This is a genomic window from Methylobacterium sp. OAE515, assembly GCF_041806315.1.
Taxonomy (GTDB): domain Bacteria; phylum Pseudomonadota; class Alphaproteobacteria; order Rhizobiales; family Beijerinckiaceae; genus Methylobacterium; species Methylobacterium tardum.
The window spans coordinates 5,191,508-6,094,866 of sequence record NZ_JBGMUV010000001.1 but is presented as its reverse complement, the minus strand read 5'-3'; the positions used below and the strand labels follow the sequence as shown (position 1 = coordinate 6,094,866).

The window sequence follows — 903,359 nt, the reverse complement described above, 5'->3', positions numbered from 1 at the left end:
GGTTACCTCACCGCCCTGGTCATGGCCCTCTACCTCAACAGCGACGCCGTCTCGGCGCTGTACCGCCACCCCGAGCGCATGTGGCTGATCTGCCTCGCGCTCCTGTTCTGGGTGAGCCGGATGATCCTGAAGACGCGCCGGGGCGAGATGGACGACGACCCGATCGTGTTCGCCCTGAAGGACAGGGTCAGCTTGGTGACGGGCGTCGCCTGCGCGGTGATCATCGCGGCGAGCATCTGAGCCCCATGCGGATCCGTGCGACGACCGAGCCCGAAGCAGGTCAGGGACCCTTGTGATGATGCTGTCCGGCTGGGGCAACTACCCGCGCGTGGACTGCGCCGTCCTGCGTCCTCGGGATACCGAACAGGTCATGGACACGATCGGCGCGCGCTCGACCCTGATCGCCCGCGGCGCGGGCCGGTCCTACGGCGACGCCGCGCTCAACCGCGCCGCCACCGTGGTGGTCACGCGGCTGAACCGCATCGCCTCCTTCGATCCGAGTTCCGGCGTGGTCACCTGCGAGGCCGGCACGACGCTGGACGAGCTGATCGAGGTGTTCCTGCCCCGAGGCTGGTTCCCCTGGGTCACGCCCGGCACGCGCTTCGTCACCGTGGGAGGCGCCATCGCCAGCGACGTTCACGGCAAGAATCATCACTGCGACGGGACTTTTGGCCGTCACGTGATCTCCATCGACCTCGCCCTGGCCGACGGCTCGGTGGTGCGCTGCAGCGACAACGAGAACCCCGACCTCTTCGCCGCGACGCAAGGGGGCATGGGCCTCACCGGCGTGATCCTGCGCGCCACCTTCCGGCTCCGGCCGGTGGAGACCGACCTCGTCGTCCAGGACACGACACGGACGCAAAACCTGTCGGAGACACTGCACGCGCTGGAAGACGCCTCCGAGTCAACCTACTCGGTCGCCTGGATCGACTGCCTCGCTCGCGGGCCTGCCCTCGGCCGCGGCGTTGTCTACCGGGGCGAGCACGCCACCCTGGGCGACCTGCCACCGGATCGCGGCGGCCGCGCCTACGGCACGGCGCCCGTCCGGAGCCGGACAGTCCCGGCCTCACCGCCGAGCTTCGCCCTGAACCGCTACAGCATGGGCGCGCTCAATGCGGTCTACTACCGGCGCACGAAGACGGGCCAAGCCCTGGTCTCGTACCAGACGTTCTTCTACCCGCTCGACGCGCTCCTGCACTGGAACCGGATCTACGGGCGGCAGGGGTTCGTGCAGCACCAATGCGTGCTGCCTCTGGCCTCCTGCACCGAGGCCCTGCGCGAACTGCTCACGATGATCGCCGCCCGCGGCACCGGCTCGTTCCTGGCGGTGCTGAAGTTGTGCGGGGAGGAGGCGCGCGGGCCGCTCTCGTTCCCGCTCCGGGGCTACACCCTGGCGCTGGATTTCCAGGCGACGGCCGGCAATTTCAGCCTGCTTACCGAGCTCGACGAGGTCGTGGCGGCCCATGGCGGGCGCCTCTACCTGGCCAAGGACGCCCGCGGCGGGGCCGGGCTCCTGCGCGACGGCTACCCGCGCCTCGATGAATTCTCCCGCACGCGCGACCGCTACGACCCACGGCGGCGGTTTCGATCCGTTCAGTCAGAGAGGCTCGGGCTATGACACCGATGATCGCCGACCTTGCTCCGCCCGATACCGGGTCTCAACGCCAGCATCCGGGAGCACCGGCATGAGCGCGGACCTGTCCCCGGTCCTGATCGTCGGCGCGACCTCCGATATCGGTCTCGCCCTGGCGCACGAATACGCCAAGCGCGGCGCGGCCCTGATCCTGGCGGCGCGCCAGCCCGACCGGCTCGACGCCGACCTCCTCGATCTTCAGAACCGCTACGGCGTGAGCGCGCGATCCATCGCCCTCGATCTCCTGGACGCAGACAGCCGCGCGCGGTTCCTCGACGCGCTGCCGGTCGTGCCCGCGACCGTGATCTCGGTGGCGGGGCTGCTCGGCGAGCAGGAGCGCTCGGAGAGCGACGCGGCGCTCGCCGAGGCCGTGATGACGACGAATTACGTGGCCCCGGCGCTCATCCTCTCGGCCCTGGCCAACCGGATGCTGGGGCGGGGATCCGGCACGATCATCGGCGTCAGCTCCGTCGCCGGGGATCGCGGGCGCGCCTCCAACTACCTGTACGGCTCGGCCAAGGCCGGGTTCAGCGCGTTCCTGTCGGGCCTGCGCGCCCGGCTGCGGGCGCGCGGCATCCACGTGCTGACGGTGAAGCCGGGCTTCGTCGATACCCGGATGACGAGCGGCATGAAGCTGCCAGCGGTGCTCACGGCCTCGCCCGCGCAGGTCGCCCAGGAGATCGTCCGCGCCCATCTCGGTCGCCGCTCGGTGATCTACACCCTCGGCCGCTGGCGCTGGATCATGCTGCCGATCCGCCTGCTGCCCGAACCCCTCTTCATGCGGCTGAAGTTCTGATGGGCACCTCGTCGACGCTTCCGGTCCCCGAAATGGCCCGCGCCGGGCGTGGATGGCGCGAGGCGGACTTGGTCCTGCTCGGGCTGATCTTCTCGGCCGCCCTCGCGCTCCTCGCACGGGACGGGATCCTGTCGAGCGTGGTGACCTACTCGGACGAGACCGAGCATCTGCGCCGGACGATGATCTTCGCCCGGATCTGGCGGGGCGAATTGGGCTCCGACCTGATTGCCTCCGCCTATGGCGGCGGCATCTGGCCGCCGCTCTACCCGGCCCTGATGGGCGCCCTCGAGGCTGTGACCGGCCTCGGCGTGCCCGGGCTGCGGCTGGTCAACGTCGCCTTGGTGTTCTCGGGCTTCGCATTCTTCACGCGGAGCATCGACGATCTGCGCTTGCGGCTGCTCTCGCTCGTCGTGCCGGCCTGCTTCCTGGTGGGGACCACGACCTATTTCCAGATCCGGCCGGAGAACCTGGCGATCCTTCTGGTCGGCCTCGCGTGCCACACACTCGTGCGCGGGCGCCTGTTCGATTCCGCCAGGCCCGATCCGGCGCCGCCGCTGCGCTACGCGGCACTCGGTGCGATCACCGGTCTGACCTGCCTCACACACGCCGTCTTCGCGCTCTGTGCCGCGTACCTGTCGGTGCTCGCATTCCTCGATCTCCGCCGGCGCTGGGTGTTCGTCGCCGCCTTCCTGACCGTCGCGGGGCCCTATTTCGTCGTCCAGAACAGCCTGCACACCGGCGTGGTGTTGTTCGCCACGACCGCCGAGGAGAATCTCGCCCGCAACAACAATCCGTACCTGAACAGCCATCCCCGCGGGGTCGCCGACGACCTGCTCTTCGCCGAGATGGAGCGCCGGTACGCCGCCGGGGACCGGGTCGCCTATCCGAAGCCGCGCGTGGTGCCCGACAACCGCTACGAGCAGTGGCTGCACGACGAGAACAAGCGTCGGATCTTCAAGGCGATTGCCCTCGACGAGATCCGGGCGGACCCGGCGGGCGCGCTCAAGCGCCTGGGCGAGCGCGTCGTCGGTCTGCTGTCCGGCGACGCCTGCCTGGATGATGGCCGCTACGGGTGCTTGGTCTCCGCCGGCGTCGATCGTGCGGCCTACGCGGTGTTGGTCGCCCTGGGGCTCGTCGGCATGTTCGCCGCCGGCCGGACCGAGCTGCGCCGCCCCGGCGCGCTCTCGTTCCTCGCTTTGTGCGGCGTGCTCCTCATTCCGATGGTGCTGACACAGGGACTCGTTCGACACTTCGTGATCGTGCTGCTCATCGGCGCCTATGGCGGCCTCATGCGGCTGGGCGAGAGCGGACGCGCACGCCCAGCCGCGCTCGGCGACGGGAGGCCCGGCGCGTGACGCAAACATGGTCTGACGACCCGGGCGCCGGCCAGCGAGAGGCCGCCACACGACAGCCCGGCGCGCAGGACGGTCTCACCGCGCCTCGTCCGGATCAACGTGTCGACGCGGGTGCCGATCTGCGTTTCGCGGCCCTGGACGGCTGGAGAGGCACGGCCGCCCTCGTGGTCTGCCTGTATCACCTGAGCGTCCTCGGCACGTTCTACGACGTCTCGCTTGTTCGAAACGGGGGATATTTCGTTGAGTTCTTCTTCGTGCTCAGCGGCTTCGTGCTCGCGCACGCCTATGCAGGCTCGCTCCGTGACCGGATCTCGCTGGCGGCATTCATCGTCCGGCGCGTCGGTCGCCTCTGGCCCCTCCACGCGTTCACGCTGGGCCTCCTCGTCGCCTACGAGGTCATCAAATGGTCGGCGCTGCGCTTCGCCGATCTGCGCGCCGGTGCAGGCGCCTTCGTCGGCGAAACCGGATTGCACGCGCTGATCCTGAACACGTTCCTGCTCCACGGTCTTGGCACCTTCCCGATGCCAACCTGGAATGTGCCGAGCTGGAGCATCAGCGCCGAGTTCTTCACGTATCTGCTGTTCGGCTGGATCTGCTTCCGGGTCTACGGCCGCCTGAGCCTTGTGGCTCTCGCCATCGCGCTGACCGCCGGTGGGGTCGCGGCCTTCCTCCTGCAGGTGCAGGGCGCCGCGTGGCTGCGGGCCGCCTTTCCGATCTGCGTCTGCAACTTCTTCCTCGGCGTCGCCGCGTACGGCGCGTTCCGTTACATTCGGAGCCGTGTCCGCCTGCCCTGGGCCTATCTCGAGATCGTCGCGCTCCTCCTGATCGGTCTCGCCTTCGAGTTTGCGTGGCTGCACGAACTGGTCATCGTTCTTCCCATGCTGTTTGCCGGCACCATCATCGTCTTCGCCTTCGAAGAGGGCCAGGTCTCGCGCGTGCTCTGCACGGGGGGCTTCCAATACCTCGGGAAGATTTCCTACTCGATCTACCTGGTTCATTTCGTGATCATCACCGGCATCAACGGTGGATCGCGGGTCCTTGAACAAATTCTGCATCGAAAGTTGCGCATCGGCATGGACGTCGCGGGTCGTCCCGTCGACGTGCTGGCCGTCGGGCCACTCTGGATGGGTGATCTCGTCGCGCTCTGTTACATCGCCGCCGTCATCGGCGTCGCCACCGGGACGTATCACTTCGTGGAGCGACCCTGGCAGAAGCGGTTCGACGCCTGGGCTTTTCGGATGCCGCGGTCGCGGCGCCTGACCGCCTTTGTCGGCCATGGCCGCCCTCGGCGCGCTGAAGATGCCCGCTCCTACCTGTGATCGGGCATCCGGCTCGTCTCGCCCTGATGCCGGACGCCGCCAGCGCCCGCGGAGTTCGGACGCGCCGCGCACCTTGAGAGCCGGAGAGGAAATGCAGATGCCCCTCGATCGCATATCCCTGATGCTGCGCTACGCGGGGTTCGCGCTGCTCTCGATCGCGATCAACTGGCTGATGCAATTCTGCATGCTCCGGACGGTGCCGGGAGCCGGGGCCATCTATGTGGCGCTGATCGCCGGAACGGGGGCGGGATTCGGCGCAAAGTACCTGCTCGACCGGAACTACATCTTCTATCACACCTCGGCCGGTGCGGCGCAGGAGATCTGGGTCATGGCCCTTTATCTGGGGACCAGCGTGCTCATGACGGGCCTGTATCTGACGTCGCAGGGTCTTGTATATTATAAGTACGGCGAATGCGCGCTTTACTACGTTACAGGTACTCTGGTGTTGATTTGTGGGTATACAACCAAATTCATTCTCGACGGATATTTCGTTTTCAAACCGACATTGAGGAGCACCGCGTCGGGCGCGCCGATCTGAAGCAACCAAAGTGAGGTTTGGCCCGACGCTCAGCGAAGCGGGCGCCGCCTTCCACTCAATGAACCGAGAGGGACGCGGAACGCCGTCCTGACGCAGCAGTGCATCCGGCCGCGGGCTCAGCGCGCCGCGTCCACCTAATCGACGTGTGGGACCTCGATGGCTTCGACGGATTCCACGTCGGCGCGGATCCGCTTTCCATCTGCAAGGTGGAGCGTGACGCGATGTCCGCTGAGCCCGAGACGGGCGCAGGCGAAGGTCTTGCCGCTGGCCATGTGCACGATCGGCTGGAGGCGGCGCTCGTCATTCGCTTCGAGGGCGCTGATCCAGTCTGCCATCTCGCGAAACGTCGCTTCTCTCATCATCCGACCTCATCAGGGTGACCGGACGGTGCATGAAACCGTCGGCCGAGCCGCCACTCTGGACGGTCTATCAGTCACCGGGCGGATGGAAGATACAGTCAAGCCTGCGCCGGAAGATTTACACGATGCGGTGACAATGACGCAGGCGGATGCGCAGCGTCCGTTGTGGGTTCCCGTGGGCTCGACCAGCGGTTGCGCGTGCCGGCGCGGGTGGCTGGTGGAGGCGGGATGTCCAGCCGATGCGCAAGAGGTCGAGACGCGCACCGGCGCGGTCGCGTGCGTCAGGATCCGGAGATCGACCGTCAGCCGGAGAACCGGACCTGCTTGGGCAGGCAGTCGCGAAGCGTGCGCGTGGTAGGATCTCGGTGGGACCGGATCATCCCCTCCGCATCCTCGTCCTGAGATACGGCGAAGCCGCCTCGAGGGCGCCCTCCAGCCAGTCGCGCGATTTCTGGAGCCCGCCTTCGAGGCCTCTGCTGTGCTCCGGCGCCTCAGGATGAGGCCAGGGATGGGACAGACGCTCGCCGTCGCCGTTCGCCAGCACGCACCTCGCTCGCACAGCGTGTCGCAATCCGAACGGCCGCGGACCTAGCGCGCATTCCGGTAGGCGCGCGACGAGAAGACGGTCGTCAGGATGATGCGGACATCGAGAAGTAACGACCAATGATCGATGTAGTATAGATCGTGCTCGACGCGCGCCCGCATCTTGTCGTCGGTGTCCGTCTCGCCGCGAAGTCCGTGGATCTGGGCCCATCCTGTGAGGCCCGGCTTGATGTTGTGGCGGCGCGCATAGGCCGGGATCTTGCTCTCGTATTCCCAGTCGTGGGCCAGGGCGTGTGGACGAGGCCCCACCAGGGACATGTCTCCGCGCAGCACATCGAACAATTGCGGTAACTCGTCGAGGTTCGTCCGACGCAGGATCGCGCCCACCCTGGTGATGCGACTGTCGTTGACCGTGGCCTGACGGATGACCGGCCCATCGTCCAAGGTGTTCATGGTGCGGAACTTGGTGATCCGGAACGGCCGCTGATTGTACCCGTGGCGCTTCTGCCGGAAGAACACCGGACCTTTGGTGTCCATCTTGATGGCCACGGCGACGAGGATCATCAGCGGCGCGAGGGTCACGAGGCCGGCGAGAGCGGTGACGATGTCGAACATGCGCTTCGCCACCTGATCCAAGGCGGAAAGCGGCGGTCGACAGAGCTTGACCGCGCTGTTCCAGCCGAACCGCCGGACTTCGATCGTCTGCGGATCGTAGAGTTCCTGATCAAGGAGGAGATTGAGCCCCACCGGCAGATGGGTACAGCCGCGCACGATGTGGTGGATCAGGTCGCGTGCCTGTTCCGGCAAGAGGATGACCACTTCTTCGACGGCGGCCCCGCGCAGGGCGGCGATCCTGTCCACGACGATGCCGCGCAGTTCATCCTCGTCTGCGACGCCGGATGGGCAGACCGCCCAGTCGGGCAACTCGAAGGCCGTGAACCGGACGGCCATCCGATCGGGCTGCTTGATCCTGAAAGCGGCGATCGCCTGAGCGGTGCCGATCAGGCCGATGCGCTGGGCCTCCAGGTAGCCGGTCCGGACGGCGGCCTCGATCAGCCGTGCGGCCGCGGCTCGTCCGAGGAGCAACCCGCCGCAGCCGGCAGCATATTGCGTGAACAAGCTGCCACGCGAGTAGAAATCGGTGACGTGCGTCAGGAAGAGGAGGCAGACGACGACCGAGAAGGCGCTGTTGAAGCTGAAGAAGGCCTTGCGGGTGAGCTTGCCCTCGTCGCCCTGCTGCTCGACGCTGTAGCCCCCGTCGAAGACCATTGCCACGACGGTCGCGGCCGCGAGGCCGAGCGACACGGCGATATAGATCTCGATGTCGCGCAACTGACCCGCCAGCGCGAACTGATAGCCGATCGCGCCCAGAAAGGCGCTGCCGCTGACCAGCAGGAGGTCGATGGCTGCCAGGATGACGAGGAGGTCCTTCGACAGAAGGCGAAGGCGCGGGATCCGCGCTTTGGCGGCGGCCGTCGTGAGGCCCTCGGCCGTACGGCTGCCAAGCCCCGCTCCTGGAAGAGCCGCGCCGGCGAGTCCGGTCCTCGGGAATGTCGTTTCGGCCTGCAGGCTCGCCATAAGCGTCTCCAACGGCGATCGAGATCGATCCTTGATAGGGACGTCGCACGACGCCCCCGGGAGAGATTGCGCTGCAGTCGCGCGGAGCAGGCGCCATGGCCGCGCTCGCGCCGTCGGCGAATTCCTCTCGCCGAAGGCAGGAACGCGGGTCTGCGCGCGACAGGCCGAAGGCGCCGAGGCACGGCCGGTCCGATGACCGACGCGATCCCCTCAGCGGCAAAAATCTTGATCGAGCAGTGACATAAGGTGTTTTAGACCTATCTCATCAACTCTCGACAGAAGTTTAGGGCGAATTTAGATCGATGGATTGACAAATCTCAAGCTATTGCGAGCCTCCAGCGGCGTTGGCATTGATCCATGCTGAAGCTTGGCTTCGGGCTTCGAAGGTCAGAGCCGCGGCTCAACCGTCGGCGCTGAATCGCTCACGAATTTGAGCATGATGCGGTCGCGCTCCACCTTGGCGCCTCTATGTACCAGATCCAGGTAGTACTGCGCATAAGGAAAGAATCGCAGCTGCGGATCCGGATATTTCCCCCAGACTAGATCGGTCTTGCTGTCCGATGTCGGTGGGCCGTACTTGCCGATCAGGGCCTTCCGGAAAATCTGCAGGGAGGCGTCGTTGACCGCCCCATCCTGCTCGGTAGACACTTGGTAGATGAGCATCCGCCCCGGATGATCGGGAAGATCTTCGACGAAGTTGACATTGACGCGGCGTTCCTGCTCGCGCCAGTTGAGCGAGCCGATGCAATTCCGCTCCACCGCCCGTGTGTTGACCACCCCCCGTTTGCGCGCTTCCCGCCATTGTTGCTCGTAGGCGATCACGTCGGCGGCGCATTCCTTCAAGGAGACGTTGCGCTCCGTGGCGTGGGCGCACTCCATGATGTGCTGCGTGTCCTCCAAGCTCATGCCGAGCTTGAGGCCCCCGATATCGAACTCGCCGACGTCGGATGGCTGGATGGACGGTCCACGGGCCGCCTCACAGGTCGACGGGTTGGGTTCCGGCTGCTCGGGCGAGGCAGGTTCGGGCGCGATCTCGACCTGGGCGGGATCGGCCAGGAGGACGGCGCCCACGATCCCGCCGCCGAGGAGCACGATCAGGAGGTAAACGACCAGACGCATCGCCCTCGGCGGCCCCCTGAGCCCCAGTCGTCGGGAAGACTGTCGATCGGAGCGGACGGGCGCGGACGAACGACAGGACGGAGCCGCAAGCCAATCTCAGATCATCCGAGGTCGGCTCGAGGGCTGGATTGATCGCGCTTCGCGCTGACCGTTTCGATGGGTCGAAGAATCGCGCCAAGGTTCGGTGCTGCGGCCCTCGCCAGACCGGCGGCGCGGAGAAGGGAATGCGGATCCGACCTGGCAGAACACGCCGCCAGGATCGCCCGACTCAGCACGGCTGTGACTTTTCGGTCTGCCGGTAGAGGATATGGTCTCTTTCCATGGCCGGCACGGCACAGGTGCGCGCGCTCGCGTAGGAGAGACGGGAGGCGAAGACATAGCCCGCGCCTCGGACTGATTTGATCAGCTGCGGGTTCTTCGGATCGATCTCAATCTTCTTGCGCAGTCGGACGATCTGAGCATCCACAACCCGGTCGAGACCGTTCCACTCGCGCCCGCGCGTGAGATCCATAAGCTGATTGCGGGTCAGGACTTGCCCTGGATGCTCGACGAAGACTTTCAGCAGCTCATACTCGCCGGAGGTCAGGACGATGTCATGGCCCAGGGGCGAGGTGAGCTTGCGCCGACTCGGATTAAACTGCCACCCATCGAAGGAGAAGACCTGCTCGCCCGTGCTGCTGGCGGGCATCGTGGGCTGAATGCGTCGCAGGATGCTCTTCATCCGGGCGACGAGCTCACGGATATGGAATGGCTTCAGGATGTAGTCGTCCGCACCGATCTCCAGTCCGACGATGCGGTCGATGACGTCCGTGCGGCTTGCCATCATGATCAGCCCGACCTTCCAGGACAGGCTTCTGACCTCGCGTGCGAGCTGCAATCCGTCGATGTCGGGCAGTACGAGGTCGAGGAGGATGAGGTCGATCCCGTCATGGGCCAGGCACTGGTGCATGCCGGCCGCCCCGCTCGTGTCTCGGACGCTGAACCCCTCCAGCGCGAGTTGCCGCGCCAGAGCCGAGCGACTCTCCTCGTCGGGATCGACGATCAGCACGCGGTGTGCTCCAGGCAACACGCTTCGCAGCAACCAACGTCTCCCGACGCAGGCGAGGCACATCTCGCTATGGGAGTCTAAATAGCACGTGTATTCGTCGGTTAATAGCATCATATGTGAGATTCCGTCTGCAAGATGTCAATCAATGCGCTGACGGGCTCTGTCGCCACGGCGTTTGTTTCAATTCTGGAAACCGCTGGATTGATTTGACGTCCCCCAACGTGCCGGTTCCAGACCCGTAGTCCTCCTCAGCCCGCCGACGGCATCGGCCGCTGGCGGACGGAACGGAGCTTCGACGCGAGGTGGTCGCACACCCGCGTCCGCAGGGCTGCCATGTCGGTCCCGAGGGCCCGACGCGGCGTTGCGAAGAACAGGATGATGCAGGCGAGAGCCAATCCCGCACCTCCTGTGACCTGCGACGGCCAGAAGCCAAGTGGACGCGTGGCCCAGCTCAGCAGCATGTCGAGGCCCGCGGCCGAGCTTGCCCAGGCTGCAGCCGTCGCATGCATCCGCAAGATCTGAGGTCCGGACAGGTGCAGACGGCTTGAAACAGCCCTTAGCGACAGACAGTAGTAAAGCGTTGTCGCCGCAGTCACCGCCCCGGCCACACCGTTGAGGCCGAGCGTTGTGACGCACAGGGATAGTCCGACGATGCTCATCAGGTAGAAGAGCTGCCGTCCGGCGACGGGCCAGAATTCGCCTTTCGCCATCAGCAGGGAATCCGAAATCTTGTAGCTGATCCGCGGGAGCAGCCCCAGGGCGAGAAGCTGAAGCACCGGGATCGATTGCCCCCAGTCCGGTCCCAGGAGGATCCGGACGGCCGCCTCGGCGTGGAGGACGAGGGCGACGCTGGCGATTGCGAAGACCGGCAGGCTCGCGGCCATCGCGCGCGAGAAGGCCTCGACCTGGCGGTTGGGCTCGTCGGCCATCGCCGCGAACGTCGGGAGGAGCACGCGGGACAGACTCGATCCGAGCACGTCCTTGGCGAGATTGACCAGGGTGGCGCCGCGCGAGAACAGACCGAGCGCATGCGCGCCGAACAGTGTCCCGACGAGAAAGTTGGGACTGCTCAGGGCCGCCCAGTTGATGACCTGCATGACCGTGCCGGCGTAGCTCGCCTTCGCCAGGTCCCGGGCGGCCGCGAGCGGAGGCCGACGAAACCTGGGGATACGGGCGGCGCGCGCCGTCAGGGCCGCTTCCAGGATGCTCGCCGCGAGGAGTCCGACCAGCAGGGCCTGGATCTGGAAGCCGGCCCAGGCCAGGGCGAGGGCGGGCAGCACGTTGCCGAACAGGTTGCTCTGAAGGGCGATGATCGTGTTGACGCGGAATCGTCCCTCGCGCTGGAGGATCGCTGACAGGACCGAGATCCAGGCGCGGAACGGCATCGTGAGCGAGGCGAAGACCACCACCATGGCGGGGATGATCTCTCGGCCCGCCAGCGCCTGCCCGACCTGCGCGATCGCCACGAGGCCCGCGGAGAGGATGAGGGCGACGCCGGTCGCCAGGAGGAGGGCCATATGGACGTGGGCCGTCGAGATCTGGGACCGCTGCACGAGTGGCACCGCGACGCCGCCCTCGACCACCTGCGCGGCGAGGTTGGCGATGACCGCGACGAGAATCATCACACCGAAATCCGCTGGCGACAGGATCCGCGCGAGGACCGCCGTCGATACGAGGGACAGCATCATGCCGAGCAGGCGCGCGGCGGCGAGCCAGCCCACTCCGCGCAGGACGCCGCGTGACGACACGCCGGCATGGACGAAGGACCGTGCGGCGGGCCCCGTCGCGGATCGGGGCTCAGGCTCGGCCATGGTGTCCCCCGAACAGCCCGGACGCGGTGGGCCCGGCCGCGCTCTGCGCGAGCGTGCGCGTGAGCGAGTCGTAGACGGCGACGGCCGCCACCGTGCCGTAGGTATCGGCGATCCGCTCGGCCGCCGCGTCGCCCAGCGCGCGGCGCCGCCTGGCATCCGCGAGCAGGCCCGAGATCTGCCGGGCGACATCGTCCGGCTTCGGCGGCGCCGGCGCGTGGATCGCGTCGAGGCCGTCGCGGGCATATTCGAGCACGCCGCCGACGGGACTCGCGATGACCGGCAGCCCGACCATCATCGCTTCGGCCACGACGATGCAGAACCCTTCCTCATCGCTCAGATGCACACACAGATCGTGCTCCCGCGCCGTATCGTACCAGCGGGGTCGGAAGCCCGTGAAGGTGACGCTCGCGCCGAGGCCGAGCGACTCCGCCAGCTGCATCAGCCGCGGACGGTCCGGACCGTCGCCGAAGATCGTCAGGGTGCAGTCGTGGCCGTCCCGGCGGAGCCGGGTCAGGGCTTGCAGCAGCACGTCCACCCGCTTGCGCGGAATGAGCCGCCCGGCGGTCACGATCCGCGCGGGCGTGCCGAGCCGGTAATCCGTCTTGCGCGGTGCCTGCGGATCCGCGACGAACAAGGGCACCACCCGCTCCCGGGGGCGACCGCGATGATAGCGCCGCGCCCCCTCCAGGGTGACGCGGCAATCGGCCCAGACCTCATCGACGCGCGGGGAGAGCAGCCACAGCAGGGCCGCGTAGAGGGTCGTCAGCCGTCCGGCCTCCAGCTTCGCGATGTGCTCGAAGGCGATACAGCGGATCGCGCGGTGGTCGAGGAGCGCGAGGCGCCCGACGATGTTGGTCTGCCGGAGCGACAGCACCACGGTGTGCGGCCGGAAGGTACGAAGCGTCGCCCGCAGGGTCCGGAAGCCGCGCCAGAGGCCGGCGAGCGTCAGTTTGGGTCCGTACGAGGCGACGACGAGGTTTTCCGGCCCGACGAGTCGCCCGATCGCCGCCCGCAGCTCGGGCGCGCCCTCATGCAGACCGATGACGCGGACGTCGCAGCCTCTGAGAAAGCCATGCTCCAGCATGGTCTGAAGGCCGATCTCGGCGCCGCCCTTGTTGAACCCGTTGATGACGTACAGAACACGGCACGGCGACATCGTCCTACACCTTGGTTGAGCCCATGGACGTGCGCAGGTGATAGACAAGGCCGGTCACGCGCAGCTTCAGCATGGCCAGGCTGATCCAGGCCAGGGCCGAGACGGGCCGCAAGGCGAGGGCGAGCCCGTAGAAGCGGCTCGCGCTGTCTGGGCGCCCGTCCCGCGCCTCCAGGTTCCCGAGCTTGCGCGCGCGCTCGGAGAGGCGACGCGGGATGTGGGCCAGCAGCCGCGGTTCGGCCCGGGCCAAATAGAACGCCACGAAGGCGTGATGCATCATCAGGTCCTGGCGCTTATTGGTGATGCTCGAGCCGTGATTCCGCTTGTGGACGTGGTGTGGATCGACGAGGGCGCGATACCGCGTGATGCGGGCGAGGCGGCCGAAGAACTCGGTATCCTCGAACACGCGCAGGCTCTCATCGAAGCCGCCGGCGAGTTCGAAGACGGAGCGCCTGAGGAGGACCGATGAGGGAATCACCGGCGGATCGCTCAAGAAGTAGCTGAGCGCGAGATCACGCGAATTCGTGTGATCGAGAACGCGCACGGGCGTGAGCGCGTCCGGGGCATGGTTCTGGAACAGGCAGAAGCCCGTGTAGACGAGCCCGGTTTCGGGGTGCTCCGCGAGCGCTTGAAGCTGCGCGGCGAGCTTGCCCGGCATCCAGAGGTCGTCGGCGTCGAGGAAGGCGATCAGAGGGGCGCTGCAGTGGCGGACCGCGGCGTTGCGGTTGCGAGAGGTTCCGTACCCCCCGTGACGCAGCACCGTGATGCGGGCATCGAGCCCGCGGAGGCGCTCCAGCACCGCGACGGTGGCGGCGTCCGATCCGTCATCCGCGACGACGATTTCGCGGATTGCGTCGGCGGCGGTCTGCGCGAGCACGCTCGAGACCGCCTGCTCGATCCAGGCGCCCTCGTTGTAGCAAGTCAGGATGACGGCGACGCTGCCGGGACCGGCGGCGTTCACGAAGCGCTCCGGACGTCGAGGCCGGTCGGCAGGACCGTGACGCTGGCCGCGTTGCGCTTGGCACGGAGCGCGCTGCGGTAGATCTCGTTCAGCCGGTGGTACATCCGCTCGGCGCCCCATTCGCTGAGGTCGATAGCGGCTGCGTTTTCCGCCATGCGCGCCCGCGCCGTCGCGTCGTCGAGCAGGCCGCGGATCCGGGCGAAGAGGTCGATGAAATCGCCCTGCGGACAGAGATAGCCGTTATGGCCGTGCCGGATCACGGCCTCGATCCCGGGCAAGTGAAAGGCCACGACTGGACGGCCCGTGGCGCAGTACTGCACGACGGCCCGCGGAAGTCCCTCGCGCTCGGAGCAGTAGAGGCACAGGTCGGCCGAGGCGATCAGCTCGCTGGTCGCCTCCACGTAGCCCAGGATCTTGACCTTCTGCGAGAGGCCGCGGCGCTGGACCATGTCCTGCAGCGCACTCTGCTCGCGGCCCTGCCCGGCGAGGAGGAAGGTCGTATCGGGAAAGCGTGCCGCCTGCGCGGCGATCTCGTCGATGAGGCGGGCATGCTGCTTCCGCGCCTCGTAATTCGCGAGGTAGAGCACCTTGAACGCTCGGTTGTCGTTGCCGGGGGCGGGGGCTTGACCACGGGCCGCCAATCTCTGGAACGCGGCGATGTCCATGCCGCTGGCCACCACGTGGTGCCGGTCGGCGCCGCCGAGCCCGTGGGCGACGGCGATGTCGCGCATGCCCGCGCTGACGCTGACGAACTGGTCGGTGGCCCGGGCGAGGGCGCGCTCCAGCCCGAGATAGATGGTGCGCTGGGCGGCGCCGACATTCACGAAGGGCAGGATATGGATGCCGTGGATCACCGCGCTGGATCGCATCCGGACCGCCGCTGCGCGCCCGAGGATGCCGGCCTTGCTGGTGTGGGTGTGGATGATGTCCGGGCGCAGTGCCTGGAGGTGACGGCGCAGGGCGATCAGGGCCGCAGCGTCGGCGATCGGATGGATGGGCCGGATCAGGCTCGGAATGCGGATCGTGGTCACGCGCGGATGGGCCCGGGCCAGCATCTCCTCCTCAATCTCGCCGCCGCACAGGAGGGTCACGTCGTGGCCCCGCTCGGCGAAAGCGTTGCAGGAGAGCATCGTATTCTCGTCTGCACCGCCGCGAATCATGCGCGTGATGACATGGGCGATCTTCAGACCAGTCTCGACCATCGGCCGCTCCCACCAGATCGGAACAAGATGGCGGCAGGCTAGGCTGGATGACTCACGGACAGTTGATTTTAGTCATACAATCTATGCTTTTTAGCTCTGAATACGATGGCAAATTCTCGTCGATCTATGCCTTGAGATCCGGCCGAACACATCCTGCAAACGGATGGTGACGTCAGGCCGGACGGATCTCGCCGGCGATCCGGTCGGCGCAGCGGTGGGCGAGCTGCAGGATGGTCAGGGTCGGGTTCGCGCTACCCGCACCGGGGAACACCGAGGCGCTGACGAGGAACAGATTCGGGACCCCGTGACAGCGCAGCGCGGGGTCGACCACCGAGCGTGTCGGGTCGAGCCCCATCCGGGTCGAGCCGGCGGGATGCGAGGCATCCTGCGCCCTGTTCAGGAATCGGTCGCCCGATGCCTCGTCGTCCGGCTCCCACGCAATCGGGCTCACCGCCGTCAGCCCGGATTGCGACCAGAACGCCTTGAAATGCCGCAAGGCCGCGAGGAACGTCCGGCGATCGGCTTCCGTCGGAGACCAGTCCAGCCGCACCTGGGGTGTGCCGAACGCATCGCGGCGGTCCGACAGGGTCACCCGGTGCGCCGCGCTCGGGGCCTGCTCGATCCGCATCTCGGCCGTGATGCTGATCGTGTCCGACAGATAGAGCTGGCGGTGCCGCAGGCGCCAGAACAGGAGCCGGTACAGAGTCTCGACGTCCAGTGCCTCCCGCAGGAGCTGCCGGTCGCGATGAGGCGGCGCCTTGCCCTGGATGCGCCGACCCAGGTCGCGCAGAGCGCTGTAGATCGACCGCTCGGGCATCGCGAGCCGGAAGTCGATATAGGCGCTCGGGATCGCGTGCTGGCGCTGCGCCTGCGCGCTCAGCTCGAAATGAAGGTTCCGCCGGGTCGCTCCGACGACGTGGTAGCCGAGAAGCCGATTGGTCGCGCAGGCGTCGATCGGAAAGACTCGGCCGACCGCCACCTTGAGATGATCGTTGAAGTAATGGCCGAGCGCCCCGCATCCTGCGAAGGCGCGCTGGTGCGAGACCCGGTCCAGCAGGAGAGCGAGCCGGGTCGTCTCGATGGTGCCTGCCGCGAAGATGAAATACCGGGCCGCGACCCGCAGGCTCGCCCCGTTGGGAGCCCGGGCAACGACCTCGCGGAGCCGTCCGGCCTCAGCATCCAGGCCGAAATCGTGGACGGTGGCGTTGAGGTAGACGGTGACCCGTGCTCCGGCCAGGACCGAGCGCCGTAGAGCCGTGGCGATGTTCCGGTTGCGGAAGGTCGGAAACTTCGCGAATCGACAGCTCACGCCCGCATGCCGCGGATAGAGGCCGAACTTCGGCCAGACCCGCGCCAGGTCCGTCGATTCGAACGGGTGGTGATCGAGATCGAACAGCGTTTCGACCGAGGACGTATGGGCATCCAGTTCCTCGGGATTGATCGGCCACGGCTCGATCGAGGCGTAATCGCGGGCGCCGAGGTCGTGTGCGGTCAGGGGCAGGAGCCGGCCGCCCCAGAGCGTCGAGGCGCCTCCGATCAGGCGGACACGGCTCGCCCGCGCCCCGGCATAGCGGCCTTTCGGATCCTCGACGTCGTTGAGGGCTTCCAGGTGCTCGTCCCGGGCGTGGCCGCCACTCTCCAGCACACAGGCCCGGAGCCCGGGGACCGCACCCAGGCGATGGGCGGCGGCAAGCCCGGCCATCCCGCCGCCGACGATGCAGACATCAACCTCCCGCCGCAGGCACGCGCCATCGGCATCTGACAGGTTGAACACCGTCACTGCCTGACCTCCCCCGAGGCGCTACGTAAGTAGATGCCTTGCAACAGTCATGCCAGCCAGGAATTTGGCACAAATTCAGTTCTGCACGACATTGCCTGCGCGCGAGCTGTCCAAGGATCGGTCATCGCAGTGAATGAGAAAGAAGTGTTCCGTCTTTCCGGTGCGATGTTTGGAGAAAAAGCCGGTCACATAGCAAATTAAGTCCAAGGTGGCGACGCGTCTGCGCTCGTGCGCCAAAATGGGCGGCCTCAATATCGGTCACGATTGTACGCTGCTTTTCAGGTGTTGCAGCCCCGCGCCTTGACCTTTGTCAAGCATAGGGCCTCGCGGCCGATCTAATTTCGTCCCACGGAGCCAGCGAACCGTCTGTGCGCCCTCCATCGCGAAAGGGACGAACCGCTCCATGCGCATCGTATTCCTGATGCCGACCTACTACCCGGACAGCTTCGGCGGTGCCGAGCGTCAGACGCGCATCCTCGCCCGCTCCCTACGCGACCGCGGCGCGGCGATCACGATCCTCACACCAACCCTCCAGGCGCAGGCGGCCGGAACCGACGACCAACCCGAGGGTCGGGTGGTCCGCCTTCCGATGCGCAGCGATCCTTCCCTGGGCGGTCGTTACGTCTTCTCGATGCTGCATTTCTGGTTTCGCGCCTTCCTCTGGCTCGCCCGCCATCGCCGCTCCTACGACGTCATCGCGATCCAGCACCTGCGCCTGCATGCGTGGCCGGGCTTGGTTGCCGGACGACTGTTCGGGAAGCTGCTCTCGGCCAAGCTCGGGCGCGGGGGCGAACATATGGAGTTGCGCCGGCTGCCGGCGCAGAAGCTGCCCTTCGGCAAGCTCGTGGTCGCCCTCGCGCGCCGCTCGCGGCTCATCTTCGTGGCCAACAGCAGTGACATCGCGGGGGACCTCGCCGCTCTCGGGATACCCGCTGACCGGGTGGCGCGGGTGCCGAACGGGGTCGAGTGCCCGATGGAGCCGGGGGCGGCCTACCGCGCTCCGGATGGCGCATGCGTGTTCGTCTATGCCGGCCGGCTCGCGCAGGAGAAGCGCGTCGATCGGCTGATCGAGGCCTTCCGGATCTTCTCCGCCGACCGCCCCGCGACCCTGCGCATCTTCGGGAGCGGCCCGGAGAAGAACCGTCTGATCGAGCAGGCCGCCGGTCTTCCCTCGGTGCGCTTCATGGGCGTCACCGACGATCGCGACGCCATCTACGGGGGCGCGGCCTTCATGATCCTGCCTTCCGATTCCGAGGGCATGTCGAACACCCTGCTCGAAGCCATGGCGTACGGTGCCGTGCCGGTCATCACCGATGTCAGCGGCGTCGGAGACCTCGTCGTCCCCAGGCAGTCGGGTGTGATGCTGGCGGACAACACCCGCGACGCGATCCTGGAGGGACTCGTGACCGCCGGCGCCCTCGATGCGGCGCAGTGGGCTGCCATGAGCGCCGAGGCGCGACAGCGCGTGTGCGAGAAGCACGCGATCAATGTCGTGGCCGAGGCATATCTGCGCCTCTATCGCGAGATGGCCGATGACCAGTTGAACAGGGCGCCTCCTGCACGCGGCCGCGACATCGGCAGCGCCGAGGCCGGCGTCCCGGCGCCTGTTGGCCGATGACCGCCCGCGCGCAGGCCGCCTGCATCGCGCTGCATCGGTTCGGGCTCGGCGCCCGTCCGGGCGACCTCGACGCGATCGCCGACGACCCGCGGGCCCGGGTGGCGGCCGAGCTCGCCGGTGGCGCCGCGATGCCTGAGGGCATGCCCAGCCTCGCCGAACTCGTCACCCACAAGATGCGCTGGGAGCAATACCTCGCCTCCACAACCGCGCGCCGGCCCGCCATGGCCATGGCCGAAATGCCGGCGTCCGGCATGGCCCTCAACGGACGTGCGAACGCCGCGCCTCCATCACCGCCCGAATTGCCGCCCGGCGTCTTCCGCCTTCCGGAGGGGCGCTTCTACGACAAGGAGGTCGAGGCACGCCTCGCGATCCTGCCGAAACCGACCATCGGCCTGACCGAACGGCTCGTCTGGTTCTGGTCGAACCACTTCGCGGTGGGCGTCGCCAAGAGCGGCTGGCAGCGCATCACCGCGGGGGCCTTCGAGCGGGAGGTGGTGCGACCGCACGTACTGGGTCGCTTCGCCGACATGCTGAAGGCCTCGACCCGGCACTTCGCGATGTTGACCTATCTCGACAACAGCAATTCGATCGGCCCCAATTCCCCAGCCGGGCGCTCGCCGTCCGGCGCAGGCCGGGCAGGTCTCAACGAGAACCTCGCCCGTGAGATCCTGGAGCTGCACACGCTGGGCGTGGACGGCGGCTACGGGCAGCGCGATGTCGAGAACCTCGCGCGCATGCTCACCGGCTGGACGACCGGCGATACCCGCAAGGGAGCCGTTGCCGGCAGCTTCGTGTTCAACGCCGCCGCGCACGAGCCCGGCGCCAAGGTGCTGCTGGGTCGCACCTACCCCGAAGCCGGCGCGCAGGAGGCGCTGGACGCCCTCGACGAACTGGCCCGCAAGCCCGCGACTGCCCGCTTCGTCGCGTTCAAGCTCTGCCGTCATTTCGTCGCCGACCAGCCGCCGGAGGCCCTCGTCCAGGCGCTCGCCGAAACCTACCGGCGGACCGACGGGGATCTCGGCGCCGTCACGCGCGCGCTGGTGGAGTCCGATCTCGCCTGGGGCGAGCGGGTGAAGCTGCGCACGCCCCAGGAATTCCTGGCGGCGGCCCTGCGCGCCACCGGCGTGCCGCTCTCGGCGGAGGGCTTCACCCTGATCCTGCGCAGCCTCGCCCAGAGGGTCTGGGACGTGCCGGGCCCGAACGGTTTCCCCGATACGGAGGCCGCCTGGCTCTCGCCCGCCAACTTCCGGGCCCGGTTCGAGGCCGCCTCCGTGGTGGCCGAGCACGAGCGGACGGATCGGGATGTCGGGGAGCTCGCGGCCGCGATCCTCGGCCCCGCTTTGACCCGCGAGACGAGCGAGGGCCTGCGTGCCGCCCCGAACCGACGGGAAGCCATCGCCGTCCTGCTCCTGTCACCCGAATTCCAGCGGAGATGACCATGGCGTGCGGACATGGGGCCGGGCCGACCCGCCGGAGCCTGGCCTTCGGAGCCGGGGCGCTCTACGCCTGGGCCCACGCGCCCCGCTTCGCGCAGGCGACCACCGGCCGCGACCCCCGCCTGCTGGTGGTGATCCTGCGCGGTGCCCTCGACGGATTGTCGGCCGTCGCTCCGATCGGCGACCCGGCCTATCGCAGCCTGCGCGAATCGATCGCGCTGGAGGCCGGCGGCGCGAACCCGGCCCTGCCGCTCGACGGCTTCTTCTACCTGCACCCGGCCATGCGGGAGACGGCGCGCCTGTTCCGCGAGCGCAAGCTGTCGGTGGTCCATGCGGTCGCCACACCCTATCGCGACCGCTCGCATTTCGACGGACAGGACGTGCTCGAGAGCGGGACGCCGCGGCCGGGCGCGTCCCGGACCGGCTGGCTGAACCGGCTCGCCGCACACTTGCCGGCCGGGCGCGCACTCGGGCGCGGCGAGGGTCAGCCGGGCAATCCGGGCGCGGGCGGTCTCGCCATCGGGGCCTCGACGCCTCTGATCCTCCGCGGGCCGGCTCCGGTGCTCGCGTGGTACCCGTCGGATCTGCCGGCGGCCACCGCGACGCTGTTCGACCGGATGGAGCAGATCTACGCCCATACCGATCCGAAGCTCGCACAGGCCCTCGACCGCGCCATCGAGACCGACCGGATGGCGTCCGAGGCCGGGATCGGCGCAAACCTCAACACCCGCACCCAGCCCCACGTGCAGGCCGCGCGCTCCATCGCGACCGGAGCCGCGCGGTTCCTCGTCCGACCGGACGGCCCCCGGGTCGCGGCCCTGTCGTTCGACGGCTTCGACACGCATGCCCATACCGGCGGCGCGTCCGGCCGGCTGGCGGATCTGCTGCAGGCCCTGGACGCGGCCTTGCAGGCCTTCGAGGTCGAGCTCGCGCCGGTCTGGCGGGACACGGCCATCGTCGTCACCACAGAGTTCGGGCGGGCCGCCCGGCTCAACGGCACCCTCGGCACCGATCACGGCAACGGGACCATCGCGCTGCTGGCGGGCGGCGCGATCGCCGGCGGTCGGATGATCACCGACTGGCCAGGCCTGCGCGAGAACCAGCTCTACGAGCGGCGCGATCTGATGCCGACCCTGGACCTGCGGGCCGTCCTGAAGGGCGTCGCGATGGATCTGCTGGGCGCCTCCGACGCCGTCCTCTCGCGGGACGTGTTCCCGGGGACCGAGCACCTGCCGCCGGTGCGGGGGCTGATCGTCTGAGCGCGTCCTGATCGAGCATCGGCCGGATCGGCCCCGAACGTGGAGTTCCTGGTATGCTGGCAAGCTTCGAAGATTACGCAGGTCTGTTGCGCCATCCGGGCCGGCCCGACGAGCACGTGGTGGTCACACCGGGCAAGGTCGGCGCGGTCCGCGCCGCCTCCGCGCTCTCCGCCTTTCCTGTGGTGCACGGTCAGCCGGTGCTCATCGATTTCGAGCGCAGCGTCGTCCGGCGCGCCGATCTCGGGGAGGAGGGGCTCGCGCCGCTCATCGACCGCAAGCCGCATTCCGGCCTGCGCCAGATCGCCAAGGCGCTGTTTCCCTCGACCAAGCGCAGCCGCGCCAATTTCAGCGCCCTGATCGCGGCCGCCAAGGCCTCGGCCGACGATCCGATCGTGGTCGTTGTGGGCGGCGGGACGCGGGGGGAAGGCTCACGCGACCTCTACGCAGATCCGGGCCTGAAGGTCATCGCCTTCGACGTCTACCCGAGCACGGACCTTTCCTTCATCGCCGATGGACACGCCATTCCCCTCGCGGACGCCTCGGTGGACGCGGTGGTGGTGCAGGCGGTGCTGGAGCACGTCGTCGATCCGGCCCGGATCGTCGGGGAGATCGAGCGGGTGCTCAAGCCCGGCGGGCACGTCTACGCCGAGACGCCGTTCCTGCAGCACGTGCATGAGGGGCCGTACGATTTCTGGCGGTTCACGGAGAGCGGGCACCGCCTGCTGTTCCGCGCCTTCGAGCCCATGGCGCGGGGGTCCCTCGGCGGCACGGGCCTGTCCGCCTACTGGGCGATCCGCGCGCTGATGCGGGATCTGACCCGCTCCCGGAAGCTCGGGGGGCTGCTCTCCCTGCCGTTCCTGCCGCTGGCCTTCCTCGACCACGGTCTTCCCGAGGCGCGACAGGTCGACAGCGCGAACGGCGTCTATTTTCTGGGACGCAAGCCGGCCCAGGTCCCTGCCTCGACCACCAATCTGCACCCGCAGGACATCTATCTCGGTCACCAGCGGTGAGGCTTGCTGCGCCGGGCCTTGCGCCCGACGCGTGACGATCCGAGCGGGCGCGCGATCGAGGAGCCGGCGATACGCGACCGCCGGCAGCGACATCAGACGCGATAATAGTCCCGGTACCAGCGCACGAAACGCTCCACGCCGACCTCGATGGGCGTGCTCGGCGCGTAGCCGGTGGCTGCCGAGAGGTCTTCGACATCCGCGTACGTGGCCGGCACATCGCCGGGTTGGAGCGGCAGGAACTCCTTCTGCGCCTTGCGGCCCAGACAGGTCTCCAGCACCTCGATCAGGTGCAGCAGCTGCACCGGCTGGTGGTTGCCGATATTGTAGACCCGGTAGGGCGCGTTGCTGGTGCCCGGATCGGGCAGATCCGAATCCCAGCCCGGGTTGCTCCGGGCCGGCTGCTCGGCAAGCCGCACGATGCCCTCGACCACGTCGTCGATATAGGTGAAATCGCGCATCATCTGACCGTTGGCGAAGACCTTGATCGGCTCGCCCGCCAGGATCGCCCGCGTGAACAGGAACAGCGCCATGTCGGGCCGTCCCCACGGCCCGTAGACCGTGAAGAAGCGCAGGCCGCTGCACGGGATCCGATAGAGATGGCTGTAGCAGTGAGCGAGCAGCTCGTTCGACTTCTTGGTGGCCGCGTACAGGCTGACCGGATGATCGACATTCTGATGGACGGAGAAGGGCATCTGCGTCACCGCGCCGTAGACGGAACTGGATGACGCGTAGAGGAGATGCGCCACCGGATTGTGCCGGCAGCCCTCGAGGACATGGAGGAATCCTTCGACGTTGCTTTTCACGTAGACGTGCGGGTTTTCCAGCGAGTAGCGCACGCCCGCCTGGGCGCCGAGATGAATCACGGTCTCGAAGGCCTGGGCTCTGAAGATCTCGTCCATGGCCGAACGATCGGCCAGATCGATCTTCCTAAACGCGAAGTTGCTGTGTGCGGAGAGATTGCTGAGGCGGCTCTCTTTGAGCGCAACCTCGTAGTAGTCATTGAGGTCGTCGATACCGAGAACGCTGCGACCGGCGTCCAGATAGCGCTTGGCAACGTGGTATCCGATGAAGCCCGCCGCTCCGGTCAACAACACAGGTTTCATGCCGCGCTCCGATGCTGATGTGAAGATTGCTTAACACATGTTGCGCGGTATAATTTTTGGAAATATCAATTTTTTGCCGGAGTGGCTGTTCCCGTTGTCCACAGAATGCGTGCCATGACAGAGGTGTGATGTGAGGACGACGTGTCACACGCTAGCACGCCGAAAACACGCTGAAAATACGGTGTTCGATGAAGATGGATGCATATTTCGCCTCTGGAATATGCAAGGATTGGATCGGAAAAGCGGCGTTGTTACAATCTATCGATATTCTGTAACCGAATGCAGATTTTCGTGACAATTGGGGACACAGCAGTTATACGTGTGTGGCATCGCCTGCCTAAGCTGTTAAGGATTTTTTAACAGTCTAGAGGTGCCTGCCGTGGAATGCCTCGCTTCGCTCACCTCACGTTCTCCGATCCGGACGGCGTTGGCCGATAAAAACTTTCGTACAGCGAGCTTGAGATCAGAATTTTCTCATCGGCCTACCATCCTGTATCCTGCGGGACAGCGCATTTTCTGGGAGGACGATCAGGCTAACTCCATCTTTCTCGTGGCTGACGGTGTCTTGAGGATCTCTCGGTTCCTCATGGATGGCCGGCGTGGTGTCATAGGATTTGTCTTTCCTGGAGACATCATGGGGCTATCGGCGCGTACGAGACACATCTACTCAGCTGAAGCCGTCACGAACTGCTATATATACGCTCTGCCGCGGGAGAAGCTGAATACGCTGCTCGCCGACAGCTTGGTGCTGCGGGAGGAGTTCATCTCCGAACTCTGCGCCGAAGTGTCGAGGACGCAGTCGCTCGTCCTGAACCTGAGCCAGAAGAGCGCCGAGGAGCGCGTCGCGAGCTTTATCCTGGAGTTGGTCCCCAGGGGCGAACGCAAGTCGGCCGGCAAGGTCGAGGTCCGGATGCCGATGTCGCGCCTCGACATCGCGGACTACCTGGGTCTGACCGTCGAGACCGTCTGCCGCTCCCTCGCCAAGCTCAAGAAGGCGGGACACATCAGGACGGTCGGACGCGACATCGTGCTGATCGAGCGGCTGGCCGACCTCAAGGACTTCGCCTGCGCCGACGGGGTCTGCTGACGATTCGCTAGGACGTGGGCGAACCGGTGGCAATCGGACCGGAATCGCCCGGCGCGACGGGTGGACGCCGCCGCTTCGGCGGCTGTTGTGCTGCATCCCGGGATAACACCGCCCGGACATCGACAAGCCTGGGGCAATGCGGAGTCAATCCTCATGAAGACCCACGAGGCCGCTGACTTTCTCCCGAGCTTTGGCAAGCGGGACCGTTTTGCCGACATGTCCGTGTGGGAGGCGCTCAATATCGCCGTGTTGTGCCTCGTCGCCGGGCTCGTGCTCGGCGCGGCTGTGCTGTCGCTCGTCCTGTATGAGGCCTGGATCGCGCTGGAGCGCCGGCGCAGGCCGTCGCCCCGGGTGCCACACGCCGCACGTTGACCGACCCCTCGGCTGAAGGTCCGAGCCTGGAAAGGCTCCGCTCGCGCTCTCGCGTCTTGCTCCGCGACCCGGAAACCGTAACGGTGGTCCGGACGCGAGAAGATCGAAACCGTGTGGACACCGAGCACGCGCTACCCCGACCCGGCGATCGAGATCATCGATGCCGCCTTCGCCCGTTATCGGGTGTTCAGCGCTGCGGTCGAGCGCCTCGCCACCGGCTTCCGCTGGTGCGAGGGGCCGGTCTGGTTCGGAGACGGGCGGTACCTCCTGTGGAGCGACATCCCCAACGATCGCATCCTGCGCTGGGACGAGGAGAGCGGGGCGATCGGCACCTTCCGCAAACCGTCGCGTTTCGCCAACGGCAACACGCGCGACCGGCAGGGGCGCCTCGTCACCTGCGAGCATGGCGGACGTCGGGTCACCCGGACGGAATATGACGGGACGATCACGGTGCTGGCCGACGCGTTCGACGGCAAGCGGCTGAATTCCCCGAACGATGTCGTCGTGGCCTCTGACGGGGCGGTCTGGTTCACCGATCCACCCTTCGGGATCGCGGGTTTCTACGAGGGCGAGCGGGCCGAGCCCGAATTGTCCCAGAACGTCTACAGGATCGATTCGGAGACGGGCGTGCTGGAGGTGGTGGCGAGCGGCATCGCCGGTCCCAACGGCCTGTGCTTCTCCCCTGACGAAAGCCTGCTCTACCTGGTGGAGTCCCGCGGACAGCCGACCCGGCGGATCGTCGCCTTCGACGTAGTCGGCGGCCGCGCTCTGCGCGACAGGCGGGTGCTGATCGATGCCGGGCCGGGGACGCCCGACGGCATCCGCTGCGACGTTGACGGCAATCTCTGGTGCGGGTGGGGCATGGGCGACGATGCCCTGGACGGCGTGATGGTGTTCAACCCCGACGGCCGGCTGATCGGCCGGATCCGTCTGCCGGAGCGCTGCGCCAACCTCTGCTTCGGTGGGCGGCACCGCAATCGGCTGTTCATGGCCGCGAGCCAGTCCCTCTACGCCCTCTATGTCGACGTGCAGGGTTGCGCCGGGGGATGAGCCTTCCACCGCGGTGCGGCACGGATCTGGAGCCGTGCTTGACCGGAGCGCGGTGCCGACCCACTTCCCGTCCGCCGGGGGCATAGCGGGACACCAGCCGATGATCGATCTCTACTACTGGCCGACGCCGAACGGCCATAAGATCACGATGTTCCTCGAAGAAGCAGGCATTCCATACCGCATTCACGCGGTCAATATTGGTAAGGGTGAGCAATTCAATCCGGACTTTCTGCAGATTGCTCCCAACAACCGCATGCCGGCGATCGTCGACGACGAGCCGGCGGGTGGCGGCGCGCCGGTCTCGCTGTTCGAGTCGGGCGCGATTCTCCTCTACCTCGCCGAGAAGACCGGCCGCTTCATCGCGGGCGACCTGCGCGGCCGCGCCGAGGTGCTGCAATGGCTGTTCTGGCAGATGGGCGGCCTCGGCCCGATGCTCGGCCAGAACCACCATTTCTCGCAATACGCGCCCGAGAAGATCGACTACGCGATCAAGCGCTACGTCAACGAGACCAACCGGCTCTACGGCGTGCTTGATCGGCGCTTGGCCGACCGCGCCTTCGTCGCCGGAGCGGACTACTCCATCGCCGACATGGCCTGCTATCCCTGGATCGTGCCATGGGAGAAGCAGGGCCAGAACCTCGACGAGCACCCGAATCTGAAGCGCTGGTTCACGGCGATTGCGGAGCGGCCCGCCACGAAGGCGGCCTACGCCCGGGCCCCGGAGGTCAACCCGGATTTCGGGAAGACCATGAGCGAGGACGCCAAGAAGGTGATGTTCGGCCAGACGGCCGCCAGCACCAAGCGCTGATCCGTCGCGATGAGCGGGATGCCGGCCGCGCTGCCGCTGAAGGTGCTCCATCGCGGGTGGAACACCTTCGGAATCGCCACGCTGACGCTGCCGGACGGCAGCACCGTGCCGCGGGCCCTGGAGGACCACGGCCAAGCCGCCTGCGTCCTGCCCTACGATCCCGAGCGGCGCGTGGCGCTGCTCGTCCGGCAGGCCCGGGTCGGGCCGGCTTTCTGGGGCGAGCCGGCCGACCTCGACGAGGCGCCGGCGGGGGGCCTCGACGGCGGCGAGCCGGAGGCGACCGCGATCCGCGAGGCCATGGAGGAGGCGGGCGTCCGTCTCCGGCAGCTCGACTGCGTGGCGCACGCCTACAGCATGCCGAGCGTGTCGTCGGAGCGCCTCTGGCTTTACCTTGCGCCATACAGTGAGGCCGACAAGGTCGCCGCCGGCGGCGGGCTGCACGCGGAGGGCGAGCACGTGGTTCCCTTTGAGGTGCCCCTCGCGACGCTGGCGGAAGCGGCCCGCTCGGGCCGGCTTCCCGACCTCAAGACCCTGGTGCTCGTCCAGGCGCTGATGCTCCGCAGACCCGAGTTGTTCGCCGCATGACTTTTCCGCCCGACGCGCCCGCGCAGGATGTCCTCGCCCGGATGCTCGCCTTCGCCGAGGAGGCGGCCCCGCTCGCCCTGCGGATGCGCGCGGCCGGGCTGGACATGACCAACAAGGGCCCGGATCTGGGGCAGGCCCTCACCGAGGCCGATCTCGCGGTGAGCCGGCTCCTGCACGCCCGGTTCGGCCCCGACCTGATCGAGGAGGAGACGGCGGACGACCTGAGCCACGCGGCCGCGGCGGCACTGCTCGCCCGGGACGCCTGGACCTTCGTGGGCGATCCGATCGACGGGACGCGTCCCTTCGCGGGCGGCCTGACGGGCTGGGGCGTGATGGTGGCCGCCTGCCGCGCGGGCTGGCCCCGCGCCTGCGTGATGAACCTGCCCGTCTGGGCGGAAGACCGCGCCGGCCCGGCCCGCATCGATCCGGCGGAGGCGGCGCGCGGCATCCTGCTCGTGGCCTGCGACGGCCAGGCGTTCTGGGCGCCCACACAGGGCGGAATGCGGGCCGAGCCCCTGCGGCCGCTGGAGCGGCCCGGGCGCCGCACCGGCCACATCGGCTGGCTCTCGGTGACCGCCCAGAAATTCACCCTGGATTACGGGCGCGGCTGGTTTCCCTGGAGCGAGGGCGGCACGATCTCCGACGCCGCGCTCCTGGCGACCGGGCGCCTCGACGCGACGCTCAGCAACAACCGGCTGTGGGATCTGGCGCCGATCCTGCCGCTGTTCGAGGCGCTGGGCTTCGGCCTGTTCCACTGGCCCGATCTCAAGCCGCCGCCGGCCGCCTTCGTCGATCTGTTCGATGCGGGCCTGTCGGCCCACGACGACCTCTGGATGGTCTGCCGCAACCGGGATCAGGCGGCCGACCTGGCGCAGGCGATCCACCGGGCCGGTGACCGGCTCGGCTGAAGGCGGCTAGGCCGAGGTCTCACCGTCCCATTCATCGCGGCGCTGGTGCGCCATGATGGCCGCCACCGTCTTTAAGAGCGGAGCGAAGCAATCCGGGTGCGCCACGCTCCCGAGATCGCGCTGCCCTGGGTCACGTCGCTTCGCGCGTGATGATTTCGGGCCTCCGCAGCCGGGGGGCTCCACCGGCAGCCGCGCACGCCGAACTTGCAAAAAGGGCGGCGCACCCCGTTGTGGTGCACCGCCCCTTTTCCGTGCCGGTCGATCAGTTCAGCGTCGCGTGAACCGGCCGGCGCTCGGTGCCGACCGTGACGTCGCCGATCATCAGCCCCATCGGGCCGAGCCGCACCGGCACCGTCTCGCCGTCGTGGACCTTGCCGGAGAGCACCAGCTCGGCCAGCGGATCCTGGACGTTCTTCTGGATCACCCGCTTCAGCGGCCGCGCCCCGTAGGCCGGGTCGTAGCCCTTGTCGGCCAGCCAGTTCTTGGCATCCTCGTCGACCTCCAGGGTGATCTTGCGATCGTCCAGCAGCTTCTGCAGGCGTCCGAGCTGGATCTCCACGATCGCCCCCATCTCCGACCGCGCGAGACGGTGGAACAGGATGATCTCGTCGACCCGGTTCAGGAATTCCGGCCGGAAGTGGCCCCGCACCACGCCCATCACCTCCTCGCGGACCGCGTCGGTGTCCTGGCCCGCGGGCTGGTTCACCAGATACTCGGCCCCGAGATTCGAGGTCATGATCAAGAGCGTGTTGCGGAAGTCGACCGTCCGTCCCTGACCGTCGGTGAGCCGCCCGTCGTCGAGAACCTGCAGCAGGACGTTGAACACGTCCGGATGCGCCTTCTCGACCTCGTCGAACAGCACGACCTGGTAGGGCCGGCGCCGCACCGCCTCGGTGAGGGCGCCGCCCTCCTCGTAGCCGACATAGCCCGGAGGCGCGCCGATCAGCCGGGCGACCGCATGCTTCTCCATGTACTCGGACATGTCGATGCGCACGAGCGCCGTGTCGTCGTCGAACAGGAAGCCGGCCAGAGCCTTGGTCAGCTCGGTCTTGCCGACACCCGTCGGGCCCAGGAACATGAACGAGCCGATCGGCCGATTCGGATCCTGCAGCCCGGCGCGGGCGCGCCGGACCGCGGTCGAGACCGCCTCCACCGCCTCGCGCTGACCGACGATGCGCTTCGCCAGCGCCTCCTCCATGGCCAGCAGCTTCTCGCGCTCGCCCTCCAGCATCTTGTCCACCGGCACGCCGGTCCAACGGGAGACGACCCCGGCGACGTGGGCGGGCGTGACCGCCTCCTCCATCATCGCGTCGCGGCCGTTCTCCGCCTTCGCCTCGATCTCGGCGAGCTGCTTCTCCAGCCCGGGGATCACCCCGTAAGCCAGCTCGCCCGCGCGCTGGTACTGGCCCTGGCGCTGCGCCGCGGCCAGCTCGTTGCGGGCCTCGTCGAGCTTCTTCTTGAGGCCGGCGGCCGTGCCGAGCTTGTCCTTCTCGGCCTTCCAGCGGGCCGTGATCGCCGCCGAGCGCTCTTCGAGATCGCCGAGCTCCTTCTCCAGCCGGACCAGCCGGTCGCGGGAGGCGGAATCGGTCTCCTTCTTGAGTGCCTCGCCCTCGATCTTCAGCCGGACGATCTCGCGGTCGATGTTGTCGAGCTCCTCGGGCTTCGAATCGACCTGCATGCGCAGGCGCGAGCCGGCCTCGTCGACGAGGTCGATCGCCTTGTCGGGCAGGAAGCGGTCGGTGATGTAGCGGTTCGACAGCGTCGCGGCCGCGACCAGGGCGGAATCCTGGATGCGCACGCCGTGGTGCTGCTCGTACTTCTCCTTCAGGCCACGCAGGATCGAGACCGTGTCCTCCACGGTCGGCTCCGACACGAAGACCGGCTGGAAGCGCCGGGCGAGCGCCGCGTCCTTCTCGACGTGCTTGCGGTACTCGTCGAGGGTGGTCGCGCCGACGCAGTGCAACTCGCCGCGGGCGAGCGCGGGCTTGAGCAGGTTCGAGGCGTCCATCGCCCCGTCCGCCTTCCCGGCGCCGACCAGCGTGTGCATCTCGTCGATGAACAGGATGATGCCGCCCTCGGCCGCCGTGACCTCGGAGAGCACGCCCTTCAGCCGCTCCTCGAATTCGCCGCGATACTTCGCGCCGGCGATCAGCGCACCCATGTCGAGGGCGAGGAGGCTCTTGTCCCGCAGGGACTCGGGCACGTCGCCGTTGACGATGCGCAGGGCCAGACCCTCGACGATCGCGGTCTTGCCGACGCCGGGCTCGCCGATGAGGACCGGGTTGTTCTTGGTGCGCCGGGACAGGACCTGGATGGTCCGCCGGATCTCCTCGTCGCGGCCGATCACCGGGTCGAGCTTGCCGTCCCGGGCGGCCTCGGTGAGGTCGCGGGCATACTTCTTCAGCGCGTCGTAGGCGTTCTCGGCCGAGGCGTTGTCGGCGGTGCGGCCCTTGCGCAGCGCGTTGATCGCGGCGTTCAGCGAGGCGGGGGTGACGCCCGCCGCCTGGAGCGCGCGGCCGGCCTCGGAATCCTTCTCCACCGCCAGGGCGAGGAGAAGCCGCTCGACCGTGACGTAGGAATCGCCCGCCTTCTCGGCGGCCTTCTCGGCGGTGTCGAACAGGCGCATCAGCTCGCGCGTCGCCTGCGGGGCGGACGCGTTGCCGGAGACCTTCGGCTGCTTGGCGAGCCACTGCTCGGTCTGGGCCAGCGCCACGCGCGACTGGCCGCCCGCGCGGTCGATCAGGCCGGCGCACAGGCCTTCCGGATCGTCGAGCAGGACCTTGAGCAGGTGACCCGGCTGAAGCTGGGGATGTCCCTCGCGCATCGCGAGGTTCTGAGCCGCCTGCACGAAGCCGCGGGCGCGCTCGGTGTATTTTTCAAAGTTCATGCACAACCCTCCCGTACCGGCATCCGCCGCCCGATGAGAGGCGCGGCGCCACCGAAACGTCGCCCTCCGGCGATCCGCCGCGCGAGGGCCCCGGCGCCTTGGTGGCCGCCGGTAGTCCGGATGTGGTGTTGCAATTGAGCACCACAAGGGGCGGCGAAGCTCTTGCGTGCCGGATCATTTCAGGGCCACGCTGCGCGCATGACCGACGCGATCCATGTCACCGCCCTCTACCGCTACCCCGTGAAGGGCCTGAGCCCCGAACCCGTCGAGCGGGCCGACCTCGAGACCAGCGGATTTTTCCCCGGCGACCGGCTCTACGCTATCGAGAACGGCCCCTCGGGCTTCAACGCAGTCGCGCCCCGGCATCAGCCCAAGACCAAGTACCTGATGCTGATGCGCGACGAGGCGCTCGCCCGCCTGCGCACCCGCTACGACGACGCGACGGCCACGCTCACCGTGGAGGGCTGCGGCGAGCCGCAGGCTTTCCGCCTCGACACCGAAGCCGGCCGGGACGGGCTCGCCGACCTGATGCGCCGCTTCATCCCCGAGAGCCTGCGGGGCGAGCCGAAGGTGCTCGCCGCCCCGCCGCAGTACCGCTTCACGGATTCGCCGACCGGCTACGTATCGCTGATCAACCGCACGAGCGTGGCGGCGGTGGAGGATTACATCGGTGCGCCGGTCGATCCCCTCCGCTTCCGCGGCAACCTGCTGGTCGACGGGCTCGCGCCCTTCGCCGAGCTGGAGATGGTCGGCCGGGTGATCGAGGCGCCGAGCGGGCTGCGCCTCAAGATCACCAAGCGGACGGTGCGCTGCGCGGCCACCAATGTCGATCCGGCGAGCGGCATCCGCGATTGCGACATCCCGTGGACTCTCGACGCGCGGCTCGGCCACCGCGACCTCGGCGTCTACGCCGAGGTGATCGCCGGCGGGGCGCTCGCGAAGGGCGACGCGCTGCGGCCGGTGGGCTGACGGAGAAGCCCGTCCAGCTCAATCCCTCATCCTGAGATGCGGCCGCGCAGCGGCCGCCTCGAAGGAGGGTTCCAGCCAGCCGTGCGATCCCTGGAGCCCTCCTTCGAGGCCCTCTGACGCGGGCGCCTCAGGATGAGGGTTTGAATTGGAGCGGCCGCCGAGGCCGCCCTCAGAGGCGCGACACGTAGGCGGCCAGATCCTTGATCTCGGCCTCGCTCAGGCCCTGGGCGACCTCGTTCATCGCGGGATCGTAGCCGGGCCGGCTGTTCGACTTGTAGCCGGTCAGTGCCTTGGCCAAGTAATCTTCCCGCTGAGCCCGGATCCGCGGGATCGCGTCGCGGCCAGCGAGGTCGGCGCCGTGGCAGGAATTGCACTGGTGCTTGGCGACGAGGGCCTGCCCCCGCTCCGTCAGGGCCGGGTCGGCGGGCAGGCCGGACCGGCTTGGCAGCGGCAGGGTCGCCACCGCGTCGGCATATGCGCGCAGGTCGTCGTCGGAGAACCCGGCGGCGACGTCGTTCATGGGCGGCGCCTCGCGCTGCTTCTCCCGGAACTGGAACAGCTGCGTGACCACGTAGTCCGGGAGCTGCCCGCCGAGCGAGGGCACCCCCTCGGTCTCCGAGGTGCCCGCCCCGTGGCAGCCGATGCAGGGCGCGAGGCGCTCCTGCATCGGGGCATCCGGCGCCGCGAGTGCCGCGCCGGCCAGCATCGCGCCGAGGGCCGATCCCAGCCCTCGGAGGATGCGCATCCGCGTCACAGGCGCCATCACTTGCCGTAGCTGACGCGGTAGATCGCGCCGTTGTAATCGTCCGCGACGAGAAGCGAACCGTCCTTCGCGACGAGGACATCGGCCGGACGTCCGACATACTTGTTGTCTTGCAGGAAGCCGGTCAGGAACGGCTCCACCGCGGTGATCTTGCCGTCGGCGCCGGCCTTGGCCATCACCACGTCGCCGCCGAGCTTCTTGGTGCGGTTCCAGGAGCCGTGGCGGGCGATGAAGATCGCATCGCGATACGCTTCGGGGAACTGCGTCCCGGTGTAGAACCGCATGCCGAGCGAGGCCGTGTGCGGCCCGAGCAGGGCGGCCGGCGCGGTGAATTCCGAGCAGGAATGACCCCAGCCGTATTCGGGATCGGTGAACGTGCCCTGATGGCAGAACGGGTAGCCGAAATGCTGCTTGCCCGGCTCGGAAATGACATTCAGCTCGTCGTTCGGGATGTCCTCCGACACCCAGTCGCGGCCGTTATCGGTGAACCAGAGCTGCTTGGTCTTCGGGTTCCAGTCAAAGCCAACCGTGTTGCGCACGCCGCGGGCGATGACCTCGGCGTTCTTGCCGTCGAGATCGATCCGGCGGATCTGCGCGTGCGTGTCCGGCGGCATCAGGATGTTGCCCGGCGCGCCGATCGGCACGTAGAGCTTGTTGTCCGGGCCGATGGCGATGAACTTCCAGCCATGCGCCTCGTCCTTCGGCAGGTCGTCGTAGACGAGGGTGGGCTTGGCCGCGCCGTCGAGATGCTGCGCGATGTCGTCGTAGCGCCAGATCTTCGAGAGTTCGGCGACGTAGAGCGCGCCGTCGTGATACGCGACGCCGTTCGGCCGGTGCAGGCCCGACGCGATGGTCTTGACCTCGCGCTTCCCGTCCTGGCCCGCCTGCGGCAGCACGGCGTAGACCTTTCCGACCGTGCGGGTGCCGACGAACAGGGTGCCGTCCGGAGCCTGGGTCATCTCGCGGGCATTGGCGAGGCCGCTCGCGTAGACCTCGACCTTGAAGCCGTCCGGCACCTTCAACTGGTCCAGAGGCAGCTTGGCGACCGGGGTGGCGAGCGGCGGCCCCGCGACGGGGGCGAGCTTCGCGGCCGCGCCGCCCTCAGGCCGACCGTACAGCGCATCACCGCGTTCGACGGCCTTCACGCTCGCCGGTGGGGCTGCGGAGGCGGGCGTCTCCTGCGCGCGCGCGGCTTGGGAGCCGATGGCGCCCAGGCAGGTGAGGGCGGCAGCGAGGGAGCGGGTGAGGAGCGGCTTGCGGTTCGGCGTCATGGTGTCTCCCGATGCGGCCGGCGCTCTGGCCGGCCCGCTTGTTCTGCACTCATTATTCAACGAACTGTCCGACGACGCGACCCGCCGGGCAAGCCTGGGCGCGACAGCGCGATGCCGACGTAACTCCCGCCCGGATTAGGGGCGCTGCGCGCCCGTGCGGGCACGTTCCACGTACCGATCGCCATCCTCTCGCAGGAGCAGCCGTTCCGCAACGAGCCCGTCGACGGCGCGCGCGACGGCGTCAGCATAGGCGGCCTGATCCGGGTAGCGCTCGGCGAGCGAGAGCCGCGGGTCACCCTTGGCGTCGCGCTCGGCCTTCGTCGCCGCGAAGGGCAGCAGGCTGCCCTCACGATCGCACAGCGCGCCGGCCGGAAACGGCTCGGCGTAGAGGTTCCAACCGGTATAGGTGCCGCGCGGCACGGCGACCTCAGGCAGGCGGATACCCGCGATGGCCTGCCCGTCTGCATCGACCCGCGGAACCAGGGGCCGGTATTGCGGTCCCGCTTCGAGATGCGGATCGACGTAGGTCGGAAACCGCGCGATGGCGTTGGTGAATGTCGCGACGGCGAGACCCGGCACGTACGGGAAGCCTGTGGCGGTCGGCTCGACCAGGGTCCCGTCCGATCGGCGCGGCACCCGGCTCGCCGGCGGCGCCCGGCCGTCGCGCACCCATTCCTCGAGATCGACCAGCAGCGCGCGCAGCGCCGGGCCGGGATTGAGCGTGTTGCGCGGATTGGCGCACGGCCCCTTGTCCGAGACGAGGCCCGAGCGGCCATAGTGGAAGCCGCCCGCGATCAGGTAGGCCCGCGCCGTGTCCGGCAGATCCACGTCGGCGCGGCCGAGGGGATCCGTGGTCAGGAGGGAGGCCCCTTTCTGCCAGTACTCGGTCTCGGTGTTCACCTCCATCCAGAGCGGGTCGAAGCCGTCGCCGCGCAGGAGCGCCCCGCGCTGCCCCGTCACCGGGTCGTGCTGGACGGCCGGCGAGAACGGGAAGGCGTTCTCGGGGTAGAGGTGATCCTCGTGCTGGGTGTTGGTCCGCGAGGGCTGGGCGAAGCGCGCGTTGAGGAAGACGCCGCCGACCCCGGAGATATGGGCCAGCACCCCGTCGAACACGCGGGCGCCGGCCTCGTCCCGGTTGAAGCCGAGATGGACGAAGTCCCGCAGGAAACGGCCGCTCTGCGAGATGCCGAGCGCCAAGGCGCGCTGCATCTTGCCGCCGGCCGGGTTGTCCGCGGTGCCCCCGCGCAGATAGGCGACCACATCCCGCGTCGCCGCCAAGCCGAGACCCAGCACCTTCGGGCCGACGGCCTCGTAGGTGAACTCGTAGAGCGAGCCGGGCTGGGGCTTCGTGCCCGCGGGCAGCAGCATGAGCTGGCGCGGCCCCGCGAAGGTCCAGGCCTCGCGCGGCACCGGCAGAGGCGGGTCGGCTTCCCGGCGCCGGACCGTCAGGGTTGCGCCGGGCTGGTCGGTGCCGGCAGCCGCGAAGGTCAGGTAGAACGGCGCCTCCGTCGGGCCGCGCGTTCCGCTCACCAGCTCGTCGCGCACGGTGCCGACGATCGGCTTGCCGTCGCGGGTGGCCACCGGCACGTCGATCGCCATGCCGCCATTCTGGCGCAGGGCGTCCGCCTCCCAGCCCGACCAGACGATCGTGTCGCCGCGGTTCAGGACCAGGGCCGTGCCCGCATCCCGGGCTTCGCGCGGGTCATTGACCGCCTGTGCGGCCTGGGCGGGCGCGTCGAGAACCCAGTTGAACAGGAACTTCCGGCCGCGATTGAGCACCTCGTAGAGCAGCGTGCCGCTGCCGCGTGCCGGGTCCTTGGGGCGGAGGATGAACAGGTCCGTGCGGTACTCGACGAGACCGCGGGCGTTGCGCGGCGCCAGCGCGATGTCGGCAATGCCGGCATTGGCGGGATCCGCCGGGTCGATCTCGCCGCGGGCGAAGCCTGTCACCCGCTCGTAGGCGCCGGTCTCTCCGAAGCTCGCACCGCCTGCAAACGGCTCGACGGCGGTGATGTCGAGGCCCACGATCCGGGCCGTGGCCGGCGTGGCGGCCGGCACCGCGAGGCAGAGGGCAGCGACGCAGGCACGCAAGCGCACGGCGCGGATACACATGCCTCGACCCCCCGAATGCCTTATCGTTCTGAGGCCACCAGGGCCCTGAGGCGGATTTAGCGGTGTCCGAGCGCTCCATGTCGACAGCATTCTAAACGCCAGCGTTACAAATTTGCGTCTGCGACCAGACGAAGGAGTTCGAGCGACGCGCGGACGGCTGCGCGCGCGCTCACCTTGCGTTTTGGGCAACGATCTCCGAAAACGCCCCCGTCCGGAAAGCTTAGGCTTGGCCGGGGGACCGGCCGGCTGCCGGAGCCCGGCCGAAGTGGCGTTCCGATCCGGTTCGAGGACAGGGTTCGATGATCGATTACGCGCAGGCGCGGCGGATGATGGTCGACTGCCAGTTGCGGACCTTCGACGTGAACGAAAACACGGTGCTCGACGCGTTCGACACCGTGGCGCGCGAGACCTTCGTTCCCAAGGACCGCGAACCCTTCGCGTATATCGACCAGACTCTGCATATCGGTCCGGCTGGCGGTGAGAGCCGCTGCATGCCGGCGCCGATGGTGCTGGCGCGGATGATCCAGGCTCTGCGGATCCGGCCGGGCGTCACCGCTCTCGATGTCGCCAGCGGCTACGGCTACGCCGCGGCGGTCATGGCGCATCTCGGCGCCCAGGTCACCGCGCTGGAATCGGTTCCCGAACTCGCCGCCGAGGCGCGCAGCCGGCTCGGCACCGCCGTCCAGGTGGTGGAGGGCTCGATCGGCGCCGGCGCGCCCAAGCAGGCGCCGTTCGACGTGATCCTGATCAACGGCCGCGTCGAGGTGCGGCCGCAGGCGCTGCTGGAGCAGCTGAAGGACGACGGCCGCCTGGTCTGCGTGATGGGCCCGCACCGCAACGCGAAGGTGACGCTGTTCGTCCGTGCCGGCGACGCCTTCGGGGCGCGCCCGCTGTTCGACGCCTCGCTCCCCGGCCTCGACGCCTTCGCGGAAGAAGCCGGCTTCGCGTTCTGAGCGCCTGACCGGGCCTCAGCCTAGCCGGTAATCGACCATCCGGGCCCGGCGGGCGCTGCGGCGGTAGGCCATCACCGAATCCGGCCACAGGGTCGTGTTCCGACCCTGCGCGTCGAGATACCAGCTCTTGCAGCCGCCGGCCTGCCAGATGCTGTCGGCCATCCGGGTGCGGATCCGGTCGAGGAAGCGCGCCTGCGCCTCCGGGCGGACCTCGATGGCCCTGGCGCCCCGGCCCAGGGCCTTCAGGCAGTCGAGCACGTGCTGCACCTGGACCTCGATCATCGACACGACCGAGTTGTGCCCGAGCCCGGTATTCGGCCCGAGCAGCATGAAGTAGTTGGGAAAGCCCGCGACGGTGATTCCCTGATAGGCGCCCATGCCGCCCGCCCAGGCCTCGGTCAGCCGCAGGCCGCCGCGCCCCACGAGGTTCATCCGCGCGAAGGTCGCGGTGACGTCGAAGCCCGTGGCATAGACGATCACGTCGAGGTCGTGCGTGTGGCCGTCTTCCGTGACGAGGCCGGTCGGCGTCATCCGCGCGATCAATCCCGTTTCCAGGGTGACGTTCGGGCGCTGGAGGGCCGGGTAGTAATCGTCGGAGATCAGCACCCGCTTGCAGCCGAGCCGATAGTTGGGCGTCAGCTTCGCGCGCAGGTCCGGGTCCCGGATCGCCTTGGCGAGGTGCCGGCGCGCCAGGCCTTCGGCCTGGCCGGTCAGCTTCGAGACCTTGGTGAAGCCCAAAAGGGCGCGGACCTCGTGGAGCCAGAACAGCCGCGCCCGCTCCAGCTGCCGGGCGAACGGGATCTTCCGGTACCGGTCCTTGGCGCGCTCCGCGATGGCATGGTCGTTCTTGGGCATGATCCAGGGCGGCGTGCGCTGGAACAGGGTCAAGTGGCTGGCGATTGCGGCGAGTTCCGGCACAACTTGGACCGCGCTCGCCCCCGTGCCGATCACCCCAACGCGCTTTCCGGCGAGGTCGACGGCATGATCCCACGCCGCCGTGTGGAAGGCGGAGCCAGCGAAGGACTCGCGGCCGGGAATGTCCGGATAGGCCGGGTGGTGCAGGCCGCCCATGCCGGAGACGATCGCCCGCGCGGTGACCGGCCCCCGGTCTGTCTCGACGTGCCAGAGGGCGCGTGCCTCGTCCCAGGTCGCGCCCTGGAAGGTGGTCCGGAGCTGGATCAGCGGCATCAGCCCGTGGCGCTCGGCTGTCTCGCGCAGATAGGCGAGGATCTCCGGCTGCGGGGCGTACATCCGGCTCCAGTCGGCCTTCGGGGCGAAGGAGAGGGAGTAGAGATGCGAGGGCACGTCGCAGGCCGCGCCCGGATAGGTGTTGTCGTGCCACGTGCCGCCGAGGCCGTCGCTTTTCTCGATCACCCGCAGCGGCCCGATCCTCGCCTGCCGGCAGCGGATCGCCATGGCAAGCCCGGAGAAGCCGGCGCCGACGATGAGAACCGCCAGCGGTTCAGGGGCGGTTTCGCGCGCGGGATCGGTCATGGCACGAGGCTCCCGGAGCTGGCGTGGGCTTTCGGCGCGTGGGCCTTCAGGAAGGCGGCGGCCGCATCGAGGGAGATCCGCGCCTCCGGCAGGATATGGGCGGCGAACTGCCAGGCATGGGAGACGACGGGGAAGACCGTCAGCTCCGTCTCGACCCCGGCAGCCCGGGTCCGCTCCGCCATGCGCACGGAATCGTCGCGCAGGATCTCGCGGTCGCCCACGTGGAACAGCAGCGGCGGGAAGCCGGCCGGGTCGCCGTAGATCGGCGAGATCCGCGGGTCGGCGGGGTCGGCCTTGCCGAGATACATCGGCCGGATCGCCGCGAGCGCCTGCGGGTCGAACATCGCGTCGCGCCAGGCATTCGTCACGCGCGAGCCGTCCTCGGAGACGAAGTCGGTGGCGGGGGAGAACAGGGCGGCGGCCCAGGGCATCGACAGGCCATGGTCGCGGGCCTCGCCCATCAGGACCAGGGCGAGGTTGCCGCCGGCCGATTCGCCGGCCACGCAGGCCGCGCCCTCGGCGCTGAAGGCCCGCCACACCGCCACGACGTCCTCGACGGCGGCGGGAAACGGATGCTCGGGGGCGAGGCGGTAATCCGGAGCGAAGATCGTGAAGCCGCGCAGCGCCAGCGCGCCGGTCACGGGGCGGTGCGTGCGCGGCGAGCAGGCGATGAAGCCGCCGCCATGGATGTAGAGCATCCGCTGACCGGACCCGGATCTCGGCCGTACCCACTCGCCCCGGACGCCGCCGACGGCCCCGGGCTCGTAGGTCACGCCCTTGGGATCGGGGAAGGCGGGCGCCTCGAAGATGCGGCGGAAGGCGGCGGCGTCCCGCGCCCGGCCCAGCGGCCCGCGCATCCGGCTGCGGATCATGTAAGCACCGATATAGGCGCGCAGGCTCGCCATCTCAGAGGTTCCCGCCCGACAGTCGCACGATCGTCTTCCAGTAGCCGACTGGCATCAGCCGCTGGATCAGCGCCGCGTTCCGCGCATCCTTGCCGATGACGATGCGCGGCGCCCGGGCCTCGATGCCGCGGATGATCGCGTTCGCGGCGTCGGCGGGGGGAAGCGTCAGGAGCTTGCCGAAGGCCTCACGCCCCTTCTCGTCCTCGACCGCCGCGCGCTTGGCCGCCTCGGGATCGGAGGGCGGCCGCCGGCCGCGGGCGTTGCGGGAGATGGCGGTGGCGACGCCGCCCGGATGGACGACCGTGATCCCGAGCCCGGTGCCCTCGTATTCGTGGCGCAGGGCCTCGGAGAAACCCCGGACCCCGAACTTGCTGGTGCAGTAGGCGACTTGGCCCGGCGGCGCGATCAGCCCGAACAGGCTCGACAGGTTGACGATCTGCGCCGCCGGCCGGGCGCGCAGCATCGGCAGGAAGGCGTGGCACATCCGCACGACCGCGCGCAGATTGATGTCCATCAGCCACTCGAAATCTTCGAGATGCGTCTCGTCGAACCGGCCGCCGAGCGCCACGCCGGCATTGTTGATCAGGATGTCGAGGCGCCCGAACCGGTCCTGTGCCCAGTCTGGCAGCGCGCGGATCGCGTCCGCATCCACGAGATCGACGATCCGGGTCTCGACCGTGGCGCCGCGCGCCCGGATCTGCCCGGCGACGTCCTCGAGGCCGACCGGATCCCGGTCCACCAGCAGCAGGCTGCAGCCCTTGGCGGCCAGACCCGCCGCCAGGGCGGCTCCGATGCCGCTCGCCGCGCCGGTGATCAGCGCGACCGCGCCTGCGAGCTGAAACCGCTGAGCCAAGCTGTGCCTCCCGTCGTGCCGGTTGGTCCGGGCCTTGAGCGAGGGATAGCCTCCGCTCCGGAGATTGTCTAGGGTGAACACCCTAGACGAGACGATGGACGATGGCGCGGGGCCGAGCATCACTGACGGACGAGCGGGCGGCGGCCCAAGCCGTGCCGAGCACGCGCGACCGGATCCTGGCGGTAAGTCTGGCGCTGTTCAACGCCCGCGGCCTGGGCCGGGTGACGACGGCGGAGATCGCCGCGGCAACGGGGATCCGTGAGGGTAACCTGCAGTATTATTTCCCCCGCAAGAGTGGGCTCGTGGAGGCGATGTTCGCGGGCTTTGAGGCGGAGGCCGTGGCGGTCGCCGGCCGGATGCCGGCGGATCCCGCGGAACCGGAAGCGCTGCTTGCCTACCAGCGGGCGTGGTTCGACCTGATCTGGCGCTACCGCTGCGTCTACCGGGACGGGATCGCCATGGTGGAGATCGCGCCGGCCCTGCGCCCGCGCGTCCATGCGCTGCGGGCGCGGACCCAGGAACTGGCCCGCGGCGTCTTCGAGTCGGCGGCGCGGGCCGGGCGCCTCCGGATCGGCCCCGACGCCCTCGGGCGCCTCATCGACAATGCCTGGATCGTGTCCAGCCACTGGATGAGCCATCGTCCCCAGGGTGGTACCGCTCTGACCGAGGCCGATCTCGACTGGGGCTTCGCGCAGGTCCGCGACCTGTTCACCCCCTATCTCGCGCCGGATTGCCCGGATTAACGGTCGCTGGCCCGAACCTTCCATAAGCGCCGGCCAAGCTCGGACCCGAAGGACGCGATGCTCGACCGCCTGACCCATGCCGGCCTCAGCCTCCTGCTGCTGCTCGCCGTCGCGGCCCTGTTGTCCACGAACCGCAGGGCGATCCGCCCGCGGGTCGTGCTGACGGCCCTCGCGCTGCAGGTGGGGCTCGGGGCGCTGGTCCTGTTCCTGCCCGCCGGACAGGCCGCTCTGGTGGCGGCCGCCGACGTGGTGGTGACGGTGCTGTCCTACGGGGACCGCGGCACGGCCTTCCTGTTCGGCGGCCTCGTCGAGCCGAAGATGTTCGAGCTGTTCGGGGGCTCGGGCTTCATCCTGGCACTGCGGGTGCTGCCGCAGATCCTGTACGTCTCGGCCCTGATCGCGGTGCTTTATCATATCGGCCTGATGCAGGCCCTGGCCCGCGGCCTCGGTGCGATGCTCCAGCGGATCCTCGGCACCGCGCCGATCGAGTCCTTCGCCGCCGTCATCACGATCGCCATCGGCCAGAGCGAGATCGCGGTGGCTCTGCGCCCGTTCCTCGCGCTCCTGACCGGGGCCGAGCTGTTCGCGGTCATGTCGAGCGGCGCCTCGTCCACGGCAGGCTCGATCCTGGCCGGCTATGCCGCCCTCGGCGTCCCGATGACCTACCTGCTCGCCGCCTCGGTGATGGCGATCCCCGGCGGCCTGCTCTACGCCAAGATCCTCATGCCCTCCACCGAGCCGACCCGGATCGCGACCACCCGGGTGGAGTTCGGCGAGACCCGTGCCGCCAACATCATCGAGGCGGCGGCGGACGGCACACAGAGGGGGCTGGCGGTGGCCGTCTCGGTCGGCGCCATGCTGATCGCCTTCGTAGGGCTGATCGCGCTGGCAGACGGGCTTCTCGGCACAGCGGGGAACTGGTTCGGCTATCCCGGCGCCTCGTTCGAGGGCGTGCTCGGTTGGGTGCTGAGCCCCCTGGCGTGGCTTCTCGGTGTTCCGTGGGAGCACGCGACGCTGGTCGGCGGCGCGATCGGCCAGAAGCTCGCCTTCAACGAGTTCTTCGCTTACGCCAACCTGTCACCGACCCTGAAGGCCGGCACGCTCGATCCGCGCTCGCAGGCGATCGTCTGCTTCGCCCTGTGCGGCTTCGCGAATTTCGCGTCGATCGCGATCCAGCTCGCGAGCTTCTCCAGCCTCGTCCCCGAGCGTCGCTCCGAGGTCGCCCGCTACGGGCTCCGGGCGATCCTGGCGGGGTCCCTCTCGAATCTGACGAGCGCCGCCATCGCGGGGCTCTTCGTGAGCTGATTCGGCCACGGCGTCCTTGGGCCGGCATCCGACAATCGTTCCAGTTCGGCTGGGCGTCTCTTAGGCCGGCCGGAAGGCGCAGCCGGCACGACAATCCTCAGTTCGCGGCACCTTCGATCTGTTGCCGGGAGGTCTGACGCGCCGGGTGCACCGGTCATGACACTGCACAAACGAAAAGCGCCGCTTCGAATGAAGCGGCGCCCAAACCGTCCTGTCGTCGACTTAGTTGAAGGTGTCGATCTCAGCCGACTCGTAGCTGGTGACTTCCATGCCGACGCAGATCTCGGAAACGATCGGGGCAGACCAGGCCATGTTTTCCTCCTGACAAGATTCGGGAATTTTAGTTGGCGACTGCGATGTCCGAGGCACGATCCGCCTCGGACCGCAGAGACTTAGTTGAAGGTGTCGATCTCAGCCGACTCGTAGCTGGTGACTTCCATGCCGACGCAGATCTCGGACACGATCGGGGCGGACCAGGCCATGGCGTTTCTCCTCGCTGTTGCTGAGAGGCATATAGGCAATATCTTGGACGCAATACAAGCGAGCGCAACACTTATATTTCTCATAGGGACGCCACTCTGATCGGGGCGCACGCTGGTGCCGCTGTGTGACACCCGCGCGCGGAGTGTGCTGGACGGTCGGAAGGCGCGGAATCGGGAACGGTTTCGGCTTGACGGGCTTTCCGCGCGGGCGCACGACGCAGCCGCGCGACATCGTCTCCGGCGACGTCGCGCTCCCATTCAGCAGCGACCCGCGAAGCGACGTGCCCGACCGATCGTGCCTGCCGTGCCCGGCCCCGTGCCGTCGTCCCGCCTGAGCCGCTGAGAGGCCTGGCCGCGGGGCGACCGGCGCGGCTGCCGGCCACGGCCCTGACCCAGGATGACCGGCGACGCGTCGTCTCGTAACCCACGAGGCGAGGCCATGAACGAGATCGCCCTCTTCGATACGCGCGTCGACCCGTCCGTGCTGGCCGCGCGGCTCTCGGACGAGCGCGCCCCCGACATCGTCGAGAAGCTCAACGACGAGGCTCCCGAGGTCGCCGCCGCCATCCTGCTAGGCCTGCCGATGGAGCGGGCGATCGAGGTGCTCGACCAGCCGGAGCTCGACTGCGTCGCCGACATCATCGAGATGCTGCCGCGCGACCGGGTCGCGGGCTACCTGTCGGGCATGTCGGCCGACCGGGTGACCGACGTGTTCCGCGAGATCGAGGAGCCGGGCCGCTCCGACCTGCGCGCCCGCCTCGATGCCGAGACCCGGGGCGCCGTGGACCGGCTCTCGGCCTATGGCGAGGAGACGGTCGGCTCGCTGATGACCACCGAGTTCGTCACCGTGCCGGGCACCTGGACGGTCGGCCAGACCCTGGAGCACATCCGCCACGTCGAGAAGACCCGCGAGACCATCTACGCGATCTTCGTGCTCGACCCTCGGACCCGCGCCCTCACCAAGGCGGTGCCGCTGCGCCGGCTGATCTCGGGGGATCCCAACGACAACGTGCTCAGCGTCGCGCCGGGGCGGCGGCCGCTCGCCGTGTCGCCGACGGCGAGCCGCGAGGAGGCGGCCCGGCTGATCTCCAAATACGACCTGCTGGCGCTGCCGGTGGTCGATGCCGTCGGCCACGTGATCGGCATCGTCACGGTCGACGACATGATCGACGCGATGATCGAGAAGCAGACGCAGGACGTGCAGCGCTTCGGCGGCATGGAGGCGCTGCCCGAGCCCTACATGGATATCGGCTTCTTCACGATGATCCGAAAGCGCGCCGGCTGGCTGTGCGCGCTGTTCCTCTCGGAGATGCTCACCGCCTCGGCCATGCAGGGCTTCGAGGGCGAACTGGAGAAGGCGATCGTCCTGACGCTGTTCATCCCGCTGATCATGAGCTCGGGCGGCAATTCCGGCTCGCAGGCAACCTCGCTGCTGATCCGGGCGCTGGCGCTGCACCAGATCCGCCTGCGCGACTGGTGGCGGGTGGCCTTGCGCGAATTGCCGACCGGGATCTTCCTCGGAACGATCCTCGGCATCATCGCGGTGATCCGGATCGTGGCCTGGCAGAAGCTCGGCCTCTACGATTACGGCGAGCACTGGCCGCTGGTTGCCGCCACGGTCGGCGCGGCGCTGGTCGGGATTGTGACGTTCGGGTCGCTGTCCGGCTCGATGCTGCCGTTCCTGCTCCAGCGGATCGGCTTCGATCCGGCCACCGCCTCGGCACCGTTCGTAGCGACCCTGGTCGATGTGACCGGGCTCGTCATCTACTTCTCGGTGGCGCTGCTGATCCTGCGCGGGACATTGCTGTAGGGTGCTTCTGCGCCGAGCGCGGCCCCTCTGCGGCCGGTGATCCCCGCCGTCGTTCCGGGGCGCCGCAGGCGAGCCCGGAACCCAGAACCGCTGTCTCTGCAGGATCCTGGCGCGTCGGTGCGTCTGGATTCCGGGCTCCGCTGCGCGGCCCCGGAATGGCGGGATGGAACGGCGGCTTTGCGACGCTGCGGGGACGCAGATCGGACCCGCGCCGGACCCCTCACCCCGCTACCGCCTCGGCCAGCCGCTTCCGCTGCACCTTGCCGTTCGCCGTGCGCGGCAGGGCGTCGAGGAAGCGGATCTCGCGCGGGCGCTTGTACGCGGCGAGCCGCTCGGCGCACCACGCGAGCAGGGCGTCCGCGTCGGGCTCGGCATCGGGCTGGAGCACCACGAAGCCGCAGATCACCGAGACGTCGGCCCGCACCGGCAACTCGGCCACGCCGACCTCGGCCACCGCGGGATGGGCGGAGAGCACCACCTCGACCTCGTTGGGCGAGACCCGGTAGCCCATCGCCTTCATCAGGTCGTTGTTGCGGCCCTCGAACCAGAGGTAGCCGTCCGCATCGAGCCGCGCGAGGTCGCCGCCGACGAACCAGTCGCCGCGCATCACCTCGGCCTCCTCCTCGGGTCGGTTCCAGTAGCCCAGCATCAGCGCCGGCTCGGACCGGTGGACGGCGAGCAGGCCGGTCTCGCCTGCTGGCAGGGGAACGGCGTCGCCCTCCGTTGGGAGGATCGCCACCCGCCGGCCGGGTTGCGGCTTGCCGGGCGAGCCGGGCCGCACCGGGATCGTCGGGCCGCTGGAGATGTAGGTCGAGATCTCGCTCATCCCGAGCGCCTCGTAGAGGGGCTTGCCCGTCGCGCGCGTCCAGGCGTCGAGCAACTCGACCGGGAGCGGCTCGCCCGCCGTGCAGCCATGGCGCAGGCTCGACAGGTCATGCGCGCCGAGATCGCCGTACTTGAGGATCTGCCGGTAGAGCGTCGGGACGGCGGCGAACAGGGTGGCGCCGTACTGGGCGATCAGGCGCGGCCAGACCGCGGGATCGCGCGGTCCGTTGTAGAGCACCGCGGTGGCGCCCACCGACCACGGATCGCTCAGGCCCACGCCCAGCGTGTAGGTCCAGTTCATGGTGCCGGCATGCAGCATCACGTCGGTTTCGGTCAGCCCGAGCCAGTGGTCGAGCATCGGCCGGCGGCCGTAGGCGGCGCGGTGGGCATGGAGCACGCCCTTGGGCCGGCTGGTGGTGCCGGAGGTGTAGATCAGCATCGCCGGATCGTCGGCGGCGGTGTCGGCGTAGTCGGGCAGGGGCGGCCCCGCCTTCATGCGTGCGACGGCGGCGGCGTCGAGCAGGATGCGGTCACCCAGCGCTTCGGGCGCGACCGTGCAGCCGCTGCCGACCACCACCGCGGCGGCGCCGGAATTCTCCATCAGGAACGCCGCCTCGGCCTCGGCGAGCTGCGGCGAGGAGGGCAGGGCGACGAGGCCGGCCGCCAGCGCGCCGAAATAGACGAGGACGTAATCGGCCTCGTTGCCCATCCGGATCATCACCCGGTCGCCGGGCTTGAGCCCCAGACCAAGGAGGCCCGCCGCGATCGCGCGTGCCGAATGCTCGACCGCGCCGAAGCTGAGGCGGTCGGCCGTCCCATCCCCGACCAGAACGAGGGCGGTCTTGTCGGCGCGCAGGCGCGCGTTCTCAGCGAGGCAGTACCGCGCGGCGTTGAACCGCGCGGGTGGCTGGCGGTCGTTGGACAGGCTCTCGGGCACCGGGCGCTCCCCCGCATTCGGGCTTTTGGCCGGGTGTCCTGCCTGGGCGCCTGTCCGTCAACCTTCGGCGGGGTGCCGCGCGCAGCAGCTCCGGATCATGTCCGCCGCTGCGCCTGCCCCTCCTGCTCCTCGAAGCCCTTGAGCATCTTGTCGAGCGTCAGCGGGTACTCGCGAACCCGGATCCCGGTGGCGTTGTAGATGGCGTTGGCGAGCGAGGCGCCGGCGCCGCAGATGCCGAGTTCGCCGAGGCCCTTGCTCTTCAGCGGGTTCGCCTTGTCGTCGAGCTCGGGCAGGAACACCGCGTCGATCTCCGGCAGATCGGCGTGCACGGGCACGTGGTACTCGGCCATGTCGTGGTTGACGAAGTAGCTGTAGCGCGGATCGACCACCGCATCCTCCATCAGCGCCGCGCCGACCCCGAAGGTCATGCCGCCGATCGCCTGGCTGCGCGCGGTCTTGGCGTTGAGGATGCGGCCGCCGGTGAAGACGCCGAGCATCCGCCGCAGCCGGATCTCGCCGGTGTCGACATCGACACCGGCCTCGGCGAAGTGGGCGCCGTAGGAATACTGCGAGAACTTCTGCTTCATCTCGCCGGGCTTGATCTCGCCCGCCGCTTCCAGCCCCGAGCCGGCGAGGTCGGTGAGCGACTCCGTGCGGTTGCCCGACGTGACCGCGCCGTCGCGGAACGTCGCCCCGTCCGGGTTGAGGTCCCCGGCCTTGAGCAGAGCCTGCCGGAGGTTGTCGCAGGCCACGTACAGGGCCGAGCCGGCCGAGGCGGCGCCGAACGAGCCGCCGGACCCGGAGGCGAAGGGAAAGTCGGTATCTCCCATCTCGACCCGCACACGCTCGGGCGGCAGCCCCAGCATCTCGCCGGCGATCTGGGTGAGGATCGTGTAGGTGCCGGTGCCGGGATCGGTCATGGCCATCCGCATCACCAGCACGCCGTCCGGCCCGAGCCGCACCTTGGCGGCGGACGGCATCAGCGGGTTGAGGCGGGCGGCAGCCGACATGCCCATGCCGACGAGCCAGTTGCCCTCGCGCCGGCTGCCCGCCGCCTGCCGCTTGTCCCAGCCGAACAGGCGGGCGCCCTCGCGCATGCAGGGCACGAGCTGGCGCGTGGAGAACGGCACCTTCTTCTCGGGATCCTCGGCCGGCTCGTTGCGCACCCGCAGCTCGATTGGATCGACCTTCAGCTGCTCGGCCAGCTCGTCCATGGCGCACTCGAAGGCGAGCTGGCCCACGGCCTCGCCGGGGGCACGCATCGACGAGGCGATGGGCATGTTGAGGTTCACGAGCCGGTGACGCGTCACGCGGTTCTGCGCCGCGTAGAGCGAGCGGGTGACGTTGGCGGAGGTCTCGAAGAAGCCGTCACCCTCGGCGGTGTCGGACCAAGATTCGTGGCTGATCGCCGAGAGGCGCCCCTCCGCGTCGGCACCGAGCCGGATCCGCTGGATCGTGTCGGTGCGGTGGGTGGCGACGTGGAATTCCTGCTGGCGGGTCAGCGCGACCTTCACGGGCCGCTGGATGACCTTCGAGGCCAGGATTGCGAGCGTCGCCTCCGGCTGGACCTGGAGCTTCGCGCCGAAGCCGCCGCCGATATAGGGGCTGACGATCCGCACCTTCTCGGGCGGCAGCTTCAGCACCGAGCCGAGCGCCTTCTGGCCCCGGTTCGGCATCTGGTTCGACGTGTGCAGCACGACGCCGTCGCCGTCCCAGGCGGCGATGGTGGCGTGCGGCTCCATCTGCGCGTGGATCTGGTTCGGCGTGACGTATTCCACGTCGAGCTTCACCGGTGCGGCTGCGAAAGCCGCGTCGAAATCACCGAGCTTGGAATCGGGCGGCGAGTTGACCGGCTTCGGCTCGTAGGCCGCCGCAAGGCTGTCCTTGAGCAGCCCCTTGGGCTTGGCCGCGTCGTACCGGACCTTGACCAGCATCGCTGCGGCGCGGGCCTGCTCGAAGGTCTCGGCCACCACGAAGGCGACGGGTTGCCCGTAGAACCTGACCTCGGTTCCCTGGAGCTGCGGCCAGACCTGCTCCTTCTTCTCGCCCTGCTCGGGCACGTTCTCATGGGTCAGGACCAGGATCGTGCCCGGCGCCTTGCGGGCGGCCTCCGCGTCGATCGAGCGGATCGTGCCGGAGGCGATCGTCGCTGGCACAATGAAGCCGTAGGCGGGGTTCTCGAGCGCCCGCGTCTCGTAGGCGTAGGGCGCGCGGCCCGTGACCTTGAGCTTGCCTTCGACCCGGTTCAGCGGCTTGCCGACAAGCCCGTCGGGCCGGTCGTCGAGGGGCGTCCGGCCGATCGGCTGGTTCATCTCCATGGGAACGGTCCTTGCCGGGATTCTACGCGCGGGTCGCCTGCGCCACGACGGCGCGCAGGGTCCGCCGGGTCAGCGGAATCTTGAAGTCGTTGCTGCCGTAGCCGCGGGCGCCCTTGAGCACCGCGTCGGCGGCGGCGTCGGCCGAGCCGGTCTGGACCAGGGCGGTCTCGGCCTCGGCGACCCGCCAGGGCTTGTGCGCCAGCCCGCCGAAGGCGAGGCGCGCGGCTGTCGGCTTGCCGCCTTCGCCGGCGATCACCGCGGCCACCGACACGGTGGCGAACGCGTAGGACGCCCGGTCGCGGACCTTGCGGTAGATGTGCGTGCCCGCCACAGGCTTCGGCAGCGTTACGGCGGTGATGATCTCGCCCTTGCGCAGCTCGGTCTCGATCTGCGGGGTGTCGCCGGGCAGCTTGTGGAAGTCGGCGATCGGGATCTTTCGCGATTGCCCGTCCGGATTCATCATCTCGACGGTGGCGTCCAGCGCCCGCATGGCCACCGCCATGTCGGATGGGTTGGTGGCGATGCAGGCCTCGCTCGCCCCGACCACCGCCATGATCCGGTTGAAGCCGCCGATCGCCGAGCAACCGGAGCCGGGCTCCCGCTTATTGCAGGGCATGGCTGTGTCGTAGAAATAGTAGCAGCGCGTCCGCTGGAGCAGGTTGCCGGCGGTGGTCGCCTTGTTGCGCAGCTGCCCCGACGCGCCGGCCAGCAGCGCCTTCGCCAGCACGGCGTAGTCCTTCCGCACCCGTGGGTCGGCGGCGAGGTCGGAGTTGCGCACCAGCGCGCCGACGCGCAGGCCGCCCTCCTGCGTGGCCTCGACCTTGTCGAGCGGCAGCCGGTTGACGTCGATCAGGGTCGCCGGGGTCTCGATCTGGAGTTTCATCAGGTCGAGGAGGTTGGTGCCGCCTGCGATGAACTTGGCGTTCGGCCGCTCGGCCGCGAGCTTCGCGGCGTCCTGAACCGTGGCCGGACGCTCGTACGTGAAAGCCTTCATGTCCGCCCCCTCAGAGGTTGCTGGCGGCGGTGTCGCGGATCGCCGCGACGATGTTCGGGTAGGCGCTGCAGCGGCAGATGTTGCCGCTCATGCGCTCGCGGATCTCGGCATCGCTGAGCGTCGGCGTTGACGCGACGTCCTCGGTGACGTGGCTCGGCCAGCCGGCCTTGGCCTCGCTCAGCATGCCGACCGACGAGCAGATCTGGCCCGGCGTGCAGTAGCCGCACTGGAAGCCATCATGCTCCAGGAAGGCCGCCTGCATCGGGTGGAGCTGGTCGCCGGTGGCGAGCCCCTCGATCGTGGTGATCTGATCGCCCTCGTGCATCGCCGCGAGGGTCAAGCAGGAATTGATCCGCCTTCCGTCCACCAGCACCGTGCAGGCGCCGCACTGGCCGTGGTCGCAGCCCTTCTTGGTGCCGGTGAGCGCCAGATGCTCGCGCAGAGCATCGAGCAGCGTCGTGCGGGTGTCGAGGACGAGGTCCTGCGGCTGACCGTTGATCGTGAGCCGCACCGGCATCGTCTGCGGGGCTGGATCGCCCGGTGCCGCCGCTGCGGGGGCAGGCCGGAGACCGAGGGCGCCGAGCGCCCCGGCCGCGGCGCAGCCCTCCACCACGGCCCGCCGCGTCAAGGCGAACGGCTTCTTCGAAGTCGCGTCTGTCATGCTGTTATCCCGCCCGTGCGCAACGCATCACGGCGCGACGCAGTCTGGAATCCGGTGTGCCAACGCCCAGCTCGCCGGATTAGATCCGGTCCAGACTGCGCCCGTTCATCGCGGCTGCGCGGGGTCGCCTGCTGGACTCCGGCAGTTCGTCCTCGCGAGCACAGCGAAGCGTCCCAGGGCAGGGCGACATCGGTGACCGTGGCGCCGCCGGATTGCTTCGCGTTGCTCGCAAAGACGGTGGCGCCTTGGAACGCGTCCCGCTGCGAGCGTTTGGGTTGATCGGACAACGACACCGGAATCTCGCCCCATGGCCGTCCCGACCCTGCCGCTCAACGACGGGCGCCGCATCCCGCAGATCGGCTACGGCTGCTGGCAGCTCTCGGACGCACAGGCGCCGGACCTCGTCGGCCGGGCGCTCCAGGCCGGCTATCGCCTGATCGACACCGCCGCCATCTACGGCAACGAGGCCGGCGTCGGCCGCGCCGTCCGCGACGCGCAAGTGCCCCGGGACGAGATCGTCCTGACCACCAAGCTCTGGAACGACCGCCAGGGTCGCGACGAGACGCGGCGTGCCTTCGACGAGAGCCTGCAGCGCCTCGGCCTGTCCTATGTCGATCTCTATCTGATCCACTGGCCGTGCCCGCAGCGGCGCCTGTTCGTCGAGACGTGGAAGACCCTGATCCAGCTCCGTGAGGAGGGGCGCGCGAAGTCGATTGGCGTCTCGAACTTCACGCCCGAGCACATCGCCACCCTGATCGGCGAGACGGGCGTCGCGCCCGCGGTGAATCAGATCGAGCTGCACCCGCGCTTCCAGCGCAAGGCGCCGCGGGCCGACGATGCCAGTCGCGGGATCGTGACCGAATCCTGGAGCCCGCTGGGACAGGGCAAGGAGCTGAACGACCCGGTCATCGTGGCGATCGCGAAAGCCCACGGGAAGAGCCCCGCCCAGGTGGTGCTGCGCTGGCAAATTCAGATCGGCTGCGTGGCCATCCCGAAGACCGCCCGGCCCGAGCGCATCCTCGAGAACATCGCGCTGTTCGATTTCGAACTTGCGGCCGACGAGATGGAGAAGATCGCGGCCGTGGATCGGCCCGACGGCCGGATCGGACCCGACCCCGCCACCTTCTGCTGACCGGTCGGCCTTCGGCGGCGCAGCATAACATCGCGCCGCAAAAGATTTATGCTCACAGCTAGCATATCTGGACAGGCGCCTCCGGCCCCCATAAGTTAGACGGCACAATGCTCAAACTGAGCATAATGGAGGACGCCATGGCGGCGACCGTTGCACCCGTCTCCCGCACGCCCATCCCGGGCCTGCCGCTCCCGGATCTCTACGCCCGTGTCAGCCGGCACGTTCCGGCGATCGAGTGGCCGGCGCTGGCTCCGGACATCGAGGCGATTCTGCGCCTGAAGCGCGAGCGCAACGCCGTGATCCTGGCGCACAACTATCAAGCGCCTGAGATCTTCCACACGGTGGCCGACATCGTCGGCGACAGCCTCGCGCTGGCCCGCGAGGCGGTGAACGTCGACGCCGACGTGATCGTGCTGGCGGGCGTCCACTTCATGGCCGAGACGGCCAAGCTCCTGAACCCGAGCAAGACCGTGCTGATCCCCGACATGGGTGCGGGCTGCTCGCTGGCCGATTCGATCACCGCCGCGGATGTGCGCGGCCTGCGCGCCAAGTACCCGGGCGTTCCGATCGTCACCTACGTGAACACCTCGGCGGCCGTGAAGGCCGAGTCGGACCTGTGCTGCACCTCCGGCAACGCCGTGGCGGTGGTGAAGTCGCTGAACGCCCCGCGGGTTCTGATGATCCCGGACGAGTTCCTGGCGCAGAACGTCCAGGCCGAGATCCCCGAGGTCGAGATCCTGACCTGGGCCGGCCATTGCGAGGTGCACGAGCGCTTCACGCCGGCCGACATCCGCGACGTCCGCGACAGCTATCCCGGCGTCACCGTCATCGCGCACCCGGAATGCCCGCCGGAGGTGGTGGCCGAGTCGGACTTTTCCGGCTCGACCGCGATGATGATGGACTTCGTCGTCGAGAAGCGGCCGAAGCAGGTGGTGCTCGTCACCGAGTGCTCGATGGCCGACAACATCGCGGCCGCGAACCCGGACATCGAGTTCATCAAGCCCTGCAACATGTGCCCGCACATGAAGCGGATGAGCTTGGCGAACATCCGCCGGTCGCTTGAGACCATGACCCACGAGGTCACGGTCGATCCGGCGCTGGCCGACCGCGCCCGGGCGGCGGTGGAGCGCATGCTCCAGGTGCGCACGCGATGAACGCGATCTCGCCCAACGCCGCCGACCGCGTCGTCGTGGTCGGCGGCGGCGTCGCGGGGCTGAGCGTCGCGCTGCGCCTCGCGCCCCGCCCGGTGACGCTTCTCAGCGCCTCGCCCCTCGGTCTCGGCACCGCCACAGGCTGGGCGCAGGGCGGCATCGCCGCCGCGGTCGGCGCCGACGATGCGGCCGCGCTGCACGCCGCCGACACGGAAGCGGCCGGCGCCGGGCTGACCGAGCCCGACGTCGCGCTCCGCGTCGCGCAGGAAGGGCCGGCACTGATCGACTGGCTGGTGCGGATCGGCGTTCCGTTCGACCGGACCGGCGATGGGGCGCTCGCCCTCGGGCTGGAGGCCGCGCACGGCCGCCGGCGCATCGTCCGCTCCGGCGGCGATGCCACCGGCGCGCGCGTCCTCGAAGGACTTGTCCGGGCCGTGCTGGCGGCACCCTCCATCGAGGTCGTCACGGCGCGCGCCTGCGACCTGCTCCGGGACACGAACGGGGCCGTGGCCGGGATCGTCGCCGAGCGCGACGGCGCCCTGTTCCGCATCCCGGCCCGCGCCGTGGTGCTGGCCACCGGCGGCGTCGGAGCCCTGTACGCGGCCACCACCAACCCGCCGGGCGCGGTTGGACGCGGGCTGGCGCTCGCCGCCCGCGCCGGAGCGGTGATGCGCGATATGGAATTCGTGCAGTTCCACCCGACCGCCATCGCGACCGGTTCCGATCCGATGCCGCTCGCCACCGAGGCTCTGCGCGGTGAGGGCGCTCGCCTGATCGATGAGACCGGCGCTCCCGTGATGGCCGGCATCGCGGGCGGCGATCTCGCCCCCCGCGACGTGGTCGCCCGCGGCATCTTTCAGGCGCTGCAGCGGGGCCGCACGGTCTATCTCGACGCCCGCGGAACGCTCGGCGCCGCAATGCCGACGCGCTTTCCGACGGTGGCGGGCCTCTGCGCCGGCGCCGGCATCGATCCGGCCGTGCAGCCGATCCCGGTCCGCCCGGCGGCGCACTACCACATGGGCGGCGTGAAGGTGGACGCGCACGGCGCCACCTCGGTGCCGGGCCTCTATGCCTGTGGCGAGGTCTCCTCCACGGGCCTGCACGGCGCCAACCGGCTCGCCAGCAACTCGCTGCTGGAGGGGCTCGCCTATGCGCGCTTCATCGCCGACGGGCTCGACGCGCCGCCGCCGGCGGCCATCGTGCCGCAAGCCGTGACCGTCCGGGCCTCCGGCGACCTGCCGGCGATCCGCACCCTGATGGACCGCCAGGTCGGGGTCGTGCGCGACGCCGCCGGTCTCGCGGGGGCGGTGGCCGCCCTGACGCCCGAGGCGGAATCCTGCGACGCGGCACTGGTGGCGCTTCTGATCGCCCGCGGCGCGCTGGAACGCCAGGAGAGCCGTGGCGCCCACTGGCGGAGCGACTATCCGCATCTCGCAGCCCCGGTTCACACCGAGACCTCGCTGGCCGAACTCCGGGCGGCGCAGAGCGGTCGTGAGGCCGCCAAAGAGGCCCTGACGCCATGACCCGATCGGTGCTCTCCGAGGAGATCCTGCCCCTGCCGCGGCTCCTGGTCGAGCCGGTGGTGCGCGCCGCCTTGCTGGAGGATCTCGGCCGGGCCGGCGACATCACCACCGACGCCATCGTGCCCCCGGGCGAGCGGATGCGCGGCGTGATCGCCTCCCGCCAGGATGGCGTGATCTCCGGCACCGACGCCGCCGCCATCGCGTTCGCGCTGGTCGACCCGGCCGTGACCGTCACGGTCGAGCGCGGCGACGGCACCCGCGTCGCGCCGGGCGACGTGGTCCTGCGCCTGGACGGGCCGGCGCGGGCGATCCTCACCGCCGAGCGCGTCGCCCTCAACCTGCTCTGCCGCATGTCGGGCGTCGCGACCGCCACACATGGCCTTGTCGAGGCAGCGCGCCCGCACGGCAAGGCGTCGATCGTCTGCACCCGCAAGACCACGCCGGGCCTGCGCGCCCTGGAGAAGCACGCGGTCCGGGCCGGCGGCGGCTCGAACCACCGCTTCGGCCTCGACGATGCGGTGCTGATCAAGGACAACCACGTGGCGGTGGCCGGCGGCATTGTTCCGGCGATCGAGCGCGCCCGGTCCCGGGCCGGTCACCTCGTGAAGATCGAGTGCGAGGTCGACAGCCTGGAGCAGCTGGAGGAGGCGCTCTCGATCGGGGTCGACGCCGTGCTCCTCGACAACATGAGCCCCGACCAGCTCACCCGCGCGGTGGCGATGATCGACGGCCGGGCGCTCTCCGAGGCGTCGGGCCGGATCACCCGCGAGACGGTGGGCGCGGTCGCGGCGTCGGGGGTCGACCTGATCTCCTGCGGCTGGATCACCCACTCGGCCGCGATCATCGACCTTGGCCTCGACGCCGCTTGAGGCGGCGCTGTCCCGACCTGCGGAGCTGGAGCCGGGGCAGCACACCGGCTCCCCGGGCGTCTCATCCCGCGCCTCGGTGCTGCTGCTATCGCGACCGCGGGAAAGCTGACACAACGACGTCCGCGTCGCTGCAGGCTTTCCCCGACCGAACGCGGGGCCAGAAAGCCGGAGCCTCGTCACTAACCCATCGATCGAGGTGGCCCGGATGGCGAAGTTCCACTTCGTCGAAGACTACGAGAAGTTCGTCCGCCAGCTGATGCGCGACTTGCCCCTCGACGAGGCCATGAGCCGGGCCGTCGGCGGCGACTATGATCGCATCGGCGCGGTCGAGTGCGAGATCCTGAAGCATTTCGGACTGAAGGACGGGGATACGGTCGTCGATTTCGGGTGCGGGTCCGGCCGCCTGGCGGTCAATCTCGCGAAAGAAGCCCGGATCACTTATCTCGGTCTCGACGTCGTCCAGGATCTGCTGAATTACGCGAAAACCAAATGTCCGAACAGCTATCGTTTCGTGAAGAACGATCAGCTGTCCTTGCCTGTGGCCGACGACAGCGTCGATCTGTTTGCGGCCTTCAGCATTTTCACGCATCTGCTGCACACCGAGTGCTACATCTATCTCGAGGAGATGTATCGTGCGCTGCGTCCGGGCGGGCGCGTCGTTGCGTCCTTTCTCGAATTCAGCACCCCTTCGCATTGGGGCATCTTCACGACGACCGTGGGCGAGCAACGCACCAGTTCGGTGCCTCACCTCAACACGTTCATCGAGCGGAGCGTCTGGGAGATCTGGGCCGGTCATCTCGGGTTCGAAATCGCGCAGTTCGTCGACGGGCCCGCCGCCCCTTGGCCGTCGGGCACCATGCTCGGTCAGTCCGTCGTGGTCCTCAGCAAACCGCAGGCGCGCTGACGCGGTGCGGGCGGGTCCCCATCGGACAAGTCTACGCGTCGGTGGCCTTCGTCGCGGAACTGCGGCGGGGCCGTGAGGCCGTGCTCTGACGCGCCGGTTTCACGCGATCGTCATCACGGACGGTGACAAGTCATCGTCGTAGTCCCTTCGGGCTATCCGACAGTCTTCCGCAGCGCCCTCGACTTGATAAGGTCGCGCCGATAGCGACGCCATCGACCGGATCTGCCCGTGAGCCAAGCCCTCAACCCCGCGGCAGCACCGGCAGTCGGTCTCCCCAACGCACCGGTCGTGCGCAAGCCCGGCGCCGTCCGGCACGGTCCCGGGCCGGCGCTGATGCTCGGCGCTCTGGGTGTGGTCTACGGCGACATCGGCACGAGCCCGCTCTACGCGTTCAAGGAGGCGGTGAAGGCGGCGACGGCCGGCGGCGCCTCGGTGCCGGCGGCGGCCACGGGTGCGGTGTCGCTGATCCTGTGGTCGCTGATCCTGATCGTGTCGCTGAAATACGCGGTGCTGATCCTGCGCGCCGACAACCGCGGCGAGGGCGGCATCGTCGCCATGCTGGCGCTGCTGGGCGCGCGGCAGGCGCGGCCGGGGACTTGGAAGGCGCTGCTTCTGGTGGTCGGGCTCGTGGGCGCGGCTTTGCTCTACGGCGACGGGGCGATCACGCCGGCGATCTCGGTGCTGTCGGCGATCGAGGGCCTGAAGGTCGACGCGCCCGCGCTCGGGCCGTTCGTGGTGCCGATCACGCTGGTGATCCTGGTCGGGCTGTTCCTGGTCCAGCACAAGGGCGTGGCCGCCATCGGCCGGGTGTTCGGGCCCGTCATGCTGGTCTGGTTCGTCGTGCTGGTCCTGCTCGCGGTCCCGAGCATCCTCCGGGCCCCGGAGATCCTGGCCGCGGCCAATCCCTGGCGGGCCCTAGACTTCCTGATCCATGCGGGCTGGCACGTCAGCTTCCTGATGCTCGGCGCGGCCTTCCTGGCGGTGACCGGCGGCGAGGCGATGTACGCCGACCTCGGCCATTTCGGCGCCCCGGCCATCCGCGCAGCGTGGTTCGTCCTCGTCCTGCCCGCCCTGCTGATTCATTATTGCGGCCAGGGAGCCCTCATCCTCGCGAATCACGAGGCGATCGAGAACCCGTTCTACCTGCTGGCTCCCGACTGGGCGCATTATCCGCTGGTCGCCCTGGCCACGATGGCGACGGTCATCGCCTCGCAGGCGGTGATCTCGGGCGTCTATTCGCTGACCCAGCAATCCATCCAGCTCGGCTTCCTCCCGGCGATGCGCGTCGTGCACACCGACCGGGACGAGCGCGGGCAGATCTACGTGCCCGGGGTGAACTGGATGCTCGCCGTCGCGACGCTCACCGCCGTCGTGGTGTTCGGCTCGTCCGACGCGCTCGCTGGCGCCTACGGGATCGCGGTTTCCGCGCTGATGGGCATCACCACGCTGCTGGCGGCCCTGATCGCGCTCCGGTGGGGCTACAACCCGATCCTGGTCGTTGCGGTGAACGGCTTCTTCCTCGCCATCGACAGCGTCTTCTTCGCCGCCAACAGCGTGAAGCTCCTGGAAGGCGGCTGGTTTCCGCTGCTGCTGGCGGCCGCGGTCGCATTCCTGATGCTGACCTGGATGAAGGGCAACCACGTCCTCGAATCCGTCCGCCAGACCATGCGCATGTCCGAGGCGACCTTCCTCGCCCGCCTCGCCTCGCACCCGCCGGTGACGCTGCCGGGCACCGCAGCCTTCCTGACGGCCGCCACGGAGGGCATCCCGATGGCGCTCGGCCGTCTGCTGGAGCGCAGCCGCTGCCTGCACGAGCGGCTCCTCCTGATCACCGTGATCTACGAGGAGGAGCCGGTCGTTCCCGCCACCGAGCGGGCGGAGGTGACGCTCGTGGCCCAGGGCATCCGCAAGGCCATTTCCAAGTACACGCCCGGCATGGAGCGCGTGGTCCTGCACTACGGCTTCATGCAGACCGCCTCGATTCCCGAGGGGCTGCAATGCGCCGTGGCGAGCGGACTGCTGCCGCCGGAATATCTGGAGGACATGACCTACTTCGTCGGCCACGAGGTGGTGATCCCGTCGCCGACCCATCCCGGCATGGCGCCCTGGCGGGAGGGCCTGTTCGCCTTCATGAAGCGCAACGCCGAGCGGACCGGCGCCCATTTCGGCCTGCCGACCCGGCAGATCGTGGAGGTGGGGACCGAGATCGAGATCTGACCGGCCGTGGCGCCCGCGAGCCGCGCATCGGAGGCCGAAGCCGGCCGGCATGCGCATTGAAAACGGCCGCGTTCGCAAGCATATCGCCACCGCGAATTTTTCCCCCACAGCGGAGGCATCACCCGTGAGCGAGACGATCGAGCGGCACGAATTCGGGGCGGAGGTGGGACGCCTCCTCGACCTCGTCGTGCACGCGCTCTACTCCGACCGCGAGATCTTCCTGCGCGAACTCGTCGCCAACGCCGCCGACGCCATGGACCGGCGGCGGTTCGAGGCGCTGACCTCGGCGGCGAGCGCCCTGCCGCCGGACGCCAAGGTCCGCATCGCGCCCGACAAGGAGGCGCGCACCCTGACCGTCTCGGATGCCGGTATCGGCATGACCAAGGAGGATCTCGCCACCAACCTCGGCACCATCGCGCGCTCCGGCACGCGGGCCTTCTCGCAGACGCTGGAATCCGCCAAGGCCGAGGACCGGCCGAGCCTGATCGGCCAGTTCGGCGTCGGCTTCTACTCGGCCTTCATGGTCGCTGACCGGGTCACCGTCACGTCGCGCCGCGCCGGCAGCGACGAGGCCTGGACCTGGGCCTCGGAGGGGCAGGGCAGCTACACGCTGGAGCCGGCCACGCGTGGCGAGCCCGGCACCGACATCGTCTTGCACCTCAAGGAGGACGCCGACGAGTACCTCGAGCCCTACCGCCTCGACCATCTCGTGCGGAAATGGGCCGACTTCATCACCGTGCCGATCGCCGTCGTGCGCGACGGCAAGGATGAATCGGCCAACCAGGGCACCGCGCTCTGGCGCAAACCGAAGTCGGAGGTCACCGAGGAGCAGTACGAGGAATTCTACCGCTCCATCGGCATGAACTTCGACAAGCCCTGGGCGACGCTGCACTGGCGCGCCGAGGGGCAGCTCGAATTCTCGGCGCTGCTGTTCGTGCCGGGCTCGAAGCCGTTCCAGGCCCTCGACAACGAGCGGCAGAGCAAGGTCCGTCTGCACGTGCGGCGGATGTTCATCACCGACGAGGCCGAGTTGCTGCCGCCGTGGCTGCGTTTCGTCCAGGGCGTCGTCGACACCGAGGACCTGCCGCTCAACGTCTCCCGCGAGATGCTCCAATCGACGCCGGCCCTGGCGCGGATCCGCCGCGCCGTGACCGGCCGGGTCGTGTCCGAGCTGACGACGCGCGCCAAGGACGCGGAGAGCTACACGGCGTTCTGGGAGAATTTCGGCCCCGTCCTCAAGGAGGGCATCTACGAGGATTTCGAGCGCCGGGGCGAGATCGCGCCGCTGCTGCGGTTCCGGTCCTCGGCGGTCGACGGATGGACCTCGCTGCCCGACTACGTATCCCGGATGAAGGACGGGCAGGATGCGATCTACTATCTCGTCGCCGACGATGCCGAGGCGCTGAAATCGTCGCCCCAGCTCGAGGGCTTCAAGGCCCGCGGCCTCGAGGTTCTGCTCCTCTCCGACCACGTCGATGCCTTCTGGCCGGACCAGCTCGGCACGTTCGAGGAGAAGCCGCTGCGCTCGATCACCAAGGGCGGCCTCGACCTGTCGAAGTTCGCCCTCGACGGTGAGCAGGCCGAAGCGCCTGAGGACATCGACGCCTTCGTGACCGCCGTGAAGTCGGCGCTCGGCACCGAGGTCTCCGACGTCCGCACCACCGACCGGCTGGTCGATTCGGCTGTGGTGCTCTCGGCCGGCAGCGGTGGCCCCGACCTCCAGATGCAGCGTCTCATGCGCCGCGCCGGACGGGCGGGCGGAGGCCAGCCGGTGCTGGAGATCAATCCGCGTCACCCGCTGATCCGGGCGCTCGCCGCGTCGCCCGAATCCGAGGTGCCGCAGGCTGCCGGCACGCTCCTCGACCTCGCCCGGATCCAGGACGGCGACAGCCCCCGTGACCCGGCCGCGTTCGCGCGGACGGTGGCGGCGGCCCTGGCCGCGGCGCGCGGCGCGTAAAACTACGGAGACACACGCCCCGCGCCGCCGTGAGGCTGCGCGCGGCGTGTGTCTCCACACACATTCGTTCCCGACATTTGCGGGTTCGGTTGATCATTCGGAAATGGTCAAGCCATAACTTCGCCACCGGTCGGGATCATTGCCCGGCCGATGGCGCGGGCGCGGTGGGGGCCGCAGGCGTCTGAGCCGATCCCTCTCGCGCGCGCTTCACACGCGCCTCACGGACGCTGCATGAACCCGGTCGAGGCTGAAGCCGGCAACGGACAGGCGGTCGCGGCAGCGCGGACTCGGGCCCACGCCCGGGCTTACCGCCATAGCGACCGCGTGCGCACGATGCGCCGCCTGATCCCCGTGGCGGCCGGCGGCTCGGTGGCGCTGCTGCTCGCCTACCTGTTCAATCCGTTCGCCGCCAAGCTCCCGGGCGTGTCGGTCGGTCCGGTGACGCTGGCGGGCTCAAAGGTTCGCATGGAGAACCCCCGGCTCTCGGGGTTCCGCCAGGGCACGCGCGGCTACGAGGTGACGGCGGACGCCGCCCTGCAGGACGTGCGCAAGCCCAGCCAGATCGAGCTGCAGCAGATGCGCGGCCACATCGCCACCGACGACCAAGGCGGCGTCGCCCGGCTCTCGGCGGCCTCTGGCCTGTTCGACACCGCCCGCGAAGCCCTCGATCTGAAGGACGACATCCGGATCTGGACCGACAAGGGCGAGGAGGCGCGCCTGCGCTCGGCCGCGGTGACGTTCAAGACCGGGGCGATCAGCTCGCAGGAGCCTGTCACCGTAATGAGCCCGCGGGCCACGGTGAACGCCGACACCCTCGACGTCGTGGAGAGCGGCAAGCGGATCTCCTTCGTGGGCAACGTCCACGTGGTCATCGTCAACGAGGATCAGGCCGAGAAGCCGCCTGCCCGCATCCTGACCTCGGATGCCGAGGCCGGGGGCGTCGGCCGATGAGGTCCGCTCGCCTCCTCTGCGCCGCCTTGGCGGCCGGGCTGCTCCTGGCCGGTCCGGCGCTGGCCGAGAAGCCCGGGGCGCGCAAGGATTCGCCCTTCGGCAATATCGGCGGCAGCGGCAAGGACCCGATCAAGATCGACGCCGACCGGCTCGACGTGTTCGACCGGGAGAACAAGGCGGTCTTCGCCGGCAACGTCGTGGCCGTGCAGGGCGACAGCACCATCCGGTGCTCGACCATGACGGTCACCTACAAGCGCGGCAAGGACGCGCCCGCCAAGGGTGCCAAGGCCGAGCCGAAGGACGAAGGCGCCGAGGCGGCGCCCCGCAACCCCGCCGAGAACGGCATCCAGAAGGTCGATTGCGCCGGCCCGGTCACGGTGGTGCAGAAGGATCAGGTCGCCACCGGCGACCACGCGGTGTTCGATCAAGATGCCAAGCGGATCGTGCTCACCGGCAACGTGGTGCTAAGCCAGTGCCAGAACGTCACCCGCGGGCAGCGGCTGGTCTACGACATGAATACCGGCCGGGCCAACATGGACCCGGTGGCGGGCGGCCGGGTCTCGGCCCTGTTCGTCCCCGGTGACAAGTCGGACGCCAAGGACGGCAAGGCGAAGGGCTGCACGCAGCCGCCGCCCAAGCCGAAGGCGCAGGTCGATTGAGCGGCGCCGTGGCATTTCAGGCTGGCCCGCAGGACGCGCCGGGCCATACGGGCTGGCTCGGCCGGCTGTTCGGCCGGCGCGCGCGGCCGCCGGAGGCTGCCGGGTCCGACGGCTGGTCCGCGGCTGAGGAGGGCGGTCTCGGCATCCTCAGCGTGCGCGGCCTGCGCAAGAGCTACGGAGCCCGCACGGTCGTGCACGAGGCTGGGCTGACGGTCCGCACCGGTGAGGCCGTGGGGCTGCTCGGGCCGAACGGCGCCGGCAAGACCACGATCTTCTACATGATCACCGGGCTGGTGGCGGCCGACCGCGGCCATATCACCCTCGACGGCCTGCCGATCACACATCTGCCCATGTACCAGCGGGCGCGGCTGGGGATCGGCTACCTGCCGCAGGAGGCCTCGATCTTCCGGGGGCTGAGCGTCGAGGACAACATCCGCGCGGTGCTGGAGGTGGTCGAGCCCGACCGCAAGGCCCGCGCCCACAAGCTCGATTCGCTGCTGGAGGAGTTCGACATCGCGCGCCTGCGCAAGTCGCCCTCGATCGCCCTCTCGGGCGGTGAGCGGCGGCGCTGCGAGATCGCCCGGGCGCTCGCATCCTCGCCGACCTTCATGCTCCTCGACGAGCCCTTCGCGGGCATCGACCCGATCGCGGTGGGCGACATCCAGGATCTGGTGAAGCACCTGAAGCAGCGCGGCATCGGCGTGCTGATCACCGACCACAACGTCCGCGAGACGCTGGGCCTGATCGACCGCGCCTACATCGCCCATTCCGGCCGCATTCTCACCGAGGGCACGCCGGAGGAGATCGTGGCGAACCCCGAGGCGCGGCGGCTGTATCTGGGTGAGGATTTCAAACTCTGAGGAACGCCACGGCTCCGGGCCGACGCTGCTCCAGCCGATGATATGGGTCATCGCCGAGCCGATGAGAGGCTGATGCTTGTGCGGTCGGTGACGGCTGTTGATCCGTCTGTTCCGGTCCGCGACAGGAGAATGTCGGAGGGGCACGGAACCGTGTCCGTGGTTTGAGGAAAGGCCGTGGAATCGTTCCGCATCCGGTGGAGTGATCACGCTCTCGGACGCATGCGGCTGCGCGCGATCGAACCGCTCTGGGTCGAACGAGTCCTGGCATGTCCGGAACTCGTCGAGGCGGATCCTGATCACCCCGGGCGTTTCCGCGCCTTCGCACGCGTGCCTGAATGCGACGGTCGTGTGCTGCGCGTGGTATACGAGCCGCTACAGGACGGCGCGGAGGCCTTGGTCGTCACGGCGCTGCTCGATCGAGGTCGTACGCGCAACTGGAGGAGGTCACGTTGAAATCCGAGTACGATCCCGTCGTGGACGCGCTCTACATCCGCCTCGCCGAGTCGCGCATCGTTGAGAGCGAGGAGCTCCGCCCCGGTTTCATTGTGGATCTCGATGCAGACGGCCGTATCGTCGGGGTCGAGATCCTCGACGCCAGCAAGCAGGTGGCGCCCGGGGCCGCGCTGGACCACCCTCACGCGGCGTAGCTCGCAGTGCGCCCCAACCCTGCTGGCGCGATGCGCTGAGCCTCACCCCTTCCAGTTCTTCAGCGCCGCGAACGGGCTGTCCGAGCCCGCGGGCTTCTCGGGGTTCAGCACCGGCTCCACCTGGGCGATCGCGTCCACCATCGAGAAGGCGGAGCCGCTCTGAAGCCGGCCGCCGGCCGCGTCCCGATGGCCGCCGCCGCGGAACAAGCGGGCGCCGTCGAGGGCCGTGCCGTCGTTGGAGCGGAACGACAGGTTCCCCATCCGCTGGACGTTGACGACGCGCCTCGCCCGGCCCGCATCCATGATCAGGTCCGAGACCCGCTGGAATGTGCCTGAGTCGAGGGCGAAGGACAGGAGCGTGCCGTCCTTCAGCGGTCGGAACAGGGCGTCCGAGCGGGCGAGCGCCCGGGCAAGCCGCATCCGCGTGGTGAGCGCCGGATCGTCGTCCGGCGCGTCGCGCAGCAGGGCGTCGACCACGTCGCCTCGGATGGCGACCGCGCGCTGTTCCAGCTCCGCCGGGCTCGCGCCGTCCCGCAGCGCCGCGGCGGCGCCGAGCAGGATGTCGGACACGAACCGGTCGTGCCAGGGATGCCCGACCGGCACGAAGCTCGACACCACTTCCCAGAACAGCTCGTCCAGTGCCAGGCCGCCCCGGAAGGCGGGGCTCTCCTTGCGCCAGAGGTCGAGGGCGTCGACCGCGGCGAGCAGGCTCGACAGGTCGGTCTCGGGCTCGTGGCTGGCGAACAGGGCGCGATGATCGAAGGTCATCCGCGTGGCGCAGAGATCCTCCTCGATCAGCACGGCGATCCCGGGATCGCCGAGATCGATCCGGTTCAGGCCGGGCCGCTCCGGATCCGCGGTCGGCTCCAGCCCGAGGCGGCGCAACTGGTCGAGGGACGAGGCGTGGTGGTCGAGAACCACGAGGCGGTGCGTCCGGCCGTCGTCGCGGCGGCGGTTCATCGCGGCGAACTTCTTCAGCCCGGCGATGGTCTGCTCCTCCAGGCCGAGGTCGGTCATCAGGAGGATCTCGCTCTCGGCAGCGCGGCCGAGGCGCTTGATCTCGTCCTCGAAGACCGGACCGACATCGCTGTAGCGCGGCACGTGGACGACGCGCTCGACCGTCGCGCAGGCGGCGGCCACCGTGGAGGCACCGTAGCCGTCGAGGTCGTGGTGGGTGATCTGGGTCAGGCGCACGCGGAGCGGTCTCGGAGGGTGAGGGAGGAGGGCGGTCTACGACGTCGGGCGCCGGGAGGCGAGGGGCGGCGGGCTCTTCCCGTCGCCCGCAATCGGTGCAGAATGCGGGCGGGACGTCACGAGTCGAGCAACGGCCGGTCGGACCCGGAGCACCCCAACGGTGCCCGTCATCCCGGGAGGAGAAGCCGATGGCCCTGGCCGCAACGCCGCGCGTGAGGCGCATCCAGACGATCTCACTCGCCCTCCTCGTGACCGCGGGCGTCGTCAACTACGTCGACCGCGCCACCCTGGCGGTGGCCAATCCGCTGATCCGAGAGGATCTCGGCCTCTCCATCCCCGACATGGGCCTGCTGCTCTCGGCGTTCCTCTGGGCCTACGCCTTCGCCCAGCTTCCGGCCGGTGCGCTGGCTGACCGGCTCGGGCCGCGGCTGACGCTCACCCTCGGCCTGTCCTGCTGGTCCCTCGGCCAGATGCTGGGCGGCGCCGTGACGTCGTTCTGGCAGTTCGTGAGTGCGCGCATCGTCCTCGGTATCGGCGAGGCACCGCATTTTCCCACCTGCGCCCGCGTCTCCCGCGACTGGTTCAACATCCGCCAGCGCGGCACCGCCACAGGCATCTGGAACTGCGCCTCCTCCCTCGGCACCTTCCTGGCCCTGCCGCTGCTCACCTTTCTGATGGTGAGCTTCGGCTGGCGCGCGATGTTCGTGATCATGGGGGCGGCCGGGCTGGTGCTCGCCGCCATCGTCTACCTCGTGTTCCGCAACCCGCGCGAGACCGATTTGACCCCGGCGGAGCGCGCCTTCCTGGAAGAGGGCGACGCGCCGAATGCCAGCCGCCCGGTGACTTGGAGCGCATGGCGGCGGCTGTTCGGCTTCCGCACCAGCTGGGGCATGATCGTCGGCTATTTCGGCTGCATTTACATGACGTGGCTCTACACCGCGTGGCTGCCGAGCTACCTGGAGATCGAGCGGCACTTCACCCTGCAGAAGACCGGCCTCATCGGCTCGATCCCCTTCGCCTTCGGGGTGATGGGCGGTATTTTGGGCGGCCGGGTCGTGGACATGCTGGTCCGGCGCGGCGTCGATCCGATCCGCAGCCGCAAGATCCCGATGGTCGTCTCCCTGGTGGCGACCGCGGGTTTCACCGTGGTGGCGGCCCTGACGCCGAGCGACACGCTGGCCATCGCGTGCATCTCGGCCTCGCTGTTCCTGGTCTATCTGAGCTCGTCCTCCGCCTGGGCGATGGCTTCCGTGGCGGCGCCTGCCAATTGCACGGCCTCGCTCGGCGCCATGCAGAATTTCGGCGGCTATATCGGCGGCGCCCTGGCCCCGACCGTGACCGGCTTCATCGTCGGCGGGACGGGGCATTTCTCGATGGCGTTCATCACGGGTGCGGTGATCGCGCTGATCGCGGCCCTCGGCTACTGGACGCTGATCCAGGATCCGATCGTCGACGAGGCTCCGTCAGGCCCGCTCGTGGGTGGCCTGCACGCGGCCGGATGAACTGCGGCAGGGGGAGTGAGGTGTCCCTCTCCGTCATCACGAGCACAGCGAAGTGACCCAGGGCGGCGCGACTTCTCAGATCGTGGCGCCGGCTGGATTGCCCAGCTCGGCTCGCAGAGACGGTGGGCCGAGATCATCATCCGAAGCCGCGACGACGGAGGCGTTTCCAATTGCGCCGTCGCGCGGACCGCTCGATCCTTTCATCTAGCGACGCATCGCAAACCCTCGACCCCGTCATTCCGGGTCGCCGCAGGGGAGCCCGGAATCCAGAGCCGCCGACGCGCCAGGATCCTGTAGTGACAGCGGATCTGGATCGCCCGCCTCCGGCGTGCCCCTCCGGGTCCGGGCTTCGCTGCGCGGCCCGGGTCTGACGGCGCGGCTCATAGTTCGCCGAACATCCCCGCACGGGAGAGGGGCTGGTTGCGTCCGTTCGAATCGGGCGCAATTGTTCGGGCGTGCCGCGTGAGTCGAAATCAGCGGATACGGCCATGCCGGCGCGGTTGGCTGGTTCGATAACCGCGAAGGTCAATTGTTCGGTCAGCGCTCCGCATTCAAAACTGTAAACATTCGAGCGATGGCCTTGCGGCGCCGGGCCGAATTATGGTCACTTGGCTGATGTGTGCCATCGGGATGACGTTCGAACAGCTCAGGACTGAATCGATACGCCCTGGTCTCTGCGGACGGGTCCGATGGCTGGCGTGAGCCATGATCCCTGGATCCGCCTGCAGGACGACCTTGAGGCCCGTTTCCGGGAGGATCTCGAGGAGGCGGTGATCGACGCCGCACGCTGGCCCGACCTGATCGACCGGGCCTCGCGGGCGTCCGGCAGCGAAGGCGCCCTGCTCCTGCGTTCGGATCGCACCGCGCTCGATGCGCTCTGCACGCCGTCCCTGGCGGATGCCTCGCGCCGCTACTTCGATGAGGGCTGGCACCGCGAAGACCACCGGCTGCGCGGCATTCCGCTGATGCGCCAGCGCGGCATCGCGGTCGATCAGGACTTCACCTCGCCCGAGGAATTCGCGCGGCTTCCGTTCTACCAGGACCTGCTCGCCTCCCGTGGCCTGCGCTGGTTTGCGGGGATCGGGTTCGAGGTGAAGGGCCGGCTCTGGTGCCTGTCGCTGCAGCGGACGATCGCGCAGGGGCCCTACGAGCCGCACGAGCAGACGCGCCTGGCTGCCCTGTCGCCCCTTCTCCGACGGGCCGGCCTGCTCACCGCGATGGTTGAGAAGGCTCGGCTGGCCGGGATGAATCAGGCCTTCGACGTCATCGAGCGCGCGGCGCTGATCCTCGATTCCGCGGGACGCGCGGTGTGCTGGAACGCCGCCTTCGGCGCGCTGCTCGGCCGCGACCTGAAGCTCGTGGGCGGACGCCTCACCGCCGCGGAGCCCGAGGCCGCCCGGCAATTGGAGGCTCTAGGACGCCCGGCCGGCCGGGCGCCGATCTCCGCCGTGGTTGTGGCCCGCGAGGACGCGTCGCCGGTCGTGATCCACGTCGTCCCGCTCGTCGGGCCCAGCCGCGGCCTGTTCGCGGGCGGATGCACCTTGCTCCTGGGAAGCGTCCCCGAGGCCGCGCCGGTGCCGGCCTCCGCCATCCTTCAGGCCGCCTACCGGCTCACGCCTGCGGAGGCGCGTCTGGCGCAGGCCGTCTCCGGAGGCGCTTCGCTGGCGGAAGCGGCGGCCCGCTTCGCAATCACGGCCGCGACTGCCCGCTCGCAGCTGAAGGCGATCTTCGCCAAGACCGGCGCGACGCGACAGTCGGACCTCGTCCGGCTGGTCGCCGGTCTCGCGCGCTGACCAGCCGCCGCGCCGGGCATCCGGCCCGGATCGCGGAACGGGTCAGCCCGCGGCACCGTTTGACAGGGGACGACAAGACGAACCTCGACGACTGGAGACCCTCTGATGACGAATCGTATCGCGCTCGCCTCCGCCCTGGCTATTGGCGCTCTCCTCGCCGGCGCGCCGGCCGAGGCGAAGGGCTGCCTCAAAGGTGCGGTGGTCGGCGGCGTCGCCGGTCACGTGGCCGGCCACGGCAAGATGGGGGCGGCCGCGGGCTGCGCCATCGGGCACCACAACGCCAACAAGAAGGCCAAGCAGGGCTGAGCCGATTCGCACCTGAAACAGACCGGGTTCTGCGCGTGCGGGATCCGGATCGACCGCGCGACCGCTCCGAAGCCGGGCCCTGATCCAGGGTCCGGCTTCTCTGCGTTTGCGGACCAAGTCGGTCGCGCCGCAAGCGCCCGATCCCGTGCAGATGACCGCGCGCCGGCCCCGTTCGGAATGGCCTCCGGAAAGCCCCCGATCGCAAGCCTCAGCCAAGCCGCAACGTTGACCGCTCTTTATACCTGTTCTAATTAAGAACTGTGCAGGGCGCGCCGCGAACTTGGTCGCGCCACCGCGACTCACGATGGAGAGACCCGATGGCCGGTACCGCGAACGCCGCTTGCGAGAGCTGCCGCTTCTTCGACGATCACAAGCTCAACGGCGCCAGTGCGCAGGGCGACGAGGGGCTCTGCCGGTTCAATCCGCCGGTCAGCCAGCCCGCCCCGGAGTCCAAGGGCCTCTGGCCTGTAGTCGCGTCCAAGGATTGGTGCGGCCACTTCACCGCAGAGATGTCGGCGGCCGAGTAAGCGGCCTTTCCGGAGCGCCCTATGGGTGTGGTGCCCGGCGCCGCCCCGCGCATCATCGCGCGGCGCCCCGCGTGCGCCGCGCCTCTGACGACATAGCTGCATGCGCAAGGCCGTTGCCGGCCTCGCCATCGCGCGCTTATTCTGCCGTCGTGACAGACGGAATACGCCCGGCCACCGAGGCCGATCTGACGGCCATCACGGCGATCTACGGGAACGCCGTCAGCACCAGCACGGCCAGCTTCGAGACGGAGCCGCCGAGCCTCGATGAGATGACGCGGCGCTTCACAATCCTGCGCGCGGGCGGCCTCCCCTATCTGGTGGCCGTGCGGGACGGTTCGGTCGCCGGCTATGCCTATGCTGGCCCCTACCATCACCGCGCCGCCTACCGCTCGACGGTCGAGGACTCGATCTACGTCGCGCAGGCCTGCCGCGGCGGCGGGATCGGCCGCCGCCTGCTCGGGGCCCTGATCACGGAATGCGAGCGGATCGACTGCCGGACGATGGTCGCCGTCATCGCCGAGAGCGGCTCTCCCGCTTCCGTCGCGCTGCATGCCGGGCTCGGCTTCACGCCGGTCGGGACCCTGGCCGGGGTTGGCTACAAGCACGGGCGCTGGCTCGACGTCACCCTGATGCAGCGCCCGCTCGCCGCCGCCCGGACGACGCCGCCGACCCGCGTATGAACCCGGATTCGCGCCGCACGGGAGCAGGCCTGCATCTTCAGCCCTAAGCTGCGTTGTCATGATGCGGACAACTTCGCGCGGGACAGGGCGGGCAGGAAGCGCGTGCCGCCCGGGGCTCGGCCCGGCGAGAGCGCGATGTCGCGAGGGAAGGGGGCTTTCCGCGCGCGCAAGCGGTTTACGCGTGGGCGGTCGGGTCTTCGACACGGCTCGCGAGGTATGGGAGTTCGGGTATGAGGTTTACTTCGATCAGCCGCCGGATCGCGCCGCTCGCGATCCTGGCGCTCTCGGCGCTGGCGGGCCAAGCGCATGCGGCGACCCCGACCGATCCGAGCGGCACCTATCTCACCGAGGATGGTCGCGCCCGCGTGCGCCTCGAGAAGTGCGGGGCCGCCAACGATCGGCTGTGCGGCTACGTGGTCTGGCTGAAGGTTCCGCTCAACGACAAGGGCGAGCCGCGGGTCGACTTCAAGAACCCCGATCCCAAGAAGCAGGCGCGTCCGTCCCTGGGCCACCAGTTGATCATGGGCCTGAAGCCGAATGCCGATGCCCATTACGAGGGCAAGATCTACAATTCGGAGGACGGCAAGTCGTACGACGTCACGATCTGGACGGACGCACCCGGCGAGCTGACGGTGCGCGGCTGCCTGATCGCGTTCCTGTGCAAGTCGCAGACCTGGAACAAGGTCACCGACCTCGCCCCCGGCCAGCTCCCCGGCCCGACCAACGGCCCGAACGGCCCGCGCAGCGACCCCGAATACGCCGGCGCCGCCAAGCCGACGGCCAAGGCAGCTCCGAAGCCGGCGGCGAAAACCGCCCCTGCCGGCGCGCCCGCGCAGGAGTGAGGCGCGCTGCGCCTCAGCTGTCCAGCGCCGCGTAGGTCAGGACGCGCAGCTCCCGCCGGATCGGCAGCGCCGAGGACGGCACGAGCTGCGTCATGAGCACGACCGAGAGATCCTCGACCGGGTCGATCCAGAACGCCGTCGAGGCGAGGCCGCCCCAGGCGACTTCGCCGGGCGTGCCGAGGATCTGGGCGCGGGCCGGGTCGAGCATCACCGAGAAGCCGAGGCCGAAGCCGATCCCCGTGTAGGAGGTCTCGGCGAAGCGCGGCGTGCCCATCGCGGCGAGGTCGCCGGACAGGTGGTTCGCCAGCATCAGATCGACGGTCTTGCGACCGAGCAGCCGCCGGCCGTCCAGCGTGCCGCAATTGAGGATCATTCGGCAGAAGCGCTGGTAATCGGCGGCCGTCGAGACGAGGCCGCCGCCGCCCGACGCGATCGCGGGCGGGTTCGCGAAGACCGTGTCCACCGAATCGTCGAACGGCCTGAGCCGGCGCTCGCGGTCATACGCGTAGGTCGCGCAGAAGCGCGGCATCAGGTCGGGCCGGACATGGAAGTCGGTATCGATCATGCCGAGCGGACCGATGACTTCGTCCCGCAGGTAATCGGCGAAGGGACGGCCGCTGAGTGTCGCCACGTACTGGCCGAGCACGTCGGTGGCGACGCTGTAGTTCCAGGCAGTGCCGGGCTGCGCCAGCAGCGGCAGGGCCGCCACGCGGGCGGTCATCTCCGCGAGGGACCCTTCCCGGGCCAGGAAATCGACGCCGCGCTCGCGGTACTGCGCATCGACCAGCGTCGCCTCCATGAAGCCGTAGGTCAGCCCCGCCGTGTGGGTGAGGAGGTCGCGCACCGTGATCGGCCGGCGCGCCGGCTCGGTCTCGAGCTTCGCCCGGTTGCCGCCGACCGCGACGCGCATCGCGGCGAATTCGGGCAGGACCCGGGACACCGGATCGTCGAGCTGGAATAGGCCCTGCTCGTAGAGCTGCATCACTGCGACCGAGGTGAGCGGCTTGGTCATCGAGTAGATCCGCGTCACCGTGTCGAGGGTGAACGGCGTCGCGCGGGCGAGGTCGGCCTGCCCGCAGGCGCGCGCGAAGGCGGTGCGGCCGCGCCGGTTGACCGTCACCGACAGGCCGGCGAGCCGCCCCTCGGCGACGAGACGGTCCATCCACGGCGCGATCCGGGCGAGCCCCTCCGGGCTGAAGCCGGCCCCCTGCGGATCGGTCTCGGTCAGCGCGCTCATGCGGTCGTCCTCGCCTGGTCTGTCCGACGTCGTAAGGGCCGGGACCCGGAAAATCACCAGCCCATCGTGCCGGGGCCGCCCTTGAACGGGCCGACGATCCCGGGTGTGATCCAGCCGCCGTAGAAGCTGCCGGGCTGCGGCGTCGCCCGCTCCGTGCCGACGAAACAGGCATCCATCGGCCCGGCGTAGAAGGCGACGTAGCCGGCGATCCGGGTGAAGTCCGGGGTCGGGGCGGGATAGGTCCAGGCGGCGCCCGGCGCGACGCGGTCGCCGCCGCGCACGTCGAACAGCCGCGCCTGCCCCTTCCATTCGCAGATCCCGGCGCGCCGCGGGTTCGCGAGCGCCCCGGCCACGATGGCGTCCGGCGGCAGGTAGTAGGTCGGCGGGTGCGAGGTCTCGAGGACGCGAAAGCCCGCCTCGGTCTCGGCGATCACGGCGCCGCCGAGCACCACGCGCAGCCGTTCCCGCACCGGCTCGAGCCGCGGCGGGCGCGGGTAGTCCCAGACGCTTTCCGCGCCCGGCCCAACCGGGTCCGGAACGGGTCGCCTCGCCGGGCCAGTCATGGGGAGCCTCTCATGGGGACCTCGTGCCAATCGCTCGTGGACACACATAGGGCATTGCTGCCGTCATTTGTCGGTGGGCCGGGCCGTGCTAGCCCCGGGGCCGACGCTCAAGACCCGGGATCGCCCGCGATGGACATCGCCCTCTTCCTCGACTTCGACGGCACCCTCGCCGAGATCGCGCCGCGGCCCGACGCCGTGCAGGTCGCGCCCGGCTTGGTGGACACTCTGGAACGGCTGCGGGAGCGCCTCGGCGGCGCCCTCGCGATCGTGACCGGGCGCCCGGTCTCGGTGATCGACGATTTCCTGACGCCGGCCCGCCTCGATGCGGCCGGACTCCATGGGGTCGAGCGCCGCGTCGACGGGCGCCTCGCGGGCGGACGGGCGGAGGACCACCCGGATCTGCGCCGGCAGGTCGAGCGCCTCCAAGCGGAGAGCGCGGCGCTGGCCAACGTGCTGATCGAGGACAAGGGCGCCTCGGTGGCGGTGCACTGGCGCCTCGCCGACCCCGAGGATGCCGCCCGGGCCGAAGCCCTGGTCAAGGCGGCCGCGGACGCCCTGGGCGGCGCTTACAGGCTTCAGCTCGGCAAGGCGGTGGGCGAGATCGTCCCGGCGCAGGCCACCAAGGCGCACGCGATCCGCGCCTTCCTGGAGCAGGCGCCCTACGCGGGGCGCAGGCCGGTCTTCTTCGGCGACGACCGCACCGACGAGATCGCCTTCGCGTCGGTGAACGAGGATGGCGGCATCGCGGTCCGGGTCGGCGACGGCGACACCGTGGCGGGCCGGCGCCTGCCGGATCCGGCCGCCGTCCGCGCGCTGCTGCGGGACTGGGCCGAGGGCGGCACCATCGATCCGGCGGCGCTGCCGCCGGCCTGAGGCAGGAGCGGCCCCGTATTTGCCAAGTCCGTGATGTGCCGAGTCCAGGCGAGGCCTCTCGGCATGCGCGTGAGGACGGCTGGCCCGCGCTTCGCCCCGGGCATTCGACGAGGATCACGATGCCGGACGGTTTTGTGCGCGGCGTCCCGCGCGTGCTGCTGCGGATCGAGGGCGCCGGCATCCTCGGCAGTGCCGTCGGGGCGTATGCCTGGCTCGGGCAGCCCTGGTGGATGTTCGCCGTGCTGATCCTCGCGCCCGATCTCAGCATGCTCGGTTACGTCGCCGGCGCCCGCTCCGGCGCCGTGCTGTACAATGCGGTCCATACGCTCGCCGGGCCGCTGATCGCCCTGGGCTCGGCGGCAAGCCTGCATCAACCGGGCCTCGCGGGCGTGGCGCTAATCTGGCTCGCACATATCGGTCTGGACCGCATGCTCGGCTACGGCCTTAAATACGGAAGCGGTTTCGGCGATACGCATCTTGGCGCGTTCGGCCGGAGCCGTGAGAACGTGACGACATCCTGATGGGTGCGGCCGTCCTCGCACCGGGCCTGAGCGCCTGGACCCGAGCGTCGGATGGAGTCATCCACGCTATCGGCAGGCTCGTATCCTGCCTGGGGCGGGCCAGAAACGAGAGGTAGCCTTTCGATGTTCGAGTTTCCGGTTCTGGTCGGCGACATCGGCGGCACGAATGCCCGCTTCGGCCTCATCGAGACGAAGGGTGATCAGCCCCGGCCTCTCTCGCATGAGGCCACCGCCGACCACGCCGATCCGTCGAGCGCCATCAAGGCATCCTTGGCCAAGGATGGGGACCGCGCACCCCGACCGCGTTCGGCGATCCTCGCCATCGCCGGCCGGGTCGACGGGCCGGAGATCCAGCTGACCAACGCCCATTGGAAGATCGCCGGTCAGCGCATCGCCGAGGCTTTTGGGCTCTCCTCCGCGGTCGTGGTGAACGATTACGTGCCGGTCGCGGCCGGCGCCGCCGACATCGAGCCGCACGATCTCTCCCCGGTCGGACCCTGTCCCCCGGTGCCGGGGGGCGCCCGTGTGGTGCTGGGGCCCGGGACCGGCTTCGGCGCTGCCGCCCTGGTGCCTTACGCCGCCCATCTCGCGATCGTCTCGACCGAGATCGGCCACACCGATTTCGGCCCCGCCGACGAATTCGAGGAGAAGGTCTGGCACGTCCTCGAGCGGGTCGAAGATCGCATCACCGTGGAGACGGTCCTGTCGGGGCCGGGTCTGGCGCGGCTCCACGCGGCCGTGGCCCATGTTCGCACCGGCAAGCCGCACGAGAAGATCGATCCTGCGGCCGTGACCGAGGCAGGTCTCAACGCATCCGACCCGCACGCCGCCGAGACCCTGGAACTTTTCGGCCGGCTGCTCGGCCGCGTCTGCGGCGACCTCGCGCTGACCTTCCTGGCGACGAGCGGCGTCTATATCGGCGGCGGCATTGCGCCCCGGATCCTCAAGGTGCTGCAGGAAAGCGGGTTCCGCACGGCGTTCGAGCGGAAGGCTCCGTTTGCCGAGATGATGCGCAAGATCCCGACGAGCGTGATCACCGTCCAGGATCCGGCCTTCCGGGGCCTTGCCGCCCTGGCGAATGAGGGCGGCAAGTTCGTCTATCATGGGCAGGTGTGGCGGAAGGGAGCGTGACCGCCTCTTGCCCGTCGCGGCGCGCGGTGAAGCAACCCGGGGCAGCGCAACGCCGACCGGCGTAACGCGCTCTGGATTGTTTCGCTCCGCTCGCAAAGACGAAGGCTGATGCGGACAGGCGCTCAGGCCGCCGCCAGGGGCTTCGATACTTCTTCCAGCGACTTGCCCTCCGCAGCCGTGCCCCAGATGCCGCCGACCACCGCGGCGACCAGCATCAGCACGGCCCCGATCCCGTAGCCGAACAGCACCCAGTCCCGGGAGCCGGTCTCCACCAGGGTGCCGAACAGGAGCGGGCCCGAGACGCCGCCGATGCCGGTGCCGACCGCGTAGAAGGCCGCGATCGCGAGCGCCCGGATCTCCAGCGGGAAGGTTTCGGAGACGGTCAGGTAGGCCGAGCTCGCCGCCGCCGAGGCGAAGAAGAACACCACCATCCAGGCCCCCGTCTGGCCGACCGGCCCGAGCACGTCGAGGCGGAACAGCAGGCCGACGCCGGCGAGCAGCAGCGCCGAGATCCCGTAGGTGAAGGCGATCATCTTGCGCCGGCCGATCGTGTCGAACAGGCGCCCGAGCAGCAGCGGCCCGAGGAATGAGCCGAGCGCGAAGGGCAGCAGGTACCAGCCGACATGGTTGCCCGGCACCTCGTAGAAGCGCTCCAGCACCAGCGCATAGGTGAAGAACAGCGCGTTGTAGAAGAACGCCTGCGCGATCATCAGCGCGAGGCCGACCATGGTCTCCTTGCGGCTCGTGACAAACAGCGCCTTGAACACCTCCGAAAGGGGGGTGTGATCGCGGGTGCGCACCTTCATGCGCTTGCTCTCGTCCACGGGCGGCAGCGTGACACCCTCGTCCTTGAAGCGCTTCTCGATGCCGGTGACCACCCGGTCGGCTTCCGCGGCGTAGCCGTGGGTGGCGAGCCAGCGCGGGCTCTCGGGGATCCAAGTGCGCAGGAGCAGGATCACGAGGCCGATGGCACCGCCCGTGAAGAAGGCCACGCGCCAGCCCCAGGCCGGATCGATCACCTCGGGTTTCAGCAGCACGATCGACATGAACGAGCCGAGCGCGGCGCCGATCCAGAACGAGCCGTTGATGACCAAGTTGGTCCAGCCCCGGACCCGGGCCGGGACGAGTTCCTGGATGGTGGAGTTGATCGCCGTGTACTCGCCGCCGATTCCCGCGCCGGTGAAGAAGCGGAAGAGGCAGAAGCTCCAGACGTTCCAGGACAGGCCGGTGGCCGCCGTGGCGACCAGGTAGAGGGCCAGCGTGATGAAGAACAGCTTCTTGCGGCCGATCCGGTCGGTGAGCCAGCCGAAGCCGAGCGCCCCGGTGACGGCGCCCACGAGGTAGCAGGAGGCGGCCAGCCCCACATCGAACTCGGAGAACGACATCGGCGGCTTGCGTAGGGCGCCGACGAGCGAGCCCGCCAGCGTCACTTCCAGGCCGTCGAGCACCCAGGTGATGCCGAGCGCCACGATGACGAGGACATGGAAGCGGCCCCAGGGTAGCCGATCGAGCCGAGCGGAGATGTCGGTGTCGATCACCCGGCCGATCTCCGCCCGCTCCGGGGTCCCGGAGCCTCCCTCGACCTTGCTCGCCATCCGCGCAAACCCTCCCGAACTGTCGTTTACCGTACCTGAACAGCCGCCATTTACCGCGACTGCAGGCAGGTGTTGGCAACGACTTGGGAATCGATTCGGTTCGATCCGGTCTTCACTTGCGACGCGCAGAACGGGGGGCGTTCACGCGGTGCCATCTCATGCCCTCCCGACCTGCCCGTTTCCGCCCGCCATCCCTGATCCGCCTCGCCATGCTCGCGACGATGACGTTCGCGGGGCTGGCGATCGTCCCGACGGAGGGGGCGGATGTCCACCTCGAACGGCCGAAGCCCCGCGTGCAGATGCCGGGCGCCGATCGGTGGCGCCTCCGGCCGACCGAGCCGGCACTCGCGAGCACGACGGGCAGCATCCGCAAGCGTGCCGAGACCGCCATCCCGGCGGAGCGCCGCAACGTTCGCCTCGTCTACCCGGCGTTGCTCGAGGCGCGCTGACCGAGCGGCGTTTCAGGCTTGGCGATTCCGAGCCCTTGAGGCACAGCGCCTGCTTCGTCCCGCGCCAATGATAGGCTCGAGGTCGGTACGGAGTTCGCGGATGTCGGAAACGATCGCCCTTGTCGGGTGCAAGAGCCCGGCGCAGGAGGCGGAATATCTGCACATCCTGTCGGCGGCGATGCCCGAGGAACGCCTCGCGCCCTTCCGGACGATGGGACCCGCGGAGCGGACGGCCGCGCGGATCGCCGTGGTGGCGAATCCCGACCCCGCCGAGGTTGCGGCGCTGCCGGGCCTGGTCTGGGTGCAGAGCCTGTGGGCCGGTGTCGAGAAGCTTGTCGGCGCCTTCGACCGGCCGCTGCCGATCGTCCGCCTCGTCGACCGGGAAATGGCGCGGACCATGGCGGAGGCGGTCCTCGCCTGGACCTACTATCTCCAGCGCGACATGCCGGCCTATGCGCGTCAGCAGCGCGACCGCGTCTGGCGCCCGCACGCCTATCGCAAGCCGTCCGAAACGACGGTGGGCCTGCTCGGGCTCGGAGCGCTCGGCACCGCGGCGGCCGACAGGCTCGTCGGCGCGGGTTTCCGGGTCGTCGGCTGGAGCCGGACGCCGAAGGCGGTCGCGGGCCTCGACACGGTCCACGGGGCGGACGGGCTCACGGCGATGCTGGGCCAGTCCGATATCCTCGTCTGCCTCGTGCCCCTGACGACCGAGACGCGCGGCCTCATGAACGCCGCGCGGCTCGCGGCGCTGAAGCCCGGTGCGGCGCTGATCAATTTCGCCCGCGGGCCGATCGTCGTGACCGAGGACCTGATCGCGGCGCTCGACAGCGGCCAGCTCGCGCACGCGGTGCTCGACGTGTTCGACGTCGAGCCGCTGCCGGCGGAGTCCGCTCTGTGGAGGCATTCTGGGGTGACCGTGCTCCCGCACGTGTCCGGCCCGACCGACATGGACTCGGCCGCCGCCACCGTCGCGGCCAATATCCGGGCGTATCGCCGGACTGGACGGCCGCCCAGCGGAGTCGACGCGGCGCGGGGCTACTAGGCCGGACGCCCGGCATCGGGGTCATAGCTTCGGAAAGGCCGCCGCGAGGTGGTCGATCAGGACGCGCACCGCCGGCGGCAGGCCGCGCCGCGTCGTGAACACGAGATGGACGATGCCGGCCTGACCGCGCCAATCGGGATAGACGGGGACCAGCCGCCCGGATGCGATGTGATCGGCGCAGGCGTGGTCGGGCAGGAAGCCGACACCGAGACCGACGGCCGCCGCATCGCAGAGCACCGCGAAATCGCTGCAGGTCAGGCGCGGCTCGTGACGGAGCGAGTAGGTCGCCCCGTCGTCCCGTTCGAGCCGCCATTCCACCGGGCCCGGATCGTCGCGCGTGCTGAGCGTCGGGACGCCGGCGAGCCCGTCGATGTCCGGCCCGATCCGGCTCGCGACTGCCGGACTCGCCACCAGGATCCAGCGCGACAGGCCGAGCGAGCGCATGGTCAGGGAGGCGTCGCTCGTCAATTCCCGCCGGACCCGCAGCGCCACGTCGACCCGCTCCTCGATCAGGTCCACAGGCCGATCGGTGGCCAGCAGCTGCAGCCGCACCTTCGGATAGCGGGCGAGGAAGCTCCGGACGGTCGCGGCGACGACCTCGGTCAGACCAGTCGGGCAGCTCATGCGGATCAGCCCGTGCGGGTCGGTCTTGACCTCCGCGACGAGTACCTCGGCCGGCTCCGCCTCCAGCATGATCGCACGGCAGCGCTCATAGAAGCTCTGGCCGACCTCTGTGACCCGGAAGCGCCGGCTCGACCGCTCGATCAAGCGGACGCCGAGACGTGATTCCAGTCCGGCGACCCGCCGGCTGAGCTTGGATTTGGGCTCACGGAGTGCGCGGCCCGCAGGAGCGAAGCCGCCATGGGCGACGACCTCGGCGAAATAGACGTAGTCGTTGAGGTCGGCGCGGATTATCGTTCCTCCAACGGAACGCTGAGTACCAAAATTGCCGTCTACCGGCACCATCGTTCCATCGGCATCTCTCTCGTCAGCGGCGCACGAAGCCGTGCGATGGGGAAAGACGATGACCGGCAGATTTCAGGACAAGGTCGTGGTGGTGACCGGCGGCACCAGCGGTATCGGGCTCGCTGCCGCCAAGGCCTTCGCCACCGAGGGCGCCTCGGTGTTCATCACCGGGCGCCGACAGGAGGCGCTCGACGCAGCGGTGAGGCAGATCGGCGGCCGGATCACCGGCGTGCGGGGTGACATGGCGAACCTCGCCGACATCGACCGCCTCTACGATGCGGTCCAGCAGAAGCACGCACAGATCGACGTGGTCTACGCCAATGCCGGCGTCGGTGAATTCGCACCGCTCGGCGCGATCTCGGAAGCCCACTACCAGAGCACCTTCGATACCAACGTGAAGGGCGTGCTGTTCACCGTCCAGAAGGCCCTGCCTCTCCTGCGCGACGGGGCCGCGATCGTGCTCACCGGATCGACTGCCGGCAGCTCGGGCACGCCCGCCTTCAGCGTCTACGGAGCCACCAAGGCGGCGATACGGAGCTTCGCGCGGAACTGGATCCTCGACCTCAAGGATCGCCGCATCCGGGTCAACACGATCAGCCCGGGCGTGACCGAGACCGCCGGTCTCAACGAACTGTTCGGCGGCGGTGATCAGGCGGCGGCCACCAAGGACTACCTCGCCGGCCAGATCCCGGCCGGGCGCGTCGGCCAGCCGGAGGAGATCGCCGAGGCGGTGCTGTTCCTGGCCTCGGACGCGGCGAGCTTCGTCAACGGCGTCGAATTGTTCGCCGATGGCGGCCAGATCCAGATCTGACGGTTGAAGTCCGGCCGGGCGGGACGCGACACCCCGTCCCGGCCGCCAGCATGAACCCTGGCCGTATCCGGCGGTTAAAGGCCCGGCCCTCGACCCCCGCATATCCGCGGGCCGGCGCCGGGAAGGACGATCAGGGTTCATGGGTTGGCCGCGCCGCATCCTGATCGCCGCCGGGTTCGTGACCGTCGCGGCGGGCGTGACCCTGAGCCTCGGCCACTTCAGCTACGCGCCGATGCCCGACCGGGCGGACCTGCTCAACCCGGACCGCTACCCGATCCAGACCGCCTTCGACGTCCTCGGCCGCCGGGTCTCGCGCGCGGAGGTCGAACGACTGAACAGCACCGAGGCCGGGCGAAAGGCGCTCGCACCGACCAGCGGCAGCGTGGCGATCGATCCCGCCATGGTCGAGCGCGGCCGGCAGGCCTTCTACCAGGAGACGTTCGGCAACGAGATCTTCCTGACCGACGTGATGGGCATGCTCGATGGGGGGCTCACGCCCACAGCGGTGGCCCTGGCGGTGGCGAAACTCGGCGGGCAGGGCACCGGCAACCTGCAGGTCGCCATGGCCAAGGATGTGCGCGTCGGCGATCGCGTCTACCGGACGGGCGAGCTGGTCTCGACCGGGCTCGATGTGCCGAAGGGCGGATCCTTCATCATCGGGATCAAGACCTTCTCCGACCGCGGCCATCTGCGTATGGGGATCACCTGCGCCCTGTGCCACGCCGCGGTCGATCCCGGCACCGGCAAGGTCGTGGAAGGCGCGCCGAACACCGACCTCAATGCCGGGCTGCTGCTGGCCCTCGCCAAAAATTCGTCGGCCTACTTCATGCACGCCAGTGTGCCCGAGGCCGATGCCCGGCCCTCCGCCGACCCGCAGCACACCGGTTCGACCACCACGGGACCGGCCCTGCCGGACGCCGCTTCCGTCGAGGCGGCCACCAAGGTGCAGGTGGCGAGCTGGCCGCCGGGCAGCTTCGACTCGTCGGCCGACCGCGTCACCAACCCGACCTCGATCCCGTCGAGCTTTTCCGCCCACGGCGAGCCCTACAGCTGGAGCGGGCGCGAGGCGATCGGGCCCTTCGCTGGCCTGTCCTCCCTCAACAACAACGTCCACGCCGCCAATTCCGACACGACCCAGCTCGCCGCCGCTGCGCCGTGGCTGTTCGGCATGGATCCGGAAACGTATCTCGGCATCGTCCTGCGCGGTGCGGCCACGGAGGCGTTCCGCTACAAGCCGGATGGCGGCCGGAGCCCGTCCGCAGTGCTGGACAGCGTCGATCCGACGCCGGCCTCGCCGGGCCTCAACAGCTACGCGGTCCTGCCGACCTACCCGGCGACCAACTACGTCACCGACAACGGCCTGTTCACCTCGGTCCCCGGCGAGCCGGTCAACCACGCCAACAACGCCATGTCGGCTTTTCAGAACCTGCTGCACCCGCCTGCGGCCGGGCAGGATGCCTACAGGGCGACAGCCGGGCGTGCGGTGTTCGAGAAGGCCGGTTGCGGCACCTGCCATTCCGGGCCGGCGCTCACCAACCATCGGGTCGTCCCGGAGGCCGAGATCGGCACCGAGCCAACCCGGGCGCGGGCGGGCGCCAAGATGGAGGCGCGCCTGTCGCCACCGACGATATTCGCCACCGACACCCCGTTCCCGATGCCGACCGATCCGGTGATCGTCCCGGTGCCGCTCGCGGGCGACGCCCTCGCGCAGGTGCAACTCGCCTGGGGACAGGGCGGCACGGAGGGCGGCTACAAGGTGCCGAACCTCGTGGGCCTCGCCTGGACGGCACCGTATCTGCACGATTCCGGCGTGGCGGTCGGTCGCGACGCGGATACGCAGCTCGGCGTGCCCGGCACCCTGTACAAGGGCATCGCACCGGATCCTGCCAACAGCCTGCGCGCCCTTGTCGACCGGGACCTGCGGGCGAAGGTCATCGCCGCCAACGCGGCCTCGGATACAGCGCGCACCGCCCGCGTTACCGGCAGAGGGCACGCCTTTTGGGCGGATGCGGGCTCGGGCGTCTCCCCGGAGGAGCAGACGGCGCTGATCGCCTACCTGCTCTCGGTCGATCGCCTGACCGAGCCGGCCGCGACGCCCTGACCCCGCCGCGCGAGTTCAGGATCTCTCATGACGCAGAACAGCAATCCGGTCTGGTTCATCACCGGCTGCTCCACCGGCTTCGGCCGGGAGCTCGCCCGGCTTGTCATCGGGCGCGGTTGGCGGGCGGTCGTGACGGCCCGCGACCGCGCCAAGGTTGCCGACCTGGCTGAGGGCGCCGAGGACCGGGTTCTGGCCCTCTCCCTCGACGTGACCGAAGCCGATCAGATCGCCGCGTCCCTCCGCGCTGCGCAGGACAGGTTCGGCCGGGTCGACGTGCTGGTGAACAACGCCGGCTATGGATATCAATCCTCCATCGAGGAGGGCGAGGAGGACAAGATCCGCGCCCAGTTCGACGCCAACGTCTTCGGCCTGTTCGCGCTGACCCGCGCCGTGCTGCCGGTCCTGCGGGCGCAGCGCTCCGGTCGCATCCTCAATATCACCTCGGTGGCGGGCTTCGTCGGCTTCCCGGCCTCGGGTTACTACGCGGCGACCAAGCACGCCGTCGAAGGGTTCTCGGATTCCCTCGCCGCCGAGGTGGCACCGCTCGGGATCCGCGTGACCTGCATCGAGCCGGGCCCGTTCCGCACCGACTGGGCCGGGCGCTCCCTGATCCAGACGCCGAACGCGATTGCCGACTACGCCGAGACCGCCGGCGCGCGGCTCAAGGCCACGTCGGAGAAGAGCGGCACCCAGGCCGGCGATCCGGTGCGGGCCGGCGAGGCGATGATCCGGGTGACCGAGATGGAGAACCCGCCGCGCCACCTCGTCCTCGGCGCCTGGGGGTACGACGCAGTCACGACCCGGCTGAAGCAGCGTCTCGCCGAGATCGAGGCATGGCGCGAGACCAGCCTTGGGGCCGATTACCCGGAGGCGTGAGGGCTCGCCGTCTTTGCGAGCAAGGCGAAACAATCCAGCAGCGCCACGCTCGGCGGTGTCGCGCTGCCCGGGGTTGCATAACTGCGTTCGCAAGGACGCGGCTCAGATGACCGCCTCGATCAGGCCCCGCCGCTTGGCCTCCTCCGCCTCCAGGTACCAGTTGGCCGGCGCCTTCTCGAGCACCTCGTCGAGCGTGACGTCCGAGCCCGCAACGAGGTTGGCAAATCCCTCGTTCTGGATCTCGATCGAGCACAGGATCTCGTTCAGCGTCGCCTTCACGGAGGCGATGCAGGTGGTGAGCGGCCCCTGAACCTGGAGCTGCTTGTTCATCTTGCGCTCGTGGATCATCAGGCGCGTGCCGCAGGTCAGGTAGCGGTTCTGCCGGGCGAAGAAGCTCATGAAGGTCGTGCCGGCCGAGTAGATCGCCGCCTTTCCGAGGAACACGAACCGCCGGTCCGGATCCATCGCGCTGTTGAAGCGGATGTCCTCGCCCATCATCCGGGCGACCTCCGGATCGCCGCCGAGCGTCGTCAGCTCGACCACGACGATCTCGCGGTCTCCCGCCGCGCCGAGCTGGCGGCGGAAGTCCTTGTACATGTCGTAATCGACGGGGCCGGAAAGCAGCACCGCGGGGGCCCGGAAAGCGGTGGGGCCGAGGGGAGTCGTGTCCATGGTTCTCCTGGTCGAATGTCCTGCCCAGGGCCGCCCCCCGCGGCGCCTGCCAGGCGATCAGCGCGCCGGGTCGGGCGCACCCTGACCCTTGCCCACGAACGGGATGCCCTCGATCGGGCATTCCTCCGTGCCGACGCTCTGACGAGTAATGGCCCGGACGGCGTCGCGGGTTCCGTCGGGATCCTCGATCCAGCGCCGGTAGAATTCGTAGGGGCATTCCGACATCCCGTGCCGGTTCTCCTTCGAGTTGATCATGCCCGTGTAGCCGCGGTGCAGGAGCTTGAAGAGGTGGTTCTCCGACTGGCCGTGGGCGCGGAAGTCCCGGATCAGGAACTTCGACAGGGCAGCGTACTGGATGCCCATCTCCTCCTCGCCGCACTCGCCGAGGGTGCGGCCGTCGAAGCCGATGATCGCCGAGTGGCCGAAATACGTGTAGACGCCGTCGAAGCCCGCCGCGTTGGATACCGCGACGTAGACGTTGTTGGCGAAGGCCATCGCCTTCGAGATGACGACCTGCTGTTCCTTGGCCGGATACATGTAGCCCTGGCAGCGGATGATCAGCTCGGCGCCCCGCATGGCGCAGTCGCGCCAGATCTCGGGATAGTTGCCGTCGTCGCAGATGATCAGGCTGATCTTCAGCCCCTTCGGCCCGTCCGACACGTAGGTGCGGTCGCCCGGATACCAGCCCTCGATCGGCGTCCAGGGCATGATCTTGCGGTACTTCTGGACGATCTCGCCCTGGTCGTTCATCAGGATCAGGGTGTTGTAGGGCGCCTTGTTGGGGTGCTCCTCGTGGCGCTCGCCCGTGAGCGAGAACACGCCCCAGACCTTGGCCTCCCGGCAGGCGGCGGCGAACACCTCTGTCTCCGCGCCCGGGACCGTCGAGGCGGTCTCGTACATCTCGGCGGCGTCGTACATGATGCCGTGGGTCGAGTATTCGGGGAAGATCACGAGGTCGAGGCCGGGCAGTCCGGTCTTCATCCCGACGATCATCTTGCCGATCGCCTTGGCGTTCTCCAGCACCTCCGCGCGGGTGTGCAGGCGCGGCATCTTATAGTTCACGACGGCGACGCCGACGCTGTCCTGGCTGGACGAGATGTCTCCGTGCATCATGGCGTGATGTCCTCCTGACCGTGTTTGTCCCCCGGATGTGCGCGGCTCAGTGGCTGATCATCCAGGGCCGCGCCTTCGGGAAGCTTTTGGCGGCGGCCGGGGCGGCGGTCGCCTTCTTGGGTGAGCAGCAGCCGCAGCCGGCCCCGTGACTGCCCGAACGCCGCGGCGCGTGGCGGCTGCGCTCGTTGGTGGCGTGGGCGGCCCGCAGCCCCGCATCCATGCCGGCGATGCGCGGCGCGGTGAGAAAGGCCCGCTGGCTCGTGGTCCCGCAATCCGGGCAATCATGCGGCTCGCGGAACTCCGCCATCGGCCGCATCACCGTGAAGGGCCCGCAGGCCTCGCAGGCGTAGTCGTAGACGGGCATGGGGTGCTCCCAGAAGAGGGGCCGAATTGCGGTGTCGTCAGGTGAAGCGCGGGGTCCCTCTCCCGCACGGGAGAGGGAGGCAGGTCGCGTCCGTGTCCTGCGGCGGCTCACAGATCCGGCGAGAGCGGCATCTGGATCGAGCCGTCGAGGAACTTGGTCGGTCCGTCGGCGCCCGGGTTGATGTCGAACTCGAAGATCTTGGTCGGTATCCAGAGCGTCGCGCAGGCGTTCGGGATGTCGACGACGCCCGAGATGTGGCCCTGGACCGGCGCCGTGCCGAGGATCGAGTAGGCCTGCGCGCCCGAGTAGCCGAACTTCTTGAGGTACTCGATCGCGTTCAGGCAGGCCTGCCGGTAGGCGATGTGGACGTCGAGGTAATGCTGGCCGCCGCTCTCGTCGACCGAGATGCCCTCGAAGATCAGGTGATCGTCGTATTTCGGCGTGATCGGCGACGGCTTGAAGATCGGGTTCTTGATCCCGTACTTGGCCATGCCGTCCTTGATCAGCTCGACCTTCAGATGCACCCAGCCGGCCATCTCGATGGCGCCGCAGAAGGTGATCTCGCCGTCGCCCTGGCTGAAATGCAGGTCGCCCATCGAGAGCCCGGCGCCGGGGACGTAGACCGGGAAGTAGATCTTCGAGCCGCGCGACAGGTCCTTGATGTCGCAATTGCCGCCGTGCTCGCGGGGCGGGACCGTGCGGGCGCCGGTGGCGGCCGCCGCGTCCTTCGCGTCGCCCTTCAGGCGGCCCATATGGGCCGTCGGCCCGAACGGCAGGGTGGCGAGCGCCGGCACGCGCTCCGGGTCGGTGTCGTAGAGCGCCTTCTCGCGGGTGTTCCAGGTCTCCAGCATCTTGGGATCGGGCAAGCAGCCGATCAGGCCGGGATGGATCAGGCCGGGGAAGCGCACGCCCGGGACGTGGCGCGACTTGGTGAACATCCCCTCGAAGTCCCAGATCGACTTCTGGGCCTGCGGGAAGTGCTCGGTGAGGAAGCCGCCGCCGTTCTTCTTGGAGAAGAAGCCGTTGAAGCCCCACTGGCTCTCGGGCTTGGCGCCGATGTCGAGGAGGTCGACCACCAGCAGGTCGCCGGGCTCGGCGCCCTCGACGCCGATCGGACCCGAGAGGAAGTGCACGATCGACAGGTCGATGTCGCGCACGTCGTCGGCGGAATCGTTGTTCTTGATGAAGCCGCCGGTCCAGTCGTAGGTCTCGACGATGAAGTCCGCGCCGGGTTTCACATACGCGACCATCGGGATGTCGGGGTGCCAGCGGTTGTGCACCATGTCGTTGTCGTAGGCCGACTGCGTGAGATCGACCTTGATCAGCGTCTCGGGCATCTCGTGTCTCCAGCTCCCTGAAACTCCGGGGCAGGCCCCGTCCGCGCGCCGCTGCGCGTCTCTCACCCGCTCGCGAGCAGCTCTTTCAGCGCGTCGTCGAGGACCTTGATGTCGTCCGGGCTTGTGCCCGGCCCGCCCGCGAAGTGGCCCCACCACGTGTCGATCACGCGAAGCTCCGCGTTCGGCATGGCGGCCGCCTCGATGGCGTTGTCCTCGGGCGGGAAATACAGGTCGGTCGAGGCGGGCATCAGGATCGCCCTGGCGCGGATGGCGCCGAGCGCGGCCTTGAAGTCGCCCTTGAAGGTGTCGTTGGCGCTGATGTCGCCGTGTTGCCACGTCCACAGCATGGCGAGCAGGTTGTTGGCGTCGCGCTCGTAGAACAGGCCTTCCCAGAACCCGATCAGGAAGTCCTCCAGGGACGCGTAGCCCATGTGGGTGATGTCGGCCTCAAGGCGGTAGAAGGTCTGCGACAGGCCCCAGCCCGCGTAGACCCGGCCGAAGGCGCGCAGGCCCCGGGTCGGCGGGCTCGTGTACCAGCCCTCCGCCCAGGCGGCGTCGGCCTGGAGCGCGGCCTTGGCGCCCTCCAGGAAGACGTAGTTGTGCCGCGAGCACTTGGCCGAGCCCTGAAACGGCAGGATCTTCGGCACCATGTCGGGGTACATCGACGCCCAGTGGTAGGTCTGGAGCGCGCCCATCGACCAGCCGGTGACGAGGACCAGCGTCTCGATGCCGAAATACTCGGTGACGAGGCGGTGCTGGGCGCGGACGTTGTCGTAGGCGGTGACGTTGGGGAAGCGCGGCCCGTTCCAGGGCGCGGGCGTGTTGCTCGGCGAGGACGAGAGCCCGTTGCCGAACATGTTGGGGATGATGATGAAGTACTTGTCCGGGTCGAGCGCCTTGCCGGGTCCGATCAGCCACTCGTTCTCGGTGTGCTGGCCCGAGTACCAGGTCGGGTAGACGATGGCGTTGTCCTTGGCCGGGCTCAGCGTGCCGAAGGTCTTGAAGGCGAGTTTGGCCGCGCGCAGCGTCTTGCCGCACTGGAGCACGAAGTCGCCGAGTTCGAAGATCTCGTAATCGGCCATGCTGTGCCCCTAGACCGACAGGAACCGGGCGACGGCGGCCTCGTCTATCCCTTCGCGCGGGGCCTCGTGGACGATGGCGCCGTTCTCCAGCACGATCACCCGGTCGGCGACGTCGAGGGCGAAGCTCAGGACCTGCTCGGACACGACGATGGAGAGTCCGCGCGCGTCACGGATCGCTTTCAGCGTCCGGCCCATCTCGCGGATGATCGAGGGCTGGATGCCCTCGGTGGGTTCGTCGAGAAGCAGGACCTTCGGCCGGCTCGCCAGCGCCCGGGCGATGGCGAGCTGCTGCTGCTGGCCGCCCGAGAGGTTGCCGCCGCGCCGCCCCTTCATCTCCAGCAGGACCGGAAACATGTCGTAGAGGTCCTGCGGCACCTTGCGGGTGCCGGTGACCGTGAGGCCGGTCTCGATGTTCTCCTGGACCGTCATGGTCGAGAAGATCATGCGGCCCTGCGGCACGTAGGCGAGGCCCTTGGCGACCCGGGCGTGGCTCTTGAGCCCGGCGACGTCCGTGCCCTCGACCTGGATCGCGCCGGCCTTGACCGGCACGAGGCCCATCAGGGTCTTCATGAGCGTGGTCTTGCCCATGCCGTTGCGGCCCATCACGGCGACGATCTCGCCGGGCGCCACCGAGAAGGTCAGCCCGTGCAGGACCTCGCTCTGGCCATAGGCGGCGTGCAGGTCCTCGACGGCGAGCGCCGGCGTGGCGGACGGGATTGCGGCGAGCGGGGGCGCCTGGACGCCCGGCGTGTGCGCAGTCTGGAGCGACGCCATCGTCAATGTCCTAAATACACTTCGATGACCTTCGGGTCGTTCTTTACCCGCTCCATCGAACCCTCAGACAGCACCTTGCCCTGGTGCAGGACCGTCACCCGGTGGGCGATGTCCTCGACGAACTTCATGTCGTGCTCGATCACCAGCACCGAGCGGCCCTTGATGATCTGATTGAGAAGTTCGGCGGTCTTGATCCGCTCGCCGACGCTCATGCCGGCCACCGGCTCGTCGAGCATCAGCAGCTCCGGGTCCTGGATCAGCAGCATGCCGATCTCCAGCCACTGCTTCTGGCCGTGGCTCAGGAACTCGGCCCGCTCCTTGAGCTGGTCCTTAAGGAAGATCGTCTCGGCGATGGCGTGGATGCGGTCGCGGACCTCCGCGTCCCGCTTGAACGTGAGGGCGCCGAAGACCGAGCGCCCGCGGGGGAACGAGATCTCCAGGTTCTCGAACACCGTGAGGTCGTCGTAGATCGATGGCGTCTGGAACTTGCGGCCGACGCCGGCCTGCACGATGGCGCTCTCGGAGAGCTTGGTCAGTTCCTGGCCCTTGTACTTGATCGAGCCGGTGCTGGCCTTGGTGCGCCCGCAGATCAGGTCGAGGACCGTGGTCTTGCCGGCGCCGTTCGGCCCGATGATCACCCGGATCTCGTCCGGATCGACGTAGAACGACACGTCGTTCACCGCCTTGAACCCGTCGAACGAGACCGTGAGCGCCTCGACGGCGAGGAGGTAATCGGGCGGGGCGGCCTCGGCGCCGACCACGGGGGAGGAAAGGATCGCGGCGTTCATGGCGGGACTCACTCGGCCGGAGTGCCGTGGGGCGGGACGATCGCGGGCGGCGGGGCGCGCAGCCCCTTCACCCGGCGGGTGAGACGGGGCTCGATATGCTCGCGCCAGATCCCAGCGAGACCGTTCGGGAAGGCCAGCACCACCGCGATGAACAGGGCGCCGAGGCCGAACAGCCAGAGGTCGGGGAAGCTCTCGGAGAAGCTGGTCTTGGCCCAGTTGACCAGGAGCGTGCCCCAGACGGCGCCGAACAGGGACAGGCGCCCGCCGACCGCGGCGTAGATCACCATCTCGATCGAGGGGACGATGCCCACGAAGGATGGCGACATGAACCCGACCTGCAGGGTGAACATCGCGCCGCCGATGGCCGCCAACCCGGCGGCGAAGCAGAAGGCGAAGACCTTGAACCCCGCCACCGAGTAGCCGGAGAAGCGGACCCGGTCCTCCTTGTCGCGCATGGCGACGAGGATGCGGCCGAGCTTCGACTTCTTCACGTACTGCGCCGCCAGGATGCAGGCGATCAGCAGGCCGCCGTTGACGAAGTACAGGATGACCTTCGCGTGGTCGGTGCGGATGTCCCAGCCGTGGAGGGTGCGCAGGTCGGTGATGCCGTTGATGCCGCCGGTATAGCCCTGCTGGCCGACGATCAGGATCGTCAGGATCGCGGCGATCGCCTGAGTGATGATCGCGAAGTAGGTGCCGCCGACCCGGCGCTTGAACATCGCGAAGGAGATCAGCATCGCGAACAGGACCGGGACGGCGACCGCCAGGATCAGCGTCAGCGGCAGGCTCTTGAACGGCTGCCAGAACCAGGGGAGGGCGGTGATCTGGTTCCAGTCCATGAAGTCCGGGATGCCGGGCGTGGACTGGATCTTGGTGTTCTCGACGCTCGAAGCCTCGAGCTTCAAGTACATCGCCATGCAGTAGCCGCCGAGGCCGAAGAACACACCCTGTCCCAGCGACAGGATCCCCGCGTAGCCCCAGCAGATCACCAGTCCGAGGGCGACGAACGCGTAGGTGAGGTACTTGCCGACGAGGTTGAGGCGGAAGCCGTCGAGCATCAGCGGCAGGACGACCAGGATCACCCCGGCCAGGAGGAGCAGGCTCAGCCACTCCACCGGCTTCATGAACGGGTTGTCGTTGACGGTGACGGATTTGGTGAGGGTCTGGACCGGGTTCGTCATCGGGAAAACATCCTCAGCGCCGGACCTTGAGGGTGAAGAGGCCCTGGGGCCTCAGCATCAGGATGCCGACCACCGCGAGCAGGGTGATGACCTTGGCCGTCGAGCCGGAGAGGAAGAACTCCAGGGTCGACTGCGTCTGGGAGATCGAGAAGGCCGACGCGATCGTGCCCAAGAGGCTCGCGGCCCCGCCGAACACGACGATCAGGAAGGTGTCGACGATGTAGAGCTGGCCGGAGGTCGGCCCGGTCGAGCCGATCATGGTGAAGGCCGAGCCGGCGATGCCCGCGATGCCGCAGCCGAGGCCGAACGTGTAGCGGTCGACCTTCTCGGTATCGATGCCGACCGCCCCCGCCATGGCGCGGTTCGACATCACGGCGCGGACTTGCTGGCCGAAGCGCGAGCGGAAGATCAGAAGCGCGACGCTGACGGTGATCAGGATGGTGACGGCCATGACGAACAGGCCGTTGATCGGGATCTCGATCGTGTCGGTGACCTGCACCGAGCCGATCAGCCAGGACGGCAGCTCGACACCGACCTCGCGGGCGCCGAAGATCGATCGGTAGGCCTGTTGGAGGATCAGCGACAGGCCCCAGGTGGCGAGGAGCGTATCGAGCGGGCGCTTGTAGAGGAACCGGATCAGGCCCCATTCTACCAGCATGCCGAGGGCCCCGGAGGCGAGGAACGCCAGGCCCATCGCGATGAAGAAGTAGATCGGGAAGAGCGCCGGCAGGTAGGTCTGGAAGAAGGTCGAGCAGAGGTAGGTGACGTAGGCGCCGAGGATCATGAACTCCCCGTGCGCCATGTTGATCACGCCCATCTGGCCGAAGATGATCGCGAGCCCCAGCGCCATCAGCAGATAGACGGAGAACAGGATCAGGCCGGCGAAGCCCTGCATGGCGAAGATCGCGCCGAGGTCGCCGAGGGAATAGTCGCCGAGCATGTCTTTCGGCCTTCTGCGATGGAGGATGCCCGTTGAAGCCCGCGCCACTCTCCCTCCCCCGCAAAGGGGGAGGGGAGGACTAGCGCGATTACTGATATCCCTTCGGGAACGGATCCGGCTTGATCAGTTCCGGACTCGTGTAGACGATCTCGAACTGGCCATCGGGCTTGGCCTTGCCGACTCGCGTCTTCGACCAGAGGTGATGGTTCTCGTCGATCCGGACGTAGCCCTCCGGCGCACCCTTGAACTCAAGCCCCGGCGAGGCGGCCACCACCTTGTCGACGTCGAACGAGCCGGCCTTCTCGCAGGCCATCTTCCACAGGAACGGGCCGAGATAGGCCGCCTGCGTCACGTCGCCGATGACGGTCTTCTCGCCCCACATCTTCTTGAAGGCGGCGACGAAGGCCTTGTTGTTCTCGTTATCGATCGACTGGAAGTACTTCATGCAGGCATAGGCCCCGGCGATGTTCTCGCCGCCGATGCCGTCGATCTCGTCCTCGGTGACCGAGATCGTCATCAGCACCTGCTTCGACAGGTCGATGCCCGCCGCCTTGAGCTGCTTGTAGAACGCCACGTTCGAGCCGCCGACCACGTCGGCGAAGATCACCTTCGGCTTGGTCAGCTTGATCTTGTTGATCACCGAGTTGAACTGGGTGTGGCCGAGCGGGAAGTACTCCTCGCCGACGACCTTGCCCTTGAGCACGTTCTCCACGTGCTTGCGGGCAATCTTGTTGGAGGTGCGCGGCCAGATGTAGTCGGAGCCGATGAAGTAGAAGCTGTCGCCGCCCTTCTCCTTGTGGACCCAGTCGAGGCCGGCGAGGATCTGCTGGGTCGCCTCCTGGCCGGTGTAGAAGACGTTCTTCGATTGCTCCAGGCCCTCGTAGAAGGTCGGGTAGTAGAGCAGGCCGTTGTACTGCTCGAAGACCGGCAATACCGCCTTGCGCGAGGCCGAGGTCCAGCAGCCCATCACGGCGGCGCAATGGTCGTTGACGAGGAGCTTCTTGGCCTTCTCGGCGAAGGTCGGCCAGTCGGAGGCGCCGTCCTCCTGGATGATCTTGATCTTACGGCCGAGCACGCCGCCGGCATCGTTGATCTGCTGGATCGCGAGTTTTTCCGCTTCCTGCGCGCCCGTCTCGGAGATCGCCATCGTGCCGGTGATCGAGTGCAGGATGCCGACCGTCACCTCCGTGTCCGTCACCGCGAGGCCGGTGGTGTTCACCGAAGCGGTCGGCGGCGCGGCCCAGGCGGTGCGCGGCATCAGCGCCAGCGCCGGGGCGCCCGCCAGCCCCATGAGCAGCCGGCGCCGCAGCGGGGAGCGCAAGCCGTGATCGGCGCCGGTCTCGGTGTCGTCTGCCATATGCCTGCCCCTGTTCGCGTCCGGGCCTTGAGAGGCGGCCCGGATCGATGAGCGCAGGCTAGGTCCTGGGTTGCGGTGCGGCCTATACGCGATTTTGCGTATGGCCGTGCTCTTGCATGCGCTGCACCATCGCGACGGAATACTTCGAGGTCGGGGTGGCTGAGAGCGCGAAGAGTGGGAGCACCGCTCCGGTGCCCGTTTTTTCGCGCGCGCGCGCGTCGCGCTGCCGCCTGTGCGTGTCGCTGCCCGGGCGCGGCGGCCGGATCGCCCCGGCCGTGGCTCGATGAGCGGTCCGCAGCGCATCATCCCCATCCGCCGGGACTACAACCGCTTCGTCGCCGACGAGACGCTGGAGGATTACGCCCTCCGCTTCACCGCCAAGAAGGCGCGGCGCTGGTCGAGCCTCGAAGTGGCGCAGACCGCCCTCGGCTCGATCTCGTTCCTGGCGCTGGAGGCGATCGGCGGGACGCTGGCGCTGACGGCGGGCTTTCCCAACACGATCGCGGCGGTGCTGGTCGTCGGTCTGATCATCTTCGCCACGGCGGCGCCGATCACGGTCTACGCCGCCCGGTACGGCGTCGACATGGACCTCCTCACCCGCGGCGCGGGGTTCGGCTATCTCGGCTCGACCGTGACGTCGCTCATCTACGCGAGCTTCACCTTCCTGTTCTTCGCCATCGAGGCGGCGATCATGGCGCTGGCGCTGCAGCTCTGTTTCGGGCTGCCGCTGGGCATCGGCTATCTGCTCTGTGCCGGGGCGGTGATTCCCCTCGTCGTCTACGGGATCCGGCTGATCAGCCGGTTCCAGATCTGGACGCAGCCGATCTGGATCGCCTTGAGCCTGCTGCCGCTGATCTTCGTGGCGGCACAGGGTGCGGGGCCATTGCGGGCGCTCGCCGGCTTCCCCGGCCTCGACGGCGGCGGGGCCGGCTTCGATCTCGCCCGGTTCGGCCTCGCCACCGGCGTCCTGCTGGCGCTGCTCGCCCAGGTCGGCGAGCAGGTTGACTTCCTGCGCTTCGTGCCGGAGCCGCAGGGCCCGCGCGACCGCCGCTGGTGGCTGGCGGTCCTGTCGGGAGGCGCCGGCTGGATCCTGCCCGGGATGCTGAAGATCCTGCTCGGGGCCGCGCTGGCGGTCCTGGCGCTGGGCCACGGCGTCCCGGTCGAGCACGCCGCCGAGCCGACCCGCATGTACGCGGTGGCGTTCGGCTACCTGACGGGGGAGGGGAGCCGGGCGGCCCTGCTGCTCACCGGGCTGTTCGTCCTCGTGTCGCAGCTCAAGATCAACCTGACCAACGCCTATGCCGGCTCGATCGCGTGGTCGAACTTCTTCTCGCGCCTGACCCACAGCCATCCGGGGCGGGTGGTCTGGCTCGTGTTCAACGTCGCCATCGCGGTGCTCCTGATGGAGCTCGGCATCGACAAGACCATCGAGAGCACGCTGCCGCTCTACGCCTCCGTGGTCTCGGCCTGGGTCGGGGCGCTGGCCGCCGACCTCGCGGTCAACAAGCCGCTCGGCCTCTCGCCCCCGGGCATCGAGTTCAAGCGCGCCCATCTCTACGCGGTGAACCCGGTGGGGACCGGCGCCATGGTGTTGGCCCTCGCGGCCGGGGGCGCGGCCTATGTCGGCTGGCTCGGCGCGACCTTGCAGCCCTTCGCGCCGCTGCTGACCCTGGCGATCGCGTTCTGCGCCGCCCCGGCGATCGCCTGGGCGACGGCGGGGCGCTGGTATCTGGCGCGGGTCCCGAAGCAGGATTGGGGCGCGGCCGAGGTGGTCTGCCGGGTCTGCGAACTGCCCTTCGAGGGCGAGGACATGGCCCATTGCCCGGCCTACGACGCGCCGATCTGCTCGCTCTGCTGCTCGCTGGACGCCCGCTGCGGCGACCTGTGCAAGCCCCACGGGCGCCTGGACGTGCAGGCGCAGGCCGCCGTCGCGCGGATTCTGCCGGGCCGCACCGCCGCCTGGATCGGCGCGCCGCTGGGCCGCTACCTCGCGGTAATGCTGACGCTCTGCGCGGTGATCGGCTTGATCCTGGGCATCGTGCACGCCGGCGCGACGATCGCCCACCCGGAGAATCGCGCGTTCCTGCGCACCGCGCTGACCAGCGTGTTCTACACCCTGGTGGTGATCCTGGGCGTGGTGGCGTGGCTGTTCGTGCTCGCCCAGGAGAGCCGGCGCGTCGCCCAGGCCGAGACGATGCGCCAGACCGCGCTCTACCAGGCCGAGATCGCCGCCCATAAGATCACCGACGCCAAGCTGCAGGAGGCCAAGGAGCGGGCCGAGGCCGCCAACCAGGCCAAGAGCCGATACGTGGTCGGGATCAGCCACGAGCTGCGCACGCCGCTCTCGACCGTGCTCGGCTACGCCCAGCTTCTCGAATCCGACCCCGCGATCCCGGCGCATCGCCTCAACGGCCTGCGGGTGATCCGGCGCAGCGCCCAGCACCTGTCGGGACTGATCGACGGCCTCCTCGACATCTCGCGCATGGAGGCCGGGCGCCTCCAGATCCACCGCGACGAGGTCCGGCTGACCGATTTCCTCGACCAGCTGGTGGACATGGTCCGCCTCCAGGCGCGGGAGGCCGGACTGGAGTTCCGGTTCTCAAGGCCCGAGATCCTGCCGGCGGTGGTCGCCACCGACGAGAAGCGCCTGCGGCAGGTGCTGCTCAACCTGCTGTCGAACGCCATCAAGTTCACGGAAGCCGGCACCGTGTCGCTGGACCTCAGCTACCGGAGCCAGATCGCGGTGTTTACGATCCGCGACACCGGCCCCGGCATCCCGGAGGCGGACCTCGCGCGGGTCTTCGAGCCCTTCGAACGCGGCTCGACCCCGGCCGCCCGGAGCACGCCGGGGACGGGGCTCGGGCTCACCATCGCCAACCTGCTGGCGCAGCTGCTGGGCGGCGAGATCACCGTCACCGCCGCCCCTGGCGGCGGCACGCAGGCGCGGCTGCGCCTGATGCTGGCCTCCGTGGCCCAGCCCGCGCCGATCGTCGCGCCCGCGCCGGCGGCGGCCCCGGAGCGGGCCTATGCGGGGGCGCGCCGCACCGTCCTGGTGGCCGACGACGACAGCGCCCACCGCGCCCTGATGCGGGCGATCCTGGAGCCGCAGGGCATCTCCGTGCGGGAGGCCGGCTCCGGACCCGAGTGCCTCGCGCTGGTCGCGCAGGGCGGGGTCGACCTCGTCCTCCTCGACATTGCGATGCCAGGGATGAGCGGCTGGGCGGCGGCGGCGGCCCTGCGGCAGGCCGGGCATACCGGCCCGATCGCCATGATGTCCGCCAACGTCCACGAGATCAGCCCGACCCGCGGCGACGACGCCCCCCACGACGCGATCTTCGCCAAGCCCTTCGACCTGCGCGACGTGATGGAGCGGATCGGCAAGCTCCTGCACCTCGAATGGACCGAGGGCGCCGCGCCGGCGCGGTCGGAGCCCGTCCCGGCCGCGGCGGACCTCCCGGGGCCCGGGCCCGAGCATGTCGGCGAGCTCCTGCGCCTCGGCCGGATCGGCCATATCCGCGCCATCGAGGCCAAGCTGACCCAGATGGAGGCGGACGCGACCGTGCCGCCCGCCTTCGTCGCCCGGATGCGCGGGCTGGTCGAAGGGTACGACCTTCGCCGCTATCTCTCGGTCCTGCAGGAACTCGCCCGCCATGGCTGAGGCGCCGAAGGTCCAGCCGCACCGGGACATCGTCCTGGTGATCGACGATTCGCCCGACACGCTAAGCTTCCTCACCGAGGCGATCGAGCAGTCCGGCGCGACCGTGCTGGTCGCGGTCGGCGGCGACCTCGCCCTGACCCTGGTGGACGAGATCACCCCCGACGTGATCCTGCTCGACGCGGTGATGCCCGGCCTCGACGGATTCGAGACCTGCCGGCGGCTCAAGGCCAAGCCGCACCTCGCCGGCGTGCCGGTGATCTTCATGACCGGGCTCAGCGAGACCGAGCACATCGTGAAGGGGCTCTCCGCCGGCGGGATCGACTACGTCACGAAGCCGATCGCCCCCGACGAGATCCTGGCCCGGATCCGCGTGCACCTCGCGAGCGCCCGCGCCGCACAGAGTGCCCGGGCTGCCCTCGATACCGCCGGCCGGACCCTGTTTGCCGTCTCGGCGGAGGGGCGGGTGCTGTGGTCGACGCCGCAGGCCGGCCGGCTACTGAGCAGCCTCGGCGCCCAGCGCTCGGGCACGCTCGAATTGCCGGCGCGCGCCCGCGACTGGCTGGGCGCGCATCTGGCCGGGGCGGTCGGCACCACCCTGACCCTGACCGATCCCGACGGCGCGGCCTACGCCCTGAGCTTCATCGGAGGCACCCCGGACGAGATCCTGCTCCGCCTGTCCCGGGAGGAGCCGGCCTCCGGGATCGAGCGGCTGCGCGCGAAGCTCCCCGTCACCGGCCGTGAGGCCGAGGTTCTGCTCTGGCTGTCACGGGGCAAGTCGAGCCGCGACATCGGCGAGATCCTGGGGCTGAGCCACCGGACGGTGACGAAGCACCTCGAGGGCATCTACGCCAAGCTCGGTGTCGAGAATCGCACCGCCGCCTCGATCATCGCCGCGCGGCACCTGCAGGATTGAGCTGGCCGGAATCCCCACCTTGTCCACAGGTGTTCCGGTCCGGCGAAACCCCTTGGTAAGCGCCGGCGCTCCACGGTCCTCGCTCCCACTGATCCCGGGTCCGGATGCGATGATGACCAGCCAGCAACTCGCCGACGAACTGAAGCGGATCGCCACCACGCAGGTCAGCGACATCACGCGGGCTGTGAAGGAGGGACAGAAGTCGATCGCCCTCAACGAGGTGCGGGACATGGCGCGGCGCCTCTCCCTGCTGGCCGACGCGTTCGATCCGACATCGGCCACGGAGAAGGCGGAAGCCGTCGACGACGCGCAGGCCGCCTGACGCACGCCGCCGGCTCACGAGGAGCGCTCCATGATCCGCGCCCACTTCACCATTCGCCTCGGCGGCAACTCGCTGCCCGCGTCGGCGGCCCAGTCGGTCGACGACATCGAGGCCGCCCGATCGGTCGCGCGCACGATCGTCCAGCGGCTCATGCGTCAGCACGGCGGCGATCCGCGGCTGCTGGACGCCACCATGGTGATCGGTGACGATGACGGCGCGACGCTCCTGGAACTCTCCTTCCGCGACGCACTCTACATGCCGGTCGAGCCCGTGGCCGATCCGGACCGCCGGCGGCCACGCCCGCCGGGCAGGGCTCCCTCGCAGCGCCTGAGCGCCGCGCTCTACCCAGTCCGGCGGCTCGCCGGGGTTCTGGGTGCGCGCGTGCAGCCGCTGCTCGGCTCGTGAGCCGACGCGTTCAGCCGTAGAGATCGCTGACGGCGAAGCCCCTGGTCGCAAGGCGTTCCGCCAGCACGCGCCGGTGGCACAGCGCCGGATCCCGCTCGAAACAGAGCAGGCAGATCGGCGCGGCTTCGGCCATCTGGGCGAGCTCGTCGAGCGCCGCCTGTCCGCCGGCCGTGTCGAGAACATCCTCGCAGTAGATCCGCCGCATCAGCGCCGCATCGCCGGCCCGCGCCGCCTGCCGCCCGGATTTCGGCGTTCCCAGGCTGCGCAGGTGCGTGTAGCCGACCCCCGCCTCCTGAAGGGAGGCGCTGAGTGCCCCTTTCGAGAACCCGCGCTTGCGGGAGTTCGCGACTGCTCGGACGTCGACGAGCGCGGCGATCCCGGCCGAGCGCAGGACGCTGCCGAGCCGCTCCGAATCGAGGCCTTCGTAGCCTATGGTAAACAGTTGCTTGCTCACGGCGGCGTGACCAGACTTGTGTTTCGGGGCCGGCACTTAGCCGGATGACATCCTGTGCAACAGCCGGGGATGCCCCGCGTATGTCGCGGCGTTGCAACGCATCTCGGAATTCCGCCGCAATGATCGCAAAGCTCCGTTAACCGCGCCGGGGCCATCGAATACGCCTGTCTGTGGCGCTCTTTCGGTGGCGGGCTGAGCACTGATGACGCGGATCTACACGCTTTCGCGGTCGCTTTCCGAGGATCTGAGCCGGGGCCTGAGCGGCCGCTTCGGCGCCGTCCGGCGACTCGCCGCGCGGTTCGCCGCCGCGGCGACCCTGGCTGGCCTCGCGGCCTGCGCATCGAATTCCGACTTCTACCCGACCAAGGGTGACGCGAAGCCGCATCCCGGCGTGGCCAAGGCGAAGCTCCACCCGATCCAGGGGATCGACATCTCCAAGTGGCAGGGCAACGTCGACTGGGCCTCGGTCCGGGCGGCCGGCACCCAGTTCGCCTTCATCAAGGCGACGGAGGGGGGCGACCACGTCGATGAGCGCTTCCGGACCAACTGGGACGGTGCGGCGCGGGCGGGCGTGCCTCGGGGGGCCTACCACTTCGTCTTCTGGTGCCGCTCGGCCAAGGAGCAGATGGACTGGTTCAAGAGGAACGTCCCCAACGATCCGAGCGCGCTCCCGCCCGTGCTCGACGTCGAGTGGAACGGGCACTCGCAGACCTGCCCGAAGAAGCTGCCGAAGGCGCAAGCCTTGGCGATGGTCTCGGAGATGTTGGAGGAGATGGAGCGCTACACCGGCAAGCGCCCGATCATCTACACCGACATCACCTTCCATAAGGACGTGCTGGAAGGCGAATTGCCGGATTACCCGCACTGGTTGCGCTCGACAGCGGCGGAGCCGGAGCAGCGCTTCGTCAACCGCAAGTGGATGCTTTGGCAGTTCACATCCACGGGCCGGGTCCCCGGAGTCCGGGGGGACGTCGACCGAAACGCGTTCTACGGCACACCTTCTGATTGGGCATCCTTCCTGTCGACGGATTGCGATCCGCGCGAGCACAAGCGGCTCTCGGAGCAGGGGCTTTGCACGGACAAGTAGATGCCCACGTTGGAAAGAAACCTACATTAGTTCAGGGGCGCGGGCCGCGGAGTATGCGTGTGGGGTCCGGCCGCCGACGGGCGGGTCCGAGAGGAGCTTGTCGGGAGCCTTCTGTCCCGCACTGCTCCGTTCGTGATGCCAATCGACAATGCCGCCCCGACGGGCAACCTGCTTCTCGATGCGCTTCCCGCCTCAGACCGCGCACTGATCGCGCCTGATCTGGAAGCGATCTCCCACGCCAAGGGCCAGACGATCTTCGAGGCGGGCGACGACGTCACGCACATCACGTTCCCCTGCAATCACGCCGTGGTCGCGCTGGTCGTCTCCACCCGGGACGGGCGAACTGCCGAGACCGCCACCATCGGCCACGAGGGCGCCGTCGGCGGGATCGTGAGTCAGGGGCGCTTGCCGGCCTCCGCCAACGCGCTGGTGCAGATGGGTGGGCCGATGCTGCGCCTGGAGGTGGAGCGGCTCCAGGAGGCTGTCCGCCGGTCCGCCTCGCTGCGAGACCATTTCGCGCGCTACGCCGATTGCCTATTGGCTCAGCTGCTTCAGACCGCTGCCTGCAACGCCCTGCATCCCATCGAGCAACGCTGTCTCCGCTGGCTCATGGCGCTCCAGGATCGCATTCAGGACGACACGCTGCCGATCACCCATGAACTGCTGGCGTCGATGCTCGGCGTCCAGCGCACCTATCTGACGCGGATCCTGCGCGTGCTTCAGGAGCAGGGGCTCATTCAGGTCGGCCGCGGACGGATCACCATCCTCGACCGGCGCGCGGTCTCGGCGGCAGCCTGCGAGTGCCACGCTCGTGTGCGGCTGCATTGCGAGGCGGTGCTCGGTGACGTGTACGGAACGGAGAACCTCGACCGGACCGCACGGCTCGCGGCTGCCGCCGGCTAGGCCGACGCGCACTGACCCAGGGCCGTTCCTGTTCAGTCGATGACCGGCATGCAGACCGGTACGGCAAGGCCCGGCACGGACGCCATCACCACGTCGATCCCGTAGAGCAGGCGCAGCAGGGCCGGGGTGATTGTCGTCGACGGCGGCCCGTCTGCGACGAGCTGGCCGCCATGCAGCGCCACGATGCGATCCGCGCACAGCAGGGCGTGGTCGGGATCGTGGGTCGAGAACATCACGCCGATGCCGTCGCGCGCCAGGCGCCGGACCTGTCCGAGCACACGCGCCTGATTGCCGAAGTCGAGGCTGGCGGTCGGCTCGTCCATGATCAGGAGATCGGGCTCCCCGCTCAGGGCGCGCGCGATCAGGACGAGCTGCCGTTCGCCACCGCTGATCTCGGTATAGATCTTCTCCGCCAGATGGCTGATGCCGAGCGTGGCGAGCGCCTGCTCGGCCGCAGCGTCATCGGACGGTCCGGGCGCGGCGAACGGGCCGAGGCGGCTGGCGCGCCCCATCACCACGACATCGCGCACCGTGAACGGGAAGAAGGCGGAATGCGCCTGCGGCACGGACGCGATTACGCGGGCGATCGCCGCGCGTGACAGCCGGAATAGGTCGGCATCCTTGAGGGCAATGCGGCCGGCCTGTGACGGAAGCAGGCCGAGCAGCGTCTTGAGCAGGGTCGTCTTGCCGCCGCCGTTCGGCCCGAGGAGGCACAGCACCTCGCCCGCGCCGAGGTTGAACGACACGTCCCGCCCGATGGCCCGGTCGCCGTAGCCGAAGGCGAGATTTTGGACTCGGAGCAGCATCACGCGATCCTGCGGCGCCCGGCTGCCAGCAGCCACAGGAAGAAGGGGGCTCCGACCAGGGCCGTCAGAATCCCGAGCGGCACCTCGATGGTCGCCGCCGTCCGGGCGATCAGGTCGACGGCCAGCAGGTAGCCGGCGCCGAGCGCTAGGGAGGCGGGCAGCAGGCGGCGGTAATCCGGCCCGACCAGCAGCCGGGCGACGTGCGGCACGATCAACCCGATCCAGCCGATGACGCCGGTCATGGAGACGGCCGCCGCGGTGATCAGCGTCGCACCTGCGATCAGGAGCGGGCGCAGCACCCGGGTCTCCACGCCGAGCGCCCGGGCCTCCTCGTCCCCGAGGCTCATCAGGTTCATGCGCCAGCGCAGCAGCACCAACGGTGCGAGCCCCAGAAGCATCATCGGCAGGATCGCGCCGACATCGCCCAGGCTCACCGACGACAGGCTGCCGAGCAGCCAGAACGTGATCGCCGGCAACTGATTGTAGGGATCGGCCAGGACCTTCAGGAGCGAGATGCCGGCCCCGAGCACGGCGCCGACCGCCACACCCGCCAGAACCAGGGTGAGGACCGGATCCTGCCGCCGGACCGCAAGCCCGATCCCGTAGACGACGGCCACCGCCCCGAGGCCGCCCAGGAAGGCCAGGCCCTGAATGGGGGCCACCGGCAGGCCGAGATAGATCCCCAGCACGGCCCCGAGTCCGGCACCGGCGGAGACGCCGAGGATGTCGGGCGAGACCAGCGGGTTACGGAACAAGCCCTGGTAGGTCGCTCCGGCCGCCGACAGGGCCGCGCCCACCACGAGGGCGGCCACGACCCGGGGCAGGCGTACCTGCATGATCACGGTATCGATCGTCGCCGGCGCCCGGGCGGGCAGTCCGAGCAGGCGATGGCCGAGGACGTCCGCGACATCGGCAAGGGAGACCGGGTACTTGCCGGTGGCCAGCGCAAGCAGGGCCAGGGCCAGGAGGACGAAGCCCGAGAGCAGCGTCGCCGAGACCCGGAAGCCCCGGTGCCCCCGCGCCGCGCCGACCGCCTCGAGCACGGTTCGGCTCATCGCGCCGTGTCCGGCACCGTGGATCTCAGCAGTGCGGCTGCCTGCTCCGGATCGAGGCCGACATGGTAGAAGCGCTGATAGAAGCGGCGCACGACGTCCGGCATCGGCGCCGGAAACAGGTCCGGATGAAGCAGTCCGGCCAGCCAGCGCAGGCCGATCAGCCGGTTGATCCCGGGCGGCGCGTCGAACCACGGGAATGGCTGCTGCGGGACCACATACACCCGACCCGACTGGATCGCCCTGATGTCACGCCAGAGCGGATCGGTGCGGATCGCGGTCGCGAAGGCCGGGTCGAGCGTGACGATCACGTCCGGGTTCCAGGCCAGGACCTGCTCCGGAGAGACGCTGCCAAGGCGCCCGTCGCCGCCTTCCGCGACGTTGCGGCCGCCGGCCAGCTCCAGCAACTCGGTGTTGATCGACCCGGCGAAGCCCGTCTCCAGTCCGCGCGGTCCGCGGGCGTAGTACACCCGGGGCCGCTGATCCTGCGGCGTCGATCCGATCGCCTTCGCCACGCCATCGATCAGATCCTGCGCCTGGCCGGCCAGCGCATCCGCCTCCGCCTGCAGGCCGAGCGCCGCGCCGAGCTGCCGGTAGGTATTGGGCGTGCTCGCGAAGCTGCCGTCGAGCAGGATGTAGGGAATGCCGGTCTGTGCCTGGACCTTGTCGGCGAGGGACGCGTAGGTCGGTCCGAGACTGCCGGAATCGACGATCACGTCGGGCTTGGCGGCCAGCACGCCCTCGACATTGGCGGTGCCGCCGCGACCGGTGAGGCGCCCGTAGGCGGGAAGCGTCCGGGTCCGGGGCTCGAGGAAAGGCAGCGCCTCGGGACGCGGGGCGCTCACCCAGCCGGTCATCCTGTCCGGGGCCAAGCTGTAGAGCAGCACCGCCGCCGGTGGGCCGGCCGGGAGCACCCGCTCGATCCGGTCGGGAAGCTCGACGGTTCGGCCGGCCGCATCCGTGAACGGACGCGCCAGCGTTCCGCCCGATGACGCCAGGAGCAGACCCAGCGCGCAGGCGAGCGCTTCGCCGCGGCCGAGGGCGAACCCGCGCATCACGCGGCCTTGCGCTCCAGGATCTCGATCAGCGCCCCGTCCGGACCCTCCACGAAGGCGATCCGGAGATCGGGCGCGCGCTGGGTGATGCCGGTTCGGACCGGCACGCCGCGGGCGGTGAGATCGGCCATCGCCGCCTCGATATCGGCGACGCGCAACCCGATATGCTCGAGGCCGAGGCAGGGTGTCGGTGCCGCGGGGGTCGTCTCGGCCGGCGCCTGCTCGATGAACACGGTGAGTCCGCCGAGATCCAGGACGACGCGCTGCACCGGGTCGTCGCCGACGCGCTTCACCTCGCGAGCCCCGAAGGTCTCGACGTAGAACGCCCCGGCCTTGACCGCGTCGCGGCTGCGCAGATGGACGTGATCGCAGGCGTATTGCATCGGGTCTCCGGTCTGTCGCGGTTTCAGCGTCGGCAAAGGGCGGCTGAGGCAGCGCGCACCCGGCTGACGGCACAAGTATGCCTCGCCGCCCGTCGGGGCGAGAGCCGCCGCTTGACGCCACGCCCGAACCCGCAGACTTTCGGCGGCAGGACCGTTGCAGGGATGCAACATCCTTCCCACATCGGGGTCGAAACCCCACACCGCACAGCCAAGAGTTCCATGCGCAATCCCTACGACGTGCTGGGCGTGGCCAAGGGGGCGAGCGAGGCCGAGATCAAGAAGGCCTATCGCAAGCTCGCCAAGGACTTCCACCCCGACCGCAACAAGAACGACGTGAAGGCGAAGGACCGGTTCGCCGAGGCGAATGCCGCCTACGAGATTCTGGGCGACGCCGAGAAGCGCAAGCAGTTCGACCGCGGCGAAATTGACGCCGAGGGCAAGCCGCGCGCGACCGGCTTCGAGGGCTTCGGCGGCGGACGAGGCGGCGGGTTCGACTTCGAGAACATGGCCCGCAGCCGGCAGGGTGGCATGGGCGGCGGGATGGGCGAGGATATCTTCTCGCACATCTTCGGCGAGGCTTTCCGCGCGGGCGGAGCCGGCCCAGGCGCGCGTCAGACTGCCAAGGGCGACGACGTGGCCGCCGAGCTGTCGGTGACGCTGGAGCAGGTCGCCAGCGAGGAGAAGCTGCGCCTGTACCTGCCCACCGGGCGCGAGGTCGACGTGGTCATCCCGCGCGGCGTGGTGGATGGCCAGACCATCCGGCTCCGCGGCCTCGGCCAGAGCGGCGGCCCGCGCGGCGAGGCGGGCGATGCGCTGCTGACCATCAAGCTCCGGCCCCATCCCGGCTTCACGGTCGAGGGCGCCGATCTGCGAACCACCGTCGAGGTGCCGCTGGAGGATGCCGTCCTCGGGGGAACGATCCGCGTCCCGACGCTCACCGGTGCCGTCGAGATGAAGATCCCGGCGATGACCAGTTCCGGCCGCACCTTCCGCCTGCGCGGCAAGGGCCTGCCGAAGAAGGACGGGACGCAGGGTGACCTGTTCGCCACGACCGCGATCGTCCTGCCGCGGGATGAGGACGCGGCCCTGATGGAGTTCGCCCGCGGCCGCCGCGCCGCCAAGGCTGCCTGAGCGAGGCGGCCTGAGAAAGTGGCGCCAGCCTGAAAGTGCGTGGAGGCAGCCCGGACTTCCGTCTCCGGGCCACCTCCGCTAAGGAGGCGCCCCGGCGCCGCGAGGTGCCGCAAGGCTTCGGGATCGATCATGGCGGAACACGGGCAGGGCCTTCTGGCGGGCAAGCGGGGCATCGTCCTCGGGGTCGCCAACAACCGCTCGATCGCCTGGGGTATCGCCCGCAGCGCCCGTGCCCACGGAGCCGAGCTCGCCTTCACCTATCAGGGCGACGCGCTGCGCAAGCGGGTCGAGCCGCTCGCCAAGGAACTCGACGCCCACGTCATCGGCCATTGCGATGTGACCGATTCGGCCACGATCGACGCGGTGTTCGCGGAGGCGGCCAGGGTCTTTCCCGACGGCATCGACTTCGTGGTCCACTGCGTCGCCTTCTCCGACAAGGACGAGCTGACCGGCCGCTACATCGAGACCTCGGAGGACAACTTCACCAAGTCGCTCCTGGTCTCGTGCTACTCCTTCACCGCGGTGGCGCAGCGGGCCGAGAAGATCATGCGCCCGGGCGGTTCGCTCGTGACGCTGACCTATTACGGCGCCGAGAAGTGGATGCCGCATTACAACGTCATGGGCGTCGCCAAGGCGGCGCTCGAAGCCTCGGTCCGGTATCTCGCGGCCGATCTCGGCCCGAAGAACATCCGCGTCAACGCGATATCGGCGGGCCCGATCAAGACGCTCGCGGCCTCGGGAATCGGCGATTTCCGCTACATCCTGAAGTGGAACGAGTACAACGCGCCGCTCAGGCGGACCGTGACGATCGGCGAGGTCGGCGAGACCGCCGCCTATCTCGTCTCCGACATGGCGGCCGGCATGACCGGCGAGATCCTGCACGTGGATGCAGGCTACCACGTCGTCGGCATGAAGAACCCCGACGCGCCGGACCTGACCCTCGACAAGGATTAGGATCCAGCTCGACCTGCTTCGCCGCACGGCCGGCAACGGGATCAATCCGCGTCGGCTTCGGCGAACGTGCCCGAGAGGCGCAAACCCTCGATCCAGGTCTCGCCGTCGCGCTTGAGGACGGTCCGCGGACGCGGACCGCCGGAGGCCGCGATGGCATCGGCCAGGCGATCGGAATGGGTGACCAGCCAGACCTGCGTGCGCTCCGCCGCCCGGGCGATCAGCCGGGCCAGCGGCTCCATCAGGTCGGGATGCAGGCTGGTCTCCGGCTCGTTCAGGGCGATGAACGGCGGCAGCCGGTATCCGAGCAGGGCACCGGCCAGGGCGAGGAAGCGCAAGGTCCCGTCCGACAGCTCCGACGCGTCGAAGATCCGCTTAGCGAAGTCGGGGAAGGTCACGCCGAAGCTCGCCTCCCGCGCCGGTTCCGGCACGATCAGGCGCGCCCCCGGAAAGGCGCCGTCGATGGCCTCATCGAGGTCCGTTGTGTCCTGGCAGATATGGGCGAGCGTCGCGAAGACCGCGGCGAGATCGGAGCCGTCCGAGGCCAGGGTCGGTGTGGTCACCGCGAGGCACGGCCGCCGCAGGGGTGAATCGGCGTCGGTCCGGAAGCCGTGGTGGAATCGCCACGCCGCCATGGCCAGCCGCACCAGGGCGATCTCCGGCTGGCCGGTTGCGATCAGGGCACTGCCAAGCGCGGTCTCGGTGGCGAGCAGATCGATCCCGAGGCTTTGCTTGCGCCCGTCGGCGTCGCGCACGAAGCCGCTGCGGCCGTCCCGGTCGAGGATCACGGCCGTCCGGCCACCATTGCACACGGTCAGACGCTCGGCCTTCACCTGCGGCTCGTGCCGGAAGGCCGCGCCGTAGATCTCGGCGCCGGCCTGCGGCACCAGCCCGATCTCCGCCGTGTAGGCGAAAACCTGCCCGGTCTCGTCATCGCTCAGGCTGACGGACAGGCAGAGCCGGGCGGGCTCGCCCTGGCGGCGTCGGCCGGCCCAGAGCACCGAATCCATGCCGCCTTCCGCAGCGAGGTCGCGGGTCAGCGTGCCCAGGGCCGCCGCCTGCAGCAGCTCCAGGGCCCGGTAGAGGTTGGTCTTGCCCGTCCCGTTGCCGCCGACAAAGACCGACAGGTCTTCGACCGGGAAGCTGATCCGCCGGAGCGAGCGGTAACCCGAGACCGCGACCTCGCGTACCGCCAGCATGCCGAGCCTCCCGCTTCAATCCGGAACGGTCAGATCGGCGATGCCCTTGGCAGCCTCGGGGAATCGCGGATCCATCGCCTCCAGCGTATCCGCCACGGTCTTGGCGATCACGTAGTTGCGGAACCATTTGTGATTGGCCGGCACCACCAGCCACGGGGCACGGGGGGTCGAGCAGCGCGAGAGCGCGTCCGCGAAGGCCTGCTGATAGGCATCCCAGGATTTCCGCTCGACGAGGTCGGCAGGGTCGAACTTCCAGTGCTTTTCCGGATCGGCGATCCGCGCCTCCAGGCGCTTCTTCTGCTCCGCCTTTGAGATGTGCAGGAAGAATTTCAGGATGGTCGTGCCCGATTCCGTGAGCAGCTGCTCGAAGTCGTTGATCCGGCCGTAGCGGCTCTGCCAGACCGCGTCCGGGACCAGGCCTTTCACCCGCACAACGAGCACGTCCTCGTAGTGGCTGCGGTTGAAGACGCCGATCATGCCGCGCCCCGGCGTTCGGGCGTGGTAGCGCCACAGGAAATCGTGATCGCGTTCGTCGCTGGAGGGCACCTTGAACGAGGCGACGGTGCAACCCTGCGGGTTCACGCCCTTCAGCACCGCCCGGATCGTCCCATCCTTGCCGCCGGTGTCGATGGCCTGGAACACCAGCAGGAGGCTGCGAGCCCGCTCGGCATAGAGGCGCTCCTGCAGCGCGATGATCCGCTCGCGCTCGCGGCCCAGAGCCTCCTTCGCCCAGTCCTTGTCGAGGCCGCCGTCGGCGTCGGCATCCACCGCGCCGAGGTCGATCCGCGTGCCGGGCTCGACCACCGTGATGCCCGCTGCGGCAGGGATCGGGACCTCCCGATGCGCTCCCAGGGCGGCCGGGATGCTCTCGGCGTTTGCGTCGATCGTGCTGGCCCATCGGGCCGTCGAGGGGCGCTTCGCATGGGCTGTCCCGTGCAGGTCGTCCCCGTCTGTCATGCGCTGGTCGCGCTTCTGGCCGCGATGATGCTTGCCGTTCTTCTTCGACATAGGGCAGGACCTGTTTCCGGACGTTGCCGACCGACGGCGAGAACGGCCGGCACTCCTGGCCGTTCCGAACGCCTGCGCAGGACGGGATGTGAGACGGTTGGTTACGATCTACTTCATCCGCCACGGCCAGACCGATTGGAACGCCGAGGGACGCCTTCAAGGCGGTCGCGACACCGACCTGAACGCGCAAGGGGAGGCGCAGGCGGTCGCGGTTGCGGAGCGCCTCGCCAAGCTGGCCGGCTCGACGCTCGCTGAGGCGCAGTTCGTCGCGAGTCCGCTCAAGCGCACCCGACGGACCATGGAGATCCTGCGCACGACGCTCGGGCTCAGCGCCGACGGGTACGGGACTGACCCGAGGCTGCGGGAGATCGGTTTCGGCAACTGGGAGGGCTCGACCTGGGCGGAGATCCGCCGCCGCGACCCGGCCGGCGCCGCCGGGCGCGACCGCGACCGCTGGCATCACCGCCCACCGGGCCATGGCGGCGAGAGCTATGCCGCACTCGTGCAGCGGGTCGGCCCGATGCTCGCCGGGCTGCAACGGGACACGGTCGTCGTCGCCCATGGCGGGGTGGCGCGCGCGGCCCTGGTCGCGCTCGGTCACCTCGATATCTACGCCGCGCCGCGGCTCGGCATTCGCCAGGGGGAGGTTCTGGTCCTCGAGCCTGACGGCTGGCGCTGGGGTTGATCCCGTGCGCGGGCGCAGTGCAAAGCCGCCTCGATAACGGCATGATCGGCAGGCTATAGGGCGGCCGCCACGGAAGTGCCGGCCCGGGCGGGCGGCCAGCGGAGCAGCGGATGAGCGACGTCGCCGAGAAGACCCGGCCCGGATTGGCGGCCGGGGAGCGCGAGCGTCCCGGCGAGGGGGCCGCCGTCCTGCGCGGCGCGCACCGTCCGGACCTGATCCGCGACGAGGTGCTGGCCGAGATTTTTTTGGATTCGGCCCGCAGCCGTCCTGACCATCCGTGCCTGATCGACGGCGCGCGCGTCGAGGCGGGCGGCGTCCACCCACGCCTGACCTACGCCGCAGTTGCCGCCCGCGCAGGCCGGATCGCGGCCGGGCTCGCCCACCGCGGCATCGGTCCCGGCGATGTGGTCGGCCTGTGGATGGCCCGGGGCCCGGACCTGCTCGTGGCGCAGATCGGCATCACGCTCTCGGGCGCCGCGTGGCTGCCCTTCGACGCTGAGGCGCCGGCCGACCGGGTCGGGGTCTGCCTGACGGACGCGGCCGCCAAGGCGCTGCTGGTCTCTCCGGCGCTCAAGCCTTCCGCACCGGACGCGGCACCCGCCCTGACGCCGGCCGATCTCGATGCCGCGACCCCCGCCGACGCACCGGTCCCCGCCGCCCGCGCCGCCGGCCTGACGCCCGAGCACCCCGCCTATCTGATCTACACCTCGGGCTCGACCGGCGTGCCCAAGGGCATCGTCATCAGTCACGCCAACATCTGCCACTTCCTGCGCTCGGGAAACGCGCTCTACGGGATGCGCGCCGACGACGTGGTGTTCCAGGGAGCTTCGGTCGCCTTCGATCTCTCCATGGAAGAGATCTGGGTCCCGTACCTCGTGGGCGCGACCTTGTTCGTGGCGAGCCCTGCCATGATGGGCGACGTGGAATCGCTGCCGGGCATCCTCGAGGCGGAGCGGATCACGGTGCTGGACACCGTGCCGACCCTGCTGGCGATGATCTCGGGCGATCTGCCGACCGTGCGCCTCGTCCTGCTCGGCGGCGAGGCGCTCCCCGAGCCGCTGGTCGCCCGCTGGGCGACGGGCTCACGCCAGTTGTTCAACACCTACGGGCCGACCGAGGCCACGGTCGTGGCCACCGCCGCCGAGATGCGGCCCGGCGAGCCGGTCACCATCGGCGGTCCGATCCCGAACTACTCCGTCTATGTGGCGGGCGAGGATCTGAGCCTGCTCGGCCGCGACCAGCAGGGCGAGCTGCTGATCGGCGGCCCCGGCGTGGCGCGGGGCTACCTTGCCCGGCCGGAGCTGACGGCGGAAAAATTCATCGCCAACCCCTTCGCGTCGGACGGGACCGACCCGGTCCTGTACCGCTCGGGCGACGCGGTCTCGCTCGATGCCGCCGGCCGGATCGTGTTCCACGGCCGCATCGACGATCAGGTCAAGATCCGCGGCTTCCGGGTGGAGCTCGGCGAGATCGAGGCGCGGATCCGCAGCGTACCCGAGATCAATCAGGCTGCCGTGGTGCTGCGGCAGGATGACGGGGTCGATCGCCTCGTGGCGTTCCTGATCCCGGAGCGTGGCCGCGCCATCGATACCGCGGCGCTCCGGCGGACGCTGGCCGGGCAGATGCCGCCCTACATGGTGCCCGGCCACTTCGAGGTAGCCGAGACGCTGCCGCGCCTGACCTCCGGCAAGGTCGACCGCAAGGCCCTCAAGATCGCCCCGCTCACCGTGGTCTCGGCCGACGGCGAGCAGGAGCCCCCGGTGAACGAGACGGAGGCGGCCCTCGTCGCAGCCGCCAAGCAGATCTTCGGCAACCAGCCGATCCCGCTGGAAGGCGACTTCTTCGCCGACCTCGGCGGCCACTCGCTGCTCGCAGCCCGCTTCGTCTCGGCTGTGCGCGAGACGCCGGCCCTCGCCGGCATCACCCTGCCGGACGTCTACGCCCTGCGCACGGTGCGGGCGATGGCCGACGCGCTGATCGCGCGCACCGGCGGGATGGGCGCCTCGGCGGCAATCCGCGACCTCAGCTTCGACCCGCCCCCGCTGCTGCGCCGGGCCCTGTGCGGCCTCGCGCAACTGGTGGCGCTGCCCTTCGTGATCGCGCTCGCGACCGCGCAGTGGCTCGGCATGTTCGTCACTTACCTGCTGCTCACCGGCGGCGGCCTCAGCTTCTTCGCCGAACTCGGGGTGCTGCTCCTCGTCTACGTGGCGATCAACGGCGTCACGGCCGTGGCGGCGGTCGCCGGCAAGTGGCTGATCCTCGGGAAGACCAAGCCCGGCCGGTATCCGCTCTGGGGCGCCTATTATTACCGCTGGTGGCTGGCGCAGCGGCTCGCGCCGCTCGTCCACGTCAAGTGGCTGCAGGGTTCTCCGGCCATCGCGATCTATCTCCGTCTGATGGGCGCCAAGATCGGCCGCGACACCCTGATCTCCGATATCGAGGTCGGCGCGCCCGACCTCCTGACGATCGGCGACGGAGCCTCGCTCGGCGGCCGGCTGGTCATCGCCAATGCCGAGATCGTCGGAAACGAGCTGGTGATCGGCCGGGTCGAGATCGGCGCCGACACGGCGGTCGGGACCTCCTGCGTGCTCAGCCACGACACGGTGGTCGGCCCGCAGGCCGAGATCGGCGACCTCACCACGATCCCGGCCGGAACGCGGGTCGGCGCCGCCGAGCGCTGGGACGGCTCACCCGGCCGCAAGGTCGGCATGGCCGAGCCGACAGAGCTGCCCGCACCGGCCGAGGCCTCATGGCGGCGTCGGGCCGGCTTCATGGCGGCCTATGTGGTGCTGCTCGGCGCGATCCCGGCCGTCGGCCTGCTGCCGATCTTCCCGGCCTTCTTCATCTTCGACCAGATCTCGGACTCGCTGTCCGACATCACCGACGTCGACTACCACTGGTACCTGCCGATCCTCACCTGGCCCACCGCCATGCTGATGACCGCCGGCACCGTGCTGCTGATCGCCGGCATCCGCTGGATCGTGCTGCCGCGGACGCGCTCCGGTACCTACTCGGTCCACTCGCTGTTCTACCTGCGGAAATGGTCGCTGGCCCTCGCCGTCGAGGTGACGCTGGAGACGCTCTCGTCGCTGTTCGCCACGGTCTACATGCGGGCCTGGTACCGGCTGATGGGCGCCAATATGGGCCACGGCGCGGAGATCTCGACCAACCTCTCCGGACGCTACGACCTCGCCGAGGTCGGCGCGAAGAACTTCATCGCCGACGAGGTGGTGTACGGCGAGGAGGAGATCCGACGCGGCTGGATGCACCTGGAGCCGACCCGCACCGGAGCGCGCGTGTTCGTCGGCAACGACGCCGTCGTGCCGCCGGGCGCCGTGATCCCGGACGACGTGCTGATCGGCATCAAGTCGAAGCCGCCGGCGAACGAGGCCATGAGCCCCGGGGAGACGTGGTTCGGCTCGCCGCCGATCCGGCTGCCGGCCCGGCAGAAGGTCGATCTCGGCTCGACCGCGCAAACCTACGAGCCCGGGATCTGGCCGAAGGTGCGACGCGGCATCTTCGAGGCGTTCGCGACCTCGTTCTCGCCGATGCTCTACATCACGCTCGCGATCACCGTGATCGACTGGTACTTCTATCCCGCCATCCTGGAGCAGGATTGGACGGGGCTGGCCGTCAGCTTCGTGGCGGCGAGCGTCGCCATCGCGCTGATCCAGTCGTCGGCCGTCATCGCCATGAAGTGGCTGCTGATGGGCGTCTACAAGCCCGGCATGCAGCCGATGTGGTCCTGGTGGGCGATGCGCACCGAGGCCATCGCGGTGGCTTACTGGGGGCTGGCCGGCAAGGTGCTGCTGGAGCACCTCCAGGGCACGCCGTTCCTGCCCTGGGTGCTGCGCCTGTTCGGCGTGAAAGTCGGCCAGGGCGTGTGCATGCTCACCACCGACATCACGGAATTCGACTGCGTTACGATCGGCGACTACGCCACGATCAACCGTGTCTCCGCGCTCCAGACCCACCTCTACGAGGACCGGATCATGAAGATCGGCCGCGTCGTGGTCGGGCGCGGCGTCTCCGTGGGCGCCTTCTCGACGGTGCTTTACGACACGAAGGTCGGTGACTTCGCGCGGCTGCGCCCTCTCACCATCGTGATGAAGGGCGAGTCGATTCCGGCCAACACCGAGTGGGAAGGCGCACCGGCGGTCCCGGTGATCCATGCCACCTGATACGATGGCGCGTTGAGCGGTTCGGTCAACGCGTCCCGCATCGTCATCACGCGCGCAGCGAGGTAACCCAGAGCCACGCGACATCAGCCGTCGTGGCGCCGCCTGGATTGCTTCGCTCCGCTCGCAAGGACGGCGCTGCTGAGATCAGCGATCCAGAATGGAATGAACGGACGGACCCTGAACAGTCGTTGGCACCGAACTCCCGCATCTACCCGGCCTGACTTCGCCTGACAGCGCTATGTTGTCGGCTGACCATTCCGTGTGTTGCCGCCGATCATTATCCGTTCTGAGGGTAGGTATATTGTCATATAGATAAACGTACTGTACTGATGTTTGTATCAAGCGATTCGTCTTCGAACGGCCTCAGCGGCGCGTGCTCGGGGGCGGCCTCGGCAGCGCATCTGGTTGGAGATCGATGGACGGTCGTGCAGCTTGATCCCGCCACCCTGCTGATCGTCAGTGCGGCGACGACGCTGCTGGTCGGCGCGTTGTTCCTGGCTTCGTGGCGACAGGCACCCGAATCGCGCTCGCTCGCGTTCTGGGGCGCCGCGCACCTCGTCGGCGCGGTCGGCTCAGCCGGGTTGGCTTTGCGTGGGCAGATCCCCGATCTCATCTCCATCGGCGTGGCGAACGCGATCGTCCTCGCCGCCTATGGCCTGATCTGGAGCGGCGTGCGATCGTTCGAAGGCCTGAATCCTCGTGTGGGCTGGGCCACGGCCGGTGCGCTCGTCTGGTGCGCGCTCTGCTTTGTCCCCGCCTTCTACGACTCGATCGTGCTGCGGATCCTGTACGCCTCCGCGGCGGCGACGCTCTACTGCGGCGCGGCGACCGTCGAGATCTGGCGCGGCCGTGACGAGCGCCTGGCCTCCCGGATCACGGCTGCCGCCGTTCTCGGACTGCACGGGCTGTTCTATCTCGTGCGGATCCCCTCGACCTTTCTGGCGCCGCCGCGGCCCGGTCTGAACCCGCTCGCATCGCCGTGGGTGGCCATCCTGTGCTTCGTAACCCTGCTCTTCTCGATCGCCTCCGCCTTCACCTTCATGGCTTTGGTGAAGGAGCGGGCCGAGCGGAAGCAGCGCATTGCCGCGTCCACGGACGCGCTCACGGGCGTGCGCAACCGCCGGGCCTTCGCGGAGGCCGCCCAGGCGGCAATGATCAAGCAAGGCGGGGCGCTCCTGCTGTTCGACCTCGACCGGTTCAAGGCCGTCAACGATGTCCACGGGCATGCGGTCGGCGACGCGGTGCTGGTGGGGTTCTGCGCCATGACTGCCTCCCTGCTGCCGCGGGGGGCGCTGCTGGGGCGCCTGGGCGGCGAGGAATTCGCCTGCTTCCTGCCGGAGGTCTCCCCCGCCGAGGCACTGGCCCGGGCCGAGGGGCTGCGCCACACCTTCGCGCAGCTCTTGGTGCCCGAACTGCCCGACCTGCGCGTGAGCGTCAGCATCGGGATTGCGCAGGCCCGCGATGGCGTCGGGTTCGAGACGTTGATGCTGCGGGCTGACGCCGCGCTCTACACTGCCAAGCACGGCGGCCGCGACCGGGTCGCCGTGGCCGATATGGCGGCCGCACGGGCGGCCTGAGGTCAGGCTCGCGGCACCCGGGCGCTCAGGCGAGGGCGCGCGCGGCCTCCGAGACCTTGCGCACCGAGGCATCCACAGAGGCCGCGGAAGCGGCGATGTCCGCCATCGCGGCGCGCGCGGTCTCGACGCTCTGAGCGGCCGATTGCATGTTCTCGGTCAGATCGCGGGTTACCGCCGCCTGCTCGGTGACGGCGGAGGATACGCTGAGCGTGATCTCGCTGAGCTGCTCGATGGTGGTGCCGATCCCGTCGATCGCGGCCACCGCGCGGGCGGTTTCCGTCTGCACGGCCGTGATCTGGGTGCCGATCTCCCCGGTCGCCCGGGCCGTCTGCTCGGCCAGCGCCTTCACCTCGGCCGCCACGACCGCGAAGCCCTTGCCCGCGGCGCCTGCCCGGGCGGCCTCGATCGTCGCGTTGAGCGCGAGCAGGTTCGTCTGGTCGGCGATCGAGCGGATCAGGCTGACGGCAGCGCCGATCCGGTCGGCGGCGCCGGTCAGACCGACGACGATCGCACCCGCTTCCTCGGCGCGCGTGACCACCTTGTCGACCGAGGATTTCGCCAGCAGGGCATGGCGGCTCAGCTCCTCGATCGAGGAGGCGAACTCCTCCGAGCCCGCGGCGACGGCCTGGACGTTGTGCGCGGTCTGGTTCGAGGCCTCCGAGGTCTCGTCGGCCTGCTGGACCACACGGCTCATCGAGTCGCGGATTGCCGCGATGTCCGCATCGATGGTGCGCTGACCCGCGGCCCGGCGCTCCCGGTCCTCGACCTGCCGGGTGACGTCGGTGGCGAACTTGACGACGGCGCAGGGCGCGCCCGCCGCATCCAGGATCGGATTGTAGGCGCCGAAGATCCAGACGGTGCGGCCATCCTTGCCCACACGGCGGAACTCGCCGGATTGATGGCGACCGGCGGCAAGGTTCGCCCAGAATGTCGTGTACGCCGTGCCGGCCGCCTCGGCCGACGGCATGAACATCCTGTGATGGCGCCCGCGGACCTCCTCAAGGGTGTAGCCCATCGTCGACAGGAAGTTCGCATTCGCATCCGTGATGGTGCCGTCCAGCGTGAAGCAGATCACGGCCTGCGAGCGGTCGAGCGCCGCGATCTGTCCGGCGAACAGCGCGTTGCGCGCGCGCTCCTCGGTGACGTCGGTGGCGAACTTCACGACTTTAACGACTTTGCCCCGGCGGTCCAGGATCGGGTTGTACGAGCCCCTGATCCAGATGACCTGTCCGGACTTGGTCACCCGGGCGAATTCCCGCGCCTCGTGGTGCCCGGCGCCCAGTCGCGCCCAGAACGTCGCATAGTCCGGTTTGGCGCGCTCGGCTTCCGAGACGAAGAGGCTGTGGTGACGCCCGCGCACCTCCTCCAGCGTGTAGCCGACGAGGTGGAGGAAGGCGGGGTTGGCGTCCGTGATCGTGCCGTCCAGATCGAATTCGACCCGGCTCATGGTCCGGTCGATGGCCGAGACCAGCGCGTCAGCGCGCATACCGAACATCGCCATTCGTCGTCCCGGCCCACTCTGTCAATTCGATTGACGTCCTGTAAAATCGGAACGTTTAAAAAGTCACAATTTACATAACCGGCGAGGCCAAAGCCGATGTCCTGTTTACACGCGAACGAAGCATGCGCGGCTCAGAAACTGATTTCACGGCGCTCGCTCTTTTTAACAGCAACCTGAGGTGGCATGTGCGCCGGCTCGCCGCGGACCGAGCTTCCTGGCTCGCTCGCCCACCGATGGTGTCTTGCCGTTCGTTTCCGCGAGGATCGGTGTCGCTGCCCGGGTGCCGCTTCGGTTAGGAGGGGCGGGCGGACAGAGCCGCACGGTCGGGTGGCGGCCGTGATCGACTCATCACCTGTCCCGATTGGAGATCGGACATGAACGCCCCGAGCCGGATCGACCGCCTGGAAATGCGTCTCACCGAGCAGGAAGCGACGATTGACGATCTGAACCGGACGGTGACCAAGCAATGGCAGGTCATCGACCGGCTCACGCGGAAGATCGAAGCCCTGCGGGAGCAGGTGGAGGAGGCGACGGCACGAACCGGCCAGCGCGGACCCGAGCCGCCGCCGCCTCATTACTGATACTTTCGGCCGGCGGCCCCGTGAGACCCGCCGGCCGCGCGATCAGAAATTGGCCTGCGTGACGAACTTGGTCACCAGATACGCGTCCAGTGCCTCAGCGCCGCCCTCGCTGCCATAGCCTGAGTCCTTGACGCCGCCGAACGGCGTCTCCGGCAGGGCAAGACCGTGATGGTTGATCGAGATCATGCCGCTCTCGACCGTGTTCGACACCCGGGCGGCCCGCTCCGCCGAGCGAGTGTAGGCGTAGGCTGCGAGCCCGTAGGGCAGGCGGTTGGCCTCGGTGAGCGCCTCGTCGTCGTCGGAGAACCGATTGATCATCGCCAGGGGGCCGAAGGGCTCCTCGTTCATGATCCGGGCGGTCAGCGGCACCTCGGTGAAGACGGTCGGCTCGAAGAAGTTGCCCTGGTTGCCGATCCGCTTGCCACCGGTGCGCAGGCTCGCGCCGCTCGCCTCGGCATCCGCCGTCAGGGCCGCAATGGCGTCGAGACGCCTCCCGTGGACCAGCGGGCCCATCTTGGTTTCGGGATCGAGGCCGTCACCGACCTTCAGGGTCTTGGCGAAGTCGGTAAACCCTTCGACGAAGCGGTCGAACACCGAATCATGCACGAGGAAGCGGGTCGGCGACACGCAGACCTGGCCGGCATTGCGGAACTTGGAGGGCGCGAGGACGGCGATGGCCTTCTCTACGTCCGCGTCACCGAATACGATCGCCGGGGCGTGGCCGCCGAGCTCCATCGTGGCGCGCTTCATGTGTTCGCCCGCGAGCGCCGCGAGCTTCTTGCCGATCACGGTGGATCCGGTGAAGGAGATCTTCCGAATTACCGGGTGCGGGATCAGGTAGGCGGAGATCGTCTCCGGGTCGCCGTAGACCAGTGACAGCGCGTCGCCCGGGATGCCGGCATCCAGGAAGGCGCGGACCAGCGCGGCGCAGCTCGCCGGGGTGTCCTCGGGGCCTTTCAGGATCACCGTGCAGCCGGTGCAGAGCGCCGCAGAGATCTTCCGGACGGCCTGGTTGATCGGGAAGTTCCAGGGCGTGAAGCAGGCCACCGGACCGACCGCCTCGCGCACGACCGCCTGCAGCACGCCGTCGGCCCGGCCCGGAATCACGCGGCCGTAGGCGCGCTTACCCTCCTCGGCGAACCAGTCGATGATGTCGGCCGCCGCCAGGGTCTCGACCCGCGACTCGGCCAGCGGTTTGCCCTGCTCGAGGGTCATGACGCGGGCGATCTCGTCGACCCGGGCGCGCAGGAGGTCGGCGGCCTTTCGCATCACCTTGGCGCGCTCGAACGGCGCCACCTTGCGCCAATGCGGAAAGGCCCGTGAGGCCGCCGCCAGAGCCTCGTCGAGGTCGCCCTGGGTGGCAACGGCGCATCGGCCGATCGTCTCGCCGGTCGCCGGATTCAGGACCCCCAGGGTCTGCCGGTCAGCGCCCGCCCGCCAGCGTCCCGCGATGTGAAGCTCGGTATCCGGATACATCGGTCAGTTCCCGCCAGGCCGCATGCTCGGCCGTCGGCGGATTTTGGTCATAGGGCGCCCACGGGCAATGCCCTTTCCGGCATGGCTGGGCCGGATTGTATTCAGGCGGCGGCCCTGGCGCGCTCGGGGACTTCGACGACGGTCGGCCCTCCTCGGCGGGCGCGGAGGGTGCCGCCCTTGGGCACGACCTGCCAGCCGTCGCGGCACCCGTCGATCGGCTCCGAAACCACGACGATGCCGCCGGGGCCATCGCGGAAATACAGGCTCGGCGGACGACCGTCGCAGGCCCAGCGATAAGCGGTGAGCGTTTCGCCGTCGGTCAGCAGCGCGGTGAAGCGCAGCGGTTCGCAGACATTGGCGGCCGCCATCAACTCACGGACCGTCCGCAGCGTGCGCGCCATCGCGCCGACGGGATCCTCCTCGAGACCATTGGCCAGGGCCAGCAGGAACAGCGCCTCGGAATCGGTGCTGCCGCGCCGATGATCGTAGAATGCGTCCGGGATCAGGGCCTCGAGCCGGCGCTTGATCCGATGGTAGCCGCCGATCTGCCCGTTGTGCATGAACAGGTGCCGGCCGAAGACGAACGGGTGGCAGTTGGCCCGGGCGGTGGCGGTGCCGGTCGAGGCGCGGACATGCGCGAAGAACGTCCGCGCCCGCACCTGTCCGCACAGGTTCACAAGGTTCTCGTCCGACCAAGCGGGAGAGATGTCCCGATAGACCCCCGGTTCCGGCCGCTCCGCGTACCAACCGATACCGAACCCATCTCCGTTGGTCTCGGTTTTACCCTCGTCGGCGTGCAGCGACTGATGCACCAGCGAGTGGGTCGGCGCGCAGACGAGGTCGGAGAGGAAGACCGGCTCACCGCTGTAGGCGAGGAAACGGCACATGACGGACGTTGATCCTTCAGCTCTGGTTCGCGTTGGATCCGATGGGAACGCCCCGCCGGGTTGGGTCCGCGTTGTCGCAGCAGGTTAACAGTCAGTCCGCTTCGGTGAACAGTTTCTTAACCGACTCCCCACTGCGCCAATTTCGGGCGTTTCGCACGAAACTGGCGCGGCTTGACTGCAACGCAGGCATACGTCCGCCGATTCGCTCGGACTCTTGTGAGCCGGCTCCTGACAGGCCAGCATGGCCGAATCGGGGAATCAGAAGTCCGCTTAGTGGACCGTGACCCGTCGAGGGGCAACGCACCGTCATCAGGAGATTTTCATGGATCGCGCAACGCCCGATAGTTCCAGCCCCGTGGCGCTCGTCGTCGAGGACGATGCGGCGGTGCGCGATCTCGCCACCGCGGTTCTGGAAGAGACGGATCTGGGCGTGATCGCCTGCGAGAGCGCGGAGGCGGCCCTTTCGGTGCTCGAACGCTCCGATGTCACGGTGGCGCTGCTCTTCGCCGACGTGCGCCTGCCAGGAGCCATGGACGGCATCTCCCTCGCCCAGGCGGTCGGCCGCCGCTGGCCGGACGTGCGCGTGGTCGTCACCTCCGGAGCGAGCCGGGATGCGCGCCTGCCCGATCAGGCGGTCTACATGCAGAAGCCGTGGCGGGCGCTCGACGTGCTGGTCCAGGCTGAACGGGCCACGATCGCCGCGAAGGCGGCGTGAGCTAGAGCCGCCGTTCCGAACCGTCATCGCGAGCACAGCGACGCAACTTAGGGCGGCGCGACATTCCTGAATGTCGTGCCGCTGGATTGCTTCGCTCCGTACGCAAAGACGGCAGGGTACCTGCGCGGCTTGATCGGCTTCGGAGTCCGTCTGAAACCGCGCAAAGAAAAAAGCCCGGCTGCTCGCGCAGGCCGGGCTTTCTCGAAACCGTTGTACGGTCGCTCAGGCGACGGAAGCCGGGCTGACCGGGGTCTGACCCGAGGCGTTGCCGCCCTGGCCCTGCGCGGCCGAGGGGGACGGGAAGCCGGGACGGCGGCCGCCGGCGGGGAAGCGCGGCTTCGGCTTCGGCGCGGCGATCAGGCCCTCGCGGATCGCGGTCTTGCGGGCCTGCTTGCGGGCGCGGCGGACAGCCTCGGCCTTCTCGCGCGCCTTGCGCACGGACGGCTTCTCATAAGCCTTGCGCTGCTTCATCTCGCGGAAGATGCCCTCACGCTGCATCTTCTTCTTGAGGACGCGGAGCGCTTGATCGACGTTGTTGTCGCGAACGAGTACCTGCAACGGACTTGATCCTCTGGACCTGGATTTTCGGGCTCACGCGGCCCGCCGCCGATCTGGAAACCGACAACGTCCCTCGCCCGGGAAGAACCCGGGAGGGACGGGAACGTCGGTTTCCGAATCGGCGTGGAGCCCACGCCTTGACGGGGCTATTACACCAAGCGCGCACCAGTTCCAACCTGTCCGGGCGATCGATCTGTGCCGGAGCCGTGCTAGGTTGCGCGGATGAGACAGGACGACTCGCAGCAATTCGCCAGCGACAACTATTCCGGCATCTGTCCGGAAGCCTGGGCGGCCATGGAGGTGGCCAATCGCGGTCACGCGCCGGCCTACGGCGAGGATGCCTGGACGAAGCGCGCCGCGGATGCCTTCCGCGCACTGTTTGAGACGCCGTGCGAAGTGTTCTTCGCCTTCAATGGCACCGCCGCCAACGCCCTGGCGCTGGCCGCGCTGTGCCAGTCCTACCACAGCGTGATCTGCGCCGACTCGGCCCATGTCGAGACCGACGAGTGCGGTGCGCCGGAATTCTTCTCCAACGGTTCGAAGCTCCTGACCGTCCGGACGGAGGGCGGCAAGCTCACGCCGGATCTGATCCGGGGCCTCGCCCAGAACCGCAGCGACATCCACTTCCCGCGGCCGCGGGTGGTGACGATCACCCAGCCGACCGAGACGGGGCAGGTCTACAGCCTCGCCGAGCTGCGGGCGCTGTCGGCGACCTGCCGCGAGCTGGGCCTCGCCCTGCACATGGACGGGTCGCGCTTCGCCAATGCCTGCGCGAGCCTGAACTGCAGCCCGGCCGACATGACGTGGCGGTCGGGCATCGATGTCCTGTGCTTCGGCGGGACCAAGAACGGCATGCATGCCGGCGAGGCGGTGGTGTTCTTCGACGCCAAGCTCGCCGAGGATTTCGGCTACCGTTGCAAGCAGGCCGGACAGCTGGCGTCGAAGATGCGCTTCCTCGCCGCACCCTGGGTCGGCATGCTGGAAAGCGGCGCGTGGCTGAAGAACGCTACCCACGGCAATGCCTGCGCCCGTCGCTTCGCCGAAGCCGTCGCTGGGCTGCCGGGGGTGCGCGCGCTGTTTCCCGTCGAGGCGAACGCGGTGTTTCTGACGATGCCCGTGGCCACCATGGATGGCCTGCGCGCTCGGGGCTGGCGGTTCTACACCTTCATCGGCGGCGGGGCGCGCTTCATGTTCGCCTGGGATGCCCAGACGGAGCGGGTCGACGAGCTGGTCGGTGACCTGCGCACGCTGGCGGCCGCCGCGGCCTGACCGGGCGGACGATCTGGACGCGTGCGGTCCGAACCTTCGGCACGCGCCCTATCGCTCCGCCTCGCCGGTTCCATTCTCCACCTCATCCCGAGGTGCCGAAGCGTAGCGGAGGCCTCGAAGGAGACCTCCAGAAGGCGCTGTGATGCTGGAAGCCTCCTTCGAGATCCGCTGAGGCGGGCAACTCAGGATGAGAGGGATTGCTGGGAACGGCAGGTATCGCGCCGCCTACACCGCGTCGCGTCCTGACCGCGCGCCGCCGCTACAGCAGCGCGAGATCCGCCGGATCCGCGCTGGGGAAGATCCGCCGCAGGCTCGCCTGTTCGAGTCCGTAGAGCCGCCGGAACAGGCCGCCGAGCAGGCCGCGATAATCGGTGAGCACCGGATAGTCCCGGTTCTGGAACAGGTGCGCCTCGTCGGCCCGCACCTGCGGCCCCGCGATCCGGCCGCCGCGCACCCCGCCGCCGAGGATCCAGTAGACGCTCCCGTGGCCGTGGTCGGTGCCGCGGCTGCCGTTCTCCCGGAAGGTGCGCCCGAACTCCGACAGCACGACCACCACCGTGTCGGACCAGCCCGGCCCGATCTCCTCGACGAAGCCCGCAAGGCCGCGCCCCAACTCGCCGAGCCGGTCGGCGAGGTAGCCGCTGCCCGCGCCCTGGTTCACGTGCGTGTCCCAGCCGCCGACATCCACGAAGCCGAGGTTGAAGGTCTCGCGCATCAGGCGGCCGATCCGCCGGGCGGACAGCTCGAAGCCCTTGGGCGAGACCGCCCCGCGGTCGGCCTGCCCGGCATGGTCGGAGATCGTGTGGTAGACCGCGTCGCGCACGCGGAACCCCTCGGTCACGGCGGCGGCCAGCTTGGTGTCGCTGTACATCGCCGCGATGAGGCGCGCCTGCCGGTCGTCGATGCCGGGCTTGCCGACGCCGGTGATGGCGATGTTGGGCACCGTCTCGCCGCCCCGGAAGATCAGCGGCATCTGGTCCGTGAAGGCGATCGGCCGGACCCGGGTCAGCTCGGCGGCGAGCCGGGCCATGAAACCGGAATTGTAGTCGCGGGCGGCTCCGACCGTCTGGCCCATCTCGATCGTGTCCTGCGTCTCGAAATGGCTCCGGGTCAGATCGTCGGTCCCGGCGAACGGCACGAAGGCGGCCTGGCCCTTGGCGTAGAGCGGCAGGAGCGTCTCGCGCAGAGCCGGGTGCAGGCTCCAGTCGCCGTCGAGCACCAAAGCGGCCTTCGGGTCGGCGGCGTCCGGCCTGGGGATCGCGAGGGTCGGCCGCGACCGGTAGTAGAAGTCACTGCCGGTCGGAATCACCACGTTGGCGGCGTCGTAGGCGCCGCGCAGGAACACCACGAGGAGGCGCGCGTCGGCCTTCGGGGCGGCCCAGACGCGGCCGGCCACCGTGGACAGGCCGAGCGCCGCCGAGGCGCGGATCAGGTCGCGACGGTTCATCGCATGAACTCCGGCGAGGCGAGGTAGAGGGTGTTCCAGTCCTGCGGCGAGACCGCCTGGGCGAGGGCCGCCCGCGTCGCCGTCGACAGGGTGCCGGACAAAGCCGCGAAGTAGAGCCCGTTCGCGAGCACCGGGAAGGCCGGCTCCTCGGCCTGATCGGGCAGCGACGGCTTGAACAGGCCGGCCGAGCCGGACCCGATCTGCCGGGCGATCTCGAACCGCGTCGCGAGCTGCCCGGGCCCGCTCCAGGACGCGGCGTCGAGGGGGTAGCCGTCCGGCGTCGAGCGGTTGAACAGGCCTTCGCCGAGCCGGTTCAGCCAGCCGAGCACCGGGCCGGCGTTGCGGATCACGCGCGCGTCGTAGGCCATGCGCAGGGCCGAGAAGACGTAGCGCACCGGGTCCTTGAAGGCGCCGCGCTCGGCCGTGAAAACCGGCTCGCGCACCAGCGCCGCCATCACCGCGGCGATGTCGCCGTCGGTGCGGCCGAAGACAGCGGCGAGCCGCGCCACCAGGGCGTCGTCGGGCGGCCGGCCGAGAAAGTAGGTGGCGAGCGCCCGGGAGACGCTGGTGGTGGTGGCGGGGTGGCGGGCGATCAGGTCGACCGCCTCCTCGACCTCGGGCCAGCCGCGGCCCCGGATGCGCGCGCCGAGGAAGACCTTGTCGCCGTAATCGTGCCGATTCGGGTTGAATTCGAACAGGCCGTCCCGGCGGTAATCCGCGGCGTGCTCGGGGCGGAGCTTCGGGGTCTCGGGCTTCATGGCGATGCCGACCCCGCTCAAGATCCGCGCCAGTGCCTCGACGTCGCCCTGCGTGTAGCCGGAGCCGACGCCCATCGTGTGCAGCTCCATGATCTCCCGCGCGTAGTTCTCGTTCGGGCGACCGGCCGCATTGGCGTCGTTGTCGAGGTAGCGCAGCATCGCCGGGTGGCGCAGGCTCGCCATAAGCAGGTCGCGGAAGCGACCGAGCACGTGCGGGCGGATCGCCGTGTCGAGGTAGTCGCCCACGGCGGCGCGCAGGGTCGACTTCCCCTGATGGACGTTGAGCCGGTTGAACCAGAACCACGTCAGCCGCTCGCGCAGCTGGTCGGGGCTGTAGAGCGCCCGCAGCACCCACGCGGAGGCGGCGTTCCGCGCGGCCGTGTTGAGCGCGCCTCGGAAGGCCTGCTGCGCAGCCTTTCGGGCCTCCGGATCTGCAATCTCCTTGGCGGCCTTGGCCTGTGCGTCCAGCGCCTGGGCCCGCTCGAACAGGCTACCCGGTGGTGTCAGCGCGTCGACCTGCGCCTGAGCGGCGGGCGGCAGGCGCGATTCGGCCGGCGGATGGAGCTGGGCATGCAGCCAGCGCGCCCGCCCTTCCGCGGTGAGCTGCGCGAAGGTCGAGGGCGTGGCGCCCCAGGTCAGGGCATCGAGGAAAGCGGCATCGGCCGCCGCGGCCCGCTGCGGCGCCGCGTCCGCGCGGGGACCGGGGCCCGCCGCGGCGAGCAGCAGGACGGTGACCAGACAGCAGCGTGTTGCGGCGCGCGACATCGGGGCCTCGCGAAGCGTGGATCGGCCGGGGAAGCGTGATGCCGCTCCCATGTACTGTGCCTGAAAGGCAGCTCCATTCTGCCCGCGTCTTTGCCAATATCGGGGCTTGCCGCTACACGATCCCGAGACCGCGCGAGTGCCGCGCCGCGCACCACCATATTCCGCCGATCAGAGCGTTCGCTCCATGCTGATGCAGACCAAGACCGAGGCGAGGCCGGCCGATCCGGTGTCGCGGCGGCGCACCTTCGCGATCATCTCCCACCCGGATGCGGGCAAGACCACGCTCACCGAAAAGCTGCTACTGTTCGGGGGCGCGATCCAGCTCGCCGGCGAGGTCAAGGCCAAGCGCAACCGCGTCTCGACCCGCTCCGACTGGATGGGGATCGAGAAGGAGCGCGGCATCTCGGTCGTCACCTCGGTGATGACCTTCGAGTACGGCGACTGCGTCTTCAACCTGCTCGACACGCCCGGCCACGAGGACTTCTCGGAGGACACCTACCGGACGCTGACGGCGGTCGATTCGGCCGTGATGGTGATCGACGCCGCCAAGGGCATCGAGGCGCGCACGCGCAAGCTGTTTGAGGTCTGCCGCCTGCGCGACATCCCGATCGTCACCTTCATTAACAAGCTCGACCGCGAGGCCCGCGACCCGTTCGAGCTCTTGGACGAGATCGAGAAGACGCTGGCCCTCGACGTCGCCCCGGTCACCTGGCCGATCGGCACCGGCCGCAACTTCTCCGGGACCTACGAGCTCGGTGGCAATCGCGTCCGCCGCCTCGACGCGGCCGAGGATGCCGGGATGGTCGCAGTGTCCGGCCCGGACGATCCGCTGTTCGACGAACTGCTCACCGAGAATGGCGCCGCCAAAGCCTGGCGCGAGGAGGTGGAGCTCGCCGAGGGCGGGCTGAAGCCGTTCGACCTCGACGCGTTCCGCGAGGGCCACCTGACGCCGGTCTTCTTCGGCTCGGCCTTGCGGAATTTCGGCGTGCGCGACCTCATCGACGGCTTGGCCAAGGTGGCGCCGCCGCCGCGGGGCCAGGATGCCGACAAGCGCCTCGTCGAACCGACCGAGCCGCGGATGACCGGCTTCGTGTTCAAGATCCAGGCGAACATGGACCCGAACCACCGGGACCGGATCGCGTTCATGCGGGTCTGCTCGGGCAAGCTCAACCGGGGCATGAAGGCCCGGCTGGTGCGCACGGGCAAGCCGATCTCGCTCTCGGCGCCGCAATTCTTCTTCGCCCAGGACCGGGCCATCGCCGACGAGGCCTATGCCGGCGACGTGGTCGGCATCCCGAACCACGGGACGCTGCGGATTGGCGACACGCTCACCGAGGGTGAGGACATCGTGTTCCGCGGCGTGCCGAGCTTCGCGCCGGAGATCCTGCGCCGGATCAAGCTCACTGACGCCATGAAGGCCAAGAAGCTGCGCGAGGCGCTCCAGCAGATGGGCGAGGAGGGCGTCGTCCAGGTCTTCGTGCCGCAGGACGGCAGCCAGGCGATCGTCGGCGTGGTCGGTGCGCTTCAGCTCGACGTGCTGAAGGAGCGGCTCCAGGCCGAGTACGGCCTGCCGGTGGATTACGAGACCTCGCGCTTCTCGGTCTGCCGCTGGGTGTCGTCCGATTCGGAAGCCGAACTCGACAAGTTCATCGACACGCACGGCTCGGCCATGGCCAAGGACCTCGACGGAGCCCCGGTCTTCATGGCGACGACCGCGTTCTCGCTCCGGTACGAGGAGGAGCGCTACCCGGCCGTGCGCTTCACCGACATCAAGGACTACCAGAAGCGGGCAGCCTGAGCTGTCCGAGATGCCGCTTGGGTGACGCCCACGCGTCTATGCGAGCGCAGCGAAGCAATCCGAGGGATCGCTTCCGTGCGGAATAGTCCCGGAGCCCTGGGTCGCTTCGCTGTGCTCGCGATGACGGCGTTGCCTCAGAACTTCCCGAGCATGGGAAACTCCACGCTCAGGCTCGACTCCGCGGCGATCGGCGCCTCGCGCTTGCGCGGCTTGCGATTGAGCACCTGCTTCAGCTTCGTCTTCAGCACCGCCATGTCGAACGGCTTGAGGATGAAGGCATCCGCGCCCGCCTGGTGCGCCAGGTTGATGTCCTCGAAGTCGAAGGATGATTCGGTCAGCATGAACGGCGTGTTCATCAGCGCGTCGTCGGCGCGGATCTCGCGGAGCAGGCTGAGCCCGTCCATCGGCTCCATGTCGAGGTCGGAGATCACGAGCGCGTAGCGGCGCTGCCTGAGCCGCTCCAGGGCCTCCGGCGCGCTGGTGACGCCCTCGACATCGGGGAATCCGATGCGGGTCATCAGCATCACGATGAGGCGGAGAAGCTTCTCCTGGTCGTCGACGATGAGGATCGGGTGCGTCTCGCTGTCGGACATCGCTCGCCTCAGACGAAGAGATGATCGATGCCCTGGCGGGACATCGTGTCGGATTGGAGCGCCAGGCACAGGCCGTGGATCGCCGAGGCCTTCGGCGTCCCGCGCTGAAGCATGGGCAGCAGGTTGGCCTTGGCGAACAGGGTTTCGTTGTTGGCGGTCCGCTGGGCGCTCTTGAACGAATGGACGAATTCACGCTTGGCGATCTCGCGCCATTCGCTGATCTGAACATCCCGATGGCGGCTGTCGGCACTGACCCGGTCGAAGGTTTCGTGCACCGAGGAGCGTTCGCCCTCGATCACTTGGCAGGCGAAACTGCCCTCGATGACCAGGAAGCTCGTGATCACGGCGAACTCATTCTTCTTCTGAGCCGTGCGGCCGATCTCGCCGATCTGCTCGGACCGCTTCGCGGGGTCCGACGACAGGTTCAGGCGCGAGAAGTATATGATGTGGACGAGGCTCGTCCGTTTCGCCCGCATGACCCTGAGATCCGAAATCCGTAACCATTCAGCACTTCCGGGCAGGTCGCTTTGCGCCCGATCCTGAGCCCGGGCGCATCCTCGCGCGCGCCGGATAACACCCCGTAAACGACCGGGCGGCGCTTGCCGGAACCGGGACGGGCCCTGCCGGGCAAGATCTGCCGAGTCCAGGTCTCCAACCGGTCAAGCCTGCCGGGCGCTGGTGGCGGGCGTCCTGATTCGTCAGTGGCTTAGCCCTGGCATGGCGGTTGCGGCTGCCCTGGCCTGCGGGCCGTCAGGGCGCGCAACGGGATTGCCTGCCATGGATCTATTCAGCGCCCTTCAGACCTCAGTCTCCGGATTGCAGGCGCAGTCCTATGCCATCAGCAACATCTCCGGGAACATCGCGAACTCTCAGACGACCGGCTACAAGCGCGTCGACACCAGCTTCATCGACATGATGGCGGAGACGACGCAGAAGCGGGAGGTCGCCGGCTCGGTTCTGGCGCAATCGCAGCTGACCAACACCATCGCCGGCAACGTCGTCGCGTCGAGCGTGCCGACCAACATGTCGATCAGCGGGAGCGGCTTCTTCACGGTGGTGCAGAAGACCGGAGACGCCAACGGGGCCGCGACCTTCAGCGGGACCAATGCCTATACGCGTCGCGGCGACTTCGCTCCGACCGCCGACGGTCACTTGATGAACGGTGCGGGCGGGTACCTCACCGGCAACAATCTGGACCCCGTGACCGGTCAGGTCACCAGCGCGGGTCCGATCGTCATCGGGAACCCCGTGCTGCCGGCCAAAGAGACGACACTCATCACCTACTCGGCCAACCTGCCGGCGACGCCGACGGTGAGCCCCTCGGCCGATCCGGCGGGCAGCATCGCCGGCCCATCGCTAACGGCTTATACATCGTCGGGTGCGCCCGTGACGATCAACACGCGCTGGGTTCAGACGACCGCCGGCAGCAACGGGTCTTCCTCGACCTGGAGCTTGATGTACAACAGCAACGCCGCAGGTACACCCAATTGGACCGACTCGGGCACGCCGTTCACATTCGACGCGACGGGAAAATTGACCTCGCCGAGCCCGAGCGCGACCACGCCCAGCACGACCACCGTTGATCTGAGCGGTAAATCGATCGCCGGTTATACCTTCAGTAACCTCAAACTGGATGTGACCGGCGGGCTGACGCAATATGCCGACGCCACCGGCGCGGCAACGACCAGCACGCTGAGCCAGAACGGCAATACCTCCGCCACATTGACGAGTGTTGCGGTTGGCACCGACGGCAAAATCAACGGCACGTTCTCGAACGGGTCGGTGGTCGCGCTCGCCACCGCCGGGGTCGTGCAATTCGCCGATCCGGACGGTTTGAAGGCCGATTCGAACGGCAACTATCTTCAGACGGCCGATTCCGGTCCGCCGATCGCGGGCCTCAATGGCAGCACCATCACGGGAGCGAGCCTCGAGCAGTCCAACACGGATATTGCGACCGAATTCTCTAAGATGATCGTAACCCAGCAGGCCTACTCTGCGAACACGCGCGTCATGTCGACCGCCCAGACCATGATGTCGGACCTGCTCAACGTGATTCGATAATCTGTCTTCCGGAGGTCGCTGAGGAGGCTGTGAAGTGTCGCTGAACGCACTGTCCAACGCGACCGCCGGGCTCGCCGCAACTCAGGCGGCGATCAACGTCGTCTCGCAGAATGTCGCCAATGCGGGGACGGCCGGCTACGTCAAGCGGACGCTCACGTCCGTCGCCACCGGCACCAACAACCTGGGCGTCGCCTCCGGGGCGGTCACACGCAGCTTCGATGCGGCGGCCCTGAAGCAGCTTCGGCTGGAAACCTCGGGCGCCGCCTACACGAGCACCAAATCCGGGATCATCTCCCAGCTCGATGCTCTGTACGGGACGCCCGGCAGCTCCACGGCGCTCGACGGCACGCTGAACACGTTCACCGAGTCGCTCCAGGAACTCGCCGCCAATCCGACCTCGGCGGCTGCCCGAACGACGGTGCTGAGCAACGCCTCGGCGCTCGCCAGCCAGATCAACGGAGCCGCGAATTCGGTGCAGAATCTGCGCACCGGGATCGAGGCGCAGCTCGGTGCCGATACGCAATCGGCCAGCTCGCTCCTGTCCAGCATCGCGGACCTGAACAAGAAGATCCAGAATACCACGGACAGCACGTCCCTGGCCGACCTCCAGGACCAGCGCGATCAGGCGATCAACAACCTGTCGAGCTACATGGATGTCAAAACGACCGCGCAAAGCGATGGGACCGTGACGGTCCTGACCCAGTCGGGGGCGACGCTGGTGGATCGCGGCAACGCCGCATCGCTGAGCTTCGATGGCCGCGGGACGCTGAGCGCGAACTCGTCCTATTCGGCCACGCCGCGCACGGTCGGCACGATCACCGCCACGCTGCCCGGCGGTGGCAAGATCGACCTCGGCGAGCCCGGCGTGCTGCGCTCGGGCAGTTTGGCGGCCCAGATCGAGCTGCGCGATCAGACGCTGCCGCAGGCGCAGCGCCAGCTCGACGATCTCGCCGCGGGGCTGGCGAGCTCGCTGACCAACACCGGCACGACCGGCACACTCGGCAGCAGCGGTGACACGCAAATCACCGTCTCGGCGATGCAGCCCGGCAACACGATCACATTTCCTGTCACTGACAGTACCGGTGCCGTTCGCAACGTGACCTTGGTGGCCTCGGCGAAGCCGGGCGGCACGATCGTTCCCGCTGGGCAGACGACAGACGCGAACGGCCTGACTCTGACGTTCGATGCCAGCGGCGACCCGACCACCTACGCGGCGAAGATACAGGCAGCCTTCACGGCGTTTAACGCCACAGGGGCCGCCTACAAGCTTCCGACTCTCGGTGTGACACCTGGGTCCTCGACCGCGACGAGCGCGACCCTGACGCTGACGGCGGGTGGGAAGGTCGCCGCCGCGGCGACAGCCAACATCACGGTTGCTTCCGCCACAGACCTGTACGCCGGAAATCCGTCACTCGCCCTGTTCGTCGACGGGACGAACAACTCGCTCTACACGGGATCCTTCGATAACGGCTCGCAGCTCACGGGCTTCGCGCAGCGCATCGCCGTCAACACGAAGCTGAGCGGCGACACGGCGGCGCTGACTGCGCCTTCCACGGCGACGGGCAGTGGGAATGCGGGCGCGTCCGGCACGCGCGCGCAGAAGCTGTTCGACCTGCTGACCTCAACGCCACAGACCTTCTCGTCGTCGAGCGGGATCGGCGGCGTCTCCGCACCCTACAGTGCCACCGTCGTCGGGTTCGCCCAGGACATCATCGCGTCGCAGGGCGCCGCGTCGGCGAATGCGACAGCGCTCGACGACACGCAGCAGACCGCGCTCTCCACAGCGCAAGGCCGGTTTGCGGCCGGAGCCGGGGTCAACATCGACCAGGAGATGTCGAACCTGATCGCGCTCCAAACCGCCTACGGTGCCAATGCCCGGGTGCTGACCGCGGCCCGCGACATGCTCAACCAACTGCTGCAGATCTGATCATGACGACGATCAAGCCCTTTGCGGCCGGTTCCTACCTCACGAACCGAACGGCTTCGCAGCTGACGACGCTGAAGAGCCAGCTCAGTGATCTGTCGACCCAGCTTTCGAGCGGGCTGACCGCGCAGACCTATGGCGGCCTGGGCTCCGGGCGGTCCACGGCCCTGAGCGCCCAGGCGACCCTCAGCGCACTCACCGGCTACGCCGCCGGCATCACCGCCGCGCAGACCCGGACGAACGTCGCGGTGACGAGCCTAACGCAAGTGGCGACGTTGGGCATCGATGCGCGTAACACGTTGAACAACGGTCTGCAGAGCACGCCGGTGAACGCGACTGCCGCGAAGGCCAACGCGTTGAATAACCTTCAGGCGGCCCTGGATACATTGAACCAGTCGGTGGCCGGCAACTACCTGTTCGGCGGCGAAAACAGCACGACGCAGCCGGTCCTTGACGCGGATACGATCCTGAACGGAAACGGTACCCAGATTGGCCTCACGAAATTTGTTTCGAACCAAGTCGCGGCCGACCTCGGTCCGAAAGGCAACGGGCGGCTGAGCCAAACCTATCCGGGGTTGGATTCCAGCAACGTACCGATCTCGACCAAGATCACACTCTCTGATGACCCGAGTTCCCGTGCGGATCCGGCCTCCGGTTACAAGATCACCGGCGCTTCCCCGGTGCCGACCCCAGGAGGCATCGCTGCATCCTCCGCGCTCAATCCGACCGGGACGTCGGCCACTGTTACGATCGATGTCAATCAGCAGCCCGCCGCAGGCGATAGCCTGACGCTGAGCCTGCAACTGCCCGACGGCACGCAGACCAAGTTGACGCTGACTGCCGCGGCCAGCGGCACCACGCCCGCGTTCTCGAACACGGGCTTCGCGATCGGCGCGAACCAAGCGGAGACGGCGAAGAACCTCAACGACGCCTTGACCAGCGCCCTGTCGGCATCCGCCGGCAGCACGCTGATGGCGAACTCGACCGCCCGCGCGGCGAGCACCTTCTTCTCCGCGCCGAACCCGACAACCACCGCCGCGAACACCGTCGTCTGGTACCAGGGCGAGAATGGGTCGTCGGACCCGCTGAGCACCCAATCGGTGCAGGTCAGCGCGGGGAGCAGCGTTCAGATCGGTGTCCGGGCCAACCAGCCGGCGATCAGCAACGTGCTCGCGGGCCTCGCGACCGTGGCTCTCGGCATGCCGAGTTCGTCGGATCCGAACGCGGCCGCGATCTACAGCGCGATCAGCGGCAAGGCGCAGCCCCTTCTCTCGTCGGCCGATACCAGCCCCGGCACGTCCTCGACCGGTGCGCTCCCGAGCGTGCAGGACACGGTGACACAGCTCAGCCTGGCATCGACGCGCTTGTCGAACGCGGCGACGACGAACAAGGCTTCCCAGAACACGCTTCAGAACACGCTCGACGGCATCGAGCAGGCGCCCACCGAGGAAGTCGTCGCCAAGCTGCTGGACGTGCAGAACCGACTTCAGGCGAGCTACCAGGTCACGGCTTCGCTCTCCAAGCTGTCGCTGGTCAATTACATCAGCTGAGGTCGGCCGCTCCCGGCTCGAGTCAGCGCCGGCTGTCCGAGACCGCTTGGGCGTCGCGAGACGACGCATATCCGCCTGTCGTGGACCAGGTCCGGATCGACCGCCCCGATCATAGTCTTGCCGTTTTCGCGTATTGAACCGAGGCGTGCGGACGCGCATCCGTGCCGTCGGTCCAACGAGGAGAGGTCCGCGTGTCGCTGTCCGAGCCCGTCGAACTCGTCCGCCGTCTCGGCTTTGCGCCGCGGATCGGCGCGATCGTCATGGCCGAGCAGGCCGTCGACACGTACCTCGCCGGCTACAGCCATCCCGATGACCGCACCATCGCGCTGGACATTCTCCTGCGCGATCTCGCGCGGCTGCGCGTCCAGGAGGCCGTCCTGGACCGGTTCATCGGCGAGGTCGAGACCTACATCGATCTGCTCCATCGGGATCTTGCCCGGCGGGCGGCCTGAGATGGCCAGGCTGGTTCTGCCGATAGCGGCCGCCGTGGCGCTGGTACTCGTGGGTCCTGCCCTGGCCGTCGATCTGCAGAAGGCGCCGGTCACGCTGGGACTGGTGCCGTGTCCGTCGAAAGGGCAGGGCTTCGTCCGCATGCCGGGCAGCGACAGCTGCGTCCGCATCTCCGGGCGCGTCACCGCCGGGATGGACATGCGCGCCGGGCACGGGGTCGCGGCAGCTCCGGTCGTCGCGGGCCGCCTCGCCATCGACAACCGGGCCGACACGGATCTCGGCGAGGTGCGGACCTACGTGCGGATCGGCAACGGTCACCGCTGAGGCGGTGCCTAGAGGCTCCGCGACAGGACCAGCGGGCCGCTGCGCACGCCGCGGCCGTACGGCGAGGGCGCCGGAGCCTGGCGGCCGTAGCCCACCGGCATCTGCGCGCGCCCGATCTCCTCGGCGAGCGACTTGATCAGGCCCTCCGAGACGGTTTTGGCGCTGGCCAGGACCGCCTGGTTCGCCTCCACAGCCGCGGTGAAGCGGCGATGCGCCGACCGCAGCATCTCGACCCCCTCGGGGTGGAAGCGCTTCAGTGCGACGGCGTTCGCCTTGGCGGCTTCCAGCCCCTGCATGTAGGCGGCGGCGAGCGCCGCCTTCGGTTCGGCCGCCACGGTGCTCTCCCGCAGACGCCCGGCCCGGACATGGGCCGCCTCGTCGGCCAGAACGGTCTCTAGCGCGGCCATGTTGCCGAGCACGCCCGCGACGAGCGCCTCGGCGGTCACGCGATCCGCGACGCGCAGCGGTTCAGCCCTTTGCATTGCTCGCTCCCTCGCTCGCCGCACCCTGCAGCTTCAGGATCTCACGGAAGATCGAATCGGCGATGCCGACGCCGCCGCTCTTCACGATCTGTCCCGCGTATTCCTTGGTCAACATCGAGCGGTAGACGCCACCGCCGGTGCCGTTCTCGCCGAGAGGACCGTCGGTCCCTTCCGACTGGGTAAGCCGGTCGAGGCTGCTCTCGAGGAACATCGATTCGAATTCGGTCGCGGTCTTCCAGGCCTTGGCCTTGTTGGCGGTCTTGATGATGCCGTCGACCGCGCTGCCGGCCGCCGCGGTCCCGACGCCGGCGGCGGCCTTGGCCGCGAGAGTGGCTAGCTGCAGCATGGTTCGACCCTCCCGTTCCGTCTGATCACATCAGTTCGATATCGGCCTGCAGGGCGCCCGCCGTCTTGATCGCCTGGAGGATCGAGATCAGGTCCCGCGGGCCGACGCCCAGCGCGTTGAGGCCGTCCACCAGCTCGCGCAGGCTGACGCCTTCCTTGACGAGGGCGAGCTTGTTGCCGTCGCCGGTATCGACCTTCAGGCCGGTGCGCGGCACCACGACGGTGCGGCCGTTGGACAGGGGCGCCGGCTGGCTGACCTGCGGCTGCTCGGTAATGGTGACCGTGAGATTGCCCTGCGCGATGGCGACCGTGGAGACGCGCACGTCGCGGCCCATCACGATGATGCCGGAGCGCTCGTCGACGATGACCCGGGCCGTCTGATCGGGCTCGACCTTGAGCTGCTCCACCTCGGTGATCAGCCGGATCATGTTGCCGGTGTAGCGGGGCGGGATCTGGATCGTGACGGTCGCCGGATCCGTGGGCTCGGCGGTATCGGCGCCCATGAAGTCGTTGATCGCGGCGGCGATCCGCTTCGAGGTGGTGAAGTCGGGATTGCGCAGGGACAGGCGCAGCGAGCGGGCATCGTTCAGCTTGAACGCGATTTCGCGCTCGATATTGGCGCCGTTGGAGATCCGGCCGTTGGTCGGCACGCCTCGGGTGATCTTGGCGGCGTCGCCCTCCGCCGAGAAACCGGCGATCGCCACCGAGCCCTGGGCCAGGGCGTAGACCTCGCCGTCGGCGCCGAGCAGCGGGGTCACCAGGAGCGTGCCGCCCTGGAGGGACTTCGCGTCGCCCAGCGACGAGACCGTCACGTCGATGCGCGAGCCCTGCGCGGCGAAAGGCGGGAGATTGGCCGTCACCATCACGGCGGCGAGGTTCTGCGTGCGCATCGTCGCCCCGCGCGTGTTGACGCCGAGGCGCTCCAGCATCGCCTGGAGCGACTGCTTGGTGAACGGGATGTTGTTCAGCGTGTCGCCGGTGCCGTTGAGGCCGACCACGATCCCGTAGCCGACGAGCTGGTTCTGGCGCACGCCCTCGATGGAGGCGAGATCCTTGACCCGCGACAGGGCGAGCGCCGGGCCGGCCAGCGCGACGAGGAGCAGCGCACCGGTCAGGGCGCCGAGCAGGGACCGAAGGAGACTGAACGCGGGACTCGGGCGCATGCCGGCTAATCGAGGGTGAACGGACCTGCCGCCATCCTGCCAGGGCCGTGCCAAGCGGGCCGTATCGGCAAGCCCTTGAGGGACCTTGCTTTAACCAGACGCGGCGCGCGTGGGTCGTCCTGCGGCACAGGCACGGAAGCTGCCGACCCGGCAGCTTCTGCCGGCCCGTTTACCAGCGCTTAACCCTGCGGGCCGACTTACTGGTCCTGCGCAGGGGCGCTTGGAGCAACGCGAACAGGATCATGCGCGTCGAGACTCGCCAGCCGATCCAGAGCGCGGGCGGCGTCGCGGCCCCCCGGCGGCCCGAGGGCGGAGGAGGCTTCAGCCTCGGCGCCGCGCCCGGTTCCGCCGCGAGCGCCAACGCCCCCGCGGCAGCGGCCACGCTGGCGGGGCTCGACGCGGTCCTGCTCCTCCAGGCCGAGAGCGAGACTCCGCAGGAGCGGCGCCGTCGCTCGGCCAAGCGCGGCCAGGACCTCCTCGACGGCCTCGACCGGCTGAAGGCCGCCATCCTCGGCGGCCGGGTTGCCACTCATGAACTCCGATCCATCGCGGGCCGGCTCAACGAGCGCGCGGGCCTCTCAGGCGATCCGCGCCTCGACGGGCTGATGGCCGAAATCGAACTCCGGGCAGCGGTGGAGCTTGCCAAGCTGGAAGTCGCCCGGGGCGCCTGACCGCTCGCCGCTCGCGCCTTTGCGAGCGCAGCGAAGCAATCCAGGGAAGCGCCACGCCGACCGGCCGCGCGCCGCCCTGGGTCGCTTCGCTCCGCTCGCGATGACGGACCGATTAGCCGCGCGCTACACCGCCCGGCGTTTCGGGCCGGTCGGCAGCATCTGCGGCTCACCCGGCCCCGTCTCCACGCCGAGATCCGGCACGGCGATGATCGGCGCGCCGCGCAGGTCCTTCCGCGTGATGATCGCGCCGCGCTCCTCCAGATAGGCGAGCATCCGCCGGGCGCGGCCGCCGGAGCTGGTGCCATAGGCCTCGGCCAGCATCGCGTCGGTCGGGCAAGGGGCACCCTCGATTGCCGCCCGGGCCACCACCAGGAACAGCCCGGCGAGATCGTCCGGCAGGCCCGCGGCGATCTCCTGCGCCCGCTCCCAGCCGGAATTGTCCGTCACCGCCCCTCCGGCCTCGGCCCGCGCTACCGCGAGCCGCCGCTTGAACTCGGGCAGCCCCATCGTGTCGCCGCGCAGGCGCCGGATGCGGCAGCGGACCGTAAAGTCCTGGTAGAGGGTGGCGGGCGTGCAGGCGGCCGCGTCGGCATCCGCCAGGACCGAGGCAAGCACCTCGGCCAGCGCCGCCTCGCGCGCCTCCGGATCCATCGGCTCCTCCTCCGGCTCCTCCACGGGCGCCGGCGGCCGGTAATTCGCGAGCTGCACCAGCACGTCCGGAGCCGGCGTCGGCCGCGGCTTCGGCCGGGGCACCAGCGGGACCGCGATCTCCGCCGGGCTTGCCGTGAGGATGAGCGCGCGGGCGTCCTCGGTCGGATCGGGGAGGGGAACCAGAACCGGCGAGGAGCTTCGGCTTACGGTCTGTGTCGGGCCGACCGCGATGGTGAGGGGTCGTCGCGACAGCGCCGGCCCGAGCGCCACGAAATGTCCGCGCGGCAGATCGCGGAACGTCTCGGCCTGACGGCGCTCGAGGCCCAGGAGGTCGGCGGCGCGGGCCATGTCGATGTCGAGAAAGGTCCGGCCCATCAGGAAGTTCGACGCCTCGGCCGCGACGTTCTTGGCGAGCTTGGCGAGCCGCTGGGTCGCGATGATCCCGGCCAGCCCGCGCTTGCGGCCGCGGCACATCAGGTTGGTCATGGCGCCGAGCGACAGGCGCCGCGCCTCGTCCGAGACCTCGCCGGCGGCCGCGGGCGCGAAGAGCTGCGCCTCGTCGACGGCCACCAACATCGGATACCAATGGTCGCGGTCGGCATCGAACAGGCCGCCCAGGAAAGCGGCGGCCGCCCGCATCTGCCCGTCGGCGTCCAGATTCTCCAGCGACAGCACCACCGAGACCCGATGGGTCCGCACCCGCGCGGCGATCCGCTGCAGGGCCACGTCGTCGCCGTCGGCCTCCACGACCACGTGCCCGTAGCGATCGGCGAGGCTCGCGAAATCGCCCTCCGGATCGATGATCGCCTGCTGCACGAGCCCGGCGCTCTGCTCCAGAAGGCGCCGCAGCAGGTGCGACTTGCCGGAGCCCGAATTGCCCTGGACCAGGAGCCGCGTGGCGAGCAGTTCGGTGAGGTCGAGGAGCGCGGGGCGCTCGCCGGTCAGGCCGAGATCGATGTCGGAACGCATGGCGCCTCATAGCATGCCGGCGACGGTTCCGGGTGGCCCGCCGGACAGCTGTCCACGCTTCCCGCCATACCTGCCACGCTCTGCCGGCCTGGACCCGGGCGCCCCCGCCCTGTAGGGCCACGCCCCTCCCTGCGAAAATCCGGACCCACGACACGATGGCGGCCTGCGGCCTCGATTTCGGCACGTCGAACACCACGCTCGGTCACACCGGTCCGGATGGACCGACCCTGCTGCCCCTTGAGGAGGCGCACCGGACGATACCGAGCGCGATCTTCTTCGAACTCGGCCGCGACCCGGTGATCGGCCGGGCCGCCACGGCGGCCTATGTCGAGGGCCGGTCGGGACGGCTGATGCGCGGGCTGAAATCGGTGCTCGGCACGCCGCTGATGGAAGAGGCGACGCCGGTCGGCCGGCAGCGCCTGCGCCTGCGCGACGTGATCGCCCGCTATCTCACGGCGGTGAAGGCCCGGGCCGAGGCGGCCTGCGGCGAGGTCCTCGACAGCGTGGTCCACGGACGGCCGGTCCATTTCGTCGACGGCGACCCGGAGGCCGACCGGCGCGCCGAGGACACGCTCCGCGAGATTGCCCGCGACGTCGGCTTCCGCGAGGTCTCGTTCCAGTACGAGCCGATCGCCGCGGCCCTCGATTACGAGCGGCAGGTTCGGTCCGAGGAGATCGCGCTGGTGGCCGATATCGGCGGCGGCACCTCGGACTTCTCGATCGTTCGCCTGTCGCCCGAGCGGCGGGGGCGCCCGGACAGGGCCGGCGACATCTTGGCCAATGACGGCGTGCGCATCGGCGGCACCGACTTCGACCGGCAGCTCAGCCTCGGAACGGTCATGCCGCTGCTCGGCCTCGGCAGCCCGATGCGCCGGGGCGATCTCGCCGTGCCGAACGCCTACTACCACGACCTCGCCACGTGGTCGGCGATCAACCGCCTCTACAATGCCAAGACGGCGCGCGAGATCGACGAGGTGATCCGCGACTGCGCGAGGCCCGACCTCGTCGGGCGGCTGCGCGAGGTGGTCGAGGGCGAGCGCGGGCATGCCCTCGCGGGCCTGGTCGAGGGCGCGAAGATCGCGGCCTCTGAGCGCGACGCGACGATGCTCGATCTCGATTTCGTGGAGCGCGGTCTGGCCGCGCCGGTCGATCGTGCGACCTTGTCGGCGCAGACCGGAGACCTCGCCGGCGCCGTGGCGGCGCGCATCGACCGATGCCTGTCCCAGGCCGAGCTGTCGCGGGAGCGGATCGACGCCCTGTTCCTCACCGGAGGCTCCACCGGTCTGCCGCACCTGCGCGCCGCGCTGACCGGCGCCCTGCCGGCCGCGCGCGTCGTCGAGGGCGACACGTTCGGTTCGGTGGGGCTCGGACTGACCATCGAGGCGGACCGACGCGGCGCGTGAGCCGCAGCGCCGGCTGATCCGGCGCCCGCAACGGGGCTCGATTTGCGATGATCACCTGCATTGTCAGGACGAACGATTGCTCTTACAACTGTACATTCAGTCGATAGACTGTCGAACGAGATGAAATCGGATTGGAGTGAATGCAGTCGAAGAGCATGCGAGGTTTATGATTGATGATCTGGCGACCTGACCGGGTCCAAGAGGTCCGTGTCGGGCACGAGGGGAGAAAGCGCATGTTGAGCAGGCGGATGTTCACCGGTTGTGCGCTCTGCGCAGCGATCGGCCTCGTGGCGGAAGACGTATCGGCACAGGCGCCGAGCGGAATAAAACGGACGATTACATCTCGTATCGATGGCCCGATGCAGGGTTACGAGACGCTTCAAGTCATCGTCGATGTCGAGCCGAACTTCCTCATCGATTGGCACACCCATCCCGGTACCGAGGCGGGCTACGTGCTGGAAGGCGTCGGCGAGTTGCGCGTCAAGGACGCGGGAACGCAGCAGATCAAGCCCGGCGCCTCCTGGGTGACCCCGGCGGAAACCCCGCACACGCTGAAGAACGGATCGCAGCCGAGCAAGCTGTTCGTCACCTTCACGGTGCAAAAGGGCAAGCCGCTGGCGACACCGGTCCCGGCGCCGACGTGAGCGCTCCGCCTCAGCAGCGATGCGCAGGATCCGCCGCGGCCGGCCTGATCTCCGGTCGCGGCGAGGCATAGGGCACGACCGCGTGACGCGCGTCGGCCGGCGATTGACGGGCCGGCCCTGATCCCCGACAAGGCGGTCCCTTCCGCTCGGAGACAACGGCGGCCCATCCGGGCTCCTCCGCGCCGCCTCGCCCGATGCTGTTCAACTCCTTCGTTTTCCTCCTCGCCTTCCTGCCAGCCGCCCTGATCCTGCACGGGCTGGTGGCGCGCGCCGCGCCCGCGTGGCGCCTGCCGCTCCTCGTCGGCCTGTCCTTCGTATTCTATGGCTGGTGGGATGTGCGCTTCGTGCCGCTGCTCGCCGGCTCGATCCTGGCGAATTGGTGCGTGGCCCGCGTCTATCGCCGGTATCCCGGCCGATGGCTGATCCCAGCCGCCATCGCCGCCAACCTCGCGCTCCTCGGCGTCTTCAAGTACCTCGACTTCTTCGCCGATCTCGCCAACCTGATCCCCGGGCTCGGGGCGCCGCGGCTCGGCCTGGCCTTGCCGTTGGGCATCTCGTTCTTCACCTTCCACCACATCATGTACCTCGCCGACCTGCGGGCCGGTCGGGCGCCGGCCTTCGGGCTGGTGAAATACGCCCTCTACATCGCCTTCTTCCCGCAGGTTCTCGCCGGCCCGCTCGTGCGCTGGAGCGAGATCATGCACCAGTTCGACGAGCGTCCCTACGCGCGGCCCGACGCCGCCGAGCGCTTCGCCCGCGGCCTGATGCTGCTCACGGTGGGCTTGGCCAAGAAGGTGTTCCTCGGCGATCCGCTCGCCGAATACGTGAATCCGGTGTTCCAGGCGGCCGCCGCGGGAAAGGCGGTCACGGTCGTCGAGGCCTGGCAGGCGACGCTGGGCTTCACCTTCCAGATCTATTTCGACTTCTCCGGCTACACCGACATGGCGCTCGGCATCGCCCTGCTGTTCGGCCTCGTCCTGCCGCAGAATTTCGACGTGCCGTACCGCGCCACCTCGCTGAGTGATTTCTGGCGGCGCTGGCACATGACGCTGTCACGCTTCCTGCGCGACTACCTCTACATCCCGATGGGTGGAAACCGCCGCGGCCTGCCGCGCCAGGTCGGCGCGCTCGCCGCCACCATGACGCTGGGCGGGCTCTGGCACGGGGCCGGCCTGACCTTCCTGACCTGGGGCGCCCTGCACGGGCTCGGCCTCGGCGCCGGGGTGCTGACGCGCCGCGCGCGGATCGCGATCCCAGCGCCGCTCGGCTGGGCACTCACCAGCCTGTTCGTGGTGCTGACCTGGGTGCTGTTCCGGGCGACCAGCTTCGAGGCGGCGCTGGCGATCTTCAAGGGCCTGTTCGGGCTCGCGCCCAAGGGTTCGGGCTTCAAGTGGCGCACCATCGCGGTGGCGGCCCTCGTGGCGACGATCGGGCCGACGGCCTGGGCGGCCGTCCACCGCCTGCCGCCGCGGCGCCTTCTCGCCTTCGGCTTCGCACTCCTGTTCGTGCTCGTCCTGCTCAAGATCGGCGACGATGCGAACTACGAGTTCATCTACTTCCAGTTCTGAGCATGGCGGCCCCCCAGCTCACCACCGACCGGGCGTGGCAGCGTTTCGCCGGTACCCTGTTCCTGTCGATGGTCGCGCTGTTCGCGGCCTATCTCGGCCTCGCTACCCTGGTCGATCCCTACGACACCGGGCGCTCGACCCTGCTGTCGCAGGGTGCCGTTCGCCCGCAGGGACCGCGCACCGCGTCGGCCGTCCGCGGCCGCGATTCGGCCTATTCCGGCGCCGTGATCGGCAACTCGCACATCCAGCTCATCGAGCCGGCGGCGCTGAGCCGGCTCACCGGCATCCCCTTCGTCCAGCTCTCGGTTCCGGCCACCGGGCCGTCGGAGCAGTTCGCGCTGCTCGGCTGGTACCTGCAGCACCATGCCCGGCCCGGGGCGATCGTGCTCTCGGCCGACGCCTTCTGGTGCGCGGACGATCCTTCCTTTCCGAGCGAGCACGGGTTTCCGTACTGGCTGCTGGGCGATTGGCCGGCCTACCTGCGCGGCCTCCTGCGCTTCACGGCCGCTCAGGAGACGGTCAACCGGGTCGGCTGGCTCCTGAACCGCCGCCACAGGACGGCCGCCGCCGACGGCTGGTGGGACTACGAGCACAATTATCTCAGCCAGGGGTTCGGCATCGATCCCGCGAAGAAGGCGGCGCTGGAGAGGCCGGTCGGGCCCGAACCCGAGCCGCATCACGGCGGCCCGTTCCCCATTGCCGAACGGCTGCGCGCCGAACTCGCGCGCATCCCCGCGCAGACCCCGGTCGTGCTGGTCTTCCCGCCCGTCTACGCCCGCGCCGAGCCTGCGCCCGGCAGTCCGCGGGGCGCCGCGGAAGCGGCCTGCCGCGCGCAGGTGCGCACCGTCCTGGCAACCCACGGGCTGAGTGCGGTCGTGAATTGGCGTGACGGCCGGCCCGAGGCGGCGAATCCGGACCTGTTCTTCGACCAGACGCATTACAGGCTGCCCCTGGCACGCAGCCTGACGACAGAGATCGCCGCCGCGATCGTACGGTTGCGGACGCATATGACAGAGTAAAAGATCTGTACCGTGGCCGGTTTGCCGCACGCGGCGCTGCAGTGACAGTCGGATACAAGCCCTGCCTCACGGCGCGTTGTCGCGCTAGATCGCCTCGACTATACGGCACCTCACGTTATCGCCGCGCACCGGCCATCCCCTGGTGGGCGGTTAGAATCCAGCGAGGGTGACGCATGGCGAAGGTGACGCTGGAGGACGGCTACGTCCCGTCCGACGACGAGCCCTTCATGAACGACCGGCAGCGCGAATATTTTCGGCGCAAGCTGCTGAGCTGGAAGAGCGACATCCTGCGCGAGGCGCAGGATACCCTCGTGGCGCTGCAGAGCGAGAACGAGAACCATCCCGATCTCGCGGATCGCGCCTCGTCCGAGACGGACCGGGCGATCGAGCTGCGGGCGCGGGACCGCCAGCGCAAGCTCACCGGCAAGATCGATGCGGCGCTCGCCCGTATTGAGGATGGCTCCTACGGCTTCTGCGAGGAGACCGGCGAGCCGATCTCGCTGCGCCGGCTCGACGCGCGGCCGATCGCGACGCTCTCGCTCGAGGCTCAGGAGCGGCACGAGCGGCGCGAGCGGGTCTATCGCGACGACTGATCTCGGGTCGTCGCGCGCGGATTCCGGAGGCCCGTCACGTCGGCGCGGCCTCCTGAGAGGTCGCTCCAGGGCGGTCGATAGTGATCTCCGCCCTGTTTTCGACGGCTGAGTCTTCGTCGCCAGCGCTTTCATCGACCGTGGGCCTGGCCCTGAGACCACGTGCGTCGGCCGGGTCTGACGCAGTTGACGCGGAAACCCCTCGCGCCACTTCGTCGCCAGCCAGCGTGGCCGGAGAAGCGCATGAGATCCCCCCTGATCGCGATCGTCGCCAGTGCGGTCGCGGCGCTCGCGCTCGCCGGCTGCGAGGCGCCGAAGCCGGGACCGGCCGGGCCGCCTGGTCCGAAAGGCGATCAGGGGCCGCCGGGGCCTCAGGGGCCCGCGGGCCTGAACGGGGCGACGGGCGAGCGCGGCCCCGTGGGCGAGCGGGGCGCCGCCGGACCAGCGGGTCCGCCGGGCCCGGCCATGAACAGCCTGATCCGGCTCGACGTGGCCTGCCACCGGGATGAGGAATTAATCGGCGCCTATTGCCGGGGCATGGCGGTTGTCCCCTCCGTGACCGTGACGGACGGCGTGTCCACGGTCGGCTGCCTCGACATGACCGCGAAGGCTGCCAAGGATGCACAACCGGTCGCAGTCTGCATGAAGAAGCCATGAGAGCCCTCGCTCCCGCCCTCCTCGGCGCGCTCGTCTCCACCGCGGCCTGCGCGCAGCCGTTCGTTCCCTCCGAGCGCGCGGCCATCGATCTCGTGCGCGAACGGCGCACCGCCGCCTTCACGACGGTGGCCCGGACCCTGGCCTATGCCGAACGCGTGACCGGGGGCGCCTTCCGGTTCGGAGGCTACCGGGTCGATTACCGCCCGGATGCGCCCTTCGCCCGCGTGCGGATCTGCTATCGCCTGGGCATCGATCCGCCCACCTGCGGCCTCGAATACCGCGTCGCCGTCAATCCACCCCATGCCGAGCCGTCGGACCGCTACAACGGCCTGACCCGCGACCTGGAGCACGGACCGCGCGCTTTCCTGCGGGCGCTCGCCCGGGAGGCCGACCTCCAGCGCCAGCCGGACGTCCTGCGCAAAGTTCAGGCGGCGCTGGACCCCTACAACCCCTACGATTGGCGCTGACGCTCAGAACAGGCGCGGCCAGCGCAGCAGCCGCTCGGGCGCGAAGGGGGCGACCGGAACGGCCGGAGTCCGGCCGGTGGCGAGATCGGCGACGACCTCGCCGGTGATCGGCCCGGTCGAGAGCCCGATATGGCCGTGGCCGAAGGCGAACAGCAGCCCCTCGTGCCGGGGCGCCCGGCCGATCACCGGCAGGCCGTCGGGCGTCGACGGGCGCGAGCCGAGCCACGGCTCGTTGTCGAGCGGGCCTCCGAGCCGCAGCGTCCCGGCGGCCTCCTGGGAGGCGGCCTCGATCTGCGTGTAGTCCGGCGCCGCGTCGCGGGCGTTGAGTTCCACCCCGGACAAGACCCGCACGCGATGGTCGCCCATCGGCGACAGGATGGAGCCGGCGCCCGTGTCGAGCACCGGCCGCGTCAGGGGCGGGCTCTCGGGGTGCAGGGCGTAGTGGCGGTGATAGCCGCGCTCGGCCGCCACCGCGAAACGGTATCCGAGCGTCCCGGCGATCTTGCCCGACGCGGCGCCGGCCGCCAGCACGACCTGCCGGGCCCGCACCGTGCCGGATTCGTGGGCGATTGCCCAACCGCCCGCTTCCGGCGCCAGCCGCCCGACGCTGCCGCGCAGCCGCCGACCGCCAAGGCCGGCGAACAGCGTCTCGCAGGCCTCGATGAGGCGGCCCGGTTCGCGGACGGAGCCGGTCTCGGTGAGCAGCATAGCCCGCGCATAGGACCGCACCAGGGCCGGCTCGAGATCGCGCAGGCCTGCCGTATCCAGGATCTCGAAGGCGACGCCGTGCTCGGCCAGGATCTCGCGCTCCAGCGCGGCGGACGCGAACGCGGCCTCGGTGCGGTAGGCTTTCAGCCAGCCGGTGCGCTGGAGCCGGTCGGTGGTGCCGGCCCGGGCCGCCAGGCGCTCATGCGCCGGGTAGGCGGCGCTCGTCAGCGGCAGCAGCGCCGCCGCGGCCCGGCGCCAGCGCGCGGCCCGTGCGGCGGCCATGAAATGCGCGCCGTAGGCGACGACCTGCGGGAGATGCGCGTGGTTGAGACGCAGGCCGCGGTCGGCGTTGCGGAGATAGGCCGGGATCTTGCCCCAGAAGGCGGGGCTCGCCATCGGCAGGATGGAGCCGCGGCTGACCACGCCGGCATTGCCGTAGGAAGTCCGGGCCCGGGCCTCGCCCGGATCGCACAGGACGACGTCGAGGCCGCGGTCCTTCAGCGCGATGGCGCTGGCAAGTCCGACCATCCCGCCGCCGACCACCACGATGTCGGCCGTCTCGTCCGTCGCCATGCCGCCACATCCTGCACCGCACCAAGCGCGGTGTTCTGACCGGTTTTCGCGGCTCTGGGTAGCGCGTCCGGGCAGGGAGGCGCTGTCACGTACGCAGGCACCAATTTGCTGCGAGATCGGCTACAGAGCGGATCATGACTCTCGTCCGCTTCGCGCCGTCGCCGACCGGCTACCTCCATATCGGCAACGCCCGGCCGGCCCTGCTCAACGCCCTGTTCGCCCGCAGGACCGGCGGCCGGTTCCTGCTGCGCCTCGACGACACCGACGCGGAGCGCTCCACCGAGGTGTTCGCCGCGGCGATCGAGGAGGATCTGGCCTGGCTCGGTATCGTGCCCGACCTGTTCGCCCGCCAGAGCGCGCGCACGGCTCAGCACGATGCCGCCGCCGATCGTCTGCGTGCGGCGGGCCGGCTCTATCCCTGTTACGAGACGCAGGAGGAGCTGGAGCGCCGCCGCAAGCGCCAGCTCGGGCGCGGCCAGCCGCCGATCTACGACCGGGCGGCGCTTCGGCTCACCGCCGAGGAGCGCGCTGCCCTGGAGGCCGAGGGCCGCCGGCCGCATTGGCGCTTCCTGCTGGAGGCCCGGACGGTGGCGTGGGACGACCTCGTCCGCGGCCCGGCCCATGTCGATTGCGCGTCGCTCTCCGACCCTGTGCTGATCCGGGCCGACGGCACCTACCTCTACACGCTCCCCTCGGTGGTGGACGACGCCGATCTCGGCATAACCCACGTGATCCGCGGCGAGGACCACGTCACCAATACTGGCGTTCAGGTGCAGATCTTCGAGGCGCTCGGCGCCGCCGTGCCGGTCTTCGGCCACCACAACCTGCTGACGACCGCGGACGGGGAGGGGCTGTCGAAGCGGCTCGGCCACCTGTCGCTGCGCGGCCTGCGCGAGGCCGGCTACGAGCCCGCCGCGGTACGCTCGCTCGCCGTGCTCACCGGCTCGGCCGAATCGGTGCGGGCCGTGCCCGACCTCGACACGCTCGCCGGGCTGATCGATCTCGGCGAGATCTCGCGGGCGCCGGCTCGGTTCGATCCGTCGGAACTCGACGGCCTCAACGCCCGCCTCGTCCACGCCATGCCGTATGCCGAGGTCGCCGACAGGCTGGCCGCTCTCGGGATCCCCGCCGACGGCGCCGAGGCGTTCTGGCTCGCGGTCCGGGCCAATCTCGACCGGGTTCCGGAGGCGGCCGCGTGGTGGCGGGTGACGACCGGGCCGCTGGAGCCGGTGATCACCGAGCCGGCGGTGATCGCGGCGGCCCGGGACAGCCTGCCGCCGGAGCCCTTCGGGCCTGAGACCTGGAAGGCCTGGACGGCCGAGATCAAGGCGCGCACCGGCGCCAAGGGTCGGGGCCTGTTCATGCCACTGCGCCTCGCGCTGACCGGGCTCGAGCACGGGCCGGACTTGTCGGGCCTGCTGCCGCTGATCGGGCGCGACCGCGCCGCGCGGCGGCTTGCCGGCGAGACCGCCTGAGCTACTCCGCCTCGACCTCTTCCAGCCGGGTCGCCAGCAGCTTGTCGACGCGGCGCCCGTCGAGATCCACCACCTCGAAGCGCCAGCCGGCGATCTCGCAGATCTCCCCGGTCTCCGGCAGGTGCTGGAGCGCCGCGATCACGAGGCCCGCCGCCGTCGCGTAGTCGCGGGACGGCGGCAGCCGCAGGCCGAGCTGGTCGGCCAGTTCGTCGGCCGGCATCGAGCCGGCGATCAGCCAGGAGCCGTCGGATCGGCGCACCGCATCCGGCTCGACATTCTCCGACCGGAATGCCCCCGCGATCGCGTCGAGGATGTCGGCGGGCGTCACGAGCCCATCGAAATGCCCGTACTCGTCGTGAACCAGCGCGATCGGCACGGGCGCCTTGCGCAGGGTCTCGAGGGCGTCGAGGGCATCGAGGGTGTCGGGCAGGACCGGGGCCGGGCGGACATGGGCGCGCGGATCGAGGGGCTCGCCGCGCGACACGGGGCCGAGCAGGTCGCGCACCTGCAGGATCCCGATCATCGCGTCGGGACCGCCATCGGCCACGGGCAGGCGAGCGTGGGGGCTCGCCAGGATCTGCGCCCGGACGCTGTCGGGATTGTCGGTGAGGTCAATCCAGACCACGTCGGTGCGCGGGGTCATGACGCCGCGCACCAGCCGGTCGCCGAGGCGGAGCACGCCGGAGATCATCGCGCGCTCGTCGCCCTCGATGACGCCGGCCGTCTCCGCCTCCGCCACGAGGCTGCGGATCTCCTCCTCGGTCACCGCGCTGGCGCTCTCGGTCTCCTGGCCAATCAGGCGGAACACCGCCCGAGTCGAGGCATCGAGGAGCCAGACGGCCGGCAGGGCCGCTCGGGAGACCACGCGCATGCCGGGCGCCACCGCGCAGGCGATCCGCTCCGGGTTGCGCAGGGCGAGGTGCTTGGGCACCAGCTCGCCGATGATCACCGACAGGTAGGTGATCACGCCGATCACCAGCGTGTAGCCGAGCGTGTCGGCCCAGGCCTTCGGCAGGCCGAGATCGATCAGCGTCACCGCGAGCCGGTCGCCGAGCGCTGCGCCCGACACCACGCCCGACAGGATGCCGATCAGCGTGATGCCGATCTGCACGGTGGACAGGAAGCGGCCCGGCTCCTCGGCGAGCGCGAGCGCCGCCTTGGCGCCGGGGCGGCGGTCGGCCGCGAGGGCGCGTAGCCGGCTCTTGCGCGCCGAGACGACGGCCAGCTCCGAGAGGGAGAAGACGCCGTTCAGCGCGATCAGCAGGACGACGACGAAAAGCTCGATCAGGCCGGATCATTGAGCCGCGTGCCCGGCGAGCGGGACCGGCTTCCTCTGGTGGCGCGGGCATCCAAGATGGGTGCAGGGTGTAGACGCTTCAACGGCCAAGCCTCATCCGGCCTACGCATCGATTGTGCCGTCGAGACCGATCCGGCGTGGCAAGTCCGTCATCGACTCCCCGTCATTCCGAGGCGCCGCAGGCGAGCCCGGAATCCAGATGCACGTCAGTGCAGAACCGTGCGCGACGGTGGGTCTGGATCCCGGGCTCCGCTGCGCGGCCCCGGGATGACGGCGGATATCGGTGGGCCGGTTTCGGAACGCTTGAACGGCGATGAGGCCAAGGGTCGATCCCCGATTACGGAGCCTCGCCGTACGGGCGGGCCTCGATCAGCACGGAGTCGAGCAGGAAGCTGCCATCGGGCTCGATCGCGAAATGGGCCGCCACCTCCTCGGGGGCCGAGGCCTGCAGCGCCCGGATCGCCGCAACGTTGGCCGGCGGCGTGCGCATCCGGGCGATCCAGCTCGCGAACTCCATGCGCGGCCGGCTCGCCAAGGGCTGGCCGGGAGCGAAGCCTGCCGCCTCCAGCATCGCGCGCCATTCCGAGACCCGGTAGTCGCGCACATGCGAGGGATCGCGCAGGAGTTCCACCGCCTGCAGATGCGTGTCGAGGAGCGGCTCCTCGGGCGAGACGATATCGCAGACGACCAGCAGCCCGCCCGGCTTCAGCACCCGCCGCGCCTGCGCCAGGGCGGCTGGGACGTCGCGCCAGTGATGGGCGCTGTAGCGGGTCAGCACCGCGTCGAAGTTCGCCTCCGGAAAGGGCAGGGTCTCGGCGGCACCCTGCCGGGTCTCGATGCGCTCCAGGCCGCGCCGGGCCGCCTCGGCGGCCACCGCCGCCAGCATGGCGTCCGAGAGGTCGTAGGCGGTGACCGCGGCGCCGGCCGCGGCGGCCGCGAAGGCGACGTGACCGCCGCCGCAACCGAGATCGAGCACCCGCGCGCCCGGCATCCCGCGGACCAGCGCACCGATCCGGTCGAGATCGGCACCCGCGGCATGCACGGCACTGGTCACGTAGGCCGCGGCCTGGCTGCCGAACTGGTCGACGACGTGGCTGACATGGCTGCGCGCGTTCATGAGGTTACCTCCCGCTCAGGCCGCCAGCGGCGCGAGGCGCGACAGCCGCAGAGCGATGATAAGCGCCAGACCGTACAGGCCGCCGACGAACAGCACCACGCCGTTCCATCCGGAATGGGCGAAGAACCAGCCGCCCGCCGTGCCGAGCACCGACGAGCCCAGATAGTACAGGCCGAGATAGACCGAGGAGGCCTGCGCCCGGTCGCGCAGCGCGCGCCGGCCGACCCAGCTGCTGGCCACCGAGTGCGCGCCGAAGAAACCCACCGTCGCCACCACGACGCCCGCGATGATCAGCAGGATGTGGTCCGACAGGGTCATCAGGATGCCGGCCAGGCCGATCGCCGTGGCGACCCACAGGACGCGCCGCCGGCCGAAGCGGCTCGCGAGCTCCCCCGTCACCGGGCTGCTCACCATCCCGGCGACATAGACCGAGAAGATCAGCCCGATCACCGTCTGGCTCAGCGAGAACGGCGGATCGAGCAGGCGGAAGCCGATGTAGTTGTAGATGCAGACGAAGCCGCCCATCAGCAGGAACGCCTCGGCGAACAGCCACGGCAGGCCGGCATCGCGGAAATGGTGGCCGAACGTGCCCGGGACCTCGCGCCACGCCAGGCGGCGCGGCACGAAGCGGCGCGAGGGCGGCAGCCAGCGCCAGAACGCCAGGGCCGCCCCGAGCGCGAGCGCTCCGATCGTGGCGAGACCGATGCGCCAGTTCATGTGGTCGGCCATGACGCCGCTGATCAGGCGCCCCGACATGCCGCCGAGCGCATTCCCGCCGACGAGGAGGCCCATCGACAGGCCGATGGCCTGCACGTCCATCTCCTCGGCGAGATAGGCCATGGCGACGGCCGGGAGCCCGCTCGCCGTGAGGCCGGTGAGCGCGCGGAGCACGAGGAAGCCGTGCCAGCCCGGGACCAGCGCGGCCACGATCGTGAGCAGCGCCGAGGCGAACAGGGAGGCGAGCATCACGCGCTTGCGGCCCCAGATCTCCGACAGCGGGCTGACCACGAGAAGCGCCACCGCGAGCAGCGCGCAGGGCAGCGACAGGGCGAGGCTGCTCTCGGCCGGCGAGACGCCGAAATCGTCGGCGTAGATCGGCAGGAGCGGCTGGACGGCGTAGAGCACTGCGAAGGTCGAGAACCCCGCGGCCGCGAGCGCCAGGGCCGTGCGGCGGAAGACCGGTGTGCCCGACCGGATCAGTCCCCCGTCCGCTTCGCTGTCCATCACCGTCCCGCGCCGCTGTCCTCAACCGGTGGTGAGATGCCAGGGCCGAGCCGTCAACTGCCGCGCAGGGCATGGCTGCGCGGCGACCGGCTTAGCGCGGCGGCGGAGGCGGCGCCGCCTGTCCCTGACCCTGCTGCAGCAACGGAGTGATCCGCTGAACCACGACGCGGCGGTTCTCCCGCGACGGGCCCTGCGTGTTCACCTTGAGGTACTGCTCGCCGTAGCCCTGGGTGGTCAGGTTCTCGGGCGGCACCCGGAATTGCTGCGTGAGCACGGTGGCCACCGATTGGGCGCGCCGGTCCGACAGGGACAGATTGTCGATGGCGGAGCCGACCGCATCGGTGAAGCCCTCAATGAGGAAGACCTCCTGCGGGTTCGCCTGGATGGCGCGGTTCATTGCGGCGGCGATTGCCGACAGCTTGGCGGCTTGATCCGGCGTGACGGTGAACGACCCGGTGTCGAAGGTGATGGTGTTGATGTCGACCGCGCGCAGCCGGGCCCGGAGGTCCGGACTGTAGCGGATCTGGTCGAGGGTGTAGCGGCGGTCGACGGCGACGACCGGGGGCGCCGTCAGCGCCTCGTAGACCTCCGCCTCGTCGGCCTGCGCGTAATCGACGATGTAGCGCTCCCGCGGGATCCGGATGTCCGGCGGCGGCAGAACCACCACGTCCTCGTAGACCGGACGGAGCGGCCCGGCATAGCTGTTGTCGATCAGCACGATCTCGCGGCCGTCGCGATAGCGGCGGTAGCGGCGCAGCAGCCGCCCGTCGTCGTCCGTCACGGTGATGATCTGCTCGCCGCCGGGCCGGTCGACGGTGCTGTAGAAGTCGGCGCCCCGCCGCTCGAACCGGTAGCCGCGCGGGTCGAGATCGCGGAAGCGCTCGTTCTCGTCGTGGCGGATCAGGTAGCTGTCGCGATCCTGCACGATGATCCGGCCGGGCTCGCGGTAGTAGGTGCGGCCGTCCTCCCGGAACTCGCGGCGGTCGGTGCGGACCTGCTCGAAGTCGCGCACATTGTCGTTCTGGCGGAAGCCGCCGGGGACATAGCCCGGCTGGCCCGGGCGGTTGAAGGCGCCGGGGCCGCCCGCCGGCGGCTGTCCCGGCTGCACGCCGCCGGGCGGCGGAGCCTGACCGGGGGTAGGCGCCTGACCCGGCGGCACGAACGGCCGCCCCGGGACGCCGGGTGCCATGTTGGGCGGGAGCGGCCGCCCGGGCTCGGCGCCGGGGGCCCCGTTCTGCGGGACCTGCGGCCGCCCGTCGGGCTGCACATTCTGCGGCTGGACCGGCCGGCCCGGAACCCCCGGCGCCATGTTGGGCGGCACGGGTCGTCCGGGCTCGGCACCGGAGCCGGCGCTCGGCTGCGGGCGGTTCTGAAACTGGCGGTTCTCGGGCTGTGTGTCCGGACGCTGGACCGGCCGGCCTTGACCGCCCGGCGCCGCGTCGGGCGTCTGTGGGCGGTCGCCGGGCGTACCCGGTCCACCGGGGCGCTGGCCGGGCGGCCCGCGGTCCGGCGTGGTCCGGTCCGGAGCGGCATCGCGTTGCGCGGGACGGTTCGGCTGGGTGTCCGGACCCGGGCGATCCCGATCCGGTGCCGGGCGCTGCTGCGGCGGCGCCGGCGGCCGCTCGGGATTGGAGCGCGGCGGGGGGGCGGGGGCCTGATCCCGCTCCGGTGCCTGCTGCCGCTCGGATCCGGGCCGTCCCGGTGCCGGACGGTCCTGGGGATCCCGGTCCTGACGATCCGGCTGCCGGTCCCGCCGGTCCTGTTGCCGCTCCTGCGGGCGGTCCGGCCGCTCCTGGGCCGGGGGACGCGCGGCCGGGGGCTCCGGGCGGCGCTCGGGCGCGCGCTCCCGCTGCGGCGGCTCAGCCTGCGGCTGGCGCTGGGCGGGCGGTTCGGGTCGTTCGCGGGGCGGCGGAGGCGGTGCGGCGCGCTCCGGCCGCGGCTCGGGCCGCTCGCGTGCGGCCGGCGGGCCCGGCTGCGGGCCGGGGCGCTCCTGCGGCGGACGCTCCGGGCGCGGGCCGCCATGCGGGGGCTCGCCGCCGCCGCCGTGGGGGCCGCGCTCCTCCGGTCCGCCCTGCGCCAGGTTAATCCGGTCCGGCGACGCGCCGACGGGCTGCACGAGCGAGAGGCCCGGCAGCACCGTGCCGGTGAGGAGGATCAGGCGGAGCAGGCGCATCGCGGTCCCAAGTCGGTTCAGGACGAGCCGAACCCCGGACACGCCGTTTGGTTCCCCCGCGGACCCGCGGGGGCGGCCTCAGGGCGTGAGGCGCTGCGGCACCGCGACGACGTCCGGCGCGATGATGCGCACGGCAACGTGATCGGTCTTGGCCGCCTCGACTTTCGCCGCCTCGCCCTTCCCGGCATCGTCCGGTGTCAGGCCGGCCTTCGTGTCGACTCCCGCGCGGCCGGCGGCGTCGGCGGCGAGCTCCGCCGCGGTCCGGTCGGCCCGGCCGACCAGGGTCAGGCGGACCTTCGGCCGGGACAGCGCCTCGGCCTGCATCGGCGTCACGAAGATGTCGCCCTTGTGCCGGACCAGCATGCTCTCGGCTTTGACCAGCGACTGCGCCCAGGTCTGATTGGCAGGCTTGCAGGAGCAGTTCGGGACGAATTCCTTGCGGAACTTGAAGGCGTTGGCGAGGCTCGCGTAGGCGCGGCTGCCCTTCACCGAGGCGGCGTGCTTCAGGGCCTCGTCGCCGTACGGCATGGAATAGGCCTGCGCCTCGGTCCCGGGGCAGAGCGCCTGGCACATCTCGTCGGCACCGCCGCGCCCCTCGGGCAGGTTCTTCATGGGGAAGAAGCCGCCGTCGCAGGTCCGCACGCAGACCATCTGCGGACCGCCCTTGGCGTAGGATTCGCCCGTGCCGGCATAGGTCTCCCGCGCCGGGCAGGTGGAGGCCACGAGCCCCTGCAGCTCGCGCCGGCGGATGCCGCTGTCGTCCATCACCGCGCCGCCATAAGTGGCCTTCAGGGCGCGGATGCGCTGCTCCACGGCCCCGCATTGCGGCGGCCGGGTATCGAAGAACAGGAACTTGCCGCCCTCGCAGTTGAGGCCGCGGAAATAGGCCTCGAGCCGGCCGATCTCGTCGTTGAGCGCGCGCGTCGTGCTGGCGCCGCTCTGGAGCGCGGCGAGCTCGGCCCGGTAGCGGCGGCACTGGGGCGACGGCAGCTGCGGCGCAGGCTTCACCTCGGCGGCGGGCGCCGCGGCTGGGCCTTCCTGCGCGCCGGCGGTCTGCAGGAGCGTGCTGGACAGTCCGAGGGCGAGGGCCGCGCTCAGGATGAGGCGGCCGAGCGAACGGACGATCGGACGGTGAGGCATTGGCAGCATCGCGTTGATCGGGTGCGCGGCGCTCCGAAAAATTCTAGGCGTGCGCGCATCCGCGCTTCGGGGCCGAAGCGGAGCCATTCTATGCCCCCTCGCAAGACCACGACACCCCTCCTACATCCCGCCGGCAAGCTTGAGGGGGAATTGGCCGGCGATGTGGTTTCAGAGTCTCACCTATGTTGGCCTCGTGGCGCTCGGTCTGGCTGCGGCCGGACCCGCGGCGGCCCAGGAGCCGGACCGGATCTTCGACAAGTCGACCGTCTGGCGCCCGCTGACGCCCAACGACAAGCTGGTCGTTTACGGAGTCGATGATCCGGCGGTCGCGGGGGTGGCATGCTGGTATACCCAGCCCGAGAAGGGCGGGATCAAGGGCACGCTGGGGCTTGCCGAGGACGTGTCGGACATCTCGCTGGCCTGCCGCCAGACCGGGCCGATCGCCTTCAAGGGCAAGCTCAACCAGGGCGAGGTGGTGTTCAGCGAGCGCCGCTCGCTGATCTTCAAGTCGATGCAGATCGTGCGCGGCTGCGACGTGAAGCGCAACGCGCTGATCTACATGGTCTACTCGGACAAGGTCATTCAGGGCTCGCCGAAGAACTCCACCTCGGCGGTGCCGCTGGCCCCCTGGGGCACGGAGCCGGCGCCGAAATGCGCGGACGCCGTGAAATAGGGCGCGCCCGGCGCTCGGGATCCTGGCGGGCTCAGCCCTGCCAGGCTCAGTCCTGGCAGGTGATGCGGATCGGGCGCTCGGACGGGGTCGGGACAGCCTGGCTGATGGCGCCGGTATACTCGTCGGCGGCGGCGACGCCGTAGGAATTGGCGGCCGCGTAGCCCTGGGCCTCGCACCACGCGTTGGCCACGACCTGGCCGCAGTCGCTGCCGGGCGTCGTCAGGCATTCGCCGACGCCGTAGCCGTCGCTCGACGGGATCAGGAAGGTCTTCTCGACATGGGCCGGCGCCTTCGCGGGCGTCTCGCCGTCCGTGCCGGCCAGCGCGACATGCGTCAGGCCCGCGCAGGCGAGTGCGGTGGCGAGGACGAAATAACCGGCGGCCGAGCGTGGCATGAAATGTCCCTAAGCACAGGATCTGTGGCGTGAGGATCGCTGTCCGAACGGTCCGACGGCGCGGTTAAGGAAGCCTTACCCGGGCGGCGCGAAGACCTTCTCGAATTCCTCACGCTTTTGGGTTAGCCCCATCGGGCGGGCCGCGCCGTCGCGGCAATGCAACAGGATGCTGGGCCGGGACCGGAGGCGGTGCCACGTTTCGGCCGTTCTTCGCCGCGCGGGGCCCGCAGGTTGTTGAAGGCAGGGCCGGTTTTCCGGCCACGGCGCCAAGCCGGACGTCGTCCGCGGCGCCGGGAGGGGGATGGGTTTCATGGCGCCGATGTTGCGGCTCTACAACACGCTGACCGGCGCCAAGGAGAGCTTCGCGCCGATCGATCCCGACCATGTCCGGATCTACGCCTGCGGCCCGACGGTCTACGATGCGGCCCATATCGGCAACGCCCGGCCGATCATCGTCTTCGACCTGCTGTTCCGGCTGCTGCGCCACCTCTACGGGCCGGCGCACGTCACCTACGCCCGCAACGTCACGGACGTCGACGACAAGATCAACGCCCGGGCCGCCGAGCGCGGCATCACCATCCGCGAACTCACCGACGGGACGCTGGCGCAGTTTCACACGGATGTGCGCGACCTCGGCGTGCTCATGCCCGACGACGTCAACGTCGCTGGCGAGCGCCCCCGCTTCGTCGAGCCCCGGGCCACCGACCACATCGCCGAGATGGTGGCGATGATCGACGCGCTGGTCCGGTCCGGCCACGCCTACGTGGCAGCGGACCATGTCCTGTTCGACGTGCCGTCGATGCCCGATTACGGCGGCCTGTCCAAGCGGCCGCTGGACGAGATGGAGGCCGGCGCCCGGGTCGAGGTCGCGCCCTACAAGCGGTCACCCCTCGACTTCGTGCTGTGGAAGCCCGCCAAGCCCGGCGAGCCGTCCTGGCCGTCGCCCGCCGGCATCGCGGCGCCCGGGCGCCCGGGCTGGCACATCGAGTGCTCGGCCATGTCGGCGAAGCACCTGGGCAGGACCTTCGACATCCACGCGGGCGGCATCGACCTGATCTTCCCCCACCACGAGAACGAGGTGGCGCAGTCCCGCTGCTGCTTCGGCACGCCGGTGATGGCCAATGTCTGGCTGCACAACGGCTTCCTCCAGGTGGAGGGCGAGAAGATGTCGAAGTCGCTCGGCAACTTCATCACCATCCGCGACGTGCTCAAGGACTGGCCGGGCGAGGTCGTGCGGCTGACCATGCTCAAGACGCAGTACCGGCAGCCGATCGACTGGACCCTGCGGGGCCTGGAGGAATCGAGCCGCGTGCTCGACCGCTGGTACAACGCCGCCGGCGACGCGGCCGTCGCGCGCGACGTCCCCGACGGGGTGGTCGAGGCGCTCTGCGACGATCTCAACACGCCGGCGGCGATCAACGAGCTGCACCGCCTGAGCGGCGGTCCCGAGGCGCAGCCCGGTGCCCTGCGGGCCGGCGCCAACCTGCTCGGCTTGCTGACGCGCACGCGCAGCGACCGCGAGCAGGCACAGGTCGCGGCCTCCGGGGTCGACGTCGGGGCGGTCGAGGCGCTGATCGCCGAGCGCCGTGCGGCCCGGGCCGCCAAGGACTGGGCCGCCTCCGACCGCGCGCGCGATGCGCTCGCCGCGATGGGCGTCGCCGTGAAGGACAACAAGGATGGCACGACCACCTGGACGGTGGCGCGCTGAGCACCGGATCGGTTTCGATGACGCGGACGTGACGGTCTCCGCGTCCTCGCGCCCGCTTGCGCCACGCTTCGCGGGGCGCATCTGTCACGGCGGGGGCCGTTCGCCGGGAGAGACCAGCACGTGAGCATCTTCGGGACCATCGGAGCACGTCGCGCCGGCGCCTTATTGGCCTTGGCGCTCGGTTTGGGGCTGGCCGGGCCGGCGCTGGCGATCGATGGCGGCGCGCCCGCGGGCCGCGATGCGCTGGCCCAGGCCACCGTCGCCATCGGCACGATCACCCGGCCCGAGGAGGCGCTGCAGCTCACCCGTTGCTCCGGCGTCCTGATCGCCCCCGACCTCGTGCTCACGGCGGCGCATTGCGTGAACGGCGATCCCCTCGGCGCGCTGGTGGTGTTCTTCCGCGGCACCGAGCCGGCGCGGCCGGTCTACGGTGCGCGCGTCGCGGCGCGCTACAGCCCGGATCCGGGCGAGATGCTGCCGAACGACGCGTCCGGCGTCAGCCTCTCGGATCTCTCCCTCGATCTCGCGGTGCTGCGCCTGTCCGAGCCGGTGAAAGGCCGGCGCCCCGTGCCCCTGGCCGCCGATCCGCGGCGGGTCCCGAAGAGCCTGCGGATCGCCGGGGCCGGGCTGTCCGGACGCATGGTCGGGCGGCTGCGCACCGCGACGCTGACGCCGGTGGCGGCCAGCAGCACCGGCCTGACGATCGCCCGGGCGAACGGCGCCCGGATCTGCTTCGGCGATTCCGGCGGTCCGGTCGTCGCGCAGGATCGCGGCGGCGCCTATGTCTGGGGCGTCGCCAGCGCGGTGATCAGCCGGGCGGCGCCCTGCGGCGCCTACGTGGTGATCGCCCCCGCGGCGCAGGTCTTTTCCAGCCAGCGGTGAAGCTTCGGCCGTTCCAAACGATCCCCTCATCCTGAGGTGCCGGAGCGCAGCGGAGACCTCGAAGGAGACCTCCAGGGATCGCGCGGCTGGCTGGAGCCCTCCTTCGAGGCTCGCTGCGCTCGCACTTCAGGATGAGGGGATCTGTCGGGATACGCCGCATCGCGCGCTGACGGGCGCGCCCCCGGAAACGCGAAAACCCCGCGCGGCCGGGCCGCACGGGGTTTTTCAGAACCGGAACTGGAGGGCGGATCAGACCGCCATCCGCTCCTCGCCGTCCATCGGCTCGCGCAGCACGTAGCCGCGGCCCCAGACGGTCTCGATGTAGTTCTTGCCCTGACTGGCATTCGCCAGCTTCTTGCGCAGCTTGCAGATGAACACGTCGATGATCTTCAGCTCGGGCTCGTCCATGCCGCCGTAGAGATGGTTGAGGAACATCTCCTTGGTGAGCGTCGTGCCCTTCCGCAGCGAGAGGAGTTCCAGCATCTGGTACTCCTTGCCCGTGAGGTGCACCCGGGCGCCGCCGACCTCGACGGTCTTCTGGTCGAGGTTCACGATCAGGTCGCCGGTGGTGATCACCGACTGGGCGTGGCCCTTCGAGCGGCGCACGATGGCGTGGATCCGCGCCACCAGCTCGTCCTTGTGGAACGGCTTGGTCAGGTAGTCGTCGGCACCGAAGCCGAGGCCCTTCACCTTGTCCTCGATGCCGGCCATGCCGGACAGGATCAGGATCGGGGTTTTCACCTTGGCCACGCGCAGCGAGCGCAGCACCTCGTAGCCCGACATGTCGGGCAGGTTCAGATCGAGGAGGATGATGTCGTAATCGTAGAGCTTACCGAGATCGACACCCTCTTCCCCGAGGTCGGTGGTGTAGGTGTTGAAGTTCTCGGACTTGAGCATCAGCTCGATGCTCTGCGCGGTCGCGCTGTCGTCCTCGATCAAAAGTACCCGCATCGTCGGTCCCCAGCCCCGCCGGCCGCATCAGCGCGCAGACACGTCCCTATCGCTCGCCCGCCACCGGCCTGTGGACGGGCGCTCCGCCGCTCTTGACGTGGAACGCTATGGATTAATCGTTAACAAAACCTGATTCCCACCCGCAAGCGTCTTGTTCGCACTTCCGCGAGCTTGACAGGAGAAACTGCGTTTCTCCCCTCCTGCTCCGGCTCGTGATTCCAATCCGCTCGCGTCCAGGCCGCCTGCAACCTCCGGCGTAAGTACTTGTTCCGTAACGATTCGATCCCCGCTGTGGTCCTTCGGACACAGCGCACGGTTTCGTTGAGCTCGGCTGTCGTCGAGCCCCGGATCGAGCCGCTACGAGCCCGTGAAGCGCAGTGTTAAGGAGGCCGGTAAACGAAGCGTTGAGAGCGAGGCCGATGACACAGGATTCGGCAAGATCCATTGCGTCCCTCGCCGCCGCGCGGGCGGCCCTGGAGCGCGTCGAGGTGCTCGAGACGTTCGGCCGTGTCGTGGCGATCCGCGGCCTGCTGGTGGAGGTCGCCGGCCCCGTGGCGGCGATGCGGCTGGGCGGACGGATCGACGTCGAGGGTGCGAACGGCCTCGGGCTGGTGCCGTGCGAGATCATCGGCTTCCAGGGGGACCGGGCGCTGGCCATGCCGTTCGGGTCCCTGGACGGCGTGCGGCGCGGCTGCCCGGCCTACGTGCGCGATGAATCAGCCGGCGCGATCCGTCCGTCCGCCGGCTGGCTGGGACGGGTGGTCGACGCCCTGGGCCGTCCGGTCGACGGGCTCGGGCCGCTGCCGCAGGGGCCGGATGTCTATTCGCTCCGGGCCGATCCGCCGCCCGCCCATGCCCGGACCCGGGTCGGCGGCCCGCTCGATCTCGGTGTCCGGTGCATCAACACCTTCCTGACCATGTGCGCCGGCCAGCGGATGGGGATCTTCGCGGGCTCGGGCGTCGGAAAGTCGGTGCTGCTCTCCATGCTGGCCCGGTACACGGCGGCCGACGTGGCGGTGATCGGGCTCGTGGGCGAGCGCGGCCGCGAGGTCCAGGAATTCCTGCAGGACGACCTCGGCGCCGCCGGGCTCGCCCGCTCCGTGGTCGTGGTGGCGACCTCGGACGAGCCGGCGCTCATGCGCCGCAACGCCGCCTACGTGACCCTGTCGGTCGCCGAGCATTTCCGCGACCAGGGCGCGAAGGTGCTGTGCATGATCGATTCGATCACGCGCTTCGCCATGGCCCAGCGCGACATCGGCCTCGCCGCAGGCGAGCCGCCGACCGCCAAGGGCTACACCCCGACCGTGTTCTCCGAGCTGCCGCGCCTGCTGGAGCGCGCGGGGCCGGGCGTGGGGCAGGGGACGATCTCGGCCCTGTTCACCGTGCTGGTCGAGGGCGACGACCACAACGAGCCGGTGGCCGACGCGGTGCGCGGCATTCTCGACGGCCACATCGTCATGGAGCGGGCTATCGCGGAGCGCGGGCGCTATCCGGCGATCAACGTGCTGCGCTCGGTGTCCCGGACCATGCCCCGCTCCTGCGATCCGGCCTACCTGCCGGTGGTCCGCCGGGCCCGGCGGGTTCTCTCGACCTACGCCGACATGGAGGAGCTGATCCGGCTGGGCGCCTACCGGGCGGGCTCGTCCCAGGAGGTCGACGAGGCCGTGGCGCTCATGCCCCAGCTTGAGGCTTTTCTGGGGCAGGGTAAGGAAGAAGCAACGTCCATCGGCGATGGTTACGCACGGCTCGGCCAGATTGTCGGCGGGGCCTAAGGGCACGGCCCGGGCATGATCCGAGGCGCGGGCTCAAGCGTTGCGTGGAGTGAGCGTCCTGATGAAATCGCGTGACACGCTGATACGCCTGCGCCGCTTCCAGGTCGACGAGAAGCGCCGGCGCGTGACCCAGATCGAGATGATGATGGCCGACTTCCAGCGCATGGCGGTGGAGCTCGCCCGCGAGGTCGCCGTCGAGGAGGCGCGCGCCGGCATCACCGACGTCGGTCATTTCGCCTACCCGACCTACGCCCGCGCGGCGGCCACCCGGCGGGAGAACATGCTCCAGTCGGCGCAGGCGCTGGAGGGCCAGCTCGCCGAGGCGAAGGCGGAGCTGGGCGAGGCCTTCGAGGAACTGAAGAAGGTCGAGATCCTGAACGACCGCGAGCGGACGGCCGAGCGGGCCGCCGAATCGGCCCGGGATCAGGCCGCGATGGACGGCATCGGCCTCAATCGCGCCCGGGGCTGACGCCGGGAGACCGGCCGCGCGGCGATCGGGCCGCCCGGCTTGAGCGCCGCGCGGCACGAAACCGTCACGATCACCTGACAAGGGGGATCGGGGTGGTATTCAGGCCGCTTGCAGCGCGTCGCGTGCCGGCGCATCAGGGGGCTCTTCCCCGGGGCGTCGGTGTTCATGAAGAAGATCAGCGAGTTCATCTGGCCTTTGATCGGCCTCGCGGCCGTCGTCGTGTCGGGCTACTTCCTCTACCAGGAACTCAAGACGACCTCGCTGTCCGCGATCTGGGCCGCAATCCTGGCGATCCCGCCGCACCGGATCCTGCTTGCGGCGTTCTCGACCCTGGTCGCCTACGGGGCGCTCGCCTGGTACGACCGGATCGCCCTGCTGCATCTGGGCATCCGCCACATCTCGTGGCTGTTCGTCTCGCTCTGCTCCTTCACCACCTACGCGCTCTCGCACAATATCGGCGCCTCGGTCTTCTCCGGCGCCCTGGTGCGCTATCGGGCCTACACCGCCAAAGGATTGACGGCCGCGCAGGTGGCCGTGCTGGTGGCCCTCTGCTCGTTCACCTTCTTTCTCGGCACGATCCTGCTCGGCGGCTTCACGCTGGTGGTCGATCCGCACCTGCTGACCCGCCTCGAAGGCCGGCTGCCGGGCTTCCTGACCGATCCCAAGACCGCGCTGATCGTCGGCATCGGCATGCTGGGCTTCGTCGGCCTCTACGTGGTCGGCTCGATCCTGCATCTGCGTCCGCTGCACATCCGCTCGTTCAAGCTCGAGTATCCCCGGCCGGCCATCATGGGCCGTCAGCTTCTGGCTGCGCCTCTGGAACTGCTGGGCGCCGCCGGCATCATCTACTTCGCCCTGCCGGAGGCGATGAACCCGGGCTTCATCCCGGTCCTGGCGATCTTCCTCGCCTCGTTCTCGGTCGCGCTGGCCTCGCACGCCCCGGGCGGCCTCGGCGTGTTCGAGATCGTGTTCATCACCGCGATGCACATCACCGACGAGGCCCAGAAGGACGCGATCATCGCGGCGGTGATCATCTTCCGGATCTTCTATTTCTGGATTCCCGCCCTCGTCTCGGTGGCGGTCGTGATCGCCTTCGAGCGGTCTCGGCTGGCCGCCGCGATCGGCTCGGCCGCCCACGAATCGAAGGCGTCCGCCGTGCCGGAGCCGCCGGTGATCGTGCCGGGTCTCAACGCGCACGAGCTGGAGCGGGAGCTCAAGCAGAAGGCGGTGTGAGGCGGCCGGCGCTGTCACTGAGCCTTTTGTAAGCTAAGCCGACTCGTTTTTCCGGGGCACCGTTGGCGAGCCCGGACCCGGAGCGGCACGCCGGGAGGCGGGCAATCCAGAGCCGCCGACGCCCCTGATCCTGATCGACCTGCGTGTCTGGATTCCGGGCTCCGCTGCGCGGCCCCGGAATGACTGGCAGGCATTCAGGGTCGGGGCTAACGTCTCAGGGCGCAGCCGCGAACCATCCGTGCTTCGATCACTCTAGGCCGTGATTCGGCGCGCTCAGATCGAGCTCACCGTCCGGAGCCGCGCCCGCGGATGGATCTCGGCCTGGCTCATCACCGGTGTCTCGCGGCGGAAGCGCTCGATGATCGAGCGCACGAACGGCCGGGTCTGGGCCGAGGTGACGAGCACCGGCATCTCGCCCTGGCGGGCCGCCGACTCGAAGCGGTCGCGCACGGCGTTGACGAACTCGCTGAGTTTCGACGGCTGCATCGCGAGGTAGCGCTCCTCGCGCTCGCCGACGATCGACTCCATGAAGGCCTGCTCCCAGGCCGGTGACAGCGTGATGATCGGCAGGGTGCCGTTCTGATCCTGATACTGCGCGCAGATCTGCCGTCCGAGGCGGGCGCGGACATGCTCGACCACATCGCGCGGGTTCTTCACACCGCCCGCGACCTCCGCGACCGCCTCCACGATCGCCCCGAGGTCGCGGATCGAGACGCGCTCGGCCAGGAGGAACTGCAACACTCGCTGGATGCCGGTCGTGGAGATCTGCGAGGGCACGATCTCCTTGAGCAGCTCGGCGTGCTCCTTGGGCAGCTCGCGCAGCAGCTTCGAGACCTCGACGTGGTTGAGGAGTTCCGAGACGTGCGCCTTGATGACCTCGGTGAGGTGGGTCGAGACCACGGTGGCGGCGTCGACAACCGTGTAGCCCTTGAGCTGCGCCTGATCGCGAAGCGCCGCGTCGATCCAGGTCGCCGGCAGGCCGAAGGTCGGCTCCAGCATGTGCTGACCGGGCAGCTGGACCTGACCGCCCATCGGGTCCATCGCCATGAACTGGCCGGGGAAGATCCGGCCGGTACCGGCCTCGATCTCCTTGACCCGGACCACGTAGCTGTTGGCGTCGAGTTGGACGTTGTCGAGGATGCGCACGGACGGCATCACGAAGCCGAGCTCCGCCGCGAGCTGCCGGCGCAGGGCCTTGATCTGGTCGGTGAGCCGGTCCTGACCCTCGCCGTTGACCAGCGCGAGGAGCGCGTAGCCCATCTCGAGCTTGAGGTCGTCGAGCTTCAGGAGGTCCGAGACCGTCTCTTCCTTGGCGGCGGCGGCGGCCGCCACCGCGGTCGCGTCCATCGGGACGCCCTGCGCGTCGAGGGGAGGGGCCTCCTTGGCATTCTTGTTGATGCGCCATGCGGCGTAGCCCGCGCCGCCGCCCAGCAGCAGGAATGGCAGCATCGGCATGCCCGGCAGCAGCGCGATCAGCAGCATGACGGCCGCCGACATGCCGAGCGCCTTCGGATAATGCGCGAGCTGCTTGCCGAGCGCCTTGTCGGCCGCACCCCGCACGCCGGCCTTCGAGACCAGCAGGCCCGCGGCCGTCGAGACGATCAGCGCCGGCACTTGGCTCGCCAGCCCGTCGCCGATGGTGAGCAGCGTGTAGCTCTTGGCCGCTTCGCCGAAGCTCAGGCCCTGCTGCGCCACGCCGATGATGATTCCGCCGACCACGTTGATGAAGGTGATCAGCAGGGCCGCCACCGCGTCGCCGCGCACGAACTTCGAGGCGCCGTCCATCGCGCCGAAGAAAGACGATTCCTCCTCGAGCGCCGCGCGCCGGGCCTTGGCGGCCTTCTCGTCGATCAGGCCCGCCGAGAGATCGGCATCGATCGCCATCTGCTTGCCCGGCATGGCGTCGAGGGTGAAGCGGGCCGCGACCTCGGCGATGCGGCCCGAACCCTTCGTGATGACCACGAAGTTCACGATGATCAGGATCGCGAACACGATGATCCCGATGACGAAATTGCCACCCATCACGAAATGGCCGAAGGCCTCGATCACGTGGCCGGCCGCCGCCGTGCCCTCGTGACCGTGGCCGAGGATCAGCCGGGTCGAGGCGAGGTTGAGTGCGAGCCGCAGCATCGTGGCGATGAGCAGCAGCGTCGGGAAGACGGTGAATTCGAGCGGGTTGTCGATCGACAGGCCGGTCATCATGATCAGCACGGACAGGATGATCGACACGGCCAGGAGCAGGTCGAGCAGGATCGCCGGCAGCGGGAAGATGAGGACCGCCAGGATGCCCATGACGCCGGTGGCGAACAGCAGGTCCGACCGTTTCGACAGCGCCTGGATGTCGCCGCGCGTCGGCAGCGTGAACTGTCCGAGCGCCGCGGCCGCTCCAATCCGTGCCGGCGCGCTCGCCGTCTCCGCCATCACTGCCATCCGTTGCCGTCCGCCGGGAAGGCACTCCACGCGCGCACTCGGCAAGATCTGCCGGGCAGAAGGTTAGCGGCGCGTTAAGAAAGGCCGAGTCGCCGGAGGGAACCGCGCCCGGCCCCGCCGCTTGACCGGTCGGCAGCCGCACCGTGCCGGGCCGGCACGCGCGTCCCGGTGCGCGTTGTCGCCATGCATGCGGGCACAGGCCCGAGGCTTCGGGAGACCGCTATGACCGTCCGCGTCCTGACCGCCCTGTTCGACGAGTACGAGGCCGCAGCGCGGGTGGTCGACGACCTCGAAGCGGCCGGCATCTCGCATGCCGATATCAGCATCATCGCGAATCGGCCCGGATCCGACGCGGCCGCCCCTGTGGCGGGCGGGGCCGCACGTCATCCCGCCGATGCCGCGGACGGCGCCGGCACCGGCGCGACGGTCGGCACGGTGCTGGGGGGCGGTGCGGGCCTGCTTGCCGGCCTCGGGCTCCTGGCGATCCCGGGTCTCGGCCCCGTGGTCGCCGCGGGCTGGCTGGTCGCGGCGGCGACCGGCGCCGGGGTCGGTGCCGCGGCTGGCGGGCTGATCGGGGGCCTCACCGGCGCGGGGCTCAGCGAAGGGGAGGCCGAGACCTACGCCGAGGGCGTCCGGCGCGGCGGCACGCTGGTGACGGTGCGGGCCGACGAGAGCCGGGCCGAGAGCGTGCTGACCTTGCTCGACCAGGGGGGCTCGATCGATCTCGACGAGCGCGTGGAAGGCTGGCGGGCGCAAGGCTGGACCGGCGGAACGGTCGGACCGACGGCCGAGGGATCGCGCGCACCGGTCGGCACGGACCGCTGAGCGTCACGTTCGCCGCCGGAGCCCGGCCTCAGGCCATCATCTTGCGGGCGAACATCGCCGCACCGAACAGGATCCCCGAACCGAGGGTGATCAGGGAGATCATCAGCATCCGCCGCGGCTCGAGAGCGGATTCCGCTCTCACGGGCTGCACGATCGGGCTGAAGAACTCGATCTGCCGTGCCGCGATGATGCGGGCGCGCTCTGAGGCCATCAGCACCTGCTGGTAATACTTCTCGGCATTCTTGCGATCGTTCTCCAGCGCCTCGAAACGGATCAGTGCGTCTGAGAGGAGCTGCTTCTGCTCCGGATCCGAGCCGGCGGATTGCCGTTCAATCCGCGCGATGTTGTCGTCGAGTTCCTTGATCTGCTGCTTGAAGTCCAAGATCCGCCGGGACTCCGGGCCGAGATCGCGTTGGCCGATCGCAAGCTGGCTGGCCAGAGTGATGCGGGAGGCGCGCAGCTCCGCGATGATCTTGAGATTGACGTCGTTGGCCTTATGCGCGTCGACGACTCCCTGGCGGTTCCGAAGATCCCGCATCGCGATGCGGATCTTGCTCATCTGCTCCCCGGCAAGCGCCAGCTCCCGCGTGCTTTCCGCGACCGCTTCCGCGCGCGCCTTCGCGGTGAGATCATTCACCATCCGCTCGGCTTCCTTCATCACAGCCTGGGCGATGGCGAGAGACTGATCGGGATCAAAGGCCTCGACGGAGACCGACATGATCCCGGACGAAGGTTCGGCGGAGATGCTGACCCTGCGTTTCCAGTAGCGGAGAAATTTCTCGATCGGCTTTTCCGCATCGAACCGCGAGAAATAGTCGATGCTGTCGCTGCTGAACCACGCGCGCAGCGGCAGCTGGGCTTCGAGCGTCTCCAACATCGGACGGCTCAGGATGTATTCGCGCGTGATCAGCCGGTCCTGCGAGACCATCTGTCCTGCACCGTCGGAGCTGCTCGTGTCCGATCCACCTGAGGACTTCTCGGACGCACCGATCGCCTGCCGGATGGCAAAGCGCGCCTCGGTCACGTAGCGGTCCGAAGCAATCAGCCCGAAATAGACCGCCCCGACCAGCGTCGGCAGCACGAAGCAGAGCACGAACAGGATCGGGATCCAGGGATCGCTCTTGGCGCTGGTCTGGAAGGACCGGATCCCCTTCTTGCGGTCGACGAAGCGCGACATGCGGGCGATCTGCCGCAACGATTCGGTGATCGCCTGCTGGCGATCCGCGGTCGTCACCGGCTGCCCCTCGGCCTTCCGGATCTCCATGTTCATGGCTTGATTCCCGGCCTCTCCGGCCATGAAGGTCGACCCATCACCGGGCACCCGGTCCCACGGCGGCGCGCGCGTCCGAAATCCGTCGCACGCCGAGACGGCAAAAGCATGTCTTTACGGCCGCGACCCGGGACGCGTCAGGCGTTGAGGCGCCGGTAGACCTCGATGGCGTCGTCGACATCCTCGTAGACGATCGCACGCCCGTTGAGCAGCACGAGGCCCTGCGAGCACCATTGCCGAATCGTCTCCATGGAGTGCGAGACCATGATGATGTCGGCATGCTTGCGCCGCTGAGAGAAGACTTCGTCGCAGCGCTTGGAGAAGCGGGCATCGCCCACCGAGGTGATCTCGTCGATCAGATAGCAGTCGAACGGGATCGCCATGCTCATGCCGAAGGCGAGCCGCGCGCCCATGCCGGATGAGTAGGTGTAGATCGGGACGTCCAGGTAGCTGCCGAGTTCCGAGAAATCCTCCACGAAGTCGAGGACACGTCGCGGATCCTCACCGTAGATCCGGGCCACGAAGGTGACGTTGTCGCGGCCGGTCATCCTGGGGTGGAAGCCGCCGGCGAAGCCGAGGGGCCAGGAGACCCGCACCCCGCGGTGGATCTTCCCGCGCGTCGGGTCTTCCGTCCCCGCGATCAGCCGCATCGTGGTGGATTTGCCGGCGCCGTTGATGCCGAGGATGCCGTAGGAGATGCCCGGCTTCAGGCTGAAGGAGGCCTGTTCGAGGATGGTCCGCCGATGGCCTTCCGTGCGGTAGACTTTGCTGACTTTCTCGAAACGGATCACCGAAATGGTCTCCAGGACGGCCGAGCCGCTGGCCGGCGCCTCGGGGCTTGCGGGTACCTGCGCGCCGAAAGCGGCAAATCTGAGAAGGCGATAGCACCCGGCCCGCACCGGGCGAGACACGCTGCGACTCTCCCGGCGCGCTACACTTGGTCCGGCATGAAAGTGCAGTCTTCGGCTCCGCCGTTGACGTGTTGCGGCATATGGCATACCAAATACCAACCGACGGAGCGCATCCAGGGGATACGGCGCTGGAAAGTCGGAACTTTAGCTCCAGTGGTGGGGAGAAAGGCCGCGCATGACAGAGGCAGCGACCTGCACGGCCGCCGTATCCGATCGCGAGCCCGTCGGCCTCGCGGAGGCGATCGGCGACGCCGTGGTGGTCGCCGATCCCGAGGGTGCGATCACGGTCTGGAACCCCGCTGCCGAGCGGATCTTCGGCTTCACCGCCGCGGAGGCGCTCGGAGAGACCCTCGACCTGATCACCCCCGAGCGGCACCGGCGCCGCCACTGGGATGGCTACGCGAAGACCATGCACACCGGCGTCACCCGGTACGGGGCACAGACCCTGCGGGTGCCGGCGATCCACAAGGACGGCCGCCAGCTCTCCATCGCCTTCACGGTGGGGATGGTGCGGGACGCCTCCGACCGAGTGACCGGGATCGTCGCGGTGATCCGCGACGAGACCGAGCGCTGGGCCGAGGAGAAGCGCCTGCGCCAGCGCGTGGCCGAACTCGAAGCCTCCTCGGATCCGTCGTACCGGGCACCTTGAGCCCGCCAGACGATCCGAAGGTCCCGATCACCAAACCGCACAGGGAGAACGCCCAATGAGCCAGCCGTTGGAAGGGATCAAGATCATCGACTTCACGCACGTTCAGGCCGGGCCGGCCTGCACGCAGCTGCTCGCGTGGTTCGGTGCCGACGTGATCAAGGTCGAGCGCCCCGGCGCCGGCGACGTGACCCGCACCCAGCTGCGCCACGTCGAGGATGCGGACGCGCTCTACTTCACGATGCTGAACTCGAACAAGCGCTCGCTGACCCTCGACACCAAGACCCAGGCCGGCAAGGAAGTCCTTGAGAAGCTGATCAAGGATTCCGACGTCATGGTCGAGAATTTCGGCCCCGGCGCGCTCGACCGGATGGGCTTCTCCTGGGCGCGCATCCAGGAGCTGAACCCCGGCATGATCCTCGCCTCGGTGAAGGGCTTCTCGGACGGCCACCACTACGAGGACCTGAAGGTCTACGAGAACGTCGCCCAGTGCGCTGGCGGTGCCGCCTCGACCACGGGCTTCTGGGACGGGCCGCCCACTGTCAGCGCCGCGGCGCTCGGTGACTCCAACACCGGCATGCACCTCGCGATCGGCATCCTCACGGCGCTCCACCAGAAGAACAAGACCGGCAAGGGCCAGAAGGTCGCCGTGTCGATGCAGGACTCGGTGATCAACCTCTGCCGGGTGAAGCTGCGCGATCAGCAGCGCCTCGACGCGCTTGGCTACCTCGAGGAGTACCCGCAATACCCCCACGGCGAGTTCTCCGACGTGGTGCCGCGCGGCGGCAATGCGGGCGGCGGCGGCCAGCCGGGCTGGGTGCTGAAGTGCAAGGGCTGGGAGACCGACCCGAACGCCTACATCTACTTCACGATCCAGGGCCACGCCTGGGCGCCGATCTGCAAGGCGCTCGGCAAGGAGGAGTGGATCACGGATCCGGGCTACAACACCCCGCGGGCCCGCCAGGACAAGATCTTCGATATCTTCAAGACGATCGAGGAGTGGCTCGCCGACAAGACCAAGTTCGAGGCGGTCGACATCCTGCGCACCTACGACATTCCCTGCGCGCCGGTGCTGTCGATGAAGGAGATCGCCGAGGACAAGTCGCTGCGCGAGAGCGGCACCGTCGTCGAGGTGGCGCATCCGAAGCTCGGCAAGTACCTGACCGTCGGTAGCCCGATCAAGTTCTCCGACCTGAAGGTCGAGGTGAAGGCCTCGCCGCTGCTCGGCGAGCACACCGACGAGGTCCTCGCGGACCTGGGCTACACGCCGGAGCAGATCCGGGCGATGCACGAGGCCCGCGCGGTCTGATCGACCGCCGTCTTCGCGATACCAAGACAGGACGGCGCCCAGCGGCGCCGTCCTTTTTCATGTCAGGACGCGAAACAGTTTCGCATGCAGGCCATCGATCGGTGGCGGTAGGGCAGGGTGCCGTGATCCGCCTTTGACACGCTGCTGCGAGATCCAGCCCGACGTTGCGAGCGGAGCGAAGCAACCCAGGAGTGCCACGCTCGGCGATGTCGCGCTGCCCTGGATTGCTTCGCTTCGCTCGCAAAGACGAAGGGGCGGTGAATTTCCAAATTCACCCGCTGAGTTCGCGATGGCGCAGAGAAGAACGCTCGTCCAACCCATTCCCCTCATCCTGAGGTGCGGCGTGAGCCGCCTCGAAGGAGGGCTCCAGCCAGACGCGCGATCCCCGGAGCCTCCTTCGAGGGCTCCGCTGCGCTCCGGCACCTCAGGATGAGGGGAGGGATGGGTCACCGCGGCCCAGGACGCGGTCGTCTCCTGAGCCCCAACGCGATCGGGAACAGCTCTAAGCCGCTCTCGTTCTGCCTGAAACGAAGAACGCCACGGCCTGCGCCACGACAGGCGGCTGATGCGCGTGGGGGCCGTCATACTCGACATAGGTCACGTCGTAGCCGGCTTCCCGAAGCTTGGGTAGGTGGACGCGCGCGCTCCGCGCGATCGGGATCTGCGCATCCTGCGTGCCGTGTGACAGGAAGATCCGCGGCGCGCCGACCTGCGCGTGCACCGACAGAAACCCGGCCGACGAGACGATGAGGTGGCTGGCGACGTCGCCGTTCGCGAGTCCGAGGGAGAGGGTGTAGCTGCCGCCATCCGAGTGGCCGGCGAAGCAGATTCGCCCCGGATCGAGCAGGAAGCGGTCGGCCACTGCGTTGAGCGCCGCCGCGACCCGCTCCCGGTCCGGCCCGTGGCCGGCGATGACGATGTCCCAGGTCGGAAACAGAGATTGCGGAACGAGGAGCAGGAAGCGCTCGGCGCGGGCGTGCGCCTCCAGCATCGGCAGGATGCGCTCAGCGCTGCCGCCGCCGCCGTGGAACAGCACGACGAGCGGGCAGGGCCGGCGTGGATCGAGGCCCTCGGGGACCACCAGCACCGCATCGCGCTCGGCGAAGAGGCCGAGCGCGTGCCGCCCTGGGGGGAGAGGCTCGTTCGTGGGCAGCCGGTGCCGGAAATGCAGGCGGCCGGCAAGGTCTGGATCGATCATGGATGCACCGTCACCGAACGGATGACGGATCCGGCGCCGTCTTCGCGGGCGCAGCGCAGCAATCCAGTGGCTTCACGCGGATCGCGGCCGCGCTGCCCTGGGGCACTTCGCTTCGCTCGTGACGACGGTGCGGGTGAAGATCTCCGAGTGGCCAGGAGCTTCAGCGGAACGCCATCCCGCACGGACCCGCAATGCGCGTTCTCATCAAGGCAAGAGGCCGGGCTCGACACGTGAGCCCGGCCTTGATGGTCTCGGATCAGAGATCGCGCGAGAGTTGCGACCTCACTTCTTCTTCTTGATGCCGCTCTGCGGGTTGAGGCTGCCGATATTGCCGCTCTCGCTGCCGGCGGCCGGGTCGATCACGGCGTTGACCAGGGCCGGACGGCCCGAGTTCATCGCCTCGTTGACCGCGCGGGTCAGCTCGTCCGGCGTGGTGACGTGGTAGCCGACACCGCCGAAGGCCTCCATCATCTTGTCGTAGCGGGAATCCGGCACGAACACCGTGGTGGCCGGGTCGCGGCCGGTCGGATCCGTGTCGGTGCCGCGGTAGATGCCGTTGTTGTTGAACACCACGATGCAGACCGGCAGGCCGTACCGGCAGATCGTCTCGACTTCCATGCCGGAGAAGCCGAAGGCGCTGTCGCCCTCGACGCAGAGGACCGGCTTGCCGGTCTCGACGGCTGCCGCGACGGCGAAGCCCATGCCGATGCCCATGATGCCCCAGGTGCCGACATCCAGGCGCTTGCGCGGCTGGTACATGTCAATGATGCCCCGGGCGAGGTCGAGGGTGTTGGCGCCCTCGTTGACCAGGATCGCGTCGGGCCGCTCCTTAACGATGGTGCGCAGCGCCCCGAGCGCGGCGTGGAAGTTCATGGGCGAGGCGTTGCTCATGAGCTTCGGCGCCATCTTGGCGATGTTCGCCTCACGCTTGGTCTTGAGCGTCTCGATCCAATCGGACGGGGGCTGCTGCCAGCCCTGGCCCATGCCGTCGAGGAGCGCCTGCACGCAGGAGGCGATGTCGCCGACGACGGGCGCCACGATCTCGACGTTCGAGTCCATCTCGCGGGGCTCGATGTCGATCTGGATGAACTTGGTCGAGCCCGGCTCGCCCCAGCTCTTGCCCTTGCCGTGCGACAGCAGCCAGTTCAGCCGGGCGCCGACCAGCAGCACCACGTCCGAGTCCTTCAGCGCCGTCGAGCGGGCCGCGCCGGCCGAGAGCGGGTGGGTGTCGGGCAGGAGGCCCTTGGCCATGCTCATCGGCACGTACGGAATGCCGCTGGTCTCGACCAGCGAACGGATGGCGTCGTCGGCCTGTGCGTAGGCGGCGCCCTTGCCGAGCACGATCAGCGGCCGCTTGGCGGATTTCAGAACCTCGAGCGCGCGCGCGATCGCCTCGGGGGCGGGGTGCTGGGCGGGCGCCGGATCGATCACCTTGACCAGCGACTTCTGGCCGGCCTCGGCGTCAATTACCTGTGAGAACAGCTTGGCGGGCAGGTCGAGGTAAACGCCGCCCGGACGGCCCGAGCAGGCGGCGCGGATGGCGCGGGCGACGCCGATGCCGATGTCGGCCGCGTGCAGCACCCGGAAGGCCGCCTTGCACAGGGGCTTGGCGATGGCGAGCTGGTCCATCTCCTCGTAGTCGCCCTGCTGCAGGTCGACGATCTCGCGCTCGGAGGAGCCCGAGATCAGGATCATCGGGAAGCAGTTGGTGGTGGCGTTGGCGAGCGCCGTCAGGCCGTTGAGGAAGCCCGGGGCCGAGACGGTGAGGCAGATGCCCGGCTTCTGGGTCAGGAAGCCCGCGATCGCCGCGGCATTGCCGGCATGCTGCTCGTGGCGGAAGGAGATCACCCGCATCCCCTCGGCCTGAGCCATGCGGCCGAGATCGGTGATCGGGATGCCCGGGACGCCGTAGATCGTCTCGATGCCGTTGAGCTTGAGCGCGTCGATGACGAGGTGGAAGCCGTCGGTCAGCTCCGGCTCGGCGTCGACTTCGGGGTTGGTGTGGACGATCTTGGCGAGTGCGGTCATCACGATGTCTCCCGGAGGATCTGTGTCGATAGGGGCGGCTCTCGGCGCCGGCTGGCTGGAGGATCTCCCACCCTCCGCCCTCATCCTCAGGTGCCCGCAAGTGGCGGGCCTCGAAGGAGCTCTTGAAGGCCTCTGCGATCTCCGGAGGCCTCCATGAAGGCCTCCGTTTCGCGTCGTCACCTCAGGATGAGGGGGAGGGTGGGTGGTCCGTGGCGTCTGTGTGTCGGTTGATTGAAGTCGTGAGATCGAAGGCCGTTCAGGCCGTCCGGACTGGTCGGGCGGCGAGCGCGGGGGCGTGCTCGGTCTCGGCGAGGTAGCGGGCCCGCATCGGGCGCAGCACGAACATGGCGAGCGCCGCCGCGGTCACGTTGAGGATGATGATCAGCGTGAACACCGCCGACCAGCCGTATGCCGCCGAGAGCAGGCTGGCGAACGGGACCAGGAAGGCTGCGGTGCCCTTGGCGGTGTAGAGCAGGCCGGCATTGCTGGCGGCGTATTTGGAGCCGAACGTGTCGCCGCAGGTCGCCGGGAACAGCGAGTAGATCTCACCGAACACCCCGAAATACACCGCAGTGGCCAGCACGAACACCATCGGGATGTGGCCGTAGGTCAGCAGCACGATCACCGCCAGCGCCGCCGTGGAGAAGGCGATGAACATCGTGTTCTCGCGGCCGATATGGTCGGAGACGAAGCCGAAGAACGGTCGCCCAAACCCGTCGAAGATGCGGTCGAGGGAGATCGCCAGCGTCAGCGCGGCCATCTGGAGGCCGAACAGGCTCACCGGGACATTCGCCACCTGGAAGTCGTGAGCGATCGGGGCGATTTGCGCCGCCGCCATCAGGCCGCCCGACGCCACCATCACGAACATCACGTACATGACCCAGAAGACCGGCGTGCGCACCGCCTCGCGGGGGCTGCGGTCGACCTTGGTCTGCGGCAGGCGCGTGCTCTTGCGCTGGACCGGCGTGTTGGTCGACGGCTTGCGCAGTAGGAAGGCGAGGGCCAGCACCACGGCACCCTGGCCGAGACCGAAATACAGGAAGGCGTCCTGGTAGCCGCTCGAAGCGATCATGCGGGCGATCGGCACCACCGTGATCGCCGCACCTGCGCCGAATCCGGCGGCCGTGGCACCGGCGGCGAGGCCGCGGCGATGCGGGAACCACTTAAGGGCGTTGCCCACGCAGGTGCCGTAAACCGAGCCCGCGCCGATGCCGGCGATTACGGCTCCGAGATACAGCATGGCGAGGCTGTCGGCGTAGGCGTTGATCGTCCAGGCCAGGGCGATCATCACGCCGCCGAAGGCGACCACGATCTTCGGACCGTAGCGGTCGACGAACCAGGCCTCGACCGGCACAAGCCAGGTCTCGGTGGCGACAAACAGCGTGAAGGCGAGCTGGATGGCCGCGCGGCCCCAGTGATAGCGCTGGTCGATCGGATCGACGAACAACGTCCAACCGTATTGAAGGTTGGCGATCATGGCCATGCAGATCACGCCGAAGGCGAGCTGCCACCATTTCGCCGACGGCGAATCCTGGCGTTCCATCCCTGAGCCTCTCTCTTGGGCGGCGCGGCCTTGCATTGGCGGCGTCTCTCGTACGCCGATGATCATGCACATCCGTTCCAGGTATGCAATATACCAGCGTGAGACGGACGGGATGAACTGTCAGGACGGCGATATTATTCCGTTTCGCCCCCGGGTGGAATCGGCCGGCACAGTGCACCGACGGGCGATCTTCCCGCTTGCGGTGGTGGCATCCCCCCGTCTGTGCGGGCGGAGCGAAGCAACCCAGGTTGGCGGCCCGGTTTCCGGCGTCGCGACCCCCCGAGAGCGCCACCCGGCGTCGCTATCGCTCCTCTGTGGCAGTACGAGGCCCCCAGGCACCGAGCGTCGGCGCGTCGGTCGGGTTCAGCGACTCATCGAGGGCGGGAATTGGGGTCGGATCGTCGGGAAATCCGATGAGCGCGCAGGCGGCCGCCCATTCCGACCCCTCCTTGACCGCCGCCAGGGCGCTTGGATCCAGCGCGGTGATCCGCCCGCGATCGAGGCGCAGGATGGCCCGCCCGGTCTCGGCCTGAACGAAGCGGACGACTGCCATCCGGCGAAGGCACTCGCGCAGGAAGGCGGTGTTGGCGGATGCCGAGAGGTCGGCGCCTTTGAACACCGCCTCGGGGCCGCGGGCGAAGATATCGACCTTCCGGAAGCGGTCGATGTCGATCAGCCCCTTCACGTCGAGGATGTTGAGGATCCCGTCCGCCCAGAACGCGATCGTGCGCGGGCGCTCGCCGAGCGGCACGCTGTTGTCGAGGAACTCGCAGACCACCTGCTTGTCCCGCGACAGCGCCCAGTTGAAGAACAGGCGCGGCATCCCGGTATAGGCTTCGACGTTGTGGGCCAGCAGGTCCTCCACCGCCTTGTAGCGGCCGAACAGCTCGCCGCGCTTCCAGGCCCGCTCGACGGTGTCGGCCGGAGGCGTGACCATGAACTGCATGTAGACCCGGTCGCCGAACCGCGTGAGCAGCTGGCCACCACCATCCGAGCCCGCCTCGGCCTGGAAGCTGTCGAACCGGAATCGGTCGATCAGGAGGTTCGAGATCCGCCGCTCGGCCGCCTTGCGGGTGACGTAGCGGTCGAGCTTCATGTCGATGATCTCGACCTCGTAGCCCGTCAGCGTCCCAGCGTAGCGAGAGGCCGGCCCCAGGCTGTCGTAGTCGAGGAGGTACTTGCGCCACACGTCCGGGGTGATGACCGCGAAATCCGACCACGCCATGCCGAGGCGCTTGGCAAGCCCGAGCTGGTAGGGGCGGATCGTGCTCTTGCCGGAGGCCGAGGCACCCTTGACGTTCATCACCACCGGGTGGTCCTGCGGCACCAGACGGCGGTAGCCGCGCGCTTCCACCACCGCGCCGATCCAGGGTTCGATCAGTTCGCCGATGCGGCGGCTGCCGTAGCCGTTCGACACCAGCGTTCCCGCGATGGTCCGCAGCAGGGCCGCGTCGCGGATGACGGCGTTTTGGCGGGCGATGAGGCCCGACACCACGGTGCGCAGGGCCTCGCAGGCGGCGATTTCCAGGCCGTCTCCGGCCTCGGCGGCGCGCCGCTGCCAAGTTTCGAGATGGCGGAGGGCCCGGGTCGGGAGATCCTCGCGCGGGGCCTCGATGGTCGGAGGGCGGCGCCCGAGGAGCCGGTCGAGCCAGCGCGGCTCCGGCGGAGGCGGGGCCGGCGGGTCGTTCAGGATGGCGGCGATCTCGCGGTCGAGCACCGCGTCGGCCTCGGAGCGGATCCCGGCAAGGACGGCCTCGACCTCGCCGAGGCGGGGCTCGATGCCCTCGCGCAGGATCGTGGCGACGATGGCCCGGAAGTTCACGCCGAGGTCGGCGTAGACCGCGCCCACCGGCACGGACAAGTCCGACATGACCCGGATGAGGACCTCGTGGACGACGAGGCGGCCGGCCCGGAACCGGGTGAGCTGCCGGGCAGGCAGCCCGCAGAGGTCACTCAGATCCAGGGCGTCGCGAAGCGGCGTCTCGACGTGCTCGGACCGGTAGACGGTGACCAGCGGCAGAAAGGCGGACGGCAGATCGGACCGGACGCCCGGGTTCCAGGGGCCGATGGCCGCTTCCGGGGCGGTGGCCGGCGCGTCGGTCATCCGCGCTTCTCCTTCCCGCCCCCGCAGAGGCGGGTGGGTGGGCGCGTGTCAGATCGGGAGGGCGAGCCGTGAAACCTCAACCTGCCCTCCGAAGACCCTAAAAGACCTTCTGGAACCAGCCATGGGCGTCATTGGTGTTGCCCCGCTGGATGTCCACCAGCAGGCTTCGCAGCCGCTGGGCCACCGGCCCGGCCTTGCCGTTCCCGATGGTGAAGCTCTCCTCCCGTCCCTTCACGGTGCCGATCGGCGTGATCACCGCCGCCGTGCCGCAGGCGAAGGCCTCGGTCAGGCGGCCCTCTCGCACGTCGGTGCGCCACGCGTCGATCGTGTAGGGCTCTTCCTTCACGGTCAGCCCGGCCTCCCGCGCCAGCGTGAGAACCGAATCGCGGGTGATCCCGTGCAGAATGCTGTCCGACAGCGGCGGCGTGACCAGCGTCCCGTCCTCGAACACGAAGAACACGTTCATGCCGCCGAGTTCCTCAATGTAGCGGCGCTCGACCGCGTCGAGGAACACGACCTGCTCGCAGCCCTGCGCGACCGCCTCTGATTGCGCCGCGAGGCTCGCCGCGTAATTGCCGCCGCACTTGGCCGCGCCGGTGCCGCCCGGTGCCGCTCGCGTGTAATGCTCCGAGACCCAGACCGAGACGGCGTTATTCGGGTCCTTGAAGTACGAGCCCACCGCCGACGCGATGGTGATAAACAGGTACTCGGAGGCCGGCCTGACGCCGAGGAACGCCTCCGTGGCGATCATGAACGGGCGCAGATAGAGGCTCCCGTCCGGCGTGTTGGGGATCCAGGCGCGGTCGATCTCGACCAGCTTGTGCATCGCCTCGACGAACGCGTCCTCCGGAAACGGCGCGATCGCTAGGCGCTCGGCCGAGTGGCGGAAGCGGCGGGCGTTGGCGTCCGGCCTGAACAGGGCGGCGCCGCCGTCGGCGGTGCGATAGGCCTTGAGGCCCTCGAAGATTTCCTGCGCGTAGTGCAGCACCGCGGAGGCGGGATCGAGGGGGATCGCCTGGCGCGCCTGGATCCGGGCGTCGTGCCAGCCGCGACCGGCCTCGTAGCGCGCCACCACCATGTGGTCGGTGAACACCTTGCCGAAGCCGGGATTCGCCATCAGCGCGGCCCGCTCCTCGGCGGTCCGCGGGGCGGGATGACTTTGGATCTCGAACGTCAGGTCGCTCACGGTGTGGTCCTCATCGGCTGAGGCCCTTATGGCGCGCTCCGGCGCGCGAATCTACGGAGCCGGCGCATGACGGCGTCGCCGCACATGCGAGTCATTCCGCGGTCGCGGGCTCCGACAGCTGCAGCCGGTGCAGGCGCGCATAGGCGCCGCCGGCCGCGAGCAGGTCGTCGTGGCGTCCAGTTTCGATCACGCGGCCGGCGTCCATCACGGCGATCTGATCGGCGTCGCGCACGGTCGACAGGCGATGGGCGATCACCAGGGTGGTCCGGCCGCGCATCAGTCGGGTCAGCGCATCCTGGACTAGGCGCTCCGATTCGGAATCGAGGGCCGAGGTCGCCTCGTCGAGGAGCAGGATCGGCGCATCCTTGAGGAAGGCGCGGGCAAGGGCCACGCGCTGCCGTTCGCCGCCGGATAGCCGGCCGCCGCCGGGGCCGACGCGGAATTCGTAACCCTCCGGCAGGGCGGTGACGAAGCCGTGAGCCGCCGCGGCGCGGGCTGCCGCCTCGATCTCCGCGCGGGTCGCCTCCGGACGGCCGAAGCCGATATTGGCGGCGATCGTGTCGTCGAATAGGACGACCTCCTGCGAGACCACCGCCACCGCGGCGCGCAGGGACGCCAGGGTCACGGCACGGACGTCCTGGCCGTCGATGGTCACGGCGCCTCCGGTGACGTCGTAGAGGCGCGGGACGAGGTTGAGCAGCGAGGATTTCCCGGATCCGGAGCGCCCGACCAGGGCCGTCACCGAGCCGGCCGCGGCCACGAGGTCGATGCCTTCCAGCGCCGGCGCGTCCGGCCGGTAGCGGAAGCGGACCTCCGCGAAGCGGATTGCGCCGGCGGTCACCGTCAACGGCCGGGCACCCGGCGCCTCGCGGATGGCAGGCGCCTCGTCCATCACGTCGAAGTAGCGCCGCAGCGCGGCCGCCGCCTCCTGCAGGATGGCGTTGAGATTGCCCAGCGCCCGGGCCGGCTGCGCGGCCAGCAACAAGGCTGCGACGTAGCCGGTGAAGTCGCCGACCGTCTTCTCGCCCGCCAGGACGCGCTGCCCGACCAGCACCAGCACGCCCGCTACCGCGATGCCGCCGCCGATCTCGAGGAGCGGGTCGAGGCGACCGCGGGCATTGGCGGCCTTCATCTTGAGGCGGCGCACCTCGTCGAGCGCCGCTGCGGCGCGGCCCTTAAGGTAGGGTTCCATCGCGTAGGTCTTGGCGACGCGGGCGCCCTGCAGGCTCTCGGAGATCAGGCTGGCGGTGGCGCCCATCTGCTCCTGCGTCGAGGTCGAGACCCGCCGGAGCTTCTTGCCAATCCGGCCGATCGGCCCGGCCACGAACGGGACCGTGACGCCGGCCACCAATGTCAGCACCGGATCCATCCAGATCAGCGCCGCCACCAAGCCGATCAACATGGCGATGTCGCGGAGCAGCACGGTCGAGATGCGGGTCAGCGCCTCCTTGATGAAGGCGAAGTCTGTGGTGAAGCGCTGGGTCAGCGCCGCAGGGCTCTCGCGGCCGAGCTGTGCGAGATCCGAGTCGATCAGGTGCCCGTAGAGCGCCGCCTGCATGTCGGCCTCGACCCGGGTCACGACGCGGTTGGTCAGCACCGTCTGCCCGTAGAGCGCAAATCCGCGCGTGGCCGTGACCAGGATCACCACCAGCGGCCCGTAGGCGATCGCCGCGGCGTCCTTGCGGTCGAAGGCGTCGAACGCGGCCTTGATCAACGCCGGGTACAGCCCGGTCGAGGCGCCCACCAGCGCGATCAGCACCAGCACGACCGCGAGGGTGGCCCGGTGCGGGTACAGCCAGATGCGCCAGAGCCGGGCGAGGAGGGGGGCCGTGTCGCCGGGAAGGCGCGCCATGAAACCTACCGGGTCGGGTCAATGCCGCCGCCGGACAGGATGCGCGGCGGCAGCGGTTTGCCGCCGCCGCCGCCGCGGATCAAGGCTTTTGGTCAGCGGTCGTCGTCGCGCGGCCCGCGATTGTCGTCATGGCCGTGATGCCAGCCGCCGTGACGCGGTCCGCCCATGGGACGCGCGAGGATCATGGCGCGCCGCTTTTGATCCTGGTCCAGGCTGGCGTAGAGCGGCTGCGAGGCGTCGGCGAGTTTGCGCAGGGCGTCGCCGCGGGCAGTCGCGGAATCTGCCATCGCCCGAAGGGCCGCGGGGGCGTCGTCGCCGAATTTGGGCCGGTCGCGCATCGCCTCGCGGCGCTGCTGGCGCAATTTCGCCATGTCGCGGATCGCGGCTTCCACCGGTGGCCACAGCTTTTCCTGGTCGGGATTGAGCTTCAAGCCGGCATGCAGGGCCGCAATGCGGGCATCCGTGAAGGCCGCACGGTCCTCGGGGCTGAGCGCGCTCCACCGCCCGTGCCCGCGAAAACCCTCGGGGCCGTGGTCGCGCGCGACGGCCGCGCCGGCAAGCCCCAGCCCGAGGGCACCGGTGATCAGGATGGCCGCTCTCAAACGTCGGGACATGAACACCTCCGTCTTGACGCTCTTGGGGCCGTGCTGACCGGCGGTCGGCGGCAGGGCCCAACGCCGCGCATCGAGCGCCGGGCTTGTATCCCGCTTGTGTATGTAACAATGTTACATTACGTCCGGTGCCATGTGGTTGGCGGAGGCGGTCATGGTGCGGCGGGCGACGGCAACGATCGGGATGGCGTGGCTCGCGGTTCTGGCCCTGTGTTTCGGCCTCGGCGGGCCGGCCGCAGCAGGATCCGGGGAGCGTCCGGTCCGTGCGGTCGCGAGCTTCTCGATCCTGGCCGATCTGGTGCGGGAGGTGGGCGGCGCGCACGTGACGGTGTCGCCGCTCGTCGGCCCCGACTCCGACGCGCACGGGTTCAGCCCCTCGCCGGGCGACGCACGCAAGGTCGCCGAGGCCGACATCGTCTTCGTCAACGGCCTGGGACTGGAGGGATGGCTCGACCGGCTGATCCGCGCCTCCGGCACCCGCGCACCGGTGGTGGTCGCCTCCACGGGGATCACGCCGATCGCCGCGCAGGACGAACATGCCCATGGGGACGGCCTAGGTGACCGCGACCACGGACACGGGGATCACGCCGTGGACCCGCATGCCTGGCAGGATGTCGCCAACGTACGGATCTACGTGGCGAATATCCGGGACTGGCTCGCCAAGGTCGATCCGGCCCATGCGGACGCCTATCGGGAGGCTGCGACCGCCTTCCTCGTCAAGCTCGACGTGCTGGAGCGGGACGTCCGGACGACGATCGCCCGCATCCCGCCGGAGCGGCGGCGCATCATCACGACCCACGACGCCTTCGGCTATTTTGCGGCGGCCTACGGCCTGCGCTTCATCGCACCGCAAGGTGTGTCCACCGACAGCGAAGCGAGCCCGCGGGATATCGCGGCGATCATCCGGCAGATCCGCAAGGAGCGCGTCCCTGCGGTCTTCCTCGAGAACATCAGCGATCCGCGCCAGATGGCGCAGATCGCCCGCGAGGGCGGTGCCCGGATCGGCGGCAAGGTCTATTCCGACGCGCTCTCGGCACCGGACGGCCCGGCCGCGACCTATCTCGACCTGATGCGATCGAACGTGCAGGCCTTCGACGCCGCGTTGATGCCGGGCTAGCGCCGCTGGCGATCAGGTGGGCGTGAGCTTCAATCCCCGTGCGGGCTTAAGTGCCACGCATGGGACGATTGCCGGCCGCATCGAGGTCTCGCGTCAGTCGATCGGACGCGTCATTCTGGGGCGCCGAAGGCGAGCCCGGACCCGAAGGGGCACGCCGGAGGCGGGCAATCCGGAAGTGCTGTCGCGCGATATCCTAGCGCATCGGCGGCTCTGGATCCCGGGCTCCGCTGCGCGGTCCCGGGATGACGGGTGAAGCTTCGGCCGCGCGGGTACATCTCGAGGCCTCGCCGTGGTTCGCCTTCACCGCGTCGGACATGACATAGCGTAAACCGGCGGTTAAGACGCCCCCACTAGCCTTACGAAACGGGTGCCAGCCGATCCTCGTCGACGAGGGCTCAAGGCCTTGGGGCCTTGTGAAAACGCGCAGCTCGGAGATCGCGTGGCTTGGGGGCCTGACCGCTGGCGCTTCTATCGGCTCGTCGCGCGCGAGGCCGCGCGCGCAGTCCGCGCGGCCAGCGCCAGCGTCACCGCTCCGCCCGACATCCTCGCCCGGATGCGGGTAACCGGGCTGGTGATCGCCCCCCAGGATCTGCGTACCTCCGACGCGACCTTCGCGGACGACATCTACGCCGGCCTGTTCGTCTTCGCGGGCCGCTCCCTGGCTGCGAGCGGCGGCTCGCCCTTCGATTATGCCCCGCCCTCGCCGGAGTGGGCCGACGAGCTCTACGGCTTCGGCTGGCTGCGGCACCTGCGCGCCGCCGACACCGCGCTCGCCCGGGCCAATGCCCGTGCCTTCGTGGCCGATTTCATCGCCGGACGGGGCGACGCGGCGCTCGCCCGGCAGACGCCGGTGGCGGCCCGGCGGCTGATCTCGTTCCTGTGCCAATCCCCGCTCGTTCTGGAGGGTGCCGACCACGGCTTCTACCAGAACTTTCTCAAGGCGATCGCCCGCAACGCGCAGCAGCTCGAGCGCGACATCCGGCGCGGCGTGCCGCCGCAATGGCGCCTCAACGCCGCGGTGGCGCTCTGCTATGCCGGCCTGTGCTGCGACGGCATCCAGCCGATCCTGCGCCGGGCGACCCGGATTCTCTCGCGGGAGCTCGACCGGCAGATCCTCACCGACGGAGGCCACCGCTCCCGCGACCCGCGCTTCGCCATGGAGCTGCTGCTCGACCTGCTGCCCCTGCGGCAGAGCTATCTCAGCCGCAGCGTCGAGCCGCCGCTCGCGTTGCTGCGCGCCGTCGACCGAATGCTGCCGCTCCTGCGGTTGCTGCGGCACCCGGACGCCTCGCTCAGCCATTTCAACGGCATGGGCGCGACCGATGCGGACCATCTCGCGACGCTTCTGGTCTACGACGGCGCGCTCGCCCGGCCGCTGATGCATGCGCCGAACTCCGGCTACGAGCGCCTGGAGGGTGGCCGGGTCGTCATCGTGGCCGATGTCGGCGCGAGCCCGCCGCTGCCCTATTCGGTCAATGCCGGGGCCGGCTGCCTCGCCTTCGAAATGTCGAGTGGCCCCCAACGGATCATCGTCAATTGCGGCCTGCCGGCGAGTGGGCCGGATCTGCGCCTCCTCGCCCGCTCGACGCCTGCGCACTCCACCGCCTCGGTCGGCGACGCGTCCTCGTGCCGGTTCCTCACCCGCACCGGCTGGTGGGGTGATCGCTGGCTGGCCGACTGGCTGATCCGGCGGCGCGGTCCCGTGGTGCTGGGCGGCCCGTCCGAGGTGGCGGCCGAGCGGGCCGAGGATGACGACAGCGTCACCCTCGCGGCCCGGCACGACGGTTACGGGCGAGATTTCGGAATCGTGCACGAGCGGCGCTGGCAGCTCTTCGCCGCGAACGCGCGCCTGGAGGGCCGGGACGCCTTCCTGCGCCAGGGCAAGGCCTCCAGCCGAGCGCGCCAGCGCGGCCAGAACGTCGCCATCCGCTTCCACCTGCATCCCGGCATAGCCGTGCGGGGCGTTCCGGAAGGCCTCGAACTCGCCTCGGCGCTCGGCGAGATCTGGACCTTCCGCGCGGAGAACGCCGAGATCGCCCTCGAGGAGAGCGTCTACTTCTCCGGACTGACCGGACCGCGCCGCACCGACCAGATCGTGCTCCACCTGCGGGTCGCCGAGGATGTCGAGGTGCGCTGGAGCTTCGAGCGCCTGGCCTCGGCGCCGCTCAGGGGCATTGCGCCATCTTGACAGGGCGGCTGGCCCGGCTGCCCGTTTCCATGCTACCGCGCGCCGAAATCTCGAACCCCGGCACGAAGCTATGGCGCACGATCAGGTGCGGGTCTCCCGCGCGCTCCTCTCGGTCTCCGACAAGACCGGCCTCGTCGACTTCGCCCGGGCGCTGCACGAGCGCGGCGTCGCATTGGTCTCGACAGGGGGCACCCACCGGGCGCTGCAGGAATCCGGCCTGCCGGTGACCGAGGTCGCCGACCTGACCGGCTTCCCCGAGATGATGGATGGCCGGGTGAAGACGCTTCATCCGGCGGTGCATGGCGGCCTGCTCGCCATCCGCGACAACCCCGAGCACCAAGCCGCGCTCGCCGCGCACGGGATCGGCGCGATCGACCTGCTGGTGGTGAACCTCTACCCGTTCGAGGCGACCATCGCGGCCGACAAGCCGGATGCCGACTGCATCGAGAACATCGATGTCGGCGGGCCGGCCATGATCCGCGCGGCGGCCAAGAACCACGCGGACGTTGCCGTCGTCACCGACGCCTCGGACTATCCGGCCGTGCTGGCCGCGCTCGAAGCCAACGACGGCGCCACCGGGGCGGAGCTGCGGCGGCGCCTGGCGCAGAAGGCGTTTGCCCGCACTGCCGCCTACGACGCGGCGATCGCCAACTGGATGGCGGGCCGCTTCGGTTCCGACGAGCCGGCCCTGTTCCGCGCCTTCGGCGGCACCCTCGCGCAAGGGCTGCGCTACGGCGAGAACCCGCACCAGAGCGCCGCCTTCTACCGGGCTCCCGGCAAGCCGCGCGCCGGCGTCGCCACGGTCCGCCAGCTCCAGGGCAAGGAACTGTCCTACAACAACTTCAACGACACGGATGCGGCCTACGAATGCGTCGCCGAGTTCGACCCGGCGCGTTCGGCCGCGGTGGCGATCATCAAGCACGCCAACCCGTGCGGCGTCGCTGAGGGCGCGAGCCTGGTGGAGGCCTATGAGCGGGCGCTGAGCTGCGACCCGACCTCGGCCTTCGGCGGTATCGTGGCGCTGAACCGGACGCTGGACGAAGAGGCGGCCCGCAGGATCGTCGAGATCTTCACGGAGGTGATCATCGCCCCGGATGCCACGCCCGAGGCGGCGGCAATCGTCGCGGCCAAGAAGAACCTGCGGCTCCTCCTGGCCGGCGGCCTGCCCGATCCCCGGGCCGCCGGCGAGACCGTGCGCTCCCTCTCCGGCGGCCTGCTGGTCCAGGGCCGCGACGCGGCCGTCGTGGACGACATGCCGCTTCAGGTCGTCACCCGGCGTGCGCCGACCGAGGCGGAACTCGCCGACCTCCGGTTCGCCTACCGGGTCGCCAAGCACGTGAAGTCGAACGCCATCGTGTACGCCAAGGCCGGCGCCACCGTGGGGATCGGCGCGGGTCAGATGTCGCGGGTCGATTCCTCGCGCATCGCCGCCTGGAAGGCCGCCGAGGGCGCCAAGCGCCTCAACCTGTCGGAGAGCCTCGCGGTCGGTTCGGTCGTGGCGTCGGATGCCTTCTTCCCATTCGCCGACGGTCTGCTGGCCGCGGCCGAGGCGGGTGCGACGGCGGTGATCCAGCCGGGTGGCTCGATGCGCGACTCGGACGTGATCGCGGCGGCCGACGAGGCCGGCCTCGCGATGGTCCTGACGGGACATCGCCACTTCCGTCACTGAGGCGTGGTCGAGTCCGGCGGACCTAGCCTGGTCCTGGGCTGCCGTTAACGCTCTGTCGCGAATGCGCGCCCGGGACCGATTTTCCGGTCTTGAGCGCGCGTTGGCGCAACGCTCACAATAGTGTTTATGGACTGGCTTTCTGTAAAAATTCGGCGCTGCGACGTTTGACTATGCCAATCTAGCGTTTTTTGTAATCGAAAATTTTAAGAAATAGCCCACCAGAGGTAAAAACCGAACGCGACTTGATATCGTACCCCCGGATCGCCATGATGATTCAGAAGTGTTCGCGCTGATTGCGTCGCGCAATGTCTGAACGCGATCTGGTCTGGGTGGTCCGATGCTCGTCGCCGCGATGTTGTTCTTGGTCGGGTGGCTGATCGGCCGTCTGTTCGGCGTGATTGTGTTGGTGACGACCTCGTGCGTCATCCTGTTCACGGCGATGACCATCTTCACGGCCGTCTACGGGATCGACCTTCTGCACGTACTGATCACGCTCGGCTATCTCACCGCGCACCAATCCGGATATCTGCTCGGCGCCTATTGGGGCGGCTACGAGGAGCACAGCTGACGCCGACGGCCGCCATCACCACCACCAGACCCACCGGCCGGCCTGATTGTTCACGACAACCCAGATCGCTAATGTTACCAGGCACCAGCTAACTACAAGTAGAAGTGGTGGCCTCTTGCCCGATTCACGCACGGGTCTCGTTTTCAGGTCGGTCACGTCCGCTGGTTTCCGGTCTTTGGCTTCGGGCCAATCTATACGGGAATGTACGGATTATGGTTCCATCGGCCCGGCTATGACCGCGGATCCACACCTGAATTAGAAATGTCTTTTTGCATATCGATTTTGTTTTCGATAATATCGAAAACCTGATAATATTTGCCCTGACGTCTCAATAGAGACAGATATTCTGATGAGCAAGGGTATCTATAATTCAAGTTAGTATTGTATTGCTGTGTTTCCACGGCAGATGGCGCTACGGCTATAACGGTCGACCACTCCGAACGGCGTGGTCCAGCGCACGCGGCATGACAGCACAGCCGTCCGGATTGCTGGGCTAGGCGGGCTCCGGCAGGGCCGACATGACAACGCCCAGGCCGCGGGCGGCCTGGGCGTCGATCGGGCAGAGCCGTGGCTCAAGTATCGGCGAAGATGTCCCGGTCCTTGGTCTCGGGCACGAACAGCACGCCGATGACAACCGTCGCGACCGCGATGACGATCGGGTACCAGAGGCCGTAATAGATGTCGCCGGTCTGAGCCACCATGGCGAAGGCCGTCGCCGGCAGGAGGCCGCCGAACCAGCCGTTGCCGATGTGGTAGGGTAGCGACATCGAGGTGTAGCGGATCCGGGTCGGGAACAGCTCCACCAGCATGGCGGCGATCGGGCCGTAGACCATCGTGACGAAGAGCACGAGGATGAACAGCAGGCCGATCACCTGCGCGACCTGCGGCCGGAAGATGTCGAACGGGTTCGACATCTTGACGATCTCGGGGTCGCCGGCCTTCGGGTAACCGGCGGCCTGGAGCGCCGCGGTCGTGGCCTTGTTGGCTTCGACATTGCCGCCCTGCGGATAGGGGATCTCGGTGTCGTTGACCCGGATCGTCGTGGGCTGTCCGGCGGCACCGGGCGCCGTCGCGTAGCGCACCGAGGACTTCGACAGGAAGTCACGGGCAAGGTCGCAGGGCGCGGTGAACACCCGGGTCCCGACCGGGTTGAACAGGGTTCCGCAGGCGGCCGGATCGGCCGTCACCGTGACCTTCACGCTCTCGATCGCCGCCTCGAGCTTCGGGTTGGCGGTCGAAGTGATGCCCTTGAAGATCGGGAAGAACGTCGCCGCCGCGATCGCGCAGCCCGCCAGGATGATGACCTTGCGGCCGATCTTGTCGGACAGCCAGCCGAACACCACGAAGAAGCCGGTGCCGAGGAGCAGCGACCACGCGATCAGCAGGTTCGCCGTGTAACCATCGACCTTGAGGATCGATTGCAGGAAGAACAGCGCGTAGAACTGGCCCGTGTACCAGACCACGCCCTGGCCCGCGACGAGACCGAACAGGGCGATGATGGCGAACTTCGCGTTCCGCCACTGACCGAAGGCCTCCGTGAGCGGCGCCTTCGATGTCTTGCCCTCCTCCTTCATCTTCTGGAAGGCCGGGGACTCGGAGAGCTGGAGGCGAATCCAGACCGAGATGCCGAGCAGAAGCACCGAGACCAGGAACGGAATGCGCCAGCCCCACTCGGCGAACGCGGCCTCGCCCGTGAAGGTCCGGGTCGCGAGGATGACGAGGAGGGACAGGAACAGACCCAGCGTCGCGGTCGTCTGGATCCAGCTCGTGTAGAAGCCGCGCCGGCCATTGGGGGCGTGCTCGGCCACGTAGGTGGCGGCGCCGCCATACTCGCCGCCGAGGGCGAGGCCCTGCGCGAGGCGCAGGACGATCAGGATGATCGGCGCCGCGATGCCGATGGTCGCCGCGTTGGGCAGGATGCCGACGATGAAGGTCGACAGGCCCATGATTAGGATCGTAATGAGGAAGGTGTATTTGCGTCCGACGAGATCACCGACGCGTCCGAAGACTAGGGCGCCGAATGGCCGGACGATGAAGCCGGCCGCGAAGGCCAGCAATGCGAAGATGTCGCGCGTCGCCGGCGGGTAGGCCGAGAAGAACTGCGCGCCGATGATCGCCGCAAGGGACCCGTAGAGATAGAAATCGTACCACTCGAACACGGTGCCGAGCGAGGATGCGAAGATCACCCGCTTCTCGGCCGACGTCATCGGCCTCGCGGCGTCTCCGGTCCGCGGGATCGCGGTTGCCACAGCCATGAAACAGGTCCTCCCAGACGCATACGGGCGCACCGGGACCCGGGCCGCCCCTTCACCGCCCGGTTTCGCGGGCGGCTCTGCGCACAGCGCAGATCACATATGCGTTATCGCAAGGGCGGGACAGGTCAACCGGTAAAGCGATCGTGAAGAACCCTATCAACACGGGCGCTTACGCGGGTGTGCCGGAAACGACGAAGGGCGCGGCTCACGCCGCGCCCTCCACCTGTTTGATGCTTCGACTCTGGGTCAGTGTGCGTGCGCGCCCGAAGCCCCGATACCGGTCTCGGAGCGCACATACTGCGCCTCGAACGCGGCCCGCTCGCGGTGGGCCCGGCGGGACTTGTCCATCAGCGACACGACCCAGATCGTCGCGAAGGCCAGCGGCATCGAGAACAGCGCCGGGTTGTCGTAGGGGAACAGCGGCGCCGGGTTGCCCAGCGTCGTCACCCACACGGCCTTCGACAGCACCACCATGATCACGGCGGCGAGCAGGCCGACGAGACCGCCGGCGAGCGCGCCCCAGGTCGTGGTGCCGCGCCACAGGATCGACATGGCCAGCACCGGGAAGTTGCAGCTCGCCGCCACCGCGAAGGCGAGGCCGACCATGAAGGCGACGTTCTGGTTCTCGAACACGTAGCCGAGGTAGATCGCCACGATGCCGATCACCACCGCCGAGATTTTCGAGAGGTTGACCTCGTGCTTCTCGGTGGTGCGCCCGCGGGCGATCACCTGGGCGTAGAGGTCGTGGCTGATCGCCGAGGCGCCGGCCAGCGTCAGGCCCGCCACCACCGCCAGGATGGTCGCGAAGGCAACGGCCGAGATGAACCCGAGGAAGTAGGGGCCGCCGACCGCGTTGGCGAGGTTCACCGCCACCATGTTGGTGCCGCCGATCATGTCCTTCAGCTTGTCGAAGGTCCCGGCCGCGCCGAGCTTGAAGTAGCTCGGATCCGACATCAGCAGGGCGATGCCGCCGAAGCCGATGATGAAGGTCAGGATGTAGAAGTAGCCGATCAGGCCGGTGGCGTAGAACACCGACTTGCGCGCCGCCTGGGCGTCCGAGACCGTGAAGAATCGCATCAGGATGTGCGGAAGGCCGGCGGTGCCGAACATCAGGCCGACGCCGAGCGAGATCGCCTCGACCGGGTTCGACACGAGACCGCCCGGTGCCATGATGGCGTCGCCCTTCGGATGGACCTGCACGGCGCTGGCGAACAGCACCTCCGGGTTGAAGCCGTACTTCAGCAGCACCGCGCCGGCCATGAAGGTCGCGCCGCCCAGGAGCAGGCAGGCCTTGATCACCTGCACCCAGGTGGTCGCCTTCATGCCGCCGAAGGCGACGTAGACGATCATCAGGACGCCGACGATGATCACCGCGTACAGGTAGGGCAGTCCGAACAGGAGCTGGATCAGCTTCCCCGCGCCGACCATCTGGGCGATCAGGTAGAAGGCCACCACCACCAGCGTACCCACCGCCGAGATGATGCGGATCGAGGTCTGGTCGAGGCGGAAGCTCGCCACGTCGGCGAAGGTGAACTTGCCGAGGTTGCGCAGGCGCTCGGCGATCAGGAACAGCACGATCGGCCAGCCGACCAGGAAGCCCGTGGAGTAGATCAGCCCGTCGAAGCCCGAGGTGTAGACGAGGCCCGAGATGCCGAGGAACGAGGCCGCCGACATGTAGTCGCCGGCGATCGCCAGCGAGTTCGTGCCGGCCGAGATGCCGCCGCCGGCCGCGTAGAAGTCGGCGGCCGATTTGGTGCCCTTGGCCGCCTTGTAGGTGATGCCGAGCGTCAGCAGCACGAAGAACAGGAACATCAGGATGGCCGGCCAGTTCGTGGCCGATTGCGCCACGGCGCCGAGATCCGGGCCGGCGGCGTAGGCGGCGCTCGCCGCGATCACGGCGAGCGTCAGGCCGAGGAAGAGGCGGCTCATCGGGCGACGCTCCGCTTCAGGGCGTCGCTCAGCGCGTCGAACCGGGTGTTGGCCCTGGCCACGTAGACGCCCGTGAGCGCGAAGGCGAACAGGATCACGAACACGCCCGCGAACAGCCCGAGGGATGCGGTACCGCCGACCTTCACGGCGAGCAGCGACTTGTCGAAGGCGATCAAGCCGATGAAGCCGAAATAGACCACCAGCATCAGGCCGGTCAGGATCCAGGCGAACCGGGTGCGCTCGCCGACGAGCTGCTGGAATTCCGGGGTCCGGGCGATCCGCTCGACCTGCGGATCGACGTCGGTCCCGAGTGGTCGTGCTCCTGGGGGCGCCGTGCGCCCTCGCAGGTCGAGTGTCGTGCCGCTCATGGCTGTTCCTCCCGCGAGGGCGCTCTCTGGCCCTCCGGTGCATCGCGTTGATGGTTTGTGGTTCTTGTTGGAGGCGGGCGCCGGACCGGCATCCGCCTCGGTTTGAACCCGCTCCGCCGGTCCGGCGGCGCGGATGCGATCAGGCCCGGTTCTGCCGGTTCTCGATCAGGTCGTCGACCACGGCGGGCTCCGCCAGGGTCGAGGTGTCACCGAGCGAGCTGAAATCGTCCTCGGCGATCTTGCGCAGGATGCGGCGCATGATCTTACCCGACCGGGTCTTGGGCAGGCCCGGGGCGAACTGGATCAGGTCGGGGGAGGCGATCGGCCCGATATCCTTGCGGACCCAGGTCACGAGCTCCTTGCGCAGGGCGTCGTCACCCTCCTCACCGTCGTTGAGGGTGACGTAGGCGTAGATGCCCTGGCCCTTCACGTTGTGCGGGTAGCCGACGACGGCCGCCTCGGCGACCTTCGGGTGGGCGACCAGCGAGGATTCGACCTCGGCGGTGCCCATGCGGTGGCCCGAGACGTTGATGACGTCGTCGACCCGGCCCGTGATCCAGTAATAGCCGTCGGCATCGCGCCGCGCGCCGTCGCCGGTGAAGTACTTGCCCGGATAGGTCGAGAAGTAGGTCTGCTCGAAGCGCTCGTGATCGCCGTAGACCGTGCGCATCTGGCCCGGCCAGGAATCCGCGATGCACAGGTTGCCTTCGCAGGCGCCTTGCAGGACCTTGCCCTCGGCGTCGACCATCTCGGGCGTCACGCCGAAGAACGGCCGGGTTGCCGAGCCGGGCTTGAGCGCGGTCGCTCCCGGCAGCGGGGTGATCAGGATGCCGCCGGTCTCGGTCTGCCACCACGTGTCGACGATCGAGCAGCGCTTGTCGCCGACCACGTTGTAGTACCACTCCCAGGCTTCCGGGTTGATCGGCTCGCCGACCGAGCCCAGCACACGCAGCGACTGCCGCGAGGTCTTCTTCACCGGTCCCTCGCCGCCGCCCATCAGCGAGCGGATGGCGGTCGGAGCCGTGTAGAAGATGTTAACTTTATGCTTGTCGATTACCTCCCAGAACCGGGAGGTCGACGGATAGGTCGGGATCCCCTCGAACATCAGCGTCGTGGCGCCGTTCGCGAGGGGGCCATAGACGATGTAGCTGTGGCCGGTGACCCAGCCGACATCGGCCGTGCACCAGTACACGTCGCCTTCGCGATAATCGAAGACGTATTCGTGCGTCATCGAAGTGTAGACCAGATAACCGCCCGTGGTGTGGACCACGCCCTTCGGCTGGCCGGTCGAGCCCGAGGTGTAGAGGATGAACAGCGGGTGCTCGGCCTCCACGGCCGTGGCCGGGCACTCGTCGGTCACCTGCTCGGCGGCCTCGTCATAGTAGACGTCCCGGCCCGCCTCCATGGCGACGCTGCCGCCGGTGCGCCGGACCACAACCACGTGGTCGACGAGGTCGGTGCCGATGCGCTTGATCGCCTCGTCGACATTGGCCTTGAGCGGCACCTTGCGGCCGCCGCGCAGGCCCTCGTCGGCCGTGATCACCAACTTCGAGCCGCAGCCCTGGATGCGCGAGGCGAGGGAATCCGGCGAGAAGCCGCCGAACACGATCGCGTGGATCGCGCCGAGCCGCGCGCAAGCGAGCATCGCGTAGGCGGCCTCCGGGATCATCGGCAGATAGAGCGTGACCCGGTCACCCTTGCCGACGCCGCGGTTGCGCAGGACGTTGGCCATCCGGCAGACCTGCGCGTGCAGCTCGCGATAGCTGATGTGCTTGGACTCGTCGGGATTGTCGCCTTCCCAGATGATCGCCGTCTGATCGCCGCGGCTCTCCAAGTGGCGGTCGATGCAGTTATAGGCGACGTTGGTCGTGCCGTCCTCGAACCACTTGATCGAGACTTTGCCCGGCTCGAAGCTGGTATTCTTGACGCGCGTGTACGGCGTCATCCAGTCGATGCGCTTGCCGTGCTCGCTCCAGAAGGTGTCCGGATCGGAAACCGACGCCTCATACATCTGCCGATACTTGGCATCGTCGACGTGAGCGCCCTCACGCCACGCAGCCTGCACCTCGATGACCCTGCCTTCCATGGCGTTCCATCCCTGTTTTGGTGCCCGATCGTATCGCGGTGAGTGCCGCGCAGCCAGGACTTCCAAAGTAACGTAGCCTACATTCTACGATGACGGTATCATCGTCTTTCCGCTCGCGCGGACGTCGGTTTTGCTGAATAAATTGGGCGCAATGTAAGGGGCTGATTGAAGCTTCGACGATGCCCTGTCAAGCCGAGTTGAAGGGTCGTGATGCGATCGGCCGCCGCGTGTTTTCCACGCCTGGCAACGGGCTCGGCGCGATGACCTCCCCCGGTGCCCGGCCTCAGCCATTCGCCGCCCGGCGGATCGGCATGATGATCTCCACCAGCGTGCCGTCCTCGGGCCGGGCCGACAGCTGAAGGCGACCGCCATTGGCCTCCACGAGGGCGCGGGGCAGGGCGAGCCCTTCCTCGACATCCCCTTCGGGATCCGCGGTCCTTGCCGACGCGGCGCCGGTGTCGCGGACCCGAAGGGCCACGGCTGTCCGCTCCGCGGCGCCGGTGGAGACGATGATCTGGCCTCCCGCGGTCGAGCGCCGGATGGCGTGCTCGATCACCAGGGAGGCCGCACGGCTGACGGAGCGCTCGTCGGCCTCCAGATCCTCCAGGTCGGAGGAGAAGCTCGTTCGCACGACGATGCGCCCGCGGGCGGCCTGGCCTTGGAGCCGCGCGACGCACCCGGCCGCGACGTCGTTGAGGTCGAGCGGACGCGGCTCGAGCTGCAGGGATCCGGCCTCGACGGCGGCGAGGTCGAGAAGCTTGCCGACCCGCTGCAGCATGGCCTCGCCGGACGCCTTGATCTCCGCGAGGCAGCCGCGATAGCGCGCGTCCCCGAGCGGACCGAACGGCTCCTTCAGCATCGCGTCGGCGAGGTCGAGCATGCCGGTCAGGGGTTCGCGGAACGCTTGATCCAGGCGGGTCAGGGCGGCGCCCCGGTTTCCGCCGAGCGCGGCGGCCCGATCCTCCGCGACCGGCGGCGGAGCAGGCGGAGGGTGAGACGATGGCGCGGGCGCCGGTTCCAGGATTGCGACCCGACAGCCATCGTCCCGCATCGCTTTGATGTCGAGGATCAGGGTCGCGCCGGCGAGGGAGACTGGACGCAACCCCTCGGACCCGCCGCGCAGAAGATCGGCAACGGCCAACACGCTGTCCCGGTCGAACAGGGCCACGAAGCTGCCTCCGACCACCTCGCGGGGATCGCAGCCGAGCATGGCGGCGGCCGCGCGGTTGACCGCGACGACGCGGCCCGCTCCGTCGAGCGTGACGATCCCCGACGTGAGTGCGTCGAGCGCCGCCTCGGCGCTCGCCGTGCGCTCCGCCTGCGCCGCGCGCGCCAGGCGCTCGGCCGCGAGCGCGCCCGCCACATCGGCTTCTTCGAGCGGCCGCACGATCAGGCAGGTCGCCGGCGCGCCGGCCCACGCGCAGGCGCCGCTCAGCGCCTCGACCGGCTGAGTGCCTCCCTCGGCCGTCGTGACCGCTGTCCGGCGTGCGGTTGGCTCCTCCGCCTGCGCGTAGCCCGGCAGCAGCGCGCCGAGACTGGTCGCAACCAGGGCTGCCAGATTGGCGTATCCCGTCAGCGCGAGGAACCTGCCGTTCGCCGCCAGGATCGTGTCGGCGCGATGGATGAGCGCCGGAAGGGGGAGGCCGGTGAGAATCTCGGTGCCGGGCACCGGCGCGGTCGCGGCGTCGCGCGGTTCCGCGAGGCCGGGCTGCGCTCCGGGAAATGGCATGACGGCGCCGCTTTCCGGCTTCCGAGCTTCCGTATCAGGCTCCGCTTCATCGCCCGCGTAACGCGCGCCCAGCGCCCGGGCGATCTCCCGAAACGCGGCATGCTCGTCCGTCGACAGCGGAGCCGGCACGGGGGCCGGATCGGCGATGTCCGCAGTCTCGGGCTCAGAGGCTGGAGGCGCCGGAACCGGTGTGGTCGGCGCGACCTCGACCCGCCTCGCGATCTCCGCAGCCGTGTCCTGCGGAGTTGGGCTTGAGGCTTGCTGAGGAAAGGCTCGGATCAGGCCGAATCCGCCGAAGCCCGAGAACGCCGCATCGCCGCGCCCGAGCGGGGCGCCCGAGAGCTCGACCCGGACAGGGCCGCCGGCGGTCTCGAGGACGGCCGACTCGCCGCGGAAGGTGCGCCGCTCATGCAGAGCCGTGAGCATCCCCTCGGCACCGGAGACGCGGCCGGCCGCGGCGAGCTCGTGCCACTTTCGGCCGACGAGGCCCGCCAGGACCTCAGGACCGTTGAGCGCGGTCAGCGTACCCGATTCATCCATCCGCCACAGGAAGCGGTCGTCCCGCGGGAGCGCTGGCTCGGGCGCCGCAGCGGCAGGCGGCCGTTGCGGCGCCGGTTCCGCCTCCGGCTGAGCCGAACGAATCCGAGGCACCGCAACCGGCGCTGTCGCGGCGACCAGGATCACGGAGTCGCTGGACCCGTGATCGTGGCGGGCCAGCCAGCAGAGCACGGGGGGCGCGATCCGGCGTGGATCGAGGCGCAGGCGGACGAGTCGCGGCGCGGTATCCGTCGGCGCCGTTGCCACGATCTGCCGGATCAATCCTGCCACGCTGGCGTCGCCGAGGGCGTCCGCCAGGAGGAGGGCGTTCGGGGAGGCGTGCACGATCCGCCCGGCTGCGGCATCGATCACCAGATGAACCGGATCCCGCGCGCCAAGGGCCGCGGCCAGGGTCGGCATGCCCTGCCAGGCCGCGAAGGCGGCGGCGAGCTGAGGCTCGGCTGATCCGGCAGTCGGTATCAGTGTCGTCTCCAAAGCCCGCGACCTCGAACTCACACGCCCGTCCCTGTTCCCCGACCCCGTTTGCCCGAGAAACGCCCGCGATCGAAGCCCTATTGTAAACTCCTTCGCGCCGCGACGCTGGATTCTCGGCGCGACCGTCACACGTTTACGTCATGTCAACCTTAACGCCGGTGGCTCGGGTGGCATATGGTGGCGAATCAGATATTTTGCACTGCACAAAGCGCCATCCACAGACGAAAACGAGAGGAGACGAAAGATGAGCAACCCTCCGAACTACGAAGTCCCGACCGAAATGCGCGATTTCGCCGAGAAGAGTGTCGAGCAGGCCCGCAAGGCGTTCGACAGCTTCATCGGTGCTGCCCGCCGCACGGCCGACACGGTGCAGGGTTCGGCCGAGCTGGCGCGGAGCAACGCTCTCGACGCCTCGTCGCGCGGCTTCGAATACGCTGAGCAGAACGTGAACGCCGCGTTCGACCTCGCGCAGAAGCTGGTCCGGGCGAAGGACATGCAGGAGGCCATGCAGCATCAGGCCGAGTTCGTCCGCAGCCAGTTCGCCGCCATTCAGGCACAGGCCAAAGAGTTCAGCGGCCTCGCCCAGAGTGCGATGCAGCAGGGGGCCGAGCGCGCGAAGTCGGCCATGCAGCAGGGTGCCGACGAGGCGCGCAAGGCCATGGAGCAGGGCCAGGACGCCACCAAGCAGACCGCCCAGAACGCTCAGGACGCCGCCGACCGCGCGACGCACTGAGCATCCCGTCACCGAACGGGGCCGCGGCCCGCCCTCGACCCCGGGGGCGGGCCGTCTCGTTTTCGCCCGTATTGCCGCCGAGAGCCGCCGGGCGGACGCGATGGGTCCGCGTCGAGCGAAGGGTTCAGGCATGCGCCTTACTGTCTCCGGCCGATCCGGCCTGCGTGGTCCTGTCCGTTTGACGATCGCCGCGCTGGCGCTCGCGGCTGTCCTGCCCGGGCCGGGTGCCCGCGCCCAGTATGTCGAGGGCCCCGGCTACGGTGGGCCGCCCGCGGGCTACGAGGATCCGGGCTACGAGCGCGGCTACCGCCGGCCGCCCCGCCGGGCGGAGCGTGCGCCGGTCGGCTTCAACTGCGATGCCGTGCAGCAGGGGCTCACCGGGCCGAAGCCGTTCTCGTGTCCTCTGCCCGGCCCGCGTCCCCTCGGCGTGCGCTGCTTCTGCGACCTGCCGATCGCCTCCTTCAGCCCGGCGCAGACCGCCGTCGGCCGGGTCGTGCCGTGATCTGAGCGCGAACGCAGGCGGCCGCGCCATCCGATCCGGACGACGCGGCCGCTGTACTTCCTGCCGGGCTATACGGGCCCGGTCGGATCCGATCAGTTCAGCACGACGACTTTGGCGCCGACCTTCACGCGCTCGTAGAGATCGGTCACGTCGTCGTTGGTCATCCGGATGCAGCCCGACGACACGGCCTGGCCGATCGTGTCCGGCTCGTTGGAGCCGTGGATGCGGTATTCGGTGTGGCCGATATACATGGCGCGGGCGCCGAGCGGGTTCTCGATGCCGCCGGCCATGTAGCGCGGCAGATCGGGACGACGGGCGATCATGGCCTTCGGCGGCGTCCACGACGGCCACTCGCGCTTGGCCGTGATGGTGTTGGTGCCGCTCCAGCTGAAGCCCGGGCGGCCGACGCCGACGCCGTAGCGGAGCGCCTGGCCATTTCCGAGCACGTAGTACAGGCGGCGCTCGGCGGTGGAGACCACGATCGTGCCCGGCGCATAAGGGGCGTTAAACGCCACGACCTCACGGGGGATCGGCTGGACCTGTGCCTGCGGTGCGGCCTGCACGCCCTGGCCGTATCCCGGCGCGTACGTGCCCTGGTAACCGTACTGTCCCTGGTCCGAGTAGTACTCGTCGGCATTGTCGGTGCCGAAGGGATCGTACGACGAAGCGGCGAGTGCCGGAGTCGCGGCAAGAACAGCCACGCCGAGGAGCGCGCCGAGTGCGGTGAGCGAGGTCTTCATGGATGGCCTGCCTGTGCAATAACCTTTGCCATTACAAGCGTGAGCATAGCCAAGCAGTTCCACGCACGCGCCGACATTTTGATGGACGGCGGAATACGTATGGGGGCTGACCCGTGCGACGGGCGGCCGCTCAGGCCACCTCGTCGGTGTGGACGTCGAACCGCGCGAGATGGGCGAAGCCGAAATTCGTCGCGATCGCGCAATCGGTTGCGTCCCGTCCGCGGGCCATGACGATGCGACCGATCCGCGGCCGATTGTGGCGCGCGTCGAACGTGTACCAGCGCGGGCCATCCGGACCGTCGAGATAGACTTCGAACCACGCCGAGAAGTCCATCGGGGCGGGATCCTTCGGCACGCCGATATCGCCGAGATAGCCGGTGGCGTAGCGCGCCGGGATGTTCATGCAGCGGCAGAAGGCGATTGCGAGATGCGCGAAGTCCCGGCACACGCCCTCGCGTTGCATGAAGCCATCATGCGCCGTCCGTGTCGCGTCGGCGCGCTGATAGTCGAAGCGGATGCGCTCGTGCGTGTAATCGACGATCGCCTGAACCCGCCCCCAGCCTTCCGGTGCGGCGCTGAACAGAGACCACGCCGTCTGCGAGAGCTTGTCGGTATCGCAGTAGCGCGAGCCCAGCAGGTAGACCATCACGTCATCGGGCAGGTCCTGCACCGGGATCTGCTGGGCCTCGGGCACGACGAGGTCGGGCTCTCCGGTGTCCTGGACGGTGAAGTCCGCCGAGATGAGCAGCTGCCCCGGCGGCGCGACGATGCGGTGGCAGATGTTGTCGAACGAGTCCCGGTATTCGTGTGCGGTGAGCGGCGGATCGAAGGCGATCGCCTGTGGGCTCAGGAGATCGGCCAGCCTGCTGGGATGGATGCTCAGCATCAGGATCATCGGGGTCGGCTGAGACAGCGTGAAGCCGATGTCGAAACCTGTCCTGATCTTCATCTCGGCCATCTCGTCGTGTCGCCATTCGCGCGGGATCGCCACGCACGCTCGTACTGGGTCCGGGAGCTCAACGCGCCAGAGGCAGCGGCGAACCTTGAAATGTGCGTGTCGTCGCCGCGTCGACGGGCAGCTCGATCACGTCGACCTCGACCTGCATGCCGAGATCGTCGCTCGCCAGTCCGAAGAAGGAGCCGTGCAGGGGGACCGCCTGCGCCGGGTCGCGGGTGACGGCCACGCGGATCAGGTCGCGGTTGCCGACGATGCCGTTGGTCGGATCGAACTCGACCCATCCAGCGCCCGGCAGGTAGACCTGAAGCCACGCATGGGTGGAGCCGCCGCCGACGTGGCGGGCCCGGTCGTTGCGGGGATTGTAGAGGTAGCCGGACACGAACCGCGCGGCCATGCCGAGCGCCCGCACGCCCTCCATCATCAGAACTGCGAAATCACGGCATGAGCCGCGCTTGCTGCGCAGCGTGGTGAGCGGATCCTGCACGCCCTTTTCGGAGCGGGCGAGATAGGTGAAGTTCGCGCGCACGCTGCGCGTCATCGCAGCCAGCAACTCCTGCGTGGGGATCCGCCCGTCCGCCGGTAGGAAGCCGCGCGCCCAGGCATCGATTTCGTGACGCGCGTCCGGCCATTGCCGCTCGATGGAGCGGGACAGGTCCGGCATGTCCTCGGCGCCGTAGCCGAACGGGTAATGGGTCGCGTGCGGGGCGAGGGGGAAGATCGGCGCGTGCTCGGGCGTGTGTTCGAGGGTGATGCCGCAGGCGAAGGTGAGTGCCTCCGCGCGGGTGTCGAAGGCCGCCACCGCCACGCAATTCCCGAAGACATCGAACATCCAGCGGAGCGAGGACGGCTCGGGATCTATATCGAGGGTCGCCTCGATCAGCCGCTGGTCGTAGCTGTCGCGGGGCCGAAACATGATCCGGTGCTCGCCGAACGCGACCGGACGCCGATAACGGTAGACCGTTCGGTGGCGGACGGAGAGGATCGGCACCTTCGCAGACTCCGGGCTCGCACCGATGCGGATTTCGGCCATGCAAGGGCCGGGCCCAGCGCCATGCGCCTTCGATGCATGGCCGCGCCGATCGCGGTGATGGCCCGCCGCTGGCGCACGGTCCGCGCCCATACTCTGGGCCTCCAGATACCGCGCTAGCTTCTCGATCCCGGACCTACAGCGCGACGTCGCCGAGCGAGTTTCGGCTGTGCGCCTCGTCCGTCAGAGGACCGGCGGCGCCGGCTCCGCGGCCGCGCGCTCGGCCTCGACCAGCACGTCGAGCGCACGCCAGGGCTTGGCGATGAAGACCGCCTCGGATGGTAGCTCAGGACGTCCCAGGCCGTGTCCGGACGTGACCACCAGCCGGGCTCTCGGCCACAGGGTCGCCACCGCTCGGGCGAGTTGAAGTCCGTCCATCTCACCGGCCAGCCGGATATCGGCGAAGACCAGGGCGACGTCTCCGCCCCGCGCCTGAAGGACCGACAGGGCCGCCTCGGCGCTGTCGCAGCCCACCACCTCGAGTTCCGTCTCTTCGAGCAGGGTTTCTGCCAAGGCGCGAACCTCGGGATCGTCCTCCACGACCAGGGCGACACGCGGCACTTCGCTTGCCGGGGCCGTCGCCGCGCCCGAGGCCTCTTGCGCGGTGGTGGCATTCTCCGTCTGGCGGACGCGGCGCACCAAGGCGGCGAGGTGCTCCGGGATACCTTCGGAGACCAACTCGTCATAGAACGAGGCGAGTGTCTGCCCGATCTGATCGAGCGGGATACCCGGAGACAGCGTATCGGTGAGCGGTAGGAGCCCGCTCGTCTTTTGCTTTTTCAAGGACTCCCCCCGAAGTCATCCTTTGCGCCCGGCGGACATGCGGCGCACAGGGAGGAAAGTCGGCAATCCGCCGCTGGTTGCGCGCCAGCGCCCGAAACGGGCCGCGGCCTCACAGAGGCGTTACTGCGTCGCGGTCCCGGCCTCGGCATCGGCGTAGGCCATGATGCCCGAGACGGCGCGGACGTTCTGGTAGCGCGATCCGCGGGTGCTCATCATCGCCTCGAACTTCTCGTGGACCTGCGCCACCGACAGGCTCAGCGGCTTGCGGTGACGGCCGCGCCCGACGAAGCGGCCGGCGGCGAAGAAGATCGAGCGGTTGGCGCGGGCCGGCCCCGGGAGCAGGGCAGCGGCGGCGGCGGCCGGCTTGTTCACGACGTTGGCGAGGAACTCCCCCGCGTCGTCCGGTCCCAAGAAGTGGGCAAGGTAGACCTCGCCGAGCGTGAGTTCGCGTCCGATGCGCAGGGCGATGCGGGCCGCGTCGCGCTTGAGCATCTCGCCGGCCATCAGGGCCGACAGATAGGGGTCGCGGCGCATTTCCAGCACCCGAACACGCTCGGCCGGATCGGTGATCACCGGCCGATCGTTGGCGTCCGACGCGATCAGCGCCGCCTCCTTCTCCAGCCCGTACTTGGCGCCGAAATCGCGCACCACGCCGAGCCAGGTGCGCTCGATGAACTGGTAGAGCCCAGTGGCCGAGGAGGTCTTGGCCTGGACCGCGGTGACGAAGCTCGACTCCTTGTCGGCCACCGCCATGAGCAGGACCGGGTCGGTCTGAACGGCCTGGGCGGCGCGCACGATCGTCTGCACAAGGTGGCGCCGGATCTTCATCGGCCCGAATTCAAGGATGTCGTTCGGGTCGCCGCCCGAGCTTTCCGAAAGCAGGAAGTCGTAGGAGACCCGGTCCACCGTGTTGGAGCCGATATCGGTGTCGAGATCGTGCACGGGCGCGAAGCTGGCTGCGGCGCGCAACGGAGTCTGCTCGAGCGTGTCGTTCAGGGCAACGGTGTGGATCCGCGGCCGCGGCATCGGCAACTCGGTCGCCGCCTCCGCGGTCGAGACCGCCGGGGAAAGGCCGACCTTGCCGAGGTCGACACCCGAACCGATCAGAGCCGCGCTGAGGCCGCCGGCGATCAGTGACACGGTCAACAGCGAGCGGAACAGCGCGGGGCGGCTGCCATGGGCGCGGCCCAGCATGGGCTGGGCGGCGATCACGTCGGCGCTGCCGGCGCCGAAATGGCCCTGCTTGCCGGTGATGGTCCTCGGCGATCCGACCGTGCGGCCCTGCATCGTTATCCCGACTCTCCACACGCCGCGACGGCGCTACGGACTCACCATCGCTTGACAGATGTGGCGACAACACGGCCGTGCTTGTGGCCGAGTTGCGGCGTCCCAGGGCGAATTCACGGCAGGCCGCCCGTGACTCGCGCGGGATCCCTCCTTAAGAGGGCGCCATGCGGGCGCCGCGCGGAGGACGCGCGGCCGCCCTTTCCCTGTCTGTCCTGCCAGAGTCAGCCCCGATGAGCGGCGTCAACGAGATCCGGTCGACCTTCCTCGACTACTTCGCCAAGGCTGGGCACGAGGTGGTGTCCTCGTCCAGCCTCGTGCCGAAGAACGATCCGACGCTGATGTTCACGAACGCCGGCATGGTGCAGTTCAAGAACGTCTTCACCGGGATGGAGAGGCGCGCCTACGATCGGGCGACGACCGCGCAGAAATGCGTGCGGGCCGGTGGCAAGCACAACGACCTCGACAATGTCGGGTACACGGCGCGCCACCACACATTCTTCGAGATGCTCGGCAACTTCTCGTTCGGCGACTACTTCAAGGACCGGGCGATCGAGCTGGCCTGGACGCTGATCACAAAGGAGTTCGGCCTCAAGCCGGACAAGCTCCTCGTCACCGTCTACGCCGATGACGACGAGGCCGCCGGCCTGTGGAAGAAGATCGCCGGCTTCTCCGATGACAAGATCATCCGGATCGGGACCTCGGACAATTTCTGGCAGATGGGCGATACCGGCCCGTGCGGCCCCTGCTCGGAGATCTTCATCGACCAGGGCCCGGCGCTTCAAGGCGGCCCGCCCGGCTCTCCGGACGAGGACGGCGACCGCTTCCTCGAGTTCTGGAACCTCGTGTTCATGCAGTACGAGCAGCTGGAGCCGGGCGTCCGCAACCCGCTGCCGCGGCCATCGATCGACACCGGCATGGGCCTGGAGCGCATGGCGGCGATCCTCCAGGGCGTGCACTCGAACTACGACACCGACCTGTTCCGGGCGCTCATCGACGCCGTCGCGCACGCGGTCTCGCGAGCGCCCGAGCCGGCGACGATGGCGTCTTACCGGGTGATCGCCGATCACCTGCGCGCCGCGTCCTTCCTGGTGGCCGACGGCGTTCTGCCGGGTAATGAGGGCCGCGGCTACGTGCTGCGCAGGATCATGCGCCGGGCCATGCGCCACGCCGAGATCCTCGGCGCCCGCGAGCCCACCATGTTCCGCCTCGTACCGACGCTGGTGCGCGAGATGGGCCAGGCCTATCCGGAACTGATGCGGGCCGAGAGTCTGATCGCCGAGACCCTGAAGCTGGAGGAGACCCGCTTTCGCCGGACCCTGGAGCGCGGCCTGTCGATCCTCGATGCCGAGAGCCGTGACCTCAAGGATGGCGACAAGCTCTCCGGCGAGACCGCCTTCACCCTCTACGACACCTACGGCTTCCCCCTCGACCTGACGCAGGACGCCCTCAAGGCCCGCGGCATCGGCGTGGACACCGACGCCTTCGCGGCCGCGATGCAGCGCCAGAAGCAGGCGGCCCGCGAGGCCTGGAAGGGCTCGGGCGAGGCGGCCACAGAGACCGTCTGGTTCGGCCTGCGCGAGCGCGTCGGGGCCACCGAATTCCTGGGCTACGAGACCGAGACCGCCGAAGGTATCATCACCGCACTGTTGCGCGACGGCGCCGAGGTGCGGAGCCTGGAGCCCGGCCAGACCGGCCTCGTCCTCGTGAACCAGACGCCGTTCTACGGCGAGTCGGGCGGGCAGGTCGGCGATACCGGTCTGATCCTGACGCCGGGCGTCCGCGCGCGGGTCACCGACACCCAGAAGAAGCTCGGCGACGTCGTCGTCCACCACGTGACCGTGGAGGAGGGGAGCCTCAGCCTCGACCAGCCGGTGGAGCTGAAGGTCGACCATGCCCGTCGCAAGGCGATCCGGGCCAATCACTCGGCCACCCACCTGCTGCACGAGGCGCTGCGGCAGGTGCTCGGCGACCATGTCGCCCAGAAGGGCTCGCTGGTCAGCCCCGAGCGTCTGCGCTTCGACATCAGCCATCCGAAGCCGATCGAGGCGGAGGAACTCGCCCGGGTCGAGGACATCGCCAACGCGGTGCTGCTCCAGAACGCGCCGGTCGTGACCAAGCTGATGGCGGTGGACGACGCCATCGCGTCGGGCGCCCGCGCGCTGTTCGGCGAGAAGTACGGCGACGAGGTCCGGGTGGTCTCCATGGGCTTGCCGGTCGATGACGCGGCAGCCCAGGGGAAGCCGAAGAACTTCTCCGTCGAGCTCTGCGGCGGCACCCACGCCGCGCGCACCGGCGACATCGGGGCGATCACCGTCGTGGCGGAAAGCGCCGTGGGCGCCGGCGTTCGGCGGATCGAGGCGCTGACGGCCGACGCCGCGCGTCACCACCGCGCCGAGGAGGCCCGGACGCTCGCGGCGCTGGCCGGCATCCTCAAGGCCCCGGTCTCGGAGGTGCCCGATCGTCTCACCGCTCTGATGGAGGATCGGCGGCGCCTGGAGCGTGAGCTGGCCGAGACCCGGCGCAAGCTCGCCATGGGCGGCGAGGGCGGACCGGGCTCAGGCGCGCAGCAGACCGAGATCGGCGGCGTGGCGTTCCGCCGCTCGGTGGTCGCGGGGCTCGACATGCGCGATCTCAAGCCGATCGTCGACGAGGAGAAGAAGCGCCTGGGCTCCGGCATCGTGGCCGTGGTCGGCGTCGCCGCCGACGGCAAGGCGGGGCTGGTGGTCGGCGTCACCGACGACCTGACCGAACGCTACGACGCGGTCGGGCTGGTTCGGGCCGGCGCCGGCGCGCTCGGCGGCAAGGGCGGCGGCGGGCGGCGCGACATGGCGCAGGCCGGCGGCCCGAACGGGGCCGGGGCGGAGGCCGCCCTCGACGCCGTCGCGCAGGCCCTCACCGAAGCCGCCTGAGGTCTCTCAACCTACGCGAGGGCCGCACCGTCGCCGGTGCGGCCCCGGATCAGGCGACGGATCGGCCTGATCCGGGAGATGGGCTTACTTGTTGCCGCCACCCGCGCCACCCTGGGGCGCGACCCGCGACGGCTGGTTCGCATTCCCGGCGGCCGACGAGTTGTTGGAGATCGTGTCGGCCGGCTGGCCGGTCGGCGAGTACGTCACCGCCGCATTGCCGCCGGTGCTGTCGCTCTGCTGGCTGACCACGCCCGGTGAACTCGGCGCGGGCGCGACAGGCCGGTCGACCACCTGAGCGGCGGCGGGTACGAGGGTGGCCAGGGTCAGAAGGTTCGCGAGAAGTGTCCGGGTCATGACAATCCTTGTTGGTTGCAGACCCAGGCAACTTCGATCGCGCACTATCGATCCTGCGATGTTGCGACGCGGCACAAGAATATGCGCCAGGCGAAGCCGCCGATACGCGCCGCGGCTTATTTGACGCGCGTCCAGGTTTGCCGCTTGCAGAACACGCTCATGACGCAGCCCGCTACCTCGAGAGTGTTGGGTCCGGTCAGCTTTAGCGATCCGGAATAGGTCTTCCCGTCGTTCGGGTTGTACAGTGAGCCCGAGAAGCCGGTGCCGTCGGGCTGGCGCGCATCCAGGATCTGCACCCCCACCACGCTACGATTCTGCAGGGCCGGATCGGGGTTCTTCACGTCGAGGCCCTTGCCGGGTGCGCTGACGATCGTCCCGCAGAAGCCGCCGCCGCACGGCGCGATGCGGACGCGGGAACTCCCGGTTTCAGTCAGCCAGATCCCGGACGGGTCGGCCGCCCAGGCCGGACCGCCGAGCGCGCCCATCGCCACCAGAGCCCAAACCCTACGACGTAGCCTCGAATGCATTCTGGTCCTCCCATCCCCTGTTCGGACGGGGTCTTACCGCGAAGCTCGGGGCAGTGCACCGCCCAGATAGGTTTCGACGACCTCGCAGAAGGGCTGACCGGCTCCTGTCGACAGCACGGCGTCGACCTCGAACAGCGGATCGTCGAGACCGGGATTTGCGTGCGGCACAGGCGCGCGAACTTCGACGGTGTGACGCACCGGGGCCAGCGGGCGGACGACCCGGCCGAACGGGGTGCGGGTGCCATCGAGCGTGGCGTTCATCTCCGGCGTGAGACGGGCGGGGACGTACCAGTTGTCCGCCTCCGACAGAACCCGATCCCCGCAGGCGAGGCGGACCCGGCGGTAACGCACCGGCTCGTCCGGACCGATCGCCAGACGCGCACGCTGAGCCGCCGTCAGGGGCTTGTCGGCCCCGGGTACGCGCTCGGCGACCAGATGTGGATCTCCCGCAAGCTTGTAATCGGCGCACCAGCCCTCGAGTGCCAGCGTCGCACTGTGCGCGGCCAGAATCCGGCTTCTCAACGCGGCGATCAGTGCCTGGGAATCGTCGGTCGGCGCCAGGGCGACAGCGGACCCCGTCTGCGCCATGCCGTCGAGCGCCCAGCCCGGGGACCCGGTCAACAGACCTGCACCCCATGCTGCCAGAACCAGGCGGATGGCCCATCGTCCGGACGCCGATCCGGACGGGCCTTGCTCGTAGCGCGACAGCAAAGTGCCAGGCCGATGCAGGAATAACGAGATCGGAGCGGCATGGCGAGAGAACTTTCCGGTAAGCCTCAGCATCTCGGGGCTTGTCCTCCCAGATGAACGCCCGATCGTTCTCGCATGCCGACCGTCGAGACCGGCAGGATCTACGAACCAGACCGGCCGCTGGCCGGCCCCGCGACGGGATATATACGATCGGCAGATCCGTCGAGTTACGCCGCTCCCGATCCCGCTGAATGAGCGAGCGGCAGCGATTTTGGTCGCTTCATGTTCCGCGGGCGAAGGCCCGGTAGTCGCGCGGGCTGAGGCCGTAGGCCTGCCGAAACGCACGACTGAGGAGAGCGCTGCTCCCAAAGCCGTAGGCCTCGCCGATCTCGCCGATCGATCGCCGCTCGAGCGGATCGTCGAGCGCCGCGCGGACGGCGGCCAGCCGTTGCCGCGCGAGGTAGCGCGCCACCCCGCCTTCCGGCTCAAATAGGCGATAGAGGTGCGAGCGCGACAGGCCCAGTTCCCGCGCGACGGTGTCGATTCGGAGCGGCGTGCAGAGATTCCCGCGCATGAGCCGCTTCGCTGCCCTGAGTCGGGCGGCATCGAGGGGCGCCGCGGCGCGTGCGGCTCCCTCCAGGCTCGGACGGGCACAGGCCGCAACCATGTGGAGCGTGGCCTGGGCGATATGGGCGGCATCAATCGTGGCGATCGCGTCGCTGTGCGCGGCCAAGCTCCGCATATGGTCGGCGAGGAGACGCCCCGCACCGCCGTTCAGGATCAGCCCGTGCAACGCGTCCTCGTCCGGAAGGACGGCGGCGACGGACGAACGGGGAAACGCCAGGATCAGCGAATCCGTCTCCGGCACCCGGCTGCGGCGATAGGGCTGCGACAGGTCGTTGAGGCTGATCGCGCCCGCTGGGACTGCAACCTCGCCCCGGTCCGTTTCGACGTGAAACGGGTGCCGGCTCAGATGCAGCACGAAGCCGTCCTGGCCGTCGCGCCGAATCTGGGATCTGGTCCGGGCCGGCGCCTGCGGTGCCGCGTTCATGACGCGCAGCGCCATCGATCCGACCAGGGTGGTCTCGATCCTGCCGGCGAAGCCGTGCGGATCGGCGTCGAGGTCATGGGCGGAGAACAGGGCGCGCCAGGCCTCGAAACGGTCTCGCTCGGGCAGAGCGTCGGTCGTGAAGAGGGACCGGGGTACGAAGCTCACGGCAGTGCATCTGGTTGAGGTTCTGGATAACCTTAGCGTTACTCGCGTGTCCGGTCCGTCCCATTCTCGGCACAGGTGCCGATCTTTTCCGGCCGGTTGGACCGTCCCCTCAATGTGTGCTGGGCGGCCCCACGCGTGGCCGGTAGCCGCCCACCGCATCGGATACCGGCTCCACGGCGCGGGCCGGCATCGAGCACCGAACTGACCCTCAGCGCCGCACCACCGGCGGCAGATCGGTGCAGAGGCCGAGTCCCGCTTCCGCCGCGAGGCCGATCGTCTCGCCGAGGGTCGGATGCGGATGGATCGTACGCCCGATATCTGTGGCGTCCGCCCCCATCTCGATCGCCAGGGCGACCTCGCCGATCATGTCGCCCGCGCTCGGTCCCACGATGGCGCCGCCGACGATGCGCTTCGTCTCCCCATCGAACAGGAGCTTCGTCAGTCCGTAATCAGCGCCGTTGGCGATGGCCCGGCCGGAGGCGGCCCAGGGGAAACGCGCGACCTCCACGGACCGGCCGGCCGTCTTGGCCGCCGTCTCGGTGAGGCCGACCCAGGCAATTTCCGGGTCCGTATAGGCCACGGACGGGATGACCGCGGCGTCGAACCCGGCCTTGTGGCCTGCGGCCGCCTCGGCGGCGACGTGGCCCTGATGGACCGCCTTGTGGGCGAGCATCGGCTGGCCGACGCAGTCACCGATGGCCAGGATGTGCGGCACGTTCGTGCGCATCTGGGCGTCGACCGGCACGAAGCCGCCGTCCAGGGCCACGCCAGCCGCGTCGAGCCCCAAGGTCGCGCCGTTCGGGCGACGTCCGGCCGCCTGGAGCACGAGGTCGTAGGTCTGGGCCTCTGCCTCGCCGGCGAGCGTGACGGCGATGCCGTCCGGTGTGGCGTTCGCGGCGGTGACCTCGGCCCCCGTGCAGATCCGGTCGAACCGATGGGCGTTGCGCTTCGTCCAGACCGCCACGAGGTCGCGGTCGACGCCCTCCAGCAGGTTCGGCAGGCGCTCGACCAGGTCGACGCGGGCGCCGAGGGCGCTGTAGACGGTCGCCATCTCCAAGCCGATGATGCCGCCGCCGATCACCAGCAGCCGGCGGGGCACGACCGGCAGCTCCAGCGCACCTGTCGAATTCACGACGCGCGGGTCGTTCGGCAGCATCGGCAGCGCCACGGGCGAGGAACCTGCCGCCACGATGGCGCTGGCGAAGGTGACGTCGCGCGTGCCGCCGTCGTGCAGGGCTACCGTGGCCGAGTTTGGTCCGGTAAAGCGCCCGATGCCGCGCACCACCTCGACCTTCCGCTGCCGCGCCATCTGGGCGAGCCCGTCGGTGAGGCGGCGGACGGTGCCGGCCTTGAAGGTCCGGAGCTTCTCGAGGTCGACCGTCGGGGCGCCGAAGTGGATCCCGTGCGCGGCGAGCCGGACGGCCTCCTCGGTGACCGCCGCCACGTGCAGCAGCGCCTTGGAGGGGATGCAGCCGACGTTCAGGCAGACACCGCCCAGAGTCGCGTCGCGCTCCACCAGGATCACCCGCTGCCCGAGATCGGCAGCCCGGAAAGCGGCCGAATAGCCGCCGGGACCGCCGCCGATCACCAAGACATCACAGCCCGCGTCGGCGCTGGGGTTCTGCGGCGAGGCGGGACCTGGCGCCTCAGCCGCGCGCGTCGGCGCGACCGCGAGGCGCGCGACCAGGGTGCCGGCCGAAACCGTGTCGCCGAGGCCGACCAGCATCTCGATGAGGTGACCCTCCGCCGGGGAGGGGATGTCCAGCGTCGCCTTGTCGGATTCGACGATCAGGAGAGTCTGATCCTTGGCGACCGGCTGCCCCGGAGCGACCGGGATCTCGATCACGGGGACGTCGGCGTAGTCACCGAGGTCGGGGACGCGGATGTCGAGCATGTCGGGCATGGCGACGGTCACAGGAGGGCGCGGCGCAGGTCGGACAGGACCGACGCCACGTGGCCGAGGAAGCGGGCGGCGGCGACGCCGTCGACGACGCGGTGGTCCCAGGACAGGCTCAAGGGGAGGATCAGGCGCGGCTGGAAGGCCCGCCCGTCCCAGACCGCTTCGGTCCGCGAGCGCGCCGCCCCCAGGATCGCGACCTCGGGGGCGTTGATGATCGGGGTGAAGCCGTCGCCGCCGATGCCGCCGAGGGACGACACGGAAAAGCAGCCGCCCTGCATGTCGGAACCCGCGAGTGTTCCGGCCCGGGCCTTCTCGGCCATCGCGGCCATCTCGGTGGCGATCTCGATCAGGCCCTTGCGATCGCAATCGCGCACCACCGGCACCATCAGGCCCTTTGGCGTGTCCACTGCGAAGCCGATATGGACGTAGTCTTTGAAGACGAGTTCGCTGCCCTCAAGGGACGTGTTGAACCGCGGGTGGGCGCGCAAGGCCAGGGCCGCCGCCTTGATCAGGAAGGCCACCATGGTGACCCGGGCAGGCGGCGTCCGCGTCTCCTTGTTGAGGCCGACCCGGAATGCCTCGATCTCGGTGACGTCCGCATGGTCGAAGTTGGTGACGTGCGGGATCGTCAGCCAGTTGCGGCTGAGATTGGCCCCCGACAGCGTCTGGATCCGCGACAGCGGCTCACGACGGACCGGGCCGTACTTGGCGAAGTCGACCTCCGGCCAGGGCGGAAGTCCGGCGCCGATCCCGGACGCGGCGGCGGGCGCCTGGGCCGGCGCGCTGAGGGCTGCCTTGACGAAGGCGTGCACGTCCTCGCGCAGGATCCGCCCCTTGGGGCCGGTGGCCGGCACGCCGTCGAGGCGCACGCCGAGTTCGCGGGCGAGCTGGCGGACGGACGGGCTGGCATGCACGTCGCCGCGGATCGCTTGGATCGGATCGGCCTGTACCGGCTCCGGTGAGGCGCGACCGGCACCCTCTCCCGAGCGGGAGAGGGTTGGGGTGAGGGCTGCGCCCACTACGGATGGTTCTCCGCCCTCACCCTGTCCCTCTCCCGCTCGGGAGAGGGAACCAGCGCCCTGCTCGGAACCCGTCGGCATCGGGGCCGCGGCAGGCGCTCCCACCGAAGGTGCGGCCCCACCGTCCTCGGCAGGCTCGACCGTCAGGATCGGCGTCCCTTCGGATACCTTCGACCCCACCGAGACCAGCAATTCGCGCACGATTCCGGCGACCGGGGAGGGGACCTCCATGGTCGCCTTATCGGATTCGATGCTGAGGATCAGGTCGTCCACGGCGAGGCGGTCGCCCGGCTTTACCAGAAGCTCGATGACCGGCACGTCCCGGTAGTCGCCGATGTCCGGGAGGGCGATCTGCAGCGCGGCGCTCATGCGGGCGGAGTTCCGTGATTGGGCCAGTGGATGGCGAAGCGGGTTCGCGTGGCGGAGGTCCTCTGCCGGACCCTTAGAATGCCGGCCCTGACGCGTCTTCGCCTCGGCAACCCGGACGTGACGGTCTGATAGCCAATCCCCTCATTCCGGGCTCTCGCCTGCGGCGAACCCCGGAATGACGATGTGTCGTGTTTGAGCGACGCCCGTGTCGGCACATGACCAAGGACTAGACCGTCCAGGGCGCGGGCGCGTCCGCATCGATCCCGTAGAGGCGGATCGCGTCCGCCACCGTGGTGCGCGGTACCGTGCCGGTCTCCGCCAGGGCGTGCAGGGCGGCGATTACTACGTGCTGCCGGTCGACCTCGAAGAAGCGGCGGAGCGCGTTGCGGGTGTCGCTGCGCCCGAACCCGTCGGTGCCGAGGGCGACGAAGCGCGCGCCGACATAGGAGGCGATCAGCTGCGGGTAGGCCCGGACGTAGTCGCTCGCCGCGACGATAGGCGCCGTGCCCGGCAGCAGCGCCGCCACGTGGCTGAGAGGCGCCTCGGCCTCCGGGTTGAGCATCGCCTGCCGCTCGGCCGCGCGGGCGTCGCGGGCCAGCTCGCTGAAGCTCGTCACGCTGAACACCTCGGCCGCGACGCCGAAATCCTGCGCGAGCATCGCCGCCGCCGCGATCACCTCCGGCAGGATCGCCCCGGAACCCAGGAGCCGCACGGCCCCCACACCGGCCTCCGGCCCCGACAGGCGGTACATGCCCTTCAGGATGCCGGCCTCCGCCCCCTGCGGCATGGAGGGCTGGGCGTAGTTCTCGTTCATCGCCGTGAGATAGTAGAAGGCGTCCTCGCCCTCCTCCATCATTGCCCGGGCGCCCCGGTCGACGATCACCGCCATCTCGTACGCGAAGGCCGGGTCGTAGGCCCGGCAGTTCGGGATCGCGGCCGCCTGCATGTGGCTCGACCCGTCCTGGTGCTGCAGGCCCTCGCCGCCGAGCGTCGTCCGGCCGGCCGTGGCGCCGATCAGGAAGCCGCGGGCCCGCTGGTCGGCCGCCGCCCAGATCAGGTCGCCGACCCGCTGGAAGCCGAACATCGAGTAGTAGATGTAGAACGGCAACATCGACAGGCCGTGGACGCTGTAGGACGTGGCCGCCGCCGTCCAGGACGAAATCGCCCCGGCCTCGGTGATGCCTTCCTCCAGAAGCTGCCCGTCGCGGGCCTCGCGGTAGTAGAGCATCGAGCCGGCGTCTTCCGGCTCGTAGAGCTGCCCCTGCGGCGCGTAGATCCCGACCTGCCGGAACAGGTTGGCCATGCCGAAGGTCCGCGCCTCGTCGGCGACGATCGGCACGATGCGCGGCCCGAGATCCTTGTGCTTCAGGAGATTGCCGAACAGGCGCACCACCGCCGTCGTGGTCGACATCTCCTTGCCGCCGGCTTCGAGCGCGAAGCCCGCGTAGGTCGAGAGCGCCGGAACCGCGACGGTCGGCGCGGTGCGGCGGCGGGCCGGCAGGACGCCGCCGAGCATCTCGCGGCGCTCGCGCAGGTAGCGCATCTCAGCGCCGTCCTCGGCCGGCTTGTAGAAAGCCAAGCTCTCCACCTGGGCATCCGTCAGCGGAAGGGCAAACCGGTCGCGGAAGGCGCGCAGCGCATCGACATCGAGCTTCTTGGCTTGGTGGGCGGTCATGCGCGATTCACCCGCGCCGCCCATGCCGTAGCCCTTCTTGGTCTTGGCCAAGATCACCGTGGGCCGGCCCTTGGTCGCCTTGGCGGCCGCGAAGGCCGCGTAGAGCTTGCGGAAGTCGTGGCCGCCGCGCTTCAGCCGGTCGACATCGGCGTCCGACATGTGGGCGACGAGCTCGCGCACCTCCGGATCCTCGCCGAAGAAGTGGGCGAGGTTGTAGGCGCCGTCCTTGGCGCCCAGCGTCTGGTACTTGCCGTCGACCGTCTCGGCGAAGCGCCGCAGCAGGGCGTGGTTGGTGTCGCGGGCGAAGATCCCGTCCCACTCCGAGCCCCACAAAACCTTGATGACGTTCCAGCCGGCGCCGCGGAACAGGCTCTCCAACTCCTGGATGATCTGGCCGTTGCCGCGCACCGGGCCGTCCAGCCGCTGCAGGTTGCAGTTGATGACGAAGGTCAGGTTGTCGAGATTCTCGCGCGCCGCAAGCGCGAGGCCGCCAATCGACTCGGGCTCGTCCATCTCGCCGTCGCCGAACACGCCCCAGACATGCCGCCCGGTGGTGTCGGCGAGGCCGCGGTCGCCGAGGTAGCGCATGAACCGCGCCTGGTAGACCGCGTGGATCGGCCCGATGCCCATGGAGCCGGTGGGGACCTGCCAGAAATCCGGCATCAGCCACGGATGCGGGTATGAGCACAGGCCGTCGCCGGCGATCTCCTGGCGGTAGTGCTTCAGCTGCTCCTCGGAGAGCCGGCCCTCGAGGAAGGCCCGGGCGTAGACGCCGGGCGCCGAATGCGGCTGGAAATAGACGAGGTCACCGTCGGCGCCGCCCTTGAAGAAGTGGTTGAACCCGACCTCGAACAGCTCCGCCGCCGAGGCGTAGCTCGCCACGTGGCCGCCGAGCTCGCCGTAGGCCATGTTGGCGCGCACCACCATGGCGAGCGCGTTCCAGCGCATGATCGACGTCAGGCGCTCCTCGATGTCGAGGTCGCCCGGGTAGCGCGGCTGCTTCTCCAGCGCGATCGTGTTCCGGTAGGGCGAGTAGGGCAGGGCCTCGTCGAGGATGCCGATTTCCTTCGAGCGCCGCTCCAGGCGGTCGAGGATGAAGCGGGCTCGGGCCGCGCCCTCGGTGCGGAAGACCGATTCCAGCGCGGCGAGCCAGTCCTGGGTCTCGGCCGGGTCGTGATCGACCTCAGCGGACCGCGCGATGGTGGCTTTCGGCGGTATGGCGTTCATCGGCGCGGCCTCTGTGGCTGACCCGATCATACGAGCTTCGCCGCGGGCGGACATGCCGAATATTTGCTCTGTCGACGTCATATCCGGATTGTTCGTTCCGAAATTCGACGCTAAGTGGCAAATCATGCCACTGGGAGGGGGCTGACGCCCGCCCGCGGGCTTCAGGCGGCGGACATTGCTGGCCACTGCAACCGGAGACCGATCTCATGCCCACGCGACCGGCTCCCCTCGACGCCGCGAGCCTGCGCATCCTCGAATGCCTGCAGCAGGACAGCGAGATCAGCATCGCGGACCTCGCCGAGCGCGTGGGCCTGTCGACCTCGCCGTGCTGGCGCCGCGTCAACGATCTGAAAGAGGCGGGGGTGATCCGCGGCTGCGTGGCGGTGGTCGACCCGCTGAGCTTGGGACTCGCCGTCAACGTGTTCGTCCACGTGTCGCTGGAGAAGCAGACCCAGGCGGCGCTCCAGGCCTTCGACGAGGCGGTGCGCAACCGCCCGGAGGTCGTGGAGTGCTACCTGATGAGCGGCGAGGCCGACTACATGCTGCGGGTGGTGGTGGAGGATCTGGGCCAGTACCAGAAGCTCGTCCTCGATCACCTCACGCGCATCCCCGGCGTGGCCAACATCCGCTCCAGCTTTGCCCTGGGACAGGTGAAGTACACGACGGCGCTGCCGCTGGGGCATCTGACCCGCTGAGCCGGGGCCATACAGCAATGGGTCCGGCTGGGAGCCTGAACGGCCAAGACGGTGTCCGCCAGAAACTCTCGGGTGGTGTCCTCTCCGTCGTCCCGAGCAACGCGAAGTGCCCAGGGCCGCGCGATATCAGTCAACGCGCCGACTGGATTGCGTCGCTCCGCTCACTAGGACGGTGCTGTGGGAACCTGCTTTACGGCGCAGAAGGCCAGGATGTCCGCGTCGCGCTGGAGAGAGATGGTGGAGCCTAACGGGATCGAACCGATGACCTCTTCCATGCCATGGAAGCGCTCTCCCAGCTGAGCTAAGGCCCCAATTGTTTTAACGGCGGTTCGCATCCCGGACAGGGACACGACACGCGAGAGTGGGATGGTGGAGCCTAACGGGATCGAACCGATGACCTCTTCCATGCCATGGAAGCGCTCTCCCAGCTGAGCTAAGGCCCCACTTTAACATCCACCGCGGTTTGGGTCCCGCGGGGTCTCGCCGTCCGACTTGCGTCCGGCGAGGCCGGTTCTATAGGCGGCTCGCACCGCGGACTCAACCCCTTTTTTCACGCTCGTGAGGGGGGTGCCAAAGGTGAGGCGGAGACCGCCTCAGCTCTCCTCGTCGTTCTCGATATCGCCGTCGATCAGGTCGGAGACATCGTCGTCGCCGGTGTCCTCCTCCTCGAGGAAGGTGTCGTCCTCTGTCGAGTCTCCGTCATCGGCCGTCTCGTCATCGGGCGTCGGATCCGCCTCGTCCTCGGCGGCCTCGACCTCATCGAGCGAGACCAGCTCCGGACCCTTGTCGTCCGTCTCGTCCTCGTCATCGTTGGTGTTCGAGGCGCGCGACAGCGCCGGGGGCGCCGCGCGGCTCGAGGTGGCGACCGCCTGATAGACCGCGCCGCATTTCGGGCAGACGGCGGGATCGCGGGCGAGGTCGTAGAACTTCGCGCCGCAGCTCATGCACTGGCGCTTCAAGCCAAGTTCCGGTCGGGCCACGGGGGGACACCTCGTCGTCTACTACTGTCTCGGGGGAGGGGCCCCGTTAGTCGCGGGCGCGATCCCTGTCAATCGAACCTGATCGCGCGGTTCTCAACAGGTGCGACCTCAAGGGGCACGCAGGATGACGCCGGGCAGTGCGCGTGTTAACCGCGCGGCGATTTCACGGTCCGATTGCAGCACCGCGGCCCTGCCGCGCGACGCGCCGGATCCTGGCCCACCTCGAGAGCCCGAACGGACCTCCCGTGTCGCACGATTCGCCTCCCCAGCCCCTCACCGCCGCGCCGGGTGCACCCCTGACAGGGCGCCTGCGGCCGCCGGGCGACAAATCGATCTCCCACCGGGCGATGATCCTCGGTCTCCTGAGTGAGGGCGAGACCCGGGTCGAGGGGCTTCTGGAGGGCGACGACGTCCTGCGCACGGCCGCCGCCGCGAAGGCGCTCGGCGCCGGAATCGAGCGCCTCGGCGAGGGGCGCTGGCGGGTGCGGGGCGTCGGGATCGGCGGCCTGAGCGACCCGGCCGCGGTGCTGGATTTCGGCAATGCCGGCACCGGCTCGCGCCTGATGATGGGCGTGGTCGGCGGCCAGCCGGTCACCGCGACCTTCGACGGTGACGCCTCGCTGCGCTCGCGGCCGATGCGCCGCATCCTGGACCCGCTCGCCCGCATGGGCACCCAGATCCTCGACGAGGCGCCGGGCGGACGCGTGCCGCTGACGCTGCGCGGACCCAGGGAGGCGATCCCCATCACCTACGAGACCCCGGCGGCGTCCGCGCAGATCAAGTCCGCGGTTCTGCTCGCCGGCCTCAACGCGCCCGGCGTCACCACGGTGATCGAGTCGGCCGCGACCCGCGACCACACCGAGCGGATGCTGCGCCTGTTCGGCGCCGAAATCCGCGTGACGCCGCACGGCCCGGGCGGCCATGGCCGCACGGTCGCGCTCACCGGCCAGCCGACCCTGCGCGGCACCGACGTGAGAGTGCCGGCCGATCCGTCCTCGGCGGCGTTCCCGCTGGTCGCGGCGCTGATCGTCCCCGGCTCCGACGTGGTGATCGAGGGCGTGATGATGAACCCGCTGCGCATCGGCCTCATCACCACGCTGATGGAGATGGGCGCCCAGATCGAGCGCGTGGCCGAGCGCGAGGAGGGTGGCGAGACCGTGGCCGATCTCCGCGTCCGCGCGAGCCGGCTCAAGGGCGTCGACGTCCCGGCCGAGCGCGCGCCCGCGATGATCGACGAGTACCCGGTGCTGGCGGTTGCGGCGGCCTTCGCCGAAGGTCGCACGCGGATGAACGGCCTGCACGAGCTGCGGGTCAAGGAGTCGGACCGCCTCGCCGCCGTGGCGGCCGGGCTGGCGGCCAACGGTGTCCGCCATGCCGTCGAGGGCGACGACCTTGTGGTCGAGGGCGACGGCACCGCGGCCCCGGGGGGCGGTACGGTGGCGACCCATCTCGATCACCGCATTGCCATGGCCTTCCTGGTCATGGGCTTGGCCACGCGGAACCCGGTGACGGTCGATGACGGCGCGATGATCGCCACCAGCTTTCCGAGCTTCCTGCCCACCATGCAGGCCCTCGGCGGCCGGATCGGAGCGTGAACCGGATGGCGCTCATCATCGCGATCGACGGTCCGGCCGCCTCCGGCAAGGGCACGCTGGCGAAGCGGCTGGCCGACCATTACGGCCTGCCGCATCTCGACACCGGTTTGCTCTACCGCGCCGTCGCGCTGGCGCTGATCGATGCCGGCCTGAACCTCGACGACCATGCGGCCGCTGCCCGGGCCGCCCAGGCGCTCGACGCCGGGATGCTCGACGACCCACGCCTGCGCGACCGGGCGATGGGCGAGGCGGCGTCGCGCGTCTCGGCCGTGCCGGAGGTCCGCGCCGGCCTGCTCGCCTGGCAGCGCCGCTTCGCCGCGGATCCTCAGGGCGCGGTCTTGGACGGGCGCGACATCGGCACGGTGGTTTGCCCGGACGCGGCCGTGAAGCTGTTCATCACCGCCTCCTCGGAGGAGCGGGCTCGCCGCCGGCACCGTGAGCTCGCCGGCCGCGGCGAGAGCGCGACCTTCGCGGCAATCCTGGCCGATATCGAGGCCCGCGACGCCCGCGACGCCTCCCGGAGCGCAGCTCCCCTGCGTATGGCCGATGACGCGGTCCGCCTCGACACCACGGAACTCGACGCCGACGCGGCCTTCGACGAGGCTCGCGGGATCGTGGAGCGTGCGCGCGGCGACGCGTCCTGAGCGTTGTTTACGGCCCTCGTGTTGACCCTCCGGTTTCGCTCACCTATTGCGAACGCGCCGTCCCTGACGGGTCGCCACAGGCGGGCCCAGGACGCGAGCGCGTAGCTCAGCTGGTAGAGCAACGGACTTTTAATCTGTAGGTCCTGGGTTCGAGTCCCAGCGCGCTCACCAAATTACCCAATCCCGCCAGCATATTAGCTCGGATGGCATCTGTGGCCATTCAGGGTGTGTGTCCAAGTTTAGCGGGGCTGTGTCCAAACCCATGGCCAAAGAGATCCCCAGCGTCGGCGACTTGCGCCGAAAGTCGGAGGTTACGGACGACGAGATCGCGGCTGCCACGGACGCCTACTTGGAGGACGAGAACGCCAAGCCGTTCGCCTTCAAGTCGGGGCACACCATCGACGTGGCTAAGGCGATCGAGATGCACCCGCAGGCCAAGAAGCTGCTCGCCGAGAAGGCCACCTCGCCCGGCTTGCGCCGCACGATGGTGATGACCGCCGTGGTTATGGGCTTCCCGGTCCAGGAATGAGCGACCTTCCCGGACCGATCCTCGAAGCCGTTGAGGCGCTGAAGGCCAGCCGCCACGAGGTCGAGACCTGGGGCGGCGGCTTGTTCTGGCTGGTCGACGGGAGGAGCATGACGGACGGCGAGCTCCTGGCGCTGGCCATCCGGCTCGGGCTCATGAACCCGACGACGACCAAGCTGCAGTAGGCCGGGAGCGATGCGCGATGCCCGATCCCGCGAACAGCAACCTTGAGCCCGAGCGCTTCGACATGCGCCAGGACGATGAGGGCTGGACGGTCTACAACGTGCGCACGGACGAGCCTGCCCGGGTCAAAGGCGTGTCGCAGACCGGTCTCGACATCGCGGACGCCGACGACCTTGTAGACCTGCTGAATCGGTTGGCGCATCGGACAGGCGGGCGGTTCTCGCTCTGAGGGCCCGAGAATGAACGACGATCCCGAAGCCCCGCACGAGCGCGCCGCGATCCAGCACATGATGCGGCGCTTGCATGGATTCGCGGGCGGGCTCGGTCTGGACGAGAGAGTCACGCGGCGCATCGCCGAGGGGGTAGCCGCTGATATGCCCATTCGGACCGACGAAGAACGAGTCTTGGAGGCTCAGACTCGGCTGGCTGCGGCCTTGATGGCGTCGCGCATGAGCGACGCCGCCGACCCGGTTCTGGAGGCCGTCGAAGCGCTTCGAGCGGCTGGCATCACTGTCGAGCCGGTTGGGGAGGAGATGGACCGGTGGCGTATAGGCGACCTGCTGTTCAGCGATGCGGAACTGGTGAGGATCGCCATGAGCCGGGGGCTGATGGAGGATAAGGATGCCTGACGATGCGTCCAACCCCTTCGGCCGGACCCTCCCGCTGCGGATCGTGCAACTGGAGGAAGCTGTGAAGGTGATGGATTCGGGTGACGTGGTGGCGGCCTACATCTACGTGGCGGCCGGGCGGGAACGGCAGACCTAAACGAGGCGGGTGTCACCGGCCGAGGGCGTCGAGGCAGCGAAGGTGATCGCGCGGGCTCTGACCGAGGCCATTGAGCGCGGCTCCCATCGTGACCGACGAGCAGAAGGCCTACCTGCAGGCGCTGTTCGACCTGCGCTCCTGGCACCGCTGGCAGATCGGGCAGAGCCTCGGCGACGTCCGGACCATGCAGGCCCACGAGGATGCCATCGCCTACCTCGACCTCCTGATCGCTACGAAGAAGCAGCACGCGGCCGAGGATGAGGCGGAACGGCGGGCGTGGCCGACGTCATTGAGCGCCCGCTAGTGATCGAAATCCGACGCTTGGTACCCACCGGCAGGGTCCGCTACGGGTGGATGCCTGCCAGTCCGCTTTTGGCCGATAAAGCATCGAAACGGACATTGCCGTCTGGCCTGCTGGCTGTCCTTGTCGTGCGCGGTCTTTGGATAGAAGCAGGCGTAAGCCTTCCGTCTACGTCGTTATCGGCTATTCTATAACAATCACATGAGACATAGCTTAGATCCAGAGAAATAAAAATGAGGCTTGGCAATCTAATCGCTACAATTTTATTGTTGCCCGTCGCAATGTCTATGTTCCTATTTTTCTCAAGGGAGCATCCTAAACACGACCACTATGAGGGATATTTGATTGTTGCAATGCTCATGAGCATCTTTATTTTCATAGCAAGCCTATTTCATCTGATTTTTAGTAATGTTGATTACATTGAAAATACCAAATCTGTTAAATGGATATACAGCAAAAGAAATATAATACGTAAAATTGCCGTCATAGTGGCTATAATGAAAGTATTGTCGCTTTTATTTTTTCCGAAAAAACCCATTCCTTCTCGAAACGGCGTCCCTACTACAAGATATTCGCTGCGCTATTGACGTGGCCGCCGCGCCGCTCACGGCGCCTAGTGGACGGTCAAGACGCATCTAATATCGTGCTCTTGAGTCCCGATCGACTTAGTATTTTTGGGCGCGGCAACATGGTTTGAAGATGAGCAGTTGGTTCTTCTTGAGTGAGTGGTTCGAAGATGTCCCGACCTATGTCGTTTTATTCCGCCGAATGTTGATCAATATCGTCGTTGCGATTGTCATAGTATGCCTATTTTTAACACTCGGAGTGCCTGATTTATATGGCGAGCTGATTTTGTTGGGCATGCTTGTTGTCAATGGTGTGTTAATGCATAGTTGGCGCTGGCAACGGTCAAAGCGCTAAAAACATCGGTGAAGCATCCTGAGCCAAAGTTGGCGGTCGGCCGACGAATGGCTGCTTTCAGGAAGCATCGATGGCTGTTGGTACGTCCGACAAGGGTCGGTAGCGGAATGCCCGCTTCAAGGTCGGTGGCTGGCTTCCGCTCCCCACCTAAGCGGACCTACTTGACCGACGCCGACCGGCAGCTAACTTCAGCCCTGGCTTCGCGCAGCCAGCCGCTCGCTCCCATTGGAAGGTGAATGCGCGACAACCTGAATTCTCCCCCACGGGCGAACGTCAGCAACGCGAGCACTGACATCTCTTCGCCGCAGAGTGGGATGGATCATGAAGGCGAACGACCCCAAGGCGATGGCGAAGGCGCTCCGCAAGGCTTTGCGCGAGCAGCACATTGAACTGCCGCATAGCGCGTGCCTAGAAAGTGTCGCTCGTCAATGCGGGCATGCGAACTGGAACGTCCTCGCGGGGCGCTCGGAACAGACTGCCCGCCTGACCGCTACGATCTTCGTCGACCACGGGCGAGAAAACGAGGCCGCTTCCTTCTACGAGACCGCCTTTGGAGCATCGCAGCGAACCGAGCACATGCTCGGCGGCAAGCTTTATGGGGTCGATCTGCTCATCGGAGAGCAAGAGTTCACAGTTGCCGGTGCAAACCCGAACAGAGCCGCAAAACCGTTAAGTGGGGGCCCCTTCGCTCCGACCGCCGTAGGAAACGTGAGCGCACTTCTGCGCCTCGAAGTCGGCGACGCAGAACGGACTCTCAAAGCCGCCATCGAAGCGGGTCCCACCCTACGCGACAGCCTACAAACCGCGTTGTCGGGCGAGCGTGCGGCCGCAGTGTTCGACCCATTCGGTCACATCTGGGGCATCATACAGCGCGCATCTCCTAAGCGGCTGAGCGCAGCTTGAGGTTTGCAGCCTCTCAAGTCCGCTTCCCACCCCGAACGGACGATGCCAGATGGTTGACGGATGTCCGTTTCCGGGAAGCGCCGACAGCGCTTCCAACGACCGGGTTGGGTCGGTAGGAGCTCGTCCGCTTTTCTGGCAGCTTTTCTCCGAAGCGGACCAGCTGGTTTCGGCCAGCATTTGTCACGCCGGATCGCGATCGCGAGTAGGACCGGACGTTCGGCTTAGCGCCCATTTCAGCCATTCAAGCCACCTCGGGCGCTTTCCAAGAGCAGACATTGAGCTTGTCGTTTGATCGGCTGTTCCCTTTGAACAAGGCGCTTCTACGCGATGGGGAAGAGCCTACTCAGCTCGGCAGGTCCGGCTGAGCCCGGGCATCCAACCCACGCCGGGCTCCCTCATCGTCATCTCTACAACTACCAGGTTCCAGACGCACGGTGCTGGATCGGTGCGTTGAAGCACCCGACGCCGATGATCTGAAACCCTCATTCTCATTAGAGAAATGCCAAAGTACATTCCGAAATAATGTGTCTCATGTAGCACACACCGATCACGGATCCGTGATAGCTGAGTCGTGCTCGCGATCGCGTAGGACGATCCTGGTTTAGAGTCGGTGTAATGTCGAACTATAGTGCTGCGACAGTGATCCGCCGCGCGGCGTACTTCTTGCGGAATTCATCGTCCGCTGGTCTATTATCAGCAACGTCTGTTCTCGCTATTTGCTCGCCGTCCTTCGCTCAAACCGCCCCCGCTACGGACGTTGAACTTTCCGAACTCAGCGTCATGGGAGAGGCGAGTGGGCGCACCCTGAACAACGATCTCTATGGGCGCGGCGGCCCGAATGGACCGGTGCCTGGATATGTCGCCAGCCGCAGCACGGTCGGCACGAAGACCGACACACCGATCCTAGAGACCGCACAGTCGGTCTCCGTCATCGGGCGCAAGCAGATTGAGGATCAGAACGCGCTGACCATCAACCAGGCGCTGCGCTTCACACCGAGCGTCACCACCGAGCAGCGGGGCGGCGCCGGCTCGACGCGCCTGGAGCAGTTCTCCATCCGCGGCTTCACCGCCCCGATCTTCCTCGACAACATGGCGCTGCCGACCAGCCGCGACGCCTTCCCCACGGTCGATCCCTACCGTCTCGAGCGCGTCGACATCATCAAGGGGCCGGCCTCGGTCTTGTACGGGCAGTCCGGTCCGGGCGGCATCGTCAACCTCGTCTCGAAGGTCCCGCAATTCGTCCGCCACGGCGAGATCTTCGTCCAGGGCGGCGGCTTTAGCGAGGTGCGCGGCGGCTTCGACGTCGGCGGCCCGATCGAGGCCGACATCCCAGGGGTCGCCGACCAGTTCGCCTACCGGGTCATCGGCCTCGGCTGGAACGGCGACGGGCCAGCCGTAACCACGAAGATCGAGCGCGCCTTCATCAACCCGAGCATCACATGGCGGCCGTCCACCGACACCTCGCTCACGATCATCGCCAACTACCAGCGCGATCCGTTCTCGGGCTTCTACGGCGGCTTCCCCGCCGTCGGCACGGTGTTCCCGCGCAACTTCGGCAACGGCATCTTCGGACGGCTGCCGGTGAACTTCTATGACGGCGACCGCAACATCGAGCGCTCCGACCGCACACAGGCCTCCATTGAGTACCTGTTCGACCACCGTATCACCGAGAACCTGCGCTTCCACTCGGCTGGCCGATACCTGCGCTCGAAGGGCGACTACCGTAGCGTGTTCACGACCTTCGGCGACGTCAACGGCCCGTACACGAGCGGGCCGACTATCGGCCGCTCGGTCGGCGGCACCCAGGTCGACATCGAAGCCTACACGATGGACAACAATCTCATCGCCAACTTCGACACCGGCCCGATCGCCCACACGGCGCTGCTCGGCGTGGATCACCGGACCTTCAGCACGCGGTCCGTCACCGGGCCGTTCCCGGCGACGGCGAGCCTGAACGCCCTCGCGCCCGATCATGACCTACCGATCAACTTCCCGGCCTTCACGGCGACCTCGCGGATCGACGCGCAGCAGACCGGCGTCTACTTCCAGGATCAGGCGAAGTTCGACGGCTTCATCCTGACGCTCGGCGGCCGCTACGACACCGCCCGGCAGACCGGCCCGACCCGCACCTTCTCGCCGACGAACAGCCTGGCCATCCAGGACGTGCCGGCCGAGGCCTTCACCGGCCGCGCCAGCCTGCTCTACCTGTTCGACAGCGGCGTCGCCCCATACGTCTCCTACAGCGAGGCCTTCGAGCCGATCGTCAACGGCCGCATCTTCGACCGGGCTCTCGGCTCGGCCGGCCGCATCCCGGACCCGATCGCCAGCAACCAGTACGAGGCCGGTATCAAGTACCAGCCCCCCGGCACCGACATCCTGCTGACCACCGCGTTCTTCGACATCCGCCGCTCGAACGCGACCACCACCGACCCGGTCAATCCGGGCTTCGTCGTGCAGACCGGAGAAGTCGGCGTGCAAGGCGTCGAGTTCGAGGCGCGGGCCAACATCGCCGAGGGCCTCAACCTGATCGGCGGCTTCTCGCTTCTCGATATTCGCAACGTCCGCGATACCGGCTTCACCACGAACGACCTGACCCGCCGGCCAGTGCCGCTTCAGGGCCTTCGCCCGGTGCAGGTACCGGACACGACGGCCTCGCTGTTCGTCGACTACCGCTTCACCGAGGGCCCGCTGCTCGGCCTCGGTCTCGGCGGCGGCGTTCGGTATCTCGGGCCGTCCTGGGGCGATCCGGCCAACACCTTCCAGGTGCCCGAGAGCGTGCTGGTCGACGCCGTTGCCTCCTACGACATGAAGTACCTCGATCCGCGGCTGGCTGGCCTCACCGCGCAGCTCAACGTGCAGAACCTGCTCGATGAGCGCTACGTGACCGGCTGCCTGACCTATTCCGGCTGCTACTACGGCCTGCCGCGCACGGTCTACGCGACCCTGCGCTACCGCTGGTGAGGTGCGCGCCGTGGGCAGGACCTTCCGGCAGTCGATGGCGTGGCTTCATGCCTGGACCGGCCTCGTCGTCGGCTGGGTCTTGTTCGCGGTCTTCGTGACGGGCACGGCGAGCTACTACCGGACCGAGATATCGCAGTGGATGCGGCCCGAACTCCGTTACGACCGGACGTTCAGGTCGGCGGATCTCGCGGCGGCGGCCGAGCGCGGCACCGCTTACCTGCAGGCGCAGGCGGGCGGCGCGCGAACGTGGTTCATCACCCTGCCTCGAACCGAGAGGCCGGTGCTGGAGCTGTTCTGGCGGACGGGGCCGGGCCGCCCGCCCGGGCACGTCCTGCTGGATCCCGATACCGGCGCGCCGGCCATCATGCGCGCGACACGCGGCGGTGACTTCCTCTACCGCTTCCACTTCGAGCTAAACCTGCCGCCGCTCTGGGGCCGGTGGATCGTCGGCGCCTGCGCGATGATCCTGCTGGTGGCGCTGATCTCTGGCGTCGTCACGCACCGGCGCATCTTCGTCGACTTCTTCACCTTCCGCCCGGACAAGTCCGCTCAGCGGGGATGGCTCGACGCGCACAACGTCACGGGTGTCCTCGCCCTGCCGTTCCACCTGATGATCACCTATACCGGGCTTGCCACGCTCATGGTGATGTACGTGCCCTGGGGCGTGAGCACGGCCTATCGCGGCGACAGCCAGCGCTACTTCGCCGAGTCCGGCCAGATCACCGCCCCACGTCCGCCCGCCGGCCGGCCCGGCACGCTGGTCTCCATCGGGCCGTTGGTGGCGCGCGCTCTGGAGATGACCTCGGAGCCCCTGGAGCGGATCACCATCGTCAACCCGAAGGACGCGCAGGCCACGGTGGTGGCGGTGTTCGAGGAGCCGCACGGGCTCTCCCACGAGCACCCGCAGATCGCCTTCGACGGAGTGAAGGGCGACGTCCTGGAGGTCCGCGCGGGCGGCCTGCAACCGGCGACCAAGACGTTTGCCACGATGGTCGGCCTGCACGAGGCGCATTTCGCCGGCCCGGCGCTGCGGGTCCTGTTCTTCCTGTGCGGCCTCGCCGGCAGCGCCATGGTCGCTACGGGGCTGCTGCTGTGGTCGGTGGCGCGCCTGCCGAAGGGAGACGAATCCCGGAACCTCGGCCTGCGGCTGGTTCAGGGCCTGAACGTCGCGACGATTGCCGGGCTGCCGGCGGCGCTCGCAGGGTACTTCCTGGCCAACCGGCTCCTGCCCGCCGCGCTGCCGGACCGGGCCGAGTGGGAGATCCGGGCGTTCTTCGCAGTGTGGCTCCTCGTCGCCCTGTCGGGCTTCCTGCGCCCACACCGCCGCGTTTGGACCGAGACGCTGACGGTGGCGGCCGGGCTGTTCGGAGCTGTCGCATTTGCGGACCTTGGGCGTAGCGCCGCGCTCCAGCTCAATGGCGAGGCACATGTCGATCCGGTCTTTCTCGCCTTCGACGGCGCGATGCTGGTCCTCGCAGCGCTGATCCTGTTCGCCACGCGCAACATCGCCCGCTTCAATGGGACATCCCGCCGCCTGTCGGTGAAGGCGGCCGAGATCTCGATTTAGCCCGGCTTAGACAAGGGCGCTGTGCCGAAACAAGGCTGGCCTCGCGCCAAGAGCGGACCTTCGACTTTGCGCCCATTTCGGTCATACGGCCAACTGCAGCGGCATCCCACGACCGGACCATTTGCGTCGCCCCAGTTCGGTCAGTTCGCACTGGATCCCTAGCCGCCGATGCATCCGGACCAACCGGAATGCGAGGGCGATCTCTCTAGGGCTGGGCCGCGGCCTCGTTCCTGCAAGCCAGCGGATTGCCGGGTTTGGTGACCGGATTACTGCGAGTGCATGTACGGTAGTCGCCCGAGCAGAGCGGGAGTTGACTGATGAAGCGGCGTACACTGTTGCAGGGAGCTGGGGCCTTCGTAGCCAGCGCTGTCGCGGCACCATCCCTGGTCCGCGCGGAGGCTGCCGCGACCTTGCGCTTCATCCCGCAGCAGGATCTCGTCACGCTCGATCCGGTGACGACCTTCGCGTACATCACCCGCAACCACGGCTACATGGTCTTCGACACTCTCTACGGCATGGACGGCGCCTTCCGCGCTACGCCGCAGATGGTCGAGGGCCACAGGATCGAGGAGGACGGGCGCCGCTGGGACCTGACCCTGCGCGAGAACCTGCGCTTCCACGATGGCACGCCTGTCCTCGCCCGGGACTGCGTCGCCTCCCTGCGCCGCTGGGCCAAGCGCGACCCGTTCGGCGGCTCCCTGATGGAGGCCACCGACGAGCTGTCGGCGCCCGACGATCGGACGATCCGGTTCCGCCTTAAGCGCCCGTTCCCGCTCCTGCCGATCGCGCTGGGCAAGGCCTCGGTGCCGGTCTGCGCTATGATGCCCGAGCGCCTCGCCGTCACGGACCCGTTCCAGCAGGTGCCGGAACTCATCGGTTCGGGGCCGTTCCGCTTCAAGGCGGACGAGCGCGTGCCCGGCGACCGCGCGGTCTATACCCGCTTCGAAGGCTACGTGCCCCGCAAGGACGGCGCACCCACCTGGACCTCGGGTCCGAAGGTCGTCCACTACGACCGGGTCGAGTGGCGCGTCATCGGCGATACGTCGACGGCCACCTCGGCGTTGGTCGCCGGCGAGGCAGATTGGCAGGAATACGCCTCGCACGACCAGCTGGATCTGCTGAAGGCCGCCAAGGGCGTGACCACCCGCACTCTCGACCCGACGGGCTTCGTGACGATGCTGCGGGTCAATCACCTGCAGCCGCCCTTCAACAACCCGGCGATCCGGCGGGCGCTCTGGGGGGCGATCGACCAGACGTCCTGCATGCAGGGCGTGGTGGGCGCCGACGATCCCCGCCTGTTCCACGTGCCCCTCGGCTTCTTCTGTCCGGGTACGCCGATGGCCTCGACGGACGGGCTCGGGCCCCTCACCACACCGAGGGATCCGGCCAAGGTGCGGGCCGACCTGAAGGCGGCCGGCTATGCCGGCGAGACCGTGCTGCTGATGGTGCCGTCGAACTCGGCCCCGCTCCTGGCGCTCGGCCAGGTCGCGGCCGACCTGCTCCAGCGCGTCGGCATGAACGTCGAGGTCTACGCGGTCGAGTTCAACGCGATGCTGCAGCGGCGCAATCGCAAGGGGCCGGTCTCCGAGGGCGGCTGGAGCGCCTTCGTCACCAACTGGTCCGGCATGGATTGGCTCAACCCCGCCGGCTACATCGCCCTGCGCGGCACCGGCGAGAGCGGCTATGCCGGCTGGGCCACGACCCCGCGGATCGAGGCCCTGCGCGACGCGTGGTTCACGGCCCCCGACGAGGCGGCCCGCGCCGCCCTCTGCCGGGACATCCAGCTTCAGGCGATGCAGGACGTGCCCTACTATCCCCTCGGGCAGTACCTGCAGCCGACCGCCTACCGCTCCGGCCTCACCGGAATCCTCGATGGGTTTCCGACCTTCTGGAACGTCCGGCCCGCCTGAGAAGCCCGGGGTCTCACAGCCCCGGGAAGGTCGGTGGCGCGATGGCGTCGGGGCCACGCCCAGCCCAGTCGAGCTGCCGGATCTGCGCCAGCGCGCGGCCCTGCGCCTCCTCCAGGGCCGCGGCCGCCGCCGCGTAGTCGACCGTCAGAGCGCGGCCGTCGCGCACGATCTCGCGGCCCCCGACGAAGACCTGCCGGACCGCGCGGTCGCCGGCCGAGTAGATCAGCGACTGCACGGGATCGCGGCACGGCCGCATGGCGGGATGCGCGCAGTCGACCAGGACGAAGTCGGCCTTGCAGCCCGGCGCGAGCCGGCCGATGTCGGTGCGCCCGAGCGCCTTGGCACCGCCCACCGTGGCGGCTTGGAACACGTCCGCCGCGCGGGTGTCGCGGGGATTCTCGGCCACGACCCGGGCGAGGTATGAGACGAGGCGCATCTCGTCGAGCATGTTGTGCGGGTAGACATCGGTGCCGATGCCCATGTTGACCCCCGCCTGGACGTAGCGGCCAAAATGGTTGAGCGCGATGCCGCGGCGGGCGAAGACCGTCGGGCAATGGGCAACCGTCGCGCCGAGCTCGGCCAGGCGGCGCATGTCCGAGCCCGGGCTATGCCAGTGGGTCCAGGGATGGTCGTCGAGAAAGATCCCGTGGCCCACGATCGTGCGCTCGGTGAGCACGCCGAGATCGTCGAGCCACTCGATCGGCGTCATCCCGGTGCGGCGGGTGATCTCGTGGAATTCTGACAGGGACTGCGCCGCATGGGTGTGGAAGCGCAGGTCGCGCGTCACCGCCTCGGCGTGGGCGTCCTGCAGCAGCTCCGCCGTGCAGGTGTCGACCTGCGCCGGGCACAGCATGCCGGACAGACGCCCGCTCGGATGGCGCTGCGCCGCCTCGATCTCGGCGAGCGCCTGCTCCAGGCCGCGCCGGCCCGCCGCCGCGTCCCACTCGTACTCGACGCTGTGGCCGTTCCGGGTCAGCCAGCGCCCGGAACGGAACATCGGGGCGATGCAGACCCGCAGGCCCGAGGCACCGAGGAGGTCGAGCCAGCCTTCGCTCGGTAACGCGAGATCGCAGACGGTGGTGACGCCCGAGAGCGCCAGCTCGGCGAGCGCCACTCCGTAGGCGGCGCGGGTGCCATCCGCGTCGGGCCGCAGGATCGGCAGGTACTCGTAGAGCGACGTGTTGTAGAGGCGCGGGCTGCCGACCTCGTCCCACATGCCCTTGTTCATCGGTTCCGAGAACAGATGGGTGTGGATGTCGACGAGCCCCGGCATGATCAGGCAGCCGGCGGCGTCGATGGTCCGGGCGGGCGGCGGCCCCGCGTAGCCCGGACCGACATGGGTGAGAACGCCGTCAGCGAACACCACGTCCGCGCCGGTCTGGTAGACGTGTCCGCTGTTCTCGGGGTCCCAGGCGACGACCCACCGGGCCCCCGTCACCCGCGTGACGCTCGTCGTCCCGTCCGCAGCTTCACCGTGCATCGATCACCTCTTCCTTGGGTCGAGTGGATGGGCAAGATCGGTGCCTCCTGAGTTACACCGATGGTTGCGCGGCCCGGGTTTCGCTTCGCGGAATCCTCTGTCGTGAGCGGCAGGCTATCGCGTTGGCTCCGCAGGAGGCGGCATGCAAGATCCCGGCGCCGTCAGGTCCGCGCGCATCCTAGTCATCAACCCGAACTCCTCTCCAAGCGTGACCGCCGCCATCGACACGGCGCTGGATCCGCTGCGTCTGGCCGGCGGCCCCGCCATCGTGGTGACGGACCTGCCTGAGGGGCCGGCAAGCATCGCGTCCCAGCAGGACGCCGATTCTGTGGTCATACCGCTCGCCCGCCGCATCGCGTCCGATGCGGCGGACGCCTTCGTCATCGCCTGCTTCAGCGACCCGGGTCTGCACACCGCCCGCGAGGTCGCCGGCTGTCGGCACGTGATGGGCATCGCCGAGTGGGGCATCCTCCGGTCGCTCACCCTGGGCGAGCGTTTCGGCATCGTCGCTCTGTCGGAAGGCAGCGTGAGGCGCCAGCGCCGGATGGTCCGCCAGATGGGCGTCGGCGAACGCTACGCCGGCAGCCGGCCCGTTGAGGCGCGGGCGGACGAGACCGCGGGCGCGGCCATCCGCGATCGTCTGATCGCAGCGGCGCGGATCCTGGTCGAGCGAGACGGCGCCGACGCCATCGTACTCGGCTGCGCCGGCATGGCGCCACACAGGTCCACGATCGAGCAGGCGATCGGGTGCCCGGTCGTCGAGCCCTGTCAGCAGGCGGTGGCGGCCGCCCTCGGTGCGGTCCTGCTCCACAGGGCCACCTAGGAAGGACCCGGCGATGCATTACGACCTGCTGATCCGCGGCGGCACCTGCGTCACCCCCTGGGGAACCGAGCGGATCGATCTCGGCATCCGCGACGGGCGCATCGCCGACCTCGCGACGCCGGCCCACGCCACCGCGGAAACGGTGATCGACGCGGCGGGCCTGCACGTCCTGCCCGGCCTCATCGACAGCCACGTCCACCTGCGCGATCCCGGCGACCCGGCGGTGGAGACGATCGAGACCGGAACGCGGGCCGCGGTGCTGGGCGGGATTGCCACCCTGTTCGACATGCCCAACACCGTCCCGCCGATCGCCGATATCGAGCGCCTCGCCTGGAAGCGCGACTACGTGGCAGGCCGGAGCTGGTGCGACATCGGCCTCTACGTGGCCGGCACGAAGGCCAATATCGACGCCCTCGCCGAGCTGGAGCGTGCGCCGGGTGTCTGCGCCGTCAAGGTCTTCGCCGGCAGCTCCACGGCGGCGCTGATGATCGAGGACGACGCGCATCTCGAGCTCGCCATGCGCGCCGGCCACCGGCGTATGGCCTTCCACAGCGAGGACGAGGACCGGCTCCAGGCCCGCAAGAACCTATTCAGCCGGGGCCAGCCCTATCGGACCCACATGGAGTGGCGCGACGAGGAATGCGCCTTCCTGGGTACGCGGCGCCTCATGGCGCTCGCCCAGAAGACCGGCCGGGCGACCCACATCCTGCACGTCTCGACGGCCGAGGAGCTCGCCTATCTGCGCGATTTCCGCGACGTTGCCACCGTCGAGGTGCTGGTTAATCACCTCACCCAGGTGGCCCCGGACTGCTACGACACCCTCGGCGGCTTCGGCGTGATGAACCCGCCGATCCGCGACGAGCGGCACCGGGCGGCAGCCTGGGCGGCCGTGCGTGACGGCACCGTCGACACGATCGGCAGCGATCACGCGCCCCACGCGCGGGCTGCCAAAGAGCGGCCTTGGCCGGACTGTCCGGCAGGCCTCACCGGGGTCCAGACACTGGTGCCGATCATGCTCGACCACGTGGCGGCCGGGCGGCTGTCGTTGGCGCGCTTGGTCGACCTGATGGCTACCGGGCCGGCCCGCGTCTACGGACTCGCCGGCAAAGGTCGGATCGCCGCCGGGTACGACGCCGACTTCACCCTCGTGGACCTGAAGACCCACCGCAGGATCGAGGAGTCTTGGATTGTCTCGCCCTGCGGCTGGACGCCGTTCGCCGGCACCGACGTCGTCGGCTGGCCGATCGCCACCATCGTGCGCGGCCACCTGGTCATGCACGACGACACAGTCCTTGGTGCGCCCATCGGCAACCTCGCGCGCTTCGCCAGCTGACGGGCATCCGCCATCAGCCGCCACCGGCCAAGCGGAGAAATTCTTTGCTACAGGTCTGCATCGTTGCTTGAAGCAGACCTACTGCTTCGCGCATGTCGATTATTCGGTGGCCTCCGCCGGTGTCTCCGAAGCGGATCTCGGTTCAGCCGGATTGCAGGACCATGGCGCGCTGGGAGCTCGGAGCCCCTCAGCAGACCGATTGCCAGCTGCCTCAACGTACTGGCCACGGTTCGGGACCGCTTTACCTCGTGAGAGCTCATGCTCGTTGTGAGGTGAGTGATGCTGAAATGGGACGCAGTCTTGAGCCAAGGCATCTCAGCGGGCGACGCCTTGTTTGCGCCAGCCGTCCTCAGGAACAGAGAGGCGATCCTCGCTGTCCTGCGCCATCTGCTCCCCGCCTCCGGCTTGGTCTTGGAGGTGGCCAGTGGGTCGGGCGAGCACATCATTCATTTCGCGTCCGCGTTGCCCAGCTTGTCCTGGCAACCCGGTGATGCCGATCCAAAAGCCCTGAGAAGCATCGCGGCGCATATGCAAACCGCTGGCTTGGCCAATATCCTCGCTCCCCTGCCGCTTGATGTGCGTGCACAGCCCTGGTCCGTGCCGCGCGCCGATGCGGTGCTTGCGATCAACATGATCCACATCGCACCGTGGTCGGCGACGGAAGGATTGATGGCAGGCGCTGGCGGCATCCTTCCTGACGGCGGCCTGCTCTACCGGTACGGACCGTTCAAGGTGGCCGGTGCGCACACGGCTGAGAGCAACGCGAGCTTCGATGTGAACTTGCGTGCGCGGGACCCTGCTTGGGGCGTCCGGGATGTCGAGGCGATTTCCGAAGCGGGCTTGGTTCAGGGTTTGAGCCTTGTCGAGCGCATTCCGATGCCGGCCAACAACTTCAGCTTAGTTTTTCGAAAGGGACGTCATTGCAGTCCATGGGCAAGGCATACCTGATCCGGTTTGCTGCACCCGGTGACGCGCGACCAGAGACGCTGTTGTGCGCCAGTTCCGTACCTCGACTCGCCGACCGGTAGGGACGCTCTGCTTCGCGCCCCTCCCGGTCATTCGGGCTGATTCGGACGCCTCTCAGGCACGAATATGGATTTTGGAAGCCCACTCAGCTCGGCAGTTCCGGCTGAACCCGAAAATCCAGCTCGCGGCGCCTCTTTCTGGATACCTCGCGTCGCCGCTCCCATAGACCGCCTGCGCGGAGCCGAAAGCAAACGTTCGTGACCCTTCGTTTCAGGGTACGTCGGCGGCAATCCACGCCTGTACGGCTGGCCGGGATTGCAGGCGCTGCCGGTACGCGATGAGCGTCGGCGTCGATGGTCGCGTGATGGGCGTCAGGAGCCATCGTTGAAGCGAAAGGCCGACCACCACGTCGGCCAGGGTGAAGGTGTCACCGACAACATAACCACCGGTCTCGGACAAGTGCTGCTCTAAGATGAGCATCAAGTCATTCCATCGTTCAACGCTCCGTGCAATCGCAACTTGATCATGCCTGTAAACAGGATTCTTTCTGACCAAGCCCAGGAAAGCCGCCTGCCAAGCACAATTCAGATCGGCGGCCTGCCAGTCCATCCACTTTTCCACGGTCGCACGCGCGAACGGCGTATCGGGCAGGAGATCATGCCGGCCTGATTTCGCAACCAGATATCTGCAGATCGTATTGCTCTCCCAGAGGACACCCTCCGCGCACACGAGAACGGGAACGAGCCCATTCGGGTTGAGGGATCTGAACTCTGGACCTTGCGTGTCTTTGGTCAGAGCCCAGTCGTTTTCGTGCTCGAAGCTCAACCCGGCCTCGGCCGCGGCCCAAAGAACCTTGCGGACGTTGATCGAGGTCGAGCGGCCGAGGATGCGCATCATGAACTTGCCTTGGCATAAGACGTCTGATCCGGCCGTCCGATGCGGCCCGTCAGGGTCCAACGATTACCTCCCCGGCCTCCACCGATGACCGGAGTTTCGCTCAGGTCTTTCTGATGTTCCAGAGGATGGGAAACCCGAGGACCCGGCCCGTCAGATTGCGCCTGTAAGAGGTCATGGATCGATAGGAGCCGACCGGTATGTAGACCACTTGGTCGAGCGCGATCCGCTGCATCTCCGCGCAGAGCGCCTTGCGCGCATGCGTATCCGGAGCAGCGAACCAGGCCGTGCGGAGTTCCTCCAGCTTCGGAATCGACGGCCAGCCGAACCAGGCACCGGCGCCGTTGGCCCTGAGCGGTTGAAGCGCGGCCGGATCAGCATTGTCGAACGACGAGAACGTGGTCAGCAGCACGGACCAGCCGCCCTTGTCGACGGGCTCGCGTGAGACGCGGCGCTGGATGACCGTACCCCAGTCGCTCAGGGCCAGATCCACGTTGAAGCCGATACGGGGCAGCAGATCGGCCGCGACCTGTGTGATCGCCGAGGGCGCCAGAATGTCCGTCGGACCGATCAGCCGGACCTTCGCGCCGCTATAGCCCGCCGCTCTCAGCGCCGCCCGCGCCGTCTCGAGGCTACGCGGCCCCGTGAGCACCTCCATGCCGGCATCCGACGCCATCGGCGTTCCCGGCGTAAAGATCCCGCACCGGTCGTCATAGTTGGCGGGATCATCACCGGCCACAGCTGCCATGAAGTCGCTCTGGACGATGGCCGGCAGCACCGCCCGGCGCACCTCGACATCGTCGAACGGCGGCTGCAGGTGGTTCATGCGCAGGATGGCTGGATTGGTGAAGCGGTCGAGCCCTTCCACGACGATGTTGCGATTGCGAGCGAGGAGCTGCTGGAGTTCCGGCGGCGGCTGCTCGTACCAGTCGATCTCGCCGTTCTGCAGCGCGGCCGCCGCAGTGGCGCCGTCGGCGATGATCTGCCACTCGACCCTGTCGAAATGGGCGACTTTGCCGCCAGCGGTCAGGCTCGGGGCACCGGGAGCGGGCACGTATCCCGCGTGCCGCTCGTAGACCATCAAGCTGCCCGAGTTGAACTCGTCCGCCTTCCAGCGAAACGGCCCGGAGCCGGTGGCGTCCGTGATCTGCTTGAACGGATCAGTCTGCGCGATCCGCTCCGGCATGATGAAGGCGGGTTGGCTGACGCTCGCCAGCGCGTTCGGCAGCAGCGGGAAAGGCGCCTTCAAACGAAAGACGATGTTCGCGTCACCGTCGTGCACGATCTCGTCCGTCGCGGCCATCAACGTCTGGCCGAACCCGTTCCGCGCGGCCCAGCGCCTGATGCTGGCGACGCAATCCCGCGCAAGAACAGGGGTGCCGTCATGAAAGCGCAGCCCCTCGCGGAGGGCGATCGTCACCTTCCGCCCATCCTGCTCGATCCGGTAGCCGGCCGCCATCTGGGGCTGGGGCTGCAGGTCGGCATCGAGGCCGAACAGAGTATCGTAGACGATATAGGCGTGATTGCGCGTCACGATCGCGGTTGTCCAGATCGGGTCGATGGACGTCACGTTCGCCTGGGGCACCATGCGCAGCACCCGGGCGTCCTGCGCTCGGCCGACGAGCGGCGCTGCCAGTGTCGAGGCACCTGCGGCGAGGAATGTGCGTCGCTTCATTGTGGCCCTCAGCGAGATGCGTGAGCATAGCAACGGCCAGACCAACGCGAGAGCACGCGCCATGTCTTTGCGATCGCTGTTGCAATGAGTCCCGATTGTCGCCGGGGAACAGCCCGTGAAGCGCCCGGCGCATCCGTCGACGGTAACCGCGAGCTTTGCTCCGTGCGTCCCGGATCAGTGCGGTATGCGGCAGCTATCGCCCACCATCAGTAGCTCGCGCCACTGATCAGACTACCCTGAAGCCGACGTCGCAGGAGCCTGAGCTGGGTCGGCTGCGGAAGTTGAGCGCCTAGCGTATGCGAACGATCCGCAATGCGCCCATTCCGGTCGTGCAAGTGACCGCAGTACCATCCCAGGAACGGACATTCTGTGTCGATCCAGCCCAGACCGTCACCCCGAGGGCACTGGTCCCTGATGCGGTCAGATCAGCCAAATTCTGAGGCCTCTCCTTCCAGGATTGGATCGCGGCCTCGTTCCTGACGACCTTCGCTTACTTCACCCGCAACACGGCTACATGGTCTTCGACACCCTCTACGGCATGGACGGCGCCTTCCGCGCCACGCCGCAGATGTCGAGGGCCACCCGCCGATCGCCGATACTGTGTCCATCCCACTGCTCCCGGTGTGCGGGTCCGGAGCGGACCTCGACGGCGACACCCTGCCACTTCGTGCCGCCCCACCGGAACGATCCTTGCCACCGGCGAGGGCCGGGCTCGCACAAGGCGCAGGGGAGACAGCCAAAATGGTGGACACGCGGCCGACGGCCAGGCTCGGAATGCTGACGCCGTCCTCGAACAGCATCCTCGAACCGATGACGGCGCGCCTGCTGGCGGGGCAGCCCGGGATCACGGCCCATTTCGCGCGCCTGCGGGTGACGCAGATCGGCCTGTCGACGGCGGCGCTCGATCAGTTCGATCAGGCGCCGATGCTAGCCGCCTCCGAGCTGCTCGCGGATGCCCGGGTCGCCGCGATCCTGTGGAACGGCACGGCGGGCGCCTGGCTCGGCTTCGCGAACGATATGGCCTTGTCCAAGGCGATCACGCGGCGGACCGGCGTGCCGGCTTCGACCTCGGCGCTCGCCTTCCGCGACCTGTTCCAGCGGCGCGGGATCGGGCGCGTCGGGCTGGTCACGCCCTACACGGGGGATGTCCAGGCGCGGATCCAGGCGAACTGGCAGGCCGACGGACTCGATTGCTCGGCCGAGCGGCACCTCGGCCTGTCGGAGAACTTTGCCTTCGCGGAGGCGGAGGAAGCCGAGATCGCCGGGATGGTCCGTGCCGTGGCGGCCGAGGGTGCCGAGGCGGCCGCCATCGTGTGTACCAACCTTGCGGGCGCCGCCCTCGCGCCCGCCCTCGAAGCGGAGCTCGAGATCCCGGTCTACGATTCCGTGACGGTCAGTCTCTGGAAGGCGATGGATCTCGCCGGGCTGGATACAGCTGCGATCACCGGGTGGGGCAGCGTGTTCGCGCCGGCCTGATAGGCCTGTCTCAGGCGTCGTCGCGCTCGATCCAGCGCCGCAGGGCCGGTGCCAGGCCGGTGGCGGGCTTGGCGGGGGGCCGGGCGAAGCGGCCCGTCAGCGGCGGACGCGCGCCGAGCCGGACCAGCCCCTGCGCCTGACCGAGCGCGGCCGCCAGCGGATCGACCAGCGGCACCGGCACCGCCTCGCCGATCCGCGCGGCGAGGCCGGTCAGCGGGGCGCCGGCGAGGATCACCGCGTCGGCCCCGTCCTCGGCGGCGGCCCGGTTGGCGAGGGTTACGATCTCCGCCTCCAGCTCATGCTGCACCTCCGTGACCGAGCGGAAGGCCGCCGAGACCGATCGGACGCAGGCGCAGCGGGCCGACAGCCCCGAGAGGGCAACCGCATCCTCGTACCAGGGCAGCAGCGTGCCCGAGAAGGTCACGATGCCGAAGCGCTGGCCGAGCAGGCAGGCGGTGAGCATCGCCGCCTCGGCCATACCGACGATGGGCAGATCGAACAGCTCCCGCGCCGCGATCAGCCCGGGATCGCCGAAGGCCGCGATGACGGCGGCGTCGAAGCCGGCTTGATGCTCGGCCAGACTCTCCAGAACCGCGGCCCCCGCGAGCTGTGCCTCCGCGCGACTCGCGATGTAGGGCAGGCCCCGGGCGGCCGTCAGCGTGGTGAGCGTGACGTCCGGGGCGAGTGCGGCTGCGGCGGCCCGCTCCATCCGGGCCGTCATGGCGACCGAGGTGTTCGGGTTGACGAGAAGGAGCCGCACGCCGTCAGACGCGCGAGCTGGGGCGGTAGAACGGTTCGTGCCGCGATGGGTCGATGTAGTCGGCGTAGAAGCGTTTCGCGTGCGGCAGCAAGGCTTTGGAGAGTTGGCGCCGCTCGACCTCGTCGTCCGACAGCGCCCGCGACAGGTCGTCGTGAAGCGCCTTCAGGGCGGCGTCCTTGTCGACCCGGGTGAAGCGCCCATCGGCGTAGAGCACCTCGCCCTCGCACAGCACCGTGGTGACGCCGCCGGTCTTGGCCCGCTGGATCACCGCGTCGAGGAGCGGCGTCTCCGGGTCGAGATACGGGTAGGCGATCTGGTCCCAATCGATCAGGACGAGGTCGGCGCCCTTACCAACTTCGATCGTGCCGAGGCTGTCGCCGTAGGGGGTGGTGCGGGCGCCGCCGACGGTCGCCATGCGCAGCACCTGCGCCATGCTCGGCACGTCGGCCTCGTCCATGCCGGGCACCCGGTGGGCGCGCAGCACGAGGCGCATCTCCTGCAGCATATCGCGGTCGTCGTTGATGCCGGCCTCGTCGAGGCCGATCGCGGTGTTGATGCCCTTGGCCTCGAAGCGGTTCAGCGCCGCCACCCCGGAACGCAGCCGGAAGTTCGACGAGCAGTTGTGGCAGATGCAGGTGCCGGTCGCCGCCACCTGCTCGATGTCGGATTCGTTGAGCCAGACGCCGTGGCCGAGCGTCAGGCGGGGCCCGAGCATGCCGAACCGGTCGAGGTACTCGAGGGCGGTCCCGCCGCCGCGCTTCTCCGCGTAGGCCTTCTGGTAGGCGGTCTCGACGAGGTGCATGTGCATCGGCACGTCGTAGGATTCGGAGAGCCCCGCCAAGCCTTCGAGGGCCGCGTCCGAACACCAGTGCAGGTTGGCAGGCGCGAGCTGGACCTTGGCCCGCGAGGCCCCGGCCTGTCCGCTATGCAGGCTGCGGAACAGGGAGAAATTGTCCTCCAGGGACATCTGGAAGCGCTCGAACCAGCGTTTCATCGGGTCCTGCAGCGGGGTCGGCAGGCTCGCCACGAAGTCCATGTCGGCCTGGTAGACGAGGCGGTTCTGGTCGCGGACCGCGAAGCAGTACGAAACCCGCATGCCGATGTCGCGATAGGCACGCAGCACCTCGTTGGAGCGCGCCTCGACCTCCTCCAGGCTGCCGGGCATCCAGCCGTGGATATGCTGGACCGTGGTGATCCCGGAGCCGACCATCTCGAAGGCCGAATACAGGGTGTCGAGGTAGAGGTTCAGGTTGCGCGCCACCATGCGGGTGACGAACCACAGCTCCAGCGGCATGTCGGGCGAGCCGAGCTGTACCGGCGTCAGGCCGACATGGTGGTGGCCGTTGACGAAGCCCGGCAGCAGGATCTCACGGCCGGAGCCGATCACGGGGGCGTCGGGGTAGCGGGCATGCAGGTCTGCGTAGGTGCCGACCGCTGCGATGATCCCGTCCGTCTGCAGCACCGCGCCGTCGGCGATCTCCTCCCAACGGTCGTGGTCGAGGGTGCGGGTGATCATCCGCCGGCTGCGGATCAGCGATGTGGCCATGGTTGGGTCCGTCTTGATCGGGAAAGGGTCAGACGAGCGCTTCCTGCTCGGCGAAGGCCCGGTCGACCTCGTCGCGCAGGAGCTCGGTGAGGTGCCGCCGCAGCGCCTCGGCCTCGGGCGAGAATGGGTCGCGCGGGCGGGCGAGGTCGTTGCGGACGATCGTCTTGATCCGCCCGGGGCGGGCGGTGAACACCACCACCCGGTCGGCGAGCGCCACCGCCTCGTCGATGTGGTGGGTCACGAACAGCACCGAGGCGCCGCTGTCCCGCCAGACGTCGAGCAGGAAGTCCTGCATCTTCTGGCGGGTCTGGACGTCGAGCGCCGCGAAAGGCTCGTCCATCAGGAGCACCTTCGGGCGCATGGCGAGCGCCCGGGCCACCGCCACCCGCTGGCGCATGCCGCCGGACAATTCGTCCGGCCGCTTGTCGAAGGCTTCGGCAAGGCCGACGCGCTGGAGCGCGGCACGGGCGACGCTCCGGCGCTCGGCCTCCGGCACGCCCTTCAGCGACAGGCCGAAGCTGACGTTCTGCCAGACGCTGAGCCAGGGCAGCAGCGAGGTTTCCTGGAAGATCAGGCTGCGCTCCGGCGACGGTCCGGTGAAGGCCTCGCCGAAGGCCAGGAGCTCACCCCCGGAGGCGGCCTCCAGACCGGCGATCAGGTAGAGCAGGGTGCTCTTCCCGCAGCCCGAGGGCCCGAGGAACACCACGAACTCGCCGGGCCGCACGGTGAGGTCGATGTCGCGCAGGGCCTCGTGGGCGCGGGCGGTGCCGGCCGCCCAGATTTTGGCGACGCCGCGGCACGAGACGGCGTCCTGGGAGAGGGGATCAGAGGCCAAGGGAAGACCCCGCGTCGCGTGGCAGCCAGTAGAGCATCCGCCTCTGGACCAGCCGGAACAGCAGGTCGAAGGCGAAGCCGAGCAGGCCGATCAGCGTGATGGTGAAGAACACGAGCGACGGGTTGAACGTGTTGCGCGCCAGCATGATCACCTGGCCGAGCCCGTAGCCCACGCCGGTCGCCTCCGCGACGAGCACCACCATCCAGGCGCCGAACAGGTTGAGGCGCAGCACCGCGAGCAGGCCCGGTAGGATCGCCGGCACGATCACCCGTGCGTAGATCTGGCGCTTCGACGCGCCCATGGTGCGGGCGACGTTGATGTAGTTGCGGTTGACCCCGTCGATCTGGTGGATGGTCGAGAGGACCATCGTGAAGAACAGGGCGATGAACACCATGAAGATCGCCGGGGCGTTGCCGATCCCGAACATGAAGATCGCCACCGGCAGCCACGCGATCGGCGAGACCGGGGCGAGCAGCGTGATGGTCGGAAGCGTCAGCCGCTCGAACAGCACGACGTAGCGGATCGCGACGCCGACGAGGATCGACAGGGTCGCCGCCAGGGCGAGACCCGCCAGCACCCGGCCCGTGGAGGCGAGGACCGTGATCAGCACCGCCATGGCCGGACTCGGGCCGGCATTCATCCCGGTGCCGATCTGCCAGCGCTGCGCGGTGTTGAAGAAGCGCGCCTGCTCGGCGAGGTTGCCGAGGAAGATGTGTGGCGGCGGCAGCAGCTTGGCGTCGGCGATGCCGAACGCCCAGAGCAGCTCCCAGAGGCCGGCGAAGCAGCCGACCGAGACCAGCATCCAGCCGGTCCGTTGCAGGAGGGGGACGAATCCGTCGGGGAGCGCGAGGCGCTGACCGAACGGGAGGCGCGGCCGGATGTGCGGGACGGCGGCGCGGGCGAGATCGACGGCCATCCGCTCAGGCCGACTTCAGCTTGAGCTTGCCGTAGAGATCCGGGTTTTCGGCGATGACCTGTTCCAGCAGGGTCCAGTCGATCGCGTCGCGGCCGGGCTTCTTCTTGATGTAGCCCATCTCGGCGACGGAATCGGTCCGGTCGAGGATGAACTGCGTCTGGTTGCGGGCGTCCACCACCGAGGGCTGCCGGCCCATGGCGAGCTGGGCGTTGCTCATCGAGGTCTTGTAGTAGGAGCCGACGAGCTTGTTCAGGGCGGCCTGGGGGTCACCCTCGGCTAGGGCCTGGGCCTTCATCATGCCCTTGATCAGGGCCTTCACGGCCGCCGGGTTCTTGGCGATCAGCTCGTTGCGGACCGCCAGCACGCAGTCGGTGTAGCCCTTGCCGTAGATGTCGGTGCCGTCGGAGAGTTTGACCGCACCCTTCACGTCGGTGAGCAGCGCCGTGCCGTAGGGTTCGATCGTCGAGATGATGTCGAGGGCGCCCGCGCGGAACGCCTCCACGGCCTCCGGGGTCGAGCCCATGTAACGGACCGTGATGTCCTTGAAGGCGACGCCGTTCTTCTTCAGCCAGTCGTAGGGCAGCACTTCCAGCGTATCGAGCTGGAAGGTGCCGAGCGTCTTGCCCTTAAGCTTCTCGGGGCTGTCGAGGCCTGGCTGAGCCACGAGCACACAGCCCTCGATGCCGCCGCCGGCCACGATCGTCACCGCGGCGCCCGCGTCGTAGAGGGCCATGAAGCTCGTATAGGGCATCACGCCGGCATCGACCTGGCCCATCCCGAGGAAGGTGACCTGATCGGAGAAGGTCGGCGTGTTGACGAAGTCGATGGTCAGCCCGTCGTCCTTGGCGAGTTGCATCGCCTCGGCCAGGAAGAAGTTCAGGTTGCAGAACCCGGTCCCATGGGTCGCCCGGATGCCGGTGGCGGCCGCGGCCGGGCTCGACAGTCCCGGACCCACCGCCAGCGTTAGCGCGGCGGCGGTGCCGCCGAGGAAGCGCCTGCGGCTGGGCTTGAACCGCGTGAGATCCGGGACGCGATAATTGCCGTGACGGTCGCACATATCGACTCTCCTCAGAGGGCGGATCGGACGATCCGCCGGACGGCGCGTGCCGGTCCTGCAATGGAGGGATCAGAACTCGGGACAGGTTCAAAGCAGTCGCGGAGATCCGGTCGCCCGGCACCTCACCACATCGACGGCACGCCAACCTCTAGCTGCCGCCGGGGCGACGCTGCGCTGGTCAATACGAACCAAGAAGCGTGCCAAGTGGGGAATCGGCCGAATTGGCGGCGCGAGACCTGTCCGCCTCAGGGCTTTCCTATCCAGCAGGTTCGCCGCGTACACCCCGTTTCTGCAAGCTGTCCTTCCGAACATCCGGAAGGTTCGCTACCGCGCCGTCAGCATTTCAGGCCGACCTTCTCCAAAGCGGACCGGCGGCTTTCGGCCAGCATCTGCCGCGACGCCCCGCTCGTCCGAATGTCCCAGATGGGTGGATTTCTGCCGGTCCATTTCTGAGTGGAATCGCATGCAAGCGGACGTTGGCGCTTCGCTCGCTTCCGATACGTAGCGGCCATTAAGAGCGCGAATGGTTGCTGCGATTGGATAGCAAGAAGCGGGATGCGACACACCACGCCGAGCTTTATAGGCACGGTCCGGAGGTGCGCACATGACTACGTTTCGATGTGTTGCGATTGCGACAGAGACGGCCGATCGCTTTCGAAGCAGTGGAACAGATGACCGAGGCAATCGAGTTCGTAGGGTCGTCGCATCAGCCAGTGACGGGTTTCCATGCAGGCATTGCCTACAAATCGCTCGTCCCGGAGAGACTATGCTGCTTGGATCCTACAATTTACCTCAACCGCTTGGCATTTATTGGGCACCCAGCCCGATTTTTCTTCATGAGACAGATTGCTCCCGTCACGAGGCGATCAACGAAGTTGCCCCCATCGTGCAAGCGAACCCACTTGTTTCAGTAAGAGCGTATGATGCAGACCATCAATGCCTCTACGATCTGGGACACGTTTGTCCAGGTGACGATGTCGGCGATCCTCTCCAACGTGCTCTTACTGACCTGCGCACTAGTTTCGTAAACATCCATACAGCGCGACCCGGGTGCTTATTGTCGCTTGTGGAACGCGTGTGCGATTGAGGGGTGTGTTTTGAGATTGCCAATGCGAGGCGATGACCGCTTCCGGGAAGAGCCGGTAACTGTGGGTACGGCTGACATGGCTTGTATGCGGAACATCCACGTCCTGATCGAAAGCCAAAGACCGGCTCCCACCCGTTGCAGACCTCATGAGTGGAAACCAACTGTCAGAATTCGACCACTTGGACGGATGTCTTAGACCTGGGCTGCACTCGACATGCGAGATAGCCGTCTCGACGGTTATCCCGGTGTCTTTTCTTCCAGAAACGGCAGGAGCTCGTCAGGTTGGAAATCACCAGGGGACTAACGAACTCAGCCCCTGAACCCTGTCAGGCTGATGCCGCCACGGTATCGGCCACCTCGGCCCTGCGGGTGCCGAGTGGCTCGGGCGCACCGGTGGTGGTGTCTTCGGCCGTCTGGTGCTCCATCTCGGCATTCAGTTCGGCGCCAAGAAGCACGATAGTCGTCGAGATCCAGATCCAGGTCATGAAGCCAATGACGGCTCCGAGCGAACCGTAGGTCTCGTTGTACTTGCCGAAGCTCGACACGTACCAAGAGAACAGCGCCGAGACGGCGATCCAGAGGAAGGCCGCCACGGCGCTCCCGGACGTCACCCAGCGCCACTGTGCGGTGTTCCGGCTCGGACCGTAGCGGTAGAGCAGCGCTAGGCTTCCCAGAACCACCAGCAACAGGATCGGCCAGCGGGCAAGCGCGATGACCCACTCCATCGAGCCCAGGTTCAGGAACGCCAGGGCCGCCGGAACCACCACGATGCCGACGAGGGCCAGAACGACGAAGAGAAGCGCGCCGCCTGTGAAGCTCAGCGAGCGTAGGTTCAGCCAAACGAAGTTCCGCTTCTCCTTCTCGTCGTAGACGATGTTGAGCGCGTCGAAGATCGCCTTCATGCCGCCGTTCGCGCTCCAGATCGAGAGAAGGATGCCGAAGGCGGCCGTGAAGCCGAGGGTGCCGCCGCCCTTGGCCGCGATGCGCTTGACCTGCTCGCCGACGATGTCGAGCGCGCCGCTGGGCATGATACCCTGAAGGCTGGCAAGCTGGTCGTTGATGGTCCCGGGGTCGGCGATGAGGCCGTAGATCGAGACCAGGGCGCCGATGGCAGGGAACAGGGCGAGGATGGCGTAGAAGGTGACGCCGGCCGCGACCAGCAGGACCCGGTCGTTACCGAACTCCTGCAGCACGCGCCGGCCGATGTCCCACCACCCCTTGGCTGGGATCTCGGTCGGGCTCTCGGCCTTGCGGCCCCGGTCCACCTCGTTGTCGGCGACACGCTCAGCCGCCTGACCTTCATGCGCCGCCGGCCCGTCCTCGGCACCCAGACGCCCGGCACCCTTCGTCCTCGGTGGCGCGGCGCCGCGGCGCGGGAGTGCCACCACTCCGAGGAGCGCGGTCCCGAGGAAGATCGTCCACGCCATGGATGTCGCCGCGGAGGACGAGCCACCCGGAGGTGCCTTGGTAACACTCGTCATGGGCCGGCCTTCTGGTGGTGCCTAAGCGGAAGGCTCGGCCGACGAAACAACGTCCGCTTCAACGGTTCGTTGCTGCAATGTCATACCGGTATTCACGATATCGGACCGCTGGCTGGCCGAACTCGTGGAGAGGCATATTGCCGGGGTGATGAGGCCGCCATCGGACTAGCTGGATGCGGCGGGCAGCGAGATCTGCCGGTCAAGGGAGCGACCGCCACGTCAGCCCGAAGCCCGGGATGATGATCGTGAGCAGGAGAAGTGCGCCCGGGCGGTGCTGCAGGACTGCTCGCGCCAAGCTATGACGGTGCCGGCCAACAGACTGCCGAGGTTACGCCCGCGATGTCGTCGGCGGCGTCGAAGACGGGTCCGAAACGGGTCCAGGCGCGTTGAGGGCCTGCGTCGGGAAGCCGGACGCCAAGTCCTGGGGGTTCTTCGCATGCCGACCGACGATGCCGTTGCCGTTCGACCACCCGCCCAAGTTCCCCCGCCACTCGTGCCTGGGCTTCGTGGCCTGCTGACACTCGCCGTCGCGGTGGTGCTCATCACCGCGCTCTACTTCGGGCGCGAGGTGTTCATCCCACTCGTGCTGGCGGTGCTCCTCAGCTTCGTGCTGGCGCCGGTGGTCAACCTGTTGCGGCGGATCAAGCTCGGACGGGTCCCGTCCGTCATCGTCGCCGTCGTGCTCGCCCTGGCCGTCATCGGCGGCATCGGTGCCCTTATCGGCACGCAGGTCGCCGGGCTTGCCGGCAACCTGCCCCAGTACCAGGCCACCGTGCAGAAGAAGTTCACCAGCCTGCAGCAGGGCTGGCTCGGAGACGCCAATCGCGTCCTGCAGAAGTTCAGCCACCAAGTCCACGACGCCACCCAGAAGGCCGATGCCGCCGGCACCACCGCTGCGACTGGTCAGGGCGGCGACACGCCGAAGGCTCAGCTCGTTCGGGTTCAGGAACCCGAGATTTCGCCCCTTGCGCTGGCCGAGAAGGTGCTCGGGCCCATCTTCGAGCCTCTGACCACGGTCGGCATCGTCCTCGTCGTCGTCGTGTTTCTGCTTCTTCAGCGCGAGGACCTGCGCAACCGCATGATCCGCCTGTTCGGATCGAGCGACCTGCACCGAACCACCGTCGCCATGGATGACGCGGCGGGACGCCTCGGCACCTACTTCTTGGCCCAGCTCGGCATGAACGCCGTGTTCGGCGTCATCATCGGCGTAGGTCTCTGGTTCATCGGCGTACCCAATCCCCTGTTATGGGGTGTATTCTCCGCGCTGATGCGCTTCGTGCCCTACATTGGCGCCTTCATCTCCGGCATCCTGCCTCTTGCCCTGGCCGCAGCCGTCGATCCAGGCTGGTCGATGGTCATCGCCACCGCGGCCCTGTTCCTGATTGCCGAGCCGCTGTTCGGGCAGGTCATCGAGCCGCTCCTCTATGGGCACTCGACCGGGCTGTCCCCGTTTGCCGTCATCGTCTCAACGCTGTTCTGGGGCTTTCTTTGGGGGCCAATCGGTCTGATCCTGGCAACCCCTTTCACGGTCTGTCTGGTGGTCCTCGGCCGCCACGTCGACAGCCTGGAGTTCCTCGACATCCTGCTCGGCGACCGACCTCCGCTGACGCCGGTGGAGAACTTCTACCAGCGCATGCTCGCCGGCGACCCCGACGAGGCCCGAGATCTCGGGGAAGCGATGCTCAAGGAGCGCTCGCTGTCCTCGTACTACGACGAGGTCGCGCTGAAGGGCCTGCAGCTTGCCGCCAACGACTTTGCACGCGGCGTGGTGACACCCGTGCAGCTGGAAAACATCCGCGCGTCTGCAAGGTCACTGGTCGAAGACTTCGAAGACCATCCTGACGTTGAGCCTGCGGGTGACAGCAAGGCGGTCAATCCGGGTGAAACCCCGACGCTCGCCGAGCGCGCCCACCCGAAGAACGAGGCCGTGCCCGGCCAAGCGCCGCCGCGCGAGGCCCTCCCGGAGGCGTGGCGCAGCGAGACGCCCGTACTGTGCGTGGCGGGACGCGGACCTCTCGATGAGGCCTCATCCGCGATGCTGGCCCAGTTGCTACGCAAGCACGGCCTCGGCGCACGGGTTGTGTCTCATGGTGAGGTATCGCGTGAGCGCATCCGCGACCTCGACCTGACGGGCGTGGCGATGGTGTGCATCTCCTACCTCGACATCACCGGTAACCCGGCGCACCTGCGCTACCTGCTGGAGCGCTTGAAGCGGCGTGCTCTGGGCATACCGGTTCTCGTCGGGCTTTGGCCGGTGGGCGAGAGGGTGCTCACTGACGCCGTCGTGGGACGCGAGGTCGGCGCCGACGCCTACGTGTCGTCACTGAGGGAGGCCGTGGAAGCATGCCTCAGACTGGCTTCGGCAGAGGCGACCTCGTCGAGGGTCGCTGCCTAAAAGCCCTTCTGGCGATTGCTGTGGCATCTGACTTCGAGCGTACCGCCCCGGGCCGCATCATCACCGCGACACGGCTGCATCCACATCCGCGTGTACTGGATTGCGCGGGTGCGACGCCGGATGCAGGAGCTGCCTCAAAGGACATGCTGGAAGTTGTGCAACGATGCATCGACGCCACAGCGCACCCCGGCTGCCGGATACGCACCTACGTCTGAGCCGGGTGGATTTCTGCCGGTCCATTTCTGAGTGGAATCGCATGCAAGCGGACGTTGGCGCTTCGCTCGCTTCCGATACGTAGCGGCCATTAAGAGCGCGAATGGTTGCTGCGATTGGATAGCAAGAAGCGGGATGCGACACACCACGCCGAGCTTTATAGACGCGGTCCGGAGGTGCGCACATGACTACGTTTCGATGTGTTGCGATTGCGACAGAGACGGCCGATCGCTTTCGAAGCAGTGGAACAGATGACCGAGGCAATCGAGTTCGTAGGGTCGTCGCATCAGCCAGTGACGGGTTTCCATGCAGGCATTGCCTACAAATCGCTCGTCCCGGAGAGACTATGCTGCTTGGATCCTACAATTTACCTCAACCGCTTGGCATTTATTGGGCACCCAGCCCGATTTTTCTTCATGAGACAGATTGCTCCCGTCACGAGGCGATCAACGAAGTTGCCCCCATCGTGCAAGCGAACCCACTTGTTTCAGTAAGAGCGTATGATGCAGACCATCAATGCCTCTACGATCTGGGACACGTTTGTCCAGGTGACGATGTCGGCGATCCTCTCCAACGTGCTCTTACTGACCTGCGCACTAGTTTCGTAAACATCCATACAGCGCGACCCGGGTGCTTATTGTCGCTTGTGGAACGCGTGTGCGATTGAGGGGTGTGTTTTGAGATTGCCAAAGCGAGGCGATGACCGCTTCCGGGAAGAGCCGATAACTGTGGGTACGGCTGACATGGCTCGGAAGCGGAAGCTTGGTCGCGCCGTCAAGCGTCAGTTCTCTGGCCTTGGCCTGCTGAAGCCGGAGCTGGAGCCGCGACGGCGAAGCGCCATCGCGAGGCCTGCGCTCCTGTTAGCAGTGCCGGAACGGATCTGAAGCGATCTGCGAACTTAAGGCGGATCTGAGCGACGCGTCACGCCGCTGTCGCATACGGGATGGTAGCGCCGCCATCTACGGCGAACCTCCCAGACCCTATGCCGTCACTCAACCCGCCCGGCCTAGCCGCGGCGGGCTTTTGGTTGCCCTGAGCACCTGTGGGTCAGCGTCAATTACCAGTTCACTTGTCCGATGCGCAGCCGCTCGATCATGGCCTGCGCCTGAATGCGTGCCTTGGCCTCGGTTGAGAGCGGGCTGTCGGAGCGCTGGACCAGTTTTCCGTGCTTGCGGATCGCCCAGTGGTAGCCGCCAGCCTCGCGCTGCGACGGGACGAGTTCGAACGTGAAAGGCTGAGGCTGCTGGGCTTCGCTCATCCGACAGATCCAACTTGGTGGAGGTCACGCTTGGAGGACGTGCAGCATCCCGCCGATCATCCCAAGCGCTTCGATGCCGAACAGCCCCACGACGATGTACAACCGCATCCAACTCTCGTCGGCCGTCCACGAGGACTGAACGTCTTCAGGATCATCAAACCAATCTGTCACGGGGTCACGTCGGGGCCGGCATGAGGGGGAGACTGCGCCCCCTATGTCTCCGGCACGACACTGGAATGACCTTGGCCGTTTTGCCTACTCAGTGAACATGCCGTTGGCTTCGCTGCGCGTCCTTGCGCCTGTCCTTCTTCCGGCGTTTCGTCGGGATCGGCTCGGCCTCTTCAGCGGTCCGCTCGTTTAGTGCGAAGTCGTGCAGCCGCTGCGCCCGCTCGACATCGCCATCAACGGCGCTCGTGAGCGCGTAGAATGCGGCTCGCACGATGTCCTTCTTGGATGCCTTCGGGTGCTTCTCGCGGACCGCGGCGATCAGCTCCTTGCGCTTGATCCCCGGCCCGGCAAGACCCTGCAACGTGGCGGCCAGTTGCTCAATCAAGACCATAAATCTTCCTTCTGCTGGCGGGTGCTAGGTCCGCCAACAAAGGCCGAGTTTTTCGGTTCCAAGGGCGCGCAGGCCGGCACAAAAAAGCCCGGCCTTTCGGCCGGGCTAGTGAGGTCCCGTTGCACGGGGACATCAAGACCAGGTAGCTTTGGAGAACAACCGGTCTCGATCTGGGAAACTAGAAGTCGCGCTGGACGCGGAAGCGGACCTGCGAGACCGAGTCCTGCGTCGCGGTCCGGACCGCGAAGGTGCCGTTGTTGATGCCGGCGACGTTGGCGTAGGCGGTCGGGCTCTTGTCCAGGTCGATCGCGCGGCCATTCTTCAGGCCGATCTGCGTGTAGAAGCCCTCCACACCGATATCGAGGTCCTTGACCGGCGACCAGATGATGCTGGCACCCGCCACGAACTGGTAGGTGTCGCGCAAGGCCTGGCTGAGCTGGTAGAACCGGGTGCCGGGCGTGCCGACGGCGTTGGAGCCGAACGGGTTGCTGCCGCTGATGCCGCTCACGAGGTTGTAGATCGCGCCCTGAGCCGCACGCGCGCTCTGCGAGAAGCTCTGCTCGCCGTAGGAGCCGAAGAAGGCCGAGCGCCACTCCGGTGTCCAGTAGTGCAGGTATGAGGCGACAGCGGTGAAGCTGGTCGATGTCTCTAGCTGGCCAGTGAACGGGTTGATCGTCGCGTCCGAGAAGTACTGAGCGAACTTCTGGCCCTGGATCGTGGTCGTGCTCTGCGTGTACGAGCCGGTGTACTGAGAGTAGCCGGTGTAGAGCTGAGCGCCGTCGCCATAGGCGCCCTGCAGGTAGAGGGCGTCGCCCGGGGCGATGAACGGGGTGTTGATCTTCAGGCCGCCCTGAACCGCCCAACCTTGGACGTTGCTGGTGTGAGCCGGAACGACGGTCGGGCCTGTGCCGGTGCTGGCGGCGGTGGACAGGTTGCCGACGTTCAGCTCGTGGGTGGCGGCCGAGATCTGGGCCGAACCCCAGGCCTGGTCGAGGCGCACGACGCCGACGAAGTCGGGCATGCGCGACTTCTCGATGCTGTCCACCAGTCCATAGCGGCCCGGCCCAACGAAGATCGGGGTCGGCTGGGCGGTCACGCCGAAGTTGGATACGCTGCCCGAGCTGACCATGGCCGAAACGCCGAACGGCGAGAAGATCGGGGTACGGCGGAAGACCGGATCTTCGATCGAGATCGTGGCGGTCAGGCCGTTGCCGATCGTGGCCGTGTAGGCGAGCAGGTTGGTCGAGAACACGTCCGAGCCCGCGGTGGCACCGGCGATCTCGAAGTCGTGGGCGTAGAAGTCGAAGAACGAGGAGGCGCGACCGGCGGTGAGGCCGGCGAACTGGATGAACGCCTTGTCGACGTTCACGTACTGCGAGTCGCGGCCGAAGCTGTCGGTACCGATACCGGCATAGGCCTGGCCGATGCGCTGCTGGGTGCCGGACTGGCCGACGCCGGAGTAGCCGGTGCGGGCACCAGCGTCCAAGCGGACGAAGGCGCGGAGCGTGCCGTAGGCGGTCTGGGTGCGGGCATCGAGGTTGATGCGCATCCGGCCCTGGTAGCCCGACGTGTCGCCGACGTTCGGACCATACTGGCGCGAGTAGCTGGTCTGGTAGCCGCCCTCGAACCGGGCGCGGCCCGAGACGCGCAGGCAGGTATCGGTGCCAGGAATATAGAAGAAGCCGGCGCCGTAGGCGGTGCAGACGCGGACGTACTCGATCGGAACCGCCTTCTTGACCGGCAGGTCGGCGGCGTGCGCGGCACCCACGGCCGCGAACGCGGACGCGAGTAGAGAACTCTTCAAGAACCTCATCGATAACCCCAAAGCTTCGAGACCATACGATGCGGCAGCGCCCGATTGTCCGGATCTCGCCGCTTTGTCTTTGTTTCTGCCCGCATCTAGCGGCGAGCTTATGCGCCAACGGCTTGCGGCGCCGGCTGAAGGCTATTGCGTCTGAGCCCGCCCAATAAGCAATCGGAATATTTCCGTTCGATACACGTCATTATATGACGTTGCCGGAAGGCAACAAACACAGACAATGTATTTCTATTTGTTTCTATGAGTTGAGCTGGCTAAAAGCCTAAAAAGCTCCCCACGAGAACGTGAGGCATCATGTAACAGGCGTTCGTGCGGACAGCTTGGCGACGCATCTACAGAGCGGCAGGCAAACGGGGTCGCAGATCGCTACTCCCTTGCGCAATGGTCGTGTCGAAGGGGGTAACGGTGGTTATGCCCTTGCGGCTCTGGCGGGGAGCGGAAGGGTCCGTAAATTCAGGGTCTGCTGTTACCTGAGGTGGTCGAGGGCTGCGGCGAGGCAGACGTCTCCGAGCACGAGCGGTGCAGTTCGCAATTCGTCGCCAGGGCGGTATCGCTCAAGCGGCATGGCAAAGCTTGGTGCCCGATGCTCGACAGACCCATCGTTTCCCTCGCCGTGTGGCTCTCGAAGCCGATCGGCTTCCTGGCGACCTGCTTCACCGTTGCCGCGGGCCTGGGATCGGGAGCGCTTCTCAGCTTCAACGATCACTGGGCACTGGTCTTCAACCTGTTCCTATCCATCGCTGCCATGCTCCTGGCGGGTGTCATCCTGGTGGCCGGGGCACGGGACACCGCGGCCATCCAAATCAAGCTCGATGAACTCATCCGTGCTGTGGCCGACACGGACGAGCGCCTGATCGGGATCGAGGACCGGAGCGCCGAGGAACTGGAGCTTCTCAGGCAGGACAAGGCGCCCTTACCGCCTGCCTAATGAAAGGTGAGAGGCGGCCGTGATCGCATCGTCGTACTTCATGGCTTAAGGGGTGGCGGCCAGATTGCCGGAGACTAACGATGACCAAAGATAAAAAGAGCGCGTTTCCCGGCTCCATGCTGGAGCACAAGGACGCCGCGAAAGCTGAGGCTGAGAAGGTCGGCGCCAAAATCGACGAGGCGTTCGGGAAACTCGCCAAGAAGATGCGCGAGCGCGCTGATAAGGCCAAGGCGAAGATGGAAGGGGCGCGGAAGTCAGAAAAGCGTGCTGTCCTGCTGCGACGCTTCGAGTTGTACGCGGATGCGGCGTCCCATCTAGAGGAACGTCTTCCTCAACGCGACAACGAGTAGGCCAAGTCTAACGCTTGGCGCCGTCCGTAATGAGTGGAGTTCTGCCGGTCCGCTTCGCGCTGGCAAAAGCGTCAGCGCCGAGGCTGCGGTCCTGCCCGCCCAGGCTTCTCAGCAGAAGCTGTGCGTCGGCCGTCGTTAGACATCACAGTCCATGCCGAGCTTACGGATCAGAGCGGTCCGCGCTTGCACGTTTGGGTCTTTGTTGAGGAGCGCGCAGGACGTGAAGCCGCCTTTCAGCCGGCCATCATGCATGTACATCCAATCGACGATGTCGCTGCGCGTGAAACGGACGTCCTGACCTTCACGCACCGTCCGGACCGAGCGCGGCACGTTGTTGATCGCGCCCCTGAATTGGTCTCCGTCTCTCACGAAGTTGTTGACCCAGAACCACTCAACCATGTTTCCATCCCGTACTGGGATTTTCACCGCAAAAGCGCGTGAGTTGGGCGGCCGGTTCTCGTTGACGGCGAGGAAGCCACTTAGGGTTTCGCGGCCGCGCTGGTAGGCAGCAAGCATTGCTGGATCGTCCTTAACGACCTGCACAACTTCATCCCGTCTTGCCTTCGCTTCGACTGGATTGGTCACGCCACCGTGCGTGAAGGTCTTTCCGATCGCGCCCGCGGCCATCATGCCGCCGCCGATGAGAACGCACATCAGTAGACGCATCGCATGCCCCGGGCAGAACTTGGGTACAATGCGCGATGTGCACTAACGAGGCCTCAACGGCTTCGAACAGCCTCCAGAATTGGTGAATTAGTCGCGACCAGAATGCCTAATAGTGGCATCTAGAGACCTAGTCTGCGGTGGTGCCAGCGCGGCAATGGCTTGAGCACGATCGTGCAATCATCGACCCAACGCAGATCGCTGACGATGTCCCAGCTTCCGGTGCCGGTCGCGCAGGCGGCCGACGTCGCGCACGAGCTCGTCGTCCACACGCCCGCTTTCGAGGCGGCCGTCGAGAGCGCAAAGCTCCTGGAGGATTGACGAGCGGCCGCTCTCGGGGAAAACCGACGGCACTCTGGGCGGCTGGGTTGGGTCGCCAGCGGAACGTCTGCATATGCCTACCCTCATCTCAGGAGCATCGGTTCGGGCGTCCTCTCGCCTCGTCGGCATGGGCCGGCGAGGAGACAGACCATGGGACACTCCGCATACGATCCGGCCACGAAAGGGCGACCGGCCTGGAACGCTGGCCGTAAGCTCGGGGCCAAACGAGCCCTCAAACCTCAGCAAGTCTGGGCCATCCGGTTCTGGCTCGACGGCGAACGGCGGGTGCGCGACCGCGCGATGTTTGACCTCGCCATCGACAGCAAACTGCGCGGCTGCGACATCGTCAAGCTCAAGATCGGCGACTTGGTCAGTGGTGGTCGCGTTCGTAGCAGGGCCATCGTCATCCAGCGCAAAACCCGCCGACCGGTGCAGTTCGAGTTGCTCGAACCTGCCCGTACCAGCATCCTGGCATGGTTGCAGGCCAGGGGTGGAACGCTCGACGATTATGCCTTCCCGAGCATGCTTGACGGCGTCACGCATATCAGCACCCGGCAGTATGCGCGTCTGGTCGACGAGTGGGTGGCGGGCATCGGGCTGCGAAGCGAGGACTACGGAACCCATTCCCTCCGTCGCACGAAGGCGTCGTTGATCTACAAGCGGACCGGCAACCTGCGGGCGGTTCAGATCCTGCTCGGCCATACCAAGATCGAGAGCACGGTCAGGTACCTCGGTGTAGACGTCGAGGATGCTCTGGCGCTTGCCGAGGAACCGAGATTTGAGCGTTCGGCCCCTCGGCTTCAGTGTCGAGGGGCTTCGAAACCAGCCCGGCTGCAGTGCGCCCAACCCGGCCATTGAGCCGCTTGTTGAACCGTCTCGTAAGCGGACGCTGCCAGTTGCACCTGGCTTGGCCCTAATGAGCGAGATGCGTGTCGAAGAAATGCGCGATCTCCTCGAACACCGCCCTGGTTTCCGGCGCGGTGTCGTCCCTTATGTATTGAGCGTGAGATTGGCCTTCCCCGACTTGGAGGAAGGCTTCCACGCCGGCCTCGCGCAGCTTGCGATGCACACGCACCGTGTTCGAGAGCAGCAGGTCTCGCGTGCCGGTGGTGAGGATGGTGGGCGGGAAACCCGTGAAGTCACCGTAGACGGGCGAGAGCATCGAATCCTTGAGGTCGTGACCGTCCGCGTAGACCTTGGCACCGTCGTCGCAGAAGCCGTCCGGCGAGACCAGCACGTTGTCGAGCATGGCGTTGGTCACAAAGCTGTCGCCGACCTTGGTGGTATCCGACATCGGCGTGCCAGGCGCGATGGCGGCCGGCAAGGGCAGACCCTCCTGTTTCGCCCGCAGCACCATGGCCAGGGTCAGCGCGCCGCCGGCAGAAGTGCCGAAGATCGCGGTCTTGCGCGGATCTGTTGTTCGCGTCACGGCCTTCCAGATTGTCATGGCGTCGTCGTGGGCGGCCGGATAGACGGCCTCCGGCGGCATGCGGTAGTCGACCGAGATCACCTTGAAGTGGCCGAATCCGGCCATGAACAGCGCCTCTGGCAGCCCGGCCTCGCCAGGATTTAGCACGTAGCAGCCGCCGTGAACGTGGACGAGGACCCGGTCGCGGTTCTCCGGCGGGACGACGTCCGGGGTCACGATGAAGGCCCGCACGCCGTCGATGGTCGTGCGCTCGACCTTCACGTGCAGGCGCTCGATCATGCCGGGCACGAGTTTCCTGAGCGCCTCCGCGCCGGCCTCGGCGACGGGCTTCCAGGCCGCGCCGTCCTTCGGGTGGATGTCCCAGTTCGTCCGCAGCGGCAGGCCGATGATCTTGCCCATCTGCGGGCTGACGTCGGTGGGCACCGGCACCGACTTGGCCGGCACGTGCAGCGGGGCGCCCTGCTGCTGCGCTGCGGCGGGGCCGGCGGCGAGCGCCGCCAGAGCCGCGCCGATCGCGATCGCCGTCTGTCCGATCATTGCCTGACCCCTCACTGTCTCAACGGCCGCGCGGCGCAGCCGCGTCCAGGAAATCCCGGACGGCCCGATTCATGAAATCCACGTCCGCGGCCTTGGTCGCCGTGGCCGTCGTATGGCCCTGCACGGACGGCACGGCGACGACGCTCGCCTGCGGGATGTAGGCACCGGCCTCGCGCGCCTCCTCGACCGGATTGTAGAGGTCGAGGTTGCCGCCGGTGAGGATCAGCGTTCGGGCTTTGATCGCGGCGAGCGCCTTCCGGACATCGCCGCCGAAACCGGGGGTCTGGCCGATGTCGTGGCGGTCGTAGGCCCAGGTCTGGGCGATCCAGTCGTTGGCGTCGAAGCCGGCCTTGAGCACCGCCTCCTCTTGCGCGCGCATCCAGGGCAGGATGTCGAGGGGCTGCGGGGCGATCCCGCGCAGGGCCTCCGGCGTCCGGGCAGCCAGCGCCTGCAGGATGTCGGCGCGCAGCCGCCAGCCCTGCTCGGGCTGCCTTTCGTAGGCACCGTCCTTGAACGCAGGATCGAGCATCAGCGCTTTGCGGGTGCCCTCGTTGACGGCGATCGACCACGGCGCGGTGCGCGCCATCGGGGTCAGCGCCACCAGGGCGTCCATAAAGCCGGGATGGCTCACGCCCCATTGCAGCGCCTGCATGCCGCCCATGGAGGCGCCCGCTACGGCCACGAGGTGGGTGATCCCGAGCCGGTCCAGGAGGCGCTTCTGGCTCTCGACCATGTCGCGGATGGTGAAGTGCGGGAAAGCAGTGCCGTGTTGGCCGACGCTGTTGCTCGGGCTCGTGGTCAGCCCGTTGCCGATCGCATCGGTGGCGACGACGAAGTACCGGTCCGTGTCGAGGGCCTTGCCGGGGCCGATGAGGAAGTCGATCCGATGATGGTTGCCGCCGATCGCGGTGGTCATCAGGATCGCGTTCGACTTGTCGGCGTTCAGCGTCCCGTGGGTGACGTAGGAGATCGCGAAGTCCCGGATCGTCTCGCCCGTTTCCAGCGGCAGGTCGCCGAGCGGCTCCAGGCGGTGCGGCGGCGCGTTCGGACCGTGCGCGGCGGATGGCGACAGGCCGGCGGCCAGCAGGGCGGCGGCCAGGGCTCATCTCAGGGGCCTGCGGTGTGGTGCGCGCATCCGCGTCTCGCCTTCGAAGGTGTTGATGCTTCCCGCAGGCCGAAATCCGCCGCCATTCCGGAGCGCCGGGTGCGGCTCCGGGATGGCACGGGGACGTGATGTGCGCTCAGGCGATCGGGCGTGGCACCGCGCTGCGTGCCCCGGAGGCCGCGCCGGCCTCGGTCGGCGTGGGGCCGGGCTCGAGGCTCTCCAGGCTCTGACGGCGCGGCTCGACGCCGGAGACGGCGACCGCCACGATCTGCAGGGCCAGAAGCCCGATCATCAGGCCCGTCACGCCCGCGATGCCATAGGCCTCGAAGAGGCTCACGACCAGGAACGGCGTCACAATCGTCGCCCCGCGCCCGACCGTGTTGCACAGGCCGGAGGCCCGCAGCCGCACCTCGGTGGGGAACAGCTCGGGAATGTAGATCCCGAACAAGAGCGCCACCAGCACGTAGATCGGCACGGTCAACCCGAAGCCGACGAGCGGCAGCAGGACCGGATCCTGGGTCATCGGGTAGAGAATCCCGAACAAGATGGCGGCCGCCGAGGCGCCGATGATCGTCGGCTTGCGGCCCCAGCGGTCGGCGGTCAGCGCGCCGATGGCGCTCCCCACCGGCGCCCCGAGGCCCATCAACAGCGCGTAGCCGAAGGAGGTCGCCACCGAGAGGCCCTGCCGGATGAAGAAGGTCGGCAGCCATGTTACGAAGCCGTAGAGCAGCGTGTTAATCACCACGAGGCACAGGCAGCCCAGCAGCAGCCGCGACAGCAGCGGCGGCCGGAACAGGGCGGCGAGCCCGAGCTGCGGCACGGGCGCCATCGCGGCGGCGGCCGGCAGGGGCGCGCCTCGGCTCGCCTCGGCCTCGATCGTACGCATCAGCGCCTCGGCCTCGGCGTGCCGCCCCACCGCCTCAAGCCAGCGCGGCGATTCCGGCAGGCTCTTGCGGGCGTACCAGACGGCCAAAGCCCCGACGCCGCCCAGCGCGAACATCGCCCGCCAGCCGAAAGCCGGGATCACGAGGTATCCGACCAGGGACGCCGCCGGCAGGCCGGTGACCACGAACACCGCCATCAGGCCGAGGAAGCGCCCGCGCGCCCGCGCCGGCACGAACTCGGTCATGGTCGAGTAACCGACCACGTTCTCGGCCCCCAGGCCGACGCCCATGATGAAGCGCAGGATGATCAGGACCGTCATGTTCGGCGCGAAGGCCGCGCCGATGGCGGCGAGTCCGAAAACCAGCAGGTTGGCCTGATAGGTGAAGCGCCGTCCGTAGCGGTCCCCGAAGAAGCCCGTGAGGAACGAGCCCGCCATCATCCCCACGAAGGTCGCCGAGACGAACCACGCGTTCTGCGGCAGGGTCGAGAAGCCGCTCTTCAGGGTCGAGCCCAGCACGGTCGCGGCGATGTAGATGTCGAAGCCGTCGAAGAACATGCCGACCCCGATCAGCCACATGATGCGGCGATGGAATGGGCCGATCGGCAGGCGGTCGAGGCGGCCTCCGGCGTTGACCGCCGGGTTCACGGACGCGGGCATGGGCGTTTCCTTCCGGGGGAGGGGAGCCGGCGCGGAAGGGGTCCGTCTGGCGCGGACCTCGCATCCTCCCGCGCCGTCATCGTCAGTTCAGGCGGCGCTGGCCAGCCGTGTCGCGGTACCAGTCGAAGGGCCCGTCGCCGGTGGCGACCATCACGCTCTTCACGTCGAAATGGTCGTTGAAGCTCTCGATGCCGCATTCGCGGCCGAGCCCGCTGTCCCCCACCCCGCCCCAGGGCGAGGCCGGGTCGAGGCGGTGGTGGTCGTTGATCCAGACGATGCCGGCCTTGACCGCGTGCGCCACCCGGTGGGCGCGGGCGACGTCGCGGGTGCGCACGGCCGCGGCGAGGCCGAAGGGCGAGTCGTTGGCGAGCCGGAGCGCGTCGGCCTCGTCCTCGAAACGCGTGACGCTGGTGAAGGGCCCGAACACCTCCTCTTGGAAGATGCGCATGTCGGCACGCACGTCGGCGAAGACTGTGGGCTCGACGAAGTAGCCGCCCTCGAAGCCCGGCACCTGCGCGGCCCGCCCGCCCGCCACTGCGCGGGCGCCCTCGTCGCGGCCGTAGCCGGCATAGGCCAGGACCCGCTCGCGCTGGCGCTCGGAGATCACCGGACCGAGCTGGGTCGCGACGTCGAAGGGGTCGCCCAGGCGGATCGAGGCGGTCTTGGCGGCGAGCCGCTCCACGAACTCGTCGTAGATTGAGGCCTGGACGAGGTGGCGGCTGCCGCACACGCAGGTCTGGCCGGCGCCGATGAAGGCGCCGAAGGCCGCGTAGTTCACTGCCCGCTCGATGTCGAAATCCTCGAACACCATCACGGGCGTCTTGCCGCCGAGTTCCATGGTCTGGTGGGCGAAGACCTTGGCGGCGGCCGATCCCGCGATCCGGCCGGCCTCGGTGCCGCCGGTGAGCACGAGCTTGTTGATGTCGCGGTGCTCGGCGAGGGCTTTGCCGGTCGAGGCGCCCAGCCCGAGCACGATGTTGAACACCCCCGGCGGCAAGCCGGCCTCGGTGAAGATCTGCGCGAGCTTGAGCGTCGTGAGCGGCGTGTACTCGGACGGCTTGACCACCGTGGTGCAGCCGGTGGCCAGCACGACGGCCAGGGACTTGCACAGGATCATCAGCGGGTGGTTGAACGGTGTGCAATTGGCCACCACCCCGATCGGGGTGCGGCGGGTGTAGTTGAGGTAGTTGCCCTCCACCGGGATTACGTCGTCGCGGCGCGCCAGCGCCACGCCCGCGAAGTAGCGGAAGAAGTCCGGCAGCCGCGAGAGTTGCGCCCGCGTCTCGTTGACCGGCCGGCCGTTGTTGGTGGTCTCCAGCCGGTAGAGCGTGTCGAGGTTGGCCTCGAACGCATCGGCCAGGCGATTGACCAGCAGGGCGCGCGCCCGGAGATCCATGCCACCCCATTCCTTGCCCTCGAAGGCGGACCGGGCCGCGCGCATGGCCCTGTCGACATCTGCGGGACCTGAATTGGGAATCCGGGCGATCACCGCGCCGGTCGCGGGATTGCGCACGTCGATCAGCGTGCCGTCGCCGGCCTCGACCTCGCGGCCGTCGATGAAGTTGCCCCGTGTCTCGATCGAGGGTGCCGGCGCGTGCAGGGTCATGGCGTCTCTCCCGTATCGTTTCGAACCGCGTCCTGGGCTTCGCGCCTGAGGCGGCGCTGCTCAGAGGACGATCGCGCTGCGCTCCAGTGCGGTCAGGATGCGTCGCTCGGCCTGGCCGACATGCTCGCGCACGAGGCGCCGCGCGCCGCGGCCGTCGCGGCGCTGGAGCGCGTCGATGATACCGGCATGCTCGGCCACCAGCTGCGCCGGATCGCGCCCGCGAATACCGTCGAGGCTCACGCGCACCAGCCGGTCCGCCTGCTCGACGAGGTCGCGCACCGTCGCGGCCATGCGGCGGTTCCCCGACGCCTCGGCCAGCGCGATGTGGAAGGCGCGGTTCTCCGCGATGAAATCGGCGCCCTCGGCCACGGCGCGGAACGCGTCGAGCGCGCTGAGGACGGCATCGGGCGCGTTGGCCGCGGCCTCCGCCGCGCAGGCCGGCTCGAGCGCGAGGCGCATGCGCAGCAGATCCCGCGCGTCGGCAACCGAAATGGCGTTGATCTGATATCCCTGACGCGCGTGAACGGTCACGAGCCGCTCGCGCTCCAGGCGCAGCAGCGCCTCGCGGACAGGCTGGCGGCTGACGGCGTAGCGCTTGGCCAGTTCCTGCTCGCGGACCTCCGCACCGGGACGGAGGATGCAGGCCAGGATGTCGGCGCGGATTGCCGCATAGATGTTGTCACGGAGCAGCACGACGGCCTCATTCGATCGACACATGCTGCCATTCGTGAAATATCACGTCAACTGTATTGCGACTGCGCGCGTCGGATGCGACAGCGGGCTGAAGGCGCCGGCAGGGGCGGTGAGGAGGTCTTGGATGCAGGCGTTGTTCGCGGACGAAAACGTTGCGGTTCGGGAGTTCGGCGCGGGGCCGCCCCTGGTCCTGCTGCACTCGCTGCTCGCCGACGCCACCAGCTTCGACCCGGTGGTCCCGGCGCTCAGCCGTGACTTCCGGGTCCTCGTCGTGGACCTGCCGGGCTTCGGCGGTTCCGCGCCTGTTCCGGGCGGTCTCGAGGCGGTCGCCGACCGGGTCGGCGAAGCCGTGCGCGCGGCGACAGGCGGCAGGCCGGCGGCCGGGCTCGGCAACGGCTACGGCGGCTTCGTGCTGCTGCTCTGCGCCCTGCGCCACCCGGAATTGTTCGACCGCCTCATCTTCGCGGATTGCGGCGCCTGCTTCTCCGAGCCGGGCCGCGAGGCCTTTCGCGGCATGGCGCGCGTGGCGGGCGAGAAGGGGCTTCCGGCCCTGGCCGAGACGGCGATGCGCCGGCTGTTCTCACCTGCGTTCCAGGCCGCCCATCCGGCCTTGATGGCCGAGCGGCGGGCCGCCTTCCTGCAAACCGACATCGGCGTGTTTCAGAATGCCTGCGCGGCCCTCGCGGGCCTTGATCTGCGCCCCCGGCTGGCGGAGCTGCGCGCGTCGGCCCTGGTGCTCGTCGGCGAGCACGATGAAGCGACGCCGCCGGCTATGGCGCGTGAGCTCGCGGCCGGGCTGGCGGATGCCCGGTTCGTGATGCTGCCGGACTGCGCGCACGTCCCGCAGCTTCAAGCCCCGGAGATGTTCGCCCGAGAGACCTTGGATTTCCTCCAGCGGTGACCTGACCAGCGCGCAGTGGACTGAGCCGGCCGAGGGGCAATCCGACGGACGTGAGCGCCGAGCAGCGAATGCTCGAGCGCTGCCGCGGTGCGGTCAGCGGATTCCGGAGCGAACCCTGGCACGGGCGCGCCCATGCCGACCGCCTCGATCAAGCCGCATCGATCCCGACGGCCGACGCACGCCCGATGTCCGCGGTGCCCTGCGGACCGACGATCCCGTCCCGCGCCGCGCCACCGGAGCGACGATCCTGCCAGTTCGCGACTCAGGCCCCCTGCAGGGCTGCCTTCACCTTGGCCGCGGTGAACGGCACGGACCGCACGCGCACGCCGGTCGCGTCGAAGATCGCGTTCGAGACCGCCGCCGGCACGATGGCGGCGGAGGGCTCGCCGGCTCCCCACGGCTTTTCGCTCGGCCGATCTATCAGGTCGATCACGACCTCCGGCACGTCCGGGAAGGTGAGGATCGGGTAGCTCGACCAGTCGAGGCTCGTCACGGCGCCGCGATCGAAGGTGACCTCCTCCAGCAGCACCCGGCTGACGGTCTGGATGACGTTGCCGTCGAGCTGGTTGCGCACGCCGTCCGGGTTGATGATCTGGCCGCAATCCTGGACCACGAAGAAGCGCGGCACCCGCACCTGCCCGGTGTTGCGATTGACTTCGACCTCGGCCACACCGGCCACGTAGGTGCGGTTGAGCTCGTACTTCACGTAGGAGATCCCGCGGCCGCGCAGGACGTCGCCCGCGACGTCCTTCACCGGCGAGGGGCGCGCCTGCCACTTGGCAAGATCGCCAACCCGCTTCAGCACCTCGATACCGCGCGGATCCTTCAGCGCGCGCAAGCGGTAATCCAGAGGGTCGGCGCCGGCTGCCGCCGCGCACTCGTCGAGGAAGGCCTCGTTGGCGTAGGTGTTCTGCATCCGCCCGGGGGTGCGGATCCAGGAGGGCCGGAACGGCGTCGAGGCCAGACGATGACAGACCGTATGTACGTTCGGGAAGGCGTAGGGCAGGGCCGAGTTACCGATGATGTTGCCGGGCGCCATCGTGGTTTCGTGCGGCAGGTCGGCCAGTGAGGCTGCCACCAGCGGCACGTTGCCGGCCGCCCCTTCCGGAATATGGAACTGGGAGGACCAAGCGGTGACGTTGCCCTGAGGATCAAGGCCGGCCTTCAGGTCGATCAGGGTCGGCGGTCCTTTCGGATCCCAGCCATGCTCGTCCGCGCGCGACCACTGGACCCGCACCGGCCGTCCGGTTGCGCGGGCGAGGAGGGCCGCATCGCCGGCCGCGTCCTCGTGACCGTTGCGGCCATAGCAGCCTGAACCCTCCACGTAGATGCACCGGACCACCTCCGGCGCGAGGCCGGTCATGGCCGCGAGTTGCTTGCGCAGGGCGTGCGTCATCTGCGAGGCCGTCCAGCAGGTCAGGAACCCGTCCTTCAGCTCCGCGATGGCGCAGGACGGACCGATCGACCCGTGGGTGTGGATGGCGAAGTCATAGGTGGCTTCGAGCCTCCGGGCCGCCTGGCCGAGTGCCGCCTCGGCATCGCCCGTGCTGCTCGTGACGTCATCCTTCGTCACCTTCGTGGCGCGCACGTGCTGCCAGAGCTTGTCCTGCTCGGGCAGGCCCTCCCATTTCGACCACGTCGCCTTCAGCTGCTTGGCGGCCTTCACGGCCGCCCACTCCTTCTCGGTGACGACGGCCAGGAAGTTACCCTGGCGCACGACCTTGATCAGTCCCGGGATGTCCGCGACCGAGGCCTCGTCCACCCCATGCAGATCCGCCCCGATGGTCGGGGGACGGACCACCCGGGCATGCACCATGCCGGGCACGCGGTAATCCTGCATGTAGGTGAAGCGGCCGGTCATCTTCTCGGGGATGTCGACTCGCGCCACCGACTTGCCGACGAGGGCGAACTGCGCCGGGTCTTTCGTCTTGACCGCCGGATCGACCTTGAGGTCGAGGCGCCCATCCTTCACGAGGTCGGCGTAGGAGAGGCCCTGGCCGCCAGCTTTCGGGCGGACGGTGCCGTTCTCACTCATCAGCGCGTCGGCCGGTACGCCAAGGCGCTCGCTGGCCATCTGCACGAGGCGCGCGCGGGCCGTCGCCGCCGCCTGCCGGATCTCGACGCCGCCCTTCTGGATCGAGAGGCTTCCGTAGGTCGGCCCCTGATCCGGCGTCAGTGCCGTATCGCCCTGGACGATGGTCACGCGGTCGAGCGGCAGGTCGAGCTCCTCGGCCGCGATCTGCGTCAGGGCGGTCTCGACGCCGGTGCCGAGATCGACCTTGCCGGAGAAGATCGTTACGCGACCGTCGGCGCCGAGCGTCAGAAAACTGTCGACGCGGTCCGGGGCGACGGGCTTCGCGAAGCCATTGGTGGCGACCGGCGCGAAGGTCTGGGCGCTGGCGCCGCGGCCGGACAGCGAGAAGCCGACCACGAGAGCGCCGCCCTGGAGGAGCAGGCTGCGGCGGGAGAGGGCGGGTGCGGTCATGGCAACAACCTCTGTCAGAGCGTGCCGGCCGCGCGCTGGACGGCGCGCACGATCCGCTGATGGGTGCCGCACCGGCAGAGATTCTGGGCGAGCGCTTGCCGGATCGCGGTTTCGTCGGGCTTCGGCGTTTCGCTGAGCAGGGCGGCCGACTGCATGATCATGCCGTTGATGCAGTAGCCGCATTGCGCCGCCTGCTCGGCGATGAAGGCCGCCTGCACCGGGTGCGGCTTGTCCAGGCTGCCGAGCCCTTCGAGCGTCACGATCTTGGCCCCCGCCTTCAGGCTCGAGACCGGAGTGATGCAGGAGCGCACCGCCTGCCCATCGACATGCACCGTGCAGGCGCCGCACTGGCCCAGCCCGCAGCCGAAGCGCGGCCCGTGGAGGCCCAGATCGTCGCGCAGGACGTAGAGGAGCGGCGTATCGGGGTCGACCACGCTCACGGGCGCCACGCGCCCGTTCACGTCTAGCGACATCGGCTGCGCCATCGAGCATCTCCCTGGAACCATTCTGGGGTGCTCGGCCTATACCTGGCGTAGATCCGGAGCAACGCGGCGGCGTGACAGCGAAACCCATTCGCTGCACGGGGCCGTGCTGGCCCCCCGGCGCCGTCAGGGAAGTGCATGCCTTCGCAGAACCGCAGCCGATGCATCCTCGCTGTCGTCCTCGCGCTGTCCGCGGGCTCTGCAGGTGCCGCCGAGCGCCTCGCGCAGGACTGGCCCGAGGCATCCCGCAGGGCCGCTGAGGCCGTGGCTGACAAGTACGGCGCACCGCAGGAGCAGACGGCGACGCTGCTGATCTGGCACCGCAACGGTCCGTGGATCCGGACGGTGGTGCACAAGGTCGGAGCCGAGCACGATTTCCCTGCCAAGCACAGCGACGTGCTGGAGCAGAGCCTGCCCTACAAGGTCCCGCTCAACCTCTTCAGCGCCGTCGCGACCTTCAACGGCAGCGTCATCCCGGACCGGACGCGGGGCACGCTGACCGCCTACGGCGCCAGCGAGGCCGAGAACGTCCTGAGCCTGAACCTAGCCCGGGCGGTGGTGCGCGGCGAGCTCACGGCGGAGCAGGCACGGGATAAGGAAGTCGCGGCCGCGCAGCAATTGGCAAACGGGCAGGTGCCGGACCTCGCGGCCAAGCTCACCCTCGATCAGCAGCAGGAGGGCGACGTTTCCGACCCGGACACCGCGATGATCCTGCCGCCCAGCCGAACGCGATAACCCGGAATACGCGGCCGTCTATTCTGGCTACGCGTTGATCCACGGGCGCCCGCCGGCCGGGATTGTGGATCCTCACGCGGCGCGCTGTTCGACGCTCGATCCCGTTCGCACAATACGCCCGTGAAGGCCGCCGCGCCCTGTTCCAATCAGCGCGCGGCGGCCGCCGCATCCTGCCGTCGAGGCATCGGGGCGCTTGGGATCTCCCGGCGAAACGCCGCGATCCAGTCGAGAAGCGGCCGGTCGGCGCCGGGCCGGCTTGTTCGTGGCCGCCGCTCGGGACTGGGCGTCAAACGCCCAGAACGACCTTTCCGAGATGCTCGTTCTTCCTCAAGCGGGCGAGCGCGACCGGCGCCTCACCCAGCCCGTAGCGGCTGACCATCGGCAGACAGAAGCTTCCGGCTAAGATCGCCGGCCACAGGTCGGCCCGGACGCGCGGTGATCGCGCGCTGAACTTCGATTGATCGAGTCCGGTTGGTCGAGCCGATTTAGCTGATGCGCTTCGTGGCGTGCGGGTCAAACTCGCTGCGGTTCCAGGTCGTCTCAGGCCGCAGCCTTGCGAGAGTCACCTGACAGCGCGGCGATGAGCTCGGCCTTGACAGCTTCGGCGCGCGCGTTGGCGATCTGGCACGTCCCGGCAGCTCGGTGCCCGCCGCCACCATAGTCAAGGCATAGCGCACCGACATCGACCAGTGAGCCGCGATCGAGGATCGATTTTCCGATGGCGAAGACGGTGTTCTGCTTCTTCAAGCCCCACATCACGTGGGCCGAGACGTCGCTATTGGGAAAGAGAGCGTACACGGTGAAGCGGTTGCCCGCGTAGATGACCTCCTCGTCGCGCAGGTCGATCACCGCCAGCTTGCCGTGGACAGAGGTGCAGCGGCGGAGCTGGTCTACGAAGGACTCGCGATGCGCGTTGTAGAGGTCGACGCGCTCCCTGACGTCCGGGAGCGCCAGGATCTCTGCGATGCTGTGGTCGCGGCAATGCTCGATGAGCTGCATCATGAGGTCGTAGTTCGAGATCCGGAAATCGCGAAAGCGTCCGAGCCCGGTGCGCGAATCCATGAGGAAGTTCAGCAGCACCCAACCCTGCGGGTCGAGGATCTCCGCGCGGGTGAACTGCGCCGAGTCGGCCTTGTCCACGGCGGCCATCAGTTCGGCGCTGATCCGCGGGAAGGCTGCGGCGCCGAAATGCCGATGTACGACGCGAGCCGCGGACGGCGCCGTCGGATCGATCACATGGTTCGAGAAGGTCCGCCCGGCATGACGCGTCATCTCGCTCGCGTGATGGTCAAAAGCGAGGTGACAGCCCTCGACGTATGGCAGGTTGGTGATGATGTCGCGACCCCCAATCGGTACGATGCCGTCCTGCATGTCCTTGGGGTGGACGAACTTGATCTCGTCGATCAGGTCGAGTTCGCGCAGCAGCATGCCGCAGACGAGCCCATCGAAATCACTACGCGTCACGAGGCGGAATTTCTGCGACATGGTGGGTCACTCATTCAACTGATGCAGGAGCGTCCCACAGCGTACTGAAGGTACCGTTACGCCTTCTCGGCCTGAAATGGTCTTGGTTTAGAAGGGCTTCCTGTTTTCGGTCGATTGCCGCCGGGCCAGTCAGCGGCTGGACGAGAAGAGGATTCCGTGTGTCTGCTTCGGTGGCTCAGGCGCGGAAAGCCGCCATTCTGCTATCCGCCAGACTACGTTATGCCGGATCACAAGTGCGCGGGAGCAGACGTTCGGCTTAACGCCGTTTATGTTGAAAAACCCGGGACCCGGTTAATGCAGTACCGCTCAGGGCGTCAGCTAGAGAAAATTCTACTCGTAAAACGCTCTGAATCCGCTGCGGGAATGGGGTCGCACCGTTTACGAGAGACCAACCATCTCCCGTACGCTACCTTGGACTGCGCTTGAGGCGCTGCCTTCGCGTTTTTCAACAAAATCCGTCGGTACCAATTGTTCGAAGCCGATGGACAACGTCCCCGGAGCGGCGTCGAGTCAGACAGAGCACGGGTCAGGGCGGGCCAGAGCACCACTTCGGTGGCATGCTCGTCGGCGGATATCCAAGGAACCCGAAGGGGCACGCGCTCGCTGCGGCGGAATGTCAACGCCTGGCGACCCGTCGTCATAGGGTCAAAGCGATGGAACCACGCCTCACACCGCGGCCCTGAATCGAAGGGTGGGCGGTGCACCTGCCTCAAGCAGGCCTGCCAATGTCTCCAGTGCCTCTCGAAGCGTTTCTCGATCAGGCGCCGCGTTGACGCAGACGCGCACGGTATCGCTTTGGTGCAAAGACGACACCTCGAACAGGCTGATCGGCGTAACCCCAACGCCAGCCTCCTCCGCGGCCTGCGAATAGGCTTCCGCTGACCAGCCGTTCCCCAACTTCAGGCAGAAATAATACGCGTTTGCTTGGGTGAGGACGGCTTGCCGAGGCAGAAGGCCAGCAACGAGAGTCTGCCGCGCTTGCGTTTCCGCGCGCATCGCGGCGATCACTTGATCGATCCGCTGCGACTCCAAAAGGCGCGTCGCCCATTCCGCGTTGAACGGCGATGCCATCAGCGTGGTCGCACGCAGCGCGATCCCGAAAGCAGAAACCAGATGCCGCGGCACACGCAGGAAGCCGACACGCAATCCCGGGCCTGCAAGCTTCGACAAGCTTGAGATATGCACGACCCGGTCAGGCGCTAATGCAGCCAGTGGTCTCAGCACTGGGTCGGGCAAGAAGCCATAGACATCATCCTCGACGATCAGGACATCGTGGCGAACACAGACTTCGATCACCTCCCGACGCCGCTCGTCCGACATCGTTGCGGTGGTCGGATTGTGCAGCGTCGGCGTGCAAACGAGGACTTTCGCTCCGGTTCGGCGGCAGACCACGTCGAGGTATTCAGGCACGATGCCTTCGCGATCCATGCGGACCCCGACCAGCGAGCGACCCAGCATGCCGGCCGCTGATTTCAGGCCGTAGAAGCTCAGCTCTTCTGCCAAGACGACATCGCCCGGATGCGTCAGCGCCATCAGGGAGAGCAGCAGGCCGTGCTGGCCGCCGCAGGTGACAAGCACCTCGTCGGCCTCGGCCTCGATCCCGAAGCGATCCAGCCATCGCGCGGCGATGGCCCGATGCCTGTGAAGACCGACGTCGACCTGGCTCGCGAGCAGAGCCGCGAACTCGACAGCGCCGTCGAGTTCGCGGCGGATCAGTGCCAGCGCAGGGTGATGCATCGCATGCGCCGGGAAGTTGTGCGACAGGTCGACGAAGGTCTGACGCGGGACCGGCGCCCGAAGGGATGGCGGTCCGTCCGGATCCTGCGCGTGGTTGAGGAAGGTGCCGCGGCCGATCTCGCCTCTGACAAGGCCCAGCCGCTGCATCTCGGCATAGGCCCGGCTGACCGTCCCGATGTTGAGCGACAGCCACGCGGCCAAGTCGCGCTGCGGCGGCAGCCGATCGCCCGGTCGCAGGGCGCCGGTCCGCAGCGCGATCTCGACCGCGCCGACGATGGCCAAATAGCGGGCGCCGGCCGTCCGCTCGACGGCATGGGTCCATTCGGGTCGACTCATCCTTGCACCGATTGTCCCACACATTGTCTCGGTCCGACCGGAGCTGCGACCGAAATTCGGGCGCGATGCCGCCGATATCCGCGAGCCAGCTCCGACAATGTCGCCTAGCTTGATCATGACAATACGGCCCTGAACCTGGGTCTGGGACATTACGCGGGTCAAGCCTGCGGAACGGAGATCGCGGTGCCGAAGACACAATCAGCCCCGTCGGCCATGCTGTTCCACATGGTCTCCGGTGGGCCGCAGCCGGTTGCTCCCTTCAGCCACGCGGTCGAGGCCGACGGCTTCGTCTTCGTCACAGGGCAGATGCCGGACACGCCCGGCAATCCGGGCATCCTGCCGGACGGCATCGAGGCGCAGACCCGCAACGTGATGGCCAACCTCGAAACGGTGCTGGCCGGGCTCGGCCTGGGGCTGGAGCACGTGGTCGTCGCGCGGGCCTTCCTGACGGAGTTCAAGCGCGACTACGCGGCGTTCAACGCCACGTACCAGTCCTTCTTCCCGCACGACCGCCTGCCCGCGCGGACATGCGTGGGCACGACAGGGCTCGCCTACGACGCCTTGGTCGAGATCGACCTGATCGCCCGTCGCGGCGATGCGCCATCCCTTTCGTCGAGCGCGCAGAAGGACTGAGCCATGGCTTTCGTTCGGGACAGGATCCTCGGCATCGCCGTCGCGGCGACGCTGAACTTGAGCTTCGGCGCGTCACCGTCCTTTGCGGCGAGCCTCGACGAGATCAAAACCAACGGGTCCATGGTCGCCGCGACCGAGGACAGCTACAAGCCGTTCGAATACGTCGAGAACGGCAAGCCGATGGGCCTCGACCACGACCTCCTCGCGCTGCTGCGCAAGGAGGCGCCGTTCAAAATCGACCAGCAGATCATACCCTGGACGGGGCTTCTGGCCGGCGTCGCAACCGGGAAGTACGACGTGGCCCTGACGGCGGCCGTCATCACCCCCGATCGCGTCCAGAGCCTCGCCTTCACGATGCCGATCGCCGAGGCGACGCAATACTACGTGGTCCGCGCCGACGAGACCCGGATCAAGGGCGTCCCCGACTTGGCCGGCAAGACGGTCGGCGTGCAGTCCGGCGGCGCGTCCTACGCGGCCCTGGCCGATCTCGAACCGACGCTGGCGAAGACTGGCGGCAAGCTCGGCAAGGTGGTGCAGTACACCTCGCTGCCGGAGGCGTATCAGGACCTTGCCAATGGCCGGCTCGACTACGTGATTAATGGCGTCGTCAACCTCGTCAGCCTGACGAAGGACCAGCCGAAGCGCTTCAGGATGGGCGAGGCTGTCGGCGCGCCAACCTATGCGGCCTGGGCCGTCGCCAAGGGGAACGACAGCCTCCTGGCCTACCTCGACCAGTTCATGGCGAAGGTGCGGGCGAGCGGAGAACTCTATGCCCTGCAGGAGAAGTGGCTCGGCCGCACCTTCAAGGACATGCCGTCGGCGCCGACCAAGTAGCCTGGGAGCGCGGGGCGACGGACCCGGACGCGGAGAGTGACGGCCATGACCTGGCCAGCGATACGCACCATCCTCGACGGCGCGGTGGTCACCGCCGCGCTGGCAGCAGTCAGTATTCTGCTGAGCCTACCTCTGGGCCTCCTCCTCGCGCTCCTGCGCGAAGGTCGTATCCCCGCGGTCCCGGGTCTTCTCGCCGCTGTCGTCAGCCTCGTCCGGGCGACACCGTTCGTGACGCTCGTCCTGTTCGTCTACTTCGTCCTGCCGGCGGCCGGATTGGAGCTTGAACCGGTTCCGGCCGCCATCGTCGCGCTCACGCTGAATACGGCGGCGTTCAGCAGCGAGATCTGGCGCTCGGCACTCCTAACGTTTCCCCGGGATCAACTCGAGGCGGCCGCCGCCTTCGGCATGTCGGGGCGAACCACCTTCATCCGCATCGTCTTCCCGCAGATCTGGCGGGCAAATCTCGGGCCCCTGGTCAGCGAGGTCACGATCCTCCTGAAGTGCACCCCGGCCGTGGCCGTCATCGGGGTGGTCGAGATCACCCGCGCGGCCGGCCGGATCGGCGCAGAGACCTACGAGCCGCTTCCTCCCTTCCTCGTGGCGACGTTCATCTACACCGCGCTGATCGCGACGCTCGTGCGAGGCCAGCGCGTCGTCGAGCGCAGGATCGCCCGGCGCTTCGGTTTGGTGCGCCCGTGAACGGACTTCTGGTCATCTGGGAGAGTCGGGACGTCTTCCTCTGGGGTGCGGCCAACACCCTGTCGCTCGTGCTGGGGTGCCTCCTGCTCAGCCTACCGTTCGGCATCCTCGGCGCCGTCGTACTCACAGAGGCGCCGGCTTCGCTGCGCCGCCCGTTCGCTGAGGCCGTCGATCTCCTGCGGTGCGTGCCGTTCCTGCTGCTCGCCTACGTCGTCTACTACGGCCTGCCCGAGCTCGGCCTCAGACTCGATCCTTGGTGGGCCGGACTGCTGTCGCTGACCGTCTACACGACGGCCTACCTCGCGGAGATCTTCCGAGCGGCGTTCCTCGCGGTCGCCCCGGACAACATCGAGGCGGCGCATGCCTTCGGCCTGTCCCGCAGCCTGATCTACAGGCGCATCATCCTGCCTCAGGTCGCCATCACCGCTGCCCCGGTGATCGGGAATCAGGTGATCACGACCATCCGGGACAGCGCGCTCCTCATGATCATCACGGTACAGGAACTGACCTTCGCGGCGAACTTCGTCAGTGCGAACCACTTCACGCCGTTCGCACCGTTCGCCGCCGCGGTCGGCCTCTACCTGCTCATGTCGCTCGTAGTCGAGGCGAGCGTGCGCCGCATGGAGCGGGTGAGGAAGGTACGCTATGGCTGAGACCGACGCCGCGATCTCGGTGCGGGGTTTGTGCAAGGCTTTCGATGGGTTCGAGGTCCTGCGTGACATCGACCTCGACCTCGCGCCCGGCACGACGACCTGCATCCTGGGGCCGAGCGGCTCGGGCAAGTCGACCTTTCTGCGCTGTCTCAACTGGCTTGAGCAGCCGAGCGCGGGCTCCATCCGCATCGATGGCAAGCCCATCGGCCGGAGCGGGGATGGCAGGGCCGCGAAGCCGATGGCACGGCGCGAACTGGCCGCCACGCGAACCAGCATCGCCATGGTGTTCCAGCACTTCGCACTCTGGCCGCATCTGACCGTGCTCGGCAACGTGACCGAGGCGCCAGTCCAGGTCCTCGGCCGTCCCAAGCGAGAGGCTGAGGAGGAGGGCCGCGCGATCCTGGCGCGCGTCGGCCTCACCGAGAAGGCCGACGTCTACCCGCACACGCTGTCCGGCGGCCAAAAGCAGCGCGTCGCGATCAGTCGCGCACTCGCCATGAGGCCGAAGGTCATCCTCTTCGATGAGCCGACCAGCGCCCTCGATCCCGAGATGGTCGGAGAGGTGCTGGGCGTCATCCGCGAGCTTGCGCGGGAGGGGCTGACCATGGTGATCGTGACCCATGAGATGAGCTTCGCGCGTGACGTCGCCGACACAATCGTCTTCATGGACGGGGGCCGCATCCGAGAAGTTGCGGCGCCGACGGATTTCTTCACTGATCCTCAGTCCGACCGGGCTCGACGGTTCATCTTTCGACATTGATCGACGCCATGGGCTCTCGCGGACCGGCGTCTTCTTGAGCAAGCGCCAGCGCACTGATGTTAGTGTTTGCTGAAATGGGGTGGTCACATCCGCAAAAGGCAAGCCCAGGGTCACGTCTTCCCGTTGACCGTCTTCAAAAGAAAACCGTGCCGGCGCGAATGAGCAGGCAAGTTGCTGAAAGTACTGCGCAGAACAGGTGATTCTTCTCTCGCGCGCAGACCCGACAAAGGTGCGCGCGCGAGGCCTCAAGGGCATCCGAGTGCAATTACGTTCCTGGATGAGATGCCTCAACCAATAGCTGTGAAGATGCGGTCAGCTGCCTCGCTTGAGTGGCATGTGCCTTGCTGTGCGGTGGGAAGCTTTAGGAGTTTCTTGGCTTGTCCCGCAGATCCCATGTGACCGACCTCTCCCGCCGCACGGTTCTGGCGCTTCCCCTCGGTCTCGCTGCAGCCGCAACGGGCGCCCAGGCTGCCGAGGCGAAGCGCGGGGGTACGATGGTCATGATCGTCCATCCGGAGCCCTCGACCCTGGCGCATTACGCGGTGTCGGCGGGCAATATCCCGCCGATCGCCACGCAGGTCTACGAGGGGCTGTGCACCTACGACTGGGACCAGAACCCGCAGCCGAACCTCGCGAAGTCGTGGGAGGTCGCGCCCGACGGCAAGACCATCACGTTCAAGCTTCAGGACGGCGTGACCTTCCACAACGGCAAGCCGTTCACCAGCGCCGACGTGCAGTACTCCTTCATGGAGATCCTTAAGAAGTACAATCCGATCGCGCCGGTCATGCTCGCGGAACTGGCCGCCGTCGACACGCCGGATCCGATGACCGCAATCCTGCGGCTGGCCAATCCGGCGCCCTACATCATGAAGGCGCTCTCCGGGCGCGACCTGCCGATCCTGTGCCGCTCGGTCTTCGAGGGTACGGACGTCCTCCAGAACCCCAGTGCCAACAAGCCGATCGGGACCGGTCCGTTCAAGTTCGTGAGCTGGGAGCGGGGCCAGTCTGTGCGCCTGGACCGCAACGAAAACTACTGGAAGCCGGGCCTGCCGTATCTCAACCGGATCGTTGCCCGGTTCATCCCGGATGCGGCCACGCGCTCGGCGGCGATGGAGGCGGGCGAGGCACATTTCGCCGGCTACAGCGCGGTGAACTACGCCGACCTCGAACGGATGAAGACCAACCCGATCCTCGATCTCACGACCAAGGGCTACGAGATGACGCCTGCCCAGAGCGTCCTCGAGCTGAACGGCCGTCACCCGCATCTCCAGAAGAAGGAGGTGCGCCAGGCAATCGCCTACGCCATCGACCGCAAGGTCATCCTCAAGGACGTGATGTTCGGCTACGGCCTGCCCGCCACCGGTCCGCTCAGCCGCAAGTTCAAGACCGCCGGCCTCTACACCGACGACGTGCGCCAGTACGACGTGCCGGACCGGCTGGACATCGCCAACCGGCTGCTCGACGAGGCCGGCGCCCCGCGCGGCGCGGACGGGACCCGCTTCGCCCTGCACCTGGAGGTGAATTCCTTCGGCGAGCAGTGGCTGCGGCAGGCCGAGTACCTGAAGCAGGCGCTCGCCGTCGTGGGCATCGCCGTGACGCTGCGCTCGGAGGACACCGCGACCTGGCTGCGGCGCGTCTACACCAACTACGATTACGACCTGAACGAGCCGTTCCTGAGCCAGGGCGTCGACCCGGTCTACGGGTTGAACAAGCAGTTCCTCACCAGCCAGATCCGCAAGGGCGTGACCTTCGTCAACGACACCTTCTACAGCAATCCCGAGGTCGACCGCATGCTCGGCGAGGGGGCGCGCGAGCCGGACGCGGAGAAGCGCGCCGCGCTCTACAAGAAGGTCCAGCAGGTCCTGGCGGAGGACAGCCCGATGATCTGGCTCATCGACGTGCAGTACGTCAGCGTCTTCAACCGACGCCTCAAGGACCACACGACCGGCCCCCTCGGAACCCAGCAAGCCTTCGAACGGGCCTGGATGGACAAGTAATCCCGTGCGGCTCGCGCGTTTCCTCGGTTACCGGCTGCTGCTGGCGATCCCGGTGGTGCTTGGCATCGTCGTGCTCAACTTCTTCCTGATCCACCTCGCCCCCGGCGACGCGGCCTCCGTGCTGGCGGGCGAGAGCGGCGCGGCGAGCCCCGAATACATGGAGCAGCTGCGGCACAAGTTCGGCCTCGACCAGCCGCTCGCCACGCAGTTCGGCGTCTACCTGCTGAACATGCTCCACCTCGATCTCGGCTACTCGTTCCGCAACGACAGCCCGGTGGGAAGCCTGATCGTCGACCGGCTCTGGCCGACCGGGCTGCTGATGCTGACCGCCTTCGCGGCCGCGTTGCTGATCGGCACGCTGCTGGGCCTCGTGGCGGCGACCGGGCGCAATTCCTGGCGCGACGCGGTCATCTCCCTGGTCAGCCTCATTGCCTACGCGACCCCGGGCTTCTGGCTCGGGCTGATGATGATCGTGGTCTTCGCGATCCGCCTCGGCTGGCTGCCCACCAGCGGCTACGACACGGTCGGCGCCGACAACGAGGGCTGGGACGAGGTCTGGGACGTCGGCCGCCACCTCGTCATGCCGGCGGTGGCGCTCGCGCTGTTCTACCTTGCGGTCTACGCCCGGGTGATGCGCGCCTCCGTGCTGGAGCAGGTCGGCATGGACTACGTCACCACCGCGCGCGCCAAGGGCCAGACCGAGGCGCGGGTGATGACCGGGCACGTCCTGCGCAACGCGCTGCTGCCGGTGGTCACCATGGCGGGCGTGCAGGCCGGCAACCTGATCGGCGGCTCGATCGTGGTCGAGACGGTGTTCGGCTGGCCGGGGGTCGGCACGCTGGCCTTCAACGCGCTCCAGTCGCGCGACCTCAACCTGCTCCTCGGCATCTTCTTCGTCTCGGCCTGCCTCGTGGTCGTGATCAACCTCGCCGTCGACCTCGTCTACGTCTGCCTCGATCCGCGGTTGGAGCTCTAGCGATGCGCACGGGCTTGGCGCGGTTCGCGCGCAACCGCCTCGCCCTCGCGGGGGCGGCGGTTCTCCTCGGGCTGGTCGTCCTCGTGGCGCTCACGCCGCTCCTCTATCCCGGCGATCCGTTCGCGCTTGTCGGCCCGGCCCTCCAGCCGCCGGGCGGCCCGTTTCTGCTCGGGACCGACACGCTGGGCCGGGACGTGGCCGCCGAGATCGCGTACGGCGCCCGCACCTCCCTGATCATCGGCCTCAGCGCGACCGGGGCTGCGATCCTGCTCGGGACCCTGGTCGGCGGCCTGGCCGGCTACTACCGGGGCGGCGTCGAGGTCGCGCTGATGCGGCTCACGGAGTTCTTCCAGACCATCCCCGCCTTCGTGCTGGCGATCCTGATCGTGGCGATCCTGTCGCCGTCGCTCTTCAGCGAAGTCGTGGCGATCGTGGCCGTCTCCTGGCCGGGCATCGCCCGCCTCGTCCGGGGCGAGTTCGTGGCGCTCGGCGGCCGCGAGTTCGTGCTGGCCTGCGACGGCCTGGGGGCGGGCGACGCCCGCATCGTCTTCCGACACATGCTGCCGAACTGCACCGCGGCGATCATCGCGGTCGGCACGCTGCTGATCGGCACCGCGGTCCTGATCGAGGCGGGGCTCGCCTTCCTGGGCTTGAGCGATCCCAACGTGATGAGCTGGGGCCTGATCATCAGTTCGGGCCGCGCGGTCCTCCGGTCGGCCTGGTGGATCTGCACGTTCCCCGGGCTGGCGATCCTGCTGACCGTCCTCGCCATCAACCTCGTCGGTGATGGCCTGAACGAGGTCCTGAACCCGAGGCTCCGAGAGCGATGAGCGACGCCGTCCTCGAGATCGAGAACCTGACAATCACGCTCCCGCCCGGCGCGGACCGTCCGAACGCCGTCACCGACCTGAATCTCGTCCTGCGCCCCGGCGCGGTCACCTGCCTGATCGGCGAGAGCGGATCGGGCAAGTCGATGGTGGCCCGCGCGATCCTCGGCCTGCTCCCGGGACCGCGCGTGCGCGTGGCCGGAGGGCGCATCCAGTTCGAGGGCGCGGATCTCGCCGCGATCACCCCGCGTCAGATGCGCAAAGTCCGGGGTGCCCGCATCGCGATGATCTTCCAGGAGCCGATGACGGCCCTGAACCCGCTCCACACGATCGGGCGGCAGATCGACGAGGTCCTGCGCATCCACACGACGCTCGGGCGCGCGGACCGCCGGGCGCGCATCCTCGCGCTGCTGGCGAGCGTCCACCTCCCGGACCCGGCCCGGCTGCTGCGCTCCTACCCGCACCAGCTCTCGGGCGGCCAGCGCCAGCGGGCGATGATCGCCATGGCGCTGGCGCTGAACCCGCGGCTGCTCATCGCCGACGAGCCGACCACGGCGCTCGACGTCACCACGCAGGCGCAGATCCTCTCCCTGATCCGCGACCTGCAGCGCGAGCACGGCACGAGCGTCCTGTTCATCACGCACGATTTCGGCGTGGTGGCCGACATCGCCGACACGGTCGCGGTGCTGCAGAAGGGTGTCCTGGTCGAGCAGGGGCCGGCGGCCTCGGTCCTCGGGGCGCCGAAGCATCCCTACACGCGCGCGCTCATCGCCGCCGTGCCGAAGCTCGTCCCGCCGCCGCGGCGCACGCCCAGCACCGCCCCCCTGGTGGTGGAGGCCAAGCGGGTCGAGAAGACCTACGGCGCCCGCGGCCTGTTCGGGGGCCGCGTCACCCGGGCCCTCGACGGCGTGGACATCCTGCTGCGGCGGGGCGAGACCCTGGGTCTCGTCGGCGAGAGCGGCTCGGGCAAGAGCACGCTGGCGCGGGCGATCACCCGCCTGATGCCGGTCGACGGCGGCGAGATCCTGCTGGCCGGGCACAGCGTCGCCGACCTGAGCCGCCGCCAGATGCGCCCGCATCGCCGGCGCGTGCAGATGGTGTTCCAGGACCCCTACGGCTCCCTCGATCCGCGCCAGCGCGTGGTCGACATCGTCGCCGAGGGGCCGATCATCCACGGCACCGAACCCGGCATCGCGCGGGTCCAGGCGTGCGAGATGCTGGCGCTGGTCGGCCTCGACCCTGCGGCGGCGCAGCGCTTCCCACATGAGTTCAGCGGCGGCCAGCGCCAGCGAATCGGCATCGCCCGGGCGCTCGCCATGAAGCCCGAGATCCTGGTGGCCGACGAGCCGGTCTCGGCCCTGGACGTCTCCGTGCAGGCGCAGGTCCTGGCGCTGCTCGCCGACATCAAGGCGCGGCTGCACCTCAGCATGCTGTTCGTGACCCACGATCTCCGGGTCGCGCTGCAGGTCTGCGACCGGATCGCCGTGATGCGGTCCGGTCAGGTGGTCGAGGTCGCGCCGACCTCCGAGATCTTCTTCGCGCCGAAGCATCCCTACACCAAGGCGCTGTTCGCCGCCGTGCCCGGCGCCCAATGGCAGGAACCGATCCCCGCATGACAGCCGCACAGCCCCTCTCGACGGACCCGTTCCTGCCCGGGCCGCGCGTGCGCGTCGCCGGATCCGCGATGGGGCCGCTCGCCGGCCTCGCCTTCGCCGTCAAGGACCTGATCGACGTCGCGGATAGCCCCACGGGGGGCGGCAACCCGGACTGGCCGCGCGTCTACCCGACGCCGACCCGCCATGCCCAGGTAGTGCAGACGCTGCTCGATGTGGGCGCCTCAATCGTCGGCAAGACCGTGACCGATGAGGTCTCGCTGGGGATCCTCGGCGAGAACGCCCATGACGGCACGCCGCTCAATCCCGCGGCGCCCGATCGAGTGCCCGGCGGCTCGTCGAGCGGCTCGGCCTCCGCGGTGGCCGCGGGCGCCTGCGACTTCGCCCTGGGAACGGATACGGGCGGCTCCGTTCGGGTGCCAGCGAGCTTCTGCGGGCTCTACGGCATCCGGCCGACGCACGGCCGCATCGACTTCGCCGGGATCTGCGTCCAGGCGCCGAGCTCGGATACCTGCGGCTGGTTCGCCCGGGACGCGGTAACCTTCGCGCGGGTGGGCGAGGTGCTGTTCGGCCAAGCCGTGCCGGATCACCTGCCGCGCACGCTCCTCGTAGCAGCGGACGCGCTCGGCTTCGCCGACGCGGCGGTCCAGGAGGCGCTGGCCCCGCAGATCGACCGCTTGGCCGCCCTGGTTGGCAACCGGCGCGACGTGACCCTGGCGCCGCAGGGCCTGTCCGTGTGGCAGCGGGCGCAGCGCGTCCTGCAGAGCAGCGAGGCGTGGCAGACCTTCGAGCCCTGGCTCGATGCCTGCAATCCACGCCTGGCCTTCTCGGTCGCACGCTCGCTGATTCAGGGCTCGATGATGACCGATGCCGAGCGCAGCGCCGCGAGCCTGATGCGGATCGAGGCCCGGGCTCGCCTCGCCCGGCTTCTGCCCCCCGGCACGATCCTGTGCCTTCCGACCACGCCGTTCCCGGCGCCGTTGCGCGGGCTGCCGCTCGACGCGCTGCACCCCCTGCGGGAGCGCATCGCCTGCCTGACGAGCCACGGCGGCCTCACCGGCGTCCCGCAGGTCAATCTACCGGGCGCACGGGTCGACGGCGCTCCGGTCGGCCTGTCGATCCTCGGTGCGCGTGGGACCGACCTTGACCTGATCCGTACCGCGGTCGCCCTGGAGGCCTGAATGGACGTGACTGTGAACCGCCCCGAGGTCGTGGCCGAGATTACCGCCCTGTTCGAGCGCTACGAGCGGGCGCTCGTCGAGAAGGATGTCGCCGTGCTCGACGAGACCTTCTGGGATAGTCCGCACACGATCCGCTTCGCCCTCCATGAGAACTGTTACGGCTTTGCCGAGGTCCACGCCGCACGCGTCGCAAACGATCCGCCGCCGGGCGGGACCAAGGAGGCGCGGATCCGGCTGGAGGTCCTGACGCTCGGGAGCGACTTCGCTACGGTCAATCTGGAATTCAAGCCGCGCGGCAAGCCCGGCATCGGGCGTCAGAGCCAGACCTGGATGCGCTTGCCCGACCTTGGCTGGAAGGTGGTGTCCGCCCACGTGTCGATCATGCCGATCGTGGCCTGAATCCCGGAGCGCCGGATTATCGCTGCATCACTCCGGCGCTGAGCGCCCGCATGAGGTCCATTACTGAGCGTCGGCCAAGGTTCTCATCCGCGCTGAATTTTCCGAGCCCTCAACGAAGCGCGGCTATCGGGAAGCATCGATAGCTGTCCTGACGGTTGGCATGGGTCGGTAGGAGGCCATCCGATCTTTCGGCGCGTCTGCTCTGGAGCAACCATTCCGCTTACGGCCAGACTACGTCACGCCGAATCGCCAGCGCGCAGAATCGGCCATTCGGCTTTGCGCCCATTGCCGCCGCCCAGTCGTACTTGGTGGGATCCCAGAAGCGGACGTTGCCGCATCCCTGCCTGTCTAGCGCTTCTGAGATGTCTCTTCGTCAGCGAATACCGCCGTCGCTCAGGCGATACCAAGCGATGATTGCAGAGACGTACAGGCGGTGGAGCGTGTGAAGCGGCAGGGGCGTTATCGGCGTGGGTGACAGAGGTAGGCTGTCGGCATCGCCGGTCGCGATGTAGGCGGCGATCGCTTGGCCCATCGCCGACTGAAGACCTACGCCGCGGCCCTGGCAGCCGATGTCGATGAGCAGCCCAGGCGCCGGCTCGTGAAGATGGGGTAAATAATCCCGGGTGATCGCCACGCGGCCACACCAGCGGTGATCGAAAGCGATGCCGTCGAGCTGCGGAAAGAGCTTGCCGACGATCCGTTCCAGATGGACCCAGTCGTGCGGGCTGCGCGGCTCCCGGAAAGAGCCGCGGCCGCCCATCAGCAGCCGGCCCGTATGGTCGAGCCGGAAATAGAGCAACAGCTTGCGCGTGTCCGAGGAGACCTGCCCCTCGGGCAGGATCGAGCGCCGCAGGTTATCGGAGAGCGGTACCGTGGCGACTTGGAAGGAGTTGGCCGCGATCACCGTCCGGGCTAGGCCGGGCCAGAGCTTGCCGGTGTAGCCGTTAGTGCAGAGAACGACCCGCTCGGTTGCAAGGCGGGCTCCCTGCGCCGTGGTGACGGTCCAGCCCGATCCCGTCCGGGCGAGCTTGGTCACGGGTGACCCGCCGTGGATCGCGGCGCCGGCCTTGAGGGCGGCCCGGGCGAGGCCCCGGGCGTAGCTCAGCGGCTGGATCGCGCCGCCGCGACCATCGAGCCAGCCGCCGAGGTACCGGTCTGTGCCGAGCAGCCGGTCGGTCTCGTCCTTGTCGAGGACGCGGGCCGGGGCGCCGAGGTCCGCCCACTGTCTCGCCCGCCGCGCGACCTCCTCCAGTCCTGCCTCCGTGTGGGCGCCCTGGATCCAGCCCTCGCGCCGGTGCGGCACGTCCATCGCATGCCGATCAATCAGATCGAAAACCACGTCGGCGGTGCCGCCGGCGAAGCGGGCGAGCCGTTCGCCGCGCTCGCGCCCGAACCGCGCGACGAGATCGGCGGGATCGTACTTCAACCCCGGGATGACCTGACCACCGTTGCGCCCGGAGCCGCCGAAGCCGATCTCGCGCGCCTCCAGCACGACCGGCCGGATCCCCCGCTCGGCGAGATGCAGGGCGGTGGACAGGCCGCAGAAGCCGCCGCCGACGATCACCACGTCGGCCCGGCCGGATTCCGCGAGCGGCGGCGACTCCGGTGCGGGCGCCGCCGTGGTGGCCCAGAGCGAAGGGGCGAGCGGGAAGGGTTCGGCCACGACGTCACCTACAGCGGATGCAGCACGCGCTGCAGGAAATCCTGGGTCCGGGGGTTCTGCGGACGGTTCAGAACCTCGGCGGCCGGCCCCTGCTCGACGAGACGCCCTCCGTCGAGGAACAGGACCCGGTCGGCGACCTCCCGGGCGAAGCCGATCTCGTGGGTCACGACGATCATCGTCATGCCCTCGTCGGCGAGCCCCCGCATCACCTGCAGCACGTCGCCGACGAGCTCGGGGTCGAGCGCCGAAGTCGGCTCGTCGAACAGGATCGCGTCCGGCCGCATGGCGAGCGCCCGGGCGATGGCCACGCGCTGCTGCTGACCGCCGGAGAGCTGGTCCGGCCGGGCGTGTTCCTTCCCCGAGAGGCCGACCCGGGCGAGAAGCGCGCCAGCGCGCGCTTCCGCCTCGGCACGGGGCTCGCCCTTCACGTGGATCGGCCCTTCGACGACGTTCTCCAGGGCGGTGCGGTTGGCGAACAGGTTGAAGCGCTGGAACACCATGGCGACCCGGGCGCGGATCGCCTTGATGCTGCGCGCATCCCGATCGACCCGCTGACCACCGACGCGGATCTCGCCGCCGTCATAGGCTTCGAGACCGTTGATGCAGCGGAGCAGGGTCGACTTTCCGGAGCCCGACGGCCCGATGATGCAGACCACCTCGCCCTTGGCGACTTCAGCGGACACGCCTTTGATCACCTCCAGCGCGCCGTAATGCTTCCGGACATCCTCGAGGACGATCATCGGTGCCGACCCTTGGCCTCGAAATGCCGGACCAGGAGGATCAGCGGCAGGCTGAGCGCCAGGTACATGAGCGCCACCATCGTGTAGACGCTGGTGTTCTTGAAGGTGGAGGACGCGATGAGCTTGCCCTGGAGGGCGAGTTCCGCGACCGTGATGGTCGAGGCCTGGGACGAGTCCTTGAGCATCATGATCATGATGTTGCCGTAGGGCGGCAGCGCGATCCGGATCGCCTGCGGCAGGATCACCCGCCGCATGGTCATGCCCCAGCCCATACCGATCGACAGCGCGGCCTCGACCTGCCCGCGGTCGACCGCCTCGATGCCTGCGCGGAAGTTCTCGGCCTGATAAGCTGAATAGGCGATGCCGAGCCCGATGATCGCCGCCTGGACGGCCGTGAGCGACAGCCCGAAATCGGGCATCACGAAGTAGATGTAGAACAGCTGCACGATGATCGGGATGCCGCGCAGGATGTTGATCATCACCGCGCTGAAACCCGCCAGCACGGCAATGCCGGAGACCCGCAGCACCGCCCAGACCAGACCGAGCAGCGTCGAGACCACCAGCGAGGCCAGGGTGATCAGGACGGTGAGCTGCACGCCCTGGAGCAGGATCGGCAGGTAGTCCTGCGCGTCGGCGAGGAACTCGCGCACGGCGCTCAGGACCGGTCGGCCGAGGGCGGCAAGCCCCATTTGGTCAGGATCGCCTGGAGCGTCCCGTCCGCCTTGAGCTTGACCAGCGCCGCATCAATCTTCGCCAGGAGCGCCGCATCGGTCTTGCGGACGCTGAGGCCCACCGAGGCAACGACGGTGGGCTTGAAGGTTTCGACCAGCCGGACGCCGGGGAACGTCCCCTGCTTGACGTAGTAGGCAAGGATCGGCGCGTCGGCGAAGCCGGCCTTCAACCGGCCGGAATTCACGTCGCGGATGATGTCGGGGATCGTGTCGTAGATCTTCACTTCGCTGAAGAGACCGGACTTCTTCAGCGGCTCGACGAAGGCGGTGCCGACTTGGGCGCCCACGGTCTCGCCCTTCAAATCGGCGAAGGAAGTGTAGTCCTTGGTGTCGCCCTTCGGGACGATCAGGCCTTCACCGTAGCTGTAGACCGGCGCCGAGAAGGCCACGACCTCCTTGCGCTGAAGCGTGATGAACATCGCCGCGGAGATGATGTCGATTTTCGAGGCGGTGAGTGCCGGTATCAGCGTCGAGAACTGGAGCGGCTCAACCGCCACCGTGAAACCCGCCTCCTTGCCGACCGCGTTGACGAGGTCGACCATGACGCCCTGAATGGTGTTGGTCTTCGTGTCGAGGAACGTGAAGGGCAGCCCGGTGGGCGTTGCACCGACCTTCAACGGTTGGGCGGTGACCGCACCACAGAGGCATCCGACGAACAGCGCCGACGTCAGGCACAGTTTGGCCAACCGTCTTCTCATCTTGCCGCTCCCATGCAGTGATCGCAGCACGCGACGTTCGTCGGCGCCAGATTTCATCTTCGTGAAGAATACCGCATGTTTTCGGTATCGACGCAAGCGTCTTTCACGTGCATGAAAGTACGCGCGAAAGTCAGGCTGGTGTGACGGTGAGCATCCCCCGAGGCGAGACGATAAGTCCGGAACCGGTCGACCGTGCCGTGGGTCAGCGCCTGCGCAGCCTTCGGCGGGCGCGGGGGCTGTCGCTGGAGGCAGTTGCCTCCAGCACGGGCCTGTCGATCGGTTTCATCAGTCAGGTCGAACGGGGCCTGTCATCGCCCTCGCTCCGCGTGCTGGCCCTCCTCGCGGACACGCTGCAGATCGGGATCGGCGGCCTGTTCGAGCCCGGCCCGGAGGCGCCGGATCCGGATCCGATCGTGGTGTTCCGGAAGGATCGACCGGAACTGCAGCTCTGGCGGACCGGCATCACCAAGCAGTTGCTGACCCCGCCCGGGGGCACACAGGGCATGAGCCTGTTCCACATGGTGTTGAAGCCAGGCGCCAGCACGGGGGACGAGCTGTTCAGTCACGACGGCGAGGAAGCCGGTCTAGTCCTCGAAGGCCGCCTGACCCTGGTCGTCGAGGCGCGCACGCTCCAGCTGGCGGAAGGCGACAGCTTCCGCTTCGAGAGCCGTCGGCCGCATCGCTTCGGCAATCCCGGGACGAAAGACCGGACAATCGTGCTCTGGGTCAATGTGCTCGGGTCTTCTCAGGCCAATACACCGTAGCTCTCCCAGGTCGCGCGGGATCGAAACGTCGGGACCTTGCGGCACGCACCCGCGAAGGTCGATCGTGGCTTCCGGCGGATCAGCTACCGTGCGCCCAGCATGCGCGTACTGACGGCGGCCCAATAGGCTGCTCCGATCGACAGGGCCTCGTCGTTGAAATCGTAGGCCGGATTGTGAAGTGGAGGGCCGCGCTCGGCCCCATCCGTCCCGATCCACGCATAGGCGCCGGGGCAGGCTTCGAGCATGTAGGCGAAATCCTCGGATGCCATGGAGGGCACGACCTCGCCGTGGCGCGCGGAGAGCTCAGGAACGGTCCCGGCCGCCTCCAGGGCGACGCCGACGGCGTCGGCGGTGTTGACGGTGGCGGGGTATCCGAACCGGTAGGCCACCTCTGCGCGGGCGCCGTGCGTGCCGGCCGTCCCGCCGGCGATGGCCTCGACGAGCTCCGCGACCCGCTTGCGCACGGCCTCGTCCAGGCAGCGGACCGTGCCGCGGATGAAAGCGCGCTCGGGGATGACGTTGTAGGCGTCGCCGCCGTGGATCTGCGTGACGCTGAGCACGACCGGGTCCGTGGGCGCGATCCGGCGGCTCACGATGGTCTGCAGGGCGAGGACGATCTCGGAGGCGACCACCAGCGTGTCGGTGCCGCGTTCCGGCATGGCCGCGTGGGTGCCGAACCCGGCGACCGTGATCTCGAACGTGTCAAGGGAGGCCATGATGGCGCCGACCCGGGTCGCGAAGGTCCCCAGCGGCAGGCCCGGCCAGTTGTGCAGGCCGTAGACCGAGTCGCACGGGAACAGCCGGAACAGGCCGTCCTCGATCATGGCGCGCCCGCCGCCCTCGCACTCTTCCGCCGGCTGGAAGATTAAGTGCACCGTCCCGGACAGGTCGGTGCGCGACGCGAGGTGCCGCGCCGCGCCGAGCAGCATCGCCACGTGGCCGTCATGGCCGCAGGCATGCATCAGGCCGGGCGTCCGGGAGGCGTAACTCGCGCCCGTCGCCTCCTGGATTGGCAGGGCGTCCATGTCGGCCCGCAGGCCGACGGTCGGGCCGTCGCCCCGGCTCAGGGTCCCGACCACGCCGGTGCGCCCGAGCCCAGTCTTCACCGACAGGCCGCAGGCGGCCAGTTCCCGGGCGACCAGATCCGCCGTGCGGACCTCCTGGAAGGCCAGCTCGGGATGGGCGTGCAGGTCGCGCCGCCACGCGACCATCCGCTCCACGGTCTCCGCCTCGATGCGCATGCGACCTCACTCTGATGCCGGAGGCTGCCGGAGCGCCTCGATCCCCCGCCCGGACCCTACGCCGTTCGGCACGGCGGTTCACCCCAGTGGCGGGTGCATGAAGAATTGGGCGATGAGGACCGCGCCGAGGAACGTCCCGGCATTGGCCATGAATGAGACCACGACGATCCGCCAGCCGAGGCGGCGGAACGCGGGCACGTCCTCGGCGACCGAGAGCCCCGCGAAGGTCAGGATCGGCGTGGCCAGCGCCAGGAAGTTGAGCTTGCCGGTCAGGGCGGCAATCTCGGCGGCGTAGGGCGTGCCGGGATAGGCCAGCGCCATGCCGATGATCGAGACCCAGAGGACGGCTGGCAGGCGCCGGCCGAGGAGCAGGTAGAGGCCCCAGCCGGCGAGCACGGTGCCGATGATGATCGCCATCCCGGCGACGACCTGCGCGTCGGGCACGACGCCGTAGGTCAGCCAGTTGCCGATCAGCCCGTAGGCGCCGATCAGGATCCAGGCGAGCACGGTCTCGCCGAGGCCGATCCGCACTTCCTGATGGACCGGCGCGGCGCCCTGCGGCTCGGCGGTCGCCGCGCGGGCGGCGTTCGGCCGGTTGCGGCCGAGGATCGGCTCCAGCTTGCCGTAGGCCCAGATCGTGAAGGGAAGCGACAGGAACAGGGTGAAGTACGTGCCGATCGTGGTGGTGACGAGGTTGCTGGCCGCCGCGAAGGTGGCGACGTCCTTGGCGATTTCGGGCGTCTGCTGGGCCGCGATCGCCCCCGAGGCCGCGGCCATCATGCTGCCGGAGCCGACCCCGGCCCCCATCGCCAGCGCCAGCGGGTTGAAGATGCCGAGGCTGGTGATCAACCCGGCCAGCAGGGCGATGAACACCGCGCCGAACACCGTGCCGGTCAGGTACTCGGCCAGCACGCCGCGTCCCTCCGGCGAGTCCATGCCGTAGCGCTCGCCGATGATGGCGAGGCTGGGCTCGCGACCGACCGAGAAGGTCGCGCCGATCGCCTCGCGCTTGATGCCGAGCAGGAGCGCCACCGGCAGGCCGAACACCATCGTGCCGAAGAAGTGGCCGAATTCCTGGAAGGCCAGGGCCCAGCCCGAGGCGAGGATCTTCGGCAGCGACCCGCCGACGAGCAGGCCGAGCTTGGCGATGAAGATCAGGAGCGCCGGCTGCAGGTAGGCGCCGGCCGCGTTCTGCAGGGCGCCCGACAGCCGCAGCGGCGCGGGCAGGCGCGGGCTCATCAGCCCCAGCGCGCCGCCCAGCAGCAGGGCCCAGAGCAGCGGGAGCAGCACGGTCTTGCCGGCGCCCACCGGGATGCTGACGTTGCCGATCGCCTCCGCGATGACGACGATGACGAGGGCGAGCAGGAACAGCGTCAGCTTACCCCCGCCCGAGACGGGCGGCGCGACCGGCCGCGTGTTCGTCGCAAACAGTTCCCCCGCCATCGTCAGCCTCCTTGCCCCCCTCGGGGCCGCCTGTTGCTCCGCCTGCCGGCCCTGACCGCCGGTCTTGTCGTTGATCCACTTGGTCGGCCCGGCTCGCGGGGCGCACTCACCGGTCAGTTTCTGACCAGCCCTCCAACCCACTCCCTCATCCTGAGGCGCCGGAGCGCAGCGCAGGCCTCGAAGGAGCCCTTCATAGGCCGCAGCGATCCCTAGAATCCTCCTTCGAGGCCCGCTGACGCGGTCACCTCAGGATGAGGGTGTCGGGTTGGGATGAGGGTCGTCCACCGTAGTCAGCTGGACGCTTCCTCCGATGCCGTCCCTGGTCGATCGCCCGTTCTCGTCGCGAGCCCGGCCTAGCCCACGTAGCCGAAGGTCACGGCCGGCGCGGCGGCGGTCTCGACCCAGACGCTCTTGGTCTGCGTGTAGGCCATCAGCGCCTCGCGGCCCGAGGAGCGGCCGAAGCCCGAGCGGCCGAAGCCGCCGAACGGCGAGGCCACGTTGATGGTCTTGTAGCCGTTGACCCAGACGGTACCGGCCCGCAAAGCCGCCGCGACGCGGTGGCCGCGCCCGCCGTCGCCGGTCCAGACCGCGCCTGCGAGGCCGTAGGGCGTGCCGTTGGCGAGCGCGACCGCCTCGTCCTCGCCGTCGAACGGCAGGACCGTCAGGACTGGGCCGAACACCTCCTCCCGGGCGATCGCCGCGTCCGGCGCGACGCCGTCCACGATGGTCGGGCCGTAGTAGAAGCCCCCCGTGTCCCGCAGGGCGGCGGGGCAGGCCCCGCCCGCCGCGATCGTGGCGCCTGCCGCCGCGGCGGCCTCGACCATGGCGGCGATCTTGTCCCGCTGGCGCCTGTTGTTGATCGGGCCGATCTGCGTCGCGAGGTCGGTCGGCGCGCCGACCGGGATGCGCGCGGCGGCGCGCGACAGGCGCTCGACGAAGGACGCGTGGATCGAGCGGTGCACGAGGAGCCGGGAGCCCGCCACGCAGCTCTGGCCGGCGCCGCCGAAGATCGCGGCCTGCGCGCCGATCAGCGCCCGGTCGAGGTCGGCGTCGGCGAACACGATGTTGGCCGACTTGCCGCCGAGCTCCAGCACGCTCGGCACGATGGCGCGGGCCGCCGCGGCGGCGATCTGCGCGCCCGCCTCGGCCGAGCCGACGAACACGACGAGCCGGGTCTCGGGATGGGCGACCGCCGCGGCGCCGGTGGTCGGGCCGGCGCCCGCCAGCACCGAGACGAGGCCGCGCGGCATCCCCTCGGCCCGGTCGCAGAGCAGGCCCAGCGCCAGCGAGGTCAGGGGCGTCAGCTCGGAGGGCTTCAGCACCACGGCGTTGCCGGCGCAGATCGCCGGCGCGATCTGCCAGCCCGCCGTGAAGATCGGGGCGTTCCAGGGGGTGATCTGCACCACGGTGCCGAAGGGCTCGTGGCGGGTGTAGTTCAGATGCGAGGTCGGGACCGGGATGACATCGCCGTGCAGCTTGTCGCACCAGCCAGCGTAGTACTCGAACATCTCGGCGACCTTGGCGACCTCGCCGCGCGTGTCGCGGATCGGCTTGCCGGCCGAGAGGGTCTCCAGCTCGGCGAGCGCCGCGGCGTGCTGCCGGACCAGGCCGGCGACCGCCCATAGCGCGCGGCCGCGGGCGGCGGCGCTCATGCCCCACCACGCGCGCTGGGCGTCGCGGGCCGCCGCCATGGCGGCCTCGACGACCGACGGCCCGGCATCGGCGAAGGTCGCGAGCACGCCGCCGTCGGCGGGGTTGGTGAGATCGAGGGAGGCGCCAGTCCCGGCGAGGATCTCGCCGGCCACGACGCTGCCGATGCGGCCGCCCGGCAGCAGGTCGGCCAGGAGGGCGGCGACCCGGTCGGCGGCGGGCGCGTGGGACGTGCCGGACATCAGCGGGCTCCCTTGGGATCGCGGTAATCGGCCATGCGGGTGAAGTCGGCCGTGTCGGGGATGGCGGCCTGCGTCGCCTGCCAGATGCGCTTGACCTCGGCGGAGAGCGGCAGGTCGATGCCGCATTCGGCGGCGAGTTCGAGGGCGAGGCGCACGTCCTTGCGCATCAGGCCGGCCGAGAAGCCGCTGTCGAAGGTGCCGGACTGGACCCAGCGCGGGACCATGACCTCGCTGATCGCGCTGCGGCCGGTCGCGGTGTTCACGACCTTGACGGCCTCCTCGGCCGAGAGGCCCGCGGCCTCGGAGAGGCGCAGGGCCTCGCCGGTGGTCACCAGATGGGCCGCGACCAGCAGGTTGTTGACGAGCTTGACAATGTTGCCGGCGCCCGACGGCCCGACATGCGGCGCGCGGGCCGACATGGCCTCCAGGACCGGCCGGGCCAGCTCGTAATCCGCTGCGGCCCCGCCGATCATCATGGTCAGGGTACCCTCGGCGGCGCCGGAGGGGCCGCCGCTCACCGGAGCGTCGAGGAGCGCGTGACCGGCCGCGGCGAGGCGCTCCGCGAGGCGCCGGGTCGTGCCGGGATCCGAGGTCGAGGTGTCGATCACCACGACCTTCCGGTCGGTCCGGGACAGGAGGCCGCCCTCCGCGGTAACCACCGCTTCCACGTCCCGCGCCAGCGGCAGCGAGAACACCAGGGCGTCGGCCCGGCGGAGCACGTCGTTCAGGGCGTCGAGGACGGTCACGCCGGCCGCCTCGGCGGCGGGGCGCCGGCCCGCGTCGATGTCGTAGCCCAGGACCGCGAAGCCCTTGCGGGCCAGGGTCGCGGCCATGCCCAGACCCATATTGCCGAGCCCGACGACCCCTACCGTTGCGATGGTCATGCCGATCCGTCCTCACGAAGCGGCCCAATCGTTCCGGCAAACGAGCGTTGCGACAACAACCGATTTCTGCACATTTCGTGCGGAAATTCCGCACGCTAGTGTCAGGCCGGCGGCGGCCGGAACGCCACCATGTGGTCGGCCAGCCAGCCGAGCAGCCGCGCCGCGCCCTCGGGCAGCCGCCGCCCGGCCCGGATGACCAGATGGGCGCTCGCCTCCGACAGGATCGCGTCGCGCAGCGGCACCGCCGCCAGGAGGCCGTCGCGCAGCTCGGCCGCGACCACGAAGCGGGGCAGGAACGCGACGCCCATGGCGGCCATCACGAAGCGGCGATGAAGCTCGAAGGACGCCGTCTCCAGCCGCGGCACCAGCCGGAAGCCGCCGTCGGCCTCGACGCGGCCGATCAGCTGGCGCACCCCGTGGTCGGGCGGCAGAAGGGCGGCGGGCTCGGTGGCGAAGCTGCGCAGCGGGACCGGGGCCGCCCCGTCGGCGAGGGGATGCCCCATCGGCAGGACGGCGAGGAGCGGCTGCCGGGCGGAGACGATCCCGCGGACGTCCGGGTGCGCCGGCGGGTTGTAGACGAGGCCGATATCCGCGTCCCCCCGGGCGATCGCCGCGAGGATCCCGTCGGTCGTTCCGATCTCGACCTGATAGGCGATGCCCGGATGGTCCTGGGCGAAGCCGGCCAGGGCGTTGTCGAGGAGGTCGATCAGGAAGCCGGCGCCGCAGCGCAGGCTGACCGTGCCCCGCTGCACCCCGCGCAGGCGCTTCAGCTGGTCCTCCAGCAGCGCCGCCTCGTCGGCCTGCCGCTGCGCGTGCGCGGCGACGAGACGCCCGGCCTCGGTGGGGACCACGCCCCGGGGCAGGCGCTCGAGCAGGGTCTCGCCGACCTGCGCCTCCAGCTCGATGATCTGCCGGCTCACCGCCGAGGCGGCGACGTTCAGGACCTCGGCGGCAGCCCGGACCGAGCCCGCGCGCACGACGGCCAGCAGGTAGCGCAGCGCGCGGTCGTTCACGGCGGCGGGTCCCCGATGGCGCCGCGCCGGTCGACCGCGACGGCGCCCCGCGCCACGACCAGCACAGGCTCCTGGCGCTCCACGATCACCTGCGGCACGTCGCCGGCCGCGAAGGCGATCAGGTCGGCCCGCGCGCCGGGCGCCACCGTGCCCGGGCCGAGGTCCAGCACCCGCGCCGGGACGGCGGTGATCGGCGTCAGCAACGCCGCGAGGTCCGCGTCACTGCGCAGGTCGAACCGGTAGGCAGCGAGTTGGGCGCGGGCAATCATGCCGGTGACGGTGGTGGGGTTCCAGCAGTCGCGGACGTTGTCGGTGCCGAAGCAGACCGCGACGCCGAGCGCCCGCAGCCGCGGGATCGGCGGGCATCGGGCCCCGCCGGGCACGCTGCTGAGGATCGCGACGCCGGCCCGGTTCAGGGCCTCGGCGATCCGGCCGAGCTCCCGGTCGTCGGCCTCCGCCAGCGCGAAAGCGTGGCTGATCGTGACCTGCCCGCCGAGCCCGGCCGCCGCGGTCCGGGCCGCGATCGCCGCGATCGTGTCGAGGCCGGCCGCGCCGCCGTCGTGGAGATGGATGTCGATGCCCCTTCCGTGCCGCTCGGCCAGGGCGAAGACGATGTCCAGGTGACCGTCGCGGTTGCCGTCGATGCCGACGGGATCGAGTCCGCCGACGAGGTCCGCGCCCATCCGCAGGGCCGCGTCTAGGTCGTCGACGACCGGCGGGCAGCCCAGGATCCCGCTCTGCGGGAAGGCGACGATCTGGATCTGCAAGCGGTCGGCCCAGCGCGCCCGCAGGTCGAGGATCTGGGCGAGGTGGTCGAGCCGCGTCACGTCGTCGATGTCGACATGGGTCCGCAGGCTCGTCGTGCCGCCGCGGAGCATGCGTTCGAGCAGCGCCTCGGCGCCCTGCTCGGCGAGCGGGATCCGCGTGCCCCGGCGGAACGCCTTCTCGTCGTCGATGATCGCGCGGACGGACCCTCCCGCGCCGCGTGCGGGCGCCACGGGAGGCCGAGCAGGCACTTGTCGAGGTGGACGTGCCCGTCCGACAGGCCGGGCAGGACCAGGGCGCCGCCGAGATCGATCGTGCGGCCGGCGGGCGGGAGCGGCGCGCCGGGATCCCGCAGCGCCGCCACGCGGTCGCCCCGGATGTCGATCGTCGCCCGACTTCCCTCGGCGAGCCCGGCGTCGTGGAGGCGCAGGTCGCAGGGGGCGTCCCCGCGCGGTTCGGTGCTCGGCGTCATGGCGGGGCTTCCTTCAGAGCGGCCGGCCGGCGGCCACGACGGTCCGGATCGCGAAGCTCGATTGCAGCCGGGCGACCCCCGGCAGCCGCGACAGGACATCCTTGTGCAGCCGCTCGTAGTCGGCCGCGTCGATCACCTTGAGCTTCACGAGGTAATCGGCCGTCCCGGTCATCAGATAGCAATCCTGCACCTCGGGACAGCGCCGGACGGCCGCCTCGAACCGGTTGAGATAGTCCTCGGTCTGGCGATCCAGGGTGAACTGGGTGAGGACCACGAGCCCTGGCCCGTCGACCGCGCCGCCGATCAGCGCCGTGTAGCCCCGGATGACGCCGGATTCCTCCAGCAGCCGCACGCGGCGATGGCAGGCGGACGCCGACAGGCCGACCGCCGCGGCGAGATCCGCGTTGCTGATCCGGCCGTCGCCCCGCAGGGCCTGGATGATGCGGCGGTCGATCGCGTCCAGAACACAACTCGCAGGAATTTCGAATAGGCCGTGGAAACTTGCACGGCCGAGCTTGAAACTCAAATCTCTTCGCCAAAATCGACGCTTGTTCGACGATCCTTCGTGTAGCCTCCCGGCATCGCATCCGAGCGCCGTCCCGAGCGCCGTCCCAAGGGTCGCCATGAGCATGATCGATCGCGATCTCCGGCCCGATGCGGGCCCGGCCGGGACGGCCTCCACACTCCTCACGATCGATCTCGCGGCCATCGCGGAGAATTACCGCCTGCTCGCCGCCCGGGCGGGGAGCGCGACCTGCGCGGCCGTCGTGAAGGCGGACGCCTACGGCCTCGGCGCCGACCGGGTCGCGCCGGTCCTGGCCGCCGCGGGCTGCCGGCACTTTTTCGTCGCCCAGGTCGGCGAGGGCGTCGCCCTCCGGTCCATCCTCGGGCCGGGCGCGGCGATCGCCGTGCTCAACGGCGCCGCCCCGGGCAGCGAGGCGACTTGCGCGGACCATGACCTCGTACCCGTCCTCAACGACCTTTCCCAGCGCGACGGCTGGCAGGTCCTGGCCCGGCGGCGCGCGCGGCGCCTGCCCGCGATCCTCCAAGTCGACAGCGGCATGGCCCGCTTCGGCTTCGCGCCGGAGGAAGTCGGGGCGCTCCTCGACCGGCCGGACGCCCTCGCGGGCCTCGACCTGCGGCTGGTGATGAGCCACCTCGCCTGCGCGGGCGAGCCGGACAGCCCGGTCAACGCGGCGCAACTGTCCGTCTTCCGGGCCGTTCGGCAGCGCCTGCCGACGGTGCCGGCGAGCCTCGCGGCCTCGTCGGGGATCTTCCTCGGTCCGGACTTCCACTTCGACCTGGTGCGCCCCGGCGCCGCCCTCTACGGGATCGCCCCGCAGGAGGGCGCGGCGAACCCGATGCGGCCGGTGATCGGGCTGCGGGCGCGGGTGATGCAGACGCGCAGTGTCCCGGCGGGGACGCCGGTCGGCTATGGGCACACGGCCGCGATCGCCCGGGACAGCCGCCTCGCCACGGTCGCGATCGGCTACGCGGATGGGTTCTTCCGCAGCACGGCGGGCGGGGCGGCGTGGTTTGGCGGCGCCCGGCTGCCCGTGGTCGGGCGCGTCTCGATGGACAGCCTCGTCCTCGACGTCACCGACGTGGCGCCCGGCACCCTCGGGCCGGGGGCGCTCGTCGACATCATCGGGCCAGAGCGCGACGTCGACGCCGTTGCGTCCGCCGCCGGCACGATCGGCTACGAAGTCCTGACCAGCCTCGGCCACCGCTTCCACCGCATCTATCTCGGAGCCTGAGGCCCGCCATGCACGTCCTCATCCTCGGCGGCGGCGTCGTCGGCGTCACCTCGGCCTACTACCTCGCCCGGGCCGGCCATCAGGTCACCGTGCTGGAGCGCCAGCCGGGCTCCGGCCTGGAGACCAGCTTCGCCAATGCCGGGCAGGTCTCGCCCGGCTACTCGGCCCCCTGGGCGGCGCCCGGGATCCCCGTGAAGGCGCTCAAGTGGCTGATGATGCGGCACCGCTCCCTGGTGATGTGGCCGCGGCTCGAGCCCCGCCTCTACGCGTGGCTCACGCGCATGCTCGCGAACTGCACCGAGGAGGCCTACCAGCGGAACAAGGGCCGCATGGTCCGGCTCGCCGAGTACAGCCGCGACGCGCTGCGCGACCTGCGCACCGAGACCGGCATCGCCTACGACCACCGGGAGAAGGGCACGCTTCAGCTCTTCCGGACGCGCAAGCAGCTCGACCACGTCGGCGACGACACCCGCGTCCTCGACGCCTACGGCGTGCCCTACACGGTGCTGGACCCGGCCGGCTGCGTCAGTGCCGAGCCGGCGCTCGCCGACGTGCGTGACGTCTTCGTCGGCGGCCTGCGGCTGCCGGGCGACGAGACCGGCGACGCGCACCTGTTCACGCAGCGCCTCGCCGCGCTCTGCGAGGGCCTCGGCGTCACCTTCAGCTACCGCACAGCGATCGCGCGCCTGCACCACGCCGGGGACCGGGTGACGGCGGTCGAGACCGCCGACGGCGACCTCCTGCGGGCGGATGCCTACGTGGCGGCGCTGGGCAGCTACACGCCGGCCCTCCTGCGCCCCCTCGGGATCGCGCTGCCGGTCTACCCGGTGAAGGGCTACTCCCTGACGCTGCCGATCACCGACGCGGAGGCCGCGCCGGTCTCGACGGTGATGGACGAAACCTACAAGGTCGCGATCACCCGGCTCGGCGATCGGATCCGGGTCGGCGGCACCGCCGAGCTGGCCGGCTTCAGCAGCGCCCTGCGCAGGCCACGCCGCGAGACCCTCGCGCGCTCGGTGCAGGACCTGTTCCCCGCGGGCGGCGATCTCGACCGGGCTTCATTCTGGACCGGCCTGCGGCCGATGACGCCGGACGGCACCCCGATCGTCGGGGGCACGCGGGTCGGGAACCTGTTCACCAATACCGGCCACGGCACGCTGGGCTGGACGATGGCCTGCGGCTCGGGCCGCCTGCTCGCCGATCTCGTGTCCGGCCGGGCCCCCGAGGTCGCGAGCGACGATCTGGCCTTCGACCGCTACGCCGCGTGAGGCGACCTGCGCGATCAGTCAGACACTCAACGGGGCTATTTATCGAGAACGTCAGCAAACGCCCGCCGTCGCGTCGCGCTTCGACTGCCCGACGTTCAGGACAAATCGGGAATGGCTCGTCTGCCGTATCCGCGCCGCTGTCCTGGGGAACCGCCCGAGGCGGTAGATCCGAGATTTCGAAAGGTCCTCGAGAGCTGCGACAGCGACGTGCGGGTCGGTTTTGCGACGCACCATCGCCTTTGATCACACGGCCGCTTCACCATGCTGACAGCTCGAAGCGGACCGACTGCCTTCGGCCAAAATATGCCATGCCGGATCGCCAACCCGCGCAAAACCGGCCGTTCGGCTTTGCGCCCAATCCTGACGAAGAGGTCGTGCCGCCGACATCTCGAAAGCAGACATCAACTCTGGACTGGTTTCTCTGCCGCCAAGTCGAGGGAGGCCTACCGCAGACGGAGGCGCTGGCCTACAGGCAAAGCACTTGATTAACCCTAATCCGGCTTGATGAACTTGCACTTGCCCCGCAGTGACCACGGTCCCCGCGCCCCGGCCTCGGCGCAGAACGTATCGACCGCCCGGGTCACACCCGGGAAGCGGCCGCCCAGGCGGTCGTAATCGTCGGCGATCAGGAGGCCTCCAGGTCGCAGGACCGGCCACCAGGCGCGCAGGTCCGCCGCGACGGACGCCTCCTCGTGCCCGGCATCGAGATGAATGACATCGGCGGTCACGCCGCGCAGACGCAGAAGTTCCGCGGCATTCACCGAGTCGAGCGGTAACGGCACGATGTGGTCCGTCATGCCTTCGCGCAGCACATTGGCCAGGAAGGTTCGGTAGAGGCTCGGATAGCCATGCTCGGTGGCGAGTTCCGCGAAAAGCGTCTCGTCCGCCCAATGATCGACGGCTCCGAGCCACGTATCGACCGCGATCACGGTGCCGGCGACGTTGTGCTCGGCCATGGATCGCGCAAGAAAGAGCGCGCTGGCTCCCTTCCAAGTCCCAATTTCGACGACCACGCGTGGCCGGAACTCGATCACCGCCTCCTCGAGGTAGGGATGGATGCTGCGCCAGCCTTGAAGGTCGCCGGCGCGTAGGTCCGTCGGGGGATCCGCGAAGGGGTCGCGGCCGTGCCACAGGGCGGCGATCAGGTCCTGACGGGTCATGTCACTCTGACTTGAGGGTGTTGGAAGGGCGCAAGAGGGGCAGCCATGCGGGAAGAGCGGTGGGGTCACCCGACGGCGCAGGCCTGCGCGTAGAGCGCCTCGCATCGGTCGAGCCACCGTGCGCGGGTGAACAGGCGCAGGACACGCCCGCGCGGGACCGGCCGCGGGATCGCGATCGCCTCGCCGATAGCGCGGGCAAGACTCTCCTCGTCCCCGGGCGCAGCGAGGGATCCAGCTTCGCCAACGACCTCCGGGACGGCGCCCCGGGCGAAGCCGGCGACCGGCAGGCCACAGGCCATCGCCTCAATCGCCGCCAGCCCGAACGGCTCGTCCCAGCACGGGGTGGCCAGGAACACGGAGGCGCGGCCGACCTCCGCAGCCAGATCCGCGCCGCTGAGTTGACCGCCGTAGCGGATCGATCCTCCGAGCAACGGTGCGACCTGCCCCTCCCAATATCCGGGCTCCTCGATCGGGCCGAACAGGGTCAGCGGTAGCCCGGCCCGACGCGCCGCCGCGATCGCGTGATGCGCGCCTTTGACCGCTGTGAGGCGCGCGCACCAGACGGCGCTGCCGTCGCCGCGCGGTCGGTAGGGCCAGGCGGCAGGATCGATGCCGTTGTGGAGCACCGATGCCTCCGGGGGCACTCCGTCCGGCCACCACGCATCCAGCTGCGCCCGGGACGTCGCGGTGATCCGGTGTCCCGGGGCGGGGCTCGCCTGCACGAACCAGCGGAGGGCATCGTAGGGCGGCACGTGCAGCGACGTGACGGTCGGCGTCGCGGCGGTACGCCGCTTCTCCAGGGGCAATCGGCTCAGGCTGTTGTTGTGGAGCACGTCGAAGCCTCCGGCCGCGATCCGGTCGCAGGCGGCGGCGTAGCCGCCGTCGAGATGACTCTTCAGCCCCACATCGCCCCGGTGCTCCAGGCCGGCATGGCTCCGTTCGTGATGGACCGGGATCACAGGATCCAGGGCGAAGCGCGCGTCGCTGTCGCCGGAAGCGAACAGCGTGACCGCGTGGCCGCGGGCGGCGAGGCCGTCCGCGAGGCTCCAGGTGTAGGCCTCAAGGCCACCCGCGAAGGGCGGGGCGATCGGGTGGCGGAGATGAGCGAGGAGCGCGATCCTCACGCCGTCACCGGCGCGGGCTCGCCCGCCCGGGCCTCGATGGCACGGATCACCGAAGCTGAGTTGGTGTAGGGCTGGTGGCCCTGCTGGCCGGTCAGCGCAAGATCGGCGGCGTCGGGCCGGCGCAGGATGCGGATCGGCCGGTCGGGCGTGTCGTCGATCAGGCCCATCACCTTGAAGGCGTAGAGCCAGTGGCCCATCGTGCGGTAGCCCCACTTGGCCTCGAACAGCTCGGCGTTGCGCACCACGCTCTCGAGGTGATGGACCGGCGGCATGTGGTGCGGGTGGTACTGGTGATAGGCGCGCGCGCCCTTCATCCAGGCGATCGGGATGCCGCTCCGGTCGAGGAGCTTGCCGAAGTCGGTGTCCTCGCCGCCATAGCCGGTGTAGCGCTCGTCGAAGCCGCCGGTCGCCAGGAAGGTGGCCCGCCGGATCGCGAAGTTGAGCGACCAGAAGCAGCGGTAATCGTTACAGATCTCGATGCCGGAAGCCGGAGGGCCCCGGCGGTCGGAATGCTTCTCGGCCACGGACTCGAGCCCGTCGTAGTCCCAGGCGCCCGTCGTGGCGCGCTCGGGCAGGTGCAGCACCTCGCCCATCAGCAGCCCGTCGAGCTCGGAGAGTCCCCCCGCGTAATCGGCGACGAGTTCGGGCGCCGGGATGCAATCGACGTCGAGGAAGACCACAGCATCGCCGGATGCCGCCGCCACGCCGCAGTTGCGCGCGGCCGCCAGCGGCAGCTCACGGCCCGGAACGAGGATCTGGCGCACGGGGAAATCGACCGCGGGCAGGTCGTAGGGCGTGTCCTGCATCACCGCGACGATGAACTCGACGGGGGCCTGCGTCTGGCGCTCCAGGCCAAGGAGCACGTTGCGCAGATGGACCGGCCGGCCCTTCGCGAGGGTCACGACGGAGACGGTGGACATGCGGGGGGCGGGCTCCGGTCGACGCGGGGGGAGGGAGGCGTTCATTCGGCCGCGATGTCCTGAAGCGGGCTGGGTTCGACCCCGGCGGGTCCAAGGTCCCAGAGCGCGTCGGTCAGCTCTTCGAGCCAGCCGGCGGCGCGGGCGGCGGCTTCGGGGGCATAGAGGCCGCGCAGGGCGGTCCCATCCAGGGCGCGGGCTCGGGCGAGGAGGTCGCGCCAACCCTGGAGATCGCCGGGCCAGATGGGGGCTTGCACGGCGGCCCCGAGGCGGACCAGCGCCTCGGCCTTGCGGGTCTGCTCGGCGAAGTAGCGCCATTCCGGCATGACGATCAGGCGACCGCCGACGCGGGCCACTTCATGGACCGTATTGTCGCCCGCCGAGGCGATCACGATGTCGGCGGCGGCGAGGTAGTCCGTCACAGACGGCACCCAGCCGAGTTCGCGCAGATTGGAGAAATCGGTCTCGTGGCCCTCGCGATGGGTCGGCCCGAGCGTGAGCCACAGGGCATCGGGTTCGGCGCGGGCTGCGACCGTGAGCGGCGCATAGGGCGTGCCGCTGCCGCCGCCGCCGGTCACCGCCACGACGATCTCGCGCTGAGGGTCGAGGCCAAGCTTGGCGCGGGCCTCTGCGCGCTCCGGCACCCGGTCGACGCTGGTGCACAGGCCGCCACTGTAGAAGGTCTTGGCGCGCAGGTGCGCCGGGTACTCGTCTTGCTCCAAGCGCTCGTCGAAGGGGGCGAGCATCCCGACGCAGGCCTCGTAGGCACCGACATGGCCGATATCGGAACGGTCGCCGTGCATGCGGATCTGCACCGCCGGCACGCTGGCGATGCGCGCGAGCAGCGCGATCTCCGCCGAAACATCGACCACGAACAGGCCGATTCCGCGCTCGTCGAGATGGTCGAGAATAGCCCGCATGGTCCGGCGCATCGCGTCGAGACCCAGGGGGACGCAGTGCATCACCTGGGGCGTCGGCTCGGCGTAGAGGCGCGCCGTCGGCACGGCGGCGCCGATCATGTTGGGCAGCGCCACGATCTCGATGTCGCGGCCGAAGCCGTCGAACAGGTGCGGATCGGCGGTCAGCACCGAGACGGCCCGGTCACGGGCAAACTCGGCGGCTACAGCCATCGTGCGGTTGGCATGGCCGCGGCCCTGGTGATGAACGAAGAACGCGATCGGCTTCTTCATGGCGGTGGGGTCGGGCTCGATCTCAAGAGAACAGGGCGTCGGGCCGCAGGGCCGCGGCGATCTCGGGTCCGGTCGGCCGGCGGATCAGGCGGATCGCGGGTGCGTCGGCGTCCCAGTCGATCAGCCCGGCCTCGCGGAACTGGCCGAGCCAGTAGGTCATGCACCAGCGCCCGTGTCGTGCCCGGAAGCGCGTCGCGTTGGCGAGGATCGGCGCGAAATGCTGCAGCGGCGGGACGTGGACCGGGTGGTGTTGGTGATAGGCGCGGGCGCCCGCGACCCAGAAGGTTGGCAGCCCGGAGGCGGCGAGCCGGGCGGCAAGGTCCGTCTCCTCACCGCCATAGCCCACGAAGGCCTCGTCCATGCCGCCGGCTGCGCCCCAAGCCGCGGCCGGCAGGGCGAAGGACAGGCCCCAGAGCTGGCCGGCATCCGGCTCCGGCCGCAGGCCGGTTTCGGGCAGGGCGGGCCGGGCGGGATGGGCCCGGCCGAGGCGGTCCAGCACCGTCGGCTCGGAGTCGCCGGCGCCCGCCCCCGGCGGAAGGTAGAAAACCTCGCCGAGGAACAGCCCCCGCACCGTGGCGCCGGCCCGCGCATAGGCGACCGTCAGAGTCGGCGACGGGATGCAATCCACGTCGAGGAAGATGAGGAGTTCAGCGCGCGCTGCCTCGGCGGCCCGGTTGCGCGCGGCGGCCAGCGGCATCGGCTCGCCCGGCACGTGGAGGTGCCGAACCGGGCAGCCCGGATCGGGCAGGTCCGGCGCACGCTCCGACTGCATCCAGGCGATGACGAGTTCGCGCGGGGGCAGCGTCTGGCGGGCGAGACCCTGCATCAGGTTGCGCAGGCGGTCGGTCCGGCCGCGGACCAGGGTCAGGACGCTGGGAGCCGGCCCACCCCCGTGCTCAGCCGACATCGGCGAGCATCCGGCGGAAGTGCGAGACCCCTTCGATGATGCCCCGGGCGTGGGTCCGGCGGGACACGTAGGAGTGCTTCAGGGCGGCATGGCTTGCGAGGTCGTCAGAATAGTTCGCCACGATGATCGCCTGCACCCGGGCGCCCAGCATCTCGATGTCGTTGCCGGAATCGCCGGCCACGAACACGGCGTGCTCCGGCAGGTCGTACAGGGCCCGGACGTGGTCGACGGCAGTACCCTTCGAGGCCGCCTCGGGCAGGACGTCGAGATACCGTCCATGACTGTGGATCACACGCGCGGCGATACCGGCCTCTGCCAAGCGCGCGCGGACGCGCCGTTCGGCCGCGGTATCACCGAAATAGCTCAGCTTCAGGACCCGCTGCTCCAGAGGACCCTGGGGGATCAGCCCGTCGAGCCCGTCGAGCGCCGCCCGCACGGCGGGCCGATCCCAGCCGGGCGCGATAATCTGGCGCCACGCGGCGTCCGCCGTGTAGGTCACGCCGTTGGCGTCGAGGTGGTAGATTTCGGACCCCACCGAGGTGATCATCACCTGCGGCCGGGGGCTGTCCTGTTGCTCCAGCACAGCTATCGCGCTGTGGAAGGACCGGCCGGTTGCGACGCCGAAGGCCAGCCCCGCCTGCCGGCTGCGCCACCGGCGGAAGATCCCCATGGCTGCATCGCAGCCGACCAGTGTGTTGTCGATGTCGCAGACGAGCAGTTGCCGGGGTGTTTGGGTGGACGGCTCCGCGGCCAGCAGCGCGCGCAGCAGGACGTGATAGCGCGCGGCGTGCCGGTCCCAATCGTAGGCCGCAGCCGCCCGGGCGCCGCCAGCAACGCAGCGTGCGTAGAGGGCTGGATCGCCCAGGATCCGCAGGCACGCTTCCGCGATCGCCCCGTGGGCGCGTGGATCGACCAAGAGCCCGTTGCCGCAGGTCTCGACGATGTCGTTGGGGCCGCCGCTGTCGGTGGCGACCAGCGGCAGGCCGGCGGCCGAAGCCTCCAGCAGCGTCAGGCCGAAGGGCTCGTTGAGGGCCGGGTTGACGAACAGGCCGCCCCGGGCCCGAGCATGGGCGTAGATCGCCGGCACGTCCTCCGGACGGTGCGTCTTCGGGTAGGCGACGCGCCCGTAGAGGTCGTAGCGATCGATCAGGACGAGGAGGTCGCGCATGGTCGTGGCCATGTCGCCGTCGAGGGTATCGATGTCGTCGCGAGTCCCGGCGACGATCACGAGATTGGCGCGGGCCTGGAGCGCACGACTCTCGCCGTAGGCGCGCACCAGCGCCGCGAGATTCTTGCGCGCCACCGGCCGGGCGAGTGCCAGGATCGCCGGCTTGTCCGGATCGTTCAGGAAGCGGTCGATCGCGGCGTCGACCCGGGGATGCGGCTTGGCCGCGGCGAAGCGCGCGAGGTCGCTTCCCGGCGGTAGGACGCGGACGCGCCCGGGATCGTAGGCCGCATAGCCGGCGTACTGCACCTCGGCCTCGTCCCGCGAGGAGGCGATCACGAGCTGGGCCCGCGCCAGCGCCTCCTCCTCGGCGGCGATTCGGCGCGCGAGATCGGGCTGGACGGGGATCGCGCCCAGCATCGTCGCCTTCACGCGTCCGAGGGAATGGGCCGTGAACAGGAAAGGGATGCCAAGGCGATCCTCCACCAGGGCGGCCACCGTCGCCGCGTCCACGTAATGCGCGTGAATGAGATCCGGCGGCCGGTCCTGGGCGGCGATCCAGCCGATGAGATTTTCGGCGAAGGACGCGACCTCGGCGTGCATCGCCTCCTTGGCGCGGTAGTCCGGGGACGCGCTCGCGAGCCGCACGAGCGTGACCTTGTCGGCGATCGGCTCTTCGGGCACGGCGTAGGCGGCGCCGAGGGAGCCGCGAAACAGACGGGTCGCCACCACGATCCGAGTGAGATCGCGGTCCTGCACCGAGGCTGAAACCAGATCGAGCAGGTAGCGGATATGGCCGCCGGTGTCGGCGGTGAGCCCGTAGATGACGCCGTCGCCGCGCAGGCAGCCCTGCAGGGCGATATGCAGGACGAACATCAGGCGTACGCTGCGGCTCTCGAGCGGCCCTGGATATTTAACTTATGTAAAGCGATTGCCGCGCCCCGGCTTAACATATGTAAAGAGGTTGCCGTGCTTCGCGTCGCGCAGGTCGCTCCGAACATATTTCCCGTTCCCCCAGGCCATCACGGCGGCACCGAGCGGGTTGTGCACGATCTCAGCACGGCGCTACGAAGCTTGGGCGTGGAACTAACATTGTTTGCTTCTTCGGACAGTGCGACAGACTTGCCGCGCGTCGGCGACTATCCGAGCCTCGCGGCTCTGGAACGGCAATACGGGCGCGTCGCACCCGGGGTACCGGCCGCCCTGGACGCCCTGCAGCTGGAGGCCCTTCGCCGGCGGCTGGACGCGTTCGACATCGTTCATTGCCATGGCGAATTCGCGCATGCGGCTCTCCTGGGCGCGCGTCGCCCGCACAGCCTGACCACCATCCACTGGCGGGTGGACGAACTCGACCGGGCGCTTTTCTTTCAGGGCTTCCCCGACCTTCCCGTGGCGGCGATTTCGGCCGCGCAGGCGGCTGGTGTTCCGGCTGCGAACCGGGCCGGCATCGTGCATCACGGCATCGACCGAACGCGCTACGAGTTGTGCGCCGTGCCCGACGACCATGTGGCCTTCGTAGGTCGCATGACCGACCAGAAGCGGCCCGACGTGGCGATCCGCGTCGCCCGCGCCGCCGGCCTGCCGATCCGGCTCGGCGGCACGATCGATGTCGGCAACCCGGATTATTTCGACCGCTGCGTACGCCCCCTGCTGAGCGCCGACGCGACCTATCTCGGACCCGTGGACGACCATCAGAAGGGCGAGCTTCTGGGCGGCGCCCGGGCGCTCCTCTTCCCGATCGACTGGCCCGAGCCCTTCGGACTCGTGATGATTGAGGCGATGGCCTGCGGGACCCCCGTGGTCGCCTGGGACCGCGGCTCGGTTCCCGAGATCGTCGAGGACGGGGTCACGGGCTTCATCGTCTCCAGCGAGGCCGAGGCGGTCGTAGCCCTCGCCCGGATCGGGCAGCTCGACCGCGCAACAGTCCGCCGCCGATTCGAGGAACGGTTCACCGCCGAGCGCATGGCGCGGGATTACCTGGCCCTCTACCAGCGCCTGCTCGCCGCCTGATGCGCACAGCCCTTTTGACCTGGGACTACCCACCATCCCCGAGCGGCCTGTCGACCGCGGCCCGGGAGATCGCCGAGAGCCTTGCGGAGGCCGGCGCAGAGGTGACGGTCTTCACCCTCGACCGGACCGGACATGAACGGACGGGCGGCGTCGCGGTATCGGGCCTCGCCTTGACGCCCGGAAGTCCCCTGGCGCGCCTGCGCCTCTGGGGCTCGGCCGGTCATCTCGCCGCGCCGCTCGCCTTCCGGCTCGCCGTCCTCGCCGCCCACGACGAGGCGCCGTTCGACGTCGTCGAGGCGACGAACTGGTACGCGCCGGCCGCGTTGCTGGCCGGCCGTCGAGACCTCCCGCTGGTGACCCGCAGCTCGACGCCGGCCGCCTTCACACGCGACCCGGCCGCCAGCTTGCGGAACCGCCTCGATGGCTGGATGGCCGACGGCCTAGAGCGCCGACAGGCCGCGGGAAGCGCCGGGCTCATCGCCAACACCGCGGCGCACGGGGCGGTGATCGCTCCGGCCTATGGGCTGACCGGACGGCAGCCCGAAGCGGTGATCGGTCTCAGCCTTCCCCCCGAAGTCGACGCTGCCGCTCGCGGCGCCGCCTATCCCCAGGCGGCGGAACCGGTCCGCCTGCTCTTCGTCGGGCGGGCGGAGGCGCGGAAAGGGTTCGGCGCCCTTCTCGACGCAGCCGTGATCCTCGGTGCCGAGCATGCGCAGGGCGCGCTGCCCGCCTTTCGGCTCGACCTCGTCGGGGTCCCGCCGGACGATCTCCCGGCCGATCTGCCCGAGGCTGCGCGGCGGCACATACAGGCTAGGGGTCGGATCGACGGCCTATCGCTGTCAGAGGCCTATGCCGAGGCCCATGCGGTGCTCGCGCCCTCGCGCTACGAGAGCTTCGGACTCGTCTACCAGGAGGCGCTCGCCTACGGCCGACCGGTCGTGGCCTGCGCCGAGGATGCGAGCGCCCGCGCCTTCGTCGGCGCGCCCGGCGCCGGTCCCTTGGCCTCGGCAGCGACCGGACCGGCCCTCGCCGATGCCCTGCGCCCGCTCCTCACCGATCCGGACCTGCGCCGCGCCTATCGCGCCCGCGCCCTGGCGGCGGCCGGGCGCTTCAGCCGGGCGAGCCTCGGGCGCGAGACCCTGGCGCTCTACGAACGGGCGATCGCGGCGGCGCGCGGCGGCTAATCGTGCAGCCGCCGCGGATCCGGCCTGCTCCGACCCGTCAGTCTGTGTAGGGACGCAGCAGCGCGGCCTCCTCCTCCAGACGTCCGCGACCGGGATCGAGCGCCTCGTAGCGTCGCGAACGTGCCCGCACATGGGCCGAACTGAGGCGGTGCTCGATCCAACCGTGCAGGGCGATGAGACTCCCCGGCCAGCCGCCGTCGAGAACAGGGCGCTCGTGGACGCGACCGGCGTACAGCAGACTGGTGCGATTCAACCGATACTGGACATCCGGGAAGACGTCCGAGAGGACACCGTCGACCCGGTTCGCCCGGGCGAGGCCAACGGAGACCACGCCTTCCGCCTCGGCGAGGGCCGCCAAGGGGGGCAGCAAGCGGCCGGTCGCCGGCTCGAGGGACTCGTCGGCGTCGAGCTGCAGCATCCAGCCGTGGCGGGCGAAGCCCTGGAGGGCATTGCGCTGCGCGGCGAAATCCCCGTTCAGGGGTCGGCCGGCCACGCGCACCGCCCCCGCGGCGAAGCCCGCGACCATGACCGACTCCGCCGCCCGCGCCGGCCCGTCGATCAGGATCACGACGTCGTCCGTCCAGTCAGCCTGCACCGGCAGCGAGGCCAGGACCGCGTCCCGGTCCGCCGGACGGCAGATGAGGCCAAGGGACACCGGGCGTCCGTCGGCGGCTTCAAGGGCGAACAGCTCAGCTTCGGCCGCCCGGGTACCGTGGGGGTGCCGGAGTTCCGCGCGGCCGGCCTCGTCGCGGGGACAGGCGCCGAGCCGCCGAAGGGTCGCGGCGCTACGCAGGGTGTAGAGGTCGAGGCCGTAGGGCGCTTCCCGGTCCGGCGCGAAGACCGGACCGGCGAGGCTTCGGGCCAGATGCGCGCGGCACGCCTCCGTATCCCCATTCTCCACGAGCAGGACCCCGCAAGCGTTGCAGGCCAGCGGGAAGGCGCGGCGCTCACCATCCGGATAGGACAGGGTCCGGTCACTCGGCCCGATCGTGGCGGCCGCACAGACGAAACACCGCCGCATGATCCCCTCTCCCGCGCCCGTGATCAGGCAGGGGAGGCCTGGATGCGTCCGGCCCGCGCCTTACCTTCGCGGTTCCCATAACCCCTGCCGCACGTGCTCCCAGACGTCGACCCCCTTTCCGCCGGACGCGCCGGCCTGCCCGCCGACGGGTCCCTCGCCATCGTGGGCAACGCGCCCGGGACGGGTGCATGGGGACCCGCGATCGATGCGGCGGACAGCGTGGTCCGCTTCAACAATGCGCCCGGTTTCGGAGCCGCCGCCGGCCACCGCATCACGCATCTCGCACTGGTCAACCGTGGCGGCCAGACGCGGGAATGGCTGGCGGACCGGAACTTCCTCGAGCGTCCGGTGGTCCGCGCCGCGCAGGCCTTCATCCTGCCCTTCCCGAGGCTGCCGGCGGAGCACAACGTCCCTGAGCCGATCTGCTGGACCCGCGAGCTTCTAGCGCTACTGCAACCGCTGGGCCGCCCGGTTCTCCTCCTTTCCGAGACGCTGCAGCAGCAGGCTCACACCCAGCTCACCCCCCGCACGGCGGGATGCCCGAACCCGAGCACCGGCTTCCTCGTGACGCTCGCGCTGCTACTTGGCCGCCCGGCGAGTGCCAGACCGGCGCAGGCCTTTGGCTTCGGGTTCGACGGCTGGCCCGGTCATCCCTGGGCGGCCGAGCGCGCATGGTTCGCCGACGCCGAGGCGGCCGGACGCATCCGTGTGCATCCGCCCCTCTCCGACCGAGCAATAACGTCATGACCACGCTGATCACCGTCCTGAAGGGCGGCGGGCGCTACGACGCCACCTGGGTCGCCCGTCTCGCAGGCGGCATCCGCCGCCATGCCCCGGCTTTCGAACGGATCGTCTGTCTTACGGACCTGCCCGTGGCCGTTCAGGGCGTTGAGACGATCCCGCTCTGGCACGCTTGGCCCGCATGGTGGGCGAAGATGGAGGCGTTCCGGCCCGGTCTCAGCACGGGTCCGACACTCCTGTGCGACCTCGATACGGTGCTGACCGGCCCGGCCGACGCTTTGGCAGAGCCCGGCCTCGCCGCGATGGAGGACTATTTCCACACGGGGCGTCTCTCCAGCGCGCTGCTGCGCTGGTGCGGCGACGGACTCACGTCGCTCTACAAGACGTTCGCGGCCGACCCAGACCACTGGATGAGGCCGGGGTCCTGCGGTCCCGTGCCAAATGCGGTGCACGGCGATCAGGTCGTCATCGACCACCTGCTGCGCCGGAGCGGCCGGCAACCGCATTTCATCCAGCGCCTCCATCCCGGCCTGCTCGATTTCTATGATCCCCGGCGCGACTCTCATGGCCCGGTCGTGATCTTCATCGGAGCGGCGAAGCCGGATACGGCGACTGGGGCCGTGCATGCTGCATGGACGCGGAGCTGATGGAGGACTTCCGACGCAGTCTCAGCCGCAGCCATCTTTAGCGTTGGTGTGATCAGGTCGACCGCAGGAAATACGACCTATCCGGACAGCAGCTTCGAAGCTGCTTTTTGCCTACGGGCTACGTTCTCGTATGACCCTAGGCGTGTCAGTGGGCCGCCGTCGCGTTGGAAGAAGAATGTCCGCATTTCGGGCGGCGGCATTCTGGAGCGGAAGAGCAGGTTTCGGCCAGCATCTGCCGCCGCCCAGTGCCCGGACGAACGTCTCAGATGGGTGGTTTTGTGACGGTCTGCTTCTGAGCGCGAAGCGTAAAAAGCAGACGCCGCCCTTGAGGCCACTTGCCAATCATTTTGAACTTCGAAAGCTTGCGAGTTGGTGGTTGGGCTACCCGCCACGTACTGCAGTCGAGCGAGAGTGCTTGAAGATTGGCAAGACGGAGAAGCCCGATGGCGCGAGCGACGGCCCGAGACCGATCCGCAAAACAGCGAGGAGGCCCCTCTCTCGAACGACGAATGTTGTAGTCGGTAACATCACTGTAAAGCGATGCCCTCAACCATTCTGTTCAGACAACTTGCAGGAATGCAGGTGCAGTCTTTATGCATCGATCAGGGCATTCCTGTCGGTCTGTCTAGGGGATCTGTGATGCTGGGTAGATTCACCCTCTCGCTCCTCGCCATCAACCTGCTCGGCGCCCCAGTCATCGCCCAGACCGGACCGGCTAGGCAGGCCCTCGTTGCGGGCGAACGTGTGGTGGATCTCCCGTTCGGGGACGGCGTGGACCAGCGCGTCCTCTACGACGCGCCGCCTCACCCTCGGGCAACGCTCGTCATGCTGCCAGGCGGCTCCGGCGACATCGGCGTTCGGCGCGACGGCGACCTGCGCCGCGAGGACAATTTCGTCGTCCGCACGCGAGCGAACTGGGTAGCGAGGGGTTACGCCGTACTCATCCCCGACACGGTCGATCAGGCGAACCTGCGGGGCGTGCGAAGCTCCCCGGCCTACGGTCGGCTAGTGAACGATCTGGCGGCCTACGCCCGAGATCAGGCCCCTGCGCCCGTCTTCTTGGTTGGCACTAGCCAGGGGACCATAGCGGCAATGAACGGGGCTGCGCACGCCCGGTCGGGCCTCATCGCGGGCTTGGTGTTGACCGAGTCCGTGTCCGTGCCCGGACGACGGAGCGCCGAGACGATCTTCGACGCTGATCCGGGGGGCGTGCGCGTTCCGGTGTTGGTCGTGGTCAACCGCGACGATGCCTGCGACGTGGCTCCGCCCGAGATGGCCCCACGCATCGCCGCGACCATGACGCGTTCGCCGAGCGTTCGCGTTCTCGCTGTCAGCGGCGGCATGCAGCGTTCGGACAGAGCCTGCGGTTCACTCTCGCCTCACGGCTACTACGGCATTGAACAGGAGGTGGTGGGCGAGATCGCAGGGTGGCTCCAAACGCACGGTGGCTGACCCCGACTGAGCGCCGAAGAGGGCGCTGAGCGGCTGCGCGGGTACTTGCTCCTACCGCGTGGGCTGGCCACGCGCGTGGTGGACACGAAGACAACGGACAGGTGAGCAGCGGGTGACGAGGGCTGCGGGTCGTTTTAATGACGCGTTTCGGGGATGCGCACCGACTGAATAGGCGCCTATCGTGGGTCGGTTGCGGAATGGCCGCTTAGGGTAGATTTCCGCCGGCCCGCTTCGGGGCGCCGAAGCATGGAAGCGGACGTCATTTTCGCTCCCGCTCATGACCTGACGCAGCCATTCTTGAACGCCTCCCGAAGTGACGGCTCCGCTTTTACAGATGCCGAGAGGTAGCGTAGCGAGATCGGCAACCCTGGCGGATCGTCTACCTGCATAGAATTAGAGTACGGATTTAGTCAGAACCGCGACGATATCATCTTCAGCTATGTCTTCGGTTTTTGAGGCGACTTGCCAGGAAATCGATCAGCGCAGCGACACGACGCGAAGGGCGGCGGCCGGCAGGGTGTACCGCATAGAGGTTCACGTCGCCGTGTCTGAAGCCGTCGAGCACGGTTTCTAGCCGGCCGGCTGCCAGATCCCCTTCGATGTCCAGGTCGGATTTCAGGACGACGCCTGCACCTGCAATGGCCCAGTGGCGCAGCGTACTGCCATCGTTCGCCGTGCGGTCGCCCTGGACGCGGACACCGAATACGCGGCCATCCTGCTGGAATTGCCAAGTGCTCTGCGGCGCACCCGGTCGAGCGAGGACCATGCAGTTGTGATCCGCAAGGTCGCGCGGGTGTCCGGGATTGCCATGCCGGCGCCAATAGGAAGGGGCGGCACAAACTCTGCGAGAGCCGTGCATCAGGAGCCGAGCGGTCAGACCCGAGTCGGGGAGCTGCCCCATTCTCAGCGCGAGGTCATAGCTGTCGTCCACGAGGTCGATGACCCCGTCGCTCAGCATCAACGTGACCTGCACGCCCGAGTTTGCCTCCATGAAGTCGTGGAGGAGGGGTGCGAGGGTGTTGCGACCCAGATCGTTGGTCGCGGTCACGCGGATGTCGCCCCGTAGCGGTCCCTGGTCGGCAACGGCGGCCATCGCCTCATCTAGGTCGGCAAGGATGCGGCGGCAGTCCAATAGGAAGCGTTCCCCTTCCGGTGTGAGCGACAGCCGCCGCGTCGTCCGCGTGACGAGGCGGGCGCCTACCCGTTCCTCAAGCCGCTGCAGGGAAAGCGTCACGGTCGATGGCGAGAGCGCCTGCGCGCGCGCAACCGCCGACAGGCTGCCGGACTCGGCGACGGCCACATAGAGGCGGAGCGCATTGAACTGATCCATTATTCGATCCAGACGAAAGATGCCTTATTGCATGCACTAATTATTCAAGCCCTAGCAATGGCTATGTTCCGATCAGAGGGAAGGTTGGAGTAGGACCCATGGCGAACACGACTTCTCAGGCGACCCGCGGCGGCGACGGGCTCGGGGCCCTCATCAACGCGAAGGTCTTCATCGTCGGCGGGGGATCGGGTGTCGGACGGGCGATAGCGACGATGGCAGCCGCGCGCGGCGCCAAGGTCGCGCTCGCCGGACGCAGCCAGGAAAAGCTGAACGCGACCGCCGCGACGTTGGGCGGTGCGGTGCTAGGCTGCTACGTCCTCGACGTCACGGACCGGGCACAGGTCGAGGCGGCGCTCGCGGAGCATGGCCTCTACGACCACATCGTGACGACGGCGGCGGACCTCACCTTCGGTCCCTTCGCCGGCCTGACCGACGCGCAGATCGAAGGGATGCTGGCCTCGAAGTTCTGGGGGCCGATCAACCTGGGCCGGGCCGCGGAGACCCATCTCGCCCTGCAAGGCAGCCTTCTCTTCTTCTCCGGCCTCGCGGCCTACCGCCAGGGTCCGGGCTCGTCGATCGTCGGCGCAGTGAACATGGCGCTGGAAAGCCTTGCAGCCGCGCTCGCAATCGAGATGAAGCCCAAGCGCGTGAACGTCATCTCACCCGGCGTCGTGAACTCGGCAACCTGGTCGGGCATGAGCGAGGACGACCGCGCCGGCTTCTTCGAACAGATCGCCGCCGGCCTTCCGGTCGGCCGCGTCGGCGAAGTGGAAGACGAGGCCCATGCCGCCCTCGCCGTCCTGGAGAACGGCTTCATCAACGGGACGGTGGTGAACGTCGACGGCGGCGGCCGGGTCGCCTGACCGTCCGTTCCCGCGAAAACCTTGGATCATCACAGGAGTGAAACATCATGGCCGATAAGCATGTCTTGGTCGCGGGCGGCGCCGGCGTCGTAGGACGTACCGCCATCGACGCGTTCGAGGGGGCGGGCTGGAACGTCACCACGCTCAACCGCGACGGCACCGCGCTGGCGAAGGGGCGCCACATCCAGGCGGACCTGCTCGATCCGGCGAGCCTCGAATCCGCAGCGGACGCGCTCAGAGGCGTCACGCACCTGTTCTACGCGGCGCTCAAGCCCAACGCCGATCCCGGCGTGGAGGCCGACGAGAACGCCGCGATGCTGGAGAACCTCGTCGCCGCACTGCGCGGCTCGGGGGCATCCCTGGAGCGGATCACCTTCATCCAGGGCGGCAAGGTCTACGGCGCGCAGCTCGGCGTCTACAGGACGCCGGCGCGCGAGGACGACAGCCGCCATTTCCCGCCCAACCTCTATTTCCGGCACGAGGACTTCGCCCGGTCACTGGAGAAGGACGGCATCCGCTGGACGGCTTTGCGCCCGGACATCGTGATCGGCCACTCGCTCGGATCGGCGATGAACCTCGGCAACCTCATCGGCGTCTACGGCACGCTTTGCCGTGCGACGGGAACGGCGTTCCAGTTCCCCGGGACCGAAACCGCCTATCGCGATACGCTGGTGAACGTCACCGGCGCGGACGTGCTGCGCCGCGCGGCACTCTGGTCGGTCGAGACGGAGGCGGACGGCGCCTTCAACATCACCAACGGCGACATCTTCCGCTGGTCGCACGTCTGGCCGAGGCTCGCGGCATGGTTCGACCTGGAGGTGGGCGAGCCACAGCCGATCTCGCTGGAACAGCGGCTGCACGCGATGCGGCCGGTGTGGCGCGATCTCGCCGAGAAGAACAATCTGGCGGAAGCAGACATCGACCGCCTCGCCCCGGGCGCGTTCGGCGACTTCATCTTCAATGTCGAGGCGGACGCGATCTTCGACGTGACCAAGGCCCGACGCGCGGGTCTCGCGATGGACGAGCGGTCGGACGACGTGCTGCTGGCGCATCTGAACGACATGCGCCGGCGCAAACTGATCCCCTGACGCCCGGCACCGCGTGACGGTCAGCGGGAAGATCTGGCGGAGGCGGCGCTCGCGCTGATGACGAACCCGTAAATCACTGGGACCGTACTGCGCGGCGACGGCGGCGACCATCTTTCCTGAGCCATCCAGCCGGCCCCGCGCTGGTCGCATCCCCTTCCCATCGAGCTGAGGACGGCCCCGTGACATACGTCCGCTTTCGGGAGCCGCACGGCCGCGCGTGAACGACTGCTGTGGGTCGAGACCCGTCTGAGCGCCCCACAACGGGGTTGAAGGGTTTTGCGCCGGTCCACTTACGAGCGGGATTTGGCAGAAGCGGACACTGCCGTCCCGCCCGCTCACGACCCTTCTCCGGACCCTCATGTGGTCCGCTTCCCGGATACGCGGCGTGCCTGGCCGCTTCAGCACCCGTAGGGCCGCGCAATCGCCTCGCAGAAGTCGAGGAAGGCTTCGACCTTCGCTGGCGACAGCCGTCGCGACGGCCGCACCGCGTGGAGCGGGAAGGTCTCACCCGGCCAGTCTGGGAATAGCTCCACTAACGCGCCCGTCTTGAGCAGTCCTTCGACTCCGAGCGCGAGGACCTGCGCGACCCCCGCGCCCGAAACACAGGCAGCGATCATCGTATTGATGTCGGCGAAGGTCAGCGACCCCTTGGTCGCGACCGGCAGCGTCTCCCCGTCGCGCAGGAACTCCCAGGCAAATGGACGTCGCCGCTGGGGGTCGAGGAATTGGATGCAGTCGTGTCCGGCGAGCGCGGCCGGGGCCGATGGCCGCCCGTGCCGTTCGAGGTAGGCCGGCGCCGCCACGGTGAGGACGCGCGTGCGCAGGAGCAATCGTGAGGATAGGCTGGACGGCGGTTGCGGTCCGAAGCGGATAGCCACGTCTATACCCTCGGCGACGAGATCGCCCGCGTCGGGCTGCTGGACGACGATGGTCGTCAGGTCGGGGAAGCGCGCGACGAACTCGGGCAGCCGCGGTGCCAGCACATGGCGCGAGAAGATCGGATTGACGCTCGCCCGCAGCAAGCCGCGGACGCTACCGGCCGTTCCCGATGCAAGGTTCGCCGCGGCCTCGATCCCCTCCAAGTGCGGGGCGGCGAGCTCGTAGAGCCGCGCGCCCTCGCTTGTGAGGCTCAGCGAGCGCGTCGTCCGGTCGAGCAACCGCACTCCGATCCGCCGCTCCAGCCGCGCGACGGCCCGGCTCACGCCGGACGCCGAGAGGCCCAGCACCTCCGCAGCGCGGATGAAGCTGCCACCCTCGACCACAGCCGCCAGCACGCTCATGCCGGCAAGGAGCCGTCCGTCCGGGGCCATGACGTGAATTCCGTGATTTTCAGCACGAATGAAGTGCGCGACACGCCACTAACGCACAGATGGCGTTCGGGCCACCTTGGCATCGCGGCGGCCGAGCACCGGTCGCCGAACAGGTGAGGTCAAGCATGTTCGTCGTCACGGGGAGCACCGGGAAGGTCGGTGGGGCCGTCACCGGGACGCTGTTGGATGCCGGGTTGCCGGTGCGGGCGGTCGTGCGCGACGCGGACAAGGGCGCGGCCTGGAAGGCACGCGGATGCGCGGTCGCAGTCGTGCCCGACGCCACGGACGCCCAGGCGCTCGCAATCGCCTTCGCGGGCGCGGCGGGTGTCTTCCTGATGAACCCGCCGAACTACGATCCGGCGCCTGATCTCACGGACAGCCGCCGCGCCGCCGCGGCGGCCGCGCGGGCGGTCGCCGAGGCAGGGCCAGGCCGGGTCGTGCTACTCTCGACGGTCGGCGCCCAGGCCACAGCGTTCAACCTGCTGAACTGGGCGGGGTTCTTCGAGACGGCGCTCGCCGACACGGGCCTCCCCGTCGCGCTGCTGCGGGCGGCGTGGTTCATGGAGAACGCCGCCTGGGACCTACCTGCGGCGCGCGAGGGCCGCATCGCGAGCTACCTTCAGCCCCTCGACCGCGCCATCGAGATGGTGAGCACGCACGACGTCGGACGGACGGCCGCCGATCTCCTACGCGAGGACTGGACCGGGACCCGCATCGTCGAGCTGTCGGGGCCCCGCAAGTACAGCCCGAACGACGAGGCTGCGGGCTTCGCCGCCGCGCTCGGGCGACCTGTCGAGGCGCTCGCGGTCGAGCGCGAGGGCTGGGAGGCACGTTTCCGCGCCGAGGGCATGCGGCATCCGGAAGCGCGCATCGCCATGCTCGACGGCTTCAACGAGGGCTGGATCGACTTCGCGCATGAGGGTGCCGAGCATCGCACCGGCACGGTCGCCTTCGAGGCGGTGCTGCGCCACATCGTCGAGCGCGGTTGAACCTTTCGGTCTGACGCTTATGGCTTCGAGAACGACCTTCCAGACCCGGCGCGCGCTGATCGCGTCAGGCGCCGCCCCGTCCGCACCAGGGCCGATGGAACGGCCCGACGTCATCCGGAGAACACCGATGTCGTGCGTCCTCATCACCGGTTCGTCCGAGGGGCTCGGGCTCATGGCCGGCCGGCTCCTGGCCGAACAGGGGCACGAGGTCGTGCTCCACGCCCGCAACGCGGCACGCGCAGAGGACGCGCGCCGCGGATTGCCCGAGGCGAAAGCGGTCGTCGAAGGCAACGTTGCGACGCTCGCCGGCATGCGCGCGGTCGCGGACGGGGCTAACCGACTCGGCCACTTCGACGCCGTCATCCACAACGTCGGCATCGGCTATCGCGAGCCGAAGCGGATCGAGACGGCAGACGGTCTTCCGCACGTCTTCGCGATCAACGTGCTGGCGCCCTACGTGCTAACCGCGCTGATCGAGCGGCCGCGGCGCCTCGTCTACCTCTCCTCCGGCATGCACCACGGCGTGCGCCCGGCTCTGGACGACCTGACCTGGACCAAGCGGCCCTGGGCCGGCGCACAGGCCTACGCCGAGAGCAAGCTCTACGACACGGTGCTGGCCTTCGCGGTCGCGCGGCGCTGGCCGGGCGTGCTGTCGAACGCGCTCGAACCGGGCTGGGTGCCGACGCGCGTGGGCGGTCCGGGCGCGCCCGACGACATGGACCAAGCTCACCGCACGCAGGCGTGGCTCGCGGCGAGTGACGACGCGGCGGCGCGGGTCACCGGCGGCTACTTCTACCACCTTCGCCAGCGCGAGCCGGACCCGGCCTCGCGCGACCGGACTGTGCAAGAGGCACTGCTCGCCGCCTGCGAGGAGCTCTCAGGCATCACCCTGCCGGCGTGAGTGGCGGCTTGAACCGGCCGACCCAGTCTCGGCTTCGAGGCTCGTAACGCGTAGAGCCGAAGGTCCGGCCCCAGGCGTCAAGGCAACTTCCGTTCACCACCCCGAGCCGAAGTTGCCGGACGGCCTACGAATGACTGCTTATGGGACGTGCCCACGGCGACCCAGGCGACTGGGTTGGGTCGAGAGCGGCATGGCCGCTCGAGGTTGATTTCCGCCGCCTGCAGCCCTCGATCGCGATTACCAAAGTTCGCTGAAAGCAGATACAAACATTAGTGAGGATGGTCTTACTCGATTATCTCGTTCGCCTGCGTTAGTAGGGCGGCAGGGATGGTCAGTCCGAGTGCATCGGCTGTCCTCATGTTCACTACGAGTTCAAGTCGCGCGGGTTCTTCTATAGGTATATCGGCTGGGCGTTGGCCCTTAAGGATCTTGTCGACGAAGGCTGCGGCCCGTCGAAACTGCGCCGGGAAGTTCGGGCCGTAGGACATCAGACATCCGTCCTGGACCATAATTCCGTTCGCCACCATCGTGGCGACGCGGTTGAAGAGACCGAGCTTGGCGACTTGCTGGCGCTCGTTGAAGAACAGGGGATCTTGCATGAGCATCACAGCCGGTATCCCACGCCGCCGAACGCTGGAGAATGCGCCATCAAGTTCATCCGGTGCGTTGATTTGATCGACCTCAACATCGATGTTTAGCTTGGCTGCGGCAGACCGAGTCTGCGCTTCGACCGAGCGGCTGGTCGGCACGTCCTTAGCGTTCACAAACAAGCTGATGCGTGACAGACCCGGTACCGCGACTTTCAATTGGTCAAGACGCTTTGAACTGAGATCAATGGCGACAGTCGATAGCCCTGTGAGATTTCCGCCGGGGCGTGAAAGACTTTGCGCGAATTTGCGGCCGACCGGATCGGGCACGACCAGAAAGACAATCGGCGTGGTAGAGGTAACACTCTGGGCAGCCGCTGCCGCAGGTCCGGTCACCGCTATGATGACATCGACCGTTCGATCCAACAACAATCTCGCGTTGGCAGTGAACCGCTCGTATCTTTCTGCTGCATAAGTTTCGATTAGCTGGAAATCGCGGTTCTCGACGTAACCCAAATCCGAAAAGCCCTTCCTCAGTGGCGCGGCGTAGATCGCTTCGTCTTCAGGGGTCGCCGCGTGCCAGAGAACGCCAATTTTTCGAACGGTCCGCGTCTGAGACGACGCGTTTGTCGCAACTAGCGGCGCCATGCTGAGCAATGTCAGGATGGCCCAGCGCCTGCTCCCGTCGCGACCGTTCTCCCGCTCTTGGGACATGCACGTTCGATGCATCCGATCACCTCATCGGCACGGGGCAAAGGCAAGAAGTTATGCCAAGGTACGATGCAGTTTTGATGTTCGTGGGCATCCTCAATCTCGTCAAGTCGCCCACTGATGTGGGAATGCAGATTAAGCTCGTTGTTGCCTCACTTCCGACGAAGCGATTACCCCATGCCAACGACTCAAATGAGTTGAGGCCATAATGTTCAGTTTTGGCCGCGGCGTGGAAGCGTGCTTTCCGCTCTGAGATGAAGATGCCGGATTAACCTGACCGGCTGGCTTTGGACCGGGCTGATTGAGAGGATCGGCCAGGACCGGAGGACTTGGACATGGGGCGAGGACAGAAGACGAGTGCGGAGCAGGTCGTGCTTAAGTTGCGCCAGATTGAGGTGCAGACGGCCCAGGGCAAGAGCTTGGCCCTGGCGTGCAAGGAGGCGGAGATCTCCGAGCAGAGCTACTACCGCTCGCGCAAGGAGTACGACGGGCTCCAAGTCGATCAGGCGCGGAAGATGAAGGAGCTCGAGCGCGAGAACGCTCGGTTGCGGCGGCTCGTGTTGGACCTGTCTTTGGAAAAGTAGGTGCTGGCGGACGTCGCCTCGGGAAAACTTATAGCCCCCGAACGACGCCGGCAGGCGGTGGCTGGCATCCGAGAGAAGTAGGGCCTCTCGGAACGTCACGCCTGCCGGATCCTCGGCCAGCATCGGGGCACGCAACGCTCTGTGCCGACCGTGCTGGCCGACGAGGATGGGCTGACCCGCGCCATCGTCGCTCTGGCGTCCGAGTACACCGCCGACGACCACCGACGCCTGGCCCGGAAAGCCGACCGGGTCATTCGGAAGGGCGGATTCTTCCTATCGGACCTGGCGGATGCGGTCAGGCCGTTCGTCATGCCCGAGCCCGAAGTGGTCGAGAGCCGAGGGTCGGATCACAGGGGTGTCCAAGTCCGGAAACGCGTGTCAGGCCGAGGCGACGACCTTCCCGACGAAGGCAAGGATGTCGGCCGGCAATGTCCGGGGTACTGCCCGACCCATCGTTTGAGACGTTGGCACCCATGCGTGGTTGCGAGGCGGCCACTGATGCCCTTCGAACGAGCCGAGCCATCAATGACCCAGTTCGAGCAGCGGCAACTGGCACAGGTCGTCGCCGGCCTCGCCGAGGGCGTGATCCTGATCGAGCCGGATCACACCATCGCCTACGCCAACGACGCCGCCCTCGCGATGCATGGAGTCGCCGAGATCGGCGACCTCGGAGTCACTGTCGCCGAGTACCGGGCCAACTTCGTCCTGCGCTACCGCAACCACCGCGAGGTCGGCCCCCTGCAGCATCCGGTCGAGCGCATCCTGGCCGGCGAGGCGTTTCGCGACGCAGTGGTCGAGGTCCACAATTTCCGGGATCCCGCGAGGATATGGACACATCGGATGCGGGGACTGGTCACGACGAACGATGCCGGTGCACCGACCGGCCTCGCGCTTCTGATGCAGGACGCCAGCGACCTTTACGAGGCGGAGGAGCGGTTCGAGTGCATGTTCCGGGCGAACCCGGCCCCGGCCGTGGTCTGCCGGCTCTCCGACCTGCGCTACGTCAAGGTCAACCAGGGTTTCGTCGAGCTCACCGGATACGTACGCGATCAGGTCATCGGCCGGACATTCACCGAAGTCGACCTTCTCGGACAGGGCGAGCATCGCGCCTCCGCGGTCGAGCACCTCCATGCCGGCACGACCATCAGGCAGCGGGAGGCGTGCCTTTCGGTCCCGTCCGATGCCGAGAAATACGTCATCGTCGCCGGCCATCCCATCGAGATGCCGGGCGGCGAACGCTGCATGCTGTTCACGTTCGCCGACCTGGAGGACCGGCGGAAGGCGGAGGCCGAGCTCCGTCTCAGCGAGGAGCGCTTCGTTAAGGCGTTCGAGCTCAGCCCGATCCCGACGGTCCTCCTCAGCTCGGCCACCGACCTGCCGACCAGCGTCAACGACGCCTACGCCTCCACCTTCGGCGATGCCGAAAGCGCTTCCGCGATGCCCTGGGTGGAGGAGGCGGAGCGGACGCGCTTCAAACGGGAACTCCAGCGCTACGGCAGGGTGCGCGCCTTCGAGGGGCGCCTGCGCACGCGCGACGGCGACGTCCTCGACTGCCTCGTCTCCGCCGAGAAGGTCACCGTCGGCGGCGGCGAGGGCCTCCTCTGTGCCGTGCAGGACATCTCGTCCCGAAAGCGGACCGAGACCGAACTCATCTCGGCCATCGAATCCGTCATGGCTGACGCGTCGTGGTTCAGCCACGGCGTGATCGAGAAGCTCGCCTTGCTGCGCAACCCGCCCAGGCCGGGCAAGCCGCAGGCGGTGGCTGAGAAGCTCACGACCCGCGAGGGTGACATGCTGGAGGGCATTTGCCGCGGCGACACGGACGAGGAGATCTCCAAGGCGCTCGGCGTCTCGCTGAGCACCGTGCGCAACCACGTCGCCAGCCTTTACCGCAAGATCGGCGTCAACCGACGAAGCGCCGTGGTCGTCTGGGCCAGGGAACGCGGCATAGGCGAGAAAACACCATTTGAGCATTACGGCAAAAATACAACGCGAAAACCAGGTCGAAAACACTAAGCGGCCTAAGCTGAAATACTTTTATGTAAATCGGCGGAACATTGCTTCGATAGAAGTATTCGGTGAGTGTAGCTCTGCTCGTTCCGGGCATCTCGACGACGGCTAAGCCGGACAGAGAGGTGCCGCGAATGGGCAAGAGCCGCAAGGTTCTGTCGAGCGATCACGCCCGTGCCCTGATCAAGCAGGCCATCGGCATGATCTTCGGGGACACCAAGGTCGAGGCGGAGGCCACGATCGAGATCGCTACGATTGAAGCGCGGCACACCACGGACAAGCCAACCCGACCCCGGCGCCCCGCGCGCACCTAGCCCCGGCCCCGTAGGCCATCGAGACCCATGCTCCAGCCCGCGCAGGCCCTGCGTCGGGACCCTTCCGCACGCCGAAAACCGGAGCCCGTCATGTCCCTCCTCGCCTGGATCGTCCTCGGCCTGATCGCCGGCTTCATCGGCAGCAAGATCGTCAACAACACCGGCCAGGGCCTGCTCGTCGACATCCTGCTCGGCGTCGTCGGCGCGGTCGTCGGCGGGTTCCTGTTCAACCAGTTCGGCGAGCCCGGCGTGTCGGGGGTCAACCTCTACAGCCTGCTCGTCGCCATCGTCGGCGCCGTGATCGTGCTGTGGCTCTACCACATCGTCATGGGCCGCCGCCGGGTCGTCTGACCCACCGCGCCCGTCCAGCTTACCGACCTCACAACTCAGGAATACCACCATGGCCACCGTTACCGAGCCCACCCCCGTATCCCCCAGTCGTCCGATCACGGATCGCACCGTCGTCGACCGCGACCTGCCGCAGACCACCATGGTCACTCCGGCCGAGGACATGCGCACGATGATGTTGCATTCCGTCTCTTGGGGTGCGGTCCTCGCCGGAGCCACGGTCGCGCTGATCTCGCAGGTCATCCTGAATATGCTGGGGCTCGGCATCGGCCTCTCGACGGTCGATCCGATGGGCGACGGCAGCCCGGCGGCGAGTTCGCTCGGCATCGGTGCCGGCCTGTGGTTCGTCGTCTCCGGCGTGCTGGCGGCCGTAGCCGGCGGCTACTTCGCCGGACGCCTGTCCGGCAAGCCGTCGACCTCGACGGCGGGCTATCACGGCCTCCTCGCCTGGGCGGTCTCGACGCTCGTGGTGCTGTACATGCTGTCGTCGGCTGCCAGCGGCATCGTCAGCGGCGCCCTCGGCACCGCCTCCTCGGCCATCGGCGGGGTCGGCAACGCGATGGGCGGCTCCGCCTCGACCCTGGCGCAGGCGGCCGCCCCGTCGCTGACCAAGGTCACCGACCCGTTCTCGAACATCGAGGCCAATGTCCGCAACGGCGCCGGGTCCGATCCGGCCGCGCTGAAGGACACCGCGGTGACTGCCATGCGCGCCGCCGTCTCAGGTGACGGAGCACAGCAGGCCGCTGCCCAGGAGAAGGCCGCCGTGGCCCTTTCCAAGGCGCAGAACATCTCGGTCGAGCAGGCCCGGACCCAGGTCGCGCAGTACATTCAGCAGTTCAAGGAGACCGTCACCTCGGCCAAGGAGCAGTCCAAGCAGATTGCTGACGCCACCGCGCGCCGTGTCTCCCAGGGCGCGCTGTTCGGAGCCCTCGCGCTGATCTTCGGGGCGCTCGCATCCTTCTTCGCCGGCCGTGGTTCGGCCGTCGATCCGACCGTCACCCGCACCGCCCCGAATACCCTGACGCCGCGCCGGGCATGAGCGTCGGCGACCGCGCCGCGACCGAGCCCCACGGGCTCGGGACGCCCTTCGGTACCGCGGCGGAGGTCGCCATCGGCGAGGAGGCGATCCTCTCGCTGATCGAGGAGACCGCGCGCATCGAGAAGCGTGCGGTGGAGACCGAACGGGTCCGTGTCAGCACGCGAACCGACGCCGTCGACCAGGTTCTGCGCGAGACCCTGCGCAGCGACATGGTCGGGGTGACCCGGGTGCCCATCAACCGGACCCTCGCCGAGGGCGAGGCACCCCCGGTGGTCAGGACGGAGGCTGGGGTGACCATCATCCCGGTGCTGGAAGAGATCCTCGTCGTCGAGAAGCGCCTCGTCCTGAAGGAGGAGGTGCACATCCGCCGGACCACGGCGGGCGAGGACGTCGAGATGCCGGTGACGCTGCGCAGGCAGCACGCCGTGATCGAACGCGTGTCCCCCGAGGGGCACGTCACGGAACAGGCCGCCACGCACCCATCACAGGAGCCGACAACATGACCCAGACCATCACCGCCATGTACGACACTCATCCCGAGGCGGTCGCCGCCCAGGGCAAGCTCGTCGGCCTCGGCATTCCCGCCGGTGCCATCAAGCTCATCTCCGGCACCCAGGCCGGCGCGGCCGGAACCGCGACCAAGGCCGACGAAGGCATGTGGGGATCGATCAAGGACTTCTTCATGCCGGAGGAGGACCGTCACGCCTACGGCGAGGGCCTGCACCGCGGCGGCACGATGCTGAGCGCCGAGGTTGACGACGCGCACGTCCACGTCGCCTCCGATATCCTGGAGGAGCACGGTTCGGTCGATCTCGACGAGCGCGAGGCTGCCTGGCGCAAGGAAGGCTGGGACGGTCGTGCGACCGGTTCCACCACCGGGACCGCGCCGGTTGCCGCCGCAGCGCTAGGTGAGGGTGCGATGTCGTCCGACCACGCCGCCACGACCCGCGACACCGGCCTGCACGCCGCCGCACCGTCCGAGGCCGTCGCCGCCCACGGTACCGCCACAGGCACCGATTACATCCCCGTGGTCGAGGAGCGCCTCAACGTCGGCAAGCGCATGGTCGATGCCGGCCGGGTCCGGGTTCGGTCCTACGCCGTCGAGAAGGATGTCAGCGAGAACGTCACCCTCCACGACGAGACGGTGAACGTCGACCGTCGCGTCGTCGACCGCGCCGTCACCCCGGGCGACATGGCGCTGTTCGAGGACAAGGTCATCGAGGCGACGGAGATGCGCGAGCAGGCGGTGGTGTCGAAGAACGCCCGCGTCGTTGGTGAGGTCGGCATCCGCAAGGATGCGGCCCAGCGGGTGGAGACCGTGACCGACAAGGTCCGCCACACCGAGGTCGAGGTCGAGGACGGTCGCGGGACGGTCAGCCGTACCGGCACCTCCACGGAAACCACCCCGCGCAAGCCGCTCTGAAGCGCTCAAGTCCGGGACCGGTTCGAGCCGGTCCCGGCTCCGTACGATTCCATGTCCACCTATCGCGAAAGCCCCGTCGCCGTGACCAAGCTCCGCCACCTCGTCGTATTCGCGGCCCTCGCATCGTCATGCGTCCCGCTCGGCGCGCAGGCTCTTGAGAAGACCGGTTCAAGGGCATCGCTGAAGCCGTTCTGTTCGGCCGACTACGCCCGTTTCTGCAACGGCCTCGACCTGAACGGACCCGAGGTCGTCGCCTGCTTCCGCAAGAACGCCCGGGAGGTCTCGCCTGGCTGCCGGGCGGCCATTGCCGACTACGTCGTGACAGCCTCCGAACAGTCCGCCCCCTCGCGGTAGCGGTCGCTCGCCTGCCCGGTCCGCGTTCCATCCCAACCCGAAGGAAACCCCATGAAGATCCTCAACACCATGTCCGTAGCGGCGGCGATAACGCTCCTTGGCGCCGGCATCGCCTCGGCCAAGCCATGTGCGGTCGGAACGACCACGAACAGCACCGGCCAGGTGGGCTCGGCCGACGCTTCCTCGAAGGTCGACGGTGACACGACCGCGAAGGTCTCGCCCGGTGCCAAGGCAGAATCCCCCGGGACGGTCGGCGCGATGAACAACGTCGGCTCGAACGCGACGCCCGCCACCAACGAGGCCAAGCCGCCCGAGGGCAAGGTCGTGAAGCCCGGCGACGACGATTGCTGATCGGCCCAAAGGCTTCATCGAAACGGAACGGAGACACCCGATGAGTGACGGCTTTCCCTCGATGACCGCGCTGCTCGGTCTGTTGGCCGTGGCGGGCTTCCAGAACCGGGACAAGATCCAAGAGATGCTCGGCGGATCTGGCCACGGTGGTCCCGCAACCGCAGGTACGCCCGCCGGACAGGGCGGGATCGCGGGACAGGATGGTCTCGGCGGCCTGCTCGGTAATCTCGGAGGCGCCCTTGGGGGTGCTGGTGCCGGTGTCCTGCTCAGCGGCGGCCTTGGCCAACTCGTTGACCGCTTTCGCGAGAACGGCCACGGCGAGGCGGCCGACTCCTGGGTTAACCACGGGCCGAACGCCGAGATGAAGCCCGATCTTTTGAGATCGGCCATCGGTCCTGACGTCCTCGATACGCTGTCGAGGCAGACCGGCCTCTCGCACGACGACCTTCTGTCCAGGCTCTCGCGCGAACTGCCGTCCGCGGTGGACCGCTACACCCCCGACGGCAGGCTTCCGTCCGCGGTCGCTGGCATGCCCGCCTGAGAAGCCACCCGGTCGATCCCGCTGGTATCGAAGCCGCAGAACCGACCGGCCACACGTTTGCACCGGGGCACGTAAATCCCCGTCACGGGAGGGACAGATGTCCGGAAGCGCGCACGCCAAGGCCGCCGAACACCACGAGGCGGCGGCCAAGTCACACCAGAAGGCCGCTCGCCACCTCGACGACGGCAACGAGAAGAAGGCCGTCAAGCACCCTTCGAAGGCCGACGACCGGGCGAAGAAGGCCAACCAAAGCTCGATCAAGGCGCGACCCAGGAAGGCCGCGTCGAAGAATTAGTCAGCGCCTCGCATCGGCTCGAAGCGTGTTTTGCTTCGGGCCGGTTCAACTTTGAACCAAACGGAGATTGACCAGTGGACGAGAACCGCATCACCGGCGCCGAGAAGGAACTCGGCGGCAAGGTTCAGGGCGCCGTCGGCGACGTCACGGGCGACCGGGAGACCCAGGCCAAGGGTACGGCTAACGAGGTCAAGGGTGCCGCCGAGAACCTCGTCGGACAGGCCAAGGACGCCGTGCGCGACGTTGCCGGACAGGCGAGCGACCTCGCCGACAAGGCGATCAACCGGAGCCGCGACGCCTTCCCCGAGGCCGAGCGTGCCTACCGGCAGGGTGGCGATGCCATCGCACAGTATGCGAAGGAGTCCCCGCTGGTGCTGGCGGCCATGGCCGGAGCCATCGGGTACCTGCTCGCGATGGTCGTTCACGGCCGTCGCTGAACGGTCGTCGCCCACGGCTACGCTTCCGACGAGAGCGGTCCTCGGACGGGGACAAGACATGGCGGACCCTCCGATGCCACCCATGCGCACGCTGATCCATGACGGGTCGAACGACGACCGCTGGTACCTATGCCGCGGCGGCGACCCTGCCGACGTGTACGTCTTCCATGAACCGAACGGGCCATCCGGCGGGAGGCCGTCACGCATCGAGATCGCGGATTTCCTCGCCTCGGCGAACGGATCCCCCGAGCACCGCGCTCTCCTCGTCATGATCGGCTCCCTGGTCGGGGCGGGACATGGCGGTCTCGCATCGAGTGTTTCCACCCCCGAGCCGGGGGCCGCCGGTGCCGAACCGACGCCTGGCGAGGCTGCCTCGTCGATCTGATCCGTTCCCTCCAACGCCCGCGAGAACGCCATGGCCATCGACTACCGTTCCGAACTTCGCAGGCCCCTTCCGTTCAGCCTCGCCGTCGTGGCGGTGGTGCTCCTGGTCTGGCTCGTCGTTGCCTCCATTGCGGGCGCACGGCAGAGGACCGCCCGGGACCATCGCATCCAGGACCTGGAGACGCGGCAGGTCTCCCTGCAATCGGACCTCGATCAGCAGCGGGCGGCGGCGGGTACCCTCGACGGGCTCCAGGCGAGGATCGCATCGGCCCAGCAGCAGGAGCGGGATATCACTCTGGCCGGAGAACAGGCCAAGACGAAGGCGGCGAGCCTGGCGACGGAACAGAAGGAGGCCGAGCGCAAGGCCGGCGAGGCCAAGGCCACCGCCGAGGCCGAGACGACCAAGCTCACCGGGCTGCAGGCCCAGGTCACCCAGGCTGAGCAGAAGCTCGCCCCTATGAAGGAGGCCACCACGGCAGCCGAGCAGGCGGCGACCGCCAGGACCAAGGAACTGTCCGACGTTGGGCGCCGGCTGGAGGAGACGCGCCAGCAGGAGGCAAAGCTGCGGTCCGATATCGCCGCCATGTCCCAGGAGGCGACCGCCAAGACTGCCGACCTCGCCAAGGCCGAGGAGAGCCAGCAGAAGGCGCGCGAGGGCTCGGCTGCCGCTCAGAAGGAGCTGGCCGATGCCCGCGCCGCGACTGAGCAGGCGACGAGGCAGAAGGCCGAACTGGAGCGGGCCGTCGACGGTCTGACCGCCAATCGTGAAAAGCTGGCGAGCGACGTCTCGCAGGCTGGCCAGCAGGTGCAGCAAGCCAAGAATGGGTTGGCTTCGACGCAGAAGGAACTCGCCAAGGCGCAGTCCGAGCGGGACAGTGTGATCTCGGAACGGAGCCAGGCTGAGCAGGCTGTCCAGAAGCTGGCTTCCGACCGCGACGGCGCGACCTCGGCGGTGGAGGCGCTGCAGAAGCGGCAGGCCGACGCCCAGGCGCAGTTGGCGACCCTGACCGAGACGCTGGCCTCCCGCAACAAGGAGATGGCTGCCCTTGAGGACCGACTGGGAACGACCCGTCAGGAGCTTGCCGCGGCCCAGGCTAAGCTCGCCGAAGCACGTCAGCAGCTATCGGACCAGCCTCCTGCCATGACGGTGCATCCCGGCCCATCCCAGCCGCAAGCGCCTGCCATCGCTCCCAAGTCCGAATGAATCCCGCGGGACGGGGGTCGAAGGGGGCTGAACCAGGATGAGCCCAGCCTCATCTGAGGCTGGGCCCGTTTTTTCGCCGGGCAGGGAACGGACAGGGGGCTGCAGATCGGCGGGATAGGGAAGAAGCGCTCTGACCGGCGGATTTCCGGACGGGGCGTCACAGACGCCCAGGGTGGGTGCTTGCTGCGATCTGAACCGCGGTGGTCAATGCAGCTTCGGATTGCATTGTGAATTCCACCCTCGCGTCCGTATTCACGGTTCGCCGCCGGAACGGTCCCGCGCGCCGGCCCTTTGCCCAAGACGATGGAAGTCGATCCCGAATGTTCTTTCGAGGTCCTTCCGGACCCATCGACAATAAACCGGAGGCGACATGTCCAGGACGATCTCAGCCGATTTCAAATCCCGCCGGGATGCGGAGATGGCCGTCGAGCACATCGTGCAGGATCACGGCCTTGATCGGAATGCGGTCCAGGTCGGCCCTGCCTCGGACGAGAACACGGCTGGGACCGAGGCGGCGCGGGCGGATGTCGAGGACGGGCACCTGAAGGCCGGGAATGAGGGCGAACCCGCGCTGGCCGGCAAGGTCAGGGTTTCCGTCGTGGTCGACGACGCCATCGCCGAGAAGGTGCTGTCGTCCTTCGCGACCTTCCACGGTGACGTCGGCGGCTGAACCGGCACCCGACGGTCACCCACGGGGGTTCGTCGGCACGGCCGACGCCGGCCCACGGGGGACGGCTCCCACCCATCCGCCCTGACGGAAAGAACTGATGACCGATCCCCTCCATGACCTCGCAGCGGCCGGCGTCGCCATTTGGTTGGATGACCTCAGCCGGCCCATGATCGAGTCCGGCGCCCTTGCGGAAGCGGTCGAGCGCGATGGTGTCATCGGCATCACCACCAACCCGACCATTTTCGCCAAGGCCATCGGGGCCGGCGAGGGCTACGACGGCCACGTGCGCGACCTGGCGCTGCGTGGGACCGCCATCGGCGAGACGGTTCGGCTGCTGACCGCCTGGGACGTCCGGACCGCCTGCGACGTCCTCCGTCCGGTCTACGACCGTACCGGCGGCCGCGACGGCCGGGTATCCATCGAGGTCGATCCGCGCATCTCGGGCGATACCGAGCGCACTGTGGCCGAGGCGCGCGGCCTGTAGTGGCTGGTCGACAGACCGAACCTCTACATCAAGATCCCCGCGACAGATGCCGGGCTGCCCGCCATCTCGACCTGCCTGGCGGAGGGCATCTCGGTCAACGTGACCCTGATTTTCTCGGTGGCTCGCTACGAGGCGGTGCTCGACGCGTTCCTCATGGGACTCGAACGTCGGGCGGCCGCCGGCGAAAGCCTCGCTGGGGTGGAGAGCGTCGCCTCGTTCTTCCTCAGCCGCGTCGACATCGAGGTGGACCGCCGGCTGGCGGAGGGGGCAGGCAATGCGGTCGAACGCGACCGCGTCCGTGGCCAGGCGGCCATCGCCAACGCCCGCCTCGCGTACGGGGTGTGGGAGGACAGCGTCGCCTCCGCGCGCTGGCACGCCCTGAAGGGAGCACTGCCCCAACGCCTTTTGTGGGCATCCACCGGGGTGAAGGACAAGGCCCTCGACGACACCCGTTACGTCGTCGAGCTCGCCGGGCCCGAGACGGTCAACACCATGGCGCAGCCGACGCTTCGTGCTGTGGCGGACCATGGCCGTATCCGGCTGGACACGATCCATGCGCCCGCCGGCGCGGCCCAGGCCATCCTCGACGAACTGGAGCGGCTCGGCATCGACATGGCGGACGTCGCCACCACCCTGGAGGCCAAGGCCGTAGCCTCGTTCGAGGCGAGCTGGGACGAGCTCATCGCCTCGGTCACCGGACAACTCGAACGGGCCGGCGCCTGCGTCATGCCGGCGGGGGCGGTCTGCCCCCCATCCGGCCAGGACGCTCCGAAGGGTGCCCCGGCCGCGGCGGCCCCGGTGCGATCAGGGAACGGCGCTCGGACATGAACTTTTCCACGCCGATTGTCCGTTTTTCGACCCGACCGAAACTAGGGGCGAGGCATACGATATGAGCGACACGGTCCCGAACGTCTCCGATGGCCCACACCTGCGCACCATCGCCATGCCACGCGACACCAACGCGGCCGGCGCCATCTTCGGCGGCTGGACGGTGTCCCAGATGGACCTGGCGGGCGGAACCTTCGCTGCCCAGCGCACCAGGGGACGCGTCGCGACCGTCAGCATCGACGCGATGCGCTTCCTACGGCCGATTGTGGTCGGCGACGAGGTGAGTTGCTACTGCGCCCTGCAGCAGGTCGGCGAGACGTCGTTGGGCGTGAAGGTCGAGGTCTGGGTCAGGGATAGGACAGGCGGCGATCCTGAGAAGGTCACCGAAGGGGTCTTCACCTACGTCGCCCTGGACGACGATGGAAAGCCACGGAAGTAGGAGGGGGACCGGTGGAACTGGACATGGCGACATCCACGGTCCGTGGGCATTCCATCGGACTTGTCCGACCGGCTCGGCCGGCACGGACCCGTCGCCATCGTCGCGGATGTTTCGATTCATTGAACCGAGGTTTCCGAAATCGCTTGAGTCCACATGGAAACCTATGTCGTCGTCGTCGCCGGGTTCGGTGTCCTGGTGCTTCTGACGGCTTGGTTGCCGATGGTGCTTCGGGCTCTGCCCCTGTCGCTTCCCATCTGTTGCGTCGGGATCGGCGCAGCCCTGTCGGTCATCCCCGCCATCGGTGAGCTCACGCCCCATCCCGGCTCCCATGCCAAGCTCATCGAGCATGCCACCGAGGCCGTGGTCGTGATCTCGCTGATGGGGGCCGGCCTCAAGATCGACCGCCTCTTTGGTTGGCGGAGCTGGTCGGTGACGTGGCGCCTCCTCGGCATCGGCATGCCCCTGACCATTCTCGCGCTGACCGCGCTGGGGTCGGCCCTTCTCGGGCTCGGTCTTGCCTCGGCCCTTCTCCTAGGGTCGTCCCTGGCCCCGACGGACCCGGTTCTGGCATCCGATGTCCAGGTCGGCCACCCCGACGAGGACCACGAGGACGAGCCGCGGTTCGCCCTGACCTCCGAGGCGGGTCTCAATGACGGTCTCGCCTTCCCGTTCGTGAACTTCGCCATCGCTCTGGCTGGTACCGGCGGCCTGACCGGTCTTTCGTGGTCTCACTGGTTTGCCGTCGACGTGGTCTGGAAGATCGCCGTCGGCGCCATCCTCGGGGCGGCGATAGGGCGGGCGCTGGGATGGCTGATGTTCCACCTGCCCAACCTGTCGAAGCTCTCCCGCACCGGCGACGGCTTCGTGGCGCTCGGCGTGACCTGCATCGCCTACGGATGCGTCCAGGTCGTCGACGGCTACGGCTTCGTTGGCGTGTTCGCGTCGGCCGTCGCGCTGCGCTCTTCCAGCCGCGGGCATGACTACCATCGCAAGATGCATGACTACGCCGAGGAGCTCGAACGTCTCCTGATGATGGTTCTGCTCGTCGGGTTCGGGGCGGTGCTCATCGGCGGGGGACTGCTAAACGACCTAACTTGGCCCGCCGTCGCCTTCGCGCTGGTCGCCCTCCTGATCGTCCGGCCCCTTAGCTGCTGGATCGGCCTAATCGGTAGCGGTCGGTCCACGGAGGACCGTGCCGTCGTCAGCTTCTTCGGCATCCGCGGGCTGGGGACGGTCTACTACTTGGCGTTCGCGACGGGTCACGCGTCCTTCGAGGGAACGGATCTTCTGTGGTCGACGGCCGGCCTCACCGTCCTGATCTCCATCCTCCTACACGGCGTCACGGTTACGCCGGTGCTGCGCGCCCTCGACCGCAGGATGGGACGGGACACGGAAAGCGCCCAGCTGGACCTGACCCTTCCCCGTCCCACGGCCTGACCGCGCGTGGCAAAAGGCCGTTTCCTCGTGCCCCCCTCATTAATGGTCGATCAACGGCATACTGCCGAACGCCGATGGACCGGGTGAACCAGTCGACAGCGAACCGGGCTCGCCGACGGGTCGTCCGGCTCGGCGCCATGCCAAAACGCAATCTAGTCCCGCGTCTGATATTGCAGTGCAACAACACGCGTTCTTCGCCGTTGTACCGACGCTACCCTCGCAGTGCCGCGTGAGGGACGGCATCGAGTTAATCGCTCGTCGAGCGCAACTGCGATGCTGCCACCCACCGAAAGCACCCCGATGCGCTTCGCACCCCTCCTGGCAACCCTCGGCCTCACAATCTCGCCGCTTCCGGCCCTGGCGTCCTCCTGCGCCGAGCAGATCGGCACCATCGAGCGCCGCCTCGACAGTGCAGGTGCGGTGCAGGTCGCTGGCCTGCAGGCCGGGCACTCGTTGCGGACGGGCTCGCCGCGCGGGGTGACCGCCGCCCGCAAAGACACGCCCAGCGACCCCGCTACGGTCTCGACGGCCGACCATGTCGTCGGCGCGCGGACCCTGATCCTGCGGGCGGGCGAGGAGGACCGGCGTGGAGACCAGCGCGCCTGCGAGAACACGATGACCGAGGCCAAGGGCATGATCGGCGCCCTGCCATAGGCACGCGTTCAGACGCATGGACCTGCCGACACCAGCATAGGGAAGCCCGGACATGATCGGACCTGCCGAGATCGATGACATGCGGCTGGATCTTCTAGCCATGAACGAGCGGGCACGGCTTTACGATGCCGCCCTGATCCCCCTGAACCGGCACTGGGCCGAGCGCGGCGCCGCCTCGGTCGGCAGCGTCAGCCAGATCTGCGAGCGCGTCTTCGCCCGGGCGGAAGACCGCCCGCTCTCGGACTGGAAGGCGGTCGCCACCGAGGCCGTCGCGGATGCCGGGTTCGGCATCGTCTGGAACGGCGACGCGGTGGCCTCGCTTGAAGCCCACAGGTGATCCGCCAGGCTTCCGTGGCGGTCTTGATCCCGACGCACCGCCGTCAAGCCGGCGCCGTGCACTCTGAACCGGACGGGCAGATCCAGCCAGGTCCGACATCGGGATCTCGGCGACGGCGGACCTACGACCTGAGGGCCTCCAGGCGTAACGGCCGCCGGGGGTCGGCAGGAAGCCTCGGGAGCATCCGTATGGCCGCAGGCACCGGAAGATCCGAGGCTGACCTCCGACGCTCTCGGACACCATCGCGCGAGGAGCGCGTTGAACACGCTCTTACGTTGGAAATCGGTGCGACAGGGCAGCCCTAAGACCGACGCCTCCGATCCGCGTCTCAGGATGCAGACCCCGTCCACGCAGTACGTGCAGCCGCCGTTCAACGACCAACGCAGGCAGGCGTAGGGCCTCGCCTGCAGTTGGCCTTCCTATAAGCTCAGCGCGATAGGAGTCTCGCACGTGCGATCCAGCGCCCGGAGAGCGGTTTTAGTCGCTCAGGCGGGTCTTCCCTCGACCCTGGCATAGGTCCCGGAGGATACCTGCTCGGCGAGTTGTGCCTTGAAGTCCACGATGCCGAGGACCTGCACCGGGTTTCCGCTGTCGTCGAGGAACTCATAGAGCGCGTCCTCGATGTTGCGGTTGCTAAAAAACACGATGGCGTCCTCATCGCCGCCCTCCATGTGAGGCTCGCCGTTGGCAGCACCGGAGACGTAGCTTCCGGTCGGACGGACCTCCTTCATCTCCCCGTTCTCGCGGTAGAACCGAAGCTCGCCCTGCATCACCAGGGTGACGTAGGGGCACTTGTGCCGATGGAGCATCACCTTCTGGTTGGCCGCGAACTTGAACACGACGTCGACGATGCGGTTCTCCTCGTCGACCTTGTAGACGAAGAACGCGATGTGCGGGAGCCAGTCCAGCGTCCGCCAGGTGATGTTTCCCTCATCGAAAGCATAGTTCGGCATCGGCTGTCTCCCATTTATTATTGTTGTCTGGGGCCGGATGTGCTTGGCGCACGTGCTCCGGCCCCGTCGGGGGTGTTCAGCCGTGCGGCTTGAACACGACCTTGGTGCAGTTGTCCTTCTTGTCCCGGAACATGTCGTACAGCGCCGGGCCATCCTCCAGGTTGGTGGAGCGGTGGCTGATGATGAAGGACGGGTCGATGTCGCCGTTCTGGATGCGCTCCATCAGCGGCTTCATGTATCGGACCATGTGGGTCTGGCCGGTCTTCAGGGTCAGGCCCTTGTTCATCAGGACGCCGAGGGCGACGGGACCGACCGGCCCCGCGAAGACGCCCGGCATCGAGACGTTTCCGCCCGGACGGCAGGCCAGGATTGCCTGGTTCAGGGCGAAGGGACGCTCCAGGCTGACGGTGTGCTCCATGATGGCGGAGGACACCTTCTGGAGGGTGGTGTCGGCCCCGTGCGACTCCATGCCGACCGCCTCGATGACCGAATCCGGACCCAGGCCATGGGTCATCTCCATCAGCGTGTCTTGGACGTTCTCGGTCGACAGGTCGATGGTCTCGGCGCCGGCCTCGCGGGCCAGGGCGAGGCGCTCGGGGACGCTGTCGATGGCGATGACGCGCTTTGCGCCCAGCATCAGGCAGCACTTCACCGCGAGCACGCCGACCGGGCCGCAGCCCCAGATGGCGACGGTGTCCTCCGGGCCGATGTCGCAGTGCTCGGCGGCCTGGTAGGCCGTCGGGAAGATGTCGCTGAGGAACAGAACCTGCTCGTCACTGAGACCCTCGGGGACCACGATGGGGCCGACGTCGGCGTAGGGCACCCGCAGGTACTCGGCCTGGCCGCCGGCGAGCCCCCCGGTGATGTGCGAGAAGCCGAACAGGCCGGCCAGGGGGTAGCCGTAGGTCTCGGCTTGGAGCTTGCCGTTCGGGTTGGTGCGCTCGCAGCAACTCCAGTTGCCCCACTTGCACTGCCGGCACTCGCCGCAGCAGATGGTGAAGGGCACCACGATGCGGTCGCCGACCTTGAGCTTCCGGTTGTCGCGCCCGACCTCGATGACCTCGCCCATCGTCTCGTGCCCAAGGACGTCGCCACACTCCATCGTCGGCATGAACCCGCCCATGAGGTGGAGGTCGGATCCGCAGATCGCGCAGGCAGTCACCTTAATGATGACGTCACGGCCATGTTCGATCTTCGGGTCGGGAACGGTCTCGCAGGAGATCTTGCCCCTGCTTTGCCAAGTCAGCGCCTTCATGCGTGTCATTCTCTCCAGTGGCGCCGAACCACTGGATGGAAGAGCCTTCCACCGGTCGACGCCAGTCCAGGATCAATCGCTTCGGAAGCACGGATGATCCTCCGCCCCCGGAATTAGGTTGCCTCGAACGGGGAGTGATGCTGCAGCAAGTAGGCCGGCGTGGAGGCTTTGCTCGGTCCACGCCCGGTCACCCACCAGCCACCACTACGACGAGTAGCAGTGGGGCGATGATGTTGGTGATCTTGATCGCCGGGTTCACGGCGAGTTCGGCGTTGCCATAAGCAAGGTAGCTTGACCGACCGGAGAGGTGCCGTTTGCGTCTAACCGAACGCTCAAAGCCGCGGGGTCGAGGTCCGGTTACCTACTGCCTAAACTCCGAAGCAGCCATTCCGCTTACGGCCAGCATCTGCCGCGACGCCCCGCTCGTCCGAATGTCCCAGATGGGTGGGAAGTGGACCCTAACCCCTCTTCCTGAAGCGGACGTTCCGCCTCCGACCCAACCCGGTCGTTCGGAGCGCCGTTGGCGCTTCTTCAAAGCAGCCGTTCGTCAGCCCTCCAGCAACTTCGGCTCGGGGTCGAAAGCAGATGCCTCCGATGATGGCCGAGACCGCGGCGCTGGAACCGGGCGTCGTGGTCGCGTTGGGGCACCTCCTGGCAGATGACGGCCTGGCGATCCCTGTGGCGCTGAACTGATGCCAGCAGCCGCAGCATGACGACCAGCGGTAGGCCGGGCCGCCTTGCAGGCGGTCCCGGCCGAGAACCCGCAGATCATGTTGTGCGGGTGCGCCCACGGATGTTAGCGCGCCGGCGCAGTAGTGCTCCCACCGGCACCCACGCCAGGGCGCGCGGTGCCGGTGCCCGGTACCGCGGCGGCGCCAGCTGCCGGTGAGCGGGTGCTTGTGCCAGTTGTCTCTTCGGTCGCCTTCTGGCCTTCACTCTTCACGCTGCCCGGGTTGTTCATGTTCCCGGTCGCGCTGCCGCCGCCGGCCGGTTGCTGAGCGTAGGCCGTGCCGGTCAGAGCAAAAGCGAGAGTGGTCGCGAGACCGTAAATCTTCATGCGCATAGGCGTTTCCTCAGTTAATCCCTGATTGGGCTCGTAAAATAAGTCCGGCGTTCACATATTCGTTCATTGGAGATTTCTTGATGGCGACTGCAAACATTGAAACTGCACCGTGGATTATCACAGCCGTAATCCGGCCGCCGGATCCGAATGCGCCTCCGATGAAGCGGCCACCTTCATCCCGCACGATCGCCAGATTGCACGAGAAAACAGAGGCCGAGGCGCGCAACGCTGCCGCTGCCTCGGCGTTGGCCCGGCAGCTACAGCCCGGGTTGCGAGCGCCGGCGGACCGACTGTTTGCCGTGGATGCGGGTGCGCTGCTGTTGCGCGGGCCCATGGGCGGCATCGGCAGCGCGGAGCGGATGGTGCGCACGTTGGAGCCGTTGGCTGCCGGTGGCAGGCACCTGCCGGCGGTGCTGGTGGGTGCGGGTGGCTGGCACGATGAAGAAGCTTTGCGCGAGGCCCTGGCCGGTCTGGGGCCAAAGCTGGCCGTGCTGGGGCTGCGGATCTGCCGCCGCAAGGCCGGCCTCCGGATGGCGAAGAGCAAGCCCGGCAGGGCGGCTTCATGAGCCGCCCCCCGATCAGAGCTGTCAGGCAGCTTTTTGGTTGATCTTGCTCTCGGCCATGGCGGTGAGCTTCTGGTCCGTGGCCTTCTCCTCGTCCAACGTCTGCTGCAGCACGTTGGCGCAATCGTCCCGGCCGAGCCGCTTCGCCCAGGCGATCAGGGTGCCGTAACGGGTGATCTCGTAGTGCTCGACCGCCTGTGCGGAAGCCAGCAGTGCGGCGTCCAGCACCTCCTTGTCGCCAATCTCGCCGGCTGTCTCGTTCGCCTCCTTAATGATGCCGTCGATGGCCGGACAATCGACCGCCTTCGGTTTGTGGCCGTGCATCTCGAACACCCGCTCCAGACGTTTGATCTGCTCTTCGGTCTCATGCAGATGCGTCTCAAAGCCTTGCTTGAGCTGAGAATCAGTAGCCTTGCTGATCATCTTCGGCAGGGCCTTCGTGATCTGCTGCTCGGCGTAGTAAATGTCTTGCAGCTGGTGTACGAATAAGTCGTCAAGGGTTTTGATATCTGAAGTAAATAATCCCATGGCTTCCTCCTAAAGATTGGTCGGTCAGTATTTCGCGGCGACAGTCGACAATCCTGCTCGCTCACGTTGGAAACGAATTGGGGACAAGCGATGTTCCTGTCCGGCTAAACCGCTGCGTGGCACAGGCTCCCAAATTGCCCATTGGAAAAAAAGCGGCGGCGACGGCGGGATTGGACCTGCTCGTTAAGGCAAGCCCGCTGCTCAACTGAATGAACCAACCGCTGGCAGATCACGGTCTGCTGTCGGGCGGAGCTTGGTAATCTGCATACGCGGCAGCCGCGCCATCGCCCCGGCATAACCGGGTGCAGCAGCTGCAGGCACGAGTGCAACGCGCGCGGCAGCGCGGTCTTTGATGGTGGACATGGGGTACTCCGTACAGCACAGCCCAAAGCCATTGCGCGCTGCGACGCATATAGGGTGCGCCGCAATAAGCAGCTGCTGCACGCGACGATGTGCCGATACTGTTACTGCCAGCTACGAGGCAGCTGAACCTTCCGCACGGCGAGCTGTTCCCCCTTCGAGCCCACGGGCTCCGTTCTCCAGAACGTTTTCAGGGAGCCGGTCAATGTACCCGGTGGTTCATCCACCTGCCGCATTGGCCGGCTTTCTCGCGCTGGGAGAGCTGCGGGCATGAGAAAGCCCGCCTCAGCAGGGCTGGGCGGGCTTTCCAAGTCAGAGGCAGCAATAACAAAGATCAGCAGTCGTCGCCGCTCTTGCCCGTCGTCTGTGAAGCCGACGCGGCGTTGTTCATCGCTCCGACCGTTCCAGGCGAGGCTGGCTGCTGGCCGCCAGCGAGGTTCTTGGCCGCCGGATCGGTATCGTTCGACTTGGCGGGCGTGTTCGATGCCTGCTGGCCCGCGCTCTGGTTTGCGCCCACGTTGTTCATAGCGCCGACGGTGCCGGGCGAAGCAGGCTGCTGCCCACCGGCCAAGTTTTGGCTCGACTTATCGACATCGGAGCTCTTCGGATTCGATGCCTGCTGGTCCGGCGACTTGGCCTTCGTTGCGCCGGTGTTGCACGGAGCTGCAATAGCCGAGCCTGCAGTGAAAGCAAAAAGCGCGATTGCGCCGGCTAAGCGTGAAACCTTCATCAGACGTTCCTCCAGGGTTTTTGCCGTATGTTAATTGCAGATCCACCTTAGGGTTCCAGCGCGGAGCCCTCAGATCTCGAATGTGCTGCTAGCGATTTTGCCAACCGTGAATCTAACCGTCCGCTCTCGCGGTTAGGGCAACCCACTGCCCCCCGACAGCCTTCTCCGGTTCCGCTGGCCGCAGCGGCTGCAGATTTCCGACCCACCCTTAGGAGCCTGGGCCGGCCGCTCGCCGTCCATGCGACCGCAGCGGCCGGGCTAGGCGCGTGCAGCGCGCACCGCAGGCCTGGTGGTGCGATTCTGTGGTGCAGTGGGCCTATACTCAGCCTGTGAGTGGCTTGAGGATGACGTCCGAAACTCCCTGGTAGCCGTGGGACCCGCAGTTCTGCCCCCACCCTCTTCGAAACCAGCGGGGTTCGCGCGGAGCAGCCGCAGACGCAGCCAGGCGGCCCACTCACGGGCGGCCACCCGTCAGCACGCCTGGCGCACCTGCCGGCAGCGGCACGGGCATTGGCGCCACTGGGAGCGGCGCGGCCCCAAGCGGCAAGTAAGCCGACTGCCCCGCGGACAAATTCGCGGGGCACACGGCACGTGCTCGCAATCGAGCCCACGGCCATAGCGCCACAGGGCCGGACCTTTCATACCAACAGCCCGTTGCACCTACGCGCTCGCATGATCGAGCGAGCGAGGTTCATCGGTGGCAGAACAACTCTCCGGGCAAGACGGTCGCCAAGGCAAGCGCGGCAGGCCGGCGCTCTACGTCCTGATCGTCAGCGTGGGTTTGATGCTGGCAGCGCTGGCCGGGCTCATGATGTGGCAGGGTGCGAGCTCGCCGCCGGACTATGCGAGCCAGAGCCAAGGCGCTTCACGCAAGCAGATCACGGAAACTGAGAGCGGTCAGGGCAGCGCGACGTCGTCGTCCAACAGCACCGCTGTTCCGGGTGGCAACCCGTCTTATCCGCAGCCTGCGGCACGCAGCGCTAATCCGTAGGGCGCGCAATGGCTGACCGCACATCCGATCCGACACGCCTGCTGATTGTCTATTACTCGCGCAGTGGCAGCGTCGAAAAGCTTGCGACCGCCGCTGCCGCGGCTGCACGAGAGGCCGGCGCCGATGTGCGCGTGCGCAGAGCGCGAGAGGTCGTCGATGCGGCAGCCATGGCCAAGGTCGATGGCTGGACCGAGAGTGCGGCTCGGCAGAACGCTCTGTACGAAGCGCCCACGCACGACGATGCTGAATGGGCGGACGCCATCCTGTTCGGCACGCCGAGCTACTTCGGGGCGATGGCGACCGAGGTGAAGAACTTCCTCGACCAACTCGGCCCACAGTGGAAGCGGGGTGCTCTGGCCGGCAAAGTCGGGGGAGCCTTCGCGGCGGCATCCTGGCCGCACGGTGGCTCTGAGGTCGTCACGCTGTCGTTGTACGCTCCGATGTCGCATCTGGGCATGGTAATCCTGCCGACCGGCTACACCGACGAGGCGATGCTGGAGGCGGGCTCACCCTACGGTGCATCCACGATCGTCGGTAAGGAGAACCAGCCGCCACGGTCGGAGGACCTCGATGCCGCCCGACATCAAGGGCGGCGGATGGTGGCGATCGCCGGTGCGCTGATCGCGGCCGGAGAGATGCCGTGTCGCCGGCCGGATGCTACCTAGGCCAAGCCATCTTTGGCTGCCCTGTCCGGATCGTCAGGCTTGCGCTTAGCGTCCTCGACGAGATCCTCGCTCTCGGGCTCGCTACCGGTCGTTGGATCCGGAATGTTGACACCCCGGATCGGTACAGTGGGCGGCTGGACGCTTTCGCCCGCAGGCTTGTCATGCTCGGACATGATGCTGATCGCTTTCCTATCGTCCTCGCAGGAAGAAGAACCAGATCAGGATCAACACGGGGATCGGCACGCCTAGAGCTGTTCCCGGTCAGGTAGCGACGGCCAAGTCGTCATCGTAGCCGGCTGCAGCGACGTAGTTGCGGCACCCCTGCGGGGTGAAGCGGGTGAATGCCTGGCGGATCGCCGCCCAGAGATCCGGGATCGTGCGGGCGGCCGCGCTGCGCAACAGCGCCTTCAGCTTTGCGAAGGCCTGTTCAATCGGGTTGAAGTCAGGGCTGTAGGACGGGAGGTAGAGCAGCCGAGCCCCTACGGCCTCGATCGCATCCTGCACACCCGCGACCTTGTGGGCTGGCAGGTTGTCCATGACGACGATATCGCCAGGGTGCAGCACCGGGACCAAGGTCTCGGTGACATAGCTGCAAAAGCGCGTGCCGTTCGTGGGGCCGTCCAACAGCGCGGTCGGGCACAGCCCGCTCGTGCGCAAGGCGGCCGTGATGGTCGTGGTCTTGTAGTGGCCAAACGGAGCCGCAAGCCGGCAGCGCTCGCCGCGTGGGGCCCAACCGGAGCGCCGCGCCATGTTGGTGGCGGCCGCCGTCTCATCCAGGAACACCAAGCGGTCCGGGTCGAGCTCGGGCTGGGCCTCGAACCACGCCTCGCGGGCCGCTCTTACGTCTTCACGCTCCTGCTCAGCTGCGTACGTCGCCCCTTTTTCCAGCTGATCCCGTGCCGCTGGAAGAAGCGCGATAGACCGCTCGTGCTGGTCTGGACGCCTTGCTCAGCCAGTCGGTCGCGCAACTCGCGCAGGAAGAGGCGCGGCTCCTGCTTGGAAGTCGCCAGGATCAGTGCGGCATGCGCCTCAATACGCTTCGAGGTGTGATCGCCGCCCATAGGTTTGGGCGCGACATGGCCCTCTTGGTGCGAGCGCTGCGACCAGCGGCTGGCGCTCGACACGCTGACCCCGAAGCGCCTCGCGGCGCGATGGCAGGAGGCACCGGCCGCCACGGCCGCCACGACACGCTCGCGCAGATCCACAGACAGAGGTGAAGGCATCGGAATGCTCCTTCACCCGTCAACGCGCCACCTGCTAACCTGTCTCAAGCGGCGCGGGACCGGCTCTAGATGCCACGTATCACCGAGCATCTGGCGATGCCCTTCGTCCTTCAGGATCTCGCCAGCGAGCTGGACACCCATAAGTCGCGCAGCGTTCTGATCGGCCAGTTCTGTGCCCTCGGTGTCAATCTCGCTGCGACCATCGTGGACGTTGAAGAAGTAACGCGGCACCCGCGCCTCCATCCTGGCTCCATCATCGGCAAACCCCAGCCCAAGACCGTAGTTCGGTCGATTTTCAGACAGAGTTAAGCGCTGCGGAGCGAGCCATGTGCGATTGGCGCCTCAGCGCGCGCGGGCTGCGAACTCCCAGACCGGCGGCCCGCAGGTCTGACCCGGCTTCGTCCGGTAGCCGCTGAGCGGTCTCAAGCGCTATGCGACGAGCCCATGCCTCTATACGACAGTGAACAAGCATCCGCAGGCGTGGGACTGCCAGAGATGAGCAATCCAGAATCCGACGCCTGCTTCCGAGAGCGGCTACTGCGGGTCGTGGCCGACAAGGATCGCGCCGCCGCTAAGGTAATGGCGGCGCCTACCTCGATGCCCTTGGCCGCAAGTACAATCGTTTCAGGACCGGCGTTCCGCTGAAGGGCTTTGATGCCGGGCGGACCCGTTCGTGATGTTCCGCGCCAGGGCCGGAGGTTTCTAACGGCATCGCTCGCTAGGCGATGGCTCATCTCGCCGCCTCAACGATCGCACGGTGCATCGCTGCGTCCTGCTTGGCCCTCGCCAGGATAATCCGCGCCGCTGTCCGAGCGTTAGCTGCTCGCTTCTTGGCTCCGGGCTTCCCGTCCCGCAGGGCTCGATTGGCCATATTCCGAAACCAGTGCGCGTCGGCGATCGCTATCGAGCAGCGTTCGGCTAGCGTGCTGTACTCGGCCGGGTCCCGGCTCGTAGTGGCTGGCACAGCGGCATCCTCTTCGAGAGGCGATCGAGCCGCAGCGGCAACAACCATACCATCGGCGTCCGGAATGCGAGCGAAGCCGCCGGTTGCGGCCACGGGGACGGATTGGGGTCACCCCCAGATGCCAAGACCCCCAGGGTGTGCAGGAGAGCCGCTGCAGGCGACAGCACCGAGGAGCGGACAGCATCATTATGGCCGCTCGGCCCCGCCCCGATCTGCTCACGGGGCGGGGGAAGGCGTCACCGATCCGAGCCGCTCAGCAGCTTCTCGACCGTGGTCATGCCGGCGGCCCGAGCCTTCTCCGCGGTCGGGTAGCTGCGGTCCGAACGCTGGGCGAGCTTGTCGTGCTTGCGGATCGCCCAGTTGTAGGCCCCGCCTTCTTCCTTCGGAGGGATGACCTCCACCGAGTAGGGATGGATGTTCGTCTCGCTCTGGCTCATGGCCGCGTCATGCCACGGGTGCTCAATGGCGCCAAGGCCGAGCCGCCTCCTTGCTCTGCTCACAGGGCGGGGGAGCGTCCGACGTCGCCGAGTTAATCATCATTTCATGCCGACACCGACGGCGAACTTTGGTCGTGAGACCGCGTTGTCGCCGCCCGCCACGCTTATGAATCAGCTCGTTCGCGCTCGTACCCACCGCGCCCGCAAGAAGCATCATCTGGCCCGTGTCATAGCGTCCGTGATCCTGGCTGTGGGGCTCTGGCTCGTCATCTACGCGGTGTCCGGTCGCGTCATCTGGATCTGGTAAGCCGCACAAGGAAGCCCACCGTGGTTAGGTCAGGCGGGGGAGCGTCCGATCTCACCAGCGAGTGAGCCGAGCCGATACGCAACTTGGCTCGGCGGCTGCTCGCGACCCATTGCGGAGGTCGGAAACCTTCGCTGAGAAACGGTGCTACTCGATCGCCTCGTTGGCTTTCCTCTCCGGCGCCTTCTCAATGACGATGAGCACAGAGCCGCTCAGGATGCTCTTACCGGCTGCGTCGCGAACTTCAGCCCGGTACTGGGCAGCGGGCCGCCCCTTGTGCTCGAACCTGAGCATGTCGGCCAAAGTCTTGCGGACAACCGCCCACACGGCAGCCTCGTCCGGCAATTCGTGGCCGACGTCATCTATGGCGACGATGCTGTCGAACGTGTCGATGAAAAAGCGAGGCATTAGGCCCTCCGCGCCGCAGGCGGGAGCACGCGCCTCTCCCAGCCGCCAGCGCCTACGATCAATCGGCCGACAGTTCCTTCCTGTGCCACATGCAACCGAAGAGCGCTATAACGCACGTTTGAATTGCACGTTACGTGGCTGCGAGAGCTGAGTTAATTGAAGCCGCGCGCCACAACTGCTGATAGAAGCTTAAACGCCTCACATATGTAACAAAGCGGAACTTGTTTTGGATTGGGGTTTTGCCCCGCGCGTACAGAAGAGCGGTATCGGAGCGACGATCGGCTGATGGCGGGAGGAAGCCTCACGGTTCCTCGGCCTCAGCATGGCCGAGCCGCGAGGGGAGCAAATGTCCAATCCGCTGATCATGAAGCTGGAATACGGGGCGCGTCTGACAGACAACGACCGTGCCGTCCTCCAGGACCTCACCAGAAAGACCCGCCGTGTCCCACGGCGTTCGGACATCAGCACCGAAGGCGAGCGGCCCGAGAACGTGCACCTCGTCATGGAAGGCTTCGCCTGCCGCTACAAGACCCTTGCCGATGGACGGCGCCAGATCATGGCTTTCCTGGTGCCGGGCGATTTCTGCGACCTGCATGTCGCCATCCTTGGCGAGATGGACCACAGCATCGGCACCGGCTGGGGCTGCACCATCGTAGACATCCCGCGCTCCGCGATTGAGGATCTCACAGCCCACCATCCCCGCATCACGCGAGCGCTGTGGTGGGCCACCCTGGTCGACGAGGGCACGTTGCGTGCGTGGCTCGTCAACATGGGGCAACGCGATGCCGACCGGCAGATGGCGCATCTCGTCTGCGAGTTGCTCGTGCGCCTGCGAATGGTTGGCCTCGTAAGCAACGGTCGCTTCGTATTCCCGATCACCCAGGATGATCTCGCAGACACACTGGGTATAAGCGGCGTGCACGTGAACCGGGTTCTCCAAGACCTGCGTTCCCAGGGACTGATGGAATGGAAGAGCAGGCGCCTTTACATCCCGAACGTAGAGCGGCTGATGGCCTTTGCGGAGTTCAATCCGAAGTACCTCCACCTCAAGCGACGCAAGACTGACGAACATTCGCTCTCGGGCACGTCGTAGACCGGCTTCTGCGGGAATGTCCGCGTTGAGAATGCCACGGCCTGTTCGCCCATTTTTCCAGGCCGAGCGCGAAAGTACCAAGCGACAGATCTGATGGGCCGACATGAACCGACCCGTGACGCAATGCGGCTCGGGAGCAGGATAGTCGGCGACGGCTATCTGAGGCCACGCGAGCGATGCGTGCGACCTTCTCCGGACATTTCATCGATGCGCCAGAAGGATCTCCGAAGCGCCCAGTCAGGCGGCTAATCGGAAGAAGCTCGAGCGCTCACTCGTTCGTCCTTAGTCTTCAAAAACTCATTTTGTGCTCGCAATAGCATGACGCGGATATGCGCTCGTATCTTGAGCCTATTCGAAAGTTCGTAATTAACTTTTTCTTCATCTTCAGCGACGACGGTCATTACGGAATCCTTCGGAAACTAGGGATGATCTGCAATACTTATGATCGCAATCTATGGACGTTCGTAGCTCTATTTCCATCCCCATCCCTATGCGGCTTCCCACGATTGATCTATGTTTGCCAGAGGGGAGAGCGCTAGTCGGGGGCAGAAATGCTCAGACGGTTCTATTTCGACGTGGGCAACGACCAGGAGGCAATCCGCGACGAGGAAGGCGTCCAGGCCGAGGACCTGAAGCAAGCGCTGGCCGACGCATATGACGTCATCAGCGAGATGGCGGACGATCTGAGCGCCGCCGATCTCAATAACTCGTGGACGCTGATCGTGCGGGATGAGACGGGATTGACGGTCGCGCACGTGCCAATCGGACTGTTCTCCATCTCGCACCGGATGCCCTGTCGAGGCTGAGCAGCTGTTTGCATTAATTCAGACCGCCGCAAATAAATGCCCGGGCCGGCAAACCGGTTGGGCTTTCTAGATCCAGGCATCGACTATCGCAGAGGTCGGATCCCTACGGATCATGCGGTGCAGCGAACGGTTGAATTTGGCTACATCGGCCTGTCCAGCGAGCTAACAGCTGGAGAGAGCGTCACGAAGAAATCGAGCCTGAACAGTATCAGTTCTTTCCCATCTGTGACTTCCATTCGCCATTCCTGGCCAAGGCTCTCCAGTCTCGCACCTTCTTCAAGAAGCACGCCCGCATACCGGATAGCTTCTCGTCGCGCGAATATGGTGTCCGGCAACTCGACGCCCTTTTTGTCCAGAAGGACGACGCCGTCATAGACATTGAAGTGGTAGCGCGGCACGTGGTTCTCCCGCCGTTGAAAGGCGGGGGCGGCGCCCTCACTCGTGCACATGCCTAGGTTAGGGTGCGCGATTGCCAGCAGGTTGGCATGGCAAGGCAGGACGCGATACTAACAATGTTAGAAAGGGTCGAAACCTCGGGCTTGGCGCCCTTCGTAGGTCGGCGACCGTAAGCACTGAACTGACCGCGAGGCGGGCGCACGAAAAAGGCCGCCTGGCGGACCGGGCGGGCTGAGGTTGTGAGATAGCCCGCCTCGCCAAAGCACGAGCAACCCGGAGAAGGTCCTAGCAGAACGTCCGACAAAAATTAGCCCGCCGCGGCGCTATGCCGAGCGGGCTCCCGCAGATCCAGCCCCGAGGGGGGTATAGAGGCTGGATCCGAATAGCTCGTACTGCACGACACCAGAACGGAAAAGCCCCGCGCGGCGGTGCCGGCGGGGCTGGTGGGGCTGGTGGGGCTGGTGGGTTTCAGCAGCTTACTAAGCCGCGGCCTTCTTCGACTTACGAGCCCTAGCGGGCTTCTCAGCCGGCGCAGCTGCGGGTTCAGCAGCCTTCTTCCGGCCGCGGGCCTTCGGAGCCTCAGCGATAGTCTCGTCGGCAGCTGTAGCTTTCGCCGAAGCTTTTCTATTCTGGTTACCGAGGCCGAGCGCCAGCGCAAGCTTGGAGCGCTGCTCGGAGTAGCTAGCCGCTACAGTCGGGTAGTCGCGCGGCAGGCCGTAGCGCTGGCGGTACTCCTCGATTGTCAGCCCGTTGCCGCTGAGGTGCCGCTTCAGCGTCTTGTACGGCTTGCCGTCGATGAAGCTGATCAGCGCGTCCGGCGTGATCGACTTCCGGATCTGCGCAGCCGTCAGCTTCTCCGCTTTCGGCTCGGCGGAAGCAGGGGCGCTATTGAGCCCAGCGACCGCAGCGTGAACTTCGGTCAGAAGAGCCGGGAGGTCGGCAGGCCGCACGGAGTTGTTCGAGACATAGGCGGCGGCGATGTCGGCGGTGAGTTGGACGAAATCGAGCTAATCCGGTCCTGAAACTTGCGTGTTCTCGTCCATTTGCATCTCCTTGGGTGCGCGCAAAACGAACGAAGCCGATTCGAGCGTTAGTCAAGTGATGTCTGCAAATTTTCGGCCGAACGCGCCAGATATCGATCTTTACTAGGCTAACTTCTGGTTTTCAAAACCCGCAATGGCCCTTCAACTCCAGTCGGACAGATCCTCCTCCACTCCAGGCTCAGTCACGCCCTGTTCGGCGATCCCGCCGTGGCCGCGGATCTTCAGCCACGTGGCCCGTAGGCCAGCCCTGCGGAGCCCCATCACCTCGATCTGTCCGTACAAGCCCATGTCGGCGAGCCGGCCCACGTCGAGATCGAACTCCTCCGCGTGCTGGCCGCTCGGTCCCGCCCCGATCTGCGCCGGACTATCCGAGCTGATCTGACTTTGGGAATATCGAGATCCGAACTTGCCGCAGACGGCTCCGCGATTCCGTTCATCCAAACAATGCAACGGGGCGCGGCCGAGCCGGATGCAGGGTACCCTCTGACTTATCTCGGCTTCGAACACCCGCTCACCGTCCCGCCAGCCCGACCTTCGCCAGCACGATTGCTCCGAAGGCCAGCAGCGCCGCCGAGGCCAGTCCCCAGCCGATCTTGCGTAGGTCCAGCACCTGTCCGGCCACTTCGGCGAGCCCCTTCGCGGCTTCCGCCTTCGCGCCGTCCACCGCCTTGTCGATCCGGCGCTCGATCTCGTCGCGGGCCACGAACAGCTCGATGTCGCGCCGGTAGGCCACGCCCTCGAGCTTCTCGTCCATCCGGTCGAGCTTGCCGCCCAGCGCATCCATCTGACGGCCGGTCGCCTCGACCCGCTCGATCAGGCGCCCGATCCATTGGGCAGATGGTTCGCCATGGCTCCGGTCCTTCGCTCGCCGTGGCCCGGACGCGCTGTCGGGGCCCGCGACGGTGTCGAGCGGCGTCCGCGCCAGGGTGGCGTTTCGGCGCTCGATGACCTCCAGCTGCTTCTCCAGCGCCTCGGTGACCCGGTTCGCCTCGTCCACCTGCCCGCGCAGGCGCGAGGCGAACAGGCCTGCTGCGGTTCTTCGGTGTCGAGAGCGTGCCGGATCTACCGGCGGCCCGATTCAACGAGGTGCTCGCCTCGATAAAGACCACAGTGGCCAACCGCGCTCGCCAGCAGGAGGGCCGCTGACATGGCCGATATGGTCCAGGGCAGCCCCGAATGGCTGGACGCGCGCTGCGGCAAGGCCACGGCCTCGCGCATCGCCGACGTGCTGGCGGTGAAGCGCGACGGCAAGCCGACCGCGGAGCGCGAGCGATACCTGATGGAGCTCGTGGGCGAGCGCCTGACAGGCCGCACGACGCAGCACTACCTCACCGCCACGATGCTGGAGGGTTCGGAACGGGAGCCGCAGGCCTGCGACGCCTACGAGTTCCTGTACGGCCTCGACACCGTGAAGGTCGGGTTCGTCGAGCACCCGAGCATCGCCATGGCCGGGGCCAGTCCGGACCGACTCGTCGGCGACGTCGGCCTCGTCGAGATCAAGTGCCCGAGGCTGCGCACGCACCTCGACACGCTGCTCACGGGCGAGATCCCGGAGCAGTACTTGCCGCAGATGCGATGGCAGCTCGCCTGCACCGGCCGGGCGTGGTGCGACTTCGCCACCTGGCACCCGGGCGTCCCGGCCCACCTCCGCTTGTGGGTGAAGCGCCTGCACCGGGATGACGCGCAGATCGCTTGGGACGAGGCCGCGGTAAAAGCCTTCCTCGGCGAGGTCGAGGCGCGCGTGTCGCGCCTTCTGACGGTCGGCACGGCAGAGGCGGCATGAACGCCTCAGCCCCTATCGATAACGCCGATTGGCCGATCCTCGCCGGACATCTTCCCATCCGGAAGCTGCTGCTGAGGGCCACCATCCTCGATGAACTTCTCCCTGCTGGCTTTTTCAGCTGCCGTAACGTCTTCGAGGGACGGAGCAACGCCGTTCTTTTCGCCGTCAGTCATCGCGCTCTCCCATTTTCTCCTGGGGGCGGACGATCGAAACCTTGTCGTGGCGACCGGCCGTCAGCGGACGGCTGCAGCGCCGCCCGATCCATTGAGAATCAAGCGATTGATAGTGCTGCTCGTTCCCTGAACACTTCACTGAGCTGTGCCGCCACCCGTCTTTCGCACGGGCCGCGCAGGATCAGCACGCTCCACAAGCGAACGTGCCTCGATCCGGTGGGGCATCCTGCTGACGCCCATCATGGATCGCAGCTTCGCGGTCACGCCGATCAGCACCAGCAGCCCGATCACCAGAGCGAAGACGGTCAGCGTGTGCCGGATCGCGTCGTCATACAGCCGTCCGGCATGGAAAATCAGCCAACCGACGCCGACGAACGTGGCGGCCGAGATCAGCGGCAGCGTCGGGTCCGACATCACCATCATCGGCTGCACTCGACACGGACGACGAATCTCCGCGCCGATGAGGTCGACGGAACGCCTTTCAGCGGTCTGCGGGCGTCGATCATGCCTCGATGCGCCAGCGCTCGCTCACCGCGCACGATTTCAGGCCGAGACGCTGCCCGCCGTTAACTGGATGATCTCGCTCGAGGCGCTGCTGGGGCAGAGCGTCACCAACCCGACGCCAGCCGACACGACGGCGAGTATCAGCAGCAGGAGCAAGGCTTCGCGCAGTTCCGCAGCGTGCCCCTCAGTATGACGGAGTGTGAATGCCCCCAACGCGAGCACCGCGAGCAGCGCGACCGGGACGACGAGAATGACGGGCATCGGGCGCTCCTGGCGAGCACACAACGCCCACATCCACCACAAGTTGCCGCGGTGGCCCGCAGCAAGCAGGAGCAGCCCGCCTTGGATCAGGCGGTCAGACCTTCCTCGGCCAGCATCTGTTCGAGCGCACGGCGAACCGCAGCGAGCCCGACAGCCGCTGCAATCTCGCTAGGCGGAAGCCTAGGGAGCCGAAGCGCAGGCTCGGCAAAAGTCGCCGGACCCACTCCATTCTGCCGCTTCACGCGGACCGCCACGGCAAATGGAAGCCCGTTGACGCTGCCGCTCATTACCGCTCATCTCCCTCATAGGTGCCAAGTAATGGCTCCCGATAGGTCGCGGGATGTTCTGCTGACCTGCGGAAAGAATACAGCGTGTCGAGCCTTCAGTTTTGATCTTTGTCAGATCGATGATCATGCGCTCTTGAGGTGGCGAGCTGACCTCGAAAGCGGCATGACGGAGGTGCGGTCATGAGCCCCGTCAACCAGAACACCGCGCGCACAAACCGCGAAGGGTGTCCAACACAGGTTACCTCCGCTCCGGATGCGCCGAACGGAGGCAGAACGGCACCGTTCCGCACCGGCGACGGTATCTTGCACAGGCCGTCCGGCGAGACCTGGGCCTGCGCCTTGACCGCCCCGGAGACCGGCTACCTGTCCTGGCTCGGCTGGCCGCCGGTCGGGCGAGCCCTCATCGCCGACTGCGAGTTGGTGGCAGAGGCAAGGGACGAGACACACCGCGAGTGGCTGCGCGAGCTGAAGAACTCCCGGCGACGCGACGCTGCTCGGGCGCTGCGCCTCTACGGCGATCCGAATGAAGCCACCGTGCTGCGGGAGCCGGGATCTGATGAGGTGCGCCGATGATCGGCCGCACCTACCTCGAAGCAGGCTCGCCCGTCCGCATCCTGATCCGCTGAGGCCGGACCGGCGCCGCACCCAACGCGCCGATCGGCAAACTAGCCGGCTTTTACTGAGGCCGTCGCAACGCGCCGCATAACGTCCTGATCGAGCGCGAGAACGGGAGCCGGGTCGTCCGGCCGTTCCGCGAACGGCGCAAGCTGCCGGAGGTGCGCCATGGGTGAGTACATCCAAGCTGACACAACCGCCGTCGAGCCTCGCTCGGCCCGCAATCGCTCACGGGCCATCCGGCCACGTCATCATGGAGCCTATGACTGTGATACACAGCGTTACAGCAGTAATGACCAGGGCTACTGTGACGGTATTTTGATGCTTGCGCGTTGCGAACAGCACATAACAACCCGCAAGAAACAAAATTGTCAGAGCAGCAGGCGAGGCGAAGATCTGCATAGGTTGGTAAACCGTCGGGTAAACACCCGCTCCTGTCTCCGTTTGTTTCAGCGTGTCATTGATGGCGGCGGAATGATCCGAGCGCGACAGAGCTTCCTGTACGTCTCAGAAAGGCTCCTTAGGTGTTACGGCTGCGGGCGGCATCCCCGGCTTGTCTGCGAGGTCGCTGCGCACGCGAACGCCATCCCAAGAGTTGGTATCCGGCGTTCTAACGCGGTCAGGGATCGTAGCAGTCGATTTCGGCATATTCGACGTACCATCCTGCGAGCCGATCGGCGGATCAGCTACAGTTTGGGCGGCTGCAGGCATGCTTATGGCCAGGGCAGCCAAAGTAGTGAATCTATAAAGAGAGTACATTTGGAGTTCCTCCGCAAGGGGGGGGCGCGACGACGATCTCATCGATCAGGCAAAGTCCTGATCACCAAGATTTATAACTCCGTTAGCGATGCCATCTCGGGCATACCTTCGACCGGCCGCATCCTCGATTTCATCCTGGTAATCTTCAAAGAGATCGAGCGGATCGGAGTCTTCTTCTTTAAACCAGTCCCGCAGGGTATTGATCGGAATTCGACACGGGAGAAGCCGACGACCGTCCGACATCGCAAAACGAACATGCTCTCGCGTGTTCGCATCGATGACTGGCGGCCAGCCTGGGTAACCGACGATCGACATGGCAATCCTCAGCGTGTTCTAGCCCCATCCCAAAACAATCTGTTTCCTAGACAACGGGTGTGCGAGGCAGAACGAACCCCAAAATATAAAATTTATTTTGCTGGCGCCGACATTCGCCTAAGAAAAATATGGACCTCTGCGCGCCATATCGAACCTATGCGAGCGGCCGACGCCTTAATCCGCGAATTCTGCAACCTCATTCGTTGGCAACCGCTCGCCCCGGCCGACGCGCTCGACATCGCGGGGGCGGCATGAGCGCGGTCAGCCGCAGGGCCTTTCTCTTGGCTGCCAGTGCAGTCGCTGTCGTTGCTGGGCTGCCGGCGGGAGCAAGCGCTCCCGCCGCGCCCGTGCCGGCAATCCCGCGTCGGTTGCCGACGCTGGCTGATCTGAAGGCCTGGTCGGAGCGTGCGTTGGCCGTCCTGCAGAAGCACTGGCCCGAGAACATCTACGGTGAGGTGTTCCTGTCCGAGGGCGACAGCCCACATGGCCTGCGGATTTGGTGCGACTGCCCGGGTCGGTCAAAGGAATGGTGCTTGCGCTGCTCAAGCGTTCTGCCCGGCACACCGATGATCGGCGCCATGTCTGGCTATTACGAGCCCGAGTGGGACGAGCGGACCACCGCCGGCATCCTTCAGGACGTCGTGTGGTGGAGCGAGAGGCCGGTCGGAATCAGCGACTCTGAGTGGGTCGAAGCGCTGGCCGTCGTCGGCATGACGCCGGAGGCGCACGTCGAGCGAATGGCGGATCTTGCCCGGCAGATAGGCGAGGACGGCGCCGTCTGGGACCGCATGGCTGCGGAGTGGAACCGGGAGCATGAGGAGGCTGCGCATGGCTGAAGGCCCCGATCTCGGCCGCACGGCCTACGAAGCCCGCGTCGCCGACCATGGCCCGCGCGAGTTCGACCCGTGGAACAGCCTGACGCCGGCGGTGAAGGCGATCTGGGCGCGGGTGGAGGCGGCGAGCCGCGTCGGCGGCGCGGTCTACACTGGCGACACCCGGCAGTTGCACGCCGACCTGCTGATGGCCGCCGACAAGCTCGCCCGCATGGCGGCCCACGCCAAGACGCTCGGGCCGAAGGGCGCCGTCTGGGTCGAGAGCGCGGACCTGCTCATTGCCCTCTACCGGAACGCCGCGGTCGCGCTGGCCACGGCCGAAAGGGACAGCAGCGAATACGCCGATGCCATGGACGCGCGCATGGCCGACGCGATCACCATGGAGCGCATCGGCTCAGCCCTGGCCGCCTTCGCCCGCATGCACGCGATGGCTCCGCCGGAAGGCGTGCGGCTGAGCGGATGGCACCCGGCCATCACAGCCGCCCGGACGGCGCTGAAGGATGCCGGGCTTCAGCGGCTGCTTGACCGATCACCCGGGAGTGCCCGCGACGCCGGGCTGAAGGAGCAGGGAGGGGGCAGTGCCGCGTAGCGTACCTCGCGCGCCCACCGTGCGGTTCTCAATCGACCCTGCCGACATCCCGGCAGAGAAGGTGGGCCGCCGTCTGCATCTCACGCTCTCACAATTCGAGGCCTGCAAGACGCGCCTTTTCATGCGCGGCTTTCCGCGGCCGGATCCCGACACCGGCATGTACTGCCTGGAGGCGATCGACCGCTGGCGCCTGCACCGGCATCCAAGCCAGTTTCCAGAATTGGCGGGCGCCGATTCGGCGGTGTCATCTCCGGCTCCGGAGAAGGATCTCGGAGCGATGGCCCGTGAAGCCTACAGGCGGCAGGCCCCGGAGTGGCGCCGGAATGGTCGATCTACCGCGCCACGTGCGCGGCCGGCCGAACCCGTCGGGCCGGATGTACTTCAGCTTCGAGCGTTATCGCGGCACGCCGCGCGCATGGCCGGTCGTGCCGCTTCTCGACGCGCCGCAGGACGATGCTTTCTGGCGCCGTTGCCGGCAGTTCGAAGCCTTGATCGCCGAGCCGACCGGCGCAGACTGGGCCTGGGCTTGGACGGGCTCTTCGGGGCGGGCATATCCGCTGCCGCTGCCGCAGCCGCGAGGGGAGGGTGGTCCGGTGGCCTTCTGGGCGGCCGTGGACGCCGCCGAGATCCGCGACCGAACCGACGACGGCCAGACCCGGAAGACGTTCGACGCACTGATCGACGCCTACAAGTCGCATCCCGCCTACAAGAAGCTCGCCGCGCTCACCAAGCGCGACTACGACCGGCACCTGAAGGCCATCAGCGAGGCCTGGGGCAGCGAGCCTGTGGCCGCGCTCACATCGCCGGCTGCCCAAGCGGCGATCGACCTCCGGTCCGGTACGCCGTCGGGCGCCCGCTACTTCCGGGCCGTCCTATCCAAATTGCTCTCGTTCGGCGGGGCGCGTGGCTACTGCACAGCTAATGTCGCGCGCATAGCCGAGAAGGTCGAGCACGAGGTCGAGCCACATAAGCCGTGGTCAGACCGGGCCTTTGAGGCGTTCTTCGAGCACGCGCGGCCCGGGTTGCATTTGCCCGTCTACTCCGCCCTCTACACCGGCCAGCGCTCGGTCGACGTGGTGCCGATGCTGCGGCCGGCACCTGCCGCCAATGCCATCGAGCTGACCGCGAGGAAGACCGGCGCTCAGGTCTTTGTGCCGATCCACTCGGAGTACCGCGAGATCCTCACCCGCGCCCACATCGACCATCCCGCGCTGCATTTGCGGGAGGATGGCCAGCCCTGGACGCTCGCCGCCTACCGGACCGCGTGGCAGCGCGAGGTCACGTCGAAGGCCAGCAAGGGCACGGCGGCGCCCGTGACGGCGGCGAAGGCCGCGGCGATGAAGACGCTGCGCGACGGCGCCTTCGTGTTCCACGGCCTGCGCAAGAACGCCGTGAACATGCTTCTGGAGGCCGGAAACACGGAGGCCGAGGTGTCGGCCATCGTCGAGATGTCGGAGCAGATGGTGCGCCACTACAGCCGTGACGTGAACAAGCGCCGGCTCGCGATCAACGGAATGCGCAAGCTCGAGGAATGCTGGAAGGAGACGCGGGCCAACTTGTTTGGAGGTGGGGGTGCGCACTGATAAGCGGCCGCTGAGGTGTGTCCAAACTCATCCGAGTCAGTCCATGATTTCGCTCATTGCGAGCTTGAGGGTTGGACACAGCACTCGCTGACATAACTGGGTTTTTCGAGGCGAACAAAGAACTTTTAATCTGTAGGTTTTGGGTTCGAGTCCTGGCGCGCTCACCATAACTTACAGGTACTTATCCGGTGCGGCCGCGACGAGCGTGGCCGCTCAGGGTAACAATAGCTTTCGCCTCCGAACCAGAAGAGAGCCGCTGTGATGGTGCGCCCCTGTTGCCACCGTCGACCCTCGAAGCAAATTATCTCCGTTCCCGACCGCTGATTGACGAGAGCGCTTAGGTCCGAACTGCCAAGCCATATCCGTAGGTGATGGGAGACGAAGGCGGAGCGAGACGCCGCGCCCCAAAAACTGCGGATAAACTTCGGGCGCAGTTCGGGCCGGACCGGCGCGGCTTTGTCGAACTGATGCGCCGATATTACACCTCCAGGTAATCCTTCATCTCACCAGGGGTCGCTGCTGGGGCGCCGAGGTGCTCGTCGGCTCGGGTGATCAGATCCTCGTTCTCGATGGGTTCGCGTGCAGGCGCGCTATGACCTGCGCGCTGAGGTTCTCGGGGCGTCGAAGGCGACATGGATGCTGCCGATGCCGCAGGCGAGAAAGCCGCGGATCAGAATGTGTCCTTATCTGCGGAAACCATAAGGGCCAGCGGCCGATGGCCACGCATACAGACCGAACACAAGACTTCGCCCGATCGAAACGCCCGCCCATCACAACTCCCCTTGCAACGCGGGAGCCATCTACACAGGACGTTTTGTCTCCGAATCTTGTCGGGCATGCCGAAGATCGCCGTTGCCTCCCAAAATCGGTCACATATCGCGCGCCGTTAAAGACGAGACGAGGTATTAAGCTACATTGAGCAGTCGCCGGAAGCCGACATTCTGCTTTGCGTCCTCCTCGGTCATTCAACGCCGCTGGATAAAGTTCCCAAAGGAGACGTCTGGAGCCTGTCGTCACCTGAGGTGATCGAGGGCTGCGGCGAGGCAGAGGCCTCCGGTGAAGCTGGAGGCGGTTTTCTCATAGCGCGTGGCAACCGCTCGCCACTCCTTGAGCCGTGCCCAGAGCCGCTCGACGACGTTGCGGTTGGTGTAGATCCAGTCCGGGCAGCGCTCGGGAGCCTCGTTACTCTTGGACGGGATAGCAGGTGTTGCCCCGACCTCTCGCAACTGCTGCCGGAAGCGTTGGCTGGAGTAGCCCCGATCCGCCACGACCCATTGGGGAATGCCCGGCAAGCGACCGAGCAAGGGCAGCGCGTGGGGTAGTTCATGGGCCTGCCCCGGTGCGATCCGAAAGGCGATCGCGCGGCCTGCGCCGTCAGCGATCACGCAAGCCTTGGTCCCATAGCCGCCACGTGATCGGCCAACAGCTTCACGATCGTCTCGCTCGGCTGCAGATCCCCCCTTTTGGCGGCTCCAGCCGCCTTCTGATGCGCACGCATATTGGTGCCATCGAGGAACACCATGCCCAGCTGAACGCCGCGCTCCTGCACGAGAGCAAGTAGACGCTCCCACACCCCGCCGCGCGACCACCGGATGAAGATCTGTGCGGCCCGCCACCACGGCCCCAGGTCTTGCGGGATCGCGCGCCACTTGGCGCCGTTCTGATGGCGCCACAGGATCGCCGAAAGCGTGCGCCGCAGGTCTTGCGGCGGTGTCTTCGCCTTCGGCCGACAAGCCTCGACCAGTGGCTCCAGAACAGCCCATTGCGCGTCGCTCAGCATCGTCCCTCCTCAGAGCGGAAACACAAAACGCGTGCTGCGCCAGATGGTTCAGGCGACGACAGACCCTAGCATTCTTCGTCGGCCGTAACCCTTTCTCGTGAGACTGCGAACTACCAGAGCTCTGCCGGATTTTATTGTGTCCTTAGCTCCCGATGATTTAATTGTTTGATGAATGCTATTGTTACTAAATGAAAACCATTCAATAATTATTTGTTATATAAAGAGGCTGGATCGTTGACGAGGCTGTAGGAAAACCTAAACAGCCAGATTTAGTCTATATCGATAGACATCACCTCGAAATAGACCTTCAACATATTCAATCATCACCGAATGCTGATTGTAGCTGTGCCGCTTTATCAACAAGCACGGCATCGGCGAGCCGAAGCCAAAAATCTCGCATTCCTCAGTCGTCGGCATTGTTGCCTCAACCGTCTGCTCGCAGCGTAGGAGGCGGCCCCCCTCATGTTGCGCGAGAAACGCGTACACTGAACCGGACAAGTCACCGCTCTCAAGGTCAGGCACCGCCCTGATGTTGTACCAAGCAATCTCACGTGACATCGGTACTCCGTCGCCAGAACGCACCCGGATGAGTCGCAAAAACGGCGATGTCGAAGGCAGCCCAAAAATCGAAGCGATCGACCGATCTTCAGTGACCACTCGCTCAAGGATGCGGGAGGACGGGATTTTTCCTAGCTCGCGCATTTCCTCTGTGAAGCCCTTGAGACGGTCCATCCCGGGACGGACGGGCTCTGGCCGACGCCGGACGAGAAAGCCCGAGCGTCCGCGTGGGACGAGAAGCTCGTCGTCGCGCAGTTCGGCATAGGCGCGCTGAACCGTGACCCGGCTGACGCCGAGACTATCGGCAAACTGACGCTCGGCCGGCAAGATGACGCCGGGCGGCAACGAGCCCGACAGGATCAAATCACGCAGCTGCTCTTCGATCTGCCGATAAAGCGGCATGGCCGTGTCATCGCGCAGTCGCACGAGGGACAGCACCGAGGGGCGATCACCGATTGCGGCTTGAGGCCTCACATCGCCATCTGTCATCTGATTTCCGAATCGCACTTCCTGCCGCGCTCCGGTACTATAACCTACGCTGACCTGGATCCGAGCGCGACATGAAGATCTTTGTCGTTGGTAGCGTCGTCGTCGCCTGCTCCGTCAAAGTAACACGGCTGCCGCTCGCAGGTGAGTCTCTCAGTGGATCAACCTTCTTGGCGGAGCCCGGCGGCAAGGGGTTCAACCTCGCGCTCGCGGTGAGCCGGCTCGGCATCGGAGTCGACGGCATCTTCTCCGTGGGAGAAGATATGTTTTCATCCGTTATATCGTCCACCTTCGCGCAACTCGGTTTTTCATCTGAGATGCTCGTGTGTCGCGAGGGCTCGACAGGCGCAGGCGTCGCCTTCGTTGATCCGGCCGGAGAAAATTGTCTCGCCGTGTGTCTCGGAGCCAACCTCGCGCTTACGGCCGACGATATCCGCAGCTTCGCTCCGCGCCTGCTTCGCTCGAACCTCGTCGCTGCAACGTTCGAAACGCCCGACGCGCCCATCGATGAAGCGTTCGCGCTCGCCCGAGCGCGTGGTATAACAACACTGCTTAATCCATCGCCCTTTCGCCCGATCGCGCCATCCATTCTGGCCAATACATCAATTCTCGTCGTCAACGCGGTGGAAGCGACGGCACTTGGCATCAGCATTCCTGGCCTCAGCGCTGAGGCATTACAGCCAACACCCGCAATCGACAGGCTCCTCGCTGACGGCGTGGATCTTCTCATCGTCACCCTGGGGCATCGCGGTGCGGTCGCGTTCCGATCGCATGGTCCACCCCTTCATCAACCGGCCTTCGAAGTGGCTGCGGTCGACACCGTCGGAGCAGGTGACGCGTTCGCAGCCGGCCTGATCTCAGGACTGCTCGCAGGCAAGCCGCTCATCGAGGCGCTGCGCAGCGCTGCAGCGTGCGGCGCACTCACCACGCTACAATTCGGCGCTTTCAACAGTTTCCCGACAGAGCTCTCGCTCGCAGCCTTCATTGACCAGAATACCTTTGAGCAATGACGCGACATGTTTCGGCCGCCTGTCAACGGCTCGCCGAAGAGCCAGCGAACGTCGAGATCGATGCAACGATGCTCAACAGTTCTGACTGGCGGTTGGTCCCCGTCTTGACGAAAATCGATCTGAGCTGGCTTCGCACGGTGCTGGCCTGAACGCCGGTATTCTCAGCATAGATCTGCAACCGTAATCCACCGGCGAGTGCTCGGAGCAGCCGCGCTTCAGCGGGGGTCAGATCGAACAGGACATGCAGCAGATCGTTATCCGGCGCCGGCGGTGCGCCGATCTTTTTCAAGATCAACTGCATCGCGGATGCATCAAAGACGTCGTCATCCGGCTTGGCGATGCGATGGACGTGAGCGACGAAGGCGCGATGATCGGAGATCGCGCGCACCGGTAACGTACATGCGACGCTGCGGCCATCGGCAACCCCGCTAATCGCTTCGTGCAGCAATTTGCTGTTTGAGAAATTCCTGAATAGCGATTCGGTGTTCTGACCAGACGCAATCCTTCCGTGGCTCGCCTGTAGGCATTCGTTGGTGATCAGGATTCGGCCAGATGCCGTCAAAATGGCGGCTGGAAGTCCGATATGGTCCAGCGTCGTCGTGGCGACCCGCGCGCGCTCGTAGCCATATTGTGCGCTCAGGTGACAGGCGCGAACCAGATGCGGCCTCAGGGCGTCCAGTCGGGCGAGAAGGCCTGTTCCGTAGGGGCCGCGTTCAGCTCGGCGTTCCGCGGTGACGATCGCGAGATCGCCATTGGGAACTTGAATGGCCGTGCCGGCCCGCCACGGGTGTTCGTTGCTGCTGCACATATCGCTGCCGCCGCAGCAGATGAACGCGCTATCGACGTCCTGTATGAATTTCGTATGCGCGAGCATATGCAGGCGCGGGTTTCGCCCTGTATTACGAAGGGTAGGCGGAGCAAGAGCGGAGTTGGACTGGCATTTCGGGGCCGTTGAAGCGACCCAACGAGCGGTGCCGACTTGTGGCAGCACGATCAGCGAGCTTCGATCGGACTCGGCATAATTGCAGAGCCATTGAATGGCATCGACCCAGAGCCTTGGTGAGCCCGCAGCCTCATAGATTCGGTCGATGAGCGATTCGAGCACCGTTCTGCCTCGTCTTTAAAGTGGTGGCTTCTCCCGATTAGGACCAATATCAGTCCAAAATTAGTAACGGCATCATCCGAATGAGGGATATGGATCCTCGGGCGAGCCATGCCGACCCGATCGGTCGGCTTCGAACCGCCCTGAAGTGAAGGATCAGCCAGGGCAAAAGGATCTGGTGATGAGGAGAGAAAAGGGGCCGAGTACAGGGCAGGTGACGCTAACGCCGCGTCAATCTAAGCCCTGAACCAGTCGGAGCCACGCGCGTGCAAATTGGCCGTCATGAGGCTTCGCAATGCCATCAACTTCTATGACCAGAATGCGTCCCAGGCATTCGTCCAGCTGCCTGTAACGACACCCCTAAGCTGCCGCGACTGGCTGAAGCCGACCGGTCGCATGATGTGTTCTTAGATTCGCGCCACCGAAGAGGCCGCATGACCGGCCCGATAAAGGGCACGCTGGCCTTCAACCTGCTCGTGTCCCGATCAGCGGCACATATTGGAGGCAGCGCGCGATAGGTCCGAAGAGGCGGCCGCTGCCGCGCATCAATTGGGTGGCCGATAGGCTTCGGGAGGCAGGTCGCGGAAGAAGGTTTCGCCGGGCGCCTGACCTGGAGCCGGCTTGGGCGCGATCCCGCTACCGCTTCCTTCCGTGATGTAGCGTTGGCTCCCCGGCTCTGGCAGGACGGGCGCAGGGGCCTGCGGGGTCGGCGTTACGATGTAGCGCTTCTGATCGGTCGCCACGCTCGGGGCACTTGGCGGAGGCGCGACAGGCGGCGCGACAGGCGTCTGCGGTCGTTCCACGACGGGCGTCTGTGGCGGCGGATTCTTGGCTTTCTGCGCCTCGGCGGCAGCCGGCCGGCTCGGGCGGCGGGCGGCCGTCTTGGGCGTGGTCCGAGGCGGTCGCCCGCGCACGACAGCCGGCGGGGGGCGAGTGCCTGGCAGGGTGATCCGGAGGCCCTCCACGGCGCGCATGAGGTCACCGAGGCTCGCCTCGGCGGTGCGGCACAGCCTGATCCGCAGGGAGATCGCACGACGCGCCAGCGGCTGCGCCTGGAACAGCGCGGGTGGCTGCGCGCCGGCGACGTCGCTGCGGCCGCCCTCAATCCATTGCCAGGCGTAGAGGCAGTCGGCACCCAGCGCGATTCCCACCGGGCCGTAGGCGTTTCGAAGCGGTGGCCGCACGGTCATCGCCTGTCCCGGAAACCGGACGGCAATCTCCCCCGAGATCCCGAACGCGCTGGGCTTGGCCAGTCGCGGCGGGAAGGCGAGGAGCAGGTCGGCGGTCTCCTGGCGCAAGGCGATCTCGGCATGGTTGCGACCGTCGCCGCCGGCATAGCGCAGCCGCTGGTCGAAACCGTCGCGCTCCCGCGTCTCGATCACCGCGGTGAGGGCCCCGGCGCCCGGCATCGACAAGACCGGGACCGTCTGCGCATGCACTGCGGCGGGCAGGAGGAGCCCCGCCAGGGCGCAGTACCGGGCCACGTAGGTCGCCGCGCGCCTCACGGCGTGGTCCGCTCGGTCGAGGCGGAGGTGTCGTAGGCCGAGCGCGCCGGCAACTGGAACCGCTTGGCCTCCGAATTCTCGGGCCGTTGACGCTCCGCCTGCTGGTCCTGCCATAAGGTTCCGACAGCGGGCGGCGTCAGGAGTTCCGGCTTATCCACGCCGCGATAATCCGGCAGCAGGGCGTAGCCGAACCGCTCGTAGGGCATTGGACCCGCGCCGGGCACGCGTCGCGCCACCAGGGGCGGCGCCTGGGTCGCGGGCTCCTTCATATAGGTCCCCGCGGGAACGGGCTCGGCCAGCGCCCGCGCGAGTCCCGGCGGGGGGTAGCGCAGCGCGTTCTCCATGGAAACCGCCAGAGGGAACTCGTTGCGCTGGACGGCGAGGGGTTTCGCATCCGCGGCGGCCGGCGGCAGGTCCGGCCGGGGCACCCGGTTGGCCGGAGGAGTCTCGGCCCGCGCCGCGGGAGCCCCAGGGCGCCCGGGCCCAGGCGTGGGGGGCGCGGGGTCGCAGGGCAGCGGCGATCCGCCGGTCGTCTCGCGGAACACCAGGTCGACCACCTTGGGGAAAAGTCCGTCGTAACGGTTCACAACCTCCAGGAACGGCCGCTGCCGCTTCAGCCGCTGGAGCGTGAGGGCGTAGCCGAAGACGGTGCCCTCACTCGGCATCCAGGCGACGGCCCGCTGAAACCATTCCAGGGCCGTGTCGAACTGGCAGGAATTGTAGGCGTACCACGCGAGCCCCTGGGCGCCTTCGCCCGAGGTGGAGGCCGTCACGACCTGGGCATAGCGGGCGATGCGCGCGGGCTCGATCGCGGGCGGACGGGGCAGCGTCAACTTCTGCTCGAGGATGTCGATGTAGAGCAACTCGTTGCCAACGAACCGGTCGCGCCACGCGTAGGCGACCTCCTCGGCCTCGCGCGCCATGTCGAGCTGGCGCAGGGTCAGGGCGAGCCCGTGGGCGACCATGGCGTCACCGTTCCGGGCGATTGCCTGCTTGAACCATTCGAGCGCTTCGCGGAATTGACGGCGCTTGTAGGCGTACCAGCCGAGCAGGCTGGTCTGGCTGGGATCGCCGCTCTTGCGGGCAACGGTCTGGAACGCCGCGAAATCGGCGGGGGTCGGGGTCTCGGCGCTCTCCTCATGCAGGAACGCGGCGATCCGCGCGCGCGTGATGTCGAGGCGGATCGCGTCGAACTCCGAGGTCCCGTTCGCGCTGCGGTGACCCATCTCGATCAGGCGCTCCGCCTGTGCCATGCGCAGATGCGCCATTGCCTTCTGGATGGTGGCGAGGCGCACGCCGGCATCGGCGCTGCCGTCGAGAATCGACTTGTAGAGCTCGAACGCCTCGTCGCCCGAACCGGAATCGCCCAGGGCGTCGGCGACCGTCCAGATGCTCTGCACGTCGAGCGGATCGAGGGCGCCGGGGTCGGTCCGGTAGAGATCGATGACTGCGGCGGCATCCTTGCCGGTGAGCGCCGTGATCCGGGACCGGAACTCGGCTCGGCGGAGCTTGCGGGCCAACTCCTCGGAGGGCTGCCACGCAGGATCGATCGAACGCCGCGCGGCGATCGCCGCGCGCAGGTCGTCGAAGCGCCCCGCGGTGAAGAGGTCCCAGAGGGGCGCCTCCTCGGGCGGGCTCGGCTGCAACGCGTCGAGATCCGGCGGCTCGTTCCAGCCCGGATAGAGCCGCTTGAGACGGGCGATCTCGGCCTTCATCCGCGCCGTCTGCTTCTGGGCCGCGTAGTAGCGCAGAGCGCTCTCGTCGACCATGTCGTTCGTGCGGGACGTGGCCGGGTCGGCCAGGATCGCCGGCGCGCGCGGGCCGTCGCCGTAGACGATGCGCGGCTCGGCCCGCGTCGGCGCAGCGGAACTCTGCGGCGGGAGGCCGGATCGCGCGTCGACCTGCGCGGCGGCGGGCGAGGCGGCGAGCGCCAGCACCAGGAGACAGGGGGCGGCCGATCGGAGTCGAGCCGGCGGAGGACCAGTCAGGACTTCAGGCATGACGGGTAGCGCATGCGGGCCGCAGTCAGGGCAAGGAGGCTCAGGGTCGCTGGATAATAGTTCTGGTTGCCGATATCGCCCCGTGCATCTTCCGGAAAGGGCGTGCCGTCGAGGGCACAGGCCACCAGGGCCGAGAGCCCCAAGTAGCCGGCCTCGGTGAGCCATTCGACCTTCCGCCCGTCGCCGGTGTCGACGATCGGCAGCCGTTCCCGGTCGGAGCCCGACCACAGGGCCTGGAACGGTGCGAGGTCGTCGGGACGCACCAGTCCCGCCCAGACGAGGTAGAGCGGGATGCGGATGGCGTTGTAGGAGAACAGAGGCGGGAAGCCGGTCGCAGGATGCGGAGCGTCCTTCGCGGAGATCCACTCGGTGGGCAGGTTGCTCGGACCGAAGCGGGACTGCCGCAGCAGCGCGAGGCCGCTGCGCGTCAGGGCCGCCCAGTCGTATTCCGGCGCCACGAGGGCGAGGCGCGGGAAGGCGGGGAAGATCCAGTAGGAGAGATTGATCAGCGGACCGTCCGGGCGCTCCCGGGCCGAGAAGCCCGAGACCGCGGGGAGCAGCAGTGCCCCGTGCGGGTCGCGGAACAGGATGGTCTTGCGCCCGAACTCGATGGCGATCCGGCGGGCTGCGGTGCGGTAGCTCGGCTCGTTCCAGGCCTCGGCCGCCTCGGTGAGCGCCCAGGCGACAAGGATGTCGCCGTCGGTGGCGTTGTTCATGTCGCCCACCGCCGGCCGCTTGTCGGGAGACCAGCGCCACGCCAGCAATTCGTCGCCGCGGACCATCAGGTTGGCCCGGGTCCAGCCCCAAATCCGCTCGAAGCTGATTCTGTCGCCCGCCGCCACGGCGAGCAGCATACCGTATCCTTGGCCCTCGCTGTGGCTGATCTGACCGTTGGCCGTGTCCACCACACGGCCCTGATCGGTGATGAACCGGGAGCGGTAGGCCCGCCACGCGGTATCGTTGCCGAGCTTGCCGACGAGGCCAGGGCTCGCCGCCTTGCCGGCCTGAGCGGGCTGCGTGCCGGGTTGCGCCGTGCTCGGTGGTACGACGGGCTCGTCCTGGGCGGAGGCCGCCGCGGGCAGCATCATCGCGACAACGAGGGCGGCGGCGAGGGAAGCGCGGTCGCGGCGGCTCATGAGTTCCTCCTGCCGACGTTGCGCACGAGGCTCGTGGTGGCGAGGCCGAGGCAGAGGGCCATCGCGAGGGTCATGCCGACGTAGTACCCCGTGTTGACCGACAGCCACGCCGCGGACACGAGGCGCAGGTTCGCCAGGGATCGCGGCTGCGTCTCGACGATCTCGATCCGCTCGGGCCGGGACGTCATGAGCGTCCCGTTCGACGCGTCGAGGAAGGCGGCGCTGCCGCCGAGCTTCGCCCAGACCACGGGATCGACGAGGCAGGAGACGGACGCCTTCAGCAGCGACGTGTTCGGCGCGGTGACGATCACGGTGTTGCTCGACTGAACCGGCTGCCCCTCGGCGATCAGCAGCGAGGCCGTGGCGGGGACGTCGACCGTCGCGTCCGACTTCACTTGCGCCGACACTGTCTGGCGCAGGGATCGCACCGTGTTGGTCATCTCGTTCCAGACTGAGTCCAGGGCGGCCCAGATCTGGCGCGAGCCGCGCGTCGATGCCTCCCAGCGGTCGATGAGCTCACGGTCCGACGAGGAACCCGGAGCGGTGGCCGGGGCCGATGGCGGGGAGGGCGCGGCGCTCGCCTCGTTCTGGGACGCCTGCGCCTGCTGGGGCTGGACGGGCTGCGCCGGGCGCACCTGCGGGACCAGGGTCGGCAGGGCGCAGCGCATCGGCAGGTTGCGTCTCAGGCGATCGAGGGTGAGCACGCCCTCGGGGCCGAACTGGCCCGGGGTGGCGACCATGTCGGCGCGGCCCTCCCAGACCCGCTGGATCTGCTGCGGATCGAAGCCGACCGATTCCAGGAGCGCCGGATCGAGGGCGCGGGCGGGCGCGACCACGAGTTGGCTCGCATCGGAAGCCACCTGTTGCTGGGTCACCACCTCGAAATCTATGACCCGCTCGGATGCCATCGCCAGACGGGCGGCCAGGGTCGCGGCAGCATCGGCGCTGTCGCGGTCCGGAGTCGGCAGCACGAGACGCGGACGCTGCGCCGGGACGACAAACGGGACGGCGCCGCCTTTGATCGCCGCGAGGTCGGGACTGCGCGCCGCCCGGGCGAAATGCGGGATCTCGATCCGCGAGCGGTCGAGGAACAGGAAGCGCGCCTGCTTCGCCGCCGGGCTCAGCGTGTCGCAGGTCTGGTCGGCGGCGTTCGGCAGCTGCGCCGAGATCTCGACGTGATTCACCCCCGGACGCCACAGGCTGAAGGGCAGGGGAATCGCGCTGTCGTCGAACACCTCACCGCGCCCGTCGGGGAGCGGGACGCTCGCCGCATTGCGTCCGTTGATATCGATGACGATGCGGGCGTCCGGCGAGAGTCCGGCGACGTAAGCCCCGGCCAAGTGCAGCATGACCTTGCCGTAATCGGCCGGGACGAAATCCCCGGGGAAGCGGAGGTCGAAGCCGACATGGAGCAGGCGGCCCGAGAATTCGCGGGACGCCGCGCCGAGGCGGTCGAGCGTCAGGCTCTCGCCGCCATGCACCATGTAGCCGCGGAAGAGCTGAACAGCCTTGAGTCCGTCCGGCGTCCCCGTGTCGGCCGGAACGGCGAGGTTGGTGATCGCCTGACGGACGTCCTCATCGCGAGCCCCGGTGACCACCAGGGTCGGCGGCGTGTTCGGCCGCGTCGGCAGCATGGCGAGGCGGGGCCCAGTGGTCGGGCCGAGCTCGGAGACCCCTTCGACACCTGCGATCTCGGAGGCGGTGCCGACGACGAGGTTGATGCCGTTGCGGCCCTGCAGGAGGGGGCCGAACGTCACGGTCGGCCGGGCGACCCGCCCCACGAGTGAGAGGGCCTGCACGGCCCCGATCATCCGCTCCAGCCGCGCCAGGTTCGGGCGCTCGTTCAGGATGACCTGGATCGGCAGGGCGCCGCTCTCGTCGGGCTCTGCGGCAGCGAGGGACCGGACGTCCATGTCGGTGGCCGTTCCGACCACGAGACCGGATCGCGACGGGTCGATCTGCGTCCACAATTCGTAGGTCGCGCCGACCGAGCAGTCGACGCGGTGGCGTTGGCTGGCGGTGAAGGTCACGGCATTGTAGCCGGGCTTCAGCACACCGTCGGCAATGGCGAACTCCACCACCTTCACGGCGCCGGGCGCCTGGATACGGGTCCAGCCGACCTTCGTGCCGTTCACGAAGGCGTCGAGTTCGGAAGTCTCCGGCGCCACCGAGATGGCCGACAGATACGAGAGGCGCAGCCGTGCCGGTCCCCGCGTCTGCGCCTCGGTGAGGTAGACCGGGTAGCGCAGGGAATCCTCTTCCCCGGTCAGGCGGAAGCCGCGCGGGCCGGACGGAAGCCGGCGCGCCGGCGCGATGGTCGACTGGATCACCGCGCGTGGCACCGTCTGCGGCGCGGCGGCCCGCGGCGGCTCGGGCGGTCGCGGCGTCGATCTCTGCTCCGCCGCCGCCGCGTCCGGCCGGCGCGCGGGTCTTGCCCCATCCTCGGACGGCGCACGCAGGGCGTTGCCGCTGGGCGGGACCGTCAGCCGCTCTGCCGGGCCCGAGCCCAGGAAGCTCTGGGCCAGCGCCGGGACGCTCGCGAGACCGAGCAACAGCCCCAGCACGGGGAGGTGCAGCCGGGCGCCCATCGCCGTCACGCCGCGCTCGTGCGCCGGCCGCGAAGCTCGGCCAGGGTGCGCTCGTTTTCGTAGTCCATCATCAGGCGGACCCAGTCGTCCCCGCTCTCCGCGTCGGAGGGTTTGGCGGCCATGGAAAGGGATGGCGCCGCACCGGTCGTCGCCGGGCCCGGGACAGACGGCGCCGGGGCGAACACCCCGATCGGCGCGTCGTAGACCGGTGCCTCCTCGATCTCGACCGGCCGCGGCTGTCGGCTGGCGAGGAGGTAGCGCAGGGCGCGGAACGGCTCGACCAGGCCCCACCACGCGAATTGCAGCGTGCCGGTTGGGATGTCCTTGTGCCGCCGCCGCCGCAGCTGGAATCGCCGCATCGCCTCGGCGTCGGCGTACATGAGGCCTGCGAGCGCCGTGTAGTCGCGGATGGCCAGCGTGCCGAAGTTCACCCGCATGACGAGTTCCCGGCCGTCGCGCGTCGCCTGGTCCAGATGGACCGGCAGCGGCGCGGTCCGGCGTGCGCCGGCCGTCGGCTCGACGCTGAGCGTTCCCTGCAGGGACGGGCGGGTGAGTCCCTGATCGAGGGCGCCGCTGAGGAGGCGCAGGGTGCAGCCCTCGGCGGAGACGCGCTCGATCGAGACGTCGACGCTGTGCCCGGAGAGAGTGAGGACGCCGCGGCGGTCGATCGCCAGCGATGGCGTGCGTTCGAGCTGGCGCCGCTCGGCGCAGACCCCGAGGGAGGCGCCTGCGGTCAGCAGGTTGAAGAAGTTCCACAGCCCGACGACCAGCATCAGGTTGGTCACGCCGGGCTCATACAGGTAGCGCCACGCCGCGACGGCGCAGCCGAGCATCAGGAGCAGATAAATCAGGAAGAACGGCAGGGCGAGCGACGAGATATGGTCGTGGTCGAGAGTCGCGCCCTTGTTGGTGACGTTGAAGGTCGGCTTGCGCGGCGAAGCGATGACCGAGACGATCGCCTTAACCAAGTAGACGCCCTGGATGTACTCGTAGAGCTCGGACACGAACGGCCAGCGGAACTTGCCGTAGACGTAGTTCTGGATCATCAGATTAATGATGATATAGGTCAGCGTATAGGCGATCGACTCGTCCACGCTGGCCACGAAGATCTTCAGATCGAAGAAGATGTGCAGCAGCGGCGCGAACATGAAGATCAGCCGCGGAACCGGGAAGAACCAGAAGGCCATGCTGGAGAGGTAGGCGATCTTCTGGATCGGCTTGAGGCCCCTCTGGAAGATCGGGTTCTTCAGCAGCAGGATCTGGAACATCCCCTGGCACCAGCGGGAACGCTGGCCGATGAAGTCCGTCAGCGTGTCCGGCTGCAGGCCGGCGATCAGCGGCTTGTCGACGTAGGCGCTGGTCCAGTTGCGCGAGTGCAGCTCGAAGGCGGTCTCGCAATCCTCCGTGATGGTGATGCCCGAGAAGCCGCCGGCCTCGTCGAGGGCGGTGCGGCGCAGCAGGGCCGCCGAGCCGCAGAAAAACGAGCCGTTCCACTTGTCGAGGCCGCGCTGCGTCACCGCATAGAACATCTCGTTCTCGGAGGGCATGCGCTCGAAGGTTCGCAGGTTGCGCTCGACCGGGTCTGGGTTGAGGAACGCGTGCGGCGTCTGCACGAGGAACAGGCGCGGGTCCTGCGCGAAATAGCCGACGGTCTCGGTCAGGAACGAGCGGAACGGGACGTGGTCGGCGTCGAGCACCGCCACGAGGTCGCCCCGGGCATGGGCGAGGCCGTTGTTGAGGTTGCCTGCCTTCGCGTGCTCGTTGCGGGCGCGGGTGAGATAGCGGGCGCCGAGCTCGTCGCACAGCGCCTTCAGCTCGCTCCGGCGGGCGCGCGCCGCCGCGGCCTTGGCGGAGTCGGCATCGCTGCATTTCTGGTCGGTGCCGCCGTCGTCGAGCAACCACACGGTGAGCTTGTCGGGCGGGTAGTTCAGCTGCCGCGCCGCCGCCAGGGTCATGGCGAGGATCGTGGCGTCCTCGTTGTAGCTCGGCACGAACACGTCGACTGCGGGCAGGTCGGCGGCCGGGGCGGCCGGTGGCGGGTCACGCCGCAGCGGGTCCGCGTTGATGATCAGGCTGACGAACAGGATGAAGACGCAGTAGAGCTCCGCCACCAGCAGGATCAGGCCGAACCCGAAGCTGACCGGATCGCCCGGCGAGGGCAGGGTGTTGGTGAGCCGCCACAGGATGTAGCGCAGCACCACGAGGCTGCCGAGCGCCATGAAGACGAACCGCGTCCGGGGCCCGTCGAACACGGCCCACAGCACGATCATCACCGCCATGGCGGCGAGGCTCATGGCGAGCTGGGCCTGCGTCCCGACCGGCTGGCTGAGCAGGGCGAGGCTGGCAACTGTCGCCCCAACCCAGGCCAGCCAACGCAACGCCTGCCTCACGCTACAGCCTCCCGGGCCAAAAATCCCTCGGATCGAGGTGCAACGGCTCTACGACCGGGTTTGTACAGCGATGATGGTCAATGAACAAATCCCTTCGTAATATCCGAGCCGTTTCACTTGATCGGAAATTACGGTTAACTTAGGAATGTGGGCTGCCCAGACGACGGACGGCGCCGTGAAGTCGATCTGTCTGCAAGAGCAGAACTGAGACGCGCAGTCGCGTTGAATACATTAACCATTCGTTCCCGAGCGTCGTGATGATCGGCGACGGCGCGGCGGATGCGACGAAGAGCGCCACGGATAGTCATGATGAAATGCGCGGCGCACCCGGCGGACCGCGTCCGGAACAGGTGCCGCCGCCTGGATGCGCCGCGGGCCTTAATCGACCCTTAACGAAAATCGAGCCTCGCTCGGTACCGACCCCTCGGGCGTACGGATGACCGCGAAGCCGCTGCAGATATCCCTCGGATTGCTGAACGCACTGCAGGTGGCGATCGCCGCCGCGGCGGGGTTCGCGGCCGCCGTGCTGATCGTCGCTCCGGCCGCTCAGCGCGGCACTGCGTCGTCCCCGCAGGAGATGGTCGGCTCGGCCTCGCGCGCCTACGTCGCCGCCATCGCGGCGCGGCTGCGGCAGACCGTTGGTGATGCGCGCAACGCCGCCCTGACGCTCCGCGACGATGAGCGCCTGCTCTCTCCCGACCAGCGCGCCGCACGCCTGCGCGCGTGGCTCGACCTGAACCCGGTCTACCGGGACGCCGCGCTCATCGCGCCGGACGGCACCGTGCTGGCAGCCCAGGACGAGCGCCGCATCGGCAGCAGCGTCGCGCGGCAGTCCTGGTTCCTGCGCAGCCGTGCGGCCGGCGTGATCGTCGTCACCGACGGGGCGGAGGCCGACTCGCCGTTCGGGGCCGCCGTCGCGCTGGGTGAGCGTGGGCAGGACGGCCTGCTGCGCCTCGACGCCAACCCAAGCTACTTCACCAAGGTCGAGGAGGACGTGCGCCGCGCCGCGGCGCTGCCCGAGACACTTGGGTTCCTCGTCGCCACCCCGGACAGCCGGGTCCTCGCCGGGACCCCGGACGCCTTCCGGACGATAAGCGTCTCGGCCACGACGCCGATGCGCGTCGCGGCCGAGATCGGTTCCCCGGGATGGCTGGTGACGGCGCAGGCCGTTCCCTCCGGCGAGTCGCTCGCTGCGGCGCCGGACTGGCGGATGCTCGGCATCGGCCTCGCCCTCGTGGCCTGCGCGGCCGCCCTCGGCTTCGTCGCGGGAGAGCGGCTGACGCGACCGCTGCGCCGCCTCCTGAAGGGGGAGGGCGAGACCGATGCCGAATCCACTGCGCCCCACATGTGGATCGGCGAGTTCGCGGCGCTCTCGGACGTCTTCGCGGGCCATCGCCGCAGCGCCGGGCTGATGATGGCCGGCGCCGGGTCCGATTTCGCGCGGCTCAAGGCGCGACTGACCACTTTCGAATCGATTTCCGGCTGGGCCTGTTGCGAAATCGATCCCGACACCGGCCGCACCTTGCTGGATTCCCGGACCGCGGGCGGACCCGACGGCGCCCCGTTCGCCGCCTGCTTCGTCGCCGACGACCGGCCCGTTCTCGATCGGGCGCGCTCCGCCGCCCTCGCGGCCGACGGTCCGGCCGACGTGGTCCTGCACCTGCACGACTGGCCGGAGCAGCAGGTTCAGGTGAGGCTGCACTGCCTCGCCGATGCCAGTGGCGACCGGCGGCTCTTCGCCCTGATGCGGAAGCTGCCGGGCGGCGAGGCCGCGACCCTGCCGCCGCAGGTCGAGCCGCGCCGCAACCTCGTCCTGCGACGGGTGACCGATGGCATCGTCCACGAGTTCAACGACGTCCTCACCGTCGTGCTGACAAATCTCACGCTGCTCACGCGTCGGCACGCCCTCGGGGACGACCAGGAACGGTTGGTCGGGCGGGCCACGGCCGGCGCGCGCCGGGGGGCGGCGCTCACGCGCCGGATGCTGCACCTCGTGCGCGGCGACGAGACCGGCATCACCCTCGCCGAGACCGACCTTGCCACCACCTTCGAGGGTTACCTGCCGTTCCTGGCCGCAAATGCCCTTGGAGAGATGCCGGTCCTCAATCGCATCCCCGCGGGGTTGCCGCCCATCCTGTGCAGCGAGCGCGTGCTGGAACTGCTGCTCCTCAACCTGGCCTTCCATATCCGCGACGCCGGCCTCGCCGGCTTCGCCATCGCGGCCGTCGAGGGGATTCCCGAGGATGCGAGCACCGCGGCAGCGTCGTCGGCCTACGTCCGGGTGCTCGTCAGCAGCGGTCGCCGCCCCGCGGCCGCGCCGCTGCCGGCCAGTACGGGACCGACCCTGGCGACGGCCGCCGCGCTGGTCACCGAGAGCGGCGGCTTCTGGCGCCTCATCCGCGACGGGATCGGCGCCGAGCCCTTCCTGGCCGAATTCTGGCTGCCCGCCGCACCCCGCATCACCGCCAAGCTCCCGCCAGCCCGCTTGGCTGGCCTGAAGATCCTACTCGTGGAGAGCGACGGCCTCGTGCGAGCGAGTGTCGCCGAGGTGCTTGCGGATCTCGGCCACGCCGTGGTGCAGGCCGCCTCCGGGGCGCACGCCCTCGAGGTTCTTGCCCGCGACGCTGCCTTCGACGCGATGATCGTCGATCAATCCATGCCGGTGATGGCCGGCCTCCAACTCGCCGCCACGGTGGTCGAGCGGTATCCGGAGATTCGGATCATCCTCGCCAGCCCGCACGGCCAATTGCCGCAATCCGCCGACGCCTTCCTGCGCATCGACAAGCCCTTCCGCAACGAGGACCTGCAGGTCGTCCTCGACATCGCGGTGAAGCGCGCCCGCGCCGCCTGATTGCGTCTTGTTCCGCCCACCGTGCAGCCGCCATAAGCGCGCCCGGTGGCCCGATCTTGGCGGCTACATCCTGGTCGAACGCCAGTCCATCCAAAATCGAATGTTAATCATTGTCGTTGAGTGTTGATTAAAGCGTAAATCGTACCTTAACGGAGCCGTTGAATATGGGCGGGACCGCAGAACCGACTGCCCGACGTCCTTTCGCTCCGTTCACCACTGCTCTGGCCCTCTCGTGCGCCTGCGCCGCGGCGTCCGCCACAAGCGCTGCAGCCGCCGACCTTCCGACCAGGGCCGCGGGCGTGGACTGGTACACCGGCGCCTCGCAGCAGGCGGTCGATGACAGCTGGGCCGTCGCCGTCGACGGCTCGACCAGCGTCACATCGAACAGCTCGGCCTTCGGCGCCGTGACGGTGACGGCCGCGCCCAACGGTTCGCCCACGCAGGACGGATTGCGCGTGCGCGTCGACGCCATCGGTGGAACCTACTCGTATCCCGGCCGGTCCGTTGCGACGCGGGTGACCGGCTACCAGCAAGAGGGCGCTTTACAGGCGGGTTATGAGTGGGTCTGGAAGGACGCCGCCCTCGCCGGTTTCATCGGATTCAATGTCCGCAGCAATCAGCTGTCCGTCCCAGATCCAGGCAACCCGGTGGTGGGCACGGGCGTCGGATTGAAGGTCGCGGGCAACTTCTACGCGACGCCGACAGACCGGACCATGGTCTCCGCCTACGGCTCATACTCGACCAAATTCAATGCTTACTATTCCCGCCTGCGGGTCGGCTACATGCTCGCTGACGGCGTCTATGTCGGGCCGGAAGTGTTGTTCCTGGGCGACGATTTCTTCCGGCAATATCGCATCGGTGCGCATCTGACCGGCGTGCGGTTCGGACCAGTCCAGATGTCCGTCGCCGCCGGCTACGTCCAAGATCGGGTTCAGGGTTCCGGCTACTACTCCAGCATCGAGGCCCGCTCGACGTTCTAACACCACCTGGGCGTGAGATCGGACGGCAACTGGAAGCAGCATCCGCCGCGCGGGCATCGCACGGGCAGGATGACCCCACGAGCAATCGGCCGATGACGGCCCGACGTACGGCGGGCAGGCTTGCAGACGGTGGCGGTCCCGGTAGGCCGACCGGGCTTCCATGCTGCCGGTCGGCGCAGGCCACGGTTCGGGGACGCTTTACCTCGTGAGAGCTCATGCTCATCGTGAGGTCAGCCATGCTGGAATCGGACGCACTCTTGAGCCAAGGCATCTCAGCGGGCGACGCCCTGTTTGCGCCAGCCGTGCTCAGGAACAGAGAGGCGATCCTCGCTGTCCTGCGCCACCTGCTCCCGGCCTCCGGCTTGGTCTTGGAGGTGGCCAGTGGGTCGGGCGAGCACATCGTTCATTTTGCGTCCGCGTTGCCCAGCTTGTCCTGGCAACCCAGTGATGCCGATCCAAAAGCCCTGAGAAGCATCGCGGCGCATACGCAAACCGCTGGCTTGGCCAATATCCTCGCCCCCCGGCCGCTTGATGTTCGGGCACAGCCCTGGCCCGTGCCGCGCGCCGATGCGGTGCTTGCGATCAACATGATCCACATCGCACCGTGGTCGGCGACGGAGGGATTGATGGCAGGCGCTGGCCGCCTCCTTCCTGACGGCGGCCTGCTCTACCTGTACGGACCGTTCACGGTAGCCGGTGCGCACACGGCTGAGAGCAACGCGACCTTCGATGTGAACTTGCGTGCGCGGGACCCCGCTTGGGGCGTCCGGGATGTCGAGGCGATTTCCGAAGTTGGCTTGGTTCAGGGTTTGAGCCTTGTCGAGCGCATTCCGATGCCGGCCAACAATTTCAGCTTGGTTTATCGAAAGGGACGTCATAGCAGTCCATGAGCGAGACATACCGGATCCGGTTTGCCCCACTCGGTGACGCGCGACCAGAGACGCTGCTGTCCGCCATTTCCAGGCTTCGGCTCGACGGCCGATAGGGCCTTTCGGCTTCGCGCGCATTTCGGTCGCTCAGCCGATTCGGGCTGCCTCTCCGAAGCAGACGTCGCCGCGACGCGGCTTCTCTCGATGCCTGTCCGAACCCTGGCCCGGTCGGCGACGCGCCCGGAAGACTGGCGTTGAAGTCAGGTCCGGAACATAATCGCGCGCTGATCGGCGAGCTCGGGCAATCCCCGGTGCGTTTCGTAGGCACTTCAGGGGGTATGTCCGGGTAATCCCGGAGCAGATCGATGCGCCTTGGAATAAATCCGGCGATGGCTCGCTTCCCGATCCCCGCGCGGGGATCGCTGTTCCGGCAATATTTCTTTGTCCTGTTCGCCGCCGTGGTCGTTCCGTTGCTCGCCGCCGGCATCAGTCAGGCATGGTTCGGGTACAAGGACCAGAGGGCGCACCTGAACGACCTTCTCGGGGCCGAGGCCCGGACTGCGGCTGCGCGGATCGCAATTTTCATTGAAGGGATCGGAAACCAGCTCGCCTGGATGGTCCACTTGCCCTGGACGGAGCGAGCCGACGAGCGGCGGCGCATCGATGCCCTGCGGCTCCTGCGCCACGCCCCCGCCGTGACGACTCTCAGGCTGATCGACGGCGCCGCGAAGGAGCGGCTCTCTGTATCGCGAATCGGCCTCAACCGCATCGAGAGCGGCGAGGACGCGTCGGGGGATCCAGCAGTGTTGGGGGCCCGGACCGGGCAAGCTTGGTTCGGCCCCGTCACCTATTACCGCAACTCCGAACCGTACATGACCGTGGCCGTGGCGGGAAACCGAGCCGCAGCGGGCATTGCGATCGCCGAGATCAATCTCAAGCTGATCCTCGACGTCATCGTGGGGATCCGGATCGGCGAGACCGGTCAAGCCTTCGTGCTCGACCGGCCGGGCCGGCTCATCGCGCATCCCGACATCAGCCTCGTCCTACGCGGCGCCGCGGACCGGACGGCCGAGAACCTCCAAGCGCTGCGGGCTGCAATCCTCGCGCAAGATGGTCGCGCGGTCGCCGGTTCGGACCCGGCGGGGCGCGCCGTCGTCGCCGCCCTGGCGCCGGTCCAGGGACCGGATTGGAGCGTGATCGTCCACCAGCCGGCCGCCGAAGCGTTCGGACCGATCCGCGCCGCCTTCTGGCGCCTGCTCAGTCTGCTGCTCGCCGGCACAGGCTTCGCCGCCGCGCTCGCCTATTGGCTCGCCGGCCGAATGACCGGGCCGATCCGCTTGCTCGAGGACGGCGCGGCCCGGATCGGGGCCGGCCAGTTCGATCACCGCATCGACATCGCGCGAGGCGACGAGCTTGGTCGGCTCGCGACCCGCTTCAATCAGATGGCACGCGAGGTCGCGATCTCACGGGAGCGCTCGGAGCGCATCGACCGGCTCAAACGCTTCCTCGCACCGCAGGTCGCCGAGCTCGTGGACCGGGCCGGCGATGGCAGCGTCCTCGATGGACAGCGCGTTGAAGTCGTCGTCGTCTTCGGCGACCTGCGCGGCTTCACCCCGTTCTCCGCCCGATCCGAGCCGATCGTGATCATGGATGTCCTGAGCGAATACCATGCGGCGGTCGGTGCGACCGTGGACCGGCATGGCGCGACACTCGTGAGCCTCGCCGGCGACGGCGTCATGATCCTGGTGAACGCGCCCGTGGCCTGCCCCGAGCCGGCGTTGCGGGCCGCTCGCATGGTCATCGAGATGCAGGCCACGGTGCAGGCCCTGGCCACGACCTGGCGGGCGCGCGGCCATGCGCTCGGCTTCGGGATCGGCCTGGCGATGGGACCCGCCACGGTCGGGCGCATCGGCTCCGACAGCCGGATGGACTACACGGCCATCGGCACGGTGACGAACCTCGCATCGCGCCTGTGCGCCTCGGCCCAGGACGGCCAGATCCTCGTCGATCGCACGGCGGCCGAGGCGATCGGGAGCGGCGTTCCCCTCGTTTCGCTCGGGACGCGCCGCCTGAAGGGCTTCGACGATCCGGTTGCCGTCTTTGCCGTGGCCGCTTGTCAGGCGACCGACGCCCGGCCAACGCCGGGTGCGGCGGCGTGAGGCTTTGCGCTTGGCGAGGGGCGACGGGATGAGGCGACGCGCCATTCTCATCGGGCCGGTCACTGCTCTGATCGGCGGCGTCTTACCCCGCGCGGTGCGGGCGCGAGCGCCGACGCTTCCGGTGATCGGATATCTCGGCTCTGAGACGCCCGAGCGTGCTGCCAGCCGGCTGGAGGCTTTTCGCGGGGGGCTCGCCGATGCTGGTTTTGTCGAGGGTCGCGACGTCGCGATCGCCTTTCGCTGGGCAGACGGTCGCTATGAGCGGCTGCCCGCGCTCGCGAAGGAGCTGGCCGGTAGCGGGATCACAGTCCTGGTTGCCCCCGGTGGAGCGCCCGTGGTGCTTGCGGCGCGGGCGGCGACGGAGACGATCCCGATCGTCTTCGAGATGGGCGGCGATCCGGTCGTCCTCGGCGTGGTGGACGATCTCGCGCGGCCGCGCGGCAATCTGACGGGCGTGTCGAGCCTGAGCGTCGAGGTCTCGAACAAGCGGCTCGAGTTGATGCGGGAGCTGTTTCCGACAACCGCTGCCCTCGCCGTCGCGGTCAATCCGACCAGTCCCACGGCCAGCTCGCAGGTGGCCGGACTCGAGGCGACGGCGGGCAGCCTTGGCCTGCAACTCCATGTGCTCAAGGCCAGCCGCGAGGATGAGTTCGAGACGCTTTCCACGGCGCCGCGCCGGCTCGGGGTGCCCGGCCTTGTCTTCACCTCCGACCCCTTCTTCGCCTATCGCAGTGCGCTTCTTGCGATCCTCGCAAGCCGCCACGGCCTTCCCGCGATCACCCAATCCCGCGACTTTCCCGAGGCCGGCGGGCTGCTGAGCTACGGAGGCGACTTCACGCAGACGCATCGCCAAGCCGGCCTCTATGCCGGCCGTCTGCTCCGGGGCGAGAAGCCCCGCGACCTGCCGGTACAGCTCGTCACGAAGGTTGAACTGTTCGCCAATGTCGGGGCGGCCACACGTCTTGGCGTGACCTTGCCGCCCTCGATCTTGAGCAGCGCGGACGTGGTGATCGAGTAGCGATCCGACATCCGCGGGCTCGTTGGCGACAACGCCATCAGCGTGCACCGCGAAGGCGCGGCAGGAGCATGCCGACCTCGCGCCAATAGCGACGATAGCGATCACCGAAGAAGGCAACGAGGTCGCGCTCCTCCAATTGGATGCCGACGAGGATGTAGGCGGTCGCGACTGCCGCGAACAGCAGGTGGCCGGCCGTCATCGTCGGCGTCGCCCAGAACGCGATGACGAAGCCGAGATAAATCGGGTGCCGGACGTACCTGTAGAGGAGGGGTGTCGTGAACGCGGCCTCACCCGGCTTGGTCGAGCGCCAGCCCTGGATGGCCTGTTTGAGCCCGAAGAGGTCGAGATGGCTGATCATGAAGGTGCTGGCGAGAACCACGAGCCAGCCGATCCAAAAGAGGCCCATCAGAAGGCCCGCCGCGACCGGTTCCGAGACCGACCAAACGATCGCCGGGAGTGGGCGCCATTGCCAGAACAGCAGCAGCAGCGCGAGGCTCGCCAGGAGGACGTAGGTGCTGCGCTCGATGGGCTGCGGGACGACGCGGGTCCACCAGACTTTGAAGCGCGGGCGTGCCATCACGCTGTGCTGGAGCGCGAAGAGGGTAAGCAGGGAGACGTTAACGGCGACGGCCAGTCCCGGATCGACGATCAACCCGTCGTCGACAGTCTTCGGAACGACAACGTGTCCGAGGAAGCCGACTGCGTAGAGGAAGGCCAGCAGGAAGACCGCGTAGCAGATCAAGGCGTAGGTCAGGCGGGCAGCGTGCGACATGGAAGATCTCCAGTGGCAAGAGCGTGATCGGCCGTGCTCCGAGGTCCGGTCACGACCCGGTCCCTCGCGGCCCGAACCTTCATCCGGCCAACCGCCCACCTCCGTCCGTGATCGCCGTCACGGACGCGGAGCGGCGCCCGGGGCATGCCGGCCTCCTCAGCCGAGGAGGATCAGGTGGCCGCTGCGTTCTCTGTTTTCAGACTGTGGCTCGACTGCCGCCGTACACAGCGCGAACTCGCCTTGTTCAGCGAGCGCGACCTCGCTGATCTCGGTCTCGTCAGGTCCGATGTGACGCGTGCCGCCGCCTTCAGGGCCGCACGATAGCCGCCGCGGCCGGCCGCGGTGCAGCCAGCACGTCTCCGGCGCTGCGCCGCCCTTCCGGGCGGATGGCGGGTTCGCGAGCACTCTGGTATGAATAGACCGCCGTCCGGCCTCATGGTCCGCTCGGGTCCGCAGCTCCAACAGGAGCCATTTCTGTGGGCGATCCGGCGCAGTTCGAGCGTTTGCTGTCCGCCAGCCCTTTCTTCGGCCGCCTTGAATCCGACACGCGGCGGGCCGTCGCCGACCTCTGCGTCACACACAGCCTCGCTCGCGGCGAGACCCTGTTCCTGAAGGACGACCCAGCGGACGCGTTCTACGCGATCCGCCGCGGCGAGATCCGGATCACGGCCGGCACCGGCGCGGGCCGGCGCATGACGCTCAACGTGCTCGGTCCGGGCGACATTTTCGGCGAGGTCGCGCTCTTCGATGGTCGGTCGCGGAGCGCGGACGCCGTCGCGGCCGAGCCGTCGGAGTTGTTCGCGGTCCGCCGCCGCGACATGCTGAACCTCGTCGGCCGGCACGCCGACTTGTCGATGCGGGTCATCGAACTCTTGTGCGAGCGCCTGCGCTTCGCCACCGCGCGTCTCGAAGAGACGGTGCTGATGCCTTTGCCCGCGCGGATCGCGCGACGCCTGCTAGGCTTGGCGGAGGATTTCGGCAGCGAAATCCATATCTCGCAGGACGACATCGCTGACTTCGCGGGCACGACCCGCGAGACGGTCAACAGGCAACTCCAGTGTTGGCGTCGCCAAGGCATGATCGACCTCCACCGCAATCGCGTTGTCGTACGCGATCCTGCCGCCCTTGCCTCGGCTGCCTTGTCATGAACTCGCACGATGATTGGCGCTGATATCCCGCATCCTTCATTCTTGCGGTGCCCATCAGCATCATTCCTATAATCGTGCAGAAAGCGGAATATAGATGAAGCTGATAAGATGCAGATTTTGCTGGTAATATCGAGACATTATGAAATTATCTGATAGTTTCCGGCAGCGTTAGCTGAGTTTTAAACTGTATTTCTGATATGTTGATCTCTGCGGGGTCTGCTTGGAATACCTTCCAGGCCCTCAGCTCAGCCGCGGCGAATGTCCGCTTGTCCGCTCCCCCAACCTCAAAGCAGACGGGCCGCAAGCGGCCCACCCGGGTCACCGCTCAGCGCCCACGTGAACGTCTCAGATGGGTGAAAAGGAGATCGTCCGCTTTCACGAGGCGCAGACATGAAGGCGGTCATCTACGGTCATGACATGACTAAACACGTAGTTGTTTTCTTCCGCGGGAGTGATGGCGAGCTTTCGCATGAGATCGATCCCGGAGACGACCTCCAAAGCGGTGCTGGCAGCGCCGAAGCCGGGGCCGATGGGCGTTTGCTGTGTCATGCTGATGTGCTCCGTGAGCCGGCGCGCCGGGTGGAAGCATCAAGCGCTTTGCGAGGCTCAATGTCGGGTGAAGCGATTCAGGGATACGCGCTGCCTGATCACTGCGTTTGCGAAGTTGGGTTCGGTCCCAGCGCGAGAGCCTGCGCGACATGGCGGAGCTTGTCGGGATTGCGGGTGATGTAGATCGCAGTGATCCGGCCGTCCTCAATGGCGAGCGCAGTGGTTTGGAGAACGTCGCCGCGTTCGCGGCTGACATAGCCGGGCAAGCCGTCGATCCAGACGGGTTCGAGCATCTGCGCCCAGCCTTGCCCCCATTTGCGCCGCACACCCTCGAACATGCGCAGGAGGCGGTCCGATCCCGTGATCGGATTGATGAAGGCCAGAACCTTGCCGCCGCCATCCGAGTGCAGCACCGCGTTTCTGGCGAGAATGGTTCGCAGCGCTACGGTGTCGCCGCTGTTGGACGCCGCGAAGAAGGCCCGTGCGATCCGCTCGCCCTCTTCGCGCTCTACGGGGAAGCGAGGACGCGCAGCCTGCACGTTCCGCCGTGCCCGGACGGCGAGTTGGCGCACGGCCGCCGTCTTCCGGTCGAGCGTGTCCGCTACCTCGCCGAGCGGCATGCCGAAGACGTCGTGGAGGAGGAATGCCGCCCGCTCGAGAGGCGACAGGCGCTCCAGCGCCATCATCAGCGTGAGCGTCAGGTCATCTTTGTCCACCCCATCATCCTCGTCTTCGACGCGTGGCTCGGGCAGCCAAGCGCCGACGTAGGTCTCCCGGCGGGCACGGGCCGACTTCATCTCGTCGAGGCAGAGGCGCGTGACGATGCGCGCGAGAAACGGATAGGGCGCAGCGACCTTCGTCTGGTCCACCGCCACCCAGCGCAGCCAGGCATTCTGCACGACATCCTCCGCTTCGCTGCGCGAGCCAAGCATGCGGTAGGCGATGCGCAGAAGCCGCGCGCGATGGGTCTCGAAGGTCGCCGTGGCGATTTCGGCCTGCGACATGGGCCTTTCCTCGAAAACAATGTCGCTTGAGCGAATGTGGACGACCATAGGTATCCGTGCCGCCTTGAACAGATGCGTTCCCGCGCCGCCGCTGCTACGGCCGGTCCGGCGTCGTCAATATTCGGTCGGCCGTGTCCACGACGAAGATGGCGAGGAGCTTCGAGGGCTCGACGTCGCTGGCATTGGCGCTGACTCTGTGATGATCACCGGGCATTTCGACAAAGCTCTCGCCGACACGGAAGACCTTCTCCGGGCCATCGTTGATCCGACTCCGCACCGCGCCCTCGATCACGGTTGCCGTGATGAAGGCAGATGCGGCGTGGGTGTGGGACGGCGAGGAGCCGCTCGGGCCGTACTCGACGAGGACTCCGCGCAGGCTCTTGCCGGGAACCGAAGGCAGCGGATGGTCGAAGATCGTCGTGACGCGGGCCTCGCCCCTCGCAACTTCGGCCGCCACCGCAGGGACGGCGAAGACGGCAAAGAGGGCTCCCAGCAAGAATGTTCTGAACATGGAAGGGGTCTTTCTTCGTGGATGGGAGGAGCGCAGCGGTTCAGGCGGCAGCGAGCCAGCTCTCGAACCGCGTCGGTCCGAGCCGCGCCGCTTCCGCATGCTCGGGAACAAGCGACCCGGTTTCGAGCTCGGCGCCGAAGTAGCGCGCCGCCTTGTCGATCCGCACCTCCCGACGGTCGCCGATGGCTGCGATCCAGCGGGCGACGACGTCGCGGAACGGAAGGCGGTCTGGCCCGGCGATCTCGATCGTCCCGTTGCGCGGCGGAGCGAGCGCGACATCGGCGAGCGCTGCGGCGACATCGGCGGCGGCGATGGGCTGAAAGTCCGCGTCAGGCACGACGAGGCGGGCGCCGTCGACCGATCCTTCGGCGATGGTGGCGACGAACTCGAAGAATTGGGTCGCCCGCACGATGGTGAAGGGAATGCCGGAGGCTTTGACGAGCCGTTCCTGCACCACCTTAGCCCGAAAGTAGCCGTTCCCCTTCAGGCGGTCCGTGCCGACGATGGATAGGGCGACGTGATGTTTCACACCCGCCTCGCGCTCTGCGGCGAGAAGGTTGCGGCCAGAGCGCTCGAAGAAGTCGAGCACCGCCGCGTCATCGAAGGACGGAGAGTTCGAAACGTCGACGACGATGTCGGCTCCGACAAGAACCCCGGCCAAGCCTTCGCCCGTCAGCGCGTTCACTCCGCTGCTCGGCGAGGCAGCGATAGCCTCATGTCCCTGTCGCGAGAGTCCGGCCGTCAGGTGACGCCCGATGAGGCCGCTTCCGCCAATCACCACGATCTTCATGGTACCCGTTTCCTTGTTCGAGAACGGACGGGGCAGCTCCTTGCCGCTTTCAGGCGCCCGTCGAACAAGGGACGAGACGCGTGGGCTCGATGTGACATGCCCCAGGAAAAATCAGCGCGGTGAGACGCGGAACTGCGGTCAGGGATCGATCGGACATCGGCGATAATGGGACGGCGCTGGTGCCGCCCCGGACGGAGCGGCAGAGCCGACTAGGCCTTCGCCTGGACCGGGAGGCGGAAGGGTGCGCCGAGGCGGTTGAACGCGTTCATCGCCGCGATGGCGATCGTCAGGTCGACGAGATCCTTGGCCGTAAAGACAGCGCTCGCGGCGGCATAGGCCCCATCGGAGGCGTGCGTCTCGCTGATCAGCGAGACTTCCTCCGCCCAGGCGAGAGCGGCGCGGTACTGTTCGGAAAACAGGTGGGGCACCTCGGCCCAGACAGAAACCAGGACGACCTTCTCGAGTGGCATCGTCTTGAGGAGGTCTCTGGTGTGTAGGTCGATGCAGTGCGCGCAGCCATTGATCTGAGACACCCGCAGGAAGATGAGGTGGATAAGCTCAGGGGGTAGATCGGTGCCAGTGTTGATGTAGTGGTGGATGCCATAAAGCGCCTTGGCACCCTGCGGGGCCACCTCGTTCCAGACCAGTCGCTTGTTCTCGCTCATGTCTTTTCCTTGTGCTCGGAGCGCCAGAGATCGACGTTCAAAGCCATGACGAGCCGAGCGACCCGGGTGTGACATGCGATGCTGCGTTCTCGCTCGAAGCGGATCATCTTTCAGCCGAGCGCATCGACGTCCGCTTCCAAGCGGGCTGAGCAGGTCGATTGACGACCGACATGGGTCAGTAGAAGGCCGTCCGCTTTTGCGGCAGACCTACTCCAAAGCGGCCATCGTGAGAGCCAGCGGAAGAGCCGCTTATCCATCGACTTTCGACCTCTATGGTCAATGCTGGGCATCAGCGCCCAGGCGCTTAGGTCTCCACAGGCGTGCCTAGCAGCAGAGCCCGCAATTTCGCCTCGCCCAGAGCGCGCTCGATCGCGCGGAGCGAGAAATAGGGGATCAGTGCTACGACCATCACCCATGCGAAGGTGACCAATCCGCGAGGGCCACCGGCAACGTCGGGCAGGACTTCGCCTACGCTTCGCCCATGCCAGACGCCCACCAGCACCTCTTCCGACACGTACGCCGCCGTCAGAACGGCTGCGAACAGCACGGCGCGGTACAGGATCTCGTACACGAGCGGCCCCTGTTGCAGACGACGGCCGAAGGAGAGGGAGCCCAATCTGGTTGCCTCGATAACCAGCATGAATTTGGCCAGCACGAGGGCGTTGATGAGGCCCAGCGCATAGAAATGGTAGCTTGAGTAGTGCTGCGTCTCCTGGTCCAGGCGGGTGTATATATTGAGGCTGAACAATATGAGCGTCCCGAAAACGACCACGAGATAGGCAGCGAAGGCGAGATAGCGCCGCGCTTCATCGACCACACGGTGTGCGAGCGGACGCTTCGGTGCACCGGGACCTTTCTGCGCCGATGCTGACTGGGACGTGGTGTGTGAGGCTGCTGCATCGGACATGGTGATCCTCACAGGTTAACCTGTCCCCCGGGACGGGTACGGACATTATCCGCCTACGCCAGCGCTGTCTTGCACTCCCTCACGAGCGACTCAGGTCGGGGCGGCGTTCGCGCTGCAAGTCCATCCTGTCTTTGGCCTGAAGATGTGGCGGACGCTGAGTGTTATCGGCGGGCTGTGAGCAAGGCGCTCGCTATCGAACCTTGGACCGCAACGTAAATTCAGCCGCGCAACCCCATATCAACGTCATACCGATGCTGTGATTTTCGACTCCGCGTCCAAAACATTCAGTCTATCCGGACGGTCAGCTGCAGTCCGTACCTACGAATGGTTTCCGCCGTTTCGTCGCCCCGCCGTGCGGCCCCAAACATCATCGTCGTGACAGGCAGTAAACATTCGTCGAGGTAATCTCGTTGCCGCCGTGCTCCTGTGAATTCCAAATGCCGGGAGATATCAGGGAGTACCGCGGGATAGAAAAGAAGTAGTTTTTCAGATCGAAGCCCTGCGAGCCATCCCGCTTGTAGTAGGTCCGGAAAAGCTGAAGCGCGCATCTGTGGTGCGGCTTGTCATCCGGATTTATCACGAGAAGCGGGAAGAGCGGCGTCGGCGATGGCAGATACCAAGCAAAGTAGGGTGCCGCCTGCGCCGTCACGCAAAACGCAGACAGCTGGAGAGTCGCCACGAAGGAGCGCACGAACCTGAGCAGCATAAGGCTCTCCTGTTCCACTGAAAGTGCAGATACCTGCGACATGTGCGCAGGAAGCAGGTCGTAAATGTTCAGGCCATCCTGACTTGAGGCCGTTGGGTTCCCGCTGATGTCGGACCTTCTGCGAGGCTACGGCTGTGCCGAGCTAAGGGTGTTGGTTGTGACAGCACCCGCCTATCATCTGGACTGTACGACAGCGAGTTAATGATGGCTGCTACTGGACGCTTCTTCCAGCTGACGAAGTACAGCGTCGAGGTTGAAGGCTGCCGGTTTCTGACGCGGTGGAAATCGCTCGAATGCAGCGAGCTGCTGCGCCACAACAGCCTGCATCCCATAAATCAGATAAGCGTGAGATATTACCCAGTCCCAATAAGTGTTCGAATTTTCATCGGCGCGTTCGAAAGGATCACGGCGCAAGTTGAAAATCTTCGGTGCCCTCAATTTCACGAACGGCTCGAACCAGCACATAAGCTGTTTGGCGCGCTGTTCCATCAGGACCAACTTCCAATCCTTCAGGCGGATTGCTAATATGTCACCATCGTCGCTGATATAAAAAAAGGAATTTCGAGGACTTTCGTTTGCCTCGCCTGTCAAGTACGGCAGCAGATTGTAGCCGTCGATGTGGACTTTGTACGTCCGCGCACCAACCTTGTAACCTTCAAGAAGTTTTTCATTGATATTGGTCTCTCCGGCGGCAGCGAGAAACGTCGAAAGCCAGTCCTGATGACTCACAATGTCATTCAAAACCGAGCCCGCCTTTATCTTGCCAGGCCAGCGTACGAAGACAGGTACACGCCAGCCGCCGTCCCAATTGGTATTCTTCTCGCTGCGGAACGGAGTGATCCCGGCATCAGGCCAGCTGTTGTAATGTGGACCGTTGTCCGTCGAGTACATGACGATGGTGTCGTCGGCGATGCCCAGTTCATCGAGCTTGGCGAGCATGAGGCCAATGTTTTCGTCATGGGCCACCATCACATCGTTGTAGTCGCCCTGGCCTCCGCTCTTGCCCTTATGCTTCTCGGCGCAGTGGGTCCGAAAATGCATGGCGGTCGTGTTGTACCAAACAAAGAAGGGCTTGCCTTCCTTGTGGCATTCATCAATGAACCTGAGCGCATGCGAGGTGGTCTCCTCATCGATCGTTTCCATGCGCTTCTTGTTGAGCGGGCCCGTGTCCTCGATCTTCTGTCCACCACGACCGTCTGACCAGCAGTGCAGGACTCCTCTGGGCCCAAATCGCTGCTTGAATGCTGGATCTTTCGGATAGTCCGAGTCTTCCGGTTCCTCCTCGGCATTGAGATGGTAGAGATTGCCGAAGAACTCGTCGAAACCATGCATCGTTGGGAGGCACTCGTCCTTGTCCCCAAGATGGTTCTTGCCGAACTGGCCGGTGGCATATCCCAACGGTTTCAGCAGGGCTGCGATGGTAGGATCTTCCGCCCTGATACCAACATCCGCTCCTGGCATGCCGACCTTGGTCAAGCCGGTGCGAATTGGATTTTGGCCCGTGATGAAAGCTGCACGGCCGGCTGTGCAGCTCTGCTGGCCGTAATAGTCGGTAAAAGCGACGCCTTCGTTGCCGATCCGATCAATATTGGGTGTTCGGTAACCCATCTGTCCTCGGCTGTTATAGCTGATGTTCCACCAGCCGATGTCGTCGCCCCAGAGGATGAGGATGTTCGGCTTGCCTGCTTTGGCCATCGCGATCTCCTTGTATTGGTCCGGCGACTTCGGAGCGTCACATCATTCCCTGCAGCGCGATACGAGGGGTTAGGCGAGGCGCAGCAGCACGGCAAAGAACGCGAACACACCGATGCAGATCAGGAGGGCGGCAATCGCGAGAACTGGCGATCGCATACCGTCTCGGGTCATCCCAGCGAGTTTGGTGAATGCTCCGTCCCACAGGTAGTGGACGGTCCACCAATATTGCCACATAGAGACAACAAGGGCCAGTACGCCGCATATAATCAGCGCAAGACCTAAATACAGCGCTTCTTCTGGTCGATTAGCGGGTCGAACTCCCGGCATCTGCTGCAGATGCTCGAAAAACTGAACGATTGCGAAGCCGAAGCCGATCAGCGAAACTGCCGTTCGGAGCCATGACATCATCGTGCGTTCAAGGCTTAGGCGGGTGCGGAGCCAAGCAAAATGGCTGTCCGCCGTGACTTTCACCTCGAACCTGTCCGCACTCGGGATTTTGCCTGAATTTGCCATGCTGGGGTCGCCGTCCGATAGCGGTTCATCTCGGCTGGGTCGCGAGTTTCCATTCGGGCGCGCGTCAGACCAAAGGCAGGGGACGCGTGCAGACTGCGCGCTGGCGATCACGTGCAGAAAGGATCCCGAGAGCACCGCGGTGATTGCCGACCAGAAAGATGGACCGACGACTCTGACGAGGCCGAATCAACATTCGGTCGCAGAATGTCCGCTTGCGGACAAGAATGCTTGACTGAATGGGACATATCGTTCGCTTAGCGCGACTGGCCTACATAGATGTCAAGATACCTCTCGGCGCGAGATCAGATTGCGATCGCGTCTTCACAATTCAGCTTTTCAGCTCCTTGCGGTGTCGTTCTTATTAAGAAGTCTCAATGCATAGTTCTGGATGGCGCTGGAACATTAAATCATCGGCAAACATGGATGAGCCGGGTGGGCGGCAAATTTTTCCTGCAACACTCAACTAAGAGCAGCTCAATAAGCTCCTTCTTCGCCGTCCCATGCAAAGGGAGAATGCCGTGAGCGGAGGCATTCCATGGAAGGCTCTGTTCTGAGACCTCCCGCTCTTGTCCCATCCGATCAAGCCGAGCAGCCGAGCCTGGTTCATGCTGGCAACGGCGTTGGTGCGTATCGTTCGGGAGCCGTCGATGAAGATCCCACGCATGCTGCTCGTCACGATGACACTCGCGCTGTCGTTCGGGACTTTCGGAGGACCCGTCCTGGCAGACCCGCCCGCCCGTATCGCGCAGAGCGAGGTCACCATCCCCACAAACGCCCAGATCAACCGCATGGAACAGCAGGCGATCACGACGCCTCCGCTCGACGTGAGCGAGGGCGCACTCCCGGGAAATCAGGCCGCCCAGATCGGACAGATGGATCTGCGTGCCCACCGCATCGACGAGAAGCTGCTGAACGATGACGGGGTCTGTAACGGGTGCTGAGCGCGGGCCGCGAGGTCCGATACTCACCTGGCGCTGGATTGGAAAGAATCCGACTACGTCATGGCACGCAGCCATTGGACTTAACCGGGTCATGGACGTCGGTAGATCTTCGGACACGCTCGGGAGCCGACAATGCTCTCTTATGATCGGGGTCGTGGATACACGCACGCGAGCGGTGCAAGGATTGGTGAAGCGCACGCGCAGCCGCGAGACATCCTGACCTGACCGGTATTTTGGACCGGGCTGAGTGAGAGGCTACTGCATGGCCGCTGCCATGGGTAGCCGGAAGGCCAGATCCGGGTCGCTGACGGGCGCGGGCGGTCGATAGCCCAGCGACGAATGCGGTCGGGCGCGGTTGTATGTGTTCTGCCATAGACCGATCACGATCGGCGCCTCCTTGAGCGAGTAGAAGATCTCCTGGCGCAGGCACTCGTCGCGCAGTTTTCCGTTGAAGCTCTCACAGTATCGGTTCTCCCACGGAGAGGCGGGTGCGATGGACTGGATCTGCGCCCCCGTCTTGGCGTCCCATTGGCGCAGTGCCTGCGAGACCATCTCGCTGCGCGGTCCTTCGGTTCAGGGCCATTGTCGCAGCGGATGTGCGCCGGGATGCCGTGCAGGCTCATCGCGTCAGCCAGCGCTTCGATCACGCCGACGCTGTTGATGCGCCGCGCCACCTTCAAGGAGAGGCAGGCCCGGCTGTGCTCGTCGATCAGCGTCAGGATGCGCAGGCTCCGGCCGTCGTGGGTCTGTCCCTGCACAAAGTCGAAGCTCCAGACGTGATTGCGGTAGACTGGGCGCAGCCGCATGCAAGAACCGTCGTTGAGCCAAAGTCGGCTACGCGGCCTGTGTTTCTGCGGGACCTTCAACCCCTCGCGACGCCAGAAGCGCTGAACCCGGTCCTTGCCCACCTGCCAGCCATCTGCCTGCAGCAGCACGGTGACGCGGCGGTAGCCGTAGCGCCCGTACTCGGACGCCAGGGCGATGATGGCCTGGGTCAGTGCATCCTCATCGGCCGGCACGGTCGGCACGGTGCGTTGCGTGCCGCGGTGCTGACCGACGATCCGGCAGGCGTGACGTTCCGAGAGACCGTACGTCTCCCGGATGCCGACCACTGCCTGCCGGCGTCGCTCGGGGGCTACAAGGTTCCCGAGGCGACGTCCGCCAACACCTGACCCACCAAGGACAGGTCAGCTACCAGCCCCCGTAGCCGCGCGTTCTCGCGCTCCAGGTCCTTCATCTTCCTGGCTTGGTCGACCTGGAGGCCGCCGTACTCCCTGCGCCAGCGGTAATAACTCTGCTCGGAGATCTCCGCCTCTTTGCACGCCAGGGCTAAACTCTTGCCTTGGGCCGTCTGCACCTCGATCTGGCGCAGCTTCAGCACCACCTGCTCCGCGCTCGTCTTCTGACCTCGCCGCATGTCCGACTCCTCTGGTCCTGGCTGATCCGCTCAATCAGCCCGGTCCAAAGCCAGCCGGTCAGGTCAGTCCTGACGGGCGACACGGTGGGCGCAACTTCACCCTATGCAACTTCTCGCCTTGGTCGGCGTTGAAACAGGCACAAACGAAATTTTAATCTGTAAGTCCTCGGTTCGAGCCCCAGCGCGCTGTCGATTGACGTCACCCGCCCGGTCGAGGACTCGGCGGGTTTTTCCATTGTCCAGATCCGTCCCAACGAGCTTCTCGCCGGATCATCGGCCAGCCTTTGGGGGCACGCAGCGCGCCATGCCCACGCCGCCCGCCGATGCGAACGGGCTGACCCTGCCCTCGTCGCCCTGGTGTCGGAGTACCCGCGCTTTGGCGACCGCCGCGTCACCCCGCTGCTGGAAGCAGCCGGGTCGCAGGTTGGCATGGCGGCGGACGACCGCGATACAAAGGCCTATGAGTACCGATTCGACACGCCGGCAATTGCTCCTCGCGTCAGCTTGCGCCGCTGGGGGTATGCTCGGCGGCGCGCTCGCGAGCCGGATCGTTGCAAGCGGCAGCGGTGCCGCGCTGGGGGCGCCCGCGATCGCGACGCTTCCCGAGCAGATCCGCCTGGGCGGCTATCACGCCCACATGTTCGGCGTTGTCGGCGACGGGCAGAAGGACGATACCGTCGCGCTTCAGAACGCCTGCTCGACGATCAAGGCGCTGGCGCAGGCGCCGGATGGATCGAGCCGGTCATGGCTGTTTCCCGCCCTGCAGTTGAGCGGCAACATCAAAGTCACGGCGCCGATCCTGCCGACCCACTGCATGCGCGGAGCCGGGCGCGCTCGGATCTGGACCCCGGATAAGGCAATCGTGCTGCTCGACGGCCGCCCGTCCGGCGATCCCGGGCGCTTCGGCTTCACGCGCTTGATCCTTGAAGATCTGACCTTGCAAGGTGGCCTTCACGCGCTTGCCGTCGGAAACGCCAACATCGACGACGGCCTGATCGAGCTCAATCGTCTCTCGATCGGCGACACCGCCGACTACGCCGTCGATGTCACCGGTGCCTACTCCACGGTCCTCGACGTGGTCCGCTGCCACTTCGTCCGCTGCAACGGCGACATCCGCACCGAGACCGACGTTACCAATGTTACGGGTGGATGGTCCGAACCACACTTCGATAATTTCTCACCCGACCGCGCCGTGTTCTGCATGAACCACGCTGTGCGCTACTTCCAGATACTCAATCTCGGGGCCGGCTGGTGTGGCGTACCCGTGCTTTGGCGGGGATCAGGCGGCCCGAACGCTTTCGTGGCCGGCTCACGCTGGGCCGATGTCCGCGGCACGTTCAGTGCCCAGAGCGTGCGCTTCGGCGGGGAGGGTGGCGGCATCCCGATCGCCTATCACTTCACTGCCGCAAACTCGAACACGACCGGGCAGGTCGATACGGGCGGCTACGCCCGTGGCGGCGGCATCACCATCCGGGACTCGTGGTGTTACGCCGGCCCGACCGCGCGCCCCGATTCCGGAGTTGTTGTGCTGCGGGGTCAGGCGCCCGCCAGCCTTGTCTACGACGGCAACCTCGGCCCTCTGGCCACCCCGATTGTGGTGAACCCGGCGAGTGGCGGCATACCCGACCCCGCGGCCTATTTCGCGGCTTGGCGGGCCGCGACCGGCAAGCCGGACGAGCGCCCGTACTTTGACTGGCGCATCATGGATAGCAGTATCCGCACCTCTGCCGTGGTGCCGCCAGGCTTTGCGCATCTGGTGCGGTCGACGCCGGTCGTGCCTCGACGGAACTGAGGCCGCGACGAGCAATGCGTCGCCACACGCGCTTTTCCGAGCCAAGGAACCTCCACCGATGACGCGAGTGCCATGTCGGCGCCAATCTTCTGGGCAATCGAAGCGCTCCGGTTGCTTACCAATTCCTCTTGCGTGAGCGCTTTTATCTAAGTGCCGCTCACCTTGTTGCAGACCGGACAGCTTCGACGCTCGGTCGCGATCGGTCTCAAGCGCGCATGCCCTGTAAGCCTCGCTGTCCACACTGCAAGCCGCGCCGAAGCGCTCGGTCAAGCTGATTCGATGCGCTAGCGCTCAAATACGGTTCGAATGACCGATCTTGCCACCAGGTTTTCCAAATCATCTCCGCTGTTGACCGTAGATTTCACTGGCGGAAGCGAGCGAAGCGCCCAAAATTTAATTTGATTGATTATCTTAGACTCCTCTATGGCAGTTTCAGGCTCATAGATGGCGATCACAGATGAGAGAAGAGCCTTTAGTATGGCTTCATTTCCGAGCTGAACGCCTTCGACGTAACTTCGGTGTTCCTTCGCGTGCTCGCGGTCGGCGCGCTCGTTGATCTCATCTGCCGATCTCGTCATGCAACGACCCCCAGAACATCTTGGTGACGACTCGATCGCCGCCCGCGGTCCACTGAGCCGATTTTTTCCGATTTCGGCAACCATTCAGCCCTAGCTCGCTGGGCGTGCCGTCGGCGCAACCTGCGATGTCCTTCCTGCCGCTGTCACCACTTGGCGCGGTCATATCGAACGCCTTTCGGAGCACGCCTCGCCCTGCCAGCGAAATGGTCGGCGCGGCGGGCGAGCGCGCTCGCCTTCATCAACCCGTCCGGCGCCGAGGCGCGCCGGCTCGACCGGACGGTGCCACAGCCGTTCTGGACTCACTCGCAGCGCGGCTTCCTGCGTGTGGACTATGCCGGCGCTCTGAGGATGATCGCCGTCGAGCTGCGCCGGATCGTGTTGGACTGCTTCTCCGGTTGCCGGACGAAGCTAGATCCAATCCGGTGCGTGCCGAGATGGGCGTCCGCCGCCACGGCCCGCGGACGCTCGGCCGCGTGCTGCTTCCTCGTCGCGATGGGATGGTCGAGGTCGGCGATGGGCGTCTTGTGGATCTCCCGCGTGTGGACGCCCCCGCTCTGCCAGAGTTGCCAGGAGCAGAGGTTTAGGCGCGCCCGCAGGGAGCGCCCGTCTGCCGAACGGCTCCGAGGGAGCTTCAAAAGGACGCTCCATCATCTTTCATCGCTAACAATGCCGACATTCTGCTGTAACTAGGATGAAGAATGGTTTGCAAATTGCAGGACGCGGCCTAGCTGCTGGGCCAGGCGTCGTCCGGAACAGTGATCCGGCTCGCGCAATATCGGTGCTGAAGGCCCGTCGGGTATCCAATGCTTATTGCGATATTGCTGTTTATCTCTGGATTATATATCGCTTATACGCTGCGTGCAAAGCACCTCGTGGTTTCTTCGGTTTTTATCTTGATGTTATGTGTTGTAATATTCTCGTTGACGCATGGCATGGGTGTGGAGCAAGCTCTGATTACGGTGGCGTACTTGTCAGCTCACCAATCCGGATATCTTGTGGGCTCGTATTTGACCAATCCTGACAACTGAGATTACGCCGGCACTCTACAATGTCCTCGGATGGTATCGGAGATGGTCGCCGCGCCTTATCGGGTTCATCGCCTGACCTGGCCCGTCATGTCCGGCAGTTTTCCAACCGGTGCGGGGTTTTCATCCGGGCCAGAAAGAAGAAGGTAGCTGGCATCAAACCTAGCGAAGTTCTCCAATCGCTTGACGTCCGGAACGCTTATATATCGTCGGCCGCTCTCGATTAAGCCGTCTTTCCGAAGGTCCGCGAGAACGCGGTAGATGTGAACGTTCGAGAGCCCGGCTGTATCCGCCAGTTCAGGCTGTGTCAGAGGCAGATGATAATTCGGCTCGAAACCGAGCCCTACCGCACGCAACCGGGCGAGAAGTTCGCAGATGATGTGGGCAACCTGCTTGTCTGCGGACCGACGCCCGATCCCAACAAGCCATTCTTGTAAAACCGCTTCATCGACAAGGATCGAACGCCACAGGGCGCGATAGATATTCGGCCGCGTGGCGGCAAGTTCTTTGATCTTCTGGTAAGGCAGTGTGGCGATCGAGCAGGGAGTCAGCGTAGCGACCGAGTGGATCGCACGATTGAGAATCGAAGCGTGCAGATCGCAGCCGTCCCCGGGTACCAGGTAAGCCACGATCGAACGGCCGCCGTCAGGCACGAGTTTGTAGCGGCAGGCGAACCCGTCGAGAATGACGTAGGCGGCGTCCGGACACTCGCCTTCTAGGATCAGATCCTGACCGGCTTCCACCTGAGAGACGCTGCATAAGGCCTGTCGCAGAGCCGACACGTCGTCGACATCGAGATGCGCTCGCGATGCCAATTTCCGGATGAAAGGATTTGACATCTGCCTGTTGCGCACCCGGGCTTCGCGCGTGCCGATGGAGCAATCCATGCACGACGATTGGTCGTTGCCCGTGCGTGTAGCAGATTTTCAGCGCAGGCCTGAAACGGCGCGGTAGCCGGCAATCGGTGCCAGGCCGAAGGCAAAAGGTGCTCCAACAAATGGTACGCAGCCGACGCTGCACTCGTTTCACCTTCCGAGGGCTGTCCGATCCGGACCGAAGCGAGCCTCGCACATGATCGCGGCTCTTCTCTTCGCTACCAGAGCCAAATCACTCGGCCGCTAATCTTATAAATGACAAACCAAATCCCTACCGCAACGACAATCGATCCTAAGACAATGGCCAAGTGCGGCCGCTTGCGGATCTCCAGGTGACTGCTGGAGACAAGTTGATCCATCCCGATCCTCTTTCCATCCTGCCGGTACGCCCCGGCTCAGACGCGCACTGACTGAGGCCGCCGACTCCTGAGAGCTGCGGATTGGCGCTGGCGAGGCGACTTAACAACAGCCCGCTTGGCCGCTGTCCTCATCAAATGGAGGGTTGGCTCAGGGGTATTCGGCGCCGAGGCGCGCTGAGGAGTGCTTCCGCTTACCAAAGACTCCGGACTCGGCATGCCGCGCGCTGGTGCGAAGATCCGCGCTCGAAGCGCCCTTCGGAAAACTCCCTGACCCACCGTCGCAAAATCATCCGCACCAGGCATTCGCTGTCACTCGATCGACCGAGCCGGAAGCGGACACCTCCCCGGTGCGGGGGGAGGGGAGACAGCGCCACGCATTGCCTCGCCGTCCGGGTTTCGACCCAAGCCCTGCGGGGAGCCGCACGGTCAGGAGCAGCAGATTGGCGACACCCGCGATTTCGCCGACCCGCCCCATGCCTGCTGCGTGTCATCGGCGATCGATAGGCTGCGCGGCGCGCCGCCCTCCAGCGGCACCGCGCCGCGGTTAGGGATACCATCTGTCAGCCAATTTCGGGCATCGATGGCGGCCTCCCATCGACCACCCCACACGGAAGGGCCGACGCCACGATGCGAACGATCGTTTATGCCGATGGAGGTTGCGACCCGAACCCCGGTCCAGGCGGTTGGGGGGTCGTCATTGCGGCCCCGGATGGCACGGTCGAACTGTGCGGCGGGGAGCCCGGCACCACGACCAACAACCGCATGGAGCTGACGGCCGCGATCAAGGGCCTCGAGCATTTCCCGGCCGGGGCCGCCATCGAGATGCGGTGCGACAGCCAGTACGTCGTCAAATCGGTGACCGAATGGATGCGCGGCTGGAAGGCGAAAGGCTGGCGCACGACGACGGGTGAGGTGAAGAACATCGACCTCATGAAGCGCCTCGACGAACTCAATGCTGCGCGCGACGTGAAATGGACCTGGGTCCGGGGGCATGCCGGCGACCGTCTGAATGAGCGCGCCGACGCTCTCGTCCACCGGGGCCGTCGCGAAGCCAAGCTCGGCAAGCTCGAGTCGCGCAACAGTGCCGCGTCCCTCCCTGCGCCTGCCGCGGCGCCAGCGTCGCCGAGCCAGAAAGCCGACCTGCGCATCGATCTTGCGCTCGGCCTTCAGGTCGCGCGGGCCGCGAAGGCGGCGGGTGTCACGCCCGACGCCCTCGTCGAGGATGCCATCCGCCTCTACCTGGAGATCGGGCCGAGCGAGGTTGCACGCCTGCGGTCGAGCCGAGGATAGTGGACGCGGTCGGGTGCGGTGACGCCTGGTCGCCGACTCGAGCCCAATCTTGCGCCATGCGTTCGCCGCGCGGACACCGGACGGTCCGCCCTTTTGGCAAGCCGCGGCCAATTCGGGCGGTCTCCCTGACGAGCTGCTCCGGATGGGAAGCGGTCGTCCCGTATCTGGTCGCAAGCGGACAGTGGCGACCAGTACGGCCGGCGGATGCAGCCCTGACTCGGATCCGTTGACGCGAGCGCGCCAAATGGCGCAGGCGCCGGAGCCATCCCCGAAAGATCGGAACCCATCAACACGTTTGGCATTGGTCGTCCAACGCAACAGCGAAGGAGACATCGATGCGGAAGCTCGCTCTCATCTCCGCCCTGGCTCTGTCGGTCGGAGCGATCGGCGCCACCGGCGCCCAGGCGCAGGGTTATGGTTACGGCGGCTACGGCGGCCATCATGGTGGATACGGCCGGGGCTACGACCGCGGCTATGGCGGCCATCGCGACTACGGCTACCGGCGTCACCGCGGCCTTTCGACGGGTGCCGCGATCGGCCTCGGTATCGCGGGCGCGGCGGCTGGTGCGGCCGCCGCAGGAGCCTACGACCGCGGCGGTCCGGGCTATTACGGCCGGGGCTACTGAGGAGCCTCACGGCTGCGGAATTTCCGGACCCCTGCCGCGCCTGCGCGGCGGGGGTCCTTCGTTTCGCGGGCAGCCCCACGCGGTCTCGACGGGACGGATGGCCTAGCGCAACCAGCCTCGGATCCGCGCGCGCAGGGTCGGCCGCACCGCCCGGCGCGCGCGTGCCGCCGCGAAGGCATCGATGCGGATCCGATCCGTCGGGACCTGCCGCAGGAACCGCTCCGCGATCTCGAAGATCAGCACGTCCGGCCGGACCGCCTCGACATAGGCCCAGTCGATATTGGCCGACCAGATCGCGTGGACCTCCGCGAAGGTCTCCGCCAGCATCGCGGTCAGGCGCGCGCCCGGGCTGTAGATGTACGAGTCGCCGAACAGGACGACGCGACGCGGATCGGGCGCTTGAGGGTTGGTCAGCACCACGCGTGATCCGACGAACAAGCCGCGCAGCCGGACAGCCTGACCCGTCTCGCGGACCCGGACCAGTGCGTTCGCTTCGGTCCGTTCCGCGCGGCGCGGGAAGTCGTAGGCGACGTAATCCTCGGCGACCGGCGGCGTCAGCTTCTCGCCGAGATCGAACGTGAAGCGCTCCTGCTGGCTCGAACCCGCGAACACGTGCTCGGCGACCGGTGCGTCGAGCGCCTCGCAGAGAGCGCGATAGGCGGTGAGATAGCCGCGGTAGGTCCAGTGCGTATCCGTCCGAAGATAGACCGGCTCCTCGGCGCGCGCCGCGGACAAGGGGGTCAGCAGGTCTACCATCGTGGCCGCACTGTCTCGCGCAACTAGGCGGCCGAGGCGGACGCTCGGTGGATCGCCGAGACCGGGAAACGGGCGGCCGAGCCGGTCGGGATAGACGGCGAGCTTGTCAGGCACGACCGTGTGGACGTGGCGGATGCCGAGCTCGTCCAGACGGCGTGCGCGCCGGGCGATGAGGCGTGCCCAGCGCCCGAGGATCCGACGCGACGCCGCTGTGTCGCCGTAGAAGGTCTCGACCTCACGAGCGCGCCCGACCCAGTACAGCCAGCCCTCATGCCCGACGGCGACGCCGTTGCCGCTCTTCATGAAAGGTCCGCCCCTCCTGTCGTGCCGGCAATGCCCCCGCCGGACAATTCGCGCACCCGCCTCGACGGAACCGGGCCGGATTGCAAGCCCGCCGGTGCCGGAGGCCGGGCAGAGACTGCCCGCGATGTTTTTCGCCCGCGCCGCCGCCGTACGGTGAAACCTTATGGGCTGCTTCGGGGTACTTCGATCAGGCGCAACGTTCTGCGCGGCGTTTGGAAGAGGCGGCGGCCGATGTCCGCGCTTGTGACTTTTGTCGGCTGCAGCCTCGTGCTTGCGGGTTTCGCGGCGGAGAAATTCGCCGAGCGCCGCTGGCTCGCCGCCAGCCATCCCGCGCCCCTCGACACCTTCGCGGTTCTCGCCCTTACGCTGCCTGCCGCCGGGCTCACGCTGATGGCCGCCTTGGCAGCCTGAGGTCGGCTGCATCGTCCGTCAGACCTGTCCGAGTCAGAACCGGACGCCCGCGCTCTGTCCTTCGCGCCAGACCAACGTGACCGCGTAGCGCATCTCGGCGCCAGTCAGCACGAGATCGAAGGTGGGCGCCAGCACGACGGCCTGCGCGCCCAGGAACTCGAGCATCGCGCCGTCGTCCGAGATGTTCTTGACCTGGCAGGCGGATCGCGAACCGTCGGGATGCTGGACGAAGGCCAGCAGGGCGGTCGGCTTCCGCTCGGTCGCGCGCCGCTCCACGTAATTTTGGCTCGGCTTTGCAGTCCGGTACATCGGCGATGTCCCTGCGCAGGTGGGCCGAGATGGTAATATCCGGAATATTCTTCTGATTTCGCTAAGAAATCATTGACGATCAATCTGGATCGAGATCCGCAGACCTTCCGGACTTCGTTCCGCGCGGATGACCGGGCACCATCGGGACAGGCTTCGAGATCCGGCGATGTCCCTGGCCTTGGCCATGGCCGAGGGCAGGACGCTGCCTATCTGGACGCGGGCACCTTCGCCGGTTCGATCCAGAGGGGCGCCAAACGAAGATCGGATCCGATCATGCGCAATTGCTCCGGTGCTGCTCTCCTCTCGCTGGTTCTGGCCGGCACCCTGATGGCTCCGCAGGGCTCGGCGGTCGCCGAGATGCCCGGTCAGCCGCTGACACCGGCTGCAGCGCCGGCGTGGCCGCCGAACTTCTCCCGCAACGTCCAGGGGACCGGTCTGCCCGGGATCGACGGTGGCCACGTCTTCCTGTGGAATCGGCCGCAGGGCTTCGATCCGGTGTCCACCCTGCGGGTCGACCGGCACGTGCCGGAGGGATCCGGTGAGGCAACCCACACCTACAAGGCGATCTGGGCGCTCGGCTCGTCAGGTCCCAACAATGCCGGCTACGAGTGGACGATCACAGGAGAGCTGCACAATCGCGCCCTCGCCAGTACGGGCGCGCAGAACGTCGCGGTGAACGGGACGATCTTCAAGGAGGCGAACGGGCTGGGGCCGGTGGGGCCATCCTGGGCCGGCAACTTCAACTGCGTGGATATGACCGACGAGCCTGATCCGGTTGCCTCCTGCATCGGCGCCGAGGTCGACGTCTCGGCACAGTCGCCGACCACCGACCGCAATCGCCAGCGCGTCGGTCTGCAGATCTCGACCGGCGGGGTGCCGGGTGCCCATACCGGGTACGGGATCTTGATGGGCAATCTCACCGGCTCGGTGACCGACCGGGGCTTCTCGTTCCAGGGCGAGGGCACCTACGGCATCGGCATCGACGCCGCCGCGGGTCGTTTCTCCGGCCCGGCGATTCTGCTCGGCTCCGGCCAGTCGATCGGCCTCGACGGGAACCGTGACGGTGGCTTCTCGCGCAGCCTCGGCTTCGACGGCCGCGATCTCGTCTACGGCCTGGGCGGCGCGCCGGTGTTCCGGGTCAGCGACACCGGACAGGTCGAGGCGGCGAGCGTTCGCGAGGCGATGCCGCGGCCGCCGCAGAGCAGCAGCGCGCCCTGCAACCCCGGCGAACACGCCTGGGACGCGACCTACGAATATCGCTGCGTCGCCCCGAACCGCTGGAAGCGGGCGACGCTCAGCGACTGGTAGGGGCGCGGGGACGTCAGCGGTCGAGGATGCGCACCACGGCGCGGGTGGCGGGATCGACCACCACGATCTTGTCGCCCGGCGCCACGAAGTAGCCGAAGCGGCGCAGGCGCGGATTCGGAGCGTCCGTGAAGGGTGCGAGTTCGACATCGGCCGGCACGATGCTACCGGGTCGCAGTGGAATCGAGCCGACGATCGGCCCGGGCCCGACCGGGCGGCGCACGATGTAATCGCGGACGATGACGTCGTCGTCCGGCCCGAAATCGTCGGGTGCCACGATCACGGCCTGGGCGAAGGCCGAGCCGGTGAACAGGGCGGCGAAGCCGAGGGACGCGGCGAGGCTTGCACGTGTGGACATGGCGGTCTCCGTGACCTTCGAGGCAGCCGGAAACCCACGCGGCCACCGATCGGTTCCCGGAACTGTCCCGGTCAGCGGCCGATCTGGCCGGCCTCCGCCAGGGCGACCGGCGACCAGCGGGTGATCTGCACGTAGCCGTCGAGTGCCGCCACAACCACGTGCCGGCGGTGGCGGTGGACGACCGAGCCGGGCGTATGCCCGTGACGCTCGCGCCAGCCATGGGCTTCGGCGACGAACACGCGCGCATCGCCGAGGCGCGCTATGGTCTCGACGGTGCCGAACGCGCGCACGCGCCGAAGGACGGCATCCACCTCCTGGCGGAAATCGAGCGTGCGGTCGGCATCCGTGGCACGGGGCCAGTAGGAACCATCGCCCTGCGGCTCGGCCCGGCGCCAGCGATTGGGGAGATCGCGTCCGAGAGGTCCGGCGGCGAGGCGCCGGGCCGCCATCTGGCATTTCGCCAGCAAGGTCTCGTGGTTCTCCTGCCGGCTCAACGGGAAGATCTCCTGAGCCAGAATATCGCCGGTGTCGAAACCGTCGGCGAGCACATGCGCCGTGACGCCCCAGGTCTCGTACTGGTCGAGCACGGCCCGGAAGAGCGGGTAGGGACCGCGCCCGGTCGGCAAGGGCGAGGGATGGAAGTTGAGGCCGTAGCCGAGGCGGCCGCGCCAACCCCGCACCAGCCAGGGATAGCCGGCGACGACGAGCGCGCAATCCTTGCCGTGCTCGGCCTGAAGCGCCGCGATGTCGGTCTCGCGGATGCGCGAGAGCTGGATCGGCAGGCGCAGCGATCGGGCGCGGGCGACGATCACCTCGTTGTGGTCGTAGATTCCGTCGCAGGGCCGCGTGAACAGCTTCACGGGCGTCCAGCCGGCATCCAAGAAGCCCTCGAAGACGCCGCCCAGGAAGTCGATACCGGCAAACGCGAACTTCATGCTTCCCGCCTGCGACCTTGTGCACGTGGAGGGCGCGGTCCCGGCCGCCTGCCCGAGGGCGCCATCGGCCTTACCTTGATCGCAACGGAATGGGTAGCAGGGGGCACCGCGTGCGGCGGGTGATGATCTTCGGCGGGACCGGCCTCGCCGCGGGGCGCGTTCTGCGGGCTCGCGGACACGCCCTGCCTCTGGCCGCCCGGGATTCCAGCCGCCAGTCGAACGCCGCTGAACGCGGCGACCCGCCGTTCAGTGCGAAGGTCTGAGGCGATGCCGGTAAGAGCGGACCCGCCGCGCCCGGCCCGGACGACGCTGCGCCTCGTCCTCGGCGACCAGCTCACCCGGCGCGTGTCCAGTCTCGTGGATATCGACCCCGAGCACGACGTCGTCCTGATGGTCGAGGTGCGGGACGAGGCGACCTACGTCCGCCATCACAAGCAGAAGATCGCCTTCCTGTTCGCCGCCATGCGCCACTTCGCGGCCGAACTCGAGGCCGAGGGGATCACGGTCGATTACGTGCGGCTGACCGAGGCCGGCAATTCCGGCAGCTTCACCGGCGAGCTCGAGCGCGCCGTCCCGCGGCATCGCCCGCAGCGGGTCGTGGTCACTGAGCCCGGCGAGTGGCGCGTCTGGGAGATGATGCAGGACTGGCGCGAAACCCTGCCGGTGCCGCTGGAGATCCGGCCCGACAACCGCTTCCTGTGCCCGCGCGAGGATTTCGCCCGCTGGGCCGAGGACCGGCACCACCTGCGCATGGAGACCTTCTACCGCGGCATGCGGCGCCGGACCGGCCTGCTCATGGATGGTGCCGAACCCGCCGGCGGCCGCTGGAACTTCGATCCCGACAACCGGAAGCGCCTGCCGAAGACGCATCGTCCGCCGGACCGGATCGGCTTTCAGCCGGATTCGCTGACGCGCGACGTCATCGCTCTCGTGGAGCAGGAGTTCGGCGACCATTTCGGCGACCTGGACGGCTTCTCCTGGCCGGTCACGCGAACCGACGCGCTCGCCGCGCTCAGGCATTTCATCGCCGCGTGCCTGCCGACCTTCGGCGACTACCAGGACGCGATGAAGACCGGCGCACCCTTCCTCTATCACGCGCTGCTGTCGCCGGCCCTCAACGCCGGTCTGCTCACCGCGGAGGAGATCTGCTGGGCCGCCGAGCGGGCCTATCGCGAGGGGGTCGCACCGTTGAACTGCGTCGAGGGCTTCATCCGGCAGATCCTCGGCTGGCGCGAATATGTGCGCGGCGTCTACTGGGCGCGGATGCCCGGTTACCGTGAGACCAACGCGCTTCACGCCGGCCGCGCCCTGCCGTGGTTCTACTGGTCGGGCGAGACCAAGCTCAACTGCATCGCGCAGGTCGTCTCGGACACTCGCGCCCACGCCTACGCGCACCATATCCAGCGCCTCATGGTCACCGGCAACTTCGCCCTGATCGCCGGGCTCGATCCGGCGCAGGTTGAGGCGTGGTACCTGATCGTTTTCGCCGACGCCTATGAATGGGTCGAGCTGCCCAACGTGCACGGCATGGTGCTCTGGGCCGACGGCGGCGTGATGGGCTCGAAGCCCTACGCGGCTTCGGGCGCCTATATCGACCGGATGTCAGACTATTGTGCGGCCTGCGCGTACGACGTGAAGGTAAAGTCCGGACCGGACGCCTGCCCGTTCAACTATCTGTACTGGAACTTCCTGATCGAGAACGAGGAGCGGTTGGCCGGCAATCAGCGGATGACCATGCCGTATCGAACCCTGCGCGGTCTGGGCGACAAGCGCCGCGCGGAGATCCGGCGCGACGCGGCCTCTTTCCTGAAGGCCTTGAGCAGCGAGCCCGCCGCGCTTCACCAGGGCGACCACACGGCGAGTGCCACATAAGGACCGGGTCCGCGCCGGCCGGTCTCGGATTGCAGGCCCGCCGAAACCCGGAAGCTGTAGCGGCCCAGCGTGAAATCCGTGCCGTGCAGGCCAAGATTCCATTTTCGATAGCCCGTGGCGTCCGTATAGGCGGCAACCTCCGGGCCAAGATACGTGTCCCAGAGCCGGTAGCCCCAGGCGAGGCGGGCCCACACGCTGTCGCGTGCCGAGCCAACCACCGCATTCGCCTGCACGAGCGTGGCCGCCGTCGGCCGTGCCCAGATCTCACCCTGCAGGCGAAGACCAAGATGCGGTTCCAACGCGGAGAGGCCGCGACCATCGAGCAGCATCTCCCGAACGCCCTCAGGACCCGCGTAGGCAGCAACGACGCCCCAATCGAAGAACCACTGATAGCCGACGAGAAAGGCGGCGCTCGCCGTATAGCGCTGGCGGGCCTCGGTGGATCCGCGCTCGTCGCGATGCCCGCCGCCGAGACTTGCGAGCGCGACGAAACCGTCCTGATCGCGCGCGCCCCACGCCGCCTTTGCCCCGAGGGTCAGGAAGGTCGCCGCGCTCGCATCGAGGCTGCCGAACAGGAGGGTGTCGATCTCCCCAGCGGAAGTCGCGCGTGGATGCGCAGCAAAACCCAGAGCAACCATGACGGAAATGCCGGCAAACTTACGTCCTATGGTCGGATTGCGCGGCATCGAACGACTCTGCCCCCAGGCTTCGAGGCAGAAAGCTAAGATGATGCCGCGATTATCGGCAGGCCTTGTTTCGAGAGATCCCCTGCAAACATCGCGCGTCTGCACAGGATCTGAGGCAAACGTTGCAGATGCCGAACGCGGTGCTTGAGATTACTTGTGATTTACATAGAGGTATATCGGCATCCTGAGGTGGGTCGCCGCCGTCCAGGCGAGAGCCGGCGCGCTGTCGCGAATCTGCCGTGCTTGGCGTGCCAGATGTTCTCGGCTAGAGCCCCCGGCTGGAAAGCGAAGGTTGGCGGATCCTTGACCTCCGGTGCACGCACGTCGGACGTTCTCACGGTGCTGGCAAGCCAGGAGGGCGAGCGCCTCACCGTGGGCGACATCGTTGCGGTCCTGCGGGATCGCGCCTTCGCGCTGCTGGTCGTGCTGCTCGGCCTGCCGAACTGCCTGCCGATGCCGCCGCCGATCCCGCTGATCTGCGGCCTGCTTCTGCTGCTCGTTGCGATTCAGATCGCGGCCGGCATGTCGGCACCCTGGCTGCCGCGCATGCTGCTCGGCCGCTCCATCGCCCTCGCCGACGTGCGGCGCGCGGTCACCCGGGCGGTGCCAATCCTTCGGCGGCTGGAGCGCTGGTCACGGCCGCGCGTGAGCGTCTTCGAGACCGCGCTCGGCATGCGCGGCATGGGGATCGTCCTGCTGGCCCTGGCGCTGGCGCTGATCGTGGCCGCGCCCATCGTGGGACAGATCCCGCTGGGTCTCGCCGTCTGCCTCGTCGGTCTCGGCCTCGTCGAGCGCGACGGGGTCGTGGTCATGGGCGGCCTCGTGATCGGCCTGTTCGGAGTCGCCATCAACGCTGGGTTCGCCTACGCGGTGATCGCAGGGATCCTCGGTCTCCTCAACCTCTGACGGTCCGTCAGAGGCGGTAGCGGATCTGGTCGGTCCAGAAGCGCTCGAGGCGGCCCAGCGCCTGGTTCAGCCGGCCGAAATCGTCGTCCGAGATGCCGCCGATCGGCGCGATCGTGCGGGCGTGCTTGTCGTAGAGCCCCTGGATGATTTCGTGAACCTGACGGCCCTTGTCGGTCAGGCTGATCCGGACCGAGCGGCGATCGGTCTTCGAGCGGGCGTGGTGCAGGTAGCCGGCCTCGACGAGCTTCTTGACGTTGTAGGAGACGTTCGAGCCCAGATAGTAGCCCTTGGTCCGCAGCTCGCTCGCGGTCAGCTCCTTGTCGCCGATGTTGTAGAGGAGCAGCGCCTGGACGCTGTTGACGTCCTCGCGGCCGCGGCGCTCGAACTCGTCCTTGATCACGTCGAGCAGCCGACGGTGAAGCCGCTCCACGAGGTGGAGTGCCTCCAGGTAGGAGCCTTTCGCGGACGACGCCTCTTCCGGGGCCTCGATCTTCGCGACTCGGGCGCTCTGGGTCTTCATCTCTGCCTCGCCATCTGATGCTGCCACTCCGTACAATGCGGGGCGGCTGATGTTGGTGAAGCTAGGGCGCGGGAATGAAAGGCGATTTAAGCGACAGGATGAATTCGCGATTTACTCTTCGAGGTAAAGACAAACTGAAGCGAAGATCAGAACATTTCGTTCACCGTGCTTCCTGGGCGGCGAGCCAGGAGAGCAGGAAGTACAACGTCACCACGCTGGCCCCGAATACGAGCAGGGGGACCGGTAGCGGCAGAAGTTGCGGCGTCAGAACCGCCAGCGTCATGGCCGACGTCACGGCGAGCAGCCAGATCACGCCGCCCCAGGCGCTGGTGAGCCACAGCCCGATCGCCGCCGCGGCGTCGACCACCGCGAAATAGACGATCGCCGCCTGCCGGCCGAAGGGCTCGACCTCGAACGGCCGCGCGCCGGGAAGCACGTCGAGGATCGTTGCCCAGGCCAGGATGCTTTTCAGAAGCCATGCGAGGGCCGTGATGCGCATGAACCAGATGAGCACGGTGTCCCACGTGCCGGGCGCCGGCCCCTGAGCGCGCTCGATCCGGTCGGTCGGGATCTCGCCGGGCCGGGGCGCCTTGCGCCGGATCGGAAGGTAGCCGGGCATTAGGACGCGCTCGCGGGTGCGGAGAGCCGGTTCATGTTCTGGGACAAGATCCTGGTCGGTCGGTGAGGGATGCGCCGGGTTGAAGCGGTTCCGTCGCGCTGCGTCAACGGTCGGGTTTCGCCCTGTCCGCCCCCTATGCTAGTCCCACGCCTTCGGCGCCGGTGCGCCGGCCGTCCGCGGCATTGCCCGCGCGAACCGTAGCGAAGCCGCATGTCAGACACATTGCCAGAGCCGCGTCCCATCGCCGTGGAGGCCGCCCGCGAGGGTGCCCGTGTCGAGGGCCTGAAGATCACCCAGCGGCCACGCCGCAACCGCAAGGCGGATTGGTCGCGCCGTCTGGTCCGCGAGCACACGCTCACGGTCGATGACCTGATCTGGCCGATGTTCGTCATCGAGGGCGAGGGGCGGCGCGAGCCGATCGCCTCCATGCCGGGTGTCGAACGGCTCTCGGTGGATGAGATCGTCCGTGAAGCGGAACGCGCGGCGCGGCTCGGCATCCCGGCGGTGGCCTTCTTCCCGTTCACCGAGGTCGAACTGCGTGATCCGACGGGCTCGGAGGCGCTCAACGCCAATAACCTCGTCTGCCGGGCGGTGCGCGCCGTGAAGCGCGCCGTCCCGGAAGTCGGGATCATGACCGACGTCGCCCTGGACCCCTACACCAGCCACGGTCACGACGGGTTGATGAAGGACGGCGCGATCCTGAACGACGAAACCGTGGCGATCTTGGTGGAACAGAGCCTGATCCAGGCCGAGGCCGGTACCGACATCATCGCGCCCTCCGACATGATGGACGGGCGCGTCGGCGCGATCCGAGCCGGCCTCGACAAGGCCGGGTTCCTCGACGTGCAGATCATGGCCTACGCGGCCAAGTATGCCAGCGCCTTCTACGGACCGTTCCGCGACGCGATCGGCACCAAGGCGGCGCTGATCGGCGACAAGCGCACCTACCAGATGGATCCGGGCAACTCGGCCGAGGCCCTGCGCGAGGTCCGGCTGGACCTCGACGAAGGGGCCGACTCGGTGATGGTGAAGCCGGGCCTGCCCTACCTCGACATCATCCGCCGCGTCCGGGACGAGTTCCAGGTGCCGACCTTCGCCTATCAGGTATCCGGCGAGTACGCGATGATCGAGGCCGCCGCCCGGAACGGCTGGCTCGACGGCGACCGCGCGATGGTCGAGGCGCTGCTCGCCTTCAAGCGGGCCGGGGCCGACGGGGTCCTCACCTATCACGCCCCCCGCGTCGCCGAACGTCTGCGCAGCCAGCCGTGAGGCGCCTGCACCGCTGGCTCCTCGGGGCCGCGGTGGTGGCGGGCTTTCTCGGAGGGCTCGCCGCCTGTCAGGACACCCTGCGGCGCGAGCGGGTCGCCACCTGCCGCCGCGCCCTTCCGGCGATTGCGCCCCAGGCCGGGATCCGCCTGCTGCGGGCCGCCACCGGCCCGGCCGCCAACACGGTGCGGGTCGATTACGCTGACGGCAACCGGCAGCACTGGCTCACCTGCCGTTTTGACGCCGGGTCGACCCTCGTGGCTCTCGCCACCGAGAGCACGAGCCTGTCGGGCCCCTCGCTCTACATGCTCAAGCGCTTCTATCTCGACACGCCCGACGCTGAGGCCGGCGACCCGGCCGAACGGTGACGCAGAATCCTGTGCCCTTGCGGCTTCTGCGGAGCGCACCCACCTCTCCGGCTGCAGCCTCGCTTGCAGGACGCGACACCATGCAGAACCCTCAACCCGGCTACGCGCAGCGTTTCGATGCACCCGGCTACGCGACCTCGCTGCCCGTGCCCTTCGTGCGGGCCAGCCTCGGCGGTCGGACGGTGGCGTATCTCCTCGATATCCTGTTCATCTTCGCGTTCACGGTCCTGCTGACGCTGCTGATCACCGTCGTCGGTGTCGTGACCTTTGGCCTAGGCTGGACGCTCTTCGCCGTCCTGCCGGCGAGCGGGATCATCTACAGCGCGATCACGGTGGGCGGCGCGAAGCAGAGCACGATCGGCCAGAGGCTGATGGGTTTGCGGACGATCGCGCCCGAGAGCGGAGCGCGGGTCGACATCATCACGGCGGCCGTCCACGCGCTGCTCTTCTACGTGGCGATCTCGACCTTCCTGCTGTGGTGCGTCGACATCGCCTTCGGTTTGATGCGGTCCGACCGGCGGCTCGCCCACGATCTGCTGCTCGGCCTCGCGGTCGTCCACGCGCGCTGAGGACGTTCTGACGCGACGAAAAACCCGCGGGCCGGCTGGCCGGGGGCATTGAGCCCGGCCACGCCACCTGTAAACTGGTAAGCCGGCGCCGAGAGGATGCATCCGGCGCAGGGTCCAGAAGAAGCGTGACCAGCCATCCCCGCGATACGCCGCAATTTTATCTCACCGCGCCTTCGCCGTGCCCCTACCTGCCGGGCCAGGAGGAGCGGAAGGTGTTCACCCATTTGGTTGGGCGCCGAGCCCGCGACCTCAACGAGATCCTGACCCAGGGCGGGTTTCGCCGCTCGCAGACTATCGCCTATCGCCCGGCCTGCGAGACCTGCCGTGCCTGCGTCTCCGTGCGCGTCGTCGTGGACGAGTTCGTGCCGAGCGCCAGCCAGCGACGCATCCTGGCCCGCAACACCGATTGGGTCGGCACCCCGGAGCCGAACCGGCCGGCCTCGGAGCAGTACGCCCTGTTCCGCCGCTACCTCGACGCGCGCCATGGCGACGGCGGCATGGTCGACATGACCGTCCTCGACTACGCCATGATGGTCGAGGACAGCCACGTCGACACGCACTTGGTGTCGTACCGACGGCGCGGCCCCGACACGGCAATCACCGGGCGCGGCTCGGGCCCGCCGCTGGCGTTCTGCCTGACGGATGTCCTCGCCGACGGGCTGTCGATGGTCTACTCGTTCTACGATCCCACGGAGGCCGGGCGCTCGCCGGGGACCTTCATGATCCTCGACCACATCCGCCGGGCCCGCCAGCTCGGCCTGCCGTATCTGTATCTCGGTTACTGGGTCGAGGGCTCGCGCAAGATGGACTACAAGTCCCGCTTCCGGCCCCAGGAGCGGCTGATGGGACAGGGCTGGGTGCGGACCGAGTGAGGTCTCTCCACATCCCGTGTCCCACGGGCATGATCCGTATGCATTGAGCGGCCGGCCCGCCGCATGCTACCGGCCTCGCACGCAATCCGGACCGTGCCGAGGCCTCCATGATCCCCCGCTATAGCCGCCCCGCGATGACCGCGATCTGGTCGCCCGAGAGCCGGTTCCGGATCTGGTTCGAGATCGAGGCTCACGCCACGACGGCGCTGGCCGAGATCGGGGTGGTGCCGAAGGAGGCCGCCGAGACCGTCTGGGCGAAGGGCAAGGACGCCGTCTTCGACGTGGCCCGGATCGACGCGATCGAGGCGGTGACGAAGCACGACGTGATCGCGTTCCTCACGCATCTCGCCGAGATCGTCGGTCCCGAGGCGCGCTTCGTCCACCAGGGCATGACCTCCTCGGACGTGCTCGACACCTGCCTCAACGTGCAGCTCGTGCGCGCGGCCGACATCCTCATCGCCGACGTTGACGCGCTGCTGTCCGCCCTGAAGGCGCGGGCCGTCGAGCACAAGCTCACGCCGACCATCGGGCGCTCGCACGGCATCCATGCCGAGCCGGTGACCTTCGGGCTGAAGCTCGCCCAGGCCTATACCGAGTTCGAGCGCAACCGGAGCCGGCTCGTGGCGGCCCGCGAGGAGGTCGCCACCTGCGCGATCTCCGGAGCGGTCGGCACCTTTGCCAACATCGATCCGCGCGTTGAGCAGTACGTCGCCGAGAAGATGGGTCTGACTGCCGAACCGGTCTCGACCCAGGTCATCCCGCGCGACCGGCACGCGATGTTCTTCGCCACGCTGGGCGTCGTCGCCTCGTCGCTGGAGCGCCTGGCCATCGAGATCCGCCACCTCCAGCGCACCGAGGTACTGGAGGCCGAGGAGTTCTTTTCCGAGGGTCAGAAGGGATCCTCGGCCATGCCGCACAAGCGCAACCCGGTGCTCACCGAGAACATCACCGGCCTCGCCCGCATGGTCCGCGGCTACGTCACGCCCGCGCTCGAGAACGTGGCGCTCTGGCACGAGCGCGACATCTCGCACTCGTCGGTCGAGCGGATGATCGGCCCCGACGCGACCGTGACCTTGGACTTCGCGCTCGCCCGCATGACCGGCGTGATCGAGAAGCTGCTGATCTACCCGGCCAACATGCAGAAGAACCTCGACCGGCTCGGCGGCCTCGTCCACTCGCAGCGGGTCCTGCTGGCGCTCACGCAGGCCGGCGTGTCGCGCGAGGATGCCTACCGCTTGGTCCAGCGCAATGCGATGCCGGTCTGGCGCGGGGAGGGCGACTTCCTGGCGCTCCTCAAGGCCGATCCCGAAGTCACCGCGGCGCTCTCGCCGGAGCAGATCGAGGAGTGCTTCGATCTCGGCTACCACTTCAAGCACGTGGACACGATCTTTGCGCGGGTGTTCGGCGCGGCCTGAGCGCCGCACGATTCCTGCTTGGGCCCGTGACGAACACAGGAAGGCAATCCGTGACCTCACCCCGCATCGTCTACCTCAACGGCGCATTCCTCCCCTTCGAGGAGGCCCGTGTGCCGATCATGGACCGCGGCTTCCTGTTCGCGGACGGCATCTACGAGGTCTCCGCGATCATCGACGGCAAGCTCGTCGACAACGCCGCGCATCTCGCGCGCCTCGATCGCTCCCTGGGTGAGATCGGCATCCGCAACCCGCACGACGCCGCGGGCTGGGAGCGCCTGCAGACCGAGCTGGTCGCCCGCAACGGCGTCACCGAAGGGCTGGTCTACATGCAGGTGACGCGCGGCGTCGCCGAGCGCGACTTCGCCTTCCCGAAAGGCGATGTCGCGCCGACCGTGATGATGTTCACGCAGGCCAAGACCGTGCTGGCCAACCCGCTCGCCGAAAGCGGCGCCCGGGTCATCACCGTCGAGGACCTGCGCTGGAAGCGTCGGGACATCAAGTCCGTGGCCCTGCTGGCGCAGGTGCTCGCCAAGCAGCAGGCGGCCGAGGCCGGCGTCGCCGAGGCCTGGATGGTCGAGGACGGGGCGGTAACGGAGGGCTCGTCCTCCACAGCCTTCATCGTCAGCCGCGATCGGGTTCTCGTGACACGGCCGCTGTCCACGGCCCTGCTGCCCGGCATCACACGGGCTTCGGTGCTGCGGCTCGCTCAGGAGGCCGACCTGCGGATCGAGGAGCGCCTGATCCCGGTCGCCGAGGCCTACGAGGCTCAGGAGGCGTTTTACACCAGCGCCTCGGCTTTCGTGATGCCGGTGGTCGAGATCGACGGGAAGCGGATCGGCGAGGGTCGGCCCGGCCCGCTGACCCGGCGCCTGCGCGAGCTGTACATCGAGACGGCGCGCCAGGGCTGAGCCGGAGCGTCCACTCACGGGCGGCGCCGGTCCGGATCCGGGCCGCGAGGCGATCCGCTTCGGCAGGGGGCAGGAACGGATGCCGCCCCCGACTGTTCCTCCCCGAATTCGTGTCCTGAGAGGGGAGGCCGATCGTGCCGAAGACGTTCCTGCTCGCAGCGATGGCGGCGACCCTGGTCGCGCTGCCTGCCTATGCCCAGAACCCCGATGCGCCGCTGAAGGGGCGCGATTCGGATCCGGCCGTCCCGTCCGGGACGCAGACGCCGCCGGATCGCGTCCGTCCGAGCGCGGACGCGCCGCCCAAGGACCAGTCGCTCAGCGACAAGCTTCAGCAGAACGACGGCGTCATCAAGCCGCCGGAGGCGGGGACGAGGGGAACCGTGGTCAAGCCCGACCAGTCCGGCTCGATGCCGGTGATCAAGCCCAATGAACTGCCCGGCCGCGCTCCCGGGACCGAGGCGAAGTAGACATCCGCACGGCAGCTATACCGGCTGCCATGCGGCGACTTGCTTGATTTCGCTGCCCGGATCGCGGAAACGGCTCACGACGTACGGCGCCCGCACCCGCGGGCGGCGGCGTCCCGGTTTCCGTCGCGGGTAAGCAGGCAGGCATGGCCAACGTCGTCGTTGTGGGCGCCCAGTGGGGCGACGAGGGCAAGGGCAAGATCGTCGACTGGCTCTCCGAGCAGGCCGACATCGTCGTCCGGTTCCAGGGCGGGCATAATGCCGGCCATACGCTCGTCATCGACGGCGTGACGTACAAGCTGGCGCTGCTGCCGTCGGGCGTGGTCCGCGGCGGCAAGCTTTCGGTGATCGGCAACGGCGTCGTGGTTGATCCCTGGCACCTCGTCGACGAAATCGAGCGGATCAAGGCGCAAGGGGTGGAGGTCTCGCCTACCTCCCTCCGGATCGCCGACAACGCCACGCTGATCCTGCCGCTCCACCGCGAGCTGGACCATTTCCGCGAGACCGCGAATGCCGGTCTGAAGATCGGCACCACCAAGCGCGGCATCGGGCCGGCCTACGAGGACAAGGTCGGGCGCCGGGCGATCCGCGTCGTCGACCTCGCCGACCCCGACGCGCTCCCGGCCAAGATCGAGCGCGTGCTGACCCATCACAACGCCCTGCGACGCGGCCTCGGCATTGACGAGGTCAATGCCGAGGCGTTGCTCGCCGAACTGAAGGCCATCGCCCCGAAGATCCTGCCCTTCGCCGACACTGTCTGGGCGTTGCTCGACGAGGAGCGCCGGGCCGGCAAGCGCATCCTGTTCGAGGGCGCGCAGGGCGCTTTGCTCGACGTCGATCACGGCACCTATCCGTTCGTGACCTCTTCCAACATCGTGGCCGCGCAGGCGGCGACGGGTTCGGGCCTCGGCCCGGGCGCGATCGGTTACGTGCTGGGCATCGCCAAGGCCTACACCACCCGCGTGGGCGAGGGGCCGTTCCCGACCGAGCTGTTCGACGAGATCGGCGAGACCATCGGCAGCCGTGGCCGCGAGTTCGGCGTGAATACCGGGCGCAAGCGCCGCTGCGGCTGGTTCGATGCCGTGCTGGTGCGCCAGACCGTGCGCACCTCCGGCATCCACGGCATCGCGCTGACCAAGCTCGATATCCTCGACGGCTTCGAGGAGATCCGCGTCTGCACCGGCTACATGCTGGACGGTCAGCCGATCGACCACCTGCCCGCGAGCCAGGCTGCGCAAGCGCGGGTCGAGCCGGTCTACGAGGTGATCCCCGGCTGGTCCGAGACCACGGCAGGTGCCCGCTCCTGGGCGGATCTGCCGGCGCAGGCGATCAAGTATGTCCGCCGCATCGAGGAACTGATCGGCGCGCCGGTGGCCCTGCTGTCGACCTCGCCGGAGCGCGACGACACGATCCTGATGCACAACCCGTTCGAGGATTGACGCATCGCGCGCTATCCCGTTGACGACGCAAGTTTTTGAACACCCCGACTGTATCCAGCCCGTGCCCGCTTGATCTAGAACGGGCGCGCGGGCGGGCGGCCATCCTGATGGCCGCCCTGCCACCATCTCGGTAACCGAGGCGCGGACGCGGTTCCGCGCGGCGGATCACGACATAACCGGCCGACGGGCCGTGACCGACCCTGACGGGCGGGAGCGGCCCTCGGTCCCCGGCCCTCGACCGGTGCTGCCGGACGGTGGCCGAAGGGGGCGGACCAGGGCACCATGGCCGATTACTATCCGCTTCTGGCGCGCGCCCTCGACGCGCTGCCGGATCGAACACCCGCCTTGCGTAAGGCGGTCTACGACCGCGCGCGCAACGCCCTGATCAGTCAGCTCCGCTCGCTCGATCCGCCCCTGTCCGAGAGCGACATCGACCTCGAGCGCCGGGCCCTCGATGCCGCGATCGAGCGGCTCGAGATCGACCACGGTGGTCTGCCCGCTCCGGCCAATGACGCCGCGCAGGTATCGGGACAGGCTCAGCCGGCCATCGCGGAGCCGGCTGACCGGAAGCCCGACATCCCGGAGCCGTCGCCGCCACCGGCGATCACGCCGCCGGAGCCCGTTCTGCCGCCGGCCGCGCCGGTCGCCTTCGCGGCGCCGGTTCTCGCCCCTGAGCCCAAGACGGAGCCCGAGCAGCCCCGCGAAGCTCCGATCCCGATCGCGCCGCCACGCCCCGGCTCCGTCCAACCCGCCGCGCCCGAGACGCCGGAGCCGCCGGAGCCGCCGGCTTCAGCGATCCCGACGGGCGCGGAGGAACCCGACCTGTCCACCGCTGGCGATGGCGGAAGCGGGCGTCAGCGGCCGCGTATCGAGGTGGTACCGCCGCGCGCCGGTCGTTCCCGGGTGCTGCGCAACGTCTTCGTCGGCTCCGTGCTGGCGGTGGTGATCGGGCTCATCGCCGTGGCGGCGTTCCTCCTGCGCGACCGTCCGCAGACACTCCGGCCGAACGGCGCCGAGACGGCGGATACGCAGCAGCCCGAGGGCGAGACCAAGTTCGGCGATCGTGTCGGCGGCGACGCGGCGCCAGCGCCGAAGATCGCTGCCCGCCCGGAGGGCGGCGCGGCGCCGCGCCCGGCCACGGCTCCGACCGAGGCGACCGTCGCGGTGGCGCAGCGGGCCGAGCTGATCGAGGAAGCGTCCGGAGCCGAGAACGCGCAGCCGACATCTACACCCGGCCGGGTGACGTGGCGGCTCGACACGGTCAACGGTGAGCAGGGGCAGCCGCTTCAGAATGCGGTCGTGGCCACGGTCACGATCCCCGATGCGGGGCTGACCTTGGTGATGACGATCCAGCGCAATCTCGACACGACCTTGCCGGCCTCGCACACGGTCAGCTTGTCCTTCAGCCAGTCCGGGAACGGGCCGGCCCGCACCGTACAGGATGTCGGCCTCCTGCAGGCCAAGGACGAGCAGAATGCCCGCGGATCGCCGGTCTCGGGTCTGCCGGTGCGTGTCCGTGACAACCTGTTCCTGATCGGCCTGTCGTCGCTGCCGAACGACATCGAGCGCAACACCGATCTGCTGCTTCACCGCAACTGGTTCGATTTGGCTCTGCGCTACACTTCCGGCAAGCGCGCGGTCCTGACGTTCGAGAAGGGATCGGCCGGCGCGCAGGTGATGCAGAGCGCCTTCGAGTCCTGGCAGTGAATCACTGGTAGCAGATGCCGGCGCGCGCAGCCGCGCGCCGGGCCGATCGGTCAGTGCGCCTCGATGCCGGCCCGGGGCGATTCGCGGCTGGCGATGTTGCGCTTGACCGCTTCCTGAACCTTCTCGAAGGCGCGCACCTCGATCTGACGAACCCGCTCGCGCGACACGCCGAACTCGCCCGAAAGATCCTCCAGGGTGATCGGGTCCTCGGCGAGCCGCCGGGCCTCGAAGATGCGGCGCTCGCGCGGGTTGAGGACGCTGAGCGCATCGCGCAGAGCCGAGAGGCGGTTTTGCCCCTCCTGCTCGCGGGCCAGGACGGTCTCCTGGCTGGGCGCGTTGTCGACGAGCCAGTCCTGCCACTCGCCCTCGCCCTCCTCGCGCAGGGGTGCGTTGAGCGACGTGTCACCGGACAGGCGCCGGTTCATGTCGATCACGTCCTGCTCGGGAACGCCGAGGCGGGTGGCGATCTGCTTCACCTGGTCGGGCTTGAGGTCGCCCTCGTCCAGCGCCGAGATCTTGCCCTTCGCCTTGCGCAGGTTGAAGAACAGCTTCTTCTGGTTCGCCGTGGTGCCCATCTTCACGAGCGACCAGGACCGAAGGATGTATTCCTGGATCGCCGCCTTGATCCACCACATGGCGTAGGTGGCCAGCCGGAAGCCCTTGTCGGGGTCGAACCGCTTGACGGCCTGCATGAGACCGACATTCCCCTCGGAGACCACCTCGCCGATCGGCAGCCCATAGCCGCGATAGCCCATGGCGATCTTCGCGACGAGACGCAGATGCGAGGTCACGAGCCTGTGAGCAGCTTCACGGTCGCCGGCATCGCGCCAGCTCTTGGCCAGCGTGAACTCCTCCGTCGGCTCCAGCATCGGGAACTTGCGGATCTCATCGAGGTAGCGCGACAGGCCACCTTCGTTGGCGAGCACGGGTAGCGTACCGGCCATGGCATTCTCCTGAACCTATGTCCCCCTTAAGGGCGGACGCGACGGGCAACAGTGCCGTCTACTCGGGCCGCTCTTGAGCCGACCCTGCCGGCCACCCATCTCATACGGGCTGCCGGGGAGCCGGTCGCGGTTGAAGACACTCACGTCGTCATCAACGCGCCATCGGCCGAATGGGTCGTACCATGTCACGAAGTGACGCGGTACGGGGTGACCTTTCGCACGTTGCCCGGCCCCGGTTACAAGCACGCAGGACCCTCGGCTTCCGCCCGCAGCGCCGTCACGAGCGCGGTGAGATCCGGCGGCAGCCGGCTCTCGAAACGGAGGGTCTGACCCGTGCGCGGATGGCTGAATCCGAGCAACTCCGCGTGAAGTGCCTGCCGACCCAGGGCCGTAAGGGCGTCGCGCGCGTCCGGCAAAAGACGCGCGGCCTTCGTGCGGAAGGCGCCGCCGTAGACACCGTCCCCGAGGAGCGGGTGGCCGCGATGTGCGAGGTGCACGCGGATCTGATGCGTCCGCCCGGTCTCGAGCTGGCAGCGGACCAGGGCGGCCTCCGCGTAGGCTTCGGCCACCGCGTAATGCGTCACCGCGTGGCGGCCGGCCTCATCGGAGACGACCGCGATCTTCTCGCGATGGTAGCGGGAGCGCGCCAGACTCGCCCGGATGGTGCCGGTGCGCGGTTGCGGCAGCCCCCAGACCACGGCCGCGTAGGCCCGTTCCAGGGGGCCGGTCCGGCCATGGTCGGCAAATTGGCTGGTCAGCCCCTGATGGGCGGCATCGTTCTTCGCGACCACGATCAGGCCGCTCGTATCCTTGTCGAGCCGATGGACGATGCCGGGCCGGCGCACGCCGCCGATCCCCGAGAGGCTCGCGCCGCAATGGGCGATCAGGGCGTTGACCAGTGTCCCGCTCTCGTGACCGGGCGCCGGATGAACGACGAGCCCGGCCGGCTTGTCGATCACGATCAGGTCGTCGTCCTCGTACACGATCGGCAGGTCGACGGCCTCCGCCACCGGCTCGGCGGCCTTGGGCTGCGGCACCGTCAGCGCGAGCTGCGCGCCGGCACCGACCTTCGCGGCGGGATCGCGCACCGGGGTGCCATCCCGGCGCACCTGACCCTCCCGGATGAGGTCCTGCAACCGGGCCCGCGACAAGTCCGGGAACAGGGCTACCAACGCCCGGTCGAGCCGTACACCGCCCTCCGCAACCATGCCGACCCGTTCTTCAACGACGTTGTCCACCACGATCCGTCCGCACCCGATTCGATCCGCCGACGCGGATTTCCTGAGGAAGGCTCTTGCTCCCTCGGCGGGTCGTGGCTATAGCACCCCCGCGCCGCCGGAAAGCTCCCATCGTCTAGCGGTCTAGGACGTCGCCCTCTCACGGCGAAAACAGGGGTTCGATTCCCCTTGGGAGCGCCACCGGCGCATTTTTCTTGAGCTTTGGCAGCCCCTTAGCGGAAGTGGGACCCGAACCCGCCTCCGAGGTGGGACCACGCCGCCCCGCGGCGAAGCGTTCCCAGGCGCTGTCGGCGAGCCCCGCACGCTGCGCTTCCCGGGTATACCTTTCGACCTCCTCCAGCGTCTGATGGCCCGTCACGGCCATAATTTCGTGCGGCGTGCAGCCGCGTTCGGCGAGGCGCGCGGCGGTCGCCTTGCGCAGACCGTGGGCTGAGCAATGCGGTAGCCCAGCTTGGTCACACCACTCCCGGAAGCGATTGCCGAAGCCCGCCGTCGAAAACGGCTTGCCGTATTCCGTGACGAGGAAGGTCAGGTGTGAGGAGGGCAGGGCGGCGATCGCTTCGGCGAGATCCGGGAACACCGGCACATCGACCGAGATCGGCTTCCGGTGTTCGTTCTTGGCTTGGACGTAGCGTAGGCGACCGTCGCGGATGTGCTGGGGGCCGAGGCGCGTCGCGTCCTCGCGACGGCAGGCCGTGTAGAGCAGGATGGCGAAGGCGAGGCGCGGCTTCGAGCCAATCGGGTGCTGGCGCTCGAATTGGTCCACCTCGTCCAATGTCCAGGTGTGGTGACCCTTGGTGACGTACTGAGCGCGCTTCACGTCGCGCGTCGGATCCGCATCGACGATGTCCTCCTCCATGGCCCACTGGAACATGGCCCGGAGCGCCTTGAGCATCGTGTTGGCGGCGGCCGGCGTGTCGGCCTTCTCATCTCGCAGGCGCCGCACGTGACGCGGCTGCATCATGGCGAGCGGCGCCGCGCCCTTGTCGCTCGTAGCGATCTCGTTCAGCGCGCGCTTTTGCCAGCCCTGCGTTGAGACATCGAGCTTCTTGAACGGCGTGCTCGCGATGTAGCGCTGAGATACGTCGATGAACGAGCCTGCGGCCGGGCGCGCGCCTTTGGCGGGCAGAGAAGTCGGGGAGCGGTCGCGAGCTGCCTCGTAGGCCTTCTGAAACTCAGCCGAGCCGGGCTTGCCCTGGAGGCGCACCTTCTTCTCCGGGCGCCGCCGGAAATAGTAGCGGACGTTGCCGTGCCGATCCTTGTCGGCGATGACGAACGGCAGATCGATGAGAACCACGGTGCTCAGTCCCAGGGATTCGACGCCGCATCATCGCCGCCCAGCGCATCCCACGCCAAGTCGAGGCGGCGCAGATCCCAGACCACGCACCCGTCGATCCGCTTCGGCTTCGGCATGCGGCCGTCGCGGACCATCTCGTCGAATTTCGACGGGCTGACGCCGACGTAGCGGGCCGATTCCTCGCGACGTAGGCCGCGGCGCGGGCTCACCTCAATCCGCGAGGCCGGCAGCACGGCGGTCGCTTCCTGATGGCTACGCGGCACTGCTCCCTCCTGGCGTTCCGGCCTTCCACAGCACCGGCTGAGTGTGATCAGGGATGCGCGAGCGGCCTCGCGCCATCGGGTGCATCGGCGAGCCGTCCGCCGTCAGCCCGAAGCAGTGCACGTCGGGCCAAGGCTCCTCGCCGGTGGTGATCTCCTCGAGCACCTGGTCGACGAACTCGGGGTCACACACTCCGGCGCCCCAGCAAGCCACCACTAGCCCGGCAGCCTTCGCCTCGCGCACCAGCACCGGCAGGTTGTCGAAGTGGATGCGGTCCCGCGCGTACCAGTCCGGGCCGTTGAGCATGTACTGCGCCCAGGCGCGGCACTCGGCCGGCGACGAGGTGCGCAGCGGGTATAGGTTGACCGCGGTGAACCCGCCGTAGCCCCAGGACCGGGCGAAGTGGATCCAGCGGCGCACCATCGGGTCGTCCTGCCGGTGGTCGGCCGTGCTCGGGTTGAGCCCGATGAAGCAGACGTGACCGCCCTCGCTCGACCAGGTGCGGGTGAGCGTGAAGCGGTAGGCGCCGCAGCGTGACAGGTTGGCCGAGCGGGCGATCGTGTCGGCGAACGGCACGCCGAACAGGTCGAGGGTGGCGAGGGCGATCGCGCTCATGGCGCTCCTCCGCCAAACGCCTCACCGTCTGATGCCGTACAGATCGGCTCAGTAGTTGTCCGCAATGCTCGCGTGGCACACGCGGTGCATGCCCCCCGGACTAGCGGAGGATGCCCCCCAACGACGGCCAAGAGGTCGGTTGGGTGCCACGACTGGTCGGATACGACGATCCAGACAGGTGGCGGAGGGTATAGGGCGGTCGTGCGAATGCCGCGCCCGATGCTGATCACATGAGATGATCTGTCATCATAAGATAAGATCTCTTTAGTGTTGCGTGGATACCTCTCAAACTTTGTGGAGGTTTTCTTGGCAAAAATCGAGAGCTTTGACCTTTTCAGGTCGCGCCTTAAAACTGGACAAGTGTACTTCGGCGACCCCGAAGAGCGCCGCGCGTGTCTCATTTGGTGCCGCAGTCCGAGCGAGGCACTCATCGAAGTCACTTCGGATGCGCCAATTCCCGAAAGGCTGCGGCTGATGTCGGCAGCCATGGCGCTGAACAAGCGATGCGAGGTGATCTCACGCGAGGGCAGGCAAATCCGGCTGCGATTTAGCACCTGAACGTTGCGCTCGCCCATGGCTCAGACCTCCGCCCCCGCGATGTCTAGCGCGTCGGCCGGGGCGGGCGGCTGCCATCGGGCGAAGGCGTTGTCCGAGAGCCAAGCGTTCAGGCTTCGGACCAACCAAGCCTTTACGAACTTGGTGCACGATCCAGCCCCCCTCTCGGAGGGCATAAGGATGCATGACAGACGCACAGCACCTCGCAGACGAACGCTGCTTGAGGGCCACATCGAGCTTTCCGGCGGTGGCGCGATCGACTGTACGATCCGCAATCTCTCCAGCGGGGGCGCATGCCTGCGCGTCGTCAGCGTGATCGGCATACCTGACGAGTTCGTGCTCTCATACGGAGCTGAAACGGAGCGGCGGCCGGCACGCGTTGCGTGGCGCAAGGAGACCGAGCTCGGCGTCGCGCTCATCGACGACTGAGACTGGTCGGAGGTCCGGAGCGACCTGTCCCGCCCGGCCGTTCCGCCTCCGTTCGGCGCATCGGGCAACTTCTTGCCCGTCTTCGGAAGCGACCTTCCGTCGGTTGCCGCGGTGTTCTGGTTGACGCGGGTCATGGGCGGGGCTCCGGCTGAGCGGTGTCCTCGGCCGACGGGTTGCCGACGAACATCGACACGGGCGGGTGCGCGACGCCGAGCACGCCGAGGTAGATCGGCGCGCCGGCCGCGATGAGCGCGATCTCCTCCGGCGTCGGCAGCCAGGCCGAGACCATGCGATTCACGCCCGGGCTGTGCGGCTCGTCGCGGATCGGCAGGCCGCCGCAGATGCCGTCCTTCGCCGGGTCCCAGTCGGCCGGCGCTCCGAGGTTGCGGGTCGCGCCCGCCACACGTCCGATGTGCATGGTCAGGCGCTCCCCTTCGTCGGGTAGTGGTCGCGCGCGAGTTCGGCGCCGAACGCGTCGAGCTCGGACTGGATCTTGTCCATGCGGGACATGTCGGCGGTTGTCGGATCCGCCCCGGGCTCCAGCATCGTCATGAGGCTGCCCCAGGTGTGCTGGGCGCCCGCCATGAAAGCCTTGCGCAGGTCAGCGACCTGCTGCGGCGGCGCGTCGGCCGGCAGCCACATCGCGGCCAACCCCGCCCAGCCCGCCTCGATCAGCTTGCCCTCGTCGGTGAGCTTGCGCGTCACCTCCTGCACGGCCTGATCGTGAGGCGTCATCCGCTCGGCGCGGCGCTTCTGCTCACCCATGGGACGCCTCCTTCTTCGCAGCGTCGTCGACAGCCTTCAGCGCGCGGTTCGCGCACGGCTGGCAGAACGAGCCGATCCGGTCGTTGCGGAAGCTCATCAGGTCGCCGGTCGCGGGCTTTCCGGCATGAGGCGCACGGGCCCAGGCCGCGGAACCAGCGCGCGGTGGGGTAGGCGGGCTCCTTAGCCATGGGACGCCTCCTGCTTCCTGCGAATCCACGGCTCACGGCGCTCCTTGCCGGGCCGCATGTGCGAGAAGCTGCGCAAGGCCGAGATCCCGTTCTTCCGGCCCCGGGACGAGATCGAGCAGGTCCTGCACTCAGGGCGTGTCCGCCGAGTCCAGGTGGCGCTGTTCGACCGGACCGTGTTCGTCGGGCTGAAAGATCGGGAGCAGCTCGAGGAGCTTGCGGCCGCGTATCCCTGGCTGATGGAGCGGCGGGTCTACGGGCCGATCCCGGGCATGCGCCAGGACCGAGAGTGGACCTGGGACGTCGAGCGGGTCGAGCGCCGCGAGGTGGGACAAGACGATTACGGTAATCCGGTGATCCTGGCCCGCACCATTCCCGACGCCGAGATGCGAGAGTTCGCCGAGGTGTTGATCGGCTCGCGTCCCATGTTCGAGGTCGACGAGCCCGTCAAGATCGGCGAGCAGATCCGGGTGGCCGACGGCCCATTCGCTTCGTTCCCAGGCGTTGTCGACGCGTTCGACGCCAGCACGGGCAAGGTGCAGGTCTCGGTCTCAATCTTCGGCCGACCGACGCCGGTTGAGCTCGACCTGCGGCAGATCGAGCGGCAATGACGTTTTCCACAGACCCGGTTTGACTCCGGGAATCGGGTCTGAATCTATGGCCCCGCACCACGCGGTGCCGGACGACCGCCCCTTGTACTCCCCGATTTCGGGTTGAAGGATGAGCAGGCGGCCCGGAGGGAGGTTTTGGACCCCCTCTTTGCTACGAATCTGCCCGCCCTCAGAATGGACGCGAACATGGCCTGTGCCTCCTGTCAGCAGGCACGGCAGGCTGTCGTGCACACGATCAAGGCGGCTGCGCGGGGCCGGGTCTCGGAGGCAGTAACGCAAGCTGGAATCGCGGCCCAGGCTGTCGGCGACAAGGCAGCCGAGGCGCTGCGGGTGCGGGGTCTGCTGCGGCGCTGAGGCGTCCTGCCAGCAAGCGAGATGCAATGCCCTTCGTGAAAGGCCAGAGCGGCAACCCAGCGGGTCGGCGCCGCGAGCACGGTGATATCCGGGAACTGGCCCGGGCCAAGACCGGCGAGGCGTTGAAGGCTCGCCGGGGAGCAGGATCCGCAGTTCCGCGCGGCCATCACGAACGTCGACCGCGCCCGCCTCGACATGGCCGACATCGAGCGGGCCGCCGCCGGCGTGCCGGACGTGTCGTGGTGCAAGGCCTACGTGGCGGGCCGCTGCTCGACCGTGCAGGGTCTGCCCTCGCGGTCCGTCGCGATCGCCGCGATTGGTGGTGCTGATGCCGATATCGCGGCTGCGGTCCGGCCCTACGTGGTTCCGGGAATCGATCTCTACGGGAACACCTCGGTCGACCTCGTCGTCGACGGCTACTGCCGGAATTACCAGATCGTCCGCCCGGAGATGCAGCAGCTGGCCCTCGCGCTGAACGTGCGGCTGCTTCCCGACCGGCAGGGCTGCCCGCCGCCGTCGACCGTGGCGATCGCCGAGACCGTGGCCGCCGGGTTCTCGGGCCCGAACAGGCCGGTGAACGGTCAGGACGTGTCGCTGCACCTCCTGCGGACCATCGTCGCCTCGACCTATCCGAACGTCGAGATCGTGTCGGGCACGGCATCGCTGACATCGAACGGGCTGCCGGTGCCGTTGCCCTACAACATCCTGTTCCTTGAGATGGCGGCAGTCGATCCCGGCGACGTGACCGTGGCGGTGGTCTGACCCGTGGCCATCGACTTCGACGCGACGCTCACAGCCGACAGCAGCCTCACGGTCGATTCCGGTCTGGCCGATGCGGCGGGCGGCTCGCGCGTGCTGGACCTGCTGGGCAAGGTCACGACGCCCTACCGCGAGGCCGAGCGGTTCCTGGCCTACCTCACCGCCGTATTGTCCCAGGTGGACGCCGCGGCGAAGGCGATCGAGCGGATCCCGGACTTCTTCGACATCGACACGGCGCAGGGCGAGCAGCTCACGTTTATCGGCAAGCGCCTCGGGTTCCCGCGCTGTCACTGCGTCTGCGATGCGACCCCGGTCTACGGCATCGCCTGCGACGATCCAGTGCCAGGGCCACCGATCGCCGGTCTGTGCGACGAGGCGGTCTTCCGTGGATGCGGCGGCTCTTCGTCCTACTGCCTGTACGACGATGAGGCCTACCGCGCCCACCTCGTCGCACGCCGCTATCAGATGCTCGGCCTCTACGACATCGAGAGCCTGGGAGCGTCGCTGAGGGCCGTCTGGGGAGCGACGGCGTGGGTGCCGCTCGCGCGGCGCGGACAGGTTGTGATCGCCCCGGGCCGTGTCCTGACCGATGCCGAGCAGCGGCGCTTCAGCATCACGCTTCGTGCGCTTCCCATCGCCCCGACCATGGAAATCGCGGTCCACTACGGCACAGCCCCCATCGCCGGCATCGGCGCGGGCTGGGGCGGTGCGTGCGGCAGCGATCTCCTCTGCCCAACGGTCGTGGACCCGTATTCGTGCGGCGATCCACCGTCGAAGCTCTTCTACGGCATCGAGGGGTCGGACACCGACCCAGTAGTCGCGGGTCTCGGCGACGACGATGCGGTCTTCGCGGCCTGCCCCTAGGCCCTTCGTCCAGCCTTCCGAGGACTACCCATGAGAGATGATTTCGGCTCGCTGTTCGCGCTGAACGCCGCCTTGCGTTCGGACCCGAGCGCCTCTGTTCTGGCCAACGGGCTGCCCTGCGGCCCCTTTGATCAGAAGCTGCTCAACGAGCTGTTCTTCACGCTGTCGAGCACGCTCTCCGAACTGAACACGGTGCTGGATACCGCGAACATCGTCCCGGACGAGACGGCGGTGAATCAACTCGTGAGCGCGATCGCGAAGATCGCCGCTGCCAATTCGCCCACGATCGCACAGGCGACTGTAACGTTGTGGGTTCGGACCGATGGCAACGACGCCAACGATGGGTCAGCCAACACCGCGGGCAAGGCCTTTCAGACGATTGCGGCCGCGATCAAGTACGGGCTCTCGCGCTACGTCTTCGCGGGCTTCTCGCTCATCATCAAGCTTGGTCTCGCGAACACGGCCTCGAACCCGTATGCCCCGCCGGGGCAGATCAACGGGGCTGGCAACGTCACCATCATGGGCGGCGATGCTACGGCCAATAACTACGTTATCGGTGGCGCTGGGCCAGCTTCAGGCAATTCGGCGCTCGTGCTCGCCGGGCCCGGAAGCCAGATCACTCTGAGCAACGTCACGGTTCAAAATACTGGCGCACTCAACCATTCGGTTGGCTCCGTTCAGGGTGGGTCGATGACCACCCAGAACGTCGCTGTGGTGATGACGGTCACCTCGACGTACTCGCCGTTCTTCTCGTTCTCGGGCGGCAACACGTCGATCCAGGCTGGGTGCAGCGTCTCGTGTGTGACTGTCGGGTCGGTCCTGTATGCCGACTATGGCGCTCTGATCCTCAGTGGCGCCTTGTCGGTGCTCGGCAGCCCGAACAGCACGACGGCCTTCGCCTACTGTCGCCAGGGCGCGTTCCGGTTTGGGCAAGGCGCTGCATTCAGTCTTACCGGCTCTCCGACCGGCCAGCGTTATCTCGTTCTCGCCAACGGCGTGATCGATACGGGCGGCCTCAGCACGGCTTTCCCTGGCACCACCGCGGGCTCTGTAGCCTCCGGCGGCCAGTACATCTGATCGCCGCTGCTTCATTCCTAAGTCGAGGACGCTGTCATGGCCGCCAGCACTGCTGATCCGCTGATCGACATGGCATTCCTGCGCGATAGAGCCTTCGCGAAGGCTATGGCCTACGGCAACGGTCTTACCGCAACCGTGTTGGCGGCCTATTCGGATGTCGAGGCTCGCACGTGGCCGCTTCAGCGCACGCAGGCCGATGCGGTGCTGGCCGGCGGTACGCTTCCGCCTGACGCTATCCTAACGAAACTCGCGGCTGCGCGCGGCATGGACATCGAGCCGTTCGCCCTCGTCGTCCAGGCCAAGGCGCAGGTCTTCGAGGCCATCGTGGAGGCGGGTCAGATCCTGCGGGTCGCCGCCGAGGGGCTGCTCTCCACCAGCCTGGACACGCCCGAGAAGCTCGACGCGGCCTTCGAGGCTCTGCGCGCCCAGGCCGAAGCCGCCGCGGCGAAGGTCGGCTTAGCGCCCTGATTCCACGAAACCCGAACGGCACTGATCTCGGATCGAGGCGCAGTATGAACCGGATCTTTCTCAAGCTCGCCGCGCTGTTGCTGCTTACATGTCCCGTGGCGGCACAGCAGCAGCCGGTTACGATCGGCGCGCCTAATTCAGGCCAGGGCGATACACTTTCCAACGCGTTCGGAAAGCTCAATCATAACGACGCTGATCTTTATCAGCGGCTGAATACGCTGAACGGCGCGGCGGTCCGCTTCGATATCAGCCAGGGCCTTGCTTCCGGCCAACAACTCCGGGGGCGCCAGAACATCGGCGCAGCGGCTGCCGGCGCCAACGCCGATGTCACCTCGCTCGTGAACCTGTCCGGGATCCTTGATGCCGGCCTCGGCTCGTCGCGCGCGACCATCGCGGTACGCGGCGCCTCGACCTGGGGCGGCCTCACGCCATCGATGACGGGCTGCACGTTCCAGTTCAACGGCACGGACACGGTGTGCTCCGCGACTTCGCCGGGCACCGGGTCGGTCCGCTACGACGCCGCCCAGGGGCTCACGTCGGGCCAGCAGGCCCAGGCGCGCAGCAACATCGCGAGCGCGGCGTCGGGGGCGAACTCCGACATCACGAGCCTGTCGGGCCTGACCACCCCGCTCAGCGTCACGCAGGGCGGTACGGGAGGCGGCTCGGCCTCGGCGGCACGCGCGAGCCTCGGTCTGAACGCGACGGGTGCGGTCGCCTTCCGCAACCGGATCATCAACGGCGCCTTCACGGTCAACCAGCGCGGGACCGCGACTGCCTCCACGGCCTACGGGGCCGGCGTGTACACGTGGGATCGCTGGAAGGCCGGTGCGAGCGGCGTCACGGCGAGCTTCAGCGCGAGCGCGAACGGCGACGTGACTGCCTCGCTCACGGCGGGCTCGCTTCTCCAGATTGTTGAGGGCGCGCTCTATCTGCCGGAGGGCGGCGCCTATGTCGCCTCGTGGTCCGGAACCGCGACCTGCCGCGCCTACCAGGGCACCGCAACCGGCCCCTACGCGGCGTCGCCGCTGGCGATCACCGGCTGGACGGCCGGGACCAACGGAACGCTGGAGTGCCAGGGCGGCACCCTCACCAGCGTTCAACTCGAGCCGGGCACGCAGGCGACGGCGTTCGAGCGCCGCGACGACGAGATCCGTCGCGCCCAGCGCTACTATGAGACCGGCACCCTCGCCGCGCTCGGCTACGCCAGCGGCGCCGGTGGCCCGGTGGGTCAGTACATCGTGTTCCATGTGCCGAAGCGCGCGACGGGAGCAACGGTCACGTCCGGCACCGCATCTATCTCGGCAAACGCGGCCAGCGGGACGATCGACAACGTCACGATCGACGGGTTCCGCTATTTCGCGGGCGCCACGGCGGCGGGCTCGGTGGCGGTAGTCGCCCCCTACAGCGCGGCGAGCGAGCTGTGATGCCCCTGTTCCTTGCGCCGGCACCGGGAGCCTGACGCATGTCCGCCTGCCTCGGCCGCACCGCCGTCATCGACACCGCCGACTGGCGCCTGATCGTCCCGATGAAGTGCCCGCTCAACCTCTCGGGGTCGCGGCTCTGGGGGAAGATGACGGCGTCGTTCGGCGGCGAGCCCGCGGCCGAGATCAATAGCGACGACGGCTCGATCTCTTGGATCGCGGACGCGAACGGGCTGACCACCGCGCTCATCGTGATCGTGCCGAAGGCGGCCCGCGGCGACTGGAGAGCGGCCGGCCCGGGCGGCGTGGCCGCGCCGGTCACGGTCGTCGTCGACGTGCATCGCTCCGTCACCGGCTCGACCGCCGATGAATGGCTGGGCCGGACGTCAGCGCTCGTGCTGCCGGCCTCGGATTCCGAGCTCGTAATCGCGGGCGGAGGCGCTCAACCGATCTTGATCAACCGTCAGCCCGAGGGCGGCGTGCTGCTGCCCGCGCTGCAGATCGGACCGCAGGGCCCCGGCATCACGCTTCCGGTCGGCTACGATCCGGTGGCAGACGCGGGCAAGACCTACGGCGTGCGGGTCGTGAACGGCGCGCTTGTACTGGTGGCCCTGCCGTGACCTGTCGCTATTGCCTTGGTCTCGGGCCGGCGATGCTGGCGCCGTTCCAGGGTCCGCCTGGACCGGCCGGCGCGCGCGGCGCTCCAGGCCCGTTCGGCTACGGCGACGTGACGTACACCGAGCGCTCAGTCGGCCCGGAGGACACCTTCCCGGCCAACGTCCGGCAGCGCCTGACCTTCACCCCGGACCCGGCGCTGACGCAGCGGCAGCTCGCGCCGCCCTTCGACGCCCACGAATTCTGGGTCGAGAACAGGATCGTCGGTCGTGCCAAGTTCGATCGGCTGGCCGTGCAGGTGAACCTCATCGTCACGTCGCAGCAGGCGGGCGGCCAGGTCCGGCTCGATGCCGATGTCGGCTCGGTACTCGGGCCGATCGCCTCCACGTCCGAGGTGCTGTTCAACGCGCCCAACGATCAGGAGCGGGTGACGCTGCCGCTCCGGATTCGCACGCTCGACAGCCTGCTGGCGAACGGCGCGGCCCTCTACCTGACCTCCACCGTTCCGATCCTGGTGCTCAGCGAAACCGTCTGGGTCGCGCCCGAGAGCATCTACCCGAGCCCGCCGTGAACCAAGCCTTCTACGATCCGGCCAGCGGTCAGGTCTGGATGACCGTCGGCGGCCAGCTACAGCCCTATGCGCCGGCAACCCTGGTCGCCGCGATCGAGGCCGGCCGCATGATCTCGGTGCGCCGGATCGTCGGTGGAGGCCTTCTGGCGATGGCGGACGCCTCGACCTTCGTGGACTGCGACGGCACCGCCATCGGCGATGGGCCGGCCGTGGTCGCCTACCTCAACGGCGAGTTCTCCCGGGAACCGGCCGTCGTCCCGGGACCGCGCGGCCCCGGCATCTTCTCCGGCTCCGGCGACCCAGATGCCGCCTTCGGCATGGCCGGCGATCTCTACCTCGACGCCGCGACCGGCAACCTCTTCACCAAGGAGACCTGACATGGCCTGGACCAAGCAAGGCAACCTGAAGGGCCCGCGCGGCGTCACGTGGTTCACCGGCACCGGCGCGCCCACCTCGGCCAACACCGCCGGCTCGATCGCGGGCGACCTCTACCTCGACCTGTCCACCGGCGATATCTACGTTCTGTCGTGAGGTGAGCGGTGGCCTGGGCCAAGATCGGCAACATCAAGGGGCCGGGGTCACTCGTCGTCCTCGGCACGGTTGCGATCGGGCAGACCGCGACCCTCGCCATCGCCGCCGGCATCCGCACGATTTCCGTCAACGTGGCGGGGCTGCTGGCCAGCGAGAACGTCATCCTACAGCCGACTACGACCCCGCCCGCAGGATATCTGCTCGGTCTGCCAACCGCGCGTGCCGGCGTCCTTGATGTCCCGGTCTACGCACCGGCCATGATCATCAACGCCTCCTACTCGATAGCGGCGCGGGTGCTGGCCGTTCGGCCGTAGCTAAGCCCTCCGACCGCTCGATCACGAGCAGACCGTCGACCTCGGCCGCCGAACTGCGCACCCAACCAAACAATCGTGCCCTCTCCGCCTGGGCCGGCGTGACGATGATCTGCCCGGACCCGGCTTTGCCGCCCATGTCGGCAAGCCAGATCCGACCTTCGGCATCGGCGATGTCGCCAGGGTTCATCTCTCGGCTTCCTGCCATCCCGCTCCAGATAGCAGCATCGTTCTGCCGTCAGGCCAATCCCTTCAGGGCATCAGGTCCTGATGTTCCGCTCGTTTTTTGCGGCGCTGGCGTTCGCCTACGAGATCTTGTCGCTCGCGGTCCTCGGCGTCCGGCCCCGCTGCTGCTCACACGTCGTCCCGGGGTCCATCAAGGGCGCGGGGACTGTCTGGATCTGCACTCGGCCGCCACTTCGGCGCTGAACTCCTTCCCCACAGCCTGAGAGACCACCATGGCCGCGAGCCTCGACCGCAGCGCGTTCTTCGCGGCTGCGCGCAAGAACCCGTTCCCGATGGCCCTCACGCAGGGGCAGGTCTCGGGCATGTCCGCGATCCTCGACGCCTGCCCGCCGGATCTCGGGACGCAGGAACTGGCCTACTGCCTCGCGACCGCCTTCCACGAGACGGCCCGCACCATGCTCCCAATCAAGGAGATGGGCGGAGAGGCCTACTTCCGGCGGATGTACGATCCGCAGGGCGACCGGCCCGCGACGGCGAAGACGCTGGGCAACACGGTCCCGGGCGACGGCGCCAAGTTCTGCGGGCGCGGCTACGTGCAGCTCACCGGCCGGGCGAACTACCGCCGGGCCACGGGCGAACTGCAGAACCGCGGCTATCTGGATCACACCCTGGATCTGACCGCCGCGCCCGACATGGCGATGACGCCGGACGTCGCGGCGCCGGTCATGTTCCTGGGCATGGCCGAGGGCTGGTTTACGGGCAAGAAGCTCGGAGACTATTTCGGGCCCGGCAAGCTGCCCGATCCGGTGAACGCGCGCCGGATCATCAACGGCACCGACAAGGCGTCGACGATCGCCGCCTACTACGACGCGTTCGTGAAGGCGCTGAAAGCTGCGGGCCACGTCCCGGGCGGTGTCGTTGCGTCTGCGCCTGTCGTGCCGGTCACCGTCGCTCCGGTGCCTCCGCTCGTCACCCCTGCACCATGCCGTGCCGCCGTTCCGCCGGTAGCTGCGCCCGCTCCCGCGCCGGCCCCGAAGAAGCCCGGCCTGTTCAGCCGACTCCTCGCCAATCTCCGAACCAACATGCCGCCCGCGAAGAAGGACTGACGCTATGGCCGCCGGAATCATCGGAGCTCTCACCGCTGCCCCCGCGGTAATCGAGGGCATCACCAACATCATCGGCCGCTTTATCCCGGATCCAGGGCAGCAGGCGCAGGCCGCGATCGAGATGCAGAAGCTCGTCGCTGATCGCGAGGCCGCGGTGGCGCAGTCCGCCGCCGAAATCGCCAAAGCTCAGGCCGAGACCAACACGGCCGAGGCGCAGAATCCGTCGCTGTTCGTGGGCGGCTGGCGCCCGTTCGTCGGCTGGGGCTGCGGCGTCGGCCTGCTTTACGTGGCCCTTGTGCAGCCGCTCCTCGCGTGGCTGACGGGCATCATGAACGCCGCGCTCTCCATCGGCATCCCCATGCCGCCGGTGCCGCCGTCGGAGGTGCTGATGACCGTGCTCACCGGCATGCTCGGGATCGCGGGGCTGCGTTCCTACGACAAGGTGAAGGGTACCGCCGCGCCAGCGATCGCGCCGAAGCGCTGAGCCGTGGAGTACATCCTCCTCGCCGCGGCCGATGTCCCGACCGGGATTCCGACTGGCATCCCCCCCGCGGTCAACGACGCGGCTTCCAAAATCGTCGCCGAGGGCGGCGTTACCGGCGCCCTTCTGGTTCTTGCCCTTGCGGCGATCGCGATCCTCGCCTGGATCGTCGTCTGGTGGCAGCCGAAGCAGCACAAGGCCGCCCTCGAAAAGCAGCAGCAGGAACACGAAGAGGACCGCGACGCGTGGGACGAGCGGCATCGCGCCATCTCGGACCAGCGGATCGCCGAAATCCGCGAGGTGATGACGGCGCTCAACAACAACACGGGCGCGCTCAACGTCATCTCGCAAACGCAGGCTGACAGGACGGCCTCGATGGAGCGCTTGGCCGCAAAGCTCGGCGAGCTCGTCCAGCACGTCGCTAATCTGGAGCGCCTCAACGGCGAACAGAAGAGCGGGATCGAACGCATCGCTTGGTCCCTCAGCGGCAAGGCCCCAAGCCTTCCGGGGCCGCCGTGATGGGGGCGCTCAAGATGCTCCAGCAGTGGCTGACCACGCCGAAGTCAGACCGCCCGACGCGCAGGGGCGGTCCGCCGCCAGTCGCGCCTGTCGAGGCGGGAACAGCCTCAGTCAGCAAGGCACGTCTAGCCAACGACCGCGCCGCCCTGGGGCTCGTGCTCACCTCGGGCCAAGCAATGTCGGCCGAGACCCGGATCCAGGCGACGATGTCCGACATGCTCAGGAAGATGGACAGGGCGCACGATGCAGTGGACTAGGGACGTCCTGTTCAGCCGGTTCTTCTGGCTCTTCGTCCTGCTGACGATCGGATTCGGGCTCGTTGCCCACGCGACGCCACCGGACGATCTCGGCGAATGCGTTCGGGTCTTCATCCTCTCCGCGGCGGCCATCGCCTTGGTGACCTACTGGCCGAACGCCATGCGGGCGATCGCCGGCCGGCGGTGGCCAGACCCATCAAACCGTGGCGTAATGGGGGTCTTCCTGCTCGCGATCGGTTCGGTCGGGACGGGGATCTTCGGCGGTCTCTGGCGGTTCGGAGGGTTTCAGAACTTCGTCGTCAACAACGCGGTGAACTACTACTTCATCACGCTGGCCGGCGTTGGCTTCATGCTGATGGTGAGCGCGCCCAACCTGTTCGGCGAGGGCGTGCCGCCCAAGGAGCGCATCCTGCTCGGCAGCAAGTGGGTGATCGCGCTCAGCCTCGTGCTGGTGCTGGCCCTGACCCAGCCGGATTTGCGCTGGCTAGTCGAGAAGCTGCGCCCGTGGCTGGACCGCGAGCCCCGCATCTGACGGATTAAGCCGCGCCCCTCCGCCGTCTACATCCCGTGAACGCAACCACCTCGAACCGCCCGGCTCCGGCCGAGGCGGTTTTTTCGTGCCGATGGCCGGGGTGGCCCACCGCTTGCGACGGCCGAGCTCCTCCAGACTTCAGCCCCGCCGGCACCGCCGCGCGGGGCTTTCCTTTGCCCAAGGCCTACCTAGATCCAGTTCCAGACCTGGGTGTGCCCCCCTCAGCTTGGGTCTCGTGAGCCCGCCCGGTCCGCCGCGGCGGGCTTTCTTTTGCGCCGCAGTTCGGTAGCTTCATCGGCGGATCCGCTCGTGCTCCCCCCGGAGGCTCGGATCTGGGAAGGCCCGCCCGGTTCGCCGACGCGGGCTTTTTCGGTCAGGATGCGGTGATACGTCGGTAGCTTGCCGCGAACGCCTCGGCTGCCTCACGGGTCAGATCAGTGACCACAAGCCCTGGGACGTAGATCGTCCAGACCCCGTCCGTGTCTTCGGATATGCGGATTTCGGCCACAGCTGACTCCCTGTTGGCCGAAAACAAACCAGAGCGAATGCTCCTCTTCCCAGATTTTTATCAATCAGTGCCGCTGGCGCGCCGGGAAGTGCGGGTCGAAGTTCTCGGTGCGCACGCGATCAGGCGCGTCTTTCGCTCGCTGGCGGCCTGGGAAGTGCGGATCGTAGAGGTCCGCCTGCGTCTCACGCGGAGTGGGCTTCGCGTCCCGTCCGCCGGCCTGTCCAGTCGCTGTGCTCATCGCCTGCGCTCCTGCGTTGTCAGACGAGTCGTATAGGCGACCGAAGGTTGCGACGCTGTTGCACCGGAGCCACCGCAGAGCCCTAGTCTCTGCAGCAATGCCTGGGAACGGGCATGCAGCGTCCTCGTTATCGCCTCAATCCATCTCTCACGAGGCTGCCATGAACGCTGAGCTGATCGAGACCCGCCAACAGGCCCTGGACCTCCTCGACGCTGACCTGATCACCTTCGGGGCGTATGTCGCTCTTTGCCGACATAAGGGCTGGCAGGCTTGAAAGGTCTGATCACAGGCTGATCACGCTCTTCAGCGAGCCCTATTAAACCCCGCTGGCACTGCCGGGCGGGGTTTTTTGTGCTTAGGCGACGCTTTCCGGCGCCAGTAGGCGCGCTGCATAATGCTTGGCTACCGCCTCAATTGCAGGCGCGAACACGCCGATGGTCCAGGGCATCTTTGCTTCGAGCCACAGGCTGTCATCTGCAACGACGACGTTGCCGCTGACGTCCTGCCCGAGAGCGCGAGCTGTGAAGGTCCGGCCGCCGTGTGACCAATCCGTCATGGCAACGGAGATGTTCTCCTTCTCCAGACGCCGCAGCGCCCAGTCGGTCTGACGATCAAGCCGCCGCCGTACTTCTTCGGCTCCGAGATCGTGAGGTATTGCGAGTGTGATGTGCTTCGGCATGTACCTTCCCGTGGTGGACACGCTGAAGCTGCAGGGCATCGGTTAAGCGATGGTAACCATGTTGCGCAGACGGTGGCATGCGGGGTGTTTGCAACCGGAATTAGATGTAGGATCCACGCGGGTCTGGGATTTTTGCCCCCACTAATCTCACGCCTGGCAAAGCCCGCCCGGCCCGCCGGTGCGGGCTTTTTCGTGCGCGATGCCGCGCACACGGCCTAAACACAACCGCTATCTAGGTGGCGTGAGGCTGATTTCATCGGGAGCGAAGGCATAGCCGAGGCTGCCGGACCAGGGCAAGACGAAGAGCCACCGCATGGACAAAGCTTGGTGGGCGATGCGATATTTGCGGGTCATACCATGACGTCCGCGGCCATACGCCAGGACAACATCGCCGCTGCTGCTGCACTCAATTATATAGAATGAGATAGAACGAGCATGCCAATCCAGATCGTTGACCTCGGTCGCAATAATCAAATCGATACGTCGGACGATTTCCTAGAACGCCAAAACGGCACCATATTTTTTGAACATAGCAATAGCCATATAATAATCGGAAAGAATACTAACAGTGATGATGTCTATCTTCATTGCGGCGCGAATGCGGCGATCCACATCGGCGATCACGTGCGTTTGGCCAAGGCGCGACTACATATTGTGGCGCCAACTAAAGCGATTGTCGCAGAATTTTCAGCCTTTGTTGGGCATGCATCAGTATTAGCGCATGAGGCGGCGGAGATCACGTTTGGACATAATTGCCTCATCGCTGACGAGGTGACGGTTTCCGTCAGCGACATGCATTCGGTCATCGACTTAGAAACTGGCGCGCGAACCAATCCCGCTCGGCCGATCATGATTGGCCACCGCGTTTGGATCGGCGCAAGATCGACCGTGTTAAAGGGCACGACAATCGGCGACGGGTCTATCATCGCTGCGCATTCGCTTGTCCGCGGGACTTTTCCATCCAATGTTATGGCGGGCGGCGTACCAGCTAAAATTATTCGCTCTGGTGTGACGTGGCGCACCGACCTAATCTGAGAAGGCCTAAGCTTACAAAATACTTATCTTATGTGCCACCCTCAGCGCCTGTTCCACGAAGTGGGCGATGCGGCTAATTCTGCACGGGCGGAACGACCCCCGTGAAGGCTGCCATCCCCGCCGCCTCGACCATCTCGGTAAAAGCGGCGTGCGCCTCCGCATCCGTCACGAACGTGTCCTGCCACCGAGTGCAGCCGGAGAAGTGGATCACCTCCAGGTGCCAGCGGTCCTGCGTGTCTGCCAGCCGGAAGATCTCGACCTCGATCGTCTCGCCGTCGCGCGTGAAGGCGCCCGAGAGCGGAGAGTGCTCGAACTCGCAGTCCTCGTCATCCATCGCTGACGCCCTGGCAGCCGTGCGGCGCTCGCCGCCACGGTCCCGCCCTCAGACTCACGCGTACCCGACGCCCACACGGTTCGGCAATCGCCCTCGGCCATCCTGTCCCCGAGCCAAGTTGCGTATCGGCTCGGCTCACGCTGGTGAGATCGGACGCTCCCCCGCCCCGTGAGCAGATCGGGGCGGGGCCGAGCGGGCGGCACAACGTGTCTCTGCCTGCCCGTTACGAAGCGCATCCCGGGACGGCCCTCATCAACATGCTAGGAAGAGACTTGAGGGAGTAATAGGCTGAGATCTTCGCCCGACGAATCCCAGGGATCATCTACTCTCCAGATCGGCATCACCATCGGGCTCGGTAGCGTCATCTCTGGTGGAATTGCCATTCCGCTCAGCATCAAGCCTTCGCCAATCTGTGAAGTAAATATAAAAAAATCGTCTTCGCTCATATATCCGAATTTATAGCAAAATCGCTTACCATAATTCCGCATGTTGGAGCGCTTTATGTTCCGGTACTCAGGTAACAGGTCGTTCAAATAATTTGCGATGGGTGCTCGCTGCGCATCTTGGATCTGCTGCCACATGCCGGCAATCCGATGCGCCGGTGTCAAGATGCGGCCTGTTTCTTTGAAATACAGGGCACAGGCCAGCTTGCGAAGAGCGACAAAGACCGCTGTCCTTGTAGACTTCGGCGCCGTAACAACCCCAAGATCTTTCAGAAGTTGCCCTGCTGGCCGCTTTATGCCCATGCTCTTGAGCTTGCGACGTATCTGGTTTGCCGAAAGATTTTTATCGGGAAAGGCGTCCGGGTAGTTATTGCAAATTCCTTGCGCCCGAGATCCGAAAGAGGCGGCATCAAGATTTTCAGGATTGAAATCCAGGGCCATCGCATAGAAGCCAAATATGGCGTCGTATGGCCTAGTAGATTGATTGCATGGGTCGCACGCCGGTAGTTCCATGCCCTCGGGATGATATCCGGGAGGGAAACATGCTCGCGGAGGTATATGATCCTCACTAGTAGAGGGCGATGCTCCACCGCAGAAACAACAAAAAGGATTGTCGCGTAGCAAACGTTGCTTTCGATTCAACTTGTGCTCCGATAAGCAAATCGGCGGACGGTCAGCTGGCGCTCTGCAGAGCAGCCCGCCAACTCTCGCGCGAATCTCTCCACGACGATGGTGCCGGCTGTTCTAATGGCTGCTCGTTAACCTGGCTGCGATACCCGGGCCATCATGTCAAACCTCCCGCCCCTCGTCGCCACCTGGCGCGACCAGATCGAGCGCCTGTCCGAGCACGCCTCACCGTGCTGGTATCTCCTGCCAGCGAGTTGGGTAAACGCGCTGGCCTTTTGGTAGATCTTGCGGTCTGGATAGCTGATCAAGATGCCGCAAGCTTGTTAAAGAACTTTTCAAATGCCAAGCCGTGCAACATCTGCTCGGACCAGTACTCAAGCTCGTCGGGCTCAGCGCTACGGCCAATGATGCGAGTGAAGGCCAATTCGATATTCGGCTTGTGCACCTTATTCTTCAGGCGCTCAGCCTCTTGTGCGTTGGGTGCGCGCCCCTCTCCACGTCCATAGAGAAGGTAATGCTCAATCGGATCAACGCCCGCGGCTGATACATCTGCATATTTCTGTGCATACCAGTGCGGATCGAAATTATCGATTTGGTATTTGGAATTTCTACCTTCTACTTCGTTTGCCCGTCTGCCTTCACGATAGCCGTATACGAAATAGTGATACCAGGGACTCTTACCGCTTTCGGCAACATCTTTATAAGTCGAAAGATACCAAGCTGGATCAAATCGATCAAACAGATCGGAAGCAAGTGCCTGCTGGGGATTCTTATAGAACCCCATTCTCTCTCCATGCTCCCTATAATGTTGAGATGCCGTCATTCCATTGGGAATGAAAGCGCGATAAGTTGCATCATACCAATTTACGTCGATTTTATCGTTGATTGGGCTTATCCGGTTTTCCATTATATCACCTTCGCATCGCATCGTTACGGGTGGCCAAGCCTGTTGGCTGGCAATTGCACATCAACGTTAGGCGCAAATAACCACTCTATATTTGACTGCGGTGCTAACGCTGATAGATTTATGCCCTGCGCCCTGTAGGTCAGCTACGAAGCCGGAGCAGTTCGATACTTCAGTGCCTACCACTTACTGCAATCTCACAAAGATTGGCGCATTAGGTAATCAATGAGGCCTAACTCGGAATAGCGCGATGCTGCCAAATAGACCAAAGAATTGGTATCGGTCGTCTTTCAGGATTGTGTCGCAAACACCCTGGTAGACGGCATAGGGGTGATCAGGCACAAAGTTGTTCGGGTCAGAGAAGTCGTGGAATAACGCGAAGCCACCGGGTACTAAGACGTCTGCGAGCCTGGATGCCGCCTCGAACGTTGTGTCGTAACCATGCCAGTGGTCGATAAACGCAACTCCGTATTGCGATCCCTCAGCGATACGCTGATCAAGAAATTCTGTTGCGTCGCCAACATGAAAGTTCACGTAATCGGAAAGCTCTCTGTCGCGCATGGTCTTCTGCGCGCTGGCGCTCCATTCGGGTGAGATATCGACCGTGTCGATATGTACTTTCCGCCACTCAGGGTTGGAGTGGTTCTTCAGAGCAGTTGCCATCAAAAATGATGACAGGCCCTCGTTCGTGCCTAATTCCAGAATGTTATGCCCCCTGAAAGCGGCATAGTACGCCATTTCATAAAGCTTAAGGGCCTCGTCGCGTTGTAAAAATCCATTAATTCCATAGTCAATCTGGAAGGGGACATTATTACGGCCAAGCGGACATGTCGTAATATCTCTGTGGAACTGATCTATATAATCTATAAACCCCATCGTGTAGGTATAATCACTTTCGGTATTTCCACTAATGATTTCGCTCGGTAGCGGCCATCTCGATTGATTAGAAGTCATTCCGCGAACAGAGGGATCGCTTTGATCAAGCTTCTTGCGATATTCTAGGGCGATATCCTCATATCTATCTCGGTTTTTGACGTCCATGATTATCTCACATCTAGCTAATCGTGGTTCGCCTCCCTAACCGGATTCGCGCGGGTGCACAACCGGAGGTTTGCAGGCCCTGTCGAACACCCACTATAGGTAAGCCACTCTCGTCACTGGCAAATCTCGTCACTCGAGCATGGCTCCCCAATCGTGGAATAAGCCGGCGCGCTGATCGTCACGATAGCTCGGCAACCGGCGTCGAGCCGGACCGCATCAAGTTCGAGCGGTTCAGTGGCTACCGAACGAAGCCGGGTCAGACCTGGGGGGCCGCTGGCCTGGGAGTTCGCGGCGCGGGCCCGCTGACGCTCCCGCTTATCCCGGGTCACGTGCTGCTCCCGTCGCAAAAACTAGACCAAGCCGCGCCCCATCGGCGCGAGAGGTGCTCATCACCCTATTGCGGGGCTGAGCCTAACAAACGTGCCTATAACCAACTTTAGCCGGATTGTTTGTGGAACAGCCACAAGGACCGGCAGGGAACTGTGCTCGATGTCGACCTTACCTAGCACTGCGGCGCTGAAAAGCCCGGGCGAGTCTTATCTCCACGTGCTGCACGCCCTGATGCTGCGCGATATGCGCACGCGCTTTGGAGCTTCCCTGTGGGGCTATGGCGTGGTGGTGCTGTGGCCTTGTGTGCATGTCTTCATGCTGATCGCGATTTATTCGTTCCAGAAGATTCCATCACCTCTCGGCGACAGTAGAGCGATATTCTTCGCGAGCGGGGCGGTTCCAGTACTTGTATTTCAATACATCTCGCGCGAAGTAATGAAGGCGGTCATTTCGAACAGACCACTTACTTATTATCCGCAAGTTAAGCTGTTTGATGTTATTTTTGCACGGATTTTAGTGGAGATCGTGACCGGGTTTCTAGCCCTCATAGTCGTCTTTACCGTTCTCCTTTGCATGGGTGAGAATCCGGTGCCAGCCAACCCTTACGAGGCAATGTGCGCCTACGCGTCGGCAATTCTTCTTGGGATTGGTATAGGGACCATCAACGTCGCCATCATTGGTTTCTTCCCGGGATGGCTCTTAGGCTACGCCTTATTAAGTATCGTGCTCTATATTTCAAGCGGCGTCATTTTCATGCCGAGCTTCCTTCCGGACAATATCTACATGTGGCTGAAGTACAATCCGGTTCTTCAGCTAGCTGAATGGATGAGATCCGCATACTACCCCTATTCAGGTCTTGATATTGATCGTATGTACATAATATTGTTCGCCTTATCGGCAATTTCGATTGGACTTTACCTTGTTAAGACTGTGGTCGCAAAGATGACAGCTTAAATAGTATCATCTTCGAGGCATGGAGCGGGGTCGCGCAGTTGCGTTTGGTTCCGGCGGGTCTCGCTTGGAGGCGGGCCATTCGTCTTCCACGCGCACCAGCGCACGCAAGTCGGAGAGCGCCTGAAGGTAGCCCTTCTGCTCGTCGGTCACGAGGTAGAGCTGCGCTCGATCGCATCCGTCAGAGCGCGTGCGATCACCTTCGCCGCCGCGAGCCCCTCGGCCGGCGAGACCCGCCTCGTCTGGGTCTGACGCTCCCGCCCGGCCGCCACGTAGATGTAGGCCGCGACCACGTCACCCGAATCCATCACCTTCACGGCTTCCTCCAGCTGCACGATCCGCAGCGGGAGGGTCAGACCGAAGGGGCTAGCGGCGCGTCAGGCATCCTACTCCTCCATCAGCCCCCGGCTCATGGCGATCCTCACGAGCTCCGCATCGCTGAACAGCAGGTCTCCGATACGCCACCGGTCCATCTCCTCTCCAACCGGCGCGACGGCGATGCCGGCGGCTTTCAGGGCCGCGACGGCCTTGTGGACCGGATCAGTTTCGTCGCCCAGGCGCGACGCCATCAATGCCGCAGCCAGCCGAGTCTGAGCCTCCACGACCCGTTCTTCGTCGGTCCGAATGGGCATATCAGCGGCTACCCCCTCGGCGATGTGCCGCGTGGCTCTCTCGTCAAGACCGAGCCCGCCCGCGAATCCATGCAAGCGTCGCATCATGTGCTGGATCGCGGCGCGCTCGTGCGGGGCTTCCGGATCATCGCTCATCAGCCCGCCCGCTTCGCACTCCAACTGCCGCGGCACTCGACCAGACCTCCAGCCGTGCGCCATGTGCCGCTGCCGCTGCCCTTCGAAGTCAGGCTGCCGGCAATTGGCACCTTGTTTGAGCCCTGGGTGATCGTAGCCTGCACGACACCACCCGCCGACACACCGCCATCTATGTCGACCTCCTCTCCGGGGATCGAGGCGTCGCTATCTTTGATCTGCACGTGGTAGTTCGTGCTCGCTGAGCAAGGCCCTTCTTCCGTCGTGGCGACGATGGTCCAGGAGCCGTCGAACTGGTCCGGCACACGCACCTTCTTCGTCGCGGCATCAACTGGGCTGAGAGCGCCTACAGTCAGGCCGGCGGCTAGGATCATAAGAGAGGTGCGTGCCACAGATAGCTCCAACGGTCGCGTCGCCGGTGCTGACCACGCTCCACCAGAGAACTGAGGCTTTGACTAAATCGTTTCAAAAATTGTTTCGGCAGCGATCCAGTCAAAAAAGGGTTTGGCAGTAGGTTCACGATACCCGAACGCGAAACTCTCTCACGTGTCTGTCCGTAATAGCAGATTATGCAAACCCATCATTTGATGGGTACGGCGCAAATGTCGAATTCACTGAGGAACTTTGGCGAGAGTTATAGGCTTTTGTGAGCCATGCGGGCGCTCAGTCTGCGCCCCAAAGGAGTTCTCACATGAAGAAGATGACGTTTGCGCTCGCCGCCGCCACCCTGGTTGGAGGCATTGCCCTCAGTGCTGGTTCAGTGTCAGCTGCCCCGATGTTCGTCCGCGGTCTCCAAGCTGGTCAATCCGGCGTTACTCAGGTTCGCTGGATGCACGGCGACCGCATGATGATGAAGAAGCGGATGATGCATAAGCGGATGATGCGCCGTCACATGATGAAGAAGCGGATGATGCACCGCATGTGAGGCGCTCACCGCCGAGGTCAGAAGGGCTCTAGCAGGAGCCCTTCAACCATCAACCGCTGTGCCTGATCAATGAGGCCGAAGCCTTGTCCCGCAGCTACAGGCTCGTGGCAGTGCCCTGTCCTTCGTACCCTGGGTGCTTCCGTTGGATCGTGTCGTCCTCGGATGGACTTTTCTCCGAGCAATCAACCTATCCCTACGCGACAAAAGCAGCGGCTATGATCGTAGGGCGGATCCGAATGGCGGATCTCAGCGGCGGCCGACAGGGAACGGAACCGCTCATCCCTGAACCGGAAAGCCCATGATGACGGCGGTCATCACCATCGTGCAGCGCAGTCCGGGCGTGGTGGCCTTGTCGGCGAGCAGCTTCTTGGCCTGCGGGTGCATCTCGATCGCCTTGGCCACGTCGATGGTGTGCCCCGACTTGAAGACGAACGGCTTGGCGTTCTCGTCCTTCAGGTAGGCAGCGGTGGCCGCCTCGATCTCGTCGTCCGTTACCTCGGACTTCCGGCGCAGGTCGCCGACGCTGGGGATCTCTTTGGCCATGGCAGAGAGCTATCGCAGCAGATCTCAGCCGTCCATGAGCCCCATTCGCGTTGCCTCGTCGAGCACCTCGGCGCCGGTCATCACCTCTCCGTTGATGCGCCACAGCGAGGGGTCTTCGGCAAAGGGCTCGACCATGTAGCCAGCCGCGATCAGCGACGCGACGGCTTCAGGAATCAGGTCTGTGGCATCGCTCATAAGGCGAGGCTACCGCGGGCAGGGGAGGGCGCCAACCGGTGGGACCTCAGGGGCAAAAAGCCCAATGATTCCGTGGACGGTTTTCGGGTCCCACTCGGGTCTAAGTTATTGATCTTTCAGGCTCGGCGCGGTCCCCTTGGGAGCGCCACCGGCGCATTTCTGCAAATCCGACAACGACATCGCGGAAGTGCGATCAATATCGCTTCCGCGGTGGGGCCATGCTGCCCCTTTGCGAAGCGTTCCCGGGCGCGGTCGTTCCCCGCGCGCTGCGCTTCCCGGATGTCGTGTTCGACTTTCTCCGGCATCGGATAATCCGTCACGGCCGTGAGCGCGCTGCATCTGGCGGCGCGCTTGTCAAGACGGACTCGGCTGACTTGCGCAGGTCAGGGCTTGAGCGATGCGGCGGCCGGGGGCATGCCACGCCCCAGATCGATTTCGAAGCCAACCCTCGACAAGGCTTGCCGTCTCCCGCGATCCGGGAGACCAGATGCTCCGCAGGAAGCCGCTGGCGTATGGACTGCCGGTTGCCGGCCTGAAGGTCATGTCCGGGACCGGTGGGGCTCTGGTCTCGGGCGCAGAGATGGGCAGGGCGACCATGAGAGCGGCGACGAGCCTGTTGCGTTGGTTGCCCAGCTTCCTTGGGATGTGGGCGCTGCTGTCCAGCAGCGCCTGGGCGCAGGCCACCGACGTCACATTTCATGGGCCGCAGGGCGTGGAGCTACACGGCGTCCAATACCGGCCCGGTGGCGCAGGACCATTCCCTGCCGTCGTCGCCCTGCATGGCTGCGGCGGGCTCTACGATCGCAGCGGCGTCCTCAACGCCCGGCACGCGGATTGGGGCGAACGTCTCGCCGCACAGGGATTTCTCGTCCTCTTCCCCGACAGCTTCGGGTCAAGGGGGCTCGGCTCCCAGTGCAGCACGATCGGTCGGGCGATCCGGCCCGGCCGCGAGCGCGCCGCGGATGCCGAGGCAGCCAAGGCCTATCTGCAGGCTCGGCCCGACGTGAGGCCCACGGCCGTTTCGCTGCTCGGATGGTCGAACGGAGGGTCGACCGTGCTCTATGCCGCCGGTGCACGTGTTGCCGACGGTCGGCCGCCGTTCGCCCGAGCTGTGGCGTTCTATCCTGGATGTCGCGCACTGGCCGAGCGCGGCTGGCACGATCGCGTGCCGTTGCAGATCCTGGTTGGCGGTGCGGATGACTGGACGGGCGCCGCCGCCTGTCAGAATCTTGCCGCAGCCGCCCAAGCCCGCGGAGAGCCGGTCGCGATCACGGTGTACCCCGGCGCCTACCACGACTTCGATCATCCGGCCCTGCCGATCCGCGAGCGGCGGGGCTTGGCCCACACGGTGGCCGGCGACGGGGTGGCACATGTCGGCACCGATCCGGCCGCGCGCGAGGATGCCCTGATCCGCGTGCCCGCGTTCTTGGCGCGTTAGGATTCCTTGAAGCCTTTCGGATGCGCTTCGGCGAAGCGTGCTCGTCGCTTCGCTTCTGCCGGTCCCGCCGGCCCCGCGCGAAAAAAGGCCGTCGCGCCGGCAGCGGGCCGGATTAAGCCGGAACAACGGACGTCTACCTCTCGCAACGCCAGGGTTCTCATCGCGATCGGACCCGCTTGGCTCAAGAGGAAGTTCATGCGTTCACTCGTTCTCGGCGCCGTCCTTGCCGCCCTGATCCCACTTTCGGCTCAGGCCCAGGAGGCCGGCGACGCAGCCGCCGGCGAGAAGGCGTTCGCCCCGTGCAAGGCGTGCCACAACTTCCAGAAGAACGGCGTGGGTCCGGACCTGAAGGGCGTCGTTGGCCGCAAGGCGGGCACCTATGAGGGCTACAACTACTCCGCCGCGCTGAAGAACTCCGGCCTGACCTGGGACGAGGCCACGCTTCACGAGTGGCTGAAGAACCCAAAGGCGAAGGTGCCGGGTAACAAGATGATCTTCCAGGGCTACCCCGACGACAAGAAGATCAACGACGTGATCGCCTACCTCAAGACGCAGTCCTGAGCCAAGCGCAGGCGAAATATCGGCACGGGCAGATGTGCTCGTGTCGGCTATTGCATTGCGCAAACTGCTCGATCTCGATTTCGGAAGTACTGAGCGTGAACGAATTTACGCTGACGTAATAGATGCGAGAGTTTGTCACCGCGGGCGCTTTTTATGGCGCGCGGCTTTGTTAGACTTCCAGGAGGTGCTCGGCGTAACGCACCGAGCGCCCTCTTCCTTCAGCCCCGCCGGCCTCGCCGCGCGGGGCCTTTTTGGGTCAGGCCTCGCCCAGTGCGCGGGTCAGCCGATCGCGCGCCCGGCTCACGCGGCTCTTGACGGTGCCGGGCGGGCAGCCGAGCACGGCCGCGGCGGCCTCGTAGGGTAGGCCCTCGATCGCGACCAGCATCAGCGCCTCGCGATGCGGCGGCTCGAGGCCGTCGAGAGCGGCCTGCACCTCCTGCAGGCGCAGCGCGTGATCCTGTCCGGCTGGCTCCGTCATGGCCGCGGCGTGAAGGCCGTTGGGATCCGGCACCTCATACCGACGCTTGCGCCGCCCGTTGATGAAGCCGTTGCGCAGGATCGTGAACAGCCAGGCAACGAGGCTGGTGCCCGCCTGGAACCGCTCGCGATGCTCCCAGGCCTTGAGCAGGGTGAGCTGCACGAGGTCGTCGGCCTCGCTGCTGTCGGAGGCCAGCGACATGGCATACCGGCGCAGGCGCGGCACCATGCCGATCAGGTCGTCCTTGAAGGCGCTCGGAACCTGCCGGTCGGACTCGGCTGCGTCGAGCGCCGCCGAGAGGCGTTCCAGGACCCCACCTAGGCGAGAGCCTGGATCGATCTCTACAACTTCTGAATAGTATTGCCGCAGCCGGTCGCCGAGCTGGGCAGGCAGTTGGGAAATGTCGGAGCCGGACGCATCGGCCGGTTCCCGCTGTTCGTCGGCGGGCTGCACGGGGAGCACTCGTGTCGATTGGGAGAGGTCGCCTGGTCGGCGGGTGATGAGGCCCGCATGAGGGCCTCTTATTTATCCCTAACTGAAATCGTCCACGTCAATGATGCGTGTATACCAGGAAAATAACATGGGTGACGGAACCGTCTTGCGCACAACCCGTTTGTGCCCCGCTGCCAACTGGGCAGTGGCAGACATGACGGGTGAAACGAGCCGTGACGGTTGGCGTCGACAGGCATGAACTCCGGCAGATCATCGCCGGCCTCAGCGAGGGAGTGATCCTGGTCGAGCCCGACCAGACCATCGCGTACGCCAATGAGGCCGCGCTCGCGATGCACGGCGCCGAGAGCCTCGATGAGCTCGGATCGACCATCGACGCATACCGGCAGCGCTTCGCCCTGCGCTACCGCAACAATCTCACGCCGAACCATTACCCGATCGAGCGCGTGGTCGCGGGGGAGCGCTTCCACGATGTGATCGTCGAGGTGAAGCGCGCGGACAAGCCCGACATGGACTTCGTCCATTCACTGCGCAGCCTCGTCGCCACCGACCGCGACGGCAATCCGAGCTGCCTGGCGCTGATTCTGAAGGACGTGTCCGACCAGTTCGAGGCCGAGGCGCGCTTCGAGGCGGCCTTCAACGCCAATCCGGCGCCCGCGGTGATCACGCGCTTGTCGGACCTGCGCCACGTCAAGGTCAATCACGGCTTCCTCGAGATGACCGGCCACACCCGCGACGCCGTGATCGGCCGCAGCGTCTACGAGGTCGACGTGTTGGCGGGCTCGCGGAACCGGGACCTCGCCGTCGCGCGCCTGAACGAGGGCGCCACCATCCCGCAGATGGAGGCCTGCCTGGACTTGCCCGACGGCGGCTCGCGCTTCGTCATCGTCGCGGGTCAGCCGATCGAAATGGGCGACGAGCCCTGCATGCTGTTCACCTTCGCGGATCTCGATCTGCGCCGGAAGGCCGAGGCCGCCCTGCGGCAGAGCGAAGAGCGCTTCGCCAAGGCATTCCGGCTCACCCCCGTACCTACGGTCCTTGCGCGCGCTGAGGATTTCCAGGTCACCGGCGTCAACGAAGCCTTCGGGCGCGTCTTCGGCTTGGGCGAGGACCGGATCGTCGGCCGCAGCCTGACCGAGGCCGGTCTGTGGGTGAGCGAGGCTCAGCGCCTACAGGTTGAGGCGTCGCTGGATCGTCACGGCTCCGTGCGCGGCGCCGAGGTGTGCCTGAAGCACGAGAGCGGCACCAATCTCGACTGTCTCGTCTCCGCCGAGCGCGTCGCCATCAACGAGGCCGGATTCGTGCTCCTGGTCGTCCAGGACATCACGGAGCGCAAGCACACCGAGCGTGAGCTGTTCGACGCGATCGAGACCGTGATGGCCGATACCTCGTGGTTCAGCCGGGGGCTGATCGAGAAGCTGGCCAACCTGCGCCGGCCCGACCGTGAAGGCGCGGATGGCTCGGCGCCCAACCTCACGGTGCGGGAACGCCAGATCCTGAACCTGATCTGTTCCGGGCTCGACGACGACGCGATCGCCCGAAAGCTCAGCCTGTCGCGCAACACCGTCCGGAATCACGGCGCTGCGCTGTACCGCAAGCTCGGGATCCACAAGCGCAGCGAAGCGGTCGTCTGGGGACGAGAGAACGGTTTTCCGCTGAGCATACCGGCAGATGAAGATCACGCTACCGGTACATCTGCATCATTGATCGAGACGGGTGGGCGCACATCTTCCGGTCGAGCCCCGGTAGTCTCGCGGACGACGAAGCGCCCATGACCCAAGACAGGAATTCGACTTCCGCCGATCACCTCAAGGCGTCCGTCACGGAAGCCATTGGCAAGCTGACCGGCGAGAGCCGGGTCGAAGCCGAGGGTCGGCGCAGGGGGCGCGGCGTTCGCACGGCCGACGCCGACGGAGCCGCGCCCGGACGATCCAAGCCCACCGGCTCGGATCAACGCTAGGCCGAAGCCATCCGGCGCCCCGTGGCAGGGCGCCGCCCAACCGAACACCACCAGAGAGGAGAACGACATGGTCGACACGGATCGGATCACGGGCGCAGCCCGGGAGTTTGGCGGCAAAGTACACGGCGCCGTTGGCGACCTGACCGGCTCGAAGCGGGACTCCCTTGAGGGCCGCGCCCGCGAGGCAGCGGGCCAAGCCGAGGGGGTCTACGGTCAGGCGAAGGACACGATCCGCGGCGCTGCCGAGCACGTCGCCGACACCGCCCGCGACCTCGGTGGCAAGCTTCGCGATGCCGTCGATGACCGCCTGGGATCGGACGATGTCGAGACCCGCGTTCGCCGTGCCCAGGGCGCCGTCGAGGATCAGTACGTTCGGGCCGAGCGGGGCGTGCGCCGCGCCGCCGACGAGGCCTACGACTATGCCGAGGACGCTTATGAGCGCGGCGGCCATTACCTGCGCCGCGGCAGCCGTGAGGTCAGCCATCAGGTGGCTGAGTACCCGCTGGCCTCCCTGTTGATCGCCGGCTTGGCCGGTTTCGGCCTCGGCCTCCTCGTCAGCGCATCCCGCGACTGAGCCGCCAGCTTCTCTCAACCTTCAACGACTCAAGACCCGGAGTAAGAGCGTGACCACCATACAGACCGTTGCAACGCCCCTAGGCACCGAGGCACACGCTGATACGCGTGCCGTCCTGCTGAACCAGGTCTCCTGGGGCGCCATTTTCGCCGGCGCCGTGACCGCGCTGGTGACCCAGGTCGTCGTCAATCTCGTCGGCGTCGGCGTCGGGCTGGCCTCGGTGGGCACCAACAGCGCCGACAACCCGGCTGCCTCCAGCGTCTCGCTGGGCGCGGGCATCTGGTTCGTCGCCTCCGGCATCGTCGCCTCGCTGGCCGGCGGCGCCATTGCGGGCCGGCTCTCGGGCAAGCCGCTGCCGGGCGCGGCCGCTCTGCACGGTCTGGTGTCCTGGGCGGTGACGACCCTGGTGGTACTCTATTTGCTGACTTCGGCGGCCAGCGGCCTGATCGGCGGCACGCTCAGCACGGTGTCTGGCGCGCTGGGCGGTGCGGGCAACCTCGTGGGCGGCACCGTGCAGACCGCCGCGCAGGCTGCGGCCCCGTCGCTGTCCAAGATCTCGAACCCGCTGGACGGCATCGAGCAGAAGGTCCGCGAGCAGGCCTCCGGTCAGGATCCTCAGGCGGCCCGCGACGCGGCGGTCGCAGCCATCAAGGCGCTGTTCACCGGCGACGCGAACCAGAAGCAGCAGGCTGAGACCCGCGCGGCCGACGCCCTGGCGAAGGCGCAGAACATCCCGGTCGATCAGGCCCGCCAGCAGGTGCAGGATTACGAGAAGCAGTACGACCAGGCGGTGGCCACGGCCAAGCAGAAGGCCGAAGCGGCGGCCGTGACGGCGAAGTCGGCGGCCACGCAGGGCGCGTTCTACGCCGCGCTGGCGCTGGTCCTCGGGGCGCTCGCCGCCTTCTTCGGCGGCCGCCTCGGCGCCCCGAAGCCCGCGACCCTGCTCGGCGGCTACGAGACCCGCCGCCTCTGATCCCCATCGGCTCCCGCAGGAGCGCGGGAGCCGCTCATACCGGCGCGAGGCCGGCCAACCTACCTGAAGGAGAGCACGCGATGAGCAGCACCACCGACAAGATCAAGGGCCTGGCCAACGAGGCCGTCGGCAACGTCAAGCAGGCGGCCGGCAAGGCCACCGGCAACGACAAGCTCGTGGCCGAGGGCAAGGCTCAGGAGCTGAAGGGCGAGGCGCAGAAGACGGTCGGCGACGTCAAGGACGGCGCCAAGAACCTCGCCGACAAGGTCACCGGCAAGCGGTGATCTCAAGGATGGCGCCGGCAGGTCCGGCGTCATCCATACCGGCGAGGCAGACGACTTATTTCGACACTCGGTCCAGAGACAGGAGTTCCGCATGAACCGCGACCAGATCCGTGGCGCGTCCCGTCACCTCAAGGGTCGCGCCCAGACGGCCATCGGCGGCATCACCGGCGATCCGGCCCGGCAGGTCCGCGGCGCCGTGAACCAAGTTGCCGGCGGCGCGCAGTATGCCTACGGGCGTGCTCGAGACCGGGCTGAGGATCTCGCCGAAGACGGGCGCCACCTTGCCGAGGTCGCGCGCGCGCGGGCCGATCGCCCGATCGACGACGGTCGCCAACGGGCTCGGGAGACCGCGCGGGACCTCAGCCGTCGCGGCGAGATCTACGGCCGCCGCGCCGTGGACACGATCGGCCGGAACCGCACTAACACGCTTCTCGGGCTGGGCGCGCTGGCCTTCGCGGCCGGCTGGCTCACTCGCCGCACCCGCTGATCAAGGAGTTCTGAACCATGCTGCGCAAAATCCTGACCGCGTTCATCGTGCCGAAGATCATTGCCTATCTCGGCCGTCGCTACGGTGGCCGCGCCGGGCGCCGCGGCGGACCCGGACGGACCTTCTAGCGACATCCCGGAGACGGCATTTGCCGCGGATGAGAGGGCTCGCGACGATCTTCCTGCGCCGGGAATTCATCTTCCTGGCGCTGGCGGTCCTTCTGGGCGCGGCCGCGGTCGCAGCCTACTGGGCGTCGCGCGCCACGGTGCTGACCGTGGCAGTCGCGCCCCGCGACGGAACCGAGCCGGCCCTGATCCAGGCCTACGCGGATGCCTTGGCCAAGCAGCGTAAGGAGATTCGCCTCAGAATCTTGGCTTTTGATGATGTGCGTGACAGCGCCGAGGCTCTGCGTGACGGCCGTGCCGACCTGGCGGTCGTCCGGCCGGATGTCGATCTGCCCGACAACGGCCTAACCATCGCGATCCTGCGGGATCAGGCCATGATCATCGCGGCGCCGGAGGGCTCCGGGATCTCCCGGTTTCCCGATCTCGACCGCAAGCGTCTCGCCATCCTGGCCCACCGCGACGCCGACGAGGCGCTGATCCGCGCTCTGCTCGGCCATTACGGCCTGACGCTGATCACGACCGAACCGCAGGGCGCCGTGCCGCCGCGCCATGTCGCCCTGGTGGAGATTGCCGAGGCGGACCTGGCCGACGCCATCGCCCGCAAGCGCGCCGATGCGGTCATCTCGGTGATCGCGCCGACCGCGCCGACCGCGCAGCGCATCGTCGACATCGTTCAGAAAGCGAGCCGGACACAGAAGGTGTCGTTCGTCGATGTCGAGAACGCCGATGCGCTCGTCGCGCGCATGCCGCGACTTCAGGTCGTGACAATGCCGGCCGAGACCTTCGGCGGTAGCCCCAAGGTGCCGGCCGAGGACGTCCACACGGTCGGAGCTTCCTACCGCCTCATGGCCCGGTCGAGCCTCCCGCGCTCGGTGGCGGCGGACGTGACCCAGCACCTCTTCGAGCTGCGCAGCGGCATGGCGAATGTCACGCCGGCTGCCGATTACGTCCAGGCGCCCGCCTACGACAGCACGGTGGGCGCGACGAGCGCGCGTCTGCCGATCCATCCGGGGGCGGTCGATTATTTCGAGCGCGAGCAGCAGAGCTTCATCGAGCGCTACGAGACCTGGATCTACCTGATCGCGTTCCTGAGCGGCGGCATCGGCTCTGCCGCCGCCTGGGTCGGGCAACGCCTGTCTCGGTTGCGCCGCGAGCGCGTCGAGGAGGCGACCGATCGGCTCCTCGAGATCCGGCGGGAGGCACAGGACACCTCCGACGCGGCGCGTCTCCAGGCCCTTGCGCGGGAGATCGACGACCTCGCCGGCGAGATCGCCAAGCATGCGCTCGAGCGTCCGACCGAGGCCAGAACCCTGTCCGCCGCGTTGATCGCCATCGACGCGGCCCGCTCCACGATCAAGCGCGCGATCGCGACGGGTCGGACAGGAAACGCGACCGCTGCTCTGTCCGAGGACATGGCTGGGCCAACCTCCGCCGCGGCGGAGTGAACCAATTGCAGCGGCTGACCGCTGCAACATCCGGGCCGATGAGCCTGATCGAAGGAAGGACGACGCGATGAGCAAGGGATACCCCTCCATGACCGCGCTGCTGGGTCTTCTGGCGGTGGCCGGCTTTCAGAACCGAGACAAGATTTCCGAATGGCTCGGCGGCCACGGCAAGGAAACCGGCCGCTCCCCGGTCCCGCCGGTTCCGGGCTCGACCGCCGGGTCCAGCTCGACGATCCCGGCGAACCTGGAGCGCGTGCTTGGCGGCGTCGGCTCCGCCGGTGTCGGCGGCCTGATCGCGAGCGGCCTGGGCGAACTGATCGAGCACTTCACCAAGGGTGGTCACGCGGACACCGCACAATCCTGGATCAATCACGGGCCCAACCGCGACATCCCGGCCGCCGACCTCGAGCGCGCCATCGGCCCGGAGACCCTGGCGGCCCTGGAGCAGCAGACCGGCCTCAGCAAGAGCGAGGTGCTGGCCCGTCTCTCGCGGGACCTGCCCTCGGCGATCGACCGCTACTCGCCGGACGGGCGCCTGCCGGCGCTCGGCTGAGCCGCACCGCAGCGGCCGTCGTGGTGACGAATGTTGCCGCGACGGCTCCGGCTGCGCGTCGCGTTCTCACGCCGGGACGGCGCACGGCTTCGTCTGGAGACGCCGCTACTCGATCAGCTCGTCGGCCTTCGCCATCAGCGAGGGCGCGATCGTCAGACCGAGGGCGGCGGCCGTCCGGAGATTGATCACGGTCAGGAAGCGCTCGCTGGCCTGAACGGGCAGGTCGCCGACGACGGCGCCGCGCAGGATCCGGTCGATGTAGCCGGCCGCCCGCTGCACGTCCTGCACAACGCTGGTCGTATAGGCCGCGAGACCGCCCATCCGCACCTGCGCCGCGTAGGCGTAGACCGCGGGGAGGCGATAGGCTGCCGCCAGATCGATGATCCGCTGACCGTAGACCCCGGTCACCGCGTCGGGCAGCGCGATCAGCCCACCCCCGGGCTCCCCGGCAAAGGGGGTGATCGCCTGCGCGATCTCTTCGGAATTGTGGATGCCGGCAATCCGCGCCTCGATGCCCAGCCCGGGGCCGACCCGCGCGAGTTCGGCCGTATAGGCCGCCAGGCGGGCGGGATAATCGGGATTGACCAGGGCGAGCGCGCGGGTGACGTCCGGGTCGAGTTCCTTAAGGAGCTGCAGCCACTTGCCCACCAGGGTGAAGTCGAAGTTCGTGAAGCCCGTGAGATTTCCGCCGGGCCGCGACAGGCTGGTCACGAAGCCGGCTCCGATCGGATCCTGCAGCATCATGAACACGACCGGGACGGTCGTCGTCGCCCGCTGTAGCGCGGTCGCCCCGACGACGCCCTGCGCCAGGACGACATCGGGTTTCTGCGTGAGGATCTCGTTCGTCTGCCGGCGCAGCGTCTCGGCATCGCCGTTGCCATAGCGGAGATCGACCGCGAGGTTCTGGCCCCAGATCCATCCGGCCCGCTGCAGGGATTCCTTCAGCGTATCGACGATCACCGGACTGTCGGGATGGGTCTCTCCATAGACGAGGAGGATCCCCAGCCGGCGCTGCCCGCCGGACTGGGCCAGGCCGGATGCGGGCCAGGCCGCGGCACCGCCCAGGCCCAGGATCAGGTCACGCCGTCTCATGCCGGCACTCCGGCCGGCCCCGGTTCGCGGGCGCGCCCCGCCGCGCCGTCAGCGGATCTCGATGCGGGTCCCATTCGATCCGTTGAGCAGACGCTTCAGGTGGTAGGCGGCTACGCCGTCGTCGGGGCGCAGCCCGACCAGGGCCGCGAAAGCGGGGAGCGCCGCGGCTTCGCCGGCCTCCAGCTTGGCGAAGGCTTCCTGGTAGCGGGTCAACGAGGCCGCGTCGTAGACGACCTCGGTGAGGGGTTCAAAGGCACGCAGAGCTTCCTGTTTGCCGCGCAGGAGCAGGTCGCCGAGCGGCCGGCCGCGGAACTGGCCGGCGCGGATGACCACGCTCTCGCTTACGCAGATCCGCGTCCCGAACGCCTTGTTGGCATTCTCCAGGCGGGCCGCCGTGTTGATGGTGTCGCCGTAGGCCGTGTAGTCGAAATAGCGGCCGCCGCCGAAATTCCCCACGATGGCCGGCCCGGCATGCACGCCGATCCGCGTCACGCCGATCTCGATGCCGCGCTCGCGCCAGCGGGCCCGGAAGCCTTCGGCGGCCTCATCGAGGGCCAGCGCGCAGCCGACCGCGCGGGCCGCGTGGTCCGGCTGGTCTCCCGGCGCCCCGAACAAGACGTGGAGCGCGTCGCCGACGATCTTGGCCACGGTCCCCTCGTGGGCGAAGACGAGGTCGGTCAGCTCGGCGAAGTAGCCGTTGAGGATCTCGGCCAGCTGGGTTGGGTCGAGACTCTCGACCAGGCTGGTGAAGCCCGCGATGTCCGTGAACAGCGACGCCACGTCCCGACGGTGGCCGCCAAGTTCCAGGCCCGACGCGTCCCCGGCGAGCTGCTCGGCGAGATTCGGCGAGAAGTAGCGCGCGAGCGACGCGTGCGCGCGCTCGGCGAGCGATTGCCGCCGCCGCCCCTCGCGCAAAGCCTCGACGTGCCGCAGCGTCCGCTCGATCGTTGTCTCCAGATCCGTGAAGTCGATCGGCTTCGTCAGGAAGTCGAAGGCGCCCCGGTTCATCGCGGTGCGGATATTCGCCATATCCCCATAGGCCGAGACGATGATGGTCGTCGGCCGGTCGGCGAGTTCCTCCAGCTTGGCGAGCAGCGTCAGCCCGTCCATGCGCGGCATGTTGATGTCCGACACCACGAGGTCGATGTCGCGGTTCTCGGACAGGCTCTCCAGCGCCTCCTGCCCATCGTGTGCGAACAGGAACGTGACCAAACCCTGGCGGATCTGACGGCGGAATTTCTGGGTGATCAGCGCCTCGAGGTCCGGCTCGTCGTCGACCACCAGGATCTTGGCGCTGGGCAGGCCCGAACTCATTCCGTCTCCCCGATCGTGGCGAGCCTGCGGTCGACCTCCGCCTTCAGCAGCGCGAAGTCGATGGGCTTGGTGATCAGCCCGACCGCTCCGGCGGCCTCGACGGCCTTGCGCGTCGCGGCATCGCCGTAGGCGGTGATCATGATCACCGGCACGTCGGGCCGCGCGGCCCGCACCAGCGGGAGGAGTTCCAGCCCGGTCATTCCCGGCATGTTGATGTCGGAGAACATCAGGATCAGGCTCGGGCCGTCCGAGGCGGTGATGCGCGACAGCGCCTCCGGTGCCGAATGGGCGAACGCCATCTCGAAACGCCCGGCCCGGAGCTCGCGGCGAAACTGCTGGCGGAACAGGTCGGTCACGTCGGGTTCGTCATCGACCACGAGGATCAGGACGTTCATGGCTGGCTCTTGGGCTCGACCGCGAAGGCGGGTGTGGGTGCGGTCACGGGCTCAGCCACATCCGCCCCCTGCCGGGGCAGCACGATCGTGAACTCGGTGAATGCGCCGGGCTCCGTCGCGACGTCGACCGTGCCACCATGCTGCTTCACCACGATGTCGTGGCTCAGGGACAGGCCGAGCCCGGTGCCCTCACCGGCCGGCTTGGTGGTGAAGAACGGGTCGAACATCTTGGCTTTGACGCTCTCGGGTATCCCGGTGCCGTTGTCGCGCACACGGATCTCGACGCTGCCGCCGCGATCCCGTGTCACGACGGACAGGGTCGGCGCGTAGCCCGGCACGACGCCCTCGGCTCTCTTTTCGGTGGCGTAGAAGCCGTTCGACATCAGGTTCAACAGGACGCGCGTGATCTCCTGCGGATAGATGTCGGCAATTCCGGCCGCCGGGTCGTAGTCGCGGGCGAGGGTCACGTTGAAGCTGGGTTTGGCTGCGCGGGCGCCGTGATAGGCCAAGTTCAGGCTTTCCTCCACGAGGGCGTTGATCTCGACCGGGCGGTGCTCGCCGGAACCCGTGCGCGAGTGCAGCAGCATGTTCTTGACGATCGAGTCGGCGCGCCGGCCGTGCTGGACCACCTTATCGAGGTTGCCCTTCAGAAGTCCGGCGATCTCGTCGACCTCGTCCCGGATGTCGGGGTCGAGTGCTGCGGGCTTGAGCGCGTCCCGAAGCTCGTCCACCAGTTCTTTCGAGAGCGACGCGAAGTTGTTCACGAAGTTCAAAGGGTTCTTGATCTCGTGGGCGATGCCTGCGGTGAGCTGCCCTAGCGAAGCGAGCTTCTCGGACTGCACGAGGCGGCTCTGCGCCCTCTGCAGGTCGTCGAGGGACTGGTTCAGGTCGCGGGTCCGCTCCTCGACCTTGGCTTCCAGGGTTTCATAGGATTCCTGGACGCGGCGGGCCATGGAGTTGAACCGGTGGGCGAGGGTCTCGATCTCGTCGCCGGTGCGGATCACGATGCGCTCCGACAGGTCACCGGCGCCGAAGCGCTCCGCACCGTCCTCGAGCTTACGGATCGGGATCACCATGCGTCGGGCCAGGAAGGTCCCGGCCACACCCGCCATGAGGACGCCAAGCCCCATCAGCGACACGGTCTGGATGATCGATTCTGTGAGTGGTTCCATCGCCTCCCGCAGCGACAGCTGCACGAACACGATCCAGTCGACGCGCGGGACCACGGCGTGCGCGGCGAGCACGAGCCCGCCGCCGAGCCCGCTGGTGATCTCGTAATCCTTCGCGGCAGCCTTTCCGGACAACGCTCCGGCGACCTCCGGCAGGCCGGACAGGTCGGTGTCGCGCAGGACGAGGCTCAGGTCCGGATGGGCGATCAGGCGTCCGGTCGCGGTGGTCACGAAGGCGTAGCCGCTCGTGCCATTGCGGATCGCGCTGACCACGTCCCAGATCAGCTTCAGGTTGACCTCCGCGACGGTCACGCCCGGGTCGCGCCCGGCATGCGCGACCGAAACCGTCATGTACGGCTCGGATCCGCGCCGAAAGTAGACCGGCCCGAACCAGGTCTTGTCCTTGAGCGCCTGGGTGAAGCGCGGCGCGGTGGAGAAATCCTTGCCGCTGGCGACGACGTCCGGCTCAAGGCGCGAGACCCGCAGCTGTTCCTTGCCGCTGGGATCGAGATAGGCGACCTCGGTGATGGCGGGCGCCTGACGCAGCAGCCGGATGAAGTCGTAGCGCTGTTGCTCCAGGGGAACCCGGCGCCACTCCGCCCGTGTCGTCCAGCCGATCTGGCTCTCGATCTCGGAGAGGAAGGCTTCGACGCGTTCCGCAGCTCCGCGCGCCTTCTCGCGCTGCACCTCGATCGCCGTCCGCTTGGCATCCTCGAAGTTCAGGGACAGGTCGACGACGCCGTTGATGAGCAGCACGAGGGTCACGAGGCCGACGAAGGCCACCGCGAACTTTCCGGAAAGCGGGAGGCGGAACCGCTTCGGTGCGCCGAGTAGATCGGGAGCCGCGCCGAGCGCGCGAAGGCTCGTCATTCGACGATCTCATCAGCCTGAGCGAGCAGCGCCGACGGGACATCCAGACCGAGGCTGCGCGCGGTCTTCAGGTTCACCACGAGATCGAACTTCGTGGGGGCCTGAACCGGCAGGGTCGCGGGATTGTCGCCGTGCAGGATACGGTCGACATAGGCGGCCGCGCGCCGGACCGCCTCGGTGGTGTCGGGACCGTACGACATCAGACCGCCGCGGTTGGCGAAACGCCGGATGGCGAACACGGTCGGGATCCGGTGATCCGCCGTCAGCGCGACGATGCGGTCCCCGTTCGCTTCGCTGAAGGTGCCGGGAGCCACGATGAGCCCGGCATCGCCCTGCCGTCCGAGGTCGGCGATGACGGGGTCGATGTCGGTACTTCTCTGGACCATCACAACGTCGGGTTCGATTCCCAGGGCGGTGGCCGCGCTTCTGAAGGGATCCGCGTAGAAGTTGTTGCCCCGTATCTCGCTGCTCGGGTTTGCCAGGAGCGTGACGCGCCGGAGCGTCGGAACCGCCTCCTTGAGGGCGGCCAGCCATTTCCCGCCGAGCGATGACTCGTACAGGGTGAAGCCCGTGATGTTGCCCCCCGGACGCTGCAGGCTCGCGACGTAGCCGAAGCCGACCGGGTCGGACGCCCCGACGAACACAATCGGGATCTTGCGGGTCAGCGCGGACACGGCCGTGAGCTGGGCGCTCAGATACGTGAAGATGACCTGCGGTTCTTTGGCGACCAGATCGGCTGCGAGCAGGCGCGTGCGCTCGCGGTCGGCCCCGCCCCACTGGTCCTCAACCCGCAAGGTGCCTCGGCCGTGGTCACGAAGGGCCGCGTGGAATGCCGCCGAGAGGGCCAGACCTTCGGCATCGTCGGCTGCGAACGGCCAGAGCGCCGTCACGTGCGCCGGTTGCGCCTGCGCGCGCGCGCCGAGGGGCCACGCTGCCAGCGCTAAGGGCAATCCAGCGATTACGCTCCGCCGCCTCATCCGCACACCGCGCCAGCCTCACCAGCATCGGCCCGCGCCGCGCGGGCTCGGCCGCGCGGCCACGGGAGCCGCCCTGGCGATCCAGCGCGGACCTTAGTGCAAGCCCGGACCGCGCACCACGCGCAGGCCCAAGTGCGGTTATCAAAATGCCAGCCGCATGCCGCCCACGATGTTCCGCGGCGCACCCGCGAAGACTGATCCCGTGGTCGTCGCCAGAGTAGCCGCATTGTTCTGCAGACCGGTCGTTCCGCTGATCGTGTTGGCCAGATTCTGGGCCGAGGCGACATAGGTGGTGTCGAAGACGTTGCGGACCTCGAGATAGACGCTCAGCCGCTTTGCGTACCCGCCGGTCAGCTCGGTCGCGTAATGCACGTTGGCGTTGACGACCGCATATCCGGGCGCCTTCAGCAGGTTGGCGTTGTCGAGATAGAAGTCGCCCTGCACCACGGTCTCGACAAAGCCGCCCAACCCGGCGAGCGGGCCGCTCGGCACGTCGTAGCCGAGACGCGCGAGGAGCTGGTGGGCCGGAACGCCGGGGATCTGGTTGCCGGCCCGGTCGAAGCGGCGCGTCAGGCTGCCGGCGCTCAGCTGCTCCGTGTAGCGCGTGTAGATCTGGTCGTCGAAGGTGTAGGCCAGAACCCCACGCCAGCCCGGCGCGAAGGCCCATTCCGCGCCGACCTCCAGGCCCCGATGTTCGGAAGCCGGCGCGTTGAACGTGTAGGCGAGGAGGCCGGCCCCCGGTGACTGAGAGACCAACTCGTTGCGGAAGAACTCGTAGAATCCGGTCACGCTGAGCCGCAGGGTCTCGACGGGGCTCCACTCCGCGCCGAGATCGAAGCCCACGTTCTGCTGCGTCTGGAGCTGCGTGTTGTTGCCGGGAAGGCCGGCCGGCGTGATGAACAGGTTGCTCGCCGCCGGCGTGGTGTAGCCGGTGGCGACCCGGCCGCGCAGGGCCCAGGCTTCGTCCGGCCGGTAGACCAGCGCCAGCTCCGGGGCCACGTTGAGGAAGCTCCGATCGACGTCCGCGAAGCTCCGCGCCGTGCCGCTCGCCGCGTAGCTGAAGGCGAGATTGCGGCCCGTGATCGCCGTGCCCTCGGCGCTGAGGCCGACGATCCCGGTCCACTGGTCCGACAGGGCGAGTTCGAGCCGAGCCCGGCCGCCGAGATTGGACTGCACGGCGCCCTGATCGCCGATTAGCGCCCCGAGGCGGGGCCCGCTATAGGGGGCGCGGTTGAAGGTAGTGATGTGATTGTCGATCGTGTTGTAGGCGAGGGCCACGTAGCCCGTCGCCGGCAGCCCGAAGAGGTCGCCGCGCCGTGTCACATCCGTAAGGAAGTTCCAGGACGGATACGAGCCGCGCGAGGAGGTCGTGTAGAACGGTTGGTTGAAGTTGCGCTCGTCGAAGCCGAGCTGCGTGCGCCACGTGGTGAAGGCGTCGAGATCGTGCTCCCAGCGCGCCGCCACGATGGTCCGGCGGTCGTTGCGCCCGAAGCCGCCCTCGTCAGCGGTGACCGGGACGGTGGCGCCGAAGGCGCCGTTGCTGAACAGGTTGAAGGTCGCGCAGCCCGGCGCCGCGCTCGCTGTCGCGGCGCAGCCCCGCTGGTAGGGGTTGATCCGGTACTGGGCCAGGGACGCGCGTGCCGGAAGATTGGTGTCGAGGGTGCTGTTGATCACCTTCAGGGTGAAGCGGTTGTCCGGCGTCGGGGTGTAGCTCGCCAGAAGGTTGATGGTCTGCGTGTCGTAGCTCGCGTGGTCCTGATAGCCGTTGGCCCGCACGTCGCTGGCGAACAGGCTGATCTCGAACGGCCCGCTGACGCCGCCGACGGTGAAGTAATTGCTCAGGTAGCCGAAGCTGCCGGCATCGACGCCGATCTCGTAGCCGTCGATCTCGCGTCCGGTGCGGGTCCGGAACGCGATCGCGCCCCCGGTCGCGTAATTGCCGAAGAGCGGCGATTGCGGCCCGCGGAACACGTCGATGCGGCTGTAGGCGCGGGGATCCGTCAGGTCGAACCGGGCCGCGCCGTCCGGCTGCGTGAGAATGAAGCCGTCCTCCAGCACGACGGTGTTCTTGATCACCCCGGTCGAGCGGGCATTGTTGCCCCGGATCGAGATGATCACGTCGCGGCCGCCATTGCCCTGCCGCACCGTGACGCCCGGGCTGTTCGCCAGCACCGCGCCGATGCTGGTCGCCGGGCGGTCCGCGATGGTGTTGGTCCGACCGATGCTGGTGACGATCTCGCCGACCGGATGCTCGATCACCGAGGGCGCCGAGCCCGGAGGCGCGGCCACGCCGAAAGGAGCGGTCGCGTCCCGGCCCTTGGCCGGCGATGCCTCACCCTCGACGGAGAGTTCGTCCAGCGTGATCGAGGTCTGCGCCAGGGCCGCCGGGGTGCCGGCGAGCAGCAGCGCGAGGGGGCCGCCGCACAGGGCAGCGTGTCGGGTGGACATGATCTGGTCTCGTCTGATCGATGGCGCGGCTCTGACGCCGCGGAAGGGCGTCGCGATCAGGCGCGGGGCCGCTTGCGGACCCGCTGCGCGGCGAGGTCGAGTCCGAGCATGGCGACGATTGCCAGGCCGGTGAGCGGGAACAGGGCTCCGAGAACGGCGACCAGGGCGGTCACGGTAATGGCGACGCGCCGGTCCCGCGGCCAGGGCGGCACGCCGAGGCCGCCGTTAGGGCGGCGCTTCCACCACATCGTCCCGGCGGTCACGGCAAGCAGGATCGTGGCGAGGCAGAACGCCAGCATGGCGAGCTGGTTCGCCCGGCCCCAGTGCTCGCCTTTGTGGATGCCGATCCCGTACTGGATGGCCCGGCCGACCGGGCCCAGATCGGCGAAATGGACGTCGAGCAGCGGTGCGCCGGTATACTGATCGAGCGCGATCACCCGCTGGCGGGTGACGTCATGCGGATAGACCGACGCCGCGTAGACCCCATCCGCTCCGACCGGCAGCGTTAATTCGTAGCCGCGGGCCATGCCGAGCCGGATGAGGGTCGCGGCGGCTTCATCGATCCCGATGGTGGCGGCCGCCGCGGGCGCGGCTCCTGAGCGCGGCACTGGCGCGTCCTGTAGCGTCCAGCCGGGTTCCGACAGGCGATCGCGCAGCGGCACCGTCGAGACCGGCCGATTCGACCTGAGCGCGGCGGGTTGGCCGAGCCCGGCGGCGTTCGACCACGTGCGCAGCTGCTGGCCCCACCAAATTGACCACGGCAATCCGGTGAGCGCCAGGAACAGCAGGCCCGCGCCGGCCACGAGGCCGGTCACCGCGTGGAGGTCGCGCCACCACACGCGGTGCCGCGGCGTGCCGCGTACGCTGACCACGCCGTCGCCCCGACCGCGCGGCCACCACAGGTAAGCCCCGGTCACCGCCAGGATGACGGCGAAGCCCGCGACCACCTCGATCACGGCGTTCGCGAACGCTCCGAGATAGGCGAGGCTGTGCAGCCCGCGCATCACATTCATGAACTCCGCATCGCGTGCGACGCGGTCGAGCACGTCGCCGGTATAGGGATCCAAGTAGACCAGGATCCGGCGCGCGCCCGAGGCCAGCGTCACCACCGCGCTGCCATCGGGCGTCGCGGGGTCGCTGTAGGAGACGGGCGCCGCATCCGGCACGGCCTGCAGGGCGTTGAAGATCAGCCGGTCCGGCCCGAGAGCGGGCACCGCCTGCGGGACGACCCGGGTACGGTAGGCGAACAGGCTGCCGTTGATCTCGTCCTTGAACAGGTAGAGCGCGCCGGTCGCCGACAGGCTGATCAGGAACGGCAGGCACAGCAGGCCGGCATAGAAGTGCCAGCGCCAGACCGCCCGATAGACGGCGTCGCGCGAGAATCGCAATGCGGCGCGCGCCCCGTATGCGGGGGCGCTGCCGTGCAGAAGGATCGACATGGAAAAGGCTATCCGAGCTTGAGCGATCAGCGAACGGGATCGTCAAGCTTCGGGGGGACCTCGTGCGGTGCCGTCGCACTGCGGTGGTCCGGTTTTCGGAAGCTCGGCTTCGGGACGCCAGGCGAGGCGGACCATCGGTGCGGAAGGCCATGCCGACGCGGCCGGTTCGAGGCTCGGCAACGCCAAGGCCCCAGCCTGGACCACGGTGCAACAGGGATGGATGTGTTTGTTGACCGTTCCGCCGCCCGAAGCGTCGGCCGGGTGTTCGGCGCAGATAACCGCACCGGTCCCCACGATGGCTTCGGCGGGCGTGGCGTAACCGAGGAACGCCTGAAGCAGCAGCGCGTAGAGCGCGAGCAATCCTATGGCCGCGCGGCTCCGAACAGTCTGGTGCAGGCGCCAGCGCATGGCTTGATCTAGGCGGCGTCGGCGAGGTGCGTCAACTTGAGGATGAGGTGTTTCCTGCGCGAAATGGAAAGACTCGGCCTCGGCCGGCGGCCCGGGCGCAGACTTGAGCCCGCTTGATCCCTGCAGGGATGCCGAACGGGATCCGGTGAGCCCGGGACAAGAAAAAACCCGCCGGATCGCTGATCGGGCGGGCTGACGTGGTGGCTGGGGGACCTGGATTCGAACCAGGACTAGAGGAGTCAGAGTCCACCGTTCTACCGTTAAACTATCCCCCAATCGGCTTTAGGCCCGGCCCGTCTGGCACGCGGACGGCTGGGCGCCGCCCGTGCTGCATTCAGCGGCTTCAGGCGTGGGCGGTGAGATAGGCGGAATGTTCCGGGAGGTCAACCGCTTGTTCTCTGGTTGACGCACCCTCTGCCGGGGCCGTAACCGTGCAGTCGCGGAAGCCGCCAGGAAGGGTGGCCGAGTGGTTTAAGGCAGCGGTCTTGAAAACCGCCGTGGGGGCAACTCCACCGTGGGTTCGAATCCCACCCCTTCCGCCAGCGGGCATCGCATGCAAACGAACCAGTCCCGCCGGTCGGCGACCTGCAGCACCATCCACGGGAATCGCGGGCGATCAGAGGGATCACCTTCGTCTTGTTCGCGGCGGGGGAGACGGTGTGGACCTACCGCGCGGCCGGATCGCGCGGGCTCGCGCAGAGGCGAATCCTCGATCTCGCCGCGACCATTGTTGTGCACGAACGGGCGGCTTTGGGCACGGAGGACCGGCGTAATGGCCTCGATCCGCAACGAAATCGCCATCACGACTGTCCGATGAACAAGGTAATGGGCTGAACGCCACGTGAGCGACTTCGCCACCTCCTATCTCGGCCGCCTGCGCACATCCGTCGGTTCGCGGCTGCTGCTCGTGCCGGGCGCGCGCGTCGTTGTCGCCGACACTCAGGGTCGCGTGCTCCTGGAACTGCGCGCGGATTTCAATCTCTGGGGGCTGCCGGGCGGCGTGCCGGACGAGCGCGAGGATATCGTCGCCTGCGCGGTGCGCGAGACCTTCGAGGAAACCGGGCTCCGGATTTCAGATCTCGCCCCGTTCGGATTCGCGTCCGGCCCCGAGACCGAGGTGTGGACGTATCCGAACGGACACGTCTGCCACTACTTCAGCATGATGTTCACGACGCAGACGTTCTCGGGCGCCCCGGCGAGCGACGGTGGTGAGAACCTGAGGGTCGCTTGGTTCAGGCCCGACGCGCTGCCGGACGTCTTGCCCAGCGTGGCGCTCACGATCGACGCTTTTCTGCGCTGGAAAGCGACGGGCGCATTCCAGATGATCTAGCGCGGTTTGCCGTTCCTCGATCGAGGCGGCACCGTCGCGTCGGCGGCCAGTCCCGCGGTCCTCCTCGTGCCCGACGCCGCATCGGGGTCGGCAGCGCATTTTGGCAAGGTCTCGCGTGCTAGGGCTGCGCGGCAACAGCACAGGGGCCGGACGCGCGGATGCAAACCGTCGGATCTGTTCTCGACCGCCGCAGCGGCCTCGCCCCCGGCTTCGATCTGTTGCGGATCGTTTTGGCTGTGTCCGTTGTGGTCTGGCACGGGCGCGCGATCGTGAACAACGAGATCACCCGCGTCGACGGCTTCTTCGAACTCGGCAGCTACGGCATCATCGCAGCCTTCTTCGGGCTCTCGGGCTTCCTGATTACCGGAAGCGCCCTGCGCCTCCGGCTCCGCGACTTCCTGCTCAACAGAGCGCTCAGGATCATTCCCGCCCTTGCCGTCGAGATCGTGCTCAGCGCGGTGGTTCTCGGGCCGCTGTTCACCGACCTGCCCTTGTCGCACTACGCCACCGATCCGCAGACCTACCGCTATCTCGCCAATATCCTCGGCCTGATCATCTACACCCTGCCGGGCGTATTCGCCCATAACCCCACCGATGTCGTCAACGGCTCGCTCTGGACCATCCCGCACGAGATCGTCTGCTATGGGCTGATGTCGGCCTGCGTTCTGACCGGCCTGCTGCGGCGTCCGGCTCTCGTACTCGGCGCGGCCGGCGCTGTGATCGGGCTCGGCTTCGTCGTCGGTCTCGGCGCCCTGGGCGACCCCGTCACCTTGCCGGCTCGGCTGGCCGACAAGTTGTTCGTCGATAAGGCATCGCGCCTCTACGTGGCGTTCCTGTTGGGCATTGCAGCCTACCTGTATCGCTACAGGCTCCCTTACGACCTGCGCTTGATCGGGCTTGCGGCAGCCATCGTGTTCGCCGCCGGCGCCTTCGATTTAACGGCCGTCACCGCGGTGCCGGTCCATCCGTTCCTGAACCTCGTGGTCCTGCCGTCGCTGATCTATCTGACCGTCTGCTTGGGCGTGACGGATCTCTGGGTTCCGGCCCTGCTCAAGCGCGGCGACTATTCCTACGGGATCTACCTGTACGGCTGGCCGATCCAGCAGGCCCTGGTTGCCCTGGTGCCGGTGCGGAATACGGCTCAGCAAGTCCTGTTGGCGCTGCCCTGCATCGTCCTGTTCGCGATGGTGTCCTGGCACCTGATCGAACGGCCGATCCTCGGCTTGCGGCGCCGCTTCTCGTTCGTTGCCGCGCATCGTCTGCAGAGTGAAGCGGACCGGCCGACGGACGCCGCCGCGACGGGGCTGGGCGGCGTCCGATAGAAGCGGCGCACGATCGTGCGGAGCATGGCTGAGGCCTCGAAGCCGGTGCCGGATAGCCGGCAAGCCTCAATCGGACGTACCGCGGCGCCCCACGGTTCTCTCATCCGTGATGCATCGCCTCGGCTCGCGCCCGCGCTCTTCCTCAGCGCGGGACCGCGCCGCGACGAACCGGCAATACGCCAGGACTGACCAGCAGCATCGCGGCCATGCCGATCCCGGTCGCAACCGCCGTCGCGATGAACATCGCCTGATAGCCGTAGGTGCTCGCCAGGATCCCCGCCAGCGTCGGCGCGAGCACCGAGCCGATATTGGCGAAGAAGTGCATGAAGCCGCTCCAGGTCCCGAGGTGCTCGCGGGGGGCGGTGTCGATGACCACAGTCCAGTACACGGTGTTCACGAGCGCGTTGAGGCTGTTGCCCAGGGTCATCAGGGCGATCACCGCGGCAGGGCTCGTAGCTTGTGAGACTCCGAGAAAGACGAGCGTCGTCAGAAGCAGCGTGAGCGCGGCAATCCAGCTGCGCGCAATGCGCAGGTTTCCGGTCCGCTTGAGAAGCCAATCGGAGAAGCGGCCACCCAACAGGACCGTCAGGCAGGGGCCGGTCCACGGGATCATGCCGAGATACCAGAGCGAAGCCAGGTTGAAGTGGAATTGATCCTGCAGGTACTTCGGCGTCCAGGTGAGAAGCATGAAGTTGACGTAGATGAATGCGAAATAGCCAATCGTGTTGAAGACCATCGTGCGACTGGTGAAGAACAGCCACCACGGGACATCAGAGTCTTGCCACCCTGTCGATGTCGACGAAGCGTCCGAGGCAGAGGTGCCGCGACGGATCTCGGCGAGTTCCGCCGCGCTGACCCGCGGGTTTTCCTCCGGCCGATTGGTGAAGATCCGCATGAACGCGAGCAGCGCGACCAGCCCGGTGATGCCGAGGATCCAGAACATGGCGCGCCAGCTGCCGGTCAGCAGGAGCAGGCCGACCGACATCGGTGCCGTCAGCAGCGCGCCGAGGGGCGTGCTGAGCAGCCCGATCGAGACCGCGAAGCCGCGCTCGCGTGGCGTGGCCCAGTTCCCGACCGTCTTGTTGATGATGGAATAGGCGGGTCCTTCCGAGAACCCGAACAGGACGCGCACGACCGCGAAGCCCGCGAGGGCCGAACCACCCAAAGCGGCCACCCCGAAATCGCCCGCGTAAGCCGTCGCGATTTCGAACACCGACCAGGCGACGCCTGCGATCAGCCAGACCAGCTTGGCGCCGAAGCGATCGCCCAGGGCGCCGCCGATCAGGGCGCCGAACATGTAGCCGTATCCGAAATAGCCGAGCACGGCGCCCCAGGCCGCACGATCCAGGTTGTACTCGGCCGTGATGTCGGCCGCCGCGTAGGAGATCGCACCGCGGTCAATGTAGTTGATCATCGCGATCACGACAATCGATGAGAATACGACGAATCGGAACTTAGTTTGTTCTTCCGTGCGATCCATGACGTCTTCGTTTCCAGAAACTCGATTCGGTGGTGAATGAAAATCGATCGCACCGGAAGGTGCGGTTACGCTCCTCTCGGATGCCGCTGTGTTCATGGCAAAGCACCCGGCATTCGTGATGTCCGGACCGAGATCGTGTTTTGCCGGACCGAGAGGGGTTGCCTGCGCTGCACACCGGCGAGACGCCGGAAAGGATGCCGAGCCGATGCAACCCCTGGTGTAGGCCTGCCTGTCCCTAAGCGTGGACGCAAGCGTCGCTTGGCCGATCGTCGTCGGAGCGATCCTGCCCGAGAGGCGCCGCCGATCACGGAGTCGCGACGGATGATCGAGCATGGCCGAGGGCCGCGTTGCGGACCGTCGGAAGGCAGGGATTCTCGTTGTCGCGGCGCCACGCGAGCATCAGCTCTGGCTGCGCGGAGGTCGGCAGCCGGATCGGGCGCAGGACCACGCCGGTCATGCGGATGCTGCGGACGCTCTCCGGCAGCAGCGCGACGCCGAGCCCGGCGCCGACCAGCGCCAGCATGGTATGCGCTTGGTTGACCCGCTGCACGATCCGCGGGCGCACCTTCGCCGCCTCGAACAGGCGGTCGAGCAGCTCGACGAAGTAGCGGCCGCCGCGCGGCGACCACGTGACCAGCGCCTGACCGTCGAGGGCCTGGATTCCGAGCTGCCGGGCCGATGCCAGCGGCCGGCCGCTCGGCACCGCCAGGACGAGGCGTTCGCGCAGCAGGAGGGCCGTTGCGATCGGACCGTCCTCACTCAGCAATGCGGGGGAGGGGCGCAGCAATGCGAAGTCGATCCGCTTGCCGTTGAGCGCCTGCATCTGCTCCTCCGAGACCATCTCCTCCAGGACGAGGTCGATGTCCGGCAGGGTCGCGCGGACCTGCGCCACCAGGCGGGGCAGGGCGCGGAAGGCCGAAGCCGCGGTGAAGCCGAGGCGGACCAGCCCGCTCTCGCCCTGGGCGGCCCGACGGGTGATCTGGGCGGCCCCCTCGGCCGCCGCCAGGACCCGGTAAGCCTCGGCCAGGAAGGTGCGCCCGACGGGCGTCAGGCGGACGGCGCGCGTCGTCCGCTCCAGAAGGGTCACCCCGAGAGATTGCTCCAGGGCCTGGATTTGCCGGGATAGCGGCGATTGCGAGAGGTTCAGCCGCGCGGCGGCACGGCCGAAATGCATCTCTTCGGCGACGGCGACGAAGCTGCGGACGTGGCCCAGATCGAACATTGTTGCAGGATCCGGGATAAATCAGCCAAAATCAACATTGGACGCACAAATCGGAGAGCCATAGAGACGCCGCCAGCATCAGCAAGGCGCACGCCTGCTCGGGAGGACCGCGCAATGTCCAAGATGACGCCCGCCGAGATGGCGCAGGCCCTGGGTTCCGGCCTTCTGTCCTTTCCCGTCACGCATTTCCGCGACGATCTCGCCTTTGATGAGGGGGGGTATCGCCGGAATCTCGCGCGGCTCGCCGAACACAAGGTCGCCGGCCTGTTCGCCGCGGGCGGCACCGGCGAGTTCTTCTCGCTTACGCCCGCCGAGGTCGACCGCGTGCTCCGCGCCGCAGTCGAGGAGACCGCCGGCCGGGTGCCGGTCATCGCGCCGGCCGGCCACGGCACGGCCATCGCGGTCGAGCTGGCCAAGGCCGCCGAGAGCGCCGGAGCCGACGGCCTGCTGCTGCTGCCACCTTATCTGGTGGGATCGGAACAGGATGGCCTGGCCGCCCATGTCGAGGCCGTCTGCCGCGCCACGAAGCTCGGAATCATCGTCTACAATCGCGCCAATGCGCAGCTGAACGAACAGACCCTGGCACGTCTGTGCGAGCGCTGCCCGAACCTTGTCGGCTTCAAGGATGGTGTCGGCGACGTCGAGCTGATGACGCGGGTTTATGCCGGCCTCGGCGACCGCCTCACCTATATCGGCGGCCTGCCCACCGCCGAGACCTTCGCGCTGCCCTACCTGGAGATGGGTGTCACCACCTACTCCTCGGCGATCTTCAACTTCCTGCCGGACTGGGCACTGTCGTTCTACGAGGCCGTGCGCCGGCGCGACCGCGACGCGGTCTATGCCGAGCTGCGCGCCTTCGTCCTGCCCTACATCGCCCTCCGCAACCGCAAGCGCGGCTACGCGGTCTCGATCGTCAAGGCCGGCATGAATGCGGTCGGCCGGCCGGCCGGCCCGGTCCGGCCGCCGCTCACCGATCTCGACGCCACCGAGCTGGCTGAGCTGACGGCGCTCATCGGCGACCGGCGCTAAGCGCCGCGCCAAAGGTCCAGAAAACAAGCCGAACCAACGGCGGGACCAGCAGCCGTCCGGGCGGACCGGGCGGCGCCTCTCAGGGAGAACGTTCATGACCGGTGCTACGAGCCCTGCGCTCGGCGTCATCGCCGAGAGACGCAGCCGCGTCCGCCTCCTCATCGTCCTGATGCTGTTCATCGCGACGACCATCAACTACGCCGACCGCGCGACCATCTCGATCGCCGGTCCGGACATGGCCAAGGATCTCGGCCTGACGCCGGTCCAGATGGGCTACGTCTTCTCGGCGCTGTCCTGGTCCTACGTGCTGGCGCAGATCCCGGGCGGCTGGCTTCTCGACCGCTTCAGCGTGAAGTGGGTCTATGCCGCCGCGATCTTCCTCTGGTCCGCCTTTACGCTGGTTCAGGGCGGCATCGGCTTCTTCACCGGCCTGACCGCGGTGATCCTGCTGTTCGCCCTGCGCCTCGCGGTCGGCCTCACCGAGGCCCCGATCTTCCCGGCCAATGCCCGCATCGTCGCGGCGTGGTTCCCGGCCGCGGAGCGCGGGCTCGCCTCCGCGTTCTTCAACTCTGCGCAGTACTTCGCCACCGTGCTGTTCACGCCGCTGATGGCGTGGATCGTCCACACCTTCGGTTGGCACCACGTGTTCACCGTGATGGGCGCCCTCGGGATCGCCTTCGCGTTCGTCTGGGTGAAGACCATCTACGGCCCGAAGGACCATCCGTCCGTGAACCGGGCCGAGCGCGACTACATCGAGGCCGGGGGTGCGCTCGTCGACATGGACGGCGGCAGCCTGAACGCGACGTCCCACGCGGGCCGCACCATCAGGCAGCTCCTGTCGAACCGCATGCTGGTCGGCATCTACATCGCGCAGTACTGCATCACCGTGCTGACGTACTTCTTCCTCACGTGGTTTCCGGTCTACCTCGTCAAGGAGCGCGGCCTGTCGATCCTCCAGGCCGGCTTCGCCGCCGTGCTTCCGGCGCTCTGCGGCTTCGCCGGCGGTCTCCTCGGCGGCTTCATCTCCGACATGCTCCTGAAGCGCGGCTTCTCCCTGACCGCCGCCCGGAAGATCCCGATCGTCGGAGGCATGCTGCTGTCCATGTCGATCATCGGCTGCAACTACGTCCAGGCCGACGCCGTGGTGGTCGGGCTGATGGCGCTCGCCTTCTTCGGGAAGGGCATCGGCGCCCTCGGCTGGGCGGTGGTGGCCGACACCTCGCCGCGGGAGAGCGGCGGTTTGTCGGGCGGCCTGTTCAACACCTTCGGCAACACAGCCGGCATCACCACGCCGATCGCCATCGGCTACATCGTCCAGCAGACCGGTTCGTTCTCGGGCGCCCTAGTGTTCGTCGGCGCCAACGCGTTGATCGCGGTGCTCTGCTACCTCGTCGTGGTCGGCGAAATCCGCCGGGTCCATCTGGACCCGCATTGACGTCCGGCGGGCCGGCCGCGTCCGGGTCCCGGAACCACCTATCCGGCGCAGCCCGCGCGCGAAGACGGGCCCGCCTCAGACACGCAGGAGGAACCATGCAGACGGATCACGCCGCCACCCCTCACGCCAAGCGGCAGACCCCCGTGGTCACCGAGATGAAGGTGGTCCCGGTCGCCGGGCGCGACAGCATGCTGTTGAACCTCAGCGGCGCGCACGGGCCGTTCTTCACCCGCAACCTCGTCATCCTGACCGACTCGACCGGCGCCACCGGTCTCGGCGAAGTGCCCGGCGGCGAGGGCATCCGCGGGGTGCTCGAGGAGGCGCGCGCCCTCGTGGTCGGCCAGCCGCTCGGCGCCTGGAACGCGGTCCTGAACACGATGCGCTCGACCTTCTCCGACCGCGACGCCGCGGGCCGCGGCCTCCAGACCTTCGACTTGCGCATCACGATCCACGCGGTGACGGCCGTCGAATCGGCGCTGCTCGACCTGCTCGGACAGTTCCTCGACGTGCCGGTTGCGGCGCTGCTCGGCGAAGGCCAGCAGCGGGATGCGGTCGAGATGCTCGGCTACCTGTTCTACGTCGGCGACCGCCGCCGCACCGATCTGCCGTACCGCGCGCCGGAGGCCGGCGACGGCTGGCTGCGCCTGCGCGACGAGGAGGCCCTGACCCCGGAGGCGGTCGTCCGGCTGGCCGAGGCGGCTCATGACCGCTACGGCTTCAACGACTTCAAGCTGAAGGGCGGCGTGCTGGCCGGCGAGCAGGAAATCGAGGCCGTCACGGCGATCGCCAAGCGCTTCCCGCAGGCCCGCGTGACCCTCGACCCGAACGGCGCTTGGCGCTTGGCCGAGGCGATCCGTCTGTGCAAGGGCAAGGGGGACGTGCTCGCCTATGCCGAGGACCCGTGCGGTGCCGAGGAGGGCTTCTCCGGCCGCGAGATCATGGCCGAGTTCCGGCGGGCCACAGGTCTGCCGACCGCCACCAACATGATCGCCACCGACTGGCGGCAGATGCGGCACGCGATCCAGTTGGGATCGGTCGACATCCCGCTGGCCGACCCGCATTTCTGGACCCTGGCGGGTGCGGTCCGCGTGGCGCAGCTGTGCCGCGACCACGACCTGACCTGGGGCTCGCACTCGAACAACCACTTCGACGTGTCGCTCGCCATGTTCACCCACGCCGCCGCCGCCGCGCCCGGCCGCGTGACGGCGATCGACACGCACTGGATCTGGCAGGACGGCCAGCGCCTGACCAAGGAGCCGCTCGCGATCCGGGGCGGGCTCGTCCGGGTGCCCGAGCGTCCGGGACTCGGCATCGAGATCGACTGGCCGCAGGTCGACGCCGCTCACGCGCTCTACCAGAAGCACGGCCTCGGCGCCCGCGACGACGCGCAGGCCATGCAGGCCCTGATCCCGGGCTGGACCTTCGACAACAAGCGCCCCTGCCTCGTGCGCTAGATGCGGGCGCACCCGGGTCACCTCCGGAGGCTGAGGAGGGCCTGCAGACGCGCTGTTCGAGGCGTGATGATGTCACCGTCATTCCGGGGCGCCGCTGCGCGGCCCCGGGATGACGACGGTGCGGTGGCGTTCGCCGCATGCACCCCGAGGAACGGCTCGCGCAGCGGTTGTGCTCCTGCCGCCACGCTTCATGTCCTTTGTCATGCTCCGGATGATCCGCCGCCGTGGAGCGACGGAGCCATGTGCTAACCGGACGGGTCTGCGGCCGAGGGAGCCGAACCCGGAGGATGCCCATGGCCGTCGCGCCGATCGATCGAACACGAGCCGCGCGGCCGGCCGGTCCGGACACCGCCCCGGAGACCGGTGCCCTGGAACGGCTCGGCGTCCGTTTCACCAACTGGGCCGAACGGTGGTTCCCGGACGCGTTCATCTTCGTGGCGATCGCCGTGGTGATCGTGGCGCTCGGGGCGCTGGCGAACGGCGCCTCCGCGCCGGCCGTCGCCAAGAGCTTCGGGGACGGTTTCTGGAGCCTGATCCCGTTCACGATGCAGATGGCCTTCGTCACGATCGGCGGCTACGTCGTGGCCGTGTCGCCGCCCGTGCAGGCGCTGATCGAGCGCATGGCCCAAATCCCGCGCACCGGGCGCGGCGCGGTCGGCTTTGTGGCCGGCGCGACCATGATCTCGTCGTTCCTCAGCTGGGGCCTCAGCCTGATCTTCGGCGGATTGCTGGTCCGGGCACTGGCGCGCCGCACCGATCTGCGCATGGATTACCGGGCCGCGGGCGCGGCGGCCTATCTCGGCCTCGGCGCGACCTGGGCGCTGGGTCTCAGCTCCTCGGCGGCGCAGCTCCAGGCCAATCCGGCGAGCCTGACCAAGAACCTGCTCGCCATCTCGGGCGTCATCCCGTTCAGCGAGACGATCTTCCTGTGGCAGTCGATGCTGGTCGCCGCGGTGCTGTTCGTCGTCTCGGTGTTGATCGCCTACGCCTCGGCGCCCCGCCGCGAGACGGCGGTCACCGCCGAGAGCCTCGGCGTCGACGTGGCCCGCGAGACGAACGACCTTCCCCCGGCCCGCCAGCCCGGCGAGTGGCTCGAACATTCGCCGATCCTGACCCTCCTGCTCGTGCTGATCGCCGGCGGCTGGATCGTGCAGGAATTCGCGCGCCAGTCCTGGATCGTCGCGATCTCGAACCTCAACACGTACAACCTCCTGTTCATCACGCTCGGCCTGCTGCTCCATTGGCGGCCGAAGCGCTTCCTCCTGGCGGTCGCGAAGTCGGTGCCCGCCACGGCCGGCATCCTGATCCAGTACCCGCTCTACGCGGCGATCAGCGGCATGCTCACCGGGCCGAAGAACGCCGCCGGAACCTCTGCCTCGGATGCCATCACCCACGCCTTCGTCAGCCTCAACACCACCGGCAGCTTCCCGCTGACCATGGGCGTCTACTCGGCGATCCTCGGCTTCTTCGTGCCCTCGGGCGGCGGCAAGTGGCTCCTGGAGGCGCCCTATGTCCTGCAGGCGGCCAACGAGCTGAAGGTCCATCTCGGCTGGGCGGTGATGATCTACAACGCCGCCGAGGCGCTGCCGAACCTGATCAACCCGTTCTGGATGCTGCCGCTGGTCGGCATCCTCGGCCTGAAGGCGCGCGACATCGTCGGCTTCAGCTTCCTGCAGCTTCTCGTGCACCTGCCGCTGGTGCTATTCCTGCTCTGGGCGCTCGCCTTCACACTGACCTATCACCCGCCGGTGATGCCGTGAGGCGGTCGATGGCCTAGTCGAGGGCGTAGCCCAGCAGGCCCTCATTCGTCTGGCCCTCGCAGCTCTTGTCGCGCGACACGAAGTGATCGTGCGCGCCCGCCCTGCAGCGGAACAGCGCGTGACTGCCCGGCTGCGGCGCCTCGGAGATGTAGCCGGTCTGGCCGAGGGGCGTCTGCCCCTCGCATTGTGCGTCCCGGCTGAGGAAATGATCGGTCCCGGCGACGCAGCTCATGAGCTTGGCGGTTCCGGGCCGCGGGAGGAGGAACAGCGATCCAAGAACGGATTCCAGCGCGAAATCCGGTGCCGCATAGCCGGTGGTGACCCAATGCCCGCCTGGCCCGAGATACCGCTTGAGCGGCGCGCGATCGTTCGCGACCGATTGCGTCGCCGTCGCGATCCGCCACGTGCCGGGATAGGGATCGCCGCCCGCGTAGAAGACCGTGATCGCCGGCAGGAACGGCGTGAGGCTGCCGTGCGGATCGCGCTGAAAACCGGGGCTGTGATTGAGGTAGAAGCCGGTGACGTCCGAGTTCAGGTAGCCGGACGGCGTCCAACGTACGGGCTTCCCGCTCAGCAGCGCCTTGAGCGGCATCTTGAAGAGGCCGAGCTGATAGGTCTCGCGGTCGGGATTGCGCGCCGGATCCTTGCAGGCCACCTGCGCGCACACCCGCCCCGGCAGGCCGGTGATCACGTAAACCTCGCCCGACGACGCGTCGTATCCGAAATCGGAATTCGGATTGATCGACGCGCCATCGGTGGCGAGGTTCGGCACCCGGGCGGGCGCATCGAAATGCACGCCGTCGGCCGTGTGCCGCACATAGAGGTCGCCGAAGCCCGGCACGCCCTGCGGCCCGGTCAGGTCCGTGACGAAGACATAATGGCCCGGCTGGCCGCCGACGGCGAAGCTCGCCGGCTGCCCGGCCCCGTAGTTGGTCTGGGCAACGACCGGGTTGAGAGGCGCGATCACCGGCGACGGGTAGTCGATCCAGGTCACCTTGTCGTTGGAGAACGCTAGGCCCGTCTGGTTGTTGTTGCCCGGCAGATTGTCGGCGCCCGAATAGTACATCGCGTAGGCGTAATGCTGCCCGTCGGCCGGGTTGGTGAAACTCCCCTTGATCACGCTGGGGTCGCAGACGTACTGGCGGTTCCATGAGCCCGGGGTCGGCTGGAACACGACCTGAGCCGGCGAGAAGCCTGTCTGCGCATTGTAGGACCGGTGGTAGATCACGTCGGTCTTGCCCTGGCCGCACCACCAGATGTCGGTGGTCCCGTTCTCCGTGATCAGGCTCGGGGCATAGTTGTAGCCGCGCGGATTCGCCTCGTTGGTGAAGAGCGGACGGCCCTCGGACGCCGTCCAGGCGGCGCGCGCCGACAGGGGACCTGCGAGCGCAAGGGCGGTGCCGAGTGCAACGACGGGTCTAAGCTTCACGGTGCGCCTTCTCGGCTCGCGGTCTCGGGTGCGTTATGCGCGCGATCGTTGGTCGACGGCGCGAGGCCCGGAGGGGGCCATCTCTCCGCCGGCCGTCTGTGCCGGTCCGAAGCCTCACCGGCAACCCTCGGAGGATGACTGAACGGAACCGGGATTCGGTGCTACATCGTGGTGCCGCAACCGAACGGGGCTCGGCGTGCAGCGCGTTCTCGCGCGCTGCTCGGGCCGGCGGACGGTCAATCCGGCGTGTTCCGCAAATGCGCCCGGATCAAGCGTGAGGATGTCCGTCGATGGGTCGTTCACCGGCCATGAGCGAGCAGGAATCGATGGTCGCGGCCCGCACAGTCTTTGGTCTTCGCCGGCGGCCGCGGGCGCGTCCTGATGCCGGCAAGCCCTGTCCAGGCCGGCGGGAGGGCCGGAGATGCGACGCGGGGCTCAGCGTCCCGGTCCCAATCGTGGGACCGGGCAAGCCGTGAGCCCCCGCGCCGTCATAGCGGCCGAGCGCCGCCACTGGTTTTACGACAGCAAGGTGTTGGTCTGCGCGTTCTGTCTCTTGGCCTTCGTCGCCATCTTCTGGCAGGTGAGCCAGTTCGAAGGTTTCCAGCCGATCTTCACCTGCGAGTCGAAGAGGGACATCGACCGCCTGTTGCTGACCTCCGGGATGGATGTCTGCATGAAGAGCGCGCGCTCGCAGGGTGATCAGGAGCGCTGCATGCGCACCGTCTATCTACTGGCCTGCACGAAGGAGCGATGGCGGTAGCCGATCGGTCCTGCTGTGTCCCTGAGGGGGCGGATTTCGGCCGTGCGCACCGTCCCGGTCTCTCAGGGGATCGCGTTGTCCGACGCGTTCCGGCACACCACCAGTTTCACCCCGCCTTGACGGCGCTGCGGCGGCTCGATCCGACCCGCGGTGCGGGTGACACGGCCGTCGCTTTCTGGGCGACGTCGCGAAGCGCGAAAACCATCGCGTCGGTCTGCGCATCGAGCTGTAAACGTGTCCCAGTCTCCGCGGTGTTGCGCCACGCGATCAGGAAACAGGCGAGGATTGCAGCGGCACTCGAGACAAGCGGGGCGATGATCAGCGCAGCCAGGAAACTGACGGGCGCCAGCACGGCCGCCGCAAGGAGGCCGCTGCTGATGCCAACGGCTATTAAAACGAACATCGGAGGTGCACCCGACCTGTGCAGCCCATTCGATCGATGGCTGCCTGACTCTCGCTAGGGCGCAGGCGTTAACGAGCGGTTAACAGCCAAATTTGGCGCCAGCTTCAGTGTTAAGATCCGGGCCGAAATAAGACTCTGCTGTGAGTCATTACCTTCGTTCACGCCTCACGTGCGCCGGCGGCCAGTCCGGGTGACGTTTCCGTGTGCCGCGATGCTGATCGGCTTGCGCGGCGGGCTGGTGTGATGAGCCACGCCTGCCGCGGTGCGGCTCAGGCAATCTTCTGTCGCTCGACGAGATGCGGTGACTGGACCGAAGCAAGCTAGGAAATGCTTCGATTTCAGCTTCCGACAGCTGCGACGCGTTCGGATTATGATATAAAATGATCAGCTTTGGTATAAAACGATCACTTGTTTGTGGTGGCCGCCGGATGTTAGTGCCGGCGCCCGCCGTCGAACAGGATTTGATCTGCCTATGGCTGTCGATGATCGCGCTGTCAGACGTCTGAGCGAGATCGCGGCCGTGATGGGCTGCCGCGTCGAAGTGTTCTACTTGCCCGACAGCGAGGCTCACGAAGCCGGCATGACGTGTGAGCTGCTTCGCCTATGGAACACCATCACCGAGCCTCAGGCCCGGCAGCGGATCCTGGCCAGCGCGCGGCTGGAGGCGCGCGGCGCCGCCCGCGGTGAGGCCGTGGAGTAACATTGGTCCGGGTCTGGCAACGGATGTGTCCGCGCTTCTGGCCGGGATAATGGCGAGGCTCGGGTCATGCGGGCGGTGGATCGCCGCCTTCAATGCCGCGCAGCATCTGCGCGCGACCGCGCGGACGATGGGCTGCGTCTTGACCGTCCGACATCACGGATCGACCCCATCGCGGCAATTACAAGCGCTTTGAATGCACGATGGCAGGATCGAAACCGCTCCGTTGAAATGAGAGTTACGGCCATTTTTACGCGGCTTTAACCCTGGTTTTGCGACGGTCCTGAGCACTGGAGGGCTCAGGTCATGCTCGATCATCACAATGGGCGGGCGGTCCGGTCGGCCTCATCCGGTCTAGCCCAGCGTTGTCTCGCGAAAGCCCGCGATCACCGGGCGGCCGGTCGCTCCGAGCGGGCCCAGGCCAGCCTGAGCCGCGTGCTGGGCGCAGAGCCGAATCACCCCGAGGCGCATTACGAGTTGGGCCAGCTCCTCGCGGCCACCGCGCCCGAGAAGGCCATCACGCACTTTGTCACGGCTCTTCGCGGGGCGCCCGAGAAGCCGGCTCACTGGATCGCGCTGGCTTCGGCTTTGCTCGCCGCCGAGCGGCTGCTTGACGCGCGCGCGATCCTAGACCGCTACAAGGCGCAGAATTTCGGCCCCGAGTCGCGGGCGCTGACCAAGGCCTTCATCGACCGCACCCTCACGGCGGCGCAGGGCCGCTACGATCTTGCGAAATGGAAGGATGCGGAGGCGCTGCTCGATCTCATCATCCTCCTCGATGATCAGCATAGCCACGCCACCTACCTCGCGGGTGCCGTCGCCGCCCGGACGAACAGGCTCGAACTCGCCTTCAATCTGATCAGCATCGCGCTCCTGCGTGAGCCGCAGAACGCGCTTTTCTTCACCGGCCTCAGCACCGTGCTGACCCATCGCGGGGATCACGACGGCGCCATCTCCGCTCTGGAGAAAGCGCTGGCGATCGACGGCGATCTGGCGATGGCCCATGCCAACATCTCGGGGGTCTACCAGCGCCGTTTCCGCTTCGGCGAAGCGCTGCGGCACGCCGAGCGAGCCATTGCCCTCGATGCGAACAATGCCGGGGCGTACAGCAACCGTGGCAGCGCACTTCTGGCACTCGGCCGTCTGGGTGAGGCCGTGGACGCCTTCGACCGGGCGCTCGCCCTCGACCCGTCAAAGCTGTTCGTTGCCTCGAATCGCTTGTTCGCCAAGCTCTACTCCGCTGACACCCCGCCAGAGGATTATACCGCGGACGCGCTGGCCTATGGCCGCCGCTTCGCGGACCCGCTCCTGCGCCGCCGGCCCTTCGCCAACGATCGCGACCCGGATCGTCCCCTGCGCGTCGGCTTCGTCTCGGGGGATCTCTGCAATCACGCACTGGTCCGATTCTTCGAGCCCTACCTGCGTGCGGTCGAGCAGGAACACTTCACGGCCTTCGCCTACATGACGCATGCGAGCGAGGATTCCGTGTCGGACCGACTGCGTCCGTTGTTCCACGCTTGGCACAACATCTCCGGGCTCGATGATGATGAGGCCGCCGACCTGATCGAGCGTGACCGGATCGACATCCTCGTCGATCTGTCGGGTCACAGCGCGGGCAACCGCCTTTTCGTCTTCGCGAGGAAACCGGCACCGATCCAGGTGTCCTGGATCGGGCACCCGGCCACGACCGGTCTCACCGCCATCGACTACCGCTTTTCCGATCCCATCACCGATCCGCCGGGTCTCACCGAGGCGCTGCATTCGGAGCGCCTTTGGCGGTTGCCGAAGGTTTGGGTGACCTACGAGGGTCCCGATGATCTTCCGCCGGTGCGCGGCCGGGCGCCGTTCGAGGACGCCGGATACGTGACGTTCGGCTGCTTCAATCGGCTGACCAAAATCAGCGATGAGGCGCTGCAGACCTGGGCACGCATCATGTCGGCCGTGCCCGATGCGCGGCTGTTCATGGTTGTCGGCGATATCGACAATCCCGATGTCCGCCGAGCCGTCGATGACCGCCTTGCGGCGGCAGGTATGCCGCTGGATCGGATTATCTATCAGGGGCGCGTGAACAGCGGCTACTACGATCTCTATCACCGCGTAGACGTCGCGCTGGATCCATACCCGTACAACGGAGGCACCACGAGCTTCGACACGTTGTCGATGGGTGTGCCCATCGTGGCCTTGCGCGGTCGGCACGCCGTCGCGCGCCACGGTGTGCTGGTTCTGACGGCGATCGGCCTTCCGGACCTCATCGCCGACGATGCCGATTCCTATGTGGCGATCGCGCAGGATCTGTGCCGCGACCTCGACCGCCTGAGATCGATCCGGCACGGTCTGCGCGAGCGCATGCGCTCGAGCCCGCTGATGGATCATCGCGGCCTTGCCCGGGACGTCGGCGACGCTTTCCGGGGCATGTGGCGGACTTGGCTCTCGGAGAGCGGCGTCTGAGGGGCGGAGCCGCGGGCTCGCGCGGAGACCGTTGCGTCGCGCGACGAGGATCCGGTGCGTTGGAAGATGTCGGTCTGGGCGTTGCCTCCGGCACCGTGCGGGCTTGTCCGGAAGCGCCAGCCCACACGGTGCGCGCGTGCGGAGGCCGCGCGAGGCAGTCGCATGAGCGCGACGATCCGTTTCCGGTCGGACCTCGTCAACGCCTGAGCAGCATCTAAGTATTTCCTGAAAGCATTTGTTAATTTTGTTCTTCGGCGACTGGACGTTCGAGCATCGCATTAAGATCTCGGCAAGCCGAGCTGGATAAACCACATGGGCCGCCAATAAGACGGCTCCCCGATCAAAAGGATCGCTTCCATGTCTGGTGTTACCCTCACTGCTGCCACCCGTCAGAACCTGCTCTCCCTGCAGGATACGGCATCGCTGACCGCGACCACCCAGAACCGGCTCTCCACCGGCCTAAAGGTTTCCTCGGCCCTCGACAACCCGGTCAGCTTCTTCACCTCCCAGTCGCTGAGCCAGCGCTCCGGCGACTTGGGCAACCTGCTCGACGGCATCTCCAACGGCGTCCAGGCGATCCAGGCGGCCAACCAAGGCATCACGTCGATCCAGAAGCTGGTCGATCAGGCGAAGTCGGTCGCCAACCAGGCGCTGTCGACGCAGATCACCACCACCGGCAACGCATCGACGAAGTATTCGGCTCCGGCGGCCGACACCACCCTGAACCTGTTCGTCAACGGTGTCGCGACGACCGCCGCGCTCACCTCGACCGGAACGATCGACGACGCGATCAGCTCTCTCAATTCGGCTGTCGGTGCCGGCAGCTTCTCGAAGAGCACGGATGGCACCAAGATCGTCATGAACGCGTCGGCCGACGTCGAGTTCAAGACCTCGGCTGATCAGACGGCGCTCGGCTTCAAGGGCGGGACGAACGCGTCCGGCGTGACCTATGACACCACGACCGCCGCCAGCCAGAGCACGGATCTGACGGTGTCGGGCGTGTCGGCCCGCGCAACGCTTGCGACGCAGTACAACAGCCTGCTGACCCAGATCGATCAGCTGGCCAGTGACTCGAGCTTCAACGGCACGAACCTCATCTCTGGCAAGGGCGACAACAAGAACCTGACGATCAACTTCAACCCGAAGGGCAACTCGAACCTGCAGGTCCTCGCGACCGACGAGACCTCGGCCGGTCTGAAGCTGAATGCCATCACCAACAAGTCGGCCGGCACGACGACGGCCGGACAGGGCAACTTCCTGCTGAACGATGACATCAACACGACCCTGAACAGCTTGACCTCTGCCTCCAGCCAGCTGCGCACCGATGCCTCGACCTTCGGTTCGAACCTCTCGGTGGTGCAGAACCGTCAGGACTTCAGCAAGAACCTGATCAACATCCTGGATACCGGCTCGTCCAACCTCACCGCGGCCGATCTCAACCAGGAGGCGGCCAACTCGCAGGCGCTGTCGACCCGGCAATCGCTGGGCATCTCGGCCCTGTCGCTGGCCAACCAGGCGCAGCAGGGCATCCTGCAGCTGCTCCGCTAAGAGCGGCTCGTCGACAACAAAAACGGCCGGGGCATCGCCCCGGCCGTTTCCTTTTGCGCTCTATCTTGCAGCCTTCACCGGCGCCGCGTCGGCGCGGTGGCGGCCCGTCGCAGCGCGTCGGCGAGCGGTCCATTCGGCGCCGCGTTCGCACGCCCGTCCGGCCGATCCCGCCGCGGATCGGGGCGGTCCTCCCTCGGGCGGGGGGCTCCCGCAGCCGGCTCGATGGGATCGTCGAGCCGCATCGACAGCGCGATGCGCTTGCGCGGGACATCGACGCCGAGCACGAGGACCCGGATAACATCACCGACCCGGACGACCTCGGATGGCGATGCGATCCGGCGGCGCGCCATGGCCGAGATGTGGACCAGACCGTCCTGGTGGACTCCGACATCTACGAAGGCGCCGAACGCAGCCACGTTGGTGACCACGCCTTCGAGCTGCATGCCCGGCTTAAGATCGCCGATCGTCTCGACGCCCTCCTGGAAACTGGCCGTGCGGAACGCGGGGCGCGGATCGCGCCCGGGCTTCTCCAACTCGGCGAAGATGTCGCGCACGGTGGGAAGGCCGAAGCGCGCGTCCACGAAGGTCTCGGGGTTGAGGCTGCCGAGCGCCGCGGTGTTGCCGAGCAGGACACGGATGTCGCTCTTCGTCGCCTGCAGGATGCGGCGCACGACCGGATAGGCCTCGGGGTGGACGCCGGACGCGTCGAGTGGGTCGTCGCCGCCCTGAATCCGTAGGAAGCCCGCCGCCAGCTCGAAGGTCTTCGGGCCCAGGCCCGGTACGGATTTCAGCGCCGCTCGGGTCCGGAACGGGCCGTTGGCGTCGCGGTGCGTGATGATCCGCGCGGCCAGAGTCGAGCCGAGGCCCGACACCTGGGTCAGCAGGGCAGGGGAGGCCGTGTTCACGTCGACGCCGACCGCGTTCACGGCATCTTCCACGACCGCCGAGAGGGAGCGCGACAGCTTCGTCTCGCTCACATCGTGCTGATACTGGCCGACGCCGATCGATTTCGGGTCGATCTTCACCAACTCGGCAAGGGGGTCCTGAAGGCGTCGGGCGATCGATGCGGCGCCACGATGGGACACGTCGAGACCGGGCAATTCGCGGGCGGCGATCTCGGAGGCCGAGTAGACGGAGGCGCCGGCCTCGGACACCGAGACCTTGGCCAGCTTGAGATCGGGATTCTCGGCGATAATCTCCGCGGCGAGCCGCTCGGTCTCGCGCGAGGCCGTGCCGTTCCCGATGGCGAGCAGCTCGACCTTGTGGAGGCGACACAGCCGCCCGAGCGTCGTGACGGCTTCGCGCCAGCGGCGCTGCGGCTCGTGCGGGTAGGTGGTCTCGACGGCGACGATCCGGCCCGTCGGGTCCGCCACCGCGACCTTCACGCCGTTCCGATAGCCCGGATCCAGCCCCAGCGTGGCGCGACCGCCGGCCGGCGCAGCCAGGAGCAGATCCCGCAGATTGCTGGCGAACACCGTCACGGCCTCGTCCTCGGCGCGTTCGAACAGGCGGGTGCGCAGGTCCTGCTTGATCCCTGTCCGGATCTTGGTCCGCCACGCGGTTCGCACCGTTTCGAGGAGCCAAGCGTCGCCGGGACGGCCCCGTGCGGCGATGCCGAAGCGGTGGCAGATCGCCCTCTCGAAGGGGCCGGGTGCGCCCTGCGGCGAATCCTCGCCCTCGGCCGCGAATGCGATATCGAGCACCTCCTCGCGCTCGCCGCGAAAGAGCGCCAGGATCCGGTGCGAGGGCATCCGCTCGATCCGCTCGCTCCAGTCGAAGTAATCCGCGAATTTCGCGCCGTCCGCCGCTTTGCCCTTGCGCACCTTCGAGACGAGCTGGCCGCCGCGCCAGTAATCCGTACGCAGGCGGCCGATCAGGTCGGCATCCTCGGCGAAGCGTTCCACGAGGATCGCGCGGGCGCCCTCCAGCGCCGCTTCGACTTCTGGTACGCCGCGCTCGAGCGAGACGAACGGCCGGGCCTCCTGCTCGGGTGCCCTGTCGGACCGTGTCAGCAGGGTCTGCGCCAGCGGCTCCAGCCCGGCCTCCCGGGCCGTCTGAGCCTTCGATCGGCGTTTCGGGCGGAAGGGTAGATAGAGATCTTCCAGCCGCGCCTTCGTATCGGCGGCCTCGAGGGCTGCGGCAAGCGCCGGGTTCATCTTGCCCTGAGCCGTGATGCTCTCGACGATCACCCGGCGCCGGTCGGTCAGGTCGCGCAGATAGGACAGCCGCTCCTCAAGGCCGCGCAGCTGCGTGTCGTCGAGGCCGCCCGTATTCTCCTTGCGATAGCGCGCGATGAACGGGACGGTTGCTCCGCCATCGAGAAGCGCCACTGCGGCGGCGACCTGCGCTTCCCGGACGCCGAGTTCCTCGGCGATGCGCGCGTTCACGGGCTTCATGCGGTCTCCGGAATAGGCTGCGGCGGCTGGATCGAGGCTCTGCCTGTGCCGGCAAGCCGTCGGAAACAAGGCGGTCGCGTCAACCAGGCTCCCGACCTTCGCGCAGAACCTCGGCCGCCTTCACGATCATCTCGCATGCCCCGGGATCTTGTGGACAATCAGCCCATGCCGCTGCCGGTCCAGCCCGCGTTTTCACACCGGCAGGGCCTACGAAACGCGGTTCAGATCCGTAACCACAGTCGTCAATAAGATGACTGCGCGTGTTTCGGGGAAGACGCCAGTCTTTTCCTTTAGATCTCGGGCGATCAGGCTAAGCCTTGACCGTCCTTCGATCATGTCATCGTGATGTCACCAACTGACGCAAAGTTCGCATCTTGCATGTCGCGTCAAGGCAGGCGTCCCGTGCAGTTTGAGATTCGCGAGAGCGGCCGGTCGGTATGGTCCTGGGTTCTCGTGAACGAGACCGCGGAAACCGTACTCGTCTCGCGGCGGAGCTTTCCATCGCGTGCGCAGGCCACGGCGGCCGCGCTGGCCTTTTCCCAACTCGTCGCCCGGGCCGGGCGCACGCTGGCGGGCGGGACGCGCCAAGTCGGATTCCTCTCTGACCGCAGGCGCAATCTGCGAACAGTGCCGTTCAGGCCCGCTGGCGGATCAGGCTCATCACGCTCCAGCAAGCGATCACGCAGCCGACACCCATCGCACCGAGGCAGCTGATGGTGCGGATCGGCTCGCCGCGGGCCAGGACGATCGCGGCCGCGAGCGGCACGAGCAAAAATGCGAACAGCAGGGTCATGGCGGGGGTCCGATCGGCGGGAGCCGGTTAGGCGGGCCGAGCCTAGGATGCGAATGGTTAATCGCTTCTGACGGCCTTCGCGGCGGCTCGTCCGAGGGCCTCCGCGCGTGTCGCCTTGATCCGGGCGTCAATCCAGCCGGATCCCGGGAAGAGGGGTGGCGGCAGCAGAAGCCGACCGTCAAGAACCGGCGCATGGCGGACGCTCACGCCGCCGGTCTCGGACCTGTGGGCGACCGCCGAGCCTTTCGCCCGATGCCGGCCGATAGGATCGAACGAGGACCGCCCGCTACGTCAGGCGGATCAGCCGGTCGACGAGCGCGCGGTCGTGCAGCAGCGCCATGCGCTCCTTCGGCGACAACCAAGCCTGCGCCTCGCCCACCGTCTCCGCCTCGCAGATCTTCGCGGTGGCCAGCGTCTGGTCCGGGTCGATCGAGCCGCGCGGTCGCGGTCGGCCGACCGGCAGCATCCGAGCGTGCGCGGTCGCGAGATCGGGATCGGCATGGATGGCTGCCAACGCGTCGGCCTCGTCATACCCCCGTGCGGCGTTGCGCGCGGTCAGCGCGCCGGCACGCACGGCGATCTCCGGAGGTGTCGCCTCTTCAGGGGTAGCGAGAAGGCGTCGGTCCTTGAGTGCGAGGCCGAGGCCCACCTGGCCGCTCGCCCAGGAGATCGGAATCGCCAGGACGAGGCCGAGGATCGTGGGGCTCATCCAGAGGAACAGCGACGTGGCGATCGCGAACGCCGCGATCCCCGCCACCAGGCCGAGCGCCATGTGCCAGCGGTGCCGGGCGATGATGTCGCGCAGGGGGATCGAGCCGTCGTCGCGACGCTGCGGGTTCCAGCCCGTGTCGCGCCCGAGCAGGATGCTCACGACCGAGCCGGACTGGATCACCATCGCCACGGGCGCGACGAGCGCCGAGAGCAGGATTTCAACGAGGCTGGACAGCACCAGCCGACCGGCGCCCCCGCAAGCGCGCCGCACCGGCCCATCGAGGAGTGCCAGGATCAGGCCCAGAAACTTCGGAGCGAGCAGGACCGCCATGGTCAGCCCGAACAGCTGGAGCGCGCGGACGGGGTCGAACCGCGGGAAGACCGGTGAGAATCCGGCGCCGGCGAAATAGTCCGGCCGCTCGGTGGCGGTCTGGAGGACCAGCAGGATACCGACGAGCAGTTGCAGGAGCCACAGCGGCGAGGCGAGATACCCGGCGATCCCGGTGGCGAAATGCTGCCGCGTCGCCGGATGCAGCCCGGCGGCGCCGATCACACGCGCGTGCTGGAGATTGCCCTGTGCCCAGCGACGGTCGCGGATCGCGACGTCGATGAGCGAGGGCGGGCTCTCCTCGTAGGAGCCGGGCAGCCGGTGAAGCATGTAGACCGCCCAGCCGGCCCGGCGGATCAGCGCCGCCTCGACGAAGTCGTGGGACAGGATATGGCCGCCGAAGGGGGGCGCGCCGGGCAGGTCCGGCAGGCCGCAGGATTCCGCGAAGGCGCGGGTGCGGATGATGGCGTTGTGGCCCCAGTAATTCCCGTCGCGGCCCGACCAGGCACTGAGCCCGGCCGCGATCACCGGCCCGTAGATGCGGGCGGCGAACTGCTGAAGCCGGGCGAACAGCGTGTTGCGGTTGATGATCAGCGGCAGCGTCTGGATGATGCCGGCATCGGGATCGGCCTCCATCGCAGCGGCGAGCGCCACGACCGCGGAGCCGCTCATCAGGCTGTCGGCGTCGAGAACGAGCATGTGGTCGTAATGCCCGCCCCAGCGGGTGACGAAGTCGCCGATGTTGCCGGCCTTGCGGTGGTGGTTCTTCGGGCGATGCCGGTAGTAGAGGCGGGCCTCCGGCCCGAGGCGTTCGCGCAGGTCGAGGAAGGCGCGTTCCTCGGCGATCCAGGCGTCGGCCTGCGTCGAATCGGAGAGCACGAACCAATCGAAATGCCGGCCGAGTCCTGTCGCCTCGACGGCCTCCCGCATCGCCTCGATACCCGCGAAGGTTCGGGCTGTCGCTTCGTTGTAGACCGGCATCAGGACGGCGGTCCGGGTCCGCAGCGCGGTCGGACGATCGAGGGTCCGCTCGCGCCGCATGAGCATCGCGAAGCCGAGCAGCCCGCTGGTGAAAGCGAGCGCAATCCACGAGAAGGTCAGGCAAAACAGGACCACGAGGACGAGCTGCAGGCCGGTCGGGCTGCCCGAGACCGACACCGTCTCCAGCATCTGCCATCCACCGTAGGCCGTCAGAGCCAGCGCGCCGCCGAAGACCGCGAGACGCGCCAGCCACGGCGCCCGCACGCGGCGCGACGCCCTCCGGGCGGATCCGGGATCCCAACGCGCCAGATCCTGGATCGGCATGGCCAGGGGCGCCTCCGGCGGCAGGCCGAACCCTGCTGAGGCTGCGGCCGAGCCGGGCTCTGCTGCGGCAGCCGGGCGCTCGGTCGGAATGAGTGTCTCGTCCAGTGGCACGGTGGAGGCTGATCCTCGAGTTGGAGAAGACGGACGGTTACGGGGTCCAGCGGTAGAGCCACGTTTCGCTGATCCGATCCTGTCCGCGGCGGAGCGCCAGGCGCAGCTCGCTGGCCCGCTCGCTGCCGGGATCGAGCTCGAACAGGATCCGCAGGGTCTTGCGCTCCGGATAGCGGTATCGCTCCTGCCGCGTGATCGCACCGGCCGAGGCACCGAGATTGACGTCGATCTCCCCGGGCTCGAACAGCGCGGCGCCCTCGAAATCCACGGCGAACAGGCGACGGGTTCCGGAGGCGCCGTGGCCGCAGCGGCTGTCGCGGACCCGCGCGATCTCAGGCGGCAGCGGGTCAGGCCAGCCCTTCGACCAGTGCTGGCGGCACAGGAAGCGCATCTCGGCGCCCTTGGCCAGCTTCGCCTTCGGCCGCCAGTAGGCGAAGACATTCTCGTTCAGCTCGGAATCGCTCGGGATCTCGAGCAGCGTCACGGCGCCCTCGTTCCAGTTGTCCTGCGGCTCCAGCCACAGGGAGGGGCGCTGCTCCCAGTGTCGCGCATCGTCCTGGAAGTCATCGTAGGCGCGGGCGCGCTGCATCAGCCCGAAACCCTTCGGCCCCCGGTCGAGGAAGGCTGAGACCTGGAGCGCTTCGGGGTTGTGCACCGGCCGCCAGATCGGCTCGCCGTAGCCGTTGTGGATCGCCAGGCCCTCCACCGAGAAGGCCGCCGCGCGCAGGTCATCGACGCGGTTCCGGTCGAGCGATCCGAACAGGTAGCTGCCCTGCATGCCCCCGAGCCCGATATGATCGAGTTCGGCCCGGGCGAAGACGGTGCCGTCGATCGCGGCCGTCGAGACCTCGCGGCCGGGCGTGAGGGTCAGTTTGAACGCCGCTGTCGCCGATTCCGATTCCGCCAGGGCGTGAACCACGACCGGTTGCCCAAGCGTCGGTGTCTCGATGAACAGGGCGCGGAACAGCGGGAATTCCTCGCCACGGGCATCGGCGGGCCGCAGGGCGAGCGCCCGCGCATTGATGCCGAAATCCTGTCCCTGCGCGACCAGGCGGAAGAAGGAGGCCCCCTGGAACAGCGCGAAATCCGAAAGTGGGTCGCTGTCGCCGAACCGTGCCCGCATGCGGAAGCCCGAGAAGGCGGTTTCGGCCGTGAGGTCCGGCAGGGCCAGCCCCGGGGCCACGTACGCCGTCTTGTCGTAGGCGATCGGCTGCACGAGCCCATTCTGCACGACATACAGCGAGACCGGCGTCTCGAAGATCGCGCCGCGCAGGAGCGGCTCCAGCGTGTAGCCGAAGTCTCGATCAGCCCAGACCGTGCGACCCTCGGCGGGATGGATCGCCGCATAGGCTTCCCGCGACAAGCTTTTCAGGACGGCCGGCACATCGCCGCTCTTCGGACCGACGTAAGGCGCAGCGGCCCGGGCGCGCGCCAGATCAACGAGTGTATTCGCCTCGAAGGCTTCTCCGGCTCCCGGGAGAGCCGGTGCCTTGTCCGGGTCCGCCGCGTGCGCGACAGCCGGCAGCGAGCCCGCGGCAGCAGCCAGCGCCCCGGCCAGCACGGAGCGGCGGGACGGTGCGGCGGGCGGTCCGTCGGCGAGTGTCATGCGGGGTTCGGTCTCATGTGTCTGCTTGTGTCTCTATACAGGCTGCCCGGCTGAACCCAGGCTTAAACGGAGGGTCGAACCGATCCGGCTCCGTTGACTTCACGCGAGCCGGCTCTCTAATTCGAGGGAACGGTTCGAAACGGGGGAGGCAGCATGGGGTCGTTGCGAGTCACGGGCCACGGCGTGGATCTCGGCGAGAGTCTGCGCGGCCGCGTCGAGGAACGGATGTCCGCGATCCAATCCAAATATCTCGACTCGCACATGAATGGCTCCTGCTCCGGTCACGTCACGCTTCGACGGGACGGAACGGCGTTCCGGACGGACTGCGTGCTGCATCTCGTATCCGGACTGACGATCGAGGCGAACGGCTTCGCCCACGATGCGCGATCGAGCTTCGAGCAGACCGCCGAGCGTTTGGAAACGCGGCTGCGCCGCTACAAGCACCGACTGAAGCAGCATGCTGCGGGGCGGGGCGACGACGCAGCTGTCGAGGCCGCTTACGCGGTGCTCGCCGCTCCGGATGACGAGGATGACGATGCCGGGGAGGGCGACACCCACCCGCCCATCGTCGCCGAGAGCACCCGGACCTTGCAGCGCCGCACCATCGGCGAGGCGGTCACCGCCCTCGACATGACAGGGTCCCCAGTCGTTGTCTTCGTCCATGCTGGTACCGGCCGCGTCAACGTCGTATATCGGCGCAGCGACGGCGCGATCGGTTGGGTGGACCCGCCGAACACCGTCGACTGACGCCGCGGGTCGAGAGGAACGGAGCCGGAACCGGCTCGTTCCCCGGCCGATTGACTGGCAGGGGCGCGACCGGGTTGATCGGCGGCGCACCTGCGACGAGGCCCGGTCCGATGCGGACGGGTGACGGGGCAACGGTCGTTCGATGCCAGTTCTGGAATTTCTCGACCCCGAGTCGGTCGTCCCATCGCTGCGCGCGCGGGCCAAGAAGCAGGTGCTTCAGGACCTCGCCGCTCAGGCTGCGCGGCGCCTGCCGGCCTTGGGTGAGCGCCCCGTCTTCGATACGCTTCTTCAGCGGGAGCGGCTCGGGTCGACCGGGATCGGGGAGGGCGTTGCGATCCCGCATGGAAAGCTTCCAGGCCTCGATCGGCTGTTCGGTCTGTTCGCCCGGTTCGACAGGCCGGTGGATTTCGAGGCGCTCGACGGCCAGCCGGTGGATATCGCCTTCCTGCTGCTCGCCCCCGAAGGCGCGGGGGCCGATCACCTGAAAGCCTTGGCCCAGGTTGCCCGCGTCCTGCGCGAGCCCGGAATGCTCGCGCACATTCGCGCGGCCCGCGATGCCGGCGCCCTCTACGCGCTCCTGACACGCTCCACGGCACCGCAGGCCGCCTGATGACGCGGATCCGAGCTGCCGCTCTGTTCGTCCTGGCCGCCGGCTGGACCGGACCCGCACCGGCCCAGAGCGAGACCACCTGCGCGCGCGATCTCCTGGTCGCGCAATCGATGCAGCGGCAGGCCATCGATCAGTTGGAGCAGGCGGACGGTGAAGACGCCAAGAACTGCCGGATCTGGCGTCGCCACGTCGAGACCATGCGTCGGGTGGCCAGCGTCTACGGGCGCTGCCTATCCGGTTCAGACCGGTCCGAGCGTCTCGCCCAGGTCCAAGGCTCGGACCGCGAGTTCTCGGAAGCCATCAAGGCACGGTGCAACGGGCGCTGATCGCACCGGAGACGCTGCCGCTCCAGCTTTGAGGCTTCGATACGCCGCAGCCGATCAGGGCAGCGTGGTCCGCTCCGCACGACCCGCGCGGAATGTCCGGAAAGGCCGCACGTTCACCCTTTTGGGACGGGCGTGGGCCAATCGCCCCTAATCCACCCCGCGCAGCATCAGCGGCTCCGCCACCATCTTCACCGGCTTGCCACGGCCGATCAGGATCGCCGCCCGGGAGCGCTCGGGATCCGCTTCGAACCGGGTGCGCACCCAGCTCGCCAGGAACTTCACGTATTCGGAGGCGACGAGCTTGGCGGCTGGCGGGCTCTGCCACCAGCGGTCGGCATCGAATCCTTCGGTGACCACCGGATGCGGCAGGACGCGGTCGCTGTCCTGCAGGGCATGGTCGAGTTCGATCAAGGTCCGCGGCATGTGGTAGTTGGAGGTCACCACCGCGACGGTGCTGAACCGGTGCGCCCGCATCCAGCGCCGGGTCTCGATGGCGTTGCCGATCGTGTTCCGCGCCCGATAGTCGAGATCGACGCAGCAGGCGATCAGCGCGCGCTGGGTCGGATTCAGCCGGGCGATCTCGTCGCGGCTGGTGCGTTCGTTGACGCCGGTGATCAGCAGGCGACGACCGTAGCCGCTGGCGAGCAGGTCGATCGCATCGCCGATCCGCTGTGCGCCGCCGGTCAGCGCCACGATCCCGTCCGCCCGGTCCGCGGGAATCCGCTCATGCCGCGCCAGCGCGTTCACGAAGACCAGGAAACCGGCCAGAAGGGCCAGCGCGGACAGGCCGGCGCCTACGCCGCAGCTCCAGAGCGCGACCGCGCGCCGATTGTGCGGCTTGGCGGGCATCACCGGACGACGCGGGCGAGCCCACTCGTGCCATGCCCAGCCGACGACGTCAGTCGAGGGCGGATCCGATGCGCGCAGCATACGCGTGGTCATCCTCCGGAGGATCTGCGCCGATTGCGGCGGCCCGGAGGCACCGCCATCGGCCCCGTCCACACCGCGTCGATAAGGTTTCCCATTCGTTAACGTATGACGGGGCTGCGCCTTCTCACCTGCTCCGCAGCGCGCTCCCGGTTCAGGCGAGGAAGCGACGCACCGTGATGCGCGAGACGATGCCCGTCACGAGTGACGCGATCACGCCGATCAGGATGACGCTCGCGTAGCCCCGCAGGCCCACGTGGAAGGCTCCGAAGAGGGCCTCGACCTCCTGGCCGGCCGGACCGGAACGGGCGGCCCGGGCAAGGAGCCCGGTGATGACGAAGGCGAGGATGGCCAGCCCGGCGCCGATCGCGCCGCCGCGCAGGCCCAGACCGAAGAAGCGCCGCTGGAACGCCTTGGCGATGTAATCGTCGTCGGCCCCGACGAAGTGCAGCACCTCGACGACCTCTCGGTTGCCCGCCATGGCGCCGCGCGTGGCGAAGGTGACGGCGAGACCGGTCGCGATCAGGACGAGCAGGACCATCCCGATCCCGATCCCCACGAAGGCGTTGGCGGCCGTCGAGAGCCGCTGCAGCCAGAGGGCGTGGTCGTCGAGGCTGGCCACGCCCGGGAGCGCTTCGAGGAGCCGCGACCGGAGGCGTTTCAGGTCGGCGCCCTGGCCACCGGCGAGCCTCAAGGCGATCAGCCGCGGCACCGGGAGGTCCGAGAGATCGAGGCCGCTGCCGAGCCACGGCTCCAACAGGCGCTCGGCCTCGGCCTTGGAGAAGACCCGCGTCTCGGCGATGCCGGGCTCCGCCTTGGCGATTCCGGCGGCGCGGGCGACATCGGCATCGACGTCGCGGCCAGGCCCGGGCCGTATCTGGATCGTGACCTCCTGGGCCACGTCGCCCTGCCACTGGGACGCGTTCGCCGCGACCATCTCGGCCGCGCCCGCGCAGAGTCCCGCCAGGAAGGTCAGGATCGCGATCACCGCCGCCAGCGAGCGCCCGGCTGCCGTGTCGGTGGGAACCAGCGGCGCGTTGCGGCGCAGGTTGGCCGGTACCGCCGGGTCCGCGGGACCGGACGCATCGGGCCGCGCCCGCGAGATGGCCTGTGTGCTCATTCCTCGATCCGAAGCCGGCCTTCGCCGAGCACCATCCGGCGGGCGTCGACGGCGTCCATGATGCCGAAATCGTGGGTGGCGATGATGACCGAAGTCCCCAGCTTGTTGAGCTCGAGGAAGAGGCGCAGCAGCCGGCGGCCGAGCCCCGGATCGACGTTGCCGGTGGGCTCGTCGGCCAGCAGCAGGTCCGGTCGGGCGATCAAGGCGCGGGCGATGGCGGCGCGCTGCTTCTCCCCACCCGACAGAAGCGGTGGCAGGGCGTGCATGCGCTCGCCGAGACCCACCCAGCGCAGCAGCTCCACCACCTCGGCCCGGTAGCTCGTCTCGGCCCGCCCCTGGACGCGAAGCGGCAGCGCGACGTTCTCGTAGGTTGTGAGATGGTCGAGTAGGCGGAAATCCTGGAACACCACGCCCATGCGGCGCCGCAGCCCGGTGAGCGCCTTGGCGGAGATGCCGCTGACCTCGTCGCCGAAGATCGACACGAGGCCGCGGGTTGGGCGCACCGACAGCAGGATCAGGCGCAGCAGCGTCGTTTTGCCGGCGCCCGAAGGTCCGGTCAGAAACTGGAAGGAGCGCGGCGCGATGCGAAAGCTCACGTCCGACAGCACCTCCGGCCCGAGGCCGTAGCGCATGCCGACGTTCTCGAACTGCACCACCGGACGCTCCGCACCGGGCAGCAGGCTCTTCATGTTCGCCTGTAGGTTCAAGGCCGTGCCGTATTCCGTCCACGCATCGCCTGGGAATCGCCTTATGGGCGGGCGTTTTCAAGGCCTGCGTAATTTCACGCGCGCTTAACCCTGTTCAGCCACACTTTCTCAGCGAATCTGTAATCCGGCCCACTGCGGCCGCGCGTTGCGAGTCCGACACGTATGTTGATCGCCTGCCCGAGCTGCGCGAGCGAGTACCGGATCGATGCCGACAGGGTCGGCATGGAGGGCCGTTCCGTCCGCTGCGCGGCCTGCCGCGAGACCTGGTTCCTCACCCCGGCCGATGTCCTCGCGGGCCACGAGGCCGAGCTCGCCGACAGTGCCGAGGCAAGCGATGATCCAATCGCGGCTGAGGCCTGGGAGGAGGCGACCGCCTCGGTCCGGGCGGCCACCAACATCCCGACCCCGGTGGTGAAACCGGCCGCCCGGCCTGCGTCTTGGGGCGGGAGGGCCCGTCGCGGCATGTCTGGGATGTCGTTCTCCCTCGCCTTCGGCCTGACGCTTCTGGCGGCGCTACCCCTGGTCTGCCTTGCTCGCACGAGCGTCGTCCGGGTTGTCCCGCAGACCGCCGCGCTGTTTGCGCGGGTCGGGCTTCCGGTGAACCTGCGCGGCATCGAGATCCGCGACGTCGTGGCGTTCAGCAACCCCGGCGAGGACGGCCGGCCGCCGGAACTGGTGGTTGAGGGCGACCTCGTGGGCGTCGCGCGGTCCGACTCGCCGGTCGCGCCGCTTGCCGTCGAGATTCGGGATGCCGGCGGGCGCCCGATCCGAACCTTCTCGGTCCCGGCACCCCGGACGGTCCTCGGCTCGGCTGAGACGGCGCGGTTCCGCGCGAGTCTCCCGATGCCGCCGACGGAAGGGCGAGCGGTCGTTCTGCGCTTCGCCGACGCCCGCGTGGCGGGCGCCGAGCCGCGGGTTGCGGCGGCCGACCACTGAGGCGTTCCAAGTGGCGCGGATCCCAGGTCAGGGCCGCGCGTCTGTCGTCTCGAAAAGTTGAGACGATCGCGGACCGCTACAAGCGAGCGGCCTCATGCCCGATCGTGCCGATTGAGACCTGTCGGCGAACGATCCGGGTGGCGGCACGATTGAACGGCACCGGCCTCTGCGGTCAGTCCGGCCGTCGGCCTGACGCGTCCCGCCGCGCTGTGTCTGACCGGGTCAGATCCGGCTGCCGCGCGCGTCGGTGATCCCGCGTCCGGGAGCAACGGCCCGCCACGTTCTCTGGACGAGGCTCAAGATCGCCAAGCCAAGACGGATTGCCGCCACGCCGACCCGCGCGAGCCGGATCTGACCGGGCAATTGGCGCGGACCGATGGGACGGTAGACGAGGCGCGGGCTCGCGCGCTCGGCCTCGGCGATCGCTTGGCCGAGGGGGAGGGCGGCGATCCGTTCCGCCGCGGCCGGACCGATCCCGATGGCCTGGGCCCAGGCCAGGTTGCGGCCGAGCAGGCCGCGATCGTGCAGCCGCCGGAACCGCCGCCGCCAGACATACCGAAGGACCGCTCTCGGAAAAGCCTCCATCCGGGCGTCGCACAGCGCGTCTGGCTCTTCGCAGCGGGAGCGGATCGTATCGGCGACGCCGCCGGGGGCGCGGCCGGCGAGCCGGGCCGAGATGGTCACGCATACGTCGGTGGCGTGCCGAACCCGCAGGCCGTGCTCCAGGAGTTTGGCGATGAAGGCGCCATCCTCCCCGAGCGGTATCTCCGGCATGCCGCCGACCTGGAGATAGGCCGCGCGCGTCACCGCCAGGGTGGCACCGATCGCCGTGCGGTGGCACGGCCACGGATCGTGCGGATCGGGGTCGAGACGCGCCTCCGCTTCGGTGATCAGGGCGTCGTAGCGATCCTCCAGCTTGCCGCGGGCGGGCAGAGACGGCGGCAGCAAGGCCGCCTCGGTGGGATCGAGTTCGACTCGGCCGGCGACGGCATCGGCGCCCGCCCGGATCGCCGCGACATTGCGGGCAACCCAGTTCGCCGGCACCCGGCTGTCCGCGTCGGTGGACAGGATGATCCCCGCATTCCCCGATTCCCCGAGCCACGCCGCGGCGGCGTCCATCGCCCGGCGCCGGGCCCAGCCGGCATGCGCCCCCGAGAACGTCTCGACAAGAACCCGGACCGGGATCGACAAGGTCGGCACCAGATCGGCGACGATGGCCTCCGTGCGATCCGTGCAATTGTTCAGGAACAACACCAAGCCGAGACTGCCCGGGGCGAGACCGGTCTGAGCGTCGATGGCGCGCAGGCAGGCCGCGATGCGCTCCTCCTCGTTGCGCACGGGCACGGCCACGATCGCGTCGGGGCTCTGGTCCGCAAGGGGTCGGGCGCGTGTCACCGGATCTCTCCATCGGCCCCGTCAGATCGCGGGGGCTGAGAGGGATATGCCGGGCGGTGAATGAACGGAACCGGAAGGGCGCCCCTGCCGATCAGAGCGCCTTCTCCAGAAGGCCCTCGATCCATTCCGGCTGGGTCTCGCCGACGGATCGGCCGACCTCCGTCGCGCCCTTGTAGGCGATCAGCGTGCTTTGCATGCGCACGTTCAGCCGCCGGAGCAGCTCCTTCTGGCTGTCGAAGTCGATGTCGAAGATCTGCAGATCCTTGAAGCGCGGCTCGGACGCGAGCTTCGCGAGGATCGGCTTCTGCGTCTTGCAGATCGGGCACCACGGGGCGCTGACTTCGACCAGGATCGGCTTGCCGCTCTTCTGCGCGGCCTCGAATGCGGGATCCGAGAACGGCCTCGTCTCCCCGGCCGCGGCGGGCGCGAGACTGGCGGCCAATAGGAGACCGGCCAGCGTGAGGACGGCGCGACGGCTCTGCATGATGCGTTTCCCCCGACCAGCATCTGTTCCAGGGTGCCGGCTCCGCCAACAGGGTACACGACGCCCACGCGAAGGATGCAGCGTTTGATGTCGCCGCGCATGAAAGTTGACGCCGGGCGCGTCACATCATCGAGATGGCTCACCGAGCCGGTCCTCGGCCACGAGCGCGGCGATGTCGTCTCCGTCCACGGCATCCATGGTGCGCTGGATGCGCAAGGCGCGGATCGGGGCGCCCGCACGCATCACCAGCACGATCGTCTCCAGGTCGGGGCAGCCGGGATCGGCGCAGGCGATCTCGTTGACCGCGAGCGCGTCGCCCTGGCCGAGCCCCAGCGCGGCGATCAGGTCCTGCTTCAACCGCGCGGCGATCTCGGCACGCTCTGCCGAGCGGGCTCGCCACGCCTTGAGGCTCACGAACGCCATGCCGAATGCACTTCCCTCAGAGAGGTCACCATGCCTCATCGACCCCCGCGCAGCGGTCGGTCGCACGCAAGAATGTAATAGTGTTGCGGCCCTGCCAGCCGGTCAAGCGCGGCTGCGGTGACGCGGCGCGAAACAAACCCGGCCCTCGACCGTAATGCCAACGGACGCTTCACGAATCTCCGATCTCCGCTTGTGTCTCGACTCGACAGCGCGGTGGACCTTCTGTGAGGTGTCCTGGCGCGCGCAGAGGATGTGTGATCTTGCGACCCTGGCGGGACAGACCGAGCGACCGGCGGAGTTACCATCACGGTAATCTGAAGGAGGCGCTCATCGAGGCCGCGCGTCGGTTCATCGCGGAGCGGGGGATCGGCGGCTTCACCCTGGTGGACGCCGCACGCCTCGTCGGCGTGACGCCGGCTGCGCTGTATCGCCATTTCCGCGGCCGTGAGGCCCTGCTGGAGGAACTCGCAGGGCGCGGCTTCGCGGAACTCGCCGAGCGTCTGGCACGAGCGCTGACCTCGCGCGGTACGCCGCTGGAGCGGTTCACCCGTATGGGCGAAACCTATCTGACCTTCGCCGAGGAGGAGCCGGCCTACTACGCGGCGATCTTCGAGACCCGGGGGCTTCCGGCCGGCGCGACGGATCCCGACGCTGGGCCGAATCCGAGCGATGCCGCCGCGCGTCCGAGTCCGTTCGATCTGCTGGTCGAAGCGCTTCAGGCAACATTCGCGGACGGATTCGGAGGCGTCGCGCCGCGCTTCATAGCCCTGGAGGTCTGGGCGCTGGCCCACGGGTTGGCGACCCTCTCGGCTGCCGGGCACCTGCCGCGCGGCCCCGGATTTCCGGACAAATACGAGCTGCTGCGGGCCGGGGTCCTCGCTCTCGTCCACGGGGCCGCACGGAGCAGAGGACCCGAACCCCGCGTCTGACGCCCTTGAAAGGCGTTCCCGGCACCCGCATGTTAACCGCGTTCACATGAACAGCGGAGCACAGCCGTGACCTCTCAATCTTCCTCACCTTGGGCGACCGGCCGGCTCTGCCGGTCCGGCCCGTTCCCGCGCCGTTCCCTGGAGATCGGTGCCATCGTCGTCGGCTTCATTTACTGGTGGCCTGTGGGTCTCGCGTTGGTCGCCTGGAAGCTGGCCGGCTATCCGGCCTTCACAGAACTCCGCGACAGCGCGCGTCGGACGTTCTCGGATTTCGAGGGCGCTCGCCCCGCCTCTCGGTTCGCCCGTGCATTCGAGGCCGCGAGCCGGCGCGACAGCACCGGCAATGCGGCGTTCGACGATTACCGCCGCGCCGAGCTGGACCGGCTGGAAGCGCAGCGCCGCGCCCTCGCCGAGGAGAGCCGGGCCTTCGCCGAGTTCGTCGAGGAACTGAAGCGGGCCAAGGATCGCGAGCAGTTCGACGCTTTCATGGCTAAGCGCCGCAGCGAGGGCGGCGAGCCGCGCTCAGTCTGATCAAGACGGTTCACCGGGCCCGGGCCGATCGGCCCAGGTTCGGTGCGACCATAGCCTCAGGAACGCCGGAGCGCGTCGGCGAAGAGGGCGGCTCCGGTCGCGGAAGCCGCGCCACGCGGCGCCTCTCGCGCGACAGCGTAACGTCCGGCGGGCCGGTCAGGCAGCGCGGACCGTTTCGAGGAACCGGTCGACTTCGGCTGTCAGGTGCTCGGATTGCTCCGAGAGCCGGGACGCTTCGGCCAGCACCTGGGTGGCTGCGAGCCCGGTCTCTTCGGCCGCGCCCGCGACGCTCACGATGTTGTTCGTGACCTCACCGGTTCCCGCTGCCGCTTGCCCGACATTCCGGACGATCTCCTGCGTGGCCGCACCCTGCTGCTCCACCGCGGCCGCGATGGAGCTGGCAACCCCGTTGATCTCGCGAATCCGAGCCGTGGTCGCACCGATCGCCGTGACCGCCTGTCCGGTCGAAGTCTGAACCTGCGCGATCTGGGCCGAGATCTCATCCGTCGCCCGCGCGGTCTGTTCGGCCAGAGCCTTCACCTCCGAGGCCACCACCGCGAAGCCTCGGCCCGCCGCCCCGGCGCGGGCCGCCTCGATCGTCGCGTTCAGGGCCAGCAGGTTGGTCTGGCTGGCAATCGAGGCGATCAAACCCGCGACGTCGCCGATGCGCGCGACGGCCGCGCTGAGTTCCTGAACGAGGGTGCCGGTCTGGTCGGCCTCCCGGACCGCGACTTGCGCGAGCTTGGCGGAGCCATCGACCTGCCGGCCGATCTCCTGCACGGACGAGCCCAGCTCCTCGGCGGCGGCTGCGACCGTGCTGACGTTGCTCGCCGCCTGCTCGGCCGCCGCTGCAACAGTCGTGGATTGGTCGGCAGTCTGGCGCGCCGTCGCCGTCATGACCTGTGCAGTCGCCTGCAACTCGCTCGCTGAGGCGGAGACCTGACCGATAATGCCGCCGACTGCCCTGGCGAATTGGTCGGCCATCTGACGGATCCCGGCCTTGCGTTGCGCCTCGGCGGCGAGCCGGGCCTCGGCCGCCTGCTCCTCCAATTGCCGGTTACGGATCAGGTTATCCTTGAACACCTGAACGGCCGCAGCCATCGCGCCGATCTCGTTGCGGCGGGACTGGTAGGGCACCTCCGCGTCGGTATCGCCGGCTGCCAGGACCGACATGATGCGGGTCATCACCTGGATCGGTCGGGAGATCCGTGCCAAGCCGAAGATCGCCGCAGCCAGGGCTGAGGCCACAGCGAGCCCGATTCCCACATAGGCGGTGGCGGTGGCTGTGTTGGCCCGCGTCATCGCGATGTCGGCATCGTGGGCGGCCTCACGCTCGTTCAAGGAGACGAGCTGCGCAAGGGTCGCACGCGCCCCATCGTACAGAGCGACGACGTCGGGATGCGTCAGAAGCGCAATGGCCTCAGCTTGTTGACCGCCCGCAACGAGGCGGCGCACCTCGCTGTCCGCCCGTTCGAACTTGGCCCAGGACGCCGCGAAGCTCTCGTAGAGGCTACGTTCTTCCGAGCTGCTGATCAGCGGCTCGTAGCTGTTCCTGGCTTCGCGCAGTTTGGCAAAGGTCGCCGCGAGATTGTTCTCGTTGGCTGCGCGTCGCTCCGCGGTGACCGACAGCATGAGGAGCCGGTATTGCTTGATCCGCACTTCCGAGGCGGCGACCTCCACGGCGCTTATCGTTTCGACGGAGGGCAGCAAATTGGTGGCGAGAGCCGTCGCGGATTCGCGGATAGCGGCCAGTTCCCGGACCGAGAGACCGCCCTGGATGGCCGAAATGAGGGCTAGAAATCCGAAGAGGATGGCGAGTAACGATTTGAGTGATAGGTTCAAGCGCATGAAACGTTTCGCATGTCGTTGCACCTGAGTTTCGGCTCAGGCAAGAAGTTTGACTCTCTCTAATGTAGATCGAAAATCGACGTCGGCAAGACTCTGCAGTAAGTCGTCGAGCTATCGAATGAGCATTATCTGTCGCTATAAATGCCAGTATCTAAAGTGTGGATATATTTAAATTGTCGAGTATATTGATTTTCAGATGTAAGTTTTGACTCAGTGATTGTTGAACTTCTTTCATTGCGTTAAGCATTTGTTCATCTCGATCACAGGTGGAGCGACGAACGGCACGGATCCAGGATGGGCTGTCCGACGGCCTCGTGCCCGCCCGTGCCAAGTTCCAGCGGCCATGGGGCGCAAGCCTTCGGATACGCCGCCTCGTCCGCGCCCGGCGCGGGCCCGCACATCGGCGCTCGGGGTCGGATTTGGTTAGAGGGCTACGAGTGGCGGGCTCCTCGTTTCGAGGGGCGCCCGCGAACGATCGCCAAGCGGGTTGCCGACGGCTCGCGTCCCCGCTCCGGAAGTTGCGCCCCGGCCGAGGGTCCGGCATTGCTCCGGCAGCCGAAGCGGAGGGGTTCAGGCGATGCCGACAGCTCGGGTCACGGTGGTTGATCACCCGCTCGTGCAGCACAAGCTGACGTACCTGCGGGACAAGAACCGCTCGACCAAAGGATTCCGCCAGCTTCTCAACGAGATCGGCATGCTCCTCGCCTACGAGGTCACGCGGGATCTTCCGCTCGAGGCGGTGACCATCGAGACGCCGCTTCAGCCGATGGAGGGCCGACAGATCCAGGGCAAGAAGCTGGTCCTGGCGCCGATCCTGCGGGCAGGGGTCGGCTTCCTCGACGGCATGCTGTCGCTCGTCCCATCGGCGCGGGTTGCCCATGTCGGACTCTACCGGGATCCGGACACGCTCGAGGCGGTGGAGTATTACTTCAAGGCGCCCTCGGATCTCGCCGACCGGACTGTCCTGGTCCTCGACCCGATGCTGGCCACAGCGAATTCGGCCATCGCGGCCCTGGATCGGTTGAAGGCGCGGGGCGCGTCGGACCTGCGGTTCGTCTGCCTGCTGGCGGCGCCGGAGGGCCTCGCCAAGTTCCAGGCCGCGCATCCCGACGTGCCGGTCTGGACCGCCGCCATCGACAGCCACCTGAACGATCACGGCTACATCGTGCCGGGCCTCGGCGACGCCGGCGACCGAATGTACGGGACGCGCTGAACGCCCGCGGCCCTGCGCCGAAGCATCGAGCGTTGGCTTTGAACCGCTACGGCCGCGAACTGAAGGAGCGGGCACGGCCCTTGCCGACGACCTTGCGCAGCACGCGGGAGAGTTCCTCCACCGAATAGGGCTTCTGGATCAGGTCGAAGCCGTGGACCCCTTCCTGCGCGAGCACGTGGCTGTAGCCGGAGGTGAGGACGACAGGCAGGTCGGGCAGACGCCGTTCCAGCTCCCGGGCGAGGGCGATCCCGCCCATTCCGGGCATCACCACGTCCGAGAACACGGCGTCGAAGCGGAACGGGATCCGCTCGATTTCCTGAAGCGCCTCCTCGGCGTTCGTCGCCCAGACCGTCCGGTGGCCGAGATCTTCAAGGATCTGCGTGGCAAAGCGGCCGACCTCGACGTTGTCCTCGACCACGAGGATGCACAGGCTTGCGCCCTCGATGCTGCGCTCGTCGAGCGGGTCCTCATCGGCCTTCTCGGGCGCCCCTTCGACCTGCGGTAGGTACAGGGTGAAGGTCGTGCCTTCCCCGGGCCGGCTCGCGACGTCGACGTCGCCCCCGGACTGCTTCGCGAAGCCGAAGACCTGGGAGAGCCCGAGGCCGGTGCCCTTGCCGATGTCCTTGGTGGTGAAGAACGGCTCGAAGATCCGCGGCAGCACGTCGGGGGCGATCCCGAGACCGGTATCGGAGAGCGACACGGCCGCGAAGGTGCTCCGCGATCCGGCGTGGCCGCGGATCGCCGGCATCGGCCGCCCGCCGACCAACCGGAGGGTCAGCGTGCCTTCGCCGCTCATCGCATCGCGGGCGTTGACCGCCATGTTGATCAGCGCGGTTTCGAACTGGCTGAGATCCGCCCGAATGTAGCAGGGCTCGTCGGGGATCCGGGCCTCGACGGTGATCCGCGCGCCCGTGACGGAATCGAGCATCTCGGCGACGGCGCGCAGCGAGGCGCCGACCTCGAAGACCTCGGGGCGGAGGGCCTGCCGGCGCGCGAAGGCGAGGAGCTGACCGGTGAGCTTGGCGGCCCGGTCCACCGTGTCGGAGATCGCCTCGACGTAGCGGCGCCGCCGCTCCTCCGGCAGGTCCGGCCGCTTGAGCAGGTCGGTGGACGACTTGATCACGGTCAGCAGGTTGTTGAAGTCGTGGGCTACGCCGCCGGTGAGCTGGCCCACCGCCTCCAGCTTCTGCGACTGCCGCAGGGCTTCCTCGACGCGCTCGCGCTCCACGCTCTCGGATTGCAGGCGGTCATGCGCCTCCGCCAGGGCACGCATGTGCCGCCGCTGCTCGGTCAGGTCGGTCAGGATCCCGCACAGGAGGGGCTTGTCGCCCTGGCGCTCGAAGCGGCTCAACGACAGGAACGTCGCGCTCTCCGCGCCCGCCGACGCCTTGAGCGCGATCTCCTCGCGAACCGGGCTCGCAACGGCCCGCTGGACCAGTTGATCGAGGTCGGTATCGGTGCGCACGAAATCGCGCAACGACCGACCGATCAGCCGCTCCTGCGGCTCGGCAAGCATGTCGGCCAATCGGCGGTTGCAATAGAGCACGGTGCCGTCCAGCCCGAGGGTGAAGGCACCCTCCTGAATCTGCTCGATCAGCACGCGGTACGGGCGGTCGGCATTCTCCAGGGTGTAGACCAGACGCTCGTGGTTCGGTCCCTCGACCACCACCGCGTCGAAATCGCCCCGGCGGATCGCCGCGAGCGTCTCCTCGCTCTCCTCGAGCCGCGCTTCGAGCTCGCGGATATGGGTTCGATAAGCTTCCGGGCCCGGCTCGTCTCCGGGCAGCAGCGCGTCGACGCCCATCACCGCGCCTCCATAGCGGGATCGATCTCGAGCACGCGCAGAAGGCGGTCCTCGTCCAGGAGATCCCCCGAGATGCGGCGCTCGGGCAACGGAGCGACCTTCAGCAGCGTCGGGGCAGCCAGAATCCCGTCGCGCTCGGCCAGATCGGGCTGCTGGTAAATGTCGACGATCTCCAGCTCATACCGGTTCGGGATGTGGGTCTCGCAGACCCGGCGCAGGAACTCGACGGCGCGCAGGGATCGCGGCGCGGTCCCGGCCACGAACAGCCTCAGGCTGTAGCGGTCCTGGGCGCCTGAAGGCGCGATGCCGCCGATCAAGGCTGGTCCGCCCTCGGCCGGATGTCCAGACCGACCAGAACCTTCTCGGTGTTCGACAGGTCGCCGATGATCCGCTTCAGCGGAGAGGGCAGCCGGCGCACCAAGGTCGGGATCGCGAGAATCTGATCGCCCGCGGCGAGCTGCGGATTCTTCATGAGGTCGACGACCTCGATGTCGTAGCGGCCCGCCAGATGCTCCTCGCAGAAGCGCTTGAGATTGGTCATCGCGGCAAGCGACTTCGTCGTCTGCCCGGCGACGTAGAGGCGCAGATGATAATGGTTCGGATCGCGGTCGGGATCGGTCTCCGGAACCGGATCTTCCGAGGTCGTGTCGTTCATTCCGCGGCACTCCGTCGTGCGGTCAGTTCCTGCCGTTCCCTCGCGCGGTCCGCCTCGCGCAACCCGTCCTCCACACGAAGACGTTCCTCCTCATCCTCAGTGGCTTCCAGACTGGCGCGGAGTTCCTCCATCTGCCGCTCGATCGCCGATCGTCGACGCGCGACCTCGCGGATTTTTCGCTCGGTCTCATGCAGGCGCCGCTGCGTCTCCGCCATCTCACGCGCCTCTTGCACCATCCGGGCCGTGCCGGTCAGGACGCCCGCCGGGCCGATATAGGCATCGACCAGCCGGATCCCGTTCGATGACATGAGGAACTCCCGAACTTGGTTCGAGTGGCTCATGCCGCGCGCTTTTATGACATAGAGCGTGCGTGTCCGTTCGCCGTTGGCTTCCATGTTCTGGAGCTTGACCCAGGCATCCATCAGCGAGGACACGCCGAGATCGTCCTCCTTCACGAGGGAACCGTCGCCGCGCAGGGTGGTGAACACCGCCGTGATGCCCCGGGTCTTGATCAGGTCGATCATCCGGAGGAGCGTCGCCTGTAATTCGCTCGTCGAGCCGCGCAGGGCGGAGATCGGATCGATCACGACCACGTCCGGGCGGAACTGGTCGAGGTCGCGATGCATCCGGGCGAGGTGCGTCTCCAGTCCGAACAGGCTCGGGCGTGCGGCCTCGAAGCGCAGGAGCCCGCTCGCGATGTGCCCGGCGAGATCGAGCCCGATCGAGCGCGCGTTGCGCACGATCTGCGCGCTGCTCTCCTCGAACGCGAAGGCCATGCAGCGCTCGCCACGCCGGCAGGCCGCATCGATGACCGAGGCCGTCAGCATGGTCTTGCCCGTGCCGGCCTCACCCGAGATCAGGATGCTGGAGCCGCGATAGAATCCGCCCGGGCCGAGCATGGCATCCAATCCGGCGATTCCCGACGAGATGATCCCGCCCGGCACCTCGTAGTCGAGCTCGGCCGACGTGACCGGCAGGACGCTGATGCCCGCGTGGTCGATCAGGAACGGGTATTCGTTGGTGCCATGCGCCGAACCGCGATATTTGACCACCCGGAGACGGCGTGTGGTGATCTGGTCCTCGATGCGGTTGTCGAGCAGCACCACACAATCCGAGACGTACTCTTCCAGCCCCTGCCGGGTGAGCTGCCCTTCGCCCCGCTCGCCGGTGATAATCGCCGTCAGGCCGCGATCCTTGATCCAGCCGAACAGGCGTCGCAGCTCCGCGCGCAGCAGCGATGGGTCGGTGAAACCCGCAAACAGGGTCTCGATCGTGTCGAGCACGACGCGCTTGGCGCCGATGCTGTCCACCGCGAAGCCGAGGCGGATGAACAGGCCTTCCAGGTCGTACTCGCCGGTCTCCTCGATCTCGCTGCGCTCGACGCGCACGTGGTCGATGGCGAGCTTGCTTGCGGCGACGAGCCCGTCGAGATCGTAGCCGAGGGAGGCGACGTTGGCGGCCAGATCCTCCGCCCGCTCCTCGAAGCTCATGAACACGCCCGGCTCGTCGAACAGGGTCGCGCCGTTGACCAGGAACGTGGTGGCGAACAGGGTCTTGCCGCAGCCCGCGGCGCCGCAGATCAGGGACGGGCGGCCCGCCGGAAGGCCGCCAAAGGTCAGATCGTCGAAACCCGCGATGCCGGTGGGCGACTTGGCGAGGGCCGTCAGCATCTTCGGGGCAGCTATCTGGTCAGTCACGATGATCGGTGTCCCGAACGTCTCTGTCGAAGGCAGAGGCTCGAAAGGGCCCTGCGGCGCCGTCCCCCCCCCCAGGCGGCAGGTTACAATCCGCGGCGGGGCGGCTCGGAGAGCTGGCAAGACGGGCCGAGATCACCCCGGATGCGGTATGGCAACGGCATCCCAAGCGCAATACGCGGCCGCTACGATCCCACCGCTTCGATCTTGGCCGGCGACCGCCGGTGATCCGTGCCGGCGCGACCGGCTGAGAGTGCGAGCCACGTCGTCCCGGGCATGCGGAGCGGAATGCGGACCTGCGGGTCCGTCGACATGCCAGGTCTGGGCGCCGGCGCCGCTTCCGAATTCCGTCTCGTCCGCGGCTACACCCCGCCGAGCCCGGCAATTGACCAACATTCGCCGTCCATTGATCACAGCTGCACATTGTATTCATCCGGCGAGGTGTTGCACACTCCGATCGTCAGGCCGATGCGGCGGCAAAAGCCGCACGGTGCGCAGGAGGAAATCCATGGCGATCGATCGGAGCGTATCCCGCCGGGCGCTGGCCCTGCTTGCAGTGGCCGGGCTGGTGACAACGGAGCCGGCCCGGGCCGCCGATCCGATCCGGATCGGGGTGATCGCCGAGGCGCAATCCGTGGTCGGGGCCTCGATCCCGCAGGCGGTGCAACTCGCCGCCGACGAGATCAACGCCAAGGGCGGCATCGACGGTCGTCAGATCCAGGTCGTCACCTACGACGACAAGTCCTCCGCCTCCGACGCGGTCCGCGCCTTCCAGCGGGCGGTCTCCGAGGACAAGGTCAACCTCGTCATCGCCAGCTACATCTCGGAGGTCGTGCTGGCCCTGATGCCCTGGGCGGCCCGGCTCAAGACGCCGATGATCACGCCGGGCGCGGCCTCGAACGAGATCAGCCTTGCGGTCCATAAGGACTACGCCCGCAACAAGTACACCTTCCACGGCTACCTGACTTCGGCAGCCCTGGCGCAGTCGATCTGCGACTCCACCAAGGACATGCTGATTGATCTGATGAAGGTGAAGACCGCCGCGATCATGAGCGAGGATGCGGCGTGGACCCGGCCGCTCGATGTCGGCTACGAGAAATGCCTGCCCGAGATCGGCGTGAAGGTCGTCGACCACATTCGCTTCTCGCCGGACACGGGCGACTTCACGCCGATCTACAACAAGATCGAGGCGGCCAAGCCCGACCTGATCGTCACCGGCATCTCGCATGTCGGGGTCCAGCCGACCGTGCAGTGGCAGAACCAGCAGGTGCCGCTGGCCATGACCGGCATGAACTCGCAGGCGACTTCCTCGACCTTCTGGGCCAACACCAACGGCGCCACCCAGGGCGTGATCTTCCAGAGCATTGCGGTGCCGGGGGCGGCGATCACCGACAAGTCGCTGGCGTTCAGCGACGCGTTCAAGAAGCGTTTCGGAAGCGATCCGTCCTACGCCGGCTACATGGCCTACGATCAGGTCTACTACGCGGCCGACGCCGTGAAGCGCGCGGGCACCACGGAGGCCGACAAGCTCGTCGAGGCTCTGGAGACGACCGACTGGGTCGGCACTGTCGGGCGCACGCAGTTCTACGGCAAGGACGACCCGTTCACCCACTCGATCCGGTACGGCCAGGGCTTCATCACCGGTTTGATCGCGCAGTGGCAGGACGGCAAGCAGGTGGCGATCTGGCCGAAGAGCCTCGCGCAGGGACAGATCGTGATCCCGGCCGCCGTGAAGGCTGCCGCCCGGTAGGCACCGGGTCTCGCGGCGGAGCCGGTTGGCGCCGCCGCTTGCCAAGCGCAGTCCTTGCAAAGCGCGGTCGTTGCCGCAACTAGAGCCCGAGCGCGGTGCCGTGGACCCGGCCCGAGATTCCGCGCCGGAGAGGATCCATCGATGGCCAGCCCCGACCTGCCCGAGACCATGCGCCAGATCCGCTTCACCGGTTCCGGCGGGCCGGAGGTGATCGCCGTCGAGACCGCCCCGGTGCCGCGCCCGGGGGCGGGCCAGGTGCTGATCGAGGTCGTCGCCGCCGGAGTGAACCGGCCCGACGTTGCCCAGCGGTCCGGGGTCTACCCACCGCCTCCGGGCGCAACCGAGACCCCCGGCCTGGAAGTCGCCGGCCGCGTGATCGCGCTCGGGGAAGGCGTCACCGGCCTGGCACCGGGCGACGAAGTCTGCGCCCTCGTCATCAGCGGCGGCTACGCGGAATTTGCGGTGGCGGAAGCGAGCCACTGCCTGCCGCGCCCGAAGGCGGTCTCGCTGGTCGATTCCGGCGGCCTGCCGGAGACCTTCTTCACGGTGTACTCGAACGTCGTGCAGCGCGGTCGCCTCGCCCGGGGCGAGAGCTTCCTGGTCCATGGCGGCTCGAGCGGCATCGGTGCCACCGCGATTCAGATCGCCAAGCATGTCGGGGCCCGGGTCTTCGCCACCGCGGGCTCGGCGGAGAAGTGTCGGTTCTGCGAGGAACTCGGGGCGGATGCCGCCATCGACTACAAGCAGGCGGACTTTGCCGAGGAGGTGAAGCGCCTCACCGATGGGCGCGGCGTCGACGTCATCCTCGATATGATCGGGGCGAGCTATCTGCCCCGGAACCTGAAATCCCTCGCGCCGGATGGCCGCTTGGTGATGATCGCTCTCATGGGCGGCTACAAGGTCGATGGCTTGAACATCACGCCGATCATGCGCAACCGCCTGACCTTCACCGGCTCGACCCTGCGCCCGCGCCCCAAGGCCGACAAGGCCGCCATCGCCGAAGGCCTGCGCAAGGACGTCTGGCCGGAGCTCGATGCCGGCCGCATCCGCTCCGTCACGCACGCGACCTTCCCGCTGGAACAGGCCCGGCAGGCGCATGAGCTGATGGAATCGAGCGCGCATCTCGGCAAGATCCTGCTGACGACAGGTCGCTGACGGCCGACCACAGGAACCCGCCTCGTCGGCACCGCGTTGGCGGCCGGTAACGGAAACGTGTCGCAGACCGCCGTCCGGCGTGTTGCGTCCTGCTGACGAGGATTGTGCAGATGGTCGAGAAATTGAACCAGCAGGAGAGCCGGCAGGGTGAGCGCGGCAAGCCCGTGCTCTGGGTGCTGGTGGCGAGCCTCGTCCTCCTGGCGATCGCCACGGTCGGGCTGCTGACCTGGAACGGATCGAATTCGCCCAAGGACTACGCCAGCCAGAGCCAGGATGCGTCGCGGCGCGAGGTGACCGGCTCGGTCAACGGTCAGTCGAACGGCGCGTCGCCGTCGAACAGCACCGGGGTTCCGGGCGGAAACCCGTCGTACCCGCAGCCGGCTCAGCCGGGCGCGAATGGCGGCGCTGCGAAGTAAGGCGTGTATCCGAGGCGGCGCGCGCGCCGCCTCAACGCGGGTTTCAGCGGGTCGGGATCGGCGTCGGGCCGCGGTAATCGTAGAAGCCGCGCTTGGCCTTGCGTCCGAGCCAGCCGGCCTCGACGTACTTCACGAGGAGCGGGCAGGGGCGGTACTTTGAATCCGCCAGGCCCTCGTAGAGCACCTGCATCACAGACAGGCAGGTATCGAGGCCGATGAAATCCGCGAGCTGCAGCGGGCCCATCGGGTGGTTCGCACCGAGCTTCATGGCCGTGTCGATCGACTCGACCGACCCGACGCCCTCGTAGAGCGTGTAGATCGCCTCGTTGATCATCGGCAGCAGGATGCGGTTGACGATGAAGGCCGGAAAATCCTCCGACATGGTCGAGGTCTTGCCGAGCTTGGCGATGAAGACCTTGGCCGCCTCGTAGGTCGTATCCTCGGTGGCGATGCCGCGGATCAGCTCGACGAGCTGCATCACCGGCACCGGATTCATGAAGTGGATCCCGATGAACTTCTCGGGCCGGTCGGTGGCTGCGGCCAGCCGGGTGATCGAGATGGACGAGGTGTTGGTCGCGACCAGCGTCTCCGGCCGCAGCGACGAACACAGCGTGCTGAAGATCTCGCGCTTCGTCGCCTCGTTCTCGGTCGCGGCCTCGATCACCAGATCGCACGGACCCAGCGCATCGAAATCCCGCGCCGGTTGAATGCGGGCGCGGGCCTCGCGGCTGTCGCCTTCCGTCAGGCTACCCTTGGAGACGAGGCGGGCGAGGCTGCCCTCGATCACGCCGAGGCCGTTCTCAAGGCGGTTCGGATCGCGGTCGTTCAGCAGGACGTCGAGACCGGCCGCGGCGCAGACCTGCGCGATGCCACTGCCCATCTGGCCCGCGCCGATGATGCCGACCCGCTTGATCTCCATGTCCATCTGCCGACCTGTGCCCCTAATGCGGATGCCGATGCACGGCCGCCCGTTCAACGAACTGCGCCGCCGCGACGGCGAGGTCCCGCGCTCGCCGTCTTCTAGACCAATCACCGGCGCGGAAGAAACCCGCGACGTCGCACGCGGCAACAATGCCCATGCCGCGTCGACGAGGCGAAAACCCCGCCGCTACTGGCCCTTGGCCTTGCCGATCTCGGATTGCAGCTCCGGAACAACCTGGAAAAGGTCGCCGACAAGCCCGTAATCCGCCACCTGGAAGATCGGCGCGTCCTCGTCCTTGTTGATCGCGACGATGACCTTGGAATCCTTCATCCCGGCGAGATGCTGGATCGCCCCGGAGATGCCGACCGCCACGTAGAGGTCCGGCGCCACCACCTTGCCGGTCTGGCCGACCTGCCAGTCGTTCGGCGCGTAGCCCGCGTCGACCGCGGCACGCGAGGCGCCCACCGCCGCCCCGAGCGTATCCGCCAGCGGCTCGATCAGCTCGTGGAACTTCTCCGACGAGCCGAGCGAGCGTCCGCCCGACACGATGATCCGGGCCGAGGCCAGCTCCGGCCGGTCCGACTTGGCGATCTCCTCGCCCTTGAAGGTCGAGCCGCCGGCCTCGGGCGCGGCCGCCGAGACGGCCTCGACGGGAGCGGCGGCGCCGCCCTCTTCCGCGGCCTTGAACGCCGCCGTGCGCACGGTGATCACGGTCTTGCCGCCGGGCGTCTGCACGGTCTGGATGGCGTTGCCGGCGTAGATCGGCCGCTCGAACGTGTCGGGCGAGACCACCTTGATGATGTCGGAGATCTGCACGACGTCGAGCAGGGCGGCCACGCGCGGCAGCACGTTCTTGCCGGTCGTGGAAGCCGACGCGATGATCACGTCGTACGGGCCGGCGATCGACGCGATCAGCGCCCCGACGGGCTCGGCGAGGTCGTGGTCGTAGGCACCGTCCTCGGCAACCAGCACCTTCTCGACGCCGTCGAGCTTGGCCGCCGCCTCGGCCACGGCCTTGGCGCCGCTGCCGAGCACGAGGGCGTGGATCGGCGCGCCGATCTGCTTGGCGGCGGTGAGCGCCTTCAGCGTTCCGTCCTTGATCTGTCCGTTGCCGTGCTCGACGAAGAGGAGTGTCGTCATGACCGTCCGAGAGCCTTCGAGTGGGGTGACGCGAGGCTCGACCGGCGGCCGGGAGCCCCGCGATGTGAATCAGATAACGCCGGCTTCGACCTTGAGCTTCTGAACGAGCTCGGCCGCGGAGCCGACCTTGACGCCCGCGGAGCGGCCCGGCGGCTCGGCGGTCTTCAGCACCTTGAGCTTCGGGGTCACGTCGACGCCCAGCGCGTCGGGCGCCAACTCCTCGAGGGGCTTCTTCTTGGCCTTCATGATGTTCGGCAGCGACGCGTAGCGCGGTTCGTTGAGGCGCAGGTCCGTGGTGACGATCGCAGGCAGCTTCAGGCTCACCGTCTGCAGGCCGCCATCGACCTCGCGGGTCACGTCCAGGCTGCCGTCGCCGGCCTCGATCTTGTAGGCAAAGGTGCCCTGCGGCCATCCGAGCAGCGCGCCGAGCATCTGGCCGGTCTGGTTGGAGTCGTCATCGATCGCCTGCTTGCCCAGGATCACCAGTTCCGGGCTCTCCTTCTCGACCACGGCCTTCAGGAGCTTGGCGACCGCAAGCGGCTCGCAGTTGACGTCGGTCTTCACCAGAATGGCGCGGTCGGCGCCCATGGCGAGCGCGGTGCGGAGCGTCTCCTGGGCCTGTTGCGGGCCGATCGAGACGGCCACGATCTCGGTGACCTTGCCCTTCTCCTTCAGGCGGATCGCCTCCTCGACGGCGATCTCGTCGAAGGGGTTCATCGACATCTTGACGTTGGCGAGTTCGACCCCGGAGCCGTCGGCTTTCACGCGGATCTTGACGTTGTAGTCCACCACCCGCTTGACGGGCACCAGCACCTTCATGGCGGTCACGATCCTTCCCCGGAGGATTCTTTTCGTCGTGCAAGACTCGCCGACCGGCGCCAGAGGGCGCGGCGTGGCGAGGGCACGCAAAGCGCGCGGACCGTAACGGCCACATTTCCGCCTTGTCAACGCGGCGCGGCGGCGGCCCTCAGGTGCCGGGCGTAAGTAAACGGAAGCGTGGGGCGCCCGAGGTCAATGACCGCGTCATTCCAGCTGTGAGGAGGAGGCCGCGAATTCGATCAGGGCCCGAGGGCCGGCAGAGGGCCACGGCGGCCCTGGATTTCGGACTCGCTTACGACGCATTGGAAGGACGGCGGTTCGGCTTCACGGCCGATCCGGATCCGGTGGTCTGCCTAGAGCTGTGCCAGAGCGCGTTGCGCCAAGCAGCAGGCCCCCCGCAGAGAACGGCCGTCCAATCCTTCCTCTCATCCTGAGGTGACCGCGAAGCGGGCCTCGAAGGAGGGCTCCAGCCAGCCGCGCGACTACTGGAGCCCTCCTTCGAGGCCTCCGCTACGCTCCAGCACCTCAGGATGAGGGGCCGCAATGCGCTCGGGCGCGGATCGAGATCAGCCCGAGGTCGGCTCTTCGAAATCGCGAACCCGCGATCAGCGGTTGGCGCCGGGCACCCACAGGACGTCGTCCGCGCCGTCGGAATTGGCCGCGCGGCTCGCCACGAACAGGAAATCCGAGAGCCGGTTCAGGTAGCGCAAAGCCTCGGGCGAGACGGTCTCGTCCTCGCGGGCCGCGAGGCTCACGGCGAGGCGCTCGGCCCGCCGGCATACGGTGCGGGCGAGGTGCAGCGCGGCGGCGGCCGGCGAGCCGCCCGGCAGGACGAAGGATTTCAGCGGCGGGATCGCGGCGTTGAGCGCGTCAATGTCGCGCTCCAGGCGCTCGACCTGGCTCGCGACGATCCGCAGCGGCTCGTAGGGGAGGGGCTCCGGGGTCGGCGGCGTCGCGAGGTCGGCGCCGAGGTCGAACAGGTCGTTCTGGATCGCCCCCAGCATGGCGTCGAGGGACCCCTGGCTGTGCAGGCGCGCCATCCCGATGCAGGCGTTGGTCTCGTCGACCGTGCCGTAAGTCTCGATCCGCAGGTCCGCCTTCGAGCGGCGCTGCCCATCCGCCAGGGCCGTGGTGCCCTTGTCGCCGGTACGTGTGTAGATGCGGTTGAGCTTGACCAAGGAGTAGGGCGCCTCAGAACGTGTAGCCGATCTTGCCGCCGAAATTGGTCAGCCCCCGGTTGTTCGCGCAGAGGCCGGCGTTCGACATGTGCTCGACGGTGGCCATGATGCTCCAGTGCTCGGTCAGGCGATAGCCCAGAGCCGCGGCCTCCCGGAACATGGGCGAGCAGCCGAGCGTGTTGAAGCCGTAGGGCGTCTGCGCCTTCGGGCCGGTGTAGCCGTTATGGGCGACACCGCCGAAGAAGCCGTCGAGGAAGATGCGGCGGTTGAATGTCTCGGGGAAGATCTCGAGCGTCCAGGTGGCGCCGAGATAGGCGTAGCTGGTCCGTCCGCCGGTGTTGTAGCTGCCGCCCACCGTCGGCCGCGGCACGAAGGCCTGCCAGAACGGATCGGCGCTGATCTGCGGCTTGGCGAACAGAATCTCGCCGTTGACGTTCGCCTTGCTGAATCCCGGGAGCTTGCCCTCGGCGCTGCCCGGATCCTGCACCGAGCCGCCGATCCGGACCTCCGACACGATGCTCAGCGGCTGGGCCGGCGCCGCGTAGGCTGCCGGGAGCGCCGGCGGCAGGTCGGCGGCCGAGACGGGCAGGATCGCCGCGCCGGTCATGAGGCCGATCAAACAGAGACGGGAAGGGGCGGTCATGCGGTCTCGGCCGGGTAGGCTTGGCGGGTAGCTCGGCCGAACCTAGCAGAGGCCTGCGCGCTCAGGCGCCGAATTCATCCGCTGCCTGCGCGAAACCCGCGATGTGCGGCGGCGTGGTCACACCCTTGCGTTGCCGGGCTCACGTGCGCCCTGCGGGTCCGGGCTCACCTGCGAAGGCCGGAGCGACAGTGCGGGCCGGACGGACGCGATGAAGCGATCAGGGCTCCTCAGGCCGAGCGCCACCAGACCACGCCCATGATGACCAGGATGGCCACGAACTGCAGCAGCACGCGCAGGCGCATCAGCTTCTGCGAGACATTGGCGCTGCCGCCCCGCATCATGTTGGCCAGGCCGAGGAACAGCACCACCGCAACGGCGAGGCACGCGAGAAGGACGAGGGTGTTCGACGACATGCTGACGGGGATCCGTGCCGGACGCAGGGCCGCCTATCGGCCCGGCGACGCTGCGTGAGATGAGGGAGGTTCAGTTGCGACGGAGCAGGCGCTCGAAATAGTCGAGTTCCTCGCGCGGCCGGGTCGGGTCGCCGAGCTTGCGCCGCAGCTCTTCCATGATGCGTCGCGCCCGCTGGACGGCCGATTCATCGGCTGTCGGCACGCGCACCCGGCCGTCGCTCATGTCGCGTCCGCGGGTGGGGCGGCCGAGCGGATCGTCGTCGCGGGCGCCGGCCTGACCCTGCTGCCCGGGCTGCTGGCCGCCGTCCTGCTGACCCTCGCCCTGGCCCTCGGCCATCTCCTGCATCTGCTGCGCCATGCCCTCGGCACCGCGCTTCAGGCCGTCGAGGGCGCGGCCCTGGGCATCGACCGCCTCGCCGGAATCACCTTGCTTCAGGGCGTTCTCGGCCTCGCGCATGGCATCCTCGGCATCGGAGAGCCCCTGCTCGCCGCGCATGCCGTTCTCCTTCATGCGCTTCTCCAGCTCCTCGAGGCGCTGGCGGAGGGCCTGCTGACGCTCGCCGACATTGCCCTGCTGGCCCTGTCCCTGCTGTCCCTGCTGGCTTTGCCCCTGCTGGCCTTGTTGTCCCTGTTGCCGCTGGCCTTGCTGGCCCTGGCTGCCCTGCTGCCCGCGCTGGCCCTGCTGCTGCCCGCGATCCTGCTGCCGATGGCCGCTGCGCGGCTGCTGACCATCCTTGAAGGTCTCGTCGCGCAGGCCCTGCTGCTCCTTGGCCATGTCGTCGAGGTCGCGCATCTGCTTCTGCATCTCGCGCGAGGCCTGATCCGAGCGGCTGCCGCGCTCGGCGGTCTGGAGGTTCTCCAGGATGTTGCGCAGCTGCTCCATGAGCCGCTGGGCCTCGGCGGTGTCCCCGCGCTTCATGGCCTCGGCCATGTCCTGGATCATCTTGTCGAGATCCTGGGGCGTCACGGTTTTGGATTGGGGGTTGCTCTGCCCCCGGTCGCTCTGGTCGCGGTTCTCGCGGCCCTGCTTCTGAGCCATCTCGGACAGGAACTTGTCGAGCGCCTGCTTCAGGTCCTGGGTCAGGCGCTTGATCTCGTCGTCGGGCGCATTGCGCTCGATCGCCTCCTTGAGGCGATCCTGGGCCTGCCGCAGTTGCTTCTCGGCGTCGGACAGGTCCCCGTCCTCGATTTTGAGCGCCATTTCCCAGAGCAGGTCGGCGACATCGACCAAATCGGCATCCGAGCGCGCCCGGCGCAGGCGCTCGGTGGCCGTCCGCAGGCCGAGGAAGATCGCGGGCTGCGGCGTGAACGTGTCGGGGGCGACGAGGAGCGCGTCCAGGGCGCCCTGCACCCAGCGGCGGTCCGTGTCCGGCGCCGTGATCAGGCGGCGCCGCTCCTCGGCAAGCGCCCGGGCGAGCGGGTCGCGGAACGGGCGCGCCGGCAGGGTGATCTCGGTGTCGGGCGTCTTGCCTTCCTGGCCCGCCTCATCCTTCACCACGATGTGATAGCGCACCCGAGCGCCCGACCACGGGCTGTCGGTCAGGTCGACGAGGGTCTTGGTCTCGGAATCGCCGCTGGCATCGGCCGGCAGGGCGAGACCGATATGCGGCAGCGGGACCAGCGCGCGGCCGGATTTCAGCGGCGCGATCACCGCCTCGGCGGAGCTGATCCCGTAATCGTCCTTGGCCTTGTAGGTGAGGTTGAAGGTGCCGCGCCCGTTGACCTCCGGGCCGCCGATTGCGGTCACCTCCGGCGGCCGATCGGGGATCGCGTCCACGGTCAGGCGCTGGCGGCCGGCCGGCGTGGCGATCACCAGCTCCGCGCCGCCGACGATGCGGTAGCGCTCCTCCCGCAGGTCGGGGCGCGCCTCCTGGCCGGGGACGGGGACGAGGCCCGCATTGGGCGTCAGGGTCGTGTCCGCGGCCGCCTTGCCCTGGCCGGCGATCCGCACGATCAGCTGCGCGTTGACCGGCGCCCGCAGGTGCTGGTCCGTGCCGTCCATGGCGATCAGGAGCGGCGGCAGGCGGGTGTAGATGGGCGGATCGATCCAGCCATCGACGCGGAAGTTCGGTCCCGGCGCGGCCGGTTCATGCCAGTCGAAGGCGGCGCCGATGCGCTCGCGCCACTCGGGCCCGGCGGCAAACAGGCTGGCGATGGCCGCGACCGTCAGGCCGGCCCGGAGCGCGAAGGGATCGCGCCGGGTCATGCCCGGCCGCGGCAGACCGACGCGCAGGGCGGCCACGGCCTGCGCGGCGCGGCGCTGGTGCAGGGCCCAGAGGACCTGACTGCCCGCATCCGCGGCGCCCACCGCCAGGGTGTCCTGAGCCGCCGAAGCCGGGCCGTGCCGCAGGGCCGGATCGCGGGCGGCCGCATCGCGGTCCAGGCGGGCGAGGGCCGCGCGCCGGCCCGGCCGGCCCAGATGGGCGAGGGGCAGGAGCGCGACGACCAGAAGCACGGCCAGGATCCCGAGGCCGATCTGGCGCCAGAGCGGCGTCACGTCGAGCCATAGGCCCGACCATGACAGGATCAGGAAGAGGAGCCCGACGCCCAGCCCGCGCCAGAGCACCGGCCAGGCCTGCTCCCACACGGCGGCTGCCCGTGCCTGCGCGACGAGCCTGTCGAGCCGCGCGTTCGCGGTCGTGCGACCCGGCTCGGGTCCGTTCCTGCCGGTCTTGCTGCCGAAGCCGTCCCTGTCGATCACGCCGACCGTTCCGCCTCACGCCAAAGGATGGGCCGGGGCTGCCGGACGGATCCGGACCCCAATCGCTTGAGGCTATCATGGTGGGCTGCGGCGGTCGGCGGGTCAAATCCGCGCGACAGGGCGTGCCGGGTCCTCAGTTGTGCGCCTGGATGAAGTTGCGCACCTGCGGGTAGATCTGCGAGTCCCAGCGCCGGCCCGCGAAGACACCGTAATGGCCGACGCCGGCCTGGAGATGGTGGGCGCGCATATAGGGCGGCAGGTCGGTGCAGAGATCGTGCGCCGCCATGGTCTGGCCGACGGCACAGATGTCGTCCCGCTCGCCCTCGACGGTCATGAGGGCCGTCCGGCGGATCGCCCGCAGGTCGATCGGCGCGCCGCGATAGGTCGCCTCGTTCTTGGCGAGAGTGTAATCCTGGAACACCGTCTTGACCGTCTCCAGGTAGAACTCGGCCGCGAGGTCCAGCACGGCGAAATACTCGTCGTAGAAGGTCTCGATCGCCTCGGCCTTGTCGGCCTCGCCCTTGGCCATGTGCCAGAACAGGTCGGTATGGCCTTGGACGTGGCGTTTGGCGTTCATCGCCATGAAGGCGGAGACCTGGACGAAGCCCGGGTAGACCTTGCGGCCGGCGCCCTTGTGCCGCCTGGGCACCGTCGCGATCAGGTTCTGCTCGAACCACGCGATCGGCTTCGAGGTCGCGAGCTCGTTCACCCCGGTCGGGTTGATCCGGCAATCAACCGGCCCGGCCATCAGGGTCATGCTGCGCGGGGCGGCCGGGTCCTTCGCCTGCGCCATCGCGGCCGCCGCGACCAGGGCCTGGACCGCCGGCTGGCACACCGCGACCATGTGCGAGCCCTCGCCCATCGTCTGCAGGAACTGGATCAGGTGCCCGACATAATCGTCGAACCCGAACCGGCCCTCCGAGAGCGGCACGTCGCGGGCATTGTGCCAATCCGTGATGTAGACATCGTGATCCGGCAGCATTGTGCGCAGGGTGGCGCGCAGCAACGTCGCGAAATGCCCGGACATCGGCGCCACCATCAGCACCTTGGGTTGCTCGGTGTGGATGTCCTTCCTGAAGTGCAGCAGGGTCCCGAACGGCGTCACCGCGACCGGCTCCTCGGCGACCGGGACGCTGCGGTTGCCGACCATCACGCTGTCGATCCCGTAGGCCGGCCGGGCAAAGGTCAGGCCGGCACGCATCATCATCCGGGCGCCCGCGGACATCCAGGAGACCGGCTCGCCGAGCCCGGCCCAGGGGGACCACAACGTGTCCAGCACCTGACCCCAAGCGCGGGTTTGCGCGGCGAGGTCGGTCTGCAGGTCGAACGCGTCGTACAGCATCGGGCGGGCACTCGCAGGAGCCCCGCCCGGCACGCGGGCGATCTGGGCGGCAACGTGGTTGATGCCGGGATCAATCTGCATCAGCATGGCCCTGCAGGATGGTTCTCGCGGCCGAGCCCGGCAACCGTCCGAAAGGGGGCGGGAGATAAGAATCATCCTGACGTGGCTTTGATGCATCAATTCGTTCTCCAGCGGCCGGGGCCGCGGAGGCAGGATCGTGCAACCGGCTGCGCACAGGTGGCCGCGACGGAGAGCGGGCGTGCCAGGAATCGTGCCTGGCGACCGCCCTACGACGCCCGGCGGATCACAGGCCCGGGCCCGTTTTCGGTGTGACGGTGCTCGCAGGCGATCTTGAGGTAGCGGTCGCTGCCGCCGGGCAGCCCGGCCTGCGCCGCCATGGTCTGCGCGTGCATCAGGCACTCCATCGGCGTGTGTGCCGGAGCCACGATGACGTCGAGTGCGGTGTCGCGAGAGCAATCCTGTGCGAGCAACGTGCCGGCACAGACCAGGGCAACGGAGAGCAATTCCGACATGACGGACCTCGGCTTCGAGCGATCGAAAGGTCCGCGGGGTGCTCTGGCGTGCGAGCCGCCGCGTTGTCGTTGCCTGGGTGCTTCCTCCGCTTGTCGCCTCCCTTAAGCACGGGATGTGCCAGTCGCCGACCCTGATCCCGGGTCAGTCGCGTGCGGGGAGCCAGTGCGTTTCCGGCTCGCCCGCCGGCAGGAGGGCCGCGACGGCGTCAAGATCGACGACGTACTGGTCGGTGAGCATCCGCCACATCTCGACCGGCGAGTTCGCGTTCGGCCGCAAGCCGTCGAGGGCGCGCGCCAGCGTGGCGAGGTTCACGAGCTTCGGGCGCTGCAGGAGCGGATCAGCGTTCAACATCGGGTCCGGCCTCTTTCCGACGCCGGCATTCTCCAGCGCTCATGGTTAATAGGCAGTTACAGCCGGCCGCGAGCATTTGGGTTTGACTTAAAATTCCTGCACTAATGATTGAAATCTTGATTATCGCGATGGATTAGCCAGACAGAAAGACAGCGTGACTGTCTTCGTTTGATTCTGGCGGGTTCGTCTTGCCGAAGTCCGGCGGCGCGTGTTCCGGCGGGGTTGGCCGTCTGCCTGAGCAGGCATCTCGGTTCACAAGCCCGACCCCATCCCTTATCACGCAGGCGACTGAGGCGATCCCGCACTATGAGGACGCCACCTGGCCGACCCCGCTGTCGCTCCCGGCCGATTGTGCGAACGGAACACCATGGACGCCACACCTGAAGCGATCGGTGCGACGCAGGGGCCGACGGCCCGGCTCGTGCTGGCCTCCGCGTCGCCGCGCCGCCTCGCGCTCCTGCAGCAGATCGGCATTGAGCCGGATGCGCTGTTGCCTGCCGAGATCGATGAGACCCCGCGCAAGGCTGAGCCGCCTCGTGAGCTCGCGCGCCGCCTCGCCCGCACCAAGCTGGCCACGGCCGAGGCTGCGCTCCATCTCGAGGACACGAAGACGCCGACATGGCTTCTGTCCGCCGACACCGTCGTTGCGGTCGGTCGACGGGTTCTGCCGAAGGCCGAGGTGCCGGACGAGGCGGCCGACTGCCTGCGCCTTCTCTCCGGCCGCCAGCACCGGGTGTTCACGGCGATCTGTGTGCTCTCGCCGCGCGGACGGCGCGAGCGGATCGTTGAGAGCCGCGTGCGCTTCAAGCGCCTGTCGGGTCGGGACATTCAGGGCTACGTCGCCTCGGGCGAATGGCGCGGAAAGGCCGGCGGCTACGCGATCCAGGGTCTCGCCGGCGCTTTCGTGGTGAAGCTCGTTGGCTCCTACAGCGCCGTGGTCGGATTGCCGCTCTACGAAACGTTGAGCCTGCTCGAAGGCGAAGGCTATCCTGTCCGTGCCGGCTGGGGCAGCCTCGCGTGAGCCGGGAACCGCGGGAGGCTTGCCCGATCTGCCGACGGCCGGCGGCACCGGACTTTAGGCCGTTCTGCTCCCAGCGCTGCGCCGATGTCGACCTCGGGCGTTGGCTCAACGAGCGCTACGCGATTCCGGAGGAGCTCGACTCGGACGAGCCGCCGCCGGAGCCGGATCCGGAGCGCTGAAACTTTTTTCGGCCTTTCCGTCACGCCGGTGTCACGGCAAGGCTGGACACGCCGTCCGGCACTGACTATACCCCGCGGCGTCCGAGACCGAGACCGGCGCGGACGACGCCCAGGTAGCTCAGTTGGTAGAGCATGCGACTGAAAATCGCAGTGTCGGTGGTTCGATTCCGCCCCTGGGCACCATCAGCTTTCTGAACACTTCTAAAGACTCGGCGGGATCCGCGCATTTGGGCGCGTGACCGTGATCGCGAGCTCTGCTGCCTCGAGTGTTGAGGTTTTCGGCCCAGAGATCGTGAGTACGTATGCGGGGCCTGAGTCGCTGAACTCGCCGCGGTATCCTGATCCTCGACGAACTGCGCGGCCGGAGCGTCTTCGATAGGCGGCGACGCCGCCGCGATCCGGTTAACGAAACAACGGCTTCAGCGTGATCGCGCTGATGTTGCTGCGTTCACGAGTATTGCTGGATCATGGATGGCGGACCACCAATGCCGAAGATTTGATAGCGCGACAGCATTCCGTGAGAACCATACATTTATAACGGAAGCCAGCATCCAGCTTTTCTGTGCGGGGTCACTGTTCCGTCGTGCAGGTATATCTGACCCAGACGGCTGCCGAGCAGCCGTTTTGTGCCACGCTGCGACAGCGGACGTGCGTACTGTCAAAAACTATACATTTGGTCGAGTGCGGTTGACGGTTTCTTTCCAGACAAGACTCCTTGATGTCGAATGAAAGCAGTCTAACATGGATCAGCTTTCAATCAGGGTGGCGCGATACGATGCCGAAGTGGAAGTCTCTCGACGGGTGGATTTCCGCGTCTGCAATCCAGGGCGTGACTGACGCTCTGGACGTGATCGGCAACTGGTCCTGGGATGCGGCATCGGACGGGGCACGCTCGGACAGGCTCGTGGCACGTCTATTCGGTGTCGATCCGGAGGAAGCCGAGGCGGGTCTGCCGCTGTCCGCCTACGCCGCCGGGGTCCATGCTGCAGATCGGTCGCGTCTCCGGACGACCTTCCGCGAGGCAGCGCGCAACGGCTGGCCGTATGTCACCGAGTTCCGCGTCTGCTCGTCGGACGGTGTGCTGCGCTGGGTCCTCGCGCGCGGCCGATTCTCGCGCAATCACATGGGCCGGCCGGTGGGCGGGTGCGGGATCGTGGTGGACATCACGGACCTGCGGACGAACGATGGTGACCTCGCCTTCGCCCGATCCGAGGCGGTGTTCCTGACCGGAGAGCCGCCGCTCGAACGTGCCGCTGCCGCTGCGATGATGGCCTACCGTGCCATCGATGCCGTGCCCGATCCGGGTCTCAAGGCGCGCGCCGAGGCGCTCCTGTTCGACATCGGTCGCAAGCTCGCCGCCCAGGAACACGCGGCGCGGCGCAAGGAAATGAACTGATCGAATCCATCCGGCGCGGAACTGCGCGCGCCCGGATCAGGAGGCATCCTGGTCGCGCAAGTGCAAGTAGGTCGGATCGAACTCGGCGGCCGACATCAACCCGTCCCAATCATGCACGGTCAGACGGCGGCTCCGCAGCGTGATCAGGCCGGCGGTCTTCAAATCCCGGATCGTGCGGTTCACGTGAACGGGTGTGATGCCGAGGGCATCGGCGAGTTCCGGCTGGGTCATCGGCATCTCGAAGGTTCGATCCGGCGCCAGCCCGACGGCACCGAGACGCGTGATCAACTCGCAGAAGAGATGCGCCATGCGCGCGTAGGCGTCGCGCCGTCCCGTGTTGAGCATCCATTCCCGAACCAGGGCGGCATCGATCAGGGTCGCGCGCCAGAAGACTTCGTTCAGCCGCGGATGCTGGCGCAGCAGCGCCCGCACGGCCTCGTGCTGCACGAAACCGACCCGGCACGGGCTGACCGAAGCGATGCTAATATCGAGGACCTCGAGGTAGAGACTCTGAAAATCCGGCATGTCGCCCGGCACATGGTATCCCATGACCTGCCGCTTACCGGCGCGTGTCGACTTGTAGGTGCAGGCGATGCCGTCCAGCACGGCGAAGCTCCGGGCCGGCCGGTCGCCCTCACGCACGATGTCCTGGTAGGCGTCGATCTGCGCCACCTGCACCGGCATGGCCGACAATGCAGCCATCTCGGCCTCGCTCGGCTTGAACAGGACGATGCTGTCGATCTTGCGCAGGAACGGATGCCTGTTCGCCTGCTGCATCTGTGCTGTCACTGCTCCGCGGCGGTAAGGCGTCGGCAATCGACCGACGACCACGAGCAGCCGCATCCAATGCCGCCCTCGGATAGGATAGGGCTCCGCCGGGACCCGGACCAGAGCACGAAGTCCCGGAGGGCGAACGGCACATCAATATCATCCGTCCGAAATGGATGGCTGTTCCGCAGCGCGGCTGAGAGAATGACGCGTCGAGCGATGCCGCGGGAGAATCGGGCCCTGCGGCTTGCGCGGTGACGCGGTCGGCCGCTTCCTGCGCACCGCCGGCGTCGCCCGGTGTTCGGGGCTGGAATTCTTCGGCCCGTCCGCGCACACAGGCACTGCGGCGCGATCGCCGTGCAGCCTCACGGACCATCCCGATGAACACGGCAGATCTCGCTCCGCACGCGCATCAAGTCCTGCGCGACGCGACCTTGCCGGATCTGCCGAACCATTACCGCGGCAAGGTCCGGGACAATTACGACCTCCCCGACGGTCGGCGCATCCTGATCACCTCTGACCGGATCAGCGCGTTCGACCGGGCCCTCGCGGCGATCCCGTTCAAGGGACAGGTTCTGACGCAGACCGCCCGCTACTGGTTCGAGCACACGGCCGACATCTGCCCGAACCACGTGCTGGCCTATCCCGATCCGAACGTCGTGGTCGGCCGCCGGCTGGAGATCCTGCCTGTCGAGGTCGTCGTGCGCGGCTACCTCGCCGGCACGACCTCAACCTCGATCCTGACGCGCTACCGGGCGGGCGAGCGCAACATGTACGGCCACAACTTTCCCGACGGTATGCGGCCGAACGAGCGTTTGCCGGAAGCGATCATCACGCCGACCACGAAAGCCTTCGACGGCGGACACGACGAGCCCCTGACCGAAGGTGAGATCCTGGAGCGGAAGCTCCTGACGCCGGAGCAGTGGCGGACGGTATCGGAGGCGGCGCTGGCGCTGTTCGCGCGGGGCCAGGCTCTGGCGGCCGAGCGCGGCCTGATCCTGGCCGACACGAAGTACGAGTTCGGCACCGATCGGGAGGGCCGCATCGTCCTGGCCGACGAGATCCACACGCCGGACAGCAGCCGCTACTGGTTCGCCGCCAGCTACCCTGAGCGCTTCGCCGCGGGTACGGCGCCCGAGAGCTTCGACAAGGATTTTGTCCGCAACTGGGTCGTGGCCCGCTGCGACCCGTACAAGGACCCGATCCCCGAGATCCCCGCCGAAGTCGTGCTGGAGACCGCCGCGGTCTACATTCGGGCCTACGAGACGATCACGGGCGCGCGCTTCGTGCTGCCCGACCCGGCCGAGGAGCCGCTGGCGCGCATCCGCGGCAATCTCGCCGCCTATCTCGGCATGGCCGCGTAGTTTCGAGGGGGAACGGCGCCCTGGGCGCCGCTCCGTGCCGCAGGCCTCAGGCGGCCTGCGCGATCGGCGCCGGGGAGGGCGCGTCCATGGCGCGAAGATACACGTCGAGCAGGGTCTCCTGCTCGTCGCGCTCATCCTTGTCCTGCTTGCGGATCTTCAGGATCTCCTTGAGCACCTTCACGTCCAGGCCCTCACCCTTGGCCTCGGCGAAGACTTCCTTCTTGGCTTCCATCAGGTCCTTGATCTCTTCCTCCAGCCGTTCCACGCGCTCGATGATCGAGCGAATGCGGTCGCCCGCGACGCCCACGGTGTCGGTCATGTCGGTCATGCGTTCCCTCATCGGATGACCGGGCCACCCTCGCCGCCACAGGGTAAGCGGCAGGTTAAGGGCGGGGCTTTCCGTCCGGGGCGTCGGTCCGGGACGTGATCCAGCCGATGATCGCGTCGGCCACCGCGTCGCTGTTCGATTCCAGCATCATCATGTGGCCGTTGCCGTGGATCCCCTGCTCGGCGAGCCGCAGCCGGTCGGGTTTCGCGCCGGCCTGTTCCAGGAAGGCGCCGGTGCAATCGTCCATGGTGGCGCGGAACGAGGCTTCCGAGGTCACGATCACGGCCGGCACCTTGGTGAGGTTCGGCAGGGTCCGCGCCGGCTCGGCCTGGAGCCAGCACCGGATCTTGTCGGGCGCGGCGGCGGTCTCGGCCTGGACTACGGTGAGATCGGCTGGCCCACTCACCGGCGGCTCGAAATGGAGCGGCACCCGCGTGATGCCGTAGGGCCGGGCCCGCGAGTCGCCCACGCGCTCGTACCAGCTGTCGCCGCCCTTGAAGCGGATGTCGTAGAAGGTCGGCCCGTTCGGCTCCACGGCGACGTGGGCCTTCACGAGGTCGGGCCGCTGATCGGAGACCGCCCAGCCGAACACGCCGGCCTGCGAGTGCGTCAGGAGGATCGCGGGTCCGATCTTCTCCAGCAGCGCGATCAGCGCCGGATCGACCAGCTCCTCGCTCTTGAGGGCGCTGGCGATGTAGGGCACCTGCGACAGGTAGAATTGATCGAAGGCCGCGTTGCCGCGCACGCCCGGACCGCCCGGCCATTGCGTGTGCAGCTTGGCCTGCGGGTAGAGCGCGAACCGCTCCTGCCCGGTGAACACCGTCTCTAGATCCTCGACCGGGAGGCGCGCGTAGGGGCCGTAGGTCTCCGGATCGCCGCCCGAGCGTCCGCGCCCGACCTGATCGACCACGTAGACGGCAAAGCCTTTGGCGGCGAAGTGGTCGGCCCAACCCGGCCGGCCGTCGGGCGTGCCGAGAAAGTTGGTCCCGGTCTGAGCGGTACCGTGCACCATCACGATCGGATAGCGCTGCGTGACCCGCTCCGGCACGCGGTAGGTCACGAACATCTGGCCGGAGGCGGTGGTCTTGTCCTTGGCGGTCTCATAGTGGCCGCCGACGAAGAAGTAGCCGGCGCCCGGCGCAGGCTTGAACGGCTCGGCTGCTTGAGCCGGCGCGCCTGAAGCGAGGCACATGAGGATCAGGGCGCCGGCAAGGGCGGTCTTGCGCATGGTTTCCTCCCGCGGGCGTCTGGTGCGCCCGGCGGGGGGCATATCAGCGGGAAAGATCCGGCTGGTCCAGCCGGATCCTGCACGCGGTCAGGCGTGGGCGAAGCGCGGCTTCTTGCCGAGGGCCTCCTCGACGGTGCCGGCGCCGTCGAGATAGCCGTGCACCTTCGGGTTCGGCATGATCAGCGAGGCCACGAAGGCGATCGCCATCAGCACGGTCACGTACCAGAAGAACGTGCTCTCCATGCCGTTGTCCTTGAACCACAGCGCCACGAACTCGGCGGTGCCGCCGAAGGTGGCGTTGGCCACCGCGTAGGACAGGCCGACGCCGAGCGCGCGCACGTTGGTCGGGAACAGCTCCGCTTTCACGATGCCGCTGATGCCCGTGTAGAACGACACCACCGCGAGCCCGAGGGTGATGAGCGCGAAGGCGAGGTAGGGATCCTTGTTGGTCCCGAGAGCGGTCATCAGCGGCACGACCATCAGCGTGCCGAGTCCACTGTACAGCAGCATGTTCGCCTTGCGGCCGATCCTGTCGGACAGCGCACCGAAGATCGGCTGGATCGCCATGTAGACGAACAGAACCACGGTCATCACCTGCGAGGCCGAGGTCTTCGGCATGCCGGCGGTGTTGACCAGGTACTTCTGCATGTAGGTCGTGAAGGTGTAGAAGCTCAGGGAGCCGCCGGCCGTGTAGGCCACGACGACCAGGAACGCCCGCCAATGCTTGAACAGCTCGGCGAAGGTGCCGGCCGTCTCCTTGTCGCTGCTGTCCTTGGTCTCCGCCAGCGAGCGCCGCAGATAGAGCGCCACGACCGCGAGGCCCGCGCCGATGAAGAACGGGATGCGCCAGCCCCATGCGGTGAGTTCGGGCCCGGTCATGACCGTCTGGAGCAGGACCAGCACCAGCGAGGCGAGGAGCTGGCCGCCGATCAGCGTCACGTACTGGAACGAGGCGAAGAAGCCGCGTTGTCCCTTGATGGCGACCTCGCTCATGTAGGTCGCCGACGTGCCGTACTCGCCGCCGACCGACAGGCCCTGCAGCATGCGGGCGAGCAGCAGCAGCACGGGCGCGAGGGTGCCGACGTGCTCGTAGGTCGGCAGGATGCCGATCAGGAGCGAGCCGAAGCACATCATCAGAACCGAGATGACCATCGAGGTCCGGCGCCCGACCCGGTCGGCGATGCGGCCGAACAGCCAGCCGCCGATCGGCCGCATGAAGAAGCCGACCGCGAAGATGCCGGCGGTCTGGAGCAGCTGGCTCGTGGAGTCGCCCTTCGGGAAGAAGGCCGGCGCGAAGTAGAGGGCGAAGAACGCGTAGCAGTAGAAGTCGTACCACTCGACGAGGTTGCCCGACGACGAGCCGACGATCGCCCAGATGCGACGCTTCCGGTCGGCTGCGTCGTCGTGGGCGCCCGGTGCGATACCGATCGTATCGTCTCTCGAGGCGGACATGGCGTCTCCGTCGATCACTTTTTCAGCCGGCAACAAGCCGGGCTCTTCTTCGTAGGACGCGACGTTACAGGTGATGACCGTGATCGCAAGTCCGTGAGGGGACTTAGCCACGACCCGTTGCAGGCAGTGTCATCGTCTTGCGGCTGTCCCAGAGAAAGGCGCCTGCATCTTCCGAGATTCTCGTGCGGCGCCCAAAGGATGGGATTGCGCGCTCCGCTGCTCGGCTCCGGGATGACGGGACGGACGAGATCGCCGCCAGCGGCGGTCCCGACGTCGAGGACGCGGCGGAACGGTTTGGCCTGGGGGCTCGTTGCGGGCCGGCGCGGCGCGTCGAGGGCGCTCCGTCATCGCCAGGAGGAGAGGCCATGAAGCGGATTCTGAGAGACACGGTAGCGGCCGTGATCGTCGTCGCCGGAGCGGCCACCGCGTTCGCACAGGGTGGTCCCGGGGGCGGCGGCGCGGGTGGCGGTCCCGGCGGTGGCGGAGCCGGTGGCGCGGCTGGCGGCCCCGCGGCGGGCGGTGGCGGTGCGGGCGGCGCCGGACCAGGCGGCGGTGCCGGCAGTGCAGGCGGCGGGGGCGTTCGCGGCGGCGCCGGCGGGGCCGAGAGCGGCCCGCGCGGTGGGGCCGAAGGCGGGGCGCGCGGTGGAGCCGAGAGCGGCCCGCGCGGTGCTGAGCCGGGTGGCCGCGGTGCCGAGGGGCCGGGGCGTCAAGGCGGCGCGGCCGAGCGTAACGGGGCCGGGGACCGCACCGGGCCCGGCGGTGCCCTGGGCGCCGCGGAGCGCGGCGGTCGCGACACCGGTCCCGCGGGTGAGCGCGGCAATCGCGATGCGGCCGGTCCCAACCAGGGCGGTCGGGGCGCGGCCGGCGAGCGCGGCGGCCGCGAGGGCGCCCGTGAGGGTGTCCGCGGCGGTGGGTCGGCCCGCGGCGCGGTGGGCCGCCTCGACACGCGGCAGCGCACGGAGTTCCGGAGCTCGATCACCCGCCTCGGTGTCTCGCCGCTGCGCGACGTCGCGTTCGGCCTCGCGGTGGGCACTGCTATCCCGCGGTCGGTCACCCTTCACCGGCTTCCGCCGGCGATCGTCTCGCTCGTCCCGGAATACGAGGGCTACGAGTTCATCCTCGTGCGCGACGACATCGTCATCATTGATCCCGACACCTACGAGATCGTGGACGTGATCCCGGCCTGAACGTCGGCACCGTTCGCGTGATGGGCGCCGGGCGGGTCTTAGCCTGCCCGGTGCCTCTCACCGCCCCCCGTCGAGCAGCTTGGAAACGACCCGCGCGGTGTAGTCGACCATCGGCACGATGCGCGCGTAGTTCAGCCGCGTCGGGCCGATGACGCCGACGACTCCGACGATCTGCTGCGACCCGTCGCGGAATGGCGCCGCGATCAGCGACGACCCGGAGAGCGAGAACAGCTTATTCTCGGAGCCGATGAAGATGCGCACGCCCTCGCCGCCCTCGGCCCGGGCCAGAAGATCGATGACGTCCTTCTGGGTCTCCAGATCGTTGAACAGCAGGCGGATACGCTCGAGATCCTCAGCCGCGCGCAGGTCGTCGAGCAGGTTGGCCTGTCCGCGCACGATGAGCTGACGCGCCTCCGTCGGGCCGACCGGCGTGGCGAGCCCGGCATCGACCAGGCGCTCCGTCAGCGCGTCGAGCTCCCGCTTCATCGCCTTCCGTCCGGTCTCGATCTCGGCGCGCAGCGATCCGAGGGTCCGGCCCTGCAGCCGCGCGTTGAGGTAGTTGGTGGCCTCCTGGAGCGCGCCCGCCGGCAGTCCGGGGGGCAGATCCACCAGCCGGTTCTCCACCGAGCCGTCATCCGAGACCAGGATGACGAGGGCGCGGGCCGGATCGAGGCGGACGAATTCGATATGCTTCAGGTTGACGTTGGCCTTTGTGGTCAGCACCACGCCGGCCCCGCGCGAAACGCCTGACAGCATGGTCGAGGCTTCGGCCAGTGCCGACTCGAAGGTGTGGCCCGAGGCGGCAGCCCGCATCTGCGCCTCGATGCGCCGCTGCTCGTCCTGACTGACATCGCCGAGTTCGAGCATCGCGTCGACGAAGAACCGCAAGCCCAACTCGGTCGGCAGGCGCCCGGCCGAGGTGTGAGGCGCGAAGATCAGGCCGGAATGCTCCAGATCCGCCATCACGTTGCGAATTGAAGCCGGCGACAGGGCCATCGGCAGGATACGGGCGAGATTGCGCGATCCCACCGGCTCGCCCGTCGTGAGGTAGCTCTCGACGATCTGCCGGAAGATCTCGCGCGCCCGCTCGTTGAGTGCGGCAAGCGCCTGCATGGGCTGGCTGTTCGGAAATCGGGGGTGGGGGTCTGTCACGCGGTCATCCTGTGGTCCGATCATGTCCGTCCAACACGCGCGGATCAATCCACACGGCGATGCTTGCTCGCGGTGGCGCGGCGGCCTAAGAGCCCGGCCCTCGACTTCTCACCATAGAAGGGGCCTGCGATGCGGCCTTCCAAGCGTGCCGCCGACGAATTGCGGCCCGTGAGCCTGGAGCGCGCTGTGTCGCGCTACGCCGAGGGCTCCTGCCTCGTCAGCTTCGGCAACACCCGGGTGCTCTGCACCGCCTCTCTGGAGGAGCGTGGGCCCCCGTGGCTGCGCGGCTCAGGCAAGGGCTGGGTCACGGCCGAATACGCCATGCTCCCGCGTGCGACCCACGAACGCACCCGCCGCGAGGTCGGTTCCGGCAAGCCGTCGGGCCGGACGCAGGAGATCCAGCGCCTGATCGGCCGGTCGCTGCGCGCCGTGACCAACCTGCCGGCGCTCGGCGAGCGCCAAGTCACGGTCGATTGCGACGTGATCCAGGCCGATGGCGGCACCCGGACCGCCGCCATCACCGGCGCCTGGGTGGCGTTGCACGATTGCTTCGCCTGGATGCGGGCGCGCTCGATCATCTCGGTCGATCCGCTGCGCGACCACGTCGCCGCCGTATCGTGCGGCCTGTACAAGGGCACGCCGGTCCTCGACCTCGACTACGCCGAGGATTCGGCGGCCGAGACCGACGCCAACTTCGTGCTCACCGGCCGGGGCGGCATCGTCGAGGTGCAGGGCACCGCCGAGATGGAGCCGTTCTCGCAGGATCAGCTCCTCGAGCTGCTGCGGCTCGCCCGCGCCGGCACCGACCGGCTGGTCGCGCTTCAGAAGGAGGCGATCGCGTGAGCCGGCGACTGACGGGCAAGGTGGTGATCGCCACCCACAATGCCGGCAAGCTCGCCGAGATGCGCGAGCTGCTGGCGCCTTTCGGAATCGAGGCCGTCTCGGCCGGTGAGCTCGGCCTGCCGGAGCCGGAAGAGACCGGCACGATGTTCGCCGAGAACGCCGCCATCAAGGCGAAGGCTGCCGCCGACGCCACCGGGCTGCCGGCCTTCGCGGACGATTCCGGCCTGTGTGTGGATGCCCTTGACGGGGCGCCGGGCATCTTCTCGGCCCGCTGGGCCGGACCGACCAAGGACTTCACCGGCGCCATGGCGCGGATCTTCGCCGAGCTAGACCGGCGCGGCGCGGCGGAGCGCCGGGCGCATTTCGTCTCGGCGCTGGTGCTCGCCTGGCCGGATGGCCACGCGGAGCTGTTCGAGGGCCGGGTGTTCGGCGAGCTCGTCGCGGCGCGAGGCTCGGCCGGGTTCGGCTACGACCCGATCTTCCGGCCCGACGGGCATGAGCGCACGTTCGGCGAGATGACCGCGGACGAGAAGCACGGCGTCGATTGGCAGAAGGGCGCGGGGCTCTCGCACCGGGCGCGGGCTTTCGTCGATCTCAGCCGGGCGTGCCTCGCGCCCGCGTCCTGATTGCCAAACGGGCCGCGCGCGCTCACATCCCGGCGATCATGACACCGACCGGCCCGGACCACCCGACCCGCGACGCGGGCTTCGGGATCTACCTGCACTGGCCCTTCTGCGCGGCGAAGTGCCCGTATTGCGACTTCAACAGCCATGTCCGCCACGCGGGCGTGGACGAGCCGCGCTTTCTCGACGCGTTCCGCGCCGAGATCGCCCACAACGCCGCGCGCACGCCTGGGCGCAAAGTCACCAGCATCTTCCTGGGCGGCGGGACGCCTTCGCTGATGCAGCCCGCGACGGTCGCCGGCCTGCTCGAGGCCGTGGCGGGCCACTGGAGCGTGGCGCCCGACGCCGAGATCACCCTGGAGGCGAACCCGTCGAGCGTCGAGGCCGGCCGCTTCCGCGGCTACCGCGCGGCCGGCATCAACCGCGTCTCGCTCGGCGTACAGGCGCTGGACGACGCGTCCCTGCGGACGCTCGGCCGCCTCCACGACGCGGCGCAGGCGCTGGCGGCGATCGAGGTCGCCCAGGCGGTCTTCACGCGCATGTCCTTCGACCTGATCTACGCCCGCCCCGGCCAGACGCCGGCCGCGTGGCGGTCCGAGCTGGGCGAAGCTCTGGCGCGGGCGGCCGAGCATCTGAGCCTCTATCAGCTGACGATCGAGCCGGGCACGCCGTTCCACGGTCTCGCGGCCGCCGGCAAGCTGGTGACCCCGGACGACGAGACCGGCCGCGCCCTCTACGACGTGACGCAGGATCTCTGCGCCAAAGCCGGCCTGCCGGCTTACGAGATCTCGAACCATGCCCGGCTGGGCGCGGAATCGCGCCACAACCTGCTTTACTGGCGCTACGGCGAATATGCCGGCATCGGACCGGGCGCCCACGGGCGGCTGGTCACGGAGCACGGGCGGATCGGCACCGTCACCGAGCGGTCGCCGGAGGCGTGGCGCGCGAAGGTTGAGCGCGACGGCCACGGTGTTGTCGAAACCGAGACGCTGTCGTTTGAAGATCAGGCCGACGAGTTCCTAGTGATGGGTCTGCGGCTCGCCGAGGGGATCGACCCCGCCCGCTACGCCGCGCTGAAGGGCCGTCCGCTCAACGGCAACCGGATCGGGATGCTGATGGGCGACGGGTTGCTGGAATGGCGGCCCGGCGGCCGCATCGCCGCGACCGCCCGCGGTGCGCCCGTGCTCAACGCCCTGGTGGCGGAACTCGCGACCTGATCAGATCCCCGGCTTGGCCAGCACGCGCGGCGCCGGGCTCACGACAGGCGCGGCGTTGTTGCGGATCTCGTAGACCGCCAGCGCGCGCTCGCTCTGACCGTCCGGGCGGAAGCGGAACGTGCCGTCGACCCCGGCGAAGCCGGATCCGCTGGTGAGCGTCGTCTCGGCGAAGCGCTGCGAGCCGTACTGGCGCGCCAGGGCGGCGGCGAGCGTCACCGCGTCGTAGGCGAGCGAGGCAACGCGCGGCGGAACGCTGCCGAAGCGCGCCTGATAGCGGCCGCTGAAACTCGAGAACCCGCTGCGGTCCGGCGAGGCGAAGCGCCCGCCCTGGAGAGCCGGCAGAGCGAACAGGCCCGGCTCGTTCCAGAGGGCCGTTCCGATCGGACGGACCCGACCCGGCGAGAAGCCCGCCTTCGTGAGGGCGGCCGCGACGGCCGGCATGGCCTCGGCGGTTTCGGGAATGAACAGCGCGTCCGCGGTGGCGGCGGGGCCCGTGATCACCCGCGCTAGCCGCTCGACTGCGGGGCCGGGCGCTCCGGCCGGATAGCGTTCGACCGCGGCGACACGGGCGCCCCGGCGGGCGACGACCTCCCGGAACTCGGCCTCGACGGCGTTGCCGTAGGCGGTTTCGGGGATCAGGGCCGCGAAGGAGCGTTTTCCGCCCGCGACCGAGTCCTCGACGACGCGATCGACCTCCGGCTGCGGGAGGAAGCTCAGGAGGTAGACGCCCCGGGTCGCCACCGTCGCGTCCGTCGAGAAGCCAATCACCGGCTTTCCGGCCGTCTTCGCCACGTTGGCGGCGGCCTGCACGCTGCCGGCGAAGAGCGGGCCCAGCACGATCTCGGCGCCCTGCCGCAGCGCGTCCTGCGTCGCGTCGCGGGCGCCGTCCGGCGTGCCCCGGTCGTCCCCGACCAGGATGGTCAGGTCCGGCTGCTGCGCCTCTTCGTAGGCGAGCTGCGCCGCGTTGCGCAGGGCGTTGCCCACAGAAGCGCCCTGACCGTTGAGCGGCAGGACCAGCGCGACCTTGACGGTGCCGGTGCCGATCCGCTGTCCCGCGAAGGCGGCCGGCGTGGCCGGCGCGACCGCAGAAGGCGCCTGAGGCAGATCGGCGGGCGGCGACAAGTCGGCCTGCGGAATCGGCTGGCGACGGACCGTGTCGGTCCCGAGACAACCGCCGAGCGGCAGCAGGGCGGCGCACAGCGCAGCGGTCAGAGCGGTGACACGCACGAGACGGTCCCGCGCGCGTGTCGGACGCGCCATGGCGCGGACTCCTCAGGGCAGGCGTCGGAAATCTGAAGGCCGGCCCTGAAAATGTAAACGCACGGACGAAGACTTGCCCCCGATCCCGTCGTCCTGCCGCGACGAGAAGCAGGCAGTGTGACAAGATCGCCGATGATGACCCGCCGATTCGATGCCCCGGGGCCCGCCGCCCCGACGAGAACCCCTTTGCAGAAGCCCGGGACCGATCGTCCACGCACCAACACCTTCACGGCGTTCGGCCTGGCGAGCGAGGCCGAACAGCTGTCGCCGGGCCTGCACATCGTGGCGACCCCGATCGGCAACCTGCGCGACATCACGATCCGCGCCCTGGCCACCCTTGCGGCCGCGAATGCCGTGCTCGCCGAGGACACGCGCGTAACCCGCACGCTGCTTGCCCATTACGGCATCACCACGCCGCTCCTGGCCTACCACGAGCATTCGAACGACGCGGTGCGCGAGCGGATGGTCGCCCGCCTCAAGGCGGGGGAAGCGCTCGCCCTCGTGTCCGATGCGGGCACGCCCCTGGTCTCGGATCCCGGCTACAAGCTGGTTCAGGCCGCGATCGAGGCCAGCATCCCGATCACGCCCGTGCCGGGGCCGTCGGCGGTGATGACGGCCCTCGTGGCGGCGGGCCTGCCGACCGACCGCTTCTTCTTCGAGGGCTTCCTGCCTCAGAAGGCCGGGGCACGTCGCAACCGGTTGGAGGCGCTGGTCCAGGTGCCGGGGACGCTGGTCCTGTTCGAGTCGCCGCACCGCCTGCCCGAGATGCTGGCCGATGCCGCTGCGGTCCTCGGGGCGGACCGCCCGGCGGCGGTCACCCGCGAGTTGACGAAGCTCTACGAGACCGTCCGGCGCGACACGCTCGGCTCGCTGAGCGACCGCTTCGCCCAGGATGGTCCTCCGAAGGGTGAGATCGTCGTCATCATCGGCGCCGCGACCACGCCGGAGCGGACGATCGAGGGCGATGCCGCGCTGGATGCGCTGCTGAGGACGGCACTCGAGCGCCACTCGATCAAGGATGCGGCGAGCTTGGTGGCCGACGAAACCGGGCAGCCGCGGCGGCAGATCTATAACCGGGCGCTGGCGCTCGCACGAGGCGAGGGATGAAAGGGGTTCTGCCCGACCACGCCGACCGGCGCCGCGCCGCGTACCGGCGCGGCCATCGCGCCGAATGGATCGCGCTGGCGGCCCTGATGCTCAAAGGGTACCGGCCGATCGGCCGGCGCGTCAGCTTCGCAGGGGGCGAGATCGACCTGATCGTCCAACGCTGGAATACCATCGCGTTCGTGGAAGTGAAGGCGCGGTCTCGGCGCGATGACGCCCGAGAAGCAATCGATGCGGCCAAGCGGCGCCGCTTCTCGCGCGCTGTCCGCGCCTGGATCGGCCGGAACACGTGGTGTGCGGGGATGACCTTCCGGGCCGATGCCGTGTTCGTCGGCGCGCGGGAATGGCCGGCGCATGTCGCCGATGCTTTCACGATCGAAGGTCTGTGACGCACGGGCGCGGAAGCGGACGCTTCAGCAGGCGACGGCCGGGGCGAGATCCTGGCGCGTTTGCGCCTCTCACTTCCGACCTTCGCTTCGGCGGCTCAGGAAAGACGAACCGAAACGGATGATGGCCGACCCGTCAGGCGCGCGCAGCCCGGATCGCGCCGATCAGCGTGCGCTTCAGGTCGGCCTGGCTGAAGGGCTTCTGTACGACCGGCCGGTCGCGGAAGGGCTCGCGGATACCGGCGCCGCCATAGCCCGTGGAGAAGACGAGCGGGAGGTCGCGCTTCGCGATCGCCTCGGCCACCGGGTAGATCGGCTCACCCGCCACGTTCACGTCGAGGATGGCGACCTCGAAGGTCTCCTGGGACGCCATCTCCAGCGCGGACGACAGTCGTGCCGCAGGGCCGACGACGGCGCAGCCGAAATCGAGGAGCATGTCCTCGAGCAGCATCGAGATCGCCGCTTCATCCTCGACGACGAGGACGCGAATGCCGTTCAGAACGTCATCGTTGGAGTCAGCACTCACGCCGGGCCGTCTTCCCTTCGAACGCCCCCGTCGCCGGGAGTCTTACCGTGCGGTTGAACTCGCCGGCGCACCGCCTGTGCTGCGCCGGATGAGACCGATGCAGCTTCGACGAGACGATCCACGAGGTAGCCTGTGGCGTCGCCCGTAATGCGTAATGTGTCAAGCGCCCGTACGCCCTACCGAGGCCTTTCGGGGAACCTATGTTAACCGATGATACATTTTTGACCGCATCGACCTGAAACGATCCCGTTCCACGGATGAAGACCGATGCTCAATCGTCCTTGAACGTCACCTTCGCGCCCCGTGCGACGTGCGCTGCGAGGTCGCGGGCGTTCCAGTTCGTGAGCCGGATGCAGCCGTGGGATTCGGTCTTGCCGACCTTCTCGGGCTCCGGCGTCCCGTGAATGCCGTAGCTCGGAATTGCGAGATCGATCCACACGACCCCAACCGGGTTGTTCGGCCCCGATTGGATCGTGAATTTGTGCTGCGCTTTCACACCCTTGAACGCGTATTTCGGGTTGTAGGTGTAATCGGGATCGAACGCGACGCCCTTCACCTTGGTGTCGCCGCTCGGGGCAGGCTTTTCCGTGCTGCCGATCGAGGCGGGATAGTAGGCGAGCAGCTTACCATCCGCCCCAAGCGCGCGGACATCCCGATTGGTCTTGTCCACCTCGATCCGCTCGACCTTGGGCTCCTGCGGAAGGTCCTTGCCCTTGGGCTTATCCAGGCTCATCGGGTCGACCGCTGCCACCACGATGCTCGTTCCGGCCTTGTCGAGGGGCTTGCCGGGGTTGAGCGCGCTGACGAGATCACGGCTCATGTGGAAGCGCTCCGCCAGCATCTCGCGCGGGTTGGTGTAGCCGAGTTCCTTAAGATCGGCCTGCTCTTCCATCTTCGGCGGGATCTTGTCGACGTAGGGTCCCGCGGCGTCGGCATCGGTCAGCGTGTAATCGGTCGCCGCCGGCTTGTCGCTTGTGGCCTGAAGCTTGTCCCAGACCTCCGGCGTCAGATCCTGAGTGGCGGGAAGACCCTGCGCCACGGCGAAGGCCGAGAGCGCGTGCTGGTAATTCTCGCCCTTCCGGCCGTCGATCGCGCCGGGATAGAAACGGGCCCGGTCCAACAGCACCTGTGCCTTCACGATCAGGGGGTCGGCCTTGTCGTCGGTCGCCTTGGACTTGCGCGCCGTGCCGGACTTCTTCGCCGCGGCTTTGCCCCCGTCGGCCTGGCTGCCGCCTTGCGGCGCCAGGGTCGCGGTGTTGATCGCATCCGCGGTCAGGGCAGGGGCCTGATCCTCCTTGGGGGCTTTCTTGCCCGGCCGGGCATCCGCCACCTGCACGACGAGGCAGCTCGCCAGGAGCGCCGCGCAGACCGGCCGCCAAGGTGTCGGGATCATCGACGTCGCATTCTCCGGGAGCGGGTGCGCTCCGGTCGCAAAAGCGCTGAGCCGGCGGGAACGTTCCACGAATCCTTACTCACAGAGCCGGTGGCCCCCGTTTCGCTCGCGCTCGTCGAGGTGGAAGTGGTTGGCGTGGGCCGCGTTCGTGCCGGGTCCCAGGACCGTCCGGAAGAACCTGCAGGCCTTGCCGCGAACGGCGGCGAGGAACTGCGCGTCGTCCGAACCCTCCGCCATCGTCTTGACCGGGATGCTGGCGCGCCCTGCGAAGGTGAAGCCCATGATGTCGGCCGCGTTCGCGAAGGCGTGCTCGCTGAGCTTGGCGTCCAGATCGTGGTTCTGGCCCCGGCACACATACGATCCGCCAAGCTCGAGACCGGTCAGCGGATGCTTGAGAATCCGGTCGGCCTCCGCCTGAACCTCCGTGGCCCAGCGCGCCAGCGCCTCGGCCGTCCGGCAGGTCAGCGTCGCGCCCTGTGGCAAGGCCACGCCGTCAGCGAAGCGGGTGACCTTCAGCGGCAGCGGGGCGGTACACTGGCCCTCGGCGATCGGCGGCAATGGTTCGAAATCGACGCCGAGACGCTTGAGGCGTGTCCGGCAGGCGGTGTCGTCAGGCGGTGACACCTTGAGCGCCAGGGCCGCCTGGCCGGACAGCTCCGGCGGCCGACCGGGCGGTGTGGGTGGTGGCGTCGGGATCTCGGGCTTGGCGCTGTCCGTGCCACTCACGGGCTTGGCTGCGTCCTTGGCTGCGTCCTTGGCTGCGTCCTTGGCGACGTCCTTGGGCGGGGCCGCGGCAGAGGGCGTCAGCTCCGCGGGACGGGGCGGCGGCACGGGAGGCATCGCCTCAGCGGGCGCAGGCGCGGGCGGCTTCAGCGTATCCGGCCGCTCGGGCGGCATCGGCGGCGGCACCGGCACGGCGGCCGTCGGAGCCTCGGCAGCGCGCCCCGCTGAGATCGGCATCGCGGCGAGCCCGAGAGCGAGGAGGCCACGGGCGAGCGGGCTCGCGGAATGGCGGATCGGCGGCGGACGTCCTGGCATGAGGCCTCGAAGCTTAGGCATGGCCCGGTGGTAACGAGCGAGACGCCATTCGGATCGCTCGGCCTGTTGACGCGCGCGCCGAACCGGCCACTGTCTTCCGGATCGCGGCAGCGGACCCCACCTCGTCGGATTGACGCGGCTGATCCGTCGGTCGCCAGGACGCACCTTGAGGAATGCATGCCGCATCCAGCTGACGCCGGACTCTCGAGCCTGCCGCAGGACAACCCGTTCCGGGAGGCGCACTGGACGACGCCGCACGGCCTGCCGCCGTTCGAGCGGATCCGGCCGGAGCACTACGTCCCGGCGTTCGAGGCTTCGCTCGCTGCTCACGCCGCCGAGATCGAGGCGATCGCGGCCGATCCGGCGGCGGCGACCTTCGACAACACGGTCGGCGCCATGGAGCGGGCAGGGCAGGCCCTCGAGCGGGTCGCCGGCGTCTTCTACAATCTGACCGGCAGTCACACGAATCCGGAATTGCAGGCGATCGAGCGGGTGATCGGCCCGAAGCTCGCCCGGCACGGGAGCGCGATCTACCTCAACGCCCAGCTCTGGGCGCGCATCTCGGCGGTCGAGGCCGAGGGGCTGGGGCCTGAGGAGCGCCGTGTCCTCGATCGCTACCGTATCCGCTTCCGGCGCGCCGGGGCCGATCTCGGACCGGACGACAAGGTTCGCATCGCGGAGATCGCCGCGCGCATGTCGGAGCTAGGGACGCAGTTCAGCCAGAACCTGCTCGCCGACGAGAGCAGCTTCACCCTGCCGCTGACGGGTGAGGACGATCTGGCCGGCCTGCCGCCGTTCCTGCGCGCGGCGGCCGAGAGCGCCGCCAAGGAGCGGGGGCTCGACGGGCATATCATCACCCTGTCCCGCTCGCTGATCGAGCCGTTCCTGGTCTTCTCGACCCGCCGCGACCTGCGCGAGCGCGCCTACGCAGCCTGGACGCACCGCGGCGAGAATGGCGGCACGACTGACAACCGCGCGATCATCGCGGAAATCATCCGCCTGCGCGCCGAGCGGGCGCGGCTCCTCGGCTTCGAGAGCTTCGCGCATTTCGCCCTCGACGACACGATGGCGGCGAGCCCCGATGCCGCCACGGGCCTGCTCCGCGACGTCTGGACGCCGGCTCGGACCCGGGCGACCGCCGAGCGCGACCGCCTCCAGGCGACGATCCAGGAGGAGGGCCACAACTTCGCCCTCCAGGCGCACGATTGGCGTCACTACGCGGAGAAGGTGCGGCGTGCCGAGCACGACCTCGACGAGAGCGAGATCAAGGCGTACCTGCCGCTGGAGCGGATGATCCAGGCCGCCTTCGACACGGCCTCACGCCTGTTCGGCCTGACCTTCGCGGAGCTGTCCGACGTTCCGCGCTACCACCCGGATGTTCGCGTCTGGCGTGTCGGCAATCCCGACGGCTCAGAGGTGGGCCTATTCCTGGGCGACTACTTCGCCCGCGCGTCGAAGCGGTCGGGTGCCTGGATGAGCGCCTTCCGCTCGCAGGAGCGCCTGAACGGCACGATCACCCCGATCATCGTCAACGTAATGAACTTCGCGAAGGCGCCTGACGGCGAGAGCACGCTCCTGTCCTTCGACGATGCGCGGACGCTGTTCCACGAATTCGGCCATGCCCTGCACGGCCTCCTGTCTGACGTCACCTACCCGTTGCTCTCCGGCACCGCCGTCTCGCGCGATTTCGTCGAGCTGCCCTCGCAGCTCTACGAGCACTGGCTGGAGCAGCCGCAGGTTCTGCGGGCCCATGCCCGTCACCACCGGACCGGCGAACCGATGCCGGACGCCCTGTTGCAGAAGCTGCTCGCCGCCCGGACCTTCAACCAGGGCTTCGCCACCGTGGAGTACACGGCCTCGGCCATCGTCGACATTACGCTGCATCTCTCGGCCGAGGGCGAGGCCGGTCTGGACGTGCCGGCCTTCGAGGCCGAGGCGCTGCGCCGGATCAGCATGCCGGACGAGATCAGCATGCGGCATCGGACGCCGCATTTCGCCCATATCTTCTCGGGCGACGGCTACGCGGCCGGCTACTACAGCTATCTCTGGTCCGAGGTGCTCGACGCCGACGCGTTCGACGCCTTCCGCGAGGCGGGCGACATCTTCGACCCGGAAACGGCGAAGCGTCTGCGCACCTTCGTGTACGGCGCCGGTAACCTGCGGGACCCGCGCGAGGCGTATACGGCCTTCCGTGGGCGGATGCCGAGCATCGAGCCGCTGCTGAAGAAGCGGGGACTCGCGGCCTAAGCCGCGCGGCCGTGGTAAGGGTTTCGTAAACAAACGTCCTTAACGAACGCTTGCAGCGATTGCCTGCGCGCGGAGTTCGGGGCGATGACGAAGATCGAAGCCAAGCGGGCCGTGTCGCCGGCCGACCTGCTTAAGGCCGTGGTGACCGGCAAGCCCGAGGCGCAGCCGGCCTCGCCCCCGAAGGACGAGGCCGCAGCGCCGAAGGTGGCTCTGGCAAAGCGCCTGACGTTTCCATCCCTGCCGCAGCTCGATCCGCGCCGCCTCGCCGTGCCGGGCGCGGCGCTGGCGGTCGGTGCTCTTCTGGGCGGCGGCGTCATCGCCATGACCCGGTCTCCCGGCGTGCCCAACGACACCGTGATGGCGCTCAGCACCACGCTGGATGCCGGCCGGACTGAGACGGCGCGTCTCGCCAGCGACATCGCGCAGCTCCACGCTGTCCTGGCCGACCTGCGAGCCTCAACCGACACGTCCCGCAAGGAAGCGGCTAACCGCAGCGGCGTCCTCGGCGAGCGCCTGGCGCAGCTCGACAAAAGCCTCAACGCCAAGACGACCGCGCTCGGCGAACGCTTCGAGCAGATCGAGCGCGAGCAGAACGCGCGAATCGCCAGCCTCACCGCACAGCTGGACCGCCGCGCAGCCGCGCCCGCGGCAGCCGCGGCGAAAGCCGAGCCGACCCAGACGGGCAGCATCGCGGAAGCGCCGCGCAGCGCGGACGCCAAGCCCGCGGAGCCCAAAGTGACCGAAGCGAAGCTCGCCGACGCCAAGCCGGTCGAGCCGAAGATGAAGACCGCTGCACCGGAGAAGCCGCCGGTGATCGACGGCTGGGCGCTGCGCGATGTCTACGACGGAACCGCTATTCTGGAGAACCGCCGTCGGCGCCTCGTCGAGGTCGCGCCGGGCGACATACTGCCGGGCGTCGGCCGCGTCGAAGGTGTCGAGCGCCACGGCCGCGAATGGGTGGTGGTGACCCGTCAGGGGCTCGTCACGCCGCAGCCGTGGTAGAGGCTGTGCTGGGAGCCTGACCGGTTCAGCGCGTCGAGCAGTCGGACGGCGCAAGATCGCCGTTCACGATCGGAAAGCGCGGTTCGAGCGTCATCGGATCGGCGAGGGCCGCAGCGCGCTCGGCCCGGCGTCGACCGTGCCGCAAGGCGCGGGTCTGAGCCGCCCGGGTCGGATGCAGAATGGCAGCGAGGAGCGCCTGCCCCTCGAATGCGCTGTCCAGATGTTTGGCTTCGAAGACGGGCATCGCCGGCCTGCTTGGATGCTGTCGCGGATACTGCCGAGGGCAGTCTTCCGGAGCGCACCTCTAACAACGAGGATCGCGTGGACAGGTTCCGTCAAGCTTTCGCCCCGTAACCTGTTTTTCACGTTCCTCGATGTGCGGCCCCAACGCGGTGCGGTGCCGCACGCTTGTCGCGGCGTCAGACGAACTGATTGAGCCCTGGGATCGAGCCGATGATCGGGCCCATCGCGTCCTCGCCGACTTTCTCGCGACCGAAGGCGAACAGCTCCTGGCCGAGCGGCTGCATCTGACCCATCGGCACGCCGGCCGCCATCAGCTTCTGGCCGAGCGCCATCACGCCGCCGCCGCCCATCATGCCGCCGAGCATGCCCATCAAGCCGCCACCGCCGCCCTCTCCGGCATTCGATTCCGCGACCAGCGCTTCGGAGCCCGGAAGGGCTCCCATCAGCTGGCCGACCTCCGCCTCCGGCCCCTCCTTCTGCAGGAAGGCGAGGATGTGACCGATGGCCGTCTGTGCCGTCGCGGCGTCGAGCCCGGTGCGGGCGGTGACGCGGGCGAGCAATTCTTCCATGGCGATGATCTCTTCGATCTCTTCGGAACGTTTCCAGACGTCCTTCGACTCTGAGGCGCCGGAAATCAAGCGCGGGACGGAGCTTCACTGGAAAACTCCCGGCGCCTTGTCCATAACCACACGGAGGCGGTCCGGGGGCAGGAACGATGGGCGACGGCACGATCCTGGTCGGCAAGAGCGTCCGGGCGGACGGGCCGGGCAAGCCGGAAGCTCTGGCCCTTCGGCTCGCCAACCGGCACGGTCTGGTGGCCGGCGCCACGGGTACCGGCAAGACCGTAACCCTGCAGGTGCTGGCCGAAGGGTTCTCCAACGCCGGCGTCCCGGTCTTCGCCGTCGATATCAAGGGGGATCTCTCCGGCATCGCGGCCTCCGGAGAGGCCAAGCCGGCTTTCGTGAAGCGTGCCGAGGAACTCGGCGTGACCTACGAGCCGGACCGGTTTCCCACGGTGTTCTGGGACCTGTTCGGCGATCAGGGGCATCCGATCCGCTGCACCGTCACCGAGATGGGGCCGCTGCTGCTCGGTCGCCTCCTCGAACTCAACGACACGCAGGAGGGCGTGCTCAACATCGCCTTCCGCGTCGCGGACGAGAACCAGTGGCCGGTCATCGACCTGAAGGACCTACGCGCCCTCCTGACCTTCTGCTCGGAGAACCTGAAGGCGATCTCCGGCCAGTACGGGAACGTCTCTTCGGCCTCGGTGGGCGCGATCCAGCGCCAGCTGCTGGTGCTGGAAAACCAGGGCGCGGACAAGTTCTTCGGTGAGCCCGCGCTGGACCTGACCGATTTCATGCGCACGGATCGCGACGGGCGCGGCTTCGTCAACATCCTGGCCGCCGACAAGCTGATGCAGCGGCCGAAGCTCTACGCCTCGTTCCTGCTCTGGATGCTGTCCGAGCTGTTCGAGCAGCTTCCCGAGGTTAGCGACCTCGACAAGCCGAAGCTGGTATTCTTCTTCGACGAGGCGCATCTGCTGTTCAACGATGCGCCCAAGTCGCTCCTGGACGCGGTGGAGCAGGTGGTGCGCCTGATCCGCTCCAAGGGCGTCGGCGTCTACTTCGTGACGCAGAACCCGCTCGACGTGCCCGAGACCGTGCTCGGGCAGCTCGGCAACCGCGTTCAGCACGCGCTACGGGCCTTCACGCCGCGCGATCAGCGTGCCGTGCGGGCCGCCGCCGAGACGTTCCGGCAGAACCCCGCCTTCGACGTCGCGACGGCGATCACCGAACTCGGCGTCGGCGAGGCGCTGGTGAGCTTTCTGGAGCCGAAGGGCACGCCCTCGCTGGTGGAGCGGGCCCTGATCGCGCCGCCTCAGGGACGCGTCGGCCCGCTCACCTCGCAGGAGCGGGCGGCGCTGATCGCGCAGAGCCCGCTGCGGGGCAGATACGAGTCGAGCGTCGACAACGAGAGCGCCTACGAGATGCTGGCCAAGCGCAAGAATCTCGATGCGGCGCCGGAGGCAGCCGCCTCCGAGGGCGGGCTCGGGGGCATGCTCGGCGGGATCTTCGGCAGCGTCTTCGGCACGCCCGCAAGAGGGAAGGGTGGTCGGCGACCGCCGCAGAGCCTCGCCGAACAGGTCGTATCCAACGCTGCCCGCTCGATGGCGCGCAGCGTCGGGCGCGAGGTCGGCAACGCGATCCTGCGCAACGTTCTCGGCGGCCTGACCAAGCGCTAGGCCTAGCCGGTTTCACAACCGATCAGCGCGAAGCCTGCCGGCCGTTGGAACATCGGCGTGAACTAAGCGGTTCGGCTCGCGGGGCGTGCTGCCGCGACGCTCATACAGGCGGCCTGCCCCGTTCTCGGTGGCGCATGATGATCTCGGGACAAGAGATTCCGCGTCCCCGCATCTTGCCCGATTGCGGAGCCGGACCATGCGTATCAACAACGTCGCCGATGTCGTCGCCGAGACCCTTCAGGAAGCCGGTGTCGCCCGCGTCTACGGGGTGGTCGGCGACAGCCTGAACGGCATCACCGAGGCCCTCCGGGCGCGGGGTCGGATCGCATGGATCCACACGCGCCACGAGGAGGCTGCGGCCTTCGCGGCCGCCGGCGAGGCGCAGATCACGAACCAGCTCGCGGTCTGCGCTGGCTCCTGCGGACCGGGGAACCTCCACCTGATCAACGGCCTGTACGACGCACACCGGAGCCGGACGCCGGTCCTCGCGATCGCCGCCCATATCCCGTCCCCGGAGATCGGCTCGGGCTACTTCCAGGAGACGAAACCCACGGAGTTGTTCCGCGACTGCAGCCACTATTGCGAGCTGATCTCCGACCCGGCCCAGATGCCCTTCGTCCTGGAGAACGCGATCCGCGCCGCCGTGGGGGAGCGGGGCGTCGCGGTGATCGTCCTGCCGGGTGACGTCGCCCTCCGCGAGGCCCCCAAGCGCCCGCTGGCGCCACGGGCCGGGCTGATCCCCGCCAAGCCGGTGGTGCAGCCGGCCGATGCCGAGCTCGATGCCCTGGCGGCCATGCTCAACGCCGGCAAGCGGGTGACGCTCCTCTGCGGGCGCGGCTGCGCCAGCGCCCATGCCGATCTGCTGCAACTCGCCGAGGCGCTGAAGAGCCCGATCGTGCACGCGCTGGGCGGCAAGGAGTTCGTCGAGTTCGACAATCCCTACGACGTCGGCATGACCGGCCTGATCGGCTTCTCGTCAGGCTACGCGGCCATGATGGCGTGCGACACGCTGCTGATGCTCGGCACCGGATTCCCGTACAAGCAATTCTACCCGCAGGAAGCCAGGGTGGCGCAGGTCGACCTGCGCCCGTCCGAGCTCGGCCGGCGCTGCCGCATCGAGCTGGGCTTGGTAGGCGATGTCGGCGCCACGATCCGGGCGCTCCTGCCGCGGCTGAAGCCGAAGGCCGACCGGTCCTTCCTCGATGCAAGCCTGAAGCACTACGCCAAGGCGCGCGCAGGCCTCGACGATCTCGCCACCGGCAAGCCAGGCGGCCCTCTGCATCCGCAGTACCTCGCCCGCGCGCTCAGCGAGGCAGCCTCCGATGACGCCATCTTCACGGCCGATGTCGGCACGCCGACGATCTGGGCGGCACGCTACCTTCAGATGAACGGCCGGCGGCGGCTCCTCGGCTCCTGGGTCCACGGCTCCATGGCCAACGCCCTGTCGCAGGGCATCGGCGCCCAGGCGAGCCAGCCGGATCGGCAGGTGATCGCACTCTGCGGCGACGGCGGGTTCGCCATGCTGATGGGCGACTTCCTGACCCTGCGGCAGCACCGCCTGCCGCTGAAGGTCGTGGTCTTCAACAACGGGACGCTCGGCTTCGTCGAGCTGGAGATGAAGGCCGCCGGCTATCTCGAGACCGGCGTCGCTCTCGACAATCCGGACTTCGCCGCGATGTCGCGGGCGGCCGGCATCTTCGCCATACGGGTCGAGGATCCCGCCGAACTGCCCGGTGCCATCCGCGAAGTCCTGGCTTTCGATGGTCCCGCGCTCCTCGACGTGCGCACCGCCCGCAACGAGCTCTCGATGCCGCCCAAGATCGACGGCCAGCAGATGAAGGGCTTCAGCCTCTATGTTCTGCGCGCAGTGATGGATGGACGCGGTGACGCGGTTCTCGACCTCGCCAAGACCAACCTCATCCGGTAGATCCTCTCTATCAATCTCGAACCGTTCCAGACCAGCGGGGCGGCGATCCAGGGAGTTGCCGGACCATGCGGGTCGGCCTGTTCGTGCCGTGCTACGTCGATGCCTTCGAGCCCGAGGTCGGGATCGCCACCCTCGAGCTGCTGGAGCGGTTCGGCTGTACGGTGGAGTATCCGTTCGATCAGACCTGCTGCGGCCAGCCGATGACCAACACCGGCTGCCATGCTGAGGCCGCCGCGACCGAGGCTTTGTTCGTCAAGAACTTCTCCGGGTTCGACTACGTGGTCGCTCCGTCGGGCTCCTGCGTGCATCAGGTCCGCGAGCACCTGACGGCGATCCCGCAGACCGACGAGGTCCGCCACGTCCGCGCCAGCACCTACGAGCTGGTGGAGTTCCTGCACGACGTGCTCAAGGTCGAGGCGCTGCCCTGGGCGAACTTCCCCCACAAGGTCGCCTATCACGGCAATTGCAACGCGCTGCGCGGCATCCACCATGCGCGGCCCTCGGAGCTGGTGAAGCCGTACTTCTCGAAGCCCCTCGACCTGCTGCGCCTCGTCAACGGGGTCGAGCTGGTCGATCTCGCCCGGCCGGACGAATGCTGCGGCTTCGGCGGGACCTTCTCGGTGTTCGAACCGGCCGTCTCGGCCAAGATGGGCTACGACAAGGTCGCCGATCAGAACCAGGCCGGCGCCGCCTACGTCGTCTCGGCGGATTCCTCCTGCCTGATGCACCAGAAGGGTTGCGCCGAGCGTCTGGGCCTGCCGCTCAAGTACATCCACATCGCGCAGGTGCTGAACGGAGCTGCCGCATGAGCGTCGAGGATCTCAATCCCCGCGAACGCGAGGGCGTCATCCACCCGGAGGTCCGTGCCCGGAGCGACGAGAGCGAGCGCAGCCAGGATGGCGGCCGTCTTCAGCACGCCGAGGCCGCCTCGAAGCCGATCCGCGCCCCGCAGGTCCGCGAGCCGCAGCCCCGCGGCGCAAAGATCCGCGGCGACCGGCCGATCGACCAGGCCGAGGCCGCCGAGCGCTTCCTCGCCGCGCCGCTGCACCAGGCGGCCCACGACGAGCGTCTCTGGGACCTGCGCAAGAAGCGCGACGCCTCCGCGCACGGCATCCCGGAATGGGAGGAGCTGCGCGAGCTCGCCTCGCAGATCAAGACCCATACGCTGAGCCACCTCGACCGCTACCTCGAACAGTTCGAGGCGGCCGCCAAGGCCAACGGCGTCCACGTTCACTGGGCGAAGGACGGGGCCGACCACAACCGGATCGTGCTGGAGATCTTGCGCAGCCACGGCGCCAAGACCCTGGTGAAATCGAAGTCGATGCTCACCGAGGAATGCGGCTTCCGCCACCACATGGCGGCGAACGGCATCGAGATCATCGAGACCGATCTCGGCGAGCGGATCCAGCAGCTCGACAACGAGGAGCCGAGCCACGTCGTGGCGCCGGCGGTCCACAAGACCCGCATGGACGTGGCCGAGGTCTTCGCCAAGACGCTTGGCACCGACCCGGACAATGACGACGCGCATTACCTCGCCGAGAGCCAGCGCGAGACGACCCGGCCCTACATCCTCAAGGCCGATGCCGGCATGACCGGTTGCAACTTCGCCATCGCGGAGACCGGCTCGGTCGTCACATGCACCAATGAGGGCAACGCCGATCTCTCCGGGAACGTGCCGCCGCTGCAGATCCATTCCATCGGCATCGAGAAGATCGTCCCGAAGGTCGAGCATCTCGGCGTCTTCATCCGCCTGCTCTCGCGCTCGGCTCTGGGCTCGCCGATCACCCAGTACACCTCGCATTTCCGCGCGCCCCGCAAGGGCACCGAGATGCACATGGTGCTGGTCGATAACGGCCGCTCGGAGCGCCTCGGCATGGAGGAGTTCTGGACGTCCCTGAAATGCATCCGCTGCGGCGCCTGCATGAACACCTGCCCGGTCTACCGCCGCTCAGGCGGCCTCTCCTACGGGGCGACCTATTCCGGGCCGATCGGGCTGATCATCGATCCGACCTTCAACAAGCGGAAGTACTCGACGCTGCCGTTCTCCTCGACGATGAACGGCTCCTGCACCAACGTCTGCCCGGTGAAGATCAACATCCACGAGCAGATCTTCGCGTGGCGCAAGGTGCTGGTCGAGGAACACCAGATCCCGGCGCTCAAGCAGGGCATGATGAAGGCCGCCGGCGCGGTCCTGTCGCGCCCGGCGGCCTATCGGGCGGCGATCGGCGCGGCGGATTCTGCCTTGAAGGTCCTGCCGCGCTTCGCGGTCTACAACCCGCTCAACACCTGGGGGAAGAAGCGCGAGATGCCGGACGCGCCGCGCCAGACCTTCCACGCTTGGTATAAGCAGAACCGGATGAAGGACACGCAGCGGTGAGCGCGCGCGACAGCATCCTGGCCGACATCCGCCGGAACCGGCCGGCCGGCGACTTCCCGCTGCCGGACGTGCCGCTGTTCACGCCGCTCATCGGCGACGACCTCGTGGCGGAGTTCGGCGAGCGGCTGAAGCGCATGGGCGGCCGGGTCGCCGAACCCGGCCCGGCCGACGTTTTCGCGAGCGTCCGCGAGCGTCTCGACGCCGCGAAGGTCATCGCCTCGGCGGTTCCGGAACTCACCGGCAACCGCGACCTGCGGAGCGTGCGCTATCCGCAGGAGGTCGAGGATGTCGATGTGGCGGTGGTCCGCGCGGTGTTCGGCATCGCCGAGACCGGCTCGGTGCTGTTCACGCAGGACCAGCTGATCGTCAATGCGGTCGCCTATCTCGCGCAGCACCTCGTCGTGCTGCTCGACCCGGCCGACATCCTGCCCAACGTCCAGGCGGCCTATCGGCGCCCGGAATTCGGCCGCTCGGCCTATGCGGTGCTCCACACCGGCCCGTCCGCTACCGCCGACATCGAGGGCGTCCTGATCCACGGGGCACAGGGCGTGCGCTCGCTGACCGTGGTGATGCTCCCGAGAGGCGCTGCAGACCGCGGCTGAGACCCGCCCATCGCCTCGACCGCCGTCCGTGCGGGCGCAGCGAATCAATCCAGGGATGCGCCACGCCCGGCGATGTCGCGCTGCGCTGGGTCGCTTCGCTGCGCTCGCGATGACGGTGGATCCGCCCGCTCAACCCGGCACCAACGTGTCGTCTGCGTCTCCCCAGTCGAACGACGATTGATCTGGAACCGGCGGTCGGGCGCGACCCTTGCTTCGGCGACAGAGAGGCCGTCTTCCGGCAAGGAGATCCGATGCGCTACACGCTTGGTTGCAGCCTGTCCTACAACATCCTCTCGGACACCACCTTCATCTTCAACTTGGAGGTGGCGAAGCTGAAGAGCGTCGAGATCCTCAGCGAAAGCTTGGTTCTGACGCCGAACCTAAAGCGCGACCTCTACACCACCCCCGACCTCCTCAACCGCTACCTTGCGGTCAACGTGCCGACCGGCCAATTCGCGCTGGAATACAATGCCGAGGTGGACCTGACGGTGCATCGGGCCGATCCCGCCACCATCAACGAGACGCCGATCGGGCAGCTGCCCCTCGACATCCTGCCGTTCCTGCTGCCCAGCCGGTTCGTATCCTCGGACCGCCTGACGCCCTTCGCGCTGGCCGAGTTCGGCGCGCTGCCCAAGGGCCACGCCCGCGTGAATCAGATCTGCAACTGGATCCACGACCACATCGCCTATCAGCCCGGCACGAGCGACGGCGAGACGACCGCCGATGAATCCCTGCTCAAGCGAGCCGGGGTATGCCGCGACTTCGCGCATATCGGCGCTGCCTTCTGCCGGGCGCTCGGCATTCCGGCCCGGTTCGTGAGCTGCTACGCCCACGGCCTCGTGCCGAGCGACTTTCACGCTGTGTTCGAGGCCTATCTCGACGGACGCTGGTGGCTGTTCGACGCCACCCGGCAAGCCGACCTCGACGGGCTGGTGCGCATCGGTGTCGGCCGGGACGCCGCCGAGATCGCGTTCTCGACGCCCTTCGGCAACATGCAGCCCGTCAACCAGCAGGTGCGTATCCAGCGCTCGGACGGGCAGGGCAGCCCGATGCCGCGCACGATCGACGCGATCTCGACCGAGATCCCCGCGCCCCATGCCGGTGCGGCCTGAGCGGACATCCGCGCCGGATCGCCCTATCGTGTGATCGGGTAAGTGTACCCGGGGGAGTCCGCATGGCCTACCGTCACGTCGTCGGCCCACGCACCCACGTCTTCGCCGACCTCGCGACCCTGATGGCGAAGGCGACGCCGGTCCGCTCGGGCGACCGACTCGCCGGCATCGCCGCCGAATCCGCGGAGGAGAATGCCGCCGCCCGATGGTGCCTCGCCGAGGTACCGCTCGCCGATATCCTGGCGCGGCCGCTGATCCCCTATGAGCAAGACGACGTCACCCGGCTGATCCTCGACACGCACAATGCGGCGGCCTTCGCCGAGATCGGCCACCTGACGGTCGGCGATTTCCGGGAGTTCCTGCTCACCGCGCCGCCGGAGACGCTGACCCGCATCGCCCCCGCGGTCACGCCCGAGATCGCCGCCGCGGTCTCGAAAATCATGCGCAACCAGGATCTGATCTCGGTGGCCCGGAAGGCGCGGGTGGTCACGCGCTTTCGCAACACGATCGGCCTGCCGGGCACTCTGGCCGTCCGCCTCCAGCCGAACCATCCGACGGACGACGCGAAGGGCATCACGGCCGCGATCCTCGACGGGCTGGCCCTTGGCTGCGGCGACGCGGTGATCGGCATCAACCCCGCCTCCGATTCCGTCCAGGCGCTCGGCGACCTGCTCCAACTCCTCGACGCCCTGATCCGCCGCCACGGCATCCCCACGCAGGCCTGCGTGCTCACGCACGTGACCACGACGCTCGCCGCCATGGAACGCGGCCTTCCGGTGGATCTCGCCTTCCAGTCAATCGCCGGCACCGAGAGGGCCAATGCCAGCTTCGGCGTGACGCTGTCGCTCCTCACGGAGGCCCACGAGGCCGCACTGGCGCTGAAGCGCGGCACCGTCGGCGACAATTGCATGTACTTCGAGACCGGTCAGGGCTCGGCGCTCTCGGCGGACGCGCATCACGGGATCGACCAGCAGACCCTGGAGGCGCGCGCCTACGCCGTGGCGCGGGTGTTTCGGCCGCTCCTAGTCAACACCGTGGTCGGCTTCATCGGCCCCGAATATCTGTATGACGGCAAGGAGATCATCCGAGCCGGTCTGGAAGACCACTTCTGCGGCAAGCTGATGGGCGTGCCGCTCGGCGTCGACGTCTGCTACACCAATCACGCCGAGGCCGATCAGGACGACATGGACACGCTGCTGACGCTCCTCGGGGCGGCCGGCTGCACCTACATCATGGGCGTGCCGGGAGCCGATGACGTGATGCTGAACTACCAATCCACGTCGTTCCACGATTCCCTCTACCTGCGCGAGGTTCTGGGCCTCAAGCGCGCCCCGGAATTCGAGGCTTGGCTGCACGGGATTGGGATGACCGACGCGGCGGGTGTCCTGATCCCGGGTGCGGAGACGCCGCTTCTGACCGCGGCACCGGATCTCGCCGCATGAGCGATCCGGCCGAGATCTGGAGGCGCCTCGCCGGCCTGACCCCGGCCCGGATCGGTCTCGGCCGCGCGGGCAGCGGTTTGCCCACCCGAGAGGTGCTGCGCTTCGGCCTTGACCACGCCCAGGCCCGCGATGCCGTTCACGCGCCGCTGGACGCGGAGACGGTGGCGCACGGCATTGAAGATCTCGGCTTCGCCACGCGCGCGGTCAGCTCCCGGGCGCCCGACCGGGCGACGTACCTGCGCCGGCCGGATCTCGGCCGCCGGCTCGCACCAGAGGACCGCACCGCGCTCCAGGCCGAGGCTGCGCAGGCCGATCTCGCGCTCGTCGTCGCCGACGGCTTGTCGGCCCGGGCGGTGCACGAGAATGTCGTCCCGTTCCTCGCAGCGTTCAAGCCTCATGCTGAGAAGGCGGGATGGACTGTCGCACCGATCGTCCTCGCCCGGCAGGCCCGCGTGGCACTGGGCGACGAGATCGGCGGTGCCCTGGCCGCCCGCGCCGTCGCCGTGCTGATCGGCGAGCGGCCCGGCCTCTCATCCCCCGACAGCCTCGGGATCTACCTGACCTTTGGCCCTCGGCTCGGCCGCTCGGATGCCGAGCGGAACTGCATCTCCAACGTGCGGTCAGCGGGTCTCACCCACGACCTCGCCGCGTTCAAGCTCGACTGGCTGCTGACGCGGGCGCTCAAGCTGGGTCTCACCGGCGTGGCGCTGAAAGACGAGAGCGATCAGATCCTGATCGGTGCGGCACAAGCCGCTGCCCTGCCAAGCCAGCCTGACGCCTGAGGTCCAGGGTCAGCCCCAAACACGTTCGGAGGGCCGACGGCAGATCACAAGCCGTTGCCTCGGCTTGGATCATCCGCTCCGCGACCTCATCCTGAAGTGCGGGCGCGGAGCGACCGCCTCGAAGGAGGGCTCCAGTCCGCCGCGCAATTCTGGAGGCCTCCTTCGAGGCCCGCTGGCGCGGTCACCTCAGGATGGGGGGACGGGGCGCCGCCCTCGCAGTGGCCGCTGCGTGCCCGCACCTGACTTGGAGGATGAGAAAGAGGGATCACTCAGTCGGCGGAGCGTCCGACCGACCCGATAACGCCGACTAGCCGTCAAGCAGCGGTCCGGATCTGTGCCGCACACGTGAATGCAGCGCGGGTTCCGCCCAAGTCTTCAACGTGCCTGCAACCCGCGTTGCGACGCCGTGCTCAAGATCTCCCATACGACAACACAGGCCGTCCGCCGAGGCCACCGGCCCTCCGCGTGGACGCCAGGGACGGTAAGTCTTCAGACGATGTCGGTTATCGCGATCCAGGAAGGATTATCCTTAATTCTGCGTCGATTTGCGCGCGGCGGGCAAGCGTAGCTGTGGCGAGGTCGCAACACCGTAAAACGATCCCGGCTCCGCCCCGAGACCTGCCTGTAAACGCCGCGATCCCGCCATAGTCCGGGCCCACCTCAGGATCGGCGGTAAACGGCAATTTCGACAACGATTTACCGTTCAGAAACGAGGACTTCCCGAGCACGCGGACGGCCCCTCCGGCACATCGCGAACGGCGATGCGCCGCGGTGGCTCGCACCCTCGGGAACGGCTGTGCGAAGGCTTGGTCTGAAGTCATGGTGACGGTGTTGAACGACAAGTCGAAGCTGCCGAGCCGCCACGTCACGGAGGGGCCCGACCGCGCGCCGCATCGCTCCTACCTCTACGCCATGGGTCTGACCCGCGAGCAGATCCATCAGCCGCTGGTCGGCGTCGCGTCCTGCTGGAACGAGGCCGCGCCCTGCAACATCTCGCTGATGCGTCAGGCCCAGGCGGTGAAGAAGGGTGTCGCCGCGGCGAGCGGCACGCCGCGCGAGTTCTGCACCATCACGGTCACCGACGGCATCGCCATGGGCCATGGCGGCATGCGCGCTTCGCTGCCGTCGCGCGAGGTCATCGCCGATTCGGTCGAGCTGACCATGCGCGGCCACGCCTACGACGCTCTGGTGGGCCTGGCCGGCTGCGACAAGTCGCTGCCCGGCATGATGATGGCGATGGTCCGCCTCAACGTACCGTCGATCTTCATCTACGGCGGCTCGATCCTGCCGGGCTCGTTCCGCGGCAAGCCCGTGACCGTGCAGGACCTATTCGAGGCGGTCGGCAAGGTCGCGGTCGGCGACATGAGCCTCGAGGATCTCGACGAGCTGGAGCAGGTCGCCTGCCCGTCGGCCGGCGCCTGTGGTGCGCAATTTACCGCCAACACGATGGCGACCGTCTCCGAGGCGATCGGCCTTGCGCTGCCGTACTCGGCCGGCGCCCCGGCCCCTTACGAGATCCGCGACAAGTTCTGCGCCACGGCGGGCGAGAAGGTCATGGAGCTGCTGGCGAAGCAGATTCGCCCGCGTGACATCGTCACCCGCAAGGCGCTGGAGAATGCCGCGACCGTGGTCGCCGCCTCCGGTGGCTCGACCAATGCGGCCCTGCACCTACCGGCGATCGCGCATGAATGCGGCATCGAGTTCACGCTGTTCGACGTCGCCGAGATTTTCCGGCGCACGCCCTACATCGCCGACCTGAAGCCGGGCGGGCGCTACGTCGCCAAGGACATGTTCGAGGTCGGCGGTATCCCGCTCCTCATGAAGACCCTCCTCGACCATGGCTTCATGCACGGCGACTGCATGACGGTCACCGGCCGCACCATCGCGGAGAACATGGACCGGGTGACCTGGAACCCGGATCAGGACGTGGTCCACCCGGCCAACAAGCCGATCACCCCGACCGGCGGCGTGGTCGGCCTCAAGGGCAATCTCGCGCCCGAGGGCGCGATCGTGAAAGTCGCCGGCATGCCGGCGGACAAGCAGGTCTTCACCGGTCCGGCCCGCGTGTTCGACGGCGAGGAGGCCTGCTTCGAGGCCGTGCAGTCGCGCACCTACAAGGAAGGCGAGGTTCTGGTCATCCGCTACGAGGGCCCGCGCGGCGGCCCCGGGATGCGCGAGATGCTGTCCACCACCGCAGCCCTCTACGGCCAGGGCATGGGCGACAAGGTCGCGCTGATCACGGACGGGCGCTTCTCGGGCGCGACCCGCGGCTTCTGCGTCGGCCATGTCGGCCCCGAGGCGGCGGTGGGCGGCCCGATCGGCCTGATCCGCGACGGCGACATGATCACCCTCGACGCGATCCAGGGCACGCTGAACGTCGCCCTGTCGGACGACGAACTGGCCGAGCGCCGCAAATCCTGGACGCCGCGGGCCAACACCGCGACCTCCGGCTACCTCTGGAAATACGCGCAGGGCGTCGGCCCGGCGCTCTACGGCGCGGTCACGCACCCGGGGGGTGCCAAGGAGACGCAGAGCTATGCGGACGTCTAGGACTGACCTCAGCTGGCGCAGGGCGCCGGCCGGGGCCGATCCCGGTCGGTTCCGGTCTGCCGGCAGGATCGCCGTCGCGGCCTGGGCTCTCGTCCTGCTGGCCGTGCCGACGGACGCGCCGCGCGCCCTCGACGCCAATGTGCGCACGCCCGTTCAGGTCCCGGTCGCCGACCGAAGCTACCGGTCGGCCAAGGATGCGCTGCGCGCCGGCATGCGCGAGTACAATGCCGGCGACAAGCAGGGCGCCGCCCGGGCGCTGGAATACGCGGCCGGCCAGGGTCATGCCCTGGCCCTGTGGAAGCTCGGCCGCATGTATGCCGACGGGGACGGCGTGCCGCACGACGACCTGAAGGCGTTCGAGTTCTTCTCCCGGATCGCCGATGCCAGCACCGATGACGGGCCTGACCCGCAGAACTCGGCTGTGCTGGGGAGCGCCTTCACGGCGCTCGGCACCTACTTCCTGGAGGGGATCAAGGGCACCTACGTGCGCCCGAACCCCGAGCGCGCCTACGACATGTTCAACTACGCGGCGTCGTATTACGGCGACCCCAACGCCCAGTACAATCTCGCCCGGCTCTACCTCGACGGTACCGGCGTCGAGGCCGATCCACGGCAGGCGGCGCGCTGGTTCAACCTCGCGGCCGAGAAGGGACACCATCCGGCCCAGGCGCTGCTCGGCGACATGCTGATCAACGGCCTCGGCGGCGTGCCGATCCAGCGGGTGAAGGGCTTGATGTGGCTCTCCCTCGCGCGGGAAGGCGCTGAGAACCGCAAGGACGACTGGATCGTCGCGCTCTACGACAAGAACTGGGCGGCCGCGAACGAGGACGACCGGGCCGAGGCGCAGTCGCAGCTTCAGACGGTCGGCTCGATCCGGCGGCGGCGCTGACCGCCGCCGGGCCGGACCCCGGTTTTCAGCCCTTCCGTGATTCCTGCGCGGCCACGAAGGAGGGTCGCGCCAGCGTCGCGGCGACATAGCCGGCCAGCCTCGGCCAGCGCTCGGCGTCGATCTGGGCCTTCGCCAGCTTGAAGTTGAAGAAGCCGGTCGCGATGGAGATGTCGGCGATGCTGAAGGCATCGCCCGCCAAGTACGGGCCCGAGATCTCCCGTTCCAGATAGTCGAAGAGCGGCGGCAGATCCTTGTCGAGCGCCTTGGCCACCGCGGCCTCGTCGGTGGGCTGCCCCATCATGTTAGGCTTCAGCACGCGTTCGACGAACGGGACGATGAGCTTGGAGAAGAGTTCGGTGTCGCCGAACTTGTCGAACCAGACGGCGCGACCTAACGCCTCCGGCTCCGAAGGGACCAGGGCCGGCGTCGGATGCTTGCGCTCGACATACCAAAGGATTGCCGAGGAATCGGCGAGCCGGAACGCGCCATCCTCGATGGCAGGGATCTTCCCGAGAGGGCTGGCGGCCCGAAAATCCGGATCCGGCGCGTGGAACATCACGGGCCTGTGCTCGAAGGTCACACCCTTCTCGGTGAGCGCAACCAGGACCTTGCGGACATAGGGCGAATAGCCGGTGCCGTAGACGATCAAAGAGGGCTCCTGTTTTGGGAAACGAGTCTGGGCCTGCCGAGCCGGCCCACTCGCCAGGAGCATAATTTCTCAACCCGGCGATAGCTCCACCGTCACGGGCACGTGATCCGACGGCTTGTCGAGGCCGCGCAGGTGCTTCTGCACCGAGGCCGAGACCAGCCGGTCGCAGGCCTGCGGCGAGAGCAGCAGATGATCGATGCGGATGCCGAAATTCCGCTGCCAGCTTCCGGCCTGATAGTCCCAGAACGTGTAGAGCCCGTCCCGCGGGTCGCAGGCGCGCAGGCCGTCGGTGTAGCCCTCGGCCAAGATGGCGCGGAATGCCGCCCGGCTCGCCGGAAGGAACAGCGCATCGGAGCGCCAAGCCTCCGGATCGGCCGCATCGGCGAGCTCGGGAATGACGTTGTAATCGCCGGCGAGCACCACGGGGATCTCGTCGTCCATCAGGGCGCGGGCGTGCAGCCGCAGCCGCTCCATGAAGGCGAGTTTGTAGGGGTATTTCGGGCTGTCCACCGGGTTGCCGTTTGGCAGGTAGATCGACGCAACCCGCACGGGTTGTTCCGTGTCACCCGAGATCAGGGCCTCGATGTAACGGGCCTGCTCATCGGCCGGGTCGCCCGGAAGGCCACGCCGGACCGAGTCCGGCGCGATCGCCAGCGGCTTCCGGACCAGCAGCGCGACGCCGTTATAGGCCTTCTGCCCGAGCGCCTCGACCGCGTAGCCCGCCTCCTCGATCTCCGCGCGCGGAAACGCCTCGTCCTGGCATTTCAGCTCCTGCAGGCAGACGACGTCGGGCCGGGCCTCGTCCAGGAAGGCGAGCAGGTGCGGCAGCCGCTGCTTGATCGAGTTCACGTTCCAGGTCGTTATCCGCATTGCCTCGCATCCGATCGCCGCCAGCCCGTCATCCGCACTTCGTGTCGCGCTGACAAGGCCATCCTCGCGCAAGGTCGGGGATCTAGGATCGACGGATGGATTGGTTCGAGCCGGTCAGGGCCTATTGCGAGCGCAGCGGGCCGGGATTCTGGGGCGAGCCCGCCAACGCTCTCTCCAATGGCGTCTTTCTGCTCGCGGCCGCAGCCGCAGCCTACCGCGCCCGTGCAGCGGAGCCGCCGGACCGCGCCGGTCTCGGCCTGGCGGCGCTGATCGCCGTCGTCGGGATCGGCTCGTTCCTGTTCCACACCTTGGCGGTCTACTGGGCGATGCTCGCCGACGTGATCCCGATCGCGGTCTTCATCTACGCCTATCTTGCGCTGGCGCTGCACCGCTACCTGCGCCTTGCTCCGGCGCGCGTCACCGCCGCCACGGCCGGGTTCGCCCTGTTCAACTTCGCGCTCTCACCGATGCTGGACGGCCTGACCGGCGCGGGGGTGTCGAGCCTGACCAACGGGTCGATCGATTACCTGCCGGCGCTGCTCGCCCTGTTCGGCGTCGCCTGGGCCACCATGGGATCGGCCCAGGAACGGTTCATCGGCACCGGGCGCCGGCTTGCCGGCATCGGCGTGCTGTTCCTCATCTCCCTTGCGGCGCGCACCGCTGACCAAGCGGCCTGCGCGGTGCTGCCGTTCGGCACGCATCCGCTCTGGCATGTCCTGAACGCCGCCGTGCTCTACGCCCTTGTCGCGACAGCCGTGCGGCACCGCGAGGCGACCGGCTGACGGGCCCGCGGCCGTCTGGCGGTTTCCTTGCGGCTCAAGCGGAATTCTTGCAGAAGTGCGCGGCGTCGGGCGCCCGACCGGTGGCGGTCGCTCGGGCACAGAAGGGATCATGACAGTGAGCTTTCGCCTCGGGATCGCCGGTCTCGGCACCGTCGGTGCGTCCGTGGTCCGGATGGTCGAGCGCCGACGGGCGGCGCTGACGGCCGCGGGTCTCGATATCCGCGTCACGGCGGTCTCGTCGCGCGACCGGAGCCGCGACCGCGGTCTCGACCTCTCCGAAATCGCGTGGTTCGATGATCCCGTCGCGCTGGCGCGCTCGGACGATGTCGACTGCGTGGTCGAACTGATCGGCGGCGCGGAAGGCGCCGCCAAGGCCGTCGTCGAAGCGGCGTTCGGGGGTGGGAAGCCGGTCGTCACGGCCAACAAGGCGCTCCTCGCCCGCCATGGTGCCGCCCTCGCCACCCTCGCCGAGCAGAACGGCGTGGCGCTCGCCTTCGAGGCGGCGGTGGCCGGCGGGATCCCGGTGATCAAGACCCTGCGCGAGGGTCTGCCGGGCAACGCGATCTCCCGCGTCTACGGGATCCTCAACGGCACCTGCAACTACATCCTCAGCCGCATGGAGCGGGAGGGCCTGACCTTCGAGGCCTGCCTGAAGGACGCCCAGGCGCTCGGCTACGCCGAGGCGGACCCGACCTTCGATGTCGAGGGCTTCGACACGGCCCACAAGCTCGCCATCCTGACCAGCCTCGCCTTCGGCACCGCGATCGACGCGGAGGGCGTATCGGTCGAGGGTATCTCGCGGGTGCAGCCCCTCGATCTGCGGATGGCGGACGAGCTGGGCTACCGGATCAAGCTGCTCGGCGTCGCGCAGGCCGCCGAGGCCGGCATCGAGCAGCGGGTTCACCCGACGATGGTGCCGAAATCCTCGGCGATCGCGCAGGTGATGGGCGTGACGAACGCCGTCACCATCGACGCGGACGCGGTTGGCGAACTCACCCTGATCGGTCCCGGCGCCGGCGGCGAGGCCACGGCCTCCGCAGTCCTGTCCGACATCGCCGACCTCGCCCGCGGGATCGTCCGTCCGACCTTCGGCGTGCCGGCCAGCGCGATGCGGCCGAGCGAGCGGGTCGAGATGCAGCGCCATGAGGGCGGCTACTACATCCGGCTGACGGTCCATGATCGCCCGGGCGTCGCGGCGGGCGTCGCCCAGCGCATGGCCGAGCGCGAGATCTCCCTCGAGAGCATCCTCCAGCGCCGCATCGAGAGCGCCGACACGGATCCGCGCGGGCGGTCGGGCCGGCCGGTGCCACTGGTGCTGATCACCTACGCGGCGACGGAGGGGAGCATCCGGGCGGCGCTCGACGCGATCGGCAACGACGGCCTGCTCGCCGAACCCCCACAGGTCATCCGGATCGAGCGCGAGTAACCGTCTGTGCACAAGAATCCATCTTGGGCACCGGACGGCCACGCCTTAATGCAGGATATTGGGCAGCGCTGCTGACGGCGTAGGCTGAACGACCGCCCTTCGACGGCGTTCAACCGAGATCCGACTTCAAGATCGGGCTCGGATAAAGGCAGGAACCGATGGCTGACGCTTCCAACCCCGCTCCCCGCGGCGTCCCGCGCACGCTCGCCCTCGAGCTGGCCCGCGTGACGGAGCGCGCCGCCATCGCGGCCGCGCGTTTGCGCGGCAAGGGCGACGAGAAGGCGGCCGATCAGGCGGCCGTCGACGCCATGCGGGACGAGCTCAACGCCCTCCCGATCCGCGGCACGGTGGTGATCGGCGAGGGCGAACGCGATCAGGCGCCGATGCTGTTCATCGGCGAGCAACTCGGCCGCGGCGACGGGCCGGAGGTCGACATCGCGGTCGATCCGCTGGAGGGCACGACGCTCTGTGCGAAGGACATGCCCGGCGCCATCGCGGTGATGGCAATGGCGGAGCGCGGCTCGCTGCTCGCCGCGCCGGACGTCTACATGCAGAAGATCGCGGTCGGTCCCGGCTATCCGGCCGGCCTCGTCGATCTGGACGCGAGCCCCACCGAGAACATCGCGGCCTTGGCGCGGGCCAAGGGCGTCGAGCCGCACCAGATCACCGCGCTGATCCTGGACCGTCCCCGCCACGCGGCGCTGATCACCGAGGTCCGGGCGGCCGGTGCGGCCGTCCGCCTGATCTCGGATGGCGACATCGCCGGCATCATCTTCACCGCCAGTCCGGAGGAGACGGGCATCGATCTGTATCTCGGGACCGGCGCGGCTCCCGAGGGCGTGCTCGCCGCCGCGGCCATGCGGTGCATCGGCGGCCAGATGCAGGGGCGCCTGATCCTCGATACGCCGGAGCGACGACGGCGGGCGGCCGAGATGGGGATCGAAGATCTCGACCGGAAGTACGATCTCACGGATCTCGTGAGCGGCGACGTGATCGTCGCCGCCACCGGGGTGACCGACGGTGCGCTCCTGCGCGGCGTCCGGTTCAAGCCGGATCGGATCCAGACCGAGACGCTGGTCTATCGCTCCGAGGCGGGCACGGTGCGCCGCATCCTCGGCGAGCACCGCCGCGGCCTGACCTGATCCGCCGCCGCAGCGCCGCTAGAGCCCGGCCGGGTCAGTTCAGGACGACGACCTTGGTGCCGACATTGACGCGGCTGAACAGGTCGATCGCATCCTGGTTGATCATCCGGATGCAGCCCGACGACACGCTCTTGCCGATCGAGAACGGCTCCAGCGTGCCGTGGATGCGGAACAGCGTGTCCTTGTTGCCCTGCCAGAGGTACATCGCCCGGGCGCCGAGAGGATTGCGCAGGCCGCCCGCCACGCCGAGGCCGCTCTGGAGCTTATCGACCTCGCTGGCGAGCTTCGGGCTGCGGGCGATCATCTCCTTGGGCGGGTACCAGTCCGGCCAGGCCTGCTTGGAATTGACCGTCGCGCTGCCCGACCACGAGAAGCCCTGCTTGCCGACGCCCACGCCGTAGCGGCGTGCCCGTCCGTTGGACTCGACCAGGGTGAGCTGATGCGCCCGCGGATCGACGATGATCGTTCCGGGCTCGTAGGGGCCGTTATAGGCGATCTCCTGGCGGAGGAACGCCGGGTTCATCTTCTTGTAGTTGAAGGCCTGGATCGGGAACACGTCGTCGGTGACCGGCCCGTAGGCCTTGGCGTAGTCGATCGGCTCGTTGTCGGGGGCCCGGAGCACGGCCTTGGCCTTGGCGGCCTCCAGAGGCGAGAGCCCCTCGGCCGGCGGCACGGCGCCCGGACGAGCGGGGACGGTCGGATCCGTGTCCAGAGCGGCGGCCGGCGCGGGCGGTGCGGCTTGTACAGGCGCAGCCGCTGCGGGCGCCGACGGAGCGCGGCGGATGAAGTCGGTGCGGCCGGTGTAGGGCAGGTAGCGGCCGCCGCGGCGCACGTAGTAAGCGCCGTTCTGGTCCTGATAGAGCTGGCCGTCGTCCCCGAATCCATCAATGCCGGACTCGCCGACCGGCCCGCGGCTCTGGGCGTGCGCAGCTGAGGCGAGAGCGAGGACGGTGAAGCCGGCCAGGAAGAGGCGACGGATCGGGGCGGACATGGTTCGAATTTCCTCGGGGGGCGACACCCGGGCTCGCCGCGGTGCGCATTCGAGCAGGCCTGCACGAGCGCGCGGCTCAGCTCAGTCCGGGGCTTAGCAAAGATTGCGCTTTATCGCCAAGTTGCCGGCCGTACGTGCGAGCAACTTACAGGGTGTCCGAGCGCCTTTCTGCGGTCCTGTGTTGCCTTCGTGCAGCAATGACCATGTCACCACCCCTCACGGATGCGTGAGAGCCGCGCCAGCCCGCCCGTTTGCTCGGCAGGCCTGCCCGGATCGACGGCAGCGCGCCCGTCGAAACCGGCCGCGCACGGCTGCCTTGACCTGAGCTTCTGTCGGTCCATCCGCGGTGCCGCGGGCGTGGCACGCTTGCTGCTTGATACGAGGGCCGCGCTCGCCGCGGCATTGGAGCAACGGCGCTCCAAACAGCGGACGGTGTGAGTCCGGATCCCCGGCATGAGCGACCGCGTGACGGTTCGCCCACTACAGACGAGCACCAGCTATGGCCAGCTTCAAGACGGTGATGAAGTCGGGTCACCCCCCGACGCTGTTCGCGGCGTTCCTCTACTTCGATTTCTGTTTCGCGATCTGGGTTCTGAACGGCGCAATGGGCCCGTTCATCACCGAGACCTACAAGCTAACGCCGGCCCAGACCGGATTCATGATCTCGCTTCCGATCCTCGCCGGCGCGCTGATGCGCTTCCCGCTCGGGATCCTGGCGCAGTATATCGGCCGCAAGAACGCCGCGATCACCGAGATGAGCGTGATCATGCTGGCGATGGCCTACGGCTACCTGTTCGTCTCGTCCTACAACGACGTGCTCGCCATGGGCGTCCTGCTCGGCATCGCCGGCGCGTCCTTCGGCGTGGCCCTGTCGCTGGGCTCGGGCTGGTTCCCGCCGGAGCACAAGGGCCTGGCGATGGGCATCGCTGGCGCCGGCAATTCCGGAACCGTGCTGGCCGTGCTGTTCGCGCCGCCGCTGGCGCAGGCCTACGGCTGGCAGACCACCTACGCCTTCGCGGGCGTGGTCATGCTCCTGCCGCTCGTGGTCATGATCGTGCTGGCCAAGGAGCCGCCGGATTGCGAGCACCAGTCGTTCAAGGAGCACATCTCCTGCCTGTTCACGAAGGACGGCTGGGCCTTCTCGCTGATCTACGTGATCACCTTCGGCGGGTTCGTGGGCCTGTCCAACTTCCTGCCGACCTTCTTCTACGAGCAGTTCGCTGTGACGAAGGTCGAGGCCGGCCGGCTGACCATGCTGGCGGCCTTCATGGGCTCGGGCATCCGGATCGTCGGCGGCTATTTCGCCGACCGGATGGGCGGCATCGCGGTCCTGTCGGTGGTCCTCCTGGCGGCGATCGCCACCTTCCTGTCGCTGACCGCCACGCCGTCGCTGGCGCTGACCACGCTCCTGTTCATGCTGTGCTTCGCGGCGCTCGGGGCCGGCAACGGCGCGCTCTTCCAGCTCGTGCCCCTGCGCTGGCCGAACAATACGGCGGTGGCCGGGTCGATGATCGGCGAGATCGGTGCTCTCGGCGGCGCGATCCTGCCGAACGTCATGGGCCTGTCGAAGCAGTATACCGGCTCGTTCTCGATGGGGTTCATCGGCTACGCGGCCTTCACCGCGATCGTGCTGGGCTGCCTCGCCCTCTGGCAGCGCAAATGGGTCGGCAGCTGGGTCGGCCCGCGCGGCAAGGCCCTTGGGACGGCCGCCGAGGCCGAGGCGCAGGCACTCCGGCCGGTGACCGCCTGACCGGCTGCGCAAGGCTGCAGATCCGGTGTATCTTGAGACGGAGGCCTTCGCGGCCTCCGTTTCTCGTTGAAGCCCACGGATGCGATTCGCGTGTAGGACGTACTTCCGCAGTTGCGTTCCGGCGCGCGAAGCGTTTGAATAATGCATTACGAGAGAGTGCCCGATCCAAGGATCGAGGCGCCCGGCGACCGCGAGAGGCGGCGCCCCTGAGTGGAGGAATGGTCGATGGCGAAGCGCTTGAGCGCCACGAACGGCGTGCTCGGCCTGCTCTGCGTGATGTACTTCATCACCTATCTGGACCGGGTGAACATCGCGACCGCCGGCGCCGAGATCATGCGCGAATTCGGCATGTCGAAGACGGATTTCGGCCTGATCCTCTCGGCGTTCGCCTATCCCTACGCGATCTTCCAGGTGATCGGCGGCTCGGTCGGCGACAAGTTCGGCGCCCGCCGCACGTTGCTGGCCTGCGGCATGATCTGGGCGATGGCCACGATCCTGACCGGGATGGTCGGGGGCTTGATCAGCCTGTTCCTCGCCCGGGTCCTTCTCGGCTTCGGTGAGGGCGCGACCTTCCCGACCGCGACGCGGGCGATGCAGAACTGGACGGCGCCGGGCAAGCGCGGCTTCGCGCAGGGCATCACCCACGCCTTCGCGCGGCTCGGCAATGCGGTTGCGCCGCCGATCGTCGCCTTCCTGATGTACCATTTCGGCTGGCGCACCAGCTTCGTGATCCTCGGCGCGGTCAGCTTCGTCTGGGTCGCGATCTGGTATCTCTACTTCCGTGACGATCCGTCGGACCATCCGGCGATCACGAAGGCCGAGCTCGAGACGCTGCCTGCGCCCCGCAAGGTCGGCGCGAAGCAGACGGTGCCGTGGGGCGCCCTGACCCGGCGCATGCTGCCGGTGTCCATCACGTATTTCTGCTACGGCTGGACCCTGTGGCTGTTCCTCGGCTGGCTGCCGAGCTTCTTCAAGGAGAATTACAGCCTCGATCTCAAGAACTCGGCGCTGTTCGCCTCGGGTGTGTTCTTTGCCGGCGTCGTCGGCGACACGGTCGGCGGCATGCTGAGCGACTCGATCCTGCACCGCACCGGCAACGTGAAGCTCGCCCGGCTCTCGGTCATCGTGGTCGGCTTCCTGGGCGCCGCGGCAAGCCTCGCGGGCGTGTTCATGACGCGCGACCTGACCCTCGTCGCCCTGCTCCTGTCCTCCGGCTTCTTCTTCGCCGAGCTGGTGATCGGGCCGATCTGGTCCGTGCCGATGGACATCGCGCCGAAATATGCGGGCACGGCCAGCGGACTGATGAACACCGGCTCGGCCCTCGCGGCCATCGTCTCGCCGATCGTCTTCGGGCTGATCGTCGACCTGACGGGCAGCTGGACCCTGCCGTTCGTCGGCTCGATCGGGCTGTGCTTGCTGGGTGCCGGCCTGGCCTTCACCATGCATCCCGAGCGGGAATTCGTGGAGCCCGCCGTGCCATCGGTCGGTCCGGCGGCCACGGTCCCGGCCGGGGAGTAGCGGTTGATGGTGGGAGCCACAGGACGATCCGGTCCGCTCGCCGGCATGCGGGTGATCGAGCTCGCACACATCATGGCCGGGCCGGTCTGCGGGCTGATGCTCGCCGACATGGGCGCGGAGGTGATCAAGGTCGAGAAGATGGACGGCGACGACACGCGTCGCACGGTTCCGCCCGCGCTCGAGGGTGAGAGCGCCGCCTACATGATGATGAACCGCGGCAAGCGCGGCATCAGCCTCGACCTCAAGGACCCGGACGGCATCGCGGTGCTGCGCCGGCTGCTGAAAGGCGCCGACGCCCTGATCGAGAATTACCGCGGCGGCACCATGGAGCGCCTCGGGATCGGCTACGAGACCTTGCGCGAGGAGTTTCCCGAACTCGTCTACTGCTCGCTCTCGGGATTCGGCCGCACCGGGCCCTACGCCGACCGGGCGGGGTTCGACCTCGTTGCACAGGGCATGAGCGGGCTCATGTCGGTCACCGGGGAGGGCCCCGGACGACCGCCGATGAAGTGCGGACCGCCCGTGACCGACATCACCGCCGGCATCCTGGCGGCGATGGGCGTCCTGGCGGCCTACAGCAACCGGCTCAGGACCGGCAGGGGGCAGGCCGTCGACACCTCGCTGTTCGAGGCCGGGATCACCCACACCTACTGGCAGTCGGCCATCGCCATGGCGACTGGCGTCGCGCCCGGGCCGATGGGCTCGGCGCATCCGCTGAACGCGCCCTACGAGGCCTTCGAGACCGCCGACGGCTGGATCACCATCGGGGCGGCCAACCAGACCAACTGGCTCCGGCTGCTGAAGACGATCGGGGCGGAGGCCCTCGCCGAGGATCAGCGCTTCGCCCACAACCGCGACCGGATGGCGAACCGACACGAACTCGCCGCCACCCTGGCGCCGATCTTCCGCGCGCAGACCTCGGCCGAGTGGCTCGCGCGTCTGGAGGCCGGCGGCGTGCCGGCCGGGCCGGTGCTCGACGTCAACGCGATGCACCGGGATCCGCAGACGCTCGCCCGCGAGATGGTGGTGGAGGTCGATCACCCGCGGGTCGGACCGATGAAGACGCTGGGTCTGCCGGTGAAGTTCTCGGAGACGCCCGGCCGGGTCCACGGGCCCGCACCGTTGCTCGGCGAGCATTCCCGCGCGATCCTGGCGGAGGCCGGCTATTCGGCTGCCGAGATCGATGGTCTGATCGCGCGAGGCGTGGTCCGCGAGACCCTGGCCTGAGCCTGACATCCGGAGACGCTGCGATGAGTGCCCAGCCCGCGACCGACGAGCTGCTGTTCACCACCGACGAGGCCGGCATCGCCCGCATCGTCCTGAACCGGCCCCAGGCTCGCAACGCGATGACCTTCGCGATGTACCAGGGCCTGATCACCTGTTGCGAGGCGATCACCGAGAACCCCACCGTCAAGGCGCTGATCATCACCGGGGCCGGCGACAAGGCCTTCGCGGCTGGCACCGACATCGCGCAGTTCCGCAGCTTCAACACGGCCGAGGACGCCCTCGGCTACGAGCGCTTCATGGACCGGGTGCTTGGATCGCTGGAACGGCTGCGGGTGCCGACCATCGCGGCGATCGCCGGGGCCTGCACGGGCGGCGGCGCGGCCATCGCGGCGGCCTGCGACCTGCGGGTCGCGACGCAGGACGCGCGCTTCGGCTTCCCCATCGCCCGGACGCTCGGGAACTGCCTGAGCCAGGGCAATCTGAAGCGCCTCTCCGGCCTGATCGGGCCGGCGCGGGTCAAGGACATCATCTTCACCGCCCGCCTCGTCGGGGCCGAGGAGGCTCTGGCCATCGGTCTCGTCGGCGAGGTCGTGGCGGACCGCGCGGCCCTGACCGAGCGGGTCGACACCCTGGCGCGGCTGCTCGCCGGTCACGCGCCGCTGACCATGCAGGCGACCAAGGAGGGCCTGCGGCGCCTGGCCGAGGACGAGGCGCCGGCCGAGGGCCAGCCGCATCCCGGCGATGATCTGATCCTCATGTGCTACATGAGCCAGGATTTCCGCGAGGGTATGGAAGCGTTCCTAGGCAAGCGGACGCCGGAGTGGAGCGGGCGCTGAGCGCCGCGCTCAGGCCGGCACCGCGCAGACATCGATCCAGGCCGCGTCCGTCAGTTCGGCCATGCGGCTCGGCGCGATGCGCACCGAGCTGTGCGTGCTGCCGGCGGCCGGCACCACCTCGTTGAAGGCCTTCAGCGAGAGGTCGCAATAGACGGGCAGGGGTGCCCGCAGGCCGAAGGGGCAGACGCCGCCGACCGGGTGGCCGGTGAGCGCCTCGACCTCAGCGAGATCGAGCATCCGCACCTTGCCGCCGAAGAACGCCTTGGCTTTCTTGTTGTCCAACCGCGCATCGCCACGGGTCACGACGAGGGCGACCTGATCGCCGACGCGGATCGAGAGGGTCTTGGCGATCTGGCCGGGCGCGACCCCGTGTCCGTCCGCCGCCTCTGCCACGGTCGCCGTGCTGGTCGCGAGCTCGATGACCGCGATGTCGGGTGCCTTCTCGGCGAAGAAGGCGCGCACGGATTCGAGGCTCATGGATCCCTACGAAGCTTGGACGATGGCGAGTCCGGAGGCGTGCCGGTGAGGCGAGCCCACCGGCGCCGCGACCGCGACACGCCATAAGCGTCTGCCGCAGAGCCCGCCATTGCGTGGGCGCGGGCCGCCCGCGCGCCGGGCGGGATGCTCGTGTTATCGCCCCACCCGGCATGCGACAGGCCCCGCTTCCTGAGGAGAGGGGCCCGCCTAGGGTTGCCGATGAACGGGTGCGCCTACCGCGTCGTCGCCAGCAGCAGATCCGGCAGCCACATCGCGATGCCCGGCACGAGGCACAGGATCAGGATCGCGACCGCCATCAGCAGGACGAAGGGCAGGGTGCCCCAGATGATGTCCGACAGCGGGATGTCGGGGGCGATGTTCTTGATGACGAAGATGTTGAGGCCCACCGGCGGATGGATCAGGCCCATCTCCATGGTGATGGTCATGACCACACCGAACCACACGAGGTCGAACCCCGCCGCCTTGAGCGGCGGCAGGATGATCGGCGCCGTCATCAGGATGATTGAGACCGGCGGCAGGAAGAACCCGAGCACGATCACCAGGGCGAGGATCGTCACCAGCAGCACCCAGGGCGAGAGCTGCATCGCGACAATTGCGGCCGCCGCCGATTGCGAGATGTGCAGATAGCTCATCACGTAGGCGTAGAGCAGCGACATGCCGATGATCAGCATCAGCATGGTCGATTCCCGCAGCGTCGCGGTCAGGATCGGGGTGACGTCCCGGAAGCGCCAGACGCCGTAAATCGCGGCGATCAGCGCGAGCGCCAGCAGCCCGCCGAGGCCGGCGGTCTCCGACGGCGTCGCGTAGCCGCCGTAGAGCGCCACCATCACGCCGGTAAGCAGCACCACGAAGGGCAGCACCCGCGGCAGCGTCGAGAAGCGCTGCGCCATCGTGTACTGATCATCCGTCAGGATCGGCGAGGCCGGGCCGCCGCGCTCCAGCGCCGCCTTCGCGGTCGCGTATTCCGACCGAAAGCGGATCATCGACCAGGCGGCGAACAGCCCGACGAGCAGCAGCCCCGGGCCGATGCCCGCCAGGAACAGGCGCCCCAGCGACTGCTCGGCGGCGACCGCGTACAGGATCATCGTGATGGAAGGCGGCAGAAGGATTCCGAGGGTCCCTCCGGCCGCGATGATCCCCGCCGCGAAACCCGGCGAGTAGCCGCGCTTGCGCATCTCCGGGATGCCGGCCGACCCGATCGCCGAGCAGGTGGCCGGGCTCGAGCCCGCCATGGCGGCGAACAGCGCGCAGGCGAAGACGTTGGCGATGCCGAGCCCACCGGGGATCCGGTGCATCCAGGCGTGCATGGCCGAGTAGAGATCCTGGCCCGCCCGGGACCGTCCGATCGCCGCGCCCTTCAGGATGAAGAGCGGAATCGACAGCAGGGTGATGGAGGCCATCTCCTCGTAAACGTTCTGCGCCACCGTATCGAGCGACGCGCCCGGCATGAACGCCACCATGAAGGCCAGGGCGACGAAGCCCAGCGCGAAGGCGATGGGGATGCCGGACAGCATCGCCCCGAGGGTGGCACCCGCGTACAGGAAGCCGATCGCGGCCGTGCTCATCGCTTGCCCTTCGCGGTCATGGTCTGGCCGAGCGGATCCGGACCCCTTGGCGTGAGCTCCGGGGCGCCGCGCAGATCCGTGTTCAGGTCGGCGCCGAGGCCGATCTTGGGCTTGGCCCAACCGGCCGCACGCGGGCCGTAGACGAGACCTTCGGCGATCTGCAACGCGAATTGCAGGCAGAGCAGGCTCATGCCGACGGACATCAGCGTGTAGGGGATCCAGAGCGGCGGCCCCCAGGTCGATTGCGAGATCTGGCCGTCGACCCAGGCCTCATGGTCCAGCGACCAGCTCTTCCAGGCGAAGAACAGGCAGAAGGTGAGGCTGATGACGTCCGCCAGCAGCAGCCGCGCCCGGTTGACGGCGGGGGACAACAGGCCGGTGACCGCCTCGATGGCGACATGTCCGCGCTTGGCCTGGACACCGGCCGCGGAGAGGAATGTGGCCCCGACGATCAGGAACACCGCCATCTCGTCCTGCCACTCCGTCGGCTGCTTCAGGAGATAGCGAACGACGACGCTGTGGGTCAGGACCAGGCAGGCCGCCACGAGGCAGAGGCCGCCCAGGGCGAGGATCACCCGGTTCAGCAGGCGCATCGCCCGGTCGAGGACGCCGAGAACGCCGGGAAGGCGCGGCTCGTCCGCCGCGCCGGCCTCCGGCCCGGCGGTGGCCGCGTCGAAGCCGTGGCTCACGCGACCTGCTCCGCGAGCTTCAGCAACTCCGCGCAGTTGGCATTCTTGCCGGCGTAATCCTTCCAGGCGGTGTTCCGGGCCAGCTCGCGCCACTCGCCCAGCGCCTTCTCGTCAAGCTGCGAGACCTTGGCGCCGGCCTTGGAGAAGATCTCCTCGACGCGGCTGTCATCCTCCTTGGCGCCGGCCTGCCCGAAAGATTCGAGCTCCGTCCCGACGGCCATGATCAGGTCCTGCTGATCCTTCGGCAGCCCGGAGAACACGATCTTCGACATCATGATCGGCTCGAGCATGAACCAGTAGGACCGCTCCCGCCCCGAGGTCAGGGCCTTCGACAGCTCCTCAAGGCGGAACGAGATCAGGCTGGTCGAGGAGGTGATCACCGCGTCGCAGGCCCCGGTCTGCATCGCCGCGTAGGATTCGTTCGACGGAATCGACAGCGTCGCGGCGCCGGCCTCCTTCATCATCATGTCCATCTCACGGGAGCCGCCGCGGACCTTCTGGCCCTTGGCGTCGGACGGAGAGACCAGCGGCCGCTCGCGGCTGGCGACGCCCCCGGCCTGCCAGACCCACGACACCAGGATGATCCCCTTCGCGTCGAGGATCTCGGCGAGCTTCTTTCCAACCGGTGCACCCTTCCAGGCCACTGCCTGGGCGTAGGAGGTCACCAGGGCGGGCATGAGCCCGATGTTGAGCTCTGGCACCTCGCCGCCGGCATAGGGGCTCGGGTAGAGCGACATGTCGAGCGCGCCCTTCCGCATCGCGCCGAACTGGGCGTTGGTCTTCATCAGCGAGGAGCCGGGATAGACCTGCACGTCCAGGGCGCCCTTCGAGCGCTCGCCGACCATCTTGGCGAACTTCCGGCACATGCGGTCGCGGAAATCGCCCTCCTCGATGGTGCCGCCCGGAAACTGGTGCGACAGCTTCAGGGTCGTCGCGGCCTGCGCGGCACCGAGACCGAACTTCAAGACGACCGGCGCCGCGAGCGTGGCGGCGACGAGGGATCGACGAGTGGGCGTCATTATACTCTCCCGCACCGCAAACAAGGCGGCTAACAATTGTGCGACGCAATATTACGGCGCCTCTTTGTATGCATGAAGGACGGCCTTGTATATTTTGTCAATGCTTGCGCATAGTCCTCGTGCACAAGACGTCCGCCGTCGCCAAGCGGATCCGGGAGGAGAGGATCGGAGGATGAGCCACGCTCAGCGGCTGCGGCAGCGAATCGAGGACGAGATCGTCTCCGGCGAACTCGCGCTTGGCTCACGGCTCGACGAGAACCAGCTGGCGGCCCGCTTCGGTGTCTCACGCACGCCGATCCGCGAAGCGCTGCTGCAATTGGCGGTGACCGGCCTGATTCAGACGAAGCCTCGGCGCGGGGCGATCGTCAGCGCGCCCGAGCCGCATCTTCTGCTCGCCATGTTCGAGACCATGGCGGAGATCGAGGCCGCCTGCGGCCGACTGGCCGCCCGGCGCCTCGTTCCCGAGGATGCCGTCGCGTTGGGCGCGGCCCTGGACGGGTGCCGCGCGGCCCTGGCCACCGACGATACCGAGGCCTACTACGCCGAGAACTACGTCTTCCACACGGTGGTCTACCGGGCGAGCCATAACGCCTTCCTGGCGGATCAGGCGCTGTCCCTTCATCGCCGGCTGGCACCGTATCGCCGTCTGCAGCTGCGCGTGCGTCAGCGCCTGCCGCAATCGCTCGCGGAGCATGAAGCGATCGTGGCTGCCATCGTCGCGGGCGACGAGTCGCGCGCCTCGGAGGTGCTGCGCAGCCATGTGATTGTGCAGGGTGACCGCTTCACCGATTTGGTCGCCGGTCTGCGGGCACCGAGCGCCGCCTGAGACCGCGAGCGGCCGGTCAGGCGGTCTCGACCGCCCCGTAATTGGCCGCGATCACGGACTTCTTTCCGCGGATATGCTCGCGCATCAGCGTGGCGAGGGCTGCGCCGTCGCGGGCGCGCAGCAGCTCGATCATCCGCTCGTGCTCGGCCACGGCGCGGGCCCACTGATCCGGAGTCTGGTGGGCGCTGTAGCGGGATCGCTGGATACGGCCGGACAGGCTCTCGTAGATGTTCGCCAGGATTGTGTTGTGGCTGGCCGCCATAATGGCTTCGTGGATCCGGCGGTTGTGGCTGAAATAGCCGGCCTCGTCGGCCGCTTTCCAGGCCTCCACCATCGCCGCGTGGTCATGCGCGATGGCGTCGATCTCGGACTCGCTGATTGTCCGGCAGGCCAAGTCCCCCGCCGTTGCCTCGAGACCGGCAATGACCTCCATCATCTCCTCGAGCTCGGTGTCCGAGATGCTGGCGACACGCGCTCCGCGGTTCGGAAGAAGCTCGAGCAGACCTTCGGTGGCCAGGATCTTGATCGCTTCCCGGAGTGGTGTGCGCGAGATCCCGAAGCGTTCGGTCAGCTCGCCCTCGTTGATGCGCGCCTTCGGCTCCATCTCGCCGGAGCGGATAAGCTCGCGCATCCGCTCCGCCACCTCGTCGTGAAGATAGCGACGGCTGATACCGATCCCGGGCTCGATCTTGTTCATGGTCCCCCGACACACGCAGGTCGAAACGACCTCTCGGACATGTGTAGGTGCCCGGCAATTCAGTGTCGAGGCACGAGCGCTTGATCAAGAACGCGAGCCACATGTTCCGCCTGAAGGCCCAGCCCGTCATGGATCTGATGTCGGCAGCTCGTGCCGTCGGCCACCACAAGGTCGCCGGGCGCGGCGGCGCGCAGGGCCGGGAACAGCGACAGCTCCGCCATGGCGAAGGAGGTGTCGATCGATTCCGGCCGATAGCCGAAGGCGCCCGCCATGCCGCAGCAGCTCGATTCAATCACCCGCACGTCGAGGCCCGGCACGGCCCGAAGGACGGTCTCCACCGAACCCATCAGACCGAAGGATTTCTGGTGGCAGTGCCCGTGCAGGTGGGCGACGCGGCCGCCCAGATGCGCGAGCGGAAGCTCGATCCGTCCGGCGGCGAGATCGGTGGCCAGCAGCTCCTCGAACAGGACGGATTGGCGGCCCAGCAGGGCTGCGTCCGCGCCGGGCAGCAGGGCCCCGAACTCGTCCCGGAAGGTGAGCAGGCAGGACGGTTCCAGTCCGACTACTCGCGCGCCGGCCCGGATGAACGGCAGAAGCGTGTCGAGGGTCCGGCGCGCTTCGGCACGCGCCCGGTCGGTCTGGCCGGACGCGAGCCAGGTCCGGCCGCAGCAGAGCGGGCGGCGGCCGCGCGCCGGATACACGCGGTGGAGCCGGTAGCCGGCCGCCTGCAGCACGCGCTCTGCGGCCTCTAGGTTCTCGCGCTCGAAGGCGCGGTTGAAGGTGTCGCCGAACAGAATGACGTCGCGGAAATCGCCCGCGACGTCGCCAGGATGGGCCGGTTCACCCTGCTCGCTCCAGGGCCGGCGCCAGCGGGGCAGGGAGCGCTTGGCCGAGAGGCCGGCGAACTTCTCCGACAGGGCCGCCAGCGCCGGGTGCTTGTCCCGCAGGTTCAGGAGCGGCGCGAGCTTCGCCGCGACTCCCGCATAAACCGGCATTAGGGCGATCAGCCGCTCCCGGAGCGGCAGGCCGTGCCGGGCGTGGTAGTGGTGCAGGAACTCGATCTTCATCTTGGCCATATCGACGCCGGTCGGGCACTCCCGGCGACAGGCCTTGCAGGAGACGCAGAGGTCGAGGGTCCGCTTCATCTCCGGGCTGGTGAACGCGTCGGCACCGAGCTGGCCCGAGATGGCGAGCCGCAGGGAATTGGCGCGGCCGCGGGTCAGGTGCTGCTCTTCGCGGGTCGCCCGGTAAGACGGACACATGGCGCCGCCGGCGAGCTTCCGGCAGGTGCCGTTGTTGTTGCACATCTCGACCGCCGCGCCGAAGCCGCCCCAATCCGACCAGTCGAGGGCCGTCTTCATCGGCTGCGTCACCGCGTAGTCCGGCTTGAACCGGAATAGAGACCGGTCGTCCATCGTCAGCGGACGGACGATCTTGCCGGGATTGAGCTGGTTCTCAGGGTCGAAGTCGTCCTTCACAGTCTCGAAAGCGCGGGTCAGGATCGGGCCGAACAGCGGCGCGATGTATTCGGAGCGCGAGATGCCGTCGCCGTGCTCGCCGGAATACGAGCCCTTGTGGCGGCGCACGAGTTCGGAGGTCTCCTCGGCGATCGCCCGCATCTTCGCGACGTCGCCCCCCTGCTTCATGTCCAGGATCGGCCGGACGTGGAGGCAGCCCACCGAGGCGTGCGCGTACCACGTGCCGCGGGTGCCGTGCTTGGTGAACACCTCGGTGACCGCGTCGGTGTAGTCGGCGAGGTGCTCCAGCGGCACCGCGCAATCCTCGATGAACGAGACCGGCTTCGCGTCGCCCTTCATCGACATCATGATGTTGAGGCACGCCTCCCGGACCTCCCAGACCGATCTCTGGCGGGCGGGCTCCACGACCTCCACGACGGCGTCGGGGAAGCCGTGGTCGGCCATGCAGGCCTCGAGGCGCTTCAGGTCGCGCTTCAAGGCGGCGAGGTCGTCGCCGGCGAATTCCGTGAGCAGCAGGCAGTTCGGCTTGCCGCGGGTGATGTCGGCGAGCGTGGTCCGGAACAGGGGGATGTCGGCGCCGAGCACCAGGACGTTGTTGTCCACGAGTTCGACCGCCACCGGGTCCAGCGCCACGATGTGGCGGGTGGTCTCCATGGCGTCGCGGAAGGACGGGAAATGGCAGACCCCCATAACCCGGTGCGTCGGCAGGCGCGACAGCTTCAGGGTCACCGCGGTGGTGGCGGCGAGCGTGCCTTCGGACCCGACCAGCAGATGCGCGAGGTTGGGCCGTGCCTCGATCAGCGCGTCGAGGTTGTAGCCGCCCACGCGGCGCTGGACCTTCGGGTAGCGCGCCGCGATCTCGTCGCGATGGGTCTGGGCAAGGCCGAGCATGCGCTCGGCGATCGCCTCGGCCCGACCGGAGCCGGTGACGCCCGAGACCGCGTTGCCGGTCAGCCCGAAGCCGAAGGCCTCGCCGTCGTGGAACAGCGCCTCCAGGCTCAGGACGTTGTCGCTCATCTTGCCGTAGCGCAGGGAGCGGGCGCCGCAGGAATTGTTGCCCGCCATGCCGCCGATGGTGCAGCGGGTCGCCGTGGACGGCTCCACGGGGAAGAACCAGCCATCGGCCTTCACCCGGGCGTTGAGCCGCTCCAGCACCATGCCGGGTTCGACCGTGATGGTGCCGGCCTCCGGATCGTAGGCCAGCACGCCGTTGAAGTGGCGCGAGCAATCGACCACCAGCCCCGAGCCGATCGGCTGGCCATTCTGCGACGTGCCCCCGCCGCGCATGATGACCGGTGCGCCGTGCTCGGCGGCGATCCGCAGGGTGGCGGCAATGTCCGCGGCCGAGCGGGGCAGCACCACGCCGGCCGGCATGATCTGGTAGATCGACGCGTCGGTGCTGTAGCGCCCGCGCGTGAAGGCGTCGAAGCGCGCCTCCCCCTGCAGCTGCTCCGCAAGCCTGCGCGCTAGGCCGGCATCCAGGCGCGCTGCTGCCCGCGGCGCCGTGGCGATCTGCGCCCCTGATCCGTTCACGTCCCAATCCTCCCGCGGTGGTCCGGGACCACCGAAGGGGGATTGTATTCAAAATTCACAGGTTCGGAAGTCGCCTCGCGTGCGCTGCGCGCTTCCGGCGCGGGACGGGGCCGGATCAGTGGTTGTCCCGCGGCACGCCGGAGGCCTGCGCGACCTTTTGAAATTTGACCGCGCCCTTGAGCACCATGCCTTGATCGAGCTGATCCACCTGATCGCGGTAGATCTCCTGCCAGGGTGTCTGGGTGGCCGGATAGGGGAAGCCGCCGCGCCCAGCCAAGTCCGCCCGCCGCCGCTCCAGTTCCTCGGGCGGGAGCAGGATGTCGGCGCTGCGCCGATTGAGATCCACCCGGATGCGGTCACCGCTCTGCAGCAACGCCAGCCCACCGCCGGCCGCGGCCTCCGGCGAGGCGTTGAGGATGGCGGGCGTGCCGGAGGTGCCGGATTGGCGCCCGTCGCCGATGCACGGCAGCGAGGTTACGCCGCGCCGGATCAGTGAGCCGGGCGGCTGCATGTTCACCACCTCGGCGGCACCCGGATAGCCGATCGGCCCGGCGCCCCGCATGATCAGGATGGTGTTCTCGTCGATGTCGAGGGCGGGATCGTCGATGCGGGTGTGGTAGTCCTCAGGCCCGTCGAACACGACCACCCGGCCTTCGAACGCCATCGGGTCGGCGGGATTGCGCAGATAGCGGGCGGCGAATTCCTCGGAGATCACGCAGGTCTTCATGATCGCCGAGTCGAAAAGGCTGCCCTTGAGGTTGAGGAAGCCGGCGCGTTCCATCAGCGGCTCGCCGTAGGCGCGGATCACGTCGCGGTTCCAGCTGTGCCGGCCGCGATAGTTCTCGGCGACGGTGCGGCCGTTGCAGGTCAGGGCACCCTCGTGGACCTTCCCGGCCTCGATCAACTCGGCGAACACGGCAGGCAGGCCACCCGCGCGGAAGTACTCCTCGCCGAGCCAGCGACCGGCCGGCTGCATGTCGACGAGCAGCGGGATCTCGAAGCCGATCTGCTCCCAGTCGTCGCAAGTCAGCGGCACGCCGATATGCTTGGCAATGGCGTTGATGTGGATCGGCGCGTTGGTCGAGCCGCCGATCGCGGCATTGGCCACGATGGCGTTCTCGAACGCCTCCCGGGTCAGGATGTCGGAGGGCTTCAGGTCCTCCCAGACCATCTCGACGATCCTCTGGCCGGTGGCGTAGGCCGCCTGGCCGCGCTCCCGGTACGGCGCCGGGATCGCGGCGGAGCCCGGCAGGGCGAGACCGAGCGCTTCGGCCAGCGCATTCATGGTCGAAGCCGTGCCCATCGTGTTGCAATGGCCGGTGGAGGGCGCCGACGAGCCGACGATGTCCATGAATTGCTGGAAGTCGATGTCCCCGGCCGCGTGGCGCTCCCGGGCCTTCCAGACGATGGTGCCCGAGCCGGTCAGCTCCTTGTGGAAGTAGCCGTTGAGCATCGGCCCGACATTGAGCGAGATCGCCGGGATATTCACGGTAGCGGCGGCCATCAGGCAGGCCGGCATGGTCTTGTCGCAGCCGGTGAGCAGCACGACGCCGTCGAGGGGATAGCCGTACAGGACCTCGACCAGCGACAGGTAGGCGAGGTTGCGGTCGAGGGATGCGGTCGGCCGCTTCCCGGTCTCCTGGATCGGGTGGCAGGGGAACTCGAAGGCGACGCCGCCCGCCGCCGTGATGCCCTCCCGCACCCGCTTGGCGAGTTCGATGTGGTGACGGTTGCACGGGGACAGGTCCGAGCCGGTCTGGGCAATCCCGATCAGCGGCTTGCCGGAGCGGAGTTCTTCCGGCGTCAGCCCGTAGTTCAGGTAGCGCTCCAGATAGAGCGCGGTCATGCCCGGATTGTGCGGATTGTCGAACCACGCCTTCGAGCGCAGGTCGGCGGGCGTGATCCGGCGTTTGTCGCTCATGGTCAGTCCCTCGCATCGGCGGGTGTCGCCGGCAGAGAGGCTCCGGTCACCCAAACGCGCCGCAGCCTTCGCCGTCTCAGTTTCGAGGATATCTACTCTGCCGCGACGAACTTCGCAGCACCGTCCCGGCTGGGTTGATTTCAGGACAGCATCCGCGTGTCACCGTCGATCGAGATCGCCTGACCCGAGATGGTCCGGCCGCGGGGTGAGCAGAGCAGCAAGGTCTGGTCGGCGAGTTGCCGCGCGGTGACGTATTCCTTGACGGACACGAACGAGAAGGCGCGCGCCTCCATCTCGTCGAAGCTCGTGCCCTGCTGCTGCGCCTTCGATTCGAGCACCCGCCGCTGGCGGTCGCCGGCGACGAGCCCGGGCAGGATCGCGTTCACCCGGATTCCGGAGCTGCCGAGCTCGATCGCGAGCGATTTGGTGAAGCCGATGACGCCCCACTTGGCCGCCGCGTACGGGCTACGCAGGGCGAAGCCGAATTTTCCCGCGGCCGAGGACAGGTTGACGATCGAGGCGTTCGCGCTCTGCCGGAGATGCGGCACCGCGAGGCGCGCGCAGTTGAACTGGCTCGTCAGGCAGACCGTCAGGCACCGGTCCCATTCCTCGGGAGCAATCTCTTCGACCCGTCCGGTCGGCCCGGCGATGCCGGCATTGTTGACCAGCACGTCGAGGCCGCCGAGGAAGTCGACGGCTTGATCCATCATCGCGGCCACCGCGTCGCGATCGGCCACGTCGGTCCGCGTGCGGCCGACCGCGTCCGGCAGGCTGTTCAGGGCCTCCGCGTCGATGTCGCACGCGAAGACGCGTGCGCCTTCCTCCTGGAAGGCGTCGACGATCCCGCGCCCGATCCCGGCAGCGCCCGCCGTCACCAGGACGCGCAGGCCGGCAATCCCCAGATCCATGATCACTCCTCTCCCTGATGGTCTCGCAATCCGCCGCGTGACAGGATGAAGTCGGCGGCCTCGCGGATATCCGCCGCGATGGCGGCTGCGGCCGCGGCGCTGTCGCGAATCTCGATAGCCGCCAGAGCCTCGGCGTGCCGCCGGAGCGCGAAGCCCTGGAGCAGCCGTTCCGGATGGGCACGCAGATCCAGGTTGATCACCGGGCCGGCCTTCAGCCAGAGCCGGGCGATGATCTCCTGCAGCGGTGCGAGGCCGCAGGCACCGTAGATCGCGAAGTGCAGGACGCGGTTGAGCTGGACAGCGCGGGTTCGGTCCGGATGCGCGGCCTCGGCCTCCATCCGGAACGCCGCCTCGGCCTGCCGGATCGCCGCGAGATCACCGGCCGAGCGCCGCTCCGCGGCGCGCGCCACGGCAATGCCCTCGACCGCGATGCGTGTCTCGGCCAGCGCCCGGAAAGCCGCGGCGCTCATGACCGGCACCCGGATCACCCGGTTCGGCGCCACCTCCAGCACGCCGTCGGCCGCCAGACGGCTCACCGCCTCGCGCACCGGCATCACCGAGACCCCAAGCGCCGCCGCGCTCTGGCGCAGGGACAGCCGCTCGCCCGGCGCCAGTCGACCGGAGGCGAGCAGGTCCGAGAGCGCCTCGTAGACCGTGTCGGACAGGGTCCGCCGCTCGAGCTGTGGAAGTTCGGCCAGTGCCGAAATGGAACTCATGTGCCGACACTAGACGGAACCGGCACTATCGCGCTAGTGATCTGTGATCACAGTTTGGGTGAGGGCCGGCAGAGCCCATCGAAAAAGCCCGGCTGGAGGAAACGTACGGGAGCGGAACGATGACGGACCGGTTCGGGGATTCCCTTTCTCGCCGCAGCCTTCTCAGAGCTGGTGGCGCTGCTCTCCTCGCGCCGGCCCTTGCGAGCCCGGCGCTGTCCCAGGGCCAATCCGACGTCATCCGCATAGGCCACCTGACGCCGCGCACCGGCTTCCTCGGACCGCTCGGCGAGTTCGCCGTTCAGGCCGCCCAGCTGGCGGTCGAGGAGATCAACGCCGCGGGCGGCATCGCCGGCCGGAAGGTCGAGCTGCTCTCGGAGGACAGCGTCAATCCGCAGACCGCATCGGCCAAGGCCGAGCGCATGGTCCAGCGCGACCGCGTTGCGTGCCTCGTCGGCGAGATCAACTCCGCCTCGGCGCTGGCGATCAGCCAGGTGGCCCAGCGCGAGAAGATCCTGTTCATCAACACCGGCGCCAACTCGGACGCGCTGCGCGGCTCCGACTGCAAGCGCTTCATGTTCCACGTCGAATCGCAGAACACCATGATGGTGCGCGCCTGCGGCCGCGCGCTCCTCGACCGGGGGCTGATCAAGGGCCGGAAGGTCTACGCGCTCACCGCCGACTACGCCTTCGGGCACGATCTGCTGAAGCAGGCCAAGAAGTACTTTGCCGCCCACGACGCGAACGTCGTCGGCGAGGACCTGATCCCCACCGAGCTGACCGACTTCTCGCCCTTCCTGCTGAAGCTCCGTCAGGCAAAACCGGACCTCGTGATCTGCAACCTCGCGGGCGCGCAGATCACCAACTTCCTGAAGCAGTACAGCGAGTTCGGCCTCCCGTTCCCGGTCGCCGGCTTCGGTTTCGACACCGCACTCGCCTGGGGCGCCGGGCCCGGCAACTTCCTCGGCACGTGGCCGGTGATCTGGCATCACCAGATCGACTCGCCCTCGGCCAAGAAATTCGTGGCGGCCTTCAAGGCCAAGTACAAGAAGCCTCCGGAGAACCAGGGCTGGGGCGACTACACGGCGATGAAGATCGTCGCCCAGTCGATGAACGAGCTGAAATCGACCGAGTCGATCAAGGTCGTGGAGCACCTCGAATCGGGCGCCAAGTTCGACATCGCCAAGGTTCGCGAGGGTTATTTCCGCCCCTGGGACCACGAGCTGATGCAGGAGATGTTCGCGATCACCGCCCTGCCGGCGGATCAGGTCAAGAACCCCTACGACATCTTCTCCTCGACCGGTCCGCTGCCGGGGCCGGGCGAGAGCCTGGAAGTGCTCGCCACGACCCGCGACGAGAACGCCTGCACCTTCCCGGCGTGAGGCGTCCATGCAGCTCGTCTTCATCCTGGAGCAGGTGCTCAACGGCCTGCTGATCGGCGTGCAATACCTGCTGATCGCGCTCGGCCTGTCGCTGATCTTCAGCCTCGGCGGGATCGTGAACCTCGCCCATGGCGCCTTCTACGCCATCGGCGCCTACCTGACCGTGCTGCTGACGCCGACGATCGGCTTCGGCGGCGCCCTCGTCGCCTCGCCGTTGGTCGTCGGCGTGCTCGGCCTCCTGATCGAACGCTTCCTGCTCCGGCGCTTCTACCGGGGCGACCCGACGCTCGGCCTGCTCCTCACCTTCGGGCTCGCCATGGTGGCCGAGCAGGCCCTGCGCATGGCGTTCGGGGCGGCGCCGGTGCCGTTCGGGATCCCGACATGGCTGCGCGGGCAGGTCTTCATCGGCGACCTGATCTACTCGCGCTACCGGCTCTCGATCCTCGTGGTGGCCCTCGCCTGCGTCGCCGGCCTGTGGCTCCTCCTCACGCGGACCAGCTTCGGGCGGGTGGTCCGGGCGGGCGTGCAGAACCCCGACATGGTCGCGGCGCTGGGCATCTCGCTCCGTCCGTACATGACCGCGGTCGTGACGATCGCGGTCGGGCTCGCGGCGCTGGCCGGGACCATGATGGCCCCGGTCACCGGCGTCCATCCGGCCATGGGCGCCGAGATCCTCACCTTCGCCTTCGTGGTGGTGGTGATCGGCGGCCTCGGGTCGTTCTGGGGGGTGGTGCTCGCCGCCCTGATCGTCGGCGTGGTCCGGGGCCTGACCGCCTACGCCTACCCGCCGGCCACCGAGGCCGCCGTCTACGGTCTCATGGTGCTGGTCCTGCTGCTGCGCCCGCGCGGTCTGTTCGGCGAGCACATCGCCCGGTTCGAGTGAGCGGAGAGCGTCCCATGTCCGGAACCGCCGAGCCGCTGCCGCTCGCCCTGCCGCAGCGCGGCCTGATCCTGCGCGAGAGCCGCCAGCTCTGGGCGGCGCTCGCCGCCCTGATCGTCCTGCCCTTCGCCCTGGACGCGATCGGCCTGACCCTGATCACCGCCACCGACGTGGTGATCTTCGCCCTGGCGGTGCTCGGGCTCAACATCCTGGTCGGCTGGACCGGGCTCACCTCCTTCGGCCACGGGGCGTGGTTCGGGATCGGCGCCTACGCGGTGGCGATCCTCCAGACGCGGCTGTTCCCCGGCGACATGGCACTGCCGCTGCTGGGTGCGCTGGCGATCACCGGGCTGGCCGCCCTGGTGGCCGGCGGCCTGATCCTGCGGCGGCGCGGGGTCTACTTCTCGCTCCTCACGCTCGCCTTCACGGCGATGCTCTACGCCATCGCGTTCCGCTGGACGGACCTCACCGGCGGCGAGAACGGCATCGGCAACCTGCACCGCTGGGAGGCGCTGCAGGAGCCCGGAGCCTATTACGCCGCGGTGTCGGGGATCGCCTTCATGGTGCTTATCGCGCTCTGGCGCTTCCGCCGCTCGCCGATGGGGTCCGTCCTGGTGGCGATCCGCGAGAACGAGCAGCGCGCCGGCTTTCTCGGCTACGCCACCAACCGCTACAAGCTCGCGGCCTTCGTGATCTCGGCAACGATCACCGGCCTTGCCGGGGCGCTCTCGGCCTACAGCCACCGCTTCACCTCGGCCGACCCGATCTCCATCGCCTTCTCGGGCGAGCTGCTCGCCATGGTGGTGATCGGCGGGATGCGCTCCTTCCTCGGGCCGGCGCTCGGCGCCCTGTTCTACATCCTGTTCCGCGAGTTCCTGTCGATCTACACCGCCGACTGGCTGCTGTATTTCGGCCTGCTGTTCGTCGCCTTCATCGTGTTCTCGCCGGACGGGCTCGTCGGCATCGCGGCGCGGCTGCTGAAGCCGTTCCGGCGCGTGCCCGCCGAGGGCGCGGCCATGTCGGCCCGCCGCGCCGGCGCCTCGGGCCGGGTTCCGGCCCGGTTCATCGCGGAGGGTCGCACCGACGGGCCGGTGCTGATCGCCGACGCCATCAAGAAGAACTTCGGCCCAGTCGCGGCGGTGCGGGGCGTGTCGTTCGCGGTGGCCGATCGGACGCTCCACGCCCTGATCGGCCCGAACGGGGCCGGCAAGACCACGGCCTTCAACCTGCTCTCCGGCATGTTCCGGCCGAGCGCGGGCAGCATCCGCCTCGACGGCCACGAGATCGCCGGGCTGGAGCCGCATGCGATCACCCGGGCCGGCCTCGGCCGCTCGTTCCAGATCACCAACCTGTTCCCCGGCCTGTCGGTGGAGGAGAATGTCCGCCTCGCCGTCCAGGCGCGGCACAACGCGCATTTCAGCCCCTGGCGTGATGCGCTGGCGATCCGCGAGATTGCCGACGACACGGCCGAGCTGCTGCGCTGGACCGGTCTCTCCGGCATCGAGCGGGCGGAGGCCGGCAGCCTGTCCTACGGCGGTCAGCGCCTGCTTGACATGGGTCTGGCTCTGGCCACGCGGCCCCGCGTCCTGCTCCTCGACGAGCCGCTCGCCGGACTCGCGGCGGCCGAGCGCGAGCGGGTCGGCGACCTGATCAAGGCGCTCTCGGCCGACATCCCGGTGCTGCTGGTCGAGCACGACATCGACCGCGTGTTCCGCCTCGCCGACCGCGTCACCGTGATGGCCGACGGCGCCGTGCTGGTCGACGGCTCGGTGGCGGATGCGCGCGACGACGCGCGCGTGCAGGCCGTCTATCTCGGTTCGGGGACGGCGGCGATCGCCGCGAAGCCGCGCGCCAGCGCGGCCGAGGCCGAGACGCTGCTGGCCATGGAGGGCGTCGACACCTTCTATGGCAAGTCGCACATCCTCAACGGCGTGAACCTCGCGGTGCGCCGGGGTGAGGTCGTGGCCCTGCTCGGACGCAACGGCGCCGGCAAATCGACGCTGCTCAAGACGCTGATCGGCACCGCGCCGCCGGCCGCCGGCCGCATCGTGCTCGGCGGCAAGGACATCGCCGGCCTGTCGCCCGACCGGATCGCCCGGCTCGGCATCGGCTACGTGCCGCAGGGCCGGGCGCTGTTCGCCGGGATGAGCGTCGCCGAGAATCTCGGTCTTGGCCGGCTTCGGCGGCTCACCGGCGCCGGGATACACTGGGACGAGGACAAGGTGCTGGAGTTCTTCCCCCGACTGAAGGAGCGCTGGACCGTGGACGCCGCGCGCTTGTCCGGGGGCGAGCAGCAGATGGTGGCGGTGGCGCGCGCGCTCTCGGGCGATACGCGGCTCCTCCTTCTCGACGAGCCCTTCGAGGGCCTGTCGCCGGCCGTGACCGAGGAGCTGTTCGAAGCCTTCGACCGCCTGCGCCGCGAGATCGCGATCATCCTGGTGGACCATCACCTCGACCTCGCCCTCGCGCTCTCCGACCGCACCGTCGCGCTGGAGCGCGGTAGCGTGCAGTGGACCGGCGAATCGCGCCTCCTGCGCGAAGATCAGGAGTTGCGGCGGAAGGTGTTGTGGCTGTGACCAGATATTACCGTCGCACTCGGCACCTTCGATCGACCCACCTCAGGATGTGGACGAGGGTCGAACCGTCCGGTCAGCACAGAAGGATCCAGCCATGACCGAATCCGTCGCGATCGTCGGCGCCGGCCTGATCGGCCGGGCCTGGGCGATGATCTTCGCCCGCGCCGGGTGGGACGTGCGTCTGTTCGATGCCGCCGCAGGCGTCGCCGAGGCCGCGGTGCCGCTCTGCGCCGAGGGCCTGCGGACCCTGGCGGCGAACGGCCTCTGCCCCGACCCGGAAGGTGCCGCGCGACGCATTCGCGCCGCCGGGAACCTCGCCGACGCCCTCGACGGGGTCGCGTTCGTACAGGAGAACGGCCCAGAGCGGCTCGACGTGAAGCAGAGCCTGTTCGCCGAGCTCGATGCTCTGGCGCCGCCTGACGCGGTTATCGCCTCCTCGTCGTCGGCGATCCGCTGCTCGCTGTTCACCGAGGGTCTAGCCGGCCGGTCGCGCTGCCTGATCGGCCATCCGGTGAACCCGCCGCACCTGATCCCGCTGGTCGAGATTTCCGGGGCGCCGTGGACGGACGCGGCGGTGCTGGACCGGGCCCGGACCACGTACGAAGCCATTGGCCAAGTGCCGATCACCGTGCTGAAGGAGATCGAGGGCTTCATCCTCAATCGCCTCCAGGGCGCCCTCCTGGCGGAGGCGTTCCGCCTTGCCTCGGAGGGCTACGTGACCCCGCAGGATCTCGATAAGACCGTCTCGGACGGCCTGGGCCTGCGCTGGAGCTTCATGGGACCGTTCGAGACCATCGAGCTGAACGCGCCCGGCGGTATCGCCGATTACTGCGAGCGCTATACCGGCTTCTACAAGAACCTCGCCGCCGATCCGGCACCGCCGAGCGTTTACGAGGCGCCGGCCACCGAGGCGATCCTGGCGAACTGGCAGGCGCCTGCCGACTTGCCCGCCCGCATGAACCGTCGCGATGTGCGGCTCGCAGCCCTGCGGGCCCACAAGGCTTCACAGAAGGACTGAGCATGGCCTCACAGCGGAAAGTCATCATCACCTGCGCGGTGACGGGCGCGATCCATACGCCCAGCATGTCGCCGCACCTGCCGGTGACACCCGAGGAGATCGCCGACGCCGCCATCGGCGCTGCCGAGGCAGGCGCGGCCATCGTGCACCTGCACGCCCGCAACCCGGAGAACGGCCAGCCCGACCAGACGCCCGAGGCCTTCGCCAAGTTCCTGCCGGTGATCAAGCAGCGCTCGAACTGCGTGGTGAACATCACCACCGGCGGCGCGCCGACCATGTCGATCGAGGAACGCGTCCGCCCGGCCGCGACCTTCCAGCCGGAAGTCGCCTCGCTGAATCTCGGCTCGATGAATTTCGGCCTGTTCGGCATGCTCGACCGCTTCAAGGACCTGAAGCATCAGTGGGAGCGGGACTATCTCGGCAACAAGGACATCATCTTCCGCAATACGTTCGGCCAGATCGAGCACATCCTGACGACCTGCGGACCGAACGGGACGAAGTTCGAATTCGAGTGCTACGACACCGCGCATCTCTACAATCTCAAATACTTCTTCGACCGCGGCCTCGTGCAGGCGCCGCTGTTCATTCAGACGGTGTTCGGCCTCCAGGGGGGCATCGGGGCGCATCCGGACGACGTGATGCACATGAAGCGCACCGCCGACCGGCTCTTCGGTGACCAGTATCGCTGGTCGGTGCTGGGAGCGGGCCGCAACCAGATGAACATCGCCGCCATGGCAGCCGCGATGGGCGGCAACGTCCGGGTCGGCCTGGAGGACAGCCTCTGGGACGGGCCGGGCAAGCTCGCCGAGACCAACGCCGCGCAGGTCCGCCGCGTGCGCTCGATCATCGAGGGCTTGGGCCTCGCCGTCGCCTCGCCCGACGAGGCGCGCGAGATCCTGTCGCTGAAAGGCGGCGACAAGGTCGCATTCTAAGGGCGGTCACGCTTTCTCACGGTCGACCGAACACCCTGTCCAGATCTGCCTGCGCGAGGCCGTCGATCTCCAGGATCTTCAGACGGCTCTGGTCGCCGGTGACGATGCGGACCGAGCCGCGGCTGACCTTCAGCGCCTTGGCGATCAGGGCCACGAGCGCCACGTTCGCGGCCCCGTCCACCGGCGGGGCCGTGACCCGGGCCTTCAGGTAGGCTTGGCCCGTCTCGTCGCGGGCCCAACCCTCCGCGGCATCGCGGCCACCGCGCGGCGTGAGGCGCACCGCCAGCCGGATCGCCACCGCACACGTCTCAGAAGATTTTCCCGGGGTTCAGGCGGTTGTCCGGGTCGAGCGCCCGCTTCACGAGCCGCATGACGGCGATCTCCTCGGGGGAGCGCGACAGCTTCAGCTTGGCCCGCTTCTCGAGGCCGATCCCGTGCTCCGCCGAGACGGAGCCGTTCAGCGCCGCCAGAGGCTCGTAGATCGCCGCGTCGATGGCCGCGTTGCCGGCGGCGTCGAGGCGGGTCGTGTTCCAGTGCAGGTTGTTGTCGCCAATATGCCCGTAGACGACGGCCCGGCAGCCCGGGATCGTGGCGAGCCGGTCGAGCGCCCAGCGGACGTAGCCGTCCATCTTCGCCAGGGGCACGCTGACGTCGAAGGCGCGCTCGATCCCGTCGGCGTTGAGGTGCTCCACGCGGTCGCGGATGCGCCACATGCCCCGGCGCTGCTCCTCCGAAGAAGCGATCGCCGCGTCGAGGATCGTACCCTCGCCCATCAGGCCCTCGAGCAACCCGAGGAACCGGTCGGCTTCCTCGGAGACGCACTCGACCTCGATGATCGCGTAAAACGGGTAATCGTGGCCGAGGGGCGGCGTCGCGCGCCCGGGCGCCGTCATCAGCCGGTAGAAGTCGGGCCACAGCCCCTCGAAGGAGGAGACGCGTCCCTGGAAGGTGCTCTGGGCCGCCCGCAGCACCCGCGCCCCGTCGTCCACGCCCGGGCAGGCGATCAGCGCGGTTGCGTAGCCCGCCGGTTCCGGACGCAGCCGCAGCACCGCACGCGTGACGATGCCCAACGTGCCCTCGGTGCCGACGAAGAGCTGCTTCAGGTCGAGGCCGGTATTGTTCTTGATCAGCGGGCGCATGGACGACACCACCGTGCCGTCGGCGAGCACCGCTTCCAGGCCCAGAATCATCTCGCGCATCATGCCGTAGCGCAGCACCCGCAGGCCGCCGGCATTGGTGGAGATCGCGCCGCCGATTGTCGCCGAGCCGCGGGCGCCGAGGTCAAGGGGGAAGAACAGGCCGCTCGAAGCGGCGGCATCCTGCACGCTCTCGATGGTGGCGCCGGTGCCGACCACAACCGTCATGCCAAGTGTGTCGACCGGCTCGATCCCGGTCATGCGTTCGGTCGAGAGTGTGATCTCGTCGGGCGCGCAGAGCGTGCCGTCGACGAGACCGGTAGCACCACCCCGCGGCACCACGGAAACGCCCGCCGCGTGGCAGGCCGCCAGGACCGCGCTGGTCTCGGCGGTGTCGCGCGGACGGACCAGCGCGAGGGCCGCGCAGGGCTCGGTCGGCCGCGTCCAGTTGGCCGAGCGTCCGCGCAGCTCGTCGCCGGTGACGAGGCCGGACGATCCGACGATCGCGGCGAGGCGGTCGAGGAGGCGGGCATCGGTCATCGGCATCATCTCGGCGGGATCGGGTTCGGTCTCGGGCGGCACGGCGGCCGACGCTCTGTCACAGTATCCCGCGCGCCGCGAGGTTGCGCATCAGCGCGCGGGCGCCGAACGTCCAGGGCTCGCAGGCGTCGCACGGGCGCATGCGGTTGACCAAGCTGCCGAGTTCTGGGCTCGCCACCACGACCCGGTCGCCCTCGGCGTGGGTGAAGCCCAGGCCCGGCCCGTGCCGGTCCTGGATCGGCGCGAACATCGTGCCCAGGAGGAGGAGGGCGCCGTCCGGGTAATTGTGCGTGCGGCCCATGAGCGCCTCCGCCAGCTCCTCCGGGTCACGGCTGATCTCGGAAAGCGGCGAGGTTCCCTCCAGCCGGAACCCGTCCGTGCCGACGACTTCCAGGGTGACCGTGGTGCGGCGCACGTCGTCGAGCCCGAACGTGTCGTCGAACAGCCGCAGGAACGGCCCGAGAGCGCAGGAGGCGTTGTTGTCCTTGGCCTTGCCGAGGAGCAGCGCCGACCGGCCCTCGAAGTCGCGCAGGTTGACGTCGTTGGCGAGCGTCGCGCCGACGATACGCTGGTCGGACGTCACGGCCAGAGCCACTTCCGGCTCCGGGTTGTTCCAGTGCGAGTCCGGGTGGAGACCCGCATCCGCGCCGCAGCCCACCGCCGAGAGCGGCTGGGCCTTGGTGAAGATCTCGGCATCCGGGCCGATGCCGACTTCCAGATACTGGCTCCACGCGCCCTGCGCGACCAGCACGTCCTTGAGCGCCATGGCTTCCGGCGAGCCTGGCTTCAGCCGGCGCAGGTCGCGGCCGACCAAGCGCTCGACCTCGGCGCGGATCGCCGCGGCGGCGGCGAGGTCGCCGCGGGCGCGCTCCTCGATCACCCGCTCCAGCATGGATGTGGCGAAGGTCACGCCCGCGGCTTTCAGGGCCTGCAGGTCCACCGGCGCGAGGAGCCAGGGTCGGGCCGGGTCGCGCCCATCGGGCGGGGTGTTGGCCAGGACCGCGTCGAGGCTGCCGAGATCCGCACCCTCGGTCGCCCGTAAGGCAGCGCCGGGATCGCGGGCCTCGCACAGGTCGCTGATGGTCGGGAAGGTGGCAGTAACGTCGATGACCCGCGCCTCACCCGCCGCATCGGCGCGGATTGCCACGACACTCGGGCCCGAGACGTCCGGCCGCCATACGCGGCCCACGAGGGCTCCCCGGCATCCATCGGCGGGCAGAATCGCCTGCGCGGTCAGACCCGATGACGTCATGCGCTTCATTCCCCTGAATGTTTGCCCGCGGCGCGCCCGAGTCCGGAGGCCGGGGTGCCGCTCGGGCGGCCACGCGCGACGCTCCGGAACCGTCTCTCCGGCATTGAGGCCGGCGCGGCGATCCATAGCATTTCACGTCGTCCGTCATCCCATCGCGTGTTTCACCGCGACGGCCTCGTCACCCGCTCCCAGCGCATAGCCTGACAGATCGAAGATTATCTGCAGCTTTGCCGTGGCACCCGCTTGCTTTCCTTCGAACCCTCATTTGTACTGAAGCTCTAGAGCCGCCGTCAGAGTGGCCGATATCGGGAGGAAGCATGGCCTCGGTGGGAATCCGCGAGGTTCGCAAGGCTTTCGGATCGACGAATGTCCTGCACGGTGTGTCCGTGGATATCCGGGACGGCGAATTCGTGATCCTGGTCGGCCCGTCGGGCTGCGGGAAATCGACCCTGCTGCGGATGATTGCCGGCCTCGAGAATATCTCCGGAGGTGAGATCCGTATCGGGGAGCGCGTCGTGAACGATGTTCCGCCGAAGGAGCGGGACATCGCCATGGTGTTCCAGAACTACGCGCTCTATCCACATCTCACAGTGCGCGAGAACATGGCGTTCTCGATGCGCATTCGGAAGGCGGCCGCCTCGGAGATCGACCTCCGGGTCAACAAGGCCGCGCAGATCCTCGGACTCTCACACCTGCTCGACCGCTACCCGCGGCAGCTCTCCGGTGGCCAGCGGCAGCGCGTCGCCATGGGCCGCGCCATCGTGCGCGATCCGCAGGTGTTCCTCTTCGACGAGCCACTCTCGAACCTCGATGCCAAGCTGCGCGTGGCCATGCGCACCGAGATCAAGGAGCTGCACCAGCGGCTGAAGACGACGACCATCTACGTCACCCACGACCAGATCGAGGCCATGACAATGGCCGACCGGATCGTGGTGATGCACGACGGCGTGGTCGAGCAGATTGGTCCGCCGCTGGATCTCTACGACCGACCCGACAACCTGTTCGTCGCGGGCTTCATCGGGTCGCCGGCGATGAACTTCATATCTGGGACGATTCGCCGGAACGGCCATCTGGTCTTCGTCAGCGATACGGGCTTGACGATCCCCTTGGATGCGGCGCCGGCAGGGGTGGATGGGCGGCCGCTCATCCTGGGCATCCGGCCCGAGCATTTCGACCTCGCGCCGGAAGGCATCGCCGCCGAGGTGGTGGTGGTCGAGCCGACCGGCTCGGAGACCATGCTGGCGGTGCGAGCCGCGGGCCAGGACCTCACCTGCGTCCTGCGCGAGCGCGTCAGCGAGCGACCCGGCGAGACCGTGTTCGTGCGTCCGAACCGGGTACACGTTTTCGACGCCGAGACCGGCCGCCGTCTGCCGGACTGACCTCGCCATACCGCACCAGCAGGCGGAGGCTTCGCGCCTCCGCGGTACTCGATCCTCGAGGGAGTAGCACCCGATGTCTGGTCTCGATCGCCGTTCCCTCCTCACCGGCGCCGCCGCTGCAGGTCTCGCCGTCGGCGGTGACCTGCTGGGCTTCGCTAAGGCCTGGGCGCAGACCGCCGAGTGGAAGCCGGAGCCCGGCGCCAGCCTGTCGCTCCTGCGTTGGAAGCGCTTCGTGCCGAGCGAGGAGGAGGCCTTCCTGAAGATGGTCGACGCCTTCACCCAGGCGACGGGCGTCAAGATCACGGTCAGCAACGAATCCTACGACGACATCCAGCCGAAGGCGTCCGTCGCGGCCAATACTGGGCAAGGCCCCGACATGGTCTGGGGCCTGTTCTCGTTCCCGGCGCTATTTCCCGACAAGTGCGTGCCGCTGGAAGATGTCGCGGCTTCGCTCGCTAAGAAATACGGACCCTGGTTCCCGTCCGCGGAAGCCTACGGCAAGGTCAAGGGCAACTGGATCGCGATCCCCGTCTCGTTCAACGGCGGCTACCCGAACTACCGCATCTCGGCGATGAAGAAGGCGGGCTTCGACAAGTTCCCGACTGACACGGCCGGCTTCCTCGAACTGTGCCGGGGCCTGAAGAAGAACAACACGCCGGCCGGCTTCGCCCTGGGCCACGCCACCGGCGACGGCAACACGTGGTGCCACTGGGCGCTCTGGTCCCATGGCGGCAATCTCGTCGACGCCAACGAGAAGATCGTCATCAACTCGCCGGAGACCGCCAAGGCGCTCGAATATGTGAAGTCTTTGTACGAGACCTTCGTACCCGGCACGGTCTCGTGGAACGATTCCTCCAACAACAAGGCGTTCCTGGCCGGCGACCTGTACCTCACCAACAACGGCATCTCGATCTACGCGGCGGCCAAGAAGGACAACCCGAAGCTCGCCGAGGACATGGACCATGCGGTCTGGCCGGTCGGCCCCGTCGGCAAGCCGACAGAGTTCCAGCTTGCCTATCCGATCCTGGCCTTCAAGTACTCGAAGGCGCCCAATGCCTGTAAGGCCTTCATCGCCTTCATGATGGAGGCGTCGAACTACAATCCGTGGCTCGAAGCTGCGCAGGGCTACCTGTGCGAGCCACTGTCGAACTATCCGAAGAACCCGATCTGGACGAGCGACCCGAAGAATGCGGTCTTCGCCGAGGCGGGACGGCGCTCTCTCGCCGCCGGCGGACTCGCGCCGGTGAGCGAGCGCATCGCCGCGGTGCTTGCCGACTTCGTGATCGTCGACATGTTCGCGAGCCACTGCACGGGCCGCGAGGACGTGAAGGGCGCGATCAAGAACGCCGAGCGCGCGGCCACGCGCATCTTCCGGAACACCTGAGCCGGGAGCAGAGCCGAGATCATGGCGCACACGGCCCTGACACAGCCCGTCCCGATGGCGGTTCCGACCCGCTCGGCCTGGGCGCGCCTGCGCGCGAGCCGCGGCTGGGCGGGCTTCTGGTTCATGCTGCCCACCGCGCTGATCCTCGGCCTGTTCCTGGCCTACCCGCTCCTGAAGGGCATCTGGCTGTCCTTCACGAATGCCCGGATCGGCCGCGACGGCGTGTTCATCGGCCTGGAGAACTACGAGTGGCTCTGGGACGACGACGTGTTCTGGCTCTCGGTGTTCAACACCTGCCTCTACACGGCGGTCGCCTCGGTCGTGAAGTTCGGGATCGGCCTGTATCTCGCGCTGCTGCTCAACAAGAACATGCCGTTCAAGGCGATCATCCGCTCGATCGTGCTGATCCCGTTCGTCGTGCCGACGGTGCTCTCGGCCATCGCATTCTGGTGGATCTTCGACAGCCAGTTCTCGATCATCTCGTGGTCGCTGCGCCATCTCGGGATCATCGACGGCAACATCGACTTCCTCGGTGAGCCGGCCATGGCCCGGGCCTGCGTGATCTTCGCCAATATCTGGCGCGGCGTGCCGTTCATCGCCATCACGCTGCTGGCCGGCCTGCAGACGGTCTCGCCCTCCCTCTACGAGGCGGCGACGCTCGACGGCGCCTCGAACTGGCAGATCTTCTCGCGGATCACCCTGCCGTTGCTCACCCCGATCATCGCCGTGGTGATGACCTTCTCGGTCCTGTTCACCTTCACGGACTTCCAGCTGATCTGGGCCATGACCCGTGGCGGTCCGGTCAACGCCACGCACCTGATGGCGACGCTGTCGTACCAGCGGGGCATCCTGTCCGGGACGCTCGGCGAGGGCGCGGCCATCGCCACCGCCATGGTGCCGTTCCTGCTCGCCGCCATCGGGATCTCGTGGTTCGGCTTGCAGCGCCGGGCCTGGCAGGCCGGGGAGTCCGAACGATGAGCGCGCCCGCACCGCCCGCCCACGCCGACCCGCACCTCTCGCCCCTGATGGAGGCGCGGCCGGCCGGGATCACCGACAACTCGGAGGGGATGGCCTACCTCGAGCGGCTGCCTCGGCGGCTGGTGACGACCTACCTGCCGCTCCTCGTCATCCTCGTCGTGCTGCTGTTTCCGTTCTACTGGATGGCCCTGACGGCCATCAAACCGGACGAGCAGCTGATCGACATGGAGCGGTTCAACCCGTTCTGGGTCGTGGATCCGACGTTCAAGCACATCCACAAGCTGCTGTTCGAGACGCAATATCCGCGCTGGCTCTGGAACACGATGTACGTGTCGGTGGCGGCCACGGCGCTGTCGCTGTTCGCGAGCGTGCTGGCCGCCTATGCCTGCGTGCGCGTCCGCTACCGGGGCGCCGGCTGGGTCGGCGCGGCGATCTTCCTCGCCTATCTCGTGCCGCCCTCGATCCTGTTCATCCCGCTGGCCACCATCGTGCAGGCCTACGGCCTGTTCGACTCACCGATCGCCCTGATTCTGGCCTATCCGACGATCCTGATCCCGTTCTCGACCTGGCTTCTGATGGGCTACTTCAAGACCATCCCCTACGAGTTGGAGGAATGCGCCCTGATGGACGGCGCCAGCCGATGGCAGATCCTGACGAAGATCATCCTGCCACTCGCCTTCCCGGGCCTGATTTCGGCCGGCATCTTCTCGCTGACCCTGTGCTGGAACGAGTTCATCTACGCGCTGACCTTCCTGTCCTCGACGCAGAACAAGACGGTGCCGATCGCTGTCGTCAGCGAGTTCGTGGACGGCGACGTCTACAAGTGGGGCTCGCTGATGGCCGGCGCGCTGCTCGGCTCCCTGCCGCTGGTGATCCTCTACTCCTTCTTCGTGGAGTATTACGTCTCCGCGCTCACCGGCGCCGTGAAGGAGTGATGCAGACCCGTTGCGCTCTCCGTCATCGCGAGCGCAGAGAAGCGACCCAGGGCAGCGGGACATCGGCCGGCGTGGTGCGGCCTGGATCGCTTCGCTGCGCTCTCAAAGACGGTCGCTGTTGCCGGCGGCATTGGGCTGCGTGGACAATGCACCGACGCCGCTGACGAAGAATCGCGGACGGGAACTCGCGAAGGTCACGCCATGGCCCATTTCATCGATGCCCGCGCCTCCCTGGTCAACGACGCCATAGACGGCCTGCTGGCCGCCAGCGGCGGCCGCCTCGCCCGGCTCGACGGCGATCCCGGCATCCGCGTCGTGCTCCGCGCCGAATTGGATCCCGGCAAGGTCGCGGTGGTCTCGGGTGGCGGCTCCGGTCACGAGCCGGCCCATGCCGGGTTCGTGGGCCCGGGCCTGCTGAGCGCGGCCGTCTGCGGCGACGTCTTCGCCTCGCCGAGCGTCGACGCGGTTCTGGCCGGCATCCTGGCGGTGGCCGGCTCGGCCGGGTGTCTGCTCGTCATCAAGAACTATGCGGGCGACCGCCTGAACTTCGGGCTCGCCGCCGAGCGCGCCCGGGCCCTCGGCCACAAGGTCGAAACGGTCATCGTCTCGGACGACATCGCGCTCCCGGACGCCAAGCAGCCCCGCGGCGTCGCCGGCACCCTGTTCGCTCACAAGGTGGCGGGTCACGCGGCTGAGGCCGGCCAGCCGCTCGAGGCGGTGGCGGCGCGCGCGCGCCGGGCGGCGGCCGCGGCGAAATCGCTGGGGATCGCGGTCTCGACCTGCACCATCCCCGGCTCGCCGCGCAGCGAGCGTCTGGCCGAGGGCCAGGCCGAGCTCGGCCTCGGCATTCATGGCGAGCCCGGGGTGGAGCGGATCACACTGCCGAAGGCGAGCGACCTCGCCCGGATGATGGGCGAGCGCCTCTCCGCGGCCCTCGCGGGCGCCGACCGGTTGGCGCTGCTCGTCAACAATCTGGGCTCCGCCTCTGCGCTGGAGATGCAGGTCCTGACGCGGGCCGTGCTCGCCACCGAGCTCGGGTCGCGCGTGCACCTGCTTCTCGGGCCCGCCCCCCTGATGACGGCGCTCGATATGCACGGCGCCTCGCTGTCCGTCCTCCCGCTCGACGACGAACTCGAAGCGGCGCTGCTCGCGCCCGTGCCTGTCCCGGCCTGGCCCGGCGCCGTGCGGGTCGCCGCGCCGGTCCTGCGCCCGGTGCCCGACGGCCTTGCCGGCGAAACCTTCGCCCCGTCGCACGATCCCGTGACGGCCGGCCGGATCGCCGCCGTCGCGGAGGCGCTGATCGCGGCCGAGACGGCGTTGAACGCCCTCGACGCCAAGGTCGGCGACGGCGATGCCGGCACGACCTTCGCGGGTGCGGCGCGCGCGGTAGAGGCCGATCTCGACCGGTTGCCGCAGGCAGATCCTGCCGCCCTGTGCCGGGCTCTGGCGGAACGGATCGGCCGGGCCGTGGGCGGGTCGAGCGGCGTGCTCGGATCGATCTTCTTCGCGGCCGCCGCCTCCGCTTTGTCGGACGGCGCGGCGTGGCCGGACGCCCTGGCCGAAGGGGTAGCCCGGGTCCAGGGCTACGGCGGTGCCAATCTGGGCGACCGGACCCTCCTCGACGCGCTGATCCCGGCTGTCGAGGCCCTGAAGACCGGCGATCTCCAAAGAGCTGCCGAGGCGGCGCGCGAGGGCGCCACCGCCACCGCCCGCATGGAGCGCGCCGGCGCCGGCCGGTCCAGCTACCTGGCCGCGGGCGATCTCGCGGGCGTGCAGGACCCGGGCGCCGCCGGCGTAGCCGCGGCCTTCGCGGCCCTCGCCAGCGCGGAGAAAACGCCCTGACGATCGACGAGGACGGGGAGATTTGATGATGCGGCTGACGATGGCGGCTCTTGCGCTCGGTGTCTTGTTCGGCGTGCCGACCGGCGCCCGCGCGCAATGGGCGATTCCCGATGACGTGAAGACCGTGTCGGTGGGCGGATACCCCCTCGCGTACCGGGAGACCGGATCCGGCGAGCCGATCGTCCTCGTGCACGGCTCGCTCGGCGATTACCGGATCTGGTACGCCCAGGCGCCGTCCTACTCAAAGGATTACCGTGTCCTGTCGCTCAGCCTGCGCCACTATTATCCGGAGCGCTGGAACGGCGTCGGGGACGACTTCTCCATCGCCCAGCACGCCGCCGACGTTGCGGCCCTGATCCAGCAACTTAACCTCGGTCCGGTCCACCTGCTCGGCCATTCCCGCGGCGGCGCCGTGGTGCTGACGGTGGCCAAGGAGCACCCGGAACTGATCAAGACCCTCATCCTGGAGGATGCCAGCGGGATGGAAGGGCTGCTCCCCGAGACGCCCGAGACGAAGGCGATGGCCGGCGAGGTGAAGGGGCTGGTCGCGCGGTTGCGGGTGAACTTGGCCGCCGGCGACAAGGAGAAGGCCGGGCAGGAATTCACCGACGGTCTGAACGGGCCCGGCACCTGGGCGAAGCGCTCGGCTCTTCAGAAGGAGATCCTGCTCGACAACCTCGGCACCGGCGTCGACAGCGGCGAGCGCGGGCACATCACCTGCGCCGACATCGCCAAGTTCAGCTTCCCGATCCTCACGCTCACGGGCGAGCGCAGTCCCAAACGCTATCTGGAAGGCTTCGCGGCTGCCCGGACCTGCAACCCGTCGATCCCGGCCGCTATCGTGATCCCGAACGCGGCCCACGCGATGAACCGGGACAACCCGGATGCGTTCAACGCGGCGGTGCTCGCGTTCCTGGCCCAGCATCGCGGTCCGCTGCAGCCTGCGTCCGCGACCCGGTGAACGGGCCCGGTTTGACCCGCGGTTGAGCGCGGCCTACGCCACCGCGCCGCGAGGAGCGGCCCGGCGCCGGGAGTCTTCGCCATGCGAACCTGCCTGATCCTCGATGATTACCAGCAGGCGGCGCTGACGCTCGCCGATTGGGGACGCCTCTCCGAGCGGGTCGCCGTCTCGGCACTCTCCGATCACATCGCGGATCGCGAGGCCCTGATCGCGCGCATCGATCAGGCCGAGATTCTCGTGATCATGCGCGAGCGGACGCCGTTTCCGGCGGCGCTGCTGGAGCGGCTGCCCCGCCTCGAACTCCTCGTCACCAGCGGCATGCGCAATCTCGCCATCGACATCGCGGCGGCGAACGCCCGCGGGGTCACGGTCTGCGGCACGGAATCGAGCCCGACGCCGCCGACCGAGCTGACCTGGGCGCTGATCCTCGGACTGGCCCGTCAGCTTCCGCTGGAACACCAGAACCTCCGCACCGGCGGACCCTGGCAGAGCACGGTCGGGACCGATTTGGCCGGCGCGACCCTGGGCGTGCTCGGGCTTGGCAAGATCGGCAGCCGGGTCGCCGAGATCGGGCGCGCCTTCGGCATGCGGGTGATCGCCTGGAGCCCGAACCTCGATGACGGCCGCGCCGCGGCGGCCGGTGTCGAACGGGCGGGCTCCAAGGAGGCGCTGCTGGAGGCGAGCGACGTCGTCACGATCCACCTCGTCCTGGGGGATCGGACGCGCGGGCTTCTCGGCGAAGCCGAGCTGCGCCGGATGCGGCGCGATGCGATCCTGGTGAACACGTCCCGGGCGCCGATCGTCGATCAAGCGGCCTTGGTGCGCGCGCTCACGGAGCAATGGATCGCCGGTGCCGGCCTCGACGTATTCCAAACCGAGCCTCTGCCGCCGGACAGCCCGTTCCGCAGCTTGCCGAACGTGCTGGCGCTGCCGCATCTCGGCTACGTCTCGCGCAACAACTACCGAACCTTCTTTACCCAGGCGGTCGAGGACATCGAGGCGTGGCTCGCCGGATCCCCGATCCGGACGCTCGCCTGACGCTAATCCGAACGCGGATCGAGGGCGTCGGCCAAGCCGTCGCCCAGCAGGTTGAGCGTCACCAGCGTGGCGATCAGGAAGGCCGCCGGGGCGGCGAGCAGATGGGGCGCCGCTTCGATCGATCGCGCGCCCTCGGCGATCAGCACGCCCCAGCTCGTCTGCGGCTCCTGCACGCCGAGGCCGAGGAACGACAGGAAGCTCTCGAGCAGAATTACCTGCGGGACGAGCAGCGTTGCGGTCACCGCCACCGGCCCGAGCGTGTTGGGGATGATGTGGCGCAGGATGATGCGCCGCGCATCGAGCCCGAGGGCCTGCGCCGCGCGCACGAAGTCGCGCGTGCGCAGCGACAGGGTCTGGGCGCGCACCACGCGCGCCATATCGAGCCACTCGACGGCCGCGATCGCCACCAGCATCAGCAGGACGCTCGGCCGAAAGAACACCAGCAGAAGGATCACGAAGAACACGAAGGGCAGGGCGTAGAGCACGTCGACGAAGCGCATCATCACCGCATCGATGGCGCCGCCCAGAAACCCCGCGGTGGCCCCGTAGAGAACGCCGATGAGCAGCGCCGCGAGGCTCGCCATGAGGCCGATCGCCAGCGAGATCCGGCCCGCCACGAGGCAGCGGGTGAGGAGATCGCGGCCCTGGATGTCGGTGCCAAGCGGGAAGTGCAAGCGCCGGAGCGGCACGGCCACGACGAGGCTGCGGCCCGAATCCCGCTCCTCCACGACCTCGGGTGCACCGAACAGCCCCGAGCGCGGCATGTAGACGAGGCTGCGACGGTCGAAGCCCGCGTCGGAGCTCAGCGACAGGCGTACGGCATCGCGGTCCCGCGCCACCGAGTCGAGCCGGGCGCGCATCCGGAAGGTGAGGCGTTCCAGGGCCGGGCCGAGATGCGCCGCATCCGGCTGTGCCGTCAGCCCGGCCGGGAGTTGCCGAAGATCCGGATAGGCACGCTCGGGATCGTGCCCCGTCAGTGCCGGTCCGATCAGGCAGGCCAAGGCGATCAGGACCAGCACGGCCAGAGCCGCCATCGCGGTGCGCTCCCGGGCGACGCGGCCCAGTGTTCGGCGGGCGGGCCTCGCGAGGATCGGCACGGCGCTCACGCCCCGACACGCAGGCGCGGGTCGAGCCACGCGCAGGCGAGGTCGGCCGCGAGGTTGAGGGCGATCACCAGCCCGGCGACCAGCAGCACCGTGCCCATCACCAGCGTATAGTCGCGGTTGAGCGCGCCCTCCACGAAGTAGCGGCCGATCCCCGGCAGGCCGAAGATGGTCTCGACCACCACCGATCCCGTGAGCAGGGCCGCCGCGAGCGGACCGAGATAGGCCACCACCGGCAGCAAGGCCCCCCGCAGGGCGTGCCGCGTGACCCGAGCCGGCGGCAGGCCGAGGCTGCGCATCGTGCGGACGGGCTGCGTGCGCAGCACCTCGCCAAGGGATGCGCGGGTCAGCCGCGCCAGGCCCCCGACTTGGGGAAGCGCCAGGGTGATCACCGGGAGGACGAGGTGGCTCGGGGCGCCGTCGTTCCAGCCGCCCAGGGGGAGCCAGTGCAGCGTCAGCCCGAAGCCGATCTGGAGCAGGGGCGCGACCACGAAGCTCGGCAGCGACAGGGTCAGCGCCGCGCCGACGCCGAGGAGACGGTCGATCACGCCGCCGCGTCGAAGCGCGGCAACGATCCCGAGGCTGACGCCAAGCGCGGTGGCGAGCGCAAGGGCGAGGGCGCCCAGGGTCGCCGAGACCGGAAGGCCTCGGGCGATCAGGTCGAGGACGCTCATGTCGCGGAAGGAAAAGGACGGTCCGAGATCCCCCTGCACCAGCGACGCCAGATAGCTGCCGAACTGGAGGATGAGCGGCCGGTCGAGGCCGTAGACGCGGCGCAGGTTTTCCATGGCGGCCGGTGCCAGGGGCCGCTCCAGATCGAACGGGCCGCCGGGCGCGAGCCGCATCAGGAAGAAGCTGACGGTGACGACGGCGAGCAGGGTCGGCACCGCCTGCGCGAGGCGGCGCAGGATGAAGCGGATCACGCGTCGAGCCTCAGGAATCGCGTCGGCGCGGCGTTGCGCAGGTTCGGATGATAGCCGTGCAGCCGCGGCGCGATCAGCGCCTTGGACCGGTAGTGCATCAGCGGGATCCAGGGCAGTTCACGCAGGGCGATCGTCTCCGCGTCGTGGAGCAGGTTGGCGCGGCGGCCGAGGTCGCGCTCCCTGGCGGCGCGCGCCATGAGGTCGTCGTAGGCGGCATTCGACCAGCGGCCGGCATTCATGCCGTCGTTCCCGCTTTGGAGCAGGAACAGGAAATTCTGCGCGTCGGAATAGTCCGCGATCCAACTCATGCGCGCGACGTCGAAGTCGCCGCCATCACGCAGGTAGGCGAAGTGCGTCTTGGCGTCGGTGTAGACGAAGCGGGTCCTGATCCCGAGGTCACGCCACATCTCGGCGATCGCAACCGCGACGGTGCGGTTGTTGTCGCTGACGTTGAACCGGTACTCCACGGTGAGGGGGGTGTCCGGGCCAAAACCCGCCTCGGTCAGCAGCCGCCGCGCTTCGGCATCGTGATCGATCGGCAGGCCGAGCCGTCCTTCGGTCTCGGGCGGCGTCCGGTAATTGTCGAGACCGGGCGGGCAGAGGGAATAGGCGGGGCTCATGGTTCCGCCGTTGAGCCCGTCGGCGAGGTACTCGCGGTCGATCACGAGGGACAGGGCCTGCCGCACCCGCCGGTCCGAGAACGGCGCCTTTCGCGTGTTGACCACCAGGGCCGCCAGGCCGAGCGAGGGCCCGAGCACCACCTGCGAACCGAAGCGGCGGCGCAGGTCGGCGATCTGGTCGACCGGCAGGTCCGCCAGCGAGTCGATCTTGCCGGCCGCGTAGCGGCGCACGGCCGCCGCCATGTCGGGCGTGGGCAGGAACGCGACCTGCCGGATCGCCAGGCCCGCGGCTGCGGGATGATGCGGATTGGCCTCGAGCGTGATCGCGCCGCCCGGGACCCGGTCGCGGAGCCGGTAGGGGCCGTTCGTCACGAGGTTGCCGGGCCGGGTGAAGCTATCACCGTAGCGTTCGACCGAGGCCCGGTGGACGGGCAGGGCGGTCTGATGGGTCAGCAGCTCCAGAAAATACGGCGTCGGCTCTTCCAGAGCGATCGAGAGGCGGAGCGGCCCTTCCGCCTCGACCGCCAGCGCGTCCGCCGGCTTCTCGCCGCGATTCACCGCCGCGGCGTTCCGGATCGGGAAAAGGACCTCGGCGTATTTCGCCCCCGTCCTCGGATCGAGGATGCGGCGGAGCGAGTACACGAAATCCGACGCGGTGACGGCCTCGCCGTTCGACCAGAGGCCGTCGGGCCGGAGATCGAACCGGAAGGTCAGCCCGTCCGGGGAGACGGTCCAGGCCTGGGCCGCACCCGGGATGATGGCGCCGCGATTGTCGTAGGTGAGAAGGCCGTCACACAGATCGCGCAGGATATGCGCCTCCGCCACCGTCGACGAGCGGTGGGGATCGAGGGTCTCCGGATCCGCATCGTTCCCGCGCCGGTACAGCAGGCCGGCCGCGCGGGCGGGCCGCACCGCCGACAGGGCGGCCGCGCCGGCCAGCCAGTCGCGCCGGCGCAGGTGCACGGTCAGGCGCCGGTCTCGGGCACCAGACCGGCCGCCTCGATCCCTGCCACCGCGCAGATCTCGTCATTGTCCGACGTGTCGCCGGAGATGCCGATGGCGCCGAGGAGGCGCCCCTCGCCGGAGCGGATCAGGACGCCGCCCGGAACCGGTACCAGGGCGGCGGGGCCGGCCAGATGGGTTACGGCCGCCACGAAATATGGCTGCGCCTCCGCGCGGGCGTGGATCGCCCGCGAGCCGAGGCCCAGCGCCAGCGCGCCGTTGGCCTTGCCGGACGCGATCTCGGCCCGGCGCAGGGAGGTTCCGTCCTCGACGGAGACGGCTTTCAGCGCGCCGCGGGCGTCGTACACGACGACGGCCAGGGGCTTCAGGTTGCGGGCTCGCGCCTCCCGAAGGGCGGTATCCACGACGGTGCGGGCGGCCTCTAGGGTTAGATCGAGCATCGGAATCCAGTACAGGCGCCGCACGTTGCGGCGGTCACCTCCTTACGGGATCGGGGTGTCGTGGGTCCACCACGCGCCACTGGCTGCGCCGCGGTAACGATCATCTCCGCAGACCGGGCCGTCCCGATGTCCGGACCGGATCGAACCGGCTCGATGCTCTTCCGGCGACATCATCGCACTGAGCGACAGGATCAGCCCGGTCGCTTCGCCGACGGTGCGTCGAGCTGCGCCAGGAACGCGTCATAGCCGGCCGTAACCGCGTCCGGTTGCTCGAAATGCGGGAACGCGCCGGTCGGCAGGGTCTCGACGCGCCAATTCGGCCGGTCGGCGACGCGGGGGGGTACCAGCCGGTAATCGACGAAGTCGCCGCGCACCCCGTGGACCATCCACACCGGCAGGCGCAGCTGCTCGTAGAGGCGGGTTGCGTCGGTTGGGAACAGGTGTCCGGCGATGAAGCACCACGGCGCGTGCTCCGCGCCTGGCTGATGGGCCGAAGCGTAATCGTAGTTGAGCAGGTCCTCGTCGATGTCGGGCGATCCGAAGGTCTTCTGGAGGAAGAAGCGCATGCTCGGCCGCGTGACCAGGGCATCGAAGAGCGGCCGGCCGAAGGGTGGACGGTCGAGGGCATCGCGCAGCCAGTCGCGCCCGCGATGCCCGTCCGGCGGCCCCTCGCCCGAGAGCTGCGCATCGAAACCCGTCGGGCTGATCAGGGCGAGGCTGCGATAGGCGTCGGAACGCTCCAGGCTGGCGCGTGCCAGGAAGGCGGCGGACAGCGACAGGGCCAGGGCGTCGATCGCACAGTCGCCGTGGCGTTGCCGGATCTCGTCCACCGCCGCGTGGATCGCCGCCACCATCAGGCGCGGCGTGTAGCGGCGCCGGGAGCGTTCGGAGAAGCCGAAACCCGGCAGGTCGAGGGCGTAGACCGGGCGGCGGCCTCGATAGTGGAGGTAGAGCGGGCGAACCTCGTAGGCGTTGGCTGCCGCATTGATCGAGTGGATCAGCAGGAGCGGCACGCCCTCGGCCTCCCCGGCGCTGTACAGGGAGAGAGCCCCGGCGCGCCGGCTGATGATCCGTTCGTGCCGACCGGGCAGGGCGGGGGGCAACGGCATGTGCCGATCGACCAGAAGCCGGCTCCAGGCGACGAGGCCGGCGGCCGAGCCGAGCAGGGTCAGGCCCGCCGCAGCCGCGTACTGGCCCGCACGATTCCGGTCCCGGGACTGCAGGCTCATGGGGCACCTCGCGTCGATCCCGCTCGCGGCAGCGGTGCGCGACAACGCCGAAGATGCGGGGAAGTGCCCGATTTAAGCCCGCGCGTTCGCGGGTCTAGGACGCGTGGCCGGCGAGGCTGCCGGCGTTCACGGCAGGGACACGAGCCGAGGCGCGGCCTGAAGCATCGTTGCGGCCAGCGGCGTCGCGCATGAATTCCACCGTCGGCAGATCGTTGCGCCAGCCCTGGACCCGCTGAGAGATCAGCAGGCTGCGCTCGCGTCGATCGTAATTCGCGAACGAGGCCGCCACGAACTCGGCCCGGCTCATGGTGCGGGCCGGGCCGGACCGGCGCGTCTCAGCCTTGAAGAACAGGGCGCTGCCAGGAATGCCGTAATGCTGCGCGATCTCGGGATAGACCGGCCAGCTGCCCTGGCCGCCGAGATCGTCGGGCAGGAAAGCGTCGAGATCGCATTCCTCGAACGGGACGCCGGCCTTCGTCAGCAGGCCGCGGGCGAGGTCGGCGACGACGTAGAGCTTCGTGTGGTTGATCGAGTGCATGAAGCAGCCGCGCCGCGCCCAGCGCGTGAGGTGCGTGTCGAGGTCGTACCCCGCCTGCACACCCAGGCTGCGCAGATAGGACACGGACTCGTCCCAGAGGTCATAATAGCCGAGGCGCTCGAAGACCGGCTCGGCGAAGAGCCGGAGCGCCTGTGCCTGCGAGAAGCCGGACAGGTAGGCGAACAGCGTGATGGCCGAATGCGAGTGGCCCATCGGCCCGGAGATCAGGCCGTTCAGAGTCACATGATCCTGCACGCCGACATGGACCAGATCCGGGTGATAGGCGCTGAACACGATGGTCGGGATCAGCCGTACCTTCGGATGCGTCCGCAGCGTGTCGATCGTGCCGCCACCCTTGAAGCGGGGCAGGTAGATGCTGGAGAAGACGTAGTCGTAGCCGTCCGCATGCGCCATCAGATCGGCGAGGCGCGGGAAGCGGCGAGCGGCCGAGAACGCCGAGACGAAATCCACCTGCGCGTCGGGCAGCAGGTAGCGCATCGCCTTCGCGATGGACCCGGCCTGGCACACGCCGATCACGAGGATCCGTGGGGAGCCGGTCCGCTTCTTCCCGAACTGCGCGAGCCGGTGCCGCGCGCGCCAAAGGCTATCGACGGTCAACATGCGGCTTCTCTCGCATGTCCGGCGGCGGCGGGCAAACGCGTTCGGCTGGGCCGGTGCCGGAGTTGCGATTCGATGACAGATGTCACCGGCTGTCTCTCGCGAAGTCTGGCTTGCGGGACATGTCTTCGCCAAGGCGGAGGGATTAAAACAGGAGGACGGGCATGACCCCGACGGAGATGCCGGCAGCGATCCCGGACATTGAACGGGCGACGCTCCGCAGGATCACCTGGCGCATCCTGCCGTTCCTGATGGTCGCCTACTTCGTGGCCTTCGTTGACCGGGTGAATGCCGGCTTCGCGGCGTTGCAGATGAACCACGATCTCGGCCTGTCAGCCGCGCAGTTCGGGCTCGGAGGCGGGCTGTTCTACGTGTCCTACGTCCTGTGCGAGGTCCCGAGCAACCTCGCCATGGAGCGCTTCGGCGCCCGGATCTGGATCGCCCGGATCATGATCACCTGGGGGCTGGTCTCCGCCGCGATGGCGTTCGTGGTCGGGCCCTACTCCTTCTACGCCGTGCGGCTGCTCCTGGGGGCGTCCGAGGCCGGGTTTTTTCCCGGCGTGATCCTCTATCTCACCTACTGGTTCCCGCGGGCCTACCGCGGGCGGATCGTGGCCATCTTCATGGTGGCGATCCCGATCTCGAGCTTCCTCGGCTCGCCGATCTCGGCGGCGATCCTCAACACCGACGGGATGCTGGGTCTGCGCGGCTGGCAATGGCTGTTCATCCTGGAGGCCGCGCCCGCGGTGCTGCTCGGCCTCCTGGCCTTCCTCCTGCTTCCGGACGGACCGGGATCGGCCCGGTGGCTCACACCCCAGCAGAGTGCGTGGCTTCAGGAGCGGCTCGCCACGGAGCGCGCCTCCGTGGTGTCGGGCGAGGCTGCGCCGGCGCGGCATCTGTCCGTCTGGCAGGTGATGCGCAATCGGTACGTGCTTGCCGCCTCGCTGATCTACGCCGGAGCGTCGGGCGCCAGCCAGTGCCTGTCGCTGTGGCAGCCGCAGATCATCAAGTCGTTCGGGCTGACCAACCTGCAGACCGGTCTGCTCAACTCGATCCCGTTCGGCGTCGCCTCCGTCCTGATGCTCCTGTGGGGCCGGTCCTCCGACCGGAACCGCGAGCGGGTCTGGCATACGGCGCTGCCCCTGGGGCTGCTCGCCGTGAGCTTGGCCGCCTCGATCGCGACCACCCAGCTTCTGCCGACGATCCTGATCCTGTGCCTCGCCGTGACCGCCACCTACACGGTCAAGGGCCCGTTCTGGGCGCTCTCCACGGAATGGCTTTCGGCTGGCGCGGCAGCGGCCGGCATCGCGCAGATCAACGCCATCGGCAATATCGGCGGCTTCGTGGGCACCTACCTGCTCGGCGTGATCAAGGATGCGACGGGCAGCTACCCGCTCGGGCTCCTGCCGCTGGTCGTGCTCTCGGGTATCGGCTGCCTGCTTGTCCTCGGTCTCGGGCGGGGACGAACGCCCGCTGCCCAGCCGTCCCGGATATGAATCGATTCGCTCCGGCCTCGCATGCCGAGTAGGATGGTCCACAAGACCAGCATCCGACGAGAAGCAGCTGAGGACAGACCCGTAGAGACGGCGTCTTCAGGATTGACGCTGCCTCATCACCGGCATTTGGGGGTTTTGTAGGTGATTTTAATGTTGAGTTGATACATCGAACCGCCCGGTTGACGATCTGTGCTTCGATATGCATTGTCGAGTCCATAGAGCATGAAGCTCAAACCTGGAGCAGCCGCGGGCATGATGGCCGTTGGTTGCCTTACGTTCGAAGCGTCCGTAGCTCTTTTCCCTTCGCAATCAAAATATTGATGTGCCCGCAGGCATAGGACCGCGCTTGCTTGCGCCGGCCAAAGCGCGCTCACGAGGCTTAGAGGCTGCACTCGGAAGGTGCACAGCTATCGGCGCACTATAAAGCATCGTATTTTCTGGTCTGCCAGACTGTACTTCTGCTTTAAGACTCAGCTGAAGCCACCTTGCATGTGCGTCTGAGCTGATAGGTCAGTTTATTTAATACAATAATTTCACGATTTTGGCTTGCGTCGTGGTGAGGGCATCGGTTTTCGCATCGGCTCCGATGGCTGGAGACTTTGAGATGGACCATTTATTTCCGGCGGCTGCGCTTTCCGGAACCGCACTGAAAACGCAGCACCCTGAGACCGCTTCGCTGACCCTCACCAAGGAGGTCTCACCGAGTGTGCCCGTCGCCCTCGATCCGCGGTCGATCTACACGCTTTCGCCCGAGGCTGCCGGCGCCGTGCTATCCCTGGCCGAGGCGAAGTCAGCGGCGGTCGAGGCGGCCGAGTTCGATGTCCGGTATGGCCGCGGACCGCAGGTCACGGGCGCCGTGATGGCCAGTACGGTGGCAACAACGCCCGTCGTGTCGCCGGAGACGACGAAGACGACCGCCGCTGCGAACCGGAATTGGAGTGAGGACGTGCGGCTCGACCACACGCCGTTCCGTAAGGTCGGTACGGACACGCTCGTTCGATACGACAATCCGCGCGTGATGGCCGCTTGGAGCGCCGCATTCCCGGACATCGCAGGCCGGAAATTCCGTGGCCTCCAGCTTGCGGACACCGACTTCAAGACCGCGCTCAGCAAGATTGCGGCCGATGGCGGCTTTGATGGGCTCGAGAAGGATATTTATCTGCTCTGCAACGACGTGCATTTCAGAAGATTCAGCGAAGATCATCCCGATACGCACATCAACTGGATCAACATCGACAACGATGACATTCTGCTGTTCTGGCCGCGCGATCCCGACGAGGAGTAGGCGCGGTTCCGCCATCCGGGATCGCGTGCGCGCGATGGCCTGATCCAGGACGCGCCCCGCGGTCTCGCGAGCGGGCCTCTGCCTTCCGGCGAGACTGGGGCTGGTCCGCTCAGAGCACGGGCAGGATAGCCCGTAGATGCGCGGCGAAGGCTCGCGTGAGAGGCGAGGCACGCTGCGCGTCGAGGCGGATTGTCAGGCCGATCTGCGGAAGGCTCGGCAACCCGCTCGTGCGGGGCTGGATCCGCAGGTCAGACGGAACTGCGGAGCGGGTCAGCACGGCAACCGCCTGACCGGACCGGACCACCGCGAGGAGGCCAGACAGGCTGCCGCTCGCGTAGGCGAGCCGGTAGGCTTGGTGCGCGCGGTCGAGTGCGGCGAGCGCCGCTTGATGATCGAGCGTGTCGGGGTCGCCGAGCGCAAGCGGCAACGGGTCGGGCCAATGCGACGGACCGTCCCGCGCTAGGACCCAGACAAGGTCCTCACGTCTGAGAATCTCCCGTTCGGCGGCGAGCGGCATCGAGATCAGCGCCAGGTCGAGACCGCCACGGTCATGACGTTCGACGAGACGCGGCGTTGCGGCGCAGACCACCTCGATCGCCGCAGCGGGGTGGTGTTGCGCGAAGCCACGCAGGAGCGCCGGCAGAAAGGCTTGCGCGTAATCGTCCGGGCATCCGAAGCGCAGGCTTCCCGTGAGGCTCCGGCCCGACAGTTCGGCCAGGGCGTCATCGTGGGAGACCAGGATCCGGCGCGCATGGACCAGGAGGCGCTCGCCCTGCACGGTCAGCAGCACGCCGCGCCCTGTCCGTGTCAGAAGCGGCTGATCGACCAGTGCCTCGAGGCGCTTCATCTGCATGCTCAGGGCGGCTTGGCTGCGGCCGACCCGCTCCGCGGCCCGGCTGAGGGCGCCTGTTTCCGCCACGACCGCGAAACTGCGGAGCAGGTCGATATCCAAGACAGGCGACATCAGAAAAACTGAACTCTCGGTTCAGCACTATCAGCTACACGGCGGGGCGATCCGGTTCTAGCCTGGCGCCGCTGGGCCATCGAGCAGGATCGATCATGACGCGGAACGCGGACGCGGATTTCTGGGACCGGGCGCGCCGGCATCTTGTCCGGTACGGCGGCGTCTTCGCCCCGCTCATCATCGAGCGGGCAGCCGGCAGCTTCGTCTACGATGCCGAGGGCCGGAAGATCCTCGACTTCACCTCCGGCCAGATGAGCGCGATCCTGGGCCACGGCCATCCCGAGATCGCCGCCGTCGCGGCGCATCACGTCGGCCATCTCGATCACCTGTTCAGCGGGATGCTGACCCGGCCGGTCGTCGATCTCGCCTCCGAATTGGCCCGACTGGCGCCGGGTGCCCTCGAACGGTCGATGCTGCTGACCACGGGCGCGGAGGCGAACGAGGCGGCCCTGCGCATGGCAAAGCTTGCCACCGGCGGCTGGGAGGTGGTGAGCTTCGCCCAGTCCTGGCACGGCATGACGGCGGGTGCGGCTTCAGCCACCTACAGCGCGGGCCGGAAGGGTTACGGCCCGGCCCCGGTCGGGTCATTCGCGATCCCGGCGCCGAACGCGTATCGTCCGACCTTCGAGCGGGACGGCATCCCGGACTGGCAGACGGAGCTAAATTACGCCTTCGCGCTGGTCGACCGGCAGTCGACCGGCAATCTCGCCGCGTTCCTGGCCGAGCCGATCCTCAGTTCCGGGGGGATCATCGCGCTGCCGCCCGGCTACCTCGCCGCGCTGAAGCGCAAATGCACGGAACGGGGGATGCTCCTGATCCTCGACGAGGCGCAGACCGGTATCGGCCGCACCGGCCTGATGTTCGCCTGCGAGCGGGACGGCGTCGTGCCCGACATCCTCACCCTCTCGAAGACACTCGGCGCCGGTTTGCCCCTGGCGGCGGTCGTGACCACAGCGGAGATCGAGGATCTGTGCCACGAACGCGGCTTCCTGTTCTACACGACGCACGTTTCCGACCCGCTCCCGGCGGCGGTCGGCCTCAAGGTGCTGGAGATCGTCCAGCGCGACGGTCTGGTCGCCCGCGCGGAGCAGGCCGGCGCCCGGCTCGCGGCCGGGCTTCGCGCCCTTCAGGAGCGCTTCGCCTGCATCGGCGATGTGCGGGGCCGCGGCCTGCTTCAGGGCGTGGAGATCGTCGCCGACCGGCACACGAAGCGGTCGGCCCCGGAATTGGGCGACGCGATCACCCGACGCTGCCTGGACCTCGGCCTCAGCATGAACATCGTGCAGCTGCCCGGCATGGGCGGCGTCTTCCGCATCGCGCCGCCCCTGACAGCCAGCGATGCGGAGATCGACCTCGGTGTCGACATCCTGAGCCGGGCCATCGAGAGCTCGGTCTGAGGCTGAGCCGCGTGATCGCCGCAGGCGCAACGAACGCCGCGGTTCAGGCCGCTTCGATTTCGGCGCTGACCGTCAGCCATTCCTCCTCGGCGGCGGCCAGCGCGCTCGCGGCGTCGGACCGCATCTTGGCGATCTCCCCGGCCTTGGTGGCGTTCTCCCGGAAAGCCGAGCCATCTTCCAGCGCGGCGTCGATCTTCTGGATCGCCGCGGTGAGCTTGGCCATGCGCGCCTCGATCGCCTCCAGGCGCTTGCGCAGGGGCGCCAAGGCGGCGCGGCGCTCGACACCGGCGCGGCGCGCCTCGGCCTTCTGGCCGCCGGCCGGTTCGGGATCGCGCTCCGCTTCCCGCTCCGGCCCCGACAGGACGAACCGACGGTAATCGTCCATGTCGCCGTCGAAGGTCTTCACCGTGCCATCCGCGACCAGCCACAGCCGGTCGGCGCAGGCCTCGACCAGGAAGCGGTCGTGGGAGACGAGAATGACAGCGCCCTCGTAGTCGTTGATCGCCTCGACGAGGGCCTGACGGCTCTCGATGTCGAGGTGGTTTGTTGGCTCGTCGAGGATGAGCAGGTGCGGTCCGTGGAACGCCGCGAGCCCCATGAGCAGGCGCGCCTTCTCGCCGCCCGAGAGCTTCTCCACCGGCGTATCGGATTTGTTGGCGCCGAAGCCGAGGCGCGCCGTCGCGGCGCGGACCTTGGCTTCCGGCACGTCCGGCATGAGCGTCCGGACATGCGCGTAGGCGCTCTCGGCCGGGCGTAGCTCGTCGAGCTGGTGCTGGGCGAAGTAGGCGACCTCCATCTTGGACGAGCGCTTCACCTCGCCGGCAAGCGGCCCGAGCCGGCCGCCGATCAGCTTGCAGAAGGTCGACTTGCCGTTGCCGTTGGCGCCGAGCAGAGCCACCCGGTCGTCCGGGGCGAGGCTGAGATCGAGGCCCGTGAGCACGATGCGGTCGCCGTAGCCGGCCTTGACGCGTTCCATGGCCACGATCGGCGGCGAGAGCGGCTTCTCGGGACTCGGCAGGTGGATCACCGGCACGTCGTCCTCGAGCAGGGCCGCGATCGGCTCCATCTTGGCGAGGCGCTTCACGCGCGACTGGGCCTGCCGAGCCTTGGTGGCCTTTGCCTTGAACCGGTCGATGAAGCTCTGGAGATGCGCCCGCTCGGCATCCTGCTTGGCCTTGGCCTTGGCCTGGAGGACCCGCTTCTCGGACAGCTGCTTGGCAAAGCTCGTGTAGCCGCCGCGGTAGATCGCCAGCTTTCCCCGGTCGAGATGCAGGATGTGATCGACGCTGGTGTCGAGCAGGTCGCGGTCGTGGCTGATGATGATCGCGGTGCGCGGATAGCGTTCCAGGTAATCGTACAGCCAGAGGGTGCCCTCAATGTCGAGGTAGTTGGTCGGCTCATCGAGCAGCAGCAAGTCCGGCTCCGAGAACAGGACTGCGGCGAGGGCCACCCGCATGCGCCAGCCGCCGGAGAAGTCCGAGCAGGGCCGCGCCTGGGCGGCCGCGTCGAACCCCAGCCCGTGCAGGATCGCGGCAGCGCGCGCCGGCGCCGAATGCGCACCGATATCCACCAAGCGGGTTTCGATCTCGGCCCGGCGCAGCCCGTCGGCGTGTTCGGCCTCGGCCATGAGCCGCGCGCGCTCCGTGTCGGCCGCGAGCACGACAGCGTGCAGGGTCTCCGGGCCAGCGGGCGCCTCCTGCGCGACGGCGCCGATTCGCATGCCCTTGGGCAGCGAGATGGATTTCGCGTCCACCGGCAGATCGCCCAAAATGGCCTTGAACAGCGTCGTCTTGCCGGCGCCGTTGCGCCCCACGAGGCCGACGCGGGCGCCCTCCGGGATCGTGAACGTCGCGGCGTCGAGAATCAGGCGGTCGCCGATGCGATAGGATAGGTCGTTGACGCGCAGCATGGCGGCCTTCTGGCCGCCCGGACGCGGCGAGGCAAGCGCTGCTTACACGGCGCGCCGACGCTTCGCGCGCCGCAAGCATTCGTCCATCGTCGCGACTGCGCACGGCACCGGAAAAGCCGATGATCTGCTGCAATCTTAACGGAATCGCATCGATCCGGAAGCAATTGTTCGCCAGCGCATCAGTGGTCGGGCGGAACTGGTCATTCCGTTCGTCCGATTGCAGACATAAGCCTCAGTTCACCGCATCGCTGCGCGCCGTGCGCTGGCAGGCTGTGAGGTGCGAAATTCTTACGCTCGGGTCTGAGCGTATGGCGGGAGCGAAGTCTTGGGACGGACACTGATCCTGACCGACGATCTGGCCCGCGCCGAGCGTCTCGCGCGCAATCTCGGCGCAGATGGAGACGTAGCGCTCCACGATCTGTACGGCGGAGCTGCGCCTCCTGCGGGTGCGGCCCTGGTCATCAGCGACGTGAGCGCGCTGACGTCGGAATCGGTGCGGCGCCTGCGCGAAGCGCTCGCGACCGTGCGCGGTCCGGCGACACCCTTTCTGGCCCTCGTCCACGGCAATCTCGGCCGCGGCGAAATCCAGGCGACCGCCCTCGGCGCGACGCGGGTCCTGTCGGCCTCCGTGGCGGCCGCGATGCTGATGAACGCGGTCGCGACCATGACCGGCGGCCGAATCGCCGCGCCGGCGGGCACGTTGCGGGCGCAGGCCGGCGAAGCCCGGGACGCGTTCGCCCTCATGTTCCGCGCCGATAGCGCGCCGGCGCCCGCCATCGTTGATACCGGCGCCGCCCTGGTGAACCGGGCGGTCCGCGAGGCGAAGATCCGCGACTGGCTCAGGGTCGTCGCGAGCTTCGACGACGTGACCCATCGGCACTGCCTGAGCGTGGCCGGCCTCGCCGCCGCCTTCGCGGGGACGCTCGGCCTCAAGGACTCGGATTCGCGCCACCTGGTGAAGGGTGCGCTGCTGCACGATATCGGCAAGGCCAAGATTTCGCTGGCGATCCTGAACAAGCCGGCACCGCTCACGCCTGACGAGCGCCTGGAGATGGACCGCCATCCGGCGCTCGGCCACGACATGCTCCGGGGTGAGAGTTACGACCCGCTGATCCTGTCGGTCGTCCGCTCGCACCACGAATTCCTCGATGGCTCGGGCTACCCGGATGGACTCCGCGGTCGGGACATCCCCGATCTGGTGCGGCTGATCACGATCTGCGACATCTTCGCGGCGCTCATCGAGGCGCGCCCCTACAAGGCGCCGAAATCCGTGCACGAGGCTTACGCGATCCTGGAGCGCATGGGCCCGAAACTCGACGCCGACCTCGTGCGCGCCTTCGGCCCTGTCGCTGTCGCCTGCGAAACGCCCGTTCGCGCCACGGCCTGACTGCACACCGATCGTTTTCGGCGGTCAGGCCAGGACCCAGGCCGTGGTGTCGCGCATCAAGGCCGCAACCAGGGCGTGGTTCAGCTCATGTCCGGTATGGAGCGCGGTGATCCGTCCCTCGAGCGGGTGGCCCGCCAGGGCGAGATCGCCGATAAGGTCGAGAATGCGATGCCGGACCGGCTCTCCCGGCAAGCGCATCCCGCCGAGCACCCGCCCACGCACCAGCAGCGCCGCCGACCGGGGCGACACGCCCTGCAGGAAGTCGTTTTGCATCATGTAGCCATAGGCCCGCCCGGCCATGGCCCGGACGTACCGGCCGAAGCTGCGTGCGGGCGCGATCTCGCGCTCGAAGGAGTCCGGCGTGATGGCACCCGACCAGTCGATCGATCCGAAATGCGCGAGCGCGATGTGGCCGGTCACGTGAAGACCGGCACCCGGCCCGATCTCCAGGCGTCTTTGGCCGTGCTCAACCGCCACGGCCCGCTGAACCCGGATCACCCGGCACGGCCGGCCCTGCTCGCTCCGTCGCGCGGCGCGGATCGCTTCACACCAGGGCGTGGCGCTGCCGTCGAAGATCGGCAGTTCGTCCGCATCGATTTCGGCGATGACGTTATCGATGCGCAGCGCGCTCAGCGCAGCCATCAGATGCTCGATCGTCCGGACCAGAACGCCGTCACGCCGGATCGCCGAGGAGAGCGGCTGCGACTCGCGGAAATGCCATTGAGCCGGCACGTCGACGGCACGCCCATCCTTCAGGTGGCGACGGAACACGATGCCGTGGTCGGCCGGCGCCGGGCTGACGCGCACGGTCGCGTGTCGACCGGAATGCAGGCTGCGTCCGGAGCGCTCGAACGGAACAGCCAGCGTGGCCTGCAGGCGCGGGGCCGTCGTGCTGACCGGGTCGCGGTCCTGGTGCTCACATATGACGTCTTGGTGCATCGAATCCGCCCGCGGCAGCGGGTCAGGAATTTAGCCCTGCGACCTGATCCACGCTAATAAACTCCTGTTCAGCGGCGCGCGGCTTGACCGGCCTGCGCGCGACGGTCACGATCACGATTGCCCAATCGATCGAGCATCGTCGTTGCGATGCTGGCGTCGCTGTGCGGGCTGTTCCCGTCCCCAGATCTGCTGGCCAGCACCCGTCAGGGCAGGGACGGAGGCCGGAGTTGAGGGAACACGATCGATGGCGCGGTTGGGGACGATACCCTTCTTCAAGGATCCGGGCATCGAGCTCAGCACCTACGAGGCCCGCTGCCATTGGCGGCGTTTCGACGAGAACGAGGTTCTCGTCGATTTCGACGACATCTCCACCGACGTCTATTTCATCGCCACCGGCGAGGTCCGCATCCTGAACCGGACCCAGTCCGGCAAGGAGGTGATCCTCGGCGAGATGCGCGGCGGCGCGTTCTTCGGAGAGCTGGCGGCGATCGACGGGATCGGCCGCTCGGCCAACGTCACGGCGCTGACCCGCGGCGAGGTCTGCGTCGTGCCGGCCGCGGTGTTCCGGCAGATGGTCTTCGCCTCGGAAGCGATCGCCGACCGGCTGTTCCGGCTGCTGGCAAAGCGCGTCCGCGAGCTGAACACCCGGCTGATGGAGCACGCGCTGCTCGACCTGAAGCACCGCCTGTACGCCGAATTGCTGCGCCTCTCGGTCCCGCGCACCGGTGCCTCCGGCGAGCGGGTCGTCTCGCCGCCGCCCTATCACCATGTCCTCGCCGCCCGGATCGGCTGCCGCCGCGAGCAGGTCACCCGGGAGTTCACCGCGATGGCCGCGGAAGGGCTGGTCGATCGCACCCGCGGCGCGCTGGTCCTGCGCCGGCCGGACCTCCTCGAAGCGCGCGTCGCCGAGGCGCTGCGCGAGGATTCCTGATCTCTTGTCGGGTGCGCCGGCGCCGCGCCTGCGGCTTCAGGATCTGAGCAAGCGCTTCGGCGGCCATCGCGCCGTCGACGCGGTGACGCTCGACCTTGAGCCCGGGGAATTCTTCTGCCTGCTGGGCCCGTCCGGCTGCGGGAAGAGCACCCTCCTGCGCATGATCGCGGGCTTCGAGGTGCCGACGGCCGGTCGCATCTGCCTCGGCGAACAGGACCTCACCGGGCTGCCGCCGCATCGTCGCCCCGTGAACATGATGTTCCAGTCCTACGCGCTCTTCCCGCACATGAGCGTGGCGGCCAATATCGGTTACGGTCTGAAGGGTCTGGGCCGGGACGCAGCCGCGATGCGGGTTGCGGACCTGCTGCGCCTCGTCCGCCTCGACGGCTTCGGCAGCCGCCGTCCTGACACTCTCTCGGGCGGCCAGCGGCAGCGCGTCGCCCTGGCGCGGGCGCTTGCCCGCGAGCCCAAGGTGCTGCTCCTCGACGAGCCCCTCGGCGCCCTGGATCGCGGCCTGCGTGAGGAGACCCAGGGCGAGTTGCGGTCCGTGCAGCGACGCCTGGGCACCGCCTTCGTGGTCGTGACCCATGATCCCGAGGAGGCGATGATGCTGGCCGACCGGATCGGCGTCATGGAGGCGGGCCGGCTCGTCCAGGTCGGGCCGCCCGCGGAACTCTATCGCCGGCCGGCCAGCCGCTTCGTGGCTGGATTGCTCGGCGACGTGAACCTCATCGCCGGCACGCTCGGCCCCGAGGGGCTCGACGGCGTCCGTGCAGTCAAGACGGCCTACGGCACGGTGCATGGGACCGCCGGAGCGTCGATCGCGAACGACGCCGCGGTGGTGGTTGCCGTCCGGCCGGAAGACATCGTTCTCGGCGGCCCGGAGGGGCTGCCGGTCGTTGTCGCGGACGTGACCTTTCTGGGCGACCGTCTGCGCCGGACGCTACGTATGCCCGATGGCACGACCCTTCGGTCCACCGGGCGACCCGCAGATGCCGGAGCCTCGGTCGGTTCGGAGGCGCGCGCCGGATTCGCGGCCGCCGACGCCGTAATCCTGCCCGCATGAGCGCGTCGGTGTTCAGGCTTAAGAGGTCCCGCGCATCCCGGTCGACCGCATCCGGTGCGCAGCCGTCATGAGCGGCAGACCCCGCACCGTATTCGACCGGCTTGTCCGCCTTCCGCCCCTCGTCTGGCTGTCGGCGTTCTTTCTCCTGCCGTTCGCGATCACGCTGAAAATCAGCCTGTCCGAGCCGGCCACCGCGATTCCGCCCTACCTGCCGCTGCTCGACTGGCGGGCCGGCCTCGAAGGCTGGTCGATCTTCCTCGAGGGTCTCAACCTCGACAATTACGCGACGCTTTATCTCGACCCGCTCTACCGCGACGCCGCCATCGGGTCGCTGAGCTACGCGGGTTTCGCCAGCCTGATCCTCGTGGCGCTCGGCACCCCGCTCGCCTACGCCCTCGCGCGGGCACCGTCGCGCTGGCAGCCGCTGCTCGTCGCTCTGGTGGTGGTGCCGTTCTGGACGAGCTTCCTGATCCGCATCTACGCCTGGATCGCGATCCTCAAGCCGGAGGGCCTGCTCAATCTCGTCCTCCTCCGCCTGGGCCTGATCGCCAGGCCGCTGACGATCCTCAACACGGACGCGGCGGTGATCATCGGCCTCGTCTACGCCTACCTGCCGTTCATGGTGCTGCCGCTCTACGCGGTGATGAACCGCCTCGATCACAACCTCCGCGAAGCCGCCGCGGATCTCGGCGCGTCGCCGACGCGGGTGTTCTGGAGCGTGACCCTGCCGCTCAGCCTTCCTGGCATCGCGGCCGGCGCTGGCCTGTGCTTCATCCCGATGGTCGGCGAGTTCGTGATTCCGGACCTGCTCGGCGGGTCCGAGACCCTGATGCTTGGCCGGGTGCTCTGGAGCGAGTTCTTCTCGAACCGCGACTGGCCGCTCGCCTCGGCGGTCGCCGTCCTGATCCTGGCCATCGTCATCGGACCGGTCATCCTGTTCCGCGACAGCCTGCGCGCGGGCGAAGGCGAGGACGCGGGGGCATGACCTGGGTCACGCGCACCGCCCTCCTGGCCGGGCTCTGCTTCCTCTACGCCCCGATCCTGGTGCTGATCGCCTACTCGTTCAATGCGTCGCCCCTCGTGACGGTCTGGGGCGGCTTGTCCGGCCGCTGGTACGGCGCGCTGTTCTCCGACGCGCCGCTGCTTGCCGCGGCCTGGGTCTCGTTGAAGGTCGCGATCCTGTCGAGCCTCGTCGCGACGATCCTCGGCACGCTGGCAGCGCTGGTCCTGGAGCGGCACGGCCGGTTCCGTGGGCGCGCCCTGTTCACGGGCCTCGTCTTCGGGCCGATCGTGATGCCCGAGGTGATGATCGGCCTGTCGCTGCTGCTGATGTTCATCGGCATCGGCCTGGATCGCGGCATCCTGACGATCGTCATCGCGCACGCGACCTTCTGCACCGGCTTCGTGGCCGTGGTTGTCGCGGCGCGGCTGCGCGGCCTCGACCGGTCCCTCGAGGAGGCGGCCGCCGACCTCGGCGCGACGCCGTTCCGTGTGCTGACGACCGTGACCCTGCCGTTGCTGGCACCGGCGGTCGCGGCCGGCGCGCTCCTCGCCTTCACCCTGTCCCTCGACGACCTCGTTATCGCGAGCTTCGTCTCGGGCCCGGGCTCGACGACGCTGCCGATGCGGCTCTACAGCCAGGTCCGCCTCGGCGTGAATCCCGAGATCAACGCCGCCTCGACGCTGCTGGTCGGACTCGTGAGTGCAGCCGTGCTCCTGGCCTCCTGGCTGACGGCCCGACGCGGACAAGCCTGAGATCGCGCAAGTGGGTCGAGGCCCCTTCGAGCGACGAAGGTCCAGAACCGAGGGCTCCCCGCGGGTGCCGTCTTTGCGAGCGGAGCGAAGCAATCCAGGGTCGCACCGCGGTCATTAAGGGATCGCGCTGCCCTGGGTCACGTCGCTGCGCGCGTGATGACGGCGAGGGATGCGTCAGCCCGGAGACGTCTCACTCCGCCGCCCGCGCCCGGGCTGTCGGACTGGCGCGGGTCGCCTGCGCCACCGCTGCGGTCACCAGCAGGTTCACCACCAGCGCCACGATGCCGACATTCACGTCCTGAAGCGGACCCAGGAAGGGCAGACTCGCGAGGCTGAATCCGCTGAGGACGGTGACCGCTACGGTCGCGACGCCGGCGACGATCCCGGCCATGGCCGCGCGCCGATCCAGCGGATTGCGGCGCATCAGGCTCGTGATGAAACAGGGGAACAGCTGGGTCACGAAGTTGTAGCCCATCAGCAGCAGCTGAACGATCGTGTCGCCGCCGCTGAGCGTGAAGCCGACGCAGACCAGCGCCAGTACCGGCACGAGGATTTTGCAGAGCCGCGCCGTCGCGGCGTCGTCCATGGTCGGCCGTAGCGGCCGGACGAGGTTGTTGGCGATCAGCGTCACGCCGGCGATCAGGATCATCGAGCCGGGCACGAGGGCGGTGAGCACGCCGGTGGCGCCGATCACCCCGATGAACCAGGGCGGAAAGCTCTGGAGCGAGAGCTTGAACAGGGACAGGTCGACGTCCGGCCCGGTCAGGCCGGGCACCTGCAGCACGGCGGTGAAGCCGATCATGAACACGAACAGGTTGATCAGTTGATAGATCGGCAGGATCACGGCGTTGCGCCGGAACGCGGCGGGCTCGCGCGCCGTGTAGAGCGACGCGAAGGTGTGCGGCCACATGTAGCCGCCCAGCGCCGTGAGCAGGACCGTGCTCGAGAACCAGGTCGGGCTCTGGCCCTTCGCCGGCAACGCCAGGAAGCCGGGCTTGGCGGATTCAATCGCTCCGAACAGGCCCTCGAAGCCGCCGTAATAATGAATGGGCAGGTAGATCCCGAGGAAGATCACCAGGGCGAGGATGCTGGTGTCCTTGATGACCGCCGTCCAGGCCGAACCGTGGACGCCCGAGACGACCACGTAAGCCGTCAGGGCCGCGGCGCCGATCCAGACCGCGCTCGTCGAGGAGAGCGCCCCGTAGGAGGCGGTCGAGACGATGATGCCCAGGCCCTTGAACTGAAGGACCAGGTAGGGAACGAGGGCGACGATCCCCACCAGCGCCACCAGGATGCCGAGGGCCCGGCTCCCGTATTTGCGCGCGAAGAAATCCGGCTGCGTGTAGAGGCTGTGCTGCTTGGCGTAGCGCCAGACCGGCGGCAGCATCCAGTACGACGTGATGTAGGCGAGCGTCAGGTAGCAGAGAATGTAGTAGGCCGGACCGCCCTTGCCGTAGGCGATGCCGGACCCGCCCAGGAACGTGAAGGTGGTGTAGATCTCGCCCGCCATCAGCAGGAAGACCAGCGCGGTGCCGAAGCCGCGGCCGCCGACCGTCCACTGCTCCAGGCCCATCTCCCGGCCGAGGCGGGCATAGAGCCCGAGGCCGATCGCCAGGACGAAGCCGGCCGCGACGATGATCAGCGCGATGCTCATCGCCGATCCTCTGGGGCGCGGTTCTCCGGGTCGGTAAAATAGATCAGGGCCATGATGGCCGAGGTCCCGAGCACGCAGAACACCAGCCACGCCAGGAGCAGCGGCAGGCCGAGGACGAAGGGCTCGACCCGATTCAGGAAGAAGGGGCCGACCAGCACGCCGATAAAGGGCAGCGCCGCGAGCCACCGCAGATTTCGCATGCGCGATACCGATCAGAGGTGTCCGATACCGCGGGTTGAATCAGTCAGTGCCGGCTGTCAATCGAGCCGGCGCGTCCGGCGGCCACGACCCGCGCCGGCCCGCGCTGTGCGCTGGCGCACGCGGCTCAGCTTGAGGCGAACATAATCTCGAGAGGACGCCGAACCACGCGGCGGCTCCATCAGGGACCCTCGCCATGACACGTACTCTATCCATCCTGGCGGCGGCCGCGCTGCTGGCCCTGCCGGCGGCGCAGGCCGAGGCGCGCTCGACACGGGCGCCGGCCAAGACCCGGCTTGCCAAGATCCAGAGCAATCCCGCGATCAAAGCGCGCCAGAACGCCATGAACGATTTCAGCGCCCGCATGAGCCGCCTGGACGCGCTGATGGGCGTGCCCACGACGACGTCGGTGCGCTCCCGGTCGGCCGAGGCCGGCCGCTAGCGCGACGTCGCGGTTTCGGTTCGCCGCGTCAGCGTCCGAGGCCACCCGCCTCTTCGACGAAGCGCGCCACGTCGTCCGCTCCGGCACCGCCCCGCAGGGACGCGAAGACGCAGGGACGCGTGCCGCGCATCCGTCGCGTATCGGCCTCCATAACCGACAGGTCCGCGCCGACCAGCGGCGCTAGGTCGGTCTTGTTGACGATCAGCAGGTCGGAGCGGGTGATGCCCGGACCGCCCTTGCGCGGGATCTTCTCGCCCCCGGCGACGTCGATCACGTAGAGCGTGATGTCGGCGAGTTCCGGCGAGAAGGTCGCCGCGAGATTGTCGCCGCCGGATTCAATCAGCACCAGATCGAGCTTCGGGAAGCGACGGTTCATCTCGGCGACGGCCGCGAGGTTGATCGAGGCGTCCTCGCGGATCGCGGTGTGGGGACAGCCGCCGGTCTCGACGCCGAGGATGCGCTCCTCCGGCAGGGCGCCCGCCACGGTGAGAATGCGGGCATCCTCCTTGGTGTAGATGTCGTTGGTGATCGCGCAGATCTCATAGCGGTCTCGGAAGCGCTTGCAGAGCTGCTCCATCAAGGCGGTCTTGCCGGACCCGACGGGTCCGCCGATCCCGACGCGAAGAGGGCCGTTCGACGAGGTCATGCTGCGCACTCAGGATCGAAAGATGCGGGAATACTGGGTCTCGTGCCGGAAGGAGCCGAGATCGAGCCGGAAGGTGGCGGCGCCAAGGGCGTCGAGATCCGCGTCCCGGGCCTCATCCGCGAGGGCCACGACACGCGGTGTCAGGGCGGCGATGACCCGAGTCCCGGCCGCCTGACCGACGGGCGCCGCCCGCAGGGCCGCCGACACGAGGTTCTGCACGAAGGCCAGGCCGTAGGCGGCAAGCACCGGCGGGAGTGCCATGCCATGAGTGCCGGCCGCTGCCCCGACGGCAACCGCATAGGCGACCGGTCCCGGCAGATGCTCCGCCAGGGCCGCCAAGTTCGGATCGGGCCATGCGCCGAGCGTCGCGTCGAGGAAGCTCCGCCCCTGCTGACTGGTCTCGAGATGCAACTCGCGAGACGGGGCGAGGGCGAGGGCGAGGTCGTTGAGGTCGACCACCGCCTGCGCCACGCCACGATGCGCGGCCCGGTGGGTCTGAGCCGCGAGGATCAGGTCATTGCGCAGGGCACCGCGCTCGCACACGTCGCCGAGCCACGCCAGCAGACTCGCCTCGTCTCGGACGTCCCCCGCCTCGACGGCCCATTCCAGGCCGTGCGAGTACGCGTAGGCACCGACCGGATAGCCCGGCGACAGCCACGCCATCAGGCGGAGCGCGTCGAGGGTCTCAGTCGCCGGCATGGTGGTGGTGATGGCCGCCATGCGGGTGGTCGTGGCCGTGTGCGTGGCCATGTCCGCCAGAATAGGCGCCGCCTTCCGGCCGGAACGGGCGCTCCACCGCCTCGGCGCTGCCGCCGAGGCCCTGGACCATCTCGGCGAGGACGTGGTCGTACGCGATCCAGACGGCATCCGCGCCGATCTCGGCCGGGATGTGCCGGTTGCCGATGTGCCAGATGAGGCGCTTGAGCGCGTGGTCGCTCGGCGCCCGGATCTCGAGTAGGCGCTCGGGTGCCGCCTCGATCCAGACCAGCCGGCCATCCTCGAGGATGAGGGCGTCGCCATCGTCCAGGACCGTCGATTCCGGAAGATCGAGGAGGAAGCCGAGGCCGCCGAGGCCCCGCATGGCCACGCGGCGCCGGTGCCGGTCGCCGTGATCGAGAACGACGCGGTCGACGATCTCACCGCCGGTTAGGGTGTTCCGGCGAAGGATGCGGGTGGCGCGGATCATCGGATGCGCGTCCTCAGAACAGGAAGTAGCGCTGCGCCATCGGCAGCACCTCGGCCGGCTCGCAGACCAAGAGCTCGCCGTCGGCGCGGACATCGTAGGTCTCGGGATCGACCTCGATGACCGGGGTCGCATCGTTCAGCACCATGCTCTTCTTCGAGATGCCGCCGCGGACGTTCTCGACCGCGACGAGCTCCTTCTGCACGCCGAGCCGCTCGCGCAGGCCATCCTCGACGGCGGCTTTCGACACGAAGGTGAGGGCCGTGGCGAACGGCACGCGGCCGTAGGCGCCGAACATCGGCCGGTAATGCACCGGCTGCGGCGTCGGGATCGAGGCGTTCGGGTCACCGATCGGCGCGGCCGCGATGCTGCCGCCCTTGAGCACCAGGTCCGGCTTCACGCCGAAGAAGGCTGGCGTCCACAGCACGAGATCGGCGAGCTTGCCGGGCTCCACCGAGCCGATATGCCGGGAAATGCCGTGCGCGATCGCCGGATTGATCGTGTACTTGGCGACGTAGCGGCGGGCCCGCAGGTTGTCGGTGCCGGAGGTGTCGCCAGGCAGCGCGCCGCGCTGGCGCTTCATCTTGTCGGCGGTCTGCCAGGTGCGGATCACGACCTCGCCGACCCGGCCCATGGCCTGGCTGTCGGACGACATCATCGAGAGCGCGCCGATATCGTGGAGGATGTCCTCGGCGGCGATCGTCTCGCGCCGGATTCGGCTCTCCGCGAAGGCGAGGTCTTCCGGGATCGACGGGTCGAGGTGATGGCAGACCATGAGCATGTCGAGATGCTCGTCGATCGTGTTGCGCGTGTAGGGCCGCGTCGGATTCGTGGAGGACGGCAGCACGTTCGGCAGCCCGGCCACCTTGATGATGTCGGGCGCGTGGCCGCCGCCGGCGCCCTCGGTGTGGAAGGCGTGAATGGTCCGGCCCTTGAAGGCCGCGATCGTGTCCTCGACGAAACCCGACTCGTTGAGCGTGTCGGTGTGGATCATGACCTGGATGTCGTGGGCATCGGCCACTGACAGGCAGGTGTCGATCGCGGCCGGCGTCGTACCCCAATCCTCGTGCAGCTTCAGCGCGCAGGCGCCGGCCCGGACCATCTCGACGAGGCTCTCCGGTCGGGACGCGTTGCCCTTCCCCGCGAAGGCCAGGTTCATCGGGAAGGAATCCGCCGCCTCGATCATCCGGGCGATGTGCCAGGGGCCGGGTGTGCAGGTGGTGGCGAAGGTGCCGTGCGCGGGCCCGGTGCCGCCGCCGAGCATCGTGGTCACGCCCGAGCACAGCGCCTCCTCGATCTGCTGCGGGCAGATGAAGTGGATGTGGCTGTCGAAGCCACCGGCGGTCAGGATCTTGCCCTCGCCGGCGATGACTTCGGTACCCGGCCCGACCACGATATCGACACCGGGCTGCACGTCCGGGTTGCCAGCCTTCCCGAGCCTGAAGATCCGTCCGCGGACGATACCGACATCGCATTTCACGATGCCCCAATGGTCGAGGACCACGGCGTTGGTGATCACCGTGTCGACCGCGCCGCCGGCATTCGTCGCCTGGCTCTGGCCCATGCCGTCGCGGATGACCTTGCCACCGCCGAACTTCACCTCCTCGCCGTAAGTGGTGAAGTCACGCTCGATCGTAATCTCCAGGCTGGTATCGGCGAGGCGGACGCGGTCGCCGACCGTGGGACCGAACATGTCGGCGTAGGCGGCGCGCGGCAGGCTCGCGGGCTTCGGCGTGTTGGCCATGATCAGAGCTTGCCCATCACGTCGCCGCGGAACCCGTAGACGGTGCGTCCGCCGGACAGCGGCACCAGCGCGACTTCCCGGGTGGACCCCGGCTCGAAGCGCACGGCGGTGCCCGGCGCGATGTCGAGGCGCTTGCCGCGGGCCTGCTCGCGCGGGAACACGAGGCCCGGATTGACCTCGAAGAAATGGTAGTGCGAGCCGACCTGAATCGGCCGGTCCCCGACATTAGCGACTTCGACCACGGTGCGCTCGGCACCGACGTTGAACTCGATCTCGCCGGGCTGGGTCGTCACCGCACCGGGCACGTCGACCGACGGCGCCCCGCGGATCGGATGATGGACGGTGACGAGCTTCGTGCCGTCCGGGAAAGTGGCCTCCACCTGGATGTCGTGGATCATCTCGGGAACGCCCGCCATGACTTGGTCGGCGGTGAGCACGCTGGCACCCGCCTGCATCAACTCCGCTACGGTCCGACCGTCCCGCGCGCCCTCGACCACATAGTCGGTGATCAGCGCCACGGCCTCCGGGTGGTTGAGCTTGACGCCGCGCGCCAAGCGATTCCGTGCCACCTGTGCCGCCATGGCGATCAGCAGCTTGTCCTTTTCGCGGGGCGTCAGCAGCACGGCAAACCTCGTCGTTGCGGCCGCGGGAGCAAGGATCATGCGCGCCGCGCGGTCAAGGTTGCCGAAACCGCGCGTTACCGTTCCATCCCGGCAAAGCCGCCGAACAGCTCGGCGGCAGCGCCACCCTTGATCGCCGCCGGGAGATCCCGCGGGTGGATGAAGGAATCGCGAAACCAGGGATAACGGACCGGATCGAAGCTGCCGCGGATCCAATCGATCGCCCGACGCACCCGATCGATCCGCTCGGCATCCGGGTGATAGGTCAGCCAGATATCGAAGCCCAGCTGCACGAGACCATCGATCGGGACCAACCGGGCGCCGATCGCCGATGCATAGGTCGGCAGCCAGCCGATCCCGGCGCCGTTGGCCACCGACCAGTAATGGGCGCTGCTGACGTTCGTCTTGAGCGTCACGTAGCCCGATTGCGGCATGCCGGGCGTGTGCCGGTCATATTCGGCCATGCTCACCGTCTGCCCCGACACCTGAAGCACGATCCGGTGTCGCGCCGCGTCCTCGATGCTGGTCGGAACACCGTAGATGTCGAGATAGCTGCGGGCGGCGAAGGCCATGACGTGAAGCCGCCCGAGCTTGACGACCTTCAGGTCCGGATTGACCGGCCGGACCAGCTGAACCGCGATCTCGGCTTCGAGCCGCGCGACGTCCGCAGGATCCATCGTGCAGCGCAGGTCCACAACGAGCCGCGGATTCGCCCGCTGGAACTCAACGAGCCGCGGTGCGAGCCAGAATGTTCCGAGACCTTCGGTGACCGCGATGCGCACTTCGCCGGCCGGCGTGGCCGAAACCGCATCCCGGGCTCTGAGAACCGAGTAAGCCGCGGCCTCCATCGATTGCGTCGCCGCGAGGATGGATTCGCCCTCCGCGGTCAGCCGGATCCCGTCGGCGTGCCGGGTCAGCAGCGTCATGCCGAGCCGGGCCTCCAGATCCTCGATCCTCCGGCGGAGGGTGTTGATGGAGAGGCCCACGACGTTGGCCGCAGCGCGGAAGCTGCCCCGCCGGTCAAGCTCCAGAAAGAGCCGTAGGTCCTGCCAGTCCGGCATACCGGTATCGAGCACAGGGACGTGTTCCATCTGCGAGACCCCCATACTTCATTTTTTGCACAGACGCAGGTCTTCGGCCATGCGAAGCCGGTCGTCGCTCGCAATCATCTGCGGAAACCGACGCGATGACCGTCCATGTGACCCCGCCCGATACCGCACCGCATTTCGATGATGGGCGCGCCACGCGGCACGACATCATCGATTTGAGATCGGCACGACTCGCGCGCCATCTCGTGCTGTTCACCCCGATGCCGACGGATCTCGAACGCCTCCTGGACGAGACACGGGTCGCGCTTCCCGGCGTCGCGGACGTCTCGGTGGTCCGTCGCGTGATGACCGCCAACCCCGATACCGTCTTCGCGATCGCCCGGCGCGAGCGCTACGACGCGCTGTCGCCGCGGGGGGAGGGCCTCACGGCAATCCTTCCCCTGAACGAAGCCGGCATGGCCGCGCTCCTCTCAGGCACGTTCGACGCGAGCGATCCGGATATCCGGTTCATCGCCCGGCAGCACGAGCGGCCGGCCGGCATCTATCTCTGGGTGATCCATGCCCGCGGGCGGCTTGCCGCGGCGGTTGCCCTGATGCTCCAGCGAATCTCCACGCCCCTGTGCGGCGAGGTCGACCTCTACGCGCGCGCCGCGACGGCCGAGGGTGCCGATTATCTCTCCGGGATGGGTTTCACCAAGGGCGCTGCCTGGAACGGCCAGCGCGCACCCGGGCTCTACATGTTCCGCCGGTCGAAACCCGCCGAGCGGCTGCCGCCCTACGACAGTCACCGCCCCGGTGGGACGGGCCCGAGCGTCGCGGTCGCGCGCAGCATGGAGGATCTCTCTCGCGTCATCGCGCTGCGCGCCGCGGTGTACATGGCGGAACAGGCCTGCCCGTACGAGGAGGAGTTCGACGGCAACGACCTCTCCGCCACGCACCTGATCGGCTACATCGGTGACGAGCCCGCGGGCTGTCTGCGAATCCGCTTCTTCGCCGATTTCGCCAAGATTGAGCGTCTCGCCGTCCGCGCGGAGCACCGCAACACGCGCATGGCCTTCGCGCTCGTCCGGGCCGGCATCGAACTCGCGCGGGTCAAGGGCTATCGGCGCCTCTACGGACATGCGCAGAAGCGCCTCGTCGGCTTCTGGAGCCGCTTCGGCTTCCGGGTGTTCGAGGGCGCTCAGGAACTGGTCTTCTCCGATTTCGACTACGTCGAGATGCTGATGGAGGCCGAGCCGCATCCGCAGGCGATCGGGATCGGCGTCGATCCCTACGTGATCATCCGCCCCGAGGGCCGCTGGCATCGGGCCGGTGCGCTCGATCGCTCCCGGACCAGGGCGGTCACCCGGCCCTCAATCGATCAGAAGGCGGCGGCGCGATGATCCGTCCGATGAACCCGGCGCTCTATCGCCGTCCGCGCAGCGTGCCCGTGCTGGTGCTGGTCGACATGCAGCAGGAGTATGAGGTCGCGGGGCGACCGCTCGCCTTGCCGGAGATCGGTCCAGCCCTGGAGAATTGCCGCCTCGCCCTCAACCACGCGCGCGAGAGCGGGATCCAGGTCGCCTATGTGCGCTGGATCGGCGCCCCGCTGTTTCAGGCTGGTACGCGCTTCGCCCGATGGATTGAGGGGTTCGAGCCGCACGGCTGCGACATGATCTTCGACCGGGACCGGCCCTCCTGCTTTGCCAGCCCGGCCTTCGCCGACGTGATGGAGCGCGGCTGCCCGCCGCTCGTCGTCGCGGGCTTTGCCGGCGAGACAGCCTGCCTCGCCACCGCCATCGACGGCTACCATCGGGGGCAGGAGGTCACTTTCCTCGCCGATGCATCCGCGAGCCATGACATGGACGGCATCGCGGCGGCCGACATCCATCGGTCGATCAGCGCAGTGATGCGCTCGTTCGCGGACGTGACCGACACGCATTCCTGGATCGCCGCGTCCTCACCCTTCAGGCCAATCGCGGCCCTCTCGATGCCGAACGCACGCCAATGACTGACCGACGTCCACGCGACCGGGGCACAGGCTATCGCTGGCCCGAGACGGATGAGGTGGAGCAGCGGCTCGGACGGCACGCGATCGCGCTGCTCCAGGCGGCGCGCGACGCAGGCGATCCGATGCTGATCGCGCAGGCGGAAGCGATGGCGATGGCGGTGGGCTTTGCTCTGGCCGCGCGCTCACCCGACCTCGGCGCGCGCGAAGACTGATCACGCCGCGTCGTCTTCGCCGCCGATCAGCCGCATGGCCCGAAGGCGCGCCAAGCGCTCGTCCTGCGCACGCCGGTCCGCGTCCAGGGCGAGCCACAGGGCCTCGACGTCGGCTCGGTGCTGCGGATCGGCGCTATGCTCCCCGTCGCCGTTCGAGACGGTGTGATCAAAGGCGTCCATCTTGAAAGTCCCGCGCCTTGAGTTGCGGCGGCCCGGTAACAGAGCCTCGATCACGTGGTCCAGGCGACGATCAGTTTATCCTGAACAACCGGCTCTGATCGTCACCCGTGACAGCAATGCTTGCTCAGGGGCAAGCTGGGCAGTCACCGCCACATCGCGAGCGCCAGCCAGCTGCAGCGGAACAGCCAAAGCGGCACATCGAACAAGTAAATCTGTTCTGATGCAGTGAATTCGCCAGAACTGATTGGCGTTTTCGGTCGATCAAGACGCCAATCATCTCACAAGACGGCGCGATCTCAATCAACGATCACGTCGATCTGCCGGCGCCGTTTGCACGTCCCTCCTGCAGAAACATCTCGGACACTGAACTGTGCCACACCGCGTCTGCACGACACCGGGCACGATGCGCCGCCTGAGCTGAGCATGGTGCCCGGTTCGAGCAGGTCAGGACTGGGCGTTCGTCAGTGTGGCGATAATGGCATCCACCACATCAATCTGTCCTTGCACGGCGACGAGGCGTGCGCCCGCCTCTGCGCCATCGCCCAAGACGAAGGTGCCTTTCTGCCTGCGCGTCTCGCGCAATCGGCGCACCGAGGCCACGATGATCTGCCGCTCTTCGATCAGGGCCGAACGCAACTCGTCCAGGCCTTCCAGTTCCAGTGTCGAGGCCATCCGAAATCCTGGTCTCTCCAGCGCGTCGCTCAAACAGCAGCCGCTCGGCGCCGCATCGGCGATAATCGCCGCAGATCGGCGGCTGCCTCCCTCTGTGGCGACACGCGCGCGCGCCGGCAAGCGGACCAGTCACGGCACGCCGCAGCGACCGTCGGACTTCGGCGGTTGGACACCCGCCATTGACCATTTGTCACCCGGATCGGTGGATCGCATCGGTGTCGGCGCCCTGCATTGTATGCTAACGAATGCAAAATTATTCCGACCCATCGATCGGTCGGACCTCGGGGCGGAACTGCACGCATGCTGAGCGGGGACGAGCACGATCGCGCTGCATCTCGGCCGGAGACGAATTCGGCAAACCACGGCCGGGATGGTCTGACGCAAGCTGCGCGCGCGCCGCGGCGGGGGCGCGGGCTGGTGCTGGTTCTTCTGCTGCTGGCCGCTGCGGGCGGGGGTGCCTACGGTTACACGCGGCTGAACGAGCCGGTGGCGAAGTCGAAGGCCGCCGCGCCGCTGCCCGTTCCCGTGACCCTCGGCACGGTCGAGCAAGGCCCGTTCGCCCTGGTCTCGAACAGCCTCGGCACGGTCCAGGCCTACAACACAGTCCAGGTGCGCACGCGGGTCGACGGCGAGATCCAGCAGGTCGCCTTCCGGGAGGGCCAGGCCGTCCGCAAGGGCGATGTCCTCGTGCAGGTCGATCCGCGCCCCTATCAGGCCAGCTACGATCAGGCGAAGGCGAAGAAGGAGCAGGACACCGCGAACCTCAACAACGCCAAGGCCGATCTCGTCCGGTACACGGGCCTGGGAGCCTACGCGTCGCGCCAGCAGACCGAGACGCAGACCGCTCTGGTCGCCCAGCTCACCGCGCAGGTCGCCTCCGATCAGGCCGCGATCGACAACGCCGCGACGCAGGTCGGCTACGCCACGATCCGGGCGCCGATCGACGGCGTCATGGGTTTCCGTCAGGTCGATATCGGCAACATCGTCAACGCGTCGGGCCAGACGCCGATCGTGACGATCACCCAGGTCGAGCCGATCTTCGTGGTGTTCACCGCACCGGAGGATCAGCTTCCTGCGATCACCGTGGCCTTGCGGAAGGGCGACGTGCCGGTCGAGGCCTGGAGTTCGGACGGGCTCACGAAGCTCGCGGACGGCAAGCTTGCCCTGTTCAACAACCAAGTGGACACGGCGACCGGGACGATCCGCCTGAAGGCCGTCTACGAGAACAAGAACCACGCGCTGTGGCCGGGCCTGTCGGTCTCGACCAAGATGCGGGTCGGCACCGTGGCGCTCGCTACCACAGTGCCGGACAACGCGATCCAGCACGGCCCGGACGGCCTGTTCGCCTTCGCGGTGGACGACTCAGACCGCGCGCATCAGCGCGCGCTCAAGGCCGGCCGGTCGGATTCGGGGCGCACGCAGGTGCTGAGCGGAGATCTTAAACCTGGGGACCTCGTGATCGTCACCGGGCAGTACAAGGTCCAGGACGGCAGCCTCGTCGCCGAGCCGCACACCGCGCAGGCGGAGCGACCCGAGGCGAGCGGCCGCCAGATCGAGGCCCAGCGCTGATGGGACGCCCTTCCGACACGGCGATGGCAGGACAGCGCGAGGGCCGGCGATGAAAGGCGGCATCTCCGCACCGTTCATCCGGTTCCCGGTGGCGACCACGCTCATCATGGTCGGCATCCTGTTCCTCGGGATCGTCGCCTATCCGCTGCTGGGCGTCGCGCCCCTGCCGCAGGTCGATTTCCCGACGATCCAGGTCACGGCGCAGCTGCCCGGAGGCAGCCCGGAGACCATGGCGTCCTCGGTGGCGCAGCCGCTGGAACGGCAATTCTCGCAGATTCCCGGCGTGTCGCAGATGACCTCGACCAGTTCGCTGGGCATCTCCACCGTCACGGTCCAGTTCGATCTCAACCGCAACATCGACGGGGCGGCCAGCGACATCCAGGCGGCGATCAACGCCGCAAGCGGCCAGTTGCCGAAGAACCTGCCGACCCCGCCGACATACCGGAAGGTGAACCCGGCGGACTCGCCGATCCTCCTGCTCTCGGCCACGTCGGACAGCATGCCGCTGATCGAGGTGGATGACGCGGTCGACGTGCAGCTCGCCCAGCGGATCAGCCAGATCTCGGGCGTCGCGCAGGTGTTCATCGGCGGCCAGCAGAAGCCCGCGATCCGGATCCAGCTCGATCCGGCCAAGCTCGTCGCCAAGAACCTGTCGATGGAGGACGTGCGCACGCAGTTGACCCTGACGACGGTCAACAACCCGAAGGGCAGCATCGACGGCGGCAGCCACAGCTACACGATCTACGCCAACGACCAGCTCACGGTCGCGAAGAACTGGAACGACGTGATCGTCGCCTACCAGAACGGCGCGCCCCTGCGGGTGCGCGACATCGGTCAGGCGGTTGCCGGCCCGGAAGACACCAAGCAGGCGGGCTGGACCAACGGCAAGCGGGGCGTGTTCCTCGTGGTCTTCAAGCAGCCCGGCGCCAACGTGATCGACACGGTGGACAGCATCAAGGCGCAGCTGCCGCGCCTGACCGCCACGCTCCCGGCCGCCATCAAGATCGGGATCCTGAGCGACCGCACCCAGACGATCCGCGCCTCGGTGGAGGATGTTCAATTCACCCTGATACTCACCATCGTGCTGGTGGTCGGGGTGATCTTCGTCTTCCTGCGCAGCTTCTGGGCGACCGTCATTCCCAGCGTGACGGTGCCGCTCGCGCTGCTCGGCGCCTGCGCGCTGATGTGGATGGCGGGCTACACCCTCGACAACCTCTCGCTGATGGCCCTGACCATCTCGGTGGGGTTCGTGGTCGACGACGCCATCGTCGTGCTGGAAAACATCAGCCGCTACGTCGAGGAGGGGATGCGGCCCATGGAGGCCGCGTTCAAGGGTGCGGGCGAGATCGGCTTCACCATCGTGTCGATCTCGGTGTCGCTGATCGCCGTGCTGATCCCGCTCCTGCTGATGGGCGGCATCATAGGCCGGCTGTTCCGCGAATTCGCCGTCGTATTATCGATGACCATCGCGGTCTCGGCCTTTGTGTCCCTGACGCTGACCCCCATGATGGCCTCGCGCCTGCTCAAGCCGCACGATGCCGAGCGCCACGGCCGCCTCTACCGGATGAGCGAGGCCGGGTTCGACTGGCTGCTGGCGGTCTACGAGAGCGCCCTCGACGTCGCCTTGCGCTTCCGCCGCGTGACGCTGCTGGTGTTCTTCGCCACGCTGGCGCTGACCGGCTACCTGTTCGTCGCGATCCCGAAGGGCTTCTTCCCGCAGCAGGACACCGGCTTCATGATCGGCGTCACCGAGGCGGGCCAGGACATCTCCTTCTCGGCGATGAAGGCCCTGCAGGAGAAGGTCGGCGCGATCGTGCAGGCCGATCCGGCGGTCGCCACGGTCGGCATGTCGCTCGGCGGCAACGGCCAGGCGTTAAATTCCGGGCGCATGTACATCACGCTTAAGCCCCGCGACGAGCGCGACGTCAACGCCTTCCAGGTGATCGGCCGGCTGCGCCCGAAGCTCGAGCGCGTGGAGGGCGTCCGGACCTTCATCCAGGCGACCCAGGACGTGCGCACCGGCGGCCGCACCTCGCGGACGCAGTTCGAGTACACCCTGCAGGATCCGGATCTTGCCGAGCTGAACGCCTGGGCGCCGCGCATCCTCGACAAGATGAAGACCCTGCCGGAATTGCGGGACGTCGCCACCGACCAGCAGACCCGGGGCACGACCCTGACGCTGTCGATCGACCGTGACGCGGCCTCGCGGTACGGCATCACGCCCCAGCTCATCGACGACACGCTCTACGACGCGTTCGGCCAACGTCAGATCGCGCAGTACTTCACGCAGCTGAACAGCTACCACGTCGTGCTGGAGGTGCTTCCGGCGCTGCAGGGCAGCGTCGAGAGCCTCGACAAGATCTACATCAAGGCGCCGAACGGCGGCGGACAGGTGCCGCTCGCGGCATTCGCCCGCTGGACGACCGATCCGGTGGCGCCGCTGGCCGTCAACCATCAGGGCCAGTTCCCCGCGGTGACGATCAGCTTCAACCTCGCCCCCGATGTGGCTCTCGGACAGGCGACGGAGGCGATTGGGCGGGCGATGCGGGACTTGCAGGTGCCGCCGACGGTCGTCAGCGGCTTCCAGGGCACCGCGCAGGCCTTCCAGCAATCGCTGTCGACCGTGCCGCTCCTGATCCTGGCCGCCCTGTTCGTGGTCTACCTGATCCTCGGCATCCTCTACGAGAGCTTCATCCACCCGATCACGATCCTGTCGACCCTGCCGTCGGCGGGCGTCGGGGCGCTGGCGGTGCTGATGTGGGCGGGGTTCGATTTCAGCCTGATCGCGCTGATCGGCATCATCCTGCTGATCGGCATTGTGAAGAAGAATGGCATCATGCTGGTCGACTTCGCCATCGCGGCCGAGCGCGACGAGGGACTCAGCCCCGAGGTCGCGATCCGGCAGGCCGCCCTCCTGCGGTTCCGCCCGATCCTGATGACCACGATGGCGGCCCTGCTCGGCGGCATTCCGCTGATGTTCGCGCACGGGACCGGATCCGAGATCCGGCAGCCCCTGGGCTACGCCATGGTCGGCGGCCTCGCGGTGAGCCAGGTGCTCACGCTCTTCACCACGCCGGTCATCTACCTCTACCTCGATCGGCTGGCGCACCGGCTGTCGTTCCGGGACAAGCCGGAGGCGGTGGACACCGCCCTCGATGATCCGGAGACGGTGGAGGAGGTTCGCGGCCCGCCGGCGCTGCGGGCAGCGGAGTAATCGCGACCGCCGTCTTTGCGAGCGGAGCGAAGCTACCCAGGGCCGCGGGACGTCGGCGAGCGTGGTGCATGTGGATTGCTTCGTTTCGCTCGAAAGAACGCTGAGCCCCGCGGGACAGCCGCTCCGAAGCCGACGGCCGGGCGGTCCTGTCACCCTGGCCTGCTTGGCGGGGCCGTTCGCCGTTCCAGTTCATCCGGCGTCGGTCCTGCGAGGCCGCACAACGTCGAAGGATCCGGATGCGCCAGAACCTGCCGCTGCGAGGGCTGACCGTGCTCGCACTGGAGCAGGCGGTCGCCGCCCCTTACTGCACCTCGCGGCTGGCCGATGCCGGCGCGCGCGTTATCAAAATCGAGCGCCCCGAAGGTGATTTCGCCCGCGGCTACGACGCGTCGGTCAACGGGCTGGCGAGCTACTTCGTCTGGCTCAATCGCGGCAAGGAGAGCCTCGTCGCCGACATCAAGAATCCCGCGGACGCCCGCCTCCTGCACGCGATCCTCGCGCAAACCGACGTGTTCGTGCAGAACCTCGCGCCGGGAGCGGCTGCCCGCGCGGGCTTCGGCGCCGCGGAGCTGCGCGCGCGCCACCCGCGGCTGATCACCGTCGACATTTCCGGCTACGGCGCCGACAACGCCTACAGCGACATGAAGGCCTACGACCTGCTGGTCCAGGCCGAGAGCGGGCTCGCCGGGATCACTGGCCATCCGGCAGGACCCGGACGCGTCGGCGTCTCCGTCTGCGACGTGGCCTGCGGGATGGATGCCCATGCCGCAATCCTGGAGGCGCTGATCGCCCGTGGGATCTCCGGGCAGGGCTGCACCCTGGAGGTCAGCCTGTTCAGTGCCGCCGCCGACTGGATGAACGTGCCACTGCTCTACTTCGAGGGCACCGAAGAAGCGCCCAAGCGGGTCGGCCTCGCCCACCCGTCGATCTGCCCCTACGGCGCCTTTCCGACCGCGGATGGCAGCCTGGTGCTGATCTCGATCCAGAACGAGCGCGAATGGGCGAGCTTCTGCGCGGGCGTGCTCGCCGAGCCGGATCTCGCCCGGGCGGAGGGGTTCGCGTCCAACAACGCCCGCGTGGCCAACCGCGCCGCCGTCGATCTGCGGATCGGCGCCGCCCTGGTGCGGCTGAGCCGCGACGCCGCTGCGGCCCGGCTGAAAGCGGCCGGCACTGCTTACGGCTTCGTCAACGCCCTGTCGGATCTCGCCAGCCATCCGGCCCTGATCCGCGCCGAGGTCGAGACCCCGGCCGGTCCGGCCCGCATCGTCGCGCCGCCTGTGCTGATCGACGGCCGGGTCCGCGCCCTCGGTCCGGTGCCGGCGATCGGCGAACACAGTGCGCGGATCCGGGCGGAGTTCGCCGGCTTGGATTGAGGGCCGCCCCACGACGGTGGGTCGCACCTTTAGGAGGAGACCATGAGGCTCGACGGCAAGATCGCGCTCGTGACAGGCGCCGGAAGCGGCTTCGGGGCGGGCATCGCCCAGCGTTTCGCCGCCGAGGGCGCCAGGGTGGCGTGCGTGGACATCGACGGCGCTGCGGCCGAGCGGGTCGCCGCGGAGATCGGCGACAGGGCCCTGGCGATCGCCGCCGATGTCGGCGTGGCGGCCGACGTTGCGGCCAGCGTCGCCGAGACCCGGCGGCGCTTCGGGGTGCCGCACGTCCTCGTCAACAACGCCGGGACGACGCATCGCAACAAGCCGCTGATGGAGGTGACCGAGGAGGATTTCGACCGGGTCTTCCGAGTCAACGTGAAGTCGATCTTCCACTACGTCCGGGAAGTCGCCCCGCTGATGCGCGACGCGGGCGGCGGCGCAATCCTCAACGTCAGCTCGACGGCGGCGCTGCGGCCGCGACCGGGGCTCACGTGGTACAACGCCTCCAAGGGTGCGGCGAGCCTCGCCTCGAAGTCGCTGGCCCTGGAGCTGGCGCCCTGGAAGATCCGGGTGAACGCCCTTTGCCCGGTCATGGGCGCCACCGGCCTGCTGGAGCATTTCATGGGCGTCCTCGACACGCCCGAGAATCGCGACCGCTTCATCGCCACGATCCCGCTCGGCCGCCTGTCGCAGGCGAGCGACATCGCCGCCGCGGCTTTGTTCCTCGCCTCCGACGAGGCGGCGTTCATCACCGGCGTTGATCTGCCCGTCGACGGCGGCCGCACGGCCTGAGGAGCTCCCGATGGAAGCCTACACCGAGATCCGCGAGGCGGTCGCCAAGCTCTGCGCCGGGTTCCCGGGGCCGTACTGGCGGGAGCTCGACCGGGAGATGGCCTATCCGACCGCGTTCGTGAACGCGCTGACCGAGAGCGGCTACCTCTCGGTGCTGATCCCCGAGGAATTTGGCGGCTCCGGCCTGCCGCTCTCCGCGGCCGCCGCGATCCTCGAAGAGGTGCAGCGCGCGGGCTGCAACGGCGGCGCCTGTCACGCGCAGATGTACACGATGGGCACGCTGCTGCGGCACGGCTCGGAGGCGCAGAAGGCCGCGTACCTGCCGGCCATTGCCGAGGGTCGATTACGGCTCCAGGCCTTCGGCGTGACCGAACCGACATCCGGCACCGATACCGGCAGCCTGAAGACGACGGCGCGCCTGGAGGGCGACCACTACGTCGTCAACGGCCAGAAGATCTGGACCAGCCGCGCCGAGCACTCGGACCTGATGCTGCTGCTCGCCCGCACGACGCCGCGGACGGAGGGCATGAAGCGCACGGACGGTTTGTCGGTGCTCCTGGTGGACATGCGCGAGGCCAAGGGCAACGGCCTCACCATCCGGCCGATCCGGACGATGATGAACCATGCCACCACGGAGGTGTTCTTCGACAATCTCCGCGTGCCGGCGCAGAACCTCATCGGCGAGGAGGGCAGGGGCTTCCGCTACATCCTGTCCGGCATGAACGCCGAGCGCATCCTGATCGCCGCCGAGTGCGTCGGCGACGCCAAGTGGTTCATCGACAAGGCGAGGGCCTATGCCGGGGAACGCGCGGTGTTCGGCCGGCCGATCGGCGCCAACCAGGGCGTGCAGTTCCCGATCGCCAGGGCGTACGCGAACATGCGCGCGGCCGAGTTGATGGTCCGCGAGGCGCTGACCCTCTACGAGGGCGGCGCCAATCCCGGGGCCGAGGCCAACATGGCCAAGATGCTCGCCGCCGACGCCTCCTTCGAGGCGGCCAATGCCTGCATCCAGACTCATGGCGGCTTCGGCTTCGCCGAGGAGTACGACATCGAGCGCAAGTTCCGCGAGACGCGCCTCTACCAAGTCGCGCCGATCTCCACGAACCTGATCCTCGCCTACCTGTCCGAGCACGTGCTCGGCCTGCCGCGATCCTACTGACATGACCGATTTCGCCGCATGGATCGGGCGGACCCGCGAGGCGTCCGACCTTGTCACCCCGCGCCTAGTGGCCGAGTTCGACGCAACCTTCGCGCCGCATCTCGCCCCGGTCGCGGCCGGGATCGCGCCGCCGGCCCTGCACTGGTGCCTCGCCCCGGAGACCCCACCCGCCGATTCCCTCGGACCGGACGGCCACGCGGCCAAGGGCGGGTTCCTGCCGCCCGTTCCGCTGCCGCGGCGGATGTGGGCGGGCGGGCAGATCGAGACGCTGGCCGATCTCCGCGTGGGCGATCGCGTCACGCGCACCGAGACCGTGCGGGACGTGGCGTTCAAGGCGGGGCGCAGCGGTAGACTCGCCTTCGTCACCGTGGACCACGCGGTCGCGACGGAACGCGGCGTCGCGATCCGCGAGCGGCAGGACATCGTCTATCGCGAGGCGGCCAACGCGCAGACCGGCACGGCCGCCGCGCCCGAGCGCGACGATCCCGACGCCTATGAGGCGGTCTGGGACGTGCCGGCGTCGCCGACCCTGCTGTTCCGCTACTCGGCGATGACCTTCAACGGCCACCGCTTCCACTACGATCGGCCCTACGCGACGCAGGTCGAAGGTTACGCCGATTTGGTCGTCCACGGACCGATGCAGGCGAGCCTGCTCCTGAACCTCGCCGCGACCCTGCTGGGCTCCGTGCCGCCGACGTTCAGCTATCGCGGCGTGTCACCAATGACGGCGAACCAGATTTTTCGCGTGTGCGGCCGGCTGACAGAGGCAGGTTTCGAGGGCGTGACGCTCGATGCGGCCGACCGCGTCTGCATGCGGGCGCGAACGACGATCGGGTAGCCTGGTAATCTGCCGTCATTCCGGGGCGCCGCAGGCGAGCCCGGAAACCAGACGCGCTGTCGGTGCAGGCCGTCCCGCGTCGGCGGGTCTGGATCCCGGGCTCCGCTCCGCGGCCCCGAGATGACGGAGCGATCGTGCGAGACTGCTCGGGATCCTTGCGACCCGCTTCTTGGATCCGGGCTTCGGATCAGGCAACCCGGTGACACATCCTCATTCCGGGGCGCCCAAAGGCGAGCCCGGAATCCAGAGCCTCCGTCGGTGCTGACCTGCGCGCCTCGGCGTGTCTGAATCCCGGGCCGCTCGGTGCCGCCGCGGGATGACGAAGCGATCAGGCGAGCTTCAGCCCGACGTTGACGTTGCCGCGCGTGGCGTTCGAGTACGGGCACACCTGATGCGCGGCATCGACGAGCTTCTGCGCCTCGGCGCGGTCGAGGCCCGGCAGGCTGATCGTCAGGTCGGCGGTGATGCCGAAGCCGCCCTCGGAGCGCGGGCCGATGCCGACATCGGCGGTCACGGTGGTCTCAGCCGGCACCTTCAAATGCAGCGACGGGGCGACGGCCTTCATGGCGCCGAGGAAGCAGGCCGAGTAGCCGGACGCGAAGAGCTGTTCCGGATTCGCACCGGGGCCGCCCGCGCCGCCGAGTTCCTTCGGCGTGGAGAGCTTCACCTCGAAGCTGCCGTCGGCCGTCCGGGCGGCGCCGTCGCGGCCTCCGGTTGCGGTGGCGGTGGTGCGGTACTTCACGTCTACGGACATGACGGTCTCCGGTTTGTGGACGAGAGTCGGCATGTAGGCGCCGGCTCGGATCTGCATAGGCTCAATTTAAATTGCGCGCAATCTAATTCACGGGTCAATCAGCGCGAAGCGGTCGACATCGACAAGCCCGCGGTCGGTGATCTTCAGGTGCGGAATCACCGGCAGCGGCAGGAATGCCACCTGCAGGAACGGCTCCTGCAGGACCACGCCGAGGCTTCGCGCCGCGGCACGCAAGGTTACGAGCGCGCTGCGGATGTCATCGAACGGCATCAGGCTCATCAGGCCGGCGATCGGCAGGGCGATCTCGGCCAGAACGCGACCGCCCTCGACCACCACGAAGCCGCCCTCGATCTCGCCAAGGCGGTTGACCGCCACGGCCATGTCGCCGTCATCCGCGCCGACCACCGTGATGTTGTGGCTGTCATGCCCGACCGAAGAGGCGATGGCGCCGCGCTTCAGGCCGAACCCTTTCACGAACGCGACCCCGATGCCGCGTGCGCCCGGCGGCGTCCGGCCGTGTCGCTCGACAACGGCGACCTTGATGACGTCCTGATCGAGATCGATCCGCCGCTCGCCGCTGGAATAGGGCAGGGTCAGGTCGTGGCGCAGGGTGATGATCTTGCCCGGCACGACGCCGATCACCGGCGTCGACGGTCCGGAGCCCGGCGCGGCGAAATCCGCTTCGGTGACGCGCCGCGCCCGCACGCTGCCGCGGCCGATGGGGTCGATGGCGGTCCGCGCGTCGAACAGCGCCGCATCCACCGGGCGCCCGGCGCTGAACACCTGCGAGACCGCGCAGGCGGCGAGGTCGTCGAGCACGACCAGATCGGCGCGCTGCCCGGGCGCCACCAAGCCGCGATCGTGCAGCCCGAAGGCCCGCGCCGCCGACCAGGACGCCGCCCGGTAGGCGGCCAGCGGCGGGACGCCGAGCGCGATCGCCGTGCGGATGACGAAGTCGAGATGCCCCTCCTCGGCGATGTCGAGGGGATTCCGGTCGTCGGTGCAGAAGGCCAGGAACGGCGCCGTTTGATCGGTCAGGATCGGCGCCAGCGCGTGCAGATCCTTGCAGACCGAGCCTTCACGGATCAGCACCGTGAGGCCCTTGGACAGCTTTTCCAGGGCCTCTTCCGGCGTGGTCGCCTCGTGCTCGGTGCGGATGCCGGCCGCGATATAGCCGTTGAGGCCCTTGCCGCGCAGCAGCGGCGCGTGGCCGTCGATGTGCCGGCCCTGGAAGGTCGCGAGCTTGTCCAGCACCCCGGGATCGCCCGCCAGCACGCCGGGAAAGTTCATGAACTCGGCGAGCCCGATCACCTTGGGATGGCCGGCGAAGGCCAGGAGGTCCTGCGCGTCGATCCGCGCGCCCGAGGTCTCCAGATGGTCGGTGGCCGGGACGCAGGAGGAGAGCTGCACCCGCAGGTCCATCGCCAGGGTCTCCGACGCGGCGAGGAACCACGCAAAGGCCTCGGTGCCGAGGACGTTGGCCATCTCGTGGGGGTCGCAGATGCCCGTGGTGACGCCGTGCGGCAGGACGCAGCGCTCGAATTCCTGCGGCGGCATCAGCGATGACTCGACGTGAAAATGCGTGTCGATGAAGCCCGGCACGACGATCCTGCCGGCCACGTCGATCTCCCGCGCGCCGCGATACGCGCCGAAAGTCCCGACGATGCGATCGCCGCAGATCGCGATGTCGGACGCGACGAGGTCGCCGGTCACGAGGTCGAGGAAGCGTCCGCCCTTCAAGACGAGGTCGGCCTCGGCTAAGCCCTGACCCTGCGCGATGGCCCGCCGGAGGAACTCCACCTCTGTCATCGGTTTAATCCCCTCCGCACTGCCATCCGCCAGGAGCATGCCACGGGTGCAGGGCCTTCGGCGACGCTTGCGATGGCGCGAGTGCGGGCGCAGAAGCCCCTCACCTTTGAACCGATCGAAGCTCTCGATGCCCGCCTATCGCTCCCGCACCACCACCCACGGCCGCAACATGGCCGGCGCCCGCGGCCTGTGGCGCGCCACCGGCATGAAGGATGCCGATTTCGGCAAGCCGATCATCGCGGTGGTGAACTCCTTCACCCAGTTCGTGCCGGGCCACGTTCATCTCAAGGATCTCGGCCAGCTGGTCGCCCGGGAAATCGAGGCCGCGGGCGGCGTCGCCAAGGAGTTCAACACCATCGCGGTCGATGACGGCATCGCGATGGGCCATGACGGGATGCTGTACTCGCTCCCCTCCCGCGAGCTGATCGCCGATTCCGTCGAGTACATGGTCAACGCGCACTGCGCCGACGCGATGGTGTGCATCTCGAATTGCGACAAGATCACCCCCGGCATGCTGATGGCGACTTTGCGCCTCAACATCCCGACCGTGTTCGTCTCCGGCGGACCGATGGAGGCCGGCAAGGTTCAGCTTCCGGGCATCGCCAAGAAGGTCGACCTCGTCGACGCGATGATCGCGGCGGCCGACGACCGGATCTCCGACGAAGACGTCGCGGTGATCGAGCGCTCGGCCTGCCCGACCTGCGGGTCGTGCTCGGGCATGTTCACGGCGAACTCGATGAACTGCCTCACCGAGGCGCTCGGGCTGGCCCTTCCCGGCAATGGCTCGGTGCTCGCCACCCATGCCGACCGCAAGCGCCTGTTCGTCGAGGCCGGCCACCTGATCGTCGATCTCGCCCGCCGCCACTACGAGCAGGACGACGCCAGCGTGCTGCCGCGCGCGGTGGCGAGCTTCCAGGCGTTCGAGAACGCCATGACCCTCGACATCGCCATGGGCGGCTCGACCAACACGGTGCTGCACCTGCTGGCCGCCGCCCATGAGGGCGAGGTGCCCTTCACCATGGCCGATATCGACCGGCTGTCGCGGCGGGTGCCGGTGCTGTGCAAGGTCGCCCCGGCGGTGGCCAATGTCCACATGGAGGACGTGCATCGCGCCGGCGGAATCATGGGCATCCTGGGCGAACTCGACCGGGCCGGCCTGATCGACACCAGCGTCGGCAACGTCTCGGCCGGTACGCTGGGCGGGGCGCTCGCCCGCTGGGACGTGCGTGGTCAACCGTCTGCCTTGGTCCAGACCTTCTACCGGGCGGCGCCGGGCGGCGTGCCGACCCAGGTGGCGTTCAGCCAGGAATCCCGGTTCGACGAACTCGATCTCGACCGCGAGGCCGGCGTCATCCGCGACGCGGCGCACGCCTATTCGCAGGATGGCGGGCTTGCCGTTCTGTTCGGCAACCTCGCCGAGCAGGGCTGCATCGTGAAGACCGCGGGCGTCGACGCCTCGATCCTGACCTTCACCGGAACGGCCCGGGTGTTCGAGAGCCAGGACGCTGCCGTCGACGGCATCCTCAACGGCAAGGTCAAGGCCGGCGAGGTGGTGCTGATCCGCTACGAGGGTCCGCGCGGCGGCCCCGGCATGCAGGAGATGCTGTACCCGACGAGCTACCTGAAATCGAAGGGTCTCGGGAAGGCCTGCGCCCTGGTCACCGACGGGCGGTTCTCCGGCGGCTCCTCGGGCCTGTCGATCGGCCACGTCTCGCCGGAGGCGGCCGAGGGCGGGCTGATCGGCCTGGTGCGCGACGGCGATCCCATCGCCATCGACATCCCGGCCCGGAGCATCCGTCTGGAGGTGGAGCCGGCCGAGCTCGAGCGGCGGCGCGCCGCCCAGGAGGCAGCGGGCTGGCAGCCGGCAAGCCCGCGGAAGCGAAAAGTCAGCGCGGCTCTGCGCGCCTACGCCATGCTGACGACCAGCGCGGCGCACGGCGCGGTGCGCCGGGTCTGATCAGCGGACGCTGAGAACGAGGGCGACGGCAGCCAATACGGCCGCAGCCGCCACCACGATGCCGGCGAGGCGCCCCAGGCGGGGCTTCGCCGGCGGCGCGACAGCCTCGATGGCGGGGACCGGCCGCGGGATGCGTCCGAGGGAAGCGAGCATCAGCGGCTCGATCGCCTCATAGCCGGCGGGGCTGAGATGCAGCCCGTCCGTGCCGTATTCCGGGCGCAGCGCGCCCGTCTCCGTCGCCAGCACGGCATGGTAATCGATGAAGGTCGCGCCGTGCTCGTGGGCGTGGTCGCGCAACCACGTATTGACCGCCGCGATCATGGCCGGCGCATCCTGCACCTCCGGATTCCAGGGGATCCGCGCCGCCGGCATGATCGAGCCGATCCAGGTCTTCACGCCTAAGGCCCGCGCCTCATCGAGCATGCCGGCCAAAGTCCGGGCGATCTCCTCGGCGGGGACGAAGAAACCCTCGTTACGGCCGATGTCGTTGACGCCGCAGAGGAGATGGACGCCCTTGGCCCCCGTCTCCTCAAGGTCCCGGCGGAAGCGCATGGTGATCCAGCGCGCCGTCTGGCCGGATCCGCCGCGCGGGATAAGGTCGTAGGCCTCAAAGGTGCCGGCCCGGTGAAAGCCCCACAGCTCGGTGATCGAGTCACCGATGAAGACGACGGGCTCGGCCAAAGTCTACGCGCCCAACTCCACCGCGCCGCCGAGCGCAGCGGAGACCTCCTCTTGGAGCCGTTCGGCCATCATCTGCCGGCCATCGAAGGTCATATGCACGACGTCGGTGAAGATGGGACGGCTGTCGGTCTCGAAGATCCGGCTCAGATCTCGCGCCCCGAAAGCCGCACTCGGGATCGGCGCCGCGTCGAGGCGGGACAGCACGCTCTCGCACCGCGTGTATTGCCGGTCGAGATAGGCCAGGAATTCGCCGGAGGCGGCGCGCGCCTCGTCGCCGACCCGTTCGGCTCTACGGACCACAGCCGGCTGGAGCAGGAAGCGCATTGGGGCGCCGATGCCCGGGGCGAGCCGTTGGAGCCGCTTCAGCGACAGCTCGAACTGCCGCACCACTTCCCATTCCCACAGGTCCGACTGCCAGTTCGTCAGCGCCCGGAGGTTCTCGAGACGCTGGAAGATCTGCGCCTGCAGGCTGTCGAACGTGAGATCCTGCGCCTCCCCATCCTGCTTTCTGGGATCGAAGACGTAATCGTAGAGGCACTCGTTGGCGAAGTGGTTATAGGGATAGCCGGCGCGCGGATCGAAGCTCCACGGCTGGAGCATATCGGTGCCGCCGCCAACGATCAGGATCACGTCCGGCTGAAGGTCCATCAGCCGTGTCGTGATCAGAGCGATCATTTGATTCAGGCAGGCCGAGATGGCGCCGAAATTGTAGACGCGTGCTCCCTCGCCGTGGGCGCGCTTCAGACCGGTTTCAAGCCGGCCGGGCACGGTATCGGCGAAGGATTCCCCGTCGACCAGGGTGCTGTCACCGACGACGAACACCCGCAGGGTCTCGGAAGCCGGCCGCGCATCTGCATGGATGTCGTTGCGATAGCCCAGGGCGTCATAACGCCAGCCCTTGTCCGCCGCCGTGAGCGGCTTCCCGGCAAAGTGAGTATAGGGCGCCGGAAAGCGGATATTCGCGTCGAAGTTCCGGAAGCTCTTCAGGAATTCGCGCCGCCGCGCATTCTCGGTCTCGTCAGACGGCCGCTGGGCCATGATCCGGCTCCTTCCCGAGCGGATGATCGTGTGTGCGATGATCGTGGGCGGGCCCAGCCCCGCGCCAAGGCGCGGGCGAGGCCGAAAGGTCAGCCGCTCAGCCGCGCAGGCTGGCGTGGTTCTCCAGGAACCAGCCGTAGGTCTGGCGCAATCCATCCTCCAGGCCGATCTGCGGCCGCCAGCCCATGGCGGTGAGCCGCGACACGTCCATCAGCTTGCGCGGCGTGCCGTCGGGTTTCGTCACGTCGAACGCGAGATCGCCTTCGTAGCCGATCACCCGCGCCAGCGCCTCGGCCAACTGGCGGATGGTACAATCCTCCCCAGTACCGACATTGATGTGCGACAGGTCCGGACGCGTATTCGCCGCGTAGAGCGCGTCGTCCATCTCCATCACGAACACGCTGGCGCGGGCCATGTCGTCGACATGGAGAAATTCCCGCATCGCCCGGCCGGTCCCCCATACGGTGACCGTCGCGCGGCCCTCAACCTTCGCCTCGTGCAGGCGCCGCATCAGCGCCGGCAGGACATGGGCGTTCTCGGGGTGGAAATTGTCGTTCGGCCCGTACAGATTGGTCGGCATCACGCTGCGATAGCGCCGCCCGTACTGGCGGTTGTAGCTCTCGCACATCTTGATGCCGGCGATCTTGGCGATGGCGTAGGGCTCGTTGGTCGGCTCCAGTACCCCGGTGAGCAGCGCATCCTCGCGCATCGGCTGCTCGGCGAGCTTCGGGTAGATGCACGACGATCCGAGGAACAGCAGCCGGTCGACGCCGCTCATGTGGGCGGCATGGATGACGTTGGTCTGGATCAGCAGGTTGTCGTGAATGAATTCGGCCGGATAGGTGTTGTTGGCGTGGATGCCGCCGACCTTGGCGGCCGCGAGGTAGACCTGATCGATCCGGTGCTCGGCGAAGAACTGCCGGACCGCCGCCTGGTCGAGCAGATCGAGCGCCTGCCGGTCGGCGGTCAGGACGCGCGCGTGGCCGAGCTCCCGCAGCCGGCGCACGATCGCCGAGCCGACCATCCCACGATGGCCCGCAACGAAGATGGTCTGACCTCGACCGTCCATCACGCTTCCGCTTCCCTGCCAATGGCTTGGCCTGCCGAGGCCCTATAGCCGCTTTGCGGCCGGATATCTCCGGGGAAACACGTGTTTTGTGAGGCGATCCGCCTCTGCGCGAAGGGCCTCGCGACAGGTGGGAGGGGCGGCAGCCGGTCGTTGTTCGCCCCGGCATGATCCCACTCCGGCCTGCCTTTGAGGCGCAAGTCGAACGTGTACCGCAGCAAGTTGCCACCTTTCCCGCTTGCATGGCCGGAAACTGCCGCGCTAGTGTCAACTCATGCTGACACTCGCACCTGACCAGAAGGTGAGGCAGGAGATCGACCGACGGCCCCATGCCGCGGTCATCGGAGCCGGCTTCGGCGGCCTGGCCGCGGCCGTTCGATTGGGTGCGCGCGGCTATCGAGTCACGGTGCTGGAGCGTCTCACGCAGGCCGGCGGCCGCGCACGGGTGCATCGGCAGGACGGCTTCACCTTCGATGCCGGACCAACCATCGTCACCGCGCCGCAGCTGTTCGAGGAACTCTGGCACCTCGCCGGGCGCCGGCTGTCGGACGACGTCACCCTCGTGCCGATGGATCCGTTCTACCGGATCCGGTTCGCCGACGGCTCCTCCTTCGCCTATAACGGCGACCCGGAGCAGATGCGCGCCGAGGTGGCGCGCGTCGCGCCGGACGATGTCGCCGGCTACGAGCGGTTCATGGCCCATAGCAGGGCGGTCTGCCAGATCGGCTTCGAGCAGCTCGGTCACGTGCCCTTCGACAAGGTCGGAGCGATGCTGCGGATCGCCCCGGATCTTCTTCGCCTGTCCGGACACCGCTCGGTCCACGACGTGGTCGCCCGCTTCATCCGTGACGAGCGGCTGCGCACGGTCTTCAGCTTCCATCCGCTGCTGATCGGCGGCAACCCGTTCCGGGCCAGCGCGATCTACTGCCTAATCGCCGATCTAGAACGGCGCTGGGGCGTCCATTTCGCCATGGGCGGAACCGGCCAACTCGTCGACGGTCTGGTGCGGCTGATCCGCAGCCAACGCGGCCGCGTCCGCCTCGGCGTCGATGTGGCTCGCATTCGCGTGGATCGGGGCGAGGCGACGGGCGTCGAGCTTCGGAGCGGCGAGACGATCGCAGCCGATGTGGTGGTCTCAAACGCCGATTCGGCGGTGACGCACGCGCAGCTCCTTCCGCAGCCGCAGCGCTGGAGCGCGGGTCGGTTCCGCCGCGCCCGCTCCTCCATGGGCCTGTTCGTCTGGTACTTCGGCACGAGCCGCCGCTATCCGGAGGTTGATCACCACACGATCCTGCTGGGACCGCGGTACCGTGGGCTGCTCGCCGACATCTTCGATCGAAAGCGGCTGGCGGACGATGCGAGCCTCTACTTGCATCGGCCCACGGCGACGGATTCGAGTCTGGCGCCCGCCGGGTGCGACGCGTTCTACGTGCTCGCACCGGTGCCGAACCTCGCGGGCGGACAGGATTGGGACGCGCTGGCCGAACCGTACCGACGGCGGATCGCCAGGATTCTGGAAACCAGCGTCCTTCCTGGCCTGTCCGATGCCCTCGTGACCTCGAAGGTGACGACACCGAAGGATTTCCAGGACGATTTTCTGAGCTACCGCGGCTCAGGCTTCGGACTGGAGCCGGTGCTCACACAATCCGCCTGGTTCCGACCGCACAACCGGTCGGGCGCGGTCCGCAATCTCTACCTCGTCGGCGCCGGCACGCATCCCGGCGCCGGTCTGCCCGGTGTGCTCTCCTCCGCCCGTATCCTCGACAGCGTGGTGCCCGATGCCCGCGTTACCGCCTGAATTCGCCGCCGCGGCCGACCGGACCGCCTGCCGGGCCGCGATCCGCACAGGCTCGAAGAGCTTCTTCGCGGCCGGGCGGCTGCTTCCCGGAGATGTGCGCGAGGCGGCCTACGGGCTCTACGCCTTCTGCAGGCTCTCCGACGACCTCGTCGACGAGGCGCCGAGCCCGGCCGACCGGCGCGACGCGGTCACCCGCCTCGATGGCCGGATCAGCCGCGCCTATGCCGGCCAGCCGGCCGATTCAGCGGCCGATCGCGCGTTCTCGGACATCGTCAGCGCCTACGCGATCCCCGAGACCCTGCCACGCGCCCTCATCGAGGGCTTCGCGTGGGATGCGGACGGGCGGCGCTACGCCGATCTGGCCGCCGTTCACGGCTACGCCGCCCGGGTCGCCGGTTCGGTCGGGGCCATGATGGCGCTGATCATGGGCGCCCGCGAGCCGGACGCGCTCGCCCGCGCCTGCGATCTTGGTGCCGCGATGCAGCTCACCAACATCGCGCGGGATGTCGGCGAGGACGCCCGGATGGGTCGGCTCTACCTTCCACTCGACTGGATGCGGGCGGCCGGTCTCGACCCGGACGTGTTTATGGCCGACCCGCAACCAAGCCCCGCGCTGTCCGGAGTCGTGGCCCGCCTCCTCTTCGAGGCCGAGGGCCTCTATGCGCGGGCCGAAGCCGGGATCACCGTGCTCCCGGCACAGTGCCGTCCGGCCATCCGGGCCGCGGGCCTGATCTATGCCGAGATCGGGCGCCGGATTGCGGCGAACGGCTACGATTCGGTCACGCGTCGCGCCCGGGTCGGTGGCGCCCGCAAGGCGGTGCTGATCGCCCGCGCGATGCGCGAGCCCGCCGTCTCCGCATCCCTAACGGCTGCGGCGCTTCCGGAAGCTGCATTCCTGATCGAGGCAGTTCGCCGCCATCCGTTGACGCCTGCCCGCCAGCGCCCCGCGCTCAAGCCGTGGTGGGATGTCGGCGGCCGTGTCGTACACGTGCTCGACCTGATCGAGCGCATGCGTGAGCGCGAGGCGTTCAGCCGCTCCGCCTCGCTCTGAGCCCCGATATGGGCGGCCAGCTCTTCGCCGCCCTCGATCTCGGCCTCGTCTTCCTGGTCGTGTTCGGCATCGGTGTCTGGCAGCTTGTCGCGGTCCGGCGGAGCATCCGACGCGACCGCGATGGACGATCAGAGTGATTTGCCTTCACGGCGTCGCGTTGAGCGCGACATCGCCCTCCAGCAGGCAGCCGATCGCGCGTCCGTCCGCGAAGCCGAGCCGGACGCGAATCTCTGACAGCCGGCCCATCGCCCGGCCCTGAAGGATGCGGATCGGCCGGTCGTCCGGCGCCACGAGGCCGTCCTCCAGCAACCCGAAAGCGAGCGCGGCAGCGGCGATCCCGGTGGCCGCGTCTTCGGGATAGCCCGAGGCCCGCGGGAACTGCCGCGCCTCGAACAGCCGCGCCGGTCCGTCCAGCACCGCGTAAGGGTAGAGCCCGGTCGAGCCGATCCGCGTGCAGGCGGCCTCGACGGCATCGGATTCCGGCGCCAGGGCATTGAGCGTGGCGGCATCACGCATCGGGACGAGGGACTTCACGCGGGACGTCACGGCGTTGTGGATCGGACGGTCCGCCAGGGTGCCGCGATCGATCCCCAGGGATGTCAGGATCGCGTCCTCCACCTCGCCGGCGAGAGGACGGACGCTGCCGGCCGGCTGCGTGATCGCGATCGTCCAGTCCCCGTCGCCGCGCGGCGCCACGAAGCCCGTCACCGCGCCACTGCCGGTGGCGATCCGCACAGTCGAATCCGGCAGCCGCCCCTCCCGAGCCAGAACCCAGAGCGTGCCGATCGTCGCGTGGGCGCACATCTCCATCTCGTGGTTCGGCACGAAGAAGCGGAACCGCAGGTCGTGAGCCCCGTCGTCCGATGGCAGCGCGAAGCCCGATTCATGGCCGTAGCGCCGCGCGACATCCCGCATGGATTCGGCGTCGAGGCCGCGCGCGTCCGCGACGACGGGGCAGGGGTTACCGCCCCGTCCGCCATGGGTGAACACGTCGACCAGGGTCACGTCCGGCATGGGCTGGCCTTCACTGCAGGTGGCGGGTGTAGGTCTCGCCGGCTTCGGCCTTCAGGACGGCGCCGGCCTCGCGGCCGATGCGCTCCGCGTCGACGGCCGGGCCCTGGCGGGTGACCGCCCAGTGACGGCTGCCGTCCGGCAGGAACAGCAGACCGTCCAGGGTCAGCGTCTCGCCGTCGATCCGCGCCAGAGCGGCGATCGGCGTCCGGCACGACCCGTCCAGCTCCGCCAGAAGCGCCCGTTCCGCCGCGATCGCAGTGGTCGTGCGGGCGCAGGCGATCGGCGCGAGGATCTCGTGAATCGCTCTGTCGCCAGATCGGCACTCGATCCCCAGAGCGCCCTGCGCCACCGCCGGCAGCATCTCGTTGACCGGAAGAATGCTGCGCGCCATGCCTTCCAGTCCGAGGCGCTGCAGGCCGGCCAGGGCCAGCAGGGTCGCATCGCACTCGCCGGCTTCGAGCTTGCGCATCCGGGTGTTCGCGTTGCCGCGCAGCGGAACGACACGAAGATCCGGCCGGTGCATCAGCACCTGCGCCCCGCGGCGCAGCGACGAAGTCCCCACCCGCGCGCCCTCCGGCAAGCCCGCCAACCCGTCCGCGTGCGGAGACAGGAACGCGTCGCGCGGGTCATCGCGCTCCAGGATGCAGGCGATGGTCAGTCCGTCGGGAAGCCACGTCTCCACGTCCTTCATGGAGTGCACCGCGACGTCCACCTCGTCGGCGAACAGCGCCTGCTCAAGCTCCTTGGTGAACAGGCCCTTGCCGCCGATTTCGGAGAGCGGCCGGTCGAGGATCTTGTCGGCCACCGTGGTGACGACGACGAGCTCGGTCTCCAGGCCCGGATTGGCGGCCACGATCCGGTCGCGCACCATGCCTGTCTGGGCAAGGGCCATCGGCGAGCCGCGGGTACCGATGCGCAGGGGACGGTTCAACATCTGGTTCCGGGTCTATTCGCGGGACGGGACAGTGCCTTATAGACCGACCTCGGCGACAGGCCACGCTCCGCGGCCTCATTTCACCGTGCTGAACAAGTCGCCGTCAGGCCCACCGGACCCGGCGCAGCGGCGCCCCGCTTTCGCCGGACTGCGCAGCTAGCGGATCGCGGCGACCTCCAGAGCGAACAGGTATGGTGCGATGCTGATTCTGCCGAGCCGACGGCAGTTCCTGACCGGGCTCGGCGCGGGCGCGGGCCTGGCGGCCGCAACGGGGGTCTACGCCTTCGACGTCGAGCCGATGCACCGGCTGGTCGTCACGTCCTACGCGCCCGCGCTGCCGAACTGGGATCCGGGCTTGCGCCTGCGGGTCGCGGTGCTCGCGGATTTCCATGTCTGCGAGCCGTTCATGCCGTTCGACCGCGTCGCGGAGATCGTCGACGCGACCAACGCGCTCAAGCCCGATCTCGTGCTGCTGCTCGGCGATTACCCGGCAGGCAAGATCGCGTGGCGCAAGTTGCCGCTCGCTCAGTTCGCCCGGATGATGGAAGATCTGAAGGCGCCGCTCGGAACGCACGCGATCCTGGGCAATCACGATTGGTGGGACGACAAGGCCGTCCAGAAGACGCGTCGCGGGCCGCCCGCGGTCAAAGGATTACTGGATGCGCGCGGCATCCCCGTCATGGAAAACCAGGCGCTGCGCCTGACCAAGGATGGACGCCCGTTCTGGATTGCCGGCCTCGCCGACCAGCAGCCGTTCGAGGACGTCTGGACATCCGTCAGCTACGCGGACGTGCCGCGCACCCTCGCAGCTGTCACCGATTCGGCGCCGGTGATCCTGATGGCGCACGAGCCCGACATCTTCATGGACCTCCCCGACCGCGTTTCCCTTACGCTGGCCGGCCATACCCATGGCGGGCAGGTCCGGATCTTCGGTCGCTCGCCTGCGATCCGGAAAATCTATGGCCACGATTATTCGTACGGCCACGTCGTCCAGGACGGCCGGCACATGATCGTGTCGGGCGGATTCGGGATGAGTCGCATCCCGATGCGGTTCGGCGTGCCGCCGGAGATCGTCCTCCTCGAACTCGGCCAGCCGAATCCAGACATCGCCGGGGCCTGACCGAGGACAGTCCCCTGCGACTGTGACGCGCTGATATTTGAAGCAGCCCCGCGCCCGAACGCCGCGGCGCTCGTTTTCCAGGGCTCGCCGCGCTACCTCGCCCCGATGCGCGCAATCGTTCCCTGTCTGGCTCTCGTGATGCTGGCGACGAGCCACGCTTCCGTTCACGCACAATCCTGCGACGCGCTTGTCGACAAGGTCACGGCGGAGACCGCAGCCAAGGCCGCGGAGCGTCGCAGCGACTACGCGAGCTTCACGGCCGGGCCGGACATGACCCTGACGCTGGCCTGCGGCGGCGCGGACCTGTCCTCGGTCGGCGCTCAATTCCGCGGCGCGAACCCGCCGGACAGCTATTACGATCTGTTCGGTCAGGCCGGGCATGCGGTCACGGGCATTGATGCCGCGGTCATCACGGACGCCGCCCACCGCGCCCAGGCCACGGCCACGAAGCTGCGGCACAGCAACGTTGATCTCGGCGGAGCGCGCGTCACCTGCTCGGCGATGGTTTCGCCGGATAAGGGCCCCCTGACGCTCTGCGCGGTGATCGAGAACAGCAACCGGAGCTGAGGCCGGCGGCCAGCGCCGCCGGCACACGATCCCGCCTCAGAGCGGGATGTTGTCGTGCTTCTTCCAGGGCTGCTCCATCTCCTTGGTCCGGAGCATGCCGAGCGCCCGGGCGATCCGGCGCCGGGTCGAGTGCGGCATGATCACCTCGTCGATGTAGCCGCGCTCAGCTGCCACGAACGGCGACAGGAACCGGTCCTCGTACTCGCCCGTGCGCGCCGCGATCTTCTCCGGGTCGCCGAGCTCGCTGCGGAAGATGATCTCCACCGCGCCCTTGGCGCCCATCACGGCGATCTGCGCCGTCGGCCAAGCATAGTTCACGTCGGCGCCGACATGCTTCGACGCCATGACGTCGTAGGCGCCGCCGAAGGCCTTGCGGGTGATGATCGTCACCAGCGGCACGGTCGCCTGCGAATAGGCGAAGAGCAGCTTGGCGCCGTGCTTGATCAGGCCGCCATATTCCTGCGCCGTGCCTGGCAGGAAGCCCGGCACGTCCACGAAGGTGACGATCGGGATTCCGAACGCGTCGCAGTAGCGCACGAAGCGGGCGGCCTTCCGTGACGCATCCGAATCGAGCACGCCGGCCAGAACCAGGGGCTGGTTGGCGACGAAGCCGACGGTCCGGCCCTCGATGCGGCCGAAGCCGGTGATGATATTGCGCGCGTAGGCGGCCTGGATCTCGAAGAAGTCGCCCTCGTCCGCCACGCGGCGGATCACCTCGCCCATATCGTAGGGCTTGTTGGGATTGTCGGGAATCAGCGTGTCGAGCGACATGTCGAGGCGATCGACATCGTCGAAGCTCTCAAGCTCCGGAACGCCGTCGATGTTGTTGGCGGGGAGGAAGTCGAGCAGGCGGCGGATCTGGAGGATCGCCTCGACGTCGTTCTCGAAAGAGCCGTCGGCGATGGACGACTTGGTCGTGTGCACCTTGGCACCGCCGAGTTCCTCGGCGGTGACGACCTCGTTGGTGACGGTCTTCACCACGTCGGGACCGGTGACGAACATGTAGCTCGTGTCGCGGACCATGAAGATGAAGTCGGTCATGGCGGGCGAGTAGACGTCGCCACCCGCGCACGGGCCCATGATCACCGAGATCTGCGGGATCACGCCCGAGGCCATGACGTTGCGGCGGAACACCTCGCCGTAGCCGCCCAGCGCCGCCACGCCCTCCTGGATGCGCGCGCCGCCGGCGTCGAAGATGCCGATGATCGGGGCGCGCATCTTCAGCGCCATGTCCTGGACCTTCACGATCTTCTGGGCATGCGCCTCCGAGAGGGATCCACCGAACACCGTGAAGTCCTTCGAGAACAGGAAGACCGTCCGGCCGTTGATCGTGCCCCAGCCGGTGACCACGCCGTCGCCGGGGATCTTCTGCTTCTCCATGCCGAAATCGGTGGAGCGATGCTGCACGAACATGTCGAATTCCTCGAACGACCCATGGTCGAGGAGGAGCTCGATGCGTTCCCGCGCCGTCAGCTTGCCGCGCTTGTGCTGAGCCTCGACGCGCTTCTCGCCACCGCCGAGCCGGGCCTGTGCCCGCCGCTCTTCGAGCTTGTCGAGGATATCCTTCATGGCCGTTTCCGCCCCTTCCCCTGCCCGTGACTCGCAACCCGGAACGGGCCGGGTCCAAGCTTATGCGTTCGCCGATCGTGCGCCCTTAGCACGCGCGTTTCGGGTGGCAAACCGACGCGATTGTCAGATTTTCGGGGGAGGGGGATGGTGGACGGTGCAGGGATCGAACCTGCGACCTTTCCCGTGTGAAGGGAACGCACTACCGCTGTGCTAACCGTCCGTACCGGCGCACCGCCGTCAGCGGACGCCCTATGGTTGCCAGCGCTTGTAGGCGCGGCGACCCGGTGGCCGGCCTTCTAGGGCGCGGCAGCCCGGGACGTCAAGCACGGCGCGCGACGTTCCTGCGCTCTGAAGCGGCGCAGCCGTCCGAAATCCGACACTGCGATGTATGAGCCCGCACCGGAAGTGCGGCCGCCCAGATGCCGTGCAGTTGACAAGGCGGGGCCCGCAATGCGCTGTTCCGCCATGCACGAGAGGCCAGCGGGCGCGGAGCCCGACAGCGACGTGACCACCGAGATGCAGGCACCGGTGACCCGGCCGCGCGTCGCGATCACCTACTGCACGCAGTGCAACTGGCTGCTGCGCTCGGCCTGGATGGCGCAGGAGCTGCTCTCGACCTTCCGCGACGATCTGGGCGAGGTCGCCCTGATCCCCGCGACAGGCGGCGCGTTCCGCATCGAGCTCGGCGGTGCGCTGCTGTGGGAGCGCGTGCGCGATGGCGGCTTCCCCGACGTGAAGGCGCTGAAGCAACGGGTCCGGGACCACCTCGACCCGGAGCGCGATCTCGGCCATATCGACCGGTCATGAGGCGAGGGAACGGCGAGGAGCCCGCGGGGCACCGCGGGCCGGGGGCGGGCCCCGCTTGAGTCCGGATCACCAGTCCGAGGGCGGCGGCGTTCCGGCGGTGATTCCCGCGCGCCGATCCTGGCTGTCGCGGCGGATCCACCGCTTCTCCGGCAACGGCTTCTCGACGCAGGTCTACCTAGTTGCCCTGGTGATCGCCCTGATCGGCCCGGGCCTGCTGTTCACCAGCATCCTGCTGATGCGCTACGCCTCCGCGGAGCGGGCCCGGTTCGAGCAGGACGCCCGCGAGAACGTGCGCGGGATCGGGCTATCCCTCGACCGCGACACGGCCGGTCTGGTGTCCGTCCTGCAGACGCTGGCGACTTCGCCGCGGATCCGCCAAGGCGACTTCGAGGCCTTCGACGCGCAGGCCCGCCTCGTGCGTGAGTCGATCGACCTGGATGTGCTGCTCCGGCGCCCCAACGGCCAGGAAGTGGTCAATACCGGCGTCCCGCGCACCGCGCCGCTGCCGGTGGTTCCGCTGCCGTTCGATCAGGAACTGTCCCGGGGCACCCAGCGGGCGATGGTGAGCGGCTATGTGCCGGGCCCGACCCCCGCAGAGGCATCCTACGCGGTCGGCGTGCCCGTAATGATGGACGGGGAGGTCGCCTACATCTTGAGCTTCACCGTGCCGCTCGCGCGGCTCCAGGGCATCCTGTCGCGCGAAGTCGTCCCGGGCTGGACGACGGGGATCAGCGACCGCTCCGGCATCGTCATGGCGCGCCTGCCGGATCCCGATGCCGTGATCGGCCGTCAGCGGCTCGCCAGCCTGCGACAGGTTCAGACGGCGACGCCGGGCGTGTGGGAGGGCCAGGATCGCCAGCACAAGCCCGTGGTCGTGATCGAGGCGCGCTCGCGGCTGACCGGCTGGATGGTCGCCACCAGCATCCCGCAAAGCATCGTCGACGCGCGGGTCCGGCGCTGGATCTGGGCCTTCGCGGGCTTCGGCCTGCTGGTGCTCGCCACCTCGTCGCTGCTCGCGGTCAATCTTTGGTCGCGGGTGTCGCGCCCGCTGCGCCTGCTTGCCGCCTCCGGACCGGCCCTGGCCCGCGGCGAGGCCATCCCGCGCGTGCCCTCGCCGGTCCACGAGATCCAGCGGCTCGGCGCGGTGCTGTCGGATGCCTCGCTGCGGTTGCGGACGCGGGAGGAGGAGCGCGACCGCGCGCTCGCCGACACGCGGCGCGGCCTGACTGCCCTCAGCGAGAGCGAGGCCCGGTTCCGCCACATGGCCGATTCGGCGCCCGCGCTGATCTGGATGACCGATGAGACCGGCGCGGTCAGCTTCGCGAACCTGCATTTCGAGCACGTGTTCGGCCTGCCCGCGGCGGAGTTTGCAGACGACGGCTGGCATCGGATCGTGCATCCGGATGATCTTCAGACCTTCCGGACAGCCTTCGGCGAGGCCTTTGCCGAACGCCTGCCGTTCCGCATCGAGGTCCGGGTCATCGACAAGGACGGGGTTGTGCGCTGGCTTCAATGCGAGGGCGTCGCGCGCCTCGACGATGACCAAAACTTCCTCGGCTATACGGGCTGCAACATCGACATCTCGGACGCGAAGAACGCCGAGGAACACCTGCTGCTCCTGATCCACGAGCTGAATCACCGGGTGAAGAACACGCTGGCGACCGTCCAGTCGATCGCGGCCCAGTCCCTGCGCGGCCTCGAAGGCGCCGAGGCCGACGCCGCCCGGGCCGCGTTCGAGGCGCGTCTCCTGGCCCTTGCCCGCGTGCATGACGTCCTGACCCGCGAGAGCTGGGAGGGCGCCGAACTCTCCGCGGTGGTGGCGGACGCGATCCGGCCGCTAGAGGCGGGCGATGGCCACGCCTCCCGGTTCCGCGTGATCGGGCCGGCGCTGCGCCTGCCGCCGCGGCTCGCGCTCTCGATCGCCATGGCGCTGCACGAACTCGGCACCAACGCCGTGAAGTACGGGGCGCTCTCGACCGAGGGCGGCTGCGTCGAGATCGCCTGGACGGTGCGCCGCGAGGCGGAGGCGCACCTGTTCCTGCGCTGGGCGGAGAGCGGCGGGCCGCTCGTGAAGAAGCCGACCCGCACCGGGTTCGGCTCGCGTCTGATCGAGCGCAGTCTCGCCCGGGAGCTGGCCGGCGAGGTGACCTTGTCCTACGAGCCGAGCGGCGTGGTCTGCACCATCAACGCGCCGGTGCCGCCGCCGGGCCTGATCGAGCGGAAGAGTGTCGCCGCCCCGACTCGGATCGCGCCGCTTCCCCTTGCGGGGTAGGCGGCGAAGGCGGCGTCATCGCGAGCGCAGCGAAGCGACCCAGGTAGCGCGCGTTCGGTGATTGGAGCGCCGCTGACCTGCTTCGCTTCGCTCGCAATCATGGCGTTGCTGTCGACCGAAGCCGGGTCCGGTGAGCCCGCCAACCGCGTGCCTCAGTGATACGGATCGGCGGCGTCGCGCAGACCGTCTCCCAGGAAGTTGAAGGCCAGCACCGTCACGAGGACCGGAAGAACCGGCAGCAGCAGCCACGGGTAGAGCTGCACTGCAGCCAAATTCTGCGACTCATTGAGGAGGACGCCCCAGCTCGTCACCGGCGGCCGGAGGCCAAGACCCAGGAAGGAGAGGGCGGTCTCGCCGAGGATCATGGTCGGGATCGACAGGGTTGCCGACGCGATCAGGTGGCTCATGAAGTTCGGGATCAGATGGCGGCCGATCACGCGGGTGGGCGAGGCGCCCATCAGCTCAGCGGCCTGGACGAAATCCTCCTCGCGCAGCGCGAGGAGCTTGCCGCGCACGGCCCGGGCGAGGCCCGGCCAGTCGAGCAGGCCGAGGATCACCGTGATGCCGAAGAAGACGAGGAGCGGGCTCCAGTTCGGCGGCAGCGCGGCCGAGAGCGCGAGCCACAGCGGCAGCTCGGGCAGGGACCGCACCACCTCGATGAGCCGCTGCACCCCGGCATCGACCAATCCGCCGAAATAGCCCGCGATCCCGCCGAACAGCAGGCCGAGGGAGAAGGATATCGCGACGCCGACGAGGCCGATGGTGAGGGAGATCCGGGCCCCGTAGATCAAGCGCGAGAACAGGTCGCGCCCGAGCTTGTCGGTGCCGAGCAGGAACAGCGTTCCGGTCTCGGGCGGGCAGACGAGGTGGAGATCGGTGCGCACGAGGCCGAGCCAGTCGTAGCCGTCACCCCGGCAGAGGAAGCGCAGGGCCTGAGGCGTCCGCGTGTCGACGACGTAGTCCCGGCGGAACGTGTCGAGGTCGAGATGGGCCCGATACGGGTACACGAACGGGCCGACGAACCGCCCTTCGTGGAAGAGGTGAACACCCTGAGGCGGCGCGTAGAGGAAGTCGCCGTTGCGCCGCGCTTGGCCGTAGGGGGCCAGCACCTCCACGAACGGCACTGTGGCGTACAGAGCGAGCAGGATTAGCGCCGACGCAACCGCCAGGCGGTGGCGCAGGAACTTGCGCAGGATCAGCCGCCACGCGGATGCGCTGCCGGTCGAACTCTCGGCCCGCGCCTCCGGCTCAAACGGCGCGGGATCGACGAAGTGGCCGGCTACGGGGGCCGCGTCGGTCATCGTAAGCCCATGCGGATGCGGGGATCGAGCCAGACGAGGGTCACGTCCGAGATCAACATGCCGACCAGCGTCAGCGCGGCGACGAACATCAGAATGAACCCGGCCATGAACTGATCCTGGCTGCGCAGGGCGTCGAGGAGCAGCGGACCCACGGTCGGCAGGCTCAGCACCAGGGACACCAGCACGGATCCGGAGACGAGGTGCGGCAGCAGGTTGCCGATATCGGCCACGAACGGGTTCAGCGACATCCGGAACGGGTATTTCAGCAGCGCCCGCAGCGGCGGAAGACCCTTGGCGCGGGCGGTGACCGTGTAGGGCTTCGCCAACTCGTCGAGGAGGTTGGCGCGCATACGCCGGATCATCGCCGCGGTGCCGCCCAGCCCGATCACCAGCGTCGGCACGATCAGGTGCGCGAGCAGCGAGCGGACCTTGGTCCAGGTCCAGGGCTGGTTGGTCAGGGCCGAATCGTAGAGGCCCCCGATCGAGAGTCCGAAGTATCGGTTGGTGTAGAACAGCAGGATCAGCGCGAGGAGGAAGCCCGGCACGGCCAGGCCGACATAGCCCAGGAGCGTCACGACCGCGTCGCCGAACGTGTGCCGATGCGTTGCCGAGTAGATCGCGGCCGGAATCGCCACGACGTGCACGAAGATCACGGCGGTGATGTTGATCAGCAGCGTCAGCCAGAGCGCATCGCCGACGACCTCCGCCACCGGCTTGTCGTACTCGAACGACCAGCCCCAGTCGCCTTGCAGCAGGCCGGAGAACCCGGCCGGGCCCGGCATGGCGCCGATCCACATCAGGTATTGCTGCCAGACCGGCCGATCGAGGCCGTACTGGCTGATGAGTAGCTCGGCCTTGGCCACCGAGCCCGCATCCCCGGTGGCGCGCAGCTCCATGATCCGGTTGGTGAGGTAATCCCCCGGCGGCAGCTTGATGATGACGAAGACGAGCGCCGAGATGACGAGGAGCGTCAGCGCCATCGTCACAAGGCGCCGGAGGATCTGGACGATCACCGGACCTCCGCGCGCTTGTCGGCGCCCTTATCCCAGAACAGCTCGTCGAGGCGCTGAACACCGATCATCGCGGTGGGCTCCCAGGAATAGAGGGCGCGTTTCGGCAGGTTGATCAGGCGGTCGGCCCCGACCACCGGCTGAAGCGCGCCCGCCACCGTGCCGATCACCCAGGTGTTGCGCGCGTGGTTCATCAGCATCTCGCGCCAGATGTCGGCCTGCTTCCCGGAATCGTCGGTCTCGCGCCACGCGCGGTCGAGTTGGATCAGCCGCTGCACGTCCGGGACGTCGCAGGGTTGCCCGCTCTTGCCGCGACTCTCGACGTTCAGGCTCCAGAGCGGCCAGGCGTAGTGCTCCGGCTGGGCCGGGCTCAGCTCCGTGGGCGGCATGATCGCGGTCGGGACCGCGAGGTCGAGGCCCTGCGCGGCGACCATGATCGTCATGCCGGCGATGGAGCGTCGGCGCAGGTTCGTGCGCTCCTGGGGCTTGGTGATCAGGCGGATGCCGACCTCGCGCCAGAACTCCGTGATCAGCAGCAGCGCGTCGAGCACCATCTCGGCCTCGCCGTCGCTCTCCACGACGAGCTCGAGGGCGCGGCCGTCCGGCAACAGGCGCGTGCCGGAGCCGTCGCGGCCGGTGAGGCCGATTGCATCGAGCAGCGCCGAGGCCTGCGCGGGATCGTAGCCGGCGTTCAGGGTCCGCAGCTCCGGCGAGAACAAAGGGCTCTCCGGCACGATCGTATCGTTGCCCTCCGTGCCGATGCCGAACAGCAGCGTGTTGTTCAGCGTCCGCCGGTCGATGGCGAGCGACAGGGCGTGGCGGTAGCGGACGTCGCGATTGAGGGCGCGCCAGACCGGGTCTGCCGTGGTGAGGTTCGGGTAGAGCGCGATCTCCGATCCGCGGGCCACGGGCCACAGGTTGGTCCGGTACTGGTGCGCCTTCTCGCCCTCCTTCAGGCTCGGGATGTCGGGCATCGCCAGGCCGCGGAACATCAGGTCGGCCTCGCCGGCATTGGTCTTGGCGACCAGCAGCCCTTGCGAGGCGACATCCATCACGAGGGTGTCGACATAGGGCAGCTGCGTGCCGGCCGTGTCGACCCGGTGGTAGCTGCGGTTCCGCTCGAAGCGGAATCGGGTCGCCGGCGACCGGGTGCGCGGCACCCATCCCTGGAGGGTCGGACAGTCCGGGTTGTTCAGCTCGTAATTGTCGTCGAGGCGGTTATGCAGCGCCGCCCAGCTGCGCAGCTTCTGCGCCTTGGCCTTCGCCTCGGCCGCGTCCTTGCCGACGTAGCGGGCATGGTACGGCTTCAGGTAATGGGCCGGGCGGTAGATCAGCGGGTCGCGCGGCGCGGCGAGCGCCGGGAGGAAGGTCGGATTCGGTCGGTCCCAGCTGTAGCGGACGGTGAGCGGATCAAGGAACTCGACCTGCGGCGGCTTGCCGTCGACCAAGAAGAAGGCGGGCGGTCCTTCCGGGCTCAGCGCCTTCTCGTTGGCGACGTCCTCCCAATAGTAGCGGAAATCCTCCGTGGTGAACGGGTGCCCGTCCGACCAGCGGTGGCCCTTACGGAGGGTAAAGGTGAAGCGTCCGCCCTCGACATCGACCCGCTCCAGCAGGTCGGGCCGGAGATTGAGGTCGGCATCGTAGCCGACGAGCCGCGTGTAACCGTAGACCGACAGGTAGCGGACGTCCCGCGCCTTTGCGATCAGCGTCCGGATCGTCCCGCCGGCGGTGCCGAGCTGTCGCCCATGGGCGGTGAGATCGACAACCAGCGGGGAGGTCGGAGGGGCAGGTGCCTCCGCATCAGACCAGCCCGCCCGGGGCCACAGAACGGAGGCGCCGAGACCGGACAGGAGGGCGCGGCGGGACACGCCGCCGGCGCTCCGTCCGCGAGGCGGGGCACCTTTGCGCGCGTCCGGACCGCTCACGGGCCACTCCGCAGCGTTACCGAGGTGAGCCGCGCCGGCGAGTAGCCGGTGGCGCGGTGAAGGTCGTCGAAGGCGTGGGACCGTAAGATCAGCCCGGCCGCCTGCGGGACGAGCGCGTCGTCGGCCGGCTGCTCGAACGCGCGGCCGTTCCGGGTCCAGCGGATCGGCTCCGGGCTGCGCTCGGGTCCGGTGATCATCGCGATGGTCGGATGCGCCGGGCCGCCATGGGCGTGGATCCGGTGCCCGGCGGCGTCGTCGTCGAACAGGAGGCGCGTCAGTCCGCGCGCCTGCGCCTCGACCACCCGCCGCCCCTGGGCGACATGGTCGTCGAAGAACGCCACGGTGGCGGCCGGATCGAGCATGGACCAGTCGGCAGTGGACCAGTCGGCGGTGCTGTAGCGGGCCTGCGGGTCGCGGTACTGGAGGCCCGAGAGGTCCGGGTCGTGGCAGAAGATCCTGGCGTGCGGGCAGGCCTGTCGGATCACCCAGGTGGTGAGCCCGCGGAAGACGCCGGATTCGATGACGTAATCCGGCTCCAGCGCCCGCATCGCGACATAGAGCTGGAGGGCGCCGTTGAAGCCGCTGCCGCCGCGGCGCTGGCGGACCGGGGCGGACGGGATCAGGTCCCAGAACGTCTGCACCTGCTCGAGAAGGTCGCCGCCCGCGGGGATCCCGGCGGCCGCGAGGTCGCGCGCCAAGATCGCCGCCGCGGATTCTAGCAGCGTCGTCACCTCGCGCGGCGAGGTCGGACGATGGCTCCAGTCCGGCGCGGCCGGAACGAGATCGTAGCCCAGGCGGTCGAACAGGGGCGACAGCACCTTGCGACGTAGGCGCTCCAGATAGACGGGCGGCCGCGGCTGCATCACGCCGCCTCCGCCGCGCGGGCCGTACCGAAGCGGACGCGGTGGCCGGCTTCGATCGCCTGCATGGTGCCGGCCTCGTCGGCCCCAAGCCGGTAGGGCTCGGCCCAACGCGAGGGATCGTTCTGCTCGCCCGTGATCGCAGCAAAATCGAGCGGGTGGTCGAGGCTCGGATCGGGCACCGCCGCCAGCAGCGCCCGCGTGTAGGGATGGACCGGGTGGCGGAACAGGGCGGCGCGAGGGGCCTCCTCGACGATCCGGCCGCGGCACATCACGCTGATCGTATCCGCCATGTAGTCGATCACTGCCAGGTTGTGGGAGACGATGAGGTAGGACAGGCCCAGTGCTGCCTGAAGATCCTTGAGCAGATTCAGGATCTGCGCCTGCACAGAGACGTCAAGGGCCGAGACAGGCTCGTCGAGGACGAGCAGCCGCGGCTTCGCGGCCAGCGCCCGCGCGATGCCGATGCGCTGGCGCTGGCCGCCCGAAAAGGCGTGCGGGTAGCGGCCGAGGCCGGCTGCGTCGAGGCCGACCATCGCCATCAGCGCCCGGCAGCGCTCCCGCCGCTCGGCGGCGGGGACGCCGTGGATCTCCATCGGCTCGGACAGAATCTGCCGGACCGTCAGGCGCGGGTCGAGCGAGGCGTAGGGGTCCTGGAAGACGAACTGCACCGTGCGCCGGTAGGCGAACAGAGCATCGCCGCTCAGGGTGTGGACGTCCCTTGGGCCGGTGCCGTCGTCGAACAGGATGCGCCCCGAATCTGGTTGGAGCGCTCGCATGATCATCTTGGAGACCGTGGTCTTGCCGGAACCGGATTCGCCCACGAGCCCGAGGGTCTGGCCCGCCGCGAGGCTCAGCGAGACGTCGGAGACCGCATGGACCAGACGGGGCTTCTGCCACAGGCGGCCGGCACGCAGCGTGAAGGTCTTGCTGACGCCCTCGACCTGCAGGAGCGGACCTGCGAGCGGCGGTCGCGCCTGCACCGGCGGGATCTCGGCCCGGGCCGGACGGATCGGCGTGAGCCGCTCGCCCGGCGCCATGTCGAACCGGGGAACCGCGTGGAGCAGCGCGCGCAGATAAGCGTGGCCCGGCGTGCGCATGACCGTGTCGCGCGGACCGGCCTCCACCAGGCGGCCGCGATACAGGACCGCCACGTCGTGGGCGATGTTGGCGACGACGCCGAGATCGTGGGTGATCAGCAGGATCGCCATCCCGGTCTCCTCCTGGAGACGGGCGAGCAGGGCGAGGATCTGGGCCTGGGTGGTGACGTCGAGCGCTGTGGTCGGCTCGTCGGCGACCAGGAGGGCCGGCTTCAGGATCAGCGCCATGGCGATCATGGCGCGCTGGCGCAGGCCGCCGGACAGCTCGAACGGGTAGGTCTTCAGGGCCCGGCGCGGATCCGGGAAGCCGACCCGGGCCAGTGCCTCCTGGGTCCGCGCGTCGGCCTCCCGCCGGTCGACGCCGGTATGGATGCGCAAAGCTTCGCCGATCTGGTCGCCGATCGTGTGCAGCGGCGACAGGCAGGTCATCGGCTCCTGGAAGATCATCGCGATGCGCTGCCCACGGATCGCCCGCATCGCCGACCCCTCGGCGGGGAGCCGGGCGATGTCGGTCTCTGCGGTACCATCGCGGAACAGGATCTGGCCGCGGGTGATGGACGCAGAAGGCGGCAGGATCCGAAGAATCGCCTGCGCGGTCACGGACTTTCCCGATCCGGACTCGCCGACAAGCGCCAGGGTGCGCCCGCGCATGACATCGAGGGACAGGCCGTGCAGGGCCTCGAACGGTGCGGATTCGGTTCGAAAGGCGACGGCGAGGTCGCGGATGGACAGCAGCGGGCTCAACCAGTCCTCGCGATCTGTGGGACTGAAGAATGCGGCGCCGGACTTGTGGTGTCCATTGCGGCATCGTCGAAAAGCTCGCGCGGATCGAGCGCGCGGATTGCGGGATGCTTGAGGAGACGTAACAGCAGCGCCTGCACGAAGTCCCAGATCGCCGGGTCATGAGCGAGATGGTGGGTCAGCAGGCCGACCGGCCGGCCAGGTTCGCGAGCGATGTCGGCGGCCAGATCGCGCAGCAACGCCTCTGGATCCCGCAGCGATCGGGACCCACGCCAGTCGATCGGATCCAGCGTCGCGTCGATGCGGCAGAGGCCCGGGACGGACGCCCCGGGCACCGCGGAGAGGCCGCGATAGCCGAGATCCGGCAGGGCGGCCGCCAGCGTCGGCGCGAGCCGGTTCCAAGGGGGCACGAAAACCGGCAGCAGGATCGGACCGGGCACGCGCTCCCGCGCGAGGCGAAGGCCGGCCACGGCATCGGTCAGGAGTTCGTCGTGCGGCCGGTGCGCGCCGAACTCTGCGGGTTTCTCACCGCTGGGCGCGTGATTGCGATGCGCGAGGCCGTGAACCGCAACGCTCACGTTCTGAGCCACGGCGAGCCGGCGGCCGAGGGCGGGCTCGATTCCGGCCGGTATGGCGGCGAGCAGGAGCGGCGCGGCGTGGGCCGCAGCGAGCGCGAGCAGCCGGTCGAGGGCCGGCGTCGCGGTGGCCGCGTCGTCGTCCCGCCAGAAGAAGTGGACCTGCCGGCCGCGCGACGCGGCCTCGTTCAAGGCGCGGTCCAACGGATCCGATCCGGCGCCCGCCGCGGGCCCCCGCGACATGCGCTGGAGGTTGGCGAACAGCGCCGCCGTGATCTCGACCGAGCGACGAGCGCCTCCGAGATCGAAGCCATGGGCGTCTGGCGCCGGCGCGACGCTCCGAGCCTCGACCGCGCGGAGCAGGGTGTCCGCGGTGAGATCCGCCTCCGGCAGGACCTCGGCGATGCCGTGGGCGGCCAAGCGCTCGGCGCGCAGTCGCTGCTCGGTCTCATCCCCGGCCTCGAACGGAACCAGCACAGCCGGCGTCCTGGTGGCGAGCAGATCCGTGGCGGTGTTGTAGCCGCACTGACTCACCGAGAGTGCCGCCGCCGCCAGCAGGCTGCGGTAATCGGGCCGGGCGCGGCCGAGAACGCCCTTCGGCAGTGCGCGTCCGATCGCGCGTAGATCCGGCTCCGGGACGCCGTGCCCGGCCAGGATATGCCAGCCGAGGTCGGGCCGCCGCCGGGCGGCCTTCGCGGCCGCGCGCAGCAGGAGCAGCCCGGCCGGCCCCGACCCCGCGGCCACAAGCACACCCGCGCGCGCGGCGGCCGGGGCCGGGCGGCTGCCCTCGTCGACGTACCCGGTGTAGCGGATAATCGCGCGTGTCCGGCCGTCGAGCGGCCAGGACGCGTCGAGCGGCACCAGCGCCGGATCGCCGTGGACCAGGACGGCATCGTAGAGCGCCGCCACGCGGTCATGCGCCTCGGCGATCCGCTCCGGCTTGGACGAGGCGACCAGGATGTCCCGCACGGAGGCGAGGACGAGCGGTCGCGGGCTTGAGGCGCGGGCGGCTTCCACCAGGGCGAGAAACTCGGCGGCGAGCGCCCGGCGGCCGAACGGGAACAACTCGGTGATGACCGCGTCCGGCCGAAATGACGCCAGGGCCTCGATCATCAGGGCGCGGCGGGAATCCAGCAGCGACGCATCCGCCGGCTCGCCATCCGGGCCGAGCGGCGTCGCGAAAGCCGTCCCGGCGACGTGCAGCGGCGGCAATTGTACGAGGCGCACGCCGTCGAGCCGCACCATCGGGGCTGGGACACCGCCGGACACCAGCATTGCGTCGTGCCCGGCCTCGACGAAGGCGCGGGCGAGGGCGGCGGCGCGGGTGAGATGGCCGGCGCCGAGGAGATGCGTCACCGCGATCAGGACGCGCACGCGGACAATTCCCGTTCGCTCGCCGAGGCGGCGGCTCCGAGCCCCGCAGAGGCACGAAGCCGGCCGGCGATCAGGTCGATCGCGGCTTCCTCCGAGAAGTCCTGCACGAGCCGTGCCCGCGCGGCCTCACCCAGACACCGGCGCAGGGCCGGCTCACGGGCCAGGCGTTCGAGGGCGGCTGCCAGAGCCGCCGGCGCGCCGGGCTGGACCAGCACGCCGTGCACCCCGTCGGTGATGAATTCCGGCGTCCCCGCAAAGCCGGTCGCGAGGATCGGCAGATCCTGGCTCGCGGCCTCCATGAGCACGTTCGGCAGCCCGTCCCGATCTCCGCCGGGCGCGGGCTTGGTCGGCAGCACGAATAGGTCCGCCTCGCGCATGGCGGCGATCACGTCGGGCTGCGCCAGGGACCCGAGGAACGACACCCGTCCCGACAGGCCGCGCGCCTCGACCTGCGCCTCCAGGGCGCGCCGAGTCTCTCCGTTGCCGATCAGGTCGAGGCACCAGTGGAGGCTCGCGGGCAGGGCGGCCACGGCGTCGATCAGGTCGTCATGCCCCTTCTTGGCGACGAGTCGGCCGACGCAGAGGAGCCGGAGCGGCGCCGCGGGATCCGAACCGTCACGGGGTGCGCGCGTCGCGGGCGGAACGGGGAAACGGCCGAGGTCGAGGCCGTGATAGGCGAGCAGCGTCCGACCCGGCGCCAGGTGATCGAGGCGTGCGAGCCCGTCGCGGGTGCAGGTCACGCCCCAGGCGGCGTCGGTGAGCTTCTCGCGCAAGTCCCAGTCCGGGGTCGTCCAGATGTCTTTGGCGTGGGCGGAGAAGCTCCAGCCGCGGCCGGTCAGAAGCGCGACATAGCGGGCGACGCTGGCGGGCGTGTGAAGGAAATGTACGTGGAGATGCGCCACGTCGGCGGGCAGTTCCCGCGCGAGGACCAGGGCCTGCCCGAGCCGCCGGATTCGCGAGGCGGTCGGGTCGCGCCGGAAGTCACGGGCGAACAGCGTGAGAAGCGCCGGGAAGCGCGGTCGCCGAAGCGCGGCGCCCAAGCCGGCGAGCACGCGCAGCGGCGCGTCGCGAAGATATTCGGGAAGGTAGGCGACCGGCGCCTGGATCTGCGTGTGCATCGGGTGCCGCGCCCGATCGGTCGGGCGGCGCAACGACCAGATCTCCAGGGGCAGGCCGCGCCGTTCGAGGGCGAGCAGTTCCTGCGCGATGAAGGTTTCGGACAGCCGCGGGTAGCCCTTGAGCACCACGGCGACTCGCACGGGCTTCACGAGAACGCCCGCACGCAGGAGGACTCCGAAGTGGCGCCCGCCAGGGCCCGAACCCTGCGGGCGACCGCGTCGAGACCGTCGAGCAGGCCCGGAACCAAGACCCGCGACGGCTCGGACTGATCCGGCAGGGCGCGCAAGGCCGCAGCCATGCGCTCCGGCGCCCGGCCGTCAGCTTCCATCAGAACCCGGACGAGCCCCAGCCGCTCAGCCGCCTGCGCGCGGATCGCCTGTTCCCGCCGCGGTTCGGTGCGCGGGACAAGGATGGCGCGCCGGTCGAAGGACAGGATCTCGCAGAAGGTGTTGTAGCCGCCCATCGCCACCACGCCGGACGCCTTGCGCATCAAAAACTCGATCTCGCTGTCGAAGGTGATCGCGGAGATCCGTCCGGCGAGCCGGCGGATCCGCGCACTGAAGCGCTCGCGGGTCTCCGCATCGAGGAAGGGGCCGAATGCGATGAGGGCGGGGAGGGGGATCCCGGGATCGATCTCGTAGGCGCCGATCACCCAGTCGATGAGCGCCGCGCCGTCGCCGCCACCCCCCGGTGTCACGAGGATGAACGGGCCGGCCGCGATGGCCGGCTCATCCCGGTCGGCACGCCGCTCGGGCAGCGCCCGGCGGAGATAGCCGGTGTAGATCAGGCGCTCGCCGATCCGCGCGGCCATCTCGGCCTCCATCGGCAAAGCCGCCAGCGGCTCGTGGATGCGGCTGAGGCCGTAGACCCAGATCTCGTCGTAGAAGCGCGCCATCGTCTCGGCCGCACCCTTGCGCTCCCATTCGGGAACGAGGCGGTCGGCATCGTCGAGCACGTCGCGCAGGCCGAGGACGAGCCGGATCCCGCGGCTCGCGGCCGCTTCGAGCACCGGCATCAATTCGCCGTGGAAGCCCGCGGGCTCCTTGTCGACGATGACGAGGTCGGGCCTGAAGTCTTCGCAGGCCCGCACGATGGTCGTCGATCGCTGTGCGACCGTCCGAGCGAGGGGGATGTCGGCGTCGAGGCTCGCATAGCCGCCGTCGCGGAACTTCGTCACCGGCGGCAGCCGGACCGTGCGCACACCCGGCGCGAATCCGAAACGGTCGATCACCGGCGAGCCCGACACGATCGTCGCCCGCGCCCCCCGGTTGCGCGCGACGATCGCGTTGGCGATCGCCCGCGAGCGCCGCAGATGGCCGAGCCCGAAGGTGTCGTGGCTGTAGATCAGGACGCGTGGGGCGGGAGACGCCTCGTCCACTCGCATCAAGGAGACCGCCCCGTTTGACGGCGCAAGGATCGCAGCCGCCGCCCTCTCGCACAAGCCGGGCCGCACGGCAAACAGCGCGGTCGCTGGCTGGCGCGCCGACGGTCACGCGCGTGACGGAATGCAACTCACTCGCCAGCGAGGATGAGAATCCGCTCTGAAATCCATGTGACGTAGACGTTTGACGAGCGGCGAGACACGCCGTCTTTCCGGGGCGCCGAAGTCGAGCCCGGACCCGGAGGGGCACGCCGGAGGCGGGCAATCCAGAACCGCTGTCCGTGTAAAGCTTTGGCGCGTCGGTGGGTCTGGATTCAGGAATCCGCTGCGCGGACCCGGAATGACGGGGTGAGCGAATATACTCTCCGATAGGGAGAAGGGCACTGAGCAATCTGCCCGAGCGCGACCGGCGTCGCCGGGACTGCCGGAGCACAGCGACAGGAAGCGAAAGTCCTGGTCGGAGCGCGTTTGCCTAACGCGGCAGCGGCCGTGGCATCCGGAACGGCAGCATCAGCCGAACCAGCGGGTTGCGGAACCGGTCCAGCGACAGGCTCTCGTGCATCGCCCGCACCGGCTCGCCGCCAAGCGTCGAGGCCAGCAGCGAGCGCGCGTAGAACGGTGTGTCCTCGAAGGTCGTGAGCACCCGCGAGCGGCCGTCGTCGCTGCGGGTCTCCCGCGCCATCCGCCAGAACTTGGTGGCCGGCAGGCCCGCGGGCGCGGGCGGGCGGATCTCGCGGCGGCTGCCGTCAGTGGCGAAGCGCAGCGACAGATTCTGACCGCCGCCCTGACGGTGCTGGACATCGTACAGGATGGTGGCGCCGTCCGGCAGCTCGGCCCGGCACCACGTCCACCGCGAGAAGGCCGCCTCCAGGGGCTCGTCGCCATCGTTGGTGTCGAAGTAGCCGCTCCCGCGCCAGCGAAGGTCCGGCTGCTCGAAAGCGACTTCGACGCGGGAAGACGGTGCCATCGGCCACCAGCGGTGGCGCCCGGCCCGGTCGAGGTGGAACGGTCCCTCTGTGAAGCCCCGCGGCTCCAGCCGGATTGAGCCGCGCAGCCTGTAGGGCAGCGGTGCGCCGCGTTCGTCGATCCGGACCGTCAGCGCCGTGCCGTCCCAGGTCATCGCGCTCGGCCCGATCGCGATGTGGTCCGGGCCGCGATCGAGGCTGGCGGCGCGGCGCTCGGTCATGGAAAAGCGGCTCCGGTCGCCGTACAGGACCACGTTCATCGCGCAATGCGCGAAGGGGTCCTTCTCGGCGCTCCACGCGTAGTAGGGCGAGAACACGCTGCCGATGAACGCGATGATCGTCAGGCCCTGCCGGCCATCGTCGCTCACCGCATCGACATACCACCACGCGTAGCCGCCCCGCGCGACCGCGCCGTCGAAGCGAGGTCGTCCAGGATCGCGGTGGCCGCCAGCCGGCCCGACTGCGCCGCCATCGGAACGCCCGGGCCGGGATGGATCGAGCCTCCCGCCAAGTAGAGGCCCGGAACGCCCGTCCGTGCGCCGGCCCGCTTGAACGTCGCCGCCCAGCCCTGGGCCGCCCGCCCGTAGAGGGCGCCGCCCGTCCCCGGGAACAGCGTCTCGAACTCCCGCGGCGTCGTCGTGACCGGATCGGATGTCGATTCCAGCGTCAGCCCGCAGGCTTCGAGCCGGCGCAACAGATTCGTCTCGCATGTCCGGATCTCCACGGGCGTGAGCGGGCGGTCCCGGCCATCCGCCGGGGCGTTGACGAGCATGAGCAGGCGTTCGGGCCCGGGCGGCCGCGGCCCGGCATCAGTTCGGTCCTGGGCGCAGATGTAGACCGTCGGGTCGTCGGGCAGCCGGCGCGCGCGCAGGATCGCGTCGAACTCGGCGCGGTAGTCCCGCGAGAAGAACACGGTGTGGTGAGCGAGGGGGAAACCCGTCGGGATTGCGGTTGCGCACAGCGTCACGGCCGAGAGCGAGCGCTCGGCCGGTGCGAGGCGCTCGCCGGCGGATACGGCACCAACTCCGAGAAGCCCGGCGCCCAGGGCCGCGCAGTCGGCGTTGCAGACGATCCGGTCGGCCGGGATCCGCTCGCCGTCGGCCAGGACCACACCCGCGGCCCGGCCCCGCTCCACGACGATCTGGTCGACATGGGCGCCGTACCGGAATGCGGCGCCCCGTTCCACGGCGAGATCCGCCACAGCCCGGGCCAGCGCGCTCAGGCCGCCGTCCACGGTCCAGATGCCGGCTTGCTCGACATGGGCGACGAGCATCAGGGTCGCGGGAGCAGTGAACGGCGAGGCGCCGCAATAGGTGGCGTAACGGCCGAACAGCTGCCGCAACCGGGGATCGCGGAAGAACGTGCCGAGCGCGGACCATAGAGTGGCAAAGGGCTGGATCCGCCAGAGGTCGCCGAGACCCGAGAACCCAACCCGCTGGGCGAGGCCGGCCGGACTGGTCCGGCCATCCCGGATGAACGGACCTTCCAGCGTCCGGTAAACCTCGGCCGAGCGGGCGCAGAACCGCCGGTACCCTTCGGCCTCCCGCGGGCCCGCGAAGGCCGTGATCGCGTCGGCCGAAGCCTCGATGTCGGCGAAGAGATCCAGCCGCTCGTCGCGGCTCCAAGCATGACGCGCGAGAAGATCGGCCCGTGTCAGCGCGATTCTGTCGGCAAGGTCCGCGGCGCATTCGTGGAACAGGGCCTCGAATACCCAACGCATCGTCAAGACGGTCGGTCCCGCCTCGACGGTGCGCGTTCCGACCGGAACCGCGCGCATCTTGCCTCCGGGCGCCGGACCGCGCTCGAGCACGAGGATGTCGAGCCCGGCATGGGCGAGCCGCAGCGCGGCGGCGAGGCCGCCGATGCCCGCTCCAATTACGATGACGCGCTCCTGCGCCACGGTCGCCTCGCTTCCGGCCCTCATCGGGATTGATCTGTGAGGCTGCAAGTGTCAATAAGAAATGACACTTGTTGCTGACAACCGCATACAACACGGGAGGCAACGCGATGGAATCGGGTCGGCGAATCGAGATCGCCCTGGATCGCGCCGTGGCGCACGCGGAGGCGCCGGGTGCGCCGCCGCTCCTCGCGGAAGCTCTCCGCTACGCGGTCTTTCCCGGCGGCCACCGCATCCGCCCGCGCCTCTGCCTCTCGGTGGCCCAGGCTTGCGGCGACGACGATCCGGGCGGCTCCGAGGCGGCCGCAGCGGCAATCGAGCTTCTCCACTGCGCCTCCCTGGTCCACGACGACCTTCCCTGCTTCGACGACGCGCCGATGCGTCGGCAGAAGCCTTCGATCCACGTCGCCTTCGGAGAACCCATCGCGGTGCTGACTGGCGATGCCCTCATCGTGCTGGCCTTCGAGACCTTGGCGCGCGCCGCCGGCTCTCACCCAGGGCGGCTCGTACGGCTCGTGGGCCTGCTCGGACGTGCGGCAGGCTCGCCGTCCGGCATCGCGGCGGGGCAGGCCTGGGAGTCGGAGGCGCATGTCAGCCTCAGCGACTATCAGCAGGCGAAGACCGGTGCCCTGTTCGCGGCCGCGACGGTGGCGGGCGCCGCAGCCGCCGGAGCCGAGCCGGAGCCGTGGCGCAGGCTCGGTGAATGTCTCGGCGAGGCCTACCAAGTCGCCGACGACCTGCGCGACGTCGCCTGCCGCCAGGAGGAGATCGGCAAGCCGGCCGGGCGCGACGCCACCCTCGGCCGACCGAATGCGGCCGCGCTCCTCGGTACCGGCGGAGCGCTGGATCGCCTGTCGCGCCTGACCCGCGAGGCCGTGGCGGCGATTCCGGCCTGTCCCGGCGCGGCCGCACTTACCGCCGAGATCGAGGCGCAGGCGCGGCTTTTCCTGCCGGCGAGCCTGCGGGCGGTGGTGGCCTGAGCGCCGGCCCGCTCCCAAGGGTCACGGCCTTGGCGCCACGTCCGACTGCCCTCGGAGACCGATGGCTGGCGTGGCGCAACCGCCTTGTGTCGAGCCCGCGCTTCCAGCGCTGGGCGGCGGGCTTTACCTCTGACCCGTCGGATTGCCCGGCGAAACACCCGGGCCCTGTTCGATCTCTGCGCCGGCTTCGTCTACGCGCAGGTGCTCACGGCCTGCATCCGGCTCGATCTGTTCGGGATCCTCGCCGAAGGGCCGCTCTCGGTCGCAACGCTGGCCCTTCGCATCGACCTGTCACCGGACGCCGCGCGCCGCCTGCTACGGGCCGCCGAATCACTCGGGCTGGTGCGCGCGGTGTCGGATGATCGGTTCGCGCTCGCGGATCTCGGCGCCGCGCTCGTCGGAAATCCGGGCGTCGCCGCGATGATCGAGCACCACGCGCTCCTCTACGCCGATCTCGCGGATCCGGTGGCGCTGCTGCGCAGACAGACGCCGCCGACCCGGCTCTCCGGCTACTGGCCCTACGCCAACGGCGGCGCAGGCGATGCGAAGAGCGTCGCGCCCTACAGCGGCCTCATGGGCGCCTCCCAGGCCATGATCGCCGAGGACGTGCTCGACGTCTGCGACCTCTCGCGGGTCGGACACCTGATGGATGTCGGCGGCGGCGAGGGCGCGTTCCTCCAGGCGATTGCCCGCCGGCACGCCACCCAGAGGCTGACGCTCTTCGACCTTCCCGCCGTGGCGGACCGCGCTCAGAATCGCCTCGCGCGCCTCAGTCTCGGCGAGCGGATCACCTGTTGCGGCGGCGATTTTCACGGCGGATTGCCGACCGGAGCTGACGCGATCTCGTTGGTCCGGATCGTCCACGATCACGACGACGCCCCTGCCCAGGCTCTGCTCGCGGCGGCGCACACCGCTCTGGCGCCCGGTGGGATCCTGATCCTTGCGGAGCCCATGGCCGGCACTCCGGGCGCCGAACCCGTCGGCGACGCGTATTTCGGCTTCTACCTGCTTGCCATGGGTTCAGGACGGCCCCGTCGCGTCGAAGAGCTTCGCGCCATGTTGCGCGAGGCGGGATTTACCGCTGTCCGCGAGCCCAAAACCCGGCGCCCGCTGCTCACCCGCGTGCTGATCGCCCAAAAATCGAGCGCTGATCTGTAGGTATGCCTTGACGCTTACATATGTCTATCTAGGATGACACTCAGCGGCTTCGCATCGGCGAGATTCGCGCAACGTCGGGCGGAAGATCCCAGCCATGGATGCTTTGGCCGTCATTCTCGAAAGTCCGGAGCATCTCGCGATCAAGCACGTCGCACTGACGCCGCCGGCTGAGACCGACGCAGTCGTTGCGGTCACATGGAGCGGGATCAGCACCGGCACCGAGCGGCTCCTCTGGTCGGGCCGGATGCCGCCGTTTCCCGGCATGGGATATCCCCTGGTTCCCGGCTACGAGTCCGTGGGCACGGTAATCGAGCCTGATGCGGGCGGATCGGTTATGGTCGGCCAGACCGTCTACGTCCCGGGCGCACGCTGCTTCGGCTCCGTCCGGGGCCTGTTTGGCGGCGCCGCCTCGCATCTCGTCGCACCGGCTGGACGGCTCATACCGGTGGACGCCGCCCTCGGCGACCGAGCCTGCCTGCTCGCCCTGGCGGCGACCGCCTACCGGGCCCTCGGCGGGATCCGGCCCGGCTCGACGCCTCTCATCGTCGGCCACGGTGTGCTCGGCCGGCTGCTGGCCCGGCTTACCCTGGCTGCGGGCGCCGAGCCGACCGTCTGGGAGACGAATCCGGCGCGCAGCACCGGGGCGCTCGGCTACACGGTCCTGGCGCCGGCGGACGATCTGCGACGCGACTACGCGGTCATCACCGACGTGAGCGGCAACGCCGACGGTCTCGATACCCTGATCGCCCGGCTCGCTCCCGGAGGCGAGATCGTGCTCGCCGGGTTCTACGAGGCGCCCCTCAGCTTTGCCTTCCCGCCCGCCTTCATGCGCGAGGCGCGGATCAGGATCTCCGCAGAGTTCCGGCCCGAGGATCTCGCCGCCGTGACGATGCTGATCGACGGCGGCCAGCTCTCGCTTGACGGGCTGATCACCCATCGCGCGCCGGCGGCGGAGGCCGAAAGTGCCTACCGCACCGCCTTTGCCGATCCCGCCTGCCTGAAGATGATCCTCGACTGGAGGGACGCCGCGTGAACGTTCAGCTCAACAAGGCCGCCCTGTCCCAAGCGACCCAGCTACGCGCCGAGGCCGCGATCGAGCCCGATGCAGTCGCTACCGCACCAGCGAAGAAAGAAACGCAGATCATCGCGATCTACGGCAAGGGCGGCATCGGCAAGTCGTTCACGCTGGCCAATCTCAGCTACATGATGGCCCAGCAGGGCAAGAAGGTCCTGCTGATCGGCTGCGATCCGAAGAGCGACACCACCTCGCTGCTGTTCGGCGGCAAGGCCTGCCCGACCATCATCGAGACCTCGACGACGAAGAAGCTTGCTGGCGAGGTGGTCGCGATCGGCGACGTCTGCTTCAAGCGCGACGGCGTCTATGCGATGGAGCTCGGCGGCCCCGAGGTCGGGCGCGGCTGCGGCGGGCGCGGCATCATCCACGGCTTCGAACTGCTGGAAAAGCTCGGCTTCCACGAGTGGGGCTTCGACTTCGTCCTGCTCGACTTCCTCGGCGACGTGGTCTGCGGCGGCTTCGGCCTGCCGATCGCCCGGGACATGTGCCAGAAGGTCATCGTCGTCGGCTCGAACGACCTTCAGTCGCTCTACGTCGCCAACAACGTCTGCTCGGCGGTGGAGTATTTCCGCAAGCTCGGCGGCAATGTCGGCGTCGGCGGTCTGGTGATCAACAAGGATGACGGCACCGGCGAGGCGCAGGCCTTCGCGGACGCCGCCGGCATCCCGGTCCTGGCCTCGATCCCGGCCGACGAGGATATCCGGCGCAAGAGCGCCAATTACGAGATCATCGGCAAGCCGGACGGGCGTTGGGGGGCGTTGTTCGCGGAACTCGCCGCCAACGTCGCGGACGCCGCGCCGCACCGCCCGACGCCGCTCTCGCAGGACGGGTTGCTCAGCCTGTTCTCCAGCGAGACCACCGGCCGCGACGTCGTGCTGGTCCCGGCGACCCACGAGGACATGTGCGGCGTCGCCCACGTGGCCAAGCCGTCCCTCGAAGTCGTCTACGACGAGGTCTGACGCGCATGGCCGTCTCCCTCGACATCGCCGATCTGCGGGCCCGGAAGGCGCCGGCCAACGGCGACCTCGCCGCCACGAAAGGCGACGGCCTCGGCTGCCATGCCGGGAAGGACGCGATGGTGGCGGCCGCGGAAGCCGCGGGGATGTCGGAGACGCTGGCGCAGCTGCGGGCTGACTATCCGCAGGGCCCGCACGACCAGCCGCAGAGCATGTGCCCGGCCTTCGGCTCGCTACGCGTCGGCCTGCGCATGCGCCGCACCGCCACGATCCTCTCCGGCTCTGCGTGCTGCGTCTACGGCCTGACCTTCACGTCCCATTTCTACGGGGCGAAGCGGAGCGTCGGCTACGTGCCGTTCAACTCGGAGACGCTCGTCACCGGCAAGCTGTTCGAGGACATCCGCGAGGCGGTCCACGCCACCGCGAAGCCGGAAGATTACGACGCCGTCGTCGTCATCAACCTCTGCGTCCCGACCGCCTCCGGCGTGCCCCTCCGGCTGCTGCCGAAGGAGATCGACGGCGTCCGGGTGATCGGCATCGATGTGCCGGGATTCGGCGTACCGACCCATGCCGAGGCCAAGGACGTGCTGGCCGGCGCCATGCTGAAGGTCGCCCGCGCGGAGGCCGAGCAGGGCCCGGTGGCAGCACCTCGCGGCGGCCGCTCCGAGCGGCCGAGCGTGGCGCTCCTCGGCGAGGTGTTTCCCGCCGACCCGGTGGTGATCGGATCGCTCCTAGAGCCGCTCGGCCTCGCCGCCGGGCCGGTCGTGCCAACCCGCGAATGGCGCGAGCTGTACGCCGCCCTCGACTGCGCGGCAGTGGCGGCAATCCATCCGTTCTACACGGCCTCGATCCGTGAGTTCGAGGCGGCGGGCCGCCCGGTCGTCGGCTCCGCTCCGGTCGGCATCGATGGCACCGCCGACTGGCTCGACCGGATCGGCGAAGCCTGCGGGGTTGCCCGCGCCACCGTCGAGGCGGCCAAGAACCGGATCCTGCCCGGCATCCGCGGGGCGCTCGGCGCGATGCCGATCAAGGGCCGGATCACGCTGTCCGGGTACGAAGGCTCGGAATTGCTCGTGGCCCGCCTCCTCGTCGAGAGCGGCGCCGAGGTTCCGTATGTCGGCACCGCCTGCCCGCGCACGCCCTGGTCGGAGGCCGACCGCGACTGGCTCGAATCCCGCGGCACGCAGGTGCGTTACCGGGCCTCGCTCGAGGATGACCTGTTCGCCCTCGAATCGCTGAAGCCCGACCTTGCCATCGGCACGACGCCGGTGGTGCAGCGGGCGAAGGAGCGCGGCACGCCGGCCCTCTATTTCACGAACCTGATCTCGGCGCGCCCACTGATGGGTGCGGCCGGCGCCGGCTCGCTTGCCACGGTGATCAACGCCGCCCTGGGCAACCGGGCGCGGTTCGACGCCATGCGCGACTTCTTCGAGGGCGTCGGCACCGGCCACGCCGCCGGCGTGTGGCAGGAGGTGCCGCAGAAGCGCCAGGGACCGAAGATCGAGGGCCCGAAGAAGCCGATCGGGGAGATGGCCTGATGCTGATCCTCGATCACGACAGGGCCGGCGGCTACTGGGGTGCGGTCTACGTCTTCACGGCGATCAAGGGCCTGCAGGTCGTCATCGACGGTCCCGTCGGCTGCGAGAACCTGCCGGTCACCTCGGTGCTACACTACACCGACGCGCTGCCGCCGCACGAGCTGCCGATCGTCGTGACCGGCCTCGCGGAGGAGGAACTCGGCCGCTACGGGACCGAGGGCGCCATGAAGCGCGCCCACGCCACCCTCGATCCGGGCCAGCCGAGCGTGGTGGTCACCGGCTCCATCGCCGAGATGATCGGCGGCGGCGTGACCCCGGAGGGCACCGGCCTCCAGCGCTTCCTGCCGCGCACCATCGACGAGGATCAGTGGCAGGCCGCCGACCGGGCCATGCGCTGGCTCTGGCAGGAATACGGGGCGAAGAAGTTCGCGAAGAAGGGCATCCCGGCCCGACCGGAGAAGAAGCCCGGCGAGAAGCCGCGGGTGAACCTGATCGGCCCGGCTTACGGCACCTTCAACATGCCCTCCGACCTCGCCGAGATCCGGCGGCTGGTCGAGGGGATCGGCGCAGAGGTGAACCTCACCTTCCCGCTCGGCGCGCACCTCGCCGACGTGCCCAAGCTCGTCAACGCAGACGCCAATATCTGCCTCTACCGGGAGTTTGGCCGCTTGCTCTGTGAGGATCTGGAGCGGCCCTACCTGCAGGCGCCGATCGGCATCATCTCGACCACCAAGTTCCTGCGCTCGCTCGGCGAAATCCTCGGCCTCGACCCGGAGCCGTTCATCGAGCGCGAGCGCCACACCACGATTAAGCCGGTCTGGGACCTGTGGCGGTCGGTGACGCAGGATTTCTTCGGCACCGCGAGCTTCGGCATCGTCGCAACCGAGACCTACGCGCGGGGCGTGCGCCACTTCCTCGAAGACGAGATGGGCTTGCCCTGCCACTTCGCCTTCGGCCGTTCGGCCGGGCTGAAGCCCGACAATGCCGCCGTCCGCGCCGCCATCGCCGCCAAACCGCCGCTGGTCCTGTTCGGCTCGTTCAACGAGCGGATGTACCTCGCGGAGTGCGGCGCCCGGGCGACTTACATCCCGGCCTCGTTCCCCGGGGCGATTATCCGGCGGCACACCGGCACGCCGTTCATGGGCTACGCCGGCGCGACCTACCTGGTCCAGGAGGTCTGCAACGCCCTGTTCGACACCCTCTTCCACATCCTGCCGCTCGCCCGCGACATGGACAAGGTCGAGGCGACACCGGCACGGCGCCACGCCGAGCTGCCCTGGGACGAGGCGGCGCGACAGGCCCTCGACGCTCTGGTCGAAGCACAGCCGGTGCTGGCCCGCATCTCCGCCGCCAAGCGCCTGCGCGACGCCGCCGAGCGCGCCGCCCGCGACACCGAATCCGACGCCGTTGCGCCCGCCCATGTGGCGCGGGCCCGGGCCGATCTCGCCGCGGGGATCCCCGCATGAGCGCCCCTTTCGTTTCACCCAGAGGAGACCTGACGATGCGAACGATGGTCCCGACCGGCCGCCAGCACCAAGAAGCGCTTCAGTTCCGGCTGATCCTGACGGCGACCTACCCGTTCTTCCTCGCCGCGGCGACGCTGAACCGCTTCAGGCCCGCCCGCGAGACGGCCCGGCCGGGCCTCGCGCCGGCGCACCGCTCGGTGTTCGGCGAGGCCCGCGCAATGGCGGTTCAGGCGATTCCCTTCGCCTTCATGGGCTGATGCGCCCCTGAGTGAGACACTTCCGTCCGGTGACGCGGGGGAAGTCGGGCCGTGACCGCCACCAGGCATCACGGCTGAACCCGTCGCGCCTCGCCAGAGGTGCGGCCAACACACGGAGGTCTGAACGATGGCGAGTGGACCCATCACGACAGAAAGACCGAGCAGCCTGTCCGGGCTGACGGAACCGGAAGCCAAGGAGTTCCACGCGATCTTCCTGACGAGCTTCCTCATCTTCACGGCGATTGCCGTGGTCGCCCACATCCTCGTCTGGCTGTGGCGTCCGTGGCTCCCTGGACCGCAGGGCTACGCCTCCCTTGAGGGCGTTCGCGACGCGGCCCACGCCCTCGTCACGATGATCGGCTGAGGAGGATCGGATGCACAAGGTTTGGTTGCTGTTCGATCCGCGGCGCACGCTGGTGGCTCTGTTCACCTTCCTCTTCATCCTGGCACTGCTGATCCACTTCATCCTGCTCTCGACCGACCGGTTCAACTGGCTGGACGGTCCGCGCAACAACAAGGCCGCCGAGAACACCATCACGCTCGCGCTGCCGCAGATGCCGGCCTGACCGCCGGTCCGGACCGCGGCGCGCGAGGGCCGCGGTCACCCCATCCTTCCTCTTCTCCGGCCTGACTGAGGAGCAGCCGCCATGGCGATGCTGAGCTTCGAGCGCAAATACAGGGTCCGCGGCGGCACCTTGCTCGGCGGCGACCTGTTCGACTTCTGGGTCGGGCCGTTCTTCGTCGGCTTCTTCGGCGTGGTCGGAATGTTCTTCACGGTGCTCGGCACCGCGCTCGTCATCTACGGCGCGGCGATCGGGCCGACCTGGAACATCTGGCAGATCAACATCGCGCCGCCCGACATCAGCTACGGGCTGAAGCTCGCACCGCTGAAGGACGGCGGCCTCTGGCAGATCATAACCTTCTGCGCGCTCGGCTCGTTCGTGTCCTGGGCTCTGCGCGAGGTCGAGATCTGCCGCAAGCTCGGCATCGGCTACCACGTGCCGGTCGCCTTCGGGATGGCGATCTTCGCGTATTTCACCCTCGTGGTGATCCGCCCGTTCCTGATGGGGGCCTGGGGCTACGGCTTTCCCTACGGCATCCTCAGCCATCTCGATTGGGTATCGAACACCGGATATCAGTACCTACACTTTCACTATAACCCGGCGCACATGCTCGCCGTGACGTTCTTCTTCACGACCACGCTGGCGCTGGCGATGCACGGCGGCCTGATCCTCTCGGCGACCAACCCGAAGAAGGGCGAGACCGTGAAAACGCCCGAGCACGAGGACACTTTCTTCCGCGACACGATCGGCTACTCGATCGGCACCCTCGGCATCCACCGCCTCGGGCTGTTCCTTGCTCTCTCGGCGGGGTTCTGGAGCGCGGTCTGCATCGTGATCAGCGGGCCGTTCTGGACGCAGGGCTGGCCGCAATGGTGGGGCTGGTGGCTCAACCTGCCGGTCTGGCGATGACTGGCCGACGCTTGGCGAGACGACACGGGTGATGCGAGCCGCCGCCGAGCGCGCGGCACTCCGGGGGAGGGCAGGCCATGGCCTATTACCAGAACATCTTCACGCAGGTTCAGGTGCGCCCGCTCGTGCCGGAGCACGGCGTTCCCGTCGCGGCCGACGACCGCGTGGGCAGGCCGTTCAACAGCTACCTGTTCGGGCTCATCGGCAACAGTCAGGTCGGGCCGATCTACATCGGCTACATCGCGGCCTTGTCGATCACTTGTGGTGTTATCGCCTTCGAGATCATCGGTCTCAACATGTGGGCGTCGGTGAACTGGGACCCGATACAGTTCGTCCGGCAATTGCCGTGGCTCGCCCTTGAGCCGCCCCTGCCGAAATACGGCTTGAAGGTCCTGCCGCCGCTCAACGAGGGCGGCTGGTGGCTGATCGCCGGCTTCTTCCTGACCGCGTCGATCCTGCTCTGGTGGGTCCACCTCTACAAGCGTGCGAAGGCGCTGGGCCTCGGTCTCCACGTGCCGTGGGCCTTTGCGTCGGCGATCTGGCTCTACCTGGTCCTCGGCTTCATCCGTCCGCTGCTGATGGGCTCATGGTCGGAAGCCGTGCCGTTCGGGATCTTCCCGCATCTCGATTGGACCGCGGCGTTCTCGCTCCGGTACGGAAACCTCTTCTACAACCCGTTCCACATGCTCTCGATCACGTTTCTCTACGGATCGACGCTGCTGTTCGCGATGCACGGGGGCACGATCCTGGCCTGCTCGCGCTACGGCGCCGAGCGCGAGATCGACCAGATCGTCGACCGCGGCACGGCCACCGAGCGCGCCGCCCTGTTCTGGCGCTGGACCATGGGCTTCAACGCCACGATGGAATCGGTCCATCGCTGGGCCTGGTGGTTCGCGGTCCTGACCACGCTGACCGGCGGCATCGGCATCCTGCTCACCGGCACCGTGGTGGACAATTGGTACCTCTGGGCGGTCAAGCACCACGTCGCGCCCTCGTATCCGCAGGTCTACGGCCCGATCGTGGATCCCGCCCATCTCGCACCTGGCCCGAGGCCGTGAGGAGGCCGTCATGAAGACGATTCTGGCGGTTGTCGGCGGGGCGCTGGCCCTGTTCCTCACCATCGCGATGTTCGGCGGCGCGGGCTGGACCCATCCGCCCATGGCGGTCAAGCAGACCGGCTTCCGCGGCACCGGCATGGACCTGATCCGGACCCGGGCCGGTAACGAGGCGCTGTCGGAAGCCAACCGGGCGCCGGCACCGGCCGATCCCGCGGATGCGGGGGGCGAGAAGGCCTCGGCCGTCTACGAGAACGTGCAGGTGCTCGGCGATCTCTCGGCCGAGCAGTTCAACCGTCTGATGGTGTCGATCACCGAGTGGGTCGCGCCGCAGCAGGGCTGCACGTACTGCCACAGCACCGAGAACATGGCCTCCGACGAGCTCTACCAGAAGCGCGTCGCCCGGCGCATGCTGCAGATGACGCAATACATCAACTCATCCTGGAAAGAGAACCACGTCCATCAGGCCGGCGTGACCTGCTACACCTGCCACCGGGGCAACCCGGTGCCGGCCAATATCTGGTTCGATCATCCGGTCCAGGGCGCGGGACGCTTCAGACCGCGCAACAACAGCCAGAACCTGGCCTCGCCGGAAGTCGGCAACACCTCGCTGCCCTACGACGTCTATCAGGCCTTCTACCAGCACAAGGAGACGTCGGAGGACGCCGTCCGGGTCAACGCCACCACGGCGCTACCGGAGACCAAGGGCAAGCCGATCCAGGACGCCGAGAAGACGTTCGCGATCATGATCAGCATGTCGCAATCGTTGGGCGTGAACTGTACCTTCTGCCACAACACCCGGTCGGTTGCGCAATGGGACACCAGCACGCCCAACCGGGTCCATGCCTGGTACGGCATCCGCATGGTGCGCGACCTGAACCAGGATTACATGACGCCGCTGACCTCGACCTTCCCGCGGAACCGCCTCGGGGTTCTTGGTGACGCGCCGAAGATCAACTGCGCCACCTGCCACAACGGCGCCAACAAGCCGCTGAACGGCGCCAACGTGATCGAACCCTATCCGGAGCTGTCTCACCCGACGATCTCGGTGAGCCTGCCGACCGGCGAGGCCAAGGACCCAATCCCTGGCACCGACAAGCCGACGCCGAAGCCCTGATCGGCTCTGGAGCGGCCGGGCCACCCGGCCGCTCCACGCAAGCTACAGGGAACATGCAACACGTAGAGGCGTCGATACCGACGGCCAAGCTCGGCCAGGAGAGACGCCCGTGACGATCACCATCTCCAACCTGCAGCCGCTGATCGCGATCCTGGCCGGGATCCTGATCCTGGTGATGCCGCGGCTGCTCAACTACATCGTGGCGATCTACCTGATCGTGGTCGGCGTGATCGGTCTGGGGATCCTGCACTGAGCGGCGCCCGCAGCACGAGGGGGCGGACCTGACAGACCGCTGGACCCGTCAGCGACCCAGGCACACTGCCATCGCGCGTTCATCTTGCGTTGCGTTGCGGGATAGTCCAACCCCGCCCATCAGCTCGGCCGTCGCCGGGCACCAGATACGGACGGGTTCGACATGGCGACCGGCAGCGCGAAGTGGGTCTATGCCTTCGGCGACGGCAAGGCGGAGGGCAAGTCGCAGATGCGCGACCTGCTCGGCGGTAAGGGTGCCAATCTGGCCGAGATGTCGAACCTCGGTCTGCCTGTCCCGCCCGGCTTCACCATCACCACCGAGGTCTGCACCTACTTCTACGACCACGGCAAGTCCTACCCGCCGGAGCTGAAGGATCAGGTCGCGGCCGCGCTTGCGCAGGTCGGCACGCTCACCGGCCGCAAATTCGGCGATGCAGCGAACCCGCTCCTCGTCTCGGTCCGCTCCGGCGCCCGGGCCTCCATGCCGGGCATGATGGACACGGTCCTCAACCTTGGCCTGAACGACGAGACGGTGCTGGCGCTGGCCAAGGAGGCCGATGACGAGCGCTTCGCCTACGATTCCTACCGCCGCTTCATCACCATGTACTCGAACGTGGTGCTGAACGTGGAGCACCACGCCTTCGAGGAAGCGCTGGAGCACTACAAGGAGAGTAAGGGCTTCGAGCTCGACACTGAGCTCGGCGCCGAGGACTGGAAAATTCTGATCCAGATCTACAAGAAGATCGTGCGCGACGAGCACGGCTCGGACTTCCCGCAGGGCGCCGACGACCAGCTCTGGGGCGCGATCGGCGCCGTATTCAATTCCTGGATGATTCCCCGGGCCAAGAAGTATCGGGAGCTGAACAACATCCCGGAGAGCTGGGGCACGGCCGTGAACGTGCAGGCCATGGTGTTCGGCAACATGGGCGACACGTCCGCTACCGGCGTCGCCTTCACCCGCAATCCGTCGACCGGTGAGAAAGCGCTCTACGGCGAGTTCCTGATCAACGCCCAGGGCGAGGACGTGGTGGCGGGCATCCGCACGCCGCAGAATATCACCGAGAAGGCCCGCATCGAGGCCGAGAGCGACAAGCCTTCCATGGAGAAGGCCATGCCCGAAAGCTTCGCGGAGCTGACCCGGATCTACGAGATCCTGGAATCGCATTACCGCGACATGCAGGACATGGAGTTCACCATTGAGAAGGGGAAGCTCTGGATGCTCCAGACCCGCAACGGCAAGCGCACGGCGAAGGCCGCCCTGCGCATCGCCGTGGATCTGGCGGGCGAGGGCCTGATCTCCCGTGACGAGGCGATCGGCCGGGTCGAGCCCGGCGCCCTCGACCAGCTCCTGCACCCCACCATCGACCCGAAGGCGGACCGCAAGGTCATCGCCTCGGGCCTGCCGGCCTCGCCCGGCGCGGCGACCGGCGAGATCGTCTTCAACTCGGAAGACGCGGAGGCGCACCGCAAGGCCGAGCGCAAGTGCATCCTGGTGCGCATCGAGACCTCGCCCGAGGACATCCACGGCATGCACGCCGCCGAGGGCATCCTCACCACCCGCGGCGGCATGACCAGCCACGCGGCCGTCGTCGCCCGCGGCATGGGCAAGCCCTGCGTCTCGGGCGTCGGATCGATCCGGATCGACTACAAGGCGCAGACGCTGACGGTCGGCGGCATCACGCTGAAGGCCGGCGACAAGATCACCATCGACGGCTCGACCGGGCAGGTGATTCAGGGCGAGGTGAAGATGCTGGAGCCCGAGCTGTCGGGCGACTTCGCCACGCTGATGGAATGGGCCGACGCGATCCGGACCATGAAGGTGCGGGCGAACGCCGATACGCCGACTGATGCCCGGACCGCGCGCAATTTCGGCGCCGAGGGGATCGGTCTCTGCCGCACCGAGCACATGTTCTTCGAGGGTGACCGCATCATCGCGGTGCGCGAGATGATCCTGGCGGACGATGCCGAGGGCCGCCGCGCGGCGCTCGCCAAGATCCTGCCCTATCAACGCCAGGACTTCCTGGAGCTGTTCACGATCATGTCCGGCCTGCCGGTCACGATCCGCCTGCTCGATCCGCCGCTGCACGAGTTCCTGCCGCACACCGACGCCGAAGTCGCCGAGGTCGTGAAGGCGACCGGCGTCTCGGAGGAGAAGATCCGGCACCGGACGCGGGAGCTGTCCGAGCACAACCCGATGCTGGGCTTCCGCGGCTGCCGTCTGGCGATCGCCTTCCCGGAGATCGCCGAGATGCAGGCTCGGGCGATCTTCGAGGCCGCCGTCCAGGCTGCCGCCGACACCGGCAGCCCGGTCACGCCCGAGGTGATGGTGCCGCTGGTCTTCACCCGCGCCGAGTTCGACATCGTGAAGGCGCGCATCGACGCCATGGCGAAGGCGGTCGCCGAGGAGAAAGGTGCCACACTCGACTATCAGGTCGGCACCATGATCGAGCTGCCGCGGGCTGCCCTCAAGGCCGGCGAGATCGCCGAGACGGCCGAGTTCTTTTCCTTCGGCACCAACGACCTGACGCAGACGGCGCTGGGCATCTCCCGCGACGACGCGGCGACCTTCCTCGGTCCCTACACTCAGAAGGGCATCCTGCCGGCCGACCCGTTCATCACCATCGACCAGGAGGGTGTGGGCGAGTTGGTGCGCATCGGCGTCGAGCGCGGCCGCAAGACCCGCCCGGACATCAAGCTCGGCATCTGCGGCGAGCACGGCGGCGATCCGGCCTCGGTGGGATTTTGCCAGGAAGTCGGGCTCGATTACGTCTCCTGCTCGCCCTACCGCGTGCCGATCGCCCGGCTCGCGGCCGCCCAGGCCGCTCTCGGCAAGGTCTCGGGCAAGGAAGGCTGAACGTTAGCCGAGGGCGCCTGCGGGCGCCCTCATCGGGCTCGTCAACCAACCGGTCAAATACCGGTTGAAAATGTTTTCGTCAGTACGAACCCGCTCCAGAACAGCACGTTGACTGCTTGAGCCGACGGGTTGTGCGTGTTCCTAGTCGATCCGCCCCGGGGCCTGCGTCACCCGTCGGAATCATCGGCCATGATCCATCCTGATTCCAGCCCGATGTGCGTCGGCGAGACCCACGCTGTCGTAGCGGCCCCAAGCGCCGCCGCGCGTGCCTACCTGGCACTGGTCGCGGGCCTGGGCGGCCTGACGACGGCCGTGATGCTGATGATGTCGGTTGCGGCCAACAGCGGCGGCGAGGCCGAACGGATCGCCGGAACCCAGGATGACGGCTACGCGGCGACGCTCGTGGCGGCCCTGGCGGTCAATCTCTCGAAGCCGCTGCGCTGAGTTCGTCCAGACACGGCGCCCACCGGTCTTTCCAGCAGACTGACTCGATCGGGATCGAACCGTCAGCCGCGTGCACGCGATGCTTGAACGAGCGATCGAGTCCGGATCTGCCGGACGGTAGACCGAATTCAGCGCGACCCTGAAACGGCGCGGGCCGCTGAGCCGGTGAACCGGGCCGCCGTCAGGTCATCGCCGGGGCTACGCGCGCTGAACTGCGTCGCGACGCGATCCGGCGCTGCCGCGACCACGGCGTCGGGTGCCGTATCGCGGACACGGGTGGCCGCGACGCGGACCGGCGCGTTACGGCTCGCCGGCGACGCCACGGCACCGGCTGACACTGCGTCGAACAGGGCACGCAACTGAATCTTGGCGTCGGCGTCTGGGGCAACCAGGGCGCGGGATTTGGCGGGCGTCGCGGCCGCGGCCCGGCTTTCGACCGGGGCCGAGAGGTTGGCCATACCGCCGTTCAGTGCGGCGAACTGGACCGGCCGCGGCGGCGGGAGCGGCATCGTGATGGCCGCCACGACGGCGGCAACATCCGAGGGCCGGCGCGGCGGCAGCGGCGCCACCACCGACAGCACCGCCTCCTCGGCTGCGGCGGCTGGCTGAGCCCCGGTCAGCAGCGACTTGGCGTCGGCAGGCTTGCCGTCAGGCGCCTTGGCCTGCTCGCGCGGCACCAGCGAGCTGCGCAGGGAATCGTCGGTAGTGGGCGCCGCGTAGGCGAGGGCGGTCCGCGTGCCGACCGGGTCCTGCGGGTCGGCGCTCGCCACGGCGACAACGGGTGCCCGGCGGGCCTTCGCCGCGACGGCGGGCGGCGGCGCCGGCACCGGGTCCGGAGCGGAGCGGCCGCCACCGAACAGACTCGCGAGGAAGCCGAACAGGCCTGGCCCGTCTTCTTCCTCGCCGCTCGCCATCTGGGTGGTGAGGCCCGCCACGGTGCCGCCTCGGGCTAGAATCTCGGCCTTCGCCTCCTCGTAGCGCGGGAAGGGCCGGTTGTCGCTCGGCAGCAGCACGGTCTTGCCGTCGGGGAAGAGGCGGGCGAGCTGATCGTGCGTCATGCGCGGCCACATGCGCACGGAGCCGACATCGAGGTGCACGAACGGGGTACCGGCATGCGGGTACCAGCCGACGCCACCGCGCTGCATCTGGAGGCCGACCTCGCGGATGCGATCGATCGAGACGTCCGGAAGGAAGAAGTCCATGGCCTTGCCGAGCATGTGCTGGCTGTACTCGGCCACCATCTTGGAGCGGCGGCGCAACATCGCGTTGGTGCCGGGCGAACGGTAGGCGGAGACGACGTGGATCGGCTGGCTGGCGCCGACCTGCCGGTAGGCCTCCCAGACCGTGTCGAACAGGCGCGGATCCATCTTGGTGGGCTCGTTGACGCGCCAGTCGCGCAGGAGCCAGTTCAGCTGCTCGAGGGCGGCGCGGTCGTAGCGGCCGTCGCGCTTGAACGTGATGGTCGCGCTCTCCTGCGTGTGCGTGTGATAGATCGTGAGCGTGCGCGTGTCGCCGTTCGCCACCGCGTCCTCGGTCTCGGCGGTGCCGGCGACCAGGCCCAGCGCGACGCCCGTCAGGGCCAGGGCGAAGGTGCGGAGAGGGCGCAGGAGACTCGGCACGATAGTCCTGATCCTCTGCCGGCGCTTGTGCCCGGCGGGTGTCAGGCCGGGTTCCCGGCTGAAACGGCTAAGGCTCGACCGTGGCGAAATCGTGCCCGGCTGTGCGGCCGCGCACGCGAAAGTTGCGGACTGCCGAAGACCTTCGGCTACCACCAGCTCCGCGGGGCCGGCTGCTGCGGGGCCGGCGTCCAGAGTCCGGGCTCGCCGAATTCCGGAGCGCTGTCGGCCCGCGCGGCGCGGCGCGACGCACGGCGGGGCACGGTCACCTCTTCGTAGCGATTGTCCGGCCACTCGTCGGCGACGTGACGGTGCGTCACCCGGCGCTGAACGGTGCGCGCCTGTGCAGGCGTCGGCGTACGCTCGGCCTTGCGCCGCGGCGCCTCGTCCGGCAGCCGGGCCATCGCCGGATTCCCGCCGCCGGGCAGCCCGAGGGCTGCACGCATCGGCGCGTCGTATCCGTAGAGGTCGGGCAGCGTGCGGTAGGTGCCGCCATCGTCGACATAGGCGGTGAAGTAGGCGAGGTGCACCGGCAGCTTCTCCGGCAGCCGGAGCGTGCGCTCGCCCTTGCCGATCAGCTTCTTCAGCCGCTCCTCGGACCAGTCCGGCAGGACCACGTCCGCGAGGCGGAACGGATCGTCCACGCGCACGCAACCGTGGCTGAAGTCGCGCTTGGACGCCGAGAACAGCGAGCGGTTCGGCGTATCATGCAGATAGACCGCATGCTGATTCGGGAACATGAACTTGATGAAGCCGAGCGCGTTGCGCTCGCCCGGCGGCTGGCGCAGCGAGATGTGGCCGCCATGGCGGACGACTTCGTAGCCGCCCCAGGTCTTGCCGCCGTAGCCGGCGAGCTTCGGCGCCATCGTCTTCAGGATGGACGGCGGCACGTACCAGGACGGGTTGACGACGGCGTATTCCATCAGTCCCGAGAACAGGGGCGTGCGCGATTCCGGCTTGCCGACGATGACGCGCGCCTCGTCGCGCAGAGTGCCGCCGCGATAGGCGCGCAGGCGGTATTCGGGAATGTTGACCAGGATGTAGTCGGACCCAAGATCGCCCGGCAGCCAGCGCCAGCGTTCCATGTTGACGATCAGCTCGGCCTCGCTGCCCGTCGGGCGCGCCGACCGGCCGGAATCGGCCAGAGCCAGCACGGTTTGGACGTTCAGGACGCCGTTTCCGGGCAGCCCGCGGCCGCGCTGGAACTTGGCGACCGCGTCGGCGACGACGGAATCGTAATCCTCCGGTTCGCCGGGGCCGCGGTCGAACGTGCCGGCGGGCCGGGTCTCAAGCCCGAAATGCGCGCGCAGAAGCGGAACGCGCTGATCGTGCATCCCGACGCGCAGGGCCGGGCCGGACGGCAGCCGCAGCGGCTTCACCGCCGCGGGCGCCGGCCCGCGCAGAGAAGCGAGCCGCGTCTTCAGGGCCAGAAAGCCCGGGGTGGCAGGGTTGTAGCTTTGAAGCGTATCGCCGGTCTTCGCGCCGGCATCGGCCAGCTTCGCCAGCACCGCGTTCCCGTCGGGCAGATCGAGCTTCGGAGTGATCAGCCGCGAGATCGACGCGAGATTGATCCGGCCGCCACGCGCGTCCCGGGCGTAGAGGACGGCCGCAGCGGACAGGCGCAGCTCGGCATCCGCCACGGCCTTCTCGTCCGGCTTCTCGGCGAGATTGGGGACCGTGTAGGCATGCGCGTCGAGCCCGTCCTCGCCGGCGGCCGCAAGCCGTGCCGCGACCGCCTTCGCGGCCTCGGTCCAGGCACCGTCGGCGATCCAGAGCGGCTTGTAGGCGCGGGCCTCGTAGAACGACCGGATTGCGTCGCGATCCTTGCCCGTGAGGCGCAGGAGCAGCGGCGCGTTGTCTCCGAAGCGGGCCAGGATTGCGGCACCGAGGGGATCAGCGGGCGCGACCGGCGCCGCGACCGTCGGGGCCGGCGCGGGCTCGGCGGCGGGCGCGTCCGGCTTGTAATCGGGAATCGCCGTCGTGACAGGATCCGACGGCGCGGATTGCGCGGGCGACGACGACGGTGGCGTATCAGCGAGCGCCTTGTCGAGCGCGGCCGTTTCGGCACCGAAGGCGCCGGCCGAAGCCAGCGTGCCGGTCAAGAGGGCGGCCAGCGCCATGAGGCTGGAGCGCGGGACGCGCATCGTGATCTCCCAGGGTGCGGCGGCAGAGCCGCACGCTCAGATTGTGATTATCCGCGCAAGCGTGGCATTGGGCAACCGCAGTCTTCGTGAATAGAATTTTGGTCCTGCGGCTTCCGTCGCGACTTCTAGTCTGCTCAGCTTTTGATCTGACTTATTATCGACCGAAAGCGGTCAGCAGCGTCCAGCTCTCGGAGCGGCAGGACCGCCCAGTACGGGTGGTGCGCTAGCGCACGTACCGCCCGCTCAAGCGGCGTCCTCGGTCTTCTCCCCGTCCTCGAGGCCGAGGTCCTTCAGCTTGCGATAGAGCGTCGACCGGCCAATGCCGAGGCGGCGCGACACCTCCGACATCCGCTGACGGTAAAATTGCAGGGCGTAACGAATGATCTCCGCCTCGAGCACGTCCATCGGCTTCATCTCGCCGGTCTCCTCGGCGACGAGGGACATGGCGTGCGGATCGCGAACCTCGACGCGCACGATCTCGCGGACTGGCTCAGGAACGTATGCCGGCATCTGCGCCTGGGTGGGTGCCGCCGGGATGCGCACGTCGAAGCCCTCGACCTGCGCTGCGATCTGCGGAAACTCGGCGACCGTCAACTCGTCCCCGTCGGCGAGGACGACGGCGCGGAACAGGGCGTTCTCCAGCTGGCGGACGTTGCCGGGCCAGGGATAGCGGGTGAGCAGTGCCATGGCCTCCGGGCTGATCGCCCGGACCCGCTTCCCCTCCTCGGCGGCGAAGCGCGCGCAGAACGAGCGGACGAGGTCGGGGATGTCCTCGCGGCGCGCCCGCAGCGGCGGCAGGGTCATCGGGAAGACGTTGAGGCGATAATACAGGTCCTCGCGGAACTTCCCCTGCTTCACGAGGTCAAGCAGCGAACGGTTGGTGGCCGAGACGAGGCGGATGTCGACCCGCACCGAGCGCTTACCTCCGACCGGGTCGACCTCGCCCTCCTGCAGGGCGCGCAGCAGCTTCACCTGGGCATCGAGGGGAAGCTCGCCGATCTCGTCGAGGAAGAGGGTGCCGCCCGAGGCCTCGACGAACTTGCCGGCATGCTTCTCGGTGGCGCCCGTGAACGCACCCTTCTCGTGGCCGAAGAGGGTCGATTCCACGAGGTTCTCGGGGATGGCCCCACAGTTCACGATCACGAACGGCTTGCCGCGCCGGTCGCCGGACCCCTGGATCGCCCGGGCGAGCACTTCCTTGCCGACACCGGACTCACCCTCGATGAGCACCGGGATGTTGGATTTGGCGGCCCGCTCGGCGAGGCGGATGACCCGCTCCATGTCGGGGCTCTTGGAGGTCAGGTCCTTGAAGGTCAGCGCGCCGGAGGCGCGGCGGCGCATGCGGCGCACCTCCTCCTCCAGGGTGTCGACCCGCAGGGCGTTCTTGATCGAGACCTGCAGCCGCTCGGCGCCGGCCGGCTTGACGACGAAGTCGACGGCGCCGGCCCGCATGGCGGTGACCACCGTATCGATCGAGCCGTTGGACGTCTGAACGATGACCGGCGTGGCGAGTCCGTTCTTGCGCATCTCCGCCAGCACGCCGAGGCCGTCGAGCTCCGGCATGACTAGGTCGAGGAGCACCACGTCCGCGCCCTCGGATTTCAGCAGCGTGAGGGCTTCCGCGCCCGTCTCGGCGACCCGCGCCTCGAAGCCGAACCGGCGCACCGCCGCCTCGGCGAGACGCCGCTGGACCGGATCGTCGTCCACGATGAGCACGGTTGTGGACATGGCGGCTCCTGAACGGCGCGCGGATCGAAAGACGCGGCCCAGGACTTGTCCCGGCCGCAGGCTCCGATTCGGCGACTGTTTCGTTTCGAGCCGTAAGGTGACGGAGAGACGTAAAGTGGCGCTTAACGACGTTTCCATCGGATCGTCAGGCGCCGTACCGGGCCACGCAAACCGGCCGCGTTGAACGCGTGGCGGCACACTCGATATCAAGGTACGGGGCCGAGCCCCTTTTCAGAGGAACGCGCGACATGATGCCGAGCCACACCGCATTGCCGGTGAACGTCCGACTGCCGGAAGGCGTGAGCGCCGCGCGCGCCGCCGCGAAGGCTGCCGACCTCGGCCATCTCCCAGAATGGGATCTTTCGGATCTCTATGCCGGCCTCGACGATCCGGAATTCGCCGCCGACATGAGCCGTGCCGAGGAGGAGTGCCGGCGCTTCTCCGAAACCTATGCCGGACGCATCGCGGAGATCGCCTCCGGCGCCGACGCGTCCGCGCGCCTCGCCGAGGCGGTCCGCGCCTACGAGGGGATCGAGGATCTTCTCGGCAAGCTAATGTCCTTCGCCGGGCTGGTCTATTCCAGCGACACCACCGACGAGGCGCGGGCGAAGTTCTACGGCGACACGCGCGAGCGGCTGACGAACGCCTCGTCCGATCTGCTGTTCTTCGCCTTGGAGCTGAACCGGGTCGACGATGCGGCGGTGAATGCCGCGATGGCCGACGGTCCGCTCGCCCGCTACGCGCCCTGGATCGAGGATCTTCGCAGGGAGAAGCCGCACCAGCTCGACGACCGGACAGAGAAGCTGTTCCTTGAGAAGTCCGTCACGTCGAACGCGGCCTGGGACCGCCTGTTCAACGAGACGATCGCCTCCCTGCGCTTCACCGTGCAGGGCGAAGAGATGCCGCTGGAGCCCACGCTCAACAAGCTCCAGGATTCCGACGGTGCCGTCCGCAAGGAGGCCGCCGGCGCGGTCAGCGACGTGCTGCGCGGCCATCTGCGGGTCTTCACGCTCATCACCAACACGCTGGCCAAAGACAAGGAGATCTCCGACCGCTGGCGCGGCTTCAAGGACGTCGCCGACGCGCGTCACCTCGCCAACCGGGTCGAGCCCGAGGTGGTTGAGGCCCTGGTCGATGCCGTCCGGGCTGCCTATCCGCGCCTGTCGCACCGCTATTACAAGCTGAAGGCCAAGTGGTTCGGGCAGGAGACACTGCCCTATTGGGACCGCAACGCGCCGCTGCCGAAGGTCGAGCAGCGCACGATTCCGTGGTCCGAGGCGCGCGACACGGTGTTGTCGGCCTACGACGCGTTCTCGCCGAAGATGGCGGGCATCGCCCGGCGCTTCTTCGACGAGAGCTGGATCGACGCGCCGACCCGGCCCGGCAAGGCGCCGGGGGCCTTCGCGCACCCGACGGTGCCGTCCGTCCATCCGTACGTGCTCGTGAATTATCAGGGCAAGCCACGGGACGTGATGACGCTGGCTCACGAACTCGGCCACGGTGTCCATCAGGTGCTGGCCGGCCCGAACGGCGCCCTGATGGCGCCGACGCCCCTGACGCTGGCCGAGACCGCCAGCGTGTTCGGCGAGATGCTGACGTTCCGCAAGCTGCTCGGGGCCACCACCGACACGACCCAGCGCCGGGCGATGCTCGCCGCCAAGGTCGAGGACATGATCAACACGGTGGTGCGCCAGATCGCGTTCTACTCGTTCGAGCGGAAGGTCCATCTGGCCCGCGCCAAGGGTGAGCTGACCACCGATCAGATCAACGCGCTGTGGCTGTCGGTGCAGGCCGAGTCGCTGGGACCGGCGATCACTCTGGATGCTGGCTACGAGCCGTTCTGGGCCTACATCCCGCACTTCATCCACTCGCCGTTCTACGTCTACGCCTACGCGTTTGGCGACTGCCTCGTGAACTCGCTCTACGGTGTCTACGCGCAGGCGGAGGAGGGCTTCGTCGAGCGTTACTTCGCGCTGCTCTCGGCGGGCGGCTCGAAGCCGTACGGCGAGCTGCTGGCGCCCTTCGGCCTGGACGCGAAGGATCCGGGGTTCTGGCAGATCGGCCTCGGGATGATCGAGGGGATGATCGCGGAGCTGGAAGGAATGGAGAGGCAGGGCTGACAACCGATGACCGGCCTCGCGCGAGGCCGGTCATCGCGGGTTCCCCCCGCGGCGCAGGGACCCACGCCCCTGGCGTCCGAGCGCCCGCGGCATATCTCCCGGTCAGCCGCAGACAAGCAGACCGAGAGATGGCCGAGACCGATCGCGAAGCCAACCGCTTCTCCGCCCGCGCCGGGCGCTACGCCAGCGTGGGCGCCAATGTCGGGGGCGTCGCCGCCCGGATGGCGATGTCCCGGCTGTTCGGCAAGGAGGGCACCACCAACGCCGCGGCCTTGGCCCAGGCGCTCGGCGGCCTGAAGGGGCCGATCATGAAAGTGGCCCAATTGTTGGCCACCGTGCCGGACCTTCTGCCGCCCGACTACGCGGCCGAATTGCAGAAGCTCCAGGCCGACGCGCCGCCCATGGGCGCTGCCTTCGTCCGCCGCCGCATGCAGTCCGAGCTCGGCGCCGGCTGGCAGACGCGGTTCGGCAGCTTCGACCTGAAGCCGGCGGCCGCGGCCTCGCTCGGCCAAGTCCATCGCGCCACCACCAAGGATGGCGAGCGACTCGCCTGCAAGCTTCAATACCCGGATATGCAATCGGCCGTGGAGGCCGACCTCAAGCAGCTGGAACTTGCATTCGCGCTGCATCGGCGCATGAATTCCTGGCTGGACACGCGCGAGATCGCCAAGGAGATCGGTGCGCGTGTCCGAGAGGAACTCGACTACGAGCGCGAGGCGAAGCATGCCGCCCTCTACGGCGCGGTCCTCAAGGACATCGCGGCGGTGCGCGTGCCGAAGGTCTATCCGGACCTGTCAACCAGGCGCCTCCTGACGCTCGGCTGGCTCGACGGGGACAAGATCCTCGGCTTCACGGAGGAACCGGTCGAGATCCGCAACCGCATCGCGCAGGCTATGTTCAAGGCGTGGTGGCACCCGTTCAGCCGCGCCGCGGTGATCCACGGCGATCCGCATCTCGGGAACTACACGGTCTTCTCGGAAGGCGGTGAGGCCGCTGGAATCAATCTGCTGGATTACGGTTGTGTGCGTATCTTCCATCCCCGCTTCGTCGGCGGCGTCGTGGATCTCTACCGCGGCCTGCTGACCGGCGACGAGGCGCGGATCGTCCACGCCTACGAAGTCTGGGGCTTCAAGAACCTCGACCGGGAGAAGATCGAGATCCTGAACATCTGGGCGCGTTTCATCTACGGCCCCCTCCTGGAAGACCGGACCCGGACCGTCGCGGACGGCGTGAAGCCCGGCGAGTACGGCCGGCGCCAGGCCTTCGAGGTGCATCAGGCCCTGAAGGAGCGCGGCCCGGTGACCGTTCCGCAGGAATTCGTGTTCATGGATCGCGCAGCGGTCGGCCTCGGCGCGGTGTTTCTTCACCTACGGTCGGAGCTTAACTACCACCGGTTGTTCGAGGCCGAGATCGAGCATTTCTCGCTGGACACGCTGGCCGAACGCCAGGGACAGGCGCTGGCCGAGGCCGGGCTTCCGAACCCGGCCTGATACCCGCCGTCGACCCATCGAGAGAGCGATCAACTTGCGTGCGTCCGATTGCGGCAGGTAAACGCTTGAGCTACATCCCACCGTGACCGCAAGAAGTCGCGTCTTAGGGAAACGAGCGCACGATGGCTGAGAGTGACACGGTGGCCGGGCACACCTACAGCCCGGCGATGGACGCGCGGACGCACGAGCAGACCTATCGCGGCTTCGTCCGCTTCGTCGAGATCGGCACCGGCGTCGTGATCTGCTGGGTGCTGGCGCTGGCCGTCGGCGGGATTCGCGAAGCGTGGCTTCTGGCGATCGTCGGCGTGATTGTCTCGGGCGCGGCGGGCGCGGTTGGTGCCCTGGCCCCGGCCGTCGGCTGGCGCGGACCGCTGGTCGTCGCCATCCTGCTGCTGCTCTACCTCTTCTTCGCCTGAGGCTGCTGGAACGGTCCTCGGAACGTCCGCCCTCCACCATTCGGCCCGCTCATGTGATCTCTGAGCGGGCGGCCGACGCGTGGTCGTTGATTCGATTGACCGCAAGTTACATTCGGCCAAGTTCCACCATTGCGCCGCAGGTCCGCATCTCGAAAAGCCGCGAGGGTTCGCGCATTCGAAGGGCCGAGCTTATCCAGGGGAATCCTCGCATGCGCATTGCTGTGCTGTCCGAGACGGACTCCGCGGAACCGCGCGTGGCCGCGGTCCCCGAGACCGTCAAGAAGTTCAAGTCTCTCGGTGCCGATGTCGTGGTGCAGTCGGGTGCGGGCCGAAAGGCCGGCATTCTGGACGGCGAGTACGAGGCGGCCGGCGCCGAGGTCGCGGGAAGCGCGGCCGACGCGGCGCGCGACGCCGACCTCGTCCTGAAGGTGCGGCGCCCGAGCGGCGAGGAGCTGCCTCAGCTCAAGCGCGGCGCCACCGTGATCGCGATCATGGATCCCTACGGCAACGAGGCTGCCCTGAAGGCGATGGCCGATGCCGGCGTCGCAGGCTTCGCCATGGAGCTGATGCCGCGCATCACCCGCGCGCAGGTCATGGACGTTCTCTCCTCGCAGGCGAACCTCGCGGGCTACCGCGCGGTGGTCGACGGCGCCGCCGAGTACGGCCGGGCCATGCCGATGATGATGACCGCCGCCGGCACCGTGCCGGCCGCCCGCGTCTTCGTCATGGGTGTCGGCGTCGCCGGCCTGCAGGCCATCGCCACGGCGCGACGCCTCGGAGCGGTCGTGACCGCCACCGACGTGCGCCCCGCCACCAAGGAGCAGGTCGAATCGCTCGGCGCCAAGTTCGTCGCGGTCGAGGACGACGAGTTCAAACAGGCTGAGACCGCAGGCGGCTACGCCAAGGAGATGTCGGCCGAGTACCAGAAGAAGCAGGCGGAGCTGGTCAAGGGCCACATCGCCAAGCAGGACATCGTGATCACCACCGCGTTGATCCCGGGCCGTGCCGCGCCGAAGCTGGTCTCCGAGGAGATGGTCGCGTCCATGAAGCCGGGCTCGGTCCTGGTGGATCTCGCGGTCGAGCGCGGCGGCAACGTCGCCGGAGCCAAGGCCGGCGAGGTCGTGACCACGGATCGCGGCGTGAAGATCGTCGGCCACGTCAACGTCCCCGGCCGTCTCGCCGCGACGGCGTCGAGCCTCTACGCGCGCAACCTCTACGCGTTCGCCGAGACCCTGATCGACAAGGAGTCGAAGGCGCTCGCCATCAACTGGGACGACGAACTGGTGAAGGCCACGAACCTCACCCGCGACGGCTCCGTCGTTCACGCATCCTTCCAGCCCAAGACCGATGGGCCGGCCTCGGAGGCCGCGTCCGTGGGGCTCGCCAAGTCGGAGGCCAACAAGGCCTCCGGCGCGCAGTGAAGACCGGTCGAGAGGAGTAGCAGAATGGCAACCGTCATCGTCCCTCCCGATCAGGCAGCCGATCAGGCCCGTGTGCTGGCTGATGCCGCACGGGCCGCTGCCGCGGTCGCCCGCAACGCCGCCGATCAGGCCCAGGTCATCGCCGACGGCATGGGCCACGGACTCAGCGCCGCGACGGGCGGCGCCGTCGATCCCACGGTCTTTCGGCTGGCGATCTTCGTGCTGGCGATCTTCGTCGGCTATTACGTGGTCTGGTCAGTGACCCCGGCGCTCCACACGCCGCTGATGTCGGTGACCAACGCGATCTCCTCGGTGATCATCGTCGGCGCGATCCTCGCGGTCGGCGTCCCGCTCATCGAGAAGGGCACCGGGCTTGCCCGGTTCTTCGGCTTCATCGGCATCGTGCTCGCCAGCGTGAACATCTTCGGGGGCTTCCTCGTCACGCAGCGCATGCTCGGCATGTACAAGAAGAAGGGCTGAGCCGGTGTCTGAGAACGTCTCCTCCCTTCTCTATATCGTCGCCGGCGTCCTGTTCATCATGGCGCTGCGGGGGCTCTCGCACCCCACTACCTCCCGGCAGGGTAACCTGTACGGCATGGTCGGCATGGGGCTGGCCATCCTGACCACGCTGGTCGGCCACCCGCCGGCCGGGATCGGTGCCTGGATCCTGGTGCTCCTCGGCCTCGGCATCGGCGGCGGCGCCGGCGCGGTGATCGCCAAGCGCGTGCCGATGACCGCCATGCCGCAGCTCGTTGCGGCCTTCCACTCGCTCGTCGGCCTCGCGGCGGTGTTCGTGGCAGCCGGTGCGCTCTACGCTCCGCAGGCCTTCGGCATCATCGAGAACGGCCACTTCCACAAGCAGTCGCTGTTCGAGATGGGGCTCGGCGTCGCCATCGGCGCGATCACGTTCACCGGTTCGGTAATCGCGTTCGCCAAGCTCGACGGGCGCATGTCCGGCAAGCCGATCATGCTGCCCCAGCGCCACCTCATCAACGCGCTGCTGGCCGCCGGTCTCGTCCTGCTGCTTGCGCTGTTCATCGGCACCGAGTCGAAGGCAATCTTCTGGCTGATCGTCATCGCCTCGCTGGTGCTCGGCGGCCTGATCATCATCCCGATCGGCGGCGCCGACATGCCGGTGGTCGTGTCGATGCTCAACTCCTACTCGGGCTGGGCCGCGGCCGGCATCGGCTTCACCCTCGGCAACCTCGCGCTGATCATCACCGGCTCGCTGGTCGGCTCGTCGGGCGCGATCCTGTCCTACATCATGTGCCACGCGATGAACCGGTCGTTCATCTCGGTCATCCTGGGCGGGTTCGGCGGCGATACCGCCGTGGCTGGATTGGGTCAGGTCGAGACGCGCCCGGTCAAGCAGGGCTCGGCCGACGATGCGGCCTACATCATGAAGAACGCCGAGCGCGTCATCATCGTCCCGGGCTACGGCATGGCCGTCGCCCAGGCGCAGCACTCGCTCCGCGAGATGGCCGACATGCTGAAGAAGGAGGGCGTCGACGTGAAGTACGCCATCCACCCGGTGGCGGGCCGCATGCCGGGTCACATGAACGTGCTGCTCGCCGAGGCGAACGTACCCTACGACGAGGTGTTCGAGCTCGAGGACATTAACGGTGAGTTCCCGCAGGCGGACGTCGCCTTCGTGATCGGCGCCAACGACGTCACCAACCCGGCCGCCAAGACCGACAAGGCGTCGCCGATCTACGGCATGCCGATCCTGGACGTGGAGAAGGCCAAGACCGTGCTGTTCATCAAGCGCGGCATGGGCTCGGGCTACGCGGGTGTCGAGAACGAGGTGTTCTTCCGCGACAACACCATGATGCTGTTCGGCGACGCCAAGAAGGTCGTCGACAGCATCCTGAAATCCTTCTGATCATTCAACCCTCGGGTTTGCGGCAGGGGCGGGCAGAGATGCCCGCCCTTTGTCGTTTCGGCCCTCGCTTGGTTTGGCTGCGCTGTTGCGGCGACGCCCGCGCATCCGCGACCAACGCGGTGTAGGATGACGCCCGTGTCCTGCGCCCCGCTCCTCGCCGAACAGCCCGCCTTCCTGGGTGTGGCCGCCTCCGTGACCGGACGGCGGTGGCAGGAGCGCTGCGGCGGCGCGGCCACCCAGAACCACATCGCCAAGATGGTGCAGGCCCACGGGCTGCCCGAGCTGCTGGCCCGCGTCCTCGCCAGCCGCGGCGTGATGCCGGAGGAATCCGCCCGTCACCTCGCCCCGCGCCTCCGGGACCTGATGCCGGATCCCGACACGCTGCTCGACATGGATGCCGCGGTGCGTCGGCTCGTCCGCGCCGTGCGGCGGAACGAGACGGTGGCGATCTTTGGCGACTACGACGTCGACGGGGCTGCCAGTGCCGCCCTGCTGGCGGGTTACCTGCGCGGCCTCGGCCTGAAAGCACCCATCCACATCCCGGACCGGATCACCGAGGGTTACGGGCCTAACGTGACGGCGATCACCGCTTTGGCAGCTGAGGGCGCGACCCTGCTCGTCTGCGTCGATTGCGGAACGAGCGGACACGGACCGCTGGAGGAAGCCGAGAAGTCGGGGCTCGACGTCATCGTCCTCGATCACCACGCCGCCTCGGAGGTCCTGCCGCCGGCGCGTGCGGTCGTGAATCCGAATCGGCTCGACGACCTCTCCGGCCTCGGCCACCTGTGCGCCGCCGGAATCGTCTTCCTGACGCTCGTCGCCCTCAATCGCGCCCTGCGGCAAGAGGGGTTTTTCGGGCCGAGCCGGCCCGAGCCCGCCCTTACCGATGCCCTTGACCTCGTGGCGCTGGCCACCGTCGCCGACGTGGTGCCGCTCACCGGCCTCAACCGCGCTTTCGTCACACAAGGTTTGACGGTGATGCGTCATCGCAGCCGGACGGGGCTGGCCGCGCTCCTCGACGCGGCCTCGTTGATCGAACCGCCGGAATCCTGGCATCTCGGTTTCGTATTGGGGCCTCGGATCAATGCCGGCGGGCGCATCGGCGATTCGGGCCTCGGCGCCCGGCTTCTGACCACGGCCGACCCGGGCGAGGCCGCTCGGATCGCCGCCGAACTCGATCGGCTGAACCGCGAGCGGCAAGCCATCGAGGCGCAGGCCGTCATGGAGGCCGAGGCCGAAATGGAGCGCGCGCTCAGCCTCGATCCGGCACGCGCCGTTCTGGTCACGGCGAGCGCCGAGTGGCACCCGGGCGTCGTCGGGCTGATCGCGTCGCGGCTGAAGGAGCGCTTCAATCGTCCGGCCTTCGCGTTCGCCATGCGCCCGGATGGCAGTGCCACGGGCTCGGGCCGGTCGATCCCCGGGGCGGATCTCGGCCTCGCGGTTCGGGCCTGCGTGGAGGCGGGGCTCGCCAGCAAGGGCGGCGGCCATGCCATGGCGGCCGGCGTCACGGTGCGCGCCGACGACATTCCGCGGTTCGAGACGCATCTGACCGCGCTGCTCGGGGCGAGCGTCGCCGTCGCGCGCGCGGCCGATGCCCTCCTGATCGATGGCGGCCTCAGCGCCGGCGGTGCGACTGCCGAGACTGTCCGGTTGATTCAGCGCGCAGGCCCGTTCGGCCAAGGTGCGCCGGAGCCCATCTTCGCGCTCGGACGGCATCGGCTGGTCGATGCCGGGGTCGTGGGATCAAGCCACGTCCGGGCACGCCTGCGCAGCCGCGATGGTCAGGCCGTCGGGGCGATTTGCTTCCGGGCCGCCGAGCGACCGCTCGGCCTCGCGCTGCTGAACGGGATCGGCCGCGAGATGCACGTCGCGGGAACCCTGTCGTGCGATCGCTGGCGCGGCGCCGAGCGGGCGCAGCTCCGGATCGTCGACCTTGCGCCGGCTGATCCGTAGCGCCCCCTCAAGCACCTGCCATCACAAGGGCCCAGAACCTCTTGTAGCGGGTGCCCGGCGCGTCGACCCGCGCAATACCGATACGGCGGATCTGCGGGAGCAGCATGTTCTTGTTGTGCTCGGGGCTGGCCTTCCACCGGGCGAGCACCTGATCCAGGGTCTCGGAGCCGGCGCTCAGGTTCTCGGCGGCCCAGGACTTCGCCAGGCCCACCGATGCCATGCGCGAGGTGAAGCTGCCGCCGATCTCGTGGCTGAGCTGCCCATGGCGAGCATTGTTGCCGGCCTGGAACGCCGCAGCCTTCACCAGCGCGGGATCCACCACCACGGGGCTCAGCCCGTGCTGGAGGCGATAGGCCGAGATAGCCGCTGCAGCCGACACCTCGTCGAGGATCGCGGGTTGAGTCGCGTTCTCGGCAGTCGGCTCGGGCGCAAACGAGAGGCCGCCGCAGCCGGTCAGCGTCAACAGCAGGGTCAGGGCAAAGGCGGGGTTCAGGTTCGGCACGGTCGGGCTGGCGCGTTGGAGAAATCTGCGCGCCTCACTCCGGCCCGGTTGCGGCGAAAGCGCGGCAGCGGACGAGAGGAGGTTTCCCGGCGCACGCTCGTGGCCGCCGTGCCACGCCGGCAAGCCCTTAAGCGGCCAGCGCGGCGCTTCCCAGCATCGCGGGCGCGAAGGCGCGCAGCAGCGCCGTATCGAGGTGGCCGCTGCTATCAGTCATGATAGCCAGGGCCTCCGCGGCACTGGCAGGCTGCCGATAGGTTCGCCGTTCCGTCAGCGCCGAGTACACGTCGCAGATCGTCACGATGCGGACGAGGTCCGATATCGCGGGGCCGGACAGCCGGTCCGGATAGCCCTTGCCGTCAAGGCGCTCGTGATGATGGCGGACCACGTCGATCACCGCATCCTCGAAACCGCCCTGCGCCCGCAGCAGATCGGCGCCGATATCGGGATGTCGCTGCATCAGGCGCAGCTCTTCGGGATTGAGCGGGCCCGGCTTGTTCAGGATCTCGACCGGAATGCGCGACTTGCCGATATCGTGCAGGAGTGACGAAGTCACCAGCCGCGCGAGATCCGCGCGTCCGAACCCGATCTGCGCGCCGAACGTTGCGGCGTGACCGGCGACACCGAGGGTGTGCTGGTAGACACCGATATCGTGGCGCCAGACTTCGGCAAGCCAGGCCGCGATGCCCACTTCCGATACGGCGGCCAGCACCAATTCCGTGCCGCGGTCGATGTCGGCCCGCTGGAACCGCGCGCCGAGGGCAGCGCTGTCGAACAGTTCGGCCACGAGTGCGGTCGCCTGGGAGACATGGTCGGCGAGCCGCCGCTCCCGTACTTGCGCCGAGCGCGTCGCCTCCTCGATCATCGCGAACGCGTTCGCCAGCACGACCTGACGGGCTGCGACCGCGGGCAGCTGGCGGATCTGCGGGGCTGCGGGCGCCGGCTCCCCGCGGACGAGCATCAGGCGCGGTATCTGCGGCCCGGGATAGCTGAGGGCGGGCTCAATCCGCGCGACTTGAGCGGGCGGCAGATCCAGAATGATCAGATGCGGCCGCTCGTGCGGGACAGCGGCACCGGGCGAAATGGCCCGGCAATCCATCACCAATGCGATCGCCCGCTCCAGCCCCGCTCGCTCGGTCGGCCGGTCCGAGATCAGCAGGACGAAGGGGCTCGCAGAGAATCGCGGTAGGGGGCCGACGGCCAACACGGTCGCTCCCTCGCCCGCATGGTCAACGATGTGTTGACCTTAGCGGGAAGCTTTGAGGAAAGCGTTAACCCTACGCAGTCAGCAGCGCGACGGCGTCGGTTTAGATGCATTTCAGGCGAGCTTCGCCTTGCCGACTTCGCGCGCGGGGCCGACGGCCGAACGATCAGCATCGGAAGCCGGGCTCAGGAAGTCCGCATACTTCACGGTCAGCAGGGCCTGGCAGGCTGCGAACGCGGCGAACAGAACGATGAAGCTGACGGTCATGACATTCTCCGGAACGACGCCATCGCGTCATATGCTGCGATGCGATAAGTGCCATCTCCGTCAGCTGTCTGGTATGCCAGATATCGAATACCGCGCATGCTCACCATGCATGCAGGTCAGATTGATGGCCGTTTCGGTGGATATTGAGCCCCACTCATGCGCTCGGAACGGCCCGCTCGATGAACGATGCGGCTCGATCGCGCACAAGCGAATATTGCAGTGCAGTCGGTCGACGGCATCGGAAACACAGTGTCTTAGGGACTGAACATGACACCGGAGGCGCCTCGGAGGCAAACCTACGCGGATGGCACAGCACTGCCATCAGCAACGGCTTCGACACCGGCAAGAAGCACTTTCTCGACCGCCGACAGACCCGATCTACCGAGCTGATTCGATTGCCTCGAGCCGCCACATCGCGCCGAGATTAATCCGTGGCCTCAGAGCTGAGGTCCGCGACGCGCCGGAGAGTGTGTGCTGCGCGACGGGTCGCGGCGGTCCGGTCCTAGTCGAGATAATCGCCGTAGGTGTCGACGTGATGCGCCAAGCCGAGGCCGTGCTCGCGCACGAGACGCTCGGCGAGGTCGGCATCCCGGGCTTCGAGCGCGGCGATGATGGCGACGTGTTCCCGGATCGACCGCTCCGCCCGGTCACCCTGCCGCAATGCCGTGCTGCGGATGCCGCGGACATGCATCAGAAGATTACTGGTGAGATCCGCGATCGCGTCGCAGTGGCCCAGGGCAATGATGCGCTGATGAAAGCGGATGTTGGCATCCGAATATTCGTCGATGTGCTCGGCCGGCTGCCCTTCGTAGAATTCCGGGAAGGATTCCCGCAGCGAGCGGAGCTGTGCGTCGGTCGCCCGCGCACAGGCGAGACGCGCCGCCATGCTCTCCAGCGCCGTCCACGCGTGGATCATGCTGACGATCTCGCGCTTGTTCTTCTTGATGACGAAGACGCCGCGCCGTGCCTCCGAGCGGACGAAGCCCTCCTGTTCGAGGACCGTCAGCGCCTCGCGCACCGGAGTCCGGCTGACGCCCAGATCCTGCGACAGCTTCCGCTCATCGAGCCGCACCTCGTCCGGACGCCCGTAGATGTCCATGTTGGTGATGGCACTCTTCAGCGCTTCATAGGCCAAGGTCCGGAGACTGGAGCTGGCGACGATCGGCTTCACGCTCAACGGTTCGGAGTTCGACATCCCTCGTCCAGTCAACTCACAGATATGATTTCCCACACGCATTCTCTGTCGTGCGCTCTCATCGGACCTAACTCAAACCTTAGCCAGATCCTAGTCAATTGCGGCCTGGTCCCACAGACCTGTGACGAGAGCCGCCTTCCTCGATCGTGCGACAGCCCGGATCGGTGTGGCCGGACCGATTGCAAACGGCACGTTCGGCAAGCCGAACTTAATCCATCACCCCAATCCAGTATTTTTCTGCATGTTCGATTGACAGGCATGGATGATATCAGCACCATCTTTCTGGCATACCGTCGACCACACGGCTCCGAATGCTATCGTCGATGACGTGTGCTGGAGGCAATGCGAACAAATTTGCCCGCGGGCCAAGAATTTTTCCAAGAACGACGGACGGTTTGTTCTGCCATGACGCGCTGAGGCAGGGCATAAAACCGTAGAGCGCATAAGGCATAAAGAATACTGCCTAGGAGGGAAGCGTATGTCCGAGATCCACAAACCGGTGGGGCGCGGCCGATGGCTGCAACTCGCCTTCGGCGTCGTCTGCATGTGCATGATTGCCAACATGCAGTACGGCTGGACTTTCTTCGTGAACCCGATGCAGGAGCGGCACGGCTGGGATCGGGCCGCGATCCAGGTGGCCTTCACCCTGTTCGTCGTCACCGAGACCTGGCTGGTTCCGATCGAAGGCTGGTTCGTCGATAAGTACGGCCCGCGGATCGTCACTCTGTTCGGCGGCCTGCTCTGCGGTATCGCCTGGGTGATCAACTCCTATGCAGAATCGCTCACGGTGCTCTACATCGCGGCCGCGATCGGCGGTACGGGCGCTGGCGCCGTCTACGGCACCTGCGTGGGCAACTCCCTGAAGTGGTTCCCGGACCGCCGCGGTCTTGCCGCCGGTATCACCGCGATGGGCTTCGGCGCAGGCTCCGCGCTCACCGTTGTGCCGATCCAAGCGATGATCAAGTCGCAGGGTTACGAGGCCGCGTTCTTCTACTTCGGCATCGGGCAGGGCGTCATTGTGATGCTGATCGCCCTGTTCCTGCGCGCGCCGGCCAAGGGACAGGTCCCGGAGGTTGCTCGGGTCAGCCAGTCGAAGCGGGACTACAAGCCCGCCGAGATGGTCCGGACGCCGATCTTCTGGGTGATGTACGCCATGTTCGTCATGATGGCCGCCGGCGGTCTGATGGCGACCGCACAGCTCGGCCCCATCGCCAAGGACTTCAAGATCGCCGACGTCCCCGTCTCGCTCCTCGGCATCACGCTGCCGGCGCTGACCTTCGCGGCGACGCTGGACCGGGTGCTCAACGGCGTCACGCGCCCGTTCTTCGGCTGGGTGTCCGATCATATCGGCCGCGAGAACACGATGTTCCTGTCGTTCGCGATCGAGGGCCTCGGCATCTACGCGCTGAGCCAGTTCGGCCAGAACCCGATCGCCTTCGTGTTGCTGACCGGCCTCGTGTTCTTCGCCTGGGGTGAGATCTACTCGCTGTTCCCGGCGACCTGCGGCGACACCTTCGGGTCGAAATACGCGGCGACCAATGCCGGTCTGCTCTACACCGCCAAGGGGACCGCGGCTCTGATCGTGCCCTACACCAGCGTGCTGACGACCATGACCGGCAGCTGGCACACGGTGTTCCTGGTCGCGGCGGGGCTGAACATTCTGGCGGCCCTCCTCGCGCTCTTCGTCCTGAAGCCGATGCGCGCGGCCTACACCAAGAAGCCCGAGGCCGGCCTCGCTCCGGTCCTGGCTCAGTAGCCGCCACCCGCATCACCCGAAACAGCCCGGCGCCGTCTTTACGGCGCCGGGCTTCCTGCATACCCGGGACCGGGGATACCGGAGACCGGGCATGGATACCGACGAGCGGAGCGCGCGGGACAGCGTCGTGGCAGCCGCGCGTGACCTCGACGTCCAGGGGCTGAACCGCGGGACGTCGGGAAACGTCTCGGTCCGCTTCCGTGACGGCCTGCTCATCACGCCGTCGGGCTTACCGACCGCCCGTATGCGTCCCGAAGATATCGTCCCGATGGGATTGGACGGTGCGCATCCGCCGGACCAGAAACCATCCTCGGAGTGGCGCTTCCACCGAGACATCCTGGCCCATCGGCCCGAGATCGGCGCCGTGGTCCACGCCCACCCCGTCTACTGCACGGCCTTCGCGATGTGCGGCCGGGAGATTCCGGCGGTGCACTACATGATCGCGGCCTTCGGGGGGCCCACCGTCCGCTGCGCGCCCTACGCGGCCTACGGCACGGCGGAACTGTCCGAGCTCGCCCTCGCGGCCCTGGTCGACCGCAACGTCTGCCTTCTGGCGAACCACGGCATGATCGCGGCCGGCGCGAGCTTGGAGAAGGCGCTCTGGCTCGCCGTCGAGCTGGAGACGCTCTGCCAGCAATACGCTGTCGCGCTCCAGGTCGGCGCACCGGCGATCCTGTCGGACCACGAGATCCACGAGACCGTAGAGCGCTTCCGCGGCTACGGGTTCAACGCGCCCGCGCGGGATTGACGTCCGGCAGACGGCGTCCAACCGGCCCGTTCTATCGGCCCAGCACCTGCCCCGCGGCGAGCCCGATCTCCCGAGCATAGTCGGCGGCCGACACCTTCTTGCCGCCCTCCGGCTTGACCTTGCGGATCTCGATCCGGCCGCCCTGCGCGCAGACGCTGAATCCGTTCTCGTCGATACCGATGACCTCGCCGGGCTTGCCCTTCACGTCGGAGAGGCGGCGGGTCGGGTGCAGGCAGGAATCGAAGATCTGAAGCTTTTTGCCGTCGAGGGTCGTCCAGGCGCCGGGCGCCGGGTTCGCGGCACGGATCAGGTTGTAGATCTGCTCGGCATGAGCGCTCCAGCGGACCTCGGCCTCGGCAGCCCGGAACCACCCCTCGTAGCTCGCCGCATCTTCGTCCTGGTCGACCTCGATGTGCTGCCCGGCGACGACCAGATCGGCCGCTTCGAGCATGGCGTCGACCCCCATCGGGAACAGGTTTTCGAAGTAGACGTCGCCCAAGGTCGCGTCGGGGCCGATCGGGCAGGTCTTCTGCAGGATCACCGGTCCTTCATCGAGGCCGTCGGTGGGACGGAAGATCGTGAGGCCCGTCTGCGAGTCACCGCGGGCGATCGGCCAGTTGATCGAGGACGGGCCGCGGTAACGCGGCAGCAGGCTCGGGTGGTACTGGATCGTGCCGTGCGTAGGGATGTTGACGAAGCTCTGTGGAGCGAACTGCAGCACGTAGGCCATGATGCCGATATCGGCGTTCAGGCCGCGCATGGCCGCCTCCGCCTCCGGGCTCTTCAGGCTCGGGAACTGGAAGACCTGGAGGCCCTTCTCCTGCGCTGCCGTCTTCAGCACGTCCGGCTTCGCGCCCGGCTTCTCCGGCGCGCAGAACACGCCCGCCACGTCATCGCCCCGCTTCAGGAACGCCTCGAGGACGGCTTTTCCGAAATCCTGCTGACCGATGAACGCGATGCGCATGCGATATCCTGGGCTTGATCCGGATCCCTCGCGGTCCGGAACGGATATTCTAGGGCGCAGATCAAGCCATCGCTTGCCCGCACCCGCTCACGTGATCGATGAATCAATACGCCCGGGACGGTTCGTCACCGTCCCGGGCTATATCGTTCCGGATACCGACGAACGGTCGGGCGATGCTTACTCGGCGGCAATCTTCTGGATCGTGCCGATCGCGCCCGAATTGGCGATCTCGCCGACCTCGGCCTCCGTGTAACCGAGGACGCTACGCAGGATCTCGTCGGTGTGCTCGCCCAGCAGCGGCGAGCGCACCACTTCACTCGGGCTCGCCGACAGCTTGATGGGGTTGCCGACCGTCAGGTACTTGCCGCGAGTCGGGTGATCGACCTCGACGATCGTGCCGGTCTTCCGCAGAGCCTCATCCTCGGCGATCTCCTTCATCGACAGGATTGGGCCGCACGGGATGTCGTACTTGTTGAGGGTGTCCATCGCCTCGAACTTGGACATCTTCATCGTCCACGCCTCGATTCGCGTGAAGATCTCGTTGAGGTGGGGCAAACGGCCCTTCGGTGTGGCGTAGTTCGGGTCGGTCTTCCAGTCGGGCTCGCCGATGATGTCGCAGATCGGCTCCCAGACCGCCGCCTGGGTAATGACGTAGATGTAGGCGTTCGGATCCTGCTCCCAGCCCTTGCAGCGCAGGATGCGGCCCGGCTGGCCACCGCCGGAATCGTTGCCCGCGCGCGGGGTCGCCTCGCCGAACGGGATGCCCTCGCCGAACTGGCTGTATTCGCGGAGCGGGCCGTGCGCGAGGCGCTGCTGGTCGCGCAGCTTCACCCGGCACAGGTTGAGCACGCCGTCCTGCATGGCACAGTCGACCTTCTGGCCGAGGCCGCTCTGCGTCCGGTGATAGAGGGCCGTGACGATGCCGAGCGCGAGGTGCAGGCCGGTGCCGGAATCGCCGATCTGGGCCCCGGTCACCATCGGGATGCCATCGCGGAAGCCGGTGGTGGAGGCCGAGCCGCCGGCACATTGCGCGACGTTCTCGTAGACCTTGCAATCCTCATAGCGGCCGGGCCCGAAGCCCTTCACCGACGCCAGGATCATGCGCGGGTTCGCCTCGTGGATCTTCTCCCAGGTCAGGCCCATGCGGGCGAGTGCGCCGGGCGCGAAGTTCTCGACCAGGACGTCGCATTCCTTGATGAGGCGCCAGAGCACCTCCTTGCCCTTCGGGTTCTTCGAATCCAGCGTGATCGAGCGCTTGTTGTGGTTCAGCATCGTGAAATAGAGGCTGTCCACATCCGGAATATCCTGGAGCTGCTGGCGCGTGGCGTCGCCGACGCCCGGCCGCTCGACCTTGATGACGTCGGCGCCGAACCAAGCCAGAAGCTGCGTGCAGGTCGGGCCGGATTGAACGTGCGTGAAGTCCAGGATGCGGACGCCTTCGAGGGCCTTGGTCATGATCGGTCTCGGAGTTGGAGGCGGTCTTCGGGATGTGGGGGAGGCGGCTCAAGCCGCTTGGGTGGCCGGTGCGATGCCCGTGCGAGTTCGCGACGTGGGGCGCGCAACGCCGGGTCCGGCGCCTTCCATCCTTCGATGGATCATATCTGCACTCCCTCCCACCACGCGGTTTCGTCGTATCGCGATACCGTCATTCGGACCCAGGGTGACGAGTCCGGCGATTTGTATACCACATGCCATTGTGTGGAGGCGAGTGCCCATTGTCGGCGCAGCGCGTCCGCGATCCCGGCGACCGTAAGCTGACAATCGGGATGGCTCAACACACGTCTCCGCGTCTCCTCGCCTGCGGGCCGATGCGGATGAAAGGCCCTTGGCTTTCGTGCGGGGCCGGTCCATGATTTCGCCAAAATTGCCCGCCTGCGCGGCGAGCAGAACGATGCAACGCTGAACGAGGGACGCCCATGCTCGCCAGCACCAGCCTGATCAAGTCCTCCTGGATTGCCGTGGATGTCGGTCATGACCGGGCCGAACGTGTGCTGGTGGTCGAGACATACATCGCGGTAAGTCCGCTCGAGCCGAACTTTGACGCGGCACAGTACGAGCGTGTTCTCGCCTGCGTGCAGAACGTGTTGAAGACACACCCGGAGATCGATCGCGCCTCGATCCTGAGCATGCACCGCGGATCCGGCTGTACCGCTCTATTCCGGAACCCGCCCGCCTCGGCCAAGCAGCCGGCGGCGGCCTGAGGCGCGTCAGGCGGGATCGGCCTGCGGGTCGCTCTGCGATACGGGCGGCTCCAATGCGACGCGGGCCGCGTGGAACCACCAGAGCGGGATGTCGCGGTTCGCCTTGACGAGTTCCGACGCCCAGCCCTCTTTGGGCATCACCTCGGCTCGATCCGCAAAAAGACGCAAAGCGCTCTCGGCGCGCTCCCTGCGGCATCGCTCATGGATCGCCGCCCGCTCGGCCGCGGCCCGCGCGTCGGTCTGCTCGATCAGCCGGCGGGTAGCGAGGTCGTCCGCGTCGAACGCGAAGCGCTGCCAAAACGCTTCCGCCTCCCGCGCCACATCGCGTTCGCGTCGTGCCAGGGCGAGCGCCTCCTCTGACGCAGCCCTGGCCGCCTCCGCCATCTCGGCACGGAGCAGCATCCGGTTGTTGGCCTCCAGCAGTTCCCGCTCGCGATCCGGGGCCATCCGCTGGCGGCGGAGCACCCGCAGCTCCTCCTCGTTGGCCGATCTGCCGGCAGCCGTGGCTAGCAGATCCTCCAGGGGACCGGCGGCCAGGGCTTCAGCCCGCTGCAGATAGCGTGCGCGCAAGCCCGGATGCGCCTCGTCGAGCGCATCATCGTCCCAGGACGGGCGTTCGGCGCATTCGCTCCGATCAGAATCGTACAGAGCGCGCGCGAGGGAGATGCGCAGGGGGTCGGGCAGCGGTGTCGCGGCGTGTTCGTTCATGAACCTGCATTCGCGATGAGCGATCAACGAAGCCTACAACGCGCCGGCGCGATCGAAGAGACCGGCACGGCGCGACAAACCTGTATTTTTTCTTCGTGCAGCCTCGCGTCCGCTTTCCCGACGGGATCGAGGCGCACGAACGAAACCGCGTTCCCGTCGGTTCAACCGTCCAGCCCCGCGAGAGGCCACCGGCAGCCCCACAGCAGGTCTATGGTGCTGCGATCAAGCTCGGTCTTGCTCTCGCCGGTCCCGTGCTGCCGCCTAGCCGGCTCGCGACGAGGGCGATCGGAAACCGGCTGCCACGCCCGCTCGCTATTCAGATGATTTGGCTGTCTCTCAAAGACGATAGCGCCGTCCCGCGACACAGGATACATCGTGAAGCGCGGTCTTCGGATGCCGATCAATCCACATGGTCCACACCGGCTACAATCCGGCGCTCGTCGCTCTGTCGATCGGCCTCTCGATTTTCGCCTCCTACACCGCCCTGGATCTGGGTGCCCGCATCCGTGGACCGGTTCCGGGTGCACGGTGGCCGTGGGTCGCGGGGGCAGCCTTGGCCATGGGCGGCGGCATCTGGTCGATGCACTTTGTCGGCATGCTGGCCTTCGAGATGGGCCTGCCGGCCGCCTACGATCTCGGCCTGACACTTCTCTCCCTGCTCATCGCCATCGCGTTCACCGGCGCGGCGTTCCTATGGGCGGCCTACCAAGGGGAGGGGCTCGCGGGCCTGCTCATCGCCGGCCCGCTGATGGGGCTCGGCGTCGCCGCCATGCACTACACCGGCATGGCGGCTCTCCAGACATCAGGACGTCTCGCCTACAGCGTGCCGGTGGTGGCGCTCTCGGTGGCGATTGCCGTCACCGCCGCGACGGCTGCGCTGTGGCTCGCGTTCCGCCAGCACGGAGTCCGGCAGAAGCTTGCTGCCGCCAGCATCATGGGCCTCGCCGTGGCCGGCATGCATTACACCGGCATGGCGGCGGCCACGATCACGGCGTCGGAGGCCGGCGCCCATGCAGCCCATGCCGGGCTGGTTCCCCAGCGGCAGGAGAATCTGGCCCTCTACGTGGCGGGCGCAACCTTCCTTATCCTGTTCCTGGCGATGCTGGCCTCGTCCATCGACCAGCAGCGCGTTCAGCGCGAGTTGCTGGCGAGCGAGGCGCGCTTCCGCGCCGCCGTCCAGGCCGTCCGCGGCGTGCTCTGGACCAACGACGCCACGGGCCGGATGCTCGGTGACCAGCCGGGCTGGAGCGCGATCACCGGTCAGGCCCGTGAGGCGTACCAGGGTTTCGGATGGGCGGATGCGGTCCATCCCGACGACCAGCAGGAATCCGTCGATCGCTGGAACGAGACCGTCCGCGCGCGGCGCACCTTCGTTCACGAGCATCGGGTGCGCTGCCACGATGGCACGTGGCGGCATTTCGCGATCCGCGCCGTCCCGGTGCTCGACGACCGGGGCGAGGTTCGGGAATGGGTCGGCGTTCACACCGACATCACTGAGCAGCGCCAAGCCGAAGCCGACCTGCGGGAATCGAACGAGGAAATCCAGCGCTACGCCTACATCGTCAGCCACGATCTGCGGTCGCCGCTCGTCAACGTGATGGGCTTCACCAGCGAGTTGGAGGCGACGCGGCTCGAGATCCGGGCCGCACTCGACGGCCATCCGCAGGCCGAGCGGATCGACGCGGATTTCGGCGAGGCGCTGGGCTTCATCAAGGCGGCAGTGAACCGGATGGAAGGGCTCATCGCCGCGATCCTGAAGCTGTCGCGGGAGGGCCGGCGCCAGTTCATGCCGGAACCGCTCGACATGACCGTCCTGCTTCGGAGCGTCGTGGACGCGCAGCGGCATCAGGTCGAGGCGGCCGGCGCGGCCGTGACGATCGCGGACGATCTGCCCTCGATCGTCGCCGACCGGCTCGCGGTGGAGCAGATCTTCGGCAATCTGCTCGACAACGCGATCAAGTACCTCGACCCCGCCCGCCCGGGACGGGTGACCGTCACGGCCCGGCCGGCCGGCGCACGCGGGGTCTGCTTCTCGGTGACCGACAATGGTCGGGGCATCGCCGAGCGCGACCACGGGCGTGTCTTCGAACTGTTCCGGCGATCGGGCGCCCAGGACCGTCCCGGGGAGGGAATCGGCCTCGCTCACGTCAAGGCGCTGATCCGCTCGTTCGGCGGCCGGATCGACATCACCTCGAAACTCGGGGAGGGCACGACGTTCAACGTGACCTTGCCGCACGGTGCGTCTACAGCGGATCTCGAAGACCGTGAGCCGGCGCCCCTCGCCGCCGAATGAGCGTGGAGCGAGCCGTGCATCCCGTCAGCATCGTGATGATCGAAGACGACGAGGGTCACGCGCGCCTGATCGAGCGGAATATCCGGCGGGCGGGCGTCAACAACGAGATCGTGCCGTTTCAGAACGGCACGTCCGCCCTCGAATACCTGTTCGGGCCGGACGGGTCCGGACTGGCGAGCGCCCGGCGCCACCTCCTGATCCTGCTCGACCTCAACCTGCCGGACATGACCGGGCTCGACATCCTGGAGAAGGTCAAGGCGAACCCGCATACGCGACGCTCACCCGTGGTGGTGCTCACCACCACCGACGACAGCCAGGAGATCCAACGCTGCTACGACCTGGGGGCGAACGTCTACATCACCAAGCCGGTGAACTACGACGGATTCGCCAACGCGATCCGGCAGCTGGGCCTGTTCTTCTCGGTCATGGAGGTCCCCGCGAACCCATGAGCGCGGAGACGGCCGGCGTGGATCGCCCCGCCGCGGCGGCGCGCATCCTCTACATCGACGACGATCCTGGCCTCGGCCGCTTGGTCAAGCGCTCCCTGGAGGCGCGCGGCTACGCGGTGGAACTCTGCGCGAGCGGAGCCGAGGGCCTGGCGCGCCTCGCCCGGGGTGGCGTCGATGCCGTGGCGCTCGACCATCACATGCCGGGTCAGACGGGGCTCGACCTCCTGCCCGAGATCCGCAGCCTGCCGCAGGCCCCGCCGGTCATCTACGTGACCGGCTCCGAGGACAGCCGCGTCGCGGTGGCCGCCCTGAAGGCAGGTGCCGTCGACTACGTCTGGAAGGACATCCAGGGCCAGTTCCGCGAACTCCTTGGTGAGGCCGTTGCGACGGCTTTGCGACAGGAGGCCTTGCGGCGGGACAAGGAGCGCGCGGAAGCCGAGATGCGCGAGGCCCGGGACCGGGCCGAGTTGCTGCTGCGCGAGGTCAACCATCGCGTGGCCAATTCCCTGGCGCTGGTGGCAGCTCTCGCGCACATGCAGCGCAATGCCGTGACCGATCCGGCCGCCAAGGCCGCGCTCGACGAGATGCAGGCGCGGATCTCGGCGATCGCCGGTATCCACCGCCGCCTCTACACATCGGAGGACGTGGAGTCGGTCGAACTGGACGCCTATCTGGCGAGTCTTGTCGAGGAATTGCAGGCCGCAATGCGGGCGAGCGGGCGCGATCACGCGATCCGTCTGCGGGCGGCGCCGGTGCGGCTCTCGACCGACAAGGCCGTCTCGGTCGGCGTCGTCGTGACCGAACTCGTGACCAACGCCTACAAGTACGCCTATCCGGAAGGTATTTCGGGGGAGATCCGGGTCGCGGTCGACCGGGATGCTGCCGACACCGTCTCACTCGCTGTGGAAGATGACGGCATCGGCTGGACGGGGGAGGGTGAGATCCAGGGTACCGGGCTTGGCTCGCGCATCGTGCGCGCCATGGCGACGAACCTGCGCTCGGCGCTGTCCTATGTTCCCGGATCGCCCGGCACCCGCGCCGTACTGGTCTTCCAAGCCTGACCGGCGGCCTTAGCGCTCCGGCCGCTTGGCCATGCGCTCCAGCGCATCGAGCATCGGCTGCAGCGCGTCGTCCCCGAGCGCGTGGAAGCCTAGCGCCCGCCCCATGAACAGCCCCAGGATCGCGAAGAACAGGACCGCGCCTTCGCCCGGACAGGCGCCCTCGATCCGCTCCAGACGACCCAGCTGGTCCGCCACGAAAGCCCGGTAATCGGCAAGCGCCTCGGGCGACTCGATCGAAGCCAGCAGCAGCGCGCGGGACGATTCGTCGTCGTCGCAATAATGCCCGCGGACATGCGCGACCATGGCCTGCGAGAGTTGCGACGGGCCGGGCGGGATCTCCGCCTCGCAGGCGGCGATCTCCTCGCGCAGGTCCGACAGCTTTCGGGCCACGAGGGCCGAGATCAACGCGTCTTTCGAGGCGTAGTGATGCAGCACGCCGCCCTTGCTCAGACCGGCCTCGACCGCGACTGCGTCGATGGTCAGCCCCCGGGCTCCGCTTTTGCGGAGGACTGCTGCAGCGGCTTCGAGGATGATCTCGGGCCGCTCAGCCAGCCGCCTGCGCTTCGCTTCCATCACTCACCTGCACTAAAAACCGACTGGACGGTATGTAACTGATCGAGTAGGACCACGCCACGCACTCTGCACGAGCCCGGCCGAGAAGGTCGACCGCATGATCCGTTTCGCCGCTCTCTGTCCAACCGGCTTTCTGCTCGCATTGATCGCGCCGGTCGGCATGAACTTCGCCCAGGCCGAGCCTGTCGCGACGGTCGATCCGTCGCCCGCGCGGGTGCGGATCGTCGAGGCCCAGCGCACGCCGATGGCTCTCGACGTGGTGCTGACGGGCGACATCCAAGCCCAGGCGCAGGTCAACGTCTCCTTCCGGACGAACGGAAAGGTCGCCGAGCGACGGGTGGAGATCGGTGACCATGTCGCGGCGGACCAAGTCCTCGCTGTGCTCGAGCCGCTGACCCAGCGGGCGAATCTCGACAACGCCAAAGCGGCCGTCACCTCGTCGGAGGCGCTGCTGACGCAGGCCAGGATGTCGTTCGAGCGGCAGAAGCAGCTTCTGGCCGGCGGCTTCACGACGCGGACCGCCTACGACAACGCCGAGCAGGAGCTGAGGACCACGCAGGCCGCGGTGGATTCCGCCAAGGCCGCACTCGGCACCGCGCAGGAGCAGTTCTCCTACACGGAGCTGCGCGCCGGTGTCGCCGGCATCGTGACCAGCCGCAGCTTCGAGGTCGGACAGGTGGTGCAGTCCGGTCAAACTGTGCTGGTGCTCGCGCAGGACGGGCCGCGGGATGCGGTCTTCAACGTGTACGAGTCACTCACCGCCCAGCCGCCCGCCAGCGACACCGTGGCCGTCGCGCTGCAATCCGATCCGAACGTCACAGCGACCGGGACCGTGCGCGAGATCTCGCCCACGGTCGACGCTTCGAGCGGGACGGTCCGCGTCAAGATCGGTCTCCAGTCGACGCCGGGCGCGATGGGCCTCGGGGCTGTCGTGGTCGGGCGGGGACGGTTCGCGCCGCACGAGGCCGTGGTTCTGCCCTGGTCCGCCCTCTACCGCTACGACGGACGCCCCTCCGTGTGGATCTACGATCCGGCCCAGCGGACCGTGTCGGTGCGCGCTGTCGAGATCGATCGTTTCGGGCCGGACATCATCGCGCTGAAGCGCGGCGTCGAGCCGGGCGAGCGCGTGGTGGTGGCCGGCATCCAGTTCCTTCGGCCCGGCCAGACGGTCGCGGCCGCCGAGGTCGGAGCCCGTCCATGAGGCCGCCTGCGATCCTCACCGTCACTCTGCTGGCCGCGGTGCTTGGCGGGTGCAACGGTCACGAGGACAAATCGCGGGAGTCCGCCGCCGAGGCGGCGCCCGTGCGCCCCGTGCTGACGCAGGTCGCCGAACCGAGCGATACCATCACCTTCGGCCCGTTCGCGGGAACGATCGAGCCCCGATACCAGGCACAGCTCGGCTTCCAGATTCCCGGCCGGATGGTGGCGCGCGACGTGACGGTCGGCGACATCGTCAAGAAGGGGCAACGTCTGGCCGCCCTCGACATCATCGTCTCACGCTTCGACCTGACGCGCGCCGAGGCGGATCTCGCCGACGCGCGCGCGCAGGCCGAGAACGCCGAGTCCGCCGAGGCGCGGACGCGCCGTCTGATGACCGGCAACAGCGTCGCGCAAGCCACCCTCGACCAGGCCGTGGCGAAACGTGAGACCGCTCGGGCGCGCGTCGAGCAGGCGCAGGCCAGCCTTCAAAAGGCCCGCGATCAGATGGGCTACACCGAGCTGAAGGCTGAATTCGACGGCGTGGTCACGCAGCGCCTGGCCGAGGTCGGTCAGGTCCTGAGCGCCGGACAGGGCGTCGTGACGGTGGCTCGGCCCGACGTCCGCGAGGCGGTGGTCGACATTCCGGAAGCCTATGTCGGCGCGTTGCCGGCCGACTGCATCTTCACGGTGGCGCTCCAGAGCGCCCCAGACCTGACCGCGCGCGGACGGGTACGCGAGATCGCACCGCTCGCAGAAGCGGGGACGCGCTCGCGCCGCATCCGCATTTCGCTCGAGAATCCGAACCCCGCGTTCCGGCTCGGTGCGACCATCAACGTGGCGCTCACCAGCAAGGTCGAGCGGCGCTTCCTGCTGCCCGCATCGGCCCTGCTCGATCAGGACGGCCGCCGCTCCGTCTGGGTGGTCTCCGCCGACGCCAAGTCGGTGGCGCGCCGTGACGTGACGGTGGCGCCGCAGCCCGGCCGGGGGGAGACGGGCCGGATCGCCATCACCGCCGGGTTGCAGCCCGGCGACCGGGTCGTCGTCGCCGGCGTCCACGCACTGAAGGAAGGCCAGGCCGTGCGCCTGACCGACGGCGCCGTTTGAGCCGGCCGCACGGGGTTTCTGCGTGAAGGACTTCAACCTTTCCGACTGGGCGCTCGGGCACCGCTCGTTCGTCTGGTTTCTGATGCTCGTCTCGCTCGTCGCCGGCGTGATGGCCTATTCGCGCCTGGGCCGCGAGGAGGATCCGCCGTTCACGATCAAGACCATGGTCGTGCAGACGACATGGCCGGGTGCGACCATCAAGGATACGATCGATCAGGTCACTGACCGGGTCGAGAAGGAGCTGCAGCAGCTCAACGGGCTCGACTACGTCCGGAGCTACACGACCCCGGGGTCCTCCACGGTCTTCGTGCAGTTCCGCGACACGCTGAAGAAGGGCGAGATCCAGCCGGCCTTCTACCAGGTGCGCAAGCGCCTCGGCGACATCAAGGGCCAGTTTCCGGACGGCGTGCAGGGCCCGTTCTTCAACGACGAGTTCGGCGACGTCTACGGCAACATCTACGCGTTCACGGCCGACGGGCTGACCTATCGGCAGCTGCGCGACTACGTGGAGGGCGTCCGCACCGAGGTGCTGCGGGTCCCCGATATCGGCAAGACCCAGCTGATCGGCACTCAGGCCGAGACGATCTTCCTCGACTTCTCGACCCGCAAGCTCGCCGGCTACGGCATTGACTTCCAGGCACTGATCAAGGCGCTGCAGGCGCAGAATGCGGTCTCGGCCTCCGGTGTGGTCCAGGCGGGTCCGGAACGGGTCTCGCTTCGGGTCAGCGGCTCGTTCGCCTCAGAGGCGGCGCTCCAGGACTTCAACCTGCGGGTGAATGATCGCTTCTTCCGCCTCGCCGACATCGCCGAGATCAGCCGCGGCTACGAGGACCCGCCTGCACCGATGTTCCGGTTCGAGGGCAAGCCCGCCATCGGCCTCGCCATCGCCATGCGGCCGGGCGCCAACCTGCTGCATTTCGGCGAAGCCCTGAAGGAGCGCATGCGGCTGATCGAGGCCAAGCTGCCGGTGGGCGTCGGCGTCCATCTCGTGTCGGACCAGCCCAAGCAGGTGGAGCACGCGGTCGGCGGCTTCACCGAGGCCCTGGTCGAGGCGGTGATCATCGTGCTCGCCGTCAGCTTCGTGAGCCTCGGTGTCCGCGCCGGGCTGGTGGTGTCCGTGTCGATCCCGCTGGTTCTGGCGATCGTGTTCGTGGTCATGCAGATCATGGATGTGACGCTGCAGCGTATCTCGCTCGGCGCCCTGATCATCGCCCTCGGCCTCCTGGTCGACGACGCCATGATCACCGTGGAGATGATGGTCGCCCGCCTTGAGCGCGGCGACACGCTGCGGAAGGCCGCGACCTTCGCCTACACCTCTACGGCGTTCCCGATGCTGACCGGCACGCTCGTCACGGTAGCCGGATTCCTGCCCATCGGGTTCAACGGGTCGGGCGCGGGCGAGTACACCTACTCGCTGTTCGTGGTCATCGCCGCCGCGCTGCTGGTGTCGTGGGTCGTGGCGGTGCTGTTCGCCCCGCTGATCGGCGTCACGCTCCTGCCGAAGACCATGAAGCATCACACGGAGAAGCGGGGTCTCTTCACCCGCCTATTCCTGGCCGCGCTCCGTGTCGCCATGCGGTGGCGCTGGACCACGGTGGTCCTGTCCCTCGCGCTGATGATCAGCGCGATCGTCGGGATGGGACACGTGCAGCAGCAATTCTTTCCGTCCTCGGATCGGTCCGAGCTGCTGGTCGACCTGACGCTGCCGCAGAACGCCACGATCGCCGAGACCAAAGCCCAGATGGATCGGTTCGAGGCGAAGCTGAAGGACGATCCGGACGTGACGAGCTGGTCGTCCTATGTCGGGCAGGGCGCCGTGCGCTTCTACCTGCCCCTCGACCAGCAGCTCGCGAATGCGTTCTACGGCCAGATCGTGATCGTCACGAAATCCCTGGAGCTGCGCGACCGGGTCATGGCGCGACTTCAGGATATCGCCCAGCGCGACTTCGTCGGCACCGACGTGCTGGTGCAGCCGCTGAGCCTCGGGCCGCCTGTCGGCCGGCCGGTCCAGTATCGTCTCAGCGGGCCCAATATGGAGACCGCGCGCCACCTCGCCCTCGACCTCGCGAACGTGGTGGCCTCGGACAAGCGCCTCGACGTCCCGACCTTCGACTGGAACGAGCCCGGCAAGGTGCTGCGGGTCGAGATCCTGCAGGACAAGGCGCGCCAGCTCGGCGTGACCAGCCAGGATTTGGCCGGCATTCTCAACGGGATCGAGGGTGGCCAGGCGATCACCCAGGTGCGCGATTCGATCTACCTGGTGAATGTCGTCGGCCGGGCCCGGGCGGCGGAGCGGTCGTCGCTGGACACCCTCCAGTCGCTTCAGGTTGGTCTCGCCAACGGAACGGTGGTGCCGCTCCTCGCCTTCGCGCGGATCGGCTACGACCTCGAACAGCCGATCGTCTGGCGTCGGGACCGGCTGCCGACGGTGACGGTGCGCGCGACGATCCACGATGCCACGCAGCCCGCCACCATCGTGGCCGCCCTGCAACCCGGGATCGACGCCTTCATCAAGACGCTGCCGGAGGGTTACACGCTCCAGACCGGCGGCGCAGTCGAGGAATCGGCCAAAGGCCAGGGCCCGATCGCGGCCGTCGTCCCGGTCATGCTGCTCGCCATGGCCCTGCTGCTGATGATGCAGCTCCAGAGCTTCGGGCGGATGCTGCTCGTGTTCACGGTCGCGCCGCTCGGCCTGATCGGCGTGGTTCCGGCGCTCCTGCTGTTCGACAAGCCCATGGGCTTCGTCGCCATCCTGGGCATCCTGGCGCTGATCGGCATCATCATCCGCAACGCGGTGATCCTGGTGAGCCAGATCGAGGAGTTCCGGGCCGAGGGGATGGCCCCGTGGGACGCCGTGTTCGAGGCGACCCACCACCGCATGCGGCCGATCCTGCTGACGGCCGCGGCGGCGAGCCTGGGCCTGATTCCGATCGCCCGCGAGGTGTTCTGGGGCCCGATGGCCTTCGCGATGATCGGCGGCATCCTGGCAGCGACGTTCCTGACGCTGCTGTTCCTGCCCGCCCTGTATGTCGGCTGCTACCGCATCCGGCCCACTGCCGGCGCCACGGCGACGCACGCCGCCTGAACGGCGGCAAGAGATCGCGGCGCCCTTTGCTGGCGCTGCGAGAAACGGTCGGCCCGCCTTTTCGCCCCCTCAGGCGGGCCGACCGTGACGGTCTTGTTGGAGGATGCCTCTCTCGGTCATCACGAGCGCAGCGAAGTGACACAGGCCGGCGCGACATCGGTCGTCGTTGCGCCGGCTGGATTGCTTCGCTCCGCTCGCAAAGACGGCGAAGCCGGAGTCAGCATCCGAGCCCTATCGCACCACGCCCGTCCGGATCGCCACATGGTCGAGGAGCTGCCGTCCGTCCGCACGGGGCGGGATCACCGGCGCTATCCATCACGAAATGCTGCGACAGGACGACGGGCGCAACTTTCGCGCCGGCCGGCGCGTAGGGTGGAGCCGTAACGGGGAACTCCACCTTCATGAACGCCTTCATCGCCGTCGTCCTGGTCTGCGCCAACGGCCTCGCCCAGGACGCCTGCACCGACCAACAGGCGCTGGAAGTGCGCAAGGTCCGGGTCGCCAACGAGCTCGGCTGCGCCACCGGGTGGCAGGAGATCATCGCCCGCACCGAGCGGCGCGACGAGATCGGCAAGAGCGCCTACCTCAAGACCGAGTGCCGCCGGGTGAAGGACCCGCAGTGACGATCGGCCCGCCGCTACTTGTCGTACTTGATGTAGGCGAAGCGGACATCGGTCGGCGTGCCTTCGAGGCCCTGGCCTTCCTGGCCCGGCTGCCACGCGACCACTTCCTCGATCTTCCGCGCGAGGGCGAAATCCTTGTCGGTGATGCCCTTCGCGGCGTGGTTCATGAGCCGGACCTCGACCCAGGCGTAAGACGCCGTGATGTCGGGATGGTGCCACGCGGCCTCGGCGAGGTGGCCCACGGTGTTGATGACCATCAGCGTGCTCTTCCAGCCTGCGGTCTTGTAGGTGCGGCGGATCCACCCATCCTCCAACCGCCACGCCGGCAATTCAGCTTTCAGCCGCGCCTCTACGGTCGCGGTGTCCAGAGCGCCTTCGCGTCGCTCGGTCATGGCCCAATCCTCCCGTTTTGCATGAACCCGGTGAAGGTGCCGCCGCGGCCGGTCACGCGCAAGCGCATCGTGCGCGGTGGACGCAGGCCCATGCGAGCCCTATGACCATTTTCCAATGGCGCCCGGACCACTCGGCACCTCAGTCTGCGGCTGCTGAAAACTGCGCAATACGATGGGAGAAGGCGTGATGCTGTCACGGCGCGCGATGCTCGCCGGAAGCCTGCTCGGCGGCCTCGGCCTGCGGGCGGCACGCGCCGACGCGCCGGTCATCCGCCTGGGCAGCCTGCCCTTCGGCACTTCGACCTGGGAGGCGGCCGTCATCAAGGCGCGCGGCCTCGATACCGCGAACGGCTTCCAGCTCGACGCGGTCAAGCTTGCCGGGAACGATGCCGCGCGGATCAGCTTCATCGGCGGTCAGGTCGACACGATCATCGGCGACCTGCTCTGGGCAGCCCGCCTCGGCAACGACGGACAGGCCGTCCGTTTCATTCCGTATTCGACTTCGGAAGGCGCCGTGATGGTGCCGGCCGACAGCGCGATCAAGTCCTTGAAGGACCTCGACGGCAAACGTCTCGGCGTGGCCGGCGGCCCCCTCGACAAGAACTGGCTGCTCTTGAAGGCCCAGGCCAAGGACGCTGCCGGCATCGACCTCGAGCACGCAGCCGAGATCGCCTACGGTGCGCCGCCGCTGATCACGCTGAAGCTGGAGCAGGGCGCTCTCGACGCGGCGCTTACTTACTGGACCTACTGCGCGCGGCTTGAGGCCAAGAAGTACCGCCGGCTCGTCGGGGCCGAGGACGTCATGCACGCCCTGGGCGTGTCGGGCGATGTCGCGCTGATCGGCTACCTGTTCCAGGACACGACCGTGAAGGAGAAGCCGGACGCGGTGGCCGGCTTCGCCCGGGCGTCGCGGGCCGCCAAGGACATGCTGGCCCAGGATCCGAGCACCTGGCAGATCGTGCGCCCGCTGATGGCTGCCGAGGATGACGCCACCTTCGAGGCCCTGAAGCGCGATTTCCTGGCCGGCATCCCGCGCAGGCCGGTGGCCGAGGAGCGCGCCGATGCCGAGAAGCTCTACGCCGTGATGGCGCGGCTCGGCGGCACCCGCCTGGTCGGCAAGGGCAACGCTCTCCCGCCTGACCTCTACTACGACTCCGGCCGGAATGGCTGAGGCACCCCTCCGCTCGGCTGCCGTGACGGTCTTCCGGAACGCCGGGACCGCATGGGCGCACTGACCCGCATCGCGTCGCTCATCGTACTCGTCGCCGCGTGGCAGGCTGCCGCGCTGGAGGCCGGGTCGCGTCTGCTGCCAGCGCCCCTCACGGTGCTGCGCTTCATCGTGCAAGAGGCCGAACGCGGCGACCTCGTCCACAATGTCGGTGTGACGCTGCTCCGGGTCGCGATCTCGTTCACGGTGGCGATGGCGCTCGGGGTCGCGCTGGGCGTCGCCCTCGGGCGGTCGAAGGCCGCCGACCTGACCCTCGACACGCCGCTCCTCGTCCTGCTCAACACGCCGGCTCTGGTCATCACGGTGCTGGCCTATGTCTGGGTCGGGCTGACCGAGACGGCGGCGATCCTCGCGGTGGTGCTCAACAAGCTCCCGAACGTAGCGGTGATCGTGCGCGAGGGCGCGCGGAACCTCGATCCAGGCCTCGACGAGATGGCGAGGGCCTACCGCCTCGACCGCCGCGCCTGGATCCGCGACGTGCTGATCCCGCAGCTGCAGCCCTACATGGTCACCGCAGCTCGCTCGGGCCTCTCGCTCGCCTGGAAAATCGTCCTGGTGGTCGAGCTGCTCGGACGCCCGGACGGGGTCGGATTCGCGATCAACTACTACTTCGTCCAGAGCACCGACGTGGCCGCGATCATCGGCTACAGCCTCGTCTTCATGGCCGTGATGATCGGCATCGATGTCCTCCTGCTGCAGCGGCTCGAAACCCATGTCCGCCGCTGGCGCTGAGCCCGTCCTCCAGGTCGCGATCGACGCGAAATGGTACCGGCCCCCTGGCGCTGAGCCGGTCGAGGCGGTCCGCGGCCTCGCGTTCGGCGTCGGCGCCGGCGAGATCGTCTGCCTGATCGGTCCCTCGGGCGCGGGAAAGACCACGACCCTGCGGATCCTGCTCGGCCTCGATCCGGATTTCGAGGGACGCGTCTCAGGGGCGGACAAGGCCGGGATCGTCTTCCAGGAGCCCCGGCTGCTGCCTTGGCGAAGTATTGAGCACAATGTCCGCCTCGGGCTGCCCCGGGCACGCCGTGACCAGAACCTCGACGAGCTGTTCGCGCAGCTCGGGCTGACGGCTTGGCGCGGGAGCTATCCCAAGGCGCTCTCTCTCGGGATGCAGCGCCGGGTCGCGCTCGCCCGGGCCCTCGCCGCCGGACCGCGGATCCTCGTGCTCGACGAGCCGTTCGTCTCCCTGGACGATGCCGCCGCCGCCGAGCTGCGCGGGCTCGTGGTGGACACGGTGGACAGAGCCGGCATGAGCGTCCTGATGGTGACCCACAACGTCGCCGAGGCCATCGGCATCGCGGATCGGCTTCTGCTCGTGTCGCGGCGTCCGGCAAGCCTCATCGGCGATGTACCCCTCGACCGTCCGCGACGCGCCCGCGACCGCGCCTGGGCCGAGGCGACGCGGGCGTCGCTCGCGGCTCGCCACCCCGACATCATAGCTGTCTAGGCCGCCCGACGCGCCGGTGGTGCGCAGCGCCCCCCGGCGCGCTCAGTTCGCCTTCGCCTCGACTTCCAGCCGGTCGAGCACCGCGGCCGGCGAGCGCGCGGCGCCGAGATCGATGAAGCCGATCCCCGCCGGCTCCTTGGCCTTGGCGTGCACGACCAGCTTCCCGGGCTTCATCACGAACTGGCCCATGGCGGCGCCGATCCCTTTCGCGGCGGCGCTGTTGCCGAGGATGATCGGCACACCGAGCAGGCTGGCGGTGACGTATTCCTTGCGCAGCTCATCCGGCTTGAGGCTCATGTCCTTCGACTGCGCTGTGAGGAAGCGCTCGAACAGGCCGGCATTCTCCACCGTCAGGTCGAGGGTCTTGGCGCTCCCGGAGAACATCAGCATCGTCGCCGCCGGCAGGGACCCGGAGAACAGCTCCGGCCCGATGCCGCCCAGCGTCCCCGACAACCGGACCGTCCCGATGTCGCGCCCGGCGACCGCGATCTCGCGCAGCGACAGATCCCGCGCCTTCTCTTCCAGGCTCGCATCGGCCACGACATCGAGGTCGAGGTCCCGGTAGCCGTAGACCGGCAGCATGCCGAGGATCGGCGCGCCGGCGAGCAGATCCGCCGGCAGGCTCAGGCCGTTCAGGCTGAGGCGGCTGGTGCTCGGCACGCCGTCGCTCGGCGGCCCGAAGGCCAGGACCGCATTGCGCAGGCCGATCCGGCGCGCGGGGCGGGGCGACACCGTCACGGCGAGGGGATCGGCCGCCTTCAGGTCCGCAACCTTGGGATCTGCCGCTTTGCCGATGCCCGGCCGGCTCGCGTCGGGACCGGCGCCGCGCGCGGGGGCCCGGGCGTCGCGCGGAGGCGCCGGGTCTGGCGCGACCTCGGACGGAAGATCGATCGACAGATCGTTCAGGGTCAGGTTGCCGAGCGTCGGCGCCAGACGGCGCATCTCGACATCCGAAAGGCCGGCTTCTACCCCGGGTTCGGCGGCGATACCGCGCAGCGCCGCCACCGTCGGTGCCAGCGACGTTCCGGCGAGGGCGAGGCGGCCGATCTGCGCGCGCAGGCTCCCACGCGAAAACGAGAGATCCTGCAGAACCGTCCCGGCATCGGATCCCGCGGATGCGTAGCCCACACGGCCGATCTCGAACAGGACCGGACCCTTCGGATCGGAGTCGCTGACGCTCAGGCCCTGCATCTCCAGGCTTCCCAGGGCGGTCGCCTCGATCAGGTCGGCGGCCGCGCCGGCGAAGGCACGCCGGTCATTCGCCCCCTGGAAGCCCGCGGCCACGATCTCGAAGGCCCCGTTCCAACCGTCGGGCACCTGACGACCGCCGAGATCGCGCCCGCTCAGGCGCGCGATCTTCACGGTGGTCCCGCGTGCGTCCGAGTACGTCACGTCGGAGACCTGAACGGTGCCGTAGACGCGCTGGACCGGTCCCTTCCCGTCGCCCGGGAGGGTGTAGAGGCGATTGAGCGCCGCGAGATCGAGATCCGTCGCCCGCACCTGGCCGTAGGTGCCGGAACTGCGGTTCGGCCCCGCGACGACGCTGATCGTTGCACCTGCGGCGATCAGCTCGCCGACGCGGCCGCCCCGGACATCGCGCGCGACGACATCGCGGTACGTGACGATCTGGCGGTTTTCGCCGGGCCCGACATTCTCCGACGTCAGAACCGGAACCGTGAGGCTCCCGGCATCGAGCTGGGCGAGCCGCGTTTCCCAGGGCACAGACGAGTCCGGCCGGAGGATCCCGGCAAGGTCTTCTTTAGAGAGGCGCGTGCCACTCGCAGTCAGCTTTGGCGCCTTGAGCAGCGTCCCGCCGAGCGGCAGCACCACGTCGGTGACTGTGATGTCCTGAACGGCGGCGGCGCCCTCCTGTGCGGCGACCGGCGCCAAGGGGACGCCGAGGCCGAGCAGGGCCATCGCACCGGCCGCCGCCAAGGCCGACCGGAGGCGGAAGCAGGCCTTCGGATGGATCATGACCGTCTCGGGACCGGGGCTTCTGCAGGATCCCGTAGGGGTGCCGCGTTTTGCCGAACCTGGCAATCGCGCAGCCCGGGTCACGCGTCCGAGCCGGGCCGGGTGTCGTAAGAGCGCAACGGCCAGCTGGCGGGCTGCCTAGAGCGAGAAGGACGTGCCGCAGCCGCAGGAGGCGGTCGCCAGCGGATTCTCGATCTTGAAGGACTGGCCGATCAGATCGTTCACGAAGTCGATGGTCGAGCCGCTCATGTATTCCAGCGAGACCGGATCGACGATCACGGTGGCGCCGTCGCGCTCGATCGCGATGTCCTGAGCCTCGCGATCCCGGGCGATGTCGAAGGCGTAGGAGAAGCCCGAGCAACCTCCGCCGTTGACGCTGATCCGCAACGACGAGCCGGATGGCTCGGAGCCCATGATCTCGTTGATGCGCTTGGCCGCGCGGGCGGTCAGGGTGATATCAGCCATCGGTCTCTGGCCACGCATTCGTTCGGTGGACGGCGGCGCGCGTGTGTTGCCGCGGACGCCTCGACCCACAAGATATGAGCCATGGGCCCGCGCTGCAACGCGCCGGACGGGGAGGGGTCATGACCAGGTTGCGGGCGAAGGCGAGCGGGCATCGTGCGACCGAACGGTGAGCGCTGGCGCGCGCCCTACGCCACGGATCCGGCCCGGACCCGTGGCCGGCTCATCCCCGAAGCCGGCTCGCCCACGCGCAGCGATTTTCAGCGCGACCGGGACCGGATCATCCACTCGACGGCCTTCCGGCGCCTCAAGCACAAGACGCAGGTCTTCGTGCATCATGAGGGCGATCATTATCGCACGCGGCTGACCCACACTCTCGAGGTCAGCCAGATCGGCCGTGCGCTCGCCCGGGCCCTGGGCCTCGACGAGGACCTCGCGGAAGCGCTGGCGCTGAGCCACGACCTCGGCCACACCTGCTTCGGCCATACCGGTGAGGACGCCCTCGACGCCTGCTTGACCCCCCATGGGGGTTTCGACCACAATGCCCAGGCCTTGCGGATCGTCACGCGCCTGGAGCGGCGCTACGCCGGTTTCGACGGGCTCAACCTCGCCTGGGAGACTCTCGAAGGCCTGGTCAAGCACAACGGGCCGCTGCTCAGCGCCGACGGTCGGCCGACCCCGCGCTACGTCGAGCGCGGAGTCCCGGCCGCGATCCTCGAATATGATGCTCTGAATCCCCTGGACCTGTGGAGCCAGGCCGGCCCGGAGGCGCAGGCCGCCTCGCTTGCCGACGATATCGCCTACGCGGCCCACGACCTCGACGACGGGCTGCGTGCCGGCTTGTTCGAGATCCCGGACCTGCGCGCGGTCCCGTTCCTGGCCGACCTCCTCGACGAGATCGACCGGCTTCATCCGGGTCTCGAACCGTCGCGGAAGATCCACGAACTGGCGCGGCGCGTGATCACGCGCTTCGTCGAGGACGTGATCCGCGAAGGCGGCCGCCGCATCGCGGCTTTGGACCCGCGCAGCGTCGAGGATATCCGCCGGGCCGACGCCCCGGTCATCGCGTTCTCACCGGAGATCGCGGCAGCCGACGCCGACATCATGCGCTTCCTGTGGGGGCGGATGTACCGGCATCCGGGCGTCGTGGCGGTGCGCACAAAGGCCGACGCCATCGTCCGCGACCTGTTCACCGCCTTCACCGCGAATCCGTCGCGCATGCCCGAGGAGTGGAGCACCGGCCTCGACGGCGCCGGCGAGGCACGCATCGCGCGCAGGGTCGCGGACTACATCGCCGGCATGACCGACACCTACGCGGTGCTGGCCCACCGTAAGCTGTACGATTCGACGCCGGACCTGCACTGGGAATTGCCGAGCCGGGGATTGCCCCTCGCCGAGCCGTGAGGCCGGGCGAGGGGCATAGCGGTCAGCAGCCGCAGCCGTACCCGTAACCATAACCGCCGTAATAGCCGGCCGGATAGCTGTAGCTGTAGCCGCCATAGGCGGCCGGATAGCCGTAGCCATAACCGTAGCCGCCATACCCGCCATAGCCGTAGGACCCGTAAAGGCTGCCCGCGGCGAGGCCGAGACCCAGCCCGATGCCGGCGCCGGCAAGTCCATAGCCGAAGCCGCGGCCATACCCGTAGCCGCGGCCGTAGAAGCCGCGCCCCGCGAATCCCCGATAGCCATAGCCGCCGCCATGGAAACCGCCGCCGTAGAAGCCGCCGTACCGGAAGCCGCGGGCTTCCGCGCTCGGAGCTGCCAGGATCACGGCGCCGAGCGCCGTTCCCGCGATCATCAAGGTCTTCATCAGTCTCTCCGTGATCGAGGATCTTACGATCACCTGTCAGGACACCGCCTGATTTTCGTCAGGACAAGGCACGCCCACAGGGATCAGTATTCATCGCACGGGATAACGTGCCGCCGCGCGCCGCTCGGTTCAGGAGGCCTTCGGTTCGCGCATCGGACGCGGCTGCCCGATGCCGTGACACCCCACCGCCCCCTTGCTAGAGCACCCGGGCGGGCGCAGGCCGGGTAGGCCAGCCGACGAGATCCCCGCGCGAGCGAGACCGAGACCGATGAACATCTTCGCCCTGTTCGAGGCGCGTGTGCGCGAGGCCGTGGAAGCGCTGACGCGCGCCGGCCAACTGCCGGACGGTCTCGACCTCGGCCGCGTGGTCGTCGAGCCGCCCCGTGATCCGTCGCACGGCGACCTTGCGACCAACGCGGCCCTGGTGCTCGCCAAGGAGGCCCGGACGAATCCCAAGGCCCTCGGCGAAGCGCTGGCGGCGGAGCTGCGGGCGGATCCGCGGATCGCCGAGATCAGCGTCGCCGGCCCCGGCTTCATCAACCTGCGCCTTGTGCCGGAGATCTTCCAGGCGGTCCTGCGCAGCGCGCTGACGGAGCCCGAAAGGTTCGGCCGTGCGCAGCTGTCCGGCGGACCGATCAATGTCGAGTACGTGTCGGCCAACCCGACCGGGCCGATGCATGTCGGCCACGGCCGCGGGGCGGTCTTCGGCGATGCGCTCTGCAACCTTCTGGTCGCCGCCGGCCGGCAGGTGACGCGGGAGTATTACATCAACGATGCCGGCGCCCAGGTCGACGTGCTCGCCCGCTCGGCCTTCCAGCGCTACCGCGAAGCGCTCGGCGAGCCCTTCGTCATCGCCGAGGGGCTCTATCCCGGCGACTACCTCAAGCCGGTGGGTGCCAAGCTCGCGGAGCTTCACGGCCGCGCCCTGCTGGACCAGCCGGAGGCGGAGTGGCTGCCTGTGGTGCGCGAGATCGCGCTCGGCATGATGATGGACATGATCCGGGCCGATCTCGAGGCGATCGGGATCCGGCACGACGTGTTCTTCTCCGAGCGGACGCTGCAGCAGAGCGGCGCCGTGAAGGCGCTGCTGCAGGAGCTTCGCGAGAAAGGCCTCGTCTACGAGGGCCGTCTTCCGCCGCCCAAGGGGCAGCTGCCGGAGGATTGGGAGGATCGCGAGCAGACGCTGTTCCGCACCCGGGAATTCGGCGACGACAGCGACCGGCCGCTGCTGAAGTCGGACGGCTCCTACACCTATTTCGCCTCGGACATCGCCTATCACCGGGCGAAGTACCTCGCAGGGGCCACCGAGCTGATCGACGTCCTCGGCGCCGACCACGGCGGCTACGTGAAGCGCATGCAGGCGGCCGTGAAGGCGGTCAGCGACGGAAAGGCGACGCTGGACATCAAGCTATGCCAGCTGGTGCGGCTGTTACGCGCAGGCGAGCCCGTGAAGATGTCGAAGCGCGCCGGCGAATTCGTGACCCTGCGCGACGTCATCGACGAGGTCGGCCGCGACGCGATCCGTTTCATGATGCTCTACCGGAAGAACGACGCGACCCTGGATTTCGATCTCGCCAAGGTGGTCGAGCAATCCAAGGACAACCCGGTCTTCTACGTTCAGTACGCTCATGCCCGCGCCCGATCGGTCCAGCGGCAGGCCCGAGAGGCGTTTCCCGACGCGGATCTCTCGGCCGGCGCCCTGGTGCAGGATGCGGATCTCGGCGTCCTGACCGATTCCGGCGAGATCGAGATGATGCGCCTGATCGCCCAGTACCCGCGGGTCCTCGAATCCGCCGCCGTGGCGCACGAGCCGCACAGAATCGCGTTCCACCTCTATGAACTTGCCTCCGCGCTTCATAGTTTCTGGAACAAGGGCAAAGACTTGCCGCAATTACGGTTTGTTAATGCAACCGACCGAAAGTCGACCTGGGCCCGGCTGGCGCTCGTCGAAGCTCTCAGGAGCACGCTAGCCACAGGCCTTGCGGTTCTCGGTGTGACCGCGCCGGACGAGATGCGATAGGCCCGGGAGCATCGGGCCGGTCACCGGCGCTGATGTGAGGATGCTGCCATGACGAACGCTTCGCGCGCTCAGGTCGATCTCGACGCCCTCGCGCGCGATCTGCGTCAGGACGGCGCCCGCGCGCCGCAGGCCGCGGGCAAGGCGGACCCGCTGGCCGAGCTCGCCCGCATCGTCGGCCAAGATGACCCGTTCCGCGCGCTTCTCGCCGCCCGTGAAGAGATGCGGACGGAGCCCAATGCCCAGGTGCAACCCGGCTGGAACGGCCGAGTCGAGCCCAGCTTCACGCCCGAGACCCCTAAGGCGACGCCGGCCGACGCGTTCGACCAGTATCTCGCCTCGGTCGACCAGGACACGCACCAGGAGGCCGGCCCCTACGCGCAGGGCGGCCAGGAGCCGCAGGACGGGATCGACGGCGCCTACGAAGATGGCCGGGCGCTGCGCCGCGTGAATCCCCGCCGTCGTCTGGTTTCGGTCGGCGCCGGCATTGCCGTCGTCGCAGTCGCGGTCACGGGTGCGCTCACCTACAAGGGTCTGAGCAGCTCCGGGCACGGCGGCGTCCCCGTCGTTCAGGCCGACACGACGCCGCTCAAGGTGGCTCCGAAGGTCGCCGACGGTGTCGAGATCCCTGATCAGAACCGCCAGATCTACGATCCCAAGGGCAAGAAGGACGGCCAGATCAAGATCGTGAACCGCGAGGAGCAGCCGCTGGACGTCGGCGAGGCCGCGCGGGCCGCTCAGGGTCCATCCCTCGCCGGCAACAGCCAGGGCGGCACGACGCCGGGCAACGGCCCCTTCGAGGCGTTCGGCGAGCCGCGTCGGGTCCGGACCGTCGCGGTCAAGCCGGAAGCCCCGCCCGCCCAACCGGCCCGCGAAGCGGCTCAGGCCGACGCGGGTCCGGCCCCGATCCCCACCATGGTGCTGCCCGGCGACGAACCCGCTCCGCCCAAGGCCAAGCCGGTCCGGCAGGCCGCAGCCAGCCTGCCGCCGGCCATCCCAGCGCCGGTCGAGGCGGCGCCGGCTCCCGCGCCCGCCGATGCGCAGGCGCCGAAGCCCGTCGCGGTGAAGCCGCCGCCGAAGGCTGCCCAGCGGGTGGCTGCCGTGGCTCCGGCTGCCCCGGACACGACCGCCAGCACGACCCAGTCCGACGACACCGCCATCAGCAACGGCCCCGTCAGCGGCTTCTCGGTGCAGCTCGGCGTGCGCAATTCCGCCGCGGACGCGAAGGTGGCGTTCCGGCAGATGCAGGCCAAGTACACCCAGCTCGCCGGCAAGCCCGAGCTGATCCGGCAGGCGGAGGTCAACGGCAAGACCATCTACCGCGTCCGCGTCGGGCCGCTGGACAAGACCGAGGCGGCCAGCCTCTGCAGCGCCCTTCAGGGCCAGGGCGGTCAGTGCTTCGTCGCCAAGAACTAACGGGCAGCCGATCCTAGGCCTTGGTGTCACCCGCCTGATCCTCGTTTCAATCGATCCGGCGGGATCGACCGGGCGTAGCGCGCGACGGACCGGGCAGGGGGCAGATCCCCGGCGGCAACACCGGACTGCCATGCTGCCGATCCGACGTTCTGAGCCGCGGTTTGGTCTTGCGGGCTCCCTGATCCCGCCCGACTCTGCCGGCACCGATCCGGACCGCCTAAAGTGCGCGACTCGTCTGTCACGCAGCCACCAAGAAGTCCCCGAGACGTCCCGATGACCTCCCGTGCCCTGATCCTCGGCTGCGCCGGCAAGTCGCTCTCCGCCGAAGAGGCCGCTTTCTTCCGCGACGTGCGGCCCTGGGGCTTCATCCTGTTCAAGCGCAACATCGGAACGCCCGAGGAAGTCCGCGCCCTGACGGACACGCTCCGCGGCTGCATCGGCTCAGACACGGCGCCCATCCTGATCGACCAGGAGGGCGGCAGGGTTCAGCGGATGGGGCCGCCCCACTGGCCGGCATATCCGGCGGGCGGCCGATACGGACGCCTCAACGGGAGCGCCGCGACCATCGCCCGGCTCGGCGCCCGGCTCATCGCGCACGATCTTGCCGAGGTCGGCATCAACGTCGATTGCGCGCCCGTGCTCGATGTTCCCGCGCCTGGCTCGCACGACATCATCGGCGACCGGGCGTACGGGACGGACCCCGACGCCGTCGCCGAGATCGGGCGCGCGGTCGCCGAGGGCCTGATGGCAGGCGGCGTGCTTCCGGTGGTGAAACATATGCCGGGCCATGGCCGCGCGGCCTGCGACAGCCATCACGACCTTCCGATCGTCGGGGCGAGCCTGGATTCCCTCGCCGCGCAGGATTTCCGCCCCTTCCGGGCGCTCGCCGAAATGCCGATGGCCATGAGCGCGCACGTGGTCTTCACAGCCATCGATCCCGAGCGTCCTGCGACGCAGTCGCGGGAGGTCATCCGCACGGTGATCCGGGGCGCGATCGGGTTCGACGGTCTGTTGATGACCGACGATCTGTCGATGCACGCGCTCACGGGGACGTTCCGCGACCGCACGCAAGCCGCCTTCGATGCGGGGATCGACGTCGGTCTGCATTGCAACGGCGTCATGGATGAGATGCGCGCCGTTGCCGAGGCGGCGCCGCTGCTGTCGGGCCGGGCGGCCGAGCGGGCCGGAGCGGCCCTCGCGCGCCTCGACTCTGCGGGCGACGGCCTCGATGTTCCCGAAGCGCGCGCGCAGTTCGCCGCCGCACTGGCCGCGGCCTAATCCACGCCGTCGCTGCGGCATTCCACCGGCCGTGGCATCGCCTCTGCTTGTGTTCGGGCAGCGCGATCCCTAGGTTCGCCCGGAAATCCTCAACCGGACGTGGCGTCACGCTCTCGCAGCTGGGGGCGCACGCAGGAGGTTGCCATGGGCAGCATGAGTATCTGGCACTGGGTCATCGTCGCGGTCATCGTGATGCTGCTCTTCGGCCGCGGTAAGGTCTCCGACCTGATGGGCGACGTGGCCAAGGGCATCAAGGCGTTCAAGAAGGGCATGGCCGAGGACGAGACGCCTCCGGCGAGCCAGAACGTGGCGCCGCCGAGCGAGCCGGTCCGGACGATCCCGCACACCGCCGAGACCAGCCCCGGGACCGCGATCCCGGCGAGCCACCTGCCCGGCGGCGAACGCAAGCCGGTCTGACGGCAAGATGGTCTCGGGGACTGTCAGAGCGCGCGCGCTCGTGTAGAGCCTGACGGGATCCGGACGCAGGTGCGGATCTCAGGGCAGCAGGACCGTCGACGACATGCTGGACATGAGCTGGGGCGAGGTGATGCTGATCGGCGGCGTCGCCCTCATCGTCATCGGGCCGAAGGATCTGCCGAAGGCGCTCCGCACCGTCGGGCAGGTCACGTCGAAGCTGCGCCGCATGGCCGGCGAGTTCCAGATGCAGTTCAACGAGGCGATCCGCGAGGCCGAACTCGACGACGTCCGGCGGGAGGTCGACGGCATCCGCAACACCGTCCGGACGGCAAGCTCGACCTTCAACCCTGTGCAGACGATCCGGGACGAGCTGAAGGGCGCGGTCGAGGGCCGCGCCAAGGTCGGGCCCGAGAAGCTGGGCCCGGAGGCGCCCGCGGCGGAGACCCGTTCGCTCGCCGACGCGACCGCACAGCTCAAGGCTGAGCAGGACGCCGTCGCGCCGGCCCCGGTGCCCGAGCCGCCGGTCACCCCGCATTCGGCCGCCGGGTCCTCGCAGGATCCCGCACCGCAGGCGGCGGCCGATATCCCGCTCCCAATTCCAGGCTCGGTGGACGATCCGTTCGGCTCGCCCGAGCCACCTGCCTCCCATCACGAGTCCGCGGACTCGAAGAACGGCACGGCGGCCCGATGATCAGCGAGGCGGACGAGGCCGAAATCGAGGCGTCGCGGGCGCCTCTGCTCGAGCATCTGATCGAATTGCGGTCACGATTGATCAAGTCGTTGATCGCGTTCGTGTTGATGTTCTTCGCCTGCTTCTTTTTCTCGCGCGATATCTACAACATCCTCGTCTATCCTTATGTCTCGATCGTCGGCGCCCAGAACGCCGAGCTGATCGCGACGCACTTCCTCGAGCAGGTCTTCACCAACATCAAGCTCAGCGTCTTCGGCGCGGCCTTCCTGGCTTTCCCGGTGATCGCGACCCAGATCTACGCGTTCGTGGCGCCCGGCCTTTACCGGAACGAGCGCAAGGCGTTCCTGCCCTACCTCGTGGCCACGCCGATCTTCTTCATCCTCGGCGCGCTGGTGGTGTTCTTCCTGGCGATGCCGCTGCTGATCAAGTTCTCGGTGTCGCTCCAGCAGGTGGGCGTGGCCGGAGAGCCGACGATCAAGCTGCTACCGAAGGTCGACGAGTATCTCTCGCTGATCATGACGCTGATCTTCGCGTTCGGGATCGCGTTCCAGCTGCCGGTCATCCTGACCCTGCTCGGCCAGATCGGCATCATCGACGCCGCCTTCCTGCGTGAGAAGCGGCGCTACGCCATCGTCCTGGTCTTCGTGGCCGCTGCCGTGCTGACGCCGCCGGACGTGATCTCGCAGCTGTCGCTGGCGATCCCGATGCTGCTCCTCTACGAGGCGTCCGTCTTCTCGGTGGCTCGTGTCGAGAAGCTGCGCGCCGCACGGCGGGTCGAGGAAGGCCTGGACCCGTAATCCGGAGCCGCCGAGGGATTGGCGGCTCGTCGTCCATCATCGGTAAGCCCGCCGCCTGACCCGCTCGGCTGCGGGACAGGCGGCGTCGCTTAGCACGAGCTCATTCCGCCCGCAGCAGCACGTGCCTCTTCTTCCCGAACGACAGCTTGATCACCCCGTCGCCGTTGAGATCCCCCCGTCCGAGCAGGGCCTTCTCGTCGGTGACCGGCACGTCGTTGACCCGCAGGCCGCCTCCCTTGATCTGGCGCCGGGCCTCGCTGGTCGACGGAACCAGCTTGGCGACGTCCGGGCCGAAGGCGGTGAGGACACCGAGACCGGCCTCCAGGGTCGCGGCCGGCACGGTGACGCTCGGGAGATCCGTGGCCAGCGTGCCTTCCACGAACGTCTTGCGCGCGGTCTCGGCGGCGGCCTCCGCGGCATCGCGGCCGTGCATCAGGGCCGTGGCCTCGGTCGCCAGCACCGTCTTGGCCGCGTTGATCTCGGAGCCGGCCAGAGCCGCCAGACGGGCGATCTCCGTCATCGGCAGCAGCGTGAACAGCTTGAGGAAGCGGGCGACGTCGGCATCCTCGGTGTTCCGCCAGAACTGCCAATAATCGTAGGGCTTCAGCATGTCCGGGTTCAGCCAGACCGCGCCGGCCGCGGTCTTGCCCATCTTGGCGCCCGACGCGGTGGTGAGCAGCGGGCAGGTCAGGGCGTAGAGCTGCGGCGTGCCCATGCGGCGGCCGAGATCGATGCCGTTGACGATGTTGCCCCACTGATCCGATCCGCCCATCTGCATCACGCAGCCGAAGCGGCGGTTCAGCTCCACGAAATCGTACGACTGCAGGATCATGTAGTTGAACTCCAGGAACGAGAGTTCCTGGTCACGCTCCAGCCGCAGGCGGACGCTGTCCATCGACAGCATGCGGTTCACCGAGAAATGCCGGCCGACGTCGCGCAGCATCTCGATGTAGTTGAGCTTCGTCAGCCACTCGGCGTTGTCGACCATCACGGCGTCGCCGGTGCCCTCGCCGAAGCGCAGGAACTGATCGAAGGTCTTGCGGATCTCGGCCTTGTTGGCGTCGATCTGCTCGACGGTCAGGATCTTGCGGGTCTCGTCGCGCCCCGACGGGTCGCCGACCCGGGTCGTGCCGCCGCCCATCAGGGCGATGGGCTTGCCCCCGGTGGCCTGCAGCCAGTGCAGCATCATGATCGACAACAGGTGGCCGACATGCAGCGAGGGCGCCGTGCAGTCGTAGCCGACATAGGTGGTCAGCCGCCCCTCCAGAGCCGCCGCGTCGATGCCGGCGAGGTCCGAGGTCTGGTGGATATAGCCGCGCTCGGTCAGGATCCGCAGGAAGTCGGATTTCGGCGCGAAGCTCTCGGCGGTCATGGATGTCATCTCGGGTCGCGGGCGTCGCGCGACAGGCCGAGGCTCGGCGTGCTAGCTCGCGCTGGGTTCAGGATACGGCGCGCTCTTAGCAGGGCGTTGGCCGAAAGGCACGGGGCAGGGCGGCATGGCGATGATGCGCGCGATCGGGCTGATGAGCGGCACCTCGCTGGACGGCGTGGATATCGCCCTGATCGAGACCAACGGCGACCAGGTTCACGTGGTCAAGGGCCACAACAACTTCCTAGAGCCGCTGGGGCCGACCGGCTACCGCGGCTATTCGGACGACGAGAAGGCGCTGCTGCGTGCGGCCACGAAGGACGCCGAATCGGTCCTCCATCCCGGCGACCGGCCGGGTCGTCTGCCCGAGGCGGAGGCGTTCGTCACGCAGGCCCACGCTGAGGCAGTCGAGCGCTTTCTGGAGGAGCACGGGCTGCGCGCGTCCGAGATCGATGTCATCGGCTTTCACGGCCAGACGGTGATCCACCGGCCGGATCAGCGCATCTCGATCCAGATCGGCGACGGTCAGGCCCTCGCGACGCGGCTCGGTATCCCGGTGGTCTCCGATCTCCGCCGGGCCGACATCGAGGCGGGCGGGCAGGGGGCGCCGCTGGTGCCGGTGTTCCACAAGGCCCTGGCCGAGGCCTCGGGCTTCGACGGGCCCTTCGGCATCCTCAACATCGGCGGCGTCGCCAACGCCACCCTGATCGATTCGAAAGGCGGCGTCATCGCCTTCGATACCGGTCCCGGCAACGCCCTGATCGACGAGTGGATGCAGGAGCGCGAGAGCAAGAATCTCGACGATGGCGGCCGCACCGCTGCCCGCGGACGGCCCGACGAGCAGCTGCTCGCCTGGCTTCTGACCCACCCGTTCTTCTTCCGGAAGCCGCCGAAATCGCTCGACCGGAACTGGTTCTCGCACAAGCTCGCCGGACAGCTCTCCACTGAGGACGGCGCCGCGACGCTCACGGCCTTCACGGCGCGGGCCGTGGCGCGAGCCCTCGACCACGCCCCCGAGATCCCGACCCGCTGGATCGTGGCCGGCGGCGGCGCGCGCAACGGCGAGCTGGTACGGCTGCTGAACTACCACCTGCGGGCCGAGATCACGACCGCGGACGCCATCGGCTGGTCCTCGGCCTATCTGGAGGCCCAGGCCTTTGCGTACCTGGCGGTGCGCTCGCTTCAGGGCCTGCCGATCACCTTTCCGTCGACCACCGGAGTGCGGGACGACATGACCGGCGGGGTGTTGGCCCGCCCGTGAGCCTCGGCTACGCGCTGCGGCGGGTCGTCGAGGACTATCCGCTCGCCCGCCTGGATCCGCCGGCCGGGCATCCTCTGGCCGCGATCATCCGCAAGGGCGTACCCGACGAGCTGCGCGGCGCCCTCGAACCGATCGACGGCCCGTTCCTGATCAAGGGCAGCCCGGGGCGCGGCAGCAGATGGGCGGCCGTTCCGTGGGTGGCGATCTTCGATCCGGCCATCACCACCAGCGCGACCCGCGGCTACTATCTCGTCTACCTGTTTCCGGCGCACCGCCAGGCGGTTCATCTGTCTCTGGCTCAGGGGACGGTCGCGGCGATCCGTCAGCATGGGCCGGGCGCCGGAGCCTATCTGCGCGCGAGCGGCGATGCGCTGCGGGCGCGCCTCTCAGATTTCGCCCGGACCCTGCCGGATGCCACGATCACCCTGGGCAGCGCCGGCGAGCTGCCGGAGGGCTACGAGGCCGCACACATCCTCGGGCTCAGCTACGCGCTGGCTGATCTCGGCGACGAGCGCCGGCTGCGCCGGGATCTCGCCACGGCCGTTGCGGCGTATCGGGTTTTGAAGGCGCGGGGCGGGCTCGATCTGCCCGGTTCGGGTCCGGGCGCCTGATGCCACGGATCCCTCCTCAGTCGGTCGGCGAGCGCAGCAATTCAGCAGCGCCACCCCGACCGATGTTCCATTGCCCGGCTTCGCTTCGCTCCGCTCGGAAGGACGGCGCGGTCACGCGGCCCGGTCGCGTCCACCGTTCCGCTCTGCACCGGCCGCGTTTGTGCCCCCGGCGCTCCCGCGCTAAGGCAGCGGCGCCATGTCCCACAACAGCTTCGGCCACCTGTTCCGCGTCACGACCTTCGGCGAGAGCCACGGGGTCGCGCTCGGCTGCGTCGTCGACGGCTGCCCGCCGGGCCTGCCCCTCGAGGCCGAGGAGATTCAGGCGGAGCTCGACCGGCGCAAGCCCGGCCAGTCGCGCTTCACCACGCAGCGGCGGGAGCCCGATCAGGTTCGGATCCTGTCCGGCGTCTTCGGCGATGACCGGACCGGCGGGCGTCAGCTCACCACCGGCACGCCGATCGCGCTGATGATCGAGAACACGGATCAGCGCTCGAAGGATTATTCGGAGATCCGCGACAGCTACCGCCCCGGACACGCCGACTACACCTACGACGCCAAGTACGGCATCCGCGACTATCGCGGCGGCGGACGCTCCTCCGCCCGAGAGACCGCGGCGCGCGTCGCCGCCGGCGCCGTGGCGCGCAAGGTGATCCCGGGCGTCACGATCCGGGCGGCCCTCGTCCAGATGGGCCCGCATGCCATCGATCGCGCGCGCTGGGACTGGGCCGAGATCGGCAACAACCCGTTCTTCTGCCCCGATGCCGAGACAGCTTCGTTCTACGAGACCTATCTCGACGAGATCCGCAAGGACGGCTCTTCGGTGGGCGCCGTGATCGAGGTCGTGGCCGAAGGCGTCCCGCCGGGCCTCGGCGCACCGGTCTACGGCAAGCTCGACGCGGATCTGGCCGCCGCGATGATGTCGATCAACGCCGTCAAGGGCGTCGAGATCGGCGACGGCTTCGCGGCAGCGGCGCTGCGCGGCGAGGACAACGCCGACGAGATGCGCGCCGGCAATGGCGGCCGCCCGCGATTCCTCGCCAACCATGCGGGCGGCATCCTGGGCGGGATCTCGAACGGCGAGCCGGTCGTGGTGCGCTTCGCGGTGAAGCCGACCTCCTCGATTCTCACCCCGCGTCGTTCGGTGACCCGCGACGGCACCGAGGTGGACCTCGTCACCAAGGGCCGCCACGACCCCTGCGTCGGCATCCGCGCCGTGCCTGTGGCGGAAGCCATGATGGCTTGCGTGCTGGCGGATCACTATCTGCGCCATCGCGGGCAGGTCGGGCATCAGCCCTGATCCCGGCCCCGGCTCCAACTCTCGAGAATGCCCGTGCCCCACTGCACCGTCTCCGAGGCCATCGCGGCCTTCGCCAAGGGTGAGATCGTCGTCGTCACGGATGACGACGACCGCGAGAACGAGGGCGACCTTGTTGTCGCCGCCTCGCTCTGCACGCCGGAGAAGATGGCGTTCATCATCCGCAACACCTGCGGCATCGTCTGCGCGCCGCTGACCTCGAGCGAGGCGCGGCGCCTGCATCTCGACCCGATGGTGGCGTCCAACGACGCCCCCTTGGGCACCGCCTTCACGGTGACAGTGGACGTCAAGCACGGCCTGACCACCGGCATCTCCGCGGAGCAGCGCTGCAACACGGTCCGGGCGCTCGCCAACGGCAACATGGGCGCGGGCGATTTCGTCCGACCGGGCCATGTCTTCCCGCTAATCGCCCGGGATGGCGGGGTGCTCATGCGCTCGGGCCATACCGAGGCCGCGGTGGATCTCTGCCGCCTCGCCGAGCTACCGCCGGTGGGGGTGATCTGCGAACTCGCCAACGACGACGGCACCGTCATGAAGGGGCCGCAGATCGACGCGTTCGCCGAGACGCACAATCTCAAGCGGGTCTCGGTGGCCGACCTGATCGCCTACCGGCAGGCCCGCGACCGGCTTGTGGAACGGGTCGGGCACTTCCCCGTCCAGACGAAGCACGGCGACGTCACGGCCTACGTGTTCTCGACGCCTTTCGAGGCGATCCAGCAATTCGCCTTCGTGGTCGGCGACATCGGCGACGGCCGGGATGTGCTCGTGCGCCTCCACCGCTCCAATGTCGTCGCCGACGTGATCGGCGGCGGCAAGCAGATCGATGCCGTCCTCTCACGGTTCGCCGCGGCCGGGCGCGGGGTGCTGGTCTATCTCCGGGACGGTACGGCCGGCGTGCCGATGAAGAGCGTCACCGAGGAGGGCACCGAGGCGCAGCGCGCCCGTCAGTGGCGCGAGATCGGGCTGGGCGCCCAGATCCTGCGCGACCTCGGCGTGGTGTCTTTCCGCAATCTGGCCACCTCGTCGCGGGCCTATGTCGGGCTGTCGGGCTTCGGCATCGAGCACCTGGGCGACGAGCCGCTGGAGGCGTGACCAGCCCGGTCAGGCGCGGCGCGCGACCGTCCAGATCGCGGCGCCGGCCATGATCGCGGCGGCGCCGCGGTTCAGCCGTCGATGGAACGCCGAACTCTGCAGGGCATGCCGCGCCCGCGAGGCCAGGGCCGCGTACGGCGTCATCACCGCGACCAGGACCAGGGTCGTCACGGCGACGAGCGTTGCGAAGTCGCCCCGCGTTACGGTCCGCAGGTCCAGGAGCGTCGGCAGCACCGCGAGATAGAAGACGATTGTCTTGGGGTTGGCGAGCGTCACGGTAAGTCCGGCCAAAAAGCTCGCCAAGGGGCGGTCGGCCTTCCGGGCTGCCACGGGCTGCGCGCGTGCCGCGGCGCGCCAGAGCTGGACTGCGAGGTAGCCGAGATTCAGGCCGGCGCCGATCCGGACCACGACGAAAACGTCGCCGAGCGCCTCGGCCACGCGAGTCAGCCCGAACACCGCGGCCGCGAGAAAGGTCAGGTCGCCCAGGATCAACCCTACGGCGAAGGCCATGCCGGCCCGAAAGCCCGAAGCCAGCGCCCGGGCGACGAGCGCCACGACGCCGGGGCCCGGGATCGCGGCAGCGAAGCCCAGCGCCAGGGCGTAGGTCAGGAAACCGGCTGTCGTCACCGCCCGACGTCCGAGAAATCATCCTTCAGCGCGGGAGACGCCGCGCGGATGACGGCCTTCAAGATTGAGAAACCAGCCATGAGCAGACGCTAAGGCGATTTGCGTCGGCAGGCCACACGGGACACGACAGCTCCCCGCGCATCGGGCCTCCCAACCGACCTCCTCATCCTGGAGTGACCGCGCCGGCGGGCGCAGGATGAAGGGGGGATGGGAACTGCCTCAGCGCATGCGCCAGCGATGCTCCATCCGGGAACGGAGTCTACCGACCCATCAGCGCGTCGACATGCGCGGCCACCGACTTTGCCAAGCCTTCGAGACTGTAGCCCCCTTCCAGCACCGAGACGATCCGGCCCTGCGCGCAGCGCTCGGCCAGATCCATCAGCCGGCGGGTCGCCCAGCCGAAATCCTCGGCCTCGAGCCGCAGGTTCGCCAGCGGATCCAGGCGGTGGGCATCGAAGCCTGCGGAGATCACGATCACGTCGGGCCGAAAGGCCTCCAGACGTGAGAGGATGCCGGTCTCGAAGGATTCGCGAAACACCTCGCCGTCGTCGTTCGGCCGCAGCGGCACGTTGACGATGGTGTTCTTCTCGCCCCGCTCGGAGGCGGACCCCGTGCCCGGGAAGAGCGGCATCTGGTGCGTCGAGCAGTAGAGCACCGTCGGATCGTCCCAGAAGATGTCCTGGCTGCCGTTGCCGTGGTGGACGTCCCAGTCCACGAGGGCCACGCGCTCCGCCCCGTGCTTCTCCTGGGCATAGCGGGCCGCGACGGCAGCGTGGTTGAACAGGCAGAACCCCATCGACCGGGTCCGCTCGGCATGGTGGCCCGGTGGCCGCATGGCCACGAAAGCGTTCCGGCACTCGCCCGCGATGACGGCGTCGAGGGCGTGGTTAGCCCCGCCGATCGCCCGCAGGGTCGCCTCCAGGCTGCCCGGAGACAGGATCGTGTCGGAATCGATCCCGACCATCCCGCTCTCCGGGATCGCCGCGGCGAGGGCGTCGACGTATTCGCGCGGATGAGCGAGCGCGGCGGTCTCGAGCTCTGCCCGCGGTGCCGAGGCGCGCACCAAACCAGCGAAACGCTCGTCTTCCAGCGCGCGCTCGACCGCGCGCATCCGCGCCGGCCGCTCCGGGTGCCCCTCCGGAACCTCGTGGTCGAAGCTGGCGGGATGGCTCACGTACAGAGTGGTCACGACGGTCGCTCCCGGATCCATTCCTGTCGCGCGCCTGCAACAGGAGCCGGCAATGTGCCATGGGCGCAACGCGCGGACTACGGCGGGGTGCCCGCCACCCCTATGGTTCACCGAATCTTCTCAACGACGAGGCCGGGCCTTTCGCGCGCCCGGGCTCGCGGACCGAACCCGGGGAGCGGGCGCATGCGCATCATACCGGTTCTTGCCTGCGCGCTGCTGCTGACCGGCTGCAACTTCAAGGGCGTGCCCGATCCGGCGCTTTCGGCGCGCGACGCGGAATTCATGGCACTGGTCCCGAACGCCGAATTCGACCCGCACTTCGCCCGCTATCAGGTGAGCGATCCGACGCACGAGCCCCCCGGCACGATCGTGGTCGAGACGAAGGAGCGTCAGCTCTATCTCGTCCTGCCGGACGGGAAGGCGATCCGCTACGGCGTCTCCGTGGGCGACGAGGCCTATGGCTGGACCGGCATGGCCCGGATCGACCGCAAGGCGGAGTGGCCAGCCTGGAACCCGCCGGCCGAGATGATCAAGCGCTGGCCGCACGTCCACGCGATGCAGGGCGGCCCGATGAATCCTCTCGGTGCCCGCGCGCTCTACCTGTCGGATCACGGCAAGGACACGCTGTACCGGATCCACGGCACCAACGAGCCCGAGAAGATCGGGCAGGCGGTCTCCTCGGGCTGCATCCGCATGCGCAACATCGACGTGGTCGACCTCTACAACCGCGTCCCGGTCGGGGCGACGGTCATCGTCCGGTAACGCAACCGGTCAACGTCCCAATAAGCCTGCTTGCTCGTGGGGTGTTTACCTGAACTTCCGTTCAGATCTGGCCATTAACTTCTGGCAGGGAAGCCGTCCCGTAAGTTGAAGACACACAGGGACAAGCACCGACCGCAACAAAGGTCGGAGGAGCAGGCGACCATGACCATGATTTCCGTTCAACAGTTCTGCAACCATGCGGTCTCGGCCGGCACGATCAGCGACGAGGACCTGCTGGTCCTGAAGCGCGAGGTTCTCCCGGACGGCCTGATGAGCCGGGAGGATGCCGACCTGCTGATCGCCCTGGAGCGGGCGGTGATCGGCTCCGACGCCTTCGCGGATTTCCTCGTGGCCTCCGTCGTCGACTTCGCCGTATGGGGCACCCGCCCGACGGGCTACATCGACCGCGACGTCGCCACCTGGCTCGCGTCTTCGCTCAGCGGCCGCGACGGCCCGAGCCCGGTCGGCGCCCGGATCGCCATGGAAGTCGTCCGTGAGGCGCAGGGCAGTGCCGAATCGCTGATGGCCTTCGCCCTCGAGGCCAACCGGTGGATCCGCGACGCGGTCCAGGCTCCCCGGATGACCTTCGCCCTCGCGGCCTGAGTCTCCGACAAAGGCGCAGCTTCCGTCCGCGGCGCAACTGATCTATCGGGACAGTCAAGCCGGTGTGCAATCCGGCGATCTCGAAAGCAGTGCGCCAGCGATGTTCGACAAGATCCTGATTGCCAACCGGGGCGAGATCGCCTGCCGGGTCATCAAGACCGCCCGGAGAATGGGCATCAGGACCGTAGCGGTCTATTCCGATGCCGACCGCGACGCCGTCCACGTCGCGATGGCCGACGAGGCGGTCCATATCGGCCCCGCCGCAGCGTCCGAGTCTTATCTCGTCATCGACAAGATCGTCGCCGCCTGCAAGCAGACCGGTGCGCAGGCCGTTCATCCCGGCTACGGCTTCCTGTCGGAGCGCGAGGCGTTCCCGAAGGCGCTTGAGGCCGCCGGCATCGTCTTCATCGGCCCGAATCCGGGCGCCATCGCCGCCATGGGCGACAAGATCGAATCGAAGAAGGCGGCTGCGGCCGCCGAAGTCTCGACCGTGCCGGGCTTCCTCGGCGTGATCGAGTCGCCCGAGCACGCCAAGAAGATCGCCGACGAGATCGGCTACCCGGTGATGATCAAGGCCTCCGCGGGCGGCGGCGGCAAGGGCATGCGAATCGCCTTCTCGGGCGACGAGGTCGCGGAGGGCTTCGCCCGCGCCAAGTCGGAGGCGGCGTCCTCTTTCGGCGACGACCGCGTCTTCATCGAGAAGTTCATCACCGATCCGCGGCACATCGAGATCCAGCTGATCGGCGATAAACACGGCAACGTCGTGTATCTCGGCGAGCGCGAGTGCTCGATTCAGCGGCGTAACCAGAAGGTGATCGAGGAAGCGCCGTCGCCGCTCCTCGACAAGAAGACCCGCCGGAAGATGGGCGAGCAAGCCGTCGCGCTGGCGAAGGCGGTGAACTACGATTCGGCCGGCACGGTCGAGTTCGTCGCCGGCCAGGACAAGTCGTTCTACTTCCTGGAGATGAACACCCGCCTGCAGGTGGAACACCCGGTGACCGAGATGATCACCGGCCTCGACCTCGTCGAGTTGATGATCCGGGTCGCGGCCGGCGAGAAGCTGCCGATCACCCAGGACGACGTGAAGCTGAACGGCTGGGCGGTGGAGAGCCGCGTCTACGCCGAGGATCCGACCCGCAACTTCCTGCCCTCGATCGGTCGGCTGACCACCTATCGGCCGCCGGAGGAGGGGCAGCAGGGCAAGGCGATCGTGCGCAACGATACCGGCGTGGAGGAGGGCGGCGAGATCGCGATCCACTACGACCCGATGATCGCCAAACTCGTCACCTGGGCGCCGACCCGCGCCGAGGCGATCGCCGCGCAGGGTGAGGCGCTGGATGCCTTCGCCATCGACGGAATCCGCCACAATATCCCGTTCCTGTCGGCTCTGATGGCGCATCCGCGCTGGCAGGAGGGACGCCTCTCCACGGGCTTCATCGCCGAGGAGTTCCCGAACGGCTTCGCGCCGCCCGAGCCGGCCGGACCTGTGGCTCTCCGCATGATGGCTGCTGCGGCCGCGATCGACCACAAGCTCAACCAGCGCAAGCGCGGGATTTCCGGCCAGATGCGCGCGCCGGGCCTCTTCGCCTTCGAGCACGACCGCGTCGTGATCCTGGCCGGCGAATCCTACTCCGTGACCGTGGCGCCGGAGGGCGAGGACCTGCTGGTCACCCAGCCGGACGGCACGGCTCTTACGGTCGCGAGCACGTGGCGTCCGGGTGAGCCAGTCTGGATCGGCACGATTGGATCGGAGCGTGTGGCGATCCAGGTGCGAAGCCTGCTCAACGGTGTGTTCCTTCAGCACGCCGGCGCGGCCGCCGAGGCACGGGTCTACACGCGCCGCGAAGCCGAGCTCGCCGCCCTGATGCCGGTCAAGGAGCAGGCGGGCTCGGGCAAGCAGGTGCTCTGCCCGATGCCGGGCCTGGTGAAGCAGATCCTGGTCACCGAGGGCCAGGAGGTGAAGAACGGCGAGCCGATCGCGGTCGTCGAGGCGATGAAGATGGAGAACGTGCTCCGCGCCGAGCGTGACGCGACGGTCAGTAAGATCCACGCCAAGGAGGGCGACAGCCTCGCGGTGGACGCGGTGATCCTCGAATTCGCCTGAGGCCGTCGGGCGTTCGGCGTGAGCGCAGTCCACAACGATCAGACCAAGCTGCTGGCGACGGCGCTGTTAACGTCGCCGTCGCCTATGTCGTCATCGGCTTCGTCACGTCGATGACCACAGCAAGCTTCGGTGTCGCGAACGCCCCGGCCCTGCGATTTGAGAATGCGGTGTTCACGCTGGTTTGGCTGTGTACGGGTTGCGCCTTACATTACGGCGCAAGGCGTGCCCTCCGGAGCATGAAGCCGTGACTCACGATTGGCTCTTCGTCACGTTCGGCATTCCGGCGATCACCTTGGCGATCGCCTATGCCGACGTGCGTGCGAACGAACGCGCTGCCCGACGCCTCGATCCGCCTGCGGGCCAGTGACCGTTTTCGTCGCGGCTGCGTGCCACTCTACTTCGCCTACGGCGCCAACATGGATGCCGCCGCGATGGCGCTGCGGTGCCCGGTTTCGCGGCTGATCGGCGGCGGCCATCTCCCAGGCTACCGCTTCATCATCATGCGCGAGGGATACGCCTCGGTGGTGCGCGCCCCCGGCCGCATCGTCCGGGGCGTGCTCTGGGACTTGGCCCTCGACGACATCCCGGCCCTCGATCGGTATGAGGGCGTGTCGGGCGGCCTGTACACGAAGGCCAGCCTCCCGGTCCGGACCGCGGGCGGCGTGAAGCGCGCGCTGATCTATCTCGGATGCTCCTCCGCACCGGGCCGCCCGCGGCCGGGCTACCTGGAAGCCGTCGTCGCTGCGGCGCGCGCGGCGCAGCTGCCGCCCGCCTATGTCCGGGAACTCAGCAGTTGGTCGCGCGGCCTGCCGGCCTGATCGACGGCCAAGTGGTACGCGACATGCTTGGGCACGACCGAGCCGGGAGGCGACGGGCAGCACCGCGCCCTGCCGGCCATTCGTGATTGCGCAGCGCGCCCGTCGGTCAACGACGATTGCCGGCCGCCTGCGAGGGAGAGTTGTGCATGTCGTATCTGGCGCCCGCCGATTTCGTGAAGAAGGCCGTCGATGCCGGTGAGGCGAAGGTCTTCATGGCTACCAAGGACACGTTCATCCGGGCCTACATGGCCGGCGCGATCCTGGCGCTCGCCGCGGCCTTCGCGGTCACGATCAACCAGACCACCGGCCAGCCGCTGGTTGCGGCCCTGCTGTTTCCGGTCGGATTCTCGATGCTCTACCTGCTGGGCTACGACCTGTTCACCGGCGTCTGCGTGCTCACGCCGCTCGCCCTGATCGACAAGCGTCCCGGCGTCACGGTGGCGGGGGTCGCGCGCAACTGGGTCCTGGTCTTCTTCGGCAACTTCGCGGGCGCGCTGACGACGGCCGTGATGATGTCGATCGTGTTCACCTTCGGCTTCGCCACCGAGCCGAACGCGGTCGGCAAGCTGATCGCCGGGATCGGCGAGGCCCGGACGCTCGGCTACGAGAAGTACGGCGCCTCCGGCATGCTGACGCTCTTCATCCGCGCCATGCTGTGCAACTGGATGGTATCGACCGGCGTCATCGGCGCCATGCTGTCCACCTCCGTGCCCGGCAAGGTGATCGCGATGTGGATGCCGATCACGGTGTTCTTCTTCATGACCTTCGAGCACTCGGTGGTGAACATGTTCCTGTTCCCGTCGGCGATCCTCATGGGCGGCCACCTGACGGTCATGGATTACCTGCTCTGGAACGAGATCCCGACGCTCATCGGAAACATCGTCGGCGGCATCGCCTTCACCGGCCTGATGCTCTACTCCACTCACGTCCGGACCGGGGCGACCCGGACGGTGGCCGATGCCGGGCTCCGCCGCCCCATCGCGGCCGAGTAGGATCACACCGGCCCGTGCGCATGCCGCGCGGGCCCCGTTCAGCAGGTACAGGCTTGATGAGCGAGACGCGGACGATCGCCGTCGTCATCACAGGCCGGGTGCAGGGCGTGTCGTACCGGGCCTGGACACAGTCCGAGGCCCGCGCGCGCAATCTCGTCGGCACCGTGCGCAACCGCGACGACGGTGCGGTGGAGGCAATGTTCAGCGGGCCGAGCGACGCCGTGGCACAGATGGAGACGCTGTGCTTGTCAGGGCCGCCCGGCGCCCGCGTGACCGACGTCGCGGTTCGGAACTGCGATGATATCCCGATGCTGAGCAGCTTCGAGATCCTGCGCGGCTGACTTTGCGGTCTCGTCGGATCCGACGACCGCACCGGGTGGGTTCTGCATCGGCATGCAGGCTGGTATGGCATCGCGGCTCATCGCCGAGCCCGCGATCCGGAGATCATGCCCGACCTGTCCGCCGGCAGCGCCGCTTTCTCGCCCCTGGACCTCGGGGCGCTCGTCTACTTCATCGTGGCCTGGATCGCATACGGGCTCTCCGTGGGCCGGATGCGCGGGCGCATGCTGTCCCTGAGCCAGATCATGAACGGCCATCGCTCGAACTGGGCCCGGCAGGTGATCAGCCGCGAGAATCGCGTCGTCGACACCCAGATCAACGCCTCGCTGCAGAACGGCACCGCCTTCTTCGCATCGACCTCCCTGATCGCCCTCGGATCGGTGCTGACCCTGTCGCGCTCGGGCGACGACGTGCTGAACCTCTTCGCGACGCTCCCGTTCGGGACCGTGGCGAACCGGCTGACCTGGGAGCTGAAGGTCGCGGGATTGGCGCTGGTCTTCGTCTACGCCTTCTTCAAGTTCGCCTGGGCCTACAGGCTGTTCAATTACGCGGCGATCCTGCTGGGCACCGTGCCGTCGAAGGGCTCTGGTGCGAGCGAAGCCGAGATGCTGCGGGCGGTTCGTCGCCTCGCCGCGATGAATGTCAGCGCAGGCCGGCATTTCGCGCGGGGCCAGCGGGCCTTCTTCTTCGCGCTGGCTTATCTCGGCTGGTTCGTAAGCCCCTACGTGCTCGTCGTCTCGACATCCGCGGTCGTGGTCATCATGTGGCGCCGTCAGTTCGCCTCGGAGATCCGCAAGACGTTGCTTGAAGTCGGGGAAGGTCCGCACGAGGGACCGCTCGGAGCTTCGGCGGAGCAGGCACGGACATGACCGATACGAAACCCGATGACGCGGCCATCGAGACGACGATGCTCGGCTTGGTGACCGCGCGTGGCGCGGACAAGACCGTTTGTCCGTCGGAAGTCGCCCGGGCGCTGGGTGGACCGCATCCCGACGGCTGGGGCCCGCTGATGCAGCCGGTGCGCCGGGTCGCCGTGCGCCTCGCCCATGCCGGCCGGATTGCGATCCTGCGGAAGGGCAAGCCCGTGGATCCGGACGATTTCCGCGGAATCTATCGGCTCGCGCTGCCGGCCGGATCTTCGGGGCCGGGCAGCCAGTCCGGCGTGTAGCCGGACCACCGATACACCACGAGCCCGATCCACTCCTTCACGGCGAGGTCGAGCTGAAACAAGCCGTCCGAGGCGAAACCGTTGAAGCGCGTCAGGTCGCTCCAGCCGCGCGTCCGGTAGTCAACCGGGAACGCATCCACCGTGAAGCCGGCCTGCCGGAAGCAGCCGACCGCGCGGGGCATGTGCCAGGCCGAGGTGACGAGCAGCCAACGCTCTCCCGGCTTCGGCTGGACGAGGGATGCCGAGAAGGCCGCGTTCTCCTGGGTGTTGCGGGAGCGGTTCTCCAGGATCAGGCGCGTGCGCGGAACGCCGATGACATCGGCTTGGCGGCTGAGGATGTCGGCTTCCGCGATGCCGCCGCGGATGAACCCACTGCCGCCGGAGAACACAAGCCGCGCGGTCGGGAAGCGGCGCGCCAGGTCGGCAAGGTAGATCGGCCGCTCGCCCGCGTCGTTGACGACGATCTGCTCGCGCGCCTCGGACAGGCCGGCCTCGATGCCGCCGCCCAGCACGATGATGCCGGCTGGGGCAGGACCGTCCGACGGGTAGGCCGGGAAGCGCTGCTCCAGGGGAAGCAGGACCGCCTCCGACAGCGGCGATAAACCACCCAGCGCGAGGCCGAAGCCCCCGATGATGGTGAGGCCGAAGCCGGTGCGGCGCAGGCGCGTGACCGCCGGGAGCAGCAGGCCCGTCAAAACGGCGAAGATGAAGAAGTTCGAGGGGGTGATCACGAAGAAGACCACCTTCGAGAGCGGGAAGAACACGGCGTTCACGCCGGCTTCGTCTCGGCCTCGAACCGGGCGAGCGCCGCTTCGTCCGGCGGCAGCAGGGTGGCGAGGCTCTCGCCTTTCTCGACCTCGCGCTGGATCCACAGATCGAGGCGCTGCTGTTCAACAGCCTCCAGGGCGACCCGTTCGGCGAGCGCGGCCGGTACCGCGACGATGCCACCGTCGGCGCAGACCACGATGTCGCCCGGATGGATCGCGGCGCCTCCGCAGGAGACCGGCTGCTGCGTGCCGACCAGCGCGAGCGTTCCGATCGCGGCTTCCGGCATGGACCAGACGGGCAGTCCAACCTCGGCCGGAAGGGCGCCGTCGGTCACCAGGCCCGCGACGCCACGGTGCGCGAGACGCGCCGCCAGGATGGACCCGAACGGTAGGGCCAAGCCGGACCGGGCCGCGTCGATCACCACGATGGCGCCTTCGGGGATCGTGTCGATCGCCGCCGCGAGGTCGCCCGCGGCATCATCGCGGGCCGGGATCATCCGCAACGTGTAGGCCGTGCCGATCGCGCTCCCGCCCCGTCCGGTCAGCCCCTGGACGCTATGAGCTTTCACGCCGGCCCGGGTCAGGGCGCGGGCGAGACTCGCCGGCGTCACGGCGGACAGCGCGTCGCGCAGGGTCGGGTCGATGGCCATCAGGGACTCCGTGGGGTGCAGCCCCCGTTCCGGCGGCGCTCCGCCAAGGTGGATCTCACGGGCCCTTCGGCAAGCCCGCGCTCGCGACCTCAGCCGATGGGTTCGCCGAGAGCCCGGGCAGCGGCCGGCCGGGCGGCAATGCGCGCGTACCAGCGGCGCAGGGCCGGACGCTCGACCCGTTCGACGGGCAGGTTCAACCAGCGATGTGCCGCGCAGCCGAGGGCGATGTCGGCGATGCCGAATTGCTCGCCGACCACGTAGGTCCGATCGGCGAGATGGGCATCGAGGATCGCGGCCATCGCTTCGCTCTTCTTCAGCGAAGCCGCGATCACGGCGCGATCGGGCTCGGCGGTCCGGAAGAGCTGCCAGAACGCGTCGCGCATCGCGGGCGTGAAGCTCGTGGCCTGCCAATCGACCCATTGCTCGACATAGGCGCGCATCTGCGGATCCGCCGGTAGCGCGAGGGCAGGGGCGATGGTCGCGAGGTAGCGCAGGATCGCGTTCGATTCCCAGAGAACGAAGCCATCCTCCTCCAGGGTCGGGACAAGCCCGTTCGGGTTCATCGCGCGGTACGCGGGATCGTCGACCACTCCGTGGGCGCCGCCGGCCTCCACGCGCTCGTAATCCAGCCCGGCCTCGTCCAGTCCCCAGACCGCCTTCTGCACGTTCACCGAGGTGAGGCGTCCCCAAAGTCTGCGCATCGTCAAACGATCTCCCTTACGCCTTCGGTGGATAGGGGTGTTCACAGCCGTTCGGGTCCGTCACCCGGGCGCCCGCCTCGGTGTCGCGCAGGTAGTTAGGCCCGACCGGCACCTTGCCGTGGCCGCCCGGGATGTCGAGCACGTAGGTCGGTTGGGCGAGGCCCGAGAGGCGCCCGCGCAGGGCGCGCATCAGGTCCTGACCTTCCGCCAACGCGGTGCGCATGTGTCCGGTGCCGGGCGCGAGGTCGCCGTGATGCAGGTAATAGGGCTTGATCCGGTTCTCCACGAAGGTCCGCATCAGGGCCTCGAGCGTCGCCGCGTCGTCGTTGATGCCGCGCAGCAGCACGGATTGGCTGACCATCGGGATACCGGCGTCGACCAGCCGGGCACAGGCGGTACGGGCAGAGGGCGTGAACTCGCGCGGGTGATTGGCGTGCAGGGCCACGAACACCGCGCCCCCGAAACGCTGCAGCGCCTGCACAACGGTCTCGGTGACCAGCTCGGGCTTCACCACCGGAACACGCGTGTGAAGCCGCATCACGCGCACATGATCGATGCGCGACAGGCGCTGCGCGATGACGCCGAGCCGCCGGCTCGAGAGCGCGAACGGGTCACCGCCGGTGAGCACCACTTCCCAGATGCGCGGATCCCGCTCGATATACGTGAAGGCCGTTTCGAGCTCGGCATCGGTCAAGGTTCCGAGCCCGTCCGGCCCCACCATCTCGCGGCGGAAGCAGAAGCGGCAGTAAACCGGGCAGACATGCAGCGGCTTCAGCAGCACGCGGTCGGGATAGCGGTGCACGATGCCGGCCACCGGCGCGTGGGCCGCATCGCCGATCGGGTCGGCGCGCTCCTCCGGCGCCGTCGCGCACTCTCGGGGATCCGGGATGAACTGGCGGGCGATCGGGTCTTCGGGATCAGCGGGGTCGATGAGCTCGGCCATGTCGGTCGTCACCGAGACGGCGTAGCGCGCGAGCACCGCCCGCAGCGCCTCGGCCTCCGCGGCCGAGATCAGGCCTGCTTCCGACAGATCTTCGGCGCTCCGGAGAACACGGTTCACGGCGCCGTCTCCGCGACAGGGGTCCAGATCACGTCGTCGACGCGGGTCCGGCCGCAGGCCAGCATCGCCAGCCGGTCGAACCCGAGGGCGATGCCGGAGGCTTCCGGCATGACCGCCAGCGCGGCGAGGAAATCGTCGTCGATCGGATACGCCTCACCGTAGACCCGGAGCTTTTCCGCCATCTCCGCCTCGAAGCGGCGGCGCTGTTCGACCGGATCGGTGAGTTCACCGAAGGCATTGGCGAGTTCGACCCCGCAGGCGTAGAGCTCGAAGCGCTCGGCGACACGGGGATCGTGCCGGGCCGGCCGGGCGAGGGCCGCCTCGCTGACCGGGTATTCGCACAGGAAGGTCGGCCGCCCGACGCCCAGGTGCGGCTCGATCCGCGCGACCAGCACCCGGGAGACAAGATCGGCCCAGGTATCGTCCGAAGCGACCCGCAGGTCCGCGCCCGACACGGCGGCGGCAAGTCCATCGCGGTCCGTCTCGCCGCTCCGCGCGACGGAGGCGAGCAGGTCGATGCCGGCGAAGCGGTCGAAGGCCTCGGCCAGCGTCAGCCGCTCCGGTTCGGCGAACGGGTCGGTCTCCCGACCGCGATAGATGAACCGGCGCATCCCGGCGGTCTCGGCCGCAAGTGACAGCAGGTCGGCACAATCCTCCATCAGCACGCTGTAGGGTGCGCCGACGCGGTACCATTCTAACATCGTGAATTCGGGGTGATGCAGCGGCCCCCGCTCGCGGTTGCGGAACACGCGCGCGACACTGAACAGCTTCGTCTCGCCGGCCGCCAGCAGCTTCTTGCAGGCGAATTCCGGCGACGTGTGCAGAAACAGGGGCGTTCGTGCGCCGCTCGCTCCGATGGCCTCGGTGGCGAAGGCCGACAGATGCGCTTCGTTGCCCGGAGAGACCTGGAGGCAGGCCGCGTCAGCCTCGACGAAATCCCGCGCGCTGAACCAGGCACGGAACGCCGACAGGATCCGGTTGCGCATGAGAAGCGCCGGCCTGCGATCGGCGTGACGCTCCGGGGACCACCAAGCGGTGCCCTGTGCCGTCACGGCCGGCCCAGCCGATCACGCCGACGCGACACCACCGGGCATCGGCACGCGCGGCTTCGCACAGGCAGCTCGTTCCGGAGCACACGCATCCTCTGGCCCTGTTACGCCCTCGGCTTCAGAACGGAGCGTCGCGATCTGGAAGAGAGTACACTCGGACAACCGTTCCTGCCGGCCCGCTGGCAACCGGAACGGAGATGCGATAGTGCCGGGGTCCGAGATGCAGCGCCCGCGCTTGGCGCGTGCGGTCCCCCTTGTCAATGCAGGACGCTATTCCGTGAAGGTTATCGCCTCAACGCTCCGTAAGGGCAACGTCGTCGAAAAGGACGGCAAGCTCTACGTGATCCTGTTCGCCGAGAACATCCACCCCGGCAAGGGCACGCCTGTGACCCAGCTGGACATGCGCCGCATCACCGACGGCGTGAAGGTTTCGGAGCGCTACCGGACGACTGAGCAGGTCGAGCGTGCCTTCGTCGAGGATCGCGAGCACACCTTCCTGTACAGCGATGGCGAGGGGTTCCACTTCATGAACCCCGAGAATTACGAGCAGATCGCCGTGCCGGAAGACGTGGTCGGCGATGCCGCTCCTTACCTTCAGGAGGGCATGGCCGTCATGCTCTCCGTCCACAATGGCGTGCCGCTGACCATCGAGCTGCCCCAGCGCGTCACGCTGGAGGTTGCCGAGACCGAGCCGGTCCTGAAGGGTCAGACGGCCTCGTCCTCCTACAAGCCCGCGACGCTCTCGAACGGCGTGCGGACGACCGTGCCGCCCCACATCGCCGCCGGCACCCGCGTCGTCGTCATGACGGCCGATGGGTCCTACGTCGAGCGCGCCAAGGACTGAGCGGATTTTCGGAAAGCCGCCCGCAGGTGGCGGAGCGCATCAGCGCTCCGTCCGGGCTGCCTGCTCCAGGGTTGCGTAGCATTGCTGTGAGAGTGCCTGCGCGCGCAGGCGCTCCGGCCCGCTGAACGGCCGTCCATCCTCGCGGAAGAGATCCTCGCGGAGGAGCGCGTCGGAGGTGCAGCGCGCCGCGATGCGGCACAGGGGCCGCTCGCCACCCGTCCGCGTGCAGATCGTCACGTAATCCGCCCGGAAGGCCCGCAGGCCCGCCCGCGGATTGGCACCCGTGAGCGTCACGACGCCGGTGAGGAGCACCAGCAGCACGGGCTGGTGGATCAGGTAGATCGCCAGGCTGTGGCGTCCGGCCCAGGTTGCGGCCCTGCCGATTGCCGAACGAGGTGCCCAGGTGCCCAACGCCGAGCGCGCGAATCGGGGCAGGCCGATCCTGCCAACCGCGATCCCGGCCAGTACGAGCCCAAACCACGGGAAGAGCGGAACGTAATCGTTGGTCCGGGGCGTCCCCGATCCGAGGCCGAGGAAGTACAGGACGGGCGCGTCGAGGATAGGCGCGTGCACGAGGTGCGGCGCGGCGATGAACGCGGCGGCCGTCAGCACGGTGACGGCGACCGGCGCGAACAGGAACGGGAGGCCCAGCAGGCTCGCCACTGCGATGCAGTGCAGGACGCCGAAGAACACGAACGCATCCGGAAACGCGATCCATGTTCCGAGGGTGACGAGGAGGGCGGCGCCGCCGATCCGCGCGAGGCGCAGGAGTGTCGGTCTCGGCCGCACGCCCCCGCCGTTCATCAAGACCAGCCCGATACCGACGAGGACGAGGAAGCTGCCGGCGATCATCTCGGCCGCGATTCGCCCCGCCGGAGTCAGCGCGTAATTCTCGGCCGTCAGCCGCAGGAACCCGAGATCCCAGAGCGTGTGATAGCTCGCCATCGCGGCGAGTGCGGCCGCGCGCGCCGCGTCGATCATCGGGAAGCGCCGCTGCCGAATGGCCGCATCCGGCGTAGCGGTGGCACGGTCGCGTGTGAGGTCGATGGCGATCATGCCGAACCCAAACCACGCCGGCGCCGGACATGCCAACCGGCTGGCAGCGCACCGCGCCGTCGGCCGATGCCGGGTCGTGGCGCTCTCGCAAACGTGACACCTGCCGACTTCCGCCCGGCCGGCGGCGTGTCCGATCATCGGCGCGCAAATTCTGCTCGCCGGACCCGGAGCTTAAACGCTGCTTTCGCCGCCGACTGCGACCAATCGACTGTTGCCGGCGCGCCTCCCAGCGCCAAGATTGCATCTCGCTGGGGCTCGGCTGCCGGTGAAATGGGCTTCCCGGGAATCAGGACTTCGTTAATCTTGCCGGGAGAGCGCGCGGCGTGATTCGGTGTAGGTTGCTCGGCCATGTCTGACGAACGCGGCTTCGGGCCTGAGGACCCCGATCGGGCGGCTGGCCCGCGGACCGGCGAGACCGCCCCGCGCGACGACGAGGCCCTGGATCTCGTCGAGGTGGCGGGCCGCATCAAGTGGTTCGACGTGTCGAAGGGCTTCGGCTTCATCGTGCCGGATGACGGCTCGCCAGACGTCCTGCTGCACGTGACCTGCCTGCGGCGGGACGGCTTTCAGGCGGCCAGCGAGGGTGCGCGCATCGTCGTGGAGGCGGTGGAGCGTCCGCGGGGCTGGCAGGCCTTCCGGGTGATCTCGCTGGATCAGGCGACGGCGATCCATCCCTCCGAGATGCCGCTGCCGCGCACGCACGTGACCGTGACACCGACGAGCGGGCTCGAGACTGCCGTGGTGAAATGGTTCAACCGGCTGCGCGGCTTCGGCTTCCTGACCCGGGGCGACGGGACGCCGGACATCTTCGTGCACATGGAGACTCTGCGCCGCTACGGGATCGCGGAGCTGAAGCCGGGCGAGGCGGTCCTGGTGCGCTACGGAGACGGCTCGAAGGGCGTCATGGCCGCCGAGATCCGGTTGATCGACGGAGCCCTCCCGGCATCGCACTGAACGGCCGGGCGCGGCACGGCATCTATGTCGCTGTCGCACCTGAGCATTTCCGCACGCGGTTTCCCACGGCCCGTATCCTGGTCTATGGCTGCGCGGCGAGCCCGACCGGCGCGCCTGTTCCCCTGAAAGGCCCGAGCCTGTGATGTTCTCGACCCGTTTCGTGTCGGCCGCCGCCGTCGCATGCCTGATGGTCATGGCCGCCCCCGTTCCCGCCGTCCTTGCTCAGGCGCCGGCCAGGGCTGCTGCCGCGGCAGGCGAGCCGCTGACCATCGTCACCAAGGCGGGGCCGAAGCGATTCAACGTCGAGGTGATGCGCGACGATGCCGGTCGCTCCCGCGGCCTCATGTTCCGGCGGCACATGGCGGCCGATCACGGGATGCTGTTCGACTTCGAGCGCGAAGAGCCCGTCACGATGTGGATGAAGAACACCTATCTTCCGCTCGATATGGTGTTCATCCGTCCGGACGGGACGATCAGCCGGATCGCCGCCGATACCGAGCCGCTGTCGACCGCGATCATCCCATCGGGAAGCCCCGTTTCCGCCGTGCTGGAGCTCAACGCCGGGACGACGGCGAAGCTCGGAATCCAGCCGGGCGACCGCATCGAGCATCCGCTGTTCAAGGCACGTTGAAGCCGCCTCCGACAACCGCGAACGCATCAGGAACAATCTCTTGACCGCCGTCCTGATCCGCGCCAGTGTTCCGGCAATGTTCCGGTGCGCCGGGACGCCGGTCAGGGCGGAGGACCCGATGAGCGACGTGGCCGAGGCCGAGCTGTTCGGCAATGACGACTGGTCCGTCCAGCCGGACGGGATCGAGCATCGCGACACCGGCTACTTCATCGCCCGCGAGATGCTCGCGGCGCGCCGGGCTGAGGGGCTCTGGGACTGGCCGCTGCAGATGGCTGAGAAGCGCTGGTGCCGGCCGAGCCTGTTCCGCGAGGCGTTCCTGGCCGCTCTCGAGCGCTTCGGCATCGCCCGCGACGCGGAGCTGACCCGCTCGTTCGCGCTGGGCTACGGCATCCGCGCCGTGGTGGCGCCGGCCACCGACACGTTCGTGACGCTGGCCGACATGCTGCAGCCGCGCGAGATCGTGGATGCGGGCCGGGCCTTCGCCCGCCCGGCACGGACGCTCGTTGCCGCGGGGGCGTAACGTCCGGACGATCCGACGATGATTTGACCGCGCATACCTGGCCCGGATAGCCCTTCGCGACGCAGCGAGGGAGAGATCATCATGGCGGATCAGGATCAGGCGGGGCTCGATGGACTGATCACGCCGCCCTTCTCGCGGCGCGGCTTCGTGATGACCAGCCTGATCAGTGGCCTGACCCTGGCGACGAGCCGGGTCGAGGCGCAGGTGATCCACACGGATAGCAGCGGCATCGAGGCCGGTGAGGTGAAGATTCCGGCCGCCGACGGGCCGATGCCGGCCTACCGGGCGGTGCCGGACGGCGCGGGACCCTTCCCGATCGTGCTGGTGATCGAGGAGATCTTCGGCGTCCACGACTACATCAAGGACATCTGTCGTCGCCTAGCCAAGGCTGGCTACTGTGCGGTCGCCCCGGAGCTGTACGCGCGGCAGGGCGATCTCTCGACGATGACCGATGCCAAGCTGATCATCCGGGATGTTATCTCGAAAACACCCGACGCGCAGTGGATCGGCGATCTCGATGCCACCGTGGCCTGGGCCGGATCGGCCGCGAAAGGCGATCCGAGCCGGCTCGGCGTCACGGGCTGGTGTCGTGGTGGCCGGGACGTGTGGCTCTACGCGGCGCATCGCCGCGATCTGAAGGCGGCGGTCGCCTGGTATGGCCCCGTCGGCGGCGATCGCACGGACATCCAGCCCCGCACGGCTGGCGACGTCGCTGCGGAGATCCACGCGCCGCTGCTCGGCCTCTACGGCGGCGCCGACACGGGCATCCCGGTTGCTGCCATCGAGGCAGCGCGCGACCGCGCAAAAGCCGCGGGGAAGATCGTCGAATTGATGATTTACCCGGACGCGCCGCACGGCTTCCATGCCGATTACCGGCCAAGCTATCGCCAGGAAGCCGCCGAGGACGGGTGGAAACGGGCGCTCGCCTTTCTGAAGGCGAACGGCGTCGGCTGATTCAGCCGGTTTTGCTTCTGTCCGGGACGTTCCTGACCGGCTGTGTTACTCAAGACACGGCCACAACTTTCCGATTATGCAAGGATCCAGGGAGGATCTGTGCCTGCGCGGGTCCGGCCTACCGCGGCGATCGGTCCTTGAACCGATCGGCGCGGCCGCCGTTCAGCCCCTGTAGAGTGTCCTGGCCTATGAGCGATTCGGTGCAGCCCGGCCAGAAGCCCGTCATCCTCGTCGTGGAGGACCAACCCGACGAGCGCTTCCTCGCGGCCACGTTGCTGGAAGACACCGGCTTCACGGTCATTGAGGCCGAGACCGCCGACCGCGCCCTCGCCATCCTCAACGACCGGGCTGACGAAGTCAGCGTCGTCTTCTCGGACGTGCGGACGCCCGGGCCCATCGGCGGTTTCGAACTGGCTCGGATCATCGGCGTGACCTGGCCGCGGGTGCGGGTGCTCCTGACCTCGGGCGATGCCGGCGACCAGCCGAGCGATCTGCGCGTCTCGGCGACGTTCATCCCGAAACCCTGGCGCGCCGAGGACATCCTGGCCTGGGTGGAGCAAGCCGCGGGACGCCCGTCGGAGGGCAAGGGCCCGGCGGTGATCGGACCGGGCGGAAAAATTATCAGCCCTGGATTGGAAACCTGACGCGCGGATCGGGTTGTACGCCACTCCCGGAGCGGATGGCGCCCCGGGTCCCGCAATACAGTTGAACCCGAACTTGGCCATGCAGATTGTCGCCGCCAACTATGCCGATACGCTGCGCCGATCCGGCTCATGGAACACGGCCGAATCCGCCGTGCTGGATACGGTGCGCCACGAGCTTCGCGGCGTCTTCGGCGAGGCGGACGATGACCTTCCGGCAGAGCTGACCGCGCTCGTGCGCCGGCTCGACCGGGCGGACACGGGACAGGGCGCTTCCGTCTGAGCGTTGCGCTCCCGGCGCGCTGTGCTGGCCTTGAAACTGTGTGCCGCCCGCGGAGACTGCTGCGGCGAGTCGCCAAGACGATAGAATCTGCTATTCAGCGCTCCCTGACCTGCTGACGCATCGCGTCTCTCTGTCGAGCCCTTCATGCGTCTCACGCTCATCCGCCGACCGCTCGCTGCGGTCGCGATCATGACCCTTGCCGGCCTCGTCTCCGCGCAGGCCGCCGCGCCGCCGCCGCAGCCTGCCGATGGGCCGGGTGGTGTCGGCGACCGCAAGATGACGATCACCAAGCGCCTGCTCGGGCGCGGGACCGCCAGCAGCTTCGCCTTCTACACCGCCGGCGCTGCCCCGGAGGCCGGCAGGCCTGTGGCGATCTTCCTGCACGGTTGGGGTGTGGTGAACCCGCAGAGCTACGGCGCCTGGATCGACCATCTGGCGCGCCAGGGTTGGCTCGTGCTGTTTCCGCGCTTCCAGGAGGTGAACCGGACGCGCCCGGCCGACGCGCCGGGCATCGCCGAAACCCTCGTGAAGGCGGCACTGGCCGATTTGTCCGCGGACGGCGAGGCCAAGCCGGATCTCGGCCGCGTTGCGATGATCGGCCATCTCGCCGGCGCTCCGCTCGCGATGGATCTCGCCGCCGACGCCAAGACGCACGGGCTGCCCACACCGAAGCTGATCTTCGCCGTGACGCCCGGAGGGATTGCCAGCGGTCCGAAATCGCGCGGTATCACGCTCGGCGAATTGTCGGGGATCGATCCCGCGACGCTCATCGTGACCATGGTCGGCGACAAGGACACGCGGGCCGCCGACCTTGCCGCGAAGCGCCTGCTGCGCGAGGCCAGCGCGGTGCCGCTGGATCGAAAGCTCTTCGTGCGGGCGCTCTCGGACGACCACGGCTTCCCGGCACTGACCGCAACCCTCGCGGCGCCGGCCGGCCTCGATACGGCCTATGACGGCGGTGCGATCAAACCCGGCCCCGAACCGAAGGACGCGGCGAAGGATGCGCCGAAGCCGCCGCCGTTCCGTTGGTCTGCCGACATGGCGCTGTCGGGTGAGCAGCAGACCCTGGTCTCGCAGGTCAACCTCGCGCGCGTCGACGCTCTGGATTACCTCGGGTTCTGGAAGACGTTCGACCTCGCGGCCGCGGCCGCATTCGCGGGCTCGGACGCCTCGGCGCTCAAGAACAATCCGCGGCTCGCCGACATGGAGCGGTGGAGCGACGGCTGGCCGGTGAAGCGGCTCGCGGTGGAGACGCCGCGCCCGGCACCGGCCGTCCAGGCCGGTTCTCCGCCGGCCACCACGCGCAAGCGCTGATCTGGCGAGTACTGACTTGGCCGTTCGGGCAGCTTGGCCTTGGCGCGAGGCTTGCTAATCTGCTCCCGTTCGACACGGGAAGTCCAGCCATGCCCGAATTCGTTGCCAGCCTGCTCGCCGCGGCGGCCTTCTGCCTGACCTTGCTCGCGCTGAACGCGCTGACACGGGTTCTGATCCAGACCCATCTCACGCCGTCCGACCTGGGCGAGAGCGGCTTCCTCCAGATCGGCGCAGCCCTGTTGCTGGCGCGGGTGGCGTACCGTCGGGCGCCTGTCCGCCGGACCGTCTGACGGCTCCCGGGCAGAAGCGGCTCCGGAGCGGTGAGGCCGGGTCCCCCGGAGAGATCCCGCGCCCGGGCCCGTGTCAGCGCAGAAAGGTACCGAAGGAGCGCGGGCCGTTCCCGGTGGGGATCGTCTTGATCACCTTCAGCGTCCGCGCGTCGAGGACGCTCAGCGTGTTGTCGCCCCAATTCGCGACGTAGAGGCGCCCGTCCTCATCGGCCGCGATGCCCTCCGGGTGGTCACCGACGTCGATGTCGGCGATCGGCTTGAGCGTCGCCAGGTCGAACGCGGTCACGCTGCCGGCATACTGATCGGTGACGAAGCCGCGACCCTGCACCAGTGCGATCACGTAGGGCCTTCGACCCGTCTGCACGCGGCCGATCTCGCGTCTCGCGGCGAGATCGAGGACGGAGACGTCGTCCCCGGTCACGTTGGCCGTGTAGGCCCGGCCCGCGGCGGCATCCAGGGTGATGCCGAACGGGTGCTGCCCCACCGGAATGACCGTCGTCTCGCGGCGGGCTTTGGCATCCACCACCGAGACCGTGTCGGCTTCGCGGTTCGCCACGTAGAGGGTCGCCCCGTCGGGGCTCACGGCGATGCCGGAGGGCGAAGCTCCGACGCCGATCTCGCCGTCCGGGCTCAGCGTGCCGTCGCGCTCGGTCAGCACGAACAGGCGGTGGCCGTACCAGTCGGCCACGTAGACCGTGCCGCCGCGCGGGTCGGTCGCAATGCCAAGCGGACCGCCGGGCAGCGCGACCTCCGACAGGACGCGCCCGGCGTCGAGGTCGATGATCGCGACCCCATGTCCCTCGGGCCGCGTGACGTAGGCGCGCTTACGGTCGGCCGACAGCGCGATTCCGGCGGGCGCACCGTCGACGGGCACGCGCCGCAGGACCGTGCCGGCGGCAAGGTCGATGATCTCGACCGCGCCGCCCAGCTGAGCCGTGACGATCGCCTCCCGCGCCGGCTTGGCCGAGGCAGCCGACGCGAGGAGGGTGAGGCCGGCAGCGAGCGCCGCGCGACCCCGGTGCGGTATCACGAGCCCTTCTCGACCTTGGCCTTCAGGTTCGCGAGGCTGGCCTTGATCCAGTCGCCGACGCCCTTCTCGGACGCCTCGTCGTTCAGCTCGGGCGGCGGGTCATTGTTCATGTAGCCCCGGTAGAAGGCCGCCTTCCACTCGACCTTCGACTTGGCGTCGCCCGCGGGCTCGACCGTGATCGTGGCAGAGTAGTCGTTGGCCGGCAGGTCCTTCACGTCGACCTTGTCGATGTAGTACGAGAACAGCTTGTCGTCGGGCTTCAGCTTGTTGCTGGTCTCCTGGATCTGATCGCCGTTCTTAAGCGTCAGCACGCGCTTGAACTTGCCCGCCGGATCGCCGGTGAACTCGGTCTTGGTGACGTTCTGAACCCAGTCGGCGTTCTTCACGTCGCCGACCACGGCCCACACCTTGTCGGCCGGCGCGTTGATCTCGATCGACTCCGTGATCTTGCGCCGAGTCGGGCCGTGCGCCTGAGCCGTCGCGGCCACGAGGGCCGCGGTGGCCGCCAGGGCCAGGGTGATTTTCTTCATCTTGTCCTTCTCCTCCCGCCGTCAGCGGTCGTCGCGATCGAGAACGCGCGCCTCGGGGCCGAGCGCCGCCGCGACCTTGTCCTCGATCCAGCCCCAGGCCTCGCGCTCGCGGGGTCCCGCGGTCTTGCCGATGGCGATGGCGAGGTAGGCCATCTCCGTCAACACCTTGTCCGGCTCAAGCATGTGCAGCCGGGTTGAAAGAATGGCGGCTTCCAGGACCGCGGCCTGCGCGCGGTTGTAGCCGATGAACGGCGCGTGCGCGGCGCTGTGGACCAGCCGCCCGCGAAAGCGCGGGCGCGTCGCGTGCGGCTCGACCGCCGCCACCTCGAACTCGGCATGTCCGAAACTGTCGGCGAGGCGCCGCCCCGGGATCGCCGTGCACGCCTCCGTCGGCCACTCGCGCCGGCCCGTCACCGCGCCCGCGATGACGCGGATGTCGCGGGGGCTCGACGCCGCGAAGTACGGACTGGCCTCCAGGTTGACGATGGTCGGCGACGGCCGGAACGGCGCCAGCACGTAGCCCTCGTCCTCGCCGATCAGCCCGAACGGCACGAGATGCAGCTCGCCCGCCGGCGACAGGGTCGTGACGATCGTCTCGAGGATCAAAGGCATCGGCTCACGCCCTGTCGACCGGCACGAGCCGCCCGCAGACCAGCTTGGCCTTCGGGTCTTGCGGTTGCTCGGGCGCCGCTTCCGCGCGCGCGCCCGCTTCGGAGATGATCTCGGGCGCGCGCGCGTCGGCCTCGGGCCGCACGAGGCGCGCGTCCCGCGTGCCGGGCGGCGGCGCGTCAGGGCCGGAATGGCGCGTGTGACCGGCCTTCTTGAAGGCGGTGGCATCCTCCACCTCGGCGTCGGCCGCGCAGCCCCAATCGAGGGGCTCGTCCTGCACGTAACGCTTTCCGAGCCGCCAGGCGGTCTCGGCCTTGGCGAGTTCCGCCCCGAGATAGAAGGCATGCGCCCCGTCGCTGGCGACATCGAGGTCGGGGAAGAAGGCCATCGCGTCGGTGCCGACTCTGTGGATGTCGCGGTTGTAGACGTGGATCCCGTCCTCCGCGACCGCGATCCGGTAGTTGGGATCGCGCACCTCGGCGGCCGCCTGCGCGACTTCCTCGGCGGTCTGCACGAAGGGGCGCTTGTCGTGAAGGGCGAGCAGCGCGCGACCATACCCCTTGGGCAGCGCGGAATCGGCCTTGGCGGCGTACATGACCCGGCGGGCGGCGTCGTGCTCCTCGACGGTGCGGCGGGTGTGGTTGGAGACCTGCACGATCAGCACGTTGCGGATCGAAAGCTCCGAGCACATGCCGACGAGGAGGGCGGTCACGCCCAGCGAGTCGGCCTCGGTCAACTCCGTGAGATTGCCGGTGCCCATCATCATCTCGATCTCCGGCCAGCGGTCGCGGGTCTCGCGATAGCGGGCGATCGAATCCACGAAACCGTGATGAATCGGCTCCAGGATCGGATCGGCCAGGAACGGCCGCCCGGCCTTCAGCATCCGCTCGATCGCCCGGTCGAGGGACGGCAGGTCGTCGGGCCGCAGCGGCACGAGAATCGGCACCGCGTCGGTCTCGAAGGCGAGATCGAGGGTCTCCTCATTGAGGCTCAGCAGGTAGTCAGCCCCGGCGCCGGCGCCCCGGGCGAGCTCCTCGCGGGAGAAGGAATCGACACTGACCGTGAGGCCGGCGTCTTTCATGGCCTTCACGGCGTCCTCGAGGTGGGGAAACGGCGTGTCGGGCAGCCCGCCCAGATCAATGACATCGGCGCCTCGCCGGGCGAGGTCGAGGCCCTTGGTCAGGATCGCGTCGACGCTCATCTTCGAGGCGTCGACAATCTCCGAGAAGATCCGCAGATCGTGCCGGGAAAGGTCCACCTTCCGGGCCGACAGGCCGAGCCACGCGGGCAGGTCCACGACCTCGTCGGGGCCGCGCTCGACCGGTACGCCGAAATGCGCGGCGAGGTGCTCGGGATTGGCGCGGCACCGGCCCGGCAGGATCACCCGGGTCGCGCCCTCGGGCAGCGTGACACGGCGGCGGATGATCTCCTCGGTCATCAGCGCGGCGACCTTCACGCCGGCATCGGCGATGCTCCACCGGAACCGGTCCGGCAGGCCGGCCGCGACCTTCTCCAGCCGCGCCCGCGCGAGGCGGCCGGTGACGAACACGATATGCTCGGGCGCGCTCACGCGGCATCCTTCATGGCGACCGTGACCTTCTCGGCCGGCCCCCAGATCTCGATCGGGCCGCCGAACCGTGCGGCGAAGTCCGGGAAGGCAACATCCACCAGGCCGATGCGCGCGAGGGCGGCGGCATCGTGACCGCCGGGCGCATCGACGGACTTCACCATCACGCAGCGTTCGGCCTGGACCTGTGCGGCGAGCCAGAGCGCTAGGCTGTCGGAGGTGACGTCCCAGGTCTCGGGTATGTCCGGATGACCCGCGCGCAGACGGCGCGGGTTCCACACCCGTGCCCGGGCCGGCGCAGCCTCCGTCCAGGGCTCCAGGCTCTGCACCAGGCGCGGCTCGATCCCGCGGAAGATGCCGGCGGCATCGCTCATGGCGTCGAGCGCGCGGCGATGGGCTTCGGCGTCGCTGAAACCCTCGCGCGCCTGCGCGGCCCGCACGGCACCCGCGAAGGTGCCGCCGCCCGGCACGACGATGCAGCGCCCGAGCACGCCGTCGGCGAGCGCGGTCAGCAGCGCGCGGCGGCGATGGGGGTCCGCCTCAAGGCTGCCGCCGACCTTGACGACGGCGGTCACGCGGCGTCCCGCCGGCTCGGCCGCAGGGCGCGCAGCGCCTCGGCCACCCGCAGGGGATCGATGCCGTTGCGGCGATCGAAGTCGCGGCACAGGCCGCCACGGAAACCCAGATAATCCGGTGCGTACGCGCCGAGGCTCGGGATATCGATGACCCGCAGCGAGCCCGCGAGGCCACTCATCAGCGCGTGGTCGCGGCAGGCCGCGGTGAAGGCCGCAAGATCCGCCGGCGCCGCGAGATCGGGAAGACGCGCGCCCCGCTTGCCGGCCGTGTCGATCATCGCGCCCGCGAATCCGGCTTCGGCGAGGTGCGGGACGAGGGTGGCGGCCGGGCCGTCCTCGGCGAACAGCACGGCGATCAGCCGTCCGGGCGCCGCCGCGGCGAGAGCCGCCAGGGTAGCCCGATCTCCACGTCGTGCCGGGCCGATACCGGTCTTGACCCAGTCCACCCCCGACGCCGCCATCGCGTCCACGTCGCGCGGCGTCGGCTCGGCGACCGCGCTGGTCACGGCACCGCCGGACACCCGGGCGACGATCTCCCGTACGGTCCGGGTGTCGAGCGCGCCGAGCGCCCCGCGCTCGGGATCCTTGGCGTCGACGAGGTCGGCCCCGGCCAGCCGCGCAGCCTCGGCCTCGGCCGGATCACGGACACTGACGAGAAGACGGGGCAGGGGAGTGGCTTGGGCAGGAGACGCGGACACGGATGACTCGGGACTCTACGGAAGGCCTCATGACTTTCCGGGCAGCGGCTCGGCGAGCAGGCGGTTCTTCACCACCCACCGCATGGCGTGGGCCCAGGTATCGTCGGTGTCGGCCCGGATCGTCACATGCCCGCCGCGCACCACCTTGCCGGTCTCAGCCTCGGCGATGGTGACGTTCAGGTTGAAGATCTGACCGGACCCCTTCTCCACATAACCCGTCACGACGAGGTCCGCACCCAGGCTCTTGCCGATGTCCGCCGCGCAACCGTTGCACTTGTAGAGCGGACCCTCCTTGGCCACGGTATCGGCTTTCGGCGCCGTATCGACCATCTCTAGCCCCGCCTGATCGTGGAGAGCCTTGCGCAGCTCGTCGGTGACCAGCGTGAGCTTCTTGGTGTCGGCCGGCCTTGCACGGGCGCCGTAGGAGGCGCCGGGATCGAACAGCTCCACCGGGAAGACGGCGGCCTTCTGTGCGGCCAGGGCCGCGCCGGGCAGGGCAGTCCCCAGGATGACGAGCGCGCACGCGGTGGCGGCACGGAGAGACTGGGGGCGCATCGTCAGGCTTCCTCTCGACGGTCCGATCGCCGCGTTCGGCGACATCGTTGCCGGCATAGGTCGGGCGAAGGGACAATTTGGCAATGTACTTCGCAGCCTGCGTATTCCACGACGGGAACGTGAACGTCGGGACGACAGGCCGCGGTTGAGCGGTCGGAGCGGAAGCTGTTAGAGGCCGCGCATATGCAAGATCCTGCACCCGACACCGCTGTCCTCCGTCAGGCGTTCCCGGTCTGGCTGCGCGCCGGGCTTGCGGCGCTGGCGCTGTTGCCGCTCTCGGCGCAGGCCCAGCAACCCGCCCCAGAATCGATCGACACCCATATCGGCCTGATCTATCGGCCGCAGCCCGCGCCGTCCTCCTACGACGCCGAGGCGGCGCCGGAGGACGAGGGCTTGGCGGGCGCCAAGATGGGCATCGCCGACAACAACACGACCGGCCGCTTCACCAAGCAGACGTACGCCCTCGACGAGATCGCGCTGACCGACGACAAGCCGGATCCCGTCGCGGCGGCCAAGGAGCTGGTCGCCAAGGGCGCGCGCTACCTCGTTCTGGCTCTGCCCGCCGACGCGGTGCTGGCGGTGGCGGATGCCGTCAAGGAGACCGGCGCCGTAGTGCTGAACGCCGGGGCCGCGGACGATCGCCTCCGCGGGGCCGATTGCCGGGCCAACGTGTTCCACATCCTCCCATCGCGGGCGATGCTAACCGACGCGCTGGCGCAATACCTGACGGTCATGCGCTGGCGGAAGATCTTCCTGATCGTCGGCCCGACCGACGCCGACAAGGCCTATGCCGACGCGGTTCGCAACTCGGCCCGGAAGTTCGCGCTCAAGATCACGGCCGAGAAGCCCTGGACCTTCGGACCGCTGGCCAAGGCGCGGGGCGATACCCCGACCCGGGCCGAGGCGATGGTCTTCACCCGGGGGCTCGACTACGACCTGGCCATCGTGGCCGACGAGGAGGGCGACTGGGGCGACTACGTGCCCTACCGCACCGTCGATCCGCGCCCAGTCGGCGGCACGCAGGCGCTGACGCCCACGACCTGGTCGCCCGTGCTGGAGACCTGGGGGGCCGCCCAGGCGCAGAACCGGTTCCGACGGCTCGCCGGACGCCTGATGCGCCCGCTGGACTACCAGGTCTGGGCCGCGGTGCGGACCGTCGGCGAGGCCGTGACAGCCAAGAAGACCAACGATCCGGCGGTGATCGGGCCGTATCTCGCCGATCCCGCCTTCACGCTGCCCGCCTACAAGGGCGTGCCGCTCAGCTTCCGGCCCTGGGACCACCAGCTCCGGCAGGCGATCATCGTGGTGCAGCCGAAGGCGCTGGTCTCGGTGGCCCCCGAGCAGGGCTTCCTGCATCAGCGCACCCCGCTCGACACGCTCGGGGTGGATCTTCCGGAAACCACCTGCAAGTTCAAGTGAGGCCTCCGCCTGCGGCGTTGGTGAGCGGCCGGCGCTCTCGCAACGCGCGGAAATCGCACTACAATTGTCCTCCGAGAACGTCCTTCGAGGACGCCGGGAAGTCGCAAGGGAAGGGAATGGTATGAACCGCCGCGTCGAGGCAGGTCTGAGTGTGTTCGCCCTCGGAGCGTGGTTCGCCCTGTGCGGGCCGGCCGCCGCCTTCACCGCCTACGTCACCAACGAGAAGGGCAACTCGGTCAGCGCCATCGACACGAACACGATGGCGGTGACGGCGACCTGGAAGGTCGGCCGCCGCCCGCGGGGCGTGACCGTGTCGAAGGACGGCAAGGAGCTGTTCGTCTGCGCGAGCGACGACGACCGCATCGACGTGCTCGATACGAGTTCCGGCAAGGTGGTGCGCTCCCTGCGCTCGGGCCCGGATCCGGAGCAGTTCATCCTCGATGCGTCCGGCAACCCGCTTTACGTCGCCAACGAGGACGACAGCCAAGTCACCATCATCGACATCGAGAAAAACAAGGTCCTGGCCGAGGTGCCGGTCGGCGTCGAGCCCGAGGGAATGGGCCTGTCGCCGGACGGGAAGATCCTGGTCAACACCTCCGAAACGACCAACATGGCCCATTTTATCGACACCAAGACCTTCCAGGTCATCGACAATGTGCTGGTCGATGCCCGGCCGCGCTTCGCCGAGTTCACCGCCGACGGCAAGTTCCTGTGGGTGTCGGCGGAGGTCGGCGGCACGGTAAGCGTGATCGATGTGGCCCAGCGCCGGGTGATCAAGAAGATCAGCTTCAAGATCCCGAGCGTGAACGACGAGGCGATCCAGCCCGTCGGCATCCGGATCACGAAGGACGGAACGAAAGCCTTCGTGGCGCTCGGCCCGGCCAACCGGGTCGCGGTCATCGACGCGAAGTCCTACGAGGTCGAGAAGTACCTGCCGGTCGGCCAGCGCGTCTGGCAGCTCGCCTTCACGCCGGACCAGAAGCAGCTCTTCACCACGAACGGGACCTCCAACGACGTCTCGGTGATCGACGTCGCCGCCGAGAAGGTGGTCAAGAGCATCCCGGTCGGCCTGCTGCCCTGGGGCGTGGCGATCTCGCCGAACTGATCCGGCGCGGATTCGGGATCCGAAGCGAACAGGGCACCCGGCGTGGCGCCCAAGGGTAGGAAGCGACATGACGCGGATGTTTCGAACGGCAGCCCTCGCCCTGGCGGGGCTGCTCGCGGCCGGTCCGGCGCTGGCGCTGGACCTCACCAAGAAGCGGGAGAATCTGCCCGACCTCGTCCTGGGTGACGATCAGGGCAACGACTTCGTCGTCGAGAACAAGGACCTCACGCTCGAATCCGGCAAGGCCTACCGGCTGCGCATCGTCGCCAAGGGCCGCCAGGAATACAAATTCTACGCGCCGGAGTTCTTCCGATACATCTGGTTCAACCAGATCGTGATCGAGCACAAGGAGATCCACGGCGGCGGCCCGCCCGACCACCTGGAATTCGACGATCCCGGCGAGATCGCCATCGAGTTCGTCGCGATCAAGCCCGGCACCTACACGTGGTCGGTGCACGGCCTGGAAGCCAAGGGCATGACCGGCACGCTGACGGTGAAATGATGCGCATCCTCCTGCTCGCCGCCTGCCTGCTCGCCGCCGGTCCGGTCCTCGCGGCCGACGACGCCTCTTCCTGCGCCGAAGGCATCACGATGATCCGCGACGCGCTCGCACTGAATCCGCCCGAATCCGCAGTGCCGAAGCTCAAGAAGGCCCTGCGGGTCGCCGAGCGGGAGCAGAAGGAGGGCGAGTTCGACGAGTGCCTCGACGCGGTCGCCGACGCCAGAAAGGTGCTCGGCCGATGAGCATGGCGGAGGCGGCTGCCCTCCAGGTCGACCATGTCGGCCACCGGTTCGGAACTCGGGCGGCGCTCGACGACGTCTCGATTACGGTCGGGCGCGGGCACTTCGCCGTCCTGCTCGGACCGAACGGCGCCGGCAAGACGACGTTGTTCTCGGTGATCACCCGGCTCTACAACAACCAGACCGGCCGGGTGGCGATCTTCGGCCATGCCCTCGACCGGGAGCCCTCGCGGGCGCTCGCCCGGCTCGGCGTCGTGTTCCAGGCACGCACCCTCGACACCGACCTCACCGTCGAGCAGAATCTGCTGTACCACGCGAGCCTCCATGGCATTGCCCGCGGCGCCGGGAAGGCGCGTGTCGGGGCGTTGCTCGACCGGGTCGGCCTCGCGGATCGGCGGCACGACAAGGTCCGCACCCTGTCGGGCGGCCAGTCGCGACGCATCGAGATCGCCCGCTCCCTGATCCATCGCCCGGATCTGCTGCTCCTCGATGAGCCGACCGTCGGGCTCGACCTCGAATCCCGCGCCGACATCGTGGCGATCGTGCGCGCGCTGGTGCGGGAGGAGGGGCTGTCAGTCCTCTGGGCGACCCATATCTTCGAGGAGATCGCGCCCCAGGACGACGCCGTCGTGCTGCACCGGGGCCGGATCATCGCCCGCGGCCGGGCCGGGGACATCGGCAGCCCGGGCGAGTCCCTGGCCGATGCCTTCCGCCGCCTCGTGGCCGAGCCGGGGAGGGCTGCGGCATGAGCGCGCCGATACAGGTCTCGTCCGCCCCTGCCGCCGTCACGGCACGCGGTGCGCAGCAGCGGATCGGGCGGCTCGACGCGGTCGGGTACCTGATCTGCCTCGGCGGGATCGTCCGCCGGGAATTGCTGCGTTTCTTCAATCAGAAGGAGCGGTTCTTCTCGGCGCTGGTCCGCCCGCTCGTCTGGCTGTTCATCTTTGCGGCGGGCTTCCGCAATACGCTGGGTGTCTCCATCGAGCCGCCGTACCAGACCTACGTGCTCTACGAAGTCTACGTGGTGCCCGGGCTGGCGGTGATGATCCAGCTCTTCAACGGGATGCAATCGTCGCTCTCGATGGTCTACGACCGCGAGGTGGGGTCGATGAAGGTGCTGCTGACCTCGCCCTATCCGCGCTGGCTGCTGCTGCTCGCCAAGCTGATCGCGGGCGTGGCCGTGTCCGTCGTGCAGGCCTATGCGTTCCTGGCGGTGGCCTACTTCTGGGAGACCGACATCCCACCGCTCGGCTACCTGACGGCGCTGCCGGCATTCCTGGCCTCGGGCCTGATGCTCGGGGCGATCGGGCTGTTCCTGTCCTCGCTGGTGCGCCAGCTCGAGAACTTCGCCAGCGTGATGAACTTCGTGATCTTCCCGATGTTCTTCGCCTCCTCGGCCCTCTACCCCTTGTGGCGGATCCGGGAATCCTCGGAGACGCTGTACTGGATCTGCGAGCTGAACCCATTCAGCCACGCGGTGCAGCTCGTCCGCTACGCCCTCTACGTCCAGTTCGAGCCGGTCGCCTGCGCCGTCGTGGTCGGCGTGACGCTCGCCTTCTTCGGCGCCGCCGTCGTCGCCTACGATCCCGGCCGCGGCATCATGGCCCGGCGCGGTGGCCCGGCCGGCGAGACCCCCTGATGGAGCCCGTTCCGATGAACCGTCTTGTCTCCCGCATCCTGGGCAGCGCGCTCGGGCTGAGCCTCCTCGCCGGACCGGCGCTGGCGCAGCCGCGCCAAGATCCGGACTGGCCCTGTGTCCAGCGCAAGGTCGCCACCCTGAGCCCCGGCCAGTTCTGGACGGGCCCGGACATCGCCGCGGCCGGCGATTGGGGCAGCGACAACGATGCTGCGGTGCTCGCCCAGAAGATCGCCTCACGGCGCACCGATCTTCCGCAGGTCGGACCGCTCCTCGATGAGTTCGCCGGCAAGTTCGGCACCGACAAGGACGCCAAGGACAAGGCCCTGACCCGCGTCTATGCGGGCGTGTTCGAGGTGATCAACGGCGAGCGCGACAAGGTCGTCGGCGGCATAGCCCGCTACGCCCAGGGCCAGCGCCGGATGGCGGAGCGGATCCGCGACGAGGCCGACAAGATCAGCCAGGTCAAGGACGCACCGAGCGCATCCGATGCGACGGAGCTTCCGAAGGATCAGTCGGAGCTGGAGACGAAGTTCGCCTGGGACCGGCGCATATTTCAGGAGCGCAGCCAGTCGCTCACCTATGTCTGCGAGGTTCCGCAGCTCCTTGAGCAACGGCTCGGCGAGATCGCACGGATGATTCAGGCACGGCTCTGAGTCCCTTCTCGCGTCGCGCGAAACTCTTGCCACATCATCCCGAGGCGCTTGCCGAAATTTCCTTAAGTGCTTGATTGCGCTCAAGAAACTGTTGCGGTTTGATCACGTCGGTTCGGCATCCACGTCCCGGCGCGTGAAATGCGGCGAAAACAGCGCGATCGCGGTTCAAGCACAATTGTGCACCTCCCCGCCACTCGGCATGAGGGATCACAAGCTCGTCAAGAACGGGCATGGGTCTTGGGCCACGGGGGTTGGGAATGTCACTTCGCGCGTTGCGGAGCAGCTTGGTCGCGTCTGCGTCGATTGTCGCTGGAACGGTCCTCTCGGGGACCGCGCAGGCTCAGCAATCGGTGACACTGGGTGAGATCAGCGTGGTGTCCACGACGCCGGTGGGCTCCGGTGGCGGCAGCTCGAGCCAGGCGCAGACCTTCAACGGTCCCGGCCCGGTGCCGCCGCTCGGATCCGTGCCGCCGACCAGCCTGACCCGCCTGCGCGGCAGCGAGCAGCCCCTCTACAAGATTCCCAGCACGGTGGAATCGGTTACGGCGAGCGACCTCGCCATCGATCAGGCCAGCAGCAACCTCGTCACGACGCTGGCCCGGCGCACGCCCGGCATCAACATCTCCGACTCGCAGGGCAACAACAACCGCGTGGACGTGACCTATCGCGGCTTCACGGCCTCGCCGGTGCAGGGCGTGCCGCAGGGGCTCGCCGTCTACCAGAACGGCGTGCGCATCAACGAGGCCTTCGGCGACGTCGTCAATTTCGATCTGATCCCGCAGCAGGCGATCCAGCGGATCGACGTCGTCACCGGCAACCCGGTCTTCGGCCTCAACGCGCTGGGTGGCGCGGTCAACATCCAGATGAAGAACGGCTTCACCTGGCAGGGTACCGAGATCGCCGCCTGGGGCGGCTCCGATGCCCGCACCGCCGGCTACCTGCAATATGGCAAGGTGGTCGACAACTGGAGCGTGTATTTCACCGGCGACGGGCTGAACGACCGCGGCTGGCGCTACGAGAGCCCGAGTACGATCGGCCGGCTCTACGCCGATCTCGGCTACCGCTCGCAGGATTCGGAGTTCCACCTGATCGGCTTGGCCGCACGCAGCTTCTTCGGCGCAGCCGCCGCAACGCCGGTGGACTTCACCCATCGCGACCCGCGGGCGATCTTCACCTTCCCGCAGACCACCACGACAGAGGTCGGCTCGCTCCAGCTCACCGGCCGTGTCGATATCTCGCCGACCTGGGATCTCGCCGGAAACGCCTATTTCCGCCGCTTCAGCCAGACCTACGTGGATGGCAACGACGGCAACTTCGAGAATTGCAGCACGCGCTCCAGCTTCCGCGGCAATCTCTGCTTCGAGGATGACGGGTTCAGCCCGTCGGCCGGCCAGTCGCAGCTCGCGTTCCGCAACCAATTCCTGATCCTCGGCCAGCAGAACCAGCGCATCCCGTTCCGGGCCAACATCCCCTACGGCACCCTGGACACGACCCAAACCCAGGCCACAGGCTTCGGCGGCTCGCTACAGGCCTCGAACCGCGACCAGGTGTTCGGCCTGCCCAACACCTTCGTGGTCGGCGGCAGCATCGACACCGCGAACTACTCGTTCAAGTCGTCCAGCACTCTTGGGGTCATCAACCCCGACCTGTCGATCACCACCAACCCGAGCAACCCCTATTACGGCAACATCCCGGGGCTCGGCACGCCGCAATTGCGGACCGCTGGTGCCCTCGGCATCGCGCCGAGCTCGGTCAACGGCTCGAACCTCTATATGGGCCTTTACACCCTCGATACGCTCGACGTGACCGACCGGCTGTCGTTGACGGCCGGGGCACGCCTCAACTTCGCACGCATCCAGAGCGAGGATCTCACCGGTTTCTCGCCGGACGTGACCGGCACGCACTACTTCAACAAGATCAACCCGGTCGCCGGCCTGACCTACCGCTTCTTCGACGCGCTGAACCTCTACGGCAGCTACTCGGAGTCGAACCGTGCCCCGACACCGCTGGAACTGGCTTGCGCCAACCCGGATCGGCCGTGCCTCCTGCCGAACTCGCTGGTTGCCGATCCGCCGCTGAAGCAGGTGACGGCGCGGACCTACGAGGTCGGCTTCCGGGGCCAGCTGCCGAACACCTATGACGGCGGCGTCATCACCTACAAGATCGGTGCGTTCCGCACGGATCTCAGCAACGACATCCTGTCGCTCGCCACGCCCGGCAATACGGCGCGCGCCTATTTCGTCAACGTGCCCTCGACGCAGCGGCAGGGGATCGAGGTCGGCAGCGAGTACACGGCCGATTACCTGCGGGTCTACGCCAACTACGCGCTGGTCGACGCCACCTTCCAGTTCAACGACACCCTGTCGTCGCCCAACAACCCGCTCGCGGATGACGGCGCCATCCAGGTACGCAAGGGCAACATCGTGCCGCTGGTGCCGGCGCACCAGATCAAGGCCGGCTTCGACTACTTCATCACACCCGACTGGCAGCTCGGCCTCTATCTCCAGGCCTTCTCCTCGTCCTACTTCCGCGGCGACGAGTCGAACCTGAACCGCAAACTTCCCGCCTACTACACGCTGAACCTGCAGACGAAGTATCAGGTGACGAAGAACCTCGAGGTCTTCGGGCTGATCACCAACCTGACCAACAACCGCTACGCGACGTTCGGCACCTTCGCGGAGCCGGGCCCGGTGGCCGGGAACCTGCGGATCAGCGATCCGCGGACCACGACCCTGGCACAGCCGTTCTCAATCTACGCCGGCATCCGCTACGCGTTCGGCGCCGACCCGGTGCCGATGTCGCCGGAGCCGATCATCCGCAAGTACTGACGAACGGCACGACTTGATGCGGGCGATCCCGGCGGTTTCCAGGCCGCGCGAGGGCGCCCGCTTTCGTTTCTGATGGCGCGGTGCGGCCTCCTGTCTCAGGAACGGCCCGATGCGCCCGGCGTCTCCAGGGTAGTCGCAACCGGACGTGGCGGCCCGCGTCGTCGCGGGCAACCGGAGCCGGTCGTGCTCAGGTGCAGTGGAGAAACGCCTCAATGATGATCAGATTCGCCCTCGCAGCCCTGGCCCTCGCCGCAGCCACACCGGCCCTGGCGACCCCGTGCTCCGACGAGGTCGACACCCTGCAGCGGCGGCTCGACAGTGCCGGTGCAGCCTCCGTGACGGGCACGACGCCGCCCGGCGGCCCGACCTCGTCGAATTCTCCGAAGGCCCTCGACAAGCCGCCGGCCCTCACCAAGTCGGACGCCGACGTGAAGCCGACCGCCTCGGGCGTCGAGGAGGCCAAGAAGCTGGTCGCGCAGGCCCGTCAGCAGGACAAGTCCGGCGACGCCCAGGGCTGCCGCGACACGATCATGAAGGCCAAGGAGAAGGCCGGCGCCCTGCCGTAGGCGGCGCGGGGTGGCCGGCGTCTCAGGGACGCCGGCCGCCAGAACGTTCAGTACGCGTTCTCGGTCTTGAGCAGCGCGAACGGCGTCGTCAGCAGGATCTGGAGGTCCAGCAGGACCGACCAGTTCTCGATGTAATAGAGATCGTGCTCGACGCGCCGTTGCAGCTTCTCGGACGTGTCGGTCTCGCCGCGCCAGCCGTTGATCTGCGCCCAGCCGGTGATGCCGGGTTTGACCTTGTGGCGGGCGAAATAGCCGTCGACGACTTGGTCGTACAGGGTGTTGGCCGCCTTCGCCTGCAGGGCGTGAGGCCGTGGGCCGACCAGGGAGAGATCGCCCTTCAGCACGTTGAACAGCTGCGGCAGCTCGTCGAGCGAGGTCTTGCGGATGAAGCGGCCGACCGGCGTCACGCGCGGATCACCCTTGGTGACCATCTTGGCCGCACCGGCATCGCACTGATCGACGTACATCGAGCGGAACTTGTAGACTTCGATTAGCTCGTTGTTGAAGCCGTGACGCTTCTGCCGGAACAGGACCGGACCGCGCGAGGTCAGGCGGACGGCGAGCGCAACGGCCAGCATGATCGGCGACAGGGCGAGCAGCATCAGCAGGCCGACGCCGCGATCGAACAGCGCCTTCACCACCACATCCCAGTCGGCGATCGGCCTGTCGAAGACGTCGAGCACCGGCACCGAGCCGAGATACGAGTAGCTGCGCGGACGCAGGCGCAGCTTGGCGGCGTGCGCCGACAGGCGGATGTCGATCGGCAGAACCCAGAGTTTGGCGAGCATCTGGAGAATGCGCGCTTCGGCCGTGATCGGGATGGTGAAGACGATCAGGTCCAGGCGGGCATGGCGCGCGTAGGCCACGAGGTCGTCCACGTTGCCGAGCTTCGGATGACCGGCCACCACGTCCGACGAGCGGTCGGTGTTGCGGTCGTCGAACACCCCGACGATGCGGATGCCGCTGTCGCTCTGCGTCTCCAGGGCGGCGATGAGATCCTCGGCCGGCTTGCCGCCGCCCACGATCGCGGTGCGCCGGTCGAAACGGCCGGCGCGGGTCTGTGCATCGATGATCTGGAACAGGACGAAGCGACCGACCAGAAGCGCACCGAGACCGGTGGCGAAGAAGGTCCCGAGCCACAGCCGCGAGTAGTGGTCGGCCACCTTGGCGAGGACCAGACCGGCGGCAACCATCAGGAAGGTCATCGACCAAGCGGCGATCAGCCGGATCGCGGTCTTGAAGAAGGCCCGGAAGGCGGCAATCCGGTAGCCGCCCGCGGCCTGGATCAGCGCAACCGTCATCACGGCGATCAGGCCGATGGCCCCGGCATAGGTCAGCCCGTAGGGAACCCGTCCGCGCAGCATCATCAGGTGCAGCAGCGAGCCGAGGCCGAAGATCAGCGCGCATTCGAGCGTCCGAACGATCCCGGCGACCACCACGGGTGAGATCGCCGCCGCCTCCGGCGCGGAGGTCTCGGCGAGCGGCACCGCCTCCGCGCGCATGGCGGCCGGCGGGGCTTCGAAGGGCCCGGTCGCTTCGAGAAGATCCCGGATGTCGAACGCGCTCATCGATGGGCTCCCCCCTGCGCCAGCCTGCGGTTGCTTCAACTGCAGCTTGGCACGGAGCGTTGTCGGAAGACTTAAGGGCGAGCCGACCGCCGCAGCTTTGTCGCGGCGTGTGCGGCGGTGGCCATCACGTTCCCGCCACCGGGCTCAGGCGGTCCGCGGTCCGGCGATTTCGCGACGGCCGGCGCTGCGGCGGCCTTCCCGAGCCTGGAATGCCGCCGCGTAGCCGGAGACGACCTCGCTGCCCATCCGGTCCAGCGAGAAGCGCTGCCGGATCGACGCGCTGAGCCCGCCCACCTTGGCGGCAAGCCTCTCGGGCGAATCGTCCAGCACCTTTCGGATCCCCGCTGCCAGCGCCTCCGCATCCCGGGCGGGGACGAGGTCGTGTGCGGCCGGACCGAAGATTTCCGGGATGCCGCCGACCCGCGTGGCGACGAGGGGCTGGGCCGCGGCGGCGGCCTCCAGGACGACGTAGGGCAGCGACTCCGCGAGCGACGGGACCACGAGGATGCGGCCCCGCGCCAGCACGGACCGGATCGCCTGCGGAGGCTCGAAGGAGACCGCGCCGGCGAGCCCGAGGCGCGCCACGGTCTCGCGCAGGATCTCGGCATCCGGACCTGAGCCGACCAGCAGCAGGCGCAGCGCCCGGCCCTCGGAACGCAAGCGGACCAGGGCCTCGAGCAGGTAGGGCAGGCCCTTGGCCTCCCGCAGCTCGCCGACATACAGAAGGTCGAACGGATCCTGGACCCGTTCGACCGGCGCGAATTCCGCCTCCGAGATGCCGTTGTGCACGATTCGCGTCACGCGCTCGGGTCCGCCGACAAAGGCTCTGTGCCGGCCGGCGACGTACTCGCTCTCGAACAGGAAGGCATCAGTGCGCCGGGCGAGCACTCCTTCGGCGCCCATGTAGAGGCGATGGAGCAGGCTGCCCGGCCGGTAATTGTAGCTGCCGCCATGCGGGGTGTAGGCACGGATCGTGGACCCGGCCGCGGCGAGCCGTGCATAGGCGCCGCCCTTGGCGCCGTGCCCGTGCAGGACATCGGCTCCCACCTCTGCGGCTCGCTGGCCCACCGTCCGGAGGCAGGCCCAGTCCGTCAGGTGCGGGTTGCGCCGCATCGGGATCCGGATCAGGCCGAGTTCGAGGCTGGGCATCAGCTCCGCAAGGGCACGCGCGCCGCGCTCGCCGCCGGTGGTCGAATCGCACACGATGCCGACGGCGTGCCCCGATCCAGCCTGGAGGCGGGCGAGATCCACGACGTGGCGGAACAATCCGCCGACGGGCGCCCGGAACACGTGCAGGATCCGGTACCGCTGAGCGCTGCGGGCGTCGTTCGATGTGGCGTCCACGATATCGGTCCCGGCAAGATCAATCCCTGGAACGATGCTCCACCGGATGTCGATGGGAACTTAAAGGAAAGCAGATCGCCTCGACCTTTCCCTTGGAACGGTAACCGGAATTCTACCGGACGAATGTCAATTCAGGTCATAGACATCCCGTTCAGGCTGGCCCAGATGGTTCCGTAATGGCACGCCGTCGCAGCCAGCACGAAGCCGTGCCAGATCGCGTTCTGGAATGGCAGCGTCCGCCAGACATGGAACAGCACGCCGATCGAGTAGAGAGCCCCGCCAATCGCCAGGAGCCACAGTGCCGTCGGCTGAAGCGCCGCGATGACAGACTCGTAGGCGAACAGGCCGCTCCAGCCGAGCATCAGGTAGAGCCCGATCGAGAGGCGGTCGAAGCGACCCGGAAGGAGCAGCTTCACGACGATCCCGACTAGCGCCACGGCCCAGATCATCGCCAGCAGCGCGTAGGCGCGGGGTCCCGATCCGACGAGGGCGACGAGCGGCGTATAGGTGCCGGCGATCATCAGGTAGATCAGGGCGTGGTCGGCGCGGCGCAGCAGCCACTTGCGCGGGCTGACCGGGTACAGGTTGTAGAGGGCGGAGACGCCGAGCATCAGCACGAGGGCCGTGGCGTAGACCACGACCGCGGCCCGCTCGCCGAGACCGAGATGCGCCGTGACCGCCGTCGCCACCAGCGCCACGGCGCCCGCGAGCCCGAGCACCACGCCGAGCCCGTGTATCACGCCGTCTGCCATGATCTCCCGGGGCGTGTAGTGCCAGGTCAGGGAGAGTGGCCGACCATCTTCCGCGAGAGACATCTTGAAGCCTCCTGCAACGCGTGCAGCTTAAGGCTTGAGAAGTCTTGATCGTTCCATGCGCGGAATGCGGAGATGGAGTTTTCCCAGAGTTTCTGTCCTTTGGGTAAAAGTCTCGTGCGACGCAAGGTCTCTGCTGCGCCGCACGAAAGCCTAGATCCCGCGCCCGGCTAGGCCTTCGAATCCGAGCGGCATCCCGGCCGCGGCCGGCTGAACCCGCCCGCTCCCCCGGCTGAGGCGGGCGTGAACGGTCGCCATTGTCAGGATCGCCATCGCCAGGACCTGATGGGTGAGCGCCGCCCAGAGCGGCACCGCGAGCAGGAGCGTTGCGACCCCGAGCCCGGCCTGCGCCAGCGCCAGGACCGCCACGCCGGTCGCCCGGCGGGCAACGCCGGCCGGGCCCGCCATCCGGGCATGGACCGCGTGCACGATCGCGACCAGGATGACGAGATAGGCCGTCATCCGGTGGTCGAACTGCACCAGCGCGTGATTGTCGACGAAGTTCTCGATCCACGGGCGGATGGCGAACAGGCTGTCCATCGGCGGCACCAGAGCGCCGTCCATCGTCGGCCACGTGTTGTAGACGAGGCCCGCATGCGATCCCGCGACGAGACCGCCCAGGAAGATCTGCAGCAGGATCAGGACCGGCAGCAGCGCGGCGCCGGCGCGGAGGCGCGGCGCGGCCGGCGCCAGGACGCCGCCGCGCTCGCCAGCCGCGAGCCAGACGAGGCCGGCCAGGATCAGGCTCGCGGTCGTCAGATGCAGGGCGAGCTTGAGGGGCGCCACCGCGGTCATGCCGGGCTGGAGACCGGACGCAACCATGATCCAGCCGATCGCCCCCTGCAATCCGCCGAGCACGCCGAGGCCGAGCAGACCGAGGCCGAGGCGACGGCTGATCCGGCCCTGCCACCAGAACACGGTCAGCGGCAAGAAGAACACGAGGCCGATGAGCCGGCCGAGCAGGCGATGGCCCCATTCCCAGCCGTAGAGCACCTTGAAGGCGGAGAGCCCCATCCCCTGGTTGAGGATGTTGTATTGCGGCGTGTCCTTGTACTTGGCGAACTCGGCGGCCCAATCCGCCTCCGAGAGCGGCGGGATGGCGCCCGTGACGGGACGCCACTCGGTGATCGACAGGCCCGACCCGGTCAGCCGCGTGGCGCCGCCCACCGCCACCATGGCGATCACGAGAGCCGCGACGATGTAGAGCCAGGTCCGCACGGCCCCCGATCGCTGATCGCCCGCGAGTCTCATGACCATCCAAAATCCTTCTGCGGGAACCGGGACGCCCCGGCCGCAGCGCCCGGGTTAGGGGATGCGCGCCCCGCCAGCAACGTCGGCGGCGCCGCAGCCTGCGGCAGCGGGCGCGTTGCCAACCGAACCGCGGAACGGTAGCCGTCGAGCCACAGCGCCGCCGCGCCGGTCGCGAGCTTCCGGAACCTGCCATGCGCCGCCGCACCCGTACCCTGATCGGCACCCTCGCGATCCTGGCGTTCGTCTGCCTCTATGGGCCCCTGGCGATGACGCTGGCCGACAGCCGGATTGCCGAGACGCCGGCGGTTGTTCAGGCCGTGCTGTACTCGATCCTGGGGATCGCCTGGATTTTCCCGCTGATGCCGCTGATCCGATGGATGGAGCGGCCGGATCGCTGAGCCGGACAACTCGATTTTGCCGCACTCGGGCGCCACAGGTCTTCCGATCCGCCTCCGAGACCTCCCCCTCCGTGTACCGCTCGTCCATGCGCCTCAAGCCTCTGGCTGCCCTCGTCGTGCTGCTCGCCCCCCTGCCGGCCCTGGCGCAGGGGACGCCCCGGTCGATCGGTGAGTGCGAGAGGCTGAAGAACGACCTCGCCTACAACCAGTGCCTCGCGATGTTCGGCCCGGCGGCCAAGAACGTGGCGGGCGGCTACGCCTCGGCGGATTTCGCCGCGGCACCGGCCGTGACACCCGCAGCCACACCCGCTGCCGCGATGGCGGAGCCGATCCCGCAGATCGACGAGGCAGCCGAGCCGATGACATCCGGCCGGCGGCGCTACCGGTCGCATCGCGGCCGGCAATACGCCTCGTTCTCCACGGGCTACCGGCATCGACGCCGGCGGTAACGGGAGCGACTCTCCTCAGGCGACGTTCAGGCGCCGGCCGCGATTCCAGGCCAGGAACGGCACACCCGACAACAGACCCGCCAGCGCCGCCCGCGTCTGGTGACGCCCGTTCACCGAGACCCGCGGCAGGGCGTGCAGGTGATCGGCATGCGCGGCAAAGAGGTGGCCCGGACGGGTGGTCACCGCGGTCGCGAAGCCCATGTCTTGGGCGATTGCGAATTCCCGCGGTCCGGCCGAGCCCGGATCCCCGACCGGGAAGGACAGGTGCCGCACGGACCGTTCGAGTTCCATCTCGATGCGGGCGCGGCCGTCGGCGATTTCCCGCGCGGCCGTCTCGGCCTCGTGCTTGGCCAGCATCGGGTGGGTGACCGTGTGCGCCCCGATCGTGACCGCCGGATCCTGCGCCAGATCGCGCAATTCCGCCCAGGACAGGCACAGCTCGGACGCCACGCCACCCGCCTGAAATCCGGCTCGGCTGCAGAGGTCGGCGATCCGTTCGAGGAGATCGGCCTCGCTGCCTCGGCGCAGATCGCGGTAGACCGCGTCGAAGGCGAGCGCCTTCTCCTCCGGGCTTCGGGCCGGAAGGTCCAGCGCGCGCGATCCGATGCCGATGCGCACGTGATCGAGGCGCGCGATGGCGCGCTCGAGCTCGATCCACCACAGGCGGCCGCTCTGGTCCGCGAAGGCGCTGGTCACGAACAGGGTCCACGGGGCGCCGTGGCGCGCGAGCACCGGGCGGGCGTGCTCGACATTGTCGCGATAACCGTCGTCGAACGTCAGCACAGCGAAGGGTGGCCCGTAATCAGGCTCGGCGAGACGCTCCGGCACGGCGTCGAGGCCGATCACGTCGAAGCCGCGCGCGTCGAGCTCGCGCAGGGTCAGGTCGAGGAAATCGGGTGTGATGCCGAGCAGCCGATTGGGCGCGAAAGCCGGCACGGGGTCGGGGCTGACATGATGGAACGTCAGGATCACACCGAGACCGCGAGCCGCCGGGGACAGCCACCGATCCGCCCCGAGGGCCTGGATGGTGCGGAACCCGGTCGCGAAGACCCGATGCTTGGTACGCGACGACAGCATGGTCCTGAACCGATCGGGCGGAGCGGCCCGGATCCGCGAAGCCTTGGCCCGTTGCAGTAAAGAAACCTGAAATCACCGCCGCGCCGCGGTCCGTGACGGAAGGACTTATTAGCCAAAGGGCCGATTATTCGGGGCTTGCAGCTGTTGAAGCGGGCTTCGGCGGCACGAGGTCACGGCCTGTTCAGCGCATCCCGGACAGGGTCCGTGTTCGATAATGGATCGCGCGCGGTCCGACAGGGGATCGGCACCATGGCGGTCGGCGTCCAGGCGACGGGAACGGGCATGATCGATGCGCGAACGGGCGGCGCGCTGGTCGCCGAGATCGTCCCCGATCTGGCAGCGGCCGAGGCGCTCTGGCGCCGCCTCGAAACCGATCCGGCGAGCCTCCAGACCCCTTACCAACGGTTCGACTGGACGAGCGCGTATCTCCGCGGGACCGGGCACCTCGACACGGCGCGCGTCGCGGTCCTGCGTGACGCGGCCGGTCGGGCGCGGATCTTGCTGCCGCTGACATTGCAGCGCAGGCTCGGTGTCTGCGTAGCGCAAACCATCGGCGACACGCACGCGAACTACCACATGCCGCTGTTCGCGACCCGCGATGCGGCCGCGATCCCGCACGACGCGATTGTCGGAGCCTTGGTCCGAGCCGGTCGGCAAGCCGGCATCGATGTCTACGCGCTGCGGCATCAGCCGCGCATGTGGGAGGCGGTCTCCAACCCGCTGGCGCTGTGGGGAGAGCCGGAGGCCAGCGACGCCTACGGGCTGATGCTCGGGCCGGATCCCGAGGGGACCGTCCGCCGCGTGTTCAGCGCCGACGCCCGCAAGAAGTTGCGCTCGAAGGAGAAACGCCTCGTCGAGACCAAGGGCGCGATCGTGTATCGACGTGCCGAGACGACCGAGGAGGCGGCTCGCTTTCTGGCGGCGTTCTACGCCCAGAAATCGGCACGGTTCGCTGGAATGGGCATCGCCGATCCCTACGCCGACCCGTCGATCCAGGCCTTTCTCGAGGCAGCGGCTTCCGGCGTGGATCCGGCGCTCGAAATGCACGCGCTGTGCTTGGCCGAGAGCGGCCGGGTGCTCGCGACCTTCGGGGGTGCCGTGAACGAGCGGCGATTCAGCGGCATGATGACCGCGTTCGACGCCGATCCCGAGATTGCCCGATGCAGCCCGGGCGACCTGCTTCTGCAGCATCTGGTGCGCGATCAGACGGCGCGCGGTCGGCAGGGCTTCGATCTCGGCGTCGGCGAGGCCCGATACAAGGCCAGCATCTGCGACGAGACGATCAGCCTCATGGAGGTGATGATACCGGTCACCGTCGTCGGGAGAACCTACGCCGCCGCGCGGCGGAGCCTCACGCGCACGAAGCGCCGGATCAAGCGCGATCCGCGGCTGTATGCGGTTGTCCAGCGTCTGCGGTCACTGCGACGGTCCTGAAAACCGCGATCGTGGATGTCTGGGGAAGGGCTTCGCCTTCGACATTGTCCGCCCCGCGTGCCTCATGCCTGACGACGGCGGCTCAGGCGGCCCGCGCGCGCTCCGCCGCACCTAGGCGGCGTTGAGGCGCAGTTCGGACCGCGGATCCCCGTTGGCCACCTCCGGCACTGCGGGACGATCCTGGGCCACCAGGATCTGCCCGGCGCCGGCCTCCTCGGCGATGGCGTAGAGATCCCCCAGAGCCGGATCCTCCGCTGAGGCGTTCGAGGCGATGACCACACTGTCCATGTAGCCGGCCACGAGCTCCAGCAGATCGACGGCGCCCGGAGCGGCGTGGAGCTGGCAGACGACCCAGTCATAGGCCTCGGCCATGGCCTCGAAAGTCAGCGCCAGGGCGTCCGGTTCGTCGAAGAGCACCGTCATGGCGCGTTGACCGGCCTCGATGCGATGGAGACCTCTGTCGCGGCGCGCCTGGATCACGTCGAGGAAGGCGGCCTCACCGGCGACGAGATCGGTGAAGCCGAGCTTCGGATCCGCGCCGACCGGCATATTCAGATCGACCGCGACGAGGCTGCCGACCTCGCCGAAGGCCCGGGTCAGAGCATCGGAGAGCCCGTGCGCGCCGCGCGTCTCCTCGGTCTCCATGATCAGCACCAAGCGCCCGGAGCGCGTTTCCTCGCGCCGCGGACCGGACGTGATCCGCCCGATCAGCGGGGCCAGGTCGAACCCTTCCGCGAGCGGAGCGGGCGCTTTCGGATGCACGGCGGAAGCCTGGCTGCCGTCCGCCTTCCCCGACCAGCGCGCCAGCGGCATCGCCTCCGGGAAGGCGAAGTCGGGGCGCTCCAGGACCGGCTCCCGCCGCGCATGATCGTCCGCCGCTTCGAAAGCGGCGTCGCGCTCGGCCGCGTTCCGAGCGGATTCAGTCAGCAGGGCGCGGGCGAGGACGCCGCCAGCCGCGAGCATCAGGGTCAGCAGCGTGGCGAAGCCGATGATCGGCAGCTTCTTCGGGAAGGACGGCAGCTCCGGGGTCACCGCCCGTGACACGATGCGGGCATCGGCCGGCGTGGCGCTCTCGCCGTCGCGCGCCGCCGCCTCGCGGTAGCGCGACAGATAGGATTCGAGCTGGTCACGCTGTGCCTTGGCCTCGCGCTCGAGGGCGCGGAGCTGGATCTCGTTGGAGTTGCCGCGCACGACAACCTCCTGCTGACCGTCGACGGCCGCCTGGAGGCTCTCGACCCGGGCACCCGCGATCTTCGCATCGTTGTCCATCGTGCGCACGACGCGCTCGGCGGACGCCTTGATCTGCGCGTCGAGGTCTTCGAGCTGCGCGTTCAGCTCCTTGATGCGCGGATGGGCCGGCAGCAGCGTGCGCGACTCCAGAGCGAGCTGGGCGCGCACCGTGATGCGGTTCTCGACGATGCGCCGGATCACCTCGTTGTTGGCGACATCGGGGATCTCGAAGGCGCGCCCGTCCTTGATCAGGTCCTTGATGGCCTTCACCTTGCCGGCGAGATCGGCCTTGAGGATCCGGGCCGCGGAGAGCTGGCTGGACAGCTCGCCAAGTTGCTGGGCCGTCAGGGGCCGACCGGTCGCACCGGTGCTGCCTACGAGGCCGTTCTTGGCCCGGAACGCCTCGACCTTCGCCTCGGCCTCGGCCACGCGCTTGCGCAACCCGTCGATATTGCCGCCGAGCCACGTCGAGGCATACCGGGCGGTATCGACCTTATCGGCCTCGAGCGAGCCGATGTAGAGCTGGGCGATGGTGTTGGCGCCATCTGCCGCGAGCTTCGCATCCTTCGACCGGAACTCGATGGTCAGGATGCGGGACTTGCCGGCCGGGTAGACCAAGAGGTGGTCGAAATAGGCGTCGAGCACCCGATCTTCGGCCGGACGATCGAGGGGGTTGGCGCCGACGCCGAGCATCATCAGGACACGCTTCACCGGCCCGATGCTGTCCGCGCCCGGATCGAATTCCGGATTGCCGACCAGCTTCAGCCGGCGGATCGCCTCCCGGGCGAGGTCGCGCGACATAACGACTTGGACCTGGCTCGCCACCGCCTGCTCGTCGATGGGCGCCAGCTGCTCGCCGCGTTCCTGCGTGGTGCGAGCGAAGGCCGGATCGCGGCTTTCGAGGAGCAGCTTCGCTTCGCCGGTGTAGCGCGGGCTCACCACGTTGACGAAGACGCTGGCCCCCAGCGCCACCACGAGGGTCGGTCCGACGATCCATCCGATCGAGCGGCGCAGGATGCGCGGCACCTGAGCGAGGCTGAGGCCTTCCTCCGCGCCGGGCTGGGTCCCCGGAACGACGTGGATCGAGCGTTGACGGATACGGGACATGCGGACGCTCTGGACACGGAGGCAGGCCGGGCGGCCATCGAAGCCATCCGCCGCTATTAGTGGATGTTAAGGTTGCTCAAGAGTTAAGGCACCGATTCTGCGTCCGAGTGCGATCGCGGCCGCCCACTTGATCAAGTTTCATTAACCTTAACGGCCTACACCACGCCGCAACCGCATCCATGACGGCGATGGTGATGAACCGGCGCGCTCTGCTCCTCTCACTCGGCACGACTCTGGCGCTCGGCGGCTGCCTGCGCCCGACCTTCCGTACCGATGAACTCGATGCCACCGGCACCGGGTCAATCGCCGCGCGCTACACGCTGGCCGCGGGCGACAAGTTGCGCGTCATCGTGTTCGGGCAGGACAATCTGTCGAACATCTACGCGGTCGACGGTGCGGGGCGGATCGCGATGCCGCTGATCGGCACCGTTCAGGTCGGCGGACAGACGACCGGCCAGGCCGCCAAAGCCATCGAGGCCAAGCTGGCCTCCGGCTTCGTGCGCGAGCCGCACGTGACCGTGGAGGTCGATAGCTACCGGCCGTTCTACATCCTCGGTGAAGTCACCACCTCCGGCCAATATCCGTTCGTGAACGGCATGACGGTGGAGACCGCGGTCGCGATTGCGGCGGGTTTCGGGCCGCGGGCGGCCAGGGATTACGCCGTGCTGACCCGCGATACGAGCGGGAACCTCGCGTCCGGCATCGTGCCGATGACCTACCCGGTCCGCCCGGGCGACACGATCGTGATCAAGGAACGGTTCTTCTGAGCGACGATCCAGGCGTTCACTGAGCGCTCTGCCACGGGTTGATCACCCGCATGGCCGTTCTCTCGGCGGGAATCGGCGTCGCGACCGGTGACGCGGCCTTGCTCGATTGGGCGATCATGCGGCGCGCCGCTTGAGCCGGAGTCGCGCCGACCGGCGTGAACAGGCCGGCCAGAACCTTCCGGGTGCCCTTGCTGACGTAGCGCGAGGTCTGGATGGGCTCGAAATCGCGGATCGCGTGGCGCTTGTCGGGTTCGCCCGTGAACACCCGGGCGCCCGAATTCAGGACCACGATATCGCCGGGCCGAAGCGTCTCATCCTTCAGCAAAGCCGCCGTGGCTCCGCCCTTCATGTCGATCGACACCTGACGCGGGCTGACGTCGGCTTCCTTGACGCGGATTCGCACCGGCAACGCCGCGTAACGGGTCTGGAAGTGCCGCCGGGCGGCTCCGAGACGTGGCGTGTAACGACGGCTGTAGGAGGGTGCATAGGCCGGAGCCGGAGACGGTGCCGGCTGCGCCTGTTGTGGCGCCGGCCGTGCGCCGAACAGCATCTCCAGGAAGCCCACCTCGGCCGCCTGGGCGCGGATCGCGGTCCCGGCGAGAAGCCCCGCAGCGGCGATGACAGCCAGCATGCTGCTCGTGCGAAGCCTCATAGCGTCCTCCGGATACGACGCCCGACGCGAGCATCCGACCCTCAACCGCAAGCTGCGCGATCGGGTTCCGGAATATTGCCGCTGTGCTGAGGCTCGAAGAGATGTTGTGCCGACAGTCGGGTATTCGACAGATCGGCTCGGCGATCGATTGTGCCAGATCGGCAGCGTTGCGCGCCCGATCTGCCTTCAGGCCGGAGCGGATTGCTCGCCTTCGCCGATGCAGTCGAGGGCGCGCTCGACGGCGCTGACGGCGTCGAGGAGATGCTGGACCGTGCGCTCCACCTCGAGGGCGGGACGGCCCATCGCGGCGGCACGGGCGCTGACATCCTCGAGCTGCTCGAGAAGGGTCAGCAGATCACCGGCGACGGTCACGACTTCGCAGCGGGCGAGCCGGGTGACGGGCGGGCGCGGTCGGAAGGGCAAGACGTTGCTCATTGCCGAGGGTTGTCGCCCGAAAGGACCCGGATTCGCCAGAGGGGGAGGGCCGTGCTCAACACGATTGCCGCCCCCTATCCGCGGTTAAGCGGAGGCAAGGTGGATTTTCCGTGGCCGCTGCGCATCGGAGGCGGCAGAACGAATTTACGGTTGGCGGCCGCCCTTGACGGATCCTTCCGGGCTCTGACCATGCGGAGGCGTCCCCAATTTCGGCACCGGCCGGGCGATACCAATCCATCGTCGGACCCGGCACCTGTCAGGATCCAGAATGCGCCTCACCCTTCTCGCCCTCACCGTGCTGACGATCGGCGGCCTCGGCGCCTGCGCCACCGACGGCCCGGATTCCCGCAGCGGCCTCGCCGAGAGCTTCAACCTCGACAATTACCGGGCCTCCGGCAACACCAACGGCACCCAGACCCGCCGCGACGTGAACCGCGCCTACACGCAGCCGACCCTGCCGACGATCGGCAACCGCGGCATGTGAGCGAGGCTCGGCGGGCGCCTCACCGCTTGGCGAGGGCGTCGGCGAAGGTCGTGATCCGGTTCCGCGCGTAGACCGGCAGGCCGGCGCTGATCGAGTTGCCGGTGTTGAAGCTCGAATTGCCCATCAGCACCTGCGCGGGGAGCAGGTTCTTGAGCACGGGCACGCGCGCGTACTCGGCCTTGCGGTCGAGGACGTCGCCCTTGATCGCCAGCGCCATGTAGGTCGTGACCACCGTCTTGGTCGGATCGTTCGGCATCGGCTGGAACACGGCCAGGAACTTGCCGAAGCGCAGGATCTGGTTGACCCAGAAGATGGTCTGCTCGAGCCCACCGGTCACCGAGGTGTCCACCTTGGTGAGCGCCTTCAGCGGCGCGCCCTGATCGGGCCCCAGCACCCTGAGCTCACTCTGGAACGAGACGTACTCGGCGATCTTCTTGGCCGAGCCTTCCTCGAGCTTGTTGGCGAGCTTCACGCCGAGCGGCAGCTTGCCTTCGAGATCGTAGCGGGACTCGATGCAGGCGCCCGCGCCCTCGCACCAGGGACGGTCGGGCCGCTTGGCGAAAGACGCGGCCGGATCCTTGTTGGGCGTGACGTCGGATACCGACACGGCGCGGTGCTTGATCGCCGGATCCATCTTCTGGACGAAGGCGAGGTTGGCAAAGGACGCGATGTCGATCGCCTCCGGGGGACGCGGAACGATGAAGCGTCCCTCCGCCACGTAGATCTTCAGGGTCTCGTGCCGCGGCTTGGTCACGCCGTTCACCGTGACGGTGTAGTCGGGCTCCTTGTAGCCGGGGTAGGGCGCGAGCGCCGCAGCTTCGGCCGGCCGGGCCTTCTGCCAGTCGAGATACGGGATCAGGCCGTTCTCCGGCGCGGTCGGGTTGTCGCGATGATCCGTGAACAGGATCTGGCCCGGCTTGATCGTCGCCGGATCGACGGCGGAGACCGAGGGCACCTCCTTGATCCGCTCGGATCCCGGCGCCGCCGTGCTGGCCGCGAGCGTCTGGGCGCAGACCGGAGCGGCCGCCATGAGGGCGAGGGCGAGGGCGGCAGGAAACTGCGTTCGCAACGGGGTTCTCATCACTGGGAGCGGGCGGTCAGTAGCCGGGATCTTCGCCGAACAGGTAGTCCGGATCGCGGCGCCGCGGCCGACGGACCTCGTCATCGCCGAAGGGCGTGCGCGTGGTCTGGCCCGGCCAGGGCTTGTAGCTGTCCCTGTAGGGATCCTGGCCATAGGGGTCCAGATCACCCTGCGCACGGCGGCTGCGTGGCGCTGCCGGACGCTCGCCGAACGGGTCGAGCAGATCGGGGCGCGCACGCTCGCCAGTCATGTTGCCATAATAGTCGCCCGTGACGCTGGCGCCGTCCTCGCCGCCATTGAGGTCGCCATCCTCGGCATCGGGGCGCATGGCGTAGAGCGTCTCGCGCGGCACGAGGCGGTACTGCGTGTCGGCCATCTTGCCGTCTCCGCTGGTGCGGAAATGCTCGAGGAAGCCGCCGCCCGCGACCCGCACGCCGCTGCGCGGATCGACGGCCATGTCGGCGATGAACGGCCGGGCCTCTGAGGAGGGCCCCCGCAACGGCGTCTTCGCGACCCCGTTCGCCCACGCTGCCTGGAGGATCGTCGAGGCGATCGGGACGGAGACGTGGCCGCCGGTCTGGCCGCGGCCGAGCGTCTTGCGGCTGCCGTCGGCATTGTCGTAGCCGACCCAGACCACGACGGTGATCTCGTTGGTCAGGCCGGCGAACCAGGCGTCGTTCTCGTTCTCCGAGGTGCCGGTCTTGCCGGCCACGTACGGCGAGAATTTCGCCAGCGCCGCGGCCGTGCCGTGCTGGGTCACGCCCTGAAGCATGGTCTTGAGCTGGTAGAAGGCGACGCGATCGGCCGAGCCGATGCGGACGGGCTCGCGGGCCGCGTGGGTGTAGAGCGCCTTGCCGTCGCGCTCCACGGATTCGAGCGCGTAAGGCGCCGGCCGTGCGCCCTCGTTGGCGACGGCCGCGTAGAAGCCCGCGAGGTCGAGCATCCGCACCGGCTGGGCCCCGAGGACGAAGGGATAATACGGCTCGCACTCGGCGTAGATCTGCGCCTCCAGGGCGATGTCGCAGACCCGCTTCAGGCTCGCCGGCGCCTTCGGGGCGATGCCGCCCTGAAGCAGGCGCGCCGTGACGAGGTTCTTCGAGAATTCGAGGCCGCGCCGCAGGGTCGTCGGTCCGGATCCGCCGCCCTCGTAGTTCTTCGGCGACCACGAATCGCCGGCCCCGCCGATCGGCGGCAGGGTGACGGGTGAGTCCAGCACCAGGGTGTTGGGCTGCAGACCGGCATTGAGGGCAGCGAGATAGGTGAGTGGCTTCAGCGTCGAGCCGGGGGCTGGCGCACGGTCTGGGTGACGCGGTTGAGCTGGCTCAGCGGGTAGGAGAATCCGCCGGCCATCGCGAGGATCCGGCCGGTCTGATTCTCCAGCACCAGCGCGGCGCCCTGGACGGTGGGCCGCACGCGGATCTGGGCCCGCAGGCCGCCCTTGCCGCCGGAGAGCTTCACCCGAACCACGTCGTAGGGCTGCAGCCGTCCGCGGGCGATGCCCGGATCCAGGCTGGCGATGCGGCCGTCGGCGAGCCCGACCCGGACCGCGCCGCGTCCGGTTTCCAGCACCACCGCCATCGGCCAGCGGACGTCGTAGAGTACCGGGCGTGCGCTTTCGAGCGCACGCAGCCATGCCGGCTTCAGCGCCGGCGTCGCCGCGGCGGCGGCCTTCTCGGCCTTCAGGGTCTTGGCGTCCGGCTTGACCGCGTCCGACCGCGCGCCGGTGACACCCGGCGCAGCCTGGGGCGATCCCTCCGGCGCCGGCGTCGCGGCCTGGATGCGCCGGACGCTGTCGGCGAGGTTGAGCTCAGGGCCCGTATAGGTCTGCCGCCCCGTCCCGCGCTCGTAATTTGCCAGCCCGTCCTGCAGCGCCTCCTCGACCGCCCGCTGCAACCCGGCATTGATCGTCGAGCGTACCGTCATCGAGCCGGAGGTCAAAGAATCCACCCCCGCGAAGGTGCGGGCCTCCCGGTTGAGGAAGTCGACGAGGTAGAAGCCGGAATCGCGCCGCGCCGTCTCGATCGGCTTCAGGCCGAGATCGGCCTTGATGGCGGCGTTCATCTCGGCTTCCGTGATCGTGCCTTCCTCCTTGAGCCGGGCCAGCACGTAGGCGCGCCGCTCCCGCGCCCGGTCCGGGTACTTGTCGGGGCTGTAGAAGTTCGGACCCTTGGGCATGCCGGCGAGCAGCGCGGCCTCCGGCAGGGTCAGCTGTCCGACCGGCTTCCCGAAATAGCTCTCCGCCGCCATCTCGATGCCGTAGGCGCCGCGCCCGAGATAGATGCCGTTGAGGTAGAGCCCGAGGATCTGCGGCTTGGTGAGAATGCGCTCCAGCCGCGACGCGACGATCATCTCGCGGATCTTGCGCTCGTAGGTGACGTCGTCGCCCACCGACAGGTTCTTCACCACCTGCTGGGTGATGGTCGATCCGCCCGCGGGCCGGCCCGGCGAGGCGAGATTGCCGATGAAGGCGCGGATCACGCCGCGCTCGTCGATGCCGTGGTGGCTCTCGAACCGCTTGTCCTCGGCGGCGATGAAGGCCTTCTGCACCTGTGTCGGGACCGTGGTGATCGGCACCACGATTCGCCGGCCATTCGGCTCCGAAGCCTCGGCGAAGGGTTTGCCGGCCCCGTCGAGGATCCGGGTCATGCCGGGCAGCGCCTTGTCGCGCAGGGCCTCGGCGCTCGGTAGGTCCTTGGTCGCGTTGTCGTAAAACTCGATGACCGCTTTCGCGTCGAACGGCGAGTTCGGCGGGTTCTCACCCTTGCAGAACTGCTTGTAGCTCGTGTTGAGCTCGTTCAGATCGAGCCCGTGAAGGATCTTGGGCGCCGACGGCCCGGCGACGCTCGACGGATCCTCCATCGCGGTGGTGATCAGCTCGTCGAGATTGATGTCCTCGATGTCGAAGGCCTTGCGCATGTGGGCGCAGCCGTCGCGCAGCAGGCGTACCACCTCGGGCCCGTCGGTGGCGGGATCGAACTGGGTCCGGACCGCGTCCGGACGGGTCGTGACCTGGCTCAGCGTGAGGGCGGTCGCGAACAGCTTGATCAGGATGGCGTTCATGCGGGCCGGATTCGGGGGCGCAACGGAGCGGGCGCGGACCTTCCGGGCACGCGCCTGAACAGGGCGTGCACAACGCGGCTGTTTTAAGGACGCGGCGAACGGCAACGCTTTCGCGGCGTCCCACGTTCGTCATGCGCGCAGTCGCCGGGGGGCCCGCATGATCACCGACCTGTGGTACAAGAACGCCGTCATCTACTGCCTGTCCGTCGGCACCTTCATGGACGCCAACGGTGACGGGATCGGCGACTTTGCCGGGCTCGAGCGCCGCCTCGACTACATCCAGAGCCTGGGCGCCACCGCGGTGTGGCTGATGCCGTTCCAGCCCTCGCCCAAGAAGGACGGCGGCTACGACATCGCCGACTATTACGGGGTCGATCCGGATTACGGCTCGCTCGGCGATTTCGTCGCCTTCACCCACGCCGCCAAGCAGCGCGGCCTGCGCGTCCTCATCGATCTCGTGGTCAACCACACGTCGGACCAGCATCCCTGGTTCCAGTCGGCCCGGTCCGACCCGGACTCGCCGTTCCGCGACTGGTACGTCTGGTCGAAGGAGCGCCCCGCCAGCGCCGACGAAGGCATGGTCTTCCCCGGCATCCAGAAGACGACCTGGACCTACGATGCCAAGGCCAAGGCCTGGTACTTCCACCGCTTCTTCAACTTCCAGCCGGATCTGAACACCGCCAATCCCGAGGTCCTGGCCGAGATCCTGAAGATCATGGGGTTCTGGATCCAGCTCGGCGTCTCCGGCTTCCGCATGGATGCGGTGCCGTTCGTGATCGCCGAGAAGGGTGCCGATGTCGGCGGCAAGCCGCGCGAGCAGTTCGAGATGTTGCGCGACCTGCGCGAGTTCCTCCAGTGGCGCCAGGGCGACGCGATCATCCTGGCGGAAGCCAACATCCTGCCGAAGCAGGACCTCGACTATTTCGGTGACGACGCCGATCGCATGCACATGATGTTCAACTTCCAAGTGAACCAAGCAACCTTCTACGCCCTGGCGGCGCATGACGCCCGGCCGCTCGTCAAGGCGATCGAGCAGACGAAGCCGCGCCCGCTCTCGTGCCAGTGGGGCATCTTCCTGCGGAACCACGACGAGCTCGATCTGGGGCGCCTGATCGGCAAGCAGCGGCAGGCCGTGTTCGACGCGTTCGGTCCCGAGAAGGGGATGCAGCTCTACGATCGCGGCATCCGCCGCCGCTTCGCGCCGATGCTGGCCGGCGATCCCCGCCGCATCCGGCTCGCCTACTCGCTGATGTTCACGCTGCCGGGGACGCCGGTCCTGCGCTACGGCGACGAGATCGGCATGGGCGACGAGCTGTCGCTCAAGGAGCGGGACTGCGCCCGCACGCCGATGCAGTGGACCAGCGAGCACCAGGCTGGCTTCTCCACAGCCGCCCGCACCGTGCTGCCGCTGATCGACCACGGGCCCTACGGCTATGCCCACGTGAACGTCGCCGATCAGCGCCACGAGGAAGGCTCGCTGCTCAACTGGATGCAGAGCATGATCCGGCAGCGCAAGGAAGCGCCTGAGATCGGCTGGGGCGACGTCGTCGCGATGGAGACGGGACGCCCGTCAGTGCTGGCGCTCCGCTACGAATGGCGCGGCAACGCCATCCTGTGCGTCCACAACCTCGCACCGGAGCCGGTCGAGGTCGCCATCGTATCCGGCAAGGACGATCCCGAGCACGATATCCTCGTCGATCTGCTCACCGGCGCCCGAAGCGAGGTTGGCGAGGACGGCCGCCACTGCCTGTTCCTTGAGGGTTACGGGTATCACTGGTTCCGGGTCGGAGGTCTCGACGCGCTACTCAAGCGGCGGCCCGCCTGAGCGCCTGCTTGCGGGTGGGCCCGGCGCCGCGATCGCGCTATCACAGACGGGACCGCGCCCGCCGGGCGCCATCAGGACAGATTTCGCGATGCCAGGAACGCCCCGCGCCGGGATCATCCCGGTCACGCCCTTCCAGCAGAACTGCACCCTGATCTGGGACGACGCCACCAAGGTCGGCGCCGTGGTCGATCCCGGCGGCGATCTGAATCGGATCGAGGCGGCGATCCGGGAGCAGGGCGTCCAAGTCGAGAAGATCCTGCTGACCCACGGCCATGTCGATCACGCGGCCGGCGCCGACGAGTTGCGCGAGCGCCTCGGCGTGCCGATCGAAGGGCCGCACCAAGCCGACAAGTTCCTGCTCGACTCCCTACCCGAGACGGCGGCGAATTACGGCCTGGGCGAAGCCCGGGCGGTGACGCCGGACCGCTGGCTCGACGAAGGCGACGCGGTCACGGTGGGCGGTCTCGGATTCGACATCCTCCATTGTCCGGGCCACTCCCCCGGGAGCGTCGTATTCGTGAGCCGGGACGCGCGCTTCGCCCTGGTCGGCGACGTGGTGTTCAAGGGCTCGGTCGGCCGCACGGACCTGCCCGGTGGCAATCACGAGCAACTGATCCGGGCGATCAAGGAGAAGGTCCTGCCGCTGGGCGACGACATCGCCTTCATCCCGGGCCACGGACCGACCAGCACGCTCGGCGAGGAGCGGGCCACGAACCCGTTCCTGCAGGATTGAGGACCATGGACAAGCGCCACATCGGCCGCTCCGACCTGACGGTCGCGCCCTTCTGCCTGGGCGGCAACGTCTTCGGCTGGACCGCCGACGAGACGACCTCCTTCGCGATCCTCGACCGTTTCGTCGAGCGCGGCTTCGACTTCATCGACACCGCCGACGTCTACTCGCGCTGGGTGCCCGGCCATGTCGGCGGCGAATCGGAGGCGGTGATCGGCCGCTGGCTCTCGGCCCGGCCCGGCGCACGGGACCGGATCGTGCTGGCCACAAAGGTCGGCATGGACCTGGGCGAGGCCGGCAAGGGCCTGTCGGCCCGGCACATCGAGCGGGCCTGCGAGGCCTCCCTGCGGCGCCTGCGGACCGACCGGATCGACCTCTACCAATCCCATCTCGACGACGCCGAGGTCCCGCTGGAGGAGACCTTGCGGGCCCACGAGCGCCTGATCGCGGCCGGGAAGATCCGGGTCATCGGCGCCTCGAACTACAGCGCGGCGCGGCTCACCGAGGCGCTCGACATCGCGGCGTCGTCCGGCCTGCACCGCTACGAGTGCCTGCAGCCCGACTACAGCCTTGCCGAGCGCGGCTACGAGGCCGAGCTGGAGCCGCTCTGCCGCAAGGAGCAGATCGGCGTGATCGGCTATTTCTCGCTGGCGGCGGGCTTCCTGACGGGCAAGTACCGCTCCGCGCAGGACGCCGCCGGCCGTGCCCGCGAGAACCGCGTCGCCAAGTACCTCAACCCGCGGGGCCTGGCGCTGCTCGACGTGCTCGACTCGGTGGCGGCGGCCCAGGGCGCGAGCCCGGCCCAGGTCGCGCTGGCCTGGATCATCGCTCGGCCGGGCATCACCGCGCCGATCGCGAGCGCCACCACGGTGGCGCAACTCGACGAGCTTCTCGGGGCCGCGAGCCTGACCCTGACGGCGGATGCGGTCGCCCGCTTGGATGACGCCAGCGCAGGCGGTATCCAGGGCTAACGCGGCGTTAAGCCGGGAGCGTCAGAAAAGCGAGGATCCGGTCCCGCCTTAAGCCGGTAAAATCGTGCAATCTCAACGCGGAACCCCTATATCAGGCGGACCAAAGAGAGCGCAGGCATGGGCGCCCGACGGCGCGAGTTCCTCCGTCGTGACAAAGCCCGCCTGCCCGAGGACATCCATGGCCGACACCCCACAGACCGAGCCCGCCGATTACGGCGCGGAATCCATCCGCGTGCTGAAGGGCCTCGACGCCGTCCGCAAGCGGCCCGGCATGTATATCGGCGACACCGACGACGGCTCAGGCCTTCACCACATGGTCTACGAGGTGGTGGACAACGCCATCGACGAGGCCCTGGCGGGGCACGCCGATCTCGTCACCGTCACCCTCAACGCCGACGGCTCGGTCACGGTGTCCGACAACGGCCGCGGCATCCCGGTGGACATCCACAAGGAGGAGGGCGTCTCTGCGGCCGAGGTCATCATGACCCAGCTGCACGCGGGCGGTAAGTTCGACCAGAATTCCTACAAGGTCTCCGGCGGCCTGCACGGCGTCGGCGTCTCGGTGGTCAACGCCCTGTCGTCGTGGCTGAAGCTGCGCATCTGGCGCAACGACACGGAGCACGCGATGGAGTTCCGCCACGGCGACGCCGTCGCACCCCTCGCGGTGGTCGGGCCCGGCAACGGTCGGCGCGGCACGGAGGTGACCTTCCTGCCCTCGACCAACACCTTCACGATGATCGAGTTCGATTACGGCACGCTGGAGAAGCGGCTGCGCGAACTCGCCTTCCTCAATTCCGGCGTGCGCATCGTGCTGACCGACGCGCGCCATCCCGAGAAGAAGCGCGAGGAACTCTACTACGAGGGCGGCATCGAGGCGTTCGTGCGTTACCTCGACCGCTCCCGCAAGCCGATCGACGGCATGACGAGCCCGGTGGTGGTGCGCGCCGAGCGCGACGGCATCCGGGTCGAAGTGGCGTTCTGGTGGAACGACTCGTTCAACGAGACGGTCCTGCCCTTCACCAACAACATTCCCCAGCGGGACGGCGGCACCCATATGGCGGGCTTCCGCTCCGCCCTGACCCGCCAGATCACCGGCTACGCCGATTCCTCAGGCGTCTCCAAGCGCGAAAAGGTCTCGCTCACCGGCGAGGATTGCCGCGAGGGGCTCACCGCGGTCATCTCCGTCCAGGTGCCGGATCCGAAATTCTCGTCGCAGACCAAGGACAAGCTCGTCTCATCCGAGGTCCGCCCGGCTGTGGAGAACGTCCTCAACGAGGGGCTGTCGACCTGGCTGGAGGAGAATCCAAGCCAGGCGCGCTCGGTGATGGGTAAGGTGGTGCTGGCGGCCTCGGCCCGCGAAGCTGCCCGCAAGGCGCGCGAGACCGTGACCCGCAAGGGAGCGCTGGACATCGCATCGCTGCCCGGCAAGCTTGCCGATTGCCAGGAGCGCGACCCGTCCAAGTGCGAGATCCTGCTGGTGGAGGGGGATTCCGCGGGCGGGTCGGCCAAGCAGGGCCGCGACCGGGCCTTCCAGGCGGTGCTGCCGCTGCGCGGCAAGATCCTGAATGTCGAGCGGGTACGCGCCGACCGGATGCTGTCCTCGGCCGAGATCGGCACGCTGATCACCGCGCTCGGCGCCGGCATCGGCCGCTCGTCCACCGACCGCGAGGGCTTCAATCCGGAGAAGCTGCGCTATCACCGCATCATCATCATGACCGATGCCGACGTGGACGGCTCGCACATCCGGACGCTGCTGCTGACCTTCTTCTTCCGGCAGATGCCGGAGCTGATCGATCGCGGTCACCTCTACATCGCGCAGCCGCCGCTCTACAAAGCCGAGCGCGGCCGGAGGGCGATCTACCTGAAGGACGAGCGCGCCCTCGAGGATTACCTGATCGACCAGGGTACTGACGGCGCGATTCTGCGCCTCTCCACCGGCGCGGAGTTCGCCGGGGCTCAGCTCAAGAGCCTCGTCGAGGAGGCCCGGACGTTCCGGAACATCCTCCAGGGCCTGCACACGCGCTACGACCGCGCCGTGGTCGAGCAGGCGGTCCTGGCCGGTGCCTTCGACGCCGAGGCGGCGTCGCGCGCCGGCGAGGCCGAGGTGCTGGCCGACATGACCGCGCGCAGGCTCGACGCCATCGCCGACGAGATCGAGCGCGGCTGGCAGGGCGAATCGTTCGAGGGCGGCTATCGCCTCAGCCGGACGCTCCGCGGCGTCCGGCAGGTGGCGACGCTCGACGCCGGCCTGATCACCTCGCAGGAGGCCCGCCGCCTGTCCGAGCGGGCCGACGCGTTCCGGGAGATCTACGGCGAGCCCACCACCCTGATGCGCAAGTCCGACGAGACCGTGCTGCACGGGCCCGTGGCCCTGTTCGAGGCCGTGATGGCGTTCGGCCGCAAGGGCCTGCAGCTCCAGCGCTACAAGGGCCTCGGCGAGATGACCGCTCAGCAGCTCTGGGAGACCACGCTGGACCGCGACGTCCGCTCGTTGCTGCAGGTCAAGGTGAAGGACGTGACCGATGCCGACGACCTGTTCGTGAAGCTGATGGGCGACGTCGTGGAGCCGCGGCGCGAGTTCATCCAAGAGAACGCGCTGAGCGTGGCCAATCTCGACGTGTAGGGCATAGCCCGTCATTCCCGACGATCTGCGCCGCCGCTTCGCGACAAAGCGGCGGCGCGTAGCGTTTTCAGCCGGCGATTGCCCGCCGGACTGTGTTTTCGAAGAGTTGTTCTACCGTCCGTGTCATCCAGAGGTGACGCGCGAGTCGATTGACGGCGCTGGACTCCGCATCGGGCATCTCGGACAGGACTGCCGACAGACAGTGACAGTCGCGCACATTTGACTCCTGGCTTTTGGCTCCGGCTCAGTCTCAGCAAACGATCTTAAGAGATTTCAAACTCGGGACTGGAGCGATCGCTCGGATCTTCAGACAATCTAGAGCCATCTTCGCGGGCATCAAACTGAACATCTGTTTTTAATGCTGCTCCATTGCGACTTGCCGCGTTGTACACTTGAAGCGCTCCGGCACGATGCTAGACCGACAGAGCATTTCGGGCTCAGTTCGGCAACGCGATCACCCTCAATGAAGATCTCGATCAAGGCTCGGCTCATTGCGCTCCTCGCGATGCTGGGCGCTCTCCTCTTTTCTTCGGTCGCGCTCGGATCTTATGCGTTGCGCAGCAACTCCGAGAGCCTGGAGACCATCTTCAAAGACCGGGTCGTGCCGCTCAGCCAGTTCAGCATGCTGCGGGATGCGTACGACGCCATCCTTGTCGTGGCGCGCACGGTCGATATGCCCGTGGCCGATAAGGTGGCGGCTGCTGGGGTTGTGGATCGAGAGCTCGCGCGCGCGAAGCGGGTCTGGACCGAATACCTGGCCACCTACCTGACACCGGAAGAGCAGCAACTGATGGCGGACCTCGAGCCTCAGCTCGAACGGAACGCGGCCATCCTCACCGGCCTCAGCCGAGCGGCCAGAGCGCAGGAGCCGGACGCAATCGCGGCCGCAAAGGCCGAGCTGCTCAACGCCATGGGGCCGACGTCGACCGGCATCAGCAAGCTGACCGACCTGCAAGTCCGCGAGGCCCGCGCCGAGTTCGATCGCGCGGACGCAATGGCGCAGCGCCTTCGGATCCTGCTCCTCATCATGCTCGCTACTGCCGCGATCGCCGTCGCGTACGGCGTCGTCGTGATCCTCGTCCAGGTGACGCGGCCCATCGGCGAGACGACAGCGACGATGACCCGCCTCGCCTCGGGCGATCTCGCAGTCCGCGTCGGCGGTGCGGAGCGCCGCGACGAGATCGGCGCCATGGTCAGGGCCGTCCAGGTCTTCAAGGATGCCCTCGTCGCCAAGCGCGCGGCGGACGAGGCGGCCGCAACTGAGCAGGCGGTAAAGACCCGTCGCGCGGAAACGCTCGATCGCGCCACGCAAGCGTTCCGCATGCAGGTCGAACGCATGACGCACACGCTCGCTAATGCCGCCAGCGAGATGGAGGCTGCGGCCCGGGTCTTGAGCCGCAATGCCGATAAGACCGCCGCCCAGTCGGTCAATGTCTCGTCGGCCGCCGAGCAGACGTCCGCGAACGTACAGACCGTGGCGGCAGCCAGTGAAGAACTGGCGGTCTCGATCGGCGCGATCAATGGCCAGATCGCTCGGTCCACCGACATGGCGGAACGGGCCGCCGCCGATGCCGCCGAGACGAACACGCTGGTGATGGGGCTGGCCGACGGCGCCGAACGGATCGGGACCGTGATCAGCCTGATTTCCGGCATCGCCGCGCAGACCAGCCTGCTCGCCCTCAACGCGACCATCGAGGCCGCCAGTGCCGGGGAGGCTGGGCAGGGCTTCGCGGTGGTGGCGGGCGAAGTCAAGGAGTTGGCGGCCCAGACCGCCAAGGCTGCGGAGACGATCGCCGCACAGGTCGCGGCCATCCAAGGCGAGACCCACCGTGCGGTCGATGCCATCCAGGCCATCACGGCCGTGGTCCTGGATCTCAGGACGATTGCCGTCGGCGTAGCGGCCGCGATGGACGAGCAGGGGGCGGTCACGCAGGAGATCGTGCGCAACGTTAATCAGGCCGCGGACGGCACCCAGGCGGTTACGCTGAATATCGGCGCCGTGACCCAGGCCGCGGCGGAGACCGGCACCGCCGCAGCCCAGGTGCTGGAAGCCGCCTCGGACCTGTCACGGCAGTCGGACGAACTCAGCACCGCGGTCACGGAGTTTCTGGCGGCGGTTCACGCAGCGTGACGGCTCCTCAGGCCGGACCGTCCGACAGGCGCATCAGAGGCTCGCCCATGCGCAGGCGCGCGCCCTCATGCAGGGCCGGCCAGAGCGTGAAACCCGGCGGCGCCAGCACCACGATGGTCGATCCGTGCTCGAACCAGCCCATCTCCGCGCCCTTGCGGAGCCGGGTCGTGCAGGGGAGCGTCCGGCCTCTCGTAGACCGCAGATCGACCGCCTCCGGGAGAAAGCCGAGACGCAGACCCGCGACCAGGATCGCGGCCACCGGGACCAGCGTGACGGGATGGCCGCGCTCGCCCACGCGCAGACGCAGAACCGCCCGCTCGTTGCGGCAGAACAGCGCCTCGACGCGCTTCAGCGCGATCGGGTTCACGTTCCAGGTGTCGCCCCAGATGTGCCGGACCGAATCGACGCTCAGGTCATGAGGTGCGTGAAAGCGATGGTACATCCCGGCGGTCAGGCGCAGGGTCGCGTAGGTGCCGCCCTCGTGAAGGCGCGACAGCGGCTCATCGCCGCCGAGCAGGTCCACGAGCCGGTAGGACAGGCCCTTGATCTGGTACAGGCGTCCCGCCTCGATCCGCCCGTGCGCACCCAGGATCGCGTCGCTCGGGCTCGTCAGGATCGCGGGATCGGCCTCGACCGGCCGGGCTCCGGGCCGCAGGGCGCGCACGAAGGCCGCGTGAAGGCTCGGGAACCGCGTGTCCCGCACGTCGCTGAGATCGACGTCGCAGAACAGGCGCCACGTCGCGATCGAGAGATCGCGCACCCAGGGCTGCTCGATGCGGCTGAACCAGCCCATGAAGCGGGTGGCGAGGCGGCGCGGAAGGCGGTTGGTCAGAAGGAAGTTCAGATCCTCCTGCGCGCCCACGCGCGCAAGAGCCGAGCGCAGCCGCGATCCGGGAACCGTCATCATGCCGTGAACCGCCTCCGATAGGCCGCGGGGCGATGTCCGCCCTCCTCGCCGCCCTGTCCGCCACCACTGCCGTCGCGCTCCTGGCCCTGCCGCGGGCGGCGCAGCGCCTGCAGCTGTCCCGGGCGAAGCACCCTTCGCTCACCGGCCACGGGCGGATGGCGCGGCGCGTCGCGGGGCTGATCCCGCACTACGCGTATTCCGAGCACACCTTCTTCCGCTCCGACGATCCGGACGAGGCTGTGGCCCTGCGCCGCGAGGCGGGGTTCGCGCGGCTCGCCGACCTGTTCCGCGCGCGCTTCCCCCGGACCCGGGCCGAGACCGCAGCTGTGCGCGACGGCTTGTCGGACCTCCAGTTCACCGGGCTCTACCGGGTGCCGTTCCAGTATGCCCGGCACGTCCGCGATCACCTGGGCAGCGGCGCCTTCGCGGCCGCCGCCGAAGGCGTGACCGTCACGGATCTCGACGGGAACGTGTTCTACGACCTTGCCGGCTCCTACGGCGTGAACCTGTTCGGGGTCGATTTTTACCGAGCCTGCCTGGAGGAGGGGGCTGCGCGGGTCTCGGCCCTCGGGCCCGTGCTGGGCCCGCTCCATCCGGTCGTCACCGGCAACGTGGCGCGGCTGAAGGCGCTCTCGGGCCTTGACGAGGTGTCGTTCCACATGTCCGGCACCGAGGCGGTGATGCAGGCGGTGCGGCTCGCCCGCTATCACACCGGACGGCGACGCATCGTGCGCCTGTGCGGCGCGTATCACGGCTGGTGGGGCGAGGTGCAGCCGGGGATCGGCAACCCGGTCCCGACGCGCGACACGCTGACTTTGGCCGACATGTCCGAGCGGACCTTGCGGGTGCTGTCGACGCGACGGGACGTCGCCTGCGTACTGGTCAACCCGCTTCAGGCCATGCATCCCAATGCCGGGGCGCCGGCCGATTCCGCGCTGGTCGACAGCGCCCGCAAGGCGGCCTTCGACCGAGCCGCCTACACACGGTGGCTGCACGAGCTGTGGGCGGTGTGCAGTGCCCGCGGCATTGTGTTGATCCTCGACGAGGTCTTCCTGGGATTCCGCTTGGCCCGCGGCGGCGCGCAGGACTATTTCGGCCTGCGCGCCGATATGGTCACTTACGGCAAGACGCTGGGCGGCGGATTGCCGGTCGGCGTCCTGTGCGGCCGCGCCGAGCTCATGCGGCGCTACCGGGACGACCGGCCGGTCGACATCTGCTTCGCGCGCGGCACGTTCAATGCCCACCCCTACGTGATGGGTGCCATGAGCGCGTTCCTCGACCGCCTGGACACGCCCGAGGTCGCCGGGCTGTACCGCGGCCTCGACGCGACCTGGGATGCGCGGGCGGCGCGCCTCAACGGGATGCTGGCGGAAGCGGGGCTGCCGGTGCGGGTGGCCCACATGTCCACGGTCTGGACGGTCCTGTACACCAAGCCGTCCCGCTACAATTGGATGCTGCAATTCTACCTGCGCGCCGAGGGGCTGGCCCTGTCGTGGGTCGGGACCGGCCGGATGATCTTCAACCTCGCCTATGACGATGCCGCCTTCGCGGCCGTCGCGGACCGGTTCGTGGCGGCAGCGCGCGCCATGCAGGCGGATGGCTGGTGGGACGGGACGGCGCCCAGCGACAAGGCGATCCGCCGGTCGATCCTGCGCGAGGTCGCGGCGGTCAGGCTGGGCAGGCTCGGCGGCTGGCTGGGATTGCGCGCGCCGAACCAGGCCTGATCCGAGCGCGCCGGGCAGGTACACGGCCCGGCGCACGGATTCCCGTTCAGGCGCCGCGCTCGTGCGGCTCGTGATCCTCGACCCACTCGCCGTGCAGCAGCGCCAGAGGCGCCTTGTGGTAGAGCTTGATGTCGTGGAACGGGTCGGTGAGAATCTTCGTCACCCACACCAAGCCGGTCTGCATGTCGCGCTGGACGAACAGCTGAACCATGCGGAACAGCAGGCCCGCCAGGGCGAGCCACAGCCAGATCCAGCCGATATTGCGGATCAAATCGGTCGTGGTCTGATGCGGCGCGATCAAACCGAACAGGCTCGGATCGAAGTAGAGCGGCAGAGGCGAGAGGGCCCAGATCGCCAGCAGCACGATCTTGCGCTGAAGGTTGTATCCGACCTTGATCTCCTCCTTGTGCTCGTGCGTGGCCGCGTTGACGTGATCATAGCCCTTCGGCTCGAAGAACAGATGACCCGCCTGCCGAGAGGTCATGGCCACCAGCCAGCCGATCAACGCGGCCGTCGCGGGATCCTTGAACGCCAGCGCATACGCCACCAGGAAGCTGATCGCGCTGACAACGTGCAAGCTCTGGTTGACGCGGTTGTGGTGGTAGTACCGGTGGTCGTCCCAGCGCTGGACGCGCAGCGCCTCCAGAAAGCTCGCCATGATGTGCTTCCCCGATTGGATGGTTGTGGGCTGGTAAGAAGTTTCGTGCCGCCTCAGGCGTCGCGCTTGCGCAGGCGGACCAGCGAGAAGTGGCCGAGCGGCGGCAGCGCCCGGCGCTCGACGATCTCGACCGGGGCCTTGGCGGCCCAGGCGGCGTAGCGGTTCCAGGCGAACTCGGTCCGCCAGCCGAGGCGGCTGGTCACCGGAGCCAGGGCGTGCTCGACGACCCGGCGCAGGCCAGCCTCGGCACCGATCCGGGTGGTGATGACGATCTCGCCGCCGGGGCGCAGCACGCGGGCGAACTCGTCGAGGGCCGCCTCGGGGTTGGGCACCGCCGTGACCACATATTGCGCCACGACCACGTCGAAAGACGCATCCTCGAAATCGAGGTGCTCCGCGTCCATGACGGCGAGGCGCTCGACATTGCGCAGGCCGAGCCGCGCGACCCGCCGGCGCGCCTTTTCCAGCATGGGCGCCGAGATATCGATCCCGACGATTCTGCGGGCCCGGCGATAGGCCGGCAGGGAGAGGCCCGTCCCGACGCCGACCTCCAGGATCCGGCCGCCGACCCGCTCTGCCGCGGCCGCCGCCAGGGTCCGCCCCTGCGCGAAGACCGGTCCGAAGACCAGATCATAGACCGGCGCCCAGCGGCCATACGCCTTCGCGACCCCATCGCGGTCGAGGTCGGGACCGAGCGAGGCCGCGCGCGATGAGCCGGTGCCGTGCATTCCGAGGGCCATGATTGTCCTGTCTCGCTGTCTGTCAGGTCGGCGTGTCTGCGCCGCTCCGCGCGCTGGTCCTTGCAGCGCGTAGCGCCGATCAGCACCTTTTGAGGGACGATGGCCCCTGCGGAGGCAGGCCGGATTTCGGAAGCATGGCCGCTCTCGCGAAGAACCCGGGAGCCGGTCAGGAGAGACGAAGCAACGGAGGGCGCCGCATTGCCCTGCAGGTTGTGAAGCCCACACCGTTTCTCCAGCGAAGTCTTTCCGCCGGCAAAGCTATGATTGTCGTTTGACAGGGTTGTGACAGTAAATCTGCAAATTTCTGCCGGATACACTTCGTTGGCAAAGCGTTCGCCGCAGCCGACGCCTCGCATGAGAGCGCTGCAACATCGTCGTGGATGAAGCTTGTTGCGCGGGCGCACGACCGGCGCGAGCAGAAGCGCGACACGTCTTGTTCATGATGCGGACAGGGCTTCGCTGCTGCCGTCTCGCCGTAAAGCCGCGAATGCGCGATGATTTGAAGACCTGACGGCCGGAGGTCGCGCCTTCGACATCTTCTCGCCCTGATATCGACGAGATGTGACCCGGTATCGCCATGAGGACGGGGCGCGGTTGCGCGCCAAGGAGTGTTTCGCGTGACAGACAAGATGCGGCGTCAGACCCTGGCGATGGCGGCAATCGCCGGGCTCGCCTTCAGCGCCGGGCAGGTCCAGGCGGCACAGTGCGGCAGCAACGCGGCCGGCTTCGAGACCTGGAAGCGGCAATTCTCCGAGGAGGCGCGCGGGCGGGCCAGCGCGGCGAGCCTGGCGGCGCTTCAGAACACCACCTACTCCACGGCCACCATCTCGGCCGATCGCGGGCAGCACAGCTTCAAGCTGTCGCTGGAGCAGTTCCTCGCCAAGCGTGGCGGTCCGGCGATCGTCTCGCGCGGCCGGGCGCTCAAGCGGCAGAACGCGGCCCTGTTCGACTCGATCGAGCAGCGCTACGGCGTTCCGCCGGGCCCGCTCCTGGCGATCTGGGGCATGGAGACCGGCTTCGGCGCGGTGCGGGGCAACGTCAACACGCTCTCGGCCGTGGCGACGCTCGCCTACGATTGCCGCCGGTCTGAGTACTTCACCGACCAGCTCTACGCCGCACTGACGCTGATCGACCGGGGTCTGCTGACGCCGAGCACCCGCGGCGCGGCCCACGGCGAGGTCGGCCACACGCAGTTCCTGCCGAAGAATGTGCTGACCTACGGCACCGGCGACCTGAACAATGTCGGCGCGGCCCTGTCGTCCACCGCCAACTTCCTGAAGGCGCATGGCTGGCGCGCGGGTGCGGGCTACCAGCCCGGCGAGCCGAACTTCGCGGCGATCCAGGGCTGGAACGCCGCGCCGGTCTATGAGCGGGCAATCGCGCTGCTCGGGCGTCAGATCGACAACGACTAATGGTCATCGGCCGCCTATTCGGCGGCCGAAACCTTCGGGAAGAGGTTCGGTCCCGCCCGAAAATGGTCCCACTCGATCCCAGATCGACCATGGAGCCGCCCCAGAAAAGCCGGCCCGGCCCCGCTGTTTCACGGTGAGCGGGGCCGGTCGGTCCGTCGCGATTCCTCGGGATTTGCCCGTCGGGGTTGCGATGATCGGTCGAGCGCCCGCTCCGCGACGAGGAGCCTGGGCAACACATGGCCATCGATTCCGTGCCGCTGGACGGTTCTGAAGCCCGGAGCGCCCGCCGCTCCTGTGCGGCGCCCCTCGCGGTGCTGGCCGGGGCGCTGGTGATGGCTGCCGTCGGAAGCGGCCACCTGGGTCGCGGAGCGCCGCCCGACGGATCGCCGAATCAGACGGCCGCTTCCATCACAGCCGCCGAACCGCTGGACGAGTCGCCGCGCGCGGAGGCCAGAGCCGACGCGCCGCCCCTTGAGGCGCCCGCCGTCGAGACCTGGCGCGATGCCTCCGGTGGCTCTCTGTCGCGCTGGGCCTGGGCGCAGATCGCACTGCCTGCAATTCCGCCGTCTCCCGATAGCGCTACCGAGGCGGACGCCCAGAGCGCCGCGCCGCCACGCGAGGCGATGATCATTCCTCTTCCGATCCCGCGTCCGCCCGAGTTCCGAACTCCGGGAGGCTCCGGTTACGCCCGCAGGGCGGACCGGCGGATGGCGCGCCGCGAGCAGCCGGCCGCCCAGCCGGTCGCGCCGCCGAGCGACGAGCCCTCGTTCCTCGAGAAGCTGTTCGGCATCGAGAAAGGCCCCGCCCTGGCCTACACGGCGCTGGAGAGCAAGCCGGCAGATCTCGTGCCGCAGCGGCGCATCTCGCCGCCGCTCCCCCTGTCCCGGGAGCCGAGTGCCTCGGCCGGGGTCGCAGTCTACAACATCGCCGCGCGCACCGTGACCCTGCCGAACGGCGAGCGCCTGGAGGCGCATTCCGGCCTTGGCGAAGGCCTGGACGAGCCCCGTCTGGTCAATGTGCGGATGCGCGGCCCGACCCCGCCGGGCACCTACGACCTGACCGAGCGCGAGGCACTGTTCCACGGCGTGCGGGCGATCCGGCTCTCGCCGGTCGGCGGCAGCGAGGCCGTCTACGGCCGTGTCGGCCTGCTGGCCCACACCTACATGCTGGGACCGCGCGGCGACTCGAATGGCTGCGTGTCGTTTCGCGATTACGACCGCTTCCTCCAGGCCTTCCTGCGGGGCGAAGTCCAGCGCCTCGTCGTCGTGTCGGGTACGCAGGATCCGCTCCCGACGGTTGCGGATGGCGGCGGACGCACCCGAATGGCCCGCAACGGCAACTGAGAGCGCGCCGTCAGGGGTGCAGATCCGGTCTGGCTGCCAAGCGTGTGCGGTGATTGGATGAGCGAACGCCTGTCGGCATAGCGGCGCTGCGCGATCCCGCGCCCCCCTCTGCAGCGTCGTGATCGAAGGCATGCGCATCTCGAGATCTGTCACGCGAGCTTTCGGGGCCTCGCTTCTCTTGATCCTCGCGCTGGGTGGTCCCGCAGCGCTGGGCGCACCCGATCAGAGCGACCGGCCGTCTCCCCAGGCCGGCCCTTCCCTCGCCGAGCAGATCGTCGGGACCTGGGAACTCGTCTCCTACCGGGTCGAGGACAAGGAGACGGGCAAGATCGTCGACGCGATGGGCAGCACGCCGCGCGGGCGCGTTATCTTCACCCGTGACGGCTGGGTCGCGTTCAATCTCGAAGGCAGCGACCGCAAGCCAGCAGCCTCGGAGGCCGATCGCGCAGCGCTGATGAAGACGTTGGTCGCCTATATCGGCCGCTACCGTATCGAAGGCGATCAGTGGGTCACCGCGGTGCAGACCGCCTGGGCGCCGGAATGGGTCGGCACCGAGCAGAGACGGTCGATCACGATCGACGGGCCCTATGCCGACGTCGTCACGCCCTGGCGGGCGATGCCGAACTGGGATGAGGGCCGCCTCTCGCGCAGCATCATCCGGTTCAAGCGCGCGCCGTAGCGAACTTTAGGGATCGCAGACCGGACGTCTGGAGTTGGTCGGCGTGCAGCCGTTTCGGCTCATGCGGCTCAGCCACGACTTAGCAGGAACAGACCTCCGCCCACGGACGACAACGCCGTCGTTCCGGGACTGCGAAGCAGGACCCGGAACCCAGATTCAACGATGGTGCCCTGCAGGCACGCGGTGTGGGTCTGGATTCCGGGCTCGCCTGCGGCGCCCCGGAATGACAAGGCGGGTGTCGCAAATCGCGCCGGGCCTTTGATCCGATTCCAGGCCTGAGCAATGGGGTGACGTCCTCCCAAGGTCATCACGAGCGCAGAGAAGCGACCCAGGTTCGCGCGACATCGGCCGTCGTCATGCCGGCTGGACTGCCTCGCTCCGCTCGCAGAGACCGCGATGCCGGCGCGATCATCGCAACATGGCGTGAGAGTCGGGTCCACTCCCCGAGCGGATGGCACAGGTGTTCCTCACCGGCACTCACGGGGGCAAGTCTCTCATAGTCCACAGAGAACCCGACGCGACGCGCGCATGTCTTCGTCGGCACAGGTCCGGGATTCGAACGAGCCTGACAAGGACGTGCCCTTTGCAACCCAGGCCGAGATTGTCGTTTCCGACCCCATCCTCTATGAGGCCGGCATCGAACCGCTGAGCCGGACCGGCCAGCGTCTTCTCTACCCCCACGGCCGCTCTCCTGCCGGCCGAACCATGTCTTGGCGGGGATTGAGAGGAGAGACCGTCGATCCGGCCAAGCTGCCACGCGCCGCGCTCCTTCGAGCATCGGCGCGCGCGCCGGAAAGCCGCTGCCTGCCGAAACGGGTCCGCGAAGAGCCCTCGGCCGACGGCTTCTGTCCTGAGGAAACGATCCTGAAGGTTTGGCGGTGAGCGCAGTGACTCGCCGCCCTGGAACGCCTTCCCGTACGCGGACCTGCTCGCCGAGCAGGCCCGGTACGCAAACAAGGGATCCGGCCATGCGTGCCGACGATAAGAACCAGCACCTGCGCAACCTGCAGCCGAAGGCGGCGCTGCCCCTGAGCCGGCGGCAGATCCTCGGCACCGCGGCGGCCGGTCTCGCGGCGGCGGCGCTGCCGGGGTCCCTGGCCCTGGCCGAGGGCGCCGACAGCCGGGTCGACGTGCTGCTGATCGGCGGCGGCATCATGAGCGCGACGCTCGGCATCTGGCTGAACGAGCTGGAGCCGAACTGGTCGATCGAGATGGTCGAGCGCCTGGATCAGGTGGCTCTGGAGAGCTCCAACGGCTGGAACAATGCCGGCACCGGCCACTCGGCCTTGGCCGAGCTGAACTACACGCCCGAGAAGAAGAACGGGCAGGTCGAGATCGCCAAGGCGGTGGAGATCAACGAGGCCTTTCAGGTCACCCGTCAGTTCCTGGCCTATCAGGTCAAGACCGGTGTGATGAAGGACCCGCGCTCGTTCATCAACGCCACGCCGCACATGAGCTTCGTGTGGGGCGACGACAACATCGCCTATCTGCGGAAGCGCTGGGAGGCCCTCAAGGCGAGCCCACTCTTCGCCGGCATGGCGTATTCCGAGGATCCGGAGCAGCTCCGCAAGTGGGTGCCCCTGATGATGGAAGGGCGCGACCCGAAGCAGAAGGTCGCCGCCACTTGGTCGCCGCTCGGCACCGATTGCGAGTGGGGCGAGGTGACCCGGCAGTACGTGGCCTACCTGCAGAAGCAGCCGAGCTTCCAGCTCCGGCTCTCGACCGAGGTCGAGACCATCACCAAGAACGCCGACGGCTCGTGGCGCGTGACCGCCAAGAACCTCAAGGACGGCACGCGCCGGACGGTCGACGCCAAGTTCGTGTTCATCGGTGCCGGCGGCGGCGCCCTGCACCTGCTGCAGAAATCCGGCATCCCGGAAGGCCAGGATTATGCCGGCTTCCCCGTGGGCGGCTCGTTCCTGATCAACGACAATCCCGACGTCGCCACGCTCCACCTCGCCAAGGCCTACGGCAAGGCGTCGGTCGGCTCGCCGCCCATGTCGGTGCCGCATCTCGACACACGGGTCCTCGGCGGCAAGCGCGTGATCCTGTTCGGGCCCTTCGCAACCTTCTCGACCAAGTTCCTGAAGGAGGGCTCCTACTTCGACCTCCTCAGCTCGACCACGACCAGCAACATCTGGCCGATGATGAAGGTCGGCGTCGACGAGTTCCCGCTGGTCGAGTACCTCGCCGGGCAGCTGATGTTGTCGGACGACGACCGGATCGCGGCGCTGCGCGAATACTTCCCGAAGGCCAAGAAGGAGGAATGGCGCCTCTGGCAGGCGGGTCAGCGCGTGCAGATCATCAAGCGCGACGCAGACAAGGGCGGCGTGCTGAAGCTCGGGACCGAGATCGTCAACGCCAAGGACGGCAGCATCGCGGCGCTGCTCGGAGCCTCCCCCGGCGCGTCAACGGCAGCGCCGATCATGCTGCAGGTGCTTGAGAAGGTCTTCGCCCGGAAGGTCGCCACGCCGGAATGGCAGGCCAAGATCCGCGAGATCGTCCCGAGCTACGGCACCAAGCTCAACGACGATCCCGACCGGGTCGCGCAGGAATGGGCCGACACGAGCGCGCAGCTCCAGCTCCCGACGCCCCCGCAGATCGACCGGTCGCTGCTGAAGCCGGTCTCGACCGGCAGCACCGTGCTGAATAGCAGTGCCACGCCGGTCAAGGATCCTGTCCACGACCTCGCGCCGTGAGCGCTCGGGCGCGGCCCGCACAGGGCCGCGCCCGGCCGCCGATCACAGCCGACGCTTCGCGACGCGCCCGCAGTCCTTCAGATTCCGAACCGTCCCAGGGCCGGCAGCTTGATCCCCGGCCGGCGCAGATCGATCCCCGCGACGCCCCCGAGCAGGTTCACTTCGAGTCCCTCCACCCAGCCGAGCGTCAGGCCGGCATAGCCGCCGAGATTGATCCGGATGCCGGTGCCCGACGGCGTCCGGCCGATCCAGCGGCCATCGTAGGGGAAGTCCTTGCCGATCGCCGTGGTCGGCAGCGTGGCCCGCATCTCGGGGACCGCCGCCATGATCGCGGCGACGAACGTGTTCGAGTTCGGACCCGGCCAGACGACATAGTCGCCGGGGCGGGCGAAGCGGTACTCGGCCACGGCCTTGCGGATCCGCGGCAGCATGGCCTCGGCCTCGGGACCGTCCGCGGCGAACACCACGTCGGGCGGGTTTCCGAACCAGCGGCCATCGGGCACGAACCGGTCGACCCAGATCGGCTGGCCCCAGGCGGTGTAGTCGAACCGGCGGTAGCTGCGCTCGTCGCGGCCCTTGATGACGATCCAGCTGTGCGTCGCGACGATGCCGCGCCAGCTGACGGTCCGGGCGGAGAAGATGCGCACCACCGCACCGGGATGCCGATCCGCCGGCGGCAGCAATCCGGCGCTCGACCGGTCGGCGAGCCGCCAGTCGCCGCTCGCGCGCAACCAGTAGAGCGTGGCCGAGATGGCGATCGGCACAAGGAAGAGGGCAACCAGCGCGAGAAGCGCGATCCGGAAGAAGGTCACGGGCGGGCCGAGGCAGGGGCGGGAGGACCGATCCGATGTGGGGATTGATCGGCCGCGCTTGAATGCGACCGGACGGTCCATTCTTGCACAGTCAGCTATGCGCCGCGCCCGGGAGATGCCGCGAGCGCGTCCAGCAACAGCGTCGCGGCGAGGAGGTCGGCACAGCCGCCTGGGCTGAGGCGCGCCGCGACGAAGGCTCGGTGGATCGCGACGGCCCGATCGCGCCAGCCGGGCGCCGCGATGCCGCCATCGGCCACGAAATCGGCGGCCGCCGACCGGGCGCCGGCCAACCCTTCCGCCCCGCCGCGGTGTAACAGATTGGTGTCGTCGACAACCGCCAGGAGCGCGAAGAAGCACTGGACCCGGGCGGCCTCGGCATCGCCGGGCGCGCAGTTGCGGCCATGGCGCAGGGCCGGCAGGCCGACGCTGCGGATCGTCGGGAATCCGGCCGCCGCCTCGGCACTCGCCCCGCCGACGCCGTAGCGGCGCGCCGCCCGGCCGCCGTGACTCACCGGCGAGGCCGGCGCAGCGGCGATCGCGTCGCCCCAGCGGTGGCGCACGGTTTCGGCGCAGGCTTCGGCCGATTCCGGCGCTTCGCCGATCGCGCCCGCCGCCGCGCAGATCAGGCCCAGCGAGAAGATCGCGCCGCGATGGGCATTGATGCCGGCGGTGGCACGCATCATCGCGGCTTCGGCCCGCATCCCGATCGCCCGGAGCTGCGCCATGGCGGCAGCCCCCCCACCGGCCTCGACCAGCTCGGCGAAGTACGGGCGGATCGCCGATGCGCTCCGGCGCAGGGTGTCGGCATCCATGTCGTCGTGGCTGCCGGAATCGACCGGGCTGACGAGCCCCGGCTTCGGCCAGGTCTCCAGCTCGCCGATGAGGGCGTCGTGGGCCAGCGCCGCGACCTGCGCGGCCCAATCCGCACCGGAGACCGCATCTCGCTCGACCGGTGCCACGAGATCGCGATGGTGCAGGTACAGGGCGGAGCTCCTCGCGACGCTCACCCGCAGGACCCGGGACGCGGACGGCATCCGGCTCGTATACCAGAACGGGGCGGTGCCGCACCCGCCCACACCGCGCAGCCGCCGAGCGCCGTCTCAGGCCGCAGAGGCGACGGCCGGCGAGATCCGCTTGCGCGCCTTCTTGTCCTCGGTGCTGCTGACGAAGGCCTGCGCCTCCTCCTTCCGCTCGAAGACATGCGGGGCGACGCCGCGCTTGTTCAAAGCCTCCTCCATCTTCAGGCGCAGGAAGGCGCTCGTCGCGTAGCGGGTCGTGGTCGCGTAGTAGTTCGCCTGCAGGTACTGGACCATCCCGGCGTAGTCGTCGACCAAGTTCTCGTTGAGCCTGAATCCGTCGTGGTTGATCACGGCGTTGACCCGCTGGCCTGCCTTCCGGCAGGCCTCGACGATGGTCATGCGCAGCTCGTCCATGTCGCCCTTCACCCGGCAGTACCAGCCTTCCAGGTTGACGAAGAGGATGTTGCGCTCGCCGTCGTAGCTGACGCGCGACTTGAGATCGAGGTTGAGCAGGTCCGAGATCAGCTCCATCGGCTCTTCGCGGAAGATCCGCGGATCCATCGGCACCGGGTTCCGAACCACCGGCCTGAAGTCCATGTGGGCGAGGATGTCGCGCTCGATGTCGATGCCGGGCGCGACCTCGATCAGTTCGAGGCCCTCCGGGGTGAGCTGGAAGACGCAGCGCTCGGTCACGTAGAGGACCGGCTGAGAGCGCTCGACCGCGTAGGGCCCCGAGAAGGTGTTCTGCTGCACCCTGCCGACGAACTTGCGGGCCTTGCCCTCGGTCACGATCCGGACCTGGCCGTCGTCGACCGCGATCTCCAAGCCGCCCGCCGTGAAGGTTCCGGCGAACACCACGGTGCGGGCGTTCTGCGAGATGTTGATGAAGCCGCCGCAGCCGTTCAGCTTGCCGCCGAATCGCGACGTGTTGACGTTGCCGGCCTCGTCGCACTCGGCCATGCCGAGGCAGGTCATGTCGAGGCCGCCGCCATCGTAGAAGTCGAACATCTGGTTCTGGTCGATGATGCAATCGGCGTTCGTGGCCGCGCCGAAGCTCGAGCCGGAGGCCAGCACGCCGCCAACCGCGCCCGCCTCAGTGGTGAGCGTGATGTAGGGAGTGATCTTCTCCTCGTTGGCGACCGACGAGATGCCTTCCGGAGCCCCGACGCCGAGATTGACCACGCCGTTCGGCGGCAACTCGAAGGCGGCGCGCCGGGCAATGATCTTGCGCTCGTTGAGCGCCATGCGCTTGATCCCGGTGACCGGCACGCGAATCTCGCCGGCGAGCGCGGCGTCGTGCACCACGCCGTAGTTCATCCGGTGCATCTCGGGTTCTGCGACGACGACGCAATCGACGAGAATGCCGGGGACGCGCACGTCCTTCGGCAGGAGGTATCCGTCATCGACGATGCGCTCGACCTGCGCGACGACGATGCCGCCGTTGTTGCGGGCCGCCATGGCCTGGGCGAGGCAGTCGAGGGTGAGGGCCTCCTTCTCGTAGGACAAATTACCCGACGGATCGGCCGAGGTGGCGCGGATGAAGGCGACGTCGATCTTGGTGGCCGTGTAGAACAGCCATTCCTCGCCATCGACCTCCACGAGCTTGACGATGTCCTCGGTGGTCAGCTCATTGACCTTGGCGCCGCCGTGACGCGGATCGACATAGGTCTTCAGGCCGACCTTCGAGAACAGGCCCGGCTGGCCCGCGGCGCAGGCCCGGTAGAGCTGCGAGATCACACCTTGGGGTAGGTTATAGCCGCGGATCAGGTTGTCCTGGGCCGCTTTGGCGACTTTGGGCATGCGGCCGAAATTCGCCGCGATCACCCGCGCGAGCAGGCCGTCATGGTGCAGCCGTCCGGTGCCGAGGCCTTTGCTGTCGCCCGCGCCCGCGGTCATGATCAGGGTCAGCCCGCGCGGCGAGCCGGTCTCGACGTAGCGCCTCTCCAGAGCCGCGTGCAGCGCCTCCGGGATGCAGCTCTGGACGAACCCCGTGGTGGTCACGACGTCGTTCTCGCGGATCAGCGCGATGGCCTCGTCCGCCGAGATGACCTTGTTCTTCCTCATGGAGCCCGTGATCCTCCCTGGGGTCCGGACCGGCGACCTGGCGCAAAGCCGGTCGTCTCCGAGACTGTCATCGGCCGAGTGCGCCCGGCTTGTTTTCGTATGATCGCGTTATTGCAGCGCATCAATATTTGCGGCATCGCACGATGGCGGTGCCGTTGTTCCGACAGTATCCCAAAAGTGCATGGGTGTGCTGCTGAAAAACTCTTCGCTGAACGATCAGAAAAATTGCGCCGCCTCGCGCATCGTCCTGCTCCACGGCGGCGGCATTCTGGCAGGCTCATCTCCGCGCGTCGTCTGCCGCGACCGATCTGGTCCTGCTCCGACTGAGGAGAGGCCGGATTCGACGCTTCTGCCGTCTCGAAAGCCTGATGACGCCCGGAATGCGGGAGCAGGAGAACGCGCGTGTCGGACGCTGTGCCGGCGCCGGCTGGACGCTGCCTGAACGTGTGGATTCCGGAAGCGCAGCAGCGCCATCATAGGTTATAATTTCCGCAACCGATTGCATCCCGCGAACACTTAACATCAGGTAGATTTACAATCTTAAAATCGCGATATATAGAACCGGCGTTCTGGGGAGCGTGTTTTAGTCAGGAACACGCCATGACCGATATGACACCGATCGCGGATGAAGCCGCGACACGCTTTGCCTTCAGCCTCCTCCGGAGTGCCTATCTTGATCTCGCGCAGACGCTGCTTCGCATCGAGGCGGAACCGGCGCGCGAGTTGCTGCAGGCCGTCGAGCACCGAATCGCCTACAGGCTCGGCTCTCTGGCGCAGGACGAGTCGGATGGCGCCCCGCAGGAGACGGCGCTCGCCATCGCCGCCGGTCAGGTGCGGGCGGTCCTGCGCGACGCGCAGGGGCGCTGAGTCCGACGCGGCCGGCCTCTTCCCCGCCGGCCGACAGAACAAGCCTCAACCGGCGAAGTAGCGGTTCGCGGGCCGCTTCAGGCCGAGATGATCGCGCAGGGTGGTGCCCGAATAGGCGGTGCGGAACAGGCCGCGGCGTTGCAGCTCGGGCACCAGGCGGTCGACCACGTCGTCGAGCCCCTCCGGCACGTAGGGGAACATCACGTTGAAGCCGTCGCAGGCGCGGGTCTCGAGCCACTCCTCCATGCGGTCGGCGACCTGCGCCGGAGTCCCGACCATCTGCAGACCGCCGTAGCCGCCGACCTTGCGGGCGAGCTCCCGCACGGTCGCACCGGTGCGGCGGGCGTAATCGACGATCTGCGCCTGTCCGCTCTTGCTGGCGTTGGTCTCGGGCAGGTCGGGCAGCGGCGCGTCGAGGTCGAAGCCCGTGGCATCGACGCCGAGGCGCACCGACAGGTTGGCCAACCCGCTGTCGGGATGGACGAGATCGTCGAGGCGCGCCTTCTTGGCCTGCGCCTCCGCCTCGGTCTCGCCCAGCACCACGAAGCAGCCGGGCAGGATCTTCAGATTGTCCGGATCGCGTCCGGCGGCCGGCATCCGGCCCTTCACGTCCGCGTAGAAGGCCTGGGCCGCCTCCAGGGTCGAGCCGGAGCCGAACACCATCTCGGCGGTCTCGGCCGCGATCTGCTTGCCCGCCTCCGAGGCGCCGGCCTGCACGATCACCGGCCAGCCCTGGACCGGGCGGGCGATGTTGAGCGGGCCCTTAACCTTCAGGAATTCGCCCCGGTGGTCGAGGACGTGGATCTTCGCCGGATCGACGAACAGGCCGCTCTCCAGGTCCATCGGGAAGGCGTCGTCGGCGAAGGAATCCCACAGCCCGGTAACCACGTTGAAGAACTCGCGGGCCCGGGCATAGCGCGTGGCGTGATCGACATGCGCGTCGCGGCCGAAATTCAGTGCCTCGTCCGGGTTGCCGGAGGTGACGAGATTCCAGCCGGCCCGCCCGTTCGAGATGTGGTCGAGGGACGCGAACTTGCGGGCGACGTGGTAGGGCTCGTTGTAGGTGGTCGAGGCGGTCGCGATCAGCCCGATCCGCTCGGTCAGCACGGCGAGCGCCGGCAGCAGGGTCAGGGGATCGAACGACGTCACGGTGGCCGAACGGCGCAGCGCCGCCATCGGCATGTTCATCACCGCCAGATGGTCGGCCATGAAGAACGCGTCGAATTTTGCCGCCTCGAGCCGCCGCGCGAACTGCGCCAGATGCGCGAAGTTGAAATTGGCGTCCGGGTAGCCGCCCGGATAGCGCCACCACGCCGTGTGGATCCCGACCGGGCGCATGAACGCGCCGAGATGCAGCTGACGGTCCCGGCTCATCGGGGTGGCCTCCGGCGTCTCACGGATGCTTGTGGATGGGGTCGACCCAGTACACCGTCTCGGGCCGCTCGGCCGCCTGGACGTCGGGCAGGTTGACCACCACCGCCTCGTTGTCGGAGCGCACCAGCACGCAGTGCAGGGGCTCGTCGGTCGAGGCGTTGATCTCCTGGTGCGGCACGAAGGGGGGCACGAAGATGAAGTCGCCCGGGCCGGCCTCGGCGACGTATTCGAGGCTGTCGCCCCAGCGCATGCGGGCGCGGCCCGAGACCACGTAGATCACGCTCTCGAGCGCGCCGTGATGGTGGACGCCGGTCTTGGCGTCGGGCTGGATCGCCACCGTGCCGGCCCAGATCTTCTGCGCGCCGACCCGGGCGGCGTTGATCGCCGCCTGCCGGAACATGCCTGGCGTCTGCGCCGTGTTGGAATCCAGCCGGTCGCCGGGAATCACCCGAACGCCGTCGTGCTTCCACCGCTCGGCACTGCCGTGGTGGTGCTCCGCCGTCGCCGGCTCGTGGGCGTGGCTGTGGGCGTGGCTGTGCTCGTCGCCGCTGTCGTGCATGTCGGGTCCTCCGCCGCCATCATCGCACGGCGATCAGCGCTTCGGAAAATGCGGGATCGAGGATCGCCTCCGCCCGGGGCGCCCGCGCCTGCGGGATCAGTCCGGCGCGGACGTAGAGATCGATGATCCGCTGCTCGCCCGCGATCACGTCCGCGTCGATGGGCACGGTGCGGTACTGCGCCCGGCCGAACCAGCGCAGCGGGACCGCCTCCGGCAGGCCGATGAGCTTCGACCAGACGGCGGCATACGGGGCGGGATCGCGCAGCGCCCAGGCGCGAGCCCGGGCGAGGCGGGCCGCGTAATCGGCCAGCAGGGCGCGCTTGGCCTTCAGCGCGACCTCGCTGGCGACGGCGTAGCTGAGGCCGGGGGTGATGCCGTTACCGTCGCGCACCACCCGCACCAGCCCGGCAAGCTCGGCCGCCGAGGTGTAGGGCTCCCAGGTCGACCACGCGTCGACGGCGCCGGAGGCCAGGGCGAGCTTCGCGTCCGCCGGCGGCAGGAAGCTGAAGATGACGCTGTCGGCGGGCAGCCCGGCCTCTTCGAGGGCGGCCAGCACGACCTGATGGCCGATGGAACCCCGGTTTGTCGCGATGCGCCGACCCTTCAGATCCGCCACGGCGCGGATCGGCGAATCCGGCCGCACCAGGATCGCGAGGCCGTCCTGCCGGTTGCGGAAGGCCAGGAAGGCCTTCACCGGCACGCCCGCGGCGGCCGCGAAGGTGAAGGGTGCGTCGCCGACGCCGCCCGCGTCGATGGCCCCGGCGTTCAGCGCCTCCAGGAGCGGGGCGGCGGCGGGAAACTCGCTCCATTCGAGGCGATAGGGCAGGCCCTCGAGGACACCGGCCGCCTCCATCAGGGCGCGGGCATTGCCGCGCTGGTCACCGACCCGCAGCACGTCCTCGGCCCGGGCTGGGAGGGCGGCAAGAAGCGTCAGGAACGCGAGGGCGAGCAGCCGGCGCATCACGCGGCCTCCGCGGCGCGGCCGCGCCGGGCGAGCAGATCCCGGAATGCCGGGAGCAGCTCGCGCCCGTACTGGATCGCGTCCTCCAGCGGATCGAAGCCGCGGATCAGGAAAGTGCGGACGCCGAGATCATGATAGTCGAGCAGCGCTTCGGCGACCTGCTCGGAGGTGCCGACCAGAGCCGTGGAATTGCCCGCCGCGCCGGTCTCAACGGCGATCGCCGTGTAGAGGCGCCTGTCGAGGCACGACCCTTGCGCCGCGGCCGCAAGCAGGCGCCGCGATCCCTCGTTCTGCGGCGTGGCGGCCGGGCCGAGGCCTCGCGCCGCCCGGACCGCCCGGGTCCGGGCCAGGATCGACTCGGCCCGCGCCCAGGCCTGCTCCTCCGTCGAGGCAAGGATCGGCCGGAAGGACAGGCTGAAGCGGGGCGATCGGCCGTGCGGCGCGGCAGCCGCCCGGACCCGGTCGATCAGGTCGCGCACCTGCTCCTGCGTCTCGCCCCAGAGCGCGTAGGTGTCGGCATGCCGACCCGCCACCGCGAGCGCCGCCGGCGAAGCGCCGCCGAAATAGACCGGAATGCCCGCCGGATTGACCGGCTTCACCTCGGAGAAACCGCCCGCGATCCGGTAATAGGTGCCCGTGTAGTCGAACGGCCCGGCGGCGTCCCAGCTCAGCCGGGCGATGTCGAGGAACTCCCGTGTCCGGGCGTAGCGCTCGTCCTTGGTGAGATGGTCGCCGTCCTGCGCGAGTTCGCGGTCGTCGCCGCCCGTGATCACGTGGACCGCGACGCGGCCGCCGGTGAGATGGTCGAGGGTCGCGAGCTGGCGCGCCGCGACGGTGGGCGCCGTGAAGCCGGGGCGGTGGGCGATCATCAGCCCGAGCCGTTCCGTCACCGCAGCGATGTGTGCCGCCAGAAGGATCGAATCCGGCGAAGTCGAGTGAAATGCCACCAGCACCCGGCCAAAGCCGCCCCATTCGTGGGCCTGGGCGAGCAGGCGCAGGTAATCCCGATCGATCACCGGGCCGGAGGCCGGGTGGATCTCCGAGACGTGGCGTGGGGCGACGTAGCCGACGAACTCGATCGCGTCGGGGGGCAGCGGGCTCATGACGGGCTCCGGTACGATGTTGGTTCGAATCAGGCGCCGAGCGCGGCACGGCCGGCCGCGGCGCGCACCGCATCGCCCTGGGGCCAGTGGATCCGGGCGCAGAGGACGTCGCGCAGGTGCCGCTCAAGCGGGTTGCGCCGCGTCAGGCCAGCATTGCCGCAGAGCTCGGCCGCGCGTTGCACGACCGCGATCGCGTTCTCGGTGACGGTGAGCTTCACGAAGCCCGAATCCTGCGGCGGCGGCGGACGGCCGCCATCGGTCTCGGCGGCGAGGCCCGCGAGGAGCCGGGCGTTGACGGCGAGCAGACGCTCGCTCTCGCCGACGGCGTCGTGGAAGCGCGGCAGGCTCGCCAGGGGCGCCCCGAGGCTACCCGGGACGCGCGCCCGCAGAAATCCGATGAACCAGGTTTGCGCCGCCCGCGCGACGCCGTCGTACAGGGCCGCGATCAGGGTACAGCTCCAGGCCTGCTGCCACGAATCGGGCTTCCGCCACGCCTCGGGCGGCCGCAGGTCCACTGCGTGGTCGCCCGACACGGGGACGTCGTCGAACACCACGTCGTGGCTGGCCGAGGCGCGCAGCCCCAGATGGTCCCAGGTCTCGACGATGCGGATGCCGGGGGCGTCGAACGGCACCAGCAGGTTGCCGATCCGTGGCTCGGCTTCGTCGGTGCGGGCGAAGACGACGCCGTAGCCGAGAGCCGGCGCGCCGGTGGCGTAGATTTTCCGGCCGGTGATCCGCCACCCTGCCGCGCCGTCACGTCGCGCGATCGTCGCCGGGAGGCCGCCCCGCGCCGGGGTGCCGAGTTCCGGCTCGACCCGCAGGGCGTTGATGAGCGTCCCGCGCGTCACGGCATCCCGGCCGACCGCGTCGGCCACGAGGCGCGGCCAGGGCGAGTCGTCCCGGTGGATCACCGCGTGGTGCAGCAGGGTCATCGCCAGGACCAGGGCGGTCGCGGGCTCGCCGGCCCCGATCCGCCCCACCGCCTCGGCCGAAAACGCGAGGCTGGCAGCACCGCCACCGAGCCGCCGCGGTACCGTGAGGCCCAGGAACCCGGCCGCCCGCAGCGCCGCGATGTTGGCGTGCGGGAAGGCGCCGGACCGATCGAATTCCGACGCTCCGGCGGCGAAACGCTCGGCGAGTGCGCAGGCGACGGCGGCGGGCGGGACGGCGATGGTCATCGGGATCCGGTCGCGTGGGGGGCAGGGCGGAACGCCAGCCGCCCCCAAGGAACGCCGTTAAACGTCCGCCGAGCGCGGGCGATCGTCAATGAACCGCAATACTAAAAATCGGCCTCTGGAAAGAAGATCGATCTATATTTTTGATAAATCCAGCAAAGTTAAACCCACCACGTCAATCGATACACAGATTTTCCTCGCGGGTGGGTTCGCCGGCCCGTTCCGGACAAGACCTTCGGCGCGAAGGCACACGATCACCCGCACGTCATGCGTGGCGGTCGCCTCTGCGAGCATGACCGCGTGCAAATGGATCGTTCTTCCAACGCGGTTGTCGGCGCCCGATTCGTGCCAAACAAGGCCGTTATTTCAAAAGCGCGTTTTATTGACTTCCCGTCGGCGGGATTGAACATTGGATACATAGGCCGCGCTGAACGGCCGTCCCCAAATGATCGCTGCACGCTGATATCCCGGCCGTAAGGTCGGGCGCAGAAGCGCGCCGCCACACCCTCCGCCGCGCGTGCCGCGGCGCCTCGGAGAGCGTCATGCGTGAAATGGCCCCGCGGTCCGGTCCACACCCGTCGCGACGATTCCTGCTGCGTGCGGGGGCCGCGGCAGCGGCTCTGCCCTTCGGCTTCGCCGCGAGTACCGGCCGCGCCTGGGCGCCGGGCCCGGGCACGCCGTTCGATGCCGGTCCCCTGTGCCGCCCGGCCGCCGCGGAGGGCGCGCCCGGTCCGCTGAAGCCGATCAAGCTCGCCTGGAACGCCACCGCGATCTGCACGGCCGCGGCGCCGCTCGCCAAGGAGCGCGGGATCTTCGCGCAGCACGGCCTCGACGTGGAATTCGTCAATTTCGGCGGGTCCACCGAGGCCCTGCTGGAAGCCATCGCCACCGGCAAGGCCGATGCCGGCATCGGCATGGCCCTGCGCTGGCTCAAGCCGCTGGAACAAGGCTTCGACGTGAAGATCACCGCAGGCCTGCACGGCGGCTGCCTACGGCTCTTGGGGGCGAAATCGGCGGGCGTCACCGATGTCGCCTCGCTCAAGGGCAAGACCATCGCCATCAGCGATCAGGCGAGCCCGGCCAAGAACTTCTTCGGCCTGCTGCTGGCGAAGGCCGGCATCGATCCCGAGACCGGCGTCGTGTGGCGGCAATATCCGGCGGACCTTCTGAACCTCGCCGTCGAGAAGGGCGAAGCCCAGGCGCTCGCCGATTCCGACCCGCGGACCTGGATCTGGCTGAAGGACCCGCGCTTCACCGAGGTCGCGACCAACCTGTCCGGCGAGTTCGCCGACCGCACCTGCTGCGTCGTGGCGGTGCGCGGCAGCCTGATCCGGAACGACCGTGCCGTCGCGGCGGCGCTCACCCGCGCCGTCCTCGAAGGCGGGCACCGGGTCCATGCCGATCCGGAGGACGCGGCCCGCATCTTCTCCAGCTACGGCGGCAAGGGCTCGGAGGCGGATCTTGCCGCGATGCTGCGCAGCCAGCACCACAGCGCGCAACCCGTCGGGACCGACCTCAAGCGGCAGCTCCTCCTCTACGGAGAGGAGCTGAAGCAGGTAAACGTCTTCCGGCGCACCACCGACACGGCGAAATTCGCCGAGCGGGTCTACGCCGACGTGCTGAGCTGAGGACGCGGCGGTGGCGAGCCAGACCGACACCGCGGGCACCGCCCCGCTCCGTACCGCGCGCGCCCTGCCGGTGCCGCCCCTGCGGGCTCTCGGCGCCGGCGCGGCGTGGCTGGCGGTCGCCCTCGCGACCTTCCTCCTGCCGGAGGCGGGCGACTTCCCTGAGACGGAACGGTTCGCCGCCGTCGCGCTGGGCATCGGCGTGGCGCTGCCGGTACTCGCCGCCATCGACGGCCGCCTCGGCGGCCCCGGCCTCCGCCTCGTCTACTGGACGCCCTGGCTCACCGCATCGGGCGTGGCGTTCCTCACCTGGGAGCTGGTCACGGCGAAGTTCGATCTCCTGCCGATGCCGTTCTTCCCGCCGCCCCAGGCGATCCTGGAGGTGTTCCTCGAGGACTGGCCGAAGCTCGGTGGCAGCACCCTGGCCTCGCTGGAGCTGCTCGCGGGTGGCTATCTGATCGGGGCGGCCGTGGGCTTCACCCTCGGCGTCGCGGTCGGCTGGTCGAAGGCGGTCGGATACTGGGCCCATCCGATCCTGCGCTTCCTCGGACCGCTGCCGGCGACGGCCTGGCTGCCGATGGCGTTCTTCGTCTTCCCGTCCTCATGGTCGGCGAGCACCTTCCTGATTGCCCTCGCGTCAGGCTTCCCGGTCACCGTGCTCACATGGTCGGGCGTCGCCGGCGTGAACAAGGCGTATCTCGACGTCGCCCGGACCCTCGGCGCCTCCCGGTTCTTCCTGATCCTGCGGGTCGCGATACCGGCGGCTCTGCCGCATGTCTTCGTGGGCCTGTTCATGGGCCTGGGCTCGTCCTTCGCGGTGCTGGTCGTGGCCGAGATGCTCGGCGTGAAGTCCGGTCTCGGCTGGTACCTGCAATGGGCCCAGGGCTGGGCCGCCTACGCCAACATGGATGCCGCGCTGATCGTGATGGCGCTGATGTGCTCCGGACTGATCACCCTGCTGTTCCGCCTGCGGGACCGGGTGCTGTCGTGGCAGAAGGGGCTGGTGCAATGGTAGCGGCGATCCTGGAGCGGCCGGGCGCACAGCCGAAGCGCGACGCGGGCGGCAGCCGCCTGACGATCGAGGCGGTCAGTCACGCCTTCTCGATCCGCGGGGCCGCGCTCCCGGTGCTCGACCGGATCGACCTCGACGTGCAGCCCGGCGAATTCGTGGCCCTGCTCGGCGCCTCGGGCTGCGGCAAGTCCACCCTGCTGCGCTTCGTGGCCGGGCTGGAACCTCCGGATGCGGGTCGCATCACCGTCGATGGCGTCTCGGTGACCGGTCCGGACCCGGCCCGGCTCCTCGTGTTCCAGGATCCGACGCTCTACCCGTGGCGCACCTTGCGCGGGAACGTGCGCCTCGGCCTTGAGGCGCGGGGCATCGCCCGCGAGCGGGCGGCCCGGACCGATGCGGCCCTGCGCCTGGTCGGGCTCGAAGGCTTCGCCGATGTCTATCCGCACCAGCTCTCGGGCGGCATGGCGCAGCGGGCGGCTCTCGCCCGCGCGCTGGTGAACGAGCCGCGCCTGTTGCTCCTCGACGAGCCGCTGGGCAAGCTCGACGCGCTGACCCGCCTCGCCATGCAGGCGGAGCTGCTCCGGCTCTGGCAGGAGCAGCGCTTCACGGCTCTTCTGGTCACGCATGACGTGGAGGAAGCGCTCGTCCTGGCCCAGCGGGTGATCGTCCTGTCCCCACGCCCTGCCGCATTCCGTGCCGAGATCCGGGTGGACCAGCCCTATCCGCGCCACCGGGACGATCCGGCCCTGGTCGCGCTGCGCCGGGAGATCCTCGGGATCCTGGGCCAGGCCGTGTGAGGCTTCCGCGCGGAACCCCGTCGGCCGTGTGACTGGGAACCTCGCCGTCGCGCGTTTCGACCGGTTGCATGCGCGGGTCCTATCGGGGCACGCAGCCCGAACGCCCCGGCGGCGATCCCGCCCGCCGAAGCGCATATCCACATCCCGTCGGTCTCGACGCCACCAGCGCCCGTTGGGAACACGCGCCCGAGCTTGCCGATCGGGCGTCGAATCGATGATCGCCTTCGACGCCTCCCGCCTCGGCATCTCTGGCCGAACGTCGTCCCGAGTTAGGCACTTCACGGGCGAGGCAGAGCGGACGTTGTTGACGGTCACCAACCCACCCCGCTGCACCTCAAGATGAGCGCCGAGAGTGAACGTTATGACAGGGCCCGCTCGGCGCCTATGGCTGCGGGTGGCTACCGAGTTGCAGGACGCGCTCGCGAAGAACGCGGCGCAAGACTTTGCCGACCGGCGTCTTTGGGAGCGCGTCGAGAAAAATCACGCGGCGCGGCACCTTGTATGCTGTCAACGAGGTCCGGGCGTGCGCGATCACAGCGGCTTCCGTGAGTTCGGGATCGCCCCGCACCACGCAGGCGACGATCGCCTCGCCCGAGCGAGCGTCCGGCACTGCGACCGCTGCCGCTTCCCGGATGCCCGGGTGGCGCAGTAGGACATCGTCGACTTCGCGCGGGTAGACATTGAACCCGCTGACGATCGCCATGTCCTTCTTCCGGTCCACGAGCGTGAGATACCCATCTGCGCTCATCGCCGCGATATCGCCCGTCGCCAAGAAGCCGCGGCTGTCGAGAACGCGGGCGGTCTCGTCCGGTTGCTTGTAATAGCCGCGCATGACCTGAGGGCCGCGGATGTGGATCTCACCGGGCTCGTCCGGCATCGCAGGCGAGCCATCGTCTCGGCGGATCTCGATCTCAGTCGAGCAGACCGGATAGCCGATTCCACCGCGCGGCACGCGTTGTCCCAACGGGTTCATGGCAGCAACACCAGCCACTTCGGTCAGCCCGTAGCCATCGATAATCGAGAGCCCGGTCACCGTCCGCCAGGCTTCGGCAATGGCAGGCGGCAGGGGTGCCCCGCCGGAACAACAGACAGCCGTCTCGCTGAAATCGACCTTCCGGATGCCAGGGTGCTGCGACAGCGCCTGATACAGGCTCGGCACCCCTGCGATGCTCCGCAAGCGGTGCCGTTGCATCTCCGCGACGAGACCATCCAGATCACGCGGGTTGGCGATCAGCACGCCGCAGCCACCGAGGATGAACCGGTGGATGACTTGGCAAATGAGTGCGAGGGCGTGGTAGAGTGGCAGAGCAACGAGATACGTCTCTCCGCGCCTGGTCCCGATGGCTGCGAACCACGTTCCCAGGATCAGGGCATTCGCCAGCACGTTTCCGTGGGTCAGGATCGCGCCCTTGGCGAGTCCTGTCGTGCCGCCCGTGTATTGAAGCAGGGCAGCATCGTCGCTTCCGACTTCGACCTGGGGCACCCTAAGTGCGGCCCGCGTCGAGATGATGCGGCGCCATCGGTGCGCGCTATCGATATGCCAGGACGGGATGATTTGTCGGACCCGACGCACGACAAAGTTCGCCAGCATCCCCTTCGCGCGCCCGAGCTCATCGCCGACGCCTGTGACGATCACGTGCGGTACTTCGACGAGCCGCAGAGCCTCCTGAAGCGTCGCACAGAAGTTTTCGAGCACGATGATCGTCCTCGCACCGCTGTCGCGCAGCTGATGCGTCAGCTCGGGCGCGGTGTAGAGCGGGTTCACGTTGACGACGACGAGACCGGCCCTGACCACGCCGAAGAAGGCGATCGGGTATTGCAGCAGGTTCGGCAGCATGATCGCGACACGATCGCCCGCTCGCAACTTGAGGACCCAGCGAAGATGATAGGCGAGCCGCGCTGAGGCTTCGTCCAGGGCACCGTAGGTGAGTTTGCGCCCCATGCTGCTGAAGGCAGGGCGATCTCGGAAGCGAGCGACCGTTGCGTCGAACATTTGGACGAGCGAGGTGAACTGCGCGACGTCCGCATGTTCGGGAACCCCGGGATCGTAATGGGCGAGCCAAGCTTTGCTCATGCCAGCCTCCTTGAGAACGCGATGGCGCGTCAGCTCCGCTGACTAGCGGCGGCATCCACCGCACGTCCTGAAAGGATCCTGACGCTTTTCTGATCTTCCCTGAAGGACTGAACGCCTCTGACTTTCAGCCAAGCGGGTTGTATCGAGGTGGACTCAGCGATCCGGCCTTGCAGGTCCGGCTCGCTGTCCGGAGCGAACGGACGGTGTCGGCTCATCATCGTGCCGTGGCCCGGGACCCTCGGCATGAAAGCGCAAAGCCGACGGGCTTGCCGATGGCGGCGTAGACAGTCTCCATGCCCCCCGCATGTGGTAGGTCTCGAGCCAGAAGCCGGTCCGATAACCCGCAAACCGGCTGACGCTTCGCGAGGCGTCCCAATCGGTCGTGTCGAGGCGCAATCTCAAAGCCGGCGCGGTCCTCAGCCGGGTAGCCCGGCTAAGCGGAGATGGTGGCTGAACCGTTCCGCCATGCCTGGGTCATGCCGGTAAGCGTTCGTCACCCTCGGAAGAGCGAGGCTGAACTTTGCGCTCCGTTTCAAGAGATCCGAGATCCACGTTGACGCTTCATCCCTGCGTCCCAGAGCGACCCACGAGGCGGCTGCCATGACGTAAGCCATAAGGTAGCTCGGACTCCTGAAGCTGGCCTCGGTCGCGTTCCGGACCGCCTCATCGAAGCGGTCCAGAGCATAGAGGGGGCTTGCGGCCACGCCCTGGAAGAAGCCGGGTGCCAAGGGGCTTAGGCCGATGGCGCGATCGATGCTGGCGAGAGCGGCGGCGTAGCGGCCCATCGCGGTTTGGGCCAGGCTGAGGAAGGCCAGAGCCAGGGCATCGCCAGGACTGAGAGCAACACCGCGTTCGGCAGCAATCAAAGCCTCTTCACACCGGCCTGTCACCAGGAGAGCATAGCTCAGGGCGCGGTGGCCGATCGGTAGCGAAGAGTCGAGTTCCAGCCCATGACGGATTGCCTGCACGGCGTCTGCCAGCCGCTCCGGACCAGCTTCACCGGAGATCGCCATGCCGGCATCCGTCGCAATACAGAAGCCACGCGCGATGTGCCCCGGCGCATAGGTGGCATCCAGGGCAACAGCCCGCTCGACCTCCTCCAGCGCCGCCATGACGCCGGCGTGGCTGAACTGGAGCATGTGCGCGAGTGCTTGGAGCGTGAGCTCGTAGACGTCGAGGCTTGCCGGTGGGCGACGCAGGCTCGCAGCCTGCTCGTGGCTCTGAAGGCCCGAGAACAAGGTACCGGCGATCCGTGCCACCAACTCGTCCTGCACCTCGTAGACCTCGCCCGCCGCAAAGGCGTAGCGCTCTGCCCAAACGTGGCTATTCGAGGAGCCCTCCACGAGCTGCGCGTTGACGATCATACGCTCGCCGGCGCGCCGAATGCTGCCCTCAAGCACGTAGCGCACGTCCAGGAGTCGCGCGACATCCGCCGCCGTTCCGCCGCTCGACTTGGCTGCGAAGGAGCTTTGGCGAGCGATGACGGTGATGTTTCGATTGCGTGACCTGACCGGTATTTTGGACCGGGCCAGTTGCGAGGTTACTGCATGGTTGCGCCCATGGGTAGCCGGAAGGCCAGATCCGGGAAGCTGACAGGCGCGGGTGGTCGGTAGCCCAGCGACGAATGCGGCCGGACGCGGTTATACGTGTTCTGCCAGAGGCCGATCACGATCTGTGCCTCCTTGAGTGAGTAGAAGATCTCCTGCCTCAGGCACTCGTCGCGCAGCTTGCCGTTGAAGCTCTCACAGTACCCGTTCTCCCACGGCGAGCCGGGTGCGATGTACTGGATCTGCGAGCCGGCCTTAGTGACCCACTTGCGCAGCGCCTTCGAGATCATCTCAGGACCGTTGTCGCAGCGGATGTTCTCCGGGATGCCGTGCAGGCACATCGCCTCTGCTAGGGCCTCGATCACACCCAGGCTGTTGATGCGCCGCGCCACCTTCAAGGCGAGGCACGCCCGGCTGTGCTCATCGATCAGCGTCAGGATGCGCAGGCTCCGGCCGTCGTGCGTCTGGGCCAGCACGAAGTCGAAGCTCCAGACGTAGTTGCGGTGGAGTGGCCGCAGCCGCACGCACGAGCCGTCGTTCAGCCATAGGCGGCTGCGGGGTTTATGTCGGCTGGGGACCTTCAGCCCCTCGCGACGCCAGATCCGCTGAACCCGGTCCTTGCCCACCCGCCAGCCGTCTGTCTGCAGCAGCGCGGTGACGCGTCGGTAGCCATAGCGCCCATACTCGGAGGCCAAGGCAACGATGGCTCGGGTCAGCCCATCCTCGTCGGCCGGCACGGTGGACACGGTGCGCTGCGTGCCGCGGTGCTGGCCGACGATCCGGCAGGCGTGACGTTCCGAGAGGCCGTACTTCTCCCGAATGCCGTCGACCGCCTGCCGGCGTCGCTCGGGGGCTACAAGTTTCCCGAGGCGACGTCCGCCAGGACCTGCTTCTCTAACGATAGATCAGCCACAAGCCGACGAAGCCGAGCGTTCTCGCGCTCCAGATCTTTCATCTTCTTAGCCTGATCAACCTTCAGGCCGCCGTACTCCTTACGCCAGCGGTAGTAGCTCTGCTCGGAGACGTCCGCTTCTTTGCAGGCGACTGCGATGCTTTTGCCTTGTGCCGTCTGCACCTCGATCTGGCGCAGCATCAGCACGACCTGTTCCGCGCTCGGCCTCTGTCCTCGCTTCATCCCCAACTCCTCTGGTCCAGGCTGATCCTCTCAATCAGCCCGGTCCAAGACCAGCCGGTCAGGTCACCTGCGCTAACTGTGAAACCGACCACCCCGTTGGTGCCGATCAGGTGCAATTCGATAGAAGCGAGCGCCACGGGTTTGATGCCCAGACATAGACATCAGTTCGCCCCCTCAGGATCCTTGGGGCTGCACGTAGCCCTCGCCGATGAGCCTCTCAGCGTTCGCCATTCTCGCGCGCCAGTCGCATCGCTCGTAACTTTGCCGTCCGCTCGTCCACCGCGCGTCGCTCAGCCTCGACCTGCGTCCAGACTCTGTCGGCGTTCTTCTGCTGAGCCTCCTTCCTCGCACGCATGGTCTCGCGATGGCCTACGACGTGGCTTGGCAGCTCTGACATCGATGCTCCTCTCAACCTGTGGGCGAGGGAACTAGAGCGCAATTCTACTCTGTCAGCAGGCGGACTCAATTTGGCCGGATCGGCTACAGGCTTCCTCAGCCGCACGGCCGGCTATCAGCCCGTCTCGTCAATGAAGGGGACGCCGGCAGCTTCTTAGGACGACTACCACGCCCGCAGCAGGTGCCCACCGGCCAGCACGACGACAATGAGGGTCACGATTGTGACGGCGACCTTCTCCAGGCCGGGGACATGGTAGGCGCTACGCCGACGTGTCCGGGGCCTCAGGGCGACGATCTTCGGATTCGACAGGTGCTGGGTCAGGCTATCAGGCAATCTACGCTTCGTTCGTCCCCAGCGCATGCTCACCTCCCTACGGGCGCTTCGTCACGTCGGAGCCCTGCTTCAGGTGCACCACGACGTCATCGCCCCTTGTTACGGGGTCGGCCTCTTCAAGCCGTTCGGCGACCCGCATCACCACGTGCTCGACCGACTGCGGCCAGGCCACATCGTTGTCCAGAAGCATCCTGGCGGCGCGGACGAGCATCCTGAATTGCTCAGGCGGTATCGACGTACCCGCCTCGTGCTGTTGAAGGATACGGTCGGCAATGGCGGCTGCCAGTCCGGCAACCTCGGCCATCTTCTCGGGCTGACCGCTGCCGCTGGTCATTTCACGTAGCCTTTCGCCTTCAGGTCATCGATGAGAATCTCGAGGATTGCCTCTGGTCGGAGCAGTTTAGGATCTGCCATGCCGGCAATCCGGGCGCGGAGATGAGGCTTAAGACCTGACGGCAGATGTGCCGCTGCCGCGTGGCCGCCATGGGTCACTGAGTCGCTCAGGTGCCTTAAGAGATCTCGCGACAGGTTCTTCACGCTTCAGACTTCCGTGCCGAAGCTTCCCGCGCCACGACCCGCACGAGCCTGTTCATGCTCGTCAGTAAGGGCGAGCTCAATGTTGCCGATAGCCACCTGGATCCGCAGAAACTCGGAAATGAATGACGATGCGTTCTTTGCGACCAGCATGGTGTCGATCACCTGCCGGCGTTCCTCGCGGAGCTTGTTCCGGACCTTGTGCAGCTTGCCGACGTGATCCTCGGCCATTGCCCTCTTGCTCCACCAGGATCGTGTCCCATCCGTGTTGCGTGGACCAGCCTACGCCCGGTTGTGACGCGTTGTAAAACCACAACCCGTATTGCAGCGCGCTGCAGGCCTTGCGGACGCGGTGAGGCAATGAAAAACCCGCCAAGTCATTGACCGGGCGGGCGAATATTATGGTAGCGAGGGAGGGATTTGAACCCCCGACACAAGGATTATGATTCCTCTGCTCTAACCAGCTGAGCTACCCCGCCCCAAGCCGCGCCCGCCCCGAGGAGCGATGCGTGCAGTGGCGGGGGTATAGGGAGGCCGGGCGCACGGTGTCAACGGTCCGGCGCACGCAAAACGCGCATGTCCGCAGGCAGCACACGGTCGAGCGACGAACCCGCCTGTGCTGTCACGCGGCGCTCCGACCGATCGGCGCCCGGACCATGTCCGGCTCAGCCGGGGCCGCTATGTAACGGTCCGGTCCCCGAGCGGGGCCGCAAGATCGGAGCGTCCGATGTTCTCGCGCACCAGCACCCGTTTCTCCATCCTGCTCGCCGTCGCGGCGCCGCTCCTCGTCCCGCCGGCCTTCGCGGCGGGCGGGAGCGCCACCTACCGGGCGGCCCTCACCGGGGCCAGCGAAGTCCCGGCGACGCAGTCGACCGGCACGGGCGAGGTCACCGCGACCTTCGACCCGGCGACCAAGCGCCTGAGCTGGACGGGCACTTACAGCGGCCTGACCGGGCCGGTGACCGCCGCGCATTTTCACGGCCCGGCCAAGGCCGGCGAGAATGCCGGCGTGCTCGTTCCGGTGACGGCGACCAGCTCGCCCTTCTCCGGAGAAGCCACGCTGGACGACGCCAAGGCCGCCGATCTCGAGGCCGGGCGGCTCTATTTCAACCTCCACACCGCCGCCAATCCGAAGGGCGAGCTTCGCGGACAGGTCGAGCGCGGCCGCTGATCGCCGCCGCGGGCGCGGCGCCGACGGCCTCGACCTGCGCGTGCGCGCCCGATAGGCGGGTCTCTCTGCCCCAGGCCGGAGATTTCGATGAAGCAGACCGAGGCCCTCATCGCCTGGACGCCCGTCCGCTGGGCGGAGCTGAAACCCGAGACCGCCGGGCAGGTCGCCGTCCTGCCCGCACCGGACGCGTCCGGAGAGGCCAAGCGCTACATGATGCGCGCCGGCGCCGGCTCGTCGGCGCTCGCCGCGATGTCGGAGGAGGCGCGCATCGCCCGCCTGTTCATCGACTTCCAGACCCTCGTCGTGCGCGACGGCATCGATCCGCTTGTGGCGCACCGCGCGTTCCTGGCCATCGACGAGTACCGGTTCCGCATCGCCCCCGACACGGAAGGGGCCGAGTTCGAGGATCCGCCCGAGGAGGATTAGCGAAGCGGCGCCACGGCCGGGCCCGCGACGCCGTCGCTCGCGCAAGCGTGAGAATAACGAATACACATGCGCCGGACGGCGCCCTATCTCGGTTCAGCGTTCTGACTCCCCGGAGGTCGGCCATGTCCGTATCCCGTCGCGCCGTCGTCGCCGCGGCGGCGCTCGCGCCGCTCGTGCCGCGTTTCGCATGGGCTGCGGACCCGCTGATCCGCCGCCCGATTCCCTCGACCGGCGAGATGCTTCCGGCGATCGGCATCGGCACTTCCCGCCGCTACGAGGTCGAGCCGATACCCGAGAAGGTCGCGCCGCTCAGGGACGCGGTGCAGACCTTCCTGTCGCTCGGCGGCTCGGTGATCGACACGGCGCCGAGCTACGGCACGGCCGAGGATGTGCTCGGCCTCATCCTGGCCGAGCCTGGACTGCGCCAGAAGATCTTCCTCGCCAGCAAGGTCGACACCACAGGCCGCGAGGCGACGCTCGCGGAGTTCGAGCGGTCGCTGAAGCGGATGAAGGTCGAGGCGCTCGATCTCGTGGCCGTCCACAACCTGATCGACGTGACCGAGAATCTCGCGGTCCTGCGCGACCTCAAGAGCCGCAAGCGCATCCGCTACGTCGGCGTCACGGTCTGGCGCGACAACCAGCTCGAGGCCCTCGCCGAGGTGATGAAGCGCGAGACCCTGGACTTCATCCAGGTGAACTACGCCATCGACAACAGGGAAGCGGCCGAACGGGTGATCCCGCTGGCGGCCGACGGCGGCATTGCGGTGATGATCAACGTGCCCTTCGGCCGCGACCGCCTGTTCAAGGCGGTCCAGGGCAAGGAGCTGCCCGCCGTCGCCAAGGATCTCGGCTGCGCGAGCTGGCCGCAGTTCTTCCTCAAGTACGTGCTCGGCAACCCGGCCGTGACCTGCCCGATTCCCGGAATGGCAAAGGCCTCTTATGTCGAGGACAACCTCGGTGCCGCCCGGGGCAGGCTCCCGGATCCGGCACAGCGCAAGCAGATGGAGGCCTTCATCGATGCGGTCTGATCGTACCACGCGCCGTGCGGCGCTCACCTTGGCGGCCGGCCTCTCCCTGGTCGCCGCGCTGCCGGCCCTCGCACAGGATGGGGCCAAGAAGATCCGCATCGGCGTGATCGGAGCCGGGAATATCGGCGGCACGATCGGAACCCTCTGGGTCAAGGACGGCCACGAGGTGATGTTCGCCTCCCGCCACCCGGAAGCCCTGGCCACGATGGTCTCGGAACTCGGTCCCAAGGCGAAGGCCGGCACGCCCGAGGAGGCGATCGCGTTCGGCGATGCCGTGTTCATCGCCGTTCCCTACAAGGCCTATCCGGACCTCGCGAAGGAGATCGGGCCGTCCCTGAAGGGCAAGATCGTGCTCGACGCGGGCAATGCCACCCAGAAGCGCGACGGGGCCCTCTACGACGAGGTGCAGGCCAGCGGCATCGGCGCGATTTCGGCCAAATACTTCCCGGGCGCCAAGCTCGTGCGCGCCTTCAACGCGGCCAACTACAAGGTCTTTGCCAAGGAAGGCGCCGAGGGCGGCAAGGCCCGCGCCGGCGGACGCATGGCGATCCCGATCGCCGGCGACGATCCCGAGGCGCTGAAGGTGGCTGAGGGGCTTGTCCGCGATGCCGGCTTCGATCCGGTCGTCGTCGGTCCGCTCAAGGATGCCGACAAGTTCGCCATGGGCTCGCCGGGCTTCGGCCACGACGTCACGGCACCGGAGCTGCGCGAGAAGCTCGGACTGGCGAAGTGAGTGCGCGGTCTGACGTGGCCGCACCGGACCGTCTTTCCGGGACGCCGCAGGCGAGCCCGAAGCAGCCGGGACCTGCCGGAGGCGGGCAATCCGGAACCTCTGGCGGTGCAAACTCCGGGCTCGTCGGCGGCTCTGGATCCCGGGCTCCGCTGCGCGGACCCGGGATGACGGGGCTGCTGACACAGCCGCCTACTCCTGGATCGGCACAGGAGAGCGAGGTCCGGCCGGATCTCGAAGTGATCGAAAATACTCCGCGGAGCCGGTTCCCCGCGCAGTGGGAAGCGTGGGCCTTCGCGGCTCCTGATGCGACCCGTCCGGCCCATGGCTGAGCCCGTACCCGCCCGCGGCACGCTCGCGCGCCTCATCGACGTCCAGCCCGGAGAAGGCCGGGCGCTCGCTTGGTCCTGGGCCTACATCTTCTCGATCCTGGCCGCCTACTACGTGCTCCGTCCGATCCGCGACCAGATGGGCGTGGCCGGCGGTATCGAGAACCTGCCCTGGCTGTTCACCGCGACCCTGGTGGGGATGCTCGCGCTCAACCTACCCTTCGCCTACTTGGTGAAGCGGATGCCGCGGGCCCGGTTCGTGCCGATCACCTACCGGTTCTTCGCGGCCAACATCCTCGCCTTCGCGTTGACGCTCTATCTCGCGCCGCCGGACTGGAATGTCTGGATCGGCCGGGTGTTCTTCGTCTGGCTGTCGATCTTCAATCTTTTCGTGGTCTCGATCTTCTGGGCGACGATCGTCGACGTCTTCTCGAACGCGCAGGGCAAGCGACTGTTCGGCTTCATCGCGGCCGGAGCGACGCTCGGCGCCATCGCCGGGTCGGCCACCACCGCGATCCTGGCTAAGAACGTCCCGACCTGGGGGCTGATGCTCGGCGCGGTGGTGCTCCTCGAGATCGCGGTGTTCTGCATGCGCGGGCTCGCGGCCCTGTCGACCCGGTTGCACGAGGTTCCGGGCAGCGAAGCGAGCCCGGACGGCGGTCAGGACCGGGCGATCGGCGGCAGTGTGCTGGCCGGCGTGACCCGGACCCTCGCGTCGCCCTACCTGCTCAACATCTCGCTATTCCTGCTGCTGTTCTCGGTGACGTCCACCTTCCTGTATTTCGAGCAGGCCGGCATCGCGAAGCGCAGCTTCCCGGATCGCGGTGCCCAGACGGCCTTCTTCGCCAGCGTCGACCTCGCGGTGAATGTGCTGACGCTCGGCGTCCAGCTGTTTCTGACCGGGCGGATCGTGAACCGGCTGGGCGTGGCGCTGACGCTCGCGATCCTGCCGGCGTTCAGCATCCTCGGCTTCGCCGCCCTCGCGGCCTGGCCGACGATCGGCGTCATCGTCGCCTTCCAGGTTCTGCGCCGAGCCGGGAACTTCGCCATCGCCCGCCCGGTCCGGGAGGTGCTGTTCACGGTCGTCCCGCGCGAGGACCGCTACAAGGCGAAGAGCTTCATCGATACGGTGGTCTACCGCCTCGGCGACCAAGTCGGCGCGTGGTCGTTCACCGGCATCGAGGGGCTCGGCCTGGGCAGCACCGGCATTGCCGGGGCCGCGGTCCCGCTGTCCATCGCGTGGCTCGTGAACAGCCTCTGGCTCGGGCGCGCGCAGGAGCGGCGGCGGGCCGAGCAGGATCTGGTGCGTTCCGACGCCTCGGAGGTGGCTGGCCGGACGGGGGCGCTTAGTCCCGCGTCTGCTTCCTCCGCGCGAGAACGGGCCTGAGCCCGGGCATCCGGGTCCCTCGGCGCAGTGCCAGGGCCAAGAGGAGGGCGGCAACGGCGTTGGCGGCGGCGGCTTGGGCGATGACCTGAAACGTCATGGGCGGCCCTCCGAAATCGTGAAGAAAGTGTGTCCACGGCCGGTTAACGCCCCGTTAAGCGAGCCGGCGCCGCCGTCCCACCGCGGGATCAGGGGTGCGCGGCGGGACGGCAGCTCCGGCTTGAATGATCATGGCAGGAGGTCGGCGTCCCGCGCTCGCGGAGGCGCCGGCGAGCCTCGCGCTATCGGTGCTGCATCCAGTCCCACACCAGGAAGGCCGGGAAGGGAAGCATGATGGCGAAGAAGATCCAATCGAACATCTGAGGCATGGGACAGTCCTTCTGTCGGTCCGTCTGCGATTCTACCGACGCCGCCGCTCGAAGTTCCCGAGGGTGGGGCCGCTTCGATCACCGACACGGCTCCTCGCGCCGGCTGGTTCGCCGCAGGGCGTTAAGCCGGGGTTTACCCTGGCGGGCGACGTATCCGGCTCGGTTTCGCCGGGAGGAATGCATGACGCGCGCTTCACCGCCGGCCGAGACTGCCTCGCGCGACATCGTCCGCCGGCTCGCCCTTCTGGGGTTTCTCGCATGTGCGCCGGCGGCGGCCGAGGCGCAGGAGCCGCTGTTCATCCGAATCCGGCCGTTGTCGGACGCCGAGGCGACGCGCGCGGCCCGGGAGGCGCTGTGGGCGCGGCGGCAGGCGCATGCGCGTGCGGTGATCGAATCCGTCTGTACCGGCTGCCTCGGCGCATGGAAGCCCGACGCCGAGCCGTCACCCACTCCGCCGCAGGATCGCGTCGCGAACCTCACCGTCCGAATAGGGGTTGAACTCGACCCCGGCTCCGGGGCATCCGACCCTCCTCCCGACCCATCGACTCCCGAGAGGCATCCATGACGCAAGCGCATCCGACCAGCGGCGCCGAGCCCGAAGTCGATTGCCCCGTGAGCCTGGAGGTTCTGGGCTCCGTGTACCGGGCCGACGATTTCGACCTGCCGCTGATCCTGGAGCAGATCCCGCCGTTGAAGCGCGCCCAGCTCGCTGCCTACCTCTACGGCAAGAGCCACATGCACAAGCTCGGGCTCAAGGTCGCCCGCTCCTGCGAGCGCGACGACCTAGTCCGGGCGGCGGGCGAGATCGGCTCGGTGATCCACGGGCAGGCGCATCTGAAGCCGTCCCGGCCCGTGCCGGAGGCCGCTCCGCAGCTCCGCGCCAAGACGCCCCCGGGCCAAAAGAAGGTCAGCCTCGCCGGCGCTGCCTCGAAGCCGGCGATCAGCCTCGGCGGCTCGGCCAAGGTCCGCAACTTCGACTGAGTGTGTCCGCATCGGGCCGGGTTCGGAGCCGCCCGACACGGCTCCGCGCTGACTACAGACACCGTCATTCCCGAACTGCGCAGCAGGCCACGGGATGACGCGCCGGACGCGGGCAGCCGGGTGTCACGTCCGGTCGATTCCCGCCACTGCACATCTGAAGGCCGGCCAATCGGGACTTGTGCGTTGCACCCGCGCCGGCCTTCGGATAATCGCCCGCGATGAACACCGACCACGACAAGATCCTGATCGTCGATTTCGGCTCTCAGGTGACCCAACTCATCGCACGCCGGGTGCGGGAGGAGGGCGTCTACTGCGAGATCGTGCCCTTCACGAAGGCCGAGGCCGCGTTTCGCGAGCAGAAGCCGAAGGGCGTGATCCTCTCCGGCGGCCCCGAATCGGTCACCGTCGAGGCCTCGCCCCGGGCGCCCCAGCTCGTGTTCGATTCGGGCGTCCCGGTTTTCGGCATCTGCTACGGCCAGCAGACCATGGCGGCGCAGCTCGGCGGTGCCGTCGAGGGCGGCCACCACGCGGAGTTCGGCCGGGCCGAGGTCGAGATCCTGGCCGATTGCCCGCTGTTCAACGGCGTCTGGCACAAGGGCGAGAAATACCCGGTCTGGATGAGCCACGGCGACCGGGTCACCAAGCTGCCCGACGGCTTCACCACCGTGGCGATCTCCAAGAACGCCCCCTTTGCGGCGGTGGCCGACGAGGCCCGCAACTACTACGCGGTGCAGTTCCACCCGGAAGTCGCGCACACGCCCCATGGCGCCCTGCTGATCCGCAATTTCGTGCGCGATGTCGCCGGCTGCTCGGGCGACTGGACCATGGGCGCCTACCGCGAGGAGGCGATCGCCAAGATCCGCGAGCAGGTCGGCTCCGAGAAGGTGATCTGCGGCCTGTCGGGCGGCGTCGATTCGGCCGTGGCGGCGGTGCTGATCCACGAGGCGATCGGCGACCAGCTCACTTGCGTGTTCGTCGATCACGGGCTCCTGCGCCTCGGCGAGGCCGAGCAGGTCGTGGCCCTGTTCCGCGACCACTACAACATCCCGCTGGTCCACGTGGAGGCGTCGGGGATGTTCTTGGCGGCGCTGGAGGGCGTCAGCGACCCGGAGGTCAAGCGCAAGACGATTGGTCGCTTGTTCATCGACGTGTTCGAGGCCGAGTCGAAGAAGATCGGCGGGGCGAAGTTCCTCGCGCAGGGCACGCTCTACCCGGACGTGATCGAGAGCGTGTCGTTCACGGGCGGCCCCTCCGTGACGATCAAGAGCCACCACAATGTCGGTGGCCTGCCCGAGCGCATGAACATGAAACTCGTCGAGCCGCTGCGCGAGCTGTTCAAGGACGAGGTCCGGGTGCTCGGCAAGGAACTCGGCCTGCCCGAGGGCTTCGTCGGCCGCCATCCGTTCCCCGGCCCGGGCCTGGCGATCCGCTGCCCCGGCACGATCACCGGCGAGAAGCTGGAAGCCCTGCGCAAGGCCGACGCGATCTACCTTGACGAGATCCGGCAGGCCGGACTCTACGACACGATCTGGCAGGCCTTCGCGGTGATCCTGCCGGTGAAGACCGTCGGCGTGATGGGCGACGGCCGCACCTACGACCACGTCTGCGCGCTGCGCGCCGTCACCTCGGTGGACGGCATGACGGCCGACTTCTACCCGTTCGACATGGCCTTCCTGGGTCGGGTTGCGACCCGCATCATCAACGAGGTCAAGGGCATCAACCGGGTGACTTACGACATCACCTCGAAGCCGCCCGGCACCATCGAGTGGGAGTGAGCCGGCTTCTGGCCGAAGCCCGCGCTCCGATCGCGAGCGGAGCGTAACGACCCAGGGCAGCGTGACGTTTCGAGCTGTGGCGCGACCCTGGCTCGCCTTGCTCCGCTCGCAAAGACGGAGCCCACGCTGTCACGGTGCGCAGAGCGCCGGCTCGACCGCCTTCAGCGCCGGCCGGAACGCTGCCAGATGCAGCCCGTCGCGCAGGGCGCCGGGCTTGGCATAGCCGGTGTCACCGTCGCGCAGGGACGCGAACGGATCGGTGAAGATGCAGCCGAGACGCCCGCACAGGTTCTGGAGCCGCCGCGAGTAGTCACCGACCGCGCTGGCCTCGACGAGCTTGCCGATCTCCCGTCCGACCGGGGGGAGGGCGGTCACCACCACGCGCGGGCTCAAGGCCTGGAGCCGCTTGATGATCGCCTCCGCAGCGGCCTCGAACTGCTCCGTCGGCTTGTGGAGCTGCGGATTGTTCTTCACCAGGATGTCGTTGGTCCCGATCGTCAGCGCGACGAGCCGGGGATGGACCTTGAAGGTCAGGCGCGCGAGGTACTCCGCGTAACTGCCCGCGGTCGCACCGCTGATCCCGCCATTGAGGAATTCGAGCCCGCAGGGCCGCTGGCTGCCGGGCTGCAGTTCCACCTGGGAATCGCCCGCCCAGAACACGTAGTCCGGCGGCGCCTCGTCGAGGCTCACCTGCACGGCGATCAAACGCATCTCGGCGTAGGCCCGCGCGTCGGCTCCCGGCCGGTGCAGGCGCCACCCGGCGAAGCCGCCGATCGCCAGCAGGACGAATCCGCCGAGAACCAGAAGAACGACGCGCCTCACGGCTCGGCCCCGGCGCGGTCGACCTGGGCCTCGGGCCGCGCATCGGTGGAGGCGTAGTACGGCTTGATGTCGAGGAGCGGCGTTCCGTCCAGGCAGTCGAGCCCCCGCACCCGCAGCGTGTCACCCTCCCGCTCGATCAGTTCCACCACCGACAGGGCGATCGGATTCGGGCGTGCGGGCGAGCGCAGCGAGAACGTGCCCCGCGGGCCGTCGGCGTGGCGCGGCTGCTGGACAAGCAGACCGCGGGTCGCCCGGTCCATCCAGTAGAGCAGGATCAGGTGGGTGCAGCCCGTCACGTTGCGCAGGCCGGCGGCGTAGGCGGGATCGACCTCCACGGTGCAGACGGCGTCGGTCTGGCGCCCGTTCTTCGGGCAGTCGGAGCGTTCCCGCCAGGGCGTGCGCAGCCGGCCGATGAAGTGAAGTCCCGCGTCGAAGGTCGCGGGCAACGCCGCCATCTCCTCGCCGGGACGGATTCCAAACGCGTCCGCGTCCATGCCGCCTCGCTGTGATCGGGCCGGCTTGTCGGCCAAGGGACAGGCGCCCGCAAGCCCGCATCTCGCCCCGCTGCGGTCGCGGGTGTAGAGCGGCGCGAGCAACGGAGGCATTATGATCGAACGGGAATTGCGGCCGATGCAGGCGGTGGCCGATGCCGGAACCGCCATCGACCGCCTGGTCGAGCTCTACGAGGATGCGGCGGGCGCCCTGCGGAAGGCCCTGGAGCGCTATCTCGCGGGCGGGCCGCCGCCCGATGCCACGGAGCGCCTCGCCTTCCGCTACCCCGAATTGCGGATCAGCTATCGCCCGGACGGGCCGTTACCGCGCGTCCGGCGGGCCACCGCCAAGCTCCAGGCTGCCGGCACCTACGCCACGACGGTGACGCATCCGGCCTTCTTCCGCGACTATCTCACCCGGCAGCTGGAGCCGCTGATCGCCGATTACGGCGTCGCCATCGAAGTGGGCCTCGGCGCGCAGGAGATTCCCTATCCTTACGTCCTGGAAGCCGGCCTCGATGCGGGCGGCCGGGCCGTCGACGGCGCGGATCTCGCCACCTACTTCCCGGTCCCGCTCCTGTCGCTGGTCGGCGACGAGATCGCCGACGGCACCTTCGACCAGGTGGCGGGCGAGCCGCTGCCGCTCGCCCTGTTCGACGCCGTGCGGGTCGACTACTCGCTCCGGCGCCTCGTGCACTACACCGGCTGTGACTGGCGCGACGTCCAGCCCTGGATTCTGCTGACCAACTACCACCGCTACGTCGACCAGTTCGTCCGCCACGGGCTGGAGCGTCTGGCCTCCGGAGCGGAGGATTTCGAGCGGCTGGTCCTGCCGGGCGGCGTCTCGGTGACCCGGGCCGAGGCCGCCGACGCCGATCCTGCGGCGGTGATCGCGGCCTCGCCCTGGCATCGCCACCAGATGCCGGCCTATCACCTCGTGGCGCGCGGCGCAGATGGGACCGCGCAGGGGACGACCCTGGTGAATATCGGCGTCGGCCCCTCCAACGCGAAGACGATCACCGATCACCTCGCGGTGCTGCGTCCGGATTGCTGGCTGATGGTCGGCCATTGCGGCGGCCTGCGCCAGTCGCAGACCATCGGCGACTACGTGCTGGCCCATGCGTATCTGCGCCGCGACCGGATCCTCGACGAACTCGTGCCGCCGGACGTCCCGGTACCGGCCCTGGCCGAGGTCCAGGTCGCGCTCCAGAGCGCCGCGGCGTCGGTGACGGGCGAGCAGGCCGACGCCCTGAAACGGCGCCTGCGCACCGGCACGGTGGTGACCTACGACGATCGCAACTGGGAGCTGCGGTTCAGCCAGGAGCGGCGGCGGATCAACCAGTCGCGGGCCGTCGCGGTCGACATGGAAAGCGGTACGGTTGCCGCACAGGGATTCCGGCTGCGCGTCCCCTACGGTGCGCTGCTCTGCGTGTCGGACAAGCCGCTGCACGGCGAGATCAAGCTGCCGGGCGCCGCCAACGCCTTCTACGACCGCGCGGTTTCGGAGCATCTGCGGGTCGGGCTCGCGGCCCTCGACGTGTTGCGCGCCGACCGGCACGGGCTGCACTCGCGCAAGCTGCGCAGTTTTGACGAGCCGCCGTTCCGGTAGATCCGCCGTAAGGCGCCGCGGGCCGACGAACTGTCGAGCTCTTGCCGAGACGTCTCGAGACTTCGGCACAGCGACCGACTGACACGTCCGTCGCAATACTCAAGCTTGGATACACGGGAGTTCAGCGAGGTTGGAGGGCCAGAGACCACTCATCAAATTGGATTATCCGATGAAGCGTTTGGTATTGGCATCGACCGCACTCCTGGCTGCGGCGGCTTTCATCCCAGGTAGCGCGGATGCGCGCGGCTTCGGCGGGGGCGGATTTCACGGTAGCGGTTTTGGCGGCGGCTTCCATGGTGGCGGGTTCGGAGGTGGTGGGTTCCGCGGTGGCAGCTTCGGCGGGGCGCGCGTCGGAGGGTTCGGCGCGGGAGCCGGCGGCCTCCGTGGTGCGGGCCTCGGCACGGCCGGCGTGACCGGCGCCGGCGTCGGCGGCCTGCGCACCGGCGGCTTCCGCAACGGCGGGTTCAACAATGCCGCCCGGGTCGGTGCGCTCGGAAACCGGGGCGTCGTCGGTCGCGGCTTTGCCGGCCGCGGCTACGGCCGGGGCTATGGGCGCGGCCTCGGTTACGGCCTCGCCGGTGTGGGGCTCGGTCTGGGCGTCGGCTACGGTCTGGGCGGCTTCGGCGACGACAGCTGCGACTCCGCGTTCGGCTACGGCGCCTACGATTCGGGCTCGTGCAACGATTACGGCTACGGCTACTGAGCCGGACGTCTTGCTCGGACCGAGCCTCTCCGGATCGAGCCCGGCCGTCGGCGCCCGGGCTTCTCGGTTCGGGTCGCGGCCGGCCATACGTCGGAGGCCAGCCAGCCTGGATCGTGTCGCGCCGGCTCTGCCTTCGTCGTTGACGAAGGCTCGGTCTAGATCTTCCGAATTGCGAACCGTTCCAGACCGGCCAGGATGCCGCCTCGATACGGCTGGGCGGCGTGGAGGTTCGGGTGAGCGGGGTGGCGGTTGTTCCGGCGACGGCGGCTCTGCTCATGCTGTGCATGGGTCTCTGGGCGACGGCGTTGTTGCCCGAGATCGTCACCGCACTCGCCTTCTTCGGGATCGCGATGCTCCTTCGTCTCGGCAGCGCCGGCACGGTCTTCTCCGGATTCTCGGCCTCGGCGTTCTGGCTGGTCCTGTCCGGGATGGTGGTCGGGCAGGGCATGACCCGGACGGGGCTCGGCGCCCGCATGGCCCGGGCGCTCGCCCTGCGCCTGGCGGGCTCGTACGAGCGCTTCATCGCCGGGCTGGTGGCCCTGAGCTTCCTGATCGCGTTCGTGATGCCGTCGAATCTCGGGCGGATCGCCCTGATGATCCCCGTGACCCTGGCGCTCTGTGACGCCTTCGGGCTGACACACGGTCGTCCGGGACGGGCCGGCGCGGTCCTGGCTGTCGGCGTGGCGACGCCGATCCTCTCCGCCGCGATCCTGCCGGCCAACGTGCCGAACCTCGTTATGGCCGGTTCGGCGGAACGCCTCCTCGACCTTCACCTCTCGTACCTGTCCTACTTCCTCCTTCACGCGCCAGTCCTGGCCGTGATCAAGGGCATGATGCTCGTGACACTGATCGTGAGGCTGTTCCCGGACCGGCTAGGCCAGAGCACCCCGGCGCTGCCGGCCCTGCCGCCGATCTCGGCCGCCGAGCGGCGCCTCGCGACGATCCTGGCCTGCACCTTGGCCCTGTGGATGACCGACAGCCTTCACGGCCTCGCGCCGGCCTGGGTCGGCCTGGCCGCAGCCGTAATCTGCCTGCTGCCGCGGGTGGGCGTCCTTGCCCCAGAAGCCTTTCAGCAGGTCAACCTGCGCACCTGCTTCTACATCGCGGCGCTGCTCGGCCTCGTGGCGCTGGTCAACGAGACCGGCCTGGGTGAGCGCCTCGGTCACCTGCTGCTCGCGATCGCGCCGCTGGAGCCGGGCGCGCCGCTGCAGAACTTCGCCGTGCTCACCGGCCTGGGCACGGTCCTGACGCTGCTCGTGACCGCGAACGGCGCGCCGGCCCTCTACACCGCGCTGGCCGGAGAGATGACGCAGGCCAGCGGGCTGTCACCCCTGGCGGTCGTCTCCCTTCAGGTGATCGGCTACTCGACCGTGTTCTTCCCCTATCAGGCGCCGCCGATCGTGTTCGCCAGCGAACTCGGCGGGGTCCGGCTCCGCGACGCGACGCGGCTCACCGTGAGCTTCGGGCTCGTCTCGCTCCTGGTGGCCGGCCCCCTCGACTACGTCTGGTGGCAGTTCCTGGGAGCCCTGAAGTGACAGAATCCGTTTAGTGTCGCCGAGCGCGCCACATTGCGTTGCAGCATGACGCATTGCGGCTTGCTCCCTCAGCCACTAGCGCTACCAGATTAGAGACGGTCCAGTTCGCAGCTGCGAGGCTTCAACCCGATGGCACCCACCGCCCGCCCGACAGTGGCACAGCCGATGTCGCCGCATCTCCAGATCTATCGCTGGACCTGGACCATGGCGATGTCGGTGTTTCACCGCATCACCGGCACCGCTCTCTACGGCGGAACTGCGCTGGTCGCGATCTGGCTCGTCGCACTGGCTTCCGGGCCGGTCGCCTATTCTTACGTCGCCGGTTTCTTCGGCTCGCTGATCGGGCGGCTGATCCTGTTCGTCTACACCTGGATCCTGATGCACCACATGCTCGGCGGCTTGCGCCACCTCGCGTGGGATTTCGGGATCGGCTTCGACCGCGAGAAGCGCCTCGCCCTGTCGCGCCTGACCCTGATCGGGTCGACGGTGCTGACCCTCGTCATCTGGGCGGTCGCCCTTCTGGTCCGCTGAGGAGGTCGGCATGGCCAAGGAACAGGTCCGGCAGGACACGAGCGTCTCGATCCGTACCCCGCGCGCCCGCGTCGCGGGTCTTGGTGTCGCCCATCACGGCGTCGGCCACTGGTGGCTGCAGCGAATTACCGCAGTGACCAATACCGTGCTGATGCTGTCCTTCGTAATCATCATCGCCCGGATGGCGGGACGCGGCTATGCGGACGCAGTCCACGTCGTCGCGAACCCTTTCGTCTCGATCATCCTCATCCTGGCGTTCCTGTCGGTCACGCTCCACATGCGCATCGGCATGCAGGTGATCATTGAGGATTACGTTCACGCGCAGGCGACCAAGATCGTCGCCGTGTTCGCCAACAATGTCTACGCGGTCCTGGTGGCCGTGGCCTGCGTCTACGCGGTGCTGCGCATCGGCTTCGGTCAGCCGGCCTGAACCCCGTCATCACGAATTTCGAGGAGCCGAACATGGCCGCCAACGGCACAAACGGCAGCGGGCCTGCCTACACGATCCACGATCACGCCTTCGACGTGGTGATCGTCGGCGCGGGCGGCGCGGGCCTGCGCGCCACGGTGGGCTGCTCGGAGGCGGGCCTGCGCACCGCCTGCATCACCAAGGTGTTTCCGACCCGCTCGCACACCGTCGCGGCACAGGGCGGCATCTCGGCCTCGCTGGGCAACATGGGACCGGACGACTGGCGCTGGCACATGTACGACACCGTGAAGGGGTCGGACTGGCTCGGCGACCAGGACGCGATCGAGTACCTCGTGCGCAACGCCCCCGCCGCCGTCTACGAGCTTGAGCACTGGGGCGTGCCCTTCTCCCGCACGGAAGAAGGCAAGATCTACCAGCGCCCGTTCGGCGGCATGACCACGGATTACGGCAAGGGCACTGCCCAGCGCACCTGCGCGGCGGCCGACCGCACCGGCCACGCCATGCTGCACACCCTCTACGGTCAGGCGGTGAAGAACCAGACCGACTTCTTCATCGAGTACTTCGCCCTCGACCTGATCATGGACGACGAGGGCCGCTGCCGCGGCGTCATCGCCATCGATCAGGCGACCGGCGAGATCCACCGCTTCCGCGCCCAGATGACCATCCTGGCCACCGGCGGTTACGGCCGCGCCTATTTCTCGGCGACCTCGGCCCACACCTGCACGGGCGACGGCAACGCCATGGTGCTGCGCGCCGGCCTGCCGCTGCAGGACATGGAGTTCGTGCAGTTCCATCCGACCGGCATCTACGGCGCGGGCTGCCTGATCACGGAGGGCTCCCGCGGCGAAGGCGGCTATCTGACGAATTCCGAGGGCGAGCGCTTCATGGAGCGCTACGCGCCGTCCGCGAAGGATCTCGCCTCGCGCGACGTCGTCTCGCGCTCCATGACCATGGAGATCCGCGACGGCCGCGGCGTCGGCAAGGACAAGGACCACATCTACCTGCACCTCGACCACCTGGACCCGAAGATCCTCCACGAGCGCCTGCCGGGCATCTCGGAATCCGCGCGCATCTTCGCGGGGGTCGACGTGACCAAGGAGCCGATCCCGGTCATCCCGACGGTCCACTACAACATGGGCGGCATCCCCACGAACTATCACGGCGAGGTGCTGACGCTGCGCGACGGCAACCCCGACACGGTGGTTCCGGGCCTGATGGCGATCGGCGAGGCGGCCTGCGTCTCCGTCCACGGCGCCAACCGCCTCGGCTCGAACTCGCTGATCGACCTCGTGGTCTTCGGCCGCGCCGCCGGCAAGCGCTGCGCCGAGATTGTCGAGCCGAACGGCCGGGCCATGGAGCTGCCGAAGGGCGCCACCGACAAGGCGCTCGAGCGCCTCGATCGGTTCCGCTACGCCAACGGCTCGACGCCGACTGCGGAGCTCCGCGCCGAGATGCAGAAGACGATGCAGAACAACTGCGCCGTGTTCCGCACCGGCGAGGTGCTGGAGGAGGGCAAGAGCCTGATCCACAAGGTCTGGAACGCTGCCGCCGACGTGAAGATCACCGACCGGTCCCTGGTCTGGAACACCGACCTCTTGGAGACCCTGGAGTTCGACAATCTGATCGGCCAGGCGGTCGTGACGATGGAATCGGCCGCCAACCGGAAGGAATCGCGCGGTGCCCATGCCCGCGAGGACTTCCCCGACCGCGACGACAAGGACTGGATGAAGCACACCCTGTCCTGGCTCGATGAGGGACGCCATCAGGTGAACATCGATTATCGTCCGGTGCACACCTACACGATGTCGAATGAGATCCAGTACATCGAGCCGAAGGCGCGCGTGTACTGATCTGAAAATCCGCACAACCCTTGCGCCGGAGGAGCGTCGCTCTTCCGGCCGCCGCATTCTGCTCTAGCGGAAGCCGTCGAATCCCATGGCCCAGTTCAACCTTCCCAAGAACTCCCAGATCACGCCGGGTAAGGCCTGGCCGGCCCCGCCCGGCGCCAGGAACCTGCAGACCTTCAAGATCTACCGGTGGAACCCCGACGACGGCGCCAACCCGCGGATCGACACCTACCAGGTCGACCGCGAGGATTGCGGCCCGATGGTCCTCGACGCGCTGCTGTGGATCAAGAACAAGGTCGATTCGACGCTGGTCTTCCGCCGCTCCTGCCGCGAGGGCATCTGCGGCTCCTGCGCGATGAACATCGAGGGCCAGAACGCGCTCGCCTGCACGATGGGCATCGACGAGTGCAAGAGCCCGGACAACGCCCTGCCGGTCCTGACCCGCAAGGACAAGGACGGCGCGATCCGGATCTACCCGCTGCCGCACATGCCGGTTCTCAAGGACCTCGTGCCGGATCTGACGAACTTCTACGCGCAGCACGCCGCCATCGAGCCCTGGCTCCAGACCGAGACGCCGGCGCCCGAGAAGGAGTGGCGCCAGACCCCCGAGGACCGCTCGCGGCTCGACGGGCTCTACGAGTGCATCCTGTGCGCCTGCTGCAGCACCTCCTGCCCGAGCTACTGGTGGAACGGCGACAAGTTCCTGGGCCCGGCCGCGCTGCTCCAGGCCTATCGCTGGCTGATCGATTCCCGCGACGAGAACACCGGCCACCGCCTCGACGGCCTGCACGATCCGTTCCGGCTCTATCGCTGCCACACGATCATGAACTGCGCCAACACCTGCCCGAAGAGCCTGAATCCCGCGAAGGCCATCGCGGAAATCAAGAAGATGATGGTCGAGCGCACGCTCTGATTGCGTAGCTCTGAGGCCTGACGGCCACACTGGGCCGAAAAGGCGGCCTCTCCGCAGCGGAGTCGACCGCGGTTGGGGCTGCCGCCTTGCGGCCAGCGCAATTGGCACGGAGTCAGGGGGCAATCGCGATTGCGCCTTCAACCTGACCCGAAGTGAACCGATGCTGCGCCCGAGCCTGTCGACGTTCGTCATTCTCTGTCTCGGTGCCAGCCTCGGCGCCTGTGCTTCGAGCCGCCTCGACGGGCCGCGCACCCGGGCTCCGTCGCCCCAGGCGTCCCTGGAAGCCGTGCCGGCCGTTCCGTCGGGCACCGTGACGGCCGCGCCGCTGGCGCCGCCGCCGGGCGTGTCGGCGAGCCCCGACGCGCCGCCCCCGCCCGGCGCCCAGGCCGCATTGTCGCCGTCTGCCCCGACCGTCATCGCGGAACCGGTCGCCCCGCCGGCGCCGCCGCCGCCGGTGGTCACGAGCGGACGCGCCTCCGTGGTCGGCAGCTGGGATGCCCGGGATGCGACGGGCGCGAACTGCAAGGTGACGCTGTCGAGCGCGCCGGCTCTCGACCTCTACAAGGCGTCCGCAGCGGGCTGCACCAACAAGGACCTGTCCCGGGTCTCGGCCTGGGACTTCCGCGACGGTGAGGTCTACCTGTATCAGCCGGGCGGCTCGGTGGCGGCGCGTCTGCGCCAGGGCGGCGGCGGCCTCGAAGGTGCGCTGACCAAATCGGGTGCCGCGCTGGCACTGAACCGCTGAGGCAAGACGGCTGAGGTAAGGCGGCGCGACCAAGCCGCGCGGTTGGCGTGCGGCAGGTCGCGCTTACATGAGGGGCTCCCGCCGCATCACGCCCCCGTAGACATGTTCCTGGATTGGCTTGAGCGCCGCGTCGACCCGTTCGCGCCCTTCGACGAGACGCGGATGCCGTCGCGGTCCGTCCTCGGTTTCGCCTGGTTCTACCTGCGGCCGATCCGCGCCGCCCTCGCGGCTCTGTTCGTCATCGCGGTGATCGCCGGCACGGTCGAGGCGTCGCTCTATCTGGTGATGCGCTGGTTCATCGACCTGCTCGGCGCGGCCGATCGGGCCACGGTTCTGTCGGACCACGCAGTCGAACTCGGTCTGGTCGTCCTGCTCGTCGCGGTGATCCGGCCCCTGTCGATCTGGGCGCACGAGGTGCTGTCGAACCAGCTCGTCGTGCCGCAATCCACCAGCCAGATCCGGTGGCGGGCGCATCTCTACACGCTCGGGCACGCACTCTCGTATTTCCAGGGCGACTTCTCGGGGCGGCTCGCGAACCGCGTCGTGCAGGTGGGACCGGCGGTGCGGGAACTCGCCGTCGTCTTTATCGACACGCTCCTCTACGTGGCGATCTACGCGATCACCGCGGTCGGGCTGTTCAGCGCGATCTCGCCGTGGCTCGTTCTGCCGGTGCTGCTCTGGATCGCCGCCTATGCCGCCCTGACCACGTGGTTCGTGCCGCGGGCGCGGGCGCGCTCGCACAAGACGGCCGACACCCGCTCGACCCTGATCGGCCGGATCGTCGACAGCTACACCAACATCCTGACCGTCAAGCTGTTCGCCCGCGACCGCGAGGAACGGGCGGCGGTGCGCGACGCGGTCGAAGTTCACACCGACGCCTACCTGCATCAGTTCCGGCTGGTGACGCTGACGACCAGCCTGCTCGGCCTGCTCAACAGCGCGCTCCTGATCGCCACGGGCGCGGCCTGCCTCGTCCTCTGGCAGCGAGGCGGGATGAGCACCGGTGAGGCCTCGGCGGGTCTCGCCCTGGTCCTGCGGCTCATCGCCATGTCCGGCTGGGTGATGCAGACCGTCCGCGGCGTCTTCGAGAATGTCGGGGTCGTGCAGGAGAGCATGCAGACGATGGCCCGGCCGCATGGGCTGATCGACACGCCGAACGCGCGCGCGCTCACCGTCGCCGGCGGCGAGGTCCGGTTCGAGAATGTCGGCTTCCACTACGGCCGCGGCGACGCCACGGTGATCGAGGATTTCTCCCTCACCATCCGTCCGGGCGAGAAGGTCGGGCTTGTGGGCGTCAGCGGGGCCGGCAAGTCGACCCTCGCGGGTCTCCTCCTGCGCCTCTACGACGTCGAGAGCGGGCGCATCCTCGTGGATGGGCAGGACATCGCGGCCGTCACGCAGCAATCCCTGCGTGAGTCCATCGCGATGGTCAGCCAGGACACCTCTCTCCTGCATCGGTCGATACGCGAGAACATCGCCTACGGCCGGCCTGACGCGAGCCAAGCCGATATCGAGCATGCCGCCCGGTTGGCGCATGCCGACAGCTTCATCGCCGATCTCGTCGATCACAAGGGCCGGCGGGGCTACGACGCTCAGGTCGGCGAGCGCGGGGTCAAGCTGTCCGGCGGACAGCGCCAGCGCATCGCCATCGCCCGCGTCATGCTTAAGGACGCGCCGATCCTGATCCTGGACGAGGCCACGTCGGCCCTCGACAGTCAGGTCGAGGCGGCGATCCAGGAGTCGCTCGACACGCTGATGGCCGGCAAGACCGTGCTGGCGATCGCGCATCGCCTGTCGACCATCGCGGCCCTCGACCGGCTGGTGGTGATCGACCAGGGTCGGATCATCGAGGAGGGGACCCATGCCGAGCTCGTCGCGCAGGGCGGCGTCTACGCCGGCCTGTGGTCGCGCCAATCGGGCGGCTTTCTCGACGACGGGACGGCCCGCTACGACAGCGCCGTCGCCTGACGTGCCGAGAGCCGGCAACATATCAGGACAACCGTGTCCGGGCTTTATCGCTGCGGTGCAAACGGCCGCTTGACTCGGGAGCGGCAGACGGTCTCATTGCTCGGTTTAGAACGATAATGCTTTGATCCTGGCCAGACCGGGAATTCAGGGCAGGGCGCCTGCGGCCCTAACGCCGACGCATGGAGTTCCGAATCTTGGCGAACACATCAGCAGCCGCTCCCGCGGCCTCCGGGCCTGAGGGCAGCCGTCGTGACTTCTTGTACCTAGCTACCGGCGCCGGGCTGGCGGTGGGGGCCGCGGCCGCGGCCTGGCCGCTGATCTCATCCATGGCACCCGATGCCGAGACGATCGCCGCCGGCGCGCCGATCGAGGTCGACCTGACGCCGATCCAGGACGGGCAGATCGTCAACGTCTTCTGGCGCGGCAAGCTGATCTTCGTGCGCAAGCTCACCGAGAAGGAGGTGGGCGACATGAAGTCCGTCCCGCTCTCGGCGATGATCGATCCGGCCGCCTTCACGACGCGCGTCAAGAACGGTCACGATCAGTGGCTGGTGGTGTACGGCAACTGCACGCATCTGGGCTGCGTGCCGATCGGCCACCAGGGCAACTTCGAGGGCTGGGCATGCCCGTGCCACGGCTCGCAATTCGACGCGGTGGGACGCGTGCGCCACGGACCGGCGCCGATCAACCTGCCGATCCCGCCCTACGCCTTCGAGACGGACGCGAAAATCCGGATCGGCGAGGGCGGCAAGGAAGCGGCCTGAGGGAAGGACGGAAGCATGAGCGGAACGGCCAGCACTTACGTCCCCAAGAGCCGCGCGGCCAAATGGTTCGAGGCGCGCCTGCCCATTGCCGGGCTGGTGCATTCCTCGTTCGTGGCCTTCCCGGTCCCCCGCAACCTCAACTACTTCTGGACCTTCGGGGCGATCCTAATCACCTTCCTCGGGATCCAGATCGTCACCGGCGTCTGGCTGGCGATGCATTACGAGCCTTCGGCGACGGGCGCCTTCAACTCCGTCGAGAAGATCATGCGCGACGTGAATTACGGCTGGCTGCTGCGCTACGCGCATGCAAACGGCGCCTCGATGTTCTTCGTCGCCGTGTACCTGCACATGTTTCGCAACCTCTATTACGGGTCCTACAAGGCCCCGCGTGAGGTCCTCTACATCCTCGGCGTCGTGATCTACCTGCTGATGATGGCGACCGCCTTCCTCGGCTACACGCTGCCCTGGGGTCAGATGAGCTTCTGGGGTGCCACCGTCATCACCAACATCCTGGCAGCGATCCCGGTGGTGGGCGACACGATCCAGACGCTGCTCTGGGGCGGCTACTCGGTCGGCAACCCGACGGTGAACCGCTTCTTCTCGCTGCACTACCTGCTGCCGTGGATGATCGCCGGCGTCGTCGTGCTGCATGTCTGGGCGCTGCACGTCACCGGCCAGAACAACCCGGTCGGCATCCCGATCAAGTCCGGCAAGGACGCGGTGCCGTTCACGCCCTACGCGACGATCAAGGACGTGTTCGCCGTCTGCGTGTTCATGATCCTGTTCTCGTGGTTCCTGTTCTACCAGCCGAACTATCTCGGCCACGCCGACAACTACATCCAAGCGAACCCGGCGGTGACGCCCGCGCACATCGTGCCGGAATGGTACTTCCTGCCGTTCTACGCGATTCTGCGCGCGGTCCCGAGCAAGCTCGGCGGCGTGATCCTGATGTTCTCGGCGGTGATCATCCTGGCCTTCGCGCCGTGGCTCGACACGTCGCGGATCCGCTCCTGCAACTACCGGCCGATCTACCGGCAGTTCTTCTGGGCCTTCGTCGGGGCGACCCTGCTGCTCGGCTGGCTCGGCTCGCAGCCTCCCGAGGGCGGCTACGTGATCGCGTCGCAGATCTGCACCGCCTACTACTTCGCGCACTTCCTGATCGTCATGCCGCTCTGCGGCCTGTTCGAGACTCCGAAGAAGCTCCCCGGCTCGATCCTCGAGAGTGTCACCGGGCCGGGCAAGCAGGTGAGCGGATCCGGCATGCCGGCGGGCGCCGCTGCCGCTCCGACCACCAAGGGCTGACGGGCTGACGACAGGACCATGATGATGACCCGCGTCCTCCCGACCAAAGCCGCTGCCGCCCTGGCGGTCCTGCTGATCGGCGCCGCAGCGCCGGTCTGCGCCCAGGAAGGCCATGGCGGGCCGATCCCGGCCCGCATCAACTGGAGCTTCGCCGGCGTGTTCGGCCGCTTCGACACCGCGCAGCTGCAGCGCGGCTTCCAAGTCTACAAGGAGGTCTGCTCCTCCTGCCACTCGATGAAGCTGGTCTCGTTCCGCAACCTCGCGCAGGAGGGCGGGCCGGACTTCTCGGCCGGACAGGTCAAGGCCCTGGCGGCGACCTATCAGGTGAAGGACGGGCCCAACGATTCTGGCGAGATGTTCGACCGGCCCGGCCGGCCGGCCGACACGTTCCCGCCGCCCTTCCCGAATGACCAGGCGGCGGCCGCTGCCAATGGCGGCAAGGCGCCGCCCGATTTCTCGGTTATCGCCAAGGCGCGGACCTTCTCCCGCGGCTCGCTGTACTTCCTGACCGACTGGCTGCCGTTCATCGGCTATTCGGAGCAGGGCCCCGACTACATCCACGCCTTGATCAACGGCTACGAGGAGCCGCCGAAGGATTTCACGGTTCCGGATGGCGGCCACTACAACAAGTACTATCCCGGCCACATCATCGCGATGCCGCCGCCGATCACCGACGGGCAGGTGAGCTATCCCAAGAACGACCAGGGCCAGCCGGTCGTCCCCGAGACGGTCGATCAGTACGGCAAGGACGTCGCGGCCTTCCTGATGTGGACGGCTGAGCCGCACATGATGGACCGCAAGGCCCTCGGCTTCCGGGTGATCCTGTTCCTGATCGTGCTGTCGGGGCTGCTCTACTACGTGAAGAAGAAGGTCTGGGCCGATGTCGGCGGCGAGGTCCACGGCCTCCAGCCGGAACTGCACAAGACCTACTGAAGCGCCGCTCCACGATCGGCGACACGGATGGGCCTCCCTCGCGGGGGCCCATCTTTTTTGGGCGTGTCCCCCATGCTACCGGTCGGCCGCCGCGACGATCGGCTGGCGGGAGACGGAACTTCCCATCCACGATCTCCTCCTGAGGTGCTGCGCAGCAGCCTCAAAGGAGGGCTCCAGGGATCGCCGCGCCTTCTGGAGGTCTCCTTCGAGGCCTCCTTCGCTCCGGCACCTCAGGATGAGGGCGTGCAGCGGATCGCGGCGCTCGCGCAGCGTCACTGACAGGGCAGGAAGACAGGCATGACGGCAGCGGTCCTCGGGGTGATGGGTGGGTCCGGCGTCTACGACCTGCCAGGTCTGGAAGACGTGCGCGAGGAGCGGGTCGCCTCACCCTGGGGCGAGCCGTCGGATGCCCTGCGCATCGGGCGGATCGGCGACACCCAGGTCGTGTTCCTGGCCCGGCACGGGCGGGGGCACCGGCTCTCGCCGTCGGGCATCAACTACCGCGCCAATATCGACGCGCTGAAGCGGGCCGGGGTCACCGATCTCGTCGCGCTCTCGGCCTGCGGCTCGTTCCGCGAGGAATTGCCGCCGGGCCTGTTCGTGCTCGTCGACCAGTTCACCGACCGCACGCATGGGCGCGCCTCCTCGTTCTTCGGCGACGGCTGCGTCGCCCACGTCTCCCTGGCTCATCCGGTCGGCCCGGGCCTGCAGGCGCGGATCGCGAATGCCGCCAGGGCTGAGGACATCGCGGTGCATCGCGGCGGCACCTATGTCTGCATGGAAGGACCGCAATTCTCGTCACTTGCCGAGTCTCGGGCCTACAAGGCGCAGGGCTTCGACGTGATCGGCATGACCAACATGCCCGAGGCCAAGCTCGCCCGCGAGGCGGAGATCACCTACGCGACCATCGCGATGGTCACCGATTACGATTGCTGGCACCCCGGCCACGACGCCGTCGACGTGGCCTCCGTCATCGCGGTCGCCCGCGCCAACGCCGACAAGGCGGCCCGGCTGGTATCCCGGCTGGCGCGCGACTTCCCGGCCGAGCGCGAGCCCTGCCCGGCGGGTTCGCACCGGGCCCTCGACGGGGCGATCATGACCGCGCCGTCTGTCCGCGACCCCGCGCTGCTCGCCAAGCTTGATGCCGTGGCGGGTCGGGTGCTGCAAGGATAGGCACGCACCCTTTCCTTTCCGGAGAAAGTCCCTCTAGAAGGCGCGGGCGGCCGGTGCCGCCCCAGTCACGAAGTCCAGACCGAAATGCGCAGCGCCACCATCAGCCGGAAGACCGCGGAGACCGATATCGCGGTCACGGTCTCGCTCGACGGGACCGGGCGATCGACGATCGCCACCGGCATCGGCTTCCTCGACCACATGCTGGATCTGCTGGCGCGGCATGCCCTGTTCGATCTGGACGTGAAGGTCGACGGCGATCTCCACATTGACCAGCATCATTCGGCCGAGGATTGCGGCATTGCGCTGGGCCAAGCCTTCGCCAAGGCGCTCGGCGACAAGCGCGGCGTCACGCGCTACGCCGACATCCACCTGCCCATGGACGAGGCGCTGACCCGGGTCTGCGTCGACATCTCCGGTCGACCGTTCCTCGTGTTCCGCACTGCCTTCCGGGTGGAGAAGATCGGCAATTTCGACACCGAACTGGTGCGCGAGTGGTTCCAGGCCTTCGCGATGAACGCCGGGCTGACGCTCCATGTCGAGACCCTGTACGGCGACAACGCGCACCACATCGCCGAGAGCTGCTTCAAGGGACTGGCGCGCGCCTTGCGGAAGGCGGTGGCGATCGATCCGCGCGAGGAGGGGCGCGTTCCCTCCACGAAGGGCTCCCTGTAGACCTGTCGTCGTCACGCTCCGTGCGGCCGTCCGGCTTGCGTGGAGCGACCTAGCCGGAGTCCCGTGATGCGGATGCGCAGCTACACGCTCCACCTGCCCGCCGATGCGCGGCCGGGCGAGTCGACCGGCCTGGACCGGGCGGTGCTCGTGCCGGACGGCTTCGTATGGCCGGCCTTCGCCTTCACCGTTCTGTGGTTCCTGTACCGCCGGCTGTGGATTGCGGCGCTGGCCGTACTCGTCGGCCTGGTCGCGCTGGCCGGCGCGGGGATCGCCTTCGGGCTGCCCACCGGCGCCGGCCTCATCGCCACCCTGCTGGCCGCATGGCTGATCGGGCTCGAAGCGTCGAGCCTGCGCCGCTGGACGCTGGCGCGGCGCGGCTGGCCGGTGCGTGACGCGGTCATCGCGGCGACGCCCGAGGAGGCGGAGGCCCGCGCGATCGGCCGGTGGCTTGAGGCGAGCCCGAATGCGCCGCGCCCGCCATTCCCCAGCGGCCCGAGCCGGCGCGCCGAGCCGGTGATCGGCCTGTTCCCTGCCCAGGAAGGCGCCCGATGAATCTGCGGGCGAGACGCGCATGAGTGCAGAGACCGTCGCGATCATCGATTACGGGTCGGGCAACCTCCATTCCGCCGCCAAGGCCTTCGAGCGCGCCGCCCGCGAGAGCGGGCGGGATGCGCGGATCTGCCTGACCTCGGACCCGGAGGTCGTGGCGGGGGCCGACCGGGTCGTGCTGCCCGGCGTCGGCGCCTACGCGGATTGCCGCCGCGGGCTCGACGCCGTCCCCGGCATGGTCGAGGCGATGACGCAGGTCGCCCACGAGGCCGGGCGCCCGTTCCTCGGGATCTGCGTGGGCATGCAGCTCCTGGCAACCCGGGGGCTCGAATATACCACCACGCCGGGCCTTGGCTGGATCCCCGGCGATGTCGGCCCGATCCGGCCGTCGGACGCGGCCCTCAAGGTCCCCCATATGGGCTGGAACACCCTGCGGGCCGAGCGCGACCACGCGCTGCTGGCCGGCATTCCCACCGGCGAGGACGGGCTGCACGCCTATTTCGTGCACAGCTACGCGCTGACGCCCGAGCGGCCGGACGATGTCGTGGCACGCGCCGAGTACGGCGGCCCGGTCACCGCTCTTGTCGCCCGGGACAATGTCGCCGGCACGCAATTCCACCCCGAGAAAAGCCAGCGGCTCGGCCTGGCGCTGATCGCGAATTTCCTGAACTGGCGCCCCTGAGCGCCGTTCGGCTCCGGCAAGAAGGATAGAAACGCCCGTGATCCTGTACCCGGCGATCGACCTGAAGGAGGGGCGTTGCGTCCGCCTGATCCAGGGGGACATGGCGCAGGCCAAGGTCTTCGGCGACGATCCGGCCGCCCAGGCCGCGACCTTCGAGGCGCAGGGCTTCCCCTGGCTCCACGTGGTCGATCTCGACGGCGCCTTCGCGGGCGCGCCGCGAAACGCGGAGGCGGTGGATGCGATCCTCGCGCGCGTGACGATCCCGGTTCAGCTCGGCGGCGGCATCCGCGAGATGAAGACCCTGGAGGGCTGGCTGAGCAAGGGCGTCGCCCGGGCGATCATCGGCACCGCGGCCGTGCGCGACCCTGGCTTCGTCCGGGAGGCCGCCCGCAAGTATCCAGGCAAGATCGCGGTCGGCATCGACGCCAAGGACGGCCGCGTCGCGGTCGAGGGCTGGGCGCAGACCTCCAGCATGACCGCGGAGGAGCTGGGGCGCCGGTTCGAGGACGCAGGCGTCGCGGCGATCATCTACACCGACATCGCCCGCGACGGCATCCTGAAGGGCCTCAACGTCGAGATGACCCTGGCGCTCGCCCAGGCCGTGCGCATCCCCGTCATCGCCTCGGGCGGCCTCGCGTCGATCGACGACGTGCATCGCCTGTTGCAGCCGGATTGCGCGCTCATCGCCGGCGCCATCACGGGGCGGGCCCTCTACGACGGCCGAATCGATCCGGAGGCGGCCTTGGCGGCGATCGCTGCGGCGCGTGGCTCGGCGGCGTGATATCCTGAGGCCCGTGATATGAGACGCCGCCCGTGCTGAAGACCCGCATCATCCCCTGCCTCGACGTGAAGGACGGGCGCGTCGTGAAGGGCGTGCGCTTCGAAGGCCTGCGCGACGCCGGCGATCCGGTCGAGGCCGCCAAGGTCTACGACGCGGCCGGCGCTGACGAGCTGTGCTTCCTCGACATCACGGCGAGCCGCGAGGCCCGCGGTACGCTGCTCGACATCGTCAGCCGCACCGCCGAGGCCTGCTTCATGCCGCTCACCGTGGGCGGCGGCGTGCGAACCGTCGAGGACGTCCGCGCCCTGCTGCTGGCCGGGGCCGACAAGGTCGCGATCAACACCTCGGCCGTGAAAGACCCGGATCTGGTCGCCCGCGCCGCCGAGAAGTTCGGCGCCCAGTGCATCGTGGTGGCGATCGACGCGAAGCGCGTGTCCCGGCCCGGCGAGCCTGCGGCCTGGGAGATCTTCACCCATGGCGGTCGCGACCCGACCGGAATCGACGCGGTGGCCTTCGCCCGGCTCGTCGCCGAGAAGGGCGCGGGCGAGCTGCTGGTCACCTCCATGGACAAGGACGGCACCCGCTCCGGCTACGACCTCGCCCTGACGCGGGCGATCAGCGACGCCGTCCACGTGCCGGTGATCGCCTCCGGCGGCGTCGGTGGGCTCGACGATCTCGTCGCCGGTGTCGCCGAGGGCGGCGCGAGCGCCGTGCTGGCGGCCTCGATCTTCCATTTCGGGCAGGCGAGCGTCGCCGAGGCCAAGGCCCATATGGCGGCCGCCGGGCTGGCCATGCGCCTCGACGGCACGGCATCTTCCGCGAGGGCGCCCCTGTGAGCAGCTACCTTCTGGCCAACGCGACCCTGCTCGATCCCGAGACCGGTGCCGAGACCGCCGGCGCGGTCCTGGTCCGCGACGGCCGCATCAGCGATGTCGCGTCTGGGGCCGCCCCGGGCGCGCCGGGCGATGCCAAGCGCATCGACTGCGCCGGTCGGGTGCTCGTGCCGGGGCTGATCGACATGCGCGCCTTCGTGGGCGAGCCGGGCGCCGAGCACCGGGAGACCCTGGCTTCGGCGAGCGCCGCCGCGGCGGCGGGCGGTGTCACCACCCTGGTCTGCATGCCCGACACCAACCCGGTGATCGACGGGCCGGCCATCGTCGACTTCGTGCTCCGGCGCGCCCGCGACACCGCGAGCGTCAACGTCCTGCCCGCCGCCGCCATCACCAAGGGATTGGCCGGCCGGGAGATGACCGAATTTGGCCTGCTCAAGGAAGCCGGCGCGGTCGCCTTCACGGACGGCCTGCGCGCCGTGTCGAACGCCCAGGTGCTGCGGCGCGCGCTCACCTACGCCCGGGACTTCGACGCGCTGATCATGCAGCATGTTGAGGATACGGATCTCGTCGCCGAGGGCGTGATGAACGAGGGCGAGCTCGCCTCGCGCCTCGGCCTCATGGGCATCCCGCGCGAGGCCGAGACCGTCATGCTGGAGCGGGACATCCGCCTCGTCCGGCTCACCGGGGCCCGCTACCACGCCGCGATGATCTCCTGCGCCGATTCGGTGGAGATCGTGCGCCGGGCCAAGCAGGACGGCCTTCCGGTCACCTGCGGCGTGTCGGTGAACAACCTCGTGCTCAACGAGAACGACATCGGCCATTACCGGACCTTCTGCCGGCTGTCGCCGCCGCTGCGCCACGAGGTCGATCGCCAGGCCGTGGTCCAGGCGCTCGGCGAGGGTGTGATCGACGTCGTCGTCTCCGATCACAACCCGCAGGACGTCGAGACCAAGCGCCTGCCCTTCGCGGAGGCGGCGGACGGCGCCCTCGGGATCGAGACGCTGCTGGGCGCGTCCCTGCGCCTCGTCCATACCGGCGATCTCGCCCTATCGAAGCTCATCACCGCGCTGACCGTGAACCCGGCCCGCATCCTCGGCCGCGACGCCGGCCGGCTGGCCGCCGGAGCGCCGGCCGATCTGGTGCTGATCGATCCGGATCTGCCCTACGTGCTCGACAAGCGCCGGCTGAAATCCCGCTCGAAGAACTCGCCCTTCGATGAGGCCCGGCTGCAGGGTGCGGCGGTGCTGACGCTGGTCGGCGGACGGATCGTCCACGCCGTCGACGACTTCGCGGCGGCCGCGTGATGCTGCCGGATCTCGCGACGGTTTCCGCCCTCGGCGGCCTGGCCCTGGGTTACGCGCTGGGCTCGATCCCGTTCGGGCTGATCTTCACCCGCTTCGCCGGGCTCGGCGATGTGCGGGCGATCGGATCGGGCAATATCGGCGCCACCAACGTCCTGCGGACCGGCCGAAAAGGACTCGCGGCCGCAACCCTGCTGGGCGATGCCCTGAAGGGCACAGCCGCCGTCCTGATCGCCAGGAACCTGGGCGAGGGCCCGTCACTCGCGGCGGGCCTCGGCGCGTTCCTCGGCCATCTGTTCCCGGTCTGGCTGGGTTTCAAGGGCGGCAAGGGCGTGGCGACGTTCATCGGCGTTCTCCTCGCCTTCAGTCCGCCGGCGCTCGGGATCTTCGCAATCATCTGGCTCGGTCTCGCCTTCGCGCTCAAGTATTCGTCGCTGGCGGCACTGGCTGCCTCGGCCGCGACACCTGTCGTTCTGTGGGCGCTCGGCGCACCGGCGCAAGCTTTGCTGTTCCTCCTCATGGGCTTGCTGCTATGGTGGAAGCACGCGCCCAACATCCGCCGACTCGCGTCCGGCACCGAGGGGCGCATCGGCCAGAAGGGCTGAACGCACGCGCGTGACGCGCGGTCCTTGGGGGTTGCATGCAGCTGACCGACGCCCAGCGGCTCGACTGGCTGCGATTGATCCGCACCGATGGGGTCGGGCCGCGCACGTTCCGCACGCTCGTCAACCGGTTCGGGGGCGCGGCCGCAGCCCTCGACGCGCTGCCGAACCTCAGCCGCCGACAGGGCCGGCGGATCGAACCGCCGAGCCGGATCGAGGCCGAGGACGAGCTTGCCGCCCTGGTCCGGATCGGCGGCCGCTTGGTGGCCACCGGCGAGGCGGACTATCCGCGCCTTCTTCAGCAGACCGATGCGGCGCCGCCGCTGCTCGCCCTGCGCGGGGCCGCCATCCTGAACCGCCCGGCCGTGGCCCTCGTCGGCTCGCGCAATGCCTCCATGTCTGGATTGGCCTTCACCGAGAAACTGGCCCGCGGCTTGGGCGAGGCCGGTCTCACCGTCGTCTCGGGGCTCGCCCGCGGGATCGATGCGCGCGCCCACAAGGCCAGCCTGCCGACCGGCACCGTCGCGGTGATGGCCGGCGGGCAGGACCGGATCTACCCGGCGAGCCATTCCGGCCTGGTCGATGCGATCCTGGGGGAGGGCGGGGCGGTGCTGGCCGAGATGCCGATGGGCTGGGTGCCGCGCGGGCGCGACTTTCCGAGGCGAAACCGCATCATCTCGGGCCTGTCCTACGGGACAATCGTCGTCGAGGCGGCCCGGCGCTCCGGCTCGCTGATCACCGCGCGCTTCGCCCTGGAGCAGAACCGCGAGGTGTTCGCCGTCCCGGGCTCGCCGCTGGATCCGCGCGCGGAGGGCACCAACGACCTGATCCGCCAGGGCGCCACCCTCGTCTCCGAGGTCGAGCATGTCCTCGATGTGATCGGCCCGATCATCGAGCGGGGTCCGGCGCCGGAAGCCACGCCGGACCGGGACCGACCGGACTTCGCCGAGCAACCGGACTTCTGGGACGAGATCGATCTCGACGCGTTGACCGCGGAGACCGGCCACTTTCCGGATCTGCTCACGCGGCCGGCGGAGGCCGGCCTCGACGACGCTGCGCCGGAGCCGGCCGATGATCGCGCACGCATCATCGGCCTGCTGGGCCCGAGCCCGGTCGGGGCCGACGAGCTGGCGCGCAGCGCCGGCGTCGGCGCCCGGGTGGTGCAGACCGTGCTGCTGGAACTGGAGCTCGATGGCCGGATCGAGCGGCACGGCAGCGGCACCGTCTCTCTCGTCAGTCGGTGAGCGGATCCGCGTCGACGTCGGCGAGGTGGCGCATCACGTCGAGGCAGCCCTGCAGGATGTAGGCGGCGGCGAGCTTGTCGACGAGCTCGCCGCGCCGCGCCCGGGACGCATCGGCCTCGATCAGCGCCCGGGTCACCACCGCGGTCGACAGGCGCTCATCGAAGAAGACGTGGGGCAGGGGCAGGATCGGTGCGAGATTGCGGATGAAGGCGCGGGTGGATTGCACCCGCGGCCCCTCGCTGCCGTCCATGTTGAGGGGCAGGCCGACCACGAGGCCGCCGACCGCGTGCTGGCGGCACAGGGCGGCGAGGCGCTGCGCGTCCGGGGTGAACTTGACCCGCCGGATCGTCTCCAGCGGCGTCGCGATCTGGCGTCCCAGGTCCGAGAGGGCGAGCCCGATCGTCTTGGTGCCGAGGTCGATGCCGATGAGGCGCGCGCCGCCGCGGGAGGCCGTCGAGAAGGCGCGGATCGCGTCGTGATTCATGATTCCGCCTGTGTCCCACGCGCCAGAATCGCTTCCGAGAAGCCCTCGAACCGGGCCGGCAGAGGCTCGGTGCCGGGTCCGAGCACCAGGGCGGCGGATGGACCGGTCACCCGGCCGAAGAAGTCGATCAGGCTCTCGCCGCCGAACCGGATCGCCTCCAGATCCGGCGCGAGCAGCCAGATATCGTATTCCTCGCCCGTTCCCGACACGTCCCAGAACAGGAAGCCGCCATCCTCGGCCACGCCGAAGAAGCAGGCACGCTCGATAATGCTCGCGTCGCCACCCTCGACGTCGAACCGGTGAGGCTCGCCTCCCGTCTCCAGCATCGTCACGGCAGCGCCGACGCTGTGGGCAATGATCCCGGCCTGAGTCACGAGATCGCTCGCCTCGAAGGGCGCCGGAACGGCGACGCGGAACTGCCCGCCCGCCAGACCGATGCCGCAGGCCTGACAGAAGGCGCGGTACGAGGCGGGGAGCGCAAAGCCCAGTTGCTCGGCGGCGCGGTCGAGCGCCGCGTCCTCCGCCGTGAACCCCGGCGCCAGGCTGGTGAACACCTGCTCCCACATCGATCCCGCTCCGTCGTCCACAGCCTTGAGCGGCTCCGTAGATCACCACCGGTGTGCGCGGAGCCGTTCGCGAATAGGTAAGTTAATGCTTCGTTAAACCTTGCCACGGGTGTCCGCCTTGTCGACCGGCCTGCTCTCCCCAGCCGCCCCGCCTCAGCGGGCGCCGACGATGACCCGCAAGCAGTGCTGGATGCTCCTGCTCGCATTTGAGATCCTCGTCCTCGGCTTCGCGCAATCGATGCTCCAGCCTGTCCGGCAGCCCGGGATCACCATCGAGATGTCGGTGAAGCCGAATCACGTGGTGACTTGAGGCACGGATCTGATCCCGGCCCGGCTTCGCGGCGTGGGGCTTTGAGCCGGCTCCGAAATCTGCGGGCAGCCGACCGGATGACCCGGCGCGCCCGCGTTGCGGCGCGTCGAAGGCCGGTGCTATAGCCCGACCGATCCCGGGAGACACCTCCCGGATAGGGACGAACGGGACGGCATGTCGGTCGACGAGAAGACGGTTCGGCGTATCGCGCATCTGGCGCGGATCGCGGTCACCGACGACGAAGTCGGGCCGCTGCAAGGCGAGCTGAACGCGATCCTGGCCTTCGTCGAGCAACTCGGCGCCGTCGATGTCTCCGGCGTGGAGCCGATGACGTCGGTGACGCCGATGGCGATGAAGAAGCGCGAGGACGTGGTGACGGATGGCGGCCGCGCCTCCGACGTGGTCGCCAACGCGCCCGAAACCGAAGACAACTTCTTCCTGGTTCCGAAGGTGGTCGAGTAGGCCGAACTCGGCCCGGACCTGACGGACCGGTTTTCTGGCGGGCAGGCGCGCGGTGGCGCGCGAGGACGTGAACAGCGTGAATCCGAACGAACTTACCCTGGCCGAGGCGCGCGACGCCCTGAAGGCGAAGCGGATCTCGGCACGCGAGCTGACGCAGGCGCATCTCGACGCGATGGCCAAGGCCCGCGCCCTGAACGCCTATCTCCTGGAAACCCCCGACCGCGCGCTCGCGATGGCCGACGCGTCGGACAAGAAGATCGCCTCCGGCGAGGGCCGGCCGCTCGAGGGCATCCCGCTCGGGATCAAGGACCTGTTCTGCACGCAGGGCGTAACCACGACGGCTGGCTCCAAGATCCTCCAGAATTTCGAACCCCATTACGAATCGGCCGTGTCCGCCAATCTGTGGCGCGACGGCGCCGTGATGCTGGGCAAGCTCAACCTCGACGAGTTCGCCATGGGCTCGTCGAACGAGACCAGCGCCTTCGGCAACGTGGTCTCGCCCTGGCGGCGCAAGGGCTCCGACGCGCCGCTCGTGCCCGGCGGTTCCTCGGGCGGATCCGCCGCCGCCGTCGCCGCGCGGCTCTGCCTCGGTGCCACCGCCACCGATACCGGCGGCTCGATCCGCCAGCCGGCGGCCTTCACCGGCACGGTCGGGATCAAGCCGACCTACGGCCGCTGCTCGCGCTGGGGCACGGTGGCGTTCGCCTCGTCGCTCGACCAGGCCGGCCCGATCGCCCGCACGGTCCGGGACTGCGCGATCCTGCTCGGCTCGATGGCCGGCTCGGACGCCCGCGACACGACCTGCGCCGACCTGGCGGTGCCCGACTTCGAGGCCGCCGTCAGCCGCGGCGTGAAGGGCCTGACGATCGGCATCCCGAAGGAATATCGGGTCGACGGCATGCCGGCCGAGATCCAGAAGCTCTGGGACGAGGGCGCCGCGTGGCTGAAGGCGGCCGGCGCGACCATCAAGGAAATCTCGCTGCCGCACACGTCCTACGCGCTGCCGGCCTACTACATCGTCGCGCCGGCCGAGGCGTCCTCGAACCTCGCCCGCTACGACGGCGTGCGCTACGGCCTGCGGGTGTCCGGCAAGGACATCGCCGGGATGTACGAGAACACCCGCGCGGCGGGCTTCGGCCGCGAGGTGAAGCGCCGGATCATGATCGGCACCTACGTGCTCTCGGCCGGCTACTACGACGCCTATTATGTCCGGGCCCAGAAGATCCGCACGCTGATCAAGCGCGACTTCGAGACGGCTTACGCGAACGGGGTCGACGCGATCCTGACGCCGGCCACGCCCTCTTCCGCCTTCGGCATCGGCGAGAAGGCCTCGGCCGATCCGGTGGAGATGTACCTCAACGACGTCTTCACCGTCACGGTGAACATGGCCGGCTTGCCGGGGATCGCCGTGCCGGCCGGCCTCGACGGCCAGGGCTTGCCGCTGGGGCTGCAGCTGATCGGCCGCCCGTTCGATGAGGAGACCCTGTTCGCCGTCGCCCAGGTGATCGAGGATTCGGCGGGCCGCACCGCCCTGCCCGAGCCGTGGTGGGCATGACCGTCCCATTCTATCCCTGGACGGTCTGGATCTGGGCCGGGTTCGACCCGGCGCTGATCGTCGTCGCCCTGTATCTCGGCTGGACGGCGAGCCAGTTCGGCAAGGTGTTCATCGCGGCGATCGCGGCGCTCGGCTTCTCGGTGCTGTTCTCCTACGCGGTGAGCGCGGCCGGCATCCCGTGGCCTGCCCCGATCACCCATGACGGGCCGACCTTCTTCCCGGTCCGCGCCGTGGCGGCGCTGCTCTGGGCGATCCTCGGCTACGGCGCCCGTCGAGCGGTCGGACGCCGCGCTTGATCTTTTCGCGGAGCGGCCCGTAAGTGCTTCGCCAGAACAGGACGTCGGCTTCCGTCGCGATCCCACCCGTGACCTCATCCTGAGGTGACCGCGCAAGCGGGCCTCCAAGGAGCCCTCCAGGCTCCGCGCGATCCCTGGAGCCCTCCGTCGAGGCTGCTGCGCGGCACCTCAGGATGAGGTTGTGGATCGGATCGTGCGGAGACCGCATCACATCCCGGCCCGGACCGACCATGAACGCACCCGTCGACCCCAAGAAGCTGATCAAGGGCGGCCTCCACGATTGGGAGGTGATCGTCGGCATGGAGATCCACGCCCAGGTCTCGAGCCGCGCGAAGCTGTTCTCAGGCGCCTCGACCGAGTTCGGTGGCGAACCGAACGACCACGTCTCCCTGGTCGATGCCGCGATGCCCGGGATGCTGCCGGTCATCAACGAAGAATGCGTCGCCCAGGCGGTGCGGACCGGCCTCGGCCTCAAGGCCAAGATCAACCTGCGCTCGGTGTTCGACCGGAAGAACTACTTCTACCCCGACCTGCCGCAGGGCTACCAGATCTCGCAGTACAAGGACCCGATCGTCGGCGAGGGCGAGGTGCTGGTCGACATGATCGACGGCTCGTCGATCACCGTGGGCATCGAGCGCCTGCACCTCGAGCAGGATGCCGGCAAGTCGCTGCACGATCAGGACCCGACGCGCAGCTTCGTCGACCTCAACCGGTCGGGCGTGGCGCTGATGGAGATCGTCTCGCGGCCGGATCTGCGCTCGTCGGAGGAGGCCAAGGCCTACGTGACCAAGCTGCGCACGATCCTGCGCTATCTCGGCACCTGTGACGGCGACATGGAGAAGGGCTCGCTCCGCGCCGACGTGAACGTCTCGGTGCGCCGCCCCGGCGAGCCGCTCGGCACGCGCTGCGAGATCAAGAACGTCAACTCGATCCGCTTCATCGGCCAGGCGATCGAGACCGAGGCGCGCCGCCAGATCGCGATCCTGGAGGATGGCGGCAAGATCGATCAGGAGACGCGCCTGTTCGACCCGGGCAAGGGCGAGACCCGCTCGATGCGCTCCAAGGAGGAGGCGCACGACTACCGCTATTTCCCGGATCCGGACCTGTTGCCGCTGGAATTCGACCAGGCCTACGTCGATGCCCTCGCCAAGGGGCTGCCGGAGCTGCCGGACGCCAAGAAGGCGCGGTTCGTGTCCGAATTCGGCCTCTCGCCCTACGATGCCGGCGTGCTCGTCGCCGAACGCGCCTCCGCCGACTACTACGAGGCGGTGGCGAAGGGTCGTGACGGCAAGGCCGCGGCCAACTGGGTGATCAACGAGCTGTTCGGCCGCCTGAACAAGGAAGGGCTCTCGATCGAGGCGACCCCGGTCTCGGCCGACCAGCTCGGCGCGATCATCGACCTCATCGGCGAGGGCGTCATCTCCGGCAAGATCGCCAAGGATCTGTTCGAGATCGTCTGGACCGAGGGCGGCGACCCGCGCGCCGTCGTCGAGAGCCGCGGCATGAAGCAGGTCACCGATACCGGCGCCATCGAGGCGGCGGTCGACCAGATCATCGCGGCCAATCCCGACAAGGTTGCCCAGGCGAAGGAAAAGCCGACGCCTCCTCGGCTGGTTCGTCGGCCAGACCATGAAGGCGACGGGCGGCAAGGCGAACCCGGCCGCGGTGAACGCGCTGCTCAAGGCGAAGCTCGGTATCGAGTAACATCGCCCGACGAGAAGCCTTCGAAGCGACCCCTCGGATGGGTCGTGTCCGCCTCTACGTTCTAAGCCGGGCGATCCGCACCGTCTTTCCGGAGCGCCGCAGGCGAGCCCGGAATCCAGACACGCGGTTCTGCCAAGATCTGGCACGTCGGCGGGTCTGGATCCCGGGCTCCGCTGCGCGGCCCCGGGATGACCGGTGGCAGCGGCTGCCGGACTGCCTCCGCCCGCATCAACGTCACGCCGGGCAGTCCACACCGTCATTTCGGGGCACCGAAGGCGGCCCCGGGATGACAGGCGGAAGCGGCTGCTGGATTGCCGCCGCGCGCAACCACGACCGTCCCGAAGCCACGACGAGATCCCGCCACGGCAATGCCGGGCAGGTGAAGGACGAACAGATCCTCGCGCAATAGAAACCGCGGCGGAACGGCTCAAAGTGGGGCCTTTCGCGCATTCGAAGACGTGCCATGCATGGCCGCTTCTGCGCCCCTGGAGCCGCGTCCGTCCGGCTGTTCGTGTTGTGCCGCTGAGTTCCAGGCCGAACCTGTCCCTGAACCGTCTAGGCGGCGTTGCGCTGCGGTGGAGTCATCCCTGTCTCCTCCAGCTTCTCGGCAACCGTTACCATTGCGAAACCTGATCGCATCTAGGTTTCCGGCCGGTCCGTGCCCGCTCTCGCTAAGCACAGGAAGAGACTGCGCCCGTCCACCGGACCGGTCAATAGCGATTTTCTCGGCAAACTGCTTTTTGGCTCACCTTGCGCACGGGGCCACCCGGTGGCGCGTTTCGGGTCAATGACTTGGATCGATCTTACGACACTGCGAAATATTCCTTGGCGCGCGACTCACTTGCCGGCGCCCATATTGTTCTCGACCAGATACCGGATGCCGCGGTCGAAGGATTCGTCCGTGTCGCCGCGTAGGTCGACGCTGTAGGCCTTCTCGGGCGCTGATCCGCCGAGGGGCTTTACGTAGACGTTGAGGTTCAGGATCAGGTTCGAGACCTTCTGGACCTCCCCGGTGATCGCGACATCGGCGCCGAGCTTACGGGCGAGTTCGTCGGCGCAGCCATTGCATCGGCGCAGGTCGGCACTTTTGGCGACCTCATCCCGGACCGGGTCGACGGAGACGACAGTGAACAGACCCTTCGTCTGAAGCAGGTCCCGCAATTGCGCGCTCACCCGCTTCAGACGCGCCGTGTCCGCCCTGTCGCTCGGCACCGGTGACAGGTTCGAGAACTGGAAGTCGAATACCGCGGCCTTCTCTGGAGTGGCCAGGGCGGATCTGCCCGCGACCAGGAAGAGGGCGATCAGGCTTGCGGATCGGATCATGCGCGCGTCCCCGACGAGGCGTTCGAGGAGACAACACCGGGGATCGCGCCGCGGTCACATCCGGGCGGACGTCAGCGCCGGTCGGCCTCTGCGGTGGGTCCCATCGCAGGTGTGGCCAGGGCCGAGACGCGCTCCCGCAGGTCCATGAACCAGTTCGGAGCCGGGGCGCGGCCGCCGTTGACCACCACGGTCGCGGTCATGCCGGCGATCAGCGGGACATCGGGCGGGACACGGTCGATGCGGATCCGCACCGGCACGCGCTGGGCCAGCCGGACCCAAGTGTAGACCGGGTTCACGTCCGGCAGTCCCTGGGTACTCGCGGCGGCGTTCGCGGTGGAGATGCCGAGCGTGACGCTGTCCACCGTCCCGGTCAGGTGCGGGTCGAAGCCCATCAGTTTGACGTCGGCGCGGTCGCCCACGTGGATGTTGGGCATCTTGGTCTCCTCGAAATAGCCGTCGATCCAGAACGAATCCGTGTCGACGACACTGATGTTCGAGGTGCCGGTGCGGGCGTAATCCCCCACCCGCATCAGCAGGTTGGTCACGCGTCCGTTGACCGTGGACTTCACCTGCGTCCGTTCGAGGTTGATCTTGGCCTGCCGCAATTGCGCCTGCGCGCTTTCCAGAGTCGCCTCGGCGATCTTGGCCGTGCCGGCAAATTGCTGCTTCTCCTCGATCGACGTGGACACCGTCGTGAGCGCCTGCCGCCGGGCGGATTGCGCGTTCTTCACCTGGAGGTCGGCCTCGCGGTTCTTGACCTCGGCGTCCGCCGACGTGACCGACACCTCGAAATCCACCGGGTCGATGACGTAGAGGACATCGCCCTTCTGGACGACTTGGTTGTCGCGGACACGCACTTCGACGATCTGCCCGGCGACCTGCGGGGCGATGTTGGCGACCTGCACGCGGACGGTGCCGTCGCGCGTCCACGGCGCCGCAACGTAGAATTCCCAGACGAAGGCCGCCGCGACGAACGCGGCCAGGAGGATCACCCCGGTGGCGGCCAGCCGGAAGATCTTGGCGGCGCGGCCGCGTCGCGGAACGACCGGAATGGAATCGGCCCGGCTCGCCTTGCGCTCCCGGGCGGGCGTCTTGGGATCGTCCTCGTCGGCAGTCGTTTCGGGCATTCAGACCAACGCAATGAGAAGAGCGAGGACGCAGACGTAGATGCCGGCCTCGGCGAGCGGGGCGTTGGCAACGTAGCGGCTGAATCGGATGCGGGCGAAGAACCAGCGCAGGACAAGAAGAATCACGAACGCGGCGAGCGCATAGGCGACAAACGAGGAAATCAGAACCCCGCCGATATGAATATCCTCGTACATGGCCGTCTTTTGAGAACCCGTCCGTCAGAATAGCGCAATGTCGAGGCGATGGAGGAACCGCCTGTGGCGCGCGATGGTTCGCGCCGCGCTGATCAGATCGCTGGCCGCGCGCGCCGTGGTGAGCCGCACGTGTCGATCCTGCCGCGAAGCGGCGCGGATCAGGTCGCAGGCGGCCGTTTCGAGGGCGCGGTCGTCGCCGGCTGCGAGCCCGGCGCGAGCACGCGCAGTCGCGTCGCGGAGTGCTCCAACCGCCGAAAGCCGGCGCAGCTCCGCGTGGGCGCGGGCGGCGGCCGCTTCCAGCCGGGCGAGGGCGAAGGCGTGCGACAGGCTCGCCCGCCGCACGGCGCTGCTTCCCGAGCTGTAGCCGGCGAACTGGAACAGGCGGTCCGCATTTAGGCTGGTGCGTGTGGTGGCGTCGCCGCCCTCGCCGACGAGCGCGTCGGCCAGGGTCCGCCGGGCCGAATCGAGCGCGAAGACCCGCTGCTGTGCGGGCGTCACGGGAAGCAGGAGCCGGACGACGATCGACAGGATGACGGCGGCGACGATGACGAGGAACGCGTTCAGCAGGAAGGTGAGAGCATCGTAAGTCTGCGGGTTCGACGGGCCGAGTAGGACCGGGAAGAACACGATCACGATGAAGCCGATGCCGAAGGTCTTCGGGTTGAGCGACAGGAAGCAGCCGAAGAAGATCACCGGTGCCATCACCATGGCGAGCATCGGAAAGCCCTGGACGCCGTTGAGCAGCGCGAACCGGGCGATGCCCGCGAAGGTGGCCGCCATCGTCATGCCGATGACGACACCGTTGGCGAACTTCTTCGGGTCCGGCGTGACCGACGAGAGCGCCGCGGTGGCCGCGACCTGCACCAGCGCGAAGGAGGCCTGCGGAAGGCCGAGCGCCACGAAGGTGGCGGCCGTGACCGCGAAGGCGAGCGCCACCCGCAGCGCGCCGCGCAGGGCCACCGGGAAGTCCCGGTGCGTCGGAAGGCTGGCGTCGCGCAGCGGGGCGTGTCCGTCGGCGACCGCGCGGATCCCGTCTTGCGCGAAGGTCGCGGCACAGACGAAATCCAGCGCCCGCTGCAGCACCACCACCTCATCGAGGGGCCGATCGCCGTCGCGAATCGCGGCGTCCACGAGGTCGCGCAGGCGCTCGTCGTCCTGATCGAGGGCCTCGCGGTCGGGCGCGTCCGCGACCCGCCGGCAGATCGCCAGGGCCTCGGTCACGGCCGGGCTCGGGTTTCGCAGATGGGCGGCAGCGGCCGCCGCCGTGCGGACCGACGCCGCCATCACGTAGAGCGCCGCGATGCAGCTCCGCGCGCCCGCGGCCCGGAGGCGGCCGTCGTCGAGTTCCCCGGCGATGGCACTGGCATCGGCTCGCATCGGCGCGATGGTGCGGATCAGCGCGGCGGTCCGGGTCGCACCGAGGTCACCCTCCGCCAGCGTCTCGCGGGCGTAAGCCCGTGTCCCGTCCCAAGCGTTCCGGAGTTGCGGCAGCAGGGTTCGCCACGTGCTCGGGGAGGCCAGCGCATCGTTGATGAAGGTGATCGCCACGATCCCGAGCACGATGACGGCAACACGGGACACGGCGGCGTCGAAGGTGCCCTGCGGATCGTCGATCTGGCCGAGCGCGATGATCGCCACCGTGTAGCCCGACAGCATCGCCCCGTAAGCCCGGGTATCCTGCAGATACTGCGCGACGAACACGCAGAGGCCGAGCCACGCGGTGAACGTGACGAACAGCAGGACCCGGTCCTGTCCGAACAGCGCCATCACCACGATCGACACGGCGGCGCCGATCAGCGTGCCGAGCAGGCGGTAGATCGCTTTCGAGATCGCCTGCCCGCGCTTCGGCTGGGCAAGGATGGCCACGCAGGTCGCCGCCGACGAGGCGCTGTCGAGCTGAAGCCAGAACGCGGCCGCGAGGGCCAGCATCATGGCGATCCAGATCCGCAGGGCGAATGCCCAGGCCGCAGGCCGGGGCACCCAGGCATCCAGAACGTTCACGGCTCGATCGACGATCGATCCGGACGGTCGAACCGCGCTGGCAGCGGCCTCAGCCATGCCGGATCGGGCTCGGATCGGGTCGCCTGTGTCGAGCCGTCAACATCGCACGCCCCCCGGCGCTTCGCAGATCAGGCGATGAAACGAACCGGAAGCTCTGCGGTTCGCACGCGAATCACGCTTTGTCGTTGCCCTTCAGCCGCTTGTTGCACTTGCTCCAGAACTGCGGCCATTTCGGTCCCTGGGCGGTCTTCTGCGCGTCGGTGAGGCCGCGCCACTCGGCGCCGCATTTCTTCTGCCGATCCCGGGCAGCGGTCTGGCCGGGGGTCGGCTGCTTCGCGGCCGGCGCGGCCGGCGCCTCGGACGTGGCCGGCGCCTTGGTGGTTGCCTCCTTGGCAACAACGGGCTGCACGGCGAGCAGCGGCACGAGCAGGGCCGCGATCCTCACAAGACGGTCGACCATCGAACAAACTCCCCCTTTTTTCGCGTCGCCTCGACGCACGGACGGGAGTTTCGCCGCTCCGTCGCGGCGCCGGCAAGTCCGCTGCGGGCGCTGCCAACAAGCACGACCCCGCATCTCGGAATCGTGAGCCGCACGTTCGCCTTGCCCTTGAGCACGGCAGGGAAATCGTCTTCACTGCGGGCGTAGTCCGAACTCGGCGGAGGACCGCCGCGCCGCCGACAGTTCGGTCGAGGAGCAGGCAGAGCATGGCAGCGGTGTCCGGGCGGCCGATCGACGTCCATACCTGGAGTACGCCGAACGGCTGGAAGATTCCGATCATGCTGGAGGAGTGCGCGCTCCCCTATCGGATCGTTCCGGTCGATATCGCCAAGAACGAGCAATTCGCCGCCGACTTCCTGGCGATCTCACCCAACAACAAGATTCCGGCGATCGTCGATCCCGACGGCCCGGGCGGGCAGCCGATCTCGGTGTTCGAGTCGGGTGCGATCCTTCAATATCTCGGCCGGAAGACGGGCCAGTTCTATCCCACGGACGAGCGCGCCCGGGTCGCCGTGGACGAGTGGCTGTTCTGGCAGGTGGCGGGGTTCGGCCCCATGCTCGGCCAGACGCACCATTTCAAGATCTACGCGCCCGAGAAGGTGCCGTACGCGATCGATCGGTTCACCGCGGAGGCCAAGCGTCTCTACGGTGTCCTGGAGCGGCGCCTGGAGGGCCGCGCCTATCTGGCGAACGAGTATTCCGTCGCCGATATCGCGACGTTCACGTGGGCGAAGCTGAACTTCAAGCAGGGCGTCGACATCAACACCCTGCCCAACGTGGCGCGATGGCTGGAAAGCATCCTGGCGAGGCCCGCCGTGCAGCGTGGCCTCGCGGCAATCTGACCGCCCGCTCAGTTCTTGTTCGCGGCCTGCTGGTTCACGTCCGGCACCCGCGTCCAGGTCTGCGATCCGCACAGCACCTTGAGCATGCAGCCCGAGACGCTGAGTTCGGCCTCGCTCTCGCGCTCCAGGCTCACCGTGTAGATCTTGCCTTCCTCGATATTGTAGAGCTCGCCGGTAAACTTCGCGTCGTCGGGCTTCAGACCCTCGATGAGCTGGAGCCCGATCACCGGACGGGCGCGCTTCTTCGGATCGGGATTCTTCAGGTCCGTGCGCGGCGCGCCGTTGTCGAAGGTCGGCGTCTTGAGCCAGACGACCTTGCCGCAGACCAGCTTCTGGCCGGCGCCGCAGCGATCAATGCGGATCTTGGCGCGGCCGTCGCCGGTGAGCCAGGTCCCTGAGGGATCCTTGCCGGTGTCGGCGGCGGCGGCGGAGAGGCCGGTCAGAAGCAGGGCGGCGCTGAGAGCGAGTCGCATGGTTCGTCTCCGGGAATGGGGCATCGCGGATGCCCGAGGGGTGGACGAGGTCGGTTGGTGCGGGAGTGAGCCGTCGCAATCGGGCGATTTTTCGGCGGTGTTGCGGCAGAGCCACGGCCGCGCTTGTCCCGCCCGGTCTTGCCACGCAGCTTGAGGCACGGGGGGGCGCCCGCTATAAGCCCGGCGCCGAAGCGAAATTCTCGCTGCCGCGGCGTGTCCGGATCGCCGGTGCGCCGCAAACCTTTTCCACAGACAGACCGGACGCACCATGGCCACCGAGCGCACCTTCTCGATCCTGAAGCCCGACGCGACGCGGCGGAACCTGACCGGCGCAGTGAATGCCGTGATCGAGGAGGCAGGCCTGCGGATCGTCGGTCAGCGCCGCATCCGCATGACCAAGGAGCAGGCCGAGAAGTTCTACGAGGTGCACAAAGAGCGGCCGTTCTTCGGCGAGCTCGTCACCTTCATGACCTCCGGCCCGGTGGTCGTTCAGGTCCTCGAGGGCGAGAACGCGGTGGCCAAGTACCGTGAGGTCATGGGCGCCACGAACCCGGCCCAGGCCGCCGAGGGCACGATCCGCAAGAAGTTCGCCGAGTCGGTCGGCGAGAACACCGTGCACGGCTCGGACAGCGCCGAGAACGCGAAGCTGGAGATCGCGCAGTTCTTCCAGGACTCCGACATCGCCGCGTGAGGCAACGGGTGGTGGCGGGTTGGGCACACCGACCTGCCATTGTCGCGCACGGCGCCGGGCCGCGCGGGGAATGCCGCCCTGTGTGTCCGGACCGTCCTTGACGGGACGGAGCCCGGAAGCGTCCAACGGCCGAGCTTAGTCAATCTCAGCCCTTCGGACCCTCAAGACCATGACGATGCGCCGCCTGCCCCTGCTGATCGCGACCGGTCTGTTCGCGCTCGGCGCGACCGCCGCCTACGCGGGCGGATCCTCGGCCCCGTTCCAGCAGTACGAGCCGGACCCGGCCCTCAAGACCGCCACGAAGTCCAACCTCGAAGGCCGCGTCCGCCACGCTTGCACGGTCGTCCAGGCTCGCCTGACCAGCGCCACCGAGGCGTCCCTGGAGCGCCCCTGCGGCTGCTACGCCCGGCAGACTCTGCGCAGCCTCGACGCGTCCGAGATCGAGGCCTACCGGACCACCGGCTATTTCAACGATTCCGCCCGCGCGAAGGCGCTCTCGGCGCTGGACAGCTGCAAGCTGCAGCGTCCGGTCTGACGACACGCCCGCTTGGTTGCTTCCAGCAGCCGCGCCCTGTTGGAAGGATCCGGCCCGTCGCTGATTGCCTGGCTTGGTCAGTCATATCGTTATTCCGGGGCGCCGTAGGCGAGCCCGGACAGACACGCCGACGCGCCCAGATCTTGCCCCGTCGGCGGATCTGGGTTCCGGGCTCCGCTGCGCGGCCCCGAAACGACGTGGGTTGGTCACTTAAATCGCCTACGTCCCGGAGACGGAGTTTCTCGAATGTGGAATCCCGCATCCGTACATCCGTACGGACAGCGCGGAGGTCGGCACCGGAGGCGTGGCCTGCGCCGGATCGCCGGCGATTTTAGAGGCTGAACAGGACGCCGTCCGGCGCCTCCTCGGCGATGACGACGCGGTCGCCTTCCAGGCGGGCGCGGCCGCCCGCCACCTGGGCGAGGACTGCCGGGTACAGGCGGCGCTCCTGCACGATCACCCGGTCGGCGAGGCTGTCGGGATCATCGTCCTGGCGGACCGGGATCGCCGCCTGCGCGACGATCGGGCCCGCATCCAGCTCCGGCACGACGAAGTGGACCGTGCAGCCGTGCAGGCGCACGCCGGCGTCGAGCGCCTGCCGGTGCGTATGCGTCCCCTTGAACAGGGGCAGGAGAGACGGGTGGATGTTGAGCATCCGCCCCGCCCAGGACGCCACGAACGCCGTCGTCAGGATCCGCATGAAGCCCGCAAGGCAGACGAGATCCACCTGGGCCGCCCGCAAGGCGGCGTCGAGGGCGGCGTCGAAGCCGGCGCGGTCAGGAAAGGCCTTGTGGTCGATGGCCTGCGTCGGGATACCGGCCTCGGCCGCCCGGGCGAGGCCGGCGGCCTCCGGGCGGTTCGACAGGACCAGCACGATCTCGGCCGGGTAGGCGGGATCCTTCGCGGCCTCCAGCAGCGCCACCATGTTCGAGCCGCGCCCCGAGATCAGGATCGCGACGCGGGTCTTGCGGGCGGCCGCCATCAGAGGGCGAGGCGGCCGGTGAAGGTGACCGGCTCAGGGCCGCGCGCGGTGATCCGCCCGAGGCGCACCGGTGTCTCGCCGGCCCGGGTCAGAGCCTCGTCGACGTCGTCGACCGCGTCGGCGGCGGCGATCACCACCATGCCGATCCCGCAATTGAAGGTGCGCAGCATCTCGGCCTCGGCGACGCCGCCCTCACGGGCCAGCCAGCCGAAGACCGGCGGCGGGGACACGGCGTCAAGGTCGACGGCGATGCCGACCGCGTCCGGCAGGACCCGGGGGAGGTTGTCGGGGAAGCCGCCGCCGGTGATGTGGGCCAGCGCCCGGATCCCGTCGGTGGCGCCCAAAGCCGCGAGCAGCGGCTTCACGTAGATCCGGGTCGGCTCCAGCAGCGCCTCGCCGAGGCTGCGGCCCGGGGCGAACGGCGCCGGCGCGTCCCAGCCGAGGCCGGTCTTCGCGACGATCCGGCGGACCAGCGAGAATCCGTTGGAATGAATCCCGGAGGAGGGCAGGCCGAGCACCACGTCGCCGGGGCGGATGCCGGGCCGCGGCAGCAGCGTGCCGCGCTCGGCGGCGCCCACCGAGAAGCCGGCGAGATCGTAGTCGGACCCGTCGTAGAGGCCCGGCATCTCGGCGGTCTCGCCGCCGATCAGCGCGCAGCCGGCCTGCCGGCACCCCTCGGCGATGCCGCGCACGATGTCGGCGCCGACACCCGGGACCAGCTTGCCGGTGGCGTAGTAGTCCAGGAAGAACAGCGGCTCGGCGCCCTGAACGATGATGTCGTTCACGCACATCGCCACGAGGTCGATGCCGATCGTGTCGTGGCGGCCGGTCTCGATGGCGATCTTGACCTTGGTGCCGACGCCGTCGTTGGCCGCGACCAGGATCGGGTCGCGGAAGCCCGCGGCCTTCAGGTCGAACAGCCCCCCGAACCCGCCGATCTCGGCATCGGCGCCCGGGCGCCGGGTCGAGCGCACCAGCGGCTTGATCGTCTCGACCATGGCGTTGCCGGCGTCGATATCAACGCCCGCCGCCGCGTAGGTCAGCCCCGTCTTCGGCTGGTTGCCGTCCTTGGCCGTCATGCCCGCGCCACCTCGTTCAATACTGGCCCCGCTCTAGCGGCTTACCGCGCGCCGCGCGAGTCGATGGAGCGGCGTCTTGATCGGCGCAGGCCGCATACCCACTCTGCCGAGTGGCGAGGTGTGCTGCGGGGGAAGCGTCATCGTGCGCACACGGGCTGTGATCGGGCTGGCCGCTGTCGTCGCCCTCGGACTCGTCATCTACCTGCTCCGCGAGGTGATGCTGCCCTTCGTGGCCGGCATCACCCTGGCCTATCTGCTCGACCCGCTGGCCGACCGGCTGGAGCGGCTCGGACTCGGGCGGCTCGCGGCGAGCCTGCTGATCCTGGCACTGTTCGTCGTCGCGCTGGTCGTGACGCTGCTGATCCTGATCCCGCTCACCGCCAACCAGGTCGTGGCGCTCATCAACGCCCTGCCCGGGATGGTGTCGCGGCTCCAGGCGATCATCGCCGACCGCTCCGGGAGCTTGCTCGAACGCATCGGCGGCGCCAACGTCCTGAGCGAGCTGCAATCCTCGGTCGGCACCCTCGCGACCCAGGCGGGGACCTGGCTCCTGGCCTTCCTCAAATCGCTCTGGTCGGGCAGCCAGGCACTCATCTCGATCGCGTCGCTGCTGGTCGTGACCCCCGTGGTCGCGTTCTACATCCTGGTGGATTGGGACCGGATGGTCGCGGCCATCGACGGCTGGGTGCCGCCGCGGCACCGGGCGACGGTGCGCGACCTCGCGCGCCAGATCGACGGGGCTGTCACCGGCTATGTCCGCGGCCAGACGCTGGTCTGCCTGATCCTGGGGAGCTTCTACGCGGTCGGCCTCTGGCTGGTGGGCCTCAACTTCGGAGTGCTGATCGGACTGATCGCGGGGTTCCTGACCTTCATCCCGTATGTGGGTACGCTGACCGGCTTCCTGCTCTCGGTGGGCGTCGCACTGGTCCAGTTCTGGCCCTCCGCCGACTGGCTGCATCTCGGCCTGACCGTCGGCGTGTTTCTCGTCGGGCAGTTCCTGGAGGGCAACGTGATCTCGCCGAAGCTCGTGGGCGACTCGACCGGGCTGCACCCGGTCTGGCTGATGTTCGCGCTGCTGGCGTTCGGCACGCTGTTCGGCTTCGTCGGGCTGCTGCTCGCCGTCCCGATCGCCGCCTCGATCGGCGTGCTGGTCCGCTTCGCCCTGGCCCGCTATCTGGAGAGCCGCCTCTACCATGCGGGGCAACCGATCCTGATCGAGCACGACGGCAAGGACGCTTCGGCCTTGACCTCCGCGGGCGCGGGATGATCCTGGACGACGCATGCGCGAGAATGCACCACCCCGGCAGCTCACCTTCGACCTGCCGCTCGACCCCCGCTACGGCCGCGAGGACTTCCTCGTCGGACCGGCAAACGAGGCCGCTTACGCGCTGATCGAGGCGTGGCCCGACTGGCCCGACAGTGTCCTCGTGCTCACCGGCCCCTCGGGCAGCGGCAAGAGCCACCTCGCGGCCATCTGGGCGGAACGCGCCCATGCCTGGACGAGTGCGGCGGCGGAGATCGGCGCCGATGCCGTCCAGCACCTGGTCTCGAATGGCGCCCTGGTGATCGAGGACATCGATCGGGCGGAGCAGCGGGACGAGGCAGCCCTGTTCCACCTTCTGAACCGTGCGCGGGAGCGGGCCTGCCCGGTCCTGCTGACCAGTTCCGCCGAGATCGACGCCCTCGGCCTCGTCACGCCGGACCTTCGCTCGCGCCTGCGCCTGGCCCCGCGGATCGCCATCGACGCGCCCGACGACGCGCTCCTGCGCGCCGTCCTGGTCAAGCTGTTCGTGGATCGGCAACTCGTGGTCGATCTGAGCGTCATCGACTCGCTGGCGCTGCGGATCGACCGCTCCCTCGGCCGCGCCCGCGACGTCGTCGCCGAACTGGACCGGGACGCCCTCGGGCGCGGTCGGCGCATCAGCCGCCCGCTCGCGCTGGCGGTGCTTCGGCGCATGGGTCTGGACGACGAGGGCTTAGAGGACGAGCCCGACAGCTGATGTCGGAAAGTGGGAGCCGTCACGAAACCGTCGTGAAGGCTGCAGGGGGACGATGCTAAACGCTCCGCGCCGCGAGGAGCCGAAGGCAGACACAGGGATCGGGGATGGAATCGACGCAGAAGCCCGTGGAACGCGACGTCGCCGAAGAGGCCGCGGAGCCCCGTCGGCGCTCGACAACACCTCCGACGACCCGGCGCGTTCCCGCCGCGAGAGCGGCGCTGGCCGACGGTCCGGCGAAGCCGGCGGTCGCCGGCGCCACGGCCGATGCCAACGATGAATGGCCTGCCTCGGCCTCTCCGGCCGAGCCGGCAGCGCCCAGCCCGGCGGCCGGGGCGGCACGGGAGCCGGTGCTGGAGGCCGGCCGCTCCCTGCGCCACACGCCGGAGCGTTTCGTGAACCGCGAGCTGTCCTGGCTCCAGTTCAACCGCCGCGTTCTCGAGGAGGCCTCGAACCCCAATCACCCGCTGCTCGAGCGGCTCCGGTTCCTGTCGATCTCGGCCAACAATCTCGACGAGTTCTTCATGGTCCGCGTCGCCGGCCTGATCGATCAGGTCCGAGCGGGCCTGACGGTTCCGTCCCAGGACGGGCTGTCGCCCTCCGAGCAGCTCCTGCGGATCGGCACGGAGGTCTCGCGCCTCGCCGCCGACCAGCAGGCCCGCTGGCGCGAGCTGCGCGCGGAGCTGCATGCGGCCGATATCGACATCGTCGAGCCGGCTTCGCTCACCGCCGAGCAGGCGGGATGGCTGGAAGAGTACTTCCTCAACCACGTCTTCCCGGTCCTCACGCCCCTGGCGATCGACCCGGCGCATCCGTTCCCGTTCATCCCGAATCTCGGCACGACCATCGCGCTGATGCTGGTGCGGCCGCGGGACGGGCGGGTGCTGCGGGCGCTGATCCGCGTGCCGGGCGTCCTGGATCGCTTCGTGCGCCTGCCGGTCAGCGACAGCGAGACCTCTGCGCGGCTGATCCCGATCGAGCAGGTCATCGGGATGTTCACCGGTCGCCTGTTCCCGGGCTACCTGGTCAAGGGCAGCGGCGCGTTCCGGGTTGTCCGGGATTCCGATCTCGAGATCGAGGAAGAGGCGGAGGACCTCGTTCTCCATTTCGAGACGGCGCTCAAGCAGCGCCGACGCGGCGTCGTGATCCGCCTCGAGGTCGAGGCCGGGATGTCGGAGGATCTGCGCACCTTCGTGGTCGACGAGCTGGAGATCTCTCCGGACGCCGTCTTCCTGGTCGAGGGCATGCTGGCCCTGAACGAGCTGTCCCAGGTCGTCGGGATCGACCGGCCGGACTTGAAGTTCAAGCCCTACAATCCACGCTTCCCGGAGCGCATCCGCGAGAGCGGCGGCGACGTGTTCGCGGCGATCCGCCAGAAGGATTTCATCGTCCACCACCCTTACGAGTCCTTCGACTCGGTGGTGCAGTTCCTGGCCCAGGCCGCCCGCGATCCGAACGTCGTGGCGATCAAGCAGACGCTGTACCGGACCTCGTCCAACTCGCCGATCGTGGCGGCGCTCGCCGAGGCGGCGGAACTCGGCAAGTCGGTCACCGCGCTGGTGGAGCTGAAGGCGCGCTTCGACGAGGAAGCCAACATCCGCTGGGCGCGCAACCTCGAGAAGGCCGGCGCGCAGGTGGTGTTCGGCTTCGTCGAGCTGAAGACCCACGCCAAGCTGTCGCTGGTGGTCCGGCGGGAGGGCGACAGGCTCGTCACCTACTGCCACGTCGGGACCGGCAACTATCACCCGATCACGGCGCGCATCTACACCGACCTGTCCTTCTTCACGGCGGATCCGGCGATCGCGCGCGACGTCTCGCGGATCTTCAACTTCATCACTGGCTACGCCGAGCCGGCGGAACTGGAGCGGATGGCGGTGTCGCCGCTGACGTTGAAGAATCGACTCCTGGAACACATCGAGGCGGAGGTCGCCCACGCGAAGGCGGGACGCCCGGCGGCGATCTGGATCAAGTGCAACTCGCTGGTCGACGGGCAGATCATCGATGCGCTCTACGACGCCTCGGAAGCCGGGGTTCAGATCGACTGCGTGGTCCGCGGGATCTGTTGCCTGAGGCCGGGCATCCCGGGCCTGTCGGAGACGATCCGGGTCAAGTCGATCGTCGGGCGGTTTTTGGAGCACGGGCGCATCTACGCCTTCGGCAACGGCGTCGGCCTCCCCCATCCCAAGGCCACGGTCTACATCTCGTCGGCCGACCTGATGAGCCGCAACCTCGACCGGCGCGTCGAGGCGCTGCTGCCGATCACCAACCCGACGGTGCATCAACAGGTGCTCGACCAGATCATGCTGGCCAACCTGCTCGACAATCGCCAGAGCTGGCGGCTGCTTGCCTCCGGAGGCTGCGAGCGGATCCAGCCGGCGGAAGGCGAGGAACCGTTCAACGCCCACAAGTACTTCATGACCAACCCGAGTCTCTCCGGCCGCGGCAAGGCCTCGAAGAAGTCGAGCCCGCGCGCGCTGAGCCGACGTGCGCAGCGCGCCTGAGTTTCGCCGCGCAGCGGCGCTGGGCTAAACGTTTCGTGCGGCGCGCCGGTCGGCGCGTCGGGCTCATCAAGGACTTGGACGTTTGGGCAGCCCTCGTGCCAACCTCACCCTCGCGCATTCGGCGGACCCGATGGCCAGCGAGGCACGCCAGCCGGTGGCCATCATCGACATCGGCTCCAATTCCGTTCGGCTTGTCGCCTATGACGGTCTGAGCCGGGCACCGACGCCGCTCTACAATGAGAAGGTGCTGTGCGGCCTCGGGCGCAATGTCCTGACGACCGGGCGTCTGAACGAGGACGCCGTCGCCCGGGCACTGGCCGCCCTGGCGCGGTTCCGGGTCCTCTGCGACACCATGCGGGTCGGGCAGGTCTTCGTGCTGGCCACCGCGGCGGCGCGGGATGCGGAGAACGGTCCGGACTTCCTGCGCGCGGCGGAAGCGGCCTGCGGGCAGGAGATCCAGCTCCTGTCCGGCCGGCGCGAGGCGGAACTCTCGGCCTTGGGCGTGGTCTCCGGCTTTCACGCGCCGGACGGCGTGGTCGGCGATCTCGGCGGCGGATCGCTGGAACTCGTGGACGTCCGTGGCGCCGTGGTCGGGCAGGGCGTGACCATGCCGCTCGGCGGCCTCGCCCTGCAGGACCTCTCCGGCAATTCGGTTAAGAAGGCCGCCAAGATCGTGCGCGAGCACATGCGCAAGGCGGTGCCCCAGCTCGAGACCCTGCGCGGCCGAACCTTCTACGCGGTCGGCGGCACGTGGCGCGCGATCGCGCGGCTCCATCAGGCCGCCCGCAACTATCCCGTCCACGTGATGCACGGCTATACGGTCGAGCCCACGGACGAGCTGAGCTTCCTGCAGGTCGTGGAGCAGACTGATGTGTCGCTACTGCAGGACGTCGACGCGATCTCCGAAGCCCGGCGCCCGCTTCTGGCCTATGGCGCCGTCGTTCTGGAGGAAATCATCCGGGTCGGACGGCCGCGGGAAGTGGCCATCTCGGCCTCCGGTGTCCGCGAGGGCCTGCTGTTCGAGCAGCTCGACCGCGACGCCCGGCTGAACGACCCGCTGCTCGCCTCGGCGGCGGAGTTCAACAGCCTTCGCTCCCGCGCGCCGCGCCATGGTGAGGAGCTGATCGCCTGGACCGACCGCTTCGTCGCGACACTCGACGGCCACGAGACCGCGGACGAGCGCCGCCTGCGGCACGCGGGCTGCCTGCTCTCGGATGTGGGTTGGCGGGCCCATCCCGATTACCGCGACGAGCAGAGCATTGCGGTCATCCAGAACGCGGCGTTCGTGGGCGTCGACCATCCGGGCCGGGCCTATCTCGCTCTCTCGGTGTCGCTCCGGCACACGGGCCTCGCCGCCGAGAAGGCCAACCCGATGCTGCGCGGGATGGCCGGGCCGCGCCTGTTCGAACGGGCGCGCCTCCTGGGCGCGCTGCTGCGCGTCGCGTTCCCGATCTCGGCCGGCATGGACGGGGCGCTCGGTCGGGCCCCGCTGACCGTGGAGGACGGCCGCGTGGTCCTGCGCCTCCCGCGAGACTGGGAGCCCCTGAGCGGTGACCGTCTCCTTAACCGCGTCCGAGCCCTTGGGCGCGTGATCGGTCTCGACGGGCGGGTCGAGGTCATGGGCGGCACTGCCTGATCACGCACAGCAAGGATGCTGGCGGGCGGCGTCGCCGCCGCTTGTCTTGCCTGCCGCGACCAATTTCTCAGCGGAGTGGTGCCGCGCGGGTCCCCCGAGGATCGCCGCTGCGCCCTTGAGATCTTGACAAGGGCAGATTCTCGCCAGCACCCAACTTTCGCTACGTTTGACGCCTTGAGCAAGCTGTTCTTGCTAGTGATTTTCTCCAATACCGTCATAGTAATTGCAGATTAAGCAATTTAATCATCCACCATATCTACGAGTACCGATTTAAATCAGCGTTTGCAGCGCATCCTCCGCCATAGCTCCAAATCATGACCGATGTGTCCCGCACATTGCGAAGCAATGGGCGTGCAATCCGCAGTTATTTGCGCTAGCGTGCAGGCATCTTCTGGACCGTTTGTTGAAACGCGGATCTTTAAACTATGCTGAAATTTGGACGTTTGTCTGTTCGCGCTCTCATGGGCGTGGCGATATTGGCCATGGCGTCGATGTTACTGACCTACGCCGCGACTGGATTAATCGTGGCGCACCGGCAGGCAGGGCAGGCAGGGCAAGCCGTTACCTTGGCCCAGGCGAGCCGCAGCCTGCTCAAGACCATTCTGCCGCTGCGCCTGGAGCGCGGGTCGTCTCTCGCCCTCGGGGGTGAGGCACCCGCAGATCCTGACACGCTCTCAGCCCTCGCGAAGAACCGCGAGGCCATGCTGACGAATTTTCGGACCGCTCAATTACTCCTGAACGAGCAGGATGTGCCCGCCGTATCCGCGACGCTGGGCCGGCTGAATGCGTGTCAGGAGACCTTGAACGCCCTCCGCCCCCGGATCGACAGCGCCCTGCGACTGCCCAAGGCCGAGCGTGACGCGACGCTGCTCCCGGCCGCGCTCAAGGCCTTCCAGGATCTGCTCGATGCGCTGACTGCAACGACCGATGCGGTTGACGCCGCGATCCCTCGGTCGGACGCGATCCTCCAGCGCTACCTCGCTATCAAGCGGTCGGCGTGGACGACCCGCGTTGCGATCGGCAATGTCGCGCTGCGGGTCCAGACGTCGCTGGCGGCGAAGACCACTTGGTCGTTGGCCGAGACCGTAGCGGCCGCCGAGGAGCGCGCGCGCCTGCAGAGCGCTTGGCTGGCTACGACCGAGGCGGTCTCCAGTGTTCCGGAGACGATCAGAGCCGCGTACCAGAAGGCTCATGCCAGCAACTTCGAAGGCGAGCCCGCATCGATTGCGCAGGCCGTCTTCGACGCGCTGAGCCTGAACAAGCCGTCCCCTGTCACATTCGTGGAACTGCGACAGCGCAACACCGTCGATCAGATGGCGATCGTCGATCTCGCCTACGCCGCCCTCGACGCGATGGTGGCACGGGCCGAAACCCTGGCCAGTGAGGCGCACGCGATTCTTCTGCGGAGCGCCGCGGCCCTGCTGGCCGCAACGCTGCTCGTCGCGCTCGGATTGCTCGCCCTGTCCCGGGGCGTTCTCCGGCCGATCCGAGCGATCTCGGCGACGGTGCGGGCGCTGGCACAGGGCGACACGACGGTCGACGTACCCGTGCACGACTACAGCAACGAGTTCAGACCGATCGTGGCCGCCGTGCAGGTCTTCAAGGAGAACCTGATCCGGACCCGGCAACTGGAAGCCGACACGGCGCAGGCACAACAGCATGCCGATGAGGAGCGCCGCGCCAGCATGCGCCAGATGGCGGATGGTTTCGAGCGGGCGGTCGGCGACATGATCGGGCAGGTCTCGGCTTCGGCAAGCGAACTCCAATCCGCCGCCGGGTCGCTGTCGACCATGGCCGGACAGACCTCGACGCAATCCGGCGCGGTCGCAGCCGCGGCGGAGCAGGCGGCCAGCAACGTCAACACGGTGGCCGTCGCCGCCGAGGAGCTCGGCTCCTCGGTCCAGGAGATCGGCCGTCAGGTTCAGGGCTCGGCCGAGTTGACGAGAGCGGCCGCCTCCGAGGCAGATCACACCGGCGCGCTGGTGCAGGAACTGCGCACGGCAGTGGCCAAGATCGGCGACGTGGTCGGGCTGATCTCATCGATCGCCGGTCAGACCAATCTTCTGGCGCTGAACGCCACCATCGAGGCGGCGCGTGCCGGCGAGGCGGGCCGGGGCTTCGCGGTGGTCGCGGCGGAGGTCAAGATGCTCGCCGAGCAGACCGCCAGGGCCACCGAGGAAATTTCGGAGCATATCGCGCGGGTCCAGGCCTCAACCGGGCAGGCGGTCACGGCAATCGGGGCGATCACCGACCGGATCCGGGAGATCAACGGGGTGGCGGCGGCGATTGCCGCGGGCGTCGAGGAGCAGGGAACGGCAACCCAGGAGATCGTCCGCAATGTCGGACAGGCGGCCGCAGGGGCCGCCACCGTGACCAGCAACATCTCGGGCGTGGCCGATGCCGCCGAGAAGACCGGTTCTGCGGCCGGCCAGGTGCTGGACGCCGCCTCTGCCTTGTCGCGTCAGTCGGACCATCTCACCAGCGAGGTCGGGCGCTTCCTGGCGAATGTCCGCGCCACCTACGCCATCTCGTCGTCCCAGGTGACGCTCGTGCGGGAGACCTTCGCCAAGGTTCAGCCGATCGCCGACCACGCGGCCGACCTGTTCTACGATCGGCTGTTCGAGATCGCCCCGCAGGTCCGGACGCTGTTCCCCGAGGCCATGGCGGAGCAGAAGCGCAAGTTGATGGCCATGCTGGCGCTGGCGATCGCGAATCTCGACAAGCCCGAGGCTCTGGCCTCGGTCGTGCGCGATCTCGGGCAGCGGCACCTCGGCTACGGGACCCAGGAGCTACATTTCGAGGCGGTCGGGTCCGCGCTGCTCTGGACGCTCGAGCGCGCGCTCGGAGCGGACTTCACACCGGATGCCCACCGAGCCTGGACCGAGACGTACGGCGTCCTGGCCGGCCTGATGAAGTCGTCCTTCGCCCGGGCGGCCTGACCGGGTACGTCCTCATACGGACACGGTGAGTCCGCAGCTCTCCCCGGCGTCGCCGCGCCGCAGGCGTCGGGATGGCAAGCCTCCATGAGCGGCCGCAGCTGCAATCGAGCCGCAGCCGCCGCTCAGGCGACGCGATCGGCGAAGATCGCCTTCTTGACCACGGCGTGGACGCCCCAATTGCCGTCCACGACCTGCGTGATCCCGAAATCGACCGCGACCGACATCAGCGAGATCGCCTCGTCCTCGGTGAGCCCCTTCGCGTGCATCAGGAACTGGCGCATTTTGCGGAAGGCGTCGCGCATGGCGAGGTCGATGGAGGATTTCTGGAAGATCGCCGTCTGCGCGTCCGGGCCGAGGTCGCGCAGGTAGTCCGGGTAGCTGAAACCGGACAGCACCCAGTCCTCCCGGGTCTCGATCATCGGGAAATCGAGGGCTTCCAGCGGCGTGCCGGGCAGATCGGCCTTCTTGTGCAGGATGAACTGGAAGGTGCCGGTGAGCGAGCACTCGATCGCGGTGCCGCACAATTCGGAATCGCCCTGACTGGCATGGGGGTCGCCCACCGAGAACAGCGCGCCCGGCACCGCCACCGGATAGCACAGCGTCGCGCCCTTGCCGATCCGCCAATTGTCGATGTTGCCGCCTGTGTAGCTCGGCGGGATCGTGTTGACCCGGTCGGCCTCGGCGGGCGCGACGCCCATCGTGCCGAAATGCGGACGGATCGGAACCCGGATGCCCTTGAGGACCTCAAAGGTCTTCTGCGTCTTGGAGTGATCGACCGGCAGGCCGGGATAGTCGATGGTCGGGTGGGACACGCCGAACGGGTCGGTCACGCCCGGCCAGCGGAAGCTGTAGACCGCGCGGGCCCAGTCGCGCTCGCCGGTGGCGTCGATTTCGTAGATCGTGACGACCTCGCGCGGCTTATCGCCGGTGATCAGGTCATTGTAATGGTATCCCCACCACGCCGCCGCGTTGCTGCCGAAAGTCAGACCCTTGTACTTGGGATTGGCGCAGGGGCGGGGCGCCACGTCGAGGATCCGCACCTCCAGAACGTCACCCGGCTCGGCGCCGCGGATCGCCACCGGGCCGGTGCAGATATGCACGCCGAGGCCGCCGCCGGGACCGATCTTGGCGTCCAGGGCGCCGGCACCGCGCGGCGAGACGCCCATCTTGTCCTTCGTCCAGAGATAGACGCTCTCGGCGCCCGGATCGCCCTGGATCATCCGCTCGGCATCGTCGCTCGCCTGATGGGTGAGCGTCTCGATGGTGACGAAGTCGCCCGAGCCGATCTCGACCTTCGGCTTGAGGCTGCGGCTGAAGAAGCCCCAATGGACGGTCTCGGCATTGGCCGGCAGGTGATAATGCGCCGTCGCGGCGATCTTAGCGCCGCTCGCCTCCGCGAGCGCGGGGCTCACCAGCGACGGGCCGCCGGCCGCGAGGGCCGCGGCGGCGGCACCGGTCGCCGCGAAGCTGCTCTTCAGGAAGGCGCGCCGCTCCGGCTCCAGATCGCGCCGGAACCGGCGGCGGTGCTCCTCGAAGGCGTGGCAGGTTGGATCGTCGCCCGCGCACATCGCGTCATCTCCCGGTCGTTGTGTTTCCGCGGGAGCGGGAAGCAAGTCGACGGCCACGCTCGCGGCCGCCGACAGTCGTTTCTCATTCGGAGATCATGCCGGCGCCGCGCTCCTCGGCCGTCGGTGCAGCCTCGTCCGCCTGGGCCTCGACCACGGCCGCGGCCGTGACGTTGACGATGCCGCGCGCGGTCACCGATGGCGTCAGGATGTGGGCGGGCTTGGCCGGGCCGATCAGCAGCGGGCCGACCGGCAGGGCATCCGCCAGCACCTTCGCGAACTGGAAGGCGATGTTGGCCGCGTCGAGGTTCGGGAAGATGAGGACGTTGGCCGCGCCCTTGAGCCGCGAACCGGGCAGCACCCGTTCGCGGACCATCTCGTTAAGGGCGGAGTCGGCCTGCATCTCACCGTCGACCTGAAGCTCCGGGTCACGCTGCTGCAGGAGCGCGAGGGCGTCGCGCATCTTCATCGCCGAGGGCGAGTCCGACTGGCCGAAATCCGAATGGCTGAGCAGCGCGATCTTCGGCGTCAGGCCGAAGCGGCTGACGTGGCTGGCGCAGGCCTGCGCCACGTCGGCGATTTCCTCGGCGGTCGGGTTCTGGCGGACATGGGTGTCGGCCAGGAAGTAGGCGCCGTTATGCGTCACAACGAGGCTCATCGCGGCGCATTGCTCCACGCCGGGCGCAAGCCCGATCACGTCGCGGATGATGCGCAGCCGCGTCTCGAACCGCCCCTCCAGGCCGCAGATCAGGGCATCGGCCTCGCCGCGCCGAACCGCGATGGCGCCGATCACCGTGCTGTTGGTGCGCACCAGCGTGCGTGCCGCGTCGGGGGTGATGCCCCGGCGTCCCGCCACCTCGAGATAGGTCTGCACGTAGGCGCGGTAGCGCGGATCGTCCTCGGGATCGATCAGCTCGAAGTCGCGGCCGTGCACGAGGGACAGGCCGAAGCGCTTCAGCCGGGTTTCCACCACCCGGGGCCGGCCGACCAGGATCGGGAACGCAACCTTGTCTTCGACGATCGCCTGAACGGCGCGGAGCACGCGCTCGTCCTCACCCTCGGCGTAGATCACGCGCTTGGGCTCGGCCTTCGCCTTTGAGAACAAAGGCTTCATGATTAGGCCGGACCGGTGCACGAACCGGTCGAGGCTGTCGACATAGGCGTCGAGATCGGCGAGCGGCCGGCCAGCCACGCCCGAATCCATCGCGGCCTTGGCGACCGCCGGGGCGATGCGCAGGATCAGGCGCGGGTCGAACGGGCTCGGGATCAGGGATCGCGGCCCGAACGGGCGCGCCTCGCCGCCATAGGCGCGGGCGACCACGTCCGAGGTGGTCTCGTGGGCCAGGCCCGCGATCGCCTTCACGGCGGCCTTCTTCATCTCCTCGTTGATCTTGTGGGCGCCGACATCCAGCGCGCCGCGGAAGATGTAGGGGAAGCACAGGACGTTGTTGACCTGGTTCGGGAAGTCCGACCGGCCGGTGCAGATCATCGCGTCCGGCCGCTCCTTCTCGGCCAGGTCCGGCATGATCTCCGGGTAGGGATTGGCGAGCGCCATGATCAGCGGCTTCTCGGCCATCTCCTTCAGGTACTCGGGCTTCAGGACGCCGCCGGCCGACAGGCCGATGAACACGTCCGCACCCGGGATCACCTCGGCGAGCGTCCGCTTGTCGGTCTCCTGGGCGTAGACGTCCTTCCAGCGGTCCATCAGTTCCGGGCGGCCCTTGTAGACCACGCCCTTGATGTCGGTGACCGTGATGTTTTCGCGGGTCGCGCCGAGGGAAACGAGCAGGTTGAGGCAGGCGAGCGCCGCTGCACCCGCCCCGGAGGTGACGATCCGGACGTCGGCGAGGTTCTTGCCGGCGAGCTCCAGGCCGTTGAGGACGGCCGCCGCCACGATGATCGCCGTGCCGTGCTGATCGTCGTGGAAGACCGGGATGTTCATCCGCGCCCGGCACTGCTCCTCGACCTCGAAGCACTCGGGCGCCTTGATGTCCTCCAGGTTGATGCCGCCGAAGGTCGGCTCCAGCGCGCAGACGACGTCGACGAGCTTCGAGACGTCCTTCTGGTCGACCTCGATGTCGAACACGTCGATGCCGGCGAATTTCTTGAACAGGACCGCCTTGCCCTCCATCACGGGCTTGGAGGCGAGCGGGCCGATATCGCCCAGGCCCAGCACGGCCGTGCCGTTGGAGAGCACCGCCACGAGGTTCTGGCGGATGGTGAGTTCGGCGGCCTGCTGCGGGTCGTCATGGATCGCCATGCAGGCGGCGGCGACGCCGGGCGAGTAGGCCAGGGCGAGATCGCGCTGGTTGCCCAGCGGCTTGGTCGCCTGGATCTCCAGCTTCCCGGGCTGGGGCAGGCGGTGGTAGACGAGCGCCCCGGCCTTGAGGTCCTCGGACATGTTATCGGCCATCGCCCACGCTCCCGCTCACCTTCTTCACCGAGGACGACACGGTCGCGCATCGCGCGGGCTCGCGTCTTGACCGGTCTGTTGCACCGGCTGCGCAGGGGGCGCAACCCGCACAACGAGACCCGGATCCACCTCGCCAAGCTGGCGAGGACCTACGGCTTCTCCATAGGCGCTTATTCGTACGGGCGTCCAAAAGTCCGCTTCCCGGAGAGCGGGCGGCGGCTGACGATCGGCCGCTATTGTTCCATCGCCGACAAGGTCGAGATCCTGCTCGGCGGCGATCATCGCCTCGACTGGTCGTCGACCTACCCGTTCGCCGCGATGCGCGGGCTGTTCCCCGACGCCCGGGCGCCCGAGGATTACCATGCCTCGCGCGGCGACGTGGTGATCGGGCACGATGTCTGGCTCGGATCGGGCTGCATGATCCTCTCGGGGGTGACCGTCGGGCACGGGGCCGTGGTGGCGGCCCGCGCCGTGGTGACCCGCGACGTGCCCGCTTACGCCGTGGTGGCGGGCAATCCGGCGCGGGTGGTGCGCCGCCGCTTCGACGCCGCGACGGTGGAGGCGCTCGTCGCGGCAGCGTGGTGGGATCTGCCGCACGATGCAGTGACGCGGCTCGTGCCGCTGCTGCAGAGCGGGCGGATCGCGGACTTGCTCGCGGCGTTGCGCGCGGGCGCGGATTCCCTTACCGGCGAGGCCCAACGCGAAGACCATCCGAGATCCGGACGATGACCGACACGCCTCCCGACCGCCTAGCCGCCAACCCGAACAGCCCGTTCTACGACGAGAAGATGCTCGAGCGCGGGGTCGGCGTCCGGTTCAAGGGCGTCGAGAAGACGAACGTCGAGGAGTACTGCGTGAGCGAGGGCTGGGTCCGGCTCTCGGCCGGAAAGACCCTCGACCGGGCCGGCAATCCGATGACGGTGAAGCTGAAGGGTACCGTCGAGCCCTACTTCCGCGACCCCGCCGCGGAGGCCTGATCCGCGACCTGCGCGCGGGCGGCATCGAAGTTCCGAACGGCATCCCGGACGCGTTTCCCGACCTGATCCGGAGAGCACGGCCCGTCTATGACGAGGCTCGCGAGGATATCGAAGCGACGGGCGCGCTGCTTGGCAGTGCGCGCGTGGTTCGAGACGCGCAGGTGCCAGGCGCAGTCCGGTCGCCGCAGGTAGAGGCTGTCGCCGCGCTCGTTGCGTGCGACGATCGCGAAGCCGTGCGCCTCCAGCATTCGCGCCGCCAGCTCCAGCGCTTCGAGCGGCGAGTGCGGCCGGTCGCCGGTCACGGCCCGGCCGGCTCGATCGTGCCCAGGCGCCGTCGCCCGAGCGCCCGTGCCTTCAACGCCAGCGCGGGCCGCTCGATTCCATACCAAGACAGGGTCGCCACGGGCAGCGTCAGGCCGAGTGCCGGGATCAGGAGGGCCAACCCGGAAGCCTGCGGCCACAGGACGTGCAGGCTCTGCTGGATCGGCCAGCCATAGAGATAGATCCCGTAGGACAGGTCGGCAGGCGGATCGAACAGCCGGCGCGCCATCGGTCCGACGGCGAGCCAGACCGCGCCATAGGCTTCCGCCAGGAACAGGAGGGCCGGGTAGGCCGGCGTCCGCGCGAGGATGAAGGCGCCGAAGGCCAGGCAGGCGAGGGCGGCGCCCGAGATACGCAGGCGTGCGCGCCAGAGATACAGGGCCGCGCCGGCCGCGAAGATCAACGGCAGGCGCAGGGCGGTCTCCGTGCCCTTCGATAGATCGGGTCCGCGCAGGCCGGCGACGATCGACAGGGCGAGTGCCAGCCCGGCCACGATCAGGAGCGCCGACCACCGGCGCCGGAGCAGGCCGCACAGGGCAGCGACGAGGACGCCGAGGTAGCACAGCACCTCGTACTTGAGCGTCCAGACCGTGCCGAGGGGCGCCCGGTAGGGGTTGGATTCGAAGACGCCGGGGAGGGCGGCGTTGCTCTTGAAGGTCGTCAGCGTCCCGCGGATGAACGTCCACAAGGCCGGATCGCGCAGGTACTCGGCGACGGGCAGGCGCGTCAGCATCGCGCCGAGCCCCAGCGACACCACGAGGGTCGCGGCAACCAATCCGGGCAGGATCCGCAGGGTCCGGGCGAGGGCGTAGTCCCGGATGCCGCGGCGGTCGCAGCTCATCGTGACCAGGAAGCCCGACACGGCGAAGAAGCCGTTCACCGCGTGCTCGCCCAGCGTGTAGCCGGTGAGCCGGGCGAGGGGCTCGTCGCCGGCCGCGCCGGTCGCGACGCTGAACGCGTGGGACACCACCACGGCCAGAGCCAGCATCAGCCTCAGGCCGGTGAAGCCATTTCGCCCGCGTTCCAGCGCAATCGCGATCGTCGGCGCGCTCATCCGGCCAGACCCTCGCGGGCCAGCGCGGTCCGGCCCCGCAGGAAGGCGAGGGCGCCCGCGGCCGAGCCGCCGTAGCGCTCCAGTCCCGCCCGACGCAGGACCAGCCCGGACAGCAGCGCCTTCGGCACATTGGCCGCCAGCGCGGCGAGGCTCGGGTCCGGCAGGCCGTATTTCCGGCTGACATAGGCGCGCGACCATGCCTGATGCCAGCGCGCCCGAAACACCCGTCCCGGCTCGGGCGCCGACGACCGGCCGCGACCGTGCAACGCTTCGGCGCGGTGGACGTGGATCAGGGCACGACCGCGATCGGCGACGCGCCGGCACAGGTCGTCATCCTCGTAGAACAGGAAGATGTTCTCGTCGAAACCGCCGAGGTCGAGGAACAGGGCGCGCGGCATCATCAGGCAGGCCCCGGAGAGGAAGGGCGCGCAGGCATCGCCCTGCGGCAGCGCGAGCCGGCCGGTCGGGTTCGTAAGGTAAGACGCCAGCAGCGAGCGCGCCTGGAAGAAGTAGCGTCCGTCGGGTTCGATGAGGCGCGGGGCCAGCAGGCCCGCATCCGGCCAGGATCGCGCCGCGTCCAACAGGGCATCCACAGAACCCGGTCGCAGGATCACGTCCGGGTTGACGATAAGGACGTGCTCCGCGGTCTCAGCGGCGCGGACGCCCCGGTTGTTGGCGCGGCCATAGCCCTCGTTGCGGGCGTTGCGGATCACCTGCGCGCCGGCCGCCTCCGCGACGGAAGCGGAGGCATCCCGGCTGGCATTGTCGACCACGATCGCCGGCACGTGCTGCCCGGCAAGCGCCGCGAGGCAGCCGGGCAGCATGTCGGCGCTGTCATGCGCGACAACGATCGCGACGAGACTCGGCACCGGGCGGCGGATCGCGCCGCCTCAGGCCTTCTTCTCGGGCAGGTTGAGCCGGATGTGCAGCTCGCGCAACTGCTTCGGCGTTGCCTCGGAGGGCGCGCCCATCATCAGGTCCTCGGCGCGCTGGTTCATCGGGAACAGCACCACCTCGCGGATGTTCGGCTCGTTGCACAGGAGCATGACGATGCGGTCCACGCCCGGCGCGATCCCACCGTGCGGCGGGGCGCCCATGCGCAGGGCGTTCAGCATGCCGCCGAACTTCTGCTCCAGCACCTCGTGGCCGTAGCCCGCGATCGCGAAGGCCTTCTCCATCACGTCCGGACGGTGGTTGCGGATCGCGCCCGAGGACAGCTCCACGCCGTTGCAGACGATGTCGTACTGGAACGCCTTGATGTCCAGGATCCGCTTGGTGTTCGCGCCGTTCTCGTCCTCGCCGGCGAGAGCGTCGAGGTCAAGCGCCAGGAACGCCTCGCGGTCGATGTTCGGCATCGAGAACGGGTTGTGGGAGAAGTCGATCCGCTTCTCCTCCTCGCTCCACTCGTACATCGGGAAGTCGGTGATCCAGCAGAACGCGTACTGGTCCTTGTCGCAGAGGCCCAGCTCGTCGCCGATGCGGATACGAGCCTTGCCGGCGAGCCCGGCCGCCTTGGCTTCCGGACCCGCCGAGAAGAACACCGCGTCGCCGGCCTTGGCGCCCGCCCGCTCGGCGATCAACGCCTGCACCTCGGCCGGGATGAACTTGGCGATCGGCCCCTTGCCGGAGAGCTGGCCGTTCTCCTCCTCGAACACGACGTAGCCGAGGCCCGGCGCGCCCTCGGAGCGGGCCCAGTCGTTGAGCTTGTCGAAGAACGAGCGCGGCTGGCTGGCCGCCCCGGTCGCCGGGATCGCCCGGACCACACCGCCTGAGGCGATCACGCCCTTGAACGCCTTGAAGGCCACGTCATCACGGGCGAACAGGTCGGAGACGTCGGCGATGATCAGCGGGTTGCGCAGATCCGGCTTGTCGACGCCGTATTTCAGCATCGAATCCGCGAAGGTGATCCGCGGGAATTCCCGGGTGACGCGCTTGCCCTCGGCGAACTCGTCGAAGACACCGCGCAGGACTGGCTCCACGGCCTGGAACACGTCCTCCTGGGTGACGAAGCTCATCTCGATGTCGAGCTGGTAGAACTCGCCCGGCGAGCGGTCGGCGCGGGCATCCTCGTCGCGGAAACAGGGCGCGATCTGGAAGTAGCGGTCGAAGCCCGCGATCATCGTCAGCTGCTTGAACTGCTGCGGCGCCTGCGGGAGCGCGTAGAACTTGCCGGGATGGACCCGCGACGGCACGAGGTAGTCGCGTGCGCCCTCGGGCGACGAGGCGGTCAGGATCGGGGTCTGGAACTCGAAGAAGCCACCCTCGCGCATCCGGCGGCGGAGCGAATCGATGATCGCGCCGCGCTTCATGATGTTGGCGTGGAGCTTCTCCCGGCGCAGGTCGAGGAAGCGGTACCGGAGCCGCGTCTCCTCCGGATATTCCAAGTCGCCGAAAACCGGCAGCGGCAGCTCGCCCGCCGGGCCCAGCACCTCGAGGTCATCGATATAGACTTCGACCGCGCCGGTCGGAAGCTCGGCATTTTCGGTGCCGGCCGGGCGGGTGCGGACGCGGCCGTCGATCCGCACGACCCATTCCGAGCGCACGGCCTCGGCGGCCTTGAAGGCCGGGGAGTCGGAATCGATCACGCACTGCGTCAGTCCGTAATGGTCCCGCAGATCCACGAACAGCACACCCCCGTGGTCGCGGATGCGGTGGCACCAGCCGGAGAGGCGGACACTCTGCCCGACGTCGGACGGGCGGAGCGCCCCGCAGGTGTGGGAACGGTAACGGTGCATGACGGGCTTCTTCTGTGGGAAGGCCGGCACCATTCACGCGAGGCCCCCCAAGTCAAGCGCAGGGCCTCCGCAATGGCCGCAAGAACGGCGCCGCGCCGCGCGTCCGGACTACCGGAAAGCGCTACTCATCCCCATATGATGTGCATGAACCACAACGCTTTTTCCCAGCCGGAGGGCCGACGGGACATGACGTTCGAGACCGCACCGAGCGTGTGGCGGACGCTGCCGCTCGATGGCCATTTCGACCTCGTCTACGAAGATGCCACCGGTGCGTGGAGCAACCGGTCGCTGGACGCTCGCGAGTTGAAGCTCGGGCCGGGCAGGACCCTGCTCGGCGGAATTGACGCCCGACGGGGCGGCTATCGCGGTTTCCGTGTCGACCGTATCCGTCGCCTCACGGACGGTGCGACGGGCGAGCGCATCGAAACCGGCATCCTCGACCGGCTCCTGGGACGCGCCGAGGCGCAACGCCGCGCCGACGCGCTGCGCATTCGGCGGCAATCCCGGGCACGCCGTCGGGCCGTCATGGCCGGGCCGGCATGACCGGTATCCTGACACCCGATGTCGGAAAGATGGGGACCTGCGCGCGGATCCCTCCCCAGGGCCGCGGCGGTTGCGTATAGCCGACCTATGGACCTGATCACCACGACCGACGCGCTGCGCGAAATCTGCACCCAGCTGGCCGGGCAGCCCTTCGTAACCGTCGACACGGAGTTTATGCGTGAAACGACGTACTACCCGAAGCTCTGCCTGATCCAGATGGCGGCTCCGGACGGCTCCGCAGTTCTGATCGACCCGCTGGCACCGGGGCTCGATCTGCAGCCGTTCATTGACCTGATGGCCGACGAGCGCGTCGTGAAGGTTTTCCATTCCGCGCGCCAGGATCTCGAGATCATCTGGCTGATCGGCGGGCTTCTGCCGCACCCGTTCTTCGACACGCAGGTCGCCGCGATGGTGTGCGGCTACGGCGACTCGGTCTCCTACGAGCAGCTCGTCAACGACGTGGCCAAGGCCAAGATCGACAAGTCCTCCCGCTTCACGGACTGGTCACGGCGGCCGCTCTCCGACGCGCAGCTCACGTATGCGCTGTCAGACGTCACCCATCTGGTGAAGGTCTACGAGGTCCTCGTCGCCGAGCTGCTGCGCACGGATCGCGGTGCTTGGCTCGACGAGGAAATGGCCGTGCTGACCTCGCCCGAGACCTACCGGGCCGACCCGGCGCAAGCCTGGCGGCGCTTGGCCGGCCGGATGCGCAAGCCTCGCGAGATCGCCGTGCTGATGGAGGTCGCCGCTTGGCGCGAGAGCGAGGCCCAGGCGCGCAATGTCCCGCGCGGGCGAATCCTGAAAGATGAGGCCGTCATCGACGTGGCTTCGGCAGCGCCCCGGAGCGCGGAGGCCCTGGCCCGGCTGCGAACGATTCCGGCGGGCTTCGAGCGCTCGCGCACGGGGGCCGACATCGTCGCGGCCGTCGAGCGCGGGCTGTCGCGCGACACCAGCGACATCCGTCTTCCGGAGCGCGTGCGCCGGAGCGGCGGAAACGGCGCGATCGTGGAGCTTCTCAAGGTCCTTCTGAAGGCGGTCTGTGAGGCGGAAGGCGTCGCGCCCAAGATCATCGGCACGGTCGACGATCTGGAAGCTATTGCCGACGACGATGCTGCCGACGTTCCGGCCCTTCAGGGCTGGCGGCGGAGCCTGTTCGGGGACAGGGCCTTGGCCTTGAAGCAGGGGCGGCTGGCGCTGTCCGTGGAGGCGGGCCGCATCGTCGTTCGTGCTCTTGAGCCTTCGGCACCCAGCGACGTCTGAGCCACCGCCGCATGACAGGATCCTCCCGGCGATACGGCGTGCCAAGCCTGCAAGCGTGACTTGCCTGCGGACCGGGACTAAATGGCAATGGGATTGCCGCTTAGTCCCGCCCAAGCGTCGCGCGTATGTTCGAACCGAACGAAGTTCTGAAGACGCTGGCCGGCCGTGGGCTGGTTTCCGCTGACGGGTGCGGACCCGTGCGCGTCCGCTACCGTGTGGTGATCGAGCGGCGCGCCGACGGCGTTGTGGCCTACGGCACGCTGCACGGCAGTCATTCCAACCTCAGGCCGATCTGGATCGAACCGGATGCGCAACTCCGTCTCGCGAACGGACGGCGTCTCGCCATCTCGCTGACCGACCTCGTGGAGGATGTCGCGGAGTTCGAGAGCACAGGACCGGTCGGGAGCCTGTAATCTCCGCACTGCTCCGCGCCGTCGTGCGATTCACCAAAGACGGCTCCCGAGTCGCCCGATTGGGGCGCGGCGCAGCAGGACCAGCCCGTCTCCGGGATGATCTGGCAATTTGTCGCGCGCAAACCGCTTAGACGCTGTTGAGATCCCCACCTTAGCGGAGATGCGGCGACACGGCGCACAGGCGGCCGGCGCCGCGGATCCTGATCAAACCCCTGCTCAGCGATATCGCGCTGCGGTCCTCAACCCTGCTCCGGCACTCCTGATTTACCAGCAACGCCCGCCATCGGCGCATAGGCGGCATCAGCAAAGCTTCCTCGTCTGCAAGATCTGCATGCAAACGGCTCACGTCGCCGTGAGACGCTTCCGAAAGAACGGCCGGCTATTTGTGCGTCGCAGCATTTCTTTTCGCAGGACAATGACATTCGCCGTGCTTCTGTCACGCGAAAAGAAGCTTTCACCAAGTGCCGTCGAGCAAGGAACAGCGAGTTGACGGCGCTCAAAAATCTCTTAAGGTCCGTTCAAGCCTCGGTTTCGAGGGGACCGCCTCAGGGATGGCGGTTCCTGGCTAGGGGGTCTGCAGATCTCCTCGAAGTCCACTATGCCCGCTACCGAGGCGTCCATCCCTGTCGCAAACAGTCAGGTCGGAGTCTAAGCGACGCCACTCTCTAGGCGTGTCGCGAAAACACTCAAAGACTTGTCGGAGGAACCCATGAGAGCGGTACATCTCCTTGCGCTCGGCGCGGGCGTCGCGGCCGTTGCCGCGCCGGCGCTGGCCAACGAAAGCGTCATGAAGGGCATCGCCAACCCGGCGGAGCAGGTGCTTCAGACGGTCGATTACGCGAATACGCGTTACTCGAAGCTCGATCAGATCAACGCGTCGAACGTGAAGAACCTCCAGGTCGCCTGGACCTTCTCGACCGGCGTCCTGCGTGGCCACGAGGGCTCGCCGCTCGTCGTCGGCAACATCATGTACGTGCACACGCCGTTCCCGAACATCGTGTACGCCCTCGACCTCGACCACGAGGCGAAGATCATCTGGAAGTACGAGCCGAAGCAGGATCCGTCCGTGATCCCGGTCATGTGCTGTGACACGGTCAACCGTGGTCTGGCCTACGCCGACGGCGCCATCCTCCTGCACCAGGCCGACACCACCCTCGTGTCGCTCGACGCCAAGACCGGCAAGGTCAACTGGTCGGTCGTGAACGGCGACCCGAAGAAGGGCGAGACCAACACCGCGACGGTTCTGCCGGTCAAGGACAAGGTCATCGTCGGCATCTCGGGCGGCGAGTTCGGCGTGCAGTGCCATGTCACCGCCTACGACCTGAAGACCGGCAAGAAGGTGTGGCGTGGCTACTCCGAGGGCCCGGACGACCAGATGCTGGTCGACCCGGAGAAGACCACCTCGCTCGGCAAGCCGGTCGGCAAGGACTCCTCGCTGAAGACCTGGGAAGGCGATCAGTGGAAGACCGGCGGCGGCTGCACCTGGGGCTGGTTCTCCTACGATCCCAAGCTCGACCTGATGTACTACGGCTCGGGCAACCCCTCGACTTGGAACCCCAAGCAGCGTCCGGGCGACAACAAGTGGTCGATGACCATCTGGGCGCGTAACCCGGATACCGGCGTCGCCAAGTGGGTCTACCAGATGACCCCCCACGACGAGTGGGACTACGACGGCATCAACGAGATGATCCTCACGGATCAGAAGGTTGACGGCAAGGAGCAGCCGCTCCTGACCCACTTCGACCGTAACGGCTTCGGTTACACGCTGAACCGCGCGGACGGCAGCCTGCTCGTCGCCGAGAAGTTCGATCCGGCCGTCAACTGGGCGTCCAAGGTCGACATGGACAAGGGTTCGAAGAACTACGGCCGGCCGCTGGTCGTGTCGAAGTACTCGACCGAGCAGAACGGTGAGGACACCAACTCCAAGGGCATCTGCCCGGCGGCGCTGGGCACCAAGGATCAGCAGCCTGCGGCCTTCTCGCCGAAGACCAACCTGTTCTACGTGCCCACCAACCACGTCTGCATGGACTACGAGCCGTTCCGGGTGACCTACACCCCGGGCCAGCCCTACGTCGGTGCGACCCTCTCGATGTACCCGGCCCCGAATTCGCACGGCGGCATGGGCAACTTCATCGCGTGGGATGGCGTCAACGGCAAGATCAAGTGGTCCAACGCCGAGCAGTTCTCGGTGTGGTCCGGTGCTCTGGCCACCGCCGGCGACGTGGTGTTCTACGGCACGCTTGAGGGTTACCTGAAGGCGGTCGACGACAAGAGCGGCAAGGAGCTGTTCAAGTTCAAGACCCCGTCGGGCATCATCGGCAACGTGATGACCTACCAGCACAAGGGCAAGCAGTACGTGGGCGTCCTCTCGGGCGTCGGCGGCTGGGCCGGCATCGGCCTCGCGGCCGGCCTGACCGACCCGAACGCCGGTCTCGGCGCGGTGGGTGGCTACGCGGCTCTGTCGCAGTACACCAACCTCGGCGGTCAGCTGACGGTCTTCGCTCTGCCGAACTAATCGGCCGCAGGGTCCACCTGTTAAAATCGGTGCCGGCGCGGGTTCCCGCGCCGGCATCCTTGTGATTAGACTTTCGCGCAAGAGGCTACGGCTCGGAGGGAGACGAAGGGCCTCGATCCAGGGAGACACATGCGTTGCTCAACCTCAGCAAGATTGTAACGCGGCCGGTTATCGCCGCCCTCGCCCTAGCGACCGTCTCTGCGGTTGCCGTACATGCTGAGGATGCCAAGCCCGCCGACCCCGCCCTCGCCAACTCGCTCAACGCGAACGACAAGACCGCCGAGCAGGACGAGAAGCTGCTCAAGAAGGATGCGGCCGTTAAGGTCGAGGACGGCAAGTACCTGGATGCCGACGGTCACCCGACCTTCCGCGTCACCCAGGACGGCAAGAAGCTCGACTGGTACTCCTACTCGGGTTACCGCCGCTATCACGCCGAGTGCCACGTCTGCCACGGCCCGGACGGCATGGGTTCGACCTACGCGCCGGCCTTGAAGGACTCGCTGAAGCACCTCTCCTACGAGGAGTTCATCGGCATCCTAGTGGGCGGCAAGCAGGACGTAAGCGCCGCCGAGCAGAAGGTCATGCCGGCCTTCGGCGACAACAAGAATGTCATGTGCTACTCGGACGACCTCTACGTATACCTCAAGGCGCGCGCCGCCGGTGCGATCGGGCGTATCCGTCCGTCCGACCACGAGGACAAGCCCGAAGCCGCCCGCAAGGCGGAGAAGGAATGCATGGGCGGCTAATGTCGTCTCTTGCCCGGATCGTCGCGCTCTGTGCCCTGACTCTGACCGGGGCACAGGGAGCGCTCGCCCAGCATCTGCCGGATACGGTCACCACGGACGTGCTGCGCGTCTGCGGGGATCCGGGCAACATGCCGTTCTCCGAACGCAAGGAGGACGGCTTCGAGAACAAGATCGCGGCGATCATCGCCGACGAACTGAAGGTGAAGGTCCGCTATTACTGGCTGACCCAGGGCCCGGGTTTCGTGCGCAACACGCTCGGGACCGGCCTCTGCGACCTGATCATGGGCCAGGCCTTCGGCAGCGACCTCGTCCAGACCACGAATCCGTATTATCGGTCCGCCTACACGCTGGTCACCCGCGCCGGGGAATTCGACGGCGTGACGGGCCTTGATGACGCGCGCCTGAAGGGCAAGAGCATCGGTGTCATCGCGGGAACCCCGCCGGTGAACCGGATGGGCGAGTTGGGCCTCGTGTCCAGCATGAAAGCCTACGCGCCGTATCAGCTCGACCCCTCCCGCAAGCATCAGACGGTCGCAGCCGAGATCATCGCGGCCCTTGCCGCCAAGGAGATCGACGCCGCCGTGCTTTGGGGACCGGCCGCGGGCTGGCTCGCGAAGCAGTCCGGGACGGCCATGAGCGTGGTGCCGCTGCTCAAGGAGCCCGAGCGGCCGCCGATGGCCTATCGGATCGCCATGGGCGTCCGCCTCGGCGAGAACGATTGGAAGCGCACGCTGAACACGGTCCTGCGCAAGCGCAAGGCGGATATCGATCAGGTCCTGCGCGCGTACGACGTGCCGCTTCTCGACCAAGAAGACAACAAGCTGGCCGAGCCTGGCGAGCGCTGAGCGGCCTCAGGCCGGGGCGATGCCGGTCCTGTCGAGTTTCGCGAGGGCGTCGACCACCCGCTCGCCGCCAATTACGAGATCCGGAGCGATCTCGGCGAGCGGCACCAGCACGAAGGCGCGCTCGCGCACGTAGCGGTGCGGCAGCACGAGGCGCGCATCAACGACGGCGGCTCCCTCGTAGGCGAGCACATCGATGTCGATGACCCGCGGCCCCCAGCGCTCCTCGCGCACGCGGCCGAGATCGTGCTCCACCGACAGGCAGGCATCCAGCAGGCCGTGCGGATCAAGGTCCGTGTCGATCGCCACGGCGCCGTTGAGGAACCAGGGCTGATCAGTCTTGCCCCAGGGCGGCGTGCGATAATCGGCCGAGCGCGCGACGATCGCGATGCCGGGCACGGCGGCGAGCCCCGCAACAGCCCGGTCCAGCATCGCGGCCATGTCACCGATATTGCTGCCGATGCCGAGATAGGCCCTCATGCGCGGTCTCCGCGCTGGCGTGTGATCTCGATGCTGACGCCGTCCAGGATCGCCGGGACCGGCGCGCTCGGCTTGTCGACGCGGACGGTGATCGCGTCGATGCGCGCGAAGCGCTCGAGGATGCTCGCCGCGATGGTCTCCGCCAGGGCTTCGATCAAGTTGAAGCGCTGCTCCGTGCTGATCGCGACGGCGATCTGCGTCAGGTCGGCGTAGCTCACCGTGCCGGCGACCGCATCGGACCGTCCGGCCTCGCTGAGGTCGAGGCGGGCCTCGAGGGAGATGTAGAAGCGCTGACCGAGCACGGCCTCTTCGGGCAACAGCCCGTGGCGCCCGAACACGGCGATGCGGGTGACGCGGATTAGATCGCCGCCCATGCTCACCGCTCCCCCGGCCGCATCACGGCGTCGACGACGCGCATCGCATCGATATGCGCAGCCACGTCGTGCACGCGGACGATGTCGGCCCCCAGTGTCGCCGCCAGAGCGTGCGCGGCGAGGGAGCCGTAGAGCCGATCTGCCGGTCGGGTCTCGCGATCGTGCAGGCGTCCGAGGAGAGACTTGCGGGAAACGCCGACCAGAACCGGAAAGCCGAGGGCGCGGATCTCCGGGAGCCGCCGCAAGACCTCGAGATGCTGCGCCCAGGTCTTGCCGAAGCCGACACCCGGATCGAGCACGATCTCGGAATCCGCGATCCCCGCGCGATGGGCGATGCCGAGTGACCGCTCGAAGAAGGCCTGCATGTCGGCGACGATGTCGATCTCTGGATCGATCGACGCGCGGTTGTGCATGATGATGACCGGCGCGCCGTGCGCGGCCGCCACGGAGGCGATGTCGGGCTCGCGCTGGAGGCCCCAGACGTCGTTCACGATCCGCGCGCCGGCCTCGAGAGCGACGCGCGCCGTCGAAGCCTTATAGGTGTCGATGGAGATCGGCACGGCCAGCCGCGGAGCCACCGCGCGGATCACCGGCAGGACCCGCGCCTGCTCGTCCTCGGCCGAGACGGGCACATGCCCGGGCCGGGTGGATTCGCCGCCGATGTCCAGGATCGCCGCCCCGTCCGCGACAAGCCGCTCCGCCTGCGCCACGGCTGCGGCCTCTCCGGCGAACAGGCCGCCGTCCGAGAAGGAATCGGGCGTGACGTTCAGGATGCCCATGACCAGCGTGCGCCCTCCGAGATCGGGCAGCAGGTTGGAAAGGCCGGAAGAGGGGGTCACGAAGGGGGTCCCGGTCACGAGCGCGCTACGAGACCCCGTGTGCGCGAATCGCGAGGCCGGCGCAACGCCGGCCGGCCTCTCTGCACGATCAGCCGCGATAGCAGCGGATCTCGGCCTCGGCCTGGGCGCGCCGGAGTTCCGCGACCTTGTCGTCGAAGATCTTGGTCGACTTGAACTCGTTGGCGCGGTTGCCGATGCCCTGCCGCATCGACAGCACCGTGCTCGCCTGGACGTACTTGTCATACGGCAGGATGGCGGCGAGCTGATCGAGCGAGCAGGAGCACTTCTGCAGGCTCTCGCGGGTCTGGCCGTTGGCCGCCATGCAGCCGAACACGTAATCGACCCGCGCATCGGTCGGGTAATCGTTCTCCTCGGCCGCGTAGCCGGCCAGTCCCGACAGGGTCAGGGCGAGGACGGCCAGCGCGCCGCGTTCAGCCAGCCTTCTGATCATAGTTCAGCTTCTCCTCAAGCAGCTCGCCGCCGTCCTTGTTCTTCGAGGATGCCTCGATCGAGACGATCTCACCCGGGACGGAGGGGGCGGTGACGAAGGTGTAGGTCAGGTCATCGAGGCCGCGCATACGCTGCGTCATCGCATCGCCCTCGAAGGGCTTGGTCACCACGCGCCAGCCATCGACGGTGCGACCGTCGAACTCGACCTTCGTCGGCGTCACGGTCGCCTTCTCGCGCAGGCCCCGTCGGATCGCCAGCTTCAGATAGCGCGGGTTGGCTTCCAATACCTTGGCCAGCGCCCGGAGGTGGTTCTCGAGAAACAGCGACACGACGGGGTTGCCCGCCATGTCCTCGAACGGTCCGGCAGGCACGCGGTTCAGGCCGGAAAACATCGTGACGCGGATATCGCGCGCGTCGGGGCTCTTACCCGGCTCGATCTTCAGCGCGACCGTGTCCTGGAGCGGGGCCCCGAACGGGCCGCCGGAGATGCCGGAGCGGCGCAGGTAATTGTACGTGATGGTCGATCCCGGCGCCGCGTTCTTCATCTGAGGCTGATCGAACAGCAGGTCGGCGGCCGAAGGCGGGGCGGCGGCGTTGGCCTGGGTGACGGTCGCGGTTTTCGGCGCGTCCTCGGCGAAGGCCGGCAGCGCGGCCAGAACAAGGGCCAGGGCCGTCGTAGCAAGAACTCTCACGAGTGCACTTCCTCCTTGAGCGGCGACCGGACGTTGCTGCCGATCGTCCGATAGACGTAATCCGGCGGGTTCTCGGCCGCCTCTTCCACCGCGAGGGCCCGCACCTTGGCATGGAGCGGGGAGAGCGAGCAGGCCGGATCCGTGGCCGCGGCGTCGCCGGCCAGGGCCAGCGCCTGGCAACGGCACCCGCCCCAATCCTTCTCGCGGCGGTCGCAGGAGCGGCACGGCTCCTTCATCCAGTCCGTCCCGCGATAGGCCGTGAAGGCCGGCGAGTCATGCCAGATCTCGCCGAGCGAATGGTCGGCGACGTTCCAGAACTCCAGCCCCGGGATCGTCTCGGCCGCGTGGCACGGCAGGACCTTGCCCTGGGGCGTCACGTTCATCAGCTTGCGGCCCCAGCCGCCGGCGCAGGCCTTGGGGTACTTCGCGTAATAGTCGGGCACGACGAGATCGATCACGAGTTGCCCCTTCAGGCGCTCGCGAGCCGCCTCGACGATGCGGATCGACTCGTCCACTTGCGCCTTGTTGGGCATCAGGGCGGCGCGGTTCACGTAGGCCCAGCCGTAATACTGGGTGTGCGCCACCTCGAGGCGCTTGGCGCCCATCTTCACCGCGAGATCGATGAAGCCCGCCACCTCGTGGATGTTGCCGCGGTGGATGACGGAGTTGAGGGTCAGCGGCAGCCCAAGTTCCACCACCTTGGCGGCGAACGCGAATTTCTGCGGCTGGGCGTTCTTCAGGCCACCGATCTTCTCGGCATTCTGCGCGTCCACGCCCTGCACCGAGAGCTGCACGTGATCGAGGCCGACATCGTAGAGCGCCTGGAGCTTCGACAAGGCTCCGCCGACCCCGGAGGTGATCAGGTTCGAGTACAGGCCGAGATCCGCGCAGGTCTTGGTGATCTCGACGATGTCGTTGCGCGCCGTCGGTTCGCCGCCGGACAGGTGCACGTGGAGCACGCCGAGCGCGGACGCCTCCGTGAGCACCCGCTGCCACGTCGCCGTGTCGAGCTCGCCGGAGCGGCGGTCGAGTTCCAGCGGATTGGAACAATAGGGGCAGCGCAACGGGCAGCGGTGGGTCAGCTCAGCGAGCAGACCGACCGGGGCCGGGGCGGCGGGCCGGTTCGGCGTCAGCGCGTTCATCGCTCAAGAACCCGTTTCTCCGCGAGACCGTCGAGCATCACCAGGATGTCGGCCTCGATTGCACGCGGGTCGGCCGCGTAGGTCTTGCCCAATTCGTCCGCGATGTCGGCGACGCTGCGCGTGCCGTCCACGAGCTTGAGCACCGCGACGGCGTTGTCGTCGAGGTCGAAGGTGCGCTCCGGGGCGAGCAGGACGTATTTGCCGCGCGTCTCGTCGTTGCGCAGCCGCACGCCGCGCGGCAGGCGCGGGCGGTCGCCGGGCGCGGTCTTCCTGCCGACGCCGGCCGCCTGGACCTGCGCCGGCTCGGCCACCAGCCCCTCTCCGGGCTGCCACGCATCCGGAGGGATCAGGCCGGGGGCCACGTAGGCGAAGTACAGGGCATCGAGCTGCGTCCAGAGGACGTTGCACTTGAAGGTCAGCGCGGCCATAGCCTGCCGCTGCAGCTCGGGCGTGGTCGCGTGCCGCTTGACATAATCCAGCGCGAAGTCGGCATCCCGCGGGGCCTGCGTCAGACGCTTGTCGAAATAGGCCAGCGTGTCCTTGGTGATGAAGTCGTAATTCTTCAGCATCCCGGCGACCCGCTCCGAGATGATCGTCGGCGAGAACATCTCGGTGAGCGACGAGGCGATCGCCTCCAGCAGAGTCTTCTCGGACACGAAATGGACGTAGGCTTCGACGGAAAATTTCGTGGCCGAGAGAATGCCGCGGGTCGACAGCACGTAATCGCGGTCGAAGCCGACGCCCTCCGCCAGCTTGAGCCAGCGCTCGATGCCGCCGTCACCCTCGTGGTCGCCGTCGTGATCGACGATGCGCTGACGCCAGACCCGCCGCAGCGACGCGTCGGTCATCCGGGCGAGCACCGCGGCATCCTTCACCGGGATCATTGCCTGGTAATAGTAGCGATTCAGCGCCCAGGCCCGGACCTGATCCTTCGACAACTTGCCGTCGTGCAGGAGGCGGTGAAACGGATGCAGGTTGTGGTAGCGGCGCGCGCCGATATCGCGCAGAGCCGCTTCCAGCTCGTCGGGGCTCAGAAGACGCTGGCTGTCGGCGGTGTCGGGGGTCGGGAAGACTGCGTTCATGGCGTTTCCGGCGTCCGTTCTCGGGTCGCGTTTCCTGTGCGGTCGTTCCGCCCTCGGCAGCGGGGCGAATATCTGAACTTGGACACGATATAGTGCCGCCCGGCTACGGACCCAACCTCCGGCCCCGTCCAGGTAACCCCGTTCAAGCCGCCAGAGCCTGCGGCACAGGGTACACCCGGATGACCGTCTCGGAGCTCCGCAAACCGCTCCGTCACGATCTGGGCTCGTTCCTCAAAGGCGGGGCCGCTCCGCACGCATATCCTGAGGTGCCGAAGTGCGGCGGAGATCTCGAAGGAGGGCTCGGAGATCCCGTCTCCTTCAAGCATCGCTGACGCGGGCAACTCAGGATGCAGGTGAGAACTGCCAGATCACACGCACTCCGAAGTCGTCGCGGCCTAAAGCGACAGGCTCAGCCCGTCATGGGCTACCGTCCACCCGGCTTTCTCCACATCCGCCCGCTCGGCCGAGCCTTCGACCAACACCGGGTTGGTGTTGTTGATGTGGACGAAGATGCGGCGTCCGATCTCCACGCCCGCGAGGGCGTCGATCGAGCCGCCGTCGCCGCGCATGGGAACGTGCCCCATGCGCCAGCCGGTCTTCGTGCCGACCCCGGCGCGGATCATGTCGTCGTCGTGCAGAACGGTCCCGTCGAAGAGCAGCGCATCGACGCCGGCGATCCGCTCCCGCAATCCGTCGGTGACGCGGGCGCAACCCGGGATGTAGGCGAGGCGCCGGCCGCCGGCTTCGATCAGCGCGCCGACCGTCGTCTCGGTCTCGGCGCCGATCTCCATCGTCTCGTCCTCCAGCCAGAGCGGCACCTTGCCGGGAACCGGGAAGAGGGTGACGGACAGGCCGGGAAGAGGCTCGAAGCGCTGATCCATGCCGATCGGCTGTCGGGCGACCACGCCGTCCGCCATCACGTCGAAAACCCGGTTGGCGTTGACAGAGTCGAGAATGCCGCGCGTGGCGTAAAGTGTGTAGGGCTGACCTTCTCGGAGCGTGAGCAGGCCCGCCACGTGGTCGACGTCCCCGTTCGTCAGGAGCACGGCGCGGATCGGCGAGTGGCGCAGACCCTCGCGCGGGTGCATCTGGGGATTGTCGAAGAGCTGTTGCCGGATGTCCGGCGAGGCGTTGATCAGCAGCCAATCCGACCCGTCCGCGGAGACCGCGATGCTCGACTGGGTCCGGGGCCGCACCCGGCCTGGCTCGGACCGCGCCAGCGTGCAGATGGGGCAGCGGCAATTCCACTGGGGAAGGCCGCCGCCGGCCGCGGAACCGAGGATCACGACGCGCATGGTGCGGCTCCCGAGATCCCCGGCCCGTTAAACTCAGTTGAAGGTGTCGATCTCGGCCGACTCGTAGCTCGTCACTTCCATGCCGACGCAGATCTCGGACACGATCGGGGCAGCCCACTTCATGGTGTTTCTCCTTCGCGACATCTACACCGAGCGTCACGCGGTTCCTAAGAGGACCCTAAGACACTGATGGCGCTCTCATTTCCGGCGCGAGAGAGGTATCGACGATTCAGCTGCGCGCTTCAAGCACTAACTTGCCGGATCCTCCCAAATTTTTCGTGAGAGACTTCCTAACCCTCCGGAAACCATCGAGAAATGCGCGCCCCTGCGACTTAAGTACAGTGGCTCACTGACGGAAGTCGGGTCCGCGCAACTCGAGCATGAATCCTTTGCCGCGCACGGTGACCAGACTCGGACCGCCGAAACGAACAAAATCGGCCATCTTCGAGCGTAGATAGCCGATATAGACATCGACCACGTTCAGGGAGAGGCCGCCCTGGCTGGCCCAGAGCCGTTCGAAGATGTCGGCCCGGGAAACCGGCTTGCCGATGCTCTCCATCAGCATGGCGAGGAGGTCGGCCTCGCGGGGCGTGAGGCGCGCGCTGGCCTCGCCGCAGCTCGCCTGCCGCGTGTCGAGGTCGAGCATCAGCTTGCCGGCCGTGATGCGCGAGCGCGGCGCCTCCGCCTGCTCACGGCGCATGAGATGCGTGCGGAGCCTTGCCACCAGCTCGTCGAATTCGAACGGCTTGATGATGTAGTCGTCGGCGCCGAGGGCCAGCCCCTCGGCCCGGTCGCGGATCTCGTCGCGGGCGGAGAGGAAAAGGATCGCTCCGGGGAAGCCGCCCTCGCGCAGGGACCGGCACACGTCGTGGCCGGATCCGTCCGGCAGGTTGATATCGAGAAGCACGGCACCGGGCGCGGGATCATGCGCGGCCTTGAGCGCCTCGTCCACGCAGGCCGCGGTCCCGACCTCGAACCCCTCGGCCTCCAATCCACGGGCCAGGAGCCCGCGGATGTCGACATCGTCCTCGACGATCAGGATCCGCGTCATGCGGCCGACTCCTTCACCTGCGCGCCGCCGGCGGCGTGTCCGGCGGCCTGCGCATCCCATGCCGGATCGAGCGCCGGAAGATCCAGGCTGACGCGGGCTCCGCGCCCGTCCGGCCCGGCGCCGAGCCGGATCGTCCCACCGTGCTGCTCGACGATCCAGCGCGCCAGGGCGAGGCCGATGCCGAAACCGGTCTCGTCCGGGCCGGCACTCTTCCCCCGGCGGAACCGCTCGAACAGCTCGGCTTCCGAGGCGTCGAAGCCGGGTCCGTCATCCGTCACGGTGATCCGTCCGACCGGCCCGGGTCCTGCCGCCAGCGCGACCTCGACCCGGGACAAACCGGCGGCGTGGCGCAGCGCGTTGTCGACGAGGCTCTCGACGGTCTGGCGGATCCATTCCCGGTCGGCGAGGCATTCGACGTCGCGCGTGCCGGGATCCAGCGTCAGGCCGACCCGGCGGCGCGTGGCCTCGGACGCCATGTTGTCCACCGCCTCCGACAGGACGAGGGCGAGCCCGAGGGGGTGCTTGTCGAACGCGATCTCGCCCGATTCTGACCGGGCAACCCGCAGCAGATCCTCGACGCGCAGCTTCAGCCGCTGCGCCCGCTTCTTGATCGTCGCGAAGACCGGTCCCGGGTCGCCCCCCCGGGACGCGCTCCGAAGGGCGAGGTCGCACTCGCCGAGGATCACCGTCAGGGGCGTGCGCAGCTCGTGGCTGACATCGGCGAAGAAGCGCCGCCGCGACTGATCGACGGCCTCCAGGCGGGCGTTGGCGGCGCGCAGGTCGGCGGTGCGCGCCGCCACGGTATCCTCCAGCGCGGCCCGATCCGCCGCCAAGCGCGTTTCCCGCCGAGCAAGGCGGGCGGCCATGCGGTTGACGTTGGTCATCAGCAGGCCGAGCTCGTCGCGAGTTGCCACGGACAGCCGCGTGTCGAGAGCGCCGCGGCCGATGGCGCTCGCCGCCCGGCGCACCTCCTCGATGCGCGCGAGCGTCGGACGGGTGACGCCACGGTAGAGGATCGCGAGCAGGACCAGGGCAGCCGCCACGGCCGAGGCCGCAGCGACCCGCAGGCGCTCCGAGAGCGCCCGGGCCTGCTCAGACCCCAAGGCCATGCTGCGCCGCTCGGCCTCGATCAGGAACGAGAGCGGCTGGCCGGTCATGGCGCCGAACCCGTTCAGCGCCCCCTTGATCGCGTCCTGGCGCCGCTCCGGATCGGTCTGGCGGCTGATCAGCGCCACCTGCCGGTCGAGAACCGCGCGGGCGGCCCGCAGCTGCGCCATGGGACGCGTGCGCGCCGCGTACTGCATCCGGTCGGCCGGATCATCGGACGGCGGAAAACTCCTGGCCAGGGCTTCGTCGACCGTGGTCAGAGCCCGGTCGGCATTGTCACGGGCGATCGCCATCGCCTCCGGCTGGTTATCGGGATTGCTCACGGTCTCTACGGCCGCGAGGCCGAACTGGGTGAGGCGGCCGGACAATTCGGCCAGCAGCTCCAAACGACGCTGCGCCTCGAGTGTGCGGTCGACCGACCGCTCCGCGGCCCCGATCGCCGCCAAAGCCGCAGCCGCGGCCAACACCACCACGATGGCCGTGCCACCGAGCAGCAGCGCGAAGCGGACCTTCAGCGAGCGCATGGTTTCGGTCCCGCACTCAGAGGAGAGGCGAGCATGTCACCGTCTGGCGGGAGAACCAAGGCGCCGTCACAGATCCTTCGGCACGCTGCCCTTGGCAGCGCAGCGCCAGCGCTCGACATGCCATTCGGGATGCGCCGCCTGCCAAGTCGCCAGCGCGCTCTGCGAGTTGCGCAGGCACACGAAGGGGCTCGACTTCTCGAACGACATCTCGATCTGGTCTTCGCGGCAGGTCGAGGGCTGGGCGACGAGGCAGATCGACAGCAGCAACAGCATGGACGCGTCCCCGGCTTGCCGGCCTCGAACGGGCCGGCTTGCTGGGGAGCATAGGACGGCGTCACGCCCCTTGCCCAGGCGGCGTCAGGCCGCGACCCAGATCTCGCCCTTGGCGATGGTCGCGAGGTCGCCTGAGTAGCGGCGCAGCGGCTTTCCAAGGAGGTCGCCGTGCTCGGCGCTGACGCCGCGCAGGGCCGTGGCCAGCAGGCGCAGGAACACGAGGTCGTGCGTCCCTGTCTCCACGAAGGTCGCAGCCATCCGCCCGTGCGATCCCAGGACGAGCGTCCCGCGGCGCATGCCGAGACCCGGATGGTCGCCGACCGCGAGAGCCGCCAAAGTACCGGCAATCATGCGCGAACCCGCGAAGGCGCCCGCACGGCCGGCCACGATGGTCCCGCGCCGCATCCGATCGCCGAGATGCGCCCCGGCGCTGCCCCGGATGACCAGCGTCGCACCGTCGAGCCCCGCCTTGGCGGCGTAGACCGCGCCGCCCGCGTAATCCCCGGCATCACCCTCGACGGTGATCGTGCCACCGGTGGCCCCGGAAGCCGCGTAGGGACCTGCGTTCCCGATGACCGTCAGGCTGCCGCCGACCATACCGGCGCCGAGGCGCTGCCCGACATCGCCGACGACGCGGATCGTGCCGTCCGACAGGGATGCGCCGACGCGGTCCAGACGTTCGTGGCCGCCGTCGATGGTCAGCGTTTTGGAGCCGTCGAGGGAGACGGCGAAACAGTCGCCGAGACGTACGCCCGTCCGGCTGGTTCCAACCTCCAGGCGTTCGGCCTCGCTCTGCGAGAGGCCGCTGAGCGCCAGCGGGTTGATGGCGAGAAAATCCAGCCGCTCGGGCGGGGCCGCGCGTAGGGTGAGGGTGCTCACAGCTCAGCCCTCCGGCTTGGCGTCGTTGCGCGCGATGAGGTCGCGCAGATGGTAGTGGTGGCGGCCGAGATTGCCGCCGTAATTGCCGGCCGTGACAGCGATCAAGCCGTGCTTGCCGCCGATCTCGGTGGCGGCGTGCAGGCCGGCGCGCATCGAATCTGACACGCCCTGCGAGGTGAGGGCGTCGATCACGATCTCCAGCACCACGCCGCATTCCGCCGGGAGCGCCGAGCCGGCGCGGCCCTTCAGGGTCGGGCAGTAGGCGTCGTTGGTCGAGGCCATCATGCCCTTGGTCCGGCCGCCGACCTTCGATCCGGAGCGGACAATGCCGCCCGGGAACGGCAGGATCGCACCCGGGACCGCCTTGGCGGCCTCGACGGCGATCTCGGCGACCTTCAGCGTCTCGGCGTGGTTGCGGCCGAGGAACAGCAGGTTTCCGCCGCCGACCGCGCCGTCGACGGCCCGGACAGAGTCCTCACAGAGGAATTCGCCATCCATCACCGGGATGCGCCAGTAGCGCCGGGCCTTGCCAGTGGCGTCGGGCAGGCGCTTGGCCACCGCGAAGCCGTCACCGAAGTAGCGGATCGCGCCGCCGAGCTTGATCTTGGTCGGCCCGTCGACGCCCGCGTAGCAGGCGGTGCCCGGGCAGGTCAGGATGCACTGGCCGACGCGCTTGATCAGTTGGTCCTTGAGTCCGTTCGGCTCGAAGCCGAACAGAAGGATGCGCACGCCCGGCCGCCCGTCAGGCGTCTCCTCGGGCGACAGCTCAGCGTCGATGCCGGCCTCGGCGCCGCAGCCGATGACCGAGGTGGCGAAGCCGGTCATCGTGGTCGCGGCGATCATCGCCCACTTGGCGGTGTCGTTCGTGACGATGATGGCCGTGCCGGCCACATCGAACGCCTCCGCGAAGGTGTCGACGACCGGGATGCCGTTGAGGGTGAGGTCAGACATCGTTCTTCCCGCGGCTCGCCCCGCTGATCACACCCGGCATGGCACCGCCTCGAAATTCTCGGTCCCCTCGCCGAAGGCCGCGTCGGGCACGGCGAAGCTGTCGAGACCCTCGCCGAAGCGTTCCGTGAGGTAGGTGTCGGCGCGCTTCGCCATGGCCTTGTCGGACTCCACGGTCAGCGACAGCGTGCGGCCCGCGCGCCACTCCACGACCTCGCCGTCCTCGACGATCGGCACGCCGTCCTTCAGGACGAGCTTGGCGGCGGTGAACATCGCGGTGCGGTCGGTGTCGTCGCGGTAGACCGCGATGTCCGCCCGGGCACCGGCCCGCAGGTGGCCGCGGTCGGCGAGGCCGAGGAGCTTCGCCGGTCCGGACCGGGTCAGCTGCGCGATCTCCGAGAGCGTGTACTCGCGCTCCAGCCCCGGAAGGCTCGAGCGCTCGCCGACCACGCTCGGCAGCGTCGCGGTCTCGCGGTCGCGCTCCGACTTGTCCATCAGCAGGTGGATGATGCGCGGGTACTGGGTGAACGGACCGCCGTTCGGGTGGTCGGTGGTCAGGATCGTCCGCTCCGGGTCGGTGGAGAGCAGCATGATCTCCAGGCCGATCGCCCATTGCAGCGAGCTGGTCGGGCCTCGGGGCCGGTAGAGGAACGGCACCACGCCGCCGCCCTCGGCGTCGCCCGCGTTCAAAACCCACTTCTTCGGCTTGGCGCCCTTCCGGCCGGCGAACTGGCGGAGGATGTCGAGGGACACGGTCACGGTCTGGCCGAACACGACCTGCCCGATATCGAGGGTGGCGTTCGGGTTGTCGGTGATCGCCTGCGCGATCCGCTCGGCGGCCGAGCGGAAGCCGCCGGTGCCGGGATTGGCCGGGTCGACTGCGCCGTAGGCGTAGAACTGCGCGTGGGCGAAGTGGATGCGCCGGCCCTCCGCCGCGTCGAGCGTCGCCATGAAGCTGTCGTCGGCGCCGGGCAGGCCGAGGTTGTTGCAGTGGACGTGCAGCGGGTGCGGGACGCCGATCTCCTCGACCGCGTCGAGGAGCGAACCCATGATCTGCCGGGTCGAGAGCCCGTAGCAGGGGATCTCGTCGTCGAGGGACAGGCGCAGGGCGCCGTCCTTGAAAGCCGAGGCGCCGCCCGCGTTGATGCACTTCACTCCGAGGCCGCGCGACTGGGCGACCGACAGGGCGACGAGGTCGCGCACGGCGTTGCCGCCCTGGCGCTCGCGCAGGAGCTGCAGGAGCTGGTCGTCGTTGCCCATCACGGTGAGCGCGCCGCGGTCGAGCAGCGGGATGTCGGCGAGTTCGAGCTGCGTGCCGAGCGCGTGGGTCGGCGGCATCGCCGGCTCGACGGCCGTGGTGTAGCCCATCCGCGCGTAGGTCGAGCCGATCCAGGCCGCCGCCCCGCCCGCGTGGGCGAAGGGGTGGCCGTCGGGCGCCGCCTCGCTGACGTAGAGGTCGGGCAGGAGCAGCCGCGAGGTGATCACGTTGCCGCCGGCGATGTGCGAGTGCACCTCGACGCCGCCGGCCATGACCACGCAGCCCGCGGCGTCGATCACAGCGTCGGGCTCGCGGCCCGGCGGATCGATGACGCGGCCGTCCTCGATCCAGACGTCGCCCACGGAATCGCGGGACGCGGTCGGATCGACGACGCGCCCGCCCCGGATCACGCTCAGCATACGGGTTCACTCCTCGACGCGGCCGGGCCCGTGACCAGGCGCTCCTTGAGGGCGCCCAGCACCGACGCGGCCGACGGCAGATCCGACGGCACCGAGGCCGGCCAGAAGGTCAGCGCGGCGCGCTGCTCGTTCCACAACACGCCGCCATGGTCGCGGCCGGGCTGGCCGACGGCGATCACCACCTCGGCGGCCTGCGCCTCGCCGTCGGCGACCAGCGCGACGGCCGGGACGTTCGACAGCCAGTCCGGGCGCGAAACCGGGACGGCGCCGATCCAGAGGACGGCATCGACCTCGCCGGCGGCGACCTGGCGGGCGGCGTCGAAGCGCCAGGGATCATGCTCGGGCACGCGGCGCCCGAAGCCGCTGCGCGGCGCCTGCCCGGTGAGCCAGGCCGAGACCGGCACCACTGCGCGGTCCTGACCGGTGCCGCCGACCGCGAGGGTGAAGCAGCGCGTGGTCTCGCTGAGCTCCATGGCGAGGCCCTGCAGCATCTCGATGCCGGCCTCGCCGAGCTCGGCGGCGTCGTACAGGAGGACGCCGTACTGGGCGGCGGCGAGCCGGGCGGCGATCTGGGCAGGGAGGTCATCGCCGGCGAGGTGGCCGCGGGCGTGGGCACGCAAGACGCCGACAGCCTCGGTCAGCCCGCCCTCGGCCGGCCAGGACAGCGACGCGGTGGCGTTGGCGCCGACGGCCAGCAGGGCGCGCTCCGATCCGGCGGCGCGACCGCGGCCGGGCTTGTCGTCGATCAGGCGCTTCAGGAGCGGCGCCTGCCAGGGGGCGGCGCCCACCACCAGCACCACGTCGGCGCGCCCGACGGCCTCGGCGGGCGTCGAGGTCAGCGCCCCGACCCGGCTTAGCGCTCCGAGTTCCGCGTAGGTGCCGGCCGAGCCGGCGGTGTCGACGGAGGCACCGATGCGCCCCGCGAGATCGTAGGCCGCGCGGATCGCGGCCACGTCGGCGCTGAGGCCGGCGATCACCGGCGCGCGCGCTTTGGCGAGCAGGGATGCGGCCGCCTCAATGGCGGTGCCCGCGTCCGTCGCGCCGCCCTTCACCCAGGCTGCCATGCTCCCTCTCGCAACGTTCTTGCTTGGTTTCGGAGCGGGCGACGGCCGTAAGACCGGACGAAGCGGGTGCCCCTCAAGCCCGAGGGTTCCCCACCGAATCGGAATGGCTCATCCGCCCGGCATATCCGGGCAGGCGGCAAACTCGGCACGCCGTCGCGGGCCTAGGTTTGCCTTCATCCGCGCACCGCGGCAAGGGGGTCTGGCGGCGATGCGCCTCGGGAAGTGGATTGCGCGGACCGGTTCGCCGCTTTGCGACCGTGTGAGCTGGATCCCGGATCGCACGCCACCAGCGCTGCCTGCGGCCATAGCCAGGATGGTTTTCACGTCACGGACTTTTCCGGACCGACGCGGCGACGGGGAGGACGAACCGGGACCGCGGCCGGGAATTGCCGTGGCAGCGGCGCGATCCGCGCGTATCCACGTTGCCCGACCCGGAGCCACGTGTGACAAGCGCGCCGCGCATGCGCCGGGCCTGCGGGATTCGAGGGAAGTGTGTTGGGCGAGGTCCCCGAACGGAACGAGATGACGGCGGACGGCGCCGTGCGGGTCGAGGCGCCGGCACGGCTGCATTTCGGGTTCCTGGACCTGCATGGCGGTCTCGGCCGCCGCTTCGGCAGCATCGGCCTCGCCATCGACGCGCCGTCCCTGGCCCTGACTGCCCGCCGGGCGGCCAGGCTCGACGTAACGGGACCCGAAGCTGACCGCGTACGCGGCTACGTCGAGGCCGCAGCCGCCCATCTCGGGCGCGGCGGCGATGTGGCCATTGATGTCGAGCGGGTGATCCCGGCCCATGCCGGGTTCGGCTCGGGCACGCAGCTCGCCCTCGCAGTGGCGGCCGCGATGGCGCGCCTGAACGGCGAGCCCTTCGCGGCGGACGCCTTCGCGGCGACTTTGGACCGGGGCAACCGCTCCGGTGTCGGCCTCTGCGCCTTCACGGAGGGCGGCCTGATCGTCGACGGCGGCCGCGGCGCGGATGGCGGCCCGCCGCCGGTCATCGCGCGTCTGCCCTATCCCGAAGCTTGGCGGGTCGTCCTGATCCTTGATCCGAGCATGGCCGGCGTGCACGGCACGCGCGAGGTCGAGGCGTTCCGCGACCTGCCGCGCTTCCCCGAGGCGCAGGCGGCCGAGATCTGCCGGATCGCGCTGATGCAGGTCCTGCCCGCCGTCGCCCTGGCGGAGCCGCAGGGCTTCGGCGCCGGCATCACCCGGATCCAGACGCTGATCGGCGACCATTTCGCGCCCCATCAGGGCGGCCGCTACGCCAGCGCCGCGGTCGCGGAGGCGCTGGCCAGCGTCGCCGCGCAGGGCATCGTGGGCTACGGCCAGTCCTCCTGGGGGCCGACCGGCTTCGCGCTGGTCGCGTCCGAAGCCGAGGCCCGCGCTCTGGTGGGCGACCTCGACCGGGGCGGCCCCCTCCGGTTCGTCATCGCCCGCGGCCGCAACAATGGCGCTTCGGTAACCGGCCCCGTCTGAGCTCGCCGATAGTCCCCAGGAGACCGCCGTCATTCCGGGGCACCGCAGGCGAGCCCGGAATCCAAGCACGCCGACGAAGCAGCCTTGCTGAGCGCGCCGCGCAGCTCTCGCTTCCGGGCCGTGCTTCGCAGTCCCGGAATGACGGCGCTGTCGGATAGAGTCGCGGTTCTGCTCACGCGTTCGGGCCTCGAGGCCAGACGCCCCGGGCTTGACCCGGGGCGCCGCTCCGGGTTTGGACGGAGGGAAGGCGCCTCTGTCGCGCGCCGCACGAGGATTCCATGGCCCGCTCGATCCTCCACATGCTGACGCCGCTCCGGCACATGAGCCCGTTCGACGTGAACATGGCCGTGGATGCCGGCTTTGAGACGGTGGTGACCTACACCGAGGTCAGCCTCGCCGACGTGGTCTCGCTGACCCAGGATTCGATCTTCTCGCGGTCGCCGGCCGACGGGACGCGAACGGGCATCTTCATCGGCGGCAAGAACGCCGAGGACGCCCTCGACATGGTCGACCGCGCCAAGAAGGCCTTCGTGCCGCCCTTCGTGAACCACGTCTTCGCCGATCCGGCGGGCTCGTTCACCACCGGCGCCGCCATGGTGGCGCAGGTCTCCCGTGCCCTGCGGCAGAAGTTCAACACCGACCTCACGGGCAAGCGCATCGTGATCTTCGGCGGTGCGGGCGTCGTCGCGTACGTGGCCGCAGTGATCGGCGCCCTGCAGGGCGCCACCACCGTTCTGGTCGGCCATGACGGCGAGGAGCGCGTCTCGAAGATCGCCTTCACGATGAAGTGGCGCTTCGGCATCGAGGTCGGCGCCGTCGACGGCACGACGCCGGACGATCGCCGCGCCGCCATCCGCGACGCCGACGTCATCCTCTCCGCCGGGCCGGCGGGCATCCCGATCCTCACCGCGGCGGATCTGGAATCGGCGCCGAAACTCCTCGTCGCCTCGGACGTCAACGCCGTGCCGCCCGCCGGCATCGCGGGGATCGACGTCAATGCGGTCGACGTGGCCTTGCCGACCGGAAAGGGCGTCGGAATCGGCGCGCTGGCGGTCGGCAACGTGAAGTATCAGACGCAGCGGCGCCTGTTCGACCGGATGCTCGCCTCCGATACGCCGCTGTGCCTCGACTTCCGCGACGCCTACGAACTCGCCGTGGAGATCGCCGGCTAGGCCGCTCCGGCACCGGCCTCCGATGGCGGATGCGGTCCTGATCGCCGCGCAGGCTGGGCGCGCCCTGGCCGAGGCGGCGCGGCGCGCGGGGCTGCACCCCTACGTCGCCGACCTGTTCGGCGATTCCGACACCCGCATGCTGGCCGAGGCCTACCGGCCGCTGCCGGGCCGGTTCGGCACCGCCCCCGCCCCCGACGCCACCCTGGCGGCGCTCGACGACCTCGCCGCGCGAGCCGGGAACCCGGTCGGCCTGATCCTGGGCAGCGGCTTCGAGGACGCGCCCGACCTGATCGCGCGCCTCGCCGCGCGGCACCGGCTGATCGGCGCCTCGGCCGGGACTGTATCCGCCCTGAAGGATCCCCTGGCCTTCGCGGCCCTGTGCGCGCGGCTCGGCGTGCCGCATCCGGCCGTGGCGACCGAGCCGCCGCCGAATCCCGCTTCCTGGCTGCTCAAGCGCGCAGGGGGCACCGGCGGCAGCCACATCCGGCCGGCCACCCGGTCGCCCGTGCCGGCGGGCCACTACGTCCAGGCGCGCGTGCCGGGGCGGCCGCACGCCCTGAACGTCCTCGCCGACGGGCGCACGATCCGCATCCTCGCGGTCACCGAGCAGTGGTGCGCGCCGTCGCCGCTCCGCCCGTTCCGCTACGCGGGGGCACTCGCCCGTGGCGTCGGAGAGGCCCCGGCGCTTCCCGCCCACATCGTGCAGGCCATCGCCGCCGGGACCG

851 protein-coding genes, 9 tRNA genes and 8 pseudogenes (2 of these 868 running past the window's edge) are annotated in these 903,359 nt (G+C 68.3%); 466 read left to right on the top strand and 402 right to left on the bottom strand.

All coding sequences use genetic code 11. The features are described from left to right. The 6 genes from ABIE45_RS29665 to ABIE45_RS29640 form a co-directional block, all read left to right on the top strand. Positions 1-240 carry the end of a UbiA family prenyltransferase gene (locus tag ABIE45_RS29665; RefSeq protein WP_209578364.1) on the top strand. Its footprint begins 1,275 nt before the window's first position, so 240 of the gene's 1,515 nt are visible here — the last part of the coding sequence; the start codon falls outside the window, past its left edge; its stop codon occupies positions 238-240. Between the two features lie 55 nt (positions 241-295). Beyond that, positions 296-1,618, top strand: coding sequence for an FAD-binding oxidoreductase (locus tag ABIE45_RS29660; RefSeq protein WP_192707924.1), 1,323 nt, complete (start codon positions 296-298; stop codon positions 1,616-1,618). Between the two features lie 67 nt (positions 1,619-1,685). Beyond that, on the top strand, positions 1,686-2,429 hold the full coding sequence (locus ABIE45_RS29655; protein ID WP_192707925.1) for an SDR family oxidoreductase: 744 nt from the start codon (positions 1,686-1,688) through the stop codon (positions 2,427-2,429). Further along, entirely contained in the window at positions 2,429-3,784 is a 1,356-nt protein-coding gene (locus ABIE45_RS29650) for a hypothetical protein (RefSeq protein WP_192707926.1), read from the top strand. Before ABIE45_RS29655 ends, ABIE45_RS29650 begins: the two co-directional genes overlap by 1 nt. Next, entirely contained in the window at positions 3,781-5,103 is a 1,323-nt protein-coding gene (locus ABIE45_RS29645) for an acyltransferase (protein WP_192707927.1), read from the top strand. The genes ABIE45_RS29650 and ABIE45_RS29645 overlap by 4 nt, the downstream gene beginning before the upstream one ends. A 91-nt stretch (positions 5,104-5,194) precedes the next feature. Further along, entirely contained in the window at positions 5,195-5,641 is a 447-nt protein-coding gene (locus ABIE45_RS29640) for a GtrA family protein (protein WP_192707928.1), read from the top strand. A gap of 134 nt (positions 5,642-5,775) precedes the next feature. Here the strand turns inward: ABIE45_RS29640 and ABIE45_RS29635 are convergent, their stop codons facing one another. The 9 genes from ABIE45_RS29635 to ABIE45_RS29595 all read right to left on the bottom strand — a co-directional run bounded on the left by ABIE45_RS29635 (position 5,776) and on the right by ABIE45_RS29595 (position 17,195). Beyond that, entirely contained in the window at positions 5,776-5,976 is a 201-nt protein-coding gene (locus ABIE45_RS29635; RefSeq protein WP_192707929.1) for a hypothetical protein, read from the bottom strand. A gap of 612 nt (positions 5,977-6,588) precedes the next feature. Continuing rightward, a complete protein-coding gene (locus ABIE45_RS29630) occupies positions 6,589-8,121 on the bottom strand; it encodes an exopolysaccharide biosynthesis polyprenyl glycosylphosphotransferase (RefSeq protein ID WP_192707930.1) in 1,533 nt (510 codons plus the stop codon). 387 nt (positions 8,122-8,508) lie between these two features. After that, entirely contained in the window at positions 8,509-9,240 is a 732-nt protein-coding gene (locus ABIE45_RS29625) for a hypothetical protein (RefSeq protein ID WP_192707931.1), read from the bottom strand. 268 nt (positions 9,241-9,508) lie between these two features. After that, complete coding sequence (locus ABIE45_RS29620) at positions 9,509-10,288, bottom strand: winged helix-turn-helix domain-containing protein (RefSeq protein WP_373622803.1); 780 nt, start codon at positions 10,286-10,288, stop codon at positions 9,509-9,511. A gap of 248 nt (positions 10,289-10,536) precedes the next feature. Continuing rightward, complete coding sequence (locus ABIE45_RS29615; RefSeq protein ID WP_192707932.1) at positions 10,537-12,099, bottom strand: oligosaccharide flippase family protein; 1,563 nt, start codon at positions 12,097-12,099, stop codon at positions 10,537-10,539. Then, positions 12,086-13,255, bottom strand: a complete 1,170-nt coding sequence (locus ABIE45_RS29610) for a glycosyltransferase (protein ID WP_192707933.1) — start codon at positions 13,253-13,255, stop codon at positions 12,086-12,088. Before ABIE45_RS29610 ends, ABIE45_RS29615 begins: the two co-directional genes overlap by 14 nt. A gap of 4 nt (positions 13,256-13,259) precedes the next feature. Then, a complete protein-coding gene (locus tag ABIE45_RS29605) occupies positions 13,260-14,213 on the bottom strand; it encodes a glycosyltransferase family 2 protein (RefSeq protein ID WP_192707934.1) in 954 nt (317 codons plus the stop codon). Continuing rightward, positions 14,210-15,415 carry a glycosyltransferase gene (locus tag ABIE45_RS29600; protein ID WP_192707935.1) on the bottom strand — a complete coding sequence of 402 codons (1,206 nt, stop codon included), beginning with the start codon at positions 15,413-15,415 and terminating at the stop codon, positions 14,210-14,212. Before ABIE45_RS29600 ends, ABIE45_RS29605 begins: the two co-directional genes overlap by 4 nt. A gap of 172 nt (positions 15,416-15,587) precedes the next feature. Then, positions 15,588-17,195, bottom strand: coding sequence for a GMC oxidoreductase (locus tag ABIE45_RS29595; protein WP_192707936.1), 1,608 nt, complete (start codon positions 17,193-17,195; stop codon positions 15,588-15,590). 403 nt (positions 17,196-17,598) lie between these two features. Here ABIE45_RS29595 and ABIE45_RS29590 point away from each other — a divergent pair, with 403 nt between their 5' ends. From ABIE45_RS29590 to ABIE45_RS29575, 4 genes are read left to right on the top strand one after another with little or no spacing between them, the layout of a single operon-like run. After that, entirely contained in the window at positions 17,599-18,813 is a 1,215-nt protein-coding gene (locus tag ABIE45_RS29590) for a glycosyltransferase family 4 protein (protein WP_192707937.1), read from the top strand. Next, positions 18,810-20,249: a DUF1800 domain-containing protein gene (locus ABIE45_RS29585; protein ID WP_192707938.1), complete on the top strand. Its 1,440-nt coding sequence runs from the start codon at positions 18,810-18,812 to the stop codon at positions 20,247-20,249. Before ABIE45_RS29590 ends, ABIE45_RS29585 begins: the two co-directional genes overlap by 4 nt. Before the next feature lie 2 nt (positions 20,250-20,251). Continuing rightward, positions 20,252-21,508: a DUF1501 domain-containing protein gene (locus tag ABIE45_RS29580; RefSeq protein WP_192707939.1), complete on the top strand. Its 1,257-nt coding sequence runs from the start codon at positions 20,252-20,254 to the stop codon at positions 21,506-21,508. 53 nt (positions 21,509-21,561) lie between these two features. Next, on the top strand, positions 21,562-22,518 hold the full coding sequence (locus ABIE45_RS29575; RefSeq protein ID WP_192707940.1) for a class I SAM-dependent methyltransferase: 957 nt from the start codon (positions 21,562-21,564) through the stop codon (positions 22,516-22,518). A gap of 92 nt (positions 22,519-22,610) precedes the next feature. Here ABIE45_RS29575 and ABIE45_RS29570 read toward each other — a convergent pair whose 3' ends face one another. Then, positions 22,611-23,621 (bottom strand): NAD-dependent epimerase, encoded by a 1,011-nt coding sequence (locus tag ABIE45_RS29570; RefSeq protein ID WP_192707941.1) that lies wholly within the window; start codon positions 23,619-23,621, stop codon positions 22,611-22,613. A gap of 370 nt (positions 23,622-23,991) precedes the next feature. Here ABIE45_RS29570 and ABIE45_RS29565 point away from each other — a divergent pair, with 370 nt between their 5' ends. The 6 genes from ABIE45_RS29565 (at position 23,992) to ABIE45_RS29540 (ending at position 28,431) form a co-directional block, all read left to right on the top strand. Further along, positions 23,992-24,708, top strand: a complete 717-nt coding sequence (locus tag ABIE45_RS29565) for a Crp/Fnr family transcriptional regulator (RefSeq protein ID WP_373622802.1) — start codon at positions 23,992-23,994, stop codon at positions 24,706-24,708. A gap of 153 nt (positions 24,709-24,861) precedes the next feature. Next, entirely contained in the window at positions 24,862-25,080 is a 219-nt protein-coding gene (locus tag ABIE45_RS29560) for a hypothetical protein (protein ID WP_192707943.1), read from the top strand. 111 nt (positions 25,081-25,191) lie between these two features. Next, complete coding sequence (locus ABIE45_RS29555) at positions 25,192-26,130, top strand: SMP-30/gluconolactonase/LRE family protein (protein WP_192707944.1); 939 nt, start codon at positions 25,192-25,194, stop codon at positions 26,128-26,130. A gap of 100 nt (positions 26,131-26,230) precedes the next feature. Next, positions 26,231-26,938, top strand: a complete 708-nt coding sequence (locus ABIE45_RS29550) for a glutathione binding-like protein (protein WP_192707945.1) — start codon at positions 26,231-26,233, stop codon at positions 26,936-26,938. Positions 26,939-26,947: 9 nt separating this feature from the next. After that, the gene (locus ABIE45_RS29545; protein ID WP_192707946.1) at positions 26,948-27,523 is read left to right on the top strand and encodes an NUDIX hydrolase; all 576 of its coding nucleotides are present in this window, start codon (positions 26,948-26,950) and stop codon (positions 27,521-27,523) included. Next, the gene (locus tag ABIE45_RS29540; protein ID WP_192707947.1) at positions 27,520-28,431 is read left to right on the top strand and encodes an inositol monophosphatase family protein; all 912 of its coding nucleotides are present in this window, start codon (positions 27,520-27,522) and stop codon (positions 28,429-28,431) included. The genes ABIE45_RS29545 and ABIE45_RS29540 overlap by 4 nt, the downstream gene beginning before the upstream one ends. Positions 28,432-28,693: 262 nt before the next feature. Here the strand turns inward: ABIE45_RS29540 and clpB are convergent, their stop codons facing one another. Beyond that, the gene (gene clpB, locus ABIE45_RS29535) at positions 28,694-31,318 is read right to left on the bottom strand and encodes an ATP-dependent chaperone ClpB (protein WP_192707948.1); all 2,625 of its coding nucleotides are present in this window, start codon (positions 31,316-31,318) and stop codon (positions 28,694-28,696) included. A 198-nt stretch (positions 31,319-31,516) separates the two neighbouring features. Between clpB and ABIE45_RS29530 the strand changes: the two genes are divergently transcribed. After that, positions 31,517-32,287 (top strand): MOSC domain-containing protein, encoded by a 771-nt coding sequence (locus ABIE45_RS29530; RefSeq protein ID WP_192707949.1) that lies wholly within the window; start codon positions 31,517-31,519, stop codon positions 32,285-32,287. Positions 32,288-32,456: 169 nt separating this feature from the next. On the opposite strand, the gene ABIE45_RS29525 is transcribed toward ABIE45_RS29530, so the two are convergent. From ABIE45_RS29525 to ABIE45_RS29515, 3 genes are all read right to left on the bottom strand, one after another. Then, positions 32,457-33,032 carry a cytochrome c gene (locus ABIE45_RS29525; protein WP_373622801.1) on the bottom strand — a complete coding sequence of 192 codons (576 nt, stop codon included), beginning with the start codon at positions 33,030-33,032 and terminating at the stop codon, positions 32,457-32,459. 17 nt (positions 33,033-33,049) lie between these two features. Next, positions 33,050-34,321: a PQQ-dependent sugar dehydrogenase gene (locus ABIE45_RS29520; RefSeq protein WP_192707951.1), complete on the bottom strand. Its 1,272-nt coding sequence runs from the start codon at positions 34,319-34,321 to the stop codon at positions 33,050-33,052. Between the two features lie 135 nt (positions 34,322-34,456). Continuing rightward, positions 34,457-36,433 (bottom strand): alpha/beta hydrolase domain-containing protein, encoded by a 1,977-nt coding sequence (locus ABIE45_RS29515; RefSeq protein WP_192707952.1) that lies wholly within the window; start codon positions 36,431-36,433, stop codon positions 34,457-34,459. A 299-nt stretch (positions 36,434-36,732) separates the two neighbouring features. Between ABIE45_RS29515 and ABIE45_RS29510 the strand changes: the two genes are divergently transcribed. Next, positions 36,733-37,386 carry a protein-L-isoaspartate O-methyltransferase gene (locus tag ABIE45_RS29510; protein WP_192707953.1) on the top strand — a complete coding sequence of 218 codons (654 nt, stop codon included), beginning with the start codon at positions 36,733-36,735 and terminating at the stop codon, positions 37,384-37,386. 15 nt (positions 37,387-37,401) lie between these two features. On the opposite strand, the gene ABIE45_RS29505 is transcribed toward ABIE45_RS29510, so the two are convergent. Genes ABIE45_RS29505 through ABIE45_RS29495 form a run of 3 tightly spaced genes read right to left on the bottom strand, consistent with a single transcriptional unit; the run spans position 37,402 to position 40,638 of the window. Next, positions 37,402-38,880, bottom strand: coding sequence for an NAD(P)/FAD-dependent oxidoreductase (locus ABIE45_RS29505; protein WP_192707954.1), 1,479 nt, complete (start codon positions 38,878-38,880; stop codon positions 37,402-37,404). After that, complete coding sequence (locus ABIE45_RS29500) at positions 38,877-39,785, bottom strand: alpha/beta hydrolase (RefSeq protein ID WP_192707955.1); 909 nt, start codon at positions 39,783-39,785, stop codon at positions 38,877-38,879. Before ABIE45_RS29500 ends, ABIE45_RS29505 begins: the two co-directional genes overlap by 4 nt. A gap of 1 nt (position 39,786) precedes the next feature. After that, positions 39,787-40,638 carry an SDR family NAD(P)-dependent oxidoreductase gene (locus ABIE45_RS29495; protein ID WP_192707956.1) on the bottom strand — a complete coding sequence of 284 codons (852 nt, stop codon included), beginning with the start codon at positions 40,636-40,638 and terminating at the stop codon, positions 39,787-39,789. Positions 40,639-40,739: 101 nt separating this feature from the next. Between ABIE45_RS29495 and ABIE45_RS29490 the strand changes: the two genes are divergently transcribed. After that, complete coding sequence (locus ABIE45_RS29490; RefSeq protein WP_192707957.1) at positions 40,740-41,381, top strand: TetR/AcrR family transcriptional regulator; 642 nt, start codon at positions 40,740-40,742, stop codon at positions 41,379-41,381. Between the two features lie 57 nt (positions 41,382-41,438). Continuing rightward, entirely contained in the window at positions 41,439-42,686 is a 1,248-nt protein-coding gene (locus ABIE45_RS29485) for a nucleoside transporter C-terminal domain-containing protein (RefSeq protein ID WP_192707958.1), read from the top strand. 222 nt (positions 42,687-42,908) lie between these two features. Here the strand turns inward: ABIE45_RS29485 and pqqA (ABIE45_RS29480) are convergent, their stop codons facing one another. Both pqqA (ABIE45_RS29480) and pqqA (ABIE45_RS29475) read right to left on the bottom strand, forming a co-directional pair. Continuing rightward, entirely contained in the window at positions 42,909-42,998 is a 90-nt protein-coding gene (pqqA, locus tag ABIE45_RS29480; protein WP_007559223.1) for a pyrroloquinoline quinone precursor peptide PqqA, read from the bottom strand. An 80-nt stretch (positions 42,999-43,078) separates the two neighbouring features. Then, positions 43,079-43,168 carry a pyrroloquinoline quinone precursor peptide PqqA gene (gene pqqA / locus ABIE45_RS29475; protein WP_007559223.1) on the bottom strand — a complete coding sequence of 30 codons (90 nt, stop codon included), beginning with the start codon at positions 43,166-43,168 and terminating at the stop codon, positions 43,079-43,081. 397 nt (positions 43,169-43,565) lie between these two features. On the opposite strand from pqqA (ABIE45_RS29475), the gene mgtE reads away from it, so the two are divergent. Further along, entirely contained in the window at positions 43,566-44,978 is a 1,413-nt protein-coding gene (mgtE, locus tag ABIE45_RS29470) for a magnesium transporter (RefSeq protein ID WP_373622798.1), read from the top strand. Between the two features lie 220 nt (positions 44,979-45,198). On the opposite strand, the gene ABIE45_RS29465 is transcribed toward mgtE, so the two are convergent. The 4 genes from ABIE45_RS29465 to paoA form a co-directional block, all read right to left on the bottom strand. Continuing rightward, the gene (locus ABIE45_RS29465; protein WP_192707960.1) at positions 45,199-46,740 is read right to left on the bottom strand and encodes an AMP-binding protein; all 1,542 of its coding nucleotides are present in this window, start codon (positions 46,738-46,740) and stop codon (positions 45,199-45,201) included. 95 nt (positions 46,741-46,835) lie between these two features. Continuing rightward, positions 46,836-49,058, bottom strand: a complete 2,223-nt coding sequence (locus ABIE45_RS29460; protein WP_192707961.1) for a xanthine dehydrogenase family protein molybdopterin-binding subunit — start codon at positions 49,056-49,058, stop codon at positions 46,836-46,838. 22 nt (positions 49,059-49,080) lie between these two features. Then, positions 49,081-50,052, bottom strand: a complete 972-nt coding sequence (locus ABIE45_RS29455; RefSeq protein WP_192707962.1) for a xanthine dehydrogenase family protein subunit M — start codon at positions 50,050-50,052, stop codon at positions 49,081-49,083. A gap of 10 nt (positions 50,053-50,062) precedes the next feature. Beyond that, positions 50,063-50,713 carry an aldehyde dehydrogenase iron-sulfur subunit PaoA gene (gene paoA / locus ABIE45_RS29450; RefSeq protein WP_192707963.1) on the bottom strand — a complete coding sequence of 217 codons (651 nt, stop codon included), beginning with the start codon at positions 50,711-50,713 and terminating at the stop codon, positions 50,063-50,065. A 307-nt stretch (positions 50,714-51,020) separates the two neighbouring features. Between paoA and ABIE45_RS29445 the strand changes: the two genes are divergently transcribed. The 12 genes from ABIE45_RS29445 to ABIE45_RS29390 all read left to right on the top strand — a co-directional run bounded on the left by ABIE45_RS29445 (position 51,021) and on the right by ABIE45_RS29390 (position 63,583). Further along, complete coding sequence (locus tag ABIE45_RS29445; protein WP_192707964.1) at positions 51,021-51,845, top strand: aldo/keto reductase; 825 nt, start codon at positions 51,021-51,023, stop codon at positions 51,843-51,845. A 137-nt stretch (positions 51,846-51,982) separates the two neighbouring features. After that, complete coding sequence (nadA, locus tag ABIE45_RS29440) at positions 51,983-52,999, top strand: quinolinate synthase NadA (RefSeq protein WP_192707965.1); 1,017 nt, start codon at positions 51,983-51,985, stop codon at positions 52,997-52,999. Beyond that, positions 52,996-54,519: an L-aspartate oxidase gene (locus tag ABIE45_RS29435; protein WP_192707966.1), complete on the top strand. Its 1,524-nt coding sequence runs from the start codon at positions 52,996-52,998 to the stop codon at positions 54,517-54,519. Before nadA ends, ABIE45_RS29435 begins: the two co-directional genes overlap by 4 nt. Then, entirely contained in the window at positions 54,516-55,388 is an 873-nt protein-coding gene (gene nadC / locus ABIE45_RS29430) for a carboxylating nicotinate-nucleotide diphosphorylase (RefSeq protein ID WP_192707967.1), read from the top strand. The genes ABIE45_RS29435 and nadC overlap by 4 nt, the downstream gene beginning before the upstream one ends. 205 nt (positions 55,389-55,593) lie before the next feature. Continuing rightward, the gene (locus ABIE45_RS29425) at positions 55,594-56,292 is read left to right on the top strand and encodes a methyltransferase domain-containing protein (RefSeq protein WP_192707968.1); all 699 of its coding nucleotides are present in this window, start codon (positions 55,594-55,596) and stop codon (positions 56,290-56,292) included. A gap of 228 nt (positions 56,293-56,520) precedes the next feature. Continuing rightward, a complete protein-coding gene (locus ABIE45_RS29420; RefSeq protein ID WP_192707969.1) occupies positions 56,521-58,509 on the top strand; it encodes a KUP/HAK/KT family potassium transporter in 1,989 nt (662 codons plus the stop codon). A 124-nt stretch (positions 58,510-58,633) separates the two neighbouring features. Next, positions 58,634-60,466 (top strand): molecular chaperone HtpG, encoded by a 1,833-nt coding sequence (htpG, locus tag ABIE45_RS29415; RefSeq protein ID WP_192707970.1) that lies wholly within the window; start codon positions 58,634-58,636, stop codon positions 60,464-60,466. 231 nt (positions 60,467-60,697) lie between these two features. Further along, complete coding sequence (gene lptC / locus ABIE45_RS29410; RefSeq protein ID WP_192707971.1) at positions 60,698-61,417, top strand: LPS export ABC transporter periplasmic protein LptC; 720 nt, start codon at positions 60,698-60,700, stop codon at positions 61,415-61,417. Further along, a complete protein-coding gene (locus ABIE45_RS29405; protein WP_192707972.1) occupies positions 61,414-62,076 on the top strand; it encodes an LptA/OstA family protein in 663 nt (220 codons plus the stop codon). The genes lptC and ABIE45_RS29405 overlap by 4 nt, the downstream gene beginning before the upstream one ends. An 8-nt stretch (positions 62,077-62,084) precedes the next feature. Continuing rightward, a complete protein-coding gene (lptB, locus tag ABIE45_RS29400) occupies positions 62,085-62,936 on the top strand; it encodes an LPS export ABC transporter ATP-binding protein (protein ID WP_192707973.1) in 852 nt (283 codons plus the stop codon). 174 nt (positions 62,937-63,110) lie between these two features. Continuing rightward, positions 63,111-63,389: a DUF4258 domain-containing protein gene (locus tag ABIE45_RS29395; RefSeq protein WP_373622796.1), complete on the top strand. Its 279-nt coding sequence runs from the start codon at positions 63,111-63,113 to the stop codon at positions 63,387-63,389. After that, a complete protein-coding gene (locus ABIE45_RS29390) occupies positions 63,386-63,583 on the top strand; it encodes a DUF2283 domain-containing protein (protein WP_192707974.1) in 198 nt (65 codons plus the stop codon). The genes ABIE45_RS29395 and ABIE45_RS29390 overlap by 4 nt, the downstream gene beginning before the upstream one ends. A gap of 42 nt (positions 63,584-63,625) precedes the next feature. Here ABIE45_RS29390 and ABIE45_RS29385 read toward each other — a convergent pair whose 3' ends face one another. Next, a complete protein-coding gene (locus ABIE45_RS29385; protein WP_192707975.1) occupies positions 63,626-64,777 on the bottom strand; it encodes a dimethylmenaquinone methyltransferase in 1,152 nt (383 codons plus the stop codon). Between the two features lie 188 nt (positions 64,778-64,965). On the opposite strand from ABIE45_RS29385, the gene ABIE45_RS29380 reads away from it, so the two are divergent. From ABIE45_RS29380 to ABIE45_RS29355, 6 genes are all read left to right on the top strand, one after another. Further along, on the top strand, positions 64,966-66,279 hold the full coding sequence (locus tag ABIE45_RS29380; RefSeq protein WP_192707976.1) for an MFS transporter: 1,314 nt from the start codon (positions 64,966-64,968) through the stop codon (positions 66,277-66,279). 689 nt (positions 66,280-66,968) lie between these two features. Next, positions 66,969-68,072 carry a helix-turn-helix transcriptional regulator gene (locus tag ABIE45_RS29375; RefSeq protein ID WP_192707977.1) on the top strand — a complete coding sequence of 368 codons (1,104 nt, stop codon included), beginning with the start codon at positions 66,969-66,971 and terminating at the stop codon, positions 68,070-68,072. 105 nt (positions 68,073-68,177) lie between these two features. Then, on the top strand, positions 68,178-68,378 hold the full coding sequence (locus tag ABIE45_RS29370; protein WP_192707978.1) for a hypothetical protein: 201 nt from the start codon (positions 68,178-68,180) through the stop codon (positions 68,376-68,378). Positions 68,379-68,695: 317 nt separating this feature from the next. Continuing rightward, positions 68,696-68,905: a hypothetical protein gene (locus ABIE45_RS29365; protein ID WP_192707979.1), complete on the top strand. Its 210-nt coding sequence runs from the start codon at positions 68,696-68,698 to the stop codon at positions 68,903-68,905. A gap of 149 nt (positions 68,906-69,054) precedes the next feature. Beyond that, the gene (locus tag ABIE45_RS29360) at positions 69,055-69,585 is read left to right on the top strand and encodes a GNAT family N-acetyltransferase (protein WP_209578362.1); all 531 of its coding nucleotides are present in this window, start codon (positions 69,055-69,057) and stop codon (positions 69,583-69,585) included. Positions 69,586-69,815: 230 nt separating this feature from the next. Beyond that, positions 69,816-70,427, top strand: coding sequence for a DUF2147 domain-containing protein (locus ABIE45_RS29355; protein ID WP_192707980.1), 612 nt, complete (start codon positions 69,816-69,818; stop codon positions 70,425-70,427). A gap of 13 nt (positions 70,428-70,440) precedes the next feature. Here ABIE45_RS29355 and ABIE45_RS29350 read toward each other — a convergent pair whose 3' ends face one another. Then, on the bottom strand, positions 70,441-71,664 hold the full coding sequence (locus ABIE45_RS29350; protein ID WP_192707981.1) for a serine hydrolase domain-containing protein: 1,224 nt from the start codon (positions 71,662-71,664) through the stop codon (positions 70,441-70,443). Positions 71,665-71,717: 53 nt separating this feature from the next. Beyond that, positions 71,718-72,227 (bottom strand): DUF427 domain-containing protein, encoded by a 510-nt coding sequence (locus ABIE45_RS29345; protein WP_192707982.1) that lies wholly within the window; start codon positions 72,225-72,227, stop codon positions 71,718-71,720. 129 nt (positions 72,228-72,356) lie between these two features. On the opposite strand from ABIE45_RS29345, the gene otsB reads away from it, so the two are divergent. The 3 genes from otsB to ABIE45_RS29330 all read left to right on the top strand — a co-directional run bounded on the left by otsB (position 72,357) and on the right by ABIE45_RS29330 (position 74,752). Further along, complete coding sequence (gene otsB, locus ABIE45_RS29340) at positions 72,357-73,100, top strand: trehalose-phosphatase (RefSeq protein WP_192707983.1); 744 nt, start codon at positions 72,357-72,359, stop codon at positions 73,098-73,100. A 119-nt stretch (positions 73,101-73,219) separates the two neighbouring features. Then, a complete protein-coding gene (locus ABIE45_RS29335) occupies positions 73,220-73,621 on the top strand; it encodes a DUF4260 domain-containing protein (RefSeq protein ID WP_192707984.1) in 402 nt (133 codons plus the stop codon). 123 nt (positions 73,622-73,744) lie between these two features. Further along, the gene (locus ABIE45_RS29330) at positions 73,745-74,752 is read left to right on the top strand and encodes a glucokinase (RefSeq protein WP_192707985.1); all 1,008 of its coding nucleotides are present in this window, start codon (positions 73,745-73,747) and stop codon (positions 74,750-74,752) included. A gap of 122 nt (positions 74,753-74,874) precedes the next feature. Here ABIE45_RS29330 and ABIE45_RS29325 read toward each other — a convergent pair whose 3' ends face one another. After that, positions 74,875-76,347, bottom strand: coding sequence for an MFS transporter (locus ABIE45_RS29325; RefSeq protein WP_192707986.1), 1,473 nt, complete (start codon positions 76,345-76,347; stop codon positions 74,875-74,877). Between the two features lie 158 nt (positions 76,348-76,505). On the opposite strand from ABIE45_RS29325, the gene ABIE45_RS29320 reads away from it, so the two are divergent. Next, a complete protein-coding gene (locus ABIE45_RS29320; protein WP_373622794.1) occupies positions 76,506-76,796 on the top strand; it encodes a hypothetical protein in 291 nt (96 codons plus the stop codon). Positions 76,797-76,896: 100 nt separating this feature from the next. Beyond that, positions 76,897-77,838 carry a glyoxylate/hydroxypyruvate reductase A gene (locus ABIE45_RS29315; protein WP_192707987.1) on the top strand — a complete coding sequence of 314 codons (942 nt, stop codon included), beginning with the start codon at positions 76,897-76,899 and terminating at the stop codon, positions 77,836-77,838. Positions 77,839-77,859: 21 nt separating this feature from the next. On the opposite strand, the gene ABIE45_RS29310 is transcribed toward ABIE45_RS29315, so the two are convergent. Next, positions 77,860-78,753 (bottom strand): LysR family transcriptional regulator, encoded by an 894-nt coding sequence (locus ABIE45_RS29310; RefSeq protein ID WP_192708123.1) that lies wholly within the window; start codon positions 78,751-78,753, stop codon positions 77,860-77,862. A 109-nt stretch (positions 78,754-78,862) separates the two neighbouring features. On the opposite strand from ABIE45_RS29310, the gene ABIE45_RS29305 reads away from it, so the two are divergent. The 3 genes from ABIE45_RS29305 (at position 78,863) to ABIE45_RS29295 (ending at position 82,592) form a co-directional block, all read left to right on the top strand. After that, positions 78,863-79,615, top strand: a complete 753-nt coding sequence (locus ABIE45_RS29305; protein ID WP_192707988.1) for an SDR family oxidoreductase — start codon at positions 78,863-78,865, stop codon at positions 79,613-79,615. Between the two features lie 139 nt (positions 79,616-79,754). After that, complete coding sequence (locus ABIE45_RS29300) at positions 79,755-81,716, top strand: cytochrome C oxidase Cbb3 (RefSeq protein ID WP_192707989.1); 1,962 nt, start codon at positions 79,755-79,757, stop codon at positions 81,714-81,716. 27 nt (positions 81,717-81,743) lie between these two features. Then, entirely contained in the window at positions 81,744-82,592 is an 849-nt protein-coding gene (locus tag ABIE45_RS29295; protein WP_192707990.1) for an oxidoreductase, read from the top strand. A gap of 102 nt (positions 82,593-82,694) precedes the next feature. Here the strand turns inward: ABIE45_RS29295 and ABIE45_RS29290 are convergent, their stop codons facing one another. The 10 genes from ABIE45_RS29290 to urtA all read right to left on the bottom strand — a co-directional run bounded on the left by ABIE45_RS29290 (position 82,695) and on the right by urtA (position 92,200). After that, a complete protein-coding gene (locus ABIE45_RS29290; RefSeq protein ID WP_192707991.1) occupies positions 82,695-83,264 on the bottom strand; it encodes an ATP-dependent Clp protease proteolytic subunit in 570 nt (189 codons plus the stop codon). A gap of 57 nt (positions 83,265-83,321) precedes the next feature. Then, entirely contained in the window at positions 83,322-84,377 is a 1,056-nt protein-coding gene (locus tag ABIE45_RS29285; protein ID WP_192707992.1) for an aliphatic amidase, read from the bottom strand. 46 nt (positions 84,378-84,423) lie between these two features. Beyond that, positions 84,424-84,741 (bottom strand): zinc ribbon domain-containing protein, encoded by a 318-nt coding sequence (locus ABIE45_RS29280; protein WP_192707993.1) that lies wholly within the window; start codon positions 84,739-84,741, stop codon positions 84,424-84,426. Positions 84,742-84,848: 107 nt separating this feature from the next. Beyond that, complete coding sequence (gene fmdA / locus ABIE45_RS29275; protein ID WP_012322394.1) at positions 84,849-86,078, bottom strand: formamidase; 1,230 nt, start codon at positions 86,076-86,078, stop codon at positions 84,849-84,851. A 62-nt stretch (positions 86,079-86,140) separates the two neighbouring features. Beyond that, a complete protein-coding gene (locus tag ABIE45_RS29270; protein WP_192707994.1) occupies positions 86,141-87,160 on the bottom strand; it encodes an alpha/beta fold hydrolase in 1,020 nt (339 codons plus the stop codon). A 9-nt stretch (positions 87,161-87,169) separates the two neighbouring features. Next, positions 87,170-87,934 (bottom strand): urea ABC transporter ATP-binding subunit UrtE, encoded by a 765-nt coding sequence (gene urtE, locus ABIE45_RS29265; protein ID WP_373622792.1) that lies wholly within the window; start codon positions 87,932-87,934, stop codon positions 87,170-87,172. Between the two features lie 2 nt (positions 87,935-87,936). Beyond that, positions 87,937-88,722: an urea ABC transporter ATP-binding protein UrtD gene (gene urtD / locus ABIE45_RS29260; protein WP_192707995.1), complete on the bottom strand. Its 786-nt coding sequence runs from the start codon at positions 88,720-88,722 to the stop codon at positions 87,937-87,939. Between the two features lie 8 nt (positions 88,723-88,730). After that, a complete protein-coding gene (gene urtC / locus ABIE45_RS29255; protein ID WP_192707996.1) occupies positions 88,731-89,903 on the bottom strand; it encodes an urea ABC transporter permease subunit UrtC in 1,173 nt (390 codons plus the stop codon). Between the two features lie 13 nt (positions 89,904-89,916). After that, positions 89,917-90,843 (bottom strand): urea ABC transporter permease subunit UrtB, encoded by a 927-nt coding sequence (gene urtB, locus ABIE45_RS29250; protein WP_192707997.1) that lies wholly within the window; start codon positions 90,841-90,843, stop codon positions 89,917-89,919. 88 nt (positions 90,844-90,931) lie between these two features. After that, positions 90,932-92,200, bottom strand: coding sequence for an urea ABC transporter substrate-binding protein (gene urtA, locus ABIE45_RS29245; protein ID WP_192707998.1), 1,269 nt, complete (start codon positions 92,198-92,200; stop codon positions 90,932-90,934). A 283-nt stretch (positions 92,201-92,483) separates the two neighbouring features. Here urtA and ABIE45_RS29240 point away from each other — a divergent pair, with 283 nt between their 5' ends. The 4 genes from ABIE45_RS29240 (at position 92,484) to ABIE45_RS29225 (ending at position 97,498) form a co-directional block, all read left to right on the top strand. Next, complete coding sequence (locus ABIE45_RS29240) at positions 92,484-95,858, top strand: hybrid sensor histidine kinase/response regulator (protein WP_192707999.1); 3,375 nt, start codon at positions 92,484-92,486, stop codon at positions 95,856-95,858. Beyond that, complete coding sequence (locus ABIE45_RS29235) at positions 95,851-96,771, top strand: DNA-binding response regulator (RefSeq protein WP_192708000.1); 921 nt, start codon at positions 95,851-95,853, stop codon at positions 96,769-96,771. Before ABIE45_RS29240 ends, ABIE45_RS29235 begins: the two co-directional genes overlap by 8 nt. Positions 96,772-96,880: 109 nt before the next feature. After that, positions 96,881-97,093, top strand: a complete 213-nt coding sequence (locus ABIE45_RS29230) for a hypothetical protein (protein WP_192708001.1) — start codon at positions 96,881-96,883, stop codon at positions 97,091-97,093. Positions 97,094-97,123: 30 nt separating this feature from the next. After that, on the top strand, positions 97,124-97,498 hold the full coding sequence (locus ABIE45_RS29225; protein ID WP_192708002.1) for a catalase: 375 nt from the start codon (positions 97,124-97,126) through the stop codon (positions 97,496-97,498). Between the two features lie 10 nt (positions 97,499-97,508). On the opposite strand, the gene ABIE45_RS29220 is transcribed toward ABIE45_RS29225, so the two are convergent. After that, on the bottom strand, positions 97,509-97,952 hold the full coding sequence (locus tag ABIE45_RS29220; protein WP_192708003.1) for a DUF488 domain-containing protein: 444 nt from the start codon (positions 97,950-97,952) through the stop codon (positions 97,509-97,511). A gap of 202 nt (positions 97,953-98,154) precedes the next feature. Here ABIE45_RS29220 and ABIE45_RS29215 point away from each other — a divergent pair, with 202 nt between their 5' ends. Continuing rightward, the gene (locus ABIE45_RS29215) at positions 98,155-99,039 is read left to right on the top strand and encodes a GH25 family lysozyme (RefSeq protein ID WP_192708004.1); all 885 of its coding nucleotides are present in this window, start codon (positions 98,155-98,157) and stop codon (positions 99,037-99,039) included. A gap of 135 nt (positions 99,040-99,174) precedes the next feature. Next, the gene (locus tag ABIE45_RS29210; RefSeq protein WP_192708125.1) at positions 99,175-99,942 is read left to right on the top strand and encodes a Crp/Fnr family transcriptional regulator; all 768 of its coding nucleotides are present in this window, start codon (positions 99,175-99,177) and stop codon (positions 99,940-99,942) included. A gap of 32 nt (positions 99,943-99,974) precedes the next feature. On the opposite strand, the gene ABIE45_RS29205 is transcribed toward ABIE45_RS29210, so the two are convergent. From ABIE45_RS29205 to ABIE45_RS29190, 4 genes are read right to left on the bottom strand one after another with little or no spacing between them, the layout of a single operon-like run. Next, entirely contained in the window at positions 99,975-100,748 is a 774-nt protein-coding gene (locus tag ABIE45_RS29205; protein ID WP_192708005.1) for an ABC transporter ATP-binding protein, read from the bottom strand. Continuing rightward, positions 100,748-101,803, bottom strand: coding sequence for an iron ABC transporter permease (locus tag ABIE45_RS29200; protein WP_192708006.1), 1,056 nt, complete (start codon positions 101,801-101,803; stop codon positions 100,748-100,750). Before ABIE45_RS29200 ends, ABIE45_RS29205 begins: the two co-directional genes overlap by 1 nt. Further along, positions 101,800-102,855, bottom strand: coding sequence for an iron ABC transporter substrate-binding protein (locus ABIE45_RS29195; protein ID WP_192708126.1), 1,056 nt, complete (start codon positions 102,853-102,855; stop codon positions 101,800-101,802). Before ABIE45_RS29195 ends, ABIE45_RS29200 begins: the two co-directional genes overlap by 4 nt. Next, positions 102,855-103,238, bottom strand: a complete 384-nt coding sequence (locus ABIE45_RS29190) for a VOC family protein (RefSeq protein ID WP_192708007.1) — start codon at positions 103,236-103,238, stop codon at positions 102,855-102,857. The genes ABIE45_RS29195 and ABIE45_RS29190 overlap by 1 nt, the downstream gene beginning before the upstream one ends. 219 nt (positions 103,239-103,457) lie before the next feature. Between ABIE45_RS29190 and ABIE45_RS29185 the strand changes: the two genes are divergently transcribed. Both ABIE45_RS29185 and fabI read left to right on the top strand, forming a co-directional pair. Beyond that, positions 103,458-104,369, top strand: a complete 912-nt coding sequence (locus ABIE45_RS29185) for a DnaJ C-terminal domain-containing protein (protein WP_192708008.1) — start codon at positions 103,458-103,460, stop codon at positions 104,367-104,369. Positions 104,370-104,498: 129 nt separating this feature from the next. Continuing rightward, positions 104,499-105,323: an enoyl-ACP reductase FabI gene (fabI, locus tag ABIE45_RS29180; protein WP_192708009.1), complete on the top strand. Its 825-nt coding sequence runs from the start codon at positions 104,499-104,501 to the stop codon at positions 105,321-105,323. 41 nt (positions 105,324-105,364) lie between these two features. Here fabI and ABIE45_RS29175 read toward each other — a convergent pair whose 3' ends face one another. Then, positions 105,365-106,519 carry an AAA family ATPase gene (locus ABIE45_RS29175; protein WP_192708010.1) on the bottom strand — a complete coding sequence of 385 codons (1,155 nt, stop codon included), beginning with the start codon at positions 106,517-106,519 and terminating at the stop codon, positions 105,365-105,367. 15 nt (positions 106,520-106,534) lie between these two features. Beyond that, positions 106,535-107,527, bottom strand: coding sequence for a polyphosphate kinase 2 family protein (locus ABIE45_RS29170; protein WP_192708011.1), 993 nt, complete (start codon positions 107,525-107,527; stop codon positions 106,535-106,537). A 97-nt stretch (positions 107,528-107,624) separates the two neighbouring features. On the opposite strand from ABIE45_RS29170, the gene ABIE45_RS29165 reads away from it, so the two are divergent. From ABIE45_RS29165 to ABIE45_RS29155, 3 genes are all read left to right on the top strand, one after another. Next, positions 107,625-108,212, top strand: a complete 588-nt coding sequence (locus ABIE45_RS29165) for a histidine phosphatase family protein (protein ID WP_192708127.1) — start codon at positions 107,625-107,627, stop codon at positions 108,210-108,212. A 110-nt stretch (positions 108,213-108,322) separates the two neighbouring features. Then, positions 108,323-112,393 (top strand): Pls/PosA family non-ribosomal peptide synthetase, encoded by a 4,071-nt coding sequence (locus tag ABIE45_RS29160; RefSeq protein ID WP_192708012.1) that lies wholly within the window; start codon positions 108,323-108,325, stop codon positions 112,391-112,393. Between the two features lie 425 nt (positions 112,394-112,818). Further along, complete coding sequence (locus tag ABIE45_RS29155) at positions 112,819-113,970, top strand: GGDEF domain-containing protein (protein ID WP_192708013.1); 1,152 nt, start codon at positions 112,819-112,821, stop codon at positions 113,968-113,970. 25 nt (positions 113,971-113,995) lie between these two features. Here ABIE45_RS29155 and ABIE45_RS29150 read toward each other — a convergent pair whose 3' ends face one another. Continuing rightward, positions 113,996-115,471 (bottom strand): PAS domain-containing methyl-accepting chemotaxis protein, encoded by a 1,476-nt coding sequence (locus tag ABIE45_RS29150; RefSeq protein WP_192708014.1) that lies wholly within the window; start codon positions 115,469-115,471, stop codon positions 113,996-113,998. Positions 115,472-115,845: 374 nt separating this feature from the next. On the opposite strand from ABIE45_RS29150, the gene ABIE45_RS29145 reads away from it, so the two are divergent. Then, a complete protein-coding gene (locus ABIE45_RS29145) occupies positions 115,846-116,052 on the top strand; it encodes a SlyX family protein (RefSeq protein WP_192708015.1) in 207 nt (68 codons plus the stop codon). Positions 116,053-116,094: 42 nt separating this feature from the next. Here ABIE45_RS29145 and ABIE45_RS29140 read toward each other — a convergent pair whose 3' ends face one another. Together ABIE45_RS29140 and ABIE45_RS29135 are read right to left on the bottom strand one after the other, a co-directional pair. Further along, a complete protein-coding gene (locus tag ABIE45_RS29140; RefSeq protein ID WP_192708016.1) occupies positions 116,095-117,528 on the bottom strand; it encodes an NAD-dependent succinate-semialdehyde dehydrogenase in 1,434 nt (477 codons plus the stop codon). Positions 117,529-117,629: 101 nt separating this feature from the next. Continuing rightward, positions 117,630-118,415: a class II glutamine amidotransferase gene (locus tag ABIE45_RS29135; protein WP_192708017.1), complete on the bottom strand. Its 786-nt coding sequence runs from the start codon at positions 118,413-118,415 to the stop codon at positions 117,630-117,632. Between the two features lie 322 nt (positions 118,416-118,737). On the opposite strand from ABIE45_RS29135, the gene ABIE45_RS29130 reads away from it, so the two are divergent. Further along, a complete protein-coding gene (locus ABIE45_RS29130; protein ID WP_192708018.1) occupies positions 118,738-119,130 on the top strand; it encodes a response regulator in 393 nt (130 codons plus the stop codon). A 222-nt stretch (positions 119,131-119,352) separates the two neighbouring features. Here the strand turns inward: ABIE45_RS29130 and rpsU are convergent, their stop codons facing one another. After that, complete coding sequence (gene rpsU, locus ABIE45_RS29125) at positions 119,353-119,688, bottom strand: 30S ribosomal protein S21 (RefSeq protein ID WP_192708019.1); 336 nt, start codon at positions 119,686-119,688, stop codon at positions 119,353-119,355. A gap of 222 nt (positions 119,689-119,910) precedes the next feature. On the opposite strand from rpsU, the gene ABIE45_RS29120 reads away from it, so the two are divergent. Beyond that, positions 119,911-120,957, top strand: coding sequence for a low specificity L-threonine aldolase (locus tag ABIE45_RS29120; RefSeq protein ID WP_192708020.1), 1,047 nt, complete (start codon positions 119,911-119,913; stop codon positions 120,955-120,957). A gap of 259 nt (positions 120,958-121,216) precedes the next feature. Here ABIE45_RS29120 and ABIE45_RS29115 read toward each other — a convergent pair whose 3' ends face one another. Beyond that, positions 121,217-122,404 (bottom strand): DUF1501 domain-containing protein, encoded by a 1,188-nt coding sequence (locus ABIE45_RS29115; RefSeq protein ID WP_192708021.1) that lies wholly within the window; start codon positions 122,402-122,404, stop codon positions 121,217-121,219. Further along, a complete protein-coding gene (locus tag ABIE45_RS29110; protein ID WP_192708022.1) occupies positions 122,401-123,927 on the bottom strand; it encodes a DUF1800 domain-containing protein in 1,527 nt (508 codons plus the stop codon). Before ABIE45_RS29110 ends, ABIE45_RS29115 begins: the two co-directional genes overlap by 4 nt. A gap of 184 nt (positions 123,928-124,111) precedes the next feature. On the opposite strand from ABIE45_RS29110, the gene ABIE45_RS29105 reads away from it, so the two are divergent. Then, a complete protein-coding gene (locus tag ABIE45_RS29105; protein ID WP_192708023.1) occupies positions 124,112-125,725 on the top strand; it encodes a peptide chain release factor 3 in 1,614 nt (537 codons plus the stop codon). 134 nt (positions 125,726-125,859) lie between these two features. Here the strand turns inward: ABIE45_RS29105 and ABIE45_RS29100 are convergent, their stop codons facing one another. Continuing rightward, positions 125,860-126,318: a response regulator gene (locus ABIE45_RS29100; RefSeq protein WP_192708024.1), complete on the bottom strand. Its 459-nt coding sequence runs from the start codon at positions 126,316-126,318 to the stop codon at positions 125,860-125,862. A gap of 8 nt (positions 126,319-126,326) precedes the next feature. After that, the gene (locus ABIE45_RS29095; RefSeq protein ID WP_192708025.1) at positions 126,327-126,794 is read right to left on the bottom strand and encodes a BLUF domain-containing protein; all 468 of its coding nucleotides are present in this window, start codon (positions 126,792-126,794) and stop codon (positions 126,327-126,329) included. A 301-nt stretch (positions 126,795-127,095) separates the two neighbouring features. Between ABIE45_RS29095 and ABIE45_RS29090 the strand changes: the two genes are divergently transcribed. The 5 genes from ABIE45_RS29090 (at position 127,096) to ABIE45_RS29070 (ending at position 132,627) form a co-directional block, all read left to right on the top strand. Continuing rightward, the gene (locus tag ABIE45_RS29090) at positions 127,096-128,379 is read left to right on the top strand and encodes a flagellar hook-basal body complex protein (protein WP_192708026.1); all 1,284 of its coding nucleotides are present in this window, start codon (positions 127,096-127,098) and stop codon (positions 128,377-128,379) included. Positions 128,380-128,413: 34 nt separating this feature from the next. Then, positions 128,414-130,306: a flagellar hook-associated protein FlgK gene (flgK, locus tag ABIE45_RS29085; protein WP_192708027.1), complete on the top strand. Its 1,893-nt coding sequence runs from the start codon at positions 128,414-128,416 to the stop codon at positions 130,304-130,306. 2 nt (positions 130,307-130,308) lie between these two features. Then, entirely contained in the window at positions 130,309-131,853 is a 1,545-nt protein-coding gene (locus ABIE45_RS29080) for a flagellin (protein ID WP_192708028.1), read from the top strand. 191 nt (positions 131,854-132,044) lie between these two features. After that, positions 132,045-132,305, top strand: a complete 261-nt coding sequence (locus ABIE45_RS29075; protein ID WP_192708029.1) for a hypothetical protein — start codon at positions 132,045-132,047, stop codon at positions 132,303-132,305. 1 nt (position 132,306) lies between these two features. Further along, positions 132,307-132,627 carry a hypothetical protein gene (locus tag ABIE45_RS29070; protein ID WP_192708030.1) on the top strand — a complete coding sequence of 107 codons (321 nt, stop codon included), beginning with the start codon at positions 132,307-132,309 and terminating at the stop codon, positions 132,625-132,627. Between the two features lie 8 nt (positions 132,628-132,635). On the opposite strand, the gene ABIE45_RS29065 is transcribed toward ABIE45_RS29070, so the two are convergent. Genes ABIE45_RS29065 through ABIE45_RS29055 form a run of 3 tightly spaced genes read right to left on the bottom strand, consistent with a single transcriptional unit; the run spans position 132,636 to position 134,617 of the window. After that, complete coding sequence (locus tag ABIE45_RS29065) at positions 132,636-133,109, bottom strand: hypothetical protein (RefSeq protein ID WP_192708031.1); 474 nt, start codon at positions 133,107-133,109, stop codon at positions 132,636-132,638. After that, positions 133,096-133,455, bottom strand: a complete 360-nt coding sequence (locus ABIE45_RS29060; RefSeq protein ID WP_192708032.1) for a rod-binding protein — start codon at positions 133,453-133,455, stop codon at positions 133,096-133,098. Before ABIE45_RS29060 ends, ABIE45_RS29065 begins: the two co-directional genes overlap by 14 nt. A 25-nt stretch (positions 133,456-133,480) precedes the next feature. After that, positions 133,481-134,617 (bottom strand): flagellar basal body P-ring protein FlgI, encoded by a 1,137-nt coding sequence (locus ABIE45_RS29055; RefSeq protein WP_192708033.1) that lies wholly within the window; start codon positions 134,615-134,617, stop codon positions 133,481-133,483. A 242-nt stretch (positions 134,618-134,859) separates the two neighbouring features. Here ABIE45_RS29055 and ABIE45_RS29050 point away from each other — a divergent pair, with 242 nt between their 5' ends. Then, positions 134,860-135,288, top strand: coding sequence for a flagellar assembly protein FliX (locus tag ABIE45_RS29050; RefSeq protein ID WP_192708034.1), 429 nt, complete (start codon positions 134,860-134,862; stop codon positions 135,286-135,288). Positions 135,289-135,411: 123 nt separating this feature from the next. Here the strand turns inward: ABIE45_RS29050 and ABIE45_RS29045 are convergent, their stop codons facing one another. Further along, complete coding sequence (locus ABIE45_RS29045) at positions 135,412-136,908, bottom strand: ATP-binding protein (RefSeq protein WP_192708035.1); 1,497 nt, start codon at positions 136,906-136,908, stop codon at positions 135,412-135,414. Between the two features lie 155 nt (positions 136,909-137,063). On the opposite strand from ABIE45_RS29045, the gene ABIE45_RS29040 reads away from it, so the two are divergent. The 7 genes from ABIE45_RS29040 (at position 137,064) to ABIE45_RS29010 (ending at position 143,256) form a co-directional block, all read left to right on the top strand. Beyond that, positions 137,064-138,311 (top strand): Hsp70 family protein, encoded by a 1,248-nt coding sequence (locus ABIE45_RS29040; protein WP_192708036.1) that lies wholly within the window; start codon positions 137,064-137,066, stop codon positions 138,309-138,311. Positions 138,312-138,484: 173 nt separating this feature from the next. Next, positions 138,485-138,955: a cupin domain-containing protein gene (locus ABIE45_RS29035; RefSeq protein ID WP_373622906.1), complete on the top strand. Its 471-nt coding sequence runs from the start codon at positions 138,485-138,487 to the stop codon at positions 138,953-138,955. Positions 138,956-139,149: 194 nt separating this feature from the next. Then, on the top strand, positions 139,150-140,523 hold the full coding sequence (locus ABIE45_RS29030) for an MBOAT family protein (protein ID WP_192708038.1): 1,374 nt from the start codon (positions 139,150-139,152) through the stop codon (positions 140,521-140,523). Positions 140,524-140,525: 2 nt separating this feature from the next. Continuing rightward, positions 140,526-141,542, top strand: a complete 1,017-nt coding sequence (locus ABIE45_RS29025) for a hypothetical protein (RefSeq protein ID WP_192708039.1) — start codon at positions 140,526-140,528, stop codon at positions 141,540-141,542. Positions 141,543-141,715: 173 nt separating this feature from the next. Then, positions 141,716-142,135: an RNA polymerase-binding protein DksA gene (gene dksA, locus ABIE45_RS29020; protein WP_192708040.1), complete on the top strand. Its 420-nt coding sequence runs from the start codon at positions 141,716-141,718 to the stop codon at positions 142,133-142,135. A 240-nt stretch (positions 142,136-142,375) separates the two neighbouring features. Further along, positions 142,376-142,789: a hypothetical protein gene (locus ABIE45_RS29015; RefSeq protein ID WP_192708041.1), complete on the top strand. Its 414-nt coding sequence runs from the start codon at positions 142,376-142,378 to the stop codon at positions 142,787-142,789. After that, positions 142,786-143,256 (top strand): hypothetical protein, encoded by a 471-nt coding sequence (locus ABIE45_RS29010; RefSeq protein ID WP_192708042.1) that lies wholly within the window; start codon positions 142,786-142,788, stop codon positions 143,254-143,256. Before ABIE45_RS29015 ends, ABIE45_RS29010 begins: the two co-directional genes overlap by 4 nt. A 3-nt stretch (positions 143,257-143,259) precedes the next feature. Here ABIE45_RS29010 and ABIE45_RS29005 read toward each other — a convergent pair whose 3' ends face one another. Further along, the gene (locus ABIE45_RS29005; RefSeq protein ID WP_192708043.1) at positions 143,260-144,537 is read right to left on the bottom strand and encodes an FAD-binding oxidoreductase; all 1,278 of its coding nucleotides are present in this window, start codon (positions 144,535-144,537) and stop codon (positions 143,260-143,262) included. A 134-nt stretch (positions 144,538-144,671) separates the two neighbouring features. Between ABIE45_RS29005 and gltX the strand changes: the two genes are divergently transcribed. Continuing rightward, positions 144,672-146,012, top strand: a complete 1,341-nt coding sequence (gene gltX, locus ABIE45_RS29000; protein ID WP_192708044.1) for a glutamate--tRNA ligase — start codon at positions 144,672-144,674, stop codon at positions 146,010-146,012. 1 nt (position 146,013) lies between these two features. Here the strand turns inward: gltX and ABIE45_RS28995 are convergent, their stop codons facing one another. The 5 genes from ABIE45_RS28995 to ABIE45_RS28975 all read right to left on the bottom strand — a co-directional run bounded on the left by ABIE45_RS28995 (position 146,014) and on the right by ABIE45_RS28975 (position 152,963). Further along, a complete protein-coding gene (locus ABIE45_RS28995) occupies positions 146,014-147,300 on the bottom strand; it encodes a hemolysin family protein (protein WP_192708128.1) in 1,287 nt (428 codons plus the stop codon). Positions 147,301-147,646: 346 nt separating this feature from the next. Then, positions 147,647-148,426: a class I SAM-dependent methyltransferase gene (locus ABIE45_RS28990; RefSeq protein WP_192708045.1), complete on the bottom strand. Its 780-nt coding sequence runs from the start codon at positions 148,424-148,426 to the stop codon at positions 147,647-147,649. A gap of 15 nt (positions 148,427-148,441) precedes the next feature. Next, on the bottom strand, positions 148,442-149,650 hold the full coding sequence (locus tag ABIE45_RS28985; RefSeq protein ID WP_192708046.1) for an MFS transporter: 1,209 nt from the start codon (positions 149,648-149,650) through the stop codon (positions 148,442-148,444). A gap of 91 nt (positions 149,651-149,741) precedes the next feature. Next, positions 149,742-151,823 (bottom strand): OmpA family protein, encoded by a 2,082-nt coding sequence (locus ABIE45_RS28980; RefSeq protein WP_192708129.1) that lies wholly within the window; start codon positions 151,821-151,823, stop codon positions 149,742-149,744. Positions 151,824-151,901: 78 nt separating this feature from the next. After that, a complete protein-coding gene (locus ABIE45_RS28975) occupies positions 151,902-152,963 on the bottom strand; it encodes a DUF2865 domain-containing protein (RefSeq protein WP_192708047.1) in 1,062 nt (353 codons plus the stop codon). Between the two features lie 160 nt (positions 152,964-153,123). On the opposite strand from ABIE45_RS28975, the gene ABIE45_RS28970 reads away from it, so the two are divergent. Further along, on the top strand, positions 153,124-153,636 hold the full coding sequence (locus ABIE45_RS28970) for a CreA family protein (RefSeq protein ID WP_192708048.1): 513 nt from the start codon (positions 153,124-153,126) through the stop codon (positions 153,634-153,636). Positions 153,637-153,682: 46 nt separating this feature from the next. Here ABIE45_RS28970 and ABIE45_RS28965 read toward each other — a convergent pair whose 3' ends face one another. Next, positions 153,683-154,030 carry a hypothetical protein gene (locus ABIE45_RS28965; RefSeq protein ID WP_192708049.1) on the bottom strand — a complete coding sequence of 116 codons (348 nt, stop codon included), beginning with the start codon at positions 154,028-154,030 and terminating at the stop codon, positions 153,683-153,685. 310 nt (positions 154,031-154,340) lie between these two features. Here ABIE45_RS28965 and cysS point away from each other — a divergent pair, with 310 nt between their 5' ends. Further along, positions 154,341-155,738 carry a cysteine--tRNA ligase gene (gene cysS, locus ABIE45_RS28960; RefSeq protein WP_192708050.1) on the top strand — a complete coding sequence of 466 codons (1,398 nt, stop codon included), beginning with the start codon at positions 154,341-154,343 and terminating at the stop codon, positions 155,736-155,738. A gap of 120 nt (positions 155,739-155,858) precedes the next feature. Beyond that, on the top strand, positions 155,859-156,620 hold the full coding sequence (locus ABIE45_RS28955; RefSeq protein WP_192708051.1) for a trypsin-like serine protease: 762 nt from the start codon (positions 155,859-155,861) through the stop codon (positions 156,618-156,620). Positions 156,621-156,869: 249 nt separating this feature from the next. On the opposite strand, the gene ctrA is transcribed toward ABIE45_RS28955, so the two are convergent. Further along, entirely contained in the window at positions 156,870-157,571 is a 702-nt protein-coding gene (gene ctrA / locus ABIE45_RS28950; protein ID WP_010683835.1) for a response regulator transcription factor CtrA, read from the bottom strand. A 419-nt stretch (positions 157,572-157,990) separates the two neighbouring features. Here ctrA and fliI point away from each other — a divergent pair, with 419 nt between their 5' ends. From fliI to ABIE45_RS28935, 3 genes are all read left to right on the top strand, one after another. After that, a complete protein-coding gene (fliI, locus tag ABIE45_RS28945) occupies positions 157,991-159,343 on the top strand; it encodes a flagellar protein export ATPase FliI (protein WP_192708052.1) in 1,353 nt (450 codons plus the stop codon). Between the two features lie 61 nt (positions 159,344-159,404). Further along, the gene (fliJ, locus tag ABIE45_RS28940) at positions 159,405-159,812 is read left to right on the top strand and encodes a flagellar export protein FliJ (protein WP_192708053.1); all 408 of its coding nucleotides are present in this window, start codon (positions 159,405-159,407) and stop codon (positions 159,810-159,812) included. Between the two features lie 165 nt (positions 159,813-159,977). Next, positions 159,978-161,045: a lysylphosphatidylglycerol synthase domain-containing protein gene (locus ABIE45_RS28935; RefSeq protein ID WP_192708054.1), complete on the top strand. Its 1,068-nt coding sequence runs from the start codon at positions 159,978-159,980 to the stop codon at positions 161,043-161,045. A 273-nt stretch (positions 161,046-161,318) separates the two neighbouring features. On the opposite strand, the gene flhA is transcribed toward ABIE45_RS28935, so the two are convergent. Beyond that, positions 161,319-163,466, bottom strand: coding sequence for a flagellar biosynthesis protein FlhA (flhA, locus tag ABIE45_RS28930; protein WP_192708055.1), 2,148 nt, complete (start codon positions 163,464-163,466; stop codon positions 161,319-161,321). A 231-nt stretch (positions 163,467-163,697) separates the two neighbouring features. Between flhA and ABIE45_RS28925 the strand changes: the two genes are divergently transcribed. Further along, the gene (locus tag ABIE45_RS28925) at positions 163,698-164,300 is read left to right on the top strand and encodes a hypothetical protein (RefSeq protein ID WP_192708056.1); all 603 of its coding nucleotides are present in this window, start codon (positions 163,698-163,700) and stop codon (positions 164,298-164,300) included. 28 nt (positions 164,301-164,328) lie between these two features. Here ABIE45_RS28925 and ABIE45_RS28920 read toward each other — a convergent pair whose 3' ends face one another. Further along, positions 164,329-165,393, bottom strand: a complete 1,065-nt coding sequence (locus ABIE45_RS28920) for a capsule biosynthesis protein (RefSeq protein ID WP_373622781.1) — start codon at positions 165,391-165,393, stop codon at positions 164,329-164,331. Positions 165,394-165,454: 61 nt separating this feature from the next. On the opposite strand from ABIE45_RS28920, the gene ABIE45_RS28915 reads away from it, so the two are divergent. Further along, a complete protein-coding gene (locus tag ABIE45_RS28915) occupies positions 165,455-165,577 on the top strand; it encodes a hypothetical protein (protein ID WP_283214841.1) in 123 nt (40 codons plus the stop codon). 130 nt (positions 165,578-165,707) lie between these two features. Here the strand turns inward: ABIE45_RS28915 and ABIE45_RS28910 are convergent, their stop codons facing one another. Beyond that, entirely contained in the window at positions 165,708-166,361 is a 654-nt protein-coding gene (locus ABIE45_RS28910; protein WP_192708058.1) for an ABC transporter ATP-binding protein, read from the bottom strand. 295 nt (positions 166,362-166,656) lie between these two features. Between ABIE45_RS28910 and ABIE45_RS28905 the strand changes: the two genes are divergently transcribed. Then, complete coding sequence (locus tag ABIE45_RS28905; RefSeq protein WP_210331714.1) at positions 166,657-167,130, top strand: PAS domain-containing protein; 474 nt, start codon at positions 166,657-166,659, stop codon at positions 167,128-167,130. Positions 167,131-167,185: 55 nt separating this feature from the next. Next, a complete protein-coding gene (gene frc, locus ABIE45_RS28900) occupies positions 167,186-168,436 on the top strand; it encodes a formyl-CoA transferase (protein ID WP_192708059.1) in 1,251 nt (416 codons plus the stop codon). Between the two features lie 502 nt (positions 168,437-168,938). Here the strand turns inward: frc (ABIE45_RS28900) and ABIE45_RS28895 are convergent. The 7 genes from ABIE45_RS28895 to ABIE45_RS28865 all read right to left on the bottom strand — a co-directional run bounded on the left by ABIE45_RS28895 (position 168,939) and on the right by ABIE45_RS28865 (position 178,961). Further along, complete coding sequence (locus ABIE45_RS28895) at positions 168,939-169,634, bottom strand: esterase (protein WP_192708060.1); 696 nt, start codon at positions 169,632-169,634, stop codon at positions 168,939-168,941. A 282-nt stretch (positions 169,635-169,916) separates the two neighbouring features. Beyond that, positions 169,917-171,662, bottom strand: coding sequence for an oxalyl-CoA decarboxylase (oxc, locus tag ABIE45_RS28890; RefSeq protein WP_192708061.1), 1,746 nt, complete (start codon positions 171,660-171,662; stop codon positions 169,917-169,919). A gap of 256 nt (positions 171,663-171,918) precedes the next feature. Continuing rightward, positions 171,919-173,205: an oxalate/formate MFS antiporter gene (gene oxlT, locus ABIE45_RS28885; protein WP_192708062.1), complete on the bottom strand. Its 1,287-nt coding sequence runs from the start codon at positions 173,203-173,205 to the stop codon at positions 171,919-171,921. A gap of 301 nt (positions 173,206-173,506) precedes the next feature. Then, positions 173,507-175,309, bottom strand: a complete 1,803-nt coding sequence (locus tag ABIE45_RS28880) for a hypothetical protein (protein WP_192708063.1) — start codon at positions 175,307-175,309, stop codon at positions 173,507-173,509. A gap of 97 nt (positions 175,310-175,406) precedes the next feature. Beyond that, positions 175,407-176,495, bottom strand: a complete 1,089-nt coding sequence (locus ABIE45_RS28875; RefSeq protein ID WP_192708064.1) for a branched-chain amino acid aminotransferase — start codon at positions 176,493-176,495, stop codon at positions 175,407-175,409. 91 nt (positions 176,496-176,586) lie between these two features. Beyond that, complete coding sequence (locus ABIE45_RS28870) at positions 176,587-178,347, bottom strand: ABC transporter ATP-binding protein (protein ID WP_192708065.1); 1,761 nt, start codon at positions 178,345-178,347, stop codon at positions 176,587-176,589. Between the two features lie 92 nt (positions 178,348-178,439). Then, positions 178,440-178,961 carry a Spy/CpxP family protein refolding chaperone gene (locus ABIE45_RS28865; RefSeq protein ID WP_192708066.1) on the bottom strand — a complete coding sequence of 174 codons (522 nt, stop codon included), beginning with the start codon at positions 178,959-178,961 and terminating at the stop codon, positions 178,440-178,442. Positions 178,962-179,112: 151 nt separating this feature from the next. On the opposite strand from ABIE45_RS28865, the gene ABIE45_RS28860 reads away from it, so the two are divergent. The 4 genes from ABIE45_RS28860 to ABIE45_RS28845 all read left to right on the top strand — a co-directional run bounded on the left by ABIE45_RS28860 (position 179,113) and on the right by ABIE45_RS28845 (position 184,500). Continuing rightward, positions 179,113-180,075, top strand: coding sequence for a metal ABC transporter substrate-binding protein (locus ABIE45_RS28860; RefSeq protein ID WP_373622778.1), 963 nt, complete (start codon positions 179,113-179,115; stop codon positions 180,073-180,075). A gap of 439 nt (positions 180,076-180,514) precedes the next feature. Then, on the top strand, positions 180,515-182,263 hold the full coding sequence (locus ABIE45_RS28855; RefSeq protein WP_192708067.1) for a heparinase II/III family protein: 1,749 nt from the start codon (positions 180,515-180,517) through the stop codon (positions 182,261-182,263). Positions 182,264-182,333: 70 nt separating this feature from the next. Continuing rightward, complete coding sequence (purH, locus tag ABIE45_RS28850; RefSeq protein ID WP_192708068.1) at positions 182,334-183,932, top strand: bifunctional phosphoribosylaminoimidazolecarboxamide formyltransferase/IMP cyclohydrolase; 1,599 nt, start codon at positions 182,334-182,336, stop codon at positions 183,930-183,932. A 337-nt stretch (positions 183,933-184,269) separates the two neighbouring features. Further along, positions 184,270-184,500, top strand: coding sequence for a hypothetical protein (locus ABIE45_RS28845; RefSeq protein WP_192708069.1), 231 nt, complete (start codon positions 184,270-184,272; stop codon positions 184,498-184,500). A gap of 572 nt (positions 184,501-185,072) precedes the next feature. Here ABIE45_RS28845 and ABIE45_RS28840 read toward each other — a convergent pair. From ABIE45_RS28840 to ABIE45_RS28820, 5 genes are all read right to left on the bottom strand, one after another. After that, on the bottom strand, positions 185,073-186,707 hold the full coding sequence (locus ABIE45_RS28840; RefSeq protein WP_192708132.1) for an MFS transporter: 1,635 nt from the start codon (positions 186,705-186,707) through the stop codon (positions 185,073-185,075). Between the two features lie 294 nt (positions 186,708-187,001). Next, on the bottom strand, positions 187,002-188,684 hold the full coding sequence (locus tag ABIE45_RS28835; RefSeq protein WP_192708070.1) for a cation acetate symporter: 1,683 nt from the start codon (positions 188,682-188,684) through the stop codon (positions 187,002-187,004). Further along, positions 188,681-189,052: a DUF485 domain-containing protein gene (locus ABIE45_RS28830; protein WP_192708071.1), complete on the bottom strand. Its 372-nt coding sequence runs from the start codon at positions 189,050-189,052 to the stop codon at positions 188,681-188,683. Before ABIE45_RS28830 ends, ABIE45_RS28835 begins: the two co-directional genes overlap by 4 nt. Positions 189,053-189,191: 139 nt before the next feature. Further along, a complete protein-coding gene (gene acs, locus ABIE45_RS28825) occupies positions 189,192-191,138 on the bottom strand; it encodes an acetate--CoA ligase (RefSeq protein WP_192708072.1) in 1,947 nt (648 codons plus the stop codon). A 283-nt stretch (positions 191,139-191,421) separates the two neighbouring features. Continuing rightward, positions 191,422-193,920, bottom strand: coding sequence for a sensor histidine kinase (locus ABIE45_RS28820; protein WP_373622777.1), 2,499 nt, complete (start codon positions 193,918-193,920; stop codon positions 191,422-191,424). 223 nt (positions 193,921-194,143) lie between these two features. On the opposite strand from ABIE45_RS28820, the gene ABIE45_RS28815 reads away from it, so the two are divergent. After that, a complete protein-coding gene (locus ABIE45_RS28815; protein ID WP_192708073.1) occupies positions 194,144-194,632 on the top strand; it encodes a phasin in 489 nt (162 codons plus the stop codon). A 130-nt stretch (positions 194,633-194,762) separates the two neighbouring features. Then, the gene (locus ABIE45_RS28810; protein ID WP_192708074.1) at positions 194,763-195,134 is read left to right on the top strand and encodes a hypothetical protein; all 372 of its coding nucleotides are present in this window, start codon (positions 194,763-194,765) and stop codon (positions 195,132-195,134) included. Positions 195,135-195,226: 92 nt separating this feature from the next. Here the strand turns inward: ABIE45_RS28810 and ABIE45_RS28805 are convergent, their stop codons facing one another. The 5 genes from ABIE45_RS28805 to ABIE45_RS28785 all read right to left on the bottom strand — a co-directional run bounded on the left by ABIE45_RS28805 (position 195,227) and on the right by ABIE45_RS28785 (position 199,929). Beyond that, positions 195,227-195,874 (bottom strand): L,D-transpeptidase, encoded by a 648-nt coding sequence (locus ABIE45_RS28805; protein WP_192708075.1) that lies wholly within the window; start codon positions 195,872-195,874, stop codon positions 195,227-195,229. 130 nt (positions 195,875-196,004) lie between these two features. Then, on the bottom strand, positions 196,005-196,823 hold the full coding sequence (locus tag ABIE45_RS28800; RefSeq protein ID WP_192708076.1) for a transglutaminase family protein: 819 nt from the start codon (positions 196,821-196,823) through the stop codon (positions 196,005-196,007). A 67-nt stretch (positions 196,824-196,890) separates the two neighbouring features. Beyond that, positions 196,891-197,820 (bottom strand): transglutaminase family protein, encoded by a 930-nt coding sequence (locus ABIE45_RS28795; protein ID WP_192708077.1) that lies wholly within the window; start codon positions 197,818-197,820, stop codon positions 196,891-196,893. Positions 197,821-198,042: 222 nt separating this feature from the next. Further along, entirely contained in the window at positions 198,043-198,585 is a 543-nt protein-coding gene (locus ABIE45_RS28790; RefSeq protein WP_192708134.1) for a response regulator, read from the bottom strand. A 177-nt stretch (positions 198,586-198,762) separates the two neighbouring features. Beyond that, on the bottom strand, positions 198,763-199,929 hold the full coding sequence (locus ABIE45_RS28785; RefSeq protein ID WP_192708078.1) for a transglycosylase SLT domain-containing protein: 1,167 nt from the start codon (positions 199,927-199,929) through the stop codon (positions 198,763-198,765). A 230-nt stretch (positions 199,930-200,159) separates the two neighbouring features. On the opposite strand from ABIE45_RS28785, the gene alaS reads away from it, so the two are divergent. Then, the gene (gene alaS, locus ABIE45_RS28780) at positions 200,160-202,838 is read left to right on the top strand and encodes an alanine--tRNA ligase (RefSeq protein WP_192708079.1); all 2,679 of its coding nucleotides are present in this window, start codon (positions 200,160-200,162) and stop codon (positions 202,836-202,838) included. An 84-nt stretch (positions 202,839-202,922) separates the two neighbouring features. Here alaS and ABIE45_RS28775 read toward each other — a convergent pair whose 3' ends face one another. The 7 genes from ABIE45_RS28775 to mdeB all read right to left on the bottom strand — a co-directional run bounded on the left by ABIE45_RS28775 (position 202,923) and on the right by mdeB (position 211,815). After that, positions 202,923-203,192 carry a hypothetical protein gene (locus ABIE45_RS28775; protein WP_192708080.1) on the bottom strand — a complete coding sequence of 90 codons (270 nt, stop codon included), beginning with the start codon at positions 203,190-203,192 and terminating at the stop codon, positions 202,923-202,925. A 116-nt stretch (positions 203,193-203,308) separates the two neighbouring features. Then, complete coding sequence (locus ABIE45_RS28770) at positions 203,309-203,719, bottom strand: DUF2147 domain-containing protein (RefSeq protein WP_192708081.1); 411 nt, start codon at positions 203,717-203,719, stop codon at positions 203,309-203,311. Positions 203,720-203,752: 33 nt separating this feature from the next. Beyond that, positions 203,753-204,307 carry a hypothetical protein gene (locus ABIE45_RS28765; protein WP_238196185.1) on the bottom strand — a complete coding sequence of 185 codons (555 nt, stop codon included), beginning with the start codon at positions 204,305-204,307 and terminating at the stop codon, positions 203,753-203,755. 382 nt (positions 204,308-204,689) lie between these two features. Then, a complete protein-coding gene (locus tag ABIE45_RS28760) occupies positions 204,690-205,625 on the bottom strand; it encodes an AraC family transcriptional regulator (protein WP_192708083.1) in 936 nt (311 codons plus the stop codon). Positions 205,626-205,833: 208 nt separating this feature from the next. After that, on the bottom strand, positions 205,834-207,528 hold the full coding sequence (gene lpdA / locus ABIE45_RS28755) for a dihydrolipoyl dehydrogenase (RefSeq protein WP_192708084.1): 1,695 nt from the start codon (positions 207,526-207,528) through the stop codon (positions 205,834-205,836). A gap of 8 nt (positions 207,529-207,536) precedes the next feature. Continuing rightward, positions 207,537-208,913: a 2-oxo acid dehydrogenase subunit E2 gene (locus ABIE45_RS28750; protein ID WP_192708085.1), complete on the bottom strand. Its 1,377-nt coding sequence runs from the start codon at positions 208,911-208,913 to the stop codon at positions 207,537-207,539. 226 nt (positions 208,914-209,139) lie between these two features. Then, on the bottom strand, positions 209,140-211,815 hold the full coding sequence (gene mdeB, locus ABIE45_RS28745; protein WP_192708086.1) for an alpha-ketoglutarate dehydrogenase: 2,676 nt from the start codon (positions 211,813-211,815) through the stop codon (positions 209,140-209,142). Between the two features lie 206 nt (positions 211,816-212,021). On the opposite strand from mdeB, the gene ABIE45_RS28740 reads away from it, so the two are divergent. Continuing rightward, on the top strand, positions 212,022-212,510 hold the full coding sequence (locus ABIE45_RS28740; RefSeq protein ID WP_192708087.1) for an Lrp/AsnC family transcriptional regulator: 489 nt from the start codon (positions 212,022-212,024) through the stop codon (positions 212,508-212,510). 235 nt (positions 212,511-212,745) lie between these two features. Here ABIE45_RS28740 and ABIE45_RS28735 read toward each other — a convergent pair. From ABIE45_RS28735 to ABIE45_RS28725, 3 genes are all read right to left on the bottom strand, one after another. Continuing rightward, a tRNA-Ala gene (locus ABIE45_RS28735) sits at positions 212,746-212,821 on the bottom strand. Positions 212,822-212,877: 56 nt separating this feature from the next. Beyond that, positions 212,878-212,953: transfer RNA gene (locus tag ABIE45_RS28730), tRNA-Ala, on the bottom strand. Between the two features lie 150 nt (positions 212,954-213,103). After that, positions 213,104-213,490: a TIGR02300 family protein gene (locus ABIE45_RS28725; RefSeq protein WP_192708088.1), complete on the bottom strand. Its 387-nt coding sequence runs from the start codon at positions 213,488-213,490 to the stop codon at positions 213,104-213,106. Positions 213,491-213,735: 245 nt separating this feature from the next. Between ABIE45_RS28725 and aroA the strand changes: the two genes are divergently transcribed. The 13 genes from aroA (at position 213,736) to ABIE45_RS28660 (ending at position 225,766) form a co-directional block, all read left to right on the top strand. Further along, positions 213,736-215,085 (top strand): 3-phosphoshikimate 1-carboxyvinyltransferase, encoded by a 1,350-nt coding sequence (aroA, locus tag ABIE45_RS28720; protein ID WP_192708089.1) that lies wholly within the window; start codon positions 213,736-213,738, stop codon positions 215,083-215,085. 5 nt (positions 215,086-215,090) lie between these two features. Next, a complete protein-coding gene (gene cmk / locus ABIE45_RS28715) occupies positions 215,091-215,729 on the top strand; it encodes a (d)CMP kinase (RefSeq protein ID WP_192708090.1) in 639 nt (212 codons plus the stop codon). Positions 215,730-215,824: 95 nt separating this feature from the next. Next, a tRNA-Lys gene (locus ABIE45_RS28710) sits at positions 215,825-215,900 on the top strand. A gap of 91 nt (positions 215,901-215,991) precedes the next feature. Then, entirely contained in the window at positions 215,992-216,258 is a 267-nt protein-coding gene (locus ABIE45_RS28705; protein ID WP_192708091.1) for a hypothetical protein, read from the top strand. After that, positions 216,255-216,440 carry a hypothetical protein gene (locus ABIE45_RS28700; protein WP_192708092.1) on the top strand — a complete coding sequence of 62 codons (186 nt, stop codon included), beginning with the start codon at positions 216,255-216,257 and terminating at the stop codon, positions 216,438-216,440. The genes ABIE45_RS28705 and ABIE45_RS28700 overlap by 4 nt, the downstream gene beginning before the upstream one ends. A 17-nt stretch (positions 216,441-216,457) precedes the next feature. Beyond that, on the top strand, positions 216,458-216,667 hold the full coding sequence (locus tag ABIE45_RS28695; protein WP_192708093.1) for a hypothetical protein: 210 nt from the start codon (positions 216,458-216,460) through the stop codon (positions 216,665-216,667). Between the two features lie 10 nt (positions 216,668-216,677). Further along, a complete protein-coding gene (locus tag ABIE45_RS28690; RefSeq protein WP_373622772.1) occupies positions 216,678-217,067 on the top strand; it encodes a hypothetical protein in 390 nt (129 codons plus the stop codon). After that, positions 217,060-217,203, top strand: a complete 144-nt coding sequence (locus tag ABIE45_RS28685; RefSeq protein WP_192708094.1) for a hypothetical protein — start codon at positions 217,060-217,062, stop codon at positions 217,201-217,203. Before ABIE45_RS28690 ends, ABIE45_RS28685 begins: the two co-directional genes overlap by 8 nt. A gap of 70 nt (positions 217,204-217,273) precedes the next feature. Further along, positions 217,274-217,507 carry a hypothetical protein gene (locus ABIE45_RS28680; RefSeq protein WP_192708095.1) on the top strand — a complete coding sequence of 78 codons (234 nt, stop codon included), beginning with the start codon at positions 217,274-217,276 and terminating at the stop codon, positions 217,505-217,507. 1,239 nt (positions 217,508-218,746) lie between these two features. Then, entirely contained in the window at positions 218,747-219,328 is a 582-nt protein-coding gene (locus tag ABIE45_RS28675) for a glyoxalase superfamily protein (protein ID WP_192708096.1), read from the top strand. Between the two features lie 780 nt (positions 219,329-220,108). Continuing rightward, positions 220,109-222,289, top strand: coding sequence for a TonB-dependent siderophore receptor (locus ABIE45_RS28670; RefSeq protein WP_192708097.1), 2,181 nt, complete (start codon positions 220,109-220,111; stop codon positions 222,287-222,289). Between the two features lie 10 nt (positions 222,290-222,299). Beyond that, entirely contained in the window at positions 222,300-223,856 is a 1,557-nt protein-coding gene (locus ABIE45_RS28665; RefSeq protein WP_192708098.1) for a PepSY-associated TM helix domain-containing protein, read from the top strand. A gap of 317 nt (positions 223,857-224,173) precedes the next feature. Continuing rightward, complete coding sequence (locus ABIE45_RS28660) at positions 224,174-225,766, top strand: ABC transporter substrate-binding protein (protein WP_192708099.1); 1,593 nt, start codon at positions 224,174-224,176, stop codon at positions 225,764-225,766. Positions 225,767-225,779: 13 nt separating this feature from the next. Here the strand turns inward: ABIE45_RS28660 and ABIE45_RS28655 are convergent, their stop codons facing one another. Further along, positions 225,780-227,246 carry an amidohydrolase family protein gene (locus tag ABIE45_RS28655; RefSeq protein WP_192708100.1) on the bottom strand — a complete coding sequence of 489 codons (1,467 nt, stop codon included), beginning with the start codon at positions 227,244-227,246 and terminating at the stop codon, positions 225,780-225,782. A 142-nt stretch (positions 227,247-227,388) separates the two neighbouring features. On the opposite strand from ABIE45_RS28655, the gene ABIE45_RS28650 reads away from it, so the two are divergent. The 3 genes from ABIE45_RS28650 to ABIE45_RS28640 all read left to right on the top strand — a co-directional run bounded on the left by ABIE45_RS28650 (position 227,389) and on the right by ABIE45_RS28640 (position 230,350). Further along, positions 227,389-228,069: an aspartate/glutamate racemase family protein gene (locus tag ABIE45_RS28650; RefSeq protein WP_192708101.1), complete on the top strand. Its 681-nt coding sequence runs from the start codon at positions 227,389-227,391 to the stop codon at positions 228,067-228,069. Between the two features lie 13 nt (positions 228,070-228,082). Next, positions 228,083-229,402 carry a dihydroorotase gene (locus ABIE45_RS28645; protein ID WP_192708102.1) on the top strand — a complete coding sequence of 440 codons (1,320 nt, stop codon included), beginning with the start codon at positions 228,083-228,085 and terminating at the stop codon, positions 229,400-229,402. Between the two features lie 279 nt (positions 229,403-229,681). Then, a complete protein-coding gene (locus ABIE45_RS28640) occupies positions 229,682-230,350 on the top strand; it encodes a DUF938 domain-containing protein (RefSeq protein WP_192708103.1) in 669 nt (222 codons plus the stop codon). A 288-nt stretch (positions 230,351-230,638) separates the two neighbouring features. On the opposite strand, the gene ABIE45_RS28635 is transcribed toward ABIE45_RS28640, so the two are convergent. Together ABIE45_RS28635 and ABIE45_RS28630 are read right to left on the bottom strand one after the other, a co-directional pair. Continuing rightward, positions 230,639-231,265 (bottom strand): glutathione S-transferase family protein, encoded by a 627-nt coding sequence (locus ABIE45_RS28635; RefSeq protein ID WP_192708104.1) that lies wholly within the window; start codon positions 231,263-231,265, stop codon positions 230,639-230,641. A 100-nt stretch (positions 231,266-231,365) separates the two neighbouring features. Continuing rightward, positions 231,366-232,937: an ABC transporter substrate-binding protein gene (locus ABIE45_RS28630; RefSeq protein ID WP_192708105.1), complete on the bottom strand. Its 1,572-nt coding sequence runs from the start codon at positions 232,935-232,937 to the stop codon at positions 231,366-231,368. 741 nt (positions 232,938-233,678) lie between these two features. On the opposite strand from ABIE45_RS28630, the gene ABIE45_RS28625 reads away from it, so the two are divergent. Beyond that, complete coding sequence (locus tag ABIE45_RS28625) at positions 233,679-234,413, top strand: aspartate/glutamate racemase family protein (protein ID WP_192708106.1); 735 nt, start codon at positions 233,679-233,681, stop codon at positions 234,411-234,413. A 10-nt stretch (positions 234,414-234,423) separates the two neighbouring features. Here the strand turns inward: ABIE45_RS28625 and ABIE45_RS28620 are convergent, their stop codons facing one another. From ABIE45_RS28620 to ABIE45_RS28600, 5 genes are read right to left on the bottom strand one after another with little or no spacing between them, the layout of a single operon-like run. Further along, entirely contained in the window at positions 234,424-235,173 is a 750-nt protein-coding gene (locus ABIE45_RS28620; RefSeq protein ID WP_192708107.1) for an aspartate/glutamate racemase family protein, read from the bottom strand. A gap of 4 nt (positions 235,174-235,177) precedes the next feature. After that, positions 235,178-236,719 (bottom strand): amidohydrolase family protein, encoded by a 1,542-nt coding sequence (locus ABIE45_RS28615; RefSeq protein ID WP_192708108.1) that lies wholly within the window; start codon positions 236,717-236,719, stop codon positions 235,178-235,180. A gap of 28 nt (positions 236,720-236,747) precedes the next feature. Then, positions 236,748-237,554, bottom strand: coding sequence for an ABC transporter ATP-binding protein (locus ABIE45_RS28610; protein ID WP_192708109.1), 807 nt, complete (start codon positions 237,552-237,554; stop codon positions 236,748-236,750). Beyond that, a complete protein-coding gene (locus tag ABIE45_RS28605) occupies positions 237,544-238,470 on the bottom strand; it encodes an ABC transporter permease (RefSeq protein ID WP_192708110.1) in 927 nt (308 codons plus the stop codon). The genes ABIE45_RS28610 and ABIE45_RS28605 overlap by 11 nt, the downstream gene beginning before the upstream one ends. A 4-nt stretch (positions 238,471-238,474) precedes the next feature. Next, a complete protein-coding gene (locus ABIE45_RS28600) occupies positions 238,475-239,527 on the bottom strand; it encodes an ABC transporter substrate-binding protein (RefSeq protein ID WP_192708111.1) in 1,053 nt (350 codons plus the stop codon). Between the two features lie 604 nt (positions 239,528-240,131). Here ABIE45_RS28600 and ABIE45_RS28595 point away from each other — a divergent pair. Next, on the top strand, positions 240,132-240,614 hold the full coding sequence (locus ABIE45_RS28595; RefSeq protein ID WP_373622768.1) for a DUF1203 domain-containing protein: 483 nt from the start codon (positions 240,132-240,134) through the stop codon (positions 240,612-240,614). Between the two features lie 326 nt (positions 240,615-240,940). On the opposite strand, the gene ABIE45_RS28590 is transcribed toward ABIE45_RS28595, so the two are convergent. Beyond that, positions 240,941-242,095, bottom strand: a complete 1,155-nt coding sequence (locus tag ABIE45_RS28590; RefSeq protein ID WP_192711783.1) for a YihY/virulence factor BrkB family protein — start codon at positions 242,093-242,095, stop codon at positions 240,941-240,943. A 436-nt stretch (positions 242,096-242,531) separates the two neighbouring features. On the opposite strand from ABIE45_RS28590, the gene ABIE45_RS28585 reads away from it, so the two are divergent. Continuing rightward, entirely contained in the window at positions 242,532-244,490 is a 1,959-nt protein-coding gene (locus ABIE45_RS28585) for an AI-2E family transporter (RefSeq protein WP_192711782.1), read from the top strand. Between the two features lie 397 nt (positions 244,491-244,887). After that, complete coding sequence (locus tag ABIE45_RS28580; protein ID WP_373622768.1) at positions 244,888-245,370, top strand: DUF1203 domain-containing protein; 483 nt, start codon at positions 244,888-244,890, stop codon at positions 245,368-245,370. A gap of 390 nt (positions 245,371-245,760) precedes the next feature. On the opposite strand, the gene ABIE45_RS28575 is transcribed toward ABIE45_RS28580, so the two are convergent. The 4 genes from ABIE45_RS28575 to ABIE45_RS28560 form a co-directional block, all read right to left on the bottom strand. Further along, positions 245,761-245,961, bottom strand: a complete 201-nt coding sequence (locus ABIE45_RS28575; RefSeq protein WP_192710886.1) for a hypothetical protein — start codon at positions 245,959-245,961, stop codon at positions 245,761-245,763. A 24-nt stretch (positions 245,962-245,985) separates the two neighbouring features. Beyond that, a complete protein-coding gene (locus ABIE45_RS28570; protein ID WP_192710887.1) occupies positions 245,986-246,132 on the bottom strand; it encodes a hypothetical protein in 147 nt (48 codons plus the stop codon). 88 nt (positions 246,133-246,220) lie between these two features. Beyond that, positions 246,221-246,520 (bottom strand): hypothetical protein, encoded by a 300-nt coding sequence (locus ABIE45_RS28565; protein WP_192710888.1) that lies wholly within the window; start codon positions 246,518-246,520, stop codon positions 246,221-246,223. Positions 246,521-246,698: 178 nt separating this feature from the next. Beyond that, positions 246,699-248,333 (bottom strand): porin, encoded by a 1,635-nt coding sequence (locus ABIE45_RS28560; RefSeq protein WP_192710889.1) that lies wholly within the window; start codon positions 248,331-248,333, stop codon positions 246,699-246,701. Between the two features lie 589 nt (positions 248,334-248,922). Between ABIE45_RS28560 and ABIE45_RS28555 the strand changes: the two genes are divergently transcribed. Both ABIE45_RS28555 and ABIE45_RS28550 read left to right on the top strand, forming a co-directional pair. After that, the gene (locus ABIE45_RS28555) at positions 248,923-249,267 is read left to right on the top strand and encodes a low affinity iron permease family protein (protein ID WP_192709462.1); all 345 of its coding nucleotides are present in this window, start codon (positions 248,923-248,925) and stop codon (positions 249,265-249,267) included. Positions 249,268-249,347: 80 nt separating this feature from the next. Further along, the gene (locus ABIE45_RS28550) at positions 249,348-249,617 is read left to right on the top strand and encodes a hypothetical protein (RefSeq protein ID WP_192710890.1); all 270 of its coding nucleotides are present in this window, start codon (positions 249,348-249,350) and stop codon (positions 249,615-249,617) included. A gap of 135 nt (positions 249,618-249,752) precedes the next feature. Here ABIE45_RS28550 and ABIE45_RS28545 read toward each other — a convergent pair whose 3' ends face one another. Then, entirely contained in the window at positions 249,753-250,271 is a 519-nt protein-coding gene (locus ABIE45_RS28545) for a DUF2314 domain-containing protein (RefSeq protein WP_192710891.1), read from the bottom strand. A 480-nt stretch (positions 250,272-250,751) separates the two neighbouring features. Here ABIE45_RS28545 and ABIE45_RS28540 point away from each other — a divergent pair, with 480 nt between their 5' ends. Next, complete coding sequence (locus tag ABIE45_RS28540) at positions 250,752-251,459, top strand: tyrosine-type recombinase/integrase (protein ID WP_373622766.1); 708 nt, start codon at positions 250,752-250,754, stop codon at positions 251,457-251,459. Positions 251,460-251,514: 55 nt separating this feature from the next. Here ABIE45_RS28540 and ABIE45_RS28535 read toward each other — a convergent pair whose 3' ends face one another. The 5 genes from ABIE45_RS28535 to ABIE45_RS28515 form a co-directional block, all read right to left on the bottom strand. Then, the gene (locus ABIE45_RS28535; protein ID WP_192710892.1) at positions 251,515-252,567 is read right to left on the bottom strand and encodes an alpha/beta hydrolase; all 1,053 of its coding nucleotides are present in this window, start codon (positions 252,565-252,567) and stop codon (positions 251,515-251,517) included. A gap of 19 nt (positions 252,568-252,586) precedes the next feature. Next, a complete protein-coding gene (locus ABIE45_RS28530; protein ID WP_373622764.1) occupies positions 252,587-253,483 on the bottom strand; it encodes an alpha/beta fold hydrolase in 897 nt (298 codons plus the stop codon). A gap of 325 nt (positions 253,484-253,808) precedes the next feature. Then, a complete protein-coding gene (locus ABIE45_RS28525; protein ID WP_192710893.1) occupies positions 253,809-255,215 on the bottom strand; it encodes an MFS transporter in 1,407 nt (468 codons plus the stop codon). 82 nt (positions 255,216-255,297) lie between these two features. After that, positions 255,298-256,821, bottom strand: a complete 1,524-nt coding sequence (locus tag ABIE45_RS28520) for an aldehyde dehydrogenase (RefSeq protein WP_192710894.1) — start codon at positions 256,819-256,821, stop codon at positions 255,298-255,300. Between the two features lie 60 nt (positions 256,822-256,881). Next, the gene (locus tag ABIE45_RS28515; protein ID WP_192710895.1) at positions 256,882-257,514 is read right to left on the bottom strand and encodes a GntR family transcriptional regulator; all 633 of its coding nucleotides are present in this window, start codon (positions 257,512-257,514) and stop codon (positions 256,882-256,884) included. Between the two features lie 124 nt (positions 257,515-257,638). On the opposite strand from ABIE45_RS28515, the gene ABIE45_RS28510 reads away from it, so the two are divergent. Further along, a complete protein-coding gene (locus tag ABIE45_RS28510; RefSeq protein WP_192710896.1) occupies positions 257,639-258,415 on the top strand; it encodes an alpha/beta fold hydrolase in 777 nt (258 codons plus the stop codon). Between the two features lie 262 nt (positions 258,416-258,677). Here ABIE45_RS28510 and ABIE45_RS28505 read toward each other — a convergent pair whose 3' ends face one another. Continuing rightward, on the bottom strand, positions 258,678-260,900 hold the full coding sequence (locus ABIE45_RS28505) for a molybdopterin cofactor-binding domain-containing protein (protein ID WP_192710897.1): 2,223 nt from the start codon (positions 260,898-260,900) through the stop codon (positions 258,678-258,680). A gap of 14 nt (positions 260,901-260,914) precedes the next feature. Next, positions 260,915-261,385 carry a (2Fe-2S)-binding protein gene (locus ABIE45_RS28500; protein WP_192710898.1) on the bottom strand — a complete coding sequence of 157 codons (471 nt, stop codon included), beginning with the start codon at positions 261,383-261,385 and terminating at the stop codon, positions 260,915-260,917. Positions 261,386-261,520: 135 nt separating this feature from the next. On the opposite strand from ABIE45_RS28500, the gene ABIE45_RS28495 reads away from it, so the two are divergent. After that, entirely contained in the window at positions 261,521-262,117 is a 597-nt protein-coding gene (locus ABIE45_RS28495; protein WP_192710899.1) for a hypothetical protein, read from the top strand. Positions 262,118-262,657: 540 nt separating this feature from the next. Here ABIE45_RS28495 and ABIE45_RS28490 read toward each other — a convergent pair. Continuing rightward, positions 262,658-263,602, bottom strand: a complete 945-nt coding sequence (locus tag ABIE45_RS28490) for an exopolyphosphatase (RefSeq protein WP_192710900.1) — start codon at positions 263,600-263,602, stop codon at positions 262,658-262,660. A gap of 666 nt (positions 263,603-264,268) precedes the next feature. Then, positions 264,269-265,675, bottom strand: coding sequence for a PLP-dependent aminotransferase family protein (locus ABIE45_RS28485; RefSeq protein WP_192710901.1), 1,407 nt, complete (start codon positions 265,673-265,675; stop codon positions 264,269-264,271). 213 nt (positions 265,676-265,888) lie between these two features. On the opposite strand from ABIE45_RS28485, the gene ABIE45_RS28480 reads away from it, so the two are divergent. From ABIE45_RS28480 to hpxZ, 11 genes are all read left to right on the top strand, one after another. After that, entirely contained in the window at positions 265,889-266,308 is a 420-nt protein-coding gene (locus tag ABIE45_RS28480) for a RidA family protein (protein ID WP_192710966.1), read from the top strand. A 3-nt stretch (positions 266,309-266,311) separates the two neighbouring features. Then, on the top strand, positions 266,312-267,142 hold the full coding sequence (locus ABIE45_RS28475) for a transporter substrate-binding domain-containing protein (protein WP_192710902.1): 831 nt from the start codon (positions 266,312-266,314) through the stop codon (positions 267,140-267,142). Positions 267,143-267,187: 45 nt separating this feature from the next. Continuing rightward, positions 267,188-267,841 (top strand): amino acid ABC transporter permease, encoded by a 654-nt coding sequence (locus ABIE45_RS28470; protein WP_192710903.1) that lies wholly within the window; start codon positions 267,188-267,190, stop codon positions 267,839-267,841. Beyond that, on the top strand, positions 267,838-268,494 hold the full coding sequence (locus ABIE45_RS28465; RefSeq protein WP_192710904.1) for an amino acid ABC transporter permease: 657 nt from the start codon (positions 267,838-267,840) through the stop codon (positions 268,492-268,494). The genes ABIE45_RS28470 and ABIE45_RS28465 overlap by 4 nt, the downstream gene beginning before the upstream one ends. After that, entirely contained in the window at positions 268,487-269,254 is a 768-nt protein-coding gene (locus ABIE45_RS28460; protein WP_192710905.1) for an amino acid ABC transporter ATP-binding protein, read from the top strand. The genes ABIE45_RS28465 and ABIE45_RS28460 overlap by 8 nt, the downstream gene beginning before the upstream one ends. 395 nt (positions 269,255-269,649) lie before the next feature. Next, positions 269,650-271,251 (top strand): ABC transporter substrate-binding protein, encoded by a 1,602-nt coding sequence (locus ABIE45_RS28455; protein WP_192710906.1) that lies wholly within the window; start codon positions 269,650-269,652, stop codon positions 271,249-271,251. Positions 271,252-271,255: 4 nt separating this feature from the next. After that, positions 271,256-272,227 (top strand): ABC transporter permease, encoded by a 972-nt coding sequence (locus tag ABIE45_RS28450; RefSeq protein ID WP_192710907.1) that lies wholly within the window; start codon positions 271,256-271,258, stop codon positions 272,225-272,227. Positions 272,228-272,229: 2 nt separating this feature from the next. Next, positions 272,230-273,057 carry an ABC transporter permease gene (locus ABIE45_RS28445; protein WP_192710908.1) on the top strand — a complete coding sequence of 276 codons (828 nt, stop codon included), beginning with the start codon at positions 272,230-272,232 and terminating at the stop codon, positions 273,055-273,057. Further along, a complete protein-coding gene (locus ABIE45_RS28440) occupies positions 273,054-274,670 on the top strand; it encodes an ABC transporter ATP-binding protein (protein ID WP_192710909.1) in 1,617 nt (538 codons plus the stop codon). Before ABIE45_RS28445 ends, ABIE45_RS28440 begins: the two co-directional genes overlap by 4 nt. After that, on the top strand, positions 274,667-275,848 hold the full coding sequence (locus ABIE45_RS28435; RefSeq protein ID WP_192710910.1) for an amidase: 1,182 nt from the start codon (positions 274,667-274,669) through the stop codon (positions 275,846-275,848). Before ABIE45_RS28440 ends, ABIE45_RS28435 begins: the two co-directional genes overlap by 4 nt. Next, positions 275,849-276,247: an oxalurate catabolism protein HpxZ gene (hpxZ, locus tag ABIE45_RS28430; protein WP_192710911.1), complete on the top strand. Its 399-nt coding sequence runs from the start codon at positions 275,849-275,851 to the stop codon at positions 276,245-276,247. It begins immediately after the preceding gene. A 373-nt stretch (positions 276,248-276,620) separates the two neighbouring features. Here the strand turns inward: hpxZ and ABIE45_RS28425 are convergent, their stop codons facing one another. From ABIE45_RS28425 to ABIE45_RS28410, 4 genes are read right to left on the bottom strand one after another with little or no spacing between them, the layout of a single operon-like run. Further along, positions 276,621-277,910 (bottom strand): FAD-binding oxidoreductase, encoded by a 1,290-nt coding sequence (locus ABIE45_RS28425; RefSeq protein WP_192710912.1) that lies wholly within the window; start codon positions 277,908-277,910, stop codon positions 276,621-276,623. 8 nt (positions 277,911-277,918) lie between these two features. Beyond that, on the bottom strand, positions 277,919-278,650 hold the full coding sequence (locus ABIE45_RS28420) for an amino acid ABC transporter ATP-binding protein (protein WP_192710913.1): 732 nt from the start codon (positions 278,648-278,650) through the stop codon (positions 277,919-277,921). Beyond that, a complete protein-coding gene (locus ABIE45_RS28415) occupies positions 278,647-279,300 on the bottom strand; it encodes an amino acid ABC transporter permease (protein WP_192710967.1) in 654 nt (217 codons plus the stop codon). The genes ABIE45_RS28420 and ABIE45_RS28415 overlap by 4 nt, the downstream gene beginning before the upstream one ends. Before the next feature lie 5 nt (positions 279,301-279,305). Next, positions 279,306-280,079, bottom strand: coding sequence for an ABC transporter substrate-binding protein (locus tag ABIE45_RS28410; protein ID WP_192710914.1), 774 nt, complete (start codon positions 280,077-280,079; stop codon positions 279,306-279,308). 140 nt (positions 280,080-280,219) lie between these two features. Here ABIE45_RS28410 and ABIE45_RS28405 point away from each other — a divergent pair, with 140 nt between their 5' ends. Then, a complete protein-coding gene (locus ABIE45_RS28405) occupies positions 280,220-280,843 on the top strand; it encodes a cupin domain-containing protein (RefSeq protein WP_192710915.1) in 624 nt (207 codons plus the stop codon). Between the two features lie 83 nt (positions 280,844-280,926). Here ABIE45_RS28405 and ABIE45_RS28400 read toward each other — a convergent pair whose 3' ends face one another. From ABIE45_RS28400 to ABIE45_RS28370, 7 genes are all read right to left on the bottom strand, one after another. Then, positions 280,927-282,084: a M20 aminoacylase family protein gene (locus ABIE45_RS28400; RefSeq protein WP_192710916.1), complete on the bottom strand. Its 1,158-nt coding sequence runs from the start codon at positions 282,082-282,084 to the stop codon at positions 280,927-280,929. Between the two features lie 78 nt (positions 282,085-282,162). Beyond that, positions 282,163-283,527: a DUF3100 domain-containing protein gene (locus tag ABIE45_RS28395; RefSeq protein ID WP_192710917.1), complete on the bottom strand. Its 1,365-nt coding sequence runs from the start codon at positions 283,525-283,527 to the stop codon at positions 282,163-282,165. 353 nt (positions 283,528-283,880) lie between these two features. Then, positions 283,881-285,419, bottom strand: coding sequence for an aldehyde dehydrogenase family protein (locus ABIE45_RS28390; RefSeq protein WP_192710918.1), 1,539 nt, complete (start codon positions 285,417-285,419; stop codon positions 283,881-283,883). Next, positions 285,419-286,303 (bottom strand): NAD(P)-dependent oxidoreductase, encoded by an 885-nt coding sequence (locus tag ABIE45_RS28385; protein ID WP_192710919.1) that lies wholly within the window; start codon positions 286,301-286,303, stop codon positions 285,419-285,421. The genes ABIE45_RS28390 and ABIE45_RS28385 overlap by 1 nt, the downstream gene beginning before the upstream one ends. Positions 286,304-286,404: 101 nt before the next feature. Beyond that, on the bottom strand, positions 286,405-287,316 hold the full coding sequence (locus ABIE45_RS28380) for a LysR family transcriptional regulator (RefSeq protein ID WP_192710920.1): 912 nt from the start codon (positions 287,314-287,316) through the stop codon (positions 286,405-286,407). Beyond that, positions 287,313-288,314 carry an amidohydrolase family protein gene (locus ABIE45_RS28375; protein WP_373622759.1) on the bottom strand — a complete coding sequence of 334 codons (1,002 nt, stop codon included), beginning with the start codon at positions 288,312-288,314 and terminating at the stop codon, positions 287,313-287,315. The genes ABIE45_RS28380 and ABIE45_RS28375 overlap by 4 nt, the downstream gene beginning before the upstream one ends. A 252-nt stretch (positions 288,315-288,566) precedes the next feature. Further along, on the bottom strand, positions 288,567-289,016 hold the full coding sequence (locus ABIE45_RS28370) for an Lrp/AsnC family transcriptional regulator (protein WP_192710968.1): 450 nt from the start codon (positions 289,014-289,016) through the stop codon (positions 288,567-288,569). A gap of 160 nt (positions 289,017-289,176) precedes the next feature. Between ABIE45_RS28370 and alr the strand changes: the two genes are divergently transcribed. Both alr and ABIE45_RS28360 read left to right on the top strand, forming a co-directional pair. After that, a complete protein-coding gene (gene alr, locus ABIE45_RS28365) occupies positions 289,177-290,310 on the top strand; it encodes an alanine racemase (RefSeq protein ID WP_192710922.1) in 1,134 nt (377 codons plus the stop codon). A gap of 8 nt (positions 290,311-290,318) precedes the next feature. After that, the gene (locus ABIE45_RS28360) at positions 290,319-291,578 is read left to right on the top strand and encodes a D-amino acid dehydrogenase (protein WP_192710923.1); all 1,260 of its coding nucleotides are present in this window, start codon (positions 290,319-290,321) and stop codon (positions 291,576-291,578) included. 491 nt (positions 291,579-292,069) lie between these two features. Here ABIE45_RS28360 and ABIE45_RS28355 read toward each other — a convergent pair whose 3' ends face one another. The 6 genes from ABIE45_RS28355 to ABIE45_RS28330 form a co-directional block, all read right to left on the bottom strand. Then, positions 292,070-292,738: a class I SAM-dependent methyltransferase gene (locus tag ABIE45_RS28355; RefSeq protein WP_192710924.1), complete on the bottom strand. Its 669-nt coding sequence runs from the start codon at positions 292,736-292,738 to the stop codon at positions 292,070-292,072. A gap of 65 nt (positions 292,739-292,803) precedes the next feature. Beyond that, positions 292,804-293,862: a glycosyltransferase gene (locus tag ABIE45_RS28350; protein ID WP_192710925.1), complete on the bottom strand. Its 1,059-nt coding sequence runs from the start codon at positions 293,860-293,862 to the stop codon at positions 292,804-292,806. Continuing rightward, positions 293,859-294,782 (bottom strand): galactosyltransferase-related protein, encoded by a 924-nt coding sequence (locus ABIE45_RS28345; protein WP_192710926.1) that lies wholly within the window; start codon positions 294,780-294,782, stop codon positions 293,859-293,861. The genes ABIE45_RS28350 and ABIE45_RS28345 overlap by 4 nt, the downstream gene beginning before the upstream one ends. Before the next feature lie 41 nt (positions 294,783-294,823). Further along, a complete protein-coding gene (locus ABIE45_RS28340) occupies positions 294,824-295,969 on the bottom strand; it encodes a glycosyltransferase (RefSeq protein ID WP_192710927.1) in 1,146 nt (381 codons plus the stop codon). A 22-nt stretch (positions 295,970-295,991) separates the two neighbouring features. Then, a complete protein-coding gene (locus ABIE45_RS28335) occupies positions 295,992-296,876 on the bottom strand; it encodes a galactosyltransferase-related protein (protein ID WP_192710928.1) in 885 nt (294 codons plus the stop codon). Continuing rightward, positions 296,866-298,917, bottom strand: coding sequence for an HAD-IIB family hydrolase (locus tag ABIE45_RS28330; protein ID WP_192710929.1), 2,052 nt, complete (start codon positions 298,915-298,917; stop codon positions 296,866-296,868). Before ABIE45_RS28330 ends, ABIE45_RS28335 begins: the two co-directional genes overlap by 11 nt. Positions 298,918-299,010: 93 nt before the next feature. On the opposite strand from ABIE45_RS28330, the gene ABIE45_RS28325 reads away from it, so the two are divergent. Then, positions 299,011-300,051, top strand: a complete 1,041-nt coding sequence (locus tag ABIE45_RS28325; protein ID WP_192710969.1) for a glycosyltransferase family 4 protein — start codon at positions 299,011-299,013, stop codon at positions 300,049-300,051. Beyond that, positions 300,051-301,235, top strand: coding sequence for a glycosyltransferase family 4 protein (locus tag ABIE45_RS28320; protein WP_192710930.1), 1,185 nt, complete (start codon positions 300,051-300,053; stop codon positions 301,233-301,235). Before ABIE45_RS28325 ends, ABIE45_RS28320 begins: the two co-directional genes overlap by 1 nt. 37 nt (positions 301,236-301,272) lie before the next feature. Here ABIE45_RS28320 and ABIE45_RS28315 read toward each other — a convergent pair whose 3' ends face one another. Next, complete coding sequence (locus tag ABIE45_RS28315) at positions 301,273-302,256, bottom strand: hypothetical protein (protein ID WP_192710931.1); 984 nt, start codon at positions 302,254-302,256, stop codon at positions 301,273-301,275. A 93-nt stretch (positions 302,257-302,349) separates the two neighbouring features. On the opposite strand from ABIE45_RS28315, the gene ABIE45_RS28310 reads away from it, so the two are divergent. From ABIE45_RS28310 to ABIE45_RS28300, 3 genes are all read left to right on the top strand, one after another. Next, positions 302,350-303,003, top strand: coding sequence for a hypothetical protein (locus tag ABIE45_RS28310; RefSeq protein WP_192710932.1), 654 nt, complete (start codon positions 302,350-302,352; stop codon positions 303,001-303,003). Then, on the top strand, positions 303,000-303,644 hold the full coding sequence (locus ABIE45_RS28305) for a hypothetical protein (RefSeq protein WP_192710933.1): 645 nt from the start codon (positions 303,000-303,002) through the stop codon (positions 303,642-303,644). Before ABIE45_RS28310 ends, ABIE45_RS28305 begins: the two co-directional genes overlap by 4 nt. Before the next feature lie 639 nt (positions 303,645-304,283). Continuing rightward, positions 304,284-305,096, top strand: coding sequence for an alpha/beta fold hydrolase (locus tag ABIE45_RS28300; protein ID WP_192710934.1), 813 nt, complete (start codon positions 304,284-304,286; stop codon positions 305,094-305,096). Between the two features lie 433 nt (positions 305,097-305,529). On the opposite strand, the gene ABIE45_RS28295 is transcribed toward ABIE45_RS28300, so the two are convergent. Next, positions 305,530-306,426 carry a LysR family transcriptional regulator gene (locus ABIE45_RS28295; protein ID WP_192710935.1) on the bottom strand — a complete coding sequence of 299 codons (897 nt, stop codon included), beginning with the start codon at positions 306,424-306,426 and terminating at the stop codon, positions 305,530-305,532. A 98-nt stretch (positions 306,427-306,524) separates the two neighbouring features. Here ABIE45_RS28295 and ABIE45_RS28290 point away from each other — a divergent pair, with 98 nt between their 5' ends. After that, positions 306,525-307,289, top strand: coding sequence for an SDR family oxidoreductase (locus ABIE45_RS28290; RefSeq protein ID WP_192710936.1), 765 nt, complete (start codon positions 306,525-306,527; stop codon positions 307,287-307,289). Positions 307,290-307,336: 47 nt separating this feature from the next. Next, positions 307,337-308,377 carry an SDR family oxidoreductase gene (locus tag ABIE45_RS28285; RefSeq protein WP_192710937.1) on the top strand — a complete coding sequence of 347 codons (1,041 nt, stop codon included), beginning with the start codon at positions 307,337-307,339 and terminating at the stop codon, positions 308,375-308,377. Between the two features lie 398 nt (positions 308,378-308,775). Here ABIE45_RS28285 and ABIE45_RS28280 read toward each other — a convergent pair whose 3' ends face one another. After that, a complete protein-coding gene (locus tag ABIE45_RS28280) occupies positions 308,776-309,687 on the bottom strand; it encodes a LysR family transcriptional regulator (RefSeq protein WP_192710938.1) in 912 nt (303 codons plus the stop codon). Positions 309,688-309,812: 125 nt separating this feature from the next. On the opposite strand from ABIE45_RS28280, the gene ABIE45_RS28275 reads away from it, so the two are divergent. Continuing rightward, positions 309,813-310,676, top strand: a complete 864-nt coding sequence (locus tag ABIE45_RS28275) for an NAD(P)H-binding protein (protein WP_192710939.1) — start codon at positions 309,813-309,815, stop codon at positions 310,674-310,676. Positions 310,677-310,803: 127 nt separating this feature from the next. Then, positions 310,804-311,577 (top strand): SDR family NAD(P)-dependent oxidoreductase, encoded by a 774-nt coding sequence (locus ABIE45_RS28270; RefSeq protein WP_192710940.1) that lies wholly within the window; start codon positions 310,804-310,806, stop codon positions 311,575-311,577. A gap of 284 nt (positions 311,578-311,861) precedes the next feature. Here ABIE45_RS28270 and ABIE45_RS28265 read toward each other — a convergent pair whose 3' ends face one another. After that, a complete protein-coding gene (locus tag ABIE45_RS28265; RefSeq protein ID WP_192710941.1) occupies positions 311,862-312,878 on the bottom strand; it encodes an ABC transporter substrate-binding protein in 1,017 nt (338 codons plus the stop codon). 332 nt (positions 312,879-313,210) lie between these two features. Between ABIE45_RS28265 and ABIE45_RS28260 the strand changes: the two are divergent. The 20 genes and pseudogenes from ABIE45_RS28260 to ABIE45_RS28165 all read left to right on the top strand — a co-directional run. Continuing rightward, positions 313,211-313,690, top strand: a pseudogene (locus ABIE45_RS28260) (transposase); the annotation flags it as partial. 294 nt (positions 313,691-313,984) lie between these two features. After that, positions 313,985-315,475, top strand: coding sequence for a PAS domain S-box protein (locus tag ABIE45_RS28255; protein ID WP_192710970.1), 1,491 nt, complete (start codon positions 313,985-313,987; stop codon positions 315,473-315,475). A gap of 128 nt (positions 315,476-315,603) precedes the next feature. Further along, positions 315,604-315,783 (top strand): hypothetical protein, encoded by a 180-nt coding sequence (locus ABIE45_RS28250; protein ID WP_192710942.1) that lies wholly within the window; start codon positions 315,604-315,606, stop codon positions 315,781-315,783. A gap of 90 nt (positions 315,784-315,873) precedes the next feature. After that, a complete protein-coding gene (locus tag ABIE45_RS28245) occupies positions 315,874-316,134 on the top strand; it encodes a GlsB/YeaQ/YmgE family stress response membrane protein (protein ID WP_192710943.1) in 261 nt (86 codons plus the stop codon). Between the two features lie 49 nt (positions 316,135-316,183). Continuing rightward, positions 316,184-317,170, top strand: a complete 987-nt coding sequence (locus ABIE45_RS28240; RefSeq protein WP_192710944.1) for a PhnA-like protein — start codon at positions 316,184-316,186, stop codon at positions 317,168-317,170. Next, positions 317,167-317,673, top strand: a complete 507-nt coding sequence (locus ABIE45_RS28235; RefSeq protein WP_192710945.1) for a DUF2382 domain-containing protein — start codon at positions 317,167-317,169, stop codon at positions 317,671-317,673. The genes ABIE45_RS28240 and ABIE45_RS28235 overlap by 4 nt, the downstream gene beginning before the upstream one ends. Beyond that, positions 317,670-318,593, top strand: coding sequence for a YsnF/AvaK domain-containing protein (locus ABIE45_RS28230; RefSeq protein ID WP_192710946.1), 924 nt, complete (start codon positions 317,670-317,672; stop codon positions 318,591-318,593). Before ABIE45_RS28235 ends, ABIE45_RS28230 begins: the two co-directional genes overlap by 4 nt. A gap of 51 nt (positions 318,594-318,644) precedes the next feature. Further along, entirely contained in the window at positions 318,645-318,947 is a 303-nt protein-coding gene (locus tag ABIE45_RS28225; RefSeq protein ID WP_192710947.1) for a hypothetical protein, read from the top strand. Between the two features lie 51 nt (positions 318,948-318,998). Further along, a complete protein-coding gene (locus ABIE45_RS28220) occupies positions 318,999-319,298 on the top strand; it encodes a hypothetical protein (protein ID WP_192710948.1) in 300 nt (99 codons plus the stop codon). A 40-nt stretch (positions 319,299-319,338) separates the two neighbouring features. Beyond that, entirely contained in the window at positions 319,339-319,839 is a 501-nt protein-coding gene (locus ABIE45_RS28215) for a YidB family protein (protein ID WP_192710949.1), read from the top strand. 97 nt (positions 319,840-319,936) lie between these two features. After that, positions 319,937-320,134: a hypothetical protein gene (locus ABIE45_RS28210; RefSeq protein WP_192710950.1), complete on the top strand. Its 198-nt coding sequence runs from the start codon at positions 319,937-319,939 to the stop codon at positions 320,132-320,134. A 74-nt stretch (positions 320,135-320,208) separates the two neighbouring features. Then, positions 320,209-320,571: a CsbD family protein gene (locus tag ABIE45_RS28205; protein ID WP_192710951.1), complete on the top strand. Its 363-nt coding sequence runs from the start codon at positions 320,209-320,211 to the stop codon at positions 320,569-320,571. Positions 320,572-320,653: 82 nt separating this feature from the next. Further along, a complete protein-coding gene (locus tag ABIE45_RS28200; protein WP_243987712.1) occupies positions 320,654-320,956 on the top strand; it encodes a hypothetical protein in 303 nt (100 codons plus the stop codon). 30 nt (positions 320,957-320,986) lie between these two features. Then, complete coding sequence (locus ABIE45_RS28195) at positions 320,987-322,159, top strand: chromosome partitioning protein ParA (protein ID WP_192710952.1); 1,173 nt, start codon at positions 320,987-320,989, stop codon at positions 322,157-322,159. A 418-nt stretch (positions 322,160-322,577) separates the two neighbouring features. Beyond that, positions 322,578-322,829 carry a hypothetical protein gene (locus tag ABIE45_RS28190; RefSeq protein WP_373622754.1) on the top strand — a complete coding sequence of 84 codons (252 nt, stop codon included), beginning with the start codon at positions 322,578-322,580 and terminating at the stop codon, positions 322,827-322,829. Between the two features lie 97 nt (positions 322,830-322,926). Next, positions 322,927-324,141, top strand: a pseudogene (tal, locus tag ABIE45_RS28185) (transaldolase). Between the two features lie 61 nt (positions 324,142-324,202). Further along, positions 324,203-324,580, top strand: a complete 378-nt coding sequence (locus ABIE45_RS28180) for an acyl-CoA thioesterase (protein WP_192710954.1) — start codon at positions 324,203-324,205, stop codon at positions 324,578-324,580. A 153-nt stretch (positions 324,581-324,733) separates the two neighbouring features. Beyond that, positions 324,734-326,017, top strand: coding sequence for a cation:proton antiporter (locus ABIE45_RS28175; RefSeq protein WP_192710955.1), 1,284 nt, complete (start codon positions 324,734-324,736; stop codon positions 326,015-326,017). A 300-nt stretch (positions 326,018-326,317) separates the two neighbouring features. Continuing rightward, the gene (locus ABIE45_RS28170) at positions 326,318-326,671 is read left to right on the top strand and encodes a hypothetical protein (protein WP_192710972.1); all 354 of its coding nucleotides are present in this window, start codon (positions 326,318-326,320) and stop codon (positions 326,669-326,671) included. Positions 326,672-326,723: 52 nt separating this feature from the next. Beyond that, a complete protein-coding gene (locus tag ABIE45_RS28165; RefSeq protein ID WP_192710956.1) occupies positions 326,724-327,008 on the top strand; it encodes a hypothetical protein in 285 nt (94 codons plus the stop codon). Positions 327,009-327,493: 485 nt separating this feature from the next. Here ABIE45_RS28165 and ABIE45_RS28160 read toward each other — a convergent pair whose 3' ends face one another. The 3 genes from ABIE45_RS28160 to ABIE45_RS28150 all read right to left on the bottom strand — a co-directional run bounded on the left by ABIE45_RS28160 (position 327,494) and on the right by ABIE45_RS28150 (position 330,279). Further along, entirely contained in the window at positions 327,494-327,961 is a 468-nt protein-coding gene (locus ABIE45_RS28160) for a regulator (RefSeq protein ID WP_192710957.1), read from the bottom strand. Between the two features lie 76 nt (positions 327,962-328,037). Beyond that, positions 328,038-329,216: a zinc-dependent alcohol dehydrogenase gene (locus ABIE45_RS28155; protein ID WP_192710973.1), complete on the bottom strand. Its 1,179-nt coding sequence runs from the start codon at positions 329,214-329,216 to the stop codon at positions 328,038-328,040. A gap of 796 nt (positions 329,217-330,012) precedes the next feature. Beyond that, a complete protein-coding gene (locus ABIE45_RS28150) occupies positions 330,013-330,279 on the bottom strand; it encodes a hypothetical protein (protein WP_192710958.1) in 267 nt (88 codons plus the stop codon). A gap of 80 nt (positions 330,280-330,359) precedes the next feature. On the opposite strand from ABIE45_RS28150, the gene ABIE45_RS28145 reads away from it, so the two are divergent. Then, positions 330,360-330,845: a hypothetical protein gene (locus ABIE45_RS28145; protein ID WP_192710959.1), complete on the top strand. Its 486-nt coding sequence runs from the start codon at positions 330,360-330,362 to the stop codon at positions 330,843-330,845. A gap of 21 nt (positions 330,846-330,866) precedes the next feature. Here the strand turns inward: ABIE45_RS28145 and ABIE45_RS28140 are convergent, their stop codons facing one another. From ABIE45_RS28140 to ABIE45_RS28130, 3 genes are all read right to left on the bottom strand, one after another. Next, positions 330,867-331,370, bottom strand: coding sequence for a ferritin-like domain-containing protein (locus ABIE45_RS28140; protein ID WP_192710960.1), 504 nt, complete (start codon positions 331,368-331,370; stop codon positions 330,867-330,869). 201 nt (positions 331,371-331,571) lie between these two features. After that, positions 331,572-331,733: a hypothetical protein gene (locus tag ABIE45_RS28135; RefSeq protein ID WP_192710961.1), complete on the bottom strand. Its 162-nt coding sequence runs from the start codon at positions 331,731-331,733 to the stop codon at positions 331,572-331,574. A 331-nt stretch (positions 331,734-332,064) separates the two neighbouring features. Further along, a complete protein-coding gene (locus ABIE45_RS28130; RefSeq protein WP_192710962.1) occupies positions 332,065-332,460 on the bottom strand; it encodes an exopolysaccharide production protein YjbE in 396 nt (131 codons plus the stop codon). Between the two features lie 697 nt (positions 332,461-333,157). Between ABIE45_RS28130 and ABIE45_RS28125 the strand changes: the two genes are divergently transcribed. Together ABIE45_RS28125 and wrbA are read left to right on the top strand one after the other, a co-directional pair. Further along, entirely contained in the window at positions 333,158-333,451 is a 294-nt protein-coding gene (locus ABIE45_RS28125) for a hypothetical protein (protein WP_192710963.1), read from the top strand. Positions 333,452-333,459: 8 nt separating this feature from the next. Beyond that, entirely contained in the window at positions 333,460-334,116 is a 657-nt protein-coding gene (gene wrbA, locus ABIE45_RS28120; protein WP_373622163.1) for an NAD(P)H:quinone oxidoreductase, read from the top strand. Here the strand turns inward: wrbA and ABIE45_RS28115 are convergent. The 5 genes from ABIE45_RS28115 to ABIE45_RS28095 form a co-directional block, all read right to left on the bottom strand. Beyond that, a complete protein-coding gene (locus tag ABIE45_RS28115) occupies positions 334,113-334,289 on the bottom strand; it encodes a hypothetical protein (protein ID WP_373622162.1) in 177 nt (58 codons plus the stop codon). The genes wrbA and ABIE45_RS28115 overlap by 4 nt on opposite strands. Before the next feature lie 88 nt (positions 334,290-334,377). Further along, positions 334,378-335,339 (bottom strand): IS630 family transposase gene (locus ABIE45_RS28110; protein ID WP_373622751.1). Its coding sequence is split into 2 segments (ribosomal slippage): positions 334,378-334,991 and positions 334,991-335,339, totalling 963 coding nucleotides; the frame shifts between segments, so codons are not numbered across the junction. Positions 335,340-335,351: 12 nt separating this feature from the next. Continuing rightward, the gene (locus ABIE45_RS28105) at positions 335,352-335,582 is read right to left on the bottom strand and encodes a hypothetical protein (RefSeq protein ID WP_373622749.1); all 231 of its coding nucleotides are present in this window, start codon (positions 335,580-335,582) and stop codon (positions 335,352-335,354) included. 957 nt (positions 335,583-336,539) lie between these two features. Then, positions 336,540-336,740, bottom strand: coding sequence for a hypothetical protein (locus tag ABIE45_RS28100; protein ID WP_192711645.1), 201 nt, complete (start codon positions 336,738-336,740; stop codon positions 336,540-336,542). A gap of 451 nt (positions 336,741-337,191) precedes the next feature. Beyond that, positions 337,192-337,452 (bottom strand): hypothetical protein, encoded by a 261-nt coding sequence (locus tag ABIE45_RS28095; RefSeq protein WP_192711646.1) that lies wholly within the window; start codon positions 337,450-337,452, stop codon positions 337,192-337,194. A gap of 346 nt (positions 337,453-337,798) precedes the next feature. Here ABIE45_RS28095 and ABIE45_RS28090 point away from each other — a divergent pair, with 346 nt between their 5' ends. Further along, entirely contained in the window at positions 337,799-338,545 is a 747-nt protein-coding gene (locus ABIE45_RS28090) for a Crp/Fnr family transcriptional regulator (RefSeq protein WP_192711647.1), read from the top strand. 551 nt (positions 338,546-339,096) lie between these two features. Then, positions 339,097-339,351, top strand: coding sequence for a hypothetical protein (locus ABIE45_RS28085; RefSeq protein WP_192711648.1), 255 nt, complete (start codon positions 339,097-339,099; stop codon positions 339,349-339,351). A gap of 140 nt (positions 339,352-339,491) precedes the next feature. Here the strand turns inward: ABIE45_RS28085 and ABIE45_RS28080 are convergent, their stop codons facing one another. The 4 genes and pseudogenes from ABIE45_RS28080 to ABIE45_RS28065 form a co-directional block, all read right to left on the bottom strand. Then, entirely contained in the window at positions 339,492-339,749 is a 258-nt protein-coding gene (locus tag ABIE45_RS28080; protein ID WP_192711649.1) for a hypothetical protein, read from the bottom strand. Positions 339,750-340,226: 477 nt separating this feature from the next. Beyond that, a pseudogene (locus ABIE45_RS28075) lies at positions 340,227-340,748 on the bottom strand (MucR family transcriptional regulator); the annotation flags it as partial. A 183-nt stretch (positions 340,749-340,931) separates the two neighbouring features. Next, a complete protein-coding gene (locus ABIE45_RS28070; protein WP_192711650.1) occupies positions 340,932-341,297 on the bottom strand; it encodes a hypothetical protein in 366 nt (121 codons plus the stop codon). A gap of 4 nt (positions 341,298-341,301) precedes the next feature. Continuing rightward, positions 341,302-341,787 (bottom strand): hypothetical protein, encoded by a 486-nt coding sequence (locus ABIE45_RS28065; protein ID WP_192711651.1) that lies wholly within the window; start codon positions 341,785-341,787, stop codon positions 341,302-341,304. A gap of 150 nt (positions 341,788-341,937) precedes the next feature. Between ABIE45_RS28065 and ABIE45_RS28060 the strand changes: the two genes are divergently transcribed. Beyond that, positions 341,938-342,573 (top strand): lambda-exonuclease family protein, encoded by a 636-nt coding sequence (locus ABIE45_RS28060; protein ID WP_192711652.1) that lies wholly within the window; start codon positions 341,938-341,940, stop codon positions 342,571-342,573. 5 nt (positions 342,574-342,578) lie between these two features. Here ABIE45_RS28060 and ABIE45_RS28055 read toward each other — a convergent pair whose 3' ends face one another. The 3 genes from ABIE45_RS28055 to ABIE45_RS28045 form a co-directional block, all read right to left on the bottom strand. Continuing rightward, the gene (locus ABIE45_RS28055; protein WP_192711653.1) at positions 342,579-342,746 is read right to left on the bottom strand and encodes a hypothetical protein; all 168 of its coding nucleotides are present in this window, start codon (positions 342,744-342,746) and stop codon (positions 342,579-342,581) included. A 135-nt stretch (positions 342,747-342,881) separates the two neighbouring features. Further along, positions 342,882-343,169: a hypothetical protein gene (locus ABIE45_RS28050; protein ID WP_192711654.1), complete on the bottom strand. Its 288-nt coding sequence runs from the start codon at positions 343,167-343,169 to the stop codon at positions 342,882-342,884. A gap of 120 nt (positions 343,170-343,289) precedes the next feature. Then, positions 343,290-343,511 (bottom strand): hypothetical protein, encoded by a 222-nt coding sequence (locus tag ABIE45_RS28045; RefSeq protein WP_192711655.1) that lies wholly within the window; start codon positions 343,509-343,511, stop codon positions 343,290-343,292. A gap of 467 nt (positions 343,512-343,978) precedes the next feature. Between ABIE45_RS28045 and ABIE45_RS28040 the strand changes: the two genes are divergently transcribed. Continuing rightward, on the top strand, positions 343,979-344,371 hold the full coding sequence (locus ABIE45_RS28040) for a hypothetical protein (protein ID WP_192711656.1): 393 nt from the start codon (positions 343,979-343,981) through the stop codon (positions 344,369-344,371). Positions 344,372-345,217: 846 nt separating this feature from the next. Here the strand turns inward: ABIE45_RS28040 and ABIE45_RS28035 are convergent. Beyond that, a complete protein-coding gene (locus ABIE45_RS28035; RefSeq protein WP_373622905.1) occupies positions 345,218-345,415 on the bottom strand; it encodes a DUF1488 family protein in 198 nt (65 codons plus the stop codon). Positions 345,416-345,738: 323 nt separating this feature from the next. Here ABIE45_RS28035 and ABIE45_RS28030 point away from each other — a divergent pair, with 323 nt between their 5' ends. The 3 genes from ABIE45_RS28030 to ABIE45_RS28020 all read left to right on the top strand — a co-directional run bounded on the left by ABIE45_RS28030 (position 345,739) and on the right by ABIE45_RS28020 (position 348,492). Beyond that, the gene (locus tag ABIE45_RS28030; protein ID WP_192711658.1) at positions 345,739-346,323 is read left to right on the top strand and encodes a hypothetical protein; all 585 of its coding nucleotides are present in this window, start codon (positions 345,739-345,741) and stop codon (positions 346,321-346,323) included. Continuing rightward, positions 346,316-346,909 carry a hypothetical protein gene (locus tag ABIE45_RS28025; RefSeq protein ID WP_192711659.1) on the top strand — a complete coding sequence of 198 codons (594 nt, stop codon included), beginning with the start codon at positions 346,316-346,318 and terminating at the stop codon, positions 346,907-346,909. Before ABIE45_RS28030 ends, ABIE45_RS28025 begins: the two co-directional genes overlap by 8 nt. Before the next feature lie 323 nt (positions 346,910-347,232). Beyond that, on the top strand, positions 347,233-348,492 hold the full coding sequence (locus ABIE45_RS28020; protein ID WP_192711660.1) for an integrase: 1,260 nt from the start codon (positions 347,233-347,235) through the stop codon (positions 348,490-348,492). Between the two features lie 1,013 nt (positions 348,493-349,505). Here the strand turns inward: ABIE45_RS28020 and ABIE45_RS28015 are convergent. Together ABIE45_RS28015 and ABIE45_RS28010 are read right to left on the bottom strand one after the other, a co-directional pair. Next, positions 349,506-350,272 (bottom strand): IS5 family transposase gene (locus ABIE45_RS28015; RefSeq protein WP_373622098.1). Its coding sequence is split into 2 segments (ribosomal slippage): positions 349,506-349,957 and positions 349,957-350,272, totalling 768 coding nucleotides; the frame shifts between segments, so codons are not numbered across the junction. Between the two features lie 255 nt (positions 350,273-350,527). After that, entirely contained in the window at positions 350,528-351,319 is a 792-nt protein-coding gene (locus ABIE45_RS28010; RefSeq protein ID WP_192707401.1) for a GntR family transcriptional regulator, read from the bottom strand. 71 nt (positions 351,320-351,390) lie between these two features. On the opposite strand from ABIE45_RS28010, the gene ABIE45_RS28005 reads away from it, so the two are divergent. After that, positions 351,391-352,326, top strand: coding sequence for a ribokinase (locus tag ABIE45_RS28005; protein ID WP_192707402.1), 936 nt, complete (start codon positions 351,391-351,393; stop codon positions 352,324-352,326). 22 nt (positions 352,327-352,348) lie between these two features. Here ABIE45_RS28005 and ABIE45_RS28000 read toward each other — a convergent pair whose 3' ends face one another. From ABIE45_RS28000 to bcsA, 6 genes are all read right to left on the bottom strand, one after another. Then, positions 352,349-353,431 (bottom strand): helix-turn-helix transcriptional regulator, encoded by a 1,083-nt coding sequence (locus ABIE45_RS28000; RefSeq protein WP_192707403.1) that lies wholly within the window; start codon positions 353,429-353,431, stop codon positions 352,349-352,351. Between the two features lie 542 nt (positions 353,432-353,973). Continuing rightward, positions 353,974-354,933, bottom strand: a complete 960-nt coding sequence (bcsN, locus tag ABIE45_RS27995) for a cellulose biosynthesis protein BcsN (protein ID WP_192707404.1) — start codon at positions 354,931-354,933, stop codon at positions 353,974-353,976. After that, positions 354,930-356,933 (bottom strand): hypothetical protein, encoded by a 2,004-nt coding sequence (locus tag ABIE45_RS27990; protein ID WP_192707405.1) that lies wholly within the window; start codon positions 356,931-356,933, stop codon positions 354,930-354,932. The genes bcsN and ABIE45_RS27990 overlap by 4 nt, the downstream gene beginning before the upstream one ends. Then, entirely contained in the window at positions 356,918-358,069 is a 1,152-nt protein-coding gene (locus tag ABIE45_RS27985) for a glycosyl hydrolase family 8 (protein ID WP_192707406.1), read from the bottom strand. The genes ABIE45_RS27990 and ABIE45_RS27985 overlap by 16 nt, the downstream gene beginning before the upstream one ends. Then, positions 358,066-360,657 carry a cellulose biosynthesis cyclic di-GMP-binding regulatory protein BcsB gene (locus tag ABIE45_RS27980; RefSeq protein WP_192707797.1) on the bottom strand — a complete coding sequence of 864 codons (2,592 nt, stop codon included), beginning with the start codon at positions 360,655-360,657 and terminating at the stop codon, positions 358,066-358,068. Before ABIE45_RS27980 ends, ABIE45_RS27985 begins: the two co-directional genes overlap by 4 nt. Positions 360,658-360,662: 5 nt before the next feature. After that, positions 360,663-363,047, bottom strand: coding sequence for a UDP-forming cellulose synthase catalytic subunit (bcsA, locus tag ABIE45_RS27975; RefSeq protein ID WP_192707407.1), 2,385 nt, complete (start codon positions 363,045-363,047; stop codon positions 360,663-360,665). A gap of 436 nt (positions 363,048-363,483) precedes the next feature. Here bcsA and ABIE45_RS27970 point away from each other — a divergent pair, with 436 nt between their 5' ends. The 5 genes from ABIE45_RS27970 to ABIE45_RS27950 all read left to right on the top strand — a co-directional run bounded on the left by ABIE45_RS27970 (position 363,484) and on the right by ABIE45_RS27950 (position 370,924). Beyond that, positions 363,484-365,898, top strand: a complete 2,415-nt coding sequence (locus ABIE45_RS27970) for a response regulator (RefSeq protein ID WP_192707408.1) — start codon at positions 363,484-363,486, stop codon at positions 365,896-365,898. A 164-nt stretch (positions 365,899-366,062) separates the two neighbouring features. After that, the gene (gene bcsS / locus ABIE45_RS27965; protein WP_192707409.1) at positions 366,063-366,878 is read left to right on the top strand and encodes a cellulose biosynthesis protein BcsS; all 816 of its coding nucleotides are present in this window, start codon (positions 366,063-366,065) and stop codon (positions 366,876-366,878) included. 236 nt (positions 366,879-367,114) lie between these two features. Beyond that, the gene (locus ABIE45_RS27960) at positions 367,115-367,768 is read left to right on the top strand and encodes a DUF938 domain-containing protein (RefSeq protein ID WP_192707410.1); all 654 of its coding nucleotides are present in this window, start codon (positions 367,115-367,117) and stop codon (positions 367,766-367,768) included. A gap of 344 nt (positions 367,769-368,112) precedes the next feature. Further along, on the top strand, positions 368,113-369,906 hold the full coding sequence (locus ABIE45_RS27955; protein ID WP_373622745.1) for an adenylate/guanylate cyclase domain-containing protein: 1,794 nt from the start codon (positions 368,113-368,115) through the stop codon (positions 369,904-369,906). Positions 369,907-369,934: 28 nt separating this feature from the next. Next, complete coding sequence (locus ABIE45_RS27950) at positions 369,935-370,924, top strand: ABC transporter substrate-binding protein (RefSeq protein ID WP_192707411.1); 990 nt, start codon at positions 369,935-369,937, stop codon at positions 370,922-370,924. A gap of 37 nt (positions 370,925-370,961) precedes the next feature. Here ABIE45_RS27950 and mddA read toward each other — a convergent pair whose 3' ends face one another. Further along, complete coding sequence (gene mddA, locus ABIE45_RS27945; protein WP_192707412.1) at positions 370,962-371,696, bottom strand: methanethiol S-methyltransferase; 735 nt, start codon at positions 371,694-371,696, stop codon at positions 370,962-370,964. 144 nt (positions 371,697-371,840) lie between these two features. On the opposite strand from mddA, the gene ABIE45_RS27940 reads away from it, so the two are divergent. Together ABIE45_RS27940 and ABIE45_RS27935 are read left to right on the top strand one after the other, a co-directional pair. Then, complete coding sequence (locus ABIE45_RS27940) at positions 371,841-372,020, top strand: DUF1127 domain-containing protein (protein WP_192707413.1); 180 nt, start codon at positions 371,841-371,843, stop codon at positions 372,018-372,020. Positions 372,021-372,172: 152 nt separating this feature from the next. Next, positions 372,173-372,844, top strand: a complete 672-nt coding sequence (locus ABIE45_RS27935; RefSeq protein ID WP_192707414.1) for a Crp/Fnr family transcriptional regulator — start codon at positions 372,173-372,175, stop codon at positions 372,842-372,844. Positions 372,845-373,219: 375 nt separating this feature from the next. Here the strand turns inward: ABIE45_RS27935 and ABIE45_RS27930 are convergent, their stop codons facing one another. The 9 genes from ABIE45_RS27930 to ABIE45_RS27890 form a co-directional block, all read right to left on the bottom strand. After that, positions 373,220-373,393 (bottom strand): hypothetical protein, encoded by a 174-nt coding sequence (locus ABIE45_RS27930; RefSeq protein WP_192707415.1) that lies wholly within the window; start codon positions 373,391-373,393, stop codon positions 373,220-373,222. Between the two features lie 98 nt (positions 373,394-373,491). Then, complete coding sequence (locus ABIE45_RS27925; RefSeq protein WP_192707416.1) at positions 373,492-374,397, bottom strand: sigma-70 family RNA polymerase sigma factor; 906 nt, start codon at positions 374,395-374,397, stop codon at positions 373,492-373,494. Between the two features lie 94 nt (positions 374,398-374,491). Further along, positions 374,492-374,908 (bottom strand): cupin domain-containing protein, encoded by a 417-nt coding sequence (locus ABIE45_RS27920; RefSeq protein WP_192707417.1) that lies wholly within the window; start codon positions 374,906-374,908, stop codon positions 374,492-374,494. 40 nt (positions 374,909-374,948) lie between these two features. Continuing rightward, on the bottom strand, positions 374,949-375,698 hold the full coding sequence (locus ABIE45_RS27915; RefSeq protein ID WP_192707418.1) for an SDR family oxidoreductase: 750 nt from the start codon (positions 375,696-375,698) through the stop codon (positions 374,949-374,951). Between the two features lie 209 nt (positions 375,699-375,907). Beyond that, positions 375,908-376,363 carry a carboxymuconolactone decarboxylase family protein gene (locus tag ABIE45_RS27910; RefSeq protein ID WP_192707419.1) on the bottom strand — a complete coding sequence of 152 codons (456 nt, stop codon included), beginning with the start codon at positions 376,361-376,363 and terminating at the stop codon, positions 375,908-375,910. Positions 376,364-376,667: 304 nt separating this feature from the next. Further along, a complete protein-coding gene (locus ABIE45_RS27905) occupies positions 376,668-377,270 on the bottom strand; it encodes a hypothetical protein (RefSeq protein ID WP_373622740.1) in 603 nt (200 codons plus the stop codon). A 367-nt stretch (positions 377,271-377,637) separates the two neighbouring features. After that, positions 377,638-377,976 (bottom strand): hypothetical protein, encoded by a 339-nt coding sequence (locus ABIE45_RS27900; RefSeq protein ID WP_192707420.1) that lies wholly within the window; start codon positions 377,974-377,976, stop codon positions 377,638-377,640. 198 nt (positions 377,977-378,174) lie between these two features. Then, on the bottom strand, positions 378,175-379,671 hold the full coding sequence (locus tag ABIE45_RS27895) for an arylsulfatase (RefSeq protein WP_192707421.1): 1,497 nt from the start codon (positions 379,669-379,671) through the stop codon (positions 378,175-378,177). 69 nt (positions 379,672-379,740) lie between these two features. Further along, complete coding sequence (locus ABIE45_RS27890) at positions 379,741-380,184, bottom strand: DUF202 domain-containing protein (protein WP_192707422.1); 444 nt, start codon at positions 380,182-380,184, stop codon at positions 379,741-379,743. A 605-nt stretch (positions 380,185-380,789) separates the two neighbouring features. On the opposite strand from ABIE45_RS27890, the gene ABIE45_RS27885 reads away from it, so the two are divergent. Further along, positions 380,790-381,125 carry a hypothetical protein gene (locus ABIE45_RS27885; protein WP_192707423.1) on the top strand — a complete coding sequence of 112 codons (336 nt, stop codon included), beginning with the start codon at positions 380,790-380,792 and terminating at the stop codon, positions 381,123-381,125. 255 nt (positions 381,126-381,380) lie between these two features. On the opposite strand, the pseudogene ABIE45_RS27880 reads toward ABIE45_RS27885, so the two are convergent. Then, positions 381,381-382,542: pseudogene (locus ABIE45_RS27880) on the bottom strand (IS3 family transposase). 460 nt (positions 382,543-383,002) lie between these two features. On the opposite strand from ABIE45_RS27880, the gene ABIE45_RS27875 reads away from it, so the two are divergent. Then, the gene (locus ABIE45_RS27875; RefSeq protein WP_192707424.1) at positions 383,003-384,334 is read left to right on the top strand and encodes a hypothetical protein; all 1,332 of its coding nucleotides are present in this window, start codon (positions 383,003-383,005) and stop codon (positions 384,332-384,334) included. 284 nt (positions 384,335-384,618) lie between these two features. Here the strand turns inward: ABIE45_RS27875 and ABIE45_RS27870 are convergent, their stop codons facing one another. The 3 genes from ABIE45_RS27870 to ABIE45_RS27860 all read right to left on the bottom strand — a co-directional run bounded on the left by ABIE45_RS27870 (position 384,619) and on the right by ABIE45_RS27860 (position 386,824). Next, complete coding sequence (locus ABIE45_RS27870; RefSeq protein ID WP_192707425.1) at positions 384,619-384,912, bottom strand: hypothetical protein; 294 nt, start codon at positions 384,910-384,912, stop codon at positions 384,619-384,621. Between the two features lie 329 nt (positions 384,913-385,241). Beyond that, the gene (locus ABIE45_RS27865; protein WP_192707426.1) at positions 385,242-385,547 is read right to left on the bottom strand and encodes a hypothetical protein; all 306 of its coding nucleotides are present in this window, start codon (positions 385,545-385,547) and stop codon (positions 385,242-385,244) included. 458 nt (positions 385,548-386,005) lie between these two features. Further along, entirely contained in the window at positions 386,006-386,824 is an 819-nt protein-coding gene (locus ABIE45_RS27860) for a Crp/Fnr family transcriptional regulator (RefSeq protein WP_373622737.1), read from the bottom strand. A 974-nt stretch (positions 386,825-387,798) separates the two neighbouring features. Between ABIE45_RS27860 and rnhA the strand changes: the two genes are divergently transcribed. Together rnhA and ABIE45_RS27850 are read left to right on the top strand one after the other, a co-directional pair. Then, on the top strand, positions 387,799-388,461 hold the full coding sequence (gene rnhA / locus ABIE45_RS27855) for a ribonuclease HI (protein ID WP_192707427.1): 663 nt from the start codon (positions 387,799-387,801) through the stop codon (positions 388,459-388,461). Positions 388,462-388,796: 335 nt separating this feature from the next. Then, complete coding sequence (locus ABIE45_RS27850) at positions 388,797-389,087, top strand: hypothetical protein (protein WP_192707428.1); 291 nt, start codon at positions 388,797-388,799, stop codon at positions 389,085-389,087. A 102-nt stretch (positions 389,088-389,189) separates the two neighbouring features. Here the strand turns inward: ABIE45_RS27850 and ABIE45_RS27845 are convergent, their stop codons facing one another. Further along, positions 389,190-390,146 (bottom strand): hypothetical protein, encoded by a 957-nt coding sequence (locus ABIE45_RS27845; RefSeq protein WP_192707429.1) that lies wholly within the window; start codon positions 390,144-390,146, stop codon positions 389,190-389,192. A gap of 231 nt (positions 390,147-390,377) precedes the next feature. On the opposite strand from ABIE45_RS27845, the gene ABIE45_RS27840 reads away from it, so the two are divergent. Continuing rightward, a complete protein-coding gene (locus ABIE45_RS27840) occupies positions 390,378-390,557 on the top strand; it encodes a hypothetical protein (protein WP_192707430.1) in 180 nt (59 codons plus the stop codon). A 33-nt stretch (positions 390,558-390,590) separates the two neighbouring features. Here the strand turns inward: ABIE45_RS27840 and ABIE45_RS27835 are convergent, their stop codons facing one another. Next, entirely contained in the window at positions 390,591-390,866 is a 276-nt protein-coding gene (locus tag ABIE45_RS27835) for a PilZ domain-containing protein (protein WP_192707431.1), read from the bottom strand. A gap of 273 nt (positions 390,867-391,139) precedes the next feature. Here ABIE45_RS27835 and ABIE45_RS27830 point away from each other — a divergent pair, with 273 nt between their 5' ends. Next, positions 391,140-392,174 (top strand): hypothetical protein, encoded by a 1,035-nt coding sequence (locus ABIE45_RS27830; protein ID WP_192707432.1) that lies wholly within the window; start codon positions 391,140-391,142, stop codon positions 392,172-392,174. Positions 392,175-392,187: 13 nt separating this feature from the next. Here the strand turns inward: ABIE45_RS27830 and ABIE45_RS27825 are convergent, their stop codons facing one another. Beyond that, positions 392,188-392,529: a hypothetical protein gene (locus ABIE45_RS27825; RefSeq protein ID WP_192707433.1), complete on the bottom strand. Its 342-nt coding sequence runs from the start codon at positions 392,527-392,529 to the stop codon at positions 392,188-392,190. 71 nt (positions 392,530-392,600) lie between these two features. After that, positions 392,601-393,464, bottom strand: a complete 864-nt coding sequence (locus tag ABIE45_RS27820) for a formyltransferase family protein (RefSeq protein ID WP_192707434.1) — start codon at positions 393,462-393,464, stop codon at positions 392,601-392,603. Positions 393,465-393,731: 267 nt separating this feature from the next. Here ABIE45_RS27820 and ABIE45_RS27815 point away from each other — a divergent pair, with 267 nt between their 5' ends. Further along, positions 393,732-395,336, top strand: coding sequence for a cryptochrome/photolyase family protein (locus tag ABIE45_RS27815; protein WP_192707435.1), 1,605 nt, complete (start codon positions 393,732-393,734; stop codon positions 395,334-395,336). Here ABIE45_RS27815 and bcsS (ABIE45_RS27810) read toward each other — a convergent pair. Then, positions 395,303-396,022 (bottom strand): cellulose biosynthesis protein BcsS, encoded by a 720-nt coding sequence (gene bcsS, locus ABIE45_RS27810; protein ID WP_192707436.1) that lies wholly within the window; start codon positions 396,020-396,022, stop codon positions 395,303-395,305. The genes ABIE45_RS27815 and bcsS (ABIE45_RS27810) overlap by 34 nt on opposite strands. A gap of 303 nt (positions 396,023-396,325) precedes the next feature. Between bcsS (ABIE45_RS27810) and ABIE45_RS27805 the strand changes: the two genes are divergently transcribed. Then, on the top strand, positions 396,326-396,928 hold the full coding sequence (locus ABIE45_RS27805; protein WP_210331655.1) for an exopolysaccharide biosynthesis protein: 603 nt from the start codon (positions 396,326-396,328) through the stop codon (positions 396,926-396,928). Between the two features lie 7 nt (positions 396,929-396,935). On the opposite strand, the gene ldtR is transcribed toward ABIE45_RS27805, so the two are convergent. Both ldtR and ABIE45_RS27795 read right to left on the bottom strand, forming a co-directional pair. Further along, positions 396,936-397,448: a transcriptional regulator LdtR gene (gene ldtR / locus ABIE45_RS27800; RefSeq protein WP_192707437.1), complete on the bottom strand. Its 513-nt coding sequence runs from the start codon at positions 397,446-397,448 to the stop codon at positions 396,936-396,938. 160 nt (positions 397,449-397,608) lie between these two features. Beyond that, on the bottom strand, positions 397,609-398,067 hold the full coding sequence (locus tag ABIE45_RS27795) for a DUF6163 family protein (protein WP_192707438.1): 459 nt from the start codon (positions 398,065-398,067) through the stop codon (positions 397,609-397,611). 210 nt (positions 398,068-398,277) lie between these two features. Here ABIE45_RS27795 and hemB point away from each other — a divergent pair, with 210 nt between their 5' ends. From hemB to ABIE45_RS27750, 9 genes are all read left to right on the top strand, one after another. Further along, positions 398,278-399,336, top strand: coding sequence for a porphobilinogen synthase (gene hemB, locus ABIE45_RS27790; RefSeq protein ID WP_192707439.1), 1,059 nt, complete (start codon positions 398,278-398,280; stop codon positions 399,334-399,336). Then, on the top strand, positions 399,333-399,701 hold the full coding sequence (locus tag ABIE45_RS27785; protein ID WP_192707440.1) for a hypothetical protein: 369 nt from the start codon (positions 399,333-399,335) through the stop codon (positions 399,699-399,701). The genes hemB and ABIE45_RS27785 overlap by 4 nt, the downstream gene beginning before the upstream one ends. 80 nt (positions 399,702-399,781) lie before the next feature. Further along, positions 399,782-400,270, top strand: coding sequence for an RDD family protein (locus ABIE45_RS27780; RefSeq protein WP_192707441.1), 489 nt, complete (start codon positions 399,782-399,784; stop codon positions 400,268-400,270). A gap of 125 nt (positions 400,271-400,395) precedes the next feature. Continuing rightward, positions 400,396-401,142 carry an arginyltransferase gene (locus tag ABIE45_RS27775; protein ID WP_192707442.1) on the top strand — a complete coding sequence of 249 codons (747 nt, stop codon included), beginning with the start codon at positions 400,396-400,398 and terminating at the stop codon, positions 401,140-401,142. Positions 401,143-401,249: 107 nt separating this feature from the next. Next, positions 401,250-402,557, top strand: a complete 1,308-nt coding sequence (purB, locus tag ABIE45_RS27770; RefSeq protein ID WP_192707443.1) for an adenylosuccinate lyase — start codon at positions 401,250-401,252, stop codon at positions 402,555-402,557. 50 nt (positions 402,558-402,607) lie between these two features. Beyond that, positions 402,608-403,465: a D-amino-acid transaminase gene (locus tag ABIE45_RS27765; RefSeq protein ID WP_192707444.1), complete on the top strand. Its 858-nt coding sequence runs from the start codon at positions 402,608-402,610 to the stop codon at positions 403,463-403,465. Between the two features lie 134 nt (positions 403,466-403,599). Beyond that, positions 403,600-403,932 (top strand): hypothetical protein, encoded by a 333-nt coding sequence (locus ABIE45_RS27760; protein ID WP_192707445.1) that lies wholly within the window; start codon positions 403,600-403,602, stop codon positions 403,930-403,932. Positions 403,933-404,075: 143 nt separating this feature from the next. Next, complete coding sequence (locus ABIE45_RS27755; RefSeq protein WP_192707446.1) at positions 404,076-405,368, top strand: adenylosuccinate synthase; 1,293 nt, start codon at positions 404,076-404,078, stop codon at positions 405,366-405,368. A gap of 282 nt (positions 405,369-405,650) precedes the next feature. Next, positions 405,651-407,075, top strand: a complete 1,425-nt coding sequence (locus ABIE45_RS27750) for a histidine kinase (RefSeq protein WP_192707447.1) — start codon at positions 405,651-405,653, stop codon at positions 407,073-407,075. A gap of 50 nt (positions 407,076-407,125) precedes the next feature. Here ABIE45_RS27750 and rpoH read toward each other — a convergent pair whose 3' ends face one another. After that, entirely contained in the window at positions 407,126-408,019 is an 894-nt protein-coding gene (gene rpoH / locus ABIE45_RS27745) for an RNA polymerase sigma factor RpoH (protein ID WP_192707448.1), read from the bottom strand. A gap of 236 nt (positions 408,020-408,255) precedes the next feature. Further along, complete coding sequence (locus tag ABIE45_RS27740; RefSeq protein ID WP_192707801.1) at positions 408,256-409,227, bottom strand: RluA family pseudouridine synthase; 972 nt, start codon at positions 409,225-409,227, stop codon at positions 408,256-408,258. A 134-nt stretch (positions 409,228-409,361) separates the two neighbouring features. Between ABIE45_RS27740 and ABIE45_RS27735 the strand changes: the two genes are divergently transcribed. After that, positions 409,362-409,437: transfer RNA gene (locus ABIE45_RS27735), tRNA-Glu, on the top strand. On the opposite strand, the gene ABIE45_RS27730 is transcribed toward ABIE45_RS27735, so the two are convergent. Further along, a complete protein-coding gene (locus tag ABIE45_RS27730) occupies positions 409,397-410,023 on the bottom strand; it encodes a tyrosine-type recombinase/integrase (RefSeq protein WP_373622904.1) in 627 nt (208 codons plus the stop codon). The genes ABIE45_RS27735 and ABIE45_RS27730 overlap by 41 nt on opposite strands. On the opposite strand from ABIE45_RS27730, the gene ABIE45_RS27725 reads away from it, so the two are divergent. Further along, positions 409,910-410,293 carry a hypothetical protein gene (locus tag ABIE45_RS27725; protein WP_373622733.1) on the top strand — a complete coding sequence of 128 codons (384 nt, stop codon included), beginning with the start codon at positions 409,910-409,912 and terminating at the stop codon, positions 410,291-410,293. The genes ABIE45_RS27730 and ABIE45_RS27725 overlap by 114 nt on opposite strands. 266 nt (positions 410,294-410,559) lie before the next feature. Here ABIE45_RS27725 and ABIE45_RS27720 read toward each other — a convergent pair whose 3' ends face one another. Next, positions 410,560-410,817 (bottom strand): helix-turn-helix transcriptional regulator, encoded by a 258-nt coding sequence (locus tag ABIE45_RS27720; RefSeq protein WP_373622732.1) that lies wholly within the window; start codon positions 410,815-410,817, stop codon positions 410,560-410,562. Continuing rightward, positions 410,807-411,430, bottom strand: a complete 624-nt coding sequence (locus tag ABIE45_RS27715) for a DUF1643 domain-containing protein (protein WP_192707449.1) — start codon at positions 411,428-411,430, stop codon at positions 410,807-410,809. The genes ABIE45_RS27720 and ABIE45_RS27715 overlap by 11 nt, the downstream gene beginning before the upstream one ends. A 735-nt stretch (positions 411,431-412,165) precedes the next feature. Between ABIE45_RS27715 and ABIE45_RS27710 the strand changes: the two genes are divergently transcribed. Further along, positions 412,166-412,414 (top strand): PilZ domain-containing protein, encoded by a 249-nt coding sequence (locus ABIE45_RS27710; RefSeq protein ID WP_192707450.1) that lies wholly within the window; start codon positions 412,166-412,168, stop codon positions 412,412-412,414. Between the two features lie 130 nt (positions 412,415-412,544). Here ABIE45_RS27710 and ABIE45_RS27705 read toward each other — a convergent pair whose 3' ends face one another. Together ABIE45_RS27705 and ABIE45_RS27700 are read right to left on the bottom strand one after the other, a co-directional pair. Further along, positions 412,545-412,832, bottom strand: a complete 288-nt coding sequence (locus ABIE45_RS27705) for a hypothetical protein (protein WP_192707451.1) — start codon at positions 412,830-412,832, stop codon at positions 412,545-412,547. Positions 412,833-412,834: 2 nt separating this feature from the next. Next, positions 412,835-413,179, bottom strand: coding sequence for a hypothetical protein (locus ABIE45_RS27700; protein WP_192707452.1), 345 nt, complete (start codon positions 413,177-413,179; stop codon positions 412,835-412,837). A 340-nt stretch (positions 413,180-413,519) separates the two neighbouring features. Here ABIE45_RS27700 and ABIE45_RS27695 point away from each other — a divergent pair, with 340 nt between their 5' ends. The 15 genes from ABIE45_RS27695 to ABIE45_RS27625 all read left to right on the top strand — a co-directional run bounded on the left by ABIE45_RS27695 (position 413,520) and on the right by ABIE45_RS27625 (position 424,027). Next, a complete protein-coding gene (locus tag ABIE45_RS27695) occupies positions 413,520-413,975 on the top strand; it encodes a hypothetical protein (RefSeq protein ID WP_192707454.1) in 456 nt (151 codons plus the stop codon). Between the two features lie 549 nt (positions 413,976-414,524). Continuing rightward, positions 414,525-415,091 carry a hypothetical protein gene (locus ABIE45_RS27690; RefSeq protein WP_192707455.1) on the top strand — a complete coding sequence of 189 codons (567 nt, stop codon included), beginning with the start codon at positions 414,525-414,527 and terminating at the stop codon, positions 415,089-415,091. A 3-nt stretch (positions 415,092-415,094) separates the two neighbouring features. After that, positions 415,095-415,952: a DUF2612 domain-containing protein gene (locus tag ABIE45_RS27685; protein WP_192707456.1), complete on the top strand. Its 858-nt coding sequence runs from the start codon at positions 415,095-415,097 to the stop codon at positions 415,950-415,952. A 30-nt stretch (positions 415,953-415,982) separates the two neighbouring features. After that, positions 415,983-417,029: a hypothetical protein gene (locus ABIE45_RS27680; protein WP_192707457.1), complete on the top strand. Its 1,047-nt coding sequence runs from the start codon at positions 415,983-415,985 to the stop codon at positions 417,027-417,029. Positions 417,030-417,065: 36 nt separating this feature from the next. Then, on the top strand, positions 417,066-417,497 hold the full coding sequence (locus ABIE45_RS27675; protein WP_192707458.1) for a hypothetical protein: 432 nt from the start codon (positions 417,066-417,068) through the stop codon (positions 417,495-417,497). Positions 417,498-417,541: 44 nt separating this feature from the next. Further along, the gene (locus tag ABIE45_RS27670) at positions 417,542-418,921 is read left to right on the top strand and encodes a hypothetical protein (RefSeq protein WP_192707459.1); all 1,380 of its coding nucleotides are present in this window, start codon (positions 417,542-417,544) and stop codon (positions 418,919-418,921) included. A gap of 38 nt (positions 418,922-418,959) precedes the next feature. Then, positions 418,960-419,538: a hypothetical protein gene (locus ABIE45_RS27665; protein ID WP_192707460.1), complete on the top strand. Its 579-nt coding sequence runs from the start codon at positions 418,960-418,962 to the stop codon at positions 419,536-419,538. After that, complete coding sequence (locus ABIE45_RS27660) at positions 419,535-420,104, top strand: hypothetical protein (protein ID WP_192707461.1); 570 nt, start codon at positions 419,535-419,537, stop codon at positions 420,102-420,104. The genes ABIE45_RS27665 and ABIE45_RS27660 overlap by 4 nt, the downstream gene beginning before the upstream one ends. Continuing rightward, complete coding sequence (locus ABIE45_RS27655) at positions 420,101-420,481, top strand: hypothetical protein (RefSeq protein WP_192707462.1); 381 nt, start codon at positions 420,101-420,103, stop codon at positions 420,479-420,481. The genes ABIE45_RS27660 and ABIE45_RS27655 overlap by 4 nt, the downstream gene beginning before the upstream one ends. A gap of 1 nt (position 420,482) precedes the next feature. Beyond that, entirely contained in the window at positions 420,483-420,635 is a 153-nt protein-coding gene (locus ABIE45_RS27650) for a hypothetical protein (RefSeq protein WP_192707463.1), read from the top strand. Positions 420,636-420,643: 8 nt separating this feature from the next. Further along, complete coding sequence (locus ABIE45_RS27645) at positions 420,644-420,949, top strand: hypothetical protein (protein ID WP_192707464.1); 306 nt, start codon at positions 420,644-420,646, stop codon at positions 420,947-420,949. A gap of 455 nt (positions 420,950-421,404) precedes the next feature. After that, a complete protein-coding gene (locus ABIE45_RS27640) occupies positions 421,405-422,238 on the top strand; it encodes a hypothetical protein (RefSeq protein ID WP_192707465.1) in 834 nt (277 codons plus the stop codon). Positions 422,239-422,242: 4 nt separating this feature from the next. Then, positions 422,243-422,722: a 3TM-type holin gene (locus ABIE45_RS27635; protein WP_192707466.1), complete on the top strand. Its 480-nt coding sequence runs from the start codon at positions 422,243-422,245 to the stop codon at positions 422,720-422,722. 3 nt (positions 422,723-422,725) lie between these two features. Then, positions 422,726-423,238, top strand: coding sequence for a hypothetical protein (locus tag ABIE45_RS27630; protein WP_192707467.1), 513 nt, complete (start codon positions 422,726-422,728; stop codon positions 423,236-423,238). Between the two features lie 243 nt (positions 423,239-423,481). After that, positions 423,482-424,027 (top strand): hypothetical protein, encoded by a 546-nt coding sequence (locus tag ABIE45_RS27625; protein WP_192707468.1) that lies wholly within the window; start codon positions 423,482-423,484, stop codon positions 424,025-424,027. A 572-nt stretch (positions 424,028-424,599) separates the two neighbouring features. Here the strand turns inward: ABIE45_RS27625 and ABIE45_RS27620 are convergent. Further along, positions 424,600-424,773 (bottom strand): hypothetical protein, encoded by a 174-nt coding sequence (locus ABIE45_RS27620; RefSeq protein ID WP_192707469.1) that lies wholly within the window; start codon positions 424,771-424,773, stop codon positions 424,600-424,602. A gap of 355 nt (positions 424,774-425,128) precedes the next feature. Next, the gene (locus ABIE45_RS27615; protein WP_192707470.1) at positions 425,129-425,452 is read right to left on the bottom strand and encodes a polyhydroxyalkanoic acid system family protein; all 324 of its coding nucleotides are present in this window, start codon (positions 425,450-425,452) and stop codon (positions 425,129-425,131) included. Between the two features lie 435 nt (positions 425,453-425,887). On the opposite strand from ABIE45_RS27615, the gene ABIE45_RS27610 reads away from it, so the two are divergent. Next, the gene (locus ABIE45_RS27610) at positions 425,888-426,487 is read left to right on the top strand and encodes an acyltransferase (protein WP_192707471.1); all 600 of its coding nucleotides are present in this window, start codon (positions 425,888-425,890) and stop codon (positions 426,485-426,487) included. A gap of 73 nt (positions 426,488-426,560) precedes the next feature. Here the strand turns inward: ABIE45_RS27610 and ABIE45_RS27605 are convergent, their stop codons facing one another. From ABIE45_RS27605 to ABIE45_RS27590, 4 genes are all read right to left on the bottom strand, one after another. Then, positions 426,561-426,821, bottom strand: a complete 261-nt coding sequence (locus tag ABIE45_RS27605; protein WP_192707472.1) for a hypothetical protein — start codon at positions 426,819-426,821, stop codon at positions 426,561-426,563. Between the two features lie 260 nt (positions 426,822-427,081). After that, positions 427,082-427,705, bottom strand: a complete 624-nt coding sequence (locus ABIE45_RS27600; protein ID WP_192707473.1) for a hypothetical protein — start codon at positions 427,703-427,705, stop codon at positions 427,082-427,084. 490 nt (positions 427,706-428,195) lie between these two features. Further along, the gene (locus ABIE45_RS27595; protein WP_192707474.1) at positions 428,196-428,798 is read right to left on the bottom strand and encodes a hypothetical protein; all 603 of its coding nucleotides are present in this window, start codon (positions 428,796-428,798) and stop codon (positions 428,196-428,198) included. A 219-nt stretch (positions 428,799-429,017) separates the two neighbouring features. Further along, positions 429,018-429,836 (bottom strand): class I SAM-dependent methyltransferase, encoded by an 819-nt coding sequence (locus ABIE45_RS27590; RefSeq protein WP_192707475.1) that lies wholly within the window; start codon positions 429,834-429,836, stop codon positions 429,018-429,020. A gap of 489 nt (positions 429,837-430,325) precedes the next feature. Between ABIE45_RS27590 and ABIE45_RS27585 the strand changes: the two genes are divergently transcribed. After that, entirely contained in the window at positions 430,326-431,120 is a 795-nt protein-coding gene (locus ABIE45_RS27585; RefSeq protein WP_192707476.1) for an ABC transporter permease, read from the top strand. 146 nt (positions 431,121-431,266) lie between these two features. Here ABIE45_RS27585 and ABIE45_RS27580 read toward each other — a convergent pair whose 3' ends face one another. Genes ABIE45_RS27580 through ABIE45_RS27570 form a run of 3 tightly spaced genes read right to left on the bottom strand, consistent with a single transcriptional unit; the run spans position 431,267 to position 432,273 of the window. Beyond that, positions 431,267-431,452, bottom strand: coding sequence for a hypothetical protein (locus ABIE45_RS27580; RefSeq protein ID WP_209578344.1), 186 nt, complete (start codon positions 431,450-431,452; stop codon positions 431,267-431,269). Positions 431,453-431,503: 51 nt separating this feature from the next. Beyond that, positions 431,504-431,884: a hypothetical protein gene (locus ABIE45_RS27575; protein ID WP_373622726.1), complete on the bottom strand. Its 381-nt coding sequence runs from the start codon at positions 431,882-431,884 to the stop codon at positions 431,504-431,506. Next, complete coding sequence (locus tag ABIE45_RS27570; RefSeq protein ID WP_192707478.1) at positions 431,884-432,273, bottom strand: heme utilization protein; 390 nt, start codon at positions 432,271-432,273, stop codon at positions 431,884-431,886. The genes ABIE45_RS27575 and ABIE45_RS27570 overlap by 1 nt, the downstream gene beginning before the upstream one ends. Positions 432,274-432,572: 299 nt before the next feature. On the opposite strand from ABIE45_RS27570, the gene ABIE45_RS27565 reads away from it, so the two are divergent. Further along, positions 432,573-432,806 (top strand): hypothetical protein, encoded by a 234-nt coding sequence (locus tag ABIE45_RS27565; RefSeq protein WP_192707479.1) that lies wholly within the window; start codon positions 432,573-432,575, stop codon positions 432,804-432,806. Positions 432,807-433,082: 276 nt separating this feature from the next. Here ABIE45_RS27565 and ABIE45_RS27560 read toward each other — a convergent pair whose 3' ends face one another. Both ABIE45_RS27560 and ABIE45_RS27555 read right to left on the bottom strand, forming a co-directional pair. After that, the gene (locus tag ABIE45_RS27560; protein ID WP_192707480.1) at positions 433,083-433,349 is read right to left on the bottom strand and encodes a hypothetical protein; all 267 of its coding nucleotides are present in this window, start codon (positions 433,347-433,349) and stop codon (positions 433,083-433,085) included. A 24-nt stretch (positions 433,350-433,373) separates the two neighbouring features. Continuing rightward, entirely contained in the window at positions 433,374-433,544 is a 171-nt protein-coding gene (locus tag ABIE45_RS27555) for a hypothetical protein (RefSeq protein WP_192707481.1), read from the bottom strand. Between the two features lie 487 nt (positions 433,545-434,031). Between ABIE45_RS27555 and ABIE45_RS27550 the strand changes: the two genes are divergently transcribed. Continuing rightward, on the top strand, positions 434,032-434,982 hold the full coding sequence (locus ABIE45_RS27550; RefSeq protein ID WP_373622724.1) for a dienelactone hydrolase family protein: 951 nt from the start codon (positions 434,032-434,034) through the stop codon (positions 434,980-434,982). Positions 434,983-435,177: 195 nt separating this feature from the next. After that, on the top strand, positions 435,178-435,543 hold the full coding sequence (locus tag ABIE45_RS27545; protein WP_192707482.1) for a cytochrome c family protein: 366 nt from the start codon (positions 435,178-435,180) through the stop codon (positions 435,541-435,543). A 256-nt stretch (positions 435,544-435,799) separates the two neighbouring features. On the opposite strand, the gene ABIE45_RS27540 is transcribed toward ABIE45_RS27545, so the two are convergent. Further along, the gene (locus ABIE45_RS27540) at positions 435,800-436,474 is read right to left on the bottom strand and encodes a sigma-70 family RNA polymerase sigma factor (protein ID WP_192707483.1); all 675 of its coding nucleotides are present in this window, start codon (positions 436,472-436,474) and stop codon (positions 435,800-435,802) included. A gap of 212 nt (positions 436,475-436,686) precedes the next feature. Here ABIE45_RS27540 and ABIE45_RS27535 point away from each other — a divergent pair, with 212 nt between their 5' ends. The 7 genes from ABIE45_RS27535 to ABIE45_RS27505 all read left to right on the top strand — a co-directional run bounded on the left by ABIE45_RS27535 (position 436,687) and on the right by ABIE45_RS27505 (position 442,872). Then, complete coding sequence (locus tag ABIE45_RS27535) at positions 436,687-438,246, top strand: PAS domain S-box protein (RefSeq protein ID WP_373622723.1); 1,560 nt, start codon at positions 436,687-436,689, stop codon at positions 438,244-438,246. A gap of 252 nt (positions 438,247-438,498) precedes the next feature. Further along, the gene (locus ABIE45_RS27530) at positions 438,499-439,005 is read left to right on the top strand and encodes a CsbD family protein (RefSeq protein WP_192707484.1); all 507 of its coding nucleotides are present in this window, start codon (positions 438,499-438,501) and stop codon (positions 439,003-439,005) included. A gap of 49 nt (positions 439,006-439,054) precedes the next feature. After that, a complete protein-coding gene (locus ABIE45_RS27525) occupies positions 439,055-439,978 on the top strand; it encodes a PhnA-like protein (protein ID WP_192707485.1) in 924 nt (307 codons plus the stop codon). A gap of 80 nt (positions 439,979-440,058) precedes the next feature. Then, complete coding sequence (locus ABIE45_RS27520; protein WP_192707486.1) at positions 440,059-440,262, top strand: CsbD family protein; 204 nt, start codon at positions 440,059-440,061, stop codon at positions 440,260-440,262. A gap of 91 nt (positions 440,263-440,353) precedes the next feature. Beyond that, positions 440,354-440,749: a CsbD family protein gene (locus ABIE45_RS27515; RefSeq protein ID WP_192707487.1), complete on the top strand. Its 396-nt coding sequence runs from the start codon at positions 440,354-440,356 to the stop codon at positions 440,747-440,749. 157 nt (positions 440,750-440,906) lie between these two features. Continuing rightward, a complete protein-coding gene (locus ABIE45_RS27510; RefSeq protein WP_192707805.1) occupies positions 440,907-442,319 on the top strand; it encodes a TAXI family TRAP transporter solute-binding subunit in 1,413 nt (470 codons plus the stop codon). A gap of 67 nt (positions 442,320-442,386) precedes the next feature. Then, a complete protein-coding gene (locus tag ABIE45_RS27505) occupies positions 442,387-442,872 on the top strand; it encodes a YidB family protein (RefSeq protein ID WP_192707488.1) in 486 nt (161 codons plus the stop codon). Between the two features lie 105 nt (positions 442,873-442,977). On the opposite strand, the gene ABIE45_RS27500 is transcribed toward ABIE45_RS27505, so the two are convergent. The 9 genes from ABIE45_RS27500 to ABIE45_RS27460 all read right to left on the bottom strand — a co-directional run bounded on the left by ABIE45_RS27500 (position 442,978) and on the right by ABIE45_RS27460 (position 453,259). Beyond that, complete coding sequence (locus ABIE45_RS27500; protein ID WP_192707489.1) at positions 442,978-443,964, bottom strand: ABC transporter substrate-binding protein; 987 nt, start codon at positions 443,962-443,964, stop codon at positions 442,978-442,980. A 48-nt stretch (positions 443,965-444,012) separates the two neighbouring features. Then, positions 444,013-445,278, bottom strand: a complete 1,266-nt coding sequence (locus tag ABIE45_RS27495) for a response regulator (protein ID WP_192707490.1) — start codon at positions 445,276-445,278, stop codon at positions 444,013-444,015. Then, positions 445,275-445,673: a response regulator gene (locus ABIE45_RS27490; RefSeq protein WP_192707491.1), complete on the bottom strand. Its 399-nt coding sequence runs from the start codon at positions 445,671-445,673 to the stop codon at positions 445,275-445,277. Before ABIE45_RS27490 ends, ABIE45_RS27495 begins: the two co-directional genes overlap by 4 nt. Then, positions 445,670-447,712: an ATP-binding protein gene (locus tag ABIE45_RS27485; RefSeq protein ID WP_192707492.1), complete on the bottom strand. Its 2,043-nt coding sequence runs from the start codon at positions 447,710-447,712 to the stop codon at positions 445,670-445,672. The genes ABIE45_RS27490 and ABIE45_RS27485 overlap by 4 nt, the downstream gene beginning before the upstream one ends. Further along, positions 447,709-448,602 carry an ABC transporter substrate-binding protein gene (locus tag ABIE45_RS27480; RefSeq protein WP_373622721.1) on the bottom strand — a complete coding sequence of 298 codons (894 nt, stop codon included), beginning with the start codon at positions 448,600-448,602 and terminating at the stop codon, positions 447,709-447,711. The genes ABIE45_RS27485 and ABIE45_RS27480 overlap by 4 nt, the downstream gene beginning before the upstream one ends. Before the next feature lie 228 nt (positions 448,603-448,830). Beyond that, positions 448,831-451,137 (bottom strand): TonB-dependent receptor domain-containing protein, encoded by a 2,307-nt coding sequence (locus ABIE45_RS27475; RefSeq protein WP_192707494.1) that lies wholly within the window; start codon positions 451,135-451,137, stop codon positions 448,831-448,833. Between the two features lie 56 nt (positions 451,138-451,193). Beyond that, complete coding sequence (locus ABIE45_RS27470) at positions 451,194-452,576, bottom strand: PepSY domain-containing protein (RefSeq protein WP_192707495.1); 1,383 nt, start codon at positions 452,574-452,576, stop codon at positions 451,194-451,196. 42 nt (positions 452,577-452,618) lie between these two features. Further along, complete coding sequence (locus tag ABIE45_RS27465) at positions 452,619-452,984, bottom strand: hypothetical protein (protein WP_192707496.1); 366 nt, start codon at positions 452,982-452,984, stop codon at positions 452,619-452,621. A gap of 201 nt (positions 452,985-453,185) precedes the next feature. Beyond that, positions 453,186-453,259, bottom strand: a tRNA-Gln gene (locus tag ABIE45_RS27460). A 177-nt stretch (positions 453,260-453,436) separates the two neighbouring features. Between ABIE45_RS27460 and ABIE45_RS27455 the strand changes: the two genes are divergently transcribed. From ABIE45_RS27455 to ABIE45_RS27440, 4 genes are all read left to right on the top strand, one after another. Next, positions 453,437-453,526: transfer RNA gene (locus ABIE45_RS27455), tRNA-Ser, on the top strand. A 94-nt stretch (positions 453,527-453,620) separates the two neighbouring features. Then, entirely contained in the window at positions 453,621-453,818 is a 198-nt protein-coding gene (locus ABIE45_RS27450; RefSeq protein WP_192707497.1) for a hypothetical protein, read from the top strand. A 7-nt stretch (positions 453,819-453,825) separates the two neighbouring features. Then, complete coding sequence (locus ABIE45_RS27445) at positions 453,826-454,314, top strand: NUDIX domain-containing protein (protein WP_192707498.1); 489 nt, start codon at positions 453,826-453,828, stop codon at positions 454,312-454,314. A 158-nt stretch (positions 454,315-454,472) separates the two neighbouring features. Further along, entirely contained in the window at positions 454,473-455,636 is a 1,164-nt protein-coding gene (locus tag ABIE45_RS27440; RefSeq protein ID WP_373622719.1) for an acyltransferase family protein, read from the top strand. 142 nt (positions 455,637-455,778) lie between these two features. On the opposite strand, the gene ABIE45_RS27435 is transcribed toward ABIE45_RS27440, so the two are convergent. Beyond that, a complete protein-coding gene (locus tag ABIE45_RS27435; protein ID WP_192707806.1) occupies positions 455,779-457,116 on the bottom strand; it encodes an MFS transporter in 1,338 nt (445 codons plus the stop codon). Between the two features lie 304 nt (positions 457,117-457,420). Next, entirely contained in the window at positions 457,421-458,338 is a 918-nt protein-coding gene (locus ABIE45_RS27430) for a LysR family transcriptional regulator (RefSeq protein ID WP_192707499.1), read from the bottom strand. Between the two features lie 114 nt (positions 458,339-458,452). Here ABIE45_RS27430 and kdgD point away from each other — a divergent pair, with 114 nt between their 5' ends. The 4 genes from kdgD (at position 458,453) to ABIE45_RS27410 (ending at position 464,016) form a co-directional block, all read left to right on the top strand. Continuing rightward, positions 458,453-459,367 (top strand): 5-dehydro-4-deoxyglucarate dehydratase, encoded by a 915-nt coding sequence (gene kdgD, locus ABIE45_RS27425; RefSeq protein ID WP_192707500.1) that lies wholly within the window; start codon positions 458,453-458,455, stop codon positions 459,365-459,367. A gap of 94 nt (positions 459,368-459,461) precedes the next feature. Continuing rightward, a complete protein-coding gene (locus ABIE45_RS27420; protein WP_192707501.1) occupies positions 459,462-460,802 on the top strand; it encodes an MFS transporter in 1,341 nt (446 codons plus the stop codon). Positions 460,803-460,897: 95 nt separating this feature from the next. Then, complete coding sequence (gene gudD / locus ABIE45_RS27415; RefSeq protein ID WP_192707502.1) at positions 460,898-462,256, top strand: glucarate dehydratase; 1,359 nt, start codon at positions 460,898-460,900, stop codon at positions 462,254-462,256. A 293-nt stretch (positions 462,257-462,549) separates the two neighbouring features. Then, positions 462,550-464,016: a short-chain fatty acid transporter gene (locus ABIE45_RS27410; protein ID WP_373622716.1), complete on the top strand. Its 1,467-nt coding sequence runs from the start codon at positions 462,550-462,552 to the stop codon at positions 464,014-464,016. Positions 464,017-464,029: 13 nt separating this feature from the next. Here ABIE45_RS27410 and ABIE45_RS27405 read toward each other — a convergent pair whose 3' ends face one another. Continuing rightward, entirely contained in the window at positions 464,030-465,445 is a 1,416-nt protein-coding gene (locus ABIE45_RS27405) for a hypothetical protein (protein WP_192707503.1), read from the bottom strand. Positions 465,446-465,917: 472 nt separating this feature from the next. On the opposite strand from ABIE45_RS27405, the gene ABIE45_RS27400 reads away from it, so the two are divergent. Next, positions 465,918-466,205: a hypothetical protein gene (locus tag ABIE45_RS27400; protein ID WP_192707504.1), complete on the top strand. Its 288-nt coding sequence runs from the start codon at positions 465,918-465,920 to the stop codon at positions 466,203-466,205. 106 nt (positions 466,206-466,311) lie between these two features. On the opposite strand, the gene ABIE45_RS27395 is transcribed toward ABIE45_RS27400, so the two are convergent. Beyond that, positions 466,312-466,608: a hypothetical protein gene (locus tag ABIE45_RS27395; RefSeq protein ID WP_192707505.1), complete on the bottom strand. Its 297-nt coding sequence runs from the start codon at positions 466,606-466,608 to the stop codon at positions 466,312-466,314. Positions 466,609-467,080: 472 nt separating this feature from the next. Here ABIE45_RS27395 and ABIE45_RS27390 point away from each other — a divergent pair, with 472 nt between their 5' ends. The 3 genes from ABIE45_RS27390 to ABIE45_RS27380 all read left to right on the top strand — a co-directional run bounded on the left by ABIE45_RS27390 (position 467,081) and on the right by ABIE45_RS27380 (position 471,301). Further along, positions 467,081-467,308 carry a hypothetical protein gene (locus ABIE45_RS27390; protein WP_192707506.1) on the top strand — a complete coding sequence of 76 codons (228 nt, stop codon included), beginning with the start codon at positions 467,081-467,083 and terminating at the stop codon, positions 467,306-467,308. Between the two features lie 303 nt (positions 467,309-467,611). Next, the gene (locus ABIE45_RS27385; RefSeq protein WP_192707507.1) at positions 467,612-469,753 is read left to right on the top strand and encodes a tetratricopeptide repeat protein; all 2,142 of its coding nucleotides are present in this window, start codon (positions 467,612-467,614) and stop codon (positions 469,751-469,753) included. A gap of 357 nt (positions 469,754-470,110) precedes the next feature. Next, a complete protein-coding gene (locus ABIE45_RS27380; protein WP_192707508.1) occupies positions 470,111-471,301 on the top strand; it encodes a flagellin in 1,191 nt (396 codons plus the stop codon). 74 nt (positions 471,302-471,375) lie between these two features. Here ABIE45_RS27380 and ABIE45_RS27375 read toward each other — a convergent pair whose 3' ends face one another. Then, positions 471,376-473,697, bottom strand: a complete 2,322-nt coding sequence (locus ABIE45_RS27375) for a Tex family protein (protein WP_192707509.1) — start codon at positions 473,695-473,697, stop codon at positions 471,376-471,378. 402 nt (positions 473,698-474,099) lie between these two features. Here ABIE45_RS27375 and ABIE45_RS27370 point away from each other — a divergent pair. Further along, positions 474,100-474,297: pseudogene (locus ABIE45_RS27370) on the top strand (hypothetical protein); the annotation flags it as partial. 34 nt (positions 474,298-474,331) lie between these two features. Here the strand turns inward: ABIE45_RS27370 and ABIE45_RS27365 are convergent. From ABIE45_RS27365 to ABIE45_RS27355, 3 genes are all read right to left on the bottom strand, one after another. Next, a complete protein-coding gene (locus ABIE45_RS27365) occupies positions 474,332-474,490 on the bottom strand; it encodes a hypothetical protein (RefSeq protein WP_192707510.1) in 159 nt (52 codons plus the stop codon). A gap of 286 nt (positions 474,491-474,776) precedes the next feature. After that, complete coding sequence (gene mdoH, locus ABIE45_RS27360; RefSeq protein WP_192707511.1) at positions 474,777-476,945, bottom strand: glucans biosynthesis glucosyltransferase MdoH; 2,169 nt, start codon at positions 476,943-476,945, stop codon at positions 474,777-474,779. Positions 476,946-476,982: 37 nt separating this feature from the next. Then, positions 476,983-478,551, bottom strand: a complete 1,569-nt coding sequence (locus ABIE45_RS27355; RefSeq protein WP_192707512.1) for a glucan biosynthesis protein D — start codon at positions 478,549-478,551, stop codon at positions 476,983-476,985. Positions 478,552-478,704: 153 nt separating this feature from the next. Between ABIE45_RS27355 and ABIE45_RS27350 the strand changes: the two genes are divergently transcribed. The 3 genes from ABIE45_RS27350 (at position 478,705) to ABIE45_RS27340 (ending at position 480,234) form a co-directional block, all read left to right on the top strand. Continuing rightward, positions 478,705-479,298 (top strand): HPF/RaiA family ribosome-associated protein, encoded by a 594-nt coding sequence (locus ABIE45_RS27350; RefSeq protein WP_192707513.1) that lies wholly within the window; start codon positions 478,705-478,707, stop codon positions 479,296-479,298. A gap of 142 nt (positions 479,299-479,440) precedes the next feature. Beyond that, positions 479,441-479,908: a PTS IIA-like nitrogen regulatory protein PtsN gene (gene ptsN, locus ABIE45_RS27345; RefSeq protein ID WP_192707514.1), complete on the top strand. Its 468-nt coding sequence runs from the start codon at positions 479,441-479,443 to the stop codon at positions 479,906-479,908. Next, positions 479,908-480,234, top strand: a complete 327-nt coding sequence (locus ABIE45_RS27340) for a hypothetical protein (RefSeq protein WP_192707515.1) — start codon at positions 479,908-479,910, stop codon at positions 480,232-480,234. Before ptsN ends, ABIE45_RS27340 begins: the two co-directional genes overlap by 1 nt. A 147-nt stretch (positions 480,235-480,381) precedes the next feature. Here the strand turns inward: ABIE45_RS27340 and ABIE45_RS27335 are convergent, their stop codons facing one another. The 3 genes from ABIE45_RS27335 to ftsE form a co-directional block, all read right to left on the bottom strand. Next, entirely contained in the window at positions 480,382-481,164 is a 783-nt protein-coding gene (locus ABIE45_RS27335; protein WP_192707516.1) for a YdcF family protein, read from the bottom strand. A gap of 151 nt (positions 481,165-481,315) precedes the next feature. Continuing rightward, on the bottom strand, positions 481,316-482,281 hold the full coding sequence (locus tag ABIE45_RS27330) for an ABC transporter permease (RefSeq protein ID WP_192707517.1): 966 nt from the start codon (positions 482,279-482,281) through the stop codon (positions 481,316-481,318). Next, entirely contained in the window at positions 482,278-482,970 is a 693-nt protein-coding gene (gene ftsE / locus ABIE45_RS27325) for a cell division ATP-binding protein FtsE (RefSeq protein ID WP_192707518.1), read from the bottom strand. Before ftsE ends, ABIE45_RS27330 begins: the two co-directional genes overlap by 4 nt. A 180-nt stretch (positions 482,971-483,150) precedes the next feature. On the opposite strand from ftsE, the gene ABIE45_RS27320 reads away from it, so the two are divergent. Next, positions 483,151-483,924 (top strand): zinc-ribbon domain-containing protein, encoded by a 774-nt coding sequence (locus tag ABIE45_RS27320; RefSeq protein ID WP_192707519.1) that lies wholly within the window; start codon positions 483,151-483,153, stop codon positions 483,922-483,924. Between the two features lie 222 nt (positions 483,925-484,146). Here the strand turns inward: ABIE45_RS27320 and ABIE45_RS27315 are convergent, their stop codons facing one another. From ABIE45_RS27315 to ABIE45_RS27305, 3 genes are all read right to left on the bottom strand, one after another. After that, complete coding sequence (locus tag ABIE45_RS27315) at positions 484,147-485,319, bottom strand: glycosyltransferase (RefSeq protein WP_192707520.1); 1,173 nt, start codon at positions 485,317-485,319, stop codon at positions 484,147-484,149. A 91-nt stretch (positions 485,320-485,410) separates the two neighbouring features. Continuing rightward, positions 485,411-485,803, bottom strand: coding sequence for a thioredoxin family protein (locus ABIE45_RS27310; protein ID WP_192707521.1), 393 nt, complete (start codon positions 485,801-485,803; stop codon positions 485,411-485,413). 126 nt (positions 485,804-485,929) lie between these two features. After that, positions 485,930-486,226, bottom strand: coding sequence for a hypothetical protein (locus ABIE45_RS27305; protein WP_192707522.1), 297 nt, complete (start codon positions 486,224-486,226; stop codon positions 485,930-485,932). Between the two features lie 260 nt (positions 486,227-486,486). On the opposite strand from ABIE45_RS27305, the gene ABIE45_RS27300 reads away from it, so the two are divergent. Both ABIE45_RS27300 and ABIE45_RS27295 read left to right on the top strand, forming a co-directional pair. Then, positions 486,487-487,155: a TetR/AcrR family transcriptional regulator gene (locus tag ABIE45_RS27300; protein WP_192707523.1), complete on the top strand. Its 669-nt coding sequence runs from the start codon at positions 486,487-486,489 to the stop codon at positions 487,153-487,155. Between the two features lie 66 nt (positions 487,156-487,221). Then, positions 487,222-487,686: a DUF2852 domain-containing protein gene (locus tag ABIE45_RS27295; RefSeq protein WP_192707524.1), complete on the top strand. Its 465-nt coding sequence runs from the start codon at positions 487,222-487,224 to the stop codon at positions 487,684-487,686. A gap of 156 nt (positions 487,687-487,842) precedes the next feature. Here the strand turns inward: ABIE45_RS27295 and ABIE45_RS27290 are convergent, their stop codons facing one another. After that, entirely contained in the window at positions 487,843-489,534 is a 1,692-nt protein-coding gene (locus ABIE45_RS27290; protein WP_192707525.1) for a methyl-accepting chemotaxis protein, read from the bottom strand. Between the two features lie 577 nt (positions 489,535-490,111). Here ABIE45_RS27290 and upp point away from each other — a divergent pair. Beyond that, entirely contained in the window at positions 490,112-490,747 is a 636-nt protein-coding gene (gene upp / locus ABIE45_RS27285; RefSeq protein ID WP_192707526.1) for a uracil phosphoribosyltransferase, read from the top strand. A gap of 46 nt (positions 490,748-490,793) precedes the next feature. Here upp and ABIE45_RS27280 read toward each other — a convergent pair whose 3' ends face one another. Genes ABIE45_RS27280 through kaiC form a run of 4 tightly spaced genes read right to left on the bottom strand, consistent with a single transcriptional unit; the run spans position 490,794 to position 494,876 of the window. After that, on the bottom strand, positions 490,794-492,551 hold the full coding sequence (locus tag ABIE45_RS27280; RefSeq protein WP_192707527.1) for an ATP-binding protein: 1,758 nt from the start codon (positions 492,549-492,551) through the stop codon (positions 490,794-490,796). Further along, on the bottom strand, positions 492,551-492,868 hold the full coding sequence (locus tag ABIE45_RS27275; protein WP_373622714.1) for a circadian clock KaiB family protein: 318 nt from the start codon (positions 492,866-492,868) through the stop codon (positions 492,551-492,553). The genes ABIE45_RS27280 and ABIE45_RS27275 overlap by 1 nt, the downstream gene beginning before the upstream one ends. Beyond that, entirely contained in the window at positions 492,865-493,206 is a 342-nt protein-coding gene (locus tag ABIE45_RS27270) for a circadian clock KaiB family protein (protein ID WP_192707528.1), read from the bottom strand. The genes ABIE45_RS27275 and ABIE45_RS27270 overlap by 4 nt, the downstream gene beginning before the upstream one ends. Next, a complete protein-coding gene (kaiC, locus tag ABIE45_RS27265; RefSeq protein WP_192707809.1) occupies positions 493,203-494,876 on the bottom strand; it encodes a circadian clock protein KaiC in 1,674 nt (557 codons plus the stop codon). The genes ABIE45_RS27270 and kaiC overlap by 4 nt, the downstream gene beginning before the upstream one ends. A 532-nt stretch (positions 494,877-495,408) precedes the next feature. Between kaiC and ABIE45_RS27260 the strand changes: the two genes are divergently transcribed. The 3 genes from ABIE45_RS27260 to ABIE45_RS27250 all read left to right on the top strand — a co-directional run bounded on the left by ABIE45_RS27260 (position 495,409) and on the right by ABIE45_RS27250 (position 498,221). After that, positions 495,409-496,650 (top strand): ABC transporter substrate-binding protein, encoded by a 1,242-nt coding sequence (locus tag ABIE45_RS27260; RefSeq protein ID WP_192707529.1) that lies wholly within the window; start codon positions 495,409-495,411, stop codon positions 496,648-496,650. Positions 496,651-496,791: 141 nt separating this feature from the next. Next, a complete protein-coding gene (locus tag ABIE45_RS27255) occupies positions 496,792-497,805 on the top strand; it encodes an NAD(P)H-quinone oxidoreductase (protein WP_192707530.1) in 1,014 nt (337 codons plus the stop codon). 110 nt (positions 497,806-497,915) lie between these two features. After that, positions 497,916-498,221, top strand: coding sequence for a hypothetical protein (locus tag ABIE45_RS27250; protein WP_192707531.1), 306 nt, complete (start codon positions 497,916-497,918; stop codon positions 498,219-498,221). A gap of 43 nt (positions 498,222-498,264) precedes the next feature. Here ABIE45_RS27250 and ABIE45_RS27245 read toward each other — a convergent pair whose 3' ends face one another. The 10 genes from ABIE45_RS27245 to ABIE45_RS27200 all read right to left on the bottom strand — a co-directional run bounded on the left by ABIE45_RS27245 (position 498,265) and on the right by ABIE45_RS27200 (position 508,264). Continuing rightward, positions 498,265-499,146: a 3-hydroxybutyryl-CoA dehydrogenase gene (locus ABIE45_RS27245; RefSeq protein ID WP_192707532.1), complete on the bottom strand. Its 882-nt coding sequence runs from the start codon at positions 499,144-499,146 to the stop codon at positions 498,265-498,267. A 183-nt stretch (positions 499,147-499,329) separates the two neighbouring features. Further along, positions 499,330-500,283 carry an FAD-binding protein gene (locus ABIE45_RS27240; protein ID WP_192707533.1) on the bottom strand — a complete coding sequence of 318 codons (954 nt, stop codon included), beginning with the start codon at positions 500,281-500,283 and terminating at the stop codon, positions 499,330-499,332. A gap of 69 nt (positions 500,284-500,352) precedes the next feature. Beyond that, positions 500,353-501,102, bottom strand: coding sequence for an electron transfer flavoprotein subunit beta/FixA family protein (locus tag ABIE45_RS27235; protein ID WP_192707810.1), 750 nt, complete (start codon positions 501,100-501,102; stop codon positions 500,353-500,355). Between the two features lie 605 nt (positions 501,103-501,707). Then, positions 501,708-502,280, bottom strand: coding sequence for a cob(I)yrinic acid a,c-diamide adenosyltransferase (locus ABIE45_RS27230; protein WP_192707534.1), 573 nt, complete (start codon positions 502,278-502,280; stop codon positions 501,708-501,710). A gap of 13 nt (positions 502,281-502,293) precedes the next feature. Continuing rightward, the gene (locus ABIE45_RS27225; protein WP_192707535.1) at positions 502,294-502,923 is read right to left on the bottom strand and encodes an acyloxyacyl hydrolase; all 630 of its coding nucleotides are present in this window, start codon (positions 502,921-502,923) and stop codon (positions 502,294-502,296) included. Between the two features lie 227 nt (positions 502,924-503,150). Then, on the bottom strand, positions 503,151-503,336 hold the full coding sequence (locus tag ABIE45_RS27220) for a twin transmembrane helix small protein (RefSeq protein ID WP_192707536.1): 186 nt from the start codon (positions 503,334-503,336) through the stop codon (positions 503,151-503,153). A gap of 70 nt (positions 503,337-503,406) precedes the next feature. Continuing rightward, entirely contained in the window at positions 503,407-506,037 is a 2,631-nt protein-coding gene (locus tag ABIE45_RS27215; protein ID WP_192707537.1) for a TIGR02302 family protein, read from the bottom strand. A 133-nt stretch (positions 506,038-506,170) separates the two neighbouring features. Continuing rightward, on the bottom strand, positions 506,171-507,379 hold the full coding sequence (locus ABIE45_RS27210) for a polyhydroxyalkanoate depolymerase (RefSeq protein WP_192707811.1): 1,209 nt from the start codon (positions 507,377-507,379) through the stop codon (positions 506,171-506,173). A gap of 287 nt (positions 507,380-507,666) precedes the next feature. Beyond that, positions 507,667-507,912 carry a hypothetical protein gene (locus ABIE45_RS27205; RefSeq protein ID WP_192707538.1) on the bottom strand — a complete coding sequence of 82 codons (246 nt, stop codon included), beginning with the start codon at positions 507,910-507,912 and terminating at the stop codon, positions 507,667-507,669. Positions 507,913-508,054: 142 nt separating this feature from the next. Further along, on the bottom strand, positions 508,055-508,264 hold the full coding sequence (locus ABIE45_RS27200) for a hypothetical protein (protein ID WP_192707539.1): 210 nt from the start codon (positions 508,262-508,264) through the stop codon (positions 508,055-508,057). Between the two features lie 367 nt (positions 508,265-508,631). Here ABIE45_RS27200 and ABIE45_RS27195 point away from each other — a divergent pair, with 367 nt between their 5' ends. The 4 genes from ABIE45_RS27195 (at position 508,632) to ABIE45_RS27180 (ending at position 510,860) form a co-directional block, all read left to right on the top strand. After that, positions 508,632-509,285 carry a Maf-like protein gene (locus ABIE45_RS27195; protein ID WP_192707540.1) on the top strand — a complete coding sequence of 218 codons (654 nt, stop codon included), beginning with the start codon at positions 508,632-508,634 and terminating at the stop codon, positions 509,283-509,285. After that, entirely contained in the window at positions 509,282-509,464 is a 183-nt protein-coding gene (locus ABIE45_RS27190; protein ID WP_192707541.1) for a DNA gyrase inhibitor YacG, read from the top strand. Before ABIE45_RS27195 ends, ABIE45_RS27190 begins: the two co-directional genes overlap by 4 nt. A gap of 107 nt (positions 509,465-509,571) precedes the next feature. Then, positions 509,572-509,647: transfer RNA gene (locus tag ABIE45_RS27185), tRNA-Phe, on the top strand. Between the two features lie 646 nt (positions 509,648-510,293). Beyond that, positions 510,294-510,860, top strand: coding sequence for a PAS domain-containing protein (locus ABIE45_RS27180; RefSeq protein ID WP_373622712.1), 567 nt, complete (start codon positions 510,294-510,296; stop codon positions 510,858-510,860). 36 nt (positions 510,861-510,896) lie between these two features. Here the strand turns inward: ABIE45_RS27180 and ABIE45_RS27175 are convergent, their stop codons facing one another. Beyond that, entirely contained in the window at positions 510,897-511,637 is a 741-nt protein-coding gene (locus ABIE45_RS27175) for a Crp/Fnr family transcriptional regulator (protein ID WP_192707543.1), read from the bottom strand. A 371-nt stretch (positions 511,638-512,008) separates the two neighbouring features. Between ABIE45_RS27175 and ABIE45_RS27170 the strand changes: the two genes are divergently transcribed. After that, complete coding sequence (locus ABIE45_RS27170) at positions 512,009-512,992, top strand: phosphoribosylaminoimidazolesuccinocarboxamide synthase (RefSeq protein ID WP_192707544.1); 984 nt, start codon at positions 512,009-512,011, stop codon at positions 512,990-512,992. Between the two features lie 46 nt (positions 512,993-513,038). Here the strand turns inward: ABIE45_RS27170 and ABIE45_RS27165 are convergent, their stop codons facing one another. The 3 genes from ABIE45_RS27165 to ABIE45_RS27155 form a co-directional block, all read right to left on the bottom strand. Next, positions 513,039-513,320 (bottom strand): DUF2312 domain-containing protein, encoded by a 282-nt coding sequence (locus ABIE45_RS27165; protein ID WP_010681866.1) that lies wholly within the window; start codon positions 513,318-513,320, stop codon positions 513,039-513,041. 55 nt (positions 513,321-513,375) lie between these two features. Then, complete coding sequence (locus tag ABIE45_RS27160) at positions 513,376-514,548, bottom strand: alpha/beta hydrolase (protein WP_192707545.1); 1,173 nt, start codon at positions 514,546-514,548, stop codon at positions 513,376-513,378. Between the two features lie 87 nt (positions 514,549-514,635). Beyond that, positions 514,636-516,000 carry an MFS family transporter gene (locus ABIE45_RS27155; protein ID WP_192707546.1) on the bottom strand — a complete coding sequence of 455 codons (1,365 nt, stop codon included), beginning with the start codon at positions 515,998-516,000 and terminating at the stop codon, positions 514,636-514,638. Between the two features lie 365 nt (positions 516,001-516,365). Between ABIE45_RS27155 and ABIE45_RS27150 the strand changes: the two genes are divergently transcribed. After that, the gene (locus ABIE45_RS27150) at positions 516,366-517,187 is read left to right on the top strand and encodes a DUF1236 domain-containing protein (RefSeq protein ID WP_192707547.1); all 822 of its coding nucleotides are present in this window, start codon (positions 516,366-516,368) and stop codon (positions 517,185-517,187) included. Positions 517,188-517,244: 57 nt separating this feature from the next. On the opposite strand, the gene hrcA is transcribed toward ABIE45_RS27150, so the two are convergent. Next, on the bottom strand, positions 517,245-518,300 hold the full coding sequence (hrcA, locus tag ABIE45_RS27145) for a heat-inducible transcriptional repressor HrcA (RefSeq protein ID WP_192707812.1): 1,056 nt from the start codon (positions 518,298-518,300) through the stop codon (positions 517,245-517,247). Positions 518,301-518,468: 168 nt separating this feature from the next. On the opposite strand from hrcA, the gene rph reads away from it, so the two are divergent. From rph to hemW, 3 genes are read left to right on the top strand one after another with little or no spacing between them, the layout of a single operon-like run. Beyond that, on the top strand, positions 518,469-519,182 hold the full coding sequence (gene rph, locus ABIE45_RS27140) for a ribonuclease PH (protein ID WP_192707548.1): 714 nt from the start codon (positions 518,469-518,471) through the stop codon (positions 519,180-519,182). Further along, positions 519,179-519,808 carry an RdgB/HAM1 family non-canonical purine NTP pyrophosphatase gene (gene rdgB, locus ABIE45_RS27135; protein ID WP_192707549.1) on the top strand — a complete coding sequence of 210 codons (630 nt, stop codon included), beginning with the start codon at positions 519,179-519,181 and terminating at the stop codon, positions 519,806-519,808. Before rph ends, rdgB begins: the two co-directional genes overlap by 4 nt. 38 nt (positions 519,809-519,846) lie before the next feature. Then, positions 519,847-521,022 (top strand): radical SAM family heme chaperone HemW, encoded by a 1,176-nt coding sequence (gene hemW / locus ABIE45_RS27130; protein WP_192707550.1) that lies wholly within the window; start codon positions 519,847-519,849, stop codon positions 521,020-521,022. Here hemW and ABIE45_RS27125 read toward each other — a convergent pair whose 3' ends face one another. Then, complete coding sequence (locus ABIE45_RS27125; protein ID WP_192707551.1) at positions 521,023-522,282, bottom strand: penicillin-binding protein activator; 1,260 nt, start codon at positions 522,280-522,282, stop codon at positions 521,023-521,025. Positions 522,283-522,417: 135 nt separating this feature from the next. Here ABIE45_RS27125 and rsmI point away from each other — a divergent pair, with 135 nt between their 5' ends. Then, positions 522,418-523,389, top strand: coding sequence for a 16S rRNA (cytidine(1402)-2'-O)-methyltransferase (gene rsmI, locus ABIE45_RS27120; protein WP_192707552.1), 972 nt, complete (start codon positions 522,418-522,420; stop codon positions 523,387-523,389). After that, complete coding sequence (locus tag ABIE45_RS27115; RefSeq protein ID WP_192707553.1) at positions 523,386-523,775, top strand: YraN family protein; 390 nt, start codon at positions 523,386-523,388, stop codon at positions 523,773-523,775. The genes rsmI and ABIE45_RS27115 overlap by 4 nt, the downstream gene beginning before the upstream one ends. A gap of 133 nt (positions 523,776-523,908) precedes the next feature. On the opposite strand, the gene ABIE45_RS27110 is transcribed toward ABIE45_RS27115, so the two are convergent. The 3 genes from ABIE45_RS27110 to ABIE45_RS27100 form a co-directional block, all read right to left on the bottom strand. Further along, on the bottom strand, positions 523,909-524,298 hold the full coding sequence (locus tag ABIE45_RS27110; RefSeq protein ID WP_192707554.1) for a response regulator: 390 nt from the start codon (positions 524,296-524,298) through the stop codon (positions 523,909-523,911). Between the two features lie 271 nt (positions 524,299-524,569). Beyond that, entirely contained in the window at positions 524,570-525,691 is a 1,122-nt protein-coding gene (locus ABIE45_RS27105) for a L,D-transpeptidase (RefSeq protein ID WP_192707555.1), read from the bottom strand. Between the two features lie 75 nt (positions 525,692-525,766). Then, positions 525,767-526,729: an extensin family protein gene (locus tag ABIE45_RS27100; protein ID WP_192707556.1), complete on the bottom strand. Its 963-nt coding sequence runs from the start codon at positions 526,727-526,729 to the stop codon at positions 525,767-525,769. A 177-nt stretch (positions 526,730-526,906) separates the two neighbouring features. Between ABIE45_RS27100 and ABIE45_RS27095 the strand changes: the two genes are divergently transcribed. Both ABIE45_RS27095 and ABIE45_RS27090 read left to right on the top strand, forming a co-directional pair. Beyond that, entirely contained in the window at positions 526,907-528,976 is a 2,070-nt protein-coding gene (locus tag ABIE45_RS27095) for a M3 family metallopeptidase (RefSeq protein ID WP_192707557.1), read from the top strand. Positions 528,977-529,060: 84 nt separating this feature from the next. Further along, the gene (locus tag ABIE45_RS27090; protein ID WP_192707558.1) at positions 529,061-529,978 is read left to right on the top strand and encodes a hypothetical protein; all 918 of its coding nucleotides are present in this window, start codon (positions 529,061-529,063) and stop codon (positions 529,976-529,978) included. Between the two features lie 25 nt (positions 529,979-530,003). On the opposite strand, the gene ABIE45_RS27085 is transcribed toward ABIE45_RS27090, so the two are convergent. Next, positions 530,004-530,222 (bottom strand): hypothetical protein, encoded by a 219-nt coding sequence (locus ABIE45_RS27085; protein WP_192707559.1) that lies wholly within the window; start codon positions 530,220-530,222, stop codon positions 530,004-530,006. 175 nt (positions 530,223-530,397) lie between these two features. Further along, positions 530,398-530,790 (bottom strand): DUF2267 domain-containing protein, encoded by a 393-nt coding sequence (locus tag ABIE45_RS27080; RefSeq protein WP_192707560.1) that lies wholly within the window; start codon positions 530,788-530,790, stop codon positions 530,398-530,400. A 146-nt stretch (positions 530,791-530,936) separates the two neighbouring features. Between ABIE45_RS27080 and ABIE45_RS27075 the strand changes: the two genes are divergently transcribed. The 10 genes from ABIE45_RS27075 to ABIE45_RS27030 all read left to right on the top strand — a co-directional run bounded on the left by ABIE45_RS27075 (position 530,937) and on the right by ABIE45_RS27030 (position 544,144). After that, positions 530,937-532,463 (top strand): helicase HerA-like domain-containing protein, encoded by a 1,527-nt coding sequence (locus tag ABIE45_RS27075; RefSeq protein ID WP_192707561.1) that lies wholly within the window; start codon positions 530,937-530,939, stop codon positions 532,461-532,463. A 196-nt stretch (positions 532,464-532,659) separates the two neighbouring features. Then, a complete protein-coding gene (gene poxB / locus ABIE45_RS27070; protein WP_192707562.1) occupies positions 532,660-534,390 on the top strand; it encodes a ubiquinone-dependent pyruvate dehydrogenase in 1,731 nt (576 codons plus the stop codon). 65 nt (positions 534,391-534,455) lie between these two features. Further along, positions 534,456-535,199 carry a (Fe-S)-binding protein gene (locus tag ABIE45_RS27065; protein ID WP_192707563.1) on the top strand — a complete coding sequence of 248 codons (744 nt, stop codon included), beginning with the start codon at positions 534,456-534,458 and terminating at the stop codon, positions 535,197-535,199. Beyond that, a complete protein-coding gene (locus ABIE45_RS27060) occupies positions 535,196-536,767 on the top strand; it encodes a lactate utilization protein B (protein WP_192707564.1) in 1,572 nt (523 codons plus the stop codon). Before ABIE45_RS27065 ends, ABIE45_RS27060 begins: the two co-directional genes overlap by 4 nt. Further along, the gene (locus ABIE45_RS27055; protein ID WP_192707565.1) at positions 536,764-537,369 is read left to right on the top strand and encodes an LUD domain-containing protein; all 606 of its coding nucleotides are present in this window, start codon (positions 536,764-536,766) and stop codon (positions 537,367-537,369) included. The genes ABIE45_RS27060 and ABIE45_RS27055 overlap by 4 nt, the downstream gene beginning before the upstream one ends. 251 nt (positions 537,370-537,620) lie before the next feature. Further along, positions 537,621-538,481 carry a transglutaminase family protein gene (locus ABIE45_RS27050; RefSeq protein WP_192707566.1) on the top strand — a complete coding sequence of 287 codons (861 nt, stop codon included), beginning with the start codon at positions 537,621-537,623 and terminating at the stop codon, positions 538,479-538,481. A gap of 62 nt (positions 538,482-538,543) precedes the next feature. After that, complete coding sequence (locus ABIE45_RS27045; protein WP_192707567.1) at positions 538,544-539,923, top strand: ethanolamine ammonia-lyase subunit EutB; 1,380 nt, start codon at positions 538,544-538,546, stop codon at positions 539,921-539,923. After that, positions 539,920-540,705, top strand: coding sequence for an ethanolamine ammonia-lyase subunit EutC (eutC, locus tag ABIE45_RS27040; RefSeq protein WP_192707568.1), 786 nt, complete (start codon positions 539,920-539,922; stop codon positions 540,703-540,705). The genes ABIE45_RS27045 and eutC overlap by 4 nt, the downstream gene beginning before the upstream one ends. 819 nt (positions 540,706-541,524) lie before the next feature. Then, positions 541,525-543,255, top strand: coding sequence for a dihydroxy-acid dehydratase (gene ilvD, locus ABIE45_RS27035; protein WP_192707813.1), 1,731 nt, complete (start codon positions 541,525-541,527; stop codon positions 543,253-543,255). Next, positions 543,242-544,144 (top strand): tetratricopeptide repeat protein, encoded by a 903-nt coding sequence (locus ABIE45_RS27030; protein WP_192707569.1) that lies wholly within the window; start codon positions 543,242-543,244, stop codon positions 544,142-544,144. The genes ilvD (ABIE45_RS27035) and ABIE45_RS27030 overlap by 14 nt, the downstream gene beginning before the upstream one ends. Before the next feature lie 25 nt (positions 544,145-544,169). On the opposite strand, the gene ABIE45_RS27025 is transcribed toward ABIE45_RS27030, so the two are convergent. Continuing rightward, positions 544,170-544,793, bottom strand: a complete 624-nt coding sequence (locus tag ABIE45_RS27025) for a glutathione S-transferase family protein (RefSeq protein WP_192707570.1) — start codon at positions 544,791-544,793, stop codon at positions 544,170-544,172. Positions 544,794-544,862: 69 nt separating this feature from the next. Further along, a complete protein-coding gene (gene xth / locus ABIE45_RS27020; protein WP_192707571.1) occupies positions 544,863-545,663 on the bottom strand; it encodes an exodeoxyribonuclease III in 801 nt (266 codons plus the stop codon). A gap of 95 nt (positions 545,664-545,758) precedes the next feature. Here xth and ABIE45_RS27015 point away from each other — a divergent pair, with 95 nt between their 5' ends. The 3 genes from ABIE45_RS27015 to glpX all read left to right on the top strand — a co-directional run bounded on the left by ABIE45_RS27015 (position 545,759) and on the right by glpX (position 549,013). Then, positions 545,759-546,445, top strand: coding sequence for a ceramidase domain-containing protein (locus ABIE45_RS27015; protein ID WP_192707572.1), 687 nt, complete (start codon positions 545,759-545,761; stop codon positions 546,443-546,445). Positions 546,446-546,554: 109 nt separating this feature from the next. Next, complete coding sequence (locus tag ABIE45_RS27010; protein WP_192707573.1) at positions 546,555-547,871, top strand: homoserine dehydrogenase; 1,317 nt, start codon at positions 546,555-546,557, stop codon at positions 547,869-547,871. A gap of 158 nt (positions 547,872-548,029) precedes the next feature. Beyond that, positions 548,030-549,013 carry a class II fructose-bisphosphatase gene (glpX, locus tag ABIE45_RS27005; protein ID WP_192707574.1) on the top strand — a complete coding sequence of 328 codons (984 nt, stop codon included), beginning with the start codon at positions 548,030-548,032 and terminating at the stop codon, positions 549,011-549,013. Between the two features lie 34 nt (positions 549,014-549,047). On the opposite strand, the gene ABIE45_RS27000 is transcribed toward glpX, so the two are convergent. Then, on the bottom strand, positions 549,048-550,004 hold the full coding sequence (locus ABIE45_RS27000) for a L,D-transpeptidase (RefSeq protein ID WP_192707575.1): 957 nt from the start codon (positions 550,002-550,004) through the stop codon (positions 549,048-549,050). 499 nt (positions 550,005-550,503) lie between these two features. Between ABIE45_RS27000 and ABIE45_RS26995 the strand changes: the two genes are divergently transcribed. The 4 genes from ABIE45_RS26995 to ABIE45_RS26980 all read left to right on the top strand — a co-directional run bounded on the left by ABIE45_RS26995 (position 550,504) and on the right by ABIE45_RS26980 (position 555,335). Further along, entirely contained in the window at positions 550,504-551,754 is a 1,251-nt protein-coding gene (locus ABIE45_RS26995; protein WP_192707576.1) for an MFS transporter, read from the top strand. Between the two features lie 225 nt (positions 551,755-551,979). Beyond that, positions 551,980-553,272: an MFS transporter gene (locus ABIE45_RS26990; protein ID WP_192707577.1), complete on the top strand. Its 1,293-nt coding sequence runs from the start codon at positions 551,980-551,982 to the stop codon at positions 553,270-553,272. Positions 553,273-553,278: 6 nt separating this feature from the next. After that, a complete protein-coding gene (locus ABIE45_RS26985) occupies positions 553,279-554,499 on the top strand; it encodes a CoA transferase (protein WP_192707578.1) in 1,221 nt (406 codons plus the stop codon). Positions 554,500-554,522: 23 nt separating this feature from the next. Next, a complete protein-coding gene (locus ABIE45_RS26980; protein WP_192707579.1) occupies positions 554,523-555,335 on the top strand; it encodes an enoyl-CoA hydratase/isomerase family protein in 813 nt (270 codons plus the stop codon). A gap of 9 nt (positions 555,336-555,344) precedes the next feature. On the opposite strand, the gene ABIE45_RS26975 is transcribed toward ABIE45_RS26980, so the two are convergent. The 4 genes from ABIE45_RS26975 to dctP all read right to left on the bottom strand — a co-directional run bounded on the left by ABIE45_RS26975 (position 555,345) and on the right by dctP (position 559,106). Beyond that, positions 555,345-555,812, bottom strand: coding sequence for a YbaK/EbsC family protein (locus ABIE45_RS26975; protein ID WP_192707580.1), 468 nt, complete (start codon positions 555,810-555,812; stop codon positions 555,345-555,347). 233 nt (positions 555,813-556,045) lie between these two features. Further along, positions 556,046-557,398, bottom strand: coding sequence for a TRAP transporter large permease (locus ABIE45_RS26970; protein WP_192707581.1), 1,353 nt, complete (start codon positions 557,396-557,398; stop codon positions 556,046-556,048). Beyond that, on the bottom strand, positions 557,395-558,087 hold the full coding sequence (locus ABIE45_RS26965; protein WP_192707582.1) for a TRAP transporter small permease: 693 nt from the start codon (positions 558,085-558,087) through the stop codon (positions 557,395-557,397). The genes ABIE45_RS26970 and ABIE45_RS26965 overlap by 4 nt, the downstream gene beginning before the upstream one ends. Beyond that, positions 558,084-559,106: a TRAP transporter substrate-binding protein DctP gene (dctP, locus tag ABIE45_RS26960; RefSeq protein ID WP_192707583.1), complete on the bottom strand. Its 1,023-nt coding sequence runs from the start codon at positions 559,104-559,106 to the stop codon at positions 558,084-558,086. The genes ABIE45_RS26965 and dctP overlap by 4 nt, the downstream gene beginning before the upstream one ends. A gap of 172 nt (positions 559,107-559,278) precedes the next feature. Between dctP and ABIE45_RS26955 the strand changes: the two genes are divergently transcribed. Then, positions 559,279-559,932 (top strand): GntR family transcriptional regulator, encoded by a 654-nt coding sequence (locus ABIE45_RS26955; protein ID WP_192707584.1) that lies wholly within the window; start codon positions 559,279-559,281, stop codon positions 559,930-559,932. Positions 559,933-559,948: 16 nt separating this feature from the next. Here the strand turns inward: ABIE45_RS26955 and ABIE45_RS26950 are convergent, their stop codons facing one another. From ABIE45_RS26950 to ABIE45_RS26930, 5 genes are all read right to left on the bottom strand, one after another. After that, on the bottom strand, positions 559,949-560,629 hold the full coding sequence (locus tag ABIE45_RS26950) for a GntR family transcriptional regulator (RefSeq protein ID WP_192707585.1): 681 nt from the start codon (positions 560,627-560,629) through the stop codon (positions 559,949-559,951). Positions 560,630-560,688: 59 nt separating this feature from the next. Then, on the bottom strand, positions 560,689-563,640 hold the full coding sequence (locus ABIE45_RS26945; protein ID WP_192707586.1) for an FAD-binding and (Fe-S)-binding domain-containing protein: 2,952 nt from the start codon (positions 563,638-563,640) through the stop codon (positions 560,689-560,691). A 115-nt stretch (positions 563,641-563,755) separates the two neighbouring features. Continuing rightward, positions 563,756-565,561 (bottom strand): IlvD/Edd family dehydratase, encoded by a 1,806-nt coding sequence (locus ABIE45_RS26940; RefSeq protein WP_192707587.1) that lies wholly within the window; start codon positions 565,559-565,561, stop codon positions 563,756-563,758. 140 nt (positions 565,562-565,701) lie between these two features. Continuing rightward, entirely contained in the window at positions 565,702-566,469 is a 768-nt protein-coding gene (locus ABIE45_RS26935) for an SDR family oxidoreductase (RefSeq protein ID WP_192707588.1), read from the bottom strand. Positions 566,470-566,471: 2 nt separating this feature from the next. Further along, a complete protein-coding gene (locus tag ABIE45_RS26930; protein ID WP_192707589.1) occupies positions 566,472-567,185 on the bottom strand; it encodes a GntR family transcriptional regulator in 714 nt (237 codons plus the stop codon). 119 nt (positions 567,186-567,304) lie between these two features. Here ABIE45_RS26930 and ABIE45_RS26925 point away from each other — a divergent pair, with 119 nt between their 5' ends. The 5 genes from ABIE45_RS26925 (at position 567,305) to ABIE45_RS26905 (ending at position 573,970) form a co-directional block, all read left to right on the top strand. Then, complete coding sequence (locus ABIE45_RS26925; RefSeq protein WP_192707590.1) at positions 567,305-568,564, top strand: ABC transporter substrate-binding protein; 1,260 nt, start codon at positions 567,305-567,307, stop codon at positions 568,562-568,564. A gap of 7 nt (positions 568,565-568,571) precedes the next feature. Beyond that, complete coding sequence (locus ABIE45_RS26920; RefSeq protein ID WP_192707591.1) at positions 568,572-569,447, top strand: branched-chain amino acid ABC transporter permease; 876 nt, start codon at positions 568,572-568,574, stop codon at positions 569,445-569,447. 14 nt (positions 569,448-569,461) lie between these two features. Then, entirely contained in the window at positions 569,462-572,020 is a 2,559-nt protein-coding gene (locus ABIE45_RS26915) for a branched-chain amino acid ABC transporter ATP-binding protein/permease (protein ID WP_192707592.1), read from the top strand. Between the two features lie 94 nt (positions 572,021-572,114). Beyond that, positions 572,115-573,038 (top strand): 3-hydroxyacyl-CoA dehydrogenase, encoded by a 924-nt coding sequence (locus ABIE45_RS26910; protein ID WP_192707593.1) that lies wholly within the window; start codon positions 572,115-572,117, stop codon positions 573,036-573,038. Positions 573,039-573,040: 2 nt separating this feature from the next. Then, positions 573,041-573,970: a 3-keto-5-aminohexanoate cleavage protein gene (locus ABIE45_RS26905; protein ID WP_192707594.1), complete on the top strand. Its 930-nt coding sequence runs from the start codon at positions 573,041-573,043 to the stop codon at positions 573,968-573,970. A 16-nt stretch (positions 573,971-573,986) separates the two neighbouring features. On the opposite strand, the gene ABIE45_RS26900 is transcribed toward ABIE45_RS26905, so the two are convergent. The 3 genes from ABIE45_RS26900 to ABIE45_RS26890 are packed head-to-tail and all read right to left on the bottom strand — an operon-like array spanning position 573,987 to position 576,898. Further along, the gene (locus ABIE45_RS26900; protein ID WP_192707595.1) at positions 573,987-574,268 is read right to left on the bottom strand and encodes a DUF167 family protein; all 282 of its coding nucleotides are present in this window, start codon (positions 574,266-574,268) and stop codon (positions 573,987-573,989) included. Positions 574,269-574,278: 10 nt separating this feature from the next. Beyond that, positions 574,279-575,688, bottom strand: a complete 1,410-nt coding sequence (locus tag ABIE45_RS26895) for an FAD-binding oxidoreductase (RefSeq protein ID WP_373622700.1) — start codon at positions 575,686-575,688, stop codon at positions 574,279-574,281. A gap of 16 nt (positions 575,689-575,704) precedes the next feature. Then, positions 575,705-576,898, bottom strand: coding sequence for a fumarylacetoacetate hydrolase family protein (locus ABIE45_RS26890; protein ID WP_192707596.1), 1,194 nt, complete (start codon positions 576,896-576,898; stop codon positions 575,705-575,707). Positions 576,899-577,215: 317 nt separating this feature from the next. Between ABIE45_RS26890 and ABIE45_RS26885 the strand changes: the two genes are divergently transcribed. The 7 genes from ABIE45_RS26885 (at position 577,216) to ABIE45_RS26855 (ending at position 585,415) form a co-directional block, all read left to right on the top strand. After that, entirely contained in the window at positions 577,216-578,277 is a 1,062-nt protein-coding gene (locus ABIE45_RS26885; protein ID WP_192707597.1) for a sn-glycerol-3-phosphate ABC transporter ATP-binding protein UgpC, read from the top strand. 73 nt (positions 578,278-578,350) lie between these two features. Next, complete coding sequence (locus ABIE45_RS26880) at positions 578,351-579,661, top strand: extracellular solute-binding protein (protein ID WP_192707598.1); 1,311 nt, start codon at positions 578,351-578,353, stop codon at positions 579,659-579,661. Between the two features lie 21 nt (positions 579,662-579,682). Continuing rightward, positions 579,683-580,639: a carbohydrate ABC transporter permease gene (locus ABIE45_RS26875; protein WP_192707599.1), complete on the top strand. Its 957-nt coding sequence runs from the start codon at positions 579,683-579,685 to the stop codon at positions 580,637-580,639. Between the two features lie 47 nt (positions 580,640-580,686). Next, positions 580,687-581,574, top strand: coding sequence for a carbohydrate ABC transporter permease (locus ABIE45_RS26870; RefSeq protein ID WP_192707815.1), 888 nt, complete (start codon positions 580,687-580,689; stop codon positions 581,572-581,574). Positions 581,575-581,775: 201 nt separating this feature from the next. Next, positions 581,776-583,416 carry a dihydroxyacetone kinase subunit DhaK gene (locus ABIE45_RS26865; RefSeq protein ID WP_192707600.1) on the top strand — a complete coding sequence of 547 codons (1,641 nt, stop codon included), beginning with the start codon at positions 581,776-581,778 and terminating at the stop codon, positions 583,414-583,416. Positions 583,417-583,441: 25 nt separating this feature from the next. Continuing rightward, entirely contained in the window at positions 583,442-584,377 is a 936-nt protein-coding gene (locus ABIE45_RS26860) for an alpha/beta fold hydrolase (RefSeq protein WP_192707601.1), read from the top strand. Between the two features lie 81 nt (positions 584,378-584,458). Beyond that, complete coding sequence (locus ABIE45_RS26855; protein WP_192707602.1) at positions 584,459-585,415, top strand: D-2-hydroxyacid dehydrogenase family protein; 957 nt, start codon at positions 584,459-584,461, stop codon at positions 585,413-585,415. Between the two features lie 2 nt (positions 585,416-585,417). Here ABIE45_RS26855 and ABIE45_RS26850 read toward each other — a convergent pair whose 3' ends face one another. The 6 genes from ABIE45_RS26850 to ABIE45_RS26825 form a co-directional block, all read right to left on the bottom strand. Next, entirely contained in the window at positions 585,418-586,521 is a 1,104-nt protein-coding gene (locus tag ABIE45_RS26850; protein ID WP_373622697.1) for an ABC transporter permease, read from the bottom strand. After that, on the bottom strand, positions 586,518-587,441 hold the full coding sequence (locus ABIE45_RS26845; protein WP_192707603.1) for an ABC transporter permease subunit: 924 nt from the start codon (positions 587,439-587,441) through the stop codon (positions 586,518-586,520). Before ABIE45_RS26845 ends, ABIE45_RS26850 begins: the two co-directional genes overlap by 4 nt. After that, the gene (locus ABIE45_RS26840; RefSeq protein WP_192707604.1) at positions 587,438-589,024 is read right to left on the bottom strand and encodes a peptide ABC transporter substrate-binding protein; all 1,587 of its coding nucleotides are present in this window, start codon (positions 589,022-589,024) and stop codon (positions 587,438-587,440) included. Before ABIE45_RS26840 ends, ABIE45_RS26845 begins: the two co-directional genes overlap by 4 nt. Positions 589,025-589,026: 2 nt before the next feature. Continuing rightward, on the bottom strand, positions 589,027-589,464 hold the full coding sequence (locus ABIE45_RS26835; protein ID WP_192707605.1) for a heme-binding protein: 438 nt from the start codon (positions 589,462-589,464) through the stop codon (positions 589,027-589,029). Between the two features lie 191 nt (positions 589,465-589,655). Beyond that, complete coding sequence (locus ABIE45_RS26830) at positions 589,656-590,693, bottom strand: alpha/beta fold hydrolase (RefSeq protein ID WP_373622695.1); 1,038 nt, start codon at positions 590,691-590,693, stop codon at positions 589,656-589,658. A gap of 94 nt (positions 590,694-590,787) precedes the next feature. Next, entirely contained in the window at positions 590,788-591,852 is a 1,065-nt protein-coding gene (locus ABIE45_RS26825; protein ID WP_192707607.1) for a WcbI family polysaccharide biosynthesis putative acetyltransferase, read from the bottom strand. A 161-nt stretch (positions 591,853-592,013) separates the two neighbouring features. On the opposite strand from ABIE45_RS26825, the gene ABIE45_RS26820 reads away from it, so the two are divergent. Together ABIE45_RS26820 and ABIE45_RS26815 are read left to right on the top strand one after the other, a co-directional pair. Then, the gene (locus tag ABIE45_RS26820; RefSeq protein WP_192707608.1) at positions 592,014-593,345 is read left to right on the top strand and encodes an MFS transporter; all 1,332 of its coding nucleotides are present in this window, start codon (positions 592,014-592,016) and stop codon (positions 593,343-593,345) included. Between the two features lie 604 nt (positions 593,346-593,949). Then, positions 593,950-594,630: a hypothetical protein gene (locus ABIE45_RS26815; RefSeq protein ID WP_192707609.1), complete on the top strand. Its 681-nt coding sequence runs from the start codon at positions 593,950-593,952 to the stop codon at positions 594,628-594,630. 109 nt (positions 594,631-594,739) lie between these two features. On the opposite strand, the gene ABIE45_RS26810 is transcribed toward ABIE45_RS26815, so the two are convergent. Beyond that, on the bottom strand, positions 594,740-595,594 hold the full coding sequence (locus ABIE45_RS26810; protein ID WP_192707610.1) for a LysR family transcriptional regulator: 855 nt from the start codon (positions 595,592-595,594) through the stop codon (positions 594,740-594,742). 95 nt (positions 595,595-595,689) lie between these two features. On the opposite strand from ABIE45_RS26810, the gene ABIE45_RS26805 reads away from it, so the two are divergent. Next, positions 595,690-596,991, top strand: coding sequence for an aspartate aminotransferase family protein (locus tag ABIE45_RS26805; RefSeq protein ID WP_192707611.1), 1,302 nt, complete (start codon positions 595,690-595,692; stop codon positions 596,989-596,991). Positions 596,992-597,034: 43 nt separating this feature from the next. Here the strand turns inward: ABIE45_RS26805 and ABIE45_RS26800 are convergent, their stop codons facing one another. Continuing rightward, on the bottom strand, positions 597,035-598,900 hold the full coding sequence (locus tag ABIE45_RS26800; protein ID WP_192707612.1) for an ABC-F family ATP-binding cassette domain-containing protein: 1,866 nt from the start codon (positions 598,898-598,900) through the stop codon (positions 597,035-597,037). On the opposite strand from ABIE45_RS26800, the gene ABIE45_RS26795 reads away from it, so the two are divergent. After that, the gene (locus tag ABIE45_RS26795; protein WP_192707613.1) at positions 598,887-599,039 is read left to right on the top strand and encodes a hypothetical protein; all 153 of its coding nucleotides are present in this window, start codon (positions 598,887-598,889) and stop codon (positions 599,037-599,039) included. The two genes, ABIE45_RS26800 and ABIE45_RS26795, sit on opposite strands and share 14 nt — an antisense overlap. A gap of 186 nt (positions 599,040-599,225) precedes the next feature. Next, entirely contained in the window at positions 599,226-600,287 is a 1,062-nt protein-coding gene (locus ABIE45_RS26790; RefSeq protein ID WP_192707614.1) for an HD domain-containing phosphohydrolase, read from the top strand. 24 nt (positions 600,288-600,311) lie between these two features. Here ABIE45_RS26790 and ABIE45_RS26785 read toward each other — a convergent pair whose 3' ends face one another. Further along, positions 600,312-601,226, bottom strand: coding sequence for a UDP-3-O-acyl N-acetylglycosamine deacetylase (locus ABIE45_RS26785; RefSeq protein ID WP_192707615.1), 915 nt, complete (start codon positions 601,224-601,226; stop codon positions 600,312-600,314). 244 nt (positions 601,227-601,470) lie between these two features. Between ABIE45_RS26785 and ABIE45_RS26780 the strand changes: the two genes are divergently transcribed. The 4 genes from ABIE45_RS26780 (at position 601,471) to ABIE45_RS26765 (ending at position 604,978) form a co-directional block, all read left to right on the top strand. After that, on the top strand, positions 601,471-602,157 hold the full coding sequence (locus tag ABIE45_RS26780) for a Crp/Fnr family transcriptional regulator (RefSeq protein WP_192707616.1): 687 nt from the start codon (positions 601,471-601,473) through the stop codon (positions 602,155-602,157). A gap of 4 nt (positions 602,158-602,161) precedes the next feature. Continuing rightward, positions 602,162-603,223, top strand: a complete 1,062-nt coding sequence (locus tag ABIE45_RS26775; protein ID WP_192707617.1) for an ABC transporter ATP-binding protein — start codon at positions 602,162-602,164, stop codon at positions 603,221-603,223. 67 nt (positions 603,224-603,290) lie between these two features. Then, positions 603,291-604,208 carry an ABC transporter permease subunit gene (locus ABIE45_RS26770; protein ID WP_192707618.1) on the top strand — a complete coding sequence of 306 codons (918 nt, stop codon included), beginning with the start codon at positions 603,291-603,293 and terminating at the stop codon, positions 604,206-604,208. Continuing rightward, positions 604,205-604,978: an ABC transporter permease subunit gene (locus ABIE45_RS26765; RefSeq protein ID WP_192707619.1), complete on the top strand. Its 774-nt coding sequence runs from the start codon at positions 604,205-604,207 to the stop codon at positions 604,976-604,978. Before ABIE45_RS26770 ends, ABIE45_RS26765 begins: the two co-directional genes overlap by 4 nt. Positions 604,979-605,168: 190 nt before the next feature. Here ABIE45_RS26765 and ABIE45_RS26760 read toward each other — a convergent pair whose 3' ends face one another. Both ABIE45_RS26760 and ABIE45_RS26755 read right to left on the bottom strand, forming a co-directional pair. Beyond that, on the bottom strand, positions 605,169-606,632 hold the full coding sequence (locus tag ABIE45_RS26760) for a sodium:solute symporter (RefSeq protein WP_192707620.1): 1,464 nt from the start codon (positions 606,630-606,632) through the stop codon (positions 605,169-605,171). Next, the gene (locus ABIE45_RS26755) at positions 606,629-606,832 is read right to left on the bottom strand and encodes a DUF3311 domain-containing protein (protein ID WP_192707621.1); all 204 of its coding nucleotides are present in this window, start codon (positions 606,830-606,832) and stop codon (positions 606,629-606,631) included. The genes ABIE45_RS26760 and ABIE45_RS26755 overlap by 4 nt, the downstream gene beginning before the upstream one ends. A 194-nt stretch (positions 606,833-607,026) precedes the next feature. Between ABIE45_RS26755 and ABIE45_RS26750 the strand changes: the two genes are divergently transcribed. Further along, on the top strand, positions 607,027-607,272 hold the full coding sequence (locus tag ABIE45_RS26750) for a hypothetical protein (protein ID WP_192707622.1): 246 nt from the start codon (positions 607,027-607,029) through the stop codon (positions 607,270-607,272). Between the two features lie 28 nt (positions 607,273-607,300). Here the strand turns inward: ABIE45_RS26750 and ureG are convergent, their stop codons facing one another. The 6 genes from ureG to ABIE45_RS26720 form a co-directional block, all read right to left on the bottom strand. Next, positions 607,301-607,918, bottom strand: coding sequence for an urease accessory protein UreG (gene ureG / locus ABIE45_RS26745; protein ID WP_192707623.1), 618 nt, complete (start codon positions 607,916-607,918; stop codon positions 607,301-607,303). A gap of 9 nt (positions 607,919-607,927) precedes the next feature. Beyond that, the gene (locus tag ABIE45_RS26740; protein WP_373622686.1) at positions 607,928-608,638 is read right to left on the bottom strand and encodes an urease accessory protein UreF; all 711 of its coding nucleotides are present in this window, start codon (positions 608,636-608,638) and stop codon (positions 607,928-607,930) included. Then, a complete protein-coding gene (locus tag ABIE45_RS26735) occupies positions 608,604-609,104 on the bottom strand; it encodes an urease accessory protein UreE (protein ID WP_192707624.1) in 501 nt (166 codons plus the stop codon). Before ABIE45_RS26735 ends, ABIE45_RS26740 begins: the two co-directional genes overlap by 35 nt. A gap of 13 nt (positions 609,105-609,117) precedes the next feature. After that, complete coding sequence (gene ureC, locus ABIE45_RS26730; RefSeq protein ID WP_192707625.1) at positions 609,118-610,845, bottom strand: urease subunit alpha; 1,728 nt, start codon at positions 610,843-610,845, stop codon at positions 609,118-609,120. Between the two features lie 2 nt (positions 610,846-610,847). Next, entirely contained in the window at positions 610,848-611,468 is a 621-nt protein-coding gene (locus ABIE45_RS26725; protein ID WP_192707626.1) for an urease subunit gamma, read from the bottom strand. A gap of 74 nt (positions 611,469-611,542) precedes the next feature. After that, complete coding sequence (locus ABIE45_RS26720) at positions 611,543-612,556, bottom strand: LysR family transcriptional regulator (protein ID WP_192707627.1); 1,014 nt, start codon at positions 612,554-612,556, stop codon at positions 611,543-611,545. Positions 612,557-612,651: 95 nt separating this feature from the next. Here ABIE45_RS26720 and ABIE45_RS26715 point away from each other — a divergent pair, with 95 nt between their 5' ends. The 3 genes from ABIE45_RS26715 to ABIE45_RS26705 are packed head-to-tail and all read left to right on the top strand — an operon-like array spanning position 612,652 to position 614,716. Next, positions 612,652-613,896, top strand: coding sequence for a GNAT family N-acetyltransferase (locus ABIE45_RS26715; protein ID WP_192707628.1), 1,245 nt, complete (start codon positions 612,652-612,654; stop codon positions 613,894-613,896). After that, positions 613,893-614,504 (top strand): cysteine hydrolase, encoded by a 612-nt coding sequence (locus tag ABIE45_RS26710; RefSeq protein WP_192707629.1) that lies wholly within the window; start codon positions 613,893-613,895, stop codon positions 614,502-614,504. Before ABIE45_RS26715 ends, ABIE45_RS26710 begins: the two co-directional genes overlap by 4 nt. A 56-nt stretch (positions 614,505-614,560) precedes the next feature. Then, positions 614,561-614,716 (top strand): hypothetical protein, encoded by a 156-nt coding sequence (locus ABIE45_RS26705; RefSeq protein ID WP_238194973.1) that lies wholly within the window; start codon positions 614,561-614,563, stop codon positions 614,714-614,716. On the opposite strand, the gene ABIE45_RS26700 is transcribed toward ABIE45_RS26705, so the two are convergent. Together ABIE45_RS26700 and ABIE45_RS26695 are read right to left on the bottom strand one after the other, a co-directional pair. Beyond that, positions 614,717-614,896: a hypothetical protein gene (locus ABIE45_RS26700; protein WP_192707631.1), complete on the bottom strand. Its 180-nt coding sequence runs from the start codon at positions 614,894-614,896 to the stop codon at positions 614,717-614,719. It abuts the gene before it with no gap. A gap of 444 nt (positions 614,897-615,340) precedes the next feature. After that, positions 615,341-615,568: an HOOK family protein gene (locus ABIE45_RS26695; protein ID WP_192707632.1), complete on the bottom strand. Its 228-nt coding sequence runs from the start codon at positions 615,566-615,568 to the stop codon at positions 615,341-615,343. Between the two features lie 300 nt (positions 615,569-615,868). Here ABIE45_RS26695 and ABIE45_RS26690 point away from each other — a divergent pair, with 300 nt between their 5' ends. From ABIE45_RS26690 to ABIE45_RS26665, 6 genes are all read left to right on the top strand, one after another. Then, on the top strand, positions 615,869-617,137 hold the full coding sequence (locus ABIE45_RS26690; RefSeq protein ID WP_192707633.1) for an efflux RND transporter periplasmic adaptor subunit: 1,269 nt from the start codon (positions 615,869-615,871) through the stop codon (positions 617,135-617,137). Positions 617,138-617,186: 49 nt separating this feature from the next. Then, the gene (locus ABIE45_RS26685) at positions 617,187-620,351 is read left to right on the top strand and encodes an efflux RND transporter permease subunit (protein ID WP_192707634.1); all 3,165 of its coding nucleotides are present in this window, start codon (positions 617,187-617,189) and stop codon (positions 620,349-620,351) included. A gap of 236 nt (positions 620,352-620,587) precedes the next feature. Further along, a complete protein-coding gene (locus ABIE45_RS26680) occupies positions 620,588-621,724 on the top strand; it encodes a CaiB/BaiF CoA-transferase family protein (protein WP_192707635.1) in 1,137 nt (378 codons plus the stop codon). A gap of 42 nt (positions 621,725-621,766) precedes the next feature. Beyond that, a complete protein-coding gene (locus ABIE45_RS26675) occupies positions 621,767-622,516 on the top strand; it encodes an SDR family oxidoreductase (protein WP_192707636.1) in 750 nt (249 codons plus the stop codon). A gap of 10 nt (positions 622,517-622,526) precedes the next feature. Continuing rightward, complete coding sequence (locus tag ABIE45_RS26670; RefSeq protein ID WP_192707637.1) at positions 622,527-623,675, top strand: acyl-CoA dehydrogenase family protein; 1,149 nt, start codon at positions 622,527-622,529, stop codon at positions 623,673-623,675. Between the two features lies 1 nt (position 623,676). Further along, on the top strand, positions 623,677-624,513 hold the full coding sequence (locus ABIE45_RS26665) for a MaoC family dehydratase N-terminal domain-containing protein (RefSeq protein WP_192707638.1): 837 nt from the start codon (positions 623,677-623,679) through the stop codon (positions 624,511-624,513). A 328-nt stretch (positions 624,514-624,841) separates the two neighbouring features. On the opposite strand, the gene ABIE45_RS26660 is transcribed toward ABIE45_RS26665, so the two are convergent. Together ABIE45_RS26660 and ade are read right to left on the bottom strand one after the other, a co-directional pair. Beyond that, complete coding sequence (locus ABIE45_RS26660) at positions 624,842-625,267, bottom strand: organic hydroperoxide resistance protein (protein ID WP_192707639.1); 426 nt, start codon at positions 625,265-625,267, stop codon at positions 624,842-624,844. Positions 625,268-625,354: 87 nt separating this feature from the next. Then, positions 625,355-627,076: an adenine deaminase gene (ade, locus tag ABIE45_RS26655; protein ID WP_192707640.1), complete on the bottom strand. Its 1,722-nt coding sequence runs from the start codon at positions 627,074-627,076 to the stop codon at positions 625,355-625,357. 127 nt (positions 627,077-627,203) lie between these two features. Here ade and ilvD (ABIE45_RS26650) point away from each other — a divergent pair, with 127 nt between their 5' ends. Then, positions 627,204-629,033: a dihydroxy-acid dehydratase gene (gene ilvD / locus ABIE45_RS26650; RefSeq protein WP_192707641.1), complete on the top strand. Its 1,830-nt coding sequence runs from the start codon at positions 627,204-627,206 to the stop codon at positions 629,031-629,033. On the opposite strand, the gene ABIE45_RS26645 is transcribed toward ilvD (ABIE45_RS26650), so the two are convergent. The 3 genes from ABIE45_RS26645 to ABIE45_RS26635 form a co-directional block, all read right to left on the bottom strand. Next, positions 629,034-629,714 (bottom strand): GDSL-type esterase/lipase family protein, encoded by a 681-nt coding sequence (locus ABIE45_RS26645; protein ID WP_192707642.1) that lies wholly within the window; start codon positions 629,712-629,714, stop codon positions 629,034-629,036. A 3-nt stretch (positions 629,715-629,717) separates the two neighbouring features. Continuing rightward, positions 629,718-630,752 (bottom strand): SGNH/GDSL hydrolase family protein, encoded by a 1,035-nt coding sequence (locus tag ABIE45_RS26640; RefSeq protein WP_192707643.1) that lies wholly within the window; start codon positions 630,750-630,752, stop codon positions 629,718-629,720. 97 nt (positions 630,753-630,849) lie between these two features. Further along, positions 630,850-631,821 (bottom strand): GDP-L-fucose synthase, encoded by a 972-nt coding sequence (locus ABIE45_RS26635; protein WP_192707818.1) that lies wholly within the window; start codon positions 631,819-631,821, stop codon positions 630,850-630,852. Positions 631,822-632,092: 271 nt separating this feature from the next. On the opposite strand from ABIE45_RS26635, the gene crtI reads away from it, so the two are divergent. Genes crtI through ABIE45_RS26620 form a run of 3 tightly spaced genes read left to right on the top strand, consistent with a single transcriptional unit; the run spans position 632,093 to position 634,804 of the window. Beyond that, the gene (gene crtI / locus ABIE45_RS26630) at positions 632,093-633,616 is read left to right on the top strand and encodes a phytoene desaturase family protein (protein ID WP_192707644.1); all 1,524 of its coding nucleotides are present in this window, start codon (positions 632,093-632,095) and stop codon (positions 633,614-633,616) included. Continuing rightward, positions 633,597-634,667: a phytoene/squalene synthase family protein gene (locus ABIE45_RS26625; protein ID WP_192707645.1), complete on the top strand. Its 1,071-nt coding sequence runs from the start codon at positions 633,597-633,599 to the stop codon at positions 634,665-634,667. The genes crtI and ABIE45_RS26625 overlap by 20 nt, the downstream gene beginning before the upstream one ends. 8 nt (positions 634,668-634,675) lie before the next feature. Further along, positions 634,676-634,804: a hypothetical protein gene (locus ABIE45_RS26620; protein ID WP_373622681.1), complete on the top strand. Its 129-nt coding sequence runs from the start codon at positions 634,676-634,678 to the stop codon at positions 634,802-634,804. 7 nt (positions 634,805-634,811) lie between these two features. Here the strand turns inward: ABIE45_RS26620 and ABIE45_RS26615 are convergent, their stop codons facing one another. Then, complete coding sequence (locus ABIE45_RS26615) at positions 634,812-635,681, bottom strand: PhzF family phenazine biosynthesis isomerase (protein ID WP_192707646.1); 870 nt, start codon at positions 635,679-635,681, stop codon at positions 634,812-634,814. Positions 635,682-635,691: 10 nt separating this feature from the next. After that, entirely contained in the window at positions 635,692-636,615 is a 924-nt protein-coding gene (gene hemC, locus ABIE45_RS26610) for a hydroxymethylbilane synthase (protein WP_192707647.1), read from the bottom strand. 199 nt (positions 636,616-636,814) lie between these two features. On the opposite strand from hemC, the gene ABIE45_RS26605 reads away from it, so the two are divergent. After that, positions 636,815-637,735, top strand: coding sequence for a metallophosphoesterase (locus ABIE45_RS26605; protein ID WP_192707648.1), 921 nt, complete (start codon positions 636,815-636,817; stop codon positions 637,733-637,735). Between the two features lie 138 nt (positions 637,736-637,873). Then, positions 637,874-638,302, top strand: a complete 429-nt coding sequence (locus ABIE45_RS26600; protein ID WP_373622679.1) for an ABC transporter ATPase — start codon at positions 637,874-637,876, stop codon at positions 638,300-638,302. A 36-nt stretch (positions 638,303-638,338) separates the two neighbouring features. Here ABIE45_RS26600 and ABIE45_RS26595 read toward each other — a convergent pair whose 3' ends face one another. Continuing rightward, a complete protein-coding gene (locus ABIE45_RS26595; RefSeq protein ID WP_192707650.1) occupies positions 638,339-639,871 on the bottom strand; it encodes an acyl-CoA carboxylase subunit beta in 1,533 nt (510 codons plus the stop codon). Positions 639,872-640,016: 145 nt separating this feature from the next. After that, a tRNA-Val gene (locus tag ABIE45_RS26590) sits at positions 640,017-640,091 on the bottom strand. A gap of 296 nt (positions 640,092-640,387) precedes the next feature. Here ABIE45_RS26590 and ABIE45_RS26585 point away from each other — a divergent pair. Both ABIE45_RS26585 and ABIE45_RS26580 read left to right on the top strand, forming a co-directional pair. Then, positions 640,388-640,678: a SelT/SelW/SelH family protein gene (locus ABIE45_RS26585; RefSeq protein ID WP_192707819.1), complete on the top strand. Its 291-nt coding sequence runs from the start codon at positions 640,388-640,390 to the stop codon at positions 640,676-640,678. 55 nt (positions 640,679-640,733) lie between these two features. Beyond that, complete coding sequence (locus ABIE45_RS26580) at positions 640,734-642,950, top strand: HWE histidine kinase domain-containing protein (protein ID WP_192707651.1); 2,217 nt, start codon at positions 640,734-640,736, stop codon at positions 642,948-642,950. A gap of 152 nt (positions 642,951-643,102) precedes the next feature. Here the strand turns inward: ABIE45_RS26580 and ABIE45_RS26575 are convergent, their stop codons facing one another. The 10 genes from ABIE45_RS26575 to crtD form a co-directional block, all read right to left on the bottom strand. Next, positions 643,103-644,251, bottom strand: a complete 1,149-nt coding sequence (locus ABIE45_RS26575) for an ABC transporter permease (RefSeq protein ID WP_192707652.1) — start codon at positions 644,249-644,251, stop codon at positions 643,103-643,105. Further along, positions 644,248-645,264: an ABC transporter permease gene (locus tag ABIE45_RS26570; protein WP_192707653.1), complete on the bottom strand. Its 1,017-nt coding sequence runs from the start codon at positions 645,262-645,264 to the stop codon at positions 644,248-644,250. The genes ABIE45_RS26575 and ABIE45_RS26570 overlap by 4 nt, the downstream gene beginning before the upstream one ends. Beyond that, complete coding sequence (locus ABIE45_RS26565) at positions 645,261-647,186, bottom strand: ABC transporter substrate-binding protein (protein WP_192707654.1); 1,926 nt, start codon at positions 647,184-647,186, stop codon at positions 645,261-645,263. Before ABIE45_RS26565 ends, ABIE45_RS26570 begins: the two co-directional genes overlap by 4 nt. After that, the gene (locus ABIE45_RS26560; protein WP_192707655.1) at positions 647,183-648,049 is read right to left on the bottom strand and encodes a hypothetical protein; all 867 of its coding nucleotides are present in this window, start codon (positions 648,047-648,049) and stop codon (positions 647,183-647,185) included. Before ABIE45_RS26560 ends, ABIE45_RS26565 begins: the two co-directional genes overlap by 4 nt. Further along, a complete protein-coding gene (locus ABIE45_RS26555; RefSeq protein ID WP_192707656.1) occupies positions 648,049-649,890 on the bottom strand; it encodes an ABC transporter ATP-binding protein in 1,842 nt (613 codons plus the stop codon). The genes ABIE45_RS26560 and ABIE45_RS26555 overlap by 1 nt, the downstream gene beginning before the upstream one ends. Further along, complete coding sequence (locus tag ABIE45_RS26550) at positions 649,887-651,836, bottom strand: glycosyltransferase (protein ID WP_192707657.1); 1,950 nt, start codon at positions 651,834-651,836, stop codon at positions 649,887-649,889. The genes ABIE45_RS26555 and ABIE45_RS26550 overlap by 4 nt, the downstream gene beginning before the upstream one ends. Then, on the bottom strand, positions 651,824-653,104 hold the full coding sequence (locus ABIE45_RS26545) for a glycosyltransferase (RefSeq protein ID WP_192707658.1): 1,281 nt from the start codon (positions 653,102-653,104) through the stop codon (positions 651,824-651,826). The genes ABIE45_RS26550 and ABIE45_RS26545 overlap by 13 nt, the downstream gene beginning before the upstream one ends. Further along, positions 653,101-654,339, bottom strand: a complete 1,239-nt coding sequence (locus tag ABIE45_RS26540) for a glycosyltransferase (RefSeq protein WP_192707659.1) — start codon at positions 654,337-654,339, stop codon at positions 653,101-653,103. The genes ABIE45_RS26545 and ABIE45_RS26540 overlap by 4 nt, the downstream gene beginning before the upstream one ends. A gap of 469 nt (positions 654,340-654,808) precedes the next feature. Continuing rightward, positions 654,809-655,669 carry a carotenoid 1,2-hydratase gene (locus ABIE45_RS26535; protein ID WP_192707660.1) on the bottom strand — a complete coding sequence of 287 codons (861 nt, stop codon included), beginning with the start codon at positions 655,667-655,669 and terminating at the stop codon, positions 654,809-654,811. Then, the gene (gene crtD, locus ABIE45_RS26530) at positions 655,666-657,225 is read right to left on the bottom strand and encodes a 1-hydroxycarotenoid 3,4-desaturase CrtD (protein ID WP_210331657.1); all 1,560 of its coding nucleotides are present in this window, start codon (positions 657,223-657,225) and stop codon (positions 655,666-655,668) included. Before crtD ends, ABIE45_RS26535 begins: the two co-directional genes overlap by 4 nt. 83 nt (positions 657,226-657,308) lie before the next feature. Here crtD and ABIE45_RS26525 point away from each other — a divergent pair, with 83 nt between their 5' ends. The 15 genes and pseudogenes from ABIE45_RS26525 (at position 657,309) to ABIE45_RS26455 (ending at position 671,822) form a co-directional block, all read left to right on the top strand. Further along, complete coding sequence (locus ABIE45_RS26525; RefSeq protein WP_192707661.1) at positions 657,309-658,178, top strand: polyprenyl synthetase family protein; 870 nt, start codon at positions 657,309-657,311, stop codon at positions 658,176-658,178. A 29-nt stretch (positions 658,179-658,207) separates the two neighbouring features. Next, positions 658,208-659,336 (top strand): annotated as a pseudogene (locus tag ABIE45_RS26520) (methyltransferase). Positions 659,337-659,430: 94 nt separating this feature from the next. After that, positions 659,431-660,369, top strand: a complete 939-nt coding sequence (gene bchC, locus ABIE45_RS26515) for a chlorophyll synthesis pathway protein BchC (protein WP_192707663.1) — start codon at positions 659,431-659,433, stop codon at positions 660,367-660,369. Continuing rightward, positions 660,366-661,370: a chlorophyllide a reductase iron protein subunit X gene (locus ABIE45_RS26510; protein WP_192707664.1), complete on the top strand. Its 1,005-nt coding sequence runs from the start codon at positions 660,366-660,368 to the stop codon at positions 661,368-661,370. The genes bchC and ABIE45_RS26510 overlap by 4 nt, the downstream gene beginning before the upstream one ends. A 5-nt stretch (positions 661,371-661,375) precedes the next feature. Then, a complete protein-coding gene (gene bchY / locus ABIE45_RS26505) occupies positions 661,376-662,905 on the top strand; it encodes a chlorophyllide a reductase subunit Y (RefSeq protein ID WP_192707665.1) in 1,530 nt (509 codons plus the stop codon). Further along, positions 662,905-664,371: a chlorophyllide a reductase subunit Z gene (bchZ, locus tag ABIE45_RS26500; RefSeq protein WP_192707666.1), complete on the top strand. Its 1,467-nt coding sequence runs from the start codon at positions 662,905-662,907 to the stop codon at positions 664,369-664,371. The genes bchY and bchZ overlap by 1 nt, the downstream gene beginning before the upstream one ends. A gap of 35 nt (positions 664,372-664,406) precedes the next feature. Next, on the top strand, positions 664,407-664,628 hold the full coding sequence (locus ABIE45_RS26495) for a hypothetical protein (protein ID WP_192707667.1): 222 nt from the start codon (positions 664,407-664,409) through the stop codon (positions 664,626-664,628). A gap of 127 nt (positions 664,629-664,755) precedes the next feature. Then, a complete protein-coding gene (gene pufB, locus ABIE45_RS26490; RefSeq protein WP_192707668.1) occupies positions 664,756-664,992 on the top strand; it encodes a light-harvesting antenna LH1, beta subunit in 237 nt (78 codons plus the stop codon). A gap of 10 nt (positions 664,993-665,002) precedes the next feature. Next, complete coding sequence (gene pufA / locus ABIE45_RS26485; RefSeq protein WP_012319766.1) at positions 665,003-665,194, top strand: light-harvesting antenna LH1, alpha subunit; 192 nt, start codon at positions 665,003-665,005, stop codon at positions 665,192-665,194. Between the two features lie 81 nt (positions 665,195-665,275). Beyond that, entirely contained in the window at positions 665,276-666,100 is an 825-nt protein-coding gene (gene pufL, locus ABIE45_RS26480; RefSeq protein ID WP_192707669.1) for a photosynthetic reaction center subunit L, read from the top strand. A gap of 77 nt (positions 666,101-666,177) precedes the next feature. Further along, positions 666,178-667,158: a photosynthetic reaction center subunit M gene (pufM, locus tag ABIE45_RS26475; RefSeq protein WP_192707670.1), complete on the top strand. Its 981-nt coding sequence runs from the start codon at positions 666,178-666,180 to the stop codon at positions 667,156-667,158. Between the two features lie 10 nt (positions 667,159-667,168). Continuing rightward, a complete protein-coding gene (gene pufC, locus ABIE45_RS26470) occupies positions 667,169-668,272 on the top strand; it encodes a photosynthetic reaction center cytochrome PufC (protein ID WP_192707671.1) in 1,104 nt (367 codons plus the stop codon). Between the two features lie 109 nt (positions 668,273-668,381). Continuing rightward, complete coding sequence (locus ABIE45_RS26465) at positions 668,382-668,525, top strand: DUF3096 domain-containing protein (RefSeq protein WP_012319762.1); 144 nt, start codon at positions 668,382-668,384, stop codon at positions 668,523-668,525. Positions 668,526-668,687: 162 nt separating this feature from the next. Next, entirely contained in the window at positions 668,688-671,378 is a 2,691-nt protein-coding gene (gene ppdK, locus ABIE45_RS26460; RefSeq protein WP_192707672.1) for a pyruvate, phosphate dikinase, read from the top strand. A 189-nt stretch (positions 671,379-671,567) separates the two neighbouring features. Further along, positions 671,568-671,822, top strand: a complete 255-nt coding sequence (locus ABIE45_RS26455) for a hypothetical protein (RefSeq protein ID WP_192707673.1) — start codon at positions 671,568-671,570, stop codon at positions 671,820-671,822. 128 nt (positions 671,823-671,950) lie between these two features. Here ABIE45_RS26455 and ABIE45_RS26450 read toward each other — a convergent pair whose 3' ends face one another. The 3 genes from ABIE45_RS26450 to ABIE45_RS26440 all read right to left on the bottom strand — a co-directional run bounded on the left by ABIE45_RS26450 (position 671,951) and on the right by ABIE45_RS26440 (position 677,310). After that, positions 671,951-673,441 (bottom strand): DUF882 domain-containing protein, encoded by a 1,491-nt coding sequence (locus ABIE45_RS26450; protein WP_192707674.1) that lies wholly within the window; start codon positions 673,439-673,441, stop codon positions 671,951-671,953. 146 nt (positions 673,442-673,587) lie between these two features. Next, positions 673,588-675,582, bottom strand: a complete 1,995-nt coding sequence (locus tag ABIE45_RS26445) for a L,D-transpeptidase family protein (RefSeq protein WP_192707675.1) — start codon at positions 675,580-675,582, stop codon at positions 673,588-673,590. Positions 675,583-675,825: 243 nt separating this feature from the next. After that, positions 675,826-677,310 carry a sigma-54 dependent transcriptional regulator gene (locus ABIE45_RS26440; protein ID WP_192707676.1) on the bottom strand — a complete coding sequence of 495 codons (1,485 nt, stop codon included), beginning with the start codon at positions 677,308-677,310 and terminating at the stop codon, positions 675,826-675,828. A gap of 248 nt (positions 677,311-677,558) precedes the next feature. On the opposite strand from ABIE45_RS26440, the gene ABIE45_RS26435 reads away from it, so the two are divergent. The 7 genes from ABIE45_RS26435 (at position 677,559) to recJ (ending at position 686,592) form a co-directional block, all read left to right on the top strand. Further along, positions 677,559-679,430: a M3 family oligoendopeptidase gene (locus ABIE45_RS26435; protein ID WP_192707677.1), complete on the top strand. Its 1,872-nt coding sequence runs from the start codon at positions 677,559-677,561 to the stop codon at positions 679,428-679,430. 128 nt (positions 679,431-679,558) lie between these two features. Further along, a complete protein-coding gene (locus ABIE45_RS26430) occupies positions 679,559-680,920 on the top strand; it encodes an AarF/ABC1/UbiB kinase family protein (RefSeq protein ID WP_192707678.1) in 1,362 nt (453 codons plus the stop codon). A gap of 122 nt (positions 680,921-681,042) precedes the next feature. After that, a complete protein-coding gene (locus ABIE45_RS26425; RefSeq protein WP_192707679.1) occupies positions 681,043-681,336 on the top strand; it encodes an aa3-type cytochrome c oxidase subunit IV in 294 nt (97 codons plus the stop codon). A 209-nt stretch (positions 681,337-681,545) separates the two neighbouring features. Beyond that, complete coding sequence (locus ABIE45_RS26420; protein WP_192707680.1) at positions 681,546-682,757, top strand: Re/Si-specific NAD(P)(+) transhydrogenase subunit alpha; 1,212 nt, start codon at positions 681,546-681,548, stop codon at positions 682,755-682,757. A 24-nt stretch (positions 682,758-682,781) separates the two neighbouring features. Continuing rightward, positions 682,782-683,237 (top strand): proton-translocating transhydrogenase family protein, encoded by a 456-nt coding sequence (locus ABIE45_RS26415; protein ID WP_192707681.1) that lies wholly within the window; start codon positions 682,782-682,784, stop codon positions 683,235-683,237. 4 nt (positions 683,238-683,241) lie between these two features. Further along, entirely contained in the window at positions 683,242-684,639 is a 1,398-nt protein-coding gene (locus tag ABIE45_RS26410) for an NAD(P)(+) transhydrogenase (Re/Si-specific) subunit beta (protein ID WP_192707682.1), read from the top strand. Positions 684,640-684,765: 126 nt separating this feature from the next. Continuing rightward, complete coding sequence (recJ, locus tag ABIE45_RS26405; protein ID WP_192707683.1) at positions 684,766-686,592, top strand: single-stranded-DNA-specific exonuclease RecJ; 1,827 nt, start codon at positions 684,766-684,768, stop codon at positions 686,590-686,592. A 7-nt stretch (positions 686,593-686,599) separates the two neighbouring features. On the opposite strand, the gene ABIE45_RS26400 is transcribed toward recJ, so the two are convergent. The 4 genes from ABIE45_RS26400 to ABIE45_RS26385 form a co-directional block, all read right to left on the bottom strand. Then, positions 686,600-687,094, bottom strand: a complete 495-nt coding sequence (locus ABIE45_RS26400; RefSeq protein ID WP_192707684.1) for a CAP domain-containing protein — start codon at positions 687,092-687,094, stop codon at positions 686,600-686,602. Between the two features lie 127 nt (positions 687,095-687,221). Next, complete coding sequence (locus tag ABIE45_RS26395; RefSeq protein WP_373622674.1) at positions 687,222-688,298, bottom strand: HD-GYP domain-containing protein; 1,077 nt, start codon at positions 688,296-688,298, stop codon at positions 687,222-687,224. Between the two features lie 111 nt (positions 688,299-688,409). Beyond that, positions 688,410-688,562, bottom strand: a complete 153-nt coding sequence (locus ABIE45_RS26390) for a hypothetical protein (RefSeq protein WP_192707686.1) — start codon at positions 688,560-688,562, stop codon at positions 688,410-688,412. 502 nt (positions 688,563-689,064) lie between these two features. Next, the gene (locus ABIE45_RS26385) at positions 689,065-689,757 is read right to left on the bottom strand and encodes a GntR family transcriptional regulator (protein ID WP_192707687.1); all 693 of its coding nucleotides are present in this window, start codon (positions 689,755-689,757) and stop codon (positions 689,065-689,067) included. Between the two features lie 478 nt (positions 689,758-690,235). Between ABIE45_RS26385 and oxlT (ABIE45_RS26380) the strand changes: the two genes are divergently transcribed. Both oxlT (ABIE45_RS26380) and ABIE45_RS26375 read left to right on the top strand, forming a co-directional pair. Further along, on the top strand, positions 690,236-691,513 hold the full coding sequence (gene oxlT / locus ABIE45_RS26380) for an oxalate/formate MFS antiporter (RefSeq protein ID WP_192707688.1): 1,278 nt from the start codon (positions 690,236-690,238) through the stop codon (positions 691,511-691,513). A gap of 91 nt (positions 691,514-691,604) precedes the next feature. Next, a complete protein-coding gene (locus tag ABIE45_RS26375) occupies positions 691,605-692,261 on the top strand; it encodes a class II aldolase/adducin family protein (protein ID WP_192707689.1) in 657 nt (218 codons plus the stop codon). Between the two features lie 31 nt (positions 692,262-692,292). Here ABIE45_RS26375 and ABIE45_RS26370 read toward each other — a convergent pair whose 3' ends face one another. Both ABIE45_RS26370 and frc (ABIE45_RS26365) read right to left on the bottom strand, forming a co-directional pair. Continuing rightward, the gene (locus ABIE45_RS26370) at positions 692,293-693,225 is read right to left on the bottom strand and encodes a methionyl-tRNA formyltransferase (RefSeq protein WP_192707690.1); all 933 of its coding nucleotides are present in this window, start codon (positions 693,223-693,225) and stop codon (positions 692,293-692,295) included. Between the two features lie 177 nt (positions 693,226-693,402). Then, complete coding sequence (gene frc, locus ABIE45_RS26365; protein ID WP_192707691.1) at positions 693,403-694,680, bottom strand: formyl-CoA transferase; 1,278 nt, start codon at positions 694,678-694,680, stop codon at positions 693,403-693,405. A 461-nt stretch (positions 694,681-695,141) separates the two neighbouring features. On the opposite strand from frc (ABIE45_RS26365), the gene ABIE45_RS26360 reads away from it, so the two are divergent. After that, positions 695,142-695,426, top strand: coding sequence for a hypothetical protein (locus tag ABIE45_RS26360; RefSeq protein ID WP_192707692.1), 285 nt, complete (start codon positions 695,142-695,144; stop codon positions 695,424-695,426). Between the two features lie 6 nt (positions 695,427-695,432). On the opposite strand, the gene ABIE45_RS26355 is transcribed toward ABIE45_RS26360, so the two are convergent. Further along, positions 695,433-696,134: a hypothetical protein gene (locus ABIE45_RS26355; protein WP_192707693.1), complete on the bottom strand. Its 702-nt coding sequence runs from the start codon at positions 696,132-696,134 to the stop codon at positions 695,433-695,435. A 409-nt stretch (positions 696,135-696,543) separates the two neighbouring features. Here ABIE45_RS26355 and ABIE45_RS26350 point away from each other — a divergent pair, with 409 nt between their 5' ends. Genes ABIE45_RS26350 through ABIE45_RS26340 form a run of 3 tightly spaced genes read left to right on the top strand, consistent with a single transcriptional unit; the run spans position 696,544 to position 699,937 of the window. Next, positions 696,544-698,427, top strand: coding sequence for an MHYT domain-containing protein (locus ABIE45_RS26350; protein WP_192707694.1), 1,884 nt, complete (start codon positions 696,544-696,546; stop codon positions 698,425-698,427). Next, on the top strand, positions 698,424-698,876 hold the full coding sequence (locus ABIE45_RS26345; RefSeq protein ID WP_192707695.1) for a response regulator: 453 nt from the start codon (positions 698,424-698,426) through the stop codon (positions 698,874-698,876). Before ABIE45_RS26350 ends, ABIE45_RS26345 begins: the two co-directional genes overlap by 4 nt. Then, positions 698,873-699,937, top strand: a complete 1,065-nt coding sequence (locus ABIE45_RS26340; protein ID WP_192707696.1) for a response regulator — start codon at positions 698,873-698,875, stop codon at positions 699,935-699,937. Before ABIE45_RS26345 ends, ABIE45_RS26340 begins: the two co-directional genes overlap by 4 nt. A gap of 9 nt (positions 699,938-699,946) precedes the next feature. Here the strand turns inward: ABIE45_RS26340 and ABIE45_RS26335 are convergent, their stop codons facing one another. Beyond that, positions 699,947-700,510, bottom strand: coding sequence for a TetR/AcrR family transcriptional regulator (locus ABIE45_RS26335; RefSeq protein WP_192707697.1), 564 nt, complete (start codon positions 700,508-700,510; stop codon positions 699,947-699,949). A gap of 97 nt (positions 700,511-700,607) precedes the next feature. On the opposite strand from ABIE45_RS26335, the gene ABIE45_RS26330 reads away from it, so the two are divergent. From ABIE45_RS26330 to ABIE45_RS26315, 4 genes are all read left to right on the top strand, one after another. Next, entirely contained in the window at positions 700,608-701,711 is a 1,104-nt protein-coding gene (locus ABIE45_RS26330) for an efflux RND transporter periplasmic adaptor subunit (protein ID WP_192707698.1), read from the top strand. Beyond that, positions 701,708-702,814 (top strand): efflux RND transporter periplasmic adaptor subunit, encoded by a 1,107-nt coding sequence (locus ABIE45_RS26325; RefSeq protein WP_192707699.1) that lies wholly within the window; start codon positions 701,708-701,710, stop codon positions 702,812-702,814. Before ABIE45_RS26330 ends, ABIE45_RS26325 begins: the two co-directional genes overlap by 4 nt. 22 nt (positions 702,815-702,836) lie before the next feature. Next, entirely contained in the window at positions 702,837-705,899 is a 3,063-nt protein-coding gene (locus ABIE45_RS26320; RefSeq protein ID WP_192707700.1) for an efflux RND transporter permease subunit, read from the top strand. Between the two features lie 401 nt (positions 705,900-706,300). Next, positions 706,301-706,522 carry a hypothetical protein gene (locus ABIE45_RS26315; protein ID WP_192707701.1) on the top strand — a complete coding sequence of 74 codons (222 nt, stop codon included), beginning with the start codon at positions 706,301-706,303 and terminating at the stop codon, positions 706,520-706,522. 14 nt (positions 706,523-706,536) lie between these two features. On the opposite strand, the gene ABIE45_RS26310 is transcribed toward ABIE45_RS26315, so the two are convergent. Next, the gene (locus ABIE45_RS26310) at positions 706,537-706,914 is read right to left on the bottom strand and encodes a 4a-hydroxytetrahydrobiopterin dehydratase (RefSeq protein ID WP_192707702.1); all 378 of its coding nucleotides are present in this window, start codon (positions 706,912-706,914) and stop codon (positions 706,537-706,539) included. A 187-nt stretch (positions 706,915-707,101) separates the two neighbouring features. Between ABIE45_RS26310 and ABIE45_RS26305 the strand changes: the two genes are divergently transcribed. The 3 genes from ABIE45_RS26305 to ABIE45_RS26295 are packed head-to-tail and all read left to right on the top strand — an operon-like array spanning position 707,102 to position 709,589. After that, complete coding sequence (locus tag ABIE45_RS26305) at positions 707,102-708,085, top strand: ABC transporter substrate-binding protein (protein WP_192707703.1); 984 nt, start codon at positions 707,102-707,104, stop codon at positions 708,083-708,085. A 51-nt stretch (positions 708,086-708,136) separates the two neighbouring features. After that, a complete protein-coding gene (locus ABIE45_RS26300) occupies positions 708,137-708,874 on the top strand; it encodes an ABC transporter permease subunit (protein ID WP_192707704.1) in 738 nt (245 codons plus the stop codon). Continuing rightward, positions 708,855-709,589, top strand: coding sequence for an ATP-binding cassette domain-containing protein (locus tag ABIE45_RS26295; RefSeq protein WP_192707705.1), 735 nt, complete (start codon positions 708,855-708,857; stop codon positions 709,587-709,589). The genes ABIE45_RS26300 and ABIE45_RS26295 overlap by 20 nt, the downstream gene beginning before the upstream one ends. A gap of 42 nt (positions 709,590-709,631) precedes the next feature. On the opposite strand, the gene ABIE45_RS26290 is transcribed toward ABIE45_RS26295, so the two are convergent. Then, positions 709,632-711,563 (bottom strand): hypothetical protein, encoded by a 1,932-nt coding sequence (locus ABIE45_RS26290; RefSeq protein ID WP_192707706.1) that lies wholly within the window; start codon positions 711,561-711,563, stop codon positions 709,632-709,634. A 138-nt stretch (positions 711,564-711,701) separates the two neighbouring features. Beyond that, positions 711,702-712,028 (bottom strand): iron-sulfur cluster assembly accessory protein, encoded by a 327-nt coding sequence (locus ABIE45_RS26285; RefSeq protein ID WP_192707707.1) that lies wholly within the window; start codon positions 712,026-712,028, stop codon positions 711,702-711,704. A 153-nt stretch (positions 712,029-712,181) separates the two neighbouring features. Here ABIE45_RS26285 and ABIE45_RS26280 point away from each other — a divergent pair, with 153 nt between their 5' ends. Continuing rightward, complete coding sequence (locus ABIE45_RS26280; protein WP_192707708.1) at positions 712,182-713,429, top strand: deoxyguanosinetriphosphate triphosphohydrolase; 1,248 nt, start codon at positions 712,182-712,184, stop codon at positions 713,427-713,429. A 22-nt stretch (positions 713,430-713,451) separates the two neighbouring features. On the opposite strand, the gene ABIE45_RS26275 is transcribed toward ABIE45_RS26280, so the two are convergent. Further along, entirely contained in the window at positions 713,452-713,835 is a 384-nt protein-coding gene (locus ABIE45_RS26275) for a hypothetical protein (protein ID WP_192707709.1), read from the bottom strand. A 268-nt stretch (positions 713,836-714,103) separates the two neighbouring features. Between ABIE45_RS26275 and argS the strand changes: the two genes are divergently transcribed. The 6 genes from argS (at position 714,104) to tatC (ending at position 720,451) form a co-directional block, all read left to right on the top strand. Beyond that, entirely contained in the window at positions 714,104-715,855 is a 1,752-nt protein-coding gene (gene argS / locus ABIE45_RS26270; protein ID WP_192707710.1) for an arginine--tRNA ligase, read from the top strand. A gap of 48 nt (positions 715,856-715,903) precedes the next feature. Continuing rightward, complete coding sequence (locus ABIE45_RS26265; RefSeq protein WP_192707711.1) at positions 715,904-717,268, top strand: SPOR domain-containing protein; 1,365 nt, start codon at positions 715,904-715,906, stop codon at positions 717,266-717,268. Between the two features lie 273 nt (positions 717,269-717,541). Further along, the gene (nagZ, locus tag ABIE45_RS26260; protein ID WP_192707712.1) at positions 717,542-718,546 is read left to right on the top strand and encodes a beta-N-acetylhexosaminidase; all 1,005 of its coding nucleotides are present in this window, start codon (positions 717,542-717,544) and stop codon (positions 718,544-718,546) included. Positions 718,547-718,690: 144 nt separating this feature from the next. Continuing rightward, positions 718,691-718,963, top strand: a complete 273-nt coding sequence (locus ABIE45_RS26255) for a twin-arginine translocase TatA/TatE family subunit (protein WP_192707713.1) — start codon at positions 718,691-718,693, stop codon at positions 718,961-718,963. 103 nt (positions 718,964-719,066) lie between these two features. Then, positions 719,067-719,654 carry a Sec-independent protein translocase protein TatB gene (tatB, locus tag ABIE45_RS26250; protein ID WP_192707714.1) on the top strand — a complete coding sequence of 196 codons (588 nt, stop codon included), beginning with the start codon at positions 719,067-719,069 and terminating at the stop codon, positions 719,652-719,654. Then, positions 719,651-720,451, top strand: a complete 801-nt coding sequence (gene tatC, locus ABIE45_RS26245) for a twin-arginine translocase subunit TatC (RefSeq protein WP_192707715.1) — start codon at positions 719,651-719,653, stop codon at positions 720,449-720,451. Before tatB ends, tatC begins: the two co-directional genes overlap by 4 nt. Positions 720,452-720,551: 100 nt before the next feature. Here the strand turns inward: tatC and tyrS are convergent, their stop codons facing one another. Continuing rightward, entirely contained in the window at positions 720,552-721,823 is a 1,272-nt protein-coding gene (gene tyrS / locus ABIE45_RS26240; protein WP_192707716.1) for a tyrosine--tRNA ligase, read from the bottom strand. 124 nt (positions 721,824-721,947) lie between these two features. On the opposite strand from tyrS, the gene ABIE45_RS26235 reads away from it, so the two are divergent. From ABIE45_RS26235 to ribB, 4 genes are all read left to right on the top strand, one after another. Further along, entirely contained in the window at positions 721,948-723,081 is a 1,134-nt protein-coding gene (locus tag ABIE45_RS26235; RefSeq protein ID WP_192707717.1) for an anhydro-N-acetylmuramic acid kinase, read from the top strand. After that, a complete protein-coding gene (locus tag ABIE45_RS26230; protein WP_192707718.1) occupies positions 723,078-723,692 on the top strand; it encodes an MrcB family domain-containing protein in 615 nt (204 codons plus the stop codon). The genes ABIE45_RS26235 and ABIE45_RS26230 overlap by 4 nt, the downstream gene beginning before the upstream one ends. A gap of 196 nt (positions 723,693-723,888) precedes the next feature. Beyond that, positions 723,889-724,989 carry a chorismate synthase gene (gene aroC / locus ABIE45_RS26225; protein WP_192707719.1) on the top strand — a complete coding sequence of 367 codons (1,101 nt, stop codon included), beginning with the start codon at positions 723,889-723,891 and terminating at the stop codon, positions 724,987-724,989. A gap of 33 nt (positions 724,990-725,022) precedes the next feature. Continuing rightward, positions 725,023-726,099, top strand: a complete 1,077-nt coding sequence (ribB, locus tag ABIE45_RS26220; RefSeq protein ID WP_192707720.1) for a 3,4-dihydroxy-2-butanone-4-phosphate synthase — start codon at positions 725,023-725,025, stop codon at positions 726,097-726,099. Between the two features lie 9 nt (positions 726,100-726,108). Here the strand turns inward: ribB and ABIE45_RS26215 are convergent, their stop codons facing one another. Further along, positions 726,109-726,726, bottom strand: coding sequence for a LysE family translocator (locus tag ABIE45_RS26215; RefSeq protein WP_192707721.1), 618 nt, complete (start codon positions 726,724-726,726; stop codon positions 726,109-726,111). Between the two features lie 259 nt (positions 726,727-726,985). Further along, a complete protein-coding gene (locus ABIE45_RS26210) occupies positions 726,986-727,915 on the bottom strand; it encodes a histone deacetylase family protein (protein ID WP_192707722.1) in 930 nt (309 codons plus the stop codon). Positions 727,916-728,098: 183 nt separating this feature from the next. Between ABIE45_RS26210 and ABIE45_RS26205 the strand changes: the two genes are divergently transcribed. The 8 genes from ABIE45_RS26205 to ABIE45_RS26170 all read left to right on the top strand — a co-directional run bounded on the left by ABIE45_RS26205 (position 728,099) and on the right by ABIE45_RS26170 (position 734,701). Continuing rightward, a complete protein-coding gene (locus tag ABIE45_RS26205; RefSeq protein ID WP_192707723.1) occupies positions 728,099-728,677 on the top strand; it encodes a L,D-transpeptidase in 579 nt (192 codons plus the stop codon). A 162-nt stretch (positions 728,678-728,839) separates the two neighbouring features. Next, on the top strand, positions 728,840-729,280 hold the full coding sequence (locus ABIE45_RS26200) for a hypothetical protein (RefSeq protein WP_192707724.1): 441 nt from the start codon (positions 728,840-728,842) through the stop codon (positions 729,278-729,280). A 100-nt stretch (positions 729,281-729,380) separates the two neighbouring features. Then, positions 729,381-731,384, top strand: coding sequence for an acetyl/propionyl/methylcrotonyl-CoA carboxylase subunit alpha (locus ABIE45_RS26195; RefSeq protein WP_192707725.1), 2,004 nt, complete (start codon positions 729,381-729,383; stop codon positions 731,382-731,384). 386 nt (positions 731,385-731,770) lie between these two features. Continuing rightward, on the top strand, positions 731,771-732,202 hold the full coding sequence (locus tag ABIE45_RS26190; RefSeq protein WP_192707821.1) for a gamma-glutamylcyclotransferase family protein: 432 nt from the start codon (positions 731,771-731,773) through the stop codon (positions 732,200-732,202). A 146-nt stretch (positions 732,203-732,348) separates the two neighbouring features. Beyond that, positions 732,349-733,194: a formate/nitrite transporter family protein gene (locus ABIE45_RS26185; RefSeq protein WP_192707726.1), complete on the top strand. Its 846-nt coding sequence runs from the start codon at positions 732,349-732,351 to the stop codon at positions 733,192-733,194. Between the two features lie 56 nt (positions 733,195-733,250). Next, positions 733,251-733,535 carry an acylphosphatase gene (locus ABIE45_RS26180; protein ID WP_192707727.1) on the top strand — a complete coding sequence of 95 codons (285 nt, stop codon included), beginning with the start codon at positions 733,251-733,253 and terminating at the stop codon, positions 733,533-733,535. 105 nt (positions 733,536-733,640) lie between these two features. Continuing rightward, positions 733,641-734,402 carry a DUF599 domain-containing protein gene (locus ABIE45_RS26175; protein WP_192707728.1) on the top strand — a complete coding sequence of 254 codons (762 nt, stop codon included), beginning with the start codon at positions 733,641-733,643 and terminating at the stop codon, positions 734,400-734,402. Beyond that, positions 734,399-734,701 (top strand): DUF3253 domain-containing protein, encoded by a 303-nt coding sequence (locus tag ABIE45_RS26170; protein WP_192707729.1) that lies wholly within the window; start codon positions 734,399-734,401, stop codon positions 734,699-734,701. Before ABIE45_RS26175 ends, ABIE45_RS26170 begins: the two co-directional genes overlap by 4 nt. Here the strand turns inward: ABIE45_RS26170 and ABIE45_RS26165 are convergent. From ABIE45_RS26165 to epmA, 5 genes are all read right to left on the bottom strand, one after another. Next, entirely contained in the window at positions 734,644-735,465 is an 822-nt protein-coding gene (locus tag ABIE45_RS26165; protein WP_192707822.1) for a YdcF family protein, read from the bottom strand. The two genes, ABIE45_RS26170 and ABIE45_RS26165, sit on opposite strands and share 58 nt — an antisense overlap. 5 nt (positions 735,466-735,470) lie before the next feature. After that, complete coding sequence (locus ABIE45_RS26160) at positions 735,471-736,118, bottom strand: dimethylmenaquinone methyltransferase (protein WP_192707730.1); 648 nt, start codon at positions 736,116-736,118, stop codon at positions 735,471-735,473. Positions 736,119-736,207: 89 nt separating this feature from the next. Beyond that, entirely contained in the window at positions 736,208-736,819 is a 612-nt protein-coding gene (locus tag ABIE45_RS26155; protein ID WP_192707731.1) for a glutathione S-transferase family protein, read from the bottom strand. 16 nt (positions 736,820-736,835) lie between these two features. Continuing rightward, on the bottom strand, positions 736,836-737,879 hold the full coding sequence (locus ABIE45_RS26150; protein WP_192707732.1) for a lysine-2,3-aminomutase-like protein: 1,044 nt from the start codon (positions 737,877-737,879) through the stop codon (positions 736,836-736,838). Continuing rightward, positions 737,876-738,931, bottom strand: coding sequence for an EF-P lysine aminoacylase EpmA (epmA, locus tag ABIE45_RS26145; protein WP_192707733.1), 1,056 nt, complete (start codon positions 738,929-738,931; stop codon positions 737,876-737,878). Before epmA ends, ABIE45_RS26150 begins: the two co-directional genes overlap by 4 nt. Before the next feature lie 217 nt (positions 738,932-739,148). On the opposite strand from epmA, the gene efp reads away from it, so the two are divergent. Continuing rightward, positions 739,149-739,772, top strand: a complete 624-nt coding sequence (gene efp / locus ABIE45_RS26140; RefSeq protein ID WP_209578348.1) for an elongation factor P — start codon at positions 739,149-739,151, stop codon at positions 739,770-739,772. Positions 739,773-739,811: 39 nt separating this feature from the next. Here the strand turns inward: efp and ABIE45_RS26135 are convergent, their stop codons facing one another. Further along, the gene (locus tag ABIE45_RS26135) at positions 739,812-740,828 is read right to left on the bottom strand and encodes a heparan-alpha-glucosaminide N-acetyltransferase (RefSeq protein WP_192707734.1); all 1,017 of its coding nucleotides are present in this window, start codon (positions 740,826-740,828) and stop codon (positions 739,812-739,814) included. A 348-nt stretch (positions 740,829-741,176) separates the two neighbouring features. Here ABIE45_RS26135 and ABIE45_RS26130 point away from each other — a divergent pair, with 348 nt between their 5' ends. From ABIE45_RS26130 to ABIE45_RS26095, 8 genes are all read left to right on the top strand, one after another. Next, positions 741,177-741,782, top strand: a complete 606-nt coding sequence (locus tag ABIE45_RS26130) for a cold-shock protein (protein ID WP_192707735.1) — start codon at positions 741,177-741,179, stop codon at positions 741,780-741,782. Between the two features lie 142 nt (positions 741,783-741,924). Then, positions 741,925-742,413 carry a DUF192 domain-containing protein gene (locus ABIE45_RS26125; protein ID WP_192707736.1) on the top strand — a complete coding sequence of 163 codons (489 nt, stop codon included), beginning with the start codon at positions 741,925-741,927 and terminating at the stop codon, positions 742,411-742,413. A gap of 118 nt (positions 742,414-742,531) precedes the next feature. After that, positions 742,532-742,933 (top strand): hypothetical protein, encoded by a 402-nt coding sequence (locus ABIE45_RS26120; RefSeq protein ID WP_192707737.1) that lies wholly within the window; start codon positions 742,532-742,534, stop codon positions 742,931-742,933. Positions 742,934-743,014: 81 nt separating this feature from the next. Further along, entirely contained in the window at positions 743,015-743,887 is an 873-nt protein-coding gene (locus tag ABIE45_RS26115) for a dienelactone hydrolase family protein (RefSeq protein WP_192707738.1), read from the top strand. Between the two features lie 188 nt (positions 743,888-744,075). Then, positions 744,076-744,531 carry a response regulator gene (locus ABIE45_RS26110; RefSeq protein ID WP_192707739.1) on the top strand — a complete coding sequence of 152 codons (456 nt, stop codon included), beginning with the start codon at positions 744,076-744,078 and terminating at the stop codon, positions 744,529-744,531. Between the two features lie 79 nt (positions 744,532-744,610). Beyond that, positions 744,611-744,811, top strand: a complete 201-nt coding sequence (locus tag ABIE45_RS26105) for a hypothetical protein (protein ID WP_192707740.1) — start codon at positions 744,611-744,613, stop codon at positions 744,809-744,811. Between the two features lie 144 nt (positions 744,812-744,955). Next, positions 744,956-746,125, top strand: a complete 1,170-nt coding sequence (locus ABIE45_RS26100; RefSeq protein WP_192707741.1) for an alpha/beta hydrolase — start codon at positions 744,956-744,958, stop codon at positions 746,123-746,125. Positions 746,126-746,214: 89 nt separating this feature from the next. Beyond that, the gene (locus tag ABIE45_RS26095; RefSeq protein WP_192707742.1) at positions 746,215-746,415 is read left to right on the top strand and encodes a hypothetical protein; all 201 of its coding nucleotides are present in this window, start codon (positions 746,215-746,217) and stop codon (positions 746,413-746,415) included. 73 nt (positions 746,416-746,488) lie between these two features. Here ABIE45_RS26095 and ABIE45_RS26090 read toward each other — a convergent pair whose 3' ends face one another. The 7 genes from ABIE45_RS26090 to ABIE45_RS26060 are packed head-to-tail and all read right to left on the bottom strand — an operon-like array spanning position 746,489 to position 751,979. Further along, positions 746,489-747,445, bottom strand: coding sequence for a YncE family protein (locus ABIE45_RS26090; protein ID WP_192707743.1), 957 nt, complete (start codon positions 747,443-747,445; stop codon positions 746,489-746,491). Further along, complete coding sequence (locus ABIE45_RS26085; RefSeq protein WP_192707744.1) at positions 747,442-747,975, bottom strand: SRPBCC family protein; 534 nt, start codon at positions 747,973-747,975, stop codon at positions 747,442-747,444. The genes ABIE45_RS26090 and ABIE45_RS26085 overlap by 4 nt, the downstream gene beginning before the upstream one ends. A 21-nt stretch (positions 747,976-747,996) precedes the next feature. Next, complete coding sequence (locus ABIE45_RS26080) at positions 747,997-748,587, bottom strand: DUF447 domain-containing protein (RefSeq protein ID WP_192707745.1); 591 nt, start codon at positions 748,585-748,587, stop codon at positions 747,997-747,999. Between the two features lie 4 nt (positions 748,588-748,591). After that, positions 748,592-750,154 carry a DUF6513 domain-containing protein gene (locus ABIE45_RS26075; protein WP_192707746.1) on the bottom strand — a complete coding sequence of 521 codons (1,563 nt, stop codon included), beginning with the start codon at positions 750,152-750,154 and terminating at the stop codon, positions 748,592-748,594. Then, positions 750,151-750,726, bottom strand: a complete 576-nt coding sequence (locus ABIE45_RS26070; RefSeq protein ID WP_192707747.1) for a uridylate kinase — start codon at positions 750,724-750,726, stop codon at positions 750,151-750,153. The genes ABIE45_RS26075 and ABIE45_RS26070 overlap by 4 nt, the downstream gene beginning before the upstream one ends. Continuing rightward, positions 750,723-751,424 carry a (5-formylfuran-3-yl)methyl phosphate synthase gene (locus ABIE45_RS26065; protein WP_192707748.1) on the bottom strand — a complete coding sequence of 234 codons (702 nt, stop codon included), beginning with the start codon at positions 751,422-751,424 and terminating at the stop codon, positions 750,723-750,725. Before ABIE45_RS26065 ends, ABIE45_RS26070 begins: the two co-directional genes overlap by 4 nt. A 27-nt stretch (positions 751,425-751,451) precedes the next feature. Beyond that, entirely contained in the window at positions 751,452-751,979 is a 528-nt protein-coding gene (locus ABIE45_RS26060) for a DUF3280 domain-containing protein (protein ID WP_192707749.1), read from the bottom strand. 183 nt (positions 751,980-752,162) lie between these two features. On the opposite strand from ABIE45_RS26060, the gene ABIE45_RS26055 reads away from it, so the two are divergent. From ABIE45_RS26055 to ABIE45_RS26015, 9 genes are all read left to right on the top strand, one after another. Beyond that, positions 752,163-753,398 carry an ABC transporter substrate-binding protein gene (locus ABIE45_RS26055; RefSeq protein ID WP_192707750.1) on the top strand — a complete coding sequence of 412 codons (1,236 nt, stop codon included), beginning with the start codon at positions 752,163-752,165 and terminating at the stop codon, positions 753,396-753,398. Between the two features lie 121 nt (positions 753,399-753,519). Then, positions 753,520-754,503, top strand: coding sequence for a YVTN family beta-propeller repeat protein (locus ABIE45_RS26050; protein WP_192707751.1), 984 nt, complete (start codon positions 753,520-753,522; stop codon positions 754,501-754,503). A gap of 67 nt (positions 754,504-754,570) precedes the next feature. Next, entirely contained in the window at positions 754,571-755,005 is a 435-nt protein-coding gene (locus ABIE45_RS26045) for a hypothetical protein (RefSeq protein WP_192707752.1), read from the top strand. Next, positions 755,005-755,247 (top strand): hypothetical protein, encoded by a 243-nt coding sequence (locus tag ABIE45_RS26040; RefSeq protein WP_192707823.1) that lies wholly within the window; start codon positions 755,005-755,007, stop codon positions 755,245-755,247. The genes ABIE45_RS26045 and ABIE45_RS26040 overlap by 1 nt, the downstream gene beginning before the upstream one ends. Continuing rightward, positions 755,244-755,993 (top strand): ABC transporter ATP-binding protein, encoded by a 750-nt coding sequence (locus ABIE45_RS26035; protein WP_192707753.1) that lies wholly within the window; start codon positions 755,244-755,246, stop codon positions 755,991-755,993. The genes ABIE45_RS26040 and ABIE45_RS26035 overlap by 4 nt, the downstream gene beginning before the upstream one ends. Then, positions 755,990-756,883 carry an ABC transporter permease gene (locus ABIE45_RS26030; RefSeq protein WP_210331662.1) on the top strand — a complete coding sequence of 298 codons (894 nt, stop codon included), beginning with the start codon at positions 755,990-755,992 and terminating at the stop codon, positions 756,881-756,883. The genes ABIE45_RS26035 and ABIE45_RS26030 overlap by 4 nt, the downstream gene beginning before the upstream one ends. Before the next feature lie 14 nt (positions 756,884-756,897). Further along, entirely contained in the window at positions 756,898-757,536 is a 639-nt protein-coding gene (locus ABIE45_RS26025; protein ID WP_192707754.1) for a hypothetical protein, read from the top strand. A gap of 257 nt (positions 757,537-757,793) precedes the next feature. Continuing rightward, positions 757,794-760,364, top strand: a complete 2,571-nt coding sequence (locus ABIE45_RS26020) for a TonB-dependent receptor domain-containing protein (RefSeq protein ID WP_192707755.1) — start codon at positions 757,794-757,796, stop codon at positions 760,362-760,364. A 212-nt stretch (positions 760,365-760,576) separates the two neighbouring features. Further along, positions 760,577-760,930: a hypothetical protein gene (locus ABIE45_RS26015; protein ID WP_192707756.1), complete on the top strand. Its 354-nt coding sequence runs from the start codon at positions 760,577-760,579 to the stop codon at positions 760,928-760,930. A 47-nt stretch (positions 760,931-760,977) separates the two neighbouring features. Here the strand turns inward: ABIE45_RS26015 and ABIE45_RS26010 are convergent, their stop codons facing one another. From ABIE45_RS26010 to ABIE45_RS25995, 4 genes are all read right to left on the bottom strand, one after another. After that, positions 760,978-762,498 (bottom strand): undecaprenyl-phosphate glucose phosphotransferase, encoded by a 1,521-nt coding sequence (locus ABIE45_RS26010; protein WP_192707757.1) that lies wholly within the window; start codon positions 762,496-762,498, stop codon positions 760,978-760,980. Positions 762,499-762,642: 144 nt separating this feature from the next. Next, a complete protein-coding gene (locus ABIE45_RS26005; protein WP_192707758.1) occupies positions 762,643-763,842 on the bottom strand; it encodes a glycosyltransferase family 4 protein in 1,200 nt (399 codons plus the stop codon). Between the two features lie 131 nt (positions 763,843-763,973). Next, on the bottom strand, positions 763,974-764,657 hold the full coding sequence (locus tag ABIE45_RS26000; protein ID WP_192707759.1) for a hemolysin III family protein: 684 nt from the start codon (positions 764,655-764,657) through the stop codon (positions 763,974-763,976). 150 nt (positions 764,658-764,807) lie between these two features. Then, positions 764,808-765,911 (bottom strand): COX15/CtaA family protein, encoded by a 1,104-nt coding sequence (locus tag ABIE45_RS25995; protein ID WP_192707760.1) that lies wholly within the window; start codon positions 765,909-765,911, stop codon positions 764,808-764,810. A 185-nt stretch (positions 765,912-766,096) separates the two neighbouring features. Here ABIE45_RS25995 and ABIE45_RS25990 point away from each other — a divergent pair, with 185 nt between their 5' ends. Together ABIE45_RS25990 and ABIE45_RS25985 are read left to right on the top strand one after the other, a co-directional pair. Beyond that, entirely contained in the window at positions 766,097-766,303 is a 207-nt protein-coding gene (locus tag ABIE45_RS25990) for a DUF2842 domain-containing protein (protein ID WP_192707761.1), read from the top strand. A gap of 86 nt (positions 766,304-766,389) precedes the next feature. Continuing rightward, positions 766,390-766,752: a hypothetical protein gene (locus tag ABIE45_RS25985; protein WP_210331705.1), complete on the top strand. Its 363-nt coding sequence runs from the start codon at positions 766,390-766,392 to the stop codon at positions 766,750-766,752. A gap of 15 nt (positions 766,753-766,767) precedes the next feature. Here the strand turns inward: ABIE45_RS25985 and ABIE45_RS25980 are convergent, their stop codons facing one another. Beyond that, on the bottom strand, positions 766,768-767,829 hold the full coding sequence (locus ABIE45_RS25980) for a polysaccharide deacetylase family protein (RefSeq protein ID WP_192707763.1): 1,062 nt from the start codon (positions 767,827-767,829) through the stop codon (positions 766,768-766,770). Between the two features lie 249 nt (positions 767,830-768,078). On the opposite strand from ABIE45_RS25980, the gene ABIE45_RS25975 reads away from it, so the two are divergent. Continuing rightward, on the top strand, positions 768,079-769,263 hold the full coding sequence (locus ABIE45_RS25975; protein ID WP_192707825.1) for a GNAT family N-acetyltransferase: 1,185 nt from the start codon (positions 768,079-768,081) through the stop codon (positions 769,261-769,263). 111 nt (positions 769,264-769,374) lie between these two features. Here the strand turns inward: ABIE45_RS25975 and ABIE45_RS25970 are convergent, their stop codons facing one another. Beyond that, positions 769,375-771,600 (bottom strand): GumC family protein, encoded by a 2,226-nt coding sequence (locus tag ABIE45_RS25970; protein ID WP_192707764.1) that lies wholly within the window; start codon positions 771,598-771,600, stop codon positions 769,375-769,377. A 188-nt stretch (positions 771,601-771,788) separates the two neighbouring features. Here ABIE45_RS25970 and ABIE45_RS25965 point away from each other — a divergent pair, with 188 nt between their 5' ends. After that, entirely contained in the window at positions 771,789-772,367 is a 579-nt protein-coding gene (locus tag ABIE45_RS25965; protein WP_192707826.1) for a polysaccharide biosynthesis/export family protein, read from the top strand. Between the two features lie 16 nt (positions 772,368-772,383). Here ABIE45_RS25965 and ABIE45_RS25960 read toward each other — a convergent pair whose 3' ends face one another. Both ABIE45_RS25960 and ABIE45_RS25955 read right to left on the bottom strand, forming a co-directional pair. Further along, a complete protein-coding gene (locus ABIE45_RS25960; protein WP_192707765.1) occupies positions 772,384-773,019 on the bottom strand; it encodes a hypothetical protein in 636 nt (211 codons plus the stop codon). A gap of 186 nt (positions 773,020-773,205) precedes the next feature. Further along, the gene (locus tag ABIE45_RS25955; protein ID WP_192707766.1) at positions 773,206-773,454 is read right to left on the bottom strand and encodes a hypothetical protein; all 249 of its coding nucleotides are present in this window, start codon (positions 773,452-773,454) and stop codon (positions 773,206-773,208) included. A 268-nt stretch (positions 773,455-773,722) separates the two neighbouring features. Here ABIE45_RS25955 and ABIE45_RS25950 point away from each other — a divergent pair, with 268 nt between their 5' ends. After that, positions 773,723-773,938: a hypothetical protein gene (locus ABIE45_RS25950; protein ID WP_192707767.1), complete on the top strand. Its 216-nt coding sequence runs from the start codon at positions 773,723-773,725 to the stop codon at positions 773,936-773,938. A 19-nt stretch (positions 773,939-773,957) separates the two neighbouring features. Here ABIE45_RS25950 and ABIE45_RS25945 read toward each other — a convergent pair whose 3' ends face one another. Beyond that, positions 773,958-775,007, bottom strand: a complete 1,050-nt coding sequence (locus ABIE45_RS25945; protein ID WP_192707768.1) for a hypothetical protein — start codon at positions 775,005-775,007, stop codon at positions 773,958-773,960. 28 nt (positions 775,008-775,035) lie between these two features. After that, positions 775,036-778,079, bottom strand: a pseudogene (locus ABIE45_RS25940) (penicillin-binding protein 1A). Positions 778,080-778,236: 157 nt separating this feature from the next. Between ABIE45_RS25940 and ABIE45_RS25935 the strand changes: the two are divergent. The 5 genes from ABIE45_RS25935 (at position 778,237) to ABIE45_RS25915 (ending at position 786,359) form a co-directional block, all read left to right on the top strand. Then, positions 778,237-779,904, top strand: a complete 1,668-nt coding sequence (locus ABIE45_RS25935; RefSeq protein ID WP_192707770.1) for an alpha-amylase family protein — start codon at positions 778,237-778,239, stop codon at positions 779,902-779,904. Positions 779,905-779,992: 88 nt separating this feature from the next. Next, positions 779,993-780,637 (top strand): MBL fold metallo-hydrolase, encoded by a 645-nt coding sequence (locus tag ABIE45_RS25930; protein WP_192707771.1) that lies wholly within the window; start codon positions 779,993-779,995, stop codon positions 780,635-780,637. A 5-nt stretch (positions 780,638-780,642) separates the two neighbouring features. Next, the gene (locus ABIE45_RS25925) at positions 780,643-781,605 is read left to right on the top strand and encodes an aldo/keto reductase (protein WP_192707772.1); all 963 of its coding nucleotides are present in this window, start codon (positions 780,643-780,645) and stop codon (positions 781,603-781,605) included. A gap of 178 nt (positions 781,606-781,783) precedes the next feature. Further along, entirely contained in the window at positions 781,784-784,228 is a 2,445-nt protein-coding gene (gene gyrB / locus ABIE45_RS25920; RefSeq protein WP_192707773.1) for a DNA topoisomerase (ATP-hydrolyzing) subunit B, read from the top strand. Between the two features lie 463 nt (positions 784,229-784,691). Beyond that, on the top strand, positions 784,692-786,359 hold the full coding sequence (locus ABIE45_RS25915) for a methyl-accepting chemotaxis protein (RefSeq protein WP_192707774.1): 1,668 nt from the start codon (positions 784,692-784,694) through the stop codon (positions 786,357-786,359). A gap of 7 nt (positions 786,360-786,366) precedes the next feature. Here ABIE45_RS25915 and asd read toward each other — a convergent pair whose 3' ends face one another. Further along, a complete protein-coding gene (gene asd, locus ABIE45_RS25910) occupies positions 786,367-787,266 on the bottom strand; it encodes an archaetidylserine decarboxylase (RefSeq protein WP_192707775.1) in 900 nt (299 codons plus the stop codon). Between the two features lie 32 nt (positions 787,267-787,298). On the opposite strand from asd, the gene ABIE45_RS25905 reads away from it, so the two are divergent. Next, the gene (locus tag ABIE45_RS25905; protein WP_192707776.1) at positions 787,299-788,990 is read left to right on the top strand and encodes an aminotransferase class III-fold pyridoxal phosphate-dependent enzyme; all 1,692 of its coding nucleotides are present in this window, start codon (positions 787,299-787,301) and stop codon (positions 788,988-788,990) included. A 46-nt stretch (positions 788,991-789,036) separates the two neighbouring features. Here ABIE45_RS25905 and ABIE45_RS25900 read toward each other — a convergent pair whose 3' ends face one another. Together ABIE45_RS25900 and ABIE45_RS25895 are read right to left on the bottom strand one after the other, a co-directional pair. Then, the gene (locus ABIE45_RS25900) at positions 789,037-789,648 is read right to left on the bottom strand and encodes a hypothetical protein (protein ID WP_192707777.1); all 612 of its coding nucleotides are present in this window, start codon (positions 789,646-789,648) and stop codon (positions 789,037-789,039) included. 53 nt (positions 789,649-789,701) lie between these two features. Then, a complete protein-coding gene (locus tag ABIE45_RS25895; RefSeq protein ID WP_192707778.1) occupies positions 789,702-790,388 on the bottom strand; it encodes a methyltransferase domain-containing protein in 687 nt (228 codons plus the stop codon). Between the two features lie 629 nt (positions 790,389-791,017). Here ABIE45_RS25895 and ABIE45_RS25890 point away from each other — a divergent pair. The 5 genes from ABIE45_RS25890 to mqo all read left to right on the top strand — a co-directional run bounded on the left by ABIE45_RS25890 (position 791,018) and on the right by mqo (position 796,521). After that, entirely contained in the window at positions 791,018-791,800 is a 783-nt protein-coding gene (locus tag ABIE45_RS25890) for a lytic transglycosylase domain-containing protein (RefSeq protein ID WP_373622903.1), read from the top strand. 236 nt (positions 791,801-792,036) lie between these two features. Further along, complete coding sequence (locus ABIE45_RS25885) at positions 792,037-793,143, top strand: tlde1 domain-containing protein (protein ID WP_192707780.1); 1,107 nt, start codon at positions 792,037-792,039, stop codon at positions 793,141-793,143. Between the two features lie 130 nt (positions 793,144-793,273). Next, complete coding sequence (locus ABIE45_RS25880; RefSeq protein ID WP_192707781.1) at positions 793,274-793,822, top strand: lipocalin-like domain-containing protein; 549 nt, start codon at positions 793,274-793,276, stop codon at positions 793,820-793,822. 528 nt (positions 793,823-794,350) lie between these two features. Next, the gene (locus ABIE45_RS25875) at positions 794,351-794,704 is read left to right on the top strand and encodes a hypothetical protein (protein ID WP_192707782.1); all 354 of its coding nucleotides are present in this window, start codon (positions 794,351-794,353) and stop codon (positions 794,702-794,704) included. 86 nt (positions 794,705-794,790) lie between these two features. Next, a complete protein-coding gene (gene mqo, locus ABIE45_RS25870) occupies positions 794,791-796,521 on the top strand; it encodes a malate dehydrogenase (quinone) (protein ID WP_209578342.1) in 1,731 nt (576 codons plus the stop codon). Between the two features lie 77 nt (positions 796,522-796,598). On the opposite strand, the gene ABIE45_RS25865 is transcribed toward mqo, so the two are convergent. From ABIE45_RS25865 to ABIE45_RS25855, 3 genes are all read right to left on the bottom strand, one after another. After that, positions 796,599-797,333, bottom strand: a complete 735-nt coding sequence (locus ABIE45_RS25865) for a DUF3750 domain-containing protein (RefSeq protein ID WP_192707783.1) — start codon at positions 797,331-797,333, stop codon at positions 796,599-796,601. Positions 797,334-797,428: 95 nt separating this feature from the next. After that, on the bottom strand, positions 797,429-798,367 hold the full coding sequence (gene mdcB / locus ABIE45_RS25860; protein WP_192707784.1) for a triphosphoribosyl-dephospho-CoA synthase MdcB: 939 nt from the start codon (positions 798,365-798,367) through the stop codon (positions 797,429-797,431). A 66-nt stretch (positions 798,368-798,433) separates the two neighbouring features. Continuing rightward, positions 798,434-800,416 (bottom strand): CoA-transferase, encoded by a 1,983-nt coding sequence (locus ABIE45_RS25855; protein WP_192707785.1) that lies wholly within the window; start codon positions 800,414-800,416, stop codon positions 798,434-798,436. A 600-nt stretch (positions 800,417-801,016) separates the two neighbouring features. Between ABIE45_RS25855 and ABIE45_RS25850 the strand changes: the two genes are divergently transcribed. Continuing rightward, complete coding sequence (locus ABIE45_RS25850; protein ID WP_192707786.1) at positions 801,017-801,283, top strand: hypothetical protein; 267 nt, start codon at positions 801,017-801,019, stop codon at positions 801,281-801,283. A gap of 45 nt (positions 801,284-801,328) precedes the next feature. On the opposite strand, the gene ABIE45_RS25845 is transcribed toward ABIE45_RS25850, so the two are convergent. The 5 genes from ABIE45_RS25845 to ABIE45_RS25825 are packed head-to-tail and all read right to left on the bottom strand — an operon-like array spanning position 801,329 to position 806,458. Continuing rightward, positions 801,329-802,657: an LLM class flavin-dependent oxidoreductase gene (locus ABIE45_RS25845; protein ID WP_192707787.1), complete on the bottom strand. Its 1,329-nt coding sequence runs from the start codon at positions 802,655-802,657 to the stop codon at positions 801,329-801,331. Positions 802,658-802,676: 19 nt separating this feature from the next. Further along, on the bottom strand, positions 802,677-803,216 hold the full coding sequence (locus ABIE45_RS25840) for a cupin domain-containing protein (RefSeq protein ID WP_192707788.1): 540 nt from the start codon (positions 803,214-803,216) through the stop codon (positions 802,677-802,679). 19 nt (positions 803,217-803,235) lie between these two features. Beyond that, positions 803,236-804,177 carry an ABC transporter substrate-binding protein gene (locus ABIE45_RS25835; protein WP_192707789.1) on the bottom strand — a complete coding sequence of 314 codons (942 nt, stop codon included), beginning with the start codon at positions 804,175-804,177 and terminating at the stop codon, positions 803,236-803,238. Then, positions 804,177-805,280 carry an LLM class flavin-dependent oxidoreductase gene (locus ABIE45_RS25830; RefSeq protein WP_192707790.1) on the bottom strand — a complete coding sequence of 368 codons (1,104 nt, stop codon included), beginning with the start codon at positions 805,278-805,280 and terminating at the stop codon, positions 804,177-804,179. The genes ABIE45_RS25835 and ABIE45_RS25830 overlap by 1 nt, the downstream gene beginning before the upstream one ends. Positions 805,281-805,309: 29 nt before the next feature. Next, positions 805,310-806,458: an acyl-CoA dehydrogenase family protein gene (locus ABIE45_RS25825; RefSeq protein WP_192707791.1), complete on the bottom strand. Its 1,149-nt coding sequence runs from the start codon at positions 806,456-806,458 to the stop codon at positions 805,310-805,312. A 539-nt stretch (positions 806,459-806,997) separates the two neighbouring features. Here ABIE45_RS25825 and ABIE45_RS25820 point away from each other — a divergent pair. From ABIE45_RS25820 to ABIE45_RS25810, 3 genes are read left to right on the top strand one after another with little or no spacing between them, the layout of a single operon-like run. Beyond that, positions 806,998-808,083, top strand: coding sequence for an ABC transporter substrate-binding protein (locus ABIE45_RS25820; protein WP_192707792.1), 1,086 nt, complete (start codon positions 806,998-807,000; stop codon positions 808,081-808,083). A gap of 10 nt (positions 808,084-808,093) precedes the next feature. Next, positions 808,094-809,095, top strand: coding sequence for an ABC transporter permease subunit (locus tag ABIE45_RS25815; RefSeq protein ID WP_192707793.1), 1,002 nt, complete (start codon positions 808,094-808,096; stop codon positions 809,093-809,095). Next, on the top strand, positions 809,089-809,889 hold the full coding sequence (locus ABIE45_RS25810; RefSeq protein WP_192707794.1) for an ABC transporter ATP-binding protein: 801 nt from the start codon (positions 809,089-809,091) through the stop codon (positions 809,887-809,889). The genes ABIE45_RS25815 and ABIE45_RS25810 overlap by 7 nt, the downstream gene beginning before the upstream one ends. Before the next feature lie 382 nt (positions 809,890-810,271). Here ABIE45_RS25810 and ABIE45_RS25805 read toward each other — a convergent pair whose 3' ends face one another. The 8 genes from ABIE45_RS25805 to ABIE45_RS25770 form a co-directional block, all read right to left on the bottom strand. After that, the gene (locus ABIE45_RS25805; protein ID WP_192707795.1) at positions 810,272-811,963 is read right to left on the bottom strand and encodes an AMP-binding protein; all 1,692 of its coding nucleotides are present in this window, start codon (positions 811,961-811,963) and stop codon (positions 810,272-810,274) included. A gap of 416 nt (positions 811,964-812,379) precedes the next feature. Next, positions 812,380-813,372 carry a hypothetical protein gene (locus ABIE45_RS25800; protein WP_192707796.1) on the bottom strand — a complete coding sequence of 331 codons (993 nt, stop codon included), beginning with the start codon at positions 813,370-813,372 and terminating at the stop codon, positions 812,380-812,382. Between the two features lie 131 nt (positions 813,373-813,503). After that, positions 813,504-814,645, bottom strand: a protein-coding gene (locus ABIE45_RS25795) for an IS3 family transposase (protein WP_373622659.1) whose coding sequence is annotated in 2 segments (ribosomal slippage) — positions 813,504-814,378 and positions 814,378-814,645 — 1,143 coding nt in all. Because the reading frame shifts where the segments join, the coding sequence is not laid out codon by codon here. Between the two features lie 559 nt (positions 814,646-815,204). Then, on the bottom strand, positions 815,205-815,375 hold the full coding sequence (locus tag ABIE45_RS25790) for a hypothetical protein (protein WP_192710882.1): 171 nt from the start codon (positions 815,373-815,375) through the stop codon (positions 815,205-815,207). 37 nt (positions 815,376-815,412) lie between these two features. After that, entirely contained in the window at positions 815,413-815,709 is a 297-nt protein-coding gene (locus tag ABIE45_RS25785; protein ID WP_192710881.1) for a hypothetical protein, read from the bottom strand. Next, positions 815,706-815,912, bottom strand: coding sequence for a hypothetical protein (locus ABIE45_RS25780; RefSeq protein ID WP_192710880.1), 207 nt, complete (start codon positions 815,910-815,912; stop codon positions 815,706-815,708). The genes ABIE45_RS25785 and ABIE45_RS25780 overlap by 4 nt, the downstream gene beginning before the upstream one ends. A 3-nt stretch (positions 815,913-815,915) precedes the next feature. Then, the gene (locus ABIE45_RS25775; RefSeq protein ID WP_192710879.1) at positions 815,916-816,140 is read right to left on the bottom strand and encodes a hypothetical protein; all 225 of its coding nucleotides are present in this window, start codon (positions 816,138-816,140) and stop codon (positions 815,916-815,918) included. A 171-nt stretch (positions 816,141-816,311) separates the two neighbouring features. Beyond that, positions 816,312-816,388 (bottom strand) — tRNA-Met (locus tag ABIE45_RS25770). Between the two features lie 248 nt (positions 816,389-816,636). Between ABIE45_RS25770 and ABIE45_RS25765 the strand changes: the two genes are divergently transcribed. The 8 genes from ABIE45_RS25765 to guaA all read left to right on the top strand — a co-directional run bounded on the left by ABIE45_RS25765 (position 816,637) and on the right by guaA (position 824,101). Beyond that, on the top strand, positions 816,637-817,080 hold the full coding sequence (locus ABIE45_RS25765) for a CHRD domain-containing protein (protein ID WP_192710878.1): 444 nt from the start codon (positions 816,637-816,639) through the stop codon (positions 817,078-817,080). A gap of 87 nt (positions 817,081-817,167) precedes the next feature. Beyond that, complete coding sequence (locus tag ABIE45_RS25760) at positions 817,168-817,506, top strand: hypothetical protein (RefSeq protein ID WP_192710877.1); 339 nt, start codon at positions 817,168-817,170, stop codon at positions 817,504-817,506. A 122-nt stretch (positions 817,507-817,628) separates the two neighbouring features. Further along, entirely contained in the window at positions 817,629-818,534 is a 906-nt protein-coding gene (locus ABIE45_RS25755) for an aldo/keto reductase (protein ID WP_192710876.1), read from the top strand. Next, positions 818,524-819,267: an NAD(P)-binding domain-containing protein gene (locus ABIE45_RS25750; protein ID WP_192710875.1), complete on the top strand. Its 744-nt coding sequence runs from the start codon at positions 818,524-818,526 to the stop codon at positions 819,265-819,267. The genes ABIE45_RS25755 and ABIE45_RS25750 overlap by 11 nt, the downstream gene beginning before the upstream one ends. A gap of 321 nt (positions 819,268-819,588) precedes the next feature. Continuing rightward, entirely contained in the window at positions 819,589-820,980 is a 1,392-nt protein-coding gene (locus tag ABIE45_RS25745; RefSeq protein WP_192710874.1) for an MFS transporter, read from the top strand. A 546-nt stretch (positions 820,981-821,526) separates the two neighbouring features. Next, the gene (locus tag ABIE45_RS25740; protein WP_192710873.1) at positions 821,527-821,910 is read left to right on the top strand and encodes a hypothetical protein; all 384 of its coding nucleotides are present in this window, start codon (positions 821,527-821,529) and stop codon (positions 821,908-821,910) included. Beyond that, positions 821,907-822,326, top strand: coding sequence for a hypothetical protein (locus ABIE45_RS25735; RefSeq protein WP_192710872.1), 420 nt, complete (start codon positions 821,907-821,909; stop codon positions 822,324-822,326). Before ABIE45_RS25740 ends, ABIE45_RS25735 begins: the two co-directional genes overlap by 4 nt. Positions 822,327-822,544: 218 nt before the next feature. Beyond that, a complete protein-coding gene (gene guaA / locus ABIE45_RS25730; RefSeq protein ID WP_192710871.1) occupies positions 822,545-824,101 on the top strand; it encodes a glutamine-hydrolyzing GMP synthase in 1,557 nt (518 codons plus the stop codon). 129 nt (positions 824,102-824,230) lie between these two features. Here guaA and ABIE45_RS25725 read toward each other — a convergent pair whose 3' ends face one another. Together ABIE45_RS25725 and tsaA are read right to left on the bottom strand one after the other, a co-directional pair. Beyond that, positions 824,231-824,923 (bottom strand): GDSL-type esterase/lipase family protein, encoded by a 693-nt coding sequence (locus ABIE45_RS25725; protein WP_192710870.1) that lies wholly within the window; start codon positions 824,921-824,923, stop codon positions 824,231-824,233. Then, on the bottom strand, positions 824,920-825,417 hold the full coding sequence (tsaA, locus tag ABIE45_RS25720) for a tRNA (N6-threonylcarbamoyladenosine(37)-N6)-methyltransferase TrmO (RefSeq protein ID WP_192710869.1): 498 nt from the start codon (positions 825,415-825,417) through the stop codon (positions 824,920-824,922). Before tsaA ends, ABIE45_RS25725 begins: the two co-directional genes overlap by 4 nt. Before the next feature lie 112 nt (positions 825,418-825,529). On the opposite strand from tsaA, the gene ABIE45_RS25715 reads away from it, so the two are divergent. From ABIE45_RS25715 to dprA, 22 genes are all read left to right on the top strand, one after another. After that, complete coding sequence (locus ABIE45_RS25715) at positions 825,530-827,023, top strand: AMP nucleosidase (protein WP_192710868.1); 1,494 nt, start codon at positions 825,530-825,532, stop codon at positions 827,021-827,023. A 169-nt stretch (positions 827,024-827,192) separates the two neighbouring features. Beyond that, entirely contained in the window at positions 827,193-827,726 is a 534-nt protein-coding gene (locus tag ABIE45_RS25710) for a hypothetical protein (RefSeq protein WP_192710867.1), read from the top strand. 233 nt (positions 827,727-827,959) lie between these two features. Next, positions 827,960-829,261: an SLC13 family permease gene (locus ABIE45_RS25705; protein ID WP_192710866.1), complete on the top strand. Its 1,302-nt coding sequence runs from the start codon at positions 827,960-827,962 to the stop codon at positions 829,259-829,261. Positions 829,262-829,390: 129 nt separating this feature from the next. Then, on the top strand, positions 829,391-829,792 hold the full coding sequence (gene sdhC / locus ABIE45_RS25700) for a succinate dehydrogenase, cytochrome b556 subunit (RefSeq protein ID WP_192710865.1): 402 nt from the start codon (positions 829,391-829,393) through the stop codon (positions 829,790-829,792). Positions 829,793-829,802: 10 nt separating this feature from the next. Continuing rightward, positions 829,803-830,222, top strand: coding sequence for a succinate dehydrogenase, hydrophobic membrane anchor protein (gene sdhD / locus ABIE45_RS25695; protein ID WP_192710864.1), 420 nt, complete (start codon positions 829,803-829,805; stop codon positions 830,220-830,222). A 32-nt stretch (positions 830,223-830,254) separates the two neighbouring features. After that, positions 830,255-832,072, top strand: a complete 1,818-nt coding sequence (gene sdhA / locus ABIE45_RS25690; RefSeq protein WP_192710863.1) for a succinate dehydrogenase flavoprotein subunit — start codon at positions 830,255-830,257, stop codon at positions 832,070-832,072. An 85-nt stretch (positions 832,073-832,157) separates the two neighbouring features. Beyond that, positions 832,158-832,982 (top strand): succinate dehydrogenase iron-sulfur subunit, encoded by an 825-nt coding sequence (locus ABIE45_RS25685; RefSeq protein ID WP_192710862.1) that lies wholly within the window; start codon positions 832,158-832,160, stop codon positions 832,980-832,982. A 160-nt stretch (positions 832,983-833,142) separates the two neighbouring features. Then, positions 833,143-833,727 carry an AprI/Inh family metalloprotease inhibitor gene (locus tag ABIE45_RS25680; RefSeq protein ID WP_192710861.1) on the top strand — a complete coding sequence of 195 codons (585 nt, stop codon included), beginning with the start codon at positions 833,143-833,145 and terminating at the stop codon, positions 833,725-833,727. 102 nt (positions 833,728-833,829) lie between these two features. Next, a complete protein-coding gene (locus ABIE45_RS25675; RefSeq protein ID WP_192710860.1) occupies positions 833,830-835,695 on the top strand; it encodes an ABC transporter ATP-binding protein in 1,866 nt (621 codons plus the stop codon). A gap of 179 nt (positions 835,696-835,874) precedes the next feature. After that, positions 835,875-836,459 carry a ubiquinol-cytochrome c reductase iron-sulfur subunit gene (gene petA / locus ABIE45_RS25670; RefSeq protein ID WP_192710859.1) on the top strand — a complete coding sequence of 195 codons (585 nt, stop codon included), beginning with the start codon at positions 835,875-835,877 and terminating at the stop codon, positions 836,457-836,459. 15 nt (positions 836,460-836,474) lie between these two features. Continuing rightward, positions 836,475-837,761: a cytochrome b N-terminal domain-containing protein gene (locus tag ABIE45_RS25665; RefSeq protein WP_192710858.1), complete on the top strand. Its 1,287-nt coding sequence runs from the start codon at positions 836,475-836,477 to the stop codon at positions 837,759-837,761. A gap of 18 nt (positions 837,762-837,779) precedes the next feature. Beyond that, positions 837,780-838,694, top strand: a complete 915-nt coding sequence (locus ABIE45_RS25660) for a cytochrome c1 (protein ID WP_192710857.1) — start codon at positions 837,780-837,782, stop codon at positions 838,692-838,694. A 144-nt stretch (positions 838,695-838,838) separates the two neighbouring features. Then, positions 838,839-838,973, top strand: coding sequence for a hypothetical protein (locus ABIE45_RS25655; RefSeq protein ID WP_373622655.1), 135 nt, complete (start codon positions 838,839-838,841; stop codon positions 838,971-838,973). An 18-nt stretch (positions 838,974-838,991) separates the two neighbouring features. Then, positions 838,992-839,867 carry an S-methyl-5'-thioadenosine phosphorylase gene (locus tag ABIE45_RS25650; RefSeq protein ID WP_192710856.1) on the top strand — a complete coding sequence of 292 codons (876 nt, stop codon included), beginning with the start codon at positions 838,992-838,994 and terminating at the stop codon, positions 839,865-839,867. A gap of 84 nt (positions 839,868-839,951) precedes the next feature. Beyond that, entirely contained in the window at positions 839,952-840,539 is a 588-nt protein-coding gene (hisB, locus tag ABIE45_RS25645; protein WP_192710855.1) for an imidazoleglycerol-phosphate dehydratase HisB, read from the top strand. 66 nt (positions 840,540-840,605) lie between these two features. Then, on the top strand, positions 840,606-841,091 hold the full coding sequence (locus ABIE45_RS25640) for a DUF2628 domain-containing protein (protein ID WP_192710854.1): 486 nt from the start codon (positions 840,606-840,608) through the stop codon (positions 841,089-841,091). 19 nt (positions 841,092-841,110) lie between these two features. Then, entirely contained in the window at positions 841,111-841,770 is a 660-nt protein-coding gene (hisH, locus tag ABIE45_RS25635) for an imidazole glycerol phosphate synthase subunit HisH (protein WP_192710853.1), read from the top strand. Positions 841,771-841,807: 37 nt separating this feature from the next. Continuing rightward, on the top strand, positions 841,808-842,551 hold the full coding sequence (gene hisA / locus ABIE45_RS25630; RefSeq protein WP_192710852.1) for a 1-(5-phosphoribosyl)-5-[(5-phosphoribosylamino)methylideneamino]imidazole-4-carboxamide isomerase: 744 nt from the start codon (positions 841,808-841,810) through the stop codon (positions 842,549-842,551). A gap of 32 nt (positions 842,552-842,583) precedes the next feature. Then, the gene (gene hisF, locus ABIE45_RS25625; protein WP_192710851.1) at positions 842,584-843,387 is read left to right on the top strand and encodes an imidazole glycerol phosphate synthase subunit HisF; all 804 of its coding nucleotides are present in this window, start codon (positions 842,584-842,586) and stop codon (positions 843,385-843,387) included. Continuing rightward, the gene (locus tag ABIE45_RS25620) at positions 843,384-844,688 is read left to right on the top strand and encodes a dihydroorotase (RefSeq protein ID WP_192710850.1); all 1,305 of its coding nucleotides are present in this window, start codon (positions 843,384-843,386) and stop codon (positions 844,686-844,688) included. Before hisF ends, ABIE45_RS25620 begins: the two co-directional genes overlap by 4 nt. Beyond that, positions 844,688-845,290, top strand: a complete 603-nt coding sequence (gene plsY / locus ABIE45_RS25615) for a glycerol-3-phosphate 1-O-acyltransferase PlsY (RefSeq protein WP_192710849.1) — start codon at positions 844,688-844,690, stop codon at positions 845,288-845,290. Before ABIE45_RS25620 ends, plsY begins: the two co-directional genes overlap by 1 nt. 35 nt (positions 845,291-845,325) lie before the next feature. Continuing rightward, positions 845,326-846,531, top strand: coding sequence for a DNA-processing protein DprA (gene dprA / locus ABIE45_RS25610; protein ID WP_192710848.1), 1,206 nt, complete (start codon positions 845,326-845,328; stop codon positions 846,529-846,531). On the opposite strand, the gene ruvX is transcribed toward dprA, so the two are convergent. Then, positions 846,521-847,015, bottom strand: coding sequence for a Holliday junction resolvase RuvX (gene ruvX / locus ABIE45_RS25605; protein WP_192710847.1), 495 nt, complete (start codon positions 847,013-847,015; stop codon positions 846,521-846,523). The genes dprA and ruvX overlap by 11 nt on opposite strands. Then, positions 847,012-847,581 (bottom strand): SMI1/KNR4 family protein, encoded by a 570-nt coding sequence (locus ABIE45_RS25600; RefSeq protein ID WP_192710846.1) that lies wholly within the window; start codon positions 847,579-847,581, stop codon positions 847,012-847,014. The genes ruvX and ABIE45_RS25600 overlap by 4 nt, the downstream gene beginning before the upstream one ends. Before the next feature lie 169 nt (positions 847,582-847,750). On the opposite strand from ABIE45_RS25600, the gene ABIE45_RS25595 reads away from it, so the two are divergent. The 5 genes and pseudogenes from ABIE45_RS25595 to gatB all read left to right on the top strand — a co-directional run bounded on the left by ABIE45_RS25595 (position 847,751) and on the right by gatB (position 851,908). Further along, a complete protein-coding gene (locus tag ABIE45_RS25595; RefSeq protein ID WP_192710845.1) occupies positions 847,751-847,891 on the top strand; it encodes a hypothetical protein in 141 nt (46 codons plus the stop codon). Positions 847,892-848,065: 174 nt separating this feature from the next. Continuing rightward, on the top strand, positions 848,066-848,353 hold the full coding sequence (gatC, locus tag ABIE45_RS25590; protein WP_192710844.1) for an Asp-tRNA(Asn)/Glu-tRNA(Gln) amidotransferase subunit GatC: 288 nt from the start codon (positions 848,066-848,068) through the stop codon (positions 848,351-848,353). Between the two features lie 76 nt (positions 848,354-848,429). Continuing rightward, complete coding sequence (gene gatA, locus ABIE45_RS25585; RefSeq protein WP_192710843.1) at positions 848,430-849,908, top strand: Asp-tRNA(Asn)/Glu-tRNA(Gln) amidotransferase subunit GatA; 1,479 nt, start codon at positions 848,430-848,432, stop codon at positions 849,906-849,908. After that, on the top strand, positions 849,905-850,204 hold the full coding sequence (locus tag ABIE45_RS25580) for a hypothetical protein (protein ID WP_192710842.1): 300 nt from the start codon (positions 849,905-849,907) through the stop codon (positions 850,202-850,204). The genes gatA and ABIE45_RS25580 overlap by 4 nt, the downstream gene beginning before the upstream one ends. A 230-nt stretch (positions 850,205-850,434) precedes the next feature. Further along, positions 850,435-851,908: pseudogene (gatB, locus tag ABIE45_RS25575) on the top strand (Asp-tRNA(Asn)/Glu-tRNA(Gln) amidotransferase subunit GatB). Positions 851,909-852,745: 837 nt separating this feature from the next. Here gatB and ABIE45_RS25570 read toward each other — a convergent pair. The 5 genes from ABIE45_RS25570 to ABIE45_RS25550 form a co-directional block, all read right to left on the bottom strand. Further along, complete coding sequence (locus ABIE45_RS25570) at positions 852,746-853,231, bottom strand: DUF3280 domain-containing protein (protein WP_192710840.1); 486 nt, start codon at positions 853,229-853,231, stop codon at positions 852,746-852,748. A 71-nt stretch (positions 853,232-853,302) separates the two neighbouring features. Continuing rightward, entirely contained in the window at positions 853,303-854,358 is a 1,056-nt protein-coding gene (locus ABIE45_RS25565) for an HlyD family secretion protein (protein WP_192710839.1), read from the bottom strand. Next, positions 854,359-854,553 (bottom strand): DUF1656 domain-containing protein, encoded by a 195-nt coding sequence (locus tag ABIE45_RS25560; RefSeq protein ID WP_192710838.1) that lies wholly within the window; start codon positions 854,551-854,553, stop codon positions 854,359-854,361. Between the two features lie 24 nt (positions 854,554-854,577). Further along, positions 854,578-856,611 carry an FUSC family protein gene (locus tag ABIE45_RS25555; RefSeq protein ID WP_192710837.1) on the bottom strand — a complete coding sequence of 678 codons (2,034 nt, stop codon included), beginning with the start codon at positions 856,609-856,611 and terminating at the stop codon, positions 854,578-854,580. A gap of 115 nt (positions 856,612-856,726) precedes the next feature. Next, positions 856,727-857,014 (bottom strand): hypothetical protein, encoded by a 288-nt coding sequence (locus tag ABIE45_RS25550; protein ID WP_192710836.1) that lies wholly within the window; start codon positions 857,012-857,014, stop codon positions 856,727-856,729. Positions 857,015-857,259: 245 nt separating this feature from the next. Here ABIE45_RS25550 and ABIE45_RS25545 point away from each other — a divergent pair, with 245 nt between their 5' ends. Beyond that, entirely contained in the window at positions 857,260-857,895 is a 636-nt protein-coding gene (locus tag ABIE45_RS25545; protein ID WP_192710835.1) for a glutathione S-transferase N-terminal domain-containing protein, read from the top strand. Positions 857,896-857,903: 8 nt separating this feature from the next. On the opposite strand, the gene ABIE45_RS25540 is transcribed toward ABIE45_RS25545, so the two are convergent. Then, positions 857,904-858,368 carry a DUF2147 domain-containing protein gene (locus ABIE45_RS25540; protein ID WP_192710834.1) on the bottom strand — a complete coding sequence of 155 codons (465 nt, stop codon included), beginning with the start codon at positions 858,366-858,368 and terminating at the stop codon, positions 857,904-857,906. 268 nt (positions 858,369-858,636) lie between these two features. Here ABIE45_RS25540 and ndk point away from each other — a divergent pair, with 268 nt between their 5' ends. Then, the gene (gene ndk / locus ABIE45_RS25535) at positions 858,637-859,059 is read left to right on the top strand and encodes a nucleoside-diphosphate kinase (protein ID WP_192710833.1); all 423 of its coding nucleotides are present in this window, start codon (positions 858,637-858,639) and stop codon (positions 859,057-859,059) included. A 169-nt stretch (positions 859,060-859,228) separates the two neighbouring features. Next, a complete protein-coding gene (locus ABIE45_RS25530; RefSeq protein WP_192710832.1) occupies positions 859,229-859,594 on the top strand; it encodes a hypothetical protein in 366 nt (121 codons plus the stop codon). Positions 859,595-859,925: 331 nt separating this feature from the next. Here ABIE45_RS25530 and purN read toward each other — a convergent pair whose 3' ends face one another. Further along, entirely contained in the window at positions 859,926-860,576 is a 651-nt protein-coding gene (purN, locus tag ABIE45_RS25525; RefSeq protein ID WP_192710831.1) for a phosphoribosylglycinamide formyltransferase, read from the bottom strand. After that, positions 860,576-861,655 (bottom strand): phosphoribosylformylglycinamidine cyclo-ligase, encoded by a 1,080-nt coding sequence (gene purM / locus ABIE45_RS25520; protein ID WP_192710830.1) that lies wholly within the window; start codon positions 861,653-861,655, stop codon positions 860,576-860,578. The genes purN and purM overlap by 1 nt, the downstream gene beginning before the upstream one ends. Positions 861,656-861,797: 142 nt before the next feature. On the opposite strand from purM, the gene ABIE45_RS25515 reads away from it, so the two are divergent. From ABIE45_RS25515 to ABIE45_RS25495, 5 genes are all read left to right on the top strand, one after another. Further along, positions 861,798-862,922, top strand: coding sequence for an AI-2E family transporter (locus ABIE45_RS25515; protein WP_192710829.1), 1,125 nt, complete (start codon positions 861,798-861,800; stop codon positions 862,920-862,922). 13 nt (positions 862,923-862,935) lie between these two features. After that, entirely contained in the window at positions 862,936-863,655 is a 720-nt protein-coding gene (locus tag ABIE45_RS25510) for a DnaA ATPase domain-containing protein (RefSeq protein WP_192710828.1), read from the top strand. 104 nt (positions 863,656-863,759) lie between these two features. Next, positions 863,760-866,153: an RNA degradosome polyphosphate kinase gene (locus ABIE45_RS25505; protein ID WP_192710827.1), complete on the top strand. Its 2,394-nt coding sequence runs from the start codon at positions 863,760-863,762 to the stop codon at positions 866,151-866,153. An 82-nt stretch (positions 866,154-866,235) separates the two neighbouring features. Then, complete coding sequence (gene ppx, locus ABIE45_RS25500; RefSeq protein ID WP_192710826.1) at positions 866,236-867,789, top strand: exopolyphosphatase; 1,554 nt, start codon at positions 866,236-866,238, stop codon at positions 867,787-867,789. A 482-nt stretch (positions 867,790-868,271) separates the two neighbouring features. Then, positions 868,272-870,728 (top strand): methyl-accepting chemotaxis protein, encoded by a 2,457-nt coding sequence (locus tag ABIE45_RS25495; protein WP_373622652.1) that lies wholly within the window; start codon positions 868,272-868,274, stop codon positions 870,726-870,728. A 122-nt stretch (positions 870,729-870,850) separates the two neighbouring features. Here the strand turns inward: ABIE45_RS25495 and ABIE45_RS25490 are convergent, their stop codons facing one another. Both ABIE45_RS25490 and ABIE45_RS25485 read right to left on the bottom strand, forming a co-directional pair. Further along, the gene (locus tag ABIE45_RS25490; protein WP_192710824.1) at positions 870,851-872,296 is read right to left on the bottom strand and encodes an acetamidase/formamidase family protein; all 1,446 of its coding nucleotides are present in this window, start codon (positions 872,294-872,296) and stop codon (positions 870,851-870,853) included. Between the two features lie 82 nt (positions 872,297-872,378). Then, positions 872,379-874,706 (bottom strand): NADP-dependent malic enzyme, encoded by a 2,328-nt coding sequence (locus ABIE45_RS25485; protein ID WP_373622651.1) that lies wholly within the window; start codon positions 874,704-874,706, stop codon positions 872,379-872,381. Positions 874,707-874,784: 78 nt separating this feature from the next. Between ABIE45_RS25485 and ABIE45_RS25480 the strand changes: the two genes are divergently transcribed. Beyond that, positions 874,785-875,435, top strand: coding sequence for a CatB-related O-acetyltransferase (locus tag ABIE45_RS25480; RefSeq protein ID WP_192710884.1), 651 nt, complete (start codon positions 874,785-874,787; stop codon positions 875,433-875,435). Beyond that, complete coding sequence (locus tag ABIE45_RS25475) at positions 875,432-875,683, top strand: DUF3297 family protein (RefSeq protein WP_192710823.1); 252 nt, start codon at positions 875,432-875,434, stop codon at positions 875,681-875,683. Before ABIE45_RS25480 ends, ABIE45_RS25475 begins: the two co-directional genes overlap by 4 nt. On the opposite strand, the gene ABIE45_RS25470 is transcribed toward ABIE45_RS25475, so the two are convergent. Genes ABIE45_RS25470 through aspS form a run of 4 tightly spaced genes read right to left on the bottom strand, consistent with a single transcriptional unit; the run spans position 875,653 to position 879,793 of the window. Next, positions 875,653-875,985, bottom strand: a complete 333-nt coding sequence (locus ABIE45_RS25470) for a hypothetical protein (RefSeq protein WP_373622649.1) — start codon at positions 875,983-875,985, stop codon at positions 875,653-875,655. The genes ABIE45_RS25475 and ABIE45_RS25470 overlap by 31 nt on opposite strands. Continuing rightward, the gene (locus tag ABIE45_RS25465; RefSeq protein ID WP_192710822.1) at positions 875,982-877,058 is read right to left on the bottom strand and encodes an acyltransferase; all 1,077 of its coding nucleotides are present in this window, start codon (positions 877,056-877,058) and stop codon (positions 875,982-875,984) included. Before ABIE45_RS25465 ends, ABIE45_RS25470 begins: the two co-directional genes overlap by 4 nt. Continuing rightward, positions 877,055-877,927 (bottom strand): glycosyltransferase family 2 protein, encoded by an 873-nt coding sequence (locus ABIE45_RS25460; RefSeq protein WP_192710821.1) that lies wholly within the window; start codon positions 877,925-877,927, stop codon positions 877,055-877,057. Before ABIE45_RS25460 ends, ABIE45_RS25465 begins: the two co-directional genes overlap by 4 nt. Positions 877,928-877,948: 21 nt before the next feature. Then, positions 877,949-879,793, bottom strand: coding sequence for an aspartate--tRNA ligase (aspS, locus tag ABIE45_RS25455; RefSeq protein WP_192710820.1), 1,845 nt, complete (start codon positions 879,791-879,793; stop codon positions 877,949-877,951). A gap of 186 nt (positions 879,794-879,979) precedes the next feature. Here aspS and ABIE45_RS25450 point away from each other — a divergent pair, with 186 nt between their 5' ends. The 6 genes from ABIE45_RS25450 to xoxJ all read left to right on the top strand — a co-directional run bounded on the left by ABIE45_RS25450 (position 879,980) and on the right by xoxJ (position 886,115). After that, positions 879,980-880,336: a hypothetical protein gene (locus ABIE45_RS25450; protein WP_192710819.1), complete on the top strand. Its 357-nt coding sequence runs from the start codon at positions 879,980-879,982 to the stop codon at positions 880,334-880,336. 87 nt (positions 880,337-880,423) lie between these two features. Continuing rightward, positions 880,424-881,596, top strand: coding sequence for a ribonuclease D (rnd, locus tag ABIE45_RS25445; RefSeq protein ID WP_192710818.1), 1,173 nt, complete (start codon positions 880,424-880,426; stop codon positions 881,594-881,596). 197 nt (positions 881,597-881,793) lie between these two features. Further along, a complete protein-coding gene (locus ABIE45_RS25440) occupies positions 881,794-882,009 on the top strand; it encodes a hypothetical protein (protein ID WP_373622647.1) in 216 nt (71 codons plus the stop codon). A gap of 709 nt (positions 882,010-882,718) precedes the next feature. Further along, positions 882,719-884,524 (top strand): lanthanide-dependent methanol dehydrogenase XoxF1, encoded by a 1,806-nt coding sequence (xoxF1, locus tag ABIE45_RS25435; protein ID WP_192710816.1) that lies wholly within the window; start codon positions 882,719-882,721, stop codon positions 884,522-884,524. Between the two features lie 134 nt (positions 884,525-884,658). Beyond that, a complete protein-coding gene (locus ABIE45_RS25430) occupies positions 884,659-885,270 on the top strand; it encodes a c-type cytochrome, methanol metabolism-related (protein ID WP_192710815.1) in 612 nt (203 codons plus the stop codon). Further along, on the top strand, positions 885,255-886,115 hold the full coding sequence (xoxJ, locus tag ABIE45_RS25425; protein ID WP_192710814.1) for a rare earth element methanol dehydrogenase accessory protein XoxJ: 861 nt from the start codon (positions 885,255-885,257) through the stop codon (positions 886,113-886,115). Before ABIE45_RS25430 ends, xoxJ begins: the two co-directional genes overlap by 16 nt. A 6-nt stretch (positions 886,116-886,121) precedes the next feature. Here xoxJ and folK read toward each other — a convergent pair whose 3' ends face one another. The 16 genes from folK to ABIE45_RS25345 all read right to left on the bottom strand — a co-directional run bounded on the left by folK (position 886,122) and on the right by ABIE45_RS25345 (position 899,989). Further along, on the bottom strand, positions 886,122-886,592 hold the full coding sequence (folK, locus tag ABIE45_RS25420; protein ID WP_192710813.1) for a 2-amino-4-hydroxy-6-hydroxymethyldihydropteridine diphosphokinase: 471 nt from the start codon (positions 886,590-886,592) through the stop codon (positions 886,122-886,124). Continuing rightward, positions 886,589-886,966, bottom strand: a complete 378-nt coding sequence (gene folB, locus ABIE45_RS25415) for a dihydroneopterin aldolase (protein WP_192710812.1) — start codon at positions 886,964-886,966, stop codon at positions 886,589-886,591. Before folB ends, folK begins: the two co-directional genes overlap by 4 nt. 2 nt (positions 886,967-886,968) lie before the next feature. Next, positions 886,969-887,805, bottom strand: a complete 837-nt coding sequence (gene folP, locus ABIE45_RS25410) for a dihydropteroate synthase (RefSeq protein WP_192710811.1) — start codon at positions 887,803-887,805, stop codon at positions 886,969-886,971. Between the two features lie 88 nt (positions 887,806-887,893). Beyond that, positions 887,894-888,256 (bottom strand): hypothetical protein, encoded by a 363-nt coding sequence (locus ABIE45_RS25405; protein ID WP_192710810.1) that lies wholly within the window; start codon positions 888,254-888,256, stop codon positions 887,894-887,896. Beyond that, the gene (locus ABIE45_RS25400; RefSeq protein ID WP_192710809.1) at positions 888,237-888,947 is read right to left on the bottom strand and encodes a hypothetical protein; all 711 of its coding nucleotides are present in this window, start codon (positions 888,945-888,947) and stop codon (positions 888,237-888,239) included. Before ABIE45_RS25400 ends, ABIE45_RS25405 begins: the two co-directional genes overlap by 20 nt. Continuing rightward, positions 888,944-890,089, bottom strand: coding sequence for a pyrroloquinoline quinone biosynthesis protein PqqE (gene pqqE, locus ABIE45_RS25395; RefSeq protein ID WP_192710808.1), 1,146 nt, complete (start codon positions 890,087-890,089; stop codon positions 888,944-888,946). The genes ABIE45_RS25400 and pqqE overlap by 4 nt, the downstream gene beginning before the upstream one ends. Continuing rightward, positions 890,086-891,171, bottom strand: a complete 1,086-nt coding sequence (gene pqqC, locus ABIE45_RS25390) for a pyrroloquinoline-quinone synthase PqqC (RefSeq protein WP_192710807.1) — start codon at positions 891,169-891,171, stop codon at positions 890,086-890,088. Before pqqC ends, pqqE begins: the two co-directional genes overlap by 4 nt. Before the next feature lie 395 nt (positions 891,172-891,566). Next, complete coding sequence (pqqB, locus tag ABIE45_RS25385; RefSeq protein WP_192710806.1) at positions 891,567-892,466, bottom strand: pyrroloquinoline quinone biosynthesis protein PqqB; 900 nt, start codon at positions 892,464-892,466, stop codon at positions 891,567-891,569. Positions 892,467-892,499: 33 nt separating this feature from the next. Next, the gene (pqqA, locus tag ABIE45_RS25380; RefSeq protein ID WP_012317526.1) at positions 892,500-892,589 is read right to left on the bottom strand and encodes a pyrroloquinoline quinone precursor peptide PqqA; all 90 of its coding nucleotides are present in this window, start codon (positions 892,587-892,589) and stop codon (positions 892,500-892,502) included. A 223-nt stretch (positions 892,590-892,812) separates the two neighbouring features. Next, positions 892,813-893,517, bottom strand: coding sequence for a response regulator transcription factor (locus ABIE45_RS25375; protein WP_192710805.1), 705 nt, complete (start codon positions 893,515-893,517; stop codon positions 892,813-892,815). Continuing rightward, a complete protein-coding gene (locus ABIE45_RS25370; RefSeq protein ID WP_192710804.1) occupies positions 893,514-895,148 on the bottom strand; it encodes an ATP-binding protein in 1,635 nt (544 codons plus the stop codon). Before ABIE45_RS25370 ends, ABIE45_RS25375 begins: the two co-directional genes overlap by 4 nt. Before the next feature lie 66 nt (positions 895,149-895,214). Further along, the gene (locus ABIE45_RS25365) at positions 895,215-895,421 is read right to left on the bottom strand and encodes a hypothetical protein (protein WP_192710803.1); all 207 of its coding nucleotides are present in this window, start codon (positions 895,419-895,421) and stop codon (positions 895,215-895,217) included. 84 nt (positions 895,422-895,505) lie between these two features. Continuing rightward, positions 895,506-896,300 (bottom strand): formylmethanofuran dehydrogenase subunit C, encoded by a 795-nt coding sequence (locus ABIE45_RS25360; protein ID WP_192710802.1) that lies wholly within the window; start codon positions 896,298-896,300, stop codon positions 895,506-895,508. A gap of 3 nt (positions 896,301-896,303) precedes the next feature. Next, entirely contained in the window at positions 896,304-897,251 is a 948-nt protein-coding gene (gene fhcD, locus ABIE45_RS25355; protein WP_192710801.1) for a formylmethanofuran--tetrahydromethanopterin N-formyltransferase, read from the bottom strand. A gap of 27 nt (positions 897,252-897,278) precedes the next feature. Then, complete coding sequence (locus ABIE45_RS25350; protein WP_192710800.1) at positions 897,279-898,925, bottom strand: formylmethanofuran dehydrogenase subunit A; 1,647 nt, start codon at positions 898,923-898,925, stop codon at positions 897,279-897,281. After that, positions 898,919-899,989 (bottom strand): formyltransferase, encoded by a 1,071-nt coding sequence (locus ABIE45_RS25345; protein ID WP_192710799.1) that lies wholly within the window; start codon positions 899,987-899,989, stop codon positions 898,919-898,921. Before ABIE45_RS25345 ends, ABIE45_RS25350 begins: the two co-directional genes overlap by 7 nt. Before the next feature lie 522 nt (positions 899,990-900,511). On the opposite strand from ABIE45_RS25345, the gene ABIE45_RS25340 reads away from it, so the two are divergent. The 3 genes from ABIE45_RS25340 to ABIE45_RS25330 all read left to right on the top strand — a co-directional run. After that, the gene (locus ABIE45_RS25340) at positions 900,512-901,462 is read left to right on the top strand and encodes a beta-ribofuranosylaminobenzene 5'-phosphate synthase family protein (protein WP_373622643.1); all 951 of its coding nucleotides are present in this window, start codon (positions 900,512-900,514) and stop codon (positions 901,460-901,462) included. A 278-nt stretch (positions 901,463-901,740) separates the two neighbouring features. Next, positions 901,741-902,634 (top strand): NAD(P)-dependent methylenetetrahydromethanopterin dehydrogenase, encoded by an 894-nt coding sequence (locus ABIE45_RS25335; RefSeq protein ID WP_192710797.1) that lies wholly within the window; start codon positions 901,741-901,743, stop codon positions 902,632-902,634. Between the two features lie 22 nt (positions 902,635-902,656). After that, positions 902,657-903,359, top strand: partial view of an ATP-grasp domain-containing protein gene (locus ABIE45_RS25330; protein ID WP_192710796.1) — the 5' portion only. It continues 449 nt past the right edge of the window; 703 of the gene's 1,152 nt are visible here — the first part of the coding sequence; its start codon is at positions 902,657-902,659; its stop codon lies off the right edge, out of view.

Bases quoted from the DNA above. Each gene is read 5' to 3' on its own strand.
- ABIE45_RS27710 (WP_192707450.1), top strand. From the start codon at position 412,166: ATGCATGACAGACGCACAGCACCTCGCAGACGAACGCTGCTTGAGGGC.
- ABIE45_RS28045 (WP_192711655.1), bottom strand. From the start codon at position 343,511: ATGCCCGTCATTCTCGTCGTCCCGGTCGCGCTGCTCGCGGTGCTCGCG.
- ABIE45_RS26855 (WP_192707602.1), top strand. From the start codon at position 584,459: ATGCGAACCTGCCTGATCCTCGATGATTACCAGCAGGCGGCGCTGACG.
- mdcB (WP_192707784.1), bottom strand. From the start codon at position 798,367: ATGCCGTCCGCGTCCCGGGTCCTGCGGGTGAGCGTCGCGAGGAGCTCC.
- ABIE45_RS25785 (WP_192710881.1), bottom strand. From the start codon at position 815,709: ATGACCAGCGGCAGCGGTCAGCCCGAGAAGATGGCCGAGGTTGCCGGA.
- ABIE45_RS27985 (WP_192707406.1), bottom strand. From the start codon at position 358,069: ATGAGCCGCCGCGACCGCGCTTCCCTCGCCGCCGCCCTCGTTGTCGCG.
- cmk (WP_192708090.1), top strand. From the start codon at position 215,091: ATGGCGCTCATCATCGCGATCGACGGTCCGGCCGCCTCCGGCAAGGGC.
- ABIE45_RS29425 (WP_192707968.1), top strand. From the start codon at position 55,594: ATGGCGAAGTTCCACTTCGTCGAAGACTACGAGAAGTTCGTCCGCCAG.
- ABIE45_RS25960 (WP_192707765.1), bottom strand. From the start codon at position 773,019: ATGAGGCTTCGCACGAGCAGCATGCTGGCTGTCATCGCCGCTGCGGGG.
- ABIE45_RS26600 (WP_373622679.1), top strand. From the start codon at position 637,874: ATGCTGGCGACGAGCCACGCTTCCGTTCACGCACAATCCTGCGACGCG.
- purN (WP_192710831.1), bottom strand. From the start codon at position 860,576: ATGGCGGCCGCCCGCAAGACCCGCGTCGCGATCCTGATCTCGGGGCGC.
- mqo (WP_209578342.1), top strand. From the start codon at position 794,791: ATGCGTGCCGACGATAAGAACCAGCACCTGCGCAACCTGCAGCCGAAG.
- ABIE45_RS29105 (WP_192708023.1), top strand. From the start codon at position 124,112: ATGCTGATGCAGACCAAGACCGAGGCGAGGCCGGCCGATCCGGTGTCG.
- ABIE45_RS28435 (WP_192710910.1), top strand. From the start codon at position 274,667: ATGACAGCCGCACAGCCCCTCTCGACGGACCCGTTCCTGCCCGGGCCG.
- tatB (WP_192707714.1), top strand. From the start codon at position 719,067: ATGCTGGACATGAGCTGGGGCGAGGTGATGCTGATCGGCGGCGTCGCC.
- tatC (WP_192707715.1), top strand. From the start codon at position 719,651: ATGATCAGCGAGGCGGACGAGGCCGAAATCGAGGCGTCGCGGGCGCCT.
- ABIE45_RS26430 (WP_192707678.1), top strand. From the start codon at position 679,559: ATGGCCGAGACCGATCGCGAAGCCAACCGCTTCTCCGCCCGCGCCGGG.
- ABIE45_RS29175 (WP_192708010.1), bottom strand. From the start codon at position 106,519: ATGCTGGCGGTACGCGAGGTCGCGGTCTCGGGTTACCGCTCGCTCCGG.
- ABIE45_RS29185 (WP_192708008.1), top strand. From the start codon at position 103,458: ATGCGCAATCCCTACGACGTGCTGGGCGTGGCCAAGGGGGCGAGCGAG.
- ABIE45_RS26755 (WP_192707621.1), bottom strand. From the start codon at position 606,832: ATGCGAAATCTGCGGTGGCTCGCGGCGCTGCCCTTTATCGGCGTGCTG.
- ABIE45_RS26820 (WP_192707608.1), top strand. From the start codon at position 592,014: ATGACCCCGACGGAGATGCCGGCAGCGATCCCGGACATTGAACGGGCG.
- ABIE45_RS28840 (WP_192708132.1), bottom strand. From the start codon at position 186,707: ATGACGTCGGCCGAGAAGCGGGTGATCTTCGCATCCTCGCTCGGCACC.
- ABIE45_RS27015 (WP_192707572.1), top strand. From the start codon at position 545,759: ATGGATTGGTTCGAGCCGGTCAGGGCCTATTGCGAGCGCAGCGGGCCG.
- ABIE45_RS26810 (WP_192707610.1), bottom strand. From the start codon at position 595,594: ATGTCGCCTGTCTTGGATATCGACCTGCTCCGCAGTTTCGCGGTCGTG.
- ABIE45_RS27830 (WP_192707432.1), top strand. From the start codon at position 391,140: ATGCGCAATTGCTCCGGTGCTGCTCTCCTCTCGCTGGTTCTGGCCGGC.
- ABIE45_RS25365 (WP_192710803.1), bottom strand. From the start codon at position 895,421: ATGCTGTTGCTGCTGTCGATCTGCCTCGTCGCCCAGCCCTCGACCTGC.
- paoA (WP_192707963.1), bottom strand. From the start codon at position 50,713: ATGACAGACGCGACTTCGAAGAAGCCGTTCGCCTTGACGCGGCGGGCC.
- ABIE45_RS27755 (WP_192707446.1), top strand. From the start codon at position 404,076: ATGGCCAACGTCGTCGTTGTGGGCGCCCAGTGGGGCGACGAGGGCAAG.
- ABIE45_RS26800 (WP_192707612.1), bottom strand. From the start codon at position 598,900: ATGCTGCGCGTCAACGACCTATCCTATCGCATCGGCGACCGCCTGATT.
- ABIE45_RS26940 (WP_192707587.1), bottom strand. From the start codon at position 565,561: ATGAGCGACAAACGCCGGATCACGCCCGCCGACCTGCGCTCGAAGGCG.
- ABIE45_RS28050 (WP_192711654.1), bottom strand. From the start codon at position 343,169: ATGATGGTGATGTCGGACCCGACGCTGCCGCTGATCTCGGCCGCCACG.
- ABIE45_RS29460 (WP_192707961.1), bottom strand. From the start codon at position 49,058: ATGGAGATGAACCAGCCGATCGGCCGGACGCCCCTCGACGACCGGCCC.
- ABIE45_RS28980 (WP_192708129.1), bottom strand. From the start codon at position 151,823: ATGCGCCTGCTCCGCCTGATCCTCCTCACCGGCACGGTGCTGCCGGGC.
- flhA (WP_192708055.1), bottom strand. From the start codon at position 163,466: ATGGCGGAGACGGCGAGCGCGCCGGCACGGATTGGAGCGGCCGCGGCG.
- ABIE45_RS27255 (WP_192707530.1), top strand. From the start codon at position 496,792: ATGGCCAGCCCCGACCTGCCCGAGACCATGCGCCAGATCCGCTTCACC.
- oxc (WP_192708061.1), bottom strand. From the start codon at position 171,662: ATGACCGCACTCGCCAAGATCGTCCACACCAACCCCGAAGTCGACGCC.
- ABIE45_RS26935 (WP_192707588.1), bottom strand. From the start codon at position 566,469: ATGGATCTGGGGATTGCCGGCCTGCGCGTCCTGGTGACGGCGGGCGCT.
- ABIE45_RS26750 (WP_192707622.1), top strand. From the start codon at position 607,027: ATGACACGTACTCTATCCATCCTGGCGGCGGCCGCGCTGCTGGCCCTG.
- ABIE45_RS29060 (WP_192708032.1), bottom strand. From the start codon at position 133,455: ATGCTGCAGCTAGCCACTCTCGCGGCCAAGGCCGCCGCCGGCGTCGGG.
- ABIE45_RS26310 (WP_192707702.1), bottom strand. From the start codon at position 706,914: ATGACCGAGCGACGCGAAGGCGCTCTGGACACCGCGACCGTAGAGGCG.
- ABIE45_RS26670 (WP_192707637.1), top strand. From the start codon at position 622,527: ATGGAAGCCTACACCGAGATCCGCGAGGCGGTCGCCAAGCTCTGCGCC.
- ABIE45_RS25965 (WP_192707826.1), top strand. From the start codon at position 771,789: ATGGTGATGAACCGGCGCGCTCTGCTCCTCTCACTCGGCACGACTCTG.
- ABIE45_RS26060 (WP_192707749.1), bottom strand. From the start codon at position 751,979: ATGCGCCCCCAGTCTCTCCGTGCCGCCACCGCGTGCGCGCTCGTCATC.
- ABIE45_RS26080 (WP_192707745.1), bottom strand. From the start codon at position 748,587: ATGCCTTTGATCCTCGAGACGATCGTCACGACCCTGTCGCCGGCGGGC.
- ABIE45_RS28685 (WP_192708094.1), top strand. From the start codon at position 217,060: ATGCCTGACGATGCGTCCAACCCCTTCGGCCGGACCCTCCCGCTGCGG.
- ABIE45_RS28330 (WP_192710929.1), bottom strand. From the start codon at position 298,917: ATGTTCGTCCTGCATATCGCCCTGCAGGGCTGCCTGCGCGGCGACGGC.
- rpoH (WP_192707448.1), bottom strand. From the start codon at position 408,019: ATGGCCGGTACGCTACCCGTGCTCGCCAACGAAGGTGGCCTGTCGCGC.
- ABIE45_RS27105 (WP_192707555.1), bottom strand. From the start codon at position 525,691: ATGATCCCGACACCTTGGCGGCCGGTCTGCGCGGCGCTCCTGGCGAGC.
- ABIE45_RS26875 (WP_192707599.1), top strand. From the start codon at position 579,683: ATGGCGCACACGGCCCTGACACAGCCCGTCCCGATGGCGGTTCCGACC.
- ftsE (WP_192707518.1), bottom strand. From the start codon at position 482,970: ATGAAGAGCCTGCTGCCCGGTGCGGAGCGTCCGGTGGTGCAGTTCGAG.
- ABIE45_RS26950 (WP_192707585.1), bottom strand. From the start codon at position 560,629: ATGAACAAGATCGAGCCCGGGATCGGTATCAGCCGTCGCTATCTTCAC.
- ABIE45_RS28485 (WP_192710901.1), bottom strand. From the start codon at position 265,675: ATGAGTCGACCCGAATGGACCCATGCCGTCGAGCGGACGGCCGGCGCC.
- ABIE45_RS28115 (WP_373622162.1), bottom strand. From the start codon at position 334,289: ATGTCCGAGCATGACAAGCCTGCGGGCGAAAGCGTCCAGCCGCCCACT.
- plsY (WP_192710849.1), top strand. From the start codon at position 844,688: ATGCTGCCGGATCTCGCGACGGTTTCCGCCCTCGGCGGCCTGGCCCTG.
- ABIE45_RS27585 (WP_192707476.1), top strand. From the start codon at position 430,326: ATGTCGACCTTACCTAGCACTGCGGCGCTGAAAAGCCCGGGCGAGTCT.
- ABIE45_RS27390 (WP_192707506.1), top strand. From the start codon at position 467,081: ATGGCTGTCGATGATCGCGCTGTCAGACGTCTGAGCGAGATCGCGGCC.
- ABIE45_RS27280 (WP_192707527.1), bottom strand. From the start codon at position 492,551: ATGGGCGTCGACGCGCTGCTGCCCGGAGACGAGCCGGGCCCGGAAGCT.
- ABIE45_RS28140 (WP_192710960.1), bottom strand. From the start codon at position 331,370: ATGGGATTATTTACTTCAGATATCAAAACCCTTGACGACTTATTCGTA.
- ABIE45_RS29350 (WP_192707981.1), bottom strand. From the start codon at position 71,664: ATGAGCGCGCTGACCGAGACCGATCCGCAGGGGGCCGGCTTCAGCCCG.
- ABIE45_RS28475 (WP_192710902.1), top strand. From the start codon at position 266,312: ATGGCTTTCGTTCGGGACAGGATCCTCGGCATCGCCGTCGCGGCGACG.
- ABIE45_RS27115 (WP_192707553.1), top strand. From the start codon at position 523,386: ATGAAAGGGGTTCTGCCCGACCACGCCGACCGGCGCCGCGCCGCGTAC.
- ABIE45_RS26100 (WP_192707741.1), top strand. From the start codon at position 744,956: ATGCGTCTCACGCTCATCCGCCGACCGCTCGCTGCGGTCGCGATCATG.
- ABIE45_RS27485 (WP_192707492.1), bottom strand. From the start codon at position 447,712: ATGACGAGCCTTCGCGCGCTCGGCGCGGCTCCCGATCTACTCGGCGCA.
- ABIE45_RS25935 (WP_192707770.1), top strand. From the start codon at position 778,237: ATGATCACCGACCTGTGGTACAAGAACGCCGTCATCTACTGCCTGTCC.
- ABIE45_RS27780 (WP_192707441.1), top strand. From the start codon at position 399,782: ATGCAGAACCCTCAACCCGGCTACGCGCAGCGTTTCGATGCACCCGGC.
- acs (WP_192708072.1), bottom strand. From the start codon at position 191,138: ATGGAAGGCAGGGTCATCGAGGTGCAGGCTGCGTGGCGTGAGGGCGCT.
- ABIE45_RS28765 (WP_238196185.1), bottom strand. From the start codon at position 204,307: ATGGCGCAGACGGGGTCCGCTGTCGCCCTGGCGCCGACCGACGATTCC.
- ABIE45_RS27220 (WP_192707536.1), bottom strand. From the start codon at position 503,336: ATGTCGTCGAACACCCTCGTCCTTCTCGCGTGCCTCGCCGTTGCGGTG.
- ABIE45_RS26290 (WP_192707706.1), bottom strand. From the start codon at position 711,563: ATGATCCATCCGAAGGCCTGCTTCCGCCTCCGGTCGGCCTTGGCGGCG.
- urtC (WP_192707996.1), bottom strand. From the start codon at position 89,903: ATGACGAACCCGGTCCAGACCCTCACCAAATCCGTCACCGTCAACGAC.
- ABIE45_RS28390 (WP_192710918.1), bottom strand. From the start codon at position 285,419: ATGTCCGGCACGTCCCACGCGCCCGCCGCCGACCGGGTCGCCGCCCTC.
- ABIE45_RS29005 (WP_192708043.1), bottom strand. From the start codon at position 144,537: ATGGCGACGGACGAGACGGCCGACATCGTGGTGGTCGGCGGCGGGATG.
- bcsS (WP_192707409.1), top strand. From the start codon at position 366,063: ATGGGCGGGACCGCAGAACCGACTGCCCGACGTCCTTTCGCTCCGTTC.
- ABIE45_RS29100 (WP_192708024.1), bottom strand. From the start codon at position 126,318: ATGTCCGACAGCGAGACGCACCCGATCCTCATCGTCGACGACCAGGAG.
- ABIE45_RS25875 (WP_192707782.1), top strand. From the start codon at position 794,351: ATGTCTTCGTCGGCACAGGTCCGGGATTCGAACGAGCCTGACAAGGAC.
- ABIE45_RS29655 (WP_192707925.1), top strand. From the start codon at position 1,686: ATGAGCGCGGACCTGTCCCCGGTCCTGATCGTCGGCGCGACCTCCGAT.
- ABIE45_RS25835 (WP_192707789.1), bottom strand. From the start codon at position 804,177: ATGCGCCGGCTGCTCGCCCTCGCGTTCCTGACGCTTCTTGCCGCCCTC.
- ABIE45_RS28345 (WP_192710926.1), bottom strand. From the start codon at position 294,782: ATGTCCACCGTCTCCGTCGTGACCCTCGCGAAGGGCCGGCCGGTCCAT.
- ABIE45_RS25950 (WP_192707767.1), top strand. From the start codon at position 773,723: ATGCGCCTCACCCTTCTCGCCCTCACCGTGCTGACGATCGGCGGCCTC.
- mgtE (WP_373622798.1), top strand. From the start codon at position 43,566: ATGACCGGCGACGCGTCGTCTCGTAACCCACGAGGCGAGGCCATGAAC.
- ABIE45_RS27065 (WP_192707563.1), top strand. From the start codon at position 534,456: ATGCGGGTCGGCCTGTTCGTGCCGTGCTACGTCGATGCCTTCGAGCCC.
- ABIE45_RS25735 (WP_192710872.1), top strand. From the start codon at position 821,907: ATGACGCAAGCGCATCCGACCAGCGGCGCCGAGCCCGAAGTCGATTGC.
- wrbA (WP_373622163.1), top strand. From the start codon at position 333,460: ATGGCTGACCGCACATCCGATCCGACACGCCTGCTGATTGTCTATTAC.
- ABIE45_RS28410 (WP_192710914.1), bottom strand. From the start codon at position 280,079: ATGAGAAGACGGTTGGCCAAACTGTGCCTGACGTCGGCGCTGTTCGTC.
- ABIE45_RS28300 (WP_192710934.1), top strand. From the start codon at position 304,284: ATGCTGGGTAGATTCACCCTCTCGCTCCTCGCCATCAACCTGCTCGGC.
- rnd (WP_192710818.1), top strand. From the start codon at position 880,424: ATGGACCTGATCACCACGACCGACGCGCTGCGCGAAATCTGCACCCAG.
- ABIE45_RS29345 (WP_192707982.1), bottom strand. From the start codon at position 72,227: ATGACTGGCCCGGCGAGGCGACCCGTTCCGGACCCGGTTGGGCCGGGC.
- fliJ (WP_192708053.1), top strand. From the start codon at position 159,405: ATGAAATCGCGTGACACGCTGATACGCCTGCGCCGCTTCCAGGTCGAC.
- ABIE45_RS26915 (WP_192707592.1), top strand. From the start codon at position 569,462: ATGTCCGGAACCGCCGAGCCGCTGCCGCTCGCCCTGCCGCAGCGCGGC.
- ABIE45_RS29015 (WP_192708041.1), top strand. From the start codon at position 142,376: ATGAGATCCCCCCTGATCGCGATCGTCGCCAGTGCGGTCGCGGCGCTC.
- ndk (WP_192710833.1), top strand. From the start codon at position 858,637: ATGGCCACCGAGCGCACCTTCTCGATCCTGAAGCCCGACGCGACGCGG.
- ABIE45_RS25550 (WP_192710836.1), bottom strand. From the start codon at position 857,014: ATGGTCGACCGTCTTGTGAGGATCGCGGCCCTGCTCGTGCCGCTGCTC.
- ABIE45_RS27510 (WP_192707805.1), top strand. From the start codon at position 440,907: ATGAGAGGGCTCGCGACGATCTTCCTGCGCCGGGAATTCATCTTCCTG.
- ABIE45_RS29110 (WP_192708022.1), bottom strand. From the start codon at position 123,927: ATGTCGCGCGCCGCAACACGCTGCTGTCTGGTCACCGTCCTGCTGCTC.
- ABIE45_RS27990 (WP_192707405.1), bottom strand. From the start codon at position 356,933: ATGCCTGAAGTCCTGACTGGTCCTCCGCCGGCTCGACTCCGATCGGCC.
- dksA (WP_192708040.1), top strand. From the start codon at position 141,716: ATGGCGAAGGTGACGCTGGAGGACGGCTACGTCCCGTCCGACGACGAG.
- ABIE45_RS29530 (WP_192707949.1), top strand. From the start codon at position 31,517: ATGACCGACGCGATCCATGTCACCGCCCTCTACCGCTACCCCGTGAAG.
- urtA (WP_192707998.1), bottom strand. From the start codon at position 92,200: ATGGCAGACGACACCGAGACCGGCGCCGATCACGGCTTGCGCTCCCCG.
- ABIE45_RS27875 (WP_192707424.1), top strand. From the start codon at position 383,003: ATGAGTACCGATTCGACACGCCGGCAATTGCTCCTCGCGTCAGCTTGC.
- ABIE45_RS26095 (WP_192707742.1), top strand. From the start codon at position 746,215: ATGCCCGAATTCGTTGCCAGCCTGCTCGCCGCGGCGGCCTTCTGCCTG.
- ABIE45_RS27700 (WP_192707452.1), bottom strand. From the start codon at position 413,179: ATGGGTGAGCAGAAGCGCCGCGCCGAGCGGATGACGCCTCACGATCAG.
- ABIE45_RS28480 (WP_192710966.1), top strand. From the start codon at position 265,889: ATGCTGTTCCACATGGTCTCCGGTGGGCCGCAGCCGGTTGCTCCCTTC.
- ABIE45_RS26980 (WP_192707579.1), top strand. From the start codon at position 554,523: ATGAGTGCCCAGCCCGCGACCGACGAGCTGCTGTTCACCACCGACGAG.
- ABIE45_RS27195 (WP_192707540.1), top strand. From the start codon at position 508,632: ATGGACGCCACACCTGAAGCGATCGGTGCGACGCAGGGGCCGACGGCC.
- ABIE45_RS27920 (WP_192707417.1), bottom strand. From the start codon at position 374,908: ATGTTCAGAACATTCTTGCTGGGAGCCCTCTTTGCCGTCTTCGCCGTC.
- ABIE45_RS29325 (WP_192707986.1), bottom strand. From the start codon at position 76,347: ATGGCGAGCAAGGTCGAGGGAGGCTCCGGGACCCCGGAGCGGGCGGAG.
- ABIE45_RS26335 (WP_192707697.1), bottom strand. From the start codon at position 700,510: ATGGAAGCGAAGCGCAGGCGGCTGGCTGAGCGGCCCGAGATCATCCTC.
- ABIE45_RS27590 (WP_192707475.1), bottom strand. From the start codon at position 429,836: ATGGACGTCAAAAACCGAGATAGATATGAGGATATCGCCCTAGAATAT.
- purM (WP_192710830.1), bottom strand. From the start codon at position 861,655: ATGACGGCCAAGGACGGCAACCAGCCGAAGACGGGGCTGACCTACGCG.
- ABIE45_RS25930 (WP_192707771.1), top strand. From the start codon at position 779,993: ATGCCAGGAACGCCCCGCGCCGGGATCATCCCGGTCACGCCCTTCCAG.
- ABIE45_RS26375 (WP_192707689.1), top strand. From the start codon at position 691,605: ATGGATACCGACGAGCGGAGCGCGCGGGACAGCGTCGTGGCAGCCGCG.
- ABIE45_RS27750 (WP_192707447.1), top strand. From the start codon at position 405,651: ATGGCCGATTACTATCCGCTTCTGGCGCGCGCCCTCGACGCGCTGCCG.
- ABIE45_RS26825 (WP_192707607.1), bottom strand. From the start codon at position 591,852: ATGTTGACCGTCGATAGCCTTTGGCGCGCGCGGCACCGGCTCGCGCAG.
- ABIE45_RS26025 (WP_192707754.1), top strand. From the start codon at position 756,898: ATGAACCGTCTTGTCTCCCGCATCCTGGGCAGCGCGCTCGGGCTGAGC.
- pufB (WP_192707668.1), top strand. From the start codon at position 664,756: ATGGCGAGTGGACCCATCACGACAGAAAGACCGAGCAGCCTGTCCGGG.
- ABIE45_RS26740 (WP_373622686.1), bottom strand. From the start codon at position 608,638: ATGGCGGCCATCACCACCACCATGCCGGCGACTGAGACCCTCGACGCG.
- ABIE45_RS28640 (WP_192708103.1), top strand. From the start codon at position 229,682: ATGCTGAAATGGGACGCAGTCTTGAGCCAAGGCATCTCAGCGGGCGAC.
- ABIE45_RS29070 (WP_192708030.1), top strand. From the start codon at position 132,307: ATGGCCAGGCTGGTTCTGCCGATAGCGGCCGCCGTGGCGCTGGTACTC.
- gatC (WP_192710844.1), top strand. From the start codon at position 848,066: ATGTCGGTCGACGAGAAGACGGTTCGGCGTATCGCGCATCTGGCGCGG.
- ABIE45_RS28645 (WP_192708102.1), top strand. From the start codon at position 228,083: ATGCATTACGACCTGCTGATCCGCGGCGGCACCTGCGTCACCCCCTGG.
- gltX (WP_192708044.1), top strand. From the start codon at position 144,672: ATGACTCTCGTCCGCTTCGCGCCGTCGCCGACCGGCTACCTCCATATC.
- ABIE45_RS26780 (WP_192707616.1), top strand. From the start codon at position 601,471: ATGGCGCGGTTGGGGACGATACCCTTCTTCAAGGATCCGGGCATCGAG.
- efp (WP_209578348.1), top strand. From the start codon at position 739,149: ATGCAGCGCCCGCGCTTGGCGCGTGCGGTCCCCCTTGTCAATGCAGGA.
- ABIE45_RS29240 (WP_192707999.1), top strand. From the start codon at position 92,484: ATGAGCGGTCCGCAGCGCATCATCCCCATCCGCCGGGACTACAACCGC.
- ABIE45_RS26155 (WP_192707731.1), bottom strand. From the start codon at position 736,819: ATGCGCAGACTTTGGGGACGCCTCACCTCGGTGAACGTGCAGAAGGCG.
- ABIE45_RS28925 (WP_192708056.1), top strand. From the start codon at position 163,698: ATGACCGTCCGCGTCCTGACCGCCCTGTTCGACGAGTACGAGGCCGCA.
- ABIE45_RS27610 (WP_192707471.1), top strand. From the start codon at position 425,888: ATGCCAATCCAGATCGTTGACCTCGGTCGCAATAATCAAATCGATACG.
- ABIE45_RS26435 (WP_192707677.1), top strand. From the start codon at position 677,559: ATGATGCCGAGCCACACCGCATTGCCGGTGAACGTCCGACTGCCGGAA.
- ABIE45_RS28985 (WP_192708046.1), bottom strand. From the start codon at position 149,650: ATGGACAGCGAAGCGGACGGGGGACTGATCCGGTCGGGCACACCGGTC.
- ABIE45_RS29405 (WP_192707972.1), top strand. From the start codon at position 61,414: ATGAGGTCCGCTCGCCTCCTCTGCGCCGCCTTGGCGGCCGGGCTGCTC.
- ABIE45_RS28170 (WP_192710972.1), top strand. From the start codon at position 326,318: ATGCGCTTCGCACCCCTCCTGGCAACCCTCGGCCTCACAATCTCGCCG.
- ABIE45_RS26200 (WP_192707724.1), top strand. From the start codon at position 728,840: ATGACCATGATTTCCGTTCAACAGTTCTGCAACCATGCGGTCTCGGCC.
- ABIE45_RS25990 (WP_192707761.1), top strand. From the start codon at position 766,097: ATGCGCCGCCGCACCCGTACCCTGATCGGCACCCTCGCGATCCTGGCG.
- ABIE45_RS28155 (WP_192710973.1), bottom strand. From the start codon at position 329,216: ATGAAGGCGCTGACTTGGCAAAGCAGGGGCAAGATCTCCTGCGAGACC.
- ABIE45_RS28785 (WP_192708078.1), bottom strand. From the start codon at position 199,929: ATGCAGGGCCGCACGGTCGGATCGCCGAGGACCATCACCGGCAAGCAG.
- ABIE45_RS27160 (WP_192707545.1), bottom strand. From the start codon at position 514,548: ATGCGCAAGACCGCCCTTGCCGGCGCCCTGATCCTCATGTGCCTCGCT.
- pqqA (WP_012317526.1), bottom strand. From the start codon at position 892,589: ATGAAGTGGGCTGCCCCGATCGTGTCCGAGATCTGCGTCGGCATGGAA.
- bchC (WP_192707663.1), top strand. From the start codon at position 659,431: ATGGATGCTTTGGCCGTCATTCTCGAAAGTCCGGAGCATCTCGCGATC.
- ABIE45_RS25335 (WP_192710797.1), top strand. From the start codon at position 901,741: ATGGCCCGCTCGATCCTCCACATGCTGACGCCGCTCCGGCACATGAGC.
- pqqB (WP_192710806.1), bottom strand. From the start codon at position 892,466: ATGCGCGTCGTGATCCTCGGTTCCGCGGCCGGCGGCGGCCTTCCCCAG.
- ABIE45_RS28555 (WP_192709462.1), top strand. From the start codon at position 248,923: ATGCTCGACAGACCCATCGTTTCCCTCGCCGTGTGGCTCTCGAAGCCG.
- ABIE45_RS28705 (WP_192708091.1), top strand. From the start codon at position 215,992: ATGGCCAAAGAGATCCCCAGCGTCGGCGACTTGCGCCGAAAGTCGGAG.
- rph (WP_192707548.1), top strand. From the start codon at position 518,469: ATGCGGCCTTCCAAGCGTGCCGCCGACGAATTGCGGCCCGTGAGCCTG.
- ABIE45_RS25925 (WP_192707772.1), top strand. From the start codon at position 780,643: ATGGACAAGCGCCACATCGGCCGCTCCGACCTGACGGTCGCGCCCTTC.
- ABIE45_RS27940 (WP_192707413.1), top strand. From the start codon at position 371,841: ATGCCGGCCTCCTCAGCCGAGGAGGATCAGGTGGCCGCTGCGTTCTCT.
- bchY (WP_192707665.1), top strand. From the start codon at position 661,376: ATGGCCGTCTCCCTCGACATCGCCGATCTGCGGGCCCGGAAGGCGCCG.
- ABIE45_RS26930 (WP_192707589.1), bottom strand. From the start codon at position 567,185: ATGAGTTCCATTTCGGCACTGGCCGAACTTCCACAGCTCGAGCGGCGG.
- ABIE45_RS25475 (WP_192710823.1), top strand. From the start codon at position 875,432: ATGACCGACACGCCTCCCGACCGCCTAGCCGCCAACCCGAACAGCCCG.
- ABIE45_RS29285 (WP_192707992.1), bottom strand. From the start codon at position 84,377: ATGATGCACGGAGACATCTCGTCCAGCCAGGACAGCGTCGGCGTCGCC.
- ABIE45_RS25600 (WP_192710846.1), bottom strand. From the start codon at position 847,581: ATGTGGGAGCAGGTGTTCACCAGCCTGGCGCCGGGGTTCACGGCGGAG.
- ABIE45_RS28085 (WP_192711648.1), top strand. From the start codon at position 339,097: ATGCTCAGACGGTTCTATTTCGACGTGGGCAACGACCAGGAGGCAATC.
- ABIE45_RS28860 (WP_373622778.1), top strand. From the start codon at position 179,113: ATGGTGCGGCGGGCGACGGCAACGATCGGGATGGCGTGGCTCGCGGTT.
- ABIE45_RS25805 (WP_192707795.1), bottom strand. From the start codon at position 811,963: ATGAGCAAAGCTTGGCTCGCCCATTACGATCCCGGGGTTCCCGAACAT.
- ABIE45_RS27795 (WP_192707438.1), bottom strand. From the start codon at position 398,067: ATGCCCGGCTACCTTCCGATCCGGCGCAAGGCGCCCCGGCCCGGCGAG.
- ABIE45_RS27490 (WP_192707491.1), bottom strand. From the start codon at position 445,673: ATGAACGTCCTGATCCTCGTGGTCGATGACGAACCCGACGTGACCGAC.
- ABIE45_RS27205 (WP_192707538.1), bottom strand. From the start codon at position 507,912: ATGTCGGAATTGCTCTCCGTTGCCCTGGTCTGTGCCGGCACGTTGCTC.
- ABIE45_RS27170 (WP_192707544.1), top strand. From the start codon at position 512,009: ATGAACACGGCAGATCTCGCTCCGCACGCGCATCAAGTCCTGCGCGAC.
- ABIE45_RS28320 (WP_192710930.1), top strand. From the start codon at position 300,051: ATGCGCACAGCCCTTTTGACCTGGGACTACCCACCATCCCCGAGCGGC.
- urtE (WP_373622792.1), bottom strand. From the start codon at position 87,934: ATGGCGTCGCTCCAGACTGCGCACACGCCGGGCGTCCAGGCGCCCCCG.
- ABIE45_RS29210 (WP_192708125.1), top strand. From the start codon at position 99,175: ATGCCAATCGACAATGCCGCCCCGACGGGCAACCTGCTTCTCGATGCG.
- ABIE45_RS29625 (WP_192707931.1), bottom strand. From the start codon at position 9,240: ATGCGTCTGGTCGTTTACCTCCTGATCGTGCTCCTCGGCGGCGGGATC.
- ABIE45_RS28335 (WP_192710928.1), bottom strand. From the start codon at position 296,876: ATGTCGGCTGAGCACGGGGGTGGGCCGGCTCCCAGCGTCCTGACCCTG.
- ABIE45_RS25450 (WP_192710819.1), top strand. From the start codon at position 879,980: ATGACGTTCGAGACCGCACCGAGCGTGTGGCGGACGCTGCCGCTCGAT.
- ABIE45_RS28355 (WP_192710924.1), bottom strand. From the start codon at position 292,738: ATGACCCGTCAGGACCTGATCGCCGCCCTGTGGCACGGCCGCGACCCC.
- ABIE45_RS26690 (WP_192707633.1), top strand. From the start codon at position 615,869: ATGCTGAGCGGGGACGAGCACGATCGCGCTGCATCTCGGCCGGAGACG.
- ABIE45_RS29095 (WP_192708025.1), bottom strand. From the start codon at position 126,794: ATGCGGGCGAAACGGACGAGCCTCGTCCACATCATATACTTCTCGCGC.
- folK (WP_192710813.1), bottom strand. From the start codon at position 886,592: ATGAGGGCCTATCTCGGCATCGGCAGCAATATCGGTGACATGGCCGCG.
- ABIE45_RS29560 (WP_192707943.1), top strand. From the start codon at position 24,862: ATGAAGACCCACGAGGCCGCTGACTTTCTCCCGAGCTTTGGCAAGCGG.
- ABIE45_RS29030 (WP_192708038.1), top strand. From the start codon at position 139,150: ATGCTGTTCAACTCCTTCGTTTTCCTCCTCGCCTTCCTGCCAGCCGCC.
- ureG (WP_192707623.1), bottom strand. From the start codon at position 607,918: ATGACCTCGTCGAACGGCCCTCTTCGCGTCGGGATCGGCGGACCCGTC.
- ABIE45_RS28700 (WP_192708092.1), top strand. From the start codon at position 216,255: ATGAGCGACCTTCCCGGACCGATCCTCGAAGCCGTTGAGGCGCTGAAG.
- ABIE45_RS26015 (WP_192707756.1), top strand. From the start codon at position 760,577: ATGATGATCAGATTCGCCCTCGCAGCCCTGGCCCTCGCCGCAGCCACA.
- ABIE45_RS27850 (WP_192707428.1), top strand. From the start codon at position 388,797: ATGCGGAAGCTCGCTCTCATCTCCGCCCTGGCTCTGTCGGTCGGAGCG.
- ABIE45_RS27305 (WP_192707522.1), bottom strand. From the start codon at position 486,226: ATGGCGTTCGTGAGCCTCAAGGCGTGGCGAGCCCGCTCGGCAGAGCGT.
- ABIE45_RS29580 (WP_192707939.1), top strand. From the start codon at position 20,252: ATGGCGTGCGGACATGGGGCCGGGCCGACCCGCCGGAGCCTGGCCTTC.
- ABIE45_RS25405 (WP_192710810.1), bottom strand. From the start codon at position 888,256: ATGATCAGAAGGCTGGCTGAACGCGGCGCGCTGGCCGTCCTCGCCCTG.
- ABIE45_RS27635 (WP_192707466.1), top strand. From the start codon at position 422,243: ATGGCCGCCGGAATCATCGGAGCTCTCACCGCTGCCCCCGCGGTAATC.
- ABIE45_RS26955 (WP_192707584.1), top strand. From the start codon at position 559,279: ATGAGCCACGCTCAGCGGCTGCGGCAGCGAATCGAGGACGAGATCGTC.
- ABIE45_RS25880 (WP_192707781.1), top strand. From the start codon at position 793,274: ATGCGCATCTCGAGATCTGTCACGCGAGCTTTCGGGGCCTCGCTTCTC.
- ABIE45_RS26295 (WP_192707705.1), top strand. From the start codon at position 708,855: ATGTCCGCCGCTGGCGCTGAGCCCGTCCTCCAGGTCGCGATCGACGCG.
- ABIE45_RS26160 (WP_192707730.1), bottom strand. From the start codon at position 736,118: ATGGCCATCGACCCGACCCTGCGCGACGCGCTGTCCGCCGTGACGCCG.
- clpB (WP_192707948.1), bottom strand. From the start codon at position 31,318: ATGAACTTTGAAAAATACACCGAGCGCGCCCGCGGCTTCGTGCAGGCG.
- ABIE45_RS27155 (WP_192707546.1), bottom strand. From the start codon at position 516,000: ATGTCCGCCTCGAGAGACGATACGATCGGTATCGCACCGGGCGCCCAC.
- ABIE45_RS29305 (WP_192707988.1), top strand. From the start codon at position 78,863: ATGACCGGCAGATTTCAGGACAAGGTCGTGGTGGTGACCGGCGGCACC.
- ABIE45_RS29045 (WP_192708035.1), bottom strand. From the start codon at position 136,908: ATGCGTTCCGACATCGATCTCGGCCTGACCGGCGAGCGCCCCGCGCTC.
- ABIE45_RS27900 (WP_192707420.1), bottom strand. From the start codon at position 377,976: ATGCTGCTCAGGTTCGTGCGCTCCTTCGTGGCGACTCTCCAGCTGTCT.
- gyrB (WP_192707773.1), top strand. From the start codon at position 781,784: ATGGCCGACACCCCACAGACCGAGCCCGCCGATTACGGCGCGGAATCC.
- ABIE45_RS28810 (WP_192708074.1), top strand. From the start codon at position 194,763: ATGCGCCTTACTGTCTCCGGCCGATCCGGCCTGCGTGGTCCTGTCCGT.
- ABIE45_RS28895 (WP_192708060.1), bottom strand. From the start codon at position 169,634: ATGATCGATCCAGACCTTGCCGGCCGCCTGCATTTCCGGCACCGGCTG.
- ABIE45_RS28235 (WP_192710945.1), top strand. From the start codon at position 317,167: ATGAGCGTCGGCGACCGCGCCGCGACCGAGCCCCACGGGCTCGGGACG.
- ABIE45_RS28625 (WP_192708106.1), top strand. From the start codon at position 233,679: ATGGTGGACACGCGGCCGACGGCCAGGCTCGGAATGCTGACGCCGTCC.
- ABIE45_RS28865 (WP_192708066.1), bottom strand. From the start codon at position 178,961: ATGTCCCGACGTTTGAGAGCGGCCATCCTGATCACCGGTGCCCTCGGG.
- ABIE45_RS29040 (WP_192708036.1), top strand. From the start codon at position 137,064: ATGGCGGCCTGCGGCCTCGATTTCGGCACGTCGAACACCACGCTCGGT.
- ABIE45_RS25755 (WP_192710876.1), top strand. From the start codon at position 817,629: ATGTCCGTATCCCGTCGCGCCGTCGTCGCCGCGGCGGCGCTCGCGCCG.
- ureC (WP_192707625.1), bottom strand. From the start codon at position 610,845: ATGGCCAACACGCCGAAGCCCGCGAGCCTGCCGCGCGCCGCCTACGCC.
- ABIE45_RS27515 (WP_192707487.1), top strand. From the start codon at position 440,354: ATGAACCGCGACCAGATCCGTGGCGCGTCCCGTCACCTCAAGGGTCGC.
- ABIE45_RS27550 (WP_373622724.1), top strand. From the start codon at position 434,032: ATGCTCCGCAGGAAGCCGCTGGCGTATGGACTGCCGGTTGCCGGCCTG.
- ABIE45_RS27860 (WP_373622737.1), bottom strand. From the start codon at position 386,824: ATGGATTGCTCCATCGGCACGCGCGAAGCCCGGGTGCGCAACAGGCAG.
- ABIE45_RS26305 (WP_192707703.1), top strand. From the start codon at position 707,102: ATGCTGTCACGGCGCGCGATGCTCGCCGGAAGCCTGCTCGGCGGCCTC.
- ABIE45_RS27555 (WP_192707481.1), bottom strand. From the start codon at position 433,544: ATGAGCGATGCCACAGACCTGATTCCTGAAGCCGTCGCGTCGCTGATC.
- ABIE45_RS25955 (WP_192707766.1), bottom strand. From the start codon at position 773,454: ATGAGCAACGTCTTGCCCTTCCGACCGCGCCCGCCCGTCACCCGGCTC.
- ctrA (WP_010683835.1), bottom strand. From the start codon at position 157,571: ATGCGGGTACTTTTGATCGAGGACGACAGCGCGACCGCGCAGAGCATC.
- ABIE45_RS27505 (WP_192707488.1), top strand. From the start codon at position 442,387: ATGAGCAAGGGATACCCCTCCATGACCGCGCTGCTGGGTCTTCTGGCG.
- purB (WP_192707443.1), top strand. From the start codon at position 401,250: ATGATCCCCCGCTATAGCCGCCCCGCGATGACCGCGATCTGGTCGCCC.
- ABIE45_RS29600 (WP_192707935.1), bottom strand. From the start codon at position 15,415: ATGGTCGAGACTGGTCTGAAGATCGCCCATGTCATCACGCGCATGATT.
- crtI (WP_192707644.1), top strand. From the start codon at position 632,093: ATGCTGACACTCGCACCTGACCAGAAGGTGAGGCAGGAGATCGACCGA.
- ABIE45_RS27435 (WP_192707806.1), bottom strand. From the start codon at position 457,116: ATGGATCGCACGGAAGAACAAACTAAGTTCCGATTCGTCGTATTCTCA.
- ABIE45_RS29520 (WP_192707951.1), bottom strand. From the start codon at position 34,321: ATGACGCCGAACCGCAAGCCGCTCCTCACCCGCTCCCTCGCTGCCGCC.
- ABIE45_RS26620 (WP_373622681.1), top strand. From the start codon at position 634,676: ATGGGCGGCCAGCTCTTCGCCGCCCTCGATCTCGGCCTCGTCTTCCTG.
- ABIE45_RS29355 (WP_192707980.1), top strand. From the start codon at position 69,816: ATGAGGTTTACTTCGATCAGCCGCCGGATCGCGCCGCTCGCGATCCTG.
- fmdA (WP_012322394.1), bottom strand. From the start codon at position 86,078: ATGCCCGAGACGCTGATCAAGGTCGATCTCACGCAGTCGGCCTACGAC.
- ABIE45_RS25820 (WP_192707792.1), top strand. From the start codon at position 806,998: ATGCGTGAAATGGCCCCGCGGTCCGGTCCACACCCGTCGCGACGATTC.
- ABIE45_RS26995 (WP_192707576.1), top strand. From the start codon at position 550,504: ATGGCCAGCTTCAAGACGGTGATGAAGTCGGGTCACCCCCCGACGCTG.
- ABIE45_RS29025 (WP_192708039.1), top strand. From the start codon at position 140,526: ATGGCGGCCCCCCAGCTCACCACCGACCGGGCGTGGCAGCGTTTCGCC.
- ABIE45_RS26455 (WP_192707673.1), top strand. From the start codon at position 671,568: ATGATCCATCCTGATTCCAGCCCGATGTGCGTCGGCGAGACCCACGCT.
- ABIE45_RS26975 (WP_192707580.1), bottom strand. From the start codon at position 555,812: ATGAGCCTCGAATCCGTGCGCGCCTTCTTCGCCGAGAAGGCACCCGAC.
- ABIE45_RS27150 (WP_192707547.1), top strand. From the start codon at position 516,366: ATGAAGCGGATTCTGAGAGACACGGTAGCGGCCGTGATCGTCGTCGCC.
- ABIE45_RS26350 (WP_192707694.1), top strand. From the start codon at position 696,544: ATGGTCCACACCGGCTACAATCCGGCGCTCGTCGCTCTGTCGATCGGC.
- glpX (WP_192707574.1), top strand. From the start codon at position 548,030: ATGGCTGACGCTTCCAACCCCGCTCCCCGCGGCGTCCCGCGCACGCTC.
- oxlT (WP_192707688.1), top strand. From the start codon at position 690,236: ATGTCCGAGATCCACAAACCGGTGGGGCGCGGCCGATGGCTGCAACTC.
- ABIE45_RS26115 (WP_192707738.1), top strand. From the start codon at position 743,015: ATGGCGGATCAGGATCAGGCGGGGCTCGATGGACTGATCACGCCGCCC.
- ABIE45_RS27835 (WP_192707431.1), bottom strand. From the start codon at position 390,866: ATGTACCGGACTGCAAAGCCGAGCCAAAATTACGTGGAGCGGCGCGCG.
- ABIE45_RS26765 (WP_192707619.1), top strand. From the start codon at position 604,205: ATGACCTGGGTCACGCGCACCGCCCTCCTGGCCGGGCTCTGCTTCCTC.
- ABIE45_RS27050 (WP_192707566.1), top strand. From the start codon at position 537,621: ATGCGCTACACGCTTGGTTGCAGCCTGTCCTACAACATCCTCTCGGAC.
- ABIE45_RS27885 (WP_192707423.1), top strand. From the start codon at position 380,790: ATGCTGGCAACGGCGTTGGTGCGTATCGTTCGGGAGCCGTCGATGAAG.
- ABIE45_RS26720 (WP_192707627.1), bottom strand. From the start codon at position 612,556: ATGGAACACGTCCCTGTGCTCGATACCGGTATGCCGGACTGGCAGGAC.
- ABIE45_RS28295 (WP_192710935.1), bottom strand. From the start codon at position 306,426: ATGGATCAGTTCAATGCGCTCCGCCTCTATGTGGCCGTCGCCGAGTCC.
- ABIE45_RS25370 (WP_192710804.1), bottom strand. From the start codon at position 895,148: ATGCGCTCGCTGAAGGTCCGCTTCGCGCTGCTGCTCGGTGGCACGGCC.
- ABIE45_RS27530 (WP_192707484.1), top strand. From the start codon at position 438,499: ATGGTCGACACGGATCGGATCACGGGCGCAGCCCGGGAGTTTGGCGGC.
- ABIE45_RS27715 (WP_192707449.1), bottom strand. From the start codon at position 411,430: ATGAGCGCGATCGCCCTCGCCACCCTCGACCTGTTCGGCGTGCCGTTC.
- ABIE45_RS29190 (WP_192708007.1), bottom strand. From the start codon at position 103,238: ATGCAATACGCCTGCGATCACGTCCATCTGCGCAGCCGCGACGCGGTC.
- ABIE45_RS27410 (WP_373622716.1), top strand. From the start codon at position 462,550: ATGGCCGTCGCGCCGATCGATCGAACACGAGCCGCGCGGCCGGCCGGT.
- ABIE45_RS26805 (WP_192707611.1), top strand. From the start codon at position 595,690: ATGACGCGGAACGCGGACGCGGATTTCTGGGACCGGGCGCGCCGGCAT.
- ABIE45_RS27820 (WP_192707434.1), bottom strand. From the start codon at position 393,464: ATGAAGTTCGCGTTTGCCGGTATCGACTTCCTGGGCGGCGTCTTCGAG.
- ABIE45_RS29235 (WP_192708000.1), top strand. From the start codon at position 95,851: ATGGCTGAGGCGCCGAAGGTCCAGCCGCACCGGGACATCGTCCTGGTG.
- ABIE45_RS28540 (WP_373622766.1), top strand. From the start codon at position 250,752: ATGGGACACTCCGCATACGATCCGGCCACGAAAGGGCGACCGGCCTGG.
- ABIE45_RS27335 (WP_192707516.1), bottom strand. From the start codon at position 481,164: ATGCTGCGCGCATCGGATCCGCCCTCGACTGACGTCGTCGGCTGGGCA.
- ABIE45_RS28880 (WP_192708063.1), bottom strand. From the start codon at position 175,309: ATGACCGACGCGCCGGCCACCGCCCCGGAAGCGGCCATCGGCCCCTGG.
- ABIE45_RS26640 (WP_192707643.1), bottom strand. From the start codon at position 630,752: ATGGCCCAGCGGCCGTCTGACGAGACCGAGAATGCGCGGCGGCGCGAA.
- ABIE45_RS26055 (WP_192707750.1), top strand. From the start codon at position 752,163: ATGCAAGATCCTGCACCCGACACCGCTGTCCTCCGTCAGGCGTTCCCG.
- ABIE45_RS26325 (WP_192707699.1), top strand. From the start codon at position 701,708: ATGAGGCCGCCTGCGATCCTCACCGTCACTCTGCTGGCCGCGGTGCTT.
- ABIE45_RS25685 (WP_192710862.1), top strand. From the start codon at position 832,158: ATGGCCCAGTTCAACCTTCCCAAGAACTCCCAGATCACGCCGGGTAAG.
- ABIE45_RS27910 (WP_192707419.1), bottom strand. From the start codon at position 376,363: ATGAGCGAGAACAAGCGACTGGTCTGGAACGAGGTGGCCCCGCAGGGT.
- fliI (WP_192708052.1), top strand. From the start codon at position 157,991: ATGACACAGGATTCGGCAAGATCCATTGCGTCCCTCGCCGCCGCGCGG.
- ABIE45_RS27175 (WP_192707543.1), bottom strand. From the start codon at position 511,637: ATGCAGCAGGCGAACAGGCATCCGTTCCTGCGCAAGATCGACAGCATC.
- ABIE45_RS26020 (WP_192707755.1), top strand. From the start codon at position 757,794: ATGTCACTTCGCGCGTTGCGGAGCAGCTTGGTCGCGTCTGCGTCGATT.
- ABIE45_RS29455 (WP_192707962.1), bottom strand. From the start codon at position 50,052: ATGAAGGCTTTCACGTACGAGCGTCCGGCCACGGTTCAGGACGCCGCG.
- ABIE45_RS25895 (WP_192707778.1), bottom strand. From the start codon at position 790,388: ATGGCCCTCGGAATGCACGGCACCGGCTCATCGCGCGCGGCCTCGCTC.
- ABIE45_RS26585 (WP_192707819.1), top strand. From the start codon at position 640,388: ATGCAGGCACCGGTGACCCGGCCGCGCGTCGCGATCACCTACTGCACG.
- ABIE45_RS29635 (WP_192707929.1), bottom strand. From the start codon at position 5,976: ATGGCAGACTGGATCAGCGCCCTCGAAGCGAATGACGAGCGCCGCCTC.
- ABIE45_RS25995 (WP_192707760.1), bottom strand. From the start codon at position 765,911: ATGGTCATGAGACTCGCGGGCGATCAGCGATCGGGGGCCGTGCGGACC.
- ABIE45_RS27705 (WP_192707451.1), bottom strand. From the start codon at position 412,832: ATGCACATCGGACGTGTGGCGGGCGCGACCCGCAACCTCGGAGCGCCG.
- ABIE45_RS29570 (WP_192707941.1), bottom strand. From the start codon at position 23,621: ATGAAACCTGTGTTGTTGACCGGAGCGGCGGGCTTCATCGGATACCAC.
- ABIE45_RS28180 (WP_192710954.1), top strand. From the start codon at position 324,203: ATGAGCGACACGGTCCCGAACGTCTCCGATGGCCCACACCTGCGCACC.
- hemB (WP_192707439.1), top strand. From the start codon at position 398,278: ATGTCAGACACATTGCCAGAGCCGCGTCCCATCGCCGTGGAGGCCGCC.
- ABIE45_RS26495 (WP_192707667.1), top strand. From the start codon at position 664,407: ATGCGAACGATGGTCCCGACCGGCCGCCAGCACCAAGAAGCGCTTCAG.
- ABIE45_RS25710 (WP_192710867.1), top strand. From the start codon at position 827,193: ATGAAGCGTTTGGTATTGGCATCGACCGCACTCCTGGCTGCGGCGGCT.
- ABIE45_RS26135 (WP_192707734.1), bottom strand. From the start codon at position 740,828: ATGATCGCCATCGACCTCACACGCGACCGTGCCACCGCTACGCCGGAT.
- ABIE45_RS27575 (WP_373622726.1), bottom strand. From the start codon at position 431,884: ATGAGCGATGATCCGGAAGCCCCGCACGAGCGCGCCGCGATCCAGCAC.
- ABIE45_RS28870 (WP_192708065.1), bottom strand. From the start codon at position 178,347: ATGGCGCGCCTTCCCGGCGACACGGCCCCCCTCCTCGCCCGGCTCTGG.
- ABIE45_RS27740 (WP_192707801.1), bottom strand. From the start codon at position 409,227: ATGGTTGCGGAGGGCGGTGTACGGCTCGACCGGGCGTTGGTAGCCCTG.
- ABIE45_RS26695 (WP_192707632.1), bottom strand. From the start codon at position 615,568: ATGGCCTCGACACTGGAACTGGAAGGCCTGGACGAGTTGCGTTCGGCC.
- ABIE45_RS27595 (WP_192707474.1), bottom strand. From the start codon at position 428,798: ATGGAAAACCGGATAAGCCCAATCAACGATAAAATCGACGTAAATTGG.
- ABIE45_RS27955 (WP_373622745.1), top strand. From the start codon at position 368,113: ATGCGCCTTGGAATAAATCCGGCGATGGCTCGCTTCCCGATCCCCGCG.
- aspS (WP_192710820.1), bottom strand. From the start codon at position 879,793: ATGCACCGTTACCGTTCCCACACCTGCGGGGCGCTCCGCCCGTCCGAC.
- ABIE45_RS29135 (WP_192708017.1), bottom strand. From the start codon at position 118,415: ATGTGCCGTTTCCTCGCCTACAGCGGTGAGCCGGTCTTCCTCTCCGAC.
- sdhC (WP_192710865.1), top strand. From the start codon at position 829,391: ATGGCACCCACCGCCCGCCCGACAGTGGCACAGCCGATGTCGCCGCAT.
- ABIE45_RS28340 (WP_192710927.1), bottom strand. From the start codon at position 295,969: ATGAAGAAGCCGATCGCGTTCTTCGTTCATCACCAGGGCCGCGGCCAT.
- ABIE45_RS26760 (WP_192707620.1), bottom strand. From the start codon at position 606,632: ATGAGCATCGCGCTGATCATCGTCGCGGCCGGCTTCGTCCTGGCGATC.
- ABIE45_RS28525 (WP_192710893.1), bottom strand. From the start codon at position 255,215: ATGCCCGCGTCCGTGAACCCGGCGGTCAACGCCGGAGGCCGCCTCGAC.
- ABIE45_RS26255 (WP_192707713.1), top strand. From the start codon at position 718,691: ATGGGCAGCATGAGTATCTGGCACTGGGTCATCGTCGCGGTCATCGTG.
- ABIE45_RS28190 (WP_373622754.1), top strand. From the start codon at position 322,578: ATGGCCGTCGAGCACATCGTGCAGGATCACGGCCTTGATCGGAATGCG.
- ABIE45_RS27650 (WP_192707463.1), top strand. From the start codon at position 420,483: ATGGCCTGGACCAAGCAAGGCAACCTGAAGGGCCCGCGCGGCGTCACG.
- ABIE45_RS29300 (WP_192707989.1), top strand. From the start codon at position 79,755: ATGGGTTGGCCGCGCCGCATCCTGATCGCCGCCGGGTTCGTGACCGTC.
- aroC (WP_192707719.1), top strand. From the start codon at position 723,889: ATGTCCCACAACAGCTTCGGCCACCTGTTCCGCGTCACGACCTTCGGC.
- ABIE45_RS29065 (WP_192708031.1), bottom strand. From the start codon at position 133,109: ATGCAAAGGGCTGAACCGCTGCGCGTCGCGGATCGCGTGACCGCCGAG.
- ABIE45_RS28165 (WP_192710956.1), top strand. From the start codon at position 326,724: ATGATCGGACCTGCCGAGATCGATGACATGCGGCTGGATCTTCTAGCC.
- ABIE45_RS25345 (WP_192710799.1), bottom strand. From the start codon at position 899,989: ATGGCAGCCTGGGTGAAGGGCGGCGCGACGGACGCGGGCACCGCCATT.
- ABIE45_RS28305 (WP_192710933.1), top strand. From the start codon at position 303,000: ATGACCACGCTGATCACCGTCCTGAAGGGCGGCGGGCGCTACGACGCC.
- poxB (WP_192707562.1), top strand. From the start codon at position 532,660: ATGCGTATCAACAACGTCGCCGATGTCGTCGCCGAGACCCTTCAGGAA.
- ABIE45_RS28175 (WP_192710955.1), top strand. From the start codon at position 324,734: ATGGAAACCTATGTCGTCGTCGTCGCCGGGTTCGGTGTCCTGGTGCTT.
- ABIE45_RS26300 (WP_192707704.1), top strand. From the start codon at position 708,137: ATGGGCGCACTGACCCGCATCGCGTCGCTCATCGTACTCGTCGCCGCG.
- ABIE45_RS25595 (WP_192710845.1), top strand. From the start codon at position 847,751: ATGACCCGCAAGCAGTGCTGGATGCTCCTGCTCGCATTTGAGATCCTC.
- ABIE45_RS26170 (WP_192707729.1), top strand. From the start codon at position 734,399: ATGACCGATACGAAACCCGATGACGCGGCCATCGAGACGACGATGCTC.
- ABIE45_RS28990 (WP_192708045.1), bottom strand. From the start codon at position 148,426: ATGAACGCGCGCAGCCATGTCAGCCACGTCGTCGACCAGTTCGGCAGC.
- pqqA (WP_007559223.1), bottom strand. From the start codon at position 42,998: ATGGCCTGGTCTGCCCCGATCGTTTCCGAGATCTGCGTCGGCATGGAA.
- ABIE45_RS29035 (WP_373622906.1), top strand. From the start codon at position 138,485: ATGATCTGGCGACCTGACCGGGTCCAAGAGGTCCGTGTCGGGCACGAG.
- ABIE45_RS26685 (WP_192707634.1), top strand. From the start codon at position 617,187: ATGAAAGGCGGCATCTCCGCACCGTTCATCCGGTTCCCGGTGGCGACC.
- ABIE45_RS28230 (WP_192710946.1), top strand. From the start codon at position 317,670: ATGACCCAGACCATCACCGCCATGTACGACACTCATCCCGAGGCGGTC.
- recJ (WP_192707683.1), top strand. From the start codon at position 684,766: ATGACGCCCGTGTCCTGCGCCCCGCTCCTCGCCGAACAGCCCGCCTTC.
- ABIE45_RS27815 (WP_192707435.1), top strand. From the start codon at position 393,732: ATGCCGGTAAGAGCGGACCCGCCGCGCCCGGCCCGGACGACGCTGCGC.
- ABIE45_RS27845 (WP_192707429.1), bottom strand. From the start codon at position 390,146: ATGAAGAGCGGCAACGGCGTCGCCGTCGGGCATGAGGGCTGGCTGTAC.
- ABIE45_RS29590 (WP_192707937.1), top strand. From the start codon at position 17,599: ATGCGCATCGTATTCCTGATGCCGACCTACTACCCGGACAGCTTCGGC.
- kdgD (WP_192707500.1), top strand. From the start codon at position 458,453: ATGTCCAAGATGACGCCCGCCGAGATGGCGCAGGCCCTGGGTTCCGGC.
- ABIE45_RS26785 (WP_192707615.1), bottom strand. From the start codon at position 601,226: ATGCACCAAGACGTCATATGTGAGCACCAGGACCGCGACCCGGTCAGC.
- mddA (WP_192707412.1), bottom strand. From the start codon at position 371,696: ATGTCGCACGCTGCCCGCCTGACCTACGCCTTGATCTGCTACGCGGTC.
- ABIE45_RS26735 (WP_192707624.1), bottom strand. From the start codon at position 609,104: ATGATCCGCGCCACCCGCATCCTTCGCCGGAACACCCTAACCGGCGGT.
- ABIE45_RS29225 (WP_192708002.1), top strand. From the start codon at position 97,124: ATGATCCGCGCCCACTTCACCATTCGCCTCGGCGGCAACTCGCTGCCC.
- ABIE45_RS26045 (WP_192707752.1), top strand. From the start codon at position 754,571: ATGACGCGGATGTTTCGAACGGCAGCCCTCGCCCTGGCGGGGCTGCTC.
- ABIE45_RS29510 (WP_192707953.1), top strand. From the start codon at position 36,733: ATGATCGATTACGCGCAGGCGCGGCGGATGATGGTCGACTGCCAGTTG.
- ABIE45_RS26605 (WP_192707648.1), top strand. From the start codon at position 636,815: ATGCTGATTCTGCCGAGCCGACGGCAGTTCCTGACCGGGCTCGGCGCG.
- mdeB (WP_192708086.1), bottom strand. From the start codon at position 211,815: ATGAACGCCATACCGCCGAAAGCCACCATCGCGCGGTCCGCTGAGGTC.
- ABIE45_RS27060 (WP_192707564.1), top strand. From the start codon at position 535,196: ATGAGCGTCGAGGATCTCAATCCCCGCGAACGCGAGGGCGTCATCCAC.
- argS (WP_192707710.1), top strand. From the start codon at position 714,104: ATGAACATCTTCGCCCTGTTCGAGGCGCGTGTGCGCGAGGCCGTGGAA.
- ABIE45_RS29650 (WP_192707926.1), top strand. From the start codon at position 2,429: ATGGGCACCTCGTCGACGCTTCCGGTCCCCGAAATGGCCCGCGCCGGG.
- ABIE45_RS28905 (WP_210331714.1), top strand. From the start codon at position 166,657: ATGACAGAGGCAGCGACCTGCACGGCCGCCGTATCCGATCGCGAGCCC.
- hemW (WP_192707550.1), top strand. From the start codon at position 519,847: ATGACACCGACCGGCCCGGACCACCCGACCCGCGACGCGGGCTTCGGG.
- ABIE45_RS28270 (WP_192710940.1), top strand. From the start codon at position 310,804: ATGTCGTGCGTCCTCATCACCGGTTCGTCCGAGGGGCTCGGGCTCATG.
- ABIE45_RS26035 (WP_192707753.1), top strand. From the start codon at position 755,244: ATGAGCATGGCGGAGGCGGCTGCCCTCCAGGTCGACCATGTCGGCCAC.
- ABIE45_RS27915 (WP_192707418.1), bottom strand. From the start codon at position 375,698: ATGAAGATCGTGGTGATTGGCGGAAGCGGCCTCATCGGGCGTCACCTG.
- ABIE45_RS26110 (WP_192707739.1), top strand. From the start codon at position 744,076: ATGAGCGATTCGGTGCAGCCCGGCCAGAAGCCCGTCATCCTCGTCGTG.
- ABIE45_RS29445 (WP_192707964.1), top strand. From the start codon at position 51,021: ATGGCCGTCCCGACCCTGCCGCTCAACGACGGGCGCCGCATCCCGCAG.
- gudD (WP_192707502.1), top strand. From the start codon at position 460,898: ATGCAGACGGATCACGCCGCCACCCCTCACGCCAAGCGGCAGACCCCC.
- ABIE45_RS25915 (WP_192707774.1), top strand. From the start codon at position 784,692: ATGAAGATCTCGATCAAGGCTCGGCTCATTGCGCTCCTCGCGATGCTG.
- ABIE45_RS28580 (WP_373622768.1), top strand. From the start codon at position 244,888: ATGACTACGTTTCGATGTGTTGCGATTGCGACAGAGACGGCCGATCGC.
- ABIE45_RS27200 (WP_192707539.1), bottom strand. From the start codon at position 508,264: ATGTTGAACGCTGATCCGCTCCTGCAGCGCCCGAAGCTCGTGAACCTC.
- ABIE45_RS25340 (WP_373622643.1), top strand. From the start codon at position 900,512: ATGACGGCGGACGGCGCCGTGCGGGTCGAGGCGCCGGCACGGCTGCAT.
- ABIE45_RS27870 (WP_192707425.1), bottom strand. From the start codon at position 384,912: ATGACGAGATCGGCAGATGAGATCAACGAGCGCGCCGACCGCGAGCAC.
- ABIE45_RS26050 (WP_192707751.1), top strand. From the start codon at position 753,520: ATGAACCGCCGCGTCGAGGCAGGTCTGAGTGTGTTCGCCCTCGGAGCG.
- ABIE45_RS28400 (WP_192710916.1), bottom strand. From the start codon at position 282,084: ATGCGCATCGAGGCGGAGACCGTGGAGCGGATGGTCGCGTGGCGGCGC.
- ABIE45_RS28035 (WP_373622905.1), bottom strand. From the start codon at position 345,415: ATGTCGGACGGTCGTCGGCTTCTCCCGTGTCGAATTCCGATCAATACC.
- ABIE45_RS28520 (WP_192710894.1), bottom strand. From the start codon at position 256,821: ATGACCCTGCACGCGCCGGCACCCTCGATCGAGACACGGGGCAACTTC.
- ABIE45_RS27290 (WP_192707525.1), bottom strand. From the start codon at position 489,534: ATGCGCTTGAACCTATCACTCAAATCGTTACTCGCCATCCTCTTCGGA.
- ABIE45_RS28595 (WP_373622768.1), top strand. From the start codon at position 240,132: ATGACTACGTTTCGATGTGTTGCGATTGCGACAGAGACGGCCGATCGC.
- ABIE45_RS28935 (WP_192708054.1), top strand. From the start codon at position 159,978: ATGAAGAAGATCAGCGAGTTCATCTGGCCTTTGATCGGCCTCGCGGCC.
- ABIE45_RS26385 (WP_192707687.1), bottom strand. From the start codon at position 689,757: ATGTCGAACTCCGAACCGTTGAGCGTGAAGCCGATCGTCGCCAGCTCC.
- ABIE45_RS26390 (WP_192707686.1), bottom strand. From the start codon at position 688,562: ATGACCGTCAGCTTCATCGTTCTGTTCGCCGCGTTCGCAGCCTGCCAG.
- ABIE45_RS25765 (WP_192710878.1), top strand. From the start codon at position 816,637: ATGTTCTCGCGCACCAGCACCCGTTTCTCCATCCTGCTCGCCGTCGCG.
- ABIE45_RS26870 (WP_192707815.1), top strand. From the start codon at position 580,687: ATGGAGGCGCGGCCGGCCGGGATCACCGACAACTCGGAGGGGATGGCC.
- ABIE45_RS28560 (WP_192710889.1), bottom strand. From the start codon at position 248,333: ATGAGGTTCTTGAAGAGTTCTCTACTCGCGTCCGCGTTCGCGGCCGTG.
- upp (WP_192707526.1), top strand. From the start codon at position 490,112: ATGCCGACAGCTCGGGTCACGGTGGTTGATCACCCGCTCGTGCAGCAC.
- ruvX (WP_192710847.1), bottom strand. From the start codon at position 847,015: ATGAATCACGACGCGATCCGCGCCTTCTCGACGGCCTCCCGCGGCGGC.
- ABIE45_RS28240 (WP_192710944.1), top strand. From the start codon at position 316,184: ATGGCCACCGTTACCGAGCCCACCCCCGTATCCCCCAGTCGTCCGATC.
- ABIE45_RS27420 (WP_192707501.1), top strand. From the start codon at position 459,462: ATGACCGGTGCTACGAGCCCTGCGCTCGGCGTCATCGCCGAGAGACGC.
- ABIE45_RS26905 (WP_192707594.1), top strand. From the start codon at position 573,041: ATGGCCTCACAGCGGAAAGTCATCATCACCTGCGCGGTGACGGGCGCG.
- ptsN (WP_192707514.1), top strand. From the start codon at position 479,441: ATGCCAGTTCTGGAATTTCTCGACCCCGAGTCGGTCGTCCCATCGCTG.
- ABIE45_RS27895 (WP_192707421.1), bottom strand. From the start codon at position 379,671: ATGGCCAAAGCAGGCAAGCCGAACATCCTCATCCTCTGGGGCGACGAC.
- ABIE45_RS26970 (WP_192707581.1), bottom strand. From the start codon at position 557,398: ATGAGCACGGCCGCGATCGGCTTCCTGTACGCGGGTGCCACCCTCGGG.
- ABIE45_RS28500 (WP_192710898.1), bottom strand. From the start codon at position 261,385: ATGGCGCAGCCGATGTCGCTAGACGTGAACGGGCGCGTGGCGCCCGTG.
- ABIE45_RS25850 (WP_192707786.1), top strand. From the start codon at position 801,017: ATGACCGATATGACACCGATCGCGGATGAAGCCGCGACACGCTTTGCC.
- ABIE45_RS26990 (WP_192707577.1), top strand. From the start codon at position 551,980: ATGGCGAAGCGCTTGAGCGCCACGAACGGCGTGCTCGGCCTGCTCTGC.
- ABIE45_RS28225 (WP_192710947.1), top strand. From the start codon at position 318,645: ATGTCCACCTATCGCGAAAGCCCCGTCGCCGTGACCAAGCTCCGCCAC.
- nadA (WP_192707965.1), top strand. From the start codon at position 51,983: ATGGCGGCGACCGTTGCACCCGTCTCCCGCACGCCCATCCCGGGCCTG.
- ABIE45_RS29640 (WP_192707928.1), top strand. From the start codon at position 5,195: ATGCAGATGCCCCTCGATCGCATATCCCTGATGCTGCGCTACGCGGGG.
- ABIE45_RS29365 (WP_192707979.1), top strand. From the start codon at position 68,696: ATGGCCGGTACCGCGAACGCCGCTTGCGAGAGCTGCCGCTTCTTCGAC.
- ABIE45_RS28770 (WP_192708081.1), bottom strand. From the start codon at position 203,719: ATGCATTCGAGGCTACGTCGTAGGGTTTGGGCTCTGGTGGCGATGGGC.
- otsB (WP_192707983.1), top strand. From the start codon at position 72,357: ATGGACATCGCCCTCTTCCTCGACTTCGACGGCACCCTCGCCGAGATC.
- pufL (WP_192707669.1), top strand. From the start codon at position 665,276: ATGGCGATGCTGAGCTTCGAGCGCAAATACAGGGTCCGCGGCGGCACC.
- ABIE45_RS26595 (WP_192707650.1), bottom strand. From the start codon at position 639,871: ATGAAGGATATCCTCGACAAGCTCGAAGAGCGGCGGGCACAGGCCCGG.
- fhcD (WP_192710801.1), bottom strand. From the start codon at position 897,251: ATGTCTGACCTCACCCTCAACGGCATCCCGGTCGTCGACACCTTCGCG.
- ABIE45_RS29290 (WP_192707991.1), bottom strand. From the start codon at position 83,264: ATGGACACGACTCCCCTCGGCCCCACCGCTTTCCGGGCCCCCGCGGTG.
- ABIE45_RS28100 (WP_192711645.1), bottom strand. From the start codon at position 336,740: ATGAGCCAGAGCGAGACGAACATCCATCCCTACTCGGTGGAGGTCATC.
- ABIE45_RS27260 (WP_192707529.1), top strand. From the start codon at position 495,409: ATGGCGATCGATCGGAGCGTATCCCGCCGGGCGCTGGCCCTGCTTGCA.
- ABIE45_RS25560 (WP_192710838.1), bottom strand. From the start codon at position 854,553: ATGTACGAGGATATTCATATCGGCGGGGTTCTGATTTCCTCGTTTGTC.
- ABIE45_RS26105 (WP_192707740.1), top strand. From the start codon at position 744,611: ATGCAGATTGTCGCCGCCAACTATGCCGATACGCTGCGCCGATCCGGC.
- ABIE45_RS26665 (WP_192707638.1), top strand. From the start codon at position 623,677: ATGACCGATTTCGCCGCATGGATCGGGCGGACCCGCGAGGCGTCCGAC.
- ABIE45_RS27375 (WP_192707509.1), bottom strand. From the start codon at position 473,697: ATGAAGCCCGTGAACGCGCGCATCGCCGAGGAACTCGGCGTCCGGGAA.
- hrcA (WP_192707812.1), bottom strand. From the start codon at position 518,300: ATGCAGGCGCTTGCCGCACTCAACGAGCGGGCGCGCGAGATCTTCCGG.
- ABIE45_RS28815 (WP_192708073.1), top strand. From the start codon at position 194,144: ATGAGCAACCCTCCGAACTACGAAGTCCCGACCGAAATGCGCGATTTC.
- ABIE45_RS26680 (WP_192707635.1), top strand. From the start codon at position 620,588: ATGCGCCAGAACCTGCCGCTGCGAGGGCTGACCGTGCTCGCACTGGAG.
- bcsS (WP_192707436.1), bottom strand. From the start codon at position 396,022: ATGCCGCGCAATCCGACCATAGGACGTAAGTTTGCCGGCATTTCCGTC.
- ABIE45_RS28030 (WP_192711658.1), top strand. From the start codon at position 345,739: ATGAGCGCGGTCAGCCGCAGGGCCTTTCTCTTGGCTGCCAGTGCAGTC.
- ABIE45_RS28095 (WP_192711646.1), bottom strand. From the start codon at position 337,452: ATGCCTCGCTTTTTCATCGACACGTTCGACAGCATCGTCGCCATAGAT.
- ABIE45_RS28210 (WP_192710950.1), top strand. From the start codon at position 319,937: ATGTCCGGAAGCGCGCACGCCAAGGCCGCCGAACACCACGAGGCGGCG.
- ABIE45_RS25665 (WP_192710858.1), top strand. From the start codon at position 836,475: ATGAGCGGAACGGCCAGCACTTACGTCCCCAAGAGCCGCGCGGCCAAA.
- ABIE45_RS26815 (WP_192707609.1), top strand. From the start codon at position 593,950: ATGGACCATTTATTTCCGGCGGCTGCGCTTTCCGGAACCGCACTGAAA.
- ABIE45_RS25825 (WP_192707791.1), bottom strand. From the start codon at position 806,458: ATGACCATCGCCGTCCCGCCCGCCGCCGTCGCCTGCGCACTCGCCGAG.
- ABIE45_RS26635 (WP_192707818.1), bottom strand. From the start codon at position 631,821: ATGGACGGTCGAGGTCAGACCATCTTCGTTGCGGGCCATCGTGGGATG.
- ABIE45_RS26770 (WP_192707618.1), top strand. From the start codon at position 603,291: ATGAGCGGCAGACCCCGCACCGTATTCGACCGGCTTGTCCGCCTTCCG.
- ABIE45_RS27565 (WP_192707479.1), top strand. From the start codon at position 432,573: ATGAAGAAGATGACGTTTGCGCTCGCCGCCGCCACCCTGGTTGGAGGC.
- ABIE45_RS27825 (WP_192707433.1), bottom strand. From the start codon at position 392,529: ATGTCCACACGTGCAAGCCTCGCCGCGTCCCTCGGCTTCGCCGCCCTG.
- ABIE45_RS29230 (WP_192708001.1), top strand. From the start codon at position 96,881: ATGATGACCAGCCAGCAACTCGCCGACGAACTGAAGCGGATCGCCACC.
- xth (WP_192707571.1), bottom strand. From the start codon at position 545,663: ATGCGGATAACGACCTGGAACGTGAACTCGATCAAGCAGCGGCTGCCG.
- ABIE45_RS26185 (WP_192707726.1), top strand. From the start codon at position 732,349: ATGTCGTATCTGGCGCCCGCCGATTTCGTGAAGAAGGCCGTCGATGCC.
- ABIE45_RS25775 (WP_192710879.1), bottom strand. From the start codon at position 816,140: ATGGCCGAGGATCACGTCGGCAAGCTGCACAAGGTCCGGAACAAGCTC.
- ABIE45_RS29195 (WP_192708126.1), bottom strand. From the start codon at position 102,855: ATGCGCGGGTTCGCCCTCGGCCGCGGCGAAGCGCTCGCCTGCGCGCTG.
- ABIE45_RS29295 (WP_192707990.1), top strand. From the start codon at position 81,744: ATGACGCAGAACAGCAATCCGGTCTGGTTCATCACCGGCTGCTCCACC.
- ABIE45_RS26235 (WP_192707717.1), top strand. From the start codon at position 721,948: ATGGCGATGATGCGCGCGATCGGGCTGATGAGCGGCACCTCGCTGGAC.
- ABIE45_RS27840 (WP_192707430.1), top strand. From the start codon at position 390,378: ATGTCCGCGCTTGTGACTTTTGTCGGCTGCAGCCTCGTGCTTGCGGGT.
- ABIE45_RS26885 (WP_192707597.1), top strand. From the start codon at position 577,216: ATGGCCTCGGTGGGAATCCGCGAGGTTCGCAAGGCTTTCGGATCGACG.
- ABIE45_RS26710 (WP_192707629.1), top strand. From the start codon at position 613,893: ATGATCCGTCCGATGAACCCGGCGCTCTATCGCCGTCCGCGCAGCGTG.
- ABIE45_RS28490 (WP_192710900.1), bottom strand. From the start codon at position 263,602: ATGTCGCAGAAATTCCGCCTCGTGACGCGTAGTGATTTCGATGGGCTC.
- ABIE45_RS25745 (WP_192710874.1), top strand. From the start codon at position 819,589: ATGGCTGAGCCCGTACCCGCCCGCGGCACGCTCGCGCGCCTCATCGAC.
- ABIE45_RS27270 (WP_192707528.1), bottom strand. From the start codon at position 493,206: ATGAACGACACGACCTCGGAAGATCCGGTTCCGGAGACCGATCCCGAC.
- asd (WP_192707775.1), bottom strand. From the start codon at position 787,266: ATGATGACGGTTCCCGGATCGCGGCTGCGCTCGGCTCTTGCGCGCGTG.
- ABIE45_RS28605 (WP_192708110.1), bottom strand. From the start codon at position 238,470: ATGGCCGTCGATCTCGCCCGCGCCGCCGTCCCGCACATCCGGCCGCGC.
- ABIE45_RS29485 (WP_192707958.1), top strand. From the start codon at position 41,439: ATGCTCGACCGCCTGACCCATGCCGGCCTCAGCCTCCTGCTGCTGCTC.
- ABIE45_RS28495 (WP_192710899.1), top strand. From the start codon at position 261,521: ATGCCTTCGCAGAACCGCAGCCGATGCATCCTCGCTGTCGTCCTCGCG.
- ABIE45_RS26660 (WP_192707639.1), bottom strand. From the start codon at position 625,267: ATGTCCGTAGACGTGAAGTACCGCACCACCGCCACCGCAACCGGAGGC.
- dprA (WP_192710848.1), top strand. From the start codon at position 845,326: ATGCAGCTGACCGACGCCCAGCGGCTCGACTGGCTGCGATTGATCCGC.
- ABIE45_RS26205 (WP_192707723.1), top strand. From the start codon at position 728,099: ATGCGCATCATACCGGTTCTTGCCTGCGCGCTGCTGCTGACCGGCTGC.
- oxlT (WP_192708062.1), bottom strand. From the start codon at position 173,205: ATGGAACGCCAGGATTCGCCGTCGGCGAAATGGTGGCAGCTCGCCTTC.
- ABIE45_RS27665 (WP_192707460.1), top strand. From the start codon at position 418,960: ATGTCCGCCTGCCTCGGCCGCACCGCCGTCATCGACACCGCCGACTGG.
- ABIE45_RS29170 (WP_192708011.1), bottom strand. From the start codon at position 107,527: ATGTCGAAGAAGAACGGCAAGCATCATCGCGGCCAGAAGCGCGACCAG.
- ABIE45_RS27925 (WP_192707416.1), bottom strand. From the start codon at position 374,397: ATGTCGCAGGCCGAAATCGCCACGGCGACCTTCGAGACCCATCGCGCG.
- pufC (WP_192707671.1), top strand. From the start codon at position 667,169: ATGAAGACGATTCTGGCGGTTGTCGGCGGGGCGCTGGCCCTGTTCCTC.
- ABIE45_RS27470 (WP_192707495.1), bottom strand. From the start codon at position 452,576: ATGTCGATCCTTCTGCACGGCAGCGCCCCCGCATACGGGGCGCGCGCC.
- ABIE45_RS28470 (WP_192710903.1), top strand. From the start codon at position 267,188: ATGACCTGGCCAGCGATACGCACCATCCTCGACGGCGCGGTGGTCACC.
- ABIE45_RS25580 (WP_192710842.1), top strand. From the start codon at position 849,905: ATGACCGTCCCATTCTATCCCTGGACGGTCTGGATCTGGGCCGGGTTC.
- ABIE45_RS28690 (WP_373622772.1), top strand. From the start codon at position 216,678: ATGAACGACGATCCCGAAGCCCCGCACGAGCGCGCCGCGATCCAGCAC.
- ABIE45_RS27465 (WP_192707496.1), bottom strand. From the start codon at position 452,984: ATGCGCTGGCGCCTGCACCAGACTGTTCGGAGCCGCGCGGCCATAGGA.
- ABIE45_RS27545 (WP_192707482.1), top strand. From the start codon at position 435,178: ATGCGTTCACTCGTTCTCGGCGCCGTCCTTGCCGCCCTGATCCCACTT.
- petA (WP_192710859.1), top strand. From the start codon at position 835,875: ATGGAGTTCCGAATCTTGGCGAACACATCAGCAGCCGCTCCCGCGGCC.
- ABIE45_RS28250 (WP_192710942.1), top strand. From the start codon at position 315,604: ATGGGCAAGAGCCGCAAGGTTCTGTCGAGCGATCACGCCCGTGCCCTG.
- ABIE45_RS29380 (WP_192707976.1), top strand. From the start codon at position 64,966: ATGGCCCTGGCCGCAACGCCGCGCGTGAGGCGCATCCAGACGATCTCA.
- ABIE45_RS29575 (WP_192707940.1), top strand. From the start codon at position 21,562: ATGCTGGCAAGCTTCGAAGATTACGCAGGTCTGTTGCGCCATCCGGGC.
- alaS (WP_192708079.1), top strand. From the start codon at position 200,160: ATGAGCGGCGTCAACGAGATCCGGTCGACCTTCCTCGACTACTTCGCC.
- ABIE45_RS27625 (WP_192707468.1), top strand. From the start codon at position 423,482: ATGCAGTGGACTAGGGACGTCCTGTTCAGCCGGTTCTTCTGGCTCTTC.
- fabI (WP_192708009.1), top strand. From the start codon at position 104,499: ATGGCGGAACACGGGCAGGGCCTTCTGGCGGGCAAGCGGGGCATCGTC.
- pqqE (WP_192710808.1), bottom strand. From the start codon at position 890,089: ATGAACGCGCTGACGCCGAACCGGCCCGCCGCCCCGGCCCCGGTCGGT.
- ABIE45_RS26355 (WP_192707693.1), bottom strand. From the start codon at position 696,134: ATGAACGAACACGCCGCGACACCGCTGCCCGACCCCCTGCGCATCTCC.
- ABIE45_RS25845 (WP_192707787.1), bottom strand. From the start codon at position 802,657: ATGAGCCGGGACCGTCAGCTGCATCTCGGCGCGTTCATGCGCCCGGTC.
- ABIE45_RS26420 (WP_192707680.1), top strand. From the start codon at position 681,546: ATGCGCATTGCTGTGCTGTCCGAGACGGACTCCGCGGAACCGCGCGTG.
- ABIE45_RS27930 (WP_192707415.1), bottom strand. From the start codon at position 373,393: ATGACACAGCAAACGCCCATCGGCCCCGGCTTCGGCGCTGCCAGCACC.
- ABIE45_RS27010 (WP_192707573.1), top strand. From the start codon at position 546,555: ATGACAGTGAGCTTTCGCCTCGGGATCGCCGGTCTCGGCACCGTCGGT.
- ABIE45_RS28805 (WP_192708075.1), bottom strand. From the start codon at position 195,874: ATGAAGACCTCGCTCACCGCACTCGGCGCGCTCCTCGGCGTGGCTGTT.
- ABIE45_RS28800 (WP_192708076.1), bottom strand. From the start codon at position 196,823: ATGAAGATCAGGACAGGTTTCGACATCGGCTTCACGCTGTCTCAGCCG.
- ABIE45_RS29145 (WP_192708015.1), top strand. From the start codon at position 115,846: ATGAACGCCCCGAGCCGGATCGACCGCCTGGAAATGCGTCTCACCGAG.
- ABIE45_RS28385 (WP_192710919.1), bottom strand. From the start codon at position 286,303: ATGACCATCGCAACGGTAGGGGTCGTCGGGCTCGGCAATATGGGTCTG.
- hpxZ (WP_192710911.1), top strand. From the start codon at position 275,849: ATGGACGTGACTGTGAACCGCCCCGAGGTCGTGGCCGAGATTACCGCC.
- nadC (WP_192707967.1), top strand. From the start codon at position 54,516: ATGACCCGATCGGTGCTCTCCGAGGAGATCCTGCCCCTGCCGCGGCTC.
- ABIE45_RS28200 (WP_243987712.1), top strand. From the start codon at position 320,654: ATGCGCACGCTGATCCATGACGGGTCGAACGACGACCGCTGGTACCTA.
- ABIE45_RS25890 (WP_373622903.1), top strand. From the start codon at position 791,018: ATGCGGCGTCAGACCCTGGCGATGGCGGCAATCGCCGGGCTCGCCTTC.
- ABIE45_RS25510 (WP_192710828.1), top strand. From the start codon at position 862,936: ATGCGCGAGAATGCACCACCCCGGCAGCTCACCTTCGACCTGCCGCTC.
- ABIE45_RS28195 (WP_192710952.1), top strand. From the start codon at position 320,987: ATGGCCATCGACTACCGTTCCGAACTTCGCAGGCCCCTTCCGTTCAGC.
- ABIE45_RS26130 (WP_192707735.1), top strand. From the start codon at position 741,177: ATGTCTGACGAACGCGGCTTCGGGCCTGAGGACCCCGATCGGGCGGCT.
- ABIE45_RS28550 (WP_192710890.1), top strand. From the start codon at position 249,348: ATGACCAAAGATAAAAAGAGCGCGTTTCCCGGCTCCATGCTGGAGCAC.
- ABIE45_RS26715 (WP_192707628.1), top strand. From the start codon at position 612,652: ATGACCGTCCATGTGACCCCGCCCGATACCGCACCGCATTTCGATGAT.
- tsaA (WP_192710869.1), bottom strand. From the start codon at position 825,417: ATGGACGCGGACGCGTTTGGAATCCGTCCCGGCGAGGAGATGGCGGCG.
- ABIE45_RS28130 (WP_192710962.1), bottom strand. From the start codon at position 332,460: ATGAAGGTTTCACGCTTAGCCGGCGCAATCGCGCTTTTTGCTTTCACT.
- ABIE45_RS27080 (WP_192707560.1), bottom strand. From the start codon at position 530,790: ATGGAAGAATTGCTCGCCCGCGTCACCGCCCGCACCGGGCTCGACGCC.
- ABIE45_RS27475 (WP_192707494.1), bottom strand. From the start codon at position 451,137: ATGTCCACCCGACACGCTGCCCTGTGCGGCGGCCCCCTCGCGCTGCTG.
- ABIE45_RS29375 (WP_192707977.1), top strand. From the start codon at position 66,969: ATGGCTGGCGTGAGCCATGATCCCTGGATCCGCCTGCAGGACGACCTT.
- ABIE45_RS27310 (WP_192707521.1), bottom strand. From the start codon at position 485,803: ATGCAGAGCCGTCGCGCCGTCCTCACGCTGGCCGGTCTCCTATTGGCC.
- ABIE45_RS29525 (WP_373622801.1), bottom strand. From the start codon at position 33,032: ATGCGCATCCTCCGAGGGCTGGGATCGGCCCTCGGCGCGATGCTGGCC.
- ABIE45_RS25680 (WP_192710861.1), top strand. From the start codon at position 833,143: ATGCTGCGCCCGAGCCTGTCGACGTTCGTCATTCTCTGTCTCGGTGCC.
- ABIE45_RS26265 (WP_192707711.1), top strand. From the start codon at position 715,904: ATGACGAACGCTTCGCGCGCTCAGGTCGATCTCGACGCCCTCGCGCGC.
- hemC (WP_192707647.1), bottom strand. From the start codon at position 636,615: ATGTTGAACCGTCCCCTGCGCATCGGTACCCGCGGCTCGCCGATGGCC.
- ABIE45_RS27330 (WP_192707517.1), bottom strand. From the start codon at position 482,281: ATGAGCACACAGGCCATCTCGCGGGCGCGGCCCGATGCGTCCGGTCCC.
- ABIE45_RS28615 (WP_192708108.1), bottom strand. From the start codon at position 236,719: ATGGCCACATCGCTGATCCGCAGCCGGCGGATGATCACCCGCACCCTC.
- ABIE45_RS28510 (WP_192710896.1), top strand. From the start codon at position 257,639: ATGCAGGCGTTGTTCGCGGACGAAAACGTTGCGGTTCGGGAGTTCGGC.
- ABIE45_RS28975 (WP_192708047.1), bottom strand. From the start codon at position 152,963: ATGCCTCACCGTCCGATCGTCCGTTCGCTCGGCCGCCTCATCCTGAGC.
- xoxF1 (WP_192710816.1), top strand. From the start codon at position 882,719: ATGAGAGCGGTACATCTCCTTGCGCTCGGCGCGGGCGTCGCGGCCGTT.
- ABIE45_RS27090 (WP_192707558.1), top strand. From the start codon at position 529,061: ATGACGAAGATCGAAGCCAAGCGGGCCGTGTCGCCGGCCGACCTGCTT.
- lptC (WP_192707971.1), top strand. From the start codon at position 60,698: ATGAACCCGGTCGAGGCTGAAGCCGGCAACGGACAGGCGGTCGCGGCA.
- ABIE45_RS27980 (WP_192707797.1), bottom strand. From the start codon at position 360,657: ATGGGCGCCCGGCTGCACCTCCCCGTGCTGGGGCTGTTGCTCGGTCTC.
- ABIE45_RS29335 (WP_192707984.1), top strand. From the start codon at position 73,220: ATGCCGGACGGTTTTGTGCGCGGCGTCCCGCGCGTGCTGCTGCGGATC.
- ABIE45_RS28060 (WP_192711652.1), top strand. From the start codon at position 341,938: ATGGCCGATATGGTCCAGGGCAGCCCCGAATGGCTGGACGCGCGCTGC.
- ABIE45_RS29585 (WP_192707938.1), top strand. From the start codon at position 18,810: ATGACCGCCCGCGCGCAGGCCGCCTGCATCGCGCTGCATCGGTTCGGG.
- ABIE45_RS28650 (WP_192708101.1), top strand. From the start codon at position 227,389: ATGCAAGATCCCGGCGCCGTCAGGTCCGCGCGCATCCTAGTCATCAAC.
- ABIE45_RS27225 (WP_192707535.1), bottom strand. From the start codon at position 502,923: ATGACCGCCCCTTCCCGTCTCTGTTTGATCGGCCTCATGACCGGCGCG.
- alr (WP_192710922.1), top strand. From the start codon at position 289,177: ATGAGCATGATCGATCGCGATCTCCGGCCCGATGCGGGCCCGGCCGGG.
- ABIE45_RS28835 (WP_192708070.1), bottom strand. From the start codon at position 188,684: ATGAGCCGCCTCTTCCTCGGCCTGACGCTCGCCGTGATCGCGGCGAGC.
- ABIE45_RS28215 (WP_192710949.1), top strand. From the start codon at position 319,339: ATGAGTGACGGCTTTCCCTCGATGACCGCGCTGCTCGGTCTGTTGGCC.
- ABIE45_RS29270 (WP_192707994.1), bottom strand. From the start codon at position 87,160: ATGGCCGATTACGAGATCTTCGAACTCGGCGACTTCGTGCTCCAGTGC.
- ABIE45_RS27085 (WP_192707559.1), bottom strand. From the start codon at position 530,222: ATGCCCGTCTTCGAAGCCAAACATCTGGACAGCGCATTCGAGGGGCAG.
- ABIE45_RS26085 (WP_192707744.1), bottom strand. From the start codon at position 747,975: ATGAAGAAAATCACCCTGGCCCTGGCGGCCACCGCGGCCCTCGTGGCC.
- lpdA (WP_192708084.1), bottom strand. From the start codon at position 207,528: ATGCCCGACATGCTCGACATCCGCGTCCCCGACCTCGGTGACTACGCC.
- ABIE45_RS27890 (WP_192707422.1), bottom strand. From the start codon at position 380,184: ATGGCAAATTCAGGCAAAATCCCGAGTGCGGACAGGTTCGAGGTGAAA.
- ABIE45_RS28105 (WP_373622749.1), bottom strand. From the start codon at position 335,582: ATGGAGGCGCGGGTGCCGCGTTACTTCTTCAACGTCCACGATGGTCGC.
- ABIE45_RS29615 (WP_192707932.1), bottom strand. From the start codon at position 12,099: ATGGCCGAGCCTGAGCCCCGATCCGCGACGGGGCCCGCCGCACGGTCC.
- ABIE45_RS27430 (WP_192707499.1), bottom strand. From the start codon at position 458,338: ATGTTCGATCTGGGCCACGTCCGCAGCTTCGTCGCCGTCGCCGAAGAG.
- ABIE45_RS27385 (WP_192707507.1), top strand. From the start codon at position 467,612: ATGCTCGATCATCACAATGGGCGGGCGGTCCGGTCGGCCTCATCCGGT.
- ABIE45_RS27030 (WP_192707569.1), top strand. From the start codon at position 543,242: ATGCGGACGTCTAGGACTGACCTCAGCTGGCGCAGGGCGCCGGCCGGG.
- ABIE45_RS27095 (WP_192707557.1), top strand. From the start codon at position 526,907: ATGCCGCATCCAGCTGACGCCGGACTCTCGAGCCTGCCGCAGGACAAC.
- ABIE45_RS25970 (WP_192707764.1), bottom strand. From the start codon at position 771,600: ATGTCCCGTATCCGTCAACGCTCGATCCACGTCGTTCCGGGGACCCAG.
- ABIE45_RS29660 (WP_192707924.1), top strand. From the start codon at position 296: ATGATGCTGTCCGGCTGGGGCAACTACCCGCGCGTGGACTGCGCCGTC.
- ABIE45_RS26525 (WP_192707661.1), top strand. From the start codon at position 657,309: ATGGAATCGGGTCGGCGAATCGAGATCGCCCTGGATCGCGCCGTGGCG.
- ABIE45_RS27640 (WP_192707465.1), top strand. From the start codon at position 421,405: ATGGCCGCGAGCCTCGACCGCAGCGCGTTCTTCGCGGCTGCGCGCAAG.
- ABIE45_RS28965 (WP_192708049.1), bottom strand. From the start codon at position 154,030: ATGCCACGCTCGGCCGCCGGTTATTTCGTCCTCGCCACCGCACTCGCC.
- ABIE45_RS27365 (WP_192707510.1), bottom strand. From the start codon at position 474,490: ATGACCCTGCTGTTCGCATTTTTGCTCGTGCCGCTCGCGGCCGCGATC.
- ABIE45_RS28265 (WP_192710941.1), bottom strand. From the start codon at position 312,878: ATGTCCCAAGAGCGGGAGAACGGTCGCGACGGGAGCAGGCGCTGGGCC.
- ABIE45_RS28360 (WP_192710923.1), top strand. From the start codon at position 290,319: ATGCACGTCCTCATCCTCGGCGGCGGCGTCGTCGGCGTCACCTCGGCC.
- ABIE45_RS27600 (WP_192707473.1), bottom strand. From the start codon at position 427,705: ATGGCCCTGGATTTCAATCCTGAAAATCTTGATGCCGCCTCTTTCGGA.
- ABIE45_RS25885 (WP_192707780.1), top strand. From the start codon at position 792,037: ATGGCCATCGATTCCGTGCCGCTGGACGGTTCTGAAGCCCGGAGCGCC.
- ABIE45_RS26010 (WP_192707757.1), bottom strand. From the start codon at position 762,498: ATGAGCGCGTTCGACATCCGGGATCTTCTCGAAGCGACCGGGCCCTTC.
- ABIE45_RS29545 (WP_192707946.1), top strand. From the start codon at position 26,948: ATGAGCGGGATGCCGGCCGCGCTGCCGCTGAAGGTGCTCCATCGCGGG.
- sdhA (WP_192710863.1), top strand. From the start codon at position 830,255: ATGGCCGCCAACGGCACAAACGGCAGCGGGCCTGCCTACACGATCCAC.
- ABIE45_RS26560 (WP_192707655.1), bottom strand. From the start codon at position 648,049: ATGCAGCCGCGGCCGCCCGTCTATCTGGAGCGCCTACGTCGCAAGGTG.
- ABIE45_RS28315 (WP_192710931.1), bottom strand. From the start codon at position 302,256: ATGCGGCGGTGTTTCGTCTGTGCGGCCGCCACGATCGGGCCGAGTGAC.
- ABIE45_RS26445 (WP_192707675.1), bottom strand. From the start codon at position 675,582: ATGCGCGTCCCGCGCTCCAGCCTCATGGCGCTGGCCGCCCTCTTGACC.
- ABIE45_RS28535 (WP_192710892.1), bottom strand. From the start codon at position 252,567: ATGATCGGACAGACGGCGATCGCGATCGGCGCGGCTCTGGCGGCGCTC.
- ABIE45_RS27125 (WP_192707551.1), bottom strand. From the start codon at position 522,282: ATGGCGCGTCCGACACGCGCGCGGGACCGTCTCGTGCGTGTCACCGCT.
- ABIE45_RS27970 (WP_192707408.1), top strand. From the start codon at position 363,484: ATGACCGCGAAGCCGCTGCAGATATCCCTCGGATTGCTGAACGCACTG.
- ABIE45_RS28220 (WP_192710948.1), top strand. From the start codon at position 318,999: ATGAAGATCCTCAACACCATGTCCGTAGCGGCGGCGATAACGCTCCTT.
- ABIE45_RS26415 (WP_192707681.1), top strand. From the start codon at position 682,782: ATGGCAACCGTCATCGTCCCTCCCGATCAGGCAGCCGATCAGGCCCGT.
- pufA (WP_012319766.1), top strand. From the start codon at position 665,003: ATGCACAAGGTTTGGTTGCTGTTCGATCCGCGGCGCACGCTGGTGGCT.
- ABIE45_RS26920 (WP_192707591.1), top strand. From the start codon at position 568,572: ATGCAGCTCGTCTTCATCCTGGAGCAGGTGCTCAACGGCCTGCTGATC.
- rsmI (WP_192707552.1), top strand. From the start codon at position 522,418: ATGACCCGCCGATTCGATGCCCCGGGGCCCGCCGCCCCGACGAGAACC.
- ABIE45_RS28590 (WP_192711783.1), bottom strand. From the start codon at position 242,095: ATGACGAGTGTTACCAAGGCACCTCCGGGTGGCTCGTCCTCCGCGGCG.
- ABIE45_RS28675 (WP_192708096.1), top strand. From the start codon at position 218,747: ATGAAGGCGAACGACCCCAAGGCGATGGCGAAGGCGCTCCGCAAGGCT.
- ABIE45_RS29370 (WP_192707978.1), top strand. From the start codon at position 68,178: ATGACGAATCGTATCGCGCTCGCCTCCGCCCTGGCTATTGGCGCTCTC.
- ABIE45_RS28845 (WP_192708069.1), top strand. From the start codon at position 184,270: ATGCTCGTCGCCGCGATGTTGTTCTTGGTCGGGTGGCTGATCGGCCGT.
- ABIE45_RS26830 (WP_373622695.1), bottom strand. From the start codon at position 590,693: ATGAGCCTGCAGTCCCGGGACCGGAATCGTGCGGGCCAGTACGCGGCT.
- ABIE45_RS29120 (WP_192708020.1), top strand. From the start codon at position 119,911: ATGAGACAGGACGACTCGCAGCAATTCGCCAGCGACAACTATTCCGGC.
- pqqA (WP_007559223.1), bottom strand. From the start codon at position 43,168: ATGGCCTGGTCCGCCCCGATCGTGTCCGAGATCTGCGTCGGCATGGAA.
- ABIE45_RS25465 (WP_192710822.1), bottom strand. From the start codon at position 877,058: ATGAGCGCGCCGACGATCGCGATTGCGCTGGAACGCGGGCGAAATGGC.
- ABIE45_RS25565 (WP_192710839.1), bottom strand. From the start codon at position 854,358: ATGCCCGAAACGACTGCCGACGAGGACGATCCCAAGACGCCCGCCCGG.
- ABIE45_RS25840 (WP_192707788.1), bottom strand. From the start codon at position 803,216: ATGCACGACAGCGGCGACGAGCACAGCCACGCCCACAGCCACGCCCAC.
- ABIE45_RS29540 (WP_192707947.1), top strand. From the start codon at position 27,520: ATGACTTTTCCGCCCGACGCGCCCGCGCAGGATGTCCTCGCCCGGATG.
- ABIE45_RS27560 (WP_192707480.1), bottom strand. From the start codon at position 433,349: ATGGCCAAAGAGATCCCCAGCGTCGGCGACCTGCGCCGGAAGTCCGAG.
- ABIE45_RS25855 (WP_192707785.1), bottom strand. From the start codon at position 800,416: ATGAGGAAGAACAAGGTCATCTCGGCGGACGAGGCCATCGCGCTGATC.
- ade (WP_192707640.1), bottom strand. From the start codon at position 627,076: ATGACAGAGGTGGAGTTCCTCCGGCGGGCCATCGCGCAGGGTCAGGGC.
- ABIE45_RS29500 (WP_192707955.1), bottom strand. From the start codon at position 39,785: ATGGCGAGCCTGCGCGCCTATATCGGTGCTTACATGATCCGCAGCCGG.
- ABIE45_RS29435 (WP_192707966.1), top strand. From the start codon at position 52,996: ATGAACGCGATCTCGCCCAACGCCGCCGACCGCGTCGTCGTGGTCGGC.
- ABIE45_RS28970 (WP_192708048.1), top strand. From the start codon at position 153,124: ATGTGGTTTCAGAGTCTCACCTATGTTGGCCTCGTGGCGCTCGGTCTG.
- ABIE45_RS28660 (WP_192708099.1), top strand. From the start codon at position 224,174: ATGAAGCGGCGTACACTGTTGCAGGGAGCTGGGGCCTTCGTAGCCAGC.
- ABIE45_RS28775 (WP_192708080.1), bottom strand. From the start codon at position 203,192: ATGACCCGGACACTTCTCGCGAACCTTCTGACCCTGGCCACCCTCGTA.
- ABIE45_RS26315 (WP_192707701.1), top strand. From the start codon at position 706,301: ATGAACGCCTTCATCGCCGTCGTCCTGGTCTGCGCCAACGGCCTCGCC.
- bchZ (WP_192707666.1), top strand. From the start codon at position 662,905: ATGCTGATCCTCGATCACGACAGGGCCGGCGGCTACTGGGGTGCGGTC.
- ABIE45_RS28005 (WP_192707402.1), top strand. From the start codon at position 351,391: ATGAAGATCTTTGTCGTTGGTAGCGTCGTCGTCGCCTGCTCCGTCAAA.
- ABIE45_RS25810 (WP_192707794.1), top strand. From the start codon at position 809,089: ATGGTAGCGGCGATCCTGGAGCGGCCGGGCGCACAGCCGAAGCGCGAC.
- ABIE45_RS27235 (WP_192707810.1), bottom strand. From the start codon at position 501,102: ATGAAGGTGCTGGTGCCCGTCAAGCGGGTGGTGGACTACAACGTCAAG.
- ABIE45_RS28630 (WP_192708105.1), bottom strand. From the start codon at position 232,937: ATGAAGCGACGCACATTCCTCGCCGCAGGTGCCTCGACACTGGCAGCG.
- ABIE45_RS28740 (WP_192708087.1), top strand. From the start codon at position 212,022: ATGCCCACGCGACCGGCTCCCCTCGACGCCGCGAGCCTGCGCATCCTC.
- ABIE45_RS27240 (WP_192707533.1), bottom strand. From the start codon at position 500,283: ATGACGACACTCCTCTTCGTCGAGCACGGCAACGGACAGATCAAGGAC.
- ABIE45_RS28655 (WP_192708100.1), bottom strand. From the start codon at position 227,246: ATGCACGGTGAAGCTGCGGACGGGACGACGAGCGTCACGCGGGTGACG.
- ABIE45_RS26345 (WP_192707695.1), top strand. From the start codon at position 698,424: ATGAGCGTGGAGCGAGCCGTGCATCCCGTCAGCATCGTGATGATCGAA.
- ABIE45_RS28020 (WP_192711660.1), top strand. From the start codon at position 347,233: ATGGTCGATCTACCGCGCCACGTGCGCGGCCGGCCGAACCCGTCGGGC.
- ABIE45_RS29505 (WP_192707954.1), bottom strand. From the start codon at position 38,880: ATGACCGATCCCGCGCGCGAAACCGCCCCTGAACCGCTGGCGGTTCTC.
- ABIE45_RS28010 (WP_192707401.1), bottom strand. From the start codon at position 351,319: ATGACAGATGGCGATGTGAGGCCTCAAGCCGCAATCGGTGATCGCCCC.
- ABIE45_RS26925 (WP_192707590.1), top strand. From the start codon at position 567,305: ATGACGGACCGGTTCGGGGATTCCCTTTCTCGCCGCAGCCTTCTCAGA.
- guaA (WP_192710871.1), top strand. From the start codon at position 822,545: ATGAACACCGACCACGACAAGATCCTGATCGTCGATTTCGGCTCTCAG.
- ABIE45_RS26360 (WP_192707692.1), top strand. From the start codon at position 695,142: ATGCTCGCCAGCACCAGCCTGATCAAGTCCTCCTGGATTGCCGTGGAT.
- ABIE45_RS26880 (WP_192707598.1), top strand. From the start codon at position 578,351: ATGTCTGGTCTCGATCGCCGTTCCCTCCTCACCGGCGCCGCCGCTGCA.
- ABIE45_RS29515 (WP_192707952.1), bottom strand. From the start codon at position 36,433: ATGTGTATCCGCGCCGTGCGCTTGCGTGCCTGCGTCGCTGCCCTCTGC.
- ABIE45_RS28145 (WP_192710959.1), top strand. From the start codon at position 330,360: ATGGCGACTGCAAACATTGAAACTGCACCGTGGATTATCACAGCCGTA.
- ABIE45_RS28750 (WP_192708085.1), bottom strand. From the start codon at position 208,913: ATGAGCGCCGCGCTGCAGATCGCCCTCCCGGACATCGGCGACTACCGG.
- cysS (WP_192708050.1), top strand. From the start codon at position 154,341: ATGGCGCCGATGTTGCGGCTCTACAACACGCTGACCGGCGCCAAGGAG.
- ABIE45_RS26030 (WP_210331662.1), top strand. From the start codon at position 755,990: ATGAGCGCGCCGATACAGGTCTCGTCCGCCCCTGCCGCCGTCACGGCA.
- ilvD (WP_192707813.1), top strand. From the start codon at position 541,525: ATGGTGACGGTGTTGAACGACAAGTCGAAGCTGCCGAGCCGCCACGTC.
- ABIE45_RS26000 (WP_192707759.1), bottom strand. From the start codon at position 764,657: ATGTCTCTCGCGGAAGATGGTCGGCCACTCTCCCTGACCTGGCACTAC.
- ABIE45_RS27320 (WP_192707519.1), top strand. From the start codon at position 483,151: ATGTTGATCGCCTGCCCGAGCTGCGCGAGCGAGTACCGGATCGATGCC.
- ABIE45_RS28670 (WP_192708097.1), top strand. From the start codon at position 220,109: ATGGGAGAGGCGAGTGGGCGCACCCTGAACAACGATCTCTATGGGCGC.
- ABIE45_RS28505 (WP_192710897.1), bottom strand. From the start codon at position 260,900: ATGACCGCACCCGCCCTCTCCCGCCGCAGCCTGCTCCTCCAGGGCGGC.
- ABIE45_RS25540 (WP_192710834.1), bottom strand. From the start codon at position 858,368: ATGCGACTCGCTCTCAGCGCCGCCCTGCTTCTGACCGGCCTCTCCGCC.
- ABIE45_RS26910 (WP_192707593.1), top strand. From the start codon at position 572,115: ATGACCGAATCCGTCGCGATCGTCGGCGCCGGCCTGATCGGCCGGGCC.
- ABIE45_RS28830 (WP_192708071.1), bottom strand. From the start codon at position 189,052: ATGAGCGGCACGACACTCGACCTGCGAGGGCGCACGGCGCCCCCAGGA.
- tyrS (WP_192707716.1), bottom strand. From the start codon at position 721,823: ATGACCGCCGAGAGCTTCGCGCCGAAATCCGACTTCCTGCGGATCCTG.
- ABIE45_RS28460 (WP_192710905.1), top strand. From the start codon at position 268,487: ATGGCTGAGACCGACGCCGCGATCTCGGTGCGGGGTTTGTGCAAGGCT.
- ABIE45_RS26370 (WP_192707690.1), bottom strand. From the start codon at position 693,225: ATGCGCATCGCGTTCATCGGTCAGCAGGATTTCGGAAAAGCCGTCCTC.
- ABIE45_RS27615 (WP_192707470.1), bottom strand. From the start codon at position 425,452: ATGCCGAAGCACATCACACTCGCAATACCTCACGATCTCGGAGCCGAA.
- ABIE45_RS25570 (WP_192710840.1), bottom strand. From the start codon at position 853,231: ATGATCCGATCCGCAAGCCTGATCGCCCTCTTCCTGGTCGCGGGCAGA.
- ABIE45_RS27670 (WP_192707459.1), top strand. From the start codon at position 417,542: ATGAACCGGATCTTTCTCAAGCTCGCCGCGCTGTTGCTGCTTACATGT.
- ABIE45_RS29010 (WP_192708042.1), top strand. From the start codon at position 142,786: ATGAGAGCCCTCGCTCCCGCCCTCCTCGGCGCGCTCGTCTCCACCGCG.
- ppdK (WP_192707672.1), top strand. From the start codon at position 668,688: ATGGCGACCGGCAGCGCGAAGTGGGTCTATGCCTTCGGCGACGGCAAG.
- ABIE45_RS28245 (WP_192710943.1), top strand. From the start codon at position 315,874: ATGTCCCTCCTCGCCTGGATCGTCCTCGGCCTGATCGCCGGCTTCATC.
- ABIE45_RS25830 (WP_192707790.1), bottom strand. From the start codon at position 805,280: ATGAGCCCGCTGCCCCCCGACGCGATCGAGTTCGTCGGCTACGTCGCC.
- ABIE45_RS27355 (WP_192707512.1), bottom strand. From the start codon at position 478,551: ATGACACTCGCCGACGGACCGCCCGCCGCACCGTCCCGCCGCTCCGTG.
- ABIE45_RS25760 (WP_192710877.1), top strand. From the start codon at position 817,168: ATGAAGCAGACCGAGGCCCTCATCGCCTGGACGCCCGTCCGCTGGGCG.
- frc (WP_192708059.1), top strand. From the start codon at position 167,186: ATGAGCCAGCCGTTGGAAGGGATCAAGATCATCGACTTCACGCACGTT.
- ABIE45_RS25485 (WP_373622651.1), bottom strand. From the start codon at position 874,706: ATGGCCGATAACATGTCCGAGGACCTCAAGGCCGGGGCGCTCGTCTAC.
- ABIE45_RS25650 (WP_192710856.1), top strand. From the start codon at position 838,992: ATGACGGCAGCGGTCCTCGGGGTGATGGGTGGGTCCGGCGTCTACGAC.
- ABIE45_RS25350 (WP_192710800.1), bottom strand. From the start codon at position 898,925: ATGCTGAGCGTGATCCGGGGCGGGCGCGTCGTCGATCCGACCGCGTCC.
- ABIE45_RS29200 (WP_192708006.1), bottom strand. From the start codon at position 101,803: ATGAGCCGAACCGTGCTCGAGGCGGTCGGCGCGGCGCGGGGGCACCGG.
- ABIE45_RS27380 (WP_192707508.1), top strand. From the start codon at position 470,111: ATGTCTGGTGTTACCCTCACTGCTGCCACCCGTCAGAACCTGCTCTCC.
- ABIE45_RS29490 (WP_192707957.1), top strand. From the start codon at position 40,740: ATGGCGCGGGGCCGAGCATCACTGACGGACGAGCGGGCGGCGGCCCAA.
- ABIE45_RS29550 (WP_192707945.1), top strand. From the start codon at position 26,231: ATGATCGATCTCTACTACTGGCCGACGCCGAACGGCCATAAGATCACG.
- ABIE45_RS29610 (WP_192707933.1), bottom strand. From the start codon at position 13,255: ATGTCGCCGTGCCGTGTTCTGTACGTCATCAACGGGTTCAACAAGGGC.
- hisH (WP_192710853.1), top strand. From the start codon at position 841,111: ATGAGTGCAGAGACCGTCGCGATCATCGATTACGGGTCGGGCAACCTC.
- ABIE45_RS27440 (WP_373622719.1), top strand. From the start codon at position 454,473: ATGCAAACCGTCGGATCTGTTCTCGACCGCCGCAGCGGCCTCGCCCCC.
- ABIE45_RS29140 (WP_192708016.1), bottom strand. From the start codon at position 117,528: ATGTATCCGGATACCGAGCTTCACATCGCGGGACGCTGGCGGGCGGGC.
- ABIE45_RS27680 (WP_192707457.1), top strand. From the start codon at position 415,983: ATGAGAGATGATTTCGGCTCGCTGTTCGCGCTGAACGCCGCCTTGCGT.
- ABIE45_RS27340 (WP_192707515.1), top strand. From the start codon at position 479,908: ATGACGCGGATCCGAGCTGCCGCTCTGTTCGTCCTGGCCGCCGGCTGG.
- ABIE45_RS28545 (WP_192710891.1), bottom strand. From the start codon at position 250,271: ATGTGCGTTCTCATCGGCGGCGGCATGATGGCCGCGGGCGCGATCGGA.
- ABIE45_RS28040 (WP_192711656.1), top strand. From the start codon at position 343,979: ATGAGCCCCGTCAACCAGAACACCGCGCGCACAAACCGCGAAGGGTGT.
- ABIE45_RS28285 (WP_192710937.1), top strand. From the start codon at position 307,337: ATGGCCGATAAGCATGTCTTGGTCGCGGGCGGCGCCGGCGTCGTAGGA.
- ABIE45_RS26340 (WP_192707696.1), top strand. From the start codon at position 698,873: ATGAGCGCGGAGACGGCCGGCGTGGATCGCCCCGCCGCGGCGGCGCGC.
- ABIE45_RS29055 (WP_192708033.1), bottom strand. From the start codon at position 134,617: ATGCGCCCGAGTCCCGCGTTCAGTCTCCTTCGGTCCCTGCTCGGCGCC.
- ABIE45_RS29080 (WP_192708028.1), top strand. From the start codon at position 130,309: ATGACGACGATCAAGCCCTTTGCGGCCGGTTCCTACCTCACGAACCGA.
- ABIE45_RS29215 (WP_192708004.1), top strand. From the start codon at position 98,155: ATGACGCGGATCTACACGCTTTCGCGGTCGCTTTCCGAGGATCTGAGC.
- ABIE45_RS27675 (WP_192707458.1), top strand. From the start codon at position 417,066: ATGGCCGCCAGCACTGCTGATCCGCTGATCGACATGGCATTCCTGCGC.
- ABIE45_RS26860 (WP_192707601.1), top strand. From the start codon at position 583,442: ATGATGCGGCTGACGATGGCGGCTCTTGCGCTCGGTGTCTTGTTCGGC.
- frc (WP_192707691.1), bottom strand. From the start codon at position 694,680: ATGACCAAGGCCCTCGAAGGCGTCCGCATCCTGGACTTCACGCACGTT.
- ABIE45_RS28275 (WP_192710939.1), top strand. From the start codon at position 309,813: ATGTTCGTCGTCACGGGGAGCACCGGGAAGGTCGGTGGGGCCGTCACC.
- rnhA (WP_192707427.1), top strand. From the start codon at position 387,799: ATGCGAACGATCGTTTATGCCGATGGAGGTTGCGACCCGAACCCCGGT.
- sdhD (WP_192710864.1), top strand. From the start codon at position 829,803: ATGGCCAAGGAACAGGTCCGGCAGGACACGAGCGTCTCGATCCGTACC.
- ABIE45_RS25530 (WP_192710832.1), top strand. From the start codon at position 859,229: ATGACGATGCGCCGCCTGCCCCTGCTGATCGCGACCGGTCTGTTCGCG.
- crtD (WP_210331657.1), bottom strand. From the start codon at position 657,225: ATGAGGGCCGGAAGCGAGGCGACCGTGGCGCAGGAGCGCGTCATCGTA.
- ABIE45_RS26700 (WP_192707631.1), bottom strand. From the start codon at position 614,896: ATGGACGCCTTTGATCACACCGTCTCGAACGGCGACGGGGAGCATAGC.
- ABIE45_RS26985 (WP_192707578.1), top strand. From the start codon at position 553,279: ATGGTGGGAGCCACAGGACGATCCGGTCCGCTCGCCGGCATGCGGGTG.
- ABIE45_RS27245 (WP_192707532.1), bottom strand. From the start codon at position 499,146: ATGGACATGGAGATCAAGCGGGTCGGCATCATCGGCGCGGGCCAGATG.
- ABIE45_RS27395 (WP_192707505.1), bottom strand. From the start codon at position 466,608: ATGTTCGTTTTAATAGCCGTTGGCATCAGCAGCGGCCTCCTTGCGGCG.
- ldtR (WP_192707437.1), bottom strand. From the start codon at position 397,448: ATGAAGACCCAGAGCGCCCGAGTCGCGAAGATCGAGGCCCCGGAAGAG.
- ABIE45_RS25715 (WP_192710868.1), top strand. From the start codon at position 825,530: ATGATCGAACGGGAATTGCGGCCGATGCAGGCGGTGGCCGATGCCGGA.
- ABIE45_RS28090 (WP_192711647.1), top strand. From the start codon at position 337,799: ATGTCCAATCCGCTGATCATGAAGCTGGAATACGGGGCGCGTCTGACA.
- ABIE45_RS28150 (WP_192710958.1), bottom strand. From the start codon at position 330,279: ATGCGCATGAAGATTTACGGTCTCGCGACCACTCTCGCTTTTGCTCTG.
- ABIE45_RS25490 (WP_192710824.1), bottom strand. From the start codon at position 872,296: ATGTGCGCGGGCGACGATCCAACCTGCCACGCCTTCGAGGAGCACCGC.
- folB (WP_192710812.1), bottom strand. From the start codon at position 886,966: ATGGGCGGCGATCTAATCCGCGTCACCCGCATCGCCGTGTTCGGGCGC.
- ABIE45_RS29090 (WP_192708026.1), top strand. From the start codon at position 127,096: ATGGATCTATTCAGCGCCCTTCAGACCTCAGTCTCCGGATTGCAGGCG.
- xoxJ (WP_192710814.1), top strand. From the start codon at position 885,255: ATGCATGGGCGGCTAATGTCGTCTCTTGCCCGGATCGTCGCGCTCTGT.
- ABIE45_RS29630 (WP_192707930.1), bottom strand. From the start codon at position 8,121: ATGGCGAGCCTGCAGGCCGAAACGACATTCCCGAGGACCGGACTCGCC.
- ABIE45_RS28440 (WP_192710909.1), top strand. From the start codon at position 273,054: ATGAGCGACGCCGTCCTCGAGATCGAGAACCTGACAATCACGCTCCCG.
- ABIE45_RS28135 (WP_192710961.1), bottom strand. From the start codon at position 331,733: ATGTCCACCATCAAAGACCGCGCTGCCGCGCGCGTTGCACTCGTGCCT.
- ABIE45_RS25495 (WP_373622652.1), top strand. From the start codon at position 868,272: ATGGCGTCGATGTTACTGACCTACGCCGCGACTGGATTAATCGTGGCG.
- ABIE45_RS27350 (WP_192707513.1), top strand. From the start codon at position 478,705: ATGGGGTCGTTGCGAGTCACGGGCCACGGCGTGGATCTCGGCGAGAGT.
- ABIE45_RS27210 (WP_192707811.1), bottom strand. From the start codon at position 507,379: ATGCTGTACGACGCGTTCGACCTGCAGACCGACCTCGCCGCGCAAACC.
- ABIE45_RS26125 (WP_192707736.1), top strand. From the start codon at position 741,925: ATGTTCTCGACCCGTTTCGTGTCGGCCGCCGCCGTCGCATGCCTGATG.
- ABIE45_RS29160 (WP_192708012.1), top strand. From the start codon at position 108,323: ATGAGCGACGTCGCCGAGAAGACCCGGCCCGGATTGGCGGCCGGGGAG.
- ABIE45_RS27905 (WP_373622740.1), bottom strand. From the start codon at position 377,270: ATGTCCGATGCAGCAGCCTCACACACCACGTCCCAGTCAGCATCGGCG.
- ABIE45_RS26330 (WP_192707698.1), top strand. From the start codon at position 700,608: ATGATCCGTTTCGCCGCTCTCTGTCCAACCGGCTTTCTGCTCGCATTG.
- ABIE45_RS27605 (WP_192707472.1), bottom strand. From the start codon at position 426,821: ATGGATGACGAGGACTGCGAGTTCGAGCACTCTCCGCTCTCGGGCGCC.
- ABIE45_RS26275 (WP_192707709.1), bottom strand. From the start codon at position 713,835: ATGAAGACCTTGATGATCGCGGGAACGGCGCTCGGCGCCGTGATCCTG.
- kaiC (WP_192707809.1), bottom strand. From the start codon at position 494,876: ATGCTGACGGCCCTCGCCAAGTCGCCCACCGGCATCGCGGGTTTCGAC.
- ABIE45_RS25660 (WP_192710857.1), top strand. From the start codon at position 837,780: ATGATGATGACCCGCGTCCTCCCGACCAAAGCCGCTGCCGCCCTGGCG.
- ABIE45_RS25740 (WP_192710873.1), top strand. From the start codon at position 821,527: ATGACGCGCGCTTCACCGCCGGCCGAGACTGCCTCGCGCGACATCGTC.
- ABIE45_RS27950 (WP_192707411.1), top strand. From the start codon at position 369,935: ATGAGGCGACGCGCCATTCTCATCGGGCCGGTCACTGCTCTGATCGGC.
- ABIE45_RS28695 (WP_192708093.1), top strand. From the start codon at position 216,458: ATGCCCGATCCCGCGAACAGCAACCTTGAGCCCGAGCGCTTCGACATG.
- ABIE45_RS26675 (WP_192707636.1), top strand. From the start codon at position 621,767: ATGAGGCTCGACGGCAAGATCGCGCTCGTGACAGGCGCCGGAAGCGGC.
- ABIE45_RS26175 (WP_192707728.1), top strand. From the start codon at position 733,641: ATGCCCGACCTGTCCGCCGGCAGCGCCGCTTTCTCGCCCCTGGACCTC.
- nagZ (WP_192707712.1), top strand. From the start codon at position 717,542: ATGACCTCCCGTGCCCTGATCCTCGGCTGCGCCGGCAAGTCGCTCTCC.
- ABIE45_RS25375 (WP_192710805.1), bottom strand. From the start codon at position 893,517: ATGACGCGGATCCTGATCGTCGAGGACGATGTCGACATCCGCGGGCTC.
- ABIE45_RS28025 (WP_192711659.1), top strand. From the start codon at position 346,316: ATGGCTGAAGGCCCCGATCTCGGCCGCACGGCCTACGAAGCCCGCGTC.
- ABIE45_RS28575 (WP_192710886.1), bottom strand. From the start codon at position 245,961: ATGAGCGAAGCCCAGCAGCCTCAGCCTTTCACGTTCGAACTCGTCCCG.
- ABIE45_RS29330 (WP_192707985.1), top strand. From the start codon at position 73,745: ATGTTCGAGTTTCCGGTTCTGGTCGGCGACATCGGCGGCACGAATGCC.
- ABIE45_RS25980 (WP_192707763.1), bottom strand. From the start codon at position 767,829: ATGCTGTCGTCGCGTACCAAGCATCGGGTCTTCGCGACCGGGTTCCGC.
- ABIE45_RS28255 (WP_192710970.1), top strand. From the start codon at position 313,985: ATGACCCAGTTCGAGCAGCGGCAACTGGCACAGGTCGTCGCCGGCCTC.
- ABIE45_RS26615 (WP_192707646.1), bottom strand. From the start codon at position 635,681: ATGCCGGACGTGACCCTGGTCGACGTGTTCACCCATGGCGGACGGGGC.
- ABIE45_RS29115 (WP_192708021.1), bottom strand. From the start codon at position 122,404: ATGAACCGTCGCGACCTGATCCGCGCCTCGGCGGCGCTCGGCCTGTCC.
- dctP (WP_192707583.1), bottom strand. From the start codon at position 559,106: ATGACGCCCACTCGTCGATCCCTCGTCGCCGCCACGCTCGCGGCGCCG.
- hisB (WP_192710855.1), top strand. From the start codon at position 839,952: ATGCGCAGCGCCACCATCAGCCGGAAGACCGCGGAGACCGATATCGCG.
- ABIE45_RS28565 (WP_192710888.1), bottom strand. From the start codon at position 246,520: ATGGTCTTGATTGAGCAACTGGCCGCCACGTTGCAGGGTCTTGCCGGG.
- ABIE45_RS28160 (WP_192710957.1), bottom strand. From the start codon at position 327,961: ATGCCGAACTATGCTTTCGATGAGGGAAACATCACCTGGCGGACGCTG.
- ABIE45_RS27690 (WP_192707455.1), top strand. From the start codon at position 414,525: ATGGCCGACATCGAGCGGGCCGCCGCCGGCGTGCCGGACGTGTCGTGG.
- ABIE45_RS29315 (WP_192707987.1), top strand. From the start codon at position 76,897: ATGTCGGAAACGATCGCCCTTGTCGGGTGCAAGAGCCCGGCGCAGGAG.
- ABIE45_RS28600 (WP_192708111.1), bottom strand. From the start codon at position 239,527: ATGTGCGACCGTCACGGCAATTATCGCGTCCCGGATCTCACGCGGTTC.
- ABIE45_RS26440 (WP_192707676.1), bottom strand. From the start codon at position 677,310: ATGTCCACAACCGTGCTCATCGTGGACGACGATCCGGTCCAGCGGCGT.
- ABIE45_RS25505 (WP_192710827.1), top strand. From the start codon at position 863,760: ATGGAATCGACGCAGAAGCCCGTGGAACGCGACGTCGCCGAAGAGGCC.
- ABIE45_RS27000 (WP_192707575.1), bottom strand. From the start codon at position 550,004: ATGTCCGCCCCGATCCGTCGCCTCTTCCTGGCCGGCTTCACCGTCCTC.
- ABIE45_RS29130 (WP_192708018.1), top strand. From the start codon at position 118,738: ATGGATCGCGCAACGCCCGATAGTTCCAGCCCCGTGGCGCTCGTCGTC.
- ABIE45_RS27165 (WP_010681866.1), bottom strand. From the start codon at position 513,320: ATGACCGACATGACCGACACCGTGGGCGTCGCGGGCGACCGCATTCGC.
- ABIE45_RS25640 (WP_192710854.1), top strand. From the start codon at position 840,606: ATGCGGATGCGCAGCTACACGCTCCACCTGCCCGCCGATGCGCGGCCG.
- ABIE45_RS28585 (WP_192711782.1), top strand. From the start codon at position 242,532: ATGCCGACCGACGATGCCGTTGCCGTTCGACCACCCGCCCAAGTTCCC.
- ABIE45_RS29150 (WP_192708014.1), bottom strand. From the start codon at position 115,471: ATGGCGATGTTCGGTATGCGCGCTGACGCGCTGGTCTCGGCCATCGAC.
- ABIE45_RS25545 (WP_192710835.1), top strand. From the start codon at position 857,260: ATGGCAGCGGTGTCCGGGCGGCCGATCGACGTCCATACCTGGAGTACG.
- ABIE45_RS26575 (WP_192707652.1), bottom strand. From the start codon at position 644,251: ATGACCGACGCGGCCCCCGTAGCCGGCCACTTCGTCGATCCCGCGCCG.
- ABIE45_RS28530 (WP_373622764.1), bottom strand. From the start codon at position 253,483: ATGACCACCGCGATCGGCGGCAACCATCATCGGATCGACTTCCTCATC.
- ABIE45_RS25555 (WP_192710837.1), bottom strand. From the start codon at position 856,611: ATGGCTGAGGCCGCTGCCAGCGCGGTTCGACCGTCCGGATCGATCGTC.
- ABIE45_RS27495 (WP_192707490.1), bottom strand. From the start codon at position 445,278: ATGAGTTCGGGCCTGCCCAGCGCCAAGATCCTGGTGGTCGACGACGAG.
- ABIE45_RS27250 (WP_192707531.1), top strand. From the start codon at position 497,916: ATGGTCGAGAAATTGAACCAGCAGGAGAGCCGGCAGGGTGAGCGCGGC.
- ABIE45_RS28290 (WP_192710936.1), top strand. From the start codon at position 306,525: ATGGCGAACACGACTTCTCAGGCGACCCGCGGCGGCGACGGGCTCGGG.
- ABIE45_RS26865 (WP_192707600.1), top strand. From the start codon at position 581,776: ATGGCCCATTTCATCGATGCCCGCGCCTCCCTGGTCAACGACGCCATA.
- ABIE45_RS27620 (WP_192707469.1), bottom strand. From the start codon at position 424,773: ATGAGCACAGCGACTGGACAGGCCGGCGGACGGGACGCGAAGCCCACT.
- ABIE45_RS29205 (WP_192708005.1), bottom strand. From the start codon at position 100,748: ATGCTGCTCCGAGTCCAAAATCTCGCCTTCGGCTACGGCGACCGGGCC.
- ABIE45_RS29050 (WP_192708034.1), top strand. From the start codon at position 134,860: ATGCGCGTCGAGACTCGCCAGCCGATCCAGAGCGCGGGCGGCGTCGCG.
- ABIE45_RS28445 (WP_192710908.1), top strand. From the start codon at position 272,230: ATGCGCACGGGCTTGGCGCGGTTCGCGCGCAACCGCCTCGCCCTCGCG.
- urtD (WP_192707995.1), bottom strand. From the start codon at position 88,722: ATGAACGCCGCGATCCTTTCCTCCCCCGTGGTCGGCGCCGAGGCCGCC.
- pqqC (WP_192710807.1), bottom strand. From the start codon at position 891,171: ATGAACGCAGTCTTCCCGACCCCCGACACCGCCGACAGCCAGCGTCTT.
- ABIE45_RS27500 (WP_192707489.1), bottom strand. From the start codon at position 443,964: ATGAGACGGCGTGACCTGATCCTGGGCCTGGGCGGTGCCGCGGCCTGG.
- ABIE45_RS29320 (WP_373622794.1), top strand. From the start codon at position 76,506: ATGCCCTCCCGACCTGCCCGTTTCCGCCCGCCATCCCTGATCCGCCTC.
- eutC (WP_192707568.1), top strand. From the start codon at position 539,920: ATGAGCGATCCGGCCGAGATCTGGAGGCGCCTCGCCGGCCTGACCCCG.
- urtB (WP_192707997.1), bottom strand. From the start codon at position 90,843: ATGCTCGGCGACTATTCCCTCGGCGACCTCGGCGCGATCTTCGCCATG.
- ABIE45_RS28395 (WP_192710917.1), bottom strand. From the start codon at position 283,527: ATGGCGGGGGAACTGTTTGCGACGAACACGCGGCCGGTCGCGCCGCCC.
- ABIE45_RS26625 (WP_192707645.1), top strand. From the start codon at position 633,597: ATGCCCGCGTTACCGCCTGAATTCGCCGCCGCGGCCGACCGGACCGCC.
- ABIE45_RS26120 (WP_192707737.1), top strand. From the start codon at position 742,532: ATGAGCGACGTGGCCGAGGCCGAGCTGTTCGGCAATGACGACTGGTCC.
- ABIE45_RS26890 (WP_192707596.1), bottom strand. From the start codon at position 576,898: ATGACGTCATCGGGTCTGACCGCGCAGGCGATTCTGCCCGCCGATGGA.
- ABIE45_RS25905 (WP_192707776.1), top strand. From the start codon at position 787,299: ATGTCCGCCCTCCTCGCCGCCCTGTCCGCCACCACTGCCGTCGCGCTC.
- ABIE45_RS27520 (WP_192707486.1), top strand. From the start codon at position 440,059: ATGAGCAGCACCACCGACAAGATCAAGGGCCTGGCCAACGAGGCCGTC.
- ABIE45_RS28055 (WP_192711653.1), bottom strand. From the start codon at position 342,746: ATGACTGACGGCGAAAAGAACGGCGTTGCTCCGTCCCTCGAAGACGTT.
- ABIE45_RS25975 (WP_192707825.1), top strand. From the start codon at position 768,079: ATGGCGGTCGGCGTCCAGGCGACGGGAACGGGCATGATCGATGCGCGA.
- ABIE45_RS26180 (WP_192707727.1), top strand. From the start codon at position 733,251: ATGAGCGAGACGCGGACGATCGCCGTCGTCATCACAGGCCGGGTGCAG.
- ABIE45_RS26285 (WP_192707707.1), bottom strand. From the start codon at position 712,028: ATGGCTGATATCACCCTGACCGCCCGCGCGGCCAAGCGCATCAACGAG.
- ABIE45_RS29280 (WP_192707993.1), bottom strand. From the start codon at position 84,741: ATGCCCGTCTACGACTACGCCTGCGAGGCCTGCGGGCCCTTCACGGTG.
- ABIE45_RS28280 (WP_192710938.1), bottom strand. From the start codon at position 309,687: ATGGCCCCGGACGGACGGCTCCTTGCCGGCATGAGCGTGCTGGCGGCT.
- ABIE45_RS28635 (WP_192708104.1), bottom strand. From the start codon at position 231,265: ATGATGCGCATCCTCGGCCGCTCGACCTCGATCAACGTCCGCAAGGTT.
- ABIE45_RS25900 (WP_192707777.1), bottom strand. From the start codon at position 789,648: ATGGCGAGCTTTCTGGAGGCGCTGCGCGTCCAGCGCTGGGACGACCAC.
- ABIE45_RS27100 (WP_192707556.1), bottom strand. From the start codon at position 526,729: ATGCCAGGACGTCCGCCGCCGATCCGCCATTCCGCGAGCCCGCTCGCC.
- pufM (WP_192707670.1), top strand. From the start codon at position 666,178: ATGGCCTATTACCAGAACATCTTCACGCAGGTTCAGGTGCGCCCGCTC.
- ABIE45_RS26040 (WP_192707823.1), top strand. From the start codon at position 755,005: ATGCGCATCCTCCTGCTCGCCGCCTGCCTGCTCGCCGCCGGTCCGGTC.
- ABIE45_RS25985 (WP_210331705.1), top strand. From the start codon at position 766,390: ATGCGCCTCAAGCCTCTGGCTGCCCTCGTCGTGCTGCTCGCCCCCCTG.
- ABIE45_RS26425 (WP_192707679.1), top strand. From the start codon at position 681,043: ATGGCTGAGAGTGACACGGTGGCCGGGCACACCTACAGCCCGGCGATG.
- ABIE45_RS28420 (WP_192710913.1), bottom strand. From the start codon at position 278,650: ATGATCGTCCTCGAGGATGTCCGGAAGCATTACGGCGCGCTGGAGGTG.
- purH (WP_192708068.1), top strand. From the start codon at position 182,334: ATGGCGCACGATCAGGTGCGGGTCTCCCGCGCGCTCCTCTCGGTCTCC.
- ABIE45_RS25675 (WP_192710860.1), top strand. From the start codon at position 833,830: ATGTTCCTGGATTGGCTTGAGCGCCGCGTCGACCCGTTCGCGCCCTTC.
- ABIE45_RS27075 (WP_192707561.1), top strand. From the start codon at position 530,937: ATGGGCGACGGCACGATCCTGGTCGGCAAGAGCGTCCGGGCGGACGGG.
- ABIE45_RS25750 (WP_192710875.1), top strand. From the start codon at position 818,524: ATGCGGTCTGATCGTACCACGCGCCGTGCGGCGCTCACCTTGGCGGCC.
- ABIE45_RS26195 (WP_192707725.1), top strand. From the start codon at position 729,381: ATGTTCGACAAGATCCTGATTGCCAACCGGGGCGAGATCGCCTGCCGG.
- ABIE45_RS26540 (WP_192707659.1), bottom strand. From the start codon at position 654,339: ATGCGAGTGGACGAGGCGTCTCCCGCCCCACGCGTCCTGATCTACAGC.
- ABIE45_RS26835 (WP_192707605.1), bottom strand. From the start codon at position 589,464: ATGCTCGATCTAACCCTAGAGGCCGCCCGCACCGTCGTGGATACCGCC.
- ABIE45_RS27045 (WP_192707567.1), top strand. From the start codon at position 538,544: ATGGCCTACCGTCACGTCGTCGGCCCACGCACCCACGTCTTCGCCGAC.
- ilvD (WP_192707641.1), top strand. From the start codon at position 627,204: ATGCCCGCCTATCGCTCCCGCACCACCACCCACGGCCGCAACATGGCC.
- ABIE45_RS27960 (WP_192707410.1), top strand. From the start codon at position 367,115: ATGCTGGAATCGGACGCACTCTTGAGCCAAGGCATCTCAGCGGGCGAC.